This is a genomic window from Edaphobacter flagellatus, assembly GCF_025264665.1.
Taxonomy (GTDB): Bacteria; Acidobacteriota; Terriglobia; order Terriglobales; family Acidobacteriaceae; genus Edaphobacter; species Edaphobacter flagellatus.
The window spans coordinates 288,358-1,211,103 of record NZ_CP073697.1; the positions used below are offsets into that span (position 1 = coordinate 288,358).

Genomic DNA, 922,746 nt, shown 5'->3' on the forward strand with positions numbered 1-922,746 from the left:
TCGCGGCGATGTCATTGTGCTGGGCGAAGCCTATGCCTTCGGTGTTATCTGGAGCTTTACGTTCAACTCGCTCGCCATGCTTGTTCTCCGTTGGAAATACCACGGCGAACGTGGCTGGAAGGTCCCACTTAATATTCGCATCGGTAAGACCGAAATACCCGTAGGACTTATCTCGGTCTTCCTTGTCTTGTTTACGACTGCGATCGTGAATCTATTTACAAAGTCGGTAGCTACCGTAAGCGGAATTATCTTTGCGGCTGCCTTCTTTATCATTTTTTCTCTCTCGGAACGAGATAATAAGCGACGGCATGACCTTGCAGCTCGTCAGATGCGCGAGCATTTCCAGCTTGAGCATCAGGACACCGTCGGTTGTGCTGCATTAGCCATAAAGCCTGGCGCTGTCATCGTAACGATGCGCGATGCAGCATCTCCATTTGCCCTCAAATGGGCGCTCACTCATACCGATACCGAGGAGCAGGATATTGTTGTTCTTGCCGCGCGCATGATGGGTGTCGGCGGCCCAGAGTATGTCGACGCCTCGGAGCAGCTCTTCAGCGAGCACGAGCAGATGCTCTTTACAAAAGCCGTATCCGTTGCCGAAAGCTTCGGCAAACATATCTCACTTCTAGTCGTGCCTGCCGGCGATATCTTTGCCGCACTTGTTCAGACAGCAAACTCGCTCGATGCTGCAGCCGTCGTCTCAGGTCTATCCAGCAAGTTGACTGCAGAAGAGCAGGCCTACCATGTAGGCCAGGCATGGGAAGCTCTGGCTGAGCCGAAAAAGCAGTTTACATTCTATGTAATTAAGCCCAGTGGAGAGTCGCTTAGTTTCCACATTGGCCCTCACGCGCCAACGATTCAACCGGATGAGGTTCAACTCGTTCACCGTCTATGGCTTAACCTTCGGCGAGCACCAGAGATGCGTGACTTACATCACAGCGACATCGTGACTTATGCACTAACTCGCCTGGCCAATGAATACGCACGCGACAAACAAACCACGATCAAAGGCTTACAGCAATGCATCGAACAGATAAATAACCGTGGGCAGCTAGGCAGTTCGCACCGCGAAGAGTTAGGTGAATCAGGCCCTGGTTACTCTATCCAGCCACGCTCTGAGGTTATTTCAAAAAAATAGCTAGAGTTTTTACTCTACTTATTTGCATGATGTTTCAAATTTCTGTATTTTTATTGATATATTCCTTATTTTTCGAGCACTTATATATAAGGACCTTCTTCACGAAATCAAAAACAACATGAAATATCTGGAGGTACTTCGTGGAAGTTAGCACCATCATCGCGCAGATTGACGCACAGATTTTGAAACTGCAGCAGGCACGCGCGCTTCTCGCGGGAGCTGCAGCTCCCACTCGCCCCGGGCCTGGACGTCCGAAAGGAGCCGGCAAGGCTGTCAGCAAACGTAAGCGTCAATTGAGCCCTGAGGGTCGCAAGCGCATTGCCGATGCCATGAAAAAGCGTTGGGCAGAACGTCGCAAACAATCTTCGAAGTAGATTGCTAATACAAAAGGGGCGCAGATAATCTGCGCCCCTTTTCCACTTTAATACTTCCCGATACTATCGAGTAACAATCACCTCACGAAGACTATCTTTCGCAAGAAAAAATCTATAGGAACTAAAGTCCTGTAAAAGATTTTCAATCTTGCGATTGCTATAAATTTGCACAACGGGATAACTTCCGGCCTTTTGAATATCGACCACTTCGGTATCCGTCAAGTGATATCGGCAAAAGGGCGTTCCCGGTTCTGATGTTGCATGAAAAAAAGCCAGCATCAACCCACCAGGCTCTATGACTTCGTGCAAGCGCGAGAAGATAGGTACGACTAGTTGTTCCGGAAGAAAGTCTGCTGTATCCCACAAGATTACGACGTCAAATTTACGCCCCGAGAAGCTCAAATTTGTTTCAAGAAACTTCTCGACATCAAAACCTGCCTCATGTTCTTCCGTTCCAGCTACAATCCACTCTGGCTTAAGAGCTTCTTCAACCAGATTTGCCATATAAATACTGTGGCCAAGGCTTGTAATGTAATTGATGTTCGTGCTGGATGTTGGGCCAATGTCCAGTATTCGTAATGACTCCTGAGACTTCAGATGTTTTTGTAACTCTTTCCACCCACTGGAATGCCGCGGCACGCGACCTGCATTTGCCCGGTTGCCGCCAGTGCTTTCACCGCCACCGAAGAGGTTGCGCATAGGCTCGCTTCGTCTCCTCTTTCGCTCTACGACTTAGGTTCCAGCACCAGGGGAGTCTGCTCCGCCTTAGCTTCTGCGTGCTTGGCCACGGGTGGAAGCACCTCGACGGTGCGCTCTGATTTCAGTTCTACCTTCCCTTTCAGCATCGCATTCTCTTCAATCGAGAGTCTGCCACCGAAGATATCGCCGTTAACCACCGCGGAGTGCCGCAGATCGACTCTGCCTGAAACATGCAATGTTCCTTTCACATTGCCAAAAACAATCAGGTTACGAACTTTGATATCCGCAACAATGCGCGCATTGGGGCCAATCGTCAGGCTATTCTCGGGTAGAGTAATCGTTCCTTCGATATCGCCATCGATCATCAAGTCTTCGCTGCCGGAGAGTTCTCCCCGTATGCTGACCGACTTGCCGATGACAGTAGAACCTTCTGCTGGCTTCATGTGCGTCTCACTCTCTTCCATCAAGGTATGGCGATTGCTCTATTGCCGCAGGATACCCAAGCTGCTCCTTTGAGGCAAACCCGGAAACTTCACACGTATCCGTGCGTCATAGACAGAAAGTGGTAACGTTGCAAAGATGGGTCAGAACATCGAACACAAAAATCGAAGCATGCGTGTGAGGAAGATTTGAAAAGGCTTATTGCAATAGGCCCTACTCTCGCTGCGTACCTGGCCTCACAAACGCTCCGCCCTCACAAAGCATTCACTGCACTTGCCTGCGTTCTCTGCCTGGGCGTATCGGGCAGAGCGCAATCAGCTCTCGATCCGCTGACCACGATCCCTGCCCGCTCCTGGGCTGTCGAAGCTTCCAAAAATGAGCTGACCGCTCTTCATCATCCCAATTCCTATCTCCGCTATCGCATGCATATCATCGATGCAAAAGGCGACCGTGTTCGTGACATCATCGAAAGCCGCGACGGTACTGTGGCTCGCCTGATCTATACCGATGGCAAGCCGCTAACCCAGGAGCAGGACAATGCCGAGCGCCAACGCCTAACCGACATGCTCGCCAATCCTGAAGCCTTTGCTAAACACGCCAAAGGCGATCAATCCGGGAAGAAAATAGCCGACTCGCTCATTCAGATCATGCCAGATGCCATGATCTACACGTACGTTCCGGGGCAGCCACAGACCGGCAAAAACCCGGGCATCACCGAAGTCGTCATCGATTACGAGCCAAACCCTCAGTTTCATCCGCCTTCAACGACTGCCGAAGCACTTACCGGCCTCAAAGGACGAGCCTGGATCGATCCGAAGTCAAAGATGATTCTCCGTATGGAAGGAAATATCTTCCGCGCCGTCAATCTGGGCTGGGGGATGCTCGCCCATATCTACCCAGGAGGCAAGCTTATCTTCGAGCAGGCAGATGCCGGAAACGGCCGATGGATCTATACGCATTTTCAGCAACGCATCAGTGTTCGCGCGCTTATGGTGAAATCCATCAACATCAACACCGACGTTGACGCCAATGGATTCCAGACTGTTCCAGCGATGAGCTATCAGGACGCGATACACCTGCTCTTGAGTACACCGCTTCCAGCCAAGTCACCCTTCTAGGCAGTAACCCGTGCCTTGGCGCGCAACGTCTGCTGCCGCACAGTCAGTTTCTCAATGCGCTTCGGAAGAACCTTGTATCCCGACCCCGCGCTGGTAGGAACCTGTATCTCGCCCTTCTTGCTTACCGTAACTTCAGGTTCAATGATGTCCTCTTCCCAGTAACGAGCAGACGCCGAAACATCGCCCGGGAGCTGGAAATTCGGCAACGAAGAGAGCGCAATATTGTGTGCCCGGCCAATGCCTGTCTCCAGCATGCCGCCACACCACACAGGAATGGCACGCTCTTCCGCGACATTGTGCACGGCGATCGCTTCACTGAAGCCGCCTACACGACCAACCTTGATGTTGATGATCTTGCAAGACTCCATATCAATCGCAGCCAGCGCATCTCGCCGGTTGCGGATCGACTCATCCAGGCAGATTGCCGTCTCAATCCGCTTTTGCAGCATCGAGTGGAAATAGAAATCGTCATACCAAAGCGGTTGCTCGATCATCAGCAGTTTAAACTCATCCCACGTTGCAATGTGGTCAAAGTCTTTCATCCGGTAGACCGAATTCGCATCGCAGCTCAACAGGATCGAAGGCCAGCGCTTCCGTACCATCTCAAAAATTGAGCTATCCCAGTCCGGTTTGCATTTCAGCTTAATGCGTTGATACCCGGCCTCTAACTCAAGAGCAATCTTATCCATCAACTGCTCCGGCGTCGGCTGAATTCCAATCGAAACACCGCATGGAATCACCTTTCGCGTCCCGCCCAGGAGCTTCGATAGCGAAATGTTCTTCATCTGCGACTCCAGGTCCCAGACAGCGTTCTCAAGAGCAGCTTTGGCCATCCTATGGCCCCGTACCTGCTTCAATATCCCGGGAACGCCCCCACCACCTTCAATTCCTGTCTCTAGCAGCCTCGGAATCAACTCCGTTTCCGAGATAATCCATGCTGTGTCGATCATCTCGTCGCTAAAGTAGGGATGCTCACCTGCAACACATTCGCCCCACGCCGTCAGCCCATCCGCCTCAATCTCTAATAGCAGAATTCTGCGGCCCGTCGTCAGGCCAAAGCTGGTCTCAAACGGATAGGCCAGCGGCATATTAATCTCACGCATGTGAATGGCATCGATATGAATCATCTCTAAATCCCGTCTCTCCGAAACGTGTCGTTCCTTGTAATGGCACGCTTACTACTTCATGTAGAAGGGCCGTGTCTCTTCTTTTTTGTCATCCCAGGGACCGAGGAGAAAGCTCCCATTTCCTTCAGCGTCCCGCTCATAACCAATAGCAACCAAACCGCGGCTGAATGCCGACTCTAACGACGCGCGATTGTTCAACTGCACCTGCTGTGCCTTGGATCTCTGTTCGGGGTCCTGCTTCCACTGGTAGATGGTATACGGGACGATAATACGTTCGACGACTGGCTCAACCGGCTGGGCATCGCCCCGCAACCGCTCCACAACACGGGGCGACTTCAGCCACCATTCCGCGTATAGCCTATCGGTCGGAAGCCCCCCCTGCAAGGGCGACGACGACGCCCCATAGAAGTCAGCTTTATACCGACGTGAGATCGCTCCCAGGCGTGCAATGTTCAGATGAGCGTTCTTAATCTCCAGCGGGTCGTAAGTCCACTCCATCAGGTCGAAGCCTCTGGCAATCGCATCGTCACGCTGGGCCAGCTTCAATCGGCGGCCCAGTCCCGCATTGCGGTACTCCGGCAGCACAGCCAGCATGTGCGAGTGCAGATAGGGATAGCCGTTCCGATACCCTGGCAGCGCCATTGCAAATCCAATGATCGTCTCGCCATCGAACGCCCCCAAAACCTGGCCGCCGATCCGTTGCGCCACCAGAAAGACACGTCGCGGAATCAGGTCGCCATCGCTATAACCCCAGACCTCGAGCTGCAGCTCAACGCAGCGCTCAAACTGTTCCATCGTCGTCAACGACTCAATGCGGATCTTGTCTCCCGGCTTCGCGCCAGGCTCTTGTTTTGCCGAGCTCATCTCCTGTGTCCTAGTCTCCCGTTATATCGTTCGTCTGCGTCTTGGCACGACGCCATAACTCTTCCAGCTCAGCAGGAGTGCGCGTCTTCAATTCGTCCTGGCCTCCTGCTTCCCTCTCCATCGCCTCAAACCGGCGGCGGAACTTTGCATTTGTTGCCCGCAAGGCTGACTCAGGATCGATCTTCAGATGCCTCGCCAGATTGGCCATTGTGAACAGCAGATCGCCGAATTCACCCTCAACCGCCGTTTTACCCGTATCCGGCTTCCTGAGCTCATCCTGCAACTCGCCAACTTCCTCGTTCAACTTGTCGAACAGCCCTGCCGCATCCGGCCAGTCAAAGCCTACCTTCGCTGCGCGCGACCCCAGCTTACCGGCCTCCTGCATCGCCGGCATCGAACGCGGAATATCGTCCAGCAGCGACACCGTCCCCGCGTCCTTTTTCTCTTCCCGCTTAATCTCTTCCCAATTTTTCAAAACCGCATCCGCATCTTCGGCCCGTACATCGGCAAATACATGCGGATGCCTCCGGATCAGCTTTGCATTCAGGTTGGCGGCAACATCCTCTATCGTGAAGTAGCCGGCCTCCGACGCCATCTGCGCGTAGAAAAGGACCTGCAGCAGCAGGTCGCCCAGCTCGTCCTTCAGCTCCGGCCAGGCCCGCCGTTCAATCGCGTCGAAGACCTCGTAGGTCTCCTCCAGTGTGTACTTCTTGATCGTATCGAAGGTCTGCTCGCGGTCCCACGGACAGCCATCCGGCCCCCGCAGCCGCGCCATGATGGCAACAGCCTCAGCCATCGGATCTTTCCCCTGTCCCTCGTATGGCGGCATCTCTCCCTACTTTACCCGATGTGTTACCGTCTCCCACCACAGCGCAAATTGAAGTATCCTGTGCCTGCATGAGTTCGCGCGATAACAGACCAGAGACAAATAGCAAAACGGGCTGGAAGCTCCTTCTCGTCCTCCCCTACATCGGTCTCTGCTTTCCCAGCATCTATGCGCGTGAAACACCAACGCTATTCGGATTCCCGTTCTTCTACTGGTACCAGTTTCTCTGGGTCATCCTCACATCCCTCCTTCTCGGCCTCGTTTATCTCAAGCTCAAAGACCGCGAAGACTAGTCGAAGCAATTAGCATTCGGTATGTGAACTACCGTTTTTCGTCACGAACAGCCTGGGACCTGGGTGAGAGCGATCTGGCCCGAGCCATTCGTCTTGCGCGCGGTGCCGGACAGACTCTCATCGACCTCACCGTCTCCAACCCCACGACCTGTGGCTTCCACTACGACGCCGAATCTATCCTTGCTCCCCTCTCCGACCCTCGTGCGCTCACTTACGATCCCGATCCACGCGGCCTGCTCTCAGCTCGCGAGGCCGTAGCCGCTTATTACGGTGATCATCGAGCCGCCGTCTCCCCTGACGCCATCACTCTGACCACCAGCACCAGCGAAGGCTACGGTTACCTCTTCCGTCTGCTCTGCGACGCGGGCGATGAGATTCTCGTCCCCCAACCTAGCTACCCACTCTTCGACTACCTGGCCGACCTCGAAGACGTCCGCCTCCGCCCCTACCCGCTCTTCTACGACTACGGCTGGTGGATCGACTTCGACCAGCTCGAGCGACGCATCGGCCCCCGTACCCGTGCCATCCTCCTCGTCCACCCCAACAACCCAACCGGACACGCCACCAGTCACACCGAACGTCTCAGGCTAGAGGAGATCTGCGGCCGGCACGGGCTCGCCCTGATCGTCGACGAGGTCTTCCTCGACTACCCCCATACCGCAGAGAAGCTGCCGAGCTTCGCCGTTGGACCTCACCCGGCACTGACCTTCGTCCTCAGCGGCATGAGCAAGATCGCCGGTCTGCCGCAGATGAAGGTTGGATGGATCGCAGCCTTTGGTCCTGAAGTCCCCCTACGGCAAGCATTGGCTCGGCTGGAGATCGTCGCCGACACTTTCCTCTCCATGAATACCCCCGCACAGGTAGCACTCCCGCATTGGCTTCAAGGCCGCCTCGGCATTCAAGATCAAATACTTGAAAGAATATCTTCAAACACAAGAAAAATAATGGATTGCAATCTCGACTTACTCAAGGTGGATGCAGGCTGGAGCGCCATCGTTCGCCTTCCCAGACTCGGGATGGATGCAGAAAGCATCCTGTCAGCGGAGCACGTCATCACGCACCCCGGGGCCTTCTACGGAATAGCGGAGAGAGGGCGGATCATCGTCAGCCTCATTACTCCTGAAGACGAGTTTTCCACAGGAATCGAGCGCATTGCCAAAGTCTCAAATTAGTGGGGTTATTCTTTCTGGTTCACATCAAGTATTAGATTTATAAAATCTAATTATCTAATTGATTTATATGAATTTATAAAAATGGATTCGATTCTCTCTCTTCCCCGATTGTTGTACTGGGACCATGACCGGGAATCACTCTGACGTCGTCCGCGAGCACCAGCAGTCGGTCATGAATGGAGCTAAGGAGCTGTTTCGAGTCACCACCGGGCAGGTCCGTACGACCAACGGAACCGGCAAAGAGCGTGTCCCCCGAAAGCAGCAATTTTTCTTGAGGAAGATAGAGACAGCTGCTCCCCTGCGTATGTCCCGGCGTATGGAGTGCGACTCCCTGGATTCCGTCAACAGAAACCGTTTGAGCATCGGTCAGAGCAATGTCCGGGGGGAGCACCTCTGGCGTCGCGATGCTCAGCCACGATGCCTGTACATCCATCATCTTCACGAGTGGAAGGTCGTTCTGGTTGTACAGAATCGGAGCGCCTGTACGTCGCTTCAGCTTCTGGGCTCCGGCAATGTGGTCGATATGGGCATGCGTAATAACAATCTGCTTCACCGTCAGGCCATGCCGTCCAAGCACCGCCATAATCGCAGGAATATCGTCTCCGGGATCGACAACAATCGCCTCACGCGACGTCTCGTCGCCCAGAATGGAGCAGTTGCACTGGAGCAGCCCGACAGGAAGAATCTCGTGGATCATGCTCTAAGAGTACAGGCAAATGAAGAGCGGACCCGAAGGCCCGCTCTTTGTAGATATCAGGGAGAAGCTTACTTTTTCGGCGTGCTCTGCTGCGTCGTCGTATGTCCCGAGAGAACCGAGGAGTTGTCCGAGGAGGCACGCGACAGCAGGATCGTCAAGCCAATCGAGGTCAGCATGAAGACGATCGCCGAGTAGGTTGTCAGGCGCGTCAACAGGTTAGCTGCTCCGCGCGGACCAAAGGCCGTCTGTGACCCCTGACCGCCAAAAGCTGCGGCCAGATCGGCCGACTTACCCTGCTGCAACAGTACGACGCCGACCAGGAACAGGGCGACCAGAACGTGAAAGATGACAAGAACAGTAATCATCGGTGGAAAGAAAGCCTTCCGAAAAATGTTGGATTGGTGCGGAGGAGGGGACTTGAACCCCTATGCCTTGCGGCGCAAGCACCTCAAGCTTGTGCGTCTGCCAATTTCGCCACCTCCGCGTTGGCTCTGCACTGCAGGCTGCCAGATAAAGCGGTGAGCAATCCGAAAATCAGTATAGCATCCCGCAGCCGTTATGCCGACCATCGAAACCTCTTTCTGTTGCAGCTCAAGATGCCTGCGCCCAAACAGTTACAACTGACGGTACACTGCTGCTTCAGCCACCTTCATCCTTACTTTAAGAAGAGGTCCGTTGATGCGTGCCACGCTTAAGATTGCAGCCTTCTGTATAGGTATCGGTCTCATCGGAACATCGGTAATACAACCTGGAACCGTCACGGCTGCTCCCAGCCAGCACAAGTGGGCCATCGTTCTCCACGGCGGGGCCGGTGTCATCGAACGTAAATCGATGAACCCCGAGACCGACGCCTATCGTGCCGCTCTCAAGAAATCCGTTCAGGCCGCTGCCGATGTCCTCGATAAAGGAGGCTCTTCCGTCGACGCCATCATCGCAGCCATCCGTCTGATGGAAGACGATCCCCTCTTCAACGCCGGCAAAGGAGCCGTCTTCACCGCAGACGGCAAAAACGAGCTCGATGCTGCCATCATGGAAGGCTCCACCATGCGGGCGGGCGCCGTCGCTGGAGTCACGCGAACAAAGAACCCCATCACGCTGGCTCGAGCTGTCATGGAAAAATCACCGCACGTCATGTTGATTGGCGCAGGTGCTGACCAGTTTGCCGCAAGCGTCGGACTCGAACAAGTTGATCCTGGCTACTTCTTCACCGAGCGTCGCTGGCAGTCGCTCATCCGCCAGCTCAAGAAAGAGAATGCTCCGCTGCCTCCCCGCCCCGCAGGTGCACCTCCTGCACCCGCAGGAGGGCTGGCCGAAATTGAGCCTCCCGACGCTCACAAGTACGGCACCGTAGGTGTCGTTGCTCTCGATCGTAACGGCAACATCGCGGCCGGCACATCCACCGGAGGCACACAGGCCAAGCGCTGGGGACGCGTCGGCGACTCGCCCATCATCGGCGCGGGGACCTACGCCTCCAATCAATCCTGTGCCGTCTCAGCCACCGGCACCGGTGAATACTTCATCCGCCTCACCGTCGCGCGAACCATCTGCTCACTTGTTCAGTACAAGGGCATGAAGCTTGAAGATGCTGTCGATCAGGTCGTGCAGAAAGATCTACGCGCTATCCACGGAGACGGCGGCGTCATCGCTATTACGCCCGATGGACAACTGGCATGGAGCTTCAACACGCCCGGAATGTACCGCGCTCGTCTGACCGAAGGCGGCGAGATCAGAATTGGAATCTACGGAGATGAGAACTAGTCTGATGACTTCTTCCTTACACCCAACCAAATCGACCCAACGCTGCATTCATCTGGCGCTGTTTCTCTCCGCGCTGCTTCCTTTCACAGCCGGATGCACCAAAGCCACAGGACACGCACAAGTGCCTGCTCCTCGCCCTGTACAGAACGGAAAGATTGAACCTATCCCGCAGACCGCTCCTTCGTCGTCACCAGCGCAGGTCTCCTCAGCCTTCGGCGATCGGATTCGAGAGATCATTGCCGCAGGCAAATTCGAATCGATGCAGCAGCCGAACTTTACCGACTATAAAGAACACCTGGCGACGATCTATCGAAACTCTGGATACACTCCACTCTGGCTGCGCAGCGACGGAATCAGCCCCGAAGGCAAAGGCATCATCGAAGCACTCGAGGCCAGCGAGCAGAAGGGACTCTCTCCCGCCGACTATGACGCAACCAGGTGGTCAGCGAGGCTGGATGCTCTCAAAGGTGCAAGTGACGCGCAGAAGGCAGAGTTCGATGTCGTCCTCACGGTAACAGCCATGCGCTATGTCTCCGACCTGCACATCGGCCGGGTCAATCCAAAACACTTCAAGTTCGGCATCGATGCTGCTGCTAAAAAGTACGACCTGCCACAGTTCTTCGCGCAGCAGCTATTGAATGCCGCCGATGTGAAGAATGCTCTCGACAAAATCGAACCGCCATTCGACGGCTACCGCCAGACCGAAGCCGCATTCGTCCACTACCAGAAACTCGCCGCTGCCGGTGACGGCCCTGCTGTTCCTCAAGTCAGCAAAACCATAAAGCCCGGTGATGACTATCCCGGCGTTCCGCAACTCGTAGCACGTCTGCGCTTGCTCGGCGACATGCCCGCAGGTGGAGAGCTTGATAATTACGACGCAGCCGTAGCCGAGGGAGTCAAACACTTCCAGATGCGCCACGGCCTGACTCCAGACGGCACGCTCACCGCAGCAACCGTCCGCGCTCTCAACGTTCCTCTTTTATCGCGTGTGCGCCAGCTTGCCGATGCTCTTGAGCGTTGGCGTTGGATGCCGCCAGAATTTCCGCAGCCCCCCGTCGTCGTCAACATTCCTGAGTTTCGTCTTCGCGCCTTTGAGCCGGAGCAAAAAGTTGGCCTCGCGATGAATGTCGTCGTGGGCAAAGCAGCCCCAACGCAAACACCCGTCTTCACTGACGACATCCAATACATCATTTTTCGGCCCTATTGGTATGTGCCTCGCAGCATTGTGCGATCCTCCGTGATCCCCGGTATAAATCGGAGTGGACGCGCCTATCTCTCCAAAGAGAACTTCGAAATCGTGGGAGCTCCTGCCGGTGCCAGTACAGCTGATCTCGTTGCAGGGCTCCGCAGCGGCAAGTACGGTGCGCGCCAGAAGCCCGGCCCAAAGAACTCACTCGGACTCATCAAGTTCATCTTCCCTAACTCGAACAACGTCTACCTGCACAGCACCCCCGCAGTCCAACTCTTCTCGCAGTCGCGCCGCGACTTCAGCCACGGCTGCATCCGTCTGGAACACCCCGCTGAACTGGCTTCCTTCCTGCTGCGCAATCAGGACGGAGGCAAGTGGACAACCGAAGCAGTGCAAAAAGCGATGGACGCCGGCCCCGACAACCGCCAGGTCAATCTCGTAACCGAAATCCCCGTACTTCTGCTATATGTAACCGCTGTTCCGGATGAAGACGGCACCGTCCACTTCTTCGACGACATCTACGGACACGACAAGAAGCTGGACGCCGTCCTGGCCAAAGGGCCACCCTACCCCTGGTGAGTCGCAGCCTTCGTCCCGCATGTACAGTCAAGACACCCAGCCCCGGCACAACTTCCACACGTGTGCCGAAGACTCTTCTCCAACGCCTTCCGCGCGCGATGGGCGCGTACAGCAGCATTGCCGTTCGTAATCCCGTTCCGCCGCGCAAAGGTATCAAGCGAATCGACTGCGTCGCTCAACTCTACCTCTCGAAGCACCGCCGCATAGGCAGGATTCAGAGTATCGATCGCCCTCTGCATGCACGAGCATATATTCGGCTTGTCTTCTGCAGCCGTTGCAGGAGCATCCATTTCTTCCTCAAGCGCAGTCATCACCCGGCCTTCCACTGCACGGTGCCGGTAGTAGTCGATCACAGCATTTCGCAGAATGCGATAGAACCATGCATCCGCAGACTCTACACTGCGTAAGGATTCTCCCTGCACCACAGCGCGTGCATACGCTGCCTGAAGAATGTCCTCAGCCGCCTGTCTGTCCAGCACTCTCCGCTCGACGAAGCGAAGGAACTGCTCGTGCCGTGCACTCAAGCCAGCTATCGGATCAGCTTCCGCCGCACTCGTTTTCACCAAAACTTCCATTCCTATTCAGGATGCGCGAAAGCACGAAAAGTACCAGCGAAGACTAGAAGTGCAGCAGTAGGTCGCTAAAAGATTCCAATTGCAGCAGCTGCCGACCCTGCGGTGGTTCACTCACCGTCTCATGCTCCAGAACCCACGTAAATGCATGAGGGATAAAGACTGCATGCAGCCCCGCGTTCAAGGCTGGATTGATATCCGACTTCGGGCTGTTGCCTATCATCCATGTACAGTCAGCCTCACATCCATGATTTAGCGATAGCGCCTGATACGCCTCGTTATGCTTCTCCGGCAGCACCTCAACAGCGGAAAAATTCCGCGCCAGCCCCGAGCGCTCCAACTTGCTGGTCTGCTCGGCATAGTTCCCCTTCGTCACCAGAATCAGCCGATGCCGCGCCGACAGATCCTCAAGCGTCTCAGCAACGCGCGGAAGCAACTCAATCTCCTTCTGCGCAATGCTGTCAGCAAAACTGTCGATGCGCCGCCTCTGTTCTACCGTGAGAGAAGTATTCGCCAACTGCTCGTAACAATCCTCCAGCGAGCGGCGAAAGCTCGCCAGGCCATATCCATGGGCGGCAATCGTCGCATGTTCGCAGCGGTTCAGATGCTCGCGAACCTCAGCCGGAGTATGAACTTGATGGTCGAGATACGAGATAAACGAGGCGATCGCCTGCTCAAAATAGACATTGTTCTCCCACAACGTATCGTCGGCATCGATCAACAATGTCTGTCTGGATCTGTATAGCGGGGAAGGCATAAGAGGATAGTTACAAACTGATTATATGACCGTCTTGGTGACTCGGTAACACGACTAAGGTGGCATGTCGCTACCGGGTAACCCGCCTCTATGATGAGCCTCAGAGAGATAGCGCCGGCGGAACGTACTCGGCACATTTTGAAAGAGTTCTGCGAATGACACCAGAAGTGGGCCAGATGTTCGGGCCGTATGAAATTCTTGGCCGCGTCGGCAGCGGCGGCATGGGACTCGTTTTTCGTGCCTGGGATGAACGCCTCCATCGCGAGGTCGCCATTAAGCTCGTGCGCGACAGCTACCACGTGCCCGGCATGCGCGAGCGATTCCTTCAGGAAGCACGCGCAGCCTCGCGTCTCAACCACCCCAACATCTGCACCATCTTCGATATCGGCGAGCAGGACGGCACTCCCTACCTCGTCATGGAGCTGCTCGAAGGCGAGACCCTCAAAGAGCGCATCGCCCACCGGGCCCTTTCCTCTGAAGAAATCGTCACCTATGCCCGCGAAGTCTCCGATGCCCTCGCCGCCGCGCACGCCAAAGGCATCGTGCACCGCGATATCAAGCCGGCCAATATCTTCCTCGTCAAAAAAAATGGAAGCCCAACCCAGGCAAAGGTTCTCGATTTCGGTCTGGCCAAGGTCGGCCGACCCGCCATACGCACCATCCGGCCCATGCTCACCGAAGGAGACCCCGGCCGCCACATGGACGATGACCTCTCGCACCTGAGCCTCACCGTCGAAGGCGTCACCGTTGGCACCGTCTCCTATATGTCGCCCGAGCAGGCACGCGGGCATGTTCTTGATGCTCGCTCCGACCTCTTCTCTCTTGGCGTCGTCATGTACGAGATGGCCACACGCCATACGCCTTTCAGCGGAACCAACAGCACGCAGGTCTTCGTGCAGATCCTCGAGCACGACCCTGAGCCCGTCCGCAATTGGAACGATTCCATCTCGCGCGATCTCGAGCGTGTCATCCTCAAGCTCCTCTCAAAAGACAAGAGAAAGCGATACCAGACCGCCCGCGAACTGAGCGCAACTTTGGAACGCCTCTCTGGCAGAATGACCAAAGGAACCTGGTTGAAGAAGGGGCTTCCCGCTCCTGTGCCCATCGTTCCGTCCTTCGAGCCGGTTGCGCGCAATCGCCGTCGCGTACGACGTGATAGTGGACCAGAAATCATTGCCGTACCCCGCGATCCCAAACCCAGCTCAGGCGGCATCTTTATCAAGCCGCTTCGCATTCAGCCGCAGGATCTGCCTCCACGTCAGGCAATAACCGCGGCTGCGGCTACGACCGCCGTATTGGCTACGGGAAGCTCCTCCGTCAGCCACGCAAACGACGCATCGTCGAGTAACGAATCGTCTGCCCTGTCGCGCTCCGCCTCAGGCATGACGCAATTCGAGTTTGGCCTAGGTGAAAGCCCTTTTCCTGAGCATGAACCCTCCCACGCTGCCGAGAGCGTCGCCGCTTCAAAGCGATGGATGCCAAAGGCAGCTGCCGTGGTTATCGCCATCGCACTTGCAGTAGCAGGCATGGCCGTCATACGAGAAGTCCATCTAAGCTCGGCTGCCTTGGGCCCTAAAGACGCATTGCTGCTAACACCGCTTCAGGACAAAACCGGAGAATCGCTAGGCGGTCCCGTCCTTGAAGGGCTTGAACTTTCTCTCGCGCAATCTCCCACTCTTAGCCTGCAGGGCGAAGAAGCCTACCAGGCAGGACTACGCAGTATCGCGTTGGAGGCCAACAGCGCGTCGGCTGAAAAAACATCCCCACGCATCGTTGCGCAAAGAACAGGCGCGAAGGCCTATCTCTATGGCGAAATCGCGCACAGCCAGCAGGGCTCGCCATACATCATCCGCATCGATGCGCTCCGTTCCGACTCCAACGACAGATTGCTCAGCATCACCGAGCAGGCTGGTTCGCAGAATGAGATACCGGCTGCAATCGATCGCCTTGCACACAAGCTCCGTTCCGAATTCGGTGAGAGTAAAGCATCCATCGCCGACTCCAGCGAGCCTCTCAGCCGTCAGGCCTCCGCAAACATGGCCGCACTCAAGGCATACTCCGGCGCCGACACCGATTTCGAAGCCGGCCGTACTCTCGATGCCCTCGCCGCATACCGGCAGGCAGCTGCATCCGACGATCAGTTCGCACAGGCTCATCTAAAGCTGGCGTGGCTCTATCAGGCACAACACGCCGAAGTCGCTGCCGCGGATGAAGCAAAGCGGGCACAGGCCGCTGCACGAAGCGGAGACCAGCATCTTCGTCTTCTTACCCGGTTCTGCTACGAAATGCTGGCTACTGGAGACTACACGCGTGCCACCTCAACAATCCGCCAGTACAACAGCCATTATCCGGGCGATGTCGACGGCTTGATCGCACTGGCCCGCGTCCTGCATGCGCAGGGGCACTACGTCGAAGCTCTGCTCGCCGCGCAGCAGGCATACAACACGGATCCAACCCGCGCCGATGCGTATGCCGAAGCCGAGCAGGCGATGATCGGCCTCGACCGCTATAACGATGCGCTGAAGCTCGAAGCGAAAGCTACACAGCTTGGAGTCCTCTCCAATCGCATCGGCCTCATCGCCGCCTATCTCTCGCGCGGAAATAACACTGCGCTCGAAAAAGAGGATGTGGCCGCGAGTTCAACCTCTCGACCAGCAACTCCTGCGAGCCTCGCCGACTACGCATTTTATCTCGATAATCGGGGCGACCTGAGCGCAGCAGAGCAGCGATGGACAAGAGCTGCAGCCATGGCCGCTACGATTCCCGGCCTCTCTTCCGCAAGCGCCTCCATGTTGACGCAGGCTGCGCTCAACCGCGCACTTGCCAGCCGTTGCAACGACGCGATGCCTCTGCTGCAGATGGCCCATTCGCTCCCTCAAGGACCAATCACCATCTTCCGCAACGGTATGACGAACGCACTCTGCAGCAAACAGGCCGCTGTCGAACAAGCCAAGGCCGCCCTCGCAAACCTTCGCTCTAACGGCTTCGCCGGGCTTGCCTATGGCCCTCTCGAGCTTCAGGCCGCCGTCGATCTCTCCAGCAAAAACTACGCACAGGCCATTCAGACACTGGAAGAGATCGACGCGCAAAACGATCCCGCCCTGTTGCCCTATCTTCTTCAGCTCGGCTATGCGTCATCAGGCAAGCCGCAACAGGCCGCCGACAATCTGCGCGCCATCACAGAACATCGCGGTGCTGTCTATCTCTCAGGAGTCAGCCTCTACTCGCAGTCGCTTGCTGCTCTGCAGAAGCAATCTGCACTCGTAGCAACGCTACGCCACTAATCCTTCGGCTGCAGAACAGGCAGAGTGGCCTCCGCAGCAAAGTAATCGCGAATCCTCTGTGCCGTAGCTGTATTGACCACCGCCGTCAGCGCATCCGGCGTCGCCTGCCGAATCCCACGCAGGCTGCCAAAATGCTCCAACAGTCTCTGTCTCGTCCGCGGCCCCACCCCCGGAATCGCCAGCAGCTCCGAGTCACGATCTCTCATCTCGCGCCGCTTGCGATGGTACGAGATCGCAAACCGATGACTCTCGTCTCGTATCTTCTGCACCAGATGCAGCACAGGTGACCTTCGGTCCAGCACCACGGGATCGCTCTCCTGTCCGTGGACATAGATCACCTCTTCCTTCTTCGCAATCGAAGCCAGCGGCTGCAGCGTAATCCCAAGCTCATTCAAAGCATCGGCAGCGGCATGCAGTTGCCCCAGACCACCGTCGATCAGAATCAGCGAAGGAAACGGCCTCTTCTCCTCCAGCAGTTTCTTGTACCGACGATGAATAATCTCGCGCATCGAAGCAAAATCATCCACTCCCGTCACCGTGCGCACCTGAAACTTGCGATACTCCGACTTTTTCATCGCGCCGTCTTCCCACACCACCATCGACGCGACCGTCTCTGCTCCCTGTATATGCGAGATATCGAAACACTCAATCCTCTTCGGCACTTCCTCCAGCATCAACGCATCCTGCAGCGCCTCAGCAATCGCCTTCTGCGAAGGCAACAGCACGCGGAACCGTTGGTCGAAAGACTGCTTTGCGTTCTGGCACACAAGATCCACCAGCGAACGCTTCTCTCCTCGCTGCGGCGCTAGAATCTCCACGCGATGCCCCGTCCGTCCCGCCAGCATATCGGCCAGCACCGCGCGATCCGCAAAATCCACCGGAACCAGCACCGAGCGCGGCACATATCCCTGGTCCAGATAAAGCTGCTTCAGCAACGCCGAAAAGAATGCTGCAGGACTGAACGGCGCTCCAGGCTCCGTTACCGCCGCATGCTGCACCGTCGTGCTCCCTTCACCCACCTCAGGCGCGGATGCCGTCGGCGTCGGCTCCAGTCGCTGCAGATTATCCGTATCCTCTACCTCATCCGCATCGCCGAAGGTCGTCAAATCCGGCAGGTCCTCCCAAAAGAACTCGCGCCGGTCCACAATCTTTCCCGAACGCATGTGGAACAGATTCACAGCCAGCATCTCGTTTTCATAATGAAAGCCGAAGACGTCTGCATCTTCGTTCTCCGCCGTCGCAATCCTCTGCTTATCGAGCATCTGATGTACCGTCGATACCTGATCGCGCAGCCGCGCCGCCAGTTCATACTGCTCTGCCTCAGCCGCCTGCTGCATGCGTGCCGTCAGCCTTTGCTCCAGTTCGCTTGGGCGCCCCTCCAGAAACAGCTGCACATCCCTCACGGCCTGCCGGTACTCCTCTGGAGTCGTAAAACCCTCCACACAAGGCCCCAGGCAGCGCTTGATGTAATACTGCAGGCACGCACGCGGGTGATAACGCGACAGATCGACCTTGCAACTGGGGATCAGAAAACTCCGATGGATCAGGTCCACCAGCCTGTACGCCAGGTTCCCCGGGAAATACGGCCCGAAGTATGCGCTGCCATCCTTGCGCAGTCTGCGCGTCACAAAGACCTTCGGATACCGGTCTCCCATCGTCAGCTTGATATAGGGATACGTCTTGTCATCGCGCAGCAGAATATTGAATCGTGGCTTGCGCTGCTTGATCAGGTTATTTTCCAGCGCCAGTGCTTCATGCTCGTTCGCCACCGTGATGTAGTCCACATCCACGGCCTCGCGCATCAGCGTGCCCGTCTTCGCGTTCGCCTGCGATGCCTCCAGAAAATACGACCTCACCCGCGCGCGCAGGTTCTTCGCCTTGCCGACGTAGATCACCTCGCCCTCGGCGTTCTTGTAGAGGTAACAACCGGGGGAGGTAGGGAGGGTTCGAATTTTCTCGTAAAGATCCATTGGAAGCTGACTTGCTCGAAGCTTTTCTCCCGCAGCGAAGTCCTGCTGCACGAGGGCTTTAGTTACCAAGTGTATTCGTCTTTTCGTCGCCGGGTTGCCTGAGTAGATTTGACTCTCATCTACAACAAAAGTTCCATATCCTCCCAGATGCCGAAAACCAGCGAAACTGCAAATATCTGCGCCACAGTACTCATTCTAAACAGCTTACATTCATTACGGCTTTGGCAATGCAATTGCTTTGTTATCAGCGTAACTGTCAGTAGCAGATGAATTTATACAAATGCTGCGACAAGAGGAGATAACGCGATGAGCTCCACAAGCCTGAATATTGCAAGCAACAAAATGAAATATGGTTCTGCCTGCACCGCTGCGCTCGCAGGTTCGCTTCTGCTCACTCTTACGATCGGCTGCTCGACCAAGAATTACGTTCGTTCGCAGACGACTCCCGTCATTCAGCAGGCCAATGACCTCGATGCCAAGACCGCCTCGGATCATCGCAATATCCGCGACACCGACGATCGCGCGCAGAAAGGCATCGCGACCGCACAGGGTGCGGCGGATACCGCCGAACAGCATGCGCAGGCAGCCGGTCAGTCTGCCTCGACTGCAGGCCAGTCCGCTCAGGAAGCTTACAACCGTGTCGATTCACTGAGCGGCGTCATTGCCAACCTCGACAATTACAAATCCATCGCTGACGTCAGCGTGACCTTCGCTTTCGACAAGTCCGTTCTCACGGCCTCTGACAAAAAGACACTCGACGACTTCGCTGCCAGCCTTACCGATAAGCGCAGCTACATCCTTGCCGTTACTGGTGGAACCGACTCGACCGGCGACGCGAATTACAACTACGGCCTCAGCCAGCGCCGCGCCGACGCTGTCGTCAACTATCTGTCCAGCAAGTACAACATCGCTCCGCATAAGTTCTACCTGATCGGCATTGGCAAAGATCAGGAAGTCGCCAGCAACAATACCTCAGCTGGACGCGCAAAGAATCGCCGCGTCGAGGTGAAGCTCATGACCAACATGGAGCAGCCCAGCTCCCCCAACACAGCAATGAACTCCGCTCACTAAGCTTCAACCATTACAGCTCTCCCTAAAACGAAAAGCGCCGGACCGCCGTAATCGGTTCGGCGCTTTTTCGTGCTTCGCTCCTCTCCCCTACAATGGCAGCAAGCTATGAACTCAACACAGCGTCCCTCCATCCAGGCCGTCCTCTTTGACTTCGGTCAGGTCCTCTCCCTCTCTCCCGACCCTGTCGCCTGGCAGCATATGCTCCAGATCAGCGGCCTCGACAATCAGGCCTTCGCTCAGGGCTACTGGGCCTTTCGTCATGCCTATGATCGTGGCGAGCTCACCGGCATCGACTACTGGCACAAAGTCGCTGCCAATGCAGGCATCTCTTTCTCCGCAAATCAGGTCGCCGAGCTTATCGAAGCCGACATCCAACTCTGGAGCCGGATTAACGCTCCCATGCTCGACTGGGCGCAACGACTTCAGACCGCAGGCATGCGCACCGGCATCCTCTCCAACATCGGCGACGAAATGACCGATGGCCTGCTGCGTAAACTCGATTGGCTCGCCGCCTTCGACCATCACGTTTGGTCCTACAGGCTCCTGCTTGCCAAACCCGAAGCCGAGATCTACGCCGCAGCAGCCAGGGGACTCAACACGCCTCCCGAACACATCCTCTTCATCGACGACAAGGCAGAAAACATCGCCGCGGCCCGCGACTTCGGCATGCAAGCCATCCAGTACTCCGATCATCCCGCCTTCCTCCGCGAGATGGAGAACCGCAACCTCGGCTACCTTCTTAACCTCTCTGCATCCTCTGTGTCATAGCTTCACCGCAGAGCATTTCCCAAAATGGAATAGCAGAAACCTTCGTACCGAAAATAACGGCTCAAAAAACTAAACTCATCTGTATCCATGGATATTGAGGACAGGCTGCACTCAGCGCATCGCCGCAGCCATATCACCATGAAGCGATTCTCTGGGCTCCTGCTCTCTTCTCTCTGCCTTCTTGCGTTCTGCACGCCCTTGGTCATCGCGCAGAACACACAACAGCAGCTTGCCTTCGCCGGCCTTCGAGCCACCGCCGGCAAGGGACAGTTCAACGCCATTCAAATCGACAGCGCCGGAAACCTCTATCTTCTCTACGACCAGAAGGATGGCGTTCGCATCCTCAAAACCGACCCCGGAGCCACGCAGATCTATGCTCAGGCCCAGCTCGGGACCACCGGAGACACAGGTATCGCTCTCGCGCTCGATCCCTCCGGCAATGTCTACGTCGCCGGAACCACAACCTCAGGCGCCATCGCCGGAACCCCCGGTGCAGTCTTTCCTGCGCGTGCCGATTCGTCGACCAACTCCTTCATCGCCAAATTCGACTCCACCCTCACCCCGCTCTTCGTCACCTATGCTGGCAGCGGACGCACCGCGGTCACCGGCATAGCCGCCACCGCCGACGCCGTCTTCATCACAGGAAGCATCTTTACTAACACGCTTCCCGTCACCGCCTCCGCCATCATCCAGACTCCGGCATCCGGCAGCTTTGGCAACGGCTTCGTCGAACGTTTCAACACCAGCGGCACAGCCCTTGTCTACTCCACCTACCTCAGCGGCTTCGGTGGAGACACAACCCCAGCAGCTATAGCCGTCGACACGCAGGACAACGCCTACATCGCCGGATACACCACCTCCGCGGGCTACCCCACCGTCGCCGCCGTCGTCCCCGCCATCATCGGCACCTCCTCCGGCTTCCTCACCAGGCTCACACCCAATGGAGACGGACTCGCCTTCTCCACCTTCATCCCCGGCAGCGGTATTACCTCTCTTGCATTCGATACCGCAACCCAGAACCTCATCTTCTCCGGAACCATCGCCCTCGGTCAGTTCCCTGTTGCAACCGTCAACACGCCGCTCGTCGCAGCTGACTACCAGGTAGCGGTTCGTATGCCGCTGGACGGCAGCCGCGTGCTCAGCTCAACTCTCCTCGCACCCGGTAAGCAGTCTGTCATTGCACCTGCTCCCAACGCCGCAGCCTGGGCTACAGTTCCGCTCATCTCCCCACTGCTTCCCTTACCGGCTATCTCCGACATTGGAGGCACTGCCGGACTCCGTATCAACTCACAGAGCAACATCGATCAGACACTCCGCATAGGCGGCGCGGGTCCTTCGTTCTCAGCCAATGTGCCTGTCAATATCTCATCCATTGCGGTTGATTCCACCGGACAACCCCTCTTCGCTGGGAACGCCGCTCCAAGCGCAAGCGCAAGCCAGCTAGCGACCAAAACCTTCGATCTGCCGCTGTTCAACAGCCCAACTCCTGCGCTCCCATCGACATTGCGCGATGCGATGCTCCCCATCGGCGCCAACTGCGGAAGCCTCTGCACCGGCTCCGGCGCCTACCTCGCGAAGTTCAACCTCACTGCCGGAGCTGCGCTTGCACTTTCCACCGACTCCGCGCCTAACATCACGCTGCGCAATCTCGGCTCGCAAACCGCAACCAATCTCCAGATCGCAGCAACCGGCTTCACCGTCGCCCACAACTGCCCCCCACAGTTCGGCGCTGGAGCAGAATGCAATCTTCTTCTCACCGGTTCGGGCCCCGGCACTCTGACCGTGCAAGCCGCCAACACCTCAACGCAGACCGCCAATATTCCTGCGATTACCAAGACACCGGCTGCTTTCGTCTTCACACCCAGCGAGGTCGACTTTGGCATCATCACCGCCGTCGATCCGCCAAGCACCCGCACCATCACCATTACGAACCTCAATGCGACAGCGCAGAGCTTCCCCGCACTTCTCCTCGTGCCCGATCCCAACAACGCAAACCCAATCGTCGTTTCGACGGACTGCCCCAACACAAATCTCCCTCTCTCCATGCAGCCCGGAGCAAGCTGCCACCTCATCTTCAAGGCATCGGTACCGGCAAGCGCTACAGAAGGAGTCCCTTTTACCTTTGGCTATACAAGCAACTCAGCTGCATTCATTTTCACCACCTATACCCAGCTCACAGCTCTCAGCCTCTCCGCCAGCCACATCGACTTCGGCACACAGTTCTCGACACCTGGAAGCCTGCGCCTGCCGCGTTATCTTTACATCTCTAACAACTCCACCTCCGCGATCCAGCACACGCCCGTCGCACTGCCATCCGCATCCGTCTTCACCGTCGCCGACCGCTGCCCTACCGTGCTCGAGCCACACTCCATCTGCCAGCTTCAGATCGACTATCTCTCACCGCAGACATCCTCCGACTCCGTCACGCTCTCACTCGACCAGGGCATGAGCGTCCTCGTCACCGGCCAGACCATCCCGCAACCCGGCGCTGGGGGCTCAACCGTCAACCCCAGCCTCTCCGTCACGCCCTCTTCCATCACCTTCCCCAATGCGATCGTCGTCACCTCCACATCGGCTGGCATGCAGACCGCCACCATTGCGAACACCGGCGCGCAACCATTTCCTCTCACCCTCTCGCTTACCGGCGACTTCACGCAATCCACCAACTGTCCCGCAGTACTCGCTGGAGGCACCAGCTGTTCCTCCGTCATCTCCTTCGCGCCTTCGCAGCCCGGCATCCGCCAGGGCCTGCTCTCCGTTTCCACAGGAGCGGGAACGACACCCACCTACGTCAACCTCACCGGCACAGGCACGTCCATCCTCGCCTCCAACAATGGCACCATCGATCTCGGCAGCACACCCATCGGCCAACCGGTTGTGCAGTGGTACAAGATCACGCAGCCATTCACCCAGCTCACCGCAACCATTAATGGCAGCTTCGGCGTCGTCCTTGTTGAAGACATCGGCTATGGACACGGCCAGCCACCGTCCTCCGCATTCACTCCATCGGCTATCGGCTCTTGCTACAACTGCTGGCTCGGCATCCAGTTCCTTCCCGCCACAGCAGGACCTCAAGCCGTCTCGCTCTCCCTCGCATCAAGCGCCAGCGGAAATCCATATACGCTCTCCGTCACCGGCAATGGCCTCCCTCTCACCGGCCTACTTCTCTCTCCCGCACAACAGGACTTCGGCCCCGTCGCCGTCCATAGCTCCAGCGCACCGATCCTGTTTACCCTCACCAACCTCACACCCACCACAGCCAATCTCTCCACTCCCATCGTCACCGGTGATTTCGCTCTCTCAAGCGCACCCACAGGCGGAGCCGCCTGCAACGGCCCACTCTCCCCTGCGGCCTCCTGCTTCGTGCAGATCGTCTATGCTCCCACCGCCACCGGTCTCGGAACCGGAAGCCTGACCATCTCCTCCGGCACGGCAACCGCCTCAGCCACACTCACCGGCTACGGCTCTCCCGATCCCGGTCTTTCGCTCAATCCTGAAGCACTCATCTTCCGCAATGTGCCCGGAACCACCGCCATGCGGCAGAGCATTACGCTTACCAACACGGGCATCTACAACCTCACCATCGCAACGCCGACATCAAGCTCCATCAGCTTCCAACCCACAACCACCTGCAACACGCTTACTCCCGGAGCCACCTGCACCATCACCGTCACCTTCACTCCTACCAACGCCACCGTAGCAGGAACGCTCTCCATCCCCGTCACCAGCTCAGCCCCCGGCAGCCCGCAGACCACCTATTCCGTTGCGCTCACCGGCGCTTATACCTCCGAAGACATCGGCCTGCAGATTCTTCCCTCGCAAGCCAGCTATGGCCCGGCTGCAACCTCCACGCTGGGACTCACGCGTCAGTTCACCATCAACAATCTGACCGCAAAATCGCTGACCCTCTCCCTCGCTCTCCCGCGACAGTGGGCTCTCACACAGCCGCCATGCGCCGCGCTTGCTCCCAACGGCTCGTGCGCCTTCGCTGTCACCTTCGTGCCACTCACCAACGGAGCCATCACCGGCACGCTTTTCGCCCAGGCCACACCCACCGACGGCAGCGCCACGCTCAACGGTCTCGGCTATGTCGAAGGCTTCGGCTCAGGCTCCGGTTCGATCACAATCACCGGCTCTCTTCTCCCTGGCAACCTCGTCGACTTCGGCCAGGTCCCCTCAGGCCAGACCGCGACACGCACACTGACGCTTACAAACTCCGGCAACAAACCCGTCACCGTCCGCCGTATCACCAGCGAATGGCCCTTCCTCGCCACAACCACATGCGGCACCACGCTGGCAGCCGCCCAAAGCTGCTCTGTCACCCTCACCTACAGTCCGCTCAACCAAACCGCTACCGGCTCTTCCCCCGCACCATTCAACACCGACACCGGCACGCTCGTCGTTGAAAGCGACGCTCTCTCCAGCCCCGACTTCATCGACCTCACCGGCACCGTCACACCTCTCACCGTCGCCACCCCTTCGAACATCGCTCCGCTGATCACCTACACCACCTCGCAGAGTTCCCTCACCTTCAACGCAACCTCCGGTGGCAACGCATCCGCCCCGCAGACCATCTCCATCGCCAATACCGGCACAGCCCCCATCCACATCACCAGCCTCAACACGACACCCGACTTCACCGTCACCGGTGCCTGCCCCGTCATCGTCGCCGGAGCAAGTTGCCCTGTCACCGTCACCTTCACACCGCAGGCATCTTCCTCACAATCCATCTCAACCGTCATCAGTGCGCTCGAAATCACCTCCGACGCAGGCACGCCACTCAACTTCGTCAGCCTCCTCGGCACAGCAACTCCCCCGACACTCGTCCTTTCGCCCACCGCGCTCGACTTCGGCTCCGTACTCGTTGGCAGCTCCGCTACACTTTCTATTCAAGTCACCAACGGAAGCCCCACTCCGGCCACCTTCACTGGCATCTCAACCACAGGCGATTACGCCGTCACTGGCAACTGCCCCGCAGCCGGAGCACAACTCGCATCCGGAGCCTCCTGCACGCTCCAGATCGCCTTCACGCCAACAGTTGCAGGCACACGCAACGGCACGCTCTCTATCATCACCTCGCTCACCGCGCTTCCACTCACCGTGAATCTCACCGGCAGCGGAGCGCAATCGCACCTGCAGATCACACCCGCCAGCCTGACCTTCGCCAGCACCGTTGTCGGAACCTCCTCCAAACTTACGCTCTCGCTCTCGAACACCGGTACCGCCCCGGTCAGCAATCTCGCTCTCTCCATCACCGGCGATTACGCCATCACCTCTCCCTGCTCCACCACCACCCTCGCCGCCGGAGCAAGCTGTGCCATCGCCATCACCTTCACGCCAACTGCCACAGGCGCACGCAACGGAGCACTCTCCATCGCCAGCTCCGATCCCAACTCACCACTCACCGTCCCACTGACTGGCATCGGAACTCCAACCGCAGCCATAGCGCTCACCGTCGATGGAGGCACCTCCTCTTCCGTCACGCTCACCAGCGGACGCCCGGCAAACTACAACCTCTCTCTCACTCCACTTAACGGCTACACCGGCACCGTCATCCTCAACTGCACTCCCGTCAATCCAGGACAATACGCTGCCTGCTCGCTGCTCCCTTCCAGCATCACCCTCAACAACTCCGCTTCGCAGAGCTCCGTCGCCACCATCACGACTGTCACTGAGCTATCTGCCAGCGCCGTCATTCGCCACACAGACAAATCCCTCGCGCTCTGTCTCCTGCCCTTCGCACTTCTTTTTCTGCGAAGAACGCGCACCACCCTCCTCGCAGCGCTGTTCACAGCCTCAGCGCTCTTCATCACCGGCTGCGGCAGCGGAGGCAGCCTCACTCCTCCCACCGATCCCAACCTGCGCTACACCCCACCGGGAACCTATCAGTATCAAGTCACCGCAACCAGCGCAGCAGGAACGTCTCTCTCGCAGACCGTCACCCTCAACCTGACAGTCACCGCGCGCCAATAAACAACAAAGGCGACAGCCTCCCGCCGTCGCCTTCGCTAATAAAATTTTCTTCGTTTACCGCTTCGCCGCAGTTGAAACCGTCACCGGAACCTGCTCTACAATCTCAATCCCGAATCCCTGCAACGCAGGCACATGCGTCGGCCTGTTCGTCAGCAGACGGATCTTGTGAATGCCAAGGTCCGACAGGATCTGACCTCCCAGGCCTACCTGACGCAACGTCCTCTGCGTCCGCTCCTCGTTGTGCTCCTTCGCCCTCTGCTCGCGATGCAGGGTTACGCGATGCGGAGTCACGCTCCGATCGATCCCGAACCCCGCGCTGCCATTATGCAGATATACCAGCGCGCCGCGCCCGGCCTCCGCAATCATTCTCAACGAACCAGCCACAACCTCTTTGCAATCGCACAGCGTCGTCCCAAAGACATCGCCCGCCAGACAGTGCGTATGCACGCGCACCGTCACCGGCTCATCGCCCGTCACGTCGCCATACACCAGTGCCACATGCGACTCTCCGCCATCGACTTCGCTCTCGTACGCAATCATCCTGAACTCGCCGTGCTCCGTCGGCATCACCGACTCCGCAACCCGATGGATGTATCGTTCGTTCTGCAGCCGGTAGCGGATCAGGTCGGCAACCGTCACCATCTTCAGCCCATGCTCTTCGCAGAACTTCACCAGGTCCGGCACCCGCGCCATCGTGCCGTCGTCGTTCATAATCTCGCAGATCACACCCGCCGGAACCAATCCAGCCATCCTCGCCAGGTCCACCGAAGCTTCCGTCTGCCCCGCCCTTACCAGCACGCCACCCTTGCGCGCCCGCAGAGGAAACACATGTCCCGGCCTCGCCAGATCGTGCGCTGTCGACTTCGAATCAATCGCCACCCGGATCGTATGCGACCTGTCCGCAGCGGAGATCCCCGTCGTTACCCCCTCGCGGGCCTCAATGCTCTCTGTAAACGCCGTGCCGAACCGGGACGTATTCTCCTGCGTCATCGGCCCCAGCCGCAGATAGTCCGCTCTCTCCTCCGTCAGCGTCAGGCAGATCAACCCGCGACCGTACTTCGCCATAAAATTGATCGCCTCGGGAGTCACAAACTCCGCCGCCAGCGTCAGGTCGCCTTCGTTCTCGCGGTCTTCGTCATCGACCACCACCACCATCCGCCCGGCCTTAATCTCGGCAACTGCTTCAGCGACATCCGCAAACATACCCACTTGCCTCCCTGCCATCCTCGAAACGAAGAAGAATCTCTCCATCCTTTCGACTCTCAACATCATACGTTCGACGCAAAAAGAAGATGCCGCCCAATCAAGGCGGCATCTCTCAAACTACTCAACTTAGGAATTGGCTCTACAGGGTCGACTCAATCTCGAAGCCCCAGGCTTCCAACAGAGCCTCCGGGATGTACTTCGAGTTCTTGTTCCGGCGGGCCCACTCTCTGAGCCGCGTCGACCGGATGTACTGATCCGGAGTCAACTTGTATTCCTTCACAACCTGTTCAAACGATGTCACCGTTGGGACAACCGGCCCGATCGGCTCCGGCTTACCCCAGTTCGGGTTTCCACGACGCTTTGCCATAGGCTATCTGTTACCTCTTCCTTGTGAATGACTTACTGCTCTTTCCATGATGCCGGGAGAGAAAGATCACATGTATCATTCTAAGCCATTTACCCCTTGAAATTCAAGGGTTTTCAGCCTGTTTGGCCCCTCCGGAAAGCTACTGTCTGCAACCTCTTTGGCTGCATCAGTTGTGCAGCGCCGAGCTATAGAATTTCGCCATATCGGCTTTCATCTGCTTCAGTGCTTCGACATTCAGATACACCATGTGTCCCGCCGGATAGTACCCATAGCTCACATTCCCAACCAGCTTCTCCGGCAGGCTCATATGGTTCAGGTCATACTCCGTTGCAAAGAAAGGCGTAGCCAGGTCAAAGTACCCATTCGCCGAAAAGACCTTCAGGTGCGGATTCTTCCGTATCGCATCCGCCAGATCCACCGCCGTATCCGGATTCGACTGCTCCCTGCCGCCAACCTTATGTTTGAAGTCCCACGCCTGGTTCACGCCCGGCCCCGACGTGTAATACGTCTCCTGACTCATATACTTCAATTCACGAGCGATATAGTCGTGGAACGCCCCCACGTACGCACCGCTGATTCCCGTATCCGAGGGATCGTACCCCGGCGTCTCTGTCGCAGCATCCAGGTCCCAGCCCATAAATCGAGCATCGTAACGACCCAGCGTGCGGTCATCCCCACGCAACAGCTCTCTCCGGAACCGTGAAGCGGAAATACGCAGCCGGGTCTCCTTTACGTAGCCCACACTCAGCCCCGTCAGTGCCGACACCTTCGCCGCAATCGCATCGAACTCTTCCTGCGGCAGCTTGTCGCCCTGTGCCAGCGCCTGCGCATACGGCCCACGCGCGAACTCCCGGGCCTGCTGCACCCAGTCCGCCATCGAGCCGTTCGCCTTCACCTTCTTGTAGTAGTACCCAATCGCAGCAAATGAAGGAAGATATCCAATAGGCTCAACATCATACCCAGGATTGCGAATGCCGTAGTTCAAGATCGACGACAGCAGCACCACACCATTGAACGAAACGCCGTCATTCTGTAGCGCCGACACCAGCCCCGCCGACCGTGTCGTCCCATACGACTCGCCAAATAGAAACTTCGGCGAGTTCCACCGCTCGTTCGTCGTTATGTAGCGCTCAATAAACTTCCGAAAAGCCGCGATGTCCTGGTCTGTCCCGGCAAAATCCTTCACTGTCCCCTTGCCGACGGCCCGCGAAAACCCGCACAGCGGCGCATCGATAAACACCAGGTCACTCTTATCCAGCAGGCTGTATTCGTTCGCCACCCAGTTGAATGGAGCAGGCGCACTGGCCTCCGGACTCTGCGTAATCACCCGCACCGGCCCAAACGACCCCATATGCAGCCAGATCGTCGCCGCTCCCGGCCCGCCGTTGTAGAAGAACGTTACCGGCCGCGTCTTTGCATCCGCGCCATCTTCCGTATAGGCCACATAAAAGATGCTCGCATTCGGCTTCGACTGCTCATCGCGAATCAGCAGATTACCCGCCGTCGCCGTGTAGTGGATCACCCGCCCACCCACCGTCAGATCATGCTTCGTCGTCGAGTTCGTCTCCGGAGGAACCGGTATGCCGGCATCCTCCTTCTTCTCCGCCGGTTTCTCATCCCCCGCAGGCCGGGACTGCGCCCACATCGGAGTTACTGTCATCACAATCAGTGCTGCCCAATACGCCCGCCGGCGTAACCTTACCCAGGTAGTCAATGAATACTCTCCCGTAAATCCTTCGGAAATTCGACACAGACATCATAACCGGCACATTTCATCAAACCGCTGTATCCAGCCGGAAAGATTCGCGGTACACCTCCACCGGGTATCCCTTCGACTTCCAGCCAGCCAAACCACCACGCAGCACCTTCAACCGCGAGAAGCCCAGCCCCTTCGCCTTCCGTACAATCTCCAGACTCGTCTTCTGCGCCTCGCACGTACAGTACAGCACCACATCCTGGTCTGCAGGAATCAGCGTAGGATTCGCCAGCACCTCCTTCGGAGACAGTCTCTTCGCCCCCGGAATCATCTCCGAATACGCCAGCAGATCCAGCGGCAGCCGTACGTCATATAACAGCACGGGAGGCTCCTTCTCCAGCAACTGACGCAGCACCTCGGCATCAACACTCGTCCGCTCAAACTCGCGTGCATTCCGTGCCTGCCTCACCTTCACCAGTAACGCGATCAGGATGCCGACAGCAGCCACCACACCAACCACGATCCAGAACATCTCTGCCTCCATTCCTTAGTACGTAGAGATTCCCTCACGTACCCTGCCGATTCCCAAATAGCCACATAAATTTCGCATGGTAAGCTGTCAACGCTCCAGGCACATAGGCCGATGACATGATGACATTCTTAGCCAGGCACTTCCGTATCGTCGCTCTCCTGATCCTTATTTTCTCTGTATCCGGCTTTTCGACAACAAGTACAAACCCACCGTCATCCCCTGCCCAAACGGATGCAGGCAAATCGCCTCAGGAAGCGAACTCAGCTTCGCCTCAAAATCCAAGTGAGGCTCCTATTTACAAGATCGGTGGTGGAGTAACTCCTCCAAAACTTATCCATTCGGTCGAACCAAAATTTTCCCGTAAAGAACGCATACAACGTCTGAATGCCATGACATTGGTTCAGATCACAGTAAGCACTGACGGAAATGTAAAGGATGCCAAAATCATCAGGTCCAGTCTTGACACAATGGCTACAAAAGACGAGGAAATTGCTTTTTCCTTAGATAGGAAAGCACTGGATGCCGTTAATCAATATCGATTTGCTCCTGCGATGCGTCAAGGCAAACCCGTCCCAGTCCTGCTCAATATTGAAGTTAGCTTCCACATCTTTTAGCGCCGGTACCTTCCATATTCCTCCAACACCTGACAGCTCATCCCCAGGCAAAGAATATGCGAAGATGTCCTAGAGTTCATGGACCTCTCCGCCCTTCTCCATCAGACATTCGGCTTCTCCGGTTTCCGCGCTAATCAGGAGGCCGTCTGCCGCGCCGCTACCGACGGCCGCGACGTCCTGCTCGTCATGCCTACCGGAGCAGGCAAGAGCCTCTGCTACCAACTCCCGGCCCTCGCCCGCAACGGCACAGCACTCGTCATCTCTCCGCTCATCGCGCTCATGGACGACCAGGCAGCCAAGCTCTCCGCCCTTGGCCTCCGCGTCGCGCGCATCCACTCCGGCCTCTCCCGTGACGACTCCCGCCAGGCCTGCCGCGATTACCTCAATGGCGAACTCCAGTTCCTCTTCATCGCTCCCGAACGCATGCGCGTCCCCGGCTTTCCTGAGATGCTCGCCAAACGCAAGCCCTCGCTTATCGCTATCGACGAAGCTCATTGCATCTCGCAATGGGGCCATGACTTTCGCCCCGACTACCGGACGCTAGGCGATCACCTGCCATCCCTGCGCCCCGCGCCCGTCATCGCGCTCACTGCCACGGCCACCCCCACCGTCCAGAAAGACATCGCCACCCAGCTTCGCCTCGCGGACCCCGCACTCTTTATCCACGGCTTCCGTCGCCACAACCTCGCCATCGAAGTCGTCGAGATGGCGAAGCCGCGGCGCAATCAGTTCACCATCGACCTGCTCAAATCCTCCGAGAGCCGTCCCGCGATCATCTACGCGCCTTCACGCAAGGCCGCCGAAGAGCTTGCATCACAGCTCGGGGGCCGTGCCGCCGCCTACCACGCCGGGCTCGATCCCGCCACACGCGAGCGCGTTCAGCGCCACTTCCTCTCGGGCGAGCTCGAAGTCGTCGTCGCCACCATCGCCTTTGGCATGGGCATCGACAAACCGAACGTCCGTACCGTCATTCACACCGCACTCCCCGGCTCCGTCGAAGCCTACTACCAGGAGATAGGCCGCGCCGGACGCGATGGCCTCGCCTCACGCACCGTCCTCCTCCACTCCTTCGCCGACCGCAAGATGCACGACTTCTTCCTCGAGCGCGACTACCCTGCCCCTACGGAGCTGGCCCGCCTCGCCCGCATCCTCACCGCCGACTTTCAGGAGCCCGAGGCCCTTCGCAAACGCATCCGCATGGACGTCGAGACCTTCGAGCGCACTGCCGAAAAACTCGTCGCACAAGGTGCCGCAGCCTTCGACATCGCAGGCAACCTCCGAGCAGCAGAAAACAAATCCTGGCAATCCGGCTACGATCAGCAACTCGCCTTCCGCCGCGCACAGATCGACGCCATGGCGCGCTTTGCCGAAACACCCCAATGCCGCATGGCCGCCCTCATCCAGCACTTCGGCGACACCGCCGACGGACTCCGCCCCTGCGGCCACTGCGATTTCTGCTCCCCCGAGCGAGCCACCGCACAAACCTTCCGCGAACCTACCTCGCAGGAAGACCGCCAGCTTCGTGCCATCCTCCGCGCACTCGATGGCGCCGCGCCACGAGCCACCGGAAAACTTCACTCCGACCTCGCTCTCGGCATCGACCGCAAACAGTTCGACACACTCCTCAACGCACTCACCCGCGCCGGCCTCGTCACACTCTCCGCCGACACCTTCGTCAACGCCGAAGGCAACACCATCAACTTCAAGCGAGCCTCACTCACCCATGAAGGCCGCACACGCGACGAAGGCGATGACCTCGCCGCCCTCCTCCCCACAGAAGATCACACGGCCTCGCACGCGAAGAAGCGCACAAAATCCTCTCGTGCATCACGCACAGAATCGTCATCTCGACCCAAGTCCCGCAGGGACGAAGCGGAGAGATCTGCTTCTCTACCCCTCACGCCCGCGCAACAGTCCCTCGAACAACGCCTCCGCGAATGGCGTAAGGCCGAAGCCGCAAAAACCGGTAAGCCCGCCTTCATTGTCTTCGGCGACTCCGTGCTCAGCAACATCGTCCACGCACAACCGCAGACCGTCGCCGACCTGCTCAGCATCAGCGGCATAGGCCAGGAAAAAGCCGATCGCTACGGTGCTGACATCATCTCCCTCTGCCGTAGTGACGCATCCACCACTACCACTTCCATCCGCCCCAAAGAAGCGTCATTCCGAGCGAAGCGGCAAAGCCGCGAAGCCGAGGACCGAGGTCCCCAACGAGCAAATTCGTCGGGATGGGAGGAAACCTCATATTCCGCTCGCACCGCCGCCAATCCATCCTCAACATACAGATCCCCACATCTTGCAGCATCATCGCCGGATGCAGGTCATCGCGCACCCACGCGCCCCGTCGACGCCGAATCGCTCACCCCCGCCCAGCAACAACTCGACCAGCGTCTCCGCGCATGGCGTGCCTCCGAAGCCGAACGCCTCAACCTCCCGCAGTTCTTCATCCTCGGAACCTCGACCCTGCGCAGCATTGCCATCGAGCGGCCACAGACCCTCACCCAACTCAGAACCATCGACGGCATCTCGCTCGAAAAGGCCGAAAAATTCGGCCCCGGCATCCTGCAACTCTGCGCCGAATAACTCCTCATCTCGATAACAAATCTTCACTGAATCACTATTCATTTTCACGCCTCACCTGTGCTACCGTCAGGCCATGGCCACTCCCGACGCATCCCGTCACACGCCTCTCTCCATGGACGGCAACCCCACCATTGACGAGCGCGCCAGCCACTGCTTCGGCTGCGGCCCCGCCAATCCCCAGGGACTCCACCTTGTCTTCTCCACCGACAACTCCGACCCCGAGCACCCCACCGCCACCGCGCAGGCTCAGCTCGATCGCCACCACGAAGGCCCGCCCGGCTACCTCCACGGCGGCCTCGTCGCTACACTCCTCGACGAAGCCATGAGCAAGCTCAACCGCCCGCTCAACGTCCTCGCCATGACCCGCCACATGGAAGTCGACTACATCCGCCCCGTCCCGCTCTATAAGCCGCTCACCATCACCAGCCGCCACATCCGTCGCGAAGGCCGCAAGCTCTTCCACCAGGCCGAAATCCTGCTCAACGATACAGTCCTCGCTCGAGGCCACGGCCTCTTCATCGCCATCGACGAAAAACTCCTCGCCGCAGCCGGTCTAACCCAGCCCGAAGACTAGCTATAGAGGTGTGTCATTCCGAGCGAGCGCAGCGAAGCCGAGGAACCCCCGCATTTCCCCTCTACCGCCGCAACGGTAGCCAGAAAAGAAAGAAGCCGTTAAACCTCCGACTCCTCCCAATACCCCTGGTCCCGCAGAAAATACTTATCGTTCCAGCTATGCAGCATCGTCTTGAAAAACATCCAGACCATGCGCCCATGCCCCAGCTTCTGAAACCGCCGGTTCGTCGTCACCACGCCGCCGCGCACAATCCTGAACCGAATCCGTGCCACACCCTTCGATAGCAGATAATCCTCCGCAAACAGCGCGCGCTCGTTGAAGCCCCCCAGCGCCCAGAACGCCTTGCGGTCGAACAGCATGAACATCCCCGTCGCAAACGGCTTAAGAAACGACCCCACATACTGCATGAAGTTGTTCCCCGCATACAGCGCATCGTCCAACCAGCTTCCGTCCTTGCACGAAATGTTCGTCGTCACCAGGTGCAGTTTCCGCCGCCGCATCCTCCATAGCGCTCTCCGCAGCAGCGTCGGCTCCGGCAGCTCCACATCCGCATCCAGAAACAGCACATATGGAGTCGTCGCCAGCCGTGCCCCCGCATTCCGTCCCACCGAAGGAAGGCCGCCCTCGATCACCTCAACGTTCAGCCGCCCCTGAAAGCTCAACGCCAGCTCCACGGTCCCATCGGTCGACTTGGCATCGGCGACAATCACCTTGGTCTCCGCCATGCCCTCATAGTCCTGCCGCGTCAGCGACTCCAGCAATCTCGGTAGCGTCTCCGCCTCATTCTTCGCTGGAATCACAATTGTCAGTTCAGCCATCCCGCCTCCCTGGTAGCCCGTACAGGACATACACTGCCCCGTCTGCCCAGATTGACCCCTTTTGCGAACTGCTCTGTAAATTCCATTTGAATTCTCTGCAAATCCAGCATGAAAGACCATTCGTCATTAACCTGGCCTCGCTCTTCATCCTCCATACATAAAACTGCTAAACTGAAGTCTCTCGCGGCACACGTCCTCAAAACTTTGACTACGCACCGCGGCTCCCAAGGAGAAACGTCATGGCAGACCACACCTCGAACGGCAACCTCGCATCCTCCTCCCTCCGCCTCAAGACCGGCCTGGCCGAGATGCTCAAAGGTGGAGTCATCATGGACGTCATGAACGTCGAGCAGGCGCGCATCGCCGAAGAGGCCGGCGCCACCTCCGTCATGGCGCTCGAGCGCGTCCCCGCCATGATCCGCGCCGAAGGCGGCGTCGCCCGCATGGCCAACCCTAAGCTCATCAAAGAGATCATCGGGGCCGTCTCCATCCCCGTCATGGCCAAGGCCCGCATCGGCCACTTCGCCGAAGCCCAGGTGCTCCAGACCCTCGGCGTCGACTTCATCGACGAGTCCGAGGTCCTCACCCCTGCCGATGAGACCTATCACATCGACAAGCACGCCTTCACCACACCCTTCGTCTGCGGAGCCCGCAACCTGGGCGAAGCCTGTCGCCGCATTGCCGAAGGCGCAGCGATGATCCGCACCAAAGGCGAAGCCGGCACCGGCGACGTCGTCCATGCCGTCCAGCACATGCGCCAGATCGTCCGCGAGATGAAGGCGCTCACCGTCCTCGACGAGGCCGAGCTCTACAACGCCGCCAAGGTTCACCAGGCTCCCTACGAGCTCATCCGTATGATCGCCAAAACCGGTAAGCTCCCGGTCCCCAACTTCTCCGCCGGTGGCATCGCCACCCCGGCCGACGCAGCCCTCATGATGCAGCTCGGCGCCGAAGCCGTCTTCGTCGGCTCAGGAATCTTCATGAAGGAGCGCGCCACCCCGCTCGACGTCGAAAACGATCCCAAGGAGCGCGAAGAAGCTGTCTCCCGCGCCAAGGCCATCGTCATCGCCACCACCCACTACAACGACGCGAAGATCGTCGCCGAAGCTTCTGAACAGGTCAAAGGAACAATGAAGGGCCTCGCCGCCGCCGCACTGGAAGAATCCGAGCTCCTCCAGACCCGCGGCTGGTAATGTCTCGCGCTGCAATCCTTCAGCCCATAATTCTTCCTAGGCCTCGGTTGACGCGGCCTAGGACAGGGCTGTTTCGTTTCAAAGGAAACACTATTTTCTGCGCAGACGAGAGTTGGTCTTTGACATACTCCGCCAGAGGATCTTGGCGAATAGATTGTTACGAATATAGACAAAGTGATCGAATGATTACATTCGGTGGCCCACCAGATGTAGTCTCTCGCGCCAAGCGCGACCTTCTTACTTCACTTCCGACAGCACCAAACCATCATCGAGAAAACTTTAGAAATCCCTGTCAAGCCCCCAAATCCCTCATCCTCCACAATCCAAACCACTTCCCCATTGCCGATTAATTCCACGCCATTCTCTATACTTGAATAGAGCGATAGAAGAACCAGGCCGAAGCCTATTACCCAGCTACATAGACTTTGGTAACCGTTCCAATATCTCTAATCTTTCGAATACTTTGCACAAATATGTACAGGGAGGGCCCTTGAGCACCACCAGCACGAAGACCGTAACGCCTCTCACCATCGGCGTCCTCGCTCTACAGGGAGCCTACGAAGCGCACGCGCTCACTCTCCGCAGCCTCAGAGCGAACACCCGGCTTGTACGCCTCCCGGCCGACCTGGAAGGACTCGACGGGCTCGTCATGCCCGGCGGCGAATCCACCACCATGCTCCGCTTCCTCGAGCAGCGCGGCTTTTTCGACTCTCTCAAAGGCTTCGTCCATAAGACCCCCACCTTCGGTACCTGCGCTGGAGTCATCCTCCTCGCCAAAGACGTCCTCCACCCCGCGCAGAAGTCACTCGGCGCACTCGACGTCACCGTCGAACGCAACGCCTACGGCCGCCAGATCGATTCCACTATCCTCCACGCTGAATCCAGACTCCCCGGCCCCCCGCTGGAAATGGTCTTCATCCGTGCTCCTCGCATCACCCGCACCGGTCCGAATGTCGAAACTCTCGCCACACGCAACGATGACCCCGTCCTCGTTCGCGAAGGCCACCTGCTCGCCGCCACCTTTCACCCGGAGCTCGGCCACGACAGGCGCGTCCACCAGCTCTTCCTCGATCTAGTCCGCTCTCACAAGGAACAGCTAATCAACACTCCTGCGATGTAGCCCAAGCCATATTGCCAGCGACAAAAACTGCGCCACCAGCACCCACTCGATTACCTCGCCAACGACAGAGCGCTCCGAACCATGCGCCGCCGCCAACACAGCCAGCACGACCAGCAGCGCCGCCAACGCCGCCCACATCACCTTCAAGCCATAATGTGTCGCCGCCACCGTAGGCACACGCTTCACCGGAACCTTCTCCGCAACGCGAGCTGCAAAATCCGCAGAAATCGAAAGATCTGGCGCACTCTCCAACGCAACAACGATTCGCTCATCCAGAGCGCGCTCTTCCATCTCGCGCGCCAAGGCTTCCAGCTCTTCCGGAGTTATCTCTTCGCCGGGCATATCGCTCTCCCTTCTGCCACCTGCGCAGCCTGCAATCTCTCACGCAATTTCTTTCTTCCGCGATGCAGATGCGTGCGAATCGTGCCAATCGGCATGTTCAACGCCGCAGCAATCTGCTCATAACTGCGCTCCTCCTGATGATAAAGAACGAGCACGCTTCGCTCGACGGCGCTCAGCTCTTGCAGTTGTTCCTCCACTCGCAGATGAAACTCTCCCTCTTCCATCCTCTCGAGAGCATTCCGCTCGGGATGCTCGAGCCGCTCTTCCCAGGCCGTAATCTCATCTGAGATCGAAACCAGCGGTCGATCCGAACGCTTTCGCCGCTTCCACTCGTTTTGCGCCACATTCACCGCGATGCGATAAATGTAAGTTGTCACCAGCGACTCTCCGCGAAAGCTGGGCAACGCGCGATACAGTCGCAGGAAAACCTCCTGCGCCAGATCTTCAAGATGCTCTCTCGATCCCGTCAGTCGATACAGAGTGCGAAAGACCATCGCCTGGTTCTCGCGCACCACCTGCTCGAAGCTGAGATCAAGACTCACCGGAAACGTTAGACCTCGTCTTGCCCCGAAAGTTTCATCATGATGAATGAAACTTAAACTACTCCTTGTTGTCTAACGCTGGCAGAAAGGAATCGTTCATCATGCACAATCTTTATTCACCATTCGTTGTTCCTCTGGGAGCTTTTGCTGTCGCCATCGTCGCGATCATCTCTGGTATGTGGAAAGAAGCCCACGATAAGCGAATCAATGCCGATCAACGTATGGCGATGCTCGCTCGCGGGGTACCGGTGGACGATATCGAAAAAGTTCTAACTAAGGCCAGAGAGATCGACCGCGCTCCCAAAGACCCGTTGCGCAGCCTCGGCATCGCCCGCCGCACAGGCATCGTGCTCGTCTCCTCCGGTATCGGCATCGTCTTGTTCTTTGTTACGCTCGAACTGATCCTCGGAGTCCGCGAGGTTTTATCTGGCGCTGCTGTCGGATTGATTCCGCTGGCCATCGGTATCGGCTTCTTCATCGACTATTCCCTGCAGAAGCGCGAGCTATCGCGCTTCGGCATGGAAATCGATCAGCCGCGCTAGACACTTCCTGTTACAGTCCGAGCCCGCCATCGACCGCCAACAACTGCCCTGTAATAAACGATGGAGCTGTAGCGAAGTACAACACCGCTGAGGCGACATCGGCTGCCGTTCCGTTCCTCTGCATTGGCGTCTTACGGGCAAAGTGTTCATAAGCCTCTTCAACTTCACCCTCGACAATCATCCCTGGAGCAACGCAATTCACGCTGATCTCCGGAGCCCAGGCCTTGGCCATCGTCTGCGACAGCATATGCAGTGCCGCCTTCGATGTGCAGTAATGCCCATGCGTCGCCCACGGATGCAGCCCACCCAGCGAGCCGATATTGATAATCCTGCCGTGGGAAGATTTCAGGTATGGATAAGCCGCACGAGCAACCAGAAATGGCGCTCGCGTATTTGTGGCGAACATCCGGTCCCAAAGCTCTGGCGTAATCTCTTCAAGCGCTATCGACTCGAACATACCTGCGTTATTCACCAACAGGTCAATATGGTCGACCTCGTCCACAACCTCTTCGACCATTGCATCTATTGCGGCTGCATCGCGAAGATCGCACCGCACAGCCATCGAATACACACCATGAGCAGCAATATCGCGAACCGTCTGCTCCGCCTCGTGCTGCGAGCCCAGGTAGGTAATCGCAACCTCTGCACCTTGCTCCGCCAGCTTCAAAGCAATCGTGCGACCTATCCGTTTGGCCGCACCCGTCACCAGAGCGGTTTTACCCGCAAGCGGTTTTGAAGAGGACATAGTTGGTCGGTTTACTGCTGCGGCCGGGCCGGTGGCGTGTTCGATGGTGTCGTCGTTGTTGTGGCCGGAGCCTTCATATCGGCAGCCTTTGGACGAATGGGCTCCTGTATCCCGGCTTTGCGGGAAGAAGCCTTCCCTTCATTATCGGAGTAGGACGAAACCTGTTCCTGCGGGCGAATCATCGCAATCGCAATCTCGCGTGTCGGCTCTTCCACCTGATAGTCCTGAGCAAAGGTGGCAAAGCCGTTCGCAATCACCTGCACCCGCACCTTCGATCCTGTCGGGATGACATCCACCGTCGCCTTACCTTCGGGGTCGGTCTTGACCTCCATGTTGCCGTACTCGCGGTCATTTTTGTCATACGGATAGAAAATGACCGCAGCGTTCATAATCGGCTTGCCGTTGAACTTTTTCGTCACCTGCACCGTGATCTTCGAGGTCTCCGGTGGCGGCTTGTACTTGCGGCCACGCTTTACAGGCGAATCCTGAGCAAGCAGGGCCGACGAGGCAAATAAAGCCGGGACCAGAACTACGACGAGACGAAGTAGAAAATTACGGCGAAACAGCATCATGCCGCTTATTCTACGCCTCTTGAAGAACAACTGACAGATATCGCACGAGCTTGGACGGCAGCACAAATAGCCATAAATTTCAATAACTTACAAGGAAGCTCTTTGGTAAAACCCTAACTTGCGTGACTTTCACTCATATTTCACATCCAAAGGTTGACAACAGACACAGGACTCCCCTATCGTTAGCAATCGGAAGGCTAGAGTGCTAACAGTCATTCAGCAGCGTGCTCCGGGCTCGGTACACGCTTGAAGCAAGGGCAATTCCACCCAAGTTTGCGGTAACTTCTCGGTCTTCTGCCGAGTGTTTGCCGTGCGTTTCAAAAACCGGACAGCCAGGCTGCCCGGCAATTCGTAACTGAGGAGATGTAAAAGCAATGGCGAAGACATTTACACCGCTGCACGATCGCATCCTGGTCCGCCGCGTAGAAGAGGGCGAAACCCTTCGTGGCGGCATCATCATCCCTGACTCCGCCAAAGAGAAGCCACAGCAGGGCGAAGTGATCTCTGTCGGCAAGGGCAAGTCGAACGACGAAGGCAAGGTCTTCCCGCTCGATGTCAAGGCTGGTGACCAGATCCTCTTTGGCAAGTACTCCGGCACCGAGATCAAGCTCGACGGCGAAGAGTTCCTGATCATGCGCGAAGAGGAAGTCCTCGGCATCCTCAAGTAAGCATTGCATGCAGCAGACGCGCCTTCGGCGCCATTCCTGAAAGGGATGAAGGCAGTGCTACAAGACGCGGTTGAGTCTCTTCAAAGTTGTGGAAGCAGCTCTCAATCGCACCCAAAGTTTGGTTAGACACACGGCTTCAACCGTGTGAATGAGCAGATTCCCCGATGGGGCTTTCGCCCCTGAGGTCAAAATTCAACGCTGCCGCCAACGCGGCGCGAGGAGAAGAAAAAAATGGCAAAGCAGATTCTGCATGGAGAAGATTCCCGTCAGGCGATCCTGCGTGGCGTCAACACGCTGGCCGACGCCGTCAAGGTGACGCTCGGTCCCAAGGGCCGCAACGTCGTTATCGAGAAGAAGTTCGGTTCGCCCACGATCACCAAGGACGGCGTGACCGTTGCCAAGGAGATCGAGCTCGCTGACCCGATCGCCAACGTGGGCGCACAGCTGGTGAAGGAAGTTGCTTCCAAGACCAGCGACATCGCCGGCGACGGCACAACGACCGCAACGGTTCTGGCTCAGGCCATCTTCCGCGAGGGTGTGAAGACGGTTGCCGCCGGTGCAAATCCCACCGCTCTGAAGCGTGGTATCGACAAGGCTGTGGACGCCATCATCGGCAAGCGTGACGAGCACGGCGCAATCCAGGGCGGCGCTCTGAGCAAGTTCTCGAAGCCTGTCTCCGGCGACATGATCGCTCAGGTCGGCACTATCTCGGCCAATAGCGACGCACAGATCGGCACGATCATTGCTGCGGCGATGAATAAGGTCGGCAAAGACGGTGTCATCACCGTTGAAGAGTCACGCACGATGGAAACGCAGCTCGACGTCGTCGAGGGCATGCAGTTCGACCGTGGCTACCTGTCTCCCTACTTCGTCACCGACGCAGAGCGCATGGAAGCTGCTCTCGAGAATCCCTACATCCTGATCTACGAGAAGAAGATCTCGTCGATGAAGGACCTGCTCCCGCTGCTCGAGCAGATTGCCCGCACCGCCAAGCCGCTCGTCATCATTGCTGAGGATGTGGACGGCGAAGCTCTGGCGACCCTGGTCGTCAACAAGCTGCGTGGCACGCTGAACGTCGCTGCCGTCAAGGCTCCTGGCTTTGGCGATCGTCGCAAGGCGATGCTGCAGGATATCGCGATCCTGACCGGCGGCAAGGCCATCACCGAAGACCTCGGTATCAAGCTCGAGTCCGTCAAGATCGAGGACCTCGGCACCGCGAAGCGCGTCACCATCGACAAGGACAACACCACCATCGTCGACGGTGGCGGCAAGAGCGCTGAGATCGAAGGCCGCGTGAAGGAGATTCGCGCTCAGATCGAGAAGACCACCTCGGACTACGACCGCGAGAAGCTGCAGGAGCGCCTTGCCAAGCTGGTTGGCGGCGTTGCCGTCATCAAGGTCGGTGCTGCTACCGAAACCGAGATGAAGGAAAAGAAGGCTCGCGTTGAGGATGCAATGCACGCGACCCGCGCTGCTGTCGAAGAGGGTATCGTCCCCGGTGGCGGTGTGGCTCTGGTCCGCACAGTTCCCGCGGTCGAGGAGCTGATCAAGACCCTTGAGGGCGACGAGAAGATCGGTGCTTCAATCATCCGCCGCGCTATCGAGGAGCCGCTGCGCACGATCGTTTCGAACTCGGGCGAAGAGGGTGCAGTAGTAATCGGCAAGATCCTCGACTCGAAGGATGCGAACTTCGGCTACAACGCCGGAACCGGCACCTACGAGGACCTGGTAAAGGCGGGTGTCATCGACCCGACCAAGGTGACCCGCACTGCTCTGCAGAACGCGGCGTCCATCTCCGGTCTGTTGCTGACCACCGAGGCCATCATCGCCGAGATTCCGGAGAAGAAGGAAGCTCCGGCCGGTGGACACAACCACGGCGGCGGCATGGACGGCATGTACTAGTCCTTCGCAGACGCGCAAGACCCAGAAAAGCCCTGGAGAGTTTCTCTCCGGGGCTTTCTCTTTGCTGGTAAAAGATTTGTTTTCCTGAAATGTTCTATGCTGTTGGCGCTGCTCTCTTGTAGTCGAATCCAGCGCTCAATCAAATCGGGGTGAGACAAACCATGACCACGTCACGCAGAGACTTCGCCAAACTCGCCGCAATAGGACTCGCCGCCAACAGCCTGTCGAGCATCCCCCTTCTGGCGCAGGAACGTAAAGTGGGCTACTGCATCATCGGCCTGGGTCGCATCGCCGACCACCACATGCGCGGCATCGCGCAAAGCTCGACATCGCGTGTCACGGCACTGGTAAGCGGTCATCACGATAAAGCCGAACGCATCGCCGCACAATACAACGTGCCGAAGAGCTCCATCTACAGTTACGAAGACATGGATCGCATCCGCAACAACAAAGACATCGATGCCGTCATCGTCTGCCTGCCCAACAGCATGCATGCTGAGTACACAGCTCGCTCCGCCAAAGCCGGTAAGCATGTCCTCTGCGAAAAGCCGATGTGCATCTCCGTGCCCGAAGCTGAGCAGATGATCGCAGCCTGCAAGACGGCGAACGTCAAGCTGATGATCGCCTACCGGCTCCACTATGAGCCCATCACGCTCAAGACCATCAAGCTCATCCGCGATGGCGCCCTCGGCACAGTCGAAGCGATTCAGAGCGCCAACGGCTTCAATATCGCACGCGGCGAATGGCGCTCCACGCACGCGCTTGGCGGCGGAGGTCCGCTGATGGACGTCGGCATCTACTCGCTAAACGCGACGCGCTATCTTACCGGCGAAGAGCCGGGCCAGTTCACCGCCGTCGCCACCACGCCCGACCACGACGGACGTTTCGATGGTGTCGAAGAGAACCTCTCCTGGACAATGCGCTTTCCTTCCGGCGTCCTCGCCGGTTGCGTCACCACCTACGGAGCGCCCATGCCCGGCTACTACAAAGTCTTCGGCTCGAAGGGGTGGCTCGAAGTCGGCTCCTTCGGCTATCAAAACCTCCGTCTGCAAGCCAGCTATCGTGCCGCATCCGGCTCCGCGCCTACCACCATCGACGAGACCAACAACGAACCAGATCCGCAGCAGTTCGTCCGTCAGATCGACCATTTCAGCCACTGCATTCGCGACAACCGCACACCGGACACCCCTGGTGAAGAGGGCCTGAAGGACATGCAGCACATCCAGTCCATCTACAAAGCCGCGGGCATCACTCTCGGCTAGATGCCTGCGCCGGCCCCGCGATACGTGTGCCCGGCCGCACCATCTGTGCCGCCTGCAGCTTCGTACTCTTCAGTGTCGTCTCGAACTTCAGGTCCACCAGCTTGCTCGTACCCGGAGCGTCAAAGCTCGCTACGTAGCTCTCCGAGAGAGATTTAGTGAATTGCTTGAAGAAGGGCAACAGCGAAACCGGACTCCCCAGCCCCTGAAAGTACGCTCGACCGCCAGTAGCATCCGCGACGTTTTGCAGATAATTTTGTCCACTGAAGCTCGCCGCCTGGCCACGATATCCCGAATCGCCATAATAGATCGAATACACCGCAACACCCCCACGCTGCGCGTCGGCAATCGCAGCGTCGACGTATGGGCTCGTCTGATTCAAAGGGCTTACGCTGCCGTTATAAGGATCGACACCATTCGTCAGCATGATCACAAACCTGGCCTTCGCCGTCAGCATCGTTCCTTCCGCGCTCGATCCACCCGGCCAGTTCTTCACAAAATCCGACAGGCAGAAGTATGGACTAGCGCTTATCCCAGCACCACTCAAAGGCAGACGAATATTCGCCGCCGCTGCAGCATGATCCGTCGTGAAGTCCTGCGCGGGAACCACACGGCCATTCTGCATGTAGCCGACAAAGATCTCCGCTCCTGCGGGCAGCGACGTGATGAAGCTCTTGATGTCGGAAATCTGCCGCCCCACTGAACTGCGCAGTCCGTCGTCGATCAACAGCGCAACCTGCGTTCCCTTAGCAGTGACAGGCGCAACGCTTGAAAGCTTCGCTTCGTGCCGATTCACTTTGACGCTTAAGTTATTCAGAGTGAGTGGCTGCGGCGCCTTCGCGTCCAGCGTTACAAGCGCCTGCGTCTGCATCGGCCCTTCCTGCTGAGCCGATGCAAACGCTGCAATCGCCAATACACCCAATGCCAGCCATCGATAGGTCATCGTCATCCTCATTCGTGCCTGCTTGCTCAATCCAACGCAAGGCCTGAAGACTTAGACGCCAATCCTGAGCATATTGATGCGGTCTATTTCAGTTACTGATCGCCACCCACACGAATCTTCAATCCAGTCCTGAACGTAAACGGCAGCGCCGGAAAGCCGATCGGCCCGATATGCTGCTGACTAAGCAGATTATTCAGCTCAACAAACGCTGTCACATGCCGTGTTGCTGTATAGGTGCCATAGGCATCGAGCTTTGCATAACCGAAATCAAGATTCCTGTTCGGCAACAGCAACGTATTGTCGCCATTCGTGTCTGCATAGGAGAGGAACGTTGAGTCGTCCGAGCGGCTCGCGAACGCGCCTTTCAAAGCAGTGGAAAACTTCTTCTGCTCATACAACGCGGAGAAAAAGCCTGTTTGCGGAGGACGACGGAATGGACGCTGTCCGACCAGCGGCGACGTCGATCCGATCGGAACACCGGGCAGATTCGGGTTCTGCGCTGCTTGCCCATTGTTGATTGCATCCGTCGAGAACGACTGCTCCACAACCGACGCAAGATACGTATAACCACCACGCAGCAGGATGTGATTGGTTGGCGCATACTGTAGCTCGCCTTCAAACCCTTGAGCACGGAAGGCAAGCGTATTCAATACAGCACCGTAGAAGTACGCGACGTTCGTCGTAATCCCAAAAACGTTCTTCAATGTGCCTGCATCGACATAATCAATCTGACGATTGAACTGGTTGTGGAAGTAGCCCGCCTTAAGAATCAGTTTTTGGCCGACGATGTTCTGGTCAATCCCCAGATCATACGTACGCGAACGCAAAGCCTGCATCGGACGAACATGGTAAGCCTTTATCGAAGCCGTGTCGCCGACATCTGACAATTGCCTGTACAGTGAGCTGAATTCGGATGACAGTGAAGGCTCCTGCACACCCGTTGCCGCATTGGCGCGCAGCTTCGTTCCACGCAGAAATCCGTTGCCCGGACGCACAGGCACCCACGCTAATCCAAAACGTGGCGTACCCGCCGTGCCATATAGGTTATTGCGCACGATCGCCCCGCCAAACGAGTAGAAGAGGCGGCTCTTAAAATCGCCCTGGAACTGAAGCGTGTATTGATAGTTCGTGCGCTTGATTTTCTCGAACTGGAAGTTCGCTGGATTGTTGAATGAACCACGCTCATTTTCGTAGCGAAAACCAAAAAGCCCGATCAGATGCGGCGTGAACGTATAGTCGCTCTGATAATAGAGCTCATCACGTAACGAAGACTGATCGAAGCCTGTAGGAAACGTTGTGCCGGCAAGAAACGAAGCGCGGCCTGTCGCGGAGTATCCATTCGCACCACGAATCGTCACCGTATTGCCGTAGTAATCCGGATAAGGGCCGTAGAACGAAGGCACCATCAGCAATGTGCCTGGAGCTGTAAATATCGCGTACTGTTCCCGCTTGCGCGCAATACCGTAACGCATCAGGTTATGCCAGCGATTGTGGCGATTCTCGACCGTAGCACCTGAGTACAGATTTTGATCGCCTTGTTTCGCATTGGCCGACACACCATAAAAGTCATGAGCACCCGGCACGCCCGTTGCCGAGACACCATTGCGAATCGTGAAGCGCAGCAATGTATTCGCCGTCAGGTTATAACCCACATTTGCCGCACTTGTCGCCGCGTGAAAGCGATCCAGCGGCAGCGCATTGGATGAATCGAACCGCGAGAACGCACCATAATAATCCAGCCGGTTGCGCGTTCCCCCCACAGTCACCTCGTTGCGATACGTATGAAAGTTGCCCGCATCGCCCGAGTAGTTCAAAACAGGTCGGGGTATTCCTCCGCGTGGCGTCGTAAAGCTCATCACACCCGCGCCTGCGTCTGACCCATACAGCACACTGTTTGGCCCGCGATACATCTCAAATCCATCGAGCGCTGTCGACGACACAATACCGTAATCAAAAACGCCGCCTACGTTTTCCGATGTCACTCCATCGATCAGGACCTTGTTCGCATCCGAGTTTCCCCCACGCACGAACAGTGAAACCGCACCGCCATACTGCCCCGTCTGAACCGCCGCAGTTCCCGGAGACTGTCGCAGATCATCCACCACACCGACTCGCTCCTGCAGCGCGCTGAACGGCACTAGGTTGATCGCAGAACTCACCTGCTGCACCGGCGTCGAAAGTCCGGTTGCGGTCACCGTCACCTCAGCCTTTACCGACCCCACTTCGAGCGTTACGTTCTTCGTCAGCACATCCGTTCGACCACCGTAGAAGTCCTGTCCGATACCTGGCGTAAATGTAGGGGCAGAGGTCAGCAGAAGAAACCGTCCCATAGCCGTGCTGCGAATCTCATACGAGCCATCCGGCCCAGCGGTCGCGAAACCAGCGACCGTCTTCCCCTGCATCAGCTTTACACTCGCGCCGGGAACGGCAGCGCCAAGCGGATCGGTCACTGTACCGCGCACAACAACGGCATACGCGGACAACGGAAGAGATACAGCAGCAACGAGAGCACAAAAGACAAACGAGGCCGAGGCACGGCCAAACCATGAAGGCATGAAACAAACTCCTCCATTCCCCCCTCGGGAATGTGGCTGATTGTGCGCAGATCGGAACCGGTCTCCTGACTCTCGCGATTTCATGCCATCCATCGCGGTCGCATCCAAAGCGACCAACCGGCTGCTTACCTTCCCGACTCACACGTCAGTGGCAAAGAGCCTGATGACATCACACTCTATCAACACGCAGAGTGTGCGCGATCACAGTTGCGGGGCAGTGGCGGCTTTTCACCGCGCTTCCCGAACATTCCGTAGCGGAACAAGGTGGACAGGGGCAACCAGCAAAACTTCACTCGTCGCAGGACTTTTGCGTGTGCCTTAAGTGTGCGGCATCGCCCACGCCGAAGTCAAAGCAGGGACGCGCTACTTCAAATCGCCGACATACTTCTTCGTGTCTTCCAGCGCAAACCTCCCCAGCAGAAAAGGACGCGATGTCTGTGGCTTGTTGTTGATCAGGTCTGAGGGATACGGCAGCGGAGACAACGTTGGAAATGCCCATATCCTTCCGTTGTGCAGATCGACCATAACCTTCGCATAGATCTGAATATTCTGGCTGTCGTCCGGAGCGCGCACCATGAATGTTCCTGGCTCAACGTAATAATCCACATCCGGCGTCTGCGCCATCACCGGCTCCGGCCTGCGTTCCAGCACCAACGCAAACAGCAGAAGAGTAATCGCCGCCAGAAGAACATTCGTTATCGTATTCGCCTTCATCATCACTCCCAACAGCCTTCACGGAATCAGCAGGATCTTACCCGTCGTCCGTCGCGCCTCAAGATCGCGATGCGCATTCGCCGCATCCGCCAGCTGATACACGTGCTCGATCCGCAGCTTCAGCTTCCCGCTGGCAATATCTCCTAGCACAGCCTCCGCACGAGCCACCAACTCTTCCCGAGTCGCCGTGTAGTCCTGCAACTTCGGACGTGTCACATACAACGATCCCATTGCAGATAGACGTATCAAATCAAATGGCGGCACTGCGCCGCTCGATCCGCCATACAACACCATCATGCCTCTCCGCCGCAGCACCTGCAGAGACTTCTCAAATGTCGTCTTCCCCACCGAGTCATACACGGCATGTAGTCCCGTCGACTGCCGTTTTACCGCCTCCGCAAAATCCTCACGCGTATACAGAATGACTTCGTCCGCACCAGCTTCTTTCGCCAGCTCAGCCTTCTCGTCATTCGAAACGGTTGTGAATACACGCGCACCCAGCGACTTCGCCATCTGAATCAACAGAAGTCCCACGCCGCCCGCGCCGGCATGAATCAGTACCTCATCACCCTTCCGTATCGCATACGTCGAGTGCGACAGATAGTGCGCCGTCATCCCCTGCAGCATTGCAGCCGCGGCCTGCTGCGATGTCACGTGATCAGGAATCCGGATCAGCTGCGCTACAGGAGCCACGGCCATCTGCGCGTATGTTCCCGGCACGCTGCACCACGCCACGCGGTCGCACACCTTCACCCCACTACCGTCCGTCTTTTCTCCCAGCGCGACAATCGTGCCTGCGCCCTCCTGCCCCAGCGTGTACGGCAGCGGAGCAGAATATCGCCCCTCCCGCAGGTACACATCAATAAAGTTCACGCCCGAAGCCTCCAGGCGAATCAAAGCCTCTCCCGGCCCGGGCGTAGGAGTCGGAAGATCGCGCAGCACCATCACCTCAGGGCCGCCTACCTGCTGTATCTGTATCGCTTGCATAGAACCTTTGGATGCACCGCTTGCTACATTCGTCTCGTGAAGATCGTGTTTTGAAGCATCGTTTCGAGACCTGCCACACAGCCCGAATACATCGAGCGATCAGCCAGCCACAATGGAAGGCTGGCTGTACTCAACCATCTCTCACTTCGTGATATCGTGCGTCGTCGCAGTCGGTCCATTCTTCTTTACCGACTCGATTCCCTTCTCCATCGCCGACGCCGACGAATACATCTCGCTCTTTCCGATCACCTCATGGTTCTTCGCTTTCAGCACGAAGTACGGTGCGTCTGACTTCGCAGTCTTTCTCTCATACTGCGCATCCTCCGGCGAGTTCTTCTTCACCGACTCGATCCCGTTCAGCGCCGACTCCTTCGACTTATACGTCTCGCTCGTCAGAATCACCTCGCCATTCGCGGCCTTCAGGTTGAACATGAACTGACCGTTTGCCGCATCTTTCAATTCGTAATGAGCTGCCATCGACACATCTCCTGTTCGTATAGAAAAACGGCTCGGCTCGCAACGTGCGCTCACCGTTGCCTAAAGATGCTCAACACTTTACCTGAGACAAGGTAAAGCTGTGATGGAGATTTTTGTAAAAGATGAGAATGCGGCGAGGTTTAAGCTCTACTGCAGCAGGCTCTCTTCCGAGCGCAACCGCAGTATCCTGTCCACCGCATACGGAGCCCTGTGCGATGCCGTATGGAAGTGCCGTACCTGCAGTTCTCCCAGCAGCCCGATACCGATCATCTGCACGCCCGCCAGGATAAATACCCCCGCAACCACGAACAGAGGCCCATGCAGGTCCATCACATGCTGGCCCGTCAGCAGCTTCAGGATCAGCAACCATGCTGACATTCCAGCGCCAGCCAGCACGCTCAACGCGCCAATCGTGCCGAAGAAGTGCAGAGGACGCGTCATATACTTCAGCAGAAACCGAATCGTCAGCAGGTCAAAGAAGACACGGAACGTACGCGAAATACCGTAGTGGCTCTTGCCGAATTCGCGCTTCGGGTTCGAGATCGGAATCTCGCAGATGCTCGCCCCGTACCATGACGCCAGCGCCGGAATGAACCGGTGCATCTCGCCATATAGCGGAATGTTATGAATCACCTCGCGCCGGTACGCTTTGAATGTCGTTCCGAAGTCGTGGATGTTCACTCCGCTCAACGTCGCCATCAGCCAGTTTGCTGCGCGCGATGGGATCCTGCGCATGATGAAGTTGTCACCACGCTGCGAACGCCACCCACTCACCACGTCATACCCCTCTTCCAGCTTCGCCAGGAAGTTCGGTATCTCATCCGGAGAATGTTGCAGGTCGCCGTCCATCGCCAGGATGTACTCCCCCTGCGCATGATCGAACCCTGCCGCCAGCGCCGACGTCTGCCCGAAGTTCCGGCGCAGCTTCACCACCAGCACACGCGAATCCACCGCCGCGATCTCCTCCAGCAACCGGTAAGTACGGTCGCGCGAGCCATCGTCCACAAACACCAGTTCGAAGCTCTCCCCCACATGCTCCATCACCGCCTTCAGGCGGTCATAAAGCGTTGTGACGTTATCTTCTTCGTTATGGAAAGGGACGACGATGGAATATTTCGGCACGTCTCCGATGATACTCCCGAAATAGGCTTACTGGTAACGAGATAGTAACGCCCGATAGACATCCCTCTTCACCTTTTCACTCTTCCGGAGCGATCATCGTTCTCGAGTGCCGTATTTGCATTCCATCTTCGTGCTATACCATTGCGGCGATGAAGGTTATCATGATGCCGTACACTGCATCTAACATTTGAGTTGTTGCATTTCTTGTGCAGAAAGGAAGCATGGCGAAACGAGTCATCACCATCGTGCTGCTGTTGGTTTTGGCGCTGTTCGTTTACGTGGGTTACAACTCCTACGACGCCAAGCACGGCGGCATCTCAGGCGAGGTCTACTCCAATGGAGTGCGTCAGACAGCCGCAAGCAGAGCACAGCAGCAGGCATCCCAATCCTCCGATGCCGACACCATCGTCTATCCTGCCCAGCAGGACGCGTCCACGGCACAGAACACCGCAGCAGTCCAGCCCGCACAAACCACAACTGCGGCGCAAGCCAACTCGTTAGCCCAGACTACAGCCGCTGCTCCCCAGGCAAACTCACAGGTTACCCAGTCCCAACAGGCCGCCGGAGCCAATGCCCCCGCCACGGATACCATCAGCCCCAACCCTCCAAACGGCATGGTCTTCGCAGGCAGCGGACGCTATCAACTCTATCGTCAGGGCAACATCACCTGGCGCCTCGATACCGAAACCGGTCGAAGCTGCGTCATCTTCGCCACCGACGAGGAATGGCGCAAGCCACGCGTCTACCGCGCAGGCTGCGGCAAGAGCTAAGCGCCTACGATCCATCCCTCTCAAGCAAAATGTGTCACTCCGAGCGCAGCGGAGCCGAGCAACCACCCTATTCCTTTCCCTGCCGCAAATCCGTCAAGCCCCCAACCCTGTGCAAAACTCGCCCTCACCGCACAAATCCCCGCGCCATCCCTGCACATTTCGCAAACGAAAAATAAGGCTGCAATGTGCCGATTTGATACCCTTCACTCGCTAAACTATGAATAGACAAACAACACACCACCCTGGCTGGATGCCTGGACACTCTCAAGGGGTGTCCAAATAACCACCTTGTTTCGAATACTTTGCACAAATGAAACAGGGGGGCTGGGGGTACTTGCGAATCAGGACTCGACCCGAATCGATGACCGACCTCTTCTCGAAGGCAATAGCAGCAGCAGAATTCATCCGCCAGCGCTTTCCCACTCGCCCCCGACTGGCCCTCATTCTCGGCTCCGGACTCGGTGACTTCGCCGCAAATGTCGCGGATGCAACCGTGATCCCGTACTCCGAGATTCCCAACTTCCCGCAATCGACCGTCGCCGGACACTCCGGCAAGCTCGTCCTCGGCCATATCGGCGGCATCCCCGTCGCCGTTATGCAGGGTCGCGTCCACGCCTACGAAGGCTACCTGCTCAACGAGGTCACGTTCCCGGTGCGTGTTCTCGGCTTGCTCGGCGCAGAACAGCTTATCGTCACCAATGCCGCGGGCGGCATCAATACGCGTTATGGTCAGGGTGCAATCGTCGCTATTTCCGACCACATTAACCTCACCGGTTCCAACGCTGCAGTCGGCCCCAACGAGCCGCGCTTCGGACTCCTGCCGAACTCAGGACAGCGCTTCTTCGACATGACAACGGCTTACTCGCCTGCGCTGCGCACTCTCGCCATCGCCGAAGCCGCAAAACAGGGCTGGACACTGAGCGAAGGCGTCTACATCGCCGTTCTCGGTCCCAGCTACGAAACTCCGGCGGAAATCCGCGCCTTCCGCACCCTCGGAGCCGATCTCGTCGGCATGTCGACCGTGCACGAAGTCATCATTGCCCGCCACATGGGCATCGAGGTTCTTGGCCTCTCCATCGTCACCAACATGGCTGCCGGAGTTCTCGACGAACCCATCAACCACGAAGAAGTAATGGAGATCGGCAAGCGCATCGCCGGACAGTTCACCGGCCTGCTCACCGCCCTGATCCCTCAGCTTGGCGAGCGGAGAGGGGCCTAAGCACAGCGTGACCGAACGACCGGAACAGCTTTCTTTTCCGCAGCGGCCTCTGATCATCGGCATCGCCGGCTGTTCCGGCTCCGGCAAAACAACGCTGGCCCGCGAACTTACCGGCCAGCTATCGGCGACGCTGCTTCCGCTCGACTTCTACTACAACTGCCTCAAGCACCTGCCGCCCGACGAGCGAGCACGCAGTAACTTTGACCACCCCGATGCTCTCGAGCACGCTCTGCTCGCGCAGCACATCGAAGAACTTGCCGAGGGAAATGCCATCGAGCGCCCCATCTACGACTTCACAACACACACCCGCGTTGCCGACCACACCGAGACCGTCACTCCGGCTCCCGTCATCATCGTCGAAGGCATCCTCGCACTGCATTACCCAGAACTTCGCACGCTTTACGACTTCAGCATTTACGTCAACGCACCGAACACGATTTGCCTGAATCGCCGCATCTATCGCGACATGCGCGAACGCGGTCGCACCGAAGAAAGTGTTCGTGCCCAGTTTGAAGCCACAGCAAAACCAATGGCTGATCTCTACGTCATCCCTTCGGCAGAGCACGCGTCCATCACAGTGGAAGGAACCGACGCGCTTGACTGGTCCGTCGAACAGGTTCTAAAGAACCTCAGCCAACTCGGCCTCGTGCGCGGTCGCCATCTCGCCTGACCACGAGCACTCAAGCTGCGTATACATGATCGCGATCTGGTCGCGAGATGTCTCCGCCAGCTCGAACCGGTCTCTACGGCTCGTTACCTCTTCTCCAAAGTTAACCGCTGCGCGAATGCCCTGCATTCCCGCAAGACGAAACAAATGCGGCGCCAGCGTTGCATCGCCCCACCAGCAAACATCATTCGCAACCGTCATGCCTGCGCGGATGTCTCTCTCATCGATCGCATAACTCAGCGCCGCCGGATGCACCGCGGCACCTTCTTTCAGCACCGAATGAAACAGTCCGCGCCGAAACGGCAGCACCTCGCTGCCATCCGTCGTTGTCCCCTCAGGAAAGAACAAGACCGGAAGCCCGCTGCGATACGCTTCCGCCATCGCGCGATTCACGCCGGGGTACGTCGCAGGCCCGCCGCCACGAACAACGTAGACCGTTCCAGCTTGGGCCGTAATCCAACCGATCAGCGGCCAGCCGCGCACCTCGGACTTCGCCACCATCACAAATGGCCGCACTGCAGCAAGCAGCAGAATATCGAGATAGCTCAGATGATTCGCAATCACAACGCCTGACGCTGGAAGATCTCCCTGAACCTTCCACGCAACCCCAAGAGCGCGTACAAGCCTCTGACAGCAGCGATGCACTCGCTCTGCGGAATCCTGAACATCACACGACGGGCGCAATAGAAGATCCAACGCAAGGCCGATCAGAAAGGCAACGGCCTTCGAGATTCTCCATGTAGCGCGAAGCACGTGCAAATCAGTGTCCCCTCAGAGAAATCGCGCTGCAACCCGTGGATGCAGAGTCTGTAGATCGAGCAGCGTCAGAAAGTCGATCGTTTTGAACTCGCGGTCGATCGCCGGTTCGCTGCAAATCTTGGCTCCAATTGCCAGATACGCACGCAGCAGCTTCGGCGCACGTTCATCCGGAAGCGTCATCTCAGGCGCAGGCAGCGCAAATGGAGCAGTCGCAACAGTGCGCAGCTCCGGTTCGACCATGCAGTTAGCAAGCGAGCCATAAACCGCATGTCCGAGCGCTGGATCCTGCGAGTTGAGCGAGCAGCAGCCCATCATATAGCGTCCACCGTTTGCGAGTGAGTAGCGCGCAATGCCGCGCCACAGAAGATGTAGCACCTCAGAAGAGCGATGATCGCGATGAATGCAGGCACGTCCCAATTCAACGATCTGATTGCGCATCGCCTCATAAGGAGCAAAGCTAAACTCCTGTTCGCTGTAATAGCCGAAGTTGCGACCAGCCACATCCCCCATCTGCAGGCGATACGTTCCTACGATGGCACCGGTCAGCTTCTCTTCAACAATCAGATGGTCGCAGACATCATCGTACTTATCCTTATCGAGACCATCGACGTAAGCCGACTCCAGCCCCTCATTCATCTCGAGGTTGAAAACGATAAACCGAAGACGATAGGTCGCAAGACGCTCTGCCTCAGTCAAAGCCAGCCTCGCCACATAGGAACCAGCTTCAAGGCGAATGTCCTTCTTCGCTGGAAGTTCGGGAACAAGGAATGGAGCGGAGACGAGAGGTGAAACCGGAACGACGGAAGAGGATGATTCCAGGACACTGACCATCGAGGCTCCTTACTACCCAGGGGTTGTTGCTTCGATGTCAGTCTGCGTCGAGTTTTGTTACAGAATGTTCACGCCAAGTGAACATTTGTTGAATCAGAAATGGTGCACCTTAACCGTACTCCTCTGCGAAAGCTCCCCAACCGCTACCCAGGCCTCCTGGGCAGCGCGCTTCCGATGGTCCAGATCGGAGGAGAACTTAATGGGCGTGTCGGCAAAGCGAACCTCGGCCCGTATCCCACGCAGCCCCAAGAGCCGGAAGATGTGTTGTGGCAATGGAACGTCATCGCGCCAATAGCAGACATCGTCAGATACGGTCGCATCTCCGTTGTCCTCATCCAGGTGGTAGCAGATGTGGCCGGCTGTCACCGATGCTCCCACGGCAAGCACCTGGGCCAGCAAGCCGCTGTGGAACTTCAGCAGGCCGCTGCCGTTCGAAGTTGTCCCTTCAGGAAAGAAGACAACAGGAAGTCCTGCACTAAGGGCAGCATCCACACCAGAGCGAGCCTTGAGGGCCGAGCCTCCGTGGCCGCGAGCCACATACACCGTACCGGCCATCGTCGTCATCCAGCCGAGAACCGGATAGGTAGCAACTTCAGCCTTCGAGACAAAGACGCAGGGGTGCAGTGAGGCAAAGACAACGATGTCCAGATAACTGAGATGGTTGGAGATCAGCGCGCCATGATCAGGAAACTCACCGCTCGCTTCAACCTCAATCCCCATGCCATGGAGCGCTGTAGCGCAAAATCGGTGCAGCCAATCCGCGCGTGCTTCGCGTGTCGACGGACGCTTGACCAGCAATTCAGTCCCGAATCTTACGAAGTACCCCGCCAGCTGAACACTTCTCAACAGCGACCGCAAAACACTCACCCGGAACGCCTCCCGCAACATCTCCTGAACGGCAGTCTATCCTGATATCAGTGGATCAGGATCAATCCAGCCTCACCGAAGTCACCTCGAAGGGCAATAGCACCCTCGGGGGCTTCCTCTACCGTCGCGCTGTTTTGCCGCTGCTCGCCCTCCTGCGTATGGGCGTTTCTCCCGAGACCCTGGCCTGGAGCTTCGCCACGGGAGTTGTGATCGGCATCAATCCCCTGCTCGGAAGCACGACCATCCTTTGTTTGGCCATTGCCATCGTCTTCCGGCTCAATCTGGTCGCCTCGCAGCTGGGCAACCATATCGTTTATCCGCTCGAAATGCTGCTCTTCATTCCATTTCTGCGGGCAGGACGAGTTCTTTTTCGTTCTCCTCCGGTGCCTCTTGCGCCGCACGACATCCTGCAGGCAGCACGCAACCATCCCATCGCACTGGTGAAACAACTCTGGATGTGGGAGTGGCATGCGCTGGTCATCTGGGCGATCGTATCGACGATCACCCTGCCCTTACTGGCTTTGCTGCTTACTCCGCTGCTGCGACGATTGATGAAGACGCAGCAGTCGGACTACTTAGGCCCGTGATACTCCTCGACCGGGTCGCCGCTTCGCACCCAGGCCGTGTAGATCATATCGCGCAGCTCGATCGCTCCTGCCGCCAACCGCTCTTCGACGAAGGCCTTCCCCTCCGGAGTTCCTGCATCTGCAAAGCCACCAGCCTTTTCCAGCTGATAAAGCTTTTCGACCTGCGTCGACGTGTTGCTCAGATAGCTCAGATAGTCGTTCCACTCATCGTTCAGCACCTTGGGCGGAGCTGCAGACACCAGTGGAGCCACGTCGGCAGGCTTGATGTTTGCAGTAACATACAGCGACTCAAACAAGGAGTGGATCTTGTGGTCCGTTGTGTAGCCGTTCGGATTCGGCCCAGTCCACCCGTTGTACTTTGTAGTGGTATGCAGGGGCTGTGAACCGTCAGCAACATAGTGACCAAGCCATCCTGCGTAGAACAGGATCGCTGTCTCAACCGGCTTCGTGTCTTCCCCAGCTGCCAGCAGATTGCGATACTCGTGCATGCTGTTACGCAGACGCTGCCAAACCTCTTCAGTGATGTATGGTTGCAGACCGACAATCTCCGGCTGAAGCTGAAGCTCAGGATGCGCAGCCTGCGCCTTGGCCAGAGCGCGAATGAAGTCGTAGCGCTTCTTGGGTAGCGTGCCACCGAGCACGTCGAGATACTCCATATCGATGAAGTGCTCCGGCGCCTGTTCGTCGCCTAATTCGGGTACGGCTCTGTTACGCCAGCGGTCAGGCTCAGGCCCAAGATACTCGACCGTATCCAACGCATTGCCGTTACGCAGAAATGCAGGCACATCCTTCGGCAGATTCTTCGCTGCCAGACGATTGATCATTCTGTGGCCATCGCCACCCCAGGCAAACGAAGGCTGCACCATCATGGCAGGCAGCAATGCAGAAGCTGCCACAAACCGAACCACTCCCCAGATTTTCGACATGACGGCAGTATAGCCGGAAGCTATTTCGAATCTGCTACAAAGACACTCTCTAAACGACCACTTCTGATCCAGCCACAGCAACGCTGCCGAAGACTCTGCGGTAACGCTCGATCTCCTTCTCAGGCCCAGTTGCCTTGTTTGCGTTGTCGCTCAACTTGACTGCGGGATGCCCATTCACGGTCATCAGTTTGCAAACCAGGCTGATCGGTTCGAAATCATGCTCGCCCCGCGGATGGCATCCACGAAAATCGTTCGTCACCAGAGTCCCCCAGCCTGCGCTAAAACGAATCCTGCCGTGGAAGTACTTGTGCAGCGCAATGATGCCATCGACGTCAAGACCATCGGACGCGATCAATCGCTTGCTGCGGGCATCGCGCCCTCGGCTGATCAGCCACGCAATATACTCGTCCCCCGCAACGAAGGGGTCTTTCGAATCGGCACGCTGTCCGGTCCAGTCCGCCACCCAATCGGGAGCGCCTTCAAGAAACTGCGTTGTGCCGAAGGTATCCGGCAGCATAATCAACAGCTCGCCACCATAGTTCTTCTGCCAAAGCTCCAGCACGCGATATTGCGAGTCGTGGAGTTCTTCATCATTCTTTGAAAGAGCAGCCAGCGCCATCGGGAGCTCGTGGGCATTCGTTCCCATCGCTTCCAGGTCATGCTTGTAAGCAAGATAGGTGTTGGAGGTTCCCGAAAGACTCGCGCCCAGCCCGGCGTGCATCGCCATCACCACATACTCCTGCCACAGGAAGCTGTGACGGCGGCGTGTGCCGAACTCCGAGATGCGTACCTCAGGGATCTCGCGCAGTTTCTCGATCTTGTCCCACAGGCGCGTCTTCGCGCGAGCGTAAAGAATATCCAGCTCAAGCTCGCTCAGGCGACCGAGCGCAGCGCGAGTCTTCATCTCGCTCATCAGCGCCAGGGCATAGACCTCCCACATGGTGACCTCGGTCCACAATCCCGAGAACCGCAGGATCAACTGCCCATCCTCTTCGCTCACCTCATAATCCGAGAGGCGGAAACCGTTCTCTAACCACTCAAGAAAAGCCGGCTCGAAGATCGTTCGCGTGCCATAGAAGGTGTTACCCGCCAGCCAGATCAGCTCGCTCTTACGCAGGCGAAGCTGCCGGACGTGCTCCATCTGCTCGATCAGCGCCGAGGCCGGAATGTGTTCCGCCAGCCTCACGTGCGTTGTCCTGTTCACAGTCTCGGACGTGACATGAACATCCGGAAAATTCTTCCAGATGAACTGCAACATCAACAGCTTGTAGAAGTCCGTATCGAGCAGAGACCGCACGATAGGATCGAGCTTCCAATTATGGTTATGCGCCCGTTCGGCCAGATCGACGTTCATGGCATCCAGTCTCGCCTCTGCCGCGTTTCTGAAGCAAATCGTTAGCAGCCAGAAAAGCCACCCGCCGAGCGCAAAAATTCATAAAACGACGCAGGAATCGCCGAGTTTTGCTTGGTATCCTATAAAGGTTATGTCTACGAAAAAAGAACTTCTCAAACAACCCATAAAGCACATCGACATCACGCAGCACAACGTCGTGGCTCTAGTCGATGCCATGCAGTCGATGGCCTTCAGCTCGCGCGATACCGCCCGCGCCGCCAACATCTACGAGATGATGCTCCGCGACACCGACTGCGGCGTCATCCTCTGCCTCGCCGGTTCGCTGATCTCGGCCGGACTGCAGAAGGTCATCATCGACCTGGTGCGCAACAACATGGTCGATGCCATCGTCTCGACCGGCGCCAACATCGTCGATCAGGACTTCTTCGAAGCTCTCGGCTACTACCACTACATCGCCGGTGACGAGTACAAGTACGGTGAGCGCGACAACGTTCTGCGTGAGCTGATGATCGACCGCATCTACGACACCTTCATCGACGAAGAAGAGCTGCGACTCTGCGACGAGACGACGCACCAGATCACCAACTCGCTGGAGCCTCGCCCCCACAGCTCGCGTGAGTTTATCCGCGAGATGGGCGCCTACCTCGTCAAGAACGGCAAGACCCCGCAGAACGGCGGCAAGGACTCCATCGTACTCGCAGCCTACGAGAAGAACGTGCCGATCTTCTGCCCGGCCTTCTCGGACTGTTCGGCAGGCTTCGGTCTGGTCGCCCACCTTCATGACCGCCAGGGCAAGCCCTCGGTCTCGATCGATTCGGGCAAGGACTTCTATGAGCTGACGCAGCTCAAGATCGCCAACCCGACCACCGGCCTGCTCATGATCGGCGGTGGCGTACCGAAGAACTTCGCACAGGACATCGTCGTAGCCGCTGACATCCTCGGCGTCGAAGCTTCCATGCACAAGTACGCCATCCAGATCACTGTCGCCGATGCCCGCGACGGTGCGCTTTCAGGCTCGACCCTGAAGGAAGCCTCCAGCTGGGGTAAGGTCGACACCACCTACGAGCAGATGGTCTATTCGGAAGCCACAATGGCGCTTCCCCTGATCGCAGGCTATGCCTTCCACAAGAATGCTCAGGCCAGCCGTAAGGGCAAGAAGTGGGCAGCGATCCTGGATCAGGTCGCGGTAACCGCATAAGTAACCTAAGTTACTTTTCCAATGGCCGTTCCCGCGTGAACGGCCATTTCCTTTCCCTGCCCCTGGGCTCCCGGATCGCACGCATCCTATTTACTTGGAAGGCAATCCCCATAGGTGCTATTTTGCCGATGGTAGACAACCTGTCATGCTCACGATAGGCAGCAGCGACGTTAACGCATTCCTATCAGCAAGTTGGGGCATAAACTTGGCGATATCGTTGACGTACCCTGCAGCGCTATTACTTCCTGTCTATACATTAGCAATAGATCATGTGCGGAAAACATTGTATTACTTCCACTTATAGAAACCAAGATTGACTAGCTGATGTCTTTGCTGCCACGTTACCATTGAACGAACATCGTCTTGGGACTTTGAGGTTAGACCGCCGTTATGCACATTCTTCCCATCCTGGCCTTTACCACGCTGTTCGCAACCTACGGCATCCTGCTCTATGCCTTCATTAAGGCACAGCGAACAACGCGCGAGCTCGCTACAGAGCTCAGCCGTGTGCGGGAGCAGCAGCACCAGGACAAGAAGGAACTGACCGCAAGATCGCAGCTCGATACGCTGAAGGACGAGTTCATCTCAACCGTCTCGCATGAACTGCGCACTCCCCTCACAAGCATTCGTGGAGCACTGGGCCTTCTCTCCTCCGGTACCATTGGCCAGTTCGATGCCAAAGCATTGAACCTACTGCGCATTGCAACCACCAATACGGACCGCCTGATCCGCCTCATTAACGACATCCTCGATCTGGAGCGCATGGACTCCGGCCGTGCCCCATTACAGATTCGCCGCTGCTCGCTTCGTGATCTGTGCCAGCAGGCCATCGAGACAATGACGCCGATGGCCGACAGCAGCTCAGTCCACCTGGAACTGGTGCCCTTCACCGTGGCTCAGGCCGCCTCACCAGAGGCTCTGTTCTTCGACGGAGACGCCGACCGCATCCTGCAGGTCATCACCAACCTGCTCTCGAATGCCATCAAATTCTCCCCCGCGGCGTCCACGGTTCGCATTCACACAGACGCGACAGCCGATTCCATCCTTCTGAAAGTCGTCGATGAGGGGCGTGGCATTCCTACGGACAAGCTCGACTCCATCTTCGACCGCTTCCAGCAGGTTGAGCCTGCGGATGCTCGCCAGCACAGCGGCACCGGACTTGGCCTGGCGATCTGCCGCAGCATCGTACAGCAGCATAGCGGATCGATCTGGGCGCAACGCAACCTCGTCAAAGGCACGACACTGTATGTCATGCTTCCCCGCACCACGCGATCGAGCGATATTTCGCTTCCTGCCGCACTGCCTCCACGCGGCGAAGGCTCCATCCTGATCTGCGATGACGATGCGGGCATCCGCACGATTGTTACCGAGCACCTTACGCGCCAGGGCTATTCGGTCATCGAAGCCAGTTCCGGCGATCAGGCGCTCATGCTTGCCGCAGAAACACAGGTCGAGGCCATCCTCCTCGATCTCTATATGCCTGGCCTGAGTGGCTGGGAGACGCTGCAGCGGCTCCGCAACAACCCGGCAACGGCTAATATCCCCGTTGTCGTGCTAAGCGTGCTCTCCTCGACCCTTCGCCCGCAGCTTACCGGCGATGCTCAGGGCTGGGTGCAGAAGCCCTTCAACGAAAATCTTCTCTTTGCTGAGCTCGGGCGCGTCCTGCATCAGGGCGATGGTCCCGCTTACGTTCTTCTGGTTGAGGATGACGACGATCTGGCCAGCGTCCTGATCGCCAGCTTCCAGGATGCTGCCGTCCATATCGACCACGCCTCCACCCGGCAGGAAGCTATCCGGCAGTGCATCAACCGTAAGCCGGATTTGCTGATCCTCGACCTGACTCTTCCCGATGGCGACGGCTTTTCGCTGGTGGAATGGTTGCGGCAACAACCACCATTGCGCTCTCTCCCTATGGTGGTCTATTCCGGGCGTGAGATCTCCGATGCCGATATGGCCCGCCTGCAACTTGGTCCTACCGAATTCCTGACCAAGGCCAAGGTGCAGCCGCACGAGGTAGAAGAGCTGGTCCTCTCCATGGTGCAGCGCATCCGTACCAAGTTTGCTGATCTCACCACGGCTGGTCCTGCAGCCTAAATACCCCACCTTCGTTTCTTTAAGCTGATCTTTAGTAACCAAGCGGGAAGAAGCTACTCAATGCTCTGGAACTTTTTTCGCAGCGTGCGAAAATAAGACGTTCATGCGACGAATCCTGATCATTGATGACGAGGATGATATCCGCGAAGTAGCTGCCTTATCGCTGGAAGCAACTGCCGGCTGGAAGGTATTTACTGCGGAGTCGGGAGCCAGAGGAATCGAGATCGCCGTCGCAGAGCAGCCTGATGCCATTCTGATGGACGTGATGATGCCCGGAGTCGATGGTCCGTCCACCTTCCGTGAGATGCAGCAGATTCCATCCATCGCTCACATCCCTGTCCTCCTGCTGACGGCCAAAGTTCAAGGCGTCGATAAGCGCCGCTTCGCCGACCTGGGTGTCGCTTCGGTTCTGTTCAAGCCCTTCGACCCGCTAACGTTGGCCGACCAGATCGCCGACGTACTGCACTGGACCGATGCTCAGAGCGCCTCATCGCAACCGGCCTCCAGCTCCCAAAAATAGCGGAAAGCCAGCATCTTCCATGCCAAAACTGCCGCAGCTCACCCAGGATGCCCCTCCCCAAAAGTTGCACCCGCTTGGGCCATTCACATCCGTCGTTGCCACACTTTTTTGCGTCTTATTCACATGAACGTAAAACAAGCAGACACTGAGATCAACGCTCTGCTCGCCGATCTTTGGAAGCGCCATCTCCCCTCGATGCACGAGCGTCTGAAGACCCTGGACCGCGCGGCACTGCTGGCTGCAGCCGGTAGACTTGCCGAAAATGAGCGCGCAGAAGCTCTATCGACCGCTCATAAACTGGCAGGAAATCTCGGCATGTTTGGCTACAAACTGGCAGGATCTGTCGCCAGTGAGATGGAACACATCCTGAAGGAGCCGACTCCAGAGACACTCGGCCATCTTGCAGCGCTGGCAAGACGGCTTCGCCATACGTTGGCACCTCACCTTGGATAAACGCGGCAGGCTAAGCTTTACTTCGCCTGCCGTACCGCCCATCCTGCCAGATCGATCGCAGCATCAAAGCCGTCGAAGTCCAGCGGCAGCTTGTTCCGCCGATCAACGTACTCGTTATAGATCCACGGATCGACCACTGCAAAGACAGTTCCCTTGCCGAACTTCGTTACCGCCATCAGCACATCACCTTTGTCCGTCAGAATCGCCTTCGCTGGACCGGAGACCGTAATCGTGCAAATCTCCTTCAGATAAGCCTTGTGCGGATAGGTGAAGACGCCTGTCCCCGCCGGAACCATCACCGTTCCCTGAGGCCAGTTGTTGTTATCCACCGTATTGCGCAACACCGTGTTGAAGTGGATTCCGAAGCGCTCGCTCATCGTGTTGAAGTGATCGAACTCCGAGTTGGTCTTGTCATTCTCCATCAGGATCAGAACGCCACCGGCCTTGACCCATGCTTCAATCGCATCTCCGCTGGCCTTGTCCATGTAGTTGGGATTCGGATTCTTCGCCGGGATATCAGGCGAAGGCATGATGTATATCTGCGCCTTGCTGAGATCGGCCACCGTCGGTGCCGTCTTCAACGTTGCCAACTTTACGCCATACCGCTCAAAGGCTCTGCCGAAGAACGCGAAGCCAGAGTTCGTATCATCATCCCATTTGTAGTGAAACAACTCCGTCTGCCCTGCTGCATTCTTGCGCGTCTGCGAGTTGAACCACGCATCGACCATCACAGTCTTTCCCTGCCCCAGGGCCTCTGTAGACGTCTGTGCCATCTCCGATCCAGCGAGAAGATACGCTCCAACTCCCTTCGCATCATTGACCTGAGTCTTTTCTCCAACGTAATAATCGAAGGTGCCAGAACGATACGGCGTACCTCCCAGGCCACCCACCTTGACTGTCCCATCCAGTTCCAGCTTTCCATCCGCGCTCGACTTCACAAACGCCTTTTGGATTCCCTCCCAGCCTCGGCGAACGCTCGCCTCATCCGTCTGGGGTAAGTAGCCGTTCCGGACACCCTTCGCAATCGCATAAACAAACATGCAGCTTGCCGAGGCCTCCGCAAAGTTTCCCTTCCGGCTAGGCTCGCCCATCACCTGCCACCATAGTCCAGTCTTCTTGTCCTGATGCGCGACGATTGCTGCGGCTGTTCCCTTCAAAGCATCCACCAATGCCGGACGCTGTGGATGATCGGCCGGAAACCAATCCAACACATCCACCAGTGCCATCGCATACCATCCCATCGCACGGCCCCATGCCTCAGGCGAGAGACCCGTCTTCGGGTCAGCCCACTTCATCTCCTTCGATTCGTCCCACCCATGCTTCAGCAAACCCGTCTTTGGGTCACGCATGTGACCATACATCAGTAGCAACTGCTTCGCGATGTCGTCGAAGTCTCCCGACTCATGGAAGGTCACCGCATACGCTGCGCGAAACGGCTCCGCCATATACGCACCGTCGAGCCACATCTGGTTGGGGTAGATTTTCTTGTGCCAGTAACCACCGCTGGCCGTGCGCGGCTGGCTCTCCAGTTGATCGTGAATGTACTTCGCTGCCTTGTAGTACTTCGGCTGCTGCGTCACGCGATAGACCAGTAACACGGCGCGCCCCATTTCTACCTCGTCCAGACTCTGAGCGTCGGCGTTATAGCCGTTGATCGTGCCATCGCTGGAAACGTACTTATCAACAGCGTCCTTGATGTAGCGGAAGTCGTCACCGTTCGCGGTCGCATGCCATTGGGCCGCCATGCCGTCCAGCAAAACTCCCTCTTCATAGCCCCACACTCCGGGATGATTCTGGGTTGCGACAACTCCGTGAGGCCACAGCATCATGATCGAAGCCGCCATCTTTGCCGAAGGCTCATCGATCTTCAAAGCGCCCTGCGCCTGCATCGATACCGCTAGCATCATCTGCGCCACAACCGCACATCCCAGAGCCGACATCTTCAGCAACTTCATCAGCGGAAATCTCCTTCAATAGCTGGAAAGATGGAACGGTCACCAGAATACCTGCTTGCATCCTCAACTGGCCAACGCGGTGCCCTCAATTGCAGGCGAGCGCTGTCCACACACCAGCAGAAGTACCGCTGGCTCCCGTCACCGTCAGATCGATGAAGTTGCCCGCCGCAACAGCTACAGCCCCGGTTGCCGTGCATTGGCTATTGCTCCCGACGGTGCAGGCTAACGACGTATTCGCCATCGCGCCTTGCGCTCCGACACGCAACGTCACCGTAATCGTATTGGACTGTTGCGAGTACACCGTGAGGGTTGATGCCGTGCATCCGTTTGGAATCCACGTCAGCACCTGAGCCGTCTCCGTGGCGCTTGCATTCGTATTGTTCACCGAGTAGTAGACCGAGTTGAAAGAGACCGCATGATACATCGAAGCAAACGGCACGCCACTCGTGCCCGAGCCGCCGCCGCCACTGCCCGCTGCGCCGGGCGCTCCCTGAGGAATGACAAAATTCAGCACCGCATCATTCAGCGTGCCGGAGTTCGTAACCTGCGCCTGTGTCCCCGCTGCTCCCGTCGTCACCGTACCGACGCTGACCGTGGCAGCAGCTCCTGCGGGCCCCGTAGCTCCAGCACTCCCAGCCTGCGCCAGTAGAGTCCACGCCGCCGGCGAGACATCAGGACGCGCCGCCAGATTCGTCGCTAAAGAAAGATAGGTACTGCCCGCGTAGAAGACGGCATCGTTCGCAAGATAACCAGTCGAAGCAGACCATGCGCCTTTGAAATTTACTCCAGCTGGCCCTTGTAACCCCATCGGCCCCTGCGCTCCTGTAGCTCCAGCCGCTCCGGCAACCCCTGCCTGCGACAACACACCCCAGTAGGCGGGACTTACATCTGGTTGTCGCCCCGTATTTGCAGACAGTGCGATATAGCTGCCCCCACCATAGCTCACCGCATCGCCTGTGGCATACGCACGCGAGACAAGCCAGCCTCCAGTAAAGCTGACCGGAGGCCCTTGCGGCCCCGTTGCGCCAACCGCACCGGTCGCTCCCGGAGAGCCTGCCGGGCCTTGCAGTCCCTGCGGGCCCGCAGGTCCCTGAATTCCCTGCGCTGCCAGCAACGCCCACTGCGACAGGCTTAGTGAAGGAGTATTCCCTGCATTGCCATTGACGAGCGAGATATATGTCGAGCCGTTGTAGCTGACCGCATCGTGCAGCGCATAATTCGTTGTCGAGCTGTAGTTGCCCGTGTAATTGGCGACAGGAGGTCCTTGCGGACCAACCGGCCCCTGCGGCCCCTGTGCCCCCGTCGCACCCACAGGTCCCTGCGGACCAACTGGCCCCTGCGCTCCCTGAGCGCCCGCTGCGCCCGCAGTTCCCTGGGTCCCCGTCGCAAACAATGCCCACGCTGCCGGGCTCTGATCCGGAGTATTGCCATGATTGCTATCCATGAGGGAGACATAGCCCGACGTCCCATAGATCACGCCATCTCCCAGCGAGTAATTCGCCGTCGATGAGTACGCTCCACGAAACGTCATGCCTGCCGGACCAGCCGGGCCCTGTGGCCCCATCGGCCCCTGAAGCCCCTGAGGGCCTTGCGCGCCAGGAATTCCCTGCGCTCCCGCCTGCCCCGCGATTCCCTGCAATCCCTGCGGCCCCTGCTCGCCCGGAGGCCCCACGGATCCTGGTGGGCCTTGCGGCCCCATCGGCCCCGTCGCTCCGACAGCCCCCTGCGCACCAACAGGCCCCTGCGTAGTCAGCACTCCCCATTGCAATGGACTGACCGCTGGCATATTGCCATGATTGCCATTCAACAGCGAGACATAGCTTGCACCCTGCCATAGCACGACATCGCCCAGTGCATAGTTCGTCGTCGAAGCATACGCTCCCTGATACACCAGCCCCGGCGAGCCTGCCGGGCCAACTGCGCCGCTCGCACCCTGTGGCCCTTGCGGCCCCATAGAGCCCACAGGGCCGGTCGCTCCGGCAGGACCTATAGGCCCCTGTGCGCCGATGTCTCCCTTATCGCCCTTCAGACCTTGAGGGCCTTGTGGACCAGTAGCTCCGGGAGGCCCAGCAGCACCCGTCAATCCTTGAAGACCCTGCGGTCCCATCGCTCCGGTGTCCCCTTTAGGACCAGCAGGCCCCTGCGACACCAACACAACGTCCAGTAGCGGAGCATGGCCGGTAAGGTCGTTCTCTTTGCTGTCGAACTGTACCGCTGCCGAACCGGCAGTAAGCGCTATGCCATTGTTCGACGACGGAGTCGTCATCCATCCCTGTACCAGAGCCGTGACATCTACCCATACGTATGCCCCCGCCTGCGCTACTGAGACGACCTGCGTAGCCGCGCCCAGCGTTGGCATCGTGGAGTAAGTGACGCTGTACTCCCCCCACGATCCACTGATCGGCTGCACGCTCACCAATCCCGGCGTATCCGCTCGGTTGCAATACAGTCGCAGCAAGGCGCGCGATATGTGAGCGGAAGTCGTTCCTGCAGGCAGCGTCCCCAGATCAAACTGTAGAAGCGCCGTGTAGCCCCCGCCGACATCAAGGTTTGAAATCGTACCGCTGTTCGCCGTCGGCCTGGCACTGTTGACGTGTGCATCTGCCATCAGCGTCGCCTCGACCGCAGCTGCCGGTATCGCAGCCATCAGAGCCAACGCAACGGCCAGCCCGGCCGATAACTTCAACCTTTCCGCAACCCCCATCAGGCCCCTTGCAGCCTTCGGCCTCGTCATGCGAAGCCTTGAAGACCCTATGCTCAACGATTCATGCTCTGCGGTGCACGCTGGCCACAACATGGCCTGACCATGCTTTTACATTCCTTCAACAAACAACAGCTGTTTCAGGACAAATGTATCGGAAACACCACCATCTTACATGCGACTTCCGCGTTATCCAGTGTCTTCCGGACTTCCTCCCAGCGCGCGCATCTCATATAGTGCATAGGTTGGCATTGCAATCTTCATAAAGGAAACAAACCGACAGTATGAGCACCCACGAGACCAATAAGCCCGGCCAGCTTCCCTCCCTTGACTCGCTTGTCGATATCCCCCATCTGATCACCGCCTACTACGCGATCCACCCCGATCCGGCTATTCCAGCGCAACGCGTAGCCTTCGGCACATCAGGCCACCGCGGCAATTCCTTCGCCGCCAGCTTCAACGACGACCACATCGCCGCCATCACACAGGCCATCGTCGAGTACCGCACTGCAGAGCACACGACGGGCCCTCTGTTCCTCGCACGCGACACACACGCACTCTCCGAGCCAGCCTTCACCACCGCGCTCGAGGTCCTCGCTGCGAACGGTGTCGAGGTCATGATCGACGAGAAGCTCGGCTACACGCCTACGCCTGTCCTCTCGCACGCCATCCTCACACACAATGCGAACCCCAGACTGCATCGCGCCGACGGCATCGTCATCACTCCCTCGCACAATCCTCCTGAAGATGGCGGCTTCAAATACAACCCCCCCAGCGGAGGCCCGGCCGACACCTCCGCGACCAAGTGGATCGAGAACCGCGCAAACGAGCTGATCGCTGCTGGACTCAAGGGCGTCAAGCGCACGACGTACGCCAAGGCACTTTCAGCCGACAAGACCTACCGCCATGACTACATCTCCGCCTACGTCAACGATCTCGCCAGCGTCATCGACTTCGACATCATCCGCAGCTCCTCCCTCAAGCTGGCCGTCGATCCGCTCGGCGGAGCAGGCGTCCACTACTGGCCGCGCATCGCCGAGCACTACAGACTTCCGCTCGCCATCCTCAACACACACATCGATCCGACCTTTCGCTTCATGACGCTCGACTGGGACGGACGCATCCGCATGGACTGCTCCAGTCCCTACGCCATGGCCTCTATGATCGCCAACAAGGACAAGTACGACGTCGCCTGGGCCTGTGACACCGATCACGACCGCCATGGCATCGTTACCCGTTCCACGGGCCTGCTGAACCCCAACCATTACCTCGCCGTCATGATCCAGTACCTCTTTACCCATCGGCCTGAGTGGGGAGCAAAAACCGCCATCGGTAAGACCGTCGTCTCCTCCAGCATCATTGATCGCGTGTCAAAAGGACTCGACCGGCCCATGCTCGAGGTCCCTGTCGGCTTCAAGTGGTTCGTCGATGGACTTCTCGACGGTTCGCTCGGCTTTGTCGGCGAAGAGTCCGCTGGCGCAAGTTTTCTGCGTCGAAACGGCAAGGTGTGGACCACCGATAAGGATGGCCTCATCCCCGGCCTGCTCGCCGCCGAGATGACAGCACGCATCGGCAAAGACCCCGGCCAGCTCTACGGTGAACTCACCGCAAAGTACGGCGCGCCCGTCTATCAGCGCATCGACGCAGCCGCTACCAAGGAGCAGAAAGCCAAGCTCGGCAAGCTCTCGCCCTCGCAGGTCACCGCAAAGGAGCTTGCCGGCGAGCCAATCACCGCGATCCTCACGGAAGCTCCAGGCAATCACGCCCCAATCGGCGGCCTCAAGGTCGCAACAGAGAACGGTTGGTTCGCTGCCCGGCCCTCCGGCACCGAAGACGTGTACAAAATCTACGCCGAAAGCTTTAAAGGCGCAGACCATCTGAAGCAGATTCAGACCGAGGCGCAGGCTCTGGTCAATGCAGCTATTGCCTGATGCAGCGCGGGCATTCGTCTCAATGCAGCCGGATGCCCGCCATCACAATGCGCGGCGCCCCCAACGTAAGAATCGGCGTGCGTCCTGCCTCGATGCGCGAATCAGCCAGATTCTGCACCGCACCATATAAACGAAGCCCATGACGGAAAGAATGCTCGGCGTACAGATCAACCTGCGCAAAGCTGTTCAACCGGTATTGATTGGCGGAGTCGTCAAACTGCTGTCCACTCGTTCTCAGATCGACCGCGAAAATACCCCACTGTCTTTTCTCCATACGCGCCTGCAGCGTGGCCGAGTTCCGTGGAACCTGCGGCGTCCACTTGCCCACCAGCGTCGGGTCCGAAAACTTCGTCACCGTCGAGTTCGCGTATTGATATCCCGCTGTCACCGTAAGAAAACTAATCGGCCTCATCTCTACTTCAGCCGTGACACCCTTGCTCGTCAGCTGGCCGAGATTCTGCCGCTTCAGCGTCTGTGTCGTCGGCGTAGCGCTGACCTGCACAGCCGCGACGGGGCGATTCACCTGCATCCAGAAGTAGCTCGTCCGCACCGTACCAATGCGCCGCAGGCTCCACAACCCGCCTGCCTCCCATCCCGTCGCTCGCTCCGACCGCAATGCAGGATTCGCCAGCGTGATCTGCTGCCCAACCTGGCCTGTACGGTAAAGCTCATTCAGTGATGGCCCGCGAAAAGCGCGGAAGGCTGAAGCCGTCAGCGAAACGCCTCCCCGAAGCGGCTTCACCACACCAAGCCGCGGATTGAAGATCGTCTCTGAGACCTCCGGCAACACCGGCACAGGTGTCGCTCCCGATTGCCGTGCATCGAAGGTCGCAAAGTGATCGACACGCGACGAAAGCGCAATCGACCATCCACGTGGCTGCCACAATCCCTCACCATAAACGCCCGTGTCACGCTGACGCGCACTGATGCTGACCGTCTGTTGCAAAACATTGTTCGTAACCGGTGTCTCTGCATCGTTGCCGCGCGTGTCCAGCACGTCGGCCCCGGCAACCACCGTCAGCTCACCGAAGGTCCGCGCCCACTGTCCCGTCGCTCCAAGCTGCATCGATGGCACTGCCTGCAGACGCGTCAGCTTCTCCGTAGCGCGGTTGGCTCCAATCGACGAAAAACTCTGCCGATAGTTCTGATTCGCACCGTGCAGGCGCAGCAGGAATCGTCCGTCACCGCCATCACTCCAGTCGCCACCTGCAGCATAGCGCCAGATGCGCGTTCCGTTTGTAGTCAGTGGCGTGCCGTTGTTGCGCGCCTCGTTCAACAGGTTGCCGCGCAGAAATACCGCTCCAGGGCCAAGCTCATGCCGCACCTCAAGCCGTCCGCTCTGCGAGTGAACGTTGGAGGGTATATCCACAAGCCCGCGGCTCTCCGGCGCCGTAAGAATATATCCTCCTGTGCGGAAGAGCGTCGTCGCAGCCAGACCGCTCCAGCCCTTGACATCTCCCGTCAGTAGCCCATTCAGGCGCGATGTATCCTCGGTGGCTCCACCCAAATCCAACGCATACGACATGCCTTCCGGCATCACAGGAATCACATCGATTACGCCACCGATCGCGCTCGATCCGTACAGGTCCGATGCACCGCCACGCATCAACTCCACATCCCGCATGGCGAGTTGAGGAATCTCGTTCCAGTGAATCCATCCTCCAAAGGGATCGTTCAGTGGAACCTGATCACTAAGCACAAGCGTCCTGCTGGCCGCCGTCGACCCAAGGCCGCGCAGCGATGTTCCCTGTGTCGTCGGATTCGCAACCCACGAGCCCGTCCTGCGAAACAGCTGGAATCCCGCCACCTGCCGCAACCGGTCGTCGAGATTAAAACCAGGAGCCTCATCCAGCTGTTGGCCCGTCATTGTACGAACGCTGCTTGCACTGGCATCGAGAGCCAGCGGCGTGCGCGCAGCCGTCACTTCGACGACGGAGTTCGCCGCCGCAACATGCAGCACCACATCCAGCTCTCCCGCACCGGCCGGTTGCTTCACCGTGGCAAAGCCGGCATGCGCTATCTCGACAAGCGTTTGCGCAGCAGCAGCGCCAAACACCGCACACCCCATCACATCACTGGAAGCCTGCCGCACCGGCGTCGAGCGCAGAGTCACCTGTGCACCGCTGATGGCGTTCCCCTGTTCATCCTTGACGCAGACCTTCACCCCGTGGTCTGCGGCCGACATCGTCGCTGCGCGTAACAGCAACACAGCTGCTATTGTTTGAAGCCCCACCCGCATACTTCCATACTAACGGCTGCTCTTTCTGGATACGAATCATCAGGCTCTGCGCATCGCTGTCACCGCACCGTGATACTCTTCCGCGCAAGGTCTTCGTCATGCATTCAACACGCAGAGACTTCTGCTCGCAGACACTCGCAGCGCTCCTCGCACCCGCAGCCTTGGGGCAATCCGCAACCTCTTCCGTTCGTCCCAACGTTGCGGCAATCGATCACGACCGCATCCTCGCTGCCGCCGACCGGTCTCTTACGGAGAAGCCCAACCCACTCACCACTATCCCGGCAGACCGCTCGTCAGGACCACCGAACGACTATTACTCCGAGCCCGGCGATCAGTCGTCCGCATTTACAGCTCACCGTGATGCGCTATCCGCACTCGGACACAGCGTGCCTGCGCTTGCCGCCGCCTACGTCATCACGCATGACGACCGATATGCCAAACACGCCGCCGCACATCTTGAAGCATGGTTCGTCACGCCCGTTACAGCTATGACACCCACGCTTGAGTTCGCGCAGGTTGCCACTTCAGCGAAGACAGGCAAACCAGAGGGAGTCATAGAAGGACTTCCTCTCGTCGAAATCGCGCAGTCGATTCCTTTCCTCACAACAAGCGAAGCCCTCACGCCAGCCTCGCTCGAAGCCATCACGAAGTGGTTTATAAGCTACCTCGACTGGCTCAACAGCTCGCGCACGGCCGGGCTTGCACGCGATATGCGCGACCACAACGCCTCCTCGTGGCTCCTGCAGGCAGCGGCAGCCGCAAAGCTGAACCTCAAGGACGACCGCCCTCTGACAACGCTGCGACATCAGTTTCGTTCGTCCACCATCCGCGCCCAGATCGGCTTCGACGGCAACTTTCAACACGAACTAACAACACCAAATCCGTATCGCAACAGCCTCTTCAATCTTGACCTCCTCGCCGGAGCCTGCGAGCTGCTCTCCACTCGTTTTGAAAGCGTATGGGAGTACGAACTACAGGACGGCCCCGGCATGCGGGTCGCCATCGCTCGTCTCTTTCCCTTTATCGCCAACCGAGGGACCTGGCCCTATCGCGCGGACTCAGCCTTCTTCACCCAGCTTCCGCTCCGCCGTCCCGCGCTCTTATTTGCAGCCCGCGCCTACAGCCGGCCAGAGTATGCCGAACTATGGAAGACACTGCCCGCCGATACGTCGAACGCCGAGCTGGACCGTACCTTTCCCATCCGCCAGCCGCTTCTCTGGATCACGCGACCGCGGCCATAAGCGTCACCCTTTTCGCTCGACAACCTTTAAACAGTCCTCGATGACCTTACCCGTCCTTTTCTGTTGCGCCTCCGGGCTCTTGTAATAAAAGATCGCCAGCAGGTTCCCCTGCCTCTGCCTCGGCGTCATCTGCTCCCATCCCTTGCGAGCCGCAGGAACCCTGCGAAATGCCACCTCAAGAATAGGTGGCAGAGCCTTCTCGCCCTCCATCGTCAGCATCAGCCGTTCGGCCCACACTTCGGCCCGGCGTTCGCGCGCGGCAGCACTTTTTACGCCCTCAATATCCTTCCCAATCCACCGCTTCATCCCATCGTTCAACTTCGTGTACCACTTTCCGAGCGCCTTCTCTCCTTTGAAGATCGCCGCCATCTCCGCAGGCACCTGCGCCTCGCGCTCGTCGAGATCAGGCTCCATCGCAAGGTCGATCATCCCGCCTGGTCCCACCCCGGCGGCCTTCTGCATCTGCTTATTAACAAGCACAAAGTGGCCGCGGCCATTCGAATCGGCAAAAAGCGAAGTACGAAAAACTTTGTCGCCGACTTCGACCTTTACCCGCAAACGAATTCTTTTCTTCCACACCTTGTCGATATCAAATGGAATACGCGCAACGACCCAGCCAAGGTTTCCACTTAGCGGCTCAAGCGCAGCACGGAACCGTTTAGTATTGTTCGCCATGCAGTTACCTCAGGAAGAATCTACACTGTTGCCATCGCTATGATGTCCAATCCGACGATCTTCCTCGCAGCGGGGGAGGCCTCAGGAGACCACTACGGCGCGCAGATCCTGGCCGAATTGCGCCGCCGTCATCCTCAGGCAGAGTTCTTTGGCCTCGGCGGCCGCGAAATGGAAGCCGCCGGACAACAGCGCATCGTCCGCGCTGAGGACGTCGCGCATATGGGCATCACCGAAGTCCTGCGCCACGCGCCACGCGTCTACGACGCATACCGCCGTCTCGTCGCCTCCATTCAGCAGCGCCGCCCTCAGGCCGCCGTGCTGATCGACTTCCCCGACGTCAATCTCCGCCTGGCCCGCGAGCTGAAAGCGCTCAACATTCCGGTTGTCTACTTTGTCAGCCCACAGCTGTGGGCCTGGAAGAAAAAACGCCTTGCCTGGGTGCAGCAGCGCATAGACCGCATGATGGTGATCTTCCCTTTTGAGGAGACCTTCTACCGTGCGCGCGGGGTCAACGCGACCTTCACCGGCCATCCGCTGGCCGAGCTGCCCCTGCCAACCATTTCGCGCGAAGAATATGCTGCCCGAGAAGGTTTTCTCGATCTGGACCGCAAATGGATTGCGCTTCTTCCCGGCAGCCGCTGGAAAGAGATCGAAGCCAATCTCCCCACCATGATTGAGGCAGCGGCAAAACTCGGGTCAGGATATGAATTCCTGGTGCCGTTGGCCTCAACGATTGAGTGGCAGCAGTTAAACGAATTCATCACCCGCAAGACTGCCTGGAAGAATGCAGCCCCGATCCACATCGTCAGCGATGCGCGCGACGCTCTCCATCACGCTGACGCCTCCGTGGTGGCCAGCGGAACCGCGACCGTACAGGCAGCGGTGATCGGCAAGCCGTTTATCGTCGTCTACCGCGTGTCGCCTCTGACCTTCACCCTTGCGAAGCGGCTGGTCTCGTACCCGCCGGAAGTCTGGCCCTCTGGCGAACGCGACCAACACGGCAATCTGCCCATCGCTATGGTGAACCTCGTCGCCGGACGCCGCATTGTCCCGGAGCTGATCCAGGGCAATTTCACCCCCGCCAGTGTCGTCACGGCTCTCAAGCCCCTGCTGGATGCCACGCAGGACCGCAAGCAGATGGTCACAGACCTGGACGAGGTGAAGCAGCGCTTGCTCCCTCCACCCGACTCCAGCTCCATCGGGCAGGTAGTCGATGCGGTGGATTCTTTGCTCGAAGCCCCTGCGGCCAGCACAACAACGGGGGCAGAGGCCTAATCCCGGCTAACTGCGTCTAACCAAATGGGTCTATCCGGATCAGCCTGCATAACCTGCAGGAAGACAAGCAGTACCATGTTGTTGAGGATCTTTGCCTTCATGCGCTCTTTTGCTCGAAATCTTCGTTCTACGATTGCAGTCCTGGCATTCCTTCTTCTGGTCAACGCAGCCTGGGCAGCCCCGGCCCGGCCCCAGATGCAGGTGACCGGCTACGTCATTTCGGCCGACCTCTATCCCGCAGAGAACAAGCTTTCAGCAACCGCCAACGTCACCTTTACTGCACTTGAGGACCTGAGCGCTCCCGTCTTTGAGCTGAACAACGGCCTGCAGCTCAGCAAAGTGACCGACGCAAACAAAAAGCCGCTTGAGGCAGAGCGACTAACAACAAACTCGACCGTCCGTTTCAACCTGGCAAACCCTATTCCGAAGGGAACATCCGCCACCTGGACCTTCGAATACGCCGGAACCCTGAAAGGGTCGGAGACCAGCCCTGTCGAGGGCATAAAACTGGCCTCCGTGGAAGACCCGATCAGCATTCTTCTCTATCCGGGTCGCTGGTTCCCAATGGTTGGTTTGTACACCAACCGCTTTACGGCAGAGATGCACATCCGTGTCCCGGGCGACGAGCGTGTCGTTGGTTCCGGCTCCGGCGTCGCCGCCCCCAGGAGCCTTCCTGGCAATCGCACCGAATACACCTTCAACTGGGCCAAGCCCGGCTTCCCCGGCACCATCATCGCCGGCAAATTTCTTGAGCCGATCGCTGCCCCCGGCATCAACAATATTCGCGTCTTTGTCACCGAGCCGCGTAAAGCTGCAGCCGTTCCCTTTGCTCAGGACGCGGCCAAGCAGTTCGAATTTATGTCCTCCACCTTTGGCCAGCCGGAGAGCGGCCACATCGCGCTCGTCGAACTTCCTGCCGATGCTGTCTCCGCAACCTGGGCACCCGAGATCGCGGGCATCTCAGGGGCTCGCGTCGCAGGTAAGACCTACTCGCGCCTGCTGGCCAATACGCTGGCCCATCAGTGGTGGGGCTCTGAGGTCTCTCCTGCCACGCTGAACGACGCATGGATCACCAACGGCATGTCCCGCTATGCCGAGTTGATGTATGTTGAGGACTCCGGCGGCAAAACCGCCTTCCAGACCGCCGTCACTGACGTACAGGCTGGCGCACTCGCCTACGATACCGAGCCGCTGACCACGGTCGGCCGCCTCGATCCCTTCTCGCCGCAATTCCAGTCCATGACGCTCGAAAAGGGTGCGATGGTCTTCCACATGCTCCGCTGGGAGATGGGCGACGACGTCTTCGTTAAGTTCCTCCGCGGCCTGCTCTCGCAATACACCGACAAGGGCATCCGCACCAGCAACGTCGAAACGGTCGCCGAGGCCCAGTCGCAGCTTGCTCTGCGGCCCTTCTTCGCACAGTGGTGCGATGGGACCGGAGCGCCCACCTTCACCAACAAGTACACCGTCTTCCGTCTGGGCAACAACAAAGGCTTCCGCACCGTGGGATCGATTGCACAGGACCTCGACCTCTTCCGCATGCCGGTCGAGCTACGCATCGAAACCGACGGCAAAACAGAGACTCGCCGCGTCGATGTCTCCGGTACCGATAGCAACTTCACCGTTGAAACCTTCGGACGCCCGCGCCGCATCTCCATTGATCCGCAGAACTGGGTGCTCAAGAGCACACCCGACCTCGCCGTACGCGTCGCCGTACTACGAGGACAACAGCAGGTCGCACAAGGCGACCTCACAGCCGGGCTGATCGAATATCAGAAAGCGCTCGACGCCAACAAAAACAGTTCGCTGGCCTCCTATCGCATCGGTGAAGTCTTCTTCATGCAGCGCAACTATCAGTCCGCAGCAAACTCCTTCCGCGATGCCCTGCGTGGCGACGGCGATCCCAAATGGGTCGAGGTCTGGAGCCATATCGAGCTGGGCCGTATCTTCGATCTCACCGGCCAGCGTGACCGTGCTGTCAATGAATACCGTCTCGCCGTACAGACCAACGACAACACGCAGGGAGCCATCAATGAGGCTCGTGCGCTGATGCAGAAGCCGTACAAACGCGAACAGACCGACAACTAGTCAGACTAGGTCGAATGTCTGATTCGTAACCAATTCCATTTCTGATACTTTGCCCCCAAAGGCAAACTCCTATGGCTATTGAGATCGTTTCAAGCGACGACATCCGTTTCGAGAACATGGTTCACGGACAAAACGGACGCTTCCCTGCCACCGTTCACGACCGCGCCAGCCGTATTGCACTATGCGACAACAGCGATGACGTCGCCGAAGCCCTCGAGCGCTTCGTGCATCAGGGCCTGCGTCCCACCGTGCGTTCTGGCGGACACTGCTACGAAGACTTCGTCGATAACAATCCTGGCGGCGCGATCATCGACGTCAGCATGATCTCCGGCACCGAGCCGCCGGCCAACGGCCCGAAGTACCGTCTTGGCGCCGGAGCCACGCTCGGTCGCGCCTATGCCGACCTCTACAAGCGCGCGCTCGTCACCATCCCCGGAGGAACCTGCGGCCCTGTCGGCGCAGGCGGCCACATCACCGGAGGAGGCTACGGTCTTCTCTCCCGTCTGCATGGAGTCACACCGGACTGGGTCAGCGCCGTCGATGTCGTCACCATCGATAACGCAGGAAAGGCCCACGTAATTCATGCCGACAAGCACAACAACTCCGACCTGCTGCGTGCCTGCCGCGGCGCGGGAGGAGGCAGCTTCGGCATCGTCACCAACTTCTACTTCGACACGCTTCCCAAAGCCCCCACCGAAACACTGCGCGGAAACATCAGTTTCGACTGGGACGGCATGACCGAGGAGCGTTTTGCCCGCCTGCTCTACCTCTTCGGCAACTACTGGGAGACGCGCGGACAGGACCCCGATACCTGGGGACTGTTCTCCATCTTCAACCTCTCGCACCGCAGCTCCGGCCATCTGTCAATGAGCGTCACCTTCGTCAACCCCGACGGCACCGTCAACGACACGCGCGTCGTTGAGGAATACCTCGCCGTCTTCGATGAGTGCAAGCCCGTTGCCGAGATCTCGCGGCACCCGGTCATGGCCGAGCATCATCCTGAATCTCCCGCTCCCTCCAGCCCCGTTTGCCTCGCAAAGCACACGCTCAACAAGAGCAGCTGGATCGAAGCCAACGCTCCCGCTGGAGGAGGATATGGTGGTGGTGGAAACAGACGCCCGGCGAATGCTCCGCCGCCAAGCCGCCGCCACAAGTACAAATCCAGCTACATGCGCCGCGGCTTCACACGCGAAGAGGCTGCCGTCTTCTACAAGCACCTCAATCGCACCATCCCCGGAGTCGATCTCGCAGGTTGCACCGTGCTGTCAGACTCCTTCGGCGGAGCCGTCAACAAGAAGCAGCTCCTTGAAGAGACCTCTGTCGCGCAGCGCAACTCTGTTCTGAAGTGCCAGTTCATCGCCAGCTGGGCCGAGCCCTCGCAGGACGAAGGACACGCCCAGTGGATTCGCGACTTCTTCACCGAGCTCTACGGCAAGTCAACCGCCGGAGCGAGATACAACGGCACGCCCTTCTGGAGCAATGAGTACGAAGGCTGCTACATCAACTATCCCGACGCAGACATGGTGCAGCACGACTACTGGCCGCAGCTCTACTACGGCACAGCAGGTCTTCATCCATTCCTGCAAAGCGTCAAGAAGAAGTACGACCCCAACAACATCTTCCATCACGCGATGTCGATTCGCGCCTGAGCAGCTACTCGACTTCCTGCTTGGCGCGATATCCATCGCGTGCAATCACGGAATACTTCAGAGGCTTGTGCTTCTCGTCCTGCATCTGCAACGGGTGGCCTTCATTGTCGACCAGCTTCACCTGAATGCGCCGGTACGTGCCGTCGTTCTTATTGTTCGTCGGCCTATAGGTCAGCACATACTCGTTGCGGATCGAGTCGTTGATCTGCGAAAAGATATCTGGCAGCGCACCTTGAAACATTGGGTTGAAGCTTAGTCCGCCCGTCATCTGCGCGAAGGTCTTCATCTGGTTCTCCGCCTGCAGGTAGTCCAGCCGTGTCACCGGGCCCATCATGCCGCGCGAATCGGCCAGCTCGCGTACCAGAGCACCCGTGCCGATCGTAAAGATCGTCACATTCGGCGTCGCCTTCACCTTGGCGAGTATCTTGTCCAGCGTAATGCGCGAAAACGTATCGCGTCCCGTACCGATGAGCACGATGTACTTGCGGCCTTCGATACGGCTCAGCCTGTCCAGCGTCTCGTAAAGCGCGTCAAAAAGGTTCGTATCCGAAAACCCCGGAATCATCAGCGACGAAATCGCATCGCCGACCACCTGCTTGTTGTTCGTGAAGTCCGTCAGGATGTGCGTCTTCAGGTCATACGTAATGACCGCGATGTAATCATCCGGCTTCAGCGTATTGAAAAAGCTGTACGACGCATTTTGCATGTCGCGGATGAAGTAATAACTGTTCGCGGCAAACTCCAGCAGCATCACCGCCGTAATTGGTGTCTGCGCCATGCGCACACTGGTGATCGTCTGCGGCACGCCGTCTTCCAGCACCTGGAAGTTTCCCGCCTTCAGCCCGGGAACAAACTGGTGCGTCTTGTCGAGAATCACGTTGACGTCCAGATTGACGATCGGCACATCCACACGAATGGAGTATGTCTCGTTATTAGGATTTTTTATCTTAGGCTCAGCAGGTGCAGCCGGCGCGGGCGGAGGCGTATTGGCATCCTCACCCTCCTTTTTCTTTTTAAGCACGATTGGCCCGGAATCCGTATCTGGCCCCGCGGAATCGTCCGCCGGCTTCTGCTGTTGCGCCGGAGCCTGTGTACTCTGCGCAAACGCAACATACGGAAGGGCTGCAGCAAACCCGAACAGGAGAAGGACGACAGGGGCCGTACGGCGGAATCGCATCGAAAAAGTCATCATCTGCAACTTTACTCCGTCCCTATTGGACGCGGGCAAAGAGTGTATGGAAACAGGTGCCTGAAGTCTCATCTGCCGCGTCTAACCAGACAGACCGATTCCCTGCTGGTATTGCAGACAGGGACGCTCTAGTCTTGTAGACGTGATGGACGATAGAAAGACGCGGTTGCTCGCCCCCTGCCTTGCCCTTGCCTTGGCCGTGGCCTGCGCTGCTTCCGCTTTGCTGGCACAAACCACCTCTGTATCTTCTCCCGCTGCATCCGCTCTGCCGCCGACAGCCGCAGCAGCCATGGGAACCAGCGGCATGCGCGTCTTCCCCCTCTCTGAGATTCGCCGCGGCCAGCAGGGCGTCGCGTACACCGTCTTCGAAGGCGTCAATCCCGAACCCATGCAGGTCGAAATCCTCGGCGTACTCAAGGACTCCCTCGGCCCCGGGCAGGACATGATCCTCGCTCGCCTGCACGGCGCCAAGCCTGAGTTCACCGGCGTCGTCGCCGGCATGAGCGGCAGCCCCGTCTACATCGACGGACGTCTCGTCGGCGCCCTCAGCTACCGCATCGGCCAGTTCAGCAAAGAACCCATCGCAGGCATCACGCCGATTGAGCAGATGCTCGAAGTACGCGACGGCGAGATTCGCCCCGCTGCGGCAAAAAGCTCAAGACCGCAAACCACCGAACAGGCTTCCACCGTTACCAAGTCAGGCGTCGAGATGCAGGCAATGGAAACACCTCTGGTCTTCAGCGGCTTCGGCCAGGACGTCATCGATCGCTTCGGCGACCGCTTCCGCGCTATGGGCCTCACACCCGTCGCAGGGCTGGGCAGTGCCGATTCAAAAGCCTCACAGCCCGAGCCGCTCGTCCCCGGTTCAGCCGTCAGCGCCATCCTCGTGCGCGGCGATCTCTCCGTCGCAGGCACATGCACCGTCACCTACGTCGACCCGACACATCTGCTTGCCTGCGGTCACCCCATCACACAATACGGCCCTGTCGATATGCCGATGACCAAGGCGAACGTGGTAGCAACATTGCCCTCGCCGCTTAACGCCTTCAAGATCGTCAACACGACAGAGACCGTCGGCGCCTTCACCGAAGACCGCGCCTCCGCCATCATGGGACGCTTCGGCGCCAGGGCGCGCATGATTCCCGTCACCGTCGAAGTAACGCAACCCCCAGCCACCTCTTCCGCCGGAGCGGCAGCAAAGACGAAGACCTTCCGCTTCGAGGTGCTCGACAACCGCCAGCTCACCCCATCCGCGATGCTCGTCTCTGTCTATCAGAGCCTCCAGGGCACCAACACCGCAGCCGCCGAGATGAGCTATCAGCTCACCGGAGAGCTCAGCGTCGCCGGGCAGCCCACCATTCATCTGGCCGGCATGGTCGCGCAAAACGATCTCAATCCCGCTGCCATCAACGCTGCGCTCTTCGTCAACGACCGCTTCAGCCGCGTCTACGGCAACGCACTCGAGCAGCCCGTTGTCACCGGCCTCAAGCTGCGTATGGAAGGCATCCCCGAGCGTCGCACCGCCGTCATCGAGTCCGCGCGTCTCAGCACCATCGAGGCACGCCCCGGCGACACCATCGAAGTTGAAGCCACCATCGCTCCCTACCAGTCCGAAGCCAGGGTCGTGCGCCTGAAAGTTCCCCTGCCGCCCGATCTCTCGCCAGGCCAGATCCGCGTGCTCATCAGCGATGGAGCCGCCGTCGATCGCATCGCCACAGGACAAGGACAGCAGCGCGCCGTCGGACTGGCCGACACCGTCGCGCAGATCAACCGCATGCACGCCAACGATCGCATCTACGTCACGCTGCTCGACAAGACCGCACAGGCCGTACTCGACGGCCAGGCACTTCCCGGCCTGCCGCTCTCCATGGCCAATGTCCTCGCTCCACTCAAGGACGCGCAGAAGATGCAGCTCAGCGGCGAAAGCATGGTCGAGGCCGCCTCCGCCTCCACGGGCTATGCCATCAGCGGCTCGCAGGTCCTCAATCTCACTGTCCGCTAAGGCCTTAGCTATCTCCAGGAACTGGCTGACTTTTACCTGGTGCCGATGTTGTAGCATCGATTCATAGTCGTCGGCACGATGCCAGCGCAAGAAAAGGACCACCTTTCAATGAATGACATCCATGGATTGGCTGTGCACGCGGCCGGTGCGCAACTGCTGCCCTACAAGTACGATGCTGGCGAGCTGAAGCCCAACGAGGTTGAGATCAAGATCTCCCACTGCGGCGTCTGTCACAGCGACGTCCATCTCATCGACAACGACTGGGGCGTCAGCAAGTATCCCTTCATTCCCGGCCACGAGATCATCGGCACCGTCATCGCCATGGGTTCGGATGTCCGCGACCGCACCGTCGGTCAGCGCGTTGGCGTCGGCTGGCAGGCCGACAGTTGCGGCATCTGCGAGTGGTGCCTCCAGGGCGACGAGCATCTCTGCGCCCAGTCCCAGCCCACCTGTGTCGGACGCAACGGCGGCTTTGCCGAAAAAGTCCGCGTCAACTCGCGCTTCGCCATTCCCGTGCCTGACGCGCTCGATAGCGAAAACGCCTCGCCGCTGCTCTGCGGAGGCATCACTGTCTACAGCCCGCTCCGCAACCACGGCGTTCGCCCCTCATCGCGCGTCGGGGTCATCGGCATTGGCGGCCTGGGACACATGGGCATCCAGTTCGCCCGCGCCTTCGGAGCCGAGGTCACCGCCTTCTCCACCACAAAGGACAAAGAAGACGAAGCTCGCCAGCTCGGCGCACATCACTTCGTCAACACCCGCGATACCGGCGCGCTCAAGAAAGTCGCCGGTGGGTTCGACTTCCTTCTCTCCACCGTCAGCGCCGATCAGGACTGGGCCAGTTACATTAACGCCCTGCGTCCCAAGGGAACACTCTGCATCGTCGGTGTACCGCCCTCCGGCATCCAGCTGCAGGCCTTCCCACTCATCTCCGGACAGCGCGCCGTCTCCGGCAGTCCTACCGGCAGCCCACGCGATCTCCACGAGATGCTCAACGTCGCCGCGCGCCACAAGGTCAAGGCCATCACCGAGCGCTTCGCCATGTCCAAAGCCAACGACGCCGTCGCCAGGGTCAAGAAGAACCAGGTGCGCTACCGCGCCGTGCTCGCCAACTAACGTTTCCCATACACACCGTGTCTGAAAGAGGCGGAGAGTTCATCTCTCCGCCTTTGCACTTTCCCCTGCATTAGACTCAGAGGACGATGACCGAAAGAAGACTGCTCCAGCGTTTCGTGGGCTTCGCTGCACTGGCCGGACTCTCCGCCACCCTCTCCCTTCCCGCCGCCGCGCAGGGAACCAGGCTCTGGACCGTCGACCGCTACGACTCCATGGAGCGCGGCACCACGGACGGCGTCGCCATCCGCAACGATGGACGCCTCGAAGCTGGCCCCGCAACCACACCGGTCTACGACACCACCAGGAGCTATGCCTGGTCGCTCGCCTCCGACTCTGCCGGAAACGCCTACCTCGGCCTCGGCGGCAGTACCGCGGGTTCAGCCCTCGTCATGCGCGTCGCACGCGACGGCAAATCGACGAAGCTCTTTGAAGCCCACGAGCTCGCCATCCAGGCGCTCGCCGTCACCGCGGAGGGCCCCGTCATCGCCGCCACCTCGCCCGACGGCAAGGTCTACCGCATCCCTAGCAACGGCGGCACAGCATCCACACTCTTCGACCCCGCAGCCACAGCCGAGAAACCCAAGTACCTCTGGGACGTCGCCGCCAGTCCCTCCGGCGACATCTTCGTCGCAGCCGGAGCACCTGCCGCCGTCTACCGCATCCCTGCAGGCAGCACCAAGCCTGAGCTTCTCTTCAAGACCGCCGACCAGCACATCCGCTGCCTCCTCCTCGCTCCCGACGGAACCCTCTACGCAGGCTCCGACGGCGCAGGTGTCGTCTACCGCATCGATACAAAAGCACCGCAGGCCAAACCCTTCGCCATCTACGCTGCTCCGCGCCGCGAGATCACCTCCCTCGCGCTCGACACCGACGGCAGCCTCTACGTCGCGGGAGTCGGCAGCAAAGGCGCGACTCCCCTGCCACCGCTTCCCATCACCGGCAACGTCGGCGTCTCCATCACCTTCGTGCAGCCTGCCTCCTCCAGCGCCGCAGGAGCCAACACCCTCGTCCCCGAAGGCAGCGACATCTACCGCATCGCCAAAGACGGCACGCCGCTCCGCCTCACCCAGCTCAAAGACGACGTCGTCTACTCCCTCGCCCTCCGTAAAGGAGCACTCTACGCCGCAACCGGCAACCGCGGACGCATCTACAAAATCGATACCGCCACGCCAGGCCGTTTCACCGACGCCACACACCTCGACGCCGCGCAGGGCATGGCCTTCGCCCCCGCCAAAGACGGCCTCTACGTCGCCACCAGCAACAGCGCCAAACTTTTCCTCCTCGGCGACGCGCCCGCAAAAGAATCCACCTACACCAGCGAAGTCTTCGACACGCAAAGCTTCTCCCAGTGGGGACGCGTCGAAACCCGCGCCGACGGCGCAGGCTATGAACTGTGGATACGCAGCGGCAACGTCGAAAGCCCGCTCATGGGCTGGAGCGACTGGGCACGCGTCGGCGCCGACGGCTCCGTCTCCGTTCCAGCAGGACGCTTCGCGCAATGGAAGGCCATCCTGCGGCCATCCGCTCCCGCCGCCAGCATCGACGCCGTCGGACTCAACTACCTCACCCGCAACGTAGCTCCCGTCGTCGATGAGATCGCCATCCAGCCCGGCGCGCGCATGCCCGCCGGCGGAGGCATTCCTCCCAACACCACCGTGCAGGTTGCCTTCCCGCAGCCCGCCGGCTCGCCCATCGTCAGCTTCCAGCAGGATGCCAGCACCGCGCCGCTCACCGCGCAAAAGGACAAGACCGCCATGACGGTCCGCTGGCTCGCCCACGACGACAACGGCGACGACCTGCTCTTCTCCGTCTGGTATCGCGGCGTCGATGAAAAAAACTGGCGGCTGCTCAAAGACAAGATCGGCGAACGCTTCCTCAGCTTCGACGCAGCCCTGCTACCCGACGGCAGCTACAACCTCAGGATCATCGCCAGCGACTCGCCCTCGCACACCGCCTCCGACGCGCTTACCGGCGAGCGCGAAAGTTCCGTCTTCGTAGTCGACACCACACCGCCGGTCCCCGGCACACTCACGGCGACGCTGGTTCCGGCAGTCGCAGGCACGCCGCAGAAGATCCACGCCACACTCGATGCCCGCGATGCGACTTCGCCCATCGCGCATGCCGAATACTCCGTCGACGCTGGCCCATGGCAGTACCTCGAGCCCGTCGGCAAAGTCTCCGACTCGCTCTCCGAACACTACGACTTCACCGGCGAAATCCCCGCCGCCACAACTCCCGTGGCCGACGCGCACGAGCACATCATCGCCGTCCGCATCTACGACCGCTACGACAATATGGCGGCCGTGAAAGCAGTCGTTACCACGGCGGTAGCCCGGTGACTGGAGCCGCCGGAGTCGACCAGCAGACACGACGCGGTGTCGGTCGCTTCAATCTCTACGATCCCGACTTCCTGCTCCTCGTCGTCGACCTCATGGGAGTCTTCGTCTTTGCCGTCGAAGGCGGGCTCGCCGCCATCCGCTCCAACCTCGACGTCCTAGGCCTGCTTGTCATCTCATTCGTTACCGCGCTCGGCGGAGGCATGATCCGCGACCTGCTTATTGGGGCCATCCCGCCCAACAGCGTCCGCGACTGGCGCTACCCAACAACCGCCCTAGCTGGCGGAGTCGTCGTCTTCTACTTCTACCAATTCATCCAGCGCGTCCCTCCCGATCTCATCATCACGCTCGACGCCGTGGGACTCGCCCTCTGCGCCATCGCAGGCTCCGCCAAGGCCGTCGAGTACGGTATCAACCCCCTGCTCTCCGTCCTGATGGGAGCCGTCACCGGAGTCGGCGGAGGCACCATCCGCGACATCCTGCTCAACCGCGTCCCCGGCGTCCTCCAGTCCGACGTCTACGCCGCCGCCGCCCTCGCCGGAGCTCTCGTCGTCGTCATCGGTCTCCGCTTCAGAAACATCCCTCGCTGGCTCGTCATGACCTCCGGCGCCGGAGTCTGCTTTACTCTGCGTATGGTCGCCGTCTTGAATCACTGGAATCTCCCCCGCGTCATGATCCAATAGTGCGAGCCGCTTCCAGGCAGGCCCTGGGGCTTTAGTTTTTGAACTCTACCTAACCGACGCCAGGTGACCACCATCTGCCGAAGGAGTGAAGCCAAAGGCGAATCGACGCCCCGCCAGAGAGGGAAAAAACCTGTCAAGCCCTCATGCCCCATAACCCATCTCCCCTCAGCAACATCCATCTGCCGATTAGTTTCACCAAACCAGCTAAACTGGTATTAAGTGGATGCGAAGCGAGATGCATACGAAGACAAACTTCCGTAACCGTCAAAATAACTTCTGTATTTCGAATACTTTGCACAAATCAGTACCCGGGGCTACCCCCTTCAGCCGGATAGTAAGCTTGAGATTCGATGCGATTTGAACTCTTCATTGCGGCGCGCTACCTCAAGGCCAAGCGTCGCCAGGCCGTCGTCGGCATCATCACGGCCATCTCGATCATCGGTGTCGCGGCCGGTGTGGCCTCGTTGATTATCGCGCTGGCGATCACCAACGGCATGCGCCGCGATATGCAGGAGCGGCTCCTCGGCTCGACTGCTCACATCGACCTCATGCGCGTCGCCGCCGACGGCATCCGCGATTGGCATCCGCTGCTCGATCGCCTGCGCAAAGTGCCCCACGTCACCGCCGCCGCCCCCGGGCTCTACGGACAGGTCCTCATCTCGCGCGGCGCGCGGAGCGGAGGCGGTCTCGTCAAAGGCATCATTCCCGCCGAAGAAAGAACCATCGGCGACCTGCTGCAGAAAATCTACGAAGGATCGGCCGATGCCCTCGAACCGGTCAGCGCATCGGCCAGCCAGCCAACCAGCCCCGCCGGGGCACAACCGCTGCCTCCAATCGTGATCGGCAAAGATCTCGCAGAAAATCTCGGCGCAAAGGTCGGCGACACGGTCGTCGTCACCAGCCCGCTGGGCGAGCTGAGCCCGCTCGGATGGATGCCGAAGATTCAGCGATGCATGGTCGCCGGAATCTTCAAATCCGGCTTCTATCAGTACGATTCCAGCTATGCCTTCATGCGTCTCCGCGATGCACAGCGCCTGATGTCCGAGCCCGATTGGATCTCCGTTATCAGCTTCAAAGTCGACGATCTCTACAATGCCGACAAAATTGCCCGCACCATCGAAGATCAGGCTGGCAAAGGCTTCCAGGCAACCAGCTGGATGCAGCAAAACCGTGAGCTCTTCCGCGCGCTGCGGCTTGAGCAGATTGTCACCTTCATCGTGCTCGCGCTCATCGTCTGCGTCGCCGCACTCAATATCCTGATCGCGCTCACAATGATGGTGATGGAAAAGACACGCGACATCGCCGTGCTGATGAGCTTCGGCGTCACCGAAATGCAGGTGCGACGCATCTTCCTCCTGCAGGGTCTGCTGATCTCTGTCATCGGCACCTTCCTCGGCCTCATCCTCGGCTACGCACTCAGCTGGATCGGCGGACATTACCGCTTTCCGCTTGACGCCTCGGTCTATTCCATCGACTATCTCCCCTTCGCGCCAAAGATACGCGACGGCATCATCGTGGCAACCGTCTCACTCGGCGTCAGCCTCATCGCCACCATCTATCCAAGCGGCAGCGCAGCCAAAGTCCTTCCTGCGGAGGCCCTCCGCTATGAGTGATCCGCGCCTCCCGCTTGATGACTCCAGCTCACTCGAGCCACTGCCCTCCGGAACCCACCAGCGCGTAGTCCTTCGCGCCGAAGGCCTCACCAAGATTTACGCCGAAGTCTCCGAAGGCGCGGGCGGCCTCGAGCTTTTCCGCAACCTCAACCTCACCGTCTATGCAGGAGAAATGCTCGCCATCGTCGGCGAAAGTGGCGCAGGCAAAAGCACGCTGCTGCACCTGCTCGCCGCCCTCGATAAACCCACCTCAGGCGAGGTTTACTGCGGCGATGCGCGCCTAAGCCGTTTCACCTCAAGGCAAGCCTCCGAGTTCCGCAACCGCGAAGTCGGCTACGTCTGGCAATTTCACTATCTGCTGCCCGAGTTCACTGCACTCGAAAATGTGGCTATGCCTCTGCTGGCTCGCGGTATGGCTCGCGATGCCGCGCTCGATCGGGCAAGCTACTGGCTGATTGAGGTTGGACTGGGAGCCCGAGGATTCCACCGCTCCGGCGAGCTAAGTGGCGGCGAGCAACAGCGCGTCTCACTCGCCCGTGCCCTGGTCACCGAACCAAAGCTGCTGCTGGCCGACGAACCAACCGGCGACCTCGACCAGAAAACCGGCCAGGCAGTATTCGAGTTGATTCAGGGATTGCATCAGGCACACGATCTCACCAGCATCCTGGTCACGCATAATCTTGATTTTGCAGCCAGATGCACCCGGACGCTGCGGCTTCGCGGCGGCCGGCTGGAAGAGACGCTCAGCTTCTAAAACAGGGTTTCGAACCGATTTTTCACATGTTGCGTCGAATGACTAATGATGTAGTGTAAGCAGTAACTTTTGCGGGATACAGCACGAGTTGACGCGGCGACTACACTAGTATCAGTGGATGGGATGCGCCGCAGAAGAAGCGGTAGCACCTGATGTGTTCTCCGGGCGGGTAACTGACGCGCAGGGAATGATATAGGTAATGGCGCCACCTGGGCTCCTTGGTCTGTGGTGGTGGCCGGTTCGAAAGGGAGAACATGTTCGAACGCTACACGGAGAAAGCGCGGCGGGTGATCTTCTTTGCCCGCTACGAGGCAAGTCAGTTCGGGTCACCATATATTGAAACGGAACATCTTCTGCTTGGGCTGCTCAGGGAAGACAAGGCGTTGACCAACCGCTTCCTGCGGTCGCACGCCTCGGTCGAGTCCATTCGCAAGCAGATTGAAGGGCATACAACGATTCGCGAGAAGGTGTCGACCTCGGTCGATCTTCCGCTCTCGAACGAGTGCAAACGCGTACTAGCCTACGCGGCTGAAGAGGCTGAGCGGTTATCGCACAAGCACATCGGCACCGAACATCTTCTGCTGGGCCTGCTGCGCGAAGAAAAATGCTTTGCCGCAGAGATCCTGACCGAGCGCGGCCTGCGCCTGCCGGCTATCCGCGAGGAGCTACAGCGTACCTCGCAAGAGAAGGCGCCTGCAGCGCAGTCCAACAAGTCGCAGCGTGGTGAGCAGAGCATGCTTGCCGAGTTCTCGCGCGATCTGACGCAATCGGCTCTCGACCAGCAGCTTGATCCGCTCGTTGGCCGTGATACCGAGGTTGATCGCGTTATCCAGATTCTCTGCCGCCGCACGAAGAATAATCCCGTGCTGATCGGCGAGCCAGGTGTCGGCAAGACGGCCATCGTTGAAGGTCTTGCGCAGAAGATCGCTGACGGCGAGGTTCCCAGTTTCCTTGCCGACAAGCGCGTTCTTGCTCTCGATCTGTCGTTGATCGTTGCAGGCACCAAGTATCGCGGCCAGTTTGAAGAACGCCTGAAGACCATCATGAAGGAGTTGATGGAGAACCAGAACTCCATCGTCTTCATCGACGAACTGCACACGCTCGTCGGTGCAGGTTCTGCCGAAGGCTCCCTTGATGCAGCCAATATCCTCAAACCCGCATTAAGCCGCGGCGAGATTCAGTGCATCGGCGCAACGACTCCGGCGGAATATCGCAAGTCGATCGAGAAGGACCGCTCGCTTGAGCGTCGCTTCCAGGCCGTGAAGGTTCCGCCCCCTAGCGAAGAGGATGCGGTCAAGATCATGATGGGGATCAAGGACAAGTACGAGAAGTTTCATGCTGTCAGCTACACCGACGACGCGATTCAGTTCTCGGTGTCGCACTCCAGCCGTTACATCCCCGATCGCTTCCTTCCGGACAAGGCTATTGACCTGATCGACGAGGCGGGCGCGCGCGTGAAGCTGCGTCAGACCTCCTTGCCCGAAGAGTTGACCGAGGTGCAGAAGCGCATCAAGTTCATCGTGCACCGCATGGAGAACGCGATCGCCAATCACGAGTTCGAGAAAGCACGGTTCTACTCGGACGAAGAGCGTAAGGAGCGCGAGAATCTGCGCGCGCTACGCGACAAGTATCACCTCGACGACTCCTCTGCCGGTATCGTGACCCGCGAGGATATCGAAGACGTCGTAAGTCGCTGGACAGGCGTTCCGATTACTTCTTTGAAGGAAGAAGAGACACAGCGTCTGCTGCGTGTGGAGGAAGAGCTGCACAAGCGCGTGATCTCGCAGGAGAAGGCGATCTCGGCACTGGCTCGTGCGATTCGCCGCTCGCGTGCGGGCCTCAAAAATCCAGCGCGCCCCATCGGCAGCTTCTTGTTCCTCGGACCGACGGGCGTCGGCAAGACGGAGATGGCGCGTACGCTCGCCCAGTTCCTCTTCGGCTCGGAGAAGTCGCTGATCCGGTTCGATATGTCGGAGTTCATGGAGAAGCATTCCGTGAGCAAGCTGATCGGTTCGCCTCCGGGATACGTCGGCTACGAAGAGGGCGGACAGCTGACGGAGCGCGTGAAACGCAATCCGTACTGCGTCGTACTGCTCGATGAGATTGAGAAGGCGCATCCGGATGTCTTCAATCTGCTGCTGCAGGTCTTCGAAGACGGACAGCTGACCGATGGTCTCGGCAACACGGTCGATTACAAGAACACGATCATCATCATGACTTCGAACATCGGAGCCAAGCATCTGCAGAAACGGCAGGGTCTGGGCTTCCAGAGCGAGAAGGAAGAGCTGGTGCTCGACAAGATGGAAGAGCTAGTGAGAGGCGAGGTCAAGCGCACCTTCAATCCTGAGTTCCTCAACCGTCTGGACGAAATCATCATCTTCACCTCGCTGAACGATCAGGACCTGATGCAGATCCTCGAGTTACTGGTGCAGCAGCTGAACGTGAACCTGGTCCACAAGTCGATCACGATCTCGGTGACCGACGAGGCGAAGAAGTGGATCATCGAGAAGACCGCTTCGGACCGCACCTACGGCGCTCGTCCGCTGCGCAGAGCGTTGCAGAAATACGTCGAGGATCCGCTATCGGAGGCGCTGATCGCTGGCGGCATTCAGCAGCGGCCCGCGTTTCTCGAGGTCTACATGGAGAACAACCAACTCTTCTATCGTCCGATCGCAAACGATGGCGAAGAGAAAGTTGGCGGCTTTGCTTTGTCGGCCGTATAAAACGATTGCACCATCTCAGCTACGCCCCGGCTTCATCGCCGGGGCGTATTGTTTAAGCGTCACTCAAACCGAATGTGGAGATGTTCTCTATGGATCGTCGTGAGTTTGCCGCAGTCCTTCCAACCTTGATCGCAGCCCTTTCAGGCAAAGCGAACGCTGCGGATACGTCCTTGCCCATCGTGCAATCTGGCATCTTTTCGCCTGGACCGCCGAAGCCTGGCGCTGTCCCCAAACGCGCCTCGCGCGCCTATACGAAGGGGATGCTGAAAGCCGGAAACATTCAGCTTGAGATTCACGAGACGACGCAGGAAGTCGGTGCGCCGCACGAGCCGGTCGAAACTCACCTGCACAGCGAGATATGGCTGGTCCAGTCAGGCACTGTCGCTTTGACGACAAACGGCGTTACACGAAAGATGGTGGCCGGCGATGTCGGCATCTGCGTAGCCGGAGACAAACACTACGTGCAGAACGCCGGAGACACGCCAGCGACCTACTTCGTAGTGACCGTGGGTCCTCCGGAGTAGGCCGCTGGGAGTTGCGCTGCATCTGGATATGTTCGTTTCGTCTTAGACCAGCGATCTGGCGGACTTTACTGCGCTGCCCACTGCATCGGAGACGCTGTCCACGACGTCGCTCGCCTGATCGCCAGCTTTGTCGACGAAGTGTGAAGCCTGCTTGCGGGCGCGCTTGATTGCATCCTGCGCTTCTTCGCTCAGACGCTCCGCCTGCTCCTTCAGGTAGTCGCCAGCATCCTTAAGGTAATCACTGGCGTCATCCACCGCGCCTTCCATTCCCTTCATAAGCTTCTTGCGGGTACGCGCACCACTCTGTGGAGCATAGAGAAGAGCGATTGCCGCTCCAGCAGTCACTCCAATACCAAATGCCAGCCAGTAATTTTTTGCGCTCATGCAGTCATCCTCGCTGTGTGTGATGACGTGATTGTAACCGCACACTCAGTCTAGGATTCGACAAGATCGGCATGGGTTGGCTTGGGCTGATTCAGAATGTGGCTACCACACCTGTACCAATCCAGCTAATGACGAGGGACGTTCCCGATTGCGCATCGCCCGCAAATTGAACTGAAAAACAACTAGATTTTCCTGTGAGGGACAGGAATGAAGACCTTTCTGATTATCACTGCATTCATCGCCATGACGATCGCGCCAGCATTTGCGGCCATCAACGTATTCACCGAAAAGAATCGCTGGTAAGCGTCAATTCTTCAGGCCGGCAAGCTCTCTGGCGCGCACAAAGATCCGAGTGAACATCGCACGGTCGAGTCGACCCGTATTCGTATTGCGCAGCGATGGATGATAGCTGGCAAGCAGATAGACTCCATTGGGCAGACGATAGTGCGCTCCATGCGCAAAGCGGTAATCGGATCTGCGCTCAATTACACCGTGCGCGACCAGATGAGCAAGATAGGCATCAAACGCGATCTTTCCCAGACAAACGACCACGCGGACTCGCTGCAACTGCTCGATCTCTGCGGCCAGATGTGCAGAGCATTCACGAATCTCTTGCGGTGTTGGTTTATCGCCTGGCGGAGCACAGCGAACCACTGAGGCAATCCATGCATCCCGCAGTCGCAAGCCATCATCTTTGGAGAAGCTTTCAGCCTGACTGGCAAATCCAGTGTCATGTAGAACGGGATACATGAAGTACCCCGCGCCGTCCCCTGTAAAGGGACGCCCAGTGCGATTTGCCCCATGCGCTCCCGGTGCGAGTCCCAGGATCAGCACCCGAGCGTTAGGATCACCAAAGCCCGCCACAGGACGAGCCCAATAGGTCTGATCACGATAAGCGCGGCGTTTCGTCTCACCGATGCCCTTGCAGTAGAGACGAAGGCGCGGGCACCGCTCACAGGTCGTGATGGATTCATGAACCTTCAACAAAATTGGTGGGAGGGGTTTTGCGGCAATGCGTTTCACTGCATCCTATGATAGTGGCAACCACTGTCAGAAGACTGACAGGAATGTCTTCATGAGTAGACTGTGGTTAAGCTTTCTCCCCGAGAGGTTTTAAGCAGGTGGTATTTGGACGATCCTAGACTGAGCCGTACCCCGTCGCCCAACCGGCGTCTGACAGAGTGGGCCTATTCTCTATGGCAGGCCGCCGTGCTGCGCTCCGGCATGCTGACCCTCACGATCATCGCTATTTTGCTGCTGGGATTTGCATTTGCCTGGCGCGAACATATGAAAGGGCAGTTTGGACGCCTGAAGCGTGAATTGAAGGGGCCTGCAGCAGCTGTTGCACCTCCTCCTCCACTTCCTGGTGGCCAGGATCCTATTGTTCTTGAGCGTTCGACCATCGAAGGAGGCTCCGTCCCGGAATTTCTTTCTGCAACTTTGCTGCCCGGTCGCGGCATGAACATCTTTCAGATCAAAGCCTACCTGCCCAGCAAAGGTGAGGTGGAGTTACTGTCGTCTCCTCCCTTGGAAGAAGCAGGCAGATTGATGAATGGAAAGAACTCCGACGCGAACGGAGCGGCGAGCCTTTCGTTGGGCGCAGCCTTCGAAGCTCCATGGGCAGGCAGAATCTTTGGTGCACCTTCCGGAAATAACAGCATCAACACCTCCTGGAACGGTACGGCCATTCATCTGCCCTCAGACAGGAGCAACGGTATCGCAGTAGCAACCGGAGGTTTGCTGCTCAAGGCAGCTTCCAATTCAGTGAAAACCAATGTGATGCCCGATGGAGGCGACGCTGAAGCTACCTACGAATCTGGCAGCTTCGATGAACATTGGCCATCGAAGCTCAGGATTACATCAACAGCACAGCTCAGCGGCCGGGTACTCGACATCAAACTTACCGCCCTTAATGTAGGAGATACGGCTGCGCCAGTTGGACTTGGGTGGCATCCCCTGTTTCGCGTCATCGGCAATCGCGGCAGCATGGTACTTCGGCTGCCCAGTCAAGCACGAATTGAGAGATCTCACGCCAATACACCAACCGGAAAACTGCTGCCCGTCACCGGTACGCGGTACGACTTTAGCGATCGTATGGGGAGCGTCCTGGGAAACGCCGAGATCGATGATACTTTCGTCCATCTGCGACAAGCCCCGCTGGATAATGGTCCCGTCGCCGAGCTACGCGATCCGACAAACAACTTTGGACTGCGTATGACTCTACTGAGTCCTTCAATCAAAGCATTGCATGTCTCGGCACCGGCGGACGGCAAATACGTCATGATTTCGCCGCAGTTCAACTACGATGACCCTTTCGGACGCCAGTGGAGCCGCGAAGAGGACACCGGCATGATCGTTCTGCAGCCTGGCCAGAGTACCCAATGGAGAGTCCGCCTCGAGATATTCGCCCTCACCTCGAACTCTCTCCAATAACAGGTTTTGCCGGGAAAATCGAATCTCAAAGGATGGCCAGCCATCCCAATCCTCAGGTTTGACCCCCTGCAACCAACCCCCGTAAAGTATTAAAGAGGCGCGTATCGCGCAGCGCTGGTCAGTCCAGCGGCTGCGGCGTAATTTGACGCGACCTATTGGAAGGCATGGATTTGACCACCCCAACTGAGACGACAGAGACCAACGTAGCTGCGGAGCCGCAGACAGATGCAGAGCACACGCATGCGCATGACCACGATCACGACCATGAGCATCACCACCATGGCCCTTCGCTGAACCCAGAGCTGACCCGCGAGATTGAAGTCGAGGTCCCTGCTGATAAGGTTTCGAAGACTTTCAAAAGTGTGACCAAGCGTTATCAGAAACTGGCGCGTATTCCCGGCTTCCGCGCAGGCAAGGTGCCGGAGTCGCTCGTGCGGACCAAGTTTGCCAAGGAGCTGCGGCAGGAAGTTCTGGAAGCCCTTGTCTCGGTGCGCTTTCAGAAAGCGATTGAAGAGCAGCAGTTGCGCCCCATTTCTCAACCTCAGCTACTCGATCTGCATCTACACGATGGTCAGCCACTGAAATTCAAAGCGGTCTTCGAGGTTGCTCCCGAGATCAATGTGAATGGCTACGATACCGTGAAGATCGCGAAACCAGATGTCGCCCTGACCGAGGATGAATACCAGGCAGAGCTCTCTCGCGTTCTCGATAGCCATGCAACGGTTGAGCCTGTTGCCGATGAGCGCCCTCTTGCCGACGGTGATTGGGCCGAGATCACCTTCAAGGGCGAAGTGAAGGACCTCGCACAGACGGTGACGGAGGATGGCCTCGAAAACACAAACACGAATGAGCCAATCACCGGCGACGACGTGCTGGTTGAGATCGGTGGCAAGAATACGCTTCCTGCATTCACGGATGCTCTGCGCGGAACGAAACCCGGCCAGGAGCTGACCTTCGAAGTGCCGTATCCGGCTGAGTTCGGTGAGAAGCGTCTTGCAGGTCAGACAGTGAGCTACGACGTAACAGTGAAGGCCATCAAAAAGAAGAACTATCCGGAGCGTGATGCTGAGTTCGCCAAGCAGCTTGGCAACTACGAGAGCTGGGAGGACTTCGAGGCGAAGTTGCGCGAGATGGCGGCCGACCGCAAGAAGAGCGCACTCGAGAGCCAGGCACGCGACAAGATGCTCGACGAACTTGTGCAGAAGTTCCAGTTCCCTGTTCCCGAATCATTTGTGCAGCAGCAGGTGGATGCGCGTCTCGACCGTGGTCTTCGCGCGCTTGCGCAGCAAGGCATGACGCCGGAAGCGATGCGCCAGCTCGACTTCGGACGCCTGCGCGAAGCACAGCGCGGACAGGCACTGAATGAAGTCAAGGCATCGCTGATTCTCGATAAGATCGGCGAGCAGGAAAACGTAGCTGTCAGCGACGAGGACATGGACCGCGAGCTTCTGATGCTCTCGCTCCAGTCACGCGAGCCGCTGGAGACGCTGCGTGATCGCCTAAAGAACGACGGCAGTCTGGATAGGATTCGCGAACAGATGCGCCGCGAGAAAACTGCAAGCGTGCTCTACGAGAAATTAGCCTCGTAGCAGTAATCCCCTCAGCTCACAACCTGACTTCAACGAAAGAAAGAGAGCGTTATGGGACTGGTACCGATGGTGATCGAACAGACGAGTCGTGGCGAGCGCGCTTACGACATCTACAGCCGTCTGCTTCGCGACAACATCATTTTTCTTGGGACGCCGATTGACGACAATATCGCCAACGTCATCATCGCGCAGATGCTGTTTCTGAGCGGCGAGGATCCGGAAAAAGATATTCAGCTATACATCAACTCACCAGGCGGCTCGATCACAGCCGGCCTGGCGATCTACGACACGATGCAGTACATCAAGAACGATGTGGTGACGTTCTGCATTGGTCAGGCAGCTTCGATGGGAGCCTTCCTGTTGATGGCAGGCAAGAAGGGCAAGCGCTTCGCTCTGCCAAACTCACGCATCCTGATCCACCAGCCGTCCATGGGCGGCCTAAGCGGACAGGCCACCGACATCGACATCCACGCACGCGAGATTCTTCGTATCCGCGAGATTACCAATAAGCTGATGAGCGCCAGCACGGGCCAGACGCTTGAGAGGATCGAGCGGGACGTGGAGCGCGATTTCATCATGACGGCGTCGCAGGCCAAGGAGTATGGCATCATCGATGACATCATTGATCGGCCACGCACTTAGTCTTCTGGAATCAATCATTCAGGGGCCAGAGCTCATGTCTCTGGTCCCTGAAGTTATTTCGTACATACCACCTTCGTAATGCTGGGATGTACCTCCTTGGTGTACCTGCTGAACCTTCCCGCCGCTCTTTACAAATCTGAAACAGGTGTAGACTGATAACAGTTTTCCCTGCACCGCTTCGCCAGGAGTTGCCGCATCTATGAAAACATCAAGGGGCTCAGAGGAATCGCTTCGCTGTTCTTTCTGCCACAAATCTCAGGACGCTGTCGCTAAGCTGATCTCCTCCCCTTCCGACTATCCCCGCGCCTACATCTGTGATGAGTGCGTGGCCGTGTGCAACTCCATCCTTGAAGACGACCGCTCCGAGGCTCAGCCCGGCGCGGCGCCGGCACACCTTCCCAAGCCGCAGGAAGTGAAAGCATTCCTCGACGAGTACGTGATCGGGCAGGAAACGACGAAAAAGAAGCTTGCCGTTGCCGTCTACAACCACTACAAGCGCATTCAAATGAACAAGACGCGCGGGAACGAAGTGGAGCTGGCGAAGTCAAACATTCTTCTGGTTGGTCCTACAGGTTCCGGCAAGACGCTTCTTGCGCACACACTTGCTAAGATGCTCGACGTTCCGTTCGCGATTGTTGACGCGACCACGTTGACTGAAGCTGGCTATGTTGGCGAGGATGTCGAGAACATCATTCTTAAGCTTTTGCAGGCTGCCGATGGTGACGTTGCTCGCGCACAGTGCGGCATCATCTATATCGACGAGATCGACAAGATTGGACGCAAGGACGAGAACCCCTCGATCACCCGTGATGTTTCCGGCGAAGGCGTTCAGCAGGCCTTGTTGAAGATTCTCGAAGGCACCGTAGCCAATGTTCCTCCGCAGGGCGGCCGTAAGCATCCGCACCAAGAGTTCACGGCGGTTGATACCACGAACATCCTCTTCATCTGCGGTGGCGCCTTTGTTGGACTTGAGAAGGTCATCGGACGGCGCGTAGGCAAGAAGGCTCTCGGTTTCCGCGCCGCTGCCGCCGATGCTGAAGCGAAGGAAGGCGAAGTGATGCCGATCCGCGCTCAGCGCGACTCGGAATTGCTACGTCAGGCTGAACCGCAGGATTTACTCAAGTACGGACTCATTCCGGAATTTGTCGGTCGTCTTCCGGTCATGGGCATTCTCGACGAGTTGGATGAGGCCGCTTTGATCGAGATTCTCACCAAGCCACGCAACGCCATTCTGAAGCAGTACTCGAAGCTGTTTGACTTTGAGGGCGTGAAGGTCACCTTCAGCGATGAGGCTGCACGCGCGATTGCTCGCGAGGCGCTCATGCGCAAGGTAGGTGCACGCGGTCTGCGCATGATCATCGAAGAGCTGATGCTCGACCTGATGTATCACGTTCCCGGCAACAAGAAGGTGAAGGAAATTGTCATCACCGAAGCGATGGTGAAGAATCGCGATCTCACTTTGCCTGTTCTGCTTGAAAAAGCTGGCTGAGGCGCAATCTTTCGCCGAGTAAAGCATATGGAGAATGCACAGGCTTCGGCCTGTGCAAATCTTTTGCCTTGAACCTCTTTCGCTCCTCCCTTCCCTATTCTCTATGGAGCAGAATGCGGTCTGAAGCATTACAATCACTGGAAACCACGCGCAGGCGGACGGTGCATCGTTGCCGTTTCCCACGCGTCTAATTGGGGAGAGCGATGAGTAATCCGACGAAAGAAACATTAAGCACAGACGTCCGCAAACTTCCCATGATGCCCATCCGCGACATGGTCATCTTCCCGCACATGATGACTCCGTTTGTCGTGGGCCGCGAATCCAGCGTGCGTGCTCTGGAAGAGGCGCTTTCGGGTGACCGCAAGATCTTTCTGGCAACGCAGCACGATGCCTCGATCGACGAGCCAACAGCTGATGACATCTATGCAACCGGAACAATCGGCAACATTGTGCAGAGCGTCAAGATGCCGGACGGCAACATCAAGGTTCTGGTTGAAGGTGTTGAGCGTGCACGCGCGATTGAAGTGAACGATTCGGACGGCTTCTTTGTCGCTACGGTTCGCACAGGAAAAACACAGCTGGAGCAGACGCCTCAGGTCGAGCAGTTGATGCAGCGTGTTCACTCGTTGTTTGAGCAGTACGTGAAGCTACAGCAGTCGCTGAACTACGAGACGATGGCTGCGAGCGTACGTCCTGATGAGCCTGCAAAGCTAGCCGATATCATCGCGGCAAACCTGCAACTTCCTATCGAAGAAAAGCAACAGTTGCTTGAGGTCTTCGATCCTGAGCAACGTCTAGTACGCGTCGCCGACGTGCTCGACCTCGCCATTGAAAAGCTGAACATGGATCGCACGATTCAGTCGCGCGTGAAGCGGCAGATGGAGAAGGCGCAGAAAGAGTATTACCTCAACGAGAAGATTAAGGCGATCCAGAAGGAGCTTGGCCGCGGTGAGAAGTCGGAGTTCGATGAGCTGAAGAAGAAGATCGAAGCTGCCGGCATGCCGAAGGAAGCGCTGGACAAGTCGCTGCAGGAGTTGAAGAAGCTGGAAGCAATGCCTCCAATGTCGGCCGAGTCGACAGTGTCGCGCAACTATCTCGACTGGCTGCTGGCTGTGCCGTGGAAAAAGAAGTCCAAGGACATTCGTTCTATCGATTATGCCGAGAAGGTTTTGAACGAGGACCATTACGGCCTTGAGAAGATCAAGGAGCGCATTCTTGAGTTCCTTGCTGTTCGTCAGTTGGTGAAGAATCCGAAGGGGTCGATTCTCTGCTTCGTTGGGCCTCCAGGCGTCGGTAAGACTTCGCTGGGCATGTCGATCGCGAAGGCGACGGGACGCAAATTTGTGCGTATGTCGCTGGGCGGCGTTCGCGATGAGGCCGAGATTCGCGGCCATCGTCGCACTTACATCGGCGCTTTGCCGGGGCAGATCATTCAGTCGATGAAGAAGGCAGGGACGAAGAATCCGGTCTTCATGCTGGATGAGATCGACAAGATGGCTTCGGACTTCCGCGGCGATCCGGCGAGCGCTCTGCTTGAGGTTCTCGATCCTGAGCAGAACACTTCGTTCCAGGATCACTATCTCGACGTCGAATACGATCTGTCACAGGTTCTGTTTGTTGCGACCGCGAATGTGCTGCACACGATTCCCGGGCCGCTGCAGGATCGCATGGAGATTCTGCGTCTGCACGGTTATACCGAGATCGAGAAGCTTGAAATCGCCAAGCAGTATCTGGTCAAGAAGCAGCGCGAGGCGACTGGCCTGACGGAAGAGCAGATCCTGTTCGAGGACGATGCAATCCGGCAGATTATTCGTGCCTATACGCGCGAAGCTGGCGTTCGCAATCTCGAGCGCGAGATCGGTAATGTCTGCCGCAAAGTCGCGCGTCGCGTGGTGAAGAATGGTCCGACGCACAAGGAGACGATTACGGCGGACAATATTGCCGATCTGCTTGGCGTGGCGAAGTTCCGCGATTCGCAGGTGCATGAGAAGAGCGAGGTCGGGCTTGTTACCGGATTGGCCTGGACCGAAGTTGGTGGCTCGATTCTGCAGACCGAGGTTCAGGTTCTGGACGGCAAAGGCAAGCTGACGACGACGGGACAGCTTGGCGATGTGATGCAGGAGTCGGCTCAGGCTGCTCTGAGCTATATCCGTTCGCGCGCGCCGCAGCTGGGGCTGGCGAAGGACTTCTATCGCAACGTCGATATCCATGTTCACGTCCCTGAGGGAGCGATTCCGAAGGACGGTCCTTCGGCGGGCATCACGCTTGCGACCGGGCTGGCGAGCGCACTGACCAAGATCAAGGTTCGTCGCGACATTGCGATGACCGGCGAAGTCACGCTGCGCGGCAAGGTGCTTCCGATCGGCGGTCTGAAGGAGAAGCTGCTGGCTGCGCATCGCGCAGGGATCTTCGAGGCGATTCTCCCTGAAGACAACCAGAAGGATCTGGCTGATCTTCCTGAGCTGTTGAAGACGTCGATGAAGCTGCACTTCGTCGCAGATATGGATCAGGTGCTGCAGATTGCCCTGGAGGGCAAGCTGCCAGAGCTGAAGGAAGAGGCTCCGGAGGCGCTGGGCGCGGTGCTCCCACCGTCGATCGAGGTGCCCCAACCGACGGCGCGCCAGTAGGGGGGCCCCCTCCCCCCTTCTATGGGCTAAACCTTCTGGTTTGTTTTATTTATGCGTTTTACACAGCGCAAAATATTGATAACAAACCGGTTAAACCTAAAAATGTAGATTCTAAAGAAGATAGCCCCCGGTCTGGCCGGGGGCTATTGTTTTCTCCCACTGAATTCCAGTGTAGCAAAACGGGTGGGGGGGAATCGGCACTTTTTTCGAGGCTTATTCGCTTTGTTATGTGCAAGTTACAATTTAAGGGGGCTTGACAAGATTCGTAAGCTAGACCGATCGCCGACCGCTGACAAAATGCATGATGATGGACAAGACAGCCAGGATCAGCAGCAAATGGATAAAAATTCCCGCCGTCTTGAAGACCAGGAAGCCGCCCAGCCAAAGTGCAACCAGAACAATCGCAAGTATAAGAAACATAATTTGATATTTCCTCTCTCAGGGGTTTACGACCCGTGCTTTTCAGGTAGGAGGGTAAAACCCCGTCTATCCGTTGTCTGGCCAATGGAAAAGAGCGCACCCATTGGGATGCGCTCTTTAGGTTGCATGAACGTTGAGGCTAGAGAAGGCCGCCTGCAATGGAAGGGATGAGCATGACTTCGTCGCCATCCTGGAAGGTATAGGCCTCTCCACCGAGGAAGCGGATGTCTTCGTCGTTGACATAGATGTTGATGAAGCGGCGAAGCTTGCCATCCTCACCCTTGATCTGCGTCGAGAGCGCCGGGAAGGTCTGGTCGATGTCGGCCAGCAGGGCTGAAAGGTTCTCAGCCGGAGAGTCAAACTGCTTCTTGCCAGCGGTGTGCCGGGTGAAAGCGGTCGGAAGGGTTACTTTGATAGACACGTTCAATTTCCTCCTGCAACTGCAAGTTCGGGCTCCGCGACACCGTCGAGCTCGCGGAGATAAGCGTCGAAGTCAGCCAGGCGCGGACGGACGGCGCGCTCCTGCTGATAGTGGCCGACGAGCGCATCGGTCGTCTTGAGACCGTTGCCGGTGATGCAGCTGACGGTGACCTCGTCGGGCGAGATGCGGCCCAGAGCGTAGAGACGCGCGGTAACGGCGGTGGTGACGCCGCCAGCGGTCTCGGTGAAGATGCCTTCGGTCTCGGCAAGCTCCTGGATGCCGGAGACGACCTCGACGTCGGAGACGTCCTCAGCCCATCCGCCGGTCTGCTGGATCATCTTAGCGGCTGCCGGGCCGTCGGCCGGATTGCCGATCGCGAGCGAGCGTGCGATGGTGTTGGGGCGCTGCGGCTCAATGTAGTCCCAGCCCTGCTTGACGGCATGCGAGATGGGCGAGCAGCCGGTGGCCTGAGCGCCGAAGAAGCGGACGGGCTTGTCTTCGACGAGGCCGAGGTAGATGAGCTCCTGGAATGCTTTGCGAATCTTGCGAATGAGAGAGCCACCAGCCATGGGGACGACAACGTTGTCGGGAAGACGCCAGCCGAGCTGCTCGGCGATCTCGTAGCCAACAGTCTTCGAACCCTCGGCGTAGTAGGGGCGGAGATTGACGTTGACGAAGCCCCAGTTGTATTCGTCGGCGATGAGGGTGCAGAGGCGGTTGACGTGGTCGTAATTGCCGTCGATGCGTACGAGGCGTGCGCCGTAGACCTGCGTGTTGAGGATCTTGGCGGGCTCGAGGTCGGCAGGCACCAGAACGCAGGCCTTGAGGCCGAGACGCACGGCCTGAGCGGCAACGGAGTTGGCGAGGTTGCCGGTCGAGGAGCAGCCGACGGTCTCGAAGCCGAAGCCCTGTGCGTTGGCGAGTGCGACGGAAACGACACGGTCTTTGAAGCTGAGCGTCGGGAAGCAGACGGCGTCGTTCTTGACGTAGAGATGGTTGGCACCGATGCGCTTGCCGAGGTTCTTTGCGCGGACGAGCGGCGTGAAGCCTACAGGCAGGTCGGGCTGGAACCCCTTGGGCAGAGGCAGCAGCGTGGCATAGCGCCAGATGTTGGCCGGTCCCTGAGCGATGGCCTCGCGGGTAAATACGCCGCGTGCTGCATCGAGATCGTAGGTGACTTCAAGAGGGGCCAGGCAGTCGGGGCAGGCCGAGAGGGGCTGATTGCCGAACCGTTTGCCGCACTCATTGCACTTCAACTCATACGCCACAGCCGAACACGAATAGCTCATTACGCTCTCTCCGGAGAGGAAGAGGTAACTGCGCTGTGACGTCTCTCGAGGAAGAACTGCATATGCAAAGGCACATACAGTCCGGGGTGGACTGAAGTTCGTGGGGCCAATGGGGTATGCCCCTCGAATCTCATGTTCCCTGTTTCCAGGAGAGAGTTGACACCGGTCGCCCGAAATAATGGTTTCAGGCCGGTTGTCGTGGCGTCACAGGGCTCGTCCCTCAACCACTCTTCATGAAATTCGCGTCTGTGTTGGGATATCCCGCAACAGACTGAATAGATATGTTGTATCACAGGTAAACAGGTGCTGCAAGAATCGCCTGCTTCCCTGAGACGTAGCGGTTCATTCCGCGCCATGCTCCAGCGTCTTGTTTTTGGCGCGCGTGGTGAATTTGCTCAGGATGAACTCCTGCGCGAGTGCATTGGCCATGCGGCCTGCGGTTGTGGTTGCCACTGTCGTGAAGACGAGTCCTGCGCCGCGGTTCGACGGTGGGTAGTAGAGATTGGAAATCGCTCCGGATGCGAGATCGCCGCCGATGCTGGAATAGTTGATCTGCCACTTGCCATTGTCTCCCCTGGCCCAAAAAGGAGCAGACAGGGCGTGAAGCATGCGCGACCTGACGGTACCGGTTCCTCGATAGAAATAACGTGGGTCCTGATGAAGAAGGGATGGCAGGATGGCGCCTCCGATGAGAATGCCTGTGGCGCCATCGGCATAGGCTGCACCGAAGCGCTGGCCGTAGCCTTTGGCTCCCTGCACGTAGTTTGGGGTGTCGGCCGCCTGATTGATGCCGGCGAGAAAACCTGCGCCCGCGAAGGTTACGACATCGGTAGACGCCTTGAGCGCGAGATCGAACTTCATCTTCGAGGTCAGAGGCACGGTGTTGGGATCGTACGCAATGTAGAAGTTGGGCACGATACCAAAGACGCGCTGCTGCTCAGCAGCATGTACCTGCTCGAGCGCCAGCTCTTCCTGCGTGACTGCGGTGACGGATGTTTCGACAAGCGATATCTTGAGCTTGATCTCTGAGAGATCCCATTGCTGGCCCGGTGCGAGCGTGATCGGAGATGAACTCCAATCGGCGAATCCTTTGGCCGATACGGCGACATGAAGCGAAACTGCCGGGTGAACGCCGCTGAGCGTAAACGAGCCGTCACTGCTTGTCATTATGGCTTGATGATCATTAGGCTGTGGGCCATCGACAGTTACAGCCGCATTCGGGATGACTCCGCCATCCGCGTCGACGACCGTGCCTACGATGCTTCCGGGCTGCGGCTCGGGACCAGACGCCAGCTGGGCCTTCGCAATGAGCGATACGCTCCAGAGAAACACGAGTAGCAATAGCCGTCTGATCTGCATTATGCTGAGGCACCCACCTCTAATGCAGATGCTTAAACATCAGGAACGATGCGGGTATTTGCGATTGTTTACAAGTCCGTTACATCGAAGATTTCTATGTACCTGAAAGCAGGTGCGGCTCAGGAAGGGTCGTAATTGAGATTCGGTCCCAGCCAACGCTCGACCTCGGCAATGGTCATGCCTTTGCGCTGGTGATAGTCGGCAACCTGATCGCGATCGATCTTACCGAGCGAGAAATAACGCGATTCAGGATGCGCGAAATAGAGCCCGCTGATGCTGGAGCCGGGCCACATGGCGAAGGATTCGGTGATCTGTATGCCGGTGTTGGCTTCGACGTCGAGCAGGCTCCAGATGGTTCCCTTCTCGGTGTGATCGGGGCAGGCAGGATAGCCAGGGGCGGGACGGATGCCGCGATATTTTTCGTGGATGAGGTCTTCGTTACTGAGGTTCTCGCTTGCTCCGTAACCCCACTCCTGACGCACGCACTTGTGCAGGCATTCGGCGAAGGCTTCGGCGAGGCGGTCGGCGATGGCCTCGGCCATGATGGCGGAGTAGTCGTCGTTATCGGCACGGAAGCGCTCGCAGAGTGCTTTGAGGCCGATGCCGCTAGTGACAGCGAAGGCTCCAATGGTGTCGGCGAGGCCGGTCTGTTTCGGTGCAATGAAGTCGGAGAGCGAGCGGCAGGGCTCGTTGCCTTCGCGATTGACCTGCTGGCGCAGGAAGTGGAAGCGCGTGAGGATGGTGGAGCGTGTGGCGTCGGTGTAGAGCTCAACGTCGTCGCTTACGGCGTTGGCTGGGAAGATCCCGTAGACGCCGCGCGCGGTGATGAGATTGTTCTCGATTATGCGATCGAGGAGCGCGTTGCCTTCCTTGAGAAGCTGGCGAGCCTGTGCCCCGTATTCTTCATGATCGAGAATGCGCGGATAGATGCCTTTGAGTCCCCAGGCGTGGAAGAAGGGGGACCAGTCGATGAACTCGCGCAGGGTTGCGAGCGGGAAGTTGTCGAGCACGCGGATGCCGGTGAATGAAGGCACGGCAATGTCTTCGGCGCGCCACTCGATGGGAGTGCGGCGGGCGCGGGCAGTCTCAAGCGGCACGGCGGTGAGACGAGGTGCAGCGTGTGAGCGGCGCACGGATTCGTATTCGGCGCGATGCTGCTTGATGAAGGCTTCGCGGCTCTCTTCGCTCAGGAGGCTGGTGGAGACGGGAACGGCGCGGCTGGCGTCGAGCACATGCACGACGGGCTCGCTGTAGTGCGGAGCAATCTTGATGGCAGTATGGGCACGGCTCGTGGTTGCTCCGCCAATGAGCAGAGGCTGCTTGAAGCCCTGGCGCTCCATCTCGCGGGCGACGTGCACCATCTCATCGAGCGATGGAGTGATGAGGCCGCTGAGGCCGATAATGTCTGCCTTGACCTCTTTGGCGCGCTCGAGGATTTTTTCAGCAGGAACCATCACGCCGAGGTCGATGACTTCGTAGTTGTTGCAGGCGAGGACTACTCCGACAATGTTTTTGCCGATGTCGTGCACGTCTCCCTTGACGGTGGCGAGAACGATCTTGCCTTGCGTCCTGACCTCTTTGCCTGCGGCGGCGAGGGCTGCCTTCTCCTCCTCCATAAACGGCGTAAGGTAGGCGACCGCCTTTTTCATGACGCGAGCTGATTTGACGACCTGAGGCAGAAACATCTTGCCTGCGCCGAAGAGATCGCCGACGACACTCATGCCGCTCATCAGCGGGCCTTCGATAACCAGGAGCGGACGGCCCAGCTTTGCACGCGCTTCCTCGGTGTCGATCTCGATATACGTGTCGACGCCTTTGACGAGAGCGTGGGTAAGGCGCTCTTCGACAGTACCGGTGCGCCATGCTTCGGCCTTCTTCTCGGTTGCGACAGAGTCGGTACCAGCAGCTTTGAGCGCTTCGCCAAAGTCAACGAGACGCTCGGTGGCATCGGGGCGGCGATTGAGCAGGACGTCTTCGACAAGCGTCTTGAGCTCGGGCTCGATCTCTTCGTAGATCTCAAGCTGGCCGGCGTTGACGATGCCCATGTCGAGCCCAGCGGCGATGGCATGATAGAGAAACGCCGCGTGCATGGCTTCGCGGACTTTGTTATTGCCGCGAAAGCTGAAGGAGATGTTGGAGACGCCGCCGGAGACCTTGGCGTGCGGAAGGTTCGCCTTGATCCAGCGTGTCGCGTTGATGAAGTCGACGGCGTAGTTGTTGTGCTCCTCCATGCCGGTGGCGACGGTGAGGATGTTGGGATCGAAGATGATGTCCTGTGGCGGGAAGCCCATCTCGACGAGGATGCGATAGGCGCGTTCGCAGATGCGGATCTTGTCTTCGTAGGTGGCTGCCTGTCCCTGCTCATCGAAGGCCATGACGACGACGGCTGCGCCATACTTGAGCACCGTACGGGCGTGCTTGCGGAACGTCTCCTCGCCTTCCTTCAGAGAGATGGAGTTGACGATTCCCTTGCCCTGAAGGCATTTGAGCCCGGCTTCGATGACTGCCCACTTGGAGGAGTCGACCATGAAAGGGACCTTGGCGACTTCGGGCTCGCTGGCGAGCAGCTGCAGGAAGCGTGTCATGGCCTGCACGCCATCGATCATGCCCTCATCCATGCAGATATCGAGGACATTGGCGCCGTTCTCTACCTGCTGGCGGGCGATACTGACGGCCTCTTCGTACTTGCCTTCTTTGATGAGACGCGCAAACCTGGGCGAACCGGCTACGTTTGTCCGCTCGCCAATCATCATGAAGACGCCGGGCTGCTGCGTGAAGGGCTGCGAGCCTGAGAGACGAAGCGGTTTGGTTTCTATGGTTGAGGCTTCGTTCACGCTGCAACCTCAGTGTGTCGACGAAGGCTGCGTGGAGCCTGGCCTTCGAGCGCCTTCGCGATAGCCGCGATGTGCTCGGGTGTGTTCCCGCAGCAGCCGCCCGCGATGTTGATGAGGCTGCCTCGCGCGAAGTCGCCAAGGTAACGAGCCATGTCTTCGGGCTGGAAGTCGAAGCCGGTGGGCGAAAGCGGATTGGGCAGGCCAGCGTTTGGATAGGCCGAGATGGCGGCACTTGATTTCCCGGACAGCTCTTCGAGAAAGGGATACATCAGATCCGGGCCGAGCGAGCAGTTGAGTCCAACGGAGAGCGGGTTGGCATGCTCGACTGCATTCCAGAAGGCCTCGACGGTCTGCGCGGAGATCATCGTCTCGCCACCGCGACCGACGGCAGCGGAGATCATGATGGGCAGTTCTCTTCCCTGTGCGGTGAGACCGTCTTCGTCGAAGACCTCGCGGATGGCAACGAGCGCGGCCTTGGCGTTGAGTGAGTCGAAGATCGTCTCGACCAGAAGCAGGTCGGAGCCGCCAGCGATAAGCGCGCGCACCTGTTCGGCGTAGGCGGTCTTCACCTGATCAAAGGTGACGACGCGGAAGCCGGGGTCGTCGGCATCGGGCGAGTTCGAGAGCGAGACGGTCAACGGTCCGATAGCTCCAGCGACGAAGCGCTGACGGCCGGTCTGGTTGGCGACACGGTCGGCCCACTCACGACACTGACGCGAAGACTGCTCGTTGATCTCCCACGCAAGGTCGCTGAGCATGCGGTTGTCGATGATTTTCTGATAGAACTCGGGATCTTTGCGCCCGCCGTGCTCGCGCGGGTCGTCGACGAAGAACTCGCTCTGGGCGATGCTGGTTGCGCCGAAGGTATTGGTCTCGATGATGTCGGCACCCGCTTCGAGAAAACGACGGTGAATGTCGCCGATCATCACGGGCTGCGTGAGCGAGAAGAGATCGCCGTTATTCAGCAGGTCCTTCTTCGCATCTTTGAACCGCTCGCCGCGGATGTCCGCCTCTTTCATATCGTAGGTGCGGATGGTTGTGCCCATCGCTCCATCGATGATGGCAATCCGGTTCTCGAGAATCTTTTCAAGAGGATGCTGACGAGTGATCATCTTTATCTGACGTCCTTCGGACATTGCGCGATGCACTTTCCGCCTGACTGAAGCACGGAAGGCCGCTGCAACGATGTTTCCTAATACCTTGAAATCAGGCGAGTATATCGGCCTGGTCGCGGTCTGAAAGCACGGCGTCGGGCATGTGCGGACCACTGGAAACCAGCAGGTCTTCCTTACGCATAACCAGGGTGGTGGCGTTCAGCGATGCCAGCTCGAAACCGTGGCCGTGCGTGATGGCGTCTGTCGGGCAGGCCTCGACACAGTAACCGCAGAAGATGCAGCGGTTGTAGTCGATGTTGTAGACCTTGGCATAGCGCTCGGACGAGGAAATGCGATGCTCGGCGGTGTTTTCTGCCGCTTCGATGTAGATGCAGTTCGAGGGGCAGGCGGCCGCGCACAGGAAGCAGGCAACGCATTTTTCCAGGCCATTTTCGTCACGCTGCAACTGGTGCTTCCCGCGGAAACGCTCCTGGAACTTGGCACCACGCATGGGTCCTTTACCGTCGGGGTAGTTCTCTACCTCAGTCGGCTGAAAGGCCTCTCTCAGCGTGACGCTCATTCCTTTGACGATAGCGGTGGCGTTGCGAACGATGGACATGCATTAAGTATAGCCTGAGCGACCCATTCGCTCTGCGGCATCTCGATCCCAAGTGAGCAGCCTGAGGTTAGGATAGTGCCATGACAGATCGACGGTCCTCTCTTCTGCTGGCGATTGCGATGGTTACCGCCACCTCCTGCTTTGCCTTTGGACAGGCTGCAACCGAGCATCAGCACGCCAAAGCGCCGGTTTCAACTGAGTTGAAGGTCACCGTAGACGGTAAATCGACCACCCTGAGCGTCGCCGATCTTGCCGCGATGCCTCAGAAGACGATTACCGTGCACAACGAGCATACGAAGGCGGATGAAAGCTATACCGGCGTGGCGCTGGGTGATCTGCTGGCTAAATACGGCTTTGCGGTCGGTCCGTCGACGCACCGGAAGATGTTGCGGAGCTACATCAGCGCCGAGGGTACGGATAAGTATTGGGTACTCTACTCTGCAACCGAAGTGGAAGGCTCGGAGCATGCCGCCGATGTGATTGTGGCCACGAGCATGAACGGCAAGCCGCTTGGAGACGATGGGCAGATCAAGCTGATCGACAGTGCAGACAAGAAGCCTCAACGGTGGGTGCGGAATCTGACAGCGATTACGCTGGTGACGGTCGAGTAGCTACTCGATTCCGAGCTTCTTCCATATTGTGTCAACTCGCGCTTTTACCGCAGCGTCCATGGTGAGCATAGGGGGCCAGGGACGGGTGAAGCCTTCGGCCGCCCATTTACGCGTGGCGTCGATGCCCATCTTGCTGCCGTAGTTGGGCAGGCGGCTGGCATGGTCGAGCGAGTCGACGGGCCCAAGGGTGAACTGGATGTCGCGCTCGGGGTCGATGTTGTTGGAGACGCGAAGAACGACCTCAGCGACGTCCTGCACATCACAGTCTTCGTCGACGACGACGATGCACTTGGTGAACATCGCCTGTCCCATCGCCCAGATGCCGTTCATCACCTTGCGGGCGTGGCCGGCGTAGGACTTCTTAATCGACACGATCATGAGGTTATGAAAGACACCTTCGGGTGGCAGGTTGACGTCGCGGATCTCCGGTAGCGTGAGCTGCATCAGGGGCAGGAAGATACGCTCGACGGCCTTGCCCATCCAGGCGTCTTCCATGGGCGGCTTGCCGACGATGGTGGCAGCATAGACTGGGTCTTTGCGGTGGGTGATGCAGGTGATGTGGAAGACCGGGTAGTCGTCCTGCATGGTGTAGAAGCCGGTGTGATCGCCGAAGGGGCCTTCGGTGCGCAGCTCCCCAAGCTCGACATAGCCTTCGAGGATGTACTCGGCGTTGGCGGGGACTTCGAGATCGACGGTCTCGGCCTTGACCAGCTCGAGCGGCTTCTGACGCAGGAAGCCTGCGATGAGGTACTCCTCGACATCGGGCGGTGCGGGGACGATGGCACTGAAGGTCGTTGCCGGATCGGTGCCGATGGCGACGGCGACCTCCATACGACCATCGCGAATCTTACCGAGCGTAGCCTGCGGGATGGACTCGAGTGACTGGGCTACGGTGGTGCCTCCAGCGGTGAGAGCCATCAGATCGACGGAGGCAGCGGTATCAGCAGAGGCGGCGCGCAGGCGCTCGCGCAGATGTTCGGCGGCGACCTTTTGACGCTGCCAGTGCATGCCGGTCGTCTTGCCGTCGTAGACCTGCATGCGGTACATGCCGACGTTGCGCTTGCCGGTGTGGGGGTCTTTGGTGATGACGCAGGGTAAGGTGATGAAGCGTCCGCCGTCCTGTGGCCAGGTCTTGAGGATGGGGACGCGGTTGAGATCGACCTCGTCTCCGCGAAGGATGACCTGCTTGCAGGGGGCGTCTTTGGCCGCGACCACCTTGGGGAAGAAGCCACCGACCTCGGCGAGCTTGGGCAGCATCTTCAGCTTGTCCATCAGGGTGGTCGGGGTTTCGGGCTTCAGCAGCAGGCGGATGCGGTCGGCGATCGCATCGAGCGAATCGGTCTCGAGCGCGAGACGCATGCGACGCTCGCTGCCGAACTGGTTCATCAGGACGCGAGTGCCGGGATGGCCCTTGACGTTTTCAAAAAGAAGGGCGGGGCCGCCAGCCCTGGCAGTTCCCTTGCCCATCTTCGCGGCGCGGTCGGCGATCTCGGCCATCTCGAGGTTGGGATCGACCTCGACGGTGATGCGCTTGAGCTCGCCGGCCTTGTGCAGTGCGTTGATCCAGTCACGAAGATCGTCGTAAGCCAATTCCCACTCCCTTGCCGCGCAGAGAAGACGCAGCCGAGGTCTATGGTAACGGCTTGGGATGGAAGACGAGAAATCGCCGTCTCAAAACCATGAACATCAGAGCTTCACAAAGATCTTCTTTCGCCAGAGGATCCAGTTGGGGATGAAACAGACGAGCACGTATGCCAGCGCGAACGCGGCCGAGGTATTGTTGGTGGAGCCGTGGCTGGCGAAGATGTGCCAGTAGATCCAGTTCCACGCGGTGAGTGGCTTGCCGGTTGGGCCGATGTCGGAGGTATGGATGGCGTAGAGGGTCTTTTCGATGACAGCAGCCACCGTATAGGCCACGATGGCATTGGAGCCAAAAACCAGCCAGGGCCATGTGAGCTTACTGCCCAGCTTTGTCTCGTTGAAGCGGCGGATGTCGATGGCCCAATAGCAGGCAGCCAGCCCGACAAGAGCGCAGCCTGCGGCGAAGAGCACATACGAGCTGGTCCAGAGCTTTTTATTGATGGGAAACCAGATGTTCCAGACCAGGCCGGAACCGATTCCCAACAGGCCGAAGAGCAGGAAGCTGATAGCGCACTGCGCGCGCGTCATAACGGCAGATTTACCTTCGGCCATACGCAGCCAAAGCGCTGTCGCCGCGCCGATCAGGGTGGTTGCAACAGCTGGAATGGTGCTTAACAGGCCTTCGGGGTCGCGTGTGCCTTCGTAGAGACGACCGGTGTGGAGGGTGCGCTGAATGAATCCCATGATTCCCCGATCGAGCCATGCGGCCAGATTCTTGTCGGGGTCAAGTAGGGGGATATCGTGTGTCGGCACACCGAAGCCGGGTACGGGAACGTATCGCATCAGGACCCAGTACGCGATCAAAAGGACGGCTGAGATGGAGAGCAGCGTGCGAATGCGCTGCGTAGCCAGACAGATGAGCCCGGCGACCAGATAACAGAGGGCGATGCGAGGCAGGACGCCGTAAAGCCGTAGGTGTGTGAAATCGAAGCGCGGAAAGAGATTGATGAGCATCGCGACGACGAAGATCGTCACGGCACGGCGGAAGGTATGAATCGCGAGATCGCGCCTGCTGGCTCCGCGCTGGAGGCGCGAGTTGAGCGACAGGATGATGGACATGCCAACGACGAAGAGGAAGGTCGGGAAGACGAGGTCGGTCAGTGTCCAGCCATTCCATGCGGCGTGTTCAAGCTGGGTGTAGGTGTGGTGGCCGTCTCCTGCATCATTCACCAGGATCATGAAGGCGATGGTGATTCCCCGAAGCACATCGATAGACAGGACTCGATTCGATGGAGCCGTCACGGTCGTAGAGGCGGGAGTGGCCGCAGCAATGGTTGCAGGTTGAGATGCCATGGTGATCCATGATCGCTCAATTCATCGTATTTGTGCAGCCCCGGGAACAATTTCATGCAGTGAGGGGTCTAACGGAGTACGGACGCATTCCTCGCTCAATGCGCCCCTGAATCGAAGCTGGTTCGGAGGTGTTTATGTTCGAGGACAGTCTGGTCGAGTCGCAGGGTATCCCTGTTTCAAGCATGAAGCGCTGGACGATGGCAGGGTCTACGCTTCTACAGGCAGCCATCGCTGCGACGTTGATGATCCTTCCATTGCTGCATCCAGAGCGGCTGACGTTCCACGCCGATACGCCTCTGGTCTTTACGCCTCCCCCGCCGCGGCCTCCGTTGCAGGTGCAGCAGGTGAGAGCAACTACGAGCGATGCTATGGCGCCGGAGATACCTCTGGCGGCGGCGCATACAACGATTCTCATACCGCGTGATCCAGCTCCATCCGGCAATCCGCCGCCAGACATTGGACCGATCCAGATGGGCATGGGAAGTAACTCGGGGTTTCCATCCAGCGTGATCAGCTCTACAGGCAGTGGAACGAGACTATCCGTCGCGGCCAAGCCGCCCGAACAGCCTCTGCATGTCTCTACCGGAGTGTCGGCGGGGTTGTTGCTCTCGCAGATTCGCCCGGTCTATCCGACAATTGCGAAGGCTGCTGGAGTCTCAGGGGTCGTGGTAGTCGAAGCGGTAATCTCAAAAGCAGGCGCGGTTGAAAGCCTGCAGGTGGTCAGCGGGCCTCCTCTGTTGCGGAACGCGGCGTTGGACGCGATTCGAGCTGCACGGTATAGACCATATTTGCTGAATGGCGAGCCAACGGAGGTTCAGACGACCTTCACTGTTAACTTTAAGCTTGGGTCCTGATGCCTTGTACTGAAGAGAATTAGAGCAATGGCATGGCGGGCTTCGACTCTGGAGCCGGAGCGATCTCCGTCGTGAGGACAGCGGTTGTGGGGGTATCTGTTACGTAGTCGACCAGCGGATACCCGGCTTCTTTCCAGCCATCGAAGCCTCCGCGCAGAGGCCGGACGCGATAGACACCGATCTTATGAAGCTGCAAGGCAAGCTTGGCGCTGGTCTCCTCGTTGGGACAGGTGCAGTAGAGGACAACATCGCGATCGCGCGGAATGATTTCGCTGTGCTGCCGAATCTCATTCGGCCCGATGCGTAGCGATCCCGGGAGCACACGCGGGTCAGGCTTGTAGTCGAGTGGATGGCGGAGATCGACGATGAACGGGGCTGGCGTTCCGAGCCTCTCTGCCTGATCCATCATCTCCTTTAACTCGGCCGGCTCCAGACGCAGCTCGCGAACCTGCTGCAGGAACTTCCTCGTCTTGAGAAAGCGATAGGCCATAAAGCCAAGGACCATGAGAACGAAGATGGCGAAGGCGAATCGGCCAAGCCAGTGGAAGAATGGAGCGCTCTTTTGAGCCACGTCTCCGAAGAAGCGACCCGGCAGCAGGAAGGCCTCGGCCCAGATGAAGGAGCCAGCGAGATCCCAGAGAAAGAACTGACCATACGACATGCCGATCTGCCCCGCAATGGGAGGAGCTACCGTGCTGAGGCCAGGCACAAACTTTGAGAAGAGCAACGTCGAGTGGCCGCGGCGAGCGAAGTAGCCTTCGGTCTTGCTAACACAGGTAGAGGCTTCGAAGGAGAGACGGCACAACAGCTTCAGCACACTGTTGCCGTATCGACGCCCCATGAGGAACCAGATCGAATCGGAAACCATGCACGCTGCCAGAACTGCCAGCAAGGCAGACAGATGGTGGATACGGTGAGTCGCACTGAGCGTCCCTGCCGTAAGCAACAGAGGAACGCTGGGAACAGGAATGCCGATCTGCTCTACCAGAACCCATAGAAACAGGATCAGATAGGCATAGTGAACGAAGAATTCGAGTGCGATCGGCATAAATGAGGAACTTGATTTTACGGCAAAATGGCTTACAGCGATTGGATGTTAGCAGTTACTTAAAGATACATACGGGACCAACTACTGTTGTTGTAACAGCAGGCGGCGGATTTCCGCTTAAAAGAAAATCGGGCGGCCGATGCCGGCCGCCCGATCCACCCGACAGTGTTACTTTACGGAAACAATAGGCGTGACGGAGAAGCCAGGCCTCAAGGAGAGATCCTTGTTCTCATCAGCCAGATTGGTGAAGTCGATGCGCACCGGAATGCGCTGGACGACCTTGACGTAGTTACCCGTTGCGTTCTCAGGCGGAAAGAGCGAAAGACGTGAGCCTGTTGCTCCGCCGATCTGCTTCACCTTGCCGTGGAACTTGCGGCCACCCAGAGCGTCGACCTTGATCGTGACGTCCTGGCCGGGACGCATCTTGTCGAGCTGCGTCTCTTTGAAGTTCGCCGTCACCCAGAGGTCCGTCAGCGGAACGATTGTCAGCACATCCTGGCCGACGGAGAGATTCGCTCCTACCTGAACGTTCTTCTTGTTGACGATTCCGGAAACGGGAGCCGTAATACGCGTGTAGCTCAGGTTCAGCTTGGCCTGATCGACCCTGGCCTGTGCCTGCTTCACATCGGCGAGAGCCGCCTGTGCCCGGGCCTGCTGTACCTTCACCTGGCTGGGGCCGTTCTTCGCAGCCTGCATCGCCTGCGAACGAGCCTGAATCAGACGCTGTTGCGCCTGGCGAACCGCTTCCTGTTGGCCGATGAGGTTGGATTCAGCCTCGAGCACAGCAGCGCGGTTAGCGGCGGCCTGAGCGACTGCGGCGTCGAACTGCTGCTTGGAGATGACATCCTTCTCCACGAGCGGCTTGTAACGGTCGACGTCAAGATCGGACTTGATGGCATTCGCCTTGGCCTGCGCCACGCGAGCCTCCGCGGCCTGCACCTCTTTCTGCGACTGCGCTACGGCTGCCTGCGTTCCTTGTACATCGGAACTGGTCGTGTTGATGCTGGTGTTCGAGGTGATGCTCGTAATCGGCACCGTGACGTTGGCCTGAATGGCTGCGGCTTCCGCATTGGCAAGATTGGCCTGGGCCTGTTCGAGTGCGACCTGGAAGTCCTTGGGGTCAATCTCGGCGATCAGATCGCCTGCCTTCACGGCCTGGTTGTCTTCGACGTAGACCTTGATCACCTGACCGGCAATGCGGGAGCTGACCTGATAGAGGTCGCCATCCACCTGCGCGTCGTCCGTGTCCTCAGTAAACGTAGAGTGCCAGTAGAAGAGAGCTGCACCAATCGCAAGCAATGCTACGACGGCGATAACAACCAGCTTGCGCCGGGTCTTCTTCTCCGGAGACTCTTCTTCCACTTCCGGGGCGTTATTCTTTGTCTCTTGCTCTGCCAAGGTTACTTTCCTCCGAGATAATCTTTGTATTTTGCCTGGGCTGCGCCCAGGGCACGCGCCAAGGAGAGCTTGGCGATATTGTGCTGATAAAGAGCACTGATGTACTGGTCGTTCGCCTGCTCCGTCTGAGACTGAGCCTGCGAGACGGGAAGGTTATCCGAAACTCCAGCCTTGAAGCGCTGCTGCGCTTCGCTGAGCGCCTCGTTGGCCAGCTCTACATTGGAGTGCGTTGCTTCGACTAACTTTGCTGCAGCCTGAATATCGAGAAGGCTGTCGCGAACATCGGCATTGATCTGCTGCGCCTGATCGGCAAGGCGGGCGCGGGCCTGATCGTACTGTGCTCCGGCGACGTCCTCCTGCCCCTTCGTCTTTGCCACCTGAAGGATTGGGACCGTCACCTGCCCAGTCGCGGTATAGCTCGAATGCGAATGGCCAGGAGTTTGTCCGAGGTCACCGAAGTCTCCCGAGAAGCTGACGACGGGAAGCTGATAAGCCCAGGCCGAGGTCTTTTGTGCTTTGGCTGCGAGAACCTGCTCACCCGATGCGGCGAGATCCTTACGTGACTTGAGGGCCTGCTCGGCTGTCGCCTGCGGATCGATGTCGTTGAAGGCTGCATACGGCACAAGATCCGTCAGCTTGTAGTCCTGATCGAGCGGAAGGCCGATCACACGGGCCAGTGCCAGCTTGTCCTTGGCCAACTGGTTCTTTGCCGAGATCAAGGTCTGTTGCTCATTCTGATAATCCACCTGCGCGCGAAGCACATCGAGCTTTGGACTGGTACCGGCATCATGCGCAGCTACAGCCTGATCGAGCGAGACCTTCGAAGTTGCCAACGTGGCGGTAACCGATTCGACGCGAGCCTCATCTGCGACACACAATAGATACGCATTGCCGACGGTCAACACGACCAGATCGCGCGCATCGTCAGCAGTCAGCTTGGCTGCAGCAAAGTTATGTTTGGCCGCGATGTAGTTCTGCAGCGCAGAGACGTTCAGAAGATTTTGTGTCAGATAGGCACGAAAATCGACGACCTGGAAGGGTCCGACGATCGGATTGAGACCGGGAAACTTCAGACCGTACGCCGCAAGGTTCACCTGCTGCACGTTGATGCTGGCTGCACCGGTTGCCGTGGGCAGGAGAGCCTGCAGCTCTTCGAGCCTCTGGCCGTTTGCATTCTTCTGTGCAGCTCCCTGCAGGATGATGCCCAGGTTGTTGCGCAGTCCGCGCTGAATGGCATCATCGAGCGACAGATCCATCGTCGTTCCGGTCGATTTGCCCTCAACGATGGAGCCCTTGAAGGAATCCTGCGTGACCGTCGACCCGTTCTGCCCTGAGACGGTATAAAGCTGCTGCTGTGCGCCAGCGATCGGGGAGCTTTCAGGACCGGAGCTTGGTCCGGTCTGCGTAGGCCGCGGCTGATTGCCGGATGGCTGCGCCGCCTGCTGGCCCTGAGCCGATACGCTCAGCAACGTTAGGCCAAGAGCCGCAGTCACGCCTAGGGCAGTTGCCACATGCTTTCTTCTGGGTTGAACCATATTCTCGATGGTACCTGCATCCTCTGTATTTTGAACCCCGACTCATTACTCGGGCAGGGACCGGAGCATACCGCTCCACATGTCTTTCACAATTCAGATGCTTAGAAGCGCCGCGAGGCTCAAAAAGTTTTATGCGGTTATGCAACTTTCACACGACTTCTCACATCGACGACCATCGAACAATCTCCATAACCTACTGAAAACATCGTGACACAATGACCACAGGAGGATTCATGTCAGAGATTCGTGCTGCTGTCATCGGCTTCGGGCTTGCCGGCCGTGTATTTCACGCCCCCTTCATCCACGCGGTACCTGGATTGAAGCTTGAAGCGATTGTGCAACGCAAAGGCGACGAGGCCGCCAAGGCCTATCCTGACACACGCATCCTACGGTCATTTGATGAGGCCATCAGTGATCCCTCGATTCAATTGATCGTGGTGGCCACGCCTAACGAGACGCACTTCGACCTTGCCAGGCAAGCGCTGCTGGCGGGCAAGCACGTTGTAATCGACAAGCCGTTCTGCGCCACCAGTGCCGAGGCTCGTGAATTGATTCAGATTGCCGTGGATAAGAAGCTGATTGTGGCTCCGTATCACAATCGACGCTGGGATGGCGATTTTAAGACGGTGCGCAAGCTTCTTGAAACCAATGCCCTGGGCAGGCTTGTTACCTATGAATCGCACTTCGACCGCTTCCGCCCATTGCCGCGTGAAGGCACGTGGAAGGAGAGCGCGAATGACGCCAACGGCATGCTGTTCGACCTGGGGCCGCATCTTGTCGATCAGGCCACGTCTCTGTTCGGCACGCCTGAGGCAATTACCGCCAGCGTTCGGCGCGACCGGGATACAACCGGCATCGAGGACGCCTTTGACATCACGTTGCACTATCCCCGGATGCAGGCGATATGCCGCGCCACGATGGTGGCAGCCGATCCTGCGCCGCGTTTTCTGCTCCATGGCACCAAGGGGAGCTTCCGCAAATACGGCGTCGATCCACAGGAGCCTGCGCTGGTGGCAGGAAAGACCGTACCTCGGGTCGGCGATCCGCGTGTGTGGCTGGCTGAACGGCAGGAGGCATGGGGAACACTGACGATCGCTCCTGATCCTGCCAATCCGGGAGTTCTAGACAAAACACAGGTAAAGACGGAGCTAGGGGACTATCGCGATTTCTATGCCAACGTTCGCAATGCCATTCTCGGCACGGCTCCTCTGACAGTCAGCTCAGAGGATGGATATCGCGTTATCCGCCTGCTAGAGCTGGCACGCCAAAGCTCAGCTGAAGGCAGGACGATTCCCGTTTAACTTTTCTTCGTAACTCTGCGTCCATGACCTGCTCATTCCGTGCTTGTTAGAGTAGGTTCATGGACGTTGAAGTGAAGACAGGACGTGAAGCTCTTCCGCAGGGCTTTCAGTGGGGCGCGGTCAAAGCAGGAATCAAGGCAAGCGGGAATCTCGATCTCGCGGCAGCCGTCGCTCCAGAGGGAGCCAACGCCGCGGTGATGTTTACCAGCAATCAGGTTGTGGCAGCCCCTATCACGGTGGGACGCAGCCATATTGCTTCCTCGGGCGGCCGCGTGCGCGCGGTGCTGGTGAACGCGGGCAATGCCAACTGCGCGACAGGGAAAGCAGGCATCGATGCATGTTCGGCGACCTGCGCTGCCGCGGCGGAGACCTTTGGCTGCATCTTCGATGAGGTCTTCCCTTCTTCAACGGGTATCATCGGCGTTCCCTTCCCGGGCGATAAGGTGGTCGCCGCGCTGCCGGGTCTAAAGATATCGCTGGGCGCAACAGAGGAACACGCTGAGCTATTTGCCAAGGCCATCATGACGACCGACACGAAGATGAAGGTGGCTCGTACGGCAATCGATGTGAACGGCGTGAGCGTAACAATCTTCGGGGCGGCTAAAGGCGCAGGCATGATTCACCCTCGGCTGGGTCCGCCGGTGCCGCCCCATGCGACGATGCTGGTTTATCTGTTCACCGATATCGCAGCTGAGGGCACCGACCTGCGCGAGTTGCTGCAGCCGGCCGTCCACCAGAGCTTCAACTCCATCTCCATCGACGGCGACACCTCGACCAACGATACCGTGCTGCTGCTGGCGAGTGGAGCCAGTGGCGTAAAGCTTGACAGCATGCTGCGCGAGCGATTCGCCGATGCTCTTAATCGCGTCTGCCGCACGCTTGCACACAAGATCGTTGATGACGGCGAAGGTGTCACCCACGTCGTGACGCTCGATATCAGCGGAGCTCGCAACGAGGCCGAGGCTCGCCAGATCGCTCGTTCTATCGCCCACTCTCCTCTCTGCAAGACGGCATGGTCGAGCGCAGATCCGAACTGGGGACGGTTAATGGCAGCCGCAGGCTACTCCGGTGTAGAGTTCGATCCCGAAAACGTGATCGTCCGCATTGGGGATGTTCCTGTCTACGAGGGCGGGATGCGGTCACCCAACTTTGATGAAACGAAGGCCCACAAAGTGATGCAGCAACGCGAGTACACCATTGCCATCCATATGGGTCAGGGTGACGCCGGTTGCCGCTTCGTTACCTGCGACCTGACGGAGGAATATGTCCGAATCAATGCCGACTACTCCACCTAGACAACGCCGTTTCATAAGCTGAACCATAGGACAAATGCCCTGACCGGATCCGCTGTTCGCACGAGATTCCGGGGTGGCCGTGACGGTTGTAGGGTTTGGCGATTATCTTAGATGTGGCTAGTTTTTCTGCGCAGGAGTATTCCGGCGGAAAGATAGGGAGATAAGAACTGCTTATGACAACAAAGCTTGAGACCGCCGCTGCACAGGCCGACTTCACCAGGGAAGTTGCCGAATGGATCGAAGCCTTCGACGAGGTTGTAGCCGGAGATTGGGAGCAGAGCGCTGAATTGCTGGAAGCTCTCCGCACCCGCGCCCGCGAGGCCGGAGTTCCTGTACCCAGTGAGCTGACGACTCCTTATCAAAATACGATTCCCAAACACGACGAGGTTCCTTATCCCGGCGATCGTGCGCTGGAGCGGCGCGTCGAGGCTCTGATCCGTTGGAATGCGATGGCGATGGTCCATGGTCAGAATAAGAAAGACGCGGGCATCGGCGGGCATATTTCCACCTATTCCTCGCTGGCGACGCTTCTTGAGGTCGGCTTCAATCATTTCTTCCGGGCGAAATATTCCAGCCCCACCGGCGGCGCCGATCTGCCTGGAGATTTCGTCTACTTTCAGGGCCACGCCTCACCCGGCGTCTATGCTCGCGCCTTTCTTGAGGGCCGCTTTGACGAAAAGCGCCTTAAGAATTTCCGCCACGAGCTTCGTGGTGAGCCTGGCCTGTCGAGCTATCCGCATCCCTGGCTGATGCCGGACTTCTGGCGCTTCCCTACGGTTTCGATGGGCATCGGGCCATTGAATGCCATCTATCAGGCCCGCTTTATGCGCTATCTCGAAAACCGTGGCCTGATTGAGAAGAGCGACCGCAAGGTATGGGCCTTCGTCGGTGACGGCGAGACTGACGAGGTCGATTCACTGGGCGCTATCTCGCTCGGCTCGCGCGAGAAGCTTGACAACCTGATCTTCGTCGTCAACTGCAACCTGCAGCGTCTCGACGGCCCTGTGCGCGGCAACAAGCGCATTATCGACGAACTGGAGGGCATGTTCCGCGGTGCGGGGTGGAACGTCATCAAGGTCGTCTGGGGTTCGGACTGGGATGAGCTCTTCGAACGCGACCACCAGGGCTTGCTGCTGAAGCGAATGGAAGAGTGTGTCGACGGCGACTACCAAGCCTTCAAGGCCAAGGGCGGCGCTTACCTGCGTGAGCACTTCTTCGGCAAATATCCGGAGCTGCTGAAACTGGTTGAGGACAAGACCGACGAGCAGCTTGCACGCCTGCACCGCGGCGGTCATGACCCGGTCAAGATCTACAACGCTTACAAGCGCGCGCTCGAACATAAGGGCGGCCCAACGGTTATTCTTGCCAAAACGGTCAAGGGATACGGTCTGGGTTCCACCGAAGCACGTAACGCCTCGCACCAGGAAAAGAAGCTGACGGATGACTCGATGAAGTCGTTCATCGCACGCTTCGAGATTCCGGTTACCGAAGAGGACGCCAAGAACGGAGCCTTCCACCGCCCCGACGAATCTGCTCCTGAGATTCAGTACCTCCACGCTCGGCGCGCGGAGCTAGGCGGTTATCTGCCCAAGCGCGAAGTGCCGAAGATTGAGTTCAAGACACCGGCGCTGGATACGCTGAAGGAGTGGACGAGCGGGTCGAACAACCGTGCAGTCTCCACGACGATGGGTTTCGTCAGCCTACTGCGTCACCTGCTGAAGGACCCCTCGTTCGGCCAGCTGGTTGTTCCTATCGTTCCCGACGAAGGACGCACCTTCGGGCTCGAATCGGTCATCAAGCAGGTCGGCATCTATGCTCCGGAAGGCCAGAAGTATACCCCGCACGACTCCGACATGCTGCTGAGCTACCGCGAGGAGAAGAACGGGCAGATTCTGGAAGAAGGCATTACTGAGGCTGGTTCGATGGCTTCATTCACGGCGGCGGGAACTGCTTATTCCAACTATCGCCTGCCGATGATTCCCTTCTACATGTACTATTCGATGTTTGGCTTCCAACGTATCGGCGACATGGCGTGGGCCTTTGCCGATTCGCGCGGCAAGGGCTTCCTGATGGGAGGAACCGCTGGCCGCACTACCATGCTGGGCGAAGGCTTGCAGCATCAGGACGGTCACAGCCACGTGCTGTCGAGCACCATTCCTACCTGCCTAAGCTACGATCCTGCGTTTGTATACGAGCTGGCCGTGATTGTGCAGGACGGCCTGCGGCGCATGTACGAAAAAGCAGAAGATTGCTTCTACTACATCACCATGTACAACGAAGATTATGCGATGCCACCGATGCCCGAGGGTGTCACCGAAGGCATCCTGCGTGGTTTGTATAAGCTGAAGCCCGCCATCAAGGGTGAGGCCGTCGCGCAGCTCTTCGGCAGCGGCCCCATTCTGAACGAAGTGCTGCGGGCGCAGGAGATTCTCTCTTCGAAGTATGGCGTTGAGACCGATGTATGGAGCGTCACCAGCTACAGCGAGCTGCGGCGCGACGCACTCGCCATCGAGCGCTGGAACCGTCTGCATCCTGCAGAAGCGTTGAAGAAGAACTATCTGGAGACGACGCTGGAAGGCGCCAAGGGGCCGATTATCGCGGCAAGCGATTATATGAAGGTGCTTCCGGATGCGCTTTCGCCGTGGCTTCCTGCAAGGCTGGTCACGCTGGGAACGGACGGGTTCGGACGCAGCGACAATCGCGAGCACCTGCGTCGACACTTTGAGGTCAATGCCGAAGCTATTGCTGCTGCAACGCTCTCAAGGCTGGCTCGTGACGGCAAGTTCAAACCCAAGGCCGCCCAGAAGGCTCTGGTTGAACTTGGCGTCGACACTGAAGCAGGCGATCCGGCGCGCGCGTAGGACAGCTACATTAGTAATTAGCATCAGGACAGAGAGGGTTCCACACGGAACCCTCTCTGTGTATGGAGAGACAGGACGAAGATGGCAGTCAAGGACAAAAAAGAGGCGGGCGAGAATCCTCTTGTACCCAATGCAAAGTTACGTGCCATGTACGTGGCCATGATTGAAGCGAGGACTTTGGAGGACACCGCGACAGCGAAGGCTCGCGGCAAAGGCCGCAGGCTGAAACTCACTTCGATTCGCGGTCAGGAAGCCGTCCGCACCAGTACCGCGATCGAGCTTGGAGCAGATGATCTGATCAGCGACTATGCTCCCAGCGCGGGTATGGGTTCGATCCTCGGCGATGATCCGATCGGCCTTCTTAAGGCTTTCTCCTCCGGCAAGAACAAGAAGATACCTCGCCTTCTCCCAACGATCGAAGACTCTGAACAGCGCGTAGAGATGGCGATCGGTGCAGCTCTTGCTTTGAAGACACAGGGACGCCAGGGTGTTGTTGTCGTCTATATCGGCAAGAATGAGTTGAGCTCGCAAGCTTACGCCAGGCTGCTAAAGCCAGCGGCCCATTACGAACTCCCGATCATCTTCGTTGTCCTGCCTGGTATGTCACGCCGCAAAGACGATGACGATCTTGCCGTGGTTGCGAAGATGGCGGGGAAATCGGGGGTTCCCGGGATTCCCGTCGATTCCTGCGATGCGGTTGCACTTTACCGTGTTACGCAGGAATCTCTGGGCCGTACACGCAGCGGAGATGGTCCGGTATTAATCGAATGCGTGTTCTGGCCCACTGCACGCAACTCAAAAAGCGCGCTCTCCGATCCAATGGAACATATGGAACAGTTCCTGCTCGGCCGTAAGATCGTGACGCCAGCATGGCTCAAGCAGGCCTCCAAAGCTGCTCGCAGGCGGCTTAAAACCATACGAAGAGCATCAAAGTAGGTACACGAGGGAGTTGAATCGGATAACAGGCATGGGATGCCGTGCCCCCGTGAGAACCCTCAAAGACTACACTTGAAGTAGCGGACCACAGTCATTTTGAGGTGCATTTGCAGATCAGAACATTCCTCCCCATCTGCTGTTTGCTCGCAGGGACTCTGACGGCAGCAGTTGCCCAGGCTCCCTCGACCTCCCAACAGACGCCACCATCTGCGCCAGAAGCCACACCGCTGTCACCTGATCAGGTACCCTCTCGCCCTGCATACGATCCTGATCAACAAAAACAACAAAATTCTGCACCTGCAGCTCCACCTCCAGCGCCGACACTGCCTCCGACTCCTCCGCCGGCTCCAACAACTCCCGAGAAACCTTACACTGCCTTTCAGGCCTACCAGCCCGTGGATGAGATGCAGAACCAGCAGAACGCCCTTGGTTCTGCGTATATTCCCGTCGATAACTGGGTCTATCCGGCAATGCTGCGCCTCTATTCGATGGGTTTCCTCGACACGCCTTTTATTGGGATGCGTCCGTGGACACGGCGAAGCGCCATGCATATGCTGCAAGCCGCGCAGCGGGACATTATCAACAGCAATAACGAGGAGGCCCAGGACATCCTCGATAAGTTGCTTCACGAGCTTAACGCTGAATCGCCCGCCGGGTTCACGAACCGGGGACTCGTCTATGGAATGCAGTCCGTCTATACGCGAGTCACGGGCATCGGTGGGCCGATTCTGCGCGATAGCTTCCATCTTGGACAGACGATGTATAACGACTACGCGCGTCCCTTTGAATCCGGCTTCAATAACGTGACCGGCTTCTCTACGCTGAACGAAGCAGGGCGCTTTTCCTTATACATTCGTGGCGAGTACCAACATGCACCTCGGGGAACGGGATACTCGTACAGTCTGGCAAATTTTCTCTCTACGCAGGACTACGTCAAGCCATACGCACCGCCGAATCGCCCTCAGGACACCATTCCTGAAGGCCCGCTTCCCGCTCAAAACTACTTCCGTCTGATCGAAGCCAATCTCTCGTTTCATCTTCTAGGCCACGAAATCTCCGGCGGTAAGAGCGACGCATGGCTTAGCCCGGCACAGGGTGGCGCATTGGCGTGGTCCAACAATGCGGAAAATATTTATTCTTTCCGCATCAACCGCGTCGAACCGCTCCATATTCCCCTTGTATCAAAACTGCTCGGCCCCGTACGCTATGACTTCTTTTATGGAAGCCTGAAGGGGCATACTGCGCCGAACAGTCCCTACGTGCACTCAGAAAAATTTTCCTTCCATCCAACCAGCAACTTCGAATTCGGCTTTCAAAGGACCATCATCTTCGGGGGTGCGGGTCACGCTCCCGTCACTCTGCATACCTTCCTGAAGGGCTTCTTTGATATTAACGACACCACGGCTGCTGAGAAATATTCTCGCGACGACCCCGGCGCACGCTACAGCAACTTTACCTTTTCCTACCGGCTGCCCTTCGTGCGCAAATACGCCACCTTATACGCTGACACCATCACCCACGATGACGTTACGCCTATCAGTGCTCCCCGCCGTGCCGGCTATCGCCCCGGCCTCTATATCTCACACTTTCCAGGACGCTTGCAGCCTCTCGATCTTCGCGTCGAGGCCGCCGTCACCGACTATGCCACTTCCAAGAGTCAGGGGGGCTATGGCCAGTATTGGGAGGTCATCCAAAACCAGGGCTACACCAACAAAGGCTTCATCATGGGCGACTGGATCGGCCGCGAAGCGAAAGGTGGCAACGCCTGGCTTACCTGGCACCTCTCCGGCAATGAATGGATTCAGTTGGAGTATCTGAACAAGAAGACGCCGAAAGACTTTATCCCGGGCGGAACGACCCAGAATCAGTTCAAGGCCAGCTTCGTCAAACGGTTCGGCCCTGACATCGAGCTGAATTCCTGGGTGCAATACGAAGGCTGGAAGGCTCCGATTTACAAGACAGGCAAACAGAGCAATACCGCCGTATCCTTCCAGCTCACGTGGTATCCGCAGCTCAAGCGGTACCCGCAATAAAACGGGCATCCTTACTTCGTGCTGGCTTTGAAGTACTCCAGTGACCGCTCCAGTCCTTCACGCAGTGGAACCTTTGGCTCCCACCCAAGCAGAGTTTTAGCACGGGTAATATCCGGGCGGCGGCGCGTAGGATCGTCCTGCGGCAGAGGCTTACGAACGATCTCGGACTTCGAGCCTGTAACGGCAAGCACCTCGTGCGCGCACTCCAGAATCGTCCACTCGATGGGATTGCCAATGTTCACCGGCAGGTGTTCGTCGGAACGAGAGAGACGCACGATACCCTCGATCAAGTCGGAGACATAGCAGAAGCTGCGCGTTTGTGAGCCATCCCCGTATATCGTCAGCGGCTCGCCCTGCAGAGCCTGAATCATGAAGTTGGAGATAACGCGGCCATCGTTCGCCTGCAGCCGCGGACCATACGTATTAAAGATGCGAACCAGATGCGTATTGACACCATAGTAGCGGTGATACGCCATCACTGCAGCCTCGGAGAATCGCTTGGCTTCGTCATACACCGAGCGTGGCCCAATCGGGTTCACATTGCCCCAGTACGTTTCAACCTGCGGATGAACTTCGGGATCTCCGTAGCATTCTGATGTTGAGGCATGTAGGTATCCGGCGTTGTACTTTCGTGCAACGTCAAGTGTGTTGAAGGTTCCCGAAGAACCAACATGCAGCGTCTCAATGCCCAAGCGGGTGTAATCGACCGGACTCGCAGGCGAAGCAAGGTTGAAAACATAGTCGACCTTTCCCGGGTCGAAAGCCTTTGTAATGTCCTGCTCGATGAAGCGAAATCTAGGCTCTCCCGAGAGATGATTCAGATTCGCCCGGTTTCCGGTCGACAGATTATCAACGCCAATGACATGATGCCCTTCAGCCAGCAGAGTGTCGCACAGATGCGACCCTAGAAACCCTGCTGCTCCCGTTACAAGAATGGTTTGCGACGCCATGAATACCTTTCTGTGTCTCAAATAGACGAGGCCAGCGATGCGGCCCCTGTGGCCGGTATGGTCGTATACGGTTTCGGTTTTGGCGCAAATCGCGTCATTGAGCCCCGATTATCTCGACGGTGCCGAGGCCAGATCGCGGACCGGGTATGCTGCCGGCCTGCCGACACTGAGATAGGTAAATCCATGCTCAGTCATCGCGTGCGGGTCATACAGGTTACGTCCATCAATCACGATGGGGTAACGGAGTGCCTGATTCAGCCGCTTGAGGTCAAGCTCTGCAAACTCCGGCCAATCTGTAAGGATCAATAATGCGTCGGCATCGGCTGCCGCGTCGTACGCTTCGTCCACATAACGCAGCGTGGCACTCGCCGGTAGAATCTGCTCCGTGCGTTTTGCTGCGGCCGGATCAAAGGCGGAGATGGAACACCCCTCCGCGAGAAGCATCTTGACGATCTCGATGGCGGGTGACTCGCGGATATCGTCCGTCTCGCCCTTGAACGCTAAGCCAAGCACACCCAGCTTCTTACCGCGAAGGTTCCATAGCGCCGAACGCACCTTGCTGACAAAGCGCTTCTTCTGCTGAGCATTAATCTTTTCCACTTCGCTCAACAAGCTGAAGTCCACACCCATCTGATCGGCTACGGAACGAAAAGCCGCTACATCTTTCGGAAAGCATGATCCGCCGTAGCCAATGCCCGGACGGAGAAACTTCGGGCCTATACGGGTATCCAGCCCCATGCCCTTAGCAACCTGTTCCACGTTCGCGTTTGCGGCCTCACAGAGATTCGAGACAGCATTGATGAACGAAATCTTCATTGCAAGAAATGCGTTCGATGCATGTTTGATGATCTCTGCGCTCTTAGTCGAAGTCATCAGCAAAGGAGGTGGCTCGGAAACGCTGCAGAAGCCAGGAATACCATCCGCACGCTGATAATATTCACCGTTCGTCAGCGGAGCATAGATGTCTTTCAGGATGGCGCCGGCGCGCTCGCTATCCGCTCCTACGACAATACGGTCCGGATGAAGGAAGTCGGCTACAGCTGTTCCCTCACGCAGAAACTCCGGGTTTGAAACCACGTCGAACAAGCTATGATCGACGCCGTTACGCTCCATAGCGCGGCTGATCCACTCGTTCGTATACACCGGAACCGTGCTCTTCTCGACAATCACTTTATAGCTGTCAATCGAGCGTGCGATCTCACAAGCCACGGCCTCTACATAAGAAAGGTCCGCATCGCCAGTTTCGCTCTGAGGAGTTCCGACCGCAATAAAGATCGCTGCACACTTCCTGGTTGCATCGGCCAGATCTGTCGTAAAACGAACACGTCCATTACGGTATCTGGAGAGAAGTTCCGGGAGATAATGCTCGTGGATCAGGGTGTCGCCGCCCTGCAGCGCAACAACCTTGCGCTCGTCGTTATCCACACAGATGACCTCGTGTCCCATCTCAGCAAAACAGACCGCTGCTACAAGACCCACGTATCCAGAGCCAACAACTGCAATTGAAATAGATTTACTCATAGTGTTTTGGGGAGTACATTTGCAGCTTTAATGCTGCTATTAAAAAGCATAAATTAGTCTGATGCATTTTCAATGAATAGAGAGGGTTACCTGGGCATTCTTTATTTTCTTCACCTGACTCTGCTCGAGGTCTTGATAGACTAGTGCCAATGGGTCCGCATATCGCGCAGACACCGCCCTCTACGGGCACGCCTGACTCCCCGACCCCGGCCTTTAGCACGGCGGTTACCGACACGACGCTCTCCGAGGCGCTGATTACCCTCAGAAAGCGACGATGGATAGTTATTGCCTGTTTGCTGATCAGTCTGGTCTATGGCATTTACAAAGCTGAGACGCAACCTCGTATCTATGAAGCCTTTGGCAGAATCCAGGTAAGGACAGGTTCTTCTAATGAGTATCGCGTAAGCGCCATCCAGAGCAGCTCAGTCGAAGGCTCGAAGATGCTGACCGAGGTTGCCATTCTGCAAAGCGACACGCTCATGCTCACTGTCGCTCGCGAGATGGATCTCGCCAACAATCCTGACTTTCTGGGGCACCCTGCCCCGGTTCCACGTGCATCTCTTGACACGCCGCAGGTACGCCAGCAGACCGTTCATCAGTTACAGAGCAATCTGCATGTATCGCAGGTTCCGAAGACCGACATCATCCGCATCAGCTATACGTCACTCAGCGCGAAGCTGGCATCGGATATTGTCAACAAGGTCATCGCAGCCTATGTTCAGCGAAGCTTCGAGACTCGTTTTGCTTCTACACGCCGCGTCTCCAATTGGCTCTCCAGCCAGCTCGATGATCTGAAGCAGCAGGTCCAGACTTCGCAAGAGCATGTCATGGACCTGCAGAAACGCCTTGGCATCCTCGGCTTTGATCCCAACCATAGCCAGATCAATGCTTCGATCGAACAACTGTCGAAAGCAGCGAACGACGCACGCATCTCTCGCATTATTGCGGAGTCACGTTACCGCATGTTGGCAGGCATGGATCCGAACTCTATTGAAGGATCCATCGATGTTGTTCCCGGAACGACTCCGGTCGGCCTGAATGGCTTGCGCTCCCAGCTGGCTACAGCAAAGGCAACTTTTGCTCAGATGGAGTCCACCTTAGGGCCCAATCACCCGCAGTCGAAAGCGCAGAAAGCACAGATAGACGAGCTCACCCGCGAGATCGATGCCGAGGAGCAGCGGCTTCTGCTGCAGGCCAAGCAGGTTTACCTGGCAGCCCGCACCAATGAAGATCAGACAACAGCAGCACTTGAAGCTCAGAAGTCTGATGCCTACAAGCTTCGCGACGATCTTGTCGAATACACGATCGCGCAACGCGACTTTGAGTCCAACCGCAATCTGTATGAAGGCCTGCTACAGCGCCTGCGTACCGCTGATGTCCAAGCCGGCCTTGAATCGCTGGAGATTGACGTTGTCGATCAGGCGCTCCTTCCTGCCGCGCCTCTGCTCAAACCTCAATCGAGCATTATTCTCACCACGTTGATCTTTGGATTGATCGGAGGCATCATTCTCGCCTTCCTGATGGAAAGCCTGGATACCGGCCTCCGCAGCGTAACCGAGATTGAAACCATTACCGAACTTCCTTCGCTGGCGATCATCCCGCGCGCTCGTCGCTCTGGAGCCGACCAAGCTACGCTTTCTACAGCGCAGCGTAACATCGGCGCACTCTCACAGCCGAAATCGCAGTTTGCCGAAGCGTTTCGTACCCTGCGCACTGCGCTTCTGCTTTCAACTGCAGGCCATCCTCCAAAATACATCCTGCTCACCAGCGCAACACCGTCCGAAGGTAAAACGACAGCTACCTGCAATCTGGCCTGCATCCTTGCACAGGGAGACGCGCGTGTACTCGTGATTGATGCCGACCTCAGAAGGCCGACCATCCATCACCGATTTGGCCTCAACGGACGCGTCGGCCTTACCACTCTTCTGACTGGAGCCACCACTTTCGAACAGTCCATTCAGAAAATCCCTGAAGTCCCGAATCTCGATATTCTCGTCAGCGGCCCAGTGCCTCCATTCCCTACGGAGATGCTCAGTTCTGAGGCAATGTCCAAACTGCTTGAGCATTGTGGGCAGCTCTACACGCATATCATTCTTGACTCGCCGCCAATTCTTTCCGTCACCGACGGCGTCATTCTGGCACGCGAATCCGACGCCGTGATTCTGGTCGTCCGCCACGGCAAATCCAGTAAGCACATCGTCCGCCGCGCACGTGATCTCCTCTTCCGCTCTGGAGCGCCCGTCACTGGCATTGTTCTGAATGCCGTCGATCTCAGCTCTCCGGAGTACTACGGCTACTATGGCTATTCCCAGTACGGCTATGCTGGTGCCGATGCTGGCTCCTGGGAATCGTCTGCGGCCAGAAACGAAGAGAAAGTGGAGGATTCAAAATGATGAGACTCTCACTTCTCTTCGCGCATCGCCGCCTGTTACTGCTCGCGATGGTGTTTCTATTCTCCATTTTTGCGGTTGAGGCGCGAGCTCAGTTCTCCGGGCCATCTATTAGCCCATCGACGCCGGTCAACCTGCCAATCAAGCCAACAACCGATCCTGACATCCTTTACCCCAAAAACCGGGAAACTCGCCTCTTGGCTGGAGATGTCATCACGGTTCACATCTATGGGGCAACAGACTATGTACCCCAGGCACAGGTAAGCCTCGATGGAGCCATCCAACTCCCGCTGATTGGAACCGTCTCCGTCGAAGGACTAACCCTGCACGAGGCTCAGGATCGCATTGCGCAGATGCTGGTCAACGCGGGTATGTACCGTAATCCTCAGGTCAGCATTCAGTTGATCGAATCGCCAAATTCCATCGTCACAATCAGCGGTGAAATCCATGCCATTCTCCCCATTCACGGACAAAAACGGCTTATCGATGTCCTTTCGGGTGCTGGCCCCTTCCCGCCTACTGCAAGCCACATCATTACCATTCACAGGCCCGGGATCGATCAGCCCATTATCGTCGACCTTGGTACAGACCCAGCTCAAAGTGAACGCGCCAATGTTCCTATCTTCGCCGGAGATACAATCATCGTCGGGCGTACTGGCGGCATCTATGTCATTGGCGCTTTTAAAAATCAGGGATTTGTCCCGTTAACCCCTAATTCTCCACTCACCCTGATGCAGGCCGCCTCCGTCTCCGGCGGGCCATCCTTCGAAGGCAAGTTTAATGATCTGCGTCTGATTCGTACCGTTGGGCTAGAGCGTAAGGTGGTTCATATTGATATCAAGCGTGTCATGAACGGAAAGGATCCTGACCCGGTACTTCAAGCTGATGACATTGTCTTCCTGCCAAGCTCTTTGATGAAGAGCGCCATCAAGTCTGGAGGACTTGGAACACTCATGGGTCTCGGCTCGCTTCTCGTCGTCGCGGCTCGCCCATAATCACATAACTCAAGGACTCTGCTGCCTATCATGGATTCCCTCCCCCAGCGAACCCAGGAAAAGAAGAGAGATGCTGTCCGGCTTGCTTACCTGGTCAGTCATCCGATCCAGTATCAAGCCCCGCTTCTGCGACGTATCGCACGTGAGCCGGACATTGACCTCACCGTTTTCTTTGGCTCCGACTTCTCTGTCCGAGGTTACAAGGATGAAGGCTTCGGCGGAGTTGGCGTCAAATGGGATGTGCCTCTGCTCGATGGCTATCGATATGAGTTTCTTCCTGCTCTCCGCGATAATGCAACGGTCAGCCCTACAACGCCGATTAATTACGGCATCCTGAGCCGGTTGCGTGGGAAAGATGGCGACGCCCCTTTCGATGCTCTTTGGGTTCACGGCTATGCCAGTATCAACTCCCTTCACGCGATGTTTGCGGCGCGCGCATTGGGTATCCCCGTGCTTCTGCGCGCAGAGTCATGGCTTGGTGACCGTGAGCGAAGCAGTGGAAAGCTCGCAGCCAAGCACCTCTTCTTCCGCGCCCTCGGAAAATTCGTTGATGGGATTCTGCCCATCGGTACATTGAACGATGACTACTGGCGCTATTACCTGGGAGATAACTTCCCGCGCTTCCTTATGCCGTATGCCGTCGACAATGACTACTTTCAGAAAAGGAGCATCGAAGCCGCGGCAACGCGCAAACAGCTTCAGTCTGATCTCAATCTCGATCCCGATCGCCCCGTTATTCTGTTTGCATCCAAGCTTCAGGCACGTAAGCGTTGTGGAGATCTTCTCGATGCCTACAAACGACTCTCGCCGGCTCCAGGTGTTGAGCCGCATCCTTATCTCGTTATCGTAGGCGATGGAGAAGAGCGGGCTTCACTCGAACAAGCTGCACGTGCTACGGGCTTCTCTAGTATCCGATTCTGTGGTTTTCGAAATCAGTCGGAATTACCTCGCTTCTTCGATCTATGCTCGGTCTTCGTCCTACCCTCCCGACATGAACCCTGGGGACTCATCGTCAACGAGGTCATGAACGCAAGCCGACCTGTTGTCGTCACAGATGAAGTCGGCTGTCAGCGCGATCTCCTCACTCCTGGAATTGAAGGCGAAGTTTTTCCGGCAGGAGATGTTGAGGCTCTCGCTTCGGCTCTCAGCCGTATACTTGCTACTCCGCATATTGCGCAACAGATGGGACAGCAGGCCCTCGCAAGGATCCGCTCCTGGAGCTTCGAAGAGGATGTGAGAGGGCTGCGCAATGCCCTGGCTACGGTGACACGCAAGATTGCTCACGAACCGGTTCACTACGCTTGCTAGACTGCTAATCTCGAATAGGAAAGCTTAACGCTCCATGCGGATCCTTCACATCATTGCAACGCTGAATCCAGAGGCAGGCGGCCCGGTGGAATCAGTTCGTGTGCTACTGAGCTATGGCCCTATAGGCTATGTGGGTGAGGTCGTTACCTTAGACGATCCTGAAGCACCCTTTCTGCGGGATTTCAGCTTTCCTGTTCATGCACTTGGGCCTACGCGCACTGTCTACGGTTTTAATTCCAAGCTGCTACCCTGGCTTATCAAGAATCGTGGCCGCTTCGATGGCGTTGTCGTGAATGGCCTATGGCAATATTGTGGATTCGCTGCCTGGCGTGCCCTGGCTGGCAATACTCCGTATGTCGTTTTTACCCATGGCATGCTGGACCCTTATTTCAAATATGCCTTCCCGCTAAAACACTTGAAGAAGTGGCTCTACTGGGTCCCGGCGGAATACCGCATTCTGCGTGATGCTTATAGGGTTCTATTTACCTCAACAGCTGAAAAACGCTTAGCGGAACAGAGTTTCTGGCTGCACCGTTGGACTCCCTACGTCGTTCCATACGGAGCTAAAAACCCTCCTGACAAACCTTCTGAAATATTGAAAGAAGCCTTCTACGAGAAATGCCCCGAGGTGCGAGGCAAACGTTTCCTCCTCTTCCTCGGGCGCATTCATAAAAAGAAGGGCTGCGATATGCTCATTCAGGCCTTTAGCAAAGTTGCCTCCAAGGACCCGGAACTTGAGCTTGTCATGGCTGGTCCAGATCAACAGCAATGGACTGCAACTTTGCAGACAATGGCGAAGAAGCTTGGTATTGCCCATCGTGTCCATTGGCCGGGCATGATCACAGGAGATGGAAAGTGGGGTGCATTCTATGCCTCCGAAGTCTTCGTTTTACCTTCCCATCAGGAAAACTTCGGCATTGCGGTCGCGGAATCACTTGGTTGCGCAAAACCTGTCCTGCTGGCAGACAAAGTCAACATCGCGGAGGACATTGCTCACGATGGAGCCGGCCTGATGGAGCAGGATACGCTCGATGGCACCATTCGCCTGCTTGATCGCTGGATTGCCATGTCGCAGCAAGAGCGTGAAGCCATGTCACAGCGCGCATATGAGTGCTTCCATCGCCGTTACGATATGCGCGAAAATGCCATTGCGATCATCCGGCTCTTTGAATCGGCTACAGTTCACCCGGAAGAACCCATTTCTGCAAATGGGAAACAGTAACTGCGACTATGCCCAAACAGGTCCACTACAACGCCGCTGAACATATCTCCGAAGACACTGCGGCAGATCCGTATCTGCGACCCGCCTTTTCGCTCAGTAGCCGCGTCAGGCGTATGGTTTGGAACATCTGCTGGCTTCTCTTCTATCGTCCATCCCCGCGGCCATTCCATGCGTGGCGCTCCTTCCTGCTTCGTCTATTTGGAGCCACCATGGGACCAAACTGCCACTTTTATCCGGGTTCAAAGATATGGGCGCCGTGGAACCTCATCTGCGCGGATCAAGTCACGGCAGCCGATGGAGCGGAGATCTACAACCCGGCGCCAGTCGAATTAGGCTCTCACGCGATCCTCTCCCAGCAGGCCTACCTCTGCGGCGCAACACACGACTATGACGATCCAGCCTTCCCGCTGATCGCATATCGCATGACCCTCGGCCCCTATGCATGGGTCTGCGCGCGCGCCTCCGTCGCCCCAGGCGTCAATCTGGCGGAAGGGGCTGTCCTCGGTCTCGGCTCCGTGGCGACACGCAATCTTGATGCGTGGAGCATCTACGCAGGCTCGCCAGCAGTCAAAGTCAAAGACCGCCGGCCGCACTCACATTAAAAAATCCACGCTATTTGAAACGAAAACCGCCCGAATCTGCCGAGGCTAACCGCGCAGTTTTGCAAGAAGGTCTGTGGGATGGACGGGCTTGGCCAATATCTCAAACTCATGGCCTTGCTCGCGCGCCTTCTCCAGCAGATCCGCGGTCGCCGCTTGTCCTGAAAAGAGAAGAATTTTGCACTTGGGCAGCTTAGAGCGCGTGATGATTGCGGCCTCAATCCCAGTCATCCCTGTCATGATCACGTCGCTGATCAACATGTCCGGCTGAAAGCTGTCGAGCATCTCGATGGCCTTCTCACCGCTGAAAACAGCACGCGCCTCAAACCCAGCCTGGTTGAGGATAATAGCCAATGTATTTGCGATTACTTGCTCGTCATCAGCGACGAGAACCTTGGGCTTAGCTGACGTGGACGGTCTCTCCGGCATGCGTTCGGTGTTCCCCATTCAAATATTCAAGAATTCGTTGCAATGCGATCCGCGTGCGTCGCTTTACCATGTTTCTATGTACTAATGATACGCTGACCTCGTAGCCTTAGGACAGTAGCTCCTTCAAATTCAGCCTCATACATTTTACGCAGTAAATCTGAGTCTTTATGCAGCAAGTGATCATACGCGCCGAACAGGTCGAGAAGTACTATGCCCAGCCGAGCGAGAACCGCATCCAGGTCATCTCGCCCACCGACCTCACCATCAGTGAGGGAGAGATCGTTGCGCTCCTCGGTCCCTCAGGCTCCGGCAAATCGACCCTGCTACGCATGCTCACCGGTCTGTCCACTCCCTCCGCCGGAACCGTCTACTGGCATGACCGCCCCATCTCCAGTGCCGACGTCAACGTCTCCATCGTCTTCCAGAGTTTCGCCCTCTTCCCCTGGCTCACCGTGTTTGAGAACGTCGAAGCTCCACTCAAAGCTCGTGGCATGGACCCCGCGGAGCGCCGTAAGCGCTCCCTGAAGATTCTCGATACAGTCGGCCTCGACGGCTTCCAGGCCGCCTATCCCAAGGAGCTCTCCGGCGGCATGCGGCAGCGGGTCGGATTTGCTCGAGCCCTTGTCGTCGAGCCTGAGGTCCTCTTCATGGACGAGCCTTTCTCCGCGCTCGACGTGCTGACCGCCGAGAACCTGCGCTCCGAGCTCCTCGAGCTCTGGCAGAACAAGACCATTCCCACACGCGCCATCTTTATCGTCACACACAACATTGAAGAGGCCGTCCTGCTGGCGGACCGCATCATCGTCCTGGGACGCAACCCTGGCCATGTCCGCACCGACTTCCGCGTCTCCCTTGCACATCCACGCGACCGCAAAGCCTCGGCCTTCACGCAGCTCGTCGACTACATTTACAAGGTACTCACGCAGCCCGACGCACAGCCTCCCGCGCTTCCGCAAACGGCAACAGGTAAAAAGGTACGCGACCAGCGTCACATGCAGTATCAGATGCTGCCGCACGCACGCCCTGGAGGGATCGCCGGTCTGCTCGAGCTGCTTCTCGACCACAACGGACGCGACGATATCTACCGTCTCGCTGACGACTTGGCCTTTGAAATCGACGACCTGCTGCCGATTGTCGATGCCGCCCAGCTCCTCGGCTTCCTCAAGATCACCGAAGGCGATGCCGTTATCACGCCGCTCGGAGCCGAGTACGCCAACTCCGAGATTCTTCGCCAGAAGGAGCTCTTCCGTACGGCTGCGCTCGACAACGTTCTTCTCATTCGCCAGATCGTTCGCGCGATCGAAGCCAAGAGCGACAAGAGCGTCTCTGAAGAGTTCTTCCACGACGTTCTCGACGAACAGTTCAGCGAAGACGAAACGCTACGCCAGCTAGAGACCGCCATTAATTGGGGTCGTTACGCTGAGCTCTTTGATTTCGACGCCTCGCGTCGTCGCTTCATCCAGCCCGAGACGCTGCACCCTGAAACGACTAGCGAAGCGGAGATCGACGCATGATCCGGCTTCCGGACAGCTTCAGTTACGTCCGGGGCGAGACGCTGGCTCGTGCGCAGGTTCTTAAGCGTACCTGGCCCTTTGTGCTCGACCTTTGCGTCGCGGGCATCGGGCTCGCCTGCTTCTATGGCGTTGTTCAACTCGCCAAATACTGGTTCGGGCATCCTGTCCCTGAGATCACAATCTCGCTCAGCCCTCGCTCGTTGCCGCGATATGCCTTCTACTCGGTCGTGCGCATTGGCATTGCCTACCTGCTCAGCCTTATCTTCGCCATCACCTATGGCTACACGGCAGCCTATAACCGGCGCATTGAAGCCCTCATGATCGCCGGGCTCGACATCCTGCAGTCCATTCCCGTCCTCAGCTTTCTGCCCGGCGTTATGTTGGCCATGGTCGCCCTCTTTCCCACACGCCAAATCGGCGTCGAGATGGGAGCCATCGTCCTCATCTTTACCGGCCAGGTCTGGAACATGGCCTTCAGCTTCTACTCCTCGCTCAAGAGCATTCCGCGCGAGCTCAGTGAAGCAGCCACCATCTACAAGTTTTCCCACTGGCAACGTCTATTCTCACTCGAGCTGCCCTACGCCGCTATCGGCCTTGTCTGGAACTCTATGGTCTCCGTCGCGGGAGGATGGTTCTTCCTCATGGCCTGCGAGATGTTCGTCCTCGGTTCACGCGACTTCCGTCTGCCGGGACTTGGCTCCTACCTGCAGACTGCCGCCAGCACTGGAAACGCTCCTGCTATTATCTGGGGTTTGGTGACCATGATTGCGATTATCGTCGCCACCGATCAGCTTATCTGGCGTCCCATTATTGCCTGGAGCGACAAGTTCAAGTTCGAGCAGGTCGAAGCCGGCTCACGCGTCAACTCGCCTTTGCTTCACATCCTTCAGCATTCGCACGGAATTCGCACCATCAGGCAGTACACTCTTGATCCCATTGCCGAAACCTTCTACCGCAGGGTCGATAAGAGCCGTCGCCTCGCCTACGAACGCAGGCAGCAGGCCGCGCAACATCCTACCAGCGAGGATGATACCTATCGCCACGAACGCGTCGTCGGCATCCTGCGTGGTACGGTCCTTGTCTTCATTGCCGTCGCCATCCTCTATGCCGCCTTTCACGCTCTCACACTACTGCGTCAGATTGCATGGGGAGAGTTCGGCAGCATCATGAAGGGCGCGGCGGCAACCTTCTTCCGCGTCAATATCTCGCTTCTTCTCGCCTCCGCCTGGACGATTCCCGCCGGTGTCGCCATCGGCTTTCATCCCCGACTTGCGAGAATTGCCCAGCCTCTCGCGCAGATCGCAGCCTCTGTCCCTGCGACTGCACTCTTCCCTGTCATCCTGCTGGCGCTCATCAAACTCGGCGGCGGACTCGGCATCGGCTCCATCGCGCTCATGATGCTTGGCACGCAATGGTACATCCTCTTCAACGTCATTGCTGGAGCCATGGCCATCCCTACGGACCTGCGCGAGGTCTCCCAGCTCTTCCACTTCACTCCCGCCCAGCGCTGGCGCACTCTTATCCTTCCAGGCATCTTCCCCTATCTCATCACTGGACTCGTCACCGCATCGGGAGGCGCCTGGAACGCCAGCATCATTGCCGAATACTTCCGTATCAATAACAAGACACTCCAGACGGTAGGCCTGGGTGCGGTCATCAGCGCTGCCACTGACAGAGGACAGTTTCAGATCCTTCTGCTTGCCACGATCATTATGGCCATGATGGTCGTCACCATCAACCGCCTCGTCTGGCGGCCACTCTATCGCCTGGCCGAAACCCGCTACAAACTCGGAGCCTGAGCCTACGGCCCGGAGACCTGCGGCGGCTTCACTTCAGGCTGTTTGCGAAACGCAAAGATCACCGCCAGCATCGGCGGCGCAAGCAATACACCCCAGAATGGAATGATGAAGCCCATCACAATCGGCCCCAGTAATGCCGCCCACCACGGTACCTTTGTCGTGCGGTGCAGCACATACGGAGCGATCACCAGTCCCTCCAGCGCCACGATCAACCCATAGAGGCCCAGCACCAGCCCCAGGCGCCACCAGTCGTCCGATCCCTTGAAGAACACCGACAGCACCGGCCCGACCAGAGCCAGCATGCTCCCGTACACCGGAATAATCTGAAGCATTGCCCCCAACAACGCCCACATCGGGGCCAGCGGCACGCAAATCAGCTCCAACCCAATCAGCCACAAAACGCCCACAATTAAGGCATCCAGTGTCGCGGCTCGCCACCAGTTCGCCAACGCCCGCCCTGCCGTGCCTAACTGCTCCTGCATGGATCTCTGTACCATATACTCCCTCACTTCATCGCAGGGACGTTTGAAGACTTGAGGTTACACCAAGAGCTTTTCTTTAGGCGATTATCTTGACGATCATGAGGTCATCTCCTCAGAGACTTCCGGCTCATATCGTTGAGCCCTCGAGTATGCTGAAAACACCGTCACAACTCTAACGAACGGGCACCAACAACGGGATGCGTTCAAAACTCGAACACTACTTTGGATTCTCGGCACGGGGTACGAACTGGCGCACAGAGATTCTCGCTGGTTTCACGACCTTCATCACGATGGCGTACATCATCTTCGTCAACCCCGCCATTCTGCATGAGACCGGAATGCCCATCGCAGCCGTCACGGCCGCGACCTGTCTCTGCGCCGCATTCGGCAGCATCCTCATGGGAGCCCTGGCGAACTACCCGCTTGCACTGGCTCCCGGCATGGGGCTAAATGCCTACTTCACCTATACCGTCGTTAAAGCCATGCATGTTCCATGGCAGACAGCCCTTGGAGCAGTCTTCCTCTCCGGCGTCATTTTTCTGGTGCTCACCTTTACCGGCATACGCCAATTGCTGATGAACTCGATCCCCCATCAACTGCATGCGGCGGTTGCCGGAGGCATCGGCCTTTTCATTGCCTTCATTGGCTTTCGCAACGCAGGCATCATCGCCACCAGCCAGGCGACCACGGTTACGCTAGGGAACCTTCGCGCTCCCACAACGGCGCTCGCCCTCTTCGGACTCATTCTCATCGCTGCATTACAGATCCTGCGTGTACGAGCAGCCATGCTCATCGGCGTACTCACAACCACCGTTGCAGGCGTTTTCTTCGGCCAGGTTCACTGGCAACCACTTCCCTACCACCTCTCTTCACTCGGCGAGACCGCATTTCACCTCGACATCCGGGCAGCACTGAATATCGGCGCTGCAGAAATCGTCTTTGTCTTCCTCTTTGTCGATCTCTTCGACAACATCGGTACACTCGTCGCCGTCGCCAACCGCGCTCATCTCACCACGCCCGATCACCGCATTCCACGGCTCAACCGTATCTTCTTCGCCGATGCCGCTGCAACGATCGTCGGCTCTCTCACCGGTACCAGCACCGTCACCAGCTATATCGAATCCTCTGCCGGAGTCGCAGCTGGCGGGCGAACCGGAGTCACGGCGATCATCACCGGACTTCTCTTTGCCGTTTCTCTCTTCATCGCCCCTCTGCTCGGAGTCATCCCCAGCTTCGCCACTTCGCCCGCGCTCATTCTCGTTGGCGGCCTTATGCTTACTGGCCTCGGTCAGATCGAGTGGACGGAGCCCGTTATCGCCATCCCCGCCTTCCTCACCGTGACCATGATCCCGCTCACCTGGTCCATCGCCGATGGTCTCAGTTTCGGACTCACCAGCTACGCGGCCCTGGAACTACTCACCGGCCGTGGCCGCCGGTCAAACTGGATGCTCTACCTGCTCGCAGCGCTCTTCCTCCTTCGGTTTTTCCTGCTCCATCGCAGCGGATGATACGCCTGCATAAACACGAAAGCCCCGGAGTGGGTATCCGGGGCTTTCCTCATTGGAGAGATGAATTAGTGAGCATTCAGGCTAGGCGCCGTACGCGCCGGAGCCGCTCCCGTACTCACGCCATCCTGCACAGCCTGATATGAGATCACTGCCTTCAACGTCTCGTATGGAACGCCGGTCAATGGCAGCAGATGTCCGTTCACAGCAAGCATTGGAGTCTGCTCCACCGATGCATCCTGTGCCAGCTTGATCGAGCCCTCGACAGCCTTCTTCGTGTCCTCGGTCGCAGCGCAGCTATCGATAGCAGCCGGATTCAATCCTGCCTTGGTCACGGCATCCTTCAGCGTCTGGTCCCCAGTATCCGGTGTGAGAGCAGCCTGCTTGTCGAAGACATCGGCAGCATAAGCAAAAAAGGCGTCGTTGTTCTGCTTCGTCACGCAGTAACCATATGCGGCAGCCTTGAAGGCAAAGGGATGCAGCTCCGCAATCGGAAAGTTCTGGAAGACGATCCGAGCATTCGGAAAGTCCTGCGCCAATCGGTCCATCGTAGCCTGCGCCTCTTTGCAGTGCGGGCACTGCAGGTCGGCGAACTCTACCAGCATCAGATCTTTGTTCGACGAACCGCGATACGCACCATCAGCACGGTCCTGTAACAGTTTGCGCGTATCGGCAAACGGAGTCGGCCCAAACGAGATGACGTTCGCCGCATCGACAATCGCATGTTTGCCATCCGGCGTTACGAAAAAGGACGTAGTACCCACCTTCGCATTCGGCCCTTTGTCCGAGACGAAAACAACAACTTTGCTGACATTGGGAGCTGATGTCGTTTGGATCGCAGCCACTCTCCAAATACGGTTTGGATCGTACCCCCACAACGACTTCAAAAACGCATTAACGGTATCGACGGTAGGCGACGATGCCGTAAAGAACTTCGGATTTACCGGAGGAAAAGGATCAGGACGAGCCGTCGGGTCCAAGGACTGGAGCTGCAGCGGCTTGGGGGCTGATGCAGGCGCCTGTGCAGGAGCTGCCGACTGAGCCAGTACCGTGAATGCGCCGAAAACCGGCGCCAATGCCAGGATGAGAACAATTGCACTCTTCTTCAAAAGAACCTTCCTTTTACCGCTTCGCAAATGCGGGCTTCGCATAAATAATTAGACCTGAACTTTGACGGCGATGGGAAATCTGCGTCCCGTGCCAAACGATTTTTGCGTAACTTTCAATACCGGCGCCGCTTGCTGACGCTTGTACTCACTCTGCTCAACCAGCTTCTGCACCGAACGAACAAGCGTCACATCCACGTTCTGCTCCTGCGCAATCTGCTCCGCCGAGAGATAACGTTCTACATAAGCCTCCAGAATCGGATCGAGAACCTCGTAGGGCGGCAGCGAATCCGTATCGAGCTGCCCCGGACGCAACTCTGCCGAAGGAGGCTTCTCCAGCGTATTACGTGGAATAATCTCTCGTTGACGATTCACATAGCGGGAGAGCGCATAAACGCGTGTCTTATAGACGTCCCCGATGACAGCAAGTGCGCCCACCATATCGCCATACAGCGTGCAGTAGCCAACGGCCATCTCGCTCTTATTGCCTGTCGTCAACACGAGAGCGCCGAATTTGTTCGAAAGCGCCATCAACAACGTTCCGCGGATGCGTGGCTGCAGATTCTCTTCCGCAAGACCGAATGCAGTTTCTTTAAACAACGGCTCCAGCACCTTCTGAAACTGAGCAAAAACATCATGAATCGGCAGGAGCTCAAAGCGAATACCAAGATTTTTCGCCAGGCTTCGCGCATCTTCAATCGAGCCCAGCGACGAAAATTCGGTCGGCATGCCGACCCCTATAACGTTTTCTGCGCCCAATGCCTCAACCGCTATCGCAGCGACCAATGCCGAGTCGATGCCACCGCTTAGCCCGACCAGCACCTTGCTGAAGCCACACTTCCGAACATAGTCTCTCGTGCCCACAACCATCGCCTGCCAGATCTCCGCCGTGTCATCACAAGCTACTGGAACAGCCCGTGAGGGCTTATCCGTATCGACGACAACAAGGTCTTCGGCAAAGCATGCCCCACGAGCAATGACCTCGCCTGTGGGCGAAAGCATGATCGAAGAGCCATCGAAAACCAGACCATCATTGCCCCCCACCTGATTCACCATCAGGACATAGGCCTTATGCCGCTCTGCAATTGCGGCCAGCATCTTTTGGCGAACAAGCGGCTTGCCCTGCCAGAACGGCGACGCAGAGATATTCACGATGATCCGTGGATGGCCAGCGAGCTCAATCCCCTGCGACTGCCACTGCTGCATCAGAGTATCGACCGGATCAACGGAGTAGAGCTGCCGAGGCCAGAAATTCTTATCGTTCCAGGCGTCCTCACACACCGTGATCGCGATCGGCTGCTCGCCTACGGAGGTGAGCGACTGCGACGTCGCCGGCTCAAAGTAGCGCTGTTCATCGAAAACATCGTAGAAGGGCAGGAGCATCTTCTGCTGCACAAAAACGCGCTTCCCCCCCTTGAGCAGCACGGCAACGTTACGCACGCGCTTGCCGATAGCCCCATTCGCAGCCATCACACAGCCCACCAACAAGGCAGGCCGGTTGCTCGCAGACGTCCATGCCGCGATCTCATCCAGAGCTTCTTCGGCGCGCGCAACAAAAGCTTTTTTCTCAAGAAAATCTGCCGGGGGGTACCCACATACCGACAGTTCAGGAAAGACGACGAGGTCGGCCTTTTGTTCGGCCGCCCGATTCGCAAATTCTAGAATCTTCTTTGTGTTCCCGGTGAAGTCCCCCACCGTCGGGTTTATCTGCGCCAGAGCTATCTTCACACTTCAAGTCTAACGCCTGCGGTCATTGCAGAGGAATCTGCCTAACTTCCCGTACCACTGAAAACTACCCCCAGAGTGCGGGCAAGAATCTTCATATCCAGCCACAGACTCCAATTCTCCACATAAGCCGTATCGAGTGAGATATAGCTGTCGAACGAAGGGTCCTGTCGTGCCTCAACCTGCCAAAGCCCGGTAATCCCAGGAAGGACGTTGAGACGCCGCAGATGCGAAAGATCGTACTGCTCCACCTCGTTCGCAATGGGCGGCCGCGGACCAACCAGGCTCATATCGCCCAGCAGAACGTTGTAAAACTGCGGCAGCTCATCAAGAGAATATTTCCGAAGGAAAGCACCAATACGCGTAATGCGGGGATCATTTGTAATCTTGAACAAAACGCTGTCGCGCTCGTTCATATGCGCCAGCTGCTCTTTCAACTTGTCGGCATTCTGCACCATCGTGCGGAATTTGAAGCAGGCAAACGTCCGCCCTTTACGCCCAATGCGTTGCGCGCGATAGAAGATCGGCCCTTTGGAGTCCATGCGGATGGCAATCGCAATCACAAGCATGATAGGAGCAAGCAGCGTCAAGGCAATGACGGAAACCGTGATGTCCAGCACACGCTTGAACAGGAATGCTCCACGAGGAAAATCACGGCGATGTAAAGGAATCGTCGGGAACTGACCGATGTATTCAACCGGCGCGTTCCAGGCAAGTCCGTCATAAAGGTCAGGCACAACCCGTACATCGATTCCCGCCTGACGTGCCTCTTCCACCATGCCAATCACCAGCTTTTTATCGGCGGGCACAGAAAAGAAGATCTCATCTACGAACAAGGAGCGGGCAAGCGAAAGGCAGTTACGCACATCGCCAATAACGTCTGCATCGCCACTCTCTGCCTCACGCTCCGTCAGAGCTACAAATCCTTTGAAACGGAATCCAAGATGCTCCAGCGAATCCAGATGATTGCGTAAGGCATGAGCGACGCGGCCTGCTCCGACAATCAAAACGTTTCTGGTTTCAATACCTTCGCGGCACCGGCGATAGACCACGCGACGCCACAGCGCACGACGCACACACAACAAGACGGTCGACAGGATTACGGTCAGAATCACCACTCCGCGTGAGATCGCCGCGCCTTCAAACACGTAGAGCGCACCGCACAGAAGCAAACCGGAGGTCAATGCCCCCTGAATCGTCATTCTCTGCTCATGTAAACCACTGCGATGCTGAATAGGACCGTATAGCCCATACGAGCGAGTAAAAAAGATGACGCAGATAGCAAACCAGCCCAGATAGAGAGCCAGAGCACGCGGGGAAGCCTGAATCAGGTGTGGAGCAACCTCAGAAACTGAAGTTCCGGCAGGCCCGGCGATATGAAGCCTTACAGCCAGAACACCTGCGACTACGACCGTCATCAGATCCAGCGAAGCCCAGACAAGGCTTGTCACCGATGGGCGGCGGAATATACCGAAAACCGTTGATTGCGCACGGTTTTCTTTCGCTCTACGCCCAGACACAATAACCTGTTGTAGATAATCTGGTGTCGCCATAATTACCGAACGCCTCTGACCACTTGTACCAGGCAAAAAACCGGTTATGCACCGCCCGATACTGCCTGCAGGACGAACATTTCCAGTAAAGACACTACAAAGAAACACAACTAAGCTTGCGAAGTTGTCTAGGACTTAGTAAACCCAAGGCAGTTACACCCACTGCCTGCTTGCAGAATATCTGCACGAGGTTAAGTTTAGCAAACTACTCAGAAGTAGTTATCTATGCGATAAACGTTGTATTTACAGCATGAGATGACACTTATGTGTGATTGATTTGGAGCGCTAAGGGTTGCCAGAAAAGGAACCTTTGTAACGATTATTTATTATTCCGTCGTAGGCATCACAAGTTCATCCAGCGACAGGAACTCTTTCAAAATCGGATCGTCGCTCTTCTCCATCTCTTCCATCGTTCCAAAAAAATGCGCCCGGCCAGCATGAAGAAAAACAACGCGATCAGCCAGTTTTTTAGCGAAGCGCATATCGTGCGTTACAACGATGCTGGTCAGGTGGAGTTGTTGCTTAAGCCGCTCAATCAGATCTCCCAGCAGATGGGCCATCATCGGGTCCACCATGGTCGTCGGCTCATCGTAGAGAATTGCCTCCGGCTGCGATGCAAGGGCGCGGGCAATCGCAACCGACCGCTTCATTCCGGTCGATAGATCAGATGGCAACAGGTCTTCCATTCCAGCCACACCTACCATCTCAAGCAGTCCTTTAACAACCTGCAGTATCTGCTCTTCTGAAAGGTCTCCACGCTCACGCAACGGGAAGGCAACGTTCTCGCCAACAGAGATCGAATCGAAAAGAGCTCCATTCTGAAAGACCATCGTTACCTTGCGGCGAACGGCCTGCATCTCTGACTCTGTATAGCCTGCAATATCGTCTCCGGCGACGCGGATCGTGCCACGATCGGGCTTTAAAAATCCCATCAACATCTGCAACGACACCGACTTACCTACACCGCTGCGGCCAAGAATGCACAGCGTCTCGCCTGGCATAACGCAAAAACTAACATCTTCCAGAACAACAAACTTGCCAAATGACTTCCAGACATGTTCGAACGAGATATAGGGCGCAGGCTTATTACGAACCTCGCCGACTGCCTCTGCCGCAGCTTCGTTCTGCTGCGCTGCCTGATCCATAAACTCTTCCACCAGCGGAGCAACATCCGGTGAGACGTCCGCTGTCAGCGAGTTCTGGTCATCGGGCTGATGCTCTGTGGCGTCTTGTTCAGGTTGCGGTGTCGTATCGCCCGTCATCATATCCTCTTCATGTATTGAAGCATGCCCGGCATTCGATACAACGTTCTAGCGCACAGAATCCAGAACATCGGCAAAGGCCTCAGCTGCGACAAACTCCTCGGGAGTATTCAGATTTGCAAACCAGAGATGCCTCGTCGCCCGCTGTTCTGCCGTCAGAGATGCTTCAAGCGCCGCAAAAGGCATCTCTGCAACATCTTTGCCCCACGCGAAAGAAAGCAGCACATCTTCCACTGGAAGCCTGTAGCGCTCAGCAAGCATGCGTCCTGCATCACTGAGCGCCATATAGAGACCTAATCTCCCCTCCTCGACCGCATCGGCAATAAAAGGGGCCAGTTCGCGATGTAGCATCGATAGAGCCGGCTGCGCCTTCCCTTCAACAACAAAGAAAGATATACGAGCCGTTGCAGATTCCATTACGCAATGAACCCAGTTCTCCAGCAACGCCGCCGGGAGAAACGGCATATCGACGGGCAGAATCAGAATCCAATCAGTAGGGGTGTGCCGTATTGCCGCCTCGATGCCACCTAACGGCCCGCTGTCTGCATGCAGATCTGCGACGAGCGCCCCATAAGACGCAAGCTCAGATCGATTCCCCAGCACATTAACTTCACTGGCCACACATCGAAGCTTCTCAGCAGCAAGTTGCACCAGAGGCTTGTTCCCTAACTGGAGAAAAGCCTTATCCCTTCCCATGCGCCTGCTGCGCCCACCCGCCAGCACATAGCCTGTAAGGTTCGGGCAGGGCCTGGCCTGCATCATGCACCGACATTCGAAAAGAAACGAATAAGCGATTCAATGCCGCGATGAAAGTTCGCGAGATGAAACTTTTCATTCGGAGCATGCAGATTGTCGTCCGGCAGACCGAAACCCATAAGCAGCGTGGGCGTCTTCAGTTCGCGCACAAAATCGCCCACAATGGGGATCGATCCGCCCCCACGTACAAAGACCGTCTCCTTGCCAAAGACCTCACGCATCACCTCTGTCGCAGACTTCACATACGGATTGTCCGTCGAGATCACAATTGGATCGCCTGAATGAATCAGACGAACATCCGCCTCCACGCCCTTCGGCACAATCGACTCGACATACGCCTTGTACGCCCCAAACGTTTCCACAGGAATCTGATCTGGAACCAACCGCATACTCACCTTCGCCAGCGCCTTCGCCGGAATCACCGTCTTCGCGCCAGATCCAATAAAGCCCCCTGGCATTCCGTGGACATCGAGCGTAGGCCGTGCCCAGATACGCTCCAGCACACTGTATCCTGGCTCTCCTGTCAGTTCACACGAACCCACTTCGGCCTGGCGAAAATGTTCCTCGTCAAAAGGAAGCGCTTTCCACGCCTTCAATTCATCCACAGTCGGCTTCGCTACCTTGTCATAGAAGCCCGGCACAAGAATGCGTCCATCGGCATCTTTCAGCTTCGAGATAATCTGTGCCAATGCCACAAAAGGATTCGGCGCAGCGCCCCCGTACATTCCCGAGTGCAGATCTGTACGAGCACCTCGAACCTCAATCTCCGTATAGATCATCCCTCGCAGACCAACACACAAGGTCGGCAGGTCCGGAGCGAACATCTCCGTATCGCTCACCACGGCCACATCGGCCTTTAGCTGATCCCCATGCTCACGCACAAAGCGCGCAATTCCCTCTCCTCCAACTTCCTCTTCGCCCTCAACAATCACACGTATATTGACAGGAAGCCTTCCGCCATTCGCTGCAAACAACGACTCCAGCGCCTTAACGTGCATCCACATCTGCCCCTTGTCATCCACTGCGCCGCGAGCATACAGATTCCCATCGCGCTCCGTTGGTTCAAACGGAGGAGACTTCCACTCATCCAGCGGCTCTGCCGGCTGAACATCGTAATGCCCGTAGCAAAGCACGGTAGTAGCGCCAGAGCCAGCCTTCAGCCAGTCGGCATATACAAGTGGATGGCCTCCGGGATGATCGGTCGCAGCCGTTTCAATCAAACGCACGTTCTCCATGCCAATGCGCTTCAACTCATCGGCAACAAACTGCGCCGCACGCCGCACATCTCCAGCATGTTCCGGCAGCGTTGAGATCGACGGGATACGCAGAAGCGCCTTCATCTCCTCGACGAATCTCGTTCCATGTTTCCTTGCAAACTCAACGGAAGCCGATGTCTGTACTGTCACGGTTTAAGACTCCTAACCCCTCAAGTATATGCAACTGCTCAGCACCCGTACCGCTGCAGCAACGCTGCCGTTCTATAGTGACAGCTCAGACTTGGCTTCAATGAATTTGGCTATGGCGAACTCAATCTCTTCCCGTGTATGCGCAGCCGAAATCTGCGTGCGAATACGCGCTTTGCCCTGTGGGACCACAGGATAAGAGAACGCCACCGCATAGATACCTTTGCTAAGCAGCAGCTCTGACATACGGGAAGCAACAACGGCATCGCCAAACATCACAGGCACAATAGGATGTTCGCCTGGAAGAATATTAAACCCAGCTTCCGTCATTCGCTTACGGAACAGCTGCGTATTCTCGCGCAGTCGCTCGCGAAGATCAGAAGATTGCCCCACGAGATCCAAAACTTTCAACGATGCCGCAACAATAGGGGGTGCCACTGAATTCGAAAACAGATAGGGTCGTGAGCGCTGCCGCAGAAGGTCAACGATCTCTTTACGCCCACTGATATAGCCGCCACTCGCGCCTCCCAGGGCCTTGCCCAGCGTGCCCGTCAGGATATCGACCCTGCCTTCTACTCCACAGGCTTCGGGAGTTCCACGCCCATGCTCTCCAACAAAACCGACAGCATGAGAGTCATCCACCATCACTAGAGCGTTGTACTTTTCTGCCAGATCGCATATGCGATCCAGCTTTGCAATATAGCCATCCATTGAGAAGATGCCGTCGGTTGCAATCATGCGATGTCTTGCTCCGCTCGCTTCCTTCAACTTCTCTTCAAGATCCTGCATATCGCCATTTTGATAGCGAAATCTGGCAGCTTTTGAGAGACGGATACCGTCGATAATGCTCGCATGGTTCAGCTCGTCCGAGATGATCGCGTCTTCCTGCTCAAGCAGAGTTTCAAACAGGCCACCGTTGGCATCGAAGCACGAGCCATACAGAATCGTGTCTTCCGTTCCGAGAAACGAACTAAGACGTTCTTCCAATTGTTTGTGGATGGCCTGTGTCCCGCAAATAAAGCGAACACTCGCCAGACCATAGCCCCACTCCCGCAGAGCGCTCTGCGCTGCCTCTACTACCTGGGGATGATTCGCCAGCCCCAGGTAATTGTTCGCGCACAGGTTCAGAACCGTGATGTCTTTTCCCAAAGACACTTCTGGCTGCTGCGGTCCATCAATGATTCGCTCGCTCTTATAGAGCCCAGCCTTCTTAATCTCTGAAAGCTTCGCCTGCAGATGGTTTTGAAATGTTCCGTACATCTCTACCCTTTCAATCTCAGCTCAAACTAGTCCAGTCGAGAATCACTTTACCGGCGCTGCCCGAAATCATGGCGTCGAAACCCTTCTGAAATTCATCAAAGGCGAATCGATGCGTGATGATCGGCGAAATATCCACGCCAGATTCAAGCATCACGGTCATCTTGTACCAGGTCTCATACATCTCACGCCCATAGATGCCCTTGATCGTGAGCATATTAAAGATCACCTGACGCCAGTTTGTCGGCATCTCCTGAGACGGAATACCGAGAATAGCAATCTTGCCGCCGTGGCTCATGTTTTCAATCATGTCGCGCAACGCAATCGGGCTGCCCGACATCTCCAGACCGACATCGAACCCCTCAAGCATTCCAAGTTGTTTCTGGGCTTCAGCAATGGACACTTCATTTGGATTGATGGCCAACGTCGCACCCATTTTTTTTGCCAATCCAAGACGCGAAGAATTGGTATCCGTAACAACAATGTGCCGAGCGCCAGCGTAGCGCACAACGGGTATCGCCATAATGCCGATGGGCCCGGCGCCGGTAATCAAAACATCTTCGCCCAGCACGGGAAACGACAGAGCGGTGTGTACGGCATTTCCGAACGGATCGAAGATGGCGGCTACTTCCTGCTTGATCCCAGGATTATGCCTCCAGATATTCGTCATCGGCAGCGAAATCAGCTCCGCGAATGCTCCAGGGCGATTCACCCCAACCCCTTGCGTGTGAGCACAAAGGTGCCGCCTGCCCGCCAGGCAGTTCCTGCAGCGGCCACATACAACGTGCCCTTCTCCGCTGACGATATCGCCTGGAAAAAAATCATTTACATTCGAGCCGACTCGAACGACCTCTCCGACAAATTCATGCCCGATCGCCATCGGGACAGGAATAGTCTTCTTCGCCCAGTCATCCCAGTTGTAAATATGAACATCTGTTCCGCAGATTCCCGTATAGCGCACACGAACGAGTACATCGTTGATGCCCACGGCCGGTTCGGGGATATCCTCCAGCCAAAGTCCCGGCTCTGCTTTGCTTTTTACCAGTGCCTTCATTTCTATGATCCCTTTCGCAGGAGATTTCGATCTTTCCTAGACTATCCGCATTTAGGAAACAAAACAAAAATAAAAGAAACATTACGATACACAATTTAGGAATTTCAGCAACCGTCCGGCGATTTACTTCAGATAAGAGCGCACCAGATCAATCAGATCTTCCGCCAGTTCCTGCGGCGGCTCCCCCTTGCGTTCGGGCGTGAGCAGATGCAAACGGATGTGATCCTCCAGCACCTCTCCCATCAGGCTGTTGATCCCTCCGCGAACGTTGGCAAGCAGCATCAGGATATCGGCGCAATCGTCTCCGCTGGTAAGCGAGTTCTCGATCGTATTGACCTGCCCCTTGATGCGCTTGATACGCGCAACGAGTTTTTGCTTTTCACTGGCTAGATGAGACATATTTCCTCTTGACGCATATACCCTATGGGGGTATGGTTATTCCTGGAGACGATGATCTGGAATCAGCGCCTCTTAGGAAACTAACAAATGAGTACTGAGTCTGCACAGGAGCCTCCGAGTAGTCGGGGATTCAATCTGGGCTGTACTGAGCTCACGTAAGGCCCCGTCTCGATCGTAGCGCCGCCCTGCCAGCTCATTTACAGCACATACCTGTATTTGAGCGTGAGTTGATTGCAGCCTGCCATCGACTTGCCCTCCCAATCTATGCCGCTATGCCGACGCCACTCGTCACTCTACGACGAGGCGCGATTGCGCCTGCATAAAACGGTATGAGGCAAGTGTCATGAAGAACCTTCTCTTTCTAGACCGCGGAATGAATCATCTGGGCTGCACCTGGATCCCTACAGGTGACCCCAAAGCGCCGCTGAAGTCTGTCTGGATCATTCCAGGCCATCCACATCTCCATTCCTCTTCTCTCCTCTCGGGGGCTCTGCCCTCTGAAGAGGGGCACCTATGCGCACGGTGCGCTTAGCTAACGAAGGCCGCACGGCATAAATGTGCACTGCGGCGCCATCGAAGTACCAACACAAACTCAATCCAACACCAGGCAGTAAGGAGAACGTGAGATGGAAGAACCCGTAGAAAGCGAGCCTCCGCTGGCCGGAGGCTACTCCATCGAAGCGTAGCGACAAACTGCTGCTCGCTTCCTCTGGAGAGATTCACTGAGAGCGAGCTCCTGGTTTTATTCGAGTTCCTCACAACACCGCGACCGCAACTCACGGCGATCGCACGAGTCCACTGGCGGATGCAACCCTGCATCTGCCCAGAACACTCGTGGTGTGCCCAATCGACAGGCGCATCGCAATTGGAGAAAGAACATGGAACACCGCAAACTTTTCGATGACGCATGGACGTATAACACCAATCTACGCGCAGAAGATGGCGCTCCAAGACACAATAGACGGTCAGACCTTCAGGAGCTTGTCATCGTTCCCCTTGGTTTTCTGGTCGCCGTTGTATTGATCTGGTTCGCCGCGTCCATCCATGCCAACGCACAGACAGGCGGCAGAATCGCGGGCACCGTAAAAGATCCCAGCGGAGCCGTCATTGCCAACAGCAGCGTAACCCTCATCCATCTCGGCACCAGGATGACACAAGACACGAAGAGCAACGCCAGCGGCGTATTTACCTTTCCTGTCGTGCCAATCGGACAGTACGAGCTCGATGTTATCGCTGACGGTTTTGCCCCCTACAAGCAAACCAGCCAGTTGAAGATCGATGTCAACAGTGCATTGGCAATCGATGTTGTCCTTCAGGTTGCTGGAGACAACTCCTCTGTCACCATCTCAGAAAACACCGCCGAAGTGCACACAACCGATACACAGCTTGGCCAGACAATTCAGAGCAAGCAGATTCTCGATATCCCGCTGAACGGACGCAGCTATACTGACCTGCTTGCCGTACAAGCTGGGGTTTCCCCCATCACCACAAGCAGCGCAGGCAACTCCAGCTCCGGCGGTGGATTCGGCAGTGTACCGGCTGCGGGTCAATCGAACACCGGTCAGTTCTCTATCCACGGTCAGCGAGAGTCAGACAATGCATACAACCTGAATGGCGCAAGCGTGCAGGAAACAATCGGTCAGCAGGCAGGCATTATTCCAAATCTGGATTCCATTGCAGAATTCCGCATTCTCTCCAGCAACGTGGATGCGGAGTACGGCAGCTTCACCGGCGGCATCATCAACGTCGTCACCAAATCCGGCACGAACTCCTTCCACGGAAGCGTATTCGAGTTCTTCCGCAACACACACCTCGATGCAAGGAACTACTTCTCGCCAGAGCGCGCTGCGTTTCATCAAAATCAGTACGGCGCTACCATCGGTGGCCCGATCCGCAAAGAAAAAATCTTCTTCTTTGCCGACTATCAGGGCCAGCGCTCTACCCAGGGCATCGAAACCGGCTATGTCAACGTGCCTTCTATGGCAAACCGTCAGGGCGACTTCGGCTCAGCGTCGGCATTCACCGGAGTCGTGAACGGTCCTTACCTCGCGCAAACACTCTCAACTCGTCTTGGCTATCAGGTTACGCAGGGTGAATCCTTCTCGCAGATTTTTCCTGATGGCATCATCCCCAAACGTGCATGGGGCCGAGCTCCGCAAAAGATGCTGCAATACATCCCCATGCCCAATATCGGCGTAGACAAATTTTCGAGCGGGGCCTACAAGCGCACTCTCAACGACAACAAATACGGCGCACGAGTTGACTTCAATTCGCCACGCTTTGGCGCATCATCCATCTACTTCTTCCACAATCCCTATCACCTCGACGATCCCTACCCAAGCACGTTGGGCGGCGCCACCGTTCCCGGCAATGGTTTCGCCTATAACGCTCTCTCCTTCGGCTCCGACTCGACACTCGTCTTCAGCAACATCCGCACCTTCGGACCGAATACAGTCAACGAAGCACGACTCGGACTGACGCGCCTGGACAACAAGATCGGCCAGCCAAAAGGCGGAGTAGGCGTTACGCTTGCCGACCAGGGCATACAGGCTGGCGGCCAGGGAATCATTCAGGGCTTCCCGCAACAGGCAGGCGTCGAGGCACTCATCTTCAACACCTTCACCGTAGGTACCAATCCTTTCTCGCTGGGACAGGTCAACAGCACCTACGATCTGTCGGACTCCATCTCACACGTGTGGCGGAACCATAACTTCAAGGCTGGCGGCCGTTACATCTGGTATAAGGTCAAGCAGAATCCGAATCTTGTCGCCAACGGAACCTACACCTTTGCTGCGGCAGGCACGCAGTCAACCGGCAATGACTATGCAGACTTCCTGCTTGGCCTGCCCGACTACTACTCGCAGCAATCCTCACCCACCTTTTACGAGTCGGCAGCCAACGGGGCACTCTTCGCGCAGGACAGCCTCCGCATTCGTCCTACTCTGACCATCAACTACGGCATTCGCTGGGACTACGTGACGCCGTGGGCCGAGAAGTATCACCAGACCACAACCTTCGTCGAAGGCGTACAGTCTGCAACCTTCCCCGGCGCACCTCTGGGCTACCTCGTACCCGGCGACCCGTTGCCTGGCAGAGGCCGTATTCCCGCTGGCATCGCACCAACACCGCTTAACAATTTCTCGCCGCGCTTTGGGTTGGCATACTCTCCAGGCGTAACCGAAGGCTTCATCGGCAAGCTTACCGGTGGCCCCGGCAAAACCAGCATCCGTCTTGGTGGCGGACGCTTCTTCACCTCGCCACAGGGTCTGACGGTTGCTTACCCAACCGGCAATCCTCCGTATGGATTGACTTACACCAGCCCCGAAGCTCCAGTGATGGAAACTCCATTCATCGGCGCACTCACAGGCACGCAATATCTGCAGCAGTTCCCTGTCAACGTGCCGTCGTACAACGTCTCACCCTCTAACCCTGACAACAACGTTGATTGGAGTCGTTACGTTCCGATCAGTGGAGCAGGAAGCGTCTACTACAAGAACAAGACCAGCTATGCGATGCAATACAACCTGACGATCGAGCGTCAGATTGGAGAGAACACTGTCGCAAGCATCGGCTATATCGGCTCGCTTGGCCGCCATCTGCTAACGGTGCGCAGTGCAAATCCCGGCAATCCGGCTTTGTGCCTCAGCCTCAGCCAGCCGTCGGATGTGGCGCCAGGCTCTCCACTCTGTGGCCCGTTTACAGAGAACCTCGTCTTTACGCGCGCCGACGGAACAGTTGTCAACGGAACCCGCAGTCCGTTCCCAAACACCATCGGCACAGACGCCTACTACCAGAACATGGGCAACTCGCACTACAACGGACTCGAGGCAACCTTCAAGCGAACCACCGGCCCGCTCGAGTTCCTTGCCAGCTACACCTTCTCCAAGTCTTACGATCAGACGTCCAGTATCCAGGAGCAGGTTGATCCATACGACTACCGCCGTCTCGATGGCATCTCTGCCTTCGACATCAAACACAACTTCGTCATCAGCTACAGCTACGCACTTCCCTTCGAGCACTTCTTCCGCCCAGGTCGTTTGACCAGCGGATGGAATCTGTCCGGAGTAACACGCTTCGCAACCGGTCTCCCTGTCACATTCGCAAGCTCAGGAGATAACTATCTCGTCCAGGTGCAGAATAACGGCGTAAACGGCATCAGCATCGACATGCCGAACTACGACGGGACGGGGTTCGACATCAACCACAACCCGCGCAATGGAAAACCGTATTTCAACACCGCCGCATTTACGCCCAATGCCCTCGGCACACAAGGCAATTCCAAGCGGCGTATGTTCTACGGCCCCGGAATCGACAACTACGACATGGCTCTGCAAAAGATCACGCGAGTAACCGAAGGACGCTCGCTGGAGCTTCGCATGGAAATGTTCAACGTCTTCAACCACGCGCAGTTCTACCCAAACGCCTCGGTCGACGGAAACATCAGCAATGCAACCTTTGGTCACGTTCTGCGTGCCGCCGATCCACGCATCGGTCAGATTGCTGCAAGGTTCCGCTTCTGATCAGGCTAAGCACTTAACAACAAGAAGGGCCACGATGATCGTGGCCCTTCTTGTTTTGCTTTGCCCTAATTGGTTACTGATGGTTGCCGCCGCCCTGATGCGATCCGCCGCCACTACCGCCACGACGACCGCCGCGACGACGACGTCCGCCCGGACGACGCTGTCCACTTGGAGCGCCCTGGCCGGCCGGACGCGGAGCCCCTTGAGCCGGTGCATCGGCGCGGTTAAAGTTCGGCTCTTCCGCTCCTTCGTCATCACCGTCCTCGAACTCTTCGTCGTCTTCAAAGTCCTCGGCCTCTGCATTTGCAGGAGCCTGCGGAACAGGTCCACGTCCCTCACCATCACCGCTCAGAGGAGCGACTTCCGGCAGACCCAGCTTCGCGCGCTGCTCACGCAGCACAGCTTTGCGCGACAGCTTGATGCGGTTGCCTTCGATCGCCAGCACCTTCACCAGAATCTGATCGCCCTCGCGAAGCTCATCCTTCACTTCCTTCACGCGATGCTCGGCAATCTCCGAGACATGCAGCAGACCATCCGTGCCAGGGAAGATCTCGACGAATGCGCCGAACTCCGCCAGACGAACAACCTTACCCAGATACGTCTTGCCAACCTCAGGAACAGCCGTGAGGTCGCTGATCATCTGGATCGCGCGAGCCAGGCCATCGGCATCGCTTGAAGCCACGTTCACACGGCCCGAATCATCCACGTCGATCTTCACGCCCGTCGCGTCGATGATGCCGCGGATAACCTTACCTCCTGGCCCGATCAGGTCGCGGATCTTATCCGTCGGAATCTGCATCGTGTGGATGCGCGGAGCGAACTTCGACTTCTCCTCGCTCGCGCCTGCGATCACGGCATCCATCTTGTCCAGCAGGAACAGACGGCCGCGACGCGCTTGCTCAAGCGCCTCACGCATGATCTGCGGCGTAATGCCCATGATCTTGATGTCCATCTGCAGCGCGGTAATACCATTGCGCGTTCCGGCCACCTTGAAGTCCATGTCGCCGTAGTGGTCCTCAGCACCGGCAATGTCGGTCAGGATGGCATACTTGTCGCCTTCCTTTACCAGTCCCATCGCCACACCGGCAACCGCGCCCTTCAGCGGAATGCCAGCCTGCATCAGCGACAACGAAGCGCCGCATACCGTCGCCATCGACGACGAACCGTTCGACTCCAGAATGTCCGACACTACGCGCAGCGTATACGGCGACTCATCCTCAGGCGGCAGCACGGCTTCAATCGCACGATGCGCCAGCGCACCATGACCGATCTCGCGACGTCCCACGCCGCTCATCCTGCCCACCTCGCCCACCGAGAACGGCGGGAAGTTGTAGTGCAGCATGAAGCGCTTCTTGACCTCGCCCTCATATGTCTCAATGCGCTGCGCATCGTCGGCGATACCAAGCGTCGCCGAAACCAGCGCCTGCGTCTCACCACGGGTAAACAGTGCTGAGCCATGCACACGCGGAAGCACGCCTACTTCGATATCGATCGCACGAATCTCGTCGAACGCACGATGATCCGGACGGATACGATCATTCAGCACCTGCTCGCGGAAGATGTTCTCGCGCAGCAGCTCATAGTACTTGCTCAGCTTCTTCGCGCCGTCGGAGTCTTCTGGCGAAAGCTCGGCCTTCAACTCGTCCTTGAGCTCCTTCACCTTGGCATAGCTCTCAAACTTCGGATGCTTCTTGGTATCGAGTGCATCTGCCAGCTTCGCGCCAATCTTGTTCTTCAGTGCGTTCAGGTATTCCATATCCGTCTCGACGGCCGTTACCAGACGCTTCTTCTTGCCCGCGCGAGCCACCAGGTCTTCAATCGCAGCGCAGATCTTCTTGATCTCGCCGTGAGCGAACTCAATCGCATCCACCACACGCTCTTCCGGAATCTCATTCGCGCCGGACTCGATCATCACGATGCCGTCCTTCGTGCCGACGACCATGATGTTCAGCTTGCTCTTCTCGCGCTCCGCATAGGTCGGGTTCACGATGAACTGGTCATCGACGATACCAATGCGCACAGCGCCCACCGGGCCATGGAACGGAATATCGCTCAACGCCAGCGCGCAGCTTGCGCCGTTGATGCCGAGAACATCCGGGTCGTTCTCCTTATCCGCCGAGTAAACAAACGCAACCACCTGCGTCTCGTTGCGGAAGGCCTCCGGGAACAGCGGACGAATGGGGCGATCGATCTGACGGCTGGTCAGAATCTCCTTCTCGCTCGGGCGTCCCTCACGCTTGATAAAGCCGCCGGGAATGCGTCCACCCGCATAAGCAAACTCACGATACTCCACGGTCAGCGGGAAGAAGTCGATGCCTTCCTTCGGGTCCGGAGCAGCAACGGCCGTTGCCAGAATTACGTTATCGCCGCTCGTCGTCAGCGCGGCGCCCGAGGCCTGCTTGGCCATGCGCCCCGTCTCAAATTTAATCTGCTTGCCGCCGGCAAGCTCTACAGTGACGTCCTGTTTCATAGTGTTCTCTCTTTTCTCTTCGTATTGGAAACTTGTTCGTGCGCGTCATAGGACAATCTGTTCCGCTGACGCTAAAAAGAGTGCAGGCTGCCTTCGGCCCGTTCTAGCTCCAGACCGTAGGCAGGCTGCACTCTGTTAATTTCTTCATGGGATGATTCGGCTTCAGCCGGCTCGCATCGTCCAGCCTTCATGGCAATCGTTCCACTTGCCACGAGTGACTTCATCAGCGGCTCCAGCAATTGGGCAGTTTTTTGTAGCCCTCAGCGGAATCTGCTGCCGGAATAAAGCAGGCCGAGCATGCTTCCATGGTTGAAATGATGTCTCCGGGAATGCGGGTTACTTGCGGATACCCAGCTTGCCGATCACATCGCGATAGCGGTCGGCATCGCACTTCTTCAGATAATCCAGCAGACGACGGCGCTTGCTCACGAGCATCAGCAGCCCGCGACGCGATCCGTGGTCCTTCTTGTGGGTCTTGAAGTGCTCGGTCAGCTCACCGATACGCTCGCTCAGAATCGCAATCTGAACCTCTGGGCTCCCGGTGTCCGAGTCGTGTGTGCGAAATTTCGCAATAATGTCAGTTTTCTTGGCAGGTGCTAGCACAGCTTTCGTTTACTCCTGATTCTTCTAGTCCACTTTAGTGTTGCTAAAAGAATAACATCGCCCGCAAGTGCAGGCAATGAGCACCCCGCTCCCCGCAGATTGTCCATCTCCCGGACACCGCAAAGTCGCCTGCTTCAGGGCCTACGCTGTTCCGTGGAGTAGCCACGCATCTCGCCCAGCCAGCGCAAAAACCTTGCCGCCTGCCGCTTCTCGCCCCATGCCAGCGCCCAGAAGTCCTTCAGCGTCACCGCCTCGGCCCACTTGCCCGAGTATGTTTCCAGACGCCACCTCAGGTACGGGCTTCGCCACGGCCGCAGCCGATGCCCCTTCGTCGCTTGCCAGATGAACCGTATCCCTTCCATCATCTCTCTCAGTGTAACCTTCGTGCCACGCTGTGAATTCCACCCTCGACCAACTCGAACACGATCTCTCTGCCTCTCTCAGCGGCCTCAATGCCAACCAGACCCAGTTCCACCTCACCGACGACACAACGCGCTGGAGCATTCAGCAGATCGTCCAGCATCTACTGCTCACGTACAACTCCACAGCAACCGCGCTCGAATCCCGCCTTGCCAAAGGCCGTCCCACTTTCTCCAGGCCCAGGCCACAACACCGCGCCATACAGTTCGTCGTTCTAACTCTGGGCCGTATGCCCGGTGGCCGGCAGGCGCCTCCTGAAGTCACACCGTCCCTAGAAACAACACCGCTCTCAGGCGAGCAGCTCACCCACGAAGTGATAAAAGCGCTTCTCCGCCTCGATGACATCTTCACCCAGGCCGAAGAAACCTTCGGCTCCATTCCCTGCCAGAGCCACTTCGTTCTCGGCCCTCTCAGCGCATCTCAGTGGCGACGCTTCCACCTCACGCACGGACGCCATCACATCCGGCAGATCCTTGCCATCCGCCGCGCCCACCGCCTCTAATCTTCCGGCTCCGTCAGGTCTTCCTCAACGCGCAGGTAGCGGCGCATATAACGAAGCGGCTCCTCAGCCATCGCCAGTTCACGCAGATGATACCGCCACGCGTCCTCACGCGCGCTCCGCCGCGTATAGGCCTTGCGCGTCACCGTGGCAACGCTCCCATCAGGCATCTTTCGCTTGAAGGTCTGCGTCGGCACCTCGAAGGTCATCGTCTCGCCCGCCTTCCAGAAGTGCGAAGCAAACTCATGCGAGAACAGCAAAGCGTAGTAGCGTTTTTCCTTCGCCAGCGTCTCGATCGCCGCCTGTCCGTCTGTCCATGGCAACCCGAGCTTCGCAACATACCATTTCTTAAAAGGAAACCCATTGGCATGCGCCTGGCCCACCAGCAACTGTAACAACTCAGCTCGTGTCATCGGAGTCCTTGGAGTCCTTCAATGCAGAATGAAAATACACTCGGGAGCCACCGTGCCAGGACCCGCGCTTTTACGGCTGCGAACGTCTAACATAGGACGAGTTATACACCGACTCTACGAATAAATGATGCCGACAAGCCGCCGCACCGTTTTCTATCTCTCCTCTCGTTCCCTGCGTACCATTCTGGGTTCCGTTTTGGTGCTGTTGACTGCCGTCACTTCCCTGCGCGCACAGGTCAACCCGCACACCGATCCCCTCAACCTCACTCCCGAGGTCCGCGAAGCCCACATCCACTTCTACAACCTCGACTATGACGGTGCTCTCTCCCGCTTCGAGGCCATCCAGCGCGCCAATCCGCAGAACCCCATGGCGACCAACTACGTCCTCTTCACGCTCGTCTTCCGCGAGCTCTACCACCAGGACCTGCTAGACACCACCTACTACGCACACGACTCCTTCCTCACCTCCAAGCGCAACGTCCCCGTCCCCCAGGCCACGCGCGACCGTATCGAACAGCTCACCAATCAGGCCATTGCACAAGCCGACCAGATCATCAAACAGAACCCCAACGATGCAAACGCCTACTTCGCACGCGGCTATGCCAAAGGCATGCACGCATCCTTCATCACCCTCGTCGATCACAGCTACGTCGGTGCCGCCCGCCAGGGTCTCTCCTCACGTCAGGACAGCGAACAGGCCCTCCGCATCGACCCCAACTACGCCGACGCCAAGATGGCCGTTGGCATCCAGCAGTTCGCTGTCGCCTCCCTTCCACGCATTCTCCGCATCATGATCGGCATCACCGGCGTCACCGGCAACAAAGAAAAAGGCCTCGACCTCCTGCGTGAATGCGCTGCTCACGGCACCGTCAATCCCATCGAGTGCCGCACCGCGCTCTCCCTCTTCCTCCGCCACGATGCCCGCTACCCCGAAGCTCTCGCCGTCCAGCACGGCCTCGCGCAGGACTACCCCCACGACTACCTCTTCCGCCTCGAAGAAGCCAATCTCACCAAGGACAAAGGCGACGGCCCCGGAGCCATCGCCGCCTACAAGCGAGTCCTCGACGACGCCCGCAAGCCTGGCTTCTTCGTCGACCCGCGTTTGCAGATGACATACTTCGGACTCGCCGACACACAACGCGGCCAGAACCTCATCGCCGATGCGGCACAGAACTACCTCAACGCCGCCGCCCAGCCCAAGTGCAGCGACTGGCTCAAGCGCCGCGCCCAGCTCAATGCCGGTGAGATGTTCGATCTGCTCCACCAGCGCGACAAGGCCGTCGAACAATACAAACAGGCCTCCGCCGGTGGAGGCGACCAGTCCCAGGCCGACACCGCCCGCAAGTACCTCAAGACTCCCTACACCGGAAGCTGATCTTATCGGGCAGTTTTAGCTGAGTCGCTATAGATGAGCATCTATAGAAAGTGTCATTCCGAGCGAGCCGAGGCGAGTCGAGGAATCCCCGCATTTTGCAGGACGCTCATTAGCGCCAACAGAGACGGCAACCTGCAATACTTATGACGCGAACTTTCCTTCCCATCTCCGCGTATCTCCCCTGGGGAGTTGCACCAAAGCTGTGACAAAATAAAAACGCGCTCCCCTTAGGAGATCTCCCATGTTCTGTACTCGTTGTGGCAAGCCATTGGATCCATCTTCCCGCTTCTGCCCCGCTTGTGGTGCTCCGATTGCGGATACCGCGACGCCTCCGCCTCCCTTTAGCTATACCGGCCAACTCCTGCGTCCGCGCAATAACCGCATGATCGCCGGTGTCTGCGCCGCCTTCGCCCGGCAGTACGGATGGGACGTCACTCTTGTCCGCATCATCGTCGCGATCATCTGTCTCAGCGGTGCCGGAGCCCTCGCTTATTTCATCGCTTGGATCATCATTCCCGAAGAGCCCTACGCCCTGCCCACCAACGGCAACTGAAAGAGAGCAACAGCATTTTGAAGAAGGCCGCCGCAAAGAAGCAAGCATCCCCCATCGATGCACGCCCCTTCACCTATCGCAACCGCACGCTTCATTGCGATTCGGTCAGCCTCGCGGCACTCGCCGCCGAGTATGCAACGCCGCTCTACGTCTACTCGGCGCAGCAGATCGCCTATCGCTTCCAGCTCTTCCAGCAGGCCTTCGCCTCGCGCCCACACACCGTCTGCTACGCCGTTAAAGCCAATTCCTCGCTCGCCATCCTGCGCCTGCTCGGCAAACAGGGTGCAGGCTTCGACATCGTCTCCGGCGGCGAGCTCGAGCGCGTGCGCAAAGCGCACAAGCCTGCGCTCAAAAAAGTCGTCTTCTCCGGCGTCGGCAAGCAGGCGTGGGAGATCGACGCCGCCCTCAAAGCCGGCATCCTCCAGTTCAATGTCGAGTCCGAGATGGAGCTCGACCTCCTCGCCGCACGTGCCGAATCCCTCGGAATCCGCGCCCGCTTCGCTCTCCGCGTCAACCCAGACGTCTTCGCCGAAACCCACCCCTACATCTCCACAGGCCTCTCCGAGCACAAGTTCGGCATCGACATCAAGGCAGCCCGCGCCATCTACCGCCGCGCCGCCAAATCCAAATGGCTCGAGCCCTACGGCGTCTCCGTCCACATCGGCTCGCAGATCCGCAAGGTCGATCCCTTCGCCGCTGCACTCGAACGCGTCACCGCACTCGTCGCCCAGCTTCGTCGCGACGGCCACGACATTCGCGCCATCGACGCCGGTGGCGGCCTCGGCATCGACTATTCCGACGCTCCCTTTGACGCAGCACACCAGGTCGAGCGCTATGCCGCAGCTCTCGCCAAAGGCCTCGCCGACGAAAAGGCCCATCTCCTCCTCGAGCCCGGCCGCTTCCTCGTCGCGCAGGCAGGAGCGCTCCTCACCCGCGTCCTCGTCGTCAAAAAGAACGGCAGAAAAACCTTCGTCATCACCGACGCCGCGATGAACGACCTCATCCGTCCCGCGCTCTACCACGCGCACCACGAGATCGTCCCCGTCCGCCAGTCCAGCGGAAAATCCATCACCGCCGACATCGTAGGCCCCGTCTGCGAATCCGGCGACTTCTTCGCCCGCGACCGCGCTATCGCTGCAGTCAAACCCGGTGACCTCGTAGCTCTCCTCGACGCTGGAGCCTACGGCATGAGCCTCTCCTCCAACTACAACTCCCGCCCCCGCCCCGCCGAAGTCCTCGTCGAAGGCACCAAAGCCAAACTCATTCGGCGCCGCGAAACCGTGCGCGACCAGCTCGCCCCCGAACTTCTCTAGCTTCGCTATCGCCACCACAAGCTACAGAACGTGTCATCCTGCGCGAAGCGGCACAGCCGCTCATAGCCTGCTCCCACGCATAATCCCATCCCTCACCGCCGCCAGCGGAGCCGTAGCATCCAACTCCACTCCCTCTCCCACGCGCCGCACTCCAAGCTCCTTCCACAAAGCATCCAGATCAACCCGCACAGGAGCATCGCTCCACTTCGCATACATCTGCGTCAGCACCCGCGTCCCTGTCGCCTTGTCCCCAATCTCGAACGCACGCTCAATCGGCCAATCCTGATCGATCGTTCCGCCTGCCTCCACGATTGCCCTTAAAGCATCCTGCAGACCTTTCCTGTTCTTCGTCTCTTTTCGAATCTCAACATCGGCAGCAAGACAAAACAGCGCGCCGCCCCAATAGGTCCGCCCCCACGTATGCGTCCGGTCCAGCCCCTCGTCCCCACTCTGCGGCTCGCCCTTCGGCATCCCATCCATCATGTCCCGCCACGCTGCCTTCGCCGAAAGCTCTCCTGCCTGCACCCGGGCAATCGGCTCAACATAGGTAGCCAATCCCTCCTCCATCCAATGGTGCTCATCCGAAAGATTCGGAAAGGCCATATGCGACAGCTCATGCGTGATCATCCAGTCGTCGGCCAACTCCTTCTCCGTCGTCTGTTGACCAAGACTGATCCTCGTGAATCCCGCAAACCCTCCCACACCACCCCACGTCGTCCCACGAAAGACGCCATGACGGTCCCGAACCGGAACAATCAGAACCCGGGCTCTCGCAACGGGAAACCTCCCGTAATACATCGCCACCGCGTGTGCCGCGCCCTTGATCCGCTCAACCACTGGCCCGATCCCAAGGTCCAGTGGCCCCTGCGCAAAATCAACCTGGATCGTCGCGCCCCCCACAGAAACCTCATGAGACGAATCCACCTTCCCATCGCCCCGAAACTGCAGCGCGTATCCGGCTACGGCCAGCACAAGCGCCCCCGCTCCCACCCATCGCCTCTTTGAGCTCATCCGCAGACCGCCTCACCCGTTCGACGGCTTCCGGTCGCTCGTGGATACAACAAACTCCCGGTCAAAAAATCCTGTCAAGTCCCCTTTTCCCCTAATCCAATAAAACTAATAGGGTTACACGTTGCCGATTAATTTCGCCGGCTCGCTATAATAGAAACAGGGCCCAAAGAGACGCTCTCGGAAGCGATCCCGAGACTGCGGGAACCAAGGTAACCGCGCCAATAACTCTTTTCGTCCTAAGACTTTGCGCAAATTCGTACGGGGTGGGAACCCTTCTCGCAACGTGCTAGAATCGCAAGGTCGTAATTACACAAAGACTGAGGTTGTACATGTCCGGCCACTCAAAATGGGCGACGATTAAACATAAGAAGGGCGCCCTCGACGCCAAGCGCGGCAAGATATTTACCCGCCTGATCAAGGAAATCACCATCGCCGCCAAGCTCGGCGGAGGCGACCCCGACGGCAACCCGCGCCTGCGCAGCGCCATTGCCGCCGCCAAGGCCGAGAACATGCCGAACGATAATATCAAGCGTGCCATCCAGCGCGGCACCGGTGAGCTTGAAGGCGCCAGCTACGAAGAAATCACCTACGAGGGTTACGGCCCCGGCGGCGTCGCCATCATCGTCGATGTCCTCACCGACAACAAAAACCGTGCCGTCAGCGAAATCCGCCACGCCTTCTCAAAGAACGGCGGCAACCTCGGCGCCGAAGGTGCCGTCTCGTGGATGTTCACCAAGAAGGGCGTAATCACCATCGCGAAAGACGCTGCCTCCGAAGAGAAGCTGACCGAGATCGTCCTCGAAGCCGGAGCTGAAGACCTATCCGACGAGGGGGAGAACTGGGAAGTCCTCACCGACCCCAAGGACTTTGAGGCTGTGACCAATGCCCTCAAAGCCGCCAACATCGCCACAGAGCACGCCGAGGTCACTAAGATCGCCTCGACCTACACCAAGCTCGAAGGCGCACAGGCTAATGCCATGATTCGTCTTCTGGAGACGATCGAAGACCTCGACGACACGCAAAACGTCTACTCGAACTTCGATATGGACGAAGCACCTGTCGCAGGCTGAGCCGAGCGGTCTATCGTATTTTGAGGGCCGCCGACCATCGGCGGCCTTTCTTCTGCACTTCACGAACAAAATCAAAAAGAGCCAGGAGCAAACAAGAGTGACGAACACAATCCGCCGCACCGCCAGGCACTGCATGCTGGCTCTCTTCCTCATCGCCGCATCTGCTCTCGCTCATGCGCAGGCCAAACCTGCTTCCTCGACTCCCTTCAACTCCATCTCGCGTCCGCTCGGCATCGGCGTCCTCGCGCAGGGCGGTTTTGGCGTGACCGAAGACCGCAACGACTTTAAATTCCTCATGGTCGGCGGACGCACGGGCAAGGTGCTCACCTCCAACTTCGGCCCCGGGCTCCTGCACGGCAACTTTGAATACGGCATCGAGGTCTTTCCCTTCTGGCAGTCCTACACGCCAAAATTCCAACGCCGGTTATGCACGGCTCCCAACGTTTGCTCCGATCCATATACGGTTGGCGGAACCTATAGCGGTGTATCGATTACACCCATATTGCTCAAGTGGAACTTTACTGGTTCCGGCCATAGCAAGATCGTTCCCTGGGCACAGGGCGGGGGCGGCATTATCTGGACCAATCACAAATACCCTCCCTTTGGTGGACCTCCCTACAACGTCAATAACGACGGCCCGGCTGCCAATACCAGCGTCTGGAACTTCACGCCGCAATTCGGTGGAGGCGTGCACTACTTCCTCAAGCCCAACCGCTCGATCGATTTCGGGGCTAACGCCATTCACATCTCATCCGCGTCACTCGGCGATAAAAACCCCGGGGTCAATGCAAGCGTACAATTTTCGGTTGGCTACACATGGTGGAAGTAACGCCTTGCATCCCTGTAACCCTGGCTGTCTAACCTTAGGTCTTGAAACATGAACTCCGAAGCGATCATCGAGTGCGTTCCCAACTTCTCTGAAGGAACCGATTCTATTAAAGTGAGTCGAATTGTCGCCGCCATGCAGGTCGATGGCGTCCGTCTGCTCGACTGGTCGCTCGACACGGCACATAACCGCTCAGTCGTTACCATTGCAGGCCCGGCTGAAGCTGTCATCGAATCCGCTGTTCGCGGCGCTGGCAAAGCAGCAGATCTGATCAACCTCACGAAGCAGAATGGCGTGCATCCACGCATCGGGTCCGCCGATGTCATTCCTTTTATCCCGGTCAGCAAAGCATCTCTGGCCGACTGTGCCCTGCTCGCCCGGCAGGCCGGCTTGCAAATCTGGCGGCGTTACGGCATCCCCGTCTACTTCTATGGAGCCGCAGCAGCCAGGCCGGATCGCCAACAGCTCGAAGATGTTCGCCGCGGCCAGTTCGAAGGTCTACGCGACGCAGTCCACAAAGACGCCTCGCGACGTCCCGATATCGGCGGACCCGAGTTGCACGAGACCGCAGGAGCCTCAGCCGTTGGAGCGCGTAGCTTCCTCATCGCCTATAACGTTCACCTCCGTCAGCCCGACGTTACTGCCGCCCGTGCTATCGCCCGTGATATCAGGGCCTCGAATGGAGGCCTGTACGGCGTCAAAGCACTGGGCGTCCTCGCCAATGGCCGCGCTCAGGTGACCATGAACATCACGGACTATCAGACCGTGCCTATGGCCAAGGTCTATGCCAGAATCCAAGAGCTCGCCCATCGTCATGGTGCAGAGTTAGATGACAGTGAATTGATTGGCCTTATTCCGCAGGCCGCCTACGAGCAAGGGGCCGAGTGGATCACCCGTATTCCGAACTTTGACCCCGCCGAGAAGGTCATCGAGCGGAGGCTGGAAAAACCTCTGAACTGGCTGACCGCTTGATATCTCACGAAATAGGTGGTTTGTACGTCCAAAGTGGCAGATACCAAGACTTGCTTGCCGCAGTCCAAACACGAAAGAATAAAGCGTTGAGCTTCGAATCACGCTCAAGGAGCACTTCATTGCATACCCTCAAGACCATCCTCCCCCTCGCAGCCCTGGCGCTCTCGACGACACTGCTGCCTGCAGCACAACTGTCGAGCGATGCCAAGGCAGCCATCCCACGCGACGTTCAGCAGATCATCGTCGTTGACTACCGTGCGATGCAGAACTCGCAAGCCGCCATGGATCTGAAGGACCGCGTGCTGCCGCCCGAGCTGAAGCGTCTGGAGCAGGCGCTGAAGACCTCCGGCCTCAAGGTCGACCAGGATGCGGACATTCTTACCTTCGCCGCGTTCCGCGAAGGCGCTCAGGGTACCCGCATTGTCGGCATTGCGCAGGGTCAGTTCCATACCCGCGAGATCATGGCGAACTTTGCCAAGAACAAGACCAAGCCCGCGATGCTGCGCAACAACAGCATCTATCCCATGGGTCAGAACGGCATGAGCGTCGTCTTCCTGAACCAGACGACGATGGTCTTCGGTGACCGCGAGTCCGTCAAAGCCGCCCTCGACGCCCGCGATGGACTTACCTCGAACTTCCTGCAGAACGGTGACATGGTGAACGAGATGCTCGCCGTTGATCAGCGCGCCGTCTGGAGTCTGCTCGACCAGAAAGGTACGCAGACTATGATGCGCTCTGTGCTTGGCGAAGCATCGCAGTTGGCGGATTACGATACAGTTCGCAACCGCATGAAGAGCGCTCGCTACACGATGGATTTCCAGAACGGCGTCAAGTTCGATATGGCCGTCGTGATGAGCGATACGATGACCGCGGCGACCTGCGCAACGCTTCTGAAGGGTGTCTCGCTGATGAAGAAGACGCAGGGTTCACCGCTTGAGAAGTCTGCGCTCGACCAGACAACCATCGACTCGAACTCCGGCACGCTGACGGTTGCCTACTCATCTTCCGACAGTCAGTTCGCCAGCCTGCTGAACTCGCCGCTGTTCCAGTCTGTCGTCACACGATAACAAACCTTCGCTCTGACAAAAGAAGGGCAGCTCCGACAAGCTGCCCTTCTTTCTTTTGCTTTACGAACTCAGGCCGCAGTCAGCAACGGCATCACACGAGCCTTCACCTGATCCGCTGTGAATGGCTTACAGATATAACCTTGCGCTCCGGCAGCGATCGCCCGCAGGACGAATGGCTCACTTCCTTCCGTCGTAATCATCACAACCGGAACGCCAGGCGCGAGCTTCTGATCTCGCCGCGCCTCAAGAAACTGTAGTCCGTCCATCACCGGCATATTGATATCGCTCATGATGAGGCCAATCTTGGCCGCACTGTCGCTATCGGCTCGCAGCGCAGCAAGCGCCTCTTCCCCGTTTGAAGCCTCCACCACCTCAGTCAGTTCGAGACCGGACTGCCGCAGCGCCCGCTCGATCACCTTTCTCATCACCGCCGAATCATCAATGATTAATGCCCGCACCTGTCCTCCGCTCGTCTTCGACTCTCCTTTTCTCATATCGTCTCTTTCCCGCAATTCTTGAGAGCGCTCCCTTCTGCCTAAATTTTCTCTAACGCAAGCATGCCGAACTTTGGCACGCGACCTGCTTCAGTCTCCGGCATGGACAGTGGACTCTATGCCGCATACACCGGCCTGGCCGCTCGCACGCAGGCGCTCGACACCGCCGCCAACAATGTAGCGAACGCGGGCACCAACGGCTTCCGCGCACAACGCGACTACTTCCGCGGTGTTCTTGTCGAAGGGCTCGCTGCCGACTCGCTGGCGCAGTCTCAGGTCGGCCAGACAGTCAACGGCTTCGGCATCCTGGGGGGCAACGCGCTCGATATGGGGCAAGGACAGCTTGCCGCCACGGGCAATCCTCTCGACCTGGCGATTCAAGGACAGGGTTTCTTCGCCGTCCAGACAGCTAATGGAGTCCGTTACACACGCGATGGCGCATTTACGCGCTCTTCAACGGGAGTTCTTCAGACAAGCCAGGGAGAACCGGTACTGGATGCGAACCAAAAGACCATCACGATTCCCAGCGGAGATATTCGTATCTCGTCCGACGGCAGTGTCTCCGTTACGAACCAGGACGGAAGCGCACTGGTTGGCCAGATAGGCATCTTCGACTTCGCGAATCGATATGCGCTGACGGCAGAGGGAGTCAACCGTTTTGCGGCTGGCGACGCCAAGCCGATCGCAGCCACTGGCTCTATACAGCAAGGCGCTATTGAAGGCGCCAATCAGGATGCCATTCACGGCACGATGCAGCTTGTTCTGGTGCAGCGTCAGGCAGAGATGATGCAGAAGGCGCTCAGCGTCTTCAATAACGATTTTGACAAGACCGCGGCTGAAGAGCTGCCGCGAGTCTGAGCTTCACCTGAGAGGACACACATCATGATTCGAGCTTTGTATACGGCAGCAAGCGGTATGAGCGCACAGCAGGCGAACCTGGATACCGTCGCCAACAATCTTGCGAACTCTGCGACTGCAGGATTTCGACGTCGCAGACTCCAGTTCGAAGACATGATTTATCAGAACATGATCACTCCCGGGTCACCGGAAAGCCAGCAGACCACTGCTGCCGGTCTGCAGATTGGTCTCGGCACGCGTTCGGCTGCGACGGAGATGGTGATGACGCAAGGTGACTTCAATCAGACAGGCAATAGCCTGGATCTTGCGATTCAAGGCGCCGGGTTCTTTCAGATCACAAGGCCTGACGGCACAATTGCCTATACCCGTGCGGGAAACTTTCATCGCAACAACCAAGGAACGATCGTAACAGCCGAGGGAGATACGCTCCTGCCTTCGATCACCATCCCCTCGAACGCTACAAACATCACGATCTCACAGTATGGCGTTATCTCGGCGACGATCCCAGGACAAGCAACACCTTCGCAGCTTGGCACCATTCAGCTTGCAACTTTCGCCAATCCGGGCGGCTTGAACTCAATTGGCGGAAATCTGTTTCAACAAACGGGGTCATCAGGCAATGCTATTACGGATGTTCCCGGTGGCAATACAGGCATGGGAACACTGCAGCAGGGATATCTCGAAAACTCGAACGTCGATGTCGTCGCTGAATTTGTGCAGATGATTCTGGCGCAGCGCGCTTACGAGAGCAACTCAAAGGTAGTACACGTTGCGGATGACATGTACTCGCAGATCAACAACATGGTTCGTTGAAGAATCCAGCGGAGATGTTAATGAGAGTTCCTGTATCTGATCTTAAAATATTGCTTTTCGGTGCAGTCACTCTTCACCCTACCTCTTTATCTGCGGCTGTATGTGTTCCCGTGACAAAATCTCCTGTCGCCACAACCGAAATGGCGATTGCACCTGCAGGATATCGTGTGCAGACAGTACGATGGGACCCTGTACTGCAGCGCAGATGGGCCACCGTAAGCTCATGCGAGCATCCCGAGTGGCCTCCATACACAGTGCTGCTGCGAGATGGAGGCGCATCTTCTAACAAGATTGCACATCCCTCAATTGTCGTGCATATCGGAGATACGGTTCGACTGCGAAACCAGGAAAAATTTCTCCGTATCGAAATGGCTGTCATTGCTGAGGAAGGCGGAGCGCTGGGGGACACTATACGCGTTCGCCTCCCGGGTCTTGCAACATCAGAAAGCACTTCTGGCCTCGGTTCTTTTCCTAGAACAGCGCGGGCTGTTGTGTTGGGACCGCATGACGTGGAGATGGAACCATGAGCCGAAGCACGCCGAATCAACCTGAAAACGAACTCATACCCGCAGAGCAGGAAGCAACTCCTGCGCTATTTGGTGCGCTCTCCATGTCCCGTTCTCATCAGTCTGAGCTTTACCGGTTTGCATTTTTCACCGCATTAATCCTTCTGCTGCTGTTGGCCGCAAGCCTGCATGCCCAAACGATTGCCGATAAGCTTTCCTTGAAGCAGAAGCCGAATCCTGCAGCCACGTCGCTGGAGTCTTACCTGGAGCGAGTACGGACGTATAACTCCTCTCCTGCAACCGCCGGTTCCATCTGGAACGACAGCGGCAGGCTCACCCGTATGATGACGGACGTGCGCGCCATGCGTCCTCACGACCTAATCTCTGTCGTTGTCTCCGAGAGCCTGGCAGCATCGACGGATGGTACCGTGAAGAACTCACGCGCATCGAATGCAAGCTCACAGGTCTCGAATCTCTTCGGCACCCTTCATGCGGGCAACGCGTTACAGAACCTTATTAACCAGAACTCTGCAGCGGGCCTGAATGCTCAGGGCACAAGCGCCACCAACTCCAGCTTAAGCACCATTCTTGGCGGCCAGGTCATCGAGGTGCTACCGAACGGCATGCTCGTCATCGAGGCTGCGCGGCAGGTGGAATTCAGCCAGCAGACGCAAACGATCGTGCTGCGCGGTATCGTGCGCCCTGAAGACATCTCACAGCAGAACCAGATCCTTTCGACTGCGATTTCGAGCCTTGAGCTCGAGGTTCGAGGCAAAGGAATTATTACCGACTATACGCACCGACCAAACGCTCTGGTCAGGTTGTTGCAACGGGCGTTGATCTTCTAATCGCAGAGGCCATGCAGATATGAAACAACTGGTATCCATACCGTCGAAATGGCTTCTATCCATTGGGGCTTATGTTGCTCTTTTATCCATAGCATCTGCCCAAACGTTCGCTTCGGATATTACCTCTACTGCACATCAGGCTCGCGTAAAGGACATTGCCACGATTGAAGGCATACGCGATAACCAGCTTGTTGGCTACGGAATCGTAGTAGGCCTGCAAGGTACAGGTGATAGTCAGCAGACGGCATTCCCAACGCAAACGCTGGCATCGACGTTGCTGCGCATGGGAGTCAGCGTCCCCGCAGGAGCCATTCGGGTGCAGAACCTGGCAGCCGTCTTCGTATCAGCGACGCTGCCACCGTTCTCACGGCCCGGCACGAAGCTTGATATCACCGTCTCCTCTGCAGGAGACGCTCGCAGCCTGGAAGGCGGCCTACTGCTGATGACTCCGCTGTACGGAGCCGACGGAAAGATCTATGCGCAGGCACAAGGCCCTCTGGTCGTTGGCGGATACTCCATCGGAGCGAACGGCAATCTAAAGCAGGTGAATCATCCAAACACGGCGCGAGTTCCCTATGGCGGCATCGTCGAACGCGCAGTGCCGCTTGATTTTGCAGAACAGCGCCAGTTTTCGCTCTTGCTCAACGACGCCGACTTTCGCAGTGCAGAAGGAGTTGCCTCAGCGATTAATCATGCCGTTGGCCGCACTGCAGCCCATGTCGTCGACAGCAGGCGAATCAACTTAAGTGCTGCGGGTGGTGAGGAGGTTCCAGCCTTTCTCGCACAGGTGGAATCGGTTGAAGTTCCCGTCTTCCCACGCGCGAAGGTCATCGTCAACGAACGTACAGGGACAGTGGTGATTGGCGGAACTGTTGTGCTACAGCCGGTATCGATTCTTCATGGTGGGCTGGCCGTCAATGTCGTGAGTGAGTTTCAGGTCTCTCAGCCCAATGCATTTGGCCGAGGAGATACGAAGGTCGTACGGCAGACCAGCGTCGATGCTCTGGACAAACCCGTCAACAGAATTGAACTGAAACAGGGGGCTACTGTGGATGATCTAGTTCGCAGTCTGCAAACAATCGGCGCCTCGGCGAGAGACGTCATTTCGATTCTGCAGGCAATGAAGTCTGCCGGTGCGCTGGAAGCGGAGATTGAAGTCCTATGACCGTTACTTTGGATGGCGTAAACACAAATTTACCGTCTGTCGATACAGAGCGGCGCTCTAAACTTGCGGATGCGGCGCAACAGTTTGAGGCAATGATGCTCCAGGAGCTCCTAAAGCCCATGCGATCCGGTGAAGACGATCTGAGCGGAGAGAAGAACGAGGATAGCTCTATGGATACCATTGCGAGCTTTGGCACAGAGGCCGTTGCAAAAGCCATCTCGAAGAGCGGAGGCTTAGGAATTGCAAGGCAGATTATTCAACAGCTTTCTACGCGTGAGCCGTCTGCATCTGGGCAGGAAATTTCAAAATGAGTACTAAAGTTTGCTCAAGCTGCGCCGATATGCTCAAGTAGACGGAGGACGATGATGAGTTTTGGAGATGGAATTGGCGAGCTGAAAAACGTGCTGAGCACACTCACTCCTGTCGGTGAGGCGCAAGCCGCATCGCGCCCTGCAAATACGACTCTGCCTGCATCGAGCGGAACGGCACCAGCGGATGAAGCGAGCCTGAGTTCCGCCAGCGGTTTGGTTTCAAAGGCTCTGGCAACTCCCGATGTTCGGATGGAAAAAGTGGAAGCTCTGCGGCAGGCCATTGCAGATGGCAGCTATCAGGTTCCGTCCTCTGAAGTTGCCGGCAAAGTGATCGAATCGTTGATCAAATAGTGACACCTATCCTTCAACAGCATTAAGCACTTCAAGTCATCCAATTTCACGACAGCACCTGCAACTACGCGGGCACGATCGATCTTCGCCTCTGGCAGAAATGTGAGTAACGCATGGGAACAGTTAACTCATTGATGGATATGGCACGACAGGCCCTGATGGCCGACCAGGCAGCACTTGGTGTCATATCAAACAATGTCGCTAATCAAAATACGCCAGGCTACACACGGCAGGTTGTCAACTGGCAATCGCGAGATAGTGTGACCATCGGTGCTTATACAGTTGGCGGAGGTGTAGATGTTGGCTCGCAGGGAGTATCGCAACGGGACCGCATTCTGGAACAGCGCGTACAGCAACAGACCCAGACGCAGGCTCAGAGTCAGGCATTGGAAGACGCGTTGACTCAGATACAAAATGTCTTTGGTCTTAGCTCAACATCTACTTCTGCCAGCACGACGGCGCTGGGCTCAGCTATTGACTCCTTCTTCAACTCACTCTCTTCCCTGTCGGCGAATCCTTCAGATATGCCGACACGCCAGAAGGTTCTCGCCGCATCTCAAAATCTGGCCAGTGCTTTCAATTCTGCAGCCAACCAGATAACACAGATATCGACCAACCTCGACAAACAGGTTGCCGGAAACGTCGATCAGATCAATACGCTGACTGCGACGATTGCCACGCTCAATCAGAAGATCAGCAGCGCTTCTCCGAATACGGACGCCGGAGTTCTCGAAGATCAGCGTCAACAGGCTATCGCCCAGCTCTCCCAGTACGTCGGGCTGAATCAGATTACGAATGAAGCGAACGGTATCACACTTACAACAAGCAATGGAGCTGTGCTCGTAAGCGGTGGACAATCCCCTGCCCTAAGCACAACGCTTGTTGGAGGGGTCACTCACATCATCGCGGGGCCGACCAGTCAGGACGTCACCTCAGGCCTGACCGGCGGCTCACTCGGCGGAATTCTCGCAGCTAGAGATCAACAGATTCCAGTATTTCAAAACGCCCTTGATAACCTTGCCTATTCAATTGGGACACAGGTTAACACCGTGAATGCGCAGGGGCTGGATGGCTACGGAAACCCTGGCCAAGCAATCTTCGCTCTTCCGGCAACTGTATCGAATGCTGCAGCCCAGATTCAGGTCATCGCCAGCGATCCGCAGGCCATTGCCGCCGCAGCAATTGGTGAAGGCACTACCGGCAATAGCAATGCGTTGGCCTTGTCCCACCTTGCAACCACCGCTATCGCCTCAGGACAGACGGCATCGAACTTCTTTTCATCCTTTCTTGCTCAGATAGGAAGCGCTGCGGCAGGAGCAACAGCAGACAATACGGCACAACAGGCTATTCTTTCGCAGCTCACATCGCAGCGTAACGCGCTTTCGGGTGTCTCGCTCGATGAAGAAGCCGCAAACCTGACGAATTATCAACGTGCCTACCAGGCGGCAGCCAAGGTTTTTTCGATTGCCGATTCGGTAATGACAAGCGCGATCAACCTTGGCGTAACCACTTCTGTCTCCTAATTCCGTCATTACAAAGGAAAACGCATGCGAGCCGATCCCAGCTATGTCAACCTCTTGACGCAGTCGCTGAACGACGCCGCCAACCGAGCCAATATGCTCTCCGGTCAGCTTTCGAGCGGTTTGCGCGTACAGTCTCTCTCCGACGATCCGTCCGCGGCAGCACAAAGCACACAGATGGGCAGCCAGATCTCTCGTGTAGATACTTTCGTTCAAACGGCCTCGGGAACCTCATCGATGCTGCAAGTCACCGATTCCACCCTGGGCGAGGTCGTGACGCAGCTGACTTCGGCCATCTCTCTGGCAGTACAGGCTGCCAACGGAACGCTGAACAACGCCAATCTTCAGGCCGTTATGCAGCAGGTGACAGGCATTCGCGATCAGGTACTCTCACTGGCAAATACGAGCTATCAGGGCCACTACCTCTTCGCTGGAAGTAAAGGTACGGCAGCACCCTACTCGCTCGATACAACAACCACTCCAGCAACCGCAACCTACACCGGCGACTCCAACGTGCAGTTCATCGAGACGCCCAGCGGACAAAAGATTCAGACAAGCCTGCCCGGCTCGGCCATCTTTGGCTCGGGGACCTCGGGAGCGCTCGGTGTGTTGAATCAGTTCCTCGCCGATCTTGCCGCCGGAGCGCCTTCGAGCAGCTTCGCAACCGATACCAATGCACTCAACGATGCACTTGCCCAGGTATCGACACAACGTTCTTCGCTGAATGGCTCGCTAAGCACGCTTCAATCCACCAGCACCTATGCGCAAACACAGGAGGCACAAATGAAGATCCTGCAAAGCTCGCTGGTCGCAGCCGATCCTGCCTCCATAGCAACGCAACTGAAGTCAAACCAGACGCAGTATCAGGCGCTGCTGAATGTAATCAGCGCACTCAACAAAGTCAATCTCTTCGATTACCTGAAATAGCGAGCGATTACTGCTTGTTGAGCTGGTTGAGAGCTTTTTTGATCTGCTTGATCGTTGTGTCATCGGGAGAGAGTTGCAGGCAGGCGTTATATTCTGCAATCGCCTCATCACGCTTATTCATCTTTTGCGCCATACGAGCAAGAGCAAAATGCATATCAGGGTCTGAGGGCTGAATCTTCACTGCATCCTTTGTGCGCAGATATGCGGCGTTGAGATCGCCTTTGCCCTCATAAAATTTGGCAATGTCGAGATCTTCAGCAGCGCGCTCTTCATCGCTCTGCAGCTTCTCGACTTTAGGCAAGCGACGGCGGACGGATGCGCGAGGGTTATCTCCCTTGTCGTTCAGCGGAGGCGAGTCGGCATCTGTCGCAGGATCGTTGCTGCTGGATGAGCTATCGCTGCCAGAGCTGCTACTGGAACTACCGCTCTCTGAATCAGCACCTGGCATAGGGGGAGCAGAGCCTGGGAAGGGATGTTCTTCAGCAGCCGAGGAATGATTTGCCTGAGGAGTGGGTTCGTCGGGCGAAGATGTTGAAGTGCTGGGCAACGCAGGTGGCGGAGTCTCGCCGGGGAATGGGAACCGTTCGGAAGTAGACGAACCTTTTTGCGCTGGAGTGCAGGGAGAGGAAGATTTATCTGTCTTGCCGGCAGACTCTTCTGAAGAGGATGACGAAGAACTTGTCTTTCCCGCCAATTCTGCTGTCGGGCACGGTGAAGCCGCCGGTTGCTGAGCCTGCGCCAACTGCACGCATCCTAGAATGATGCCCACTGCAAAGACATGGATCGGCAATAGACGGAAATCGTTCAGCATCTCTTGGTTAGACTACTCGCATCGTTGTTTCGGCTGTCCGGCATAATCCTTTGACTCCCACAAGCAACAGTTTGTTATAGTCAGCTTGCAACGAGGGCGCGCGGATGAAGAGGAAGAGAAGCTCTTCTCCCATTCTCCGCCCTCGGACACCAAATCCTTTCATTCTGGACGTTTTTCCCATGGTTTCTGGACTGATGATCCGCTCTTCGTCCATCCACGCGGCGGGCTGCTACACCACTCGCCCTATCAAAAAAGGAACTCCCGTCGTGGAGTATGACGGTCCGCGCTTCAGCAAAGAGGTTGCGGATGAGCGATATAAGGACCGCTTTATCACGTATCTCTTCAGCACCGGCGACAGCGGCGAGGTCATCGACGGCTTCGGAACGGCGATGTTCATCAACCATTGCTGCGACCCGAACTGTGAGACGGAAAACCTCGACGGCCGAATCTGGATCGTAGCAACACGCGACATCACTCCAGGTGAAGAACTAACCTACGAGTACAATCTGCACGACTCCGATGACGATGATGCCGATTGCTATTGCGGTAAGGCAAAATGCCGCGGAACGATGTTTTCCGAAGAAGAGGTCAAGCGCCGCGCCAGAAAGGCCCGTCGTGCAGCGAGAGCGTGAGTGTGCTCTCCGGACGCTACAATAGCAGGATGCGGCCTTGAACCGCACTTTGGCTATGGCATATCAGGTTTTAGCGAGAAAGTACCGCCCGCAGCGCTTTGCAGACGTCGTTGGACAGGACCACGTCACCGTAACGCTGATGAACGCCCTTACGCAGGGCCGAATCGCGCACGGCTATATCTTCAGTGGACACCGTGGCATCGGCAAGACCACCATTGCGCGTATTCTCGCGATGGCGCTGAACTGCCGCAACACAATCGGCAGCCCGGCTCGCCCGACGGCCGAGCCCTGCGAAGTCTGTGAATCGTGCACGGAGATACGCGCGGGCAACTCGGTTGATGTCATTGAGATTGACGCCGCCACGAATCGCGGCATCGATGAGATTCGCGAACTGCGTGACGCAGCGCGGTATCGCCCGGCACGCGACAAATATAAGATCTATATCCTCGACGAAGCTCACCAGATCACAGATGCTGCCTTCAATGCCCTGTTAAAGACGCTTGAGGAGCCGCCGGAGCATATCGTCTTCATGATGGCGACAACGCAGCCGGAAGATATTCCGCAGACGGTGCGGTCGCGCTGCCAGCACTTCAGCTTTCACGCCGTCAAGCTGGTCGACATTCTCGGGCAGATCCGCGCTATTGCTGATCACGAGGGTGTGCAGGCAGATGATGCTGCTCTGGCTCTGCTTGCAGAGGCAGGTGACGGCTCCATGCGCGATGCATTGTCGATCATGGACCAGGCCATTGCCAGCGCTCCGCTGGAGGACGGCAAGCCCAGGCTCGACGCGGCCCAGATTCGTGAGCTGATGGGCACGGTTCCCAACGCTGTCTTCGAGCGCATCCTGCAGGCGGTCGATGGAAACCGTAGCGCCGAGGTCATCACGACGGCAAACGAGCTGCTGGATGCCGGCAATAGCCCGGCACAGCTCGCCCGTCAGTGCGTGCGCTACCTGCGAAACTGCATCATGGCAAAGATTGCAGGTGTCGAAGCGGATGGTTCCGGTCTGGACGGAGTCGCATCGGAACTACTCCAGATTTCGGCGGATGAACAGCGCCGTGCAGCGCGGTCCGCAGCGCTGTTTACTGAAGAAGAGCTAACTCGTTTCCTGCAGGTGATGCTGCGGACCTTTGACGAGCTTGGCTATCGCCAGGAGCAACGCTTCCACTTCGAGCTTGGTCTGTTGAAGCTGGTTCATCTGCGTAGGCTGCTACCGGTCGAAGAGGTGCTAAGCCGCTTCCCTGTTCCCGGTGGCTCAGGTGGCGCCGAATCGCCGCGTCCGCGCCCCGTAAATACACCTAACACGACAACACCGCCTGCGCGTGCCAGCTCTCCAACTCCGTTTGTTGTTCCTGCTGCACCGACCAAGCCTGCATTCTCCCCGTTCTCGGCAGATACTAGCCGCAAGTCGATTCCTGAAGCTGCACCAGCACGCGTTGAGCCCAAGGCTTCGGCGGCTCAATCCGCACCGGCTGTAACGATGACGGCGGTAGCCGTGATTGAAGATGAGCCTATATCCGACGTTACGCCGTTGGAGGTTGCAGCGGACCTGTTGGGGCTGGGAGCTATGCCTGTTGCAGTTCTAGAGCCTGAAGCAGTTCCGATTACACCACCCGAAACAGTTGCGTCTTCAGCATCGGCGGGTGGGGCGAATTCCGCAGAAGAGCTGCAACGCGTTGCCGTTGAAGCTCTCTCAGCGGCAAAGAGTCAGGGAACGGCCGCGGACGCTATCGGCGATGCCGAATGGACAGTCGAAGGTGGCGAGATCCGCGTTCAGACTGCACTTTCGAAGACGATGCTGTCGATGGTGATCAATGCCGATGCGGATCGGATTATCCGGGCAGCTTTACGGACAGCAGGAGCAGGCGCGCTGAAGCTGAGTCTGCTGCCGGGCGCGGCGAACGCCGTGGCGAAGAAGCCGAAGGTAGCGCGGACAGGAAGCGCGCAGGCGAAGGCGCTCGATCATCCGGTTGTGCAGCAGGCGCAGAAGCTGTTCAATGCCGAGATACGCAACGTGATCGATCTGCGCGACAACGATTAAGGATTTAGCCATGAATCTCTCAGACCTGGGAAAGATGAAAGACATGATGGGGCAGGCGCGCCAGATGCAGGAGCAGATGGAGCGCAAGCTGGCCGAGACGGTGATTGAAGCCTCGAGCGGTGGAGGCGTCGTTACGGTTCGCATGAACGGCAAGAAAGAGGTTCTGCGGCTGAAGATCGATCCGACTGCTGTCGGCAGCGCGGGCAGCGATCTTGAGCTGCTGGAAGACCTGATCGTTGCCGCGATCAACGAAGGGGGTCGCCGCGCTGATGAAGCGATCAAGTCCAGCGTCTCCGGGATGTTGGGCGGCCTGAATATTCCGGGGTTGACCTAGTGGCTCGATTTGCTGAGCCGATGACGCGGCTGATCGATGAGCTGCGCAAGCTGCCGGGAATCGGCACCAAGAGCGCGCAGCGGCTGGCGTTTCATGTCCTGCGCTCTTCGCACGACGATGCCGAGCGGCTGGCTGGCGCGATTCGCGAGCTGAAGGCGAGTCTTCGGCTGTGTTCGGTGTGCAACAACATCACGGACGTCGATCCTTGCAGCTATTGCACCAATGCGGCGCGCGATCAACGGCTGGTCTGCGTGGTCGAAGAGCCGACGAACATCGCGACAATCGAGAAGACGCGCAGCTATGCGGGCGTCTATCACGTGCTGCATGGAACTCTTTCTCCTATTGGCGGTGTTGGGCCGGAGCAGCTTCGGATTGCGAACCTGATGACTCGTCTGCCTGAGTTAGATGAGGTGATTCTTGCGCTGTCGCCAACAACCGAAGGCGAGGCGACGGCGCGTTATCTTGCCGATGAGATTCGGCGTGCGGATCAACAGATCAGGGTCACACGCATCGCGACGGGGGTTCCAGCAGGCAGCGATATCGAGTACGCAGACGAGATTACGATGTCGCGCGCGCTCGAAGGCCGCCGCGAGTTGTGATGTGTTGAAGATGTTGTCATCTTCACGTGATATAAGGCTTTCATGAATAATCGTCTCAGCCGTCGCGGCTTCCTTCGTCAGAGTTTTGCTTTCAGTGCACTTGCGAGTCTTGGCTCGCTGCCTTCGCTTGCGATGAAGCAGGCTTCGTCGCAAGGAGCGTCGAACTGGCTGCTGGTCGGCGATTGGGGCTATGAGAAGTTTGAGGCGCAGACAGCGGTTGCTGCTGCGATGAAGAAGTATGTTCACCAGCAGTCGTTGAAGACGGATGCGCTGATGATGCTAGGCGACAACTGGTACGGCGACCTGGTGGGCGGCGTCGATTCGCCACGCTGGAAGACGCAGTTCGAAGAGATGTATCCGGCTTCGGTCTTTAACTGCCCGGCGTATGCGGTGCTGGGCAACCATGACTATCAGCGGATGCCGGAGAGCAAGGTTGCGGCAGAGCTGGCGTATGCGAAGCGGCCCGGAACGCGCTGGAAGATGCCAGCTCGCTGGTACCGGTTCGAGTTCCCTGCTGTGAAACCGCTGGTGACGGTGCTTGCTCTCGACAGCAACATGCCGCGTCCGCTGGGTGCGCAGGCGAAGGGCGTGAACTTTACGCTAACCGATGCGGAACGGCTGGAGCAGCTTGCGTGGCTGAAGGCTGAGCTGGAGAAGCCGCGCACGACGCCTTACCTGATCGTGATGGCGCATCATCCGATTTATTCGAACGGGCCGCACGGCGATCACAAGGTGCTGATTGCGGACTGGGAGCCTTTGCTGCGCGAACATAAGGTCCATCTCTACTTCGCGGGGCACGATCATGATATGCAGCACCTGGAGTTCGACGGGCATCCGACTTCGTTTGTGCTGTCGGGCGGCGGCGGCGCCGATCTTTACACGCTGGAGATCGATGAGGCGAAGCGTGGACCATATGCAGCGAAGATCTACGGCTTCAGCCATCTGGAGATTACGCCGGAGTGGCTGACGCTGCGGCATATCGACTCAGAGGGACGGCTGATTCATGGGTTCAGGAAGTCGCCCTCGGGTGAGATGCGGGTGTTGAGCTAGACCCCCTCCCCCCTCTGGTTTTCCATAAACCACCTATTTTCAATGCATTACGCGTTTTCAACAGCGCAAAATATTGAAAATAGATGATTTAGAAGCAAAAATATAGATTCCAAATGAGTTAGCCCCGGCTTCGAAGCCGGGGCTATTTTTTCTATCTGGTTTAAGTATAGCGAAACGGAGATAACTGATCGGCAGATTTTTGTGGGTTTATTTGATTTGGAATGAATGAGTTGTGATTTTGGGGGGCTTGACAGGCATCTTTGCTCCCGTTGGCGGCTGCGTAATTTTTGCGATGCGCTCGAGATTCGTGACTCTGCGAGCAAAATGCGGGGGTTCCTCGGCTCGCTGCGCTCGCTCGGAATGACACCTGTTGAAGACGTGGATGCGACACGCCAATGCTGGCACCAGCGTGCGATGACCGGCGTACCCTAGCTCAGGTTTTCGCCGGTCATTTCCGTGGGCTTTTTGAGGTTGAGGAGATGGAGGATGGTGGGGGCTATGTCGCGCAGGCTTCCGCCGGGCCTGAGGATGGCGTGGTGGCTGGTGTCCTGCTCGTCGTTGATGAGGATGAAGGGGACGGGGTTGGTGGTGTGTGCGGTGTGGGGACCGCCGGTGATGGGATCGATGAGAAGCTCGGCGTTGCCGTGGTCGGCGGTGACGAGCAGCGAACCTCCGCGCTGTTTGACGGCGGAGTAGATGCGGCTGAGCTCGGTGTCGATGGTTTCGACGGCCTTGATGGTGGGGTCGAGCTTGCCGGAGTGGCCGACCATGTCGGCGTTGGCGAAGTTGACGATGATGACATCGAAGGCGGTGTCGTTGACGGCCTTGACGACGGCGTCGGCGATGCCGGCGGCGGACATCTCGGGCGCGAGATCGTAGGTGGCGACTTTCTGCGAGGGGATGAGGACGCGGTCTTCGCCGAGGAAGGGTTTTTCGATGCCACCGTTGAAGAAGTAGGTGACGTGGGCGTACTTCTCGGTTTCGGCGACGCGAAGGTTGCGGAGACCGGCATCGGCCATGACGTTGGCGAGCAGATTATCCATTGACTCCGGTGGGATGACGACGGGGAGACGGAAGTTTTTGTCGTACTGCGTCATGCAGACGTAATGGATGTTTTGGGGCGCTTCGTTGCGCGGGATGGCGAGGTCGAGCTCAGCTGCCTTGGGCAGATCGAGTGCGTTGTCGGTCGTGAGGCCGCCGGGGACGTCGGAGCTACGGGCGAGGACGCGAGTGATCTGGCGGACGCGGTCGGCGCGGTAGTTGAAGCAGATGCAGACGTCGTTATCGCGGATGGGTCCGATTGCCTTACCGTGCTGGTCGACGACGGTGAAGGGCGGGACGAACTCGTCGGTGATGCCGTTGTTATAGAGCTCGCGAATACGGGCGAGCGGGTCGGTGTAGGTGCCACCTTCGGGGTGGCCGGTGACCATGGCGTCGAAGGCCTGGCGCTCTTTCTCCCAGCGGAGGTCGCGGTCCATGGCATAGTAGCGGCCGGAGATGGAGGCGATCTGTCCTATGCCGATCTCGCGAATCTGCTGCTCGAGGGATTCGAGGTAGCCGAGGCCGCTGGTGGGCATGGTGTCGCGTCCGTCCATAAAGGCGTGGACGTAGACGCGGGTGAGGTGATGCTGGGCGGCGAGCTTGAGGAGCGCGTAGAGGTGGCGCTGCTGCGAGTGGACGCCGCCGTCGGAGACGAGTCCGAAGAGATGGAGGGCGCGGTTGCCCTGCCCCGCAAGTTGGACGGCGCGGGTAAGGACTGGGTCGGAGAAGAAGGAGCCGTCCTCGATGGCGGCATCGATGCGGGTGATGTCCATGCGGACGATGCGTCCGGCGCCGAGGTTGAGATGGCCGACTTCGCTGTTGCCCATCTGGCCGTCGGGAAGCCCGACGTAGTGGTCGCTGGCGCGGATGAGGGTGTTGGGGTAGGTGGCCAGGAGCTTGTCGTAGGTGGGCTTGCGGGCGAGCGCGATAGCGTTGCCGTGAGTCTCGGGGCGGTAGCCCCAGCCGTCGAGGATGGTGAGGACAATCGGTTTTTTGGGCATTGCTTTGGTTCAGGATACCAAGAGTTTTTGGGGTGATGGTTGATGAGGCTGGGAGATGAAGACGCAGATCCTTCGAATGCGCAGCCTCGCTGCTCTGATCAGGATGACACTTTTGTAAAAACGCCAGATATTCGTGACTCTACATGCGAAATGCGGGGGTTCCTCGACTACGCAGCTACGCTGCTTCGCTCGGAATGACACGGTGGTGGGTTAGAGGAAGTGGAGGCAGGCGACGAAGGTGAGGAACGCGAGGAGGGCTCCGAGGATGACGTCGAGGGCGTAGTGGTAGCGGCCGATGACGGCTCCCAGGGAGATGGCTATGGCGATGCCGAGGAAGAGGAGGCCGATGGGGATGGAGGCGTGGAGAAGGACGAAGGCGACGGAGAAGGCGGAAGCAACGTGGGCGCTGGGGAAGGAGATGGCATGGATGCTTCCGTGCTGGAGAATCCAGCGGTTGAAGACGCGGCCTTTGTTGATCTGGGCAGGAGGCGGTGTTGCGGCGGGCTCGACGAGAGAGCGTGGCGGGTAGGCAGGGACGAAAGGAGTGATGGCATAGCAAAGGTACGTGGCGATGAGGACGACGAGCCAGAATCCGGCAACCTGGCTGCGGAGGTTGGCGAGGTAGAGGGAGAGGAGTCCGAGAGGGACGAGGGGATAGCAGGAGAGGTAGGCCATCTCCAGCAGGAAGCCGATGCCGGTGCGTGAGGTGCCGGACTGTGAGGCGATGGTGGGGATGAGGCGGTGGTCGAGGTCGAGGAGGCGTTGCTGGATGCGTGGGTTTGGCGCGAGGAAAAACTGTCCGGTCTGCCAGTACGGGATGAGGAAGAGTGGGACGGTGAGCCAGTCGCGGAGGATCGAGGCGGCTTCGGGTGGCAGTGCGCGGGCTATGAGGAGGGCGATGGCGAGGATGACGGCAGCGGCTAATGCGAGGGTTGTGATGTTGCGCTGGCGCTGGCGCGGGAGTGGAGTGAGCCAGGCGGCGAGGGCCAGCAGGAGGGAGAAGCCGAGCTGAATCCATTCGGAAGTACGCATCGCTGAGGCGTCCTCACTTCGATGGCTACCGCGATTCTATTGATATCACTTTGAGGATGGGTGGTCGAAGAAGTCAGGGAGAACCTGAGTGGCGGTGCCGAGGATGATGTCGTCGAAGGAGGCGGCGTTGGAAGGTTCTTCGGGGCCGATGTAGATGGTGCGGGTGCCGGTCTGGCGGGCGATGTGGACGAATCCGGCGGCGGGGTAGACGGAGCCGGAGGTGCCGACGACGAGGAGTGTGGTGGCGCGGTCGAGCTGGGCGTAGATGGATTCCATGTCGAGGGGGATCTCGCCGAACCAGACGATGTGTGGGCGGATGGGTGAGCCACAGGTGGTGCAGGTGGGGAGCGGTGCGGACTCGTAGAAGGCGCTGTCGGCGAAGGGCTGATTGCAACGAACGCAGCGGGACTGGAAGAGCGAGCCGTGCATGTGGTGGATGCGATGGGAGCCGGCGCGTTCGTGGAGATCATCGACGTTCTGAGTGCAGAGGTAGAAGCGGTCTCCTAGTTGCTGCTCAAGCTGGGCGAGGGCATGATGCGCGGCGTTGGGCTGGACGGCGAGAGCGTCGCGACGGCGCATGGAGTAGAAGCGCCAGACGAGGAGCGGATCGGCGTCCCAGGCTTCGGGGGTGGCGACTTCTTCGACGCGATGGCCGTTCCAGAGGCCGCCGGAGCCACGGAAGGTAGCGAGGCCGCTCTCTGCGGAGATGCCTGCTCCGGTGAGGACGAAGAGACGGTCGGTGGAGCTTAACTTCATGCTGGTTGAGGAACGAGGTGGAGATCGTCTGCCGTGTCGTTGACGGGTGCCTGCCAGCCTCCGGGAGGCGTGACGTTGTTGAGGATTTGCTCGGGCTCTCCGGTGGGTCCCCAGGTGTGGGGCTCGTAGGGATAGACGGGTGTTCCGGCCTTGAGGACGGGGTCGACGATGCGCCAGGCTTCTTCGACGTAGTCCTGACGGGCGAAGAGAGTGGCATCGCCAGCCATGGCGTCCGTGATCACGCGCTCGTAGGCTTCCATCTCTTCGGGGCGGGGGTAGCGGCAGGCTTCGAGCTCGACGACCTGGCGTGGAGCGCTCTCGTCCACTGCCGATACGGAGACGCAGAGCGCGATCGTCATCTCAGGGCTGATGCGGAAGCGCATGTGGTTCTGCGGAGCCGGGTCGGTCATGTTGGTAGCGGGAGGGCGGCGAAGGCGAGCGATGACTTCGGTGCAGGTGGTGGGAAGGTTCTTGCCGGCGCGGATGTAGAAGGGGACGCCGTCCCAGCGCCAGTTCTTGATCTCAAGCTGAAGGGCGGCGAAGGTCTCGACGGTGGAGTTGGGGGCGACGCCTTTCTCGTCCTTGTAGCCGACGAACTGGCCGCGAAGGAGGTTCGATGGTTCGATGGGAGGAATGGCTTTGAGGACCTTGGCTTTTTCGTCGCGGATGGATTCGGTGTCGCGTCGTGCGGGGCACTCCATGGCGAGGTTCGACATGACCTGGAAGATGTGGTTCTGAATGACGTCACGGATGGCGCCGGTCTGATCGTAGAAAGAACCGCGGCCCTGGACGCCGAAGTCTTCGGCCATGGTGATCTGAATGCTTTCGATGTAGTCGCGGTTCCAGAGCGGCTCGAGAAACGAGTTGGAGAAGCGGAAGGAGACGATGTTGTGGACGGGGCCTTTTGCGAGGTAGTGGTCGATGCGGAAGATCGATGACTCGGGGAAGGCGGAGAGGAGGACGCGGTTGAGCTCCTGCGCAGAAGCGAGGTCGTGGCCGAAGGGTTTTTCGACGATCATGCGCGCGCCCTGCGCAGAGCCGGATTTTACGAGCTGCTCGACGACTGTCTCGAAGAGCGAGGGCGGGATGGCGAGATAGTGGGCGGGATGTTTCGCATCGCCGAGCTGCTTGCGTACTTCAGTAAACGTGGCGGCGTCGGAATAATCGCCATCGACGTAGCGGAGGAGCGAGCAGAGTTTCTGAAAGGCGTCTGCATCGAGGCCGCCATGCTGCTCAAGTGAGTCTTTAGCGCGGGCCTTGAGTTGATCGAGGTTCCATCCGGCCTTGGCGACACCGATGACAGGCACGTTGAGGTGACCGCGCTTGATCATGGCCTGGAGCGAGGGAAAGATCTTTTTGTAGGCGAGATCTCCGGTGGCTCCGAAGAAAACGAGGGCGTCGGACGGAATGGCGTGCTCCACGGCGGGGGCTTGAGTGCTCAAGAGGAGGCTCTCCTTGTGTTGATTATCGATCTTCCATCATTTGTCTGCGGGCTTTTCGAGGTGGCCTCCGAACTCGTACCGCATAGCGGAGAGGAGTTTGTCGGAGAACTCGGCGAGGCCGCGCGAGCTGAAGCGCTCGTAGAGTGCGGTGGTGAGTACGGGTGTGGGAACGCCTTCATCGATGGAAGCCTTGACGGTCCAGCGGCCTTCGCCGGAGTCGGAGACGCGACCACCAAACTTTGCGAGAGCGGGGTCTTCAGCGAGCGCGGTGGCGGTGAGGTCGAGGAGCCAGGAGGCGATGACGGAGCCGCGACGCCAGACCTCGGCAACGGCTGGGAGGTTGAAGTCGTACTGGTAGTGCTCGGGATCGCGGAGCGGCGTGGTTTCGGCGTCGATCTCGGCGGTGTGCTTGCCGATGTTGGCTCCCTTGAGAACGGCGAGGCCTTCGGCGTAGGCGGCCATCATGCCGTACTCGATGCCGTTGTGCACCATCTTGACGAAGTGTCCGGCACCGCTGGCTCCGCAGTAGAGGTAGCCCTGTTCGGCGGTGGTGCCGATCTTGTCGAAGCCGGGGGTGCGGGGTACGTCGCCGGGGCCGGGAGCGATGGCCTGAAAGATGGGATCGAGATGCTGCACGACGGACTCTTCTCCGCCAATCATCATGCAATAGCCGCGCTCGAGCCCCCAGACGCCGCCGGAGGTGCCGACATCGACATAGTGAAGCCCCTTGGGAGCGATCTCTTTGGAGCGGCGAATGTCATCGATGTAATACGAGTTGCCGCCGTCGATGAGAATGTCTCCGGCCTGCAGCAGAGGGGTGTACTGGGCAAGTGCAGAATCGACATATCCGGCGGGGATCATAAGCCAGATGGGCCGCGGCGGGGCGAGCTTGCTGACGAGGTCCTGAGCGGAAGAGGCTCCGATGACTCCCTTTACTTTCGCAAGGTCGGCGACGACTTCGGGTGAGCGATCGTAGACAACACATTCGTGTCCGTGAGCGGCGAGGCGGCGAACCATGTTCGCGCCCATTCTTCCAAGACCTACCATTCCCAGCTGCATCGGCATCTCCTTGAGTTAGGACGAACGCAGGGGAATAGTCTACGGCAAAACCGATGCCGGCTCGATGAATGGAGGTTTTTCAGGTGCGAGGCTGCCGGAGGACGAAACAGAAGCGGCACCGGCGTCGCGTATCGGACGCTGGTGCCGCTTTTTGAAAACTACTCGCCGAAGTTGACGGACTCGATGCCGAGGAACTCGGCGGACTGGCCGAGCTCTTCTTCGATACGGAGGAGCTGGTTGTACTTGGCGATGCGGTCGGTGCGCGAGGCCGAGCCGGTCTTGATCTGGCCGGCGTTGGTGGCGACGGCAAGGTCGGCGATGAAGGTGTCTTCGGTTTCGCCGGAGCGGTGGCTGATGATGGAGGTGTAGCCGTAGCGGCGGCCGAGCTCAATGGCGTCGAGGGTCTCGGAGATGGTGCCGATCTGGTTGACCTTGATCAGGATGGAGTTGCCGACGTTCTGGTCGATTCCCTGCTGCAGACGGTTGACGTTGGTGACGAAGAGATCGTCGCCGACGAGCTGGGTGAAGTCGCCGATCTGTTTGGTGAGGAGCTTCCAGCCGTCCCAGTCGTCTTCGGCGAGGCCGTCTTCGATGGAGACGATGGGGTACTGGCGCACCCAGGACTCCCAGAAGTCGACCATCTGCGCGGAGGACTTCTCGGAGTTATCGGACTTCTTGAAGATGTACTTGCCGCTGGCCTTGTCGTAGAACTCGCTGGAGGCGGGGTCGAGCGCGATGGCGATGTCTTCGCCGGGCTTGTAGCCCGCCTTCTCGATGGCCTCGAGAATGAGCTCGATGGCTTCGGCGTTGGCCTTGAGGTTGGGGGCGAAGCCGCCTTCGTCGCCGACAGCAGTGTTATAGCCCTTCTTCTTGAGGACGCCCTTGAGGGTGTGGAAGGTTTCGGTGCCCCAGCGGAGGGCATCGGAGAAGGTCTCTGCGCCGACGGGCATGACCATGAACTCCTGGAAGTCGACGTTGGAGTCGGCGTGGGAGCCGCCGTTGATGATGTTCATCATGGGCGTGGGCAGGACGCGGGCGTTGACGCCGCCGAGGTAGCGATAGAGCGGGAGCTTGAGGGCATCGGCAGAGGCGCGGGCGACGGCCATGGAGACGGCGAGGATGGCATTGGCGCCCACCTTGCCCTTGTTCTCGGTGCCGTCGATGCCGATCATCGTGGCATCGATGAGGCGCTGGTTGGAGGCGTCCATACCGGTGAGCTCGGGAGCGAGGATGGATTCGACGTTTTCGACGGCCTTGAGGACGCCCTTGCCGAGGTAGTGTTCTTTGTCTCCGTCACGCAGCTCGACGGCCTCGTGCTCGCCGGTGGAGGCACCGGAAGGAACGGCGGCGCGACCGCGCGCTCCGCCGTCGAGGACGACGTCAGCTTCGACGGTGGGGTTTCCGCGGGAGTCGAGGATTTCGCGTGCGTGGATAGAGACGATCTCGGTCATGTTGCTCCTATGGCTTGGAAGTTCAATGTGTTGCCGGACGACGCGATGAAGGAGGCGCTCGTTCAGTTTAGGACGCCGGTCGACGGGCACAGAGGCTCCGCCTGCTGCGGCGATGGATTGAACGAAGTGCTGTCCTGGGCTGGCGCCAGAAGATTTCACCAGAAGAATTCTAGCAAAGCGGTGCAGGGGGAGCATGAGCGACGCATGAATGACAGGAAGGTTGCGGAGTGGTGCTCAAGAGATGTAGTAGCAGGGTCGATTCCCTGCCCGGCGAAATTCACACCACGATTGGCTGGGGATTTTAGCTTTAAAGAAGGATGATTGGGGCACATAAGGCTGTGGGCCCGCCCTGGAGGATTGAGTAATGAAGACACGGATGACAACGGTGGCAGCCCTTGCGTTTGCCGCGCTCCCGCTAATGGCTCAGGATGCGCGCACGGGAGTCTCGAACCCGGACTCGGTAACGATTGATGCGAACAATACGGACGCAACTGCTGCTCCCAAGGCTGCGGCCCCGGCGAAGCCTTCGGCAGCAAAGCCTGCGGCAGAGGAGACGTATGGAGCCTATGTGCCCTACACAGGCCCAGCGGTTGCCGGTGCAGTACCTGCTGCTGCGGTGCAGGCTGCTCCTGCAGGCGATGTGGATGCACAGATTGTCACCAGCGTTCCTGAGCGTGAGGGTGAGATCAATGAAGGCACCTTGCTGCGGGTGCGGATGCGTGAGCAGATTTCGACGGCGACGACGGCTCCCGGCACGAAGTTTACGGCCGAGGTGATGGAAGCGCTGACGAACAATGGCCGCGTGATTATTCCGATCGGCTCGATCATGGAGGGCCAGGTGACGGAGGTTCATGCAGGTAAGCGGATCTCCGGCGCGGCGGCGCTGCATCTTGAGCCGCGCAATATTACGCTGCCGGATGGAACGGTCTATGTGGTTCATGCACAGCTGATCGATACACCGCTGAGCAGCTTCAACGTGAACCGTGAAGGCACGCTGAAGCGCCGCGACCGCACGAAGGAGACGCTGGGTGTTACGGCTCTGGCGACGGGCAGCGGCGCAGTGGCCGGCGCGATGCTGGGTGGAGGCGTAGGCGCGCTGGTAGGCGCAGGCGTTGGTGCGGGCGTCTCGACGGCGATGTGGCTGAAGCAGGAGCGGCAGGCGACGCTGGCGCAGGATTCGCGCCTGGTGTTTAGTCTGACAACTCCGTTGCAATTGAAGCCGATTCATGCGGCTTCGGTCAGTGCCGCTACCGGTGCGGGGCCTGCGTTGAAGGCTGTTCCGGCTGAGTAGTTTGCTTGCAGGATGGAGAAAGGCGGACTTCGGTCCGCCTTTCTTATTTAGTGAATCTCTCCTTAGTTGCGGACCTGAGCGAGGAGGCGCTTCCAGTTCTTCTGGTTGCGGCGATAGCTCTTCTTAAGATCTTCGAGGATGCGCTCGAAGTCGGCGTGGCCGGAGAGGCGCTTCCATGCGGGATTCTTGGAGAACCACGGGTAATTTTCGTTGCCGAGGTAGATGGCGCGGCGTAGCCAGTGAAGGGCTTCGCTTTCGTCGCCATCGACGGCGAAGTAGGTCGCGAGGCGGTAGGCCATCTCGCTGTCGGCCTCGGCAGCGGCCAGGGTTTCGTCGATGATGAAGGTTGCGGCTTTCTGACGGTCGCCGAGCTGCACGTAGCAGAGCGCGATGGTGGGAAAGACGATGCGCAGCGACTTCTCGTCGCGGATGACGTTCTCGAGCGTTTCGATCGCGCCGGAGAGGTCGCCGATTCGCATTTTCTGATAGCCGAGGGAGATGCGCAGCAGGGGCTGACGCGGCTCGAGCGTGAGACCTTTCTCAATCTCGTCGGCCGCCAGCTCAAGCTGATTCTGATACTGGTAGACGCGGGCGCGATGGTTGTAGATCATGGCCGCGTTCGATGGGTTCATGCGCAGCGAAGTGTTGAACTGCTCTAGCGCTTCGTCGTACATGCCATCGATGCGCAGCGTGAGCCCGGCGACCATGCGGACGTTCCAGTCGTTGCCCGCAGTCTGCAGGAGATGCTCGATGCCGTGGCGGGCAGATTCTTTTTCGCCACGAGAGAGCAGCATGTAGACGCGATAGAGGTTGGCTTCGACAGAGCCGGGATCGAGCTCGAGCGCGCGGTCGAAGGCGCGGCGGGCTTCGAGGACATGCATCTGGCCGCCGAGTCCGTGGCGGGTGTACTGGAGGTGCGTGATGCCAAGGCCAGACCAGCCGGGAGCAAAGCGATCGTTATGCTTGACGACGGACTCGAAGAGAGTGCGGGCACGGTCAAGGTCGTCGCGATTGCCGGTGCGGGTCATGAAGGAGGAGAGGAGGGCGCGGGCCTGCAGGTACTCCTCAGAAAGGTCTTCGGAGAGCGACGTAGAAGGCGCGGTGGAGCGGTTGTTATTCTCCGCCGCAGTGAGACGCCCGACGCCCTGGAGCGTGCTGAAGACTTCGTTGCAGATTTCGCCCTGCACGCTGACGAGGTCAAACGAGGCGACATTGATGGAGCCGCCGGCGCGGACGCTCTGGCCGGGGACATCGAGGAGCTGCCAGTTGAGGTCGAAGCCTTTGTCGGAGCGGAGGAAGTTGCCAGCGAGGACGAAATCGGTGAGGAGCTTCTTGCCGACGCTTAACGGATCGAGCTGCTGCGTGGGAAGAGACATCAGTGCGCTGGAGGGACGAACCACGAGCGAGGGCATGCGGGCGAGGCGCGCGGCGATGGCGTCGGCCAAGGCATAACCATAGAGCGGAGCGACGTCGGCGGGGCCGTAGTTGATGAAGGGCAGCACGACGATGCTACTGGTCTGCTGCTTTTGCGAGGTGGAAGAGCCAGACTCGCGGAAGCGCTCAGCAAGCATCGAAAGGATGCCGGTGGTGCGCTTCTCTTCTTCGGGTGTGTCGAGGGCTAGTCTTCCCTGCTGCGGCAGGAGGGTAAGGGACTCGCTGCCAACCATCAGCGTTGCGTCGAGCTGCATGGAGCGCATGATGGTCTTGAGCGACTCGCGGATATCAGCGGCGCTGGCGAAGCGGGCAGCGGGTTGTTTCTCAAGGCAGCGAAGGACGACGCTCTCCATCTCGCTGGGAAGCTGCGGATTGATTTCGCGGATGGAGGGCGGATCGGCAAACTGAATGGCGCGTATGGACTGGAAGTCGGGCGCGTCGGGGCGGTGGAAGGGATGGCGTCCGGTGGCAAGCTCAAAGAGGACGAGGCCGAGGGCGAAGATGTCGGACTGGACGCTGGACTGGCCGGTGACAAACTGCTCGGGCGCCATGTAGGCGATGGTGCCGCCACGCGCGGTGTAAGTGGCTCCGAGGGGCGGAAGATTGCTCTTGTCGGCGGGGCCGGAGGGGTCGAAGTCGGTCTTGTCGAGAGCGAGACGACGCGCGAGACCGAAGTCGAGAATCTTGATGAGGCCACCGTCGGTGAGCATGACATTGGCGGGTTTGAGGTCGCGATGGAAGATGCCGAGCGAGTGCGCGGCGGCGAGACCGTCGGAGATCTGAATGCCGGCGGAGAGAACAAGCTCCAGAGTGGAAGGGCCGTCGGAGATGATCTTGTCCAGCGATTTGCCGGGGACATACTGCATCACGATGTAGGCTTCGGAGCCGTCACCGGATTCGGCAGGAGCTTCGCCTACTTCATAGATGGCGCAGACATTGGGGTGGTCGATGGCGGAGGCAAGACGGGCTTCGCGGAGCTGGGTAGCGCGCATCTGCTCGGTGGTAAGGTTGCCGCGCTTGAGGATTTTGATGACGACCGGGCGCTGAAGCAGGGTGTCATTGGCAAGAAAAACGACGCCGGAGCCGCCAGCACCGATCTTGCGGACAAGCTCATACTGCTCGATGACGCGTCGCTTCATATCTCCATTATTGCAAGGAGTTGCATGTGGAAGATGTCTGTGTCGTTATTTACAGCGTGTGACGAAGGCAGGCTGGGTTATCGGCCGAAGGAGTAGGTCACTTTAACGATCTGATTGTCGATACCTGGATTGTTATTGCCCGTGTAGTCATTGGAGAGATGGTGGATGCGGTACTCCGCTGACCAGGAGTGGTGATGGTCGTGGAAGAACTCTATGCCTGCTCCAAACTCGAAGGTGAAGTTGAAGCGCGAGGAGTCGTTGACAGGGATGTCGCGAGGAGCGACGAGAAAGCCAGCGTTGCCGATGACAAAAGGCTGGATGCGGCTGTGCGGGATGAAGTTGATGCGCTGGCCCAGTGGGCTGAGGCCTCCGGCATAGGTCGAGCGGGTACTGCAGGTGCGTGTGACCGTGTAGCCGGAGAAGCCGGAGCCAGGATTGGGCTGAACGACAATGACCGCCGGTCTGCAGGCGGAGACGGATGGCGTGCTCTCAGAGAATGTGCCTGCTGAAGAATTGACGGTCAGATTGGCGACGGGATCCTGGATGAGAGCGAAGGGCAGCAGCTCAGGCGCATAGTACCAGTCGGCGTATTGGGTATGGAGCAGGCGGCGGGAGTAGGCCAACCCGAGAGCGGTGAGACGCCTGTTTTGTGTGACTCCAAGAATGACGTGGCTTGACGTATTGGAGTACTCGGCGAAGACGGAGAGAGACTGCCGCATGGAATAGGTGTGCGGCTCCTGCGCATGCAGAGCGAATGACCCAAGAGCAAAGAAGAGGCTTACCAGACGACAAGGATTTTTCATTCGAAGGAGCAAGCGTGCGGAACGACGCAGGATCAATGATGCGACGTGCGGCCTTCACGCTCCCAGGGGCGCGGATTGACCGGGTCGTCCTGCCACTTCTGGCGACGTCCAACGAGGAACATGATGAGGCCGAAGAGAAACATGAGCAGTCCCCAGCCGAGGTTCAGGTTGACGCCGAGCGAACGCTCGTAGATGGCGGAGTTTCTGGTGATGAATCCGTAGATGGAAATAATGCCGCCGGTGATGAGAAAGATGAGGCCGAGCGGGATGCGGATATCAAGTCCCATGGTTCTCCTTCAGGTACAACTGATTCTACTTTTTCTCGAGTCCCATGGGGCCTGCGAGCGTTGCTTCGATACGGTCCAGATCAACCGGGAAGTCGTCGACGCAGTCTTCATCGTAGCTGAAGTTATGGATGACTCCATAGTGTTGTGCTCCGACGCGGCGGCTCATGGTGTAGAAGTACTCGCTGGGATGCGGCTCGGAGTAGAAGACAAGCACTTTTGCCCCGGGAGCGAAGGCGATTCCTCCGAGGCCGCTGCCGTGTGGTCCGGCGATGACCTCGGCTCGCTGAAACATGTCCACCTGATCGCGGAGGCTGAGCTTTTCGGGCTGGATTTCGATAAAGCCGTATCGAGACAACAGATCGACGAGCGCGCGTTCGTTTTTGATCCTGCGGCGCCTGGCACCGGCGCGTGAGAGATAGATCCTGAGGTCTTTGGCAGGGTTCTTCGGCAGCCCGAAGCCGTGGGCAATTCTGCGGCGAATCTCGTCGTAGTAATAGGCATCGTGCAGGTAGCCGTTGCATCTGCCGGAGAGATACGACGGCAGGATAAATCGGTCGGCTCGAATCCACGTTTTGCCCGGGACAGACTGGATTGTCATCGAGGGAGGAGCGACGAGTGCGAGTGTTTCGCGTTGAAAGCTGCCCAGGTCGTCGGTGATGAACAGGGTGAGGGGCTGACCTTCCATGTAGCGTTCGATGGTGAGCAGTTGAGGGAGACAGTCGGCGAACCAGTGCCAGAAGCTGTAGGAGTCGATGCGCTGGATGGTGGAGGCTACTCCAATATGGTGCTCGGTTTGCCGGGGCTTAAAGCTGCGATAGGCGGGGCTAAGCTGGAAGCGATGCGGCAAGAGTACGGAGTCGCAGAAGACCTCGAAGTCCTTGTTAGCAACGAGACCGAGATGAGGGTAGTAGTGGGCAGGCGATACCTCGCAGACAAAGGCTTCGGCGAGCGGGATGGTGCCTGAACCGTAGTTCTTCGCCAAAGCGAGGAATGATTCGTCTCCTGGCTGTGCAATGGAAACTGACTGCGCGGGATGGAGGACACGGTAGCCGTGTACCTCGTGGCCGATGCGATCCTTTGCAGCGATCAGCTTTGTAACGCGGAGCTTTTCAAGTCCCAGACGATCGATCGGCTTCAGAAGGGTCTTGTCGGCCTTCCGGATCACCTTCTTTGCTGCCCAGGTGAGTTTTTCTCCCAGTGCATCAGGGATGAGCTCAAGCCCCGGACCATACGGCTGCTGCATCGAAACCTCCAATCACGGATCGGAAAATCGACTTCAGGCCCTGGGAGTCAGGACAAAACCGGCGATACAAATTACGCAAAGATCAGGTTGAGGATGACCAGAAGTCCAAGAACGCTCCAGGCTAGGGTAGAGGGCTTTTGGTACCAGGCCAGGTGATGCTCAGCTGGTTTGGGAGTAAGCGAGTAGACGAGGCCAACCAGCTCGGAATCAGGCCGCGGCTTCGTGACCAGGCTGACCGCAATGGTGACGATCAAGTTGACGGAGAAGGCGAAGATCGCGGTCCAGAAGTTCTGAGCCATTTCGCTGGAGTACCGATGAACGACGGAGATCCAGCCGCCGTGAATACCAGGAGTGGCGTCCGTAGGCATTGTGAGTCCGTGATGGACGAGAGCGGCCAATGTTCCTGAGATGAGGCCCGTAAAAGCAGCATGACCGGTGGTGCGCTTCCAGAACATGCCGAGAAGGAAGGTCGCGAAGAGAGGCGCGTTGACGAAGGAGAAGACGAGCTGCAGCGCGTCCATGATGTTGTTGAAGCTGGTGGCTGCATAGGCTGCGGCGATGGAGAGGAGAATGCCTCCTATGGTCGCCATACGTCCCATCCACAGATAGTGCGCATCGGTTGCGCGCTTGTTGATGTAGGCCTGATAGATGTCGTAGGTCCAGACGGTGTTGAAGGCGGTTACGTTGCCTGCCATACCGGACATGAAGCTAGCAAGAAGTGCGGTGAGGCCGAGTCCCAGAATGCCGGTCGGAAAGAAGTGCAGGAGCATGACGGGGATGGCAAGATCGTAGTTATAGACGGGCTGTCCGTGGCTGTCGACGATGGCTTTGCCGTTGAGCGGGTCGGTCTTTTGCGGAATGATACCGTGCGGGTGCTGATCGACAAGAGCCGCACCCGTTGAACCAGTAACGATAGCCGTGGGTGCTGCCGAGGTGTGTGAGGTAATGCTAACGGCGATAAGTCCCGGCAGGATGACCAGGAACGGAAAGAACATCTTCGGGATTGCAGCGATCAAAGGGACGCGGCGGGCAGATTCTTCGGAGTCAGCCGCCATGGCTCGCTGGACGACGAGGAAGTCGGTGCACCAATAACCGAAGGAGAGAACAAAGCCGAGTCCCATGACAAGGCCAACCCATTCAACCCCGAGGGTATTGGTATTGGCATGAGCCATACCGCGCCAGGAGTGCGTCATGGCCGCTGGCAGTGTCTGCTTGATTCCCTGCCATCCTCCAACGTTACGAAGGCCGATCCAGACTAGTGGGGCAAAGCCAGCGACGATGAGGAAGAACTGGAGGACTTCGTTGTAGATGGCACTGGTTAGGCCACCCAGGAAGATATACGCCAGAACAATGATGGCCGACAGGAAGACAGAGACATGGAAGATGTACTGATCGGGTACGATGCCGTGGAGAAGTCCCAGGGTCTGGATCAGCAATGCCATCGCATACATGGAGATGCCGGAGGAGAGCACGGTCATGATGGCAAAGGAGAAAGCATTGACGGCGCGGGTCTTTTCGTCAAAGCGCATACGGAGGTACTCCGGTACGGAGCGCGCTTTGGAGCCGTAGTAAAACGGCATCATAAAGATGCCGACGAAGATCATCGCAGGGACAGCGCCGATCCAATAGAAGTGGCTCGTATTGATGCCGTATTTGGCACCCGAGGCCCCCATGCCGATGACTTCCTGTGCACCGAGGTTTGCCGAGATAAAGGCGAGGCCGCAGACCCAGGCCGGGATGGAACGTCCGGCGAGGAAGAAGTCGTTCGAAGTGCGCATATAGCGCTTGAGGGCAAACCCGATGCCCAGGACGAAGGCGAAATAGACCAGCATGATGAGCCAGTCGACGATGGAGAGATTCACGATTCCCCTTCAACAGAACGAGTGTGCTTTTAGTTTACTTCGGCTCAATGTAAATAGTTTCTTCTGCCTCGTCTAGCGTCGTTTACATAGGCCCTAACGGCGTATGGATGCAGCAATTATTCCATTTGCATTGTTCCTGATACCCCGTTAGCAGCAGAAAACCACGAACGAAGGTGGGATGGCAAAGGAGGAAGCTGCCCTTTTTACTTAATGCGAACAAACCTGAATGTGCAAAGCGGCATCAAACGCAATTAGTTTGAGCATCGGTCAAAACAGCTAAGAATGTCCTATGACCGATGTTTTGATGGATTCTGTACGATTTTGATCTATCGGGACGGCCAGACAGTATCGGTTCCTGGCTTGGCCTTTGGGGCGTCCTGCTCTGCACTGGGAACATACTTTTACGGAGATTTTTCCGTATCGAATCCTCAGATGATCTTTGGAGAGAAACGTGGCACGAAAAATGCCAGTTTACTCCTGGAGTAGTTGATGCCGACCACGAAGACGATTCTCCTGGTAGATGACAATGCGGTACAGGCTGCGATCCGACAGGTGATTCTGCGCCGGTCCGGCTATTTCGTCATTACCGCATTGAATCCGGCGCGAGCACTGGAGCAGTTGAGGAATAACGACTTCCCTACTGAGGTTCAACTGGTCGTCACGGACCACGTCATGCCCGATATGAGTGGAACAGAGTTTGTGCAGCAGATCCGTCGGTCCTTTCCGAAGATTCCTGTACTGGTGATCAGCGGCATGGAAGAGGCTGAGGCGTTGTATGACGGGCTACAGGTCGAATTCCGCCTGAAGCCTTTGCCTCCGGAGCAACTGCTCGAGTGCGTTCGAGAGCTGGTTGCAGAACCTGACGCATCGTCCACAGCGGATGTGCCGGCCGCCGTCACCATCCCTTCTGCGCGATAAACGGCGGTTTCTTACCGCCTCCGTTGCTGTTTTCCCTTGACGCTTGAGAGAATGGGGTGGAGGAATCCATGCAAAGCCATCCCATGCCCGAGTTCGGGAGTTTTGCGCTGCTTCTGGCCCTGGCGCTGAGCGCGTATACCCTTGTTGCGGGCGCGGTTGCGCTTTGGCGGTCACGGTCGATGCCTGGTTTTACGGCTGGCGGCGACGGAGCGGGACGGCTGGGCGAGACGGCTCGTAGAGCAGGCATCGCCAGCTTTATCGCGCTAAGCTGCGCAGCATTTGCGCTGGTCTGGGCTGCATTCACCAACGACTACTCGGTTTCGTACATCCTGCACCATACGAACCGCGACCTTAATACGGCCTACAAGTTCTCGGCGCTGTGGAGCGGCCAGGAGGGCTCGCTGCTGTTGTGGGCGTGGCTGTTGAGCTGCTACGGCTTTGTTCTGCGGATGCGTCACAGGGTGGATGTGCGGCTGTCGGCTTTTGCCTCGACGATTCTGGCAGGTATACAAGTCTTCTTTCTATTGCTGCTGAACTTTGCAGCTCCTCCATTTGCGATTCAGCCGGGACCGGTAGCGCAGGATGGCTTCGGGTTGAATCCGCTGCTGCAGTATCCCGAGATGGTGATTCATCCTCCGATGCTGTATCTGGGATATGTGGGGTTCTCAGTGCCGTTCGCCTTCGCTCTGGGCGCACTGATGATGCGGTATCCGGGGGAGAAGTGGATCCACATTACGCGGCGCTGGACGATGGTGACGTGGCTGTTTTTGACCTGCGGCATCTTTCTGGGAGCGCACTGGGCCTATAGCGTACTGGGCTGGGGCGGCTACTGGGGATGGGACCCGGTGGAGAATGCTTCGCTGATGCCCTGGTTGACGGGTACGGCGTTTCTGCATTCGGTGATGATGCAGGAGAAGCGCGGGATGATGAAGACGTGGAACGTCTGGCTGATCTTCTCGACGTTCCTGCTGACGATCCTGGGGACGCTGCTGACGCGCTCCGGCATCGTCTCGAGCGTCCATGCATTTGCGCAGTCGTCGATCGGTGACTGGTTCTACGGATTCATTCTGGTCGTCTTCGCAGTCTGCCTGTTTACGTTTTTCAAGCAGAAAGATCATCTGAAGAGTGAGAACAGGCTGGAGTCGATTGTCAGCCGCGAGTCTAGCTTCCTGTTCAACAATCTCATTCTGCTGACAGCTTGCTTTACGGTGCTCTGGGGGACCCTCTTCCCTGTTTTAAGCGAGTACGTGCAGGGTTCGAAGGTGACGGTAGGCGCGCCTTTCTATAACCGCGTGAATCTGCCGATCGGGATATTTCTGCTCTTTTTGACCGGCATTGGGCCGCTGCTGGCGTGGCGCTCGACCTCGCTGCGCACGATTCGCAGAAACTTTGTTCTGCCATGCATCGCGATGGCTGTTGCTCTGATTGTGTGCATCGTGGCGGGCGTAAGACCGTGGAACGCCGGCGACGACATGCAGGCGGAGCTCTTCTCACTGATCACCTTCACGCTGTCGGCTGGCGTGATTACAGCCATCGCAGCGGAGTTTCTGCGTGGCGCCGGTGTTGTGCGTACGCAGACTGGGAAAAACCTGCTGGCCTCAACGGTGTTGCTGGTGCGGCGGAATACGCGCCGTTATGGCGGCTACATTGTCCACTTCGGCATTGTGGTGATGTTTATCGGAATCGCCGGAGGAGCCTTCAACCAGTCGCGCGAGCAGGAGATGGGTTTTGGCGACACGATGCAGCTTGGCGGCTACAGGCTAGTGTGCCAGAGCTTCACACAGGACTCGAACCCAAATTTCGATACCGAGTACGCGCTACTGGATGTTTACAAGGGCTCGAAGAAGATTACACAGCTTGCGCCGGAGCGCCGCTTCTACATCGCCAGCCAGACGACATCGACGATGGTGGCGTTGCACTCGACACTGGCGCAGGATCTTTATGTGATCTATGAAGGCAAGAACCCGGATACGGATAAGCCGATCATCAAAGTCTTTATCAATCCGCTCATGAACTGGATATGGATTGGCGTGGTGATTGTGGTGCTGGGAACCTTCCTTGCTCTTATTCCCGCGCTTACGAAGTCTCCAGTACGCGCAGCTGTAACGGTTCCCTCGCCAGCCATTGCTGAGCCTGAGGTGCATCATGCTTAGGCGGATGACGACAACGCGATGGGCGCAGGGTGCGTTGGTCTGCCTGCTTGCGGTAGCGATGCTTGGCGCGGATTCAAGCTCACGCTTCGGCAAGCTAGGACACGAGATGGTTTGCGTCTGTGGCTGCGGGCAGATTCTGCTGGAGTGCAACCATGTCGGCTGCCCGGACTCGGACCGTATGATCGGCGAGCTGCGCCAGCAGGTCGCCGGTGGCGGCTCAAATACAGCGATTTTGAATTGGTTCTCGGCGAAGTATGGGCCGACGGTTCTGGCCGCGCCGATTCGCGGTGGTTTCGATAACGCGGCCTGGATCGCTCCTGCGGCGGTCTTTCTGCTTGCCACCGTGGGAACCGGGGTGCTGGTGTCGATGTGGCGTAAGCGTACGCGTCCGAGCACAGCCATAGCTGGAATGCCTGCTCATCCTCTTCAGGATGATGCGCTGCGGGAGAGAATCCGCCGGGAGACGGAGTACTGATGGGAACGGTTGCCGGACTCGTACTGACTATTGCGCTTTTCGTCTTTATCTTCTGGCCGGAGCGCAACCCGTTTTTTCAAGCGGATAAGACACGCCTGGATTATCTGCGGGAACGCAAGGAAGTGGTCTACGACAACCTGCGCGATCTGAACTTCGAGTACCTTGCCGGGAAGTATCCTGAGCAGGACTATGCCGAGCAGAGAGCAGCTCTCGAGAACGAAGCTGCAACGGTGCTCGCGGAGATGGACCTGCTGGAACGCCGCGCGGTAACCGCTCGATAAAGCGCAAGCTATCGCTGTTGCTCTACCTCAGCAATCATTGATTTGACGTAGACTTTAAGGGTGATCCGTCTATCTTTGCTTTCTCGTCGTCTGGCTGCCATCGCAGTTTTGTTTGCAGGATTCGGTGTGCTTGCTTCCGCTGAATCCATCACCGGAACCGTCGTCAATAAAACACATAACAAGCCTTCTGCCGGCGACGAGGTGGTTTTGATTCGGCTGGCCCAAGGAATGCAGGAAGCGACACGGACGACAACGGACGCGAAGGGACGCTTTACACTCGATGTGCCTGATCAGGGTGTCCACCTGGTGCGCGTGACGCACGACAAGGCCAACTACTTCCGGCCGGCGCCTCCAGGAACGCAGTCGGTTGAGGTTGAGGTCTTCGATGCTGCTGTAAAAGTGGCAGGCGTCAGCAGCGAGGCCGACGTGATGCGCATCCAGACGGACGAGAGTGGTAACACGTTGCGGATCGTGGAGAACTTCTTCATCAAGAATGAATCGAATCCACCCAAAACACAGTTCAGCGATCGGCCGTTTGAGTTTTATCTGCCCGCTGGCGCAGTGATTGAGGGCTCAGCTGCACTTGGACCTGGCGGGATGCCCGTGCAGGCTTCGCCGATGCCTTTGGGTGACCCGAATCATTACGCGTTCGTCTTCCCGATTCGCCCGGGCGAGACGCGGTTTCAGATTACGTATCATCTTCCCTACTCCGGCAGCCTGAAGCTCGGACCTAAACCTTCGATGGCCACCGACACGATCGCCATCATGATGCCGAAGAGCATGACTTTTCAAGCAGGCTCTTCATCCGCTTATTCGCCGGTGACGGAGGAGTTGGCGGCACAGACGTATGTGGCGCGGAACGTCTCGCCATCGCAGCCTCTTGAGTTTACGATCTCGGGTGCGGGGCAGCTTCCGCGTGATTCGCAGACTGGTGCTGCAGGTGGTGGAGCGGCTGGCGCCAGTGATACCGGTCAGCAGCCTGCCAGTGGTGCTTCTACGGCCTCCGATACGCGCCCGGGAGGCGGCCTGGGAAACCCCATCGACCCCCAGGGCACGAACGATCCCTGGGCAAAGTACAAATGGTGGATCCTTGGCGGTCTTGGCCTTGCGATGGCTGCAGGCGCAGGCGTGATGCTGAAGAACGGCAATCAGCCTGGGGGAGCTGTGCAAGCAATGGCTCCTGTCGTGCCTGTGGGAGCTGCGCCGCAGGCCGGAGGCGTGCTGACATCCTTGAAGGATGAGTTGTTCGCGCTGGAGACGGATCGTCTTGAGGGGCGCTTGAACGAGACGGAGTATGCAGAACAGAAGGCGGCTATCGAGGTTGTTCTGAAGCGGGCGCTCTCGCGGAAAGAGCCGCCCACGCTTTAGACCTTGTGATTCTGCGGCATGAAGTGTTGAAACCTTTTTGCGATACTGACGCTTATTGGAAGGGACCAGATCGAGTGCTGGAAAAGTTTCTTCGGGCTATACGGATGCTGGCGATGGTGGCATGGGTGGGTGGCCTTATGTTCTTTGCCTTTGTCGTTGCACCGGTTGCCTTCACGCGTCTAGCCAGCCAGCACCAGGCGGGGCTAGTTGTTGGAGGAACACTTGTCATCCTGCATTGGATCGGACTCGCCGGCGGTATTCTCTTCTGCCTTTGCACAGGCATTCTGTGGCTGCGTGCCGAGGTGCCGGCGCGCGTTGGGTTTGCGATTGAAGCGACATTGACCGTGATCATGCTGGTCGTCACAGCTTATTCGCAGTTCAGTATTCTGCCTCGTATGGAGCAGGACCGCGTGCAGGCCGGAGGCGAGATCGAAACTGCGGATATGACGAACCCCGCGCGTGTTCACTTCGAACGATTGCATGTTCTCTCGGAGAGGCTTGAGGGTCTGGTTTTGTTTTGCGGAATCGGTGTTGTTCTGGTGCTGGCGCGCGAATCGCAATGGCCTGAGACAGGTAAACTCAAAGAGTTATGATGTCCTGAGGCTGATGAGACTACGGGCCGAAATGGTTCGTTCTCTTTTATGCACGTCATTTTATGAAAGCTGGCAATACGGCACCGCCCACACGAAGATAACCGATGTCATCACTCTGGTTGAGCCTGACGCTTGGCGTCGCCGCGGCCCTGGCGGATTATCTGGGTGGAGTTCTGCTGGTGAGACGCTCACCTTCTGCGCGCTCGCTGCGGTACTTTGTGGCCCTGGGCGCGGGCTTTATGCTTGGGGCGGCCGTGCTGGAGATGATTCCTGAGGGGATCAACATCAATCCTCGAGGAGCTCCGCTGCTGGTATTGCTGGGGTACTGTGGGGTGCATTTGCTCGAGCATACGCTGGTACCTCATTTTCATTTTGGCGAAGAGACGCACCATGATGAGATTCTCTCTGCCAGAACCAGCTACTCTGTGCTGCTTGGCTTGGCGGCGCATACGTTCTTTGATGGCATTGCCATTGGGTCAGGCTTTGTGATTTCGCACTGGCTTGGCTGGGTGATCTTTATCGCTGTCTTTCTTCACAAGCTGCCGGAAGGATTTACGGTAGCAAGCGTAATGCTCGCCAGCGGACGCGGACAGCGGGCAGCACTCAATTCAGCGATGTTTCTGGGAGCAACGACGCTTGCCGGGGTGCTGGTGATCAATCTACAGCCTGCGTGGGTGCGCGTTGGATTGCCGCTATCGGCTGGCGTGACGATCTACGTCGCGGCAACAGATCTTGTGCCGGAGGTCAACCGAGAACCTGGTATTCGCATGGCTCTCGTCTTTTTTATTGGCGTCGTTATCTTTTTCCTCTTGAAGCTTTTAAGCCCCATTTAGTTTGCCGGAGCAACGACAAGCGTTACAGTCGCTGCGTGCTGAATGCTGTTTCCCGATGCTCCGGTCGCAGTGCCAGTAACGGTAATGGTGTAGCTCTTTGGTGTCTGCGTTGTCGACGTTCCTGTAAAGACGCGATCGCCGCAACCTGTTGCAGAGATCAACGTAAAGAGCGACAGAAGAGCCATGCAAGGCACTGCAATCCGTCTCCTTCGCAGATGCAGCAGAATTGTGGCAAAGGGCAACAGCGCGAAGGCAACACCCATGTTTTGCTGGACGAGTGCAGACCTGGGAGTCGCGACCGTCAAGGTCACGACCGTCGCGCTGGCTCCTGGGGGGACGTAGGCTGGATTAAAGGATGCGGTAGCCAGATTAGGAAGTCCAGCCGCAGAGAGCGATATCTGACTGGACAGTCCGGCTTGAGGTTGCACGGTAAAGGTAAAGTTAGCGGATGCTCCCGATACGATTGTCTGCGTAGTGGAACCTGTTGGGGCTAACGAAAAATCGACGGGACCCGAGGGAGAGCCCGGAATCGTAATTGGTGATGGCGACGAACTGCTCGGCATGAAGTTTCCATCGCCGGAGTAGGCCGCGATCAGACTATGCTGCCCGGTGCTGAGTGTGCTGGTTGAAAAGACTGCATCTCCTGATGCGTTGGGAACAAGTGAAGTGAGTGGGACTCCTTGATCCAGAATCGTAAGGATGCCTGTCGGTGTACCAGAGGTCGTACTTGCGACGTGCGACGTCAATGTCACCGTTTGGCCTGTCAGCGCGGCGGTTAGAGTCGTTGCGGAAGCAGCCTTGGTGATCGTCAGGCTCGGGGTGGAAGCCAGGACATAATTTCTGGCTGCCGCTCCTGCGAGATATACCACGACAGGATAATCACCGGGTGATGAAAACGTGGTGGCTCCAATCGAGAAGGTGGCCGATACGTTTGCCTGATCACGCGCAAGTATTCCTGTCAGTGTGCCGGCAATTTGTGGAATGGTTTGTCCATAGGAGATGGAAGCAGGCACGACAGTGGCCGTTATCGAGATTGGGCTTACCGTAAGTGTGAACGTCTGGCTCTGCGCGGGGCTATGTGTCTGGTCGCCTGTGTAGGTTGCTGTTAGTACATGCTGCCCGGCCTCCAAGGTGGAGGTATCGAATTGAGCCGTATTTGCCGAAAGCGTAACTTCTGCGATGGTGTTGGTGCTTGCAGCACGGCTATCAAAAAAGGTGACCCTGCCAGTGGCTCCTGAAGAATTCAGGCGCGCAGTGATGAAGCCGGAACCGTAAGAGACGACGGATGGTCCTGTAAGCGTGAGCACGCCTGGAATGGTCGTGCCAAGTCCAGCTATGGTCCTAAGCGAGGTGCTGTCGACAACCTGACGGATACGCGCGTTTGCCGTGTCGGCGATGCTCATGGCTCCCGCAGGAGAGAAGGAGACTCCTTGTGGGGTATCCAGACTTGCTTGCACAGGGGCGCTTCCGTCTCCTGCGAACATCTGTGTACCGTCTCCAGCTATCGTCGCGATGGCCCCCGTCGCGGAGTCAATTCGACGTATGCGATGATTCGCTGCATCCGCTATATAAACATTCCCTTGTACATCAAGGGATACACCCCGAGGCAACGCTAGTGACGTTAGCTGACCGTTTCCTGCGAGCGTTATTATTACGCCTGTAGAAGGGTCGACCTTGCGAATGCGATTGTTATTGGTATCGGCGATGTAAAGATTGCCGACTGAATCCACACCAATCCCATTGGGGGAATTCAATAAGGCTGTCGTTGCATTCGCACCTTCGCCATCAAACCCCTGATCTCCACTACCGGCTACAGTCGTGATTCTTCCTGTCGTATCGATCTTTCGGATGCGATGTGCCCTTGCATCTGCTACGTAAAGATTGCCTGGAGTATCTACTGCTATCGCTACAGGGAGATCAAGGCTGGCGTTCAATGCGGAGCCGCCATCCCCGCCAGCCCCTGCAGAGGAGCCTCCTGCAATGGTCGTAATCACTGCGGTCTTCAGATCGACACAACGGATGCGGTGATTATGGCTGTCAGAGATGTAGAGATTGCCTGCATGAACAGCCAAGCCCAGCGGTGAGTCAAGGAGCGCCTGCGTGGCCTGCCCACCATCTCCATCGAACCCCTGGATGCCGGTCCCCGCTATGGTTGTCATATTGCCTGTGTTATCAACCTTGCGGACGATGTGCCGAGCAGTCTCGGCGATATAAAGATTTCCCTGCGCATCAAACGCGATCGCCGAGGGCAGGAGCAGCGGGACGCTAGTCGCTGCAGTCTGCGAATGTGCAACGACTCCCGAGAAAAGCAGGATAAGCACCAATCTTGTTAGATTGGCGCGACAATACAAGGCAAAGGTGCTCAGCAGGCCCATGAAAGAGTTACCGCTGAGCTTACACGATCTGCCCGGTAAAACAGATATCTCTTTAGGTGAGCTGGCACAGAATCTCTGTGCCAGCCGAAGATCCATTATTCTGCGACTGTAGGGTTGCGCAGGCTGCCAAGCTTTTCGATCGTAACGATCATCTCTTCGTTTGGCTTGATCCAGCGCTGGGGGGTGCGGCCCAGCCCAACGCCCTCAGGCGTTCCGGTGCTGATCACGTCGCCCGCTTCGAGCGGTGTCAGGTGCGAGATATGCTCGATTAAAGCCGGGAGCTTGAAGATGAGATCGCTCGTGTTCGAAGACTGCAGCGTCTCGCCATCAATCGTCAGGGAGATATCCAATGCATGCGGATCGGCAATCTCATCTGCCGTTACGATCGACGGTCCTATCGGAGTAAATGTGGGAAAGGACTTTCCTAACGTCCACTGCGATGTAGCGAGCTGTATGTCGCGCGCGCTGACATCATTGATGATGGTATAGCCGAAGATATATTCCTTCCAGTCAGCGGCGGGAATCTGATATCCAGATTTGCCGATCACAACGGCGAACTCAGCCTCATAGTCTGGCTGCGAACTGATCTTCGGCAGGATGACTGGAGTGTCAGGGCCTATGACAGAGCTACGCAGTTTCATAAACACAGTCGGGACTTTTTGAACCGCCATCTTCGACTCTTCTGCGTGACGTGCATAGTTCAATCCAATGCAGAAGATCCGCGATGGACGAAGAGGGGCCTGAAGCCTGACCTCACTGAGAGGAAGCCGCGGAGCCTGATTCAGCTTACCGGCGATGTCGCGAAGACCTTCGTTTCCAGCCTCAATAACGTCAATGACACTGGAATATCCCAATCCTGAAAGATCGACAACCTTTTCCCCCACCAGCGCGCCAGGAAGACTGGCCGAGGAACCCTTGCTTGCAAACGTAACGAACTTCATTTCTTTCTCCAGACCTCACCATCAGGATATGCAAAACGGCTAAGGGATTCTTTGCGAATCTCGATGCTGTATCCCGGCTCGTGAGGCACCTGATAATGCCCATTGCGGATGTGAACCGGGGTTACAAAGTGTTCGTGCAGATGGTCGACGAACTCGATCACCCTGTTCTTCAGCGTGGTGGAAACAGAGAGAAAATCGAACATCGAAAGATGCTGCACATATTCGCAAAGGCCGACGCCTCCAGCATGAGGACAGACGGGTTTCTTGAACTTTGCGGCCATCAACAGTATGGCGAGATTCTCGTTGACTCCGCCAACGCGGCAGCTATCAAGTTGCACCACATCAATCGCATCAGCCTGCAGAAACTGCTTGAACATGACACGATTATGACAATGCTCGCCTGTCGCAATGCGAACGGATGGCACTTCGCGACGGATACGGGCATGGCCGAGAATATCGTCCGGGTTTGTCGGCTCTTCCATCCACCAGGGTTTTAACTCAGCAAGCTGGCTTGTGCGCTCGATCGCTTCAGGCACTCCCCACTTTTGGTTCGCATCGACCATGAGTTTATTTGTCCAGCCAATTTCCTCACGGACGATATGGCCACGCCGCAGATCATCAGCAGCATCGCCGCCTACCTTCAGTTTGAAGTGCGTCCAGCCATCGGCGAGAGCTTCCTTCGAGAGACGCCGGATCTTCTCCTCTGAGTAACCAAACCAGCCTACCGACGTGGTGTATGCGGGATACCCATTCTGCTCAAGGAGAGCCAGGCGCGCTGCCTGTCCGTGATTTCTGGCCTCGGTGAGGATATCGCAGGCTTCGTGCGGAGTAATTGCATCATCGATATAGCGGAAGTCCACCGCTTTCAAAAGCTGGCATGCCTCGAGATCGGTAAGCAACCGCCACAGCGGCTTCTTTTCAGCGCGCGCGTAGAGATCCCAGACAGCATTAACAAGGGCGCCTGTCGCCAGATGGATCACTCCCTTTTCGGGGCCCAGCCAGCGGAATTGGGAATCATCCGTAAGTTGCCGCGAGAAAGCGCACATGTCTTCGGTCAGCGAACTTAATGTGCGATTGACAACATAGCGGGTGAGGTAATTCAGTGCTTCGACGACAAGATCGGTTCCGCGGCCCAGAGTAAAAGTGAGGCCATGCCCCTCAAGGCCAGAGTTTGTCTCAAGAATGCAGTACGCTGCAGAATAATCAGGATCCTTATTAACAGCATCTGAGCCGATATGTTCGCGCGAAGTTGGAAAGCGCAGATCAATGACACGGGCTCCGGTGATCGTTATTTCGCTCAATTTCTAAGTTTCCTTTTGTGTCAAAGTTATAAATTCGCTCTATGCATCGGCTCAGTTCAAGCCGCCGTCCATCCCCCATCGATCGGCAGGACAGCTCCATTGATAAACTCCGCCTCTTTCGAACATAGATAGCGAACCATGGAGGCTACATCTTCAGGAGTTCCAAGCCGGCCGATTGGCTGTCGCGCCACCAACTCAGCACGAATCTTCTCTTTCTCATGAGAGTGATATTTCTCAAGGTAGCCTTCGACAAAGGGCGATTGAACCGTTCCCGGAGCGATGCAGTTAGCTCGCAACTCTTTTGGATAGTCGACTGCGATCTGTCGAGTCATCGCCTGCACCGCTCCTTTGCTGGCACAGTAGGCGAATCGCTGTTTCACTCCAACAGCTCCGGCGACAGACCCGATATTGACGATGGAGCCATGTGATTCGAGCAGGAGAGGAAACGCAGCCTTGGTCACCAGGAAGATGCTGTTTACATTGACGCGCATGACACGGTCGAAGTCCGCCTCAGAGGTTTGGGAGATATCACCGACCAAGCCAATGCCAGCGCAGTTAACCAAAATATCGAGGCGCGATAATGAGCCGATGGTCTTCATGATCGATGCCGTATCGGTCACGTCCATCGAAACAGCGCGGGCACCGGGAAGCTCTGCTGCGAGGGATTCACCCGCCGTGAGGTTGAGATCGGCGATAATCACCTGGGCACCTGCCCGGGCAAGTTCTCTTGCCGTCGCAGCACCAATCCCGCTGGCTCCTCCTGTCACAAGGGCAACTTTATTTTCCAGGTAAAAGGCTTCCGTCATAGGTTGAAATCATACTCCCAAAAAAGAATATCCTGTTTTCCGGCATTCGTAAGCAAAGAATACTTTTAAAAGAAGAACCCGGGCATAGCGCCCGGGCCTCCAGCAAGCTGTGGTGTTCTTTTTAAGGTAGGGTCTGGAAACGTCCATTGCTCAGACCGAGAGCAAATGGCTGGTATACAGGCACGGCGGCTCCGATAACCTCGGTAATGAAGTTAGCCGGGCTTCCGGATGGTCCTTCATTAGCGATCCAGACATTGCCGGACTGGTCGATCACAATCGAACGCCCCACCGAAAGATAGCTTGAACTCAGTTGCAGCCCGTTTGAGAACAGCGGAGTGCCCAGAGCACTGATCTCCGTCAGGCTGCCGGAACCTCCCGTATTCGCTGTCCAGATATTGGATCGGCCATCGAGCGCGATAGAGGTCGGCAGGGAGAGACCACCCAAGCCGGCTGCGGTTGGCCATCCACTCGCTATGGAGTAGCTGGTGGCGCTTCCGGTCAGAAATGGAATCACGCTGTTCGCGTTCGTGGATGAAGCGTACACACCATTCGCGTTGGCTGCAATGCCATAGCTGTCGGTAGGAACTGTGAACTGCGTCGTTGTATAGCCGTTCAAGTAGTTGGGAGACCCCGAGGATCCTGCAGTCACTTGCGAGATAAAGTTGCTGCCTGACGAAACCCAGATCGCCTGGCTGGAATCCACCATAATGTGAATCGGATAGGGACCGACCACCGAGGAAATCTGTACTGGCGTGGTGGCGGTTGTGGCGGAAGCGCCATGGGGAATCATATAAAGCGACGTACCGGTATCTGTTGTGAAATAGATATTGCTTATGGTGTCGCCGTTGCCATTACCACCATCGGCGAAGACAGCCAGTGGAGCAGCCGCTGTTGTGTAGGTCAATATGCTTTGATCAAATGGATTGTATCTAGAAATCGTATTTGCGCTACGCGAGGCGTACCATACATTGCCCGACGCATCCACGACTGCACCACCACGGGCACCTCCACCGAGGGAGACACAAGCATTTGGTACGCCGGAAGAAGAGATCATGGAAAGATTTCCCGTCGCGTCCTGCCCATTGGCAATCCAGATATTGCCATTAGCATCCACGTTGAGTTCCTCGGGCATGCTGATGAAGTTACCATTACCAGTGCCGCACGTACTGGTCGAACTATAGGTAACAGAAATGGTCCAGTCCGACGGCGCGGCAGCTAGAGTGGGCTGAAACGACGATCCAACAGCGGGTATCAGGTTATACAGATTTTGAAGATTTGTGGTGCTGCCATTGGTGGGGTTGGCAAGCATGTAATAAAGCGCCTGCAACACATCCGTAGCCTGAGGGAAAGCTGCCGTACGATAGGGGCGCGATGTCACACTTGTGTCGGGAGGCGTCGCGTTGGCGAATAGCGTTGTGCACGGCGTGGCGCTCGCTGATGCGTTGTTGACGCATGATGCGATGATGTTCGCCAATGCATTAATCTTTGCAGTCTGCGGGGTCACAGTCACACTTGCGGATCCAGCACTTCCCGTAATGACTTTAGAGGTAATCGCTGTACCGTTTGCAGGGTCGACAAGATTGGAAATTGTCGACAGAGCGTTGACAATGGCGCGCTTCGAGATACTGATACCATCAGCACCAAAACTCTCGGTGACCGGATTGAAATACTGCTGCAATGCAACCATACTTGCCACCGTTGTAGCTTCCGACAAACTAATGAAGCTTGATGCATTAATCTGGCTGCATGTACCGAACACTCCAAGAAACACTGCGGCTGTATTGTTGACAGACGGATCGTGAGTATTGATGGTGTTACCGCCCTGCGCTACGACGTAAACCAGCGGATCGCCTGTGACCGGGCACGAAAAATTATTTCCTGACGTTGTCTGACCATTTGTGGCGCTTTTGGAGAAAGAAAACGAGCCGTGTCCATCGTCTGCTGAACTTGTAACTGCTGCTACGATTGGCGCTCCATTTACACCACCAGACGGGTCTCCAGATCCCATACCGGATTGTCCGGCATAGTAAAGAGTGACTGTAGCAAAGGCGACCGGCTGGCTACCGCCGTGAACACTACCGCTAAGCTGACCTCCGGAAGTCAGGGGCGTTGCCGTCGGAGCGGTGGACGCCATATTTGAACAGCCAACATTCAACAAGACGCTGGCTGTCAGCAAGCTGAATAAAGATATCTGTCCTGCCCTTTGAACGAAATGAATGCCGTTCATCTGAAATACCCTCCAAAGGTAAGTGGCGCAAAGTCGCGCTCAAAACTGGTTGTTCACGTTCATGTCCACCAGATGTTCAGCAAAAGCAGCAATGAGGAGGTGGTTCATTTCCGTTAGTGGCTTGCCGGAAACTCGCGATAGTTGATCCCGCTGCATGTGCAGTCCAGAATCGACAGAAGGTCGAATCGTTACAGTCAGCTCCGGCGAGGAAGGAAATAGGTGTTTCATAGCTCATGTGGAGCATACCGGGGCGCTTAGAAAACTCTCATTGCACTTTTGGGGGAACGATGATCCCCAGCAGTGGGAGTCTGTTATCTCCCGCCACAAGCTGCTATCGTGTTCAGCGTGGCTCTTATAACAGTACCGAAACTGGCGGAGAAAACGCTAAACGCGGCAATACTCTAATTTAGGAATCTTTTCTGCACTCTATGACGACCTCCACTCCCGCTCCTTCCTTCGAATCGCCGTCAGTTTATGCAACACGCAATCGCTTCCTTCTGCTCGTTGCAGGTCTGGGCGGACTGCTCTATGGAGTGGATATCGGCATTATTGGAGGTGCGCTGCCCTATCTTGAGGCCACTTCCGGGCTCAATGCCGGGCAGCTCTCTATCATCGTTGCCGCTGTTTTGCTGGGCAGTGTCTTCTCAACCTTGTTTGCTGGATTGCTTGCAGACTGGATGGGAAGGCGCCCATTGATGATTGTCAGCGGGCTGACCTTCGTGCTCAGCATTCCAATGATTGCTCTCTCGCACGGCTACGGTCCGCTGTTCTTTGGCAGACTGCTGCAGGGAATCAGTGGCGGGTTGATCGGTGTTGTCGTGCCGCTCTATCTCGCAGAATGTCTGCCAGCATCGAACCGCGGCAAGGGCACCGGAATGTTCCAGTGGCTGCTGACGCTCGGTATTGTCTCCGCAGCCATTATTGGTATCTATTACAGCTATCGCGTCGAAGACGTCGCGAGAACTGCCGATGCCAATGCAGTGTTTGCGTTTAAAGACAACGCATGGAGAAGCATCTTCTGGGTTTCGCTTCCCCCAGGTATTTTATTTGTGATTGGAAGCATGTTTGTTGCGGAGTCTCCGCGCTGGCTGTTTTTGCGCGGTAAGAAAGAGAAGGCACTGGCTGCGCTGCAACGCACAAAACCCCGGGCGCAAGCTGAGGCCGAACTTAAAGAAATGGAGCAGATCGCACTCGCAGCAAAAGACTCCGGAAATACGAATACGCCCACTAAGGATTCTTTATTGCGACGGAAGTATATTATTCCGTTTCTTCTGGCTTGCATCATTCTCTTCTGCAATACGGCAACCGGCGTCAATTCGATTATTGGCTATAACACCAGCATCCTTCTGCAGAGTGGCCTGGCCGACATTCAAGCGCATTGGGGATATGTCATTTTCACCGTCATCAACTTTCTGATGACGATCATCGGTATGTCGCTGGTCGACCGCAAGGGGCGCAAGTTCCTATTGATGGTGGGAACGACCGGGATTACCGTTTCACTGATCGTGATTGCTCTGCTCTTTCACTCCACTGAAAAGTTGAATCGCGATTGCCGTAGTGCTGTACAGGCATTAGTTACTCCCGACCAGGCACTGACACTTCCCTTCACCGCACCGCAGGCAAAGCTGTTCCTGGATGCTTCAGGTGGACAGACTTCAGAGATCAGCAGCGATCATGCATCGCTCGCTGTCATTTATTCATATGGAGATTTCACAGCTGCAACCAGCTACGTCCGCACAGACGATCCAACAGCTCCTCCTATCAAGATCACACGAGAAAGCTCAATCCCCTCGACCAAAGTAGAGGCATTCTTCAAAAATCCATTCGCTGATCTCGATGCGGCTCGTACGGCTCCACTCAAGATTGAACGAGCGCTGGTTGGTCAGGTTCCAAGCTCAAGCCATGGTTGGCTCGTCGCTCTTGGCTTGTATTCATTTATGTCGTTCTTTGCCATAGGACCAGGAGTATGCGTTTGGCTAGCGCTGTCAGAGTTGATGCCCACCCGGATTCGTTCAAACGGAATGAGTGTTGCGCTGGTCATCAACCAACTTGTCTCAACCATATTGGCGGGAATCTTCCTGCCCGTTGTCAGCAAGTATGGCTATTCCACTATATTTTTCCTCTTTGCGGGCTTTACCTTAATCTATCTGGCGGTCGCGATCTTCTTTCTGCCTGAGACGAAAGGCAAAACGCTGGAAGAGATCGAATACTATTTCGAGACCGGCCAAGAGGTCGGCACTCGCTAGGTGTCTGAAGAATCGGGATTTTCTTGTTTCGCAGACAACTTTTCATCAACCAGATTTACTCTATCGGAGTATAGTTCTAACAACTTTTGACTGCACGACTGGAGATACTTTCATGCGCTTCAACCAATTGACTCTGGCAGCGTCCCTCACACTTTCTACGGCCCTCATGCTCGGAGGCTGCAAGAGCTCGACTCCGGCAACGAATGAAGCAGCAGCCCCTGCAGCTCCGGCGCCTGCGTCACAGCCTGCGGCAGCTCCCGCAACAACGCCGGTTGCTGCGCCTGCCACAACTCCTGCGCCTGCTCCCGCGCCGGTAGCAGCTGCGCCAGTTGCCAAACCGGCAGCTCCAGTGGCTCCTCCTGCTCCGAAGACTCTTACGGCTCCTACCGGAGCAACTGTCTCCGTTACGATTAATCAGCAACTGAGCGCCAGCAAGAATAACGTTGGCGATGGCTTTACCGGAGAACTCTCTGCCCCAGTTACGACATCCGGCGGTGCGACTGTATTCCCAAGGGGAACGAGCGTCTCAGGAACCGTCGTGGCAGCTAAAGGCCGTGGCAAATTCAAGGGCGCTGGCGATCTTGGAATTCAGATTACGGAGATCGGTGGCCATCGCGTAAACACCAATGAATACGAAAAGGCTGAGAAGGGCAAAGGCAAGCGGACAGCTACGGTCATCGGTGGCGGCGCAGGCCTGGGCGCTCTGATTGGTGGTTTGGCCGGCGGCGGCAAGGGCGCTGCCATCGGCGCGCTGGCGGGTGCAGGTGCTGGAACAGCTGGAGCTGCCTATACCGGCAACAAGGATGTCGTTATCCCCGCCGAATCGGTCATCAGCTTTCACTTGACGGCTCCGGTCACCATCACGAAGTAATTCATCGCGTTTTACACTTGTTATCTGGGCGCCTGTGATTCAGGCGCCCAGATGCTTTTTTGCAGCCAACTCTATCCGGTGGATAAACTGGGGCTATGCGGATGCATCCTGTCTTTCTTCTCTCAGCTACCGATGCGGCTCACTTTCCTGCGGAATCGAAGACCCATGATGCTCCTGAAATTGCATTCCTAGGGCGCTCGAATGTCGGTAAATCTTCGCTGATCAATTCCTTGCTAGGGTCAAAGGAAGCCAGGGTTTCGTCGACGCCGGGCCGGACACGGGCTATTAATTTCTTTGCCCTCTATGAAACCCCGGGCGGAAGAAAAAAAGCTACTCCATTTTTGATATTCGCTGACCTGCCCGGTTATGGCTACGCCAAGATATCGAAATCGATCTCGGCCGAGTGGCCAAAATTTATTGAGCCTTATTTGGCGGAACGAGAGACGCTTGCCCTCTGTGTCTGCCTGGTGGATACCAACATCCCTCCCCAGGAGAGCGATCATCAACTGATCACCTACCTGAAGCAACAGCAGCGCCCTTTTGTTGTAGTAGGTACGAAAGCAGACCGACTCTCTAAGAATGTCCTTGCGAAAAATCTGGCTGCTTTAAAGCACGCGCATGGACTCGATGAGATTCTTCCTATTTCATCAAAGACCGAGGCAGGGATAAAAACTTTGTGGCAGGCGATTGCGGCAACAATCAGTTAGTACGTTGATCAGACGGAATGCAGCGGTTTCGCAGGCACTCCAGCTACAATCGCCCCTGCAGAAACATCCCGGGTAACAACTGCATTCGCTCCGATGGTTGCACCGTCACCAATGGTGACACCACTTAGCACGGTCACTCCCCTGCCAATCCAGACCTCATTGCCGATAGAAATTGCCTTCGCCATGTGCCCAGCGTCTCTTAGCGGTATTCCATCCGCACGGGTATGGTTCGCATCGCGTACGCTCGTGTATTCGCCGATCATTGTGCCTGATCCGATACGGATGCCTTCCATCGCAACCAAATGAACTCCCCGGGAGATTACTACACGATCACCCAAAATAATCCTGGCTGCTCCTTGTGTCTCAAGATGCAGGTCTGGATAAATCAGCGCCTCATCTCCAAAGAGGATGTTTCCTGTTCCATACACCGATGTGCGCCCCAAAACGACCACAGACGTCGGCAATTTTGCACGTAGCTGCGATGCGAGTGAAGCATGGCAATAGACGCGCCACAGCGATTCGCGAAGCGCACCGCTTGCACGCAGAAGAGCCTGCAATGGAGTAACGAGCATGCTTTTTAGCGTTGAATGAGCCATAGCCAGGGTTACCACGGCCTCGGGGGCGAGACGCGGCCACCCTGAGTATCCTTCCATGCCTGATTCATCAGAGAGATCAACGTTCTGTAATATTGCCCTCTTTCCCTGCGCTGTGGAGCCCGGCTGAAGCGATTGCGTATAACGGTGAGCCTATACATGGCAAGCTCGCTCCATTTGGCCATATAAACCTGTGGCCCATGATGCTTACGGTAATAAAGCAACGTGCTGCGCATTCGCCACATGATTACCTGTGCTGTCATCGATGAGAATTCCAGGGTTGTCTTCAGCTGGCGGGAAGACTCTCCTCCTATATGGACGACGACAACATCCGGCCAGTACCAGATGGAGTAACCCGCCTGTTTGATCCTTTTACAGAGATCCACCTCTTCGTAGTAAAGAAAGAACGCCGGATCAAACAAACCGATGTTTTTGAGAACCTCGGGGCGAATGATGGAAAAAGCTCCCGGAACCCAATCGACCGAAGCTGGCTGGTCTCTGTCGGCCCATGTCCGGTCGAAGTGCCCAAAAAATCTGGATTTAGGAAACATGCCCGCCAAACCTGACATCACGACGAGATCATGAATGATGCTATGGAATGAACGCGAAGATGGTTGCCAGTCCCCATTTCTTCCTACCAGCCTGGCACCGCCAAGGCCACAATTCGGCTCGCTATCCATGTGCTGAATAGCTTTTTCAAGCGCACCATCCTGAAAGAAGGCATCAGAGTTCAGCAGAACAAAATATCGCCCTTTTGCCTGCTCCAGAGCCAGATTATTTGCTGCTCCGAAGCCAAGGTTCACTTCACTTTTAAGTAGCTTGACCTCAGGGAAGTCCTTCTCGACCATCTCTGGGGAACCGTCTGACGAATGATTGTCGACGACGAGTATCTCGATCCGGAGATTCCCCGACTCGCGGATGACCGATTCAATACACTCCCTTAAGATCTCCCTCGTATTAAAGGAGACAATGACGATTGAAGCATCGCATTCGTGGCAGTCCGGGGCCGTCTGTAACACAGTGCCTTCAGTATACGAATAAGACTGATTCAAACTAAACCTTTTGTGCGGACATATAGGTCACCAGAGTGAAGTGACTTGTGGAGCTTCACGGAAGCTGCCAGAGATACTGACTCAACCCGAAGCATCCTGTATTCTTCATGAAGAATTCGTAGTGCTTACACTTTGATCGCTTCCAGCCTAAACAATCTTCTGAGGTTCTCGCATCATGACTGGCACCGCCGCCTCTTCCAACAGTGAATTTGATGTCATTCTGATTGCCCCCAATGTTTCTGAACAAATGGGCGGCGAGGCCATTAAGGCACTTCAGATTTACCTGGAACTGGAGCGGCAGGGGGTCCGCGTACACCAGATTACGCATGAACGTGTACAGCCGGAACTGACGAAAAATCACCCTCAGATGAGCGTGTCGTACGTCTCCGACACCGCAATTGAAAAGACATTGCATCGCGGCAAGATCTTCGAGCAACTTCTGAATATGGTCTTTCTGCACGCTGCTGCCCGACAGGCAAGGATTGTTTTGCAAAAGAGTCCCGACGCTGTCGTCCACTTTACGTCTCCGGTATCTCCGGTTTTGCCGTACCCTGTCCTTCCCAATGCAAAGGTTGTCATTGGACCGATCAACGGCAATATTCATTACCCTCCAGCATTTCGGCATCGGGAGAAGTTAGCTTACAAAGTGCGCCGATGGCTGCATCCGTCGATGCAATTTATGCACCGTATCTCCTTTGCAGGGAAACGTACTGCAAACGCTTTGCTTGTCGCTGGCGGTAAAAGGACGTACGAATCACTGCGCATGGCCGGCTGCAGGAATGAACAACTGGTCGACTCCATCGATAGCGGGATCATGGACCGCCTCTATCAAAGTCCTCGCATAACGCATGAAGGAACGAACTTTCGGTTCTTTCACAATGGGCGTTTGGTTGAGCACAAGGGGACAGACCTGATTATCAAAAGTCTTCTAAAGACGAAAAACCCAATCGAACTGGACATCATTGGTAGAGGACCTGAGCTTGGGAACCTGCGAGCACTTGTTCAGCAGTTGTCTCTCGACAACCGCGTCCGATTCATTGAATGGGTTCCAGACCACAGCAAACTCGCCGATATGTTGAGGCAGTACCGAGCATTTGTCTTTCCCAGCTTGGCTGAGGCAAATGGGATCGTCGTGCAGGAGGCTATGGTGCAGGGGCTACCCGTAATCGCATGCAACTGGGGTGGGCCTTCCCTGCTCGTCACACCTGAGACTGGAATCCTGATCGATCCCATCAGCGAAGATTACGTCATCGACCAACTGGCATCTTCTATGGATCTTTTAGCAGAGGATGGTGCTCTTGCTGAGAGCATGTCCATTCAGGCAAGATCTCGTGCATACGAGAATGGCTATCTATGGTCTGGGGTAATTCGAGACTGGCGCAAGATTTACGCGAAGGTAACCGCCTCACGGGTAACTTCTCGGGCATAAGACATATACACCTTCATAAAAATGCAAAACTGCCTTATTTGGCGGGATTTTTCGTGTTTTTGTGTATACGTCCTGTGATAGATTGGCGCTATTAATAAGCAGCGGTGGCTGCGTGGGTTCTCCATTTTATTAACATCTCGGTGGGTCCGTGGAGAGACATCTCCTGAGCCCCAATTTATCTGTCCGATAGAAGTTCTTCTGGTCGAATTAGAAATTCTTTAGGAGTAGGTGTTATGGCACATAGCGCACCGGTCATCCCTCAATCCAACATCCCACTTAGCGTGGCTTCTCTTCCAACGGACGCTGCTATCCGTTTCGAGACGCCTTCTTTTGCTGAAATCTTTAATGTTGAGCCAGTGGCAACATCCCATAACCTGAGCACTCTCAATATATTTTCTCAAGATGCGTTACGGGCACTTGCGGAAAAGTATCAGGCCAATCCTCAGGATGCTTTTGTAGCTTCGAGCGCGCCGTCAGCCAATGCAGATTTCAATTCCGTTCCCCATGGTCAACATGCCCCACATGTAGCAATGACTCTGCTGGATGAGCAGCCCTATCGCGTTCTTCTGAAACGTCCTGAAAAATACGATGCCGACTTCCGTGAATTGATTCATACGATTCTGCAGTGCATCTCCGATGCGAGAGGCGGGTTCGGACGTGAGAAAGTTGTGCGACTTGAATCCTCTGTCTTCATCACTTCAGCAAAATCGACAACCCCCATTCACTTTGATCCTGAGATCGGCTTTTTTTGTCAGATTGCCGGTGAAAAGATTTATCACGTGTATCCTCCAGCCAATGTTACGGAACCTGAACTCGAGCCGTTTTATATCAAAAGCTCGGTTGAGATTGGCAAGGTCGATGTAAACCGACGCGATCCTGCCCGCGAACATGTCTTTCACCTTTCGGCAGGAAAAGGCTTACATCAGCCTCAGAATGCACCACATTGGGTAGAGACCTGCTCGTCGCAGTCGATCTCGTATTCCGTAGTGCTGGAAACGGATGCAACTCGATCCTTAGGACGGACGAGGGCGTTCAATCACTACGTTCGTATGGCTGGGCTGGCGCCGTCGACTCCAGGTGAGCATCCAGCCGCAGACGCACTGAAAGCAAACGCCATGAATGCCATTCTCCCCATGAGAAAACTAGCTGGGAAGGTTGTGCGGGGGGTACGGGGTCAACATTGAACTAAAATAGATGCGAGGAAGCACTGGAAGTAAACTTTCCTGTGAATTACCCCAATGTTTAGCTAGACAAAAATGAATGTGCTCTACGCCTGTGGAGAGACCTAAAGCACAGAAATATATAGAATTACTTCCTTTGTTGTTTTTGGACTGCATTGCCTTCTGGGTTCCCGATCATCCGAGGAGAGAGTATGGAAAAGCATCTTTCATTATCCGCAGATGGATTCGAATCATCTGCCGAGCCGTGCTCTGCTCTGTGTCTAAAGTGGCCAGCATCTGCCATCAGACACAAGACGCTAACTGATCCAAACTGTCCGAGTTCGCGATAACGCTAGCTTTTGCATACAACACAAGAGCTATCGCTTGTCATGTATCCGTATGACAACATGGATGAAAGACCCTAGCAGAGTACCTATGGCATTACAAACCTCCAATCTCACCGACCCGCTCGTGGCAGGAGAACTGAACGACTTCTCCAGAGGGGAAACCTCTGGCAATTCTCTGATATCGCTATTTGAGATTGCTGCAAGAAAGCACAAAGATCGCAACGCCATTGCCTATCAAGCCGATCAGATCACATATGGCGAATTAAACCGGGCTGCAAACCGGATGGCACGACTTCTTCGCAACCAGTCACTGCATCCTGGGCAGATCGTTGCTATTTATCTCGATCGCTCAATCGAAATGCTGGTTGCCATGCTGGGTGTTCTAAAAGCGGGTGGGGCTTATCTTCCTATCGACCCGAATTACCCATCTGCTCGTGTCGTTCAAACGCTCGAAGACGCTCGCCCCGTTCTAGTAATCACCAATCAGAAGTTAGCTGCCCAGCTTGGAGAAGTTCCGGGGCAGCTCCTCTTATTGAATGAGCGTCCAGACACAACCAGCGAAGACGAGGCCAATCCTCCTTTGCAGGCGCATGCAGATGACTTGGCGTATGCCATGTACACCTCCGGCTCAACCGGCAAGCCCAAAGGGGTACTTGTTACTCATCGCAATGTCGTTCGCCTGCTCACGCAAACCGAGCCCTGGTTTCATTTCGACCAGGATGACATCTGGACGATGTTTCATTCCTTCGCCTTTGATTTTTCGGTCTGGGAGATTTGGGGACCACTGACAACAGGCGGAAAGCTTGTGATCGTTCCGTTTGTAACAAGCCGGTCACCGGAGGATTTTTACGCACTTCTCTCGGAACAAAAAGTAACGGTACTCAATCAAACACCATCCGCATTCTCGCTCCTCAATCAGGTAGAGGAGTCGGGCAAGAGATTACCTCTCGCTCTACGGCTGGTGATCTTTGGTGGAGAAGCACTCCAGTATCGATCCTTACGCAGTTGGTTTAATCGTCATGGAGATGAGATGCCCCAACTCGTCAACATGTACGGCATTACGGAGACCACGGTCCATGTAACCTATCGCATCGTACGGAAGGTCGATGCCGAAGACGAACAGGACAGTCTCATTGGCGTGCCGATTCCCGATCTTCAGATTCACCTTCTCGGCTCTGATCTGCTCCCCGTAGCCGAAGGAGAGATTGGAGAGATATGCATTGGTGGCGGTGGCGTCGCGCGAGGATATCTTAATCGCCCTGAACTGACAGCGGAGCGTTTTGTACCTGATCCATCAGGTGTCCCTGGAGCTACACTCTATCGCTCGGGAGATCTTGCTCGACGGCGTGCGGATGGGGAGCTTGTTTATCTCGGACGTGGCGATAGCCAGGTCAAAATCAACGGATTCCGGATTGAACTTGGAGAGGTCGAGGCTGCAATCGCCGACTATCCCGGAGTTCAGCAGGTGTGCGTCGCCGCTCATGCCAACGACGACGGGCAACAACGACTCGCGGCATATTTCGTCATGTCAGATGAGAGCCGACCCACTCCTGGCGAGATCAGCCGTTTTCTGTCTCAACGCCTGCCCCCGCAGATGCTGCCAGCCTTTTATACACAGATTGAGGCTATCCCTTTAACCGGCAACGGCAAGGTAGATCGCGCAATGCTTCCAAAGCCTGCCTCCGGTTCAAACACCGCATCGGATTCGACAGCACCTTCCATCGTCTATGAATCCCATACACAAGAGCTGGTTGCAGAGGTGTGGCGAGCGGTTCTGAATGCATCTCAAGTCGGCCTGGACGATAACTTCTTCGACATCGGCGGGACATCGGTGCTTCTTGTCTCGGTGCGGACGCAACTTCAGCAACGGCTCAACCGGGCAATTCCAGTGACTTGGATGTTCGAGTTCACGACGGTTCGCTCCATCGCGACACAACTTAGCGAAGCCCAGGCAGGCACTCCATCACCATCCACCGCTCCTTTGAACGCGGCGCAGGAACAAGCGCGCAAACAGAGAGAGGCTTTTGCAAAAATGCGCGCGGCAAGAGGAACGTCAAGATGACTTCGTTTGAAGAGAACATATACGACGAAGTATCTTCGGGCTCTGGCCTCGAGGGGATAGCCATTGTTGGCATGTCAGGCCGGTTTCCTGGCGCTTCCAGCGTCCAGGAGTTCTGGCGCAACCAGCTCGCTGGCATAGAAGCAATTTCCCAATTCAGCCTTGAGGAGTTGGAACTCTCAGGAGATAAAGCCGCAGCACACGAACCTAACTATGTTCGGGCGCGATCCATTCTGAAAGATATTGAGATGTTTGATGCCGAGTTCTTCGGCATCCTTCCCAAGGAAGCTCTGCTCATGGATCCACAGCACCGGCTCTTCCTCGAATGTTGCTGGGAAGCACTGGAAGATGCTGCCTATAACCCTTTCGACTATGTTGGGTCGATCGGTATTGTTGCGGGGTCAAGTTACGGAAGCTACTTTCTGTCGCAGCTCTGCAAGCAACCGGGATTTGCGCAAAATTTTCTTGAGAACTACCAGATCGGCAACTACTCCAGCATGATGGGGAATCAGCCGGAGTTTCTGCCGACACGCGTCTCTTACAAGCTCAACCTCAGAGGCCCCAGCTACGCAATTCAAACCGCATGCTCCACGTCTTTGCTTGCTGTATGCCAGGCATGCCAGAGTCTGCTGACTTACCAAAGCGACATGATGCTTGCAGGCGGAGTCTCCATCACGCTGCCACAGAAGCGCGGCTACATCTATCAGGAAGGTGGAATGGGCTCCGCTGATGGACATTGCAGACCGTTCGATAAAGATGCTCAGGGTACCGTCTTCGGCAGCGGCATCGGCGTTGTCTTGCTCAAGCGCCTGGAAGATGCTGTAGCTGACGGCGATCATGTTTATGCTGTCATTCGTGGATTTGCATCCAACAACGACGGCGCAACCAAGATCGGCTATACAGCCCCAAGCATTGACGGACAAGCAAGCGTCATCACCATGGCGCAGCAGTCTGCGGGGATCGACCCCAGAACGATCGAATATATCGAAGCCCACGGCACGGCAACCCCGCTCGGCGATCCTATTGAGCTTGCCGCACTCACAAAGGCTTTTCGTACAAGCACCAATGACAACGGCTTCTGCACGATAGGAACAGCTAAAGCCAATGTCGGACATCTGGATATAGCTTCAGGTATCACCGGGCTGATCCACGCAACGCATGTGGTCAAATACGGCCAGTTTCCTCCAACGCTGAACTTTAAACAGCCGACCGACAAGTTCGATTTCGCATCCAGTCCATTTAAAGTCACAGCAACCGCAGATACATGGAAGACCAGCAGCCATCCACGTCGCGCCGGAGTAAGTGCCTTTGGCGTCGGTGGAACAAATGCACACGTCATCCTTGAAGAAACTCCGCCTCCTAATTCCACGTCACCATCGCGGCCGGTGCAATTGCTTCTTCTCTCTGCCCGGTCGAAGGAAGCTTTAGACGCCGCAACACGAAATCTTGCGGAATACTTCAAAGCCACCCCTGAAGCTCACCTCGCAGATGTTGCTTACACGCTTCAAGTTGGCAGAAAAGCATTTGACTATCGCAGGACTGTCGCAGCAGACTCAACAGCCTCAGCCATCTCTGCGCTCGAATCCAGTCTTACGACTGGAGGCAACTACAGCAAGAGGAAGTCCTCCCCTCTTCGCATCAGTTTCATGTTCCCCGGACAGGGAGCTCAGCACGTGAATATGGCACGTGAGGTTTACAAGACGGAGCCAGCCTTCCGTCAGGCTTTCGACCAATGTGCTTCCCTGCTGCATGCTGAAATCGGTGTCGACCTGCGCGAAACGTTGTTTCAAGACGCAGCTGGATCAGGGTTCGATACGACGCAGACTTACTTTGCTCAACCTGCAATCTTCGCAGTTGAATACTCGCTGGCTCAGCTTTGGATGTCGTGGGGCGTTGAACCGCAAGCCATGATCGGGCACAGTATCGGTGAATTCGTCGCCGCCTGTCTGGCAGGAGTCTTCTCGCTCGAAGATGCTCTTCATCTTGTCGCAATACGTGGGCGCCTCATGCAAGAGCTGCCTAAAGGCGACATGCTGAGTGTCAGAACAAGTGAGGCCGAGATCACGCCATTGCTTGGGGACAGCCTGAGCATCGCAGCGATCAACGCACCACTGCTTTGTGTTGCTTCCGGGCCTGGCGAAGCTATCGCCAGATTAGAAGATGAGCTGACGAAGCGTGGGGTGATGCATCGTAAGTTGTACACATCACATGCCTTCCACTCTTCCATGATGGACCCCATTCTGGCATCATTTCGGCAAGAGGTGGATAAAGTGCGCCTCTCCAGTCCGACGGTTCCGTACATATCATGTGTGACCGGTAACTGGATTACGGCTAAGGAGGCAACCGATCCCGCCTACTGGACTCGTCATGTGAGAGAAAGCGTTCGCTTCTCTCAAGGCGTTTCCTTACTGATGCAGGAAGATTTTGCTCTATTAGAGGTGGGCCCAGGAAGCACTCTTGCCACGCTGGCCAGGCAACATAACGCTCTAGCCAAAGAGAAGGTGATCCTCTCTTCTTTGAGCGATGGCAACCCCGAGCATCGCGAAGATTTTGTTCTACAGCAATCACTAGGAACGCTTTGGGCCAATGGAACGACCATAAGCTGGGAGAAGCTTCATGCAGAGGAAAAACGCCTGCGTATTTCCCTCCCAACCTATCCGTTTGAACGGAGACGCTTCTGGTTTAGCGACTCCCAGGCAATCGTCGATGAAGGATTTACTACAACAACGGGAGAGAACCCGGTCGGGCCAGGTGAAAGCGTACCAGCCCTGATTTCGAAGGAGATCGTATTCATGAGTGAGACCACTCCCCAAGGCGTGAGTATTCCGCGGAAAGACTATCTGCGCGGTCTGATCGCCAATATCTTTGAGGAGCTTTCTGGCCTCACCATCGCCGACAGCGAACAAAATGCCTCATTTCTTGAGCTTGGATTCGACTCCCTATTTCTGACTCAGGTATCTCAGGGCCTGCAGAGCAAGTTTGGCATTAAGATCACGTTCCGCCAGCTTATGGGCGATCAATCGACATTGCTGGCGCTATCGGACTATATTGATCAACAACTTCCGCAGGGTGTGTTTGAAAGCCCCGTATCCGGAGAAGCTCAGGTGGGAAATGCAACGCCCGGCTCCGCAGGCGGAAACGCAGCTTCCGCTGCTGCACCCCAACCGGTCCAACCGGCAGCGCCTCAGTATGGCTCCGGTACAGCACCTGCCAACTCGCTTGAACAATTGATGCGCGACCAGTTGCAGGCAATGAATCAGCTCTTTGCCCAACAGATCTCTGTCCTGCAAGCCACAAGCAATGCACCGCAGGTGGCCACTGCCCCTACAGTTTCTGCTCCAGTCGCAGCACCAATCAGGACTACAGCAGCAACGGATACACCGAAAGATTCGGCTGGAGTTGAACTGAAAGGCTATACACCTTTCAAGCCTCTACAGAAAAACGTCTCTGGAGAGCTGACACGGCGGCAAATTGAGCACATCAAGAAACTGACTGAGTTTTATACCAGCCGTACAGCGACCTCGAAACATAAAACGCAGGAAAGTCGTAAGTATCTGGCCGACCCTCGTGTTGTTGCCGGATTCCGTGTCCAGTGGAAAGAGGTGATCTACCCGATCATCACCAAACGCTCAAAAGGCTCTCATCTCTGGGATCTGGATGGCAATGAGTACGTCGATATCCTGAACGGTTTTGGCCCCATCATGTTGGGACACCGTCCTGATTTCGTCGAAGAGGCCATCGCAAAACAGCTGCACGAAGGCTTTGAGATTGGACCGCAGACAATTCTTGCAGGTGAAGTCGCCAAAGCTCTGTGTGAGATGACAGGCAACGAGCGCGCCACCTTCTGCAATACAGGATCAGAAGCGGTGATGGCTGCAATGCGCTTGGCCCGCACTCTCTCAGGCAAGAACAAGGTGGTCTTCTTTGCCGGCGACTATCACGGCATGTTTGACGAGGTGCTGGTCAAAGGATTTAAGCGCGCGGGAGTTCCTCAGTCCGCTCCCATTGCGCCAGGAATTCCCCGTGAATCCGTCTCCAACATGATCGTGCTCGACTACGGCACAGATGAATCCCTGGAGTGGATCCGCATGCACATCCATGAGCTTGCTGCTGTACTCGTCGAGCCTGTGCAGAGCCGCCACCCCAACTTACAACCCGTCGCGTTTCTACGTGAGCTACGCAAGATTACAGAAGAAGCCGATGTATGCCTGATCTTCGATGAGGTTGTGACAGGATTCCGCTCACACCCCGGAGGATGCCAGGCACTCTTCAATATTCGCGCCGACCTTGCAACCTACGGCAAGGTGATCGCTGGCGGCATGCCGATGGGTATCCTTGCGGGCAAAGCGCGCTACATGGATGCTCTGGACGGGGGCATGTGGCAGTATGGCGACGACTCCTTCCCTGAGACTGGCGTAACATTCTTTGCCGGCACCTTTGTCCGTCATCCCTTGGCGATGGCTGCATGCGCCGCCGTGTTGAAATATCTCAAAGAGCAAGGTCCCGAACTGCAACAACGCCTGACGCAACGAACGAGCGATCTGGTAGCTCGCCTGAATGGTTTGCTTGCAGAAAACAAACTTCCCACCAAGATCGAGACCTTCGCCAGCTTCTTCTATTTCAGCCTGCCCAGCGATTTCCGCTTCGGCAGCATCTTCTACACGCATCTGCGCTCAAAGGGGATTTATTTGCTGGAAGGCTTCCCCTGCTTCCTAACCACTGCGCACAGTGATGAAGATCTGGAAAAGGTTTACCGCGCTTTCAAAGAAACGATCGCCGAAATGCAGGCGGGCGAACTTCTTCCTCTGCCCACAGGATCGACCTCTGAGCGAGTCGCAGCGGAAACGTTCGAAACAACCGGGAGCGCCACAAGCGCTCCGATCACGGAATCGCAGATGGAGATTCTGCTTTCCGCCGAACTGTCTTCTGAGGCAAATTGCAGCTTCAATGAATCCTTTACGCTGCGCCTGCGCGGCGACCTCAACCAGCAGGCGCTGGAAGATTCGTTAACGGACCTCTTGACGCGGCATCAAGCTCTTCGTGCGACATTCGATCAAAATGCCGGCAAACAGTACTTCACAGCTCCAGCCTCCGTACACCTGCCAGTCGTTGATCTTTCCAGCCTCACATCGGAACAGCAACAAGACCACCTGAGCATTCTTATCGAAGAAGATGCCAAGCAGGCCTTCGACCTAAAGCTTGGCCCCTTGGTGCGGATGCAACTGCTACGCTTCGGCGTGCAGGACCACGCTCTCCTCTTTAGCGCACATCATGTTGTCTGCGATGGATGGAGCATTAACGTTCTTCTTGACGAACTTTCGAAGATCTATAGTGCGCGTGTTACCGGGAGTGTCCCTGCTCTTGATCCAGTCATGTCGTTCAGTGAATATGCACTCTCGCAGGAGAAGCACTTCGCCGGAATCGAAGGCGCTGCGGTGGAGTCTTACTGGGTCAAAAAATTTGAGATTCTTCCTCCCCTACTCGATCTCCCGCTGGATCATCCACATCCAGCGATGAAGAGTTTTGAAGGAGCGACCTATAGCCGGAAGATCGACCTTCAAACATTGAAGGATATTAAGAAGGCGGGAGCGCAGCAGAAGTGCACTCTCTTCGTCACGTTGCTTAGTGCCTTCTCCGCATTGCTATCGCGCCTCTCCGGACAAGACGATATCGTCATTGGGATCCCAGCTGCTGGTCAGTCTCTTATCGAAGACAAGACGCTGGTTGGGCATTGCGTCAACTTCGTTCCCATGCGAACTCTTCCAGCAGAGGGCCTATCGACAGCGCAGTTCCTGGATCAAGTTCGCAAAACGGTCTTCGATGCCTACGACCACCAGAACTACACCTTCGGACGCCTCGTCCGTAAGCTTTCCATTCCGAGAAACGCCAGCAGGCTCCCTCTTCTTGAAGTGCAGTTCAACCTCGAGAAGATCGGGGGAGCTTTAAACTTCAGCAACCTGCAATCTGAGGTCACCCCAAATCCCAAGAGCTTCGTCAACTTTGACCTCTTCGTCAATGCTGTAGAGAGCTCCGACGGATTGACTCTTCATGTTGACTACAACACAAACCTCATCAACGGTGAAACCGTTGCCCGCTGGATGGACTGCTATGAGGTTCTGCTGAAGGGCCTTGCGCAAGACGCTACTCAGCCGCTTGCTCGCCTTCCACTCCTGACCTCGCAGGAACGAGATCTTGCTCTATTTGCCTTCAATCAGACGGAAGCTTCTTTCCCTCAAGATCTCTGCGTCCACCAGGTGTTTGAACACCAGGTAGCCAAAAGCCCAAATGCGCCGGCACTTTTATTTGAAGACCAACTGCTGAGCTACGCTCAGCTGAATGAACGAGCGAATCGCCTTGCTCGTTATCTACTGGCTCACGGAGTCAAAGCAGGGGATGTCGTCGGTGTCTATATGGAGCGCTCCGTCGCTATGATTGTCTCCCTGCTAGCGACATGGAAGGCCGGCGCTACCTATGTTCCTCTCGATCCAACCTTCCCTGCAGAGCGCCTCCGTATGGTCTTCGAGGACATCTCCAACCCAACCGTTCTCACACAGGCGGCTATTGCCTCTGATCTGCCCTCGGGTAATGCTCGCCCTCTGCGTGTCGACGAACTTTGGCCTGAGATCGAACTTGAGGACGGCAGCAATCTGGACATTTCTTATGATCCTAACCGGATTGCCTATGTGATCTATACCTCAGGATCAACTGGCAGGCCAAAGGGAGTAGAGGTCACTCAGTCGAATGTTGTCAATCTACTGAATTCGATAGCCAAAACACCGGGCTTGACCGCCAAAGACGTTCTGGTCGCTGTAACCACAATCTCCTTCGATATTGCGGCTCTTGAGATCTTTCTCCCGCTCACCACAGGAGCAGAGCTTGTTCTTGCCAGCCGCGCCGTTGCCAGCGATGGCAATCAATTGATGCGGTTGCTGCGAGACTCTCACGCAACCATCATGCAAGCTACGCCAATTACCTTCCGCCTGCTTCTTGCGGCTGGGTGGAAAGGCAATCCGCACATTACAGCCTGGTGCGGTGGCGAAGCAATGCCCCGCGATCTCGCCAATCAGCTTCTTGATTGCGGTATTTCGCTCTGGAACATGTATGGGCCGACAGAGACAACGATCTGGTCAGCCACGAATCGCATCATCAGCCGCACAGGGTCTGTTCCCGTTGGCCTTCCGATCGACAATACGCAGTTCTACGTGCTCGATCCTCTGCAGCAGCTTGTTCCGATGGGCGTCTCCGGCGAGTTGTACATCGGCGGAGTTGGCGTGGCGAAGGGCTACTATAAACGCCCCGACCTAACATCTGCGCGATTCATTGCAGACCCGTTCAGCACGCGGACCGGCGCACGACTCTACCGCACAGGCGACAACGTTCGCCGTCTCGACAATGGCGAACTGGAATTCCTCGGCAGAGCTGACGGGCAGATTAAGCTCCGCGGGTTCCGTATTGAGCTGGGAGAGATTGAGAGCGTCCTCTCTACGCATCCATCTCTCGATCAGGCCGTAGTGCTTTTGCGCGAAGACATTCCCGGAGATAAGCGCCTTGTGGCCTACATGACGTCGCACAATGGCGCTACACCTGATAGCGGCGATCTGCGCACGTATCTGCTTGGCAAGCTTCCTGACTACATGGTTCCGGCAGCATTTATCTCTCTGCCTTCGTTTCCTATGACGGCGAACGGCAAGATTGATCGTAAAGCGCTGCCGGCACCCAGTTGGACATCGCTCTCACAAAACACGAAGTATGTGGCTCCCCGTACCGCGCAAGAAGAGACATTCGCCAAAATATGGGCGGAAGTTCTGCATCTGGAACGAGTAGGTGTCGAGGACAATATCTTTGAGTTGGGAGGCGACTCGCTGCATGTCTTCCAGATTGCAGCGCGCGCAAATCAATCGGGGATCGAGGCTCGTCCGCGTCAGATTCTGCAATACAGGAATATCGCAGCAATTCTTGCCGATATTGAGAAGAACTTTTCGGCCCCGAAACAAGCGCCACTGGTCCCTGTATCGCGAGCAAAATATAGAATGACGCAACCACAACGCACGGAGCAGCCTGAGCCGGTCGATCCCGGAGGGCGCAGAGATTAATGAGTTCCGAAACCAGTGTCCGAGAACCAGCATACGATCCTGTTCCTCCAGGAGCTGATTATTTTGCATTCCCTTTGACTCCAGGGCAGAAGGCGATGCTGCCGAAAGATTTAGACAGCACATACGATCCGCGATTCAACGGCGCCTTTCGCATGAACCTCGATGGGCCGATTGATCTCACCCTGTTGGAACGCTCGCTTTTGCAGATTATGCAGCGGCACGAAGCATTGCGCACAAGCTTTCGTGTAGTCGACTCCGAGATTCAGCAAATCGTTCTTCCGGACCCGGTCTTTTCTTTGGAAGCTGTGGACCTGAGAGCACTCCCCCCAGATAAGCAGGATGCCGAGGTTGACGCAATCTGTTTGCATGAGGCACAGACGGGTTTCGATCTAACAAAGGCTCCTCCTCTCCGAGCCAAGCTTCTCCATCTGAATGATTCAAGGCATATGCTCGTCCTCACGATCCATCAGATTATCTGTGACGGGTGGTCGATTGGCGTTCTTATGGAAGAGATGTCGAAGGATTACACCGCACTCGCTCGCCAGGAAACAGCTCCCCTACCCCCTTTAAACTTCCAGTTTGGAGACTATGTAGTCTGGCAATTAGAGACGATTGCCCAACCTGAAGCGCAAACACAACTCAGCTGCTGGCGTGAAAGACTTGCCCGCTGTCCGCAGTTAGAGGTTGCATTCGACCACGATCCCGCCGAGCGCTCGATTCAAAGCGGCATCGTCTCGCAGCTTCTTCCCCGTAGCCTCACAGAAGAGCTACGCAGTCTGGCGCAGTCTCAAAACACAACCTTTTTTGTTGTTACCATGTCTGCCTGCATGGCTCTTCTGTATCGCTATACAGGAAAAACGGACCTCGCGCTAAGAACACCTCTGGCTGGACGCACACGGGTTGAGTTTGAACCTCTCATCGGCCAGTTCGTCAATCAAGTTATCCTTCGTTCCGAGTTCTCAGATATGTTTACGTTTGCCGATCTCGTAGCACAGGTACGTGAACGTGTCTGGGAGAGCCTCGCCAACCAGGACATTCCCTACGAAACCGTTATCCACGCGATGGAAGGCGAAGCAGTCAACCCCAACGACCTATATCGGGTTAACTTCGTCTGTCAGCGCGAATACGGTCGTGGCGGCCCATTTCTGTTCGAGCTAAATGGCACACGCCTGACGACGCTGCCTTCAAAGTCTCAGGGTGCACTGTACGATCTCAATTTTTTCCTCGTTGAGCGCGAAGCGGGTTGGCGTCTCTCCCTTGAGTATCGAACTGGCCTTTATACACAGGAAACAGCAGACAGCCTTCTCCAGCACTTTCAGGAGTTGATGAAAGAGGTCATCCGCAATCCGCTACAGCGTCTCTCTGCAATCGCCTTAACTCCAACCCAAGCATTAGAGAAACGCATCCAAAACCTCCCCTCCCCCGCTACTGATATGGAGGAGACTACGAAAAACCCTCAGGAAGAGATACAAGCCATTCCGGCAAGCTTTGCTCAGGAACGCTTTTGGACATTATCTGAAGTAGATCCAGCCAATCCAGCCTTCCATATGCCCGTAAGGTTGCGACTTACTGGAAAGCTCTCCGTCCCGTTACTAGAAAGAAGTTTCCGCGTGCTGATCGACCGGCACGAGATTCTGAGAACCACATTTTCGGAGATCGACGGCACTCTGATGCAGGTCATCCATAGCGCATCTCCGTTTTCGCTTCAGCAGATCTCAGTGGATGCCATACCTGAACATAATAGAGAGGTTACCGCCGCTTCCAGCATTCAAGAATTACTGGAAGAACCCTTCAACCTCTCGACGCTGCCGCTCTTCCGCGCAGCCTTATATCGCCTTGCCCCCGAAGAACACATTCTCGTACTCAGTATTCACCACTCCATCGCCGATGCCTGGTCGATCCAGGTGTTTCAGCGGGAACTCTGGACAGCATACGAAGGCTTTCGCCAAAACAACGAATTTTCTTTCGAGCCGCTCACCCTCCAATATGGAGATTTTTCTATCTGGCAAAGAGAAGGTGTTGAATCTGAGGCAACCCAGGAACATCTCTCTTTCTGGCTAAAATCTCTTTCGGGCGAGCTTCCCGTTCTCAACTTCCCAACTGACTACGCTCCTGCGCAGCAGGATGCTCCCAAGAGCTCTCTTGAAACGCTTCTTCTTTCCGATGAGCTCTCCAAAGCACTCAAGCAATTCGCTCAGGCGAACGACACGACACTCTATGTCGTCACACTGGCAAGCTTCGCGTTGATGCTGTCACAGGGGGCGAATGCGCACGATCTCATCATTGGCTCTCCGGTCGTCAATCGCAGGGTTGAAACGGAACCCCTGATGGGTCCATTCGCCGGCCCAGTCGCGCTTCGTCTTGGCCTGAACGGCGATCCTACCCTTCGTGAATTTGTTCTTGCCGCGCGAAACACAACGGTTGAAGCTCTGGGGCATACCGAGCTGCCGTTTGAGCTGTTGCTCGATAAATTGCAGGTTAGGCCAGTAGCAGGCAGAAGTCCGCTCTTCCAGTTCTACTTCTTCTGCCAGACTGCGTTTTTGCAGGCTCGCGAACTACAGGACCTCACCATCGCCCCTATGCCGACGACCAGCATCGGCACCCCTTTTGAGATACAACTCGCCATCATCGAGAGAAAGGAAGGCGTACGCGCCGAACTGGAATACAACGCCAACCTCTTTCATTCCGCCACGATGAAAGAATGGCTGCAGTATTACCAGAGCATCCTCACCGCTCTCACAGGCAATCCCGATAGCAGAGTAAGTGAGCTTCCAGTTCCGCCACACAGGGCTAAAGATACTGTTGCCGCTTCCAGTCATATTGCGGAACAGTCCTCGCTGCAAAAGGGCCCAGAAGCATCTCTCGTTGAAACATCCTCCTTTGCCAACGAACCTTTGACTTCTGAGCTGAAGCAAATGTGGCAAGCGGCTCTTGGCAACGACAAGATCGGACTGCACGATAATTTTTTTGCCCTGGGTGGCCGCTCTCTGGTGGCGGCTCGCCTTATCGCCAAGATCAATAAGCAGTACTCCCTGAAACTCGGGCTGGCGACATTTTTCAACTGCCCAACCATTGCAGAGCTTGCCGCACTGATCCACGGACAATTAACTCCGCAGGAACCATCGTCGATTGTTGCCGTCCAACCTGAAGGCACCAGTGCACCTCTGTTCATGGTTCACGGTGTCGGCGGCAACGTGTTGAACTTTTATGACCTCGCGAAGAGCCTTGGCTTTAATCAACCGGTATATGGCGTCGAGGCTCAGGCGCTCCAATCGTCGGCACCTCCACTTACCTCTCTCGAGGAATTAGCTGCCTACTATGTGAAAGAGGTTCGGAAGATTCAACCGGAAGGCCCCTATCACTTTCTTGGTTATTCCTACGGTGGATTCGTAGCCTTCGAGATGGCGCGCCAGCTACAGATGGCAAATCAGAAAGTGGAGCTCGTAGGAATGCTCGATACCCCTGTCTGGCGACATCCTGTTCACGAAGAACACCACACATTTCGTAAGGCAGTTCGTCAGATCATGGCGGTTTGGACACCGTTCTTCCATCGTTTGCGTCCCTGTACTCCGATGGAGATCTTCGACGGCATCAAAAGTACGATACTTAGGACTTTTTACACCTTCGCCACCGCGAATGGCATGGTCATTCCTCCTCGCCTTAGAAGCGTTTATCACATCAATTCATTCGCTGCAGTGAACTATGTGCCAAAAAGCTACGACGGCATTGTCACGATGTTCCGTGCATCACGGGAGAAAGGCCCCAGGGATCTGGGCTGGGGAAAATACTCTACTCAGCCGGTACGTGTGTTTGAGATCCCTGGAGCTCACCTGCAGGTTTTATCGAACGAGAATCTGCCTCGTGTCGTCAAAAGCCTTCGTCAATGCTTATCTTAAGCATCACGCGGAAAGACACAGCGATTACTTAGCGGGCCACTGCTCAAAGTGAACCTCTTTGAAAGGAGAGGTATTGCCGGAATCGAGCAACGATGAACCTTTGCCATAAAGCGTTTTATTAAAGAAAGCAAGGGCGTAATCCCTGACAATCATCTCCATCCTCGCCGGCTTTATCGGTCCGGTATGCGTGATACGTCGAAAAGGCGAGACCAAGGGCTGATCGGTAAAGTCTCCATGCAGAGCGCCGTCAATGACAAGCCGATAGCCGCCAAAGCGCTCAAGACTGCTCAAGACATTCTTTTCGTCGCGTATGTCGAGCTCAGCATTCACATGCTCTGCAGGAACCGGCGAGTTTACAAGCAGATGTTGCGGATCAACGCTATCCTCATACATCCACATCAATGACTTGCCTTCTGACCGGTCACGCACTCCATCAAACGTCCACCCATCCATATTGATGGCCGACCGGACGCGAGGATCAACACTGCAGATTCGCTCCGCTGCCGATCCACCGAAGGAGTGGCCGAGAGCTCCGACCATCTCTGTATTCAAATGGCCATGCCAGGGACTCTGCGGATCGAGATTGGCAGCCTGAAAAGTGTTTAGGACAAATATCTGGTCAGCCGTCCATTTCTGCAGTTCCATATTCCATAACGCTTCGGTTTTGTCAGCGGAAACTATTCCAAGATCCAGAATCGGCGATCCCAGGATTCCGTTAATCACGCGGCCGTCGGGGAGCGCGACGCGGTTTGAGTTGTACGGATGGTCGGTAGCGATAACGACATATCCATGGCTGGCCAAATCTTCTGCGATAAACGTGTCACTGATGCGTGTCGCACCCCACCCGTGACCAAACAGGATCACTGGAAATGGACCGCCCTTCGCAGAGACAACCGCGTCTTCGCGGGAGTTCGTCCATAAAACGCTTTGATAGGAATTCTTTAATCTGCTTTCGCGCCAGCGACGGTAAGGAGCCAGGTGATTACTGGAGCTCTCCGCTGGATACCATACTTGAACAATCAGCTCCCGATCGCGCGTACGGTCAGAACCTGCATCTTCTTTACGGCTGTCGTCTCTCAGATAGACGATTCGTGTGCCTACTGGATAAGCTCCCGTTGGCTTAGGGAGGGAAAACATCGGTACGGCAAAAGAGAGCGCCGCACCTGCCAGGCACAGCGTGAGGACAAGCAGGGAGACGGTGATTGTCCTGCGAATCGCCAGACCTACTGCCAGAACCACAACCGCGATATAGACGGGCAGCATCTGCCAGTGACCGCCTTCCCGCCCAAGATGAATTATTGCAAGCAGCAGGCAAAGAAAGACGAAGAACGATTTCACCAGCCTTGAGAGGCTCGTCAATTCGACCAATGCAGCGATAACCAGGAAAATGGTCAATGCAACTTCAAATGGCCGCATGACGCCTCAAGTATCTTTCGTCTCAGTTGGATTCGGAGCGGATTTTACTCCATTGATTCTGCATTTGTATCAGGATTTTATCGATTCACTCGTAGAAATCCTGGCCATCATTGGAAAAGCCTGAGTACGCCGTATATAGTCGAACATACTAAGGAACTACCTGTTTTCGATTTATGAACGCCGGGAAGAATCGAGCATCTTCGCGGCTCTGCCTGGGTTGATGGTATGTGCATGAACATTCTTGTCGCCGAAAACGATATGACGACACAGTCATTGCTGCTGGGTTGGCTGCAAGAGTGGAATCACCATGTAACCACCGCGAGAGATGGATTCCAAGCGCAAGCTTTACTGCAGCAAGGCGAGTTCGACCTCCTGCTCAGCAACTGGACCCTCTCTGGCATGGATAGTTTGACGCTATGCCGCCATATCCGTGAAAACCCGGCTCCCACGTACTGTTACATCATTCTCTACACGCTGAACGACGACGAGATGGACTTTGTCGCAGGCATGGATGCCGGAGCCGACGACTTTATCAGCATTCCGCTCGAAGCTGACAAACTGCGCGTGAGAATCAGGGCAGCGGAACGCATTCTGACACTGCGGCAGGAACTGTCGGAACAGAATGCCAGTCTCAATCGGCTGAATGAAAAGCTTGGCGCCGCTTATAAAACAATCCAGTCGGATCTGCAGGCCGCATCTGCGCTTCAGGCTGGCCTGATGCCCAAAATCTCCGAGGTCCACCCGTCTTTCTGCCTCGATTGGCTTGTATTGCCCAGCAGCTTCCTGGCAGGCGATAACCTGAACTATTTCATGATGCAGGATCGCTACCTGATCTTCTATCACCTTGATGTGGCGGGCCATGGAATCCCGTCTGCCCTGCTCTCGGTGACGCTCAATCATCTGCTCTCTCCACAACCCGGCAGTCCGATGGTCCGATTTGACCCCCATCTTGAACTCAAGAGGATTGTGCCTCCGGTCGACGTTGTGAGTGAGCTGAACCGGAGATTCCAGCCCCAGGGCGATGGCTACTTCACCATGATCTATGGGGTTCTGGACACGCGAACTCGCGAGGTGCGCTTCTGCCAGGCGGGTCATCCAATCCCCTTGAAGATCAATCACGAAGGTGAGATCACACCCATCGGCGATGGTGGTTTTCCCGTCGGACTGTGGCCGGACATGACATATGAGGAAACTGTGACGGACCTCCATCCCGGCGACCGGCTTTTGCTGTACTCTGACGGTGTTCTGGAATGTGTGAATTCCGAAGGAGTTCCATATTCCATCGATAAGCTGAAAGAAATCCTTCTCCAGACAACTGGACTCCCTCCCAAGGCAGCACTGAAATCCATACAGCAGGACCTCGAACAATGGAGTCAGGGCAAGAATTTTCCTGATGATATTTCTATGTTACTTATCGAGAGCAGGTAATGTACTTAAGTAACCGGGGCGTTTCATGATCGTGTTCTCGTTATGCGAGGAGTCAGCTTTGCAGGACCAGGTGAATTACTCCATCACGTTCAGTATTGAAAGTCAGCTGAACCAGATCAGCCTGATTCGTGCTGCCCTTTCGGGGGTGCTGAACCATCTGGGTGTCATTGAGTCGGATATCTTCTCGCTTGAGCTGGTAGTTACAGAGATCATTAACAATACGCTGGAGCACGGTTATGCGGGTGCGACGGACAAACCGATCGAAGTGAATGTGCGCGTTCAAGGAACTGAAGTGCAGATTGATCTCAGCGACTGCGCTCCGCCTTTTCCTGAAGAGCAACTGCATCGCCTGACGGGCGATCCGAAACCACTTGAAGATGCGGATGAAGCGTGGCCGATGCGCGGACATGGGCTTCAGATCGTCAGGCAGATTGTGGATTCAATCGCTGTTCGATCGGATCAGCAGCGGAACCACATGACGATCCGGAAGCACGTGGGGCTCCAGGCGAGCTAGTACCCACTCCGTACAAAATTGCGCAAAGTATTCCATCCAGATGGTTTACAGGCGCACCCCCTTAAGCTTCAGGGCAGTAAAAATCCGGCTCTTGCGCCGGATTTTGGCTTCTCTTCTACTTGTTATTTTATCAACGCTGTCAAGCGTTTCTCCTCTCGAAGAGCCTGCTTAGAGCAGGCCGGGGCCTCCCGGAAAAATCACGCGGCCGAAGTACTGGAAAAACAATTTGAGGTTGTAAAGGAAGCTTCGCCGAACGGTGTAATAGGCATCGGCGAGGTAGCGCTGGGTTTCGTCCCTGGGATCACTCAAAGACAGCGCAGCCTCTGTAATGAGGCCCGAGGAGCCCTCCAGATAGAGAGCACGCCAATCGCTGGGAAGTTTTTCGATCTCCTCCACTGTCCTGGGCGGAAGTCCGACAAAGCTGATCTTTCCCTGAGCAACAGCGAAGAGCCCGGGGAGAAACTGGCGCAGAAACGTACGCCATCCTGCCACGCGACGGACCACCCATGCGTCGGCCCCCAGGCACAGAAGAGGATACGTACGCGAGGCAACCTCATTTTCACGCGCGGGGAGCTGAACCATGCGAACGGGGGTATATGTAAGTCTCCGCAAGAGGGCGTAGACGACGAGAGAGAGCAGCGAGACCGGCAAGAAGAGGATGATCAACAAGATGGCGAGAATAGGCTCGAGAATCCTCGCAAGCATGTTGGATCGGCGTACCTGTTTGAGTCCGCCGAGAAGGAAGCTTTCGACGACTTCGACGCTGGTCCCCAGACGAACGTTGATCAGCAGGTTATGGTCGACGAGGGCCTTGTTCAGCTCAAGCCCCTGGCCGATGTAGCTCCCTGCGGTAATCAAGGAATGCTCAATGGAGGTGTCGCTGTCGACGATGCACTCGCCTTCGATGACGACATTTGGACCGAGGCGGACACCGCGGTTCACCCGGCTGTTGGGGCCGAGGTAGAGCGGAGGGACAAGTTCGACCGTGGGATGAATGACCACATTGCGCGATATCCAGACGTTGGACTCGCGCTCCACGCCGCTGATCATAAGCCCTTCGAAGCGGCGATCCAGCAGCGCGGTCTGTGTCTCCAACAGAGCGGCAGGCGTAGAACCATCGAGCCACTGAGAAACATGGAGGACAGTTGCCTCAGAGCTGGCGGCCATACTTTCGAGCTGCTGGCGAAGCTCGTCGATCGACTGGCTGGCGAAGGCGTCCGTCACGGATCCGGCGGGAAACACAGCCGCACCCCGCCAGACAGAAGAACCGGCAACGGCTTGCTGACCGTCCGCAGCTGGGTCGTCCTGCACAGAGCCATAGAGCAACACCGGCTGTGACGCTTTCACGGAAGGAAGATCGATGCAGGGGAAACACTCTGCATGAATCAGGCACCAGGGCTGGTCTTTGAGCGCGGAGATGATCTTGAGGGAGCGATAGGGCCGGTCGGGCTGCGTTGCCAGGTGATAGCGGAACCTGCATCCCCAGCGGTCGCCGTTGCCAAGCAGGGATTCGACCTCTTTAGGCGCATGGCTGACGATCAGCTCAATCGAGGTAATCTTTTGTGCGGCAAGCGATTCGATGACATGCTGCAACATGGGGCGGTCGCCGAGCGGGAGCAGCGCGAACGACCGGTTTGCATCCAATCCGTGCATTAGCGGCGAATGGCCGGGGACAACGATGACGCCAATCATGTAGTCAGGCCTCCGGCCCGCGGGGATGAAGGACGGGCGTGAAGCCGCTCTTCCGCCAGCCGGTAGAGGAAGACCGCGTTACCGAGAAAGTAGCGGCGCCACATACGGCGAGGTTCCTGCCAAAAGCGATAAAACCACTCCATGCCGAGCTCACGTATCCAGACCGGAGCGCGAGGAATTCTACCGGAGTAGAAGTCCAGAAGACCACCAACTCCAATAGAGACCTTTGCTGCCAGTTGAGTCTTGTGCGAGGCAATCCATTTTTCCTGCCGGGGAGCGCCAAACGCTACAAGGAGTATATCCGCACGGGAGTCCTTAATTGCTTCAAAGATCGAGGGTTCTTCCTCGGGGGAGAAGTATCCATGCCGGCAGCCAGCGATTCTGAGATCGGGATAGCGCTGGGTGATCCAGTCGGCTGCAGCTTCGGGAATGCCGGGCCGTCCTCCCAGGAGGTAGAGGCTCAGCCCTGCCTGCTCGGCGGCGTCGCAGAGAAAAGGCAGCATATCGGTTCCATTGATGTTCTCGCGAACGTGCTGATTAAGAATTGCACCGGCGATCCGCACACCGATTCCATCGGCCAGCACCAGCTGGGAACTCGCCAGGGTCTGTTTGTACTGGGAGTCGTTGAAGGCGATGTTGACGCAGTCGGCGTTGACGAAGCTGACCTGCGAGGGAACGCCGGACTGGGCCATGGAGATGATGCGGGCAGAGGCCTCGGCCATCGTGAGGTTATCGATGTTTACGCCGAGAAAGCTGAGCTTCGGCGGAGCGTCGCTGGCTCCTCCACCAAAGAAGGCCGTTGGAATGGCGCGGGCCGCGATGCCGAGGTCTCCCCATAGGGAGTTGGTTTCGATGTACTCAAGATCGAGGCCAACCTCAGTGGAGTAGGCGATATTGGCGCGCTTCCTGAGCCACCAGAGACTCAGGAGGCCGGGACGGAGATTGTAGCGCTTCCAGGCCATCCGCTCGCCGCTGAAGGTCTCGGCAGGCGAGGCGGCACGAGGGCCGATGAAGGACATCTCGCCGCGAAAGACGTTGACCAGCGCGGGCAGCGAGCGAAGAAAGCCGAGCCGGGAGAGGAAAGAAGACGGGGGGAAATGGATCTCGTACTGCTGGAAGTGGGTTGCCCAGCGCCCAAGACGGGTTTGCTCGCGGAGACCTCCACCGGAGAGACGGGCAAGAAGAAGCAGAGCCAGCAGGAAGGGGCTAAGGATCGCAATCAGAAACGCGGCAAGGGTGGCCTCGATGAGGCGGCGAAGCACTTCCGCAGCCCAGATACTGAGGGTCCAGGCGAGGGAGTGGCGAAATAGAGCCCGCTTACGCTGCCGGATGCCGTCTTTGGAGAATTTGTCATCCAGGTTCGCGAGAAGATGGCTTCGACTTGGCGTATCGGATACATACCCCTGCTGCGAGTCCAACTCCTGCTTTTTCGCCGGCATGGTTTCAATACGCTCCGCGACCAGTAAGGATGGCCGGGATGGTCTTAATCAAGAGATACAGGTCAAGTATAACGCTATGACTATCAATATATTGCGCGTCGAGTCTAACCTGCTGCTCGAAGGAAAGCTCGCTTCTTCCGCTGACCTGCCAGATACAGGTGAGCCCTGGCTTGACCTCAAGCCGGCGGCGGTCGCTGATGGTATAGCGGGCGACCTCGGATGGGACAGGAGGACGCGGGCCGACCAGAGACATGTCTCCGCGCAGGACACACCAGAGCTGTGGCAGCTCGTCCAGGCTGAGTTTGCGGATGATGCCGCCGATGAAGGTGATCCGGGGATCACGCTTCATCTTGAAGGTAATGCCATCGTTTCCGTGCTGATTTACGGCAGCAAGCTCCTGCTTCCGCTTCTCGGCATCCACCACCATGGAACGGAACTTCGGGAAGGGGAATTCCTTACCCCAGAGTCCCACGCGGGTCTGCCAGAAGAAGGCCGGTCCTCCGTCCTGTAGACGGATGAGAATCGTCAGGATCAGGAAGACGGGCGAGAGCATAACCAGCGCAATGGAGGAGACAATGATATCCATGGCGCGCTTGAAGAACTTCGCCCCGGTAACGACAAATGACCAGGTGAAGATCTTGAGGTGCGCGCGGAAGACACGCAGGCGCCCCCCCGCAAAGCTCGAACCACCGTATCCCCGGTAGAGCTGATCCACCAGGGACTTTCTTCCAAAATCCACCTGCAATCGTGTGGCGCCCACGCAGTTCCCCTTCTGCGAGCTACTATCACAAAGCGGCACGTGCTTTAGGTTCATGCATCCTCCCACACGAATCTCTAAGATTAAATCTCGTTAGAGAAAAGCGCTGTACCGCGTTCGTGGGATATGATCGATTTTCGTTAGATCAGAGAACCAAGAATCGCCTGGGATGTGACCGCACTCATGGTTATATGCGTCCAGTATCGTACCGTTTTCGGATGAAGTATACTACGCGGTCAGAACAAAACAACGACTTTCCGGGAACCATGTTTGTGGTGACGTTCGTGCTGGCTTCGGTGGCAATTGGGACTCTTTCGGCATAAAGCCTGATGTGATACATCTGGAATCTGACTCAGAGAGTGTCAGGGCACGGTGACGCTATAGCAGCCCCGGTGGGGCTAAATGATTCCTGGAGTTGGATAATGCAGGTTTTGAGTTCAGAAAAAGAGGGCGTTGTAGTGGGGAAGGTCGATGCCAAGTCCCTGGATGCAAGCAATGCCCGGGCGTTTAAGGACGCGATCAAACCTCTGCTAACCCATGGAGCCCGGCTGGTGCTCGACCTTTCGAAGGTTGAGTTTATCGACAGCAGCGGGCTTGGCGCCCTGGTTTCGTGCCTTCGCGAGGCTCATGCCGATGGCGGGGAGATCAAGCTCTCCGGCCTGAGCAAGCCTGCTCGCGCGTTGTTTGAGCTGGTGCGCATGCATCGCGTCTTCGAGGTCTTCAACAATTCTGACGAGGCCGTTACGTCATACATAGCGTAAAAACGATGCTTCCCTTCCCGATGGCCCTGAAGATGGCCGTATGCTCCCTGCGGGCCTGGTTCCCTTTGTGCAGCACCATTCGGATCACGATGAGGTCCTCATGGTGACGGCTGCGGCGACGCGGATGGGATATCTCGTAAGCAAGTATCCAGCGGTCTCGCATACCTTCATTCTGCGTGAGATCGCAGCACTGCGATCGAGGGGCTTCGAGATCGAAGTTGCCTCGATCAACGATGCAGACGATCGAAGCGCCATGACGCAGGTGGAGCAGGTAGAGGCGAGCCGGACGTTTTATGTGAAGCAGGCTGGGCCCTGGGGTGCACTGAAAGCTATGGCGTGGCTCGCATTGCGTGCTCCGGGCAGACTGTTGGTTGGCTTACGGACTGCACTGAAGCTTGGCGGGGCAGATGTTTCCCGCGTGATGCTCTGCCTGTTCTATCTGGCGGAGGCCGCTTTACTTGCCCGCTGGATGCGACGCCATGCCCTAGTGCACCTGCACGTCCACTTTGCGACTCCAGCGGCCACCGTGGCCCTCCTGCTGGCCCGCATTGCTCCAGTGACGTTCTCGATGATGGTTCATGGGCCAGACGAGTTTTATGACGTCACCAGCTATTTTCTGGCAGAGAAGATCGAGGCGGCCCGGTTTGTGGTCTGCATCAGCTTCTTTGCCCAGAGCCAGTTGATGAAACTCTCTCCCGGCGAGCAGTGGCCGAAGTTTGATGTTGCGCGGCTGGGGGTGGACTGCGGACACTTTGCTCCCCGCCCATTTCGCGCTTCGCCCGAGGTATTTGAGGTCCTCTGCGTGGGCCGCCTGGTTCCCACAAAGGGGCAGCGAATCCTGATCCAGGCCGTGGAACAGCTTCTACAGCGGGGACGCCGGGTTCAATTGCGCTTTGTGGGAGATGGGCCGGACCGGAAGAACCTGGAGCTGATGGTGACCGAGAGAGGGCTCGCAGGGGAGATACGCTTTGAGGGCGCGATGAATCAGGACCGTATCCGAGCGTTCTATCAGGCAGCGGACGTCTTCGCTCTGGCCAGCTTTGCGGAGGGGATTCCGGTTGTCCTGATGGAAGCGATGGCGATGGAGATTCCGTGCGTCTCGACAGGGATCAATGGCATACCGGAGCTGATTCGGGATGGCGTGGATGGCCTGCTTGTCGCCCCGTCGGATGTCGAGGGCCTGGCAGGAGCGTTGGCCCGGCTGATGGATGATGCCTCGCTGCGGGAGACTCTTGGAAAGGCCGGACGTCAACGTGTGCAGAAGAGCTATGAGCTTTCTGCCAATGTCGACAGGCTGGCTGAGGTCTTTCGACGCAGGCTGGAGACGATTCATTGATCCCATGGCTCTTACGAACGCTGTGGGAGGCGGCAGGAATAGCTGCAGCCTGCATGACGCTGCCCGGCACCGTTGAGCTGTTTATGCTGAGCGTTGCGGCGCTGCTTCCGGTTCAGCGAAGAACCCAGCCACCTTCCCGCGCGGGGTGGCGTGTCGCTGTAGTTATTCCGGCCCACAATGAAGAGGTGGGCATCGCAAAGTGCGTCACAAGCCTGTTGCAGGCCGATCACGGAGATATGGTCGTCGACATCTATGTGATTGCGGACAACTGCACGGATCGGACTGCTCCGGTCGCAGAAGCTGCAGGAGCCAGGGTGCTGACTCGCACGAATGATCTGGAGCGCGGCAAGGGATATGCGCTGCACTACGCGTTTACAACCTTGGAAAAGCAGGGTTACGACTGCTTTCTGATCGTCGATGCCGATACGGATGTTGCGCAAAACTTTATTGTCGCCGCAGCAGGGACGATGCGTGACGGAGCCGATGCAGTACAGGCACGATATCTGGTGAGCAATCTGGAGGAGAGCACGCGAACCAGGCTGATGGGGCTGGCGCTGCGGGCCTTCAACGTGGTGCGTCCGCTGGGCCGGGAACAACTTGGTCTGTCGGCAGGAATTCTCGGCAACGGGTTTGGGCTGCGCCGGGAGACGCTGGCGGCTGTTCCCTATCTGGCGTCCTCTGTGGTGGAAGACCTGGAATATCATCTGTCGCTGGTGCGGTCAGGACGCCGGGTTGCTTTTGTGAACGAAACGACCGTCTTTGGCGAGATGCCGGTACGCGGTAAGGGTGTTAAGACACAGCGCTCTCGCTGGGAGGGCGGACGGCTGCGGATGATGATGGAGAAGAGCCCGGCCCTGTTGCGTAGCGTACTGCAGGGGCAGCTTTCTCTGCTGGAGCCACTGTTGGAGCTTCTGCTGTTTCCGCTGGCGTTCCATGTTGCGCTGCTGGCTGTTGCTATCTCAACGCCGTTGCCTTTCGTGCGGATGGTAGGGCTGGTAGGGGCTGCCGTGGTTCTATTACACCTGACAGCTGCGATTGTTGTGGGGGGAGGCGGCTGGCGCGATGTGAGCACACTGGCGGCTGCACCGTTCTACATCGTATGGAAGCTGATGTTGATTCCTTCCCTGCTGCGTAATGCGCGGTCGAATCATGCGTGGGTGCGCACGAGCAGGAATGCCGAGATCGAAGCCTCTTCTGACGACAAGACACCGCCCAGATAAACGGAGCGTTCACAGCCGGGATCTTCGTTCTTGATAAAGTTAAGCCTTGCCTTCCTGATTTTTGGACGTTCTTCGTCGTGTGGTCGAGAGCGGAAACGGCCTACGACCTCTCGTGAATAAGTCATCTGTCGCGGCAAGGGATTTCCACTAAAAAGATGTCCAAATTTTGCCTTGACCCTGAATGCCCCATGTGTGTAGGTGTTGCTTATTGTAAAAACGCATAAAATCAGCTTCCAAGCCAATGTGCACGGGGATTTATTTTGCGTAGTTCGAGCCGACCGGTTGTATTGATAGGCGCCACCACATGGTGGCAGCTATCGGCACGTATGGCCATAGCGTTGCTACGCCACGGATGCAGGGTGATTACGGTATGCCCCCCGGGACACCCTCTCCGATTTGTAAGCGGGATCGAGAGCCACTATCTGTATGAAAGTGTGGATTCAGCGCGATCGCTGAAGAACGCGATTGAGAGGTCGAAGGCCGATGTGATTGTGCCCTGCGACGATGGCGTAGTCTGGCAGCTTCACTGGCTGCATGACCGGTTTCCGGAGCTTCGGGAGATCATTGAGGAGTCCTTAGGCCCATCTGCCATGTATGGCGTCATTCGCAGCCGCGGCGAGCTATTGAGGACAGCGGCTGCCTTAGGAATACGCACACCTGAGACCGTCGATATTCAGTCGAAGAATGATCTGGCCCGCTGGAAGGGTGCGGGCGTCCTGAAGCTGGACGGCAGTTGGGGTGGAACAGGAGTCGAGATTGTCGGCTCCGCTGCCGAAGCGGCAGAGGCCTATGACAGACTTTCAAAGCCGAAAGGACCCAGCTTTACCTGGAAGCGATTTCTGGTGAATCGAGATCCGCTTGCATTATGGTCTCGCAAGAATGCAGGCCCGCCACGCGTTACGCTCCAGGAGTTCATCGCTGGACGCCCGGCGAATGCGATGATGGCTTGCTGGAAGGGTGAAGTGCTCGCCATGGTGGCGGTCGAAGTTCTCAACAGCCAAGGTGCCACTGGCTCGGCGACGGTCGTACAGATCATCCGGAATGAAGAGATCACACAAGCTGCTTGCAAGCTGGCGCAGAAACTCCAGCTCAATGGGTTTCATGGACTCGACTTTATGCTGGAGCGAGAGACGAAGCATGCGTATCTGATTGAATTGAACCCACGCTGCACCCAGCTGGGACATCTTCGCCTGCCGGAGCAAGGAGACCTTGCGGGTGCCTTTACCAGCAAGTTGAAGAACGAAGAACGATCCGATCCGGACGCGCCGATCACTCGAGAAGCAATTGCTCTCTTTCCTCAAGCTTTTTTATTGAGTCCCAGGAATCCTTATCTGGAGCTGGGATACCACGATGTTCCGTGGGAAGAGCCTGATCTGTTACGAGAGTTGCTGCGGGAGTCCTGGCCAAACCGTCAGTGGCCGGCACGCCTGTATCACTTCTTCCGTCCGCCAAAGCTACCTAAGGATTTGCAGATTCAGGCAGACTGAACCGTACTGCGTCTAGGGCTGTTTGTATTCAACCAGCATGGCGCGTTTCCCTCTTCTGCGATTCAGCTTGTACTGTAACTGCCCAATGTAGATGGGCAACTGTTGCAGATGAGAGTGAACACCGTACATCGCCAGCGCTACAGTATCTTTGGTCTTCCAACGTGCCTTCCACGCGGAACGAGCGGCAAGCAGCAGGAAAAAAATACCAACACCAAGCAGTGGCCATATTGCGCGAAGAAGGATGGAACACAGGAGTCCGGCCAACGAGAGGCCAACCAGAATCCATGCGCGATTGCGATTGCGTCTGCACTCCTCCGTCCAAAATGACTGAGGCGACGATCGAAAGCGCTCGGATACCTCGGCGAAGGCATGGCCTGCGCGGGTTGAACGCTTCCAGTACTGCCGCCAGTGATAAATAGCCAGGTCGTGCCCGGTCATAGGACGGTCGACGTGCAAAATGATATAGCCGAGTGCAGCGATCCTTCGGCATAGCTCCGGCTCTTCTCCGGCGATTAAGGTTTCGTCGAAGCCGTTGACCTGCACCAAAACATCTCGCCAGAACAACGCATCGCCGCCGCAATAGAGCGTTGGGCCAGCTTCATAAATCCAGTCGAGATCGAGTGTGCGGATATAAATGGAGCGCCTGGGGTAAAGCTCGCGGCGATGACCCCATACGACTGCGATCGCAGGGTTCAGGAACTCCTGCAGCGAGTCGCTTACGAAGCGTGGGTGGAGAATCGTATCTCCATCCAGAAAGAGCACGATGGCTCCCGTTGCCGCGCGCCAGCCTGCATTTCTGCCTAACGCCGCCGATGGCCGCTCCGGATGCAGCACAATCGTCTTCGCGCCCATGGACTGGGCAAGGCCGACGCTTCCATCCTGCGAATTGGAGTCAACGTAGAGCACCTCGATCGCAAACCCGTCACGATCCATCGCATAGACCGATTCGAGGCACCGACGCAGGCGCTCTCCTTCGTTTCTGCCGATCACTACGACCGAGACGGTAAGGTTAGTCAGACTGCGCGAGGGTTTTGTCGTGGCATTCATTGTTCGTGTCCGCTTACTGCAGCTTCTACAGGCTCCGCAACCTTACGGGGTATGATGCGTGCCGGTATGCCGACAGCAATCGAATTGGACGGCACATCGGAGATAACCACCGCATTCGCTCCAATCGCAACGTCGTCGCCGATACGTATGGGGCCGAGCAGCTTTGCTCCGGCGCCGATATCGACGCGATTGCCTATAACGGGCGAGCCTCGTACGCCACGGTTGCGCAAACCTACGGTGACGCCGTTACGCATTACGCAGTCGTCACCGAAGATAGCATCGCCACTGACGACGATGCCGCCGATGTGCTCAATCACGAAGCGACGGCCGATGACGGCTTCGCAGGGCAACTCCGCGCCAAGAAGCATCTCCGAGAAGAATTTGAGTACTTTGTAGGCAAACGAGAATGGAACACGCAGAGCACGTGACTGGATGCTGTACCTCCAGCGCCCGAATCGATAGATCAAGAGCACCCAGAAGCCATGACGACCCCAACGACAGTCGTGTGTGCGCCAGTCCTCACGGATATTTTCGAACACTGTTGCTCCCAAGCAGGCTGGAGATACCAGACTGCATCTGCTTAGCGCAGAAGCGCTCCAATCGTAAACAGATTTACAAGCGGCGAAAGCTTCTCAAAGCTGTAAGCCAATTTATTGAACCCGCTTTCGGGAATATAGATGATGTCACCCGATTGCAATGTAAGATCAAGCGGCTTTGGCCCCAGAACATCTTTGTATGAGATGACCTGCGTCTTTCCGGGCGTGGTATCGGTACCGCGATGGATGATCTGAATGTCAGGATAGCGTCCTGCCTTCTCTGTCGGCCCACCAGCCATGGCAAGAAGCTGAGGCAGGGTGCTTTTCTTTTCGAGCCGCTGCGTCCCCGGACGCACAACCATTCCAAGTACTGAAACGTACTTATCTGGGCCGGGGACAAAGACAACATCGTCGCGCATGAGCCGCATATTGGCCAGAGGGTTTCCCTCTTCAAGAAGGCTTCGCAGCTGGACCGTAACCATGGAGGCGTTGCCGCGATAGATCATGCATTCTTCGGGCACAGCCATCGGAATGGGCAATGCGCCTGCTGTACCTGCGGCCGGGGCTCCTGAACTAGCTGCCGCCCCCGAAGCCCCCTGAAGCTGTCCGCCACGCGAGATCACCTCAAGCAGAGTGGGTGTGGTATCGAAGGTCAACAGACCGGGATGCTCGACTGCACCAAGCAGAAGGATGTGATTCGACGTGTAGTGATCCACACCTACCGATACCGTAACTCCGGCATAGTAAGAGCTGAGTGCGTTCTGGATAGCAGTAGCAGCCTCCTCGCGGGTTTTATCTGCCACCATAATGGTGCCCGCGATGGGCAGCGTGATCTTTCCATCGGGTCCAATCGTGTGCTTGGCGGTCAACTCAGGACGGCCTACGACCTCAACGGTGATCTCATCACCGCGCCCGAGTTGGTAAGGCTGGTCGGCTGGCGCCTCAAAGGACTTCAACATCGCCAGAGGATTTTGTTTCAGCTCTGTAGCAGGAGCAGTATTCTGCGCATCACAGACCGGGTGAGCGAGTGAGACACACGCTGTCAGCAGAAACATCATATTGGTCAGCTTCATACGCATGGCAAGAACTCCTAAGCCCTCATCCCACAGGCATTTACTATGATATGTGAATAGTAGGGATTTCCAGAGCACTTCGGCATGCCCCAACGGTAACCTGCGGTCACCTACAACCTCAATCCCCTTGTTTTACAAGATGGCTGCTCAGCCTCGAAAGGGGAAAGTTCAGCTGAAGGATACGACAATTGGGGGAGTCGGTCGCCACTGCTCCTATAGCAGCATCTCCTGGATCGATATCGCTCAAAAAATAATGCTTTTCCGTTCCGGTTGGATCGTAAATCAGCACAGGGGTATGCCATGCAGGGGCGGCTGGGACCTCGAAACTGGATAACGGCAACGAAAGCCCTCTTCCATCTGCCTTTGTGATGGCTTCCTTCTGTGTCCAACAGCGATAAAAGGCTCTGCGGCGCTCGTCAAGCGAAGAAAGCGCCTTCAAACGTTCGAGCTCCTTTGCGGTAAATGCAGATTGCGCGATCTCCAAAATATCGATGCCAGCATCGATATGTTCGACATCTACGCCAACAGTTTCCTGCCGACTCAACCCGATCAGAATCGTTCCTTTCGAGTGAGAGACATTAAACGAAATGTGCTCAGCACTATTGACAACGGAAGGTTTGCCGAAGGGGCTCTCCTTGAGCACAATGTCCAGAGGGGGCATACGCAGGGCATTTCCAAGCAGAATACGCAGACAGGCTCTTCCAACGGCAAACTCCTCACGTGGCCTGCTAGCACGTCGTCGCTCGGCCCGGCTGCGCTCCTCAGGGATTAGATAGTTGGCACAGCCCGGAAAGAATGCATCGTCTGTCAGCTGAAAACGCCAGAGCTGAAGCTCTCCATCCGCCAAAGGCAGAAGAGAGTCGGCTGCATTCCATTCTCGATAACGTTCTGTATCAGGAGGCTCAGTCATACGATCACAATTCTGCGGATAAGTGATGATCTGTTTCTTGAATGCTTGTGAGGTGATGTCTCTTTTCACTAATCTAATCTGTACCATCCATTAGGCGGTAGTTATACGCCTATTTGTGGAGCTGGGCTTCATTATCGATTACCAGGATCAACAGATTATCGGAGGCGCATGATATTCCACGTTCCCACAGTTAAAGTTCTCTCGCAGACAAAGCGATTGTGGCGCACTCCCGATAACAATGAACGGTTCGAGCATCCTCTCTCTACGCTGACCCAATTTGGATTTGTTTTTGGGCTACTCATCGGCACTGTTGGATGTCACCCAGCTAAAGCACAAAATGGCCCAGGCGGCGTGACCGACATTGCAATCGATACCACGGCAATACAGACAGACGTAAAGCGCTTAGGCATCAATATTCCGATGCAGACGTACTACGATTCGGGGCAGATGTTGCGCAACCTGGTCTTCAGAAACTCAGGATTCGAAGGCGAGATATGGCAATCGATCCTGCGTTGCAAAGCAGCAACGGCAACCAGCTGCACAGACTGGAATCAATGGGGACAATGGCCTCAGGGGTTTCTGGATGGAGCCAGCTTCGAATTTATTAGCGGAGCTGCAGCTGGCGAAACCGGTGTGGTGACTGCCAGTCTACCCGCTCAATCGCAGATCCAAAACCAGGGTGCCACGATTATCTTTTCGACACTGGCGAAACAACCGTCGGCCGATGATTTCGTCATCGTCCGCAAGACCTCCCCAGGCAATGCCCAGGCTGGCTGGTGGGTGAACAATGGTGGGGGCGCAGTACTTTCCACGGAATTCCATGACCTGTCGCCAGAAACTCAAGGCAAGCAGGCTCTCAAGATCGACGCCGTCGGATCTGGACGATGGGGAGAGATCGCATCGTATTTTGATACGCTCGAAAGCCACTCCTTTGTACGGCTCAACGGAACGTATCGGCTTACATTTCGCGCGAAGGGGCTCGGCGGGGATAATCAGGTTCGCGTCAGTCTGTCTCGGCAGTCTAAGCGAGGAAATAACTTTTTTTCGAAGGACCTCAAGCTCTCCAATAAATGGACGAACTACAGCTACGACTTCACGACAAACGAATCGAATTCTGATTTTGGGAGTGTGTCGCTCAAATTTTATGTTCCGGGAAGCACGGTTCTGCTGGATGATGTAAGCCTCGTTCAAGTAAGTAACTCAAATACAAACCCGACAGTATTTCGCGATGAAGTTGTAAGCGCTCTGAAAGACCTGCATCCCGGAGTATTGCGTTATTACGACGACGCCAATACCGGGAGCACCATCGATAACATCATTGCTCCGCCATTCGCTCGCCTTCGCGCGGGCTCAAGCAGCCGAGGATCAACTTATGAAGACCTCGCAATTGGGCTGCACGAGTTTCTTCAGCTATGTCAGCTTATTGGCGCTGAGCCTTACTACAACATGCCTCCGGGCATGAGCACGACTGAGGCCAAGAATTTGATCGAGTATCTCGGCGGGTCTCCCAGCACACCTTATGGCGCGAAGCGGGTTGCGCGTGGGCAAACGGCACCATGGACAAGTGTCTTCCCCGTGATCCATCTTGAATTGGGAAATGAGCAATGGAACTCCTTCACCTTTCCGGGTGCCTCCATCTCCGATGGGCCCACTTACGCAAAGCGCGCCAAAGAAATCTTCGCAGCGGCGAGGAGTTCTTCTTCTTACCAGCCCGGCAAATTTGATCTTGTTATCGGCGCTCAAGCAGTGAATACATGGCTGACTGGCCAGGAATTAGCGAACGGCGATGGCTATGACAGTATGGCAATCGCACCTTATCTTTTCACTCGATTCGATGATGCAAGTTCGAATGAGGCCATCTTCGGTTCCATGTTCGCGCAACCGGAGATGCTGGATAGCCTCCCTTCCGGCTACGTGTTTCAGCAGGCAAAAGCAGTAAAAGAAGCGAAGCGGCCTGCGAAGCTTGTGGTCTATGAAGTTAACCTCCACACTCTAAGCGGATCGGCAGATCAAACGAGCATTGACAACACCATCCCTTCGATAGGAGCCGGCCTGACTGTTGTCGACCACATGCTGCTCATGCTGCGCGATCTTGGCGTAAAGACGCAGTCGATATGGGCATTGAGTGGCTATTCCAATGGCTTCAGGAACTCGTCTACAAGCAAAGATCAAACCTCACCGCTATTTTCAATCGTGGTTGATATGGGAGGAGCGACTAATCTTCGTCGACCGCAATTTTTAGCGGAACAGTTGGCAAATCAAGCAATCCTTCCTACGATGCTCTCGACTAAGATGGGGGGCACCAACCCGACATGGCATCAGGCGAAAAGCAGGAACGATGATATTCAAATCGACAAGGCACACGAGATACAAGCATTTGCATTTGCCGATGGAAAGCAGCGCAGCATCATCGTATTCAACCTGAGCCGCACTGAAATGCGCCCGATCACATTCTCTGGAGTAAATGCTCCGGCCGGCACTGTAGCTATAAGTCAGCTGACATCAAAAAATATTACGGATGGCAATGAGACTTCTTCGCGAGTTTCCATTACGGAAAAACCATCGAATAGCTTTGACTCACACTCCGCTTACCAACTTCCACCATTCTCGATGACAGTCTTCAAATGGAGTTCATCTCACTAGCGCAACGATGATCGGCAATCAGCAATTGCTCCGTCAGTAAATGGAGAAGCGATGCCCTGCTCTCTCCTGACAGATAGAAGTGATCTCCTGGAAACCGCTGAAGGCGAAAGTCTCCCGTCGTATGCACACTCCACTGCTGGAGCCCCTCGTCCCAAACACTTTGATCATTCCTTCCGGCCGATACAATGAAGGGACATGTGAGTGGAGCCTTCGATTGGTACTGATATGTCTCGATCAACTTCAAATCGGCCTGAAGGATGGGCAGATAAAAATCCAGCATCTCTTGATCGCGCAGAAGCTCCTGCGGCAAGCCACCATACCGAGCTTCAATTGTGGCGATAAATTGATCAGAAGGCAGATCATGAAGCGGCTTGGCTGATAACTTTAGATGTGCAGCTACGCGTCCCGAAAGAAATAGGAACTCGGGCTTCCTCACGCCTCTGCTACTCAATTCTTGCGCGAATTCGTACGCAAGCACAGACCCCATGCTATGGCCAAAGATTGCATAGGGCATATTACAGCCGTCCGCTAAAGCTTCTGTCATCTCACGAATCAGCAATTTGCTATCAGAGAACGAACTCTCATTCAATCGTGTTTCGCGCCCAGGCAACCTAATAGCACAAAGCTCTACGAAAGATGGCATTAACCGCTTCCACGGTTGATAGGCTGCTGCGCCTGAACCTGCGTGAGGTAGACAAAACAGACGAATCCGTGCCCCACTTACACGATCCCGTGGGGATATCCATTTATCTCTTTCTGAATCATGGAAATCGATCATCAATCAGGATGCTAACCTTCAATAACACATCAATGCAAAGCGAACCGGCTTCTAGGTTTTTCCTTCCGTTCTATCTCCTCGGCAAGCAATCGGATGGTTGGGGCTTTAAAAAGCACCGACAGCATCAGTGCAACCTCAAGCTGCTTTTCAATGTCATTGAATATTTGAAAAGCCAGCAAGGAATGCCCGCCTAGCGAAAAAAAATCATCATCGCGACCGATCGGCGTACGTTTGAAGTTTTGCTCCCATATTGCAACCAACTTACGCTCAATCTCGGTTGCGGGCTTGGATTCCTGCGTTGAGTACGCAGATACGGTTGGTTTGGCATTTGCCAAGGCTCTCTTATCAACCTTGCCGTTCGGAGTTACAGGAAGACTTTCTAAAATCAATATCTCTCGCGCTACCATATAAGAGGGGAGAAACTTCTCCTGAAATGCGATCAGGTCTTTACCTTCTACGGGGCTTGCAGAAACGGTGACATAGGCTCGCAAGGACGCGCCGGATGCAGTATCCCCTTGATGCATGAGCACTACCGCCTCACGAACTCGTGGGTATTGCAGGAGAATTCCTTCTATTTCACCAAGCTCCACACGAAATCCTCTAATCTTTACCTGCTGATCTATCCTGCCAAGGTATTCAATACTACCGTCGGCTTTATACAAGCCAAGGTCTCCTGTCGAATAAAGACGACCTGCATCCGGCAAATGCTCCATGGTGACAAAGCGCTCTTCCGTTAAATCAGGCTGATTGATATAACCTCGCGCAACACCTTCGCCACCAATAAAAATCTGACCAGGCACCTCTGGCGGGACAGGTTGATGCCTGGCATCCAATAAATAGATTTTTGTATTCGCAAGCGGACGTCCGATTGTAGCGGGCGAAATAGATCGACGGGTGCAAAAGGTGGAGTATGTCGTCGTCTCCGTGGGCCCATACAGGTCAAAAATACGCGCATCTGGAAGCTGCTGCTCAAGCTTCTTCACTAACGAAACCGATAAGAGTTCGCCCGCTAAATTGACGCAAAGCACCGACCGAGGAATTTTTTGAGATGCAATAAATGCGCCAATAACGCTTGGAACCGTATTAATAAGCGTGGGCTGGCTGGAAACGTCGATCTGAGCCAATTGCAAAAGATCATCGACCAGAATCACGGTTGTGCCAGTGGTCAATGGAAGGAATATCTCAAATACAGACAGATCAAAACAAATTGATGTCGATGCAAATATCTTGGCACGCTCTTCTGAAGAAAAATTCTCCTTCGCCCAGGAAAGCAAGGACATCGTGCTGCGATGCTCTATCGCAACACCTTTAGGGCGCCCTGTCGAGCCAGACGTATAAATGACGTAGGCCAGATCATTTGAAGAAACTTTGATTTCCGGATTTAAGCGCGGCAGCTTCGTAATCGCCGACGCCTCTCGATCAAGCCAAATTATTTCGCACTCACGAACAAAAACATTAGCGTGCTCGTCATTCGAAACGACGATCTTAGCCCTACTATCTTCGAGCATCACATCGAGTCTTTGCGCAGGATAAGCAGGGTCCAATGGAAGGTATGCCGCGCCTACCTTCAACACCGCCAACATCGTCGCAATCATGTCGACTGAGCGACGCATGCATATGCCTACGATGTCACCTGCCTGCACCCCTCTCTGAAGCAAGCAGTGAGCTATCAGATTCGCCCGCACATTCAGTTCGGAATAGGATACTGCGTGGCGTCCACTGACGACGGCAATCGACTCCGGGTTGAGCTCGACCTGATGCTCAAACATGGAATGAATTGCCGCTGCCGGGAACTCCATCTGGGTTTGGTTCCATTGAACAAGAATTTGTTCTCGCTGAGCTGCGGAAAGGATGCTTAACTCACCAATCGGGCAATTCGGATTCTCAGCAATAGATCCCAAGAGAGCATTAAAACTTTCGATAAAGAGAGCGACACTCTGATCAGAAAACAGATCGGCTCTATATCTAAAGCAACCTGAAACATCAGCATCTGAGCAATGAGTCAAGTAGAGAGACAGATCAAAACCGAAGTCATCTATCTGGTCTGGGACGAGCACCAGGCATTTATTCTTCCTGGAAAAATCAAAAGCAACCAAAAATTGAAAAAGTGGATGTCTCGCCTGCTCTACGCTGATCGGTAGTTCGCCCAGCAATCTGGATAACGGAATACTGCTATTTTCATATGCCTCCAGTATCGTTTTATTCGATACGCGAAGCAGATCGAGAAATGACTTTAAGAAATCCAGCCTGCAACGAATCGGGACAAAATTTTCTATTGTGTCTTCTAAAACCGATTCATTATGACGCTGTTTCCGCATCACTGGAACACCAATACAGAAGTCCTCTTTATCGGCATAGCGAGACAAAAGCAACGAGAATGCAGTCAACACGACTGTTTCAAAAGAGCTCTGTTCCGCTGTACCAACCGAACGTAATGAAGCCACCACGGCACGCGGGATCGAAAAGGACGCCGTACTACTTTCAGCAGGTGCAGAGGTTGTCGTAGAACGGCGAGAGGGTAATTGAAGAAAACTGGCTACACCATCAAGTTGCGTCTTCCAATACTGCAGATGTGGAGTCCATTGCCCAGCAGGACTTAAACGTTTTCTCGCCTCAATTCCTAAATTATTTTTCCTCAGATCATTGATCGGATTCGAACGATCCTGAAGGAGAACCAGCAGACGCTCCTTGCGGCGGCGCAACTCCGACTTGAGTTCTTCATTTAGAGCTCCGGGCGTTGCATTGACTCTGAGCTGCCCTTGGACGACCCTGAGTTCGATATCGCTGCGTTTGAGAATGCCTAAAAACGCAGCATCGTCCAGCACCTGCAATTCTTTGTCAAAACTTTCCATTGGACTCGACGTATCCATAATTTGTTCAGAGCTACTTCTGATTCGGACTACCGCAGATAATTCAACATTGCAGATTCTGAACTACTCGAAAACTAAACGATCCATTCTTCACGACTGAGATTTGAGTCGCGACTTTCAACTGTCGCATGTTCCTTTAAATGGCCCGAGAAAAGATGATCCACGGATATATTTGGGGCATGAGCGCTGCTACGAACAGCATATTGCATCCGCGATAAAAGCGCTTCTGCTGCGGACGGGTCAACGATACGCGTATTCACGGATACTCGTATCTGTAACCCCATAGAATCCAACTCCGTCACGTGCAGGCTAATAGGGCTGGCTTCGCTAACGGCCACGACACCAGACCTGATCGACCATTCATCGTCTACAGAATGATTTCGAACACGATCGGCTGGGAGAAACGACATAACAATATCAAAAAGCCGCGAACGTCCATGGCGAAATAGCTCGAGCACCCTTGCAAGATGGTCGACAGGTATTCTTTTATGACGCAGATCGGCATCGATCTGCGCGCTATAACCTTGAACGGTCTCTAAAAAAGACTTACCTGAAGCGACATAAAAGCGAACCGGCATAACCCCCGAAAACATTCCTAATGTCAAACGTGACGATTGGTCACGTCGATGAAGCGCCATCGCAGTAACAAGATCCGATTGGCCATAGTGTTCTGCCGAAACAGCAGCAAAGATTGCAAACAGAATACGGAAAGGGGCGATTTTTATATCACTTGCAAGCTTCTGCAAACATTCCCACAACTCTCCGGAGAGGGTCCAATCAGCAAAAAAAATGCCTGTTTCATCCGTCTCCCGATCATCAACGACAAGAGGAGGCGGAAGAGGCGTGAACCGTGCAACCCAATATGCAAGGTCCTGCTTATATTCCGTCGAAGCAAGATATTCTTTGTCCGCCTCTATTCCTGGCAGATAGGAAGTAGGAGGGCTTAGCTCCCGTGGCTCGTCGGTGGTCAGAGCGAGGTAGGCCTCCGTCCAATATTGCATTGCAAGAGACGTAGATACCGAGTCAGCAATCAGGTGATGGAAGCGCCAGATAAGATAACAGGCATTATCGCCTGCTTCTACCAGTTCGAGGCCAAAGAGTGGGTGATCTCCAAGCGGCATAGGCAAGCGAATGTATTGCTGCAAATACAGCCGAAAGGCCTCGTCAACATCGTATGAATCCGGAAGGGGCGAAATTCTCAAAGGGGCTTCGATTGAGCTGTCGAGCCACTGCCTTGGCCTATCATTATCAACGCGAAGGCGCAGTGCATCATGCCTGGCCATAACGAGCGACATGGCCTGTCGCACATAAGCCTCTTCCAAGCGAGCAGGGATACGTGACCATCCTCCAAGTTGCAGGATCATATTGCCGTTCAGCTTGGCATCTAACCATACCGCTTGCTGAGCAAGGCTGAGATCTAACCAATTTCTTTCGACTATGCCTTCTCCCATGAATGGCTACCGTGCCTTCCTGTGAACCGCTAAGAATCAGGCTTGCGCACTACTGAACTCAGGAGCCTTTGAAGTAACACTCGAAACTGGATCATTCTTATCGAATGCAAGTGCTTTGATGCCAAGATCAGCAATAGAAGTAACGTTGCCCGCGCTCAATAACTGCATTACAGGCATAGGCTGTCCAAGATCACGTTCTATTGCCACTGCAAGCTCAACCGCCATGAGCGAATCAAGACCCATATCTGCCAGAGGCTGCTCTACATCAATCTGCGCGGCGCCAGTTCCAAGAACCTTGGCAGCATGCTCCTGAATACAAGCAATCATCAGGTTGCGTCGCTCGGATGCCGGAGTAGATTTCAGGCGATCTGCCAGAGTTACTTCCGCATGAAGCGCGGAGACGCCTTCTGATGCAATGATCGGGGAAAAACGCGGAACCAACGTCCCAGGTAATATCCTTCCTATCCGTTGCAAATCGAACCGAGCCACACACACGCGTGTAGCGCCAACTGAACTAAGCCGTCCTAAATCCCGCAGCGCATCCCGCGAAGGTGTGGCATCTAATCCAGTACGCGTTCGCAACATATCAGCCACATTGGAATGACGCGTCAAAAAGCCTGCGTCCTTAATCGCTCCCCATCCAATTGCCAAACCAGATCGTCCCAAGGAACGTCGATATTGTGCCAGTGAATCCAGGTACAGATTCCCCGCAACATAAGCCCCCTGCCCTGGATTACCGATCACTGCGCTCGACGAGGAATAGAGCACAAACATGTCGATCGGATCCTGCAGCGTGGCTTGATGAAGGTTCCAGGCCCCTGAAACTTTAGGCTCGAGGACGCGGGCAAGCTTATCTTCCGTAATCTGCATTACTGGAGCGTCCTCGATCACCGCCGCAGAGTGGACGATGCCTGCAATAGGAGCCATCGTTGCTCGAATGGAAGTAATCGCAGCCGACAAGGAATTGGGATCAGAAATATCAGCAGCAAAAGCCTTTACAACCGCGCCGGCCTCTTCGAGATCTTCGACTCCAGCAATGGCTTCCTCAGTAACGGCTCCGCGCCGGCCGATGAGTGCAAGAGATGTGGCACCCTGTTCAACCAGCCATTTGGCTGTTGCCAGGCCGAATCCGCCAAGGCCTCCTGTAACAATGTACGTTCGGTTCGGCTTCACTGCGGATTTGGTGTTAACAACTGGAAGCAAATCAGAGACATCGAATTTCATCGATATAACCAACTTGCCTATGTGTCTAGATTGCTGCATTGCTCGAAACGCCTCAGATGCACGCGACACAGGGATGCTTTCAAAAGGCAGCGGGCGTAAAGCATTCTCCTCAACGAGCTGCATGATCTCTTTGAAAAGCGACTGCGCCAGATCTCTATGTTCGACAAGAAGCGTATCTGCATCGATTGCGAAGTAACTTAAATTCTTTCGAAATGGTCGTAGGCCAATGTGTGTATTGGCGTAGAGGTCACGTTTACCAATTTCCAGAAAACGGCCAAACGGGCGAAGGCATTGCAGGTTCTTCGTAATAGCCTCGCCGGCGAGCGAGTTAAGAATGACGTCAACACCAGCCCCGCCTGTCAGCTCCATCACCTTGTCTGCGAATTCAAGCGAGCGGGAGTCCAAAACATGGTCAACTCCTAGTCGCCGGAGCATGCGACGCTTGCGCTCCGATCCGGCAGTACCGAATATTTTCGCTCCTTTTAGCTTTGCAATCTGAATGGCGGCAATGCCAACGCCGCCAGCTGCTCCATGAATGAGAATCGATTCGCCCTGCCTCAGATTCGCAAGGTGATCGAGCGCATAGTAGGCCGTCAGAAATGCAGTTGGAATCGTTGCGGCTTCTGAAAAACTAATATTGTCGGGGATGCGGTTTACAGCATTCACATCTGTAGTGACATGGCTTGCAAAGCAGGATGATGCAAATGCAACAACTCGATCGCCAACTTTAAATCCTTTTACGTTCGAGCCCACACGGACAACTTCACCAGCGCACTCCATTCCAATTGTTGGTCCCGAAAATCCTTCTTCCACTGCTTCCTCAGGTAACATTCCCATTGCCCAAAGGACGTCTCGGAAATTGAGCCCAGCGTTATGAATAGCAATTTCGACTTGATTCGCCTTCGGAGCCGCTCGCTCCATAGAACGGAGATAAAGAGAGTCCAAGCCTCCCTGTGAAATAAAATCAAGGCGGAAGCCGTCTATTTCAGACTTCGCAGCTGCTGGTGCATTGCGCGCCTCGTCCGTCATCGTGACCAATCGTTCTCTGTTGACGAAGCGGTACCCGGAGACAAGCTGCACCTCTGTCTCATCATCTCTACGAAGTAATTCTTCAGCAAGAACAGCGGCTTCATCTTCTGAAGATCGAGGATGAAGATCAATCAAGCGGCATCCCAGGCCTGGATGCTCATTTGTAATGACGCGGCCAATTCCCCACAATGCGGCGTGGCCTGGATCGATCGGCCCTTGATCGAACGCAGTGGAAAAGGCCCCACGAGCAATCAATGTGAGCTGCAGATTTGTGTTTTGCTGTCTTCCCGATTCCAGAACCCGTACGACATCAAGGACTGCCATACAACGACGTAGTTGCGTAGCGAGCAACACCGCGCTTTCTGCTTCAGGAGACGACGCAGAGGAAATATAGACAACAGACAACGCCTCATCTGATACAAGGGACGCGATCTCTTCTGCGCACAGCCTGGCATCTGAACCAAGGGCATGCACAGTCACGGTATGCCCTTGCGATTGAATCATCTCAACCAGCATCTGATTAAACGCACGAGGCTCAGCGCTTATATTGTCTTCAACAAGAATCGCCCATCGACGCAGATCTGCCGACTCAACCCTCTTAGCGCTTCTCGAGACTTCTAGACCGGATCGAATATCATTTCTTTGAGCGAGCAGTACAGATTGCTGCGATTCCCCTGCGCCTGCATATGCCGCATCAGAAAAGGCCGCAACTTTTGGAAAACCTGCTCTGCTCAATTCATCTGAGCATTGAGCTGCGCTCCGCCATTGCAATGAAGGTGCTTCCTCTATTAGCAACAGTTCCGCGAGTGTGTCCTGACGGACATGCAAGGCCAGCATGTGTCCATCGGGCGTCATGACTCGCTTCATACGATTCAACAACAAGCCTGCATCAGGAGTATTTGCGAGCGTAGAGCCTGCAACAACCAGATCAAAATAATGCTCCGGAACTCCCTGATCGACAAGGTCCGAATTTACATCCAGAGTTGAATAACGGACAAATTTGTAGCTGCTAAACCGATGCTTGGCACGTTCGATAGCAGCATCTGAAAAATCCGTGAACAGATAATCCGCCCGCAACTCAGGAAGCACAGGCAGCAACCATGAGGATAACGAACCGCTACCGCCACCGATCTTAAGTATTCGCAGCGGCCGATCACCAGGCCATGCTTGAACAAGAGCCATCACCACAGCTCGTGCAATTTGATTGTAAGTAAGCTGGAAGGGCGGCGTATCAAATAGCCTATCTAAAGCCAGCGTACTGCGATCCTGGCGCTCACCGCGAAGCATTGCGGGCAGGTCATCGCAAATCTGAGCGATGAGCATCAACTCCGTCTGATAGGCGGGATATCGATAAAGCAGGTCTCCCCATAAAGATTCAGGCTCAGCTGCAAGCTCAACGCCTTGCCTCCAGAGCTTTCCTTCGGAAACAAGTATTCCAAGCCTTGAGGCAAGGCCTAGTATTTGATCCAGCAAATTTACTTGCTCCGCATGGACCAAGCCAGACCGGACAAGCAATTCTGGATCAAGGGCGTCTTTCTCAGGATGAAGAGCTCCGATGATCTCTGCCAGACGCGCTCTAATCAGCCGGTGTAGCTGGGGAAGAATTTCTTTATAGAAGATCGAACGTTGGTTGTCTTCTGCCAGACGACCAAGCTCAAGTTTTAAGCCATCTTGAATCGATAAAGGCGAGGGTAATGCCGGCAACTCTGACGGCAGAGGAGCATGCTCATCTAGACGCCACCATTCGGATATCAATGGCGAAGCGATTCCCTGCCCGAAGTCCATCTTCGCACAGCGAGCTCGATCAACGGCAAGCAAAAGATTTCCCTGCGGATCAGCGATCCTAAAATCCGCGACTATCGATCTTTCTGTTTCCTGCCTGAACACAACATGGCAAACAATTGACGCTGGCAGCGGAGCGAGGCTTCGCAGATGCTGGAAGTACACCGGCAAAACAGCACAGTTTCGTTTTTCATGCTGCTCCGCCAAAGTCACTAAAGCCTGGAGGCAAGAGTCCAGCAATGCTGGATGCGTTCGATAGGAAGGCAAAGACTCCTGATCGACATCAGGAAGATCAATAAAGGCGAGCGCCTCTGATACCGCGGCGTCAGGCGGGCTCATCAAGATCTTTGTAATTCCCTGGAACGCAGGCCCGTAATTCAGACCGCGGGTCGCTGCTGCTTCATAGTGCTCCTCGAAGGTTTTCTGGCAGGTTAGCTTCGACGAAATTTGATCGATACCAATTTGTTGTTTCGCGGAAGATACCTCACTACGGCTTATTCGTCCGCGAACATGAAGCAGCCAATCACCGGAGTACTGGTCCTGGCAGGAGCGTACCTCGAAGATCCCGGTTGCCGTATCGACCGAAGTCTGTACCAACGGATCACCGTGCGGCGGAATGGCAAGCGGTCTTGAAATATCGAGATCATCGATATCGAATGCCGCTCCGCCATAAACTCTTTGTGCCGCAGCATAGGCCAGCTCAATGTAACCAGCCGCAGGAAAAAGAACTGCACCCTGAACAACATGATCCTTCAGATATGTGATCTGGTTTGTATCGAGCGTATTGCTCCAGACACCCTCTCCCGAAGTCAGACGATATCCAAGCAATGGATGATCGCGCTGAGTAGGCTGATGGATATCTGGCAGAATCACGCTGCCGCGCCAATGGGATGTCTTTTGCCACGGATACAAAGGAAGAATCGGAGGAGGAAATGGCTTCCTGAAGACCTGATCCGGATCGATCGCGCCATGAGCATGGCAGGCACATAAAGCAGTCCACAAATTATCAACTTCAGGTTCTGGACCCTTCACCCCCGGCCGGCGAAGTGTCTGCAACGAAGCTATCGCTGAACCTGCCGACTTCGCTATCTGTTGAATGTACTCCTTCAAAACCGGATGAGGCCCAACCTCAAGAAAAACGCCAATCTTCTTTTGCTCTAAAAGAGCTTCTATCGCCTCACGGAATCGTACCGGCTCTCGAACATTGCGATACCAATATTGCGCATCCAACGCTTTACCCGAGATCTCCACGCCATCCACAGTGGAGATGAAAGAAAGCTTCGTCTCTTTCGGGCAGATCGCAGCGAGTCCTTCGAGAAGTTCTTCGCGAATGGGCTCCATGGCAATCGTGTGAAAGGGATAGTTCAGTTGCAGCAAACGAGCAAACTTTCCCTTTTCGGTCAGAACACGAATCAATTTCTCCAGTGCAACTGGATCACCTGCAACCGTAACGGAATCCGGCGCATTCTCAGCCGCAATCTCAAGCCAGCCATCTATACCTTGTATGGCATCGCGGGCCTCAGCAGTACCGATCCCAAGAGCAGCCATGCGCCCCTCACCTGCGGTTCTGGCCTGCGCCTTGCTGCGATAGAAAATGACTTTTGTTGCATCTTCAAGAGTCAGCGCTCCGGATACATAAGCTGCCGCGACTTCTCCAACGCTATGCCCGGTCACAGCCACGGGTCTCATCCCGGCTTCATGCAACACACGAGTTACTCCAAGCTGCAAAGCAAAGAGCAAGGGTTGCGCGAACTCTGTCAGCGCCACGCGGCTTTCTGCCTCAGGCCGTCCCATCTCCTCTATCAGCGACCAGCCCGCAAGCGGTGCAAATATCTTGTCTATCGCCTGAATCTCGCTTCGGAAAAGCTGATTCTCTGCCAGTAGCTCTCGCCCCATCCCCCACCACTGAGGCCCATTTCCTGAATAGACAAAGGCCAACGGCTCTACAGGAAGCGCACTGGTTCCGGTGGCAAGCCGTCGGACGGTTTTACCCGCGAGGTATTCATCTAACCGCTCTATCGCTTCGTCAGACGTTTTCGCTGCAACAGCAAGCCTGTACCGCTGTGGCGAGCGTGTTGTTGCGGCACCAGCACATATATCCTCCCAGCTTGGCGCAGAAGCACTGCGCAACAGGTCGACATAATCTCGGACCACTGCAGCCAAAGCCGCTTGAGAGTGTCCGGAAAGCACCAGTACCCGCTGAAAATCCGTCGGCGGCTCCGCTTCGCGCTTCAATGAAATCTGCGGTGCACGATACTCCTGCACCACCAGATGCGCGTTCGTTCCTCCAAAGCCAAACGAGTTGACCCCAATAACGACGGGACGCTCTTGCGCTGGGATTGGAGTCCTCTTTGCAACGACATCGAGCTTCCAGTCTTCAAAATCGATCTTCGGATTGGGATTCGCAAAATGCAGGTTCGCCGGAATCTCCCCGTGCTGCAACGAGAGCAACACCTTTGTCAGACCCGCGATGCCAGAAGCTGCTTCAAGATGGCCAATATTGGATTTGACAGACCCGATCAGGCAACGCGATCCATCCTTTCGGGGAGAGCCCAGCACCCTTCCCAGCGCTCCGCATTCGATCGGATCACCAACTGCCGTACCTGTGCCATGTGCTTCGACATAGAACACATCTTCCGGCGATACCCCGCATTGCGTATAGACCTTGCGCAATAGGCGCTCTTGCGCATCGCCATTGGGCATCGACAATCCCAGAGTTTTGCCATCGGAGTTGACGCCGCTTGCCAGAATTACTCCCAGGATGCGGTCCCCATCGCGCTCAGCGGCGGCGAGCGGCTTGAGCACGACCAAACCTCCGCCTTCGGAGCGAACATACCCATCGCCACTCGCGTCGAAACTCTTGCAGCGACCCGATGGCGAAAGCATAGATGCCTTCGAAAATCCAATCCAGGGTCGGACATACACCAGAAGGTTGACACCGCCAGCCAAGGCAACCGAGCATTCCCCCGTCAGCAGACTTGCACAAGCCTGATGGACGCACACCAGGCTTGAAGAACACGCCGTGTCCAAGGCGATACTTGGTCCATGCAGATCAAAGATGTAGGAGATGCGGTTGGCCGCAATGCTGAGCGCGCTTCCCGTATTCGAGTAAGCATCCGGAGCCTGCGGGCCGACAAGGTGCGCATAATCATTACCCGAGATGCCGATAAAAATCCCCGTGTCAGTACCAGCCTGCTGCCTGGGCGACAGTGAGGCATTCTCAAAAGCCTCCCACGCCAACTCCAGCAAAAGCCGATGCTGCGGATCGACCTGTCTTGCCTCCTTCGGCGATATCCCGAAGAACTCTGCATCGAAAGCATCGATGCGGTCTAAAAATCCGCCAGCACGTGTATAGACACGTTCATTGCGCCCTGGATCAGGATGATGCCAGCCAAGGTCCCAGCGGTCCCCTTGCATCTCACCAACAGCATCAACACCTGAGCGAAGCACTTCCCAGAGAAAATCCGGTGAATTGGCTCCCCCAGGAAACCGCCCACTCATTCCGATGATCGCGATCTCTCGCCCAGTGCGATGGGAGCTCACTTCTGCTTGAGTGAGTTGAATCGATTGGTCTGTTTCAACGGCAGATCGAGTAACCTTGGCTCTCATCAACGCAGCATTCTCATAATTGGTAGAGGATGCCTGCAACCCGGCATCAAAGATTTATAAATATTCCGCAGCGCACATCACTCTTCGCCGGCAGTCTGGAATTGAGATGCCTGGTGTTGTGGTGTGCTCTCAGGAGTGTCGTAAATACTGACTTGATAATCCTCATGAGAGTGACGCGCAGCCCCTGTCTCTCTCCTGCGAACCTCGGATTGACGACTCTCTACGCTTCGTGTGACAGCAATAAAGTCATCATCCGCATACCGCAGCTGAATATCGTTCAAAACGGTTGCTACACCTGGAACGCTTAGCCGCTGCATAACAGCCAGACTGCCCGTCAGGTCATCTCGCGTTGTCTGCGCCGACTCTGCAATGAGGACTGTAATATCAGCTAACCGCGCAGCAAATTCAGCTTCGGTCGAAGTTCTCATCGGCAGCGCTTCAATAAACAACAGATCGATATTCTGTTTAAGTTTTTCGAGGTTTTCTGCGACAAAACTTTCTCTTCGCGGACGCATCAACCGCCGTTCCCCAGGCTTCGCAAGCCTCGTTTCGCCTGCCTCATCCGGATCGTCCAGCAGAGCTCGATCCCACGCAACGTCCGGCTTCTTATCAGCGCTTCCCTGCGCCAACGTCAGGTTTTGTAACGCCGACGATGCTTTCAGGATCATTGTCCGGTATCCAAGCTTGTCCATCCTGGCAGCGACTTTGCTCACCAGGTCTGTGATATTCATGTTGGCCGAGGCCGCGGTGAAAACATAGGTTCTTGCACCGCTCGTGCTGTGCGCCTGATCCAGCCCAGCCACAAACCGCAACATAAATTCATCAAGAACTTTCCCATCGACCTCCTGCGGATCAGGAAGCACCGCCATCGGGGGAAATCCTAATGTTTTCTCAATGTCCTCTCCGATATAAATCCGCGGGTCCATCTTTTGCTTCAGGAACGCCGTCGCCAGCGCAGCCAGAAAAGCGAACGGGAAAGCCCCGATCAGAATGAAGATCTTTTTGCTGGCTTTTGGCTTCAGCGGGACCTCCGCCGGAAGCAGTAAATGCACCAGCCCAGAAGACTGATTCTCCAACTGAATCGAATTCACCGCACTATCCACCTCAGTCAGCTGAGCTTGGAGACGCGTAATCTGCGCTGCCAGATCCGCTGCCTGCTGCAGCTTCGGCGTGTTGCCGGTAGCGATGGATGTCTGCTGTGCGAGCTGCCCCTGCAGACGCGAGACGACATCGGCGGTTCGGTTCGATTCCAGCTTCAACTTCTCCTGAAGCTGCCGCACCGCCTTATCGCGCAGCTGATTCGTCATATTCTCCAACGACTGATCTAACCGTTGGAGCTCATCTTCGTCCTGCTTATATAACGGATTCTTTGGCGTCAGTCCTGCCATCTCGCTGACAAGCTTGCTTCGCCGGGTCGCAATCGACTGCTTGAGGCTCGACAGCCCGGAATCACTGGCAATCAGGTCATCTGCCGCTGCCTTCAAAGCTCCCGACGAGTCAGGACCATGATTGACCAGAGAGGAAAGCTGCGCTTCTGCAACTGCATGAGCCGCACGCGCCGATGCCAGCTGGGTTCTCAGTTCTCCAAGCTGGGTGTCGTAAGGATTGCCATTTTCTCCGGATGTATCGGCGACTCCAAGCGACGAGCTTAATGCCGCCTGCTGCTGGCGGGCAGACGCTAGCTCTGTCTGCAACCGAGCCTGCTCTTTTAATAGAACCTCAAGTTGCTGCTGGGTCTGCGCCAGCTCATCAAGGCGCTCTTTGCGAATATAGGAGTTCGTAACTGCATTCACAATATTCGCAATTACAGTGGGGTTTCCCCCATCCAGAGTGATTGAGAGCTGATAGCTTCCAGCATCTCTCTCAACCTTCAGATCATGCTGCAGCCTGGTAATCGCAGATTGTTCCGATTCTCCGGGCCGAGTCCATGTATCTGGCTTCAACGACTTCAATGCGTCCGAAAGAATATCCGAGCGGACAATCGTCTGGAGCTGCTGCTGAATATACGTGTCGTATCGCATCGAATCATAAGTTCCGCCACTTGCATCCGTAATAACCTTTGCTTTAGCCGGCTGAACATAGATCAACGAGTTCGTTTCATAGTACGGAGCGCGTTGCAGCCCAAAGGTGAACACCAGCGCGAACAGAGTGACGCCAACAGCAAGAGCCAGTATCCTGTGCATCCGGAAGGCACGCAATACCTCGCGCTTGAGGTCATTGAATTGCTTTGACGGCGGCACATCATACTCAGTCTCCCGAGAAGACTCAGGTGACGGCTTGAAAATTACCGGATTCATGCGGCTCCTTGAGACGTATCCTGCGGCCCGGGCTCTAGCCCTTCAACGCGTCGTGAAGGTGAAGTGCCAAAGCCTTCTCCATAGGATATTCCACGAAATATTCAGACAAACATCACTCTTTAGCAGTAGCTTTTTATTTCAACGGAAGGCATCCATTCGAACAGGTCCCGCGAAGTCCCACAGCCCAACCCGCTGTCGTAAGTACTTCATTCTGTTCAACCTGGGAAATATCTAAAGGACCTTGAGGCAATCATACCAAAACTTCGATCTCTGCCCTCAAGTATTCACCATCTCGTTCCTGCCTTCCTTTTGCATATGTTTTTCAATGGCCAGAAGTCTTTTATCCATATACTGGTAACGATGTCGCTGCTGCACACCTAGTGCACCCAAAAGATGCTCAGGCATGCCCATTATTACCCTTATTCCAGGCCTTATTTGCATCATCGTCATGATGCGCCAGAAAACACAGGGTGCATTCCTGAATGTTTTTCTTCCTGCGCTGTTGCTGATTCCGGTTGACTTCTACCTCAGAATTCCCGGTCTCCCTCCGCTCAATATCGTTGAGGCTACCCTGGTTCCATTAGGCATCGGCATGATCTTTACAGATCTGCCTCGATGGCGCTTCTCTCGTGTCGATCTATGGGTTCTGTTCTTTGTCTTTACCACCGGATATACGGAGTACCGGGCGGGCTCAACCAGCGCCTCCATGCTCACCTACTTCGTCAGCATCACAACCGGTCTGTTTCCCTATATGGCTGGCAGGCTGCTCATTGAGCAGACAGGTCTGCGCACAAAGACCGTCAAACGTATCGTCGAACTCGTCTTTTTCGCTGCCATCTTCTCGATGTATGAGTACGTCAGAAAATCCAACCCTTATCAGTGGTTCTGGGGGCACTTCTATCCTGGCCAGTGGGCAGGATGGATTACGCAGATACGCTGGGGCTTTGGCCGAGTCGCCGGTCCTTATTCGCAGTCAGAACTAGCCGGTATGGTCTTTTTCTCTGCTTTAATTCTTGCTATCTGGCTTCAATACAGAAGATATCCGGGCCAGGCGCCAATCCGCCCCCGACCCCTCAAAAACCCGCGGCTTGTCGTCTTTGTCCTGGCGCTCATCCTCGGAATGACCCAGGCTCGTGGCCCCTGGCTTGGAGCCATCGTAGCCCTTGCCGTCGCTTCCATTGGATGCGCACGGATACCAAAACGCCGGGCTTTTATCCTGCTTGTCCTGGGCATCGTTGTCGGAATACCAGCTTACTTTGCCGCCAAAGAGTACAGTTCCGGAAAACGAGTTGACTATGGCAGCGAAAAAGAAACAGCTCAATACCGGGCGCAGCTCTTAGACAATTACCTCCCCATCGCCGAAGCAGGCGGCGCCTGGGGTTGGGGAGCACTTGGCTTTCCCCGTGTCAACGGTCAGATTTCAATCGATAACGAATATCTTTTTAGCTATCTGGCACACGGCTATCTCGGCGTTATTGCACTCATTCTCGCCATCTCCGACAGCATTCTTAAGCTGACTTGGATGGGATTCAAAACCAGATCACCACGCGAACGACACTTCGTCTTCTCGCTTTTGGGCGTCATCGCAGGAATAGCGTTCACGATTACAACTGTCTTCCTCGGATCGCAAACCTATGAGCTTCTCTTCCTCTTTTTAGGATGGGCGCAATCCGTTCGTCCGCTCTCCAGAGTTGCAGTTCTTCAACAGAAATTAGAAGCGCCCGTAACTCTCGAAGAAACCCTGGGCATGCGCATCTACACGTAGACAGCGCCCCGCATTATCCGGTTATTGCTAGGCAAACAAGCGTCTCAGAGTAAAGCAGGTTAGCAGAAACGCGATAAAAATTGCCGTGAGCTGGGCATCCTGCTTGAAAGGCTTCACCCCTTCGCGCGTCGCGCCTGTTTGAATCACCAGGTAGAGAGGAAAATCTCCAGCAGCAATCGCAATCACCGCGCCAACCATGCCCCAGAAATGGAAGGCCAGAGGCAGCCCGACAAGCATCGCAACACAGTAGGCCGCATTACCATATGCGTTGTAGTTCGGCTTCCCCAACGAAAACAGCACTGGCGATGTCGTCTGATACATCAGCGTATGCCACAAGCCGATGGCAAGAATTGGAATCATCCAGCCCGCATCGTGATAACGCTTGTCATAGAGGTGCAGGATGATCAGGTTGCCCCACACAGCCATCATTGTCAGCAGAAATGCGCCCAGCAGCAGAATGTAAAAGCGATAGAAGAAAAATTTCTGCTGAAATTCGTCTTTCTCCATATGGACGATCTTCGACACAAACGGATACGCCACGCGCGAGCTCAGGGCAAGCATGATCGACCGGGGTACATCCGATAACTGATACGCCAGTCCATAAACTCCAAGGACCGCCAGACTCACCAGCTTACCCAGAATGAGCCGGTCCGCCTGCGAAGCAAAAAAGAAGAATGCCGTCCCAATCAGAATCCATTTGCCGAAATGAATAATGCTGCTTAGCGCCTTCTTGTCCCAGCAAAAGTGATTGCGAATCCCCGGGGCCAATGCCGGAATATAGCTCAGTACCAGGCGGAATATTGTCGATGCGATCTGCCCTGCCACAATGGCCCAGACAGAAGGACGAAGGTACGCCCAGATAATCGTCACGATCAGCGTCACGACGTAAGAGCTGCCATCGATCAGAAATAACCGCCGCACACCCATGTGGCGAGAAAGCGACAGCAGGTTGGTACTGTTGAAGCTTCCAATCAATGTGCTTAAAGCCAAAACCGGAAGCAACAACTTAAACTTCGGGTCGTGATAAAAGACCGACATCGGCCAGGCGATCAGTACAGCGACCACCCAGATAGCAACACCACGAATCACCTGAATCGTCCAGGCCGTGTTCAGAAAGTCCGGCTCATCCCCATGAGGCGACTGAATAATGCTCGGTGCAAGCCCGAAATCCGAAAGCAGGTTAATCCCCACGATCAGTGTCATGACGAGCGTGATTTCGCCAAAATACGTCGGCGCAAGCAATCGTGTCAGAACAAGGCTGCTGACGATTCGCAGCGCCATTCCCGAGCCATATTCCACAATGGACCAGAACGACGCCCGCAAAGCCTTTTTTTCAAGAGCACGAAGTACGACGGGCGTATCTTCAGTCACAGTCTCTAAACCCACAATGATTACTACCCTTGGCGTTCTGGATTTATACAAGTTTGCGCAAGCCAGTAAAATCTCATCTTGATTGGCTCAGACACACAAGGACATTCCCATTCTACGGGAGTCCACGCTCATCTATAGTAAAACGCCTGTCGAACCGCGAAATACCACTTCGGTACTCCCTGCTTAGGCGACAAGAAGCCCACAAACAGTTATGGCGCTGGCAGAATCCTCTGCCAGCGCCAATACCGCGCAACATCCCTCTAATCCTACTGCTGCCAGCTAAAGACCGTCATGGAAAACGGAGGCAGCGAATAAGGAGTCGAGGCCTGGAAGCTTGAAACGGTCGAGCTTGTAATGCCGACAGTACCCGTCGTCTCGTTATTGTCCGTGATATTGGCCGATGTCAGCTGACCAATCGTCACTGTTCCTGTTGGAATGTTGGAACCTGAGAACGTTACAGGCTGAGCAGACGTACGGCTCAGGTTGAATACGATAACACTCCTGCTATGAGCTCCATCGCTGAATGCGAAGCTCTGAATCATATGAGCGCCGCTCAACTGAATCGAGTCATTCGCGCTGAGTGCCTGCACCCATGTCGGGTTCGCACCCGAGAGCGTCGTCGGCAGCAGCGTCGGCAGAATCACGCTGTTTGCCAACTGCTCGGCGAGGAAGTTCGGGCGGCGTAAATTCGTCTGACCTCCGATATCGATCACCGAACCGAACAATGGCGTCGATTCCTGCCCACCTGTCGCCGTATTGTTGAACTGGTTGTTATATCCGCCCAGGGCCCAGATACTCTGAGTCGTGATCCCCAGGTCCCTCAACATCAGCAGCATGTGTTCAACCGTCGTCAGACCCGAACCAACCGATCCAACAACAGAGTTCACCGTGCTCTGGCTGGCCGTACCGCTCAGGGTGCTCAGGTTGACTTCATACACGACAACCTTTGAGCTCCCTGATTTCGCCGTCTGAGCCTGCTGATACATATAACCGCTGGAAACACTGTCCACCATCTCCGGCTGCGCAAACATCGAGCCGAAGATCGCCTCATTCGACGACGTATCACTCAGGTTATTGAACAGATATGGAGCCACCGAAACTGAATCATAGTTCGCACCGGTAGACATTTCCTGACCGGTATACCATGGCACCCCGGCCCAGCTTCCCATAACGAGATCAAAGCTCTGTGCGTTATAAGATGACGAACTCTTTGCCGCACCGAAGACCGCTGCAATACGCTGGCCGTAAGCAAGCGGGTCGTTGATCGCAGCGCCGTGGAACACGCCATCGTTCCACTGCTCGTTACCCAGCTCAAGATGGATCACGGGGAACACCGAGGTCCACGGAGCAGCCTGGCCGCGAGCAGTCCTCTTCGCACCGTACGGGGTCGAAGATGCTCCACCAAGATACTCGATCAGGTTCTGCATCTCTGTCGGAGATGTGCCTGCCGGCATGTTGAAGTAAGGTTCTGCACCAACCGTCTGGCACAGCTGCAGGAACTCATGTAATCCCAGCGCGACGTCGTCAGCTTCCGTTGACTGTTCGCTGGACCCTGCCCTTAGCCGGGCAAAAGCAGGAGCAATCAGATTGTCGATCGTTGAACCCGGCGTCTCTGGATCCCAATAACGAAGCACTCCAGGATGCAGCGCTGTCAGCGCACTGACCACTTCATCACGGAAAGGCGTCGGGTTGGAAGCAGATACCGTAGCAGGAGTCAGGCTGACGTCATCCAGCAGAATGCTGGAGCCATTGATTGCGAACGATAGCTGCGCATTGCCGATCGCATTGCCTGTCTCATTCGCCGTAGCTGTGAATGAGTAGTCCTGCCAGCTCGACGTCAGCGGAATCGTCTGATTGAAGTACACGAGCGTGCCATTGGCAGTCACGCGCTGGAACGTCACCGCAACCTGGTTTGCTCCGCCTACGCCCTTCGCACGGAAGGCGATCGTGTACTTGCCATTCATCTGCACGAAAGAGCGGCCATTGTAGGTGTCGAAGTAAGAAGCGACATTGGCTGATTGTCCTGATCCGGCAGCCGTAATTCTCAATGCCTGCTGTCCGACCGTATTGGGAGAAAGATCGGTAGACTCTGTCGTCAGCGTTGCGCCGCCCGAAACATTTGTCCACCATCCAGCCTGCGCATTTCCAGGGATCGACATTCTGATGACAACAAAGTCGCCAACCTTCGGAGCCGGGGACAATGCAGCGAAGTTGATCGTGATGCCTGTGTTGCTGCTGGCCGCCGTGCTTGATGTAATCGTTCCCGTTTGTCCGAGTGCTCCGCCATAGATGAACTCGAAGCTGGCACCTTTGACGAAATTAGCAGGCCACTGCGCCCACGGATTGCTGTCGGTGCAACTGGTAGCAGTAACGGCCACGCAATGGATGATCGTCTGCCACTGCTCGGCCTCGAATCCGGGATTTCTGAAGACCAGGTTACGAAGCATCTGGCCCGAGTCGTAATACGCTTGGCTCGTGATATTCATGCCCAGACGCTTCACGCCCGTCACCGATGGGGATGAGCCAATGGCAATGTTCGTAGCACCCGAGGAGCTTCCTCCGGTAATGCTCAGTGTGACCGAAGCCGTCGCCGTGTTGTAGTCCGTCGAGTCGGTTGGAGTAAAGGTTACGGTCAGCGTATTGGTCGCAGCAGTAAGAACCGCTCCCAGGGCCGGGCTGTAAGCAAACGTTCCCGGAACACTTGCTGTTGCATTCAACTGCGTCGACGACAACGCTGTACCTGCAATAATCGCCAGCGGATTTGCCCACGTAATCGTCGGGGTCGCCTTATTCACCACCAGGCTCACCGTCGCCGTCTGGGGCGCATAAGCTGTATTCGTCGGTGTAAAGGTCACCTTCAGTGTCTGCGTACCAGCCGTAAGAACCGTTCCCGATGCCGGGCTGTAGCTGAAGGAGCCCGCAACTGAAGCCGTCGCATTCAGCTGCGTCGACGATAACGCCGTTCCATATGTGATCGCAGCCGGAGTGGCCCACGTGATCGTCGGCGTCGTGCTGTTTACCACCAGCGAAACCGATGCGGTCGTCGTGTTGTAGTCCGTCGTATCGTTCGGCGTAAACGTTGCCTTCAATGTTTGCGTACCAGCCGTAAGCACGGTGCCGGAGGCGGGGCTGTAAACCAGCGTTCCCGGAACATTCGCCGTCGCATTCAACTGCGTCGACGACAATGCCGTACCCGCTGTAATCGCCGCAGGTGTCGCCCACGTAATCGTCGGCGTCGCCTTATTCACGACAAGGCTCACTGTCGCCGTCTGGGGCGCATAAGCTGTATTCGTCGGTGTAAAGGTTACCTTCAGTGTCTGTGTACCAGCCGTAAGAACCGTTCCCGATGCCGGGCTGTAGCTAAAGGAGCCCGCAACCGATGCGGTCGCATTCAACTGCGTCGACGACAATGCCGTACCATACGTGATTGCAGCCGGCGTGGCCCACGTGATCGTCGGCGTCGTGCTGTTTACCACCAGCGAAACCGATGCGGTCGCGGTGTTGTAGTCCGTTGTATCGTTCGGCGTAAATGTCGCGCTCAGCGTATTCGTACCCGCAGAAGGAGTAGTCCCTGCCGCCGGGCTATACGTGAACGTTCCAGGAACATTCGCCGTCGCATTCAACTGCGTCGACGACAACGCCGTCCCGGCCGTAATAGCTGCAGGTGCAGCCCACGTAATGGTCGGAGTCGCCTTATTCACCACCAGGCTCACCGTCGCCGTCGCCGTTGTATAGGACGTCGTGTCATTCGGCGTAAAGGTGACCTTCAGTGCCTGTGTGCCTACACTCAGAGCAGTACCGGATGCCGGGCTATACGCGAACGTTCCCGGAACACTCGCCGTCGCATTCAACTGCGCCGATGACAACGCCGTACCGTACGTGATCGCCGCTGGTGTCGCCCACGTGATCGTCGGCGTCGTTGGCGGGGTTGAAATAGGCGGCACGCTAGGTGAATTCACAACCAGATTCACCGTCGCCGTCTGCGTCGAATAGTTCGTCGTATCAGTTGGCGTAAACGTCGCGCTCAACGTATTCGTACCCGCGGGAGGAGTAGTACCCGCCGCCGGGCTGTACGTGAACGTTCCAGGAACATTCGCCGTCGCATTCAACTGCGTCGACGACAACGCCGTACCCGCCGTAATAGCTGCAGGTGCAGCCCACGTAATGGTCGGAGTCGCCTTATTCACCACCAGACTAGTCGAAACCGTCTGCGTTGAATAGCTCGTCGTATCGTTCGGAGTAAATGTCGCCGTAAGCGTCTGCGTTCCCGCCGTCAGCACAGTTCCGATTGCCGGGCTGTAGACAAAGCTGCCCGGAACCGAAGACGTTGCATTCAGTTGTGTCGCCGTAAGCGCTGTGCCATAGGTAATCGCCGCCGGATTCGGCCATGTGATGGACGCACTTCCGTCGTTCACCGTCAGGCTTACCGTCTTCGTCGCGCTCGTATAGTTGACTGCGTCCGTAGGCGTAAACAACGCGCTCAAAGTCGTTGTTCCTGTCGTAAGCACGCTGCCCGAGGCAGGCGTATAAACGAACGTGCCCGGGACATTCGCCGTTGCATTCAGCTGAGCCGATGTAAGCGTCGTGCCATATGCAATCGCGCCTGGCGCAGCCCATGTAATCGATGGCGTGGCCTGGTTCACCACCAGATTCACCGTTGCCGTCTGCGGCAGAATGCTCGAATCATTCGGAGTAAACGTTACGCTCAGCGCCTGAGTGCCCGCTCCCGGAATCGTCCCTGCCGCCGGGCTGTATGCAAACGTGCCTGGCACAGTTGCCGTCGCATTCAACTGCGTCGACGACAAAGCCGTACCGTACGTAATGGCCGCCGGCGTCGCCCACGTGATCGAGGAAGCAGCTCCATTGACGGTCAGATTGACCGACTGTGTCGTCGCAACATAATCCGTTGTGTCGGTCGGCGTAAACGTAACCGACAGAGCCTGTGTTCCCGCGCTCAGGGTTGTACCCGCTGCCGGCGTGTAGTCAAAGCTGCCGGCCACATTCGCCGTCGCATTCAACTGCGTCGACGACAAGGCCGTGCCGTACGTAATGGCCGCCGGCGTCGCCCATGTCACAACCGGAGTCGCCTTATTCACCTGCAGGCTCACCGTCGCCGTCGAGCTGGAGTACGTCGTCGTATCGTTCGGCGTAAACGTCACGCTCAGCGTGTTCGCTCCTGCCTGAAGAACTGTTCCGACGGCAGGGCTATATGCAAAGGTGCCCGGAACCGACGATGTTGCATTCAATTGCGCCGACGAGAGCGCCGTGCCGTAATTCACTGGAGCCGGCGTCGCCCATGTAATGGCTGGGGCCTTCTTCTCCCCTGTCTGCACCCGCAGGCTCACCGTCTTGGATGCCGTTGTATAGTTCGTCCCATCAGCAGGTGTGAAGGACGCGCTCAGTGTGCTCGTACCCGCCTGGAGCACCGCTCCTGCCGCTGGGCTATAGGCAAATGTGCCGGGAATATTTGCTGTCGCATTTAACTGTGCCGCAGACAAAGCTGTACCAGCCGTAATCGCCGAAGGAGTCGTCCATGTAAGCGCCGGGGCTGCTTTGTTGACCGTCAGATTCACCGTCGCAGTCTGCGGGGTGTAGCGCGTCGTATCGTTCGGAATAAACGTAACCGACAGAGCCTGCGTTCCCGCATTCAGAACCGTTCCCGCTGCCGGGCTATAGGTAAACGTACCCGCCACCGTCGTCGAAGCATTTAGCTGTGCGCCCGACAAAGCCGTACCGTACGTGATAGAGGAAGGTGCGGCCCATGTAATCACCAGTGCTACTGGAGCGCTGGCAGTAATATTCGTTACACCGAACAATTTCCAATCTGCCGGAGAAGAGGAAAGCGTCGGCTGAAACGGCAACGGCGACGCAAGGTTATAAATCGTCTTGACGTTGTTCGTCGGATTATTTGCGATATTCAGAATCGCGCTGATCGTATTGGTCGGAGCACTTCCCGAAACGGTCGCCGCCGCAAAGAGAGCTTTGCAGGCTGCCGAGCTGCTGGTCGAGTTCACGCACGTCGCTACCGAATTGGCGAGCGAGTTCAGTTTCGTATAAACCTGTGCCGTCGTAATCGCATTTCCCGTGCCAAGATTCGCAATCGTGCCTGCTGTCGCATACGCTGCCGCAACCGCTGGAGCATCGCTGCTGCTCGATGCCACATCGAAGCTTCCGGGCTGCATATACTTCGACAACGCATACACCGATGCGATCGTCGTAATCTCGTTGATATAGACCTTTGTCGAGGCTTTCAGATTGCTGCACGTGCCCAGGTCCGTCATCAGCGCCAGGCTGTTGTTCGTGCCGCCTCCAGGATTACCCCCCGTCGCGACCACATAAATCTGATCATTCGCATTGTTGCACTTGAAATTCGACGGCAGCGCAAACGATCCCTTCGAGTTCGTCGAAATCTTCGAGGTGGACATCTTCACCGCAGATGTTCCTGCGCCGCCTGTGCTTGCCGCGTAGATCTGGATCGTTGCTCCGGAAACGGGCTGGAGACCGCCTTGTACGCTTCCCTGCAGATCCAGCGTAGTCGCGCCGCCGTCTGAAAGAATGCCGCTGCCGCAACCTGCAAGCAGAGCCGGAACGGCACATGCTGCAGACAACACGAGGAGATGAAGAACTTTTTTGGGGGAGGTAAATTGTGTCACTGCTTACTCACTTTTTAAGACTGAAATCCGCCTTGTAGATACACGCCAGGTATATCTGCCGAAAAATCAAAAATTTTATGTTGCAGTTTTTATCGGGTTACAAGGCCCGTTCAGTAGTTCCTCGGTACGCTCCCGTAGCGCACAACAACATCTGTGCGTGGTCCAGAAGTGTCCACCCATTTACTTCATTGCTGTCTTTGGATTGATACCTGAAAGGAGTAGAGAGACTCGCCAGCCCATCCACCACATCGGATAATTGCCGGAGTATATCGCTTGTGTCTGTGTAGTTCTCCATGGAACGAAACGCATTTCTTGGTTTCGTCTCAGTAAAACCTTTGCTGCCAGACTTGCTTGCCGTGTGGCGGGCCGATTGAATCATCTCGCTACCTCTCGGATTTCGTTCACCAAGGGAACAACTAAACATCTGCTCAGCGCTACAGGGATCGAACAGTCTTTCAGGTACTACTCTTGGTAACAAATCTAAGAGCTCGAGGTAATCAAGGCCATACCACCTATAGGGGACGCCTGATCTCGTACAACCTTGACTGAATCTTTCTCTTCTAAAGGAAAACGTGCAGGAATCGGAGCCGGCCGGATGGTTTTTAGATACACTTCAATCCTCCTCGCCGTATCAGGTTCCCAGGGAGTTCGTAAGATCACTGCAAAAGTTAATTGAGTAATCAATAATTGCTTTGCAATCACTCTGCCAAACCCACTAAGGTAATGACCGCTAAATGGTTGCATCTTTATGGCAATTATTTTCCACAAGTTCCGGCGTCGATAATTCAGAACTTTTTTCTAATAAAAACGCAATTCTTGGACCACTCCCTCCCTCGCGGTAAAAAATCCGTACAACAAAAGTAACCTTCATTTCCCACAAACAGCCTTTCAGGCTCGAAGTCCATTCCTCCGCTGAGCGAAAACCTGTCAAGCCCCCTGAATTTGCAAACCACTCATTTAAAAGCAAATAAAGCTCAAAAAAGTTGCCGATTCGCCTTTGTCAGCTTGCTACAATAAATACAGGATCAGAAAAGCCCCGGCTTAGTTGCCGGGGCTTTCCCTTTTAGAATCTATATTTTTGCCATTAACTTCCCTGTTTTCAATATTTTACCTCGACAAAAGCAGGTAAAACGTTGAAAACAAGTCGCTTGCTCTCATGACCCCAGGGGGGAGCTAAGGATGCTGTGGCAACTGAACGCTGCTCCATCCTCCGCCAATCGCCTTGATCAGAAGCACACTCGCCTCGAGCCTGCGGCGCGTGATGTCGATATCGTTTCGCTCATTCTGCAACAGGTTCGTCTGCCACGTAATCACCTGCAGATACGTATCGACACCGCCTTCGTATCGCGTATTGAAGAGATCCAGCGACTGCTGCGCGGACGCAGTAGCTGCCCGCTGCTGATCCGCCTCAACTTCGAGACGATGCAGCGCATTCAGATTATCCTCAACCTGCTGAAATGCCGTGAGCGTCGTCTGCCGGTAATCCGCAACCGTTGCATCGTACTGTGCCAGCGCGATGTTCGAGGTTGCTCTGCGGCGGCCATGATCGAACAGGGTCTGCGAAAGCGTCGGGCCAACCGCAAAGAACCGGCTCGGCCACGTGAACCAGTTCACAGCCGAAGTTCCAGCAAAACCCGCCGCCGCCGCAAGCGACAGTGTCGGATAAAACGCTGTTTCAGCAATGCCAATCTGCTCATTCGCCGCGGCCATTTTCCGCTCCTGGGCAGCAATATCCGGCCTCCGCTCCAGCAGCTGCGACGGAAGCATGCCTGGGATAGCAGGTAGAACCGGTTGATTGACCGTCACCGGACTGCTCGGAATAGAAAGGGCTGCTGGAGGCTTGCCGATCAAAACCGCAATGGCGTGTTCATAATCCGCACGTTGTATATCTACATCGGTGCTTTGTACCTGCGCCGCCTGCAACAGAGTACGAGCCTGTGTCACATCCGAGAGCGGCGCCGCGCCGCCATTGTAACGATCCTCCGTCAGCTGCAACGCGCTTTTGTACGCCAGCACGGTATCGTCCAGCAGCTTACGTTGCGCATCGGCCGAACGCAGATTGAAGTAATCAATCGCAAGCTCCGCATGCAGCGAAAGCCGTGTCGTCTCCAGATCTGCAGCGGAGGCCTGAGCATGCTCTGTCGCCGCTGTCACACTCCTGCGAATCCGTCCCCACAGGTCGATCTCGTAGTTCAGATCGAACGGCAGTGTAAAGTTGCCCACACCATCAACAGCGTTGGCGCGGTTGAAATAAGGCTGATTGATCGATTCACGCAGGCCCCCGATCGAAGGCGCTGTGCCGATGGTCGGAGCCTTGGAAGCACTATAGAAATGGATAGCCGCCCGCGAAGCGCGAAAGTTCGCCTCTGCCTCCTTCAGGGTCTGGTTCGCCGGCTCAATCTGCGTTTCAAGCTCATTCAGCTGCGAGTCATTAAACAACGTCCACCACTCGCCTTTGATCTGAGCATCGCTCGGCTGAGCAGCTTTCCAGCCGCTCGCATCCCTGAAGTTCTCAGGAAGAGGCTCTTTGAACTCCGGTGCAAGAGGAACCGTTGGCCGAACATACTGCGGTCCAACGCGGCAACCCGCAAGGGTCGTAATCAATCCAGCCGCAAGCAGGAGCCCGCATCTCTGCGCTGTTTGCTGCCTCATGACTTCCCCTTCGGCGTTGCGCCTTCTGCGCGGACCTCCATCCCGCTCGCCAGCGAGTCAGACGGATCAAGAATGATCTGATCCTCCGGAGTCAGGCCAGAGATAACCTGCACAGAATTACCGTAGTCCTGCCCAATTGTTATCGGAACCAGTTGGACTCGATCATCGCGTACGACGCCGACCCGCAGCCCCTCCGATCGGAAGAGCAGCGTATTCGATGGGATCGTAACTGTATGGCCAGTTGTCGAAAGGCCAAAGTGAACGAAGACATAAGCGCCAGGACGCAGAATACCCTGCGAGTTGTCGACATCCACTTCAACATTCAGTGTTCTCGTCGCGTGATCGATCGCATTTGCATTGCGCACAATCCTGCCCGGAATCTTCAGCGTCGGATTGGAGTCCTGCGTGATCGTGGCGCTATCGCCATCGTGAATCGAATTCGCATAAACCTCTGGGACAGCGACATAGACTCTGAGCTTTTGGATTGCAGCAAGATGAAAAAGCTCGCGCGGATTGCTCGTACCAGAACCTTCCTGAATCAAATCGCCGATATCGGTATTGCGTGCCGTAATGATTCCGTCAAAAGGAGCGATAATTCGCTCGTAGCTTTGCAGTTGCTCCAGACGTCGTACGTTCGCTTTGCTGGCATCCACCGCAGCCTGCGCCGCAATATAGTTGCTGCGCGCCTGATCAGCTTCCTGTTGCGAGACGGCATGTTTTGCCAGAAGACTCTGCCAGCGATTGCTCGTTACCCCTGCAAGCTCCATGTTCGCCTGTATACGCTCAAGTTCCGCTCGCGACTGCTGAAGCTGTTGATCAATCTCCGGAGTCTCAATCTCCGCCAGCAGTTGTCCTTTACGAACACGCGCCCCGATATCGAAGTACCACTTTTTCAGGTAACCATTCGTACGGGAATAGATTGGGGCTTCAGTAAATGCCTGAACATTTCCGGGAAGCACGAGCTCCTGCGATGCAGACCCCAGCGTCGGATGCACCACGTGAACACTCAGAATGGAAGCTTCATCCGTAGCTCGCGCCAATCTCTTCTCGTGAGACGAGCGTGACCGGATACCGTAGATGATGGCTGCAATCAGAACGATCGCAAACAGCATCATCAGCACCCGGCCGCTACCGGGACTTTCGACCGGATGCTCTTTCATAGGGTCGACATGCGCTGGCACAACGTCGGTTTTCAGAGTCTTCTCCTCCGCTGTTGCGCTGTCTGAATGGTTCTCTTCGCTGTTGGCTATCATGCATGCTCCTCAACAGGATGTATGTTTGTCGCTGCAGGTGTCTTCTCTTTCCTTCCATGGATCAAGGCGAAGACAGTCGGCACGAAGATCAACGTTGCGACCGTAGCACATAGAAGCCCTCCGATCACTGCTCGTCCGAGAGGAGCATTCTGCTCACCGCCGTCACCAAGCCCTAATGCCATCGGCACCATGCCGATGATCATCGCAAGGGCCGTCATAATTACTGGCCGGAAACGCGTCGTACCCGCTTCAATCGCAGCACGAATGGCATCCCCATGCTCTTCAAACTGGGTCTTCGCAAACGAAATCACCAGGATGCTGTTCGCCGTTGCGACACCCATACACATGATTGCCCCCATAAGCGCAGGCACCGACAATGTTGTACCAGTCAGAAACAGGAAGAGGACAATTCCGGCAAGAGCAGCCGGAAGAGCCGTAATAATGATGAATGGATCGACCCAGCTCTGGAAGTTGACAACGATCAACATGTAGACGAGCACGATTGAGAAGACCAGTCCACCGAGCAGGCCAATATACGAAGTTCTCATCGTCTCTACCTGACCTTTCAAGGTGACAAACGTGCCGCGAGGAAGGTCTTTCCTGTCTTTATCGAGAATCTTCACAATCTGGCGACTGATGGCACCCAGATCGCGCCCCTGGACATTGCCATAGATATCTACGACGCGACGGATGTTGTAATGATTCATTACAGCCATCTCGTGACCACGCTGCACCGAGGCCAGATCGCTCAAAATTTCAGGCGTTCCCGTACTACTGGGAGCTGTATTCGCCGTCGTTCGATTAATCGGAATATTGCCAAGATCCTGGATCGAATCCATCTTGTACTGCGGCGTCTGAGCAACCATGTTGTAGTTCACATGGTTCTTCCAGTTGAGGAAGAACATCGGCGTCACCTGAAAGCTTCCGCTCAGTGTATTGAGAACGCTGGTGGCAACATCACGTTCGCTATATCCGCCCTGCGCTGCCTTCGTACGATCGACCGCAAGCTGCAATGTTGGATAGTCGAAAGGCTGCTGAATTCTAAGATCAGTAAGGCCCGGGACCTGACGCAATTGTGCAAGCATCTTATCCGCCTGCACCTTGCTTGCCTCTACCTCGTTCCCCTCAATCTGGATATCGATGGGGGCAGGCAGCCCGAAGTTCAAAATCTGTGTCGTAATGTCCGCCGGAAGCGTGTAGAAAATAGCATTCGGGAACTTTCTAGGTAATTCGCTGCGCAACGCCTGCACATACTTCGCTGTAGGATGATGATCTTCCTTCAGCGTTACAAAAATATCTCCATCTGCTGCGCCAATTGTGCCATTGGTAAGGTGTTGCGTATTCATCGAGCTATACGGCATACCAATGTTGTCGAGGATGTTGTCGACCTCACTGGCCGGAATCTCTTTCCGAATCTCATCCTCAACCAGATCAAACAGTCGCGCCGTCTCTTCGATGCGCAGCCCCATCGGTCCACGCACGTGAAGAACAAACTGACCACTATCCGTATCGGGGAAAAAATCCTCTCCTAGGAACGGGGCCAGGATAAACACCGACAGGCATCCGAGCAGAAATGAGGGAACGAAGAACCGCCTTTTGCTCACAAGCTTCGACAGTAAGTTGTGATAAGCCCCGCGCACACGTTCGAATACGCGCTCGAAGCACTTTTGAAACCCGGCAAAGAATCCCGTCTTCTTCTCTCCACTGTGCGAATGCTCTTTTAGCAGGTACATCGCAAGCGTAGGAACGAGCGTTCGGCTGAGAACATAGCTGGCTAGCATGGCAAAAACAACGGCTTCCGCCAGCGGCACAAAAAGATAACGAGCGACTCCACCGAGGAAAAACATCGGTAAAAAGACGATACAGATGCAAAGTGTTGAAACCAGAGCTGGGACTGAGATCTGCGCAGCACCATCAAGAATGGCTTCTCGTAACGGATACCCTTCTTCCAGAAAACGCTCAATATTTTCTATTGTCACAGTCGCATCATCCACGAGGATACCGACTGCAAGCGCAAGTCCACCCAACGTCATCGTGTTGATGGTCTCGCCGAGCAGACTCAATATGATGATCGAGGAAAGAATCGACAACGGGATCGAAACTGCGATGATGATCGTCGAGCGCCAGCTACCGAGAAAAACCAGGATCATGATGGCAGTGAGCGCTGCCGCAATAATTGCCTCTCGAATAACGCCTTCTACTGCTGCTCGAACAAAGACGCTTTGATCGGAGAGTGGTGTCAGCTTCAACTCAGGAGGCAACGTTAGAGCAATACGCGGAATAATTGCGCGAATGCCACTTACTACGTCCAGCGTCGACGCATTGCCGTTCTTCAAAACAGAAATCAGTACGCCACGACGCCCATCCTGACGAACGATGTTGGTCTGCACCTGAAACCCATCGCTGACACTGGCAACATCGCGCAGATAGATTGTTGTCCCATTCACCTGCTTCAGCGGGATAGCGGACAGTTCTTCAACTGTCCGCGGAGTACCGTTCGTCCGGACGTCGTATTCTGACTGGCCGATCTTGATCGTTCCAGAAGGCATTACAACATTCTGCTGCGCGACCGCACTCAGCAGATCACCAGGCGCAATACCTTTTGACTGCATTGCCGCCTGATCCATATTGATGGTGATCTGACGCTGTTTGCCGCCATACGGCAAAGGCACAACCGTACCAGGCACAGTTACCATCTGCGGACGAATGAAGTTGGATGCGTAATCGTTCAGCTGTGCCTCGGACATGCCCTTACCTGACACGCCAAGCTGCAAAATGGGCACACTGGATGCAGAAAAATTAATGATCTGCGGCGGAAGAATTCCCGGAGGCAAGCTTCGCAGCAGGTACTGTGATGCCGCAGTCACCTGGGCATTCGCTGTATCCAGCGAAGCTCCAGGCTGCAAGAAGACTTTTACATTGACGACACCGTTGTATGTCGTCGATTCGATGTGCTGAATATTGTCGACAAGCGTCGTCAGGGCTTTCTCATATGGAGTTGTCAGCCTGCCCTCAAGCTCTTCGGGGTTCAGGCCTGTATATGTCCATCCAATAGAGATGACGGGAATATTGATATTGGGGAAGATGTCCGTCGGCGTGCGCAGAATTGCCACAGGCGCCGCAAGCAGAATCAGCAACGCAAGAACGATAAACGTATACGGCCGGTTGATGGCTATTTTTACGATCCACATTCGCTCAAATCGCCTCGATCCTGTGACAAATGCGGGTTATATCTCCCATATATTCTATTCGATTCGATCTTTGGACAAATGTCGCGCAGTTCTTTCCGAAATATTCCATCGGAAAAACCGATATATTCTTTGGGCATGGAATTACGTCATCTCCGCTATCTGGTAGCAGTGGTAGAACATGGCAGCTTCAGCGCTGCGGCGCGTCGTTTACATATTGCGCAGTCGGCGATTAGTGAACAGTTAGCTAATCTTGAACAGGAAATCGGCGTTCCCCTCTTCACGCGGACCACCCGCAAAGCGACTCTCACCAAGCCGGGAGAGCTGTTTCTGGAAGAAGCTCGCCGCATTCTCGCGGCAGCACAATATGCAATTGAGATTGCGCAGCAAGCGCATCGAGGAAAGATAGGCGTGCTGCGGATCGGCTTTTTTGCCGGGGCCACAGGCGTGAGCTTCCCTCGACTGATCCGGCAATTTAGAAAGAAGCATCCCGATGTGCAGCTATCACTGATCGAGATGACATCAGGGCAACAATGGCAGGCTCTTCTGAAAGGGCAGATCGACGTCGGCTTTACCCGGCGCGTTGAACCCGAGTTCCAGTCCGATCTCCTCTATGAGCCGATGCAGCAGGATCCCATCGTTGCAGTTCTTCCTAAGAATCACCCTGCGGCTGCGGCAGGAACGGTCGATCTACGCGATCTCGCCAACGAGCCCTTCGTACTCTCTTCCCGCGATACCTCGCCTGCCCTTTTCGACAAGGTGATCGAACTCTGCTCGGAGGCGGGTTTCTCTCCCCGCATCGCAAGCATCTCGACCGTTTGGTCAAGTGTTGTCTTGATGGTGCAAGCCGGAGAAGGCGTTGCCCTTCTGCCGATGAATCAACAACAGTTCCGTACGCGGGATCTAACCTTCAGTCCGTTGACAGCAAAGAACGCATTTATCGACTTTGTGATGACCTGGTCGCCACAGCACGACACAGACCTCAATCGCAGCTTTCGCGAGCTGGCAAAACTGCATCGCATCGATGCATCCGTTGAGCGCGATACAGCGTAGATCCGCAGCACAAGAGCTGCATGAGTTACAATCGCGCCATGCGCCGCATTCTTGCCATCCTGCTGCTGTTGATACCGGGCTTGCCCCTTGTATCTCCGCTGCTGATGGCAGCGGATGGTCCGGACGCATCGCTTCCTGCATGCTGCCGACGCAACGGATCGCACCATTGCGCTGCCACGTCCGGCGCGCCAGACACCTCCGCGACGCCGCATGTACGGGTACTGCCTCAACGCTGCCCGTCCTATCCGAGTGTCACTGTATCTCCATTGCAGAGTGGCGCAGCGGTCCTTACTTCATCGCTGCGGCTTGCCAGATATTCAGAACCGGAGATCGTTGCACACGAATCTTCTATCGGGTTGCTGGCTGCTCATGATCGCTCGCATCGCGAACGTGGACCTCCCGCACTCGCTCTCCTCTAAGCAGCAATTACACACCCGGCCAGCTAGCCGCACGAAGTTGTTTTTTTTACGCTGGTCGATCTTGCGTTTTTCGTAACGCAGCCGGGATCACGATGCACGTCGTTACGCGATTTGCGAACGGCACAACATCATGCATGAGGAAGCCTTGAAACGCCTACTTTCGCTTTGCCTAGGTGCTGCAGTTTTATTGCCGCCTGCTGTAAGAGCACAACAAACCGTCAACAATGCTTCGCTGAGTGGCCGGGTAATCGACCCCCAAGGCCGTGTCGTCGCCCACGCTTCGGTTACCGCAACCCAGCTTGCAACCAACCTTCCCTACACTGCTACGACGGATGCCGAAGGACGTTTCCGCTTCCCTTACCTCTACGTGGGTTCGTATCGGGTCAGCATCTCCAGCACCGATTTTGCGATTGCACAGCGCGAAGTCACACTGACTGTTGGGGCCGATTTCCAGCTTCCGGTTGTACTTTCTCTGCCCACAGCACAAACAAGCATCAGCGTTAATGGATCCGCTCCGATCCTGGAAGCGAACCGCAGCCAGATTGCTGAAACGATCTCGCAAAACGAGGTTCAAAATCTTTCGCTCCTTGGGCGCAATTTCCTGGATCTCGCGTTGCTGACTCCTGGAGTCTCCCCGACGAATACGGCAAGCACGCAGCTTTTTGCTGAGACATCGGCTGTGCCTGGTCAGGGCTACTCGATCAACAGCCAGAGAAATTTCTCGAATAACTTTGTTGTCGATGGCCTTTCTGCGAATGATGATGCTGCTGGGCTTACAGGAACCTTCTATGGCCTTGATACGATCCGCGAGCTACAGGTCGTTACGTCAGGCGGACAGGCGGAGTTCGGACGTGCACTCGGCGGATATATCAACGCAGTAACGCGCAGCGGAACCGATGAGTGGCACGGCAGCTTATATGGCTTTCTACGTAACCAGCGATTGAACGCGGCAAATGCGCTTTCGCAAAGTACTCTGCCGCTCACGCAGGCACAATATGGCGTCAGCGCCGGTGGCCCGGCGATTCACAAACGCACTTTTCTGTTTGGGAACTATGAAGGCAAGCAGCTCAACCAGAACGGAGTGGTAACGATTGCTCCCACCAGCATTGCGCAGATCAACGCGCGCCTGAAGAGCATCGGATATCCAGGCCCGCAGATTGCAACTGGAATCTATCCGAATCCAGTTCGTACGCACAATGCATTTGGCCGTCTGGACCATCGATTCAGCCCACGCGACGAGTTCAACATTCACTACAATCTGTATACGGTAGCAGCGGACAACTCTCGCGGAGCGGGCGCCCTGAGCGCCATTACAGGAGCAACTGCGCTGCATGACACGGACCATTCGATTGCCGTCAGTAACATTGCTATTCTCAGCGCAAAGACGGTGAATGAGACGCGAGGCCAGTACACGCACAGTAATCTGGCTGCTCCGCCAAACGACCCGATCGGTCCCGCGGTCAGCATTTCGGGAGTTGCATCGTTCGGAACACTCTCCGGTTCTCCGCAGGGACGCGTCAACAATCTTTTTGAGATTGTGGACAACGTCGCGCATCAGGCAGGTTCGCACTCGCTCCGGGCGGGCGGCGATTTTCTTTATAACGACTTGAAGATTACGTTTCCGCAATCGGCTCGTGGAAGCTACTCGTTCTCTTCGCTGGCGAATTTCCTCGCTGGAACCTACAACGCTTCGGGCTTCACACAATCGTTTGGCAATCCTATTGTGAAACAGGGAAATCCGAATCTTGGCATTTACATGCAGGATGAATGGAGATTGTCTCCTTCGTTTACGCTCAATGCCGGTTTGCGTTATGACCTTCAGTTTCTGAAGTCGATTACAACCGATGCCAACAATATCTCTCCGCGCATTGGATTTGCGTGGTCACCATTCCAGAACGACCAGACGATCGTTCGTGGCAGCTTTGGCCTGTTCTACGACCGAGTCCCGCTGCGCGCGCTATCGAATGCGCTGCAATCGAGCGGCAATACAACGAGCATTAACAGTTCCACCTTTGTTACCGTCAACGTTTCGCCTACACAGGCGGGAGCGCCAGCCTTTCCAAATACGCTGAATAGTCTTCCGGCAGGAGCGCTGGTCAACTTCACCACGATGGATCCTCATATACAAAATGCATATGCAGAGCAGGCTTCGCTGCAGGTGGAGCAGCAGCTCTCCAAGCAGAGCAGTTTCAGTCTGAGTTATCAGCACGTGCGCGGGCTCAAGCTGATTGCATCCGTCAATCTGAATACGCCAACGTGCGTCGCGAGCGGCAATAACAATGGATGCCGTCCCAATGCGACATACGGCAACAACAAACAGTACCAGGGAGCGGCCGACTCCTACTATGATGGGCTCTCGGCTTCTTTTGTTCAGCGTCCGTCGCGCTGGGGCAGCTATCGCATCGCTTATACGTGGTCGAAGTCGATCAACGATGTCGGCGAATTCTTCTTCAGTTCGCCTGTGAACAATTACAACATTGCGCAGGACCGCGGACGATCCGATGACGATCAGCGTCACCGCGTCGTCTTCTCGGGTGTTGTGCATACCTCCATGGACGCATCCACCGGCATCTGGAACAAGTTGAAGAATGGCCTGCTGCTGAGCGGGACGTTGCAATACTACTCTGCGCTGCCCTTCAACATAACGACCGGCGCCAACAGCATTCAGGGAACGACGATGCGTCCTTGCGTCCCTGGAATCAGTGTCTGCACACAGGTTTTGCCGGGAACCATCATCGGCCGCAATACTGGAATCGGTTTCGACTCCTTTACGCTCAATACCCGGCTGAGCCGAACGATTCGTTTTGGCGAACGCTTCAAGCTCGAGGGAATCGCCGAGGCATTCAACGCACTTAACCATCGCAACGATCTGATACCAAATGGGACGTTTGGCACAGGAGCGTATCCTTCTTCGCCATCGGCTTCGTTCGGACAGGCAACGGCGGTCGGCGATTCGAGGCAGGTGCAGCTTGCATTACGACTCAGCTATTGACCACCCCCTCCCCCGGGGGTGGATTCAACAACTCTTTTAGCTATAGCAACTTGCGCGATTTGCACAAGGCAAAATATTGAAAATAAACTATTTAACCCTAAAAATATTGATTCCAAAGGAGAAAGCCCCAGCATCACTCGGGGCTTTTCTGTTGGCTCTATTTAAAGTTTAGCAACAGGGAGATAACTTATCGGCACTCTCGATCTCTTTCAGAATGTGGCATTTGCATCATTTCGGGGCTTGACATGCGTTTTTACTGCGAATTTTGCGGGGTTCTCGTTCGAAGTCACTCGAAAGGCACAGGTTCTTTTGATTAGCGGGTATGGTTCCGACATTTCTCTATAGTCGTTTTATGCGATTCGTTTTGCGTCTGCTCTACCTTGCGTTTTTTCTACCCAGCCTGATATGCGCGCAGGCGCAGGAGAGCCAGCCGGTTTCGTGGCTTCCCTCTTCGCTCGCCAACGGCTCGCCCTGTCTTTTCACGGTTGAGGCTCCTGGTGCAACCGCGGTTACGGGTGAATGGTTCGGGCATACGTTGGCCTTCTTTCATAAGCCGAAGGGAGAGTGGTATGCGCTGGCCGGAGTCGACATTGAGGTGGCGCCGGGGAGTTATCCACTCACGATCGAAGTGACGTCTGCAGACGGTTCGAAGCGAACGATACAGCGTCGTGTGGCAGTGGCGGAAGCACCTTATAAACAGATCCCTTTGACGGTGCCGGAAAAGTTTGTTGAACCGGATGCGACGGCGCAGAAGCAGATCGCCGCAGACAAAACGCTGAAGGACAAGGTGTTCGCTTCAACGGCTCCGCGCCCGCTGTGGTCCGGGCGCTTCAGTCCTCCGCTGCACACAGCCCCAAGCACGGACTCATTCGGCACGCGGCGCGTTTTCAATGGGAAGCTGGCAAGCGTGCATCGCGGTCTGGACTATCGTGCAAAGACCGGCACGCCGGTGATGGCGGTCAACGCAGGCAGGGTTGTGCTGGCGAGGCCACTTTACTTTGAAGGAGGCTGCGTGATCATCGATCACGGCCAGGGACTGATGACGCTTTACATGCACCTGTCTCGCTTCAAGGTGAAGGAAGGCGAACTTGTGAAGCGAGGACAGGTCGTTGCCATAAGCGGAGGAACCGGGCGAGCTACGGGGCCGCATCTGCATCTCGGCGTGCGCTGGGACGGAGCCTACCTGGACGCAGCCAAGCTGTTCAAGCTCGACCTGCCGGTGACGCCGTAGTCTTGCTGCTTCAGGATGAAGGCTTTTGCGATACTGCCTGCTCCTCAAGATCGGGGCGGAAGAGTTTGCGCAGCGGCTTCTGAATAGCGCGCAGGAGAGCCCGCGCGGCGAAGATAGCTACGACCAGAAGCGCTACAGCGAATGACGCAGCGACGATGGGATGATGCGTGGCAAACCAAGTTATGCCAATCGCCAACGCATCTTCGGTTGTGCTGAGAGCAATATTCGAAATCGGCTCGGGACTGGGCGTCACGGCCGCGCGTACGGCGGTCTTCGATCCGTGCGCAACAAGCGCGATGGCTGCTCCGAGGCCTGTGGCAAGCAACTGCATCTGCGGAGAGAGCTGCGAGCTGGCATGATAAGCAACCAGGCCAGCGACCGGAATGCGCACAATGGTCTGCAGCCCGTTCCAGATCATGTCGAAGCCGGGAATCTTGTCGGCGACAAATTCAAGCGCGAAGAGAAGACCGCAGGTGACGAGGACCCAGGTGCTGCCTAAGCCGTCGAGTCCGGGCGGCAAAGCAACCCAGTGCGTCCGCGCAAGAATGCCGAGGGTGAGGACGGTGGCATAGATGTTGAGGCCGCCGGCAAAACTGGCCGCGATGATCAGAGCCGCGATATTTGCTGGAGAAAAGCTCATGGGGTGGAATTCTACTCCCGCCGGATGGAATGGTCCTCCGGAAAGCGTTGGGGCCCACAACTGAGATGCAAGTGCTTCAGCGGCGGATGGCCCGCTTCACATGCGCGTACTGCTCGAGGATGAAGCTATCGGTCATGCCGGCGATGTAGTCGGCGACGACTCGGGCGAGGCCTTCTGTTTCAATCTCTTCGATGTAGCTCTGCGGCAGCTCTTCGGGGTAATTGACCCAGAAGTTGAAGAGCGCGGTTACGACCTCTTCGGCCTTGTTGTGCTCGCGCTCCAGATGGTCACAGGTGTAAAGCGTGTCGTAGAGATACCGCTTTTCTTCGAGGCGTTCGGATTCTGCCTGCGGAGAAAAATGCGCGAGGCGCGCTGGATGCCTGCGAATGTCTTCGAGCGACCGGGCCCCGATGGCACGCGCATTCGTCAGCGTGTTGAAGATGAGGTCGTCGGTGAAGACGTTCTGCATCAATTGCAGCGCTTCATGAAAGAGATACTTCTCTTCGACACCGGTGTGGCGCTCCTCGACGGTGCGATAACAACGGCCGAGGATGGTGACATTTTCGCGGATGTGACCGATCTCAAGCAGGCCGGATTCAACGCCGTCATCGAGATCGGCGGTGAGGTAGGCGATCTCGTCGGCTAGGTCGATGAGTTGCGCTTCAAGCGGAGGACGCTGATCGAGGAAATACTCGGCGAGCTCGGGATGGTTGGCAACCTTGTAGTCGCGCGAGTGCTTGATGATGCCTTCGCGCACGCCGAGGGTGAGATTGAGTCCCCGATGCGCGGCGTAGCGTTGCTCGAAGTGCTCGACGATACGAAGCGCGTGCAGATTGTGGTCGAAGCTGCTGCCGTGATGGCGGAGGCAGCGATCGAGTGCTCGCTCGCCTGCATGGCCAAAAGGCGGGTGGCCGATGTCGTGAACGAGAGCCAGCGTCTCGGCGAGGTTCTCGTTGAGTCCGAGCGTGGAGGCAACGGTGCGGGAGATTTCGGCGACCTCAATCGTGTGCGTCAGGCGGCTGCGAAAGTGATCGGAAGAGCGGCTGGTGAAGACCTGGGTCTTGCCGGCGAGACGGCGGAAGGCGCGGGATTGAACGATACGTTCGCGGTCTCGCTGAAATGCTGTGCGTCCGGAACGAGGAGGCGCAGGATAGACGCGAGTCGTCAGCGGGTCGTTCGCATCCCCGGAGACAGCACAGCGTCGCAGATCATCACTCATACCCAGAATTGAGTGTAACGGATTCGATTCAGGAGGGCTTCAATGCAGAAGGCATGCCCTTGATAGAGCATGCCTTCTGCATTGGAGTTATTACTTGACCTGTTGCGATGTATTCAGCCTGGAGAGCTTGACACGTGCATTGTCGAGCTTGTGCTGCACCTTGGCAACGTCTTCGGGATCGGCGTCTGCGGGAAGCGAACGCGCGTATTCATTGAGCGAGCGCTCCCACTGTGCGACCGCGAGCTTGAGCTTGCCGGTTTTTTCGTAGATTTCGCCCAAATGATCATGAATCGTCGGGTCGCTGCCATTACGCTCGATGGCCTTGCGGATGTTCTCTTCGGCAAGTGCGTACTGGCCGGTCTTGTAGTAAGCCCAGCCGAGCGAATCGAGATACGCGTAGTTCTGCGGGTCGAGATCGACGGCCTTGCGGATCATCGTCAGCGCTTCGCTGAGACGGACGCCGCGATCGGCAAGCATGTAGCCGAGATAGTTGAGAATCGTAGCGTTCTGGGGATCGATGGCCAGCGCGCGGCGGAACTGTGCCTCGGCTGCGTCGTACTGCTTCTGGCGGTCGGCAAGCGTTCCGCGCAGGAAGTAGACGTAAAGCTTCTCTTCGGGGCGGTTGGAGAGTGCCTCGGCAGCCGTCAGCTCCGTATTGGCATCTGCCCACTTACGCAGACGGACGTAGATATTGGCGAGTGCGAGATGGGCTTCGCGATCTGCCGGCGTATTGCCCGCGGCGGAGAGTTGCGCCTTGGCGAGAGCAATGCCCTGCTCCGGATCTCCTGTATCGGCAAGCTGACCAGCGTACATCAGCTGCACGCCTGCATCTTTGGGCAATGTTTTGGCTGCCTCGGCGGCTACGGCTGTGGCTTCCTTCCACTGATGCGCGTCGCGGTAAGCGTCGATCTGTCCCTGGTAGCCGTTCTTGGCGTAGTCGCCGCCCATAGCGGCCATCTGCTTGTAGACGTTGACGGCCTCGGCAGTCTTGTTCTGTTCCTTGTAGACAATGCCTAAGCGGTCGAGGAAGATCGACCGGTTTCCCTTCTCCTGCTCGGTGTACTTGCCGTCAGGGTGCGCGGTTCCATCGATCAGCGTTTTGAGCGTGCTGACGGCATCGTCGTAACGGCCGAGCGAATCGTAAACGAGCGCCTCGTTGTAGTTCAGCTCAACGGAGTCCTGCGCGAGAGGCTTTGCCTTCTTGAGCGTGGCCAGCGCCTGATCATAGTGGCCCTGCTGGCGTTGAATATCGGCGATCCGGATCTGCGACTGCGCATCCTGAGGCTCAGCGGCAACGATGGTGTTGAATGTCTTCAACGCCTCGTCCAACTGACCGTCCTGCAAGAGAGCGTTCGCGAGACCACGCTCGGTATCCATGTTGTCGGGATCGTCGTCGAGCGCACGGCGGTACGCTGCGATTGCCTCTTTCGGCTTGTGAAGCTGATCGTAGGTCGCGCCAAGCGCGAAATCGATGCGCGAGCTCCGGTCATCGGCGGGAATGGACTGCAGCACTTCGGCTGCGCGCTGGTAGTCCCCCTGCTCGGTGTAGAGGCGATACATGTTGAGGACAACGTCCTCGGAGCCACCGTCAATCTTCTGCGCCGACTTGAACTGCGATTCTGCTTTAGCCGAGTCGTGATTGAGGCCGTAAAGCTGGCCGAGCAGCAGGCGCGTCTCGACGTCATCGGGCTTCAGCTCGGCGAGCTTCTCGTACTCCGCGATGGCAAGCTTCAGCATCTGCGCGGACTGCTGGCTCTGCATATCGCCGATCGAACGCAGGTAAACCTTGCCAAGCAGCTCGTGTGCAGCGATATCATTCGGGTTCCGCTTGACCTGATCCTGCGCGGCAGTGACGGCCTCGCGGATGCGCCCGATCTTGAAGTAAAGCTCGGCCAGGCCATCCTGCAGCAGGGTCGAGTTCGGGTCGGCATCGAGCGCCAGCTTGTACTCTTCTACAGCTTGAGAGGCATAGTCTGGCCGACCGGCGTTAACCGCCATGTCTTCATACATGTGGGCGAGGCCGTAGTGATAATACGCAGCGGAGCGATCGACCGAGGCTGCTTCAGAGCCGGTTGCAGCCGGAGTCGTCGTTACCGTCTGCGCAGACATCGAGATTGCAGCCAGAAAAGCCGCTGCCGAAAAGGACCGGAGAGTGGAGGCACGCAACAATGGACTCATCTATAAACTTCCTGTGCCGCCGATAGCCAGCGACTTCAATCAAAAAAAGACCGGCCCGATAAGGCAAATCCTTCCATTTAGACGTCCGGAGGCCCCGATTGGCTGCAACTGTCGCCTGGGAGCCCGGATCATCGATGGCTTGGCCGTGATTATATCCATCTTTTCCTCAGCCGTGACGGAAATGACGGACCCCCGTAAGCACCATAGCTACACCGAGACGATTAGCTGCGGCGATCACGTCGGCGTCTTTCACCGACCCTCCGGGCTGGATGACAGCCGTGGCTCCGGCAGCAGCAATGGTTTCAAGACCATCCGGGAAGGGGAAGAAGGCGTCCGAGGCGGCGACGGTTCCGGCGAGGGGCAGCACGGCCTTCATCGCACCAAAGCGTGCAGCATCGACACGGCTCATCTGCCCGGCACCGATTCCGACCGTCTGCCCGTGGCCGTCGGAGTAGCGGGCGTAGACGATCGCGTTGGATTTGACATGCTTGCAGACCCGCCAGGCAAACAGAAGCGCCCGCATCTCCTCGGGCGTAGGCTTACGGTCAGTGACGGCCTTCAGCTCGGCCTCGGTAATGCGGAGACGGTCGGCATCCTGCACCAGCAGGCCGCCGGAAACCTGTTTGATAACGCGCGGGGTTTCTGCGGGCGTGATCTTCACGAGGCGCAAATTCTTTTTGGCGGCAAAACGCTCCAGTGCCTCCTTCGTAAAGCCAGGAGCGACGATGGCCTCGACGAAAAGCTTTGCGATCTCTTCGGCGGCAGCTCCGTCCACCTCGCGATTGATGCCGATGACTCCGCCGAATGCGGAGACGGGATCTGCTTCGAGGGCGCGCTTGTAGGCTTCGAGCACAGTGGCGCCGGTCGATGCGCCACAGGGATTGGTGTGCTTGATGATAGCGACGGCGGCTTCGGCGGCGGCGTCGAACTCGCACACCAGCTCCCAGCAGGCATCGAGGTCGACCAGATTGTTGTAGCTCAATTCCTTGCCTTGAAGCTGTTCGGCGGCGGCGACTCCCTTGCCACTGCCGTCGACGTAGAGCGCGGCCTTCTGGTGCGGGTTTTCGCCGTAACGCAGCACCTGCGCGAGCGGGTCGATGATGCGGACGGTCTGCGGAAGCTCGCTGGAGAAGATGGCCGCACCGGAAGGAACCTCGATGCTCTCGAGCGCAGAGGCGATTCCGGCGTCATAGGCTGCAGTGACGGCAAAAGCCTGCTTGGCGAGCTTCCAGCGTGTGGCGCGGCTCAGGCTGCCTTTGTTGGCGTCCAGCTCGTGGGCCAGCGCTTCATATTCACCGACTGATGTCACGATGGCGACGTCTTCGAAGTTCTTCGCCGCTGAGCGCACCATCGAAGGGCCGCCAATGTCGATGTTCTCGATGACATCGGCGAAGGCGACGCCGGGCTTCTGCGCGGTCTTCTCGAAGGCATAGAGATTGACCACAACCATGTCGATGGGTTCGATGCCGTGCGACTGAACGGCGGCGACGTGCTCGGCGTTGCCGCGCATGTGCAGGATGCCGCCGTGGACCTTGGGATGCAGCGTTTTTACGCGTCCGTCGAGCATCTCGGGAAAACCGGTGAGGTCGGAGATGTCCTTGACTGTGAGGCCGGCGTCGCGCAGGGCCTTCGCGGTGCCGCCGGTTGAAACCAGCTCCACTCCATGATCTGCGAGTGCGCGGGCAAACTCGACGAGGCCGGTTTTATCTGTAACGGAAAGCAGAGCACGGCGAACAGGGCGAAGATCGACAGAGACGGCGGCAGGAGCACTATGTGAAGTCATTGTCTCTATTCTAAGCTGCCTGAATCAGGCGGCGTCCGGCGGGCCGCCTCCCTGGGTTATTTTGCGCAAAGTATTCCATTCAAACGGGTAATTTGGATGCTTACTGTGTTTTTCTTCTGGTACATCGGAGAATAAGGCTCCCCCTTTTCGGGGGCGGATGTGTCAAGTCTGCAGATTTTCTCTGCTTACGGCATCCTGCAGAGAAATGCGGGTCTCCTCGGCTCGCCCGGAATGACATTCGCAGGGATACGCAGCGATCCGATCGATGGATGGATACGTTCGGTTCAGCCCATGGAGCCGGTCAGTGAGCTGACGTGCTCCACATGATGCGAGGCGCACCATTTGCGCATGCCGTTGGCGATGTTTTCAACGGCGCGGGGGTCGGCGTAGCTTGCGGTTCCAACCTGCACGGCGGTTGCACCTGCCATCATGAACTCGATGGCGTCTTCGGCGCGGACGATTCCTCCCATACCGACGATGGGGATCTTTACGGCGCGAGCTACATCGTAGACCATGCGTACGGCGATCGGCTTGATGGCCGGGCCGGAGAGGCCGCCGGTGACGTTGGCGATCCTGGGCCGCCGGGTTTCGATGTCGATGGCGAGCGAGACGAAGGTATTGACGAGCGAGACGGCATCGGCGCCTGCGTCGGCAGCGACGCGCGCCATCTGCGCGATGCTGGTGACGTTGGGAGAGAGCTTCACCATCAGCGGGCGATGCGCTGCTCCCCTGGTGCGCGAGACCAGCTCGTTGAGCAGTCCGGGGTCAACACCGAAGGCGATGCCTCCGTGGCTGGTGTTTGGGCAGCTCGCGTTGAGCTCGTACATCGCGATGCCTTCGGCATCGTTGAGGATGTGGATGACCTCAAGGCAGTCTTCGACGGTATAGCCGAAGATGTTGGCGATGACGACGGCTCCCTTCATCTGCCGGAGCTTCGGCAGTTTTTCTTCGACGAAGGCGCGCACCCCCATGTTCTGGAGGCCGATGGCATTCATCATGCCTGCCGCCGTCTCGATGATTCGCGGGGTGGGATTGCCCTGCATCGGCTCGCGCGAGAGACCCTTGGTGACAAAGGCGCCGATGCGGTCGAGCGAGACGATCTCGTCGAACTCGACGCCGTAGCCAAAGGTGCCGCTGGCGGCGATCACTGGAGAGCGCAGCTCGACTCCGGCAACGTTGACGCGCATATCCGGTGCGGATGAACTCACTTCACGGCCTCTTTTTGGGACGCGGCATGCACGGCTGAGATGCTGGTGTCGTGCTTCATCACCTGTGTCAGGATATGTCCTTCGATGCTGGACGGCTGGTTGATGCGAAGGATGGATGCAAAGGTGGCAGCAATATCCACCGGCGCGACGCGATCGTGGTAGGTCCCGGGAATAAAGGGCGCTCCGAAGAAGTCGAGCGGGACGTGGCGGTCGTAGGCAAAGGAGGAATAGTGTGTCGCACCTGTCTCACCGCCTGGAAACTGGAATGCACCGAAGTTCATCCAGATAGCCCAGCCGACGTAAGGCGAATAGCTGTGCAGGATGCGATTGCCCAGCTCAGTATTGGGGATCTCGCCGGTGCGCATTTTGGCGACGGGGTAGATCACCGGCTCACCCAGTGGATCGGCTTCGCGTGCTGCGGGGACAGCGGCTTTGGAGCGCTTCACGGCGAGGCTTCCGTCGTTTGCCAGCAAAGTCTTGACCGCATCTGCCGCGGCTTCTTCAGCATCGAGCTCACTGACGTGGAGCGATTCGAATGCTTTCTGGTTCAACTGGATATAGGGGTATTCTCCGCCGAGAACAAGCTTCTCTTTCGGTGCAGGCCACTTCTTTTCCAACTCTGTCTCCAGCGACTTGAGGAGAGCACCACTCTTGATTGCTGCAGAGGGCATCTGCGCATCGTTGGCTGCTTGCATCGTAGGCGCGACGCCGTGGTCGCCCGACAAGGCCACGATGACGTTCTGCAGGCCGACCTGTTTGTCGAGGAAGGTAAAGAAGTCGTTCAAGGAGATGTCTACGGCGTCGATCATCGCGCGCTGCTGCGGAGAGTCTGGCCCAACCTTGTGCCCGAGGATATCGGTATTGCTGATCGAGATGGTCAGCATGTCGGTTACGGCGCCTTTGCCGAGGTTCTCGTTTTTCACCAGAGCCTTGACGAAGTTCATCATGTACTGCACGGCGGCCGGTTTCTGGCCGACCTCTTCATAGAAGTTGCCTGAAGGCACGCCTACGGCAGCGCGGGCTTTGGAGCGCTCGTCGCTTGCGTTGAAGGCCTTCGCCCACTCGGGAAGCTCGGACATCCAGTAGGTGGATGAGATAAAGGCACCGGAGTCGTGATCGGTCCAGAAGGCACCATTGGTGGCATGGCCTGAGGTCAGAATGGCAGCTCTGTCCTTGAAGGAGACACCGAAGACTTTGGCGCGGCCCTGCGTTGCCAGCTTGAGCTCATCGCCGAGCGTAGAAGCTGCTTCGCGATGCGGGGAGGCTCCGGGAGAAACCTCGCCTCCGGCCGGCACACCCACCAGCTTGTAGCGCGTATCGCTGACGGAGCTGACAAGCTCCAGCTTGCCGTTTTCATCACGCTCCCACCATTCGTTGATGGGGATTCTGTGTCCATCGGTGTAGCTGCCCGTGCCGATGGTCGAATGGCCAGCCGCAGTTACGAGGTTGGCATAGTCGTAATAGCAGTCTGTAAAGTGAGCGCCTTTTTTGAGGAAGAGATTGAACCCGTTCGGCGTCTTGAAGTCGTCCCGGTAACGGTCGAGATAATCGCCGCGGAACTGATCGATCACCAGCACAACAACCAGCTTTGGCGTGGCATGGTAAGCATCGGCGCGAGCAGGAGTCGCACCGGGCAGAGCAAGAGCGATAACAAGCAGAAGAGCAGTAAGGCTGCGCATTTGTTTTAGAGTACCTGCATTTCAATTCTTACAAACCTTACAAAGTCTTACATTTTTGTGCTCGATACGCTCCCTCTGCCCGGCCAAGGCAAAACCGCTAGAATAGAAACAATGATCGATCTGGCATTTGTCCGGGCAAACCTGCCCGTTGTTGAGGAAAAACTGCGTGCCCGCGGCATGGACCCAGCCGCTGCTCTGGGCGATTTCGGCGCAATTGACCGTGAACGCCGCGAGGCTATTACACAGGTAGAGACGCTGAAGGCTCGCCGCAACAAGCTCACGGAAGAGATCGCACGGCTTCGCAAGTCGGGCGCGGACGCTTCGGCCCAGACGGAAGAGACTCGCACACTGAAGGCCGAGGTCGAAGCGCTGGAGTCTCGCGCGACGCTTGCCGACGAGCGGCTGCAGGGCATCCTGCAGACGATTCCGAATCTGCCGCAGGACGATGTTCCTTTGGGCACGGACGAGCATGGCAATCGCGAAGAGAAGCTCTGGGGCACGAAGCCTGCGTTTGATTTCACGCCGAAGCCGCACTGGGAGCTGGGCGAGGCGTTGAACATTCTGGACTTCAACCGAGCGGCCAAGGTTTCCGGCTCACGCTTCGTCATTCACTTCGGCGCGGGGGCCAGGCTGGAGCGGGCGCTGGCGAATTTCATGCTCGACCTGCATACGCGCGAGCATGGATATACCGAGGTGCTGCCGCCTTACATGGTCAATTCGAAGTCGCTGTTCGGCACGGGCCAACTGCCCAAGTTCGCCGAAGATCTTTTTCATTGCGACGATAAAGGGCCGTATACGCCGGGTGAGCTACAGGACGGCGATCACTGGCTGATTCCCACGGCCGAGGTGCCGGTCACGAATCTGCTTCGCGATGAGACGCTGGACGAGGGTCAGCTTTCGGTCTCCTGGTGCGCTTATACGCCGTGCTTCCGCTCCGAGGCGGGCAGCTATGGCAAGGACGTGCGTGGCATGATCCGCCAGCATCAGTTCCAGAAGGTTGAGCTGGTAAAGTTCACGACGCCGGCGAAGTCGAACGAGGAGCACGAAGCGCTGACGCGTCATGCGGAGACGGTGCTAGAGAAGCTGGGTCTTCCCTACCGGCGCATGCTTCTGTGCACGGGCGACATGGGGTTTGCGTCCTCGAAGACCTACGATCTTGAGGTCTGGCTGCCGGGCCAGGGGCTTTATCGCGAGATCAGCTCCTGCTCCAACTTCCTCGACTTCCAGGCGCGGCGCGCGAATATCCGTTATCGCCCGGCAGGGGCGAAGAAGTCGGAGTATCTGCATACGCTTAACGGCTCCGGCCTGGCTGTGGGCCGCACGTACCTGGCGATTCTGGAGAACTACCAGCAGGCCGATGGATCGGTGCGCGTTCCGGAGGCTCTGGTTCCGTACATGAATGGCCAGACGGTTATCACAAAACAGGAGCATGCCTGATGCTCAAGACACTCAGCTCTTACTTCTGGTGGACCTATGAACGCGGCAGCATTCAGTACGACATTATGGTCTCACTGATTCTTCTCTTTCTCTTCGTCGGGCCGCGCTTTATCGACTTCAAGGACCGGCCGGTCGAGACGGTCGCCCTGCACTCGTCGGAGGTGCTGGTCAAAGAGGCAGGCATACATGGCGACACCAGCCGCTTTATGTATCAGATTCGTGCTGACGATATCCAGAAGGCCGTCGATGGCGATGCTACGGACTCTGCTCTGCGCGCGGCGATCATCCGCATTATTGAGCCCATCGCGGGCGAGGTGACGTTAGAGCGCTACGAGGTGGTTCGCGATGCTCAGGGGCACGTTATTGCCTACAATGCATGGATCACGCGGTAAGCACTATTTTGAATTCAAACCCATCCGCACCATCTGCATCTAACCTGTGCGGAGAGGAACGATACGAATGAAGAAGACCTTTCTTACCCTGTTGTTTGCTTATCTGCTCAGCCCCCTCGCAGCGTCCGCGCAGGTGAAGGCCGGCGAACTCGACGCGGTGCTGCGCCAGATGGATGCGGGCAGCGCGAAGTTCAAGACCGCCGAAGCTGACTTTCAATGGGACTTCTACGAGCGCGTCGTCAAAGAGACGACGACGCAGCATGGCACGATCTATTTCAAAAAAGACGGCACCAAGCTTGAGATGGGAGCCAAAGTTCTGCCTCCGCAGGCGAAGTTTGTCGCTTACAAGGATGGCAAGCTCAGCCTCTTCGATCCGGGGACGCACGACCTGAAGCTCTTTGCCGCAGGTCAGAACAAGGCCCAGTATGAGAGCTTGCTAACGCTGGGCTTCGGCGGCAGCGGCAGCGACCTGGCAAAGGCATGGACCATCACCGACCTGGGTAATGAGCAGCTCTCAGACGGAGCCAACACGGTCACCACGACGAAGCTCGATCTGGTGTCGAAGGATGCCAACGGGCGCAACATGTTTACGCACATCGTTATCTGGATCGATCCGGCGCGCGCCATCTCGCTCAAGCAGCAGTTTTTCACGCCTTCGGGAGACTACCGCACTGCGATCTACACCAACATCCGCTACAACCAGCCGGTCAACGCCAAACCGTATCAGTTCAAAAAGTAGTTTTTGACTGAACTAGGTCAGCGGCTTCAAGTCTTCAAAGACTGTAGGAATGAGCTCTGACACCGTCGGGTGAATGTGCACCGAATGCGTGAGCAGTGTATAGGGTTGCTTCGCATACATCGCGGTCAAGATGCAGTGAACGGCCTCGTCTCCGCCGACGCCGAGGATCGACGCACCGAGAATCTGGCTGGTTTCGGCGTCCACTAACACCTTCATAAATCCCTGACTCTCGCCCTTTTCAACAGCGCGACCCACCTTTGTCATGGGGCGAAGGCCCATCAGCGCAGGCTTGCCTCGCTCGCGTACTTCGCGCTCCGTCATGCCGACCTGCCCGAGTGGAGGATCGATGTAGAGTCCGTGGACCGAAATCCTGTCGCTGACTTTGCGTGGCTCGTGATCGAGCAGGTTGGCGGCGACGATCTCAAAGTCGTTGTACGAGGTGTGGGTGAAGGCTCCGCGACCGTTGCAATCGCCTATCGCCCATACACCTTTCGCACTGGTCTCCAGCGTGTCATTGACAGGGATGAAGCCGTGCTTGTCGCGTACGACACCGACGGTTTCGAGGCCGAGATCGTCCGTATTCGGCGTCCGCCCCATGGCGAGCAGGATGTGGCTTCCGGCGATCTCGCGGCCCTCGCCTCCACAGTCCATGTGGATCGCAGGACGACCGTCCTTGTGGGCCAGACGAATGCAGTCAGAGCCCGTCTCCACGCGGATTCCCTCGGCTTCAAGAATCTTCCGAATCTCTGCAGAGACGTCGTCGTCCTCGTGGCTCACCAGCTTGGGCGCACGCTCGACAACGGTCACTTCGGCCCCGAAGCGCCGGAACATCTGGGCGAACTCCAGGCCGACATAGCTGCCGCCAACGACGATCAGGTGCTCCGGCAGGGTGCCCAGGTCGAGGATCGTCGTGCTGGTCAGATGCTCCACCTCGTGTACCCCGGGCAGTTCAGGAATCGTCGGCCGGGCGCCGACATTGAGAAATATCTTCGGCGCATGGAGGATATCGTCATTCACCTGCATCGTCCCGGGCGCGATGAAGCGCGCTGTACCGCGGAAGACCGTACATCCCTTCATGTTTTCCAGCCAGTTTTCGATCCCTGTACGGGACTTCATCACGATTGCGTCTTTGCGCTTTCGTACCTGGGCCAGATCGACCTTGCCCAGTGTCTGCGAAGGAAGCCCGTACTCCGCGGCTCGCTGGATTGCGCGTGCGGCATAGGCGCTGGCCACCATCGCCTTCGTCGGGGTACATCCGGCGTTGACGCAGGTGCCCCCGAACAACTTACGCTCGACCATGGCGACCTTCCAGCCTGCATCGGTGAGCCGACCTACGAGGGACGGGCCAGCCTGCCCAGCCCCGACAACAATGGCATCGAATGTATGCTCCATCCAGACCTCGCTTTTGCGCTTTCGTCGAGCAGTGGCCAGAATATCCCGACTTCCTAAGCTACGACAGGCAAGCCAATCTCATTTACGATAAATAGATGACAAAACCGTCGAAGGTCGACCTTGTCGGCGTCGGGTTGAATGCCACGGACACTGTCATTCCCCTCCCTCACTTCCCTACCGCAGGCTCCAAGGTCGAGTTTGGCGCAGCGAAGATTCTACCGGGCGGCCAAGTCGCCTCGACCGTTGTGGCCTGCCAGATGTGGGGGCTGAGTACACGTTACGTCGGCAAGATCGGCGACGACAGCGCCTCGGACCTGCATCGCAGCGAATTCAATCGAACCGGCGTCGAAGCGCACCTGCTTACCGTTCCCAACTGTGCCAGCCAGCAGTCTTTTATTCTTGTGGATCGCGATGGCGAGCGCACGGTGCTGCATCGCCACGACGATGCGCTCTCCTTGCATCCGGGCGACCTCAATCGCGAGTGGATCGTCAACGCACGCGCGCTGCACGTCGATGGATGGGACACTGCTGCTGCCACGCTGGCAGCCACGTGGGCTCGCGAAGCAGGCATCCCTGTCATCGCCGATCTGGATGAGCTCTATCCCGGCGTCGAACAGCTTCTTGAAAAGATCGATTACCTCATCGTCAGCCGCGACTTTCCGACCCGGCTTACGGGCGAGGCGGACCTGGAGACGGCATTACGGCGCATGCAGGCGCGCTTCGGCTCAACCCTGACGGCAGCGACACTTGGCCATGAGGGTGTTCTTGCATGGGATGGGAAAAACATCCATCATGCTCCGGCCTATCGCGTGCCGGTTGCCGATACGACAGGTGCAGGTGACATCTTCCACGCCGGATTTATTTATGGATTGCTACAGGGCTGGCCGCTGGACCGGCAGCTCGATTTTGCTTGCGCAGCCGCGGCATTGAACTGTACGACCGTCGGAGCACGAGGCGGGATCAAGAGCGTCCGCGAGATTGAAGAGCTGGTTCAGAGCGGGACCCACTACCCCTCGGAGTTTGCTGCATCCAACTCAGTTACGCTTTAGCGCCAGCTTACGGCAAGATGCCAGCGCATATTGCGCTCACGCGTCTTCCTGAGCACGCGGCGGTAGTCCATCAACTCCGAGAAGATCTGCTCGCCCTCTGAGCCAAGCTGCTGCGGCTCGTTTTCAAGCGCCATAATCAAGGCTTCCACCGTGGCCAGTCCTTCATCGGCCGAATACCACTGCGGCGGCGGCAGCCTTTGCAGCAGCTCTCGATTACCCGCTCCCTCTTCGATCAGCAACGACATCGAGTTTTCGTCTGCGGAAAAAAACTCGATCAAAGGACGCACTCCCAGGCGCAAGGCAAGCTTTTCGACAGAATCCTCGTTCCGCGCCAACGCCCGGCCATTCACGAAGGTGTCGAACCCGGGATCTTCGCCTTCAACAACGATGTACATGGAGGCAGCCATCCCTCGCAGTGTACTTCTTCCTGCTGTGCGAAAAAACCCCCGCGGACATGCCTGAATCTCATCGTCCAACAGCTTTAGACTTCGCTTCTAAGCCATTCGGCGGAGTACTTTTCTATGGCGACTCGAACGAGCTGGCTTCGCGTTCTTACGCCGGCCTTGCCGAACAACTCCTGGATGACGGCCTTCACGGAAGTCTCGGAGACCTGCAGCCTGGCGGCGATTTCTTTGTTGGTAAGTCCGTCGAGAATATGGCGCAGTACCTGGTGTTGTCGCTCTGTCAGCGAGCGGACGTTCTGTATTGGCTCCGCTTTTTCTGTGGTTCCGGCAATCAGCGTCTTCACAATCCCGGTATCCAGCCACATCTCGCCTTTGGCTACCTTACGGATCGCCTCGACCAACTGGCCTGTGCCGCTGTGTTTGAAGATGATCCCGGCAGCGCCTGCGTTGAGCGCAGCAAGCATCACGCTGTCTCGCATGCCCGCCGTCACCATCAAGACTCTTACTGTGCTCTTGCGATGATGAAGCGTTTGAAGCAGCTCCGTTCCGAACTCTTCCCCCAGATCGTAGTCGAGCAAAAGTACATCGAAGACTGCTTCCTGCAATAAGCGCAGCGCATCTGCAATTGTTGCGGCGTGTGCGGCAACCTGGATGCCCGGCTCAACCTCCAGAAGACGCACGAGGCTCTCTCGAAAAAGAGTGTGGTCATCGATCAAGAGAATGCGGATTGGATTACTCATCGAACCTTCTCGCCTGATTCACCGGTGTAAGCTCAACAACAAAACACGCGCCTCCGGTGACAGGTTTATAGCGCAGCTCGCCGCCGAACGATCGCATAAAAGCGCGAGACAGATAAAGACCAAGTCCCGTAGCCTGTGCCCCCTCCTGAAACGGATGAAACAATCGCTCCGGATGCTCGACACCACAACCATTATCAAGAAACTCGAGCAACACGCGATGATGTTCCAGTTTGGCGGAAATCGACAGAACTTTGCTCTGCACCTGCGACAAGGCACGGAGACTGTTACGAATCAGGTTAAGAAAGACCTGCATCAGGTTCGCCGCGTCGGCCCACACTAAAGGCAGGTCGGGCTCCAGACTCCAAGTGCACTCTATTCCTTCTTCGCTGAAGGACGGAGCAACGACAATCCTTAGATCATCGAGTACGGAAACGAGATCCACTTCCGCCGCCTGATCGGGTATCTGACGTGTGTCAATCGCAGCAATGCGTTCCAGCGCGAGCACGAGATTTCCCAGCGCCTCAAAATCTTTATTCTGCGCGAGAAGCTCGTTGCGAGAGAGATTCTGATGGACGACAGCGATGGCTCCGCAAACATTGCGAATCTCGTGCGATACGGCACCCACGGCGATGCGCGATCCCGCCATCATCTGGTGCAGACTCGCCTCTTCGCGTGTGCGAAGTTCGTCCGATATATCGAGAATCATCGCTGCCAGACGCGAACCAGCATCGGTGCGATAGGTTGAGAAACAGATATCGGCGAGAAAAACTTCTCCATCTTCCCGCTGTCCTCGCGACTGCATTACAGCGCGAAACATCTTCTGGTTCGTGTCGCCGCGCGAGACATTCGAGAGCGATGGGAAATAGCGCTGAATGGAACGGCCTGGCAGCAGGCCTGCATCCAGGCCAAGCATACGATGCGCGGCATCGTTGGCCATCAGCACATGGCCGGCGGAATCCGAGGTGATGATCGCAGCCGGGCTGCTCTCCACCAGAACCTTCAGTTGTTCTTCGGCCTCGCGGCGGGCATCGCTCTGTTTTTCAATCTCGTGAAGATGTCCGATGACGATCTGCCGGTTCCGGTTCGCCTCATACACAAAGAGTCCTACACAAAAAAAGGCAACGAAATAGAGGACATCCCTTGGAAGTCCTACCGGCAGGTTCCATGAGAACTGGTCGAATATCTCTGCCAGAAAGGTGCAGAGCACAGCCACTCCAGCAATCTGCCACGGACGCAGGACGCGTCCCACCAGAAACATGGGCAGCAGATAGACAAAGCCCAGGGGAAGCTCGCCGCTTGCGTGCCAGTCGATCATCGCAATGGCAGCAATCAGCAGGGCTGAAAAAAGAAGAATCCACCCTTTACTGCTTGCCCTGGAAAATATGGATACGATTCGAAGCATTCAACAAACCTTTACAAAAGACTGGCCGCCGCGCTCTCGCCATCATAGTCAGATTGTTGTAGGACGCAGAGTCCCGCTCTCGCTCCGGCAACACATTTCGACCGAAAGATAGCCTCTCTGGCCTCGAAGATAGGAATTATTCCTTCTTACTGACTTTTAATCTATCTACTGATAATGTCTGATCATTGTGGTACTTATCTGCGAGCAACTTCATTCAACCCTTATCACCAAAGTGGCCTGGAAGGGCGAGCTTATCTGTGATCTCCCATAAGTTATCCAATTCTCTTCGGCTACCTTATTCTGCTTTGGCACTGGGCCTAGCGCTTTGTTCCACGCTCGCCAGTGCGCAAACGGCTTACACCTGGAACCAGGTTAAAGACAAGTTTGAAACCGCAAATCCTACGCTCAAGGCTGACGCCCTGAACGTGCAGGAGATGAAGGCACAGGAAATCACGGCCTTCCTTCGTCCGAATCCTGGATTCACGCTGTCTACCGACGGAACCCAGATCGCCCGCTATCAGGGCGTATGGAAGCCCATTGCGGGCACGCAGATCTCCCCTGCCTTTAGCTACCTGCATGAACGCGAGCATAAACGTGAACTGCGTCTTGAGAGCGCAAAGCAGGGTACGCAGATCGCGACCTCGCTCCATTCCGATCTGGAGCGCAATCTTATCTTCACGCTGCGGACGGCATTTATCCAGACACTGCAGGCAAAGGCCACGGTCGATCTTTCGCAAAAGGAACTCGACTACTACGATCACATTATTGAGATCAGCCGCGCTCGATTCAAAAGCGGTGACCTGGCCCAGATCGATCTCGACAGAATTGAGCTGCAACGCGTTCAATATGAATCCGATCTACAGACGGCTGAGATCAACCTGCGCACGGCGAAGATTCAGCTGCTTCAGTTGCTGAATGACCGGACTCCCATCGACCAGTTCGATGTTCAGGGGCCGTTCACCTTCACGGATCAACTGGATACGCTGGATTCGTTCCGTCAGACCGCTCTCGATACACGGCCCGACCTGCAGGCGGCGCTTCAATCTGCGCAGCAGGCTGTTACGAATCACAAGCTTGCTGTGTCGAATGGGTCGACCGATCCAACACTCAGCGGCTGGTATACCTACAACCCGTCCTTCAATAATCAATATGCGCATCAGACGATCGGCGCCAGCATTAACATTCCGCTGCGCATCTTCGATCGCAATCAAGGCGAAAAGCAGCGCACGCTGATCGATATCGATCGCAACCAGCAGGTGACCGAGGCCATGCGCGCGCAGGTCTTCGCCGATGTCGATTCCGCATACGCGCAGGTCAACAGCAGCCTTGTCCTGCTGCGCCCTTATAAAGCGAGGTACCTGGATCAGGCTGTGCGCGTCCGCGAGACGGTGACCTATGCCTATCAGCGTGGAGGAGCTTCTCTGATGGACTTCCTGAATGCACAGAGCGACTACCGCAACGTGCAACTGGCCTATCTGCAATTGATCGGTTCTTATCTGTCTGCGGCGAGCCAACTGAACCTGGCCGTGGGACGCGAGGTAATTCAATGACAACAAACAAGTCCCTGCTCAAGAGCGCCGGTTATCTCGCTGTATGCCTGTCATTGACAGCATGCGAAAAGAAGTTCAATCCATCCGATGGCGCGCCGCCCACCACGCAGGTCGTGCAGACCGGTGACATGAGTCTTGTCACCGTTGATAAACCGGAGCAGTTTCCGCTCGTTACGGCGGAACAGGTTGATGCCATCTCGGAGTTGAAGGTTACCGGCACCGTCAATCCTGACATCGCGCGTGAGGTACCAGTCATCTCTCTCGCCAGCGGCCGGGTTGTCGACATCAAGGCGCGCCTTGGAGACAGCGTGAAGAAAGGTCAATTGCTGCTGCGCGTTCAAAGTCCCGACAGCACAAACGCCTTCGACACCTATCTGAAGGCCGTCAACGACGAGCGCCTCTCGAATAAAGCCTATGTTCGCGCCAAGGACCTCTACGATCACGGCGCTATTCCGCTCAGCGCGCTTGAACAGGCTGAAGACGCTGAGAAGGACATGCAGGCGGATCTCACTGCAGCCGAAGAACAGCTCAAAACCCTCGGTGTCGACAAGAACCATCCCAGCAGCGTTGTCCCTGTTTATTCGCCCATTTCTGGCGTCATCATCAGCCAGAATGTCACCAACGCCGCTGCGGCCGGTATGACTTTTTCCGGTTCATCGACGGCGTTTACGATCGCCGATCTGTCCTCTGTATGGATCATCTGCGACGTCTACGAGAACGACCTTTCGAAGATTGCGCTGGGACAAACTGCGTCGATCAAGGTGAATGCCTATCCGGACAAGATACTGACCGGCCGCATCTCCGACATCGGCCCGGTTCTCGACCCGAATATCCGCACAGCGAAAGTACGTGTGGAAGTCCGCAACCCCGGTCTCCTCAAAGTCGGTATGTTCGTCACCGCGACCTTCCAGGGCAAGACGAAGGAGATGCACGCTGTTGTGCCAGCCTCCGCAGTGCTGCACCTGCATGATCGCGACTGGGTCTTTGTTCCCGCGGGAGAGAAGAAGTTCAAGCGTGTTGAGGTTCATGGCGGCAACATGCTTCCTGGCAACAAGCAGGAAGTTCTCTCCGGCATCAACGCCAACCAGCAGGTTGTCTCCAACGTCCTCCAACTGGAAGCCACGCTGGAGGCGCAATGATCCGTGCGCTTGTCGACTTCGCGCTGCGAAGCCGCTTCCTTATTCTTGCGATGGCAATCCTGCTTTTTGGCTGGGGAGCCCTCTCGTTTCATAACCTGCCTGTCGAAGCCTACCCCGACGTAGCGAATAACTACGTCAACATCATCACGCAGTGGCCGGGCCACTCTGCCGAAGACATTGAGCAACAGGTCACGGTTCCTACCGAGATTCAGATGGCGGGAATCCCTCACCTGCAACACCTGCGCTCTACCACGCTCGCTGGCCTCTCGAGCATCATGCTGATCTTCGACGACGAATCGGAGAACAACTGGAACCGCGAGCATGTCGTCGAGCGCATGGGCCAGGTCTCTCTTCCGGCAGGCCTTGTTCCTCAGCTAGGCACAGACTGGAGCCCGGTAGGACAGATCTTCTTCTACACGATCGAGAGCAAGAACCCAGAAATCGACGTGATGGAGATTAAGGCGCTCGAAGACTGGACGCTGGAAAAGCAGTTCAAGCAGGTCCAGGGTGTCGTCGACGTCACCAGTCTCGGCGGTGAGACCCGTGAATATCAAATTCGCCTGGATCCCGACAAGCTCATAGCCTACGGCCTCAGCGTTGGACAGATCGAACAACAACTCGCCAACAACAACACCAATGCCGGTGGAAGCTATATCGTCGCCGGTACCCAGCAGATCAATGTGCAGGCCGTCGGCCTCTTTGCCAATGTACAGCAGATTGAGAACACGCTGATCAAAACGCAGGCCGGCACTGCGCTGCACGTAAAAGACATCGCCGTCGTCGAGCAAGGCCCCAGGATTCGCCTCGGACAGAACGGCAGGACGATCCGCCGAGTCGACGGCAAACTTATCGACAATCCCAACGTCGTCGAAGGCATTGTGCTGCTGCAAAAGGGTGCGGACGCCGACCCGACACTGCAAGGAATCGAAGCCAAGGTCAAGGAGATCAACGACCACATCCTCCCCAAAGGGGTGCAGATCAAGCCCTTCCTCGATCGCAGCGATCTCATCCACTTCACCACGCACACGGTAATGCACAATCTGACCGAGGGACTGATCCTGGTCGTTGTCATCCTCTTCCTGTTTCTGGGCAACGTACGCGGCGCCCTCATCGTCGCGTTGACGATTCCCTTCTCGCTCCTCTTCGCCTCGATCTGCCTCGACCTGCGGCACATTCCCGCAAACCTGCTTTCGCTGGGCGCACTGGACTTCGGCATGGTCGTCGACGGCGCCGTCGTCATGGTGGAAAACATCGTTCGCCACCTCAACCGCAGCGGCAATGAGATTCAGACTCCTGCAGAAAAGATTCGCGACGCCGCACATGAGGTCCAGCGGCCCGTCTTCTTCGCTATCGCCATCATCATCACTGCCTACCTGCCCATCTTCACGCTGCAGGCCGTCGAAGGCCGTCTCTTTAAACCGATGGCGTGGACCGTAGCCTTCGCTCTGCTGGGCGCGCTGCTCTTCTCCGTCGTCATCGCTCCCGTGCTCGCCAGCTTCCTGTTCCGCATGGGCGCAACGGAGTGGGAGAACCCGATACTGCACTTCGTCACCGTCCAATACCGCAAGGGAGTAACGTGGTCGATTGAACATCGCTGGTTCGCCATCGGCGGCGCATTACTTGCCTTCGCGATGACACTCTATCTCTCTCTCGGTGGCGTCATCGGCTCCGAGTTCCTCCCCCATCTCGACGAAGGCGCCATCTGGGTACGCGGCACGCTCGCTCCCAGCACCGGCCCCGATGAGAGTGTTGCTATCGCCAATCGAGCGCGCGTCATCCTCGCCAGCTTCCCGGAAGTGATCCAAGCCACCAGTCAGGCTGGACGCGCCGATGACGGTACCGATACCACAGGCTTCTTCAACACCGAATACTTCGTCGGCTTGAAGCCGAAAGAAGACTGGCGGCCCGTCTTTCACGAAAACAAGGAAGACCTCATCGCCTCGATGAGCCAGCAGCTCGAACAGATCCCCGGCGTCATCTGGAACTTTTCTCAGCCCATCTCCGATAACGTCGAGGAGGCCGTCAGCGGCGTCAAGGGCGAGTTGTCCGTCAAAATCTATGGAGACGATCTGAGGGTGCTTGAAGAAAAAGGCAACCAGGTCGTCGGCATCATGAGCAAGATTCAGGGCGTTCGAGATCTTGGCCTCTTCCGCGTCATCGGGCAGCCGAACCTGACCTTTACCGTCGATCGCCAGGCCGCCGCCCGCTTCGGCATCAACGTCTCCGACATCCAGGACGCCATCCAGACCGCAGTCGGAGGAACCGCCGTTAGCCAGGTCCTGCGCGGAGAGGCCCGCTATGACCTCGTACTGCGCTATCAGAAGCAGTATCGCGACACCCGCGAAGCCATTGAGAACGTGCGTCTGCTGTCACCTTCTGGCGAGCGTGTCTCTCTGGCACAGCTCACCAAGGTGGAAGCAATCGATGGCGCAGAGGCCATCTATCGCGAAGGGCAGCAGCGTTACGTCGCTGTCAAATATAGCGTCCGTGGACGCGACCTCGGAAGCACCGTCGAAGAGGCCATCGACAAAGTCAACAAGCAGCTCAAGCTGCCCAAGGGCTATCACGTCGAATGGGCCGGTGAGTACGAGAGCCAGAAGCGCGCCAACAAACGCCTTATGATCGTGCTGCCGATCACGATCCTCATCATCTTCTTCATCCTCTACATGATGTTCAAGTCCTTCAAGTGGGCCATGCTCATCCTCGCTAACGTCGTGATGGCCCCCATCGGTGGACTGCTCGCGCTGCTGCTTACGGGAACGCACTTCAGCGTCTCCTCGGGCGTAGGGTTTCTTGCACTCTTCGGCGTCTCTGTCCAGACCGGTGTCATCATGCTGGAGTACATTAATCAGCTCCGTGCGCGCGGCAACACCATCGAAGAATCTGCGATCGAAGGTGCCGTCCTGCGGCTTCGTCCCATCATGATGACCATGCTCGTCGCCACATTGGGCCTGCTGCCTGCAGCTATGTCGCGCGGCATCGGTTCAGACTCGCAACGTCCTTTCGCCATCGTCATTGTTGGCGGCCTGATCGCTGCACTGGTCATCAGCGTCTTCCTCATGCCTACCCTGTACGTCTGGATCGCGCGCGAAAAGGATGTCCTGCCTGTACCTGAGACGGAGTTCATGAATTAGACGGTCGCAGGCATACCGGATCGGCCCATGCGGTGCACATAAAAGGGAGCCTGAATGGCTCCCTTTTATGTCTTACAAAAGCAATGTTCGTTTAGAAGTTGAATGCCAAACCAGCCTGAAGCGTGCGCGGCGTCTGTGCCAGGAATAATGTCCTTCCGTCCTTCGACAGTACCGGACGATAGCCTTGCTCCAGCAGGTTTGTCATATCTACGGTCGCCTCCAGGCCAGCAGGTAACAGCGATCCGCAACGAATCGGCTGCCGGATAAAGAAGCTCAAATAAGCCTGATCGCTGAACGCGGCAAACGGATTTACCGGTGTCACCAGTGCTTCCGGCTGCCAGCGATAGGACGCCCGTACCTGAGTGCCGCTATGGATCACTCTTCCCTTCACCGCAACCGTCACCGATTGCGCCGCCTTCGGCTTCAGCTCTGTGCTCACCTGCTGCAGATTCATGGGCCGTTTGCCCTCAGGAGCTGCCATGGCCGAACCTGTACTGTACTCCACCGCAACCCACAGTCCCGGCGTGATCGGCTCCGTCATCAGCAGATTGATTCCCTGCGACGACAGCCCCGATCCCAGCACGCGGAAGGTGTCCGTCGTCGTGTCCGCAAGCAGACCAACGGCCTTCGGCCCCTGCGCTGCGGCAAGATCAGCAGCAGACATCTGTCCACTTCCCGACAACATCACCTTACCCAGGTTGTCCTTATAGAAGGCTGCCTGCACGATGCCGCGCCCGGCCTTCCGGTTGATCACGAACTCCTGATGCAGTCCGCGCTCCATCTGCATGCGTCCCTCGGTCATCACACCAACCGGAAGCTCCAGCTCCACCGAGTCCAGGCCCTCGAACGATTGCAGGTCACGCGAGGTCGCCATGCGATAGCCAACGTTCCAATTTGACGTCGGGTGCGCCGTAATCCGCAGGAACGGCCGTGACGACATCGCATAGCCCGCTCCGTGGACAACGTATACCGTGCCGCCAAGCTCCAGGTCGACCGCGTCGCCCAGCTCCGTCTTCTGCGCCGAAGCCATCTCCACCGCATCGTAGCCAACCGCGCCACCGGCGCTCATCATCTCCGGATGCGATTGATAGCTCATTACCATGCGACCGGCACCGGCAAATCCGAGCTTGCGCTGATAGCCCGCCGACATCGACGTCGAAGGTGCCCGCAGATACGGCCCCGTGGCCGCGCCTACATCGGCACGCAGGCGCACATCCGAACCGTCGGGCAGCGATCGGTCCATCTGGAAGACGTTATGAATGCCTCCTGCCCCGAAGCCACCGTCGCCCGAAGTCACAGATGCCCGCGCTTTATCCGGCATACGCGTGTGCTCCGCAGCGCTCGACGACACCATCACCATGTCGCCGTTTTCATCGAAGACCCGCAGGATGGGCCGATTCGCCGATGAGCGCATCGTCCATTTCCAGTCGTCAGCTGGCTCGTCCGCCTTGCGCCGCTCTGCCGGGAGCCATGATGCCGCATCGAAGATCGCGTTCATGGTCAGATTCACCACCGCGCGTGCGCCTGGACGCAGCTGCAGGTTCCCCTTCAACGTGGGCACAAACAACGCCGCGGAGGCACGGACCTCATATTTTCCGGGAATCAGGTTCGCGATCAGGTAATGACCATGCAGGTCCGTAAACGCAGTCCCTACCAGGGACGAATTCGCGTTCAACACCTGTACCAGCGCCCCCATCTGCACGACGCCCTGCGAATCGCGCACCACTCCCGAGACGGCTGCGGGCGTTGCTGCCCAGCCGGGAATGGTGGCTATGAATAGCCCCAAGATCGCGATCTTCACCTGGTTTCGCTGCACAATAAAGGCACCTGGGCGTCGACGGCTGCTCCTAATAAAAACGCGTCCGCAAAAATAAAGGACTCGCGTCGAGAGGTCGCGCCGGAGGCCAGTTTCGCAAGTCGTATCCGCGTAACTGTACCGCCTTCTGGCCAGCACTCCTGAAGTTCACTCCACAAAAACAATACGTCAAACGATCAATCAACAACAAATGGTGCAGATTCTGCGATCTGCTGTTTGGTGATCCCATCATCAACCTTGATGGTGATCTGATACTTGCCCGGCTCCAGGCTGGAAAGCGGCATCGACCGCTCCAGCGTCACCTGGTCCGCATTCGGATTCGTCTTCGACGTCAGCTCCTGCGTTTGCAGAAGCGTCTGGTTGTTCGCCAGATTCGTCACCTGGTATTCGATCGTGGCATCGTTCTTCTTGCTCTTTTCATCGATACCGAGGTTATACACCTGCATCCAGAAGTTCAACATCTGGTTCCTGTGGAAGGTAACCGGCTGTGATCCGCCGGAGGACACCCGAGGGCGAATCCTCGTATTTCCAATGACAAAGTTTCCGGCACCGATATCCTTCGACGGTACTCGCTCCATCTGGTCGGCCAGAATCAGCGACGAGGCGGCCAAACGGTCGTCGTCATACTTCGGAACGTTTACGCTGCGCTGCCAGCGTCCGATGTGATCCGGATTATTCACGTCTTTGATCACGATATCGACCTTGTACAGGCCGGGACGCAACGGGATCGACTTCCAGTACACCGAAGCGTTGTTCTGCGTACGCGCCAGCAGGTCGCTCGGCACCTCGACCTTGACCGTATCTTCGAAGGTCTGGATCGGCCTGTGGCTCAGGTTCGACACCCGGCCAAGAATGTTGACGGTCCCTGTCGCCACGCCATCTTTGTTCTGGAAGGTGATGTCCTTATTGCGAATCTGCAGGGTCACCGGAACCAGCACAGTGTCGTTCGTCACCTTCACATAGTCTGTGCGCACATCAAACAGAAATGGGGGGCCGCTCAGGATCTTCGAGCTCACCATGTAGCTCTCCAGGTCCTTGAACTTGATCTCCGGCGCCGCCATCAGCTTGGCATAGGTGTTCAGGCGATCGAACTGCTTCGACTGATTCATCGTCGACATCGGGCCGGTGCCCAACTGCTCCAGGCCGCCTCCTGTGAAGCGGTCCTTCTTGTCCGCCTGCCCCATCTGCTCGTACATCGTCGCGCCGGCTCCAGGCACGTACTTCAGGGCGTCCTTCTCCGAGCGGTCGATCGTCATGTGGTAGTCGCCGCACATGCAGGTATCGACAAACTCGATGTCGATGTTGTCGCCGATTCCCTGCAGATAGCGATAATGCCATGTCTCGAAGGGATATGTGGAGGTATTGCCGCCACCCTCTTCCATCGGACGCTCGTAGTTACCGCCGCTCGGGTGCGATTCGATCGAGTCCGGCTTGCCATAGGCAATGTAGATGTGACCGCGGTCCGTCTTCCATCCGGGCTTCCCTGCGGCAAAGTGCTCGTTGGCATACGCGATACGGCGATAGTGCTCGTCGCGGAACTCGTTGTCCGGTGAATCCGGGTTCGGATTGCGGCGCAGCCAGAAGTTCTCGATGAAGGTATCGCGCTCTTCATCGTTGGCCAGGTGCTTGAAGGCCTGCATCTCCTGGTCGGTGATGATCCAGCGAACGTCCTCATCCAGCCATTTCTTGTAGACGCCCTTCAACTCCTGCCGCAGGGCCTTCTGCTGAGCGAGCTTCTCTTTGTCGCTCGGCTGACGCTTTAACGGATCAGGCTTCTCTTCGACCGGCTTGGTCTGGGTCACCCCGTCCGGCGCGCTCGACTGCGCCTGAATCGTCCTGCCGCCGTAGATTGCAAGCGAGAGGAATGCTGTGCCTAGAACAAGATACCGTGCCGTGGTCATGGTGCTGAGAACGCTCCTGATGCAACGTATATTGTAGTGCCAGTTACAGTCAGGTTACAAGGGTGGAAACATCGTTGAAGGCCCTGATATCATTCCGCCACAAACCTATAGTCAGATAGACGTTAGCTCTACCGTTTCGGCTCACGTAAAAACCGCCCGGGCGTATAACCTTCAGACAACACACCGGAACCGGCACAAAGATTTTTTCGTACTCCTTTTCTATGGCAGCGCATCGAGACGCGCCAGAAAATTTATCCGAGAAGAGACCCGCGCAAGAGACGCTCACATGACCACAAAAAAAATTGTCCTGATTGCAGTTGCTGTCCTTGTCCTCGCAGGCATCGTCATCGGCAGTATCCTCCATAGCCAGGGCTCCGTCACCCCCGTAGCCACCGGCAAGGTCGTCCGTCAGGACCTCGTCGCCGTCGTCAGCGGAACCGGCCAGATCAAGCCGAAGACCTACGTCAATGTGGGCGCCACCGCCTTCGGACGCATCACGCACCTGTATGTCAAGGAAGGCGACCATGTAAAGGCCGGCCAGCTCGTCGCTACCGTCGAGAGCGAACAGCCAGCTTCCGCCGTCCAGGCCCAGAATGCGACTATCGCGGCCTCGAAGACCGATGTACAGTCCTACACCGCGGCCGAACGCACCGCCGAAGCCAATGTCGAGCAGGCCAAAGCCGACCTCGAACAGAAGAAGTTTGACTTCGAGCGTGCTCAGGGGCTCTACAACGAGAAACTCATCGCCAAGCAGGATTACGATGCCAAAAAAGCAGCCTATGACGTTTCCATGGCGACTCTCCAGCAACGTGTCGCGGCTGTAGCCCAGGCTAAGGCGCAAACCGAATCCGCACGCGGGCATGTCGAGCAGGCCGTCGCCACATTGCGCGGCAATAACTACTCCCTGGGACTCACGCAGAGCCGCGCTCCATTCAATGCTCTCGTCACCAATGTCCCCGTACGCGAAGGGGAAACCGTCGTCGTCGGCATTCAGAACGCCGAGGGTTCCACGCTCATGACCCTTGCCGATATGAGCGTTATCACTGCGGAAGTGAAGGTGGACGAGACCGACATCGTCAACGTCCAGCTCAACCAACCGGTCGACGTCACTGTTGATGCCCTGCCCGGCCGTGTCTTCAAAGGACACGTAACCGAAGTAGGCGATCAGGCGCTCCTGCGCACCACCGGCCTTGCCACCAGCCAGTCCACGACCGGCACCGAAGAGGCTAAGGACTTCAAGGTCGTCGTGACCCTGGATCAGCCGTCCGACGATCTCAAACCCGGCCTCTCAGCGACTGCCAAGATCACGACGGCACACCAGAAAGACGTCATGACGATCCCTATCCAGGCGCTCGTTCAGCGTGATCCGGCTAAAGAAAAGGCCTTCGCTGCCAGCAACGGCAAGACTCCAGGTGCAGGGGCAGTTGCCACGGCAGGAGCCACGCCGGTCTCGAAGCCGCAGACGGTTCAGGGTGTCTACATCCTGCAGAATGAGAAGAAGAAGCTACGCGCCGTCTTTGTCCCCGTCACCACCGGGGTTACCGGGGCCACGGAGATCGAGGTCACCAGCGGCCTCAAGCCCGGAGACGAGATAGTCACCGGACGCTACAAGATACTTCGCTCTCTAAAGAGCGGTACTTTAGTCAAACGAGACAATACACCGGAGTCCGAGGCCGACAAGTCGTCCTGATCGCGAGCCTCGGACCCCTGCAAACCGGCCCTGTTCTCCCTGTTCCTACTCGGCTCCCGACGGAACCGTTGCCCACTTTCGGACGTACTAACCCGAAAACGTACTATTCTAGAACCGAAATACCGGAGAACCGGATGTCTTCCGAGATCGCAGTCGAGACCACCCCTACAGTCAGCAACGCCGACGGCCCACGCCCCGGCGACGTCATCGTCACCGACAATCTCTGGAAGACCTACGAGATGGGCGACCAGGAAGTCCACGCCCTGCGCGGTGTCAATCTCCGTATCCGCCACAACGAGTACGTCGCCATCATGGGTCCTTCCGGCTCAGGAAAATCCACGCTGATGAACCTCATCGGCTGCCTTGACTCTCCTTCGCAGGGCAAGTACTGGCTCAACGGCCACGACGTCTCCGAGCTCAACGACGACGAGCTCGCCCGCATCCGCAATAAAGAGATCGGCTTCGTCTTCCAGACATTCAATCTGCTCGCTCGCGCCACGGCGCTGCACAACGTCGAGCTCCCCCTCATTTACAACGGCACGCCCGCCTCCGAGCGCGAGGAGCGCGCCAAAGCTGCCCTCGAGAGCGTCAACCTCGGCACCCGCATGCTGCACAAGCCCAACGAGCTCTCTGGCGGCCAGCGCCAGCGCGTCGCCATCGCACGTGCCCTCATCAATAACCCCTCCATCATCCTCGCCGACGAGCCTACTGGTAACCTCGATTCCAAGACCGGCGACGAGATCATGGCCCTCTTCGACGAGCTCCATTCCAAGGGCAACACCATTGTCCTCGTCACCCACGAACCCGATATCGCCGAATACGCCCACCGGGTCGTCACCATTCGCGACGGAGTCATCGCCAGCGATCAGGTATCGGGTCGTATCCGTAACCAATAGAGCACCTTAGCCCTAGGTCATCTGCCGCATCCACTTCCTCGCCTGAAGACGTCTAAGATGGAATGATGGCAATGCTCTCCGGTCGCTTTCGCGCCGCCGCTGCTGCTCTATCTGCTGTTCTTTTGCTCGCCTCTGCTTCGGCACAGGGCCCGGCCCGGTTTGACCTCGCCGGCCCACGCGTTGACGTGCGCGTCACCCGCGACAGTAAGACCCTGCCTATTGCTTCTGTCCCCAATCTTCAGCCCGGAGACAAGCTCTGGCTCTTCGCCGATCTTCCGCGCACTCAGTCTGTCCACTACCTCCTTGTCGCCGTCTTCCTTCGCGGAACCACCAATCCTCCGCCGGACAACTGGTTCACGAAGATCGAGACCTGGAACAAAAAAGTTCGTGAAGAGGGCGTCACCATTACCGTCCCCGACGAGGCCCAGCAGGCTCTCCTCTTTCTCGCACCCGAGACCGGCGGCGACTTCTCCACCCTGCGCTCCGCCGTCCGCGGACGCCCCGGCATCTTCGTCCGCGCCTCGCAGGATCTCACCGAGGCCGGCTTCGAACAGGCACGCATCGAAAAGTACCTCGCCTCTATCCGCCAGGCACCTCCCGGCGACTCTAAGGCGCTGCTTGAGCACTCCAACCTGCTCGCCCGCACCCTCAATCTTCGTCCCAACCAGGACTGCTTTAACCGGCCCGTCGACCAGCAGTACACCTGCCTCACCCAGACCGGGACCCAGACGCTGCTCGACGACGGACACGGACAGACCGTCGTCTCCATGCTTTCCAACGGCGATACCTCCGCTTTCATCGGAGCCGCTGCCAGCACGTCCGTCATGGGTGGCGGCCTTTACAGCGCCTATGTCGGAGCTGTCGTCGATCTCGTCCGCCTGATGGGCAATCTCCACACTGCCCAGTACCAGTACATCCCGGCCATCGCGTTTCCCGAGGCCGAGCAGCTTAATCTGCGCCTCAACACCGCGCCCTCCTTCCACAATCCAAAGTCTGTGATTGTCATCGGACTCCCCTCTATTCAGAAGGCTGTGCCGCCTCCATTGCGTGCCGCCAATGCCCGCCACATCACCTGCCTGCTGGAGCCGCAGGTCGTTCTCCCCGTCGAAGGCGCACCACTTGTTTTCTCCACCGGCTTCGCTCATGATCTTTACCTCCACATCAACGGAGATGGGAATCACGCAGACATCCCGCTCGTAGCCGATGCCTTCAAGGGTGGACTCGTCGTCGCCTCAGCCCAAGAGCGCAAACCTCTCTTCGCTCCTGAGTTCACCAAGACCTCCGACACGAAAAACACGCAGGCTTCCACGCCGAAGCTCCCCACCGACCCCACTGCGCCTCACACCCCGGTTACCGGAACCGTCGTCGGCTATTGGGGCTTCGATCCCTTCACCGGCCCCACGCTGCCGCTGCAGGATACCCCCGGCACGGACTGGAAACTCGCCACGGACGCCGTCCTCATTGCCGGACGCGACAACCATCTCGATCTCACCTCTACCGGCACTGCCTGCATCCATACCATCACCTTCGATCCCGCCGTCGGCCGCCGTTACGATGTGCAATGGAAGCAGTCGGACAAACCCAACACGGTTGACGTCACCCTCTCGCTCAAATCGATCGATCCCGGCTCCATCCATCTCGACGTACATCAGTACGGTGATGCCCAGGTAGCCGCCGTCACCACACAGACCTTCTCCGAGCCCGCACAGCTCACCGGCCTCTCCTTCCATGCAGGAGACACCGCCGCCACGCTCTCCGGCTCCAGCCTTGATCAGGTTCGCCAGGTCACCGTCAACGGCCTTGTCTTCACACCATCCGGCTCGCCTACCTCTGCCCCGCACAGCGATAAGGGCACGCATAACGACAATGCGCAGAACCTCCTGCTCTCTCTTCCGGCCTCCAGCCAGGCCCCAAAGTTCAAGCCCGACGACAAACTCACTGCACACGTCTCCCTGCGCGATGGACGTGATTTCAATCTCCCCTTCACCGTATCGACACCACGGCCTGTCATCTCCCTTATCAGCAAAACCATTCCCCCGGTGCAGGGATCGCCCATTCGTCTGGCCAGCTCCGACGACCTGCCGATCAATCAGCAGATCACCTTCTCGCTGCGCTCGAAAGCTCCATTCCCCCGCAATGCGCAGATTGAGATTGCCGACGACGATGAGAGCCTGCGCACGACCCTCAGCGTCACCGCCGGGACTCTCGTTCTGCAAAATGCCCATACGCTGCTAGCCACCTTCGATCCGCTCAAGACCTTCGGCACCTCCGCTTACGGCCCCATCCGGCTACGCGCCGTCGCACCGGACGGCACACCGGGCGACTGGATCCCACTGGCCACCCTCGTCCGTCTGCCCACGCTCGACAGCCTCCACTGCCCTGCCGATACGGCGGCAGCCTGCACGCTCTCCGGCTCCAGTCTCTACCTCGTCGACGCACTTTCCACCACCCAGGACTTTGCTGCCCCGATCGAGGTCCCCGAAGGCTTCGTCGGCAACACGCTCACCCTTCCTCGCCCCCCGAAGAGCGGCTTCTACCTCCGGCTGCGTGACGAACCCGCTTCGGCCAACAACGTCACCATGCCCATCCAGCGGATCGGACCACCTGCCCCATCCGCCAGCAGCACAGCCGCTGGCGCAGCAAACAGCACACCGAATAGCTCTGCCGGCAGCTCGAATACAACCAGCACTCCAGCGAGCATACCCTCCACGCCGACCACGCCAGCGCAGGAGCCACCAGCTCCCGCAGCTTCAACTCCTGCTCAGCCAACCACGCCACCACAGCCTCAGGCTCATTAGGGCTCTCTTTCGATGTTGCGTCGCACGCAAAAAGCCCTGACCGAATGGTCAGGGCTTTTCAATCATCACGTTTCCCTCAATCGCGAGTGCAGGCCTATCCCTTCACCCCAACTGACTTCTGCAATCGAGCCCGCACTTTGCTGTGCTTCACGCTGTAGGTGAAGTACACCACCAGTCCGATCGCCAGCCACACAATCAACCGTGCCCAGTTCAGCCAGCCCAGCTTGATCATCAGGTAGCCGTTCGCCACAATGCCCATGATCGGCACAAACGGAACCAGCGGTGTCCGGAACGGACGTGCGCGGTCCGGGTCAGTTTTGCGCAGCACCATGATCGAGATGCAGACGATTACGAAGGCAAGCAACGTTCCGATGTTCACCATCTTGCCGATATCGTCGATCGGAGTCACTGAACCGACCACACCTGCAAGGATGCCCACCAGGAACGTGTTCTTGAACGGCGTGCGGAACCGGGGATGGACCTCCGCGAAAAACTTCTTCGGCAGCAGGCCATCGGAGGCCATCGCATACAGCACGCGTGTCTGCCCCAGCAACATCACCAGCATCACACTCGTCAGTCCGGCCAGCGCGCCAACCACGATGATGTCCGACGCCCAGGTCAGCTCGCGGTCGAGGAACGCCCTCGCCAGCGGGGCCTCAATATTCACCGACTGCCACGGCACCATGCCCGTCAGCACAGCCGCAACACCGATGTAGAGCAGCGTGCAGATCAACAGCGACAGAATCATGCCTATCGGCAGATCGCGCTGAGGATTCTTCGCCTCCTGCGCTGTCGTCGAAACAGCATCGAAGCCGATATACGCGAAGAAGATATACGCAGCCGCTGCTCCAATGCCGCTGAATCCGAATGGGGCGAACTCATGCCAATTTGAGCCCCAGTTGCCGGGATGCACATACTTCGCCCCCAGGCCGATGACGAACAGCACCACAACAACCTTCACCACCACAATGGTGGCGTTGAACTTTGCGGACTCCTTGATGCCGATTGCCAATACCGTCGTGATGATGATCGCAATAATCAACGCCGGAAGGTTGATGCCGATCTCATGCCCAAACAACACCGGTGCGCCCAATACCTGGTGTGCGCGTGCCGTCATCTCTGCGGTTGGCGCGGCGATCAGGTTGCTCATCTGCTTGATGTAGTCCTGAGACCCTGGCACGAGCGACGAAAAATTCGAGGCCATCATCTCGCGCGCTACCTCTTCCGTCGCCTTTCGCAGTCCGGTCCAATGATCGTAGGCCAGCCACAGAGGAAACTTCAGGTGGAAGACATTCAGCAGCTCAACAAAGTTGTTTGACCAGCCTGAGCTTACGGTACTGGCGCCCATCGCATACTCGAGCGTCAGATCCCAGCCGATGATCCACGCGATCAACTCGCCCAGCGTTGCATAGGCGTAGGTGTATGCCGAACCCGCCAGTGGAATCATCGCAGCAAACTCCGCATAGCAGAGCCCGGCAAATCCGCATCCCAGTCCGCTCAGAATAAACGACAGCATCAGGCCGGGGCCGGCATAGTGCGCACCCAGACCCGCCATGACAAAGATGCCTGCACCGATCACGGCGCCCACGCCCAGCGCCGTCAGCTGGAAGGGACCTAGCGCACGCTCCAGCGTGTGCTCGCCTTCGGCATGGGCCTCGGCCATCAGCGCATCCATTGGTTTTCTTGCAAACAACATCGACATCGTTTTTCCAGCCTCTCCTAAAATTTCCGCGTTACGTCCTGGTTATCTCCGGATCGGCGTCCTGGCCAACCGCAATATCCTGACGCCTCCACACCAGATACACCGGAACACCGAGCAGAACAAGGATCAGCCCCGGCCATGTGTATTGAGGTTTGTAACGCAATAGTACAAGACAAATCCACGTCGCCATGACGATATACAGCCCCGGCAGAATCGGATAGCCAAAGGCCCGGTAAGGCCGCGCAGCATCCGGCCTGGTCCGACGCAGCACAAACAGGCCAATGATCGTCAGAATATAGAAAACAAGCACGGCAAAGATCACATAATCCAGCAGTTGCCCGTAGCTGCCCGAAATGCATAACAGGCAGGTCCATGCCCACTGCACCCAAAGCGAGTTCACCGGCGTCTTCGACCGCTCGCTCAGTTTGCCTACCGATTTGAAAAACAATCCATCGCGGCTCATCGCGTAATAAACGCGCGCACCCGCAAGCAGCATCCCATTCACACAGCCAAAGGTTGAGATCAGAATGGCCGCAGCCATCAACCTCGCGCCATTTCCCGTGAAGGCGCGCTCCATGACAGCCGTTGCGACACGGTCTTCCTGCGCAAACTGGATTCCCCGCTCCACGATCGTCATTGCATGCGGATCGCCTGCCAGAGGGAGCACGCTGAGATAAACAAAATTGCAGAGCACATACAGCAGCAGCACCACGCTCGTACCAATCGCCAGCGACAACGGCAGATTGCGCTTCGGATTGCGAATCTCTCCCGCCGTAAACGTCACATTGTTCCAGGCATCCGAACTAAACAGCGAACCAACCTGCACGATCGCAACAATCGTCAGGAGTCCCACATACTCCGTGCCGCCAATCTGCGAAGCGTGCAATGTGCTCCAGCCCGCTCCAGCCCAGAAGTTCTTCCATCCCTCACCGAAGTTCGCAGCAATCGCCACCGGATCACGCACGACGACACCGACCAGCACCATAGCCACCAGTGCCAGAACCTTGGCCGAGGTAAATACGTTCTGAACAGCTGCCCCCATCTTCACGCCGAACGTATTCAGCAGCGTCAGCAGCGTAATGATGATGATGGCGGTAAGGTTCGCCGTATTCAGGCCGATGTCCATAGTGCCCAGCACCATCGGCCCGACATGCCATGCCGGAACCCGCCCGATATGCCACAGCCAATGACTGCCGCTGACCGACGGAAAGAAGACTCCCAGAAACTTGCCGAACGCCACGCCGACCGCAGCCACCGTTCCAGTCTGGATGACGAGAAACAGCGTCCATCCATACAAAAATCCCCAAAGCGGCCCCAGCGACTCGCGAAGATAGACATACTGGCCGCCTGCCTTCGGCATCATCGCAGCCAGTTCGCCATAGCTTAGCGCGCCGATGATCGTCATCACTGCAGTGACCAGCCATGCTGCGATCAACAGTGCGGGTGAGTTGAGCGTCCGCGACATCTCCGCCGAAACGATAAAGATGCCCGATCCAATCATCGAGCCCATCACAATCGCCGTCGCCGAATAAAGCCCCATCCCCTGCACAAACTGCGGCGCAGCGGAGCCCGCTCTCTGCTCTTCCGAAATCTTCACGTTGCAGTCTTTTCTACCCCAAACACCACCTGCATGTCTCTCACGATCTGCATCCAGGCTCGAGGCAGGTTCCTCCTATACGCTCTCCGCGGCGGGCATCGCCTCAAGGAACCGCTTCACCATATCGCCGGGCGTCGAGCCCTCCCTGAGCAGAGCCCCGATCACGGCAACCGAGTCCGCTCCGGCCTCGATCACGCTCCGTGCATTCTCCGGAGTGATCCCGCCAATCGCCACCAGAGGACGCTTCGTCAACGCCCGCGCACGCCGGACGCCCTCAAGTCCCACGACCGGCTCCGCATCCATCTTGGTCGACGTCGCAAAGACCGGGCCGATGGCGATATAGTCTGCGCGGGCAATATCCGCCGCAACCACCTGCTGATCGTTGTGCGTCGAGCACCCGACAATCGCCTCTGCGGAAAGCACGATGCGCGCATAACCGACTGCCGCGTCATGTTGCCCCACGTGCACGGCATCCCAGTCCGATAACATCGCCAGCACCGGATCGTCGTTCATAATCAGCGAGCAATCCACCCCACGAAAGACGTCCGCAATCATCCGTGCATTGCGTAGAATCTGCTCTTCGTTACCGCGCTTGTCGCGATACTGCAGCAGCGTTACGCCCGCATCGCGCAGCTCCGCGACAAAGGTTCCCATCTCGATGCCGCGCTCTTCCAGCATCTCCGCATCCACAATCGGATAGAGTCGCGGCAGCCTCAAGACACGCGATGATAGTCGACCGCGAAGAGCTTGTCCCACGTTGTCCCCTTATTACTTGTCGAAAAGAGCGTCCATGTGTAGTGGTCCGCATCCACTCGATGCACCCTGGTCTGGAAGTGTAGCTCCACACCGTTATTCAGCGTCATACGAAAGTCAAAGAGCGGGTCGCCTGCTTCCTTCGTATCGACCGTTCCGCGTATCGACTCACCATCGGGCGTCACGTACCAGAATGCAATCGCCTTCAGCGCCGGGTCATACGCAAACATCCCCTGATACATCGGCTTACCATCGAAGCTCGTCTCGATCGACATCGTCCGTCCATCAAGCTGCGGCGTAAACCGCGTAAAAATCTTCGATGGATTCTGCGCACCCGGCTGCTTTGCCTCCGCAGCCCAGCTTCCCGCCATCCACGCAATCGGCGCCAGAGGCGACACGGCTTCCGCGGCCTGCGGCACTTGCGGTGATGCAGGCGTCTGCGCCGTAAGCGTCAGTGTCGCAACACTCACAACCGTTACCCCGATCAGCCGCCTTATCACTTGCCGCATGGTGAAGATGCTACGCGTCTTTCTGCCGCTCGAGGAACCGCTCCATAAATTTCGTGTCGAACTTGCCCGCACGAAACTCTTCATCGGCGAAGATCTTCTGATGCAGCGGAATCGTCGTATGAATTCCCTGCACCACGAACTGGCTCAGCGCACGCTGCATCCGGTTCATCGCTTCTTCGCGGTCCTTGCCGTGGCAGATCAGCTTCGCGATCATCGAGTCGTAATACGGCGGCACCACGCCCTCGGCATACTGGGCCGTATCCACGCGAACACCGTTGCCTCCCGGCACATTGAACGCCGTAATCTTGCCTGCACTCGGCGTGAACTTCTCCGGATGCTCGGCATTGATACGGCACTCGATCGCGTGGCCGCGAATCTCAACCGGCCCCGGCACAATCGAATTCAACTTCTCGCCTGCAGCGATGCGAAGCTGCGCCTTCACCAGATCAATGCCGGTGACCATCTCGGTCACGCAGTGCTCTACCTGAATGCGCGTGTTCATCTCGATGAAGTAGATCTTGCCGTCCTCGTCCATCAGGAACTCGATCGTCCCGGCGTTCCAGTAGCCGATGTTTTCGAGCGACTTCTTGATCGTCTTGCCCAGTTCCTCACGCAGCTTCGGCGTTATCTGCAGGCTTGGAGCTTCTTCAATCAGCTTCTGGTGGCGACGCTGGATGGAACACTCGCGCTCTCCCAGCGACATCACGTTACCGTGCTCGTCGGCCAGCACCTGAAACTCGATATGTCGCGGTCGCTCGATAAACTTCTCCATGTACAGATCGCCGTTGCCAAAAGCCGCAGCCGCCTCCGTCGAAGCCTGGTTGTAGAGCCCAGGAAGCTCCTCGGCATTCCGGCAGATACGCATACCGCGGCCGCCGCCGCCAGCAACTGCCTTCAGAATGACTGGATAGCCAACGCTCTTGGCCCACTCGAGCGCCTCACCCTCACTGGCGATCACGCCATCCGAACCCGGCAGAATCGGCACCTTGGCCTTCTTCATCGTCTGCCGCGCCGTGGACTTCTCGCCCATCATGCGAGTCACCTCGGGCGGAGGCCCAATAAACTTGATGTTCGAAGCCCGGCACACCTCGGCAAAGTTTGCGTTCTCGCTCAACAGGCCGTAACCGGGATGGATCGCATCGACATCTGTAATCTCCGCGGCCGAGATCACGGCAGGAACATTCAGATAGCTCTCCGACGAACGCGGAGGCCCGATGCAGATCGCTTCATCGGCAAACTTCACATGCAGCGAGTTTCTGTCGGCCTCGCTATATACAGCAACCGTGCGGATGCCCATCTCCTTGCATGCGCTGATCACGCGCAGTGCGATCTCCCCACGATTTGCAATCAATACCTTACGAAACATAGATGCAGGCGCCTTCCGAATCTCTTCGCTGACGAATCGTTTTCTGAGTAACACGTTTACCGCGGCCGAATTGCAAACAACGGCTGGCCATACTCCACCGGCTGGCCCGTGACGCCAATACGCTTCACGACCTCACCGGCAACGTCGGACTCAATCTCGTTCATCAGCTTCATCGCTTCGACGATGCAAAGCACCTGGCCTACCTCGACCTGGTCACCTACCTGCACGAATGCAGGAGCGCCCGGTGCCGGGGACTCGTAGAACGTACCGACGATCGGCGACTTCACCTCATGCAGCTTCTCCTCCGCAGCAGCCGGAGCCGCCGCCTGTGCAGCATGCGCTGCAACCGCTGGGACAACAGCGGCTGCAGGAGCCGAAGCCATCAGCTGCCGCAGTTGCCCCAGGTCGAGTCCGCCCGCTGCGGCAGCAGGTTCACCCGCAAACTTGATCCTGACCTTCAGGTCAGCCTGTTCCATGTCGAACTCGGCGATCTCATTCGCCTTCAGGAATTCGACCAGTTCGCGCAGCTCTTGCATCTTTGTTCCGTCCATCATCTCTCCTGTGCCTCTTGCGGCACTCTATCCCTACAACTCGATCCAGGCCTTCACGCTCGGCGTCAGCACCTCGCCGCCCGCCGGCGTCACCAGAACCATATCCTCGATCCGCAAACCGAACCGGCCCGGTATATATACCCCCGGCTCGATCGTGATCACCATCCCCGCCTTCAATGGCTGAGTCTGCTTCGCAGCCAGCCGCGGGCCTTCATGAATCTCCAATCCAACTCCGTGCCCCGTCGAGTGGGTAAAAAACGTATCCAACCCCGCCCGTCGCAGCACACTTCGCGCTGCCTCATCGACTTCGCCTGCAGTCACTCCCGGCGCAACCGCGGCTACTGCCGCCACCTGCGCTTCCAGAACCGCATGATACACGTCCTGCTCTCCGTTCACCGCGCGTCCGAGATGTACTGTGCGGGTCATGTCGCTCATGTAGCCGTCCAGCACCACGCCGAAGTCCATCGTAACGAAACCGCGCTTTGGCAATTTCGCCAGGCTGGCCCGGCCATGGGGTAAAGCGCTACGTTCACCACTGGCCACAATCGTCTCAAACGACATGGCTTCTGCTCCAGCCAGACGAGCGCGATACTCCAGCTCGGCAGCAACCTCCATCTCCTTCAACCCCGGACGCAGGTACTCCAGCATCCCGTCGAAGAGCTGGCCGCCAAGCGAAGCTGTCTTCCTGATCTTGCTGATTTCGTCGACGTCCTTCACCTCGCGCAGACGCGCAACCACCGGCTCCGACGCCACAAACATCCCCCGGCGCACCTTCGTCGGAACCGCCTTGTGCATGCTTTCAAGTGCGGCAACCGTCGTATGCAACGCATCGAAGCCGCACCGTTTCACCGACTTCTCCACCAGCCACTCGCAGGCTGCGGCGACGACAGGCTTATTCGCAATCACCACGCGGGTGCCTACGGCCTCGGCCTTTGCCTGGGCTGTGTAACGGCCATCGGTAAACAGGACTGCGGTGCCTCCCGCCATGGCCAGGGCGGCATTCGACCCTGTAAAACCGCAGAGATAACGCACATCCGGCAGATGAGTGATCAATATCCCATCCAGTCCGGCGGCCTTAGTCGCCGCAGCCGTCCTTCTCTTCCGTGCTCCGAAGTTCATCCCTTTGATTCTACTCAATCAAGCGGCTTCGCGTAGAGGGCAGGATCAACCCAGGAACCGTTATCATGAACTATGTCTCTTCCCCAGAGCGGCTCCTCGTCGCCCAGGCTAACTCGACGCTCGTTTATCGTTGGTTCCGGCGTCACGGCGGCTGGCCTTGCACTCTACTCCGGCGTGATTGCCCGCCACGCTATCCAGCAGGTCGACACCACGATCCACATCGCCAACCTGCCGTCTGCCTTTCATGGTTTCCGCATCGTTCAGCTTTCCGACATCCATCTCGATGAGTTCACCGAGCCCCTCTTCCTCGAGCACGTCGTCCACCGCATCAATGCGCTCCAGCCCGATCTCGTCCTCGTGACCGGCGACTTCATCACCCGCGGATCGCTCACCTTTATCTCCGACACCCATGCGGCCCACCGCTGCGCCGAGATTCTCAGCACCCTCAAAGCCCCGCAGACATATACCATCCTCGGCAATCACGATGTCGCGGTCTCCTCCACCCTCGTCACCAGCGCACTCAATTCCTTCAAAATTCCCGTGCTGATCAACCGGGCGGTTCCCATCGAACGTGCTGGCTCGCGCATCTGGCTTTGCGGCACCGACGACGCCGGTGGCGGCCACCCCGACCTGGACCTCACGCTACCCCAGCAGCCCGATGGTCCCGTCATCCTGATGGTTCACGAGCCGGACTACGCCGACACGGTAATCCAGCATCCTCGCGGCAAGCTCGTCGATCTCATGCTCTCCGGCCACTCACACGGCGGCCAGATCCGCATCCCCTTCTATGGCCCGCTTATTCTTCCCCCGCTGGGCCAGAAGTATGTTCAGGGACACTTCCGCTTCGGGGCCATGCAGCTCTACGTCAATCGCGGTATCGGTGCCGTCGGCCTGCCCTTCCGCTTCGACTGTCCGCCGGAGATCACGGTGCACACCCTGCAGCCGGCCTAACAAACGCTCTACCGTGCCTTCCTCTTGAAGCAATCGGGAGCATGATCGTCAACCACACCAGTCGCCTGTAGCCAGGCATAGACGATCACCGGCCCAACGAACTTGAATCCGCGTTTCTTAAGCGCCTTCGACATCTCTTCGGAGAGAGGCGTTTTTGCCGGAACCTGTCCGGTCCTGTTGATAATCGGCTTACCGCCTGCCATCTTCCAGACAAACTGCGCCAGGTCTTCTCCCTCCTGCTGCATCTTCAGATAAGCTTTCGCGCCGCCGATGGCTGCTTCGATCTTCGCGCGCGATCGAATGATCTCCGGATTCTGGAGCAGGCGTTCCACGTCGCGCTCGGTCATCCGCGAAACCTTCACTGGGTCGAAGTTGTGAAATACCTTGCGAAACGCATCGCGCTTGCGCAGGATCGTGATCCACGAGAGCCCGGCCTGGAATCCCTCAAGCATCAGCATCTCCCACAGAGCGCGGCTGTCATGCTGCGGCACACCCCACTCCTCATCGTGGTAAGCGCGGTATAAAGGATCGCTTCCCGCCCAGCTGCAACGAACTTTTTCTTTCATGGTGTATTCGATTCTCGGTTAACGGCAAATGCTTCGAAAAAGAATCACGGCTGAAAAGCCTATGTTTCCGTAGGCCCATCAAGAAGAACTACGGTTATCTTTCAGTCTGCGGCCAAGCCGGGTAAACGGCTCTTCCACCGCAACGCAAAACAGGTAAGCCCCCACAAGAGCCGTCACGGAGTAAAGCGGCAACAGCATCGAAGCACTCAGTGCGAACCGTTTTTGCAGTGTGAAGGCCAGCGTTAGCAGTACGGGAATATGAATCAGATAGAGGCTGTACGAGATTCTTCCCAGAAAGACGGGCACGGCAGAACGAAAGATCGTATTCACCCGTACAGAAAACAACACGGTGACGATCAGCCCCAGTGCCCCCAGCGCCGTGCCCCAATCGCTCACTCCGATCAGCAGCTTCGTATGCGGCCCCAATAAAGCATTCGCCGCCAGCGCCGTGAAGTTATAGACGACAAACGACACCAGCACCAGCGCCCAGCGCGTGCCTTTCCCCTGCCCCAGATACCACTCTCCAATACTCGAAAGATTCCGCGCAACCAGAATCCCCAGAATGAAGAAGGCAATATAGTGCACCGTCATCGCAAGACTCATCGGAGCAATCGGAGTGATCCATGCCATGAAGAATCGCATAATCGTCATCGACACAAGCGTGCACCCCGCCGCCAACGCCAGAGCACCCCGATTCGAGAGCCTGCTGACGGCAACATACAGCAGCGGAAAAATGATCGAGATTCGCATCTCGTGCACCAGCGACCAGAAGACAGGATTCAGCTGGCCGAAATCGTAATCACCGAGAAACAGGATGTGCTGGACGACCAGCCTGCGGCTCACCGGCTCCGACCAGCAACAATCCCTCAGCGCGCTATGGTCGATATGCCCATGCCAGATGCTCGCTCCCATCACCGTCAGCGCAAGAGCAACAAGATACGGACCATAGATTCTCGTGATCCGTCGCCCGATAAACACACCGTAGCTCTGTCCCCGGCCGTAAGACAGAGCCAGCACGATGCCGCTGAGCACAAAGAACAGGCGTACCGCCTCAGGCCCTGCGTAAAGCGGATACATCGCTTTCAACGCGGTACTGCGCCATCCCGTCGGCAGGCCAAACCCCAGCCAGCCTAAAAAGAAGTGATAGAACGCTACGGCAACTGCAGCCAACCCACGTATCGAGTCCAACTCGTGCAGCCTGCGGCCCGACTGTGCCGTCGAAACCACGGCCTGTTCAACCGCAACGCCTTCCCCTGTCATCGCTTCGGACTCCATATCGCATATCCATAGGTATCCGGGCTGGCCGGAACCCTGATCGTGTAGTGGCTCCTTACATACTCGCAAAGCGGCGTATAAGCATTCTCTGTATGCCGCACCTTCCAGCGAAAGGGATAAAAGAACAACACGCTGATGAACGTCTTCTGGGCCTCAAAGTCGAAGTAGCATCCCTGTTCCGCAGACAGAACCAGTTCACGGTCTCCATGCCGCTTCAACTCTTCAATCTTCTCCTCAATCTGCTCCGGATCGAACGCATTCACCGTTCCATCAAAGTACCCTTCGTCGATATAAGCGCGGTTTTGGCTCTCGGCATACCCAAACGGAGCTTCCACAATCCCCTCCGCATAAGGCACACGCCACGGCTGAGACTTCGTTGCGTCCTTCCGGCTCATCAGTTCCAGCTCTGCCCGCTTGGTATCGGCAACACCCCGCCCATAGCGCCCCAGCATCTTGCGGTAATACGTATCCTCAAGCTGCGCACCCCGACGACCTCCATCTCGCACCATGAGGGCAAGCGTGCTTCTAAAGAGCTGCCCTGCATACCCCAGTAAAAATGTCGCAGAGCAGATGACCGCCACCACGATAAAGACGGAACACCACAATCGCCACCGCACCGGCGTAGATGCTGCCCAAAGCGAAGCAACAATCAGAAACACAGTGCCGTTGAAGATGATATGGCCCGGATCACAGTGCCCCAACGCCGACGGCAGAAACGTAAACGCCACCGCAAGCATGCAGCTCGTGTTCGTATACCTTCCCTCTCTCCACACAAACACCAGATAACTGCTGCACAGGAACACCGCAAAGAACAACATCAGAATGTGCAGCGCCGGAACGATGGGGAAGTTGATGCCTCCATGACTGAATGTCCGCATCGTATAAAAGACCTGCATCCGCCCCGCCTGCCAGAAGACAGCGCATAGAACTGCCAGCGCCACACCATACGGCGTCACCCACGACCAGCTCCGCGTCCGCGCATAATACGCAATCAAAAACGCATAGATGCCAACGGCAAATCCCACCCCCAGCTCAGGAGAAAGTAGAAGCAGCGCGATCGTCGACGCACACACAGCAGCGGCGCCGGCAATCTCTCCCTGAGGACGCCGGATCAATCGGTACACCCACAACGCCAGCGCCGGGCCGGCAAAAAATCGTAGTCCCGCGTAATTGATCCCCGTCGTCACTTCCCCCATCAGCAGAAGCGGAAAGAGCAGCAGGAAGATCGCACTTCGATGCCGCCCGGGATAATCGATGCCATCGACGATCACCCGCAGCAGCCATACCCCCGCAAGAACATTCATCAGCCAGAACAGGTAGTACGCATTGACCACCGTCAGCCCCAGCAGCTTGGAGAGCAGCAGCGGCCCATAGAGAAAGGCCGCGCCATAAGCAAACTCGAAGTCCCGGTAAGGCCGCTGCCCTTGTGCCGCAAGCCCCAGCCTGTCGAGCAGGTAGACCGATTCGCCATACGAACCCGACCTTGCCGTCAGCACATACATCGCAACGCACAGTAGCGCTGCAACCAGCATCGAGCCCCAGAACACACCGCGCCCTACCCGGTCCGAAACCCCGACAACAGAAAATCGACACCGCGCAGCCCAGGCCAGCAGCCCGGTACAGAACGCGAAGATGACGAGAAGGAGAATTCCGACCCGGTTGTTGTAGCCGAAAATGTACGAATCCGAGATCTCATACCGGTTCGCGAACTGCGTCGGAGCATAGAAGATCATCGCCAGAGCGGCGCAGACGTAAAGCGGCAGGAGTTTCCTGGCGAGAACAGCGCTTCTTGTCATGTATTTTGAACCCGGCCAACCCACCGGATTCTTATTTCTATCTTTCTAACGAGCGCGACCTGCAGGCTTTTTTTGCTTGGGAGCAACCGGCGCCTGCTGCGGCACGACTCCGCTCTTCTCATCCATCCAGGCATCCAGCAACGACTTCTTGAAGCGCCAGCGATTCCCCAGCTTGAACGCCGGAATAAAGCCCTCCGACGCATACCGGTACAAGGTGTCACCGCTGATGCCGAGATACTCCGACGCCTGCCGGATATCCATCACCTCGCGTGGTGCAGCCTGCGCTATCGGTGCCATCGGAAGAGAACGCTCCAATCCCAGAAAGAAACGGGCGAAAACCAAGGGTGAGCCCCGGTAAGCCCGGCAACTCTCTTTGTACCCCCTTTTTCTCGCCCGTACAATGAAATTTTTAGGGTATTTATCAGTAAATAACTGATAACCAAACACTAAACAGCATTCTTCGGAGGCTGCAGGCTCGTCATTACATCCAGCAGGTCCTGTCCGACCGTGCGCGTCTTCGCAATCGCGTCGGCCAGCGGAATGTCCGAGATCTCCGTCCCCTTCAGCACAACCAGGCGTCCGAACTTACCCTGGTGCACCAGATCGATCGCCTTCACGCCATAGCGCGAAGCCAGCATGCGGTCGTATGCCGAAGGCGTTCCGCCCCGCTGCGTATGGCCCAGGTTCACGCTGCGCGTCTCATACTTTGTCCGCTTCTCGATCTCCTCGGCCAGTTGCTGTCCAATGCCACTCAACCGCACATGGCCAAACGAATCGACCGAAGCTCCATGGGTCGCCTGCCCGCCTTCGGGGAACTTCGCTCCCTCGGCCACCACCACGATGCCAAACTTCTTGCCATGATCGTGCCGGTACTTCAACAGACGGCACACTTCGTCGATATCGATCGGCACCTCGGGCACTAGAATCGCATCCGCGCCGCCTGCAATGCCCGACGTAATCGCGATCCAGCCCGCATCGCGTCCCATCACCTCAACCACCAGCACGCGATTGTGCGCCTCCGCCGTCGAGTGCAGCCTGTCCACCGCCTCCGTCGCAATCGTCACCGCCGTATCGAAACCGAAGCAGGCATCCGTACCGCTCAGGTCGTTGTCGATCGTCTTCGGCACGCCAACGCACTTCACTCCACGCTCGCTCAGCGCCAGTGAGATCGACTGCGTATCGTCTCCGCCCAGAGCGATCAGCGCATCCAGCTTGTGCTTGGCAATCACTTCAAGGCACTTCTCGAACCCGCCAGGAATCTTCTTCACATTCGTTCTCGAAGAACGCAGGATCGTGCCGCCCTTCTGCAGAATCCCCGACGTCGTCTCCATGTTGAGCGGCATCGTCACGTCGTCAATCACGCCGCGCCAGCCTTCCATAAAGCCGACAAACTCGTCGCCGTAGTGCAGAATTCCCTTACGCACGACTGCACGAATGACAGCATTCAGCCCCGGGCAATCGCCACCACCAGTCAACATCCCAATGCGCATTGCATCTCCTTTTTGCGTTCGGCAAAATCATACCGCAGCGCGTACCGTGCTATTTACCGCCACCAGTCCGAACGCAAGGATGCACCAGGCACCACCTCGGTCGGAGAGCCTGGCTGCGGCGACCACAGCGCAATTCCCTTCTCCTCCGCCAGCGCCAGCATCCGCTCCATCGGCTGCTTCCATCCATGCAGCGCCAGGTCGAATAGCCCCCAGTGAATCGGCATCAGCAGCCCCGTCCCGCCGAGATCCTCAAACGCCTGCGCCGCGCCATCCGGCCCCATGTGGATGTCCTTCCACAGCTCGTTGAATGCGCCGATCTCCAGCATCGTCAAATCGAACGGCCCATGCGCCGCGCCAATCTCTTTAAAGCCTTCCCACCAGCCCGAATCCGCACCGAAGTACACCTTGTGACGCGGCCCCTGCAACACAAACGACGACCACAACGTCTCAAACCGGTTGAACATACTTCTCCCCGAGAAGTGCCGCGAAGGCAGCGAAGTAATCTCGAGCCCCTTGCTCGCTACCGTGAAGCTCTCCGTCCAACCCAGCTCCGTGATCTTCGTGCGATGCACGCCATACTGTTCCAGAATCTCTCCCACGCCCAGCGACGTCACCCACTCCACGCCGCGCATCGACTCCATCCGCGCCAGCGTCCGTATCGTCGATTCGCCCAGATGATCGTAGTGATCGTGCGACACCAGCACCACATCCAGCCGCGGCATCTCCTTCAACGCCAGCGGAGCAGCAAAGAACCGCTTCGGCCCCGCCCACCGCATCGGACTCGCCCGCTCATCCCACACCGGGTCCGTCAGCACACGCGCACCATCGATCTCAATCAGCAGCGACGAATGTCCCATCCACGTCACACGCAGCCCGCTCGCCACGGGCGTCTCGTAGATGCGCGCATCCGTCCGAAACGGCCCCAGCGGCGTCTTCGGAAACTTCTCTTCCTTATTCCTGAAGTACAGCGGAAGCGCCTTCCACAGCGTGCTCCATCCACCCACCTTCGTCGGAACAGGATTCAGATATCTCCGCTCCACCTGCACCGCCGGCCGTAAAAACGACTCCGCCTGCTCAGCCTCAGCTTCCACCAGATCCATCGAACGTCCTCCGCTCACACCATACAGATGCTGCAGCCAGCGCTTCGATCTTACCGCCTCAACGCTTATCCCTTCGACGTCGCCTCATCTGCATAGAACTTCGCGATCTCGCCCGCGTATCGCTCACCCACCACGCGTCGCTTCAGCTTCAGGCTTGGAGTCATCGTGCCATCCTCGACACTCCACTCCTCCGGCACCACACACACCCGCTTGATGCTCTCGAAGTGAGCCAGGTTCTTGTTTACGCTATCCACAATCTCCTGATAGACCTTGATCACCTTCGGGTCTTTCACCAGCGCCGCCGGATCCTCCGTCGTCACGCCCTGCGCCTTCGCCCATCCCTTCAGCGCCGCCAGATTCGGAGAGATCAGCACACTCACAAACTTGTGTTTGTCGCCCACCATCGCCGCCTGACCCACCAGCGTATTCGCCTTCAGCCTGTTCTCAATCGGCTGCGGAGCAACAAATTTTCCGCCGCTCGTCTTCAGCAGCTCCTTTTTGCGATCCGTAATCGACAAAAATCCATCCGCATCCCGATTGCCGATGTCTCCCGTCTTAAACCATCCGTCCTCCGTGAAGGCCTCCTGCGTCTCCTTCTCCTTGTTCCAGTACCCCACAAAGATCGAAGGCCCCTTCACCTCCAGTTCGCCATCTTCAGCGAACCGGCACTGCACATTCTCGAGCGCCTTGCCCACCGTCCCCATCCTGTACGCCTTCGGATAATTCAGCGCAATGACCGGCGAGGTCTCCGTCAGCCCATACCCCTCAAGAATCACGATTCCCGCATCCGCAAACCAGCCCGCCGTATCCATACCCAGCGGAGCGCCACCCGCAATAAAGATCCGCACCCGACCGCCAAATGCCTCGGCAATCTTGCCAAAGACCAGCTTCTTCGCCAGCTTCGAGCTCAGCCCACTCGGCTCCTTGCCTGCCACCGTCTCGGCCCTGTGTGCCTTCCCGACTCCAAACGCCCACTTCAGAATCCTGCTCTTCACCGGCGACGCAGACGACTTCATCTCCACCGCCTGCCGTATCTTTTCGTACAGCCGCGGCACCGACACAAAGATCGTCGGCTTTACCACCTTCATCGCCTCAGGAATCTGATCGAACTTCGCGCAGTACGCCAGCTGTGTGCCATGACACAGCAGCGCATAGTCCAGATGCCGCGCCGTCACATGCGACAATGGCAGAAATGAGATGCACACATCCTGATCGCCCAGCCCCAGCGGCCCCGTCGAGTAGTTCAGATTGCTCGCCAGATTCCCATGCGTCAGCATCACGCCCTTCGGCTCGCCCGTCGTCCCCGACGTGTAGATAATCGTCGCCAGATCTTCCGGACGCACCGCCTTCACCATCACGTCGAACGCAGCATCCCTCTGCTGCTTTGCCGGAGCATCCTTGATCAGCGCAGCAAAGCTTTCTGTACCCGCAAACTCGCCCGCATCCATCACCACCACATGTTCCAGCGCCGGCAACTCGCCCGCAGCCGCCACCTTCGCATACTGTTCCGCAGAAGAAACCACCGCCACCTTCGCGCCCGAATCCCGAAGCATGTATCCCACCTGCTCCGGCGTCAGCGTCGGATACAACGGGACATCTACCCCGCCGATCGCCAGCACGGCAAAGTCCGTCACCGCCCACTCCCATCGATTCTCCGAAAGCAGCGCCACGCGGTCGCCCTTGCCGACGCCCCAACCGCGAAGCACATCCGCCAACGCGCGCACGCGTCCATACAACTCCGCCGACGAGATCGGCGACCAGCTCACCGGCGTATCCTGCGACATCACCACCGTACGGTCGCCACGCCCCGTAGCCCGTACCAAAACATCATTTACCGTACGCAGATCAAACATGCTCTCTCCGTTTACTTGCCGTTAGTCTTTGCGCCGTCCAGCCTTGTTCGTGTGTCATTCCGAGCAAGCGCAGCGCGTCGAGGAATCCCCCGCATTTCGACCGCATCTGCAACCATGCACCAGGACGCCACCACGCTCACCCTGTAGCAATCCCATTCATCAGCACATCCATCACCTGCCGCGCCGTCGCCTTCGCATCATACGCGCGTCCCGTAAACACCGCAGAGCTCAGCAGCTCATCGATCGCGCCAAACATGCAGTGCGCCACCACGCCATCCGAGATGTCCTGCCGGAAGATTCCCTCCTGCTGCCCTCGCCGAATCACCTCCCGCACCACCTGGATATACCGCACCAAGTGATGATGCGAGAACTCAGCAATAAACTTCGCGCTCTGCCGCATCTCCGTCTGCATCAGGATCGCCATGCTCCGGTTCACCTGCGCACTCGCCAGATGCACCTCCGCAATGTACTCCAACTGCTCCCGCGGCCCCTTCAGCGTCTGGAACCGCTCTTCTACCTGACGATAGAACCGCTCAAACGTCGTGTCGATCGCCGTCCGCAGCACATCGTCCTTGCTCTTGAAGTAGAGATAAATCGTGCCATCCGCAACCCCGGCCCGCTTCGCAATCGCGCTCACCGGACAGTTGAAATAGCCCCGCTCGGCAATCACCTCCACTGCCGCATCCAGAATCTTCTGGTACTTTTCGCTCCCCGGCCCCGTCGAAGGAGCCGCGGATTTATCCCGCCCAGCCTCCTCCTCCACCCCCGCACCTGCACCCTTGCGCTTCAGTTCAGCCTCACCACCGGAAATATCCAGTCCCCCGCCACTCTAAAGAACCGACAGGCCCTTTGCCAAGATGAATCCGGATTCACCCGCATCGCGAAGAGCGCAATCAGCGATCTGCCCTGTCAGCGTTCGCTTTGATAAATCATTCCGTGCTGCGGTCATTCATCGAGACGGATCATATTTGTCGGGTCCAGCTAAGAAGGTATGAAGTACAGCATCCTGCTTATCGCTAACTTCATAACCCTGTTCATGGCCTGCTGGCCGAAAGCGTATACGGCCTTTGAAGGCGGAGCGCCCCATTTCAGCCGGAGCGAAAATCCTGTCAAGCCCCCTGAAATCGCAACTCACTCATTCCAAATCAAATAAACCCGATAAAATCTGCCGATAAGTTTCCCTCTCCTCGCTATACTTAAATCAGCAAACAAAGAAAAGCCCCGGCACGAAGCCGGGGCTAACTCATTTGGAATCTATATTTTTAGGGTTAAACCCTCTGCTTTGAATATTTTGCTTTGTTGAATCGCGCAAACCAAACAAAACAGGAAACTTACAAAAAGCAGAGAGGAGGGGGTAGGGGGCTACTTCGGATTGACCGTAGCAATCGATCCCGCCTGCAACTTGACCAACTCGTTCTGTGGCAACCGGCTTGGCCCCAGCACTGCCGTCTTCGGAATCGGCCCACGCGCCATCGCTACCTCATCGCACGCATAAAGCCGTGGACATGTCTGGCAGTCCTTGTAGATCTTGTCCGGCAGAACCGTCCGGTCAACGACGCGAAATCCGAAGTGAAAGAAGAAGTCGGGAATACGCGTAAACAGGCAGACCGAAGTCACGCTCTGCTCCTCCGCCTCTTCCAGCAGAGCACGCAGCAACCGACCACCAGCTCCCTGTCCCTTCGCCTCCGGCTTCACCACGATGGAACGCACCTCGGCAAGATGCGGCCCATAAAGATGCAGCGCGCCGCAGCCCAGAAAGACGCCGCTCTCGCTCTCCGCGACCGAAAAATCGCGAACGTTCTCGCATATCTCCGCATAGCTTCGGCGCAGCAACGTGCCATCGCCCGAAAGCGAGTTCACCAGCTCGAAGATGTTCACCGCATCCGGAAGCTTCGCCTTGCGCACAACCGCTCCGCCAACGCGTTCACGCGTCGACGCAGTCGATTCGCTGACAGGCATCAGAGACGAGTTAGACAATTGCTGTTTGCTCCAAACCCACGTTCGCGGAGTCACCCGCCTTCTTCGAGTATAAAGATGCAAGCAAGGCCCGATCCGTCGCAATCCTCTGCGACGCACCTTCCAAGGCATCCTTCACCTGCGCGCGAGCCGTTCCGCCGATCACGTCGTGGCAATCGAGCGTAGCCTCGAGCGTAATGGCATCGAAGAAGTCCGCGGCAAACTCCTCGCCGAAGCCGCGCAGCTCATCCAGCGTAAGCTCGTTCAGCTCACGCCCTGTCTCCAGCCCAAGCCGAACCGCCTGGCCGATCTTCTCATGCGCCTTGCGAAACGGAACGCCCTTGTGCGTGAGATACGTCGCAGCAGCCATCGCGTTCAGATAGCCTTTCTCCGCAGCAGCTTTCATCACATCCGCGCGGAACCGCAGCGCACCCGTAAACTCCGGCAGCAGACGCAGCATCCCGCTGATCGTATCCGCCGCATCGAACACAGGCTCTTGCCCTTCCTGCAGGTCCTTGTTGTAAGCCAGCGGAAGCCCTTTGACGATCGTCGCCAGCGTAATCGCCGCTCCTTGCAGGCGTCCGGCCTTGCCGCGAATCAATTCCGTCAGGTCAGGATTCTTCTTCTGCGGCATCGCGCTCGAGCCCGTCGAAAACCGCTCCGGCAGATCGAGGAAGCCAAACTCTGCGGTCGAATGCAACGTTAGCTCCTCGGCAAACCGCGAGATGTGCAGGCCGAGCACAGCGAGATTCTGCATAAACTCCAGCGCAAAATCGCGATCGCTCGTCGCATCCATACTGTTCGGCGTCGGCCCATCAAAATTCAACGCAGAAGCAGCGATGTGACGGTCCAGCTTCAGCGTCGCGCCAGCAATTGCTCCCGAGCCAAGCGGACAGAAGTTCAACCGTACGCGACAATCCTTCAACCGCGAGAAATCGCGCTCGAGCATCGAGACATACGCCAACAGCCAGTGTGCGACAAGCACCGGCTCCGCACGCTGCAGATGTGTATACGAAGGCATCACAGCATCGCCTGCGGCCTTCGCCGTGGCAATCAGCGCCTCGCGCCACGCGAGCAGGCCAGCGAGCGTCTCGTCAATCGCATCGCGCACAAACAGACGCATGTCAGTCGCAATCTGTTCGTTGCGGCTGCGGCCTGTGTGGAGCTTCAGCGCAAGATCGCCAATCTGCTTCGTCAACGTCAGTTCGACGAAATGATGGATATCTTCGGCTTCGGGATGCAACGCAGCAATCGCAGCAGCCGAAGCGGCATCCAGTTTTGCGCTCTTCGCCTCTTCGAGCGCCGCCGGAATCACGCCATCGAGACCATCGAGCATCTTCACCAGTTCGGCGTCAGTCAGAATGCCGGCAGCGGCGATGGCGCGAGCGTGCGCCTTCGACGCGGCCACTTCCTGTGGAAGCAGCCGCACATCGAAAGGAAACGAACGCTGCCACGACTCGAACCCAGGATCGAGCGGTTCACGGAACCGCCCCGACCACATCTTGCTCACTGCGAGCTCCTATCTCTGCATCGGTCCGATGCGGTTGACGACTATGTCAGCGAAGGACGTTTGCGCGCCTGCGTGCCGCGCCCGCGTCCGCTGGTAATGCGCTTCGCTCCACCCAGCAGCATCAGCAACAGAGCCTTCTGCGCATGCATGCGGTTCTCCGCCTGGTCGAAGACGATCGACTGCGGACCATCGAGCACAGCATCGGTCACCTCAGCGTTGCGGTGAGCAGGCAAGCAATGCATAAAGACAGCATCCTGCTGCGCATGCTTCATCAGCTCTTCGTTGACCTGATACGGCTTGAAGATCGGCGCACGCTTGGTCGCCTCGTGCTCGAAGCCCATGCTGGTGCAGACATCCGTATAGACGGCGTCCGCTCCCGTAACCGCCTTGACCGGATCGTGCAGCAGCGTGATGCTACCACCAGTCAATTCTGCGATCTCGATGGCTTTATGGATGATGTCGAGCTTTGGCGCGAATCCTTTCGGCGTCGCCACCGTGCAGTGCGCACCAAGCTGTGCCGCCATCAACATCAATGAGTGACACACATTGTTGCCGTCGCCTACATAGGTAAACCGAAGGCCCTCAGCCGATCCGAAGCGCTCTTCCAGCGTCAGGAAGTCCGCGAGCGCCTGACAGGGATGCTCGAGGTCCGATAGCGCGTTGACGACTGGAATCCTGGAGCACGAAGCCATCTCCGTGATCGTCTCGTGCGAGTAAGTGCGCAGCACGATCACGCTCATCCAGCGCTCGAGGTTCCGCGCCATATCCGAAAGCGACTCACGTTCACCGAGCGGTGACTGCGTCTGATCGACAAAGATCGCATTGCCGCCAAGCGTATTAATTGCAGATTCGAACGTAAGACGTGTGCGAAGCGATGCCTTCTCGAAGAACATCACCATCTGCTTGGCATCGAGTGCATGACGGAAGTCCTCGGGATGGTTCTTCACCGCATGCGCCAGCTCCATAATGGCTGCTGTCTCTTCCACCGTGAGGTCGGAGACCGAACAGAGGTCGCGTCCACATAGGCGCTTCGCCGCCTCGTTAAATGCCGTATCCGACTGAATGCCCAGTGTGACGGCAGGCTTACGTGCCGGCGTCTCTTCGTTTGCGTCCGGTTTTGTATTCATCACAACTGTCTTGCTACCCATGTATCTTCTCTCCCGCCGGCGAAGCGCCGGCAAGTTCCGTGTTGGCTTTTAGAAGCTCGTCGAGCGCAGTGACGGCAATCGTCACATGCTCGCGCTCCAGGATGTATGGAGGCAGAAAACGCAGCACCGTCTCGCTGGTCCGGTTGATGATGATATGGCGCTCCATCATCTGCGCAGCAACGCGCTTGGCAAGCTCGGCGGAGTTTAACTCAATGCCCAGCATCAGGCCGAGTCCGCGAACTTCAGTAATGCAGTCGTGACGCTGCTTTAGGCTCTCCAGCTCCGAACGGAAGAATCCGCCGACCTCTTCGATGTGAGCAAGCATATTCTCGCGCTGCATCGTATCGATCACAGCGATAGCCACGGCACAGGCCAGTGGACCACCGCCGAAGGTTGTACCGTGCATGCCTGGCGTAATGGCCGCAGCAGCCTTCTCAGAGCACAGCATCGCGCCCATCGGAATTCCTCCGGCGATCGGCTTTGCCAGTGTTGTTACATCGGGCAGAATGCCGTAGTGCTGGTAGGCGAACCATTTGCCTGTGCGTCCGAGACCACTCTGAATCTCGTCGGCGAGCAGCAACGCTCCGGTCGAGTCGCAAAGCTCACGCGCTGCCGCAAAAAACTCCTGCGAGACGGGATGAATACCGCCCTCGCCCTGCACAGGCTCGATGCAGATGCCGCAAACATCGGTTGAGAACTTCGCGCGCAGGTCGGCAACATCGTTAAAGCGGACGAACTCAACATCCGGCATCACGGGGGCAAACGGCAGGCGATATTTATCCTTGTGCGTCGTCGCTACCGAGCCCATCGTGCGGCCGTGGAAGCTGTGTTCGAGCGCAAGAAACTTCGTGCCGATCTTCCTGCCCTCTTCACGCGCCTTGGTCGCATTGGCGCGAGCAAGCTTCAGTGCTGCCTCCCACGCCTCGGTCCCACTGTTACAGAAGAAGACGCGATCAAGCCCACTGATCTCAGTCAATCGCAGAGCAAGGTTTGCAGTGCCTTCATGAAAGAAGAGGTTCGACGTATGCAGCAACCGCGCACTCTGGTGCGCGATTGCCTGCTCAATCGCGGGATGTCCATAGCCAAGCGCAGAGACGCCGATGCCACTAAGCAGATCGAGGAAGTGGTTGTCATTCTCATCGCGGAGATAGACTCCGTTGCCACTGACAAACAGGTAGGGATTCCGCTCGTAGGTATTCAGCAGCAGTTTATTCTCTGCAGCCTGAATCGATGCCAGGTTCATGCGACCATGACCTCCGTTCCGTCGTTGACTCGTGTGGAGCAGATGTCCGGCAGCAGTGCCGCGGACTCCGCAGGAAGAATGCGTACGCGCTTGACACCATGCGTCAGCGCCTCGCGACAAGCATTCAGCTTAGGCAACATGCCGCCGGAGATCACCTGCTGCTTCTCCAGCAGCGGAATCTGCGGAAGGGACAGCCATCGCATCACAGTGCCGTCAGCACCTTTGACTCCCGGCACGTCGGTCAGGAAGACCAGCGCGTCGGCCTTAGTCGCAATAGCGCAGGCTGCAGCCATCTCATCAGCATTGATATTGTAGTACTCCCCATCGAAGCCAAGTGCAATGGACGAGATGACCGGCACAGCGTGCATCGTCCAGATGGCCTCGATCCAGCGCGGATCGGTCGCGGCGATCTCGCCGACGAAGCCGAGATCGGGATTGGTCTTCTTTTTGCGTGCGCGGAATACGTGACCATCTCCGCCAGAGAGCCCCACAGCAGCTTGTCCATGCGTGGCCAGCGAGGCCACGAGCGACTTGTTGACACGTCCGGCCAGAACCATCAGCGCAGCATCGCGCGTCTCGGCATCGGTCACACGAAGACCGGAGATGAACTCACTCTTTTTACCAAGCTGCGCCAGCGTCTTCGTCAGCTGGACACCACCGCCATGTACCACGGCAACCTTGTTACCGTCGGCTACCAACTCGGCAATCGCTTTGCCGGTGGCGTGCAGCAGCTTTGGATTCTCCAGGCCAGCGCCGCCAAGTTTTACAACGAATCTCACAGCAGCCCCTCCTCTTCCTTCCAACCACACATCACATTCATGTTTTGTACCGCCTGACCTGCTGCCCCCTTCAAGAGATTATCGAGACACGAGACAATCACTAGGCGTTGGCCGTCTTCGGCGAGTGTAAAGCCGATGTCGCAGAAGTTTGTGCGCACGACATGCTGAATCTGCGGCAGCTGCGGCGTCGTGTGCAAGCGCACCATCGGGCTGTCCTTATAGAAGGATTGGAACAGCTCGCTGAGTTCGGACGCTGCGGTCTTTTTCTTGAGCCTCAGGTAGATCGTCGACAGAATGCCGCGTGGGATCGGCAGCAGATGCGGCGTGAACTGAATCTGATCGGCGCTGAGATGCAGCTGCTCCAGCAGCTCGCCCGTATGCCGATGACCGAAGACTGCATAGGCAGAAAGATTGTCAGCTGCATACATGAAATGCGTCTTCGACGTGGGAGCTTTGCCAGCTCCACTAACGCCAGACTTCGAGTCGCAGATGATGCCGCGGTCGAGATCAATTACTCCAGCCTGCGTCAGCGGAGCAAGCGCGAGGATAACCGAAGTGGAGTAGCAGCCAGGATTGGCAACCAAACGCGCCGTGCGGATAGCATCGCGGTGCAGCTCCGGGCATCCGAAGACTGCCTCGGCCTGAAGCTTCGCCGCCTGCGCTGCGTCGGCATCATGCAATTTGTAGACTGCACGGTTCGCATCGTCGTGCAGCCGCCACGCTCCGCTGAGATCAATAACGCGGATGCCACGGGCGATCGCTTCCGGAGCCCACTCACGTGACTGCTCATGCGGCGTCGCCATGAAGAGAATTTCTGTGCCTGCATCGGCGATGCGGTCCCAGTGAAATGGCTGCACTGCGTGGGAAGAGCTGGCGGCAATCATCGACAGGTGAGGATGAATCTCCTCGATCGTCGTCGTGGACTCAGTCGCCGTCTCTCCAGCGCGGCCCAGAAACATAGGTGCAATGCCCTGCATACCAGGGTGACGCAGAAGCAGGCGGGCGAGCTCGCCCCCGGCATAGCCGCTCACTCCGGCAACGGCAACACGCGGCACACGCCGCACTGCCGCCTTTGCTGAGGCGGCCTCCGTCGATGTCTCCAGAACACCTGAATTAGCCAAGATAACCTTCGATCTTCGTCTTCAACTTCGTTGCCTGCTCCATATCGGGGCAGATAATCAGTACGGCGTCGTCCCCGGCGATGGTTCCCACAACCTCCGGAAAATCCTCGTAATCAATGCCGGCGGCGATAGGTTGCGCACCACTGGTCTTCGTAATCAGCACCAGCAGGTTCATCGCCTGGCGCACTTCCAAACCAAAACTCTGCAGTACTTCACGGATGCCGGGAAGTGAATCTTCCTCGTCTCCATTGCCGTTCGACAGCGAATATCCGCCCGGTCCTTTCGACAATTTCAGCTCGTGAATGTCACGGGAGAGGGTGGCTTGTGTAACATAGAACCCACGCCCTGCTAATTTTTGCCGTAACTCGTCCTGATTCGAGATGGGCGCTTTACTAAGCAGCTCTCGAATTACGGTATGACGTTGCTGTTTCATTTCTGTATCTTTTGCCGCTCTTTTTTGATGGCTGATAGGTCTACAGCACTATTGCATAAATATACAGTGTAATGTATATTTATGCAATGACTCCACGAGGAGTCCCCCTACAACCTTGACGGAAAGGTATCTCCGATGCAACTTCCCACGCGTCGGACGTATAGTGAATTATGGAACGGTCTCGCGCTCACGTCTCTGCTCCTACCTCTATACCCTCCTGCGTTCGTGCGAACCCGGGCTCATCTTTGATTGATGAGCGGTTCGACCACGACTCCTGCGGCGTCGGTTTTGTCGCCTCGATTCACGCCAATTCGACTCATACTATTCTCAAACAGGCTTTAACCGCACTTGGCCGCCTGGCTCATCGCGGCGCAACGGCTGCTGACGGCAAGAGCTCGGATGGTGTAGGTATTCTGGCGGGTATTCCTCGCGAGTTTTTTATTCGAGTTGCCGGACTTTCTGTCTCTCCGGATGCTCCCCTTGGCGTAGGCATGCTCTTTATTCCCAAGGACGAAACCCGCGCCGAAGCGCTGCTGGAGCGCGCGTTGCAGTCACATGATCTGACGGTTCTTGCATGGCGTGACGTTCCAGTAAAGACCGAATATCTCGGCGAGATGGCACTCTCGACCATGCCAAACATTCGTCAGGTTCTGGTTACAGATGCTGAGGGAGCGGAGGCTGGAACCACGGAGCGGCGCCTGTATCTCGCTCGGAAGCAGTTCGAGCGCTCGCATGAGCGCGGCGACGTCACCGGCTATATCTGTAGTCTGTCCACACAGACAGTCGTATACAAGGCCATGTGTACGGGCGTCGATCTTGCAGCCTTCTACCCTGACCTTGCAGCGGAAGACTATGTCACTCCTTTCGCAGTCTTCCACCAGCGTTACGCCACTAACACCCTTCCCACCTGGCACCGTGCTCAGCCTGGACGCACACTCGGACACAATGGAGAGATCAACACGGTGTGGGGCAACCGCGCCCGCATGGCAGCGCGCGACTCAACGCTCCCAGTCGAGTGCAAGCCTGTCCTGACGCAAGGTGGGACGGACTCCACCAGCCTGGATGAAGCCGTCGAGTTGATCTCCCACAACGGACGCACGCTGGCTGAAGCCATGCGCATGCTGCTGCCGCCTGCAGTTGTGGCAGGACACACCTCATCCTTCCTTCGCTATCACGCTGACTGCGCCGAACCGTGGGATGGGCCGGCCGCGATCGCCTTCTCAAATGGCCGCATGGTTGGCGCTGTGCTTGACCGCAACGGACTACGTCCCTGCCGCTTCTCTGTGACCAAGGATGGACTGGTCGTCGCTGGTTCAGAGGCTGGCCTTGTCGATCTCGACCCAAATGAAGTAACGCATAGCGGACGCCTCGGTCCGGGACAGATGTTGCTCATCGACCTGGAGAAACATGTCCTTTATGAGGATGAGGAGCTGACGGAGCTGTTCGACGCGGGAGCGACCTACGCCAAGCTGCTTGAAGATGCTTTGCTGGAGCCGGTTGCTGCCGAGCCCTATGGCGATACCTCTGCTCTTGCGACCATACAGCGTGGCTTCGGCTACACGCGCGAAGACGTGAAGATGATCCTGCAGCCGATGGCGACAGACGGCAAGGATGCTGTCTGGTCGATGGGCGACGATACACCGCTCGCCTTTCTGGCACGCACGCCACGACCTGTATACGCCTACTTCCGCCAGCGTTTTGCGCAGGTGACGAATCCTCCGATTGATTCTCTGCGCGAATCGATCGTTGTTTCACTGCATACGCGTCTCGGCCCCTGGCCTCACATGCTGGACAAGAATGCTCCCCTGCCCGGCATCTCGGTGCCTTCGCCGTTCCTTTCGCTTGGACAGGTAGCGGCATTGCGGGCCGGAAAGTATCCGCATCAGCCAGAGCTTCACCTTGCTGAGCTTGATTGCCTATTTCCATCTGAGAGCACGCTGCTCGCAGGGCTGGATGCGATTTCGATGCAGGCCATTGAGCTGGTGCGCAACGGTGCGCGCATCCTGTTGCTGACGGACCGCCGCGCAAGCGCCAAACAACTTCCTGTTCCGATGGCAATGGCAACAGGTGCTATCCATGAAGCGCTGGTCTCTGCGGGCCTGCGTACGCTTGTGGGTCTTGCTGTCGAGGCTGGCGATTGTCGCGACATCCACCATGCCGCGGTCCTTATCGGCTACGGCGCGGGTACTGTTTGTCCATGGCTCGCTCTTGAGACGGGACGTGCAGTTGCCCCTGCAGGCACCGATCCGGACGTGGCCGAAAAGAAGATGTTGAAGGCGCTCGACGCCGGATTAGCCAAGGTGATGTCGAAGATGGGCATCTCTGTTGTCGACAGCTATCGCGATGCGCGACTGTTCGACATTCTCGGTTTGCATTCAAGTGTCGTTACTCGTTGCTTCCCGGAAACTCCTGCACCGCTCTCCGGCATCGGCTTTGCCGAGGTGGAACGCCAGCTTCGCCAGACATGGCAACCTGCGAGCGAGCAAACTCCTGCTTCGGCCGATCTGCCCGACTACGGTTGGGTACGCTTCCGCAAAGCGGATGTTGCCGAGCCACATGCGTGGCAGCCGCCAACCGTCAAAGCTCTGCAGTCTGTTGTTGGCAGCGCACGCAATGTGCCGCAGCCAACCGATCCCGCGGGTGCGTTCGCTATCTACACACGCGACATCATCTCTCGCGATCCTGCTGTGCTGCGCGACCTGCTGGAGATTCGTCCGGCAGGTGCAGAGTTGAGCCTCGATGAAGTCGAGAAGCCTGCAAGTCTGACAAAGCGTTTTGTCGCCAGTGCAATGTCGCTTGGCTCGCTCAGCCCAGAAGCCCATCAAACGATAACCGCGGCGATGAACATGCTCGGCGCACGCTCGAATACTGGCGAAGGCGGCGAAGATTCCGCCGTATACAAGATCGCCACAGCAGGTGGTAGCCTTACGCCTTCGTCCGGCGGCACAAGCACAGCTGTTCATGCACAGGGTGGTGTAGCGGTTGCCGAGCCTCTGGTCGCAGCACCGGCGGTCCACGTCTCACTGAACAATAAGATCAAGCAAATCGCCTCCGGTCGCTTCGGCGTTACAGCGGAGTACCTCGCTCATGCCGAAGAGATCGAGATCAAAGTGGCTCAGGGAGCCAAGCCCGGCGAGGGCGGACAGCTTCCTGGCCATAAGGTCAGCGGCCTGATCGCGCGGCTTCGTCATGCGCAGCCTGGGGTTGCGTTGATCTCCCCTCCTCCGCATCATGACATTTACTCCATCGAAGACCTTGCGCAGCTGATCTATGATCTGAAGCGCGTCAATCCGAAGGCAACCGTTGGAGTAAAGCTGGTTTCAGGATGCGGCGTTGGCACCGTCGCTGCCGGTGTTGCCAAAGCATATGCAGATTACGTCGTTATCGCCGGCAACACGGGAGGCACCGGAGCTGCAGCACTCTCGAGCATCAAGTATGCCGGTAATCCGTGGGAGCTTGGACTTGCTGAGGCCCAGCAGGTGCTGATCCAGAACGGGATGCGCGGACGTGTACGCCTTCGTACCGATGGTGGCCTGGCAACTGCGCGTGATGTGCTGGTCGCCGCATTGCTAGGTGCCGATGAGTATGCTTTCGGCACGGCCGTGCTGGTCGTGCTGGGTTGCGACATGGCGCGGCAGTGCCACCTGAACACATGCCCCACAGGCATCGCCACACAGAAACCTGAGTTGCGCGCGAAGTTCCGCGGCAAGCCGGAGCATGTTGTCCGTTTCTTCGAGCAGCTCTCTGCCGATCTGCAGCATATGCTGGCGCGCTATGGTCTTCCCTCTCTTGAAGCAGCAATCGGACGCTCCGATCTGCTGGAGCAGGTACGCTTCGATGGCAACCTCGACCTGGCTCCCATGCTGGCTCAGGTTGGCGATGGACCACGTCGCTGGATGGGAGGACGCAACGATCAGCCGCAGCCCAAGCCTCCCATCGATGAGCAGTGGGTTGTACCAGCGCTCGATGCGGTGGAAGCCGGTAAGCCTTATGTGGTCGAGTCGACGATCGCCAACAGCGACCGCTCCGTTGGAGCACGTCTTGCGGGCGAGCTTGCACTGCGTCGCGCACAATCTGATCTCCACGCTGACGTCACCTTCCGTCTGAACGGCATCGCGGGTCAATCGTTCGGCGCTTTTGCGGCAGATGGCATGAAGCTTGTACTCGAAGGCCAGGCAAATGACTTCGTGGGCAAGGGACTCTCCGGCGGCGAACTCATCGTTCGCGCACGAGGTCTTGCAGCCAAAGACAGTGGCCAACATGTGATCATCGGCAACGTAGCTCTTTACGGAGCAACATCCGGCAGACTGTTTGCTGCGGGACGCGCTGGCGAACGCTTCGCCGTCCGCAATTCCGGCGCAACTGCGGTCGTTGAAGGTGTTGGCGACCACGGTTGTGAGTACATGACCGGCGGAACAGTCGTAGTGCTGGGCAAGGTTGGCTTGAACTTCGGGGCTGGCATGACCGGTGGCGTAGCTTGGGTCTATGACGCAGACGGCAACTCCATCCGTGGCGACCGCTTCCATCCGGAATTCATCACGCCCGAAACCTTCGACTCTGTCGACGCGGAAGCGCAGGAGTTCCTCAAGCACTTGCTCGAACAGCACACCAACCTTGCCGACAGCGGACTGGCGCGAACGATGTTGGCAGATTGGCCAACTTATTCGAAAGCCTTCATTAGGTTGACACCCAAACCGCAGGCATAGCTGCAATATAGCTTCATCGATAGCCCCGGGAAACCGGGGCTATTTGCTTCTTTGAACCGGTTATCGATTAGCGGAATCTTTTTCTTGCGCTAATCGCTCCGCCTTTCTCTTTTCAAGAGTTGCCTCTCTTTGTATGTGTATAAATGGTGGCAAGAGGAGACCACTGGATGGACGCGCTCACGCTTCATCGGATCCACTTCGCCTTTACCATCACCTATCACTACCTCTTCCCACAACTCACCATGGGATTAGCGCTTCTTATCGTTGTAATGAAGACGGTCGCGCTACGTACAACCGATGATGAAAAGCGCGAGTTTTACGACGTCGCTGCTCGGTTCTGGGCGCGCATCTTTGCAGTGAACTTCGTACTTGGCGTTGTTACCGGTATTCCAATGGAATTTCAGTTTGGCACGAACTGGTCGGAGTTCTCGCGACGCACGGGAGGAGTCATCGGCCAACCGTTAGCGATGGAGGGCGTCTTTTCTTTCTTCCTCGAATCGGCTTTCCTCGGCCTGCTGCTCTTCGGAGAGCGGCGCATCTCGCGCGCACTTCACTGGTTTGCAGCCTTCATGGTCTTCGTCGGATCGTGGATATCGGGATTCTTCATTATCGTGACCGATGCGTGGATGCAGCATCCCGTCGCCTACAAGTTGCTGCCGCATGGAATCTATGAGGTAACAAGCTTCTGGGGTTTGCTCATGAATCCGTGGGCCTGGATTCAATACGCACACAATATGTCTGGCGCCGTGATCACAGGCGCATTCGTCGTAGCGGCAACCGGAGCGCTCTATCTGCTGCAGGGCCGGTTTGAGCCATATGGTCGCATCTACGTCAAAATAGGCGTCATCGCGGGAGTCGCTTCATGCATCGCGCAGATCTTTCCAACTGGCGATATGCATGGCAAGTACATGGCGAAGCATCAGCCCGCAGCGGTAGCAGGAATGGAAGGGCTTTTTCATTCAACTCCCGGCGCTCCGATTGTGTTGATGGGACAACCCGATGTCGAAAATCAGACGATCGACAATCCACTAGTCGTCAACAAGGTGCTTAGCTTCCTCATCTATGGCACAACAGCGGCAGAAGTTAAGGGCCTGGATCAATTTCCCAAAGAAGACTGGCCTGGCGCCTTACCGCTGCTGTTTTACAGCTATCACATCATGGCCGGGCTTGGGACCTACTTCGTCGCTCTTATGGCCGTGGCAGCTTTTCTACTCTATCGCGGTACGCTCTATTCAACGCGATGGATTCTGTGGCCGCTTTTACTCAGTTTCCCGCTCCCCTATATCGCAAACACCGCAGGCTGGATGACTGCTGAATTAGGCCGCCAGCCGTGGCTCGTTTATGGTTTGCTACGAACATCGGAAGGCTACTCCAAACATGTCGGCCCCGGAACGAGCTTGTTTACTCTGCTCGGTTTTCTGGGAATGTATTCGGTACTGTCGATCCTATGGATCGTGATGGTTTATACGGCAATTCAAAAAGGACCGAGGGCTCCTGCGGTCGATGCAGGCCATGATGGACACACGTTGACAACGGCATAACTCTTCCACGAGGAGAAGCGATGGGAACACTTTGGTTCTGGATTGTGGCTGCAATGTTGACCATATATGTCGTCCTCGATGGATTCGATATCGGCGTCGGTATTGTCTATCTGTTTGTTGCGCGGACAGAACAGGACAAGCGCAAAGCCATGCATGCCATCGGCCCAGTTTGGGATGGCAATGAAGTCTGGCTGATCGCGGGCGGAGGCACCCTGTTCTTTGCGTTTCCACTGCTCTATGCGTCTTCGTTTAGTGGCTTCTACCTTCCGCTGACAATTGTGCTCTGGCTATTGATGATCCGCGGCTTAAGTATCGAACTCCGGGCACACACCCACGACAAGGTATATATCAGCTTATTTGATACAACGTTCTCTCTGTCCAGCATATTGCTGGCAATCTTTTTTGGAGCCGCATTGGCCAATGTAATTCGCGGAGTCCCACTCGGTACCGATGACTACTTCTTCCTGCCCTTGTGGACCAATTGGAGAACTGGAGCTAACCCTGGCATTCTTGACTGGTACACCGCCATCGGTGGCGTCCTTGCCCTGCTCGCTCTGGCGCTTCATGGTTTGCTATATCTTGCCCTCAAAACCGCGCATGCATTGAATGAACGCGCTACAGCTATGGCGAAACGGCTTTGGCCTATTGTGCTTCTTCTTACATTGGCCAGCATTCCGGCAACTGTAATCGCCCGTCCGGAATCGCTGGCTCACTATCGCGAACACGGCGCATTCTGGCTTGCACCAGCAGCAGTTATCACAGGACTGGCTACTGTCGCCGTATCCCTCGCTCGTGGCTGGGAGTGGCGAGCATTCTTAGGTTCATGCTTATACCTAGCGGCCATGCTGGTCGGCGCAGCAGCAGGTTTGTTCCCAGTCGTGCTTCCATCCGTTGGTACAGCAGGGCGCGATATTACAATCGACCGCGCTCTCGCAGGTCCGCACACCTTACGCGTGGGCTTGGCATGGTGGAGCTTCGGTATCACGCTGGCGGTCATCTATTCAGTTACGGTTTACTGGCTCTTCCGCGGCAAAGTACCAGAGCACGCAGAAGGTTACGGGCACTGAACCAAGCTACCAAGCATGATGGAAGCCATCTCTCTCCGTGAGACGAACCTCCGTTTGGAAAAGATTGCTAAGCCGTTCCTCCGTCAGCAGACTCTTCCGCGGACCATCGGCAGCAATGCGTCCATCTTTCATCATCAGGATGCGTTCGATCTCGGGAATGATGTCGGAGACATGATGCGTGATCAACAGAATGCCTGTCCCCTGCTGTGCAAGATGCCGTAGCAACTCGCGCAGATCGCGCTGCGCGGCGAGATCAAGCGCATTCGAGGGTTCGTCGAGAAGAAGCATCTGTGAAGAAGCAACGAGCGCGCGGCCAATCATGATGCGCCGCTGTTGGCCGGCAGACATGTGACCCACCAGCTTGTCGCGCAATGGGTCCGCGTCGATCAAAGCAAGAACCTCATCGGCACGAACTCGCATCTCGTCTGTCACCATAAGATTCGGCCAGAGCGTGGATGAAGAAAAGAAGCCAGTCAGCACCGCATCCCGCCCGGTTGTCGTCAATGTATGCTTCCCTGGCAACTCAGTCGAAACGACGCCGAGACGTTTCTTCAGCTCCGTAAGGTCCCAACGCGCTCGCCCAAAGATACAAACATCCATCCCATCTTCAACAATCGGGTAGCATTCGCAGGTGATGGTTTTAATAAGCGTCGATTTGCCACATCCGTTTGGACCAAGGATAGCGATGTGTTCTCCAGTATTGACGGACAAATTGATATCACGAAGGACAATATTCTCGCCGCGGGCAACGTTAACATGCTTCAGTTCAAGAAAAGGTGGCATTCCTTTCTAGAATAGATGAAATAGCAGATACCCCCAAAGAGTAACCAACTTCTAGATTGAGTAGCCAGCTCGCTTGAAAGGCATTGTCCTTACTCGATCACCGGTAGCGGCGAAGATGGCATTGCTTAATGCTGCAGCCAATGGTGGCAAGCAAGGCTCTCCCAGTCCAGCGGGACGGAAATCCGACTGGATGAAGTGGACCTCTACCGGCGGCGCGCTGGCCATCCTCAGAATGGGATACTCGGCAAAATTACTCTGCTGAATACGCCCCTCTTCTACACCGACCTCCAGCCCCACGGCCGTGGATAGAGCATCGATTGCACCTCCCTGTGCCTGATTTTCGGCGCTGCTCATGTTGATGATTGGGCCAATATCTCCAACGACTGTGATCTTGTGGACAGTGATGTGCTTGTTGGCGTCGACGCTCAGTTCCACGGCCTCAGCAATATGGCCGCCATACGAACAGGCGAAGGCAATGCCGAGTCCACGGCCTGCGGGTAGCTTCTTTCCCCATCCGGATTTTTCTGCGACCAGTTTGAGAACACCTGCGGCACGTGCGGGATTATAGGTACGACTGAGGTCGGGCGGAGGACCTTGCGCTGGTTTGGTCAACGGCCTGTTGAACCACTCCAGCAGAAACTCAACATGATCGCGTCCTGCAGCAACCGATAGCTCGTGCAGGAAGCTTCCAACAACAAACATCTGCACATTATCTGTTGGAGCGCGCCAGGGGCCGCACGGAATCATCAACGGCATCAGGCTCATGGCATAGCGCACATTGGGTGCGATATCCGTGGGGAAGCTGTTGCCGCTACGGCTTCCGCCTGTGACTGCCCGTTTACCATCTGCCGAAAAAGCTACGAGATGGTTCTGGAAAGCAGAGAGCTTCCCACTTTTATCGACTGCGCCCTTCAGGAAGTGATAGCCACCTACACGGAAGAAATCGTGGGCAAAATCATCTTCACGCTTCCATTGCAATTTGACGGGAGCCTTAACTTTCATTGCGATGGCGGCAGCTTCGCACAGGTAATCATTCATTAGTCTGCGACCAAAACCGCCCCCAGCGCGTGTCTGATGGATGACAACTTTATCCTCGGGCAGATTGAGCATTTTAATGATCATGGCCAGGCCGCGATCGGACTGCTGGCTTGGCGTCCACATTTCCATCGTGCCATCATGCCACCAGGCCGTACTGTTTTGCGGCTCAAGCTGTTGATGCGAAACCATGGCGTAGTCGTAAGAAGCCTCGACGATCTTTCCTGCAGCGGCGAAAGCAGCGTCAACATCGCCCACATTGATCTCGGGCGGGGGCATCGCTGCACTCAGTTCCTTGGCTTTGGCAGCTGCCTGAGTGAGCGAGTCCTTCGATGCAGCACTTTCGTCCCATTCGACCTTGAGCGCAGCCTTGGCGCGGAAAGCATCCCAAGTGCTCTTGGCAATGATGGCAACACCTGGCATCACCTCCAGCGGCGTGCCTGTGCCTTCGAGCGTAAAGGCATCGACAATACCCGGCATCTTCTTAATCTCGTCCAAGTTGGCACTTTTGACTTTACCGCCAACCGCAGGACACTTTGTGTAGCTGGCATACAGCATCCCTGGAAGCTGTACATCGATCCCGAAGAGCGGTTTACCGGTAACAACCTTCTGGTTATCGACACCCGTGAAACGTTTGCCCAGCAGCTTGTACTGCGCACGTGTCTTCAGCGGAACCTTGGTGGCATCCGGCACTGGCAGAGCCGATGCGACTTTGGCCACAGCGCCGTATGTAAGCTTTCGACCAGATGACGTGTGTGTGATAACGCTGGATGCAGCGGTGCACTCCGTTTCGGACACGCCCCACTGCTTCGCCGCGGCGGCGATCAACATGGCACGAGCAGTCGCTCCAGCTTGCCGCAGCTGATCCCATCCACGCGGAATAGATGTAGAACCGCCAGCACCTTGATAGCCATAGACCTTAGGATTGATCGGAGCCTGATCGACCTTCACCGTGCTCCAGTCTGCATCAAGCTCCTCCGCGATAATGAGGCCAAAAGCGGTCTTGATCCCTTGCCCAATCTCCGGCCCCTTGGAAAAGACGGTGACGGTATTGTCAGGCGCGACACGGACAAACGCATTGAGTGTGGTAGTTTCACTGCCGCTAGTCTCGGCGCGAGCAGAACGCGTATCCAGATAGAAAGCCAGTGTCAGACCGCCACCAGCGAGCCCTGCAAGCTTAATAAAGGAGCGCCGTCCCATGGTTGAAATGATGGGCGATGAGATCGTCTCGACCTCGGCAATGAGAGCCTGGATCTCGGTATCGTACTGTGCGAATGTCTCTGCAGCCGCCATGAAATGTCTCCTTCCTCAACCTTCGGTGCCAGCAGCACGATGGACCGCTGCTTTGATGCGGTTGTAAGTGGCACAGCGACAGATATTGGTCATCCCCGCTTCGATCTCTGCATCGGTCGGCTTGGGGTGCTGGGCCAGAAGTGAAACTGCACTGAGAATCTGACCGCCCTGACAGTAGCCGCACTGAGGCACATCGAGGTCCATCCAGGCCTGCTGGACAGGATGCAACCTATCCCCTTCCGCCAATCCTTCGATGGTCGTGATGCTTCCCGTCACTTGTGCGATCGGCAGCAAACAGGAACGAACGGCTTTGCCGTCCATCAGCACGGTACATGCGCCGCACATGCCGATGCCGCAGCCGTATTTCGTGCCCTTCATATCGAGCGTATCGCGCAACACCCATAACAGCGGGGTGTCATCAGCCGCATCTACCGTTTGAGACTTCCGATTGATGTTGATCTTGAAAGGCATCTAACCTCACCTCATGCAAATGTGGGATCACCTTGAAACATTCGGCTGATGTAATGATACGCTCTGCACGCCGTACCCTTCTGCGGCCTCAAAGGTCGGACTGAGGCCAGCCAACTAGCTGGGCCGCGATCGTGAGGGCAACAGTCTGTTTCTGGCTCCAACGCCGTCGCGATACAGCATAACGGGGCGACGCGCCGGAACCTTGAGCTGCACTAGATTGCCTGTTACATGAACCATAATTTCCTCCCGATCAGGCTCATATATAGCTAATGAAATAGCTGCAACTTTTTGCCCGTCCCAGCCTTTCGGAAGGCTGGCTTTCAGAGTCTCTCCCCGAAGTGAATAAAACGCAATTCGATTGTCATCAAATGGGCAGAAGGTATTTCCGTTGCGTGCAACCTCAACACCATTAAGCGTTACAGCATAATCTCTTGTCTTCCAGTTGACTTCAACATTCGAATTTCCCTCAAGCTGGATCACTGCCCTGTCGCCATCCCGCCGAAACGCTTGAATATCCAGCGTGTGAAATTTGAACCAAGGAATATGCGAAAGATAATAAAGCTCCGTAAGATCATTGATCGAAACATTGAATGGAGGATCTTCCGATCCCCACACATAGGCGTATCCGTTGTAAAAGAGTGCTTTCAACACTCTGTCAATGTTGTCGATAGGATGGCCCTGTTGCCCCCAGATTGCACTTTTACGGTAGATAGCGGATTGCAGCGGGACAGGTTGGCCACCGAAAGGACAAACCCCTCCGGACATTCCGTTCTGAAAAGAACTTACCTTTCCAATAAAGGCGTAACGGATGAATTCAGAAGTGACATCGACCCCATGCTCTTTGAACAGGTCGATCACTTTATATCGTGCTTTGAGATTCTTGATTCCGCTGGCCGGATGGTTTATATCCCAATCGTTGCGAATTGAAAAATACGTTAGGACATCGACGTGAGCGACATCCTCGATTTTGTAGTGATCACAGGTGTAGTGGACACGAGCAGTACCTGGTCCATCCATATATTTCGCCAGCCCTATGACAAAGGAAGGCTCTCCGGTCCAGTCACGGCTAAACCACAATTCTCCGTCTGGACGGCGCGCAATAACATTCGTATCCCATTCCGGACTGCTTTTATATGCATCGTCGTAGTTGTCAGAAAGAGTTATAAGACTGTTGTATTTCTCTTTGCAGTTTTTCTTCAGATGCAGGAGGTCTTCGTAGGTTCCTAAGCGATGGTTCACTTCCTTAACCGCAGGATAGCCCGTATCTTTTCCTCTATACTGCCAACCCCATATCTGGACGATCTGAGGAGCTCCGTCGATCATGATGGCTAGTTGGCTAACGCGATCTTCCAACTCTGGAAACGTACACACCGGTAGACGAGGCCTGGGAAGGTCGCACAGGATGTCATATTGGAATTTGTCGTGATAGTACGTGTTGGGAATCGGCGGCATTCTTTTGCGAACAAGCTTTGCTCCATCCAGCCAGTCAATCGATCCATTACCATCGACATCACCAATAAAATCCAATCTGCACGACGACTTCTGCTCAATCAGCAGGTTAGGCGTATTTCGATTTCCATGAATACGTGGCGCACCGTTGCCTTCGTTCATGTCATAGCCCAAACTTCCATTGACCCTGTATGCCTGGATCGTTCCCAGCGAAGCTCTGCGTTGCCCCTCATGCTCCCATACAGAGAGCTCTGTTCCATCCATATAGGCGGTTGTTTCCAGAACGCAAATGGACTTTCTTGTTCCGACCATCACAACCGGCAGAGTCGCCAGCGCGTTCCCCCAGAATCGATTGGGAGGAAGATGGCCGGGAGTTGCATCTTTCAGCAGCGCAACGCTACCACCCTCATCTCCATGCGCAAGCCATGCACCATCATCCTGAGGTTGCACCGAAGCAAGCCGCGGTAACTCCACCTGAATAAGCTGGAAACCATGGTGCTCCTGAACATCTTCCAACGTTACGAATAGCGTGGAATCATCAAGAAGATAGCGAATCGAAAAACTGACAGCCTGGCTATTCCCCCACATCCCGTGAAAGAAAAAATCTACCTGATGTGAAGTTTCTTTTACAGAAGAAGCTATAAGAGAGACTGGCTGAAATTCCCAGGAATCCAAACGACAGAGAACCGCGATGATTTTCCCACCTGCGGATTCTCCATCCAGCGCAGTACCTGTTTTTTTCAAGCTGTATTTGTAGGGAAGCCCGTCCGTTCGATTTAAAGTGACTTCGACTTGATCGGATTGCAGGGTGACTGGATTTTCAGGAGCATTACGCATTCCCAATTCAGATTGGGTGAATGAAAAGCCCCAGCGTGCGGTAGATGAGAAACTGATGAAGCCCGCGCTGCCATTTCCTAAAAACGCCCTTCGATCCATTCTCTGAAATCCTTTACATTTGGCTTGTTTCCGAGAGCTTTGCTATCGACTAACCCATGAAAATTTAGTTTTATTCTTGATGAAGATGAATAGGAATGGCGCTAATAGTATGTCATTCACCGGAATGCTGGCAAGCAGCCGGGAAATCTGCATGTACTTATGCACTAGCCGCAGTCATGAGGGCTCCATTTACAACGCAAAAAGTACTCGCAAAAATACTGAGGGCAGACTCTTTCGAATCCGCCCTCAGTTTTTGCGGGAAGTGTGTTTGCTGGATACGTAACTTACTCGACCGATTCCCTGCCCTGCATATAGAGACACGCATGTGAAACTGTTCCATCGAGCTCGATTGTTATCACGTTAGCACTTGCATCGATGCCAAGACTCTCAACCCATTTCGGATAGCTATGCGAAGACATCTGCATCTGCGACAAACAGATTGAGCTCATATCGTGTACCGCTTGAACCCGAAGGCTTCCAATCTGTACATAGAGACTCTGCCAATGCTGCCACCTGATTGGCGATGAAGGATAAAACGATTGGAAGACACATATGACGACAAGAACATATGCGGCAGTTCGTTCAGGAATCATCGCGCCTCCTCATTAAGCCGCGAAAGAAGGCTGTCTATTCGTCAACTTTGAATATTTTGATCTTGATTAGTTTTTCCAGCGTCAAATCTTTCAACCCCCTGGCACGCATCTTCTCCACAAATGGGCGATCGATATGGAAGATGCACATTTGAATCAGCTCATGCTCCGTTGGGGTAAAGCCTAATGATTTTGCCTCCTGCACTTTCTCTGGCGTTACACCCACAGCCTTCATTTCTGTCAGTTTGCTTGCGCGAAGCTCCGTAAATCCTGCGGTAGACATCGCGTGGATATAAGCCGAGTCCACATGCAGCGCCTTCAGACCCATCAATTTATTTGTCGATAAATCGGTAACACCCATTCCTTTCATCTCTTTTACCCACGCTGTCGTAATATCCAACATCAAAAACCCGAGCTGCTTTTTGGGCGTAATGTCGTCGAATCCTAAAGAAACCATGTCCGTCAAGAAAACGGTGCTAGGAATGAATTGGTAGCGGCCGCTCAACGCACTGTCGTGAACGTTACCAGTACACGTCAGCTCTCCGGGTTCAGCCTTCATACGAGCGGTCAGCGCCGTACCCTCTTTTTGAAGCAACTCTGAAGAAACACCGCTCCAACGACTCCATTGAAGCGATGAGTTGTTCATCTCAGTGCAGCTCTCCGCCTCTTTGCCACAATCAACGCTTGCTAGCATCAACTGCACCTTGTCCGGCTCATTTGTGCGACGAGCATCCGAAAGCATGCATAGCCCTGACAATGTCTGTCCAAATCCTGTCGAGCATCCGAGCATCACTGCAAAGACGAAAAATCTCATTTTCTCTTCTCCTCAATAACCTTTTGGAGACAAAGCATCCCCCGATGCAATACGTGATTGCATGCTGCCATACCTTAGTTCGCGATTTAGTTCAGAAGACCCGTCATCTTCAGCTTGATCAATTTGTCCAGGTCTGTGCTATTGAAGCCATACGACTTTGCCTTGCCGACAAACTCTTCATCGATATGAAAGACTGCGGCTTGTTTCACGGCATGGAGATCGGCATTCGGAAAAGTCGCCTTAAGCCAGTGAGCATTCTCCGGCGTAAGGCCTTGAGCTTTTAGAGAAACCAGTTCGTGCGCAGAAAGCCCCGAAAACCCTGCTGAAGCCATCGCTTTAGCATATTCAGGTGTGATCCCGACAGCTCGAAAAGTAACCAGCTCATGTAGATCGGTGGGAGCTAATCCGCCTGCCTTCAATTGAGTTGCATACCCCGGCGTGACCCCTACTGACTTTAGGCTGATAAGATCCTGCCGCGTCGGGGTTCCAATCCCAAGGTCGGCCATCGCCTTCGCATACTCAGGAGTCACACCAACGGACTTCTCAGAGATAGCTTCTTGGAAACTGGACGGGGCTGCGTTGGAACTTTTTAGCCCGGCAATATATTCTGGCGTCACCCCAACAGATTTTAGGGCGATCAGCTCAGGCAGTGTTGGGATACCGAACCCTGCCTGAGCCATCGCCTTGGCATACTCAGGCGTCACACCCAACGAGCGGAGTGAGATGATCGTGTTCAAGTCTTTATTGAGGTCGAGTGGATACCCCGCTTCCTGCATCTTTTTCAAATAGTCCAGCCCGCTACCGCTCCTCGTTGTATCTTGCCCCGCTTCAGGTGATGGCGTCGGCTCAACTGGAGAGGAAGATGGCGTGGGGACTGCTAAGGCTATAGAAACGGGTAAAGCGGACGGCGCCGAAGCGACTGCTCGTACTGGAGCTGCTTGAGGCAACAGTTCGTATCCTGCACTCCTTTTTACAGAGACGCGCGGCACCGACACGGACTGATTTGGAGTAGTTTTCTCCTGCTCAGGAAAAACAACTCTCTTTCCTGCTGTGATGCCAGTATTCTCTGTGTGCGCCTTCAGCCCCTGTGCAACATGCGGTGCTGCGACAAGCCCCGCCACGACGAATCCTGCTACCGCAATCCGTACTCCACTCATCGACCTCTGCTCCATACCCTTCTCTCCCATCACTCGTCGAATTCGATGTAACAGTGTTCCCTCTTCCCCATGCAAAGCCATCGCTAATTGCATGCGCTCTGCGCGCTGCTCTTCCATCTGCAACAGCGCTTCAGCATAAATCCCCGGATCCGCACAGCTGCGAGCTGCAATCTCGTCACAACATACTTCGCGTAGCTCTCTCGTACGTTTACTGATCCACCACACAGCGGGGTGGAAGAAAAAGAGACATTCAATCGCGGTCTGCAGAAGATTGCAGAGGTAATCCCACCGGCGTATGTGCGCCAACTCGTGTGCCAATACAGCTTCCAGCTGCTCAGCTGGGAGCGATGTAGCCACGCTCATTGGCAGAATCACAGATGCTCGCCAAACCCCCATGACCATTGGCGAGATCACTTCAGTCGATACGCGCAATATCACCGGATATGTCAGCCGGAGCGCTCCACTTACTTTCTCAAAACTCATTTGCACTGCAGATGGAATGGCTACTGCGGCATCGCGTTGCAACAATTTCAGTCGCCACCACCCCCCAACAGCTCGCAGCGCAAGCAAACAAACTCCTGCCAGCCATAACCCATCGATCCAAGGCAAAAACCGGTCTGCATGACTCGCAATCCAAAGCTCACCGTTTGCCATAACCGGAGCAGCGAATGGTACCTCTTTCGCTACAACTACATGCAGGCTTCCCACCTGCGACGCCACCATCGGCTGCTCACCTGGAGTGATATGAATTACCAGTCGCTCCTGCTCCATAAACGTGGCAATCGCTACAACAGGCATCAGCCCCAACATCATCATCGCCACGCCATAACGCACCACGGTTGTCGTATGAGCAAGGCAACGGTCAACCAGCGCATATAGCAGTGCAATCGCCACGCCCTGCCAGCAAAAGTGCAGGAGCGTCCATCCCAACGCAACTACTTCTCTTGCATGCACCAAGCCGAGGACACTCATCTATTAGCCTCCTGCTTTTTCCGCGCCAGTAACTTACGTATCTCCACCAGTTGTTCTTCGCTTGCAGGTTCTATCTCTAACGCTCGTAACGCCAACTGAGCCGCACTACCGGAGAACAATCGTTGACTTAACTCCCTCACAAAGCGACGCTCCGTTTCTTCCTTTGCCACATTTGCTCGATAGACATGCGCTCGTGCGCTCTCGTCACGAATGACTAAGCCTTTATCCGTCATAATCTGCATCAGCTTCAAGATGCCCGTATACACCATCGGACGCGATGCGCTGATCGCTTCATAGACTTCGCGAACTGTAGCTGATCCTCGTTCCCACAAAAACGCGAGAATCTCTAGTTCTCCTTCTGTCGGCCTGGTGGTCTCTTTTTTCTTTGTCATGTGTAGGACCATATACGAACAATATCGTAGATGTCAACGAAATTTTTCGTACTGACGTACGCCGCCTTTCCCTGACGCTCTGTTGCAAGGACGTCTCTGAGAACATCCTGAACGGAAGAAATGCAGAGGTAGGCCAGCCGAATCGTCGCCCGATAAAATGCTCTACATGCTGATCAGCGCCACGCAACTTACTCAATTTAGGAAATACAAATCCCTGCTCTGTTTTGTCCTTTTCGCTTTGGCGACACCTGCGATTGCAGCCCCTGCTAAAGCTGACCTTGTCGTCTATGGGGGTACCGCATCAGGCGTAATCACTGCCTATGCGGCAGCGAAGGAGGGGCTTCATGTTGTCCTTCTTGAGCCGGGCTCTCACCTCGGGGGCATGGTTACGGGTGGATTATCTGCTTCCGATGTTGCTGACTTTAAGATCATCGGCGGGTACGCGCGCGACTTTTATCGTGAAGCAGCCGCACACTACGGCAAACTCTCTCTTAATAAACATAGTGATTGGCTCTCTGAGCCAAAAGTTGGAGAGACCATTTTTAAAGCCTGGCTTAAGAAAGCCGGAGTCGAGGTCTACTTTCATGAGCGCCTGAAAGAACACAAAGGCGTAACCAAATCGGCAGTTCATATAACTTCGATTACCACTGAGGACAACAAAAAATGGCAGGCGAAGGTCTTCGCCGATTGCAGCTATGAAGGCGATTTAATGGCTCAGGCGGGAGTGAAGTATATCGTCGGACGCGAAGGAGTTGAGACTTATAGCGAAGATCTCGCTGGCGTACGTAGAGATACACCGAAGCATCAATTTCTCTGGAAAATCTCTCCAAATGGCGCGAACGACAAGCTGATGCCTGAAGTTGATCCAGGACCTATCGGCACAAATGGTTCTGCAGACAAGAAGATACAAGCTTACAATTTTCGACTGATCCTTACCAATAATCCGGCAAACAAGTTGCCCTGGACAAAACCCGAGGGGTACGACAGTGCGCAGTTCGCACTTCTGGCAAAGTATTTAAACGAATGGAAAGAACACATGCATCGCGATCCCAATATGGGCGACGTGATAAACCCAGTCATGATCCCGAATCAGAAAGCCGACTTCAACAACAACGGAGCCTTCTCTACGGACTACATTGGCAAAAGTTGGACCTATCCGGATGCAGGCTACGCCGAGAGAAAAAGATTATGGGACGCGCATCTGCTCTACACAAAATCGTTCCTCTGGTTTCTAGCTTCAGACCCTCACGTCCCTAAGCTTTTAAGAGACGAAGTCAATAACTGGGGCAGAGCTAAGGATGAGTTTCTGGACACCGACGGATGGCCGAATCAGCTTTACATCCGCGAAGGCCGCCGCATGATCGGCCTGTATGTCATGAAACAGTCTGACCTGCAAACAAACCGGACGAAACCTGACTCTATCGCTATGGGCTCGTATAACAGCGACTCGCACAATGTCCAGCGAGTCGCTATGCCGGACGGCAGCGTACGCAACGAGGGAGATGTTCAGGTTCCGGTCAAACCATATGAGATCGCCGCAGGTACGATCCTTCCCGTACGATCTCAAGCAGAAAATCTGCTGGTTCCAGTCTGCCTCTCAGCTTCGCATGTCGCATATTCGTCGGTGCGCATGGAGCCTCAATACATGATGCTTGGCCAGGCGGCAGGTACAATCGCAGCACTCGCAGTGCAAAGGAAAACAGCAGTACAGGATGTAAGCATTACGATTCTGCAAGAGAGGCTACGCAGCCAAAAAGCTGTGCTTCACAAAGAGCAGGAGGTAATTGAGTGACGTTGGCTAAGATCTTCAAGATGAAAGAGATGGTTCCCATGGATCCAACTAAAATCACCACCGCCAATGAAGTTCTCATCCACATCGGTATAAGGATTCGCAGCAGCAATCTGCAGGATTCCATTTCCGATGGCACCCAGTGTTGGAAAGCCGCGCCCTGCAGTAGCCGGTGTTAGACCGTACTTCGCAGCAAAGTCTTGTGTCAAGGCTCCGCTCGGAGGTGTGCGCTTCTGATTGACACGTAAAAAGGAGTAACGCCCAGTTGCGATAACGTTTGGCGTAAAGACATGGGTATACCCGACTGCGAGGTCGTGCGACGCAGTCACGTCTGTCGGAACCTGATTCAACGGATTGCTTGCCGCCAGGGCAAAGTAGCGCGGCCCGCTAAGAGGAGCTTCGCTATAGCGAACGAATATCTGATCCGAGTTTCCGAAATGATGATCGACACGGACGCTCCAGCGGTTGTCCACATTCGTGACACCCCGCCGATAAACAGCGTTCGTTCCATCGTTCTGGTAGGCTCCGTCCGGACTATCAAACTTAATATAAGGACCGGGATTCTGCGGGGTCGGCAGCTGCGACATGACATATTGCGCGAAAGGATTCTTCGCCAACTGCGGTGAGATATCGTCCAGTCCTCCAGGTCCGACGATCTGTCTGGATGCAGCTGAATTCTGCGCACCGTTTGGGAAGCCGTTAGCGTCAACTGTGCTTGTGTAATAAACTCCGCCAATGCGCGGAGCAGCCAGCGCTGCAGCGTACCCCTGATTCTTAAGAACAGTCTGATTCAGCAGCACCAAGGCATTATGCATACGCCCAGCTAGTTCGTCCGGCGTGCTGAAATTACCACGAAATGAAAGAGCATTCTGCATCCTGGCTGGCTCAACACCAACGAAGAAGAAGGTTTTGTCCCTGCCATCGTAGATGTGTGGAATGCGAACCGGACCACCGACAAAGAATCCGTAGAAGTTTTCGTGTTGCGCATTCGCGGCACTGGATCCAACGGGAAACGCGTTGAAGAAGGGGTCTGTGTGCCGCCAGGTTACGCGGCCGTGGTAGTTGCTCGTCCCCGCCTTGCTGGCCTGCACGATCACACCGCCACCGGTACGCCCATATTTGGCGGAAAGGCCGGTCGTGAGAACGGTCGTCTCCTGCACGATCTGACCTGAGAGATTGATACCCGCCCTGGCATAGCTGGCCTGGGTAATATCCGACCCGTCGACCAGAATCGAGCTGGTCCCCGGAGGTGCACCACCAACGGAAAGGCTGGCGCCGGGAGTAATAGGGCCGGTCGTGATCGGGGCGTTCTCCGAGCTCACACCACCAGGAACCGAGGGATCGCCCGTGACTCCGGGCACGAGAAGCACAGCTCCCAAAGCACTGCGCTCTGGATAAGGTAGATCCTGAACGATGGCATGATCGACCGTAAGCGAAACCTCCGAGACCGTCGTCGTTGCCTGCAGCCCATCGGAGAAGACCGTTACGTTGTCGCTCGCTGCTCCGACCTTCAAGGTCGGCGATAGGCTTACATCCTGTGCCGCCCCCAGAACGATCCCTCGCAGAACCTCCGTCTGAAAGCCTGCCTGCTCCACCGTCAAGGTATACGTGCCCGGATTGAGTGGGCGAACAGTAAATGCACCCTGCTCATTCGTTCGAGAGGTGACGACAACCGATGTCTCATCGTTCTTAACATTTCTCCAACACTGAACACAGCTCTTCGGTCCTCATCATTGCTGGAACAACGGCAGAGGCAACCGAAGCATCCGTTGACTTCCTTTTGTCAGAAAAATCCATGCAACAACTGAAGCAATCCCTTTCTCCTGGCAACTTGAAGCATTTTGAAGTCCTCCTTCGGACAACCCGCCTGGACGGCACTCCTCTGTCTGCCGAAATTGTCGCCAGCCGCACCGAATAAGACATGGAACACGATCAGACAGCCTGATTCTGCTTTCCTCTCCGTGCGGGACTCCGCCTGAAGCATCTTCGACTTGCCTAAATACTGGCCGTCTTAACGTTAAGACAGTGATCCATAAATATATGACAAATAATGAGTTGACCTCACTTCTTAACGCAGTCAATCCCCGTCCCGGCCTTGACCGTGAATTAACTTGTCCCCTCTCCACCCACTGATCGAAAGTCGTTTACGAATTCTAGACTGAGGTCTTCGTGAAAATTCGACTTTCGAAATATGCTGCTCTTTTCCTTTTGCCAGCCCTGTTTCATCCTCACCTCCACGCCCAGGAGAAACCTCGGATCATCGGCATGGCGCACATGGCGTACTACGTCAACGACCTGAAACAAGCCCGTGATTACTACGAAGGGTTTCTCGGGTTTCAGGAGGCGTTCACGCTCAAGAATCGGGATGGCTCCGATCACGTCGTCTTTATCAAAATCAATGACCATCAGTTCATCCAGCTCTATGCCGAACCGGTCACGAACTACGGCTATATTCACGATGCGGGCTTTGAGACAAACGACGCCAAAGGCATGAGAGACCACTTGGCCTCCATCGGCATAGCCGTACCGCCTGCCGTCACGAAGAACGAAGAAGGCGACCTGAGCTTTAACCTTACGGAACCATCCGGGTTCACGATCCAAATCATTCAGTACATGCCGGGCAGCAAGGTGACGGCAACCAAGGGAAAATTCATGCCGGCCACCCGCATCTCCGACCACATCGACCACATTGGTCTTTTGGTCAAAGACCGGGAAACCACCTGGAAGTTCTACAGCGATGCCTTTGGGTTCACCAAAGAAGGTGATGGTTCGAAGATGGCGGTACCCGATAGCATAGACCGATTTGAGATTGGTTGGGAGAAGCGGAAGCCCGAAGAGGCGCGCTTCCACATCAAGGACCACATCTGTCTCTCGAACCCAAATGTGCCGAAGATGACCGCAGAGATCGCGGCCAAGCCGCAGATGAAACAGTTCCCCGATGCAATTGCCGACGTCCATCAGTTGCCAAATGGGAAGAACGTTGTCGAGATCTACGACCTGAACAAGAATCGTGTTGAAGTCATGGAGCCTCCGAAGGCAGGGGATGTAGCAATGGCCAGCACAGCTCCTGCAGGCTCTTCATCCGAGACATCCGGCTCGAAAAAGAGTTCGCAAGGAGGAGCCAAGGGAGCGCCGCGTAAGGTTGAGTTGCCACATCCGTTTTACTGGGCCGCTCCCGATGCTTTACGTGGAGACTGGCAAGGAACCGGTGGCCTGGTTGCTCAGGTTGTTTCTGTTATGGACAAGATCTATTCCAAGGAAGACCTGATCCCGCAGCAGGACGATAATGCCAAGTACGAGATTCATCTCTTCAAGCAATTCGATCAACCTCACGATATCCCTGTAGCCGTGCTGAATGGCACACTCGCAAATGGCGTTCTCCCACTTGAAGGCGATGGCTGGACCGGCTTGATCGAGAACGGCCATCTGATGGCAAAGAATGGCAATCAGAGCATCGATTTGCAACGCATCACACGCCTGTCTCCAACCCTGGGAATGAAACCACCGCAGGGCGCTATCGTCCTCTTCGACGGAAAGAATATGGACGAGTGGTCCAAAATGATGGAAAAGGAATGGCTAAAGGAAGACGGCCCTTGCAAATGGCACCTTGTTCCAGGCGATGCCGTAGAGTCCGTCCCGCGCTCTGGCAACTGCATCAGCAAACGAACCTTCGGTGATGCGAAGATCCATGTCGAATTCAGAACGATCGGCGGCCCAACCAACAGCGGCGTCTATATTCAGGACCGTTACGAGGCAAACATCAACGAGACCTACGGCAGCCTGACAGCCAATCCGAACGGACAGTTCGATAACTCTATCGCAACCAAGCCGGGGATTCGCGCCTCACGTCCGGTGCTTGAGTGGCAAACCTTCGACATCGATTTCAAAGCCCCGCGATTCGATGCATCCGGCCAGAAGACTGCAGACGCAAAGGTCACACTCATGCTAAACGGAGAGCCTTTGTACAACGATCACATCCTGGGCCCGGTAACTCTGAACGCCGCAAAGTTAGGTGAAGCTCCGAAGGGGCCTATCCAGTTGCAGGAACATGGAATGCCCGTACAGTTCAGAAATATCTGGGTATTAGAGACATCCCAATAATCGTCATCGTCACTCTCTCTAAGATCCACTCGACACGAGTGCTTTTGGAGAACGGCTCAAAACAATCGTTACAGAACGGGGGAGACCTCCCCCGTTCTCTGTCTTCAACAGCGCCTCAAAGTACGGAAATGCCTTTCCGGTTGATCCCATTCTCGAACGCAGCTGTGACATCGAAGACTCATCTCGTAGGAAGTCCAGTGCCGTGCCAATGGCCGCACCACCTGTACCAGAGATCACGAGGATGTTGCCGGTACCACTCACATTCGGAAGAAACGCAATGCTGGCATAGCCATCATGGGTTTTGGAACCATCGACGGTTGATCGGAACTTATCCGCGTCCTGCGCTTTGGCCGTGATATCGATGGGATAGTAACTATCGAGAGAGGGATCATACTTCCATCGCAAGGCAAGATACGAATCGAACGCCTGAATCCATGGATTGGATTGCCGCGTGCCCAACAAAATAATGTTGCCAGATTTGAGCTGACGGAACGAGAAATCCCGTGCAAAGTACAGATTGGTGCTCGTTCCAAAAACTTCTCCTACTTGCGACAATCGGCCCACGAGATTGACATCCGAGAAGTTGGACTGCCTCTTCAACAGAAATGATTGGACTGCCTTCCGGTCCAGGTGCAAGGATTCCGCCTCATCACCTATCGGATGCAAGTAGCTTCTGTCGAAATACTCTGTTAGAGAAACCTGCTTTCCAGAAACCTGCTGATAAAAATCCAACGATGCATCATCCAGCACGATATGGGCAGGGCTGCCCTGCTGAAATATCCCCGACCAGAACTGGCGTACAGTCGCTCCTTGCAGGGACGAGCTATGTGTTATTTCATTTTTACTTCGAACTAATAAGAATGCACAAAGGGATGCCAGGACTATGGTGAGGAATCCAAAGCCCCATGCGCTTCGGACTGCGATAGATCTGCTTTTCGCCAGAGAGGCTACGGGCAGCACATGCTCTGGAAATTCTTTCCCTTCTGTCGCGATAGAGGGCATCGAGAAAATTGGACTCTCAATCGGCTCAGGTAGCTTCGCCGCATTCGGGGCAAGATCGCGCTTGCGAAATATTGGCGCATAGTTCCCCTTTGGAATTTCAATCACCAGACGTTCGTTTTCGCCTTCTGTCTGAAAATACTCAGCGAGACGCTTTCGCAGAAGCGAGGCATGGACGCGAACAATATTGTCGGCAGCCGTATCGTAGTGCTCCGGCCGTCCAAAGACTTTGTGTCCTAATTCAAGTTCATGAATATCGTCGACGGACTCGTCGAGTGCCTTGCTACAAAGATACAGAAATAAATCTCTAAGCCGGGCTGATTTCGCAATCAGATTGCTCGCGACAACTCGATTCACGAGCTCCTTGCATGCCTGCACATCGCAACTTTCCTGCGTATCTATCACGAATTGAAACGCTACCTGAATGGCAGAACTATCGTCAACCAGCTTTCAAACCACTCTTAACGTATAGAGCAGCTTCGCAAGTAATTGAACCTAAATAGTCGTCGCCGCTCAGCGCATATGGAATTGCTATACCGTTAATTAACTTGCTGACTCTCCCTTTGGCAAACGATGGTAGCAATGAAGATGGGGGAACTCTTGAAACAAGCTTCATCCATGCAAAACTGGACTCGACGGCACTTCCTCGGAGCAGCGGGAACACTCCCTTTCGTCACAATGGCAAGTTTAAAAGCCACGACTCCGCAGGCTGCACAGGCCGAAATCAAACCAATATCCAGATCTGGCGGGAAGATGTTGAAGGTCTCCCTCAACGCTTTCTCCTTCAGCCGCCTGTTAAACGCGAAAGTAAAGCATGGGCAGGATGGCATCGACCTTTTCGGACTGGTCGACTTCTGCGCTAAGCACAACATCGATGGGATCGATCCAACCGGATACTTTTTCCCCGGTTTCCCGGACGTTCCTCCGGACTCTTATATCTTCGACCTGAAGCCCAAGGCGTTCGAGTCCGGCGTGGGCATTAGCGGAACAGGTGCCCGGAATAATTTCACGACCGCCGATAAAGACAAACGAGCAGCCGACATCAAAATCATCAAGGACTGGGTCATCGTCGCCTCAAAGCTTGGCGCGCCCGTGCTTCGTGTCTTTGCCGATACGCAGATGCGTAATATGACATGGCACGATGTCGCCAAAGGATTCACCGAGGACCAGGTTCGTGAGTGGATCGCCGACGATCTGCGGGAATGTACTCAGTTTGGCAAGGATCACGGCGTCATCATCGGTGTCCAGAATCATGGCGACTTCCTGCGCACCAGCGATGACCTGATCAAGCTTGTCGGCCTCGTTGATTCTCCGTGGTGCGGTGTAATCGTCGACACCGGTTACTTCCGCTCTCCCGATCCCTATGCCGATATGCAGAAGGCCGCACCCTACGCCGTCAACTGGCAGATTAAGCAAAGCGCATTCGGGGCAGCCAGTGACGTTAAGCTCGATCTGGATCGTTTACTCCGCATCGTGCGTTCCTCCGGCTACAGTGGATATCTTCCGGTTGAGACCCTCTCGACTCCAGATAAGCCCTACGATCCATATCAGGTCGTGCCGTCTTTCATCCAGGAGCTGAAAGCAGCGATCGCTCGCAGCGCTTGATCTAACCTCGAAACGCCTTCAACCCGAATCCACAAAATCGGCACCGCAAAGGTATCTGCAATGCTCGTACAGACATCATTATCACCAATCAGGCAAGCGCCGCGAGCCATTGCAGACACAGGATCGACCATCTCTCCCTCTGGAAGCCGCTACCGCTGGAAGATCTGCGCTCTTCTCTTTTTCGCTACGACGCTGAACTACATGGATCGGCAAGTGCTTGCACTGCTCAAGCCAACACTTCAAGACCCAATTCGCGGCATCGGTCTCACCGAGGTTCAATTTGCAGCGATCGTATCCATCTTCTCGGCAGCCTATGCGCTTGGGTTGTTGTTGAGCGGCAGTTTCATCGACAGGGTCGGAACCCGTATTGGCTACGCCGTCGCGTTGATTATCTGGACGGTAGCCTCCATGTTGCATTCGCTGGTGGGATACGCTCCCGTCACCAATGCTCTTCATGCACTCGCAATCGATGCGGCTTCCCTCTTGCGGCACATTCCTGGCCTTGGCTCGGCATCGTGGGTCAATTCGATGGCAAACCTCTCGGGCGCTGTCATTGGCTTCGGTATGGCACGGTTCGTCCTGGGACTCGGCGAAGCCGGGAACTTCCCCGCAGCCATCAAAGCTGTCGCAGAGTGGTTTCCCAGCAACGAGCGCGCACTGGCTACAGGCATCTTCAACTCGGGCACTAATATTGGCGCCACGCTGGCTCCATTCGCCGTCGGTTTCCTGCTCTATCGCCTTGGATGGCAGTACGCTTTTCTCGCCACCAGCGTCTTTGCGATGATCTGGCTGGTGCTTTGGTTCGCGCTTTACCGCAGTCCCGCAGAACATCCGCGCGTCTCGTCTGAGGAGCTCGCATACATCAACAGTGGCGCACCGGTTCAGACCACCTCGAAGATTGCCTGGTCACGCCTTGTTCCTCACCGCCAGACCTGGGCCTTCCTTCTGGGCAAAGTCATCACCGATCCCATCTGGTGGTTCTATCTCTACTGGTTGCCTGGGTTTCTTAACGCACGCTTCGGGCTATCCATTACAAAGATGGGACTGCCGCTGCTGGTCATCTATAACGTCTGCACCTTCGGCAGTATCTTTGGTGGATGGCTTCCGGCCAAACTGATCTCCTTGGGATGGACTGTAAATCGCGCGCGGAAGTCGGCAATGCTTCTCTATGCTTTGGCAATTACGCCGATCATGTTTGTCGGCAAGGTGCATACGCTGTGGCAGGCGGTGGCGCTGATCAGTCTGGCAACCGCAGCTCATCAGGCCTGGTCCGCAAATCTCTTCACGCTGGTCTCGGATATGTTCCCTCGCCGCGCTGTTGCATCGGTTGTCGGTATCGGCGCATGCGGTGGCTCAGTTTCAATGATGTTCTTTGGATTGTTCATCGGCTTCGTGCTTCAACTCACACACGGGAACTATGTTCCTGTATTTCTGTTGGCGGGATCGGCATATCTCGTCGCTATCACCGTCATTCACCTGCTGGCACCGAAGTTGGCACCAGTAGCAGTCGATTAATTTTCGTATACCTAACGAAAGGTAGCCTTCATGTCCACTCAACGGTACCGCACGTCACTTATGGCTGGCCTTGCGCTCATGCTGTCGCTCCCGGCACAACTTCCTGCGCAAAACGCAGCCCCTGCACGTCCGAAAATTACGGGTATCTCGCACGCCGCTTACTACGTCTCGGACCTGCAGAAGTCCCTCGCTTTCTGGCATGACTTCTTCGGCTTCGACGAGTACTACTCGCTGCCCAAAAAAGACAGCAAAGATACCCGCATCGCCTTCATCAAGATCAACGATCAGCAGCATGTCGAGCTTTTCAATGAGCCGTCGCCGCATCCGCCCAACATGATGAATCATGTTTGCTTTACCGTCGACAATCTCGAAGCGATGCGCGCTTATCTGCGCTCGAAAGGCATCGACGTAAAACCGGGAGACGGCAGCAAGACACGGGCCGGCGACTATGCGTTCATGATCAAAGATCCCGACGGCACTCTGATTGAGTTCGTACAGACTCTGCCCGATGGCATGGAAGCCAAAGCCGCCGGCAAGTTCGAGCCAAGCACGCGTATCTCTGACAAGATCTACCACGTGGGATTTCTCGTCGGAAACAGCGAGAAGGCGATGGATTTCTACGGCAAGATTCTCGGCTTTCAGGAGACCTGGCGGGGCGGAGCCAACCCAAAGGAGCTCAGCTGGATCAATATGCGTGTTCCGGATGGAACCGACTACGTCGAGTTCATGCTCTATCGCAAACTACCTGACACCTTTGGCACCAAAAATCATATGTCTCTGCTGGTGCCTGATGTGCCAAAGGCCGTTGCTGAACTGCAGTCGCGGCCCACGTTCAAAGACTATGGAAAAGAATTGAAGGTTGCAGTCGGCGTCAATCAGAAACGTCAGGTCAATATCTACGATCCGGATGGAACTCGCGTTGAGCTGATGGAGGGCAATACGATCACTGGCAAGCCAACTCCTCCATCGACGGCTCCGCCACCACCGCCTGCGCATGATTAATTTCGAATGTTCTTCCTTCCAACACGGCTGGGGCTATCACGAAGAGCTCCAGCTTTATTTTGATATGGTGAGTGCATCCCTAAGGAGATGAGCCCGATGAACCGCAATCTGACACGACGTACCTTTCTGGCGAGCCTCAGCGCCGCAGCTGCTGCTTCCTCGCTGCCTTCATTTGCCGCACTGCGTAAGAGCCACATCCAGTTTGGCTATGCAGCCATCACCTGGGGCAACGAAGAGCGACAGGCGATCGATGATATCTCCGCCGTCGGCTATCGAGGTATCCAGCTGCGCGCCAATGCGCTCACCGACTTCAAGCCTGCCGAACTGAAAGACCTTCTGGCTCAGCACAAGCTGACCTTTGTTGCGCTCTCGAGCGGCGAAATTTCGCTCGATGAGCCTGACGCGGACCAGATTGCAACGCATGTGGCTCATGCACAGTTTGTGAAAGACTCCGGTGGACGCTATCTCCAGATACTGGATAAGCTCACGTCGTATACGCGCTCCGTAACTCCCGATGAGTGCAAGCGACTGGGGAAGCTGCTCACGGAGCTTGGCAAGCGCACGGCCGATATCGGCATTCCGCTCGGCTATCACAACCATCTCAACACACTGAGCCAGAAGCCTGAGAACCTCGACCTTATCCTTGAGAACGCCGATCCGAAGTATGTGAAGCTGGAGCTCGATACCGCGCATGCGGTCGCCGGCGGCGGCGATCCGGTGCAGATGATTCGCAAGTATCATGACCGGCTTTTATTCATGCATCTGAAGGACGTTCGCGATATTCCCGCCGACACGCCAAAGGCGAGATATCCTTTTGAGTTTGTCGAGCTTGGACGCGGACGCGTGGATATTCCTGCGGTCTTCGCCGCACTCGATCAGGTCGCGTTCAGCGGTTGGGCTGTTGTGGAGCTCGATCGGGTTCCGGATAAGTCGCGCACGCCGAAGGAATCAGCAGCGATCAGCAAGACTTATCTGGAACAAAAGATCGGCGTCAAAGTTTAGCTCTTTCTTCATGGAGGTTTGTTTGCGCGTTGGAATCGTTGGAACCGGCGCTATCTCGGCGAAGCATGCGCTTGCTTATCGGAACATTGGTTTTAAGATCGCCGCCTGCACGAACCACACGGCGAGTAAAGGGCAGGCTTTTGCCGCGGAGCATGGAGCAGAGTATGTCGCAACGGTAGAAGAGTTGTGCCGTCATCCCAAGGTCGACTATGTCGATCTGTGTACATTTCCTGACTTTCGACTTCCTGTTGTGGAGCTTTGCGCCGCAAACGGAAAGCATTTGCTGGTGCAGAAGCCGATGGCGATCGACCTGGCGACGGCGCGGAAGATGATCTCCGTTGCAGCAGATGCCGGCATTCAACTTGGCGTTGTGAGTCAGCGCCGCTTCGATGACTCAACGATCTTTTTGAAGCGCGCGATTCAGCAAGGAAGGCTGGGCCGCATTCTCGAAGCCGATGCTTATGTAAAGTGGTACCGCTCGGCCGAGTATTACAGTCGCCCCATCAAGGGCAGCTGGACGGTCGAAGGCGGTGGCGCGCTGATCAACCAGGGAATTCACCAGGTTGACCTGCTTCTGTATCTGATCGGGCCGGTCGCTCGCGTCTCGGCCGAATGGCAACTTGGGTCTCTGCATCGGATTGAATCGGAGGACGTCGTGAATGCTCTGCTTCGTTACGAGAACGGCGCGACGGGTGTGATCCAAGCTTCAACGGCAATCTGGCCCGGCTATCCGGAGCGCGTCGAGATTCATGGCACGAAAGGCACTGCGATTCTCACAGGCGACAGACTGACGACGTGGGACGTGCAGGATGATGCAGGTGAATCTGCTCCAGTGGAGACGAAAAGCGCTTCGGGGGCTTCCGATCCGATGGCGATCTCAGTGGTTCCATTTGAGCGGCAGTTTCTTGATTTCGCCGACGCATGTCTGAAAGGCAGAGCGCCGTTGTGCTCGGGCGAAGATGGATATCGTGCTCTGGACCTGGTGCTTCGTATCTATAACTCGTGCCGTGAGCATTAGTGCGGGCAGAGACAGGCCCCCCTCCCCCCTCTGTTCGCAGCAAACTATTTACTTTCAGCAGTTTATGCGTTTTGCACAAGCTAAAATATTCCATCGAAACGGGTTAAGCCCAAAAATATAGAAACCAAAGGGTTTATTTCTACCTGTTCCGCCCAAACATAAAGCCCCGGGTAAATTGCCCGGAGCTTTATTGCTTCTGTATCTATAGTAGCGATTGGGGTGAAACTAATCGGCACTTTTGGCTGATTTATTTCGTGGCGATTTCTGGTTTTGTTTGTGCTGGTTAGAGAGGAATTTCCAGATCGGAGCAGAGATCAGGGGCTTGACAGGTTTTCCACGAGCGCAGAGGACCGCGACTTGATACAAGTCCTCTGCCTGTTCGTGGAGCGCTTCCTGGCTAAAACTCGTAGCGGGCGCCCAGCTGCATGATGCGGTTGCTTCCATTCGTCGATGAGATCACTCCCGCCGTGGCGGCAGTCCCGATCGTGGTGCTGGGGTAGCCGAAGACAGGATGGTTGAGGGTGTTGAAGGTCTCCCAACGGAACTGGAAGCGACCGAACTCACCCACCGAGAACGTCCTGCCGAGCGCCAAATTCATGGTGATGTTGTTTGGGCCTTCGAGGATGTTTCTGCCTGAGTTGCCGAAACCCGAGGTGGGAACGACGAAGCAACTTGCATCGAACCAACGAGCGATCGTCCGGTTGGAGAGTGTTCCATTGCAGATGCGATTGGGGCGGGTAGCTTGTCCGAGGTCCTGTGTGCCGGAGACCTTGGGCGTGAATGGCTGGCCGCTATAGGCGAGGACGCTGCCGCTGGCCTGCCAGTCGCGCAGTGCGTAGAAGCGTGAGCGAGTGCGATAGACGGCAGTGCCGGTGAAGTTGTGACGGATATCAAAGTCGGACAAACCATATTCCGCCGTTGGGTTGTTGATGTCCTGGTTGCCGAAGTAGCCGCCCGCGCCAGCGTAGTTGATACCGGATTGCGAGTCGAGCGATTTGGCATAGGTGTAGTTCACACGGAAGAAGAGGCCGTTGGCGAACCTTCTGCGCACGGTCGCCTGCAGCGAGTCGTAGTGCGAGGTTCCGTTGAAGTAGGCCATGGTGATGGCGGAGAAGTTCGGCAGAGGACGTGATGCGTTGACGTTGGCGATGCGCTCCTGGTTGTAGTCAAATTCCTGACCGAGATGCGTTCCCTTCGATCCCGCGTAAGAGACCTCCAAAGCTGTCCCCTTCCCCAGCTCGCGCTCGATGGTGAGGTTGTAGCTTTGCATGTTGGCGGAGGGCGCGTTGGGATCGTAGCCATTGGGCGTAAGGATTCCCGAGAGCGAGCCTCCCGATGCCGGGAAGGGGTTAGTGGAGGAGATCAGGCTTGCCGGCGCGGTGGAGGTAGCAGCGACAGCAGAGTAGGTGGTCGTAGCGGAGAAAGGATATTGCCCGGCGAGATTGGTACGGATGAAGGTCAACCTCGAGCCCGTGTAGAAGACACCGTAGCCGCCGCGGATGACGGTCTTGTTGTCCTGGAATGGCCGCCAGGCAAAACCGAGACGCGGACCAAAGCGCATCTTGTTGGTGTTCACGAGTGCTTTGGAATATCCGGCATCGCTGGCGGAGATGTAGTAGTTGGTGAGTCCGGATTGCGCGAGAACAGCAGCGATGTTGGGCACGGTGGACGCATTGGAATAAACGATTTTTCCTAGAGCGGGAACGAAGTTGGTGAGCTGTCCGTTTTCTTCGACGGGAAGTGTCTGCAGCTCATAGCGGAGACCGAGGTTGAGCGTGAGGCTCTGCGATACCTTGTAGTCGTCCTGCGCAAAGACGGAGTAGTTGGTATTGGAGAGATGGTTGTTGTTGCCTCCGGTCATGAGGACGCTGGTGGTCGGAAAGCCGGCAAGCATGTCGGCGAAGCCATTGGTCGAGTTGGATGCGGAACTGGTGAGCTTGCCGTTATAGGTGAACTGTCCGTTCTTACTGGTGTTAGTGGGCTGGAAGAGCTGGACGTAAAGGATGTCGCCACCGAATCGGAAATTATGCTTTCCTCTGTTCCAGCTGACGAGATCGCTGCCGTCGTAGCTGTTGACGACGTATGAGATGGGGTTGGAGGAGTTGTCGCCGAGGCTGGCATAGCTGGCAGGCTTGAAGGCTGGGAAGCCAAGCAGCGAGGGGATGGTCGTCGTGCCCTGGATGCCGAGCTGAAGCGCGTAGTTGGTGCCAGCGTCGTTCGCCTGCTGATTGGAGACGGTGCGCGTGCGGCCGAAGCGAAAGTCGTTAACAAGGTTCGGCGTCAGCACCTTGGTTTCGGAGATACCCATAAGCGTTGCATGCACCGATGTGCTTGCGCCGAAGTTGCCGAGAGGCGAGCCGGAGGTCGGATTGGTGGAGGAACTATAACGGCGCAGGAAGCGGACAGCGAGCTGATCATTCTGCCCGAGCTTCTGATCGATCTTCGCCAGGCCATTGTTCCAGTTGCTGGTGCTGTTGGTGTTGAGCGCGTAGTTCGGGCTGCCGGGAGGAACTACCAGGTTCGGCTGGGGGTAATACGCCAACAGTTTTTGTGCGACGGGATCGATGGTCTTCAACTGGCTTGGATTGGATGGATTGAGGCATCCGGTTGTGACAGAAGGAGGCGTACACTTGGCGGCGCTGTTTGGATTGTGCAGGTAGTACGGCGTGGGAAGGCCATTGACGATGGGTCCGGATTGGCTGAAGTCGCCGAGCCGTTCGCGGGCTGTGGGGACGAGGCTGGTGGCGTTTGTTCCTGTGGTGGAGCGCAGGCTCTCAAGATTGAGAATGAAGAAGGTTTTATCGTGGCCATCATAGAAATGCGGGATGATGACAGGACCGGAGATGCCTCCGCCGAACTGGTTTTTGCGGAGCTTGTTTTTGGGAACGGTGATGTTGGCGAAGTTGTACGACTGGGCGTCGAAGAGATCGTTGCGGAGGTATTCGAAGAGCAGGCCGTGGAACTGGTTGCCGCCACTCTTGGTGACCATGGTGACGACGCTGCCGGAGAGGCGTCCGTACTGAGCCGTGTAGCCGGAGGTTTCCATCTTGAACTCCTGCAGGGAGTCGAGGGGCGGGCTGATTTGCGAACCGGCGTCGCGGGGGTTCTCGTCGTTGATGCCGTCGACGTAGACGCCACTGGAGTCGGCACGTGAGCCGTTGGCGACGTAAGGTGCGCCCTTGGCGTTCTGCTCGGCTGGCTGGACACCGGCGACAGTGAAAGCGAGGTCGTTGAAGTCGCGGCCGTTGAGGGGGATTTCGGAGATTTCGACAGGAGTGATGACGTCGCCCTTGGAGGAGGTTTCGGTGTTGAGGAGGCCGACCTCAGAGGCGGAGACGCTGACGGTGTCGCTGGTGACGCCGATGCGAAGGCTGGCATCGAGGCGGGCGGTCTGCTCGGTGGCGAGACGGAGATTGCTCTCGGTGAGCTGGTTGAATCCAGCCATGGTGATTGTGACGTTGTAGATGCCAGGGTCGAGGTTGGTGACGGTGTATTGACCGTTGGCATCGGTCTTTGTGCTGCGGGTCTCGTTGGTGGCGGCGTTGGTGACAGTGATGGTAGCGCCGACGATATTGGCCGATGTGGGATCGGTGACGCGTCCGACGAGAGTGGCGGTCGGAGCCTGGCCTCTTAGAACTCCGACGAATGCAACGAGCAAACCCAGCAGGGCGATGCAGAACTTCATTTTCATCTCGAACAATCCTTCCCCAAAATCACGACACGCATCGCCGCTTCTTCTGAGTTCTTGTCTGCCGGAACCATGGCTTTGCGTTTGGCGCGAAGGAAAATGGATGTCCGGCTGTGCTTGTGTTAAAGCGATGCCCCACAATGACCGGCAAGTTAATTCACCGTATAGCGATGCGAATGCCGTCTATCCTATTTATTTACAGATAGATGTGGTGCTCGATTTACGTAAAAAATAGCTTCTATACAGGAGCGCATCGTTTCGGCTTGTTGTGGCTGGGGCATCTTTATTGGTGGCAGTTGCTGGAACCCTCGGCGTGGGCGCGTCAACAACTGCCCCTTCGTAAAAAATGTGCTGCTTGTGACATCTTTCATCGGGTCATGTTCTAGACTGCCACCATGATCCCGACCGCAAATGGCCTGCTCACCAAACCCAGCCCGTACTCTGTTCCGGAAACCCTCGATCGCATCGAGGCTCTTCTGCATTCGAAAAACATCACGGTGTTTGCGCGGGTAGATCACAGTGGCGAGGCGGAAAAAGCAGGGCTGCATATGCCTCCAACGCAGGTGTTGATCTTTGGCAATCCGAAGGGCGGAACGCCGGTGATGCTTGCCAATCCGCTATCAGCCATCGATCTGCCGCTCAAGGTGCTTGCCTGGCAGGATGCCGACGGCAAGGTGTGGCTGACATGGAATGACCCGCAATACCTGAAGGCACGCTATGCGCTTTCGGACGATGTCGTCGCTCCGCTCGCAGCGGCAACTACACTTGTAACGCAGCTATTTCAGTAAAGCTATCCATCGAGCCTGATTCCTGTGAAACTCCTCCGACAGTTTTTATTCGCCGTCTTTATTCTTGTCTTCGCTGCCGCTCTTGTTATTTACGGCAACTACATTACGCTGCCTACGCACAATACAGCGGCCACCCATTTCGACGCGATCATCGTGCTGGGTACACCGTCGAAACCCGATGGCACGCCCTCGCCGGAGCAGCGCGAACGCGTGCTGGAAGGCGTGCGCGAGTACAAGGCCGGAATCGCTCCTCGTCTGATCATGACCGGCGGCGCCGCACATAATCATTTTGTGGAAGCCCATAGCATGGCTGTCTACGCCGCAGAACAGGGTGTTCCAGCGACAGACATCATCGAGGAGGGGCAGGCGCAGAACACGATTCAAAACATCTACTACTCGGCTACGATCATGCATCAGCACGGCTGGTCATCCGCGGAGATCGTCAGTTCGCCCTATCATCTGGGACGAACAGCACTGATCATGAATGCGTTCAATACGCGCCAGCCAGCACTTTCGATCGACTGGCGCACACATCCTTCGAATTGGCCACCGGAGTACGACATTCACCACAAAGTGGTGCTCTACTCTGTCGAAGCATGGAGATGCCTGCAACTTCGCCTGCAGGGGTCGCGGTTTCTGCCAGTACCGGGAACCCCTGCAATAGCGCATTAATCTACGAGACTTCGAAACGGTCACCGCGCTTCGGACAGAAGACCTCGAGCTTATAGCGATTCTCGATCTCCTCTTTCAGTGCCTGCTGCGCCAGCGGTTCGCCGTGGACCAGGAAGACTTTCTTCAGCGTCGGGACGACCGGAGCCATCCAATCGAGGAGCTCATGCTGATCGGCGTGGCCGCTCAGTTCGCCAATCGAATCCACCTCGGCACGCACGCGCATCGGTTCGCCGAAGATGTTGACCTCCGGTTGGCGTTCCACCAGCTTGCGACCGAGCGTGTTTGCCGCCTGATAGCCGGTCATCAGGATGAGGTTGCGCGGATCGTCGATTCCGTTTTTCAGATGATGCAGAATCCTTCCCGCTTCGCACATGCCTGAGGCAGCCATCACCATAAATGGAACGTGTAGATCGTTCAGCGCCTTGCTCTCCTGCACTGTGCGCGTGTACTTCAACCGATCCCAGCTAAAGGGGTCACCACCAGCCTGATGGTTGAAGTCGGTAATCTCCTGATCCCAGTCTTCAGTGTGCTTGCGGAAGACCTCGGTAACGCTGGTGGCAAGCGGGCTGTCGACAAAGATGGGGATATCGGGAATGAGTTTTTCGTTGTGTAGTTCGTGCAACAGCATAACCAACTGCTGCGTGCGTTCCACGGCAAACGCAGGGACAATGAGGTGTCCGCCACGCGCCGCTACACGACGCACCAGCGCTGCCAGCTTCTGTTTTACGGGGCCGATCGGCTGATGGATACGGTTGCCGTAGGTGCTCTCCATGATCAGGTAATCGGCTGCGGGTGCAGTATCGGGATCCTGAATGATGGGAAGATTTTTGCGGCCCACATCGCCTGAAAACAGCAGGCGCGTCTTCTGGCCGTTCTCTACGGCTTCGAGCAATACGCAGGACGAGCCAAGCATGTGTCCCGCATTGAACGATGTCATGGTGAATCCGGCATCGGAAGTGGATCCGGTCAACAGCTTCGGGTCATGCAGCTTCACCGGCTGGAACTGACGAAGAACCTGCTCGGCATCTTCCGTCGTGTAGAGCGGTTCCATCGGTGCAGCACCTTCCGGCGCGCCGATCATACGGCGCTTGCCGCGCCTGCGATTCATGAAGTCGGCATCACCTTCCTGGATATGCGCGCTGTCTTTCAGCATGGGGTCGCACAGGTCGATCGTCGATGGCGTGGTGAAGATGGGCCCACGATAACCCTGCTTGATGAGGAACGGAAGATTGCCGCTATGGTCGATGTGCGCATGCGAGAGCACTACAGCGTCCAATGCACCATCTCCCTGCCCGGCGATCTGAGGCGTTGGCAGCGCGAGGTGCGAGTTGATATCGAGCGCCTGTGTGCGACTGCCCTGAAACGTGCCGCAATCCAGCAGAATGTTTCGTCCTGCGCACTCCAGATGGTGCGACGATCCTGTAACCGTCTGCGCAGCTCCCCAAAAGTGCAACCGAATCCCCATGCAGCTCTTCCCTCCCAGCTCTCGCACAACGAGCGAGAGCACACAAGCAATGAAGATATCTGGCGCGCCGCGCTTTGACAAATTTGTGCGGTAATTTCGATGTTGTCCTGAGCAAGCGTTGCATCTCGCTCCCTCGTCCCATACACTTGTTAAAGAAGTGGGCGGATAGCTCAGTTGGTTAGAGCGCCTGCCTTACAAGCAGGATGTCGGGGGTTCGAGTCCCTCTCTGCCCACCAACCATTTCTACCGAAGTCCCTTGCTCATGCCTTCCCGCCTCATCATCAATGCGGACGACTTCGGACTGACTCCTGGCATCAATCGCTCGATCATTGAACTTCATCAGGCCGGCGTGCTCACGTCGGCCACGCTGATGGCTACGGGCGCTGCCTTTGACGATGCCGTGGTGCTGGCTCGTGCAAATCCATCGCTCGGCGTTGGCTGCCATCTTGTGTTTACCGACGGAGCTCCGGCATCACCGCCTGAGCACATTCCTTCGCTTATCGGTCCCGACGGGAAAAACTTTCGGCCTTCACTGCTTCATTTTGTTCGTGCGCTTTTGAGCGGCCAGATACGCGAGGAAGATCTGGTGCGTGAGGCGTATGCGCAGATCGCACGGCTACAACAGGCGGGCATTCGCATCACGCACGTCGATACGCATAAACATACGCATCTCTTCCCCGCGGTTGCACGACCTCTGCTGAGCGTCCTGCAACAAGCATCCATTGGAGCGATACGCAATCCTTTTGAGCCGGATTTCACACAACGGCTGGCTCATGCCGACTTCAAACGCCGAATGCAAATCAATCTGCTGAATCGACTGCAGCCTTCCTTTACGCGACATCCACAGATTGAGAACCGCGCTGTCGTTACGACTGCCGGTACGGTTGGCGTCTCGGCGACGGGGAATCTCAACGCAGAAACTCTTGCCGAGATTCTGAACTCTCTGCCGGATGAGGGAAGCTTCGAGCTTGTGTGCCATCCCGGCTATAACGACCGCGATCTGGATCGCGTTACGACTCGCCTTCGCAGCCACCGTGAGGTGGAGATGAAGGCTCTCCTCGCTGCGATTCCTGAAAGACTTGCGCAACCTAATGCGCCCGCGCTCATCCACTTTGGTAGCCTTCAGCCTGCACATACGTAGGAGACCTGCGATGAAGATCGGTATCACCTGCTATCCCACTTACGGCGGCTCCGGTGTCGTCGCCACCGAGCTTGGTATTGAGCTGGCAGCGCGTGGCCACCAGATTCACTTCATCACCTCGTCGCAGCCCTTCCGCCTGACTGGGCGCGAAGCGAATATTCATTTTCACGAGGTCTCGGTTTCAACGTATCCGCTCTTCGAATATCCGCCTTACGATCTGGCGCTGGCGACACGCATGGCTGAGGTTGCCGACTTCTATTCGCTCGATCTACTGCATGTGCACTATGCGATTCCTCACTCGGTCAGCGCGCTGCTTGCCAGCCAGATGATCGCGACGCATACCATGGTTGCGCGGCGCAGGCGGCTGCCCTTTATCACCACACTTCACGGTACAGATATCACGCTGGTTGGCCTCGATCCGTCCTACCTTCCGATTACGCGCTTCAGCATTGAGCAGTCTCATGGCGTTACTGCGATCTCGTCGCATCTTGCGGATCGCACACGCGAGGCCTTTGGCGTAACGAACGAGATCGAGGTGATTCGCAACTTCGTCAACTGCGATCTGTACTCGCGCAAGCCGGAGCTTGTTGCCCAGATGCGGCCGCGCTTTGCGGCGGAGAATGAGCACCTTTTTGTACATCTCTCCAACTTCCGTCCGGTCAAACGGGTTCTGGATGTCGTCGAAGTCTTTGCCCGTGTCTCCCGTGTTTTGCCTGCACGTCTGATGCTGATTGGCGATGGACCAGATCGGAGCGCGGCGGAACAGCTTGCCCTGCGCTACGGCGTGCAGGACCGCATTCACTTTCTCGGCAAGCAGGACGAGGTTCACGATCTGCTTCCGCTTGCCGACCTGATGATTATGCCCAGCCAGATGGAATCGTTTGGGCTGGCCGCGCTTGAATCCATGGCATGCAGCGTTCCCGCCATTGCTACGCGTGTGGGCGGCGTACCAGAGCTGATTGATGATGGCGTGACGGGGCTACTGTTCGAGATTGGCGATGTCGATCGCATGGCAGAAGCTGCAATCGGGCTATTGCAGGACAAGCCGCGCCTGCAGGCCATGTCTGCTGCGGCGCGACGTACGGCACAGGACCGCTTCTGCACCACGCGCATCATTCCACTTTATGAGGACTATTACCGCCGCGTGCTGGAGCGCAACGCCTGACCGAACCTTCCGTCAGGATCGACCTTGCGCATGACGCCGTCCATCACATGCGTTGCGGCAGCAATAACCTCGCGGCCGCTTGCGGGCCATGTTGCTGAGCCTGCATCCAACACCGGCATGCGAAGCGTCACTTTTGTTCCTCGGCCGGGGCGGCTGTTGACCTCGACGGTCCCCAACTCGCCGTATTGCACGGCCATGCGCTCGCGAACGTTTCGCATGCCGATGCCGCTGCGCGGTGGCGGAAGGCCGGGGACTGCGGCTGGAGTCTCATTCTGCTCGACGAGCATGCCGACACCGTCGTCCTCCACTTCGATCTGCAGCATACCGTCGTCTGTGATGCGGCTGCGCAGTGTGATTGTTCCTCCGCTGATGCGCGGTTCAAGTCCGTGCTTGATGCTGTTCTCGATGAGCGGTTGAAGGAGCATTCCGGGGACGACAACGTCGAGCGTCTCGGGAGCGATCTCTTTGACGACCTTCAGCTTCTCGCCGAAGCGGACGACTTCGATATCGAGATAGTCGTCGGTGAAGTCCAGCTCATCGCGCAGAGGCACGAACGCCTCGCGATCTTTGAGGAGCACGCGCAGGATGTTGGCCAGCTTGACGATCATTTCTCGCGCCAGCTCAGGCTGTACACGTACCAGCGAGGTGATGGAGTTCAGCGTGTTGAAGAGGAAGTGCGGATTGATCTGCCGCTGCAGGGCATCGAGCCGGGCTTCCAGCAGTAGCCTTCCCTGCTCTTCCAGCTTCTTTTCAACACGGATCGCATTCCAGATTTTGAGCGGGATGCCGACGACGATGGGTGAAGTGGCACAGATCAGCAACTCGACCCACCACTCGTAGGAGTAGAGGGCGAAGTAGCGTCTTGGGTAGAAGTGCGAGAGGAAGCCGAGGCAGAGCTGCAGGACTGCGATCAGCACCAGCAGCAGAATCTGGCGGTCCAGATGCGGCCGGCGCAGGTTGCGTGTGACCCAGCGATAGATGCTGAGGTCGATCATGGGCGAGAAGGACCAGACATCCTCGCGATCAGCAAAGCGTCCGAAGGTCCCGGCGACCGCAGCGACGATCAGGTTGATGGGAAGCGCCCAATATTCGTGGTGTCCCATGGCTGGAATCGCCATTGCGGCTCCGCCAGCCATGGCGGCGAGCGGGCCGACGAGGACACCGAGCAGGATGGTCGCCTCATAAGAGATGTCGGCGGCGAGGAAGTTGGGGACTTTGACGCGGATGAGGACGCCGAGGACAAGCGGCGCGCAGATCATGGCAACGAGTCCGATCGTCTCGCGCGGCGTTCTGTGTGCGGCCAGCAGGATGCGCTTGAAGACATTGGATCGGGCCAGCGATGCAGACAGAGCCGCTGCGACTCCCAGCTTGACCAGGAGCGTGATAAGGATCAGCGACTGCGTGATATGCGTCACACTCTTACTTTACGCTTGCGGTCTTTGGGGTTGGCTGCATCGGATTGTGCCCGAAGGGAATCCAATCCTTGTGAGCGCTGAAACGTATAATCAGACGAAGATGCCTTTTACTGCCGTCCATAAAGTAGCCGATGCCGACTTCCCCACGCGCTGGGGACACTTCCGGATTCTTGGTTTTGAAGGCATTGTGGACCATCCTGAGCCCTGCAACGATGCCATTCCTGCTCCTGCGAAGCGGATTGAGGGCGCGGTGGCGCTGGTGATGGGCGATATCCACTCGGCTCCTCCGATTGTGCGTATCCATTCGCAGTGCCTTACGGGCGATGTGTTTCATTCGCTGCGCTGCGATTGCCGCCAGCAGCTTGAACTGGCGCTCGCTACGATTACGGAGCATGGCTCCGGCATTCTGCTGTATGAGCAGCAGGAGGGCCGCGGAATCGGGCTGATGGCCAAGTTGAAGGCCTACGAGCTGCAGGATCAGGGATTGGACACGATTGAGGCCAATCTGGAGCTTGGATACAAGGCTGACTGCCGTGAATTCGAGCTTCCCGCTGAGGTTTTGAAGCAGCTTGGCGTTCATGCCGTTCGTCTGATGACGAACAATCCGGCGAAGGTTGAGGCGCTGGAGCAGGCAGGGATCAAGGTCACGGAGAGAATTTCCGCTCTGGTCCCGAGTGAGCCCACGAATGAGCGATATCTGCTGACGAAGCGGGAGAAGATGGGGCACCTGGTCAGCTAGTACCCCTCCCCTGGGTTTTTGCGCAAATTATTCATTCGATTCGATTTAGCACCGGGTTCCTTTTGTAAAATATTGATTCGAAATAATTTAACGCTCAAAATATTGATTTATAAAGAGTTAGCCCCGGTCCTTTTGGACCGGGGCTTTTTGTTTGCTGAGTTAAGTGTAGCGGAGTGAGGGAAACTTATCGGCAGATTTTTGTGAGTTTATTTGCTTTGGAATGAGGGAGTTGTGGTTTTAGGGGGCTTGACAGGCGTTTTCCGCTCAAGCTGGCAGGGGGTCGTTACGCCTTCGGCTTCACTCCGGCCTTCGGCAGAGCGGTGGCCGCTTCGCGGCAGCTAGATTTAGAGGCCAAGCCTGAAGGCTTGGCGTACCTAGAAGCGGTTCGCGGCGCGCATGTCGAGATGCCCTGGGTTGAGGGCTCGGGTTGCCCGGGAATCGGTCGTACGGTTGCGCGAATCGCTCAACCCTCATGTTGCGATGAGGCTTCGCCATGAATGGGACATCCGTTTTGGTGGCTGAGAAAGGACATTCATGTTTTGGTGCGCTATGGACGAGGCTCCCCACCACACCCTATTGTGGGCCATGGATTTGCACCTGCTTGTCGTGGCATGGATGGCACCTGCTAGTGATGGCGGGGAGGTTTGTGCGATCCCACCTTAGCTCGCTGCGCGAGCGAAGATGGGGCACCCACTTTGGTGGTTGGGAGAAGGCTCCGCTTTGGTGGCGGGGAAGGGTTCTGCGAAGAAATGCGGAGAGACCCTTCGCCCTTGGCTTGAGGGAAGGCTCTGAAGCCGTATCTCTTCTCTGAGCCGTATCTCTCTTACGGAGGCGGTTCGTGGCGGTTGGATTCGGCATCCCTTCGACTTCGCTTTAAGGAGGCTTTAAGCCCGTGTTTCTTGGTGAGGCGGTTTGTGGCGCTTGGAATGGCGGCTAGAGAGAGATATGCGATTCTTCACGGAAGATACGCGGCCCCTTCCATTGAGCGATTTCGCGTTACCCGGAAATGAAGACGCGACTGCGGTAGACTGCATGGCATCTGAAGCAGCAGAGGAAATTTCAGAAAGACGTGGGGGTGGCCGATGACGGGACGCTACAGGACTTTACTGTTGGCTTTGGGTGGTGTGGTGGCTCTGGTGGTCGTTGCCGGACTGGCGGTTCCTCTGTTTTTGAATGCGGACAGCTTCAGGGAGCGCATTGAGCAGGAGATTTCGAGTTCGCTGGGGCGGAAGGCGACGCTGGGCAAGCTGGACCTTTCGGTCTTCTCCGGCAGCCTGGTGGCGGAGAATGCTTCCCTCTCCGACGACCCGGCCTTCAGCAGCGAGCCTTTTCTTACGGCGAAAAAGGTGAAGATCGGCGTTGAGCTGCTTCCGCTGCTCCTGAGCAAGAAGGTGAGCATCACCGGCTTTGCGATCGATGAGCCGAAGATCAACCTGATTCGCCATGCGGACGGGATGTGGAACTATTCGACGATTGGCGGAGCGCATGCGGCGAAGCCTGCGGGCAGCAGCAGTGCGACGCCGGATGTGAGCATTGCGAAGATCACAGTCACGAACGGGCAGCTGACCGTCAACACGGAAGCTGCGGCGGGGGCGGCGGCTACTCCGAAACGCACTTACGATCAGCTGAATATTGAAGCGAAGAACTTCACATTTGAGAAGCAGTTTCCGTACAACGTGTCGGCACATCTTCCGGGAGATGGGACGGTTAGCATTGCCGGCAATGTGGGGCCGATTAACCAGAAGGACGCTTCGCTGACTCCGTTTTCGGCGAAGCTGTCGGTCAAGCACCTTGATCCGACGGCGGCTGGTTTTGCCGATGCTGCTTCCGGGCTGTCAGGCACGATTGATGCGATCGACGGCACCGCAACGTGGAACGGGCAGCAGCTTCACGTGGTCGATCTGGTGGTCGATACGCCGAAGCTGACGCTGACGGACAACGGCAAGCCAAAGGCTGCGGCTCCGGCGAAGGCACCTGACTCCAGCGATATGATGAGCACCTTCTCGGCCGATCATCTACAGGTGAAGAACGGGCAGCTAACGCTGACGGCTCCGGGGAGGAAGAACCCGGCGGTGTATCAGCAGCTGAATGCGGAGATCACGGGACTGACACCGACAAGCTCGGCTCCGTTCAAGCTGACGGCGCAGATTCCCGGTGGTGGTTCGGTGACGGCGGATGGAACGGCGGGGCCACTGAACCAGACGAATGCCATGGCTACTCCGCTGAATGCGCATGCGGTGTTGAACCATGTGGATCTGGCGGCGAGCGGTGTTGTTGCACCGGATGCGGGGATCAAGGGGCTGGCCAATCTGGACGTCAAGGCGCTTTCGGACGGCAAGAACCTGAATGCGAATGTCTCGACGAACATACAGGGTCTGCAGCTGGCGGCGAATGGATCTCCTTCAGCCAAACCCGTCGATGTGCAGATCGCCGTAGCGCAGGATATGCAGACGCAGGCTGGGCAGGTACAGAAGGCAGTGATTACGATTGGCCGCGCGGTGGTGAATATTGGCGGCACCTATCAGCTAAGCGGATCAACGACGACGCTGAATTTGCAGGTAAATGGACAGGCGCTGCCGGTGGATGAGCTGCAGGAGTTTCTTCCTTCGGTGGGCGTTCACCTGCCGACGGGATCGCGGCTGCAGGGCGGAACGCTGACAATGAATCTGAATGTAGCGGGCTCGTCGGCGGAGCCGGTGATCAGCGGGCCGATCCGGCTGGAGAATACGAATCTTGCGGGGTTCGATCTGGGCTCGAAGCTGCAGGCGGTTACGGCGCTGACGGGTGCGAAGACGGGTTCGACGACGGCGATCCGTTCGCTGAGCACGAATATTCGTGTGCAGGGTGGCAATGTGCGCACGGACAACCTGGTGCTGGATATGCCTGCGCTGGGTACGGCGACGGGGGCTGGAACGGTCGCGGCTTCAGGAGCGTTGAACTACAACGTGGTGCTGAAGCTGACGGGTCTACTGGGAAGCGGCAAAGGTGGCGCGGCGGCAGGAGCGGGCGGCATTGCCGGGGCTCTGATGGGGATGATTCCCGGAGGCGGGGCGGCGGGTTCGGTTGGAGGCATTGCCGCCGGAGCGCTTCGTAACGGCATTCCGGTAGCGATTGGAGGAACGACGTCGAATCCGACGTTTACGCCGAATATGGCCGGTGCGCTGAGCAGTGGGGCGAGCGCCTTTACGGGGGGAAGCAAGAATCCGGTCAGCAAGCAGTCGCCGACGAACTCATTGACCAATGCGCTGGGCGGGTTGCTGAACAAGCATAAGTAAGAGCTAAACGCGCTGGGCCATGACGACCTTGGCGGTTGTGATGGCCTGGCCGACGTGGCGCTGGGTGTGGTCGGCGACGTGGACGAGGAGTCCGCCTACGGTTGTGGGGAGTTTTTGGCGGCCGACGAATCGGGGCTGCTCGTAGGTGGCGAGCGGGATGGCGAGGATGCGCTTGAAGGAGATTTCGATGGCCTCGGCGAACTCCATGAGTGTAGCTTCGCGGTCGACGTACTCGGCTTCGGAGCGCAGGAGTTTTAGCTGGCGCTCGCTGAGCTGGTGGCCTTCGGCGTAGGTGAGCAGGCGGTCGAGCGAGCGGGCGATGTGGCGCAGATGGAAGCCAACGGAGGGCAGGTTGAGCGGCTGAAGTTCCATCTGGGTGCCGTCGAGAGGGTCGCACCAGAGAGCAATGTCTTCGGCGGCAAGCTCGAGGGCGTGCAGGACGCCGCGGCGCACAGCGTCGGTTGCGGTATGGGTTCCGCGGAGCCAGGGCTCGACTTTTTTCTCAGGCTTCTCGGTTTTCTCGCGCTTCTCCGTCATGAGGGCACCTCTTCCCTTTTATAGTCCCTTATTTTTGCGGAACTCGCGCACGACTTCGGCGACGTCGCGGTGCTGGCGGTCGACGGCGTCGTTCATGGCGCGGACTTCGTCGGCGGAGAGCTTGCCGGCGAGCTGGTCCATGGCGGTTTGAATCTGAGGGTGACGCGCGAGAGAGTCCTCGCGGACGAGGGGGACGGCCTCATAGGGAGGAAAGTAGTGCTTGTCGTCTTCGAGGGCGACGAAGCCGAGGGCGCGGATGGGGCCGTCGGTGGAGTTGCCGGCGACAATGTCGACCTGATTCGACGAGAGGGCGCGGTAGAGGAGGCCGAGATCCATCAGGCGTGGCGATCCGGCAAAGTGGAGGCCGTAGGTGGCTTCGAGGCCGTGGAGGCCGTCGGGGCGCTCCTCGAACTCGTAGCCGACGCCGAGCCGCATCTGAGGAGCATGTGGGATGGTGTCGGAGATGGTTTTGAGGCCCATGCTCTGTGCGTCGGAGCCGCGCACGACCATAGCGAAGGTGTCCTCGAAGCCGAGGCCGGGCTCAACGCGAATGCGGTAGCGGGTGGCGTAGAGGCGGCGGACGGTGTCGTAGACCTGGGCCTGGGTACGCTGGCCGAGGGGCGGCAGAGGCTGCTTGAGGATGGCGGTCAGCGCGGTGCCGGTGTACTCGACGTAGGCGTCGATGCGGCCGGTGGTGAGGGCCTGCTGGCAGATGTAGCTTCCGGCGAGGTAGAAGCGGCGGGCTACGGGCTGGCCGGTGGCGGCTTCGATCTGCTGGGCGAGGAGCTCGCCGAGGACGACCTGCTCGGTGAAGTTTTTGGCTCCGATGGTGATGCGCGAGGAACGCGGCGGCGCGCAGGCTATGCAGAGAAGGAGCAGTGCCAGAATCGCTGCCGGGGTGACTCGTTGGACTGCTGCGTTGCGGGACTTCATGCGCGGCGCACCGACAGCTTCTTTTCGACCAGACCGAGGACGGCGTCGGCGACGAGAGCGAGGAGGGCGGCGGGGATGGCTCCGGCGAGGACGAGGCTGTTGTCGACGCTGGCGACTCCGCGGAAGATCAGCTCGCCGAGGCCGCCTGCTCCGATGGCGGCAGCGATGGTGACTACGCCGACGCAGGTGACGGTGGCGGTGCGGATGCCGGCGAGAATGACGCTGGCGGCGAGGGGGAGCTCGACTTTGAAGAGCTTCTGGCGGGTGGTCATCCCCATGGCGTCGGCGATGGTGGCGAGGTCGGCGTCTACGGTGCGGATGCCGGTGTAGGAGTTGCGGAGGATGGGGAGAAGCGCGTAGCCAGTGAGGGCGACGATGGCGAGACGGGCGGCATCCTCGCCGAGAAAAGGTACGGGGAGAAGAAGTCCGAAGAGGGCGAGGCTGGGGATGGTCTGCACGATGTTGGCGAAGCCGATGACGGGCCTTGCCCAGGCAGGGCGGCGAGCGAGAAAGATGCCGAGCGGCAGCCCGATGAGCACAGCGAAGAGCATGGCGCTGATGGTGAGCCAGAGGTGCTCAAAGGTCAGGCGGGCGATCTCGGAGCCGTGTTTTTGGAATACATCCATCATGCTTTTATTGTGTGTCGAATTGCAGAAACATAATCTTTTACTTGAGGATTTTCAGAGGCGAGAACATCGCCGGAGGCAAGGTCTGCCGCGATCACTCCGTCGGCGAGAAAGACGATGCGGTCGGCGAGGTAGATGGCCTCATCCAGATCGTGGGTGACGAGGAGGGTGGTCTTCTGCATGCGCTTGAGGAGAGCCTTCAGCATCGTCTGGAGCTCGGCACGGGTGATGGGATCGAGCGAGCCGAAGGGCTCGTCCATGAGGAGAATGGGCGGATCGAGAGCCAGGGCACGGGCGAGGCCGACGCGTTGGCGCTGGCCACCGGAGAGCTGCCACGGGTAGCGTGTGTGCAGCCTGTCGAAGTCGAGACCGACGAGCTCGATCACCTGACGGGCGCGGTCGTGGCACTCGGACTTTGAGCGTCCGGCAAGCTCAAGGCCGAGGGCGGCGTTGCGCTCGACGGTCATGTGGGGAAAGAGACCGGTCTCCTGCACGACATAGCCGATGCCGCGTCGTAAGGCGACAACGTCGGTACCGCTCCATGAGGGCGACAGTTCCCTGCCAGCGACGAAGACTTCGCCAGAGGTGGGCAAGACCAGCCCGTTGACCATGCGGAGAAGGGTGGTTTTGCCGGAGCCGCTGCGGCCGAGGATGGCGGTGGTGGTTCCGGTTTCGAGCGCGAGCGAGATATCGCGCAAAACAAGATGCCCACCTGCAGGCGTATAGCTCACCTTCGCGAACTCAACGCCAACCGTGGGCATCTCTCTACTCTACAACTTGCAAAACTACGGCGCGAACCTGAAAAGCTACTGCGCGGCCTCGGGGTCGAAGTCGTGACCGTGCTGCGGGCTCGCTTCTTCCGACGCAGCCTCAGCAGGCTGGCCCGTTGTCTGGACGGCGCTGCCGGGTTGGCCTTTGACGCGAACGATGGTGATCTTCTCGAAACCTTCCTTGAAGGTGGGGGCCTTGAGACGGTCTGCCATCTTCTGCATGACCTCGTCGGTCACGGAACGCTCGCGCTTGCGGTTGCGCTCCATGCAGACGGCCAGCGGCACGTCGAAGAAGACGGCCTGCACCTCGTAGCCGAAGCTCTTGGCCATGCGAATCCACTGGCGTCGCTCGTGCGGCGAGAGGTTAGTGGCGTCGACATAGTTCCACGGCATCTTGGCGATCAATCGCGCGCGCAGCAGACTGCGCAGCGTGGAGAAGACCAGTCCCTGATAACGCTGCTCGGTGATGTCGTCGAAGAGGATGGTGCGCAGCAGATCGCTCGACAGCGGCGTAACACCGCGGCGCTTGTACCAGGTGGTCTTGCCGGAGCCCGGAAGCCCAATGGTGAGCACCACGAAGCCCTTCGGCGAGCGGGCCGGAGGCAGTTCTGCGGGTGGCGTCGCGAGCGATTCAGGCTGCGTCTCGACGACGACCTTCTGCTCGGGAGTCTCGGGTGCAGGCACCTGGTGCTGCGTGTTGGCAACAGGCGCCGGAATCTCTTCCGCATGCTGTACGCCAGAGTCGGGCACAGGGTCGGAGTAAGAGGGTTTCAGCGGTGCTGGCTGGTTCGTGGGCAGTTCCTGCCCGCTCTTGCCCGTGGACTCCGAATCATTCGGTCCACGTCTTGGGCGTCGTCTCATCTTTTCGCTTATCCATTCGCGCAATTCGCGCATATCTCGCTTGTAACACAGGGCCAAAGGCGCCCGCAAATCGTTGCATGTACCGGGCCGATACCCTTCTTTCCTTTAAAGATTACATCGTCTGTTCACAGAAGAGCGTTAAGCTCACCGCTCACGAGGTGAACGATGGCCGCAGAAAGCACAGAACTCGATCAATTGCAGCACGCTTACAAAGTCGCCGTAGAAAACTGGGTTGCAGCTATACGCCGTGAGGAGTCTCTGGCCTCAGGAGATCACTCCATCGCCGAGATCGATACGTGGGAAGGTGCGTCTTTTGAGCAACAGCGTGCAGGAGATGCAGCCAAAGAGGCGAAACAGGCCTACGAAGATGCTCTAAGGAAGAGGTTTTTCAATTTCTAGAGGGTGCCCTGTATTTTGCTGCGTGCGTGCGAGGGTGATAGCATCCGGGTCGATGGGTTATTCGGCCATTTTCGCGATTTACAATACTTAAAACGAATAAATACCTCGCATCACGACAGGAGTTACGGTAACCATGGCTGTAAAGGTAGGTATCAACGGCTTCGGCCGTATCGGACGGAATGTCTTTCGCAGCGCTCTGGGCAATCCTGATATTGAATTCGTCGCGGTGAACGACCTCACCACTCCGGCCACGCTGGCACATCTTCTGAAGTACGACTCGATCCTGGGCAATCTGCACCACGACATCAAGCATGGAGCGGACTACGTCTCGGTCGACGGCAAGCAGATCAAGGTGTTCGCGGAGCGCGACCCTGCCAAGCTGGACTGGGCTTCGGTTGGAGCGCAGGTGGTTGTCGAATCGACTGGCTTCTTCACCGATGCAGAGAAGGCCAAGGCGCACCTGGGTTCTACGGTAAAGAAGGTCATCATCTCAGCTCCGGCATCGAACGAAGACATCACGATTGTGCTGGGTGTGAATGAAGGCAAGTACGATGCGGCGAAGCACCACGTGATCTCGAACGCGAGCTGCACGACGAACTGCCTTGCTCCCGTGGTGAAGGTGCTGCATGACAACTTCGGCATCGTGAACGGCCTGATGAACACGATCCACAGCTACACGAACGACCAGGTTGTGCTGGATGCTCCGCATAAGGACCTGCGCCGCGCTCGCGCTGCTGCTCTCTCGATGATTCCAACGAGCACGGGAGCCGCGAAGGCCCTGAAGCTGGTGATCCCGGAGATGGCGGGCAAGCTGGATGGCTTCTCGATCCGTGTCCCGACCCCGACGGTCTCGGTGGTTGACCTGACCTTCCTGTCGGAGAAGCCGATCTCGGTGGAGAGCATCAATGCGGCGATCAAGGCTGCAGCCGAGGGCCCGATGAAGGGCATCCTGGGCTACACGGACGAAGAGCTGGTCTCGAGCGACTTCCGCGGCAATCCGCTGTCGTCGATCTTCGACTCGAAGCTGACGAAGGTGATTGGCAATACCGGCAAGATCATCAGCTGGTACGACAACGAGTGGGGCTACTCGAACCGCGTGAAGGACCTGATCCTGTTCCTGGTGAATAAGGGTCTGTAAGAGAATTTCTTCATAGAAGATGGAGCGCAGAGCATGATGGCATGCTCTGCGCTTTTGTCTTTTTATCGCTTACGTTCATCCCCAGATGACTTCGCCGTATCGGAAGGGACGACGCAGCTTGCTTCGCCAGAAGTAGGCGAGGATGATGATACTGGCCGCGGCAGCATACGCGCACCAGACCGAGGTGAAGGCATAACGCTTAATGGCCATCGCAATGAGAAGGATGATGAGGTTTGCAGCTCCGAATGAGACCATGTCACGTTCTTTGGAGAAGAATAAAGAGCCGCAGGTAGCGATCACGTAAAGTATGGCCAGAACTGTGTTGTTGGTTCCGTCGTTGATGTAGACGATGCTGTTGTGCTCAACAAAGACCTGCAGGGGATAGGCAATGAGTGCCCATAGCATGTAGAGCGTTATGCCTGTCCCGAGCGCAAGGAACGGCAGCATGCGACGGCGGCTGTTTCTGTCGGCCTCGAAGAGCAGGACGCTCAAGGGGATCAGAAAAGGCAGCAGGCCTTGTGCGTAGAGAACAAAGGCTGCGGCCATCTTGTGCGTCAGGTCGGGCGAGAGACGGCCATCGAGGCCGAGCCAGACAAAGCCTTCGATAAATTGATGGATCGCAAACAGCGTTGGCAGCGAGGCAAAAAGCAGCTCGCGCTTATGCTTGACCTGAGTCAACGTAACGACTCCAACTGCTCCCAGTACGCCACTTCCGATAAAGTTGGCCGTTGCCGAAAAGCACACGTCTTCTCCCTCCTGTATGCCCGCATCATACGTGAACGATCCAAGTTCGATATTGTCCACTACAATTCCTGATATGACGCGCACGAATATTCCTGGAACATCTCCCTACGAACCGATCATCGGCTTCTCGCGCGCTGTGCGCATCGGCAATCAGGTGCATGTCTCGGGCACAGGGCCTGTCGGTGCAGACGATCTGGATGTGGCTGAGCAGACGGATCAATGTTTAACGATCATCGCTACCGCATTGAAGAACGCAGGCGCTTCTATTGAGCACGTCTACCGCACACGCATGTTTCTTACACGCGCAGAGGATTGGGAGGCGGTTGGGAGGGTGCATGGGAAGTTCTTCTCGATCACACGCCCGGCGGCGACCATGGTCGTCGTCAAGGAACTGCTTGATCCACGGTGGCGTATTGAGATTGAAGCCGATGCCTTGATTCCGGAGTAAAGTAATTTCCAGTCCACAGCCTGTCCTTCATGACTAGAATCATGGATGCAGTGAACATTCTCAATTCTCAGCAGATGGAAATGAATCTATCTGCGCTATCAAAAAAAGGAATCTGCATGTCGAAGCTGTCCGTCCGCGATATCGATCTGACCAACAAGCGCGTACTTATTCGTGTTGACTTCAATGTTCCGCTCGCTATCGATGGGCCGGACAGCGCTCCACGCATCACTGACGATACGCGCATCCGCGAGACGATCCCGACCATTGAGTACTGCCTGCGTCGCAAAGCGCGCGTGATTTTGTGCTCGCACCTGGGACGGCCTAAGGGCAAAGTGGTGCCGTCGATGAGCCTGCGTCCTGTGGTGGACCGGCTGCGCGAGCTGCTGGATCACGTTATCAGCGATGACGAAAATGTCGCCTTCTCGCCGGATTGCGTGGGTGACATTGCCAGCGAGATGGTCGCTGGCCTGGAGCCCGGGCAACCGCTGCTGCTTGAGAATCTGCGCTTCCATGCTGAAGAAGAGAAGAACGATCCGGCGTTTGCGAAGCAGCTTGCGTCGCTGTGCGATATCTATGTCAACGATGCATTTGGCTCGGCCCATCGCGCTCATGCTTCGACGGAGGGTATCACGCATTATGTGCCTGTCTCCGTGGCCGGGCTGCTGATGGAGAAAGAGCTGACCTATCTGAGCAAGGCGGTCAGCGATCCGATCAAGCCCTTTGTTGCAATCATTGGCGGCGCAAAGGTTTCCGACAAGATTGAGGTGATCGACAGCCTGCTGGATCGAGCGACATCGCTGATCATCGGCGGAGGCATGGCTTATACCTTTCTGAACGCGAAGGGACAGGAGACGGGGAAGTCTCTGGTGGAGGCCGACAAGATTGATGTAGCCAAGGCTGCGCTGGCAAAGGCGGAGAAGAAGGGCGTCAACTTCCTTCTTCCGATCGATCATGTTCTGGCCGATAAGTTCGCCGCCGATGCGAAGACGCAGATCTTCTCGGGCACAGGCGCCTTCCCTGCTGACTGGATGGGGCTGGATATCGGCCCTGCTTCGATTGATCTGTTCAAGAAAGAGATCGCCGACGCCATTACCATCGTGTGGAACGGGCCGATGGGCGTCTTCGAGATGCCTGCCTTCGCTAAAGGGACAAACGCCGTTGCCAAGGCCGTTGCAGCGAATCAGGATGCGACCAGCATCGTCGGTGGCGGTGATTCGGTGGCTGCGATCAAGCAGTCGGGCGTGGCCGATAAGATCTCGCATATCTCGACCGGAGGCGGTGCGAGTCTTGAGTTTCTCGAGGGCAAGGTATTGCCGGGAGTGGCTGCACTGACGGACAAGTAAATCCGGCCTTCGATAAGGTCAATATGCGCAAAGTATGGATTGCCGCAATCGCCTTTGTTGTTTCGGCCGTTCTGGGAGTAATCCTCTCGTTGCTTCTGGCAACCGCTGTCGGCTATCTGCGGATAGCGCTTTATCAGCGCTATCACTCCGGTATCGGAGCCGTCGCAGGTGGTGTTACGGAGATGGCAGTCATGCTCGTTCCTGTTCTTTGGGGCGTGATTGGAATGCTTATCGTCCTTCACCGTATCGAACGCCATGAATCCTAGCTTCTGTATGTCTCTTCACAGCTCACCACAGAAGATGGGATACTGATCCCCCATGCGAAAACCACTGATTGCTGCCAACTGGAAGATGTACAAGACGCCTGCTGAGTCGACGGCTTTTCTTACCAGCTTCTATCCGCTGGTTAAGTCGAACCAGACGACTGAGATTGTTCTCTGCCCTCCGATGACGTCGCTTCAGGCGTTGACGGATGCTGCGCGTGGGAAGTCAGTCTTTATTGGCGCGCAAACGATGCACTGGTTGAACGAGGGCGCCTATACGGGCGAGACCTCGCCCAGCATGCTCACGGCTATCGGCGCAACGCATGTGCTGGTTGGTCACTCAGAACGGCGGCAGTACTTCAACGAGACGGACACGACGGTCAACCTGAAGCTGAAGTCGGCGCTGGCGCATGGCCTTACCCCGATTGTCTGTGTGGGCGAACACCTCAACGAACGTGAGACGAATCTGACGGCCGATGTGCTGAACCTGCAGGTCTCGGTCGCGCTAGAGGGGATCGATCCGGCGACGCTTGGGCCGCTGGTGATTGCTTATGAGCCTGTGTGGGCCATCGGTACGGGGCGCACGGCTACGCCGGAGATTGCAGAAGCGGCCCACAAGATCATTCGGGCCAAGATCGCTGCGATTGCCGGAGCTGAAGTCGCGGCGGCAACACGCATTCTGTATGGAGGCTCCGTGAAGCCGGACAATGCCTCGGCACTGTGCGGTCTTGAAGACATCGATGGCGCGCTGGTTGGCGGGGCCTCGCTTGATCCGGTTTCCTTCAGCCAGATTGTGATCAACGCAACCAAAGCATAGCGATAAATCTTTGCGACTGGTCCTGAGGGAACGGACTGGCCGCAGGCATCGTATCTCTCCCATCACTTCTCTGGAGATGGAATGCGCCTTCGACTGGTGGGCCTGACACCCCTGTTTGCTGTACTTGCCGCGGCAACCCTGTCACTGGAGGCGCAATCGGTGCCGACGATTCAGGTAGAGACCCACCTAATCGACTCGACCTTCAGCGTGCATGATGCCGAAGGCCGCATCATCTCGAACCTCACGCAGGATGATTTTGCTGTTGCGGAAGATGGCGTTCCGCAGAAGATCCGTTTCTTTGCCAACCATACGACGCTGCCCCTGAGCATTGGCCTGGTGATCGACGAGAGCGGCAGTCAGGAGAAGTTCGTCAGAGAACATGAGAAGGACATACAAGCGTTTCTGGATGCGCTGCTTAGCCCACAGGATCAGGCCTTCGCGCTCTGTTTCGGCAACCACCTGCGGCTGGTGAGCGACTACACTGCATCGGCGGCGGCAATTACGGATGGGATCAGGCGTTTCGACAAGGGAAAAGCCGATTTTCCGGAGATCGGCCCGATAGAGAAACGGGAGTTGGGGACGGCTCTGTACGATGCGATCTACTTCTCCGTTCGGGAGAAGATGGCCAGCATTCGCCAGCGACGCAAGATCATTCTCATCCTCAGCGATGGCGAGGAGAACTCAAGCGAGCATGACCTGATCGACGCCATCGAGGCGGCGCAGAATGGGAATGTGCTGATCTATGCGATTCGCTACACGGAGATGGAACACGGACAAATGACGGCACGGAATCGCTATGGCGTACGCGTTCTCGATCATCTGACGTCACAGACCGGCGGCCGGGTCTTTGACGCACACACAACAAACGTGAAGGCTGCCTTTGCCGAGATTGCGGAAGAACTGCGGGGACTCTACGAGGTTGCCTACCAGTCCACCAACCCGGTTCGCGATGGGACGTATCGCAAGATCCTGATTCAATCGAAGCAGCCAGCAATGACTGTGCGGTCGCGGACTGGGTATTACGCTCGTTGATGTGTGGGATTTAGCGAACTACGCCCGCCTGCTCCACAGGCCAATAGACAAAGGCTGCCTTGCCGTAGATCAGCTCGCGATTGACGGGGCCAAAGTCGCGGCTGTCGCTGGAGATGGAGCGATGATCTCCCATGACGAAGTACTCGTGCTGCGGCACAACGGTCTCCGGCAGTGAGCGGTCGTCAGTAAAACGAGGAGGAACATACTTTTCGACCAGCTCCTTACCGTTGACGAAGACGCGTCCATGGTCGATACGCAGTGTGTCGCCAGGGAGACCGATGACGCGCTTGATATAGCTCTTCTGATGATCGTGCGGGTAGAGAAACACCACGACATCGCCGCGCTGGATGCTGCCCACGCGATACGCGAGCTTGTTGATGAAGAGCCTGTCCTGATCTTCAAGCATGGGCAGCATGCTTGTGCCTTCAACACGGACGGGCTGGTAGAGAAAGATGATGATGAAGGTCGAAACAGCGACCGAGATGATCAGGTCGCGAAACCAGGAGTGCGCTCCGCCTTTTCGCGGCCTGGCGGGAGGTGCAGCTTCAGGTGATCCGGAATAGGAGGGCAAACCCGTCGATTCGGCCTGTGTGTCGTGCTGATCTTGCTGGGCTTCGGACTGCACCGTTTTGCTCTTCTCCTCCCATTATTTAGACGCACCAGCAGGTGAACTAGCTGCGGCATCTCCTGTAAGTCCCAGACCTGGAAGCAGATTCCTGCCATCAATGCCTTCGGGGGACCATGCTTCGACGATCTGTCTTGCGAGCTTTGCAATCATCATCTCAGCCTGATTGTCCGCAGTCCAGCTTTTATCTTCATTTTCGTAGGTAAAGATCGACAAAATCATGGGGCCGGATTTGCCGGCCACGATGGCTACATCGTTACGGACAGCGTTCAGGCTCCCGGTCTTGCTGCCGATGCCTGAACCGGTCTCGCTGGAGTCCAGCGTCTCGAGATAGCGCGGAATCGTATTGCGATAGAACTGGTTACGCAGCATGGTCAGCGCCGTCTGACAGATCGCGGCGTCTCCCTGCTGCATGGGCTCACCTACAGCACCGAGCTGGCAGCGGCCGATCCTTTCCATAATGACTTCCATCTCGCGAGCGGTGGTCTTGCCGAGCCCGAACTTCGGTTGATCGGCAGGCATGGGCGCTGTCGACGGCTTGCCGATCTTCTTATAAAGATGGGTATCCTTCAATCCCAGCCACGCGATGCGGCCGTTGACGGCATCGACGCCAAAACGATCAATGGCGAGATTCGTAGCCGTATTGTCGCTGACGATGACCATCATGGTCAGGACATCCTTGAGCGTCAGGGAGAGTGGCGTATCGAAGAAGGTCAGCACGCCCGAGCCGCTGACTCCGTCTCCCTTGGCCAGGGTCAGCTTTTCGTCCCAGCGAGCCTTGCCGGAACGGACCTGCTCCATGGCTTCAAACAGAATCGCCAGCTTGATGACAGAGGCCGTCTGCACGGGATGGTCCGCATCGATAGCTACAACCCTGCTCGATTTAAGGTCTTTCGCGTAGAGAGCGACGTGCCCGTGATGGCTCATCGCCAATGCCTCCAGACGCTGCTGGAGAGGCTGGTCTACGTGCTGGGCATCCATCGCTTTGGACGGAGATTTGGCTCTCAGGAGATTAGTTCCGAATGCTAAAAAAAAGGCACTGGCTGCTGCCAGCCGCCTCGATCGTTTGCTCACCATGGATTGCATATTACAGATAAATTCCCCGGATGCATGAGGCGAAGGGGGAAGAAAAACAAAGGTACTGCCAGGCATGGAGAGCCGTGGCAGGAGGCGTGGCCGACCTTCGTTGTATCAAACCGGATACGTTTCCCTACGCATCTAAGCCATCTTAGGACTAGAATCGTCTAGAAAGAGGAAGCACGACGCTGCAGTACGCAAAACCTCTATGGCTACACTCACCATGATCGAGTCGACCCCGCCGTCGAAATCCGCTCAAAACGGCCCCGACGAGTTCTTTGGACTCGTCACGGAGACATCTAACTCTGCCTCTGAAGGTCTCGATACGAAGTCCGCTCTCGAGATCGCACGCATCATCAACCACGAAGACAACAAGATTGCCGCCGCCGTGAAGAAGGCTCTCCCGGAGATTGCCATCGTCATCGACACGGTCGCCCGCTCGCTTCGCGATGGTGGACGGTTGATCTATGTTGGAGCAGGCTCGTCCGGTCGCATTGCGTCGTTGGATGCTTCCGAATGCCCACCAACCTTTTCGACCGCTCCAGCGCAGGTGCAGTACATCATGGCCGGTGGACCGAAGGCATTGGCCTCGGCCTCCGACGTCAATGAGGACTCGCCGGAGTTGGGCCAGCGCGATATTGCACGCCGACGCCCGACACGCAAGGACATTGTTATTGGCGTCTCCGCATCGGGGCGCACGCCTTACGTTGTTGGCGCGGTGGAGTATGCACGCGCTCGCGGAGCCAAGACCGCAGCAGTGACCTGCAACCTGAATACAGCTTTGGCTGATGTAGCCGACACGACTATCATTGCTGAGGTTGGTCCAGAGGTGATCTCCGGCTCAACCCGCATGAAGTCAGCATCTGCCCAGAAGATGATCCTGAATATGATCACGACGGGCGCGATGACGCGGCTTGGTTATGTGTACGACAACCTGATGGTGAACGTGCACATGAAGAATGCGAAGCTGGTTGAGCGTGGCATTCGCGTTCTGATGAAAGTCTGCAATATCGACCGTGAAACAGCGATCCGCACCATCAAATCCGCCGGTAAATCGATTCCAATCGCGGTTGTCATGTTGAAGGCGAACGTCGACAAGATGGAAGCGGTTCGCCGTCTGGCGAAGTCGGATGGCAATGTCCGGCTGGCAATCGACGACTCGCGGTTGGAGTTATAAATAGAGCGCAGTCGAGAGTCATGACGAATTGTTCGCAGTTCGGCTAATATTCTCGGATGACAGAACGAGACATCCAAGGGCAGCTCTCACGGCGGGAGCTGCTTTATCTTTCTGCAGCCGGATTTTTATCTACCCTTTCCCTTCCCGCTGCGGCACTCGCCGCAAACACAGCGCAGGATGCTGATCCTCACACGGATTCGAATCTGTATTCCACCCTCCTGAAGACCTGGTGCGATGGAATGCTGGCGCATCAGGTTACCGCGATCAAAGATCCGGCGCTGCATGGCGCACTGCTTTGCCCTGCCTGCTCCATCATCCACGGGCGATGCGGCGATGCGCTCTATCCATTGCTTCGCGTGGCGCATGACACAGGAGATGCGAAGTATCTGAATGCAGCGCTGCTGGTTTATGACTGGACGGAGAGGCAGGTTGGCCGCGAAGACGGAAGCTGGGTCAACGATGTCACGCTGAGCTCGTGGAAAGGAATTACTGTATTCCATACGATTGCTCTTGGCGAAGCGATCCATCATCACGGCGCGTTGCTCGATGCAACGACACGGCAGCAATGGACTGCTCGTCTGGCGCGTGCAGCAAAATTTCTCGATGGATTCATCTCGATTCAGACCGGCAATATCAACTACCCGATCACGGCATCCTACTGCTTCGCTCTCTGCGGCAATGTGCTGGGCGAGCAGAAATATCTTGACCGCGCTCGTGCTCTCGCGCATGAGAGCCTTCACTACTTCACACCAAACGGGTTGATCTTTGGCGAAGGGCATCCGCTGGAACAGCGCACAGCGAAGGGGTGCTTCCCTGTCGATCTTGGATATAACGTCGAGGAGTCCCTTCCGGCCCTTGCGCTCTACAGCCTGCAGACAGGGGACAAAGAGGTTCTTGATCGCGTCATCAGCTCTTTGAAGGCGCATATGGAGTTCATGCTGCCTGACGGCGCGTGGGACAACAGCTGGGGAACGCGAAACTACAAGTGGACATGGTGGGGCAGCCGTACGAGCGACGGCTGTCATCCAGCCTACGTTTTGCTAAGCGAGCATGACCCACGTTTTCTCGAAGCCGCGCACCGCAACCTCAAATTGATGCATGCCTGTACGCGCGATGGTCTGCTCTATGGTGGGCCGGATTATTTTGCTCATGGCGATCAGCCGTGCATTCACCACACCTTTACGCACGCCAAGGCATTAGCAACGGTGCTCGACCGGACAAAGCAGGCAGAGCCCAGCGGAACGGTCACGCTTCCTCGCGATACCGCATATGGCGTGAAGACGTTTCCCGAGATTGGCACCAACCTGATTGCCATCGGCGACTGGCGCGCCACAGTCACTGAATATGACTGGGAATATGTGGAGCATGTGCAGGCTGGAGCGGGCGCGACAGGCGGAGGTCATGCCACGGGCGGTGCTCTCTCGCTGCTCTACCATCAAGCGCTCGGCCCCATTTTAACGACCAGCATGACGCAGTATCAACTCATTGAGCTATCGAATCAGCAGGTCTTCAGCGATGCGCCGCATATGACTTTAACACCGCGGATTGAGTGCGCGGGCGAGCAGGTCTTTACCAGTCTCAGCGACAACGAGGCTTCTCTCACCAGGACGACAACAACCGATACGATTGCCTTTGAAGCGCGCGGACGCCTACTCACGGCTTCGCATCAGCCTATGCCTAACGGTGCCCGCTATCGTCTCGTGTATCACTTCACGGCCGCTGGGGTGGAGATCGCGGCGACAATTGAATCTTCGGCAGCTCACGCCTCCTCTGCACGGCTTATCGTTCCTGTAATTGCGAACTCTAACGAACCGGCGACCATCACAAGTAACGGGTCCGTTCAGATCAGACGTAAGATGGGAGACATCGTCGCCACAGTCGGCACGGGACAAAGTTTTCAGCCGCTCCCCAAAGAACGCACCTTCAATCTAGTACCGGGCTTCGAATGTGTTCCTCTTGAGATCGTCATGAAGCCGCAGGAGGAGGTTCGGCTCAGAGTCGAAGTACACCCACGGCAGACATCCTGATCAGGTGCGCTGCTTCATCTTCTCCATGCGAGAGTAGAGCTCCTGCAAGACTTCAACCCCCGCGGCGGCGGCGGCTCTGTCGGGTTGCTCATTGGTATCGTTCCAGCCTTCGTCTTCGCCGCCGGTTCCCGGCTGCACAACGATACCATCGCGTCGTGCAAGCACGTAGAGGCCCTTGTAGAACAGGCCGTAGCGGACGCCTTCCTGCGGAATGAGCCATGCAATCTGACCGCGAATGGGAACAACACTTTCATCCGACCAGAGCTGGCGGGCGCCGTATCCTGTGCAATTGAGGATGACGGGTTGAGGCAACAACGTCATCTCCTGCGGCGAATGGAATTCCTGCGTCTCGATCTTGCCGCCAGCGATCAGGAAGTCATTCATCAACTGACGCGCGTAGTCTGCCACATTGAAGGTAAGCGAAGAGCTACGGAACACATACTTGGTAGGGAAAGGATGCATGCCCTCCGGAATACGCTCCGATCGCGGCGTTATATCGTCGATACGTTCCATGTAATGCGCGAAGTCATGGACCTGCGGGGGCTCTTGCGCCGCACGCTCTTCGCGGGATTGATCGAACAGCGCATACCGATCTGTCCACTCAATCGGACTTCCCGGCATCCCAAGATAGCTCTGATACATGGAGAACGAGGTGCGCGCCATCGATTCCCATAGCGCAGGAAACCCGGAACCAGCAGCGGAGGTGAGAGCAATGCGCGAATCCGGCGTCCAGGAACCTGTGGCCCGCGACGAGCGCACAAACGGCGGGCGCTCCTTCGCATAGATCGTTACGCGAAACCCCGCTCGCTGTGCCGTAATCGCCGCTGTCAGGCCGAGCGCTCCACAGCCGATAACAGCGAGTTCTTTCTTTCCATTCGATGCATCCAGCGCTTTTCGCACGACGACATCGGCCGATCCCCATGAGAGCGACCAACCGCTTCCACCGTGCCCATAGTTGTGAATCACAACGCTGTCTCCCAGACGTTCAACATCAAGCCGCGGGCCGGCAGGGCGGAATGGCCGCAGACATACGGTGATACGGAAGATCCTGTCGACATGCGCGCGAATAGGAGCGATTGGCGCCAGAGCATCGTAGAACGGAAGCGCTGGCGTTCCAGCTATGGGCGCCTGCACTATCTTTTTGGTGCATCCGGCCAAACCCACTGCGCTGCATCCGGCAAAGGCAGCAGAATTCTGAAGGAAGGAACGACGATTCATCGCGCATCTCCTGAAGATGTGTCAAAGCGTTTAGAGATAGTCTGGAGAGCCAATGCTCATTTCAGTTATAGAGGAAAAATTCTTTGTAGATCAGAAAAAGCGACGCGTTGAACAAACAAGATAAAGCCCGGCAGCAAAACAACACTGCCAGGCCAATCTTTTGCTCATACTCCGCGACGTACGACTAAAAGTCTTCGTGGAAAGCCACCTCGCCAGCGACAGCCACCTGATACGCCGAGACTCGACGCTCAAAGAAATTCGTCAGCTCCTGCACATCCTGCAGCTCCATGAAGGCGAAGGGATTCTTCGATCCGAAGATCGGTGCCATGCCCAGACGTACAACGCGTGAGTCTGCAACATACTCCAGATACTGGCGCATCTCACGTACAGACAGGCCTGCTACGCCGCCGGAAAGAAGATCTTCTGCAAACTGCAGCTCGCAGTTTACCGCGTCTTTCATCATCTCTACGATCTGCTGTTCAAGCTCAGCGTCGAACAGCTCCGGCTCTTCTGCGCGAACAACATTAACCACCTCAAACGCAAATTCAAGATGGCAGCTTTCATCGCGGAAGACCCAATTTGTCCCCGCAGCCAGACCATTCAGCAGACCTCGCGAACGCAGGAAATAGACGTAAGCAAATGCGGCAAAAAAGAAGAGCCCTTCGATACACCCTGCGAAACAGACGAGATTCAGCAGAAACTGCTTCCTTTGCGCCGCCGTTTGCAGCTCATCCAGCTTCTGGATGGAGTCCATCCAACGCATGCAGAACTGAGCCTTCTTCGTAATCGACGGAATGTTCTCGACCGCAGCAAATGCTGCTGCGCGCTCATCCGGATCCGGAACATAGTTATCCAGAAGCGTGAGATAGAACTGGACGTGCACCGCCTCTTCAAAGAGCTGCCGCGACAGATAGAGTCGAGCCTCAGGAGAGTTGATGTGCTTGTACAGGTTGAGAACAAGGTTGTTCGAAACGATCGAGTCTCCCGTGGCGAAGAACGCGACCAATCGCTGAATCAGATGGATCTCTGCGGGCGTCAGGCGCGAACGCAGATCGACGAGATCGGTCGAGAAATCGACCTCTTCCACAGTCCATGTATTGCGAATCCCATCCTTGAACATTTCAAAGAAGATGGGATAACGCATCGGCCGCAGCGTAAGGGAAAGGCCAGGATCAAGGATGGCATTCGGTGCTTGTGTCGACATAATTTCTCTCCATTACTTACTGGCAGGCTTCGCATGCTTCGGGATTATCAAGCGAGCAGGAAACGCTCGCCGACGCATTCATTGCAGGCACCACAGTGCTCTGCGATGCGGCGGATACAGTTGTTTTTGCGATCCTGGTGGCGGGGCGGGAGCGCAGATAGTAGGTCGTCTTAATGCCACGCTTCCAGGCATACATGTACATCGAGCTGAGGCGGCCGATGTTGGGCGACTCGGCAAAGAGATTCAGCGACTGGCTCTGGTCGATGTAGGCTCCGCGGTCTGCTGCCATGTCGATCAAGGATCGCATCGGCATCTCCCATACCGTGCGATAGATGGATCGTACGTCTTCGGGAATCTCGCTGATGCCCTGAATCGAGCCTTCTGCAAGTTTGATACGCGTACGCATCGCCTCTGACCAAAGGCCGAGCTGCTTTAGCTCCAACACCAGATAGCGATTGATCTGCATGAACTCGCCAGACAGGGTCTCGCGCTTGAAGAGATTCGAAATCTGTGGCTCAATGCACTCATAGCAACCGACGATAGACGCAATCGTTGCTGTTGGAGCAATGGCAATCACCAACGAATTGCGCAAGCCATTTTTTCTGATGCGCTCGCGAAGCTGCTCCCACCGCTGACTGTTCTCAGGCTTAATGTTCCACAGATCAAATTGAAACTCACCTTTCGCTGCGCGCGACTCCTGAAACGCCGCATGTGGGCCGTGCTGTTCGGCGAGCTCGCAGGAGACGGTGAGCGCGTGAAAGTAAATCTCCTCCTGAATCTTCGCGGACAGAGCTCGTGCTTCCGGCGAATCGAAGACATAACGGAGCTGGAAGAAGACATCCTGCAGTCCCATCAGACCCAGGCCCACGGGTCTCCAGCGACTATTGGCTGAGGCTGCCTGAGGAACGGGATAGTAGTTGATGTCAATGACGCGATCCAGCATGGGCACTGCCTGCCGCACGGTAGCGGCCAGCTTCTCGAAATCAAAGGCGCCGTCGGTCACATGACGCGCGAGATTGATTGAGCCGAGGTTGCACACTGCTGTCTCCTCAGATGAGGTAACCTCCGTGATCTCCGTGCACAGATTGGAGAGATGCACCACATTCTGCGGCAGTCCTGTCTGGTTGCATTTGATGTTGCATGCATCCTTGAAGACCATCCATCCATTACCGGTCTCCGCCAGCGTACGCATCATACGCGCGTAGAGATCGCGCGCCTTGACCTGCCGCATATACTTCTGTTCGGCTTCAGCTGCCACATAAGCACGTTCGAACTCTTCACCATAGAGGTCCGGCAGATGCGGCACGACCTTCGGATCGAAGAGTGACCACATCCCATCCTCATCCACTCGCTTCATGAAAAGGTCAGGAATCCAGTTGGCAAGATTCAGGTTGTACGTTCTCCGCGCCTGATCGCCTGTATTGTCACGCATCTCCAGGAAGGATTCGATATCGGCATGCCAGGGCTCGAGATATACGCAGCATGCTCCTTTGCGTTTGCCTCCCTGATTCACCGCGGCAACAGAAGCATCCAACGTGCGCAACCACGGAACGATTCCATTCGAGAGGCCGTTGGTTGCGCGAATCAACGATCCTTCTGAGCGCACACGATGGAAGGCAAGGCCAATGCCACCAGAGAACTTCGACAACAAGGCAATCTGCTTGTAAGAGTCATAGATCGAATCCAGTGAATCCTTCGGTGAATCGATCAGATAGCATGACGACATCTGCGAGTGCTTCGTCCCGCTATTGAATAGTGTGGGCGAGCTCGGCAGATAATCATGCGAAGCTAACAGCCGGTAGAAATCCGCGGCCTCGCTGACGCGCACAGAAAGTCCCGCAGAGACGCGCATGAAGAAGTATTGCGGCGTCTCAATGACCTGCCGCGTTATAGGATGGCGCAACAGATAACGGTCGTACACCGTGCGAAGGCCGAAGTACTCGAAGCGATCGGAGAGATGCGTATCGATCGCGCTATTCAGCTTGCGCGCGTTGGCTGCAACAAATTCAGCCGCCTCCTTCGAAACCACTCCTTCGCGATGCCCAACTTCAATCGACTGAGAGAAGGAGTAGATGTTCTGTCCCGCGACTTCTTTTTCAATGGTCGCCAGCAATAAGCGAGCTGCCAGCCTTGAATACTCCGGCTCTTCGGCAATCAGCGCTGCCGCTGTCTGAATAGAGATCGCATCCAGCTCGCGCGTCGATGCTCCGTCGAACAGGCCACCAATGGTCTTGCTGGCTACGCGGATGGGATCGACGTGCGGCAGGCCGTGGCAGCAGCGCTGGACGGCGCGCACAATCTTGTTGACGTCTACCGGCTCAAGCGTGCCGTTGCGTTTGCGCACCTGCATCTGCGGCGCGGTATCGGCTAATGGAAAATTCGGATCGAGGTCAGTGAGGGTCGCCTGCGCCGTCGCCATGGGGAGCATCCTTTACTCCGAGCGGATACAGTGGAGGATGCCTGCAACAGACAGACCGCGACCACCGCACCTTCCCCTCGGAGGTGTGTGAATTTCGTGCCGTTCGGCACGGCCCTCATGGCAGGTCTTCGGACTCTGCAGGCTACCTACTTGCTCCGGCTTCCCAGTGATTCACCAGTGCCTATTGAGGAGCGTTCGTTCCTGCTTACCGCTGCGGGGCAGTCCCGGCATCTCACCGGATTCCCTTTTCAGCCTTGATCTCATAATCAAGGCACCATGAAGTTCACTCACTATAACAAGGGCCCATCGGCAGGTCAACGTCAATATATTGGGGTCATATTGCAGACTTTCCACAGACCTTGCGCGCCGCAAAATGAGACGTTTTTCACTTCAAAGGTCGTAGAATGCTCTCCAGCAACAAACGCAGTAACCCCATTGCGTTTCTACGGAGTGCAGCTCTTGAAGAGATTAAAGAAGACGCAAGCACCAACTGCAAAAACACCTGTCCACACCAAAGCTTCCATCAAGATGCACAACCTCGCAGCATTCCACGGCAATCTTCCTGTCGAAGAACGCCGCGCTGCCGGACGAGCTCTTCGCTCTAAACTTCCTCGCAAGTCGCAAGGCATATGGTCCCGTCCCGCCAGCCATCCAGGCGCCATCGAGATCATCATGGCCACCAATAAAGGACGTCTGCCCGATCTGGTTCCGCTGCGCCTTGCTCGCATGTGCGCTTCTCCTTCAGCCTTCTACCGCGGAGCAGCAGCGGTTATGGCGAGCGATCTGGGAGATGTTCCTGTTACAGGATTGCAGGTTGTCATCGATGGCGACTGCCATCTGAACAACTTTGGTCTCTTCGGTACACCACAGCGAGACATTGTCTTCGACTTGAACGACTTTGATGAAACCGTCATTGGCCCATGGGAGTGGGATCTTAAGCGTCTAACGGCGAGCGTCAATCTCGCGGCGCGCGCGAATAATTGCGGACGCACGACCCGCGACGAGGCCGTCCGTAGATGTGTCTCGGCTTACATTCTCAATATGAACCGGCTTGAGAACATGGGCGTCCTCAACTGCTGGTATCTGCATACCTATCCAACCAGCCGCGATTCCCTGGTGCGCGCTAACGCACAGGCAAGTGCTGTTATTCGCAGAGCAGCGTTGAAGGCCACGAAGCAAACCAACGCCACGCTGCTCGAAAAGGTTGCTGAAAAATTATCGAATGGAACCTGGCGATTTCGCGATATGCCCCCTGTGCAGACGCGCGTCGATAAGAAGACGCGTCAACAAGTGATTGATGCGCTTCATGCTTACGTTCCTACGCTGCATCGCGAGCGCCAATTCATGCTCGCCAAATATCATGTCGTCGATGTCGTACGCCGGGTTGTCGGAATCGGAAGTGTAGGCACGCGCGCTTATCTGGTTCTATTGTTTGGCAATGGAGAGAAGGACCCACTCTTTCTTCAGGTGAAGGAGGCCGTCGTTCCCTCACATGCTCCATACATTACGCAGCACCTAAGCGATGTCACGCAGCAGGGCAAGCGAGTCGTCACAGGCCAACGGGTACTGCAGGCATCATCCGATGTCATGCTGGGATGGACCAACATCGGCCCTATCGATTTTTACGTGCGACAAATGAGAGACCTGAAAGCCTCTGTCCCGGTCGAAGGACTCGGCCTCAATGCCTTCAACGAATATGTCTGGGCTTGCGGAGCGTTACTTGCCCGAGCTCATGCACGCATTGGTGATGCCGCATCCATCGCTGGTTATTGTGGCAAATCAAACACTCTGGGCAATGCGCTTGCGCACTGGGCCGAGACTTACGCCGATCAAACGATCCTCGATCATGCAGCATTGGTGGCTGCCGTCAAAAAGGACCGTCGTGTTCAAGCAATGATGGGAAAATAGATCGAACGATTATCTCTGCAAGGAAATGTTCAGGCTGCCGGCGGTTCCGTAGATCCACATCTGATCGCCAGATGCCGTCTTGCCGGAGACTGCTTGATAGACAAGACGCCTTCCATTTGAGTAGCAAAGCATCACCTGCGGCGTGTGGTCGTGCCGGCGATCTTCGCACACAGACTCTTTTGGAAACGTTGTGATCGGTGCTTCTCCAAAGAGACTGTGCGCCATACCGGCATATTGCGTCAGACGCTCATCCGTAAGGCTCTCTGTGTAGACGAAGATATGCGTTACCTCGCCGAGATCCCCTCTGTACGCCGGATCTAAGTCTTCCCGCATCACGGAAACATCCGGACAGGAACTACCCCACCACGTCTCCGCCATGGTTGCAATGGGCTTTGCTGCTAACGCCGCAGCCGATACCCCTTGCACGAACCGCCGTCGATTGATCATCCAATTCCCTTCTGCGAACGCTACAGATTACCCGAGTCCTGAAGGGCCTTTTTCATCCCGCTCCAGCTCTGTTTCGACGAGTCTTCCGGCGATGAGCCGCCATGCCAGTGCGTCTCAAGGCTGACCGCATCGTGATATCCGGCCTTCGCCAGATCGCGGAACTGCGCCGTCCAATCGATGATGCCAGTGCCCACAGGAGACCATGCCACCTTACCATCCGCTCCCTTGACTGCATTCTTCACATGGCAATGGTGAATCCGATGCTTCGGCAGCAGATTCCAGGCCACCGGATACGCGTCGAACTCACCACGCATAACAGCATTCCCGGGGTCCCAGTTCAAAGCAAAATGAGGTGACTTCACAGCATTCAGCGTGCGCACAGCTTCCCGCCCTGTAGCCGTATTGCAGGCAGGCTCGTTCTCCAGCACCAGGATGACTCCGCTCTTTCCGCAAACCTCCGCGGCCTCAGCAAGCTTGCGGTCCATCGCTTCACGATAGGGAGCAACATCATCAAGACGCCAGAAATCAAAGCCCCGCACCTTGTCCGTCTTGAATCGCTTTGCCAGTGCAATGCTCTTTTCCAGAACCTCATTCTGTTGCTTCAGCACATCGCCAACGGGGGCAGCATTCTTAGGGCTGAACTCTGACTTCGGCGCACCCGGCCAGTCAGCTTTGAACAACGGGCTGGCAATATCCGTCACGCGCAAATTGTACTTAGCCAGGACTTGCTCAGCCTCTGTAAGCTCCGCGTCTGTCAGCTGCAGCAGACTCTTCTTCCACATTCCACGAAGTTCCACCCACTGCATACCGAAGTCTTTCGATGCGACAGAGCAGGCATGATCAAAATCCTGCGATATCTCGTCCGTAATCACAGCCACTTTGAATGGAGAACTGGCAAAAGCAAATGCTGCCTTTGCTCCCCCAGCCGCAAACCCTGCCGCTACGCCCCCACTGATAAAACCGCGTCGTGTGATTCCAGTCATCTGCTCAATTCCTCTCCAAGATAAAGATACGGCCAGCCCTCTGTATGGAGAAGCTGGCCGCAGTTTTCTGTGGCAAAAGCCACAGCATTAGAAGGTGATTCTCGCAGAAGCCTGAAGACTGCGGCCTCCACCAACTCCGTTGACCGTTCCCTGACCGCTGCCCAGCGTGCTGGTCACACGACCGAAGTTGGTTGCAGAGATAATGTTGCCACTACCAGAATTCGGATTGTTGAACTGCGGTGAGTTAGTCAGCTGAAACGCATCGAGGCGCGTCTCCAGTGCAGCTTCACGCCATATCGGGAAGCTCTTAAAGATCGACACGTTATTCTGGACAAAGCCTGGCCCACGGAACTGGTTCCTGCCCGTGTTTCCTAATCCAACATTCTGTGCTGTACATGGTGTAGAAGTGCACCCCGACGGCTGCGTGAACGCAGTAGGATCAAGCCAGTAGGTATTGGCACCGATGCCGTGCAGCACCTTATATGGCCCGCTAAGGTTCGCCGTCTGCGCCGTTCCCGGAGTATTCAGACTGCTGCCGTTCGCATAAACAGTAAATGGCGACCCAGTTACCGCCTGCACAATGCCAGAGAGCTTCCATCCGCCCAGAACATACGACGCCGGACCTCCGCTCAGGTACTTGTGTCCTCTGCCAAAAGGAAGTTCGTAGGTAAAACTCTGCGCATAGTTGAATGCCCGGTCATAATCGTTCGGAGCATAGTTCCGGCGAGGATTGATGAAGAACGTCAAACCACCATCATCACCGCTGATATAGCCCAACCCTTTGCCCCATGTAATCGAAGAACCAAACGACAAGCTGTGGCTGAAGCGCTTCGTCAGTTGCACCTGTAGAGACTGATAGTTTGAGGAGTACCCCTTGAAGTACACCGTCGTCGAGGTCGTGCGATGCACTCCCGAGGGGCAGCCGACGCAGTTGTACTCAGGCTTCGATGCATTGCCTCCACCATAAGTCAGCGGGTTATTGATGTCCACGGCACCCGGGATCCTGGTGCCGTGATTCGCCACATAAGCCACCTGCAGCGACATGTCATAAGGGAGCGCCTGCTGTATCGCAACATTCCAGGAATGTACGTAGGGATTCCTATAGTCAAGCGGGATATAAACCAGGTTTTGAGCAGCCAATCCCGACGTTGTCGCAGGGATCAATCCATTCGCAGGAACCGGAGCGGCCACTGGAGCCGGAAATCCTGCCTGGAATGTTGCGACGGTCACACCATCTCCCAGCACTGCCGCCTGATAAGGGCTTCCTGCAGGCAATGTATAGCTATTGTTCGAGCGGATTGGATAGTTATAGGCATACGTGTTATCCGCAAACGGCATATAGCTGATTCCGTATCCGCCTCGAATCACGGTCTGATCCGTCGCACGATATGCAAAACCTGTACGTGGAGAGAAGTAGTTATAGCGCGACTTCATACCGAGGTTCGACGGATTGCCGCCAACCCCGGCAATCACAAACGTGTTCGTATCCGGTATGTAGTTTGAGAAACCCCCGTTGAGCCTCGGCGTCGCGGGTGGATAGAACTCCCAGCGCAGGCCAAGGTCAACCGTTAGCTTCGATGTAGCCTGCCATTTATCACTTGCGAAGCCGAAGAGCCACCACTGCCGATACGCCGGGAAGATCGTATTGACGTCGCGTCCTACAGTGCTTGGAAGGTCAAAGAGAAAGCTGGCTACATTGTTTGCGAGGTTCGTTGTGCCACGCGAATCAGAAGTCTGGACATCAGAAAAATTGAATACACCGCGGGGACTGAAGGTCTGGTCCTGCAACAGGTCATCACGGACTCGACGCAGGTCTCCGCCAAACTTCAGGGTGTGATTGTGAATAATTTTGGTCCAGTTGTTGACGAAATCAATATTCGACTCACCACGAATCCACGGCATCGACGCAGAATAACCAATCATCGTTCCGGTAAATGCGCCGCCCATCGAGATGCCTACCTGGCCGCTCGTAAACTGATTGATATTGACGCCAGGAATTCCAAGCGCCGTTGCATCATTCGATCCGTAATCGCTTGGCTGCGAATTATTACGCAGATGGGCTACACCAAAACGCGCTTCAGTAAACAGTGTCGGTGAAAAGCTACGTTCATAGTTCACGCCGGTGCTATAAGAGGTCTGGACGCCGGTTCCCTGAAAACCCCCGCCTGCGGGACCGCCAAGAAATGCTCCGAATGCAGGAGCCTGGAAGGTATTGACACGCTGCCAGCTGAAGCGGCCGCTGACATGGTCCTTTTCATTCAGCGTGTAATCGATCTTAGCGTCCCAGCTATTCGTCCCCTTGGTGAAAGGAAGATTCGACGTGTAATTATTCGTCGGATTCGACATAGGAAGCGTGCTGTTCAATTTTCCGAATTGAGCAGCCGCCGCATTCACCTTTTGCAAAATCGCCAAAGAAACCGGGTTCACCCTGCTGATAGGAATCTGATTATTTGCAAAAGCTGTACGCGGACTGGATGAACTCCCGTTACCGGTAGTCGGATCAAAGATCTGTCCTGCTTTGAAGCCGTTTGAGTTGGCAGCACCCAGCATCGAGCTCAGGTCAATGAACCCCTGCGCATTCGGTGTAAAGTAACGAGCATCCGGAATTGTGTAGGTTCCGGAAGTCAGTTCGTGGTCGGTACTGCCCTGATAATCGCCGAAGAAGAACAATTTGTCTTTGAATATCGGGCCGCCGATCGATCCACCGTAATTGTTGTAGGACATGTGTCCCAACGGGGCTCCGAAGTAAGACCGTGCATTCACAGCGTTGTTCTGAATGTATTCAAACACCGAACCATGAAATGCATTGGTGCCAGACTTTAAAACAACATTGGTGACTGCGCCAATCGCCCGCCCTAACTCAGCTTCAAAGTTGTTCGTCGAAATATCGACTGATTGAATTGAATCCGCCGGAGGAATAATGATTTGCAACAGACCGGTGCGTTCGTCATCGTCGATACCTTCAATCTGGTACAGATTCCCCATACGCGGCTGGCCATTGACCTCTGTCTGCAGCGAACTTTGAGCATTAAAGAACTGCGAGTGCTGAAAGACTGCGGGTGCTGTTCCGGGAACCAGATTCAGTAGCGACTGGAAGTTCCGATTTGTGCCCATCGGAAGATTCTCGATCTGGTGGGCCTCCAGCTTTGTTGAGATGTCAGCTCGGTCCGTCTGCAGCAGCGGAGGAGCAGTCGTCACCATCACTTCTTCCGATACACTGCCCGCCGTGATATCGAAGTCCACACGTGTCGAACTGTTGAGTAGCACGTCGATGTTCGCGTGTGTCTCTTTCTTGAATCCCTGGGCCTCTACTGTGACGGAATAGGTTCCTGGCGGAAGACTGGGAATCGTGTAGTTGCCCGCACTGTTTGTTACCGACTGATAGACCGTCGACGTTGCCGTGGCAGTTGCTGTTACTTTTGCACTCGCAACGGCAGCCCCGGTCGGATCATTGACCGTCCCGAGCAGCGTTCCATTTACCGCCTGAGCCCATGAGGACAGCGGCAAGGCCAGAAGACATAGAGCAACAGACAGAACCCCAAGTAAGCGTTTCATTGCACAGCCTCCGAAAAGTGGGGCTTACGCCCCGGAAAAACTTATAGTTTGAAGAGCGAACGAGAAATTATCAGCATCTGTTGAAACGTGTCAATAGAAATAAATCCTTAGATTAGGTCGTCCAGTTGTCGGCTAACTTCCAACTGGACGACCACCTGTTAACACCGCTACTATGCCCTGCATGAACCCAAATCTCTCGCGCCGCAGCCTCCTTTGCGGCGGAACCGCTCTTGCCGCCTCCGCCGCCTTCGCAAACACATCTTTTTCTTTCGCTGCTCCCGCATCTTCCACCTCTGCTATCCGCCTCGGTATCGCCAGTTACACCTTCCGTAAATTCGACCAGGCCCACCTGATCGAATTCATGAAAGAGCTCAAGACGCCCTATCTGAATCTCAAGGACGTCCATCTCCCAATGACTCCCGCAGACCAGGTCGCCTCGCGCGCAGCGGAGTATCGTGCAGCCGGGCTTACGCTTACGGCAGCAGGCACCATCACTTTTAACAAAGATGACGATAACGACATCAAGTCCAAGTTCGACTACGTGAAAGCGGCCGGCATCCCCATCATCGTTGCCGCTCCCTCGCGCGAAGTCCTGCCCCGCATCGAGAAGTTCGTAAAGCAGTACGACATTAAACTCGCCATCCATAATCATGGTCCCGAGGACAAACACTGGCCCTCGCCGCTCGATGTTCTTGCCGCAGTCAAGAGTATGGATTCACGTATCGGCTGCTGCATTGATGTCGGACACACCATGCGTACCGGCACAGATCCTGTGGCTGCGATCAAACAGGTAGGACCTCGCCTCTTCGATCTCCACATGAAGGACCTCGCCGAAAGCAAGGTGAAGGAGAGCCAGGTTGCTGTAGGCGATGGTCTGATGCCAGTTCCGGCCATCTTCCGCGCGCTAATCGACATCGGCTACAAAGGCAATGTCGACCTCGAGTATGAGATCCACGATGACGATCCTATGCCGGGCGTCACCAAGAGCTTCGCTTATATGCGTGGTGTTATCGCTGGCATGGGGCTTCACTAAGAACAAAGGCGAGTGCATTCGATCATCTCTGCACTCGCCTTTATCCATTTTGTTGTCGATCCGTACTTATGACGGGTGATAGCTCACAATCTCGCGCTACGTAGCCGTAGCGCATTCGCAATCACGGAGACAGAGCTGAAGCTCATCGCAGCAGCAGCTACCATCGGATTCAGCAGCCATCCCAGCAGAGGATAAAGAACACCGGCAGCCAACGGAACTCCTGCTGCGTTGTAAACAAAGGCAAAAAAGAGATTCTGCCGGATATTCTGCATCGTCTTCTGGCTTAGCCTGCGTGCCTTCACCAGACCGCGCAGATCTCCGCTCACCAGCGTAATCCCACCTGCGGCGATCGCCACATCTGTGCCTGTGCCCATGGCAATGCCCACCTGCGCGACGGCAAGAGCGGGAGCATCATTAACGCCATCACCCGCCATGGCAACCATCTTCCCTGCCTTCACAAGCCGCGTAACAACAGCTGCCTTACCCTCAGGAGACACTTCCGCCTCGAACTCTATACCAAGCTTCTTTGCGACCGCCGCTGCCGTCGATCTGCTATCGCCTGTCACCATCAATATGTTCAGACCGCTCTGCTTCAGCTCCTGGATTACCTGTGACGTGGTCGCTTTGATCGGGTCCTCGACTGCGACCAAACCCGCGGCATGTCCATCGATTGCCACCAGCACAACCGTCTTGCCTTCGCTGCGCAGTATCTCCGCCTGTTGCTCTAACGCCTCTGCAGCAACACCAGCTTTACGTATCATCGCCAGATTCCCTACAACAACATGTCTGCCGTCAACCGCACCGACAACTCCATGCCCAGTGATCGAATCAAACGCGGTCACGTTCTCCAGCCTGATACGCTTCTCCATCGCGCCTGCAACAATAGCTGCCGCCAGCGGGTGTTCGCTCGCGCGCTCAAGACTCGCGACGGCGCCCAGCAGCGCCTCTTCGCTCACTCCCTCCACTGCAACCACCTTGATTAATCGCGGCTTGCCTTCGGTCAGAGTGCCCGTTTTATCGACAACTAGAGTGTCCACCTTCTCCAGCGTCTCTAGAGCTTCAGCGCTCCGTACCAGAATGCCCTCCTGCGCGCCCTTCCCTGTCGCCACCATGATCGACATCGGTGTCGCAAGTCCCAGCGCGCACGGACAAGCAATCATCAACACAGCCACCGCAATCACCAGCGCATGCGCCAGACGCGGCTGCGGCCCCCACACTCCCCACACAATCGCTGCAAGCATGGCAGCAGTCAGAACCACGGGGACAAAGTATCCTGCAACCTTGTCTGCCAGCCGCTGGATCGGGGCACGCGAGCGTTGAGCCTCACTCACCAGTTTCACAATCTGTGCCAGCAAGGTATCGGAACCAACGCGCTCGGCACGCATCATCAATGCGCCTGTTCCATTCATCGTTCCGCCGACAACACGGCTCCCTTCTTCTTTCTCGACCGGGACGGATTCACCCGTCACCATCGACTCATCCACCGAACTGCGGCCATCCAGCACAACACCATCCACTGGAACTTTTTCTCCTGGCCTTACGCGCAGCTTGTCGCCAACGACAACCTCGCTCAAGGGGACATCCCTCTCCGTGCCATCGTGCGCAACGCGACGCGCCATCTTCGGAGCCAGCCCCAGTAGCGCCCTGATCGCACCACCTGTCTTGTCTCTCGCGCGCAGCTCCAGCACCTGCCCCAGCAGCACCAGCACCGTGATGACTGCCGCGGCTTCAAAATAAAGCCCCAGCACACCGTGTTCGCGGAACGAGTCAGGAAACACCTCCGGCACAATCACAGCAACAACGCTATACAGATACGCCGCTCCCGTACCCATCGCAATCAGGGTGAACATATTCAGGCTGCGATGCACCAGCGATGCCCAGCCTCGTTCAAAGAACGGCCATCCGCACCACAACACAACCGGAGTCGCCAATGCCAAATCCAGCCATCCCACCCAACGGTTGTGCATTATGCCGGCAAACAAGCCCCCGGGCAAAATATCCGCAACCATCAACGCGAGCAGAGGCAGCGTCAGCGCCGCACCGATCCAGAGCCTCCGCGTCATCTCCTCCAGCTCTGGATTGACCTGCTCTCCCGTCACCTCGCGCGGCTCCAGCGCCATGCCGCAGATTGGGCAGCTCCCCGGGCCATCCTTCACAATCTCGGGATGCATCGGGCACGTATACTCCACACGCGCTGTTATTGGAGCGACAGACTCCAAAGCCATCCCACACTTCGGACACGCCGCCATCTTCTCCGACGTCACCTCTGGGTGCATCGGGCACGTGTACATTGCCTTCCCATGGACAGGCGCCGTCGCTGCAGCTACAGGTATCGAGTGGCCGCCGCCGCTGCAGCACGATCCATGCGAAGGATTCACGCCAATTAACACCAGTGAGCTGGCGTCCTGCCGTCCGCCGTCATATCTTCCCGGATCAGCCTCGAACTTCTTCCTGCATCCTTCGCTGCAAAAGTACCAACGCTTCTGTTCGTGTTCGAGCGTCCATTTTGCCGTTGCCGCTGCAACCTGCATGCCGCAGACAGGGTCCTTCTCCACCTCATTCATCTCGATCTTTCCTCCAGCCCTGCAGACGGACATCGTCCATCTGCATTACACCCTGTCGCTCCGTTCCATGGATGGAAAAGACATACATCGAAGTGAAGAAGCAACAAATAAGCACGAAAGGTTCGACCTTTACTGCATATTTAGGACATTTGACCTACACAAACCTTGATCAAGCGCCTGATTGACAGAATAATTCTCTTTGTAATCAAATCGTTACACTCTAGATACACACATTGGAAACGCACTGAAAATGTAGGGTTTCCGCTTCTAATTGTTTTCTTTTGCGATGCAACGGGCCGGGGAAAATTTATCTCCCTTTGCGCGACAACGGAACCTGCGATGTGCTTCTGGAAATCCCTGATGCAGCGATCGCCTTACCCATGCTAGGAGCAACATGTCGATCTCTGTTTCGCGTCAGGACCCACGGTATCCCATTCTGAAAAAAGCGAATAACCATCGCTTTCCTGTTTCAGATGCCGACGGTCCAGCGCGCATTGAGATATGCCAGAACCCGGATGATGTCGCCGAAGCTTTGCAGAAAACCGTCCGCGCTGGCTTGCGTCCGACAATTCGTTCCGGCGGACATTGTTACGAGGATTTCGTTGCCAACAATCCCGGCGGCGTACTGTTCGACCTCAGCCTGCTGAACAGCTTCGACGCCACAGGCAGCGGCCATACCTATAAGATCGGCACCGGCATGCGTCTCGGCGACGCCTATACCGAGCTCTACAAGCAGTTCGGCGTCACCCTCCCCGGAGGCTCCTGCTATAGCGTCGCAGCCGGCGGACACATCTCCGGCGGAGGCTACGGCGTCCTCAGCCGCATGTACGGACTCACCGTCGACTGGCTCTCCGCGGTCGACATTCTCACCGTCGACGCCTCAGGCACTGTCGTCCAACGTCGTGTCGATGCCAAGAACGATCCCGATCTCTTCCGCGCCTGTCGGGGGGCGGGCGGCAACAACTTCGGCATTATCACTGCCTATTACTTCGACAAGATGCCCACCGCTCCGCGCGAGGTGGTCAACGTCCATATGGCCTTCCCCTGGGAGGACATGACCCCGGAGCGCTTCGAGGCTATCCTCACCACCTACGGGCATTACTTTGAAACCCGCGGCAATGACCCCGATACCTGGGGTATGTTTACCGGCCTCGGACTCTCGCACCGCTCCTCAGGCAATGTCGGCATCGGCGTCCAGTTCTGCAATCCCGACGGCACTTGCGACGATCTCAAGGCGCTCAACGAGTTTATCGACCTCTTCCAGCCCTGCAAGCCGGTGGTCGCCAAGCACGAACCGATAGAGTCCAGGCACAGCCCCCAGGCGGGCGCCAATGCCATCGTCAGAAAGCCCGATGGCACTCCAATCCCCTGCTCCGGTCCCCACAATATGAACCGCCAATCCTGGTACGAGGCGACCGTCCGGGGCGGTGTAGGTGGAGGAGCTCGCGCTAAGTACAAGTCCTGCTATATGAAGCGTGGGTTTACCCCCGACGAAGCGCGCCTCATCTACAAGCACCTCACCCGTGATGTTCCCGGGGCCAACGGCATCCTCGCCGTCGATTCCTATGGAGGCGCCGTCAACAAGCCTGAGCTCGCCAGTCAAACTGCTGTCCCGCAGCGAGCCTCCATTCTTAAGCTGCAGTTCCAGAGCTACTGGAACAAGCCTGAAGACGACGCTGCCCGTTTGAAATGGATGCACGACTTTTACACGGACCTCTACTCAGGTCCCGATGCTGACCCTCGCTACAAAGGCACACCGTACTGGAATGACCATTATGAGGGCTGCTATATCAACTATCCAGACGCCGATATGCTCGTCTATCCGTTCTGGCCGCAACTTTATTACGGAGAACAGGGACTTTATCCCTTCCTTCAGGACGTCAAACGGCGTTACGATTCCAACAACATATTTCACCACGCCATGTCGATTCGCCCCTGAGCCACTTTGCGGCCAGGGCAGTTAACACTTTTTTGCAGCAACGCAGACGATGTTTACGGAGACGTACTTGATTCGATTTATGGATTGGCGGTTGTCCATACATCTACACAGCAGCCTGATCGCGGCCGTGCTCATGGTCGCACCGCTGCATGCTGCCGCCGCCTCGTCTTCTTCGCTCTGTGCCGATGTCCCTCACGCTGATCATCCCAAGGCTCTTCTCTCTAACGGTACGCTGGATGCGATGGTCTTCCTCCCCGATATCACAAACGGCTATTACCGCTCCTCGCGTTTCGACTGGTCCGGGGTCGTAGCCTGCGTCTCTCTCAATGGACATCGTTTCTTTGGTGAGTGGTTCCAGAAATATGATCCGATGATCAATGACTCCATCACCGGCCCTGTCGAAGAGTTCCGTTCCGAAGATGGAGCCCTAGGCTACGGCGAAGCAAAGCCCGGCGAAACCTTCCTCAAACCTGGCGTCGGCGTCCTTCGCCGCATCGACGACAGCCCCTACAAGTTCGGCGTCGTCTATCCCATCGTCGATACAGGCAAGTGGAAGGTCTCCGTCAAGAAACACGCCGTCATCTTTACACAAATCATCACGGGACCGCGCGGCTACGCCTACATCTACCAGAAGAAGCTTTCGCTCGATGGCTCCACCATGATGCTCGAGCACTCATTGAAGAACACCGGCACCCGCGCCATCACGACCGAAGTCTACGATCACGACTTCCTCATCTTCGATGGACAGCCGACAAGCGCCGGTATCACCATCCGATTTCCCTTCAAGCCACAGCCGGAGACTCCGCTAGGAGATGCCGTCGAGCTCGAAGGAAACAACATCACCTATAAGGAGGAACTGCAACCAAAACATTCCGTCGCTGGCTACATCAAAGGCTATTCAAGCAATGCCTCTGACTACCATTTCACGGTCGAAGACACAAAAACAAAGGTTGGGGTAGAGCAGAGCTCGGATTCGCCGATCTCACGGTTCTACCTATGGTCTGTACGTTCAACCGTCTCTCCCGAGGCCTACATCCACCTCGATGTACCCCCAGGAAAAACGGGCCATTGGAAGATCCGCTATCGGTTCTTTGCTCCAGCTGTCCAGTCCTAGAAAACAACACTTCAACCGAGCAACAACGCAACTCTGAGGAGACAACGATGCAACGATTACTCAAACACTTCCAGTTCATACCGCTGGCCCTGCTACTCGTATGTAGCCTGGTCGCCGGCGCGCAGACCATCACGGGCAGTATCACCGGCACCGTGACCGACGCCACTGGCGCCGTTATTCCAAACGCCAAGGTTGTAGCGACCAATGTCGACACCGGCGTCAAAACCGAGAGCACGACAAACAATGACGGTCTCTACAACATCCGCTTCCTGCAGATCGGCAACTATAAGGTCTCCATCGACGCCCAGGGTTTTGGAACCTCCAGCTACGGCCCGTTCGTCCTCGAGACTGGCCAGGTCGCCAAAATCGATGGCAGACTCAGCCTCGCCGGTACGCAACAGAAAGTATCGGTCGATGCTGAAGTAGCTCCCTTGCTCAATACAGAAAATCCAACGCTGGCCACGACACTAGACACCCGTGCCATCGAAAACGTCCCCTTGGTCAGCCGCAATATCAATGCTCTGACGATGTTCCTTCCAGGCGCTATCAGCACCTCGCCGAACAGCTTCGTCAGCAATGCGTCTGTCTCTGGCCCTCTCAGCGGCAACAATATGGCTGGCGCCAGCAGCGGTAGCTCAGTCTCGGTCAACGGCAATCGTCAGCAGACCAATCAGTATCTGCTTGACGGTATGAACATCAACCAGACGCTCGACGATACGCCTGGCTACAATCCCAGCGTCGATGCCATCGGCCAGGTGCAGGTTATCTCTGCCAATGCTCCTGCGGAATATGGCAATGTGCTCGGCGGTGACATTCTGTACCAGACCAAGAGCGGCACCAATCAATTCCACGGAAGCGCCTTCTACTTCCTTGGCAATCACCTTCTGAATGCCAATTCCTGGGCGAATAAACACGGATCTACTATCATTCCCAGGAACACCTTCACTCGCAGCATCTTCGGAGCCACGCTGGGCGGGCCGATCTTCAAGGACAAGCTTTTCTTTTTCGGTGATTACCAGGGCGGTCGTTTTCACTCCGGTGGCAGCTCAACCGCAACTGTCCTCACCGATAGGATGCGCAGTGGAGACTTCTCTGAGCTTCTGAACCCCAGCCTCATGTGCTCGGGCGATCAGGGGCTGACTTCGGGCTTTGTCACCATCAACGGTGTCAAATGCGCATCGGCCTCTCGACTGATCCAGTTGTACGATGCGGCCACTAATGGAAATCCTCAATTCGCCAACAACCAGATTTCCATTCAGAATCCCGCAGCTCAATATCTGTTTGCTCATCCCGAGCTCTATCCCCATGCAAACCGCGCACCAGATGCGAGCAATACTCCTGCTCGTAACAATTATGTCGGCCCCACCAAATCTCGCAACTATGGCAATCAGTTTGATATCAAAGTCGACTGGAAAGCCACGCAAAACGATAGCTTGTTCGTGCGCTTTTCGTATGCAAATCAAGGACAGACCACACGGAATGTTCTTCCCACCAGCTTTGCCAGCGCCCCGACCTATCCTGTGCGTGGCGTAGCGATCAACGAAGTCCATACCTTCAACTCAGCTATGGTGAATGAGTTCCGCGCTGGCTACACCCGAATTCAGAACAACGGCGCCGTCCTGCTCGATCCAACAGGCGCCTTTGGCCTGAAGGGAGATAGCATTCTGGGTATCGGAGCAAACAACCCTGTCAATCAGCAGTTTGCAGGCTTTTCTGCACTCGGCTTCAACAACTCCAATAGTCCGCAAGGCTTTACCGCAACCAACGGAACAGAATATACAACCCTTGGCAACCAGAACACCGGCACTAACTATACCATCAACACCTTCTTGTACGGCGACAACTTCACCTGGCTTAAGAACCGCCATACCTTCAAGTTCGGTGTGCAGTTCCTCCGCCAACAGCAGAACAACTTCTACCCTGGCAATGATGGCTCGCTCGGTGGCTTCTTCTTCCTTGGGCCTGGGACATCCAGCCAATCGGGATCTCCCAACGGATACAGTACCGGCTATACCGCCGCTGACTTCATCCTGAACCGTGCTGGCTTCAAGAGCATCGGTGGCGTCGCTGGTCCAGTTGGTATGCGTCAATGGCGTGATGCTTACTTTGTACAGGACGACTGGAAGATCACACCCACCCTTACCCTCAACCTCGGCGTACGTTACGAGTACTCGCAGCCGATTTATGAGGTCAACCACAAGATGTCTACCATCGATCCCAATAATCCCAGCAGGATAATCATTGATGGCAGCAATACCTCCGTATGCCAGCCGTTCAACCTACCCTGCATTACAGCTAAAAATGCAGGCTACGGTCGAGGACTGGTAGACCCGTTCTATGGCAGCGTCATGCCCCGTATCGGCTTCGCCTGGTCTGCAACTCCCAAGTTCGTCGTTCGCGGCGGATACGGCCTGCAGAACTACATGGAAGGCACCGGTGCAAACCTTCGTATGACCACCAACCTTCCCTTCCAGTCAGCTTCCCAGCTCAGCGGAAATCTGCCTGGCACTGGAAATACCGCAGGTGCCTTCTACAATGTACAAGGTGGATTCGGCAGTGCTACTGCTCTGTCCAATGTCTACAACGTCTGGAACAAGAAAATCAAACCTGCATTTATCAGCATCTACAATCTGACTCTTGAGTATCAGCTTAACAACACAGCATCCTTACAAGTTGGCTATGCCGGCGAGTCTGGACAGCATCTGGTCACCGCAAACCAGCGTAATCAGCTGCCCAATCCTTGCATTATTAATGGGGCTCCCGTAACTGTTAACACTCCCAACCCTCCAGCGGCTTGCCTCACCCAAGCCCCAGCGCCCTTCTACACCACTCCGGGCGTTGGCTATAATGGCGTCATCCGTTACACGGACTCGAACGCCGCGATGAACTACAACTCTCTGCAAGTCAGCTTCCGCCAGCGTGCATGGCATGGCCTGCAGTACACTGCTAATTACACGTGGAGCAAGGGTCTCACCAACAGCACCGGTTTCTATGGTGTGCCCAGTGTCACTGTTGCCAGTGCCTACGCAGAAAATGTCTATAATCTCCGCCCTGAGTGGGGACCTATCGGACAGGACGTGCGTCATGCAGTCAACTACAACTTGGTATACGACCTGCCAATCGGCCGCAATCGTATGTGGGGTAGCAGCCTGCCTCTTGTCCTCGATGAAATGGTCGGCGGATGGAAGGTGGGCATGACCGGTATTCTCTACACTGGCTTCCCAGTCAATATCGGCGCGACCAACAACTCGATGGTCAATGGCAACTCGCAGCGTGCGAATCACTACCGCCAGATGAAGATCGTCAACCGCTCCATCAACAACTGGTTCGGAACCGATCCTTCGGCTATCCCATGCGCCGCCGGCGTCGACAATGGGGTCTGTGCGTACGGTCAACCTGCACCAGGAACCTTTGGTACAGCACGTCCTACCTCGGAGCGCGCCCCTGGCTATCAAACCTATGGGGCCTCGGTTACCAAGGACTTCACGATATGGCATGAGCAGCAGATTAACTTCCGCGCTGATGCTGACAACCTCTTCAATAGTGCCTATTGGTCGAACCCTGCCAGCAGCGTGGGTTCTCCTGCAACCTTCGGTCAGATCACTACTGTCCGCTCGAACCCAAGGAACCTGCAGTTGTCCGTCAAGTATCACTTCTAACCCTTAACCACTTGCCCCGGCCTCCTAGGAGGCCGGGGCATTTTCTTTTGTGCTTCAACTCATCCATCCCCTTCCCTCGCCGATAGAACCATCAACACCATCGCGCAGGAGACCAGCCAACAACATGCCCTCGTCCATCGACGCACCGGAGCAGACAAACCAGCTCACAGAAGTCACTAACACCGCACTCCTCGACCAGACCGTCGATGAAGTCTTCGGGCTCATGCTCGGCTCCCCCGTTACCGTGTCCGACCATGAGGTCGCACCCACCAACGTCCCCATCACCCTCACAGCCGTCATCGGTCTCGCGGGAGCGCTCAGCGGAGGCTATACCCTCGTCGTCAGCGAAACCACGGCCAAGCAGCTCGCCTCCACCATGCTCGGCATCGAGATCACCGAACTCTCCAGCGATGTCTACGACGCTCTCGGCGAAATCACCAACATTCTCGCCGGTGCCTGGAAGTCGAAGATCCCTTCACTGCACGCCGCCTGCCTGCTCTCCGTTCCCACCGTTGTCACTGGCTCCCATTACGACATCCACCGCAAGAACACAGCCTTCCGCATGGCGCGCAGCTACTGGTTTCACGACGCTCCACTCACCATCAATATCTATGGCGAGTGGCCTTCCTAATTGGCCCCGCGACACTGCTTAAAGCAATGGACCGAGTCTATATGTTCGACTCGGTCCATTGCTTTCTCCCAAACATCAGCTTTCGCAGCCGTGCTCACTATGTAGCGGAAACCATTACCGCTTCTTCTTGATAGCCTTCTTTGTCGCTGGCTTCGCTGGAGCCTTCTTCGCAGCCACCTTCTTCGCCGGTGCAGGCTTCTTCACGACCACAGGCTTTTTCGCTGGAGCTTTCTTCGCTGGGGCCTTCTTGGCAATCACCTTCGTCGCTGGCTTCTTCGCTACAACCTTAACTGGCTTCTTCGCCGCAGGCTTGGCAACAGTCTTCTTCGCTGGAGCCTTCGCCGCAACCTTTTTCGCCGGAGCAGCAACAACCGCTTTCTTCGCCGAGGCAACCGCTTTGGCCGCGACATTTACCGGAGCCGCAGCCTTCTTGACCTCAGGCTTCTTTTCGACAACCGCAGTGCCCTTCTTCCCCTTCGCAGGAGCTGGCGCCTCTGCCGCGCTTACCGACGGAACCTCGGCCGCAGCATCAGCCGCTTCCCCTGCAGGAGCTGCCTTCTTCTTGCCCTTCGCAGGCTTGGCATCCTTCCGCGTCGCGCGCGCGCGCCGCAGATGCACCGGCGGTGGAGGCGCGGGCGGAGAATACGGCTCAAGAAACGCCTTCATCTCCTCCACTGTCCCCAGCTTGCCATCCATCAGCGCAAAGAACAGCTTATCCAGCAGCTCTTCATAACCTGCAACCTCAGGAGTAATCCGCATCTCCTGCATCTGCGCATACGGAATCCTCTGCCGAGCCTGCGGCCAGTCTGTGTAGAAGGCCTTCAGCTTGTTCTGCACGCCAGCCGTCTTGACATGATGCGCAGCCCACAGCACCGCCTCCGGCCGAGCTGCATGCAACAGCTTCCACGCCTGCGATGGCAACGCAGCTTCTTTGCTCGACAGCTGCGCGGCAAATGCCTTGCCCTCGGCCTCCAGCCCATTAATCTCGTCTACGAAGCCTTGCCGCACAAAGCTCTTCTTCAGAGCCGCCACGTCCTTCGGAGCCATCTTCGCCGTCAACATCGGGAAACTGGCTGCGGCCGCCTCTGCATGAATCCCCTGCATATGCAGCTGAGCCTGAGCATCACGCAGCTTCTCCAGCTCCGCCGCATTCGCCTTATTCGAAGCCACAGCCGGATTCAGGTGCTTCATCCACCCTTCGGCCTCCAGCCGCCTCATCACTCGCAGCGGGTCTTCCTCCAGAAAGACCTCCTCCGTCTCATAGCCCTTCTGAGCGGCAGGCATCGCAGCAATATAGTTCTCTTCCTTACCTGTCTCGTACCGGCTCCGGGTGCGCTCATCCAGCGACCAGCCCAAACGAGCCATAAACCGCACTCCGCGGATCATACGAACCGGGTCCTCAATGAACCCATACGGATTGACCAACCGCAGCTCGCGGTTCTCAATGTCTGCCACTCCGTTCAGCGGGTCCATCAGCAGGCCGTACGACCCCTGATTGAGCGAGAGGGCCATTGAGTTTGCTGTAAAGTCTCTCCGCCTCAGATCCTCCAGAATGGTCGTCGGGCTGTACACCGGTTTACCCGGCTTCGGATAGTTCACCGAGAGCGTCGAGCCGATCTCCATCCGCACTGAACCCGGAAACTGGACAAAGAACGACTGGGTCACTTCCGATTCCCCAGATACTTTGCCACCGATTTTCTCTATATCTTTCTTTAGCTTGAGAGCATTTCCCTGAACCACTACATCCAGATCGCGCACCGGCGAGCCGCTCGTTAAATCCCGTACCGCTCCGCCTACCAGAAAGCTCGTAAATCCTTTATGACGAGCAACTTCAATCACCTTCGCCAACGCTGCCTGCTGCGCCTTCGAAAGCCGGTTCTCCAGAAGATAGATGTAATCGGCCATAATTTGTGGTCAATCGCTCCAAGCCGGTCTTAAGCGGCATTTTCCAAATGTCTGGACCGACATAAGCCATGGAAAATCAACCGCTTAGAAATTTCAACTACCGCGACACAAAAGCTGACTTTAGCACAGCGTTAGCAAATTGACTACTCCGGACGAAGCTTTTGTGACCTTCTCCTGCCATCCACGTGCGACAATCCGCCACAGAGCATCATGTCCTCGGCGCACAAAAAAGTTATCGTCCGGCGGTTCGTCGGGGACACCGTCCCCGGCTATCTGACTCTATCGCATATCGTTCGCGCCCAATCCAATCCCCGCGTCATCGATCTGCTCGACCTCTCCGGACGCATCCTCACCCTCCCCCTCTCCGAGATCAAATACATCTGCTACGTCCGCGACTTTAATCTCAACGACCCCCTCAACCCCGAGCGCCTCACCCGCCGCACCTTCCTTGCCCGGCCCCGCACCGAAGGCCTCTGGCTTCGCCTCACCTTCCGCGGCTCCTCCCCTAATCCCGCCACCACAACCGAGGCCGACATCTTCGAAGGCCTCGCTCCCATCGACCTCTCCCTCGCCGACGACCTGATCGACGACTCCGGCATCTTCCTCATCCCGCCCGATATCCGCTCCAACACCCAGCGCATCTATGTTCCGCGTACGGCCATCGCCGATCTGCAGCTGATCGCCGTCATCACCACGCCGTCGCGCAAGAAGCCGCTGCCGCGCTCCACCGCTACCCCCACCCTCCAGGAAGACCTCTTCCACAATCTCCCGCCCAGCGCCCGACCAAACTAAAGCGGTGCTAGAAACATCGCCTCTAAAGTTTGAAGTGTCATTCCGAGCGATGCGTAGCGGAGTCGAGGATCTCCGCATTGTGCACCCAGGCCCCCATGTGTCTCCCCTAGTAAAATCCCCTCCATGAAGCTTGAAGACTTGGCCCTGCACCTTGGAGCCACCCTCCAGGGTGACCCCGCCGCCGTCATCTCCGGCCTCGCCGGTATCGAGGAAGCCGGCCCCGGCCACCTCACCTTCGTCGCCAACCCCAAATACGCGGCACTTGCCAAAACCACCCGCGCCTCAGCCATCCTCGTCGAACCCGATTTCCCCGCAGTCTCCGCCGCCACCCTGCGGCTCAAGAACCCCTACCTCGCTTTCGCCCGCGCCATCGAGCTCTTCTACCAGCCGCCTGCCTACGCCCCCGGCATCCACCCCACCGCAGTGATCGCACCAACAGCCAAAGTAGGCACAAACGCCCACATCGGGGCCTACGCCGTAATAGGCGATCACGTCACTCTCGGCGACAACGCCGTCCTGCTGCCGCATGTTGTCATCTACCCACACGCGCACATAGGCAACAACTTCTTCGCACACGCCCACGCCGTCGTCCGCGAATACTGCCAGCTTGGCGATTATGTCGTCCTCCAAAATGGAGCCATCATCGGAGCCGACGGCTTCGGCTTCGCCAAGCAATCCGACGGCAGCTGGTACAAGATCGTTCAGTCCGGTCCGGCCGTCCTCGAAGATGCTGTCGAGGTTCAGGCCAACGCCTGCATCGACCGCGCCTCCATCGGCGAAACCCGCATCCACACCGGGGCAAAGGTCGACAATCTCGTCCAGGTCGGCCACGGCTCCACCGTCGGCCAGAACACCCTTCTCTGCGCCCAGGTTGGCCTCGCCGGGTCCACCACCATCGGCAAATCCGTCATCCTCGCCGGCCAGGTCGGCGTAGCCGGCCACTGCACCGTCGGCGACGGAGCCATCGCTACCGCACAGAGCGGCATCCCCAACGATGTCGAACCCGGCAAGATGGTTAGCGGCTACCCGGCCATCGACAACCGTCAATGGCTCCGTACCGTTGCTGCCGTCAACCGGCTCCCAGACTTGCTCCGTAACCTCAAGTCTTCGGCCAAAAATAATGAAAAATAAGACAAATACAGGTTGACTCACTGCCATATTGAGGCATCCTATTGCCTAGCCATGGTAGAGCCGCCGGAACAGAGTGGAGGTGTGTCCAGCAACATCCGCGCTTCTAATGTTCGTGTCCTCCTGCTCGATGACGAGCCCACGAACCTTCATCTCCGCACCGCCATCCTCCGCCAGCACGGCTACCATTGCATCCCCGCCTCAACCATCGAAGAGGCCACCGAAGTCTTCAACTCAATCGACATCGCCGTCCTCGACTATCACCTCGGCTCCGGACAGTTCGGCACCGAAGTCGCCACCAGTCTTCGCCGCACCCGCCCCCACGTCCCCATCATCATCCTTTCAGCCACCCTCGAACGGCATTTCGGCGGAGCCGAGGACATGCACCTCCTCAAAGGTTATAGCTCCGTAGATGATCTTCTGGCTGCGCTCAGCGCCCTCGAGGCCAAGCGCCGCGGCGTCCCAGTCGTCGTCGATGCCCGCGACTTCTTCTACTCCCGCATTGCCATGGCCATCGGCTCTGATGTTCTTGTCCAGATCTTCGACGACCGCGGCATCTGGATGCACTGCAACGACGCTGCCGCCGACTACCTCGGCCAATCGCGCGACTGGTTTCCCGGACGTTGCGTCTTCGACGAGATGCCCACCCTGATGCGCGACTGGCGCGAGGTCCTCAAAACCGTCTCCCTCACCCGCGAGACCTACATCGACCGCACCCGCCGCGGACTGCTCGCTCTGCCCAAGACCGGCGAGCAGAACGTCACCTGGAGTGTCCTCGCCTTTCCCATCACCCTCCACGACAACCGCTCCGGAGTCGTTCTCACCGCCCGCATCCTCGAACGCACCCCCAGCCTCTACGCCTGACTCCCTCGCCAGGCACATGCACCTGCTACCCTTAAACCGTATGCATCCGCTTCGCGCTCTAGCCTTCCTGCCCGTGTTATTGCTTATCGGCTGCCACTCCGCTTATGTCGAAGCGACCGTCTCCAACCGCACCACGCAGCCGTTGCAGCTCATTGAGGTCGACTATCCCAGCGCCAGCTTCGGCACTCAATCTTTGGCACCCGGAGCCGACTTCCATTACCGCTTCAAGATCATCGGCCAGGGCAAGATGAAGCTCATCTACACCGATCCCGCAAATCAGGAAAAGAAGTTCGACGGCCCGCTCCTCAAAGAGGGTGCAGAAGGACCATTCACGATCACCATCCATCCCAATGGCGTGCAATGGCAGGACAACACGCACACCCGATAAGCAAAACGCGCCAAACTATTAGCAAAACACGTCAATCCAAAACTGCCACGAACCCACATATCGACCGGATCATCCAAATCGTCATGAGCATGGAAAAAGTAAAACTAGGTTCACAGGGCGCAGTCGTCTCCCGCATGGGACTCGGCTGCATGGGCATGAGCGAGTTCTACGGCGAGCGCAACGACGCCGAATCCGCAGCTACCATCCTCCGCGCACTCGACCTCGGTATCAACTTTCTCGACACCGCCGACACCTATGGCATCGGTGATAACGAAGAGCTGGTTGGACGCACCATCAAGCCGCGCCGCGACGAGTTCTTCGTTGCCACCAAGTTCGCCAACATCCGCAAAAAAGACGATCCCACCTACTGGCAGATCAGTGGCAAACCCGAGTACGTCAAGCAAGCCTGCGAAGCTTCGCTCCAGCGCCTCGGCGTCGACTACATCGACCTCTACTACCAACACCGCGTCGATCCCGAGGTTCCTATCGAAGACACCGTCGGCGCCATGGCCGACCTCGTCAAAGCCGGCAAAGTGAAGTATCTCGGCCTCTCTGAAGCCTCTCCGGCAACGATCCGACGCGCCCACAAGGTTCACCCCATCACCGCACTCCAGACCGAATACTCCCTTTGGGAGCGCCACGTGGAAGCCGAGATCCTGCCCACCGTCCGCGAACTCGGCATCGGCTTCGTTCCCTACTCGCCTCTCGGCCGCGGCTTCCTCACCGGAGCCTTCAGGAGCAAGTCCGACTTCAGCGCTGGAGATTTCCGGGCCGAGCGCTACCCACGATTCACCGGAGAGAACTTCGACCGAAATCAGGTCCTCGTCGACCGCGTACGCGAAATCGCAGCGCGCCGCGGAGCCACGCCCGGACAGCTCGCCCTCGCCTGGGTGCTCGCCAAGGGCAACGACCTCGTCCCCATCCCCGGCACCAAGCGCAGAAAGTACCTCGAAGAAAACGCAGGCGCAGCCGACATCAAACTCACCGCTGCCGAAGTAGCCGAGCTCGAAGCAGCCATTCCACAGGAAGAGATCGCGGGCGACCGCTACACTGTCGCGCAGATGCAGCGCATCGATCAGTCAAGATAACCGCAAGCAGTCAAGATAACCGCAAGCAGTCAAGATAACCGCAAGCTGAGGTCTCAACCACAGAGACCTCAGCTTCATTTCCCCACCTCTGCGCGAAACTGCATTCCCACCTGCTTTATCCTGTCTTTATGCAGCGCGGATACTTCATCACCTTCGAAGGCCTCGACGGCTCCGGCAAAACCACACAGCTTCGCCGCCTCGCCGCCTCGCTTGAGTCCGAAGGCCACAAAGTCGTTACCCTCCGTCAGCCGGGAGGCACGGCCCTCGGCGACCGCATCCGCTCCATCCTGCTCGATTCGCGCTCCGAAGAATCACTCGGCGCCATCGCACCGCTCGCCGAGATGGCGCTCATGTTCGCCGACCGTGCCCAGTCCATCCACCAGATCATCCTGCCTGCACTCGACGCCGGGGCCATCGTCCTCTGCGACCGCTATACCGATTCGTCCGAGGCCTACCAGGGCGCAGGACGTGAGCTTGGCAGCGAGCGCATCCTCTCGATGCACCGCGCCGTCTGCAACAACCTGCAGCCCGACCTCACGCTGCTGCTACTGCCCTCGCTCGCCTCATCACTCCACCGCGCCCGCCGTCGCAACCAGCGCACCACGCAGCAGAAAGGCGCCGACGAGGGTCGTTTCGAACGGGAAGACGATGCGTTCTACACGCGCATCTATCAAGCGTATGAAGCCATCGCCGCACGCGAACCTGAACGCGTTGCCGCCATCCGCGACGACGCCGGTATCGATCAGATCGAAGCCCGCATCCGCGAAATCGTCTCTGCCCGTATTCCCGCCTCTGTTCCGTAACCGGCAATGAGCAAACATTGGAATTTTCCGCCGGGCCTTCCTCTCTCGCTACCCTTCTACGCCTTCAAGCCCTGGGTCAAGCTCGGCGAACCCATTCGTCTCTTCGAATACCTCCACCGTACCTACGGACCCATCGCGCACTACCGGTTCATGAGCACGCCCATCATCTTCATTAACGAGCCCGACTACATCCGCGAAGTCCTCGTCACCCAGGCTGCGTCTTTTGTTAAAGAGCGCACTGTCCGTCGCATGAAGATTCTGCTCGGTGAAGGACTCATTACTTCAGACGACCCTGTTCATATCCGCCAGCGCCGTATCGTCGCTCCTGCCTTTCACCGGCAGCGCATCTCCGCCTATGCCGATGAGATTGTGCGTAGTGCGGAAGCACATTCCTCTCAATGGCGTGAGGGCGAGATCATCGATATCTCTGCTGCCATGATGTCCCTGTCTCTTGAGATAACCGCTCGCACGCTCTTCAACACGCAGGTCACGGACGACATCCGACGCATCAACGACGAAGTCAATTCCATCATGGAGATCTACAACTTCCTCATCGCGTTCCCGCGCATGGAAGCTGTACTCGATCTCCCCTTCCCGGTTCCCATCCGCCGCATCAACGCCTTCCGGCGCTCGAAGGCTCGCCTCGACGAGGTCGTAACGCGACTCATCGCCGAGCATCGCACCTCAGGCGAAGACAAAGGAGATCTGCTCTCCATGCTCATCGCGTCGCACGACGAAGATGGCTCCGTGCTCACGAATTCGCAGATTCGCGACGAAGTCCTCACCATCTTCCTGGCCGGTTACGAAACCACCGCAAACGCGCTGGCCTGGACCTGGTATCTCCTCTCGCAGAATCCCGAAGCTGAAGCCAAGCTCCATGCCGAGATCGACCTGGTCCTTCATGGCCGTCTGCCCACCCTGGCCGACTACCCAAACCTCCGCTACACCGAGCAGGTCTTTGCGGAATCCATGAGGCTCTACCCACCGGCATGGGCTATGGGACGCATGTCGACTCAGCCCGTCGAACTCGGCCCGTACCGCATTCCAGCCGGTGCCCACTTCTTCATGAGTCAATACATTGTCAGCCGGACGGAAAAGTTTTACCCGGACCCGCTTCGCTTCGATCCCGATCGGTTCACACCCGAGGCCAAAGCATCTCGCCCGCGCTTTACTTACTTTCCCTTCGGCGCAGGCTCACGCCAGTGTATCGGCGAAAGCTTTGCGTGGATGGAAGGCGTCCTTGCCATCGCGAGGATTGCGTCACGATGGCGCATGCATTACATGGCCTCTACGCCACCCGTTCCGCAGGCGAAAATCACTCTTCGCCCGAGAGATGCCATGCCCATGCGCCTCAGTCTGCGCTCGATAGGCTAACGGATGCGGAAGACCAGTCCTGCGCTGAAATGCAGTTGGTTGGAAGAAGGATAGGAGCTGGCTGCGCTACCCACAGCAACGCTGCTGATCGTCGACAACGATCCATAACCGATCTCGAACGCCCGCACATCGACGACGCGGCTCAGCTTATAGTCCGCACCGACAAAAACTCCATAGGTTCCCCGGGTGATACGCACCGAACTGTGCGGGGCACGTGTCGTTCCCGCTCCCCCCAGCACCTCTACGTAAGGCCGCCATGAGGGCGACAGCGATTTCGCCACCACACGCGCGCCGAGCAGAAAGTTGTTCTCACGGGCATTGTTCGCCCCGATGATCTGGTCGCGGATATCGATGCCTGCATCGAACTTCTCGCCATGCCAGCGGTCGTAATACCCGCCGATGTTCGCTCCCCAGAACATGCGCGACGTCGTACCGTCGCCAAGGAACGAGAACACTCCCGAATCAGCCTGCGAGTTGCTGATGCGCGTAGCCACTGGATTCACATACAGACCGATCTGTGCATGAGAGGGAATGGTCGTAAGAAAGACGACAGCTACCAGAAGAGAAAACCACAATTTCATCTTTTGCTAAATCCTTAAACCGAAGAGATACAACCGTTGGACGTATGTGCCCTACCAGTGTATCGGGGTCATCGTCCTTTAATCATCTTCCGAAGAAAAACTTCCTTGAAGCCAAAAACAAGCCGAAGCACAGTTTCTCCCTACTTCACCTCAACCCTCGGATTCAGTGAGTACTTCCCCATCACGCTGGCCTTCGTCAGCACATGCCCCTTCATCGCCTCATGCACAGCTACACCCGTCAGCCTGCCGTCTACGTGAATATGCGGAACATCCAGCGCATATACCGTGAAAATGTAGTGGTGCACGATCGAATCGTTCCACGGAGGACACGGCCCGTCATAGCCGTAATAATCCCCTTCCATGCTCGCGTCCCCGGCAAACCACTCCGTGTAGTTGTTCACCCCATGCCGCATGCCACCCTCAGCCGCAGGTCCACTCTTCCCGCGAGCCGTCACACCATCACTATGGCTGCCCGCCGCGATCTTCCTTGTGCTCGCCGGAATATCCAACAGAATCCAGTGATAAAAATCCACGCGCGGCAGCGATGCCGGAACCTCGCGGTCTTGTTTGTTCACATCGTCGCCCTTGCTCGGCACATCGGGATCATGCGCGATCAGCACAAACGACTTCGTTCCCTCCGGCACATCGGCCCACTCCAGCTCCGGATTACGATTCGCGCTTAGCGCAACATGGTTCGCCGCATCCGGCACAGCAAACGCAAACTCGCCAGGAATGACGCCGCCATCCTTGAAACTTCTGCTCCACAGTCGCATTGCAGATTTTTCTCCTTTCAAACCATACCTTGCGGTCCAAACGGTGTCATCCTGAGCGATGCGACCATCGGGAGCGCAGTCAAAGGACCTCTGATCCCCTAACCTCACATGCCGCCAAAATCGACATTCATCGTTATCGTCGTTTCTACCCACACAGCCCTACCATCCAGCAGATACGGCTTGTAAGTCCACCGGCGCACCGCATCCATCACCGGCTCACGAAATATCTGCGGACCACTCACCCACTCCAACCGCTCCACTTTACCCTCTGGACTGATCACCGCATGCATCACCTGCGCACCGGCTACCTTGTCGCCGTTCTTGACGGCGGGATACTGCGGCATCTCACGATGAATCAAACGTCCCGCCATCACCCCCGAGGAAACTCGCACCGGGTTCCTCTCACTTCCCACGGGAGCATTCGAATCTTTCTGCCAAACCGCCCTTTGATTCGACTCCTGCGCAAACGCTATATCGACAGAAGCAATAGAAATCAGCAACAGAAACCAGATGAAAGCCCTAACTCGCATCAGCCCCCCTGCCTCCCCCGCAACCGGTTCATTACTCTGCGGTCCCGCTTCGTCGGCCGTCCACTCTCCCACACACGCTCATACACCGGGATCGCCTTCTTCGCTTCCACCACCGCCGCGCGAGCAGCCTTACTCTCGTCCGTCTCTCGGTATAAACCCTGCGTCACCGCCGCAGGTCCACGCACCTCGCTCAGGCCCAGCACCTCAATCTGAAACTCGCCGCTATCGTTCTTTATCTTCAGCATGTCGCCTTCGTGAACATCGCGAGCCGCCTTCGCCGGCTGCCACGTCATTTCGCCCTTCTTCCAGTCCACCCTCCCCAGCTCACAAGCCTTCGACGCCAGCGCCCGCGTCTTGAAGAATCGTGCTGCCCACAACCACTTATCCATCCGTACAGAACTCATTCCCCCATTCTCCCTCAAAGCCAGCGATTCAACCGTTGACCGCTGCCACTGCATCTGCTAACTTGGCCTCTCCCCAGACCCCCGGTACAAGCGAGTTTCCTATGCTTTCAGGCGTGATCGTCGTCGCCGCGGCTCAACCGGAACCTCCACCGGAGCACACCTTCGCCCTCTGGGCCGTTGCCATCCTCTCCGTCCTTCTCTGCTCCGCGCTCTTCCTCCTCTTTATTGCCCTCACCAAATCCTCCTGGAGCTCCCAGGGCGACAACCTCCGTTCCATCGCTCGTGAACGCGCCGAGAAGTCCTGCGACACCGTCCTCAGCGTCTGTACCTTCGCTATCACCGCCACGCTCGGGCTCATCACCTGGCTCAACGACAAAGTTGGCCCCGGAGCCTACCTCCTCCCCCTCATCGCCGCGCTTCTCTACTTCTTCATCCTTCTCGCCTTCACCATCCATCTGCGGTTCAACTTCTTCTGGCGTCGCGAAGAAGCCTTTCTCGTCAGCTCTGACCACAACGCCCGCTTCGCCTACTGGCTCACCACCGCCACCAGCGCCATCGTTCTCGGACTCGTCCTGCTTGCCGTGCCCGTCCTCGAGCTCGGCCTCGGCTGGCTCAGACTCAAACCACCCGCACCACTCGACCTCCCGCCAATCAAGGTCGAGGTCACCTGTCCTCCGCCCCCTGTCGTTGCGCCTCCACCCCCGCCCCCACCGTGCAAGCCGGTGAAGCACCACCATCGCCCCAAACCAATCTGCGCCTGCAAAAAATAGGAGCTCTCATGGCCTTCTTCCACACCTATCTCATCGAGAACGAACAGACGCCCGACAACTATCTCTACGAAAACGACGAAGCCGCGCTCGTCGCCTTTCTCGTACAGGCACGCCTCAACCGCTCCGCCAAAGGGCTGCGCGTCCCCGAAGACTACATCGCTCCCGACGAGCTCCCCGACGACAAGAACGTGCTGCGCGAGCTGAAGTTCGTCGCAGGCTTCGTCTGCTTCTTCGTCTCCAAGCCCTCTGGCTACATGATCGATATGGAAAGATTCAAGGACTACTACATACCCGGCTTCGCCAGCGATACCGCAAAACAAACCCAGCTCGCCGAATCGCTACAGAAACAGTTCTATACCGCGAAGCTCGAAGACCTTGCCAAAGCCAACAGCCTCGGCCGCTTCTGCGACATCACAAAAATTCCCATCGTTGCCTAAAGCATCGCGTCTCCGGCATCAACCTGCCGTTCCCACGATTACCGATAGATCTCTGTCTGACTTGTTGTTTGTCCCATCGAAAGGATCGGCAGCAATACCAGCGTCTTGCCACGCCAGTACCCCAGCACACCGCGGTCGATCATCCTCTGCTCCGTTTCCCGGCTCGCATCTACCCAATGCTCTTCCAGAAACCGGTTGCCCGCCGTCAGCGTTTCGAACGTCACAAAGTCGTTCGGATGCCGGGCAACGTCCTCACGCAGGCTCGCCGAAACCTCAGGCACAACGCCCGCCTTATGGACACGCAATGCGTACGCCGGCGTACGCCAAGCCGTGCTGACCACAGCATGAGCGGATAAAGAACCGGCGCAGATCAAAACAGCAGAAAAGCAGGAGAGGGCCCGAACGAATCGCATGCAAACATCCTGTTCCCGTGCACGCCCTCTGACCATCCCCAAAACAGGTCATTTCAGTGGGCCAAAATCGTCAATGCAAAGCTCAAATACAACGAACAAAAGAGACTTATCTCACAGCCGTTACAAGCCTGTAAAGAGCTCCTGCGGCCGATCCGCAGACCATCGGCGATCCGGTGCATTACTTTTCCACAGATCTCCTTGTCAAGCCCTGGCCTTCACTTCATCCAGAACGAAATTCTTATAACCCGATTGCCAGCATTTACTTACAGGTAAGGAAACCATCTGAGCCCAACTGCCGATTTACCCCCTCCTGTCCTCTAGAATAGAAATAGGACTTCAAAGCAGCTCGAAACAGGGCGAAAGCACTCCGTTCTTCAGGGGGTGTCCAAATAAAGCCTTTCGTTCGAATACTTTGACAGAATTGGTACGGGGGAGGGGGTCTATTGAGCAACGCGCAGCAGTATCCGGCAACCTTCAATGACTTCCTCGGCAACGGCGCCGCCGTCGAGCATCTCCGCACCGCCATCGCGCACGGACGTTTGCCCCATTCGCTCATTCTCGCCGGACCGGCCGGAGCAGGAAAATACACCCTCGCCCTGATGCTCGCGATGGCCATCGAGTGCGAACGCCAGCCCCGCGACATGTGGTCCAACGGACAGACCCTCGCCTCCTTCTGCGGCGTCTGCTCCAACTGCACCCGCATCGCCTCCGCCTTCCCCCTCGACGACGAGATCGACAAAGCCGTTGCTGCCCGAGAAGAACTGCGCGATGCCGACAAAAAAGACACGCGCATCCTCGTCCAGCCACACCCCGATTTGCTCATCATTCCGCCCGATCCGCCGCAGCTGCTCATCAAGCTCGGCCAGGTGCGCTCGATCATCCACTCGGCCCACTACCTGCCCGCCGAGGCACCAAAGAAAATCTTCATCATCACCGCCGCCAGCTTCATGAAGGAAGCCGCCAACTCCCTGCTCAAGGTCCTCGAAGAGCCGCCGGCCAGCGCCCACCTCATCCTCCTCGCCGAAAATCCCGGCGAACTGCTCCCCACCATCCGCTCACGCTGCGCGCTCGTCCGCCTCGGCGCGCTACCTGTCGAAGAGCTTGAGATGCTGCTCGCCGACCGCCGCTCCGATGTGCAGCCGAAACAGCGCAACCTCATCGCCCGCCTCGCCCAGGGAGCTGCAGGCAAAGCTCTCGGCTTCGACCTCGCCGCCTACACCACAGCTCGCGCCGATGCCCTGCTCCTCCTCCGCCAGGCCGTGACCGAACCCGATCACACCGCGCTCTTCAAGATGACCGAGACCTATCGCGCCGGAGCCGAAGGCCAGCAGAAGACCGCCGACCTGCTCCGCACCCTGGCGCTCCTGCTCGAAGATCTCCTGCTCCTCCACGCTGGCACACCCGAGCTCGTCCGCAATACGGACATCCGCGCCGACCTCGAAAAGATCGCGCAGTCCGTCACCTTCGCATGGATTGAACAAACGACCCGCGGCCTCGATCAGGTCTGGAGCGGCATGCGCCGCAATCTCCTCCGCTCCCTCTCGCTCGACGCTTTCGCCGGTCAGCTCGCCACAAGCGCCCGCTGAGAAATTACTTCTCCCGAGCCGCCTTCCGCAACCGGTCGCGAATCGCCTCACCAATGCCATCCATCTCCGGCACCGGACAAACGATCACCGCTGCGCCACGTTCATCCAACTCGCGCAAACCAGCAAACAACCGCCGCGCCAGCATCTCCCCGTCGCTCCACGGCCCCCAGCGATAAACAAACGAAGCTCCAGCAGCATCCCAACCCTCCGGCAACATAACGCCAACCGCATCGCCCGAACTCTGAATTTGCGCAACCAGACTTTCACGCGCCGACACCTTCTGCCGCGAAGGCTCGAACACCAGCAACAGACGCGCTCGCGGAGCATAATGTCGAATTCCAACTCCCGGCGAAGGCAGACTCTCCGGCGCATTCTCGGTCCTCGACGGACGAAAGATCTCGACCGCACCCACGCCCAGAACGCGCTCCAGATCCTCCTTCGAGACACCACCGGGCCGATACATCGTCCAATGCGAGCCATCCTCCGCGGGCCCGATCACCGTCGACTCAACTCCAACGCTCGTCGGCCCCCCATCGAGCACCGCGTCGATGCGGCCGTCGAGATCTTCGAGCACATGCTCCGCAGTGGTCGGACTGGTCCTGCCGAAGCGGTTTGCGCTCGGCGCAGCCAGCGGAACGCCAGCCGCGCGAATCAATTCCAGCGCCAGCGGATGCGCCGGCATCCTGACTCCGACAAGTGGCCGGCCTGCCGTAACCGAATCCGGCACAGCCCGAGTCCGCGGCAGAAGCAGTGTCAGCGGCCCCGGCCAGAAAGCTTCCATCAGCTTCTCTGCGCCAGCAGGAACCTGCGCGATCCGATCTATCATCTGTCTGTCGCTGACATGGGCGATCACCGGGTCCCAGCCAGGACGCTCCTTGGCAGCAAAAATCTTCGCAACTGCCTCAGGATCAAGAGCATTCGCGCCAAGCCCATAAACTGTCTCGGTCGGAAACGCCACCGTTCCGCCCGCACGAAGAATCTCCGCCGCGCGGGCGACGCCTTCGCTTCCTTCCAGACGCTCCGTTTTTCCACCGGACATATCTCAATCCTATCGTTACAGGGCGGCAAACAGGCCTATACTCAGCGCATGGCGAACCACGAGATCGAACTCAAGTTCCCCGTTTCCGACCCAACAGCTCTCGAATCGCGTCTTCCTGAGCTTGGCTTTCATCTCGACACGCCACGTACTTTTGAGCAGAACACGCTCTATGACACGCCATCGCGCGACCTCCGCGCCCGCACGGAAATCCTTCGCATTCGCCAATACGGCGCGCTCTGGACCGTGACACACAAACGCACCGACACGCAGCAGAACCTTGCCGAATCCTCCCGCTATAAGGTCCGCATCGAGACGGAGACCGCCGTCGCCGATGGTCCCGCCTTAGGCCAGATATTCATCCAACTCGGTTACCAACCTGTCTTCACGTATGAGAAATACCGCACTGAATGGTCCACCTTTGATGCTGCAACGGCCTCCACGCCTCACCTCGTCGTTGATGAGACGCCGATAGGCACCTTCGCGGAGTTGGAAGGACCGCCCGCCTGGATCGACCGCGCCCTTGTGCAGCTTGGTGTGGATCATGCGACCTGTCTCACCGACAGTTATGGAAAACTTTTCCTGAACTGGAAACAGCGGACCGGCAGTCCGGCAGAAAATCTTACCTTTGCCGAGGTCGCCGCACCAGTGCTTGCTGCCGCCCACTAAAGCGAAAACTGCTCTTTGCCGATATAGCCTCTGAAATCTCTTTGGAGGCATACCCCTTGGCATCCGTTCGTCGTCTACCCGCACATCTTCTGGTCTTATGCGCCCTCGCCCTGGGAGCCGGGCTGGCCCACGCCGCTGGCGGCTCGCATCGCGCTATCGTTTCCAAAACCCCACCTGTCTATCCGGAGCTGGCACGCCGGATGCATGTCAGCGGAACGGTCGTCGTGCACCTCACCATTCAGCCCGATGGCTCCGTTTCCGATGCAAAGGTTGAATCCGGCCACGCCCTGCTTGGTCCAGCCGCCCAGGACGCCGTTCGTCGCTGGCGCTTCGAGCCGGGCCCTGACACGACCGACCTGACCGTTGATGTCAACTTCTCCGGTGAAGGCCACTAAGGTTTTCGGCTTCGATGCAGCTCAACTTCAAACTCAACCGTTAAAAATTTCTGGGACTGGAAAGAGATCATGAAACTTGAAACGAAGCTCGGGCTCGCCACGGGTGCGCTCATCCTTGCCATGCTGCTGAGCGCATTTACGGCAACGATGCGCATTCAGGAGGCCAACCGCCTTGCTACCAGCGCCACCACGCAGCATATCCCCATCAATGCCACAACGCGTGATCTTCGCATCCGCATGGTCTACAGCATTCATGCACTTGAGTCCTACATGCTCTTCGGCATCGACCCCGCATCTTCCGCTGCTTACCGCCGCGCGCGCCAGGAGTACATCTCCCAGTCTGAGGAATCGATGGCGAAGCTGCGCCGGTATGCCGATCAGTACAACCTCGGCTACGATGCCACACGCATCCGCGAGATTGAGGCCGGTTTCAATACGCTGAAGATGCTCGAAGAGAAGGTGGAGCAGTCCAACGAGTCCAAAACGGCACAGGGCACGGCGCAGGCCTACGATACTTTCCAGAATCAGATCCTCCCCCTGGAGAAGTCGCTCTTCGCCATGACTGGCGACCTCGGCGAATCGCAGATGACACAGGCCAATCTGGAAATTGCGCAACTGCAGCACGCGAACAGCGCGACGCTTTGGACGCTATGGCTTGCGACCATCGTCGGCGCTCTTGTTGGAGGAGCCATCTCGTTCACGCTCTCGCGCCGCATCACGCGCTCCATCGAGCTTGTTGCGCAACGTGCCAACGCGATTGCCGAGGGCGATCTGACCGGCGAGCGGTTCGATCACCTGTATGGCAGCGACCAGATTGGCTCGCTCGCGCAGGCGATGCAGACCATGCAGACCAACCTGGGATCCATCATTGGCACTGTCGTCGATACAGCGGGGTCACTTACCGGCAGCGCGGACTCCATGCGCTCGGGCAGCGAGAAGATGCATCGCCGCATCGACCAGCAGAGTCAGCAGACACAACAGGCAGCTACTGCCATGCAGGAGATGTCTGCCTCCATCGCCGAGGTCTCGCGTCACACACAATCGGCCGCGGAGACGGCCCGCGGCGCAGCACAGACGGCGCGTGAGGGCGGCGATATCGTCAAGCAGGTGCTTGGGTCTATGCACTCCATTGCAACGGCTGTCAGCGAGACATCGGCCACCGTCGGGCTGCTCGGCGAAGACTCCAAGCGCATCTCACAGATCGTCACCACCATCGACGAGATCGCACGCAAGACCAACCTGCTCGCATTGAACGCTGCTATCGAGGCTGCACGAGCAGGCGATCATGGCCGCGGCTTCGCGGTTGTCGCCGGTGAAGTTCGCCGCCTGGCGGAATCGACCGCCCAGGCAACCGGTGAGATTGCCACCATGATTCAGGAGATTCAGGACCGCACGCGCGTCGCCATCTCCAGCATGGAGAGCGGCACCGGTACGGTCGAGCAGGGTGTCGTCACCACGAATCAGGCGGGTGAGGCGCTGGAACGCATCATCGGTATGGCGGAACGCGTCGACAAGATGATCGCTCAGATCGCCATCGCGGCATCACAGCAGGCTGCGGCGGCAGATCAGTCGTCGGCCAGCCTCGATGCCATCCACTCGCTAAGCCATGACAACCTGGTCGAGATGGCATCCACAGCTGCAGGCATCGAATCGCTGAGCGCGACAGCCGTCACACTCGAACAGCAGGTCGATCGCTTCCGTCTGCAGCAGGATGGTGTACAGATCACAACACGGCCAGCTCCTGCGCACATTCCTCGCATGAGCCCGGCACCACGTGCAGCGTAAGTCCCAAGCCAAGACAAAGGGCCTGCTTCAGAAGCAGGCCCTTTGTCTTTCTTGCCGAAAGGTTTAGAAGATCTGGAAGTTAACTTCGACGTTCAGTTCCACCAGAACAGGTTTGCCGTTCTCCATTGCGGGTTTGAACCTGTACTGACGAACAGCTTCAACAGCCTTTTCGTCCAGCCCCATACCGACTGGTTTGATCACCCGGATATGGCTCGGCATACCGTTGGTATCTACCCAGAGGTTCACGAGTACGTTTCCGGCAAACTTCGCCTTGCGAGCCTCTTCGGAGAACTCCGGCTCAACCTGGTAGATCAGCTGCGGCGCCGAAACACCACCGCCGATACGCCTCGGGCCTCCGCCCATATTGCCGCCCGAGCCCGGCCCGATACCAGAACCGTTCCCCGAGCCGAGGCCGGTCCCGGAGCCATTGCCCATCGAGACACCCGGAAGCGGTGAGTTCGGCAGGCCGAAGTTCGGCAGGTTGGTTGCCATGTGAACGTCCTTCTGGACCTCCACTGTGGGATCGATTTTGATCTTCGGCTCCTGCAGAGGAGGGGCCTTGGGCGGAACGATCTGCTGGTCGGCAAACTTCGGCGGCGATCCCTTCGAAACGGGTGCCGGCCCGCGCTGTCCGCCGCCTCCACCCATCTGGGCAGCCTTCGGCGGCGCCATCGGAGGCACGTTCACTTCAGTGACGAGCGTCGTCTTCGCAGGAGCGGCAATTGGAATCTTCTTGATCAGCACATAGGCGATCAGCAGGATAACCAGTCCGTGAATGACGACGGCAATCGCCGTCGATTTCGGATCGCGCTTCACCTTCATGCGGTCGATGACCGCAACAGGCTTCGACTCCAGCACCAACGGGGGCAGCTTCTCCGGGAAGAAGACATCGCGGATGCTGTTCTTCAGCGAGGTGAAGATCCCCTCTTCTTCAATAATCAGGTCGTTCTCCACAGGCCGGGAATCCAGCTTGAGCGGAGCCTGCTTTACAGGATTGAAGGCGTCACGCAGGTTCGCGAACAGCGAGGCCCACATGGAGCCTTCCGTCTCCTCGTTCAGCTTCGGTGCGTCGGCGCCGGGACGCAGTGCCGGACCTTCGTTCCTGGGATCGTCATCAGGTGTTGATAGCCACGTATTCGCCATTAAGCTGCTTTGCCTCGGCGGCGGTCAGCGCCTGCGCTTACCGCCTGCTTCCTCGAGAATCGCGCGTCTCCGTTCATTCGCCGGTCTCCGCCGGTTCTCTCCATGTTGTACGCAAGGCATCTGGCTCCAAGAAACATTCTACAAATATTAGCGCAGCCCTGCTCACTTCATTGGACGCATCCTACAGCAGGAATGTCTCTTCCATGTCTCCGGCATAACCCCTGTATTTCCTGCGGTGGTTCCCTGCACGCCATATGCCGGACAGATACAATAGACCTTTGGCCCCTTGTGCCACCCCAAGTCAGAGGAAGAGATGCCGGAAGTAACCGAGACCAAGCCGCAAGCGACTAAGGATATGAGCGAAACCAAACCCCTGAAGTCGACCCTGAACCTGCCCCAGACCGCCTTCGCCATGAAGGCCAATTTGCCGGTCAACGAGCCCGTTCGTCTGGCCGCATGGCAGCAACAGGATATTTACGGCCAGATTCGTACCGCCCGGGCCGGTGCCCCCAAGTACATCCTCCACGATGGCCCGCCGTATGCAAACGGCGCCATCCACCTGGGCCATGCGCTGAACAAGTGCATCAAGGATTTCGTCGTCAAAACGAAGACAATGGCAGGCTTCGACGCTCCCTATGTCCCTGGATGGGACTGCCACGGGCTGCCGATCGAGATCAAGGTCGACGAGCAGCTGGGCCGCAAGAAGCTCGAGATGAACCCGCTGGAGGTTCGCAAGGCCTGTCGTGAGTATGCGCAGAAGTATGTCGACCTGCAGCGGTCGCAGTTTGAGCGCATCGGTGTCTTCGGCCGCTGGCAGAATCCTTATCTGACGATGTCGAATGCCTATGAGGCTTCGATCGTTGAGACCTTCTACGAGTTCTTTGAGAAAGACTTCGTCTACAAGGGGCTGAAGGCTGTCTATTGGTGCATCCACGACAAGACGGCGCTGGCTGAAGCTGAAATCGAGTACGAGATGCATACCTCGCCCTCGATCTACGTGCGTTACAAGTTGACCAGCGATCCCGCCGCTATCGATCCTGCGCTCGCAGGCAAGGACGTCTACACGATCATCTGGACGACGACCCCCTGGACACTTCCGGCATCGCTTGCTGTCGCGTTCAACCCAGAGCTTGAATACGTCGCGCTGAAGAACACCGACGGCAACATCTACATCGTTGCCGAGGCGCTGGCAGAGGCAACAAAGCAGGCATGCAATCTGCCAGACGCGAAGGAGATCGCTCATTTCAAGGGCGACAAGCTCGACCGCGTCACCTTCCAGCACCCCTTTCTCGATCGCGAGATCCTCGGTGTCAATGCCGATTACGTCACCACCGAGCAGGGTACGGGCGCCGTCCATACCGCGCCCTCGCACGGAGCCGATGACTTCAACACCGGAACGAAGTACGGACTCTCTCAGGTATGTAACGTCGATGCCGCCGGACGCCTGCGCAATGGTCTGCCCGAGTACGACGGCATGCAAATCTTCAAGGCGAATCCGGTCATCATCGACCTCGTTCGCTCGCGGGGTGCTTTGATGGGCTTAAGTGAGATCCATCACTCCTACCCACACTGCTGGCGCTGCCACAACCCCGTCATCTTCCGTGCAACAGAGCAGTGGTTCATCTCCATGGAGACGCCGATGAAGGCTCCCGATGGCAGTGACACCACCTTCCGCCAGCGCACTCTGGACGAGATCGCCAATGTCGTCTGGGACCCGTCGTGGGGCCAGGAGCGCATCTCCAACATGATCGCTACGCGACCCGACTGGACCATTTCGCGCCAGCGTATCTGGGGCGTGCCCATTGCCGTCTTCATGTGCGAGAAGTGCCACACACCGCTGAACGACAAGAAGATCAATAAGAGCATCGTCGACCTCTTCCATAAGGAGGGCGCCGATGCGTGGTACAAGTACGACGCCACAGGGCTGCTGCCTAAAGGCACGGCCTGCGCCTCCTGCGGCAGCACCGAGTTCCGCAAGGAAATGGACATCCTCGACGTGTGGTTTGAGTCGGGCGCAAGCTGGCACGCCGTGCTCGATGTTGAGCCGGAGCTGCACTGGCCTGCCGACCTCTACACCGAGGGTGGCGACCAGCATCGCGGCTGGTTTCATTCTTCGATACTCGCGTCGGTAGCCGTGCGCGGCAAAGCGCCGTACAAGATGGTCGCCACCTCTGGCTGGACGCTGGACGAGCAAGGCCGCGCCTTCTCGAAGTCACTTGGCAACGGCGTCGACCCAGTTGACATCGCCAAGCGTCTCGGCGGCGAAATTGTCCGTCTCTGGGTGGCTTCCGTTGATTTTCGTGAAGACGTGGCCGCCAGCGAGAATCTGATGCAGCGTGTCAGCGACAACTATCGCAAGCTGCGCAACACTTTCCGCTTCCTGTTGGGCAACCTGCACGATTTCGATCCGGCGAAACACGCCGTCGACTTCGCACAGATGGAGCCCCTCGATCAGTACATTCTTGCTCGTACAGCCGAGCTTGATTGCAAAATCCGTCAGGCCTATGACGACTTCGAATTTCATCGTGCCTACCACGCACTGAACGAATACACGAACTCTGACCTGAGTGCGCTTTACCTCGACGTTCTCAAGGACCGCCTCTACACTTTCGCCCCCAACCATCCTGCACGTCACAGCGCGCAGACCGCGCTCTGGCGCATCGCCGAAGCGCTCACTCGCTTGGTCGCCCCGATCCTCAGCTTTACGGCAGACGAGGTCTGGCAATCGCTGCCCAAGGTCGATGGGCGCGAGATGAGCGTACATGTCGCGCTCTTCCCCAACATCGCCGAAATCGTCCCCGGCAATGTGAAGTCGCTCGAAGAAGACTGGAAGAAGCTGCTCGCTGTCCGCGATCAGGTGCTGCTCTCTCTTGAGGCTGCGCGCCAGGCAAAGCTCGTCGGCAAAGGACTTGATGCTCGCATCCTCATCGAAGCAGGTGAACTAACGCTGGGACTGCTCAAGCGCTATGAGTCGAGCTTGAAGGAACTCTTCAACGTCTCGCAGGTTGCGCTCACGCACATCGAGCATCCCAACGGCGAGATTCGCGTTACGACGGAGACCGCCGAAGGCGTGAAGTGCGAACGCTGCTGGAACTACACCACCGACGTCGGTCAGGATGCGCGCTTCCCCACTGTTTGCCTGCGCTGTGCCGAGGCCCTCGACGCCATCGGATATCCGCCTTATACCGCATCAAAACCAACGGAGTAATGGATGCCCGAGCGTTATGAGTACCCAGCGACTGAGTTCGATGAGCCGAAGAAAAAAACCGGTGCAGCGAGCCGTCATCGTTACTTTCCTCTGCTGCTCGCTATCTCGGCCTTCGTCGCGCTGGCCGATCACCTGTCGAAAAAGTTCATCGTCCACCACTTGCCCACAGGACGAGCTCATACCGTCATCCCCGGTCTGCTACGCATCACACACGTGCTGAACACCGGCGCCGCCTTCAGCTTCCTTGCCGACTCGGCATCACCGGACCTTGTTCTCAAGGGGCTGATCCTCTTCTCAGCTGCCGCCGTTATCATCGTGGGCGTTCTGCTGCTGCGTTCCTGTGATTCGCTTTCACTGACGTCGATCGCGCTGGCACTGATCCTCGGCGGAGCTATCGGGAACCTCTACGATCGCATCGTCTACCACTATGTCATCGATTTCATTGAAGTCCATATCTTCCACTACCACTGGCCCGACTTCAATTTTGCAGACTCAGCCATCGTTATTGGGGCGTGCCTACTGATGATTGAGATCTTTCGACCGCAGCCGGAGGCTGACGCTTCCGCCTAGCCCGAGATGAGTAGTTGCTTGCGAATCGTTCGTTCAACGCCCAAGCCGTGAAGCAGAAAAGCGAAAGACAACGCCTGCACTGATGCGCGCATTACGCTGGTGTCCGTTCGTGTTGTTGGGAAGATGCGTGATCAAGTATTCGGCCTCGGCAGGCTTGAATGAGAGCCACTTGTTAACTCCGATCTCTAATCCGCCTCCTGGAGCGAAGGCAAAGGAGCTTGCGGCCCCTGTAGACTGCGTATCCTCTCGCGGAACATAGGTATCGAAGCTATGGACTCCTCCGACCAGGAACTGGCCATAGGTTGTCAGCCGTCGCATCGTGCGAAAAGAGTAACGCGCTCCTCCCATATAGGTGACGAGACTTAACCCCTGTTGGGATTGAGGAATCAGCGCGTTCCGGTTACCGGAAACTTTGCCCACCGCAGAGATATTCCTCCATACGTGAAACAGAGCGCTGCCACTGCCACCATTCAGGAGAAAACATCCACAGGTTCCCGGAGGAGCATTGCCGATCATTGCGGTGTAATCGACTGAAAGAGCAATAGGGTAGTTTCTTGATACGGTTGGTCCCAAATCGCTGGCTGTCGTTGGAGAAGCCTGCCCCGAAGCAGCCACTGTCCATCCCAAAAGTGCTACCGATAACAACAATGTCAATCTCATCCGCACGAACATGTTCCTTTTAAGCTTTATTGAACGACCAGTGTGACCGTCGTGGTGTGCTGCACAGTCGCGTTGATGGAATTCGTACCTGTAGCCGTCACCGTGATGGTGTAAGTTTTCTGCGATTGCGGGAAGAAGCCTCCGTCACCGCAGCCAGCCAGACCGAGGACGGCACCACTTGCAAGGAGCACAAACGCTATAGCAAGCAGCCTCTTCGAGACCATTGCGCGGACTTGCTTGCGGCGCAACAAAGGCAATAAGAAGAACACCGCGCTAAAAGAGACCTGAGGCCAACGAGCAGACGACGATGTCGTGTTTGCGGCAGCGACATTTGAAGTTTGGATCGCCAGACTGAAAGAGGTTGGTGTGCTGCCGAGCGTGAGGGATGCAGGGCTGAATACCGCTGTTGCTCCTGCCGGCAAGCCTGATGCGGTCAATGTGATGGGAGAAGTAAACGGTCCTCCCTGCGACTGTACGGTGAAGTTGTAAGTCGCCGCTTGACCAGGATTGACGGATACGGATGCTACACCGCTGGCACTGAAGGTGAAGTCCGGTGCGGGGCCAACGCTTTCAAGCGCCGCGCTAGAGCTGCTGCCGGTGAAGTTTGCATCCCCGCCGTAGACGGCCGTGATGCTGTGGTTCCCCGCAGCAAACGAGCTCGATGTAAAGATGGCAGAGCCTGCAGCGTTGACGGCAGTCGTAGCTAACAGTGTGGTTCCGTCGTAGAAGACGACATTACCGGTCGGAGTCCCCGTTGTCGTTGAAGCTACTTTTGCCGTGAGTGTGACAGGAGCGCCCAGGTACGGTGCTATGTTGGACGAGCTGAGCGTGATCGCGCTGGCCGCCTTTCCGATCGAGAGATTGCCCGATGATGAAGCAAGACTGACGGTATAGTTGCCAGCCGCGGAACCTGTGAGCGCTACAGTGATGGGATACTGGCCGACCGTCGATGTCTGTGTCGCCGAAGTGCTAAAAACGGCTGCAACGTTATTGGTATCCCTGGGTAAGACGCCGGTGAGCGTTCCCGTAATGACAGGGATGGATTGGCCATACAATATCGTCACGCTTGAAGCCGTTGCTGTAACCGGGAGCGGGGTAACCGTAAGCACAAAGACGCTGCTGGTAATAGCTGGATTCTGACCGTCGCCAGCATAAGCCACAGTCAGATTATGAGTTCCTGCAGATAACGCCGAAACATCGATCGTCGCAACGTTCGATGTGAGTGCCGCGGTAGCAACCGGGGTTGAGCCCGCACCGTCTATCAGACTGACATTGCCAGTCGCGATTTGATTGCTGTTCGTAAAGATGGCGGTTAGCGTTCCGCTGGCGTAAGCGACACTGGGTGCGCCAGTCAGCGTAAGCGATTCTCCGGGGAGAACTACCCCTCCGCCCGTGCCTGGAGGAACTCCGGCAATGGTCCGAATGGTGCCATCGACCCCGACTCCACGGACGAGGTTATTGTTGGTGTCCGACAGAGCAAAGACTCCCGGAGACTGCACTGCGGGTGTCCGAGGTGTGTCGAGGGTTGCATTGATTGCGGGACCGCCATCTCCGGCATATCCCTGCGATCCGTTTCCAGCAACAGTTGAAATTGTTCCTGTATTCGCAATAAAGCGGATGCGGTTGTTGTCACTATCCGCAACATAAATGTTGCCCTGCGCATCGACGCTGAGACCTCTTGGGCGAGCAAGAGAAGAAGCGGTTGCCGCTCCACCATCACCCGCATAGGCTTTGCTGCTGTTTCCGGCCAACGTCGTAATAGTGCCGGAGGTGTTTACGACTCGTACCCGCTGATTGTGAGTGTCGCCGATGTAGAGATTGCCGGCGGCATCGATCGCAACACCATTTGGAGAGTCGAGCCCCGCTGCCGTTGCAGCCGCGTTGTCGCCAGAAAAGAATTGCTCTCCATTTCCTGCAACAGTCGTAATCGTAGTTCCGCTGATCCGTCGGATGCGATGGTTGTCGGTATCCGCAATATAAAGGTTGCCGCTTGCATCGAGCGCGAGCGCGGTGGGATTACTCAACGTTGCTGAAGTGCCCGAGCCGCCATCACCGGAAAATCCCGCTATACCTGTCCCCGCAATCGTGGTGATCGTGCCGCCACTCACTTTTCGGATGCGCTGGTTATGAGTATCTGCAATGTAAATATTGCCAGACGGATCGATAGCGACTCCTGCGGGAGAGTCGAGCGATGCACTTGTCGCTGCGCCTCCATCGCCGGAAAATCCCTGCTCCCCCGTACCGGCAACCGTGGTGATAACACCGGCAACATTCACCTTACGGATGACGTTATTGTTGAGATCGGCAATGTAGAGATTGCCGGCAGCGTCATAAGCGACTTGTGCCGGAGCAGCCAATGGTGCCGTTATTGCCTGCACATTGCTAATGGGACTGCCTTGCGCGTAAACACGCGAGCTTGCAAACAGGGCTGCAAAAGTAGCTAGCCCAATTGCCAGCCAATGAAGCTTCAATCGAATTCGAGATTGCATCGAGCTCATTCCGTTATCCGCATAAAGTGCTGTCGTACACAGTCAAAAACCAGCCAGCAACTATTGCTTGTTATGGCAGTTGGAACGGAGCGGACGCTTTGAGCGGCGTTCCTGATGCACTAATGCCAATCGTGGACGGTGAGGTCGGAGTCAAAAGCCAGCCGCTCACCGTACCACTCGACGCCATGCATGTTGGATTTTCGATGCTGGCAGATGTGAAAGAAACTGACGTACTGATCCCGCCGGAGTTCGGGTTCGCCATGGTGTAAAGCGAATTCGCTGCTGTCGAGTAAATCACCCTCTTCCCTACAATCAGCCGGCCGCCAGCACCACCCTTTGCGTCGTTAAGATAAGCCGACCCAGTGCAGCCTGGCCCAGTCCAATAGATTTGCGGAGTTGGAAAGGATCCATCGGCACCAAGCTGGAATACATACCCGGAGTTTTCTACGGTGAAATTGAAAACGTTGTCGAATGACACCAGATAACCCAAAGTATTGCTATTGGCGTCTTTCAAGACCGCTCCGCCTGCGCCGGCCGGCCCAGCGGGACCGACTGGACCTTGCGGGCCGGTTGGGCCAGAAGGTCCCATAGGACCAATAGATCCGGTGGCTCCTGTTGCTCCTGTCGGACCAGCAGGACCGGTTGCACCTGTCAGGCCTTGAATTCCTTGTGGACCTTGAATACCTTGCGGGCCGGTTGCTCCCGTAGCTCCTGCACTACCAGCAGCCGCCAAAACCGTCCATACGGTGGGGTCAGAGCCTGGAGAAACATTGAAGTTCCCTGAAATCGCAATATAGCTGGAACCGTTATAGGAGACAGCATCATTGATGTTATAGATCGTGGAACTACTCCAGGTATTCCGATAGTTGATCCCGGCGCCCGCGACACCTTGAATGCCTTGCGGACCGGCAGGACCTATGGGTCCCTGAATACCTTGCGGGCCGGTCGCACCTGTTGCTCCCGTAGCTCCTGCACTTCCAGCGGCCGCCAAAACCGTCCATACGGTAGGATCAGAGCCCGGAGAAACATTGAAGTTTCCTGCAATTGCAATATAGCTGGAACCGTTATAGGAGACAGCATCGTTGATGTTATAGATCGTGGAACTACTCCAGGTATTCCGATAGTTGATTCCGGATCCAGCAGGACCAGTAGCTCCGACTGGACCTTGTGGGCCCACCGGTCCAACCGGACCCTGTGGACCAGTGGCTCCCACCGGACCTTGAATGCCTTGGATACCTTGTGGGCCAATAGGACCGGGGGCTCCAACTGGGCCAATCGGTCCTTGCGGTCCCTGCGACACGATCGTTACATCAAGACGTGCCGAATGCCCGGTCTCGTCATTCTCCTTGCTATCAAGAAGCACATTGGCCCCGCTGGACGTCAGTGCCAATCCAAAATTGGTGCCTGATGTAAGCCACGACTGAACCTGCGCGGTTACGTCGATAGAGACGAACTGCCCTGCAACAGCCACAGGGAGACTGCCAATCGAGCTGCCAACTGCAGGAGCGTTCGCAGAGGTGACGCTGTACTCTCCCCAGGACGCTGTCACAGGCGAAACAGTAATTGAGCCTGCTGTATTAACACGGTTCACAAAAACGGTTAGTGTTGCACGGGCTATCTGCGCCGAGGTCGTACCCGCAGGCAGCGCCGACAGATCAAATTGCAGGAAGGCTGTGTTGCCATTTCCAACATAGAGATTGGAAAGAGTCCCGTAATTGATCGACGCATGGGCTGTGTTCACATGGGCATCACCGCTCAACGGCACATCCGAGGCAGAGGCTTCATGAATACCGAGAAGAACCATACCAAGGCAAAGAACCACTCGCACGAACCCGAATCGATTCAAAACGCACACTCCTAACATAGACACATATGTGGATAACAACGAATGAACGGTTATCACTCACTGAAACTTAGTAATACTTCGTAGAAAATCAGCACACACAACTAAGAGACCATTCAACTGCTCTGCGAGTGCAATGTTGCGCTGGGTGATTCTATAAGAGACCGGGATTTCGAATTAATACATCTTTTGGGGTATATCTTCTGCGCACTACAGGGGAACTTCCACAAGTCTTATCGAATGATCTCGTTCACTTTTGAGAGGCTTGCCTTATGCCGATATGAGCCCAAGCCAATGTCGTGTTACAGGAATACGGCTGAGCACAAATCTCTCCGCTAGCAGCGTAAGAATCAGCGAGATCATTAACGCGGGAAGATAAAGAGCGAGCGCAAGAACTACAGCGATCAGAGCAAAACTCCATCGCGGACGAGCAAGAGCAATAGGGGCTCCCAACACTCCGACCTGTCTCCGTTTCCACCACATCACCGCCGCGCTTATGCAGAGGAGAACGAGCCCCATGGCAGTAGCCAGCCCTAAAAGCTGATTCGCAAGTCCAAAGAGCTGGCCTTCGTGCGCTGCCACACCGATTCCCACCATCCGATCGAGAAGCAGGCGCTGATTAAAATTTTGCCGACTCACGATTGCTCCCGTGCTCGGATTGGCTTGGATGACATCGCGTAAGGTTCGATTCTGCGCGTCAGATTTAATTGTCCATGTACCGCCGGGCTTCATCGCAGGCATGATCTCGACCGGCGAGGCAAGATGCAGCGACTCGGCAACCGGAACCAGACGATTGAAGGGCGTGTACGCATCGGGCGAGGTCATGTGGTGCATTATGTGCCCCATGTGACCGGAGTGTTCCATAGCTGTCATGTCATCCATGATGTTGAGGCTGTTCGTGTTCATGGCGGCTCGATCCGCGAGTTCTCCGGCCCGGCTCGTGTTCCAATCCTGACGTGCGACAGAAGTACCTGTGATCTGACGAATCTTCTTGAAGCACCCTCCCCAGCCTTTTGCCCACGGTAAGCCGGTCAGGATGAGGAACAGGGCGAAGGCCGACACCCAAACGCCGGTCACGGCGTGAAGATCGCGCCAGAGGATGCGCTGCCCCTTGCTTGTGCGCACCCAAAGAACTCCTGCAAGCCTTTCCGTTTGTCGCGGCCACCAGAGGTAAAGACCGGTGAGTAGAAGCACGATCGCCCAGGAAGCAGCCAGTTCGACCAGATAGGATCCCCATCTTCCGGCAAGCAGCTCGCCATGCAGATAGAAGAGGATGCGCATGGGACGCTTGTCTTCGTTCACGACGTTGAGGATCGCCAAGGTTTGAGGATGTACATACACCCGATATTCCTGCTTCCCGACGCCAACGATGACACGCACGGCAGCATTCGCGCTCGGCGGAAGTTCATAGTAATGCAAGCTGGAATCGGCAACAGCAGCGACGGCCGCCTTCGCGATGGCCTCCGGCGTTGCTCGTGAGCCGGCCATATGAAGATGGTCATAAGGCCTATCAAAGTACCGTTCGATCTGAGGCTTGAAGAGATAGATCGATCCCGTGCATGCCAGCCAAATAACAAGGGGGATGCAGAAGATTCCGGCATAGAAGTGCCACCGCCAGATTGTGCGATACAGGCGTCGGCTCTGTTCCTGTTTCGTAGAATTCACGTGTGAAGCCATGTGTTTCTCCATTCAAGATTTCGGTAATTCAGTGTTGCTGCTCTGCGGCGCGGTGCAAGCCGCAGAGCAGCATTTGGTCAGAACCGCACCCGCACGCCGCCATAGGAGGCGCGTGGTGTGCCAGCGTAAATTGATCCAGTAGTGGTGGCCAAAACCGCTGCGCCATTTTGCTGGCCCATACTGTTCAGACTGTTCGTGATATTTCCCGCGGAGGCGATGTAAGTCTTGTCCGCGAGATTCTGCATGTCGAAAAAGAACCTGAGACGAGAGAGGGCTCCGTGTCCTGCGGGAGGGTCGTAGTGCGTGCTCAGGTTGAGTAACGTATAACCTGCCGCAGAAAGCAGGTTTGCATTGTCCAATGAGTATGCATCTCTCCAGTTCGTTTCCAGATACCCACCAAAACCACGCAGTTTACCGTGCGGTTGATCGTAGACAATGCGTCCATTTAGAAAGTGTGGCTGCACACCCGGAATACGATTGCCGTTACGGGAGAAGCTGTTGCTGAAGCTTCCCGTAGTGATCTGCTCGGTGTAGTTGGTATATATCTGATTGTCATACGTGTAGGAAGCGCGGAGACGCAGACCGGAAAGTGCGACAGGCATCGGGTGCCAATCCACGCTTGCCTGAACGCCGCGATGGGCGGATGCCGGTGCATTGAAGGTGAAGCTCTGAAGGTTCACCCCGGGAGACTGCGTCACCTGTTCGTTGTGGAACCATTCGTAGAACAGAGCCGCGGAAAGTTGCAGTCTAGAGCTAAGCGACCAATCGGCACCGCCATCCACACCGATGTTGCGCTGTGTTTTGAGCGTGGTGTTATTGCCGAACTGCCCCTGTGCATTTGTAAAGAGTTGGGTGGCCTGGGGTGTTCCATATCCCATACCCAACCGGGCATGAATGCGCCAGACATGATCGGGATGAAACTGAACACCCACTTCTGGAGCAACGTTGAAGAAGGTGCGGTTTGCTGGAACCGGAGAGATGGTCGGTGTTCCCCCGACTGGATACGTGAAGTTGTTGGCGATGGCGCTCAGGCTGGTATATTCAGCGCCGAGACCGGCGACGAGCGTCCACCTCTCCGCAAGCGCCATCTCCTCACGAAGATGAAATCCGGTGTTGAGATGGCTTCCGACAACGGTCTGCGTCGCTCCACCGAGTGTGGCTCCTCCACCCGGCATGAGGTTGGAGCTTTGTGAGTTGATGTTTTCATAATTGAAGAAGCCGCCCGCAAGTGTGGTGGATTGTCGCCCAGCGGTCAGTCCATGACGAAGCACATTGCTTGCGACATTGAAGGATGGCAGTGTTCCTCGATAGGCGGAGGCACTGGTCGGCTGATTAGCATCACGGTTGTCCCAAACAAATTGTGTCTGCCATGTGGTGTTTGCCGTGAGGTCATGCTCGTACCGCGCGCCGACGATCGTACGACGGTCATGGCGATTGAGTCCGGCCTGTGCGGCACCCAATGACACTCTCGTACCGTTGTATCCGTTCGCATACACGCTGACACTGCCGCAGCCATTTGTCGCAAAGGCCGCGCTGTAGGTTTGGCAGTCCAGCTGATATGGGTTCAGACGGTATTGAGCCAGCGATAGTCGAATGGACAGGTTTGTGTCGAGATCGTTGTTGATGAACTTGAAGGTCATCCGATCACGAGGCGTCGCTGCAAAGGTTGCGAGGATGTTAGCCGTGACCGTGTTGTATTGATTATTGACCGTGGCCTGGTCAGCTCGGACATTGCTCACAAAGGCCGAAAGTTGATAGCGCTCATTCCCGACGCCATAGGCGATGTAGTCGTTGTAGTATCCAAAGCTGCCAAAGTCAGCGCCAATTTCTACGCCCTGAATCTCGCTGCCGCTCCGTGTGTGGAAGTTAATTGCACCGCCGGACGCATAGTTCCCATACAGCGCTGATGATGGACCTTCGACAACGTCAATGCTGCTATAGGCGTGCGGGTCTGTGAGATCGGTTCGCGCCAAGCCGTCGGGCTGCGTCACGGGAAACCCGTCCTCAAAGACCTGAACGTTGCGAACTCCGTACGTCTGTCGCGTGCTTGACCCACGCACCGAGACAGCTACATCACGCGGACCATTACCTTGTACGAAGGTTACTCCGGGCACCAGGCTGATAACATCGGCGATGGTTGTTGCCGGAGAGTTCTTGAAGTCCTCACGACTTACCTGAGCTTGTGTCTGACTAACGGGTGTTTCTGTCGCCAATCCCGCCTGAGCTTCAACGGTGACACTTTGCGTGAGTGTGGAGACCAGCATTTTGAACGTCAATGCGACACTGGTACCGGCCACTATGGTTACGCGTTGCCGCGTCTCCTGGAAGCCTTCATGTGTGATCACAATTTCGTAGCTACCAGAAGATAGCTGGCGAAGAGCGAAATGGCCTTGTTGATCTGTTGTCGCTCTTTGTTGAGTTCCTTGAGCAGAGCGCAGTTCGATCTGTGCTCCAACGATGGCCGCGTTACCTGAGTCGATTACACTGCCGCTTAGAGCCGTAAGGGACTGCCGCTCATTCTGACCCGTAAGCTCAGCCCTCTCCTGAGCGCGAATAGAAATGGTGATCGTCAGAGCTGGCAAGACAGCAGCCAGCACGTAAGGTCGGGCAAAACTTAACATGGATTCTCCAGCGTTTTGGCGGCCTAATAGACCGCAGCCAAGGACAAAACCTCAGGCGAATTGGCTGGAAAAGGAGGACCACGTTGGCGATTAGGAGTAGCGATCTCACGGGCGTCCGTAGACCCCGACATCGCCTGAAACGCGGAATGCTGCAGTTGCAATCGGAGTTGAACAATCTCGACGGGACGAGCATGGTGATCCCCGAACAATACCGGCGCGTTGGGTACATTACAGGGACATTTCTCAGAGATGTGAGGCGCGGAGACACTGCGCCCATGAGTATCTGAGGCAACGAGCAGATGCCCCATGGAGCACTTGTGCTTCCCATGAGAACGGCAGCACGCGGGCAACGTGGCCTCATCGTCAGTACCGAGGGATTGCGCAGCAGCGATGAACGGCAGCAGGAATCCGAGCAACAGCACCAGAGCGCTGGCTCTTCTCCATGTTCTCCATCCGAGCTTTGCTACCGTTCTCAGCATCTGCGGCGCCTGCGCCTTTTCCACTGGATTCCAAGGCGAAACCCTGCAGAAGCAATCGTTGATTCACACACATATCGTCCAATGCACTTCATCGATGCAAGAGTCGACATTCTGGCTGATCACCTGGAGCCAGATACACGAGAGCTGTGCCGAACGTTAAGTTCGGATCAGCCGGGTTTGGTCGGCGAGCTAGAGGGAGAAGCTTGGAGGGCCGCGCTTCTGACGGGAGCGATCACGAGAGATGCGACGCTTCGATTCCGTCTGCGCAACCACTGCGGACTGGCCGGCCAGTCCAATAAACACCATTTGCCCCGACGGAATGCCAAAAGGGTTCGGCTGATGACCGAGCGTCAGCGCACCGGGACAATAAGGGCACTTCTCTCCGGGAGCGGTGAACTGTGGCTTACCACTCACAAGAGAGTTGCGTTCCATCATGCTCATCATGCAGTGATGCTTACCGTTCTTGCGGCAGCAAGCAGGCAGATTCGCCTCGCTCTTTGGTGTCATCGCAAAGAGCGTCGAAGCGAACGGAAGGCCAAAGATGGCCAACAGCGTGATGGCGATCAGCTTACGCAATGTCTCCATTGAAGCATTGTTATGATCTTCACCGCAATCTGACGTGCACGGCGCGCAAAAGCGAGTTAGGGAAATCGCAGAACTTGGCTTGCGTCTCGTCAAGTTTGAAAAGGACCGGGGAGAGGAAAGAATAGAAATCCCTTCGGGATTTTCACGGTCCCAGCGCTCTCGATTCAAACGATCCCTCCGATTCCAGGCGAGTAACCGATGACCCGCAGAGATGATCCGAAAGGTGACAAATTTTGTTTATGTGGCAGCATTTGCTCCCGGTCTGGGACAATCCGCAGTCGACTATCCAACCAGTTCCTCCTAACTTCCACTCACTAAGCGCATTGTTCTTTCACATTTTTGAATCTTTAGACCGACTGGTCTACTCTATTTCAGCTATGAGGTAACAGGCCTCGGAGATTTAGGAGGAACAAGCAATGTCAGCACCAAAAGGCACAGCACTGATCACAGGAGCATCCACCGGCATCGGCGCCGTTTATGCCGATCGCCTTGCAAAGCGCGGTTACGATCTGATTCTTGTTGCTCGCAACGAGGAGAGGCTCTCAGAGTCTGCCGCACGATTGAAGCCTACCGGCCGCAGAATTGAGACAATTGTGGCCGACCTGACCAACAAAGAGGACGTGCAGCGCGTAGCTGAACGCCTGAGTACTGATCCGGCGATCACGGCGCTCGTGAATAATGCCGGTTTGGGCAGCGCGCGAAAGCTTCTTGAGGAGAAGATAGATGCTCTGGAGTCGATGATCTATTTGAATGTCACCGCGTTGACGAGACTGGCCCTTGCTGCGCTGCCCGCATTTATCGCGCGCAAGAACGGTTTGCTCATCAACATTGCCTCGGTGGTGGCTCTTGCGCCGGATCTCTTGAACGGCACTTACAGTGGCACCAAGGCGTACGTCGTCAACTTTACCCTGGCGCTGAAGAACGAGTTGGAAGGCACCGGCGTGACCGTTCAGGCTGTACTGCCTGGAGCAACTGCAACGCCATTCTGGGAGAAGGCTGGCCGTCCGGTAGAGGATTTTCCGGCCGAGTTTGTGATGACGGCAGAGGATATGGTGGATGCGTCGCTTGCAGGCCTCGACCAACATGAATTGATCACCATTCCTGCTCTACCCGATGTCGCTGACTGGGAGAAATACGAAATGGCACGCAAAGCTTTAGGGCCGAATCTTTCACGCCAGAAACCGGCAGATCGTTATGGAATTCAAGACTGAAAGTACTGTTCGAATTTCCACGCAACCGGAAGCAGTTAGGAGTCTTCGATGACACCCAATTCGACACGCGAACACCTGATTGAAGTAGGGCAGAAGCTAATGCGTCGATATGGATACAATGCAACGGGGCTAAGCGACATTTTGAAGGCTGCGGATGTGCCGAAAGGTTCCTTCTATCATCATTTTGACAGCAAGGAAGATTTTGCCAAAGCAGCGTTGGATAAGTATCGCGACAGCCTCGCGGAGCGGACCGCAGCAGCTCTGAATAATTCGAAGGTCGCTCCACTGAAACGTTTAAAGGGTCTCTTCACAGATTTGATTAAAACTTCCGGTCACAGCGGACCAATCCCCGGATGCATGCTGGGCCGTTTCAGTTTAGAGATTGCTACAGATCATCCTCAGTTGAGGGAACAGCTCAGCACGGGATTTTCAAACTGGCAACGTGCAATCACGGCTGTGCTTCAACAGGCAGTTGCGCAGAAGGAACTTCCCGCAAGTACAAATCCTGAGTTATTAGCGGGTTTCGTGGTCAACAGTTGGGAGGGGGCGTTGTTGCGCTCACAGGCTGAAAAGAGCGATGCGCCTCTTCAAACATTCATGGAATACATATTCGACGTGCTCTTGAAAAAGCGCTAAAGCTTTACAGCCTGGCGAGACATAACCAGTAGCGACGCTGGAAGGAGAGCCCTACGCCAACTCGGGGTGGGTAAGAAGTCATCGCAAACCCGAAACCAACAGAATTGAACGGAAGGAGAAACATATGTCCATGATCTATCTTCATCAGACAACAACCCTCACACCCGAGCAGTACATCGCCGGGCTTACGGACTTCGGCCCGGGCCGGGCGAAGCTATTCGCAAACAGCTCCGACGAGTATCTTAAGGTGCATCAGCATAGCGAGACGCAGGCAGACGTTACGGAAGGCTCAGGCGGCATATGGGAACGTCTGCATTATGACTGGTCTGATCCCGATCATGTTGTCCTTACGACAACTGACTCCAACGTTTGGGGAGGTGCTTCCGGCCACACGTACCATTTCACACGCCGTCCTGACGGAACTACCGACATCGATGTAGTTGTCGTACGCGAGGGCAAGAACTTGAAGGGGCGTTTTCTTGGCTTTGTCCTGGGCACAATCGGCAAGAGTGTCTTGGAGAAGGCTTTTATGAATAGTGTTAAAGCCATCGAAGCATGCCACGTTGCCATGAACACACAAGGCGCCTCAGACAGAATGCCAGAATCGTTGTCGCAGGCGTAAAAGCCATCAATTCGCGATCCAAAAATCGAACGTGTGGAGGAAGTCATGAGCAGCGAACTCAATATGGATATGAAGCTCGAAGCAGTTGTCATTCCGGTTTCAGACGTCGATCGTGCGAAAGAGTTTTACTCACGACTAAGCTGGCGGCTCGATGCGGACTTCCGTTTCGAGAACGGGTTTCGCTTGATTCAGTTCACACCGCCAGGCTCAGGAGCTTCGGTTCAGTTCGGCACGAAGATTACTTCGGCTACACCGGGCTCTGCGCAGGGTCTTTATCTGGTGGTCTCGGACATCGCAGCAGCACGCAGCGAGCTTGCTGCCCGTGGTGTTGAAATCAGCGAAGTGTTTCATCCGGAAGCGCCGGGTGCACAATTCCGAGCTGGGCAAACCGATGCACGCATTGCTGGTGCTGCACCAAATAGAGCAAGCTATGGATCGTTTGCAACATTCAACGATCCAGACGGCAATACCTGGTTATTGCAGGAAGTCACAAATCGGCTTCCGGGACGTATCACCAGCGAGACGAGTTATAAGTCGGCAGACGATCTGACCCAGGCACTTATTCGTGCAGCAAAAGCACATGGACAGCACGAACAAAGAATTGGACAAGCCGACCCTGAGTGGCCTGTCTGGTACGCCGAGTATATGATCCGAGAGCAAGCGGGTAAGGAATTGCCTCGGTAAATTGACGATTTTGCGTTCATAACATGCGGTAGTGGCAATAAATCTAGCGAGGAGGAATGACAATGCATCCATTACGAAAATTACGGGAAGCGGGGAAGCCTACAGCCGCTGAGATTAGCGAACTGCTCGCAGAAAACGTCGTATTCAACAGCCCAATACTGGCCCGGTCGATCCAGGGACGTGAAGCCTGCGCGGCGATTTTCGCGCAGTCTAGTTCTACGCGCGGTTCCGGCACCTATATCGCTGAGGTCAAGCTCGATGAGCGCACCACCTTCTTGCGTTGGGTGGGGACGATGGATGGTCACAAGTTCGAGAGCTTGGAGGTCGTTGTAGACAACGAGCAAGGGCTGATTGTTGAGCGCACAATTGCTCTCCGGCCGTATCCAGCTCTAAAGCTATTCCGAGATGCCATGTATGCATCGCTCAAGGACAAACTGCCGCATGATGTTTGGGACTACCCAACGTCCTAGTGTTCCGGTCACAAATGGTTCAAATCGGGCTGACATATCCCTCGATCGAAAACGGACCGCAAGCGATGCGTGTCCTCCTCATACCGGCGCTCTTCTTGCTCGGCTTGCCCCGTGCGACGCCGGAGATACGCAAGGATGCTGGGGCAGATCGGAGTTCCTTAGCGTTCGGTATGGGCACTTCTTTGCTAAACGGATTTCAGGCAAGCTATTGCGGGCGATTTCTGCGACCAAACGCGAGGCCCTTGAGTCTTGAGGGCAGCAAAAAAGGTGCCGGAAACTCTTAGCACCCTCGCGGGTCACAACTGATCTTGTCACTATGCCATAACCGGTTTATTTTCTTTGGTTTATGGCGGAGGCGACGGGGCTCGAACCCGCGACCTCTGCCGTGACAGCTAAGCCGGATCGCGTAACTTATTGAAACGAGGCGTAGCGGATGGCTCCTTGAGCGCCTTATTGGACCCTCGGCAACGGTTATTGGACCCTTAGCGGACCCACGACCTTTGCCCTCCAAACCTCTGCCTCAACTCCATATTTTGAGCTGAAACCTGAACGTACTTAGCGAAGAAACGGCGGCAATCCTCTTTCGCTGCAAGGCAAAGGACTCGGGTCCGATAGAGAATGGCGGGGTGGTAGGGTCACCACCCTTGAAGCAATGGGCTTTGTTCGCGGTCTTGGTGGTTGACTGCGGTGCCTACTTCGCTTTTTCGCTTCGCAGCGAACTCCTGCGCCTTCCCTCACTGCTGTGAACGGCGTTTCTCATTACCATTCAATGTCTCGCTGATGAAGACGCGCTCAATGAGTGCATTGGCCTGAAGTCACCAATTGAGAATGCGTTGAGGCGAATCGCTGGCGATAAGCCGACTTCTAGGTAGTTGTCGCACACCTCTGTTCCGCGGACACTTTCGTAGAGCTTAGCCGAGTCACATCCCATTCCGTTCTTGAAAACGATACCGGTCTCTCGATCACTTCGAATCGAGCCTCAGAATTTAGTCTCAGGCTATCCGCCTCCGTTTGAAAAATCTCAGACTGAGAGGCTTTCTTTAGCGAAGCGATGCATTACATTTCTCGCGAAGCCCATTCACAGAAGACATCGAGCGCCCAGAAGTCGGGCTGTCCCCGCCGTGATAGAACGTCTCGCATAGTCGCTGCAAAGGATAGGTAGTGCGTCGCTCCCCAGTCCACCGAGAGGCCGTAAGAGCTAAGGGTCTTTTTCACTCGGTGATTGAAGACCGGCCATCGGTTACGGTCCGACACGGTCAAAATTTTTGATATGAGGTTCGTCCCAAGACCGCGCACATGGTGCAAGCCATCGACGGCGAGGATTTGTTCGAGTGTCTCCTCTTGGAGAGAGCCTGCGGTAAGGAGCTTGAGGGTTAGCCTTAACTTCGGGGTCTCAGCCGACATCGTTTTGTAGCTTTGTCGAATCCGGCCGAACTCCACAATACCGTAAAAGTACTCCCAATTCGCTTTGTTAAAGCCAAAGTTCGGCATGTCCAATGCCGTTCGAATTTCACGGGCACCGTTGATTCGATCTTTAAGACTCTCCACACCCTCAGAGGTGGCTAGGTGCCGGTCCATGTCTTTGAGGAAGTCCGTGATGTTCCAAGGCGGGAGCGGGCGGGATCGCCGCTCACTCAGAGACTTGTTCAGCAGTAGGCGAAGGCGCGCTTCGGCCCTTTTCGCTTTTCGAAATCCCTGGTGGGCGGCTGCATGCACGATTTCGTATTCTTCAATGATGTTGTGTGTCAGTGGCGATCGAGCGAGGCCGCTGATCCACAAAGTCAGCTCATTTATGTGGGCCTCTTCGTCTACGAGAACACCGCACTCGACGTTCGTCCCCAATCCACCGCCCGTTAGGTTCCCGGAGCCGACAATCGCGAATCGATCGCCGTGCGGACTCTCCACGAGAATAACTTTTGGATGAAAGACGGGATCCGTTGGAGCAACTTCAACGCGAAAGCGATATGGTTCCTGCGCCTGAAGCTCTAGCCAATCGTACAAGAGGGACGGGTCGGTGATCGCAAAGTTCAAGCCAACGACGATGTTGATCTGCGCTGCGCCTCCCAATAGAGGCTCCTTGATGTTCTTCCAGCCACTGCGTTTTGCAAAGGCCATCACCAGTGTGACGACGGAGGCATGGTGAAGCGAATCTAAGAGCTGAAAGTCTTTGCTAGCGCCAATGATCATGTTGGCCATCGACATCCTCGGTTTCGAAAGACTGGTCCGTTCGCCGTCAACCCTATATCGTGGGGATTCCAAGGATGCAAAGCTGCTTCGCTGTAACTGTTCGGCCGTCGTGAGTGAAGCCGTTCACTCGCAAGAATGACGTCACACAGTTCGCGACATGCGTATTGATCCGAACAGCAGCTTCGGTCATCTCCGAGCCCTTGTATGCCTCTCTCCAACCACTCAGGACCGCCGCAATCCTAACGACAATGGGCAACAGAGGCTTACCCTTCGGATGTTCAAAGGCTTTATCAACCTTGTCTAGCAATTTCTTGATGCTCGTCTGTGAAGGGAAATGCTGCCCCTTCCTCACGTCGTATCCCAGGAACGTAAATCCACCCTGGTACTGCACGATTCGGGTCTTCTGTGATCCCAAACTGTGCACCGTAAGCTTTAGCTCATTCTCTAGGTAGCCCTTGGCAATGATGTACGCGTGCTTTGCCCTGGCCTCGCTCTCACACATCACCACAAAGTCATCTGCGTAACGGATCACCTTCAGCCCGCGTTTCTGCATTTCGAGATCGAACGTGCTCAGGTAAAAGTTAGCCAGCATAGGAGACAAGATGGCACCTTGGGGTATCCCTACACCAGCCTTTGGAAAGCTCCCCTTGTGCTTTGCAACGATGTCGTCTCGGTTGCCAATCTCGTTAACGACCGCGGACATCAGCAGTTCTTTGATCGATGATCTTCCGATCACTTTGAAGAGCTTCGCGAACAGAAGGGCGTTATTTACCTCTCCAAAGAAGTTCGTGATGTCAGCCTCTAAAACCCAGGTGTAGCCCGCTGCTGCAGCCGCGTGTATGGCTGCGATCGCGTCATTCCTACTCAGTCCGCTCCGGTAGCCGAAACTGAAATCATGGTCAAGCTTCTTTAGCTCAGGTTCGATGAGCTGGGCGATAGCTTTTGCAACAACACGATCCCGAACGGCCGGTACCTGTATCGGCCTGATCTTATCAGTCCCAGGCTTCGGAATCGCCACACCACGAAGCTTCTGGAATTTGAAAGTTTTCGAGAGCAGTTCCGCCCGGATCTTTGAAAGTTCTGAGTTCAAGTTGCTACGGAAGCCGTCAATCGACACATTGTCGATACCGAACGAAGAGGGGTTTTTCCCAATGCTGTCCCAGGCGTCACGCAAAAAGGAAAGCTCACACAGTTGTGTGAGCGCTCTCTTCCTCTTAGGCCGTCGTCCGAGTTCCACTACAGCTTTCTCAGCCACAGGACTACGCCGACCTCGTACTTAGAGTCTTGCCCTGCGGGAACAAGGAGCGATGCATTGCTCAAAGCACCGAGGATCAGACTGCAGCGATGACGGAAACCCTGTACTCGAATCTTGCCTTGCTGTAGATCGCTCTACGGGGCAAGAACGGGTAGACCAACTGTGATGCCCTGATTCTAGGGCAATCACAACCTCGCACTCAACTAATTTCTTCCATTTCGCCATTCTGCATTTAAGTACTGCTGCATTGGCCATATCGAACGCCGTCGACCTGCACGGTCCTCTCAGCGACTGCCTCAAACAGGACGTCCTTAGCCGGAGGTCGCTTTATGGAAAGTTCAGCAGCTACGCAAGTCAAAGAGTTCAGATTGATGAGCGCCCTGATCGAGTTGCAAAACGAGCACGGGCGGATGCCGTCTTCTAGTCTTCGAATCGTTCCTCTATGCCTCGAAGGACCTGCCCTTCTTTGCGTAGTTCGAGCGACAAGATGTTCATATCCTTTTGAGGAGAGAAGGGCGAAGATTGGTCGTAGTATCGCCACTGGAACCGCACAGTGAAGCCTCCCTCTGTGACTTGCCACGCTTGTCCCGGAGGCCGGCTCGGCGATACCTCCGTGAATCCAATTCGCACGGCCTCATTCGCAACAATCCAATGATTCTCGCTTTCGGCAGCGGGCTTCATCTTGTCGGCAAGGTTATCGAAGATGTGATGAAAGCGGGCGAGCGTGTCTGCATCGGACATGCTCAAAATTATAAGAGTGGGAGCGTCGCCGGCCGCGTAACACGTCTTATTTACCTCAGCAGGAACGACCGTTACCGATAGCCCGCGCTCACCTTGCATTTTCCGCAATAATCATCTCGCTGAGATTCTCCGCGAGCGCTTGAAGTTTGTGCACGACTCGATGCCGGAAGCGTCTTTGATGTTGAGTAATTGCACCGCTTTTCAGTAGTGATATAGGTTTCTTTCTCGATGAACGCCGTTCTCGGAAAGGGGTGCGGCTGGATTGGTGAGAAATCGCCGAATCACTCACCGAACCGGATCGGTACTGACAATTCGGCATATGAGAAGTGATGCCACTGATTTGACCCCCGTGGGGCGACTGCATTACGAGTCAAGCGGCGAACTGAGCGGTGACCTGATTGCATCGTTGGTCGCGCAAAGTAGAGGAAGTATTGCGCAAAGTAGCCCTCTCTCATTGAGTCAGACGCTCCACTAGCGCCTTCCGGCCAATCGTGGCGGCTTTGAACCGGTAGCAGAGGAACAGTTTCCACAGAGTTCATTGCTTCTGTGACGAACTCCGGCGCTCCTTTGCCGCTACATTAGCTTCACGTTCAAGAAAACTTGCACCCCAGGCAGACAGTTGATCCAGGAGCGATCCGAGACTCACTCGAACATCTGGGTGGAGTTCATACTCGACATGCAAAATGAGGTCACTGAGATCTCGTCGAACAACGATGCCTCTCGCTTCGAGCTTGCGTAGGCTTTCTGCCAGCACCTTCTTCGACGCCCCCGGGATGAGACGCCCGAGTTGACCAATGCGTACTGGTCCCTGACGAAGTGCGAAGAGAATATGCACTTGCCACTTGCCCCTCAACAGTGTGTCTATCGAGAACACCGCACACCGAATAAGAGCTGTTTGATTGGACCAATCGTCTTTTCCAGTCATCCTCTCATCTCGGAGCGGGTTATGAATTGAACTTTATGCCCCTCACCAGGCCGGAGGCCGCCGATGGTGCAACGGCAGCCTCCGTCTCAGACGGGGTTCATGATTTGCTAACGACTACGAGTTTCTGATTGACGAACTCCTTGATGCCCAAGCTGCCGAGTTCACGGCCGTAACCGGAGCGCTTCACGCCTCCAAAGGGGAGCTCGGGTAGCGATGTGGTCCACATGTTGATGAAGACCATGCCCGTGTCGATGCGCGAAGCCATTGCACGCGCCCGTGCGATATCACTCGAAAAAATAGAGCCTCCCAGACCAAACTTGGAATCATTTGCGAGCGCGACCACAGCGTCATCGTCATCAACGACAAAGAGTTGAGCGACGGGACCGAAGAACTCCTCATAAAACGCTGGATTCTCGGGCGTGAGTCCCGTCAGGATTGTTGGCTCGTAAAAGAAGCCCTTCCTGTCAGCACGTTTCCCGCCGATAAGAACCTTCGCTCCATGGCTGATCGCATTCTCAACCTGGCGGCTGAGGCCTTCGACTGCATCTTGTGATGCTAGTGGACCGAGGAGGGTCGTGGGGTCCTTCGGGTCTCCCATCGGCGCACTCTTCATCGCGTCGATGAAGGCGTTGGTGAATTGATCTGCAATCGAGCGCTGGACGATGAACCGCTTGGCACCACTGCAAATTTGACCCGCATTCCCAAGACGCCCATAAACCGCACCTTGTACAGCCTTCTGCATATCCGCATCATCGAGGACGATAAAAGGATCGCTGCCGCCCAGTTCCATAGTCGATTTCTTCAGCATCTCTGATGCGCGCGCTCCAACCTTGCTGCCCGCTCCTTCTGAGCCTGTGAGTGCCACACCTTGAATGCGATCGTCAGCGATCAGTTCCGAAACCTTTGCTGCGGAGATGTAGAGGTTTGTGACTGCGCCAACGGGAGCGCCTGCCTCCAACACTAAAGCTTCGAACAATGCGGCGCACTGGGGCACAATACCCGCGTGCTTATATAGGACCGGGTTGCCGACAGCGATAGCAGGCGCAACAACCCGGATAAGCTGATAGATGGGAAAGTTCCATGGCTCAACTGCGAGCAGGACGCCGATCGGATGGAACTCGATCCATGACTCTCCGACGGCGCTTTTGATTGCTTGTGCCGCTAGCAGTTCAGCGGCGTGATCGGCATAATAGCGTGCAATGGAAGCGCACTGGTCCGCTTCCATCTGTCCCTGGAAAAGAGGCTTTCCCATCTCTTCGGCCATCGTGTGCGCAAGTTTGTCGCGATTTGCAGAGATAACCCCTGCGAGTCGGTCGAGCACAGCGAGCCGGGTGGCTCGATCTCCCTGAGACCAGTCTGATCGGAATAGAGCATCAGCCTTAGAGATAGCAGCCTCGACCTCCGCGTCGGTATGGTTCGGGAAGTCCCTAACAACTTCTTCTGTGAACGGATTAAGGCTTTGATAGGCCATTGAGAACTCCTTCAGACACGGCATCGCCCGTGTCTATGCGGTTGAGGAATGATTAGGTGGCTGCCGAGGGATGGCCAACAGCCAGGATGATCAGGCGCGATAACGCGCCGCTGGCTGCGAGTTGCTAAATCCCTGGGCTAGAACTCCACGCGCCTGCTCGAATGCGTCCCATGCCTCAACATCCGGTACGGGCGGAATTGTGACCAATTCCTTGCGATCGAATCCGACCAGCGCTGCATCGACAAGGTCATCGACTTCCATAACGTTCGGGATCTTGCTGATATCTCCGCCCGCGCGCTCATAGATTTCGGTGCGCGTCGCCGCTGGCAAGACCGCCTGGACATAAACACCTTTCGAAGAGACCTCCGCGGCTAGGCTCTGAGACATTGTCAGCACATAGGATTTCGTGGCTGCGTAAATTCCGGGAGCATACTCCGGCAAGAGACCAAGCACCGACCCAACGTTGATAATCGCGCCCTTCCCCCGCGCAATCATCCCACCGACGACGGCAGAGACCAGCAGCGTAGGGGCAACCACATTCAGACGCAAAAGCCTTTCCATCTCTGCAGGATCAACGGTGGCGAAGCCGCCGAGCAGCCCGGCGCCGGCGTTGTTGACGAGTACCTCGATCGGCGGCTCGGAACGGAGACGCTTACTGACCACTTCGATCTGTGCGGGATCTACCAGATCGGCTGGAATGATCTCGACCTCTACTCCGTATGTACCGCGAAGTACCGCAGCCAGGTCGTTCAGGCGATCGACTGCTCGGGCGACAAGGACAAGGTTGTAACCTCGCGCGGCAAAGCGCCGTGCGTACACTGCGCCGATTCCACTCGAAGCTCCCGTGATAAGTGCAATGCTCATGAATGTTCTCCTGGTTCGGCGGCAAGCAGCCGCCGGCTGCATTTCGCAGTGGTCAAAGTAAAGCGCCGCGTCGCCGCTCTAGAGAGCAGGTGTCGTGAGATGGAGCATTACGTAGTGCTCCATGTGACCGGCGCCGTTTTGTACAAGGGGGTCTTGCGAGACGATCGACTCAATGTCCTCATCGTCAGCGAGCTGATAAAGGGACAAACCGAAGCCGCCGGTTGGGTCAATGACCGGACCATGGGCAACTATCTTTCCCTGGGCCACAAGGTTATTGAGAAAGACTCCGTGCTGCTTCATCCACAGACTCTCCTGAGCAGTCATCGTTGCGAGGAAATCAGTGCGTGGGGGGATATATTTGCAGAAGTAATACTTCATTTAGATACCTCTTGAGGTGGCTCTTAGGCGTGTCTACTTTGTTGAAGTAGCGCTCACGCCCAAGCGGTTGGCTGCTTCGGCTGACAAGGTCAGAACAACGTCTGCCGGACGGATCAGGACCATCAGATTGGTGATCAGACCCTGCCCGTTGAGCTCAATCATGTCTACGCCGAAGAGCTTCGCATCACCGATGCGAGCAGTGAATTCGAGAACATAGCCTGCGTCGCTGCTGAACTGTCGGTGATATTCGAAATCCTCAAAGATGTCGAACACCGTGCGAAGCACCGTGACGAGGGTACTTTTCCCGACATAGGGATCAAAGGAGGCAGGGTTGTGATAGGCAACATCTTCCGCCAGCAATTTTCCGACTGCACTCCAGTCCCGCTGGACGATCCCTCGCTTCCAAGCCTCCATGCTCTGTTGCAACAAGGGATCGGGCTGGTCTGTTTGGTGGCTGCTCGTTGCAGACGAGCTAATTGTGGTCATCGCATCTCCTCATGGAAGGCTCGTGCGGGAGCCAAACACCACGGTGAGGGCTTGTCTAAAATCGACAAGTCGGCTGCTTTGAGGGCTGATGCTTTGGCAAAGCCCTCAGGCTGCATTGGCCACGCTCTTGAGAATCGAATTCTCAAATACCTTGGGCGCATACTTTTGCAGGAACAGGAACACGCCAACCATCTTGCCGACCGGATTGCTGAATTGCGGGTCCTTGGCATCGATGAGCTCGGCAATCTTCTTCACGACGGCATCCGGGCTTTCCGCTTCATCGATACCCTTCTTGGTCGCGGCATCCGCCTTGCGGCGATACGCGTCGTATTCGCCAATCGATCCGGAGTTCGCCTTTACGGAGTTGGCACCAAGGTTGGTCTTGAACCACACGGGCTCTACCATGCTTACCTTGATATTCAACGGACTCAGTTCGAACCGTAGGGACTTGAAATAGCCCTCAACGGCATGTTTCGAAGCGGTGTAAAACGACAGATTGGGCGGCCCGATGAGGGCTACGATCGAACTTACCGTGATGATCTTGCCGAACCGCTGACGCCGGAAGTGCGGCAGAATCGCATTTGTGACCTTCACGGTGCCCCAGAAATTCGTCTCGAACTGCTGCCGAGCAGCCTCCAACGGTGTTTCTTCGGCCAGGCCGGTCAGCATGTAACCGGCATTATTGACCAGAACATCCAACTTCTGGACGCGTCGAAAGAGTTCGTTCGGGAAGGAGCGGATCGAAGCATCGTCATCAATGTCGAGACGAAGCAGCTCGAAAGGCACTTTTCCGGTAAATTTTTCTGGATTCCGGCTGGTGCCGATAACGTTGTGGCCTTGCTTGTGAAGCATCGTTGCGAGCATCAAGCCGAAGCCTGACGAGGCACCCGTGATGAGAATTGTCTTTTTCATGTATTTGCATCCCTCGCATCATTGCAATGAAAGCAATGGGCTGAGATGAACTATATTTCGCAAAAGCGCCGATTTCACTAGCGAAAGGTGCCAAAGAAAATGCAGATCGCGTCAAATAGGCCCTGCATGTCTGGATGGTGCCGCCTTGCTCTATGCGACGCAGATTGGCGCGATCCGCAATTGTCCTGGCATGATCTGCAAGATAGACTCGATTAATGGCCAACGAATCCACCACATTTTCAGGTCGATCGGTTCACACCTTGGATTACGCCATCTGGCCTGGCTGGCGCTTGATAATGCAAGATGCGGGGTTGGCTACGGCACCCGTCTTGCGTCGCGCTGATCTGCCCGGCGATTTATTTGCCCGCGATCAAGTTTGCCTGACGTCGAAGGATTTTTTCAACTTATGGGCGGCGATCGAAGAGGAAGCCCGATCGCTCGACACTGGATTGCCCGCACCCTTGCGAATTGCGAAGGTCATGACCAGTGACTGGTTCGATCCCGAACTGTTCGCCGCGTTGTGCAGTGCCAATTTTGCCAGCGCGCTAGAACGCTTGTCCAAGTATGCGAGGCTGATCGCACCGATGACGTTCACGGTCGTACGTACGGCGTCGAACGCCGCAGTTACGATCAATTTTCTGGACCAAACCGTACCGCCACCCGATGTCTTTCTTGCATTCAAGCTGGTGTTCTTTGTCCAACTTGCACGCCTCGCCACACGTGCTCCCATCAAGCCGATGAAAGTGACGTGGCCGACAGCGGCCAGCCTCGCTGCGGAGGATGCCACTTTGTACTCTGATTTTTTTGGCGTAGATGTCGAAGCGGGTCCATTCGCGACCATAGTTTTTCGTGGCGAAGACATGGATCGCCCATTCTTGACTGAAAACCATAAGCTTTGGCAGTTTTTCGAACCATCCTTGCGCCAAAGACTGGCGGATCTCGACCGGACCGCTAGCATGGTCGAGCGGGTGCGAAGCGCGTTGCTGGAGGCGATGCCTGCCGGAGATGTGTCCGTGCAATCTGTGGGAAAGCGGCTCGGCGTCGGAACTCGCACCCTTCAGCGTCGACTTCAAGAAGAGGGCACTTCGTTTCAACTTACCCTCGATACTGTCCGATCCTCGCTGGCCGATCACTACTTACGTAAGACAGCGATGTCGAATGCCGAGATCGCACTTTTACTTGGTTTCGACGATGCCAATTCTTTCATTCGAGCGTTTCGCGCATGGACGGATACAACGCCGCAGTCGATTCGACGCGGCGCATTGAAATCGGATCTCGCTCCCGCTTGTGATGACAGTGCGGAAGGAGTGACGGCCGAGAAAGATCAAGGAGCAGGAATAGTCCCTCCAGTTCGTTGAATGAGGGGAAGAATGCAAAGAGGAGGAACTTGACTCTTTGCCGCGCAGCCGGCGAGCGAGGGCCGGAGTGGAGCGAATGAGGGTGCAGGGGGAAAACAGCATGTGTTTCCCCTGCCGCCGTTCGCGGCGCAAGAAAGGGGCGGCAGGCTCGCCGCCCTCGAAGGAAGGTGGGTTTCTAGGCTGCTTTCTTGGTGGGCTTGTTTGCTGACGGCGGTGCCTTCTTCGCCCTCTCTTTTGCGGAGAATTCCTGCCGTACCTTTTCGGCGATAGCGTCCGTATCCACCTTGTAAGCGGCGGCAGCCTCTTTGAGGACGATGCTTGGATTGCCGCGCGTGGCTGCTAACAGAATGCAAGCCTCCACGAGCAACCGCGAGAGTGTCCCTTCATCAGAACGGCGAAAGAAGGCGGTCAGTGTCTTCTTCAGGCCGCCATCGTCGCGCTTCTGACGGATGCCGTGCTGCCGCGCCAGCATCTCGATACGGCTGTCATCGAGTGCCGATGCCAGTCGCTCAATGACAAACAGCAGATCGCGCTTGAGCAGGCGCACTGGTACGGCAGAGCCGATGGCCCCGAGGACACGGAGACCGGTCGCGTTTGCAATGGCCTGTTCCTTCCGCTGCTTCTCCTGCTCGGCCTTCCACTTGGCCTCGTCCCGTCCGCTGGTTTGCTTGGGATGATGCACCGGGCAGTTCATGTTCGCGCATACCTTATGGATAGTGCCAACATCGCTGCCCTCGGTGATGATGGCCTCCGTGGTGTACTTGCACTGCTTGAACTCGGGACGCTTCGCCTCGTCATTGGACTTGGGGCGGTCGTCCCGAATGGCAGTGTACTTGTTGCGCGGCAGGACGGGACTGCCTTCCTGCTGCACACCATAGGCCGTGCTGATCTGTACCAGTTCCGGTTTCGCTGCGATGGTTTTCGCAATGTGCGCCTCCACCTTGGCCTGATAGCAGGTTGGGTCGGTGCATTGGTCGCCCTGTTTGCCGAGGTCATCGCCAAACAACAGCTTGTTGTGTCCAGTGCGCTTGGGGCAATCGGCGCAACTACCAGCGGTCGGTACAAGCTGCGCATCGCGCTTGTTGAACGGCGCATCCTTGAGGATGAGCAGGACGTTGGTTGCAATCCAGAACTGAAGATTGCGTAGAGGCAGCAGGACGCGGGTAGGCTTCTCGCCTCCGTTGTAGACCTCCTTGAAGCAAGCCTTGAGAGCATGTTCCTGCTGGTCGGCTGGCAGCTTCGCCAGTAAGAGCGTGTGTCCTACTCCGATGGCATCGGCATAGAAGGCTTCGACGACTACCGGGGCAAGGTCACACAGCTTGAGCCGTTGGGCAACAAACGCGGGTGCCTTGCCCACCTTCGCAGCGATCTGCTCAATGCTGTACTTTGGGTCTTCCAAGTCCAGCAAGGCGCGGAAGCCTTGCGCTTCCTCCATGGGGTGAATCTCGGAGCGAACCAAATTCTCAACCAGTTGAGCCTCTAACGCGGCGGCGTCAGAAAGATTGACGATGCGGACAGGTACGGTGGACTGTTCCGCCATCTGCGCGGCGCGGTAACGCCTTGCTCCTGCGATGATCTCGAAGCCCTTTTCCGTGATGGGTCGCACCAGCAGCGGGGACAGAACGCCCTGGGTACGGATGGAGTCTGCCAGTTCCTTCAAGGCGGTTTCCTCGAAGGTGCGGCGCGGGTTGGTCTTGGACTCATTCAAGAGCGACAGTGAGACATTGCGGTATTCGGTGGCATCGATGACTTGGGTTTCCATGACGACAAGCTCCTTGTGGTATTTCTGCGTTGCGGTTTTGGCGCGGCGTCACTCATCCTCCTCCGCGTCGTGGGCGGAGAAAGGGTTAGCCGCGGATGTGCTTCTGCGGATTGAAAGCATTCGCAAACTTCTGCTGCGTCAGTGCGTCGTCCCAAAGCTGCGCCATCTCTTCCTGTTGCTGGAACCACTGCGGATGAAAGCAATAGTTGCCATCGCGTATGAAGCGCGACCATTGCTCCACACCGAGGAAGTCATTGCGGTAATAGAAGACCGTTAGGTGTGCGCCACCCGCGAGTCCAAGCTCGAAGCACATCTCAGGGTCACGCATCAGATCGCCGTTGACTTCGGTGTAGCGGCAAACTGAGATTGCGGGAAGCCCGCACGGGCCGGACTCGTCCATGGCCTCAATGACAAGCTCTTTATAGGGCGGCTTGTCGATCTTGAGGTAGAGGCCGGGATGCCAGCCTCCGGCCTTTTGGAGGATTGCGAGGATGGTTTTCATGCGGCCACCTCCACAAACTCGTCGGTGGCTTCATCTGCTATGTGCGGTTCGAATGCGGCAAGGATGACGCTGGCGGTCTGCTGAATGACTTCCAAGCTCTCGGCCAACAGGCTGGCATTGCCCTGATAAAGCTGTATGTAGTCAGCGGATGCGCTTTCGTTCTTGAGTCCTACGGCCTTGCCTACGACAAAGGCCACAGCCTCGGCCTCAAGCTCACGCATGGTCTTCGTGGTTGCGGTGCGCCGCTCGGCCTTGTGCAACAGTTCGTGCGCTGTCTCGTGAACGAGGGTCGAAAACTCTTCGGCCTTCGACTGTCCGGGCAGGATGGCTATGCGTCCGCCGTAGCTCATGCCGAGCGCGGGGGCGATGTTGGGGTTATAAGCAAGCTGAATGCCTCTGCCCTTGAGGAACGCGGCGAGATGCTCGATGTTATCGCCGGGGTCGCCGCTGACTTCGTGCATGGATGGAAGGTCCACACCGTTGGTCTGCGACACATCGAAGACGTAGGCATTGCGGAAGCCAAGCAACACGCGCGTGTTCTGCTTGGTGATGTCCTTTTCGGCTTCTTCGTCTTTCTTGCGGCGAACGCCGACAATCGGGGCAAGGATGCGAATGCCTTTGGCTCCTGCGTTGACGCTGCGCCCCATGTTCTTCCACGTCCAAAACCCTGCTACGCGGGTCGCGCTGGGCATCTGCCGTGCGATCTCCAGCACGTTCCCAAAGCTGTAGTTGTGAAAGCGGCTCATGGCCGTGAGGTAGTTGGTGAGGGCGTCGGAGTATCCTGCCTCCAACTGCTCAATCAAAAGCTTGATATTAGCGGCAATCAGTTCCTGTTTAGTGAGGGGCTTCTTGCTATCGATGGCTACGGTGTTGGTGGTGGCTGCGCTGCTCATGGTGTGTCTCTCCTTTGCGGTTGCTTTTGCTTTTCATGCCGTCGCGGCATGTACCTACATGCCGAACGCCTCCTGGCGAAGGCGGGGCGGCAAAGCGCAAGAGGAGGGGTATCCCCACCCGGAGCAGGGCGAGGGCGAGCGTAGCGAAGGTCTGCACAAGCGAAGCGCGGAAGATTGGGGAAACCTCTTGCGCTGCGCCAGGGCAGCGCCCTCAGCCAAGGTTTGGTTTCCTTATTCGTGCGCATCAGCGCACAAGACTTTCAGGGTCGCGTTGCGGCAGGAACGGGCCGCTGGGGTGGGGGGCGGAAGACGCGGAACGCGGCTGGAGACAGGCGAGGGGCGAAGTCCCTCCCTTGCTGCAACTCTTTTTCAAAGAGTGCTTCGTTATCATGGAGCACAAGGAACATGCCCCTTTCCGACTCCAATCCGAAGCATCTCCAGAACACCGGCACCGAAGAAACGACCTTCGCGGAGATCGTGCAACTGATCGCGGCCTCGCAGGAAAAGGCAGTCCGGGCAGTCAATACCGTTCTCATCGACTTGTATTGGAACGTCGGAGAAATCATCAGCCGGAAAATCGCATCCTCGGAATGGGGCGATGGTGTCGTACGCCAGCTCGCGGAATACATCGTCCGGACGCAGCCGGGATTGCGGGGCTTCACGCGCGCCAACCTGTTCCGGATGCGGCAGTTCTACGAGACTTATCGCGACGACGAAAAAGTCGCACCACTGGTACGACAATTGCCGTGGTCGCATCACCTGCTTATCCTGGCCCAGAGCAAACGGCAGGAAGAGCGCGAATTCTATATCCAGACGGCCATTCACGAAGGCTGGAGCAAGCGGGAGTTGGAACGACAGTTGGACAGCGCCCTGTTTGCGCGGGTCGTCCTCAGTCCGCCAAAAGTCTCACCAGCGGTGCGACAATTCCACCCGGAAGCGGTGAGCGTGTTCAAAGACGCTTACACGCTGGAGTTTCTGGGGCTCCCCGAGATTCATGCCGAAGCGGACCTGCACCGCGCCCTGCTCGACAGGCTGAAAGACTTCCTGATCGAACTCGGCCGGGACTTTTGTTTTGTCGGCTCCGAGTATCCATTGCAAGTAGGCGGACAGGACTTCGCGCTCGACCTACTGTTATTCCATCGCGGACTCAATTGCCTGGTGGCCATTGAGCTGAAGATCAATGCGTTCCGCCCCGAGTACATGGGCAAGCTCGACTTCTATCTGGAAGCGCTGGACCGGACGGTGCGCAAGAGCCACGAACGGCCTTCGATCGGCTTGCTGCTTTGCGCTAGCAAGAACGATGAGGTCGTGGAATACGCCCTGAGCCGGAGCCTTTCTCCGGCGCTGGTCGCGGAATACCAGACACAGCTTCCCGACAAGAAACTTTTGCAGGCAAAGCTGCACGAGTTCTATCAGCAGAAGGCGCTCTCTGACACCGACGGTTAGCCACCGTCTTACCCTGGGCTTATCGCGTGGCGGACGCCCTCCAACCCGATTCCATTGCATTTTCCAGTCTGAACCGGGATCATACCTATGGGACGGGTACGCACCGTCCTGGGGCGTGGAAACCCCTGTCGAAACTATCGTGTGCCGTTCTCGGCGCACTGAGAAATCCCTTGCCTTTGCGGTCGGGGAGCCTGTGGCGTATGTCCAGGCCCCTAAAGCTAAAGGCCATCGGGACCGCGTTTCGACCGGTTTTTCCAACTCCCCGACCACGGGTTTAGGGCATGTTTGCGGGGGCGCACCGCAGACGATTTTCCCGCAACCGAAAACTGGGAGGAGTAAGCTTATCCCGCTCTTCTTGAGCCTTTCCCAAGCAGACCAACTAGCCTCGTGTGCCGAGGCTTGGCCGGCAAAGGACATTTAAGAATGCGTGAGCTGATCTTCAGCGCGGATGGAACGGGGCGGCTGCCTCTGCCGGATCGCTGTCCAGTCGATCTCGCGTGCCTGAACGAGCCAGAAGTTCAGGAAGCCGTGATGCAGATTTTGGAAGAGAACTTGTATGTTGCGGCTTTTGCCGGGATCGACCTGAAAGCACTCGATGGGATCACGGTGGCAACGGACTGCCAGGCGGCAGCGTGTGCTCTCCAAAATCTTCCAACGGGCCAAGTCCCCCTAGAGATGAGTGAACAGCCGGACGCGATGGAGATGGCGAGGACTGCCGCAGTGCGCCGCAATGGGGACTTGCGGTTTCACATTGTGGTGCGGCCTGGGCTTGTGCTGCTGGCGATGTCGCCTGATCCGGCGATGCAACGCCTGGCGCGAGGGTGTCTCGCGCACGAGGCAGCACATGTCGAACACGAGAGCCATCTCTATCGGATGTTTCCAGACAGTTACGGCAAGCCGTTGGAGTGCGGAGACCGTTCCCGGCAAACCTACCTCAAGGCGATGGATGTGTGGAGCGAATACGCCGCATGCCGTTCCTCCGCAATGTTTCGCCCGGAGGCAATTGAAGAGTTCGAAGGCATCCTCTGCCGCGCTCTCGAAGAGAGTCCGGCTGCGGCTACGGAGCAAATCAGGATGCACCGCGAGGGGCGGTCTGCGGGAGACGCCTTCCGAGAGATTCAACAAATCTTCGGCGATGCCTTTATCCATGCTGGCTATTTGCTGGGGCACGTTCATGGGGTCGAACAACGCCTGAAGGACTGCACGCCACGGCTGAACGAAATCCTGACAAGGAACCCTGAGCTGAAGTCCTTGATGGAGCGGCTTGAGCGGGTTCTCCATGAACTCTGGCTACAAGAATTCGCATGGCATTCCATTGAAGTCTTCGCTCCGGTCTATGACCTGATCTGTGAACGGATGAGTCAGTGCGGCTTGGTCTTTGTCCGACACAATGACGAGTGGCGGGTCGTGATCTATGAAGAATGAGACGCAATGGAAGCGGCCAAAGAAGCATTGAGACCTTGGACTAACCCGTCCAAGGACGTGGGAGAATGACGCATCCGCGTTGTGCTCGGAAAGTCGTTACTTTGGCCAAACTTCCCAGGTAAGGTCCTGGGTCATGGATGGCTTTGGATGTGCGGACCGCAATTCTGCGAGGGTTGGGAATGCTGAGACATCCTGCGGGTACTCACGCTTGTATTCCGCCAGTGCCTGCTGAATAACATGGGAAGGTTCCGCCAGGCTGATATTGGTGTTCAGCGTGTAGCTCAAGCTGGCCGATGCGGACTGTGCTGTCCGCGTCTCAATGACACCGCCGTACATCATGCCCACGACTTCTGCGTTGGAGGTTGAAAGGATTGGCGAGCCGCTGGAGCCGCCCTGCTGCATGATGTCAATCGAAAAACCGTGAGGACGACGAGTGGGAAATGGCAGGACACTGCTCACGATGCCGCGCCGAATAAAGGGGCTCACCTGATTGAGCTTTCCGAGTGCGGTGAGAGGGGCCGTCCCCAGTGGATAGCCAATGGTGGCAATCTCCATGCCTACCTCCAGATAAGAATCCGCGCTGGCCAAGGGAAGAAAAGGGGTTCCTTTCACCTTGAGTTGCACAAATCCGATGTCCGGCACCGTCTGACCATACCAGTCGCCCTCTGTACTGAAGCTTCCCAGAGCACATGAACCTTTCGGCTCGATCGCGGCCATCTGACAGGCCAACCGGTCTTCGCTGAAGAAAAAGATAACGGCCGCAACCGGCGACTCCTTTCTCTCCGGATGCTGCGGGATCTGGTCAAACACGTCCACCACATGACGGTTGGTGACCACGGTTCCGCAGTCATCAACAAGAAAGCCGGTGCCCAAGATGTCTGGAAAAAGCGGTGGCGAATTCGCCGGCAAGACTTTGAAGCGCGCGATAAAACCCACGACACAAGGAGTTGCCTGATAGTAGAGATCGGTCAATGTCATCGGTTTCTCCGGCGCATAGCGCGAACCAGCCGCTTTTGCTCGACTGCCAAGAAGAGTTCATCATCCTGGGTAATTAAGCGAGAGTGCATGGTATCGATGCGAATGGGATAGAGCCGTTGCAGGGACTCTCGTGCACTTTCCACGCGGTCGAAGTACCTCTCGAACAGCTTCCAATTGTCGCGTTTACAAATCACGCGCTCGTAGTCCGTGAAATCAGCATAGGCGATGAGTGGAAGATCGGCATCGGTGTGTCGCTGGGCTGATTGTTTTCGCTCGCGCCAAGCCGTTACGGTATCCGCAGGCACACGATGTTTCGGCCACTCCGGACCGAAGGCCTCCGTCATAACTTCATCGATGAATCCTCGTAGCTCCGTCTCCAACCGCTGCAGTCGGTCGTGCGCGGCGTTGGTCCTCCGGAAGCCCGATTCCTCGTCATCTGCGACCTGTTCGGGCTCTTCGGCTTCTACCTTTTCAATAGGTGGAGGCAAAGTGTCGATCAAGCCAGCCATCGTGAGACTCTCGCGAAAGGCAGGTGCTGGCATGACGGTCAGAGCGGAATTGACGCCAAGGCTAGCGTAGAAATCCGAGCGGGCTTGGAGGTCGGTATAGATAGAGTTGGGAAACTCTATGTGCTCGCGCCAGTCCCCGAGTTCGAGACGCAACGCAGCGGAGAGTTCGTGGTCAAAGGGCGGAATGATGCTGATCCCCCTACCCATCTCCTGAATTGCGGAAAACGCAGATGACGAGAGAAGCGGATTGGCAACGTCCAGCCAAGGGGAGCGCATGTTTTCCATGGCACGTTGAATGTCTGCAGAGCCGCTGAGAGATGCGAAGGCCTTGCCTGCGGCAGAGCTGTGGAAGTCTGCTGCTAGTCTCGCCGCTTCCTCGGCCCCCGGCAAGCGAAACCCCGCCTCGAAGTTCTGCAGAATATTTCGGTTGATGCCGATACTTTCAAGCACAGCCTCCTGCGCGCGAAATAGGCCCCTCTCCTTGAGATCAGCGAGTGGCCCAATAGCCAATCGAGGAATGATTTCGTGGGCGCGCAAGGTTTCGAACAGAGAAGAGACTGATGCGGAAGCCGACGTGGCAAAGCCCAACTGTTTGAAATACTTTTCATGTTCAGCAATCGCTGAGAAAAGCGACCGATGCTGCTCCATGTCCCTGAACACACGGGAATGCTCGGCCATCGCAGAGGTTATGGCATTATGCAAGCGCAAGTCCTCAGTTAGACCGAGTTTGTCTTTCCAAGTGAGACTTCGATTTCGAAAAAAATCATCTGCACCGCTCATGACCATTACCTGCCTTCTCAATTGTCCCAAAGCCCGGTACCCACGTACATAGCCCCGCGAAATGATGCTGGCGAGCCAACAAGAAGAGCATGCAAACAGAATGCGAAGGGGGTGCCTCCTTGCGGCCCGATTTTGGCGCAAAGAGAGATGCGAGAACGACCGGCAGGGGTGGAAAGCGTAGAACGGAAAATGGCCGACACGGGGAGGAAGTGTCCTGCCGCTCAATCAAAAGACTGTCATTGGTAAAGTTATTGGGAAGAATTCACATCGATTGGAGTAGCTCGCATGAAGAAAGGGCTTATCTGTCTGAGTTCCGGAACAACTCCTCAATACCGCCTCGACATTCTGCGTGTAATGGCCTTACCCGAGGGAGCGGAGATCCAGTTTCGCTATGACGGCGATCTGATCGATGCGGCCAGTCGACTACATTTTGGCCGCGACCAGAAGCACGATACTCCAGCGCTCCTGGCCCATCTCGATCTGACGGTACCGGTCACCACCGCAGGGCCACGCCCGATTCATCCCTGTCGACATGCAAAGCTGATTGCATCCGAAGAACTTGGCCAGTTTTATATTTTGAGGTTCCGGTTGGGAGCCTTTTGCCAGTGTTCTGACCTCGACGGATTTCGAAAGCACCTGGCCACGAAAGGTCCTCAGGCAAAGGACGGGAAGCTCGAAGGACACTGGGTCTTCGAAGATGAGTTCACGAAGGCCTGTACGACTTCGAACGAGATGGGTGTCTGGCAGGCCTCGATGAAGGATCTGGGGAAGACAGCGGACTATGACAAGGAAAGCTTTTTCTTCAGGGTGATAGGACTCTACCGGCGCGGCAGCGATCATGCGGTCAAGCCTGCGGATGGTGAATATAAGCTGAAGTCCAACACCGAGTACGAGTGGCGCGTCTTTCATTTCCATCCGGAGTCGGACGCCCACCAGACCAGCAGTGTCTCGACGCTGATCCAGGTCAACTCCATGTCGGACGACATCGTCCCTGTGACCTCCCCTGAACTCGCAATCGATTCTTCCTACGATCTGAAGTCCTTCCACTTTCGAACGAAGGCAGTGACCGCCACAGACTATACGTCCTTCACGATCAAGTTTCAGGATGTTGTGCCAACAGGCAGTGTAGGGGCCGTCCATCCCGAGCTCTTCCTTCCGCTCAAGGTGGTTCCTTCATGGTGGCGAGCAATTCTGTCCGTGCTCGGGCTGACGGTACTGCTGTTTCTTCAGCAATATATCTCCGCGACCGCGAAGGGAGGCATCCCGCACCACACGAGCTACGCGTTGCTGGGATTGGCGTTCTTGACGGCCCTGGTCGCGGTGTACGCCCTCAAGAAGCCGCTTTAGTGCTGCGGGTGCGGGGCGAGGTGGGAACTGACGCGCTGCTGCAACTCGTGATAACGCCGCATGGTGTCGGGAAAGGACAGGATGAAGTCACGACCGCAGGGTTTCGCCTTGGAGTGGTGCGCCGATTTTCCGAACTGCGTTAAGGTCAGGTCCCATTCGACACTGGAAGACAAGCGATTCCAGTAGTGCGGAATCCCATTTACTTCTCCGGATACGATGGCGCCGCCGCAATAATCCTGGATGACCAATGCGGTCACGGCACACTGTCCCCATGCAGGATTCTTCGCGGACCACTGGGCTGGATCGTAGGAGGTATCGCGTCCCCAAGCATGCCGAAGGGCGGCTGCCAAAAGTCTGGGTCGAGATGCACTGCGTGGTGCCGACTTTAGCTTTGGATCTGCCATATCTCTGCCAAACTTAAGCATACGCCCACTCCTCGGCCCTATCACATTTTTTTCGCATTTTATTCGCCTCGCCCCAAGCTGGTTACCCGACACGGGCCATAGGAGCGCAGAAATCCTGGGGTCAGGACTTAATTCTGGGGGGATGGCGGCGTATATAGTTGTAGATGGATTGACGGGGGTTTGCACCCAAGTGGCTCCAATAGCGGGCCCGAGAAGCGTGTAGACCGGATGCGTAGCCTCCGTGATTTTGTACGACACGAGGTTAAGCATGCGCGGTTCTACCGACGCCGTTTCAGACGGTGCGTCCTTTTCGCTATCCACCTGTGGTCCGCTTCTTTCGGAGACCTCCGTTCTCACGATTGATCGCCACCTGAAGTATCTCGCCTATCACCTTGCCCCCACCGCTGACCGTCAGGACGACCTGATCCAGGTGGCGTTGCGTGCGATCCACTACGCGCACGTCATCTACGAGCCGGGGCGCGGTGCCTCTCTGGAGACGTATCTAGTAAAGTGCGGCCAGAACGCCATGCTGGACTTCCTGCGTGCGGAACGGCGTCAGACCGGTCGTTGGGATTCTGGCGATGCTCCACTCAGCGCCGACACCGACGAGACGTTGTTCGACACGTTCCCTGCTAAGGACGCCGAGTCCGACCCGGAGCGCATGTTCCTGCTGCAGCAGGTGAAGTACGCCGTTGAAGATCTGCCCGAGCGCCAGCGCGAGTGTATCCAGCAGCACTTTTACGAGGGCCGCGAGAACGCCGAGATCGCGGACAAGCTCGGGATCTCACGCCCGCGCGTAACGCAGCTGATCCAAGCGGGCCTCAACCAACTGCGCGCCCGCCTCACCTACCGCACCTTAACGCCGGCGACAGCCATTCACTAAGGAGACCGCGATGGCAAAAGGACCAAAGAAGATGAAGGGGCAAGCGGCGGAAGCCGCTGCACCGGTTCCCGAGCAGATGCTGCTCACCGATTTGGAAACACAGCATGTCTACGTTGAAAACCTCAAAGCTCAGGGAGACCGTGGCTTTGCACTCATCGCTGCCGCTGCCTTCGTCAAGGGAATGCGAGACAGCGGCTATCGTTCCACCGCGACTGCGATTGACGAACTTGTCGATAACTCTTACCAGAGCCAGGCCGACCGGGTGGATCTGCTGTGTGGCAACGACGGCGGCAAGGGAGTGGGAGACGTCTTCGTCATTGACAATGGCCACGGAATGGAACCGGAGATGATTCGCGCCGCTGTTCTATGGGGGGGAACGCACCGCTTCAATGACCGTTCGGGCCTCGGGCGATACGGCTTCGGATTGCCGAGCGCTGCGGTGAGCATGACCGAAAAGTATGCCGTCTATTCCAAGATTGCGGGCGGCGATTGGTATAAGGTCGAGATCGACCTAATGGATGTTGCCACGGGTAAGCTGACGAACGACGTTGGTTTGATCGTTGCACCCAATCCTCAGCGCGCCGAACTTCCTGCCTACGTGACGACCTATCTCGGCGATCGCGTGTTGAATTCAGGTACGGTCGTGCATCTCATCAAACCGGATCGCCTTACGAGCGGTTTTAGGTTCATACAGAGCTTCGAGCAGAAGATGATGGAGCATCTGGGCGTTATCTATCGCGGCCTGCTTCGCACCTGCAGCATCTTCGTCAATAATCGAGCCGTGGAGGCAGTTGACCCGCTCTTCATCGATCCCAACGCGCGCTACTACGACATCGGCACAGGTGTTCGCGCTCAAGCATTGCCTGCAACGGAGATCACGCTTACTACGCAAAAGGGCGTAGAGGGTGTCATGCGCCTGCGTTTTTCATATATGCACCCCAACTTCCAGCGAGATGCCGAAGGCAGGATGCACAAGGGGCGATTTGGGGTCATAAAAGAAAACAACGGTTATCTCATCGTGACACGTGCAGGACGGCAGATTGATCTTGTTTCCCGACCGCAATACACCAAAGACGCGGACAACATCACAATTATCAACTTTGATCGCAACTGGGCCATCGAACTAGATTTCGACCCGGTGCTGGATGAAGAGTTCGGGATTACGGTCAATAAACAACAGGTGGCCCTCTCAGAATTGATTTGGCAGAAGCTTTCGGAGTACAAGGTCCCGAATGTCGTTGCGGAGATGAGAAAGAGGTTTAAGGACGACAAGCTTGCGATCAAGAACCCTAGTGGTGCTAGCACATCCCAAAAGCGAATTTCCGAACAGGTCATGCAAGAGGCAGGCAAATTTACCTCTAGATCGCAGCGGCCTGGCTCCGAAGAGCAGCAGCAGGAAGCTCGAGAAAAGGTACAAAAAGAGGCGGAAGAACGAGCACAGAAGTTCGATACCACTCCCGAAGAGGAGTTCACGAAGATTATCGCCGAGCAACGTGAGCACCCCTTCATCGTTTGCTTTGAAGCGATGGAAGGGGCACCTTTCTACCGCACCGATCAGAACGGAGTTCAGGTGCGGATTTGGATCAATCGATCACATCGCTTTTATCAGGACTTCTACGCACAGCTCGGATCTGATCCTCGTAGCCAAGCCATTCTAGAGATTCTCTTGTTCGTTCTCGGTGATTGTGAGTTGGAGGCGCGTGGCGACCGCAGCCTGTTCTATCGCGCGGAACGAGCAGAGTGGTCGAAGCGGCTGGATATCGCTCTGGCCTTGCTCGATCGAAATGACTCAGTGGAGGACATGGAATCGGCATTGGCTGAAGAATCGGAGTCTGCCCATGAAGATGAATGAGACTTCGATGCCGATAGTAAACCAAGCCTCCATAGAGGCTACATCTCCAGGATTACCCATCGTTTCAGTACGGGCTTTTATCGAAGCGACACGCGACTCTGGGTACAAGAGCACGTCGGCGGCCATCGCAGAGCTCGTAGATAATGCCATCGAAGCGAATGCAGAGCAAATCACAATCAGCATTGTCGAAACATTTATAGCGGGCAGCCGGACGATCTCCATTAGTGTGCTCGACAACGGCTCGGGTATGCCGAGGCAGGTCTTGGAATTGGCGCTTCAGTTTGGAGGGAGCACTCGGTTCGGATCACGAAAGGGCCTAGGACGATATGGAATGGGGCTGCCCAACGGTTCTCTAAGCCAGGCGCGCAGAGTGGAAGTCATCTCGTGGGAGAGACCGGACGAAGTCTGGATGTCTTACCTAGACGTGGATGAGATCGTAATTGGCAAGATTACGAGCATACCCGCACCGGTTAAGCTATCTCCAGAAGCGCTTGGCGTGGACGAGGCCAGCGGCACGTTGGTCACGCTCAGCCGGTGCGACCGGCTGGACTTCAAACGGGCGAACAAGCTGGTGTCCAGGCTAAAGCTCGATCTTGGTCGGCTGTTCCGCTGTTATCTCGTTCAGGGCGGGCGGATTTCCATCAACGGGGAGCGTCTGGCTCCCGTTGATCCGACCTTTCTGATGCCACGCGGCGCCGAGCCACAGGCGAAGCCCTATGGTCCGCCCTCCGTGTATGGGGTCCGAGTTGTTGATCCAGTCACGGGCGAGGAGCGCACCGCAACAGTAAAGGTTATTTTTGCGGAGCTGCCGCTCGAAGCCTGGCATGGCCTATCCAACGAAGAAAAGAACCGACGTGGGATCGCTAAGGGCGCTGGAGTCGCAATATTGCGTGCTGGACGTGAGATCGATTACGGCTGGTACTTTATGGGCAGTAAGCGCCGTGAGAATTATGACGATTGGTGGCGCTGCGAGATCAGCTTCCCTCCGGAATTGGACGAGCTGTTCGGCGTAACACACACCAAACAACGAATCCGTCCTGATGAACGCATCGTTGCACTCTTATCCCCTGATATTGAGCGCACTGCGAGAGAACTAAGCAATCGGGTACGTAGGCTGTATGCCGCCATACGAGCTCAAGAGCCACGTGACCGGATGTTGGAAGGTTTCTCGCGGAAAGACTTCCTCTTAGAACCTCCCCCGGCGCGTTCGATGCGTCGAGCAAATGCAGCAGACGGTTCGCCTCATATGCCGAGGACTATGCCGCCAGGAATGTCCTACAGGATCGAGGAAATTCCGATGGAAAGCCGCATGTTTTATGAGCCGATTCAGAAAGGGACAGGACTCACCCTCGCATTGAACGAGAACCATACGTTCTACAAAAAAATCATCAGCAGACTTGAACAGGAGCTACCAAACCATGATCTTCGACGCTGTATCGAGATGCTTCTTGTAGCAGCCGCACGGTCGGAGGTGATCCTCGGAGGGCAGCGGGAACGTGAGACAATGAAGAGATTCCGCCAGTCCTGGAGCGATTCACTTGTGGCCTTCTTGACTTGAAGGACAAATGACTTTGCTTGCAGTTAAATCAGACGTTTTGGAGTTTGATCGCGAATCCCTTCCCGCCGAGATTGACGAGTTCTTCGTACAGACGGCGGCTGCCCTGCGGCGTGCCGAAGACCCGGCGTCGCGCGCAGCGTCCATTTTCCGTCTCCGTACATCCATAAATGGGCATCATAAGCCTGCCTCCGTCAAGGCTCTTCGTTCGATCCTCTTTCGCCACGTTCTGCTGGATCTTCTGAACCAGGGTTGGTCGGTCGCGCTTTCCCGGAAACGGGTCTGCCTGAAACCGGGTGACACCTCGAATGAAGACCCTAAACAGGCCAAGGAGAGAATCCGCCAACAACATCTGCAGGAGCGGGATGCTCAGCTTCGGGAGCCGTCTGTCCGAGATTTTATTAAGCAGATGGAACGGCGGAGGCTTACCTCCCAAGGCTGGCATTCGATCTTTTCGGTCATGCGAGATGGCGAAGAGCTTGCGCAAAAGCTGCAGGCGGCAACGAGCAAGACTGATCCAGCAGAACGCGAAGAAGCTTTAGCGAGTTGTGTCGATCCGTATCTGCAATATGTAGAACCAAAGGAAATCTGCACCGAAACCGGCCTTAGGCTTGGTGACATCTGGCGGTATTTCCGTCATACATGGACGAACTCGTACAGGAGTGTTCCTGGTCGAAGCATGGCGCTGCTGATTCGAGACCGGGCTGCCGCAAACCATCCAGTCATTGGCATTGCGGCCTTAGGAAGCTCAGTGGTACAGCAGTCTGTCCGCGATGCTTGGATCGGTTGGGACGCGGCTGGAATCGTCGAAACCTTTTGCTCTGCGCCAACCAAGGCTACGGTGCGATGGTTTTGCGAACGGGTAGATACACAGATTCAGGCTCTCTATAAGAAAGACCTGCTCCGTGACAAACTCATCACCAGCGCACAAGTTCGCAAGCCAACTGAGATCGATATAGAGCGGCTACTGCATGAATCAGATGCAGCAATCAAGCGGCATCGGCTTTATCCAGATAAGGAAACGCTCAAGCTGAGTGCAGAGAACGCTCCATGGAAGAAGGTCACAGCGACAGATTTGTATCGCAGCAAGCGCTGTAAGCAATTGGCGATTCTGTTGTCGATCCGGAAGACAATTCTTGATGTCGGCTTAGAAGCGCTTCCGTTGAGAGAGCTGCGTTCTGTGATGCAGACAGCGAAGATGCGACGCGCTGTGACGCAGTTGTTCCGCCAGATCAAGGCAGAGCGGGTGGGCATCTGCATGATGGACATCACCGTCTGCGGAGCGATTGCGCCGTATAACGCAATCTTAGGTGGGAAACTGGTGTGCCTGATGCTATGCAGCCCAGAACTGGTGAGCATCTATCAAAAGCGTTATTCCAAACAGGTGAGCGTGATTGCGTCGGCCATGGCAGGCGCAAAAGTAGTGCGAAGCCCAAAGCTATCTTTGCTCTGCACCACGAGCTTGTATGGCGGAGGATCAAGCCAGTACAACCGCCTCAAGGTACCCGCCGGATCATTTGGCAATCTTCCGGCGCAGGACATTTCCTACATTGAACTTGGTATGAGCGAAGGATTCGGTTCCTACCACTTCAGCAAGGAGACGATCCGTTCAGCAGACGCACTTCTCGGACGGCTCGAACATGGTAGGAAGGTGAATAGCATCTTTGGCGAGGGGGTCAATCCTCTGATGCGAAAGATGCGGGAGGCTCTAACGGAAGTCGGCCTTCCCAGTGAGATGTTATTGAAGCATGGGAATCGGCGCATTGTTTATGGCGTGCCCCTTGCCTCGAACTTCAGTGACGTTCTCATGGGTCTATCAGATCGTCCCAAATATACTCTTCCGTTGAAAAACGCGACGCAGGAAACCGCGAACCTAGGTCAGTTCTGGCGGACTCGATGGCTATCAAATCGAATTATGCGTGAAGGTATCCTTGAAGAAGTTGCCCAGCATAAGCTTTCCTTCCCGGTGCACCATGGGGCGATGGTCCAGATACCGGATGAAGAGAGCCCAGAAGAGGGAGACTTTTCGCTTCGCCTCAATTCATAGTTGCTTTTGAAAGGAGAGCGATGTTTCGCTTATGAGCCGTCGGCTAGCTCCGGAGGGAGTCAAGAGAAATATCACCAAGCGAGGCTACGCCCGCGATGAGGAGAGAGACGATGCGTTTCGCCAAATAATTCGTTCCATTCCGCGAGGGCGAGTATCAACCTATGCGCGGGTTGCCGAAGCTGCTGGCTATCCGTTATTCCATCGGGCGGTAGCTAGGCTTCTCCGGAAGGACACGCTTACCTCTCTCCCTTGGCAGAGAATCGTGGGTTCTGGAGGAGAGATTCGGTTGAAGGGTGAGTTTGCGGAGGAACAGCGACTGCGTTTGAGAATGGAAGGTGTTCAATTTCATGGTGAGCGCGTAAACATGGGCATCTATCAACACGAGCTACGCAGATGGGAGGTTTTGGATTGATCGATAGGGCCAATCTTGCGTTTTCATTCGCTCGCCGGATAGCCATAGTCCCGCAGCCGCTTGCGACATAAGTCCAGTTCGTCACTGGTAAAGAGAGGATGCCATCGTGCATTGTTGAGAATGACAGCCTCGACAGTGAGATCAAGCCGTTGTCGCTGCCAAAGAGCTGTATATCCTTCCGATACCTGCGGTGCATGGAGGAGATACTTGGCCGTCGCGAGTCCGCCCTCATCGTGAATCATCGTTAAGAATCGACTGGCTTTGTACTTAACTTCGGAAAGCGCTCGCCGGTAGACCTCTACCATCGCCTCTTCGAACTCCATCACAAGTCTTGCTTTGTCCATAGGAAACCATTCTATGTGCCCGGTTCTTGCCTGAACCGTTTCTTCGTTGCCCCAGCGATGCTCCGGGCATTCTCGTTCGTTTCTAATCTACCGGCCAATCCCGAATCCTTCTATCTCAATGCTCGGCATCTTTTGCTCCGTAGGGGTAACTCCGGCCCCGAGAGATGATGGGTCGAGGTCTTTGCCTAATGCGTTCCTATCCAGCGAAATCTCTCTGCCTCGCGAGATGAAGATAGCGAGATCATTTGTTTGGAGGGTGAGGAGCGCGAACTGACGTTGATGTTGAGAAAGTACATTGCTGTCTCCGGTGACGAGAACACGGTGCATTGAGCGCGGTAGGTCTTCTGTCGCGTATCCGTACTCGATGTGCCGGGTCTGCGCTTGGGAGAGAGCAGCAGACTTACCCTGATCGCTACGCACCATCAGCGAACGGTCCTCTCCTATTCGTTCGATCGTGGCAAAGTCACCCTTGCGAATACCAATTTCCTGCGCCGTCGCGGTAAAACGGATGCGCTCACCTTCGGAGACATCGCGCATCTCTTCCCGGAAGACATGCGCCTGGCTGGTCAAGCCCCTTACCAACGCAGGGTTATAGCTGACTTCACTTCCATCGAGTGAGGCAACGGTGAGCCGGTTGGTTTTCGCATCGACGGTTAGTACGGTTACGGTACTGTTGTCGGCGATGCCGAGTTCGGCACTACCTACTTTGTAATGAATCTGGTCACCAGCGGCGTAGTTCGCCGCGAGACGAGGATTGCCAAAGCGCTGTTCGACCCACACAGGAAGCTGATGGCTTTCCGCGGAGAGCCGTCCCTGCTGGCGGAGTTCATCACGGATAAGCTGCGTCAGTTCTTTACGTTCACCTGCATCCGGCGCGACGACTAAGGCGCGGTCCTGCTGCGAAGCATAAGCCAGAGCGACTGCGGCTAAGCGGTGTTCTGCGCTAGCGTATTCATGGACACGACCATCCTGCTGGAGGATGGTCGTAGCGGTGGCGGGATCATTCTCACGGAAAGCGGAGACGGCACGCTCTACCTCGCTCTTCTTCGGAGGTTGCGCGAGGTCGACGGCTGCTGTCTTCGAGATATCGGTGGCGAGACGATTGCCTAGACGCGCGGCGTCGTTGGTATAGATGTGGGCGTCGTGCGACGCACGCGAGATGGCAACGTATGCCAGCCGTGTGTTCACCAACCCGCGCGGGCCCCCGGTATCGAAATGAGCCAGCACACGCTCTGAAGTGAGGCCCTGCGAGCTATGCGAGGTCACGGCATACCCATGATCGTACTGCCGGACCGTTTCGGTATCGAAAGTGAGCGTCCGCTTGTCTTTACCGTCGATACGCACTGTCATGCGTCTGTCTTCGATACGTTCGATGGTGGCAAGGTCGCGGTTGGCAACGCTCAACTCTTTCAGCGGCGCGGTGAACTGGATACGGTCTCCAGTGGCAAACGCGCGCTCCTGCTCGCGGAAGACATTTACCCCTCGTAGGCGCCGCGGATCGTAGGCCACAACCTCTCCATCGGCGCGCTTAACCGTCAATAGGTTTGCCTTGGCATCGACAGCCTTGACTGTAGTAAAGCTGCCGCGCTCGATGCCCAGTTCCTTGCTTCCGGTGTTGTACTGAACCACGTCGCCGATGCTGTACCGAGCCGCCCAGGTACGGTCGGCTCCAGTCATGTCAGAACGATGGGAGAGGGTACGAAACATCCTGCCATCGTCTTTCAACTTGCCCGTCTGCAACAACTCGGCGCGGATGGCCTCGTTGATCTCCTGACGGCTCTTGTTATCAGGAGAGACGACGAGTGTGTTCTCCGGACTGGCCGCATAATCCTTGGCGATGGCGGCGATGCGGTCACTCCGAGCCAGCAACTCGGTGATGCGGCCCTGCTCTTGCAGCAACGCGATGCCTTGCTGCGTTTCGGCCTTCGCAAGGTGCTCCACAGCTTTTAGGAGTGAAGGATCTTTCTGTCTCATGATGCGGTCAAGCTGGGCGGTGCGCATCCCGGCCTCCTGCATCTGTTGGAACGGACGACCGGCGTCTACGCCCTGATGCTGAGCGGTGTCACCGATGACCAGCACCCGGTCCTGCGGTTGCAATTTTTGCAGAAAGTCGCGCATCTGTTTGGTACTGGCAAGGCTCGATTCATCGAGCATGTAGAGGTGACCCGATTGCTGCTCACGGGATAAGTCCATCTTCCGTGCAAGGAAGCTCTGCAACGTAGAGGCGTCGATGCCAGCCTCACGGAGTTGGGCTGCTGCGCGGGACGTGGGTGCAAATCCCTCGACAATGAACCCACTCTTTTCTGCACCCTCGCGAATGGAAAAAAGCACTGAGGTCTTGCCCGATCCTGCCCGCCCCTGCAAACCGTGGATACGGTCGGGCGAGTTCAACACCTCTTCGATGACGCGCTTCTGGGAGTCATTCAGGAAGGTGTGCGACTGTGCCTGACGCTGTGCGTCTTCGGCACTCATGATCGGCTGAACGGTGTTCTTGGCGCCGCGAACGTATTCGATGTTGGCGCGTTCGGCGGCGATGGTTTCCGACGTGGTGAAGCGCGGGCTGGAGGCATGTTTGTGGGATTCCACCGAGAGGAAATCTCCCCGTTGCCGCCGCGCCTCGAATTCGGCGCGGACCTGGGGATAGGTGGTATTTCCCATACCGCGCCGTAAGGCATCACGGAGCAAAAGGCGCTCGTCCAGCACAGCCTCGCGCTCATACAGGCTGCTGCGAGCATAGGTTACAGCCTCCCGCGCATGAGCGGTGCGGTCAGGTGTATGGCTCTGCACCTGTGCCCGTTCACGGGCTTCGGCCACGATGCGCTGTGGTTGGTTGCCGTACTCGGCAGCGATCTCCCGATGCGCCGCCAGGACCTCGGCAGGCGACATCGCCTGCTTCTTCTCGCGGGTGGACCGCGCCGCGATCTCAGCCGCCTCTGGTCCAGAGACGCCGCGCTTTTCCATCTCTTCCTTGATCTTCTCGCGACGCAGGCTGGAGGCTTTCAAATAGTCCGCTGAATAGGACTTGATTTCAGGTGCTCCACTTTCGCCCGGTTCGATCTCATATCCGAGGCCACGTAGGCGGTACATCAATTCCGACTGATACACCGCCGTCACGAAGTTCTGGCTCTCAAAGAACGGTTGTTCTTGTAAGGCCCGCGTCGTGCCACCGGTGCGTTGGGTCACATTGAAGATGACGGCATGAGTGTGGAGTTGCGGAGCGGCGTAGCCATCAACCGGACGTGCGGTGTCGTGCTCGAACTTCGCTGCCAGGAACCTGCCCGTTTGTTCCGCTGGTTTATTTCCGCCCAGACGGGCGTGCGTGTACTTCTCCAACTCATCCAAAGCCGCCGTCACGGCTGCACGATGGGCTTCGCGGATACGATCGTCGCCTCCCACGAGGGCGGTCAACGAAACAGACTTCGTGGGTGCAAACATCGCATCCCATCCGGCACGGTGAGCCACGGCCTTCGTCGTAGAGCCATCGGGATTCTTGTATTCGGTAGCGATACGATGGCGCACCATCTGTTCGCCTGTCACCGGATGCTTGCCTTCGGTGAGGCGGGAGAACTCCAGGGCGGAGACCTCGCCGGAGACACCCATGGATTCGGCGAGCTTACCTTGCCATTCGCCTATCACCTGATCGCCCTGGGCGTAGTAGCTCTGCGTGGGCGAGGTGTAATCGAGCTTGTGATAGGTCTGCGCCTGGGTCGCGTTCAGAGGTTTGGAGATGTCGAGCATAGCCTATGTCTCCCGGATCAAAGCAGGACCTACCGCCTGTTCTTCTTCAAGTTCTTCATCCTCTGAAGGGCTAGGTGTTAGCTCTTCTGCCTGCTGCACGGCAGCGGGTGTAGGCCATGCAATCGGAGCACGTTCTTTATCGTGTGGACCGTCACTTTCGGTCGCCGGAGGGGTGTCTTCCTTCTCCTGGGATTCTTGCTCTGGCGTGGGTGCTGGCACATTCTGCTCCAACGTGTCCGGGTTAAAGCGCAGTCCGCCTGCGGTCTTCCGTGGCAGGAAACCGGGCGTGGGCGTCGGCAGGTCCATGTAGTCAAAAGCGAACCGCGCCACGCTGTTACCCAGTTTGAGATAGGCGTGTCTGTCGTCGAGACCGGATATCTCGGAACCCATGACCAGAGGTTCGATCTGACGTTCCACGGTGAAGTTGTGCCCGGAGCGCGTACCGTCGAATTTCGTTTCCTTCAGCCGCTCGATCTCCACCTTACCGATCGCCTCGGATATCCACTCGGCGGCCTTTGGTTCGGCGGTCTTCATGAAGATTTTGGTGGCAGGCTGGGACAGCATCACTTCGGCAAGATGACCATAGATGACCTCAAGCTGGGCCTTGCCCTGAAAGCCGAGGATGAGCGGGTTCTTGGACTTCCTGTTCTCCGTAATGGCGGTATGAAGCTGCGGCAACCGCTGCAAGCTGGCCAACTCATCGATGACAAACCATACCGGCTTTTGGCCGGGCTGTGGGGTAGTCAGCAGCCGCATCACCAGCAGATCAATCCAAAGCGAATGTAGCGGTCGTAGCGTGTCTCGTTCAGGCGGTCGAGAGGTAATGAAGATCCACCCTCGACGCGTCTTCGACCAAGTGCGCGCGTTCCAAACGGCACGCTTTTCGTCACGCTCCGGAAGCATGCGAAATGACTTTGCGACCAATCCAAGCGAAGAAAGAACACCCGCCCGCTGAGGGCCGGCCTTCCTATCGATATAGAAGGCCATCTCCGTCCCCTCTACCATCTTCATCAACTCTGTATCGCTCGACATCCACGCGGCAAGCTGGTGCGGTGTCGGGCCGCGCTTCAACAGATGGGCGAAGATTTGGGCGGGCGTTTCGTGGAAAAACTCATCGATCTTGTCCGTCTTCGGTGCATACAGAGACGTGGCAATGGCATAGGCTTCATCCTCCGATTCCAACTCTTGTGCCGGTCCCCAATAAGGGCATCGGGCATCGAGCGGATTGAGCACGATGTCTCCACGTTGGGCGTCATAGAATCGCTGAATGTATTCACACGCCGGGTCATAGACGATGGCGGAATCACCCCGACCTCTGATCTGGCGAAGGCACTGCATGATGAGCTGCGTCTTGCCAACACCCGTATCGCCCATGAGTTGGAGATGCTGTGCTTCCTTATGCAGTGGAATCCGCATCATCCGACCGGATTCCGTGGTCTTAAAACCCAGACCATCGCCCTTCTGAGCCTTGTTGAACTCGGTTGGATCGAGCATCCGAGGACCGCGAAGGACGCGGCCGTACTTCATCTCTTTGAAGCGCCGAATGTCCTTCGGAACAGCCAAAGCAAGCAAGACTGCAAGGCATAATCCGCCCTCGATCATGCTGACAGAGAATATTCGCCAGGGGCTTGCGCCACCGTAAACGACATCATGCTGCCACCGGTACATCGAGGCGTCGGCCAGCCTCTCTGCGGGGCCGCGAAACGGAAAACGATACCCCTGAGCATAAGCAAGTTCGGACAGGGCGAACGGCATCCTTTTGCCCTTCGGCAGCGTCATCTCACCCTCAGCGAAGTCGATGGGCATTGCGAGACGCGGCTTCGCTTTTGAGCCTCCGAGATACAGTAGCCGGTAGCTCTGGTGGGCATGGAAGGCGCTACCGACACCAGCCCGCGCATAGTCTGTCATGTACGCCTTCTGGAGCGGCGGGAGTTGGAAAGCATATCGCTCCCAGGCAAAGAACAGCGTCAGCAAGAACGCTCCCGCAACGGCGCAATAGCTCATCAGCGGAACGTGCGGCGGCCAAATGATCGTCTCTTTTCTACCCCATTGTGTTGCCATCGGAGGTCTCCTTTTCTGCGGTCCGCTTGTACTGCTGCATGACCTCTTGGGCGGCCTTATGTTTCTCCTTCCGCACCATCGTCATAGCTTCGGTAATCCACGCTGGAGATACCTTCTCTCCGAGAGCCAGTGGCTTCAGAAGGTTGACTAGCAACATGCGCGTGGCGATCAGTTCTGTGAACAGTGCTGTTCGCATAGTCTTTCCAGCCGCATCGAGAAGCACCTCGCGGGACCACTCGCGAGCAGTCATGCCCGCGGCTTGAGCGGCGTCTTCTATCGCTGCCACCTCATCGCAGGTGAACCTCGTAGCAAAGCTTTCGCTACGAGCTGACCGGGTGCGGTGGGGTGAAAGCCTCGACTGGATAGTAGAGTTCCGATTCATTGCGCACCTCCTGAGAGAGCGGTTCCATTTGCAACCGGAATGGGTTCCATTCGGAACCGCCGATCGCATAAGCACTGCGTTTTCTGCATGGTTCCAACCGGAACCATTTGCACCTCAAAACACGCCCATCCGAGGGATGGAGTGTCAATCTTCTTCCCGTGCGCAGCACGGTTGTGGCTTTGCCACACATTTAGCGGCGGGATCATGCCTTCGACGCCACCACAGATGCAGGTGCTTGTGCAGGCGAAGATGCCGAAGAAACAGGCTTGCGTGCGGGCCGCTCGGAGGCATCATTTGCAGTGGCGCGGCGAACGCGAAGTGTCGGCGTAATCCGTTGTGCTTCCGGGGTACGAAGGAACTCCTGGAACTCGCGATCCTTGGAGAAGACATAGGCGAGCGCCTGTTCGACAACATCGTTCGCTGAAGCCTTGATGAATGCGGCATACTGATCGACCTGCATTGCCGTCGAATCAGTGAGTCGAATGGAAGCGCTGAGATGTTTGGTCTGGATGACTTCGAGTAGTGGCATTTTCTTCTCCTTGAGTGATGGTGGTTTAGGCAATCTTTTTGCGAACAACCATGCGCTGTGCGGTGGCGGCAATCTCCCGCGAACGGGCGGAGCAGAGTGCAGCGGGGAGATCGTTCTCGCGGCGAAACTTCAGCATGGTGAGAACGTCCTCAAAGGGCATTCCTTCGAGGAACCATTGACGAGCGGAAGCAACGTCGATGGTGCGCTGCGCATAGTACAGAGGGTTGGGCTTATCGGCTCTGCGTTCGGCCAGGATGCGGGTCAGCTTCTTCGCATCCGCACCGGCTGCAAGTTGGGCACAAACCCACGCCCAATCCTGTTCGGAGTGGCTGTCCTTGCGAGAGGAAGAATGACGAGCGTTCCCGCGTAGCGGTAGCGCGGCATAGCCATCCCCCTCCGGCAACCGGAAGTCCGCAGGACTGTAGGTAGCAGCGGACGGATATTCGACCGCGACGTAGTGCGCGGGAGAATACTTGTGATTGAAGAAACCGGGGATGCGAAGTACCCGGTTGCAGTCGGTGCAAGCAGGATCGCCGCCGAAGGCAATGGCGAGCCGCTTGAGCATCTCTTCCTGTGTGCCGAAGTCAAAACCTTCGACCTGCCAAAGCACCTGGTATTTGTTAGGCGATGTGGAGAGGATGACGGAGGCCGGAGGCACGCCATCCGCTGCCCGGAGCGCAGCGAGCCGGGCATCGCCGTCTACGTCGACATCCAGGTAGAGATGACGGATAGAAGCAATGCTCTCCTTTGTCCGCTTGCGGCTACCGACGCGCAGCGGATTGGCAGCCGCGTACACGTTCGCACCGTGATGGTTTTGGTAAACGAGCCACCCGAGGTAACGAGGCGCGAGCGCCTGCTCCAGCGTGACCACACGCTGGACCGTCTTCAACGGGCTCTCGGTGCGCAGCAGGAGAGCAATGGTCGAGCCAGGAGCGAAGCTCCGAGCGAGAAAGTCTTTAGCAACTTCGTTCATCGAACCACCTCCATTCCGTCTTTCATTGCGACCGCGATGCCACGGGTTCAGCAGCCGAAGAGGCCGGGTTCAATACCGGCCTCCTGGGGCGGAAACGACATCCCTAGTAAGGAATGTCGTCGTCGTTCAGCCCATCTTCGGAGGTTGCATCTTCTGCCTCTTCCGTCGCCGCTTTAGCTGCGCGATCCAGCTTCAGAATCGAGTTCACCCGAACCTCCCACACGGTCTGCTCCGTGTCGGTCTTCGTGTTGGTGAACCTGCGGCTGCGATACTCGCCCTCGACGAGGATGTGTGCGCCTTTCTGAAGCTTGGCGGCGAACTCGCCGAGCTTGCCGAAGACGACGCAACGGTGCCAGTCGGTGTGCTCGATGTACTTGCCGTCCTTCTTGTAGGACGACTTGGTCGCGAGCGAAAGAGTCGTGAGGCTGCGGTCGCCGTTGGTGCGAACTTCTGCGTCGTTGCCGATAAAGCCGATGAGGGTGACGTTGTTCTTGTACATGGGGGTGATCTCCGTTTCGTTGTATTTCCCCGTATCCTGCTCGGGTCACCCTTCGCGAAGCGAGCGAGTGGCCCCTGCTCCCAAGGCCGAAGCTCTGCATTTACGGAGGGTCCGCCGAAGGTGGAAACCGTAACCCGAAGGGCGGCGTAGCTGAAGCAGAAGAGCGAGCCTGCCGCAGGGCGCAGGATAGGGCCCGAAGCGTGAACCCGTGCAGAGGACGGGATACGAGTGGAAGGCACTCATATGCACGAACGGCACCCCGTCGCATGCGCCGACGCATCGTTGCTCCAACCGCAGCCCGATTCATCGCTGCAATCAAATCCGCAGAGGACGGCTTCGAGCACACCGGCGTGTATGGCCACCGCTGCATTTCGCAGGCTGGAAACGCCATGCTTGGCGCGTTTGAAGACGAGTTGGGCTGTGCAGCTACAGGAGCCGCATGAAAGACCATCGGAGTGACCTCGGTTCGGGTTGGGATTCGTTTAGCTGGATGCGCCGATATCAGGCGTCGGAGGCACGATAGACCTCCTCGGTATTGAACGACTGTTCCGCATGGCTATAGCCGGAGACGGTAATCAGCTCCCGGACTCTTCGGCGGCCCCGTGCATCGCGCTCGCAATGCAGCACAAAGTCCACGGCTTTGCCCGTTTGTGACCGGACAAATGCCTGGTCCAAATTCGTTCTGGCACTCAGGGCCATATCCGCGAGTCTGTCGAGCGCATCGAGCGCGGAATCCGCGTGCAACGTAGACAGTGTTCCGCCGTGGCCGGTGTTCATCGCCTGGAGCAAGTCATAGCCGCATTCGTCGCGGATTTCACCCATGATGATGCGGTCAGGGCGGTGCCGCAATGCGGCAGCTACAAGCTGACTCGGGGTGATGGTAACCTGCCCCGGGATCGCTGCGACAGCCTCCCAGCGAACGGCATTCGGATGCGCAATCTTCAATTCGGCAGGTTGCTCGATCACAACCAGTCGTTCATGCAAGGGAACATGGTCAAGGAGAGCCTTCATGAGCGTGGACTTGCCCGAGCCAGTTCCTCCGCTGATGATGCCGTTCTTCCGCTGCTGAATGAGAGCTACGACAGCATCCCGAATGTGGGCTGGAAAGCTGCCCGCCTGCACCAGCTCATCGCTCGTGTACCAGCGGTTGAATTTGCGGACTGTGAGTGTAGGTCCGTTGATCGAAGACGGAGGTCCGACGACAGCCACGCGCGAGCCATCTGGCAAGCGCGTGTTGAGGATAGGATTCTGACCGTTGAGGTCTTGTCCAAGCAGGCGTGCAACGCGCTCAATCGCCGCTGTAAGGCGGTCATTGGTGTATGGCGTGGAGAGCGGAATGTGCTCGACCACGCCTGCGCGATCCGCAAACACTCCCGTTGTCCCGTTAATCATCAGGTCTGAGATCGACGGGTCCACCAGAAGAGCGCGAAGCTCTTCGGGAAAGAACGGGAGTATCAGCTCGGAGCTCATCGCACTGTCTCCGTGTTAGGCGGAACTGATGCGATGGGTTTTGCCGGAGTCATTGGCTGTACCGAGACACGGTTCTCATGGAACTCCGTGACAGTCAGACCCAATGGGTTGATGAACTCATACTGCGGGAAGATCTTCGCTTGGTCGTTGACCTGCTTCGGGTCGAGGTAATACGTGACGGACAGCATCCAATGCTCGGTGCGGGGATTGCGGGAGTTCTGTTGCGAGTACACCTTGTCGAGCGTCACCAACGCCGTGCCGCGCGCAATCTTCACACCCTGCACCATCTCTTCCGACATGGACGTGATGGTCACATCCCGCACCTGCACATCACTCGATTCGACCTGGCCGGAGACCACCTCCGAAGCGAGGTGGTTCTGGTTATCATCGGCCATCAAACGCGATGCCAAAGCCTGCGACAGAAAGTAGTAGTTGAGCGGATATTTCTTCGCAATCGTGTCACGGCTGATGGTGTAGCGATAGTTCGCCCATTCGGTGAGATAGGTGCGCACCTCGCCTTCGCGTGGACTGTAGCTCAAATCGCTGTATTGAATGGCCTGGGCGCGGCCCATCTCGTCGATGCGGACATAGCGATTGGCGACCGGGCGGTGCGCCAAAGCGAAATTCAGACCCATCGAGCCAAGTAGCAACACCGTACCGCAACCGATGATGATGCGGTAGGCTTTCCGCTCGGCATAGTGGGACGAATAGACCTCGTTGCCGACCTCATCGGTCAGTATGGCCTGCCGAGGTGTGAGCGGCTGTTCAATGGCTGGGCTGTGTGTGGACATGGGACGGCTTGCTCCTTTCGTGAAGTGCCTGTTGACGCACGGTCTGAAAGATGATGAATCCGTAGATGAACCCCACGAGGAAAAGCAGCGCGAGGCACCACTTCGTGAGAGTCACCATCCACGATGGGAGAGCGATGCGATATCCCTCCCGTCGCAACCACATATAGAACCACCAGTCGCTCACTTTGCTCCTCCCTTACCACCTGCAAGAAGTAGCGCTGACCTTCCGGCCACACTGACGGCTGAACCTGTAATTCCGGCGGCTCCCCCAAAAATCGCCTGGGTAATGGACGGAATAAAGAGCATATTCACGACGAACGCAATAAAGACCATAGCGGTCGGAATCAGATTCGCCAGCCACATACCTATGGAATAGTCCCCGTGGAAGGTCCGTTGCAAGAACGTAATCATGAATCCTGACCACACGAAGATGAACGCGGCTGCGACAGCGCGAATCATCGCGAAGCTGATGAGCACGTCGAGAAATTGAAAGAACTTAGCCCTGAAGGTCTGCGTCATCAGCAACGGGATGAAGACAGGTCCAAAAAGGGCCGTGATGCCGTAGAAGATGAACGAACTGCAGTTGATGACGAACAGAATGGCCGAGGCGACTCCGAGCAGTCCCTCAACGATGAAATAGCAGAGTTGCTGCGTTAGCTGCATCATGGACGGCGTCGGTGTATTGATTCCAGCTTCTTTCAACGCGGCCAGGAGTTGATTCAAAGAGTTCTGATCGAAGGCAGCGACCATGGCCTGTGCGATGTAGCTGAAGAAGTGGTTGATGCCGAAGCTCGCGCCGGGAAGTGGATTCACCCAGTAGTTCAATAACAAGGAGCAGATAATCAGCCTCGTCATGAAGTTCACTAGCTCACCAGCACGCACGGGATGCGTATGGAAACGCAGTGTCATGCCAGACGTGCTCCAGTTCACTACCATGCTCACCAGCGTGAAGAGAGAGATGAAGCTCAACTCCACCGCACCGAACTGGGACAACGCACTACCGTTCTGGGTGGTGAGATCGGTGAGGTTATTAGTGAACTGGTAAAGCCAGTCCACTCCCGAACTGGTACTCGGCATGGTTTGCAGCAACATCATCGTCATACGGTCACCCCTCTACGGGAGATAGTTCTGCCAGGTCTTGCCTTCGTTACCAGCGGCCATGCTGTGGTGCTTCTTCAGGCTGTCCACCTTCTGCCGAAAGGCATCGTCCTGCTTCTTCTGTTCGTCTCGCTCGCGCTGTTGCTGCTTCAACAGCGTGGCCGTCTTGGCCGCAGCTTCGGCGGCACGGTGTGCCTCATGAGCGCGGTAAATCTCGGTGCTGGCAATGATCGCCAGCACCGCAAGGATTGCAACGAGCAACTTCGTCTGAAGCAGTTTGAACATCTCAGCTCCTACGGAAGGTACGACTGCCAGGTGCTGCCTTCGTTGGCTGCGCTCATATCGTTGGTGGCGCGCTGAGCCTGCACAAAGGCAGCGGTATTAAGGTCTGCAGCAGCGGCGTTACGCTGCTGCATGTTTGTGAGCATCATCTGAGAGGCCACGCAGGTAGCGAGAGCGCCCTGCGACTGCATCTCGGACATCTTCTGGGCTTCAGCGGCGTTCAACAGGTTTAACTGCTGGACCTCGCTATTTGTTGCGGTAGAGCCGTCAAGTTGGTTGGCGGCAAGTGTGCTGTTGGCTGTGGCGTTCGTCGTCCGCGCCGCACGGTACTGGCCCACTGCGGTCATGCAGTCCGGCGACGCAGCATCGGACGCTTCAATCATGGCGAGTTGAGAGAGCTGCGGACTGCCAACTGATTGCGTCTGGAGATAACTGCTCGTAGTGCTCGACAACGGTACAGAGGCCGCCGTCCATGCGGTATTCGAGGCCGACGGCGAGTTGGTATTCAGCGCCATCGTCATCCCATTCGTCTCTCCGAAGAGGTTCCGAACGTTAACGTTCTCCAGAGCGTGCAGTGTGGTTCGCCACTGCGACTTAAGGGAGAAGTGCTCAACGTTGTTTTTGAGCATCGTGTACTGCGTTTGCAGTGTCGTGAGTTGCGATACTAGGCTTGCGTAACTCGTGGGATCAAAGACGATATCGCCTAACCCGAAGAGTGCGAAGCTGGGCGTGGCGGTGAGCAGCAACGCTGCGCCGCCGAGCAACCATTTCCTGCGTTTGGTCAGGACCATTTTCATAAGGCACCTCCTGTCATGGCCTAGATAGTGTTGGGGCACGGATAGAGGGTGAAGCGTCTATCCAGTGGGCGCGTTGTCAGTTCGTTCACCTCCTCGATAGCTCGCAGGGAGGTGGTTGCAAGCCATGTGTAGACCGCAGGACGCGACACAACGACAGCCGTGACGAGTACGGCGGCAAAAACCAGAACGGTACGAAGTCGATGTGATTTCATGGCGATCAATTCTCCTCGTCGAGTTGCCGGGCGATACGAGGAATTGAGCCAACCCACTCCATCCCGCTGCGCTCGATGGCTTCCGCGATGGTGTAGCCCATCGCCTGGAGCCAATCAGCTCGATTCAGGACCAAGGCCACAGCAACCTTCTCGCCGGTGGACTGCACGGCCCATGCCTGCTCTCCGCCATGCTTCGCCTCACGTGCTTTCCGGAAGAGATGTACGTATCCGTTCGACATAGCTGTGTCCTTTCCTAGGGAAGGCATAACTACATTGTTGGGTCTACGCGATGGTCGGCATAGGAAGGCACAAGCAGGTCGCGTCCGATATACACACGTGCCCGCGAGCCCTCCTTGAGGGTGATGACCGGGAGGCGGTTGAGGAAGTGATTCAAGAGCTGCTCGCCTTCCATCGAGGTCTGCGACGAGATGCCGTTGCGTATCTGCGTCGAAGGATCGAACACCGTGTCGTTATTGCCGATCTGCGCCAAGCCGCCCAGTCCACCGATGGCGGCTGCGGCACCGAAGGCCATGAGATAGCCGTGATCGACCTTGGTTGCAAGGCCGGTGGTTCCTATCGGATCAAGACCGAGGTACTTGTCGAAGTCGATGGAGAAACCGTCGGGACACACAGCGCGGTGGAAGCTGACAAACATCTTCCGCTGCTGGGCATTGCCGACGCTCTGCACGGAGCCAATGAGCCGCGTACCTTGGGGCATAAGGAGCTGCTGGTGGTCGTGCGAGTAGTAGTCGGTCGTCAGCATCACCATGATCGGACCGGCGAAACCGCCGTCGATATGGTTGGTGACGACGCCCTCAAGCACCATGCCTTCGAAGATCCGGTAGAGGCGACCGTCGTAGGAGTCGAAACTATACTTGTCCATGGCGGCGGTGTCGCCGGCAGGCGAAGCCTGCCGCACCGGCGCATGGGCGTTGTCCGCATCGGTATCCGCTAGGGCGTTCTTGCTCTGAGCGGCTGTCTGAACGACCTGAGGAGCAGGCGTCGAACCAGCGGTGGAGAAGTCAATCGCGACGGTATCGCTGTTGAGGGCATCCTGTTTCTGCTTCTCGTCGGCAAGACGTTTCTGTTTCGCTTCGGCCTGTGCCTCGGAGACATTCGAGGTATGCTGCGGCGCATTGCCGCTGTTGCCATAGATACTGTCCCGCTGCGCCTTGGTCATCGGTGGCGCGGTATCACTCTCCGGGCCAGGGATGTCCTGCGATGCCTGCAACTGCTGCATCGCAGTGGCAAGCTCCTGTTGATGCCGCAGAGCATCGGCATCGCGCTGGGCCTGCAATTGTTGCTGCGCCGTGAAGCTATTTACCTGTTGCGCGTTCGGAGCGGAAGGCCGCATAGCCAACGCGCTCTGTTGCGCGGTCTTCTTGTTCCCGCTCACAAGGCTGGAGAGGTTGGCGATGCCAACGACTCCAACGATTACCACCAGAGTGATGACGACAGGCATACTCCTCTTGAGTGGTGGCTTGGCTTCCGGCTGCTCGGGAACGGTGGCGGGTACGTTGTTATTCATCTCTGCCATGACTACCGGCCTCCTGTCCGATGAAACTCCACCTTCTGCTTGCCGATGGCGAGGTAGCCGTTATCCAGTTGCTTCGGCACCGTGTAGAGGCCATTCGCAAAGTCGAAGTTGATGAGAGACGGCTTCTTGTCCTTCACCTCGTAAAGGGCAGGCGTCTCCTGAAACTGCCCACGCAGGTAGGTGAACTTGTCGTCGCGCCATATCTGCTGGAGGCCGAGGTCTTTGCCCTTCTTCTCGTCCCAGGCGTAATCGAAGTGAAGCGAGCCGGGGTACTGGCTGCGGTAGGACTCTTCCTTGGCTTGTTCCGCCTTTAGCTCCGCGGCCTGCGCTGCCTTTGCGGCAGTGGCCTCCTGCTTGGCCTTTTCCAGATCGGCGGCAGGCACGAAGACCGGCATCTGCGTGAGACGGTCCTTGGCGGCCTTGTCATTGGGAGCAATCAGAACCTTGGAGTCATAGTGATCGTCTGAATCGGCAGATACTTCTCGCAACTGCAAGGTGTACTCGTTGCCGTGGTCGGAGACGACGTGAACATCCGTCGATGCGTTAGCGATCTTCGGTTTTACGCTGATGAAGCGCGAAGCGACATGGCCTGCATCGAAGACCCATCCCACGGTATCCCCGGCATAAACGTTGGCCACCTTCTCCTGATCGGGCAGGACAATGAGCGTGGACTGCAACAGGCCCGCTCTCACGACAGGCGGCGTCTCCGTTTCTGAGACGGCCACCGTGCGCGGTGCGCTGGGCTGAAGAGGATGGCTGGCAGGGTCCGCCGATGCACGGAGCGGCAACGCCGCCAGTGCAAGGCTATAGCCGATGACAATGGGGATAAGTGGCTTCACGGTGTTCACGTCCTTTCGTTGTGGTTACAAACTCTCGCCATCTGCGAAACGGGCGATGCCCTCGGCAAGCCCGTACTTTTCGATCAGCTTGGCGCGGCGCACGCGGTCCTTTGGCTTCGTCGAGACCGCTGCGTAGGTCCGTTTGTCGAGATTCAGCCGAATCACCTTGCTCAATCCGTCGCGGCGCATGTAGAGTGCCTCCCGGTCCTGCAAGCTCTCAAAGAGCGCTATCTGCTGTTCGTTCATCTTGAACAGCTCCGCATACCGTTTGCGGTTGAAGGTCGCATCCTTAAGGAAGAGGAACGACGAGCAGGAGTTCACGATGCTCTCAGCGTTCTCGCCCAGGTCTGCGGCAAACTGGCCGATCATGGTGACGCCGCCCAGGTTCTTGCGTACCGTCTTGATGGACGACAGCGCCGCATCAAGAAGCTGTTTGTTCTTCATGCTGGAGAACAGCTCTTCAATCAATATGTGTTTGGGTACGCCGAGGTTCGCCGGGTTGAACAGGACATCGTTGATGCGCCGCAAGAGCCAAACCATCAGCGGCTCAATCAGGTCGGCATACTGCGCGTTGTTCACGCCCTGGAAGTCGAAGCACTGGATACGGGACAGGGACAAGCTGTCCTCTACGTTGTCGAAGATCGCGCTATAGACACCACGCCCAACCCATTTTGAGAGGTAGCGGTCGAGCTTCTTGGGCAGATAGAGATTCGACAATCGGCGATTCGCTGTGTCGAGCAGGTACATATCCTGCACGGCTTTGTGGATGACATCATCGTCCTCGGGCTCCAGTTCCGCGCCGCCGTTCGTGAGCAGAAGCTTCACGAACGAATAGAGGAATTGGATGTTGCTCTCGGTCGGCTCCAGCGTAAACGGGTTCACGCGCGGGCCGTCTTTGCCGATACGATCAACCCGGCCACCGTATAGCTCGACCACGCTCTCATAGCTGCCGCCAATATCGAAGATGTAGGCGAAGCCGCCATACTTCTGTTCGTGCGCGAGGGTGACGTTGCCTAAGACCGATTTCCCGCTGCCGGTAGGCCCGAGAATGAGCTGCACGCGGACTCCATCCACGTATGCATCCTGAAAGTACGGAGTGCGCGTGCGTGTCTCGAAGATGTTTAGATACTCCGAATCAAGGTCATCCGAATACGGATGGCCGAGATGCGGAACATAGATCGAAGACAAGCGTGCATGGTGGTCTTCGGCCAGCCACAACGGGAAGACGTTGAACTTGCCGTTGCCGGGGAACATTGCATAGAAGGCAGACAGATTGCCGAGCGTCTCTTCCATCACCTGCGTCCGCGCTTCCACAAACACGCGATGCACTGCTGGCGCTAAGCCGCGAAGTGCGTCGGCGCTCTGGGCTGCCACCAGCAGCCGTAGCGAGAACTCCCCCTGCGCCTTCTTATCGAGGGACCGAACCACTTCGCTGAGGTCATCGACCTGAAGGTTGGCCGCGCGTGCGCTCGCGCCCTCGTCCAGTGAGTCTGTATCACGTCCAGCCATCACGCGCGTGAGCACGCCCACCTTGAAGAAGCTGATGAACTTCTCCTGGTTGTCGATCTCCTTGCGCACCGTGGTTGCCGACTTGGGCCGCCAGGTTGAGCACAGCACGCTATCGCAATCAAGCCGGGCCAGGTCCGCGAAGAGGCAAGGACGCGATGCCTCCGGCGTGGCCTTGAGCGAATACATCTGCACGTACCGCTTGCCAATGCGGAGGTGATCTTCCTTCCATGCAACGGGAGCTTGCACGATCTGCCGGTCCACGCCGGAATCGCCTCGAAGCTGTCCTTGTTCTGCCGAGTCCTCAAGGCTGAAGAGATAGGAGAAGAACTGGAACGTACTCTGCTTATCGAGCAACTGAAGACCAAGCGTGTTGCCAAGATTGCCGACCAGCAATGATGCGGCCTTTTCCAGTTCGGCCAACATCCGCGTTGTGGACGCGGCATTCTCCTGTGGCTTACGCTCGAACGTTTTCAGCTTCTCCGGCTCAACGATTAGGCACCAGTGAAGATCAATGCGACGAAACCCAGCCGATGCTTCAAGGAAGCGGAGACGATCTTCCACGAACACCTGCGTTACGGGATTGGCATATTTCTTCTGGCGCGGCAGTTCATATCCTGACCGCACGCGCGTGTACTGATACAGGCACGAGCCTTCCGGCAGGCCGCGCAATGCGCCTTCGAGCAAGCGGCACTGGGCCTCTAACTCCTGCTCCGTCATGTTCTCTTCGTCCACGCCCGTAAGCGTGAACAGGCATCCATAGCCTCCGCCCTTGAGCGCAAAGATACGCTCATTCACAAACCGCGCAATCGGCACGATACTGCACGCCGCGCCAGCCTTGGCGAACCACGGAACGGATTTGATCTGCTCAGTATTTGCGCGGGTCATAGTAGCTCTTCTGCGTGAGGCTCAGGCCCCACAGTTGGAACATCTTCGGGTGTTTACGGACGACCAGCCATGCACAGACTGCAAGCGTTGGAAACGCGAGCATGGCCAGCAATCGAAACCCAACGAGGAAAACCGCAGCACAGACGAATAAGATCGCCATCCATGCTGTAAGATCGAGACCAAGTTTGGCTCTCGGTCGGTTCAGCGCCTGATTGATTGCCTGCGGTTCTCCTCGCCTGGTCATAGCCGATGTCACCTCCTACATCGACTGCCCAGTAAGAGACCCGATCCAACCGGCTCCCCAGCCGAGAACTCCAGCGCCAAATAGAGCGCCGAAGAGTCCAGGAACGGCCTCACTGAAGCGACCGCTCATCATACGAATGCCCGCGAAAATCAGGCCGCCAAGGCAGATGACAGCCCCCGCATACATCGCGAAGGTTTTGAAAGTTGACATCAACGTCATCGCGCCGGAGAAATCCATCGTTCCTTGCGCGTGGGCCACTCCGGCGAATGTAAGAGCGAAAAGCGCAGGCAGAAGCATCCTTCCAATGTGGAGGACCCCCTGAATGAGCCAGTTACGAGGATGTGAGTTCTGTGACATAGGCAATCTCCTGATGGCTGGTTTTGCTCCGCCATGTCACGGAAGGTAAGGCCAGGAGATTCGCTGAGTCCAAGACGTAATTTCTATAGCACCCAAGATTCTGTTTATAGATAGGCGATCAACCAACGAGCGTGAGCTGTTTAGGATGGCGAACCGCAGCGGGTTGCGGCTGCTTCCGATGGTCTCCCAGACCGTGCTCATCGAGGTATCGCTCGATAAACATCAACGCCATATGTTTCTGTCCTCTTGCGGTAACGAAAGCAAAATCCGCCGTCCATTTCAGTCCCGCCAATGGTCTCGTTATGAGTCCCGCATCAAGTGGCCATAGCTGATCGATGAGAGCAAGTCCGTAGCCCTGCTTGACCATCATTTGAATATCCGCCGGAGTGGCAGCAGAACTTGCGAGATGCAGGTCGATACCCAGTTCGGAGAACATCTCCGAAAGACGTGCATGTGCAGCCGGATGTAGCTCGGGATCACGGAAGACTTTCAGACGTTGGGCGACCTCTCGAATGTCTACCTGCACTTGTGTGCTGAGGGCATCGTCCGAACGCATGCAGATGACCAACGGTGAATGAGCAACTTCGCGAACATCCCAACGGTCTCTGTCGATAGGCATTGGAAGCAGAGCGCAGTCGAGTGTTCCTGCTTCCAGTCGCTCCAAAACATGCTGTGTATCCGCGCCAGATAGCTGGATCTCGCAGTCTGGAAACATTCCCTGATAGACGAGACGAAAGTTATCGAGCAGGAAGCTATTCACGAACGATGAGAAGCCCATACGGAGAGGCGGTACCGTTCCGTCATGTATGGCTTTCGCCATGCGGAAGGTCTCCTTCTTTTGTGGGAGTATGACTCTAGCCCATGCAAGCACAAACTCCCCAGCAGGTGTCGGATGAACCCCATTGCGTCCGTCGCGTACCAGAAGGGGATATCCAATATCAGCCTCCACCATTTTGATCTGGTGACTGATAGCGGGTTGTGAGCGTAAAACATGCTCGGCGGCCTTGCTGAAATTACGACGCTCAGCAATCGCAACCAAATACTCCAGATGGCGAAACTCGACGATATCTGACATGGCCCCGATACTCCGCTGGCGGTGGTGTCAGACTCTACATCTCCCTCGGGGGAGGAGAGTCGATGTTGCACCTTAATCGTTGCTTCAGGAACCAGATGCGTCAATTAGTTTCGTTGAGGTCTCTGGATACGCGATGAGGTAACTAGAAACCAATTGGTTCCTACCGTGACCAACCAGCTATGCACAAAACTTTGAGTGGTATTTATGAGAAGTATTGGACTCCGACGGAATCGAACGGCACTCTGAAGCCGGGTATATCCCATAAGCGAGGTGTACATGCCTTCAGACCTGTATGGTGTCGATGACCAGAATCCTCCGGGCAAGAAGCCTCCCGCCTCTGCGGGTGGCTTTATACCAGAGCGTCTGCTTGATAGCGATGAAGCAGCAAAGATCATGAACGTCCATCCGAAAACACTTCAGAAACTAGCCCGCAAAGGAATAGTGCGTGGAGTGCATGTCGGGAAGCTCTGGCGTTTCCGCGCCTCCACGATTGAGGACTGGATTCAGAGCCAGCTTGCCAGCTAATCCCGAACGAATGTCTCGACCTTTGCCCAGCGTAGCGGTAGCCTAATAACAGCCATCCGTTGCGCCGAAGACAGGAGAGAAAATGTCTAGGCGGACACGGTATCAGAATGGAAGCGTGCAACGCGAAAAGCGCCAGAACGGACCCGATGTATGGGTCTTTCGCTGGTGGGAGCCTGGCTCTGATGGAACGAATAAGCGAAGGAAAGCAATCGTGGGAAATATCCACACGCTGCCGACTGAAGCAATCGCCCTCAAAGCAGCTCGCGCGTTGCGCATCGACGCCAACGCACAAACCCCGCAGATAGAGGGCGGGCCGGAGACAATCGCGGACTTGGTGGCTCATTATCGTCTCAAGGAATTGAACGAAGAGAGCCACAGCCAAAAATCGTTTCCGACACGAGCTGCCTATCAAAGTTATCTGGAGAACTGGATCTTGCCCCGCTGGGGTGGACTCAAGATGGACCAGGTGAAACCCGTAGCAGTCGAAGAGTGGCTGCGAGGGATCAAGCGGGCCAAAGCAACACGAGCCAAGCTACGGAATCTGATGAGCGCACTTTTCAGTCACGCGATGCGGTACGAGTGGACGGACAAGAATCCGATCAAGCTCGTGCGTCAGAGCGCGAAGCGAGAGCGCGTTCCTGATGTTCTCGAACTCAGGGAACTTCAGCTTCTTCTCACCAAACTCGACACACGGGAACGCACCTTGGTTCTGCTGGCTGCTGCCACCGGACTTCGTGTGAGCGAACTGTTAGGGATTCGGTGGGCGGATGTGGACTTCGACAGTCTTGAGCTGCGTGTGACCCGATCCATCTGGCACCAGAAGATCGGGGATTGCAAAACGGAAGCTTCTGCCAAGCCCGTCCCACTCGATGAGTACATGGCGGAAGACCTGCTTCAGTGGCGAAAGAAGAGTCCCTATCCGACGCAAGAGGATTGGGTCTTTGCCAGCCCGACCATGAAGGGGGAACAACCCTACTGGCCGGACAATCTGATGAAGCGGTACATCAAGCCGGTCGCCAAGGCGAACGGCATCTTCAAAAACATCGGCTGGCACACCTTCCGCCATACCTTCGGCACGTTGCTGAAGGCGAACGGGGAAGATGTGAAGACGGTACAGGAGCTTTTACGGCACGCGAACAGCAGGATCACACTGGATGTGTATACCCAGGCAGTGGGTTCCAATAAGCGCGCCGCACAAAGCAAGGTTGTAAGGATGATAATTCCCGGCGTGGGTCAGAAGGCGGGTGAGACGGACCCCCAGAAAGCTCAGGTTGGAGCGTAATGGACCCTTATTGGACCCGGATTTACTTGTCACTTGAGGTCCCATACGAAGCTAAGTTCTTTGCTTTGTATGGCGGGGACGACGGGGCTCGAACCCGCGACCTCTGCCGTGACAGGGCAGCGCTCTGACCAACTGAGCTACGTCCCCAGCTTGTTTTTCAACAAGATGGAATTAAGTCACATAGAATCAGGCATTTCGCAGCTTTCGCAAATTTCGCTCTGTTTCTACCTTTTCGCTGGTTTGGACCAGATTTCGGGTCTTTTTGGACACCAAGTGGACACCAAACTGGACACCAAAACCGCCTCAACCAGCGATGAACCTAGTGTAGCAGAGTTTGGTGTCCACATCCCCTCTCACCGGACCGATTTCTCAGAATTCACTCTCGACAGTGTGGCAGTTGTCCCCTTTAGTTCGCTATTGCTCGTCCCGCAATCTGACTCCCGAACGTCACGAGCATTGTTCGATGTTGAAGAATTTGTCGCTATCATTATCCGACCAACAAACCCTATGCGGAGTCAGTTTGTATGCGTGTACGACGGTTGAAGATCTCCCACTTCCGTGGCGTTGCCGAAGGAACCGTTGACTTCAGCGGGCATACATTGCTTGTCGGTGGCAACAACATCGGCAAGTCAACAATCTGCGAAGCGCTCGATCTGGTTCTCGGCCCGGAGAGACTATTCCGACGTCCGGTCGTCGATGAGCATGACTTTTACTGCGGCCGTTACCTGGACAACGATGGTAATCCGATTGAGATTCGCATTGAAGCAATACTCGTTGATCTCTCCGAGGAAGCCCAGCGCCGATTCCGTGGACACGCTCGCCGTTGGGACGACAAAAAGTGCGCATTCCTCGATGAAGCTGCTGAAGCAGTTGACAAGGCCGATGGCGAAGGCATGATTTGGGCTCTACCGCTGGTCTTCATTGGAAGATATGACAAAGATGAGGACGATTTTGTTGGCAACACCTTTTTCGATCATCCCCTGGGCGAAGCAGATGCCCTGGATGATGAAGTGGAAAGCAGATTAGGCCAAGGTCGCGCGCCATTCAATCGCGGTCACAAGCGACTTTGCGGCTTCGTCTTTCTGCGAACGTTGCGGACGGGCTCCCGAGCGCTAAGCCTTCAGAGAGGTTCCCTTCTGGACAGCGTGTTGCGGCTTGGCGGCTCAGGCTCGGTCGAGATGTGGCAAGACACCCTCGGGCGGCTCCAGGCCCTTGACCCAGCAATCGGAGACATCGCACAGCTCAAACAGATTCGTGAAGAGATTCGTGCCCGCATGGGACGTTTCGTGAATCTCGCAGCCGGCGACGAATCAACCGGCTTCTTCGCATCCGATCTCACGCGTGAGCATGTGCGCGAAGTTGTCCGCTTGTTCATTGCCGCTCAGCCGGGCAAGCATCTTGTCCCGTTTGGGCGTCTCGGCACTGGTTCCATAAATCTTCTCGTCTTCGCTTTACTCACCTTCATTGCGGAATTGAAGGATAAGCAGTCCGTCATTTTCGCTATGGAAGAGCCTGAGATTGCTTTACCACCTCACACGCAGCGAAGAGTGACCCGTTTTGTATTGGCGGAGATGGGACAATCTATCGTCACCTCCCACTCTCCCTACGTCATTGAGCAGTTCGAGCCTACGCAAATTGTGATTCTTGACCGTGACCATGACGGCCAACTGACAGGAAAACCAATCGATCACACGGCGATCAAGCCGAAGAGTTTCCGCGTCGAACGGCGTCAGTTCGCCGAGGCGATTCTGAGCCGTGCGGTCCTGGTAGTGGAAGGTTCAACCGAGGCCTCGCTGTTTCCCATTGCCTCCACGGTCCTCGAAGAGAAGCTGCCGCCTGAGGATTACATGCATCTGGATTTGGCGGGCGTAACAGTCTTCAACGCTGGAGGCGATGGTGCGGTTCCTCGCTACGGCCCCACATTCTCCGCACTGGGCAAACTGTCATTCGGCTTCTACGATCAGCCCAACGCTGCGCTCACAGAGGAGGCTACGAAGAACCTTGCTAGCTATACGCAATATTGGGAGTCTCCGCAAAAAGGAATTGAAGCCCTTCTTCTGGATGAAATGCCGATTGCTGTTGTCCGCCGCTTCCTCGATACAGCGAAAGACAAGGCCGACTACCCGAACGAACCAAAGTATGACGCTGCAATGACCGACGACACCGTCCTGGCGCTTGCACTCAAAGTGCTGAAGGCCAGAAAGGGCGATGCATATGGGTACGCCGCGCTTTTGATTGGCCAGTGCAAGACCGCAGACGAATTGCCCAAGACTATCCGTGACATCCTCACGACGATCCACAAGGAACTCCAAGCGGTTCCCGAAGAAATTGCAGCGCCCGCACTGCTTACGCCGGAGCCTGCCGCAGAATGAACTTTCAGCTGTGTGATAAACGCAAAGCGATCATCGCGGAGCCGGGTCACCTTCTCGTCCTCGGAGGGCCGGGGTCTGGTAAGACGACAGTTGCGTTGTTCAAAGCACAAAAGCGTTTCCCCACACTGAAGCCGGGCCAGGAGATCCTCTTCCTGAGTTTCTCGCGAGCTGCAATCCGCCAGGTGTTGCTTCGTTGCAAGGAAATTCTGAAGCCAGCAGAGAGACGCGCCGTAACAGTCCAGACCTATCACTCCTTCTGTATGGATATCCTGCGTGCCCACGGGCGACTGTTGGTAGGACGTCCAGTTCGTTTCCTGTATCCCGGCGACGAGCGGCTACAGAAAGCTGCCTTTGATGGAGATTGGGAGGTAGAACGGCAGAGACAGGCAAAGGAAGCAGGAGTCTACTGTTTCGATCTGTTCGCGCACGGTACAGCAGAGCTGTTAGAGAGATGCACAGCACTACGAAACCTGATCGGCGACAGCTTTCCGATGATCATTGTCGATGAATTCCAGGACACGGATGACAACCAGTGGCGCATCGTCGCGCAGTTGTCCAAGGTGGCGGACATCTTCTGTCTCGCCGACCCCGATCAGAGAATCTTCGATTACAGGGACGATATCGATCCGCTGCGCGTCGATGGGCTGCGTACAGCGCTCGCGCCTCGCGAGTTCGATCTCGGAGGCGAGAATCATCGAAGTCCCAATGCAGGGATTCTAAAGTTCGCGAATGCGGTGCTGCACAATCAGACGCCCCTTCCCGAGACAGAAGACATCACGCAAGTCCGCTACTGGCCGCGCGCATTTGCCTCAACCGTGCATGCTTGCGTGGTCTTCACGTTTTCTGAGCTTCGGAAATTGGGTGTACAGAATCCGAGCATTGCAGTCCTTTCACGCAGCAACGCGCTGGTTTCTGACATTTCGATGATTCTTTCGGAGCCTCATTCCTACAACGGACGGGATTTGCCTGTCATCGAGCACGATGTTGTCTGGGATGCGGAGTTGTCCGCGGCTGCCGCGATCGTCGTGGCATCCATCCTGGAATGGCCGACGCAGCCATCGCAGAAGTCGGTCTCGAAAACCCTTCGCTGCATCGCGGCTTATTACAAACTGAAGAACGCAGAAGAACCCACGAAGACTGCGGCCGAGGTTGCACAGAAATATGAGGCCGCGGCGGCGAAAGTGGCCGGTGAGGAGAAGCCCCGCATCAATGCCGCGAAAGAGATGCTGGCGTTGCACCAAAGAGGCCTTCAGCTGGTTGGAGATCCCGTTGTTGATTGGAAGAGCGCGCGCCGCGTCCTACAAGATATTTCCGCTTTAGGTGAATTGTTCCGTGAGGTGAGACTTGTCCGGCTGTTCAGAGCGACCGATGCACTGGCAAGTGGCCTGTTGAACAAGTGGCTTGCCAGCGGCAACTATGAGGGCGTCAGCGATCTTGTCCAAGGCATTCTCGAACAAGAGAAGCTGATCGCCGTCGAACGCGATCCGCGCGGTTGCATTCTGATGAACATTCACAAGTCCAAAGGCAAAGAATTTGACGGTGTTGTGCTGATTGAGGGGGCATTTAAATCGCAGTTCTTCGATGAGAGAAAAGAAGTGTACCCATACGAACGCAGCAGAAGGCTATTGCGTGTCGGACTGACTCGCGCGAGGAGTCGCGTCACCATCCTCCGCCCTCACGGCGCAAGATCCTTAGTTGGCCCCGCATAGATTCACTATCTTAGACTCGCAGGGGCGGTAAAGCATGACAGAGGAACTCGATGTTCAAAAGGAATGCCAGAAGGAACTGGTTGCCCTTGTTAACAGGCTGAGGCAGGTTGTCACCGATCAAGCAAATGACATAAAGAATCGCGAGCCCAACGTAACGGAGAGGTCTCTTATCCTCTCTTCATCGGTTTCCAAGCTCAATGAACTCGCCCGCGTGATTCTACAAATCAGGTCTCTCGACGCAATTGACGAGATGCAGGTTCTTCTTCGATCAATGCTGGAGCTGGTGGTGAATGCATGTTACCTGCAGCAAGCAAGCGATGATGAAGTGTGGAAGTACCTCCACTTTGACCCAATCAATAACCACACAGCTATGACAGATTTGGAGCGGGCGTCGGGCGGAAGGCTAAGGATTCCAAAGGAACTCGCAGAGAGAACGACGAAGTTTGCAACTGACGCAAGTGCAGCGTCAAATCTTCCTCTAGGCTCGCGAGACTGGAGCAAGAAAAACCTGTTTAAGAGAGCTGTTAGTGTGGACAAGGCTGTAGGCGGCGATGATTTGGCTATGCTAATGGCTAACATCTATGTCACAGGCAGCGGTTACGTCCACACCACGTACAAAACTCTACACAGACATGCCAATTGGCTACTACACGGCAAGAAAGAGCATCCCCTCCGGATGCTGTTCGGAACCAACAATGCAATCCATGGTGTCGCTCTGGTTTTGATCAACCTCGGACGCTACTTCAATCGCAAGTACGATACAGCCAGACAGCCGTTCAATGAAGCCGCAGTAATCGCTGAGCATCTGGCAAACGTGGCGAATGAAGACCATAGCAATCATCGCAAGAAACATAAAGCCAAAGTCTCGCATAGCGACGGCTGCGGCGAATAGACCCGAGAGCCAGCAAGGTACAATGGTGCCGTCCCACATGGAGGTTTTATGAAGAATCTCTCTCACGGCCAGCTTGCGCTGATCCTCTTCGCGTTCGTTGTAGCGGTCCTCATCATCGCTGACAAATACGATGTCTTCGAAGGCGCCTTTTCGCTCAATCCTCTAGGCTTCAAGTTCAAGGCGAAGCGCGAGAGCATCTGGACTGATATTGCCGACGCAAATCCCAAGCTTACATTACAGGGCAACTGACATGCTGCCGAAGCGTGTAATGGACCTCCCCGGTTGGGCTCCACAGCCAGGCGGCGCGACGAAGCCGGGAAGCACGTTTCCTATCTCGACGGACGAAGTGACTATCGAGCGCGTGATTACCTATGCAACGAACACGCTGCTTTTCTCCTGCAAATTCAAGGGCGACTCCGTTTTCTATCACTTCCATCAACTCGACGAAAAAACCGCTACGAAAGTCGGGGCGATTTTGCATGAGCACATCGGACACCCTCTCACCTCAGTTGCACAAGTTCCCATTCCTGAAGACAAAGACTGATTCTTCTCTATATTGGGTAGGCGCATTACCGAAATAGCTTAGGAGTCCGACGGTGTCACTTCTTGTGATGTCGCGGTCTGGAGGTTGAAATACTGCCTCATGTCGATCTGGAGTTTGTACTTTTGATTCACAAGACCCATTAGGAACCACGCGGTCTTTTGCAAGTATTCGAGATCATCGGCAAGCGTCGGGAGTGGCGTTCCTGCCGCATTCTCGTGAATGACGCGATGCCGCTGGCCGTCGATGGTCTTGAGTCGATCCTCACTGTATTGGTAGTTGTTTATCGGCGCGTAGTCTTTAGGCGGCGTGCATAGCTTGAACAAGAGATTGATTTTGACGAGAAGCGATTCGCGCCCGATCTGCTTGAGACGGTCCTCAATAAAGTCCGCACGAAGCTGCTCGAAGGTCTTGGTCTTGAAATCCTTCATGCTGACCTGTTTGTTCTCGAACATGTATTCCCAAGCCGCGGGGTCCGTTGTCGCACACACTTTGAGATAAGACCACGCCGCATCGTCCAGAATGGATTGCGCAAAGACGAGGGAGGCGGCATCGATTGCTGTCGATGCGTTCGTCAACACCATCTGGGTTATCTGTGTCTGAAGGAACGACAACACTTCGGGATCGGTAGGTTTGTCGGCATCACCGAAGATTCGCCTAAAGTCGGGTTCGGTCGCCGCTGCCTCCATGAGGCTCGCGTGGTATTCCTGAACTGCCAATGGCGCGATGCTGCCCGTCGCTGCGATGAATTGCCGCAAAGACAGGACGAGATTCCAGTTGTTGTTGAATCTGCGGAAGGTCTCGAGGAACTGCTCTTCTGCTGTCGGCACTACCCGCCTCCTTGCCCAGCATCCGGTACTGCTAAGGTCAGCTCTAGTGTCGCACCGCCGGAGGCAGTAAAGGGGAAAAGTGCAGGAAGGGGGAACGTCGTCCTGCCGCGCAGCCGGCGAGCGGGGGCCGGAGCCAGGCGGGATGAGGGTTCAAGGGAGAAACCGAAGCGGTCTCTCCCTGCGCCGCAATCTGTGACCGAAAATGCGAGAAGGCCGTAGGTTCGCGGCCTCCTCTGAAGTCAGCAGTTCTATGCCGCTTTCTTAACTTTGGGCGGCACCTTGACGGCTGGCTTGGCCTCTTTCTTTGCCTTTGCCTTGGCTGCAAATTCCGCCTTGACCTTCTGCGCGATGGTATCGGTATCCACCTTGTAGATGGTGGCCGCTTCGCGAAGAATGCTCGGCGCATTCGTCCGCGCGGCGGTCAGAATGATGGTCAGCTCCACGACAATGCGGGAGAGAGCGCCTTCATCGGCACGGCGAAGATAGGCAGCGAAGAGTTTGCCGATGTTGTCCGCATCCTTTGACCGCTTGATGCCGTGCTGCTTGGCCAGGACTTCCAGACGCGGTTCTCCGACAAGCTCCGCGAGTTGGGTATTGATGAAGAGAAGGTCACGCTTCATCAGACGCACCGGGACGGCGGCACTGATGGCGGCGAGAACGCGAAGCCCGGTTGTGTTGGCAATGGCCTCGTCGCGGCGGCGCTTCTCCTGCTCGGCCTTCCACTTCTCCTCATCCCGGTCATTGCGTTGTGGCTGAGGATGATGGACAGGGCAAGCGGAATTGGTGCAGACCTTGCGCATGGTTCCGACTTCCGTTCCATCGGTCACAATCGCATCCGAGGTGAACTTGCACGACTTGAACTCAGGCCGTTTCGCCTCGTCCCTATCGGCTGGCTTCTCCGCACGAATCTCCGTGTACCGATTGCGTGGGAGTACCGCGCTATCTTCCTTCTGTTGACCGTAGGCGGTGCTGATCTGAACAAGGTTCGGTTTCGCCGCGATGGTTTTGGAGACGTGCGCCGCAACCTTCGCTTGATAGCAGGTGGGGTCGGTGCAGGAATCGAGTTTGCCGCCAATGTCCGAGAACAGGAGCTTGTTGTGGCCTGTGCGCTTGGGGCAGTCGATGCAGCTTCCGGCTGCTGGCACAAGCTGCGCATCCTTCCTATCGAACGGAGCTTCTTTCAGCGCGAGGACGATGTTGGTGTCAATCCAGAATTGCAGGTTGCGGACAGGCAGCAGAATGCGTGTCGGTTTGCGTTCGCCGTTGTAGACCTCTTTGAAGCAAGCGGAGAGTGCCTGTTCCTGCTGATCGGGTTGGAGCTTCGCCAACAAGAGAGCATGGCCGACGCCAATCTCTTCCGCGTAGAACGCTTCGACGACAGCGGGCGCAAGGTCGGTAAGTTTGAGGCGCGTGGTCACGTATGCGGGACTTTTGCCCATCTTGGCTGCTATCTGCTCGACGGTGTATTTCGGCTCCTCCAAGTTCAGAAGCGCACGGAAGCCTTGGGCCTCTTCCATCGGGTGAACGTCCTTGCGTTGCAGGTTCTCAATCAACTGCGCTTCTAGCGCCTGGGCATCGCTCAAGTCCACGATGCGAACGGGCACCGTCTCCGCTTCGGCCATCTGCGCGGCGCGGAAGCGTCGGGCACCTGCCACAATCTCAAAGCCGTGTTCCGTGAGCGGACGCACAAGTAAGGGAGACAGGACGCCTTGACTGCGGATGGACGCGGCCAGTTCTTTTAATGCAGCGTCCTCAAAGATGCGGCGCGGGTTGGTCTTGGACTCGGACAACAGCGAGAGCGAAACGTCGCGATATTCGGTGGCGTTGATAACTTGGGTTTGCATGATGGTGTGCTCCTTTCGAGCGGTTGCGGGGGGATGGTCACAGAGCGGCGCACGTCGGGCATGGGTTCCGCTCCAAGGGAGCGGACTAGCCGAGAATGCACTTGTCCGTGAAGGCTGCTTCGTAGCCCTGCAAGCGGAGATTGTTGTCCCATGTCTCCGCAAACTTCTCGTGCTGCTTCTGCAACTCCAACAGGGCCACATAGTGGTCGCGGATGATGTTGCGGCTCCATTGCTCGACCGCAACGTAGTCATTACGCCAGTAGTACGGAATCAGGTGTGCGCTCCCGGCGAAGCCCAACTCAAAGCACATCTCCGGGTCCCGCATGGGATCGCCATTCTGCTGGCTGTAGTGCGCGACGGAGAGCGAGGGCAGACCGAGCGGGCCAGATTCATCCGCCGCTTCGATGACTAGCGGCAGATAGGGCGGGTTCTCAATCTTGACGTAGAGGTTGGGTCGCCAACCTCCGGCCTTGTGCAAGATGGCAAGGATGGTTTTCATGCCGCCACCTCCGCGAGTTCCGGGGTTTCGGTGGAGGTTGTCTCTTCTTCCTCATCCTCAGCAGGTGGCTCCAACGCTGCAAGGATGACGGCGGCGGTCTGCTGAATGACTTCCAAGCTCTCGGCCAGAAGCGATGCGTTGCCGTGATACAGGTGGATGTAATCGGCGGAGGCGGAACCCGTCACCAAACCCACGGCTTTACCCACGACAAAAGCCACAGCCTCGGCCTCTGTCTCGCGTACGGTCTTCGTGGTCGCGGTGCGTCGCTCCGCCTTGTGCAGCAGCTCATGCGCTGTCTCATGCACCAGCGTCGAAAACTCCTCGGCCTTGGACTGTCCGGGCAAGATGGCAATGCGTCCGCCGTAGCTCATGCCGAGGGCTGGCGCGATGTTCGGGTTATAGACAAGCGTGATGCCGCGCGAACGGACAAAGGCGGCAAGCCGTTCCGAGTTCTCGCCGGGGTCGCCGGAAATTCCGCGCATCTCCGGTAGGTCTGCGCCTTCGGTCTGCGACACGTCGAAGACGTAGGCATTGCGGAACCCAACTAAGACCCGTTCATTCTGCTTGGTGATGTCCTTGTTGGCTTCCTCGTCTTTCTTGCGACGAACGCCCACGATGGGAGCCAAAATGCGGATGCCTTTTTGCCCGGCCTTCACGTTGCGACCAAGTTGCTTCCACGTCCAGAACCCGGCAACACGGGTTGCGGTGGGCATCTGCCGTGCGATCTCCAGCACGTTTCCGAAGCTGTAGTTATGAAAGCGGCTCATGGCCGTGAGGTAGTCGGTGAGGGCACCGGAGTGTCCGGCTTCCAACTGCTCAATCAAGAGCTTGACGTTGGCGGCGATGAGTTCCTGCTTGGTGCTTGGCTTCTTGCTGTCGATGGGGGTGGCGGCGGGTGTGGTCATGGTGTCTGCTCCTTGGTTGGCTTTTGCTTTTCCGCGTGAAATCGCGGCATGCATATGCCGAACGCCTCCTGGCGAAGGCGGGGGTAGCAAACGGAAAGGTCTCGGAGCGAAGCTTTTTGGGGGGACCGCTTGCGGGGGAGCCAAAACCCGGAGGGCGGATGGCCTTGGAGAGCGCGATCGGGGCAGCGCCCCTTAGCGAGGCTTGTCTTCCTTATTGCGTGCGAAGCGCCCCTAGAAGCAAGGGCCGGCGTTGCGGGCAGGAACAGGCCCGCTAGAGAAAGGAGCCAAGACGCGGAACGCGGCTGCAGCGCGGAAGGAAACTTCCTTCCGTCCCGAACCGATGCATCTCATGAGAATTCGCGTTCTCGCGGGTCGGTCTGGCGATCCGCTACTCATCGGCCAACAAGTGAATGATGGGACAAGGTGCATCCGCAGCAGACGTGTCACAGGACCGTACGAGGCGAGCCAGCGATTTTTTCATCTTTGACAGGTCAGCAATCTTCTGTGCGATCAGCTCCACCTTATGAGCTGCGATCTCTCGCGTTTCCAGACAGCCCTTCCGTTGATCGAGAGCAAGGAGATCTTGAATCTCCTCTAGCGTGAATCCCAACGCCTGAGCTCGCTTGATGAAGAGAAGTCGCTTCACCGATTCTTCCGGGTACTGCCGAAAGCCTCCAGGGGGCTTCACTGGCTCGTCCAGGAGCGCGCGTCGTTGATAGTAGCGAATCGTCTCAACGCTCACCCCGCCGCGCTCTGCCAAGGTTCCAATCGTCAGTTTCTTGCTCATGTGTCTTCTTGACTCCGTTCCATAGTACGGAGTTTAAGGTGAAATAAGGAAGGATGGTCCAATGCAGTCGTCATCGAATGCGAATACGAGACTAGCTCTTGCTGGGGGCCTGCTTGCAGGGATCGGGGCTTCGGCGTGTTGTGTAGGGCCGCTTCTGCTTCTCAGTCTGGGCATCGGGGGAGCGTGGATCGGTCATTTGACTGCTCTCGAACCTTACCGACCCATCTTCATTGCGCTGACCGTCCTGTTTCTCGGCCTGGCGTTCCGCAAGCTTTATCTCGTTCCCCAAGCCTGCGCTGCGGAAGGCGATTGCCTTGCTGATCGCACGAGACGTGCGCAAAGAATCCTGTTTTGGATCTTCGTGCCGCTCTCGCTCGCCTCAGTCGCAAGCCCCTGGATTTTGCCTCTCTTCTACCGTTGAAAGGAATGAACCATGCGTAAGCTCATCGCTGCTCTGCTACTCTCCTTACCGGCATCCGCCTTTGCAGCAACACCGGAAACCGCTGTGCTCGACGTACAGAACATGACTTGCTCCATGTGCTCGATCACCATTCATAAGGCGCTTGAAAAAGTTCCGGGAGTGATGGACGCGAAAGTGGACTATGACCATAAGACAGCGACCGTGAAGTACGACGCGGACAAGACAAACCCTGCTGCCCTCGTGAACGCAACGACGAAGGCTGGCTTTCCTTCGACTCTTCATGGGGGAGCCAAGAAGTAATGGGAACCGCAACCGCAATGCTCCAATCGATGTTGACTTGCCCTAAGTGCGGACACGCCGCATTGGAAGAGATGCCACTCGATTCCTGCCGGTTCTTTCATGAGTGCGCTGCCTGCCATACGCTGATGCGCCCATTGGCAGGAGACTGCTGTGTCTTCTGCTCGTTCGGTTCCGTAAAGTGTCCGCCGATACAATTGCAGGGCCGGTGCTGCCCCTAGTTTCGCTTCATCGGGATTTTGAAGTGTGTCGGAGTCGTTGCTATGAGTGATGCTGCTACGCCGAATCTTCCATCGCGCAACTTTGAAATTACCTCTCGTTTCTATGCAGCTCTCGGATTCTCTGAGGGATGGCGTGATGAAGGCTGGATGATTCTAAAGCGGGGCGACTTGACCCTGGAGTTTTTCTCGCATCCCGAAATAGACCCCTTGACCACGTGGTTCAGTTGCTGCCTGAGACTGGACGATCTCGACTCCTTCTACGCAGTTTGTAAGGCAGCTGGATTGTCAGAGGGATGCAAGGGAAAACCGCGGCTCCATCCGCCTAGAGTCGAGGAGTGGGGAGGCCGTGTGGGTGCGTTGATTGATCCCGATGGCACACTCGTGCGGCTCATTCAAAATTAGAGCTTGAATGGCTGCGGCATCTCCACATTTAGCGCATAGCCAGGGGTCGTGCTTGGTCGCCCGACCCTCAAATGTTATGGATAAACGATCGCCCTAGAAGCTCCGGGCTTGATTGTCTTCCGCCAAGCCATTCCCAGCTCTCGAACAGGGGGATGACAAGGGCGTACCAAGAGTCACCTTGGATTGCGTTGCCAGATGATGACACGTCTTCCAGAGAGTCCCAGGAAGACATTCACTATTGGCCTAGATTTGGGCAGACCGGCACACACTCGCCTTGGATCAAACGCTTCCAGACATCGGAGATGAAGCGATCGTTGCAAAGATGCACGCGATCTCCGTCTGGCGACAACGTCGGTGAGAACAATCAAAAGGCGAGGATGTAAAGACCAAGCGCGATAAACACGAGCGGAACAAGCAAATGGCCGACGCGGTCAACCGCTTTGAGGATGACTCTTCGATTGCCGAGCCACTTGCCGATGCAACACCAGAATGCAACGAGAACGGCATAGGAGAGAAGAACCAGCCAGAGATGGCCACGGTTGATGCTAAAGAATGGGATGTAAACGCCGACATTATCGGAACCGTTCGAGAGTGTCACAAAGGCGATGGACAGTACGCCTGCGCGACCAGCCGGTACATCCTCCTCTTCGTCAGCCTTTCGGAATAGCAGGACGAATTGCTTTAGACCTAGCAACAGTGGAATCAGTCCCAGAGCACGAATCCACTGGTGCGGGATTGCTAGCGTCAAGAGAAGTCCGAGGCAGCTGAGAAGAATGATCGCCAGAAATCCGAGATATTGTCCTGCGACTATCTTCCGCGTGGGTACGCGTCGTGCGAAGAACAGGGTCAGCAGAACAATGTCATCGATGTTCGTCGCCGCGAAGGTGGTGACGCTTGCGGTCAAGATTGCTGCAGGGGCGGCCATTCCGTCCGAGGCTAGCACAGGGCGTAGCTTGCAAACACTCGGGCCTTGTCATGGAAGGCCGCTGAAGTGGTGGCTGAAGACAGGCGAGGAGTGAAACTCCTCCCTCCAGAGAGGCTGGAGCTAAGAGGAGTATGATGAAGCGATGGGGATGGTCTCCAAATGGTTCCGGTTTGCGGCCGTAATGCTGCTCCTCCTCATTGGGACGGAGATGGCGACGTGTGAATTGCCGAGCAGCCCCTGTTCCGTTGTAAGCACTGCGGCGAAAGTTCTCACTTCCGGTACTCCTAAGATCGACGTCAGCAGGCATTCAGCCACGACTCCGGATACTGATGACGACTGCATTTGCTGCTGCGCCCATACCTTGGTGCAGCCGATGCTTGTCCTCTCTCCGCTACGCCTGACACTGCCAAGTTTCACCGTGCGCAGCATTGGCACCCCGATTCTTTTTCCCTCTGACATCGAGCGTCCACCTCAACTCTCCTAGTCGCTCTTCCGCTCTTTAGAAGATTTCGATTAGGAGACAGGTATGACACGCATTCGTGTGTTTGCCCTCTGCGCTTTGCTGTCGCCACCCCTTTGTTCGTGGGCGCAGCAGACTCCGCCGGTGACGGTGGAGGACTATGTCCGCATCGGGCTTGCAAGCAATAGAGAACTCCTCGCCGTTCGCGAACGGCTTACAGAGGCGCGAGGATCGGTGCGGCAGGCGGGAGTACGACCAGCTCCCACGGTCACAGCGCGAGGGACAACTGGCCGTCCCCTTGGAACCGTGGGCGAGGAACAATACGGCGCAGATTTTTCGCAAACGGTCGAGACATCCGGCAAACGCTCGAAGCGGATCGAGGTTGCAACCTTCGAGATCGCCCAAGCCGACGCGGAATTGCAACAGCGCTCGTCCGAAATCGCATTTCAGATTCGAGGCGCATTCGCAGATCGGCTGGCAGAAAGGCAGAAGGTCAAGCTCTTCGACGACCTTCTCCGCCTGAATCAAGAGGCATTGCGGCTCACGGAAGCCCGAGTCGGGGAAGGCGATACCGCGCGGCTGGATGAAAACCTCCTCCGGGTGGAGGTGAACCGGACGCTCGTGCAGCGCAGAGGCGCACAAGCGCGTCTCGTGGTTGCGGAGGCGAATTTGCGTAAGCTTCTGGGTCTCGGAGCGGACGCCCCACTATCCGAGGTGAAAGCGGTGCCCGGTTCCACGCTCTCCTTGGACGAGTTGAAGCAGGCAGCTATACAACGTCGGGCAGACCTCGCTCTGGCACGGGCCTCCGAAGGCCAAGGGATGGCCAGCATCTCCCTCGCCCGCGCCAACGGCCGGCCTGACGTAACCTTCAATGCGGGATACACCAAGCAGAACAGTCAATTTGACGATCTCTACGGTCAGAGTGCGAACGGTACGATCGCTCCGCTCAGAGACAAGGACGACCTGCTGACCTTCGGGGTATCGATCCCACTCCGAAGCAGCCGGAGTGTTCGGGGCGATGTCGAAGCGGCGACCGCGCGCGGCAATGCAGCCCGGCTTCGCCGGGAGTATCTGGAAAAGACAATCCCGATTGAGGTCGATTCTTCGTACCGACAATGGCAGGCGAACCTTCAGTCGGTGGACTTGCTCCGTTCCGGTGTGGTCGATCTCTCGACGCAAAACCTGCAGGTGGTCCAGGAAGCCTATCGCCTCGGCCAGCTTCGTCTCCTCGACGTAATCAATGAACAACGTCGCATGGTGGACAACCGCCTTGCCTTGATCGACGGCGAGATGGACGAGGCGAAAAGCTGGGCAGACGTAGAACGCGTGATTGGAGGCAATCTCCCGTGAAGAACTTTGTTGTGCTCTTTCTCCTGTTGGGCTCGATTCTTCTGTCTGGCTGCAAGCACAAGCCGGAACCGGATGAAACAAAGACGAGTGAAGCCGAAACGATCGAAAAGAAAAATGAAGTCGAGATGTTGTTGCCTGCGCAAGGGCATATCGGGCTCAAGGTTGCGGCGGCCAACATCACGGCCTTAAACGAATACTTCCGCGCAGTCGGGACGGTGCAACCGATCGACAGCCGGGTCGCGGAGGTCTCCCCGCTCTCACGTGGCCGCATCGTGGAAGTGAAAGCGAAGGTCGGTGATCGCGTTCGCGCCGGTCAGACCCTCGCGCTGTTCGACAACCTGGAAGCGATTGATCTGTCCGCGCAGGAACAATCGGCACGAGCCGAGATTGCAAAGCTCAATGCTCAACTTGTTCCGGCCACGCGGCAGACGGAGCGCTCACGCCACTTGGCCGATATCGGCGCGAGCCCGGAGAAAGAAGCGGAGTCCAGCAAGGCGGAAGAACAAGGCATCCGAGCAAGCATCGAATCCCAGCAAGCGGTTCTTCGCGGAATACAACAACGCCTGCATCGTTACGGCGCGACTTCCAGCGCCGAAGGTTCCATTACCGCTCTCAAAGCGCCGTTCAGCGGCGTGGTCACCAAGGCCCCTGTCTCGTCTGGCGAAGTCATTGAACCGGGACGGGAGACGTTTACGGTCGCGGACCTTTCGCGTGTATGGGTTCAAGCTGAGGTGTATGAGAAAGACCTGGGCCGGATTCGCTTGGGACAAGACGCCTCGATACGAGTCGATACGTATCCGAACGAAACCTTCGGAGGTCGAGTCGCGTATATCAGCGACGTTCTCGATCCTCAAACAAGAACGGCACGGGTGCGGTGCGAGGTTGATAACCGCGACATGCGCCTGAAGACCGATATGTTCGCGAACATTGAACTCCCCACTCGATTCAGCAAACAAACCCTTGCCGTTCCATCCAGCGCCCTGCAGGAAGTAGAGGGAAAGAACGTTGTGTTTGTGCAGCTAGCTCCAACCCGGTTTGAGGTACGTCCGGTCGAAAAGGGCGTGACAGTCAACGACCTGACGGAGGTAGTCAGTGGACTGAAACCGGGAGAACAGGTGGTTTCCCAAGGGGCATTTCACCTTAAGTCCATCCTCGCGGGTGGCGAACTTGGAGACCAGGACTGATGGGACGCCTTGTTGATCTCGCTCTGCGCTACCGCGTCCTCGTCCTGCTCGGCACCTTGTTCATCGCGGCAATGGGGATTGTGTCGCTAAACAACTTGGCGATCGATGTCGAGCCGGATATCACTCCAAATCAAGTTCTCGTGCTGACGAGGGCTCCAAGCCTCTCCCCGTTGGAAGTGGAACAGCTGATCTCGTTTCCCGTCGAGACAGCGATGAGCGGCCTGCCCGGAACGCGCAGGATTCAGTCGGTCTCCAAGTACGGACTCTCGTATGTCGCGGTGTACTTCAACGATGACATGGATCCATACTTCTGCCGCCAGTTGGTCAATGAGCGGCTGGCGCAAGCCAAAGAGGCCGTCCCGCCCAACGTCGGCGTGCCGGAACTTGGCCCGATCTCAACCGGGCTGGGTGAGATCTATCAATTCAAAGTGACTGGTCCCGGTCGCAGCCTGATGGAGTTGCGCACCATCCTTGACTGGAATATCGCGCCCAAGATGCGTCTCGTCCCCGGTGTGGTCGAGGTCAACAGCCAGGGCGGCGAATTGAAGACGTACCAAGTGGAGGTGGATAACGAGAAACTTGCGTCCTACCATCTGCCTCTTAGTCGCGTGATTGAGGCCCTGGGCAAGAATAATGCCAATGCAGGCGGCGCCTACCTGGAGCATTCTGAGCAACAATCCCTGATTCGTGGAGAAGGGTTGATTGGAAGCCTCGACGATATTGAGAACATCGTCGTCGCCAACTCTCCTACGGGAACACCGATCTTCATTCGCAATATCGCGAACGTACAGTTTGCGCCCATGGTGCGGCGCGGATTTGCGACGCAGGACGGAAAGGGAGAAATCGTCGTCGGAGTAGCCATGATGCTGCTCGGGGAAAACTCGCGTGCGGTTGCCGACCGCGTGAAGGAGGAGCTTGCCGAACTCCAAAAGACGCTTCCTCCCGGCGTCAAAATCGAGACACTCTACGACCGCAAGGATCTTGTGAATCGCACCATCCAAACCGTGCGCAGAAATCTGATCGAGGGTGGCATTCTCGTCATCGCGGTGCTCTTACTCCTGCTGGGCAGTTTCCGCGCGGGAGCCATGGTCTCGCTGGCAATTCCGCTCTCCATGCTGGTTGCGGTGACAGGCATGGTGCAAGCGAAGATATCTGGCAATCTGATGAGCCTGGGGGCCATCGATTTTGGACTCATTGTCGATGGCTCGGTCGTCATCATCGAGAACATTCTTCGGAGACTGCACGAGCGCAAGCCGGAGGAGCCCGTCGAAGAGACAATTCGGCGCGCGGGTGCCGAGGTGGCAAAGCCGATCTTCTTCGGCGTGGCCATCATCTTTCTCGTGTACGTACCGATCCTCACCCTGAGTGGCGTGGAGGGCAAGATGTTCAAGCCGATGGCTGCGACGGTGTTATTCGCACTTGTTGCCTCGCTCGTTGTCGCCCTTGTCCTAATGCCAGTGCTTAGTTGGTATGTTCTTCGCAACCAAACAGAAGAAGGACCGACGCGCATCATGCGGAAGATCGATGCATGGTATCGGCCTGTCCTGCAGCACGCTCTTGCGCGCCCGCTTCTGACCGGAGGAATTGCGGTCGGTCTTTTTGCCATCTCCCTGATTGGTATTCCGTTTCTAGGTGCCGAATTCATTCCGTCCCTGGATGAGGGTTCTATCCTGGTGCAGATGTACCGCGTTCCCGGCATCTCGATCACGGAATCGCTCCACGGGAATGAAATCGTCGAGACGGTGCTTCGCGAGTTCCCGGAGGTGCAGCGGGTTGTCAGTCGAACGGGAAGCCCGGAGGTCGCGACCGACCCGATGGCCATCGATCAAAGCGACGTATACGTCACGCTCAAGCCGATGGACGATTGGCCCAAGAAGCGGAGCAAAGACGATCTCATTGGGGCCATGAAGAAGCGTCTCGAAGAAGAGGCCCCGGGCGCGGTGTACAGTTTCTCGCAGCCAATCCAGATGCGCATGCAAGAGTTGATGGAAGGCGGCTCCCGCAGTGATCTTGCCATCAAGCTCTATGGTGAAGACCTGGACACCTTGCGTCGGACTGCGGATCAAATCGCAGCCACCGTCGCGAAGGTGCGTGGTGCAGCAGATGTCCGGGCCGAACGCGTCGCCGGACTTCCGTACCTGCGCATTCGCCTGCGCCGGGACGAGCTTGCTCGTCATGGCCTCGACGCCGCGTCTGTTCTCGATACGATTGAGTCGATTGGCGGCAAGACGGTGGGAACCATCGTCGAAGGCAACAAGCGGTTTGACATGCAAGTGCGCTTTCCGTTGCAGCAGCGGGAGAGCACTCAAGCCGTCAGCAATCTCCGCGTCGGTGATAACGAGGGGCATTTCGTACCGCTTGGGCAATTGGCTGACATCCAGGATGAAGAAGGCCCCGCCCAGATCAGCCGCGAAGGAGGTCAACGACGGATTACGGTCGAACTGAACGTCCGCGGCCGTGATCTGGCAAGCTTTGTTGCGGACGCACAAAAGGCGGTTTCGGCGAACGTGAGAATCCCGAGCGGCTACGAATTGCAATGGGGCGGCCAGTTCGAACAGCTGCAGAGTGCCAGCCGGAGACTCATGATTGTTGTACCGGCGGCGCTTCTTTTGATCTTCGCTTTGCTCTATTTCAACTTCCGGGCGGTGATGCCGGCGGTACTGATCTTTCTCAATATTCCGCTCGCCGCCACGGGCGGAATCGTCGCACTGCTCTTGCGCGGCATGCCGTTCAGCATCTCTGCTGGCGTAGGGTTTATTGCGCTCTTCGGAATCGCCGTTCTCAATGGCATCGTCCTGCTGACGTACATTCGAGAACTACAACAGGAAGGCAAGCCGCCGCGCGAAGCAGCGGAGCAAGGGGCCGAGACCCGTCTCCGTCCTGTGCTCATGACAGCCCTTGTCGCCAGCCTCGGCTTTATCCCGATGGCTGTCTCCCACGGAGCTGGAGCAGAAGTACAACGCCCTCTCGCCACGGTTGTGATTGGCGGGCTTGTTACGTCCACAGCACTGACGCTGGTCGTGCTTCCAACTCTGTTCTCGTGGATCGAGGAACGCGCTCGGCGCAGAAGCGCAGAGAGAGGTGGCCTTCGCATGTCACCTCAGGCAAGATGAAGGGAACGCAGATGACTTGTGAAGACAAAGCGTGTTGCACCGGCTCTCCACACTCTGAGGCGGATAGCCGGGCCGTGCGAAGACTGCAGTATATTTCGATCGCATGGATGTCCTTGGAAGTAATCCTGGGCATAGGCGAAGGGATTCGCGCCCGGAGCGTTGCTTTGACAGCGTTCGGAGCGGATAGCTTGGTGGAACTCATCTCCGCCTTGGTCGTACTACGGAGATTCCAAGTCGGCCCTGCAGGAGAACGGCGCGCCGCCTTCCTTTCCGCAATCCTGCTTTACATCATCGCCGTATACATTGTGACGACATCGACCTTGGGCTTACTCGTCCCTGCACTCCGACCGGAAGCCAGCGGCGTTGGGATTGTCTTACTCCTCATCGCGGCCATCGGAATGCCGTTACTCGGAAAGGCAAAGAGGCGGCTGGCGCAGAGCACCGCAAGCGCGGCGCTTCAGGCCGATGCGGCACAGACCTCAATCTGTGCCTACATGGCTTGGATTGGGCTGGGGGGACTCTTGGCGAATGCCATCTTCCACGTCGCGTGGGCTGATTCGGTAGCGGCTCTCCTTCTCTTGCCGCTTGTCCTTCGTGAAGCGAATCGGGCACGACGTGGGGAACTGTGCACTTGTGATTAGAGCTGTATCAGGGAGCATCTTCCGCAGGATGCACTTCGAAACCATCGTTTGCGAGAGCGAAATAGCGCTTGCGCATCCAGAAGGCAACATTCACAAGCCCGATGAGCGCTGGAACTTCGATCAATGGCCCAACCACGCCGACGAACGCCTCTCCCGAATTCAGCCCGAAGACAGCGACGGCAACCGCAATGGCCAGCTCGAAGTTGTTGCCTGCAGCCGTGAATGAGAGCGTGGCTGACTGGGCGTAATCAGCCCCCAGCTTCTTGCCCATCCAGAAGCTGACCAAGAACATGATGAGAAAGTACACGACGAGCGGCACGGCAATTTTGACCACGTCAAGGGGCAACCGCACGATGAGGTCACCCTTCAACGAGAACATAACTAGGATGGTGAACAGCAATGCGATGAGTGTGAGCGGGCTGATGCGCGGAATGAACGTGGTGCGATACCACTCTTCGCCTTTGGCGCGGATAAGGACAAAGCGTGTCAGAAAACCGGCGACAAACGGAACCCCGAGGTAGAGGCCGACACTCTTAGCAATCTGTCCAATCCCGATCTCGACCACGCTGCCTTCCAGACCGAACCACTTGGGAAGTACGGTTAGGAAGGCCCAGGCGTAGAGGCTGTAAAAGAGAACCTGAAAGACGCTGTTGATGGCGACCAGTCCGGCAACGTAATCCGTATCGCCTTCGGCCAGTTCATTCCAGACCAGCACCATCGCAATGCAGCGGGCAATACCAATCAGGATGAGGCCGCGCATGTAGGCCGGTTCGCTGCGCAGAAACACGACCGCGAGGACAAACATCAGTGCTGGGCCGATGAGCCAGTTCTGTACCAGTGACAGTCCAAGCACCCGCTTGTTGCGGAAGACCTCGCCCAGCTTTTCGTAGCGCACCTTCGCCAACGGTGGAAACATCATGATGATGAGGCCGATGGCGATCGGGATATTCGTCGTGCCCGTCTGAAAACGATTCACGAACGATGCAGAACCGGGGATGAAGTGGCCGATGCCGACACCGATGGCCATGGCGAGAAAGATCCAGAGCGTCAGAAAGCGGTCCAAAAACGACAGCTTCTTCCGTTGGTGAGGGGCGCAGACACGTCCTTGGGTCATCGGAGCAGTGGACATTTATTTGCCTTCCAGACTGACAAGCGATTCGTTGGGAATGGGGAGAGGGGCACCTTGCAAGGCTACGAACGTTGCGGGACTGCAACATGCCTTCGTGAGCTTGGCGCGGTCACTTTGCATGGCTTTGTCTTCCTTGAGCCATGCGAGAGTCTGATGAAAGACCTGGGCAGCACCGATGTTGGACGGCATCACGATGCGATAGTGCATCCACTTGCCTTCGCGCCGCGCTTCGACGATTCCGGCCCGGCGAAGATAGGCCAGATGACGGGAAATTTTGGGCTGTGACTGCCCCAGAATCTCGACGAAGTAACAGACACAAATCTCCTGGTCGCCCATAAGGTTCAACAATCGGAGACGGGTGTTGTCGCCGAGCGCCTGAAAGAAGAGTTCCATGTTGAAATGCGAAGCCTTTGCCGCCATGCCTTACTTATACGCCTTGACGTATGTGTCCGCAAGGGATACATTCGGGAAAACGTATGTATTGGAGGTGGCATGGCCAACGAAGTCTTGGAATCGGTGAAGTCGAAGTATGGTGCGGTCGCAGAGAGCACCCTGTCGACGAATGACGAGGGTGTCCGCGCGGTGGCGGAGGCATTTGGATACAGCGCCGAAGAGTTGACCTCGATTCCTGCCGAGGCCAACATGGGTCTCTCTTGTGGCAATCCCACGGCGACGGCAAACATCCGTCCGGGCGAAGTAGTCGTAGACCTCGGCTCTGGCGGTGGCCTCGATGTCTTCCTGGCTGCCCGCATGGTCGGTCCAACCGGACGCGCCATCGGCATCGACATGACGCCCTCGATGATCGAGCGTGCGCGTGAGAACGCAGCGAAGGGTGGCTATACGAACGTTGAGTTCTGCCAATCGACGATTGACCGCATTCCGTTGCCGGATGATTCGGTCGATTGCGTCATCAGCAACTGCGTCATCAATCTCGCTCCCGACAAGCAGGCTGTCTTTCAGGAAATCGCCCGTGTTCTCAAGCCGGGCGGGAGGGTTGCCATCAGCGACATCGCGCTGAAAGAAGAACTACCGGAGGCAGTGGCAAAGAGCATGGCTGCGTATGTGGGCTGCATTGCAGGCGCAGTGCTCATGGAGGACTATCGCAACGGTCTAGCGAAGGCCGGCCTCGAACACATCCAGATTATCGACAGCGGCGCCGACCTGAACGCCTACGCGAAGGTGGAGAACCAGTCGGGCTGCTGCTCCCCGGCGATGGACGGCGACAACGCCACAAGCTGCTGCGCACTTACGGCCGCCAGCTTCCACGAAGAGCTTACCGAGGTGTTGTCCACCTATGACGTGAATCAGGGAGCGGCCAGCGTAAAGATTTATGCGCTCAAGCCATCTGGTCAAGCATGCTGCGGGCCGAACTGCTGTTCCTGATTGAACGACCACAGGGTAAGTAGAAAGCGAGTACAGACCGATGAAGCACTACAACGTCTTGTTTCTTTGCACGGGCAATTCAGCACGCTCGATCATGGCGGAAGCGCTCATGAACTGGCGAGGCAGACCGAACTTCACCGCGTACAGTGCCGGAAGTCATCCCTCCGGCATCGTGCGTCCTGAAGCGCTGAAACAGATCGCAGAGGCAGGGCTGCCGACAGAAAATCTCCGCAGCAAGTCCTGGGATGAGTTTGCCCAGCCGGACTCGCCTCATCTCGATTTCGTCTTCACAGTTTGCGATAACGCTGCGAATGAGGTCTGCCCGGTGTGGCCGGGCCAGCCGCTCACGGCGCATTGGGGCATCCCTGATCCTGTCGCATTGCCGGAAGGCACTGCGGAATCTGTCCATGCTTACTCGCAGGCGTTCCGCACCCTCGAACGGCGCATTTCCTTGTTTCTCTGCCTTCCGCTGGCAAGCCTGGATTCGATGGCCATTCAAAAGAAGATCCGTGAGATCGGGAAAGAGTAGCCATCATCGTGCGACTGCTAGTGATTGGTGGAAGTGATGCGGGAATCAGCGCCGCTCTTCGGGCGCATGAACTTGAACCGGAGGTCGCGATTGACCTCGTGTTGGCGGATGCGTTTCCGAATTACAGTATCTGTGGCCTGCCCTTCTTTCTCAGTGGCGAGACGCCGGACTGGCACATGCTGGCTCACCGCACGACCTTCGACGGCATCACGATACATCCCGAACACCGCGCCGAAAGGATTGACTTAGCCAAACGCAAAGTGTACGTCACCCATTCCGCTGGAGCGCGGGAGTTCTCTTACGACAGGTTGCTGCTGGGCACAGGCGCTCGTCCAAGACAATTAAGCATTCCGGGTGAAGAACTGCCTGGAGTCTTTCTGCTGCACACCATGAAGGACAGCTTCCGCGTTAACGACTTTCTGGAGGAGGCCAAACCAAAGCGGGCTGTGATTGTCGGAGCAGGTTACATCGGACTGGAGATGGCGGATGCACTGACCCACCGCGGAATCGAAGTCACTGTCATAAGCCGTCCAGCAACCACCCTCCCCACGGTCGATGCGCCATTGGGAGAGAAGGTCGCCACTGAGCTGCGAAAGCATGGTGTGGATGTCCTCGCCAGCACAGAGGTGCGTGAGATTACACAGGCAGGCGACCATCTTCGCGTGCTTACCTCTGTGGGGTACCGGGACTGCGAGATGGTACTGGTCGCAGCGGGCGTCATCCCCAACACCATTCTTGGCGAACAAGCGGGTTTCCCGACTGGCGAAGGCGGAGCGTTGCGGGTAGATCGGCAGATGCGGACAGGCGTCCCGGATGTCTTTGTCGCGGGCGATTGCGGGGAGACGTGGCACCGCCTCTTAGAGCGCAACATCTATCTTCCGCTTGGCACCACAGCTCATAAACAGGGGCGGGTCGCCGGAGAAAACATGCTTGGCGGAAGCCGTGAGTTCGCTGGCTCATTGGGAACACAGGTCGTCAAGATATTCGACCTGGTGATTGCGCGAACCGGGCTGCGTGAGCACGAGGCACGAGCTGCGGGTCGTGCGCCATACACGACCGACATCGTTGTGAATGACCACAAAGCCTACTATCCCGGCGCGACGCCCATTCAGATTCGAGTCACTGCGGATCGCGAGAGCGGAAAGCTGCTGGGCGCGCAAATGATCGGAGCTTACAAAGCGGAGGTCGCCAAGCGCATCGACATCTTCGCCACAGCACTTTTTCACAGAATGACGGTCGATCAGGTTTCGGACCTCGACCTCAGCTATACTCCACCGCTGAGCAGTCCATGGGACCCCGTCCAAATGGCATGTCAGGCATGGTCCAACACTCACAAACCCATCTCTGGAGGAGTTCATGTTTAACGTCATCTTTGCGTGTGTACACAATGCTGGGCGGTCTCAGATGGCCGCTGCATTCTTCAACCATCTGGCAGACCCGCACAGGGCAAGGGCCATATCGGCCGGAACGGAACCCGGCGAGCGCGTCCACCCCGAAGTACAGGCGGTGATGCAGGAAATTGGGATCGACCTTAGCGGCGCGAAACCTCAGAAGTTAACGGAGGAACTGGCGAGGGAGGCCCAACTGCTCATCACGATGGGATGCGGGGACAAGTGCCCTTATGTCCCAGGACTGCGCCGCGACGATTGGCCACTCCGTGACCCCAAGGGGTTACCGAGTGAAGAAGTGCGAGGCATTCGTGACGAAGTGCGAGAGCGAGTACGGGCGTTGATCTCTACCGAGAGGCTATAGAGAGCACGATATCCCTCTTTGATCAGGCGCCTTCAGCATGCCAAAACCTGCTCTCACGATGTGCCTGGTGGCCTCTCTGCGAACATTCCCCTAAGCTGTCAACCTCCATTTCTCTTTCAAAGCGGAGGTCGGGCCTAGGAATCGAGCGTGGGCACGTACAAGGATCGCAGCACTCCACAATGCGTCCCCACGCTCAATAGACGTCACTTGGATGTGGCAATGGAATTGACAACAATTGTGCTCTTTGACATCGCCCCTTTTACCACGACCTTTTCTCCGGCAAATTTATCGATCTGCGCCTTGTCGCCTTTCAAGATATAGACTTTGCCATCACTGACGAGGGCGAAGTCCGAGCCCTGCTTGACACATGCGCGGGTGCACTTCGCGGAGGTCGCATCTTTCATCATGTGGTGCGCTCCGCACATCGCATCGCTCACCGTGCCTGTGAAGGTTTGTGTTGTTTGCGCGGCTGAGAGGGCAACGCCAAGTATCAGAATGGCCGTGGACGTCAACAGTTTGTATTGCATTATCAGTCTCCTTTATGTGGTTGATCGGGTTGAACAGCGGAAGGGTCTCGCTAGGGAGTGCGCGAGTTCTTCATCTTGAGAGCTCTTTCCTTCATCATGACGAAGAAGACGGGAACCAGAATCAGAACATGAATGGTTGAGGTAATCATGCCGCCGACGATGGGCGCGGCAATGGGCTTCATCACGTCGGAACCGACGCCTGACTCCCAAAGGATGGGGATCAGGCTGGCGAGCACGGCAGCGACGGTCATGAGCTTCGGGCGCAGACGGTGTACCGCGCCCTCGATGGCCGCAGCCTCGATATCTTCTTCCGACTGGAGGCGGCCCTCCCGCTCCCGATCCTGCAACGCCTCATGCAGATAGACCACCATGACGACACCCGTCTCCACGGCGATACCGAAGAGTGCGATGTAGCCCACAGCGACCGCCACGCTGAAGTTATAGTGCAGGAGCCATTGCAGCAGCAGGCCGCCGCTCAAGGCATAGATGGTGGGAAAAATGAGCACCAGCGCTTCCGTAACCGAATGGAAGACAAGGTACAGCAATAGGAAGATGGTGAAGAGGACAAGAGGGAGAATCAGGCTGAGTCGCTGTTTCGCGCGCTGCTCGAACTGATACTCTCCCGCCCATTGATAGGTGTAGCCAGGCGGTAATTTCAGCCTCGATTGCAACTGACGGTTAGCCGCTGTCACAAAGCCACCATAGTTCGCATTTCTTAGATCGACATAGACGTATCCGGTAAGTTTCCCGTCTTCGTCGCGGATCATCGCGGGGCCTCGTGAGAATGAGATATGGGCGACCTGACCCAGTGGAATCTGTGCTCCCGTCGGCGTTCCAATCAGCACATTGCGCATCGTCTCTGGGCTGTCGCGGAAGTCCCGTAGATAACGGACATTGATGGGATAGCGTTCGCGGCCTTCGATGTTCCCGGCGACGTTCTCTCCGCCGATCCCGGAAGAGACGGCCGTCTGCACATCCGCAATGGTGAGTCCGTACCGCGCTGCCTCTTGACGATCAACTTCGACGTTCACATAGAAACCCTGTGAGACCTTCTCGGCGAAGAGAGAACGGGCCTCCGGCATTGCAGCCAACACGGCCTGGATTTGAGCGGCGATCTGCTCTATGCCTGCCACGCTTGAGCCTTGGACCTTCAGACCGAGCGGGGTCTTGATGCCTGTCAGCTCCATATCGAGACGATTCTGAACAGGCATCGTCCAGGTGTTGGAAAGTCCGGGAAACTGGAGTTTCGCATCCATCTCTTGAATGAGACGGTCATAGGTCATTCCAGCACGCCACTGCTCTCGTGGTTTGAGCATGAGAGTGGTATCGAACATGTCGAGCGGAGCATTATCGGTAGCACTGTCGGAGCGCCCCACTGAGCCGAAAACACTCTGAACCTCTGGGAAGCTACGAAGAACGCGGTCTTGCTCCTGCAACAGGATCTTGGCTTGTTCAATCGAGATTCCCGGTAAAGCCGTGGGCATATAGAGCGCAGAACCTTCAAACAGCGAAGGCATAAACTGGCTGCCCATGCGAAAACCCAGCGGTACCGTCACCGCAAGAAAGATCAGGTTGACGACAATTGTGAGCCAGCGATGACGCAGGCAAAAGCGAAGGATGGGCAGATAGAGTGCCTGCGTAAAACGGGAGATCGGATTCGCGCGCTCCGGGCGCAGCCGCCCCCGGATCAGGATCACCATCAGAACCGGTACGAGTGTGATGGCGAGGATGGAGGACGTGCCGACGGCTAACGTTTTTGTCCATGCCAACGGACGAAACATCCGGCCTTCCTGTGCTTCCAGCAGGAACACGGGAAGGAACGAAACCACGATGATGAGCAACGAGAAAAAGAGTGCCGGACCGACTTGTTTCGCGGATTGAATGAGAATGTGTTTCCGCTCCTCGTTCGTCACCGGCGCCGTATCCCGCTCCTGCCGTTCAGCAAGATGGCGGTACCCATTCTCCACCATCACAATCGAAGCGTCTACGAGCACGCCGATCGCCAACGCCAGACCGCCGAGGGACATGATGTTGGAGGTCACCCCAAGCCAATACATCGGCAGAAATGAGACAAGGATGGCAATGGGCAACGCCAGGATGGCGATGAGCGCCGAGCGGAAGTGAAACAGGAACAAAACGATCACGAGGCTTACGATCACAGCCTCTTCCAGCAAATCCCGCTGCAGCGTCCGAATGGAAGCGTGAATCAATCCGGAGCGGTCGTATGCCGGAAGAATCTCCACGCCGGCTGGGAGCGAAGGAGCAATCTCCTTGAACTTCTGTTTCACGCCTTCAATTACATTCAAAGCGTTCTGTCCCTGCCGCATGACGACAATGCCGCCGACTGTTTCCCCCTCTCCGTTCCACTCGGCGACACCTTCGCGAAGATCAGGACCAAAGGTCACAGTGCCAAGATCGCGCAGCAGAACGGGTGTTCCGTTCTTGCTGCCCACGGCAACGTTTGCCAGATCATCGAGCGAGCGCAGATAACCAAGCCCGCGGATCATGTACGCCGTGCCACTCATTTCGAGCGTGCGCCCGCCTGTCTCATGGGTGCTGGCCTTTACACGGTCGATCACTGTGGAGAGCGGAACACCAGAGGCAAGCAGCTTACTGGGGTCAAGTTGCACCTGGTACTGCCGCACAAAGCCGCCGATGCTGGCCACCTCGGATACGCCGGACACGGTTTCGAGCGCGTACCTCAGATGCCAATCCTGCAAACTGCGCAGGTCCGCAAGGCTATGGCGGTGGCTCTTGTCCACGATGGCGTACTCATAGACCCATCCGGCTCCAGTCGCGTCCGGTCCAATGACCGGATGCACATCCTGAGGAAGACGCCCTCCAATCTGCTGAAGGTATTCGACGACACGGGAGCGCGCCCAGTAGAGGTCGGTGCTGTCGTCAAAAACGACGTACACATAGGAGTCGCTCAACATCGTTTGGGCCCGGACGGCCTTGACGTGTGGCGCGGCCAGCAAGCTGGTCACGATGGGATAGGTCACCTGGTCTTCGATCACATCCGGCGGTTGACCATTCCAGTTGGTATGAACGATCACCTGAACATCGGAGATGTCGGGAAGAGCGTCCACGGGAACATGCTGCAACGACCAGATGCCAGCAACCGTCAGCAGCAGGACGAGAGTAAAGACAAGAAAGCGGTTTTGCGCACAGGATTCGATGATCTTGGCCAGCATCTACATGCCTCCCGTCGCATTGAGACTCATTTGTTTGGTCGCGATCGTCCGGCCGTCTTTCCTGGCCGTAACGGTCACCTGCCATGTCCCCCCGGAACCGAGGGCTCCGGACCCTTCATAGAAACCGGCGCTTTTTTCGGAGAGTTTGGAAGCGGTGTTCATCGCGGCCATTCCCATCGCCGGCATGGCGGCCATGTAGAAGGTCACGGTTACGTCGGCTCCGGTCACGGGCGCTCCGCTCGCGTCGGCGAGACGCACACGGAAGGTGTTTGCTCCTCGCGCCGGAGGATCGGGACTGGTGGTGAATTCGATCTTTCCTTGCGATGCGGTCAGAGTCTCTTTGCCCGACGCACCTGGGGGCGGTGGCGTGAAGGAGCCTGCGGCGGCCTGCAACTGACTCTCGGAGTCGATGAGGAAATTAGCGGAGGTCACGATCTTCTGCCCTGCGTCCAGCCCCTTCGTCACGACGAAGCTGTCGCCGGATGGTGCGCCCAGCGCGATTTCTTTGGGCTCAATTCTTCCGTTCCCGCTGTAAAGAAAGACAAGCGTGCGTGTTCCCGAACGCATGACTGCCGAAGCAGGAATGGCAAGCTGTCTCCCAAGATTCGTTTTGAGCGCGACGTTTACAAACATGCCTGGCTTAAGTTGGATGGCCGGGTTGCTGATTGCGAGCCGAACATGCACGGTGCGCGTCGCCAAATCGACCTGAGGCAGGACCTGTTCGACGCGACCGCTGAAATTCCGGCCTGGATACGCATCGACCGTGACCTGTGCCGACTGTCCTGGACGGACTCGTCCCACGTCGTCCTGAAACACCTGCGCTACTACCCAAACCTCCGCAAGATCGGCAAGGGTGTAGAGCCGCGTTGACGGCTCAACATAGAGATTCGGCAAAGCGTTGAATTCCGTGATGTATCCGGACGCTGGGGCATTAAAGGCGAGGTCGGTGATTGGCTTACCAGTCTGTTTCAGTTTCGACAATTCGCTTGCGGGGACGTCCCATTGGGCGAGCCTCTGTTCTGCCGCATCGACGAGGGTGGCAGCTCCCGCAGCGACACCACTTACGGTGCTTGCTGCTAAGGCTCTCTGATTCTGTTGCGCCAGCAGATACTCCTGCTGGGTTGCAACCAGTTCCGGACTATAGATGGTGAAGAGCGGTTGCCCTTTGCGGACATACTGATAGGTGGCATTGGCGAAGACCTGCCGGATGTACCCCGGAAACCGGGTCTGCACGTAGGCGATTCGCCGCTCATCGATCGCGACCGTTCCAGTAGCACGGATGTCATCGGTCAGTTGCTTGTACTCGACGGAGCCGATCTTCACACCGATACTCTGCATGCGTTCCGGCGAGAGTTGAACGGGGACAAGAGGTGCCAGATTGTCCGCCATCGGTGTCGGAGAGGTTGCCGGTCGGGTATCGTCGGCAGGGCCGGATGCGACCGGCTGGACGGCACTTGGATTCTCACCGCGGGGAAAAGAACTTGCCTTCCGCGAGCGATAGAAGGCCACGCCAGCAACGGCTGCAAGCAACGCCATCCAGACCAAAGAAGTACGAACGATGTATTTGTTCATCGAAGTGTCGCTCCCGTCAGCGTTTCGAGGCGGACGAGGGCCGCTTCGTGGTCTTGCAGCGTCTGTGCGTAGCTGAGCTTGAGCTGTAGGACACTCGCAAAGGATTGCAGCACGCGCGTGAATTGTTCCTTGTTCGATCCATAGGCGCTCAGCATGGCCCGTTGGACTGCCTCGGACTGCGGCACGAGGCCTTCGCGATATTCCTTGAGCAGTTCGGCGTCGCCGGTGACTTTCACGTAGGCTTGCTGGGCTTCCGCAAGCTGCTGTTGCAGGTGAGCATCAAGGGTGGCCTTGGATTGCGCCAGCATCTCCACTGCCTCGCCAATCTCCGCGTCCACGCGCTTCTTTCTGGGCAGACGGAGGCTGAGCGTCAGCATGTAGTAATCGCGGTATTTACGATCCGTGTTTTCGTACTGATATCCGAGCGCGAAGTCCGGTTTGCTTTCCCGTTTCGCTGATGCCAGTTGAGCATCCTGCTTGCGTACCTGGCTCGCATCAATCTGCACTTGTGGATTCTGCTTCTCGATCATGGCCAGCAATTCCACGCCGGTTCTCTGCAGAGGAGTTTCCGCGAGATCGACTGGGATGATATCGGGCGAACTTTGCTCCCGGTGGAGCAAACCCTTGAGATGAGCTTGGATCGCGCTCACCTCCTGATGGTGCATCGTGAGTTCGCGTGTCAATCCGGTGCGTTCGACCTGAGCCTGCAGGATGTCCTGTTGCATCCCCTGACCGACCTTGTAGCGTTCGGTCGCATCCGCGAGTATCTGATCCAGAAGGTCGCGGCTCTGCACCAAGATCGCGAGTGTCTGTTGCAGATAGGCGAGTTGTAGATAATCCGCTTTTACCGCTCCTGCAATGTCAGAGCCCAGAGCAAGAGTCTCCACGACCTTGGTGTCAGCTTCCCGGTCAGCGATCTCGGCACGTAGTCTCAATTTTCCTGGGTACGGCAGCTCTTGAGATACGCCTAGACCGATGTAAGCGAAATCGCTGTTGGAGTAACCCGCGAACGGGCGAGGACTTCCGACGCTGAACTGCTGCAGTGTAAAGGTGGGATCAGGCAGTGCGCTTTTTTGCGGCGCTACCAGCCGGGCAGCGCGGGCCGCATGATCGGCGGCGGCGATACTACTGTTCTGAGTTTTAGCCTCGTCCACGAGTGTGGCAAGAGGCGTAGCTTGCTGCGCCGCGGCGGATGTCGCGACAGCGAGGGCAAACATGGCGATACGCCAAGCAGATACCTGCATTGAAAGTCTCCCTTTTCATTCATCCAACAGTTCACGCAGACGCGCCGATACCGGATCGCACGCAATCGCGCAAGATGAGCGAAAACAGAGAATCAGATTCTGAGGATGGTGATCGAGACGGGTGGAGACGGCGGTGGTGAAACATCTGCCAGGATTACTGGGAGCGCGTAGAACGTCGGCCAGAGAATCGGAACGAAAGCTGTTGGATGGGTAATCGCTGGAAGCAGCAGTGGCGCATGTTGCTGTTTCGCCGTCACCGCAGAAAGCTCGGTCCGCACCTGCTTGTGGCAGCAGGGCATGTCCATGTCCCCACAATGATGGTGCATCTGCACGCAGCAGGAATGCTCCACCGGCGTCATGGGTTCCTCCGGCAACGAGCAGGCCATCGCCGGTACGAAAGACCAAACGAGCAGGAGGAACAAGGCTCCGAGTTGTCGTGCGCGTCCCACGGTCACCTCAGTTTACTCCGGACGATGCATGATACGTAATCCATTCCGGCCTACTGATTTCGCAGCCGCAAGGAGTTCGCGATCACGGACACAGAACTAAAACTCATAGCTGCTGCCGCGATCATCGGGCTAAGAACCACGCCGAAAAGTGGGAACAGAACCCCGGCCGCCAAAGGTACACCCAGCACGTTGTAGATGAATGCGAAGAACAGATTTTGCCGGATGTTCCGCATCGTCGCCTGGCTCAACTTGCGAGCACGCACCAAACCCCGCAGATCACCTCGCACCAGCGTGATACCGCCCGCCTCCATGGCAACGTCGGTCCCCGTTCCCATTGCAATCCCAACCTGCGCCTGGGCAAGAGCTGGAGCATCGTTGACGCCGTCGCCCGCCATCGCAACGATCTCTCCCCGTTGCTGGTGTCGTTTGACGACCTCGGCCTTCTGTTCCGGCAATACGTCCGCCTCAAACGCGACCCCCAGCGTGTCTGCGACCGCCTTCGCTGTCGTTGCGTTGTCCCCCGTCACCATGATGACGTTCAGACCAGCGGCTTTCAGGTCGCGAATCGCCTCGGGTGTCGATTCTTTGATCGGGTCAGAGACGGCCACCAAGCCCGCAGGCTTTTCGTCCACAGCAGCGAGCATGACGGTCATTCCTTGATGACGCAGGGCGTCGGCTTCTCGGGTGAGACCATCGACGTCGACACCAATCTCGCGAAGCATTTCCGCGTTGCCGATGGCAAGATTCTTGCCGTCGATCACGCCGCGCACCCCCTTGCCCGGGACCGACGAGAATTCGCTCACACTCCGCAAGGAGAGCTGGCGCGCCTCCGCTCCCCGGACGATCGCGGCGGCGAGTGGATGTTCACTGGAGCGTTCGAGACTGGCGACCCAGGCTAGAAGCTCGCTTTCCTCAATGCCTGCAGCGGCTTGGACGGCAGTGAGCGTGGGTTTGCCCTCAGTTAAGGTTCCGGTTTTATCGACGAGCAAGGTGTTCACTTTGCCAAAAAGCTCCAACGCCTCCGCGTTACGCACAAGAATGCCTGCACCAGCTCCGCGCCCCGTACCCACCATGATGGCCATCGGTGTGGCGAGACCGAGGGCACAGGGACAGGCCACGATCAGGACCGCTACTGCACTTACGACCGCGTGCGCCAGGCGCGGCTGCGGCCCAAGCATGTACCAGAGTGCGAACGTGAGCACAGCTGCCACAAGGACGGCCGGAACGAAATACGCCGAGATACGATCGGCAACGCGCTGGATAGGGGCGCGGGTGCGTTGCGCCGCGCTCACCATTTTGACGATCTGCGAGAGCAATGTGTCCGCGCCGATCCGTTCAGCGCGCATGGTGAATGCTCCTGTTCCATTGATGGTCCCCCCGACCACCTTCGCTCCAGATGCTTTCTCCACCGGGATGGGTTCACCGGAGACCATCGACTCATCGACAGAGCTTCTGCCATCAACCACCTCACCGTCCACGGGGACTTTCTCGCCGGGGCGGACGCGAAGGATATCCCCGAGGGAGACCTGGTCAAGCGGGACATCGGATTCGCTGCCCTGAGAATCGATCCTGCGTGCACTCTTTGGGGCGAGCCCAAGCAGCGAACGCAGGGCGCTGCTGGTCTGGCCGCGCGCCCGGAGTTCCATGACCTGACCAAGAAGTACCAGCGCGACGATCACTGCCGCTGGCTCGTAGTACAGACCGATCTGCCCATCCCCATTCCGTGCTGTGGCTGGAAAGATCTGGGGCGCGACGGTGGCTACCAAGCTATAGAGATAGGCTGCTCCCGTACCGAGGCCGATCAGAGTAAACATATTCAGGCTGCGGTTCGCAATCGATTGCCACGCTCGCTCAAAGAACGGCCAACCACACCACCACACCACCGGAGTAGCAAATGCAAACTCAATCCACGCCCAGACCTTACCGGAGAGCATATGCTGCAACGGCATTGACGGCAGCATCTCCGAAACCATGAGCAGCAGCAGCGGGATCGTCATCACGACGCTTGTCCAGAAACGACGTGTCATATCCCTTAGTTCGGGATTAGCTTCATCGCCAGTGATTTCGCGTGGCTCCAAAGCCATCCCGCAGATAGGGCAGTTGCCCGGTTCCGAACGAACGATCTCCGGATGCATGGGGCAGGTGTATTCCGTTCGCACGGAGGGTGGAGCTACGGTCGCTGGCTCAAGCGCCATCCCACACTTTGGACAGGAGCCGGGTCCCATCTGATGGACTTCCGGGTCCACGGGGCAGATGTACTCCACCTGTGGACTGCGCCCATCCGGTCTTGCAACCTCGCCCGATCTCTGCGGTTCCAGATACCGTCTGGGTTCGGCATCAAATTTCTTCTTACATCCAAGGCTGCAAAAGAAGAAACGCCTGCCCTGGTGGTCGGAGTGTCCCGCTGCCTTCTCGGGTATGACCTTCATGCCGCAAACCGGATCGATCTCCGCAGCCTGCGGAGCTCCCGGAGTCGGCGCGCAGCAACCGCCCGGACTTGGTGCAAAGTGTTCTGGATCAGCATCGAACTTGGTCTTGCAACTTTTAGAGCAGAAGTGGAAGGTTGTTCCGCGGTAAGTACTTGAGCCCGCAGCCCGCTCGGGCTGAACGGTCATGCCGCAGACCGGATCTTTGATCTCCGAGCTTTTTGTATTGCAGCAGCACATGGCGTTTCTCCTCGTTTCATTACTGCAGACGCACGATCGGGCAATCTCTTACACCCGCGCCCGGCGGCAGGAACAATCCAGGCATTTGTGCTCTGCGCAGGCACCACAGACCGAGGTCAGTTGTTTTGCGATGGCTTTGCGTGCGCGGTGCAGCCGGACGGAAGCATTGTTTTGCGTGGTGTCATGGGTCCTTGCGAAGCTCTCTACGGTCTGGTCGCCGAGATCGATCTGCTGGATCACCTCTCGATATGCGGGCTTCAATTCTTCGATGACTTCATGAACGCAGGAGCAGATCTGTGCCTCCAGTTCCAGCTCATAGCTGGGGCTCAGCTCTTTCGCGTAGTTCTCATGGGCTGCGTTTTTCGTTGTGGTGCGCCGGTAATGATCGATCACGGCGTTGCGCAGGATGCGATAAAACCAGGCCACGACGCTGCTCTCGGCTTCCAGCGCATCCTGATGGGCGACTGCTTTCAAATACGCGGATTGCAAGATGTCCTCTGCGGTGGCCTCGTCACCCACTCTTTGGCGCAGGAATCCGAGGAACCGTTGGCGAAGCGCCAACAGGCTTTCGAACGAAATCTCTCGCGCTTCAACGTGATCCATCATCTGTTTCCTCCTTCCACTTGCAAAGGTGGGCTCCGTTACCCCTCCGGAGCCGTCCTCGCATCAGTGGCTCTTGGCGCCGCTCATGTCCATACCGGCCATGTTGCCGTGCATGCCTTTCATGCCATCCATAGACCCGAGCTTGACTTCGACAGCGACCAGTTGGCTGTCCTTCTTCGTTGCATTGACGACTACGTGATCACCCACCTTCACATCCTTGAGACTGGCCTGCGCCGTTCCCTTGGACACCTTTGTTGTGGCAGTCAACGTGACGGTTTGCGTCTTGCCGTCGGTCGTCTTCACCGTGATATTCGTCGTTGTGATTGCGGTGACTGTACCCATGACATGTTCGACTCCGTTATGGGCATAAGCCGCGCCGGCAAGCGCCAGGATGGCGGTAAGTACGATGAGGATACGTTTCATTGGTGATGACCTTTCCTTGAGTGATTTGTGTGCGGAGCAGCATCGTTGCTGCCCCCGTTCAGAAACTCTTCTTCCTCTTTCTCCTCTTCCATGTCTGCAGGAGTTTTTGGATTCATCGTTTCCATCTGCTGTGCATCAGCTGAAGTCAGTTGAGGAAGGTGGCGGATGAAGCGCACCAGCTTCCAGCTGTCTTCAGCCGAATCTTGACCGCCGAAGGCGGGCATGCCGGACATGCGGATTCCGTTTTCGATGATGTAGAAGATTTCACCATCGGTCAGTGTTTGCGTTCTTGCTCTCAGATCCGGAACCTTCGGATATAAACCGCGACCGAACATAGTGTCCCCGCTGCCATTGTTGGCATGGCAGACCGCACAATGATCTGCGAAATGCGCCATCGCATCGTGCTCGACTTCGGGCGAGTCGGCGACCGGATTGGTGGTCCCTTTGGCAGAAGAAGGCATCGCGGTACTCCGCGCGTACACGGCAAGCATCGCCTCCACATGGGACGGTTCCGCCCGTGCGCTGAATCCACGCATGGCGTACTTCATGTAGAGAAACGCGCCGACTGCCAGCAGCAAGGCGGCGATTGCAGTTCCAAGAATGATCGTGCGCTTTTGCATTCTGGATCACCTCCACAAGGCGCTACAAAGCACCGTTTTCCAAAGGGTGTGATTTCTCACAATGGGTCTCCTCACGCGCTATTCGTTGCTGCCGGAGCCGGTCGCAGGCAGGTTGATGGTGGTAGTACCGCTGCCGCTTGGCTCTGGCTCGGTAAGCCCGCCCGACAGGTTGAAGTTCTGGAGCATGACCGCGCTGTCCCACGCCTCATGGAGCGCATTGAGATAGCCGACCTGCAGTTGGAAAAGCGTGCGCTGGGAGACAAGAACCTGAGGATAGGCTTGTGCCATCGCCTGATACTTCTGCAAGTAGAGTTGGTAGGCGCGCTGCGCACGCGGGATCAACTCCTCGCGATAGCGGTTCGCTGTAAAGCGTGCGGTCTGGTAGGACTGCGCCACCGGCGCTGTTTGCTGTTGCAGGAAGAGCTGGGTACGGGCCACGCTTTGTCGCGCCCGTTCCAGCTCAACCCTGGCGGCGTCTTTGTTGCCTTGATTGCGGTTCCAGAGCGGTATCGCGAGGTTCGCGCTCGCAATGCTTTGGGGGCCGGCGTGCACGTTGGGGTTTTCACGCACCAGCTCTCCGTTGTACTGCTCTCCCGCGCGCAACGTGAGGTCTGGAATCGGCTCACGTCGGGCGTCCTTGAGGCGCGCTTCCGCAACTGCGATCTCCTGCTGGGCGCGGCGCACCTCCGGACTGTTGGCGATGATGTTGGCGACCTGTTGTTCGGTGTCGATCTCAGGCGGATGCTCAAGGTCTCCCGCAAGCAGAGAAGGAGCTAAGGAACGTTGACCGGCGTATGCGGCCAAAGTGCGAAAACGCTGAAGGAATTCCTGTTGCGCCGATAGGAAGTCAACTTTTGCCTGTTCTGCTTCGACTTCAGTTTGCAAAATATCGGGCGCATCGGCTTGTCCCACATTTGCCAGCTGGTGAACGGTCTCGACCGCATCCAAGGCAACGCCTAGAAGTCTGCGGCGGACATCGACGAGAGCCTGCGCGGTTAGGGCAGCGTAGAAGGCACGAGAGACATCGCCATGTACCCGGAAGGTCTGCGCCTCCACGCCAATCTCATCGGATCGCTGTTGCTGTCGATAGATATCGCGACGAGCTCCTAGCTTTCCCCCTAGCACAATGGTCTGCTGAACATAGGCGCCATGCTCGCCGCCCCCGTAGCTTCCGCCACGTATCTGATCCCCCTGATAGCCGATGCTGGGATTCGGATAGAGTCCCGCCTGCTTTGCCTGAGCGGCGGAACGCTGCGCGAGCGCATTGGCTTGGGACACCGTCGGGTTCGACCGATCCGACATTGCCAGGAAGTCGGCAAGGCTCTGCCGAGGTCGCGTTACGACATCTTTGAGCAGCTCCGGGACCGGGTCATTCTTGCCCGTCTTCCGGCTGGGATTTTCCGGTTCCTGCAAGCTGAGCGTGTCATGGGTGACGGAACCCTGTTGTGGGGCTTCAGCCATGGGCATGTCCATGTGCATGCCCTGCATGTTCTGCATGTCGGTGCCTTTCGATGGCTTTCCCGCATCATGCTGGCCCATGTCCGTACCCTGCATTCCATCGTGGCCGGTGTGGTCCATCCGCATCCCAGGCATGTTGTCCATGTCGTGTTGCGGTGTCGTATGCCCGGTGTGCTGTCCCATGTCCATACCGGACATGTCGTGACCCTTGGCAGGCTGCTTCGCCTTCGGAGCCGGACGGCTTTGCTGCTTTGCCGGTTTGGCCGGGCTCTTGGCCGGCATCTGCATACCGGGCATCGAATTGTCCTGGGCGGCGGCTCCTGTCGCAAGTACAAGCGCGGCTACCATCAACGGAAGTCTCATTTCATTTCTCCTGCGGAAGCTCATCAGCCGCGGTTGAGTACAGACGCGTAAGGATCGTTGGGACGATTGGTATCGCGCATCCGCGAGATCACTTCGTCATACTTGTCAGGGGGAAGCACGCGGATGAAGGTCATCATCCCCTGCATGAACTGGCTCCATCCCGGATTGAGGCCATAGTTCTCTGGGCGGTCTACCATCTTGTCCATCGCCATCATCGGCCCTTCCATGTACGCGTCCTGCGGGAAGTTGGGCACGTTGGTTGCATTCGGAGCGATGTCTCCGGATTCCATCTGCATCCCAGACATGTCCATGCCAGGCATGTTGTCGTGTTGCATTCCCGGCATGTTTGCATGGTCCATGCCCGACATCGCGGACTGTGCTTTCCCCGGCGAGAGAGGGCCGTTGGTGGTCGAAACATCGTTGCCGTTTCCGACTCCACCCAGACCTTGTCCGAGGGCCGGACCGTAGTCTTCTCCGGTAGGGGCTCCGGGGGTTCCCCGGAGCATGCCCATCCCTGTGTTCATATCCCCGCCAGCGGGCATACCACCGCTCATGCGAGTCATCCGGCCCACGTTCGACGACATCTGGTTCATCATGTGGTGCGGCAGATGGCAATGCACCATCCAGTCGCCCGGATTATTGGCAACGAATTCAACATCCCGGGCCTGGGCCACACCTACAAGAACCGTGTTGCCCGGCCACCAAGCGCTTTCGGGGATTCGGCCACCTTCCGTCCCAGTGGTGTAGAAGGTGTGGCCGTGCAGATGCATGGGATGGTGGTCCATCCCCAGATTCACGAACCTGATCCGCACCCGGTCGCCTAAACGAGCGATCAAGGGTGTCGTCGCCGGCCCGGCTTTGCCGTTGAAGACAAGCCAGTTGAACTCCATGTTCATGGTGTTCGGCACCGTGTTGTTCGGCAGTACCGCGTATTCCTGCAAATGGATGAGGTAGTCCTTGTCACAGTGGGGGCGGTAAGGTTCCTTCGGATGCATGATGAACGCGCCCAGCATCCCCGCCATCTCCTGCATCGCCATGTGGGAGTGATAGAAGTACGTGCCTTCCTGATGGATCGTGAACTCGTAGACGAACCGGCCGCCCGGCTTGACTGGAGGCTGGCTGACACCGGGCTGACCGTCGAACTGGATCTGGTCCTCGAACCCATGCCAGTGGATCGAACTCGGCTCCGGGAGCTGGTTGTCGAAGATCACACGGACCCGGTCGCCTTGGGTCACCTGAATGGTCGGCCCCGGGGCCGACCCGTTGAAGCCCCAGGCATGGATGTACTTGTCGGGAGCGATCTGTTGCTTCACAACCTGCGCGATCAGGTGGAATACCTTGACGTCGCCATCCATGGTGTAGGGAAGATCGCCGATATCGGTGGTGACCACCGGGATATGGGAAGCACCGCGACGGTCGCGCGTGCGGCTCTTCTTCAGGTGCTCAGCAGCGGATGGAGATGTGGATGCGGACAGCCGGTCTGCCGAAAACAATGCGGCACCCAGACCGAACGCGCTCTGTAAGAAAGAACGGCGATTCGCCATGGTTTAGAACTCCGTGGGTAAGTGAAGCCAAATGATTCTGGCGCCACTGGCACGAAGTGCAGGAGCAAAGGTCCAGGGGTAGTGGAGACAAAGCAACGCACTCCGGCCAGTGACATAAACATGTCAGTGATGGCTAAGTGCGATGGACTAGACGCGAAGGATGGAATTCAGTTCGAGGGGAGTAAGGCCACGCAGAGGCGGCGTCTCGAAAGCTGCTAAAGAGCCGATGGCGAGTTGCAGCTTCTGCGGATGCAGAGTTGCAACGTACACCGCGACGAAGGCAGCCAGTTTCAACGTATGCTCAGGCTGCGTGACGACGGATTCATGCTCACACGCATGGTGGTCGCAATTGATATTTGCGCTGAGTTGGATCCCACCGTTTTGAGAGGATTTCGCGCTGGGACCATCACAGTCCATGCCCGGCATGTCGTCCATGGAAGCCTGTTGATTCGTATCGGCCTTCGCGGACTCAACCTGCGTATGCATGTGGAAAGGACCCGTTTCGCAAACAACTTCACACCGAGCAGACACGCAGGAAAAGACCAGCAGAAAGACTGCCAATACTCCTCCGGTCATTGCTCGAAGCCTCATCGTCGCTCCTGGAATCCGCGTGCTTATCAAACTGCGATGGCAAGCCCGCAGTTAAAGTTGTAGCACCAATCCGTCACTGACGCATTTCGTCGGTCCTTGTTTGCCCTTTGGTGCAACGAATTGAACCGTGCGGGAATCGGACTGGCTGTAGGCGCTGGTCCAGGGGACAACCGAATAGGAGTACCGCCATGTCTCAGACCCCTGATGCAATGCAAAAGTGTATAGCCGACTGTACCCAGTGCCACCAAATTTGCACTTCAACTCTCCTTTACTGTTTGCAACAAGGTGGCAAGCACGCTGAAGCCGGCCACATTCGAGCCCTCCTCGACTGCGCCGAAAGTTGTGAGCGCTCGGTCCACTTCATGCTGCGCAAGTCTTCTTTCCATTCGAAGACATGCGCCCTCTGCGCCGAAATCTGCACAACCTGTGCGGAGAACTGTGAAGCGGTGGGCGACGATCAGCAAATGGCGGAGTGCGCCCGATCCTGCAGAATCTGCGCGGAGTCGTGCCTCCAGATGAGTCGAGCAGCCTGATTATCGCTTGTCTTCGCGGGCGCAGAGGAGGCTTTTGAAGATCCCTGCGCCCATCAGGTGGCCAGCTTAGCTGGGAGGGACGTACTCGCCATACGGCGTGGGCAAACAGCCGGACAACGCAACCTGGACGCGACGCGGCCAAGGAGCAAAAGATCCTGCCCTTGCTGAACCCGCGGCTTTTCAACGATGATGGAGGGTGGGACGGGTACGCACCGTCTTGGGGTGTCGAAACCCCTTAGTGCGAATCGCGCTTACGGGCGCGTGGAACTCTCTATGCCTTTGGCGTCGGGGAGCCTGTGACGTATGTCCAGGCCCCTAAAGCTAAAGGTCACAGGAGCCGCGCACTAACGGCTTTCGAACTCCCCGACCTTGGGTTCATAGAGCAATGTTTGCGGGGGCGCACCGCAAGCGTCGTTGCTCTTGGACCGTTGTCGAGGAGCCGAGCTTGATCCCTCTTGAGGCTAAACACGAGGCGCGCCGTAACACGTACTGGATGAACGCGGCACGTGCGCATGACCCGACTTTGCATCTGCACTGCGTGCACGTATCCGAACTGTGCGCATGCTTCTCCGCCTTCCTGAATCTGCCGCTAGACCAGCAAACCGCCTTAAAGCGTTCCGGGTTACTGCATGACATTGGAAAGCTCAAAGTCCCAGCCGCCATCCTGCAAAAGCCTTCGCCTCTCACGCCGGAAGAGACAACAATTGTTCAGGCTCATACATACCTCGGATACGAGATGCTGCTCGAAAACGGCGAAACGGACGAATTGCTACTGACGACAACCCGCGACCACCATGAGCGGCTTGATGGCAGCGGTTATCCCCGGCAGCTCACGGCTCCCGAAATTTCCGCAGCCGTCCGGATTGTGACTCTATGTGATGTTTTCGCGGCCATGACGGAGCCGCGTCCGTATGTTGCCGCTATGAAATGGGACGAAGCGTTGGCAACTATGGCGAAGATGCGCAACCGGCTCGACCACGATCTCTTAGCCGGTTTTGCCACAATGATGACGGCATTACACGCGCCGAAAAAGCGGTTCGGTCCGCTGGGAAACCGTTTAAGGAAAAAGAAAACATGACACTTTCCCAGCCTGTATGTAAGGAAGAACCGTCGATGCAGAGGCTCATGCATGAGATTGTCCGCTATCTGGTGGACGATGAAGCCGCTATCCGAGTAGATTGTCTGGACGGCAACGACGGCGTTACGACGCTCAATGTCCATGTCGCTCCGTCCGACACCGGCAAGCTCATTGGCAAGCGAGGCCGCACAGCGCGCTCGCTGCGCATGATCCTCTCGGCCGCCAGCATGAAATTGCACCACCGCTACGCGCTCAATATTCAGGAAACGATTGAGTCGTAGTTCTGCCTTGGATGTACGAAACGAATCGCAACGTGCATTCGGTACGTGACACGGAGGTTGGGCGCAATGGAACCATTCTGCCGTCTCTTAACAGCACCGGTTGAACTGAAGTTCTACGGCGAATTTGAGATAACCACAAATCTCAAATCGGTCGGGGGATTCTCGCCGGAACAACTTACTCTGCTCGAATCTATTCTTGGCTCTCAAGGCGCCAAACTGCACTTAGCAAGAATGGCTCTTGAAACCGATTTGAATTCAATGACGGACTCGCACTTTCGAGACCGATACAGCGGCCCCAGTGACCGGGATTTATTGGATGCCGTGCTGCCATGTTTGCCACCAGGGCAGCATTTCTATTGGGAATCGCTTCGAGAGGGGCCGGGCGATTGTTTGCACAACGAAATTATGCCGGTCTTCTTCGTATTTGAAGTGCGCCTTAAGAAGACGGGAATCGAAGAGATAGCGACGTGATTAGAGCGAAATGCCGTATCCGCTGTCCGTTGGTCCGTCTTTGTTGATTCCTGCGCTTTGTTCGTTGCCTCGTGTGATTGCCGTTGAGAGTCCAAATGGTTCCAGCGCCGCCTGCGCAGCGATGGGCTGCGCGTTTCGGTCGAAGAATTGGCCATGCGCGTCGATGTGTAGCCAGCCGGGATTCTGGTCATTCCGATAGCTTTGAATTTCCGCATGCTCTTTCCGCCATGCAAATGGCTCCGCATGTTCTATCCCGATAGATTGAACCAACGGCTCCCAATGCCGCCTTTCCTCGGCAGTCGGTTCAAGGTGCGTGGCTTGCAGGTCTACCGGAATGTCTGGCCCTCTGTAGGCAAGTTCTGTAACGCGGTCAGCATAGCGCTCGATGAGTGCACGCTGATTGTGCTCCGGCTCAGAATCATGCTGATGCCGTTCCGTGATGGCGCGTGCGGTGTCAGCAGGGTCTACTCCATTTCTGGCTTGCTCCTGCGACCACCGAAGATCGGTAAGTACGGTCTCCCGGTCAAGAGACGTGGCATAGACGGATGGCGGCACATGGGAAGTTGGTTGATAGGGCTGCATCCCTTCCACGTGTTCTTTGCGGTAGGTCATCATCTCACCTCTTGGCTGTTCGGCTTTTTGTTGAGTGGGTTCTAACGCCGCAGTCTTTGAGACATCGCGGCTAAGGTCTTTGGTCAGCCGCGCGGCGTTGTCGGTATAGAGCTGCACATCATGCGCCGCGCGAGAGACCGCGACGTAGGCGAAGCGTTGGTTGATGAGGTCGCGGTGAGCGGAGACCTCCACGTTGATAAGCACACGGTCTGCCGTCAATCCTTGCGAGCTATGCGATGTCACTGCATAGCCATGATCGAAGTGCCTCATTTGCTGAGGATCGAATGAAACCGAGCGCGCTGTTTGCCCCTCAACGCGCACGGTCATTTCGTGCGGACGAATACTCTCGATGGTTCCGAGTTGGCGATTGGCAATTTGCAGTTCACGGTTGTTGGTCGTGAACTGAATCCGGTCGCCCTCCGCAAACTCGCGTGTCACTTCCCGATAGGCGGTAATGCCTTGCAGCCGCTTCGGGTCATAGGAAACCTGACCGCAGTCCTCACGCTCCACGGTGATCTGATTCAGCTTCGTATCCACGTCACGTACGGTCGCGTAGCTGTACGGCTCCAAGCCCAATTCCTTGCTGCCGCGTGTGTATTGGAGGACATCGCCGGGCTGATACTGCGCCGCCCAAACTCGATCTGCGCTGCTGAGGTCGGATCGGGGCATGAGCACAGCGAATTCGCGGTCAATTCCGCGCAGCGCTTCCACCGTTCGCAGCTCCGCGCGGATCGCCTGGTTCAGCTCCATGCGGCTGGCGTTGTCGGGCGAGATGACAAGCGTGTTCTCTGACTGCGTGACGTAGGCGCGGGCAATCGCAGCGATGCGTTCGGGGCGTCCCGCATACTCTTGCACGCGCCCTTGCTCCTGCAATAACTGCACTCCGTCCACGGTGTGGTTTTGCGAAAGTAATTCGACAGCACGGAGCAATTCCGGCTGTTCTTTCTGGCGCATGATCTGGTCAAGCTGCGAAGTACGCATCCCTTCCGCTTGCAGTTGCTCAAAGGGCTTTCCCGCATCCACGCCCTGGTGCTGGCGAATGTCACCAATCAACAGAACCCGATCTTGCGGCCCCAGCTTCTCCATGAACGCCTGCATCTGTTTCGTGCTTGTCAAACTGGACTCATCGACCATGTAGAGATGGCGGCTGGCGGGATCTCCCGCTGTCTCGCCCGTTGCACCGCGAGCAAGAAACCGCTGCAAGGTTTCCGCGTTGATTCCGGCGTCACGGAGCTGGTTCGCAGCACGGTTCGTCGGTGCGAAACCCTCGACGGCAAAGCCCTCGGCCTCGGCCCCGGCCCGGATGGTTCGTAAGCTCTCGGTCTTGCCTGAACCCGCGTAACCCTGCAAACCGTGTACGCGGTCGGTAGTGCTCAGTACCTCCTCCACAACGCGACGTTGGGCAGGATTCAACCGCTCCTGCTCCGCAGCATGAGAGCGGGCACTTTCCGCTGACATGATCGGCGTCACGACGGCCTGCCCACGCTTCATGAACTCGATATTGCTGCGCTCGGCCTGGAGCATGTCGCGAGTGGTATACCGCTGCCCGGCATAGTGCCGTGGACTATCGACCTTCAAGAACTCGCCCATCGCTTCTCGGCGCCGGAAATTCTCGCGAATCTCGGCATACGTCACATCGCCCATGCCGCGACGTAAGGCGTCGCGCATGATGCCTCGGTCGTCGGTGATGGCCTCGCGCTCAAAGTTGCGGGCCTTCGCAAAGCTCACGCTTTCGCGCACGCGCTGCTGTTGCTCGTCGGGCTTGTGTGCCTGTTCCTGGCCGCGCTGCTGCATTCGTTCCTGTGCGGCAGCGATAACTTTCTCGGGCTGGTTGCCATACTCTTCGGCCAGCTTGCGATGCGCGGCTAAAGTCTCTTCCGGGCCAAGGTGCTGTTTGCGGTCGCGGGTGGTGAGCGCGGCAAACTGAGCCGCTTCCGGGCCGCTCTGACCACGCTTGGCCATCTCTTCTTCGATCTTCTGGCGGCGTAAACTGGAAGCGTCCAAGTAATCCTGCGTGTAGCCTTTGATCTCCGGTGCTCCGCTCTTTCCGGCCTGGATTTCATAGCCAAGGTTCCGCAGGCGGTACATCAGTTCGGCTTGATACACGGCGGTCGCAAACTGCTGGGACGCATAGTAGCTGTGGGATTGAAGAGCGCGGAAAGAACCATCCTCCCGCGTCGTCATATTGAAGATGACGGTGTGCGTGTGGAGCTGCGGCGCGGCGTAGCCATCAACCGGCCTCGCTGTGTCATGTTCAAATTTTGCGACGAGAAAACGACCCGTAGTCTCGGCAGGGCGGTTGCCGCCTAGCCGGGCCTGCGTGTACCGCTCCAACTCCGTCAGCGCAATCGAGACGGCTTCGCGATGTGCTTCCCGCACGCGATTGTCCCTACCTACCAGAGCCGTAAGAGAGACGGACTTCGGCGCGGAGAAAGTAGCGTCCCATGCGGCGCGATGCTCAAGCGGTTTGACCGTCTCGCCTTCGGCGTTCGTGTATTCCTTCCCGTCGCGATGCTGGATGAGCTGCTGGCCTGTTATGGGATGCTGGCCTTCGCTCAGTAAGGAAAATTGGCTGGCCCGGACGTCACCTTTGAGACCAAAGGTGTCCACTAATTTTCCTTGCCATCCGGTAGGAATTTGTTCGTGCTCTTTCCAGTAGTTCTTTTCGGCAGCAATGAACTCTTTGACGTGATACTCCTGCGCTTTCCCGGCCGTGAGCGGTTCTGGAGCGACTTTGAACATGGCATCTACTCGTGCTCAAATCGACCATCGCCTGCGACGACAAATTGAGGAAAGATGGGGGTGGATAGGTCGTCGGGCTGAGGCAGCGGCATCACAGGATCGGGCTTGGGCATCTCCGCTTGAGTGGCAACCGCAATCGGCGTTTCTACTGTTGGCGGGGCGGGAATGTGCGGAGCTTCCTCGTCTTCCAGATCGACTGTGGGTGACGGCGGGACGATGGCTTTGGACATACGCTGTGGGTCATAGTCCAGTTCATCGTCGGCCACCGCACGACGGTCAAAATCCTTTGCCACAACAGGCAGGTCAAGGTAATCGAATGCGAAGCGAGCTACGTTATTGCCGAGCTTCAAGTACGCACGCCGGTCCTCAAGGCCGCTGATTTCGGAATCGAGCACAAGCGGTTCCACCTGACGGTCGATGGTGAAATTTTTCCCGTTGCGCGTGCCATCGAAGTGCGTCTCTTTCATGCGTTCGATTTCGACCTTCCCGATGGCATTGGACACCCATTCGGCAGCCTTCGGCTCTGTGGTCTTCAGGAAGATTTTGGTGGCAGGCTGCGACAGCATCACCTCGGCAAGATGACCGTAGATGGTTTCGAGCTGTGCCTTGCCCTGGAAGCCCAGCACCAGCGGATTTTTCGACTTCCGATTTTCGGTTATAGCGGTATGAAGCTGTGGCAACCGCTGGAGGCTGGCCAGCTCATCCAACACAAACCAGACCGGGGTTTGGTGTTCCTTCGGAGCACTCAGGAGCCGCAAAACGAGCCAGTCAATCCAAAGGCTATGAAGCGGCTGCAGAGCGTCGCGCTCGGTCGGACGCGATGTGATGAAGATCCAACCTTTGCGCTGATCGGCCCACTCCGTGGCGCACCACCTTCGGCCCTCCGCTTCTTCCAGAGTGGGAAGCATTCGTAGGCTGTCCGCCACCAATCCGAGAGACGACAACACGCCGTTACGCTGCGGCGGCGAATCCTTGGCAATCATGGTTGCCATCTCCGTACCGACGACTTGTTTGTCGATTTCAGCCGGGTTCGCCATCCACTCTGCGAGTTGATGGGGAGTCGGACCAGTGCGCAGGAGATGGGCAAAAATCTTCTGCGGCGTCTTGGTAAAAAACTCGTCCTTTTGGGTGTCGGTCGGCTGGTAGAGCGATTTGGCGAGCGTCTTTGCTTCGGCCTTGCTGCGCAGTTCCTCGGCTGGCCCCCAATACGGGCAACGCTTGTCGAGGGGATTCAGGACGATATCGCCACGGCCTTCGTCATAGAACCTCTGAATGAACTCGCACGCCGGGTCGTACACAATGGCCGTGTGTCCCCGGCCTTGAATCTGCCGAAGTATCTGCATAATCAGAGTGGTTTTTCCGGCTCCGGTGTCGCCCATCAACTCGATGTGCTGCGACTCGTAACGCGCCGGAATCCGCATTAAATCTTTTGCCTCGGTGGTCTTGAACCCGATGCCTTCGCCGGCGATCGTTCCGTTGAATTGCTTAGGCGTGAGCATCACCGGCCCTTTCAGGCGCCGGCCATATTTCAATTCGCGGCGGCGCTTCATGTCCTTCCGAATGGAGAAAGGAAGCTGAGCCAGAAGGGCGAGCAAGCCGAAGCCAAACGGCTGCTTATAGATGTCCCATAGCGTGTTGCCACCATACACGCTCTGGCGAAGATAATCGCGCAGCGGGACATCGAAGTAGCTGTTTTCTGCGCCTCGATAAAGAGCAATGTACCCCTGCCGGGCTGCGGTTTCGGTCAGCGTCAGCGGAATCGGTTTCGTTCCCGGTTGCTCGGTGACCCCGGGCAGAACATCTGGTTCCACGGCAGGCTTTGTAGGAACATTCTTTCCTGCCTCGAAGAGCATCCGGTACTTATCCTTGCGGGTCTTACCAAGCTCGGCGGAGAGCGAGGTCCGCATGTAGATCGGCGTGTAGAACTGCTGTAGCGGTGTCATGGCAAAGGCGAACCGCATGTAGAGAAATGCGCCCATAAGAACGACGGCCAGGAAAGTCGCCCCATAGGTATAGATGGGCGAATGCGGTGGCCAGATGATGGTCTCCTTGCGGCCCCATTGTGTCGGCATCAGCGGCCTCCTTCTGTCTTCGCAACCAGGTCGCTTGCGACCTGCACTTTGCTGCGACGAACCTCTGCCATGATGGCTTCGAAGCGTTCCTCTGTGATGGGCTTCGCCTGCGAAATTGGGCGCAAAAGGTTGGTAAGGATCATCCGCAATCCGACCAATTCCACCAGCTCTGGGCGCAACCGGTTTGTGTCGGTAGCTCGTTCCAACTCTTTGAGAGCAACGTCGCGCAACCATTCGCTGCGGGCTTGCCCCAAAGCGTTAGCGTATTCGGTGATCCGGCGATGCTCTTCTTGCGTAAGCTTCACAGTGACGGGGCATACGCGATTTTGGTTTGGTTCTGTGCCTTCTGGCACCGCAGCTTCCTGATCGAGGAGAGCCATAGAAACCTCAAAATCCCAGGTGCACCTACGTGCACCTGACTTTGGTAAGTGGTTGTTTCTAAATAGGTGCACCTAAGTGCACCCTGCATGACCCTTGGAGGGGTGAAGTGTAAACTTTCACCCCATGCGTAGCATGGTTCCCGTACTGCCGAGGGGTTCGATGGAGCATCATGCTTTCCGAACCGCCACAGACTCACCGGGTTCCACCGATGTTGAGGGCTTCTTAGCAGGTCCACGAGACGCCTTAGAACCATTCGGGCGACGGGCCTTCAATAGCTCTGGGACATCCTTGCAACGATCGGATGTACGGAACGTGGCAAACTCGCGATCCTTTTCAAACAGGTATTCAAGACCTTTGTTGATGACCTCATCGGGAGTTGCACCGATGAAAGCAGCGTATTGGTTGATCTGCATAACGATGGGTTCATTGAACCGAACGTGGGCCGTTACGCGGCGGGTTTGAGTGACTTCGATGAGTGGCATTACAACCTCCTTTAGTGGGTGGAAAGAGATGACTCTTGCAGGCTGGGAAAGACCGTCTCAAGCGAGAAGCATTTCGCTTCGCGCGAGAAACCTTGGACGTGAGCAACATCGGTGATGCGACGGCCAGCTTGAGTACGCTGCGCCTGGATGACGTAATCGACGGAATCCGCAACTTCCGCCGCGATGTCATCGCGCAACGATTGCTGGTGCGAACGCATAGCAAGCTCGCAGAATCGACGCAGGGCCTTCGTGGGTGAATTGGCATGGATCGTTGCCAATGAGCCACCGTGCCCGGTGTTGAATGAATCCAGCAACGTGCGAGCTTCTTCGCCACGTACCTCGCCCAAAATGATGCGGTCTGGCCGCCACCGCAAAGCGCCCTTCAGAAGCGTGGCGAAGTCCACGACTCCGGCAAGGGACTCAACCTGGCATTCGGTGGCCAGAACGTTCGGCTTCGAGATGCGCAGCTCGGACGTATCCTCGATCACGACGATGCGCTCTTCCTCTGGAATGGCATCCGCTAATGCATTCAGGAGAGTGGTCTTTCCACTGGATGTTCCGCCACTGATGAGCAGCGTCTTTCCGCTGCGAATCTGTTCTGTCAGGAACTCACTCATTTCCTCAGTGAGCGCACCGCGCGCGATGAGGTCGGCAAGGGTATAGCGAACCTTGGCAAACTTGCGAATGGTGAGCGACGGACCGGGGCGCACGACCGGCGGCAGCACCGCCGCAAGACGGCTTCCGTCCGGGAGTTGTACGTTCAATAACGGGTGAGATTCATCGAACTGCTTTCCGAGGTGATTGGCGATGATTTCAAGTCCTGTACGAAGCGCCTTTGCATCGAAGCGAACCGACCCTGCGCAGGTGAGCTTGCCCACCTTTTCAAACCACCACGAACCATCGGGGTTGCCCATGATCTCGCTCACGCCGTCGTCAAGCAACAACTGCTCGATGGGCCGAAGGAACGGGAGGATCAAATCGAAGCTCATAGCGGAACCTCACAGCGATCGAAGCCCGGCGTTAGCCGAGCTTCCGAGATAGTGAAAGACGTGGCCTATGCGGCCACGTCCTCGGACTCTTCTTCCTGCTCATCCGCGGTGGCCTTAGCCGCGCGGTCCAGCTTGAGAATGGAATCCACTCGAATCTCCCAGATGGTCACTTCCGAGTTGGTCTTTGTGCTGTCGTACTTCCGGCTGCGCAACTCGCCCTCGACCATCAGGTGAGCGCCCTTCTTTAGCGTGCCGGCGAACTCCGCCAGCTTCTTGCCGAAGACGATGCAACGGTGCCATTCAGTGTGCTCAACATACTTCCCGTCCTTCTTGTAGGAAGACTTGGTTGCGAGTGAGAGGGTGGTGAAGCTGCGGTCGTCGTTGGAGCGAACTTCTGCATCCGTTCCGAGGAAGCCGATGAGGGTGACTTTGTTGGTGTACATGGTGATGATCTCCGTTTCGTTTGAATTTCCCGTATCCTGCTCGGGTCACACCTAGCGAAGCGAGCGAGTGGGCCCGGCTCCCAAGTGCCAAGGAGTGCTTTCTTGGCGGGGCCCGAAAGAAGTTTATGCAGCGTTCTTTGCTGCGGCTTTCAAACTTCTTTTGGGAGGAACCGAGACCCTGAAAGGGCGGCGCAGCCGAAGCAGAACGACGCCGTGCCGCAGGGCGCCGGAATGGCCCCGAAGCGTGAACCCGAGCAGAGGACGGGATACGAGACGGCAGACGCTTCAATGGGCACAAGTCACTCATCGTTTCCCGGTGACGGAGATGTGCCATAACCGCAGACTTTCCACTGCTGCAACCGTGTCCAGGGAAGGACGGCAATGAGCCACCGTAACCGTGCTCTTCGGCGCTGCAGCAGGACGGCTGCTGGGGCGCGTGTAGAGACGAGTTGGGCTGTGCAGCCGGATTAGCAGCATGAGGGAACATCAGAGTGACCTCGGAATCTCAGGCGATAGCTGGTGCGCGCCAGGCACGGATGAGCTGGTTGAACCGTGGTCCATAGCCCAGGGTGTCCGGGTATTGATGGACTCTCGAAATCAGGCCGGTCACGGTCACAACGTCGGCTGCAATCGCTGTGTCGAGCGCCCAGAGCTTCGTCAGATCAAAGCCGCCACATTCCTCGGCATTCCACCACGCTAGGAGGAAGTCTGCGACGTAGCAGGACTGCCCGCTAAGACCGTCCGCATGATCCAACAACCGTTCGAGTGCAATTCTTTCGTTTTCCTGCATTGGCGTGTCCTTTCTCCTAATTGAATGCCTGGTCGGCGCGGAACCGGACGATGGCGAGCCCGAGTGGATTGACGGCCAGTTCGTTGTTCTTCACAGCGTCACGAAAGACATACGTAACGCTAGCAACCCAACGCTCCCGCTTCAGCTCCGTATGATCGGCGGGATTGGTATAGACCTTCTCGAATTCAATCCGTGCCGAATAGGGCGACTGGCGAAGGTCATCCAGCACGATGTTCTTCACTTCAACATCCACGTATGGCAGCGTCGCATCGTTGCGATACGTCGTGATGAAGTTGTCCTTGCGTTCCTGCTCAATGACGGCGTGCTGCACGTCGCCATTCAGGAAGTACAGAGCATTCGTCTGGTCACGTTCAATGGTGAAGCGATTGCGACTAAAATACAGTTCCGCCCAGCGCGTCAGGTAATACTTGTTTTCCGCTTCTTGCGGGCGGTACGCGAAGTTCCTGTAGTCGATGGCTTCCGCACGTCCAACGTCATTGATTCGGACAATCATCGGGTGCATGGAAGCGAGCGCTCGTTGGCTCTTGTACGTTAGCGCCCCAAGCACGCCACAGACTGCAATCAACGCAAGAATCACGATGCGTTGCCAAGTGCTTTCAACCAGTGGTGCGGCGTTCTCTTCAAGGTAGCGTTGCGCTGCTCGCGTGATCTCCGGAGAGGGTGTCATCGTCGTAGACATAGTGAGCCTCCTACTTCATAAGCGCCGCGGCGCTGGTTGCGATGGAAAGGCCGCCATCATGGCCTCCGGTGTGGCCAGAGAAGAGTGTCGCCGTCATCGCTGGGATCTTGAGCAAGATGAAGCCGGCAACAAAGCAAAGCATCAGTAATGCAGGCATAACCGCGACTAATGTTCTGGGACTCTGAACATTTGCCGCACCGCTAGTCAAATATGTAATGAGCAAATGACTGATGACGCTCATCGTAGCTGCTGCTACTACCTTGTAAAACTGGAAGCCGAGGTACGCGCGCAGCCAGCCCCAGAATAGAAATTCTGTCTTATCGAAGACCATGAATGGAATGAAGATCGGACCAAGCAAGCCAATGATGGTCGCTGCAATCGCACCGTATGCAATGATGACCGCTATTAGAGCGGACAGAATACTAAGAACAATCTGAATGGTATACACGCAAAGCAACGTGTATGGTTCCGTGAAAGATGGGGACAGAGTTCCCATGTTGCTCAAAGCGTTGTGGATCGTGTTTTGAACTTCTTGCGTTGAATCTTGGCCGATGTAGTCCACCAGGCTGCTTGTCCCTCCACTGATGAATCCCTTGAGTGAATAACCAATGCCCGGAATAGCGCCGTCATAGAACTTCACAAAGCAGTAGGCAAAGGTGATGAGCAGGAAGAAGTTCAGGAACTTTGCCATGCTGAAGCCACCGGCTCCCTGTGAAGACGCGAGGGCTTCCTGCACGCCGAACCAGACCAGCATGATCGTCGCGAGCGACAGAACCATGTGGAGCCCCAGCGAATCTACCGATAGAGCGACGGTTGCTGTGAGATTGTCGCAGCCGTTCTTGATGAGGATGAGGAAGTCCATCGCCGTCTCCTTATTTCAGTAGTGAAACGCCCATCGAGTCCCGGCCGTGGATTGCTGCGGCGTGACTGTGTTGAACGTTTGTTGATACGTGTTGCCGGTCTGGAAAAGCGTTTTCAGGTTGTCTTGCTGCGCCTTCTGACCGACCATCGTCTGAAGTGCTTGAGCCTGCAGGATCTGGTTAGTCTCCTGCTGCGTGCGAAGTTCGATAAGCAACGCCTGGTTGATGCGTTGCAAGGTAGCCATTTCCGTGTGTTGTGCAGGGTCGGCAGAGTGAGTCTGCGATTCAAGCTGGCTGATGTCCGTCTCACGCTGGTTTGCGTTCGCACGGATGGTTCCGAGCGCCTGCAAGTTCGAGATGTTCACGGAGTCAGACAGGTCTACAGTTGCACCCCTCGCAGCGATTTCCTGCTGTCCGGTGACGGATAACGAACTGTAACCCTGAATCTGTGCCGGGCGTGAAATGCTGGCTGTCTGGTTAGCTGCGGCTGCACCGTAGCCGGTGGAAGCCGAAGTCATCCAAGGGGCAGAGTTGCCGTAGGTGTTGGCGGGCTGCTGCAGCGTGTTCCATTGCTGGCGGCCCATATTGTTGTAGACGGTGTAGTAGTTCTGGGGGAGGTTCGCCATCTTTTGCGCAAGGTTGTACGCACCGATGACGTTACGGCTGGTCTCTACGGTGGTTGTGTAGAGTTGGTTAGCCTGAAGAATCTGCTGGGCGGCATGTGCTGACTGAGTTGGGTCTAGCACGATACCGGAGCCGAATTGCGCTCTAGCCCCTGTCGTAGAGACAGCAAGGGCTATGACGCTTATGAACATAGCGCCCTTCATCGTTCCTCCTTGTTGTTTGTGTTACTTCTTGGCGCGTTCAGCTTCTAAACGCTTCCAAGCCTCTTCCTGCTTCGTTTTCTCGTCCTGGCATTTGGGACTGAGCTTGGCAGGCATGTTCAACATTTCTCCGGAGCAGTCTTTCTGAAATTGCTGCCCGAGCTGGTCATAGTCCTGCTGCAGTTTGTCGATACGTGCCTGGTGCGATTCACATCCTGCGGTGAAGATCACAATCGCGAAGCAGCAAATAATTAAGCGAGACCGCATGTTGGCTCCTTAAAACGATCCGGGGATCGTGTGATGTTCGTAGCCAGGCAGAAGCATGTCTTGCGTGATATAGACCTTCACGCGGTGTCCTTCCCGAATCGTGATCGTGGGAGGGATCTGCATGAACCGGTCCAAGACAGTCGTCGCCGACTGCGAAACGGACGATGCGGCTCCGTTGGTAAAGACTTGTGGGCCGGAGCCTGCGTACACCCCGCCGCCCTGTGAAATCTCGGCGGCCCCTGCGATGACCCCCAGCGCAATCGATGTGCCGAAGATTTGCAGGTAATGGTTGTTCACCTTATCTTTTAGTCCTTCCTCCCCAATCTGGTCTAGGCCGTGAAACTGATCCAGGTCTACGGAATAGCCATCGGGCATGATGAGGCGGTGGAAGGCAACGGCCATGCGGCGCTGCTGACCGAAGCCCGATCCACCGATCTTTTTAGCCTCACCGAGCACGATGGTGCCGTCTGGAATAAGGACATGCTGATGGTCGTGGGAGTAGACAGGGTTGGAGACAAGCACCTTGACTGGCCCTACGGCGTCGCCGTCAAGACGGTTCATAAGAACCGTGTCGATGGTGGCCCCTTCATAAAGGACGTAGGGCTGTCCCATCGCTGAATCGATATTCACCTCAGGCTTACGGTTGAAACCGTTCTGTGCGGAGGATGATGGGGTTGCCGCTGTATCACCGGCTGCCCGGGGACTTACCAAACTAGAACCTTGTTGAGCAGATGTCATGCTCGCCGGGAGATAGGAACTGTTCGCTTGGGTCTGCTGCTGAGGTGCATCCGCTGGACGGGTGTACGCAAGATTGGAAGAGAAACGAGACTCATACGCCCGTTCCCGTTCCTTGGCCGCGAGCTGCTGCGCTTCTTGTTGCTCCGGCGACACCTGCCCAGCACCGCCGCCGCCGTTACCTTGCTGCCCATATCCATACGTTTGAGGCTGATTGCAGGGTTGGCCGGGCATGCAGGGCTGCGCCTGTCCGGTCGGGCCGTAGCCTTGGACTGCGGCGCGTTGGGCAGGCGTAGCATTCACCATAGAAGGGTCGGCAGCCGTCGCCTGGTCAAGCGTCTGTTGCTGGTGAGCCAACTGGCTCCTGAGATCAGCGACGTTGTTCTCCGTGTTGTCCTGTACGAGTGGCTGGGGGTTCTGTTGCTTCTCCTGCTTGGTATTCGCGGAGGTCTTTCCGCGCGAACTGAAAAGAAGGGCGATGACAACCAGCAAGCAAAAGCCACCGTATACGATTGGCTTGGAATGCCGCTGCATGACACCCTTGGGATCGAAGGGTTTCTTGTTCAGCACCGGCCCTGCGGCTTGGCCGGCGGGGGTGGTTGCCTGGGTCTGTTCCGTCATGGTCTCGTCCTCCTCAGTCCGGTTGATTAGCCCTTGCGTGTAAATTCCATCTTCTTCTTGCCGAGTTCGACATAGCCGTTATCCATGACCTTCGGAATGATGTACGTGCCTTCACGAAGGTCATAGGAGATGAGGTTTGGCTTGCCGTCCTTCATCTCGTACACGCTGAACTTTTCCGGTGCGGTGGTCTTGATGTAGGTGAACTTGTCGTCGTGATAGATGGAAGTGATATCGAACGGGGCCTCGTTCGCTTTGAAGGCATAATCGAACTTCAGCTTGGATTGATAGTCGCTCTTGTAGGCGTCCATCGCCTGATCGACGTGCGACTGTACCGAGGCAAGCTGCTGCTGTGCCTGCTGGAGCTGCGCCGCGGGGACGAACTGAGGTGGCCCGCTGGCCGCGACGATAGAGGAGCGATCGGCTGGCTCTATTAACACCTTGAGGTCAGGCGTCTGCGAAGTGCTGGACACGTCCTGCAAGGTAAACGAATAGATGTTGCCCTTGTCGGTGATGAGATTGAGGTTTGTACTGATACCTGCCTTCGCCGGATGCACAAAGCAGAAATTGCCGACGACATCTACCACCCAGAAATCCTTATCGCCGGTGGCGGCCTCCATGATTTTTTCGGTCGGCGGCACCTGAATCAGCGTCGTGAACTTCATTTTGGCCCGGATGGGCACGATGTCCTGGGAGTGGTACTGCACGGTGCGGGCCGATGCGTCCTGCGCGAATGCGGGAGCGGAGAATGCGACGGCGAGCATGAGGGAGATGAGAATGCGCTGCATGATGCCTCCTTGGACTACCGGGTTGAGGTAACGGCCAGCGTGCGGGGCCGGAACGGATGGTCTTGAGCGAGCCTGCGCAAGCCCTCGGCGATGCCGAAGCGAGCGAAGTAATCGCGCTTTACGAGGTTGTCGCGGGCGTTGTTGGTCGCCGTCCAGTGCGAGACGGAATCGACGTTCAAATGAACCTTCTTACTCGACTGCGCTTTGCGAATGAGCATCTGGCCAGGCGGCACAAGCCCGGCGATTAGCTCCAGTTCGGTATCGTTCAAATGGAATGCATCCCGATAGAGGTCACGGTTCATCTCCGGGTTGGCGAGAAATATCTTGGTCGGGCAGCTCTCCGACACAATCTGCAGCATCCCGGATTCCTCAAGCTCCTTGAGGGATTGTGTTGCCAGCACCATCGCGGCATTGTGCTTTCGCCACGTCTTCTGCGCCTGCACGATATAGCTGCGGATGGTCTCGTTCTTGATGAACAGCCACGCCTCATCCAACAGAAAGAGCTTGAAGGTGGCGAGCTTTTTGGGATCGCTTATCTCATTGGAAGCACGGTGCAGGACGTAGAACAGCAACGGCTCTAATGCCTCCGGCGCATCGCCCCATCCTGCGAAGTTGAACGTCTGGAAGCGCGAGAAAGAAAGCGTGTCTTCGGGATTGTCGAAGACAAAGCCGTACTGACCCGCCTTCGTCCAACGATGCAGGCGTTCCTTCAACTCTCCAACGATGTTCGCGAAGTTTGAGAGGGTGCGCTGTTCCGGCTCCAGCACGTAGGTGCGCTCGACAGCCTCCCACAGCTTGCGCTCCTCTTTGAAGTCCAGTCGATAGTGCCCGTCGGAACCTTCTATCAGTACACGGAAGAGTGAGAAGAGGAATTGCAAGTTTTCTTTCGTCGGCGGGAGCGAGAATGGATTGATGGTGAAGTCGCGCGACTCCTGGCCTACATTCAGGTATGTGCCACCGAAGATGTTTGTCAGCGATTCAAAGCTGCCGCCGATGTCGAAAATGTACGTCTGCGGCTGGTACTTCTGGGCATTCTGAAGGATGAACGAAGCCAGGTAGGACTTACCTGATCCTGTCATTCCGAGGATCAGCGTATGCGCGACTTCGCCGTTGTGGAGATTCAGGAAGTAGGGCGTGCTGTTGTCCGTCTCCAGCACAGCCAGATATTCTGCGTTCAAATGAGCGTTGTGCTTTTCTCCGGGTAGGATCGTAAACAGAAAGCTCAAATCGGCGTAGTTGGAATTGAGCAGGTATAGGCGACGGAGATTCACTGCATAGTTGCCGGGGATCGTGGAGAAGTAGGCGTTGAGTTGGTTGTACGTCTCGTTGAAGAGTGAGCCGTCAGCCGCCGTGAATACTCGCTGAAACTCTCCTGCAAGCTGGTCTAGTTCGGACAGAGATTGTGCGTGCAGCACAATGGAGAGCGAGAAGTCTCCGAGCGATTGCCCCTCACCGAGTACACGCAAGCAATCCCCAAGGTTCTCGATGTCGGCCTGCTTCGACTCATCCACCAACACGTCACGCGGGTTGGTCTTCGTCGCGTCGTTGCCGAGCTGCGACACAAAGCCTGTCTTCGAGATGTTGAAGTGGCGGCGGCGCTTGGCAACTTCCTTGCGGGCCTTGTCCTGGGGCAGCGGAATCCACTCCGTGCAAACCGTGAAGCTGGTCGGGATCTTCAGCAACTCATCCAGTACCAACGGTTTCGTCTCGATGATGCTTTCTTTCATCGTAAGGACTCGAACAAGATGCTGGCCGACCCGCAAGTGGTCGCGCTCTGCCTCGATGTCGGAGTTCGCCACCTGATAGTCAAGGAACTGTGTGCTCTGTGGACGGCCCTCGATGCGCGGCGCGTCGTAGTTGAGCAAGCGACGAAAGAATGTGAACTGGTCTTCCTTGCCTAGCACGGCAATCTGCACGAAGTCCGCAAGTTGGTGGCTGAATGCATCGACACGCTGCTCCAGACGGCCAAGGCACGACTCAATCTGAGAGCGCAGCAAGGTCTTCATCTTCGCCTGGCTGAACTGGCCGCCGAGTTCGTTCCATGCTCCGGCTGGGTCAGAGAAGAGCATGGCAAGCGCGGGGCCGATGCCGCGCTTTGAGCGTGAGCCTTCGAGCAAGATGACGTAATAAATCTCGACTTGATAGAGAGAGTCCTGCTTCGCGGCAAAGAACGTGCGGCGCTGGTCGATGGCGGCTTCCACAACTGGATCGTCGTAGTGCGCAAACGGAATCTCCGGCCTGCTGGTCTTGACGAGGTACTGATAGATATGGAAGCCATGCCCGAAGGACTTCAGGGCCGCCTCCAGACGCTTGACGGCGTAATCCTGATCATCATGGTCAAGACTCTCGTAGTCGACACCCTGGACTCGCAACACCACTCCCAGGTCGCCGGACTTGGTGAGGAATGTCCGTTCGTTCCAGAAGCCATACAGGTTGATGTGGTCATTCAGCGCTGCGGCTTCCTTCCACGGCTTTAGCACTTGATCAAGACGGAACATCAGCGGACCTCCACGCGGGGAACACTCTGCTTGTGCGCGTCGTAGCGCGGCTTGTACCGCTCAGAACGCGCGAGGATGCGGAGAAAGGCTGGGTCAGCGTTGGTGACCCACGAACCGAAGGCGTAGCCTCCGACGAACACGAGCGCTCCGGCAAGCAACGAATTGAAGAGATTGAAGACGCCCACAGCAGCTACGCAGATGAAGAAGAAGAGCGAACGCTCCACGCCCAGGTAAGTGAGAGGCTTATGCAGGCTCTTGAAGACCCGATTGCGACGTTGATTGGTTCTGGCGGATTCCGGCATAAGCCCTCCTTTCTGAAAGAACGCAATGTGGTTGCGGGAGCGAGTTGTTTATGCACCCCAGAGCCAGGACAGGACGTTGGTAGCGAGCACCGCGATCCCTGTACCGGCAGCGACGCCAGCGAGGGTCTTCTTTGCGCCCGGTTCACCGTGAGCAAATTGATATCCGCCGATCACGATGGCGATAAGGCTTGCCACCTTGGCGATCGTGCCGGTGAATAGGTTTTGAAGCGAGGTCATGCCGCTGTCAAACGGGGAGCCCGATTGAGCGTGCGCGGCGAGGGGAAGGACAAGAATCAGTCCGAGCAACACAGCGGATGGTCGCAACCATCTTTGCAGTGTGAAGACTGTTCGCTGGGGAACGACGACACGGATACGGCGGGACATCGGCACCTCCTGCGACTGGAATCAGTCGGGATATGCCGTGACGTTAGGCGCGTCGTTGCCGCTCGTCCAATGGTTTGTAGAGATGGCTCAGCCATCTATCAAAGTGATATCTGACGCCTGTCAACCATTCTTCAGTGCGGCGTCTTCTTCCTCAAATAAGCCGGGGTCATCTTTGATCGATTGTGGAGGTTTGCGGCGAACCTCTGCATCTGCGTCAGGATAGCGGCGTGCAAGGTCGCGCAGCAGGAGCGAAATCGCTCCGTGCGCGTCGGTTTGTCTGTAGATGATTGCGGAATCAATGGTCCAATTAACCCCCTTGATTGGCCGGGTCGTTAGCGACTCGTGCAACACCTCATGCTCACGAATAAGAGCAATGCACATCTGTTGTTCGACCATCCATTGAATCTGTTCCAGATTGAAGGTCGGGCTGAAAGTGCGGGGCTTGATGCCTTGCTCAGAGAGCATCTCCAGTAGCCGTGCGTGAGCTGTTGGGTGATGGTGGGCATCGCTAAAGATGCCGAGTTTCCCATCAAGGTCTGCTGTATCCAACTCTTCTTTGCTCGCGAGTGGATCGTCCCTACGCAGACAGACGACCATGCGTTCGTGGAAAAGCGCCTGGGAGCGCAGCTTGTCGATACTGAATGGGAGAGTAATGAGAGCAGCGTCCAGTTCACTCGCTTCGAGGCGCTTGAGAAGGGCGTCGGTGTCGTCGCCTTCGAGCTTCACAACGCCCTTGGGAAACATCTCTCGATATGCCTGGGAAACTGTCTGTAGAACAGCATGCTCAACGAACTGCGAGAAGCCCAGACGAAAGGGCTTCGTTTCGGCATCTTGTACCGCCTGCAGCGAGTTGATCGTTTCCTCCCGAAGCTCAAGAAGCTGCTTAGCTCTGATGTAAAGGGATTGCCCTGCGGACGTGAGTTGAACGCCGTTACGGACCCGGAGGAAGAGCTTCACGTGAAAGAGATCTTCGATGTCGCTGATCTGCTTACTGAGGTTGGATTGGACTACGTTCAGTCGCTCGGCGGCCCGCGTCATGTTCAGCTCTTCGGCGACGGCCACAATGTATCTAAGATGGCGAAATTCCAGGTAATCGTAGATGCTCATCGGCACACCCCGAAACTCTGCGGAGGAAGTGTGTTGCGTGAGTTTTCTCTGGGTATTTAACCCCAGATCAAACAGGTATTACTTAATGACTCAAAATAGGCAACAAAAGTTGCTTAGGAGTGAGCAACCATTCCCGTTTGTGGAATTCTGCCATCTGTCCGAGTGATAGCTCAGCCATCTCTACAAACCATTGGACGAAAAAGTTTCTTCGGGACATCCTCTCTTCAGGAGAACCCGGATGCAGCCCAACCTCATTGAACAACTCGAAGCGAGACAGGGCGCGATGCGCGTTCACGACGTCGCTGCCTTTCTTGGAGAGGCGATCGACGAAAAGAGCATCTACCGTATGGCGGCCCGTGGACAGATGCCAAGCTTCAGAATCGGGGGAGCGATTTGTTTTGATCCTCAAGAACTAGCGAAGTGGTTGCGTGACCGATATGGAGTGAGCCTTCCACCGGCAAAAAAGCGTCCGTCGTCGCATCGAACACATGCTGTGTCGCGGAGTATGACAGCGGCGTGAGTCGGTGCGGCTCAATCTCTCTTTAGGCATGGCAGTAGAAAAGGCTGACCCGATGGGTCAGCCTCTTAAGTTTCAGGTGAGGCTTTATCGCTTTGCAGCCAACGCCGGTTGATTGGACTCGAAGCTGATGCGCAGCCGCGAGCGGGTCGCACGAGCGAACCGCTCCAGCGTGCGCGTAGACGGCAACACCTTGCCGCTCTCAAGCCGCGCAACAACAGCTTGCGTCGTACCCATCGCTGCCGCAACTTCCTCTTGAGTCATATCAGCCTTGCTCCGTGCCTCGATCAACGCGGAGGCAAGAGCGAACTCATTCTCCAGTGCATCGTATGCAGCAACAAACGATGGGTCCTTCTTCCACTCCCGGAACGATTCTTCCGCCGGAATAAACTTGCGCTTCATTCGACCTCCTTCGCCCGCCTGAGGGCTAGTTCCAATTCTCGTCGAGGCGTCTTCTGTGTCTTCTTTACGAAGACATGCACCACCACGATTCGTTTCCCAACTGCAGTGACATAACAGGCCCGTGCGATGCCACTCTTGCCCTTCATCCGCATCTCCCACAACGGGCCTTCGAGATGCTTCACATACGGTTCCCGAACCCGCTCCAGCCCGTGTGCCTGGATCAACTCCACGATCCGCTGAAAACTTGCCCGGATGTCCAAGGGAAGCGCATCGAGAGATGCCTTCACCCCTTCATCAAGGAACTCGACCAACCAGCTCGCCATAGCCATTATACCTTTTTTGCAATAATTTCGATGCCCGCGTTTAGCCTGCTTCCAACAACAAAGAACCGCCCCGGAGGGCGGCTGCTAAGGATTTACGCCACTAGCCCGGCCAGTTCGCCGTTGTTGACCTTGTGCGCCGCATCCTTCGACCGGATGCCTTTGAGATAGACCATGGTGGACTTGATATCGCGGTGTCCCATCCACGCCTGCACGGTTCGGATGTCTACGCCATCGCGAAGATGGTTGGTCGCAAAGGTGTGCCGGAACTTGTGCAGGAAGAAGTTCATGCAGTATGGCCCCTCGGCGCACTTGTTGCCATGCTCCGTCACGCAATGGCCGCAGTTGAGGCCGGCACGTTCGGCGAGACGTTTGACCACCATATCCATTTCGCTGTCGGGGTTGCCCTTGGTGTTGCCAAACACAAGATCGTGAGGCCGAGCGCTCTTCCGTTCCTTGCGCTTTTGGAGACGTTGCATGAGCGCGTGGGGAAGAGGTACCACACGTTCCTCCCAGTTCTTCGGCGTGAAGTCCCACTTCGGCTTCGCGGTCACGCGTGCAAGATCGTGCCGGAAGTCGAGGTCGACGTATTCGACGTAACGGATCTCCTGGTCGCGGAAGCCGGAGCCAAGAATGAACTTGAGCAGGTCTGCTTCATCTATCGTGGCGATCTCGAACATGGGTGTCATCTCTTCCGGCTCGTAGATCGGCCGGATGGTCTCGACATACTTTGGCCAGTCACCCTTTTCCATCAGGCCGCTTCGGCCATGCTTCTTGAAGAGCTGCAACACGGTCACGACCTTGTCGTAGACGGTGCGAGCGCCTAGACCTTTTTCGTAGCAGTAGGTCATGAAGTCGAGCACATCATCACGCGTTGCATCCTCAACAAACTTCCGTTTGTAGGAAGCGCGGAGAAGCGTGTCGAGGGTATACCGGTAGGTCAGCCAGGTGCGGGCCTTGCGTTGCATCTTCACGTATCGCAGGTAAGTGTCGATCGCATCGCCGATGAGTGTCTTTGCTTCCGCAGCCTCTTCGGGCTTCGGTTCCGGTGCAGCGATCAGCCCATCGCGGATGGCCTGAAGCTCGACCGCCTTGCGCCTGGCTTCGGCAACGGCATCCTCTCGTTCGACCGCCGCGCGGCATCGCTTACCGCGTTCGCGCCACTCGATGTAATACGCGCCTTCGGGATGCGTCTCTACGGTGCCGTTGACGCGCACCTTGTCCTTGAGACGACCATTCGGTTCCGGCACAACGGGAGCGAAACGCCAGCTTCCATCGACTTTGATTTTCTTGATGAGGTTCACCCGGTCCGCGTAGTCGGGTGCATTGAGTAGAGCGCCGCGGGTCTTCAGAGTAGGCATCCAATCGTCCTCCTCTGGGGCATAAGCCTAGCAGAAAACGGTCAGAAAATGGACACCAAACTGGACACCAAGTAGCTAAGTTCTTTATTTTCAGTGTTCCGGTTAGAAGGCAGCGCTCTAACCAACTGAGCTACGTCCCCATAGTTGCTCTCAGCAACATGGACTCACACATAGAAATGAGCTCTCGCTCGCTTCTATAGCCGCTCTGATTGAGCTCTCCTTATGCAAGAACCCGTCACAGCAGATAAAGAAAGTGTAACAGAAGAGCGGCCTTTGGTGCGCACTTTATCCATACATACCAGCTGTGAATTTCTTCTATCTATGCCCAGAAGATTAAACAGACAGCGTAGTGTCAATCCATTCGCCCTTCGTTCTCTCACATCCACATTATGATGAGTAACACTACACGTTCATTGAAGAGCGCACTCTTGCAACGAACGCTCTAACGTTTTCCACCTGAACTGGAGGATGCATGAAGCTGGGTCTTTTCACGCCGGTTTTTAGTAAGTTGTCATTCGACGCGATGCTTCGCGAATTCAAGCGCTATCCTGCGCTCTCGGCCATTGAAATTGGCTGTGGAGGCTGGCCTGGAAGCTCTCATATCTCTCCTGCAGAATTGATCGCCAATCCTTCTGCCGCGCGTGACTATCGCAGCCGCATTGCCGATGCCGGACTCACCATCAGCGCTCTGTCCTGCCACAACAATCCCGTCCATCCTGATCCTTCCATCGCTGCCCATGACGACAAGACACTCCAACAGACGATTCGGCTGGCCGAGCTCATGGAGGTTCCCGTCGTCGTCACCTTCTCCGGATGCCCGGGTGCCGGCCCTGAAGACAAAATTCCCAATTGGATTACTGCCGCTTGGCCTCCGGAGTTTCCCGCAGCGCTCAATTGGCAATGGGAAGAACGGTTGATTCCCTACTGGAAAAAAATTGCCGATACTGCATCAAATTCCGGAGTCAAAATTGCGCTTGAGGCCCACCCAGGATTCTGTGTCTATAACCCTGAAACCCTGTTGCGTCTCCGCGCAGCGACCAGCCCTGCGATCGGTATCAACCTCGACCCCAGCCACCTCTGGTGGCAAGGTGTGGATATCCCCACAGCAATCGCGACGCTCGGCAACTCCATCCATCACTTCCATGCCAAGGATGTCGCGCTGAGCCCCACCAACGTGGCTCGCAATGGTGTACTCGACACCAAAAACTATAGCCAGATGCAGCAGCGGTCATGGCTATTCCGCAGCGTCGGCTGGGGACACGGCGAATTAGAGTGGAAGGCCATCGCATCCGCGCTACGCCTTGCCGGTTACGATTACGTGATGAGCATCGAGCATGAGGATGCCCTTGCCTCAACACACGAAGGCCTTTCCTCTGCTATCGATATGCTTACCCGAGTTCTGCTGACTGAGCCTCCCGTGGAAGCATGGTGGCTCTAACAAGCGCCCGAAGGGCCTGTCTACGCTCGACTTAGGCAGGCTCTCGTCCATAAGTTCACCCTTTTGGCCAACGGCTTTCTATACACATTCTCCAAACGTTGTATAGGCAGATAGACCTGCTCGCGTCACTCTACTCTCATGACCACGGGAGAAACTGGATTCCGCAACGTAGCAGCCAGAGTCATCGTTGAAGAGCAAGGGGCCCTCGTCCTGCAGCGTACCGCGGAGGGATACCAGTTCACTGGCCTCTTCGAGAAGACGTCTATCGTCTGTAAGACCTGGCCAGAAGCCGAACGCGTTCTCATCCGCCTTCATGTTCCTCCGCAAAAGATCATTGACATTCGCAAAATGATCGATGCAGGTGAAGAAGTCATCATGCGGCGGCAAGCACAGGCGCAAAGCTGAACAACACCTTCCACATTAAAAAGCGGGGGCTGCATGATGCAGCCCCTGCTTGATTTCAGCTTCGAATAAATGCCAGGATATCCGCATTAATGACGTCCGCATGAGTCGTCATCAAACCGTGTGGCAAGCCAGGATAGACCTTGAGCGTGTTGTTTTTCAGCAACTTTGCCTGCAGCAATGAGGCATCTTTGTAGGGAACAATCTGGTCATCGTCGCCCTGCATGACCAGCGTCGGGACTGTTATCGCTTTCAGGTCCTCGGTCTGGTCCGTCTCCGAAAACGCCTTGATGCCTTCATAGTGAGCAAGCGCACCGCCCATCATCCCCTGGCGCCACCAGTTCTGAATAATTCCCTGTGATATCTTCGCGCCGTGTCTGTTGAAGCCATAAAACGGCCCCGAAGGCAGATCGAGGAAAAACTGTGCCCTGTTGTCAGCTAGCGCTTTGCGGAGGCCGTCAAACGCCTCAATCGGCGTGCCATCCGGATTCTTATCGGTCTTGACCATAAGCGGAGGAACGGCCGCAATCAACACCACCTTCGCTACGCGGCCCTGGGGTTCGCCATGCTTGGCAACATAACGCGTCACCTCACCGCCACCCGTCGAATGGCCAATATGGATCGCATTCTTCAGATTTAACTGCTCTGTGACAGCCGAAGCATCAGCAGCATAATGATCCATATCGTGCCCAGTGCCTACCTGTGAGGAGCGGCCATGACCACGCCGGTCATGTGCAATCACGCGATAGCCCTGCGAATGGAAGAACAGCATCTGCGCATCCCAGTCGTCCGACGACAAAGGCCAGCCATGGTGAAACATGATCGCCTGGGCATCCTTCGGCCCCCAATCCTTATAAAAAATCTCAACTCCGTCTTTGGTTGTCACGAATGGCATACCACTCTCCTATGTTTTGATGATGTAGTTTTGGCTGCTGTCAGCCGATGCAATATGGAACTGGCTGGATTGCTGCGCGTAGGGGCAGCGCACTCAGTGTAATCAAACTTTGTTCCATTCTGGTGAAGCGCCCGTGGCCTAGGTTCAGTCCCGCAACCAATAGTCTTCACATCAAGATAAGCAGGGTATACAAGCTGCAGCTTCACCTTTGGCATATCCGGCAATGAGCCGGCACTCGCATTTCCTGCGCTCATGCCTGAAAATAGAAGTTTGGCTATGAGCACCCCGAAGTCCGAGCAGAACCTCGACCAGATCACGATCCGCGGCGCCCGCACTCACAACCTGAAGGGCATCGATGTCGATATCCCGCACAACGCGCTCACCGTCGTGAGCGGTGTCTCGGGCTCGGGCAAATCCTCGCTGGCCTTCGACACCGTCTACGCCGAGGGCCAACGTCGCTACGTCGAATCGCTGTCCGCCTATGCCCGCCAGTTCCTCGAGCGCATCGAAAAGCCCGACGTCGATCACATCGACGGCCTCGCTCCCGCTATCGCTATCAAGCAGAAGAACCAGACACGCAATCCGCGCTCCACCGTCGCCACTGCGACCGAAATCTACGACTACCTGCGCCTGCTTTACGCGCGCTGCGGCACCGTCACCTGTCTGCACTGCGGCGGCGTTGTAAAGTCCGACACCGTCGACGAAATCGTTACATCGCTGTTCGCTCTACCGGAGGGCACACGCGTCTATGCGCTCTTCCCTACCCAACGCGCCGAGATCAAGCTCGAACCGATGCGTGCCGCCTCCACCGACGAGACGCCCGCTGCCGAACCCGCCAAGCCGAAAAAGACCACTGCAAAGAAATCCACGAAACCTGCAAAACCCGAGCCAGTATTCGATCTAACTGATTCGCTCAAAGAACGCCTTACGGAGCTGCGCCGCCGCGGTTACAACCGGCTCTATCAAAATGGAAACACCGTCGAGTTCTCCACGCCGGAATCTCTGCTTGAGCTCGACTTCTCGCAACCCATCTTCATCCTCGTCGACCGCCTCGCGCTGTCTCCCGACATCCGCTCGCGCCTCGTCGATGCCATCGAGACCGGCTACCGCGAATCCGGCGAGATTCGCTTCATGACAGTTCCAAGAGAGGGCGAAGGTGAGCCGCAGACACTGCGTTACAGCGCCGCCTTCGAGTGCACCAGCTGCCATCGCGCCTACCGCGAGCCTGAGCCACGCCTCTTCTCCTTCAACAACCCGTACGGCGCCTGCCCGCGCTGCCAGGGCTTCGGCAATACCATCGATTTCGATCCCAACCTCATCATCCCCGACAAGTCGAAGACGCTTTCGCAGGGAGCCGTCGCTCCGTGGACGACGACCAAGTATCGCCCGCACCACAACGAAATGTTGCGCGCCGCCAAGGCCGCTGGAGTCCCCATCGACATCCCCTGGTACGACTTGACTCCTGAACAGCAGGAGTTCATCCAGGAAGGCTCCGATTCCTTCCCCGGCATCCGCGGCTTCTTCGCCGCGCTCGAGCACAAAAAATACAAACTGCACGTCCGCGTCTTCCTGTCGAAGTACCGCGGCTATGCCACCTGCCCCGACTGCCGCGGCCAGCGTCTGCGTGCCGAAGCTCGCGCCGTACTCCTAAATAACAAAAATATTTGCGAAGTCTCTGCGCTCACCGTCATCGCCGCACGCGACTTCTTCGACTCACTTATACTCACGCCCTCGCAGGCCGAGATCGCCGGAAAAATCTTCGAAGAAGTCCGCCAGCGCATTCACTTCCTCGATCAGGTTGGCCTCGACTACCTCACGCTCGACCGCCTCTCCTCCACGCTCTCCGGCGGCGAATCGCAGCGCATCCAGCTGGCCACCTCGCTCGGCTCGCGCCTCGTCGGCGCACTCTACGTCCTCGACGAGCCATCCATAGGCCTGCACACGCGCGACACCGCACGTCTCATCCACATCATGGAAGAGCTGCGCGACCTCGGCAACACGATCCTCGTCGTCGAGCACGACCCCGACGTCATCCGCGCCGCCGACCACCTGCTCGACCTCGGCCCCGGCGCGGGAGAACTCGGCGGCCAGCTGCTTGCCAGCGGCACCGTCAAACAGGTCTCCGCCAATCCGAATTCCATCACCGGCAAGTACCTCTCCGGCCGCTCCAGTATCGCCGTACCGAAACACCGCCGCGAGCCCGGCCGCGAGCGCCTCAAGCTCACCGGAGCACGCATTCACAATCTTCGCGGCGTCGATGTCGAAATCCCGCTCAACCTCCTCGTCTGTGTCACCGGAGTCTCCGGCTCCGGCAAATCCACGCTCGTGCATCAAGTCCTCTACCGCGCACTCATGCAGGCGCTTGGGCAGGAAGGCACCAACGACGGTATCGACCCAACGCATCTCTATCGCGAACTTTCCGGCACGCACCACCTCAACGACGTCGTGCTCGTCGACCAGTCTCCCATCGGGCGCACGCCGCGTTCGAACCCCGTCACCTACATCAAGGCCTTCGACGATATCCGCGCGCTCTTCGCCGCGCAGCCCGACGCCAAGCGCCGCGGCCTCACTGCCGGACACTTCTCCTTCAACGTCCCCGGCGGCCGCTGCGATGTCTGCGAAGGCGATGGCACCGTCACCGTCGAGATGCAGTTCCTTGCCGACGTTGAGCTGCCCTGCGAAGAATGTAACGGCACCCGCTACAAGCCCTCCATCCTTGACATTCGCTACAAGGGGAAGAACATCCACGACGTTCTCAACATGACCGTCAAGGAAGCGCTCGTCTACTTCGCCGGTCATCCGAAGATCGTCGACAAACTCTACGTCCTCGACGAGGTCGGCCTCGGCTACGTCCGCCTCGGCCAATCCGCCACAACGCTCTCCGGCGGCGAAGCCCAGCGCGTCAAGCTCGCGTCACATCTTGCCACGGCACGCTCGAACTCTTCACGCAGCAGCAACGAAACCGCCGCCAAGGCCCGCAGTCGCACACTCTATATCCTCGACGAGCCCACTACGGGCCTCCACTTCGACGACGTCGCTAAGCTCCTCGCCGCCTTCCGCAAGCTCATCGAGGGCGGAGGCTCACTGCTCGTCATCGAGCACAACCTCGACGTCATCAAATCCGCTGACTGGATTATTGACATGGGCCCCGAAGGCGGCTCACGCGGGGGCCAGGTGGTCGCCACCGGTACTCCCGAGGAGATCGCCGCCAACCCCGCTTCGCATACCGGCCATTGGCTCGGACCAGTACTGCATTTAGTGTCCGCAAAACCAGAGGCGGAACTTCAGGTCATGGCATAGGATGATTTGATAGGCTTTCAGCGTAACTTACGCTTCTGTGGTATTTGACGACATCGAAACATCTGTATTAATCGGAGGGAATCGATGAAAAAGCTTGTGGCCAAGTCGAGACGGATTTGCCCTCCGGAACAGGTTATCGTCGTCCTGTTTTCTGCCTTTGCCGTGTTCTTTGCGGTTCAGCTATTTGCGAACCACGTCCTACCCTCGCTCAAAAATTTCTGGATCGAGCTCTTCAGTGCGGCCGTAGCGATCCTCTTTACCGTAGACGCTCTTCCACGGATTCAGCGTGCACTCAGGGGACCTGCCCCGGCGATGGTGGATGAAGAGAGCTTTGTCGCCGCCGCCGAAAACAGTATCGACGACTTTTACATCTTCTCCGGCATCCCGGACGCCTCAGGTCAGATCGTCGACTTCCGTTTCGCCTACATCAATCCCGTCGCAGAGCGCCGCCTGCGGGCGCAGCGCGAAAACCTGCTTGGACGTGCGCTTTCCGAGGTCCGCCCCGTTGCCGTTACTAAAGGACTGATCGCCCGATATCAGGAAGTGGTTCGCACCGGCATACCTTACGACGGCGAGGTGTACCTGGACGATGACCGCATTACCGCCACTTGGCTGCATGTTCACGCGGTCAAACTGGGAGATGGCATCGCCATCACCAGCCGCGACATTACCCGACAGAAACAGGGACACGACCGCGCCAGTTTCCTGGCAGAGTATGGCCTCTTAACAGGGCTGGCCAACCGACCCATGCTCACCACGCGTCTCAACGCCGCCATCCATCGCATGAAATCCTGAAATTGCGCTGCAATCCATTACGGCGAAGCAAAATGCAGTATCGTAGTTCCCGTCTATGCGTCGTTCCCTACCGCCACACATCCTGTTGACTGCAATATCTTTGGCATCGGCCTTCCTGCTTCTTACCGGGTGCCATCCTGTCCAATACAGGCTTGGCCAGGTCCCTCCACTGGCTGCCACACCGCTTGCCTCAATCAGCGCCCATCTAACCGTCCCGCATATAGCACCGGGGCAGAAGACCCCTTTGGTCGTTCAGCTCACAACCCCTGACGGCCGCGTTCTCACCACCAATGGCAAAGGTAAAGATGACGTCCCTTGGAAGGACCTCGCTATCACCGCCAGCATCGTTTCCGTCAATAACAAAGGAGTCGTCTCACTTACAGAAGACCCCATCTTCACCGATGGCAAGACAGGCCACATCACGGTGACCGTGCCCAGCCATTCCAATCTTCTCTACGACCTCGACGTTCCTATTGGCTACGACTACGCCTTCAGCCCTGTAGTTTCCGGAATCAGCGGATCAAACGGACTGGATGGCCTGAACGGTACAAATGGCATCAGCGGGACTTCCGGTTCCATCGATCTCAATAACCCAACTGCAGGAGGAGCCGGTAGCGATGGAAGCGACGGGACCGATGGCTCCAATGGCGGATCCGGAGGGGATGCACCTCCTGTCGAAGTCCGCATCGCTCTGCGTTCTACATCACATCCTCTCCTTCAAATCGAGGTATCGGCACCGAGTTATCGAACACACTATTACCTCGTCGATCCACAAGGCGGTTCTCTCACCATAACGTCGAGCGGCGGCTCTGGAGGACGCGGCGGGAGTGGAGGACGCGGAGGGCGTGGTGGCTCCGGAGGAATCGGCTCACCCAACGGACAGAGCGGCCATGATGGACGTAATGGTCAGGACGGATCCAATGGCTTCGATGGACGCGCAGGCCCCATCACTGTCATCTACGATGCTCAAGTCCAGCCCTATCTGTCCATCATCCATCTTCACAATGCTGGGGCGCCTGCACCGGTCTTCCGTCAAGAAGCCGTTGCTCCTATGTGGTAGTCGTCGCCCTCGTTCCTTAGGCTCCCACCTCGACCGCCGTCTCTTGCCTGATCGAAAAGAGCACTGGCCCTAGCGCAACCACCACACCTGCAATCACCACCAGCACCAACGCCTTCCCAAGGCCCAATCCCACCGCAAGCCATCCAATCAATGGAGGCCCCGCCAGGAACCCGAAGTATCCGATCGTCGACAGCGCCGAGATCGCCGGGCCTGCGCCCATGCGCGTGTTTCTTCCCGCCAGCGTCATGATCACAGGAATGATGTTGGCCACGCCTGCTCCCGTCAGCACCAGCCCGAAGACACCAACGGCCAGCGAATGCGACACCAGCGTGCAGCCGAATCCCGCCGCGATCAGCAAGCCGCTGCCAATCAGGATCGTCCTGTCCTCGAATCTTCCGATGAGCCAGTCGCCGAGAAAGCGCCCGCTCGCCATCGAGATCGCATACGTCGCATAGCCCGCCGCAGCTGCCGACAGGCTCGCCCCCAAACTCGAACGCAGGTACACCGCAGCCCAATCGCCTATCGCGCCTTCAGCAAATAATCCGAAGAACGCAATCATCGCCAGCTTCAGCAACGCTGCGTCCGGAAAGACGAACTTCGTCTTCTGATGCGGCTTGCGCTCCTCCTCCACCAGAAGCGACAGAACGGCCAGCACCGCGGCTCCCATCAAAGCTGCGCCGACCGACATATTGAAGCGCAGTGGCATTCCATGCTTCAACAGCACACTCGTCATGCTGGCGCCAAGCAATCCACCCACACTCCAGCATCCCTGCAGCAGACTCATACTCGAACGGCCATAGTGCTGTTCCACGGCAATCGCCTGCGCGTTCACCGTGACATCGAGTGCCCCCTTCGCCGCGCCGTACATCCCGGCAAACAGAATCAGCACAGCATAACTGTTTGCCTCGGCCAATAAGGCCAGCATCGCCACATACGCCAATGCAACAACGCGAATGACTGTCCTGCTGCCGAACCGCTCGATCAAATGGCCCATCACCGGCATCGTCAGAATCGCGCCACCCACCAGGCTCAGCAATGCTGCGCTCAACTGGCCATTTCCAAGGTGCAGATTCTGCTTGAAGACCGGTACATGCGCCGCCCACAAGCCAAATCCCGTCCCATCCACCAGGAACAACGTTGCAAGCGCCCACTTTGGCCACTGAATCCGCATACCTTTATTAGACAGCCGATTGCCTCATTCCGATTGATGAAATCTTTACCATCCACTGATAACCTAATGGAATGAGCCTAAACTTCGACACATTGCGTGCATTCGTGGTTCTCTCCGAAGAACTCAACTTCGGACGCACCGCCAAGCGGCTCAACATCTCGCAGCCTGCACTCACCAAGCAGATCAAGCGGCTCGAAGAAGAGATCGGCGGACGCCTCTTCGAACGCACCACCGGGCGCGTCGAGCTCACCTCCGCCGGCGAAGCCCTGCGCGAACGTTCCCGCACGCTGATGTACGACGCTGCCGCATGGGAGTCCTTCGCCCGTCAAGCCACACGCGGCGAGCTCGGCAGCCTGCGCATCGGCTTCGGCATCGCCACGCTTGGTGACCTGCTCCCTCGAGCCGTCATCGCCTTCCGCAAAAACTTCCCCAACGTCATGCTCGAGATGCACGACCTCGCTTCACGCACACAAATCGAAGGCTTGCTTGAAGGCATCCTCGATCTCGGCTTCGTCCGTCTGCCCGTCACAGCTTCTGGCCTTGAGGTCGTACCCATCCTTGAAGAAGAGCTTCTCATCGCCGTCGCACATACGCGCTTCACCAAGACACATATCCGGCTCAAAGACTTGCGCAACGAACCGTTCGTCCTTATCGCCTCGTCCATCTCCAACACCTTCCGCCAGCACACCCTCAGCGTCTGCTCGGCGGCAGGCTTTACCCCGAATGTCATTCAAGAGGCCAGCGAACTCTTCACCGTATTGAACCTCGTGCGAGCGGGACTAGGCGTCAGCCTGGTTCCCTCTACCGCGCGCCGCATGCGTGTGCCCGGTGTCCGCTTTGTTCCTCTCGTTACGCCCGCGGCCAAGTGGAAGATCGGCATGGCATGGAGAAAGGACCGATGGCAACGGGTGCGCTCCTTCGCCGAAATCGTCACAGCTATCGTCAAAGCTGCGCCAGAGCCAGATGCGCGCGTTTTTCCACAGAGAAAGTCTTGACGCCACCAGTAAACTTAAATGAGGGAAAGAAGTAGGGCCGGCACATCCGCCGGGCTTTTCGATTTAAACTGGATCGGGGCTGTTCCAAAACAGGGGTACCCCAACAAGTGGCATCGTTTGAATACTTTGCACACTTTTGTACGGGGAGGGAGGCCCACCGGATGTCCCGGACATTGCAATACCTCAGACGAACCACCATCGCCGGACCGGCGCTGCTCTTGCTGGCCATCATCTTTACTCCAGCGCTCCATGCCCAGCTTCCTGCCGGGACCCGGGACGCTGCCTCCGAGCGCCAGCAGGACCCGCTGCGTATGCAGGCCAGCGAAGCCCTGCAAAAAGGCGACTACGCAACAGCCGCAAAGCTCCTCTCTACACTCGCGGAGAAAAACCCCAACGATGCGCAGGTGCTCTACAACCTGGGCTCTGCTCAGGACGCCCTCGACCAGACGCCACAAGCCGAAGGCAGCTATCGTCGCGCCATCGCCGCCAGCCCGAACCTGCTGGAGCCACACCTCGCCCTCGGCCTTCTACTGGCTCGCACCGGAAAAACCGCCGAAGCGCATACCGAATTAGCCGCTGCTGCTGCGATTCCCAATGGCGATCCTGCACTTCGCGGCCGCGCGTATCGCGCCATGGCCCGGATCGACCAGCCTGGCAATCCTTCGGGCGCAAGCGATGAGCTGCTCGCGGCGCTCAAGCTCACCCCCGAAACTCCCGACGACATCCTGCTCGCGGGCGAACTGGCTCAGGCGAACAACGATCCCGCCGCAGCCGAAGCTGCGTTCCGCCGCCTCATCGCCGCCGATCCGGATAATGCAGAAGCGACCGCTGCGCTTGTTCATCTTCTGCTTCAGCAAAAAAAGACCGATCAGGCTGAACCTCTGCTGAACGCTGCTCTTAAAAAACATCCTGACGATCCTGCTCTGAATGCACAACTGGCTTCGCTCTACGAGTCGGACGAAAATCCCGCCAACGCGGCCAAAGCCCTTCCTATCGTCGAAAAGCTCCACGCCGCCAATCCGCAGGACGCCTCCGTTGTCCGCCTGCTTGCCCGCCTTTATAGCCGCAACGGTCAGTACGACAAGGCGCTGCCTCTGGTGGCAGCACTCTCCGCCGCTTCACCCAACGACCCGACGCTGCTCGACGACCAGGCCGATATCCTCATCCGCCTCCACCGATCCGGCGAAGCCCAGCCTCTGCTCCAACGCGCAATCGCTGATCCTAAAGCCTTTCCCACGCCACAGGCCTACGGCGTCGCCGCCAGCCACCTGGCCTTCGCCGCCTCGGCCAACAACGACCCGACGACGACCTTGCGCGCGCTTGAGCTGCGTGATAAAGTGCTGGCTCAAACACCGTCGTCACTATTCCTAGCGGCTACGGCGCACGATAAACTCCACCAGGTCAAGCAGGCGTCTGACCTGTACAAACAGTTCCTTTCCGTGGCGAAAGGGCAATATCCTGACGAGGAGTGGGAGGCAAAACACCGCCTCGTATCCCTCGAACACATGAAGTAACCGGCATAGCAGAAACGATGTATTGAAAGGCGGTACCGGAAGCGGTACAAAAACGGCAGCAAAAGTTTAGACAAACCAGTCTCGACTCCATGAAGTTATGAAGCCAGACGCTCCCAACGAGGTGCGTTATGCAAGTAATCAAACGGCTTTTACCTCTATGTTTCCTCCTCTCGCTCTGCGTTTCTCTTCACGCGGCAGCAGGAGGAATCGACAAATCGGTCCTTCTCGACGAGCAGGCGCTTATGCAGCTTGAGCAGCGTGCCGAGCAGGCTAACCCCCGCGAGCAATGTTTCCTCTATACCGAGCTGGTTTCGGCTATGACTGAAATAGCAGGGAAACAAATACTCGACGGCGACACCGACCGCGCCAGCGTAACACTGAAGAAAGTCGCGAAATATGCGGAGATGATTCATATGAATCTCGCCCGTGATACCAAGCGGCTGAAGAATGCCGAGATGCTGATGCATCACACAACTTATCGGTTGAATGAGTATCTGCATCGCGCCTCGTCCGAGGACAGGCCAACTTTGCAGGCGGCGCTGAAGCAGTTGAATCAGGTGCAAAATGAGTTGTTGACTCAGGTCTTCAACCACTAAGATCCGTCGATTGGCCTACAATCTCCACCATGCTCCGTCGATCCCTGCTTATCGCCTTTATCGTGCTGGCCGGCCTGACCTCTTCGGCACATGCGCAGCGCGGTGAAGTGAACCTCTCGGAAAAAGAAGTCGAGGAGCTTCGTGATTCGGCCTATGTCGCCAATGATCGCGTCATGACCTTCATCAAACTGATCGATGTCCGCATTAAAGCGCTGCAGGATATGTACGCCAAACCGCGGCGTCCCGGACGCGAACAGGATACGCACGATCTGCTGGAGCAGTTCGCGGCGCTGGCGGATGAGCTGAACGACAACCTCGATGACTACGGTCCGCGTCATCGCGACATCCGCAAGGCGCTCCCAAAACTCATCGAAGCAACGGAGCGATGGGGCACAACAGTAAGGACGCCTCCTGACAACGATCTCTATAACGTTTCGCGGAAGATTGCGCTCGAATCGATCCGCGATCTTCGCGAGGCCGCGACTGAGATGCTCGACGAACAGAAGAAGTGGTTCGCGGACCATCCTCCTCAAAAAGAGGAGCCGGCACAGATGGAAAACCATCCCCGCTAGCAGATGTAAACTTGAGCTACAGTGTCATCTCCCCTCGTCGCAATCTTTGAAGAGCAGTATCGTGAGCTGCGCCCGCGCGCTCCGATGCCTCCATTCGATATCCGCTTTCGCCGCTTCACCTCTCTCAATACAACGATTCGACTTCGCGAAGGACGGCTGCACGTTCGCCTGTCGGACATCCTCGAACATGCGCCGGATTCGGTCCATCATGCGATCGCGCATATCCTGCTGGCAAAGCTGTATCGCAAGCCGATCGCGCCCAGCCACGCAGACCGCTATCGCCGTCACGTCTCTTCAGAAGCCGTCTCACGGCAGGCAGAGCATGTGCGACAGACGCGTGGACGCAAACGCATCCTCACACCGCAAGGACACCATTTCGACCTCAACGAGGTCTTCGACTCGCTCAACGCCCGCTTCTTCCATGGCCTGTTGGGAAAACCTATCCTGACGTGGAGCGCGCATCACGCCCGTCGCATGCTCGGGCACTACGATGCCGCGCACAACACCATCGTCGTCAGTCGCGTCTTCGATCGCCCGGACACGCCGCGCGCTGCTATCGAATATCTGCTCTATCACGAGATGTTGCACCTCAAGCATCCTGTGCGCGTAAAGGCAGGCCGCCGCTGTGTGCACTCACGAGAATTTCAAGCCGAGGAACGGCTCTTCCCTCATCTCGAAGAGGCGAAGGCATATTTGCGGCGCCTCTAACCCCTTGAGCCAGAAGAATATTCAACCGCTGCGGCGCTGAGTCGTGATAGCATCCTTCCGTCCGGAACTCCTGCTTTCGGTCGCAATCCTTAAATGCAGTTCCGGGCCCACTAAATAACAAACTACGAACGGGAAATTGGGAGGAGTTGCTCTATGCCGCTTTTCAAACGTGCATCTGCTGAGTTCTTCGGGACCTTCTGGCTTGTCTTCGGAGGCTGCGGCAGCGCGGTCCTGGCCGCCGCCTTTCCGCAACTCGGCATCGGATTTGTGGGTGTCGCTTTTGCCTTCGGCCTTACCGTGCTGACGATGGCCTATGCTATCGGCCACATCTCGGGCTGCCATCTGAATCCGGCTGTTTCGGTCGGACTCGTGGTGGGCAAGCGCTTCCCTGCCTCTGAGCTTCTGCCTTATATCGTTGCCCAGGTTGCCGGTGCGATTGCTGCATCGGGTGTGCTTTATCTGATCGCCAGCGGCAAGGATGGCTTTTCGCTCGCAGGCGGCTTTGCTTCGAACGGATACGGTCTGCATTCTCCTGGGGGATACAACCTGGCGGCATGCTTCATCGCCGAAGTCGTGCTGACGGCGTTCTTCCTGCTCGTTATTCTCGGTGCGACCGATGAACGTGCGCCGAAGGGCTTCGCCCCCATCGCTATCGGCCTCTGCCTGACGCTGATTCACCTGATCAGCATTCCGGTGACGAACACCTCGGTGAATCCTGCCCGTTCGACCGGCCCGGCGCTGTTCGTCGGAGGCTGGGCGTTGAGCCAGCTCTGGCTCTTCTGGGTTGCTCCCATTGTGGGAGCCATTGTCGGTGGTCTGATCTCGAACTTTTTCTTCGCGGCTCCACAGGCTCCTGTTCGCGAAGAGCTGTCGCGCTAGCCAACCCCTTCAAGGTAACCGGCCCGCTTGCATGATCTTCAAGCGGGCCGAATTATTTGCGACACAAAGTTGATATCCGATTACACTCTTGAATCTTCGGCGATCTCGGGAGCCCATTGCACATTCTTCGATCGCGCGACAACGACGAGAAGCGCCCCTGCGACAACTGAGCCAAGGGCTGCAACCTGCGCGTTGCTCATGCCCCAGTAGAGCCTTGGGTTGATGCGTACGAACTCCACCAGAAAACGTCCGATACCGCTCAGGACGAGGTACTCGCCGGTGAGCACGCCTATCGGCAGATGCTTTTTGCCACGCTGCCAGAGCCACCATGCAAGAACTACAGCAAACAGGAACTCGTAGACAGGTGTCGGTTGCACCAGATCTGGCGTAGGCACCAGAGCGTCCGGCCTCATGTGCACACCCCACGGCAGCGTGGTCTTGATGCCGTAATCGCCATCTCCGGAGAGCAGGCAGCCGATTCGACCCACGCCATAACCGATGGCCGCGGCGGGAGCAGCAAGGTCGAGCATACGAATGGGACCGACTCTTTCGCCGAGCGTCCCTTCAAGCGCCCCCTTGAATCGGGCCGTTCGTCCCTGCCACATCAGCATGGCGATCCCGGCGAGCATACCGCCAAACCAGGCGAATCCTGCCTGAAACCAATGCAGGAAGCCCATCAGCACATCCAGCGGATGGCTCCAGCCGGGAGCGGCGATCTGACGCAGGGACGCTCGCAACTCGCCCAGGCTCTGCAGTTCGTGCCAGGTTTTGGCGCCGATCACTCCGGCGATGACGACAAAGGCTACGATGCTGAGCGCGTCGGCGTCGACGCCGTTGCGTATGAAGTTTTTGTGGAGCACGATGGTTGCCACTACGGCAGCCAGCCACAGCAGCAACCCGAATGTTCCCAGGTGTACCGGGCCTAGATCGATATACGGATACATAATCCTCGCTTACTCATAAAAGTATAGGCGAGGCTTGGCCCGAAGGCCGTCTTCGCGTTAACCTGCCTTTATGCCATCCAGCACAGCCCCCGCACCGACCGCCTTTTTCCCTTCGCCCGAAACCATGGATGTTCTGTTCTCGAAAGAAGAGATCGCCGCTCGCACGAAGGAGATCGGCACACAGATATCAAAGGATTACGAAGGCCAGTCCGTCGTGCTGATCGGCGTACTCAAGGGCGCTGCCATCTTCCTCTCGGACCTTGCACGCGCCATCAAGGTCGATAACACCTTCGACTTCGTTGCCGTCTCGAGCTATGGCCGCGCGCGTGTCTCTTCCGGCGCAGTCAAGCTGATCAAGGACATCGACAACCCCATTGAGGGCAAGCACGTGATCATCGTCGAGGACATTCTCGACACCGGCCTGACGCTGAATTATCTGCGCGGCCTGATGCTGCAGCACAAGCCGGCGTCGCTGAAGATCGCGACGTGCCTCGATAAGCCGGAGCGCCGGCTGGTGCCGATCGAAGCGGATTACGTCGCCTTCAAGATTCCCAACCGCTTCGTGATTGGCTATGGCATGGACTATGCCGAGCGTTATCGCGGCGTGGAAGATATTCGGATCTTCCCGGAAGACGCGGCACACTAAGCAGTCGCGTCCATCTCCCCTGGGCCCGCGTATCCAGCAAATACTGAGCACTCAAGGAGACTCACGTGACCCGCCAAATCTCGTTTCTCGTCACGCTCTTGTTTCTGACGCCTGCGCTGACGAGTTCGCAGCAGCCGCAGGGCGTTACGATCCCGGTGACGTGCAGCGTCTCACACGATGTTCCGAATCCGAAGCGTCAGCCGGGGCCGCACGACCCGAAGTCCGTCTCCGAAGCCGAGGCGCTGCGGATGGATGAAGACGGCCGTAAACAGGCTGGCTTCCTCTCGATGCCGGAGCCGGAGAATTTCGGCATCGTGCGTTATCGCATCGCCGAGTATGCGAGCTGCAAGGATGCAGCGCACTGCTACTGGATCGATCTGCAGGCTCAGCTCGATCGCGCGAAGGCAGAGCTGAAACGTCTGGCGGCGACTCGCAAGCGGGATGAAAAGCTGGCGATGGTGCTGGACATCGATGAGACGAGCATGTCGTCGTATTGCGAGCTGCAACGCGAGGGCTTCGGCTTCAATGCCATGCAATATAACCAGTGGCTGGTTTCGCCGGATGCTTCGATTGCGATTCCGGGAACACTGGAGCTTTACAACGAGGCGCTGGCCAACAAGATCGCTGTGTTCTTCATCACGGGCCGTTCGCATGAGCAGTACGAGGCAACGGCGCGTAATTTGAAGCTCGCGGGATACGACAACTGGAAGGGTCTGATCCTTCGCGATGAAGAGGAACGGACGCTGGATACGACGTGGTACAAGTCGCATGAGCGGCAGAAGATTGTGGACCAGCATTACCGCATCGTTCTGAGCGTCGGCGATCAGTGGAGCGACCTGAATGGGAGTCCTGCGGCAGAGGTCAGCGTGAAGCTGCCCAATCCGTTCTACTTCCTGCCGTGACCCCCTCCCCCTCCCCTCAGTCTCCACAAATTGCCTCGATTCAATACTTTATGCGTTTTGCACAAGGTAAAATATTGAATTCATTCGAGTTAGCATCAAAAATCTTGATTCTAAAAGAGAACGCCCCGATCCTGGCTGGACGGGGCATTTTTCCGGCTTTTTTCGCCTACTTCTTAAGTCTAGCAAAACCGGAAGGGTAAACCGGCACTTTTAAATCAGTTTATTCCCTTTGGATTGTGGTGGTTAGCATTTCAGGGGGCTTGACAAGATTGAACTCGTGCGCGAGAAGCTCATAGCTGCGGAGGCGTTTTGCCTGATCCCAGACGATGGTGTTGACGATCAGCTCGTTGATGCCGAGTTGGGAGGCCATGTCTTCAAGCTGGTTGCGCACATGCGATGGCGAACCGACGAAGTAGCGAGGCCACTCGCCCTCTTCCATGGGGACATCGGCGTAGGCGTGCAGCTCGCGAAGGGCGTCCTCCGGAGCTGCGATGGGGCGTCGGTCGCCGAGCCGGATGCGGCGCTGCAGGAGCCGGACGCTGGAGGCGAGGTACTCTGCCTCTTCGTCAGTTTCAGCGCAGATGACGCCGACGGCGACGGTAGCCTCGGGCTGAGGCAGACGGATGCCGGGGCGGAAGTGGCGGATGTAGGTTTCGATGGCTTCGCGGGTTTTGACGGGCGAGAAGAAATGCGCGAAGGCATAGGGCAGGCCAAACTCGACGGCTGCGGCGGAGCTCCACATGCTGGAGCCAAGCATCCAGACCTCGGGCCCCGCGTAGTGGCCGTTCTGCACGGGGGCGGGCATGGCCTTGACCCGGCTGAAGGGGTGATTCTCGGGAAAATCTTCTTCCAAGAAGGCGAGCAGCTCCGTGACCTGCTCGGGGAAGTCATCTTCCATGGGCGCCTTGCGGCTGCGGCGCAGCGCGATGGTCTCCGACGGGCCGCCTCCAGGAGCACGGCCCAGCCCAAGATCGACGCGACCGGGATAGAGGCCATAGAGGGTGCGGAAGACTTCGGCCACCTTGAGGGGCGTGTAATGCGGCAGCATGATTCCGCCGGAGCCGATGCGGATGCGGGAGGTCTCGGCACCGATGCGCGCGAGCAGAATCTCGGGCGCAGTGCAGGCGAGGGTGTCCATGGAGTGATGCTCGGACATCCAGAAGCGCGTGTAGCCAAGGTTGTCGACGAGGCGAGCCAGGGCAATGGAGTTTTGCAATGCGTCGGCGGGCGCAAAACCTGCCGGTACAGGCGACTGGTCGAGGACAGACAGCCGCAATTCTCGCTTTGGTGCGGTCATAGATATCAGATGCGGAGGGACGCTTCGACGAATCTCAAACGATGTACTTCTTTCCAGGTTGTGCGTCAAAGCATTGATGCGCTGGCCCTTGAGGTATCCACAGCCCGGCTGCGGCCAGACAGCCCTTTCGTTCGTATGATAGAAACAGACCGGCGTAAAGAACACGCCGCCTGAAGGAGAATGATGAGCACCCTGTCACCGACTGCATCTGAGATCTTCGACGCCAAAGCCTTTACCGCTCATGCATTCTCTTCTCCTAAAAATCTTGCTGCCGTGCTGGACCATACGCTGCTGAAGCCGGATGCTACGCGGACGCAGGTGCTGCAGATCTGCCATGAAGCGGCTGACCACGGTTTTGCGTGCGCCATGGTGAATCCGACGTGGGTGCAGCTCGCAGTGGAGGCGCTGAAGGGGACGGGGGTTCCGGTTGGCGTCGTCATCGGTTTCCCACTTGGAGCGACGCTTTCGGCCTCGAAGCGGGATGAGACGGCGCGGGTGCTGAAGTATGGCGCGCACGACGTGGACATGGTGCTGAACATCGGCCTGCTGAAGAGCGCGACGACTGCCGACTATGAAGCCGTGAAGCAGGACATTCGCGGCGTGGTGGAGTTGGCACACGGCGCGGGCGCGATTGTGAAGGTGATTCTGGAGACATGCCTGCTGACTTATGAAGAAAAGCTGCGGGCCTCGGAGCTGGCGCTTTCGGCTGGGGCGGACTTTCTGAAGACTTCGACCGGGTTTTCGACCGGCGGTGCAACGGTGGACGACATTGCGTTGCTGCGCAGCGTTGCCGGGAACCGCGCGGGCGTGAAGGCTTCGGGAGGCGTGCGATCGCTGGCCGATGCCACAGCGATGCTGGGGGCGGGCGCGACGCGCATAGGAGCAAGCGCGAGCGTGAAGATCGTGAACGAGCTTGCCGGCGTGGACCAGTCTGCTGCAGCGGCTGCGGCAGGCTATTAGATAGAAGCGGTCGCATCGTTTGCCTGCGCGGGGCGGGCGGCGATGAACCTGAACTGACATATCCCTGGTAGAAAACCTGAAGTCCCACAGCCTCGTCAGTAGTATCATCGGCTCTTCGTATGTCTACGGACTCCAAGCTCACCGCAGCGGAACAGAAACAGGCCGCGGCGGACAATAAAACGGCAGACAATCAGCCCGCAGCGACAAGCAAACAGCGTCGCACGAGTGCGGCTGCCGTCGCGGCGCAGGCGTCAGGCCAGGCGAGCCACACCTTTGAGGGGGACTACCGACCGAGCGGCGAGGAGACTGTAGCACCGCAGGCACCGAATATCCGCGTAGAGCCAGTGCATCAGGTTGAGTTTCTTCACACCCTGGCGGATGCGCTGAATGCAACGCTGGACCTGAACACGCTCATGCATCGGGTAGCCGACCTGGTGCGCGCGGTGATCGACTATCGCATCTTCGCGATCCTGTTGCTGAACGACCGCACGCAGGAGCTATGGATGCGCTTCCAGATCGGGCATACACCGGAGATCGAACGCACACGTGTGAAGATGGGCCATGGGATCGTAGGGCAAGCTGCGCTGCAGCGACGGTCGATCCTGGTGGAAGACGTCTCGAAGAACGAGCACTATATTGCGGCCAATCCGAATGTGCGGTCGGAGCTGGCGGTGCCGCTGATTGTGAAGAACCGTGTGATCGGCGTGCTGGATATCGAGTCGGAGACAACGGACTTCTTCACCAAGGAGCACATGCGTCTGCTGGAGCTGGTGGCTTCGCGTGTGTCGGTGGCCGTGGAAAATGCGCGGTTGTATACGCGTGTGTCGCGGCAGGCGCAGACGCTGACGGTGCTCAACGAGATCTCGCGCGAGATTACGAGCATTCTCGATCTGGATGATCTGCTGGAGCGCATTGGACACCTGCTGAAGCGGGTAATCGACTTCCAGATGTTTACGATTCTGCTGTGGAACGAACGGACGCAGCAGTTCGAGCATCGGTTCAGCTCACGCTATGGCGAGAGAGTGACGCGGGAGAGAACGGTCTCGCTGGGCGAAGGAATTATCGGTACTGCGGCGCAACTTCGCGAGCCGATTCTGGCTCCGGATGTGCGGAAGGATGCGCGGTATGTGGCGGCAAACCCGGAGACGCGGTCGGAGCTTTCGGTGCCGCTGATCTATAAGGGCAAGGTCATCGGCGTCATCGACCTTGAGCACACGAGGGTGAACTACTACAACGAAGACCACCAGCGGACGCTGACGACGCTGGCGGCACAGGTGGCTATCTCGATTGCGAATGCGCGGCTGTATCAGCGCATCCACGAGGAAGAACAGCGGATGGAGCGCGATCTGGACATGGCGCGCAAGGTACAACTGCGGCTGATGCCGCCGAGTCCTCCTCCGCTGGATCATGCAGAGTTTGCGGCACGGTTTTATGCGGCTCGCTCGATCGGCGGCGATCTTTACGACTTTCTGGACTATGGGCCAGGGCGTGTTGCGCTGGCAGTCGGCGATGTGAGCGGCAAGGCGGCTCCGGCTGCGTTGTATGCGGCGCTGGTGAGCGGCATCCTGCGGTCACTGGCCTCGCAACAGCTTTCGCCTGCGGCGCTGCTGGGCGAGTTGAACGATCAGCTGCAGGAACGCAAGCTGGATTCGCAGTATGTGACGATGCTGATCGCGCTGTGGGACGATTCGAACCAGACGATCCAGGTGGCGAATGCAGGCTCGGTACAACCGCTGTTTGTTTCGTTCAATTCGAGCGGGTCGCGGACTTCGGTGGATGTAAAGACAATTCAGGCGGAGGGATTTCCGCTTGGGCTGTTCCCTGACGTGGAGTATGAGGAGTTCACGCTCTCGACGCGGCCTGGCGATATGCTGGTCTTCTTCTCGGACGGTCTTCCGGATGCGGAGAATGCGAGTGGAGAGATGTTCGGTACGGAACGGCTGGCGAAGGCGCTCAAATCGCTTCGCCAACCGACGGCCCACACAGCAGCCGAGGCCATTCTGGATGCCGTGACAACGTTTCAGGGTGGGACGGAGCACTTCGACGATGAGACTGTCGTCGTGCTCCGCGTGAAGTAGCGCGCTTACTGGTTGGCAATCTTTGCTTCGACCTGCTTGTAACCTGCGGGGATGTCGAACTTCGAGCCATCGACCGAGGCCTGCGAGAAGCCACTCATCTCGGTGTTCGATTCGACGAGGACTCCCCATGTCTGTCCGTTGGCCTTGTTCGCATTCGGATCAGGCGGAGGCGGATCGGCCTTCTTCTTGCCGAAGCCACCGAATCCACCCAGTCCTCCCAGTTTGCTGGTGATGGCGGAGGCGGCTGAGTCCTTGGCGACCTGGCCTGCGCTGGGCGTCTGTGGCGAGTTCGTTTGCGGAAGCGGCGCTTCAGACGCTGCTGGAAGCGGTGTTCCATCGGTCGTGGTTCCCATGCGCATGACCTGCAACACGGGGATGCCCTTGAGCTTCGAGGTCTCCTTGACCATATCGGCCATGGCCTTCCCTGCTCCAGGCTGCGAGGCCAGCATAGCTGGATTGATCGCTCCACTGAAGACCGTGCCGAGCCTGGTGGCAAAGCGCCGCTGGAAGTCACGGACTTCGTCGTAGCCGGGAACTTCAGGAGCCATCCACATATCGTTGGTGATGGCCATCGAGCCGCTCTGGCCCGTCTTCTTATCCGTGGCGTTCATGGTCATGTTGAGGATTGCCTCATTTGTGCTGACGCCTCCGACATCCTTCGATGCACCTGTGTTACGCACCTTGACGTCGAAGGACAGGTCCGCATCCGATGGAGGCGTGTCTGTTCCAGACTGCTGTTGTTGCTGCTTTGCCCTCGCCTGCGCCTCCTCCAGCTGTTGCTTCATCTGCTGGAAGGTCATGGTGGTGTATTGCTTCTTTGTATGGTCGATCGTCGTGATCGTCTCTTTATCGAGATCAACAATTTCAGTTCGCATCGCGTTGCTGCGGACCATGCGGTTTCCCTTAACCATCACAGTCGAAATGATGGGATCGCCTGCCTGACGCGCCTGACGGCTGAAGACGCCCGCCATTCGCATCAGGCCGACGATGGAGCCGCCGGTAATCTGTGTTGTCTCGGTATAGCTGAAATCGGCATAGAGTGCGCTGGGAACAGCGCACAGAAGAAATGCTGCCAGATATTTACTTTTCATGGATTTGTGCTCCTCATCGGAAAGAGTTCGATGCCGGGCCCCATCTGTTTTGAGTTCGGTGGAAGTGTATCAATGAGGACAGTCGAGCGGTTAGGATAAAGAGTAATGTCTTCTACGATTACTCCGCCCGCTTCAACGACCAGAGTCGTTCGTCCCGCCCGCAGCTTCCAGGGTTCCGTCACTGTTCCCGGCGATAAGTCCATCTCGCACCGCTATGCCATGCTGGCAGGCTTTGCGGAAGGCACCAGCCGGCTTGCGAACTTTTCGACGGGGGCCGATCCGCACTCGACGCTGGGCTGTATGGAGGCGCTGGGCGCGAAGGTTGTGAAGGGACCAGGCACGCAGGTTGAAGTAACGGGAGCGGCAGGCGTCTTTCAGCAGCCGCAGAAGGATCTGGACTGCGGCAACTCCGGCAGCACGATGCGTATGCTGGCCGGTTTGATCGCGCCGCATCCGCACACCTTCACGATGATCGGCGACCACTCGCTGACGATGCGACCGATGGAGCGCATTCGCAAACCACTGGCCGCGATGGGAGCAAAGATCGACCTGGTGGATGGCCATGCTCCGATGACGATTCACGGTGGTCCGCTGAAGGCTATTGATTTTGAGACGCCGATTCCTTCGGCGCAGGTGAAGACGGCTGTCTTGTTCGCGGGACTGCAGGCGGATGGGATAACAAGTCTTTCCGAAGCCGTGCGTACGCGCGATCACTCGGAACATGCGCTCAAAGCGTTTGGCGCGAAACTGACACGCACGGGAGAAAAGCTGAGCATTGCGGGTGGACAAAAGCTGAAAGCGATCGATGCGACGGTACCCGGCGATATCTCTTCGGCGGCGTTCTTTTTGTGCGCAGCGCTTCTCTTCCCCGATTCGAACCTTGTGCTGGATTCGCTGGGCATGAACCCGACGCGCGCTGCGTTGCTGGACGTGATTACGATGCTTGGCGGCAAGATCAAGGTGCTGATGGTCGAGGAGCATCACGGCGAGACGATCGGCACGATCCAGGTAAACCGCGATGACGCGGGCCTGAAGGGCGCTGAGATTTCTGGCGCTCTATCGGCGCAAATCATCGACGAGCTGCCGGTGATTGCTGCAATTGCTCCCTATACACGCGATGGCGTTACGATTCGCGATGCGAAGGAGCTGCGCGTGAAAGAGTCGGATCGCATCGCGCTGGTCGCGAAGAACCTGAAGGCGATGGGTGCCGAGTTCACCGAGTACGAAGATGGGCTTGCCATTCCCGGCAATCAGCAACTGCACGGCGCTGAGATCGATTCGGGCAGCGATCATCGTATTGCGATGGCGTTTGCGATTGCCGCGTTGCGCGCGTCGAGCGAGAACGTGATTCATGGAGCTGAGGCCGCAGCAATCTCGTTCCCGGAATTCTTTACCTTCCTGGATGAGCTGAGCAAGCGATGATCTCAACGTATTCCGCTGCCATCGTCATGACAGAGGTCGTCGCCATGGGAGGCGCGGAGAGAAGCTGTCTTGCACTGGCACGCTGGCTCTACGAGAACGGCATTGAAAGTCATTTTGTCACCTACGAAGACCGCGTTGGCCTCGAACGCTTCGCCTCGCATCCGCTCAGCGTGGTTCAATTACGCCCAAAGATGGAGGCACGTTACAAGGTCGGCGCACTGCGCGAATACTTTGCCACGCGCAAGATGGGGCCGAAGCCGCTGATGTCGGGCTACCAGCCTGCGCTTCATGCCTCGCTGGCCCAGGTACGTGGGTTCCATTGCCTGATGCACGATACGCCGAGCCTGTTCAGCGATGCGGCTGAGGCCAAAAGTCTGAAGCGGCGAGCATCTCGCTGGATCTCCGACAAAGCAACGAGCCGCGGTTTGAAAAGCGGCGGCAAGACGATTGTCACCAGCGAATATCTGAAGGCGGAGACGATGCGTGTCTTCGGAGTGGAAGCCGTCGTCGCTCGCATGGGAGGGCTCGTAAAGAAGGACGGCTTCCGGCTTCGTCCCGTACAGGATCAGCTCCGCATGTTCAGCGTGTCACGCATCGAAGCGAACAAACGTATCGACTGGATGGTACGTGGGCTCGCAGCGATGGAGCAGCGCCCCGTGCCACTCTCTTCGCGCATCGACTGGAGACTCGATATCGCAGGCAAAGGGTCGGAGCTGACGCAGATGCGCGCGCTGGCGGCGCAGCTTGGGCTCGGCGAGCGTATTCACTTCCATGGTTTTGTCAGCGATGAAGAATTGGAGCAGCTCTACGACAAGGCCGATCTTTTTCTGATGCCCGCCGTGCAAGGCTACGGCATTCCAGCCATCGAAGCACTCTCACGCGGAATTCCGGTCATGCTGCATCGTGAATCGGGAGTCAGCGATATTCTGCTCGATACGCCCTGGGCGACCGTTATGCACGGGGGCGAGGAAGCCATCGTGCCGTCTCTTGAGCAAGCTACCGGCCAGGCCATTGAAGGGAAACATTTGCGCGCTCCGCTGCCGAACCTGCCGACCGAAGACTCCTGGGCAGCCGAAGTAACAGAGCTTTGTGGATGGATCTGAGGCAGGAAGCAGCTACATCTTGTAACGGCCCATCTCGTCATCGTTAAGGTTTTCGAGCCAGCGGCGCATCTCTTCGGCGTTGACTGTCTGCGCTCCGCTTGCCGATTGGCGCGAGTTCTCGAGCACCTCACGATTGACATAGATCGGGCAATCCCAACGCAGTGCCAGCGCGATGGCATCCGAAGGACGTGCATCCATAGCGACGGTCTCACCGGCGTGATCCATCCAGATGACGGCGTAGAAGGTATCGTCGCGCAGCTCGGACACGACCACCTTGCGGACCTCAGCATTAAGATTGCGGGCCATGTTCTGCATCAGATCATGCGTCATAGGACGCGGCGTCGCTGTCTTTTCCAGCTCAAGCGCGATGGCGTTGGCCTCGAAGATGCCCACCCAGATCGGCAGGACTGCGTCGCTCGCGACGTCCTTCAGCACGATGATGGGCATGTTGGTAACGGGGTCCATCATCAGGCCGCGAATCTGCATCTCGACCTCGTCGGGGGCATGCGCTACGGCGGGATTGGCCTGAGTCGTCATCGTCAATTCAGTACAACGAAGGGTTGAGCCTGCCGGGTAGCCTCGAAGGGTATCACACCGGGAACGGCTTCTCCGACGAGGCAGTTTGGCATCGTCTTCGTGATCAAAACAGGCAGATAGCTTCCGATGGAAGGCTTCTCGGCTTCGGGAGCGATCGTGAAATTAACTGTCTTGTTCTGCGAAGAGCGCCCGACGATCTGTCCGCGCGCCGGGTTGTAACTCTCCACCATCACCTCAACCTGCTGGCCGAGATGGCGCGCATAGTGCTCACGCTGAATCTCGCGCTGGCGATCATTGAGAATACGCAGGCGCTCGTTCTTCACCTCTTCGGAGATGCTGTCCTCCATCGTGACCGCTGGCGTATTCGGCCGGGGAGAAAATTTGAAAGCAAAGACAGCATCATAGCGAACCGCATTGAGCAGCGTGATGGTCTCTTCGAAGTCGGCGTTCGTCTCGCCGGGAAAGCCGACAATCATGTCGCTGGTGATAGAGATATCTCGCTTGGCTGAGTGAATCCAGCTCATGCGCTCGAGGTACCAGTCACGCGTGTATTCGCGAGACATGGCATGCAGCACAGAAGACGAGCCGGACTGTACGGGCAGGTGAATATGATCGCAGAGGGTCGGCGTCGCGTCGATAACCTCGACGATGTCACGCGTAAAGTCTCGCGGGTGCGAGGTCGTGAAGCGGACACGGCGAATGCCAGGAATGTTACCGACGGCGCTAAGGAGCTCTGCGAAGCTGAGGCGGCCTGAAGGATCGCGCCAGGAGTTCACGTTCTGGCCGAGGAGCTGGATGTCCGTGAAGCCCTGGTCGGCCATGCGGCGTGCCTCGACTAGGACAGAGGCCGAGGTGCGGGAACGCTCTTTGCCGCGTGTGTACGGCACAACGCAGTAGGCACAGAACTTGTCGCAGCCTTCGATGATGGTGATGTAGCCGCGGTGTGGGTTGGAGCGAACGGTAAACTCGGTATCGAAGGTTTCATCCGTCTGCCGGTCATCGAGGCCAGTGATGCGTGTCTCGCCCGCTTCAAGCCGAGTGAGCATCTGCGGCAGATTGCGATACGACGCAGAGCCAGCCACGATGGAAACATACGGAGCGCGTTCGAAGATCCGCTCGCCCTCCTGCTGGGCCACGCAACCAATAACGGCGAATCTCTTGCCTTCTCCCTGCATGCGCTTGTATTCGTTCAGGCGATGGAAGACCTTTTGCTCGGCTTTATCGCGGATCGAACAGGTGTTGTAGAGAATAAGCCCGGCTTCGGCTTCATCGGAGACCTGGATGTAACCCTCGTGCTCCAGCGTACCGATGACTTTTTCCGAGTCATGGTTGTTCATCTGGCAGCCGAAGGTCTCGATGTAAAACGTCTTGCTCACTCCTCCAGTATATCGTCGCGAATCCAAAGATTTCAGGATATTCGCCACCGCTCAGCCTAGCCCCAGCCCATTCGATCGGTTCTCCAGATATAAATTGACGCGGTGCTATGCTATTTCCGCGACGAAAATATCCTGCGGGGCCTGTTGAGTATGCTGAGTCGATCAAGGCTTCTTTGGCTGTCGGGTGTCGGCTATCTTCTTCTATACGCCGTCTGCCTTCTCGCTACCTCGCCTTACAGGATGGCCGTTTCGTATCCTTTCCAGCTGCTTGCGGCATGGTTTGCTTTCGCAGTCTGCCTTCGCAGGGCGACGATCACCCCCACACAAACAAAATTCAACTGGGCCATGGTGTCTGCAGGAATATTCCTATGGGCAACAGGAATCTCATTTGCCGCGTGGGAGGATCTTTCGCAGCATCTTCCCGGAACGACTGCTTATTTATCCGACTTCCTATACCTTCTGTACGGCGTGCCCATTCTGTTGACGATCTCCTCGCCTACGGGAAGCGAAAAGAATGCTGCATTTCTTTCGCTGGATGCGGTGCAGGCTATTTTGACGGTCTGCCTCATTCACGTAAGTCTCTTTTCATCGTTCCCTTTTTTAAATCAGGAACAACATCCGATCCCCGCTGCACTTGTTCTGAAGACCTATAACGCTCAGAACCTGATCCTTGCATGCGGTGCCACATTGCGGCTTATTGCCCAGCGCAGACAAGGAGAGGTCCGACATTTTTACCAGATACTGACTGCCTTTTTATGGAGCTATGCCATCTGCGCAGCTGTGTATAACTACAGGGTCATCTCGGATCTGGCAACACAAGGGCAACCTGGACTATACGACCTGCTGGTCGTCGCACCTTTTCTGCTGCTCGCAGCATGTGCGCTGCTGCCTCCCGTGCAATTCCATGCAAGCCTCGATGCTGCCGGGGAGAGCAGTCTAACTTTGTTTATCGACAATGCGTGTCCCATCTTCTACACGTTGGCCCTGCTGGCTCTTGGGCTTTTCGTCATACGACCGCATCTGTACCTTGGCACATTTTCGATTGCCATTGCGTTTGTTGTTTATGGATTACGTTCTACGTTGCTGCAGACCCGCTATGTACGATCACAGGAGGCTTTGCGAGAAGCCCGCGATCGCCTGGAGGAAATATCACTTACAGACGGTCTAACTCGCGTTGCGAACCGCCGTCGTTTCGATCAGGTTCTTGAGATCGAGTGCGATCGCGCCAGCCGATTAAAGCATCCGCTATCGCTGCTGTTGATCGATGTGGATTACTTCAAACATCTCAACGATCAATATGGCCATCGGCGTGGAGATCAATGTCTGGTTGAAATTGCCGGTGCCCTGCGCGATGCATTGGTTCGTAGTAATGACCTGCTCGCACGGTATGGAGGGGAGGAGTTCGCTGCCATCCTTGCAGATGCCAATTACGAAGGCGCCTATATTGTTGCCAAAAGAATGCAGGCTTCGGTTCGAGAGCTGAAGATTCGCAACGAAACAACGCTGGGAGAGTTTGCAACGATCAGTATTGGAATCGCAACACTGAATGATTCGCACGAATCCGTGGGACCAACCGCTCTGATCGAGGCAGCCGATCGTGCGCTTTACCTGGCGAAACAGCGGGGACGGAATCGCGTGGAGTACCTCTCGATGCAGGCACTGTCGATGCGGATTCAATCCCAAACATAGTGAGGACGTTACTCGGTCTCGGGCGCTGTCTCTGTCCACTCGACGGACTGAACCCAGGGCAACGCCTGTAGATCGGCGGCGATAGCCTTGAGGACTCCGGGGTCGTGAGTGGAGGATTCGACGACTGCCTGAACAATCGAAGCGTTGGAGCCTTCCACCTCCTCGGCGCGTATGCTGCGGAGCACGAGGGTTCGCAGTGCAATAGCACGGGTCAACTCGTACTCGCCCTCGATCTGATGCAGGTGATCGCAGAGCAGGCGGATGCGATAGAGCGTGCGCGTCTCCAACATGGCCAACGAACGCCGATCGATGGCGCGCGAGAGTGGACGCAGAACGGAGTTAATCGCAATAAGAAGGACCGTGACAAAGACGGCATCGAGCATTTCGCCCGCCCCGGCGCAGGCACCGACCGCAGCAGAGCACCAGAGCGTAGCTGCCGTGTTCAGGCCGCGGACATTCGCACCATCCTTCATGATGGCTCCGGCTCCCAGGAAACCCACGCCGGAGACGACATAGGCGATAACTTGCGTGGTGCCGGGAGCGATGGTCAGGCCGAGATCAACAAAAGCCGCGGCTCCGAAGCAGACGAGCGTATTGGTTCTGAGTCCGGCAGCGCGCTGCCGCCACTGGCGTTCGGCACCGATACATGCACCTAAAATGAGGGCCAGCAGAAGGCGGGGAAAAGTAGGCTGATCCACCAAAGCGACCGAATCAGTCCACCACTTGAGCCAGGGGTTCGTCATAGAAGATAGAGCTTCTTCTGGACAATACCGCAGCTACCCGCGCAAGCGAAATAGATAGAACACTGTAACAAAATTTTATTGAAGAGGTTTGGTAGCGCCAACGGGGATCGAACCCGTACTCTCAGCCTTGAAAGGGCCGCGTGTTAACCAGTTACACCATGGCGCCAAAGGCTATCGACGATGGATAGGATTGGTAGCGTTACCGGGGCTCGAACCCGGACTCTTCGCCTTGAGAGGGCGACGTGTTAACCAGTTACACCATAACGCCATGACAGAGAAATAAATCTCCGTTGCGATGAATTGATTATAGCATCAAACCGCTTTGGATGCAGTCCTCTGCCGGATCTCGAATTTCTCGGCGAAACAACGAAAGAAGAAGCCTAAAGCCCGAGCTTCTTGACCTCGTCGTTGTAGTACTTGCGGTAGAGAATGTCCCACTCCTGCGAGCCTTCGAGGATGATCTTGCGCTGGGAGGCGATCTTCTGCCGTGCGGCGGCATCGATCCTTGTCTCTTCGGTCAGCAGCTTTTCAAGCGCCTTGCGGGCCTCCTGACGGATTGTGTTGCGGTCCTCGAGGAAGTCGCACTCAGGAATTTCGGCCAGGGTATCGGCAACCGTGTGGGCCAGCTTGTTCAGTTTGTCGCGTGAGATTCTCACAGCACCGCCTTGTACTTGCGAGCCAGTTCATTCTTCACCTTTTTGAACATCTCCGGATAGCTGGCTCCGGTCTTGCGCATGTCGTCCTGGAAGGCTTCGAGGATGACGCGAACCTCATCATTGATGCGGTCTTCGAGCGAAAGCTCGTCAATCAGGCCTGTCGTCACCCGTTCTTCAACAAGGGCCACCTTGTCGGTCTGGATCATCTTCTGCGCGATGAGATGCTTGACGGTCTGGCGCGCCAGGTACCCTACGTAATCTTTAGAAAAAATCATTGACTTTAGACTGAATATAACACGTCATATTCCGGTTGATCTCGATGAATCACTGGGGTTTGCTACTTCTGCTTGTGCGGGCAGGATTCACTGTTGATGCACTCCGGAGCCAGCCGCAGGCGCTCGACAGGCTGGCCGCCAGCCAGGTGCCGGGTAACGATCTCGCCGACATCTTCCGGCTGCACATTGCCGTACCAGACGGCTTCCGGATAGACCACCACAACCGGGCCATGCTCGCACTGATCGAGGCAGCCGGAGTCGTTGGCACGAACCGTATGCCGGAGTCCCGCCTCCCTGATGGCGTCCTTGAAGATACTCTTCAGCTGCTGGCTTCCCCGCGGGCGGCAGCTGGGACGCACGGCCGAGGCGTCGCGCTCGTTCGTGCAGATAAAGACGTGATGTTCAAAAAGTGGCACAAATCATCCTTTTCCTGCGTATTTTCCATGCCTTAGCCACTATCAAAGCAGAGATGCGACTCAGACGCGTTTCTGCGACAATAGATGTTCGATGCAGCCAGAAAACCTCATTTCGCTCAAAGACGACATGATCGCCTTCGTCGCCGGGCATGGACTTCGCAGGATGACCGCCTATGTCTCCGACGATGTGCCCTCGGTGCTCTTTGAAGAAGACAACCCGGACGGATGGAAGGACTTCGTCGAGCTGGCCAAGGCCTCAGGCGCTCCCTTCCTGACGATGAGCGAAGTTGTGCTGGAAAAGTCGGACATCGCCCTGCTGATTGAGCGCATCCGCGATCAGGTCTACCCTGACGACGAAGCGCCGGAGATCGACGATGCGGAACGGCTCGTCCGCCATGTAGGCAAGATCGGCTACCTGCAGCTTGGCTTCGCGCATCAGGGCGTCATGTTCCTCTTCGAAGTCGCGACGGAGTGGTACGACAGCTTCCAGGACCTGCTCGATACAGTTTCGGACCTCGGCGGCATCGTCGTCGACGACCGCGACAACGACGAGTAGCAAGGGACAGGCGCACTGTGGCCACCACGGCAGTCTCCAGCCACGCGACAACCGAACGCAATTGGATAACGCACGAGACAGATCGTGCTGCGGTCGAGCGTGTGATGGCGCAGGCTGGATGCCCCGAGGGCATCGCGCGGCTGCTGGTAGCGCGTGGATTCATCGAGGAGCAGGCGGTGCGTGCGTTCTTCTCCCCCTCACTCGATGACCTGGACGATCCCCTGCTGATGCTCGGCATGGAGACCGCCGTGAAGCGGATACAGCAGGCGGTCGACGCCTGCGAGCCCATCCTGATCTACGGCGACTACGACGTCGACGGCACCACCGCCACCGTGCTGTTGAAGACCGCCATCGAGCGCATGGCCCCGAAGAACAAGCCCGCCCGGGTGCGTTATCACGTACCGCATCGCATCCGCGAAGGCTACGGCATGCAGACCGGTGTGCTGGCCGATGCGGCAGCCGATGGTGTCAGGGTCGTCATCAGTGTCGATACCGGAATCCGCGCTTTTGCCGCGGCAAAAGAAGCGAAAGTTCTCGGGCTCGATCTGATCGTGACGGACCACCACCTGCCCGACGAGGCACACGGCATTCCCGATGCGCTTGCCGTCATCAATCCCGCGCAGCCAGGGTGTACGTATCCCTTCAAATCGCTGTGCGGCGCTGCGGTTGCCTTCAAGCTCGCGCATGCCATTCTGAAGGCCGCCTGCGAGACGGACAGCGAGCGCGACCAGTTGCAGCGCAGGCTTGTACCCTCTTTCCTGAAACTGGTCGCCATCGCAACCATCGCCGACTCCGTGCCGCTGGAAGGAGAGAATCGCGTCATCGCATCGCTTGGCCTTGCCGAGTTGCGCAACCCCGTACAGACCGGCCTGCGAGCGCTGATGGAAGTTGCACAGATCCCCATCGACCGCCCTCCAACAGCAACCGAGGTCGGCTTTCGCATCGCACCGCGCATCAACGCAGCCGGCCGCATGGACGTCGCCAGCGATGTGGTCGAACTGTTTCTTACACGCGATACAGAGCGTGCCCGCGACCTGGCCGCGAAGCTCAACCGCCTGAACGACGAGCGCAAGGCGACGGAGGCCAGCGCGCTGGAGGCTATCGATGCGCGTCTGACCGAGCTTCAGCTCGCCGACGGAACCTTCCCTGCCCAGTGCTTCGTCATGGATGACGCCGAATGGCATCGCGGTGTACTCGGCATTCTTGCCTCGCGGATCGTCGACCGCACCGGACGGCCCGCGCTTGTGCTCACCCACGAGGATGGCCAGGCGCACGGCTCGGGACGCTCCATCGAGGGATACCACCTGCTCGATGCGCTGACGGACGTACATGCGCAGGACGACGCCGGCCTGTTCACACGCTTCGGAGGTCATGCTCACGCCGTCGGCTTTTCCCTTCCTACAAACCGCGTGCCGCGGCTGCGCGAGTCGATGGAGCAGCACAGCAGTACGCGGCTGGCGGGCGAGATGCTCGCGCCGCCACTGGAATGCGACATCGAGATCGCTCTCAACGAGCTGAACCCCATCTTCCAAAGCTGGCTCGAGCGTTGCGGCCCCTACGGCGTGGGCAATCCGGAGCCTCTGCTCATGACGCGCAAGGTAGAACTTACCGCCGCAGTCCGCGTCATCAAGGAGAAGCATGTCTGCCTCGAGGTCACCTCCGGCGACGCGCGCTTCAGCGCCATGGGCTGGAGCCGCCGCGGCTGCACCTGGGTGGACCGTTGCCAGAACCTTGCATTAGGCCCTGGCTCACGCATCGACATCGCCTATCGCCTGCGCACCAAGACCAATCCGTACTATCCCGGCCTCGAGCTGGAGCTGGCGGCCATACGCCCCGTAGTCGATTAGCGCACCGCCTCGCTGCGTACGGCGCCTGATTCTCCCCCGGAAGTAATTCTTTTGATTCGTCTTGTCTTCGTCATGCGTCTTATATACTGACCATTCGAGCACCCATGCCGACGACCGAGACAAGACGCCTGAATCCCTATGCGCTAACCGGCATCATTCTCGCCGTTGTCGCAGTCGCTATCCTGACCATTCGCATGTTCACGCGCGAGGTCGTCGAGATACGCGCCTCCGCCGTCACCCATCAGAACCTGCTGAGCACAGCCTCTACCAACGGCCGCGTCGAACCCATTGAAGAATTTCAGGCGCATGCGCCTGCCCCGGGAGTCGTCGCAAAGATCTATGTCGAAGTTGGCCAGAAGGTGAAGAAGGGCGATCCGCTGGTCAGGATGGACGACTCCGACGCAGCCGCCCGTGTAGCCACCGCACGCACCGCCGTCGCGACAGCGCAGGCATCGGCGAGCGATCTGTCCAGGGGCGGGTCGCAGGAAGAGCTCAACGCTCTGGCCAGCGATCTGAACCACGCCCAGATGCAGAAGCAGCATGCCGAAACTGCCTTGGCCTCGCTCCAGCAGCTGCAACAGAAGGGTGCGGCATCTCCGGCTGAAGTTGCAGCAGCACAGCAACAGCTGGATGCAGCCAACGCTACGCTGGCCAGCGTGAAGCTCCGCCAGACACAACGCTATAGCTCGACCGACAGAAGCCGCATACAGGCGCAGTTGAACGATGCCCACGCCTCACTGGCAGCCGCCGAGAAGAGCTATTCCAGCGTCAACATCCACTCTCCCCTCTCCGGCTCCGTGTATTCGATTCCCGTTTCGCAGTATGACTTCGTTCCCGCCGGCGAAGACCTGATGGATATCGCCGACCTGACGCGCCTTCGCGTGCGCGCCTACTTCGACGAGCCGGAAATCGGCAAGCTGGCGATCGGTCAGGCCGTAAAGATCGTCTGGGATGCCAAGCCGAATCAGGCATGGCACGGACATATCAGCCAGGCGCCTTCCACCGTCATCACCTACGGCACCCGAAACGTTGGCGAGTGCCTGATCACCGTAGACGACGCACAGGGCGATCTTCTGCCCAATACAAACGTGACCGTCACAGTGACCGTCTCGCAACGCTTCAATGTTCTCAGCATTCCACGTGAGGCTCTCCACACCGAGGGCGCAAGCGATTATGTCTATCGCGTTGTGGAGGGTAAGCTTGTGCGCACCCCGGTCAAGATCGGAGCGTTCAACCTGACGCGCGTGGAGATCATGAGCGGCCTGACCGAGAAAGACATCGTCGCCACCAACGCCACCAGCAACCGCGATCTATCCAACGGACTGAACGTAAAGATCGTCGAATAGCTATGGCCATGTCGGGATCTTCACTCCGCGCATACCTTCCCCTTCTGTTCACGACAGTTCTCGCTGCAGGTTCGCTCCATGCCGATAGCACTGAGGCCGCCTCGCTGTTGAACCAGGGCCGCGTCGACGAAGCAGCAACTATCCTGCAGAAGTCTCTCGCCACGCAGCCGCACGATGCTGCGGCGCACGCGCTCCTGTGCCGCGCCTACTATGCGCAGGATATGGCGAACGCAGCCGTGCCCGAGTGCGAACGTGCCGCCAGCGACAATCCCTCCAACAGCAACTACCAGTTGTGGCTGGGACGCGCCTATGGCCTGAAGGCATCGCAGGCCAACATGATCAGCGCCTTCAGCATTGCAAAAAAAGTCGCCGCGGCCTTTGAGCGTGCCGTTGCACTCGATCCAAACAACGTCGCTGCGATGAGCGACCTCGGCCAGTTCTACGTCAATGCTCCCAGCATCGTCGGCGGCGGTCTGGACAAAGCCCAGGCACTCGCGCCACGCCTGCTGGCCCGGTCGCCCGTCAAAGGACATCGTCTGCTGGCGCAGATCGCGCAGAAGAAAAATGACGCCGCCACGGCCGAAGCAGAGTTCAAGAACGCGATCGCCGCAGGCAAATCTCCTGAAGCGTGGATCGATCTCGCCATCTTCTATCAGCACCACGCGCAAACGGACCAGACCGTCGCCGCCATTCAGAGCAGCATCGACGCCAATCGCACCAAAAATGCAGCCCTGTACGATGCGGCGAGCATTCTCATCGAAATGCACCGCCAGCCGGAGCTTGCTGAACGCTGCCTGCGCGACTATCTCGCCTCTTCCGCAAAGACCGATGACGCTCCTGCATTCAAGGCGCGCATGCTGCTCGGCGACCTGCTCAAACAACGCGGGAATATGCAGGCAGCACAGAACGAGTACGCCGCGGCCCTTGCCCTCGCCTCCAAATATTCACCTGCTCTCAAAGCCACGCAGGGAGCCTGACGTGAAAGGCGATACCATAAACAGGACCAGTACCGCAGGAGTCCCACGAAACGTATGACCTGTCTTCAAAGCCTTCTCGCCGCTGCCACGATCGCCGCGACGATGGCCGTGCCCGCAACCGCTCAGATCTCGCTGACAACCGCGGTCGATCTTGCCCTGAAGAACAGTCCGCGCGTGCTGGCCGCACAGGCCGAGGTCGATAAAGCGCGTTTCGTCCTCAACCAGACCAAGGATGTCTACATCCCCAGCTTCAGCCTGGGCTCAGGTCTGGGATACACCTATGGCTTCCCCTTCGGCGCTCCTTCCCTGTTCAGCGTCAACGCGCAGTCGCTTATCTTCGACCAGTCGCAGAAAAATTACATCCACGCCGCACGCGCTGGACTCGAGGCCGCCAACCACAGCCTCAACGATGTTCGTCAGCAGGTGATGGAAGACGCCGTCTCAACCTACATCGCCCTCGATGCCGATCAGGAGCGCATGAAAGCCGCACAGGAAGAATCAGGCTTTGCCTCCGAGCTGACCCGAATCGTGCAGCAGCGCCTGGATGCAGGTCAGGACTCGAAGATGGAGTTGACGCGCTCTAAACTGACGGCAGCGAACCTTCGTCTGCGGCAGATTCAGCTTGAAGACGATGCCAGCAATCAGCGCGACCATCTCGCCCGTCTCACCGGCCTGCCTGCCGATGGGCTGGCTACCGTTCACGACAGCATCCCGGTGCTCCAGCTGACCGGCAATGCTCCCGTCCCCGACACGCAATTGCCGGAATCGGTACAGGCCGCCTACTCTGCTGCCCACTCCAAGCTGCAGAGCGCTTTTGGCGATATGCGAAAGATGTACCGTCCGCAGATCGGCCTTGGCATGCAATACAGCCGGCTTGCCAGCTTCAATAACTATGCGGACTACTACAAGCCCGGCAGCTTCAACAACTACAACAACATTCAGCTCGGCATGCAGTTCAATCTGCCCATCTTCGACATGACCAAACGCTCCAAGAGTCGTGAATCGATGGCCGACGCGCAGCACAGCATACATCTGGCCGATCAGGCTCGCGATCAGTTCCTCGAAGGCCGTCACAAAATGGGAAACGCGGTCCGCGAGCTGCAGGCACGTGCCGAGGTCGCTCAGCTGGAGCGCGAGCTCGCCCTCAACCAGATCGATGTCGTTCGCGTTCAGCTGCATGGAGGCAGCCCGAACGGCCAACCGGCAACCCCCAAGGAAGAACAGAACGCCCTCATTCAGGAGCGCGCCCGTTATCTGGACTTCCTCGAAGCAGACCTCCAGCTCCGGCAGACAGAAATTAATTTGATGCGCTTTAACGGCGGACTCGAAGATTGGCTAAAATCAGCAGCGCGTACTCAGGCCCCGGATGCATTGAAGCCGGATGCACCGCAGCCGCAATAAGCCGGAGCTCTGCCATGAACTACTGGAAGACCATCCTGACCGCTGTTCTCCTTCTAATCCTCGTGGCCGTAGCAGCCGGTGTCGTCCGCGACTGGCGCGTCGCCGCCGACTTCCCTGCCATTCGCGCCCAATCCTCCGAGGCCGATGTGCTCCAGCTGATGGGCGAGCCAAAGCAAGTACAAAAGTCCTGCTCCGTCTTCGATACCGTCGTCACCCCTGCCTGCGACCACGTTTTTATCTACCGCTCTATCTTTTCTCCGGTCGAAAGTAAGTACTGGCTGGTCTTCTTCGATGAAAACAGCCGGGTTACGGCCACATCGAGCCAGATGGAACCATAGCCGGAAACCCTCATTTCACCTCCCCAATCGCCGTAACTGAATGGTAAAATTGAGGGTACTGACCATGCCGCTTAAGACACTGTTCCTGAACCCGCCCTCCTTCGAAAATTTTGACGGCGGCGCCAGCTCCCGTTGGCCCGCAACTCGCGAGATCGAGTCCTACTGGTACCCCGTCTGGCTCGCTTATCCCGCCGGCATGCTCGAAGGCTCGCGCCTGCTCGATGCTCCGCCGCACCATATTTCGGCCGACGAGACCATCGAGATCGCCAAGGGCTATGAGTTCCTGGTGCTCTTCACCTCGACCGTAGGCTGGTCCGGCGATCACGCTCTCGCTCAGGCTATCAAGAAGGTCAATCCCTCCATCCGGATCGCCTTCGTCGGACCGCCGGTCACCACCGACCCCGACCGCGCCCTGAACGAGTGCAACGTCATCGACTTCGTCTGCCGCCGCGAGTTCGACTTCTCCGTCGTCGAATACGCCAATGGCAAGCCGCTGAACGAGATCCTCGGCATCAGCTACAAGGACGCGAACGGTGTCATCCAGCACAACCCCGACCGCCCGCAGGTTGAGGATCTGGACGCCATGCCCTGGGCCACCAAGATCTACAAGCGCGACATGGACGTCACCCGCTACAACGTGCCGTTCCTCCTGCACCCCTACATCGCGCTCTACTCCACGCGCGGCTGCCCGGCGCAGTGCACCTTCTGCCTCTGGCCGCAGACACTCTCCGGCCACGCCTGGCGCAAGCGCTCTTCCGATGACGTAGCCGCCGAGATGAAGTGGGCCAAGGAGAACTTCCCCGAGGTCAAGGAGTTCTTCTTCGACGACGACACCTTCAACATCCAGAAGGCCCGCACCATCGAGCTCTGCGCCAAGTTGAAGCCCCTCGGCATCACCTGGTCCTGCACCTCGCGCGTCACCACGGACCGCGAAACCCTCAAGGCCATGAAGGACGCCGGCTGCCGCCTGCTGATCGTCGGCTTCGAGTCCGGCGACCCGCAGATCCTCAAGAACATCAAGAAGGGTGCCACCGTCGAGCGCGCTCGCGACTTCGTCAAGGACTGCCACGACCTCGGCCTCGTCATCCACGCCGACTTCATCCTCGGCCTCCCCGGCGAGACCAAGGAGTCGATCCGCAACACCATCAACTTCGCCAAGACGCTCGACTGCGAAACCATTCAGGTCTCTGTCGCCCACGCCTACCCGGGCACCGAGTTCTACGACTTCGCCAAGCGCAACAACTTCATCACCAACGAGAAGATGGAAGATGGCGGCGGCCACCAGATGGCGCACATCGAGTACCCCGGCCTGCCCACCGAGTACGTCATGGAGCAGGTACATCGCTTCTACGACGAGTACTACTTCCGTCCCAAGGCTGCGTTCCGCGTCGTCTGGAAGGCCATCGTCAACCGCGACGTCCCCCGCCTTTATCAGGAAGCCAGAAGCTACATGAAGCTCCGCAAGGAGCGCTACGCCGCAGCCCGCGCCAAGGCCGAAGAAAAGGCCCTCAAGCAGCAGGAATCGGTCAGCATGAACGCGTAAGCATCATTGCATCCATACTTGCAGGCGGCTGGTCACGAAACCGGCCGCCTTTTTCTTGCGATGGAATCACGATCACTGAAGTCGGAACGTCTCAGACATCAAGCATGCTTTGCTCAAAACACCCGCCTTCGCAAACGCATATACTACGTCCGAACCGATCTTCAGCCCGAAAGGATCTTCCATGCGTCTCGTCTCTCGCTCTGTTCTTGCCTCTTCCATCGCGTGTCTTCTCATCACCGGCACCCTCGTCGCTCAGCAGGAGACGCCCGAAACGAACCGCAAAGTCGCCGGCGGAGGCATCAGCGTAAAAGGCTGGCAGGGCAAGATCGACGCCGACGCCGAAAAGGCCGGACAGACCGTCAACGACGCCAAGCTCTCCGAAGAAGGCAAGGTTTTCCACGTCACCACCGGCCCCGCCATCACCTACTGGAACCCGAAGAACATCGCCAAGGGCGACTACACCGTCTCGGCCACCTTCACCGAGCCGAAGTTCATGAACCTCAACACGCACCCGCATCCCTATGGCATCGTCATCGCAGGCAACGGACTCGGCACTGCCGACCAGAGCTACATCTATTGCGCCGCCTACGGTAACGGCAACTTCATCGTGCGCGGCTTCGGCCCCGAAGCCTTCCAGCTCAACGGCCGCCGCGAAGCCAACGACGCCGTCCACAAAGCCGCAGCCGTAGGCCAGCCCGTCACACAGGAGATCGCCATGCAGGTCAAAGGCGACACCGTCTCCTGCATCATCAACGGAACCACGGTAAAAACCTTCCCCAAGTCCGACCTCGTCACCGCAGGCAAACTCAAATCCACTGACGGCGTCTACGGCTTCCGCTTCGCGCACAATACCGACGCAACCGTCAGCAACCTGAAGGTGACAAAGCCCTAAGAAAACTCCCTGCTCTGCATTGCTTGACGTGGTCTCTGCATCCAACAGGCAGAGACCACATGATCTATCACCTCGAACGATCGCTTTTCATCCCCCGGCCCCGCGCCGAGGTCTTCGCGTTTTTCGCAGAGGCGGAGAATCTTGAGCAGATCACTCCTTCTACTCTCAGGTTCAAAATCACCTCGCCCCTGCCGATCGAGATGAAGCCCGGTGCTTTGATCGATTACAGGCTCAGCCTGCATGGCATCCCCTTCCACTGGGGAACGCAGATCACCGTCTTTGAACCAATCTCCACGTTTACTGACGTCCAACTTACCGGGCCGTATCGTCGCTGGGTCCATCGCCACGACTTTGCCGACGCTCCCGGAGGAACGCAGATGCAGGACCATGTCGAATATGAGTTGCCCTTCGGCCCGATAGGCGATCTCGTGCATCGACTCTTCGTGCGCCGCTCCGTCCAGCAGATCTTCGATCATCGCAACGCCACCATACTCAGGATATTCTCCGCCTGATCTCCCGCTTATCCATCACCTGTGCCCTTCCCACTTGATATCCTTGAAGAGCAGATGAAGCACGCCCTAAAACCCTCGCAGTACGCCATCCTCATCACCATCATGCTCACCGCATCCGTAGGAGACACCCTCCTCTCCCGCGGCATGGACCAGGTCGGACAGGTCGATCTCCACCACCTCGGCCTTCTCTGGCACGCTCTCTTCAACCCCTACGTCATCTCCGGCATCGTCCTTCTCATCGGCTTCTTCGCCAGCTACATGACCGCGCTCTCCTGGGCCGACCTCACCTTCGTCATGCCCGCTACAGCCTTCGGTTATGTCGTCGTCGCTCTGCTTTCGCGCTTCTGGCTGCATGAGCATCTCTCCCTCTATCGCTGGGCCGGCATCTTCCTCATCGTCTGCGCCGTCGGCTTCGTCGCAGGAGGCCCCTCGCGCACCGAAGACCCCGCTCCCCACCACGAGCTCGACCTGATGGATTCAGGAGCAGGCCGTTGAAGTCCGCCACCTCCATCCTGCACACCTGGTCCGCCATCGGCGGCGTTGCCGCCCTCGCCATCGCCGGCGAAGTCCTCATCGCCTCCGCCATGCGCGACCTCGGCGATCTCGATAACTACCGCACCGGTCCCGGCCTCAAAGGCTTCCTCGGCCCCATACGGGCCGTCCTCGCCAGCCCCAAGTTCCTCATCGGAGCCGCCTGCATGGCGCTGAACTTCTTCGCCATGCTCTGGGCGCTCTCCATCGTCGACCTCTCCCTCGCCGCCCCCGCCATCGCGTCGCTCACCTACATCGGCAACGCCATCTGCGCCAAACTCGTCCTGGGCGAAAACGTAGACCGCCGCCGCTGGCTCGCTGTCCTCTTCGTGTGCATCGGCGTCATCCTCATCTCCCACTAAGTTCTGGCGTGTCATTCCGAGCGAAGGTTCTGGAGTGTCATTCCGAGCGAAGGCCGTAGGCCGCAGTCGAGGAACCCCCGCATTTCGCCGACTGCGCCACAACCGCCAACCTCTTTCACAAAATGTCATCCTGAACGAGCCACAGGCGAGCCGAAGGGATTCAACCCTCGGAAATCCGCTCCAGTCCGATCAATGGGGACATTAATCCTGTCAAGCCCCGCAAGCTCAGGAAAACGCTGCAAATCAAACAAAATAAGCCACAAAGCGGCCTCTCCCAAAGTGCCGATCAGTTATTTTTCACTCGCTAAAATAGAAATAGCCCCAAAAACGGCCTCAAGTTTTTGAGGTCACCTCAAACCATTTATTTTCAATATTTTGCAGATTAAACCATGCAGAATCAATATTTTACATTCAAGGCCCACGTCTAAGCCTAATGTTATGAATATTTTGCGCAAAACATAGGGGGGAGGAGGTCAGAAGAGCTTCATCAACCCCGTAGCTGGAAGCTCTGGAGCCATAAACCGCCGCCGCTCGCCGACAACCTCTCCAGCCGCAAGACGGCCGCTGCGAACAGCTCCCTCCATCGTCGAGGGCCATTCGGTAGCCGTCCAGTCTCCGGCAAGATACAGCCCAGACCACTGGGTCTTCTGCTGCGGACGGAAACGATCGAGGCCAGGCGTCACCGAGAAGGTCGCGCGAGCCTCTTTCAACACTCCGCTCTTCAGCAGCTTCGCCTGACGAGCCGCCGGAAAGAAAGTCTCGAACTCGCGAAGCGCCGAGGCAAGAATCGCTTCACGTCCCATCTCCAGCTCAGGCCATGAGGCCGAGATGACCAGTTCCTGATAGCTCCCGCGCTCTTCAGGCCAGCGGCGAATACGCGACTTCGTAAACACCCACTGAATGCGCGTGTCGAGCAACACAGCATGATCGACGCCCGTCACATCGCGGTCGTACCAAAGATGAATCGTCGTGATCGGCGAAGGGACAAATCGCTCGTAAGCTTCCTGACGCTGCTGCTTCTCCGCCTCCGAAGCAGGCAACGTCGCCAGCAGGTTGTGCGACTGACGAACGTCCGTAGCCAGCACCAGCGAATCTGCAACATACTCGTTGCCATTCGAGCGAACCTGCCAGCGTCCGTCCGCAGTCTGAGCAATAGCATCGACGCCAGACTTGAGACGAACATCCACGCCGGAGCGCTCGGCCAGCGCGGCGATCGGCGAAAAAAATTCCGTCAACGGAGCCGCCGGAATGCCAAGCAACCCAGCCTGCGGGGAGCGCAGGAACGACTCATGAAAGACCTTGCCCGCATACTTCACCGAGCAGCTCTCGAAGTTGTCGTTCAGCGCGCCAATCACAACAGGCTCCCAGAAATGACGGATCGAACGCTCCGTCTGCCCCGTGCGCTTCAACCACGAGGCGAAACTCTCAGCATCATCCTGCGGAAACCCGCGCAAAAAGCGCAGTAGGCCCGCTGCAACAGAAGCTTTATCCTCCAGTGAGAGCATCGGCGCACGCAGAAAACTCAGCGTCTGATGCATCGGAGCAGGCAACGGACCAGGCTTCAACAAACTGCGCTGGCCATTCGGCTCCATAAAGATCAGTTCGTCGTACCAGCGAAAAGAGTCTGCCATTCCAGCCTGCTGCGCAAGCTCAATCAGATTCGTACAACAGCCGACGACGACGTGCTGCGAATCAATCGTCTCTTCAAGCGCCGGATGCTGGTAAGAATAAGCGCGCCCTCCGATATAAGGCCGCCGCTCCAGCAGCATGACGCGCGCCCCGGCCTGCGATAACGCGACCGCAGCGGACAGTCCAGCAACACCCGCACCAGCGACGATGACATCTACATCGTGACTTTGGGCAGTCATGACAGCACCCGATTGCCAACCGATCGCGCTGCCCCCTGCGCAAGAATGCCGAGCTTCCGGGCAGTAGGAACGCTGATACGCTCTCCGAAAACCTCATAGCCCGAGCGCTCAATCCTGCGAAGCAGGCCATGATAGATGGTGACCAGAACCCAGAGCGCAGCACGGCTATCGGCATCAATCAACGGAAGAAGGCTGTCCGCCGATTTGTAATACTGCTCAGCGCGATTGCCGAGTTCGCCGAGCAGGCTGCGTTCGCGCGCCTCCAGCGACGCTCCGGCGGCAAGCGCCTGAATGCGCTCCTGCGACACAGAGAATTGCGCCAGCATGTCGAGCGGCAGATAAATACGGCCGCGCTCCGCATCTTCCTTTACATCACGCAAGATGTTGGTGAGCTGAAAGGCAACTCCCGTCTCTTCAGCCAGCTTCTCGGCACGAGGATCGCTGTAGCCAAATATCTTGATGCAGACTAGTCCAACAACCGAGGCCACCAGATAGCAGTAACGATAGAGATCGTTGAAAGTAGCATAGGTCTGCACGGCCGACGTCTGCGGCTCCAGATCCATCGTTGTTCCTTGCACCAGCTCTTCCAGCAGCTGATCAGGAATCTGGAAGAGCTTCTGCGTGTGGTTGAGAGCAACGAAGACCGGGTCATCGGTTGCGCCCCCTGCCCGTGCAGCCCGCCACGCCGCAACCCAACGCGCCATCGCCACGCGGCGCTCGTCGAGCGAGATCGACTCGTCATCGGAGAGATCGTCGGCGCGGCGCATGAAGGCATAGATCGCGCACATGGCGTCGGATTTATGGCGCGGCAGAACGCGGAAGGCGTAGTAAAAGTTCTTGGCCTCGCGCTTCGCAATTTCCCGGCAAACAGCGTATGCCTCGGTAACGATCACCGGCCCTTCCCTATGCGCAGCTTTTCGAGCATCGAACCTGCGAGCAGGCCGAGCTTCTTTACCTTGGAGACGACAGGCCGACCGCGAAGAACGTCATAATCCTGCGCAACAATTCCATCGAGAATAGCGTCTCCCCCCTTGCGGAAGAGATTGAGCGTGACAGCAAGATCGCGATCGACATAGCGGCTGATCGCGCCACCTTCGTGCAACATGGTACGCGTACGCGTGACGAGATCCTGAATCATCGCGCCGAACTCTGGCGTAAAGACGCGGCCAGCAATCTGACCCTCGTCAATTTGGAACCGCTCCATCGATTCAGCTGGAATGTAGCGACGGCCGCGCTCCTTATCTTCAACCACGTCTTGCCAGAAGTTGGCCAGCTGCAACGCGGTGCACACCTTATCGGAAAGCTGCGCACGCTCTTCGTCGCGATACCCCGAGACCAGGAGAACAAGCCGGCCCACGGGATTCGCCGAGTAATGCGAGTACTCCAGCAGCTCGTCCCATGTCTCGTATTCCGTCTTGATCTGGTCCATCCGGAAGGCGATGAGCAGATCGTGGAAAAGCTGCCGCGGCAGATCGCAGGCCACGATGGATTCGTGCAAAGCAACGAAGACCGGATGCATCGAGCGCTCCGGATTGTCGTAGCACTCGTCGAGCATCGAACCCCAGGCCTCAAGCAGCCGTGTCGCAACGGCACGGTCGGCCACCTCATCGCCGAGATCGTCGGCCACGCGGCAGTAAGCATAGATGCTCTCAAAGTGAGGCCGCACCTTTGCTGGAAGAAAGAAGGTCGCTACATGAAAATTTTCGTAGTGCGACCGCGTCAACTCGGCGCACCATGCCTGCGCCTCGGCAAGCGTAGGCCGCGCGATAGGCGTGAGGTATTGGTGCGGCGCCCCCAGCAGCGCGTGTTCAGAGGTGCTTAGATCGCTCAACGAGGCGCTCCCTTAGGAAAGACGGCCGTCTTGATCTCACGTGAGCCGCCAGTTCGCATCATCATGCGCGCGAAGATTTCGGGAACCTGATCGAGCGTGGCGCGGCTCGTGATTGTCTCGGCGCATTTGAAGCGTCCGCTGGTGATCAGCTCGAAAGCGGTGCGACAGGTAGCTGGCGTGTGATGGAAGCTGGCCTTCAGAGTGATATCGCCGTAATGGAGACGGTTGGTATCCAGCTGAACTTTGGTACCTGCAGGCGGTCCGCCGAAAAAGTTGACCGTTCCCCCTTTGCGAACCATGTCGACGGCCCATTCCCATGTAGCGGGCGTCGCAACTGCCTCAATGACGGAATCGGCGCCTCGACCGTTTGGGGTAAGGGCGCGAGTCGCCTTGACGACATCCTCTACAGCCGTCGTCTGAACGACCTGCCGGGCGCCAAAGAGCTTTGCGGTGGCGATCTGGTCATCGCGCTTGACGACGGCGATGACGTTCTGGCCGGCAAGCGCGGCGACATGCATAAACATCAGGCCGATGGGTCCCGCGCCGATCACAACCATGGTGTCGCCAAGCCGCGGAGCAGTCTCCTCCAGCCCACGAACGACGCAGGCCAGAGGCTCGGTAAGGGCAGCGTACTCAAAGGGGACGCCATCAGGAACAGCAATGGTGTTCTTTTCGACGATGCGGGCGGGAATGCGGATGTAGTCGGCGTAAGCCCCGTTATTGAAGAGCAGGTCTTCGCAGAGATTCTGCTGCCCACGGAGGCAGAAGTAGCAGGCATCACAGGGAGCGGAGTTCAGGGCGACGATGCGGTCCCCTTCACGAAACTTCGTCACCCCTTCGCCTACCTGCGTAACAATGCCAGCCAACTCATGGCCAAAAGGAATGGGCGGCTTCAGCATCATGGCGTGGTAACCGCGGCGATACACCTTGAGGTCCGTACCACAGGTCAGCGCTGCGCCGACGCGAACAATAAGCTCGCCCGCCGAAGCCTGAGGGATTTCAAGCTCCTCCAGGCGTAGATCTTCACTGCCATACAGAACCGCTGCCGTCATTCGGGAACCCATCCCATCTATTTTCTCATCAAGCAGAGGGTCCTTCCAGCCGGTACGACAAAGAAGCTCAATGGGATACATCAGAGAGGCACACTGCGGAGAACGGAGCGCATCTGATACTCTGAGCCACAGATACAACATGCCCTTTGTCTCTCCAGAAGACTTTGCCAAAGAAAAGGTCGGCGCCATTCAGGAATACTCGATCCTGGCGTGGCAGGCTGTTGCGAATATCTTCTCGCGGCCTCGCTATATGGCCGATCTGTACACGCAGATGGACCTGATCGGCGTGGGCTCGCTGCCGACCATCGCGCTGACAGGCTTCTTTACCGGATCGGTGCTGGCGCTGCAGTCGGCGTCTTCGCTGAAGACCTTTGGCGCAGTCAGCATGACGGGAAACCTGGTCGCGCTGGCAATGGTCAAGGAGCTGGGCCCCGTGCTGACGGGACTCATGCTGGCCGGACGCAATGCGGCGGGCATGGCCTCGGAGCTCGGCTCGATGAAGGTGACCGAGCAGATCGATGCCATGCGCGCACTGGGAACCGATCCGGTCCGCAAGCTGGTGACGCCCCGGCTGTATGCGACGGTGATTATGCTTTTCTTCCTGACGATCATTGCCGACGCCGTAGGAATCGCAGGAGGCGCTCTAATCAGCGTGGCGATGCTGGGCATGAACGCATCGACTTACTTCAGCTCATCGTATCGCTCGCTCCAATATGCCGACATCGTGCAGGGGTTGACGAAGCCACTGTTCAGCGCCTTCATTGTGGCAACCGTAGGCTGCTATTTCGGCATGACGACCAAGGGTGGTACTCAAGGTGTGGGACGTTCCACCACGCAGGCCGTGGTTGTCTCCTCCATCTTCATCATTTTTGTTGACCTGCTGGTCACCCGCGCCATGATCGGCATCTTTGGCCGGTAAAGGGAAACCTATGGCCGAGGATCTTTTGACGGACGACAAAACGAAACTGGAGAACGCGGCCCCGGGAGAGCCGGTCGTGGTCTTCGAAAACGTGTCGATTGCGTTTGACCTGAAGCCGGTCCTGATCGACGTTTCCTTCAACGTCCAGCCGGGCGAGACGCGCATCATTCTGGGGCCTGCCGGTGGCGGTAAATCCGTATTGATGAAGCTGGCAAACGGACTGATGGCTCCGGATTCGGGTTCGATACAAGTCTTCGGCGAAGAGATTACGACGATGCGCGAGCGCGATCTCTACAAGCTGCGCGCCAGAATCGGCATGGTCTTTCAGGAGTCGGCGCTGTTCGATTCCCTCTCCGTTGAGGACAATGTCGCGTATCGCCTGTACGAAGAACATGTGCCAGAGAAAGAGGCGCACGAGCGTGTCGTGGAGGCTCTGAAGTTCGTCGAGCTGGAGCAGGCAATCAACAAATTCCCGCCAGAGCTTTCAGGCGGTATGCGGCGGCGTGTCTCAATTGCACGTGCAATCGTCTCAAGGCCCGACCTGATTCTTTACGATTCGCCCACGGGCGGGCTTGACCCCATCACCTCAACGACGATCATCGAGCTGGTCATGAAGCAGCGCGACGTAAACCATACGACATCGCTGGTCATCACGCATCGCTTACAGGACGCGTTTACGTTGGCGATGAATCGGTTCGATCCGAAGACAAACACGATGGAGCGCATCCCCAACAATGGCATCGACGAAAGCACAAAGTTTCTGGTACTGAACGAGGGTAAGGTCGTCTTCGACGGGACGACACGGGAACTGGTGAGCAGCACCGATCCGTGGCTGAAGCAATATCTTTCCTGATCGATACAGCGGCCTAGCTGTGCTCCTTTTTCCACTGCTCGTAAGGGATGCGCGGGATGTTCATGAAGCTGTCGCGCGTGCGCACATAATTGCCCAGCCCATTCATACGACCGATAGCGTGTAACTCTTCGGCACGAATATAGGGACCGGCGGGATCAACGTACTGGTCTTCGATATACATCGAGACGACACGGCCGAGGATGATGCGCGAGCGGCCGATCTCCATCGTGGTGTACTCGCGGCATTCGAGCGCTGCGTGGGCCTGGGCGATACGAGGCACTTTCACGACGGCTGAGGGAGCCGTTTCCAGATTCGCCATATCCAGCTCGGAGACTCCGGCAGGAAAGTCGGTGGCGCAGATGTTCATCTGCTGAGCGATATCCTCGGTGACTACGTTGATAACGAATTCCCCGGTGCGTCGAATATTGCGCGCGGTATCTTTGGGGACGAACCGCTCCGTGGGGCGGTCGGTAACGCCGATGCCCACAATCGGAGGATCTGTGCAGAGATAGTTGTATGCACTAAAGGGAGCAGCGTTGATAATGCCTGCTTCATCGATGCTGGTAATGAGCGCAATGGGCCGTGGAGCCACCAGCCCGATAAGCAGGTTATAAATCTCCCGGTGCGTGGCCTTTTCCATGTCGAACTTCATGGCAACTCCTCCGTAGAGGGTACAGGAAAAGAAGACCGACTTAGACTCGCGATAGGGGGTGCGTTTACTTCTTGGCCGTCGTGTCTTTGGCTGGAGCGGGAGCGGACGCAGGCAGGGTGTAGATAACCTCGCCAGGCCGGGTGTAGTGAAGCTCCTCGCGAGCCTGATGCTCAATGGCATTGGGGTCGTTCTGCAGGCGATCGACATGCCCCTTGAGTAGTTCATTTTCGTGCTGGAGGCTCTTGAGCTGCTCATCGAGCTGCCGGGTATCGTGACGCTTCTGCTCGTAAGCGGTCAGGCCATTCTGGCCGAAGACCACGTGATAGCCAAGCGCGATGGCAAGAGCGGCTGCAGCTACGGTTACTCCCTTCCTCCAATTGGAGAGAGCCTGGTGATAAAAACGCACAACACGAGAAGGATTTCTCACGCCAGCGCCGGATTTACCTGAAGCAGCCATCATGATTGAGTACAAAAGTTTGGGATAGAGGCGTCAAGTGGAAAACCCCTGTTGCCCGCCGTGTGTATCTGACTGGTAATGCTTTTATGCGTCCTTTTGTGACGACGGGTAGCGCGAGAGGGGGTCACCCATGTGTTGTAGAGACCGTGGGAATAAGATGCACGAAACTCCCGCCATCTTGATATCCTTCTGAGGGTGCTCATTCTCTACATCATCTCGGCCGCCTGCTTTGCCGCCCTGATTGCAGCAAGCATTGCGATGGTGCGTCATGTACAGGCGGGACACAGGCGTGAGCGGCCATCAGTTCCCCCTGTGCCGGAGTTCAGCCGCCACTTGTACGCCGCGACTGAGCATCGGCCGATGCGTTCGCCACGGCAGGTTCCTCAGCAAACCGTCCAGGGGATTACAGCAAAGAAGCCGTGGAATGCTCCCTCGCAGTCGATTGAGATTCACCCTGCAGGCGAGGATCAGCCGGTAGCAGGACAGCGCAAAGGGCCCCAATCCGCACACTCCCAGCACGCCGAATTCGCAGGCGGACGTATGGACTGGGCTTACTTCAACAAAGATTATGGCGACCTGACGGACCCGCACCCATCACGGCAGGTCCATGTCGCCGGAACGAAAAACACTTCAAGAAGACGCTTTTAGCGCGAAAGGACTCTCACCATGCAATCCACCTTCTCTGCCCCTCAGGGTCTGGCGCAAAGCTCCACACGCTCGTTTGCGGAGTCTCTGCCTGGGCGCGCCGTACTGATCGTTGCCGCAACGGTCTTTATCGCTGTCTGCGCACACATCACCGTGCCGCTTCCCTTCACGCCTGTGCCGCTGACGATGCAGGACTTCGCCGTTCTGCTGGTGGGTCTGGCGCTTGGACCGGTCAGCGGATTTGCAGCGCTGGCACTCTATCTGGCTGAAGGAGCGGCTGGAATGCCGGTCTTTACGCCACAGGGTCTGGGTGGCGTCGCTCAACTGATGGGGCCGACCGGAGGCTTTCTGCTTGCCTTCCCGTTCGTGGCAGCCATTGCCGGATGGGGTGCGCGGTCCTTGAAGCTCAATAACCGCTTCGCCCGTGCCGCCGTAGCCTGCGCATTGGCAAGCATCGTCCTGTTTGGCTTTGGCGCAACGTGGCTGGCACAGTATCGCCATCTGGCACCGATCTCCGTGATGAACATGGCCGTCACGCCATTTATCCCCGGCAACCTGGTCAAGATTGCTGCCGCGGCGGGAATCTTCAGCGCCATCGATCGCTGGCGTCGCAACTAGCCTCGCCGGCATCTCTTTCTCAGGCACCGCAACGTGCCTTTCACATTCGCTCAACACTCCCAGAGGAATACTTGCATCATGAATGCCGCACAAACAGCAACACAAGAAATTAGCATTGCTCACAGCCCTGACTCCGATGATGCATTTATGTTTTACGGGCTGGCGACGAACAAGGTCCGCGTTCCTGGCTACAAGTTCACCCACGTGCTGACGGACATCGAAACGCTGAACCATAAGGCCATCAACGAGGCCTTCTACGATGTCACAGCGATCTCCTTCCATGCCTATCCGTATCTGCAGGACAACTACACACTGATGGCCTGCGGTGGCAGTGTAGGCGAAGGCTATGGCCCGATGGTGGTCGCCAATCCGAAGGTGACTCTAGCTGACGTCAAGAAGAAGCGGATCGCCGTTCCGGGTACGCTGACGACTGCCTTCCTCGCCCTGAAGCTGTACTACCCCGATTTCGAGACGACGGTTGTCCCCTTCGACAAGATCATTCCAGCAGTCACCTCCGGGGAGTTTGATGCTGGCCTGATCATTCACGAGGGCCAGCTCACCTATGCGAACGATGGCCTGGTCAAGCTGATCGACCTTGGGCAGTGGTGGCGCGAGCAGACCGGCCTGCCGTTGCCTCTCGGCGGCAATGCGATTCGTCGCTCGCTAGGCCAGGAGACGATGCTGATGGCCACGAATGCTCTTCGCGACAGCATCCAGCACGCGCTGGATCATCGCGAAGAAGCGCTGGCGTATGCGATGCAATTTGCACGCGACCTCGACACAACGCTGGCCAATCGCTTTGTAGGCATGTACGTGAACGAGCGGACGCTGAACTACGGCGACGATGGGCGCGAGGCCATTCGCAAGCTGCTCGACATGGGCTATGAGCGCGGCATTATTCCTCATCGCGCGAATGTGGATTTCGTTGGCTAAATTGACATGCCTGCGGCATCCACAAATGCCGCAGGCTGTGTTATTCTTAAAAAGTTGACCGATTGCAGTTTTTCTTCATAGAAACAACTCTCGTCAACGTTCCAAAAACCTGGACGCGTAGCTCAACTGGCAGAGCATTCGACTCTTAATCGACAGGTTGAAGGTTCGATTCCTTCCGCGTCCACCACTTTCCTAACTGAAAACAAATAACTTCCATAACGAATGCCTCGTGCGGAAGGATAAGCCGAATACGGTTATATACGGGCAATTTCGGGCACCGACTGACACACTTTTGCCACACCACTTCCCCTCTATCGCTGTGCAAATAATGCAGCTAGTTACGGCTTGGAATCGGAGCTACAGCCTGACTGCAAGCCCCGGAAGAACTGCACGCACGCACACCAAAGAAGACGTTGTCTTTTGACACCGGCAGACGCACACTGTTCGGTTCTCCTCCCGGAAACTGTTTAGCGTCCACAAAATACTGCCAATCATTCATGGCCGTCTCACGCCATACGATTTGATACGTGACGGGCTGCGCATAACTCGTCGGCACATCCCATTTGAGGATCGTGTCGTTGTCCAGATTGGAAGTCGCTACCCTAACGCGTTGCGGAGTACCAGGAGAGTCCGCCAGCGTACCCAGTGTGGCAATATTCAGTCGCGCCACCTGCGCAATGTAGCTGAAGTCATCGAACTTCAGCAGATCTCCGTACTCCTTTCCATTCTCCGTGCGAACGTGCTGGTGCTGATGATCGAAGTTCTCGCGCCACTCGGTAAAGCGTACTGCGGCAAATCCCACTTCGCTGAACGAACGATGGTCTCCGCCACGCAGAAAGCGGTCGAGACGAAGCTCCATCACAGGCCGAAAGCTACCGGCGAAGTACGTTCGCCCGACAGCGAGCACCTCGCGGGCCAGCTGACGCGACGGAGTCTCACTTTCTGCACCGAGACTGAGCGTCTGGCGAATCTGTTCCAGGGGAGCCGAAGGCAGAATCCCCTGCGAGAAGACGCGAATGCGTTGCTTCGACTGAAGCCGATCACCAGGAGTCGTATCGCCACCAACGATATCGTTGTTAAGAACACCTTCCAGCTGCCAGCCTTCCTTGCGGGCACGCTCGGCAAGGTGACGCGATCCATTCAACCCCTGCTCTTCTCCCGCAACCGCAACAAAAACGATCGTGCCAGGAAATTTGAATCGGCTCAGAACGCGTGCGGCTTCCATAGAAACGGCGGTACCGCTGGAGTCGTCGTTCGCCCCGGGCGCAAAGTCATGCGTATTCATAACGTCGGTCTCGCGCGTGTCATAGTGACCAGTTACCAGATACATGCGCTTCGCAGCAGTGGGATCGGTTCCCTTCATGACCGCAACAACATTCCGCAGCGGAGTCGGTTTGACGATGCGTGGAGGGCCGTTATTCAGCCCCGGCTGTGGCTGCTCGATGGACTCGTCCAAGAACACCTCCAGGCATCCTCCGCACTCCTTGCCATAGCTTTCGAACTGCGATTTGATCCAGTCGGCGGCAGCGAAGACACCTGTTCCCGGTTTCAGATCCGTTTCCGTGGAAGAGAGCGTCGAGCGATTATGAAACTCGACCAGATGCGTGATATTCGCCTTGATGTGCTCCGATGAGACAAGCTTCAGGGCAGCTGCAATCTGGGGGACAACATGGTCCGCCTTCAGCGGAGCTCCAACCGCCTGAAAGTCCAGCTTCGCCTCAGGAGCAGCCTTCTGCTGAGCAAAGAATACAGAAGGCAACCACAGGACAACCGCTGTTGCGAGACAAGGCGAAAGCTTTATCATGAGGTGCCCCATCCAAGATCAGAGATAAAGATGATATTACCGGCGAATCCTTACGAGCGCTTTTCTGCCGAGAGCAACTGTTCTGCTTCTGCCGGTGTCAGCCAAAGTGAACGCTGGGAAGGCCGTTGCCGCTGGAGAATACGTGGCACGGCATCAAGCCAGCGACGGCGGAGATGATCACCTGGAGCAAGCATCGCCGCGGCTCGAGTATCGAAGGCACGTTGCTCGGCAGAGGAGTTGAACGTCAACGTAGAGAGTTCCCAGCCATTCGGGCGGGTGATGGAAGCAATCAACTCGCCTGCCAATCTGTATCCCGGAACATGAGAAGTCGCCGTGAAGTCGATGAGCGTGGCCCCCAGTTCCTTAAAAGCCTCAGAAGATGTGGCCACAACTGGCTCGAGTTCTTGAGTAGAGGTAAAGATTGTGACCAGCGCAGGAGCGAGACCACGAGAGACGATCTCAGCCAGAGCACGGGAAGGACTAGCAGCCAGAGCAACCGATAGCGGAGCACGCTTGCGGACCTCGTTCTTCATCGCGCGAATGGCTTCGTCCAAAGTATTGACGACGAAATCCACGGCGCCAGTACGGACCACCTCGCGTATATCGTCTGGCGAATTGTCGATGGAAAGAGAGACCGCCCCCGCAATATTCGAGGCGATAGCGAATGCGCGGCCCTGCGCATTAAGGCCGATAGAGAGAACCAGGGAGCCAGCCCAATCCGACTTGAGCGCAAAGAGTGCCGTAAGCGCTTCCAGTGCTTGAGGCTGCAGATCAGATGTGGGGTCTCCGGGCATGCGTCTCTAAGGGTAATGGATATCGGGCAAAATCCTGCCAGTGGTTCGACCATCCTCCGAGTACTGGACACGATCTTCTCCTTGAATCGGCGATAAAATAGATAGCTATGGCTACCGCTGATATCGCCCCTCCTACCCTTCTCCGTACCGCAGAGACACCGTTTGCCAATGAGCCCTTTGTCGACTTTTCCACAGCCGAAAACAAGCGGGCCATGGAAGACGCGCTGGCCAAGGTCGAAAGTATGTTGGGGCAGGAGTACGACAACGTCGTTGGTGGCAAAAGGCTGAGAACAGCGAGCAAGATTATCTCGGTGAATCCAGCCCGCCCGAAGCAGGTGATCGGCATTCACCAGCGGGCCGAAGCCGACCTGGCCGAACAGGCAGTCGAAGCTGCGCTGGCAGCATTTCCGGCATGGAGCAAAACGTCTGCATCCGACCGCGCCGCTCTACTGTTTCGCGCAGCCGACCTGATTCGTGAGAGAAAGTTTGAGTTCCTGGCGTGGCTGACATTGGAGGTTGGCAAGAACTGGGCCGAGGCAGATGCCGATGTGGGCGAGACGATCGACTTTCTGGAGTTCTATGGGCGTCAGGCGCTGAAGCTGGATGCCGCGAAGACACCGATCCAGTTCCCCGGGGAGCGCAACCAGCTTCGCTATCTTCCTTTGGGCGTGGGTGCAGTGATTCCACCGTGGAACTTCCCCTTCGCCATCATGGCTGGCATGACGGCAGCAGCGATCGTGTGTGGCAATACGGTCATTCTCAAGCCTTCCGTCGATGCACCGACGATTGCTGCGAGATTCTTTGCCCTGCTGGAGGAAGTTGGGCTGCCGGATGGCGTTGTCAATCTGTGTCAGGGTGAAGGGCCGGAATTCGGCTCAGCCGTTGTCGCACATCCACAGACGCGGTTTATCGCCTTTACGGGGTCGAAGGCCGTGGGGCTGGAGATTCACGAAAGCGCGGCGAAGACGCAACCAGGACAAATCTTCATCAAACGCACGATCCTCGAGATGGGTGGTAAGGATTCGATCATCGTGGATGAGGATGCAAATCTCGATGCCGCCATCGAGGGAGTGGTAGCGAGCGCATTCGGTTTCAACGGCCAGAAGTGCTCGGCCTGCTCGAGGGCGATTGTCGATGAGCGCATCTACGACATCTTCTGCGAGCGGCTACAAGCGCGTGTCGCCGAAATCAAAACCGGCGATCCGGCGAAAAACATCTATACCGGCCCAGTGATCAGCCCGAAGTCGTACAACAAGGTTCTGAGCTACATCGAAATCGGAAGGAAGGAAGGCCGCTTGCTGAATGGTGGCAGTGCCATCCAGACGGAGGAAGGTGGCTACTATATCCAGCCGACTGTTTTTGCCGATGTAAGCCCAACAGCCCGGATTGCGCAGGAGGAGATTTTTGGCCCGGTACTGGCGATCATCAAGTCGAAGAACTTCGACGACGCGCTGTCGATTGCCAACAACACCGAATATGGTCTGACAGGCGCTCTCTACTCCACCTCACGCGAGAAGCTGGATCGTGCACGCGAAGAGTTCCACGTAGGCAATCTGTACTTCAACCGTAAGTGCACCGGAGCCATGGTCGGCGCGCATCCCTTCGGCGGCTTTAACATGAGCGGCACCGACTCAAAGGCGGGCGGCGCCGATTACCTGCTGTTGTTTACACAGGCAAAAAGCATCGCCGAGAAGCTCAGCTGACACATTTTCCCGCCAAAACAAAAAGCCCGCGTAAAAGCGGGCTTTTCCATGAATGGAACTATCAGGCGGTCTTCATCTCAATCAGCGTGCCGGCCTTGGCGGCAGCCTCGGCTAGAACGCGATGATGAATGGTGAAGAGAGCAAGCTCAAGGCGGTCGGAGACGCCTGTCTTGTCATAGATGCCGCGCAGGTAGTTTTTGATGACCTGCTCCTTGGTGCCAAGCTGAGCGGCGATCTCCTTGTTCTTGCAGCCCTGCACAATGAGAGCTACGATCTGCATCTCTTTCGGAGTAAGCCGGTCGCGTACGCGCGCCCCCACGGCATCGCCGGAGTGGATCGCAGTCACATTGGTGCGTTGCTGATAGCGTTGTCCCCGGGAGACGCGACGGATGCAATCCACCAGGTCCGTGGCAGGCACACTGCGGCTGACGATGCCCTCCGCCAGAAGTGCAGAAGCGTCGGCAACCTGTTCGGAATTCTCGACAATCAGAACGAGGCGATGTCCTCCGGTCCGAATGCGTTCAGCGAGCTGCTGCAAATCCGGACGAAGAGTCGACGCCACCAGAACGGCCGCCCCACGATTAGCATCCAGAGCGGTCCATAGGCGGTTGAGATCCTCGCATTGCGCAACAATGCGCATGTCTTCTTCAAGAACCAGAATACGGGCAGCGCCAGCTCGGAAGATCGCCTGATTATCGGCGAGAATAATGCGGTTCATGTGTCCCCTGTCTCCTACGGCGGGATCATGAATGCCCCGCAAGACTCTCATCGGCGATTTTTCGCTCTTTTAGGGCTTGTGTCTTCAATTAGGACAAAAGCGCTATCTCCTGCTCCTAAAGAAGATGACTAAATCATGGTCTATGGTTGTTTGCGGACCGCGGTGAGTTTTGCACCGTTTCCTCACAGTACACAATCTAATCCTAAGCCGGGTGTGCGCTGAAGGCCGTCGGCGAAGTATAACTTAGGTATGCCGAAGCCCATTTTGCTAGCCATCGACGATGACACCAGCGTTCTGGAGGCCGTGGTCCAGGATCTGCGCCATCACTATGGCCAGGATTACCGTATCGTCCGCGCGGCCTCAGGTGGCGCTGCGCTGGATATCTGCCGGCAGTTGAAGGAGCGGGGTGACACCATCGCGCTCTTCCTCTCGGACCAGCGCATGCCCGGAATGACGGGCGTCGACTTCCTGCAGCAGGCCCTGACCATCTATCCGGACGCAAAGCGCGTCCTGCTGACGGCCTATGCCGATACCGAAGCGGCAATCCGGGCGATCAATTCGGCCAAAATTCACTACTATCTCAACAAACCCTGGGATCCACCCGAGGAGAAGCTGTATCCGGTTCTGGACGACCTTCTTGAGGCCTGGAAGCAGGGATACAAGCCGCCGTTCGAGGGTATCCGCGTCGTCGGCCTGCGGTGGTCCCCGCAGGATCATGCCGTACGCGACTTCCTGTCTCGCAATCGCATCCCCTACCAGTGGCTGAATCCCGAACAATCGCCTGAGGCGCAGACTCTCCTGAAGGAAAAAGGCGTCGATGACGCGAAGCTCCCCGTAGTCCTTTTTGGTGACGGCACAGCGCTGATTCAACCCAGTTCAACCCAGCTTGCCGCCAAGCTGGGGATGCCGACGCAGGCGCAGCAAAAGTTCTACGACATCGTTGTGGTGGGTGCCGGACCTGCCGGTCTGGCCGCTGGCGTTTATGGCGCATCAGAAGGCCTGCGGACACTCATCGTGGAGCCGAATGCTCCCGGCGGTCAGGCTGGTTCCAGCTCCAGGATTGAGAACTACCTGGGTTTCCCTTCTGGCCTCAGCGGCGAAGAGCTGGCTAAACGAGCCTATCTGCAGGCCACCCGGCTGGGAGCCGAGTTCCTGTTGCAGAGGGTCAACTGCATCCGCTCCGAGAACAACTACCAGATCGTCACCATGAGCGATGGGCAGGAAATCACCTGCCACACCTGTCTCGTTGCCACCGGCGTAGCGTATTGCATGCTGGATGTTCCCGGCGCGGAGCAATACAACGGCGCAGGGGTCTACTATGGAGCGGCTCTAAGCGAGGCCATGGGCTGCGCCAACGAGACGGTCTACATCGTAGGCGGCGCCAACTCGGCCGGCCAGGCGGCGATGCACTTCGCTCGTTATGCGGATAAGGTACACATGCTGGTCCGCGGCGAATCGCTGACGAAGAGCATGTCGAAGTATCTGATCGACCAGATCGAGGGAACCCCAAACATCGTGGTGGAGACCTTTACAGAAGTCGAAGGGATGACCGGCAATGGACACTTGGAGTGCCTGAAACTGAAGACGCCACGCGGCGAAGAGCACCGCTCCACGAGTTCCCTATTCATTTTTATCGGCGCTGCCCCGAAGACTGACTGGTTGCCGAAAGAAATCGCTCTGGACAGCAAGGGTTTCATTCTTGCCGGCCCCGATCTGAAGACAAAAGCTCCCGGAAGCTGGAAGCTCGACCGAGACCCATATCTGCTGGAGACCAGCGTGCCAGGTATCTTCGTCGCTGGCGATGTGCGGTATAACTCCGTAAAACGATGCGCCTCGGCGGTTGGCGAGGGCTCTATTGCAATCCAATTTGTTCACCAGTATCTCGCAACACTTTGAAAGGCATATCTTCTAAAGACCGATGAGCGAACACTCCCAGGCCGTCCAGAATGCAACAATCAGCGAGACTCTCTTCGCGCAGTTGAGAGCCACTCCCATCTTCTCTTCCCTGAAGGACGAGGAACTTCGCTGTCTGCATGGCCTTGAGGAGATCTATCTCGAAAAGGGCGACGTCCTCGTGAAGCAGGGAGAGATAGCCCACTACTTCTGGGTGCTTCTTGAAGGCGAACTCACCGTCTCGCAGACGACGCCTGAAGGCAAAGAGATGGTCATGATCTCCATCCCCAGCGGAAATGCCTTTGGTGAGCTTCCTTTACTGGCCAATATTCCCAATGCCGTCAATTTAACGGCAGAGGACCACTGCCATCTGGTCCAGTTCAGCGAGGACTCCTTCTGGAGCCTGATGACGACGTGCCCCGATGTGCGGCAGGCCATTCTGGCCAACATGGCGAAGCGCTTCCAGAAGATGCAAAGCACGACCCTCCAGCAGGAGAAGATGGCGTCGCTGGGCACTCTGGCCGCCGGACTGATGCACGAGCTGAACAACCCTGGAGCGGCGGCGCGCAGAGCAGCCTCGCAACTGCGATCGAACCTGATGCGAATGCATGAGCTTTCGGCAAAGTTCAGTAAAGCAGAGTTGAACCGAGAGCAGAAGGAATGCCTGCACGAGTTACAGGAACACACTCTTTCCGCCAAACAGCCAATCGTCATGAACTCGCTCGAACAAAGCGATGCGGAAGAAAAGCTGGCTGAGTGGATGGAAGAATCCAACATCGAAAATGCCTGGAAGATGGCGCCAACGCTGGTTTCTGTTGGCATGAAGGCTGAGGATCTTCAGTGCGCACGGCAGGAGTTTCCAGGCACGATTCTCTCCGATGCCTTGAACTGGATCGAGGCGATGGCCTCCAGTATGCAATTGGTAGGCGCTATCGAAGAGAGCATTGGACGCGTGACAGATCTGGTCATGGCGGTCAAGTCGTACGCTTATGAGGGCAAGGGCCTGAAACAGTCGGTCGACGTAAACAACAGCATTCATGCGACGCTGCTGATTCTGGGGCATAAGATGCGCGAGAAAGAGATCGTCGTGGAAAAGGATTTCTCGCCGCTGCCTCCACTGCAGAGCGAGTGCACCGGGCTAAACCAGATCTGGACGAATCTGTTGGACAATTCAATTGATGCCGTCGGCCAGCGTGGCAAGATCTCCGTAAAAACCTGGGCAGAGCCCTCACCCTCCAATCCCGAACGCACAGACATCTGCATTCGTTTAACCGATAACGGGAGTGGCATCCCGCTTGAGAGCCAGCCGCACATCTTCGACACGTTCTTCACAACCAAACCGCTTGGAGTGGGTACGGGACTCGGTTTAGGCATTGTGCACCGCATCGTCGAACAGTACGGCGGAACGATTCACTTCACTTCAGAGCCTGGAGACACGGAGTTTGTCGTTCGACTCCCCAGCGCGCCAAAATAGCGGTTCTCTCCGCAACTTTTTTGTTCAAAACCTTTTCTCTCACCTCGCGTTTCCACCATCAACCGCGTCTCCAAACATGGAACAGCGGATAGATGAGCGAGGTTCTCCCAATGAAACGCTTCAGCGTCCTGTCGTCTCTTCCACTGGCAGCTATGCTGTTTGTGAGTGGCTGTTCCCAGCAGCGCGCGTACTACGTTCCACCTCCACCACCTCCTCCTCAAAGCGTCCCTTCACTGGTTGAGCAGGCCGAGCATAACGGCTTCCGTTCAGGAGTCGATGACGGAGCGAGAGATGCTTACAACGGTTGGGGCTATCATCCGAAACGCGACCGCAGTTTCCACGACACACCGGGCTACGATCCACGCCTGGGACCGTTCGGGCCCTATCAAAGCTATTTCAGGAACGCCTATCTCCGCGGATACGACAAAGGCTTTTATCGCCAGCAATGAACCTGCGTGAAGGCATCGACCGCGGTATCCTGCATAGCAGGAGACATGATCGATGCCTTCGCCTTTTCATATTGCCTTCCCTGTCGATGATCTCGACGCCGCGCGTGCATTCTACGGGCAGACGCTAGGGTGCCCCGAAGGACGCAGTTCATCGCAGTGGATAGATTTTGACCTGTTCGGCCACCAGATCGTCGCGCATCTGAAGCCATCAGCAGATGCTGAGAAGCTGCATCATAACCCTGTCGATGGCCATGACGTTCCCGTGCCACACTTTGGTGTCGTCCTCTCGATGCAGGAATGGGAGGCGCTGGCGGAGCGTCTTCGAAAGGCGGATATCCAGTTTGTGATTGAGCCCTACATTCGCTTCAAGGGCGAGACAGGCGAGCAGGCAACAATGTTTTTTCTTGATCCTGCTGGAAACGCACTGGAATTCAAGGCGTTTGCTGACGTCAACCAACTCTTTGCGAAGTAAGCCTATTCAATGGGCTCAGGGATAGAGAAGGACCGCGATGTTGTACGCGGTAAATGAACCGCTGGTTGTGTCCTGACAGGCTCCGACAACGGCCTTGCTGAACTTACCGCTACTGATGCGCTTCGTCAGCTGACTCGGAAGCTGGTCAAGACGATCGGCCGTATACCGCATGATGAACCACGGGTGATGGTCATGGCCGGCATAGCCCGACTCCAGGCTGCAGGTGCGGCGTGCATCCTCAAGCGTGCTGGTATGGTCACTGGCCCCGACCTCAAGACCTGCACTGCTCAGCAGAGAAGATACGCTGTTCTCTTGCGCGTCATAGCTCATTGGCTCCACAGTAGAGGCAAAATCCTCCACAGCATAGAACTGGTGGCCGCGTACAACGACGGCAATACCAATGACATTGACCTCAGGATCAAGAAGATTTTCCCGGTGCCCCCGCGACTGCATCCACATGGTGTGAACCAGCGTGGAATTCGGAGCTTCAGCGACATTCTCGGTAATCAGAGAGAAGCGAACGCCTGCCTGAATTCCCCGCTCAGGCAACGCAGGTTCTCCTGGAAACTGGTGAGAGATGTCTGCATGATCGGCCATCTGCACAGCATGAAAGTAAGCAGCCTGCGCAAGAGTCGGATCGCTGTGCAGCACAGGAAGACCACGCGCAACACGCTCGCTATTGGCCGCGTTAAGCAGGTACTGCTCAGCCACGTTGGGAGGCGCCATCGCAGTCGGCGTCGCCGCAACACCGGGCAACGGAACAAAGACGGATGCGCCCAGCAGAAGCGCAACCCGCAGAAAGAAATCATTTCTGCGATTCGACGTTGTTGTCGCGGTGCCTGTGTTCTGTCCCATCACATCGATCCCAAGTCGTTTATCGACTGCATCTTCTGCGATGTTAGGCATGCGAAATGCGGTGGTTAATACCACCTTCGTGTTACGCCGCTTATCAGAAAGGGCTAAGGGAAGGAATCAGGAGGGGAAACTATGACTTAGAAAAAGAATAGGATCTCGAAGCTATCTGGAATCAGCCGTTTGCAGCAGGCTTCCTCGAACCTGCTCCCACGTACGTCGGATTCCCTCTTCCAGCGAGGTCGTATGGTGCCAGCCAAGCGAATGCAAACGATCCACATTCATCAACTTGCGCGGAGTTCCATCCGGTTTGGTCGCATCGAAGACAAGCTCGCCTTTATAGCCGAGCACACGTGCAACCGTCTCCGCCAGCTCACGGATCGTAACGTCTTCACCTGTACCAATATTGATCAGGGGAGGCTCCGCCTCATTGAGCAGCTTGCCGTATGTAGCGTCCTCAAGAGCCATAAGAAAAACACATGCCTGGGCCAGATCGTCCGAGTAGAGCAATTCACGCTTAGGCGTGCCAGTCCCCCAGACGGTCACCGTCGGAGCATTGTTGGCTATCGCTTCAGCCGTCTTGCGAATCAGCGCCGGAAGAACGTGCGAGTTGGCAAGATCATAGTTATCACCCGGTCCATAAAGATTCGTCGGCATCGCTGCGAGATACCTTGTGCCGTATTGACGGTTGTAGCTCCAGCACATTTCAATTCCAGCGATTTTGGCCAGCGCATACGGGCGATTGGTTGGCTCCAGCGGTCCGGTCAGCAGCGATGACTCCGGCATCGGTTGGGGAGCCATCTTCGGATAGATACAGGAAGAGCCGAGAAACAACAGGCGGTCCACGCCATTCTTGTAACTGGCATCGATAATGTTGGTCTGAAGAATAAGGTTGTCGTGAATAAAGTCAGCCGGGTAGTTGTTATTCGCCAGGATACCGCCGACCTTCGCTGCCGCCAGAAAAACATACTCTGGCTTCTCCTGTGCAAAGAAATTATTCACCGCTTCCGTATCCACCAGATCCAGCTCTGCGCGCGTCCGCGTCAGGATATTCGTGTAGCCCAGGCGCTCCAGCTCACGATGAATCGCGGAGCCCACAAGCCCACGATGACCGGCGATGTAGATGCGGGAGTCTTTCTTCATGTTTATGTCTCGCGAACGTTGTAAGCGTCAAATCCATGCTGCCGAACCAGCGCATCACGCTGCGCCGCTTTGAGGTCAGCCGAGATCATCTCTTCGACAAGCTGGTCGAAGCTGGTACGCGGCGTCCAGCCCAACTCACGCTGCGCCTTGGACGGATCGCCCAGCAACGTCTCCACCTCTGTCGGGCGGAAGTACCGCGGATCGACGGCAACAACCACCTTGCCGTTTTGATCGATGGCTTTTTCCTCAACGCCGCTTCCCTGCCACGTCAGCTCAAGGCCAAGCTTCGCAGCACAACGTTGCACAAACTCGCGCACGCTGTACTGACGGCCCGTTGCGATAACGTAGTCCTGCGGCTTCTCCTGCTGCAGCATCAGCCACTGCATCTCAACGTAGTCGCGTGCATGTCCCCAATCACGCTTGGCATCAAGATTTCCGAGAAAAAGTGTCTCCTGCAAACCGACAGCAATACGCGAAAGTCCACGAGTGATCTTACGCGTAACAAAAGTCTCTCCCCGCAGAGGCGACTCATGATTGAACAGGATTCCGTTGCACGCGTAGATGCCGTAGGCCTCGCGATAATTTACGCAAATCCAGAAGGCGTACATCTTGGCCACGGCATACGGCGATCGCGGGTAAAACGGAGTCGTCTCGCGCTGAGGAATCTCCTGCACCAGACCATACAGTTCTGACGTCGATGCCTGATAAAACTTCGTCTTCTTTTCAAGCCCGAGAATGCGGATCGCTTCCAGCAGGCGGAGAGGCCCAATTGCATCGGCGTCAGCTGTATATTCGGGCTGCTCGAACGAAACCTGCACATGAGACTGCGCGCCCAGATTGTAGATCTCATCCGGCTGCACTTTTTGCACGATGTGGATCAGCGAAGAAGAGTCCGTCAGATCCCCGTAGTGCAGAAAAAATTGCGGATGCGGCGAGTGAGGATCTTCATAGATATGGTCGATGCGATTGGTATTGAATAACGAGCTACGGCGCTTAATACCGTGAACCTCGTAACCTTTGCCAAGAAGAAATTCGGCCAGATATGCTCCATCCTGACCAGTGATTCCTGTGATGAGGGCTTTCTTCAAACGCAACTCTCCTTCTGAACCGAGGTGGGCCAAAATCAGTTTATCTGAAGCCTATCCTTTCCTACGCAACACCCGACAGTAATCAGACAAGCTCACCTAAATCACGCTGAAAGCGCTCAAGAACCTGTTCCCTGCCAAGATGCTCCACAGCATAACGACGCGCGTTCTCTCCAAGAGAGCGGCGAAGCGGTTCGTCGCTGACCAGCTTGCGCACCGCAGCATGCAGAACGGAGTCATCATCTGCCGGCACAATAATTCCACAGGCATCTTCGTCGCTCGTTCCTCCGATGATATGGCCCACCTGTGTATCCGGTTCCGCGGTAGCGATCACAGGCCGCCCGCTTGAAAGCATACCCGTCAGCTTCGACGGCATCACCAGATCGGCCGCTCCTGCGCGCTGCGGCAGCAGATGAACATCGGCCGCATTGAGCAAATCATTCAGTCGCAGATAGGGCTGCAGCGGCAGCAGAGTCACGTTCGGCAGATGCGCCACCAGAGATTCAAGCTGAGCGCGATACGCTCCATCACCACAGAAGACAAAATGGACGCGCGGGTCTTCGTCCGGACCGCCGGGGCCAAAATCCTCTGCGAGCGGAGCAAGAATCTCAAGCCCCTGCTTTGCGCCCATGTTTCCCGAATACAACAGAATGAACTTACCCTCAAGGCCCAGCTCCTTACGAAAGCTATTCGGGACGCCGATCGGCTGAGGAGTGATCTCATCTACATTGACCCAGTTTGGAAAGAGGATGGTGCGCGAAGAATCGACGCCCTTCGCATGAGCACGCTCCACCATCTTGGTCGAAATACTGGAGACCCGGCTGAACGCTTTGATAATCGGCTCTTCCAGAGCGAGCGCCAGATCGTGGATGGGTCCCTGCGCAGGCAGCAAGCCAAGATCAAAAGCCGCATCTACTTCGAAGTCCTGCACATGAAGCCAGGATGCCGCACCTGTCGTCGCCGCGACAAGCAAAGCTACCGGAGCGCAGAAAAACGTCGGCTCAACCGTAAAGACAACGTCCGGCTTCCAGAAGACCTGCCAGAGCAGCACAGGCAGGCTGCTCAGCATAAAGGACGCCAAATGCGCCATCCGCTTGAGACCTGTTGGCTTGGCAGGGACATACAACGGGCAGCGATACACCGTCGCCTTGCCCTTCGCTCGCTGAATGCGATAGGCGTTGCGATAATCTTCCCTAACCTTCCACGCCGGATAATAGGGCGGCGCTGTCACGACACGAACATCGTGACCATGCGAGGCCAGCCACGAGCACATCTCGCCCGTATACTTCCCGATACCCGTCAGTTCGGGCTGATAATTGAGACCGTAGATAAGTATGCGCACTAGCGTAAGCCCGCGCTGAAAAAGACTTCAGTGTTCAACAGAACTCCCGAGGGGATAAATGGAGTCGGAATAAAGGTACTTTTCGTTCGTTTGCGCAACTCGTACGGTTGCATTTTAAGGTGCTTACACTTCATGCTGAAACTATCTATATGAGACATAGTATCAAGCAGAGGTTGCTTGGCCGCATACAAAGCCAACCCCTGGCGGCAGTAGGCATCTTCTTTCTGCTGGTATTTCTTTTTTGCGCTCTGCTTGCTCCCTGGCTGGCCCCTGCTGACCCGGCGGCGCTTGATCTGCACGGACGCCTCGCAGGCCCAACCGCAACACACTGGTTCGGCACCGATGAGCTTGGCCGGGACATCCTTTCGAGAACGATCTATGGCGCAAGAATCTCGTTGATCGTAGCCGTAAGTGTTGTAGGACTCTCACTAGCCATCGGCCTGCTCGCCGGTTGCGCCGCTGGATTCTATGGCGGATGGCTCGATACCGTCATCAATGTCTACCTGATGAACGCCTTCATGGCCCTGCCTGGAATCCTGCTGGCAATCGCGTTTGTCGCGTTTATGGGGCCGGGGCTAAAGAATGTCGTCATCGCCCTGGCCATCACCGGATGGGTCGGTTATGCGCGACTCGTAAGAGGACAGGTCATCGCCGTCAAGGAACGGGAGTTCGTCGAAGCCGCCCGAGCTTTAGGTGCTTCGGACCTCCGCATTATAAGCAGGCATATATTGCCGAATATCGTACAGCCTCTGATCGTTCAAGCGGCTATCGGCATGGCAACCGCCGTGATGGCAGAGGCAACTCTCAGCTTCCTGGGACTCGGCGTTCCTCCCCCCGCCGCCAGTTGGGGATCGATGCTGAACGACGCGCGCTCTCATCTCTTCGACTCACCGCACATGGTCTGCTTCCCTGCCATGGCGGTTATGCTCTGCGTGCTTTCATTCAACTTTATAGGCGATGCACTACGCGACTTCATGGACCCTCGCACAAGGCTGCGCAGCGGCCTGTAACAGGTGAGATATCGATGCTGGTAGGTGTGATCTCCGATACGCATGGTCTGCTTCGCCCCGAAGCGCACGTTGCCCTCGCCGAAGCCGAGCACATTCTGCACGCCGGAGATGTTGGCAATCCAGACATCCTGACAGCGCTCGCGAAGATTGCTCCCGTCACAGCAATTCGCGGCAACGTGGACACGCACGGCCCTTGCGCCGCACTCCCCGCGACAGAAGCAATCGAACTTGAAGAGCACCTTATCTACATGCTGCACTCCATCCACGACCTCGACATTCACCCGAAGGCCGCAGGCATCTCCGTCGTAATCAGTGGCCACTCCCATAAGCCACTCATCGAACACAAAGATGGAGTGATGTACTTGAATCCCGGAAGCGCAGGGCCACGAAGATTCAGGCTTCCAGTATCAATTGCACTGATGACAATTACGAAAACAGAAATAGCCGCACGAATCATTGAGCTGGCCGTATAGCTATTTCGAGTCGAAGCGAACAGAGTCGAGGATGGATTGCAGGCGTTTGAGCACTCCACTCAACTGAGCTGGCGTAATATCTCGAACGCCGCTGACCTCGCCCCCACAAAAACTGTTGATCACCAGATCGAAGCGATAACATGCATTCACTCTCATCGCCGTGAATATCTCATCTCTCGATTCCGTACATATCGTCCCATGCTCGTCATAGCCATGCGTAAACGACGCGCCGCCTACCTGTGCAGTCGCAACAGTTCTGGGAGCCTGCGCCAGGGCCTGATTTCTGCACTGCGCTTCCGTCGAACCCGGCGTAACGCTGAAGTAGAAGAGGGCACCAGAAAATGTGGAAGCGGGATATGGATTGAAGGCAATCGTCGCCAGAGCGCGCATCTTGGTTGCTGAGGGAGCCGTGCGAACATCCAGGCCGAATGTGCTCATCTCCGCATCGTGGCGTGTCAGTGTCCAGCCCGCAGGCACCTTGAAGCTCACGCCATAACGGCTGTCATAAAAAGCTGAAGCTGCAGGAGTAGCAGGATCTGCGACCGCCTCAGATGAGGCCGTACGTGTCTGCGCCGCAACATCGGTTACAGCCAGCGCTACCAGCAAAGCAAGCACTGAAATCCACGGAAGATTCGCCCTGAACGATGTCTTCATGTCGCCTGCAAACAAGCATATCAACAGCGCAACCTCACATCCTAGCTGTCGCGTATGCGCGGATTCGCAATCGTATAAGCAATATCCGTAAGCAGATTGACCGCAACATAAGTCAGCCCCACAGCAAGAATGCATCCCTGCACAAGCGCATAATCCCGATTCGAAATCGCCGACAGCGTAAGACGCCCAATGCCCGGCCAGCTAAAGATCGTCTCCGTAACAATCGCTCCTGCCAGCAACGAGCCGAACTGAAGACCAATCACCGTCAGGATCGGGATAAGAGCATTACGCAAGGCATGGCGATAAACAATCTGATTCTCACCAAGCCCCTTCGCGCGTGCCGTGCGAATGTAGTCCTGCCCAAGTTCTTCGAGCATCGCCGTCCTCACCATGCGTGTCAGCACCGCCGCCAGCGAAAGCCCAAGGGTCAGCGCAGGCAAAATCAGATGCAACAAAAAATCCACCACGCCCCCTGAACCCGCAGTCGAGACCGGCAGCCACCCAAGCGTGATCGAGAAGACAATAATGAGAATCGGACCGAGAGCAAAGTTAGGAAACGACAGTCCCACCAGCGAAATCACGCCCACCGTGCGATCCTGCCAGCGGTTCCGATGGCGTGCTGAATAAATTCCCGCCGGAATCGAAGCAGCAACGCCAATCACCAGCGCAGCCAGTGTCAGCGCCAGCGTATACGGATAGCGCTGCAACACAAGGTGCAGCACCGAGTCATGCAGGCGAAGCGACTGCCCCAGATCCGCATGAAGAATGCCGCGCCAATAGTGGACATACTGGTCCATCAACGGCGCATCCAGTCCGTAAGCATGACGCAGCGCACTCACATCCGAAGCCGTAGCGCCCTCGCCCAGCATCTGCACAATCGGATCGCCCGGCACAAGATGAATCAGCAGAAAGACGACCGAGACGACGACCCACAGCACCGGCAACGTCAGCAAGACGCGTCGCAATGGACGCCAGATCGCAGCGAAAGTCATTGCGTCGCTTCCCTGCTCTCTTCCTCGTACGGAGCATAGTCAATCGGCGAGGCCACAGGCTCTACGTTGATGCGGTTGATGCGATGCCCTGCCATCTCTGCAATCGTAAAGCGGCGCCCATCGTACTCGACGCTCTCGCCATTGGAAGGAATATGACCCAGCTGCGTCAGTAGAAAACCTGCAAGTGTCTCAACCGCTGCCTCGCGCGGAAACTGCCAGTGCAACTGCGTCCGCAGATCCCGGAGACTGGTCGAGCCATCGAGCGACATCACACCGGTAGCACTCGGAAGCGCCGAGCGCGTCACATCGAACTCGTCGTCCACTTCGCCAACCACCTGCTCCAGTATGTCTTCCGCCGTCACGATCCCAGCCGTTGATCCGAACTCATCGACCACAATCGCAATCTGACGGCGATGCAGCTGGAACTCCTGCAACAAATCAATAGCCAGCTTCGTCTCAGGCACCACCGTCGGAGGCCGCATAATGGCTCGCAATGTCAACCCCGACTGCCCTCTGCCCCCAAGCGCCAGGGCAACCGAACGCAGATGCATAAAGCGCGAAACATCCTTCGAATAAACAATGCCCACAATATTGTCGATGCCAGAGCCCTTGGCCGCTGGATCGTAAACCGGGATACGCGAGTGTTGTTCTTCGACGATCTTGGCACTGGCCTGTTCAATCAGCATGTCCGCCGGCAGAGAAAATATCTTGCCGCGCGGCGTCATAATCTCACGCACCACAACGTGGTTCAGCTCAATGGCGCGATGGATAATCTCCTCCTGAAACACAGGAAGCAGCCCCATGCGACGCGTCGCCGTGGCAATCAGCTTCAGCTCCTCCGGAGAATGCACTGCCCCTTCGCCATGCAATGGCGCACGAAACAGTTTGAGCACAATGGTCGCCGAGCCATTCATCAACCTGACGACCGGCCGCGTAATACGAATGAAGACGTCCATCGGCCCCGAGACCGCCAGCGCAATCCGCTCTGCTCGCTGTAACGCAAGCGACTTCGGCACCAGCTCACCCAGCAGCACCTCGAAGTAGGTAATCAAGGCAAAGGCAAGAACCACAGCGATCGTGTGCGCATAGACTTCCGCATGGGCAGGCAGACGATGCATCGCTCCTGCCGCAAAGCGAAGAATCATCTCCGCAACCGCGGGCTCGCCAATCCAACCCAGCGCCAGGGAAGCCAGCGTGACGCCAAGCTGCACTGCAGGTAGAAACTCATCGATAGAATGCTTCAGCTTGAGCGCCGTCTGCGCTCCCGGACGCCCCAGCGTGATCAACTGCTGAATACGTGTCTCACGCACGCTGACCAGAGCAAACTCAGCCGCGACAAAGAAGCTGCTGGCCAGGATAAAGAAGGCCACCAGAATGACGCGGAAGAGTATCCATTCAAGCATTTACAGTCAGTGTAACGGCTATGGGCCACACGGTTTACTCCTTATCCGCGATAGCCCAATCCTTAAAAGAAATTGGCCCGGCATCTAGCCGGGCCAGCTTTCCTTGGCAACATTTGCTCTTACGCAAGAACCTTGGTGATCGACTTATCGATCGTGTCCTTGGGGACATACCCAACAATCTGCTCAGCAACCTTGCCGCCCTTGAAGAGCAACAGCGCCGGAATTCCACGGATGCCATAACGCATCGGGGTCTGGGTGTTGGCGTCCACATCCATCTTCATGACCTTCAGTTGGCCCTGATAATGGCTGGCAACTTCATCGACGACAGGAGCGAGCGCACGACACGGTCCACACCAGGCTGCCCAGAAATCCACCAGTACAGGCTGCTCTGATTGAAGAACATCTTTCTCAAAGTTCGCATCGTTCACTTCGGTTACAAACTGTCCTGCCATTTACTTCCTCCCTAGATTTGCTCTCTCGATTGCCACCCGTCTTGAGCCGAGCAATCTACACCATAATAGATGCATAAGGGGCGCTAACGCTTCAGAACAGGCTACAGGTGTTGAAAAAGTAGCCGCAACTCAAACGACACCTGTCACTTCCGAGCTAGTCGCTTAAAGAGGAAACGCCCGGACCTCTTAGTAGAAGAGGTCAACGGGCGGCGTAGCAGCCCTCCCCAGAACTGCCCACAAGCGAAACAGTAAGAGCTTTCTGTTCAAACGTAAAGTAATCTTAGGTAACCACTGGGGCTATTACCGTATTTCAGCTCCAAGGGAAGACTCAACTCCTTTGGAAACAGTAGTTTGAACAATTTCCAGATCGGGATCGCACGCTGCTTCTCGGATCACCGGAAGCAACGCTGGAACGGAGGTATTGCCCTCTGCAATCAGAAGCACCGACGGCCCAGCCCCACTCAGCGCGACTCCAAGCACGCCTCCACTGCCAGCCAGAGGAAGCAGCCTCGGTAGCAACGGACAAACCTCCATGCGATAAGGCTGATGCACCCTGTCCTGCATCGCTGCGGCCAGCAGATCGCCGCGGCCAAGCGCAAACGCCGACACCAGCAGTGCCGTCGCCTGAATATTGGCGACGACATCGGCGCGAGAATACCGCTCCGGCAACAGCGCCCTGGCCTTGCTGGTAGAAAGGCTTGCCGAAGGCAGTGCCAGCAGAAGGCTCCAGTTGATATTTTCGTTGTATGTCGCTGTCTTAACGGCCCCTTTGTAGACCGACGAAACCGTCATGCCCCCAAGAAAACACGCCGCAACATTGTCCGGATGCCCCTCGCGGCGGCAAGCCTCTTCCAGAACCTGAGCCGGCGGCCAGCCCAGCTGCCCGAAGTGATTCGCCAGCATCACCCCCGCAACCAGCGCAGCTGCACTCGACCCGCATCCCATGCCCAAAGGAATCTCGTTATGCAGGCGCAGATGGAGGCGTGGCGAAAGCTTCCCTGCATTCGCCAGCACATCGACATAGGTCGTCAGGATGAGATTGTTCTCCACCTGTGAGCACAGATCGGCATTCCGGCCCGTCGCATCGATATGGAAGTCGCCCGTCTTCGAGACCTCAGCATCAATGGTCAGGTACATCGCCATCGCCAGTCCCAGCGAATCGAACCCCGGCCCAAGGTTCGCCGAAGTCGCAGGCAACCGAAGATGAATCGGGCCAGCAAAAGCCGTCACCGCAGAGCTCATGCGTGAACCAGCTTCATCTGCGACTCCAGCTCACGGAAGACCGTATCCGTGTCGGCCTCAAGCACAACAGGAGGCTTCCGCAGGGCCGCATGCAGCACTTGGTCGGCAGCCGAAATCTCTGCCGTCTCCTCCGCCGTAAACAGCTCGCCGCGATGGTAGTCGATCGTGTAGTTCGAATCCTTGAGCGTATGACCTGTCAGGATAAGCACCACGCGTTCCTCCCGGCCGATCTTGCCCTGCGCCACCAGCTTCTTCAACCCGGCCAGCGTTACCGCCGATGCAGGCTCGCAGCCGATTCCCTCAGCGCCGATCTCCGCCTTCGCCAGCGCAATCTCCTGCTCCGAAACCTGTTCACACCAGCCGCCCGTCGTCTGCAGAGCACGCAGCGCCTTGCGCCACGATGCTGGATTCCCGATGCGGATCGCAGTAGCGCGCGTATTCGCCTTCACCGGAATCAGCTCTGCGCCACCGTTCTCCGTGATCGTCCGATACAGCGGATTGGCGCCTTCGGCCTGAATAATGCTGATCTTCGGAACGCGCGGGATCAGGCCCAGGTGATGCATCTCCGCAAAGCCCTTGGCCAACGCCGAGCCATTCGCGAGGTTTCCGCCAGGAACAATCACGTGCTCCGGCACCTGCCACTCCAGCTGCTCCACCATCTCAAATGCAGGCGTCTTCTGCCCTTCCAGGCGATACGGATTGACTGAGTTCAGCAGCATGATCGGGAAGCGCGTGACCAGGTCAGTCAGCACGCGCACGCAGCCGTCGAAGTCCGTCTTTAGCTGGATCGTCAACGCGCCATAGTCCATCGACTGCGACAGCTTGCCCCAGGCAATCTTGCCCTCTGGGATAAAAACGATCGAGCGCATCCCTGCCCGGGCCGCATACGCAGCCATCGCTGCCGAGGTATTGCCGGTCGAAGCGCAGGCAACCCATTCAAATCCACGCTCCTTGGCCACCGAGAGCGCCGACGTCATGCCCGTATCCTTGAACGAACCCGTCGGATTCATCCCCTGGTGCTTCGCCAGCACCCAATCCAGGCCAACCGCCTTCGCCGACTTCGGAAGCTCATAGAGCGGTGTATTGCCCTCACGCAACGTCACCACGCTCGTATCCTCAACAATGGGCAGCAGATCGCGGAAACGCCACACACCGGACTGATCCACCGGCAGCGTCGAGCTGCGTCTCTCCTGCCACAGCCAGCGAAGCGCGCTCGCATTCGGCAGCTTCGGGCCGGAGGCTGACGCAACGTCGCCAGGAACCGAAGACCAGGGATAAATCACGTCATACAAACCGTTGCACGTAGGGCATCGGAATATGCTGTTTACAGCGTTGCCGGCAATCCTGGCGCCGCACTCTGTGCATCGGAGCTGATGTGTCGCAACTTTCATGGGTTCTTTTAGGTTATCGCACATTGCAGAACCGGCCAAAAGCGGGCTCGCTGGCGCAATGGTTTCTATTAGTCGTCTGCTGCATGGTTGCGAGTAATACGACTCCACACGCCTACGCGCAGCAACAAAAAGAGATCCGCGTAGCCGCAGCAGCCGACCTGCAACCCGTCCTTCCCGTACTCGCAGCCGACTACGAGAAACTGACCGGCGTAAGACTCGTCATCACCTTCGGCTCCTCCGGCAATCTGACAACTCAAATACTCAACGGCGCACCGATGGACCTCTTCCTCGGAGCAGACTTCGTCTTCCCCGAAAAGATCGTCGCCGCCAGCCTTGCCGATACAACCGCCCCCACACAATACGCTCGCGGCACGCTCGTCCTCTGGGCGCGCAAGGACTCACCGCTCCAGCCCATCACCCTCGACTCCCTCGTCGACAAGCGAGCCACCTCCATCGCCATCGCCAACGACCAGCATGCGCCCTACGGACAGGCCGCCGTCATGGCCCTCAAGCGCATGCACATGTACGACACCGTCAAGCCGCACCTCGTTGTCGCCGAAAACATCTCGCAGGCTGCTCAGTTCGTCGAATCGGGCAACGCGCAGTTGGGGCTCATCTCGCTCACCGCCGCCAGCACACAGCACTTCAAAGACACCGGAACCTTCGTCCGCGTACCCACCTCCTCTTACGCCCCCATCATCCAGTGCGCCGTAGTGATGGCGAAGTCCACTCAAAAAACAGCCGCACACGCTTTCCTCGACTGGCTGCTGAAGCCCGAGGTGCAGGCTCGTCTGCCCGAGATGGGCCTCGCTCCAGTAAAGTAGTGCGCAATGTGTAGACTTTCGCTGTATGGATAGTGAAGCTCTCTGGCTGACGCTGCGTCTGGCGGTAAGCACAACCACCATTCTGCTGGTCATCGCGCTGCCGATTGCGTGGTGGATCGCCTCAGGCCATAGCGCCGCTCGCGCGCTCGTGCAGGCCGTCGTCGCTTTGCCTCTGGTCCTTCCTCCAACCGTCCTCGGCTACTATCTCCTGATCGCGCTGGGTCCGCTCACCGCACCCGGACGGCTCTTGATCCGCCTCTTCGGACACCCGTTCGCCTTCAGCTTCTCCGGACTCCTCGTCGGCTCCATCCTCTACAGCCTGCCCTTTGCCGTCCAGCCGCTCGTAGCTGGCTTCCGAGCCGTCGACCGCAGTTACCTCGAAACCGCCGCAGGCCTCGGAGCCTCCCCGCGGAAAATCTTCTCCTCCATCGTCCTGCCGCTATCACGGGCCGCCATCCTGACCAGCACCGTGCTCGCATTCACTCACACCGTCGGCGAATTCGGCGTCGTACTGATGCTCGGCGGCAACATCCCTGGAGCAACCCGCACACTCTCCATCTCGCTTTACGACCAGGTGCAGGACTTCAACTACGCCGCAGCCAATCGCACCGCTCTGCTTCTGCTCGTCTTCTCGCTCGCAGCTCTGCTGACGATCTACCTGCTTCCCGCCTTGCGCAAAACCGACGGAAGGCAGGCCGACATTGTCCGATAGCCTGCTCAACATTCAAATCAGGCACCGCATCGGCGCCATTGCGCTCGACATTGGGTTCTCCCTCACGAAGCCCTGGACCGTACTCTTCGGCCCATCCGGCAGCGGCAAGACAACCGTGCTGCGCTCCATCGCCGGATTTGTACAGCCCGATGAAGGCCGCATCCTCTACAGAGGCACTCCCCTCTTCGACGCATCCCAAAAACACTCCATCCCCGCACACCTGCGGCCCGTGCGAAGTGCCGGACAAACCGCAAAGCTGTTCCCGCACATGACCGTTCTCAAAAACATCCTCTACGGCAGCGACCGCAACGCAAAGTCCACCGACGAGCTCGACATCGCCAATAAAATCCTCGCCTCATTTCAGGTAGACGGCCACTCCAGCAGAATGCCCAGCGACCTCAGCGGAGGCGAAGCACAGCGCGTCTCCGCCGCACGCACGCTGGTCTCTGCCATTACCTCTGCCGATCCAGCCAAGCCATTACTGCTACTCGACGAGCCCTTCTCCGGACTCGATATCGCAACGCGCGACACCATCACCGTCAGGCTGAAGCATTGGGCCTCGCAATACGAGATCCCTGTTCTCTCCGTCACCCACGATCTCGGCGAAGCCTTTCAACTGGGCGAAGAAATCATCAAAATCGGCAATGGCCGAATCGTCCAACAAGGTCCGCCCTCCGAAGTCCTTGCCGAAGAACGCGCACGCCTGCTGAACCAGCTTCGTTAGATACCCAGTTGAACCGGCTCCTGCTCCAGCACAATCCCAAACTCGGCCTTCACCTGCGCCTGAATCGTATCCCGCAGCGCAAAGATATCCGCCGCCTTCGCATCCCCACGATTGATCAGCGCAAGCGTATGCCGCGACGAAATCCCCGCATGGCCCATCGTGAATCCCTTCACAAAACCTGCCTTCTCCAGCAACCACGCAGCAGGCAGCTTTACCCTGCCTGCATCCGCTGGCCAGTGAGGAACCGAGTCGACATCCATCTTCAGCGCCGAGGCAATACGTTTAAGTACCTCTTGCTCCACAACCGGATTCTTGAAGAACGATCCAGCGCTGCGAGAGTCCGCCTCGCCTTCGACAATCAGCATTCCCTTGCCATGACGAATCGCACGCACCGCGTGATAGACCTCCAGCGGAGCAGCCTGCCTGTCGCCGAAATATTTCGTCAGGTCCGCATACGTCAGCCGCGGCTTCATTGTCATATCGAAACGAAAAGTCACCGCGGTGACGATGTATCTTCCTCGCTCCGTCGAATTGAAGATGCTGCGCCGATACGCAAACCCGCAGTCCTCGCGCGACAGATCCGCAAACGCCTTACGCTTCAGATCAAGCGCGCGTACCGAGACAATCGTCTCCGCCACCTCCTGCCCATACGCGCCGACGTTCTGCACCGGCGTTCCGCCTACAGAACCCGGTATGCCCGCAAGGCACTCAATACCGCTGATCTCTTCCTCGCAAACGGAGAGCACAAAATCGTTCCACACCACGCCAGCCGCAACCGTGTGAATCGCAAAATCGCCATCGATCGTAATCTTCGTCGGGTCATGGATGGCGATGTGCAGCACAAGACCATCGAAACCAGCATCGCCAACCAGCAGGTTGCTGCCTCCGCCCAGCGTAAAGAGAGCCAGTTCCTGCTCACGGGCAAAGTCCACCGCCTCCAGCAGTTCCTCTTCTGTGTGAACCTCGGCAAAATAGCGCGCCGCGCCCCCGATCCCGAACGTCGTATAAGGAGCGAGCGGAACATTCTGCCGGATATCGACCTGGGAATGGGGCACGGGTCTCAAGATATCAAAGTGCCTGTGGACAAAGCAGATCATCGCCACCTGCGCCTCTCGCCCCGCCTCGCGTTTGGCGAGCCGGCAACATACCTTTACAATCGAAAAAGCCGAATACCGGCTGAGACGGAGCATTGCACCTGCAATTCTGTCCGTCTCCAAGGGAGAAACAAATGTATCCAGAGATTATGGTCATCCCCATGCGCGAAGAGCTCACCCGCGCTGGCATCGGCGAGGCTCGCAGCGCGGCAGACGTAGATACAGCTCTGGCGCAGCCCGGAACCACAATGGTTGTCGTGAACTCCATCTGCGGATGCGCCGCCGGCAAGATGCGTCCCGGCGTTCGTATGGCGATGCAGCACGCGGCCAAGCCCGATCACTCCATCACTGTCTTCGCCGGCCAGGACCGCGAAGCCACCGAGCGCGCACGCAGCTACTTCGGCGGACATCCGCCCACGTCTCCGGCCATCGCCATCCTGCGCGACGGCCAGCTCGTCTACCTGATGCAGCGCTCGGCGATCGAGACCTCGACCGCTCCGGCCATCGCTCAGGAACTTGCACGCGCCTTCGACACCTACTGCACCAAGACCACCGCGTAAGCACCGCACCACCACGCTTCTGAACCGGACATGGCGCAACCATGTCCGGTTTTCTGTTAAACCCCTCTCATCTGTTCGCTCCGTCTGCCGATAAAGCCGGTAATGTCGGCCTCCGCCTCATCTCTCGGCAACCCATCGAGTGCTGCAGCTGCATTGGATCAGCATCCGGCACTGCCCAGCTATTCCGCCGAAGAATCTCCCTGCTTCGACCTGATCGGCGAAAGTGCAGCAACCGAACGCCTTCGCCTGCAGATCGAGCGCATTGGGCCACACTTCCGCACCGTCCTCATCCACGGCGAAATCGGAACCGGCAAAGAGCTGGTCGCGCGCAAACTCCACCATCGCAGCACGAATGCAGCATCTCCTTTCATCCTCTGCCATAGCACCGCCTCCTGGCAGGCAATACAAACCCAACGTCCGTGCACCATCTTTATCGACGGCGTCGACGAAATTCCCCTGCAAACCCAGGCGCATCTCCTCCATCTGATCGGCGACCGCGCATACCTGCGCTCGCACCGCAGAATCATTGCCTCCGCCAGGCAGAGCCTCAAACGCCTCATCGCCGCTGGCCGCTTTCGCTCCGACCTCTACCATCGCCTCGCCACCATCGAGATCGTCATCGAACCGCTGCGCCGGCGTCCCGACGACATCCCGCCGCTTGCCCTCTATCTGCTCCGCCGCTTCGCCTCGCTCTACGGCAAAGACATTGCTTCCATCACCGCCCACGCCATCGCACGCCTCCAGCAGCACAACTGGCCCGGCAACGTGCGCGAAATGGAAAACCTTCTGCGCAACGCCGTGCTCTCGTGCGATGGAGACACGCTCGAAGCGCATCACCTGCACCCGCTCCTCCCACTCGCATCGCCCTCTTCCATCTCCTCTAACGACGAACCCGCCGCAGCTCCGGCAAAGCTGCAGGACGTCGTCGAGCAGCACGTCCTCAGCGTCCTCAAGACCTGCTCCGGCAACAAGGTTCGCGCCGCCGAGATGCTCGGCATTAGCCGCTCCACCCTTTACCGCATGCTCGACAGCACCGCGCCCGAGCGAATCCCGCTTTTGAGATAACCCGGCCGCTCCACGTACACTGGCACGACGTAGTTCTCTCCGCCTGAGGTGTCCGTGAAGAAGCTCTTTTCCTCCCTGTCGTTCGTCGCCGCCAGCTGCCTCGCGGTCTCCCTTCTCCCCGCCCAGCAGCCAGCCCAGCAGCCCGCTTCCGCCTCCGTCGAGGCCCGCAGCAAGACGCTCTCCGCCCTCTTGAACGAAATCTGGGAAGACCGCCTCAAGCACTCGCCCGAGTACGCCTCCTTCCTCGGCGACAAGCGCTACAACGACCAGCTCTCCGACTACTCCATCGCCGAGGTCAACGCCTCCCTCGCCCGCGGCCGCGCCTACCTCCAGCGCATCGGCGAGATCGACGTCACCGGCCTCTCCCATCAGGAAGTCCTCTCCCGCGACCTGATGCTGCACGAGCTGACCGACGACCAGGAGGCCGCTGCCTTCAAAGAATGGGAGATGCCCGTCAACCAGTTCAGCGGCTTCCACACCGAGCTACCTCGTCTCGTCGACAGCCTCTCCTTCGAAACCATCAAGGACTACGACGACTACATCGCCCGCCTCAAGAAGATCCCCGCCGTCTTCTCGCAGAACATGACCAACATGATGCTCGGCATGGACGAGCACCGCATCCCACCGGCTTACCTGCTCGAGAAAGTCCTCACCCAGACCGAAACACTCGCCAATCAGAAGCCCGCCGACAGCCCCTTCGCCCGCCCGCTGAAGAAGTTCCCCGCCTCCATCAGCGCCGCCGACCAGAAGCGCATCTCCGACGAGATGCTCGACGCCATCTCCACCAGCGTCCTTCCCTCCTACCAGCGCTTCGCCCGCTTCCTCAAAGCGCAGTACATCCCTGCCGGACGCAAGGACCCCGGCGCCTGGGCGCTCCCCGACGGCGACGCCTACTACGCCTTCCGCGTACGTCAGAGCACCACCGAAAACAAGTCGCCCGCCGAGATCCATCAGATCGGCCTCGACGAGGTGAAGCGCGACGAAGCCGAGATGCTCGCCATCGTCAAGAAGCTCGGCTTCAGCGACATCAAGAGCTTCAGCGCCTCCCTCAAGACCAATCCCAAAGAACACCCCGCCTCAAAAGAAGCTCTGCTCGACGCCTACCGGGGCTACATCGCACAGATGCAGCCCAAACTCCCCAGCCTCTTCGGCACCCTGCCCAAGGCGAAGTTTGAGGTCGTCCCCGTGCCTGCATACATTGAAAAAGATCAGGCAGCCGCCTACTACAACCCCGGCAGCCTCGACGGCAAGCGCCCAGGACGCATCTACATCAACACCTACAACGCCACCGACCGCCTGCTCACCTCCGTCGAAGCCGTCGCCTACCACGAAGGCATCCCCGGCCATCATCTTCAGATCTCCATCTCGCAGGAGCTCACCGGCCTGCCCGAGTTCCGCAAGCAGTCCTACTACACCGCCTACACCGAAGGCTGGGGACTCTACAGCGAACGGCTCGGCAAACAGATCGGCTTCTACCAGGACCCCTACAGCGACTATGGCCGTCTCGAGGCCGACATCTGGCGCGCCATCCGCCTCGTCGTCGATACCGGCGTTCACTCGCAACACTGGACGCGCCAGCAGATGGTCGACTTCTTTCACGACCACTCCTCCATCGACGAGACCAACATCCAGGCCGAAGTCGATCGCTACATCGCATGGCCCGGACAGGCGCTCGGCTACAAGATGGGTCAGTTGAAACTCCTCGAGCTGCGCCAGAAAGCCGAGACCACGCTCGGTCCGAAGTTCGACATCCGCGCCTTCCACGATGTTGTGCTCGACTCCGGCGCGCTCCCCATGGACGTGCTCGAACGCCAGGTCGATGCGTGGATCGCAACCCAGTCCGCGAAGAAGTAGCCTGCGCAACTCTGATAGCCTTTTAGAATGAGCGAGGAAAATTACGAGATCGCGGCTCCGGCCCCGGCCATGCCGGGCGTGCGTGTAGCCATTCTGGGTACCGGTAAGATGGGCGGCATCCTGCTGCAGGCCTTCCTGAAGAACAACCTGCTCGCGCAGGACCAGCTCTTCGCCACCGTGCATCACCCCGAGCGCGCACAGGCCCTCTCCGTCCAGTTCGGCGTCGAGGTCACCACCGACAATCTGGCCGCCGCGCAACAGGCCGACGTCATCCTGCTTGGCGTCAAGCCCGTGCAGGTACCCGCGCTGCTCGAAGAGATCAAGCCCGCGCTCAACCCCTCCAAGATGCTGCTCTCCATCGCCGCCTCGGTCAAAACCCGCAGCATCGAAGAGGCCGCAGGCTGCGAGCTGGCCGCCGTTCGCGCCATGCCCAACACCCCCGCTACTCTCGCGGCAGGCATCACCGCGCTCTGCGCCGGCCGGTTCGTCTCCGCCGAGCAGATGGCCATCGCGCAAAAAATCTTTCAGACTGTCGGCCGCACCGTCGTCGTCGACGAAAAGCACATGGACGCCGTCACCGGTCTCTCCGGCTCCGGCCCTGCCTTCATCTACATCATCATCGAGGCACTCGCCGAAGCCGGCGTCAACGTCGGTCTCCCACGCGACGTCGCCACGCTGCTGGCCGCGCAGACCACGCTCGGCTCCGCCCGCATGGTGCTCGAGACCGGCTACCACCCGGCCCTGCTCAAAGACGCCGTCACCACCCCAGCAGGCTGCACCGTCGACGGCATCCTCGAGCTCGAAGAAGGCGGCCTCCGCGTCACCTTAATCAAGGCCGTTAAACGCGCAACCCAGCGTGCTAAAGAGCTGGCCGCAGGCTGATGCTCGTAAAATAGCTGCATGGCTACCACGACGGCATTGCCGGTAAAGCGAGTTCCTCAGGCGCTCGTACGCTACGCCTGGCTCGTCGTCGCCTACAACATCCTCGTCATCCTCTGGGGAGCCTTGGTTCGCGCCACGGGATCCGGAGCAGGCTGCGGAAATCACTGGCCTCTCTGCAACGGGCAAGTCGTCCCGCTTGCTCCACGCATCGACACCATCATCGAATTCACCCATCGCTGCATGACCGGCGGAGCAACCTTCGTCGTCCTCGGCCTTCTCATCTGGACCTTCCGCGCCACAATCAAAGGTCAGGCCGCACGCATCGCCGCCGTCGCCTCCACCATCCTCCTGGTCAACGAAGCCATCCTCGGTGCGCTGCTGGTCAAGCTCGGCTACGTCACCGGCAACCAGTCCACCGGCCGCGTCGTCATGCTCTCCATCCACCTGAGCAACACGCTGCTTCTGGTCGCCGCCATCACTCTCACCGCCGTCTTCCTCGGCACAGGCCAACTCACGCGCAACCTCCACCTCAAAGGCACGCGCGCCACGTGGACACTCCTCGGCCTCCTCGCCACCATCATCGTCGGCGTCAGCGGCTCGCTCGCCGCTCTCGGCGACACTCTCTTCCCCGCCTCCTCCCTGCGTGCCGCCGTCGAACAGGACCTCTCCTCCTCCTCACCCTGGCTGCTTCGCCTCCGCGGAGTCCACCCCCTCAGCGCCGTCATCGCCGCCGCCTTCGTCCTCTGGCTGCTCTCGCAGGCACGCCGTGCAGGAGCCAGCCGCCTCGCCACCATCGTCCTCACGCTCCTCGGAGCGCAGTTCGCCCTCGGCCTCCTCGACGTCATCCTGCTCGCTCCCACCTGGATGCAGATCCTGCACCTGCTCGGAGCCGACCTCTACTGGGTCGCCCTCGTCACCCTCGCCGCACAGCTCCTCTGGCCTCCGCAATCGCCAACATCCGCCACCTGACAAGCGTCTGTTTAAAACAGCAAAAAGCCCTCATCACTGAGGGCCTTCTACCAAAATCTCTTCTACTTCACTTTATCAACAGCCTTCTTCGTCTCGTTGGCTGTAGCGTCGTAGGCCTTCTTGGTGCCGTCTGCCGTCTTGTCGGCAACCTTCTCCGTGCCCTCAGCCGTCTTGTGATACGCCTTCTTCGTCGCGTGCGCGGTCTTGTGATACGCCTTCTTCGTGCCACTGGACACGTCATGCGCAGCATCCTTCGTTGCGACCTTCGTATCGTGTCCCGCCTTCTCCGCATCCGTCTTCAAATCCTGAGCCGACGCGCCAACAGCCATCGATACCGCAAGCGCCATTGCTCCAAAACGTACAATTCGCATAACTTTGATCTCCTCCGTGCCGCTTCGACACATTTTTTAGGGTGCGTTGAGAATAGCAGTAACAACTACTCTTCGCCACCCTGCTCGATAGCCCGGCTAACTCTGGTCCACCCTGCGCAGCCGTTGATTCTTGAGCAACAGCTCAGCCACCAGATGCTGCAGTCTCAGGTTCTCGACCTCCAGTTCGCGCACCCGCTCCTCTACGCCCGCGCGGCCATGAACCAACAGGATTGCCTGACCGACGCCATCCGCGGCACTCCTCGCTGCCACCCCAATCCTCTCTTCTTCAAACATCGAAACCTCGACGTATCCTTTTTGACGTTCGTCAACCCGATTCAGCTACAACTGCGCAGCAGACCCGAACGGCCGCCGCCCGCATCGCATCGTCTCGCGAAACCTCTCCCGCTCTTCCGGCGTCATCTGCTCCCATTGCTCGCGCATCCGATTCCTCCACATCTTCTTACCGCCCGAATGCCGGTGGAATCCGCCAAACAAAATCTTCGTCAACACCAGAAGCCCCAATGCCTGCCAGAACGTCAGCGCATGCAATCCGAAGAGCGCAGGCATCAGCGCATTCCACAGTCCTTTCACCACAAACCCTGCAATCGTCGCCATCAGCGCGATGCAAAGAACCACCTTTACCGCCTTTTCTACTCTGAATGCCCTCATCTCCATCTCCTTACCTTCAAACCAATCTTCCGTTACATCTCAAAATCGTCCTTCACCGCTTCCAGCCTCCGGCGAAGATGCAAAACCGCATACCGCTTGCGCGATAACAACGTGTTCATACTCACACCCGTCTGCTCCGCCAGCTCTTTGAAGCTTGTCCCCGTAACCTCGTGCGCCAGAAACACCTCGCGCTGTTCCCGCGGAAGCTCCTCCAATGCCTCCTCCAGCGCTTCCATCAACACATTCCGCGCATACACCGCCTCTGGCCCGTCATCGCCTGAAGGCAGCAAATCTTCGAGCAGCAGGGCACGCCCATCCTCCTCCACGCTCACCGGATCGCTCAGCGATCCCGTACGCCTTCCCCGAAACAGATCGACAATCCGATTCCGCGCCACTCGAAACAGCCAGCCCGTCACATGCTCAATCGGCTTCATCATCCGGTACGCTTCTACCAGCTCGTAGAAGACATCCTGCACAATGTCTTCCACATCCCCCGAATTGTTGACATGCCTGCGAATAAAGCTGCGCAGCCGCGGCTCATCGCGTTGCATCGCTTCATGCAAAAGCCTGTCCTGCTCGTTAACCGGCAAGCCGTCGATGGGCACGGGGTTCATTCACTCATAAAGACGGCCGGAGGCGTCCGATATTGCATCTAACCCAAATATTTCTCTTGTTACCCCTCCTGACCTCGACCGTCATGGGAAGTTAACATTGAAAAACCGGCAAGTACGGTAATCTCATAGACCTGTATGAGCGCTGACGGAAAGACAGCAGTCACTCCCGCCAAACGAGGAACGAAGAAGACCGCCTCTCCTTCCTCTGCCGATACTGCCACCCACCAGCCTGTCGAGCGGTTTTTCAACCGCGACGAGTCCTGGCTCAAGTTCAACCAGCGTGTACTCGAAGAAGCCGAGGACCCCACCAACCCGCTCCTCGAGCGCGTCAAATTCCTCGCCATCACCGCCAGCAATCTCGATGAGTTCTTCGAGATCCGTATCGCCGGCACCCTGCAGCGCATCGAAGACGGCGACAACCTGCCTCAGCCCATCGATGAAGGCGGCCTCACCCCTGAGCAGCGTCTCGGACGTCTCAGCAAACAGCTCACCGACTTCGTCAACGCGCAATACGACTGCTGGAACCAGCTTCTCCTCCCCGCCATGCTCGCCGAAAAGATTCGCGTGCTCCGCTGGGACGAGCTCAGCGAAGCCGCCCGCGAACATGCGCTCGCCTTCTACTCCACCGAAGTCGATCCGCTGCTCACTCCCGTCACCATCGACCCCTCGCATCCCTTCCCCCGCGTGCTCAATAAGGCCCTTTGCATCGCGCTGCTGCTGCGCCGCAAATCTCGCCTGAGCGCCGCTGCGAAGGCCGCGCCCGCGGCCCTCGGTGTCGTCACAGTTCCGCGCTCTCTCCCGCGCCTCATCCCCCTGCCCAGCGAAGCCGGCTGGAACGACTTCATCATGCTCCACGAGCTCATCGAAGCGCAGGTGGAGTCCATGTTCCGCGGCTACGAAATTCTTTCCCGCGCCGCCTTCCGCGTCACCCGCAACTCCAACCTCTACATGCAGGAAGAAGAGTCGCGTAACGTCCTCGAGAGCGTACGCACCGAGCTGCACAACCGCCGCAAAGGCGACGCCGTTCGCCTCGAGATCGAAAGCACCGCCACCGAAGAGATCGTCGAACGTCTGCGCCAGAACTTCGAGCTCGACCCCTGGCAGGTCTTCAAGACCCACGGCCCCGTCAATCTCTCGCGCCTCATGAACATGTACTCCGAGGTCAAGGAGCCCGCCCTCAAGTTCCCGGCCTTCTCCGGTGCCGAGCTGCGCCTCAGCAAAAAATCCGCCAACATCTTCGACGAGCTGCGCACCCGCGACATCCTCCTCCATCACCCCTTCGACTCCTACAAGGCCGTCGAGGGCTTCATCGAGGCCGGTGCCGAAGATCCGCACGTCATCTCCATGCGGCAGACCCTCTACCGCACCAGCAAAGACTCGCCCATCTTCCGTGCCCTCATCGAAGCCGCACAGACCAAAGAAGTCGCCGTCGTCGTCGAGCTCATGGCCCGTTTCGACGAAGACTCCAACATCCGCTGGGCGCGTGAGCTCGAGGATGCAGGCGTCGGCGTCTCCCACGGCATCTTCGGCTTCAAGACCCACTGCAAGCTCGCTCTGCTCGTCCGCCGCGATTCCGACGGCGTCGTTCGCCGCTACGCGCATCTCGGCACCGGCAACTACAACCCCGTCACCGCGCGCTTCTACACCGACATCAGCCTGCTTACCTCCAACCCCGATCTCACCCACGGCGCGCAGAAGGTCTTCAACTATCTCACCGCCGAAACCGAGTCGGAGACCTACGATCCTCTCCTCGTCGCGCCGCTCACCCTCGCCGACAGCCTCATCGCCCTCATCGAGCGCGAAGCCGCACACGCCCGCGCCGGCAAGCCGGCAGCCATCATCGCCAAGATGAACGGTCTGCTCGACCGCCGCACCGTCGAGGCGCTCTACGCCGCCTCGCAGGCCGGAGTGCAGATCGACCTCATCGTGCGCGGCATGTGCTCCCTGCGTCCGGGCGTCAAAGGCATGAGCGAAAACATCCGCGTGCGCAGCGTCGTCGGACGCTTCCTCGAGCACAGCCGCATCTTCTGCTTCGCCGACGGTGGCCACGAGAAGATCTACTGCGGCAGTGCCGACTGGATGCCCCGCAACCTCATCGAGCGCTGCGAGGTCGTCTTCCCCATCACCGGCCCCGAGTTGAAGAAGCGCCTCCGCGACGAGATCCTGGCTGCCTACCTCAAAGACAACACCAAGGCCCGCCTCCTCCAGCCCGACGGAGAATACATCCGCGCCCATCGCACCGGTGCCCCCTTCATCGCACAGGAGTACCTGATGAAGATCGCCTGCGGCCCCACACCCAAGCAGGAAAAGAGCTAAGCCAGCACCTACCACAAACTGTTTTGATATCGTGACTCCGCGATAGATCATCCAACGAACACGAATCGATCTCCGCAGCATGGGCCATTCGCGCAGCAGCGCGAACCGCTTTCCAGGCGTCCCATCCAGAGCGTCTCCGCGTGCGTGCCACGAACCGCCTCTAGGTACGCCAAGCCTTCAGGCTTGGCCCTCTAAAACAAAACCGCCGCGAAGCGCCCACCACTCTGCCGAAGGCTCGGGGTCCCCGACGAACTCGTTAGGGTGACAGGCTGGAGTGAAACTGCAGCACAACAACCCTCCGGCATTTGGAGCGAAGCCGCTCGTGCCCAGCCATCAAAGCTGGCCCCCTTCATGGCGCAGCTTCATCGCAACATGGGCGGGATCATTCGCACAAAAAGCACGAACCGCCTCTAGGTACGCCAAGCCTTTAGGCTTGGCTCTCTAAAACAAAACCGCCGCGAAGCGGCAACCGCTCTGCCGAAGGCCGGAGTGAAGCCGAAGGCGAAACGACCCCGCCAACTGGAGCGAAAACTCTGTCAAGCCCCCAAAAATCGCAACTCTCTCATTCCAAAGCAAATAAACCTACAAAAATCTGCCAATAAGTTTCCCTCATTTCGCTACACTTAAATCAGCAAACAAAAAGCCCCGGTCCAAAAGGACCGGGGCTAACTCTTTATAAATCAATATTTTGATATCTAAATCACATCAAATCAATATTTTATCCTGTGCAAATCGTGCAAAATATGATGAATAAAGAACTTACCCCTCCCCACCCCGGGGGGAGGGGGGGTCACCTACTGCACCGTATAAGTCAAAACCACACTGTGCACACGAGATGTTGATCCACTCGATCCGGTACCAGTAATCGTAATGTTGTATGTCCCCTTGGCAGCCGGTGTTGTCGTCGTTCCACCACCGCTTCCCGACGACGAAGAAGAAGAGGAGGAGCTTCCTCCACCGCATCCGCTCGCCGTTACGACTGCAGCCGAAAGCACAATCGCAAGCAGTGAAGCTCCCAAGCGCCTGCGCCGCGGCACCGTCACCAGCAAAAGACCCGCCAGTGTGACACCGGAACCGGCAACATACCACGGTGAACCGCCATGCGATCCATGCGCTGCCGCAGTCTTGACCGAAGAGGAAGCCACCGTCGCCGTCAGCACAAACTGCGTCGTCACCGCACCCGATGACGAGGTAATCGTCACCGGCTTCACCGAAAACGAATAACCCAGCAGATCGCCCGTATCCGAGTTCGCCGTCAGATTGATGCTCCCCGTAAAGCCGGCCGTCGGCGTCACCGTCAGCGTGACCGCCTGAGCCGTGCCACCCGAAGCCACGGTCAGATTCGAAGCGCAGGGAGTAATCGAAAAATCAGGCGACGTCGTCGAAACCACATCGATCTGTGTAACAAGTCCCGTGTTGTTCGTATTCGACAACAGAGCTCCCTTCGAACCGGTGAAGATCGAATCGCCCGAATAAACTGCACTCACGTTATGCAATCCGGAACTCAGCTTTGTCGTGTCTAGAGAAATCTGCGCCGTCCCATTGTTGAGCGACACAGGACTTCCAACCGCCGCGTTGTCGACAAAAAGCTGCACCGTTCCCGTCGGCGTCGTCGTGGACGATCCAGCGCTCGCAACCGTCACGTTGAAGCTGTAGTTATTCGTCGTCAGCCCGCAGGTGGCCGCAGTCGCAGTCAGAGTCGTTGTCGATGATTGTGTTGTCGTCACCGCGGCCGTTGGCGTCACCAGCGACCAATACTGCACCAGGTTCGCCACATCCAGCGAGCCCAGTCCCGAGGCCTGATCGTAGCCCTGCCCAGCCGAAAAGCCGATCGAGCCACCGTTCTGGCAGTTCGGCGTTCCCTGAATGCAGGCAATCGAATTGTTGCCCGACGTAATGTCATGGAAAACGTTGTTGTAATACTGGCTGTTCAGGATGCCATAGAGCTTCGGATTAATGTTTCCGAGACCGCCGGTCCCGAGCTTCTGCTCAAGCAGAGCCAGCATGCCCGCAAACGAGGGAGCGGCTGCCGAGGTTCCACCGACAATATTGAAGACGCCGGAAGCGTTGGTAAACCCGTTCGAGCACGACCCTTGCGAGCAGACGATATAGCCATCATGCGACGCTGCTGCTGCTAAGGAAATATCGGGAACATCACGCGATGAATCGGCTGGAACTCCAGTGCCTGTCTGCCAGGAAGGCTTCGAGAAGAAAGCGCTCGCACCGCCTCCGCCCGAACCGCCGGCCGTAAGCCCCGTGCTGCTTGAGGACTCATTCCACGGGGATTCGGGAATATAGCTCTTCGCCGAACCGGCATAACTGTTCGTCCCATTCGATGTATTCGACGAATTCCAGTAGGCACTTGCGTTGCTGACGTCACCGGAGAACATCGTTCCACCGGCCGCTGTCGCAAACGGCGAACTGGACGGGAAGTCCACCGCAAGCCCGCCACTTGCAAGCCCTGTAGCATCGCAATCGGTCGCACCCGCATCTCCTGATGCCACAATGACCGTTGTGCCCTGTGCATTTGCCTGTTGCAAAATCAGGTTAATGCTGTTGATCGAAGACTGCCCCCATGCCGACTCGCAATTGCCATAACTCATCGAGATGATCGGAGCCGCGTTGGTTGAAACTGCATACGACAGAGCATCAACAACAGAAGCTGTGCTGCTCGCACCAACTGTAACAAACTTGATCGTCGCATTCGGAGCGATTGCGCCCGACCACTCCACGTCAAGCTGCGCTTCGGTCACATCGGAGTTAACGATGCCAGTTCTATATCCGGTTGCCGTAACAATGGTTGGCGCATTCGTCGGCAAGCCTGACAAAGAACGGAACGTCGCCACATCTGAGGTGCTGATGTCGGTCTGTCCTACGATGGCAATCGTGATTCCCGAACCATTGATGGACTGCGACAGTAACGGCCCTACATCGTAGATCGTGAAGAAGTCACCAGGTGCTAGATAATGATTTCCTTTCGGCGATGTATACATAGGACGCACAACAGAGTGTGCGCGCGGCTTAAAGTCGTTCAAACCTCTGACGCCTGCAACCAGGCTTGCAATCGCAATCGGAAGCTGCGGATCGGTGACATTCGAGATATGTCCGACACCATCCTCTGAGAACGCATGAATGTTCGTGCTGAAGGCACTTTCGATCTGCCCAACCGTTCCGCTCACCGTTACATAGTTCATACTGGGCGCGACAGAGGTCACCGTCAGCCCTTTGCTCTGCAGCCAGGACTTGACCTTGTTCATATCCGAGCTCGACAAGCCAAACCTCGCGCCAAATTGCTGCGGCGTCAGCCATTTGTGATATTGCGGCGAGTTCGGGTTCTGCTGATCGCTCAGCAGCTGCGTCAAATCGGCCTGCTGAGCATCGGTCAAATTAAAGTAAAGCGTCACCAGCGGCAACGCTGTATTGGCCTCTGCTTCGCCCAGGTCGGTTGCCAACCGGGCTCTCGCAGGAATGGTCTTGTTGATCGTAGCGCGCTCGCCATCCTGGATGGCGGTTTGAATTCGGCTTTGCGACGCTGCATGCAGTTGCTGGCCCAATGAACCAAAAGCCATGAATGCAAGGACTGAGATACGGGAAAACAACCGGCTGCTGATCGACATGTTCTTACTCAACCCAGTTTCTTTAGCGTGAGGCGCTCATTTCGATATCACATGGTGGCTCCCATTACCCGGCAGCCAATATGAAGGAAACACCTGCTTAGACCTAAAATTGGGAAAAAGGTTTCGTTCGTCTGAAACTTCCATCTTCAGGCGCAGGTATAACTTACCTCAAACAGACGAGTTTTGCTCGCAGCGGGACGCACCACATTTTTTGAGGAGATGCATGTCCCGTTATTGAACGGTAACTTGATATTGATCGGTGTGGCGAACCGTATTGACGCCGTCGCTGCCTGCCGTCGTGATGGTGAACGTCAGCGTGCCAAGCGGAGTTCCCGGGTCAGTTATAGTGCCACCGCCGCCACCGCCGCTACCGCTGCTCGTCTTGCCCGTACCACAGCCGAAGTTCGCTGTTACGGCAACCGCAGCAAGCAGCAGAAGCAGCTTCGACCAACCGGCGCGTCTCCTGGGAATGCCAATCCAGAGAAGCGCAGCCAGCGCCGTACCTCCAATCAAATTCCATTGGCTATCGGGGCGTTGATTCTTTGACGTCTGCGTTATTGTTGTCGCCGCCGTTGTCGTAATCTGCAGCGTTGTGCTGCCGCCACCGGTCAGTGTGATTGGGCTGAAGGAACAGGTCGTCTCTGTGTTGGGCGGAGGTGTGCATCCGAAGGTGACCGTACCATTGAAGCCACCTACCATTCCCAGCAGCATGACGGCCTTGCCGGATTGACCGGCCTTCAGCGTAAGGGTTTGAGGAACCTTCGTCAGGGTAAAGTCGGCTATCGTAATCGGCAATGTAGAGGATGTTGCCGCGTTGAAGTTGGCATCACCGTTGTAGATCGCGTAGATACTATGCGATCCGGCGAGAAGACCCGTTGTCGAGAAAACTGCAATCGATTGGTTCGGGCCATTCGGCGTCACGGCCGTGGCCGTACCCAGCTGCACCACCGAACCATTGAAGGTGTCGTAGAAGACAACATTGCCTGTCGGACCGACGGAGTTCGTTGCCGTCGTATAAACGGTTGCAGTCAAAATCAGATTAACGCCAGCAAGCGACTTCGCAGTATTCGAAGTCAACGTCAGCGTCGCTGGCAACAAAATAGGCTGAACGGATTGCGGTGATGATGTGCTCGTATTCCAGTTGGAGTCTCCGCTGTACTTCGCAACAATGCTGTGCTGTACATTGCCGGAGAGCGCCTGACTGGTTGTGGCCTGATTCGTTGCCACCGCGGCTGTCGCAATCAATTTGCCGTTGTCATAAAACGACACGTTACCCGAAAAGCTATAGGTTAGCTTGCCGTTGCCGTTGTTATTGATGACTGCAGTCAAAGTAACCGGTTGGCCCGCCAGCGGAGCAGAAGGCGACAGACTAAGAGTCGTCGTCGTGTTGCCCTTGGTCGTGGTGAAGGTCAGGTTCTTCGGCGACTGGCACTGGAAGTCCTGGTTGCCGGCGCAGGTCACCTGAACTGTATATGCATTCGTCTGCGGAGAAGGGGCATCGATGTTGATGTTTGCCGTAGCGGTATTGCCGCCCGGATTTGGCGAAAGCGTAGCCGAATACACGCTGCCGGTGATGCCCTGGATCTGGGCTGAGACGGTGCCGGATGGCGATCCCGAGGAGTTCGGTAGTGCAACCGTTGCAGTGATCGTCGCGGTGCTTCCATATGGCACGTTCTGCTGCGGCGAGATCACCGCCGTCAGAGTCGCATTCACAATGCTGACGGTGATAACAACATTACTTGTGCTGGCGCTGCCGGCATAGCTTGAGTCTCCCGAATAGGTCGCGGTCACGGAATAAGTGCCCACATCGAGATTACTCACCGTAAAGCTCGCCGTGCCGTTGCTCAATTGCGAGGATCCGATTGTGCCCTGCGCGCTGGTAAACGTAACCGTTCCGGTTGGGTTTGCGGTTGCGTAGGACGACGGCGTGATCGTTGCCTTCAATGTGATCGGCGTGCCATAGCCAACGGCATACTGATCTGCCGTCAATGCTGTCGTTGTGCTGATTGCACCTGTGGCCTTTGGAAAGACCTTGACGAGAGTCTTCAGGTCAACGTTTCCAAGGCCGGTGGAAGACTCCCATGTACCGTTTGCGCCGTCCGTTTGGGTGTAGAGATCCGGTGTCGATGCAAGCGAGTAAAGCGTGGCATTGATGTTTCCCTGCCTGCCATCGCTCTGCTGCTCGATGGTCGTCAGCGCCTTCGTGAAGTCTTCAACCGAACTTGCCGTCAGGTCAGGCGTGTGCCGGAGAGCATCGTTCGGCAGGCCAGGTGCTGCTTGCCATGCCGGACGGGCATCCTCGGGAGTGACCGCACTGACGGGAGCGGTGACGATCGCCGTCGCATCCGCGAGATTTGCCGTCTGCGTGGCGGCAGTCTGATCACATGCGCTTGACGTGACGACGGTGATGCCCTGAGCACTGGCCTGACGAAACAGCGCGCGATAGGCTTCGTACTCGGCGGCAGTCTGTGTTGCCGTACAGTCGCTTGTCGTCAGCGTGAGAATCGGAGAGGTGTTGGCATCAATCGCTGACGCCGCCGCATCAAGCGGATCAGAAGCATCGCTGGAAAGTATCGTCGTCACACCAGCGGACGAGATCGCCGCGACACGTGTCTTCGCACTCGCAGGCATATCGTCCAACCCCGAGACAGCAGCTACCGTGGAAGAGACGGCCAATGGCATCGACGGAAGGTTTGTACTCGCGTATCGCTGGGTACCCGAGACCAGATAGCTGCGAAGCGAGACCGAAAACGCCCGCTGCACGCGATCCGCAGTGCCGGAAACCACAATGCGCATTTTGGCAGGAGAGACTGCATCAACCGACAGTCCCTGCGATGCAAGCCAGGCAGTCGTCGCTGCAAGCTGATCGTCGGTGACGCCATAGCTGGAGGCAAACTGCTGCGGAGTAATCCAATGATGGTACTCGGAGCTGCCAACCTTGGTCTGATTCGCTAGAAGCTGGTCGAGCGCCGCTGCGCGCTCTGGCGTTGGCGCAAGCCGCAGGGTAAGCCGCATCGGCTGCGAGACAGGGAGAACACCAGCATCCACAACATCCGTTCCCTGCTCTATGGAGCTAATCGTACGTGCGGCCACAAGCTGGCGCTGCGCGTGCAGAAACGGCGTCATCATGCCAATAAGCAGAAGTGCCATCGCAAGCGACGGGAAAAAAGCAGGGACTCGGCGATGGACAAAGCGACGCGTAACCATAGGTCTTCCGCATGATGGTTACAAACGTGCTTTAAAAAGACAATGCAAAATCCCGGCCAAAGGAGGTAATGACGCTGATGCTTTTGTGGGATGCCCTGTCCACCGGGCGATCCGTCACAATGGATAGTTACAGAGAATATTTGCCTGCGCGAATAACGTGCTGTGCAACTTGTCGCCGCAGGCTGATCGTGTCTGCGGGATCGTGCTTCGCCAGCCTGCGCAAGATGGCGAGTTGCGTCCGCAGCATGTCTCCCTCAGCAACAGCCGCAATGATCCGGCGCGCCGCAAGCTCGATTTTCTCCATCGCCTGCGCGGCATAGATGCGGACCATTGCCACGGGAATCTCTGCGGAGCCTTTCTTCGACAGCTTCTCCGCACGAAGAATCGCCGACTCCATCGCGAAGACCTCGATGATCATATCGGCAATCGCGCTCATCACCTCTTGCTGATCGGCAAGCTGCTGCATGTACTTCTGCGTCGCGGCTCCGGCGGCAAACAAGGCTAGCTTCTTCGCACTCGACAGCAGTCCGAACTCCTCCGCGAGCGGTCCTTCGCGATCCTCTTTCTCAACCGGGCCAGCCATCACCTCGTCCATCAACTGTTTGATCGCTGGCATCAGAGCCAGCTTTCCGCTCATCGCCGACTTCATCAGCCAGCCTGTAATGATCAGGCGATTAATCTCGTTTGTGCCTTCAAAGATCCGGTTGATGCGCGAATCACGATAGGCACGCTCTGCCGGATACTCCTCGACATAACCGTAGCCTGCGTAAATCTGCAGCACCTCATCCACAACTTTGTCGAGCATCTCTGAATCCCATACCTTGCAGATGGAACACTCGACGGCGTAATCCTCAATCGCCTTCTGAATCGCAGCCGTATCATGCTTGTCCACGCCTGCCAGTGCCGTGTCGATCATGCCTACGGTGCGATAGCTCAGCGCTTCGCCGACGAAGACACCGACAGCGCAATCCGCCAGCTTCTCCTGAATGAGACCGAACTCCGAAATGGACTTCCCGAAGGCCTTGCGCTCCTTCGCATATCCGATGCCGCGCCCCAGACACATGCGCGCTGCGCCAACTGCCGCATTGCCCAGCTTGTATCGCCCTACGTTGAGGATGTTGAAGGCGATGTGATGCCCCTTGCCAACTTCGCCGAGCAGGTTCGATGCAGGAATCTTGCAATCGGCAAGAATCAGCGGACAGGTTGATGAACCACGAATGCCGAGCTTGTGCTCTTCCTTGCCAACCGTAAAGCCTGGCGTTCCCTTCTCCACCAGGAAGGCAGTGAGCCTTTCCTTGCCGGCGTCCTTACCTTCCTTCACCTCGCACTTGGCGAAGATGGTAAAGATGTCGGCAAAGCCCGCGTTGGTGATCCACATCTTCTCGCCATTAAGCGTATAGGTCTTGCCGTCTTCCGACAGCACCGCGCGTGTCCTCGCATTCACCGCATCTGAGCCGGACGTCGACTCCGAGAGTGCGTAAGCGCCGATGAACTCTCCGCTCGCGAGCTTGGGCAGATATTTTTTCTTCTGCTCCTCGGTGCCATACCAGACGATCGGCAGGGTGCCGATGCCGACATGCGCGGAGAAGGCAACCGAGAAGCTGCCCTGCTTGGCAATGTTGTCCGCAATGATGGCCGAGGTCACCTTGTCCATCTCCAAGCCACCGTATTCCTCGGGAATATCGACGGAGGTCAGGCCGAGTTCGCTTGCCTGCTTGATGAGCTTGCGCGTCACGGAAAAATCCTTGGCCTCAATCTGATCGGAGAGGGGCACGATTTCATTGGTTGCAAACTCTGTCGTCGTCTGCGCGATCTGGCGATGCTCCTCGCTGAAGTCTTCAGGAAAGAAGCAGTCGGCGGGGGCAGCGTTTGAGATAAGGAAACTTCCGCCGGGGATGATCTTTTTCTCGCTGGATATGGGAGTCGTCATTGTGGCCATTGCAATTTCTCCTTGCAGAAAACTTAGTTAGAAGCCTCGAAGATTCCGGCGGCTCCCATGCCTCCGCCGACACACATCGTCACCATGCCGTACTTCGCATTTCGTCGCGGCATCTCTCGCAGCAACGTCGCCGTAAGCTTGGCTCCAGTACAACCGAGTGGATGGCCGAGTGCGATGGCTCCTCCGTTGACGTTGAGCTTGGCTGGATCGATGCCGAGCACTTTGATAACGGCGAGCGATTGTGCGGCAAAGGCTTCGTTGAGTTCGATCACGTCGATCTGATCCAACGTTAGGCCTGCCATCTTCAGCGCTTTGGGAATCGCATGAATCGGGCCGATACCCATCTCCTCCGGATCGCAGCCTGCATAGGCAAAGGCGATGAACTTTGCCATCGGTTTAATGCCTAGCGACTTCGCGCGCTCTGCCGACATAACAACGGCAGCAGCCGCGCCATCCGAGGTCTGCGACGAGTTGCCCGCCGTCACTGTTCCCTTGGCGTGGAAGACCGGCTTCAGCTTCGCGAGTGCTTCCAATGAAGTATCGGCACGCGGCCCCTCGTCGATTTTGAATACCGATTCCACTGGCTTCGCCTTGCCCTTGCCATTCGGTGTTGTTGTCGTTACTGCCACGGGAACGATTTCGTCATCGAACCTGCCAGCGGCGATCGCGGCCAAAGCTTTCTGGTGACTCTCAAATGAAAACTGGTCCATCGCCTCGCGCGTAATGCCGTAATGTACGGCAACTCGCTCCGCCGTCAGTCCCATCGACATGTAGGAACCAGGGTAGTTATCGACCAGCCACGGATTGACGGAGATTTTGTTGCCGCCGAAAGGTACGTACGACATGCTCTCCGTGCCGCCGGCAACGATCACATCGGCAGAGCCTCCGCGAATACGATCCGCCGCGAGCGCGATACTCTGCAGGCCGGATGCACAGTAACGATTAATCGTCATCGCGGATGCGGTCACCGGCAGACCGGCGCGAAAGCTGGCAACGCGGGCGACGTTCATGCCCTGCTCGGCCTCGGGCATCGCGCAGCCAAGGATCACGTCCTCGATCTCTGATTGATCAAGTTGCGGAATGCGCTCAAGCGCTCCAGTAATAGCCGTGGCCGCCAGATCGTCGGGCCGCGTCGTGCGAAGCGTTCCGCGTGGAGCTTTACCAACTGGAGTGCGAACTGCGGAGGCGATGATGACTTCGTTCATGATGCTGATTCCTTCCTGCTAATTCCTCAGCGGCTTGCCGGTCTTGAGAGTAAAGGCGATGCGCTCCTGGGTCTTCTTCTCGCCGCACAGCGACACGAATGCTTCGCGCTCCAGATCGAGCAGGTATTGCTCGCTCACCGGCGTTCCCGGCGTCACCTTCCCTCCGGCAAGCGCATAGGCTACCCAGTTCGCGATCTTCACGTCATGGTCCGAGATGTACTGCCCCTCGCGCATTGTCCACACCGCAAGCTTCAACGTAGCCAGTACCGACTCTCCCGGAGCCGGAATATCGGTACGCGGCACCGGCGCGGCATAGCCTGCGTCCGCCAGGGCCCGTGCGCGAAGCTTGGCATCGGTCACCAAGCGGTCGCGGTTCACCGTGATGTTGTCGGATGGATACAAAAAGCCAAGCCCTTTAGCCTCTGCGGCACTGGTCGAGACTGTCGCTTTGGCAATCGTCTCGAAATTTTTCTTGATTGCCTCGAAGATCTCGACACCCTCGCCGCGGGCATCGAGACGAATGCTCGATCCGGCTTCAATACCACGCAGCAGCATCTCCTTGCAGCCACCACCGCCCGGAATCAGGCCGACGCCAGCCTCGACCAAACCCATGTAGAGCTCTGCGTGTGGCTGACGCGCTGCGGCGTGCAGGCTGATCTCGACGCCACCACCCAGACACATGCCATACGGAGCCACAACCACAGGCCGCGGACAGAACTTGATGATCTGCGTCATGTTCTGGAAGGACCTCACCATCAGGTCAACCTCGTCCCACTCCTCTTCCTGAATCGCGAGCAGAAGCTGCATCAGGTTGGCGCCCACTGAAAAATTGGCCGAGTCGCCCGTGATGACAAAGGCTTCGAAATTTGCCACCTGCTCGCTCGCAGGCTTCAGCACCTGCGTAATCAGCGAGACGATATCGCCACCCAGCGCGTTCATCTTCGAGTGCAGCTCAATCGCCGCGACTCCATCCCCAAGGTCTACGACCGATGCGCCGGGATTTTTCTTCACGACTCCATGCGCCTTCTTGATGATGGCGACCGAACCTGTGCCCTCAGCAGCGGGGACAGGTTTGTAGCTTGCACTGAATGGATCGAAGTAGAGCCTTCCACTGGGTACGCTCGCATCATCCTTATACCAATTGGGATTTGGCTCGCCGTTCTTCTCCGCCCACACAAGAAGCTTTTCTACATTTGCGGCGATGGGAGCTCCAGCTGCGCGCATCTTCTCCGTCGTAGCACGTACCCCTACGGCATCGAACAACTCAAACGGGCCAAGCTCCCAGTTGAACCCGGTCCGCATCGCCCTATCCACCTCAACAATGTTCTCTGCCGGCTCACCCGCTTTGTCCGAGACTCTATTCGCTGCATACGTAAACAGCTCCGTCAGCAGCGGCCAATAAAATGCAGCAGCTTTGTCGCTCCTGGCATCGCCGTGCAGCAGCTGGCTCACGCGCGCGGCGGTAGACTCGACATTCTTCGCCATCTCCAGCGCGGAAAACTTTGGCCGGCCCGCGGGCTGATACTCCAGCGTCTTCCAGTCGAGCGCAAGCCGAATGTCACGTCCCTCGGCGTCCTTGCCCGCCTTCTTGTAGAAACCCTGGCCAGCCTTATCGCCGATCCACTTTTTCTCGAGCATGGTGTCGATGAAAGCGGGAATCTTTACGTCGGTGCGCTCGTCTCCAATCGCAGCGGCCTTCGATTCAAAGTTGTGCGCGACGTGAGCCAGCACGTCGATCCCAACCATGTCGCCTAACCGAAACGTTCCTGTCTTCGGCCAGCCGACTGCAGAGCCTGTCAGTGCGTCCACCTCTTCGACGGTGAGCCCTTGCTGCTGCATCAGCCGAATGGCGTTGCCCATGGAGAATGTACCGATGCGGTTGGCGATGAAGTTTGGCGTATCGCGTGACCGCACGATCGCCTTGCCAAGCCTCTGGTCGCAGAAGTGTGCAATCGTTGCCACTGCCGCCGGGTCTGTCTCTGCCAGCGGAATGATCTCAAGCAGACGCATATAGCGTGGCGGATTGAAGAAGTGTGTGCCAAAGAAGAGTGGCCTGACTTCGGCTGGAAGCCCCTCAGCGAGACTCGCAATCGGCAGGCCGCTGGTGTTGCTGGTAAGAATCGCATCGCCCCGCCGATGCTTTACAACCTGCGCATAGAGCGCATGTTTGATCTCAAGATTCTCGGCAACGGCTTCAATGATCCAGTCGCAATCGGCGATCGACCCCATATCATCCTGAAAGTTGCCCGGCGTAATCAGCTTCGCGGATTCGACGGCATAAAAAGCCGCGGGCTTCGATTTCTTCAATCCATCGAGGGCAGATAGAACGATCCTGTTGCGCTCCTGCTTTGGAGCGGCCGCATCGATTCCCGGGGGCACGATATCGAGCAGCACAACAGGCAGCCCTGCATTGGCAATATGAGCCGCGATCCGCGACCCCATGGTTCCTGCGCCAAGCACGGCCACTTTACGAATCGTTCGGCTTGCTGAGTTGTTGCTGTCCATGCTGATGAAGCCTCTCCTGACCAAACTTCTAAACGCGGGTGAAGCATACTGAATGGTCATTCATTTCGTCAAGAAGGCCACATGAAGAGTTGATAAATCAATGCTTCTCAAGCAGTTCTTCGCTTGCATCCAGCGAAGCCGGTATGATGGCCTGCATAGAAAAAGTGGGTTCAAAAGAAGGAGATACAGTCCAAATGAAAACGTTCTCACGGAGAGAGTTTTGCGCGCTGAGCAGTGGTCTGACCGCAGGCATTTTTACCAGAAACCTGTGGGCTGCTCCTGCAAAGGGGGCGTATCAGCTTGTCGCCGCGACGGATCGCGAGCGCATCATGAAGGCCGCTAACGCCTATCTCTCCGACGCTCCTGTCACCGTAACCGCGACGCACAGCGATCGCAGCGCAGGCGGCCCTCACGACTTCTTCTCCGAAGCTGATTATTTCTGGCCCGATCCCCAGAACCCAGGAGGGCCTTATATTCGTCGCGATGGTGAGTCCAACCCAGCCAACTTCAACGGCCATCGCCAGGCAATGGTCCGTCTCAGCCTCATCGTGCCTGCCCTCACTGCCGCATGGCTGCTCACCCGTCAGAAGAAGTATGCCGATCATGCCGAACGCCATCTGCGCGCCTGGTTTGTCGATCCGGCAACACAGATGAACCCGAACCTCCAGTACGCCCAGGCCATCTTCGGTGTCACCAAAGGACGCGGCATCGGCATCATCGACACATTGCATCTGGTCGAAGTGGCACGCGCTGCAACCCTGTTGAACCGAGGCAATGCCCTAAAGAGCGGCCCGGAGATTCAACGATGGTTCTCGTCCTATCTTGAATGGATGCGCACCTCAAAAAACGGCATGGAAGAGCGTGACGCAAAAAACAATCACGGCACCTGCTGGGTTCTGCAAGCCGGCGAGTTCGCACGTTTCACAGGCAATGAAGAGGTAATGCAGTGGTGCCGAGACCGCTTCCGCAATACCCTCGTTCCCGGGCAGATCGCCCCCGATGGCAGCCTGCCCTTGGAACTTGCGCGCACCAAGCCTTACAGCTACTCCCTCTTCGACATGGATATCTTCTGCGGCCTCGCTCAAAGCCTTTCCACACCGCAGGAGGACCTATGGTCGTTCACCACGCCTGACGGACGTAATCTCAAAAAGCTGATGCAGTTTATGGTGCCTTTTATCGATGACAAATCGAAGTGGCCGTATAAACACGATGTCGAGCACTGGGAGGACTTCCCCGTCCGCAATCCTGCGCTTCTCTTCTCGGGAATCGCCTACGACCAGGCCGCCTATATCAATCTGTGGAAGCGCCTCAATCCGGACCCCACCGTGCCTGAAGTGATCCGCAACTTCCCCATACGCCAGCCTCTGCTCTGGATCTCATAAATTGGGGATTACATAAAAACGCCGTCGCTTGTATCGAGCGACGGCGTTTACTTTTAAGTTCAAGTTGGATTTACTTCTTCGCACCTGCGAGGCGATTCATCTCGTATCCCGCCATCAGGAAGCCGCCTACGCCGAAGACGTGGCTGGACGAAGCTTTGAACTTGCCCGGCTGCCCGTCGACAGGCTGAATCGATCCCAACCGGCCGTCTGCATAGACATGCTTCAACATGCCAGTCCAGGATTTCTCGACCACAGGCAGATAGGTCTTGCGATCGAGAATGTGCTCGTTGATGCCATACGCAATGGCATAGGTAAAGAAGGCCGAGCCTGAGATCTCCGGAAGATCGTACGCACCCGGATCGAGCAGGCCGGAGCGCCACAGTCCGTCTTCGCCCTGGATCGATTTCACTTCTTCGGCCATCTGCTTGAACTGCTCGATGTACTTGGCGCGGGTGGGGTAGTCCTTCGGCATGATCTCTAACACCTTCACCAGTCCACCCATCACCCAGCCGTTACCGCGCGACCAGTAGAGGTTACGGCCGTTGGCCTGCTTCTGCGTCAGGTAGCGCTCATCGCGGAAGTAGAGATGGTCTTGCTGATTGTAGAGCTTGTCTGAAGTGAGCCACCACTCATGATCCATGTAGTCCAGGTACTTCTTGTCGCCGGTTGCAACGTACATGCGAGCAAGCACTGGAGGTGCCATGTACAGCGCATCGCACCACCACCACAACAGCTTCGCCTCATCGGGACGAACGACCAGGCGGTCGAGATTCTCCTTCGTATTGGCCATGCGCACAGGCTTGCGAGCGCTCTTCGCATCGGCCAGATACAACGCCATGTAGGCCTTGCCGATCGCCATGTCGTCCGCGTGCGGAAAGCGGCTGTCGATCAGCTCCCACTTCTGCTGCTCAGAATATTTCAATACGGCATCGCTGAACTTCTTCTCGCCCGTTGCATTCGACGCGGCAATCAGGCCGTCATACAGCGCCGCATACGTCCACAGCCGGTTGAAGTGCGGCTCGGCAGCCTTCACCTGCCAGTCACCCACCTTTTTAATCACCGCCTGGATCGCTTTCGGTTTCAGCTCAGCGGAGATATCGGTGGCCAGGGGCCCTGGATCGTCGGGTGCGTCCCCTGTCATCTTCGAATCAGGCGGCACAGGTGCCTGTGCAAGCACATAGGAACCGGAACCAACCAGGCCAAGCGCAATCAAACCAACTGCACTGGCTCTGCGCCACGCAGACGACATCGGACAAAATTCAACAACTGACATAACAAAGTATTCCTTTCGGTTCAGGCAAGATCCTGGTTCATGACAAGAGCGACTGCACTGCGCAGCCGCGCGGTATTCCCTTCAAAGGAAGGCCGTAGCCTCGGTGCCTTTGAGAAAGCGTTATGTTTCAACTCTGCTTCGATCTTCGGCCCGAACATATGCCAGGCACTGGTGATATCGCCCACGATAATGATTTCGCTCGGAGCCAGAGCCGAAGCAATCATGCGCAGACCGCGCCCAAGAAACACCGACATCTTCTCCAGCGCCGTCACGGCATCCTGGTCTTCAGCCTGGGCCATCTTTACGAGCGCCGCAAACATAGCCGGAGCCCGCTTGCCACTGATCTCCTCGTAGTAGCGCAGCCCGGCGCTGTTCGACGCGACCGTCTCCCAACATCCTCTTCCACCGCAGCCACACTGCCGGCCATCGTGCACCATCTCGATATGGCCGAACTCGCCCGCCATCCCATTGGCTCCGCGCAGCAGTCGTCCGTTCGAGAAGATGCCCGTGCCGATTCCCTCCGACACGTTCACAACGACAATGTCTTCCAGACCATCGCTGTCCCCAAACCAAACCTCAGATAGCGCGCAGGCATTGGCGACGTTATCCATCTCCACGCGCAATCCTGTCGCACGATGGATCTTCGATTTGATGCTCTGGAGTGGCCAGTTGAGGTTCGGCGCAAAAATCAATTTCTGCAGATGCCGGTCTGCGCGCCCCGGCAGACTGATCCCTACACCATCAAAAGACTTATCCGAGTGATTCGCGATCAGTTTGCGAATCGCCGCGATAATCTGCGTCAATCCCTTGTTCGCATCGTTCGGAAGCGTCACAACATTCTGAGCAACAATCTTGCCGCCCAGGTCGGTTACAGCCACCGTCGTCTGTGCCGGATGAATATCCAGTGCGATCACCGCCCGCTGCTGGTTCAGCTCCAGAAAAGTTGGATGGCGTCCACGCGGCAGGCGGCCCGTCGATCCATCCAGCACCCAACGCTCCCGAATCAGGTCTTCGACAATCAGCGAGATCGTGCTTCGCTGCAGGCCGGATACGCGAGCAAGATCGGCTCGTGAGATAGGCTGGCGTGTCCGGATCAGGTTGAAGACGAGGCTGCGATTAATCTGCCTCGGCGTCTTGTTCGACGCACTCAGCTTCCGGGTAAATGTAAAGGCATGCGTTGGAGGGGTGGGCATCTACAATCTTCCGGACAAAGCTCCTAACTCATAAAAACAGCAGTTGAGACGTTTTACACCATCGTTTATAGCTTCATCCAGTCCCTTACCGGATGCTTGACATCCCTGCGAAGGAGTCTTTATACCACTCACAGCCGGACATTTGTAAGTGGTTTGAACTAAATGTGACCAAACCTATCTGCCGGCGCACTTCTGCCCCATCTGGGGCAATCATCTTCAAGGCCTGGTCCAACATGTATTCACGCCGGCAATTTCTTAAGCACAGCAGTGCCTCTGCTGCCTTCGCAGCAACTGCCCTCACGCGCTCCGCGCTCGGATCTTCTTTGGCGAGACTCGCTGCCGATCCCGCTCACCCCGACAATACACAACGCCTCTCTCATGGATGGGAATATCTGCAGGAAACCTTGAGTGGCCCGTGGGAGGTATGGCACAGCCAGGAGATCGCCTCCTGGCAGAGCATCGCCATGCCGCACTGCTTCAACGCCTACGATGGTTGCGATCCCGATACTGCCTGCTACCGAGGCAATGGCTGGTACCGAACGCACCTTCCCATCGCCAATCCGTATCCCAACGGCCGCACATTGCTCCACTTCGAAGGAGCCGGTCAGGACACCACCATCTACATCGGTGACACCCTCATCGGCAAACACGTCGGCGGCTACGACGAGTTCGTCTTCGATATCACCGAAGCGGTCGCCAAGCTTCCTCCTCCGCCTCCACCCGATCCTAAAAAGAAAAAATCCGCTGACGGAGTTCCTGTCGCTATCCTCTGCGACAACTCGCGCGATCTCGACCGCATGCCGTCAGACCTTAGCGACTTCACGCTCTATGGCGGCCTCTATCGCCACGTCAATCTTGTCTATGCCCCAGTTGTTTCGCTGGAGGCTGTGCACATCAAAACAACTCTGCCCTCGCCAAAGTCGCCAGCGCAGATTGAAGTCGTCGCCACGCTTTACAACCCCGTCAAGTCGACTGACACCGTAACTCTTACGACAGAAATTCTGGATACCGCCGGAACCACAGTACACACAGCAAAGCAAACCTTAGCTCCCTGGACGGGCACCAAATCGCTCACAAATTTCTCTCTCCGCTCGCCAAAGTTATGGAGCCCTGCAACACCGCATCTCTATCAATGCCGCATAACCCTCAGCACCTCCGGCAGCGAAATCACCTCGCATGAAACCTTCGGAATCCGCCATACGGAATGGGTCGACCATGGTCCCTTCAAGCTCAACGGGGAACGCCTCTTGCTACGCGGAACCCACCGACACGAAGACCACGCCGGTTACGCAGCGGCCATGCCCGACGACCTCATCGAGCAGGAGATGCACCTCATCAAAGAATTGGGCGCCAATTTCATCCGCCTCGCGCATTATCAACAGTCCCGCCGCGTCCTTGAGCTTTGCGACTCGCTCGGCATCCTCGTCTGGGAGGAGATTCCCTGGTGCCGCGGCGGCATCGGCAGCGAAGTCTTTCAGGAGATGGGACGTCGCACACTCCGCAACATGATTACGCAGCACTATAACCATCCCAGCGTCCTGCTATGGGGACTCGGCAACGAGGACGACTGGCCCACCGAATACCCCGAGGTGAACCAGCAGAAAATTCGCGCTTACCTTTCTGAACTAAACGACCTCAGCCATCAGCTCGATCCTTCGCGCATGACCACTATTCGCCGTTGCGACTTCGCACGCGATATCCCCGACGTCTATTCACCATCGATCTGGGCCGGTTGGTACAGCGGCACCTATCCCGAATACCAGAAATCCCTCGAGACACAACGCGAGCGCGTCAAGCATCTCTTTCACGCTGAGTGGGGAGCCGACAGCCACGCCGGCCGACACTCCGAAAATCCCGACAAGGCTCTCGCCGCAGTCGCCACAGGCCACGGTACCGACGAGCGCGGCCTCGCTTACCTCAAGTCCGGCGGCGATGCTCGCGTCTCGCGCGACGGTGACTGGTCCGAGACCTATGCCTGCAATCTCTTCGACTGGCACCTCAAAGTTCAGGACACCCTCGACTGGTTCGCAGGCTCCGCCCAGTGGGTCTTCAAAGACTTCACCACGCCGCTCCGCGTCGATAACCCCGTTCCCCGTATCAATCAGAAGGGCCTCATCACACGCGACATGCAGAAGAAAGAAGGCTACTTCGTCTTCCAGTCCTATTGGAGCGAACAGCCCATGGCACACATCTACGGTCACTCATGGCCCATCCGCTGGGGAGCTGAAGGTGAGCAGAAGATGGTCAAGGTGTACTCCAACTGCGAGACCGCGGAGCTCTTCGTCAATGGCGTCTCCGCTGGCATCCGCCACCGCAACAGCCAGGACTTCCCTGCAGCCGGCCTGCGCTGGATGACCCCATTTGTCGAAGGTACGAACAAACTCCATGTTGTTGCTAAGCGCGGTACGACCACCGTTACAGATGAAATTGAATTCATCTATCAGACTAAAGCGTGGAAGCCTCCTGCTGCATTCAAACTCCGCGAGCTTCATCGAGAAGCGGATAAAACGATCATCGAGGCTACGCTCCATGATGCGGATGGTACGCTCTGCCTCGATGCACGCAATCGAGTGAGGTTCACTGTCGCTGGAGACGGCAAATTGATGGACAACATGGGCACACCCGATGGATCACGCGTCGTCGAAGCCGCGAATGGACGCGTCCGAATCGGAGTCCGCCATACCGGCAACGGAGATGTCTCGGTAGCTGTCAGCAGCAACGGACTACCTACGACAGCGCTCGGTATCAAGCGAACATAGCCAGTAGAAGATGTTTTGAAATTGGCGGCCGCATCCTCTTCTAACCACAATTACGTTGCTCCTCCCGGAATATCAGCTCATCGATCTCCGGGAGGATTTTCTTTTGCACTCACATCTGCACTATTTCATCCGGCCATAGCCTCACGTTCAAGTCAGGTATAGTAAGTTTTCCGGCAGTTGTCGTTCTTTGGAGGTAGTTCCGTGCGTCTTCGACGTGTACTAACAGCAGCTCTCTCACTCGGTCTTGCAGCCTGCGCCGCACATGCGCAGGATCTCGCAAGCTTCGAAAAGCGAACCCACGTCAAAGTGCTTCCCAACGGGCTGACGCTTATCGTCTGCGAACGCCCCGAAGCCCCGGTCTTCAGCTTCTACACCCTCGTCGATGCAGGCTCTGCCGACGACCCGCTCGGCGACAGCGGCCTCGCTCATATGTTCGAGCACATGGCCTTTAAGGGCTCGCAACAGATCGGAACCACAAACTATCCTGCTGAAAAAATTGCGCTCGCCAAGGTCGAGCAGGCCTACGCCGCCTACGACGACGAGTACCGCAAGCGCGTTGGCCAGGACGCACAAAAACTCGCCTCTCTCAAAAAAGCATTCGAAGACGCACAAGAAGCCGCGCAGAAATACGTCATCCCCAATCAGTTCTCTGAGATCGCCGAGCAGAATGGCGCTGTCGACATCAACGCCTCCACCGGCGAAGACTCAACACAATACTTCTGGTCCATGCCCTCCAACCGGCTGGAGCTCTGGGCCTATCTTGAAAGCCAGCGCATCAGTCACCCCGTGCAGCGCGAGTTCTACAAAGAGCGCGACGTCGTCCAGGAGGAGCGCCGCATGCGCATCGACTCCTCCCCCGTCGGCCGCATGGTCGAGCAGTTCCTCGCCACTGCTTACGTCGCCCATCCCTATGGCCGCTCCGGCGTAGGCTGGGAGAGCGAAATCTCGCAAGTCTCCGCCACCGAAGCCGAAGCCTTCCACAAAAAGTATTACGTCCCCTCGAATATCGTCATCGCAGTCGTCGGCGACCTCAAGGCCTCCGAAACAATGCCCGTCCTTGAGAAATACTTCGCGCCCATACCAGCCGGCCCTAAGCCCATTCCGATGACAACCGTCGAGCCACCTCAGTTCGCCGAAAAGTCCGTCGTCATCCGCGAAGCCACGCAGCCCTTTTACATCGAGGGCTACCACCGCCCCGACTACCGCGACCCCGACGACTCCGTCTACGATGCCATCACCGACATCTTCTCCAACGGCCGCACCGCGCGCCTCTACCGCTCACTCGTTCGCGATCAGCGCATCGCGGCTACGGCTGAAGGCTTCTCCGGCTTCCCCGGCTATAAATTCCCCGGCCTCTTCGCCTTCTACGCCGTTCCGTTGCCCGGCCATACACCCGATGAAATCAGCGCTTCCATCCATAAAGAGCTTGACCGTCTCAAATCCGAAGACGTCACCGACGACGAGCTCACTCGCTTCAAAACACGCGCCCGCGCCGACCTGCTTCGTGGCCTCGCTGACAACGATGGACTTGCCCACCAGCTCGCCGAATACCAGACCCGCTACGGCGACTGGCGCCAGCTCTTCCGCGACCTCGACAAGATCAATGCCGTCAGTAAAGCCGACATTCGCCGCGTCGCCAACAAGATCTTCGTCGAAAGCAACCGCACCAGTGCCCGTATTGAATACGTCGCGCCGCAGAAGCCTTCCAAAGACAGCCAGGGAGGCGCCGAGTGAACCATCTCATGAATCGTTATCAGCTAGCTTTCTCCACTGCACTTATCGCCGCCATCGTGACGCCTTCCATCGCCGCTGCGCAGGCCACCTCAGCAGCACCCGCGAAGCCCGCCGCAACAGCCAGCGCGCCTGCTCAGCCCTGGAAGAAGATTCCGATTCCACCGCTACACGCCTTCAAGCCTGAGCAGCCCAAGCGCGTCGAGCTCGCGAACGGCATGGTCATCTTCCTTCAGGAGGACCACGAGCTTCCCTTCATCAACGGCTCCATTCTCATTCGCGGAGGCAGCCGCGATGAGCCCGCCGACAAAGTTGGACTCGTCTCCATGTACGGCCAGACCTGGCGCACCAGCGGCACCTCGGCTATCAGCGGAGACAAACTCGACGATCAGCTTGAGCTCAAGGCTGCTCGCATCGAAACCTCCGGCGGCCAGGCCAGCACCTCTCTCCGCTGGTCCAGCTTCAAATCCGACTTCGACTCCGTCTTCGCCTCTGCCGTCGATCTCCTTCTCCACCCAGCCTTCAAGGCCGACAAACTCGCTCTCGCGAAGCGCCAGCTGGATGCCGGTATCGCACGACAGAACGACGACGCCAGCGGCATCGCCATCCGCGAAGCCATCAAGCTTGTCTACGGCCCAACCAGCCCTTATGCCCGCAGGCCGCAATACGCAACCATCGCTGCCGTTACGCTCGACGACTTCAAGGCATGGCACGATCGTACCGTTGTTCCCAACGGCATGATCCTCTCCGTCTCCGGCGACTTCAATTCCTCCGAGATGGAGCGCAAGCTGCGCGCAGCCTTCGACCCACTTCCTCGCGGACAGGTCATCGGTGCTGAAAAATTCACGTTCGCCGATCCCACCCCTGGTGTCCGCTTCGCCAATAAGGACGACGTCAACCAGTCCAACGTCCTCATCGTCGGCCTCGGCACCGAACGCTCCAATCCCGACTACTACGCCCTCAGCGTGATGAACCAGATCTTCTCCGGAGGCTTCGGCTCGCGCGTCGTGCAGAACGTCCGCACGAAGCTCGGCCTCGCTTACTCCGTCGACGGCAGCTTCGGCGCGTCCTACGACCATCCCGGCATCTTTTACGTCATCGCTGGCACTAAAAGCTCTTCAACAGTCGCTGCCACCAAGGCGATGCTCGACGAGGTTAACCGCCTCAAGACGGTGCCACCCACCGCGGCAGAGCTTGCCAAGGCCAAAGACCAGCTGCTGAACTCCTTCATCTTCAACTATGACTCGCCCGAGAAAACGCTCGGCGAGCAGGTAACGCTTGCCTTCTACGGCTACCCTTCCGACTTCCTCGAAAAATATAAGAGTGCCATCGAACAGGTCACCGCAGCCGACATCTCCCGCGTAGCCAACAAGTACGTCGACCCATCCAAACTGGGAATCGTCGTCGTCGGCAATCAGCCCGAGATCAAGCCGCCTCTCTCCGAGCTCGGCAAAGTTACCGACCTCGACATCGCCATTCCACCACCACCGGGCAAACCCGGTCAGTAGAACCCACCGCTAAGATAGCGAGTCAGGAAATGATCGCGTTCCTCGAAACCGCATTTCCTGCTCGCTGCATCATCATTGGTTCAACTTTCGCAATCTATCCACAAGCTCCGCTACTCGTAAACTCATACGCTGCAATACATCTCCCGCATTCCCACAAAACACCGCATATTTCCACATAAAAACAGGCTTTTTCCCTCTTGCATTCACGCCGGATAGGCGTAGATTTCAAACCAACGGAGGAGCAATCCTTCAGAAGGAGAGAGTATAAGAAGGGGTCATCAAGAGGATCGGCAACGAGACTCACGCAGCGCTCAGGCAACTGGGATGATGTGGATGGAACCAGACAAGCTCTTGCAGAGGAATGAGGCAGCAGACGCGCACAGGAAGCGCGGGGCAACCCGCAAGGCCTGAGGAAGTCTGAGGGTTCAGGAGACTGCGATTCGGTGATCCGAACCGGATCTTCGAGAATCGGACAAGCCGGGGGCGATCTTCTCGCAAGAGAGATCGCCCCTTCGCTATGTCAACATTCGTTTTGTATCTCTACGCCAACTACTTCCATCGCTCCGGCATCCACGTTATCTGGAACGCCGCGCTGGTATCGCTCTGCGCTCCAGGCTTATAAATCGGAGCCTTCCACCGCTCATACTGCAGCCAGCCGCGCACTTCAAAATCACGTTTGACCCGCTTTACCACCGACACCTGAAAGCTATTCTGCGTCGTGCCACCAGGAATAAAATCCTTCGCAGCCTTCGCGCCACGATACGAAACCTGCACCTGCTCACTCGGCGAAAGATGATAGGTCAGCCAGGCCTGCCCGCCCATCGACTCGCGTCCAATCCAATCGCCCAGGATGTAACCCTTATTCGTATATCCCTGCTTCTGGATATACTCCGCGTAAAGAAATCCTCCGCCATTACTACGACTTGTTGGAGGATCGGTACTAATTCCCTCAACGCGAAAATCCATCTGCTTCAATCCAGGAAAATGCGATAGATAGATCCCCGGACGGACAGCAGCCCGCCGCGGAGCACTGATCGGGCTGACATCGTCATGCGCGAACGAATCCGAATACACCGTCAGCCAATTCCGTACAAACGGCAGCCGATACGAAAAATCAAAGCTTCCAAAGCGCGCCCCCGGATCGTCTCGCGATTCCTTCTCTTCAAGAGTCACATTCTGAAAGCTGAAGAAGCTTTTCAGAAAGCTGTGAATCGTAATCGGGACATGTCCCTCGCCGCCCCAGATCACCGACCGCTCAAAGCCCATCTCAAGATTTTCCGTAGGCTTGAAGCTCACTTTCTCCGCATGAATCCACGGAGCATTCGGTGCCGTATGCCCCTTCAAACTGCCCACAAAAAACTGATATCGGAATGGCCCCGTCACCTTGGAAAGCAGCGGTACGTAGAGCGGCTCAACGCGGTCGATCTGAAACGCATAGATATTCTCCGCATTGTTGCTCCATGCAAAACTGCCTCCCTGCCCTGGTCCAAGCCAATGATCGCTCTTGCCAAACGAAATCTCATGGTTCAGCAGCAGGTAGGAGACATTCGCTTCAACGATCCTGAAATCATTCGCCGACGCAATCGGTCCCATAGGAATCGTCGCTTGGCTGACATTGCTGGAGAAAGGTACCAGATCAATATTCGATAGCTGGTGACTCAAACCAGTCGAATAGCCACTTGTCCCCGGAGCATGCTGATACTCTCCGCGGAAGTAAAGTGAAAACCTCCCGCTCTGCGCCCGCGCACTCAAACCGGTGACATTGTTGAAGCCCTCCGCATAGGGCCGTCCATAATCGTTGACGATCGTCTGCCCAAGATGAAAACTGTCGCGCAGCGGAGTTCCCGCAATGCCCAGCGCACGCGTATACACACTCTCCAACACCGTATGTGGCGTGTGCGGATCATTCATCTGATCCACATCAGGCGCCATCTCACGCTCAAGCGCATGAAATATTCCGCACGCCTCGCTGTCGTCATCCGTATTCGAAATTTTGTCCGCCGTCTCCGTGAGCATGTTCACAATGCTCATCCGCGTCCATGGACGCATCCCCATATACGCCGTATCGATGTATCCAAGCCCCCGCAACCGATCCACCGCCGGATAGATCCAGCTATCCACCGGCACATACGTCGATCCCTGCAACGGAACAAAACGGCTCTGGATAACCAGCATATCTTTGCAACCGACGCTCTGTGCCTGGCATTCAACAAACGCCGAGCCCAGCAAAGCTGCCGCGCAAACAAGTAAAGAAATTCTCATGGGACGCATCAAAAGAAACAGGGACGGCGCTCTCGCACAAGCACCTGCTTCAACCGTAACATCGGCCAAACTTCACCCGAGACTATCTTTAGGGCACACTGGATGACGTTCCCTGCACCACCATCCGCCAAAAACAAGCGCCTGCGTGAGAAGATAACCACACATGGATACTCCGCAACTCGCCATCGCCATCATGGCCGCCGGCAAAGGCACACGCCTCAAGAGCAAGCGCCCCAAGGTTCTGCACGAGATCGGTGGACGCGCTCTTCTCCTCCACGTCATTGCTGCTGCTGAGAAAATTGTCCCCGCCAATCGTATCTACTGCATCATCGGCCACGAAGCCGACAGCGTCCGCGCAGCCGTCGAATCCACCGGCGTTCAGTTCGTCCTTCAACCCGAGCAGCGCGGCACCGGCCACGCCCTGCAGATGGTCAAGGCCTTCTTCGCACTCTCCGGCCAGCCCATCCCAGAGAACCTCCTCGTCCTTTCCGGCGATGTGCCACTCATCCGTCCCGAGACGATCGCCTCCATCGCCGACGTTCACCTCCGCGAACATGCCGCGATGACCATCCTCACCGCCGTTCCCTCCGACCCCACCGGCTACGGCCGCATTCTTCGCGCCAGCCCCGACAAACCCGACGTCACCGCCATCGTCGAACAAAAATCCCTCAAGCCCGACCAGCTCGCAACACCCGAGATCAACTCCGGCATCTACTGTTTCCGCACCGCTGCGCTTTTCGACAAGCTCGACAAGCTCGACACCAACAACGCGCACGGCGAGTTCTACCTCACCGACGTCGCCGGCATGCTCGTCGCCGATGGGCAGCGCGTCGTTGCCGTCAAAGCCGACTCCGTCGATGAAGTCCTCGGCGCTAACACCATCGCCGAGATGATGCACCTCGACGCAGCCATGCGCCTCGCCACCGCACGACGCCTCATGGCCTCCGGCGTCACCATCTTCCGCCCCGACACCTGCGTCATCGACTCCGAGGTCGAAGTCGGCGCCGATACCATCCTCGAGCCCTTCGTCCAGCTCCTCGGCAAAACCCGCATCGGCTCCGACTGCCGCATCCGCTCCTACTCCGTCATTCAGAACTCCTCCATCGGCGACAACGTCACCATCCGCAACGGCTGCATCATGGACTCCTCCACCATCGCCAATGCCGCCATCATCGGCCCCTACTCGCATCTCCGCCCCGACAGCCGCATCGGCGAAGCCGCCCATGTCGGCAACTTCGTCGAAACCAAAAAAGTCACCCTCGGCGCAGGCTCCAAAGCAAATCATCTCAACTACCTTGGCGACGCCGTCATCGGCTCCAACGTCAACGTCGGTGCAGGAGCCATCACCTGCAACTACGACGGCGTCAACAAACACCAGACCACCATCGGCGACAACGTCTTCGTCGGCTCCGACTCCACACTCGTCGCACCCGTCACCATCGAATCCGGCGCCTACATCGCAGCGGGCAGTTCCATCACGGAAGATGTTCCCTCCGGTGCTCTCGCCCTCGGACGCGCACGTCAGGTCACCAAGCCCGGCTGGGTCGCCGCCAAAAAAGCAAAGCAGAATACCGCAAAAAAATAGCCACGCATTTGTCAGTGCATCACAGCCACTCGGCAGAGTTCTCTAAAGCCTCCCCACGCCCGTGTCGATAACTCTCTAAGAATCGAGCGCAACGGCGCCGGAGGGCCACTCAATCGCATGCTGCAGGAACGAATCCTTGTAGTGGACGATGAAGCCGCCATCCGTGGTGTCGTTGCCACGCTGCTCGAAAACAGCGGATACGCTGCGGCCACAGCGCGCAACGCCGACGAAGCTATTGAGATGCTCAGCCAGGACCCCACCTGCTCCGCCGTTCTCTCCGACATCAACATGCCCGGCACCGACGGTCTCGCTCTGCTCGATCGCATTGCTACCGATCACCCCGGACTTCCCGTCGTCATGTTCACCGCCGTCCACGATGTGCACGTCGCAACCGATGCCTTCCGCCGCGGGGCCTTCGATTATCTGTTGAAGCCCTTCGAACACACGCAGCTTGAAAGCGCCGTAGCACGGGCCGTCGAGCACCACCGCAACCTCCGCCAGAACCTGGCCTACCGCCAGCACCTCGAAGAGATCATCTCCGCACGTACCGGCAAGCTTCGCTCCACCATGCAGGACCTCGAACGCAGCTATGACATCACCATCGAGGCCATGGGCGCCGCACTCGACCTTCGCGACGAAGAAACCGAAGGACACTCACGCCGCGTCACCGCCTACACGGTCTCCCTCGCGCGCGCCGTCGGCATCAACGAGCAACAGCTCCGCATCATCGCACGCGGGGCCTTCCTCCACGACATCGGCAAAATCGCCACACCCGATGCCATCCTCCTCAAACCCGGCCGCCTCAACCCGGACGAGATGGCCATCATGCGCCAGCACTGCCAGAGCGGCTACGAGATCGTCCGCAAGATTCCCTTCCTCAGCGAATCCGCCGAAATCGTCTATGCACACCAGGAGTGCTACGACGGCACCGGCTACCCGCGCGGCCTCAAAGGCGACCAGATTCCTCTCGGCGCGCGTATCTTTGCCATCGCCGATGCACTCGACGCCATGACCTCCGACCGCCCCTACCGCAAAGCCTCAAGCATCGCCTCCGCACGCGCCGAAATCGCACGCTGCTCCGGAGCACAGTTCGACCCCTCCATCGTCCGCGTCTTCCTCAACATCCCCGACGAATCCTGGATCAGCCTCCGCGAACGCTCCACACAACCCGGCTTCGCCGCCTTCAGCACGCTGTAACTCTTCGAACGCGCCCCCATACCGTTAGCCAAAAGCACGGGCTACAAAGTCCGCCCTAAGCGTAGTCAATTGGATATCGAAATCCAGCCACCACGAACCGCCTCGTTAATGGACACAGCTTCAGAGCAATGGACACAGCTCCAGAGCCTCCCTTGAGCAAAGTCGAAGAGTCTCTCCGCATTTTCTTTACAGCCCCAGCCCCGCCACTAAAGCGGCTGCCCACTCATGACGCAGCTTCATCGCGACATGAAGGAGCCATTCGCCCAGACCCGCGAACCGCCTCGCCAAAAGCACAGGCTTCAGAGTCCTCCTTAGCGAAGTCGAAGCCTCTCTCCGCATTTCTTCGTAAAACCCGATCGCAACCACCGAAGCGGGTGCCCATCTTCGCTCGCGCAGCGAGCTAAGGTGAGATCGCACAAAAGCCTCCCAGCCACCACAACAAGTGGCCATCCCCGTCGCCACCAAACAGATTTATGTTGTGAACTCCTTTCATGACGCAGCTTCGTCGCAACATGAATGGGCCATTCGCGCGGACGCGCGAACCGCCTCGCTAAAGCACAGGCTTCAGAGTCCTCCTTAAGCGACGTCGAAGGCTCTCCGCATTTTCTTCGCAGCCCCATCCCCACCACTAAAGCGGCTGCCCACCCATGGCGCAGCCTTCATCGAAAAACCCATCCAAGCCACCGAAGGTGGGATCGCAGATACCTCCCGGCCACCACAAACAGGTGCCATCCCCGTCGCCACCAAAGCAGGTACATGTCGCGAGCACCCTTCATGGCGCAGCTTCATTGCGCCATGAAGGGGCCATTCGCGCACACGCGCGAACCGCTTCCAGACCTTTAACCCAGGGCGTCTTCGCGTACGCGCCACGAACCGCCTCTAGGTACGCCAAGCCTTCAGGCTTGGCCCTCTCCATTCAGCCGCCGCGAAGCGGCCCCGCTCTGCCGAAGGCCGGAGTGAAGCCGAAGGCGCAACGACCCAGCCAACTGGAGCGAAAACGCCTGTCAAGCCCCCAAAAATCTTAACGCCCTCATTCCAAAGCAAATAAACCCACAAAAATCTGCCGATTAGTTTCTTCCACTTCGCTACACTTAAATCAGCAAACAAAAAGCCCCGATCCAAAAGGATCGGGGCTAACTCTTTATAAATCAATATTTTGATACATAACCCACATCAAATGAATATTTTAGGCTGTGCAAATCTAATAAATTATTAAAAATAAATAACTTAGCGACCACCCCCGGGGGGGGGGAGGGGTCTCTCCCAACGATCTGATTTGCCGGAGCACCAGGGCCAGTTCTAGGATGCTGAAACCAAGGAGGCACCATGGCGACTCTTTCCTCATCCGAGATCGATATCTTCCTAAAGACGGCTCCAGCCTGGAAGCTCGACTCCGGCAAACTCGTTCGCGACTGGGAGTTCGCTGACTTCGTTCACGCAATGGCCTTCGTCAACCGTGTTGCCGAGCTTGCCGAAGCAGTGGGACATCATCCGGATATCGACATCCGCTATAACAAGGTGCGCCTCGGGCTCATCCCACGACTCGGGAGGAATTACCCAACGCGATACCAAAATGTCTGCCCGGATCGATCAAGAACTTAAATGACCAAAGCTCACTCTCATTGAAATATTCCAATTGAACGAAAAGGACTGAAACCAGCATCTACTGAAAATTGAAATTATGAAAATTGCAGGACTTCCATCTTTCACAGTTCTGCCAACAACTTAGATGTACAACCATAAATGATTGATAATAAATGAATAAATTACAATTTATGCTCTAACGAGGCCTCTGCAATTGCATTTATCCAACGAAAATTCTATGGATGAACATATTTTTTGCTTTTCCTCTTCCAAATTGTGGTATCTTTTCTTTGCGGGACATTGAAATCTGTTCCGGACAGTTTTCAGCTTTTGAGTGAGCGGCGACTCCTCGGCTGACACAAGTTGCGTCACTGGCCTCCCGGCACGGACCCCAAGTTCGTGCCGTCTTTTTTTGCACAATTCCAGTACCTCTGAATTCACAATCGCCCATCCTTAAATTAAGATGGCTACATGAAGCGACTTCTTGGATGCCTCGCATTAGGGCTTGTCACAATTGCTGCCTCCGCGCAGTGGAGCAATCCCGCAGCGGATATTCCCGCCTATAACGCGAAGGCTCCAGCTAAGCCGCTGCCTCCTGTCCTTAGCGGCAATCAGCTAACAGGCGAGTATTTTACGCATCCATATCAGGCAACGGCCTACAAGATGGCCGCGAAGATCCCCAACGTTCTGCATCAGCAGCCGTGCTATTGCCACTGCGATCGCGCAATGGGACACAATAGCCTGCACAGCTGCTTCGAAGGAACGCACGGCGCAGCCTGCTCCACCTGTATGAAGGAAGCGGTTTACGCCTACCAGCAGACGAAGAAGGGCAAAACGCCTGCACAGATTCGCGCCGGCATCATCCGAGGCGACTGGATCGATGTCGATCTGGAGAACGCTACCCTCTAGCCACAAAAGAAATCGCGAATGGAAGGCGTATGCTCAAGCCATGAGCTGGGTCTTCTGGGCGTTTCTCTCTGCCGTCTTTGCGGCCATGACCGCGCTGCTGGCCAAAGTTGGCGTCGCGAACATTGACTCCAATCTGGCGACTGCAATCCGCACAACCGTCATCGTGCTGTTCACCTGGGCCATCGCTATCGGGCTGGAGAAGCATAACGGCTTGGCAGAGATCGGACGAACGAGCTGGATATTTCTGATTCTCTCCGGTATCTGTACCGGACTCTCGTGGCTCTGCTACTTCCGCGCCCTGCAGCTTGGACCAGCATCGAGCGTCGCACCAATCGACAAACTCAGCGTCGTCTTCGTCGTTCTTGGAGCGTGGCTCTTTCTCGGAGAGAAATTGACACTGCTGAAAGTGGGCGGCGTTTCTCTCATCGCAATCGGCGCGGTCATCCTCGCATTGGCATGAAGAAAGCAACCGAACAGCAAGCGGTATAATGGAGATAGTTCTTTGGTAAGGCCCAATGCAATGTTGGTGCCAGCTCCAGATGGGGGCGTCACGGCTTCGACGGGATTGCTTGCGGCAGAGAGGCATGTCGGGGTGTGAACACCCGTAATCGCTCACAAAACTATAAGTGCCAACAACAACCTGGCTCTTGCTGCTTAATTAACTAAGTAGCCGATCGCTCGAGCTTCGCCTACGGGCCCGTACCGATCGTCGCACAGTAGGCTGGCCAAACCTGCTCCGCCTGCGCGGGAATGGCGAGATCGATCAGGCTGGTCGTCGCAGCATCTTCGCCCGTTCTAAGCTGCGATGACGAGACAAAATGAACCGGGAAAAGCATGAAGGCTCTCTGTTGAAAGTTTTTTCGGACGCGGGTTCGACTCCCGCCGCCTCCACCAGACTTAACTTTAGTATTTTGTTTAGCTTACAAATTCATCGCTTTCCTGTGTACGATACGCGTACGATAGCTACATTATGTTGACGCTGTATCGCCGCCATCTCATGCGTTGCTCGAAATGCGATGACCGTTACTGGAAGCGTTGCTCTTGCCCCATGTGGGTGGAGGGTACGGTCAACAACACCTATATCCGGCGCAGCCTTCACACCGCGAGTTGGGAACGGGCACAGGGGCTCGCGCAAGAGATCGAATCCGCAGATGACCCCAAAGCTCCTCCTCCCGTGAAGGAGGCTCCGACGACGCTTCAGCAGGCCGTCGATGAGTACCTAGCGGATGCAAAGGCCCGTGAGCTCGCGGACTCGACACTCGCGAAGCTTGAAACGATCTTCAAAAAGCAGTTCCTGAGTTGGGCTAAGGCTGAGGGCTATACTCTGCTGCGCGAAATCGACCTTCGAGCCATTCAGTCATTCCGTACAACATGGAAAGATGGTGGACTGGCAAAGAAGAAGAAGCAGGAACGGTTGACCGGCTTCTTCTGGTTTTGTATTCGCGCGGGATGGATCACAACAACACCCACCCAGAACCTCAAGCGGATTACCGTCCATCAAAAGCCAACGGATTATTTTCCGCGCGAGGAATACGCGAGAATTGTGGACGCGACCTATCGGCTTGATGATGGAATGGAGCGCGCCTACGACATTGACAAGCGCGGCCAGCGCCTTCGCGCATTGGTGGGACTTCTACGCTGGAGTGGTCTGCGAATCCGGGACGCGGTTACTCTCGAAAGAACAAGGCTCCTGCCGAACGACGATCTGTTTCTCTATCAGGCGAAGACGGGCGTGCCTGTGTATGTTCCACTTCCCCACGATGTTGCCGAGGACCTACGCAATGTACCACCAGGTCCGAAGCCGAACCCTCGCTATTTCTTTTGGAGTGGAAATGGCGACCCGAAATCGGCGGTGGCCGATTGGCAGCGCAGCTTCCGGCGTTTGTTTGAAGTGGCAAATCTGGAGAAGCCGGACGGAACGACAAAGAGATGCTTCCCACACATGTTCCGCGATACGTTCGCCGTGGAGAATTTGCTCGCTGGGATTCCGATCGATCAGGTGTCGATCCTGCTTGGCCACAAGAGCGTGAAGATCACCGAAAAGCACTACGCGCCATTTGTGAAGGCGCGGCAGGATCAGCTCACCGCAAGCGTACGTCAAGCATGGCAAGCTATGGAGCCAGAGAAACCCAAACCAACCAAGCGAACACGTCAGGCCCCCTAACTGGCCCGACGCTGGTGTACTCGAATCAACACGCTCTCGGGAATACGTAGATTTTCGTAGCCACGTTTGCGCGTTGTCTCCGGACTTCCCCACCGCAGAACACCATTTTCTTTGCGGAAAAACTCACGGGCTTTCTTCTCGCTGATGCCCCACAACGCGGCAACCTCGGGGACGGAATAGTGCCGCTCCAACGCAACAGAATAGCCAGGTTCGCTCTGAGAGGGCTTTTTGGGTGATCGATCAGATTCTGCGGCAGTAGAAACGTGTGCACAAAGGGCCCAATGCAGTCAGAAAAACGATGCAGTACGTCCTATCGGCCTTCAATGGGCCTGATGCCCGGTATGTCCACGCATGGGGTATCAATATCGGCTTCAGGTGCATCTGCACCAGTGTTTGCGATGACATGCTCTGCCTCGACTGGAAGGACGGATAAAGCTAGCGAGTTGGGACCGAATACCTTTGTTGGTCCCGGATTGTGCGGCTTGAGATGTTTATCGTCGCTCCAATTGTTCGTCATAACGAGTTCTCCACTCCAAGACGACCACGCCGAGAGCCAGCGATTCTGATCGGGAGCGTGTTCGTCGTCAGCTTGAGCGTGCTTGCTAATGTTCCATATAACGTTGTTGTGTACGGCATAACCCCGGCTGCGCTCATCCAAGTAGATACCATTCGCATGATCAGTACCGCTGAAGTCAATGTAGTTCGCGCACACTTCTGAATCGGGTGATTGAGCCTGCGTATAAATAGCGCCGCCGTCGTAGAGTTCCAACATAAAATTCCGTAATTTGTTATGGGTAATTCGAATTCCATGCTGCGTGGCCTTATCGCCTTCGTAGTTCCAGCCCCACCCTACTGAGAGTCCGGTATACGGTAGGTTTTCAATGGTGTTGTGATCGATCGTCAATCCATCATTAAAGGCACCCATGATGCCGACGTTATCGCGGTATTCGCGAGCGACACGATCAATCGTGTTGCGTTCGATTCGATTGTTCGATGACTTCAGGCGCGCACCGGCAGGATATGCTTCGATATCACCGATAAAGACGGCTCCTCCCGAGAGGTCATAAAACTTGCTGTAAGACACTAAGCTGTCGTGCGTTCCTCCGGCTAATGCGATGCCGCCGGCACCCAGTTCTTGAAACCGATCGTGCGAAAAAGAGATTCTTTCCCCACCCAGCACCGTTACTGCTGTGGCGATGCGTGTCATCCCCTCCCCGTTATCCGGCAGACGTTCACGATTCCCATTGACAAGATAGCCAGCCTGCAGACTGACGTAGCCTTCGTTTGTGTCGGGGGATAACCAGGTGGTATGTGCAAATGTAACCCCCTCAAATTTGAGGTCATGGATAGGAGCTTCGAACGTCCCCGTCATCGTCAGAAGTGACTGGGCAATCGGCATCTCGACATCGGCACGACGCAAATCTTCCCCTGGACGCGGGACGTAGTAGACGACATTGGCATGGGTATCGAGATAGAACTGACCTGGTGTGCCCAGCAATTCATAGGCATTCTCAAACCACTCGATGCCTTTGAAAGAGCGCCCTTTGGGGCTAGCACTGCTCCAACCGTTTTTCGAATCGATCACTGTATTATGCCAGCAGGGTTGAGCCATCGTGATTTCTGTCCCTGCAATGGAATGAATGGGACAGTGGAAGTCGCGCCACCTTGCTGCGAATACTGCCACTAGCTCCTGTGGCCTGCGAAACGTTGCAAGCTGTGGATCGACGCCTTGCATGCCCGTAGCGGTATATACGCATTGAGCGGGACTTTTGCAACCGAGGCCGCGCGCACGCACGGCTCGACTGTCGTTTATAAAAAGCTGTAGCGACTTCGTTCCTGGAGGAACTGGTGCGCTCCAAAGATTCATTTTTCGATCGACAACATGCCATTTTTGAATGCGAATGGCACCATCGAAGACGACGTGCTGTCCTGTCGCATGCCAGATAACACTGTGACCGTTGTTTCCGGAGTCCACCGAAGTCAGCTCAAGAGGACTCGTCAGGCGATATAGTCCGTCGTTGAGCGAAACAACAATATCGGCCTGCATGGATGAAGTGAGCGAACGAACACGGGTTTTGGCTGCTTCCAAAGAGCAGGGTGAGCGCTCCGTACAAAGATCTCCACGGCCATCGGGTGCGACAAAGAGAGTAGACGGTTCTGCTTCCGCTCTGCTGGAATGCCCGGGTATGGTGCAGATAAGTCCCGTTGCGGAAAGATACATCACAGTTATGGATCTGCTCCATCTTCTCAATTTCAAGATATTCCCCTTTGTTTCCTGTCATTCTTTCTAAAAAAATCCCCGGAGAGAATCATGTATCTCCCCGAGGGTTCGGTCAAAGAGTGGAAGCTTTTTAGAAAAGCAATCGCAGCGTTAGCTGCATCTGTCGTGGAGTGTTAGAGGAAAAAGTTGGGTCGACAATGCCACTCGTTAAGTCTGGATTTTTGAGTCCTGGCTCGTTGAGCACATTGAAAAAGTCCGCGTTGATCTGTAGAGCCGCCTTTTCCGTGACCTTGACAGCCTTGAAAATAGAAGCGTCCATGGTCCAATTGAACGGGCCCAGCTGATACCTGTGAAGAAGCGGATTAATGCCAGGATTGTAGGTGGCTGTCACCTTACTTCCATTGTTCAATGTAAAGAAGCTGGTATTTGTCTCGTAGTACTTGTAGTTGGGATCGCTCGTACTTCCACCATTTGCAGGCGTGGGGAAGAATGGAGTGTTATAGGGCGAATAGTCTGACGGTACTCCCTGCACACCATTCGCCACGTTGATCTGGTTTGCTTTGATGTAGCCGTTGTACCAGAGAAATCCGGGTTTACATTTTCCACTGCGGCAGTCAGTTACCTTGTACTTCTTCCCATAGACATGCATGGTTGTGGGTTGATACAAGTTTGTCGTCGGCTGCCACCATTGGCTAGCAAGAGCGCCAATACTGCCGAGCTGCCAGCCACCAACCAGTGCATCCATAAATCGGTTTGAGTTTCCGAGGAATCTCTTTCCCTTACCAAATGGCATGTCCATCAGCCAGTTCCAGCGGATCTGGTGTTGTGGTGCTGCAGTGGTATCACGCATGTAGTTCTGATAGCGATTCGATGCGTTTTCATCACCTGGTACAGCTCCAGGAGCAAAATAGCTCGCGGGTTCATAGATGTTGTCTCTCCAGCCATTCCCTCCCATGCGAAACGCATTGGAGAGCACATAGAAGACCTGGAAGCCATAGCCGTTCTTATGCAGCCTTTGCAGCTCTAGTTGAATGGAGTTGTTATTCGAGATTCCGGTTTTCCGCTGAACCTCAACATAACCATAAGGAAGATTGGGGTACGGTTTCGTCAGCACGGCTGCCCTTGGGCCAGTGGGCAACGGTTGATTCGTCTGCGCGTACCAGGTATAGGTGCTGGGGGAGTCATCATACTCCCAATACTGCTCGAGATTTGTGCCATGAACGCCGATGTAACTGGCACGGAATACGGCGCTCTTCGGGAGCCCCTGCTCTATCGTAAAGTTCCACTGATGGACGAATGTAGAAGGATAGTGGGGGTCCAGAGCAGAGGCTCCAAACGAACCCAGGGTGAAGGCCTTAGGATTGTTCAGATTGACGATATTTGAGCTGTTCTGTCCTGCAACTACAGTCGGAACGGTGCGCAGGAGGTAATTCGGCAAACCATCCTGCGATGTGTCCGTGTAATTTACGGGGAAAGTCGCTGTGTACGGCGGATTGGAGCGCGTTTCAGCATAGAAGTTTCTTGTTGGAGGAGCGTACACATACGTTCCATATCCTCCGCGAAGCACCGTCGGATGATTGCCGGAGATCATCTGGTAGGCTGCGCCAAAACGGGGAGCAATATCGTGATAATTGCCATGCACAAGGCTTTCCGGCAATCCGGCCTGCTGGGCCGTCTCAAAGGAAGCGCCTGTCGCCTGGAGAGCGTTGATGATTGCAGGAGAGGTTTCATTGATCTTATAGAGGTAATCAAGTGACTTGCCGGTAACGATGGCGCCTGTATTAAAGTCGTATCCGCCAAAAAGGCCGTTCTGCTCATGCAGCGCAGGATGGATCTCCCAACGAAGGCCTAAATTGAGCGTCAGCTTCGGAGTGACCTTGAAGTCGTCTTGAAAATAGGTAGCAATTTCCTGATTGCGGAACCGGTACCATTGCTGATTTTTTACGACGGTATAGCTCGCAGCGTAGCCGAGAAACAAATCCGCAGTTGCATGTCCAGTCAAAGGATTTTTGGAATAACTTGTCCCTGATGTGGGATCGTACAGCCCTGTAGCAAGCGAACCGAAACTAACGTTTGTTGCAGCAGGATTCTGGTCTGGGAACACCCAGATTCGCTCATGCCGATAACGACCGCCAAATTGAAGCGTATGACGGCCGCGAACGAGCGTAAGGTTTTCATCCAGATTGGTAATGTGCTGGGAGTTCTTGCGAACGCCTCCTGGGCCAAAACCATAGGGTAAAAAACCTATTCCAGAGACAAATGGAAACCCATTTGCCCCTAGTGGGTTTGGCAGTCCAAGCTGATCGGAATAATCGACGTTGGAGTGCTGTCCTGCTGCGACGATGTCCGACTCGTAATTGTGGGAGAGTACTGTTTCGCTGAAGAACGTTGACGAAAAGATGTGATTGAACGAAAGCGTACCGCTATCCGTGTAGGTTGGGGTAAATTGGAGGTTCGCAGAGCCATCGGTCGCCGGGGGACCATAGCTGTTTGAAAGCCAGGCGAAGGGTGCCGTGTTCGCGTGAGTAAACCGGATATACCCATTATTGGTTTCGTTGAAGTGACGATCCAGGCGAACAGTCAGAGTTCTTTGACTGTCATTGTTGGGAGTAGCGCCGAACCAGTTAGGGCCAATGGAAGGATTGACAGTTGTGTCGGTGGCGTGCGGCATAATCGCAAAAATCTTCTGAGCCAGTGGAGATATCCGACTCATCGGAATCTGGTTGTTGGCGAATTTCTGCCGCGTATATGGCGTTGTGGCTGAAGTGGTCAACGGATCGTAGAGCGTCAGAGGAACGGCGCCGCCGTTTGTAAGAGCACTGAAATCGCCCCCGCGCATGGCATCAGTCGGAACCGAGTAGGACTTGGTTACAGAATTTCTAAGTTCAAGCCCCGCATAAGAAATAAAGAAGAATGACTTGTCGCGACCGTCATAGAGTGCAGGTCCATGGCCGGTTATATAAGGCAGGAAAATTGGCCCTCCTAGACTGACTCCAAACTCATTGCGAATCAGCTTCGGAGCGGGTACTCCTACGGGGTCTTCTCTCCTCCGTGCTACTCCAAAGCTGTTGTTGCGCATCGTTTCAAACAACGAGCCATGAAATATATTCGTGCCCGACTTCGTGGTCAGAATTGCGGTGGCAGGGCGGTTGAACTTAGCAGACGAATTGGAAGTTTCGACTTTAACCTCCTGGATGGAATCGGGATCTGGCAACTTGTAGTTCGCACCACCAAAGTCCTGGTTAGCTAACACTGCACCGTCCTGAAGATATTCAAATGCAGCTGAGTTCATGCCATTGACGCTATTGTTGGGACCCACGCCCGGAGTGGTGATCTGCACGAGATATGCAACGTTGCGCCCGTTCTCTGGAAGCTCTGCGATACGCTGACGGTCCAGTGTGCTTCCGACGGTTTGATTGACCGTATTCACTAGGGGTGTCACGTCCCCGGCAACGGTGATCTGCTCGTTCACGCCACCTACGACCAAAGTGGTGTCTATATTTGCGGTCTGGTTGACGCGCAGGACCAGATGCCCCTCCCATCTGTTAAATCCCTGCGCCTCGACTGTAACCGTGTAGTTTCCAATCGGCAGTGACGGAGCTACGTACAAACCCGCATCGTTGGTGACGAGATGTGTCGCCACTCCGGTTGCCGCATTCAGAACGGTTACGGGTGCATTGGGAACGATGGCACCACTGGCATCATGAACTGTTCCTTGGATCCGCCCTCCGCCTGACTGGCAAAACAATTGGATATCATTGCCAATCAATAGACAGCTAATAAAAAATAAAACCAAACATTTTGTATACCGCATACTGCCTCCCGTAGCTTACAAAATACAAACCTCTGAGAACGATCCTTCGATCAGGCGCGCCCGATTCATGTTGTTATGACGGGGCTCATAAAGTTACAAATGAAAATTAAATTTTGTAAATAAATAGATATTATCGAAAGTTAAAGAAAGTCAAGAAAATAATGAGGAATCAAATCTCATACAATAAGAAATGGCATTAGTAAAATTTGGCGAAAGCTTCAGGAACAGACGCTCAAGGCGACTCAATCTCAACCCTGCGCAATCAAACGAACCTCATTTAAAAGCCATCTAGGTGCTGCTATCGCACAGATGGGACATTTCTTATTGCAGCAGCTGGCAGCTCTTGAATCCGACATTGAAAGATGAACGCCTGGCCGTGGCAAATCAGGCCCAGGCTTGGCGTTTTTCAATCGAAACAATCCGCGATTTTGTTTCGAACAAAGCCATGGATTTCGAGGCTGCTTTCGATTCTGAACCTGCAAAAGCAAAAGAGAGCTAGGCTCGACATATCGATCAGCTCATTCTGACCCCGAGGTCTAGCGGATGCGATTGAAGCCTCGGGGCTTGACTACACCATCCTGCGTCCGGCATGGCTTAGCGACGAGTACGAAGTTGACTACGAAACAACAGAACGCAACGAGCCATTCAAAGGGACAGAGGCGTCGCTGCTCTTGTCGTCGAGTGCATTCGTAAACCAAAGGCTTTTCACACAAAATCTCGGCATCAACAAACCAAATACAAACGGGGATAAACCATCTTTCTACTAATAATCCGAAACGCGCGAGGTAAGTCCTGATATGTCGACGTCTAGTCAGTAACAGTGCTTCCAGCGTAGAACTTCCGCTATGGGGTTTAGCAGGACTAAATGTACCGCGACGGGGTTCGAACCTTGCTCAATGAGTGCATCGCCCTGAAGTCATCAGTTGACGGAAGGCTTTAATTTAGGCCTGCCAACGGCCCTCTCTCCTATGAGACTACGAAGTGTTACTAATCCAGTAACGACGGAAGTTGGGTGAGGCACGCCGCTAGCTTCCGGTCATTAGTAAAATATACAATTCGCAGGTAAATTACATGAAATGAACGGAATCAAGCTACACCATAAAGATGAGCTTGCCATTAGTTTTTCCGAATCTTCTGAAGAGGACATCATCTGCGATGCGGCTGATCGTTTTAACTGTTATCACCCTGCTTCCAATGCCCGCTGCTCTCTCGCAGGTTGTTCGCGCAGGCCGCTCTGCAACCGCGGCGGCCGACCGTTCGGGAACTCCGTTACGACTCTTGTATGACCACCCTGCTGCCAATAATAACGATGGATGGGTCAGTCAGTCGCTGCCGCTGGGCAACGGTTATATGGGTGTCAACCTATTTGGCGGCGTACAACAGGACCGGCTGCAGATTACCGAGAACAGCCTGGTGGATGCTCCAACGGAAAAGATCGGCGGCTTGAATAACTTTGCCGAAGTCTTTCTGGAGTTTCCGCACACGGCACCCAGCAACTATTTGCGAGACTTGGTGCTGAATAGCGCGACTGCCCATGTTGCCTACGACGATGCGGGTGTGAGTTACCAGCGAGAATATTTCGCCAGCTACCCTGATAAGGTATTCGTGATTCGCCTGCGCGCCTCCAAGGCTGGCGCTCTGGAATTCACGCTTCATCCAACAATTCCTTATCTCGCCGATTTCCGTCATGCCAAAGATGACAACCGCGGCAAGCACGGCGATGTCAAAGCTGACGGCAATACCATCACTCTTGCGGGAACGATGGATTACTACGGAATCAAGTTCGAGGGTCAGTTCAAGGTGATTCCTCAGGGTGGAACACTGACAGCGGTGAATTCTGACGGTGGCTCCATCAACGTGCGAGGTGCTACCAGTGCCGTCATTCTCATCGCCGTCGGCACCAATTATCCGATCGGGAATTCCCAGGTGTTCACCGCTACCGATCGGCTGGACAAGCTCAAGGGCTTTCCCGATCCCCATAAAAAGGTCAGCGACATCATTGCTGCAGCAGCGACTCATAGTTATGAGGACCTACTAGCGCGTCACGAGGCGGACTACACAAAACTCTACGACAGGGTAAATTTCAGCCTCGACACGCCGATGCCGTCGAGCACCACCGACAAGCTGATCGATGCAGTCCGATCGGGTGAATCAAGCGCCCACCTGGACGAGTTGGTTTTCCAGTTCGGCCGCTATCTGTTGATCTCTTCATCTCGATCCGGGGCGTTGCCGCCAAACCTGCAGGGCGTATGGAATGTCTATCAGGATCCTCCATGGACAGCAGGCTACTGGCACAACGTGAACCAACAGATGAACTACTGGCTCGCATTCAATACCAACCTGCCGGAGTTGTTTGATCCCTATATCGATTTCTATCGAGCCTATCTTCCTGCCCATCAAGCCCTGGCGAAGCAGTACCTCACCCAGTATCACTCCTCTGGCTTAGCTGTCGACGGTGACAACGGCTGGGCGCTGGGCAATTCCATGCGCCCTTACGAGCGTAGCGGTAAATCCAGTCATTCCGGGTTTGGCACCGGCCCGTGGACCACGATGCTGTTCTGGGACGACTACGATTTCACGCGAGACAAAAAACTACTCCGCGAAGTCGTCTATCCAGCTATGCGTGGACAGGCGAATTTCTTGTCGCGGTTCGTACAGGATGTTGGCGACAAGCTGCTCGCCAAGCCTTCGTCGTCACCTGAAAACGCCAACAGTTTGCAGACAGTGGGTGCGACATTTGATCAGCAGATGATTTATGAAAACTATCGCGACACGATCAAGGCGGCTCAGGTTCTCGGTATCCATGACCCGTTAATTCCCGTTCTCGAGGCACAGCTGCCTAAGCTCGACCCGATTCTGATCGGCGATTCAGGGCAGATCAAGGAATATCGCGAGGAAACCACCTACGGATCGATTGGAGAGCCTCACCACCGGCATATGTCGCAACTCCTTGGGCTCTATCCCGGCCAGTTGATCAATTCGACAACGCCAGCCTGGTTGGCAGCGGCGAAGGTTTCCCTGGAAGATCGCGGGCTTACCGCCGGCACGCCAGGCTGGGCCGTGGCCCAGCGGTTGGCCACATGGGCACGTACAGGCGATGGTAACCAAGCCTATACGTGCTATCACACATGGCAGTCGAATCACGCGATGTACAACCTGTGGAATAACCACCGGGATTCCACCACAACGAAGCTCTTCCAGGTCGACGGCAATTTCGGTGTGACTGCCGGTGTTGGCGAAATGCTACTGCAAAGCCACGAGGAAGTCGTCGCTCCTCTGGCTGCCCTTCCGAAAGCGTGGCCGAAAGGCAACTATCGCGGCCTGCTCGCACGCGGCGCCTTCGAGGTCTCGGCGAGCTGGTCAAAGGGACATGCAGATCGTTTCGAAATCCTTTCTAGAGCCGGTGGTCCATTAAAGCTGCGCTATCCGGGAATTGCAGGCGCTACGGTTCGCACTTCGAGCGGCAAGAGTGTCATGTTTAAGCGTGTGGACAAAGCCGATATTAGCTTCGACACCAAGGCAGGCCAAACGTATGTCCTTACCGCTATTCCTTGAAAAGATTTTTACGCATCGATCTCTGAGTTCAGAACGCTGCAACTCTTGGTAGGCGAGGAGACAGGCATGAAGTTCAAGGCAATCCGCTCGACGAACGTTCGCATCTCTATGCTTTGCTTAATCATCATAGGTGTTCTCGCTACATCGGGACAAGCCGGTAGTTTCGCTGGACACAACGGGGCTAGGTGGTTCGACAAGGTTCTGCCGCTTTTCACCGCATCCAATGTGCCGAATATGGGTCTGTCGGAGACAGAGGCTCCTCCCCCCAAGGTAGTTTTGCCTGTTCCCCCGGGGCTACCAGGCAAAGGAATGGCTCAACACTCTATGCTCTATATCGGCGAGGGTTACAACAAGATGTTTCTCGTCGACAAGGGCAAGATCATCTGGACGTACTCAACCGGGCCGGGTAACGAGTACGACGATGTATGGATGCTGTCCAACGGCAATGTGCTCTTCACCCGCATGCAATACATCGCAGAAGTCACCCCGGACAAGAAGGTGGTCTGGAGATACGACGCTCCGGTTGGCACAGAAATTCACGCGTGTCAGCCCATCGGCCAGGATAAGGTGCTCTTCATCGAGAATGGCCTGCCGCCTCACTTGATGGTCGTCAATATTAAGACCAATGCAATTGAAGTCAATCACGTATTACCCGCTCCCAGTTCCACGGATACTCACAGCGTCCATCCTCAATTCCGACATGTACGGTATACAGCACAAGGAACCTACCTGGTGCCATTTCTAACCATGGGCAAGGTGGTCGAATACGACAAGAATTTCAACGAAGTGTGGAGCTATGACGTCTCGACTCCGTGGGCTGCCATTCGTCTCAAGAATGGTAATACCTTGATTACGGACGAACACGATGTGAAGACTCTGGAAGTGACCCCTGACAAGAAGATCGTATGGCAGATCACCCCTAAGGATATTCCCCCGCAATACGACTATCAAAACTCGCAGTCTGCGACACGTCTGGCCAACGGTAACACCATCATCTGCTCGCGGGGCGGCACTCGTCACGGTCCACAGTTGGTCGAAGTTACGCGCGATAAGAAGGTGGTTTGGGTGCTTCAGGACTGGACACACTTTGGCCCTGCATCAGCCGTTCAAATCCTTGATGACCCTGGAATTCCCGAGAAGCCGGGAGAATCAGAACACTAAGTGATCAGAGCCACCACCATCCCTAAGCTCCAAATCACCAATGCACTTCATCCAAGCCCGGGATTGGTGCCGACATGAGTTTTCGGGCAATCAGTCTGTGCTCAATGAGCGCATTGGCCTGTAGGCCACAGCCTAACGTAACTGCTTCGGAAAGCTGCATTTGTTTGAAGACACATCGCAAGCGATTTATTGCTGATGCCCACTCTATGCACGCCTCTGGTAGACTTCCGGCGTCAGAAAGATGGAGGTCGCTGATGTTTCTCCTTGATGCAAACGACCCGAATACTGTCTCCAGTGCCACCTCCCTTACCATCGACCTCGGCGTTCCAAACCAGCAGATGATCGTATGCTCCGGAATCGCGATGCCAGGTTTTAGAACGCTCGATGACAGCGACATATCGCGAGACACGGCTGTCGTTAATCTTCACGTCAACGCGCTCACAGTTGTAAAAGCCTCTGTCAATGTCGGTCTCGCCAGTTTTGGCAACGGCGACACGGATTTTGATTTCGCCATCGACCAGACACAGTTACAGATTGACGAATCTACCCAGGAGTTGCTGCTCAGCGTCGATATGGCAGTTATGGGAAATCCGTCCGCCCTGGATCGCTTCGCCTATCAGGTTGTAGCCATCATTACGACGCAACCCACCGGCATCAGTGGCACCATACGCTGGAACCAGAGCCTCTTCGATGCAACCAAACCCGGCGTGATGCCGGCTCAGCTATTCAAAGTTTCCGCAGGTGAACGCGGCTACATCCCATCGCCTACTGGCGGTTTTGGCACAGAAACCTACACAGCAGATGCGTACGGTGCGGTCGGCACGTTAGTGCTGTCAGCGGGCCAGTTCTCACTGCCTTACAGTATCGCTGGCGCCCCTTACGGAAAAAATTTAACGGTTCGCGTCGACATCAACCCGGCATTTGCCTCCGGAAAAACCAACCTGGCTCAGCAGGCTGCCGGACCAAACCCGGTTTTGTTGACTGCGGGTGAGCCCGGCATTACGGGCGTGGACTTTTTTATCTCAGCGCAGGACGTCAGGTAGCCATGGCCAACGTCAAAACTTTCTATCCCGAGCTCTTCAAAATACCTGTTGCAGGCCCCGCCCCCTACAACACACTCGTCGTTGTCAATCAGTGGTTCTTTGCCGACTTGTCAAACCACTCCGGCACCTCCGACGATTACTTCCACTACAACGTCAAAGTCGTGACACCCTATGTGCCGTCCGGGTTCGATCCGAACGCGCTTGCGCCCATCCCATTCAATCACTCCACGACCTTCGCCTTCCTCAACACCTGCCCATCGACCGACGATCATTTCCTCTACGCCGTCGATGGAATAACCGATGCAGGATTCGATCCGGAATACGGTTCCTTCTACGTCTCCGTGGATACAGTGATGCAGATGCCCAATTACCAAATCCCTCAAGGCACTGCGGTCGCGGTCGGCCCTTTTGGTGCCTGGATCATCTGGACGAGCTTCCTGATGACGAGCTTCCTACTCGTGCAGGAGCCGCAGCCGGATGCCACGCTCGTTGAAGGATCTCCCTCAGCCCAGCCCTGGCGGGAAAAAGTCAAAATCCACGACAAATGGCTGAGCGACCTCGCCTCCCAGTTCCGTGAACAACGCAGCCACTTCACCCCATACCGCGTTCACGGAGTTCAGAATCGCCTGCTAAAGCGCTAGCCACCCTGCATTCCCCGTTCCGTCACACAGCAATCCATCCTTCCCTCTCTATCCACTTTTTTCCTGTTCGTGCCCCCGAGGCGTTGAATGCGGTGAGCCCAGTTCACAAGTATGAAGGAAAGATAATCAGTAATCGATATCTATCCGAGTTGCACTTTCAAACGAGCGCAAAATCGCCAATGCACTCATCGACACCGGATCCGTAGCATGAAGTCGGCTTGTCGTCAGCGATGATGTCGTCGAACTGTGTTCAGCCCTGACGATCACTCCGGTGCAATCGCACGGACTGTGCAGAGTTCATATGTGGGGCGGATCAGTTAGCGATTATGAGCATCCGTGATGGTGATAGATCGCAGCGCTGGCCGTCGCCGGTAAACGGTCTCATCCCTCGTTGAGGAGCGCCTCCCGTATCTGTCAACCCTGTTCCCGGTACTGCATGTAAACCATGTCCCGGTACCTGCTGAGGGCTATGCCCTGGCGCAGCGCAAAGGGTTCTGCACATGGAAGAACCTTGGCCGCTCCGTGAAAGCTGGACAGAAAGGCATCCGCATTCTTGCCCCCATTGTGGGCATTCACCGCAAAAAGGGATGAGGAAGCCAACAATAACATTACCAAGCAGAATGAGCGCCTTACTCGGTTTCCGCAATGCGTATGTCTTCGACATCTCGCGGACCGAAGGCGTAGACCTGCCTGAGATGCACGAAACCTCCGGGGACCCCGCCAGGATCTCAAAGTACATACATTGTTGAGCTAAATAGTTCTGCGGCCTTTCCCCAAGAAGAGAGACCGCCCGGAGAATCCCAGGTCGCATTCGCCCAACCTGGACTGCGGCAGGATCAAGCCCTGTCAACGGCAGTTCTTGCAAATCGACTAATCACGGCACTCCGCGAAAATCACGCACGGTGCACTGTCAAGACCATCGAAGAACCAGGGAACAACGTAGACCCTGTCAAGCTCAGGCAGCGGGTGCGGCAGGTGAGTATCTTCAATTAGGAGAATTGGTCGGCTTGAATACTCTTCGCATCCGAGAAAAACACGATGCGCCTCGCACCCCTCCTCCATGTGCGACATCGCCGCAATCGAAACGAAATCAACAGCGAGTGCCTTAAGGCCGGAAAATTGACGCATAAGAAAATCTGCCGCTGCCCTGGAAAATCCTGGAGAATGATCGACATACATCTCGGCGTCGGCACGATACTCTTCGAACCCAGAACGTATGATCAAAAGATCGCAATCCTCACGGAAGGCGGAACATGCATCGAGATGTTCAGGGAGAATTAATTCGTCGGGCGACACCTGAATATCCATCACAACCGTTTTTGTGAAGATAAGTTCGGACATGTCGTACTCGGAGATCTTCCGGCCCTTTGGGTTGAAGTGATATGGTCCATCAACATGCGTCCCCGCATGATTGCTAGTCGTCATATAAAACGAGTTGCACCCATCGCCCTTCGCTAGATCGTACAACCGGTCAAGGCGCGGACCGGGCAGCTTGCCGTAGAACGGCGTGGACTCAGAAAGATTATGGGAGAGCTTGATGACCATAACGAATTTTAGGCGAGTCGGTATTTGCGCGTCGGGACGATGCAAATATCCGCACCGCATTGCGTCCTGTATACGGGAAGGAAAATTGCACCTCTCTTTTCCAGATCCGATCCGACCGGCTGGATGAAACACCGAGAGAACTTATTCCTGCGGATGGCCAGGTTACGCGCATCCATAGAATGAAAACCAATCCAGGCAAACGCCTCCGAGTGCAACAAATCCAGGTGAAGGAATTTGAATTGCTGCAGATTGAGTCGTCTGATCTTGTTGTCGAGATCCTGCCCGACGTTGGCGGTAAGATTGCGCAGATCCGCAACAAAGTCTCTGGCCGCGAGTATTTCGTCCCTCCGCAACGCCCCTACCGCACAATTCCGGTCGAAGGTGACTGGCTGCAGCACGACACCAGCGGAATGGATGACTGCTTTCCGAACGTCGCGGCTGGCCAGTATCCCGACGCACCGTGGTCGTCTCTGCGCCTTCCCGATCTTGGCGAGTGGACACATGGCGCCTGGAAAGTCATCGCTCTTGATAAGCGCGCAGTCACGATGAAGCGCTCCGGCACGCCCCTTCCCTACACTGCGATTAAGACGACACGCTTTCTCTCGGAGCGCACCTTGGAGTCAACCTACCTCGTACATAATCATGGCGAAGCTCCAATACGCTACCTCTGGTCAGCACATCCGCTGATCTCCGTCGAAGGTGAGTACGAAGTGATTCTGCCTCCAGGCAAGCCACACTTGCGAACATTTCCTTCGGATGGCGGAAGTTATTCGTGGCCGATGTGGAAGGGGACCGACCTTTCGCGGAATTTTCTACCTTCAGGCAAGACGCTGAAAGTTTTTGTCTCCGGATTGAGCGAAGGTTGGTGCGTCTTACGCCAACCCACCAATTCCCTTCGCCTTACTTTTGATTTGAACCAGATCCCGGCACTTGGTATCTGGTTTAATAACTACGGGTTTCCGGCTGATAGCGAAAAATGCTTTCGTTGCATTGCTCTCGAACCGTGCACCTCCCCAACCGATCTTCTTGATGAGCTCGCACCCGACGCATACCAATCCATCCCGCCGGGCGGCTCTGTGCACTGGTCCCTGCAGATGGAGATTTCGCCACACTAGAAGCGATGAACGAAATCACCCAACGCTCAGTAACACAAGAGATAGAATTCCGATCACAATTCCGGCGATTCCATATCTTCCGATCCGCTCACGGAAAAGAAGAACTCCCGCGGCAGCTACGAGAAAGAGATTTCCTCCCGTAGTTGCGGGAAATACGATGTAGCCCGGTACACCTCGCTCCAATGCCATCAGACTGAAAAGCTGGCCTCCGAAGCTACCGATCCCAATGCCAAAGGCGAAGACAACTTCTCTCGAATAGAACCCGCTTCGCGTTATCAGAAAGGCTGTCAGAGCGAATGCAAGTCCGCCGGCGTACCACCAAAGTAGGTATTGGTAGTGATATCGATCCGAGAGCCCCTTCTCTGCCATTACCTTCAGGCCGAATGGGCCGATGCCGTTCGCAAAAAAGGCGATGCTCATCAGCCGAAGCCACGTAAGTTGACGGTTCATCGCGACTCCCCCGTCTGTGCCGCCGCCTGCAACCGCTCATCATCCTGCTTGTCCTTCCAAAGCAACAGCATCGATGCCACCGCCAGCAGGAGGACAACAATCTTCCTGGGATTCACCGGTTCCCGATAGAAAAGAACGGAGCCAATCGCCGGGATGGCCGCCGACAGGTTGATGATCAGCCAGCTGGTCGAAATCTTTCCATAGCGAATGCCCAACATGAAGACGATTCCGCCAATCGCACTCGCAACTCCGAACGGCAACGCAATGGCATAAACAATTCCAGGAACAGCGAACGAGCCGCCTCGAAACAGGACAACAAAGAGAGCGCTGAAGAGCATCGACCAAGCGTAGGCAAGGGTATACACCGCACTCGGCCTGCACCCGCGCGTGTCCGCGAGTTTGGCGAAGATTCCGATCATCCCAAACGAGGTGAGCGAAAGCAGCATGTAGAGGTACCCAGGGTTCACAAAGTCTCCTCTGTTTTGATCCGCATTTTGCAATGCCGCCTTCCGGACGGAACTTGCATCGGACATCCACTTTGCAACAAGCAAAACGATGCCCAAGTACTAAATTCGGTTTGAAGCCAATCTAGCATCCTAGAATCAGTACTCGGGTGAGCGGGCTGGCAAGGTCCGCCAAAGTATCCGAAGGACCGGATAGACAATATCCGAGCCGACCTGACCGCGATGTCCGCAACAGACGCTTCGCTATCATAGACAGTGGGATCAAGCTATGTCGACGACCATCATTCACCATCCATCACAAATTGACTTTGATAAGCCTGGAAAAACCCACTACCGCATGGCCTTCCCTCTTGATTCAGGATGGGGGAGTTCTCTTGTACCCATCACCATCATCAACGGCTACCGTGCCGGCAAAGTCTCCGCGACACCACGCGGCCTGGCAGCCTTCGGGGGTACCCATGGAAATGAATGGGAGGGACAGGTTGCGGTTAAGCGTCTCTGTCAGGAGCTCGATCCCGCAGAGATCAGCGGGAAAATTATCCTGATGCCTCAATTGAGCGAGAGTGCATGTGCCGCGAACCAGAGGATTTCTCCGCTCGACGGTGTCAACATGAACAGGGCCTTTCCGGGTAACGCGCGGGGCACTATCTCCTATCGCATTGCGGACTTCGTCAAGCGCTACATCTTTCCTCAGGTCCGCGTCGTCGTCGACATTCACGCGGGCGGCCGCGAAGGTGGCTTTGCCCTGTGCACGTCCTTTCATCCGGTACCTGATCCAGCGCAGTTTGATGAGATCGCCAAGGTCGCATCCCTCTTCGATCTTCCGTTCCAGCTGATCTACTCCAGCCAGATGGCCTCCGGCCTTCTCACCGATGAGGCAGAGGCGGAAGGAAAGATCGCGATCGGAGGTGAATTCGGGTTTGGCGAAGGCGTCAACCGCAAGGGAGTTCTTCACGCCTTCGAGGGAATCCGCAATATTCTCAAGCACTACGACATGCTTAGCGGAGAAATCCTCAAAATCGACCAGGCGCGACCATCGCTCCCGCGCCTCGTCGATGCTCGCAATATCGAGGACTATATTCCTTGCCCTCGCCCAGGAATATGGGAGCCTCTGGTTGATCTCGGTGATGAAGTGAAGCACGGCCAACTGGTGGGCCGTTTACACGACTTCTCCGACCACACCGCAGAACCTCTGGAGTTGAGGGCACACCAGGATGGTGTTCTCATCATGATGTGTGCAGCCGCAAGCTGCCAGCAAGGCCTCACCCTCTACGTCATCGCCCGCGATGCTTCAATCGCCAACAAATAACGGAGTAATCCTCAAAAAGAGAGCGCCGCCGGCTCATAACCAGCGGCTCTCTTTGCGCAATGATCAATCAGAAGATGAGCTTCAAGCCAAGCTGCATCTGCCGTGCGGCTTGAGCAGAGAATATCTGCCCCGTTGTTGACTGACCGATCGACGTATTTGGCGCATCCAGATTGGTCACGTTGGGAACATTGAAGACCTCCCAGCGAAACTGGAAATAAGTCGGCTCTGTGATGTGAAAGTTCTTCAACAGCGCCATGTCCAGGCCGCGGAACGCCGGCGCGTCCAGAATACCCATGCCGGAATTGCCATAGGCATAGGACGCTGGCGCCGCGAGCGCGGATGCGTTGAACCATCTTGATGCTCCCTTATTCGGCGTCGATAGCGATCCAACAAGGTTTGGCCTCGTGTCGTATCCGTTCCCCAGCGTCGCACCCGGAACATCGAACGTCAATGGTGCTCCTGAAACAAAGGAGTAGATACCGCTGATTTCCCACCCTCCGATTCCCGCATCGAGTAAGCGCCACATATCTGTCCCATACTTCTTCCCGCGACCGAAGGGTACCTCGTACACCGTATTGACGGTGAGAATATGGCGACGGTCATTGCTGGAGCGTCCTCGGTTATAACCAGGCGGTGTAAATGGCTGAACATTGCAGTAAATACACGATGCCAGGTTATCGACCATCAGTTTGCTGAAGGCATACGAGCCTGTATAGCTGAGTCCGTTGGAGAAGCGGCGCTCAAGCTTAGCCTGTAGGCCGTTATACCAGGACTTCCCCATATTCTGGTAAAGCACGATACCGCTCAATAAAGGATAGGGCCTTGCCGCTTGCAGGTTGTCATAATTTCCTGCGGGAACATCATCGTAAGATTGGCCTGAAATTCCATCCGCAATATGATTCCCCACATACGACAGTGTGAAAGACGACTGGAATGGAAGTGCCTGCTGTATCGCCATGTTCCACTCATGTGTCTTTTGTGCGCTTACGTTCCACGCAGGGGCCGCGACTCCGGGCGTAGCAAAATCCGTAGGGATCGCTGAGAACGCTGTTTGCCACTTCTGCAACGATTGTGCACTATAGCTCGGGGTCTCGTAGCCCCAGTATGGTGGCCCCACGATGGATGAAGCAGCAATATTCCCCTGGAAGCTGCTGGCGAAGATGCCGTACGACCCGCGAATCACCAGGTCATTTGTGAAGGATGGACGCCACGCAAAGCCTATCCGCGGCGATATGAATCCATTCGACTGAAAGAGTCCCGACGGTATATTGACCTTGTTCGCGGGAACCCAAAGAGCCGCCGTTGACGCCGCAAGATACTTCGCCTCCGGCTGCGCTGTGAGATTCACACTGCCATCCTGGTCCACTCCAGCGATCACCTTGCCGAGCGCAGGATCGAAGGTGGCTGCATTTCCATATAATGCCCTTTTTGCGAACCATCGATCATAGCGAAGTCCAAGGTCCAACGTTAGTGTGGATGAGATCTTATACGTGTCCTCAACAAACCAGGCGGAATAAGGTGCTCGCTGCTGGCCAAACGGAGCCAGCGGATAGTCGCGAGCAGCAGCAGAGGTGTACCCCAGAAGGTAGTCCGCGAAGCCATTCCCCGTATATTGGCCGTTGAAGCTGAAATTGCCGCTTGCGGCGAAGGACGCGTGCGCCCCATACACGCTGCGGTTGTCATACTCATATCCGATATCGATTAGGTGCTTGCCGCGAAGAAGATTTACGCTCGTCTTCCCGTTCCAGCTATGTGACCACAGACGGCCATTGACACCCCAAAGGTGACCGAACCCCGTATAACCGCTGATGCTGGCTGTCGGCAGGCCGATTGCGCTTTCCCGGCCGGGCGTCGAAAATCCCTGGATACCAGCCTGCTCCGTCAGGTTCGTGACCCCGGCCTGCGGGCTGATAAATGTATTGTTCGATCCCTGACGTCCAACGGAGATTGTGAAGATTGTTCTCGGTGTAATCGTGTAGAGATAGTTCACGCCAAAGCTGTTCTGCGTCGTTGTATTTGTTTCGAAATAACTTGGGCCGTAGCCATAGAACAATTGCGGGCTGCTATACCGAACCCATCGACCATAAATATGCTGCTTGTCCGTGATGGAGTGATCGATCCTCACCGTGGCCGAACTATTGTCAGTCTTGGTGGGGGCATTAGCATGGTAACGTCCATCCGCTCCATTCGCCTGCTGAATGTACGGCAGAAAAAACGTTGCAGCCGAATCGATGCGGGATGCAGGAATCTGATTTCCGGCGAACTTCACCCCGGTAAGCGGATCGATGATCGGTGTGGCAACCGCCGAAAAGTCCCCTTTCATCATTGCGGCGGTCGGGACCGTATTGTTGAAGATCTGGTCCTGACGAATCCGCAGGGCTTCAAAGCTTCCAAAGAAGAACGTTCGGTCACGTAGGATTCGGCCGCCGCCTGCTGCTCCGAACTGGTTCTGAATGAGCTTGGGTTTCGTCACCGCAAAATGATTGGTCGCTGCGAACGCACTGTTTCTAGCAAACTCCCAAACTGTACCGTGATACGAGTTCGTGCCCGCTTTAGTCACCAGCAAAACCTGCAACGGGTTGCGTCCATACTCCGCGCTGAACCCCGAGGCCTTCACATTGAACTCCGCAATGGCGTCAACGCTTGGAATGCCGACGGCACCTTCGTCCATGCCGCCATTCGAGTTGAATCCATCAAGCGTAAATTGCGTCTGTCCGCTCTGGATTCCAACGCCCTGCACCGTAGAGCCTCGCTCCGCCCCGAACTGCCCTCCTGCCTGTCCGGTGTACTGCATGCCTGGCGCCAGACTGACCAACTGAATCGCATTCCTTCCATTCAGGGGGAGATCACGAATCTGTTTTTGCTGTACAACCGTATCGACAGACGCGTTTTCAGTCTGCAGCTCTTCAGAGTCCGCCTGAACGTTGACGCGTTCGCTCAATTCTCCAACTTCCATCACGGGAGAAAGCCTGCTGCGCTGGCCGACCGCCAGCACCATATTGGTAACTGTCCATGTCTTGAACCCCTTCATGGAAACAGTCACGGTATAGGGTCCGATAGGCAAACCCAGAATCTCGAAGGTCCCCGTCGAATCAGTCTTCGCTTCCTTTGTAAATCCAGTCTCCAGATTCTTTGCGGTTACTGCAGCTTCTGGAATCGTGGCTCCGCTTCGGTCAGCCACAACTCCAAGAACTCCACCTTCGTTCGCGATCTGGGCTGGCAATATGCCACACATGACGAACAGCAGTGACATCAAGATCGTGATTCGTTTCATCGCTGTCTCCTATTTGCGCGGTAATGTCTCCACCGGCGGGCTTCTAATGGCAGTGCGTGAAAGTAATTCTGCAACGCCTCACGGTCCTGATTGACATGGCTTCCGAAAAAACAAGTGAATCCATCCGACCAGTCGGAGTGGAACTTTCGTCGCCCTGCCCGGAACCGACGACTGAAGTGGGACCGTCCCCGATAGCCGACCTCGCAGCTCACTGCAAACCCACTACGCTCGAATTTCAACTATCGAGAAATATCGTCCGATTAGCCGGACGATACCAGCAAGAATCATCTATTTTTATGTGTTGTATTCACGGTATAGTGCGACATGGATTCTCTGACCGCTCCTCGAACACAATCCGTGCCGGCGTTGGAACGAGGCCTTTTGATGTTGGAGCACCTCGCCAAGTCCCGGAATGGTGTCACTCTATCGCATCTAACCCAGAAGCTTAAGCTTCCGCGGAGCACCGCTCATGCGTTGCTTCTCACCTTTCAGCGTTGCGGATATGTGCAGCGCGATGAAGAGACGGGACGCTACCGGCTCGGCTTTAGACTCCATGCGCTTGCCAAGATGACGCTCTCGGGAGTAAGTCTTCGCGGTAAGGCATCGCCTCTTCTGTATCAGCTTATGCAGAACAGCGGTTTGACTGTACACCTTGCTGTTTTAGAAGAAGGGGAGGCAATCCTCATCGACCGCATCGAACCTCCTAACGCACCGAGACTGGCTACCTGGGTCGGCAAGCGTATGGGGCTGCACTGCACTGCACTTGGCAAAGTCCTCATCGCTCCTCTTCCTGAAGATCAACTAGCCTGCATGATTCAAAAACAGGGGCTCATTCGTTATAACGACAACACTATCCGTTCCATGCGAAAGCTTCGCATGGCCTGCGATGAGGTGCAGCAACTGGGCTATGCCGTCGATGACGAAGAAGAGGAGATCGGGGTCCGCTGTATTGGAGCGCCTGTCTACAATAGCCGAGGCGAAGTCGTGGCGGCAATCAGCATCTCGGGAACCAAGGCTCAGCTCGAAGACATCACGCTGAAGGCTGCTCGCGTCAAGGAAACCGCGCAAGCCCTCTCCAACCACCTGAGTCCGCTCAGCATCGACCGACACATCGACCCAGTCGAACATGTCGCCGAAATTGCTCCGCTAAACTGAATCTCAACTCCATCCGTGAACTGTCCTCGGTATCGGATGATTCAAGAACCCGCAACACGCTCCTTTAACTTTCACTCATAGTTTGGAACTAATCTGGGCGCATGGATAATCAAACCACTAACATCTCAGGACATCACGCGACCCAAACGGATCTTGACCTGTTCAAACATATCGAAGAAAACCTGTATACGGCTGTCATATCGGACTCCTTAGACGAATTAGGACATCGAAATCAGGTCCTGCGTGAATTTATACGCCCGCTCTCCCCTGCTGATCGATTTGCAGGATGGGCTCGTACCTTCTCCTGTGTCGACATGGACTACATTCCTGCGGACCCATACGCCATGGAGATTGCCGCGCTCGATTCCGTTCTTCCTGGAGAAGTAGTTATCGCTTCAACAGGAGGCTCACTGCAGAATGCACCCTGGGGGGAACTGCTATCGACTGCCGCGTATGTCAGAGGTGCACGCGGAGCGGTAATTGAAGGTCTGGTGCGGGACGTTCGAAAGATCCAGGAGCTGGGCTTCCCTGTCTTCGCACGGGGCATTAAGCCCGTGGACTCCAAAGGTCGCGGCGCCATCGTCGACTATAACGTCCCCATCGAATGCGCTGGTGCTTATGTCTGCCCTGGCGATCTTATCTTCGCCGACTACGACGGTGTCGTCGCTGTTCCTGCTGCAGTTCTTCCTCAAGTCATCCAACTTGCTACCGACAAGGTATCGAAAGAAAACGGAAGTCGCGCCGACCTCCTTCGAGGCGCCTATCTCAAAGATGTGTTCGCAAAATACGGCGTGCTATAGCCCTTTTGGAGAGCTGGCGAGACGCAACCGCGCGTCAGAACATGACTGCGCCTCTTCGAATAACTCTTCTGCCCGACAGCTTAAAGAGATCGTCACGGCAAGTGTCTTGTACGCTGCCGGGAACGATCAGAGTCGCTCTTGTTTTTCACCTGCCCCTGGGCTCTAAAGACCAGGACTCAATGCCATAGGGTTCCAGATGAACTTGCTGAATCTTCTCTCCCGGCTTGAGCGCGACATCCGGCATCGGCCGCAGACGCACATTCTCATCATCCGACGGGGCCGCAGCATCCAGCGAGCGGCGCTTTGCCATCACAGCGACTGGGAGACCATGAACATTCAGGCCCACGGTGACCGGCGTCGCGGAGTAGTTCCACAACAGCAGGTTATAAATTCCGTAAGACTCATCATAAGAGAGAAAAGCATGAACCGAGGTGTCGTTGGAATCAGCTCTGAGCCTTTGTCCTGTGGCACGTGACAGTAGCAAAAACGCGAAGTATGCGGGCCTCACCCTGTCCTGGTAGTCGAAGAGCCCCGAGTACTGCGGCATCCGATTCCACCAGCTCGCCATGAACGACGCTCCTCGAAGGGAGAAGAACGCTGCGAACCGATCACGATCCACGTGGTAGTCGCGAATATGGTAGTAGCAGGAATAGTCCAGTCCTTGTTCCTTCATCCGCCATGCAGTCTCAACAACAAAGGCAGGCTGAATCCGAACATCGGTGGGCGGAACAGTCAGAGCCATATTCCACTCATCCAGAATAGTCTCGGGATGCAACGACGGATGATTGGCAAGAAGAGCCTTCACGCCCTTAATCGTTCCCTCGACAGCGATCGGATCGCTGTCATAGATATGCCACGACACGAAACTTAGCGGAACCTTTTCCCTCTCGCAGAAGGCAAGCAAGGCAGGGAGAATCGGAGACTTCCACCCGGCAAGTGCTGGACCGCCCACATGGGCCTGCGGATCAGCCCGAAGGATCGCTGCCACCGTATGTTGATAGTAGCGCGGGTAATTTTCAGCCTTAAAAAAGTATGGCGAGCCGCCGGTTTCGCCGATATCGGGCTCGTTCGCGACTTCCCAATAGAGACCTACCAAGCCACGCGCTTTATAGTGGTTCACCATCTGGAAGATCAGTTCCTCCCATTTTGCATAGTCCTGCGGATCGACGATCTTCTCATCAACCACCGGGAACAATACCTTCGGCTTGATCGCGATGGACATGAGCGGCTTCGCGCCGGCTTGAAGGATCTCGTCCACCGATTGATCCAGCGTGTCGAAATGGTATTTATCGCTTGCAGGTAGAATGTCAAAGTACTCCTGCACAAACAATCGAATCAGCCGGGGGTGGAGCGCACGGACCTCCGCGATCCGGTTGTCCCACATCGGATACTCTGACAAACCACCTTGTCCCAGGGAAATGTGGTCCATCGCAACAGGTCCCATCGGCTTATCAAACTTGAGGTCCAGCGTCGCAGTACGCGTCTGCGAGTACGAGGCAGAACTCGCACCCAGAATAAGCACCAGAGCAGACAAATACGGCGTCTTCAAAGTCATGTATCTCTCCTGTTACGCTGCGTCTTTACGAAACTTTCAATGCTCGTTATGTACGTTTCCGCGCAGAACTCGATGTCCATCCCCCATCCACTGGCAGGGTGATGCCAGTAATGAAGGAAGCCTCCTCCGAGGCCAGAAACAACGCGGCCCACGCTACTTCTCGGGGATAGCCAACGCGGCCGAGCGTCGTCTGGTCACACTGCCACTGGAAATGAGGATCGAGCGGATCGGCCGAGATACGCGTCTGGATCGGTCCGGGACAAAGCGAGTTGATTCGAATGTTATGCAGGCCGTAGTCGTACGAGACGCTCATGCAGTAGCCCAGCAGCGCCGCCTTCGTCGCGGTGTAGGCAACCGACGTCATCATGCCCTCCATCCCCTGGATGGACACAATATTCACAATCGATCCCTGCCTCTGGTCGATCATGTAGGGCAGCGCCGCTTTGGTAAACGAATGTGTTCCCAGCAAGGCCACATCGATGCAGCCGCGCCATTCCTTCTCCGTTGACTCCAGAGCAGCATGGAAGTCAGGGGAGAGATACGCTGCATTGTTGCAGAGGATATCGACACGCCCGTTGTGCCCCGCGGCCATTGCCACAGCACACTTCACGTCGTCTTCCCGGGTCACGTCCGTCCGGCAAAATTCCGCCTCTCCACCTTTCGATCGTATCGTTGCTGCCAGTTCCTTCCCTCCGGGCTCATCGATATCGGCAATCAACACCCAGGCACCTTCCTCGGCAAATAGTTCGCAGATAGCCCGACCGATCCCATTAGCTCCACCGGTAACAATCGCGACTTTGTTCTTAATTCTGTCCATAGCCTCACGCCACGCGGTACTTGTTGATCACCGATTCATCGACCTCCACGCCAAGTCCAGGCCCTTGAGGCACACGAAGATAGCCACCCTCCGACTGGATCGGGGTCAGGCACAGCTCCCGGCTCAAAGGCCCACTCGTCGTGTTGAACTCCTGAAACGTCGCATTCCGCATAAACGCGTTCAAATGCAGTGAAGCTGCCGTCAGCAGGTCCGAGATCCAGGCATGAGGAATACAAAGCTTGTTATGAAGATCGGCAAGATGAACGATCTTGCGCCCGGCCGTAAAGCCACCGCAACGTGAAAGATCCGGCTGGAGAACATCAATCCGCCCTCGTTCGATCAACGTGCGAAAGCCCCACTCCGTCGCCTCCTGTTCCCCACAGGCAATCATTGTTTCCACCGCCCCCGAAAGCTCGGCATAACCGTCATAATCTTCAGGAGACAAAGGTTCTTCAATCAGGAAGGGCCTGTACGGCTCAAGCGAACGAACCATATGAATCGCCTGCTTCGCCGTACGATGCACATACCATCCCGTATCGATCAACAGATCCACGCGATTCCCCAACGCCGCACGCGCTGCCGCTACCAGTTCAACATCTCGCTCCGCATCCTGCCCGAAGACACCCCACCCAAATTTAATTGCAGTAAATCCGCGCTCTACGTATTGGCGACCCGCCTCTGCAATTCCCTCCGGTGTGGAACGAAAGAGCGTGCTCGCATAGGCACGAACACGATCACGATACCCGGCTCCGAGCAGCTTATAGATCGGCTGACCCACTCGCTTGCCAATAATGTCCCATAAGGCAATATCGACGCCCGAGATTACCTGCATCGCCGCTCCACGCCGCCCGTAGTAGACCGAGGCCATATACATCTTGTGCCATAGTCGTTCTACCTCCAGCGGGTCCTCGCCCAACAGTACGGAGCGCAGTCCCTGAAATCCCGGTACAGCCCCCTCAGAAGGAGCATCGACGATAGCTTTTGCTACATGCGGTTGCGTCTCAAGGTCGGCATAACCCGTAATGTTGCCGTCCGTCTCAATCTTGATAAGGCCAAGGTGTTTGATGCCATACGCCTCTTCCGCTCCCGCAGTTGCCTCATATGAGCCCGGGGATTCAAGAATGATCACTTCAACGTTCGTGATCTTCACGCCCCCTCCAGTCCAAGACAGGTCAGCGTTGGGCTATAGATAAGCCGCTCGATCTCCTCGCCAGTAAGTCGCGGGAGATTGGTGCCCTCCGTAACGTGGTTGATATTCCGCACGCCCTCTATCTGCGCCTCCGGAGTTGTAAATGGATAGTCGGATCCAAAAAGGATCTTATCGAGAACGCCATATTCCTTCGCCATAATAAGAGCGTTATAAAACTGCCATGGCCTATAGTGGAGCGCCGAAATATCCGAATAAAGATTAGGGTGTTTCCTAATCAGAACCAGTGTTTCGGCAATCCACGGATGCCCCAGATGAGCGACGATCATCTTAAGGCGCGGAAACTGTATAGCAATATCATCAAGAAGAATGGGCAGAGCGTATTTGAGGGGGCCAGTCCTCACAAAAGTAGTTCCCTGATGAATCATGATGGGTAGCTGATGCGCCTGACAGAATTCGTAGACCTTCAGCATTCGGGGGTCAGAGGGGTGGATGCCCTGATAGATGGGACCCAACTTAACTCCGCGCAATTTGAGATGGACGATCTCTTCGAGAGTCTCTTCGATCGGATCGACCGCGGGATCAATAGCACCGAATCCGATGATTTTCTTGGGATCACTCGCGGCATATGCAGCGATATAGCTGTTAGGAACCCAGAGTCCGGAGTGATAGGCCCGCAGTCCAAAGACGATCACCCGGTCGACGCCGAGCATCGCCTGCTTGTGCTTCTCCGGCGGAACGTGCAGATCCAAGGCGTATCCGCGAGATCTTGCATTCGCTTCGTTTACGAATTCGTCAGAGAGATGACCAGGATAAGCCCACAAATGCGAATGACAATCGACAAGCACAGACGACCTCTTTGCCAGCTAATTGTATGCACTCTATCATCCGCTTATTGGGGAAGAAATAGCGATCGGTCACTCAATCAAGCCCGTATCCGGCTAATCGGATATCCCAATGGAGCATAGGAATTACAACAGCCTCACCATTGAAATGGTTCTGCTCGCTGATACGGAGAATCTCACCTTTTGTGAGGTATAAAGCCCTAACCGAGTGGCGGTCCATCACTATAACCTGAGATGGACCGCTACAGGGTTAGTTAGATTTGTAGGTAGGTTTAGTTGATTTGGTAGATGTGTATTGCGTGAGGTCCGAAGTCATCTGTGATCACACCGCTCGAGATCGGAACCGTGCGGGATTCGCCATACACCGTCGCCTGGGTTGCCGAACCTATTCCGGTAAGAACGATCGTCTGCCCACTCTTCGCGTTGTACGAAGCATTGAGCACAAAGATGTACTGATGACCGTTGTAGTTTCGCCACGAAACCTCAAGTGGTGACGATACCGTTGCAGCCATTCCAATGGGATTGATTGTGCCTTGAAGGACACTCCCAAGGGTCTTGGCCGTATTAAATTGTGTTGTTATTTCGGCATCCATGCTGGGTGTCGTATTGTCGAAGATGAATGGATTGTAAGGTTGTTCGGGAAAGATGAAGACGCCTCGCGCACCATGGATGATGGCATCCCAGAACTCTCCGCGAAACTGTTCCGGAGTTGGAGCTTGGCAAGATTGGCCGCACCAGGGGAGGTTCTGGTACGCGACCTCGATGAACTGCATGATTGGTTTGTTAGGAGCCAGGCTGTAGAGAGTATCAACGGATTGGCCTACCCAAGCTAAACTGTTCGGCTGATTCCAGCCCGAAACAGGATAGATATCGCTCATAGCCCAATCTGCACCTTGAAGATAAGACGCATAGCAAGTGAGGTCACAATACCCTCCCTGCTGGTCGATTAAAGATCCCCCATTGAAGTTGAGAGAAACGGCGCGTGTTGGATCAACTTGCTTCCACGAGTTGTACTGATTCACGATTGCGCTTGCAGAGATCACCGGACTTGAAGTTTCAGGTTCGTCTGCCTGATGCCAGGCAAGCAGATTTGGCTTGCCAATGTCGTTTGCCGGAGTGGTGGGATCGGGGTCCCGAATATATTTGAATCCCAGTGAATCAGCGGTAGTGTTCCAGGTGGTCCAGTCCGTGGTGCTGAGACCTTGCGGCGTCCGAATCAATGCATTGGCTCCGCGGGCTGCCCAGGCAGACAGAAGCGAAGTTGGCTGGCTATCTGGGCCAACCGGAAAGAAATTAACCAGATTGGCCGGCATGTAATTGTTCGGCGTCGTCACGGAAGTACTGCTTGTTGTCGCCGACTGACCGTAGCCGTTGAACGCTACGACAGAGTAGGCGTACGCCGTGTTTGAGGAGAGGCCAATGTCGATATATGAAGTTCCGCTTGTCGTTCCTGCAAGAACAGCATTTCGATAGACGTAATAGCCGACACCGGTTGGATCATCGGGACTTGCTGTCCAGGTTAGCTTCGCTCGCTCCGAACTGATTGCCTGACCTTGAAGGTTGCTTGCCGCCCAGGGAGGTATTCCACCGGGTATATTGAATACCACGTCAACCCAGTAATTGTTCTCATTGTAGGTTTGTGTCGGAAAGGCGACGCTGTCGCCATAGAGGTAAACCCCATTGGAGCCATCGGTTCCATTTGCAAGCGCTGTCAATTGCTGACCATTGGAGAAGCTGGAGTTGAAGTAGCTGCTATTGACTGAGTAATGCCCGTTCGTCGTATGGTAAGCCGCGACATAGGTGGTATTTGCAGCGATGTTCACCGGAGGGAAGTCCACCTCTTGCCAGCCGGATCCCGTCTCATTGCTGAAGGTAGCCTGAGCAAGAACGGTACCAGTGTTATCGTACAGAGTTGCTGTGTGTGTGCCTGTATTCGTCGTCGTCTTATAAAAACGAATACCGCTGATGGTGCCCGCGCTAGCAGATTGAAAGCGTACACCAAGGTTAACAGCGCCGGTGTAATCATTCACGTCAGGAGTTGCAGGCACTGTGGACGGAGTCCAGATCGTTTGTGGGCCTGGACCATTGGCGACAATTTCGCGCATGTTCTCAATCCACGATCCGGAGTCCGCACAGTGCACTTGCCCACTGATGCGTATTCCAAGGACTGTGATGGCCTCTGTGCCCGAGAAGGTATAAGTTTGCAAAGATGCGCCGCTTGAGTCGTAACTATACGACGGAGATACCGTCCAGTTAGATACCGTCCAGGTGACTCCGTCAGTCGTGGTTTGCAACGATAGATTCGCACAAAAAACCCCGTCGGTAGTACTGCTAGACCACGAGCCATTTACAAAGGCGATGCTCTTAAGTTGCCGCGGGCTCGACCAGATCACGCCACCGGCCTCATATGCGTCCAGTGAGTCACCTCCGTTCGGGTCTAAGGCTATGTCGTTGGCGTTGCCGATCACATTAAGACCGGAAGCAGAACTCCTGTGTCCATTTGAAGTAGGGGAGCTATTCTGCGACCAGCGATATGGCGTTCCCAGGGGTGCAACGTCTTGAGCGCTGGAGGTGTTGATCAGAACAAGAATCCAGAGTGAGAGTGCGGTTAATGACGCAAAATATTTTCGTAACCGATGACCGGTTCTTCCTAAGCTTCGCAGATTCATAATTTTCTCCTAGAGCTAACGTACTGACGCGATGTGCAACGACAGACTTATCTTCCGCAAGGGGCAATCAAGATGGAGAGGGTTGTAGCGTCGGAATTAGCACACGGAGTTGTTGTTCTTTCCGTTGCGCTTGACTGCGTAGCTATATTGCCTCATCGTTCGCTCGGGAAGAACGGTCACACGGTATCATTTGCAAATCTTGTCCGATTCATCGGATGAACTGATCGGTCCCATCCGACATGTCCTACCTCTCGAATTCAGGAACCCCTGCGGACAAAGAGTACCGTGTGGGGCGGAGTGAGGGATTGAACATAGATACCCTTGTATTAAATGAAGAGTGGGCTTATGCGATCTTGCATTCGATGCCTGTGCAACTACCGCCTCGCTATTAGCCATCGTGGGAGCCGATTTTGCATCAATCAATATTGATGTATTTTTTGACCAACTATCTACTCTTCTCAAGTGCGAGGCAAAATACGTCGAGAGCTTTTATGGCAACGAAATCGACGCTATGAGCTTTAATACTTGCTGTCGCTATTCACGGAAACGTCCATACATTTGCATTAGCGTTGCTGGGGGGGCGGCAGGATTTCGTGTACGATACGCGTACGATTACTCCGGCATTGTCGACCTTTCGGCACGTTCTTCCCGTCATAGAATCTGTAAGATACAGAAACTAGGCCTTATGGAAAAGTTCGACTCCCGCCGCCTCCACCAGACTTAACTGCGTACTTTTTGCATTTGCAAAATTCGTAGCTTTTGTACACGATACGCTTGAGATCGCTACATGATGTTGACGCTGTATCGCCGCCATCTCAAGCGTTGCTCGAAATGCGATGATCGTTGCTGGAAACATTGCTCTTGCCCCATGTGGGTGGAGGGTACGGTCAACAACACCTATATCCGGCGCAGCCTTCACACCGCAAGTTGGGAACGGGCACAGGGACTCGCGCAAGAGATCGAATCCGCAGATGACCCCAAAGCTCCCCCTCCCGTGAAGGAGGCTCCGACGACGCTTCAGCAGGCCGTCGATGAGTACCTAGCGGATGCAACGGCCCGTGAGCTCGCGGACTCGACACTCGCGAAGCTTGAAACGATCTTCAAAAGCAGTTTCTGAGTTGGGCTAAGGCTGAGGGCTATACTCTGCTGCGCGAAATCGACCTTCGAGCCATTCAGTCATTCCGTACAACATGGAAAGATGGTGGGCTGGCAAAGAAGAAGAAGCAGGAACGGTTGACCGGCTTCTTCTGGTTTTGTATTCGCGCGGGATGGATCACAACAACACCCACCCAGAACCTCAAGCGGATTACCGTCCATCAAAAGCCAACGGATCGTGGACAGGATTGCCCGAATAATCAAAGACAAAACAAAAACGTAAGCTTTCGCAAGAAAGCGTCTCATTTGTGTCCCTCAGCTCCATCGTAAGCCCATCAGGCTGGCCTCAGTGCATTGGGCAGATACTCTCTCCAATGCCAGACTTTGCAAACGGAGCCATGATCGAAGCAACCGATTCAAGCTTGCCGTTCTTCGCCACACATTGGACACGTGCAACATCGTCGATATTTTTCAGCGGATCGCCTGCAACAATAATCAGATCGGCGAGACGCCCTGGTTCAAGTGTTCCCAGATCCTTTGTCAGCCCGTACGCCTTCGCCGGAAGACTCGTTGCCGTCTCCAGCGCCTGCCACGGCTCCATATGCCCATATTTCACCTGCGCACGCAGGTTCAAGTGCAGACTGGTCGCAGGAATATCCAGTGGCGAGTCCGTACCCGCCAGAATTATTCCTCCCTTGCGATATGTTCCCGATACCACAGCCTCTTCATCCTTCAGGTGATCGATCATCGGTGCGATATCCGTGTGTGTCGCCGTCTCAACGGCTGTACGCAGACGCTTGTTCTCCCATGGCGGAGCCACACTCTGTCGCGGATCGGTTGCCATCCCCGGGTCATCTGCATACGGTGCCTGCGAAAATGTCGTGGAAATCGTCCACATCCCCGACTCCGCCAGTAGCTTCTGCACATCGCCATACGAGCGGCCCGTCAACGAGCGCGAATACGCCCAGCCTGTACGAGCCGTAGCCGAAAGATGACTCATGCCATCCTCGCCCAGCGCAACCGCAGGCAGCAGATAGTGCGACGCCGTCTCCACTCCCATTTCTGAATGCGCGTATTCAATACCTTCTTTCGCCCACCCATACGGTAGACGCACATAGAGCTTCACAAAATCGAAGTCCAACGCCTTCAGTCGGTCGAACTCACGATGTAGCTGCTCCTCTGACGTCGTCGCAATCATCATAGGGTAGTACACGCGCTCGCCGTCTACCGCCTCACCTGTTGTAAAGATGCGCGGCCCTGTAGCTGCCCCGGCAATGTATGACTCCTTATGCTCCAGTGCCCGATACGCGTTGTCGGCAATGCCGCGCAGCTCGGTAATGCCGTAGATCAGCCACAGGCGTCCCATACGGTCGCCATAGTAGATGCCATTGTCCGAATCGGCATGCACGTGGTTCTCAAACAACCCGGGCATCACGGTCGAGTCCAGCGCTTCAATCGTCTTCGTCACACCTTCAGGAGGAGTCGGCGAGTGTGGCTTCACGCTTGTAATCCGATTGTCTGTAATCAGAACATCGACGTCTTTCAGTTCCTCCGCCCCGCTCCCCTTCCAGAACCTGCCTGCATGGATCAACAGCTTCTGCTGCGGCTTCGCCTGTGCGTACGTCAGATCGACGGGCACCGGCGTAATCTTACCGGTCGCGCGCTCGATCAGTCGCAACTTGCCATTCGACAGATACAGAATTCTCGACGAATCACCTGACCATGTAGGCGCATCCGTCGTCTCATCATTCAGCTTCGCCGCTGGCCCAGACGGATGCCCATTCGCATCCACCGGCATCGTATACAGAAGATCGCGAAAGACAAATGCGATCTCCTTCCCATTCGGTGCATAGATCGGCCCATCCTCCGTGCGCGTCGTTACCGACTCATAAGGCGACGGCGAGTAAAACTTCGTAGCCTTCGTGGCGACGTCCACCATCAGAAAATCACTTGTGCCCTCACGAAATCTCTTCGTGTAAGGGTTGATCGTAGCGATGGCAACCGTGTTGCCCTTGGGAGCAAACGCAGCGCGTCCAGGAAAGAACGTCGAAGGAGCAAGCTGGGATATCTTGCCCGTAGCCACATCGGCCAACAGCGTTGCTCCTGTTTGATCCTGAAACGCAATCTGTTTCCCATCAGGAGACCATGCGGGCATAATCTGTGCGCTCTCACTCGGCGCAATGCGCTTGTCTCCTGTCGTATTCACACTCGACATATCGTGGACGTAGACATTCTCGATCCCGTCACGATCAGAAACATATACCAGCCACTTACCATCAGCCGAAAACATTGGCCCTTGCTTGTAAAACGCATCATGCGTCAGTGCGACAGGAGCCTGCCCAATTGTCATCAGATAGAGTTGATTGAGCGCAACAAACGCAACCTGCTTGCCATCAGGAGAGAGCACCGGAGCATAGATACCTTTCACCGCATGTGATGAAGTTTCATCGAAGTCATAGTGCTTGTGCGGATACTGCGGACGGATATTCGGAATTGCTGCCGTAAACGGAATTGCCGTCTCCGTTCCCGCTGCAAGGTTTGCGCGAAGAATCTTACCTCCCCCTGTATAGATCAGCTCCGAAGTCGATAACCACGTCGCAGGAAATGGAAAGGCGTCGTCCGACTTTCCTGTATATACCGGTGTCGTTGTCACCATCGATGAAGCAACTACAAGGTGGCTCTTATTCAGAAAAAGTCCCGTACCATCGAATTGCACATAAGCGATTTGTGAATCATCAGGTGAAAAACTCGGCACATTGACACGTGCCTTCATTGGATCGACCGAAGCGATCGTCGTGTGCTGCCCCGTACCCAGGTCCGCCATCTCGATCGACCTAGCCTGTATGCCTGTCCCCGAAACAAAGACCAGCCGCTTCCCATCATGCGACCAGTTCGGCTCATACTCGTCCGCCGCTGAGTTCGTGATCTGCTTCAGATCGCTACCGTCTATCTTTACGGTCCAGATATCATATGAGCCTTTAAAAGCACGATCGGAAGAGAATGCAATGGTCGTTCCATCAGGCGAGAGCCGAGGCTCCCGATCATCACCATGCCCTGTCGTCACCCGTTTTAGCCCGCTGCCATTGGGCTTCATCGTCCAGATGTGAAATGTGCCCCCGGCATAGCACTGCAGTGCCACCAGGTCTCCTTTCGAAGACCAGTCAGGATGCGATGCCTCCTGCACCGGCTGTGTTAGCTGCTTCCCCGTCCCCCCTGAAGCTGGAATCGAAAAGATCAGCCCTTGAATATCAGCAAGGATCGTCTTGCGATCAGGCGATACAGTTACCTGCATATCCGTGCCTTCGTTCACCGTAATTGTCTTCGTGACCGGGGACGCAGCAAACGCTACGGCAGAGAACAAAGCAATGGCAACCGGCAAATTCAGGCAGAGTGAAACACGACGCATGGAGTCTCCTCAAAGATGGACGCGCAGCGATCCAAATCACTGCACGTCGTTAAGCTGAAAGATCGAAATCCAATCCGATTGATTAAACAATTACACTATCGCTCTTTTAGAACTCAAATCGAGCAAGGAATTGCAACGACCGCGGGCGCCACTCCACCGGCACACCCGTAGCTGCAGCAGTTGTCTGAGTTGGTGTTCCATAGTTGCTGGCAGTCACTGTTGAAACATAGCTGCCATAGTTCGAGTGATTCAAAATATTGAAAGCCTCAACAGCCACTACCCCCGCATATCGATCGCCGAACTTATGGCGCTCCTGCAAACGCGTATCGGTCCGATAGACATTACGCCCATAGAAGGCATCGCGTTTGGTCATCCAATAGCCGGTGGCACTATCCAAATAGTTATTGCTTGGATTGTTGTATACACGGACACAGTTTGTTGCCGTCAATGCGCATGTAGTTGACGTAACCGGATTACCCGCTGCTGTGTATGGAACAGGTGCTACACTCGCTCCAAATGTACGGTTGTAGCTTGGAGCATAACCTGTTGGCTGTCCTGTGCCTACCGTTGTCGGGAAGGCGTTGCCGGAACCATAGTGGAATAGCCCTGATAACGACAGTCCATACTTCCACTCATAGTTGCCATTTACTGTCAGCGTATGCCGTTGATCATCTTGAGCATTTGCCCATTCGTCATGCAGGCCATTCACAAACGGTTTGTTCGGGTAATAGAACGGGGACTCCGTATTGTTCTTGTACCGCGAGTACGTGTACGCCACACCACCTACAAAGCCATGCGATAAAGAGTGCCTGACGCCTAGCTGCAACCCATCGTAGATGGATCCCGCATTGCTCGGCGTAAAGAATTGATTCACGTTCGTAAAGGCGGCCGCACATACATTCGGCCTGCCGGCTAGAGGATTTGCGTCCGGCGTAACCCCCCCGCTGGGGCAGTTTAGCGCAGTACCAACCACATATGGCACGCTCGGGCTCAGATTGAATTGTGGATTGTTAGGATTCTGAATCAGGTTCGCGTTCAATCTCACCCACTCGCTGTACACACGCGTATGAACATAATCGGCTGATACCACTGTCTTACGATCAAGTTGCTGCTGTACACCGAGCGTCATTTGCAGCGACCACGGAGTCACCACATTCGGCCCCAATGGCTGCACAGCCTGCCGTGGAGTCGTTATGTTGCTCGGAAACGGATTCTGCAGATTCAGCGGCGACGCAGCCGTACCTGTCACCGAGTTTTGCTGCGATGCCACTCCGTTGAAGATCTGCATATCGATCGTCTGGTTCGCTGAGATATCGGCGAAGTAAATACCAGCTCCACCACGGATCACCGTGCGCCCGCTCCCGAACAGGTCGTAGTTGAATCCCACGCGCGGAGCAAAATTATTATTGTCACCAGTCTTTGGCGTAAGCAGGCCGTTATTTAGCTTAAGGCTCGGCGCAAATGCGCCAATGTCGTTGTCGTAACGAACACCTAAATTCACAGTTAGCTTCGCCAGTAGCTTCCAATCGTCCTGCACCCAGAACGCAATCTGATTACGCGGAATATCCACATTGAAGTTGCCCGCTCCCTGCGTAAAAGTCGCCTGCGCGCACGCTCTGTTTAACTCTGTGTAATTCCAACTCGATGGATCCGTCGTGCCATTCGGAAATGCCAGCTTATAGTTCACAGGCAGACAGTTGGCCGCACCTACCGTGCCGCGCACATTCTGCTGGAAGTACCCGGTATGCGAGGTGTGCATGTACTCGATGCCAGCCTTGATCGAATGCTTGCCCGTCAGGTAGTACACATCATCGCGATACTGCTGCACGTTCTGATAAAAAATCTGCGGATAGTTATACGGTCCGCCAATCGTCAGCGCACCGCCCGATGATCCATCCGGACGATTCGTCACCCCTGAAAACGTTATTGCAATCGTCGCGTACTTGGGCAGGTTCTGCCACTCAAAGTGGCTGAGCCCTCCGTGCAGATCGTTCACCAGTTTCGGGCTGATCTGGCGATCCCAGTCAGCGAGGAAACCATAATTCATACGCGTCGCATAATAGAAGCTTGAAGGATCCGTGTTGCCGGACGAGACTACATTATCGTTCTTGAAGGTGAAACCGTTGCCACGCAGGAATAGACGGTCCTTCTGCGTTGGCTGCCAGTCTCCTCTCCCCAGGTACTCATTCACCGTAATCGTCTGCGGAGCCACGATTGTCTGGTTCGTCGCAACCGGCGTATCCGGGACGCTCGATGTCTGGTGCTCACCTTCATACGATCCGAAGTACCAAAGCTTGTTTTTCTTGATCGGCCCACCGAACGTTCCGCCAAATTGCTGGTCCGACAGCGCCGTCACCGTGTGTGCAATCGGATCAGCTGCATTGAACGCATCATTGCGGAAGTACCCAAACACCGAGCCATGAATCGTATCCGATCCCGTCTTCGACTGCACATTCACATACACACCCGACGAGCGCCCCAGCGTTGCGTCGAACCGGTTCGTAATGATCTGAAACTGCGAGATCGCGTCCGGCGAAAAACGCGGCTGCCCAAAGCTCGCATCCGCCGTATCCTGCGTCACCTGCAATCCATCCAGGTTGATCTGAAATTTTCCAGAATTCGCATTGCCGAGCGGCGTATCGTTCGTAATTGCATTGACGCGAACGCCTGGAACGAGTTGCGCCAGCTCCATATAGTTACGTCCGTTGATCGGCATATCCTTCACGTCGTCCGGCGTAATATTGCCCGCCACAGTCGACGATGTTGTATCCACCGCAACATCGTCTGCGCGCACCACGACCGTATCGTTCGTGCTGGCCAGAGGTAGTACCGTCTGGATATCCGGCGTCTGGCCCACCAGCATCGTCACCTTCGTCCGCACCGATCCAAACCCCGAAGCGGACACCGTAACCACATAATCGCCGGCGACCAAAGACGGAATCAGGTATGTTCCTGCATCTGTCGTCTTTGTCGTAAACGATGCGCCGCCAACCTGACGAACCTCAACCGCTGCACCTGCGATCACTGCTCCCTGTGAATCTGTCACTCTACCGGAGATTCCGGTTTGCTGTGCAAAGCTCTGCGACACCATGACAAAGGAGAATAGAAAAGCAAAGAGGATACGATAAACCATCTTCATTGCAGAACCTCATTGAATAGAAAAACGAGTGCATCGGCGCGCTAACGTGCGCGTCGGGTGGATAAGCATTCGGATCAATGGAGTGAAGATCGGCTCAGGCAGCGTAGCGGGGCTGCATCAGGATCGATGGATCTTCAGCTGGAAGAAACTCAACAACCGCAACAGAGAAAAAACTGAACAAGAGACAGGGATGTCCCGCTGCAGAGAAGAGATGCAACCGGATTATCGGACACGAGATGTGAGGCAGGCATCGGTATACACGTTCAGTTTTCTTGAATACCGAAAGACTAGACCTTTTCTGCCTGCATGTCTAATTGAAAATTCAACGATACCGATAAAAACCCAGAAAAGTACGGGGGCGACACCCTAAAGCTCCGAAGGCCCAGTCTAAACGATCGGGCCTCCTTCTGAAATCGAAAGCTGATAAAAGAGCAGTTATTGGATGTGATGTCTCGGCAGAGATAAGCCGAGTAGAAAGATAGATCCACCTAGGAGGAGAAGTTGTCCTGAAGGCGGCTCAGGGACTGGAGCGACAGTTACCGTAGTAGAGAGAGATTGGTTGGTGGGGAAGGTGTCTTTGCTGGGTGAGGTTGTAACGGAATCGTCGATTACGATCGGATTTCCATTGGAATCGTAGAACTGCAGGTCGTTGTTGGCGAGGATTGCGATACTGGTTGTTCCGGCCTGGAGCGCTTGAAAAGTGATATTGACGAGGGTCCCGCTGCCGGTTACGCCAGAGGCTCCTACATCGCCGATGAGCGAGATCAGACCAGTGGAGTTGTCGATGGCTCCAGGCTCAAAGAAGGTAGGATTCAAACCGCCATTCGGAAGGAAGCTCCCTTCTGTGACGGAGAGCGCACTAAGAATGTTGCTTCCAGGAGCGCAACTGGTGGAATTGCCCCCCGCAACAGCGCAGTTGAAGGCGAGATCGAATTGGAAGGCATCCAGATCGGCGACATCGGATGGAAAGGTCTGGCCGCTGTGGCTCACGGTGGGACCAGTAACATCGATGCTGACGGTAAATTGCTGGCCTACGGTAAGCGAGTTCGGAAGGTAAATCACCGAGAGCACGGCATCGGCGAAGGCTGTGTGTCCCGAGAAGATGAGTGCGGCTGCGAGTAGAAGGATTTTTTTTGATTTCATTGCAAAGATCTCCTGAGTGTTTGTTTGTGTCGTCTACTGGCAGGTGGTGCCGGCTGGCAGACGCTGGACGACGAATTGTAGATCAAGCACGTTAACGAAACCGTCTCCGTTGAAGTCGGCGCTGGGGTTATATCCTGCCTGCCCGACCTTTTTGCCGAAGGCGGCTCGTACGGTTGCCTGATCACTGCAATCGACGGCACCATTGCCGTTGACGTCTCCGGGAGTTCCGCTGACCACAAGTGGAAGGGTGATGACATGAGAGAGGTAGCCATCGGCGCTGAGTCCATTGACGACGAGTGTGTAGCTGCCCGGAGGCGTAGCGGAGGATGTCGCGATGGTCAGAGTGGACGTACCAGATCCGCCAGCGACGGCCGGAGAGCTGAACGTTGCAGAAGCAGCCGCCGGAAGTCCGGTGAGATTGGTGGCCGCCGAGGTATTGGACGAGCCGGGAACTACATTCGATCCGGCGAGGCCTAGGTTGACGTTTTGATTGAAGCCATTAAGCGGTGCAAGGTTTAAAGCATAAGAGATCGCGCTTCCAGGAGCAACAGCGGTTGACACAGGAGTCGAGGTCAGAGAGAAATCTGGAAGGGTAGATTCGCTGGCGCAGTCATCGGGCACTTTGGCGATGCAGAAGTTATTGAAGCGCACCTGCTCGTCGCGAAGCTGTTGCGCATTATCGAGGCTGCGGTAGATTCCCCACTTCGGCCGGATCACCGTAGTTCCGACACGCCACATGTCGATATCGTTATTCGAATAAGACAAGAGAGTGGCGCCATCACTGAGCCGGTTGATTACGAGAGAGTACTGGCCAGGGGTTGTTGCGCCCTCTTCCAGAGTATGACCATAGGTAATTCTCTCGTACGCTTCGACCCATTGACCAAGGAAAGGGTCGAGCGGAACTTGCGCGAGTGTGATGGTCTGAGCTGGAGGACTGGCGATGGTTGAGGTAACCAGTAGCAGCTGTATCGTGTTTGGCGTGCCAAAACGAGGAGTTAGAGTGATGAGAGGCGCACCGTCATCGCCATCGAAGGCCTTAATCTGATGAATGTGGGTGAAACTGTATGACGGCTGAAACCCTGAAGGCAACATGAATCTCCAGCGATGAACGACCGTCTCGCCAAGATGGCCCACGATGTAGTTCTGATAGGGCGTTGGATTTGAAGCACCTTCGGTCTTCATCTCCAACCGCTGACGATCGGTAGCGGAACAGCGATCGTTATCAGGGACGACGTGCATGTTGAAGAGGAAAACATAGCTTTCCAAAGTGCTGTCGGGGGTTTGAGTGAGATGAGGGCCAAAGCTGAGATGGCTACAGTCTGGATTTTCTGGTGATGCCTTCAGAACATTACCAGCAAGGGTTTGCGGCGGCGTGATTCCATCGGCCCGGAGATGCGTCGGTGTATACGTTTGCATCTGCGAGCATAATAATGTAGGGCTGGCAAGCAGGGCCACAGCAGTGAGCGCAACCCGCGTGAGATGTACGGCACACATATCCCATTCTCCTAAAATGATTTCGAGCGTTCTTGATTGCGCGTACTAGATTTTGTTGCTTATTGCGCGGCAGTCAATTTATCGGAGCGGAAAGACAGCTTTCAAGGAAAAAAATAAGTTTGCATGCAAAATGAATCTCCAGTAGATGCTGTCTCTACTTGGATCTGTCACGAAACTTGCAGTATCTCTGCATGATGCCGGTCGGCATCTTCAGCGGACCGCGCGCCCAACGCTATGAGCGTTATACTCGCTGTCGCTATTCAAGGAAAACGTCCATACAATTGCATCAACATTGCTTGAGGCGGCAGGATTCCGTCCATCATCTTGTGTACGATACGCGTACGATTACTCCGGCATTGTCGACCTTTTCGGCACGTTCTTCCCATCATAGAATCTGTAGATACAGAAACTAGGCCTTGTGGAAAAGTTCGACTCTCGCCGCCTCCACCAGCCTTAGCTGCTGTATTTTTACATTTACAAAATTCGTAGTTTCTCTGTGCACGATACGCTTGAGATCGCTACATGATGTTGAGGCTGTGCCTGCCTCATTCATGCCGCAGAGCACGGATGGGATCAATACGCGATGCGCGTCGCGCAGGGCCAAGCGCGGCCAGCAGAGCGATGATAATCAGCAACGCCGCAGCGGTTATCAATGTTAGAGGGTCTGAAGGCTTCAATCCGTACAGCATCGCGCTCAGGAGGCGCCCCAACCATAGCGCCCCACTTATGCCTATCGCGACCCCTGCCAAAGCCATCCACGACGCCTCGCGGAGTACCATGCAGAGGACTTGGTCTGTGCGGGCTCCGAGAGCCATACGGATGCCGATCTCGCTAGCACGGCGGGCTACCGTGTAGGCCATGATGCCGTAGATACCGATGCTGGCGAGAAGGAGGGCAAGCAGACCGAAGCCTGCGGTGAGGCGTGCGAAGATACGTTCATTAGAAAGACTGGAGTCGATTTGCTGGGTCATGGTGCGGACTTCAATGAGGGGCAGGTTTGGATCAAGTGAGGCGACGGCGGCTCGGACCTGATTCACGATGCCGGTGGGATCGGCGAAGGTACGAAGCTCAACGACCATGCGGCCTACATCATCGGCGTGCTGCTGATAGGGAAGATAGAAGAGCGGTGGCGTGGTGGAACGAAGATTGGCGTAGCGAGTGTCGGCAGCGATGCCGACGATCTGGATGGGGCCGCTTGAATCTTCGCTCTCGAAGGTCTGGCCGAGCGGATCCAGGTTGGGAAAGTATTTCTGGGCAAGGGTTTGATTGATGACCGCGACCATGGGTGAGGTCTGAGTGTCGTGCACGTCGAATCCGCGGCCGTGCATGATGGGAATACCAAGGGTAGCCAGGAAGTCGGTGCCGACGACGTTCATCTGGATGCGACCTTCACCCTTAACGATAGGGCGACCGGAGACGTGGAAGGTGGAACCTGAGTAGCCGTCACCGACGATGGCGATTGTGCTCAATGAGACCGAGCGAACGCCAGGGAGGGCGGTCAATTTTTCTTCGAGCTGGCGATAGAGCGCAGTGCTTTGCGGGCCGGTATAGCGAGTTCTCGGGGGATCGAGTCGGAAGAGAAGGATGTTGTCCGGCTGGAAGCCAAGCGGAGTGTGGCTGAGATTGACGAGAGTCCGTACGAAAAGCCCGGCGCCGATAAGCAGAATTGCCGAGAGTGCAATCTGGAAGATGACAAGTCCTTTGCCGAGACCTATTTTTTGCCGGCTGGAGGTGACGTGGGTTGTGTCCTTGAGACCACAGTTGACGTTTGTGCGTGTTGCCTGCCATGCGGGAGCGAGACCGAAAAGAATTCCAGTTGCGAGCGAGACCCCAACGATAAAGGCGACGACGCGGCCATCGAAGTCAAGCCGCATTGTCTCTGGGCGCCAGGATTTTGCGAGGAGGTGCGGGATGAGGTTTCGACCGAAATAGCCAACGAGCAGACCGGCGGCACCTCCGAGTGAGGAGAGCAGCAGGCTTTCGATGAGCATCTGGCGCACAATGCCTACGCGGCCTGCCCCCAGTGCGAGGCGGGTGCTGACCTCGCGCTCGCGGGCAGAGGCGCGGGCGAGCAGCAGGTTTGCCATGTTGACGCAGGCGAGCAGAAGTACGAGGCCGGCGAGTAAGAGCAGTATGTAGGAGGGCTTGGCAAACGCGCCCTTCAGGTAGTCGAGGCCGCGATCGCCGGGCTGAAACTGGAGATGAAACTGGGTGGGAGTGTTGCCGTCGGGCATGCCCGCGGTTGCAGCCGGTCGCAGGACGGCATCAAGCTCTGCTTGCGCGCGGCCCTCGGAGATGTCGGGACGCAAGCGTGCCATGACGAGCAGCCACCATGACTGCGGATTATCGAGCAAAGAGGTGCTGCCGTTTTGCGAGCGCGGCAGCAATAGCGGCTGCATCGTGAGGGGAACGAAGACTTGTGTGATGGTGTCTATCTGCAGACCCGTGAAGCTGCCTTGAGCAATACCGACGATGGTGGTAGGGATGCCATTGAGCGAGATAGTTTTGCCAAGCACGGAAGAAGAACGGGCGAAGTGCGTAGTCCAGTAGGCTTCACTAATGACGGCGACCGGGCTGGGGGCGGTGTCGTCGGCGGGTGTAAGGGTGCGGCCAAGTACGGGCTGGACGCCGAGTGCATTAAAGGTATCGCCGCTAACGAATTCGGCGGAGATGAGGTCAGGGTCACCGTCAACGGAGGCGGTCATCTGGACGTCTTTGAAGGCGAAGAGGTACTGGAAGGCATCGGTCTGCTTACGCAATTCCTGGAAGACGGGATAGGAGAACGATGAGCTGACGCGCTCGCCACTAGCATTGGAGAAAGCGTCACCCCAGACGAGTGGGACCTTCTGATCGTGGCCTGCGATCCAAGTGAGCATGCGGAGTTGTTTTGGGTCTTTTACGGGCAGGGTGTCGAAGAGAACTTTTTTTGCGACCGTGAAGATGGCGGTGTTGGCACCGATGCCTAGACCAAGCGAAGTGATGGCGACGATGGTAAGAGTTGGATTACGGCGGAGCTGACGCATACTGAAGCGGAGATCGCGTCCAAGAGTGGAAAGAGACATGATCGCGCGCATCTCTCTCTGACCTTGCTGCAAGAGGGTCGTATTACCAAATTGACGGCGCGCCGCCGAAGCAGCGTCTTCGGGACACATACCTTGGCGAATGAATCGCTCCGTGAGCAACTGCAGGTGCAGCCGCATCTCGTCGTCGGATTCGCGATCTGCTTTCCGCAGTCTGAACAATCCGCTGAGCTTTGCTGCGAAGACGTGAAATCGGGAAAATATCGTCAACTTAGCCCTTCCTGGCCTAATACGCGGTCGATGACTCCCGAGATGCGCTCCCAGTTCTCGGTCTCAATTGCCAGCTGCTTCACCCCACGCTTGGTGATGGAGTAGAACTTTGCCTTGCGGTTGTTCTCCGAAGTCCCCCACTCCGATACGATCCATCCTTGTTGTTGAAGGCGTAGCAAGGAGGTATATACGGTACCTTCGTTCAGCGTCAGCACCTCTTCGCTCAACTGCTCAATGCGACGGGCAATCCCAAATCCGTGCAAGGAGCCAAGCGCATGGAGGGTTTTCAGAATCATGAGATCCAGCGTACCTTGCAAAACTTCGGATTTTTCGCCACTCACGGATACTCCTTTGGACACTGCAAAGAAGCTAACAGCACTCCATTGGAATGTCCACAGGAAAGATGGAAGAACAAAAATCTGGCAAATTGTATTCGGTTAAAATTGGATACAGCATGTAGTTCGGTTGCGCACTCACAGGCTCTCAACTGTTGCTAAATTGCATGACTTCCTGGTGTTTCGTGGCCGAGCGCTTCGTGAGGTCGTTTGTAGATGTAAAAGCGATGGAACTCATCAAAACGATTCTGCTGTGCACAGAGTGTCTGCCGAAAGCGCAGGCTTCAGGATCGGACGATGCCACACAAAACGTAACGAAAGACAACTGAAAAGCATTGCTGCATCATTTTCGATGCAGCAATCCTGGACGAGCTTGCCAATTTTTTGATAACGCAACACGCAGAGCGTGAGCATAATGGTCGCAGGAGATATCTTGGACGACAACTCGCACCTGAAAGCAACACTGAATACCTGGCAGTTATGGGGAATCGCGGTTGGACTGGTTATCTCAGGCGAGTACTTTGGCTGGAGTTACGGCTGGGCAAGCGCAGGCACACTCGGATTTCTGGCGACGACCTTCCTGGTCGCCACCATGTACACCGCATTCATCTTCAGCTTCACCGAACTGACGACAGCAATTCCAAATGCCGGAGGGCCATTTGCCTATGCCGAGCGCGCCTTTGGAGAGTTCGGCGGGTACCTCGCCGGCGTGGCCACTCTGATCGAGTTCGTCTTTGCGCCGCCCGCCATCGCACTGGCAATTGGAGCATACCTTAACGTACAGTTCCCTGCCCTGTCGCCCAGGCACGCTGCTGTTCTGGCATATCTGCTCTTTATGGCGATCAATATCATCGGCGTAAAAATTGCCGCAAGCTTCGAGCTGTTCATTACCATTCTTGCCATCATCGAGCTTTTGGTCTTCATGGCCGTGGTCGCACCCGGCTTTCACATCCGCAACTTCACAGCAGGCGGATGGGCGGGACAGAATCACTTCACTGCAGGCTCGCTACACGGCATGTTTGCGGCAGTTCCGTTTGCCATCTGGTTCTTCCTTGCTATTGAAGGTGTAGCGATGGCCGCCGAAGAGGCGAAGCGGCCTTCACACTCTATTCCTATCGCTTACATCGCCGGCATCTGCACTCTGCTTGCACTTGCGATCGGCGTTATGCTGTTTGCAGGCGGCGTTGGCAACTGGAACGCGCTCTCGAATATCAACGATCCTCTGCCGCAGGCTATGAAGATCATCGTCGGGCCTTCGAGCGGATGGCTACACATGCTAGTGTGGCTTGGACTGTTTGGACTGATCGCCTCGCTGCACGGTATCATCTTCGGCTACTCGCGACAGATCTTTGCTCTGGCACGCTCCGGCTATCTGCCCTCGGTCTTCAGTCATATTCATCCCAGGTTGCAAACACCGTGGGTTGCGATTCTTGCCGGCGGTATTGTAGGCATTGCAGCAATCTATAGTGATCGGTGGATTACATTCGGCGGGCAGCCGCTGACCGCGAACATCGTCGTCATGTCCGTGCTTGGCGCTCTGGTAATGTATGCCGTAAGCATGCTCGCGCTCTTCCGGCTGCGAAAGACCGAGCCCCAGCTCGAAAGACCGTTTCGGGCGCGGCTCTACCCCTTCTCTCCTATATGGACGCTGCTTGGAGTCTTCGTATGCCTTGCCAGCGTCGTTTATTACAACCGGGTAATTTCCGCGGTCTTCTGCTGCGTTGTGGGTGCCGGATATGTTCTACTGCGGCTCACACGGCGCGCAGTCGCTGAGTGAGGAAAGAAGATGTCCTTTGCACATACCATCGGGGGCTCCACCTATCGTTTCGACGACCTGAAGACTCTGCTTGCCAGAGCGACGCCTGCACGATCGGGAGACGAGCTCGCCGGTGTTGCAGCGCAGTCGGAGATTGAGCGCGCAGCCGCTCGCTTCGCTCTCGCCGATGTACCGTTGAAGCACTTTCTGAACGAAGCGGTAATTCCTTACGAAGAGGACGACGTTACGCGCCTGATCATGGACACGCATGATGGCGAGGCGTTTGCCCCAATCGCGCACCTTACCGTGGGAGAGTTTCGCGACTGGCTGCTGGAGCAAACACAGAACCCCGAGGCGCTGAAAAATGTAAGCCGCGGCGTAACGCCGGAGATGGCCGCCGCAGTCTCCAAACTGATGCGCAACCAGGATCTTGTACTCGCAGCAAGCAGAATGCGCGTGGTGACGAGGTTTCGGACGACGATCGGTCTGCCCGGCACGATGTCCGTTCGCCTACAGCCGAATCATCCAGTCGACGACCCAAAAGGGATCCTCGCATCTGTGATCGACGGTATTCTCTATGGCTGCGGCGATGCCGTAATCGGCATTAATCCGGCGACAGACAGCATTAGCTCCGCGATGGGCCTGCTGCGTCTGCTGGATGACTTCCGCACTCGGTTCGACGCTCCGATACAGAGCTGCGTGCTCACTCATATTACCAATACGATCGAAGCGATTCGCCAGAATGCTCCGGTGGATTTGGTGTTTCAGTCAATTGCGGGAAGCGAGAAGGCAAATGCCAGTTTTGGCGTTACGCTCGGTCTGCTGAAGGAAGCTGAAGATGCGGCACTATCGCTGCATCGCGGCACTGTCGGCACGGAATGCATGTACTTCGAGACAGGACAGGGGAGCGCTCTCTCGGCAAGTGCCAGCTTCGGCGTGGACCAGCAGACTTGCGAGGCACGGGCTTATGCCGTGGCGCGGTTTTGTCGGCCGCTATTGGTGAATACTGTCGTCGGCTTTATCGGTCCGGAATATCTGTTCGACAGCAAGCAGATCATACGCGCCGGCCTGGAAGACCACTTCTGCGGTAAGCTGCTTGGATTGCCGATGGGCTGCGACGTCTGCTACACGAACCATGCCGAGGCCGACCAGGATGACATGGATACACTGCTGACGCTGCTTGGAGTTGCTGGAGTGAACTTTATCATTGGCGTCCCCGGGGCAGACGATATTATGCTGAATTACCAGAGCACGTCGTTCCATGACGTGTTGTACCTTCGAAGCGTGCTTGGACTGAAGCGAGCGCCAGAGTTCGAGGAGTGGCTGAGGACAATGCAGATCATCGATGCAAGGGGCGACTTTACGCTCTCGGCTGCCTCGCTGGAGCGCCTGCTGCCTGCGGATACTCTGCGGAGTGCGAGTTGAACGATAAGCCCGCAAAGCTCGAACCCTGGCGTGCGCTTACGCAGTGGACCTCTGCACGTATCGCAATGGGTCGCGCAGGGGCAAGCATGCGAACCTTCGAGGTGCTCGAGTTCAACCGCGACCACGCGTTGGCGCGCGATGCGATCTACATGCCATTGGACGCCGGGGCGCTGCGAGAGCGGTTCGTGCAGGAAGGCTTTCCCTGCGCTATGGTGGGAAGCCGCGCCAGCAATCGCTCGGAGTACCTGCGCAGGCCTGACCTGGGGCGTACGCTCCAAACTGATTGTGCAGCCACGCTGCAGGAGAATGGCGCAGCGGAGAATGACAGGTTGACTGTAGTCGTGGCCGACGGCCTTTCAGCCCTTGCCCCGAAACTGCATGCTCTGCCGCTTCTCAAGCGGTTGCGCGACGGGCTCGTAAGCTGGCAACTGGATACCGTCATCATCGCAACCCAGGCGCGAGTGGCGCTCGGAGACGAGATCGGGCAACTGCGAAAAGCAAAGGCAGTCCTGATGTTGATTGGCGAACGGCCTGGTCTTAAGGCGGCCGATAGCCTTGGAGCCTATCTGACCTATCAGCCAAAGATCGGGCGACTGGATGCTGAGAGAAATTGCATTTCGAATATCCGGCTGGCAGGATTGAGTTATGAGCAAGCCGCCTTTCGCCTGCTGCATTTGTTGTCGCAGGCACGGCTCATCGGTGCTACCGGAATCGCGCTAAAGGATGATAGCGCTTCAACGTCCGCGCTGGAGCAGGAGCACTAAACATCATCCGCAGGCTCTTGAATTGCGAACGTTAGGTATAGACACCTCGGAGTGCAACAAAGAGAAGACTAGGTTGCAGCACAGCTGCCTACTAGTATCAGCTGAATGATGAGTATGAAGCTCTGCTGTAGCGCGTCCTCTTCTTTGGGACGCATCAGAGTTCCAGCTCCTGTATTTGAGGTTATGAGCTTTAATACTCGGCTGTCGCTATTCATTAGCGGCAGCTAAGATGATTCTCCTTCCGCCTTCCTTAGGGCGTGGTGATGGACACATTATCGAAGGTCGCGGTACATAGCTGGGAGCTGTTCCGACTGCTGACGACCAGCCCGATATACGCGTTGTTGGCCATCGAGATGCTGACGGTGCCCTGCTGTGTCCAGTTCGTTCCATCCGACGAAAAGTAACCCGTGAAAGTGTTGCCGTTGCGTATAACACGAACCCAATAAGGCGCTACAAGACCGGATGTTCTGCTTCCGCTCGTGGTCCCGCTGGTGGCCGTACGATAGACCCAGGTAACGCCATTCGACGGTGTCACGTTGATGTTCGCCATCGTCGAGCCGGCATCGAGTGTCTCGCGAATCATCACACCCGCCTGAGCTCCGCTGTTGGTGTTGGTCATACTCACGACTCGAGCAGTGATCGTATAACTCGTGCCAGCGGCCTGGTATGCATAGTTGAATTGGTCCGCTGTGCCGCTAATACTGCTCCCGGAACCGTTCACCGTGAACGTGCCATTGATGTAACTGATACTGCCGGCGACGCTCACGCTTCCCACATCCTGATCCGCCCAACCTGATGGCAGACCACCTGTCGCTGCATTGACTATTAGAGTCACTGTCGTCGAGTGTGACAAGCTGCCGCTGGCGCCGGTGATTGTCAGTGTGTAGGTCCCAGCAGGAGTTGTCAACGCTGTCGAGACCGTCAGAGTCGAACTACCCGAACCAGTAATGGACGTTGGGGTGAAGCTTGCCGTCGCCCCGGTAGGCAATCCGCTCACACTCAGGTTCACCATTCCGGTAAAGCCACTTAGAGCGCTGATCGATGTTATGTAGGTAGTGTTGTTCCCCTGTGTCATGGTCTGCAAACTCGGCGTTGTCGAAATGCTGAAGTCCGGCGTCGACACAACCAATGTCACCGTTGTCGAGTGCGACAGAGCGCCGCTGGTGCCCGTGATCGTCAGCGTGTAGGTTCCCGCTGGTATCGTAGTCGCAGTTGAGATGGTTAGCATCGAATTTCCCGAACCAGCGACCGATGTGGGATTAAAGCTTGCCGTCGCGCCGACGGGCAATCCGCTCACACCTAGATTCACCGTGCCAGTGAAGCCGCTTAGCGCACTGATCGATGTCGTGTAGGTAGTGCTATTGCCCGGCGTCAGCGTCTGAGAACTCGGGCTCGCTGACATGCTAAAGTCTGGCGGCCCAGACACGACCAATGTCACCGTGGTTAAGTGCGACAAAGTACCGCTCGTGCCCGTGATCGTCACTGTATACGTTCCCGGTGCAGTCGTCGTCGCGGTCGCGACCATTAGAGCCCAGGTCTTCGGGTTTACGGCCGACGCGGGGATAAAGCTCGCCGTCGTGCCGGCAGGCAATCCGTTCGCGGTCAGGCTCACCGTGTCGCTGAACCCGTTTAGAGGACTGATCGTTGTTGTATAGGTAGTGTTGCTCCCCTGTGCTACCGTCTGCGAACTCGGCGTGGCGGAAACGCTGAAGTCCGCGGTCGGCACGACTGTCATCCTGTGGATGATGATCGAGTTATTGTTGTAGTTGTCCTTGCTGATCAGATAGTCGCCATTACTCGTTTGATAAGCCCGGATACCGTACATTGAATCAACATCGTTGCCCACCGCTACGTTGGGATCTGCACTGGTCATCGTTAGGTCATTGGCGCCAGTCGTGAGGTTATAGGCATCGATATCGGGTACGGTATGGACATACGAGATGAACAGATAATTACCCGCCGCTGCCCTGCCCTTCGGGTTCTGGGTGGTCTTCAGATTAATGACCTGGTTCGGCGTGGTCGTGTTGCCTGCTTTCCAACCGTGGTACACCTCGACCCTGCCGCCCAACGAGGTCCAATCGGTCGATAGCGCGTTCATCAGGATCATGGTGTCTGTGGACGGGATGTACTCAATACCACCCAGGGGGGCGATGGTTGACGGCGTCGGCGTCGTTGTCGGCGTTCCGTAGATCGGGACGCCATTTGCGTCAAAGCCGGTCAGCGGATAATGGGTGATCGCGTTGGTCTTGTCCAGCCCAACCCAAATGTCTCCGTTCGTGTCGAGGCAAAATCCGTTTCGAACCCGGGCTAGAGTATTGAAGTAGTTCGTATAGCCCGCTGGACTGGACTGGCCCGGCAAAGTCCCAAACGGAATAGACGCATATTGGTTAGTGGGGAAATAGGAGAATATGAAAAGATCAGGATTCTGGCCAGTGGATGCGAGGATTCGATGACCGCTGACGCTGGTCATGATGCCAAAATCGAATCCGCGGCTATTGTTCGTTATGTCGACGCGTGGGTCCGTCGGATAGTCGAGCGCGTCGACGCTATTCCCAACGTATCCACCCCCGCCTGTACCGGCAAAAACATCTTGACCTCCATACAAGTTGGCTCCATCCGTACCGGGATCGAAAGCAGCATTGCCTTCGAAGTTCAGTGCTTGCAATGTGTACTGCAGTACACCGGAGCTGTTGTAAGCATGAAGATCGGTCTTCCCATTTCTTCCCAGGTCCCAGGTTCCTCCCCAGGGGTTATTCAAAACGTAGAGATTTCCAGAGTTATCTTTCCCAACACCGACTACGCGCGTGAAACGCTTGCTCCCGGTTTGCCCCTTGACTCCTGTGGTTGTATCCAGATATCCGCCTTGCACACCGAAAGTACTTACTAGAGCCGGAGCACTCGACAGATTTCCGTAGATCTGAATATTCATGTTTGGCCCCTGATCGCCGACCATCAACTGGTTATGGGCGCTATCAAAGTACAATGCCGAAGGTCGCGAGCTGGACCCCATGTTGATTGTGGTCAGCGTGTTGCCTGATGGGGAAAATTCCTGAATTGTACCCTCGTTTTTCTGAGCAACCCATATGTTGCCCGATCCGTCGACCGCAATCGCGCCGGGATCAGTGAGGCTCCAATCCGATTGCCACACCCCAGCGGTCGTGTAGCACCGCACGAGGTTGTCAGGATGATCGCTGACATAGACGAGGGTGCCTGTGTCGGCGATCCCCGTAATTACATCCGCGCGCCGTTCCGTCGTGTCCAAACTCGCTGACCATGTCAGGTCCCGCATACCGGTGTTCCGATTGTATCGGCCAATATACCCACTCCCGCCGAGGCTGGTGTTGAATTGCAACGCAGCGAAGATATCGGTTGCATCGCCGCTAATCGCTCCTCCTTGAGTTTCCCCATGGGCGGCAATAGTGCCAGATTTTTGGCCGTTCCGGTAAATATTGATGCTTCCCTGACTTTCGTCCCAGGCAGACGAAGTATAGATGACTCCCTCTGGAGACACCCACATGGACCGCATCGCGTTCCCCACGTATGTGGGAATGGTGGAATATGAGTTGCCCACCCACGTCGTCGAGTAGCTCACTTGAGCATGGCTGGTCGTCGTGCTTAGTAGCAGAACAAAAATCCAGATAATGGCAAAGAATGCTGACCAACCTCGTTTCGCAAGCATAGGGCTCTCCTAAGCCTTCTACTTTTCCTGACTGGATCAGAAGGCTTCAGCACAGTGGTTTGTAAATTCCACGAGCCTTGTAATTTGCATTGCAAAGAAGTGTCAATACTGAACTCCCCGCTTAATCTCTTCGATAAAAGCGTTTTATTTTATGCTTACCTTTCCTCGCTATAGCCTTTGCTTTTGGCTATGCAATCTCGACAAAAATATAGCTCTCTCGAGGTCCACCACTCGTAAAGCAAGCATCACTGAGAACGTACGATTGTTTCATACAATAAAAATTTTAATAGGGAACATTAATCTCCTCCAGTCGGCTTTATATATACGCTCATGTGAGCACGAACTCTTAAGAATCGGTGAGCAAATGCTTATTTCGATGCTGAAGGAAGGACCTATCTAATGCAGAACCATTATTTTAATGGTGTGCCTTCACGTATTTCGTCCGTCGCACGTTTCACGACTTGTTGATCCGAAGCAAGCGGGCCGCGAATGGAAATCTGGTCTCCAGAGATAGCCCCTTTTCGCACATCTACCCAGTGCGCACGCCCATTCTGGCTTGTGATCACAAAAGTTCGCTCTGTGGTCGTAACGACACTAGTAATGGGAACGAACAAAAGATCGCCAAACGAGGTAGGCCAATCGACGCTCGGATACATACCAGACGCCAATATTCCCTCCTTGTTTGAGACATCGAGCTCCACCATCATGGTGCGGCTATTGGGATCGAGAGCATAAGGAATACGAGCAATTGTTCCAGTGAATATCTTGCCCGGTTGGGCCGGGACATGAAAGGTCACAGGCTTTCCTTTTGCAATGGACCCCACATAAGTCTCAGGAACAGGAACGACTAATCGAAGATGCGATATCTGCTGTAGTTTGAGAAGAGGTTGCAATCCGTTCGAACTAACCATCATTCCCGGGTGCACAAGGCGATCCGTGATGACTCCATCAAACGGAGCAGTCACCCGAAGATATCCTTCCGTAGCACGGGTCGCTTTCAAATGATCCGATGCAATTTTCACAGCAGCCTTTCTGCTGTTAACCAGAGCAGCCGCAGCTTCCTTCTGCTTTTGCGCTTGCAATAACTCGTTTCCTGCGACTGCTCCTGGCGTCTTCGCAGCTTCCGCCATACGCTCATAGGTGCTCGCCGCAGCAGCAGCTTGAGCTTCTGCCTGACTTGCGTCCGCCTCAGCCTGATGTAATGACGCCTCTGCAGCATTTGTTTGCGAACTTAACTCTGGAGCACTTAACTGTACAAGAAGCTGACCACGATGCACTATGCTTCCACGATCCACGAGTACACGTTCAACGTAACCAGGTACTCTGGCTTCGATGTCAGTTTGTAGATAAGGGGCTAGCTCCGCGGTTAGTGATACCGTCTTTGCTAGAGAGTGGCTCTCCACTTTAGCCATTTCCACATGAGAAGTTGACTGGGCATACAGCAAAGGCACAAACAAGAGTGAAGCAACAACAAGCGAGTATCTAAGAATGCTCATAGTATCGGCTCAAAGGATCTTCCGGATTGAGTGAATTTGACTTCGTAGATGCCATGCTTTGCAGGCTGGCATATACGGCGGGCAAGATACCGAGAGTGGTAATGGTCGAGAAGACTAACCCTCCTATAACGGCTCGACCAAGTGGAGCTGACTGGGCACCACTATCTCCTAAACCGATTGCCATGGGGAGCATGCCACAGATCATCGCTGAGGCAGTCATTAATATCGCGCGGAGACGGCTGGTTGCGCCCTCGTGAGAAGCCCTCATAGAGTCATTTAATTCGTGCCGCGATCGTTCGGCGAAGCTGACAAGCAGGATGGCGTTGGCAACCGATATGCCAACCGCCATAATTGCGCCCATGAATGACTGAATACTAAGTGTCGTGCCTGTCAATAACAGCATCAACACGACGCCTACCAAAACTCCGGGAATGGTTGAAAGGATAGCAAGTGGCAATCTGACGGATTGAAAGTTCGCCATGAGTAACAGGAAGATGGCAAGCACTGCAAAAATAAGCCCGCCGCGAAGCCCAGATACAGTCTCCTCCAGAGCCGGTATTTGCCCTCGAACGACAACTGTACTCCCCTTTGGGGGAGCACCTATATGCTTGAGAACCTGCTGGATTTTTTGCTGTACATCACCAAGAGACATGCCATGAATATTGGCAGTGACACTGACGACTCGCTGCCCGCTGAATCGCTCGATCATCTCTGGCATCGTTCCAGTTCGGAGAGTGGCAACCTGGTCAAGCTGCGGTTGAGATTGACCGTCTTTCATTACCGGCAACGTCGAAAGTGCCCCAAATCCCTGAATTCGATTTGACGGGAGTTGAACCTGAATCTGAAATGCATTGCCTGTCCTTGGATCACGCCAATAATTTGGAGCGATGAAGCGCGAGGAACCCGTTGCTGGAACGAGCGAGTTTGTTATATCGGTCATCGTGAGACCGAACTGACCAGCGTAGTCGCGATTGATGTTGATCTCTGCGGTCGGATACTGTTGCCCTTGGACGACCGATACATCACGCAGAAAGTTCAACTTCCTCAACTCCGCTTCTACCTTCGCAAGGTAAGCATAGTTTTGATCGAGATCGACCCCCTGCACATCTACCTGCACAGGGGTTGGAGAACCGAAGCTCATCACCTGCGTTACGATGTCACCTGCTTCAAACGCTACGGTAACATCGGGCATCTGTTTTTGGAATGCACTCCGCAGAGACTCACGCAGAGCTTCATCATCGGGATGTCCAGGCTTGAGTTGCACCTGAATAATGGCCTCTTCCGGGCCGCTCGTAAATAAGTGGATGAGGTTTACTGGGTAGCTGGAAGGCTGAACTCCCATATAGTCCGACGTAATTTCGACATGCTGTGTTCCGATCGTATTTCGGATCAGGTCAAGCGCCTGTATGACTTTCGGTTCAGATTCCTCAATGCGAGTTCCGATTGGAGCTTTCAGCCGCATTCGAAGCACGGGCCCATTTGCATCTGGAAATATCTCGGTTCCTAAGTGCGGTGTCAGCAGGATCAAAACGATTGCAGTCGCGCCGAAGTACCCAATCAAAATCGGCAGACGGTGCCTCAATAACCGATCGAGATAACCGCTATACCAGTTGCGTAACCGACCGAAACTTCCTTCTGCTTCCTCCCCACGATGTGTCTCCGACATAAACCATGTGGCGAAAACCGGTACAAGACTACTCGACAGGAAATATGATGCAATCATCGCAAAACCAACCGCAAGCGAGAGTGGGACAAACAGCTGCCTACCCACCCCGTTCATGAAAAAGGATGGAACAAAGACCGCCAGCACACAAAGCATCGAAAGAAGGCGAGCGATAATTGTCTTTCTAGAAGCCTCAAGAACAACCTTTGCGCGAGATACCCCAGGAAGCATCAGCGTGTGGATATTCTCGATTTCAACGGTGGCCTCGTCTACCAATACGCCTACAGCAAGTGCAAGACCACCCAATGTCATCACATTAATAGTCTGCCCCGTAACCCACAGGAGTAGGACAGCGGTAAAGAGTGCAAAGGGGATGTTGGCAACGACAATAAGAGCGCCACGCCAGTCTCTAAGGAAGAGGAGGACGACAACACCCGTAAGCACTGCTCCAAGCAGTGCCTCATGAACAAGACCGCTGATCGCATTGGAAACATATCCCGATTGATCGAACGCCAGTTGTACGTCGACGTCATCTGGAACGACTTTCTTGAAACGCGGTATCGCTTCTTTTACAGCTTTAATAACGGCAAGTGTCGATGCATCGGAACGCTTCGTTACCGGGATATATACCGTACGTCGGCCGTTCACGTGCGCATAGGCGGTCACGATGTCAGTGCCATTCTCAATACTTCCAATGTCCCGGAGATAGATGTTCGCGCCTGATTTTGGGTGAATTGGAGTATCCATCAACTCAGCAAGGTCAGGGCCGAGCGTAGAATTCGTACGGACGATTCGATTCAACGGTCCGTCATATAAATTGCCCGATGGAATGACAACACTGCCAGCACTAACAGCCGTGATCGCCTGTTCGGGCGAGACACCATATTGTTTCAATTTGTCCGGATCAAGATTAACCACAATGGTCCGCTGATTGCCGCCGAATGGAGGAGGAGCCGAAACACCAGGCAGTGTCGCAAAGAGAGGCCGCACTTGATTCAAAGCGATATTTTGCAGCTCACCCTGTGTATGATTCGCACTGGTAAAGAGCAACAGTCCTACCGCTACGCTTCCAGGATCAAATCGTGTGATGAATGGCGGCACAGTACCTGGTGGCATAAAGGCCCGAGCGCGATTCACATAACCAACTGTCTCGGCCATCGCCTGTTGCATGTCCGTTCCCTCTCGAAAGGTCAATTTCATAAGGGCCGCGCCTTGAATGCTCTTGCTATCGACCGACTGAATACCCGTGATGTAGAGGAAGTGGTACTCATAGTAATAGGTAAGGAAGCCCTCCATTTGCGCGGGATTCATGCCGCCATAAGGCTGCGCAACGTAAATCAATGGATTGCCAACCTGCGGGAAGATATCCATCTTCATACGATTGATGGCCATGAAAAAGCCAGCCGAAATCGCTATAAGAGCAACGATTACGCTGAGAGGACGGCTCAGAGCTGCAAGTACAAAACGCATTGCTGGATCCCTTGGCTTACTTGTTAACTTCCTGCAGAAATGGCAAAAGATCTCCACGGACATACTGCAGATGCAGAAAAGCTCTCCACACATTTAACCTGGCGAGCGAATCGTCGATTTGTGCCGCGACCAGCAATCGTTGCGCCTGAGCTACATTGTCAATGGGAGCTAAGCCCGCTTTATAGCGGGCGGTTGCCTGGTCAAGACTTGTTTGTGCGGTCTTCAGTTGAATTGGTGTGTTCTGTGCGATAACCCTCGTCGTGCTCAGGCTGGCTTGCGCCTGAGCAAACTGCTCTTGCAGGTTCCTGTCTGTAAGCTCCTCGTTTCCCTTTGCAGCGCGCAGGTTTGCAGCCTGAGCGGCTTCACGTGCATGAACACCCACGAAGTCCATGAATGGGAAGGTAATATTGATGCCAGTGACATAGTTACCCACATTGGGCGCAAGCCCATTGGCACCCGACAAACGCTGACCGTTCGTCTCTGCACCGGAGCCACGAGCATAAATAGCTCCCTCCAGATTGAACTGGGGAACCCAGCTTTTTTCAATCGCCTTTAGTTGTGCCATATTCTGTTGCACCAACGCGTGTTGCTCAAGCATCGTTGGAGTATTAGAGGCCCTAAGAGGTGCGGCTGAATCTGGAACGTACGGCACATCGGTCAGCAACCGCCCTACATTCAATGGACCGAACTCAGAGTTCTTCAAAAACTTGCGCAAAGTAGCCTGGCTCGTAGCGATAGCCTGATCCGCAAGGGCTAGTTGTGTAACGGCCGCCGCTTTCTCCGCTTCGATTCGCGCTTCGTCGGCTCCAGGTCTAAGCTCAGACGACACTAAAGCATGAATAGTCTTTCGAAGCGTCTCCCAATTGTTCACAGCTGCTAGCGCTGCAGTGCGAGCACTCTGAGACGCCACCACTGTCATATAAGCATCAGCTGCCCAAATCGCGACATCCAACTGAGTTTGTTGATTTGCTGCTGAGGTTCTGTCGCGTAAAGCCATAGCGGCCCGTACATTAGCCCCACGAACTCCAAAATCGAACGGTTGCCAACTAATCAATAGCCCAGCAGCGCTACCCCAAATCGAACCGCCGTTATTGGTGCCAATCACTGGACCAGACATCGGGGGAACAACACTATTGGGCAATAAGCTTCCAAATATATTGTTGCGTGTCCCTCGATTGAACTGAGCAACTCCATCCAATCGAGGAAGATAGGCAGTGCGGGCCAATGCCAGATTGGCGACGGAAGCATTCAGGTTTTCCTGAGAAACATGGATCGAAGGATAGTTTTTTTCGGCCTCTTCAACTACGGCCGAAAGCGAAAGTGGACGATTCAATGTTTCCTGACCATACATCGCGCCAGGTCTGAAACTAGCAATTAGAAGGATCGAAATCCAAGCCCCACGAGACAGAAACAGCATGTCGCCCGACTTCACCATAATGAAGGCTTGCCTCAGCATTCCTATTGAAATTATTGCCATCTTAACTCCACGGTATCGTCAGGAACACAAGTATATCGAAAATCGATAAACAAGCAGCAAACATTCATTAAGGCGCTTCGTTCATCTCGTGATAAAGCTCGCTGACCTTGAGCTTGGCTTCTGCGAGAGCACGTTTTCCAGCTGCTGTCGCTTTATAGACGCGGCGATCTCGACCGCCTCCAGACTGCAGTGTCGATCTCAGAAGCCCCTGTTTTTCCATGCCGTGGAGCAATGGGTAGAGCGTGCCGGGCCCTAACTTGTACCCGTGATGCGTCAATTCCTGAATCATCTCCAAACCATAAATCGGCTCACAGCTCGCATGATGGAGTACATGCAGTCTTATGAGGCCGGAGTAAATATCTCGATATTCTTTGGGCACGGATCAAGAGTAGCGCAGTCTTTTAGAACAGACGATGACGATTTTTGAGATGCAAGTGAGCCTACACGCTTGTATCAAGGAACAATGTTTAGCGATGATCTTTAAGAAGCAGTCCAAGAGACTCTCAGAGCCTGACGGCTGTGAGGCATATCGCCTCTAAATTCGCGAATCGCCTGCGTTCTTTAAATTGAAGCAAGAGCTTAATCACTTATTGAGCACTCATCGCCGCAAGTGATTCTCCCTGCCTGAGACGATAAAACCGATCCCCTTCTATCTCTTTAAAGCTCTGTATCGAACCATCTGGCCATCTTACTTCCACCTTGTCGATCTTTGACGCCTTCCCTAACCCAAAATGGAGACGAAGATCGCTTTGTGAGAGATAACTTCCACCGCTCCGCACCTCATCCATCTGAGTAAATCCCGCCGCAGTAACATACACTCGAGCATTCAGTGCAAGCCTGTCCTTCAACCCTTCCAGTTGAAAGCTCACCCAGTGGTTCGTCGGGTCGGGCCGAGCTTCGAGTAACATTGGCGCTCCGGTTAAGTTTTCGATAACCAGATCAAGACGCCCTTTATTGAATAGATCCCCCACAGCCATTCCGCGGCTTACCTGAGGATTTGTCACCGATGCCCCCAACTGCGCACTAATATCTTTAAAAGTTCCGTCGCGCTGATTCTCAAAGACGATGCGCGGCTCACGATATGCCGTACCAAGTTTGGCGTTATCCACCTGCGGATAGACATGCCCATTCGCAAGCACTAGATCCAGCCAACCTGAGTTATTTAGATCGACAAACTCATCACCCCAGCCCACAAATGGTGTCGTCGATCGGGCAATTCCGGCGGCATGCGAAATATCACTGAAGTTCAGATTTCCGTCGTTGCGATACAAGACAGCATATTCATCACTGAAGTGCGTGATCGCAATACTCATGCGCCCCGTATGCATGAAATCTCCCACGGCAACGCCCATATTGGCCTGTTCCACGCCGTCTTCACTTACCGCCACACCCGAATCGTATCCGGTCTCCCGAAATCGCCCGCTCCCCTCATTGTGATACAGATAATTCGGCTCACCATCATTTGCAACGAACAGATCGATTCGCCCATCATTATCAAAATCGGACCATACTGCGCCAAGCCCGAAAAACCGTTTCGCATCGTCAACACCTGCCTGCTGCGCTACCTCAGTAAACGTACCATCGCCATTATTGTGATACAGAGTGTCAGGGAAACCCTTCAATCCACGCGGTCCGCACTGCACAGCGACTTCGTGATACTGACACGTCTTCTTCGACCCGAACGTCGGCAGATCCTTGAGATCAAAGTCGACATAATGTGGCACAAACAGGTCGACAAACCCATCTCCGTCATAATCGCCAAACGTCACGCCGGTTGCCCAGCCCACATCATTATCAAGTCCAGATTGCTTCGTCACGTCTGTAAAAGTGCCATCACCATTATTGCGATACAAGACGACCCCACCAAAACAGCTCACGATAAGATCAGGCTTCCCATCATGGTTATAGTCTCCGACTGCCGCTCCAATCGCCCAACAGGGATACCCAACACCAGCTTTGTCCGTCACATCACTAAACGTACCATCGTGGTTGTTATGAAAGAGCGCGTTCTTTGCCTTCTTTCCTTCAAGCTCCATCTGTACGCTCGGCGAATTGGTGAAATAAATATCGAGCCATCCATCGCCGTCGTAATCGAGCAATGCAACGCCACCGCCCATTGACTCGACGATGTAACGCTGATCTGGGCTGGAGAGATGTTCAAATTTGATCCCAGTTGAAGCAGTGATGTCGATCACCTGCGGATACTTCATGGCTTGCCCTTCTGACTTTGCTGGCCGACGCGCAGCCGCAGCAGGCCGTTGGGCGTTACTGGCCAAAGTCGGCACCAGCAAGCAAATAGCTATTACACCTTGGATGCGATCCGAATAGAGCTTGGAGAACCGCACTATCGACTCTCTTTCATCGATTCGTCGCTCTCATCCTGCAACCGCAGGTCTTTATATATCTTGCGCAACTTCTCTTTCATGTCCTTGTACTTTTGATATTCCGCCAGCTCGCGCTTAGCATCCGCAGGCCGATTCAGTTTGCGGTACACCACACTCAATCTGTAATGAGCTTGCACATTGCTTGCGTCTGCAGCAACAATCTGTTCAAGCAATGGCAGAGCCGACGCAGGGTCATTTCTTTCATTGAAAACGCGCGCGGCTCCCAGCAACGCGTCAGCATCGTTTGGGGCGAGCGCAAGAGCTTTCTTGTAGTAATTCGCAGCTGCATCAAGATCGCCATGATCGACAGCTAAATCACCAAGCCTGGTTACAGCTTTCTCATCGGAAGAATTCGCCGACACGGCAAGCTTATACTCACTCTCTGCTTCCGCATGCAATTTCTGATCAGGCGAAGCATGCAACGCTTCAGCTAACTCATAGTGAATCCCAGGAAGATTGGGGTTGATTGCCAGCGCCTTGCGAAAATCCACAATGGCGCCGTTGATATCATGCTGTCGCACCAGTTCATGCGCCATCGCCTGATACATCTGGCCGGATTCAGGAGCCGCAACCGAAAGCCCCAACATCGCTTCACCAGCAAGATCGGTATAGATGCGATAGGCTGCATACAACACACGTGGATCTGTAGGAGCACTCTCTTTTAAGACTTCGACCGCCGCTGCAGCCTTCGCAAGATCCCCGGATGCTGTGTCCATCTCGATCAGTTCAAGCCCAACTTCCATCTTGATACCTGGGTCATCCAACTTGGCGACAACCGCCTCGAGATCTGTCCGCGCAGCGTCCGCTTTACCCAACCGACGCTCACACATGCCCAGCAGAGCACGAATTTTAGCCAAATCAGGCTGCTGATCAACAGCCACGCGAAGATGCGGTTCCGCTACCGTATATTTTCTCTGAAAAAAGAGCAGTACACCTAAATTAGCTTGAGCATCCAGGTTTGTTGGGTCTACTGCTATTACTGCTGCAAACTCCTTAGCCGCAAGCTCAGGCTTCTTTTCTGTCAATAGCTGATGAGCCCGCTGTGAATGAAGTCTCACCTGCTCGGCAGCTGAACTATTTGACTGCCCCAGGACACCAATGGCACCTAACGCAACCATCAAAAGAAGTACTAAACCCTTCATCCCATGACCATACACTCTCACGCAAAGCATAGTTAAAAGAAAACGGAACAGCGGCAGGCCGCTGTTCCGCTGGAATGATCAGAAGGTAATTCGTCCCATCAGTTGCAGATTGCGCCCACCGATCGTTGTTGATCCAATGCTCGATGACCCTGTCGCAATGCCCGTACCACTCGCGCTAGGGGAAATCGTTCCATTGGGCAAACCAAAGCTCGGATGGTTGAAGATATTGCTGCCATCTGCACGGAGTTGGAACTTCACATTCTCCCATACTGAGAAGGTCTTACCCAACGAGAAGTTCACATTGCTCAGGCTTGGCCCATTCAGGCTGTTTCTTCCGGAATTCCCAAAGGTTCCTGGCGCAGGCATAGCAAAGGCTGCCTCATTGAACCACTGCTGCGTTCCATGATAAGCACTGTGGCTGATGCTTGGGTTGCCAATCACATTGGGGTACCACTTTCCGTTGGAGCTGTGGATGTAGGAATAGTTTTGTGTAGACGGGTTGTCCATCACAACAGTAAAGGGCTGTCCACTCTGAAGCACGACGGTCCCAGAAGTCTGCCATCCACCGATCAACAGATCAAGCAGTGTGCTGCTGTTGGCGAACTGGCGTCCACGCCCGAAGGGCAATTGATAGACAGCGCTTCCCTTGAATGCGTTACGCACATCAAAGTTTGCATTTCCATAATTGGCTGCTGGACGATACGCATCCTGATAGTTCTGCGCACCGCCACGTCCCCCCCATCCTGATGAATCAACATCACTCAAAAAGTGTGACCACACATAACTGAAGTTGAAGTCCAACCCATGCGTCATGCGCTTTTGAATGACTGCCTGTAACGAGTTGTAGTTAGAAACAGCATTGTTCGTGCTGCCCTGAATGCCCTGATATTGAGGGAACGGTCGGAACTGAGGAGAATCCGTAGGGCTAAGCTTCTCTTTCGGCACCTGGTTGATATCAACCGGGAAAGGCAGGTCATGGCCGTGGCTGGCAACATAAGCCAACTCCATCACCATATCGTTGCCGACCTGCTTCTGCATGCTCAGATTCCACTGGTACGATCCGCCGACGGGCGTATGGTACTGGTTATAGCTCACCTGCTGATTATTGAATCCAGAAGGATTCGTCGTGGCCGATAGATATGCCAAGTTGGCACCAGATGATCCTAAGATCACAACCGGCGTTTTGTTGGTCTGATCCTGTTGGTTTCCCCTCTGCCCAAAAGCCGCCCCCATGCCGGACCCATAAGTATCCCGACTCCAGTTATAGGCATACAAACCGAAGCCACCGCGGATTGTCATATCCGGATGCACCAGCCACGAAAACCCTACGCGCGGCAGAAACGTGTTATAGACCGGCGCCTGTAGAGTGTCACGTCCATTAGCCTTCGTGGATCCGTACCACATGGCTCCCAGCGTTCCGGTGGCGGGGTTCTGCACGGTGGGATCAAAGACTGCCATATTCCCTTTGACCTCGTTCCAGCCAGTCTGAATCTGATAGCGGAGTCCCAGGTTGAGGGTAATGTTCGGAGTCACCTTATAGTCATCCTGTACGAACAACTGAGGAAGACTCATGCGAGCACCGAACTCCGGAGTAACCTGGGCTGACCATTGCTGGGCCTGTCCCAAAAGAAAGTCAGCATAGGACGCCCCCGTTGGCAGAGCGTTGGGAGCAGAGTTTGGATTAGCCGTATAAACTCCGGCAAAAGTCATGGATCCGCCGTCTATATTTCCCCACGCCGTCGAGTTTTCCTTGAATATCAGGTACTCGCCACCGAAGTGGAGAATATGTTTGCCCTTGATCAGAGTAACGACATCCGATGGATCGTAGACATGCTCCTTATAGACAGAGTTGGTTGCAGGCTGCAGAGTATAAAACCCATTGACGGTAATGGTTGGAAAGATGTTGGCCTTGGCAAACTGCCATCCAAGTTTCGAGGGAAATCCCTGGCCCAAAGTAGCTGGAACAAAGAAGTTCAGCTGATTGGTATATCCCATCCGGACCTCGTTGATCACTGATGGTGAGATCGTCCATACATCCGTAACTTGGGCATTGTGCCGACTCACATCTCCCGACTGGCAATTGATCGGGCAGACCCCTTCATTACGATAGTACGCAGGGTTGTCGCTCTCCATCTCGGTGACGGTCAGCCGGTTATTGGCGCGAATATCCCAATCGGCTCGCCCAAAGAACTTCTGGAAGGGCTGTGAGTTGGGAGTATTGAAGAAATAAGTGTTTTGTGGAACACCGTTGACGGTTCCGGTTGGCGCGCTATTCGCCTTGGGATAGTAGGCCTGAATAGCTTTAGCCACTGGATCGATTCGGCTTGCAGGAATTATGTTACCGGCAAACGGCTGGCCGGTCGTAGGATCGTAGATCACTGGCATTCCCGCTGCCGAAAAATCACCATTCAGCATGGCAGCTGTGGGAATTGTTTTATAACCTTGCGTTGCTGCGCCATGATTGATGATCTTGTCATAGTTGAAAAAGAAGAAGAGCTTGTTCTTGAGTACTGGCCCGCCAACAGAAAACCCAAAATTATTGAATCGAACCAACGCAATCGCGGCCTGCCTTGTTTTTTTCCCGAAAGCATAGCTGGCTGCATTCATCGCGTCATTCTGGAAGTACTCGTAAGCCGAGCCGTGGAAGCTATTCGTTCCACCCTTGCTGATCTGGTTAAACATGATGCCGCCAATGCCATACTGCGCAGAAAACGTTGAAGCACTGACTTTCACTTCTTGAATAGCTTCAAGAGTCATTACGTCCGCGTTTGCACTAGCAGGTAATGTAATCGCAGCACCATCGGCCAAAACTGTGCTGAATGGGAGATTTCCATTGACCGCCACCGCCTGCTGGGGATTGGCGGCGCCCTGTGAAGCCCCTGGGGCGCCCGCTGACCCAGGAAGCAAAATAGTGAAATTTTGCCAGTCGGGAGTTCCCGTCTGAGGTAAATCAGCAAGCTGCTTCGCTTCAAGCGTCGTTGACTGCTCTGAGTTTTCCGTAGCAAGCAACGGGATGTCCGTATTCACCACCACCTGCTCGGTCACAGCGCCAACCGATAACTGAGCGTTCACCGTAATGTTCGCCACCGTGACGGTAATACCAGACCTGACGAGCTTCTGAAATCCAGCCTTGGTGAACGTGATCTCATAGGTTCCCGTAACAATCGAAGAAGTGTCGTACAGACCGTCTCCGTTCGTCGTAACGTCCTTGGAAACGCCCGTGTTCTTGTTCAACACCGTTACCGTTACATCTGCAACGGCGGCGCCGCTCGTATCCGTTACAATTCCACGGATATCTCCGGCATTCATGCTCTGGGCATAACTTATTCCGGCGTATCCCAGACAGAACAGCAATGCTATGAACGTCGGCCGAATCCATCTTGTATTCATGCTGTAACCTCCAAAAAATCTAACAATCAAATAACTCGTAACTTGCACATGATGTGGAGCTAATTAGGTTGCGACTATCTCGTTTTAGACAAACGTTTGTCTAAAACGAGATAAAACTTCGGGGGACATTACACGCGAGACCATCGGACTTCGTCAAGTATTTAAATTGCACAAACGAAACACCGGGAATACGGCTCCAGTGGTCCGAACACTTTTGTGATGACGAGTTGATCTTGCAGGTGAACCTGTGTGCAGCTGAGCGTATTACACGCTATATTTCTGCAGGATATTCCGACAGGCAGGGGAAGTAGTTACACCACTTCTCGCAAGTCAATTCCTTCAGGACAGGCCACGCCGGCGAGGGTGAACAGCAGCCTAGACTATTTCTCCCGATCGCCCTTCCCTTCTGAAATAGCCAAAATGCGGTCAATAGCCGTGGGATGTAGTTTCTCAACCAACCCGCTTGGCCAGTGAATCTCGATTTCTTCAACGTGTGAGTTTTCGCCCAGGCCGAAATGAAGACGCGGATCTGACGTTGATGCGTAACTCCCTCCGGCAATTACATCTGCCCTCTGGCGGATCTTTCCCGCGGTAAGATAGACCGCCGCACCAACAGCATCGCGAGGAGACTTTGCCCCGCCAATCAATTTCAGTTCAAGCCAATGATGATGATCTGGATTCACATTGCGAAGAAGCACCGGCGGACCATCAAGAGCATTGATCACAACATCAATGCGGCCTGTATGGAATAGGTCCCCGAAAGCCATCCCGCGACTGCGATAGACGCGTCCCAGGCCAGACCCTTCAAGCGCAGGGACTAAACTAAACTTCTTTCCCTCAAGATTGTGGAACAGAAGGGGTTTCTGAGCAAAGGTGGTACCCCATGTAAATTCATCCGCCTGCGGGTACACATGCCCATTCGCAAAGAACAGATCCTTCCAGCCATCGTTATCAAAATCGAAGAAACCGTCTCCCCAACCTAAAAATGGAATAGTGATTTCTGCAATGCCAGCCTCATAGGAAACATCTGTAAAATTTGCTTCGCCATCGTTCCGATAAAGCGGATTGTAGTCGTCACTAAAAGTAGTCGTGCAGATATCGAGCAGTCCACTATTCCTGTAATCGCCAATAGCGAGGCCCATGGATGCGGTCTCGCGACCATTCTCGTTGAGGGCAAAACCCGAGGCATACGAAACGTCCTCGAAGGTCCCATCTCCTTTATTGAGATAAAGGTAGTTCGGAGTGGAATCATTCGCGACGATCAGGTCGAGCTTTCCATCGTTATTTACGTCGACGAAAGCCGAGGACAAGCCGTAATACCCTTTGGCGTCACCAACACCTGCTTTAGTACTGACATCGGTAAACGTCCCGTCTCCGTTGTTATGAAACAAATGATCGGGTTCGCCAGCCAGGCCATGCGGCCCGCACATCACGTTGATGCCGCGAAATGTACAAAACGAATACGCAATGGAATCTTTTCCAGGAGCAAGAGCGGTTGCCATGTCGTAATGCACATAGCCGGGAACAAAGAGGTCAAGGCGGCCATCATTGTCATAGTCACCCCATGTTGCACCAGTAGACCAGTTGCCCAGTGCCACTCCAGCTTTTACGGCGACATCGGTAAAAGTACCGTCACGGTTGTTGTGATAGAGCCGGTTTGCCCCGAAATTCGACACATAGATATCGGGATAGCCATCATTGTCGAAATCTGCAACAGCAGCACCAAATCCCCAGCGGTCATTGGTAACGCCAGCCGTCACCGCAACATCAGTGAACGTGCCGTCGTGGTTGTTGTGAAAAAGAGCGGCACGCGGAGCTGGGGCCTTCCCTTCCATGGCGTCATAGGTGCTCCCGTTTACAAAATAGATGTCGAGCCACCCATCGTTGTCATAATCCAGTAGCGCTACTCCAGACCCGTTAGCTTCAATAATGAACCGCTTCGCCGCTGTACCCATCGTATGATGCCAGCCGCTAAGGCCGGCTTTGTCGGTGACATCTTCAAAAATCAGCGGAGCATCTTTTATAAATCCACCAGCGGTAATAGGACGATGGCCAGCGTCGAAGACCGGTGCATAAACCCCACCCGTGCTGGCACCTCCACGCGAAGGGCTTTGTGCTCCTTCATGGTTAGCCAATGGAGAATCCGTCTGATTGCCGACAGATTGCGCACGGGCAACTGCTGTTCCAATATCAGCCGCTAAAAATGCCGTGAGAATGAGGACTCGAACAAGCTTCATTGTTATGCCGAACATTGTACGTGGTTGCCCGAATAGCTTGCTCGATCCCACGATGGAGAAGTCATTCCACCTTTAGGATGGACTGGATCAACTCTCATCAAGAGAATAGTGAATGAAGAACCTGCCAATCTGAATCTCCGATAGGCCGTCTGGAGGCCACAGCCGAAACGACTCGACTCGTCCATTCCCCGTCATACGATGAGCCACAACTGTTCCTTTCGGAGTCCCGCTGGCGGCATCACTTACCGTCACCTCAAGCACATCCTCTTTACGTTTCCAGCCGAGGACATAATTTCCAGCGGATAGATGCACATTCCCCAACGTGAATGGGCTCTGCACAAGGAGGAAATGAGAATATTTTCCATCCGCAGCATATCCAGCCGTGATCAAAACCACTCCGGCAATAACCTTTTTATTCTGGTTGATGATGCCGGAAGCGGTTCTCATTTCTACTTCGATATGATCTTTTTCCACTGCCGGCCGGGCTGGCAAGGCAAGCTCAAGCTCATGCTGTGTCGCTGCACGCCAATGCATCCGAGGCTGTGCCTGAGACGTACCGATCAAGACAAGCAGCGCTAACAGAATACTCATTTGAGATGCACCAAACCGCGTTGAATTGCGACCGTCACAGCCTGCGTACGATCATTTACGCCCAACTTCCCCAGCAGGCTGTTGATATGAGTCTTAACCGTCGCCTCGCTGATAAATAAGTCGTCCGCGATTTGCTTATTCGCGCGGCCCGCCGCAATGCGCTCTAAAACATTCAGTTCGCGTGAGGTGAGTTGTTGCGCACTCATACGCTCAGCCAGCTTCTCAGCGATAGGCGGAGGAATAATCGATCGTCCACTATGAACAGCGCGGATGGCAGTTACAAGCTGATCCGATGTCATTCCTTTCAGCAGGTAGCCTTTTGCTCCCGCTTGCAGAGAACGATAAATATCCTCGTCGCCATCGAATGTAGTTAGTACCATCACACGAGCCGCCGGATGTCGCTGGCGAATTGCGGTGACCGCTTCAACTCCTCCCGAACCCGGCATCTGCAAATCCATGAGTGTGACATCTGGCAGCATCTTGTCGAAAAGCAGCTCTGCCTCTTCTCCCGAAGAGGCCTGTCCCACAACCTCAATATCGTCAACCAGTCCCAGAAGTGCGACAATCCCCTGGCGTACTACATGATGGTCGTCCACAACCAGAACCCGTATGGAACTCATAGCGTCATCACTCGCATCATCCTTTAGAAACCGCTACCAACGTAACGCACGTTCCATCCCCAGGAGCACTTTCGACCGTCATTGTAGCTCCAATCGATGCTGCACGCTCACGCATCCCCTGCAAGCCGTAATGACCTGGGACAGAAGCCGTAGGGACATCGAACCCTCGTCCATGATCCCGAATCTTCAGCGTCAGCACATTCACTTCATAGTCCAACGAAACATCAACCATCGCGCCGCCGGAATGGTTCACCGCATTGCGGACAGCCTCTTTCAAAATGCTTAAAATCTCGTCCTCAGTACGAGCAGGTAGAGGACGATACGCGCCAGTAATTTTAAAATGAACATCCTCAGAACGACCCGCAATCTGTTCTGCGGCTTTCTTCGCTCGAATAGGCAGAATCTCCCCCTCGTCTGTCGCACGCAGGTCCCAGATACTGCGTCGCGCATTGGCTAAACCATCCCGGACGATGGCCTTCGTATCTTCCAACTGCAGCGTTGCGGCTTCATCCTGATGTTTTTTCATCAGGCTTGAAACCAACTCCAATCGCACAGAAACCCCCGCAAGATCCTGCGCCAGCGTGTCATGGATCTCTCGTGCAATTCGGCTTCTTTCCGATAAGACTGCCGCAAACTGCTGCTTCAATTTGCGTTCGCGAAGCCAGTAAAACAGCAAAAAAATACCTGCCCCGACAAGGATAGCCAGGAGATAGAACCACCATTTCCTATAGATAGGCGGTTTCACTGTGACCGCAATTTCGGCAGGCACCTTGCTCCATACTCCATCTTCATTTGAAGCCATGACCACAAAGCGATACTTCCCGGGTTGAAGGTTGGTGTATGAAACAGACCGGCTCGTACCCGCATCCACCCAATCGTGGTCGAAGCCCTCTAGACGATAACGATAGTGGACCTTCCCCGGCTGACGGAATGAAGGCGCGATATACGTAAAGGTCGTGCGACGGTCGGACGGCTCAAGAATTACCGAATGATCAGATTGAATCGGCCGAACCCGATTATCAACCGATATCTGCATCACCGTAGGCAAAGGAAATGCCGGATTACTCTGAAGCGTCGCCGGATTAATCTTCGCCAAACCTCGACGCGTTGCGAAATAGAGCACACCGTTCTGGTCACGGGTCTGGCCTGGATGGCCAATATCAAAGATGTCATTGGATGGAAGACCATCGCCAGAATCGAAGATTCGCACCGAGAGATCACCAACATTCCTGATTGCGCACATCGCCGCCTGATCGAACGCTACTCTGGCCAGGCCAGAATGAGTACGAATCCACAGGTATCCATGTGCATCGTCCAATAAGCCAAAGATCTTTTGCGGAACTGCGGGCGACAACACCTTATGAAAACCTGTGTCGCTCCAAAGGTAAAGCCCCGAAGTAGCTGTCCCCATCCAGACTCTTCCATAACCATCTTCTATGAGCGACGTCACACCATCTTTGGGTTCGAAACTGCTAAGCTCTTCTCCTCGAAGCCGCGCAGGCCCATAGAGGGTCCCAATCCATAAATCTCCGCGTGATGTATATAAAAGCGATCCGACCAGATCACTCGGTAACCCTTTTGTGTGGTCAATGATGCTGATTTGTCCCTTGGCGAAGTGCGCAAGGCCACGTCTTGTACCAATCCAGATAGAACCATCTGAGACAGATAATATAGAGCGGACAAAATCGTCCGGCAAGCCATCTTCCGATCTAAGAATAGAGGTTACATGACCATTGATAACCCTGTTCAATCCGTCAGGCGAACCTGCAAGCAGCCCGTTACCAGAAGAAGCTGCCAGAGCGAGTACGACATTGCTACTTAGACCCTGATCCGTAGTAAGCGAAAACACCTTCCCCTGACGCGATTGAAAAAGGCCGTCCTCAGGCGTGCCAACCCAGACCTCTCCTGCCTCCGCAGTCGCTACCGTTGTAATTCCACGCCGACCAAAAGCTGAAACAATATCAATACTGCGTGGTGATAGAAGATGGAGTCCCGTCGCACTCCCGCCGATCCAGAGATTTCCTTCACGGTCCTGAAACAGACAGAGAATCGAATCATTATCTAAATCGCCAACTGGCTTCAGTTTGTCCTCATCAATCTCAAAGAGGCCACGGCGCGTGCCCACCCAGGCGACACCATGTGAGTCAACCAGCAGCGCCTGCACTCGATTACTGTTCACAACAGAAGCAGTCTTCCATTCCGAAACCGAGCCATCAGGCCCCAGACGCTTCACTTCATCGCCATCGTATGTCCATGTGAATCCTCGAATCTCCTGCTCTCTTTTTGACGGACGTTCCGGAAACGTCTGAACTGCTGAAATCTTTCCCGAAGAAAGGCGAAAGATTCCTTCTGTAGTTTTCATCAAAACAGCACCCGACGAGTCCTCTGCAAGAGCTAGCGCATCGTCATTTGTCAGTTCAGGATGCTGTTCATGGGAGTAGACAACGAAATCAAAACCATCAAACCGGGCAAGTCCCCGCTCCGTAGCAACCCAAAGAAAGCCGTCATGCGTCTGAAGAATGTCCTGGACAGTGTTTTGTGGCAAACCATTGTCGGTCGTCCATGATCGGTGACTCTTCTGGGCATTCGTTATACCGCACAGCAGAACCGTCATGATGAGCAGCCTGAAGGCACACTTGAAAGCAGTCGTCATGGCTACCAGTCATTCTTCTGCACGGCTTTGGGTTGCTTTCCTTTGCGTCCGCCCAAAAGCCAATCCAAACGCGATGTAATGTCCTTTTCTCGTGCTTCGCCTTCTATTCTGCCAATGATCTTTCCGTCAGCATCGACAATGACCGTCGCAGGAACCATCTCACCAAGATCAAGCTCCTTCAACGTCTCCGCAGACGCCCCCTGCCAAACCGGAAATTGAATGTGACGCTTTTTCAGTACATCCGGGATTTTTCCTCGCGAATCAGCGTCATCAATGGCCACAGCCACGAACTTAATTCCATTAGAAGCGTATTTTTCCTGAAGCCTTTGCAGTCTTGGCATCTCATCTTTGCAGGGCACACACCATGTAGCCCAAAAATTGATCACGGCCGGAGAGCCTGCAAGTTCATCAAAACTATGCGGCTTTCCATTTGGATCAACTAGGGCGGCGGAAGGCCTCTTCAATACCTGGCCAGGCGAAACAACTGCCATCAGAAGCAGGAAAACCACCTCAATCTTTAGGTTGAGAAACAAATCGTTCGGATTCCTCATAGGCAACTAGCCAATTCACCGGTATGTTTCTTTCCTACAGAAACCATTATGAAAACTCTTGTCCTGATAGCCAGCATCCTATCGTCGAGCGTTGCCTGGGGGCAAGGCTGCCTTGCGGCCCACACCAATCAATCCATCTGCGCCTTAGGTCCAAGGACTTCCCTCTCCAGCAGTCCGGGAAATTTTATACATAGGCTGACGATTGAGGTGGATTGGCGCAGTTTCAGCTCCTTCCGCCACTACATCGGCACAGTCGAGCAGACGCAAAGGGCCGTATTGGGTACACAAATCAAAAATCACCAGAATATTTACAACATCTCTGCTAACTATGATCTGTCTCCGCGATGGAGCCTAAACTTTTCCGCTCCGGTTTTACAAGGAACCAGAAACCAGCTCTATACCCCAAAAGGCGTTTACGATATAGCGGGCATCGGTGACATCATCATCGGAGCAGAAGCCTGGCTCTTTCGTCCTCCTGCAGAAGCAGGTGGCAACATTGCATTTGGCTTTGGCCTCAAACTTCCAACAGGCCTGAACAACGGCACCGGCACCGCTCTGTTATCAAACGGAACCTACGGCAAGGCAGTGGCAGATCAATCGCTACAGCCCGGAGATGGTACGTGGGGCTTTACTCTATCCACGCAGGCCTATAAGCAGCTCCCTTTCCATACTGTTGGATATTTTCAGGGATCATGGCTGTTCAACCCTGAGGACACAAATGGAGTGCTGACATTTAGGGCAAAACCACTTGAAAAATATATGTCGGCAACCGACCAATATCTCTTTCGAGGAGGACTGGCACGGCACGTCCCCAAACTCCGCGGTCTATCCGCCAGCTTCGGGGGACGCATGGAAGGAATTCCCGTCCGCGATGCCTTCGGAAAAAGCGACGGGTTTCGCCGCCCTGGATACATCATCTCAATCGATCCTGGACTCGTCTTCCAACACGGACGAGACACTCTGATGATCAACGCGCCATGGGCAGTCCAAAGAAACAGGCGTGCCTCTGTGACCGATCTCGCGACCAATTCTCATGGTGATGCAGCCTTCGCAGACTACGCCATCGTGGCCGGGATCGCTCATCATTTTTAGTGACCCGACGCCAGATAACGTGCACTCATCCTTTCGATTGAGGCGCGCTACCAACCTATGGTTGATTTTCCTCGAGACATAGAGACATGCTCCATTCCTGGCTGACAATCCAGTTTGGTTGATTTAACATCTGCCTGTCCGGAATTCCATCTTATGCGCGCCTTCAGGCTCTCACGTACTTTTGTCGGTCTACTGCTGCTACTAGCGGCAGTATTCTTTTTTAGTTTTCTCCCAACGACAAAAGAAGTTGTGGCGGCAACAGATCAGGAAACGCATGCAACGGCGCGCAATGCCTACAACGACAAAGTCTCTGCCATGTATAACTTTCGCTATGGCAAAGAACGGCCGTTCCTTCCATCCAACATCACGACCGACAACGGTCAATTTATCGATCCAAAAGACTTTCCGACTGCTCAGTATTGCGGTCACTGTCATCAGGCAGCACACCAGCAATGGCGCGAAAGCGCTCACTCCAATGCCAACCGCGTCCCCTGGTATCTGAAGAATGTCAATCTTCTCAACGATGAAAAAGGCATTGAGTTCTCCCGTCACTGCGAAGGCTGCCATGACCCCATCGCAACGGTGTCCGGAGCCTTAACGCAAGGCGGCCCGAAAAAGAGGCCTTACGATCAGGATGGCGTTACCTGTTCCGTATGTCACAGTGTTCAAAAAGTAGACCTCCGTGGAACAGGCAGTTATGTATTGGGCGTCCCGGCTGTCCTTGTCGACGAAAGCGGTAATCCTCTCCATCGCTTTGTCACCGATGCAGAGATCTTGCAACATCTCGATCGGCACTCCGCTGCCGTCATGAAACCCTTTTACCGGACCAGCGAATTCTGCGCCGTCTGTCATAAAGCTGCTTTGCCTCATGAACTCAACGACTACAAATGGCAGCGCGCCATGACGCCATATGATGAGTGGCAGAACTCCAGCTTCGCCAAGCAATCGCCGCTCCCCTTTTATAAAAAGGATTCTATCTCTACGTGCGAGACCTGCCACATGCCTCGCGAGGCCTATAACGGACGAGACCCAGGTGCCAAAAATGGGATGCTTGCAAGCCATCGTTGGCTCGGTGCCAACTCCCTTATCCCTGCCTATTACGGCTTTGACGAGCAAGCACGCCGTATCAAGGAATTTCTGACAGCAGACGTCTTCAATATTGATATCTTCGGCATCGAAGACAATCGCGCGCCAGATAAATTGATTGCCCCGCTCGGATCGACAAACTTTACCATCTCGCCCGGAGAAAAAGTTACTGTATCCGTCGTAATCCAAAACAAAGGCGCTGCGCACTCTCACGTACCGGAGCAGCGTGATATGTACGAAAGCTGGGTCGACTTCTCCGTAAAAGATGCATCCGGCAAAATTCTCGGGGAAAGCGGTGCATTGCAAGCCTCCGGTGATCTGGACCCATCAGCGCATAGCTTCACCAATCGGCTCATCAACAAAAACAGCAAACTCAATGAATTACATCAGGTCTGGGATAACCGCGTCGTCGCGTACAACAACACGGTCCAGAGCGGGCGCTCGCAGCTTGTCCGCTATGCCTTTACCGTACCGAATCATCCTGGCCGCCTGACGATTACAGCAATCATCCGGTATCGCCGCTTTGATCAGCGCTTTATTGACTTCGCGATGAAGCCTCACTACGTGCAGCCCATCATCGATATGGTTAGCACAACACGCATCCTCACGATCGGTAATAATTCCCCTACCGCTCCTTCGAAATCCGAAAACCCTGAATGGATGCGCTGGAACAACTACGGAATCGGCCTGCTGGATGCACAACAGTACGCAGCCAGCCTTCACGCCTTCGAGCAGGTTGCCCACTTGCGTCCTGACTATGCCGATGCCTACACCAATATCGCGATCGCGAACATTCAGTGGGAAAAGTACGATGATGCTCTGCCCAGCCTACAAAAATCTCTGACGCTTGATCCCAACAACGCCAGGGCGCTTTACTACCTTGCTCTGGTCCAACGCAACAAGGGACAGCTTGAGAATGCAATCGCCAGTCTCCAAAAGGTGGCTCAACAGTTCCCACAATCACGCGATGCACATCGAGAGCTCGGCTTCAGCTATTACCAGCAACATCGCTATGATGCAGCACGAGCAGAATACGAAACCGTCCAGTCGATTGATCCCGATGACCTCGCTGCACACTACAATCTGGCAATCCTCTATCGTCGTCTTGGATTGAAGGATCAGGCCCGTGTGCAGTCCGCATACTTTGCCGATCAAAAAGACGATCCGCTCGCAAGCACCTACGCGCTCGACTATCTCCGACTTCATGGTGAAGTCGCGCAGGAATCCGTGCCCTGGCACGTGCATGATCTGGATGCTCACGGCTCTACCGGCACGCAACCGGCCATTACCGCAGACATGCTACCTTCCCAACAGCAACCTTAAATCAAGGCTATCGATAGCAATGTCCAGGATTCCTCTTCTTCCCTTCGGTATTCTCCTTGCTACCCTCTTTCCCATAGCCATGCTTGCTGCGGGACAGACACAACAACTCCCTCCTCTATCCAATCCCACTGAAGACGGCCCTACTTTATTTACGAACTCAGGCTGCCCTCAGTGCCATGGTCCTGAAGGACTCGGCACTGAAAAAGCACCCTCTCTCCGTGATGTTCGCAAACGCAAAACAGAAGAACAAATTCGCTCACAAATAAAGGAAGGCGGCAAAAGCATGCCGCCCTTCGGAGAAGCTCTTACCGATAATCAGATTTCTACTCTCGTAGAGTTCCTTCACTCTAAAAATGGCTGGAAGAAGATGCCTGCCTCAATACCAAAGCAGACAAATGCGAAATAGTATTCGCCAGCTCACGGAACCGCATCAACTAAAACATAGTGGCGGCCAAGATAAAGTTTGATGCTGTTCTCCGTGACCGGTAAAACCTGTAACGGACGAGGACGCTTCATCTCCTTGTCTTCCTGCGTGTCCCCTTGAAGAACAGTCTTCCCACCAAGATCCATCACGATAAATTTGTCGTTTACAAAACCAGCACCATAAGCACCTGGCTGCAGCACTTGGCCGCCAAAGCGAACCGGCTTCTCCGTCACCAGATAAAACTGATACGTCTCTTGAATACTGGACGAATAACCAGAAGCATCCACCATAGCCGCCAGGAAAATACCTTCGTTAGCAAAGCGTACGCCACCTGCATTGCGCAGTTGTACCGGCGCAACCTTGCTGCGAAAATACACCGTCGCTGGGACCAGGGTTTCCAACTGTGCCGCGGTAAAAGGCTTACCAGCAACAAACGCATCAGGAGGCGTCTGATAGAAAGAACCAACTTTTGCAGCAGCAAAAGCTAGACTCCCCATCATGAATGGGACAAAGCACAGGCTAAAAGCAAGAGCAGCCCTCAATGAAAATACCTGGCAGCGGCGACGTAGCAGAATAGGCATGACGTTCAGTCTAGGAGCGACAATCGGTTTGATCAACCACAAATCAACGCCAATCATTCCCTTCTGTATTTACAAATTCACACCAGAATAGGCTGACGCCCAAAACCAAGGCATTAGACTTTATCTCCATGAAGAAAATTGGCTTTCTCTCCTTCGGCCATTGGACACCTTCGACACACTCCCAAACGCGCTCTGCTGCCGACGCGCTCTTGCAATCTATCGACCTCGCCGTAGAGGCTGAGCGTCTTGGGATGGACGGAGCCTACTTTCGCGTTCACCACTTCGCCCAACAACTGGCATCCCCATTTCCACTGCTCGCCGCAGTCGGCACCAAAACGCGAAAGATTGAGATTGGCACTGCAGTAATTGATATGCGCTACGAGAACCCGCACTACATGGCCGAGGATGCTGGCGCTGCGGACCTGATCGCCACCGGCCGCCTGCAACTGGGCATCAGCCGCGGCTCACCCGAGCAGGTCATCGATGGCTGGCGCTACTTCGGCTACCGCCCGCGTGAAGGCGAAAAAGACGAAGACATGGGCCGCCGCCACGCTACAGAACTCCTCGATTTACTACGCGGCAAAGGGTTCGCTCAGCCCAACCCACGCCCAATGTTTCCCAATCCACCAGGGCTGCTGCGTCTCGAGCCCTACTCCGAAGGATTGCGCGATCGCATCTGGTGGGGAGCAGCTTCAAACGCAACTGCCGTCTGGGCTGCCAAGCATGGAATGAATCTGCAAACATCCACGCTCAAATTCGATGAGACTGGCGAACCGCTCCACATCCAGCAGGCCGCCCAGATTCGCGCCTTTCGAACAGCGTGGCAGGATGCCGGCCATACTCGCATCCCGCGCGTTTCCGTCAGCCGCAGCATCTTTGCACTGGTCGACGACCATGATCGTGCCTACTTCGGGCGTGGAGGTCAGGAAGAAGACAAGATTGGATTCCTCGATGAATCCACACGTGCCATCTTTGGTCGCAGCTACGCCGCCGAGCCCGATGTTCTGATCGAGCAGCTTAAAAAAGACGAAGCAATCGCCGAAGCCGATACCCTCTTGCTCACGATTCCCAATCAACTTGGGGTTGCCTACAACGCGCACGTCATGGAAGCCATCCTGACCACAGTCGCTCCTGCGCTCAACTGGCGCTAAGCAGCGTGCCATCTCTGAATGGAGATGGCACAGCAATCCACAGTTGCAGCTAGTCCGCTCATTGCCTGACTCAACGAGCCTTGGGTTTCTTCTTAAGATTTAAGGCAACTGCGGCGCGGATAAGATCTTTCAAAGCAGCTTCATTGATCTTGTCACCTTCGCTGATATCGATGGCGCGCCGAACGTTTCCCTCAAGACTGGAGTTGAAGAGTCCGGAAGGATCGGGCAGCGACGCTCCCTTGGCGAAGGTCAGCTTGACGATATGCTTATATGTCTCTCCAGTGCACACAATGCCGCCATGCGAGAAAACAGGCGTACCGGGCGAAGTCGCCTTAGCCCACTTCCACTCTTCGACGATCTCAGGATCGGCCTTGCGGATGATGTCCCGCACTTTCGCAAGCGTCGTGCCGCGCCAGTCGCCGAGTTCTTTAATCTTCAGATCAATGGCTGCCGAAGCGGATTCCATAACAATAGCCTCCTTATGAACGACTCAAATGATGAACTTCCAGTGGCATCAAAGCTATTCGTACCGCTGAATGCGCCGCCATAAAAAGTAAGAGAACGCCCAAAGTACGCTGGTCGTTGCTGACGGGACCAACGATGCCGGGCGATCATGGATCGAGAGATGAGCTATGAGCGCAGAAACAAGATTGATCGCGAAGCCGGCATATGCCCATTCTTTAAGACGCGCAGGGACAATCGGAAGAAGCAGCGCGATAACGCCAGCAACCTTGGCCCACGAGAGTTCGATGCGAAAAGCAGGTGACGCGAAACCGAGCCTCGTGAATGCCTGGGCCGCATCAGGCAGGATTCTAAGTTCGTAGTAAGCCGTGAAAAGCATTTCCAGGCAAAAGAGTGCAGTGAAGATCCAGAAGGCCACAACAACCCCTCTGGACGCCTTTTTCGATGCGGAAAAACTCATCGCAACCGTAGGATTCGACATGTTCATCGCGTGAGACACATTCATTTCACACCTCCATGGAGCACACGCTCAAGATTGTTGAGGAAGTTCTGCCAACCGTACTTTGCACCACCGTAGGCCTGCTGCTGGTCAGGACGGAAACCGGAGTGCTCCATACGAAGATGAGTGCCGCCTTCCGCTGGGATTAGGGTAAAAAGCACGACGGATTCGAGCCCCAGAGCATTCCAACTATAAGAGAGCTGCTTCAGCGGATCGACGACAAGCACCTCGCAGTCGATAGCGCCGTCCCATTGCGGCATGGGTTGGGAATGAAACCGAAACTTGCGGCCGACGATAGGCTCGAAGTCGTTTTTCAGAAGCCATTCGGCGACCAGTGAACTCTCGGTCAGGGCACGCCACAGCTTCTCGGGCGAATGTGCGAAGGTTCTTTCGATAACAAGAGTGCGCGTGTTCTCTGCGGCTGAATTGCTCATGGCTCCATCCTTTGCAAAAGAGTTTCGAGACGGTCGAAGCGGTCGCGCCAGAATGCACCATAGTCACGCAACCAATCCACCACAGGGGCAAGCGCATCGGGCTGCGCGCGGTAGTGGGTCTCTCTCCCCTCACGACGATGCCGCACAAGCCTGGCCCGCTTGAGCACCGTAAGGTGCTTAGAGACGGCTGGCTGCGAGACACCGGCGAAGTGTGTAAGCGCGTGAACGGTCTGTTCTCCCTGCCGCGACAGCTGCTCATAGATAGCGCGTCGCGTTGGATCAGCGAGAGCTCGAAAGACGTGATTGGTATAAGCCGGCTTCACAATTAAAACCATAGCCAAATGGTTATTAGTTTGTCAAGAAGTACAATCGAAAACGTGATAATCACGTCGCAATGGTGTAGCGTTTAGCTGATGCATTGCTCTTCCGGGCAGAAACCGTTTAAAGCGGATGGGACACGGCGCTCTTTCCTCCAAATGGCTGCCGCCGCAATGTTTTTCCGGAGACCCAGTCAAGCACCCTCCACGTCGGAGCAGCCACTTCTCGAGCAGACACTTCGGAACACACGCGCGATTGCAACCATCCTGCATCAGCAATCCGGCAAAGTTCTCGCAGTTCATGGCAACGCGAACTCCTCCGACACTCCCGGCTCCATCCTGAAGCCCCTGCTTCTTTTCGCAGCACTTCAGAAAAACCTGATCGACCCCGCAGTGACAGTCTTTTGCCGTCGCGATCTTCACATCGGGAACCGGCCGTATCCCTGCACCCATCCGCAATCCAATATCGCGTTTACTGCACAGGAAGCGCTCGCTTACTCATGCAACACCTGGTTCGCTTCGCTTGCGCTGCACTTCTCCTCAACAAGCCTTCTGGAAGCCTTGCACGCCTTCACCATCCCTGTCTCCATCTCACCCCAGACACCAGAACAAAAGCAGCGGATCGCTCTCGGCCTCGTTGGTGTCCAAACATCACCGTCTCAAATTGCCGCCGCCTACCGTTTTCTTCAAGACCAGCTAAGTCAGCCTTTCGCCAAACCTGTAGCAGATGGACTGCGAGACTCCGTATCCTTCGGCATGGCGCATAACGCAGCAACACCCGGCATTGATCTCTGCGGCAAAACCGGGACCGCAAGCAATCCGCCGCGGCAGCCCTGGAGTCACGGCTGGTTTGCCGGATTTGCCTCGATCCACAACACACCGCTTGTCATCAGCCTTTACCTCCCGCAAGGCAATGGAGCCGATGCCGCTCAACTCGCGAAAAACTTCTTTCTGGCGCGCAGCAAAACGACATGAAGCAGCTACTACTTTTGATCGCCCTTCTTGCCATCTACGGGCACAGCGAAGAGCCCAGCGCAACCACCATCACGCTCGGCCTCTATTCGATCCGCATCATACAAAGCCTAACGATCACCCCGCTCGGTAGCAGCGCTTGGATGCAAGCATGTGGAACCTGCTCACGCATTACACTCCACGCACCTGTCCATCTCGATCACGTCGGCCGGCCGATCCACTTTGGCGGTAATCTTCGCATCCAGCCTGACGACGATGTCCCTCCAGTACAATCTTCCGGAATCTACACCATCGCCCAAACCCATCGCGGCCTAACCGTCACTCTCCAAATTCCCTCAGAACGCTACGTCGCCGCGGTGCTTTCAGCCGAAGCCGCACCAGACGAACCCCTCGCATCGCTCGAAGCCCTCGCGATCGCAGCACGTACCTTCGCACTGACGAACCTCCAGCGACACCATGCGGATGGCTTCGATCTCTGCGACAGCACGCACTGCCAGGCCCTACGCTTTACTCCTGTGCGCTCAGAGATCGCCGAAGCAGTACGACGCACAGCAGGAATAACGCTTTGGAGCGCAACTCACCGTGCCCACATTTACTACACGCAAAACTGTGGAGGCATCTCTGAAGCCGCCTCCGCTCTGTGGCCAACTGAACACGCACCCTACCTGACCTCACACACCGACTCCTACTGCACACGCCGCGATGCCGCCTCGTGGCAAACCAGCATTCCCATCTCGGACCTCAACAAAATCGCCGCTAAGCAACACTGGAATCTTCCCACACCCATCACTGGCGTTCGCATCGTACAACATACAACAAGCGGACGAGCAAAACTTCTCGAGATATCCAGTCCCGCACGCACGGTGACCATCTCAGCCGGCAGCCTGCATTTCGCCATCAATCGTGCCCTTGGCTGGAACCGCATCCGCGGCGATCTCTACACAATCGCTCTCACCAATCAGTCACTTCAATTTACTGGCCACGGCTACGGGCACGGCGTTGGTCTCTGTCAGGCTGGAGCATTCCAGATGGCAACCGAGCATCATTCCGCAGCAGAGATCCTCAATTTTTATTTCCCGAATACGCGCCTCGGTCTCACATCCTCAGGCGGCCTTTGGCATGACGAAAAGATCGGCACGGTAACGCTTCGCGCGATCCAAGCCGACCCCGTGCTAACCAAAGACGCAGATCTCGCCTGGCATCAAGCTCTCTCCCTATGGGGAACCTCGATCAACACACCGCAGCCCATCATCACCATCGCGCCAACAACAGAGCTATTCCGCCAACTCACCAATGGCCCCGGCCATCTCCTCGCCATCACGCGCGGCAGCCAGGTCACGCTCCAACCCATCTCCGTCCTCAAACGCTACGCCCCAGTTGAGCCGCTTCTTTTGCACGAGCTTCTGCATACACTCATCGAAGCGCAGTCGAGCGACAAAGCTCCTCTCTGGCTGCGCGAAGGCCTTGCCGAAGCCTTGGCAAACATCCATTCGGCATATGTCCCGCCCAACTCTTCCATCGCAACAATCGAACAGGAACTAGCCGCTCCGTCAAGCCTCGCCAACGATCAACACGCTCACCTTGAGTCCGCAGCCATTGTCCGCAAACTCGGACAGACCTACAGCCTCACCGTAATGCGTCAATGGCTCCGCATGGGCGTCCCAACGCAGGTTATGGAGACGCTGCATTAATCGCAGCTATTCAATTTGCTGCAACAGCAACGCGTCGTAGTCCTACTGCGATCAAGGCCAGTACAAAACACCCCAGCAACACATCCAGCGTAAACGCAAATCCCAGCCGCATCAGCAGGCTCAACATCTCACTCGCCAGCCCATGTCCTGGAGTCCAGTCGATCAGTTTGCCACTTATTGCAAACGCCAACCATCCGCAGATGAGAGCCGCTACCCAGTACCACCACCGCAACCAAAGGTGGACGACCCCTCTTACACCTGCGCCTAATCCGCCAGCTCCGACGACAACAGCCACCGGCAACAACAGTCCCGTGACAATCAACCTGAGCGAAAAATAAGTCCAATCCTGCAACATCATCAGATGCTCATATGTGTGCAATCCCCGCAATCCATGCGGAAGCCGCGATGTCCAGTACCCCGCATACAGCGCCTCATGCTCAATCAATCGATCGATTGGTATCTGCAGCAGCCACCACACACAAATCACGACGGCTAATAAAAGCCACTTCACCCACCAACGCTCTCGCTTTCCCGGATGCAGCATCTGACCAAAGAGCCACGTGCAGAACCAGAAGAACAGCGCCAGCAGTCCGGAACCAAACAAAATCGAAAACGCAAGCTGCCAGACATGCGAATCCGGAATCTGCAACCAAAGCACACCGAGACCAGCCAGAAGCAGCATGCTTGTCCAGACTGCGGCAACAGACTTCATACGCATCGTTTGCAATGCCTCACGCCAGGCGCTCATGGATGCACCCCCTGAGCCGCACCGTCCTGTGCCGGATCAGCCTGTAATCGTATCTCCTCCGTTGTCGCCTGAATCCCCGGCTGATACATCGGCTCCACATGCGCCGGGCTCACCACAAAAGCGCCCGGGTTGACCACCTTCAACAGATAGAAAGACTCATGTCGTCCATCGAACTCCGTAGCAAACATCGCAGCCCTGTCATCGTGAAACTCGCGTCGCGTATACCACCAGTCCCAGTTGCCTGGCTTATCGACGATGTTGTAACTGTCTTCGTGTTGCACAAACTCCGTTCCTGCCGGAATCGGATCTTCAATCAACAGATACTTCATCGGTGATCCATTGACAGCTAAGTGCACTGCCAGAACATCGCCTATCTGCGTCGCACCTCGAAGCGGCTGCAACTGATACACAATCTTGCCATCCTTTTGCGTTGGCACAAGCTTGAAGTAATCACGCGTTACATTCAGATTCATTGTGCCCGCCTGATAGAGCCGCTTCTCCGTGGAGTAGTACTTGCCCTGCACAAGCCAGTACGCCTTCCCTGCCCCGTGCTTCACAACCTGCACAGCATTATTTGCCGGTTGCAATTTGTCCGCGGCAACATCGACGCTCAAGCCCGCGCCGCTCATCGCATCCGCTGCGGTAAAGTGCCGCTTCGCAACCGAAACTCCATTCACCACAACGTCGATATCGAAATCAGCGCTCAGCTCCTTCGATGCCGCCATATAGTCCACCAGCCCAAACAGCACCATCGCCGTCTGCTCCGTTGACTCCCACCAATAGCCACCAGTTCTGTTCAACACCAGCCATTGCGCAGCCGCATCCAACAACGGGCTCTTCGGGTCCGCTTTCGTCAGGAACCGCAACGCATACGCCGTGCTCTCCGCCGTATTGTCATACTCAAAATCCAGCAGAGGACTATAGCGCGAAGGCCACGACGCCAGCTCACCCTGACGCTGTACTTTACCCTCAACAAGCTTGGCAACAGACTCTACCCGGCGATCGTTTACATCCAGCATCGCCAGCCCAACCATCGAAAGCCCCTCTGCGCTCAGGTCATTCTTCCGGCCATAAAGCGTATCCAGGTCCTTGCCATGATCTGTCTTCCCCGCCTCAATCAACGCATATACCGTGTAGGCGCGCAGCTCCGGCAACATCCGAGGATGATCCGCCAACTGCTTCTCCAGATACGCAGTCCCCTTCTGCTTCATGCTTTGCGCATCGTCATTCAACTGCATCGACCGCGCAGCCTCGGCCAGGCCGCTGACGACATACGCCGTCATAAACACGCGGCTCTCATCTTCCTTCCACCAGCCCCAGCCACCATCATCATGCTGGTAATCCTTCAGCCGGTCGAGACCAGCCTGCACCTTGGCCCTCAGATCGTTCTCATCCACACGCCCCGTGACGTTCAGCTTCTTCAACGTCTCAGCCACAATCACATTCGGCAGAAAGCTCGACATTGTCTGCTCTGTGCATCCATACGGATAGCTCGTCAGATAAGCAAGAGCCGGAAAGATACTTCCCGCGATCGATGGACTCACCTCAACGTGCAAGCCGTGTGCTGCTGCATCCGTGTTTGCCGGGAAGTTCACCGGCGTATGCGACGCACCATCGGTCTGCGTAATCGCACCATTCCCTCCAGCCATCACCGGCACACCCGATGGTTCAACCGGGAACGTCACCTCCAATGCATCGCTCTCTTCATTGGTCAGCGCCTTCGCCAGCAGCTTCGCGGTTCCAATCTGTGACGCCTTCAAACGCCATGTAGCGATGCCATCTCCCTTGCTCGGCACCGTAACCGTCTGCGGAGAACCCGCAACAGCATCCAGCCCCTGCACCTCCAGCTGAAGCTGCATCTGCTTCGCTGTGTCCAGATAGTTGTGCGCAATCACAGGAATCGTGATCTCATCGCCCTTGCGCATAAAGCGTGGCGTGCCCATCCTCACAATCACGTTCTTCCGTACGATCACGCGATTGATCTGCGATCCCGCCTTCGAGTCCGCCGTAATCGCACGCACCGTAGCGCGCCACGTCGTCAGCGAATCCGGAAACGTCATCGTGACCTTTGCATGGCCCTGCGCATCCGTCCTCACATCCGGCGCCCAATACGCCGTATCCGGAAACGCCTTGCGAACCTTCGGCTGCACAACATCGTTGCCGGGCTTCACCTGCGCCATGCGTGGGTTGTAACGCGACTTCCGCTCCGCCAGCAGGGGCGATTTCGCACCCGCCCGTCCGCTGAAGCTGTAGTCCAGAGAACTCATCACCTCCGCATACACATATCGCTCCGGGTAGAGCCGCTTTACCATATCTCCACTCGTATCCGGATAAAGCGAATAGATTGCCTCATCCACAACGCCAAAGCTGAGATCCGCGCCCGCCACCGGCTTGCCTGCACTGTCCTTTAAAAGCACGTCATACTGCGCCGTCTGCTGCGGCTGAAAGACCTGTCTCGCAGGCGTGATCTCCACCTGCAGCTGCTTCTCTACCGGAGGCACCTTAATATTCTTGCTCGCCTCATACATCTGACCGTTCTCGATAAACACCGCATCCACTTGCAGATTCGGCACTGAATCGCTCGTGATCGGCATGTCCCAGCTCAACGTCTTTCCATCCGACGACAACACCTTCTGAAACTGCACCGCATTCCCCGTCGCCGTAACCAACGCGTGAAAACTCGCTACCTGCGACACGATGCTCAAGTGGGCCACATCGCCCACCGCATACTTCTTCTTGTCGGCAATAATCTGCACCTGCTGCGACGTGCCGCCCCACAGACTCTCCTCGCCTGAACCCATCACCCAAAGCCACGACGTATCCTGCACCGTGCGCTTCTCCGGAGTCGTCGCCGTCGCGATCACTTCCATCGATCCGGCATTCGTCACCGACAGCAGCGCCCTTCCGTTCCCCGCTGCATCCGTCGTTACATCCGTCGAAGGACCTTGCGTTGTCACCGTCTTGCCGTTCACCCACTTCCGCTCGACCAACGCCACATGCATGCGCGTCTGCACCGGGTGGTTGTCATAGTCCACAGCCGAGACCTGAAACGCTGCCTGCGCTCCCTGCCGCACAGCATAGCTCGCCGGCTCAACATGAACGCGGAAGCTCCCATACGTCGCCAGAAAATGTCCGCGGCCCGTCACCTCGCGATTCGCCGCGTCCGTAACACCAGCTTCGATCGTGTAGTCCTGGTCCATCTTGCGATTGGAGCTGTCCATCGCTGTCGGAACCGTAATCGTCAGCTTGCCATTCGCATCCAGTTTGCCCGTCTGCTCCGACTCCTGATCGGCGCCATATCCCAACGAATCATCCGCGCTTCCCTCTGCGTCCTCTGCGGCTCCCATCCCGGCACCCGCATCATCTCCTTCATCGCCCCACCAGTAATGCGGCGCGTGAAACACCTTGTACTTCACCACTGCATTCGCTACCGGCTCGCCAAAGAAATACCGCGAATCGATCGTCACCTGCATCTTCTCGCCTTGCAAAACACGTGGTTTCGCTGCTCCCACTCTCACCTGGTACTCAGGCTTGCGATACTCCTCCACCCGAAACGATCCCATCGCGCCATCGTTCATCTCTCCGATGCGTATCGTGTAATACCCCAGCCCCGCATTGGCCCGCAGCTCGACATCGCCCGCAACCGTTCCTTCTGCGCTGGTCGTCATATCCTTCTCCAGCACAGCGTGGTCTTCCTGATCGGTCACCGTCACATGAACCTGCTGCGGCTTCGGCACTTCAAGATGATTCGCAACCTTCGTCCGCAGAATCGCCTTCCAGTGCACCGTATGCCCCGGCCGATAAACCGGCCTGTCCGTATACACATACGAAGCCCACTTACTGCTCTCCGAGCCTGAAAACGCGTAGCTCGCAGGAGTCACCGCGGCTACATCATTTCCCGACTTCGCAATAACCCAGATATTCTCCTGCATGGCCTTCGACACGGGCCCATGCAGCTCCACCAGCCCGTCCTCACCTGTCTCCGCCTCCGCTACCTGCTGTTGCTTGATACCCATCCGTATCTGGACCTTGTTCTGCGGAGCACCCGTCTTTCTATCCACGGCGTAGGCCAGCACCGTGCCATTCGTCGTCCGCGTCACTAATGCCATGTTCGAAACAAACAGCACCGTGTACGCCTTGTAATGGCCATCCGTCGCTTCAACCAGATACAACCCTGCGCCAAGTGGATCGATCGGCAGATCCTGTGAATCGCTCACATACGTCGGAGGCATCTCCTGCTTCCATCGCGCAACCAGCTGCCTGTCATTCAGCAGCGGAATCTGCGCAAACTGTGCCACTCCCACCACTCTGCTGCGTCTCGCCAGCGTTGCCTGCTTCTCCCGCAAAGCATCGCGGCTCTCTGCGCTGAACTGGTTGCGAAAAAAACGCCGGATCAGAAACCAGATATGGTGCTTCCAGTCATGGAACTTCTCCAGCCACGTCCGCTCATCGATCTGCTCCTTCGGCCCCCAATCCTCCTGGCCAAATGAGTGCAGATCCTTCAGACCCGACAAAAACTTCGCTGGATCATCCACCCGATAGATGCGGAACTCCAGCTCATCCACATTTTGCGAGTACAAATGGATCGTCGGCTTCTCACCCACCGCATAGGTCTTCGCCGTGCTCAGGTTGAACATCACCGGCCTTGCCGCATGAAGCCATGACGGCATCACCAGAAAAAGCACGATTGCAAATCCAAACCAGCGGAGCTTCAATCCTCTTCGCGCAAAACGTTCCAACGGAATACTCCCAGAAAATTCGAATTCTCTGCCAAAGGACGCCAGCGTGCATCGGGATGCACCAGCAGGTCCGAGAGCTTCATCCGCCGCATCTCGCCCCTCTGCTTCCCGATTGGTCCTGTATGGTACACGACCCAATCAGCATTGCTGCCTGTGATCACCATCGAATGATACGGCGAGTTCTGTCCCAGCTGTCTGTAAAAAATCAGGTCGCCGGGTTTTGCAGCCCGCAGGTCTCTTCCCACTCGATACGTATTCCATTCCATCAGTGCATGCGCATCCGCAAACTGCGCAAAAGCCCCGGAGATCTCGTCCCCTTCCACAAAGGGTCCCGGCCTGACGCGAAACAACCCCGTCCCCAGCATCGTCTGCGGATACCGCCACTGCTGTACGGAATCGAATGCAACATCCCCCACATGCTGCGCCTCGGCCCACTCCGCGTCATGGAACTTCAACGCCTCACGATAGGCATACCGCAACAACGCTGCGCAGTCCTGTATCTCCCCTGCTCTCTCCGTATCCGGCAAGTCGGCCTGCAGCTCCGCCAGCTTCCAGAACCACTGCCGGAACGCCGCCCGGTCGCCCGCCATATGCAGCCGCAACGCATCCGGCGTTCCATCCCCAAAACGATCGGCCTCATCCAGAGCAAACCGCACTTCCTTGACGACAGCTCTGCGTCCCCACCGCACCCGTATCTGCCGCACCTCCTCCTTCACAGGAGCGCGTGTCCACACCTCGAGCGTATCGCCGCTCCGCACAACCCAGGCAGCACCCAAGTCATCGCCGCCGACCTTTGCCACAACCTCGGCGTTGACCGCATCGGCTTCCAGAGACCCGCCATGCAATCGCCTCACCTGCAACACAGCCCGCTCCCGTCCATCCGCAGGAAACACCACCGCCGTCGAGCGAACAACCACCTGCTGCGAACGATGCCTCGCCCACACCGCCCCAAAGGTCCCCACCGCCAGCAAAACAGCCGCCAGCAAGACAATCCATCGCCTGTTTCCGTTAAGTTGTATCGACATATTCGGCGAGCGATTCCTTTACGATTCTAAAGAGGAGCGCTGCACATCCGCAGAGAACAAGTATTCGCAAGAGCTGATTAGTTCATCCCTTTCGCCCGCATCTGCGCCATCCTCTTCGTCATCCACTGCACATCGAAAATAGCCTCATCGCTCACGCTTCGTAGCCGTTTGCGACGCTGCTCACGAATCTCCGCAACTGTCCCCTTAACCTGCAATCCGCCCTTAACAGACTTACCCGCTTCCTCCACAAACTCACGAGCATCTTTTCTGACAGCATCCGGCTGAGATGCATCCGCAGCGATCCGCTTCAGCTCCGCATCTGCTTCATCTGTCTGCGCATAATCGAATGCGGCAACCAACGCCCGCTTCGCATTCACATTATTTTCCTGGGCGAATCGCTCCGCCGCCGCCTTCACCCATCGATCATCCTTCATCGAAAGCAGCACATACATCAGCGCCGAATTCTGATCCAACGTCATCGCATGCTGTGGCACACTCACCAGGAAGCGCGAATCATCCAGAATATGCAACGCGGCTGCCGTCACATCGACACCCGCGCATGCAAGGTCATGGACCGTGAAGAAATATGTCCCGCTTTCCGTGTCCCGCAAGTTCGTCCGAGCCAATGCATCCGCAGCCAGCTGCTTGTCTTCGGGAATCGTCGAAAGAGACAGAAGCAGTTCGCTTCCATCGGTCAAAAAGAACGATCCCTGCGGCGCCTCACGCAATTCAACGCGCAGCAGCGGAAGGCTCTTACTCGTATCTCCCTTCATCTCGGTCCAGAAATAATCCATCTCGGCTGATTTCTTCGATCGCTCCCCGTCGCTAAGCTGCAAGGGATGGAAATCGTAGAGAGCCTGCACACGCTGGTGCATCTCCGCCTGCGTCTGGGGCATGCCTCGACTCTTCAGTTGCTGCGCATCGATGCCTGGCGAAAGGACAGTAATCGCAACGCTGAGCCACCCAGCCTCAAAACCCATCCGCTTCCACGTTCTCACTCGGACAAATCCATCCTGCAAGCCGGGCATCCTGACCTCAAACTTCTGTCAAGCCCGAGAATAGTACCGCACTCAATCTAACACCCATAAGCCAAACAAAATAAAAACGTTATAGCGGCAGGCAAAATCTCTCAAAGTGCCGATCAGTTACCCTGCACTCGCTAAAATAGAACTAGAGCAAGAAAGGCAAAGGCCGAGGGAAGCATCCCTCGGCCTTATCTCTTTATTTTCTATATTTTGCGTCTTATCTTCTGTCTTATCAAGATTTTACAAAACAGGTCTACCCATAACCCAAATCAATCCAATATTTTGCGCAAAAATAGAGGGGGCACGCCATGCCAAAACCGCTAACTCAAACGCTTGCTACAATTTCCCTCACCAGCCCATGAAACCCTTCATGCACACGATGAGACAATCCGCCACAGCCGTCTGTGCATGCCTGATCTCGACAGCGCTCCTGGCAACAACATCTCAGGCGCAGTCCCCTTTGTCCCCAGGAAAGAAAAACATGCCGTCTCAAGATCCACTCGCCGTCCACGCCGACGCTATCGTCATCGACACCCACGCCGACACACCGCAGCGCTTCATCGACGAGCACTGGAACTTCACCGACCCCCTCCAGGGAGGCATGCTCAATTACGAAACTGCCCGCAAAGGCAACCTCAACGCGCAGTTCTTCTCCATCTGGGTCGACCCCAGCCAGTACCCCGCAAACGCCAGCGCCCGCCGCACGATGGAACTCATCGACGGCACCCTCGAGCAGGTCCGCCGCGCGCCCGACAAGCTTCGCCTCTGCACCTCCGCCGACCAGATCGTCGCCGGCCACAACGACGGCAAATTCTGCGTCATGATGGGCATCGAGGGCGGCCACTCTATCGAAAACTCCCTCGGCCTCCTCCGCGACTACTACCGCCTCGGCGTCCGCTACATGACTCTCACCTGGTCCAACACCAACGACTGGGCCGACTCCTCCGGCGACATCGACGACGCCACCGTCAAGCACCACAACGGCCTCACACCGTTCGGCAAGCAGGTCGTTGCCGAGATGAACCGCCTCGGCATGATGGTCGATATCTCCCACGTCTCCGACAAAACCTTTTGGGACGTCATCGAGATCACCAAAGCGCCCATCATCGCCTCGCACTCCTCCGCCCGCGCTCTCACCAACGCCGGACGCAACATGACCGACGACATGCTCCGCGCCGTCGCTAAAAACAACGGCGTCGTCATGGTCAACTTCTTCCCCGCCTTCATCGACGAGCAGTGGCGTCTCGCCTGGAACGCCTCCAAACCCGAGCGCCAAAAAGCGCAGGACGCCCTCGAAGCCGAGTACAAAGCCAAAGGCCAGCCCGTCCCCTTCGAAGCCTCCGACAAGATCGACCGCGAATTCGCTGCACTAATCGGCCGGGCTCCCTTCAACTCACTCATCGATCACTTCGACCACGTCATCAAAGTCGCTGGCATCGACCACGTCGGCATCGGCACCGACTTCGACGGCATTCCTGTCCCGCCCGCCGGAATCGACTCCGCCGCCGACCTGCCCAAGGTCACCGAAGCGCTGATGGCGCGCGGTCACTCCGCCGACGACATGCGCAAACTCCTCGGCGGCAACCTCCTCCGCGTCTTCCGCGCCGTCGAAGCCGCCCAGCAGAAACCTCCAGTCATCGCACCCGGACAAGCGCAGTAAAGTCGGCCCGCATTGCCGCCATTTCCCGCCTGCGTTAGCCTGATAGATGGAGTTACGTTACGCATGATGCTTCGCCCTCTTGCCCTCGCTCTCGTGCTGAGCGGAACCGCGCTGGCCCAGGCCACACCGTCGCAGTCCTCCCAGCAGACACCGGCTTCGCAGGCACTGCCCGATGCTCCCTCTACGACTTCCAACGCGAAGCCCCCCGTCGTCCCCACCGGTCCAACCGCCGTCATCGACACCACCATGGGACGCCTCACCTGCAAGCTCTACGACACGCAGGCCCCCGCCACCGTCGCCAACTTCATCGGCCTCGCCGAAGGTACCAAGGACTGGACCGACCCAACCTCGCTCAAAAAGGTCCACGGCCAGCCCTTCTATAACGGAACCACCTTCCACCGCGTCATTCCCGGCTTCATGATCCAGGGTGGCGACAAGGCCGGTAACGGCACCGGCGACCCCGGCTACTACTTCAAAGACGAGTTCGACCCCTCGCTTACCTTCGACGAGCCCGGACGGCTCGCCATGGCCAACTCCGGCCCCAACACCAATGGCTCGCAATTCTTCGTCACCGAAGTCCCCGTCGAGCAGCTCAACGGCAAGCACACCATCTTCGGCCAGTGCGACGCACACTCTGTTCTGCTCGTCGCCTCTATCGCCCGCGTTGCGCGCAACCAGGACGACAAGCCTCTCACGCCCGTCGTCATCAACAAAATCACCATCGTGCGCGAAGGCCAGCCCATTCCACCGGAGCCTGCACTTCCCCCGGCAGCCGCACCCGCCGCTCCTCCAACAAATTAAACCTGAGCCTCATCATCAGGCCACCGCAATCAACCGCTACAACCACAAGGAGAAAACATGGCACGTAAGCCAGGCACCTACGCAACCTTCAAAACCTCAGAAGGCACCATCGTTACCGAGCTGTTTGAGCAGGACGCTCCGCAGACCGTCGCCAACTTCATCGGTCTCGCCGAGGGAACGAAGGATTGGAACAGCCCCAGCAAGAAGGGCGCCAAGCTCTACGACGGCACCATCTTCCACCGCGTCATTCCCGACTTCATGATTCAGGGCGGCGATCCCGAAGGCAACGGCATGGGTGGCCCCGGCTACCGCTTCGCCGACGAGACACGCGGCTCCAGGCACGGTTTCCAGGAGAAGGGAAAGCTCGCCATGGCCAACGCCGGCCCCAACACCAACGGCTCGCAGTTCTTCATCACCGTTGCTCCTACGACTTGGCTCACCGGCAAGCACACCATCTTCGGTGAAGTCGTCGAAGGCTACGACATCGTCGAGAAGATCTCGAAGGTCGCGCGCGACGGCATGGACCGCCCCAAGACCCCGGTCGTCCTCGAGTCAGTCACTATCGAGCGCGTCTCGTAAACCTCTCCATACGAAGAAGCCCGCCCTCACCGGCGGGCTTCTTTCTGCTTGTAGCGATTACTATGGACGCATGAAAACCCAGCGGCGATTTGCATTCCTTCTGATCTTCCTGCTCGCCGCGGCTCTTCCCTCTTTCTCGGAAAAAGTCGCCACCCTGCCGGCCCCCACCGGCTACATCGACGACTACGCAGGCGTCCTCTCTGCCTCTGTCATATCCGACATGGAAGCCACCGCACGCGAGTTGCACGACAAGACACGTGCCCAGGTCTTCCTCGTCACCGTCAACACCCTCGAAGACGAACCCGTCGAGACCTTCGCGAATGATCTCTTCGCCAAATGGAAGATCGGCGAGAAGAAAACGGACCGCGGCATCCTGATGCTCTTCGCCATCAAGGACCACAAGCGCTGGATCGAAGTCGGCTACGGCTTCGAAGGCATCCTTAACGACGCCAAGGTCGGCGACATCGGCCGCGAGATGGTTCCCGGCCTGCGCGCGCAGAATTATGACGACGCCACCCAACTAGGCTTCAACGCGATCTGCAACATCATCGCCGCAGATTCCAACATTACCCTCAGCTCCCTCGCCGATTCGCCCCAGACCGCAGCCGAGCCTCCGCCAACTGATACAGCAGCACCTGAGTCCACATCGCACTTCAGCCTGTGGTCCCTCGTCTTCCCGCTGTTCTGGTTTGCCTTTGTCTTCATCCTCATCATTCGCGTTATCTGGAGAGGACGACGCGGCATTGCTTCCGGAGGCTATATCGGCGGTTCGACATGGTCTGACGACAGGAGCAGCTTTAGCAGCAGCGACAGCAGTTCAAGCAGCAGTGACAGCGGTTTCAGCGGAGGCGATGGCGGCAGCTCTGGCGGAGGCGGTGCCGGCGGCGACTGGTAAAAGCAAAAGGCCCGCACAAAGCGGGCCTTTTACACAAACGTGTTGTGCGACGATCCTTACGCCACGCCGATCACGGTGCAGAGCTCCTTCACCGCATCTGCGCTCTTGTTCAGCGCAGCCTGCTCGTCGGCAGTCAGCTTGATCTCGATAATCTGCTCAAGTCCCTTCGCGCCGAGCTTGCAGGGTACGCCAACGTAGAGTCCCTTGATACCGTACTCACCCTGCAGATACGCAGCGCAGGGAAGGATCTTCTTCTTGTCCTTCAGAATCGCCTCAACCATCTCCACAGCTGCAGCCGAAGGAGCATAGTAAGCCGAGCCCGTCTTCAGATGCTTCACGATCTCCGCGCCGCCGTTGGCCGTGCGCGTCTCCAGCTCCTTCAGGCGATCCGCCGGAATCAGCTCTGTGATCGGGATGCCCGCAACCGTCGAGTAGCGCGACAGCGGAACCATCGTGTCGCCGTGTCCGCCCAGCACAAACGCCGTAACGTTCTCCACCGAAACCTTCAGCTCCTCGGCGATAAACGTGCGGAAGCGAGCCGAATCCAGCACGCCAGCCATGCCGATCACGCGCTCGCGCGGAAGGCCCAGCTTCTTGAATGCCGTCTGCGCCATCGCATCCAGCGGGTTCGAAACGATGATGAAGATCGCGTTCGGCGAAGCAGCCAGCGCCTTACCCGCAACCTCGCTCATGATGTTGAAGTTGGTATTCAACAAATCGTCGCGGCTCATGCCCGGCTTACGTGCAATACCCGCCGTAATGACGACGATGTCCGAGTTCGCGGTATCGGCGTAGTCGTTGGTACCAATCACAGAAACATCACGCTTCTCAATCGGCAGCGCCTCCAGCAGGTCAAGCCCCTTGCCCTGCGGTACGCCTTCAACGACGTCGATCAGAACAACGTCCGCCAGTTCCTTCGAAGCAATCCAGTGTGCTGCAGTAGCGCCGACGTTCCCGGCTCCAACGATAGTGACTTTCTTCCGCATGATGTCTGATCTCTCCAGAAAATTTGGCATTAAGGCCGTAAAACGTGGCGCAAATAGGCCATGCGTCTTCGCCATCCATGATACGTCGCGCGCTGTACGGCTGGCACGATATCCGACAAATTCGTGCGGATATCGATGCTATTGCCGCGTAAAGACCGCCCCGAACAAGCCATTCATCTTGTCGCAGCTTCCTCCCGCTACGAGGAAACCATTCGCAGTGAAGCTCGACGATACGAGGTCATTCACCCAACCCGAAATGCTCACCGTTGACCCATCATCCATAGTGAACTCAAGCTGAAGATAGTTCCCGAATAAGGCGCCACGATTTTGCTGAATCGTGCCGTTAGCGAAACAGGGTGACCCCTGAATTTGAATCGTGCCGCCTATTGCATTTTCACCCGTCACCGTACCGGCAAACACATCCAGATTGTCAGGCCCACCCTGCTCCAGGTTCAGCAAAATTTTCAATGTCTGACTACTTCCATTCAATTTGCCCGCTGCAGCATAGCTTCCACTGATGGCTTGAAATCGGGCTGCACTGAATGTACCGCTATAAGATTGGCACCCTGAGTTCAAACTGGACGTTGCAATATCATAAGTCCCCGACCAGGCTTCGCCTGCCGTCTTCGGCAGAGTTCCATGAAGTACAAACTGGTGGGTCGTCTCCTGCCCCAGCAAAACATCCTCCAACGTAAACGTACCGTCGCGGCTGATGCTCGTCGGCTCAAGCTTTGTTCCTCCGCCCACTGCAGAACTCAGTGGCGTGCCGGAACATGGAATCAAAATCGAAGCATTTCCGATGATCTGACCGGAAACCACATCGATGGTCAGCGCCAGGCCGAGCGGCTTTGGTCCAATACTAAACTTTGGCATCGAGCCGACTACCAGCCAATTGCCGCGCAAAGGAGAGGCGTCAGGTACAGGCTGTGGCACGAGTGTCCCGCCGCTACCGCAACCTGCCAAAGCAGCTAATCCTAAATACAACCATGCGACATTCCTGACCATTTCAACGAGAGAATATCGCCCTCAAAGCGAAAGTCAATACAACTGCCCTCCTTTAAAGCTAAGAGAGGGGCAAGCTATTCCTTGCCCCTCTCCTTCTGTATCAAGTTAGCGCTAATTACGCCTAGCCCATGTTCTCGATCATGCGGCTGGCAAATTCGCTGGTCTTCGCCTTCGTCGCGCCTTGCATCTGGCGCTCGAAGTCGTAGGTCACGAACTTCTGCTGAATGGTCTTCTCCATCGACGACTCAATCAGCCTCGCCGCCTCCGTCCAGCCGATGAAGTCGAACAGCATCACGCCCGACAGAATCACCGACCCCGGATTGATCACATCCTTATCCGCATACTTCGGAGCCGTGCCGTGCGTCGCCTCGAAGACCGCATAGCCGTCGCCAATGTTTGCTCCGGGAGCGATGCCCAATCCGCCAACCTGCGCAGCGGCCGCATCCGAAATGTAGTCGCCGTTCAGGTTCGTCGTCGCAAGCACGCTGTAATCCGAAGGACGAATAATGATCTGCTGGAAGATCGAGTCCGCAATGCGGTCGTTGACGAGGATCTTCTTCTTCCACGCGCCATTACCGTGCGACTTGCCGATCGCGTCGATCACGCCCTTCACTTCCGCGATCACCTCGTCGACAAACGGCTTCGGCGCAAACTCAATACCCGGCTCGATCAGCGCGGCGTTCTCTTCCACCGTCAGGTTCGGGTTCGCTTCAAGGTTGCCGAGAATCCAGCTCTCACGCTCCGTCACCGTCTGCTCGCGGAACTCCTGCGTAGCTACCTCGTAGCCCCACTCACGAAACGCGCCTTCGGTGAACTTCTGAATGTTGCCCTTGTGCACCAGTGTCACCGTCTTGCGGTTGTTATCGAGCGCATACTGAATCGCCGCACGCACCAGACGCTTCGAGCCCGTAATCGAAATCGGCTTCACGCCAACGCCAGAGTCCGTACGGACCTTCTTCTTGCCGCCCTTCAGCATCTCGTCATTCACAAAGCTGATGAACTTCGCCGCCTCAGGCGTTCCCTCGCGGAACTCGATGCCCGCGTAGATATCTTCCGTGTTCTCGCGGAAGATAACGATGTCGACCAGCTCCGGATGCTTCACCGGACTGGGCACGCCCGCGTAGTACTTCACGGGACGCACGCACTGATACAGGTCCATCAGCTGGCGCAGCGCGACGTTCAATGAACGAATGCCGCCACCCACAGGAGTCGTCAGCGGCCCTTTGATCGAGACGCGGAAGTCTACCGTCGCCTTTACCGTATCGTCCGGCAGCCAGTTCTGCGTCTGGCGGAATGCCTTCTCGCCGGCCAGCACTTCATACCACTTCACCTTGCGCTTGCCGCCGTATGCCTTTTCTACCGCGGCATCGAACACGCGCTGCGAAGCCTTCCAGATGTCGCGGCCCGTGCCGTCGCCTTCGATGAACGGGATGATCGGGTTGTCGGGGATCGTGTACTTGCCGTCTGCGTACTGAATCGCCTTGCCATCCGTTGGGACAGCGATTCCGTTATAGCTTGCCTGCATGTTTTGTTGGCTCCACGTGAAAGTTACGCGAAGGCTACCATCCGCAAGATACGAGTGGCAATAACAAGCCGCTTATCGAACGCCCGTCCCAATCATCCGCCAAAAGGAAAGCCCCGAAGAAGATTCCTCGAGGCTTTCACTCTGTATCGAAACAGCAGCTTAGAAGATGTTCCAGAGCAACTGGTTGTAGACATCGTGGTGGAACTGCACCTCCGGCGCCTTGACGATCGTGCCCAGCAGCCGCGGGCAGCGGTCAGCCGAAGCCTGCTTCAGGTCTGCGTAGCGACCCTTCACATCCGCACCCAGCAGCTTCGAGGTCCAGTCCGCACCGCGGAAGTTCTCGATCGCCGTGTAGATGTTGTCCGGCAGGTAGCGCTCCGCCTGGCGCAGGTTCTTGATCTTCGCCGTCTCGCCGGCCAGGCCGGTCTTGAAGATCGAGTACAGCACCATGTAGGGGTTCGCATCCGGTCCAACCGAACGAACCTCGACACGCGCCGACTTCTCGTTGCCGATCGGGATACGCACCATCGAACCGCGGTCCGTCGCCGAAGCCTTGATCTGGTTCGGAGCCTCGAAGTGCGGATCAAGACGGCGATACGCATTCACGCTCGCATTCAGCAGCAGGCAGATATCGTTGCCATGCGTCAGGATGCGGTCCGTAAACTGCCACGCCAGCTTCGAGATCTTCTCTTCGCCCTTCGGATCCCAGAACAGGTTCTTGCCACCCTTGGTGATCGAAACGTTCGTGTGCATGCCCGAACCGTTCACGCCCACCACCGGCTTCGGCAGGAAGCTCGCCGACATGCCCATCTGCGTCGCCACCTGGCGGCAGATCAGCTTGTACAGCTGGATCTGGTCGGCAGCCGTAACCACATCGCCGTAGGTGTAGTTGATCTCGAACTGCGAAGGAGCAACCTCAGGATGGTCCTTCTCATTCTCGAAGCCCATCGCGCGCTGAACCTCAGCCGTCGTGTCGATGAACTCACGCAGCGGATCGCCCGGCAGCGAGTGGTAGTAGCCACCCTGGTTGACATACTCGAACTTGCCCGTCTGGTAGAAGTTGCGCTCGGCATCCACTCCCTCAAACAGGAAGCCCTCGATCTCATTGGCAGCGTTCAGCGTGTAGCCGCTCGAAGCATACTGCTCATCGGCAAACTTCTTCAGCACGCCGCGAATATCAGCCGAGTACGTACCGCCGTTCTTGTCGATGACCTCGCCGAAGACCAGGACCTTACCCGCACCGAAAACATCCGCCGGAGCCCAGTAAAACGCGCTCCAGTCGATACCCAGCCGCAGGTCGCTCTCACGCTGAGCCGTAAAGCCGCGAATCGACGAGCCATCGAACGTCAGGTTGTCGTAGCTCTTCACCAGGAACTTCTTGTCGTAGTCCAGCATGTGCAGCCGGCCTTCCAGATCGCTGAACAGAACGGTCACCGCCTTGATGCGGCGCTCGTCGGTCAGATACTTCAACCGCTCTTCCCGAATCACATCGGGGGCCACGCGCTTCTTGCGCTGCTCCTTGGCCATCAGGTTCAGGTCTTCCAGCTCCGAGTAAGAAAGTTCCAGAAAATCACGAAATTCGCTCAACGGCTTGCTCCTTCTGCAATGAGATACACGACGACCGAGGTCGGCTAACAAAATAGGGGTTGTGTGGTGGAGGCAAGGATCCGCTGGCATCATGGGCAGAGACCCTATAGTCAAACGTAACAGAAATTCATATTGCGAAAAAGACGTCCCCCGCCCATAGCCAGCTATTTTTCGCCATTCGACAGCCGTGAAAGTCAACGCCTCCCAACCGCGCATGAACTTCACGCAAAAAGACGCCGCAACCCGCTGTCCCTGCCTCCACTTCGCCCGCGTTCGGCAATAAAATAGGACAAGACATGACGAACAATCACGGAAGCGCCCCCAACGGCATCAAGCGCGTCGCCCTCATCCAGATGTCCTGCGACCCGGACACCCGCATTAACCTCGACAAAGCGGCCGAACGCGTCTACGAAGCGGCCCGCCAGGGCGCTACCCTCGTCTGCCTGCCCGAACTCTTCCGCGCGCAATACTTCTGCCAGCGCGAAGACCACGCCCTCTTCGGCCTCGCCGAGCCCATCCCCGGCCCCTCCACCGACGTCCTCACCCGCGTCTGCCAGGAGACCGGCGTCGTCCTCGTCGCCTCGCTCTTTGAGCGCCGCGCCCCCGGCCTCTATCACAACACCGCCGTCACCATCGAAAAGGATGGCCGCATCGCCGACATCTACCGGAAGATGCACATCCCCGACGACCCCCTCTACTACGAGAAGTTCTACTTCACGCCCGGCGACCTCGGCTTCAAGGCCACGCAGACCTCGCAAGGTCCCGTCGGCACACTCGTCTGCTGGGACCAGTGGTATCCCGAAGGCGCACGCCTCACCTCCCTCAAGGGAGCCGAAGTCCTCTTCTTCCCCACCGCCATCGGCTGGCACCCCTCCGAGAAGGAAGAATTCGGCGACGCCCAGTACTCCGCCTGGCAGACCGCGCAGCGCGCCCACGCCATCGCCAACGGAGTCTTCGTCTGCGCCGTCAACCGCGTAGGCCACGAACACGGTGACGTCAAGTTCAAGACCACCGCAGCCGATGGCAACCCCGCCACCGTCGAGCTCCGCGGCCCCGGCGACCACACCCCACAATCCGGCATCGAGTTCTGGGGCGGAAGCTTCATCGCCGACCCCTTCGGCCGCATCCTCGCCCAGGCCAGCCACGACAAGGAAGAAATCCTCATCGCCGACCTCGACCCCAAACTCATCGAGATCACCCGCCAGCACTGGCCCTTCCTCCGCGACCGACGCATCGACGCCTACGAAGGCATCGCTAAACGGTTCTTGGATTAGTAATCGTTAGTGCCGTCAAGCTGACACGTAAAAAGATCTAAAGGCTAGCCACCTTAAATTAGACTTCCTCAGCATGCGAAGACCAACAGGAGTCACCATTACGTTTGGTCTCATGTGCATAACAAATGCGATGGATTCATGCAGTCACTTCGCATGGGTGGATCATTCGCAGAGCGCGAATCGCCTCTAAGTACGCCAAGCCTTCAGGCTTGGCCCTCTCTCCCAGCCAAAAAGAAAGGGGCTTTAGCCCCTGGGGTTCACCCATAGTAGGCCAAGCCTGAAGGCTTGACCTACCTAAAATGCATCGCCGGTCTTGATATATACCCAAAAAGGAATATATTGATTCACAGCAAGATTCAACGCCATAAGGACGCCTATGAAGAATCTCTTTGAGCCGGCAAGAGTGGAAGAAGTGAAGGAGCGGATCGCCCATCTCAAGCCGGACAGCCAGCGGCAGTGGGGCAAGATGAATGCGGCACAGGCAATGGCGCACTGCGCCGGGGGGCTGGAGCTGGCAGCCGGAACCAGACTTCCGCCACGGTTATTCATGGGGCGCATCATTGGGGCGATCGTGAAGCCCCTGGCGCTCGGGAACGATGAACCGATGCGACGAAACTCCCCGACGGTACCGGGTCTTGTCATGGAAGATCAACGAGACCTGGCAACAGAACAGGAACGTCTGTATGCCTTGATCGATCGGTTTGCCGCTGCCGGGCCGGATGGCTGCACCACGCATCCGCATAGCTTCTTCGGCCGGCTGACGCCGCAGGAGTGGGCGATATTGATGTACAAGCATCTCGATCATCACCTCCGGCAGTTTGGCGCCTAGTACGCATCCCGGGATCAGGGCCACCCTATAAATCTTGTTGCAGAGCTGTCTCCCACTCCGATGCCGGAAGGCACTAGGCCTTCCGTCCCTTCTCCGCGCCGAACAGAGACCGTAGAATCCTCCCACTCAACGATTCGGGAGAATTCCTCAGTGAAATCGCGCGTCCTCTGTTCGCTCCTCTTTGCCTCGCTTCCGGCACTCGCTCAAACCGATACGCAGACCGTCCACACGGCCTCCGAGATACAACAACGCCAGGCCAAATTACTCGAAGCCGCTAAAACCAGCGCCACCGGCATGGTGAACGAGAAGACCGACGAGACGCCCAGCTCACGCACGCTCTTCGTCGCTCGCGCACGCACCGGCGAGGCCGAGCGTCACCAGTTCTGGGCCGACCAGATGGTCATCAGCAAAGGCACCGTCATCCTCGTCACCGGAGGCACCCTCAAAGGAGAGCACTCCAACAACAACCAGCCCGGCGAATCTCTCGCCACCTCCATCGAAGGCGGCAAAGAAGTCACCTTGCACGCAGGCGACATCGCCCACATCCCCGCCAACGTTCCTCACTGGGTCAAGCTCGCTCCCGGAACAACGGCGACCTATATCGTCTTCAAGGAAAAGGTCACGCAATAAGGCCCTCGATCAGCCGAAAGCACCCAACCTCTGTCAAGCCCCAAAACTTCATTCAACACTTGCAATAAAACACACAAATATAACAAAATAATACAAATATACTTCCCGACAAAATCGTTCCGAAAGTGCCGATAAGTTAGGCTCCAATCCCTAAAATAGAAATAGAACGATAAAAGAGCGGAAAACCGTCTCCAGCCCTTTCAGCTTCGCCTAACCCCTTTGTTCTCTATATTTTTGGCGTCAACCCCAGCATTTTCAATATTTTAGGCTGTGCAAATCGCATAAGACGCAGAAACAAAACCCTTTATGAAACACCCCCTGGGGGGGAGGGGGTGGGCTGGGATGCCGGGTGCATACTCCGTCATCAATCACCCCTCGGACATCGTAAGATGGCCCTCATGGATCTGGCAGCAATTCAAGGCGCACTTCGCGACCAGCATCTCGACGGCTGGCTGTTTTACGACCATCATTACCGTGATCCGCTTGCCTATCGCATTCTGGGTCTCGGCGAAGGGCTTCACGTCACGCGACGTTGGTTCTACTTCATTCCAGCCTCAGGAGAACCAAAGAAGCTGGTTCACCGCATCGAGTCCGGAAGGCTCGATCCCTTGCCTGGCGCAAAAGCGGTCTACTCCTCATGGCAGGAGCTTGCAGCGCAGGTTGCCGCACTCACCCAAGGCGCAACGAAGATCGCGATGCAGTACTCGCCCAACAACGCCATCATGTATGTCTCGCTGGTCGATGCCGGTACGGTCGAGATGGTCCGAGGATTAGGCAAAGAGGTCGTCACCTCAGCCGACCTTGTCAGCCAGTTCGAGGCCGTCCTCACCAGCGACCAGCTTGCGACCCACTATGTCGCGCAGGAGAAGATCGATACCATCCTCGCCGCCGCATGGCGGGAGATCTCACGACGGACAAAATCCGGCAGGACGCATGAGTTCGCCATGGTCGAGTGGCTCTCCGAGGCAATGGGCCGCGAAAATCTTGTCTGGGAGCATGGCCCAAATGTCTCTGCGGGAGCCAACTCCGCCGACTCGCACTACGAGCCGACGGCAGCCAATTCCAAGCCGATCCAGCAGGGCGACTTTATCCTGATCGACATCTGGGGCAAGGTAAATCATCCCGATGCCTGCTTCTACGACATCACATGGACCGGAGTCATCGGCCGCGAACCCACCGCTCGCGAGCAGACGATCTTCGAAACGGTGCGCAATGCCCGCGATGCTTCTATTGATGTGGTGAAAAAAGCGTTCGCCAGCGGAACACCGATCGCCGGCTGGCAGGCAGACGACGCCGGTCGTAACGTGATCGCCGAGGCCGGATTTAAGGAATGGTTTACGCACCGCACCGGTCACAACATCGGCTCGGTGCTGCACGGCAATGGGGCGAATCTCGACAACCTGGAGACGCATGACGAGCGGCTGATCCTGCCGAACACCTGCTTCTCGGTCGAGCCCGGCCTCTACTTCCCGGGCGAATTCGGCATACGCAGCGAGGTCGACATGATCGCGCTGCCCGGCAAGGCAGACGTGACCGGACGGGTTCAGACCGAACTCGTCCGCATCTGAACTGGTATCATCGGAGACTGATGACGACGAACGTTCAGGCGCAGGCTCGTCCCGCGCAGAAAATTACCTCGCTGCCGCCCGCTCTCATTCTGATTGCGGGCTGGTTGATTCCGGGCGCAGGACACTTTCTGCTGAAGAAGTGGATTCGGGGGCTTCTGCTCTTCTTCTCCATCGTCTCCATGTTTGGCATCGGGCTGGCGCTGAAGGGCAAGGTCTACGCGCCCAACACGGCCGAACTGCTGGACATGCTGAACTTCGCGGGTGATCTGGGAACCGGTCTTCTCTATGCAGCCGCACGCCTTTTTGACCTGGGTCAGACGTCGGTGCAGATCGCCATCGCAGACTACGGCACGAAATTTATCGTCGTAGCCGGACTGCTGAATATCATTGCCGCTGTCGATGCTCACTCCCTCGCCATTGGAAGGAAGGCCTCGTGACCATCTCGCACTTCGGCGCAGTTCTTCTGTTCTCCCTGTTTACTTCTGTCGTCTTCGGGATTACCCAACGGTCAGAGCCGCGGATGATGATTCGCTTCGGTGCCTTCTGCTTCGCGATGTTCGTCGGCGGAACCATTGTGGCGAGCTGGTTGATGTGGCTGATTAAGCACTAACGACGCCATTCTTCAGGCACCGCATATCACTGATATCAGGTGACCTTTGCGGAATGTTCCTAACAGATTTGGGTGATTGTCTCCTGATTCGCAGGCATCTCAGATGGAGAGCAGCGGATATCTGTTCGCAGCATAGATTCCAAAGCCAGAGCCTTGCCACCTTCTACAACTCATGTAACCACTGGTCACATGACCAAAGAGAGACACAAAAGCAATAGTCGAACGACCTTTGGACGGGTATTCTAACCATGCCTCCCCACGGTGACTGATGAATCTGAGAAGACCGGAGAGCGAAAACGCTCGACTGTGGGCGCTATGGGTGAGGGAGCTGCTGGATTCCCAGCCGGAGCAGGACTGCGAGGAATTGACGCAGCTCGCTGCTTCGCTGTGTGGAACCCAGCTCGGCCTGCTGACACTGCTCGATGAGCGGCAGCAATGGGTCCGTGCCTCGGAGACATTGAAGCTCGGCGATACGCCCCGCGAGATCGCCTTCTGTGCCCATGCCATTCGTCAGGCGGGCGCTTTCATCGTTAAAGACTCTCTTCTCGACAGCCGGTTCGGAGCGAATCCTCTGGTAACGGCCGATCCTCCTATCCGCTTCTTCGCCGGTGTTGCTCTGGCCACGCCGGACGGTCATCTTCTGGGAACTCTGTGCGTGCTCGACACCACACCGCGCATTCTGACCGCCGAGCAAGTGGATGCTCTCGAGGTTCTTGGACGCCAGGTCAGCGCACGGCTCGAACTCAAAATGCAGCGCCGGGCACTGGAACATGCCCTGAACGAAAAAGAGAAGGCAACCGGCGCACTGCGCGCGAGCGAAGAACTGTTTCGCGCCTTTATGAACGCCAGCCCTTTCCTGAGCTATATCAAGGATGCGGCCGGAAGGCTGCTCTTCTACAATCGCGCCTTCGCTCAGAGGTTTGGCGTAAGCGAGTACGCGTGGCTGGGCAGAACGGACGAACAGCTATGGTCGCGCAATCTGTCAAAGTCTGTGCGTACGCATGACCTTGAGGTGATGGCCGGCGGGCGCATGGTCGAAACCGAAGAGCACATACGCGGCACGGATGGGACGATCAGTTCCCTGCGCTCGTTCAAATTCCCCTGCCATGACTCTGCCGGCAACGTGCTGCTGGCTGGTGTTGCCGTCGATATCTCGGCGGAAGTCGCTCATAAGGCCGAGCTGGAGCGTTACCATCGCGAGTTGGAAGAAGCGAATGATCAGCTTCGCCGCCTTGCCGTAACCGACGAGCTGACAGGACTTCGCAATCGCCGCGCCTTTGAGGAACGGCTGGTGATGGAGTTCTCGATGGCCCGGCGCCGGAAGCGGGAGCTTGCTGTACTGCTGATCGACGTCGATAACTTCAAGAAGATCAATGACAAGTATGGACACGCCTCAGGCGACGAGGTGTTGCGCCGTCTGGGCATGATTCTGAGGACTACCGTTCGCTTGCCCGATCTCCCAGCCCGTTATGGAGGCGAAGAGTTCGTGGTTCTGCTACCGGAAAGCGGCGAAGAGAGCGCAATGGGTCTGGCCCGGCGCGTGATGCAGCGCGTCGCCGCCGAAGAGTGGGAGAACGAGCCGGTTACCATCAGTATGGGCATGGCGGCCATCAATGAATCTCTCGTGAACGGCTACCAGCTGGTGGAACTGGCAGACGAGGCACTGTACGCCGCCAAGCGAGCCGGTAAGAACCGGGTCATGGTTCACTCTGGCTAACCAGCGCTCTTTCAGGAAATAACGGCAGATAATTTCCTTCGTCCAGCGTTCGTAACGCCTATCCAAAAAAACTGTGGTGCGTCCAAGAGATAGTTTTCGTTTTAAACCCACAATTTAAAAAAAGTTTCAGTTATAGTTGAAAAAAATTAAAAGGCGTTCCATCAACCCATCACGATGTGTGGAATTGCGGGTTTTACCCATAAGCATCACTCCTTTTTGCCCGAGAGGATTCACCAGGCTGTTGCATCTATCATTCACCGTGGCCCTGACGATCAGGGCGCTTGGCAGAGTTCGACGGTCTCCCTGGGCGCTACCCGCCTGCGGGTCGTTGACACGTCTGCTGGCGCTCAACCGTTAACCTCTGAAGATAAAGATGTTACGGTCGTCTTCAACGGCGAAATCTACAACCATGCCGAGCTCCGCAAGGAGCTGATCTCCTATGGCCACAAGTTTCGAACAACCTGCGATACCGAGGTTGTTCTGCATGCGTTCATGCAGTGGGATACGGCCTGCATCGAGAAATTCCGGGGCATGTTCGCCTTTGCTGCCTGGCGCGAGTCGAGACGGAGGCTCGTGCTCGCTCGCGACCGCATGGGGATCAAGCCGCTCTACTATGCCCTTCATGGCGGCGACATCTACTTCGGCTCGGAGATGAAGTCGATCTTCTGCCACCCGGAGATCTCCAGAGATATCGACCTCGGCGCACTCGATACATACTTGGGAATGAATTATGTGCCGGGAGCACGCACGCTGGCGGCCGGCATCCGCAAACTTATGCCAGGTTGCTTTCTGACATGGCACGACGGCGATATCTCGTCGCACTGCTATTGGCAGGTCGATCGCGCAGATCTGAGCGCGCATACCAGCATCGCAGACTCTGCGGCACGGCTCGACCATCTACTCTCACAGTCGGTCAAAGAACACCTGGCAGCCGATGTTCCGGTTGGGCTATGGCTAAGTGGCGGCATCGATTCCTCTACGGTGCTGCACTATGCCAGCCAGCATGCTTCGAGTCCGCTTAAGACATTCTCCATTACCTTTGGCGGACGCGAGTTCGATGAAGCTCCATATCTGCGAGAGATGGCAACGCGCTACTCAACGGACCACCAGGAACTCGACCTGGGACCTGGGACGGTGACGCCAGACTCGATTACTGAGCTTGCATACTATGCCGACGAACCAAACGCCGATGCAGGGGCAGTCCCCGTATGGCATCTGTCGCGCATGTCTGCGAAGAAGGTAACCGTTGCTCTGAGCGGTGAGGGAGCAGATGAACTCTTCGGCGGTTACATCACCTATCTCGCCGATAAATATGCGCGACGCGCACGTATCGTGCCACGCAGCCTACGGCGACTCTCACTGCACTCGGCCAATCGGCTGCGAGCCTCGAACAAAAAGATCGGCTTCGACTATAAGCTGCAGCGCTTCCTTCACGGCACGCTGCTCGACGAACGCAGCTCGCACATATTCTGGAACGGCACTTTTTCACACCTGCAGCGTAAAGAGCTGATGGTTTCGCAGAACAGCACGCACACATTAAAAATGCTGGCTACGATTCCAGCAGGACGCGATATCCGTCGCTTTATGGCCTTCGATCAGGCCTACTTTTTGCCGGATAACCTGCTGGTCAAAGTAGATCGCATGAGCATGGCACACTCGCTTGAGGTGCGGCCTGCTTTCCTGGACCACCGCATCGTCGAGTTTGCCGCAACGCTGCCCGCCAACTACTGTATACGTGGCCGCAATCTGAAGCTGCTGTTGCGCACGTTGATGAAAGATAAGCTGCCTCAAAATATTCTCGCCAAGAAAAAACAAGGCCTTGATATTCCGGTGCATGACTGGCTCCGTGGCCACCTGCGGCCGCTGCTGCTCGATACACTCGATAGAAAGACGGTCGAAGAGACTGGTTTGATCTATTGGCCACATCTCGAGTCGCTGATTAAATTGCACATGGAAAGAAAGGCAAACTACGGGTATCACTTATGGGGCATGCTGATGTTGTTTCTATGGATCAAGCAATGGAAGATCCAGGGCGGACAAGACCTGCAGACCCCGAGGGATTTTTCGGACGATTTCTCTATCGTCTCGGCCTGAATCGACTCAGTGTCGATGCGATCGTACTGATCGTTGCCTGCTGTGCCTTTTTGCCATTGGTTTTCAGTCCACCGCATCTGATGGACGATGTCGATGCTGTGCAGGCTCAGATTGCCCGCAACATGCTGGAGAGTGGCGACTGGGTGACTGCGCGTCTCGATGGCATCGCTTATCTTGAAAAATCGCCATTGATCTACTGGATCATGGCAGCTTCGTTCAAGATCTTCGGCGTGCATGACTGGGCTGCCCGACTACCTCTGGCCCTTATCAATATTGCTCTTTGCTGGGTGACGGCACGCTTTGCGCTGTGGGCCTTCGGGCGACGCGCAGCCATCTACTCCGGAACGATACTTGCAACCTGCATCGGCATCTTCCTGTTTACGCGCATCCTGATTCCTGATGCCGCGCTCACGCTTACGATTGCTCTCGCGCTCTGGTCCATGCTTCGGCTTCTGGACGACAGGGAGCAACGACCTTCCCTCTGGTTCGTTGTGCTCTATCTAAGCCTGGCCTGTGGACTTCTGCTCAAGGGACTCGTCGCGGCAGTCTTCCCTATCATCATCGGGGGAATCTACCTGGCGATAATGCGGCAGCTCTCGTTGCGCACAATACTCCTCAAGCTCCGTCCACTTACCGGCAGCCTGATCGTTCTTGCCCTCGCTGCGCCGTGGCATGTGCTTGCAACTCTGCGCAATCCACCGTTCTTTGACTGGACAATGCATTCCAGTCCCGGGGAATATCATGGCTTCTTCTGGTTTTACTTCTTAAACGAACATCTATTCCGTTTCCTTAACATCCGGTATCCACGCGATTACAACACCGTGCCTCGCGTGTGGTTCTGGCTGCTTCACCTGGTCTGGCTCTTTCCATGGAGCCTGACCTTTTTCGGCGCTTTCCGACAAAGCTACCGTCCCACAGATCGAGCAGGACGCACACGTCTGCTCGCCTTAATCTGGATACTCTTCATCCTCTGCTTCTTCACGCTATCTACGACGCAGGAATATTACTCGCTCCCCATCTACCCTGCCCTGGCGATGCTGCTCGGAAGCTATATGGCCTCGCGCGAGAATTATCCGCGGCTAGCTCGTGTTGCGCTTACTTCGATTCTCGGGATTTGCGTCGCAGCCATCGCTTTCCTGCTGATCTACACAGCCAACTTGCCTACTGCCGGGGATATCTCTGCGGCACTCACACAGAACCCCGATCTCTATACGCTCTCGCTCGGACACATGGGCGATCTCACACTCAAGTCGTTCGCCTACCTCCGCCTTCCTCTTGTCATCGCTGGATGCGGGTTACTCATCGGCTTTATCGGTCTTATCCGAGCGCGCAAAGCTACGGCTACGGTGGCTGTACTCACCGTTATGATGCTTGCATTTCTCCAGGCTGCACGGCTTGCACTGATCACCTTCGACCCTTACCTCAGCTCCTACCAGCTTGCCGATGCACTGAAGCATGCGCCTCCAGGCCAGCTTATTGAAGGTGATGCCTACTATGCGTTTTCGGCTACCTTCTTCTATACGAACCAAGAAGCCCTGCTCTGGAACGGACGGAGTGCCAATCTTGAGTATGGGAGCTATGCCCCTGATGCAAAGCGCGTCTTCATCGATGACGCACAACTGAAGGATTTGTGGTCGAGACCGCAGCGGACTTACCTGCTTGTTTATGGTTCAGATATCCCTCACCTGAATAGCTTGCTGAGGCAATTCAAGGTTATTGCCCACAGTGGCGATAACTACCTTCTCTCAAATCGATTTGAGAATTGACGGATAGGCTGCCCCTCAACGCGATTGCGTTCTAAAACGAGGTGTCCTATCTGCAAGCGTTCTATTCATTTCACTCATAAAAACACTCTTTAAAAAGGCTAGGACAATTGGCCCATGACGAATTCACGTCTTTGTATTGAGATTGTCCAGCACCTGTAACATTGCTTTTTGCTGTTCTCTAGCCTGCTCTGCAGCTTATATCTGCAGGCATGCTTGGTTGCAAAATCAGTTCTTCAGATGTACAGACGTGCCTTTCTTTACTCCCCAAGAACCACACTATTACCTATGCCGAACCAACTCGGCAGTGTTGTGTTAGAGCAACGAGTTTTCTGCGCTTCAGCGCTACTAACTCAATTCTTTATGTTTTGGGCATATGCATGGGCTTTTAGTCGTAATCAAATGATCGAAATATTTGAAATTTGATCCGCTTTTGCGAAAGGAAAAGATATGCGCTATGTGCGTTCAGCGTCATTTGTATTTATTTTGATGCTTTTCTTTGTGGAGTTAGCCTACGCTGCTATCACCGGTGTAATTTCAGGCACAATAACGGATACTACGGGTGCCGTCGTACCGGGAGTTACCGTTACCGCTCTCAATGAAGAAACAGGAGTGCGCCTAACCGTTGTTACCGACAATAGAGGCTTCTATAGCTTTCCCGTGCTCGATGTCGGTCGATACACCATAAGCACGGCACAACCTGGATTTGATGCCTATCAGGCGACAGGAATCAAAGTAGACGCCAACTCGTCTATTCGCAGAGATATTATCTTGAAGGTAGGAAATGTGGCGGTGGTTGAAGAAGTAACCAGCAACCCCGTACAGGTAGAAACACAAAGCACGCAGCTTGGCGAAGTTATCGAGAGCCAAAGGATTACTGCTGTACCGCTGAACGGTCGCGCATTTACTGATCTCCTCGCACTTCAGCCAGGTGTTTCTCCTTATTCGAATACAGAGTCTGCCGACACACCTTCGCCTTCGGGCGGTTTGAATGGTGGAAATGTATCCATCAATGGTGGCCGCGGAGCTTCAAATGGCTACATGGTGAACGGTGGTAATGTAAACGACGGTGTTGAGAATTCAACCGCCATCGTCCCCAATCTGGATTCTCTTTCAGAGTTCCGTATCATCACAAGTAACTTCGACGCCGAGTATGGCAATTTCAGCGGCGGGCAAGTAAACGTTGTCACAAAGAATGGAACCAATCAATGGCATGGTTCCGCATTTGAGTTTCTGCGCGACACCGTCTTCAATGCCAGACCCTATAGTTTTTCTTCCCCTGCGCCGCCTCGCGGCTCTTATAGGCAAAATATCTATGGCGGCACCTTCGGCGGGCCTATCAAAAAAGACAAAATGTTTTTCTTTGCCGATTTCCAGGGGACAAATCAGCGAATTGGCACCACGAACTCCGTCACTCTTCCCTCCGCAGCCAATTTGAAGGGAGATGTATCGGACTGGACACCTCTGCTGACCAATTTTGGGGGCTCTGTTCAAGGTGCGGGGTGGGCCGGCGTGTTGAGCCAGCGACTGGGTTATACCGTAACCGATCAGGAACCATATTTCGGCGATAACGCTTGTACACCCACATCAATGGATGACCCGTGCGTTTTTCCGAACGCTGTCATTCCGAAAGCCGCATGGTCTTCTGCCGTAACTCCGCTCATGAAGTACATTCCAACCCCCAACAGCACAGTCGTCAATAGTGGCACAAGCTCTGGAATCGCACCTGCCTATGTCACGACTGCTAAAAACAATACCGTGGACGATTATAAGGAAGCCCTTCGCGTCGATATGAATACGCGTTTCGGCACATTCTTCGGTTATTACTTCATGGATAACGCCACTATAGGAAATCCCTATGGTGGCGGCAATGACGGCTTGTTCCCCACAGCTACGCAGCAGCGCGCACAGATGAGCAACCTTGGCTTGACAACCACATTCAAGAACAATGCAGTCAATACCTTCCGCTTTACCTACGTGCGAAGCGCGGCCCACATAGGCAATCCAAGCTACCAGACGCCTGGCCCAACGCTCGCATCCCTTGGGTTCGTTACTCCCTGGGGACCAGCTGGAGGCATCGGCAACATTAATCCTTCACTTGCTGGCGTTCCGAACATATCAATTAGTGAAGGCGGCACCTTCGGTACACCGCTCTCCACTCAGGGACGGTATGTTAATACCTTCCAATGGCTCGATAACTTTATGAAGGTGATTGGTACGCACACCGTACAGTTTGGAGTGAATTACCACTACGACCAGATCAACGAACGCAATGCCTATGCCGTCAACGGTAGCTTCAACTTTCCTGATGGCAACGAGACGGGACTTGGCTTCGCCGATTTCCTGCTGGGTGCTGAGGATGGCGGCTTTACGCAAGCAAGCGCACAGATTCTCGATTCTCGCAGTCACTATGCCGCCGGTTATGTACAGGACGCATGGAGAGCGCGTTCGGACCTGACGCTTAACTATGGTCTCCGTTATGAGGTAACGACTCCCTGGTACGACACGCAGAACAAGATTCAGACCATTGTTCCTGGCCAGCAATCACAGGTATTTCCTGGAGCTCCGCTCGGTTGGGTTTTTCCAGGAGACAAAGGCATCCCTCGAACGCTGGCTCCCATCCACTGGAACAAGTTCGCTCCACGCTTTGGCTTCGCCTATTCCCCAACAACTCAGCCTTCGGGTCTTCTCTCGAAGATTACGGGCGGCCCAGGCATGTTTAGTCTTCGTGGCGGCTACGGTGTCTTTTACACCAATTTTCAGGATGAATCGGGATTCGTTGTAATTGGCGATGCTCCATTTGGTCTCTACTATCAGGCTCCAGTGCCTACGATGCTGGAATCTCCCTACATTGACCGCGCAACTCAAAATATTGAGCTGCAAAAATTCCCATTCTCTTTCCCCCCCACCAACGTATCTATTAAAAATCCCGACAACAATGTCCCGTGGGACAATTACCTTCCACTTAGCTCAAGTTATGCAGTTGGCGTACACAATACAGTTCCATATATTCAAAACTACTTCCTGGGAATTCAGAGGGGCATCGGTCGGAACACCGTGGTTACTGCTACTTATGTCGGCAATCAGGGCCGTCATCTGGCGAATCAGGTGGAAGCAAATCCTGGCAATCCTGCGCTCTGTCTCTCTCTTAACCAAGCCGCATTGGCTCCGGGAGAAACGCCCTGCGGGCCTAGGCTTGAAAGCAATAGCTATACGCTAAAAAATGGCACGGTCGTTCCGGGGACACGTCCTCTTGGACTTGCCTTCGGCAGCAATCCTTATCTTCTTACTCAAGCAACGTCCAACTTCAACTCGTTACAGACGAATCTGAAGCACTCCAGTACGATGTGGGATGTCATGGTCGCTTATACTTTTGGACGTTCATTCGATAACTCCTCCGCCATGACGGACGCTACAAATCCAATCAATCCAAGGGCCAGCTATGCGCTCTCGTCGTACAACGTTACTCACTCTCTCGTGGCAAGCTATAACGTTCAACTTCCCTTTGCGCGCTGGACCGATAATCGTTTTGGTAAAGCGCTTCTAGGAGGCTGGTCTATCTCCGGTATCACGAAGATGGCATCGGGACAACCTATCACGCTATCCGATAATTCCGACTATTCGCTCACCGGATCTTCCGGTGTCGATAAGCCTTTCTATACCCCTGGCAATCTATTCGCTGGTGGACTTCACGGAGACCGCAATCCAAGAGACATCAACCCAGCCACGGGAAAGCATTATCCTTTTTTCAACACCTCACTCTTCACTTCCGAAAAGAATATGAAGCTTGGTTTCGGCGTTGTCGGCAATACCCATCGTCGATTCTTCGCTGGCCCAGGTTTGAACCATACAGATCTAGCTCTGTTGCGTGATTTCCACATTCATGAATCGCACGTTCTGCAATTCCGAGCGGAAGCATTCAATATTGCGAACCATGCGGAATTCTCAAACCCCTCGGGAAGCATTAACAGCGGCAACTTTGGCATCGTCACTACAGGCATCAATCCTAGAATTCTGCAGATGGCGGTAAAATACCACTTCTAATTCACACCTACTAACCATGCAGGCGGCTACGATGAATCGTAGCCGCCTGCATGGTTAAGCATTTGTTTTGACATCCTAAGGATGCATATTGAAGGCTGCTCTTCGGTTCTCCTGAAAACATTTTTCAGTATTCGCAGTGCAAACTTGCGCTTCTTTGCCGTAGCTAATGATGCTAAGACGGGCGGCTGGGACTCCTGCAGCAATAAGAGCATCACGAGCAGCATTGGCGCGCTTTTCACCTAAAGCGAGATTGTATTCAGCAGATCCCCGTTCATCGGCATAGCCGGCGATAAGAACATTGATCGCTGGATGAGCATTCAAATACTCCGCTGCATGCTCGATCGCCTTCTTCGCATCCGGTCTGATCTCATAGCTGTCATAGTCAAAAAGAGCATCCTGCACATTGGCATGGAAGACTTCCTCATTTTGAGTCGAAGTATTCTTGTCCGTGGCAGCCAGAGAGTTTTGTTGCGCTAAGACGCGGAATGGAACCTGGCAATCCGATTTGATCCCAGAATCCGTGACCAGAGACGCGTGCCCCGTGATGGTGTAATTTCCCGGAGCCACATTCGCGGTATTGAGTGTCACACGTTGACCCGATCCATCAATTGTTCCCGCATCGGAAGACCATGAGTACTGGACTTCAAGGCCATCAGGTTGCGTCAACGTATTGGCCGTAACTTCGAGAACCTGCCCTTGCTCAATGCTCGCAACATTCGTATTGCAGGTAAATGACAGGTTATTGCGCTGTGGTTTTGGCGAAGCCGCAGACACATGAGGTATGCCATCATAAGTGCCAAATTTGAATACGATTCCCGCTCCAATCGAGAAGTAATTCTGAGAGTCGCTGGAGCCATTTGGAAGCGCCGTCCTCATGTATTGAGCTTCTAATGCTCGTACGGCCAAACGATGTGTAAGGTGATAATCAACGCCTCCCCCGGCTGAAAGAGCCCAGCTGGATGCAGACGTTGTGTAGCCCGCCGCAGAAGAGGATGGGAAGTAGGAGTCCGTCGCATGTGCACCGCCGAATAATACCTGAGCGAAGGGAACAAGCCTCCGACCCGTAAATGCAACTCTAGGACCTCCCATAAAGGTGAAGAGCGTGAGGTCCTGCCCGAGCGCGCTGATGTTGTTGGCGTGGCCGCCCGTGAACTCCCCTGCGATGGTGAACAGATGGGTGATGCGATAGCTTCCTGAGGCAAACCCTCCATTCAACCCGAAATAGCCGGATTGGCCGGGAGGTGCGTTTGCGCCAATATAGCTGTATCCCAGAGCAAGATCAGCACGAGGAGTGGAGAATGCTGAATCCACGGTTGGTCTCGCTTGCGCGAGCGCAACAGTAGATCCAGCAACTATGAGAAGAACGAACAGCAAATAGATTGAGCGCATCTCAGTAACCTCTCCTTTTTGAATCGATCGCCAATGTTTATTTGCTGCCCTAGTACAGCAACGTTACGGTTGGAGAGGTGGTCAGGAGATTCGTATCCAGCAGCACAAACCGGCCGGGCGTGATCTCGTAGATGACATTCGTCCCGTATGTGAAGCGTCCTGCATTCGCATCGGAGAATGTCTGGAGAGGTGGCGGGGTTGAATTGATGGCATACGTTCCGGAGTTGGCCACGCCGAGCTGCAGAATATTCAGGTTCCCGACGCCTATGTTCAGGTCGGTGACACCGTTAGCGTTACCAGCTCCGTCAGCGTGAATGTAGCCGGAGGTATTGATGGAGGCGAGAGTCGCCGCCGGCTGACTACCGTAGACGAAGGTTCCATTGAAATCGGCAAGCGTGAACGTCGCCTTGTTGATCTGACCTTCAAAGTAGCCGAGCCCTGCGTATCCCGACTCAAGGAAGTATCCATGGTTGGGAGAGACAAGGTAGAAGATACGAGGTGCGGGTGGAGTATTGAGACCGAGAAGGTTTAGGACTGGAGCCAACAAGCCACTCGGCGCAGGGTAGTTGAGCGTACCTCGACCATTTGTCGTTACTGAGCAATTGGCGCTACCCGTGGATTGAAGTCTCCCCAGGATGGCCAGCAGATCTGCACCTGTGAGAGCACTGACTCCTCCGGAGAGTTGGTTTACAAGCCCATTAATTCCAGCAACATCAACATTCGTGAAGTTGCATGTACCGTTGGTTGATGCAGTCGAGTTGACTCGGAAAATCGTTGAGGTAGACACATTCAGCACATTCTGTAATGTTGCCCCCAGGAGTCCCGGGTCAGATTGTGCGTTTTCATAGCCGATGATTGGTCCGTTGAGTGAGGTGTTGTCGAAACTGGCTTGCGTCTGCGTCTGCCCAGTCCCCGCAAGCAACGCGAACTGCGAGTGCGTGTCATCCGACATAAGGAAGATATGCGCAGCATCCACGACATAGATCACGTAATGCGTCGGGAATATACCAGGCGCACTGCTAACAGTCGCGGAGAATGTCAGCCGTCCATTGCTGTCGGCCGCTTGATACGCTCCGGAAAGAGCTCCGTTGGCGAAGTTGGTCGCCCCAACGTTGGCATCGCTCGTTCCGGTAACAATACCGGCCGAGGCGGTAAACTGCCCCACTGCGACCACTGGACCTGAAAGCCCAACGGCGCACGAGACAAGGCAAGGCGTATCGCCTGAGACTCCGAATGCATAGTTGCCCGACAACCCAGCAGCAAATGCTGCAGTTGTCTGCTGGAGTATCGTGCCGGATCCACGAGAGCCGATGATGATACTGCCATCAAACTCGATCATCTGAGCCTGCGTAGCAGCAGTTCCAGGTGTCGCTGGAGCCTTCACCGAGATGGCATAAATCTTGGTTCCAGCGATCGATCCATCAGGATTCAGCGTCGTTAGAGCCATCATGCCGCGGTTATCGGCGCCAATCTGATAGCTTCCGTAGAACTGATTACTAGTAAGCGTTGCTCCTGAGGTTTGATGGTTCGAATCGGACTCTCCAGCATTGATCAAACCGTTGCCGTCTGCGGTAAAGCTTCCAATGGTTGCGGTTTGATAAGCAAGCACTCCTACGAGTACGTCGTCGTAACCCTGGAAAAGGAAGGCATACGGACCATTCAGTTCATTGTTGTTCGGTCCGGATGGATAGACAACCAAAAGGACGAAATCATGCGTTGCCGTCTGCTGTGGCGCACTGGAATCCGTCACTTGTACTGTGAAACCGACAGCTCCAGGAGCAGTAGGTGTACCGCTAATTGTGCCATCGGTTGCCAACGAGAGACCTGCCGGCAAGCTTGTACCGTTGATGAGTTGATAAGTGTACGGACCTACTCCTCCTGTAGCATTCAACGTTTGCGAATAGCTCTGCCCGAGGATTGCGTTGGGAAGAGTGCCCGTTAGCGTAAGCGGAGCCGGGTTGATAACCAGCGCGACCGTTCCAGTCGTGCTCGCCGTGGGACTGCTCGAATCCGTAGCGTGGACTGTGAGGGTTGACGTCCCAGCAGCTGTTGGCGTGCCAGTGATCGCGCAATTGTTGGCCGTAAGACCTGCGGGCAGGCCTGTAATCGTGCAGGTGTACGGTGCGGTTCCGCCGGTGACACCAACACTACCTGTATAAGCCGTATTGATCGTTCCAGCGGGCGGTGCCGTCAGCGTCAGAGTCACTGCAGCCGGGTTGATGACCAGCGAGACAGTTCCGGTCGTGCTCGCCGTTGGACTGCTCGAATCCGTAGCATGGACCGTGAGGGTTGACGTCCCAGCAGCTGTTGGCGTGCCAGTGATGGAGCAGTTGTTCGCTGTAAGTCCTGCGGGCAGGCCCGTAATCGTGCAGGTGTACGGTGCGGTTCCGCCGGTGACACCAACACTACCTGTATAAGCCGTATTGATCGTTCCAGCGGGCGGTGCCGTCAGCGTCAGAGTCACTGCAGCCGGGTTGATGACCAGCGAGACAGTTCCGGTCGTGCTCGCCGTTGGACTGCTCGAATCGGTAGCGTGGACTGTGAGGGTTGACGTCCCAGCAGCTGTGGGTGTGCCACTGATCGCACAGTTGTTTGCTGTCAAACCTGGGGGCAGGCCTGTGATCGTGCAGGTGTAAGGTGCGGTTCCGCCGGTAACACCCACACTACCCGTGTAAGCCGTGTTGATCGTTCCGGCGGGCGGTGCTGTCAGCGTGAGTGTTACTGCAGCTGGATTGATGACCAGCGAGACAGTTCCGGTCGTGCTCGCCGTTGGACTGCTCGAATCGGTAGCGTGGACTGTGAGGGTTGACGTCCCAGCAGCTGTTGGTGTGCCCGTGATCGCACAATTGTTGGCCGTAAGACCTGCGGGCAATCCTGTAATCGTGCAGGTGTACGGTGCCGTTCCGCCGGTGACACCAACACTGCCTGTATAAGCCGTATTGATCGTTCCGGCGGGCGGAGCCGTCAGCGTAAGTGTTACCGCAGCTGGATTGATAACCAGTGAAACCGTTCCAGTCGTGCTCGCCGTGGGACTGCTCGAGTCGGTAGCGTGGACCGTGAGGGTTGACGTCCCCGCAGCTGTTGGTGTGCCAGTGATGGAGCAGTTGTTCGCTGTAAGTCCTGCGGGCAGGCCTGTGATCGTGCAGGTGTAAGGTGCGGTTCCGCCGGTGACACCAACATTGCCCGTGTAAGGAGTGCCAACAGTGGCGTTTGTTGGAGGAGCAAGAACCAACGTCACAGATGCAGGATTGATTGTTAGAGTGACGGTCCCGTTTGTCGATTCGGTCGGATTGCTCGAATCGGTAGCGTGGACAGTGAGAGTTGATGTTCCTGCTGAAGTTGGCGTGCCAGTAACGGTGCATCCGCTGGAAGTCAAACCTGCAGGAAGGCCCGTAATCGTGCACGTGTAAGGAGACGTTCCTCCAGAGACTCCGACGGTGGAGTTGTATGCAACACCAACCGTCCCACTTGGAAGTGAAGATATCGTCAGCGTAAGAGGCGCAGGCAGAACCGTAAGACTAACGGGCCCACTCGTTGTTGCTGTTGGATTGCTCGAGTCTGTCGCCTTAACCGTGAGGTTGGCTACTCCAGCAGTCGTTGGGGTTCCATGAACCATGCAACCAGTCAAGGTAAGACCGGCGGGCAAAGTACCGTTCGTGATAGTGCAACTATAAGGCGACGTTCCGCCTGATACTCCGATGGTGGCGTTATAAGGTGTACCCACAGTAGCGTTCGGCAAACTGGTAAGGGTGAGCGTCAATGAAGCCGGCGAGATTGTAATCGTTACTGTTCCCGTGGCTGTCTGCGTCGGATTACCAGAATCAGTTACTGAGACAGCTACAGTCGATGTTCCAGCAGTTGTCGGAGTACCAGATACTGTGCAGTTGCTGTTCAGCGTTAATCCTGCAGGCAATGAACCGCCAGCGACAGCGCAGGTATATGGGCCAACGCCTCCACTAATCGGAATCGTTCCGGTATAAGGAACACCGACCGTTCCGCCAGGCAGCGTTGGATTTCCGATAGAGAGTACCGAGTTAGCGGCATTGATCGTAATGCCGAAGACGGCGCTGGCCTTATTCCCAGAAGCATCCTGAGCCTGAATCGTAAAGACGGACGATCCCGAACTCGTTGGAGTGCCCGAGATGACACCTGAAGCGGACAACGAAAGGCCCGCAGGAAGATTGCCCGAGATAACACTCCACACGTAAGGTGAAGTTCCTCCCGTGGCCTGCAGAGTTGTCGTATATGCGACGCCAACGGTTCCCGCAGGAGGATTCCCCCCAATCGACAATGTAACGACACCTGAGTTGATTTGAATCGTCTGTCGCGAAGTGACCGTCAAAGGAACATCGCTGGAATCGGTGACCTGTAGCGTGATCGTCGCCGATCCCGCAGCCGTAGGAGTGCCAGATATCACTCCTGTACTGGTATTGAAGGTAAGTCCTGCCGGAAGAGAGCCCCCGGCGATTCCCCATTTTAGAGCTCCACTACCACCGCTCGCTGTCAACGTAGCCGAGTACGGAGTTCCGACTGTTCCTGCGGGCGCATTACCCGAGATCGTAGGAGCTGGATTAACCGTAATATTGACGACGCTTGAGCTCTTCGTTCCTGTAACTGCAGCAGTGAGTGTCAGCTTAATGGGCGCAGTCACCGTGGCGGGAGCTGTGTAGATGGTCGAAGCTCCGCTGGAAGCCGAAAGCGAGCCGCATGTCCCACTGCAAGAGCCACCTAATATCCAAGAAATTAAAGGGCTTCCATCTAGTTTCGAGTTCACCTGAAACGATTGCCCAGCATCGATAGTTACCGCTGACGAAGAAAGACTTACTATCCCGCCCCCAGGATATCCACCTGCACCGCAACCTACAATCACCGATCCCCATACCAGAAGCAACAACAATGCAAAACCACTTGCTATACGAGGAAATAGCTCTGTGACTGGAATCCCAAAATGTGTAAAACGGACACTTCCCTTTTTCCATTGAGCGGTGGCAAGCATAGAAAGCTCCTTGTGGCCTTTACCCCAAAAAGAATGTTGTAGATCGAGATTGTGGAGTGAATGAAATCGGTGGAGGAAAAACACGTAGAGAGGCAGAGACTGGATTCTTGAAATACACAGGCAGGATTTATTTCCAGTCATGAGCCCCACAAAACTACTCCCGAGTAATTTCTTTCGGGGATAGCTCATGGCTATTCCGAAAGTAACTTTCTCTGTAGCTCACTCTTTATATCTGGGGATGTCGAAAATTAAGCTATGCCCAGAAAATAAAGTCGTATTTTGATATCACGGCTAATATCCAAGGGCATATTTGCAAATCAATTCAATACGATAGCCACGGAGATCCCATATGAACCGTAAACCCCTGGCTAAAGAATTTCTATCGCGGGGAATCCAGAAGATAGAAATATGACTTAAGTAATAAATTTGATTGCGGCCGTGGGTGTTTCAGGATAAAAATCGGGTTGTTGTTGTGCAGGTAAATGAGAGGGCCATCTGTGAATCAAGAAAAACGGTATCAGAGCTTTCCACTCCGTCTAAGTCCTTCGATTCGACAGCAAGCCAACGATCTGGCGCATAGCGAAGGAATATCGCTGAATCACTTTATCAGCCTTGCCGTAGCAGAAAAGATTGTCCGTATGGAGCTATCAGTTGCCAGCGACCAGTCAAGAATGAAGAACACACCTACTCTTGCTTCTCGCTTGCAACTCAAAAGACCAGCCTAAGTAAAGCTCATGGAAGTCTGCATCAAAGGTGCGTGTGCCATGCATCGGATCGCAGGTGCAACTCATTCGTTTCAGCCATGCCCTGGGTATCCTGAGCGCTCCGTTCCGTACTCATGTCAAGCAGGTTGACGAATAAACTCTGCGTCCGAGCCTCAGTCCCTATGTGAAACATGCTGCCTGTCCCTTGTCCAAGATTGGCATTCGGCACACATTTCCACCTAAAAAACACTATCTACGTCCTGGCGAGTTGCGTGGAATCGCTGTTCATAGTCCTCACTGGTAGTCAGAATCAAAAACAACGGCGCGGTAGAAACATGCCCCAGTTCGAGTTCTCGTAGAGTTGAGCCCATAAAGGAGACTGTGCCAGTCCGACCAGCCATTGGAACAAACACTACTTGGGTAAGTTTCTACTACCTGACCTGAGGGCTAGTTACTAACGCTCTTCACAAATGTCTGGTTGGCGTCGTAAACGAGGTGTCCCATAAGTTGGTCGGGTGGGGGAGTCCTTTTTTAGAAAAATCGTCCCCGTCCACTCTACTTTTGGCGAGAGAAAACGTACCAGCTCCGAGGCCTTTCAATGACATTCCTGATAAGAAGCAATCTATTGTTATACGGATTTAGAAGGGTAAGCTGTACAAGTAGAATGCCCCATTCGCTTGTTTGGGCAGCTTTCGGTAGACGCTTGACTTAATTACCCAAATGGCGATAACAGTGCAATGCACTCATCGAAAATTAACCGACACGCCAAGCCCGCGAATATTTTTTTGTTTGGTACCAGAGAAGTCAAACTCTAAGAGGGTCCCCAATTCCCTTCCCGGAGGCAAACGATTCGATTAGTGATATTTATGGTGCCGGGAGGGGTGGGGCGCCCCCCCACGACCGCAAGGATCGGCGGATTTTGAGTCTGATTTTAGGCGCTTTGCAGGATGTTGCAACGTAACGCATGACGTCGCACTAAACGTCATATTTTCATATAAATAAGAGCGTCTAAAAGATTGCAATGCGACGCATCCAAAAGCAGTAAAGTTGGAAACGAACAGCCACCAAAACAGCCACTGGCTGTTTCGTCGGATTTAGCTCCGAACGTCGTTTGAGCATTATTTCGCGAATTCAACTCCTTCGTTCCGATGGCTGTTTTGGTGGCTGTTTACGGCCTATCTAGGCTGGTGGCTGTTGGGTTGGTGCTCCTCCATCGGACGGCTCGTACCAGACGCAACGAGGCTCCTCTGCCTCGTTCCAAGAACGTCAGAGCCGGAGACTACTTCTGCTCTGTCGACTTAGCGTTACTAACGCTTCGGAGTGCATAAGGAGTCTGTGCTCCAATTGGCATTGGGGAACCAGAGAAGTGATCTATCTCATCGGATGCGATCATAGGAATGCTCAGACCTATCGAAACGACAGTTCTTTGTCGGATTCTAAGAATTGCAAGCAGGCTGAGCTCAAAGGAATCATTCTTGCTTGTGTTCTTTCTTATCGACTTGACCTTATCGCGGAAGAAGCTAACGCCGATATCCTACGAAAAACGCAGAGACAGTCGGTGGTATTTGAGGCAGCTTGCGAGAGTGGAATCGCACATAGATTTTGTGAGCCTACATGGGATCAAAAGAATGAGCTGTCAATTGAAGAGGACCTTCCATTCGGGCCGTGTCCTCCTTCCGATTGGGAGGCGCGCATCCCATCACAAGATGTATCGCGTCGTCATGACATTGCTCATCGCTGGCCTGTCCGTGAAGAGTTTTGGATTAGCCGTCTGAGTGACACAGTCGACCAGAATGTACTCTTCGTCTGCGGCGACGCCCATAGGTGGACATTCCGGCGCCGCATAGAGGCAAAGGGCATAGAGGTAAAGCTCATAGCGAAAAGAGTCGGTGCGCAGACATTACCGCGAGACTATTTCGACGCCTATCGCGAGGTTCGACTGAGAGGCTTCCCTCCACGAACAGGCTGCTTTTGCGTCAGCCCGCGACACGAATCCTGAGGAAGAAGTCTGAGTACGAATTCAGTTAGTTCGCCGGGAAAGATACGACCGAAAGGTGACCCGAAGGCCATTCACTCGTCTATTGTGACAACGACCTAGGCGCGTTCCACTACCGCAGGGGCAAGGTCGTTTGTTCGCGATGCGCTTCTTGCGCATGACTGCTTCCACGTACGCCGCAGCAGTCTTGGAGTCAGTAGCTCCGAGCATTTCGCCAAGATCATCTATCAAACCAGCCGAGCCATGTCTCAGCTCGCCAAATGGCATGGCTTCACCGGCCTCGTGAAGCGAATAGGCGTAGAGGTAAGGGACGACTACACTCTCTATGAAATTCAACAAGGACGGATTCTGCTTGGTCAGGAGCCACAAGCGAAATGGAGATCCCAAACATAGAGCGTTTCCTTCCAGCTTGTGGAAGTCTTTCGGAATCCGGCCACCAGTTTCATGCACAACCGGAAGCTCAGAAGGGTACGCGGTTGGAATGCGAAGATTGATCTCGTAACTGGCGCTAACAGTCCTGCAACCGTTAGCGGATGCCGTGAAGTCGATCACACCTCGCAAGACGATAGCGCCGTCTTTGCTTGGAACCAGCCGGAGATTTTCGAACCGATTGATAGCTTCCGATATGGCGATCTGGTTCAGAAGCGATTCACCAGGCATCACTTGCCCCAAGGTTTCGGGGCAGATGGCACGAACACAGTCGGAGCGACCGCAGCCGCCGTCGCCGGAACCGGATTGCTGATGTGCGAGAGCTGGTCGCGCGTTAACTGCACATCAAAATGCCCACGGATCTCGCGATCCATGCCATCGCGAGTGAGAGTATGAAGACGGGCAAGGTCCTGCCGAACCTGGCTATGCCAAAGAAGAAAATTTTGCTCTAGTAGCGGATTTTTGCGCCACTTATCTGCATAGTCTTCCGACGGAGCAGTAGGGTTTGGGACACGAGGGTAAACAGGATTGATGAAATTCCGCATCCGGCTCACGATTCCGGTGACCGCATCGTAGATGTCGGCCTCTCCCGAATAGGCGTGTGTCGCGAGATTGGTGATGATCATGGAGATAGGGGCCAACTCAGGCGTGTCTTGGAACATGACATCCCGGTGCCGTTTGAGTAGCTGGATCGAACGTTGGAGAGGTGTCTTCCACTCGTAGGGGGGCACGTCTTCTACCGAGGCAAATTTCTTCATCTCGACCAAGGCACGAAGCCGCGGCTGCGCGAAGACGCGGGTACGTTCCTCGAACCAGCGGGCAAAACCTCGCGGATTGCTAATCAACCAGTCTCTTGAAAGAACTAGGTAATTCGGGTGTCGCTGATCGGTGATAGCGACAGCCCGCTTTGCAAGTTCGAAGGATACGCCCTGCGAGATGATGGCCTGTACTACAGCAGGTTCCTCTGCGACACAAGGCAAGCTGTCGAGATGGAAGGACACTTCATCGGCGTAATGCAAGCGCCAGCAGCGCGGCTTCTCCTCAAGTGGACTCAACATACCGTGAGCCCTCGCATAAGCTTTAAGTTCTTCTCCGAAGAGTAGCTTCAGCTCGCTTTGAGTTTTGTCCGTCTTCTGCATCTGCAACGTCACGACGTTGTCCAGGTCGTACTCCGCTTCATGATGAATCGGGCGAACTACTGTGCCATAGCGGAATGATCCCTGCGGTGTCACATGGGGCGAATACTGCGCCAACTTTGACTCCGGGCGGCACAGCCAATCCGCGATGGAGTTGTGGCGGTCCGAAGCACGCTGGTAGTAGGACTCGGGGATATCAAGCGAGTCCACAACGCTGTCGAGCACTTTAACTACCGCGAGTTTGTCCATAAAGCCTCCTCAGGCAATGTTCAGCACAGACTTGAATCCGTGCACGTTGTGATGGTCGTATAGCAACCACGGCATATCTGCCTTCGGCATCCGGACGCGCCCAAGCTCCACGCAGACCGATACCGGGGCGGCGAGGAACACATGTAGAGGCGTGTTCTGTCCGTGCTTTTCTTTGATGGCGCTGAACAACGGCCGAGCTGCGGCACGAAAGGCGGCCAGGTGATCTCGGCTCTTGAGGATGTCGTTATGCGGGCTTGCCACAGTCAGTCGCCAAATAGAAGCGCCTTCACCAAGCACGCGGTATATGCGGTCTTCGGTCACCCTTCCACTGATGTCAACCAGCAGTGCAGGCGTACCGCTGCCATTCGATGGCTCCACGACCTCGAACTTCAGCGGCTCTGCTGAATCAGGCCAGTTCCACGTTTGCGGCGCACGATGCCTCTGAAATACATCGACCTCGGCTATGTCGCCAAGTAGCGTTCCGAGTCTCACCAGAAGTGGCTGCGCGGCCAAGGCGAAGACCGAGAGATGCCTCTCGACTCCCAGCTCCAAGAGAGGTTCTCGCACTCTATTCTCAAAGAGACGCTTCAAATTCTCGTCTTCATTTGCCCAAAATGTCTGCTCAACATCCGATAAGGCGACATTCGACATCTGCAGCATAAAAGGATTTCTGGAGGCTGGAAAACGACCAGGCATCATCGCAGTGGCCGCCTGTTTGAAGCTCAAATGCGGTGACTGATCGCCGATGTTCGATCCATATAAGAGAATGTGACTGGAAGAGTCTGCCGCGATTCCAGTCACGAGTTCCACGCGCTCTTCGTGCTTCCTCTTCATTTGGATAAGCATTTCAGATGGGTAGAGTCGCGGGCCTTCGCCGCTGTCAATATCGACATGGCACTGGTGGCATACGAGCATCAGATTCGAGGCCGAATTCAAGAGCTCCTTTGAAAGCCCTTGACGTCCCCTCGGCCCGCGCCGGCTGAATGAACGTATGTGAGCCCTCTGCGCGATGTTCAGCTCTCTCTGAGTCACCAAAGACCAAGACACAGGGCGATTGCATCCCGCGAACTCGCAGCGTCCAGCAGCTCTTCCCCAAAGAATCGCCGTCACGTGAGGAGGGACATAACGCGTAACGTCGTAATCACCTTCGTCGCGAGGTACATCTTTTGGAACCGCTCGTTTCATGCCTCTCCCTTGACTTTCTCGGATAGCAACATGCAGGCTGGTACACAAGTGAAACAGTACTGCCAAATTCGGACTGGGTCAAGTGTGAACCACTGGTACATATGTGGAACATAGGGAGGAAACTAAGTTGCCTATCCTCGAAGATCTTGGGAGAAGGGTCGCTAAACATCGAGAAACGCTAGGGTTAGGGATACGTGCGGCGGCGAAGGAGATCGGGATCAGCCACCCTACGTTATCCAGAATCGAGCGGGGACACCTACCCGATCTGGAGAACTATCAACGAATATGCCGATGGCTTGGCGAAAATGCCGAGAGCAATGTGATGCCCTCATCTGGCCTTAGCTCCTCGACGGAGGCTTCTGTAGTAGCTGAGGTGCACTTCCGTAAACGTGCTACCGTATCGCCTAAAACAGCTCAAGCCTTGGCGCAGATGATTCTCGCTGCTCAAGAGTTTTTGGCGTCTGGAAAGTGAGCTGACTCTTGAGCGAGCTGCGTCGTGGCTTCAAAGCTTGGTGCGAAAGAGCTGCTGCAGGATATCGCCGCGAACTGGGCTTGTCGCCTCATCAAGCTCTAGACCCCGTGGAACTCGCCCGCCTTCTTAAGGTTTTGGTAATCACGCCCGAAGTGCTCAGAAGCCTCTCAACCAGTGCTGCCACTCATCTGTGTGTCACCGACGCCGATAGCTGGTCTGCTGTCACTCTCATAGAAGGCGAGAGGAAGTTGGTGATCCTAAATCCATCGCACTCGGCAGCACGAAAGAATAGCGACCTCGCTCACGAGCTTTCACACATTATCTTGGAGCACAAGCCGACTCAGGCGTTCTTCGGTCCCGACAAAACTCTCATGATTAGGGAGTTTGATCGCGTGCAAGAGGCAGAGGCCGAGTGCTTGTCTTCAGTGCTACTGGTTCCGAGAGAAGCGCTCCTAGCGCTGCTTCCCGTCAGCGACGACGAAGTGGCTGCCCAACAGTTGGGGGTAAGCACGCAGATGTTTCGAATGCGTCGGAATGTAACGGGAGTTGATCGCCAGCTCGCTCGCCGATGGTAGCTTTTTCAATTTTGTAACCAGCAATACTCTTAATATAAGGCCTCTCGCGCAGCTGTACTTCCAGACCGGCCACATCGGCTGTCGCGTTTGTCGCGGCAAGCAGCGCGGTTACTATGGACATTCGCTAAAGCAGTATCGACAGGATGAGTATCGGGAAACGCCGCTCTCATCAGTTATGATTTTCGATAAACGCAAATGAACGAAGCATCCATAGAAATCCAGATTGAAACTATCTCGACACCGTTCACCTGGGCGATCCAGTCCGCGAGTTCAATAACTCCGATAGCCCCTTACGCCACTCTTTGAGCATTCCCTCGCCAACGTTAGCGAATGCGGCGTGATCCTTGATGTACTTCTGCACTTCCGAGGAGGTTTCCTCGATAGCCTCCGCAATGCGTGACAGCACACCTCTTACCTGTGCAGGAGTACAGGCTGCGCGAGTTTCGCCAAGCAATTGAAGCTCGCGAGCGGTGGGCCAACGCGTGCTTCCGTTCAACGTTAGAGCCATCCCGTCCTTTGGAATGTAAACCGATGTTGTCACGAGGTCATACACGGGAGCGAGACGAGCTTCTCCGAGAACATCGTCATATACGATGCCGAAGTTCTTGAGGTGAGCATCTCCGTTGCGGAGGGCGCAGTTGAGTGCGATCAGGGTGAATAGCTTTTCGAGATCGATATTGACTTGCGGCGAATTCGCAAACTGCGTAAATCGCTTGAGGATGGAAGTCTCGTAGCTGCCGCTGTACTTCTTGTCAGTGCCCTTGCCATTGAGGACGCAGAAGTCCTCGAACCCTCGATAGCTGCCGTCGGCCCGGAGATCAAATCGGTCGACGACGAGTGCCGCCCCGTCTTCGGCGAGTCGATACGATGGCACCTCAAGTCCGCACTTCTCCGCAACTCTCAAACAGAAGTATTCGTTTGCTGCGAGTTGCGGATACTCTCGCTCCTCCCAGAACTTCACGATATGTGTAGCGCCGCGATAGCTTTCAGACAGACGCGCTCCGTTGAATGCAGTTTTTGAAAGCGCATCTTCATCGCGGATCAGGAACTTTGGCTGTACGCCACTGATGCCCGAAAAGGAAGCGAACTTGTCCAAGAGATGATGGAAGAGATCTCCTTGGCGTCGACGAGCGAGGATTTCGTCCACGGATTGAAAGGGAACATCCTCATTGAGAGATTCTTCCTGTCCGGTGTAGCGAATACGGCCCACTTGTGACCGGCCAACAATACCCAGCAGATCGTAGTCGTCGAATGTTCCGATGGCTTTCGCAAAAGCAAGACGCAGGCGTTCTCTCAGTACACCTTCGGGAAGGTTCATCTCAAAAATGGGTGCGATTCCATACGAGATGTTCCATGAAGCTAGGCGCACCGGCATCGTCACAGAAACAGCGCGCGGCTCAGGGGCTCCTGGTTTATAGAGAAACGTGGTGCCGCGCTGTCCAGAGCGATCAAGCAAGCCGGCTTCAGCGCCGTCGGTCCAAACTTTGATCATCGCGGTCCTCTTCCATCAACTCTTCCAAAGTGGGGCGGCGGTTCGCTGCTTCCTGGATGGTCAGTTCAAGGCTGAGCGCTGTAAGAATTCTGGTTATTTTCGAATAACCGAGCTCGCCAATTCGGCCATTCTCCAATGCGTCCAGTGTTGAATGGCCAACTCTTGCCTGTTTCGCGAGCGTAGCCTGGCTCAAACCAAGCGCTCTACGTTTGGTAGCAACGATCTCGCCAATTCGAATCAAGGTCAGCACATACCTAATATACAAGGTTTCACTTCGTTTATGGAAATATTTACCTTATATACAAGGTAATAGCATGATGCGCTGAACACTGCCAGCTAGCCTAGGATCACTGATTAGGCCACGATATGCTCTGGATGATCGCCCCGCGCATACTTGCGTAGATCTGCCACCGGAATCAGCACTCTACCCCCTATTCGCCGCGTGGGTAACTTCCGATTGGCAATCAGGTAATCCAGCCCTCGCTGACTGATGGAGAGGAGCTGAGCCGCCTCTCCACGGCTGACCAGCAGCTTTTCTTCGGCTGGAATGGTGGCTCGCGCTGGTGGCTTTCTCTGCATTATGTTGAATGGCTCCATCGTTCCTCCTCTGTGAGACTCGTTTCTTACAAACCCAATCCGTATCCCATGCTGCGCTCGATCACCTTCTCGGACGCAGGGCCGATCTTTTGCGCCGCGCCTGTGATTGCCTGTTCTGGCTGAAGGGCGCTCTTGTGCGAGACATCGTGACTCAAAGCCTGCACTAGCTTGTCTCGGTTGTCGGTGAATATCTGCGCGTCCCACTGCCCGCGCGAGACAGACACATATGCCATGCGGTGATTCAGCAGGTCTTTGGCTCCAAGCTCCGTGTCCGCATGAATCAGCACACGTTCTGCCGTCTGTCCTTGGCTCGAATGGCTGGTAACTGCGTAACCGTGGTCGATGTGCGGAAAGCCGTGTAATCCGACTTCAACATTGCGTCCGCTATAAAGCTTCAGGTGCATCGAACCGTTCGCGCCGATGTTCTCAATACTGGCAAGCTCACGATTGGCAATCTTCAGTTCTTGATTGGGTGCCGTGAACTGAATGCGATCACCAACGGAAAACACCTTTTTATCAGCCCGATAAACAGAGACACCCATCTGACGGCGTGGGTCGTAGGTTGTTTGTTCCCCGTTACCGCGCAGCACTATAAGCAGATTCTCCTGGCCGTTTACTGCAAGAACACGGGCATACTCGCCTTTACCAATGCCGGTTTCCTTCGATGTCCGCGAATAATGCAGTACGTCGTTGGGTTGATATCGCTGTGCCCAACTGCGATCCGCGCCGGTCAGTTCCTGCCGTGGGACAAGCACTTGCATCGTATTCTTGCTTGCCAACAATGCCTTGCCCTTGTAGTTCTCGATGAATAGCGGTGTTGATCTCAGCACGGGAGCGATTATCCGGTGACACAACAAGCGTAGTTTCCGGCGAAGCACGCCCAATCACTTCATGTACTCGGCCCTGAATATCGAGGCTTTCGATGGCCGCTGCGACATGACCGTGCGCCAACATCTCAACCGCTGCTTTCAACTCAGGGTCACGCTATCGCAGAATCTCATCCAGCTTTATCGTGTGCATTCCCGCTTCTTGAAGCTGTGCAAAGGGGCGGCCAGCGTCAACGCCTTCATGCTGATGCACATCGCCAACCAGCAACACCCGATCATTCCGATGAAGACGCGAAAGGAACTCGTGCATCTGCCGTGTGGACGCAAGAGAGGACTCATCCAGTATGTAAAGACGTTTTTCTCCTGTATCGGGCCGTTCACCTCTGGCTAAATGATGCTGAAGCGTCGATGTGATCATGCCAGCTTCACCGAGTTTCTGAGCGGCTCGGCTGGTCGGTGCGAATCCTTCGACACAGTAGCCCTGGGCTTCGACGCCTTCACGAATGACTGACAGCGTGGTTGTCTTACCGGCCCCCGCTACACCATCAAGTCCAACAATTTTTTCGCGGGTGAGAAAGATATCATCTACCGCGGCGAGCTGAGACTTGCTCAGCTCTGGATGGGCATCCTCCATACGGATACGCAGGATTGGAGATACCAGCATGGATCTCTCATACCGGCTCTCATTGCTATTCTTTACAAGACCGACGATGTCCCGTTCCAAACGAACCATCTCGGCTGTCGTGTACTGAGGTGCTGCTCGTCCATCAGAGCGCTCGACATTGCTGAACTCCCCGTTTCGCACCCGCTGCTCGAATTCTTGTCGAACCTGGCTGTATGTCGCTTGGCCCATGCTGCGATCCATTGCTGTCTGCAAGATGATTCGCTCATCCTGCACAGCGGACCGCTCGAAGACATGATTGCGTGAGTACGTCATTGACTGCTGTACCGTCTTCTCAAGCTGTTGTTCTACCTTGTGCTCACGCTCACGAGCCTGAGCTACAACGTGCTCGGGCTGATTGCCAAACTTTGCCGCACGGTTACGATGCTGTTCCAATACTTCTTCGCGCGAAAGAAGATCCTTGCTGTCTCTTGTTCGATGGGCTGCGACCTGCGCGGCTCCAGCACCTTCGCGCCCGACCTCCTGAAGATGCTGTTTGATCTGCGCACGCCTTGGACTCGATGCCTCCAGATACTCTTGTCAGTAGCCCTTGATCTCTGGCTGTCCATGCTGACCACGCTCTATCTCGTAGCCAAGACCTTGCAGTCGCATGGCGAGTTCGGAGCGGTAGACACTCGTCGCATAGTGCTGCGATTGAAAGAGACTACGCTCCTGCAACGCGCGCGTCTGGCCATTCTCGCGCTCTGTGATGTTGAAGATCACAGCATGGGTATGAAGCTGAGGTGCTGCGTATCCATCAACAGGACGCGCGGTGTCATGCTCGAAGGTTGCCGCTACAAGCTTGCCAGTCGTCTCAGGCGCATGAACATTGCCGATGCGAGCCTGCGTATAGTGCTCCAGTTCATGCAGTGCAATGCGAACGCTTTCACGATGTGCTTCACGCACACGCTCATCCCCGCCAACGAGAGATGTTACCGATACAGACTTTGGTGCGGAGAACGTCGCATCCCAACCTGCGCGATGTTCCGCGCTGGTAATCTGCTTGCCATACTCGTTCTCATAGGTTCTTGCCGGTTGGTGCTTAACGAGCTGCGCGGTGCTTACTGGATGCTGTCCTTCGCTTAACCGTGCGAACTGCTCATCAGCGACGGAGCCATGTAGACCCCATTCATGCGCAAGCTCTCCTTGCCACTCACTATGTCCCTGGCGATCACGACTCCAGTAGTTCTGTTTCTCAGAAGCGAACTCGCGCGCATGGTATGTGCGGGCTTGGTTGGCTGAGAGCGCTTTGAAAAGAGTCAACATGCGTAGAAGCCTCAACACATGAACCACAGAATCTTGCAACTGCTTGCTGCATAGCGTAACTCGAAATATGGAAATGTGGGGCCTAATTTCAAAAACTATTTTCTGGACGATAGTTGCGAATACCCGCATGGATACTGAATGAAACGGCTATTGTGCGTCTGATTCATCGCATATAAGTAAGTCAATGTGAGCTCTTCTCATGATCGAATAAACGCACGAATGCATCGGGCCAAACAAGGTCAATGAATATCTCTTTGAAGCTTGAATGTCAGAGGAAATGGAAGGTCATGATGGAGTGCACTAAGGATCGTAAAGCTACTCGATCCACTGTGATTTATCCCATGGTTCAGGGAGTGCATCGCCGTTACGAATAGCCGCTGCTCCCGGAAAGATCATATGGCGCTTTGGCTCTACAGAAGAGGCTACTGTAACGACCGGCTTATCAACTCGCGAAGATATTTCATGGTCACCGTACGATGGTCTCTGATTAGCAACATTAGCGGATGGCTCTTTGGGCTCTGATTGGGGTGCTGAAAGACTCGCTTTAGCCCTGGCAAAGAGGAGATGTTTCCACTCTTGAATTTGCTCTCGAAACTTCCACCAAACAGCACTCCAATCGGAAGCGAACTCGATCCCATAAAGCTCTTCATAAAGCCGTCTCCATTCACCTGCCAATTCCTGTCTGATCATGACTGCGACATAGAAAGCAAGAAACGGGATAACGCAGATGAAGGAGAGCGGCTCGGCGATGACTTCGCTGAAGGTACGGTTGCCGTAGAAGTCCTCTTCTAGGAAGCCTCGGCTACGATCCGGAAATCCGGGGAATGTCACTTGATGCAATCGCATAATAAGTGTCGAAGCCCGCCAACCTAGTTTCCCCTGCCTGGAAGACACAAAGACAGAGTCCACGTCTTGGCACTCGAATCGCACATCTATCGCTCATGGCTTGCGATTGCCGGAGCCTCGATCAAAGGGGTCAGGAACAAGTCGGTCATTGGCCCAAACCAACCCGTAACGCTGGTCGATCATGTCTCCAGGCCGTGAATCTTCGGGACACCATCTTCTAAATGAACTGCTATGGAGATCGTCTGTGCGGCAATCTTGGGTGGACAGTTTCTTCGGTGGTCGTCATCCGAATCTATGTTAATGAAGACAATGAGCGGATAGGCCAGGCGGTGCACTAATAATGAGAGACTGTCATAGTCGAGTTTCGCCTCCGAATCAGTTGCGCGTCTTTTTATCTCTACTGCAACGAAATTACCCCGTGTCCGGTCTTCCTCGCTGTTCGGACGTGACGGTATGTGGATGATGATGTCTGGACGAATCGTGATTCCGTGGTGCGGTAAGGTTTTCTGGTACTCCTGCTCGATGATAGGGTTTCCGTTCAAGGTCGCAAAATTCAAATTGGCAGTTAACTGAGCTATGAGAGCCCCCTGATAACCTCGCTCCGTTTCGTAGAAGCGCGGTTCGGCAATGTTCTTCATCGAGTTTCGGAGCGCAGCCACAAACATGTCTCGCACACAGTCTCCTTCCATCGGTCGATGGCCGCTGCAACTTCCACGGCAGGAGCTTTCTCCTCACAGACAGTTTCGAAGTTCGTCAGCAACCGCGAAGACAAATTCCTGTTCCATGTCGGGGCTATCAGGGGTCAACCTTACCGTCAGCTTCGGCCTCGCAGTCTTCTTGAGAAACAGGGCGACACTGTCGGAGTCCGAGTTCGTCACTAGGCGTGCCATCGGAACAGAAGTGAAATCCGTTTTGAGTCCGACGAATTCGCGCCCCAACTCGATCCCCAGACTATTGCTGTAGCATTTGCATTCGAACAACGCTGCAGCTTTGGACGGACCAGGAGCCCTATTTTTGCTGCGACACTCATCCGCTGCCGCTTTGGGAATGATCGAAACATCAAACTCATGCAGGACTCCGGAACTCCCTTGATATTGAACGCCGAGATGAATCTCGAACGGCACCGTTTTGTAGGTGAAGCGAGCAAAACCATAATCCTGTGCCGTAGAATTCAAAGGCCCAGGCGAACCTCGAATAATAAAAACGCTTGGAGATGCTTGTGACTGAAGTGCCTGCGCAGAACGAAGGCATACGGTGTTTGGATCTGCGATTCGCTCGACTGCGGCCAGAATGAGTCCGAAGGTGTATCCCGCGTATGCGGCATCCACCGTGTTGCGGTTGAGGTAGACAGCGGAGTTTGGGTTTATCGAATCCAGCACTGTATCGATCAGTGCCGTTAAGTCGTTCAGGGTAGGTTTTGGAAAAGGTTGAGTTCCCATTTATCCCACCCTCTCTCGGGCTATTCGCCCGATCTCGCGGATTGCAATTTTTACCTCGTCTTTCGGCGCAGCAGGTATTGCGGCTTCTACGCGAGCTCGCCCGGTCAACTGCAACTCATCGCCGAGCAAGCTACGATCAATGTCGATTTCGCAATGCTCGATCTTATAGCGTTCGCGAAGGTGCGCGCTGAGGCTCTCGGTCACAGAAGGAAGCGTTATCAAGTACGTCTCGAAAACGCTAGAAAGAATTTTCAATAACTCAGCTTCGCTCGGATCTCTCCGACCTAACGATTGATCCGTCTGCGTTCGTTTGCCTTTCCGGCTAGTCGTCGTCAGGTCAACACCTCTGGAAATCGCTCGATCCAACTCTCCTAAGAGAAAAGCACCTGCTGGGCCTTTTTCCTGCAGACTCCCTCTGACTCTCCTCACGATGTCTCTTACAGTTTCGTCCGCCATTTCAGAAGACTACGCTTCAGGTTCGACAAACAGCCACCAAAACAGCCACCAAACAATTTGACCTCTCGTTTTCGAGAGGCCGATTTCGATCTAAACCATTTATTTTGTTGGTGCCGGGAGGGGGGGTCGAACCCCCACGACCGCAAGGGTCGGCGGATTTTGAGTCCGCTGCGTCTGCCAGTTCCGCCATCCCGGCTTTATCCGTGACTGCCCTTCAAACCAGATTCGTCTGCGCAGACAACGCGTTGCGATCGAATCAATTGCGGCTTAGTTCGGAATCACTTGTTTTAGTATCGCATACAGCGATACGCTAGAGAACTTCAACAACCTGCCTCATCTTTCATATGCAAGCATTACTGCTTCAGTGGCCAAAGCCATGCTGCGCCTCGCACACCACTTGAGTCCCCATACTTCGCCTGCAAAATAGGTGTATCGAACTCTTTCCCGAACACATACTGTGGTATCCGCTTCGGCAAGCTCTCATAAAGATGCCTGGCCTTGGAAAGACCGCCGCCAATCACGAATACATCTGGATCGAGACTATTAATGATGCACGACAAGCCCCGCGCCAGTCTGTCTTCAAATCGATCGACCGCCCCCGAAGCATCTGCATCTCCCGCCTCGAAGTCGGCGAGGATCTCACGTGAAGTACGCTCCCTACCGGTCGTCTCTTTGTAGTCACGAGCCAGCCCCGTGCCTGACACCCACATCTCCATACAGCCACGCTGCCCGCAGTAGCATAGCGGGCCGGGATTCTCTTCTGCTTTCGGCCACGGCAGTGGAATATGCCCCCACTCTCCGCCCGTGCCGTTCGGACCGGCATGTACCTGTCCGTTGATCGCGACACCTCCGCCGCATCCTGTTCCCAGAATCACACCAAACACAACACGCTTTCCTGCAGCCGCACCATCGGTCGCCTCCGAAACAGCAAGGCAGTTTGCATCGTTCGCTAAACGCACCTCACGTCCCAACGCCGCCGTAAGATCTTTATCCAAAGGCTTGCCATTAATCCACGTCGAGTTGGCGTTCTTTACAAACCCTGTCTTGCCCGAGATGCTTCCTGGAATCCCCGCGCCGACCGAACCCGTCCGCTTCGTCTCCGCCTCTATCTTGCGCACCAGCCCGACAATCGCATCGATCGAGCCCGGATAGTCTCCCCGCGGCGTGTCCACGCGATAGCGCACCAACTCCGTGCCATCATTATCAATAGCCAAGGCCTCGATCTTTGTGCCTCCCAGATCGATTCCAATTCGCATTCCGTCATGCGATCCAGTATTGTTCTCGATCACTTGCACATTCTCCTCGTTGTCTCTTCTCACGCGCTATTGCAGCTCTATTGCACTTTTCCGGAAGGCCGCAGACGCCTCAATTCCACAGCACAAGCAATGGCATTCAAAGCGGCGAGCTTCAAATTATCCGCCGCCATCCATAACCAAAACCGCGTGCCACGCTCGGCATCGCCAAAATCGTCCACGATGCGGATCATGATGTCCTCCTGGCCTGCAGCGCTCAAATTGCTGGGGGGCTCGCCATCATCGCTCACCAGGTCAACATGCTCGCCCTGAAGTGCGCTTTCCACCTCGGCCACCGTCACAGGCTTCGCAAGATCCACCAGCAACGAAACCGCATACCCATGAAATACCGGTGCCTGTAACATCTGCAAAGCCAGCGGAGCAGACCCCGATGTCAACTGCGCATACTGTGTACGAATCCGCTGCCCTGTGCGCGCCAGCTTCACCTTCGCATTCTCGCCCAATATTGGCAAAATATTGAACGACACCTGCGCGTCGTATAACTCCTTCGGCACATTCTGAAACGAAAGCAGGCTTACCGTCTGTTGATGCATCTCGTCCATCGCTGCACGCCCATGCTCTGAGGCAGGCTCCATCACCGTTGCAGCTAATCCCTTAACCCCAATGCCTGCTTCAAGCCGCTCTTCTACAAGAGCCAGCATCAACGCCACAGGATGCGCCGCAATCACCGCAGGCGTCTTCAGATCAGGCTCTCGTTTTGCACTACTTTGCGCATCAGAGACCCACGGGGCCATCACCAGAGCGTCCTTCTCCTCTTCCAGCGCATAGGTCAGATCGACAATGCTTGCCCCCGCGCGCCTTGCCTGCTGCCAGTGACGCTTCGTCGAGTCCGCATCGCCGGCAAAGAAAACAAAGTCCATTCCTTCGAATGCTGCCGGTTCAATCTTCTGAATAAATGCAGCTTCTTCGCCAGCTGACGTCACCTGCCCGGCAACTTCCTCGTCATCCTCCAGAAGCACTACCGTCGAAGCTGCCAGCAATGATTCACCCAGCTCATCGCCAAGCTCCTTGCCCAGCAGTGACGAAGCTCCAACAACTCCAATGCGATAGGGTCTGCTCGCCATGTTCTACCTGCACCTTTAATTTCTTCGTTATCCTGCCGCTACCGCAATCCACTCGCCTGCCGTCTCTTCTGTCCCCACGAGTAAGCCAGCCGCGCGAGCACACCCGAAACCAGATATCCCAACGACAACACAATCAACGCATACTCTGAATACAAAGCAATCACTGCACCGATAGCAACAATCAACGCTACCAGCTGGAACGGATGCCGCTGCCCGAGACTGATCTCCTTGCCGCTCCAGAACCGCCATGTGCTCACCATCAGAAATCCTGTAAACAAAATCAGGCAAAGCCACACCACTGATAACCGCAGGTCCGTGATCGGAGAGCCATTCTCAAAGTGCACCACCGAAGCCACAACCCCGGCTCCCGCAGGAATCGGCATCCCAACAAAATACTTCTTTCCCGGCCTGCCAGGATTTCTCGGCTGTGGATTCACGCTGATATTGAACCGCGCCAGCCTGCTCGCGCCGCAGATCAGAAACAGAAAGCATACAAAGACGCCAAGATGAATAATCCTGCCACGCAGTGCCACATAGTCGGTGACGGGCAGCATCTTGAAGCCCCATAAGTACGCCAGCAGACTCGGTGCAACGCCGAACGTGATCACATCCGCCAGCGAGTCCAGCTCCCGGCCAAAGTCGCTCGCCGTATTCGTCAGCCGCGCAATCATGCCATCGACGCTATCGAATAACACCGCGAATCCAATCGCCAGCGCAGCTCGATCAAAGAATTCCGGCGCCGCAACCGAACCCTGAATGCTCTGTGTAATGGCGTAATACCCCGCAGCAATATTGCCCGCCGTAAATAGCGATGGCAGCACATACATGCCGCGGCTCGGACGCCGCCTCTCTTTCGCTCCCACCTGCGCCGCTCCCGGCGCTTCAGAAGCCATCAATCCACCGCGATCTCGGCGAGCACCGTGGAACCACCGCTCACGCGCGCGCCCTTCTTGACCTTCAGCTCCGCATCCGCCGGTAGCAGAACATCGACACGCGAGCCAAACTTGATCAACCCCATGCGCTGTCCTCGCGTTACAACATCGCCCACCTTCAGATTGCAAACGATCCTGCGTGCCAGCAGTCCCGCAATCTGCTTGAAGCTCACCTCGTAGCCTCCAGCATCAATCGTGATCAGCGTCTGCTCATTATTCAATACCGACTCAGGATTCATCGCATTCATAAACGCGCCCTTGCGGTACTCCACGACCTTCACCGTGCCACCTACCGGAACCCGGTTCACATGCACGTTGAAGACATTCAAAAAGATGCTCACACGCAACCGGCTACCGGTGGGCATCTCAATCCACTCAGCCTCGGTAACAACACCATCGCCCGGCGACACAATCTGCCCCGGCCCCGATGGAATGATTCTGTTCGGGTCGCGAAAGAACCACAAGAAAAAGAGCGCCAGCAAAATCGGCAGCGCGACCAGAACCGAAACATGGGTCAGCTTCCAGACCAGTACCGCGACCGCGCCCAGCCCGAGCGCGTAGAAATATCCATCACGAACCATAAGTGACTCGATTATACGGCCCACGGAGCGCAGACAAACCCTTAGGCCTCAATAACTCGGCCATACCGGTCAGACTGTTCTTCTGGCTGCTTTTTCGGGACTAGTGCGATTCGACCGTATCCATCCGCCGAACACGCTCCATCTCGTCCTTCAAACTCAGCTTCAGCTTCTTTAACCGGATCTCTTCCAGCTTCTCAGGCTCGGTCAGGAACAGCTTCGAGCGCAGCGCCTCAAGCCTGCGGTCATACAAGCTGTGTTCCTGAACCAGTTGTTGGAGTGATGGATGCGGGGCGGGATTCGGTAGCTCCGTGAATTTGGCAGTCTGCATGAGAACGATTCCTCCGGGTTCAGACGGCATCCCTGCTTGTGGCTCAAAAAACTAACACACACCCTCAGAGAAAATCAAAGCCCTTATCCACCGTCTTACACCCCAGCCCGACAGACTTCACCGCGCGTTTTCGTCAACCCGGATAACCCTGTTCATCAGAACCGCATCGTCCACCGGATCGCGATAATATCTCTTCCGCAACCCGACGTGGACAAACCCCAGGCTGCGATAAAGCGCAATCGCTCCCTCACTTCCAGAGCGCACCTCCAGCTCCACTACCCCGGCACTCTGCTCCTCGCACCAATTCAGAATCGCCTCGCACAAAGCCTTCCCCACACCACCCCGACGAGCATCATGAGCCACAGCGACACTCTCCAGCTCGCCAACTGCACCTCCCTCAATACCTACAACCTTCCCCACCGCAAAACCCACCAGCTTGCCATCCCTCTCCGCGACCACAAGCCGCCGACGTACGCCCATCCCATCGAGCATTCCCGCGTACTCGTGCTCGACCCAGTGCGGAGCCTCCTCAACCGCGCGCTCCAGCGCGACCACGGCATGTATATCTTCGTGCCTCGCTTCACGCACACGAACATCAACCACGCTCATGGCGCTACAACTCGAGCAGGCTTGGCAAATATCTCAGCATCTGTCCGCCGAAGATAGTTCGCATCCAGCGTTGCTGCATCATCGAATCGCCTCTCGTCCACTCGCTCCATCGTCAGCGGCAATGCATCAACCGCTTGCGGCTCTCGTACCATCAGCGGAGTCAACGCATTCAAAGCCTCGGCAACCTTCTGCTCGCAGACAACAATCGCCCCACCACGCGCAGCAATGCCATCTACCTCTTCCCGTGTCATCAAAGCCTCGCGCTCACATCGCCCGCCCGCATACACACCGCAGTAGAACTCCCCACGCCCCGCATCCAGCACCGCACACACTTCACCATCCGGACGCCCGGCCAGCTTCGCCAGCACAGCTAGCCGCGACACCGCAACCAATGGGACACTGCCCGCTTCACTCAATCCTTTCGCCGCGCTCACGCCAACGCGCACCCCCGTAAACGACCCCGGCCCATGCACGACAACAATCGCGGTCAGTTCCTGCAGACGCCACCCAGCCGCTCCAAGCAACTGCCGAACCACCGGCATCAAACGTTCTGAAGCGCTCCTCCCTGGCAGCATCTCACTCGCAACCAGCACGCTCGCCTGTGCCGTATCAGCCAGGGCAACACTTCCCTCACTCCCGCACGTATCGATAATTAGAAGCCGCATACCCTCACAACAATCCGCCATCACTTCCGCCGGTCGTCTCCTACAATCTCCACCAACACACCACCCGTACTCGCAGGATGCACAAAGAAATAGCGGTGCCCACCCGCACCCACCCGCACCGCATCGCTGGCAAGCTTCACGCCCTGCGTCTTCATCTTCTCGAACATCACATCCACATCGCCCACTGCAACTGCAATATGATGCAGCCCCTCGCCACGTTTTGCGACAAACCGGCCGATCACCGAATCCTCCGCCGTAGCCTCCAGCAGCTCAATCCTGCTCTCGCCCACCGGAAGCATCGCCGTCTTCACCTGCTCATGCTCCACCGTCTCTTCATGTGCTACCTGCATTCCGAGCCCTTCATAGAAGTTGCGAGCTGCATCGATATTCCTCACCGCTACACCAAGATGATCCAGCCGCAGCACGCCACCCTCTTCTTGATAAGGAGTGAATCGTCGCACGCCCTGTGCCTTCTTCCAGGCCGCGCAGCGCCGCACCGCATCCATCAGCTCCGCAACGCCCTCGCCCGTCGTCGCTGCGCAACGCACAACAGGAGCAACCCATCCTTCATGGCGCATCGACAATCCCTGCATCGCGACAATCTCCGCTTCGACCTGCTCCGAACCTCCGCGATCGGCTTTGTTCACGACATACACATCGGCCACCTCCATCACACCGGCCTTCAGGCTTTGCACGTCGTCGCCCATCCCCGGCACCAGTACCAGCACTGTCACATCCGCCAGCCGCGAGACCTCTACCTCATCCTGCCCCACGCCAACCGTCTCAATCAGTAGCGTCTCTCTCCCCGAAGCCTCCATCACATCGCACACATCGCCCGCCGCCTGGGCCACTCCTCCCAAAGCACCGCGCGAAGCCATGCTGCGAATAAACACGCCGCCCTCGTCCTGCATCCGTATCCTGTCGCCCAGCAAAGCGCCGCCGCTCTGTGGACTCGATGGATCAACCGCGACCACCCCAACCCTCTGCCCCGCCGCAACCAGCAGCCGGACCATCTGGTCCACCAGCGTGCTCTTCCCCGCTCCTGGAGCCCCCGTCACTCCCACTCGAAGTGCCTGCCCCAGAAGAGGCTTACAAGCCGCCAACAGCGCTTCGCTGCCCTGCCGCCGGTCCTCTACCAGAGACACCGCTCTCGCCAGAGCGCGCATATCTCCTTCGCGCAGCCGCTCCACAAGCGCCGTCAGCGCCACTCCATCCGCTCGTGCCTCTTCGCTCACCTGTGCGATGATAACTCCGCCCTTGTTTCCTTTATCTGCGAAGCCAACATCATATTTGCACCCATGAAGAGACACTTTCACCTATAATTTCGGTGCCGTAACTTCACCTCGAAGGATCACTCTGTGAAATTCACGCCTCGCTCCATTGCAACCGGCATTCTGCTAGCGTCCACCTCTCTGCTCTACGCTCAGCTCGAAGGCAGCGCCCCTATCCCACAGACCGTCAATCATCCGGTCCCTGCCATTCAGGACACAGAAACTCCCGCCCAGCGTGACGCACGCATGGCCTGGTGGCGCGATGCCCGCTTCGGCATGTTCATCCACTGGGGCCTTTACTCCATCCCCGCTGGCGAGTGGAAAGGGCAACGCAGCAACCACATCGGCGAGTGGATCATGAACGACCTCTCCATCCCTGTTGCCGACTACAAAGCCTTCGCTCCGCAGTTCAACCCCACCGGCTTCTCCGCGCACGACATCGTCGCCCTCGCCAAGGCCGCCGGCATGAAGTACATCGTCATCACCGCCAAGCACCACGATGGCTTCGCCATGTTCGACTCCAAGGTCGACTCCTTCAACATCGTCGCCGCCACCCCCTTCAAGCGCGATCCGCTCAAAGAACTCGCCGAAGAGTGCCGCAAGCAGGGCGTCAAGCTCGGCTTCTACTACTCACAGTCGCAGGACTGGACCGCCCCAGGTGGCGGAGCAGCCGTCAAGGGCGACCACAACAAAGAGACCGGCCACTGGGACAAGGCGCAGGACGGCTCCTTCGACGAGTACCTCCACAAGAAAGCCATCCCCCAGATTCAGGAATTGCTAGAGAACTACAAGGGCTACCCCGTCGTCGTCTGGTTCGATACCCCCGGCAAAGCCATGACGCCCGAGCGTGCCGCCGAAGTCGTCAAGCTCCTCAACAAATATCCCAACCTCATCTGGAACAACCGTCTCGGCGGAGGCTACAAAGGCGACACCGAAACCCCCGAGCAGTACATCCCCGCTCAGGGCTACCCCGGCCGCGACTGGGAGTCCTGCATGACCATGAACGACACCTGGGGATACAAATATTTCGACACCAACTTCAAGTCCGAAGAGACCCTGCTCCGCAACCTGATCGACATCGCCTCCAAGGGAGGCAACTACCTGCTCAACATCGGACCTGACTCTAAGGGCATCGTCCCGCAGCCCGAGGTCGAACGCCTCCAGCAGATGGGCAAATGGCTCAACGTCAATGGCGAAGCCATCTACGGAACCTCCGCCACCATCTTCGATGTCCCGACCGGAACCTTCTCCGCCACCGAGAAGGGCCGTAACGGCCAGCCGAAGTTCATCCCCACCTGGAACTGGCGCTCCACCACCAAGGGTGACAAAGTCTACGTCGAGATCTTCGACTGGAAAGGCTCGTTCCACGTAGACAAGATGCCCCGCAAGGTCACTGGAGCCTACTTGCTCGCCGACAAGGCGCACAAGCCGCTCAAGTTCACACAGAATGGCGATGCCCTCGACGTCCAGCTTCCTGCCAAGGCGCTCGACCCCATCGCCACCGTCCTCGTCCTCAACACAACGAAGTAGCACACAAGGGACGCCGCAGTTTATTCACTGCGGCGTCCTTCCCTCACAGGTGTCATTCCGAGCGAGCGCAGCGAGTCGAGGAACCCCCGCATTTCGCTCGAGACATCACAAATCCACCGCATCGCCGCAAACAACAAAATTGGCCGAACCACGAACTAATCCTCTTGACACCTATATCCTGCCAGCGGCTATCCTCATCCCCAGACTTCCTTTGATGAACTCCCACGGCCTTACCGGCCCTAATCCAGCAATGGTATGACCAGCATTGCCGCCGGAGCTTTAGATTCATGTCAACGAACGCATCAAGCCTGTCCGAGTCAGACTTCACCACCTCGGCCCCCGACAAGTCTCCCATTCGCTGGTTCGTCTGCTTCCTTCTCTTCCTCGCCACCACCATCAACTACATGGACCGCTCGGTCTTTGCCTTCATCGAGCCGCTCCTGCACAACGTCCCCTTCATGGGATGGGACTTCGCCGCCGACAAATTCCATCAGGCCGCCTTCGATAACAACTTCGGCAACGTCATCATAGCCTTTCAGTTTGCTTACGGAATCGGCTTCATCTTCGCGGGCCGCATCATCGACAAGCTCGGCACCAAGACCGGCTACGCGCTTGCCATCCTCATCTGGGGCATTGCCTCGATGAGCCATTCTCTTGTCGGCTCCGTTCTCGGCTTCTGCATCGCTCGCACGTTCCTTGGCCTCGGCGAAGCTGGCAACTTCCCTGCCGCCATCAAAGCTGTCAGCGAGTGGTTCCCCACCAACGAGCGAGGCAAGGCCGTCGGACTATTCAATTCCGGCTCCAACGTCAGCTTTTTCCTCGCTCCCATCATCATCACCTTCGTCACCGCCCGCTGGGGATGGCGCTCGGCCTTCCTTGCTACCGGCTCGCTCGGCATGATCTGGCTCGTCCTCTGGCTCAGCTTCCCGTACAACAAATTTCGCCGCGGAGCCACCCAAACCCAGGCCAATCTGGCGCCCGTCACCGAAGGTGGCCCGCTGATGAGCAAGCTCCTCACCAACCCCGGAACCTACGCCTTCGCCATCGGCAAAGGACTCACCGACGGCGTCTGGTGGTTCTATCTCTTCTATCTCCCCCAGTTCCTCAACCGGAACTACGGCCTTTCGCTCTCGCAGGCCTACTGGTACATCGTCACCGTCTATGTCGTCTCCTCAGTCGGCTCCATCTTCGGAGGCTCTTTGTCCGGCTGGCTCATGAGCCGCGGCTACTCGGTCAACAGTGGACGCAAGATCGCCATGCTCAGCATGGCCGTCCTCGTCCTGCCGCTCGTTCTCGTCCCCCACATGGGTACGCTCTTTCCGTCGAACCCCTGGCCGGCAACGCTGATCATCGCGCTCGCTGCTGCAGCGCATCAGGGATGGTCGGCCAACCTCTTCTCCACTCCGTCCGACATGTTCCCCTCAACCGCCATCTCCACCGTCGTCGGCATCGGCGGAGCCGTCGGCGCAGCTGGCGGTGCCGCTTTTACCTGGATCGTCAAGCACAATCTCTCGCTCCATCCTCTGCTGGTGTTTTCCATCGCTGCCTGCCTCTACCTCATCTCGCTGGCCTGTTTCCAGCTCCTTGTACCGCGTCTCGGCCAGCCCCGCAACGCCTGACATACGCAGGGCGGCCCGCCGCCCTGTTGCTTCACCCGGGACAACCCCACCGTGTTACCCTCTCCTCTCAGATATTGAAGGAGCTTTCCCCGGCGTGAAGAAAGAAGCTCACAAAGACATTCGCGAGAAGAACCAACCCAGCGCAGCACACCACAGTCAGCTCACCATGCAGGTCGTCGACCACGTTCGCGCCCTCATTGCATCCGGTGAGGTCAAATCCGGCGACCGCCTTCCTCCCGAACGCGAGCTTGCGCGCAAGCTCCAGATCAGCCGCTCCAGTCTCCGCTCCGGCATCGGCTTCCTCTCTGCCATGGGGGTCCTCAAGAGCCGCCACGGCGCCGGAACCTTCGTCTCCAGCGGTCCTCCCGCACTCGACTCCAACTCGCTCTCCGTCCTCGGCATCCTCCACGGCTTCCTGCCCTGGCAGATGTTTGAGGCCCGCCTCGTCCTCGAGTCCTCCATCGCCGCCATCGCAGCCGAGCGAGCCACCGATGAGCATATCGCCGAGCTCGCCGAAGAGGTCGCCGAGATGTACGCCGCCCTCGAAGATCCGCAGGAGTACCTCATCCACGACGTTCGCTTCCATCGCACCATCGCCCGCGCCGCCGGCAACCCCATCCTCGGCGCGCTCATGGAAACCATCACCGCAAACCTCTACGAGAATCGTTCCCGCACCGTCACCAATGCGCAGGACCTCAAAGAGTCTGCCGAGATGCACCGCGAGATCTACCGCGCCATCCGCTCTCACAATCCCACCCAGGCCCGCCACGCCATGGAAAAGCACCTCAACCTCGCTCGCATCGCGCAGGACGCCGAAACCGACGCCGCCCACGCCGCCGCAGAAGCCGAAGCCAAAGCCTCCGCCTCCTAGCTTTAAGGTGTCATTCCGAGCGAAGCGCAACGGAGCCGAGGAACCCCCGCATTTCGCATCCTGCCCACAGGTTCAAAGTGGATCGCTCAATAACCCATTCATGCAGTCTCTTCGCATGAGTGGGTTCATTGAGCGAAGCTCGATCCCTGCCCCACTCACCTCCCCTGATAAACTGGCCTTTACCACCCATGTCCGAAGCGCAGAAAAAGTTCTACGTCACCACGCCGATCTATTACGTCAACGCGCGCCCCCACATCGGCCACGCCTACACCACCATCGCGGCCGACGTCATCGCCCGCCGCCAGCGCCTCCTCCTCGGCACGGACGAGCATGACCAGCCCAACGTCTGGTTCCTCACCGGCACCGACGAGCACGGCCAGAAGGTCCAGCGCTCCGCTCAGGCCGCCGGCATCACGCCGCAGCAGTTCACTGACGAAGTCTCCGCCCAGTTCCGCTCCCTCTGGCAGCGCATGGGCATCACCAACAACGACTACATCCGCACTACAGAGCCGCGCCACGTCCACGGCGTCCAGAAGCTCTTCAACCAGCTTTACGAGCGCGGCCACATCTACCTCGATACCTACACCGGCCAGTACTCCGTAGGCGAGGAGATGTTCGTCGACGGCCCCCCCGGCACCATCGGCCCCGACGGCAAACCCACCGAAACGGTCACCGAAGAAAACTTCTACTTCCGCCTCAGCGCCTTCCAGGCCCAGCTCATCGACCTCATCGAGTCCGGCGAGTTCGCCATCGAACCCGAGACCCGCCGCAACGAAGTCCTAAGCTTCGTCCGCGGCAACATCTCTACCACCACTGAGGGTGTCATTCCGAGCGGAGCGCAAAGCGCGGAGCCGAGGAACCCCCGCATTTCGCCCGAAGCGGCACAAGCCTCTCCGGAGAGCAACCTCGCGTACTCTGCCAAGGGCACCCCCTACATCCCAGGAGCCCTCAAAGACCTCTCCATCTCGCGCAGCTCCTTCGACTGGGGCATCCCCGTCCCCGAGCCCGCTGCCAGCACCACACAAAAGAAGCACGTCATTTACGTCTGGCTCGACGCACTCGCCAACTACATGACCGCCATCGGCTACGGCAGCGACAAACCGGAAGACATCGCCAAACTCGAAAAATTCTGGCCCGCCGACATCCACCTCGTCGGCAAGGAGATCATCCGCTTCCACTGCGTCTACTGGCCCGCCTTCCTCCTCGCCGCCGGCCTCCCACTCCCAAAGAAGGTCCAAGCCCATGGCTGGCTCCTCTTCGAAGAATCGAAGATGTCCAAATCCCGCGGCAACATCGTCCGCGCCGAAACCATCCTCGACGCCTTCGGCTCACTCAAGCCCAAGCCCACCGACGGCCCCGGCCCCGAGCTGAACGACGACTACTGGAAGCACGAGCAGGACCTCTTCGGCGCCGACGTCCTCCGCTACTTCCTCCTCCGCGAAATCCCCTTCGGACAGGACGGCAGCTTCTCCTTCGACGCCCTCGTCCAGCGCTATAACGCCGATCTCGCAAACGGCTACGGCAACCTCGTCAGCCGCACTTTGAAGATGATCTCCGACAATTTCTCCGGCAGCATTCCTGCTCACGAAGATTGGTCGACTGTGACAATCCAAATTGTCGATCGCATACGAACGGGTGGGAGCGTCGGCCAAATTGATCCGAATACTTTTCACACTATTTCGGATACGGAATTGTCTCGTTTTGCAAAAGCGTTGTGCGTGTACTACGAAAAAGGTTTCGAGATTTTGAAGTTCTCGCAACCGGTCGATTTCGAGGAAGGTAGGAGAACATTAATTCACGAAAACAGAATCGAGCGGGACACGCTGAGCGTTTTGGACTCTATATTTCTGCTCATTCAGCAGGCTGACGGGTACATCTCCAAGAATGAACCATGGAAATTAGCAAAGCGTGGCTCTGAAGAAGATAAACATCAACTATCTGAAATTCTTTATAACGCCGCCGAGTCCATCCGCATCATCACCGCACTCCTCTACCCCATCCTCCCCTACGCCACCGCGAAGGTCTGGGAACAACTAGGCCTCGGAGACATCGAAGAAGCCGCACGCAACGGCGAACTCACCAATCTCCAATGGGGAGGCCTCAAGCCCGGCACAAAACTCGGCGCTCTCGGCCCCATCTTCCCCCGTGCACCCAAGGAACTCATTCAGCAAATGACCGACGCAGAAAACCCCACCACTCCCATACCATCGAAGCTCGTCGACGAAAAGATCGGCCACGTCACCCCTGCGCCTGCCGACTCCGCACATCCAGGAGCCGCCCCACGCACCAGCGAGCTGCCCGCAGAAAATCCCGGAGCGCAGGTCGGTGCTTCCTCCGCACCAGTCGCAGAGCTGCCCAAGCCCCCCGCTTCGCATGCCGAGGCTCCCGCCTCCGGCCTCTTCGCCGCAGCCGCCACCTCCTCCACATCGGACACACCACAGATCGCCATCGACGACTTCGTCAAGATCGATCTCCGCGTCGCCCGTGTCCTCGTCGCCGAGCGCATCCCCAAGGCCGACAAGCTCCTCCGCCTCGAGGTCGATCTCGGCTACGAAAAGCGCCAGATCCTCTCCGGCATCGCGCAGTGGTACACACCCGAAGAACTCATCGGACGCCGCATCATCATCGTCGCCAACCTCGCCCCCCGCAAGATGCGCGGCCTCGAGTCGCACGGCATGCTCCTCGCCGCCTCGCACGGTGAAGACGGCAAACCCATCCTCGCCACCTTCGCCGAAAGCGACGAGATTGCCCTCGGCTCACGCCTGAAATAAGTCACGGTCCGCGAATCGCTTCGCCGGCGTTCTCCCTCGGTCGCCTCTATCTAGTTCGTACACCCATTCGCAAAAGTAAAAGGCCGGTCTCCTCGACCGGCCTTCCTCATTTCAACACGGCCTTCAACAACCCCGGAAACCGCGCATCCAGGTCCTCACGTCGTAACGTGTTCATCAGCAGCTTTCCATCCTTGCGCGTCGACACCACCCCTGACTCTCTCAGCACACGAAAGTGATGCGACAGCGAAGACTTCGGTCTGTCCACCTCAAACACACCGCACGGCTGCTCCCCCTTCGCCGCAAGCTGACGCACGATTCCTAAACGGATCTCATCGCTCAGCGCGTAAAGCACAGCGGTTAGCAGCAGCTCTTTCTTCAGTGGCTCCTTCGGCAAAAATATCGGCATCTCACGTCCCCTTGCATTTGACAAAGCGCCTCGCTTCGTTCATAGTTCGACTGTACCACAGTTCGATTTTATTCGAACTATGTGTAAAGGAGAACCTTCGCAATGAAAGCATGGCAGCTGACCTCCTTCGGTCGAGAAAATCTCAAACTGAACGACATCTCCCAGCCCACACCCGGTCCCGGCGAGGCCCTCGTTCGCATCGCGTCCGTCTCGCTCAACTACCGCGACAAGCTTCTCTCCGACGGCACCTACAATCCGCACCTCCAGTTCCCCATCACGCAGGTAGCCGACGCCGTCGGTGAAGTCGTCGCCCTCGGCCCCAATACCACCCGCTTCCAAGTCGGCGACCGCGTCGTCACCAGCTACTGCACGCGCTGGATCGACGGCGCTCCCACATCGAAGGAGAGCCTCTACACCCTCGGCAACGTCATCCCTGGAGCACTCGCCGAATACCTCGTCCTCACCGAGAACGCGCTCGCCCTCGCACCCTCTTACCTCACCAACGACGAGGCCGCGGCCCTTCCCTGCGCCGGTCTCACCGCCTGGTACGCTCTCGTCGAAAAGGGCGGCCTCACTGCAGGACAAACCGTCCTCATCCAGGGCACCGGAGGCGTCTCTCTCTTCGGCCTCCAGATCGCATCCGCACTTGGAGCCAACGTCATCGTCACCTCATCCAGTGACGACAAACTGGCCCGCGCCAAAGCTCTCGGCGCGCATCACACCATCAACTACAAGACTCATCCCGAATGGGAAGATGAAGCCCTCGCCCTCACCAACAAGGAAGGCGTCGATCACATCCTCGAAGTCGTCGGCGGACCCAACCTCGCCCGCTCCATCAAAGCCATCAAGCCTGAAGGACAGATCTCCATCATCGGCATCATCGAAGGCTTCGACGCCACCATTCCGCTCTTCTCCGTCATCAAGCAACAGGCACTCATCCGCGGCATCTCCGTCGGCCCGCTCCGCGCTCTCGAACGCATGCTCAAAAAGTTCGACGAGCTCGAGCTGCGCCCCGTCATCGACTCCGTCTACTCCTTCGCCGACGCACCCAAAGCCTACGAACGCCTCGAACAGGGAGCCTTCGGCAAGATCGTCATCCGCGTTCACGAATAAAACAAAGGCTCGACCCGGCACCTCATCGATGCGCCAGGTCGAGCCTCTTTCTCGCAAATCTGCTTACTTCGAAACCGGAGTCACACCCGACTCTCGTCCAATCGCGATCACAAAATAATTCGCCGGCGTCGACCCCACATTCTTCAGCCCGTGCATCACATTCGAAGCCGCAAAGATCACACCGCCCGGGCCCACTCTCTCCTTCGTCCCATCGTTGTCGAACTCCAGCTCCCCCTCGCGGATAAACATGAACTCCGAGTGACGATGCTTGTGCGCCGGATGCGGCATCTGCCCTGGAGGCAGCGTCGTCTCGTGAATCTCGACCGCCTCCCCCGTCGCCAGAACCCCCTGCACCACGGCCCGGCCGGCTCCGCCATTGGCGTTACGCTTTACCGGCAACGAATCGAACGGCCAGGTCATCGACCTCGAAAGCACCTTCTCCCCTGGCCCTCCCGGAGCCTGCGCCTCCGACGACACACTCCCCACAGCCGCGAGGGCCGAAAGGGCTACACAAAGATCACGACGGCTAAGATTTTTCATGCTCGCCATCCTACCGCACCGGTCCTACCACGGTCACACTTTCCACAGCCAGCTACCTCGAAAACCTGTCAAGCCCCCATCTGCCACAACTTCAACAAACCAAAACACATCCACATTGCCGATTAATTCCTCTCCATTCGCTAAACTGGAAGTAGTCGCCCTGAACTGGAGCCAACCTCCCGCAAAGAACACAAGTCATTTTCTATGAATACTTTGCTAGGACTGTTCCGGAAAAATCAGGGATTTGAACGAACTAAAGATGGAGGTCCAAAGCTAACTCTTATCTTTAGAATATTTTGCACCAAATATATGGGGGAGGGGCCAAGCACTACAGATGCTCATCGACTCACACGCACACCTCGATTTCTACACCTCACATCCCGCCGAGCGCGATGAAGTCCTCGCCCGCGCCTACGACGCTGGCGTCAAGACCATCCTCGCTATCGGCATCGGCCAGAATCCTGCCGAGATGCATCTAGCGCTCGACCTCGCCAATACCGTCACCGGCGACCGCCAGCCGCGCATCTTCGCCTCCGCTGGCATCCACCCCGAGCAAGCCCACAATGCCACACACGAGTCCCTCGCCGAGCTCACCCGCCTCGCCTCGCAGCCCCGCTGCATCGCCATTGGCGAAATCGGCCTCGACTACTACCACCTCGAAAACCCCGACATCGAGACCCAGAAAAAAGCCTTCATCGCCCAGATGAAGATCGCCGCCAGCCTCAACAAGCCGATCCTCATCCACTGCCGCACCTCCGAGCTGGCCACCCCCAAAGCAAAAGAGAAATACGGCCCCGCCGACGCCTGGGCCGATACCATCGCCCTCATCGAAGAGCACTTCAAGCCCTCCGGACTCCCCGGCATCATGCACTGCTTCTCCGGCAACGTCGAAGACGCCCGCCGTTCGCTCGACCTCGGCTTCTACCTCTCCTTCGCCGGAAACCTGACCTATCCAAAAGCCCAGCAAATCCGCGACGCAGCCGCCTTCGCCCCTATCGACCGCATCCTCGTCGAAACCGACGCGCCCTTCCTCGCACCCATTCCCTTCCGCGGCCAGCGCAACGAGCCCGCCTACGTCGCCCACACCGCAGCAGCCGTCGCCCAACTGCGAGGCATCTCCTCTGACGAACTGGCTGCCAGAACCACAGAAAACTTCCATCGCCTCTTCCCCTCAACCAGGTCCGTCGAAGCCTGACATAATAGAAACCGATAATTTCGTGAAGGAAGTACAAACATGGCATCCGACAATAGCTTCGACGTCGTCAGCAAAGTAGAGATTCAAGAGGTCAAAAACGCAATCGATCAGGCCAGCAAAGAGGTTCACGCCCGCTTCGATCTCAAGGACTCCAAGTCCTCCATCGAGCTTCAGGGCCAGGACACCATCCAGCTCGCCTCGCAGGACGAGTACAAGCTCAAGGCCGTGATCGAGATCCTCTCGCAGAAACTGGTCAAGCGCGGCGTCTCGCTCAAGAACATCGAGTACGAAAAGATCGAGCCCGCCGCCAACTCCTCCGTCCGTCAGAAGATCAAGCTGAAGCAAGGCGTCAACTCCGACGCCGCCAAAAAGATTGTCGCTATGATTAAGGACTCCAAGCTCAAGGCCCAGGCCTCCATTCAGGGCGACACCGTCCGCGTCGTCTCCAAGGATCGCGACATCCTGCAGCAGATCATGGGTAAACTTCGCGCAGGCGACTTCGGTGTAGAGCTCCAGTTCACCAACTACCGCTCCAACTAAGTCACTTCGCGACGCGTATACCGGCTTCGCCTTTGGGTATCCCGTTGGTCGGCGAGAAAGTTTTGGGCGACCAACGAGAGCCCGATCTGTAAGGGGAAAATTCGTGCGATTTTCGAGCCGGAGCCATGTTAGGGTAAACATCCTGTTAGTCTGAAACTAGAGTGAGCGCTATCTCCATTGCGACCGCCTCCGAGGTCTTCGACCTCCTCCGTGACGACCTCGCTGCTATCGAGCAGGAGTTCACGAAGGAATCCGCCTCAGGCGTCGCTGTGATCACCGACATCGCCCGGTATCTTATCGCCGGTGGCGGAAAGCGCATTCGCCCGCTGCTTCTGCTGCTGGCAGCCAAAGCTCTCGGCAACGATAACCACAGCCGCATCCGCATGGGCGCCGTCGTCGAGATGCTGCACACAGCGACTCTCGTCCACGACGACATCATCGACGAGGCCGACACGCGCCGCGGCCGCCCATCGTCGAACACAACTTGGGGAAATTCAAAGTGCGTCCTCGCCGGCGACTGGCTCTACATGCAGGCCTTCTCCGCCGCACTGGAGGAACGCAACTTTCACGTTCTCGACCTTCTCATCTCGCTTACCCAGCAGATGGTCGAAGGCGAACTGCTGCAGATCGAAAAGCTCGGCCGCCTGATCAACGAAGAAGAATACTTCGACCTGATCTATCGCAAGACTGCCTGCCTCTTCAAGGTATCGATGCAGCTCGGTGCAGCGATCACGCCGCACAGCTTCGGCCCTCCGGACGAGATCGAAGCCGGACTCGGCGAATACGGCCGCAACCTCGGCCTCGCCTTCCAGATCGTCGACGACGTGCTCGACCTCACCGCCACCGAAGAGGTCCTTGGCAAGCCCGTCGCCAGCGACCTGCGTGAAGGCAAGGCCACGCTCGCCGTCATCCACGCTCTCGAGCGTGGCACCGGAGCCGACCGCGAAGCCATCCGCACCGTCCTCAGCGATCGCAGCTTCGCCCACGTCACGCACGCGCATATCATTGAGATCCTCAAGCGCCACGGTTCCATCGAATACGCCATGGACACAGCATGCGCCTACGCAGAAGCCGCCCGCCAGTCCGTCGCAGACCTGCCTCCCTCCGAGGCAAAACGAGCCCTCCTCTGGGTTCCCGGCTTCGTCACCTCTCGCGACCGATAGACACTTTTTCAGCTAGAATTTCTGCGTGCGCTGGCTTCTCACGGTCGTCTTGCTGTCTGTGATTTCCGGAACACTCTGCGCACAGAACACTTCGAATACCGGCAGTACACTCCATACTGGAACCAGATTGGTCGTCGTTCCTGTACTGGTTCAAAGCGCAACGAAAGAAGTTGTCTATTCGCTCCACGCGGACGATTTTCTTCTGACGGATAAAGGCGTTCCCCAAAAAGTCTCGCTCGACGAAGCCAACAAACAGCCTCTCTCACTGGTTGTGCTGATGCAGACCGGCAGCGCAGCAGTGCGGGAGTTCGATAAATACCGCGGCCTGGAAACCATGCTCGCATCCATACTCGGCGGAACTCCCAACCAGGTCGCCATCGTCAACTTCGACAGCAAGCCCGAAGCAGCATCGCCGTTCACCTCCGATATCGCGCAATGGACTGACGCGATCGATCATCCTGACCCCGGCGACAGTGGAGCGGCGATCATGGACGCTCTCAAGTTCGGGTTGGATTTGCTCGCAAAACAACCTGCAAATCATCGCAGGGTAATCCTGCTCATCTCGCAGCCACAGGACTCTGGAAGCAAGACAACGGCAAAAGAGATCGCGCGGATTACCGGTGAGACGAATACCGCGATCTACTCCATAACCTTTACGCCACAGATCACAAGACTTAAAGGCGCCATAAAGGAGGGGGGACATCCACATCCGCCAGTAACTGTCGGTAACGGATCGTACGTCGCGTACTTTGAACTCACTGAGCCGCTTCAATTGATGAAGGATGCAATACGAAAAGATGTCGCAGCTGAAGCAGCCACGCTCTCAGGCGGCGAAGCGATCCGTTTTGAAAACCGGCAGCAGTTGGCCGATGTTGTTGCCAGCATAGGCAATCACATTCGATACCGCTATATGCTCACTTTCACGCCGTCGCCGGCAGATCTCGGTTTCCATCCGATTCGCGTCAGCCTGATTCACTATCCGGAACTTACCGTGTCGGCAAGGAGCAGCTATTGGTTAACGGATTCAGAAAATTCGAAGTAGCTCGTACTACTCCTCATCTTCTTCAGCCTCATCATCGTCCGTCTCAACAACGAGCTCCTGAGTCTTCATCTTTCCCCCGGCACGTTCGATGAGAACCTGGACTCTACCTTCGGCATCACTAAGCTCTTTTTTGCACGACTCCGAGAGCTTCATGCCCTCTTCGAACAAACGCACAGCCTCATCGAGTGGCAGACCACCCTCTTCCAGCCGCTCCACCACGGCTTCAAGATCGGCCAACCGCTGCTCAAAGTTCGCCATTTAGACACCCACGCTTTCCGCAAGCCCCAACACCTGCGCCGCCGCTGTGTACTTTCCAAAGGGAGCACTCACCTGGACGCCCTGCACCATCGGTCGCGCCTCGGCCAGCATCTCCTGCGCAATCTTCACACCCTCAGCACGTGCGGCTTCGGGTGATGTCGTTGCCGCCATCCGTGCCATGATCTCGTCCGGCATGCTGACGCGCAGGTCGTTCTTCATAAACTCAGCATTGCGCAAGCTGGTCAACGGCCAGATGCCCGCAATAATAGGGATGCGGAAGCCTTCTATTTTGCGCAAAAACTCCTCGAGCACGCGCAGATCGAAGACCGGCTGCGTAATGGCAAACTCTGCGCCTGCCTCGACCTTGTAGGCGAAGCGGCGCACCTCCTGATCGATATCGGGGACACCGGGATTGGCGGCCACCGAGATCGTGAATCCAGTCGAAGCACCAATCGAATTCTTACCGATATCAAGCCCGCAGTTAAGGTTGTGGACGATGTTCACCAGCCCGATCGCATCCACATCAAAGACCGCCGTTGCATCGGGGTAGTTGCCCAGCTTCGGTGGATCGCCCGTCAGGCACAGGATGTTCTTCAGTCCGATGGAGGATGCTCCGAGCAGATCGCTCTGAATGCTTAGAACGTTTCTATCGCGGCACGTGTAGTGCAGAACCGTCTCGATGCCGACGTGCTGCTGAATCTGTACGCAGAGACTCTGTGCGCTCATCCGTGCACTCGCGCGTGGTGAGTCGGGCACGTTGATGACATCGACACCTAGTTTATGCAGAAGTGCCGCGCCTTCGATCTCCTTCGAGCAGTCGATTCCCTTCGGCGGAACGATCTCCACCATCGAGACGAACTCCCCTGCCGCGATCATCGCACCCAGCTTCGAGCGCTCCGCCAGTGGCGGCGGAGCAATCTTGCTCACAGCAGGCGATTCGCTCCTGCGTTCCATCACCTGCGCCCCACTGTCCATCGCATCCATTGCGCGTAGTGCGCTCTTCATCGCGCGCGTATAGCTGGGAGTCGTTCCGCAACAGCCGCCCACCAGTGACGCACCAGCCTTCACCAGCTTGCGGGTAAAACTGGCCATGTACTCGGGTGACGTCAGATAGATCGTTCGGCCCTCTACCGCCCGTGGAATACCGGCATTCGGCATTGCAGCCAGAGGAAGGGTCGTCCGCGGACGCATCCGCTCGATCACGCTGAGAACAGTAACGGGCCCCGAACTGCAGTTGCAGCCTATAGCGTCCGCACCTGTGGCTGTCAGTCGTTCGGCTGCTGCTTCAGGCGAGGTACCGTCGAGACAGTTGCCCTCCTCGTCGACCGTCATCATTACAATCACGGGCACCTCGGGCGCAACCTCACGAGCGGCGGCGACAGCCTGCTCTGCTTCGACCAACGAGGTCATGGTCTCGATGCTGAGCAGATCGACACCGACTCCCGGGCCGCCATAAACCAGCGCGCGGATCTGTTCGGCAAATGCCTCGCGAGCTTCGTCGAGGCCGACTTTGCCCAGCGGCTCCAGCCGCACTCCGAGTGGGCCTATGGCCCCAGCGACGAAGGCTTCCGTAGCTTGCTTCTCCCGAATCTGATTGACAGACTCGCGAGCTAGTTTTGCGCCGGCGATATTGATTTCATGCACCTTATCGCGCAAACCAAAATGTTCGAGACGATAGGCGTTCGCGCCAAAGGTATTGGTCTCGATCACCTCGGCACCGGCCTGCAGATACTCCTGGTGGATGGTGCGCACCATCTCCGGCTGGGTGAGGTTCAGCTCGTCGTAGCAGCGGTTGATAAAGACTCCACGGGCGTAAAGCATGGTACCCATGGCGCCATCGCATAACACCGGAATCCCTGCGAATAGTCGCCTTACGCCTGCCGCATTCTTGCCAGAGCTCTCGAATCTCGCGCCCATCGTCCTCTTTTCAGTGTCCTACCTAACTATTTCTTCAGCGGTACGTTAATTATCTTAAGCTACCTGAAGGCACCCTTCCAAACGGGCGTTCGATCGTCGCCTGAAGGCCATCTCCAGGGCTTCACTTTGTTATACTTGGGCGATAGAGTTGTGGCCCTAAACCCACGCCTGCTGCGCAGTTCGGAGTTTGTCACCGTTGAAGAATCGTAGTTTCCTCTCTCAGTCGTTCTGCGCCCAGTTGTTCTGCGGCCTGCTTCTTGCTGTTGTCGCCCTCGGCCTGGCTTCATGCGGCACGCGCTACTACAAGTTTCCGCAGTACACCTTTGCGAACCGTCCTGTTCCTCCCAGCAAGCTCGATACACGAGTTCTGGTTGGCCTGACGATCAATGGGAGCCAGGGCTCTCTTGAGATCCTCGACGCAAAGCGGGACATCCGCAGCAGCATCTTCAATGCGAATACGACATTCTCAATCTCTGGCTACTCTTCAGCCTATCCAACGCCGATCTTCAACTTCCCTGAGCAGGTTCTCGGGTTTGTCTATTCGCGCACGGATGGCGGACTGATGAAGATTGACTACGGCAAGGAAGCCACCAGCGGCGCAGCAACTGCATTCCCGTCTAACGCAGACTCGGTTGCTGTTCCATTGAACTTCAATCACTACTATGCGGCCTCCTCAGCTCTTGGCGTACTGATTGTCGTCGACAACACGACGGGTCGCACCTTCGCTCTCAACCTCCCGAATGTTTATCGTGTTGCCGTCAACCAGGGCGACACGGTGGTTCTGGCAATGGTGCGTAACTCCAACACTTTGTACAGGCTGATCAAGCTCAATTCGAATCAGGCCCCCATTCCTGGCGCTGTGGATTGCCAACCCCAGGCGGTCCCTGTGTATTGTGTCGCTCCAGTACCCGATAGCGCGACGTCTCCCAGCTTCGATCGGCCGGTAGGAGCCTACTTCTCGCTCGATGGCACTACCGCATACGTTCTGAACTGCGGACAGGAATGCGGAGGCAAAGCATCCAGCCTGACGCTGATGCAGCAGGGTGCACTGCGTGTCGATAACTTCCCTACCTCCACTCCCTACCCCACCCCGGTTACAGGCAGCGTTGCGGTGCCGGGCGGAGTGACAACGGTGCTTGCAAATGGCACAACGCTTTATATAGCTGGACAACAGTTGCAGCCCGACGGCCTCTTTACAGGATTTCTGTCGACGATGGACCTGACCAGCAACAAGATTACGGGCAAGTACCCCATCTCAGACGGCTATCACACAAAGCTGCTCTTCGGCGATGACAATACCCTCTGGATCGGCTCACAAGGCTGTGCCACCGGCGAGCGCGCCAAACTGAAGCAGAACTACAACTGCCTCACGCGCTTCGATTTGGGTACAAACACGCCAATGATCGTACCGGCGGTTGATCCAACAAACTCAAGCTCGCAGGTCCCTTATCCCAATGCGAACGAGAATCAGTACTACTATGGCGATCTAACGGGACTTTGCTGGGTGCAGAACCAGCACAAGATGTACACCGCATACGGAGGCCAGATTCACGCCTTCAATACAGCGGACGGATCTGAAATCAACAACTCTCTCATTACGGTCCAGGGCACTGCACTCGACGTGGCCTTTATGGACGCAGTAACGAACGACGCAAACTAGCTATCCTCCCATGGACATTCTCGCCATCGCCGCGCATCGTGACGACGTTGAGCAGACATGCGGCGGTACCCTGCTTGCGATGCATGCCCGTGGCTGGTCTACGGGCATCCTCGATCTGACGCAGGGAGAAAGCGGCACACGCGGCACGGCGGAGGAGCGACAAGCCGAGGCCGAGGCTGCCGCACGCATCCTGAACGTCGCGCATCGTGAGGCGCTCGACCTGCCCGATGGTAACGTCGAGAATACTTTCGTCAACCGGCTCAAGATCGCTGCAGTCATCCGGCGTCTTCGCCCACGGGTCGTCATTCTTCCCTACTGGCAAGGACGGCATCCTGACCACTACACCTCAGCCACGCTTGGCTATGAAGCCTGCTTTGTCAGCGGACTCAGCAAGGTGGAGATACCCGGCAGCACCGATGCCCCGCATCGCCCGTACAAGATTCTCTACGCTTCGCTCTACGCCGATGTGCGGCCCAGCTTTGTCGTGGACATCACGCCATACATTGAGCAACGCCTGCGATCGCTACTAGCCTATCGCTCGCAGTACGCCAATCAATCTACCGGCGGCGGACTCTTCGTTCCGGAGGATGAGATTCGCGAGCGTACCTTCTCGACGGCGCGTCATTATGGACTGCTTGCGGGAGTCCGCTATGCCGAGCCCTTCGTGCAGAAGGAGGTCGGCCTCGTCGACGATCTGATGCTGCTTCCTGTACAGTCCATCTGAGATTGATATCAGTTGGCCGCGTTTTCTCGTTCCGCCAATACGGTCGCAGTCTTCCCCTCTGGAACAAGAACATAGCTGCCTTCGGTACGAGCCACGACAATTCTATTTCTGCCTGCACGTTTCGCGGAATAGAGCGCTGAGTCACTGGCATCCATCAACGCCTGCCATGTGAGGCCACTGATGTCTGAAGTAGCGATTCCCAGACTAGCCCTGGTCCGCACCGTTTCACCTCTGAATTGAACGGTCAGCTCTTCTACTTCTAAACGCATGCGTTCGGCTACCATCAACGCATCGTCCAGGGAGGCCTTGGGCAGCAGCACACAGAATTCATCGCCTCCTATGCGCGCCACTAAGTCCTGATCGCGCACTGCTTCCTGCAGTACGCTTGCTACTGCCTGTAACACGACGTCACCACAAGCGTGTCCGGTGGTGTCGTTCACCTGCTTCAACCCATCCAGGTCCATCATCACAACGGCGAGCGAACATTTTTCCCGCCTGCACCGCGCGATCTCGCGCATCGTCAGCCTCTTGAGTGCCCACCGGTTCAACAGGCCAGTCAATTCATCGACCTGTGCGCGCCATAACAGCTCAACGCGAAGTTGTGCCGTCGATAGCATCTTGAAGCCGAACGTAGTCACCGCACTGGTCACCAGACAGATCATCAGCCACACAGGGATGATGTTGACTGGATAGCCGAACCGGTGCAGTCCCCACGGAGTCGCGACAACCGCACGAACCATAAGAATAGCCGAATAGCCTGCTAAAGCTGACGCTGTAAGCCAGCCGACCGGCCCAACCTCTTCTCCCGAAAAATGCACGACAACAGACGCAATGACAAAAAATTGAATGCTCAGGGTGCCGCACAGCAGAGACGGTAAAAGAAATCCGCGTCCAGGAGCCATCACCAGAGTAACCGCGCCAATCACCATCATCGCGACCAGGGCCAGCTGCACCCAGCGCATCATATGCCCACGCTCCAATAGCTCAGCAAAGGCCTGGTGCAGCATGAGCGCACCAATAACCGCAAGAATCGCACTGAAAGCACCTGTGTAACGAGCAGGCAAGGCTTGGAACCATGGGACCCCCACCAGCAGCATCGAAGCACCACGAACCAGGCTGGAACCGGCAAACCATAACGATCCTCGCGCCCCTTCAACCAACTTGGCGTGGATCAGCATTACCCCGGCGTACAGCGCGAAAAGCAAGCAATTGGCAAGTACCAGTGTCGTCGTATCCATGGTGTCAGGCCGCCCTGCCCGATCAACCAACGCGACGGAGTGTAATCCCCTCGCATCAGCAAATGCCACACAATTTTTTGTATTGTGTTTGAAAGCCTACTGCATATCTGTTTAGGTTTTATCACTGCAAAGTTGCTTGTAGAGAAATTTAACGACCTCCTCGGTCATATACACAGGAGGCCAGATCGGCAGCACTGGCATACTTTTGGGCAGATGCAAAGTGGTTGCATATTGCCTCCATTCCTCCAGCTTCTCCTCAGGGACAAGCAACGCATCCGCTCGATTCAGGTATTCCATCGCCGATTTTTTGAAGTCCTGCACGCCAGGATTAAGCACGCTTAAGTAAACGTCTGGCGTAAGAAAGCGCCGAATACGGTTCGATTCGATCACGACGTTTTTCGCCTGTTCCAGAACCTCGCGAATACGCGGCATCGCCGGAGCAATATCTGATGTCGGAGTCTTCACCCACAGAGCCCGAACGGCGCCAGCTGCCAGATAGCGCGACGTATCAGTGCCAGAAGCGCGCGCTCTCTCTTCGACAATCTCAACGTCGGCCTTGCCGCTGGCTCCCGGCTCGATCTTGATAGCTGTCCACTGCATGTCGGAAAAAGCGCGAATCAGACCTTCGACGACGCCGGTCTTGCCGACATTCTTCGTCTGCCCGCCAACCACGACGATTGCCATCTCTTGACCTACCGTTGTTTCAGCCGAGCCAGGTCGCGCAGATACTCCTTCAGAGGGCGCGCCGGACGACCCCAGAAAACCTCACCCTTGCCGCGCATCTTTTTGCCGCTCAGCACACCCGCACCGCCGCCCAGGATCACTCCTTCGCCAACCGTTGCGTGCTCGCCAATCCCAACCTGACCGCCGAGGATCGCTCCATCTTCCACCACGCTCGACCCCGAAATCCCTGTCTGCGCAGCAATCACGACATTCCTGCCGATGATGCAGTTGTGCCCAATATGGACCAGGTTGTCGATCTTCGTTCCGCGACCGATGCGCGTCTCCTCCAGCGCGCCACGGTCAATCGTGGTATTCGCACCGATCTCCACGCGATCCTCGATCACCAGCCTGCCCTGCTGAGGAAACAGAACGTATTCTCCGGACTCTGGACTGCGCGCGAAGCCGAAGCCGGCCGAGCCAAGTACGGCTCCTGCCTGCACGACAACCTCATCTCCGATCACCACGCCGGGATAGATCGTTACACGAGCCTCGATTCTGCAGTTGACACCGAGCTTCACGCCATCGCCGACAACAACACCGGGGCCGATTAACGTTCCCTCTCCGATCTCGACATCCCTACCTAGGACCGCTGTGAGGTGCACCCCTGCCTCATGCGATCTTCCCGCGAGCTTCTGCGCTGTAATAGCAAATGCGTAGCGAGCATCCCGCACCCATACAACACGTGTATCAGTGATGTCTGCGGACTTCAGCTTTATCCCAGCCAGAATCATTCCAGCCTTCGACTTCAAAGCAGCTTCCAGCGCTGCGGCATCAACGGCAAATACCACCGCGTCCTCGCCTGCGTTATCCAGCCCGGAGACGCGCTTCAATTCTGCTTCAAGCGCAGTCTCGCTTCCTACCCAGATCGCAATGTCACGAGCCATTGCCATCAATAGATTCCCTTCTCGCCGGGCGGCCGTGTCTTCCAGCGCCGATGCATCCACAGCCACTGGTCAGGATACTGTCGTATGTACGCCTCGATCACAGCTGTGAACGCTGCTGTGTTTGTCACTGCATCCTGCTCGGCATCATCGGTCGCGGTCACGGGCACTTCTTCCCCGAAGCGTAATACATATTTTTGCTCTGCTTCTTCCCACAACAAAAACCCGGGCACTACGGCAGCTCCCGTTCTGGCCGCCACACGCGCCATACCGGATGCTGTGCACGCCTCCACGCCAAAGAAGGGCACAAAGACTCCTTGAGGCGGAGTCATGTTGGTGTCCATCAGGATCCCCACCGTCTCGCCTGCACGCATCGAAGCAATCAGACCACGTGCAAAATCATCCTTGTGGATGACGCGATTGCCATGAAGGCAGCGAATCCTATTTACAAAACGGTCCACCAGTGGATTGTCCAGCCGCCGGATCACCATCCCCATTGGATAACCCATCAACGAGTGATAGAAGCTCGACAACTCCCATGCCCCCAGATGCCCGGTCAGCACAAGAACACCTCTGCCCTTATCGCGGGCACGCAGATAATTTTCAAGTCCGTCGTATCGGATAAACTCGCTTGCTCGCTTCGCCGAGTATTGTGGCATCAGACAGAACTCCGCGAGCAGCCATCCCAGATTGCGATACACCGTCCTGAGTGTTTTTTCGCGCAACCCCGCAGCTTGCCCCGGATAGGCAAGCTCAAGATTCCGCATCCCTACTTTTCGGAGCCGCTTCAACCCGGCAAAGGCCAACCAGCCAACCCCAGCGCCAAGTAGCCGGGCCAGACCACGAGGCAAAGCTCCCAGCAGACGGACCATCGTCCATACCACTGCAAACTCGAGCCGCTCTCGCACACTGGGCGCCAGAAGAGCCTGTTCTTTCTCAGTCGCTTCGCTCAAGGCTTCAGTCTAAATGGCCTTATGCATCCGGTCTAAATAGTCCGTCGGCAGCGTGCAGAAAGGGCAGCCCGGAAGTTCCGGCTGCCCTTTCCAGCTTGGACAACTTTGCAGTTGCTTACTTATTCTCTGCCTTCGCTTCGATGAAGTACTTCGCCACTGTACGGACAAACGGCCGCGCCTCATCGGGAGTCGCCTGGTTACCCTTCAGAATCGTCTCGTACGGCACGGCATCGCCATACATCACGCGGGTATCGTCCTGATTCTGCGAGAGCACCGAACCGTCAAGATCGATGCCAGCAAACAAACCTTTGCTGCGCGAATAAGTCAGGAGCTCGGCATTCATCTTCCAGTCTGTACCTGCCTGCGCATTACGCCCCACAGGGCCGGCAGCAGCAGCGGCATCCGCGCCGATCTTGAACTTATTCTTCAGCATGTCTTGCAGGCCGCGGTCGTTCATCGCGATGATGATCAGGTCTGTTCCCTGAACGCCAATCTGAAAGCCGAAGCTGCCGCCGGCAAGCTGCACGAACACTGGAGCGCTCCAGCCACGCGGCGTGCGGCACGTCACCACACCCTGGCCATACTGCGCTCCGAGGACGAAGGCGGCCTTCTTATAGCTGGGAATGACGGTCACGCACTGCGCGCCGGACAGGATCGATGAAGGGATCCCTTTATCGGGCGCTGCCATAATTTGCGTAACCACGGCCTGGGCATCCTGTAGCCGCTCTACCAGTTTTGCCTTGTCACTGGCTCCAAATGCCACTGTTGAGCCAGCTGTCAAAGCCAGCGCACACATCATCACAGACCATCGCTTCATCATCATTCTTTGTCTTCCTTATCTTTTAAAAACAGCGTTACGAAAGCCAGAAAATCAAATCTTCTGTTTCCAACAGGATAATGTGATGGCTGAGATAGGCCGGCGTGTTGTACGCATCACCCTCGATACCCCAGGAGATCAAAAAAATGGGGGTTGTAGAGAAGTGCCTGGATCACCAGGCGCGCTCTCTACAACCCCTCTCCCAGGTCTGTGTTGCTAATGAAAGGGTGCCTCAGCGCGCCAAAGTCCACAACGGTACGGAGGTCTGTAGACCTTCGGATACAGACCAGATGAAACCGATTACCCGACTAGCCGAGTATGGCTATCTTGTCACCAGGTTCCGGCTAACCGCCTGCATTGTCAATGCGATACGGTTTTCCACCCCAACCTTGCGCATCAGTCTGCCGACATGGGCCTTGACCGTCGCGGCATCGATCCCAAGTGCTTCTGCAATCTCACGATTCGGCTGACCGGCTACCAGAAGCCTCAGAACCTGACTCTCGCGTTCGGTAAATTTCGGCTCCGCCGGCGCCACTGAAACATCCCCGCGCGGGGCCTCCAGCAGGCGCGCCAGAACCTTGCGAGGAGCCCACACCGAACCATCACTGACGATCTCTACAGCCATCCGTATCTCGTTCTCACGAGCCGTATGCGATAGGTATCCTTTGGCTCCTGCGCCGATCACACGCTGCACATATTCATGCGATTCTTCAAGTCCGATCACGATCAATCGCAGATGCGGTCGCGTCCGGCGAAACGTCTCCAGCAGTTCGAACAGATGGTCAGTGCAAGCCGCATCGATCATGATGACCGATACGCCGGACGCGTCCAGGGCGCCCGGCACAGAGAGCGGCAGCACCTCGATACCACTCTCGGCAAAGATCGTCTCAAGGCCCAGCACACGCAGAGCGTCAGTTGCAATCAGGCCAATACGCTGTTGTTCCTTCGGCGCAATCTCAGTCATAACTGCGAAACCTGGGGAAAGCTGCTGCTCTTCCCCAGATGAACTCAGGGAAAGCGGCGGCCATTCAGCCATTACTTCGTTTTTCCTTATAAAGTAAGGGGCCCTGAGATATGCCGCTCTCACACCGAAAACGGCACTCTCTTATTGATACTTCCGATCCACACTATCAGGAAAACACTTTTACAGCTTCGGGAGAACGATCCCCTGCTGCTTCTGGTATTTGCCCTTGCGATCTGCGTAACTCACTTCGCAGACCTCATCGGACTGGAAGAACAGTATCTGACAGAGACCCTCGTTCGCGTACACTCTCGCCGGAAGCGGTGTCGTGTTGGATATCTCCAGCGTGACATACCCTTCCCATTCCGGCTCGAAAGGTGTGACATTTACGATAATGCCGCAACGAGCATATGTCGACTTGCCAACGCAGATCGTCAGCACATCGCGGGGTATCTTGAAGTATTCGATCGACCGGGCCAGCGCGAAAGAGTTTGGAGGAACGATGACGCTATCGGCCTCAACCGAAACAAAGGAGCGCTCATCAAACTTCTTTGGATCAATAATGGCGCTGTTAACGTTCGTAAAGATCTTGAACTCGTTCGAGACCCTCAGATCATACCCATAAGACGATAGTCCGTAAGAGATAACACCCTCGCGGACCTGTTTCTCGCTGAACGGGGCAATCATTCCATGTTCTTTCGCCTGCTGGCGAATCCAACGGTCGCTTTTAATAGCCACTCGCCTGTGTTTCCCTTCTTGATGACGTCTGTACTAACAAATATCAATTTATCTCGGACGACGGGGCTTTGCCTGTGGCAAAATGGGCCGGACGGCTCCGAGATGCCGGTACTGTCATTAGATTCTTCATCTTACGGTAGAGGTCCACCATTGACAATCTGCCTGTGACTTTCTACTATCACGTTACTAATCCCGGTCAGTTGTACCCGTAACGCATTTCAAATCTACAGCCCAAGGACGGCGGCCCAAAATGATAAAGCAGGATTTAATACAGAGGGTTGTTGAGCGTACCGGCCTGCCACGAACGAAAGCAGAGGCTGCGGTAGACGCTATCTTCGAGAGCATGAAACAAACCCTGGTTGCAGGCGATCGCATTGAACTGCGTGGCTTTGGCGTCTTCACCGTCAAACCGCGCAAGACAGGCATCGGACGCAATCCCAGAACTGGAGCCGAGGTCACCATTGCCCCCGGCAAGGCTGTCCGCTTCAAGCCAGGCAAAGAGCTGCATCTGCTCACCTAGCAGCTTTTGGCTTAGGTATTGTTACATCAGGTGCACGGCATCCACGTCGACCACCAGGTTTCGGCGTGGAATCTCTCGTGTCTCCGCAAAAGCCAGCATCGCACGTAAGGTGCTGCCCAGCGATTGCCGCTTCTCTGCCTTCAGCACAAAGTGGTAGCGGTAAATCCGCTTTAGTCGGGAGATAGGCGCTGCGGCAGGACCAAGCACGCGCACTTTGTCGAGCCGTGTCTGCTGGAACCATCGCCCCAGCTCCGCTGACCAGCCTGTTGCCTCTTCCAGCCGTTCACTTTGCACCACAACGTTAGCCAGCACGGCATACGGCGGATAGTGCATCCATCGCCGGTACTGCATCTCCTTGGCTACGAACCCCGGGTAATCGTGGTCCGCCGCGAACTTCACTGCGTAGTGATCTGGATGATACGTCTGTACCAATACCTTGCCGGGTAACTCGCCCCGGCCTGCCCGACCCGATACCTGTGTCAGCAGCTGAAAGACTCGCTCCGCCGCGCGAAAGTCCGGCAGTCCCAGAGCAAAATCTGCGCCAACGACTCCCACCAGCGTCACTCCATGGATATCGTGACCCTTCGCGATCATCTGCGTACCGACCAGCAGATTGATCTCGCCTGCATGCAGTCGGCTCAGCAGGCGCTCCATATCGCTGCGTCCACGCACCGTGTCGCGATCCATACGGCCGATGCGCGCATGCGGAAAGATCTCCTGCAGCCGCTCCTCTCCTTGCTGCGACCCTGCACCAAGAAAATAAAGGTGCTCGCTCTCGCACTTCGGACATTTTTTCGGAACGCCGCGACGGAAGCCACAGTAATGGCACTCCAGCCGCTGGCCCGGCTGCGCGATGGCATCATTGCCGCTCACCGGTTTGTGATACGTCATCGAGATGGCGCAGTTCTCGCACTCAATCTTCTCGCCGCAACTGCGACACATCACCACAAAAGAATAGCCGCGACGATTCAGCAGAATGATCGCCTGCTCTCCGCGTGCAATCGTCGCCTCGGTTTCTTCTATCAGCCGCCGCGAAAAAATCTGCTCCTGCCCTGTCTCGCGAAATTCGTTCCGCATATCGACCCGCTCTACTGCGGGCAACGGACGATCGGCAACCCGCTGCCGCATCTCCACGCGCGCATAACGGCCCTTCTCGGCATTTGCCCAGCTTTCGAGAGACGGCGTGGCAGAGCCTAATACAACTACCGCTTCATTGAGCTTCGCGCGCATAACGGCAACATCGCGCCCGTGGTATCGCGGTGTCTCTTCCTGCTTGTAACTGCCATCGTGCTCCTCGTCTACGATGATCAGCCCCAGGTCCTTCAACGGAGCGAATACCGCCGACCGCGTTCCCACCGCAACCCGCGCTTCACCCCGGCGAATCCTATGCCACTGCTCTGCCCGCTCATCCGGGGTAAGCTGCGAGTGCAGCAGAGCAACCTCATCCCCAAATGCCGCGACAAGCTGCCCCGTCATCGCCGGAGTCAGCCCAATTTCCGGCACCAGCAATAGAGCGCTCTTCCCTGCGTCCAATGCCCGCCGCATCGCGGCAAAGTACACCGCCGTCTTTCCCGACCCCGTCACGCCGTACAACAGATGTGGCTTGAAGCCTCCCTGCACCATCGCCGCTGCAATCGTTCCTAAAGCCTCCATCTGGGCCTCATTCAGCGCGTGCTCATGTGCATGCTTTTTCCCATGCGATCCAACGCCACCGAAATGGAATGCCTCGGCAACTTCCTCCACACGTACCAGCTCGCGCTTCACCAGCGTTGCCAGGGTCGATTCCGGTACGCCGCGACGCCCCAGCGTCTCCTTCAGATCACGCACACGCATGCGCCCGCCCACCGCAGCCAGCTCAGCCAGGATCGCCGTCTGGTTTGTATTCAGCTTCGGCAGACGTGCATCGTCCACGAGAACAGCCACCTTTTCCAGGCGCCGTGCATCCCGCTCCTCTGCCACAGCCTCGCGCAGGAGCCACTTCTTGCGGACCATCCCCTCCAGCAGCGCTTTATTCGCTCCAGTGGCCGAACGTAGCGCCGACATCTTTGCCGCCTCGCCGCTCTCCAGATAGTTCAGTACCGCATATTCGCGATTCTGCTCCTCAGGAGACAGCTTCGAGCGCCGCGAAGCTCCCTTCGCAGCACCTTCAAACAGCACCTTTCGCCCAACGTCGGTAAGGCTGTAGACAAAGTGTCGCTTGACCTCTGCGCCCAGCGGAAGCATCCCACGCAGCACTTCGCCAAGCGGAGCCACATAATACTGCGCGATCCACTGCGCCAGTTCCATCAACTCGGCGGGCAGGATGGCAGCGTCATCCAACACCTGCTGTACCGGCTTGATCTCAAAATCGTCTGCGGGCGCCTCATCATGCACCCGCATGACCAACCCCATCAGCCTCTGTCCGCTGAACGGCACCAGCACTCGCGCCCCCACCACAGGAGCCACACCGTTCACCGCATAGGTAAACGTCTGGTCCAATGGGACTGGCAGAGCAACATCGCAGTAAAGGGGCATCCCATCCAGCTTAATCGTTCCTGATGTGTGGATGTTCTCGACGGGGGCCTGCGGGCCGGCGGATGCGCTAACCCGCCCCTATGCCGGCGTCTGGGATGAGATCAGCAGCAGGCTCACGCTTCCTTCCGTCGTCCTCTTGTGCGGAGTCATACGCGGTACAAACAGATAGTCACCCTTCTTCAGAATGACGGTTCTGGCTCCCTCCGACTCCGGAGCAAGCCACTCGCCGGGCTTCGTCTCATGTGTGCCCTTCGGCGTTCCGCCCAGCTCATACTTCGTCTCACCGTCCAGCACCTGAAAGACGTGGTCGCGCGTCGCATGCCACTCAAACTCCTTGGCAGCCTTCCGCGTCTCCTCGTTGATAATCATCAGCGTGCCCGGCGAGGTCAGCAGATTCTTCGTCCCATTGTTAGCCTGTACGCTCTTCAACTCTCCTGCCATTTCGGCAGCCGTAAAGACCTGTACCTTGCTGCCGTCTGACACCTGCCCCATAGCGGAGCCCGCGGTTGAAGCACGCAGCATCGTGTCAGCTAAAGGGGAAGCGACGGCTGCGGCAATTGGAGCCGTCAGCAGAAAATTGCGGCGAGTCTGTTTGTTAGCCATGGCTGAAAGTGAAACACACCACACCCCAGCCGCGCCACTCCCTTGTTTTCTCAAAAAACGATAGCGAAGGTCGTCGCCAACGTCTGCGTGCTGATCTCTGTTTGGCTGTTGTTGTATTCTCCTGCGCGCAGAAGACTCTGCCCCACGGATGCGGTATGCGGCAAGCCAGCCTGGTATCCAGCATCCAACCTGTAACGGCTACGATGGTAGCCTACTCCCGCAGCCACGCTTGCCTGCGTAATCGATGCTGTGAGTGGAGTCAGTGTCGCGGCAGGAACAGGATTGTTCCCGGCGACAAAGCCCCCACGCAGGGTAAGGTTTGGCGTCATCGCCCTCTCCACGCCTATGTGAACGATTGCCTGATTGCTCCAGTTCAACGGAATCACATCATGGAACCCATTCGATCCCACCAGTCCATTCAAGTCGGCATTCGTTCCCTCGGACACAGTAAGCCCTAGATGATCGAAGGCATTTCCCCAGCCTACGAAATCCACACTGGCAAAGACCTTCGTTTTCGTGCTTGCATTCCAGGCCATACCCGCTCTGCCAATCTGAGGCAACGTATAGTTGAACTTCGACGAGTAGCGAAAATTCGGCTGAAATTTCCCTGTCAATCCGAGCGCCGCCAGCAACGCACTCAGATTCCCAACCGCCGTCCCGGTACTGTTGATGGTTGTCGGTGTCCTGTATGTTATTCCTACGTGCACCTTTGGCGTTGGTGTATAGATCACTCCGATAGAACCGTTCCAGCCAACTCCAGTGGTCTTCATCGTCAGCAGCGTCTTCAGTCCTTTTAGCACCGGCTGCTGCTGAAAAATCGTCGGCGCGATCAACGTCGTCGAGTCGTAAACCACCCCGAACGTCCCTCCGATCTGGAGCCTCTTCCCCAGCGGATGCGCCACCCCCAGCGCAAAACGTTCGTTCAGCAGAGACGACTTGTTCTGCTGATAGCCGTATGTCACCCCAGCAGTTCCAGGAGCGTCGTAGTAATACCAGTTCGCCGCCAATGACACATCCGGTGTAGCCGAAACAGCAAACCTCCACGGCGATCTGCCTACACTCGACACAAATGCCACCGCCGGCGCCAGGCCCAGCAGCGGATCCAGCCTGCTATTTGTACTCGTTGCACTCGTATAGCTCCCATGAGCCAGAATCGCCAGCCCACCTACCTCCAGCGACCGCCCCTCGATCAAACCGATCCCTGCAGGATTTCCGACAGAAACGGCACCCAAAGCGCCATGAGGCATAGCGACATCGGAATGTCCTACACCCAGAGAGGCACCATTCACTGTGCCATTAAACAGATCCTGGCCGTAGCCAGACGAGCCCGCAATGAACATGCCTGCAGACAACACCAAGGAGAGAAGACGAAGAGAAATACGATAAAAACGATCCGAGTGCATTGGGATTCGTCCTGTGCATAAGGAGATGTTGCGAACGTATCGCCGTACAGCAATGTCAGTCTTCTCCTGCTCATGCCCGCAAATCATCACGCAAAAGTCGTATGAATCCTCAAGAAAGCAGTAGTTCCCGATTTAGGAAATCAGTCTTCACGTGCGCCTGCTATCCTTTTCGCACCATGAAGGCCGCCGCCTCCCTCCTTTCGCTGCTCCTCGTCCTTACTGCATGCAACCCGCGTCCTGCGCCGACACCTGAACCCAAACCGTCTCCTCGCTCCGGCACAGCACTCGCCGAACGAGGCTCTCGGACTCTTCCGCAGGCCACCGGCACCTTCGACTACTACCTGCTCAACCTCTCCTGGTCGCCCGAATTCTGCTACTCCCACGCCGACAAACCTGAGTGCGCCCAGCACCTCGCCTTCGTGCTGCATGGACTCTGGCCACAGAACCTCGACGGCACCTATCCGCAGAACTGCGCCGACGCACCCGGACCAGCCAATCCGGCTCAATATTCCGATATCTACCCCGACCCCGGCCTGCTTCAGCACGAGTGGAAAACCCACGGTACCTGCTCTGGCCTCTCACCCGACGACTTCTTTTCGACCGCCCGCAAGGCCACACAGTCCGTCGCCATTCCCTCGCAGCTCACGCAACTGACCAGTCAGATCTCGATGCCACCGGAACAGATTCTGGGTCTCTTCACAGCCACCAACCCGCAGATTCCGCGCGGCTCGCTTGCTCTCTCCTGCGGCAACAACTACCTCACCGCTGTGGAGGTCTGCCTCAATAAGCAGCTCCAGCCCACATCCTGCGGCCCTATCCGCTCCTGCCGCGCCAATACGGTTCGCATCCCACCGCCACAATAGATCGTTCGTTTACAGATCGTTCGTCTACGCTTTGCTTAATCGGCAGGATGAAAGACGTTATCCCTTGGATGGTACTTTCAGCCCCATCTCCTTCATCACCATCTGAAGGTCTTTCCAGGCCTCGGCCTTCTGCCGTGGGTCGCGCAGAAGAAACGCCGGATGATACGTCACCGCCAGCTTCGCGCCGCGGCAGCTATGCCAGCGTCCACGCAATCCAGCCAGCGACTGCTTCACGCCAAGCAGGTACGTCGCCGCCGTAGAACCCAGCGCGACGATAAACTCCGGCTGCACCACATCGATCTGCTTCAGCAGAAACTGCGAGCACGTCGTCGCCTCTACCGGCTCCGGTGTCCGGTTTCCCGGCGGACGGCACTTCACGATATTCGCAATATAAACCTGCTCGCGCTTCAGGCCCATTGCGCCAATCATGTTGTTTAGTAGCTGCCCTGCCTTGCCTACGAACGGCAGACCTTGAGCATCCTCGTCGGCACCTGGGCCTTCACCGACAAACATCAGCCGTGCACTCGGATCACCATCCGCAAAGACAATCTTGTGCCGCCCTGCGTATGCCAGCGGACAGCGTGTGCAATCGCCAATCTCTTCCTGGATCGCACGCAACGCCGCAGGACGATCCGCCGCAACCATACGCTTCTCAGGCAGAGGAGCAAGGTTATTAAAACTCACCAGCTTCAAATTTGGAGGCTCCAGGAACTCAGATCGCGAAGAACTTATAGGAGTGGGCGCAGGCCGAACCGGCACAGCAACAACATGCTCCGCAGAGGATGGAACTGCAACCTTCTCTGGCACAGGATGAGCAGTGACTGGCAAAGCCTCAGCCACAGGAGCACTCACCTGCTCCACCGCCGAAGCCTCGACCACCGGCTCTCCGCGTCGATAAAAATCGTGTACTCCCAAATCGCGGAAGTACTCTACATACGCACGCAGATGCTCGGCCTCTCCTGACATAGCTCTATGCTATCGCAGAGAAACAACCTCGAAGCTCAATGAACTGGCGGCTCAGAAGGAGCAGGAGCTGGCGCTGGAGCATTCGGCAATACGTACTTCACCTGACCCTGCCGGATCTCGTCCTCTGCCACCCGGCAAGCCTTCATCGATTTGGACGTAATCAACGGCGGTGCGCCCGACTGCAATTGCCGCGCCCTCCGCGCTGCGCCTTTCACCAGACTGTACTTATTGTGGAACGAACCATCTATGGCCATGCGGTCCTCCTTGCGTCTGAATGTATCGCCAACGTCCAAAAATCGCCACTCAAAAATCCGGTGGATAACTGCTTATTCCCCAAAAGCCCCAAGAACAGCCTGCAGCTTCGCCGAAGCCGCATTCGTTCTGCAACCTTTCGCCAGCTCCTCGATTCCGTCGTCGCGCAATCCGCGCTCGTACAGCACCACGGCGCGCATCTCCGTAACAGCCTCATCCAATACATCATTCACCAGCGCGTATTGATAATCCCAGACCATCTTTAATTCGCCTTTAGCCCCGTTGAGCCGCTTCTCGATGATGGTTTCCGCAGTCATATTTTCTGCCGCGCTTCGATTCCTAAGCCGACGTTCCAGCACCTGGGGACTCGGTGGCAGGATAAAGATAGAGACAGCCTGCGGCATTTTTTTCATCACCTGCAACGCGCCCTGCACATCAATATCGAGCAGCAGGTCTTTCCCCAGGTCTTTCGCGTGCTGCAGCGCCGAAACCGCCGTGCCATAGTAGTTGCCGAAGACCTCGGCCCACTCCAGAAAATCGCCAGCCGCAACCATGCGCTCGAACTCTTCGCGCGTCGTGAAGTAATACTCGCGGCCGTTCTCTTCCGAACCACGCGGTGCTCGCGTCGTGTATGAGATTGAAAAATCCAGGCCCTCAACCAGCGTCCTGAGTTGGCTCACCAGTGTCGATTTGCCTGAGCCCGAAGGCGCCGAGATAATAAACAGGATTCCTGCCATCTGCTCCGATTTAACCCATTAGCCAGCTTGTTGGAATACCTTCAGTGTAACCGTTGCTATTCGATGTTCTGCACCTGCTCGCGCGCCTTTTCAATCTCTGCCTTAATCTCCAGCCCGAGCTCCGTAATACGCAAACTGTTATCGCCTGCCGCCGCACCCGTCTTCGAAAGCATCGTATTGGCCTCGCGATTCAGCTCCTGCAAAAGAAAATCCAGACGCTTCCCCAGCTCACCACCCTCATCTAGCATCGCGGTAAAACGATCGATGTGCGTCTTCAAGCGCACAATCTCTTCTTCAACATCGCTTTTCTCTGCAAGCACGGCTGCTTCAGAGAGAATTCTCTCGTCGCTCACTGTAACACCGTCAGTCAACTCCGCGAGGCGCGTCCGCAGTCGCTCAAACTGGGCCTCGCGCACCCCATTCCGTAAGCTCGCCATCTCGTCGGCAAAGATCCGCAGCTTTTTCATCGAAGCACGCAGCTCTGCAACCAGTGCAGCGCCTTCCTGCGCGCGAACAATATTCAACTTCTCTATCAGCGCAGGCATCTCTGCCATGACCGCGGCATCGAGATCGGCATTGCCCTCAACGCCTGTTGTCGTCTCGGCAGTCATTACCCCAGGAATGCGCAACAATGAGTTGAGATCGGGTTGATTCGGCAGGCCATACATCTGTGCAGCTTTGCCAAAGGCGTCAACATACGCACCCAGCAGGTCGGCATTCAGTTCGATCAGAGCACTCGACTTCCGCTCTACCTGCAGGGTGACCTCAATGTGACCTCGCTTCAGCGTCTCCTTCAGCAGCCGGCGCATCTGCATCTCGAGTGCATCGCAGTACGACGGCAGGCGCATATGCAGGTCCAGAAAACGATGATTCACGCTCTTAATAGCGAGCGAGAAACCCGGCTTATCATCTGCCACACCACGCGCGCTCGCAAATCCTGTCATCGAATAGATCACACTCAAGCAAAACCCTCCGGAACCACGGCCTGTAACACTGCACCGTTGCCTGCCACATCATCCTCGCCAAACTGCATGTCGTAAAGCCTGCGATAGGTCCCGGAACGCATCATCAGTTCCTCATGCGTTCCCATCTCCGTAATTCTTCCCTGCTCCAACACAGCGATCTTGGTCGCTCGGCGCACCGTCGATAACCGATGTGCTATCACGAAAACAGTACGGCCCTGCATAAGATTGGCAAGCGCCGCCTGTACATACTGTTCGCTCTCCATATCGAGTGCGCTCGTAGCCTCATCCAGAATCAGGATCGGCGCATTCTTCAGAATGGCGCGAGCAATCGCCAACCGCTGCCGTTCGCCACCGCTCAGCCTCAACCCCTTCTCGCCAATCTTCGTATGATAGCCATCGGGCATCTTCATAATGAAGTCATGCGCCATCGCCATACGAGCAGCCTCTTCTACCCTTGACAGCGGAACATCCGGCTGGCCATAAGCAATGTTATTGCGTACCGTGTCGTTGAAGAGGACCGTCTCCTGCGTCACCTTACCAATCTGTTCACGCAACGAGGCAATCGTGACATCTCTTAAGTCATAGCCATCAATGGTGATCTTGCCTCCGCTGACATCAAAAAACCGCGGAATCAGATTCACCAGCGACGATTTACCCGCCCCGCTCGGCCCAACCAATGCAATGACCTCGCCCGGCTTTACGTCGAGATTGATATCGTGAAGAACCTCGGCCATCTCACCGTCTTCATCCACGTAACCAAAGGAGGCATTCTCAAAAACGATCCCTTTGCTGAACCCCTTCAATACATGCGCACGACGCTTCTCGCGAACGTCATCCTGCGCATCCATGAACTTGAAAATATCCTCGCTCGCACCCAACGCCTGCTGAAAGCTGTTATAGAAAAGTGCAAATTTACGCACTGGATCGTACAGAGTAAACACTGCCACCAGAAAGGCAATAAACGATCCCGCCGTCATTTCGTGCTGTAAAATTCTTCCACGCCCCAGCAGCAAAAGCAGCGCAATTCCAACCGATCCCAACGCATCCATCAGCGGTGAACTGATCGCCTGCACGCTAACCGACTTCAGATTCGCCCGAAAAAGCCTTCGCGCAGCACGGCGGAAGCGGTTCATCTCCCACAGCTCCATACCGAAGGCCTTCACAATACGATTCCCCGTAATCGTCTCGTGCAGGATGTTTTGTATCTCGGCCAGCTTGTCCTGTCCCTTACGTGTCGTCTGCCGCACCCGGCGTCCGATGCGCCTCGCTGAAGAGATCACTACGGGAACAAACAGCAGCAGCACCCAGGCCAGCTTGCCGCCAACCACAATAACAACACCTGCAGTGAACAGCAGCGTGAAAAACTGTTGCAGAAAATCGCCGAGCACGCTTGACATTGCAAACTGCACGCGTTCGATATCGTTGATCAGTGTCGACAGCAGAGTACCTGTCGTGTGCTTCTGAAAGAATGCCACCGAACGGCGCAGCACCGCGTTATAAAGATCATTCCGCAGGTCGGTGATCATGCCGAAACCGGCATAATTCACCAGGTACGTCCCCAGGTAGTCGCACACCGACTTCACCACCGCCGAAACAATCAGCATGTAGGCGACAACAGTCCACGCATTATGGAAGTGGTGCGGAACAAGAAACTGCAAACTTATCTCACGATGAAAATGAGGTAGAGGGAAATGCAGTACATTCTGCGTCGGAGCGTCAGGGCTGAGAACGTTATCGAAGATCGGCTTGACGAGAATAATTCTGAGAGCAGCCATCGCGCCGACCAGCGCCATCAAAAACACAGAAGCACCCAGATACAGCGCATAGGGCCGTACATACAACAACAATCGCCAGATGCGCCTCAAGCCGTCACTCTCCCGATCCTCACCTTATGGGCCATCTCACTATTTTAATGCGCCCGCCGATTTCTAGCGCGGCATATCGCGATGAGCTGTTTTGACGCGATACCCCGCAGCCGTCAGTCTCTTCTTCATCTCTTCCGCAATGAACACCGAACGATGCTGTCCCCCGGTACATCCGAACGCCACCGTCAAGTAACTCTTTCCTTCCTTGATGTAATGCGGCAACAAAAACTTGAGCAGATCCATTGTCTTATCCAGAAACTCTGCCGTCTGGGGAAAGTCGCGCACATATTTCGCAACCTTGGGATGCCGTCCCGTCAGCTTGCGAAACTCCGGCACAAAATGCGGATTTGGAAGAAAGCGCACATCGAAAACAAGGTCGGCCTCAGTCGGTATGCCGTTCTTGAAACCGAAGCTGTTCGACGAAATCGTCAGGTTGCGATCGCTCGATTCGCGCTCAAACTGTGCCCCGATATGCGCGCGCAGATCGTGCACCGTGAACTTGGTCGTGTCAAGAATAATGTCCGCGACGTTACGAATCGGGTCCAGCCGCTTCCGCTCAGCACGAATTGACTTCACAACTGTATCGGATCGGCCCATGGGATGTGGCCGCCGCGTCTCCGAGAAGCGACGTATCAACGCCTCATCGCTGGCCTCAAGAAAGAGCACGCGGGTCGGAAGAACCTTGCGCACTTTTTTAAGAATCTCAGGAAACTCCTCCAGCCGCATCCCTTCGCGCACATCGACCACCAGCGCAGCCCGCTCGATCTCAGCCGATTGCCTGACCAGATCCGCAAACTGCGGCACAAGCTCCAGCGGCAGATTATCCACCGAGTAGAAACCAAGGTCTTCAAATGTCTTCAGCGCCGAAAGTTTTCCTGACCCCGACAACCCAGTCAGAATGACCAGTTCGCCTACATCTTTCAACTCAGCGGTCTTCGTCTTCTCCGCCTTTACTGTCTTCTTTGCACCTCTGCGTGGCATGACTGGAATCCTATAGCATCCCCGCACATCGCAGAAGACCTGACGATGAAATAGAAACGCCCCGGACAGTTTCTTCACGAAGAACCGCCCGGGGCGACCATCCCACTCATCTATTTATGGAACTTCAATCAACTCCATCTTTCCGTCGCGCTTGCGATGGAGCACCATCGCCTGACCGCCGTGATCGCGAAAGACGAAGACCTCGCGATCACGGAATGCGGCTTCCTTGACAGCCTCCTCCAGCGTCATCGGACGCATCGCCACACCATCCTTCGAGCGCACCAGGTGAGGCTCAGCCAGAGGCGACTGCGAAGGAAATGTATGCACCAGCATCGGCACCGTCTTCCGCGCATCTCCGTTTCGAGCTGCGACCTTGACCAGTTCTGCTCCCACGGCGATCGCTTCTACCTCCTCAAAAACAGCGATCTGGCGCACGCCGTCCTTCGCATTGCGTTTGATCGTTGTCTTCCTCTTCGTGTGTTTGATCGCCTGTTTTTCCAGAGTCGCCAGCGCATCGCGAAGGGCCGTCTCCATATCGGTTGCTTCACAGGAAGCAACAAGTTTCAGGTTGCGAGTCTGCACGGTCAATTCAGCCGTGTGCCTGTACTTCTCGGTCGTCAGAATGATGTGTACGCTGCCCGCATTGCCAATGATCTTCGCTATGCGCTCCAATCCGGCCTCGGTCTGCGTCTTCAGTTTTTTTGTGATCGTCGTCTGTCTTCCGGTGTATTCCAGGTTCATCGGGGTACCTCGTGAGAGACATATTACGCCCGCACACCCTACAGGGCGAGGTACACAAGAATAACTTTTTGGGGAGACGACAGCTGCTAACGTACCCGGCGCTGATGTGTACTCGGGATCTGCATGTCCTCACGGTACTTTGCAACCGTCCTGCGTGTCACCTGGATTCCCTGCCGCTGCAATTCTGCCGCCAGATGATCGTCTGTCAGCGGCTTACGCGGATCTTCCTCTTCGATCAGCTTCTTGACCTTGCGCTTGAGCAGCACCAGCGGCAGATCGCCGCCCTCAGGTCCATTCACGCCTTCAGAGAAGAAGAAGCGAAGCTCATACACCCCCTGCGGCGTATGCACATACTTATTGGCGACTGCGCGGCTCACCGTCGAAGGATGCACACCGATCTCCTCGGCGACCTCCTTGATCATCATCGGCTTCAGTGCTTCGACGCCATGTTCCAGGAACTCCGTCTGTCGACGCACAATCACCTCGCACGTCCGCACAATCGTATTCTTCCGCTGCTCAATATTGCGCAGCAGCTGAATAGCAGACTTGTACCGCTCCTTCACATATTCCTTGACTTCCTTCTCCGTCTGCTTCTCCTGCAGCATCTTGCGATAGCCGTGATTCAGCCGCAGCGCCGGCATGTCTTCGTCATTGACGAGAACAACGTACTTATCGTCACGCTTCACGAACGCTACATCGGGCTCAATCAGCCTCGTCTCAACATGGTTATAACGCTGTCCGGGACGTGGATCGAGTGAGCGGATAAACTCCACCGCGCCCTGAACCTCATCCGCTTCGCGCCCACAGCAGCGCGTCAACTCACGCATATCCTTCTTCTGCAGCAGAGGCAGGCAGTTGTTGACGATGAACGAAGCAATCGTGAAGACATCGTCACGCTTCGTCTCCGAAGCCTCCACCGTTTTAGCAGCGTGGTTGCCATTCTTCCCCACAACAGACTGCTGCCTGCGCAACACCATCGCAGCTTCTTTCTGCTGAGCCTGAATCTGAATCGTCAGGCACTCCCGCAGATCGCGCGCGCCCACTCCAACCGGGTCCAGGTTATTGATGATAGCGCGGGCTTCGCGCACCAGCCGCAGATTCTCTTTGCCGTCCTCGGCGGCCGCAGCCGCTGCAACATCGATCTCTGCTCCCTGCTCTTCCGCAGCCTGATCTGTCTCCCAGCGTGCCTCACTCCCAAGCCGGACGCCACGCTCAAATGGAATGGGTTCCGGCGCCACTGGATTCAACGCGCCAAGAGCCCCGGCAAGCTCTTCATCACTCGCCGTCAGATATCCGTTTTCATCCAGATTGCCGACAACCAATTCGCACGCCGCACGCAGCTCAGGCGCAAGCGTAAGCGAACCAAGCTGCCAGACCAGGTGATCGCTCAGCGTGCTCGGCTGCGAAAGAAAATTCTCGAACGACGGCTTGTCGTACTCCTCAAAACTCGTCCCTGTCCGAAAGCCCGGATCGAGATATTCCTGAAAATAGGAGCCAAAGTCGATCTCATCAAATGGATCTTTCTCAGCCCGCTCACCTTCTGCAACCATCTCCTCGGCAGAGCGTTCCCGATCCCCTTCCATGCCCGCCCGCTCATCCAGCGAGACGCCTGTATCTTCAATCTCCTCAAGCACAGGATTTTCGACGATCTCCGTATTGATCATCTCCTTCAGCTCAAGCTTGTTCAGCGCAAGAACGCTGACCATCTGCACCAGACCAGGCGTCAGCACCTGGCGTTGTGAGACCTTCAAATTCAGCTTGGGTTGCAGCAGCACGTCTAGGAGTCCTCAATCCTTACAACACAAATTTTCTTTGCTTGATTAGACGCGTCGCTTCCACTCTTGCGACCGTCCGACACGTAGGGGGAGGGGCTTATCAGGCCACAGTCTACACGCCTCTTCCAATCTTAGGGCAAGTCTACCGCGAAGCTCACCACCGTACGCTCTCACGATCGTTGCCATCGTTACAACAGAAGTTGTATCGAATGTGCGGTTTAGATCAATCCATCGAAAACTTGTCACCCAGGTAGATTCTCCGCACCTCCGGATCACGGCCCAAATCCCCCGGCGTTCCGGTACGAAATATCTTTCCTTCGTTAATGATATAGGCCCGGTCGGTGACCGTCATCGTCTCACGAACGTTATGGTCCGTGATCAAAACACCGATCCCGCTCCGCTTCAGCCCAAAAATAATCTCCTGCAGATCAAGCACGGCAATCGGATCGATACCCGAAAACGGCTCATCCAGCAGAATGAAGGCGGGCTCGATCGCCAGGCAACGCGCAATCTCCACGCGCCGCCGCTCGCCACCGCTCAAGGCATAGCCGCGCGTCTTGCGAACATGCCCCAGATTCAGCTGTTCAATCAGCTTCTCCGTGCGCGTCCTGCGACCCTCCCAGCTCAACTGCTGCGTCTCCAGCACAGCCAGAATATTGTCCTCTACCGTCAATTTGCGAAACACGGAGGGCTCCTGCGGAAGGTAGCTGATGCCATAGCTCCTCGCACGCAGGTACATCGGCAGACGAGTAATATCGTGACCGTCAGCCATCACTTGACCGACATCGGGACGCACCAGCCCCACAATCATGTAGAAGCTTGTCGTCTTCCCGGCGCCATTCGGACCCAGGAGCCCCACCACCTCGCCCTGCTCGATCTTCAGGCTCACGCCACGAACAACCTCGCGGCCGCCGTACGACTTGCCAATTTCCTCCGTCGAAAGAGTCCTCATTTATCTCTCTTCACCCGTGTCTCGGTGTGGACCCTCATCCCGGAACCACCCTTATCTCCATTAGAAATCACTACACTCTCGTCCTCGGCATGAAACCGCAGTTCTGCTCCCGTCACCATGCCCCGCATCTGGTCAACAACACGAGGCGCTACCGCAGGCGTCCCCGTCAGCACGAACAATCCATCACTGGCCGTATAGACTAGCCGCGCCCCGGTCGCCTTTCTCCCTGGCTGGTCAATCTCGATGCCTTCGCTCACAACCACCCTGTCGACACTTCCTCCCAAAAATCCTGCACCCGCATCTGCTTTTTTCCCTGATGCTTTATTACCTGTCTTATCAGTAGACGCAGCTTGCAGGTATGCCGTCGCATGATCTCCGCGCATCAACCCGTCCGCACTCTCGACCTTCACCCCGCCTGTAAACTCAGCCGTCCGCGCCTCATCGGAATACACCATCTCACGACTTGCCACGCGCACCACGGATGGCGAGCGCATCGCGACACTCCCCTGGGCCGGATCCACCGTCTTCACATCCGCGGTTTTGACAAAGCCGGCTGCGTTCCTGGAAGACCCCGTACTGACCAGAACCGTATGCACCGCCATCGGCGCTCCCGCTCCATCCCCATGCGCCAGGAGCCTCCGCTGCTTCTGCACGAACTCCAGCACCGGAGCCTCCACTTGCGAGCCGGCCTGCCACAGCCGCGCCGGCTTCCCTGCAACTCCGTAAAAAATCGCCGTATCGTTAGCCTTCTTCAGATCAGCCCGCTGAGCCAGCACATGGACCACGCCGCTCTGTGCGTTCTGTTGATAGCTCACCTTCACCCCACCATCGGCCTGCGCATCACCCGTCTTCTGATCCATCGCAACACGGTCGGCCCACAGCGTTCCATCCTGATTTGCCATCTGCACTTGACCCGTCAGGGTTAACACCTGGTTGGAGCCGTCATAACTGGCTTTCAGCGCCGTCGCCCTGTCCGTCTGAAGTCCCCCCGTATCTCCCTTCGCAGCCGGGGTTTTTCGCGTCGCCACAACATGGCCCGTCAGAACGGCATTCGCAATCGCGCTTCCGCCTCCCTCAAACGCCGCGCCCGGGTTCTTCTTCGCAGACGTCTTCGTGCTGTTGCGAAAGTGGACCTCCAGCGCGTCGCCCGTACTCGTCTCGACAACACCCGTCTCGCTCACCCTCTCCAGCGCCGCGCTTCCATTCCCGGTCACTTCATCGATCTGAGCGTCTGCTCCCATAAAGCGCGCCGTCAGAACATCGGCGCTCATCGCGCTCTGGCGCTGTCCTTTGATCGATCCGCCAGCATCAATTACTTTCAGTCGCGCACTGCCCGTCGCCACCGCACTCCGCGGACGAGTCTTTCCGGCCGCATCCGTTGCCAGCCCCATCTCTACCGTCGCCGCGTTCAGCTCGCGATCACTCCACGCGCTCTTGTCAGGTTTCGCGCCCTTCGCTGAAGCCACCATCTGCACGCGCTCATTCAGGTGGACACCACCGCTCAACACAACCTTCTCCGCCTGGCCCTTCGCGTCGAAGCTCACCCTGGCCTCGCTCGAATCTCCTTTGGCCTGTCTTTGCTCGTCATCCACCATGTACGTCACATGCTCCATCATGTGCGCCGACTTCGGCCTTCCCTCGGGAGTGAGTAGCATCTCACCGCGATCAGCCGTCGTTCGCATGCCGTCGCCCGAAGCCACGGCCACTCCACCGTCACCATCCACACGGTCGATTCCACCATCGGCGCGCATTGCAACAACGGCATGACGAGCCTCTACCGTCTGCCTGCCCCCCTTGCCATCATCGCCATTCACCGTCACGTACTTCGCCTGCATCAGCACTGCCTTATGATTGACGCGATCGAGCTCTGCTCTCGTCGCATTCAGCAAAATCGGCTGGCCATGCTCCAGACCGCTGATACTCACCGCCGACTGCAGCACCAGCTGTCCTGAGTCCGCGTTATATTCCGCACCCCTCGCATGGCCCGTCAGGCCGTTGTACTCAAACTCAATATCCTGATCGGTCGCCGCCACTCCCAGCTTCTGCAGATAAACCAGGCCGCTCGTCTTAACGTGGATCACCTTCGGATCGCCACGCCCTGGTTCATCTTTATGCGCGGCTTTCAGATCGGCTCCCGCCGCATAGTCCATCTTGCCCGTTGAATCCTTCGTCGCAGGAGCCTGCAGATCGATGTGGACCTCGCCGACGGCCTTCACCACGCCTTCCGTCTGGTCCAGGCTGAACTCCTTGCCGTAGATACGGTCCACCCGCTCGCTCGTCTCCGATGCCCCCGCATCACCATGCCCGTAGACCGCGATTCCCACATCCTGCAACGTATATTTGCCGTCGTTGTGCTGAATCGCCTTGGCCGCGTGCACGGTAAAAACCGTCTTGCCCTTCACCGTCTGCGAGTAGGTAAACGAATTCGTCTCCTGCCGGATATCCGCGCCTAGCTTCTTCGGCAGGTCCGTCAGCAGCCGATGAGCCCGAAAGCGCGCTACGCCAAGAAAACCGGTAACGACAACTACCAGCAGGGCCGCGCCCGCCAGCAACCAGATTCGCAGCCTCTCTATCGAAACACGCATCGTAAGCCTATCTCTACTATCTTCTCACCCCGGCCGCCCATACAAAGAAATCCTCTCCCTCTAACTCACCGTCCCCATTCCCGAATAGACTGTCTCTATGGCCGATCAGCTCTACCTCAGCCTCTGGTTCCCCAACTTCCGCCTGGACTCGCTCCCCGCGGCCCTCGTCTCCGTGCTCCGCCAGTTCGCCCTCATCAGTGGCGAAAAGCGCGTTGCCGCCGCCAGCGCCTATCCCATCAGCTTCAGTGAGTCCCCCGTCTACCAGCGCGTCTACGTCAACGACGACCGAGCTCAGTCCACCGAAGATTCCATCATCGAAAATGCCGTTGCCGAAGCCACCGAACAGCTCCATGACGACATGGCCTACGAGTTCGAAATGAAGTGGAACCTCTGGCGTCCCGAGAACTCCGGCGGAGAAGGCGCCGCCGCGCTCGATCCCCTCTGGAAGCCGCAGCCCTCCACAGTCAAGATCATCGGCTTCGGCCCTGAGTTCGACCAGTCCACCTATGAACAGAACGGCCAGATCCGCGTCGACTTCGGCCTCGACACTCCCTGGATCATGGACGAGGAAGACGACTCCCTCGACGAAGAGGCGCAGCAGCATATCAAGCAGAACGTCGAGATGCTCCTCGCCTTCACCCTTTCCGTAGAAAAAAATTCCGGCATCTCCAGCCGCCTCCTCTGGACCGAGTCCGGCGAGCCACTCGCCGAAAAACTGATTGCCCGGTTACAGCGGCTCAACTGACACCCTATTGCCAATAAATCAAACTTTCAGCCAATAAAAATTTACTTGCTTGCCGCTCCGTGGGGTGTGTACATTGGCTGCCGCCAATCAAAGCCGCTCTCAGAACGCAGGGGAAACAGGCTGATGGCATGTCGTGTCCTGCGGCAATGTATACGTTTGCATTTTGCAACCAATGCAGCCCTCCCAGCACCAATACCTCGCGATCGGAGAGACTCCTCAATGAACATCCCACAGCTTTATCACACGCTGCGAAGACCAACGGCCTGTTTCAGTGCCCTCATCGTTCTTCTGCTTTCCCCCAGCCTTCTGCTCGCCGACGGCCCACGTCAGCCCGGCCTGTACATTCCTCCGGCCGCAAGCTACATCCTCAATCCCGGCGAAACCGCCGTTCAACTCCAGTTCGATTCTGTCCCGCTCGCCACCGTTCAGACTCAGCTCGACGCTGCCCGCGCCGCCAATCCCGGCGCTCCGATCGTCCTCACACTCACAGGCTATTACTGGGTTCGCACCGCACCTCTCACCTTGCCGTCCAACACCTCGGTTGTTCTCTACGGCACCATCGCCGCATTACCCGGAGCGACGGCAAGCAGCCTGATCTCCGTCTCGGGACAGAGCAAGGTCGCCATCGCCGGCGGCGTGCTGGAAGGAAACTTCGCTAACCTCTCCGGCATCGACGCCGAGACCTCCACCAAGATCAACATTGACGCCGTCACCATTCGCAATACCGGCCGTGACGCCATCGTCCTCAACGGCAATGGCAATACCACCTTCGACAGCGGCTCCGCCATCACTCGCTGCGACATCGCCGGTTCCGCAGGAAACGGAATCACCGTCAGCAACATCACCCAGACACTCCTGCTCGATAACTTCGTTCATGGCAACAAAGGCACCGGCGTCCAGTTAAGCGCCGCGCACTCTTCCGTCACCAACAATGAGATCAGTCACAACAACATCGGTGTGCTTGCTGACGCCAACAATAACCTCATCTCCGACAATGATGTCAGTGGCAACATGCAGGCAGGCGTTCAGCTGGCATCCACCAGCTCTTCCTCTGCCATCATGCGTAACATCATCAGCCACAATGGAGCCAACGGCATCGACTTCGACGGCTCCGACAACCTCGTCTACAACAACACGCTCTCCAATCAGACCGACCTCACCGATCGCTCCGCCGCCAACTACGTCGTCGCTCACGGAACTCCGTTGAACGCGCCAACGAGCAAATACTTCTATCCCCCCACCATCGACAACCAGCACAACGATCCCATCCTCAACGGAGTCAGCCGCGCTGACATCACCGTCGGCTCCGGCAACCTGACCGATGTGCAAACTGCCTACAATGCGGCTCTGGCGGCCAATCCCGCAAGCTTCATCGTCCTGCACATGAACGGCACGTTCACCATGGACGGCACCACGCCACTCACCCTCAGCTCAAATACCGCTGTCCTCCTCAACGGCACCATCAACGTCACGTCCAAACCCGCACAGGTCATCACCGACACCAACCCGGCATCCTTCGTCTCCATCTCCGGCGGCACCATCGACCTCCACGGACAAGGCGGAATCACAGGCATTTATTTCCCATCGACAACCATGGTGAACATCGATCACGTCAGCGTCATCAACGGCGGCGTTCCCACGATCCGCACCAGTGGAGGCATGATCCAGCTGCAGCGCGGCGGCGGATACAACATCCTCTACCGCAACACCGTCAACATGAGCGGAGGCCGCTGCCTCTGGACGCAATACGCCAATGCCCATTACGTCGTCCTCGAAAATCAGCTCAGCAGCTGCAACATGGACGGCGTCGACTTTGACTCCTCCACCTCCAACAGCTACGCCATCGGCAACATCAACATAGACAATGTGCGCTATGGCGTCTTCATCGAGCAGTCGGACTCCTACAACAAAATCTACGGAAACTACACCACAACGCGTGACTATGCCTCTTCGACCGGCCACGGAATCGGCGTCTACAACAACGCCACCTCCGGCTCAAAGCGGGCAGTCACGAACGGCAACACTGCCTTCAGCAACATCAACGACGTCGTCAACAACGGCCTGCGCATCGGCTCCATCTCCACGGCAACTGGTGGCATCGCGGAATCGGCGAACACCTACTTCTTCAACAATCTCGCCACCAACAACGGTGGAAACGCCATTCTGTTCGATACGCAGTTCCCCGGAAGCGTGCAGAATTACCTCTCGCAAACCGTCCTCGCAGGCAACAAGAACGACCTCAGCCAGCAGAACAGCAACGGAGCGACGCCACCGGAATTCTTCAACCCGATGTCTGCCATCGACCTGGCCCTGCGCCAGCCGGTTACAGCATCGTCCACCGCAACCGGCTCTGATCCCGCTAACGCCGTCGATGGTCTCGCCTTCACCGGCTGGACCGCAGGCAGCGGCTCCGACCAGTGGGTTACCATCGACCTCGGATCTGACGTCTCCTTCCAGCGAGTCGTCCTCAAACCTTCCAATCTGCTCTCGTTCCTGCAACTCGTCCGCCTTCAGACCTCCGAAGACGGCATTAACTTCACGAACATCCGCGGCGGCATCGAGTTCCCCGGCTCCGTCCGCACCTTCATCTTCAAACCAGTCACCGCACGCTACCTGCGGGTTAACATCCGAAGCCTCTTCGGGTTAGAGATCAGCCTGCGCGAGTTGGGAGTCTACCCCAACTAACGCAGTAGATTCTCTTCCGAACAAGAAAGGGCGGGGGCGGCTGTTTCAGTCGCCCTTTCTTGTTCGTCTACGCACGAACCTCACCCTTGATGCTTTGGTGTTATTGCAACCTTGATTCCGGCCCGCGCAACCTGATAGCAAGCTGAACAGGAGTCAGCGTACCTTCAGAAAATTGCAGAGAGACACGTAAATCTGCAGAGGAACGATCGATGACTGCAACCGAAATCGCAACAACCAGACCCTCCAACGCACGTGCCGAAGATGGACTTCAAGACCGCGCCGCATGGAACTCCTTCTGCGAAGGAATCCTCATTCCCCTTGGTTCACTCGGCGCAATCTTCCTGGCCATGCTGAGCGCGATGTTGATCGCCAACTAGCCGGCAACAACGATCTCCGAAAAGTCCGCAATCCCCGAAAAGCTCTTCACGATCGAGGCCAGCAGCGACAGTCTGCCCTTGCGAACCTCCGCATCCGGATCCATCACCATCACCTGCTCGAAGAACGCGTCCACCTGCGGACGCAGCGTTGCCACTGCCTCCAGCGCAGCGCCGTACGCATGCCCGCCGCTCAGCGTCTCAACCTTGCCGCCAACATGCGCAGCAGCCGCAGCCAGCGCCTCCTGCGCCGGGTGAGCACCCTTCTGCGCTGATGCCGCGCCATCAAAGGACTCTCCCTTCTCCTTCGCCTGCGCCAGAATATTCTTCATCCGCTTGAACGCCGCGCTTACCGCCTCAAAATCAGCTGAGCCACGCACCGACGTCACCGCCTCGGCCCGCGCCACCGCATCGCGCACATCATCGCTCCCCGCCGCGAGCACAGCCTTCACCACGTCATACGCCTGCTCCTTCGCCTCGCGCAGATAGAACTCCAGCCGCTCTACGAGGAACGAGCGCACTTTCGCCTCGACCGCCTCATTCGCCGTCGCACGCCCCGCAACTTCGCTCAGCGTCAATGGCAGAGCAGGCGTACTCTCCGCAAGAATCTTCACGATGCCGTTCGCCGCACGGCGCAGAGCAAACGGGTCCTTCGATCCCGTCGGCTCCATTCCCAGGCCGAACATACCCGCAATCGTGTCCGCCTTATCCGCAATCGAGAGCAGCGCCCCCTCCACCGTCCGCGGCACCGCATCCTCCATCGACTCCGGCAGATACTGATCGTAGATCGCCGCAGCCGCAGCCTCCGACGCGCCCTGCGCCTTCGCATACAGCCCGCCTACAATACCCTGCAGCTCCGTAAACTCCTTCACCAGCTCTGTCGTCAGATCGGTCTTCGCCAGCATCGCAGCCGCATCCAGAGCAACAGCATCTACCCTCGCCCCACGCGACGTCACCAGCTCCGCCAGCCCCAGCGCAAGCTCACGCACGCGTGTCGTCTTCGCCGCGTAGCTGCCAAGCTCCTTCTGGAACGTAACGTTTTCAAGCTGCTTCACTCGCTCTTTCAACGGCACTCTCTGATCGAACTCCCAGAAGAATCGAGCATCATTAAACCGCGCCCGCAACACGCGCGCATTGCCATGCCGAATCACTGCCAGCCCGGCGTCATCGGCCTCCATATTCAGCACCGCAAGAAAATAAGGAGCCAGCTTGCCTGCCTTGTCTTCAACCGCAAGATACTTCTGGTGATCGCGCATCACGGTCACCAGCACCTCTTCCGGCAGCGACAGATACTCCGGCTCAAATCCGCCAAGCACGACCGACCGATCCGAAGCCCACTCCGTCAGGTGCGTCAGCGTGTCAATCAACCCATGATCCTCGCGCCAGCGCGCTCCCTCCACCGTGCGTGTCACATGGTCCAACGCCTTGCGAATCTTCTGCCGCCGCGTCTCGACATCGGCGATCACATACGCCGTCAGCAGAGCCTCCTCATACTTCGCCGGAGCCTCCAGCTTGATCGCCGCATCGCCAAACAGCACGCGATGTCCATACGTCACCGCGCCCGCTGTCTTGCCACCAAACTCTACCGGCACGACCTGATCGCCCAACAGAGCCAGCATCCAACGCACCGGCCTTACAAATCGCTCCGGCTTGCCCGCACGCCAGTACATGTTCTTCGCCCAGTAGATCGCGGCGATCTCCTTCGGCAGCTCCGCAGCAATCACCTCAGCCGCAGCGCGCCCGGCCTTCACCACTGTCGCGGCCAGATATTCACCCTTCGGTGTCGAGACCGTCTTCAGCGCTTCAACCGCAACGCCCGCCTTCTTCGCAAAAGCCACCGCAGCGGGAGTCGCCACGCCATCCTTGAATGCCACCTTCACCGAAGGCCCCGTTAGTTCCTCCGCAGCATCCTCCTGCTTCGCCGCAACCCCCGAAACCAGCACAGCCAGCCGACGCGGCGTCGAATAGCTCTTCACATCCGCTCCAGCAGAAATCAGGCGCTCACGCTCCAGAAGCTCCACAACACGCCGCTTCAGCTCCGCCTCAGCACTCGCAATCATGCGAGCCGGCACTTCCTCCAACCCAATCTCAAAAAGAAAATCCGCCATCACACTCTCACTCACGCGCTGACCTGCTGACTCGCTGCCTCGACTAGTTCACCCTGCTGCGCATACGCCTTTGCCACGCCAATCACCAGCGCACGAATCCGCGCCATCACGCCCACGCGCTCCGTCACTGAAATCGCGCCACGCGCATCCAGCAGGTTGAAGACATGCGAACACTTCAGAGCCAGCTCATACGCTCCCAGCACCGGGAACCGCTTCACGGTCAGCGCATCCGTCTTGGCCTTCTCATCGAAGAGGCCCTTCGCCTTCTCCAGCAGGTCCAGGCACTCCGCCTCATACAGCTTCAAATGCTCCCAAAGCTTCGGCACCTCGGCATAGTCGAAGCTGTATGCCGAAAACTGTTCTTCCTCCGCCAGCCGCATCTCGCCATACGTCACCTTGCGACCCGTGTCAGGTTCAATGGCCCACACGATGTCATAGATCGAATCCACATCCTGCAGAAACCCCGCAATGCGCTCCAAACCATACGTGATCTCACCGCACATCGGGTCCAGGTCCATGCCGCCGCACTGCTGAAAGTACGTGAACTGCGTGATCTCCAACCCGTCCAGCATCACCTGCCAGCCCACGCCCCACGCGCCGCCCACCGGCCACTCCCAGTTATCCTCTTCGAACTTGATATCGTGCTCGCGCAGGTCGATCCCAATCGCCTCCAGCGACTCCAGATACAGCTCCTGAATCCGCTCCGGTGGCGGCTTCAGAATCACCTGCAGCTGCGTATGCCGATACAGCCGGTTCGGGTTCTCGCCATAGCGTCCGTCCGCCGGACGCCGCGAAGGCTGCGCATACGCAATCCGCACTGGTTTCGGCCCCAGCACCCGCAAAAACGTGTCCGGCGACATCGTGCCCGCGCCCACCTCGACGTCATACGGCTGCTGCAGCACACAACCCTGGTCAGCCCAGAACCTCTGCAACCGGAACAACAGCTCTTGAAACGTGAGCGCCTTTTTCTTTCCAGCTATCTCAGCCATGCATCTCTCTTCAATCGACGGTAATCTCTCGATTCTAAATGGAACCCACCGATTTCACGCTTTCCAAAACCCAGTCGCGTGCTGGAAACTTCATCTCATCCGGCAGCAATCCCGATCAAATGACCTCCCAACAAACAAAACATACTAGCGGCATGTCAAAGGAGAGCAGAGTATGAACCCCGCAGGAAAGGCCCTCTGGTTCATCGAGAGCCATTTCTCCAGTGAGATCGCGCTTGACGACATCGCATCCATCGCATGCGTCTCGCGCTATCACCTGGCGCGAGCCTTCGAGGCTGAGACCGGCCGCCCCGTCATGCGCTACATGCGCGAGCGCCGCCTTACCGAAACTGCGCGGGCACTCGCCAACGGCGCGCCGGACATCCTCTCCGTCGCACTCGATGCGGGATACAGCTCTCACGAGGCATTCACGCGCGCCTTCCGCGATCAGTTCGGGCTCACCCCCGAAGCCGTTCGCAGCCAGGGCCACGTGAACAACATCCAGCTAAGGGAGCCCATCAAAATGAACCAAACCGTCATCGACAGCCTCGAAACCCCACGCTTCGAAACCCGCGAACCTATGCTCATCGGTGGTATCGGCGCGCACTACAACTGCGACAGCAGCGCGGCCATTCCTTCACAATGGCAGCGGTTCGTCCCTCACCTCAATCACATTCACGGACAGGTCGGCAAAAGCGCCTACGGCGTACGCTACAACGACGATGAAGACGGTAACTTCGACTACCTCTGCGGCGTTCAGGTCTCCGACTTCTCCCGTCTCCCCGCCGATTGGAGCCGCGTCCGCTTACCCGAGCAGCGATACGCCGTCTTCATCCACCGCGACCACATCTCCGCCATCCGCCGCACCTGGAGCACCATCTGGAACGTCTGGCTGCCCCAGTCCGGCCACAAGCTCGTCGACGGCCCTGTCTTCGAGCTCTACGGCGAAGATTTCAATTCCATCACCGGCATCGGTCAGGTCGAGATCTGGATTCCCATCAAGGCCTGACCGAACAAACGAAGAAACAGGCGTGGATGGTTTGCACCCATAAGCATCTACGCCGTTTCTCCTTGCGAATGCACATGCCTCAAGGCATACTGCTCTTTCAATGCCCACACTTCAGTCCAACCGCGCTAGCCGAGCCATCGGAGCCATGTTCTTTTCCTGCTTCGGCGGAGCCTGGCTCATCCTGGGAATCGTTCGCTCCAGCCACCATAATCCCGCCCTTATCGTACTTGCCGTGCTGTGCTCTCTGACGATCCTGATTCTGGCCTATCGCAAGTACACACAAAATCGCGCTGCATTAGCAGCCGAGGCAAGCTCGCCTGCAAGCAAACGCCGGTCACGCTGGTTCAACATCATCAACGCGGGCCAATGGATTCTTCTTATCCTCATCGGAAACATCCTCGTCAACATCGGCCTGTCCGCATGGGTCATTCCAGCAGCCATCCTCATCGTCGGACTGCACTTTCTTCCTCTCGCCGGTCTCTTCTCGTATCCAGCTCACTACATCACTGGAGCAGCACTTATTCTCATCGCAGCCACCTACCCCTTCCTCACCGCGCAGGGACCATTGAGCCCTGTCGGCTGCTATGGGGCTGGCCTCGTGCTTTGGCTCAGCGCACTTTACGGACTCACAGCCTGACAGCCCTACCCACGCTCCAGCGCTCGCACGCTCCGTAGCCGTCGCTCCAGATGCCTCTCCAGCAGTCCCACCGCAAAGCTGCGCAGATCAGCAGCCCGCCCCCTCGGCCACTCCTCCTGCGCCAGTTCCTCCACCGGAGTCCGAAACATCCTCTGCGCCTCCGCAACCGACGCCGCCGAAAGCGCCGCGCTTCCCGCACGCTTGTCATCCGCGCACGTCACACCATCCGCAACCGGCGACCACCACACCGTCCCCCCGCGAAGATCCAACCCACACGCTACGCAATGCCCCAGCGCCGGCATCCACCCCATCAACCGGCTCACCCACAGCATGAAGTACGTTGCAGGCATCCACACCCTGCCCACCTGCATCTGCTCCATCACCGCCAGCGTCAGGCGAAACACCGCATCCTCAGGTGCCTGCTCCGGCAGCACCTCTTCTAATACCTCCGCGACCAGCTCCAACGCCGCGATCCGCTCGTAATCCACTGCGTCTTTCAGCGGAGACCACAGAATCTCAAACGCATCCAGACGAACTAATTCCTGCTTCGGCTTCTCCGCATACGTCGCACGCACATACGTCATCGGCTCCAGCGCACCGCCAAACCGCCGCCGCGACCGCATCGCATGACGCGCCACCCCCTTCACGCGCCCCTGCTCCCGCGTCAGCAGACTCACCAGCAGGTCAGCCTCTTCAAACGGCCACGTCCGCAGAACAATCGCCTCACCAATGCGCTGAATCATGTCCTACCGGCCAAACTGCCGCAGATGATGGTCCGCATGCAGATACCCCCACCGCATCCAGTCCTGCGCCGTCATCTCTCCGAAGATCGGATGACTCTCCTGCCATCGCGTCCCCTCTGCAACGGATTCCATGGTCGCTATCGCCGCACCTACCAGCTCTTCAAACGACGCAGTTGTCTCCTCCTCGACCGCCGTCACAAGCTCAGGTGTCGTCTGCAGGTTTTTCTTCCACGGCAGCCCCGAGCGCAACGCAATCCACTTCACCATGCCCTCCGGCAGCCCCTTCATCTTCACCGGCAACACCACCCTGTCCCCCAGAGCTACCTCGTACGCATACGTCAGATGCCGCACCATCTGCGGAGCCGTCATTCTCCCCCATAACGCGCAGTCCCCCGCCTGCATCCGCAACAGGCGCTCACGCGTCTCCAGCACCACCTTCTCCGAAGCCAGGCTCTTCATCGTCTCTCCAAACGCAAAAACGCGCAGCCCCAGGGCCGCGCGTTTTTATCTCAAACCAGAATTACCGGCCGTAGTGATCGGCGGCCTTCTGCTGGAAGTCTGCCCACTTCTCCGGAAGGTCGTCACCGGCGTAAATCGCCGAAACGGGGCAAACCGGCACACACGCGCCGCAGTCGATGCACTCCACCGGATCGATGAAGAGCTGTGCGCTATCTGCGTGGCCCGCCTCATCCTTCTTCGGGTGGATACAGTCCACCGGGCAGGCATCAACACATGCTGTGTCCTTTGTCCCGATGCACGGTTCCGCAATTACATAAGCCATTCTGGTAATCTCCCTTGATCTTGTGCCGCCGCTGAAACTTCTCTTCAGTTGTGGGGCTTGAGAAGATTTTAGCAGCAAAATTCCGCTTCACTGCAAATCAAAATCCCCTGTAAATACGACCTTTTAGGACCTACTTCTGTTGTTCAAGTCGCTTGCGCTCTCTGTAACGATCCACTGAGACAAAGATCAATGAGATAACCAAAAACGTTCCACCCGCGGCTAACCCATTCAATACTCCAATAAATGTTGCAAGACCGCATTGACCATCCTGTTGCCCCGATCGGCAATCCTCACTAAAGCCTATCGCGCAACATATTAAAAAAATTAGCAACGCTATTACGACAAACAGCGAAATACGCTGCCAGGACGGGGTTCGTCGCCAATAGGAAACGATTGCCATCTATCGCCCCGCCGCTGCCCGCCTAGCCGCAAACTCCGCAGGAGTCGGGATCGGCTCCAGCTCGCGCCCCGCAAACAGCTCCGTAAAGATGTGCACCATCTCGCCCTTTACCAGTCCATTCGTCGCCAGCACCTCGCGGCTATCCAGCGTCATCGGACTCCCATCAAAGTGCGTCACCGAACCGCCCGCCTCCTGCACCAGCAAAATCCCCGACGACGTATCCCACGGATTCAGATTAAACTCCCAGAACCCATCCAGCCGTCCGCACGCCACATACGCCAGATCCAGCCCCGCCGAACCCGCCCGCCGCACTCCATGCGATCGCAGCGTGATCTGCTGGTAGAAGTGGATATTTGGGCTGTTATGCCGCTTCTGGCTCGGAAACCCCGTCGCCGTCAGCGACTCCTGCAGCGTCTTCACCTTCGACACATGAATCTGTCGCCCGTTCAACCAGGCTCCTTTGCCCTTCTCCGCCACAAACATCTCATCGCGCAGCGGATCGTACGTCACACCCGCCACCATCTCGCCGTCCTCATCCGCTGACAGGCCGGCCCTGCGTCGCTCCAACCCCAGCAGCACACAGAACGCCGGAAACCCATGCGCGAAGTTCGTCGTTCCATCCAGCGGGTCGACATACCAGCGATACTCGCTCTCCAGCCTGTCGCGCGTGCCTTCCTCGCCATAGATGCCATGCGTAGGAAACGCCACTCGCAGTCGCTCGCGGATCAGCTTTTCGCTAGCCTTATCCGCCTCCGTCACCAGATCGACGTCGCCCTTATACTCGGCCTTCACGCCCCGCTCGTAGTAACTCTTCAGCAGAGCTCCCGCCTCACGCGCAATCCCCTCGGCAATACCTGCAAACTCAAACTGGCTCACGCAATCCCCCTGCATCCACTCTAAACTCTGTCATCCTGAGCCAAGTGGCGAAGCCACGTAGTCGCAGAACTGCATTGCCTGCAAAATGCAGCACGAGCTCCTACCGCCCATCCGCGTAGTACCCATTTCGATGCCGCACTTCATACTTCCCGCGCAGCTCCGGGTCCTTCATCCGCACCTTCACCGAACGAAACGACGTATCTCTGCTCTTCTGCGGAGCGTAATACCCAATCACATACTGCGTCCGCAGATCGTCCGAAACCCGCGCAAACGCCGGCTCCAGGTCCTTCTTGTCCTCGACGTAGAAATACTTCCCACCCGTATCGTTCGACATCTGCACCAGCGCATGCTCGCCGCCCGTATTCCTGCCCGCGTCCGCCCATATCGGCACAATGATGATCGAGTAGATCATCGCGCCCGCCCGTTGCGCCGCCTCCAACGCCTGCGCATACCGCGACCGCTTCGCCGTATCCCCGCCGTCCGTAATCAGCACCAGCACACGCCTGCGTCCGGCGTCCGTCTTCGTCTGCGACAACCTGTCCGAAGCCAGATAGATCGCGTCATACAGCGCTGTCTCCGCGCCTCGTTGTATCCCGTTCAGCCCTGCTTCAATCCTCTTCTTCTGGTTCGTAAACGGCACGATCTCCCGCACTGTGTCCGAGAAGTCCATCAGGTCCAGCTCATCCTGATCGCGCAGCAGCGCATTCACAAACTTCTTCGCGGCCATCTTCTCCAGCCGCTCGTCCGTCAGCACGCTCTCGCTCGCATCGATCGCCAGCACAATCGACAGCGGCGTCGACGACTCCCGCTCGAAGTAGGCGATCTTCTGCACCTTGCCATCTTCCAGCACTTCAAAGTCATCCTGCTGCAAACCGCCCACCGGAGCGCCCGTCTGGTCCACCACATTCACTGCAAGATTCACCAGCCGTGTCTGCACCCGAATCGTCGGCACCTGCCCCTGGTCCACCGGTTGCTGCTGTTGCTCCTCCGAATCGGCATCCGGCTGCACCGGCTTCATCGGAGGCCGCCGCACAATTGGAGCCTGCATCAGAAGCATCGCCGCCAGCGCAACTCCAGCCGCTCCCTTCACAACCGCCCACCCGCAGCATCGCTGACGCGCTCACCTGTTATCTCTTCCGGAAACGGCTCTCCATCCGCCCACACTGCGCCGTCCTCAAACTGTTCTTTCTTCCATATCGGCACCGTCTTCTTCAGCGTGTCGATCAGCCATCGGCACGCATCGAACGCCGCCCCCCTGTGCGCCGAAGCCACCACAATCAGCACACTCGACTCGCCCACCATCAACCGCCCCAGCCGATGCACCACCGCCACATTGCGCACGCCGAACTTCGCCACCGCCTCCGCCGCCAGAGACTTCATCTGCTCCAGCGCCATCTCGCGATACGCCTCATAGTCCAGGTGGAGCGTCTTCCGCCCGCGCGTGTTATCCCGAACAATTCCATCGAACACGCACACCGCACCATCCGCACCGGCCTTCATCGAGGCCACAATCTCATCGGCGGCGATCACCTCATCAACAATCTCAATCCTCATCGCGCGCCCATCCAAACCCCATCACGCATCATTCCAACCGAAGCCGAGGACCCTCCGCATTTCGTCTGTAGAGCCACGTCTTCAGCAGGAAGGTAATTCGAAACCCCGCCGCTCACCGGAGGCAGCAGAGCCACCTCATCGCCCTCGCGCAGCACATCCTCCATCCGCGCATATTCACGGTTCACGGCCACTGCAATCGACCGCATCCAATCCGCGCTCCCGTACCTCGTCATCAGATCCGCCACACGGGCTCCGGCAGCCAGCTCCACCTGCTCGCTCTCCCGGCCCAGGCTCTCCTTCAACACGCCAAAATAAAGCACTCGTACCCGCATCTCCAGCAGAATACGCGACTACACCCCTTGGACTCCTCTCAAATCGAAACGATTACCCACTTTCAGTTCTGCCGCGTCTTCTTCGAACTCCCCCAAGGCTCCTTCTTCGCCAGCCTGTACTTCTCCAGCAGCTTCCTCCCTTCAACCGCCAGAGCATACGCCTCTTCCATCGTCTTCGGAACCGGCTCGCCCCACGCATGCGCACTCAGCGCCAGCCGCGTCGGCTTGCCATTCTTTATCATCGGCCCGCTCGGGTTCGTAAACATCCGCACCAGAAACGACCCCTTCCGGCGCATCTTCTCCGGAGTATCTGCCGGCCCCTTGACCCCCGGCTTCAGATTCGCGCCATCCCGCAGCCGGTAGTACTCCCGGCCCACATCCGTCAGCCCGCCCTTGGGATCTCTTCCCTCCGCCGGCATCGATCGCGGTAGCCCGGTCACCTTCTTTGCAGCAATCTTCTTTGTCATCCGTCCAACCACCCAATGCACTTATATATTCGTCAGTGAGATATATACATGATGGACTTGCGCCCGAGCCGAACATTTAAATTTCTCCAGATTGCATCGTTTACCCTCCTGCTTTTCCCCTCCCTGGCCTTCGGTCAGCAGATCATCCAGCGAGGCCCCTTCGGCAAGCCCACACAGGTCTTCGACGAAACCCAGCAATGGACAACTCCGCTCCTCGTCTCCTCCGACGACAAAGTCGAGATCTACATCCCCGACGTCACCGCCACCGACTGGCTCGCCCGCAACTATCCCGACTTCCAGAACCAGGGCACCTACACCCTGTCCATCTATTCGATGTACAAATCCGTACAGGCCTGCCGCGAAAACTTCGTCACCCTCGGCCAGGGCGACGCCTCCCACATGGACTCCTGCACCGACATCGGCTATCGCGTTCGCCAGGTCACCGTCGACCTCAGCCAGAAGTCCGTCCAGCTCCTCTTCGCAGCTATGGTCGATCAGGACGGAACCATCATCCCCGCCTCCGTGCAGCAGTCATCCACCTTCAGAACCTGGGACCAGCTCGACGCCACCACGCAGAAGGCCATCCAGAAGACCAACGAGCTCGTCGCACAGCAGATGAAGCGTTACGACGCCCGCATTCAGAGCACCCATAACCCTCCTCGCACCGCCACACCTCGCTCCACTCCCCGCACCGCTCCGCAATAGCAAGCAATCAGGCGAACAGCACCGGCTCTCGCGGATACCACACACGCCCATCCCGCACCTGAGCAAACTCCGTCATCGCATGCGGCTTCAGCTCGCTCGCACCATCCGCCTTCACAAAAATATCCTCGACACCCAACCCACGCGCCAGCACCGCATCGGCGATCAGCGACCGATGGCATCGCCACGGCACCGCCTCCGCGCACATCACCGCTGTCCTGCCGATCTCCGGCAGTCCCACCAGCCAGTCGATCTCCTTTGCGAACGCCGCCGTCTGCATGTAATCCGCATACCCGCGAAAGCTCTCGTTCCTCCACCCTGTATTCACGCTGTCCGCAACCGCCTGCCGTCGTCCCCCTAATCCCGCACCGCGACTGATTCCCTCAATCCCTACCTGCGCCAGCGAAGCAAACAACGCCGCCTGCGAAAACTGCGGATGACGCCGCGACCCCGGAAACCGCCGCACATCCACCAGCACGCGTACGTCATTCTCCTTCAGCGCCCGCAGAAACGCCTCAATCACCAGCGTAGAGTGCCCAATCGTCATCATCCAACACATTCTCCCGCAGAAACAAAAAGGCGGCTCAGGCCAAAGCCCAAGCCGCCTCCGAAACACCCACGCGCTTACACAACAGCCGCGTGGATCACCTCATCGCGCACCGCCTCATCATGCACAACCTCCTGCACCGTCGTCGGCAGCGCAATCGCAAGTACCTCTTCGATCCGCGTCGCATAGTGGATCTTTACGCCTTCAATCTGATCCGGCGTCAGATCCTCCTGCACCTGCGTCTTGCACTCCAGTGGAAGAATCACGTCCCGCACTCCCGCGCGTTTCGCCGCAAGGAACTTCTCCTTGATGCCTCCCACCGGCAGCACATTGCCGCTCAGCGTAATCTCGCCCGTCATCGCCGTCAGCGGATGCACCGGCGTGTCCGTCAACAGACTCACCAGCGCCGTCGCCATCGTAATGCCGGCCGAAGGCCCATCCTTCGGGATCGCCCCCGCAGGCACATGGATATGAATATCCGTGTCCTTCGTGAAGTCCTCCTCCAGGCCGAACTTGCCCGCGTTCGAGCGCACCCAGGTCAGCGCCGCCTGCATGCTCTCCTTCATCACATCGCCGATTTGGCCCGTGATCGTAAAGCCGCCCTTGCCCTTCATCTTGTTCGCCTCGATAAAGAGCACATCGCCGCCCGCCGGTGTCCATGCCAGGCCAACCGCCACGCCCGCACGCTTCGTCCGCTCCGCGATCTCCGTATCCACGCGGACCTTGATCCCGCCCAGAAACTCGTGGATCAGCTCCGGTGTCACCGTGATCTTCTCCGTCGCGCCCTCGGCAATCTTTCTCGCCACCTTGCGGCACACGGTTCCAATCTGCTGCTCCAGCCTGCGAACACCGGCCTCACGCGTATAGTGCCGCGCGACCAGCGCCACACTTTCCGTCGGGAAGTCCAGCATCGCCGGATCGACACCGTTCTCCTTCACCTGCCGGGGAACCAGGTACTTCACCGCAATGTTGACCTTCTCCTCCTCCGTATAACCGGTCAGCTCGATGATCTCCATACGGTCCAGCAGCGGCCCCGGAATCGTGTCCAGCTGGTTCGCCGTGCAGATAAACAGCACCTTGCTCAGATCGAACGGCTGATCCAGATAGTTGTCGCGGAACGTATTGTTCTGCTCCGGGTCCAGCGTCTCAAGCAACGCGCTCGCCGGATCGCCGCGAAAATCGCGTCCCAGCTTATCGATCTCATCCAGCATGAAGACCGGATCATTCACCTCCACCCTCTTCAGGTGCTGAATAATCTGTCCCGGCAGCGCGCCGATATACGTCCGGCGATGTCCGCGGATCTCTGCCTCGTCATGCATGCCGCCCAGCGAGATACGCGAGAACTTACGCCCCAGCGCCTTCGCAATCGACCGCCCCAGCGAAGTCTTACCAACACCAGGAGGCCCGACAAAGCACAGGATCGGCCCCTTCATATCCGGCTTCAACCGCCGAACAGACAGGTAATCCAGAATCCGGTCCTTCACCTTCTTCAGCCCGTAGTGGTCCTCATCAAGAATCTCCTTCGCCTTCTTGATGTCCACCTCGCCCGCCGAGCCCTTCGACCACGGCAGCACCGCCAGCCACTCCACGTAATTCCGTGTCAGGCTGTAATCCGCCGCCATCGGACTCATCCGGCTCAGACGCGAAAGCTCCTTCAGAGCATCCTTCTTCGTCTCCTCCGGCATCCCGGCCGCTTCAATCTTCTCCTTGAGCTCCGTGATGTCCTTCTGGCTCTCATCAACGTCGCCCAGTTCCTTCTGAATCGCCTTCAACTGCTCACGCAGGTAGTAGTCCCGCTGCGACTGCTGTACGGAGTCCTGCACCTCGCTCTGGATCTTGTTCCGCAGTTGCTGAACCTCGATCTCCTTCGCCAGATGCTTGTTGATTCGCTCCAGCCGCTTCGTCACATCCGCCGTCTCCAGCAGATCCTGCTTGTCCGTCGTCGTCAAAAACGGCAGCGAAGCCGCAATAAAGTCGACCAGCCGTCCCGGCTCTTCGATATTGATCGCAATCGTCTGCAGATCGTCCGACAACGTCGGCGACGAAGTCACAATCTGCTGGAACTGGCTCACCACGTTCCGCTGTAGCGCCTCCGTCTCCGGAGTCTTCTCCATCTCCGTCTCGGCGATCGACTCATACTCCGCCGTCATAAATGGCGTTAGCTGCGTAAACTCGCCCAGATGCACACGCTCATTGCCTTCCGTAAATACGAAAAGACTCTGGTTCGGCATCTTCACGACCTTATGCACCGTCGCGCGCGTTCCTATTGCGTAAAGATCGGCCGCCTGTGGAGCATCCTGCCGCGCATCCCGCTGCGCCACCACCAGGATCGACTTCTCTTCACCCAGCGACTGGATCAGCTGAATCGAGCTCTCGCGCCCGACCGTCAACGGCAGCACCGCATGCGGAAACAAAACCGTGTCCCGAACCGGAAGAACCGGTACCGGACGCCGGCTGTCCACACCTTCGCCACCCTCGGTATTCATTGCTGTTGGTTTGATCACACTTACGAAGTCGTTCGCCATTGAGTGTCCTTCTATCAAATTATCAGATATCAGATGCGGCAACTGTCGTCAAAGTCGCAAACCTACCCGAATGGCCCGATTCCTCGAACCTCTATACCCATTCAGACGCCACGCCCACCACTGCCGTCATCGGCAAACCACCACAAATCAGCAGTGGATTCCCCACTCTACTCCTCTTCCACCCTGTCAAGCCCCCTGTGCCTCCTGATCGCCCATAAAGCAATGAAAACAAAATAAATATAGCTGGAGGGAAAGTGCCGATCAGTTCTCTTCCGCTTGCTAAAATAGAACTGAAGTCAGAGAAAGAAAGAAATCGCCCCTCGGACGCAGCTCCCCCATGAGCTAACTCCTGTCAAATCAATATTTTTGGACTTAACTGTCGCGGATTCAATATTTTAGGCTGTTGAAAACGCGTAAATTGCTGAATCCATACGACTTGGAGATTTCCACAGGGGAGGGGGAGGGAGCCTACTCAGCCGCCGCCCGGTACCGCCCCAGCACCTTGACCATCCGGCAGTGCTCCGTCAGTGCCGCCACCGCTGTCTCTGCCCTGTCTGGTGAATCGAACCGCACATCGACGTAGAAGACATACTCCCACGGCGATCCCGGAACCGGACGCGACTCAATCTTCGTCAGGTCAACGCCTGCCCGAGCCAGCCGCTCCAGCGCCGCCACCAGCGTCCCCGGACGGTGCTCGATCGCAAACGCGAGGCTCATCTTGTTGTCCTGCTCGGTCGACTTCAGCGGAGGATCGATCGTCCGCCGGATCAGATGGAACCGCGTAAAGTTCTGCGCATTGTCTTCGATCCCGGCAAGCAGAACGTTGCCACCATATTCCTTCGCCGCCAGCTCCGGAGCGACGCCAGCCGTGTCCTTTAACCCTTCCGCCATCACATGCTTCACCGAGCCTGCCGTATCGTAAAACGGCATCACCGAAAACTCCGGGTGCGACGCAAAAAAGCGCCGGCACTGCGACAACGCCACCGGATGCGAGATCACGTGCCGCACATCGCCAAGCTCCACACCAGGCGCAGCAATCAGGTTGTGACGAATCCGCAGCAGGCTCTCGCGCTCGATCCGCACATCCAGCTCAAGCAGAAGATCGTAGTGCTCCGCGACCGAGCCATGCAGACTGTTCTCAATCGGAAGCACCGCGGCATCAACATCACCGGACATCAGCCGAGACATCACCTCGGCCGAAACGTTGCAAGGCACGATGCGAAGATCCGCAACCTCGTTGCCCAGCATCGCCGCCGTCGCCATGTGACTGTTGGAACCCGCTTCACCCTGAATCGCTATACGCAAAAAGTTGCCTCCGCTCCAAAAATTCATTTTATTCGCAACGGTGGCAACCTCCACTCCAACATCCGCACCTTATCTACACGAAAGCCGCGCAGAGCTAAGCAGGAATGGGATCTCGCAGCGCGACTCATATGTCCACTTATTGAATCAGGAGTCAATCACAAACAAATGCTTTGGACAATCACCATCATCCTGTTCATCCTCTGGGTTCTCGGCCTGGTCAGCAGCTACACGCTCGGCGGATGGATTCATATCCTTCTCGTCCTGGCGCTCATTGTCCTCATCTTCAACCTGCTGTCTGGCCGAAAGGCTCTCTAGCCGCAGCACTCCCCTCAACCGCATAACCGAAGTTTGGAGTTCCCTATGAATAAAGAAACTCTCGAAGGAAAATTCGATCAGGTCGCAGGTGCCGTAAAGCAGAAGGTCGGCGAAACCGTCGGCAACCAGAAGCTCGCTTCCTCAGGCGTCGCCGATCAGGTCAAAGGCGCCGCGAAAGAGACCTGGGGAAAGGCAAAGGATGCAGCTACCTCCAGCGATACCGAAGCCAAAGTGCATGACATGAAGCAACACGCAGAAGAGAAGCTGGACGAGGCGCGCGAAAAGGTCGTCGACACCGCGCAGAACATCAAGAACAAGATCAACGAAAAAATCGATTCCTTCCGCGATCAGCATACGAATCGCGGCTAACTTTCCTTTGCAATTGGATGCAGTAACGGCCCGCCGCCCGTATCGGCGGGCCTCTTCTTTTAGCGCCGCATCAGCACATCTGCCGCAATAAATCCGAAGAACAGCACCGAAATCACGCCATTCAGTGTAAAGAACGCAGCATTCATTCTTCGCATGTCCTTCGGCGAAATGATCGAATGCTCATAGAGCAGCAAGATCGCAACCACCGCGACGCCCAGCATCGCCACCTTACCCAACCCAAACAGGACCACCACCCAGCACAGCATCGCCAGCATGCCGAGATGCATCACACGCGCGATCCAGAAAGCACCTTCAAGCCCGAAAGCCTGAGGAACGCTGTTCAATCCAACCTTACGATCATGCTCGAAGTCCTGGCACGCATACAGCACATCGAAGCCGCCAACCCACAGCAGCACCGCAAACGTCAGCACCACGATGCGAGCATCCAGCGAGCCGCGCACTGCAATCCATGCGGCCGAAGGCGCAATCCCCAGCGCAAGCCCAAGCACAAGATGCGACCAGCGCGTTACCCGCTTCATGTAGCTGTAAGCCAGCACCACGATCAAAGCCACAGGAGCAAGAATCAACGTCAAACGGTTCAACATCGCCGCGCCAAGCACAAACACTGCCGACGAAATCAGCACAAAGCCAACGACAAAGCCTCCCGTCAACGTTCCTGCAGGCAGCGCGCGCATTGCCGTCCGCGGATTCGCCGCATCGATCTTCGCGTCCACCAGCCGATTGAATGCCATCGCCGCCGAACGCGCAGCAACCATGCAAACCACAATCCATCCCAGCACGCGCATCGGAGGCCACGCTCCCGCTGCCAGCACCGCTCCCGTCAACGCAAAAGGCAACGCAAAGATCGAGTGCTCCCACTTGATCATCTCCAGCGTCGTCGCCGTACTCTTCCACAACGAAGTCATACCATCATCCTTACAAACCTTGCCCTGCATCCATCTTAAAAGATCAAAGCCGCGAAGAGAGAACTCCTCGCGGCCATAACCGAAATAATTGCTGTTACTTCTCCTGCGTCGCTCCCGCAACCTGTAGATTATTGACTACCTTGAAGACTCCAGGAACGCTGTTTGCCCGGATGTTCGCAACATCCTTATCGCCCTGATTATCGACCACGCCGGAAAGCGTCACGTTGCCGTTGACGACCGTAATCCGGATCGGCTTCGCCGGATCGATCGCATACTTATTCAGCTGTGCCGCACCGTAAACGGCTCTCGCCGTCGCCAGACGAATGCGATCGTCCATCGGCGAGACAGGTGCAACTTCGATGTCGTCTACAACGTCCTTCACTCCAGGGAAGTTGGAGACCAGGCTGATGGCCGAGTCTTTATCCATCGGGCCGTAAGCCACGCCACCCAGCGTCACCACACCATTCTGCACACCGATGGTGAACGCATTGAAGGCCGTCGTTCCATAACCGACGCGATCGTACGTCAACTTCTCAGCAAGCTTATTGCGTAACGTGACGTCATCTATCGTCGGGCCAGCAACCTCAATCTGGTTCTGCACACCTTTCACGTGTTTGCGATGATGCGCCTTCTTGTCGGCATCTTCCTTGTCCGCGTATAGATCGACGGTTCCGGTCAGCGTCACCATGCCGTTCTGCACCGCGGCTTTCACGTCCTTAAATCGCTTATTATCCAGAGCTTTCGCAACATCGGCCTGAATTTGAGAGTCTTCTGACGTCTGTGCAATCCCCTTCGCAGCGAAGGCAGGCAGTAAACCAAGCAACAATCCGAAGGCGAATACTCGATGAACCATCTTTCCGTGCTTGCTCATGCTCGTTTCTCCTGAAAAATTCAAACACCGGCTCTGCAAAAATGTTCCTTACACGTACGATGCTGCGTGAACAGCGATTAGCGATAACGGCGTCGCAATTTATATACGATGCTGAATACGCCCGATTCGTCACGCGTCACCACAATCGATGAGTTATGCGTCAGGTCATACTGCACCTGGATCAGCTGCTGAGCGGATGTATTCACATTCGTCGCAAACGTGGCAGTAATCTGTTTCGAAATCTGCTCCTGAATCGTGATGCGAGCCGACGAATTACCCAGCGTGCCTACGAACGCCGGATCGATCTTTACACTGCCAACACCAAACAGCTTCTCCACACGCGAGCTGACTGTCGCGTTGAGCGCCCCGCCCAGCAGCGCACTCGTCGTCGGATCGGTCCCTGCCTGAAGCTGCTTCTCCTGGTAAAGCTGCGCCTCCTCCTGCGTCCTTCCTAGTGCAAGCAGCGCAAAAACATCCGCTTCACTCAGTGGAGGTTCCGAGCGATAGGTCGGCTTCAAGTTGCTCGCCGTGCCGTGCAGGCCAACGGTGACTTCATAGTTTTCCACCTGCGCTGTTGCATCGATATCGATCGTCGGATCAATACGCACAGGGTTCGTGAAGTAGATGTCTCCACGCTGAAGCTGGTATTTCGTGTTGGCAAATGTTGCACTACCATCCGTAATCTGAATACGCCCCAGGATCGATGGCGATGCGATCGTGCCGCGAATATTCAGATCAACCGAGCCAGCCAGCTTCGCGTAGGAGTTCTGAAAATCAAGCTGCGGCGCGCTGGTAACGCGAACATCGAGGCGGACCTTATTCGAAGGAGCATTCGGATCGGTCGGCGCGCTGATTGTGCTGCCAGAGCCTGCAAACGCGGCAAAGTCCACGTCTTGTCCAACACCAAAGCGCGTGATCAGAATATTGCCGCTCAGCAGCGAACTCGTCGACGTTCCCTGCAGTTTTAAATTCGCATTCGCTGTCGCGCTCAAACCATACAAACGAACACGCACCGCTTCTCCCGTCGCCGTCAGGTCCGCGTAGATGCCGTTGCGGAACCGCAACGAACCGCCAATCTTCAGATCGCCACCGCCCGTCTTCGCCGTCAACGACTGCACCTGGAGCCGATCATCAGTAAAGATCAGCGTGCCGTTCATATCGCTCAGACCATTCGGCACGCCATCCAGCGCGAGATTCACCGAATCAAACTGCACCTTGCCGCTCAACGCAGGATTGGTCACCTGACCACCGGCAGCTACCGTAAATTCGACCTTGCCGCTTGAGAGAATATCGGGATCGAAAGTGTGCAACACAGCCATACTGATGTTGCCGCTACCTTTGATATTCAGCTTTCCGCCCTTGGGATCGGTACTGCCGAAGAGCTGGGCCGTTCCTCCCAACCGCATGTCCGTATCCTGCCCAGTGATGTGCACCTGATCCAGCGTTGCCACGCCGCTACGCAAGCTGATGCGCAATGGTTCGGCGGCCTTGAGCTCCACACCCTGTAGCTTCACATCGACGTTGTTCAACTCCGCCGCTCCGCCAAGCTCCTTCGGACTCTTCAGCGGGCCGCTCACTGTCGCGATACCGCTGATCGACGATTGCGCCTTGATATTGCCTGGGCCAAACATGCCAAGCGGACGACTCACATCGAAATCCGCAATCGTCAGCTTCGCATCTGTTTGATAGTTGCCCGTCAACTGCGTCTGCCCATTGAGTCCAACTTTGGCGCCGACAATGGTCGAGTCGGCAGTGAAGTACATTACCTTGCCCTGGCTATGAGCCTCCGCCACAGCTTCGCCTACGGCCTGCCCCTGATAGACCACATTGGCGAGCTTTAGATTGGCGTGCAGACCGGGCTCGGTGATAGTGCCATTGGCGTCAGCAACCAACGTCAGCCTTCCATCTGCATTCACGCCGGATCTTTTCACGGCCTCAAACTTCGCGAGATCCAGATCGTGCCCCTCGATGTGGCCATGCAGATGTTCGCTCGCAAGGTCATAGCCACCATTTCCACTCAGTTGCATACCGTGCGCTTTCAGCACAACCTGTGTTGCCTCAATTGCCTTGCCGTGAATTGCAAGATTGGATGAAATCGATTCATAGGGCTCATCGTATGCGACACCGTTGGTGAACTGAAGATGGCCAGTGCCATTCAGATTCTCCATCGTCCCCGTCACGTGCGCGTTCGCACTGACAGTGCCCGTTATCGGGATCTTTTGCTGTTGACCGACAATCTGCAGAAGATCAGGTACCTGCGCATTCGCCAGATCTACGGTCGCATCCATGCTCAGGGTATCGTCCCACACATACGAGACGACTCCGCGGCGCGAAACCTCCCGCCTGGGCTCAACCGTTCCCGATGCGTGCAACACTGCCGAGCCGCGATGAATCGTCGAGTTCGCTACAGCGATGCCGCTGCTTGGCGAATACTCCGCATCCGCAACCAGTGAGTCAATCAACGCATCCGTCGAACCCATCGCGAACTCAATGTTCGAAGCCTCCACATGGCCCTTTACGTCAAGATTTCTCGCCGCTCCACGCGCCATTCCTGTGAAGTGCAGCGCGCCATGCAGCGATACAGGAATAGCCGCACTGCCCTTCTTTCCGTTCGACTCCAGTCCGAGCGTCGTCAGCAGCTGGTTGTACTCAGCAAGATCATGCGCCGTGAGGTCGACATGCAGTTGAGTCAACGGATCGCCTATGTTGACTCCCAGTATTCCGGAGCCTTCGATCGTCGACTTCGGCGTCTGGAACAATATCTGTTGAATCTTCACCGTCTCGTTGCTGCCCGTGTAGTGCGCCAGCACGCGACCCGTCACAGGAACATCTGACGAAGCTCCTTTACGGTGAACACCCGTCGGATGAAGTTCGAGATTGCCGTCCACCTCGACGGTATCGGCAACATCTTTTTTCGAACCACCCCACTCCACCTTGACCGGTCCGCCAACGGCTGTATCGAAGCCCAGGTCGCCATAATGCTCCGCCGTCACATCCATAATGGTGCGCAGTGGAATTCCGTTCAACATTGCGTCGATGTACGCATGCGATGGTTCACTTTTAGCAGGAGCAGACGCCGGCGCCTTCGATCCGGATGATTTGGTCGTAGAAGCAACATTCTTCGCTGTTGTTGCAACCGAGGCAGGCTCAGACGGAGCAGCTCCCAGCCAGCTCTCGATGCGAAGATCGCCCGTCACCGTGCCGCCTCCAGGCAGCGCAGCCGTCATCTCGCTCAACTCCAGTTCGGCCGGGGTCGCATGGATTTTGGTTGTAGCTTCCACATCATGGATCGACACATATGGATCGTGATAGCCCGCTCCCTGCACCTTTGCAGAACCAGCAACAACAAACGCCGCCGGGCAGCCAGGCACGAGCACAGGGGCAGCCTTCACATCCGGCTTTCCTTTAAGCTTCGGGCGAATGCGCTGCCATAGAGGTGGCTTCTTCACCTCTTGCGGCGTTGTTTCAATGCAGTTTCGTGCCTGCACATTCAGATCGATCGTACCGGCCTTCAGCGTGTCGAGGCCCGTCAATACGGCAATCTGCTTCACCTCAATCAAACCGGACGCATTCGCCTGCCATTCCGGATTCGCAAAGTTTTTGAGCGTACCCTTCGCCTGCAATTGTGAAGATTTGCCGGTATGCAGTTCGAAGCGTTCCAGCACCGCTTCATCTCTGCCCAACTCCGCTTCAAGATGCAGCGCCGATTGTGCCTCTGGCTCTTTCGCCAACCGCGTACGCAGATCGCGGAGATCGATCGTCGCCGCGTACCGGTCCGTGTGGAAGAGGTAGTGCACCTCCGCATCCAGATCGCGCGCCGCCAGATCGAAGGGAATCGACCGCTGATTGATCAGTGCGACTCCGTTCACGAGCTCAACCTTCTGCGCCCTCAAGTCGAGTAGCGTATCCGTGACAGGCTCGCTGCTCTTTGTCGGATGCTTTGGAACCGGTTGATTCGTCTTCCCGTCTTTATCCACGATCAGATGAAACTGCGGGTGCTCCACGCGCAGGTAATTCAATGAAATGTAGGAGGCGACTCCTTTGCTGACGACGCGCGAAAAGAAGTTGCGTATCTTGACGCGAAGCAGAACGCGATCCACCGAGAGATATGGAGCTTCGCCTTCCGCCTCCAAACCATGAATAACCAGCCCATCCACCTCGACCGCAAGATGCCACAGATCGAAATGAACCTGCTTCAACTCCACTCGCCCGCCGGTTGTATCACCCAGCACGGCCACGATCTCCGTACGGACCCGGCCTTCAAAATCCGCCGTCGTCGTGTACCACGCGAAGATCCCGAAGACCACCAGCAGAAACGCTACGATGCCGCCAATCGTCCACAGCGTGCCGCGAGTAATCCGTGCGGCAATCGAGCGCTCGACCTTCTTCAGCTTAGCCTTGACCTGGTCGCGTGTCTCCTCCAGCCGGGTCTCAATCTTTTCGCGTCGCGCCTCGATCCTTTCCTCGAGGCTGCGTTTCTCTTCCGGAGGTTTTGGCGTCTGTTGCTCGTCGCTCACGGCGCTACCTCTCCAGGCCTCATCACCCACACGTTGCCCTGTGCCCGCAACGATTTCAGCCAGTCAACCAGCAGAGAGCCCACACGCTGCTGCAGCAGCACCTCTTCAATACGCTGCGATATCGTCTCCAGTTTCGGAGGCGTCACCTTCCGTTTGGCATACTCCGGCAACATCGTTTTCTCGTAGTAATTCTTGATCTCCTCATCGGTGATATGGATGCCATTGCGGAAGCGCACTTCGATCAATCGCAGCAGCTCCATCCTCTTTAGCCAGCGGCTGCGAAACTCAGGAACAGTGAAACCATTTGCAGCAAGAAACGACGCCCAACCATCATCTGTCTCGCAGTGATATTTTTTGCAATCAGGAATATCGCCGCGCAGCGTCTGAAGCTGCTTGTCGAGTTCTTCATCCCTGACAGCCGAATCATCAGGCTCAAGCGCAGCCTGTTGCAAGATCAACGTGCGGTCGATGATCCGCTGAATAGCCCGTTCGCGCGAAAATTCGGCCATCGAACCTCGATACGGCTGAATCGCCTCGAACCTGCGCTCCTCATCCACGTCGCTTTCAAGAATGACGTCGCCATTCACGATCGCAACAACGGCATCGATCACCGTGCCCTGTGCTGCATCTTTCGCGGTGCTCGCCTGAGGCTGCGGCTGCGAGTTCGTCTGCCCATGCACCGGCAGTACGAGCGCGATCCATACAATCCAGCTCACTCCACTCAGCAACGTATTGTGTGTCAGTAATCGCATCTCTAAAAACTCTGCCCAATACTGAAGAAGAAATTAAAGTGGCTCCCCTGTCCCACATGAGGTGGATCCGCCGAATCAATCACCGGATAGATCGGTGGATTCAGGTTATAGCTGAAGTCAAAGCGCACCGGACCGACCGGTGTTCTGTAGCGCGCACCTACACCGATGGCATGCGAAAAATAGTTGAAGTCACAGGTTCCGATCGTGCCTGAAACATTGCGGCATGTATCGCGGTTCTTTTGACGGAACCGCAGGAAGCTGGGAAACATGTCCTCCGCGTTCTGAAAAACGTTGCCCATGTCATGAAACAGCACCAGGCTCACGCTATCGCCGACATAAGGCAGAGTGGGAGGAGGCATACGCAGCTCCGTCGTATTCACAAACGCCGCAGAGCCGCCAACCGGATAGCCCGTCTGCAAGTCGCGCGGACCGGCTCCGTTGATGCCAAAGCCTCTGTGGGAGGTCGCTCCACCTGCATAGAGCCTCTCAGGCAGAGGCACCGCATTGCAGGTAGGATTCGTCGTCAGCAGTATTCCAGCGCAAACTGGATTGCCCGCATTCGGATTTACACCCGAGTCATTTTCGTAGCCAATTCGGGTATTTCTCGCCAGCGTATATCTCTTGTTGAAGAGGCGATAGTATGTGGAGTTCGTAGCATCCACCTTGAAGAAGTCCGTCTGCGATCCGAACTTCGATGACGCATAGAATAGCTGCAGCGAAGCATACAGGCCTTTGTTCGCGTCCAAAGGATTCGGCTGCCGCGTATCGTGGAACCACGTCAAACTGGGTCCTCCGACACGCACCGGTTGCGAGAGCAGCGGAATCAGTTCAGGAGCGATCTGCAGGCTATTCTGATCCACCTTTACACGTCGATAGAGAAAGTCGTAGATGAAAGTATCCGTGCGTTTCCACTTCTGCGTGAAACGAAAATCTGCCTGCAGTGTCGACGAGGCAAATGTCGTGATGTTCTGAATGTTGCTATACCCACCCGAGATCGCCGCCGAGAAATTCTTTGCATTCATGAAGTGCGGATTCTGCAGCGTCACAATCGCAATCTGCTCCAGCAATCCGTACGTCGAATGCAGCGTCACCGAATCCTCTGTGCCACGCAGATTAATACGCGATACATCCAGCGAAACACGTGGGCTCACGCCCGTCCTACCCTCAGGCGAGTAGCTCGTCTTCCCGTTCGTCTGGTTCGTCCCTCCGGGATTTCCCGTCTGCGCCTCAAAGCCGAAGCCATACGTCACATTCCAGCGCTTGGCCTCTGTCGCCTGCACCAGTGTATTTTTGCGCGGCGCATCTCCCGTCGGATTCTGCACGGCTGTAATCACTTCATTGAAGAGCGCCAGGTTGTAAAGATTTCGCTGCGTCTCCAGCAAGGCGCTCTGGTCCAGAGGATCACCAGGATGCACTAAAATTCGGTTCTCTACTACCTTTGGCCGCGTAAAGTGCAAGCCCGACAGCAGCACGCGATCCACAAACACCTGCTGCCCTTCATCCACGGTCAACACCACATCCGTATTGGTTGCGACCTTTGCCTCTTTATGAATCTGAACATCGACCTTCACCTGATCGAAACCGTGGCTCAGATAGTACGAAAGCACCGTGTCACGATCTCCCGAAAGCGTCGCCAGCGAAAACGGCTGCCCCTCCTGCGCGTTCATCAGCCCTTTTACATCCTGCATCCGGGTTGCATCCACGCCTACCAGATCAATCGTGCCAAATTTCTTCTGCGGCCCTTCAACGATGTTGTAGACCACCGTGATCCGTCCCTTTGTACCCGACGTATCACGGTCCTTCACATCCGTCGTCACCTGCGCCTCATCAAAACCATTCGCTCTGTATAGTGCCTGAATCGCACTCACATCGCTGGCCACCAACCCGGGGCTATACCGACCGCTCCGCAGATAGGCATCCGCCTTCTTCACCCGCATACGCTCACGGAGAATATCGTCGGAAAAATATTTGTTCCCCTTCAGCGTCACTTCCGTCACTTTGTGCTTGATGCCACGATCAACGACAAACACCACACTCTCGTTCTGCGACCCTTCGCCGATCACCTTCACTTCGACCGTTGCATCAAAATATCCCTGCTGCTGCACAAAGTCGCGGATGTTGTGCATCCCTTCATTCAGCAGGTCATTGTCAATCGTTCCTTCCTCGAAGATCGGGACCAGGAGATGCAGCCGGCTGCGCGAAACCTTTACGCCTTCCACCAGCACCTTCACCTCGGGTCCCTGGACGACGTGGAAGTCATAATCCACCTGGCGACGCGATGGAACGTAATCCTGTTTCTGCACGCTGACCGTAGCCTCCAGGCGGTCACGCTTTTGATACTGTGAACGCAACTTGCTCAGTGCGTTGGTCGTCGTATCGCGATTCACCTTGCTTCCCTGTTTCAGCTTGCCCTTCTTGCGAAACTGATCGAGCGTCATGCCAAGGTCTGCACTCTCCACCGTCACATTGCCAATCCGCGCCTGTGGGCCAACATCGACGTCATAATCCACATTGATCTGGATGTTGGCCTTGTCCAGCGCCGTTCCCGCAAAAATCTTCGGTTCGTAATACCCCTGCTGGCGCAGAATCTCGCGTATCCCATCCGTCCCATTCGCAAGCGACGATTCGGTATAAGCCGTGCCAGGTGTCAGCTTCGTGCCGTACTCCAGCAACGATGCCAATCGATCGCTCTTCACTCCCGAGATCGTCACGCGCCCGACATAAAACCGCGGAACGCCGGCAAAGACCAACACCATGCCATCGCCCGTACGCTCCCCTCGCACCGTGATGTCGCGGTATCGCCCACTGCGGAAGAGCCGCCTCGTGCTGGCGCGCACCTTCTCCGGGTCCAGAGGCTCACCTACCTTCTGCATCAGTTCATTCGGCAGCGTATCTTCCTTATCGAAGGTCACGCCCTCAAACTCGATGCGGTCGACACGCACGCCCTTCCACTGCCACACCGACGCCGCCAACCCCGGTCCAACCACCAGCGCCTGCCGCTGTGTCTGAGCAACACGCAGTCCCCGCAATGAATTGTTCCCTTGTGATGGAGCCTGCTCCGTCTCCGCACCATCGGACGGAATCGCAGCCGGTACATTCTGGGCCCGCCCCATCGGGATCAGGCACGCAAGCAGAAACAACGCCGCCAAAGACGCCCGGCTCAACTCAAGCGAGGCGTGTCTCCACCTCACCCGGCCTGGCTGCCTTGCCGTTCGACCTCGCTGCAACTGACCCAACAAATACGCCCATCCTTCTCGCAGTTCATATAACGCGCCGTGTTTTTGACCCTTCGCACCCGTCCAACGACAGCAACCTCTATTGCTTGGATGCCGTTCCTTCCGTCTCGCGCCCTGACGGTTCGCCCTTCTTATGGTGCATTCCCTATACTACGAAAAGAGCTGCCTCCTTCGGTGGCCAAAACACGAGCCTCTATGCCTCAAACTTCGCTCGATACCGCCCCCTCTGTGATGCCCTCTCCTCAGGCAGATCCAGCAGCGCCCCCTCCCATCGATGACCGGGAGCGCTACTCCCGCCAGGTTCTCTTTCCCGGCATTGGAGCAGACGGACAGCTTGCCCTCTTACGCGCACACGTCGCTATCGTAGGCTGTGGAGCAACCGGTGCCGCTGCCGCCTCCCTTCTGGCCCGCGCTGGCGTCGGAACGCTCACGCTCATCGACCGCGATTTCGTCGAGTTCTCCAATCTTCAGCGTCAGGTTCTCTTTGATGAGCAGGACGCCCGCGAGGCGCTTCCTAAAGCCGAAGCCGCACGCCGCAAGATCGCCCAATTCAACTCCGGCATTACCGTTTATGCGTATGTAACCGATCTGGTCCCAGCCAATATCGCGGAGCTGCTCGCCGAAGCCAATCTCATCCTCGATGCAACCGACAACTTCGAAACCCGCTACCTCATCAACGATTACGCCGTCGAGCAGGGAAAGCCCTGGATCTATGCCGCCGCCATTGGAGCCTACGCCGCAACGATGAACATCCTCCCCCGTGGCGAAGCAGATGCAACACTGTCATGGGAGCCCACCGCCTGCCTCGCCTGCGTCTTTCCAAAACCGCCCAGCGGCCCAGTCGAAACCTGCGACACCGCAGGCATCCTCTCCACCGCCGTCAACTTCGCTGCCTCCATCCAGGTCACCGAAGCCCTCAAGCTCCTTACCGGCCAATCCGCACGCATGCGGCGCACATTGCTCTCCTTCGATCTCTGGTCGTCCGAACGCTCCGAAATATCATCGGCAAAACCTCGCCCCGACTGTGAGGTCTGTGGCCAACGCATCTTTGCCCACCTTGCAGGCGAAGGACGCCCACACATCACGCTCTGCGGACGCAACTCCGTACAGATTCACGAGCACCATCGCCCCGTCGACTTCGCCTCCATGCGCGAACGTCTTGCGCCCCACGGCACCGTACGCTTCAACGAGCTCCTCCTGCGCTTCGAGCGCCCTCCGTACACCATCACGCTTTTTGCCGATGGTCGAGCCATCGTGCAGGGAACTACGGACACCACCGTAGCGCGCACACTTTACGCGCGCTACATCGGAAGCTAAGCACTTGCAATATCGTTTCTTGCAGAATCTGCACATCCCCGACACAACCTTTTTCCCCGTAAAGCATTCAAATTCCATAACATGCAATTTTCTCTTCTTTTCAGTAGGCTTAAGAACAGGCGAAACGAAGCGTTGACCGAAACATACCGACCCGGAGTTAAGCCATGGAAATTCAAGGCCTGCAAATGAGTGAACCGACGACCGGTCCAGGACTGTTCAAACGAAATCCTCCGATTGCCGGCGAAGCCGAGGCAATTGAGCGCGCCAAGTCGGGCGATGCCGAGGCTTTCTCCAGGCTCTATGCACTGCATAAGCGCAGGGTCTATACCCTCTGTCTGCGCATGCTCGGCAATGTTTCTGAAGCCGAGGACATGACCCAGGAAGCCTTTCTGCATCTCTTCCGCAAGATCGGCAGCTTCCGGGGCGAGAGCGCCTTCTCCACCTGGCTGCACAGACTCACGGTTAATCTCGTCCTGATGCACCTGCGCAAGAAGGGCCTCCAGCTTGTCTCGCTTGAAGAGACCATCAACCCTTCTGAAGAAGATGCGCCGAAGCGTGACTTCGGCAGCCGCGACATTCAGCTCTCCGGCTCAGTCGATCGCGTCGCGCTTGAGCGCGCCGTCGCTTCGCTCCCCCCGGGTTATCGCATGGTATTTGTCCTGCACGACGTCGAAGGCTTCGAGCACAACGAGATTGCCACGATGCTCGACTGCTCGACTGGCAACAGCAAATCTCAGCTCCACAAGGCTCGCTTGAAGCTCAGGGAGCTGCTCCGTCAAACGGAGCCAACAACACAAGCCGATCTGAAGGAAGCGGCGCTATGACTTCGCAAAACTCTCATCCCGGTTCTACTGCAAAACTGTCTTGTGTCGAGTTTCAGGACCATTTGCCGGAATATTTTGCCGCAGGTGGAGAAGGTTCTCTCGATGATCCCGCTGTACAGGAGCATCTGAAGACCTGCGAAAACTGTTCTGCCCTTGTCCGCGATCTCCAGTACATCGCCGATCAGGCTCGGCAGCTCCTCGAACCCACACACGAACCAAGCGACAACGTCTGGAAGAAGATTCAGGAAGGCCTCGCTGCAGACGCCGCTCCCATCATCGACCCACAGAAAGCCTGACCGACAACGGCAGGTTTGCAGTTGCAACCCGTTTTCTCCGCGTGTAGGCTATAGCTGCATGTCGAAGCACCTCCAGTCCGGCCGATTTAGCTTCTGCTATTGGCGCACCTCTGCGGCCGGGAGAGTCCTCGCATGCTTCTCTGAGACAAGCTATCTGATGAGCTGATCCCTTAGAGACTTCGATCTTCCCGAGCCGCGACCCCAGGGTCGCGGCTTTTGTTTGTCCTCAAGTTTGCGATACAACGGAGAAAGCACAATGCCAGCCAGACAGCCCAACACACTCAATCGGTCCGAGCACCCGGTCGCGCACGCCGTCCCTGCCTCCGTCCGCCGCATCGTCCTCACGGGGTTCATGGGAGCCGGCAAATCCACCGTCGGCCGCCTGCTCGCCTCACGTCTCGGCTGGAACTTCCTCGATCTCGACACGCACATCGAAAACCGCACCGGCGCCACCATCGCCGAGCTCTTCTCCCACTACGGCGAATCGCACTTCCGCCGCCTGGAATCCACCGCCCTCGCCTCCGCACTCAGTCGCCCTGACACCGTCCTTGCCCTCGGCGGCGGCGCTCCCGAGGAGATCACCAACCGCCTCCTCATCGAGCAGACACCGGCGACCCTCGCCATCTTCCTCGACGCACCCTTCCCTACCCTCTTCGACCGCTGCATGCTTCAGGAGATCGCCCGCCCCGTCCTCGCCGATCCCGCCGTCGCCGAACAGCGTTTCGCACGCCGCCGTCCTCTCTACGCACGCCTCGCTCACATCACCGTCGAGACCTCCAGCCACACCCCTCAAACCACCGTCGAGTCCATCCTGCAGTCGCTGAACCAGACTCCGCACCTCCGCCGCTGACCACCGCACCGTATCCTTTCTGCATCAAAGACGATGGAGCAACCACCTCTGGCATTGGATATCAACCTCACTCCCGAACAGCGTCAATCCCGCACCTTCATCCGCGGCCACATTCTCTTCGCCTTCGGCATCGTCATCCTCCTGTACCTCGCATGGCTCCTCGGCAAAGAGCTTATGATCATCTACGTCAGCGCGCTCTTCGCCGCCGTGCTGATGCCCATCGTTATCCGCATCACCGAATTTAAGTTTCGCGGCCGACATCCCTCCCGCCCCATCGCCATCGTTCTCCTCATCGTCGGAGTCGCCCTTCTCCTCGGCCTCTTCTTCATGGTCGGACTCCCTCCCGTACTGCGCGATCTCAACCAGTTTTCGACCGAGCTGCCCTCACGCATCCCCGGCATCGTAGCCAAAGCGAAAAAACTTCCCATCGCCAACCGGCTCGGCGTCGACGCCATCGCTTCGCGCGCCGAAAGCGCACTCGCCACGACCGCCAGCTATCTCGTCACCGCGCTCCCCAACTGGATCAGCCATCTCTTCGATATCCTCACCGCGCTCTTCCTCTGCATCTACTTCATGCTCGAAGGCGAGCACGCCTACAGTTTCTTCCTCTCGCTCTTCCCTCCCGCACCGCGCCTTCGGCTCGACCTCACCCTGCGCCGCGCCGAGTTGAAGATGAGCAAATGGCTCATCGGCCAGGGACTTCTCATGCTCATCCTCGGCGTCAGCTCCACCATCGCCTTTGGCCTGCTGCACGTCCGTTACTTCCTGCTGCTCGGCTTCCTCATGGGGCTCTTCAACCTCATCCCCGTCGCTGGCGGAGTCTTCACCATCACAGCCGCTGCCGGCATCGCAGCCGTCGACTCCTGGCCCAAGATGCTCGGCGTCATCGCCTTCTACGTCGTTTACATCAACATCGAAAATGCCTACCTCACGCCGCGCATCATGAGCTCCAGTGTCGATCTCTCTGGACTCACGGTCCTGATCGCGCTCCTCTGCGGAACCGCACTCGCCGGCATCACCGGAGCTCTGGTCGCCGTGCCCACTGCTGCCCTCATCGCCGTGCTTCTCGACGAATACGCTGTCCACAAAGACAACTCCTTGGGTTGACCGCTCACACGTATTGCGACCGAGGTAACCTTCTCATCCCCCAGAAGGCTACATACTTTCGTGATGGCACCAAGGGTATGAAACGTAACAATTTACGGCCTTTGCTTGCTATGCTTGAGCAAAGTGACCGACCTGAAGTTTGCACAACCCGCACGCCGCAATCTCCTGGCTCCTGTCCTCATTGCCTTTTTAATTCTCGGCATCGCTCTTGCGCTCGTTCTGCGTTACACACCCCATCGTGTCGCTGACGCAACCATCACGCATACCGCGATCTATCCTGCTCACACCAACTTCAATTCCAGCACCATCATGGTAGGCCGCAACCAGTCGCAGGACGACCTCTACGCCTTGGTGACCGTGCACGTCGACAACCGCCTCAACCTCCCTCTCTTCCTTAAGGACTTCACCGGAACTCTCGTCACTGCCGACGGGCAGCAGATCCAGGGAACCGCCGCTGAGAAGCAGGAGCTGGAGACCATCTATACCGTCTTCCCTGCCATGCGCGCCCTCTCCTCCGAGCCTCTTCTGCGCGAGACCCTGATCAACCCCGAAAACTCAGCCGAAGGCATGGTCCTGCTGCACTTTCCTGTAGCTCAGGACGTCTGGACACACCGCCGCTCCGCTACGCTCAACATCGATCTCTATCACCAGGGCCCTCTCACCATCGCGATTCCCCAGGACAATCGAGCCGCTTCCTCAAGCGCAACGACTACTCTAGAGGAATGACCCGACGCCGCTGGATCGCCGACACCTGGTCCGACATATCCGCCACCCTCACTGGCGAACAAGCCGAACACCTCGCCCGCGTTCTACGCGCCACCCCCGGCCAGGTCTATGATGTCGTCGCCGGCGGCTTCCTTCACCGTGCCGAAATCGCCAGCGTTCGCCCTGCCTCCGGCCCTCTGTCAGCCGAAGTCGTCTTCACCCTGCACGAACAGCTTGAGTCCGACACGGCTCTCCCTCTCCATCTCCTGCTCGCCGTCTTTAAGTTCGATCACATGGAGTGGGCCATCGAGAAAGCGACCGAATTAGGCGTCGACCGAATCACGCCCATCCTCGCCCGCCGCACCGAAAAACATCTCGCTCAGGCAGCAGCAAAGCGGGTCGAACGCTGGCGCCGCATCGCTCTCGAATCCGCCAAGCAGTCCCGCCGCTCCTCTATCCCCGAGGTCGCCGAGCCTCTTCCACTCGCCACCGCCCTTAACCAGGAAACCGCGACCACGTGTCTGCTGCTCTCCGAAACCGAACAGGACACCACACTCGCCACGGCTCTCCGGAAGCACCCTGCCGATACGTATGCCCTTGCCATCGGCCCCGAGGGCGGCTGGACCTCCGAAGAAATGTCCCTCTTCACCCAGCACCATTGGCAGCACGTCACCCTCGGTCCACGCATCCTCCGCGCCGAAACCGCAGCCATCTCCGCCATCGCCATTCTTGCCGCACACCAAAATGACTAGGTTCTTACAGTAGGGGTCGCGGGGCTACCTGAATTCTGTCAAGAGCCAAATCTATATAACCCCTTACCTATCAATCGCTTGAAAGTGCCGATTAGTTACTCTCTACCCGCTATACTTAAATCAATCCAGAAAAAGTAAAGCCCGGCCTCCCAGCCGGGCTTTTGCTTACCCCCATAAGGGGTGTCCAAATAACTCTAGCCTTTTGAATACTTTGACACAAAAGGTATAAGGGGGGCCTAGTGGAATATGTCCTTGACCTTGTCGAAGAGACCACGGGACGTCGGCGTATTCTCCACCGTGATCGTCTCGTCAAGTTGCCGCAGAAGCTCCCGCTGCTGCCTGGTGAGCTTCGCTGGTGTCTGAACCCGAATCTCAACGATCAGGTCGCCCTTGCCCCGCTCGTTCAGGTGCGGAACACCTTTGCCCCGTAGCTTGAACTCGCGGCCGCTCTGCGTCCCTTCGGGAATCTTGATCGTCTCGATGCCCTCAAGAGTCTGTATCTCCAGCTCCGTTCCCAGTGCTGCCTGAGGAAAGGAGATCGGCATCACGCAATGCAGGTCGTCGCCATCACGCTCAAAGAACTTGTGCTCCTTGATATTGAGCACCACATACAGATCGCCGGCCGGCCCGCCAAACTTACCAGCCTCACCTTCGCCCTGATAGCGAATGCGCGTTTCCTGCTCAACGCCTGCTGGAACCTTCACCAGAATCTTGTGCTCCATCTGTACGCGCGTTTCGCCACGGCACACCGAGCACGGATCGACAATCATCGTTCCCGTTCCGCCGCACACCGAGCAGGTTCGCGCCACAGAGAAGAAGCCCTGCTGAAACCGCTGCTGTCCACGCCCATCGCACTGCGTGCACGTCACCGGATGACGCCCCTTGGCCGCGCCGGTTCCCTTGCACTCCGTGCACGTCTCGCTGCGGCGAATCGTGATCTCGCGCTCGACACCGAAGACAGCCTCTTCAAACTCGATCGTCAGGTCGTAACGCAGATCGCGTCCGCGCTGGACCCGCGAGGCCCGCGATCTGGAACCGCCCATGTTGAACATCTCGCCGAACAGGTCGCCGAAGATGTCGCCCAGATCCTGTGCGCCGCCGAAACCGCCGCCAAACGGACCTGCGCCACCTCCGCCTCCATTAAAGGCGGCATGGCCGTAGCGGTCGTAAGCCGCGCGCTTCTCCGGATCGCTCAGCACCTGGTAGGCTTCGCTGCACTCCTTGAACTTCTCTTCGGCAGCATGATCTCCGGGATTGCGGTCAGGATGATACTGCATCGCCAGTTTGCGATACGCAGTCTTCAGCTCCTGATCGGAGGCATCTCGAGAGACATTCAGGACCTCATAAAAATCAACTTTGGTCACGTTCGACGTTGCACTCATCCTTGCAAACTACCTTCTTCAGCTATTACAGCTAATCGCTAATCATCGCCGGGTTCGAGGCAATCTTTACCAAAGCCGGCCGCAGCAGCTTCTCACGAACCTTATATCCTCGGCGAATCTCCTCCAGAACCTGGTGGTCTGGAAACTCTTTCGTTTCGATGCTCCCCAGCGCCTCGTGGACTCGGGGATCAAACTGCGCGCCGACGCTTTCCACGGCCACTACATTCAGGCCGCGCAAGGCATCTTCCATCTGCTTCAGAATAAGCTCAACACCAGCCCGCAGCTGCTCCGCCGAGCCCCCTGATTTAAGCGCCAGCTGAAAATTATCCATCACGCCGAGAAACGGCTCGACCGTGTTTGAAATCGTGTAATCGCGCATATCCTGCCGCTCCTTGGCCTCGCGCTTACGGGCGTTGTCGAACTCCGCCTGAAGCCTCGCCAGCCTGTCCAGCAACTGATCGCGCTCGCCCTTCACCTGCTCCAGTTCCGCCTGCACTGCGGCAGTGGCGTCCTGTACGTTCCGCTCCTCGGCAGCGCTGGTGACAGCGTCGCCCTCCTGCACGGCCTGTACGGTCGTCTCGTCCTTCATGGAATGATTTCTCCTCATAAGTTATTCCTCTTCCATTATCGCCGATGACGCAAGCCCAGACTGCCACAAGGCGGCCATAGCCGTCGCGACAACTTTAGTAACCCCTTACTCTTTGGAGTGCAATGCGATACGGTCGAAGACCCGCGACAGGTAACTGACTGCATTCATCGTGTTCTCGTAATCCATTCTTTTACTGCCGATTACGCCAATCGTTCCGCGATTTTCGTCCCCCATGCGAGCCGGCGCAGCAATCAGCACCAGACCAGCCATCTCCGGAGCCTGTTCTTCCAGGTCGAAGATCACACGCACGCTTTCCTGATGAGCATCGATATAAGCATTCAGCAGGTCGACCAGCCGTTGCTTGGCTTCTAACGCTGCCAGCATCTCGCGCAGCTGTTCGGTATCCACATTGGCGCCGATCAGGTTGGCGACCCCTTCGACATACACCGGCTGCTGGGGAGCTTCGCTCTCGGGAACCGTCTTGAGCCATAGCTGCTGCACGGCGTTGAGCAGCCGCTGATATTCGCTCCGCTCGCGCTCCACCATGTGTGCCAGCTCCGTGCGCACCTGCTCAACGTTCCAGCCGCGGAAGTGCTCATTCAGAAAGTTCGTCGCGGTTTCCAATTCACTGAGCGTCAGATCGCGATCCAGCGCCAGAACGCGGTCATGCACCATCCCGGAACGCGTTACAACAACGGCCAGAACCCGTGCCGGAGCGAGCCGCGAAAAATGCACATGCTCCAGAAGATCGCCCTCCGCAGCCGCTGCAATCGCAACGCCGACGCCGCTGGAAAGCGTCGCCAGAACATGCGACGTCCGCTCCAGGACGGCCTGCGTGCCGGCCAGTCCGATAAAGCTCGAATCGATCTGGCGACGTGAGCTTACTGGAAGCCGCGCCACATCAATGCGTGGATTCGCGCCGCCGCTCAACTGCTCCACATACATGCGGAAGGCCCGGGCGGTAGGAATGCGTCCCGCCGAGGTATGCGGCTGCTCCAGCAGCCCTGCTTCCGCAAGCTCAGCCATCTCGTTGCGCACGGTGGCGGAGCTCATCGCCGTGACATCACTATGAGGAAGCCGCGCAATCGTTCCCGATCCAACCGGCTCCCCTGTCTCGATATAACTCTCGATGATGGCAGTCAGAATGGCGCGTTGCCGCGCTGTAACCTTCTCTCGCTCTGCCATTGGTTGCCCCCGCACGAGAACAGTCTAACCCCACACGTCAAATACACGCTGAGTGAATCGCTGCACTAGCTTATCTCCAGCACATCCTCATCTTTCGAGGCAACCTCACGCGCCTTGTCAGCCACACGCTGCGCGATCCCATAAAACTCGGCTGCCAGCTTCGATTCCGGCCCCGCCAACGCAACCGGCAAGCCCTTGTCGCCGCCCTCGCGGATCGACGGATTCAAATCGACAGCTCCAAGGAACGGCAGACCGAACTGCGCCGCTGTCCGCTCCGTCCCTCCTGCGCCGAAGACATCGATCACCTCGCCGGTAGGCAGCGTCATCTGCGACATATTCTCGACCATCCCCAGAACCTCGACCTTGACCTGATGGAACATCTCGAGCGCCTTACGGGCATCCTCAAGAGCTACATTCGAGCCGGTCGAAACAACAACCGCTCCCGTCAACGGTACCGTCTGCACCAGCGAGATGACCACATCGCCCGTGCCTGGAGGCAGGTCAATGATGAGGAAGTCCAGCTCGCCCCACTCCACCTGCTGCAAAAACTGCCGGATGATCTGATGCAGCATCGGTCCACGCATCACCAGCGGCTTATCGCCAGGAGAGATCAACCCGATGGAGATAAACTTCACGCCGTGCGCCAGGATAGGCTCGATGCGATTGCCTTCGAGCACATTCGGCTGCCGCGTCGCACCCAGCATCGTCGGCACATTCGGCCCGTAGATATCCGCATCGACCAGACCAACTTTGTAGCCAAGCTTCGCCAGCGCAACCGAAAGATTTACCGCCACGGTCGTCTTGCCGACGCCGCCCTTGCCACTACCTACTGCAACAACGTGCGCTACTCCGTGCAGAGGCTGCGGCCCCTGCGGAACTCCTGCTCCTGTATGTCCCATCGCTCTTTCTCCTGATTCCTTCAGACGTGCCACTCGTCGCCAAATGCGGCACGCATCTCTTTTTTACGCTGCGTCTCACTGCCACGCATCTCGCGGCGGCGGCCAGCATCTTCATAGCGCCGCTTCTGGTGCTCCGTCTCCGGAATCACCGGCGGCACCGCCAGCCGGTTGCCATGCTGGTCTACCGCCACAAAGGTCAGATAGGCCGAGGAGACATGGCGCAACCGGTTCTGCTGCACATCCTCAACCATCGCCTTGACGCCCACCTCCATCGAAGTGCGGTAGGCGCGATTCACACTGGCCTTTAGAATCAGCAGTTCACCCACCCGTACCGGCGCGACGAAATCCAGATGGTCCATGCTCGCTGTCACCGTAATAGCCCGCGCATGGCGGCTGGCGGCCATAGCACCCACCAGGTCGATGTACTGCATTAATCGACCACCAAATAGATTTCCCAAAGCGTTCGCGTCAGACGGAAAGATGATTTCGCTGCGTTCCGACTGCGACTCGCATACTTTTCTTCCAAGTACCTCTTCGCTCATCTCTACCAGTGTAAATCTCTTAGGCGTAACAGCTCCACGCGCAGGCTTGCCAACTCCACATGCGGCATCGCACCATCGAGATATGGATCGTATTGCCCTTCTAACCCAGGTACTTGAGCAGAACCCCACAGACGCTTTCGCCCGCTACGGCCTCGCGATGGCGCACATCTCCGCCGGAAACACCGACCTTGCGCTCAGAGAGTTCACCACGCTGCTCCAGCACAACCCGGACTACGTCCCGGCCTACCAGATGTCTGCACAAACGCTTGCAAAGCTTGGCCGTTCCGAGGAAGCTGCCGCACGGCTCCGCCTCGGGCTCGATGCCGCCGCGCGTACCGGCAACCAGCATGCCGCCTCCGAGATGCAGGGCTTGCTCGACGAGATTGGCGGCTAGCCCAATTCCGTTGAGCCAACTCGCCTGGGCCGAACATCTATACTTAGGCATGGCGAACCCACTTCCTGCGACACTCGGCTCTCTGCGCAAAAGCGAATACACCCCTGAACGGCTCTCGCGTGGGGTCAAGGACGAGCTTCGCGAGAACCTGATCGCCAGGCTGCGCGCGAAGCAAACCATCTTCCCCGGCATCGTCGGCTACGAAGATACGGTCGTCCCGCAGATCGTCAACGCGCTGCTGTCCCGGCATAACTTCATTCTGCTGGGCCTGCGAGGACAGGCGAAGTCACGCATTCTGCGGTCGTTGACGGCACTCCTGGATCCGCATACTCCATACGTCGCCGGTTCGGAAATTCATGACAATCCTTACGCACCGATCAGCAAATATGCACGTGACCTGATCGCGAAGCTCGGAGATGACACGCCGATCGCATGGCTTACGCCGGAAGATCGCTTCGTCGAGAAGCTCGCCACACCCGATGTAACTGTGGCCGATCTGGTCGGCGACATCGATCCTATTAAAGCGGCACGCTCCAACCAGGATCTCGGCTCCGAGCTGACGATGCACTATGGCCTTCTGCCACGCGCCAATCGAGGTATCTTCGCCATCAACGAAGTCCCCGACCTCGCCGGCAAAATTCAGGTGGCGCTCTTCAACATCATGCAGGAGGGCGACGTTCAGATTAAGGGATACCCGGTCCGCCTGCCGCTGGACGTGGCCATCGTCTTCAGCGCGAACCCTGAGGATTACACCGCTCGCGGCAAGATCGTCACACCGCTTAAGGACCGTATCGGCTCTGAGATTCGCACGCACTATCCGGAAGACATCGAGGAAGGCATCGCCATCACTGCGCAGGAAGCATGGTCGAAACGTCCTGCAGTCAACATCGAAATTCCCCACTACATTCGTCAGATTATCGAGCAGATCGCCTTCGTCGCACGCGAGGACAAGAAGGTCGACAAGAAGTCCGGCGTCTCGCAACGTCTCCCCATCAGCACGATGGAGCTTGTGCTTTCGAACGCCGAGCGTCGTGCCTTCCTGCACGGTGAGCACCTCGTCGTACCGCGTGTCGGCGACATCTATGCTGCCTTGCCCGGCATCACCGGCAAGATTGAGCTTGAATATGAAGGCGAGATGCGCGGCGCTGACACCGTCATCCGTGAGATCATCCGCACCTCAGTCGCTCATATCTTTGACAAGTATTTCGCTGGTACCGACACACAGCAGATCGAGCAGTGGTTCAATCTGGGAGGCACGGTACAGCTCAACGATTCGCAACCCGCTGCAGCCTCGTTTCAGGAGCTTCAGCAGATTCAAGGCCTCTTCGAGAAGCTGGAACCCCTCGAGATCAGCAGCAAGTCGGCACCGGAAACATCCGTCAGCGCTGCCGAGTTCCTGCTCGAAGGCATGTACGCTCACAAGCGCATCAGCCGCGCCGAGGAACGCGTTTTCTCCGCCGCAGAAAAGAAGCAGCGCGTCGATCAGGCTGCAAAATATGCCGAGCGTATGCGCGAACGCGAGCAGGAAGACTACAGCGCTCGCAATCGCACACGGCGCGGCTTCAACTAAGGTTTCGAACGTCACGGCATCATTGGATAGCAGGTATGAAACGAGTCCGCTACACCAGATTCACCGGCGATCTCTCCTCCAGCTTCGGTCTCGAAGACCTGATGCAGGCTCTCAGCGACTTTCTGCTCGACTCCGGCTTCAACGATCCTTATTCGCAGTTCAGCGAGTTTAACGACCAGACGATGGAGAATCTGCGCGATGCCATCCGGCAGGCGCTTGAGTCCGGCGAACTCTTTGATGAGGAGTCCCAGGAAAAATACGATGCTTTATCGGATGATCAGGTCGAAGAACTCGTCGACAAGATCATTCAGAAGATGCAGGAGCAGAACTTTATCAACGCCGAGATGCCGCAGCAGGGCCAGGGCGAGACAGGCGACGGCAACACACAGGCGCGCTTTGAAGTCACGGACAAGGCGATGGACTTCCTCGGCTATAAAGCGCTGCGCGATCTTCTGGGACCGCTGGGGCGCTCCAATCTTGGCCGCCACGACACGCGCCACGAAGCAGCTGGCGTTGAGATCAACGGCTCATCCAAGCTTTATGAGTTCGGCGACACACTTAACCTCGACGTTACGGCTACCTTCTCCAGCGTCTTTGCGCGCGAGGGTATTCGCACCGCCGTCGAAGGAGAAGAACACAGCCCGCTCCATGTCGAATACTCCGACCTGTATGTCCATCAATCCGACTATCAATCATCCTGCGCAACCGTCGTGCTGCTCGACTGCTCGCATTCGATGATCCTCTACGGCGAAGATCGTTTCACTCCGGCGAAGCGAGTCGCCATGGCCCTCTCGCACCTCATCCGCACGCAGTTCCCCGGCGATACGCTCAACCTCGTTCTCTTCCACGACACAGCCGAGGAGATTCCCGTATCGCAGCTCTCGCGCGTCAAAGTCGGCCCGCACTATACAAATACTCGCGACGGCCTTCGTCTGGCGCAGCGCATACTGGCGAAACAGAACAAGGATATGAAGCAGATCGTAATGATTACCGATGGAAAACCGTCGGCGCTTACGCTGCCGGATGGCCGTATCTATAAGAACGCCTTCGGGCTCGATCCACTGGTGATTGAGGAGACTCTGGAAGAGGTCTCCCGCTGCAAGCGCGCCGGCATCATGATCAATACCTTCATGCTGGCAAACGACTTCACCCTAATGCAGTTTGTACAACGTGTCAGCGCCATGTGTCGAGGCAAAGCTTACTTCACCACCCCGCAGACGCTCGGCAACTATCTGCTCATGGACTTCATGTCCCGCAGAATAAAAACTGTTCATTAAATCTGCTGGCTCGCCATTGAACCTTTTCCTACCTTTTGCGTATCTATTCGCGTCTTACTAGACGGCTCACGGGGTCTCCCGTGGCGAAGGAGCAGCATGACACCGCAGGAACAGCAGATGCTTCAGGGTTTGATTCAACGCGTCAACCAGACCCAGCTTCAGGAGAAGGACATCGACGCCGAAGAGATGCTCCAGCAGACACTTGGGCGCAACCCTGACGCACTTTACATTCTCGCGCAGACCGTACTCGTACAGCAGTATGCGCTGGACCAGGCCCGGCAGCAGTTGGATCAGCTACGCCAGCAACCGCGCCGCTCCACCAGCTTTCTCGGCAATCTGCTTGGTCACGATCAGCCGACACAGTCGGCTCCTCCTCCGCTTCCCCCGGCCTATGCCCAACAGCCCCAGTACGTTCCGGTTCCAGCTTATGGCTCCGGTTATGCCCCCGGCTACGGCATGCCGCAACAAGGAGGCTTCCTGCGTGGAGCCATGCAGACGGCTGCAGGAGTTGCCGCAGGAGCACTCGCCTTCGAAGGCATCGAAAGCTTGATGCATGGTTTTGGCAACGCCGCCGGATACGGTTCAGGTTTTGGCGGTGCCGAGCGGCCCGAGATCGTCAACAACTACTACGGCGACACCGCGTCACACGAGGGACATCTCTCCCCGGATATCGAAGACCGTCGCGGCGAATCGCAGTTTTCGCAGGCTGTCGACAACAACGACCACGGCGACAGCCTGATGAGCGGCAGCGACAGCAACGGTACGGATGATGATTCGAACAGCTTCGCAGACGATTCCTCGTTGGACGATAGCTCCGACTTCTCCAGCGATTTCGATTCCGGCAGCGACGATAGCAATTTCTAACTATTCGCCGTCTTTGTGCTTCAGATCGAGACCGAACTTGGGTTCGCCCTTGGTGCCGCTGATCTTGACCGGGATCTCGGCACCAGCACCGTGCTTCTTGAAGAACGGATCGACTGGCTTCAGCAGCCACGACTTCCACCACGTAGCGACCATCTGCGACAGCATGGCCTTCGTTCTCACCTTCCCTGTAAAGTCCAGGTCTTTGCCATCGAGCGAATAGGCACCTGCAAGGTTGATGTCTGCGCCAGGTAAAACATACGTCAACTTGCTGAAGCGTAGATCGCCCCGATCCATCACAAATCGTCCGTCCATCCACGAAGAGACATCTTCTGCGCCAGGCTTCGCCGCTTTAGCCTCTCCTCGCGCCCGTAGACTCAACATATCCACCTTGTCCTGCCATGCAGGATTGGTAAAGTGAATCGCTCGCAGCCGGAAGCTTCCATCTAAGTGCATCCTGCGGGTCACGCTCTCATCCCCAGGCTGAATCCGAAGCTTCGTCTTCGTCGTCAACCTGCCCGTCATGATCACAGGTTGCGTCTTCACTCCCAACTGGAGGAAGTCCTGAATCCTGCCATCAGGAATATCGGCCACGAGATCGATATCGTGCCCCACACCCTTGATATTGACGATCGCGCCTGTGCAGCTGAACGCAGAGTCCTTCAACTTCGCTTGGACAGGTTGAAGATATGTGTCGCCGCTCGTTCCATCCACGATGGCATGAAATCTCGTCGTCAGCGGCATCGCACGATTCGCAGTATCTAACGCGAAGTCCGGCGTTTCCGTCTCCCCATCGACAACGATGCGATTCAGCTGACCGCTAAACTCTCCCTTCGACGACAGCATCCCCGATATGCCCTTGATCGTCCCCAGGTCCGCGTGCTCAAACGTATATTGACCCGTCACAGAAGAATCGCCCGGACTGTCGTTCACCCACGGGCCAAAGCTTCCCGTAGCATGAATATCCCCCGTCGGAATCGCATTGACCAGTGTCGCGTTGTAGCGCCATGGAGAATCCGGTCCCACATTTCGCAGAACGATATGTTGCAGATCGAATTCCTTGGGATCTTTATCAGGCTTGATCGTCCCGATAATCAGTTTCGAATCTGCGCAATCGATCTCGTCAACAACGATATCGATCTTGCCGGCACGTTCTTTTTTGGCGGGTGCCTGTTGCCTCATCTCCCGCGGAGGAATATGGATCGTCATAGCGCGAACATGAACTGTGCCTACGTGCATGGGCTTCTTGAACAACCCCGTCAGGTCGGCATGAAATGAAAAGTGCCCAAGCGAGATCAGTGGATCTTTCGCCCCTGCCTCGACAACAGCATCAGGAGCATAGATGCGAAGCCCTTCGCCGGAAACCTCCAGCCCCTTCACAGCAGAGACGCTAAAACCATCCAGCTCAACACGGCTATCAAACCGCGTACTCAGTGTCTCGATAACGCGCGACTTCAGAATTGGAGCCGCGCGATGGATGATCACCTCAATGGATACGGCCAGTATGACCACAAGAAAAAGGACAACCGTAGCCACCCAGCTAAGCACTCTGCGTTTCCTTGTGGGTCTTTCAGTCGGCACCTGGCCGCTTAAAGAAGTACTCATAACACCTTATGATGCAAACTTTTACCCCTGGGATTGCGTAGCTCGTCACTCCTGCCGAAAAATATTCGCTTAAGTCTGTTACCGTTCTACACGCTCGGAAATCTAACCGGGCAGATCGCGCGTAAGTTAAGTACGCAACAGCAACAACAATCCTGAAGGAGATTCGTGCAATGAAGACTTCCCTCAAAGCCATGATGATGAGTGCAGCCGTAACTGGTCTGCTTAGTGGTTCAGCAACCCCGATCCATGCTTCCGTTCACAATGGGGCGCAGTTCGGCAAGCTGGCCAGCGTTTCGGCGTCGCTTCTCGCAGCAGACAAAGACAAGCATGCCTGTAAAGGCCAGAACAGCTGCAAGGGCAAGGGCGGCTGCAAGACCGGCGACAACGGCTGCAAGGGCAAGAACAGCTGCAAGGGCAAGGGCGGCTGCGCTACCGACGGATCCAAGCCACCTGCCGCTTAATCCATCGCAATACTACGACGCAACACGCTGTACCGCACCCAGAACAGCAATTCCTGGCTGCGGTACAGCGTCCTCACCCGAGGTTTTTTGATATGCCGGCAAATCGTTTCAATGGCTTCACGGACTACGGCGTCGGAATCGGCCTGCGCGTACCGCACTATCGACACATCCTCGAAAAGAAGCCTCTCGTCGACTGGTTTGAAATCATCTCCGAAAACTACATGATCGACGGCGGCAGGCCCCTGACGATTCTCGACAGCATCCTCGATCAGTACCGCGTCGTACAGCATGGCGTCTCCATGTACTTCGGTTCTGCCGAGCCACTCTCGCGTGAACATCTAAAGCGGCTGAAAAACCTCGTGCGCCGCACAAAGACACCCTGGCTCTCCGATCATCTCTGCTGGGGCTCCGTCGATGGCACCTATACACACGACCTGCTGCCGATGCCATATACCTTCGAAGCGGCAAAGAATACGGCAGAAAAAATCCGGCAAGCCCAGGATTTCCTCGAGATTCCCATCGCCGTCGAAAACGTCTCCAGCTACGCCGAGTACCACGTCTCACAGATGACAGAGTGGGAGTTCCTCAACGAAGTTGTCGAGCAGGCCGACTGCGGCATCCTTCTCGATGTCAACAACATCTACGTCTCCTCGCAGAACCACACCTTCGATCCACACACCTACGTCAACAGCGTCCCTGCCGAGCGGGTCGCGCAGATCCACATCGCCGGTCATTCCAAGTTTGAGAAATACATCCTCGACACGCACGATCACCCTGTCCTCGATCCTGTGTGGGCGCTCTACGCACGCGCCATCGAGCGCTGCGGCCCAACGGCTACCCTGCTTGAGTGGGATGACCGCATCCCCTCCTTCGAAGAAGTTCACGCCGAAGCGCTGAAAGCCAACCAATATCTTCACGCACAGCAGCCGCTGGCGGTGACAGCATGAGCGCATCCGCTCTGTACACCCTGCAAAAGCAGATGGCCAACGCCGTCATGCGCCCGCTCACACGCGACGAACAGATGCGCAAACGCGACAAAGACAATCGCTCTGTCGTCGATGAAGCCGCATCGTTTATTCGCCCTAACGATCGCCTCACCTCGTTTGAGCGCCTCGAGATCTATAACCGGCAGTATTGGTTTCGCGTCTTCTCCTCTTTCGAAGAAGACTTCCCCGGCCTGAAAGCAATCGTCGGCACACGCCGGTTTGAACGACTGATGCGCGCGTACCTCGAAGCGCATCCATCGCGCTCCTTCACGCTTCGCAACCTCGGATCTTCGCTCGTGCACTGGCTCCAGCAGAACCCGCCGTACACCGAGCCCGTTACCGATATGGCCATCGCAATGGCCGCGCTCGAATGGGCACACATCGAAGCCTTCGACAACGCGCAATGGCCCCCACTGACGGCAGACGAGATCGCATCGCTCAACGACGACTCCAGACTCAGCGTACAGCCTTATCTGCGCCTGGTCGCTGCAGCCTATGCGGTCGATGATGCTCTGCTCGCCATCAAGGATTCGTCGCATGCCGCTGGCACGCAGGCATCGAACGCCGTCAACATTCACCTCGTCCGGCGCACGCGCACACGCAAGCCGCGTCCTGAACAGATCTATCTGGCCGTCCATCGGCACGAAGATACTGTCTATTACAAGCGCCTCTCCCGCGAAGACTATCGCCTGCTCGAGGCACTCCGGCGCGGCGCTGGCTTTGGCGATGCCATAGAATCTGCATTCGCCGGAAGCACCCTTCCTGAAGAAGCGCGTCCTGCGCACATCCAGTCCGCATTTCAATATTTCATGCAGATGGGGTGGCTTTGCCCCTATCGCACACCAGAGGCCCTGTGAGCACACTTACCCGCGCCGCATCCATCCACGCTACGTTTTGCAATGTAGCCGACAAACTCTGTTCGCCCTTCCTCCTCGCAGTCCGGCTCTACTGGGGCTGGCAATTTTTCCAGACAGGACTCGGCAAGCTGCGCAACCAGGCAAAGATCGTCGACTTCTTCACATCGCTCAACATTCCATTCCCGGCGTTTAATGCCCACTTCGTCTCGGGGCTGGAGTTCTTCGGAGGCATTCTTCTCATCCTCGGCCTCTTCTCCCGCCCCATCTCATTCCTTCTTACTTGTTCAATGTTTGTCGCCTACTGGACTGCCGATCACGACGCATTGGTTGCGATCTTTTCCAATCCCGATAAATTTTATGGGGCTACCCCCTATCCATTTCTTTGCGCGGTTCTGCTGATCCTGATCTTCGGCCCCGGTAAGCTTTCGCTTGACACCTTCATCGCAAAGCGATTCTATCCGTATATGCACATGCCGCGATGGGGAACGGATGCCGCCACCACAAACTGACGGAAGGGACGAAGCAGCGATGATCGAGAAGGTGCTAGGCGGGCAAACCGAAACCTTCCACGAGCTCATCCGCCCCTACGAGCGCAGTGTCTACATGATGACCCTGTCGCTGCTTCGCAACGAAGCCGAAGCCGAAGATGCCGCGCAGGAGACATTCATCAAGGCCTACCGCGCGCTGGGCCGCTTCCGTGCCGAAGCACGCTTCAGCACATGGCTCATCAGCATTGCACTGAATGAGGCGCGTGCGCGCCTCCGCCGCAAGCAGCCTGCACTGACTGACTCCATCGACGACACCTCCGAAGGTTCCGTAACCCCGGCCCAGCTTACCGACTGGCGTGAGATTCCCTCCGCATCGCTGGAGCGGCAGGAGGTCCGCACTCTCATCCGGCGCGCCCTCGCAGAGCTTCCTCTCGCTTACCGCGAAGTCTTCGTGCTTCGCGAGCTCGAAGAGCGCAACGTCCAGGAGACCGCAGATGCCCTCGGCATCACCATCGCATCCGTGAAGATGCGGCTTCACCGTGCGCGCCTGATGCTGCAGAAGCAACTGGCGCCGCAGCTGAAGTCCGTTGTGCCAACCAGCCGCAGGAGGTTCCCATGGTTCTGAACTGCCGCCATGTCTGGGACTATATCTCCGGCTATCTCGACAACACACTCGACGCTCAGACGCGCGCCGATGTTGAAAAGCATCTCGAGCACTGCGAGATCTGCTCGGCAGTACTCGACTCCACACGCAATATCCTGATTCTCACAGCCGACGATCGTGTCTTCGAGCTTCCAGTCGGCTACAGCGAACGCCTCCATGCGCGCCTCGCGCAGGCTATGCTTGAAATTCCGCTGGATGAGCCTGAATCCTCTGCATGAATGCAGCAGCAGTCCGATGCCTGAACACAACGGTCTATCTGGTCATCGCGAAATGAAATACTACCGCCCGTGAGCGATCCATTCCGCCACAAGCAAAACCAACGTTGCAATCGCCATAGCGACCTGCCATCGTTCCGAGCGCACCTTGGCACGCGAAGCCGGCTGCACTCTCCACTGCGCCGCAGGTCGCGCTCGCAGCGATCGCACGCGCCATACTGAATACAGATTGAACAACGCACCTGCAAGGGCGAAGATCATCATCGGAATACGAATTGCATCCGCATGAAACCACCGGGCAGCCCCATAAAATCCGCTTGCCAGCGCTCCCAAACCAATCAGCATTCTGAAGCCGCTGACCGCCATAAACGCAGCGCATCCCGCCTGAAGCAACGCGAATAGAAAACTACCTGCATTCGCCCATCGCAATCCACTTTGAGTAGATTCCGGTGCGCCAGCTTGTTCGTTGATTCTCTCGTCTCTCATCGTGCCCTCGACGGCCGCCCTTGCTCTAACCATATCTTGTAGAGCCCCCATGCAGC

At 56.7% G+C, this 922,746-nt stretch carries 753 protein-coding genes, 7 tRNA genes, 1 other RNA gene, 4 pseudogenes and 3 riboswitches (2 of these 768 cut by a window edge); of the genes and pseudogenes, 346 read left to right on the forward strand and 419 right to left on the reverse strand.

Going from position 1 to position 922,746, the window contains the following annotated elements; translation table 11 throughout:
* Nucleotides 1-1,138, forward strand: the final stretch of a protein-coding gene (locus KFE13_RS01205; RefSeq protein ID WP_260705304.1) for an APC family permease. The gene continues 1,235 nt to the left of window position 1, outside the view; only the last 1,138 of its 2,373 coding nucleotides appear in the window; the start codon falls outside the window, past its left edge; it ends in the stop codon at nucleotides 1,136-1,138.
* A gap of 140 nt (nucleotides 1,139-1,278) precedes the next feature.
* Nucleotides 1,279-1,512, forward strand: coding sequence for a hypothetical protein (locus tag KFE13_RS01210; RefSeq protein ID WP_260705305.1), 234 nt, complete (start codon nucleotides 1,279-1,281; stop codon nucleotides 1,510-1,512).
* 63 nt (nucleotides 1,513-1,575) lie between these two features.
* Here KFE13_RS01210 and KFE13_RS01215 read toward each other — a convergent pair whose 3' ends face one another.
* Together KFE13_RS01215 and KFE13_RS01220 are read right to left on the reverse strand one after the other, a co-directional pair.
* Nucleotides 1,576-2,211, reverse strand: a complete 636-nt coding sequence (locus KFE13_RS01215; RefSeq protein ID WP_260705306.1) for a class I SAM-dependent methyltransferase — start codon at nucleotides 2,209-2,211, stop codon at nucleotides 1,576-1,578.
* Nucleotides 2,212-2,237: 26 nt separating this feature from the next.
* The gene (locus KFE13_RS01220; protein WP_260705307.1) at nucleotides 2,238-2,654 is read right to left on the reverse strand and encodes a bactofilin family protein; all 417 of its coding nucleotides are present in this window, start codon (nucleotides 2,652-2,654) and stop codon (nucleotides 2,238-2,240) included.
* Between the two features lie 186 nt (nucleotides 2,655-2,840).
* Between KFE13_RS01220 and KFE13_RS01225 the strand changes: the two genes are divergently transcribed.
* Complete coding sequence (locus tag KFE13_RS01225) at nucleotides 2,841-3,770, forward strand: hypothetical protein (RefSeq protein ID WP_260705308.1); 930 nt, start codon at nucleotides 2,841-2,843, stop codon at nucleotides 3,768-3,770.
* On the opposite strand, the gene menC is transcribed toward KFE13_RS01225, so the two are convergent.
* From menC to mazG, 3 genes are read right to left on the reverse strand one after another with little or no spacing between them, the layout of a single operon-like run.
* Complete coding sequence (menC, locus tag KFE13_RS01230) at nucleotides 3,767-4,894, reverse strand: o-succinylbenzoate synthase (protein WP_260707010.1); 1,128 nt, start codon at nucleotides 4,892-4,894, stop codon at nucleotides 3,767-3,769. The genes KFE13_RS01225 and menC overlap by 4 nt on opposite strands.
* Before the next feature lie 54 nt (nucleotides 4,895-4,948).
* On the reverse strand, nucleotides 4,949-5,761 hold the full coding sequence (locus KFE13_RS01235; protein ID WP_260705309.1) for a GNAT family N-acetyltransferase: 813 nt from the start codon (nucleotides 5,759-5,761) through the stop codon (nucleotides 4,949-4,951).
* Between the two features lie 10 nt (nucleotides 5,762-5,771).
* Nucleotides 5,772-6,590 carry a nucleoside triphosphate pyrophosphohydrolase gene (mazG, locus tag KFE13_RS01240; RefSeq protein WP_260705310.1) on the reverse strand — a complete coding sequence of 273 codons (819 nt, stop codon included), beginning with the start codon at nucleotides 6,588-6,590 and terminating at the stop codon, nucleotides 5,772-5,774.
* A 68-nt stretch (nucleotides 6,591-6,658) separates the two neighbouring features.
* On the opposite strand from mazG, the gene KFE13_RS01245 reads away from it, so the two are divergent.
* Together KFE13_RS01245 and KFE13_RS01250 are read left to right on the forward strand one after the other, a co-directional pair.
* Entirely contained in the window at nucleotides 6,659-6,880 is a 222-nt protein-coding gene (locus KFE13_RS01245; protein ID WP_260705311.1) for a DUF3311 domain-containing protein, read from the forward strand.
* 23 nt (nucleotides 6,881-6,903) lie between these two features.
* On the forward strand, nucleotides 6,904-8,052 hold the full coding sequence (locus KFE13_RS01250) for a pyridoxal phosphate-dependent aminotransferase (RefSeq protein WP_260705312.1): 1,149 nt from the start codon (nucleotides 6,904-6,906) through the stop codon (nucleotides 8,050-8,052).
* A gap of 73 nt (nucleotides 8,053-8,125) precedes the next feature.
* On the opposite strand, the gene KFE13_RS01255 is transcribed toward KFE13_RS01250, so the two are convergent.
* The 3 genes from KFE13_RS01255 to KFE13_RS01265 all read right to left on the reverse strand — a co-directional run bounded on the left by KFE13_RS01255 (nucleotide 8,126) and on the right by KFE13_RS01265 (nucleotide 9,233).
* Nucleotides 8,126-8,749 carry an MBL fold metallo-hydrolase gene (locus KFE13_RS01255; protein WP_260705313.1) on the reverse strand — a complete coding sequence of 208 codons (624 nt, stop codon included), beginning with the start codon at nucleotides 8,747-8,749 and terminating at the stop codon, nucleotides 8,126-8,128.
* A 68-nt stretch (nucleotides 8,750-8,817) separates the two neighbouring features.
* The gene (gene secG / locus KFE13_RS01260) at nucleotides 8,818-9,114 is read right to left on the reverse strand and encodes a preprotein translocase subunit SecG (RefSeq protein WP_260705314.1); all 297 of its coding nucleotides are present in this window, start codon (nucleotides 9,112-9,114) and stop codon (nucleotides 8,818-8,820) included.
* 34 nt (nucleotides 9,115-9,148) lie between these two features.
* Nucleotides 9,149-9,233, reverse strand: a tRNA-Leu gene (locus KFE13_RS01265).
* A 194-nt stretch (nucleotides 9,234-9,427) separates the two neighbouring features.
* Here KFE13_RS01265 and KFE13_RS01270 point away from each other — a divergent pair.
* Entirely contained in the window at nucleotides 9,428-10,507 is a 1,080-nt protein-coding gene (locus KFE13_RS01270; protein WP_260705315.1) for an isoaspartyl peptidase/L-asparaginase family protein, read from the forward strand.
* A 4-nt stretch (nucleotides 10,508-10,511) separates the two neighbouring features.
* Complete coding sequence (locus KFE13_RS01275) at nucleotides 10,512-12,275, forward strand: L,D-transpeptidase family protein (RefSeq protein WP_260705316.1); 1,764 nt, start codon at nucleotides 10,512-10,514, stop codon at nucleotides 12,273-12,275.
* Here KFE13_RS01275 and KFE13_RS01280 read toward each other — a convergent pair.
* Together KFE13_RS01280 and KFE13_RS01285 are read right to left on the reverse strand one after the other, a co-directional pair.
* Nucleotides 12,263-12,838 (reverse strand): RNA polymerase sigma factor, encoded by a 576-nt coding sequence (locus KFE13_RS01280; RefSeq protein WP_260705317.1) that lies wholly within the window; start codon nucleotides 12,836-12,838, stop codon nucleotides 12,263-12,265. The genes KFE13_RS01275 and KFE13_RS01280 overlap by 13 nt on opposite strands.
* A gap of 55 nt (nucleotides 12,839-12,893) precedes the next feature.
* Nucleotides 12,894-13,571, reverse strand: a complete 678-nt coding sequence (locus tag KFE13_RS01285) for an HAD hydrolase-like protein (protein ID WP_260705318.1) — start codon at nucleotides 13,569-13,571, stop codon at nucleotides 12,894-12,896.
* A gap of 188 nt (nucleotides 13,572-13,759) precedes the next feature.
* Here KFE13_RS01285 and KFE13_RS01290 point away from each other — a divergent pair, with 188 nt between their 5' ends.
* Nucleotides 13,760-16,888 (forward strand): serine/threonine-protein kinase, encoded by a 3,129-nt coding sequence (locus tag KFE13_RS01290; protein ID WP_260705319.1) that lies wholly within the window; start codon nucleotides 13,760-13,762, stop codon nucleotides 16,886-16,888.
* On the opposite strand, the gene uvrC is transcribed toward KFE13_RS01290, so the two are convergent.
* Entirely contained in the window at nucleotides 16,885-18,858 is a 1,974-nt protein-coding gene (uvrC, locus tag KFE13_RS01295) for an excinuclease ABC subunit UvrC (RefSeq protein ID WP_260707011.1), read from the reverse strand. The two genes, KFE13_RS01290 and uvrC, sit on opposite strands and share 4 nt — an antisense overlap.
* Nucleotides 18,859-19,164: 306 nt before the next feature.
* Between uvrC and KFE13_RS01300 the strand changes: the two genes are divergently transcribed.
* From KFE13_RS01300 to KFE13_RS01310, 3 genes are all read left to right on the forward strand, one after another.
* Nucleotides 19,165-19,929, forward strand: a complete 765-nt coding sequence (locus tag KFE13_RS01300) for an OmpA family protein (RefSeq protein WP_260705320.1) — start codon at nucleotides 19,165-19,167, stop codon at nucleotides 19,927-19,929.
* Between the two features lie 105 nt (nucleotides 19,930-20,034).
* The gene (locus KFE13_RS01305; RefSeq protein WP_260705321.1) at nucleotides 20,035-20,697 is read left to right on the forward strand and encodes an HAD family hydrolase; all 663 of its coding nucleotides are present in this window, start codon (nucleotides 20,035-20,037) and stop codon (nucleotides 20,695-20,697) included.
* A 138-nt stretch (nucleotides 20,698-20,835) separates the two neighbouring features.
* Nucleotides 20,836-26,670, forward strand: coding sequence for a choice-of-anchor D domain-containing protein (locus KFE13_RS01310; protein ID WP_260705322.1), 5,835 nt, complete (start codon nucleotides 20,836-20,838; stop codon nucleotides 26,668-26,670).
* A 54-nt stretch (nucleotides 26,671-26,724) separates the two neighbouring features.
* Here KFE13_RS01310 and ribB read toward each other — a convergent pair whose 3' ends face one another.
* From ribB to KFE13_RS01330, 4 genes are all read right to left on the reverse strand, one after another.
* Entirely contained in the window at nucleotides 26,725-27,873 is a 1,149-nt protein-coding gene (gene ribB, locus KFE13_RS01315) for a 3,4-dihydroxy-2-butanone-4-phosphate synthase (protein WP_260705323.1), read from the reverse strand.
* Between the two features lie 142 nt (nucleotides 27,874-28,015).
* Entirely contained in the window at nucleotides 28,016-28,243 is a 228-nt protein-coding gene (locus KFE13_RS01320) for a hypothetical protein (RefSeq protein ID WP_013579892.1), read from the reverse strand.
* Between the two features lie 166 nt (nucleotides 28,244-28,409).
* Complete coding sequence (locus tag KFE13_RS01325; protein WP_260705324.1) at nucleotides 28,410-29,957, reverse strand: S10 family peptidase; 1,548 nt, start codon at nucleotides 29,955-29,957, stop codon at nucleotides 28,410-28,412.
* A gap of 61 nt (nucleotides 29,958-30,018) precedes the next feature.
* Nucleotides 30,019-30,471, reverse strand: a complete 453-nt coding sequence (locus KFE13_RS01330) for a rhodanese-like domain-containing protein (RefSeq protein ID WP_260705325.1) — start codon at nucleotides 30,469-30,471, stop codon at nucleotides 30,019-30,021.
* 116 nt (nucleotides 30,472-30,587) lie between these two features.
* On the opposite strand from KFE13_RS01330, the gene KFE13_RS01335 reads away from it, so the two are divergent.
* The 3 genes from KFE13_RS01335 to KFE13_RS01345 all read left to right on the forward strand — a co-directional run bounded on the left by KFE13_RS01335 (nucleotide 30,588) and on the right by KFE13_RS01345 (nucleotide 34,242).
* The gene (locus KFE13_RS01335) at nucleotides 30,588-31,085 is read left to right on the forward strand and encodes an energy transducer TonB (RefSeq protein WP_260705326.1); all 498 of its coding nucleotides are present in this window, start codon (nucleotides 30,588-30,590) and stop codon (nucleotides 31,083-31,085) included.
* A 78-nt stretch (nucleotides 31,086-31,163) separates the two neighbouring features.
* Nucleotides 31,164-33,668 (forward strand): RecQ family ATP-dependent DNA helicase, encoded by a 2,505-nt coding sequence (locus KFE13_RS01340; protein WP_260705327.1) that lies wholly within the window; start codon nucleotides 31,164-31,166, stop codon nucleotides 33,666-33,668.
* A gap of 73 nt (nucleotides 33,669-33,741) precedes the next feature.
* Nucleotides 33,742-34,242, forward strand: a complete 501-nt coding sequence (locus KFE13_RS01345; protein WP_260705328.1) for a PaaI family thioesterase — start codon at nucleotides 33,742-33,744, stop codon at nucleotides 34,240-34,242.
* Between the two features lie 98 nt (nucleotides 34,243-34,340).
* Here KFE13_RS01345 and KFE13_RS01350 read toward each other — a convergent pair whose 3' ends face one another.
* Complete coding sequence (locus tag KFE13_RS01350) at nucleotides 34,341-35,060, reverse strand: glycosyltransferase (RefSeq protein ID WP_260705329.1); 720 nt, start codon at nucleotides 35,058-35,060, stop codon at nucleotides 34,341-34,343.
* A 239-nt stretch (nucleotides 35,061-35,299) separates the two neighbouring features.
* Here KFE13_RS01350 and pdxS point away from each other — a divergent pair, with 239 nt between their 5' ends.
* Entirely contained in the window at nucleotides 35,300-36,253 is a 954-nt protein-coding gene (gene pdxS / locus KFE13_RS01355) for a pyridoxal 5'-phosphate synthase lyase subunit PdxS (RefSeq protein ID WP_260705330.1), read from the forward strand.
* 490 nt (nucleotides 36,254-36,743) lie between these two features.
* Nucleotides 36,744-37,373: a pyridoxal 5'-phosphate synthase glutaminase subunit PdxT gene (gene pdxT / locus KFE13_RS01360; protein ID WP_260705331.1), complete on the forward strand. Its 630-nt coding sequence runs from the start codon at nucleotides 36,744-36,746 to the stop codon at nucleotides 37,371-37,373.
* On the opposite strand, the gene KFE13_RS01365 is transcribed toward pdxT, so the two are convergent.
* Together KFE13_RS01365 and KFE13_RS01370 are read right to left on the reverse strand one after the other, a co-directional pair.
* On the reverse strand, nucleotides 37,350-37,715 hold the full coding sequence (locus tag KFE13_RS01365; RefSeq protein WP_260705332.1) for a 1-phosphofructokinase family hexose kinase: 366 nt from the start codon (nucleotides 37,713-37,715) through the stop codon (nucleotides 37,350-37,352). The genes pdxT and KFE13_RS01365 overlap by 24 nt on opposite strands.
* Nucleotides 37,697-38,257 carry an RNA polymerase sigma factor gene (locus KFE13_RS01370; RefSeq protein WP_260705333.1) on the reverse strand — a complete coding sequence of 187 codons (561 nt, stop codon included), beginning with the start codon at nucleotides 38,255-38,257 and terminating at the stop codon, nucleotides 37,697-37,699. The genes KFE13_RS01365 and KFE13_RS01370 overlap by 19 nt, the downstream gene beginning before the upstream one ends.
* A gap of 101 nt (nucleotides 38,258-38,358) precedes the next feature.
* Here KFE13_RS01370 and KFE13_RS01375 point away from each other — a divergent pair, with 101 nt between their 5' ends.
* Nucleotides 38,359-38,799 (forward strand): DUF6249 domain-containing protein, encoded by a 441-nt coding sequence (locus KFE13_RS01375; protein WP_260705334.1) that lies wholly within the window; start codon nucleotides 38,359-38,361, stop codon nucleotides 38,797-38,799.
* A 10-nt stretch (nucleotides 38,800-38,809) separates the two neighbouring features.
* Here the strand turns inward: KFE13_RS01375 and KFE13_RS01380 are convergent, their stop codons facing one another.
* Together KFE13_RS01380 and KFE13_RS01385 are read right to left on the reverse strand one after the other, a co-directional pair.
* Nucleotides 38,810-39,544: an SDR family NAD(P)-dependent oxidoreductase gene (locus KFE13_RS01380; RefSeq protein WP_260705335.1), complete on the reverse strand. Its 735-nt coding sequence runs from the start codon at nucleotides 39,542-39,544 to the stop codon at nucleotides 38,810-38,812.
* A gap of 11 nt (nucleotides 39,545-39,555) precedes the next feature.
* Nucleotides 39,556-40,116, reverse strand: a complete 561-nt coding sequence (locus tag KFE13_RS01385; protein ID WP_260705336.1) for an Ig-like domain-containing protein — start codon at nucleotides 40,114-40,116, stop codon at nucleotides 39,556-39,558.
* 374 nt (nucleotides 40,117-40,490) lie between these two features.
* Here KFE13_RS01385 and KFE13_RS01390 point away from each other — a divergent pair, with 374 nt between their 5' ends.
* The 3 genes from KFE13_RS01390 to KFE13_RS01400 all read left to right on the forward strand — a co-directional run bounded on the left by KFE13_RS01390 (nucleotide 40,491) and on the right by KFE13_RS01400 (nucleotide 43,948).
* The gene (locus KFE13_RS01390) at nucleotides 40,491-40,784 is read left to right on the forward strand and encodes a co-chaperone GroES (protein ID WP_162401561.1); all 294 of its coding nucleotides are present in this window, start codon (nucleotides 40,491-40,493) and stop codon (nucleotides 40,782-40,784) included.
* 231 nt (nucleotides 40,785-41,015) lie between these two features.
* Entirely contained in the window at nucleotides 41,016-42,686 is a 1,671-nt protein-coding gene (gene groL, locus KFE13_RS01395) for a chaperonin GroEL (protein WP_260705337.1), read from the forward strand.
* Between the two features lie 161 nt (nucleotides 42,687-42,847).
* On the forward strand, nucleotides 42,848-43,948 hold the full coding sequence (locus KFE13_RS01400) for a Gfo/Idh/MocA family protein (protein WP_260705338.1): 1,101 nt from the start codon (nucleotides 42,848-42,850) through the stop codon (nucleotides 43,946-43,948).
* Here the strand turns inward: KFE13_RS01400 and KFE13_RS01405 are convergent.
* The 6 genes from KFE13_RS01405 to KFE13_RS01430 form a co-directional block, all read right to left on the reverse strand.
* Nucleotides 43,935-44,888 carry a vWA domain-containing protein gene (locus KFE13_RS01405; RefSeq protein ID WP_260705339.1) on the reverse strand — a complete coding sequence of 318 codons (954 nt, stop codon included), beginning with the start codon at nucleotides 44,886-44,888 and terminating at the stop codon, nucleotides 43,935-43,937. The genes KFE13_RS01400 and KFE13_RS01405 overlap by 14 nt on opposite strands.
* Before the next feature lie 92 nt (nucleotides 44,889-44,980).
* Complete coding sequence (locus KFE13_RS01410; RefSeq protein WP_260705340.1) at nucleotides 44,981-47,443, reverse strand: TonB-dependent receptor; 2,463 nt, start codon at nucleotides 47,441-47,443, stop codon at nucleotides 44,981-44,983.
* Between the two features lie 38 nt (nucleotides 47,444-47,481).
* Nucleotides 47,482-47,710, reverse strand: a riboswitch (cobalamin riboswitch).
* A gap of 96 nt (nucleotides 47,711-47,806) precedes the next feature.
* Nucleotides 47,807-48,160, reverse strand: a complete 354-nt coding sequence (locus tag KFE13_RS01415) for a hypothetical protein (protein WP_260705341.1) — start codon at nucleotides 48,158-48,160, stop codon at nucleotides 47,807-47,809.
* A gap of 15 nt (nucleotides 48,161-48,175) precedes the next feature.
* Nucleotides 48,176-49,144 carry a quinone oxidoreductase family protein gene (locus KFE13_RS01420; RefSeq protein WP_260705342.1) on the reverse strand — a complete coding sequence of 323 codons (969 nt, stop codon included), beginning with the start codon at nucleotides 49,142-49,144 and terminating at the stop codon, nucleotides 48,176-48,178.
* Nucleotides 49,145-49,285: 141 nt separating this feature from the next.
* On the reverse strand, nucleotides 49,286-49,621 hold the full coding sequence (locus KFE13_RS01425; protein WP_260705343.1) for a YegP family protein: 336 nt from the start codon (nucleotides 49,619-49,621) through the stop codon (nucleotides 49,286-49,288).
* Nucleotides 49,622-49,768: 147 nt separating this feature from the next.
* Nucleotides 49,769-50,743, reverse strand: a complete 975-nt coding sequence (locus KFE13_RS01430; RefSeq protein ID WP_260705344.1) for a glycosyltransferase family 2 protein — start codon at nucleotides 50,741-50,743, stop codon at nucleotides 49,769-49,771.
* A 221-nt stretch (nucleotides 50,744-50,964) separates the two neighbouring features.
* On the opposite strand from KFE13_RS01430, the gene KFE13_RS01435 reads away from it, so the two are divergent.
* The 3 genes from KFE13_RS01435 (at nucleotide 50,965) to udk (ending at nucleotide 53,402) form a co-directional block, all read left to right on the forward strand.
* Nucleotides 50,965-51,513: an MSCRAMM family adhesin SdrC gene (locus tag KFE13_RS01435; RefSeq protein ID WP_260705345.1), complete on the forward strand. Its 549-nt coding sequence runs from the start codon at nucleotides 50,965-50,967 to the stop codon at nucleotides 51,511-51,513.
* 361 nt (nucleotides 51,514-51,874) lie between these two features.
* Nucleotides 51,875-52,732: a purine-nucleoside phosphorylase gene (locus KFE13_RS01440; protein WP_260705346.1), complete on the forward strand. Its 858-nt coding sequence runs from the start codon at nucleotides 51,875-51,877 to the stop codon at nucleotides 52,730-52,732.
* A 7-nt stretch (nucleotides 52,733-52,739) separates the two neighbouring features.
* A complete protein-coding gene (gene udk, locus KFE13_RS01445) occupies nucleotides 52,740-53,402 on the forward strand; it encodes a uridine kinase (RefSeq protein ID WP_260705347.1) in 663 nt (220 codons plus the stop codon).
* On the opposite strand, the gene KFE13_RS01450 is transcribed toward udk, so the two are convergent.
* From KFE13_RS01450 to KFE13_RS01460, 3 genes are all read right to left on the reverse strand, one after another.
* Entirely contained in the window at nucleotides 53,352-54,152 is an 801-nt protein-coding gene (locus KFE13_RS01450; RefSeq protein WP_260706877.1) for a lysophospholipid acyltransferase family protein, read from the reverse strand. The genes udk and KFE13_RS01450 overlap by 51 nt on opposite strands.
* Before the next feature lie 18 nt (nucleotides 54,153-54,170).
* The gene (locus KFE13_RS01455; RefSeq protein WP_260705348.1) at nucleotides 54,171-54,989 is read right to left on the reverse strand and encodes a GNAT family N-acetyltransferase; all 819 of its coding nucleotides are present in this window, start codon (nucleotides 54,987-54,989) and stop codon (nucleotides 54,171-54,173) included.
* A 93-nt stretch (nucleotides 54,990-55,082) separates the two neighbouring features.
* Nucleotides 55,083-55,787 (reverse strand): lysophospholipid acyltransferase family protein, encoded by a 705-nt coding sequence (locus tag KFE13_RS01460; RefSeq protein WP_260705349.1) that lies wholly within the window; start codon nucleotides 55,785-55,787, stop codon nucleotides 55,083-55,085.
* Nucleotides 55,788-55,906: 119 nt separating this feature from the next.
* Here KFE13_RS01460 and KFE13_RS01465 point away from each other — a divergent pair, with 119 nt between their 5' ends.
* Nucleotides 55,907-56,443 (forward strand): DUF2062 domain-containing protein, encoded by a 537-nt coding sequence (locus KFE13_RS01465; protein ID WP_260705350.1) that lies wholly within the window; start codon nucleotides 55,907-55,909, stop codon nucleotides 56,441-56,443.
* Here the strand turns inward: KFE13_RS01465 and KFE13_RS01470 are convergent.
* Complete coding sequence (locus tag KFE13_RS01470; RefSeq protein ID WP_260705351.1) at nucleotides 56,428-57,369, reverse strand: phospholipase C/P1 nuclease family protein; 942 nt, start codon at nucleotides 57,367-57,369, stop codon at nucleotides 56,428-56,430. The two genes, KFE13_RS01465 and KFE13_RS01470, sit on opposite strands and share 16 nt — an antisense overlap.
* Nucleotides 57,370-57,418: 49 nt before the next feature.
* Entirely contained in the window at nucleotides 57,419-58,723 is a 1,305-nt protein-coding gene (pncB, locus tag KFE13_RS01475) for a nicotinate phosphoribosyltransferase (RefSeq protein ID WP_260705352.1), read from the reverse strand.
* 130 nt (nucleotides 58,724-58,853) lie between these two features.
* Here pncB and KFE13_RS01480 point away from each other — a divergent pair, with 130 nt between their 5' ends.
* The 4 genes from KFE13_RS01480 (at nucleotide 58,854) to KFE13_RS01495 (ending at nucleotide 62,988) form a co-directional block, all read left to right on the forward strand.
* Nucleotides 58,854-59,921, forward strand: a complete 1,068-nt coding sequence (locus tag KFE13_RS01480) for a 1,9-bis(guanidino)-5-aza-nonane synthase (protein WP_260705353.1) — start codon at nucleotides 58,854-58,856, stop codon at nucleotides 59,919-59,921.
* Nucleotides 59,922-60,311: 390 nt separating this feature from the next.
* The gene (locus KFE13_RS01485; RefSeq protein WP_260705354.1) at nucleotides 60,312-62,015 is read left to right on the forward strand and encodes an ATP-binding response regulator; all 1,704 of its coding nucleotides are present in this window, start codon (nucleotides 60,312-60,314) and stop codon (nucleotides 62,013-62,015) included.
* A 103-nt stretch (nucleotides 62,016-62,118) separates the two neighbouring features.
* Nucleotides 62,119-62,535, forward strand: a complete 417-nt coding sequence (locus KFE13_RS01490; protein ID WP_260705355.1) for a response regulator — start codon at nucleotides 62,119-62,121, stop codon at nucleotides 62,533-62,535.
* Nucleotides 62,536-62,658: 123 nt separating this feature from the next.
* Nucleotides 62,659-62,988: an Hpt domain-containing protein gene (locus KFE13_RS01495; protein WP_260705356.1), complete on the forward strand. Its 330-nt coding sequence runs from the start codon at nucleotides 62,659-62,661 to the stop codon at nucleotides 62,986-62,988.
* Between the two features lie 17 nt (nucleotides 62,989-63,005).
* On the opposite strand, the gene KFE13_RS01500 is transcribed toward KFE13_RS01495, so the two are convergent.
* Both KFE13_RS01500 and KFE13_RS01505 read right to left on the reverse strand, forming a co-directional pair.
* Nucleotides 63,006-64,943 (reverse strand): glycoside hydrolase family 88/105 protein, encoded by a 1,938-nt coding sequence (locus KFE13_RS01500; protein WP_260705357.1) that lies wholly within the window; start codon nucleotides 64,941-64,943, stop codon nucleotides 63,006-63,008.
* 85 nt (nucleotides 64,944-65,028) lie between these two features.
* Nucleotides 65,029-67,677: a DNRLRE domain-containing protein gene (locus KFE13_RS01505; RefSeq protein WP_260705358.1), complete on the reverse strand. Its 2,649-nt coding sequence runs from the start codon at nucleotides 67,675-67,677 to the stop codon at nucleotides 65,029-65,031.
* 251 nt (nucleotides 67,678-67,928) lie between these two features.
* Between KFE13_RS01505 and pgm the strand changes: the two genes are divergently transcribed.
* Nucleotides 67,929-69,575: a phosphoglucomutase (alpha-D-glucose-1,6-bisphosphate-dependent) gene (pgm, locus tag KFE13_RS01510; protein ID WP_260705359.1), complete on the forward strand. Its 1,647-nt coding sequence runs from the start codon at nucleotides 67,929-67,931 to the stop codon at nucleotides 69,573-69,575.
* Between the two features lie 19 nt (nucleotides 69,576-69,594).
* On the opposite strand, the gene KFE13_RS01515 is transcribed toward pgm, so the two are convergent.
* Nucleotides 69,595-71,784, reverse strand: a complete 2,190-nt coding sequence (locus tag KFE13_RS01515) for a TonB-dependent receptor (RefSeq protein WP_260705360.1) — start codon at nucleotides 71,782-71,784, stop codon at nucleotides 69,595-69,597.
* Between the two features lie 128 nt (nucleotides 71,785-71,912).
* Here KFE13_RS01515 and KFE13_RS01520 point away from each other — a divergent pair, with 128 nt between their 5' ends.
* Nucleotides 71,913-73,055, forward strand: a complete 1,143-nt coding sequence (locus tag KFE13_RS01520) for an alginate lyase family protein (protein ID WP_260705361.1) — start codon at nucleotides 71,913-71,915, stop codon at nucleotides 73,053-73,055.
* A gap of 3 nt (nucleotides 73,056-73,058) precedes the next feature.
* On the opposite strand, the gene KFE13_RS01525 is transcribed toward KFE13_RS01520, so the two are convergent.
* Nucleotides 73,059-73,730, reverse strand: coding sequence for a YdeI/OmpD-associated family protein (locus tag KFE13_RS01525; protein WP_260705362.1), 672 nt, complete (start codon nucleotides 73,728-73,730; stop codon nucleotides 73,059-73,061).
* Nucleotides 73,731-73,769: 39 nt separating this feature from the next.
* Between KFE13_RS01525 and lpxB the strand changes: the two genes are divergently transcribed.
* From lpxB to KFE13_RS01540, 3 genes are all read left to right on the forward strand, one after another.
* Nucleotides 73,770-75,005 (forward strand): lipid-A-disaccharide synthase, encoded by a 1,236-nt coding sequence (gene lpxB, locus KFE13_RS01530; protein ID WP_260705363.1) that lies wholly within the window; start codon nucleotides 73,770-73,772, stop codon nucleotides 75,003-75,005.
* Nucleotides 75,006-75,104: 99 nt separating this feature from the next.
* Nucleotides 75,105-77,093: a M1 family aminopeptidase gene (locus KFE13_RS01535; RefSeq protein ID WP_260705364.1), complete on the forward strand. Its 1,989-nt coding sequence runs from the start codon at nucleotides 75,105-75,107 to the stop codon at nucleotides 77,091-77,093.
* A 71-nt stretch (nucleotides 77,094-77,164) separates the two neighbouring features.
* Nucleotides 77,165-78,742, forward strand: a complete 1,578-nt coding sequence (locus KFE13_RS01540; protein ID WP_260705365.1) for an FAD-dependent oxidoreductase — start codon at nucleotides 77,165-77,167, stop codon at nucleotides 78,740-78,742.
* 4 nt (nucleotides 78,743-78,746) lie between these two features.
* Here KFE13_RS01540 and KFE13_RS01545 read toward each other — a convergent pair whose 3' ends face one another.
* The gene (locus tag KFE13_RS01545; RefSeq protein WP_260705366.1) at nucleotides 78,747-79,934 is read right to left on the reverse strand and encodes a VWA domain-containing protein; all 1,188 of its coding nucleotides are present in this window, start codon (nucleotides 79,932-79,934) and stop codon (nucleotides 78,747-78,749) included.
* A gap of 142 nt (nucleotides 79,935-80,076) precedes the next feature.
* Between KFE13_RS01545 and KFE13_RS01550 the strand changes: the two genes are divergently transcribed.
* The 8 genes from KFE13_RS01550 to KFE13_RS01585 all read left to right on the forward strand — a co-directional run bounded on the left by KFE13_RS01550 (nucleotide 80,077) and on the right by KFE13_RS01585 (nucleotide 91,682).
* On the forward strand, nucleotides 80,077-81,933 hold the full coding sequence (locus tag KFE13_RS01550; protein WP_260705367.1) for a SpoIVB peptidase S55 domain-containing protein: 1,857 nt from the start codon (nucleotides 80,077-80,079) through the stop codon (nucleotides 81,931-81,933).
* Between the two features lie 108 nt (nucleotides 81,934-82,041).
* Nucleotides 82,042-83,049, forward strand: coding sequence for an NAD(P)-dependent alcohol dehydrogenase (locus KFE13_RS01555; RefSeq protein WP_260705368.1), 1,008 nt, complete (start codon nucleotides 82,042-82,044; stop codon nucleotides 83,047-83,049).
* 86 nt (nucleotides 83,050-83,135) lie between these two features.
* Complete coding sequence (locus tag KFE13_RS01560; protein WP_260705369.1) at nucleotides 83,136-85,388, forward strand: SMP-30/gluconolactonase/LRE family protein; 2,253 nt, start codon at nucleotides 83,136-83,138, stop codon at nucleotides 85,386-85,388.
* Entirely contained in the window at nucleotides 85,385-86,068 is a 684-nt protein-coding gene (locus tag KFE13_RS01565) for a trimeric intracellular cation channel family protein (protein WP_260705370.1), read from the forward strand. Before KFE13_RS01560 ends, KFE13_RS01565 begins: the two co-directional genes overlap by 4 nt.
* Nucleotides 86,069-86,418: 350 nt before the next feature.
* Complete coding sequence (locus KFE13_RS01570) at nucleotides 86,419-87,681, forward strand: FtsX-like permease family protein (RefSeq protein WP_260705371.1); 1,263 nt, start codon at nucleotides 86,419-86,421, stop codon at nucleotides 87,679-87,681.
* Nucleotides 87,674-88,435, forward strand: a complete 762-nt coding sequence (locus KFE13_RS01575) for an ABC transporter ATP-binding protein (protein ID WP_260705372.1) — start codon at nucleotides 87,674-87,676, stop codon at nucleotides 88,433-88,435. The genes KFE13_RS01570 and KFE13_RS01575 overlap by 8 nt, the downstream gene beginning before the upstream one ends.
* Before the next feature lie 254 nt (nucleotides 88,436-88,689).
* On the forward strand, nucleotides 88,690-91,158 hold the full coding sequence (locus KFE13_RS01580) for an ATP-dependent Clp protease ATP-binding subunit (protein WP_260705373.1): 2,469 nt from the start codon (nucleotides 88,690-88,692) through the stop codon (nucleotides 91,156-91,158).
* A gap of 89 nt (nucleotides 91,159-91,247) precedes the next feature.
* A complete protein-coding gene (locus KFE13_RS01585) occupies nucleotides 91,248-91,682 on the forward strand; it encodes a cupin domain-containing protein (RefSeq protein ID WP_260705374.1) in 435 nt (144 codons plus the stop codon).
* A 42-nt stretch (nucleotides 91,683-91,724) separates the two neighbouring features.
* Here KFE13_RS01585 and KFE13_RS01590 read toward each other — a convergent pair whose 3' ends face one another.
* Together KFE13_RS01590 and KFE13_RS01595 are read right to left on the reverse strand one after the other, a co-directional pair.
* Complete coding sequence (locus KFE13_RS01590; RefSeq protein ID WP_260705375.1) at nucleotides 91,725-92,066, reverse strand: YtxH domain-containing protein; 342 nt, start codon at nucleotides 92,064-92,066, stop codon at nucleotides 91,725-91,727.
* A gap of 306 nt (nucleotides 92,067-92,372) precedes the next feature.
* Complete coding sequence (locus KFE13_RS01595) at nucleotides 92,373-93,089, reverse strand: uracil-DNA glycosylase (protein ID WP_260705376.1); 717 nt, start codon at nucleotides 93,087-93,089, stop codon at nucleotides 92,373-92,375.
* A gap of 105 nt (nucleotides 93,090-93,194) precedes the next feature.
* Between KFE13_RS01595 and KFE13_RS01600 the strand changes: the two genes are divergently transcribed.
* The 5 genes from KFE13_RS01600 (at nucleotide 93,195) to lon (KFE13_RS01620) (ending at nucleotide 100,846) form a co-directional block, all read left to right on the forward strand.
* Nucleotides 93,195-94,499 carry an aldose 1-epimerase gene (locus KFE13_RS01600; RefSeq protein WP_260705377.1) on the forward strand — a complete coding sequence of 435 codons (1,305 nt, stop codon included), beginning with the start codon at nucleotides 93,195-93,197 and terminating at the stop codon, nucleotides 94,497-94,499.
* 164 nt (nucleotides 94,500-94,663) lie between these two features.
* Nucleotides 94,664-96,088, forward strand: a complete 1,425-nt coding sequence (gene tig / locus KFE13_RS01605; protein ID WP_260705378.1) for a trigger factor — start codon at nucleotides 94,664-94,666, stop codon at nucleotides 96,086-96,088.
* 51 nt (nucleotides 96,089-96,139) lie between these two features.
* A complete protein-coding gene (clpP, locus tag KFE13_RS01610; RefSeq protein WP_260705379.1) occupies nucleotides 96,140-96,730 on the forward strand; it encodes an ATP-dependent Clp endopeptidase proteolytic subunit ClpP in 591 nt (196 codons plus the stop codon).
* Between the two features lie 199 nt (nucleotides 96,731-96,929).
* Nucleotides 96,930-98,219 (forward strand): ATP-dependent Clp protease ATP-binding subunit ClpX, encoded by a 1,290-nt coding sequence (gene clpX / locus KFE13_RS01615; RefSeq protein ID WP_260705380.1) that lies wholly within the window; start codon nucleotides 96,930-96,932, stop codon nucleotides 98,217-98,219.
* Nucleotides 98,220-98,422: 203 nt separating this feature from the next.
* The gene (gene lon, locus KFE13_RS01620; protein WP_260705381.1) at nucleotides 98,423-100,846 is read left to right on the forward strand and encodes an endopeptidase La; all 2,424 of its coding nucleotides are present in this window, start codon (nucleotides 98,423-98,425) and stop codon (nucleotides 100,844-100,846) included.
* A 270-nt stretch (nucleotides 100,847-101,116) separates the two neighbouring features.
* Here lon (KFE13_RS01620) and KFE13_RS01625 read toward each other — a convergent pair whose 3' ends face one another.
* The 7 genes from KFE13_RS01625 to KFE13_RS01655 form a co-directional block, all read right to left on the reverse strand.
* Entirely contained in the window at nucleotides 101,117-101,266 is a 150-nt protein-coding gene (locus tag KFE13_RS01625) for a lmo0937 family membrane protein (RefSeq protein WP_260705382.1), read from the reverse strand.
* Nucleotides 101,267-101,405: 139 nt separating this feature from the next.
* Nucleotides 101,406-101,687, reverse strand: a complete 282-nt coding sequence (locus tag KFE13_RS01630) for a MoaD/ThiS family protein (RefSeq protein WP_260705383.1) — start codon at nucleotides 101,685-101,687, stop codon at nucleotides 101,406-101,408.
* A 2-nt stretch (nucleotides 101,688-101,689) separates the two neighbouring features.
* Complete coding sequence (gene thrC, locus KFE13_RS01635) at nucleotides 101,690-102,976, reverse strand: threonine synthase (RefSeq protein ID WP_260705384.1); 1,287 nt, start codon at nucleotides 102,974-102,976, stop codon at nucleotides 101,690-101,692.
* A 127-nt stretch (nucleotides 102,977-103,103) separates the two neighbouring features.
* Nucleotides 103,104-103,216: riboswitch (SAM riboswitch) on the reverse strand.
* 102 nt (nucleotides 103,217-103,318) lie between these two features.
* Complete coding sequence (locus KFE13_RS01640) at nucleotides 103,319-104,335, reverse strand: carboxypeptidase-like regulatory domain-containing protein (protein WP_260705385.1); 1,017 nt, start codon at nucleotides 104,333-104,335, stop codon at nucleotides 103,319-103,321.
* Between the two features lie 119 nt (nucleotides 104,336-104,454).
* Nucleotides 104,455-107,169: a methionine synthase gene (gene metH, locus KFE13_RS01645; protein ID WP_260705386.1), complete on the reverse strand. Its 2,715-nt coding sequence runs from the start codon at nucleotides 107,167-107,169 to the stop codon at nucleotides 104,455-104,457.
* On the reverse strand, nucleotides 107,166-108,305 hold the full coding sequence (locus KFE13_RS01650; RefSeq protein WP_260705387.1) for a homocysteine S-methyltransferase family protein: 1,140 nt from the start codon (nucleotides 108,303-108,305) through the stop codon (nucleotides 107,166-107,168). The genes metH and KFE13_RS01650 overlap by 4 nt, the downstream gene beginning before the upstream one ends.
* Before the next feature lie 70 nt (nucleotides 108,306-108,375).
* Nucleotides 108,376-108,882 (reverse strand): NuoI/complex I 23 kDa subunit family protein, encoded by a 507-nt coding sequence (locus tag KFE13_RS01655; protein ID WP_260705388.1) that lies wholly within the window; start codon nucleotides 108,880-108,882, stop codon nucleotides 108,376-108,378.
* An 80-nt stretch (nucleotides 108,883-108,962) separates the two neighbouring features.
* Between KFE13_RS01655 and KFE13_RS01660 the strand changes: the two genes are divergently transcribed.
* Nucleotides 108,963-109,493 carry a molybdopterin-dependent oxidoreductase gene (locus KFE13_RS01660; protein ID WP_260705389.1) on the forward strand — a complete coding sequence of 177 codons (531 nt, stop codon included), beginning with the start codon at nucleotides 108,963-108,965 and terminating at the stop codon, nucleotides 109,491-109,493.
* Here KFE13_RS01660 and KFE13_RS01665 read toward each other — a convergent pair whose 3' ends face one another.
* Nucleotides 109,494-111,083: a UbiD family decarboxylase gene (locus KFE13_RS01665; protein WP_260705390.1), complete on the reverse strand. Its 1,590-nt coding sequence runs from the start codon at nucleotides 111,081-111,083 to the stop codon at nucleotides 109,494-109,496.
* A 96-nt stretch (nucleotides 111,084-111,179) separates the two neighbouring features.
* The gene (locus KFE13_RS01670; protein ID WP_260705391.1) at nucleotides 111,180-112,427 is read right to left on the reverse strand and encodes an acyltransferase family protein; all 1,248 of its coding nucleotides are present in this window, start codon (nucleotides 112,425-112,427) and stop codon (nucleotides 111,180-111,182) included.
* Between the two features lie 134 nt (nucleotides 112,428-112,561).
* On the opposite strand from KFE13_RS01670, the gene KFE13_RS01675 reads away from it, so the two are divergent.
* Nucleotides 112,562-113,281 carry an energy transducer TonB gene (locus tag KFE13_RS01675; RefSeq protein ID WP_260705392.1) on the forward strand — a complete coding sequence of 240 codons (720 nt, stop codon included), beginning with the start codon at nucleotides 112,562-112,564 and terminating at the stop codon, nucleotides 113,279-113,281.
* Nucleotides 113,282-113,300: 19 nt separating this feature from the next.
* Here KFE13_RS01675 and KFE13_RS01680 read toward each other — a convergent pair whose 3' ends face one another.
* From KFE13_RS01680 to KFE13_RS01690, 3 genes are all read right to left on the reverse strand, one after another.
* Nucleotides 113,301-114,329: a VTT domain-containing protein gene (locus KFE13_RS01680; RefSeq protein ID WP_260705393.1), complete on the reverse strand. Its 1,029-nt coding sequence runs from the start codon at nucleotides 114,327-114,329 to the stop codon at nucleotides 113,301-113,303.
* A gap of 168 nt (nucleotides 114,330-114,497) precedes the next feature.
* Complete coding sequence (locus KFE13_RS01685) at nucleotides 114,498-115,727, reverse strand: HlyD family secretion protein (RefSeq protein WP_260705394.1); 1,230 nt, start codon at nucleotides 115,725-115,727, stop codon at nucleotides 114,498-114,500.
* Between the two features lie 2 nt (nucleotides 115,728-115,729).
* Nucleotides 115,730-117,238: a TolC family protein gene (locus KFE13_RS01690; RefSeq protein WP_260705395.1), complete on the reverse strand. Its 1,509-nt coding sequence runs from the start codon at nucleotides 117,236-117,238 to the stop codon at nucleotides 115,730-115,732.
* Between the two features lie 257 nt (nucleotides 117,239-117,495).
* On the opposite strand from KFE13_RS01690, the gene KFE13_RS01695 reads away from it, so the two are divergent.
* The 5 genes from KFE13_RS01695 to KFE13_RS01715 all read left to right on the forward strand — a co-directional run bounded on the left by KFE13_RS01695 (nucleotide 117,496) and on the right by KFE13_RS01715 (nucleotide 125,688).
* Entirely contained in the window at nucleotides 117,496-118,563 is a 1,068-nt protein-coding gene (locus KFE13_RS01695; protein ID WP_260705396.1) for a Gfo/Idh/MocA family oxidoreductase, read from the forward strand.
* 59 nt (nucleotides 118,564-118,622) lie between these two features.
* Nucleotides 118,623-119,858 (forward strand): bifunctional glutamate N-acetyltransferase/amino-acid acetyltransferase ArgJ, encoded by a 1,236-nt coding sequence (argJ, locus tag KFE13_RS01700; protein WP_260705397.1) that lies wholly within the window; start codon nucleotides 118,623-118,625, stop codon nucleotides 119,856-119,858.
* A gap of 173 nt (nucleotides 119,859-120,031) precedes the next feature.
* Nucleotides 120,032-122,719 carry a pyruvate dehydrogenase (acetyl-transferring), homodimeric type gene (gene aceE, locus KFE13_RS01705; RefSeq protein ID WP_260705398.1) on the forward strand — a complete coding sequence of 896 codons (2,688 nt, stop codon included), beginning with the start codon at nucleotides 120,032-120,034 and terminating at the stop codon, nucleotides 122,717-122,719.
* Nucleotides 122,720-122,800: 81 nt separating this feature from the next.
* Nucleotides 122,801-123,655, forward strand: a complete 855-nt coding sequence (locus KFE13_RS01710) for a thiamine pyrophosphate-dependent enzyme (RefSeq protein WP_260705399.1) — start codon at nucleotides 122,801-122,803, stop codon at nucleotides 123,653-123,655.
* Nucleotides 123,656-123,762: 107 nt separating this feature from the next.
* The gene (locus KFE13_RS01715; protein WP_313900668.1) at nucleotides 123,763-125,688 is read left to right on the forward strand and encodes a capsule assembly Wzi family protein; all 1,926 of its coding nucleotides are present in this window, start codon (nucleotides 123,763-123,765) and stop codon (nucleotides 125,686-125,688) included.
* A gap of 11 nt (nucleotides 125,689-125,699) precedes the next feature.
* On the opposite strand, the gene KFE13_RS01720 is transcribed toward KFE13_RS01715, so the two are convergent.
* Nucleotides 125,700-126,638 carry a UDP-glucuronic acid decarboxylase family protein gene (locus tag KFE13_RS01720; protein WP_260705400.1) on the reverse strand — a complete coding sequence of 313 codons (939 nt, stop codon included), beginning with the start codon at nucleotides 126,636-126,638 and terminating at the stop codon, nucleotides 125,700-125,702.
* A 108-nt stretch (nucleotides 126,639-126,746) separates the two neighbouring features.
* A complete protein-coding gene (locus KFE13_RS01725; protein ID WP_260705401.1) occupies nucleotides 126,747-128,159 on the reverse strand; it encodes a UDP-glucose dehydrogenase family protein in 1,413 nt (470 codons plus the stop codon).
* A 149-nt stretch (nucleotides 128,160-128,308) separates the two neighbouring features.
* On the opposite strand from KFE13_RS01725, the gene KFE13_RS01730 reads away from it, so the two are divergent.
* From KFE13_RS01730 to KFE13_RS01750, 5 genes are read left to right on the forward strand one after another with little or no spacing between them, the layout of a single operon-like run.
* Nucleotides 128,309-130,552 carry a GumC family protein gene (locus tag KFE13_RS01730; protein WP_260705402.1) on the forward strand — a complete coding sequence of 748 codons (2,244 nt, stop codon included), beginning with the start codon at nucleotides 128,309-128,311 and terminating at the stop codon, nucleotides 130,550-130,552.
* On the forward strand, nucleotides 130,549-131,544 hold the full coding sequence (locus KFE13_RS01735) for a polysaccharide biosynthesis/export family protein (RefSeq protein WP_260705403.1): 996 nt from the start codon (nucleotides 130,549-130,551) through the stop codon (nucleotides 131,542-131,544). The genes KFE13_RS01730 and KFE13_RS01735 overlap by 4 nt, the downstream gene beginning before the upstream one ends.
* A 30-nt stretch (nucleotides 131,545-131,574) precedes the next feature.
* A complete protein-coding gene (locus KFE13_RS01740; protein WP_260705404.1) occupies nucleotides 131,575-132,852 on the forward strand; it encodes a glycosyltransferase family 4 protein in 1,278 nt (425 codons plus the stop codon).
* Between the two features lie 34 nt (nucleotides 132,853-132,886).
* Nucleotides 132,887-134,074: a glycosyltransferase gene (locus KFE13_RS01745; protein ID WP_260705405.1), complete on the forward strand. Its 1,188-nt coding sequence runs from the start codon at nucleotides 132,887-132,889 to the stop codon at nucleotides 134,072-134,074.
* An 8-nt stretch (nucleotides 134,075-134,082) separates the two neighbouring features.
* Nucleotides 134,083-134,676, forward strand: coding sequence for an LbetaH domain-containing protein (locus KFE13_RS01750; protein ID WP_260705406.1), 594 nt, complete (start codon nucleotides 134,083-134,085; stop codon nucleotides 134,674-134,676).
* Between the two features lie 45 nt (nucleotides 134,677-134,721).
* Here the strand turns inward: KFE13_RS01750 and KFE13_RS01755 are convergent, their stop codons facing one another.
* Complete coding sequence (locus KFE13_RS01755) at nucleotides 134,722-135,120, reverse strand: response regulator (protein ID WP_260705407.1); 399 nt, start codon at nucleotides 135,118-135,120, stop codon at nucleotides 134,722-134,724.
* Between the two features lie 149 nt (nucleotides 135,121-135,269).
* On the opposite strand from KFE13_RS01755, the gene KFE13_RS01760 reads away from it, so the two are divergent.
* A complete protein-coding gene (locus tag KFE13_RS01760) occupies nucleotides 135,270-136,616 on the forward strand; it encodes an ABC transporter ATP-binding protein (protein WP_260705408.1) in 1,347 nt (448 codons plus the stop codon).
* Nucleotides 136,613-138,415: an ABC transporter permease gene (locus KFE13_RS01765; protein ID WP_260705409.1), complete on the forward strand. Its 1,803-nt coding sequence runs from the start codon at nucleotides 136,613-136,615 to the stop codon at nucleotides 138,413-138,415. Before KFE13_RS01760 ends, KFE13_RS01765 begins: the two co-directional genes overlap by 4 nt.
* 2 nt (nucleotides 138,416-138,417) lie before the next feature.
* Here the strand turns inward: KFE13_RS01765 and KFE13_RS01770 are convergent, their stop codons facing one another.
* Nucleotides 138,418-138,912 carry an AI-2E family transporter gene (locus tag KFE13_RS01770; RefSeq protein ID WP_260705410.1) on the reverse strand — a complete coding sequence of 165 codons (495 nt, stop codon included), beginning with the start codon at nucleotides 138,910-138,912 and terminating at the stop codon, nucleotides 138,418-138,420.
* A 182-nt stretch (nucleotides 138,913-139,094) separates the two neighbouring features.
* Here KFE13_RS01770 and KFE13_RS01775 point away from each other — a divergent pair, with 182 nt between their 5' ends.
* Nucleotides 139,095-140,405, forward strand: a complete 1,311-nt coding sequence (locus tag KFE13_RS01775) for an NCS2 family permease (RefSeq protein WP_260705411.1) — start codon at nucleotides 139,095-139,097, stop codon at nucleotides 140,403-140,405.
* Nucleotides 140,406-140,470: 65 nt separating this feature from the next.
* On the opposite strand, the gene KFE13_RS01780 is transcribed toward KFE13_RS01775, so the two are convergent.
* The 9 genes from KFE13_RS01780 to KFE13_RS01820 all read right to left on the reverse strand — a co-directional run bounded on the left by KFE13_RS01780 (nucleotide 140,471) and on the right by KFE13_RS01820 (nucleotide 150,917).
* Nucleotides 140,471-141,511, reverse strand: coding sequence for a DsbA family protein (locus KFE13_RS01780; protein ID WP_260705412.1), 1,041 nt, complete (start codon nucleotides 141,509-141,511; stop codon nucleotides 140,471-140,473).
* Nucleotides 141,512-141,559: 48 nt separating this feature from the next.
* On the reverse strand, nucleotides 141,560-143,236 hold the full coding sequence (locus tag KFE13_RS01785) for an NAD+ synthase (RefSeq protein ID WP_260705413.1): 1,677 nt from the start codon (nucleotides 143,234-143,236) through the stop codon (nucleotides 141,560-141,562).
* Between the two features lie 41 nt (nucleotides 143,237-143,277).
* The gene (locus KFE13_RS01790) at nucleotides 143,278-144,786 is read right to left on the reverse strand and encodes a sugar transferase (RefSeq protein WP_390891596.1); all 1,509 of its coding nucleotides are present in this window, start codon (nucleotides 144,784-144,786) and stop codon (nucleotides 143,278-143,280) included.
* Between the two features lie 326 nt (nucleotides 144,787-145,112).
* On the reverse strand, nucleotides 145,113-146,048 hold the full coding sequence (locus tag KFE13_RS01795; RefSeq protein ID WP_390891609.1) for an ABC transporter ATP-binding protein: 936 nt from the start codon (nucleotides 146,046-146,048) through the stop codon (nucleotides 145,113-145,115).
* Between the two features lie 48 nt (nucleotides 146,049-146,096).
* Nucleotides 146,097-146,810: a molybdenum cofactor guanylyltransferase gene (gene mobA / locus KFE13_RS01800; RefSeq protein WP_313900669.1), complete on the reverse strand. Its 714-nt coding sequence runs from the start codon at nucleotides 146,808-146,810 to the stop codon at nucleotides 146,097-146,099.
* Nucleotides 146,807-148,144 carry a dipeptidase gene (locus tag KFE13_RS01805; RefSeq protein ID WP_260706880.1) on the reverse strand — a complete coding sequence of 446 codons (1,338 nt, stop codon included), beginning with the start codon at nucleotides 148,142-148,144 and terminating at the stop codon, nucleotides 146,807-146,809. Before KFE13_RS01805 ends, mobA begins: the two co-directional genes overlap by 4 nt.
* 138 nt (nucleotides 148,145-148,282) lie before the next feature.
* Nucleotides 148,283-149,467 carry a glycine C-acetyltransferase gene (locus tag KFE13_RS01810; RefSeq protein WP_260705416.1) on the reverse strand — a complete coding sequence of 395 codons (1,185 nt, stop codon included), beginning with the start codon at nucleotides 149,465-149,467 and terminating at the stop codon, nucleotides 148,283-148,285.
* Nucleotides 149,468-149,483: 16 nt separating this feature from the next.
* Nucleotides 149,484-150,518 (reverse strand): L-threonine 3-dehydrogenase, encoded by a 1,035-nt coding sequence (tdh, locus tag KFE13_RS01815; protein ID WP_260705417.1) that lies wholly within the window; start codon nucleotides 150,516-150,518, stop codon nucleotides 149,484-149,486.
* Between the two features lie 123 nt (nucleotides 150,519-150,641).
* Complete coding sequence (locus KFE13_RS01820; RefSeq protein WP_260705418.1) at nucleotides 150,642-150,917, reverse strand: metal/formaldehyde-sensitive transcriptional repressor; 276 nt, start codon at nucleotides 150,915-150,917, stop codon at nucleotides 150,642-150,644.
* 878 nt (nucleotides 150,918-151,795) lie between these two features.
* Here KFE13_RS01820 and KFE13_RS01825 point away from each other — a divergent pair.
* Nucleotides 151,796-155,437, forward strand: coding sequence for a TonB-dependent receptor (locus KFE13_RS01825; protein WP_260705419.1), 3,642 nt, complete (start codon nucleotides 151,796-151,798; stop codon nucleotides 155,435-155,437).
* A gap of 73 nt (nucleotides 155,438-155,510) precedes the next feature.
* Here the strand turns inward: KFE13_RS01825 and pnp are convergent, their stop codons facing one another.
* The 3 genes from pnp to KFE13_RS01840 all read right to left on the reverse strand — a co-directional run bounded on the left by pnp (nucleotide 155,511) and on the right by KFE13_RS01840 (nucleotide 158,875).
* Nucleotides 155,511-157,907, reverse strand: coding sequence for a polyribonucleotide nucleotidyltransferase (gene pnp / locus KFE13_RS01830; protein WP_260705420.1), 2,397 nt, complete (start codon nucleotides 157,905-157,907; stop codon nucleotides 155,511-155,513).
* A 336-nt stretch (nucleotides 157,908-158,243) separates the two neighbouring features.
* Nucleotides 158,244-158,510, reverse strand: coding sequence for a 30S ribosomal protein S15 (gene rpsO / locus KFE13_RS01835; RefSeq protein WP_026393045.1), 267 nt, complete (start codon nucleotides 158,508-158,510; stop codon nucleotides 158,244-158,246).
* A 134-nt stretch (nucleotides 158,511-158,644) separates the two neighbouring features.
* Nucleotides 158,645-158,875 carry a hypothetical protein gene (locus tag KFE13_RS01840; RefSeq protein ID WP_260705421.1) on the reverse strand — a complete coding sequence of 77 codons (231 nt, stop codon included), beginning with the start codon at nucleotides 158,873-158,875 and terminating at the stop codon, nucleotides 158,645-158,647.
* 29 nt (nucleotides 158,876-158,904) lie between these two features.
* Here KFE13_RS01840 and KFE13_RS01845 point away from each other — a divergent pair, with 29 nt between their 5' ends.
* On the forward strand, nucleotides 158,905-159,432 hold the full coding sequence (locus KFE13_RS01845) for a DUF1569 domain-containing protein (protein ID WP_260705422.1): 528 nt from the start codon (nucleotides 158,905-158,907) through the stop codon (nucleotides 159,430-159,432).
* Here KFE13_RS01845 and KFE13_RS01850 read toward each other — a convergent pair.
* Nucleotides 159,429-159,842 (reverse strand): hypothetical protein, encoded by a 414-nt coding sequence (locus KFE13_RS01850; protein ID WP_260705423.1) that lies wholly within the window; start codon nucleotides 159,840-159,842, stop codon nucleotides 159,429-159,431. The genes KFE13_RS01845 and KFE13_RS01850 overlap by 4 nt on opposite strands.
* 124 nt (nucleotides 159,843-159,966) lie before the next feature.
* Here KFE13_RS01850 and KFE13_RS01855 point away from each other — a divergent pair, with 124 nt between their 5' ends.
* The 3 genes from KFE13_RS01855 to lysA all read left to right on the forward strand — a co-directional run bounded on the left by KFE13_RS01855 (nucleotide 159,967) and on the right by lysA (nucleotide 163,083).
* Nucleotides 159,967-161,217, forward strand: coding sequence for a tetratricopeptide repeat protein (locus KFE13_RS01855; protein ID WP_260705424.1), 1,251 nt, complete (start codon nucleotides 159,967-159,969; stop codon nucleotides 161,215-161,217).
* Nucleotides 161,218-161,458: 241 nt separating this feature from the next.
* Nucleotides 161,459-161,770 carry a PspC domain-containing protein gene (locus KFE13_RS01860; protein ID WP_260705425.1) on the forward strand — a complete coding sequence of 104 codons (312 nt, stop codon included), beginning with the start codon at nucleotides 161,459-161,461 and terminating at the stop codon, nucleotides 161,768-161,770.
* A 17-nt stretch (nucleotides 161,771-161,787) separates the two neighbouring features.
* Nucleotides 161,788-163,083 (forward strand): diaminopimelate decarboxylase, encoded by a 1,296-nt coding sequence (gene lysA / locus KFE13_RS01865; protein ID WP_260705426.1) that lies wholly within the window; start codon nucleotides 161,788-161,790, stop codon nucleotides 163,081-163,083.
* Nucleotides 163,084-163,143: 60 nt separating this feature from the next.
* Here the strand turns inward: lysA and KFE13_RS01870 are convergent, their stop codons facing one another.
* Nucleotides 163,144-164,094, reverse strand: a complete 951-nt coding sequence (locus KFE13_RS01870) for a gluzincin family metallopeptidase (RefSeq protein WP_260705427.1) — start codon at nucleotides 164,092-164,094, stop codon at nucleotides 163,144-163,146.
* A gap of 329 nt (nucleotides 164,095-164,423) precedes the next feature.
* Between KFE13_RS01870 and KFE13_RS01875 the strand changes: the two genes are divergently transcribed.
* From KFE13_RS01875 to KFE13_RS01890, 4 genes are all read left to right on the forward strand, one after another.
* Nucleotides 164,424-165,164 (forward strand): YebC/PmpR family DNA-binding transcriptional regulator, encoded by a 741-nt coding sequence (locus tag KFE13_RS01875; RefSeq protein ID WP_260705428.1) that lies wholly within the window; start codon nucleotides 164,424-164,426, stop codon nucleotides 165,162-165,164.
* A gap of 97 nt (nucleotides 165,165-165,261) precedes the next feature.
* Nucleotides 165,262-165,993: an acyloxyacyl hydrolase gene (locus KFE13_RS01880; RefSeq protein ID WP_260705429.1), complete on the forward strand. Its 732-nt coding sequence runs from the start codon at nucleotides 165,262-165,264 to the stop codon at nucleotides 165,991-165,993.
* A gap of 48 nt (nucleotides 165,994-166,041) precedes the next feature.
* Nucleotides 166,042-166,962, forward strand: coding sequence for a glutamate formimidoyltransferase (ftcD, locus tag KFE13_RS01885; RefSeq protein ID WP_260705430.1), 921 nt, complete (start codon nucleotides 166,042-166,044; stop codon nucleotides 166,960-166,962).
* Nucleotides 166,963-167,081: 119 nt separating this feature from the next.
* The gene (locus KFE13_RS01890) at nucleotides 167,082-168,029 is read left to right on the forward strand and encodes a hypothetical protein (RefSeq protein ID WP_260705431.1); all 948 of its coding nucleotides are present in this window, start codon (nucleotides 167,082-167,084) and stop codon (nucleotides 168,027-168,029) included.
* 68 nt (nucleotides 168,030-168,097) lie between these two features.
* Here the strand turns inward: KFE13_RS01890 and KFE13_RS01895 are convergent, their stop codons facing one another.
* Nucleotides 168,098-168,523 carry a response regulator gene (locus KFE13_RS01895; RefSeq protein WP_260705432.1) on the reverse strand — a complete coding sequence of 142 codons (426 nt, stop codon included), beginning with the start codon at nucleotides 168,521-168,523 and terminating at the stop codon, nucleotides 168,098-168,100.
* 63 nt (nucleotides 168,524-168,586) lie between these two features.
* Between KFE13_RS01895 and KFE13_RS01900 the strand changes: the two genes are divergently transcribed.
* The 9 genes from KFE13_RS01900 (at nucleotide 168,587) to flgL (ending at nucleotide 175,822) form a co-directional block, all read left to right on the forward strand.
* Nucleotides 168,587-169,381, forward strand: coding sequence for a flagellar hook-basal body protein (locus tag KFE13_RS01900; protein ID WP_313900670.1), 795 nt, complete (start codon nucleotides 168,587-168,589; stop codon nucleotides 169,379-169,381).
* Between the two features lie 24 nt (nucleotides 169,382-169,405).
* Nucleotides 169,406-170,194 (forward strand): flagellar basal-body rod protein FlgG, encoded by a 789-nt coding sequence (gene flgG / locus KFE13_RS01905; RefSeq protein WP_260705433.1) that lies wholly within the window; start codon nucleotides 169,406-169,408, stop codon nucleotides 170,192-170,194.
* A gap of 140 nt (nucleotides 170,195-170,334) precedes the next feature.
* Complete coding sequence (locus tag KFE13_RS18640; RefSeq protein WP_390891610.1) at nucleotides 170,335-170,721, forward strand: flagella basal body P-ring formation protein FlgA; 387 nt, start codon at nucleotides 170,335-170,337, stop codon at nucleotides 170,719-170,721.
* The gene (locus tag KFE13_RS01910; RefSeq protein WP_260705434.1) at nucleotides 170,718-171,548 is read left to right on the forward strand and encodes a flagellar basal body L-ring protein FlgH; all 831 of its coding nucleotides are present in this window, start codon (nucleotides 170,718-170,720) and stop codon (nucleotides 171,546-171,548) included. Before KFE13_RS18640 ends, KFE13_RS01910 begins: the two co-directional genes overlap by 4 nt.
* 19 nt (nucleotides 171,549-171,567) lie before the next feature.
* On the forward strand, nucleotides 171,568-172,713 hold the full coding sequence (locus KFE13_RS01915) for a flagellar basal body P-ring protein FlgI (protein ID WP_260705435.1): 1,146 nt from the start codon (nucleotides 171,568-171,570) through the stop codon (nucleotides 172,711-172,713).
* Nucleotides 172,710-173,024: a rod-binding protein gene (locus tag KFE13_RS01920; RefSeq protein WP_260705436.1), complete on the forward strand. Its 315-nt coding sequence runs from the start codon at nucleotides 172,710-172,712 to the stop codon at nucleotides 173,022-173,024. The genes KFE13_RS01915 and KFE13_RS01920 overlap by 4 nt, the downstream gene beginning before the upstream one ends.
* Before the next feature lie 51 nt (nucleotides 173,025-173,075).
* Entirely contained in the window at nucleotides 173,076-173,375 is a 300-nt protein-coding gene (gene flgM, locus KFE13_RS01925; protein ID WP_260705437.1) for a flagellar biosynthesis anti-sigma factor FlgM, read from the forward strand.
* Nucleotides 173,376-173,515: 140 nt separating this feature from the next.
* On the forward strand, nucleotides 173,516-174,898 hold the full coding sequence (gene flgK, locus KFE13_RS01930; RefSeq protein WP_260705438.1) for a flagellar hook-associated protein FlgK: 1,383 nt from the start codon (nucleotides 173,516-173,518) through the stop codon (nucleotides 174,896-174,898).
* 24 nt (nucleotides 174,899-174,922) lie between these two features.
* Nucleotides 174,923-175,822 (forward strand): flagellar hook-associated protein FlgL, encoded by a 900-nt coding sequence (flgL, locus tag KFE13_RS01935; RefSeq protein ID WP_260705439.1) that lies wholly within the window; start codon nucleotides 174,923-174,925, stop codon nucleotides 175,820-175,822.
* A gap of 7 nt (nucleotides 175,823-175,829) precedes the next feature.
* On the opposite strand, the gene KFE13_RS01940 is transcribed toward flgL, so the two are convergent.
* Nucleotides 175,830-176,270, reverse strand: a complete 441-nt coding sequence (locus tag KFE13_RS01940) for a hypothetical protein (protein WP_260705440.1) — start codon at nucleotides 176,268-176,270, stop codon at nucleotides 175,830-175,832.
* A gap of 542 nt (nucleotides 176,271-176,812) precedes the next feature.
* Here KFE13_RS01940 and KFE13_RS01945 point away from each other — a divergent pair.
* The 5 genes from KFE13_RS01945 to KFE13_RS01965 are packed head-to-tail and all read left to right on the forward strand — an operon-like array spanning nucleotide 176,813 to nucleotide 181,289.
* Complete coding sequence (locus tag KFE13_RS01945) at nucleotides 176,813-177,265, forward strand: SET domain-containing protein (protein WP_260705441.1); 453 nt, start codon at nucleotides 176,813-176,815, stop codon at nucleotides 177,263-177,265.
* Nucleotides 177,266-177,320: 55 nt separating this feature from the next.
* Nucleotides 177,321-179,306 (forward strand): DNA polymerase III subunit gamma/tau, encoded by a 1,986-nt coding sequence (dnaX, locus tag KFE13_RS01950; RefSeq protein WP_260706882.1) that lies wholly within the window; start codon nucleotides 177,321-177,323, stop codon nucleotides 179,304-179,306.
* A 10-nt stretch (nucleotides 179,307-179,316) separates the two neighbouring features.
* The gene (locus KFE13_RS01955) at nucleotides 179,317-179,640 is read left to right on the forward strand and encodes a YbaB/EbfC family nucleoid-associated protein (RefSeq protein WP_260705442.1); all 324 of its coding nucleotides are present in this window, start codon (nucleotides 179,317-179,319) and stop codon (nucleotides 179,638-179,640) included.
* The gene (gene recR, locus KFE13_RS01960; RefSeq protein WP_449240091.1) at nucleotides 179,640-180,239 is read left to right on the forward strand and encodes a recombination mediator RecR; all 600 of its coding nucleotides are present in this window, start codon (nucleotides 179,640-179,642) and stop codon (nucleotides 180,237-180,239) included. Before KFE13_RS01955 ends, recR begins: the two co-directional genes overlap by 1 nt.
* Before the next feature lie 42 nt (nucleotides 180,240-180,281).
* The gene (locus KFE13_RS01965; RefSeq protein WP_260705443.1) at nucleotides 180,282-181,289 is read left to right on the forward strand and encodes a metallophosphoesterase; all 1,008 of its coding nucleotides are present in this window, start codon (nucleotides 180,282-180,284) and stop codon (nucleotides 181,287-181,289) included.
* A gap of 428 nt (nucleotides 181,290-181,717) precedes the next feature.
* On the opposite strand, the gene gpmI is transcribed toward KFE13_RS01965, so the two are convergent.
* The 6 genes from gpmI to eno all read right to left on the reverse strand — a co-directional run bounded on the left by gpmI (nucleotide 181,718) and on the right by eno (nucleotide 189,071).
* A complete protein-coding gene (gpmI, locus tag KFE13_RS01970) occupies nucleotides 181,718-183,331 on the reverse strand; it encodes a 2,3-bisphosphoglycerate-independent phosphoglycerate mutase (RefSeq protein ID WP_260705444.1) in 1,614 nt (537 codons plus the stop codon).
* A 210-nt stretch (nucleotides 183,332-183,541) separates the two neighbouring features.
* On the reverse strand, nucleotides 183,542-184,363 hold the full coding sequence (locus tag KFE13_RS01975) for a phosphatase PAP2 family protein (RefSeq protein ID WP_260705445.1): 822 nt from the start codon (nucleotides 184,361-184,363) through the stop codon (nucleotides 183,542-183,544).
* A gap of 45 nt (nucleotides 184,364-184,408) precedes the next feature.
* On the reverse strand, nucleotides 184,409-185,119 hold the full coding sequence (locus tag KFE13_RS01980) for an SIR2 family NAD-dependent protein deacylase (RefSeq protein ID WP_260705446.1): 711 nt from the start codon (nucleotides 185,117-185,119) through the stop codon (nucleotides 184,409-184,411).
* On the reverse strand, nucleotides 185,116-186,561 hold the full coding sequence (gene zwf, locus KFE13_RS01985) for a glucose-6-phosphate dehydrogenase (protein WP_260705447.1): 1,446 nt from the start codon (nucleotides 186,559-186,561) through the stop codon (nucleotides 185,116-185,118). Before zwf ends, KFE13_RS01980 begins: the two co-directional genes overlap by 4 nt.
* Before the next feature lie 36 nt (nucleotides 186,562-186,597).
* A complete protein-coding gene (gnd, locus tag KFE13_RS01990) occupies nucleotides 186,598-187,620 on the reverse strand; it encodes a phosphogluconate dehydrogenase (NAD(+)-dependent, decarboxylating) (protein WP_260705448.1) in 1,023 nt (340 codons plus the stop codon).
* A gap of 158 nt (nucleotides 187,621-187,778) precedes the next feature.
* The gene (eno, locus tag KFE13_RS01995) at nucleotides 187,779-189,071 is read right to left on the reverse strand and encodes a phosphopyruvate hydratase (protein WP_260706884.1); all 1,293 of its coding nucleotides are present in this window, start codon (nucleotides 189,069-189,071) and stop codon (nucleotides 187,779-187,781) included.
* A 364-nt stretch (nucleotides 189,072-189,435) separates the two neighbouring features.
* On the opposite strand from eno, the gene KFE13_RS02000 reads away from it, so the two are divergent.
* Complete coding sequence (locus tag KFE13_RS02000; RefSeq protein WP_260705449.1) at nucleotides 189,436-190,362, forward strand: hypothetical protein; 927 nt, start codon at nucleotides 189,436-189,438, stop codon at nucleotides 190,360-190,362.
* A 62-nt stretch (nucleotides 190,363-190,424) separates the two neighbouring features.
* On the opposite strand, the gene KFE13_RS02005 is transcribed toward KFE13_RS02000, so the two are convergent.
* From KFE13_RS02005 to KFE13_RS02025, 5 genes are all read right to left on the reverse strand, one after another.
* Nucleotides 190,425-192,935, reverse strand: a complete 2,511-nt coding sequence (locus tag KFE13_RS02005) for a serine/threonine-protein kinase (RefSeq protein WP_260705450.1) — start codon at nucleotides 192,933-192,935, stop codon at nucleotides 190,425-190,427.
* A gap of 77 nt (nucleotides 192,936-193,012) precedes the next feature.
* Nucleotides 193,013-193,738: an acyloxyacyl hydrolase gene (locus tag KFE13_RS02010; RefSeq protein ID WP_260705451.1), complete on the reverse strand. Its 726-nt coding sequence runs from the start codon at nucleotides 193,736-193,738 to the stop codon at nucleotides 193,013-193,015.
* A 32-nt stretch (nucleotides 193,739-193,770) separates the two neighbouring features.
* Complete coding sequence (locus KFE13_RS02015) at nucleotides 193,771-194,025, reverse strand: hypothetical protein (protein ID WP_260705452.1); 255 nt, start codon at nucleotides 194,023-194,025, stop codon at nucleotides 193,771-193,773.
* Between the two features lie 25 nt (nucleotides 194,026-194,050).
* On the reverse strand, nucleotides 194,051-195,268 hold the full coding sequence (locus KFE13_RS02020) for a glycosyltransferase family 61 protein (RefSeq protein WP_260705453.1): 1,218 nt from the start codon (nucleotides 195,266-195,268) through the stop codon (nucleotides 194,051-194,053).
* 71 nt (nucleotides 195,269-195,339) lie between these two features.
* Nucleotides 195,340-197,130, reverse strand: coding sequence for a sodium:solute symporter family protein (locus KFE13_RS02025; protein WP_260705454.1), 1,791 nt, complete (start codon nucleotides 197,128-197,130; stop codon nucleotides 195,340-195,342).
* A 489-nt stretch (nucleotides 197,131-197,619) separates the two neighbouring features.
* Here KFE13_RS02025 and KFE13_RS02030 point away from each other — a divergent pair, with 489 nt between their 5' ends.
* From KFE13_RS02030 to KFE13_RS02060, 7 genes are all read left to right on the forward strand, one after another.
* Complete coding sequence (locus KFE13_RS02030; protein WP_260705455.1) at nucleotides 197,620-198,048, forward strand: response regulator; 429 nt, start codon at nucleotides 197,620-197,622, stop codon at nucleotides 198,046-198,048.
* Between the two features lie 68 nt (nucleotides 198,049-198,116).
* Complete coding sequence (locus KFE13_RS02035) at nucleotides 198,117-200,201, forward strand: heme lyase CcmF/NrfE family subunit (RefSeq protein ID WP_260705456.1); 2,085 nt, start codon at nucleotides 198,117-198,119, stop codon at nucleotides 200,199-200,201.
* Nucleotides 200,194-200,676, forward strand: a complete 483-nt coding sequence (locus KFE13_RS02040; protein ID WP_260705457.1) for a cytochrome c-type biogenesis protein — start codon at nucleotides 200,194-200,196, stop codon at nucleotides 200,674-200,676. Before KFE13_RS02035 ends, KFE13_RS02040 begins: the two co-directional genes overlap by 8 nt.
* Nucleotides 200,676-200,957 (forward strand): hypothetical protein, encoded by a 282-nt coding sequence (locus KFE13_RS02045; protein ID WP_260705458.1) that lies wholly within the window; start codon nucleotides 200,676-200,678, stop codon nucleotides 200,955-200,957. Before KFE13_RS02040 ends, KFE13_RS02045 begins: the two co-directional genes overlap by 1 nt.
* A gap of 75 nt (nucleotides 200,958-201,032) precedes the next feature.
* Complete coding sequence (locus KFE13_RS02050) at nucleotides 201,033-202,325, forward strand: carboxypeptidase-like regulatory domain-containing protein (protein WP_260705459.1); 1,293 nt, start codon at nucleotides 201,033-201,035, stop codon at nucleotides 202,323-202,325.
* A gap of 74 nt (nucleotides 202,326-202,399) precedes the next feature.
* Nucleotides 202,400-202,918, forward strand: a complete 519-nt coding sequence (locus tag KFE13_RS02055) for a DUF4149 domain-containing protein (protein WP_260705460.1) — start codon at nucleotides 202,400-202,402, stop codon at nucleotides 202,916-202,918.
* Between the two features lie 104 nt (nucleotides 202,919-203,022).
* On the forward strand, nucleotides 203,023-203,751 hold the full coding sequence (locus KFE13_RS02060) for a ZIP family metal transporter (RefSeq protein WP_260705461.1): 729 nt from the start codon (nucleotides 203,023-203,025) through the stop codon (nucleotides 203,749-203,751).
* Here KFE13_RS02060 and KFE13_RS02065 read toward each other — a convergent pair.
* The 5 genes from KFE13_RS02065 to KFE13_RS02085 all read right to left on the reverse strand — a co-directional run bounded on the left by KFE13_RS02065 (nucleotide 203,748) and on the right by KFE13_RS02085 (nucleotide 211,308).
* Nucleotides 203,748-206,072: an NHL domain-containing protein gene (locus tag KFE13_RS02065; protein WP_260705462.1), complete on the reverse strand. Its 2,325-nt coding sequence runs from the start codon at nucleotides 206,070-206,072 to the stop codon at nucleotides 203,748-203,750. The genes KFE13_RS02060 and KFE13_RS02065 overlap by 4 nt on opposite strands.
* Before the next feature lie 149 nt (nucleotides 206,073-206,221).
* Nucleotides 206,222-207,067 carry a fumarylacetoacetate hydrolase family protein gene (locus KFE13_RS02070; RefSeq protein WP_260705463.1) on the reverse strand — a complete coding sequence of 282 codons (846 nt, stop codon included), beginning with the start codon at nucleotides 207,065-207,067 and terminating at the stop codon, nucleotides 206,222-206,224.
* A complete protein-coding gene (locus tag KFE13_RS02075; protein ID WP_260705464.1) occupies nucleotides 207,064-208,368 on the reverse strand; it encodes an enolase C-terminal domain-like protein in 1,305 nt (434 codons plus the stop codon). The genes KFE13_RS02070 and KFE13_RS02075 overlap by 4 nt, the downstream gene beginning before the upstream one ends.
* Before the next feature lie 56 nt (nucleotides 208,369-208,424).
* Nucleotides 208,425-209,174, reverse strand: a complete 750-nt coding sequence (locus KFE13_RS02080; protein ID WP_260705465.1) for an SDR family NAD(P)-dependent oxidoreductase — start codon at nucleotides 209,172-209,174, stop codon at nucleotides 208,425-208,427.
* Between the two features lie 121 nt (nucleotides 209,175-209,295).
* Nucleotides 209,296-211,308, reverse strand: a complete 2,013-nt coding sequence (locus tag KFE13_RS02085; protein WP_260705466.1) for an NHL repeat-containing protein — start codon at nucleotides 211,306-211,308, stop codon at nucleotides 209,296-209,298.
* 521 nt (nucleotides 211,309-211,829) lie between these two features.
* Here KFE13_RS02085 and KFE13_RS02090 point away from each other — a divergent pair.
* From KFE13_RS02090 to yihA, 3 genes are all read left to right on the forward strand, one after another.
* The gene (locus KFE13_RS02090; RefSeq protein WP_260705467.1) at nucleotides 211,830-213,647 is read left to right on the forward strand and encodes a sugar porter family MFS transporter; all 1,818 of its coding nucleotides are present in this window, start codon (nucleotides 211,830-211,832) and stop codon (nucleotides 213,645-213,647) included.
* Between the two features lie 112 nt (nucleotides 213,648-213,759).
* Nucleotides 213,760-214,518 (forward strand): hypothetical protein, encoded by a 759-nt coding sequence (locus tag KFE13_RS02095; protein ID WP_260705468.1) that lies wholly within the window; start codon nucleotides 213,760-213,762, stop codon nucleotides 214,516-214,518.
* A gap of 95 nt (nucleotides 214,519-214,613) precedes the next feature.
* Nucleotides 214,614-215,225, forward strand: coding sequence for a ribosome biogenesis GTP-binding protein YihA/YsxC (yihA, locus tag KFE13_RS02100; protein ID WP_260705469.1), 612 nt, complete (start codon nucleotides 214,614-214,616; stop codon nucleotides 215,223-215,225).
* Between the two features lie 8 nt (nucleotides 215,226-215,233).
* On the opposite strand, the gene KFE13_RS02105 is transcribed toward yihA, so the two are convergent.
* Both KFE13_RS02105 and KFE13_RS02110 read right to left on the reverse strand, forming a co-directional pair.
* On the reverse strand, nucleotides 215,234-215,821 hold the full coding sequence (locus KFE13_RS02105; protein WP_260705470.1) for an acyltransferase: 588 nt from the start codon (nucleotides 215,819-215,821) through the stop codon (nucleotides 215,234-215,236).
* Between the two features lie 8 nt (nucleotides 215,822-215,829).
* A complete protein-coding gene (locus tag KFE13_RS02110; protein ID WP_260705471.1) occupies nucleotides 215,830-216,837 on the reverse strand; it encodes a glycosyltransferase family 2 protein in 1,008 nt (335 codons plus the stop codon).
* Nucleotides 216,838-217,045: 208 nt separating this feature from the next.
* Here KFE13_RS02110 and KFE13_RS02115 point away from each other — a divergent pair, with 208 nt between their 5' ends.
* From KFE13_RS02115 to KFE13_RS02135, 5 genes are all read left to right on the forward strand, one after another.
* Nucleotides 217,046-218,299, forward strand: a complete 1,254-nt coding sequence (locus KFE13_RS02115) for a glycosyltransferase family 4 protein (RefSeq protein ID WP_260705472.1) — start codon at nucleotides 217,046-217,048, stop codon at nucleotides 218,297-218,299.
* Between the two features lie 233 nt (nucleotides 218,300-218,532).
* On the forward strand, nucleotides 218,533-219,483 hold the full coding sequence (locus KFE13_RS02120; protein WP_260705474.1) for a cupin-like domain-containing protein: 951 nt from the start codon (nucleotides 218,533-218,535) through the stop codon (nucleotides 219,481-219,483).
* A 411-nt stretch (nucleotides 219,484-219,894) separates the two neighbouring features.
* Nucleotides 219,895-221,868, forward strand: a complete 1,974-nt coding sequence (locus KFE13_RS02125) for an amino acid adenylation domain-containing protein (protein WP_260705475.1) — start codon at nucleotides 219,895-219,897, stop codon at nucleotides 221,866-221,868.
* Nucleotides 221,865-229,958: a non-ribosomal peptide synthetase/type I polyketide synthase gene (locus KFE13_RS02130; RefSeq protein ID WP_260705476.1), complete on the forward strand. Its 8,094-nt coding sequence runs from the start codon at nucleotides 221,865-221,867 to the stop codon at nucleotides 229,956-229,958. Before KFE13_RS02125 ends, KFE13_RS02130 begins: the two co-directional genes overlap by 4 nt.
* Entirely contained in the window at nucleotides 229,958-233,854 is a 3,897-nt protein-coding gene (locus KFE13_RS02135; protein WP_260705477.1) for an alpha/beta fold hydrolase, read from the forward strand. Before KFE13_RS02130 ends, KFE13_RS02135 begins: the two co-directional genes overlap by 1 nt.
* A gap of 24 nt (nucleotides 233,855-233,878) precedes the next feature.
* Here the strand turns inward: KFE13_RS02135 and KFE13_RS02140 are convergent, their stop codons facing one another.
* Nucleotides 233,879-235,270 (reverse strand): alpha/beta hydrolase family protein, encoded by a 1,392-nt coding sequence (locus KFE13_RS02140; protein ID WP_260705478.1) that lies wholly within the window; start codon nucleotides 235,268-235,270, stop codon nucleotides 233,879-233,881.
* Between the two features lie 231 nt (nucleotides 235,271-235,501).
* Between KFE13_RS02140 and KFE13_RS02145 the strand changes: the two genes are divergently transcribed.
* Together KFE13_RS02145 and KFE13_RS02150 are read left to right on the forward strand one after the other, a co-directional pair.
* The gene (locus tag KFE13_RS02145; protein WP_260705479.1) at nucleotides 235,502-236,698 is read left to right on the forward strand and encodes a PP2C family protein-serine/threonine phosphatase; all 1,197 of its coding nucleotides are present in this window, start codon (nucleotides 235,502-235,504) and stop codon (nucleotides 236,696-236,698) included.
* Between the two features lie 25 nt (nucleotides 236,699-236,723).
* Nucleotides 236,724-237,212: an ATP-binding protein gene (locus KFE13_RS02150; RefSeq protein ID WP_260705480.1), complete on the forward strand. Its 489-nt coding sequence runs from the start codon at nucleotides 236,724-236,726 to the stop codon at nucleotides 237,210-237,212.
* Between the two features lie 168 nt (nucleotides 237,213-237,380).
* Here KFE13_RS02150 and KFE13_RS02155 read toward each other — a convergent pair whose 3' ends face one another.
* Genes KFE13_RS02155 through KFE13_RS02165 form a run of 3 tightly spaced genes read right to left on the reverse strand, consistent with a single transcriptional unit; the run spans nucleotide 237,381 to nucleotide 241,103 of the window.
* Entirely contained in the window at nucleotides 237,381-238,904 is a 1,524-nt protein-coding gene (locus KFE13_RS02155) for an NDP-sugar synthase (protein ID WP_260705481.1), read from the reverse strand.
* Nucleotides 238,901-240,343, reverse strand: coding sequence for a WecB/TagA/CpsF family glycosyltransferase (locus KFE13_RS02160; RefSeq protein WP_260705482.1), 1,443 nt, complete (start codon nucleotides 240,341-240,343; stop codon nucleotides 238,901-238,903). The genes KFE13_RS02155 and KFE13_RS02160 overlap by 4 nt, the downstream gene beginning before the upstream one ends.
* A 4-nt stretch (nucleotides 240,344-240,347) precedes the next feature.
* A complete protein-coding gene (locus KFE13_RS02165; protein ID WP_260705483.1) occupies nucleotides 240,348-241,103 on the reverse strand; it encodes a sugar transferase in 756 nt (251 codons plus the stop codon).
* A 428-nt stretch (nucleotides 241,104-241,531) separates the two neighbouring features.
* Between KFE13_RS02165 and KFE13_RS02170 the strand changes: the two genes are divergently transcribed.
* The 4 genes from KFE13_RS02170 (at nucleotide 241,532) to KFE13_RS02185 (ending at nucleotide 245,904) form a co-directional block, all read left to right on the forward strand.
* On the forward strand, nucleotides 241,532-241,861 hold the full coding sequence (locus tag KFE13_RS02170; protein WP_260705484.1) for an STAS domain-containing protein: 330 nt from the start codon (nucleotides 241,532-241,534) through the stop codon (nucleotides 241,859-241,861).
* 40 nt (nucleotides 241,862-241,901) lie between these two features.
* On the forward strand, nucleotides 241,902-243,197 hold the full coding sequence (locus KFE13_RS02175) for a glycosyltransferase (RefSeq protein WP_260705485.1): 1,296 nt from the start codon (nucleotides 241,902-241,904) through the stop codon (nucleotides 243,195-243,197).
* A complete protein-coding gene (locus KFE13_RS02180; RefSeq protein ID WP_260705486.1) occupies nucleotides 243,194-244,417 on the forward strand; it encodes a glycosyltransferase family 2 protein in 1,224 nt (407 codons plus the stop codon). Before KFE13_RS02175 ends, KFE13_RS02180 begins: the two co-directional genes overlap by 4 nt.
* 434 nt (nucleotides 244,418-244,851) lie before the next feature.
* Nucleotides 244,852-245,904: an ATP-grasp domain-containing protein gene (locus KFE13_RS02185; protein ID WP_260705488.1), complete on the forward strand. Its 1,053-nt coding sequence runs from the start codon at nucleotides 244,852-244,854 to the stop codon at nucleotides 245,902-245,904.
* A 12-nt stretch (nucleotides 245,905-245,916) separates the two neighbouring features.
* On the opposite strand, the gene KFE13_RS02190 is transcribed toward KFE13_RS02185, so the two are convergent.
* From KFE13_RS02190 to KFE13_RS02205, 4 genes are all read right to left on the reverse strand, one after another.
* Nucleotides 245,917-246,951 (reverse strand): glycosyltransferase, encoded by a 1,035-nt coding sequence (locus tag KFE13_RS02190; protein ID WP_260705490.1) that lies wholly within the window; start codon nucleotides 246,949-246,951, stop codon nucleotides 245,917-245,919.
* Entirely contained in the window at nucleotides 246,948-247,490 is a 543-nt protein-coding gene (locus KFE13_RS02195; protein ID WP_260705491.1) for a serine O-acetyltransferase, read from the reverse strand. The genes KFE13_RS02190 and KFE13_RS02195 overlap by 4 nt, the downstream gene beginning before the upstream one ends.
* Before the next feature lie 41 nt (nucleotides 247,491-247,531).
* Entirely contained in the window at nucleotides 247,532-248,560 is a 1,029-nt protein-coding gene (locus KFE13_RS02200; RefSeq protein ID WP_260705492.1) for a polysaccharide biosynthesis/export family protein, read from the reverse strand.
* Between the two features lie 118 nt (nucleotides 248,561-248,678).
* Nucleotides 248,679-249,539: a 4'-phosphopantetheinyl transferase family protein gene (locus KFE13_RS02205; protein WP_260705493.1), complete on the reverse strand. Its 861-nt coding sequence runs from the start codon at nucleotides 249,537-249,539 to the stop codon at nucleotides 248,679-248,681.
* A gap of 564 nt (nucleotides 249,540-250,103) precedes the next feature.
* On the opposite strand from KFE13_RS02205, the gene KFE13_RS02210 reads away from it, so the two are divergent.
* Nucleotides 250,104-252,113, forward strand: coding sequence for a carbohydrate binding domain-containing protein (locus KFE13_RS02210; protein WP_260705495.1), 2,010 nt, complete (start codon nucleotides 250,104-250,106; stop codon nucleotides 252,111-252,113).
* Here the strand turns inward: KFE13_RS02210 and KFE13_RS02215 are convergent.
* From KFE13_RS02215 to KFE13_RS02235, 5 genes are all read right to left on the reverse strand, one after another.
* Nucleotides 252,091-252,891 carry a thioesterase II family protein gene (locus KFE13_RS02215; protein WP_260706885.1) on the reverse strand — a complete coding sequence of 267 codons (801 nt, stop codon included), beginning with the start codon at nucleotides 252,889-252,891 and terminating at the stop codon, nucleotides 252,091-252,093. The two genes, KFE13_RS02210 and KFE13_RS02215, sit on opposite strands and share 23 nt — an antisense overlap.
* Nucleotides 252,892-252,920: 29 nt before the next feature.
* A complete protein-coding gene (locus KFE13_RS02220; protein ID WP_260705496.1) occupies nucleotides 252,921-255,743 on the reverse strand; it encodes a non-ribosomal peptide synthetase in 2,823 nt (940 codons plus the stop codon).
* A 92-nt stretch (nucleotides 255,744-255,835) separates the two neighbouring features.
* Nucleotides 255,836-257,212, reverse strand: a complete 1,377-nt coding sequence (locus KFE13_RS02225; protein ID WP_260705497.1) for a condensation domain-containing protein — start codon at nucleotides 257,210-257,212, stop codon at nucleotides 255,836-255,838.
* A gap of 36 nt (nucleotides 257,213-257,248) precedes the next feature.
* Nucleotides 257,249-264,856 (reverse strand): type I polyketide synthase, encoded by a 7,608-nt coding sequence (locus KFE13_RS02230; protein WP_260705499.1) that lies wholly within the window; start codon nucleotides 264,854-264,856, stop codon nucleotides 257,249-257,251.
* 77 nt (nucleotides 264,857-264,933) lie between these two features.
* Entirely contained in the window at nucleotides 264,934-267,153 is a 2,220-nt protein-coding gene (locus KFE13_RS02235) for a GumC family protein (protein WP_260705500.1), read from the reverse strand.
* Nucleotides 267,154-267,556: 403 nt separating this feature from the next.
* On the opposite strand from KFE13_RS02235, the gene KFE13_RS02240 reads away from it, so the two are divergent.
* Nucleotides 267,557-268,918, forward strand: a complete 1,362-nt coding sequence (locus tag KFE13_RS02240) for an O-antigen ligase family protein (protein ID WP_260705501.1) — start codon at nucleotides 267,557-267,559, stop codon at nucleotides 268,916-268,918.
* Between the two features lie 27 nt (nucleotides 268,919-268,945).
* Here KFE13_RS02240 and KFE13_RS02245 read toward each other — a convergent pair whose 3' ends face one another.
* From KFE13_RS02245 to KFE13_RS02265, 5 genes are all read right to left on the reverse strand, one after another.
* Nucleotides 268,946-270,289: an oligosaccharide flippase family protein gene (locus tag KFE13_RS02245; RefSeq protein ID WP_260705502.1), complete on the reverse strand. Its 1,344-nt coding sequence runs from the start codon at nucleotides 270,287-270,289 to the stop codon at nucleotides 268,946-268,948.
* A gap of 266 nt (nucleotides 270,290-270,555) precedes the next feature.
* Nucleotides 270,556-276,942: a hypothetical protein gene (locus KFE13_RS02250; protein WP_260705504.1), complete on the reverse strand. Its 6,387-nt coding sequence runs from the start codon at nucleotides 276,940-276,942 to the stop codon at nucleotides 270,556-270,558.
* A 1,173-nt stretch (nucleotides 276,943-278,115) separates the two neighbouring features.
* A complete protein-coding gene (locus tag KFE13_RS02255; RefSeq protein ID WP_260705505.1) occupies nucleotides 278,116-279,594 on the reverse strand; it encodes an efflux transporter outer membrane subunit in 1,479 nt (492 codons plus the stop codon).
* A complete protein-coding gene (locus KFE13_RS02260) occupies nucleotides 279,591-280,847 on the reverse strand; it encodes an efflux RND transporter periplasmic adaptor subunit (protein WP_260705506.1) in 1,257 nt (418 codons plus the stop codon). Before KFE13_RS02260 ends, KFE13_RS02255 begins: the two co-directional genes overlap by 4 nt.
* The gene (locus KFE13_RS02265; protein WP_260705507.1) at nucleotides 280,844-284,038 is read right to left on the reverse strand and encodes an efflux RND transporter permease subunit; all 3,195 of its coding nucleotides are present in this window, start codon (nucleotides 284,036-284,038) and stop codon (nucleotides 280,844-280,846) included. Before KFE13_RS02265 ends, KFE13_RS02260 begins: the two co-directional genes overlap by 4 nt.
* 135 nt (nucleotides 284,039-284,173) lie before the next feature.
* On the opposite strand from KFE13_RS02265, the gene KFE13_RS02270 reads away from it, so the two are divergent.
* From KFE13_RS02270 to KFE13_RS02285, 4 genes are all read left to right on the forward strand, one after another.
* Nucleotides 284,174-285,088, forward strand: coding sequence for a LysR family transcriptional regulator (locus tag KFE13_RS02270; protein WP_260705508.1), 915 nt, complete (start codon nucleotides 284,174-284,176; stop codon nucleotides 285,086-285,088).
* A 20-nt stretch (nucleotides 285,089-285,108) separates the two neighbouring features.
* A complete protein-coding gene (locus KFE13_RS02275) occupies nucleotides 285,109-285,507 on the forward strand; it encodes a hypothetical protein (RefSeq protein WP_260705509.1) in 399 nt (132 codons plus the stop codon).
* A gap of 145 nt (nucleotides 285,508-285,652) precedes the next feature.
* Nucleotides 285,653-288,499 carry a TonB-dependent receptor gene (locus KFE13_RS02280; RefSeq protein ID WP_260705510.1) on the forward strand — a complete coding sequence of 949 codons (2,847 nt, stop codon included), beginning with the start codon at nucleotides 285,653-285,655 and terminating at the stop codon, nucleotides 288,497-288,499.
* Nucleotides 288,500-288,851: 352 nt separating this feature from the next.
* Nucleotides 288,852-289,730, forward strand: coding sequence for a M23 family metallopeptidase (locus KFE13_RS02285; RefSeq protein ID WP_260705512.1), 879 nt, complete (start codon nucleotides 288,852-288,854; stop codon nucleotides 289,728-289,730).
* A 10-nt stretch (nucleotides 289,731-289,740) separates the two neighbouring features.
* Here KFE13_RS02285 and KFE13_RS02290 read toward each other — a convergent pair whose 3' ends face one another.
* From KFE13_RS02290 to KFE13_RS02315, 6 genes are all read right to left on the reverse strand, one after another.
* Nucleotides 289,741-290,370, reverse strand: coding sequence for a DUF4126 domain-containing protein (locus KFE13_RS02290; RefSeq protein ID WP_260705513.1), 630 nt, complete (start codon nucleotides 290,368-290,370; stop codon nucleotides 289,741-289,743).
* Nucleotides 290,371-290,446: 76 nt separating this feature from the next.
* A complete protein-coding gene (gene dgt / locus KFE13_RS02295; RefSeq protein ID WP_260705514.1) occupies nucleotides 290,447-291,589 on the reverse strand; it encodes a dGTP triphosphohydrolase in 1,143 nt (380 codons plus the stop codon).
* Nucleotides 291,590-291,679: 90 nt separating this feature from the next.
* Nucleotides 291,680-293,767 (reverse strand): tetratricopeptide repeat protein, encoded by a 2,088-nt coding sequence (locus KFE13_RS02300; RefSeq protein ID WP_260705515.1) that lies wholly within the window; start codon nucleotides 293,765-293,767, stop codon nucleotides 291,680-291,682.
* 166 nt (nucleotides 293,768-293,933) lie between these two features.
* Entirely contained in the window at nucleotides 293,934-295,550 is a 1,617-nt protein-coding gene (purH, locus tag KFE13_RS02305; protein WP_260705516.1) for a bifunctional phosphoribosylaminoimidazolecarboxamide formyltransferase/IMP cyclohydrolase, read from the reverse strand.
* 284 nt (nucleotides 295,551-295,834) lie between these two features.
* Nucleotides 295,835-296,737, reverse strand: coding sequence for a dihydroorotate dehydrogenase (locus tag KFE13_RS02310; protein WP_260706886.1), 903 nt, complete (start codon nucleotides 296,735-296,737; stop codon nucleotides 295,835-295,837).
* Nucleotides 296,738-296,754: 17 nt separating this feature from the next.
* Complete coding sequence (locus KFE13_RS02315) at nucleotides 296,755-298,437, reverse strand: alkaline phosphatase family protein (protein WP_260705517.1); 1,683 nt, start codon at nucleotides 298,435-298,437, stop codon at nucleotides 296,755-296,757.
* A gap of 111 nt (nucleotides 298,438-298,548) precedes the next feature.
* On the opposite strand from KFE13_RS02315, the gene serS reads away from it, so the two are divergent.
* The 3 genes from serS to KFE13_RS02330 all read left to right on the forward strand — a co-directional run bounded on the left by serS (nucleotide 298,549) and on the right by KFE13_RS02330 (nucleotide 301,005).
* Nucleotides 298,549-299,874, forward strand: a complete 1,326-nt coding sequence (serS, locus tag KFE13_RS02320; RefSeq protein WP_260705518.1) for a serine--tRNA ligase — start codon at nucleotides 298,549-298,551, stop codon at nucleotides 299,872-299,874.
* Nucleotides 299,874-300,266: a hypothetical protein gene (locus tag KFE13_RS02325; RefSeq protein WP_260705519.1), complete on the forward strand. Its 393-nt coding sequence runs from the start codon at nucleotides 299,874-299,876 to the stop codon at nucleotides 300,264-300,266. Before serS ends, KFE13_RS02325 begins: the two co-directional genes overlap by 1 nt.
* A gap of 67 nt (nucleotides 300,267-300,333) precedes the next feature.
* The gene (locus KFE13_RS02330) at nucleotides 300,334-301,005 is read left to right on the forward strand and encodes a LolA family protein (RefSeq protein WP_260705520.1); all 672 of its coding nucleotides are present in this window, start codon (nucleotides 300,334-300,336) and stop codon (nucleotides 301,003-301,005) included.
* Nucleotides 301,006-301,017: 12 nt separating this feature from the next.
* On the opposite strand, the gene KFE13_RS02335 is transcribed toward KFE13_RS02330, so the two are convergent.
* Nucleotides 301,018-302,397: an FAD-containing oxidoreductase gene (locus tag KFE13_RS02335; protein ID WP_260705521.1), complete on the reverse strand. Its 1,380-nt coding sequence runs from the start codon at nucleotides 302,395-302,397 to the stop codon at nucleotides 301,018-301,020.
* Between the two features lie 95 nt (nucleotides 302,398-302,492).
* Here KFE13_RS02335 and KFE13_RS02340 point away from each other — a divergent pair, with 95 nt between their 5' ends.
* Nucleotides 302,493-303,446, forward strand: a complete 954-nt coding sequence (locus KFE13_RS02340; protein ID WP_260705523.1) for a carbohydrate kinase family protein — start codon at nucleotides 302,493-302,495, stop codon at nucleotides 303,444-303,446.
* Here KFE13_RS02340 and KFE13_RS02345 read toward each other — a convergent pair.
* From KFE13_RS02345 to KFE13_RS02355, 3 genes are all read right to left on the reverse strand, one after another.
* Nucleotides 303,443-303,853 carry a hypothetical protein gene (locus tag KFE13_RS02345; protein ID WP_260705524.1) on the reverse strand — a complete coding sequence of 137 codons (411 nt, stop codon included), beginning with the start codon at nucleotides 303,851-303,853 and terminating at the stop codon, nucleotides 303,443-303,445. The two genes, KFE13_RS02340 and KFE13_RS02345, sit on opposite strands and share 4 nt — an antisense overlap.
* 74 nt (nucleotides 303,854-303,927) lie before the next feature.
* Nucleotides 303,928-304,590 (reverse strand): response regulator transcription factor, encoded by a 663-nt coding sequence (locus tag KFE13_RS02350; protein ID WP_260705525.1) that lies wholly within the window; start codon nucleotides 304,588-304,590, stop codon nucleotides 303,928-303,930.
* A complete protein-coding gene (locus tag KFE13_RS02355; RefSeq protein WP_260705526.1) occupies nucleotides 304,583-305,992 on the reverse strand; it encodes an ATP-binding protein in 1,410 nt (469 codons plus the stop codon). The genes KFE13_RS02350 and KFE13_RS02355 overlap by 8 nt, the downstream gene beginning before the upstream one ends.
* A gap of 305 nt (nucleotides 305,993-306,297) precedes the next feature.
* Here KFE13_RS02355 and KFE13_RS02360 point away from each other — a divergent pair, with 305 nt between their 5' ends.
* From KFE13_RS02360 to KFE13_RS02370, 3 genes are read left to right on the forward strand one after another with little or no spacing between them, the layout of a single operon-like run.
* The gene (locus KFE13_RS02360) at nucleotides 306,298-307,542 is read left to right on the forward strand and encodes a TolC family protein (RefSeq protein ID WP_260705527.1); all 1,245 of its coding nucleotides are present in this window, start codon (nucleotides 306,298-306,300) and stop codon (nucleotides 307,540-307,542) included.
* On the forward strand, nucleotides 307,539-308,681 hold the full coding sequence (locus KFE13_RS02365; RefSeq protein ID WP_260705528.1) for an efflux RND transporter periplasmic adaptor subunit: 1,143 nt from the start codon (nucleotides 307,539-307,541) through the stop codon (nucleotides 308,679-308,681). Before KFE13_RS02360 ends, KFE13_RS02365 begins: the two co-directional genes overlap by 4 nt.
* Nucleotides 308,678-311,815, forward strand: coding sequence for an efflux RND transporter permease subunit (locus KFE13_RS02370; protein ID WP_260705529.1), 3,138 nt, complete (start codon nucleotides 308,678-308,680; stop codon nucleotides 311,813-311,815). The genes KFE13_RS02365 and KFE13_RS02370 overlap by 4 nt, the downstream gene beginning before the upstream one ends.
* A gap of 91 nt (nucleotides 311,816-311,906) precedes the next feature.
* Here KFE13_RS02370 and KFE13_RS02375 read toward each other — a convergent pair whose 3' ends face one another.
* Both KFE13_RS02375 and KFE13_RS02380 read right to left on the reverse strand, forming a co-directional pair.
* Nucleotides 311,907-313,616 (reverse strand): carboxypeptidase-like regulatory domain-containing protein, encoded by a 1,710-nt coding sequence (locus KFE13_RS02375; protein WP_260705530.1) that lies wholly within the window; start codon nucleotides 313,614-313,616, stop codon nucleotides 311,907-311,909.
* 191 nt (nucleotides 313,617-313,807) lie between these two features.
* Nucleotides 313,808-315,532, reverse strand: coding sequence for a GWxTD domain-containing protein (locus KFE13_RS02380; RefSeq protein WP_260705532.1), 1,725 nt, complete (start codon nucleotides 315,530-315,532; stop codon nucleotides 313,808-313,810).
* Between the two features lie 286 nt (nucleotides 315,533-315,818).
* Here KFE13_RS02380 and KFE13_RS02385 point away from each other — a divergent pair, with 286 nt between their 5' ends.
* The 3 genes from KFE13_RS02385 to KFE13_RS02395 all read left to right on the forward strand — a co-directional run bounded on the left by KFE13_RS02385 (nucleotide 315,819) and on the right by KFE13_RS02395 (nucleotide 320,916).
* Nucleotides 315,819-317,222 (forward strand): efflux RND transporter periplasmic adaptor subunit, encoded by a 1,404-nt coding sequence (locus KFE13_RS02385; RefSeq protein WP_260705533.1) that lies wholly within the window; start codon nucleotides 315,819-315,821, stop codon nucleotides 317,220-317,222.
* 134 nt (nucleotides 317,223-317,356) lie between these two features.
* Nucleotides 317,357-318,118 (forward strand): ABC transporter ATP-binding protein, encoded by a 762-nt coding sequence (locus KFE13_RS02390; RefSeq protein WP_313900672.1) that lies wholly within the window; start codon nucleotides 317,357-317,359, stop codon nucleotides 318,116-318,118.
* 62 nt (nucleotides 318,119-318,180) lie between these two features.
* Complete coding sequence (locus KFE13_RS02395; protein ID WP_260705534.1) at nucleotides 318,181-320,916, forward strand: hypothetical protein; 2,736 nt, start codon at nucleotides 318,181-318,183, stop codon at nucleotides 320,914-320,916.
* Nucleotides 320,917-321,010: 94 nt separating this feature from the next.
* Here the strand turns inward: KFE13_RS02395 and KFE13_RS02400 are convergent, their stop codons facing one another.
* The 7 genes from KFE13_RS02400 to KFE13_RS02430 form a co-directional block, all read right to left on the reverse strand.
* Nucleotides 321,011-322,618, reverse strand: a complete 1,608-nt coding sequence (locus KFE13_RS02400) for an amino acid permease (RefSeq protein ID WP_260705535.1) — start codon at nucleotides 322,616-322,618, stop codon at nucleotides 321,011-321,013.
* Nucleotides 322,619-322,649: 31 nt separating this feature from the next.
* Nucleotides 322,650-324,158 (reverse strand): APC family permease, encoded by a 1,509-nt coding sequence (locus tag KFE13_RS02405; RefSeq protein ID WP_260706888.1) that lies wholly within the window; start codon nucleotides 324,156-324,158, stop codon nucleotides 322,650-322,652.
* Between the two features lie 132 nt (nucleotides 324,159-324,290).
* Nucleotides 324,291-324,971, reverse strand: a complete 681-nt coding sequence (gene thiE / locus KFE13_RS02410) for a thiamine phosphate synthase (protein WP_260705536.1) — start codon at nucleotides 324,969-324,971, stop codon at nucleotides 324,291-324,293.
* Nucleotides 324,929-325,477 carry a hypothetical protein gene (locus KFE13_RS02415; RefSeq protein WP_260705537.1) on the reverse strand — a complete coding sequence of 183 codons (549 nt, stop codon included), beginning with the start codon at nucleotides 325,475-325,477 and terminating at the stop codon, nucleotides 324,929-324,931. Before KFE13_RS02415 ends, thiE begins: the two co-directional genes overlap by 43 nt.
* A 10-nt stretch (nucleotides 325,478-325,487) precedes the next feature.
* The gene (gene accC, locus KFE13_RS02420; protein WP_260705539.1) at nucleotides 325,488-326,843 is read right to left on the reverse strand and encodes an acetyl-CoA carboxylase biotin carboxylase subunit; all 1,356 of its coding nucleotides are present in this window, start codon (nucleotides 326,841-326,843) and stop codon (nucleotides 325,488-325,490) included.
* A 56-nt stretch (nucleotides 326,844-326,899) separates the two neighbouring features.
* Nucleotides 326,900-327,394: an acetyl-CoA carboxylase biotin carboxyl carrier protein gene (gene accB / locus KFE13_RS02425; RefSeq protein WP_260706889.1), complete on the reverse strand. Its 495-nt coding sequence runs from the start codon at nucleotides 327,392-327,394 to the stop codon at nucleotides 326,900-326,902.
* A gap of 33 nt (nucleotides 327,395-327,427) precedes the next feature.
* On the reverse strand, nucleotides 327,428-328,513 hold the full coding sequence (locus KFE13_RS02430; protein ID WP_260705541.1) for a M24 family metallopeptidase: 1,086 nt from the start codon (nucleotides 328,511-328,513) through the stop codon (nucleotides 327,428-327,430).
* Between the two features lie 72 nt (nucleotides 328,514-328,585).
* Between KFE13_RS02430 and KFE13_RS02435 the strand changes: the two genes are divergently transcribed.
* Nucleotides 328,586-329,464, forward strand: a complete 879-nt coding sequence (locus KFE13_RS02435; RefSeq protein WP_260705542.1) for a metallophosphoesterase — start codon at nucleotides 328,586-328,588, stop codon at nucleotides 329,462-329,464.
* An 8-nt stretch (nucleotides 329,465-329,472) separates the two neighbouring features.
* On the opposite strand, the gene KFE13_RS02440 is transcribed toward KFE13_RS02435, so the two are convergent.
* The 8 genes from KFE13_RS02440 to KFE13_RS02475 form a co-directional block, all read right to left on the reverse strand.
* A complete protein-coding gene (locus KFE13_RS02440; RefSeq protein ID WP_260705543.1) occupies nucleotides 329,473-330,030 on the reverse strand; it encodes a DNA-3-methyladenine glycosylase I in 558 nt (185 codons plus the stop codon).
* A 78-nt stretch (nucleotides 330,031-330,108) separates the two neighbouring features.
* Nucleotides 330,109-331,305 (reverse strand): acyltransferase family protein, encoded by a 1,197-nt coding sequence (locus tag KFE13_RS02445; RefSeq protein WP_260705544.1) that lies wholly within the window; start codon nucleotides 331,303-331,305, stop codon nucleotides 330,109-330,111.
* On the reverse strand, nucleotides 331,287-333,101 hold the full coding sequence (locus KFE13_RS02450) for a hypothetical protein (RefSeq protein ID WP_260705545.1): 1,815 nt from the start codon (nucleotides 333,099-333,101) through the stop codon (nucleotides 331,287-331,289). Before KFE13_RS02450 ends, KFE13_RS02445 begins: the two co-directional genes overlap by 19 nt.
* Before the next feature lie 45 nt (nucleotides 333,102-333,146).
* The gene (locus KFE13_RS02455) at nucleotides 333,147-333,398 is read right to left on the reverse strand and encodes a helix-turn-helix domain-containing protein (RefSeq protein WP_260705546.1); all 252 of its coding nucleotides are present in this window, start codon (nucleotides 333,396-333,398) and stop codon (nucleotides 333,147-333,149) included.
* Nucleotides 333,399-333,547: 149 nt separating this feature from the next.
* Nucleotides 333,548-334,591 (reverse strand): 6-phosphofructokinase, encoded by a 1,044-nt coding sequence (locus KFE13_RS02460; RefSeq protein ID WP_260705547.1) that lies wholly within the window; start codon nucleotides 334,589-334,591, stop codon nucleotides 333,548-333,550.
* Nucleotides 334,592-334,644: 53 nt separating this feature from the next.
* Nucleotides 334,645-335,691, reverse strand: coding sequence for an MBL fold metallo-hydrolase (locus KFE13_RS02465; RefSeq protein WP_260705548.1), 1,047 nt, complete (start codon nucleotides 335,689-335,691; stop codon nucleotides 334,645-334,647).
* A gap of 65 nt (nucleotides 335,692-335,756) precedes the next feature.
* Nucleotides 335,757-337,544 (reverse strand): AMP-dependent synthetase/ligase, encoded by a 1,788-nt coding sequence (locus tag KFE13_RS02470; RefSeq protein ID WP_260705549.1) that lies wholly within the window; start codon nucleotides 337,542-337,544, stop codon nucleotides 335,757-335,759.
* Nucleotides 337,545-337,680: 136 nt separating this feature from the next.
* Entirely contained in the window at nucleotides 337,681-338,307 is a 627-nt protein-coding gene (locus tag KFE13_RS02475; RefSeq protein WP_260705550.1) for a TetR/AcrR family transcriptional regulator, read from the reverse strand.
* A gap of 228 nt (nucleotides 338,308-338,535) precedes the next feature.
* On the opposite strand from KFE13_RS02475, the gene KFE13_RS02480 reads away from it, so the two are divergent.
* Entirely contained in the window at nucleotides 338,536-338,697 is a 162-nt protein-coding gene (locus KFE13_RS02480; protein WP_260705551.1) for a hypothetical protein, read from the forward strand.
* A 209-nt stretch (nucleotides 338,698-338,906) separates the two neighbouring features.
* Here the strand turns inward: KFE13_RS02480 and KFE13_RS02485 are convergent, their stop codons facing one another.
* The 7 genes from KFE13_RS02485 to KFE13_RS02515 are packed head-to-tail and all read right to left on the reverse strand — an operon-like array spanning nucleotide 338,907 to nucleotide 345,734.
* Nucleotides 338,907-339,503 carry a GNAT family N-acetyltransferase gene (locus tag KFE13_RS02485; RefSeq protein ID WP_260706890.1) on the reverse strand — a complete coding sequence of 199 codons (597 nt, stop codon included), beginning with the start codon at nucleotides 339,501-339,503 and terminating at the stop codon, nucleotides 338,907-338,909.
* Nucleotides 339,504-339,513: 10 nt separating this feature from the next.
* The gene (gene argH / locus KFE13_RS02490; RefSeq protein ID WP_260706891.1) at nucleotides 339,514-341,001 is read right to left on the reverse strand and encodes an argininosuccinate lyase; all 1,488 of its coding nucleotides are present in this window, start codon (nucleotides 340,999-341,001) and stop codon (nucleotides 339,514-339,516) included.
* A 50-nt stretch (nucleotides 341,002-341,051) separates the two neighbouring features.
* The gene (argF, locus tag KFE13_RS02495) at nucleotides 341,052-342,158 is read right to left on the reverse strand and encodes an ornithine carbamoyltransferase (RefSeq protein WP_260705552.1); all 1,107 of its coding nucleotides are present in this window, start codon (nucleotides 342,156-342,158) and stop codon (nucleotides 341,052-341,054) included.
* A complete protein-coding gene (locus tag KFE13_RS02500; protein WP_260705554.1) occupies nucleotides 342,151-343,401 on the reverse strand; it encodes an aspartate aminotransferase family protein in 1,251 nt (416 codons plus the stop codon). The genes argF and KFE13_RS02500 overlap by 8 nt, the downstream gene beginning before the upstream one ends.
* The gene (gene argB, locus KFE13_RS02505; RefSeq protein WP_260705555.1) at nucleotides 343,398-344,180 is read right to left on the reverse strand and encodes an acetylglutamate kinase; all 783 of its coding nucleotides are present in this window, start codon (nucleotides 344,178-344,180) and stop codon (nucleotides 343,398-343,400) included. The genes KFE13_RS02500 and argB overlap by 4 nt, the downstream gene beginning before the upstream one ends.
* The gene (argC, locus tag KFE13_RS02510; protein ID WP_260706892.1) at nucleotides 344,177-345,244 is read right to left on the reverse strand and encodes an N-acetyl-gamma-glutamyl-phosphate reductase; all 1,068 of its coding nucleotides are present in this window, start codon (nucleotides 345,242-345,244) and stop codon (nucleotides 344,177-344,179) included. The genes argB and argC overlap by 4 nt, the downstream gene beginning before the upstream one ends.
* A gap of 49 nt (nucleotides 345,245-345,293) precedes the next feature.
* Nucleotides 345,294-345,734 carry an arginine repressor gene (locus tag KFE13_RS02515; protein ID WP_260705556.1) on the reverse strand — a complete coding sequence of 147 codons (441 nt, stop codon included), beginning with the start codon at nucleotides 345,732-345,734 and terminating at the stop codon, nucleotides 345,294-345,296.
* Between the two features lie 170 nt (nucleotides 345,735-345,904).
* On the opposite strand from KFE13_RS02515, the gene KFE13_RS02520 reads away from it, so the two are divergent.
* From KFE13_RS02520 to cydB, 3 genes are all read left to right on the forward strand, one after another.
* Nucleotides 345,905-350,440, forward strand: coding sequence for a glutamate synthase-related protein (locus KFE13_RS02520; protein ID WP_260705558.1), 4,536 nt, complete (start codon nucleotides 345,905-345,907; stop codon nucleotides 350,438-350,440).
* Between the two features lie 167 nt (nucleotides 350,441-350,607).
* Nucleotides 350,608-351,981, forward strand: coding sequence for a cytochrome ubiquinol oxidase subunit I (locus tag KFE13_RS02525; RefSeq protein ID WP_260705559.1), 1,374 nt, complete (start codon nucleotides 350,608-350,610; stop codon nucleotides 351,979-351,981).
* Between the two features lie 20 nt (nucleotides 351,982-352,001).
* A complete protein-coding gene (gene cydB, locus KFE13_RS02530; RefSeq protein WP_260705560.1) occupies nucleotides 352,002-353,048 on the forward strand; it encodes a cytochrome d ubiquinol oxidase subunit II in 1,047 nt (348 codons plus the stop codon).
* A gap of 6 nt (nucleotides 353,049-353,054) precedes the next feature.
* Here cydB and KFE13_RS02535 read toward each other — a convergent pair whose 3' ends face one another.
* The 7 genes from KFE13_RS02535 to KFE13_RS02565 form a co-directional block, all read right to left on the reverse strand.
* A complete protein-coding gene (locus KFE13_RS02535; protein ID WP_260705562.1) occupies nucleotides 353,055-353,831 on the reverse strand; it encodes an ABC transporter ATP-binding protein in 777 nt (258 codons plus the stop codon).
* A gap of 51 nt (nucleotides 353,832-353,882) precedes the next feature.
* Nucleotides 353,883-356,159, reverse strand: a complete 2,277-nt coding sequence (locus KFE13_RS02540) for a xanthine dehydrogenase family protein molybdopterin-binding subunit (RefSeq protein ID WP_260705564.1) — start codon at nucleotides 356,157-356,159, stop codon at nucleotides 353,883-353,885.
* 15 nt (nucleotides 356,160-356,174) lie between these two features.
* The gene (locus tag KFE13_RS02545) at nucleotides 356,175-356,630 is read right to left on the reverse strand and encodes a (2Fe-2S)-binding protein (RefSeq protein ID WP_260705565.1); all 456 of its coding nucleotides are present in this window, start codon (nucleotides 356,628-356,630) and stop codon (nucleotides 356,175-356,177) included.
* Between the two features lie 114 nt (nucleotides 356,631-356,744).
* A complete protein-coding gene (locus tag KFE13_RS02550; protein WP_260705568.1) occupies nucleotides 356,745-359,015 on the reverse strand; it encodes an endo-alpha-N-acetylgalactosaminidase family protein in 2,271 nt (756 codons plus the stop codon).
* A 627-nt stretch (nucleotides 359,016-359,642) separates the two neighbouring features.
* The gene (locus KFE13_RS02555) at nucleotides 359,643-360,419 is read right to left on the reverse strand and encodes a hypothetical protein (protein WP_260705569.1); all 777 of its coding nucleotides are present in this window, start codon (nucleotides 360,417-360,419) and stop codon (nucleotides 359,643-359,645) included.
* Between the two features lie 86 nt (nucleotides 360,420-360,505).
* Nucleotides 360,506-362,548 (reverse strand): M56 family metallopeptidase, encoded by a 2,043-nt coding sequence (locus KFE13_RS02560; protein ID WP_260705570.1) that lies wholly within the window; start codon nucleotides 362,546-362,548, stop codon nucleotides 360,506-360,508.
* Complete coding sequence (locus KFE13_RS02565) at nucleotides 362,545-362,940, reverse strand: BlaI/MecI/CopY family transcriptional regulator (RefSeq protein WP_260705571.1); 396 nt, start codon at nucleotides 362,938-362,940, stop codon at nucleotides 362,545-362,547. The genes KFE13_RS02560 and KFE13_RS02565 overlap by 4 nt, the downstream gene beginning before the upstream one ends.
* A gap of 166 nt (nucleotides 362,941-363,106) precedes the next feature.
* Here KFE13_RS02565 and KFE13_RS02570 point away from each other — a divergent pair, with 166 nt between their 5' ends.
* A complete protein-coding gene (locus KFE13_RS02570) occupies nucleotides 363,107-364,732 on the forward strand; it encodes an FAD-dependent oxidoreductase (protein WP_260705572.1) in 1,626 nt (541 codons plus the stop codon).
* Here KFE13_RS02570 and KFE13_RS02575 read toward each other — a convergent pair.
* Together KFE13_RS02575 and KFE13_RS18735 are read right to left on the reverse strand one after the other, a co-directional pair.
* On the reverse strand, nucleotides 364,705-366,324 hold the full coding sequence (locus KFE13_RS02575; protein WP_449240097.1) for a hypothetical protein: 1,620 nt from the start codon (nucleotides 366,322-366,324) through the stop codon (nucleotides 364,705-364,707). The two genes, KFE13_RS02570 and KFE13_RS02575, sit on opposite strands and share 28 nt — an antisense overlap.
* Nucleotides 366,301-366,363, reverse strand: a pseudogene (locus tag KFE13_RS18735) (hypothetical protein); the annotation flags it as partial. The pseudogene KFE13_RS18735 and the gene KFE13_RS02575, both read right to left, overlap by 24 nt.
* Before the next feature lie 535 nt (nucleotides 366,364-366,898).
* Between KFE13_RS18735 and KFE13_RS02580 the strand changes: the two are divergent.
* Nucleotides 366,899-368,830, forward strand: a complete 1,932-nt coding sequence (locus KFE13_RS02580; RefSeq protein ID WP_260705573.1) for a family 16 glycoside hydrolase — start codon at nucleotides 366,899-366,901, stop codon at nucleotides 368,828-368,830.
* Nucleotides 368,831-368,848: 18 nt separating this feature from the next.
* On the opposite strand, the gene KFE13_RS02585 is transcribed toward KFE13_RS02580, so the two are convergent.
* The gene (locus KFE13_RS02585; protein ID WP_260705574.1) at nucleotides 368,849-370,186 is read right to left on the reverse strand and encodes a hypothetical protein; all 1,338 of its coding nucleotides are present in this window, start codon (nucleotides 370,184-370,186) and stop codon (nucleotides 368,849-368,851) included.
* Between the two features lie 396 nt (nucleotides 370,187-370,582).
* On the opposite strand from KFE13_RS02585, the gene KFE13_RS02590 reads away from it, so the two are divergent.
* The 5 genes from KFE13_RS02590 to KFE13_RS02610 all read left to right on the forward strand — a co-directional run bounded on the left by KFE13_RS02590 (nucleotide 370,583) and on the right by KFE13_RS02610 (nucleotide 375,971).
* Nucleotides 370,583-371,434 (forward strand): sugar phosphate isomerase/epimerase family protein, encoded by an 852-nt coding sequence (locus tag KFE13_RS02590; RefSeq protein WP_260705575.1) that lies wholly within the window; start codon nucleotides 370,583-370,585, stop codon nucleotides 371,432-371,434.
* A 60-nt stretch (nucleotides 371,435-371,494) separates the two neighbouring features.
* The gene (locus KFE13_RS02595) at nucleotides 371,495-372,949 is read left to right on the forward strand and encodes an MFS transporter (protein WP_260705576.1); all 1,455 of its coding nucleotides are present in this window, start codon (nucleotides 371,495-371,497) and stop codon (nucleotides 372,947-372,949) included.
* A 30-nt stretch (nucleotides 372,950-372,979) separates the two neighbouring features.
* Nucleotides 372,980-373,951: a VOC family protein gene (locus tag KFE13_RS02600; RefSeq protein WP_260705577.1), complete on the forward strand. Its 972-nt coding sequence runs from the start codon at nucleotides 372,980-372,982 to the stop codon at nucleotides 373,949-373,951.
* Between the two features lie 96 nt (nucleotides 373,952-374,047).
* Nucleotides 374,048-374,953: a sugar phosphate isomerase/epimerase family protein gene (locus KFE13_RS02605; RefSeq protein WP_260705580.1), complete on the forward strand. Its 906-nt coding sequence runs from the start codon at nucleotides 374,048-374,050 to the stop codon at nucleotides 374,951-374,953.
* Between the two features lie 22 nt (nucleotides 374,954-374,975).
* Nucleotides 374,976-375,971 carry a Gfo/Idh/MocA family protein gene (locus KFE13_RS02610; protein WP_260705581.1) on the forward strand — a complete coding sequence of 332 codons (996 nt, stop codon included), beginning with the start codon at nucleotides 374,976-374,978 and terminating at the stop codon, nucleotides 375,969-375,971.
* Nucleotides 375,972-376,368: 397 nt separating this feature from the next.
* On the opposite strand, the gene KFE13_RS02615 is transcribed toward KFE13_RS02610, so the two are convergent.
* Nucleotides 376,369-379,662 carry a TonB-dependent receptor gene (locus tag KFE13_RS02615; protein ID WP_260705582.1) on the reverse strand — a complete coding sequence of 1,098 codons (3,294 nt, stop codon included), beginning with the start codon at nucleotides 379,660-379,662 and terminating at the stop codon, nucleotides 376,369-376,371.
* Between the two features lie 392 nt (nucleotides 379,663-380,054).
* Here KFE13_RS02615 and KFE13_RS02620 point away from each other — a divergent pair, with 392 nt between their 5' ends.
* On the forward strand, nucleotides 380,055-380,447 hold the full coding sequence (locus KFE13_RS02620) for a DUF302 domain-containing protein (protein ID WP_260705583.1): 393 nt from the start codon (nucleotides 380,055-380,057) through the stop codon (nucleotides 380,445-380,447).
* A 24-nt stretch (nucleotides 380,448-380,471) separates the two neighbouring features.
* Entirely contained in the window at nucleotides 380,472-381,119 is a 648-nt protein-coding gene (locus KFE13_RS02625) for a YdcF family protein (RefSeq protein ID WP_260705584.1), read from the forward strand.
* Between the two features lies 1 nt (nucleotide 381,120).
* Here the strand turns inward: KFE13_RS02625 and KFE13_RS02630 are convergent, their stop codons facing one another.
* Nucleotides 381,121-382,584, reverse strand: a complete 1,464-nt coding sequence (locus KFE13_RS02630; protein WP_260705585.1) for an MBL fold metallo-hydrolase RNA specificity domain-containing protein — start codon at nucleotides 382,582-382,584, stop codon at nucleotides 381,121-381,123.
* Between the two features lie 159 nt (nucleotides 382,585-382,743).
* Here KFE13_RS02630 and KFE13_RS02635 point away from each other — a divergent pair.
* The 3 genes from KFE13_RS02635 (at nucleotide 382,744) to bshA (ending at nucleotide 384,890) form a co-directional block, all read left to right on the forward strand.
* Nucleotides 382,744-382,820 (forward strand) — tRNA-Val (locus KFE13_RS02635).
* A gap of 26 nt (nucleotides 382,821-382,846) precedes the next feature.
* Nucleotides 382,847-383,725: a ChbG/HpnK family deacetylase gene (locus KFE13_RS02640; protein WP_260705586.1), complete on the forward strand. Its 879-nt coding sequence runs from the start codon at nucleotides 382,847-382,849 to the stop codon at nucleotides 383,723-383,725.
* Between the two features lie 10 nt (nucleotides 383,726-383,735).
* Nucleotides 383,736-384,890 (forward strand): N-acetyl-alpha-D-glucosaminyl L-malate synthase BshA, encoded by a 1,155-nt coding sequence (gene bshA, locus KFE13_RS02645; protein ID WP_260705587.1) that lies wholly within the window; start codon nucleotides 383,736-383,738, stop codon nucleotides 384,888-384,890.
* Here bshA and KFE13_RS02650 read toward each other — a convergent pair.
* Entirely contained in the window at nucleotides 384,860-386,305 is a 1,446-nt protein-coding gene (locus KFE13_RS02650; protein ID WP_260705588.1) for a sensor histidine kinase, read from the reverse strand. The two genes, bshA and KFE13_RS02650, sit on opposite strands and share 31 nt — an antisense overlap.
* Before the next feature lie 100 nt (nucleotides 386,306-386,405).
* On the opposite strand from KFE13_RS02650, the gene ribA reads away from it, so the two are divergent.
* Together ribA and KFE13_RS02660 are read left to right on the forward strand one after the other, a co-directional pair.
* On the forward strand, nucleotides 386,406-387,044 hold the full coding sequence (gene ribA / locus KFE13_RS02655) for a GTP cyclohydrolase II (protein ID WP_260705589.1): 639 nt from the start codon (nucleotides 386,406-386,408) through the stop codon (nucleotides 387,042-387,044).
* 1,082 nt (nucleotides 387,045-388,126) lie between these two features.
* Nucleotides 388,127-390,319 (forward strand): DUF748 domain-containing protein, encoded by a 2,193-nt coding sequence (locus KFE13_RS02660; RefSeq protein ID WP_260705590.1) that lies wholly within the window; start codon nucleotides 388,127-388,129, stop codon nucleotides 390,317-390,319.
* A 3-nt stretch (nucleotides 390,320-390,322) separates the two neighbouring features.
* On the opposite strand, the gene KFE13_RS02665 is transcribed toward KFE13_RS02660, so the two are convergent.
* Genes KFE13_RS02665 through KFE13_RS02685 form a run of 5 tightly spaced genes read right to left on the reverse strand, consistent with a single transcriptional unit; the run spans nucleotide 390,323 to nucleotide 394,046 of the window.
* Nucleotides 390,323-390,856 carry a DinB family protein gene (locus KFE13_RS02665; protein ID WP_260705591.1) on the reverse strand — a complete coding sequence of 178 codons (534 nt, stop codon included), beginning with the start codon at nucleotides 390,854-390,856 and terminating at the stop codon, nucleotides 390,323-390,325.
* An 18-nt stretch (nucleotides 390,857-390,874) separates the two neighbouring features.
* The gene (locus KFE13_RS02670; RefSeq protein ID WP_260705592.1) at nucleotides 390,875-391,789 is read right to left on the reverse strand and encodes a glycine betaine ABC transporter substrate-binding protein; all 915 of its coding nucleotides are present in this window, start codon (nucleotides 391,787-391,789) and stop codon (nucleotides 390,875-390,877) included.
* On the reverse strand, nucleotides 391,786-392,418 hold the full coding sequence (locus KFE13_RS02675) for an ABC transporter permease (protein WP_390891597.1): 633 nt from the start codon (nucleotides 392,416-392,418) through the stop codon (nucleotides 391,786-391,788). Before KFE13_RS02675 ends, KFE13_RS02670 begins: the two co-directional genes overlap by 4 nt.
* The gene (locus KFE13_RS02680; RefSeq protein WP_260705593.1) at nucleotides 392,415-393,176 is read right to left on the reverse strand and encodes an ATP-binding cassette domain-containing protein; all 762 of its coding nucleotides are present in this window, start codon (nucleotides 393,174-393,176) and stop codon (nucleotides 392,415-392,417) included. The genes KFE13_RS02675 and KFE13_RS02680 overlap by 4 nt, the downstream gene beginning before the upstream one ends.
* Before the next feature lie 45 nt (nucleotides 393,177-393,221).
* Nucleotides 393,222-394,046 (reverse strand): AAA family ATPase, encoded by an 825-nt coding sequence (locus tag KFE13_RS02685; RefSeq protein WP_260705595.1) that lies wholly within the window; start codon nucleotides 394,044-394,046, stop codon nucleotides 393,222-393,224.
* A 165-nt stretch (nucleotides 394,047-394,211) separates the two neighbouring features.
* Here KFE13_RS02685 and KFE13_RS02690 point away from each other — a divergent pair, with 165 nt between their 5' ends.
* Together KFE13_RS02690 and gap are read left to right on the forward strand one after the other, a co-directional pair.
* On the forward strand, nucleotides 394,212-394,445 hold the full coding sequence (locus KFE13_RS02690; protein WP_260705596.1) for a hypothetical protein: 234 nt from the start codon (nucleotides 394,212-394,214) through the stop codon (nucleotides 394,443-394,445).
* 133 nt (nucleotides 394,446-394,578) lie between these two features.
* Nucleotides 394,579-395,583 carry a type I glyceraldehyde-3-phosphate dehydrogenase gene (gap, locus tag KFE13_RS02695; protein ID WP_260705597.1) on the forward strand — a complete coding sequence of 335 codons (1,005 nt, stop codon included), beginning with the start codon at nucleotides 394,579-394,581 and terminating at the stop codon, nucleotides 395,581-395,583.
* Nucleotides 395,584-395,658: 75 nt separating this feature from the next.
* On the opposite strand, the gene KFE13_RS02700 is transcribed toward gap, so the two are convergent.
* A complete protein-coding gene (locus KFE13_RS02700; protein WP_260705598.1) occupies nucleotides 395,659-396,387 on the reverse strand; it encodes a DUF6629 family protein in 729 nt (242 codons plus the stop codon).
* 13 nt (nucleotides 396,388-396,400) lie between these two features.
* Between KFE13_RS02700 and KFE13_RS02705 the strand changes: the two genes are divergently transcribed.
* The 5 genes from KFE13_RS02705 to KFE13_RS02725 all read left to right on the forward strand — a co-directional run bounded on the left by KFE13_RS02705 (nucleotide 396,401) and on the right by KFE13_RS02725 (nucleotide 400,230).
* The gene (locus tag KFE13_RS02705) at nucleotides 396,401-396,775 is read left to right on the forward strand and encodes a RidA family protein (protein WP_260705599.1); all 375 of its coding nucleotides are present in this window, start codon (nucleotides 396,401-396,403) and stop codon (nucleotides 396,773-396,775) included.
* Nucleotides 396,776-396,891: 116 nt separating this feature from the next.
* Nucleotides 396,892-398,118 (forward strand): phosphoglycerate kinase, encoded by a 1,227-nt coding sequence (locus tag KFE13_RS02710; protein ID WP_260705601.1) that lies wholly within the window; start codon nucleotides 396,892-396,894, stop codon nucleotides 398,116-398,118.
* A gap of 23 nt (nucleotides 398,119-398,141) precedes the next feature.
* A complete protein-coding gene (locus KFE13_RS02715; RefSeq protein WP_260705602.1) occupies nucleotides 398,142-398,384 on the forward strand; it encodes a hypothetical protein in 243 nt (80 codons plus the stop codon).
* Nucleotides 398,385-398,436: 52 nt separating this feature from the next.
* Entirely contained in the window at nucleotides 398,437-399,198 is a 762-nt protein-coding gene (tpiA, locus tag KFE13_RS02720; RefSeq protein WP_260705604.1) for a triose-phosphate isomerase, read from the forward strand.
* A gap of 81 nt (nucleotides 399,199-399,279) precedes the next feature.
* Entirely contained in the window at nucleotides 399,280-400,230 is a 951-nt protein-coding gene (locus tag KFE13_RS02725) for a VWA domain-containing protein (protein ID WP_260705605.1), read from the forward strand.
* A gap of 10 nt (nucleotides 400,231-400,240) precedes the next feature.
* Here KFE13_RS02725 and lepB read toward each other — a convergent pair whose 3' ends face one another.
* Both lepB and KFE13_RS02735 read right to left on the reverse strand, forming a co-directional pair.
* A complete protein-coding gene (gene lepB / locus KFE13_RS02730; protein WP_260706894.1) occupies nucleotides 400,241-400,720 on the reverse strand; it encodes a signal peptidase I in 480 nt (159 codons plus the stop codon).
* A gap of 156 nt (nucleotides 400,721-400,876) precedes the next feature.
* Nucleotides 400,877-401,782, reverse strand: a complete 906-nt coding sequence (locus KFE13_RS02735) for a serine hydrolase (RefSeq protein WP_260705606.1) — start codon at nucleotides 401,780-401,782, stop codon at nucleotides 400,877-400,879.
* Nucleotides 401,783-402,140: 358 nt separating this feature from the next.
* On the opposite strand from KFE13_RS02735, the gene murQ reads away from it, so the two are divergent.
* Both murQ and KFE13_RS02745 read left to right on the forward strand, forming a co-directional pair.
* Nucleotides 402,141-403,109 carry an N-acetylmuramic acid 6-phosphate etherase gene (gene murQ, locus KFE13_RS02740; protein WP_260705607.1) on the forward strand — a complete coding sequence of 323 codons (969 nt, stop codon included), beginning with the start codon at nucleotides 402,141-402,143 and terminating at the stop codon, nucleotides 403,107-403,109.
* A 56-nt stretch (nucleotides 403,110-403,165) separates the two neighbouring features.
* Nucleotides 403,166-405,136 (forward strand): hypothetical protein, encoded by a 1,971-nt coding sequence (locus KFE13_RS02745; RefSeq protein WP_260705608.1) that lies wholly within the window; start codon nucleotides 403,166-403,168, stop codon nucleotides 405,134-405,136.
* On the opposite strand, the gene KFE13_RS02750 is transcribed toward KFE13_RS02745, so the two are convergent.
* The 3 genes from KFE13_RS02750 to KFE13_RS02760 all read right to left on the reverse strand — a co-directional run bounded on the left by KFE13_RS02750 (nucleotide 405,137) and on the right by KFE13_RS02760 (nucleotide 409,977).
* Complete coding sequence (locus tag KFE13_RS02750) at nucleotides 405,137-406,354, reverse strand: FAD-dependent oxidoreductase (RefSeq protein WP_260705609.1); 1,218 nt, start codon at nucleotides 406,352-406,354, stop codon at nucleotides 405,137-405,139.
* A 184-nt stretch (nucleotides 406,355-406,538) separates the two neighbouring features.
* The gene (locus tag KFE13_RS02755; RefSeq protein ID WP_260705610.1) at nucleotides 406,539-407,558 is read right to left on the reverse strand and encodes a ribonucleotide-diphosphate reductase subunit beta; all 1,020 of its coding nucleotides are present in this window, start codon (nucleotides 407,556-407,558) and stop codon (nucleotides 406,539-406,541) included.
* Nucleotides 407,559-407,574: 16 nt separating this feature from the next.
* Nucleotides 407,575-409,977 carry a ribonucleoside-diphosphate reductase subunit alpha gene (locus KFE13_RS02760; protein WP_260705611.1) on the reverse strand — a complete coding sequence of 801 codons (2,403 nt, stop codon included), beginning with the start codon at nucleotides 409,975-409,977 and terminating at the stop codon, nucleotides 407,575-407,577.
* A 102-nt stretch (nucleotides 409,978-410,079) separates the two neighbouring features.
* Nucleotides 410,080-410,271: riboswitch (cobalamin riboswitch) on the reverse strand.
* Between the two features lie 165 nt (nucleotides 410,272-410,436).
* Here KFE13_RS02760 and KFE13_RS02765 point away from each other — a divergent pair.
* Nucleotides 410,437-411,885 (forward strand): DUF2252 domain-containing protein, encoded by a 1,449-nt coding sequence (locus KFE13_RS02765; RefSeq protein ID WP_260705612.1) that lies wholly within the window; start codon nucleotides 410,437-410,439, stop codon nucleotides 411,883-411,885.
* 9 nt (nucleotides 411,886-411,894) lie between these two features.
* Here the strand turns inward: KFE13_RS02765 and KFE13_RS02770 are convergent, their stop codons facing one another.
* From KFE13_RS02770 to KFE13_RS02780, 3 genes are all read right to left on the reverse strand, one after another.
* Complete coding sequence (locus tag KFE13_RS02770; protein WP_260705614.1) at nucleotides 411,895-412,332, reverse strand: hypothetical protein; 438 nt, start codon at nucleotides 412,330-412,332, stop codon at nucleotides 411,895-411,897.
* A 20-nt stretch (nucleotides 412,333-412,352) separates the two neighbouring features.
* Complete coding sequence (locus KFE13_RS02775) at nucleotides 412,353-413,315, reverse strand: sugar phosphate isomerase/epimerase family protein (RefSeq protein ID WP_260705615.1); 963 nt, start codon at nucleotides 413,313-413,315, stop codon at nucleotides 412,353-412,355.
* An 87-nt stretch (nucleotides 413,316-413,402) separates the two neighbouring features.
* On the reverse strand, nucleotides 413,403-416,870 hold the full coding sequence (locus KFE13_RS02780; protein WP_260705616.1) for a TonB-dependent receptor: 3,468 nt from the start codon (nucleotides 416,868-416,870) through the stop codon (nucleotides 413,403-413,405).
* Between the two features lie 181 nt (nucleotides 416,871-417,051).
* On the opposite strand from KFE13_RS02780, the gene KFE13_RS02785 reads away from it, so the two are divergent.
* The gene (locus KFE13_RS02785; protein WP_260705617.1) at nucleotides 417,052-417,903 is read left to right on the forward strand and encodes a sugar phosphate isomerase/epimerase family protein; all 852 of its coding nucleotides are present in this window, start codon (nucleotides 417,052-417,054) and stop codon (nucleotides 417,901-417,903) included.
* Between the two features lie 83 nt (nucleotides 417,904-417,986).
* Here KFE13_RS02785 and KFE13_RS02790 read toward each other — a convergent pair whose 3' ends face one another.
* Complete coding sequence (locus KFE13_RS02790; protein ID WP_260705618.1) at nucleotides 417,987-420,500, reverse strand: heavy metal translocating P-type ATPase; 2,514 nt, start codon at nucleotides 420,498-420,500, stop codon at nucleotides 417,987-417,989.
* A 361-nt stretch (nucleotides 420,501-420,861) separates the two neighbouring features.
* Between KFE13_RS02790 and KFE13_RS02795 the strand changes: the two genes are divergently transcribed.
* The 4 genes from KFE13_RS02795 to KFE13_RS02810 all read left to right on the forward strand — a co-directional run bounded on the left by KFE13_RS02795 (nucleotide 420,862) and on the right by KFE13_RS02810 (nucleotide 427,810).
* On the forward strand, nucleotides 420,862-422,406 hold the full coding sequence (locus KFE13_RS02795; protein WP_260705619.1) for an FAD-dependent oxidoreductase: 1,545 nt from the start codon (nucleotides 420,862-420,864) through the stop codon (nucleotides 422,404-422,406).
* 91 nt (nucleotides 422,407-422,497) lie between these two features.
* Nucleotides 422,498-423,520 (forward strand): hypothetical protein, encoded by a 1,023-nt coding sequence (locus KFE13_RS02800; protein WP_260705620.1) that lies wholly within the window; start codon nucleotides 422,498-422,500, stop codon nucleotides 423,518-423,520.
* A 47-nt stretch (nucleotides 423,521-423,567) separates the two neighbouring features.
* A complete protein-coding gene (locus KFE13_RS02805; protein ID WP_260705621.1) occupies nucleotides 423,568-427,179 on the forward strand; it encodes a TonB-dependent receptor in 3,612 nt (1,203 codons plus the stop codon).
* A gap of 124 nt (nucleotides 427,180-427,303) precedes the next feature.
* Nucleotides 427,304-427,810 (forward strand): chemotaxis protein CheX, encoded by a 507-nt coding sequence (locus KFE13_RS02810; RefSeq protein WP_260705622.1) that lies wholly within the window; start codon nucleotides 427,304-427,306, stop codon nucleotides 427,808-427,810.
* Nucleotides 427,811-427,924: 114 nt separating this feature from the next.
* Here KFE13_RS02810 and KFE13_RS02815 read toward each other — a convergent pair whose 3' ends face one another.
* Entirely contained in the window at nucleotides 427,925-429,715 is a 1,791-nt protein-coding gene (locus tag KFE13_RS02815; RefSeq protein ID WP_260705624.1) for a tRNA nucleotidyltransferase/poly(A) polymerase family protein, read from the reverse strand.
* A gap of 210 nt (nucleotides 429,716-429,925) precedes the next feature.
* Here KFE13_RS02815 and KFE13_RS02820 point away from each other — a divergent pair, with 210 nt between their 5' ends.
* The 7 genes from KFE13_RS02820 to KFE13_RS02850 all read left to right on the forward strand — a co-directional run bounded on the left by KFE13_RS02820 (nucleotide 429,926) and on the right by KFE13_RS02850 (nucleotide 436,152).
* A complete protein-coding gene (locus tag KFE13_RS02820; RefSeq protein ID WP_260705625.1) occupies nucleotides 429,926-430,507 on the forward strand; it encodes a DUF6982 domain-containing protein in 582 nt (193 codons plus the stop codon).
* A gap of 123 nt (nucleotides 430,508-430,630) precedes the next feature.
* Entirely contained in the window at nucleotides 430,631-431,638 is a 1,008-nt protein-coding gene (gene lpxD, locus KFE13_RS02825) for a UDP-3-O-(3-hydroxymyristoyl)glucosamine N-acyltransferase (protein WP_260705626.1), read from the forward strand.
* 81 nt (nucleotides 431,639-431,719) lie between these two features.
* Complete coding sequence (locus KFE13_RS02830) at nucleotides 431,720-432,499, forward strand: response regulator (RefSeq protein ID WP_313900674.1); 780 nt, start codon at nucleotides 431,720-431,722, stop codon at nucleotides 432,497-432,499.
* 40 nt (nucleotides 432,500-432,539) lie between these two features.
* Nucleotides 432,540-432,887, forward strand: a complete 348-nt coding sequence (locus tag KFE13_RS02835; protein ID WP_260705628.1) for a hypothetical protein — start codon at nucleotides 432,540-432,542, stop codon at nucleotides 432,885-432,887.
* Between the two features lie 83 nt (nucleotides 432,888-432,970).
* Nucleotides 432,971-433,975: an aldo/keto reductase gene (locus KFE13_RS02840; protein ID WP_260705629.1), complete on the forward strand. Its 1,005-nt coding sequence runs from the start codon at nucleotides 432,971-432,973 to the stop codon at nucleotides 433,973-433,975.
* 128 nt (nucleotides 433,976-434,103) lie between these two features.
* A complete protein-coding gene (tmk, locus tag KFE13_RS02845; RefSeq protein WP_260705630.1) occupies nucleotides 434,104-434,778 on the forward strand; it encodes a dTMP kinase in 675 nt (224 codons plus the stop codon).
* Between the two features lie 6 nt (nucleotides 434,779-434,784).
* A complete protein-coding gene (locus tag KFE13_RS02850) occupies nucleotides 434,785-436,152 on the forward strand; it encodes a cytochrome P450 (protein ID WP_260705631.1) in 1,368 nt (455 codons plus the stop codon).
* Here KFE13_RS02850 and KFE13_RS02855 read toward each other — a convergent pair.
* The 4 genes from KFE13_RS02855 to KFE13_RS02870 form a co-directional block, all read right to left on the reverse strand.
* Nucleotides 436,149-436,733, reverse strand: coding sequence for a hypothetical protein (locus KFE13_RS02855; RefSeq protein ID WP_260705632.1), 585 nt, complete (start codon nucleotides 436,731-436,733; stop codon nucleotides 436,149-436,151). The genes KFE13_RS02850 and KFE13_RS02855 overlap by 4 nt on opposite strands.
* A gap of 140 nt (nucleotides 436,734-436,873) precedes the next feature.
* Nucleotides 436,874-437,506, reverse strand: a complete 633-nt coding sequence (locus tag KFE13_RS02860; RefSeq protein ID WP_260705633.1) for a YbhB/YbcL family Raf kinase inhibitor-like protein — start codon at nucleotides 437,504-437,506, stop codon at nucleotides 436,874-436,876.
* A 104-nt stretch (nucleotides 437,507-437,610) separates the two neighbouring features.
* Nucleotides 437,611-437,898 (reverse strand): energy transducer TonB, encoded by a 288-nt coding sequence (locus KFE13_RS02865; protein ID WP_260705634.1) that lies wholly within the window; start codon nucleotides 437,896-437,898, stop codon nucleotides 437,611-437,613.
* A gap of 137 nt (nucleotides 437,899-438,035) precedes the next feature.
* Nucleotides 438,036-438,440, reverse strand: coding sequence for an RNA-binding S4 domain-containing protein (locus KFE13_RS02870; RefSeq protein ID WP_260705635.1), 405 nt, complete (start codon nucleotides 438,438-438,440; stop codon nucleotides 438,036-438,038).
* A 101-nt stretch (nucleotides 438,441-438,541) separates the two neighbouring features.
* Here KFE13_RS02870 and KFE13_RS02875 point away from each other — a divergent pair, with 101 nt between their 5' ends.
* Together KFE13_RS02875 and KFE13_RS02880 are read left to right on the forward strand one after the other, a co-directional pair.
* On the forward strand, nucleotides 438,542-439,210 hold the full coding sequence (locus tag KFE13_RS02875; protein ID WP_260705636.1) for a hypothetical protein: 669 nt from the start codon (nucleotides 438,542-438,544) through the stop codon (nucleotides 439,208-439,210).
* An 8-nt stretch (nucleotides 439,211-439,218) separates the two neighbouring features.
* Nucleotides 439,219-439,647 (forward strand): hypothetical protein, encoded by a 429-nt coding sequence (locus tag KFE13_RS02880; protein ID WP_260705637.1) that lies wholly within the window; start codon nucleotides 439,219-439,221, stop codon nucleotides 439,645-439,647.
* 38 nt (nucleotides 439,648-439,685) lie between these two features.
* Here the strand turns inward: KFE13_RS02880 and KFE13_RS02885 are convergent, their stop codons facing one another.
* Complete coding sequence (locus KFE13_RS02885; RefSeq protein WP_260705638.1) at nucleotides 439,686-440,060, reverse strand: hypothetical protein; 375 nt, start codon at nucleotides 440,058-440,060, stop codon at nucleotides 439,686-439,688.
* Nucleotides 440,061-440,503: 443 nt separating this feature from the next.
* Between KFE13_RS02885 and KFE13_RS02890 the strand changes: the two genes are divergently transcribed.
* Nucleotides 440,504-441,646 carry a DNA polymerase III subunit gene (locus KFE13_RS02890; RefSeq protein ID WP_260705639.1) on the forward strand — a complete coding sequence of 381 codons (1,143 nt, stop codon included), beginning with the start codon at nucleotides 440,504-440,506 and terminating at the stop codon, nucleotides 441,644-441,646.
* Between the two features lie 4 nt (nucleotides 441,647-441,650).
* Here the strand turns inward: KFE13_RS02890 and KFE13_RS02895 are convergent, their stop codons facing one another.
* Nucleotides 441,651-442,685 (reverse strand): L-threonylcarbamoyladenylate synthase, encoded by a 1,035-nt coding sequence (locus KFE13_RS02895; protein WP_260705640.1) that lies wholly within the window; start codon nucleotides 442,683-442,685, stop codon nucleotides 441,651-441,653.
* A 48-nt stretch (nucleotides 442,686-442,733) separates the two neighbouring features.
* Here KFE13_RS02895 and KFE13_RS02900 point away from each other — a divergent pair, with 48 nt between their 5' ends.
* The 3 genes from KFE13_RS02900 to KFE13_RS02910 all read left to right on the forward strand — a co-directional run bounded on the left by KFE13_RS02900 (nucleotide 442,734) and on the right by KFE13_RS02910 (nucleotide 445,531).
* Nucleotides 442,734-443,351 carry a class IV adenylate cyclase gene (locus KFE13_RS02900; RefSeq protein WP_260705641.1) on the forward strand — a complete coding sequence of 206 codons (618 nt, stop codon included), beginning with the start codon at nucleotides 442,734-442,736 and terminating at the stop codon, nucleotides 443,349-443,351.
* A gap of 56 nt (nucleotides 443,352-443,407) precedes the next feature.
* Nucleotides 443,408-443,746 (forward strand): energy transducer TonB, encoded by a 339-nt coding sequence (locus tag KFE13_RS02905; RefSeq protein ID WP_260705642.1) that lies wholly within the window; start codon nucleotides 443,408-443,410, stop codon nucleotides 443,744-443,746.
* 69 nt (nucleotides 443,747-443,815) lie between these two features.
* The gene (locus KFE13_RS02910; protein WP_260705643.1) at nucleotides 443,816-445,531 is read left to right on the forward strand and encodes a methyl-accepting chemotaxis protein; all 1,716 of its coding nucleotides are present in this window, start codon (nucleotides 443,816-443,818) and stop codon (nucleotides 445,529-445,531) included.
* A gap of 63 nt (nucleotides 445,532-445,594) precedes the next feature.
* Here KFE13_RS02910 and KFE13_RS02915 read toward each other — a convergent pair whose 3' ends face one another.
* Nucleotides 445,595-446,674, reverse strand: a complete 1,080-nt coding sequence (locus tag KFE13_RS02915; protein ID WP_260705644.1) for an energy transducer TonB — start codon at nucleotides 446,672-446,674, stop codon at nucleotides 445,595-445,597.
* A gap of 313 nt (nucleotides 446,675-446,987) precedes the next feature.
* Between KFE13_RS02915 and ileS the strand changes: the two genes are divergently transcribed.
* The gene (gene ileS, locus KFE13_RS02920) at nucleotides 446,988-449,882 is read left to right on the forward strand and encodes an isoleucine--tRNA ligase (protein ID WP_260705645.1); all 2,895 of its coding nucleotides are present in this window, start codon (nucleotides 446,988-446,990) and stop codon (nucleotides 449,880-449,882) included.
* A 3-nt stretch (nucleotides 449,883-449,885) separates the two neighbouring features.
* Nucleotides 449,886-450,452 carry a signal peptidase II gene (gene lspA / locus KFE13_RS02925; protein ID WP_260705646.1) on the forward strand — a complete coding sequence of 189 codons (567 nt, stop codon included), beginning with the start codon at nucleotides 449,886-449,888 and terminating at the stop codon, nucleotides 450,450-450,452.
* 33 nt (nucleotides 450,453-450,485) lie between these two features.
* On the opposite strand, the gene KFE13_RS02930 is transcribed toward lspA, so the two are convergent.
* The 6 genes from KFE13_RS02930 to KFE13_RS02955 form a co-directional block, all read right to left on the reverse strand.
* A complete protein-coding gene (locus KFE13_RS02930) occupies nucleotides 450,486-451,112 on the reverse strand; it encodes a hypothetical protein (RefSeq protein ID WP_260705648.1) in 627 nt (208 codons plus the stop codon).
* A gap of 26 nt (nucleotides 451,113-451,138) precedes the next feature.
* Entirely contained in the window at nucleotides 451,139-453,601 is a 2,463-nt protein-coding gene (locus KFE13_RS02935) for an NHL domain-containing protein (protein ID WP_260705650.1), read from the reverse strand.
* 70 nt (nucleotides 453,602-453,671) lie between these two features.
* A complete protein-coding gene (locus KFE13_RS18575; RefSeq protein WP_313900675.1) occupies nucleotides 453,672-455,447 on the reverse strand; it encodes a DNRLRE domain-containing protein in 1,776 nt (591 codons plus the stop codon).
* A gap of 267 nt (nucleotides 455,448-455,714) precedes the next feature.
* A complete protein-coding gene (locus KFE13_RS02945; RefSeq protein ID WP_260705651.1) occupies nucleotides 455,715-457,121 on the reverse strand; it encodes a PepSY-associated TM helix domain-containing protein in 1,407 nt (468 codons plus the stop codon).
* A gap of 77 nt (nucleotides 457,122-457,198) precedes the next feature.
* Nucleotides 457,199-459,742: a TonB-dependent receptor gene (locus tag KFE13_RS02950; protein ID WP_260705652.1), complete on the reverse strand. Its 2,544-nt coding sequence runs from the start codon at nucleotides 459,740-459,742 to the stop codon at nucleotides 457,199-457,201.
* 668 nt (nucleotides 459,743-460,410) lie between these two features.
* Nucleotides 460,411-460,806 (reverse strand): hypothetical protein, encoded by a 396-nt coding sequence (locus tag KFE13_RS02955; protein WP_260705653.1) that lies wholly within the window; start codon nucleotides 460,804-460,806, stop codon nucleotides 460,411-460,413.
* A 416-nt stretch (nucleotides 460,807-461,222) separates the two neighbouring features.
* On the opposite strand from KFE13_RS02955, the gene KFE13_RS02960 reads away from it, so the two are divergent.
* From KFE13_RS02960 to KFE13_RS02980, 5 genes are all read left to right on the forward strand, one after another.
* The gene (locus KFE13_RS02960) at nucleotides 461,223-462,017 is read left to right on the forward strand and encodes an SDR family NAD(P)-dependent oxidoreductase (protein WP_260705654.1); all 795 of its coding nucleotides are present in this window, start codon (nucleotides 461,223-461,225) and stop codon (nucleotides 462,015-462,017) included.
* A 48-nt stretch (nucleotides 462,018-462,065) separates the two neighbouring features.
* Nucleotides 462,066-462,653 (forward strand): TetR/AcrR family transcriptional regulator, encoded by a 588-nt coding sequence (locus KFE13_RS02965; protein WP_260705655.1) that lies wholly within the window; start codon nucleotides 462,066-462,068, stop codon nucleotides 462,651-462,653.
* Nucleotides 462,654-462,777: 124 nt separating this feature from the next.
* Nucleotides 462,778-463,275, forward strand: a complete 498-nt coding sequence (locus KFE13_RS02970; protein WP_260705656.1) for a hypothetical protein — start codon at nucleotides 462,778-462,780, stop codon at nucleotides 463,273-463,275.
* A gap of 45 nt (nucleotides 463,276-463,320) precedes the next feature.
* Nucleotides 463,321-463,959, forward strand: a complete 639-nt coding sequence (locus KFE13_RS02975) for a VOC family protein (RefSeq protein WP_260705657.1) — start codon at nucleotides 463,321-463,323, stop codon at nucleotides 463,957-463,959.
* Nucleotides 463,960-464,021: 62 nt separating this feature from the next.
* A complete protein-coding gene (locus KFE13_RS02980; protein ID WP_260705659.1) occupies nucleotides 464,022-464,429 on the forward strand; it encodes a nuclear transport factor 2-like protein in 408 nt (135 codons plus the stop codon).
* 1,056 nt (nucleotides 464,430-465,485) lie between these two features.
* Here the strand turns inward: KFE13_RS02980 and KFE13_RS02985 are convergent.
* The 9 genes from KFE13_RS02985 to KFE13_RS03020 form a co-directional block, all read right to left on the reverse strand.
* Nucleotides 465,486-466,625, reverse strand: a complete 1,140-nt coding sequence (locus tag KFE13_RS02985; RefSeq protein WP_260705660.1) for a phospholipase D-like domain-containing protein — start codon at nucleotides 466,623-466,625, stop codon at nucleotides 465,486-465,488.
* Nucleotides 466,626-466,668: 43 nt separating this feature from the next.
* Complete coding sequence (locus KFE13_RS02990) at nucleotides 466,669-467,871, reverse strand: reverse transcriptase domain-containing protein (protein ID WP_260705661.1); 1,203 nt, start codon at nucleotides 467,869-467,871, stop codon at nucleotides 466,669-466,671.
* A 420-nt stretch (nucleotides 467,872-468,291) separates the two neighbouring features.
* Nucleotides 468,292-468,612 carry a hypothetical protein gene (locus tag KFE13_RS02995; protein ID WP_260705663.1) on the reverse strand — a complete coding sequence of 107 codons (321 nt, stop codon included), beginning with the start codon at nucleotides 468,610-468,612 and terminating at the stop codon, nucleotides 468,292-468,294.
* A 535-nt stretch (nucleotides 468,613-469,147) separates the two neighbouring features.
* Nucleotides 469,148-469,537 carry a winged helix-turn-helix transcriptional regulator gene (locus KFE13_RS18645; RefSeq protein ID WP_390891598.1) on the reverse strand — a complete coding sequence of 130 codons (390 nt, stop codon included), beginning with the start codon at nucleotides 469,535-469,537 and terminating at the stop codon, nucleotides 469,148-469,150.
* A 97-nt stretch (nucleotides 469,538-469,634) separates the two neighbouring features.
* Entirely contained in the window at nucleotides 469,635-471,008 is a 1,374-nt protein-coding gene (locus KFE13_RS03000) for an NAD-dependent succinate-semialdehyde dehydrogenase (RefSeq protein ID WP_260705664.1), read from the reverse strand.
* Nucleotides 471,009-471,098: 90 nt separating this feature from the next.
* A complete protein-coding gene (locus KFE13_RS03005; RefSeq protein WP_260705665.1) occupies nucleotides 471,099-471,872 on the reverse strand; it encodes an SDR family NAD(P)-dependent oxidoreductase in 774 nt (257 codons plus the stop codon).
* Nucleotides 471,873-471,950: 78 nt separating this feature from the next.
* A complete protein-coding gene (locus KFE13_RS03010; protein WP_260705666.1) occupies nucleotides 471,951-472,172 on the reverse strand; it encodes a YciI family protein in 222 nt (73 codons plus the stop codon).
* 111 nt (nucleotides 472,173-472,283) lie between these two features.
* The gene (locus KFE13_RS03015; protein ID WP_260705667.1) at nucleotides 472,284-472,736 is read right to left on the reverse strand and encodes a nuclear transport factor 2 family protein; all 453 of its coding nucleotides are present in this window, start codon (nucleotides 472,734-472,736) and stop codon (nucleotides 472,284-472,286) included.
* A 105-nt stretch (nucleotides 472,737-472,841) separates the two neighbouring features.
* On the reverse strand, nucleotides 472,842-473,648 hold the full coding sequence (locus KFE13_RS03020; RefSeq protein WP_260705668.1) for an SDR family oxidoreductase: 807 nt from the start codon (nucleotides 473,646-473,648) through the stop codon (nucleotides 472,842-472,844).
* 215 nt (nucleotides 473,649-473,863) lie between these two features.
* Between KFE13_RS03020 and KFE13_RS03025 the strand changes: the two genes are divergently transcribed.
* On the forward strand, nucleotides 473,864-475,006 hold the full coding sequence (locus KFE13_RS03025; RefSeq protein ID WP_260705672.1) for an AraC family transcriptional regulator: 1,143 nt from the start codon (nucleotides 473,864-473,866) through the stop codon (nucleotides 475,004-475,006).
* Between the two features lie 175 nt (nucleotides 475,007-475,181).
* Here KFE13_RS03025 and KFE13_RS03030 read toward each other — a convergent pair whose 3' ends face one another.
* From KFE13_RS03030 to KFE13_RS03040, 3 genes are all read right to left on the reverse strand, one after another.
* Complete coding sequence (locus KFE13_RS03030) at nucleotides 475,182-476,768, reverse strand: ParB/RepB/Spo0J family partition protein (protein WP_260705676.1); 1,587 nt, start codon at nucleotides 476,766-476,768, stop codon at nucleotides 475,182-475,184.
* Between the two features lie 85 nt (nucleotides 476,769-476,853).
* Entirely contained in the window at nucleotides 476,854-477,270 is a 417-nt protein-coding gene (locus KFE13_RS03035; RefSeq protein WP_260705677.1) for a DUF6908 domain-containing protein, read from the reverse strand.
* The gene (locus tag KFE13_RS03040; protein WP_260705680.1) at nucleotides 477,267-478,163 is read right to left on the reverse strand and encodes an ArdC family protein; all 897 of its coding nucleotides are present in this window, start codon (nucleotides 478,161-478,163) and stop codon (nucleotides 477,267-477,269) included. The genes KFE13_RS03035 and KFE13_RS03040 overlap by 4 nt, the downstream gene beginning before the upstream one ends.
* A 405-nt stretch (nucleotides 478,164-478,568) precedes the next feature.
* Here KFE13_RS03040 and KFE13_RS03045 point away from each other — a divergent pair, with 405 nt between their 5' ends.
* Together KFE13_RS03045 and KFE13_RS03050 are read left to right on the forward strand one after the other, a co-directional pair.
* Nucleotides 478,569-479,609: a PDDEXK nuclease domain-containing protein gene (locus tag KFE13_RS03045; protein ID WP_260705681.1), complete on the forward strand. Its 1,041-nt coding sequence runs from the start codon at nucleotides 478,569-478,571 to the stop codon at nucleotides 479,607-479,609.
* 399 nt (nucleotides 479,610-480,008) lie between these two features.
* A complete protein-coding gene (locus tag KFE13_RS03050) occupies nucleotides 480,009-481,034 on the forward strand; it encodes a hypothetical protein (protein ID WP_260705682.1) in 1,026 nt (341 codons plus the stop codon).
* A 96-nt stretch (nucleotides 481,035-481,130) separates the two neighbouring features.
* Here KFE13_RS03050 and KFE13_RS03055 read toward each other — a convergent pair whose 3' ends face one another.
* Both KFE13_RS03055 and KFE13_RS03060 read right to left on the reverse strand, forming a co-directional pair.
* Nucleotides 481,131-482,012 (reverse strand): S1 family peptidase, encoded by an 882-nt coding sequence (locus tag KFE13_RS03055; protein ID WP_260705684.1) that lies wholly within the window; start codon nucleotides 482,010-482,012, stop codon nucleotides 481,131-481,133.
* Nucleotides 482,009-483,301: a Swt1 family HEPN domain-containing protein gene (locus tag KFE13_RS03060; protein WP_260705685.1), complete on the reverse strand. Its 1,293-nt coding sequence runs from the start codon at nucleotides 483,299-483,301 to the stop codon at nucleotides 482,009-482,011. The genes KFE13_RS03055 and KFE13_RS03060 overlap by 4 nt, the downstream gene beginning before the upstream one ends.
* Before the next feature lie 285 nt (nucleotides 483,302-483,586).
* Here KFE13_RS03060 and KFE13_RS03065 point away from each other — a divergent pair, with 285 nt between their 5' ends.
* Complete coding sequence (locus KFE13_RS03065; protein WP_260705687.1) at nucleotides 483,587-484,648, forward strand: DUF5336 domain-containing protein; 1,062 nt, start codon at nucleotides 483,587-483,589, stop codon at nucleotides 484,646-484,648.
* On the opposite strand, the gene KFE13_RS18740 is transcribed toward KFE13_RS03065, so the two are convergent.
* Entirely contained in the window at nucleotides 484,645-485,322 is a 678-nt protein-coding gene (locus KFE13_RS18740) for a YunG family protein (RefSeq protein ID WP_449240092.1), read from the reverse strand. The two genes, KFE13_RS03065 and KFE13_RS18740, sit on opposite strands and share 4 nt — an antisense overlap.
* On the opposite strand from KFE13_RS18740, the gene KFE13_RS03075 reads away from it, so the two are divergent.
* The 5 genes from KFE13_RS03075 to KFE13_RS03095 are packed head-to-tail and all read left to right on the forward strand — an operon-like array spanning nucleotide 485,321 to nucleotide 491,801.
* A complete protein-coding gene (locus KFE13_RS03075; RefSeq protein WP_260705689.1) occupies nucleotides 485,321-485,935 on the forward strand; it encodes an RNA polymerase sigma factor in 615 nt (204 codons plus the stop codon). The genes KFE13_RS18740 and KFE13_RS03075 overlap by 2 nt on opposite strands.
* A 10-nt stretch (nucleotides 485,936-485,945) precedes the next feature.
* Entirely contained in the window at nucleotides 485,946-487,787 is a 1,842-nt protein-coding gene (locus KFE13_RS03080) for an ATP-binding protein (RefSeq protein WP_260705690.1), read from the forward strand.
* Complete coding sequence (locus tag KFE13_RS03085) at nucleotides 487,774-489,345, forward strand: ATP-binding protein (protein ID WP_260705691.1); 1,572 nt, start codon at nucleotides 487,774-487,776, stop codon at nucleotides 489,343-489,345. Before KFE13_RS03080 ends, KFE13_RS03085 begins: the two co-directional genes overlap by 14 nt.
* A 7-nt stretch (nucleotides 489,346-489,352) precedes the next feature.
* The gene (locus KFE13_RS03090) at nucleotides 489,353-491,389 is read left to right on the forward strand and encodes a DUF4338 domain-containing protein (RefSeq protein WP_260705692.1); all 2,037 of its coding nucleotides are present in this window, start codon (nucleotides 489,353-489,355) and stop codon (nucleotides 491,387-491,389) included.
* 31 nt (nucleotides 491,390-491,420) lie between these two features.
* Nucleotides 491,421-491,801 carry an MGMT family protein gene (locus KFE13_RS03095; RefSeq protein WP_260705693.1) on the forward strand — a complete coding sequence of 127 codons (381 nt, stop codon included), beginning with the start codon at nucleotides 491,421-491,423 and terminating at the stop codon, nucleotides 491,799-491,801.
* Nucleotides 491,802-491,824: 23 nt separating this feature from the next.
* On the opposite strand, the gene KFE13_RS03100 is transcribed toward KFE13_RS03095, so the two are convergent.
* The 7 genes from KFE13_RS03100 to KFE13_RS03130 form a co-directional block, all read right to left on the reverse strand.
* Nucleotides 491,825-492,145, reverse strand: a complete 321-nt coding sequence (locus tag KFE13_RS03100; RefSeq protein ID WP_260705694.1) for a hypothetical protein — start codon at nucleotides 492,143-492,145, stop codon at nucleotides 491,825-491,827.
* Nucleotides 492,146-492,232: 87 nt separating this feature from the next.
* Nucleotides 492,233-495,883, reverse strand: coding sequence for a MobF family relaxase (gene mobF, locus KFE13_RS03105; protein WP_260705695.1), 3,651 nt, complete (start codon nucleotides 495,881-495,883; stop codon nucleotides 492,233-492,235).
* A 3-nt stretch (nucleotides 495,884-495,886) separates the two neighbouring features.
* Nucleotides 495,887-497,944 carry a type IV secretion system DNA-binding domain-containing protein gene (locus tag KFE13_RS03110; protein WP_260705696.1) on the reverse strand — a complete coding sequence of 686 codons (2,058 nt, stop codon included), beginning with the start codon at nucleotides 497,942-497,944 and terminating at the stop codon, nucleotides 495,887-495,889.
* A complete protein-coding gene (locus KFE13_RS03115) occupies nucleotides 497,925-498,326 on the reverse strand; it encodes a hypothetical protein (protein ID WP_260705697.1) in 402 nt (133 codons plus the stop codon). Before KFE13_RS03115 ends, KFE13_RS03110 begins: the two co-directional genes overlap by 20 nt.
* Nucleotides 498,327-498,528: 202 nt before the next feature.
* Nucleotides 498,529-498,855, reverse strand: a complete 327-nt coding sequence (locus KFE13_RS03120; RefSeq protein ID WP_260705698.1) for a hypothetical protein — start codon at nucleotides 498,853-498,855, stop codon at nucleotides 498,529-498,531.
* A 25-nt stretch (nucleotides 498,856-498,880) separates the two neighbouring features.
* Nucleotides 498,881-499,828 (reverse strand): RepB family DNA primase, encoded by a 948-nt coding sequence (locus KFE13_RS03125; protein ID WP_260705699.1) that lies wholly within the window; start codon nucleotides 499,826-499,828, stop codon nucleotides 498,881-498,883.
* A 103-nt stretch (nucleotides 499,829-499,931) separates the two neighbouring features.
* A complete protein-coding gene (locus KFE13_RS03130) occupies nucleotides 499,932-500,327 on the reverse strand; it encodes a single-stranded DNA-binding protein (RefSeq protein ID WP_260705701.1) in 396 nt (131 codons plus the stop codon).
* Nucleotides 500,328-500,593: 266 nt separating this feature from the next.
* Between KFE13_RS03130 and KFE13_RS03135 the strand changes: the two genes are divergently transcribed.
* Entirely contained in the window at nucleotides 500,594-500,770 is a 177-nt protein-coding gene (locus KFE13_RS03135; protein WP_260705702.1) for a hypothetical protein, read from the forward strand.
* A 58-nt stretch (nucleotides 500,771-500,828) separates the two neighbouring features.
* Here KFE13_RS03135 and KFE13_RS03140 read toward each other — a convergent pair whose 3' ends face one another.
* The 13 genes from KFE13_RS03140 to KFE13_RS03200 all read right to left on the reverse strand — a co-directional run bounded on the left by KFE13_RS03140 (nucleotide 500,829) and on the right by KFE13_RS03200 (nucleotide 511,423).
* Nucleotides 500,829-501,797, reverse strand: coding sequence for a CpaF family protein (locus KFE13_RS03140; protein ID WP_260705703.1), 969 nt, complete (start codon nucleotides 501,795-501,797; stop codon nucleotides 500,829-500,831).
* Nucleotides 501,794-502,588, reverse strand: a complete 795-nt coding sequence (locus tag KFE13_RS03145) for a VirB8/TrbF family protein (RefSeq protein WP_260705704.1) — start codon at nucleotides 502,586-502,588, stop codon at nucleotides 501,794-501,796. Before KFE13_RS03145 ends, KFE13_RS03140 begins: the two co-directional genes overlap by 4 nt.
* A gap of 180 nt (nucleotides 502,589-502,768) precedes the next feature.
* Complete coding sequence (locus KFE13_RS03150) at nucleotides 502,769-503,683, reverse strand: hypothetical protein (protein ID WP_390891611.1); 915 nt, start codon at nucleotides 503,681-503,683, stop codon at nucleotides 502,769-502,771.
* An 18-nt stretch (nucleotides 503,684-503,701) separates the two neighbouring features.
* Entirely contained in the window at nucleotides 503,702-503,971 is a 270-nt protein-coding gene (locus KFE13_RS03155) for a hypothetical protein (protein ID WP_260705707.1), read from the reverse strand.
* An 8-nt stretch (nucleotides 503,972-503,979) separates the two neighbouring features.
* Nucleotides 503,980-504,765, reverse strand: a complete 786-nt coding sequence (locus KFE13_RS03160; protein WP_260705708.1) for a hypothetical protein — start codon at nucleotides 504,763-504,765, stop codon at nucleotides 503,980-503,982.
* 20 nt (nucleotides 504,766-504,785) lie between these two features.
* Nucleotides 504,786-504,977: a hypothetical protein gene (locus KFE13_RS03165; RefSeq protein WP_260705710.1), complete on the reverse strand. Its 192-nt coding sequence runs from the start codon at nucleotides 504,975-504,977 to the stop codon at nucleotides 504,786-504,788.
* A gap of 5 nt (nucleotides 504,978-504,982) precedes the next feature.
* On the reverse strand, nucleotides 504,983-505,216 hold the full coding sequence (locus KFE13_RS03170; protein WP_260705711.1) for a hypothetical protein: 234 nt from the start codon (nucleotides 505,214-505,216) through the stop codon (nucleotides 504,983-504,985).
* 29 nt (nucleotides 505,217-505,245) lie between these two features.
* Nucleotides 505,246-506,514: a TrbI/VirB10 family protein gene (locus tag KFE13_RS03175; protein ID WP_260705712.1), complete on the reverse strand. Its 1,269-nt coding sequence runs from the start codon at nucleotides 506,512-506,514 to the stop codon at nucleotides 505,246-505,248.
* 2 nt (nucleotides 506,515-506,516) lie between these two features.
* Nucleotides 506,517-507,353, reverse strand: a complete 837-nt coding sequence (locus KFE13_RS03180) for a TrbG/VirB9 family P-type conjugative transfer protein (protein ID WP_260705713.1) — start codon at nucleotides 507,351-507,353, stop codon at nucleotides 506,517-506,519.
* 24 nt (nucleotides 507,354-507,377) lie between these two features.
* Entirely contained in the window at nucleotides 507,378-509,747 is a 2,370-nt protein-coding gene (locus KFE13_RS03185) for a VirB4 family type IV secretion system protein (RefSeq protein WP_260705714.1), read from the reverse strand.
* Nucleotides 509,728-509,991 carry a VirB3 family type IV secretion system protein gene (locus KFE13_RS03190; RefSeq protein ID WP_260705716.1) on the reverse strand — a complete coding sequence of 88 codons (264 nt, stop codon included), beginning with the start codon at nucleotides 509,989-509,991 and terminating at the stop codon, nucleotides 509,728-509,730. Before KFE13_RS03190 ends, KFE13_RS03185 begins: the two co-directional genes overlap by 20 nt.
* A gap of 15 nt (nucleotides 509,992-510,006) precedes the next feature.
* Nucleotides 510,007-510,348, reverse strand: a complete 342-nt coding sequence (locus KFE13_RS03195) for a hypothetical protein (RefSeq protein WP_260705717.1) — start codon at nucleotides 510,346-510,348, stop codon at nucleotides 510,007-510,009.
* Nucleotides 510,349-510,466: 118 nt separating this feature from the next.
* A complete protein-coding gene (locus tag KFE13_RS03200) occupies nucleotides 510,467-511,423 on the reverse strand; it encodes a LysR family transcriptional regulator (protein ID WP_260705718.1) in 957 nt (318 codons plus the stop codon).
* 276 nt (nucleotides 511,424-511,699) lie between these two features.
* Between KFE13_RS03200 and KFE13_RS03205 the strand changes: the two genes are divergently transcribed.
* A complete protein-coding gene (locus KFE13_RS03205) occupies nucleotides 511,700-511,948 on the forward strand; it encodes a helix-turn-helix domain-containing protein (protein ID WP_260705719.1) in 249 nt (82 codons plus the stop codon).
* A gap of 82 nt (nucleotides 511,949-512,030) precedes the next feature.
* Nucleotides 512,031-513,230: a tyrosine-type recombinase/integrase gene (locus KFE13_RS03210; RefSeq protein ID WP_260705720.1), complete on the forward strand. Its 1,200-nt coding sequence runs from the start codon at nucleotides 512,031-512,033 to the stop codon at nucleotides 513,228-513,230.
* Nucleotides 513,231-513,300: 70 nt separating this feature from the next.
* On the opposite strand, the gene KFE13_RS03215 is transcribed toward KFE13_RS03210, so the two are convergent.
* Nucleotides 513,301-513,377, reverse strand: a tRNA-Asp gene (locus KFE13_RS03215).
* A gap of 377 nt (nucleotides 513,378-513,754) precedes the next feature.
* On the opposite strand from KFE13_RS03215, the gene KFE13_RS03220 reads away from it, so the two are divergent.
* Genes KFE13_RS03220 through KFE13_RS03240 form a run of 5 tightly spaced genes read left to right on the forward strand, consistent with a single transcriptional unit; the run spans nucleotide 513,755 to nucleotide 518,747 of the window.
* Entirely contained in the window at nucleotides 513,755-515,602 is a 1,848-nt protein-coding gene (locus tag KFE13_RS03220; RefSeq protein ID WP_260705721.1) for an ATP-dependent nuclease, read from the forward strand.
* Nucleotides 515,599-517,311: a UvrD-helicase domain-containing protein gene (locus tag KFE13_RS03225; RefSeq protein WP_260705722.1), complete on the forward strand. Its 1,713-nt coding sequence runs from the start codon at nucleotides 515,599-515,601 to the stop codon at nucleotides 517,309-517,311. Before KFE13_RS03220 ends, KFE13_RS03225 begins: the two co-directional genes overlap by 4 nt.
* A gap of 34 nt (nucleotides 517,312-517,345) precedes the next feature.
* Nucleotides 517,346-518,203, forward strand: a complete 858-nt coding sequence (locus KFE13_RS03230; protein WP_260705723.1) for a DUF5677 domain-containing protein — start codon at nucleotides 517,346-517,348, stop codon at nucleotides 518,201-518,203.
* A gap of 48 nt (nucleotides 518,204-518,251) precedes the next feature.
* Nucleotides 518,252-518,452, forward strand: coding sequence for a hypothetical protein (locus tag KFE13_RS03235; protein WP_260705726.1), 201 nt, complete (start codon nucleotides 518,252-518,254; stop codon nucleotides 518,450-518,452).
* 19 nt (nucleotides 518,453-518,471) lie between these two features.
* The gene (locus KFE13_RS03240; protein ID WP_260705727.1) at nucleotides 518,472-518,747 is read left to right on the forward strand and encodes a hypothetical protein; all 276 of its coding nucleotides are present in this window, start codon (nucleotides 518,472-518,474) and stop codon (nucleotides 518,745-518,747) included.
* Between the two features lie 38 nt (nucleotides 518,748-518,785).
* On the opposite strand, the gene KFE13_RS03245 is transcribed toward KFE13_RS03240, so the two are convergent.
* The 5 genes from KFE13_RS03245 to KFE13_RS03265 all read right to left on the reverse strand — a co-directional run bounded on the left by KFE13_RS03245 (nucleotide 518,786) and on the right by KFE13_RS03265 (nucleotide 523,609).
* On the reverse strand, nucleotides 518,786-519,574 hold the full coding sequence (locus KFE13_RS03245; RefSeq protein ID WP_260705729.1) for a hypothetical protein: 789 nt from the start codon (nucleotides 519,572-519,574) through the stop codon (nucleotides 518,786-518,788).
* A 248-nt stretch (nucleotides 519,575-519,822) separates the two neighbouring features.
* Complete coding sequence (locus KFE13_RS03250) at nucleotides 519,823-521,418, reverse strand: ParB/RepB/Spo0J family partition protein (protein ID WP_260705731.1); 1,596 nt, start codon at nucleotides 521,416-521,418, stop codon at nucleotides 519,823-519,825.
* Between the two features lie 85 nt (nucleotides 521,419-521,503).
* The gene (locus KFE13_RS03255) at nucleotides 521,504-521,917 is read right to left on the reverse strand and encodes a DUF6908 domain-containing protein (protein ID WP_260705732.1); all 414 of its coding nucleotides are present in this window, start codon (nucleotides 521,915-521,917) and stop codon (nucleotides 521,504-521,506) included.
* Nucleotides 521,914-522,822 (reverse strand): ArdC family protein, encoded by a 909-nt coding sequence (locus tag KFE13_RS03260; RefSeq protein ID WP_260705735.1) that lies wholly within the window; start codon nucleotides 522,820-522,822, stop codon nucleotides 521,914-521,916. The genes KFE13_RS03255 and KFE13_RS03260 overlap by 4 nt, the downstream gene beginning before the upstream one ends.
* 388 nt (nucleotides 522,823-523,210) lie before the next feature.
* Nucleotides 523,211-523,609 (reverse strand): MerR family transcriptional regulator, encoded by a 399-nt coding sequence (locus tag KFE13_RS03265; protein WP_260705737.1) that lies wholly within the window; start codon nucleotides 523,607-523,609, stop codon nucleotides 523,211-523,213.
* Between the two features lie 61 nt (nucleotides 523,610-523,670).
* Here KFE13_RS03265 and KFE13_RS18650 point away from each other — a divergent pair.
* The 3 genes and pseudogenes from KFE13_RS18650 to KFE13_RS03280 all read left to right on the forward strand — a co-directional run bounded on the left by KFE13_RS18650 (nucleotide 523,671) and on the right by KFE13_RS03280 (nucleotide 524,950).
* Nucleotides 523,671-524,330: pseudogene (locus KFE13_RS18650) on the forward strand (mercuric transporter MerT family protein).
* Between the two features lie 17 nt (nucleotides 524,331-524,347).
* Nucleotides 524,348-524,548, forward strand: a complete 201-nt coding sequence (locus KFE13_RS18580; protein WP_390891612.1) for a GDCCVxC domain-containing (seleno)protein — start codon at nucleotides 524,348-524,350, stop codon at nucleotides 524,546-524,548.
* 42 nt (nucleotides 524,549-524,590) lie between these two features.
* Nucleotides 524,591-524,950 carry a bleomycin resistance protein gene (locus KFE13_RS03280; protein ID WP_260705742.1) on the forward strand — a complete coding sequence of 120 codons (360 nt, stop codon included), beginning with the start codon at nucleotides 524,591-524,593 and terminating at the stop codon, nucleotides 524,948-524,950.
* A 364-nt stretch (nucleotides 524,951-525,314) separates the two neighbouring features.
* Here the strand turns inward: KFE13_RS03280 and KFE13_RS03285 are convergent, their stop codons facing one another.
* Complete coding sequence (locus tag KFE13_RS03285) at nucleotides 525,315-525,854, reverse strand: cadmium resistance transporter (RefSeq protein ID WP_260705743.1); 540 nt, start codon at nucleotides 525,852-525,854, stop codon at nucleotides 525,315-525,317.
* A gap of 547 nt (nucleotides 525,855-526,401) precedes the next feature.
* Here KFE13_RS03285 and KFE13_RS03290 point away from each other — a divergent pair.
* The 4 genes from KFE13_RS03290 (at nucleotide 526,402) to KFE13_RS18655 (ending at nucleotide 532,623) form a co-directional block, all read left to right on the forward strand.
* Nucleotides 526,402-527,685 carry a TolC family protein gene (locus tag KFE13_RS03290; protein WP_260705744.1) on the forward strand — a complete coding sequence of 428 codons (1,284 nt, stop codon included), beginning with the start codon at nucleotides 526,402-526,404 and terminating at the stop codon, nucleotides 527,683-527,685.
* A 26-nt stretch (nucleotides 527,686-527,711) separates the two neighbouring features.
* Nucleotides 527,712-528,869: an efflux RND transporter periplasmic adaptor subunit gene (locus KFE13_RS03295; RefSeq protein ID WP_260705745.1), complete on the forward strand. Its 1,158-nt coding sequence runs from the start codon at nucleotides 527,712-527,714 to the stop codon at nucleotides 528,867-528,869.
* Complete coding sequence (locus KFE13_RS03300) at nucleotides 528,869-531,982, forward strand: efflux RND transporter permease subunit (RefSeq protein ID WP_260705746.1); 3,114 nt, start codon at nucleotides 528,869-528,871, stop codon at nucleotides 531,980-531,982. The genes KFE13_RS03295 and KFE13_RS03300 overlap by 1 nt, the downstream gene beginning before the upstream one ends.
* Nucleotides 531,983-532,089: 107 nt before the next feature.
* The gene (locus tag KFE13_RS18655; RefSeq protein ID WP_390891599.1) at nucleotides 532,090-532,623 is read left to right on the forward strand and encodes a cation transporter; all 534 of its coding nucleotides are present in this window, start codon (nucleotides 532,090-532,092) and stop codon (nucleotides 532,621-532,623) included.
* 7 nt (nucleotides 532,624-532,630) lie between these two features.
* Here KFE13_RS18655 and arsB read toward each other — a convergent pair whose 3' ends face one another.
* On the reverse strand, nucleotides 532,631-533,686 hold the full coding sequence (gene arsB, locus KFE13_RS03305) for an ACR3 family arsenite efflux transporter (protein WP_313900677.1): 1,056 nt from the start codon (nucleotides 533,684-533,686) through the stop codon (nucleotides 532,631-532,633).
* Between the two features lie 66 nt (nucleotides 533,687-533,752).
* A complete protein-coding gene (locus KFE13_RS03310) occupies nucleotides 533,753-534,172 on the reverse strand; it encodes an ArsR/SmtB family transcription factor (protein WP_260705752.1) in 420 nt (139 codons plus the stop codon).
* A 72-nt stretch (nucleotides 534,173-534,244) separates the two neighbouring features.
* Between KFE13_RS03310 and arsM the strand changes: the two genes are divergently transcribed.
* From arsM to KFE13_RS03330, 4 genes are all read left to right on the forward strand, one after another.
* Nucleotides 534,245-535,135, forward strand: a complete 891-nt coding sequence (gene arsM / locus KFE13_RS03315) for an arsenite methyltransferase (RefSeq protein ID WP_260705753.1) — start codon at nucleotides 534,245-534,247, stop codon at nucleotides 535,133-535,135.
* Nucleotides 535,136-535,244: 109 nt separating this feature from the next.
* Complete coding sequence (locus KFE13_RS03320; RefSeq protein WP_260705754.1) at nucleotides 535,245-535,664, forward strand: arsenate reductase ArsC; 420 nt, start codon at nucleotides 535,245-535,247, stop codon at nucleotides 535,662-535,664.
* Between the two features lie 8 nt (nucleotides 535,665-535,672).
* Nucleotides 535,673-537,028 (forward strand): FAD-dependent oxidoreductase, encoded by a 1,356-nt coding sequence (locus tag KFE13_RS03325; protein WP_260705758.1) that lies wholly within the window; start codon nucleotides 535,673-535,675, stop codon nucleotides 537,026-537,028.
* Between the two features lie 40 nt (nucleotides 537,029-537,068).
* A complete protein-coding gene (locus KFE13_RS03330; protein WP_260706896.1) occupies nucleotides 537,069-537,416 on the forward strand; it encodes an arsenate reductase/protein-tyrosine-phosphatase family protein in 348 nt (115 codons plus the stop codon).
* Between the two features lie 203 nt (nucleotides 537,417-537,619).
* Here the strand turns inward: KFE13_RS03330 and KFE13_RS03335 are convergent, their stop codons facing one another.
* From KFE13_RS03335 to KFE13_RS03390, 12 genes are all read right to left on the reverse strand, one after another.
* Entirely contained in the window at nucleotides 537,620-537,943 is a 324-nt protein-coding gene (locus KFE13_RS03335) for a hypothetical protein (RefSeq protein WP_260705761.1), read from the reverse strand.
* A 50-nt stretch (nucleotides 537,944-537,993) separates the two neighbouring features.
* Nucleotides 537,994-541,137 (reverse strand): efflux RND transporter permease subunit, encoded by a 3,144-nt coding sequence (locus KFE13_RS03340; RefSeq protein ID WP_260705762.1) that lies wholly within the window; start codon nucleotides 541,135-541,137, stop codon nucleotides 537,994-537,996.
* The gene (locus tag KFE13_RS03345) at nucleotides 541,138-542,709 is read right to left on the reverse strand and encodes an efflux RND transporter periplasmic adaptor subunit (protein ID WP_260705764.1); all 1,572 of its coding nucleotides are present in this window, start codon (nucleotides 542,707-542,709) and stop codon (nucleotides 541,138-541,140) included.
* Entirely contained in the window at nucleotides 542,706-543,953 is a 1,248-nt protein-coding gene (locus KFE13_RS03350; RefSeq protein ID WP_260705765.1) for a TolC family protein, read from the reverse strand. Before KFE13_RS03350 ends, KFE13_RS03345 begins: the two co-directional genes overlap by 4 nt.
* A 92-nt stretch (nucleotides 543,954-544,045) precedes the next feature.
* The gene (locus KFE13_RS03355; protein WP_260705767.1) at nucleotides 544,046-544,408 is read right to left on the reverse strand and encodes a hypothetical protein; all 363 of its coding nucleotides are present in this window, start codon (nucleotides 544,406-544,408) and stop codon (nucleotides 544,046-544,048) included.
* A gap of 44 nt (nucleotides 544,409-544,452) precedes the next feature.
* Nucleotides 544,453-547,068 carry a heavy metal translocating P-type ATPase gene (locus KFE13_RS03360; RefSeq protein WP_260705768.1) on the reverse strand — a complete coding sequence of 872 codons (2,616 nt, stop codon included), beginning with the start codon at nucleotides 547,066-547,068 and terminating at the stop codon, nucleotides 544,453-544,455.
* A 48-nt stretch (nucleotides 547,069-547,116) separates the two neighbouring features.
* Nucleotides 547,117-547,674, reverse strand: a complete 558-nt coding sequence (locus KFE13_RS03365) for an RNA polymerase sigma factor (RefSeq protein WP_260705769.1) — start codon at nucleotides 547,672-547,674, stop codon at nucleotides 547,117-547,119.
* Nucleotides 547,675-547,734: 60 nt separating this feature from the next.
* Nucleotides 547,735-548,094: a DUF5666 domain-containing protein gene (locus KFE13_RS03370; RefSeq protein ID WP_260705770.1), complete on the reverse strand. Its 360-nt coding sequence runs from the start codon at nucleotides 548,092-548,094 to the stop codon at nucleotides 547,735-547,737.
* On the reverse strand, nucleotides 548,091-548,714 hold the full coding sequence (locus KFE13_RS03375; RefSeq protein WP_260705771.1) for a c-type cytochrome: 624 nt from the start codon (nucleotides 548,712-548,714) through the stop codon (nucleotides 548,091-548,093). The genes KFE13_RS03370 and KFE13_RS03375 overlap by 4 nt, the downstream gene beginning before the upstream one ends.
* Nucleotides 548,715-548,792: 78 nt before the next feature.
* Entirely contained in the window at nucleotides 548,793-550,535 is a 1,743-nt protein-coding gene (locus KFE13_RS03380; protein WP_260705772.1) for a TolC family protein, read from the reverse strand.
* A gap of 23 nt (nucleotides 550,536-550,558) precedes the next feature.
* Nucleotides 550,559-552,079, reverse strand: coding sequence for a multicopper oxidase family protein (locus KFE13_RS03385; RefSeq protein ID WP_260705774.1), 1,521 nt, complete (start codon nucleotides 552,077-552,079; stop codon nucleotides 550,559-550,561).
* A 147-nt stretch (nucleotides 552,080-552,226) separates the two neighbouring features.
* Complete coding sequence (locus KFE13_RS03390) at nucleotides 552,227-552,670, reverse strand: hypothetical protein (protein WP_260705775.1); 444 nt, start codon at nucleotides 552,668-552,670, stop codon at nucleotides 552,227-552,229.
* A 978-nt stretch (nucleotides 552,671-553,648) separates the two neighbouring features.
* Between KFE13_RS03390 and KFE13_RS03395 the strand changes: the two genes are divergently transcribed.
* The 3 genes from KFE13_RS03395 to KFE13_RS03405 all read left to right on the forward strand — a co-directional run bounded on the left by KFE13_RS03395 (nucleotide 553,649) and on the right by KFE13_RS03405 (nucleotide 555,033).
* Nucleotides 553,649-554,281, forward strand: coding sequence for an HD-GYP domain-containing protein (locus KFE13_RS03395; RefSeq protein WP_260705776.1), 633 nt, complete (start codon nucleotides 553,649-553,651; stop codon nucleotides 554,279-554,281).
* Nucleotides 554,278-554,562: a KH domain-containing protein gene (locus tag KFE13_RS03400; protein ID WP_260705777.1), complete on the forward strand. Its 285-nt coding sequence runs from the start codon at nucleotides 554,278-554,280 to the stop codon at nucleotides 554,560-554,562. Before KFE13_RS03395 ends, KFE13_RS03400 begins: the two co-directional genes overlap by 4 nt.
* Before the next feature lie 66 nt (nucleotides 554,563-554,628).
* A complete protein-coding gene (locus KFE13_RS03405; protein WP_260705778.1) occupies nucleotides 554,629-555,033 on the forward strand; it encodes a hypothetical protein in 405 nt (134 codons plus the stop codon).
* Here KFE13_RS03405 and mobF (KFE13_RS03410) read toward each other — a convergent pair whose 3' ends face one another.
* From mobF (KFE13_RS03410) to KFE13_RS03490, 17 genes are all read right to left on the reverse strand, one after another.
* A complete protein-coding gene (gene mobF / locus KFE13_RS03410; protein ID WP_260705779.1) occupies nucleotides 555,034-558,387 on the reverse strand; it encodes a MobF family relaxase in 3,354 nt (1,117 codons plus the stop codon).
* 5 nt (nucleotides 558,388-558,392) lie between these two features.
* Complete coding sequence (locus KFE13_RS03415; protein WP_260705780.1) at nucleotides 558,393-560,459, reverse strand: type IV secretion system DNA-binding domain-containing protein; 2,067 nt, start codon at nucleotides 560,457-560,459, stop codon at nucleotides 558,393-558,395.
* Nucleotides 560,459-560,839: a plasmid mobilization protein gene (locus KFE13_RS03420; protein WP_260705781.1), complete on the reverse strand. Its 381-nt coding sequence runs from the start codon at nucleotides 560,837-560,839 to the stop codon at nucleotides 560,459-560,461. Before KFE13_RS03420 ends, KFE13_RS03415 begins: the two co-directional genes overlap by 1 nt.
* Before the next feature lie 168 nt (nucleotides 560,840-561,007).
* Entirely contained in the window at nucleotides 561,008-561,322 is a 315-nt protein-coding gene (locus tag KFE13_RS03425) for a hypothetical protein (RefSeq protein WP_260705782.1), read from the reverse strand.
* 11 nt (nucleotides 561,323-561,333) lie between these two features.
* Nucleotides 561,334-562,311: a CpaF family protein gene (locus KFE13_RS03430; protein ID WP_260705783.1), complete on the reverse strand. Its 978-nt coding sequence runs from the start codon at nucleotides 562,309-562,311 to the stop codon at nucleotides 561,334-561,336.
* A gap of 65 nt (nucleotides 562,312-562,376) precedes the next feature.
* Entirely contained in the window at nucleotides 562,377-562,754 is a 378-nt protein-coding gene (locus KFE13_RS03435; protein ID WP_260705784.1) for a single-stranded DNA-binding protein, read from the reverse strand.
* Nucleotides 562,755-563,259: 505 nt separating this feature from the next.
* On the reverse strand, nucleotides 563,260-563,544 hold the full coding sequence (locus tag KFE13_RS03440; protein WP_260705785.1) for a DUF7673 family protein: 285 nt from the start codon (nucleotides 563,542-563,544) through the stop codon (nucleotides 563,260-563,262).
* Between the two features lie 16 nt (nucleotides 563,545-563,560).
* A complete protein-coding gene (locus tag KFE13_RS03445) occupies nucleotides 563,561-564,244 on the reverse strand; it encodes a type IV secretion system protein (RefSeq protein WP_260705786.1) in 684 nt (227 codons plus the stop codon).
* A 10-nt stretch (nucleotides 564,245-564,254) separates the two neighbouring features.
* Nucleotides 564,255-565,106 (reverse strand): type IV secretion system protein, encoded by an 852-nt coding sequence (locus tag KFE13_RS03450; RefSeq protein WP_260705787.1) that lies wholly within the window; start codon nucleotides 565,104-565,106, stop codon nucleotides 564,255-564,257.
* Between the two features lie 15 nt (nucleotides 565,107-565,121).
* The gene (locus KFE13_RS03455; RefSeq protein WP_260705788.1) at nucleotides 565,122-565,919 is read right to left on the reverse strand and encodes a hypothetical protein; all 798 of its coding nucleotides are present in this window, start codon (nucleotides 565,917-565,919) and stop codon (nucleotides 565,122-565,124) included.
* 33 nt (nucleotides 565,920-565,952) lie between these two features.
* Complete coding sequence (locus KFE13_RS03460; protein ID WP_260705789.1) at nucleotides 565,953-566,195, reverse strand: hypothetical protein; 243 nt, start codon at nucleotides 566,193-566,195, stop codon at nucleotides 565,953-565,955.
* A gap of 9 nt (nucleotides 566,196-566,204) precedes the next feature.
* On the reverse strand, nucleotides 566,205-567,551 hold the full coding sequence (locus tag KFE13_RS03465; protein WP_260705790.1) for a TrbI/VirB10 family protein: 1,347 nt from the start codon (nucleotides 567,549-567,551) through the stop codon (nucleotides 566,205-566,207).
* A 26-nt stretch (nucleotides 567,552-567,577) separates the two neighbouring features.
* Complete coding sequence (locus KFE13_RS03470; protein ID WP_260705791.1) at nucleotides 567,578-568,336, reverse strand: TrbG/VirB9 family P-type conjugative transfer protein; 759 nt, start codon at nucleotides 568,334-568,336, stop codon at nucleotides 567,578-567,580.
* Between the two features lie 14 nt (nucleotides 568,337-568,350).
* Entirely contained in the window at nucleotides 568,351-570,834 is a 2,484-nt protein-coding gene (locus tag KFE13_RS03475; protein ID WP_260705792.1) for a VirB4 family type IV secretion system protein, read from the reverse strand.
* Nucleotides 570,834-571,136 carry a VirB3 family type IV secretion system protein gene (locus tag KFE13_RS03480; protein ID WP_260705793.1) on the reverse strand — a complete coding sequence of 101 codons (303 nt, stop codon included), beginning with the start codon at nucleotides 571,134-571,136 and terminating at the stop codon, nucleotides 570,834-570,836. Before KFE13_RS03480 ends, KFE13_RS03475 begins: the two co-directional genes overlap by 1 nt.
* A 48-nt stretch (nucleotides 571,137-571,184) precedes the next feature.
* A complete protein-coding gene (locus KFE13_RS03485; RefSeq protein WP_260705794.1) occupies nucleotides 571,185-571,520 on the reverse strand; it encodes a TrbC/VirB2 family protein in 336 nt (111 codons plus the stop codon).
* A 120-nt stretch (nucleotides 571,521-571,640) separates the two neighbouring features.
* Entirely contained in the window at nucleotides 571,641-572,627 is a 987-nt protein-coding gene (locus KFE13_RS03490) for a LysR family transcriptional regulator (protein WP_390891602.1), read from the reverse strand.
* A 238-nt stretch (nucleotides 572,628-572,865) separates the two neighbouring features.
* Here KFE13_RS03490 and KFE13_RS03500 point away from each other — a divergent pair, with 238 nt between their 5' ends.
* Nucleotides 572,866-573,147 carry a helix-turn-helix domain-containing protein gene (locus KFE13_RS03500; protein ID WP_260705795.1) on the forward strand — a complete coding sequence of 94 codons (282 nt, stop codon included), beginning with the start codon at nucleotides 572,866-572,868 and terminating at the stop codon, nucleotides 573,145-573,147.
* An 84-nt stretch (nucleotides 573,148-573,231) separates the two neighbouring features.
* On the opposite strand, the gene KFE13_RS03505 is transcribed toward KFE13_RS03500, so the two are convergent.
* The 3 genes from KFE13_RS03505 to KFE13_RS18585 form a co-directional block, all read right to left on the reverse strand.
* Complete coding sequence (locus tag KFE13_RS03505) at nucleotides 573,232-573,546, reverse strand: helix-turn-helix domain-containing protein (RefSeq protein ID WP_260705796.1); 315 nt, start codon at nucleotides 573,544-573,546, stop codon at nucleotides 573,232-573,234.
* Nucleotides 573,543-573,869, reverse strand: coding sequence for a type II toxin-antitoxin system RelE/ParE family toxin (locus KFE13_RS03510; protein WP_260705797.1), 327 nt, complete (start codon nucleotides 573,867-573,869; stop codon nucleotides 573,543-573,545). The genes KFE13_RS03505 and KFE13_RS03510 overlap by 4 nt, the downstream gene beginning before the upstream one ends.
* 92 nt (nucleotides 573,870-573,961) lie before the next feature.
* A complete protein-coding gene (locus KFE13_RS18585; RefSeq protein ID WP_313900678.1) occupies nucleotides 573,962-575,227 on the reverse strand; it encodes a tyrosine-type recombinase/integrase in 1,266 nt (421 codons plus the stop codon).
* Between the two features lie 472 nt (nucleotides 575,228-575,699).
* Between KFE13_RS18585 and KFE13_RS03520 the strand changes: the two genes are divergently transcribed.
* Nucleotides 575,700-576,665 carry a sugar phosphate isomerase/epimerase family protein gene (locus KFE13_RS03520; protein ID WP_260705798.1) on the forward strand — a complete coding sequence of 322 codons (966 nt, stop codon included), beginning with the start codon at nucleotides 575,700-575,702 and terminating at the stop codon, nucleotides 576,663-576,665.
* 138 nt (nucleotides 576,666-576,803) lie between these two features.
* A complete protein-coding gene (locus KFE13_RS03525; protein WP_260705799.1) occupies nucleotides 576,804-577,070 on the forward strand; it encodes a hypothetical protein in 267 nt (88 codons plus the stop codon).
* Between the two features lie 55 nt (nucleotides 577,071-577,125).
* On the opposite strand, the gene KFE13_RS03530 is transcribed toward KFE13_RS03525, so the two are convergent.
* Entirely contained in the window at nucleotides 577,126-577,962 is an 837-nt protein-coding gene (locus tag KFE13_RS03530; RefSeq protein WP_260705800.1) for an alpha/beta fold hydrolase, read from the reverse strand.
* Between the two features lie 276 nt (nucleotides 577,963-578,238).
* On the opposite strand from KFE13_RS03530, the gene uvrA reads away from it, so the two are divergent.
* From uvrA to KFE13_RS03545, 3 genes are all read left to right on the forward strand, one after another.
* Entirely contained in the window at nucleotides 578,239-581,262 is a 3,024-nt protein-coding gene (gene uvrA / locus KFE13_RS03535; RefSeq protein ID WP_260705801.1) for an excinuclease ABC subunit UvrA, read from the forward strand.
* Nucleotides 581,263-581,346: 84 nt separating this feature from the next.
* Nucleotides 581,347-582,057 carry a PAS domain-containing protein gene (locus KFE13_RS03540; RefSeq protein ID WP_260705802.1) on the forward strand — a complete coding sequence of 237 codons (711 nt, stop codon included), beginning with the start codon at nucleotides 581,347-581,349 and terminating at the stop codon, nucleotides 582,055-582,057.
* A 55-nt stretch (nucleotides 582,058-582,112) separates the two neighbouring features.
* On the forward strand, nucleotides 582,113-583,117 hold the full coding sequence (locus tag KFE13_RS03545) for a hypothetical protein (protein ID WP_260705803.1): 1,005 nt from the start codon (nucleotides 582,113-582,115) through the stop codon (nucleotides 583,115-583,117).
* 16 nt (nucleotides 583,118-583,133) lie between these two features.
* Here KFE13_RS03545 and KFE13_RS03550 read toward each other — a convergent pair whose 3' ends face one another.
* Entirely contained in the window at nucleotides 583,134-584,288 is a 1,155-nt protein-coding gene (locus KFE13_RS03550; RefSeq protein WP_260705804.1) for an MFS transporter, read from the reverse strand.
* 71 nt (nucleotides 584,289-584,359) lie between these two features.
* On the opposite strand from KFE13_RS03550, the gene KFE13_RS03555 reads away from it, so the two are divergent.
* The 6 genes from KFE13_RS03555 to aqpZ all read left to right on the forward strand — a co-directional run bounded on the left by KFE13_RS03555 (nucleotide 584,360) and on the right by aqpZ (nucleotide 589,552).
* On the forward strand, nucleotides 584,360-585,283 hold the full coding sequence (locus KFE13_RS03555; protein WP_260705805.1) for a LysR substrate-binding domain-containing protein: 924 nt from the start codon (nucleotides 584,360-584,362) through the stop codon (nucleotides 585,281-585,283).
* Nucleotides 585,284-585,444: 161 nt separating this feature from the next.
* Nucleotides 585,445-586,797: a tetratricopeptide repeat protein gene (locus KFE13_RS03560; RefSeq protein WP_260705806.1), complete on the forward strand. Its 1,353-nt coding sequence runs from the start codon at nucleotides 585,445-585,447 to the stop codon at nucleotides 586,795-586,797.
* Nucleotides 586,798-587,039: 242 nt separating this feature from the next.
* Nucleotides 587,040-587,393, forward strand: a complete 354-nt coding sequence (locus KFE13_RS03565) for a hypothetical protein (protein ID WP_260705807.1) — start codon at nucleotides 587,040-587,042, stop codon at nucleotides 587,391-587,393.
* A gap of 29 nt (nucleotides 587,394-587,422) precedes the next feature.
* Nucleotides 587,423-587,965, forward strand: coding sequence for a hypothetical protein (locus tag KFE13_RS03570; RefSeq protein WP_260705808.1), 543 nt, complete (start codon nucleotides 587,423-587,425; stop codon nucleotides 587,963-587,965).
* Nucleotides 587,966-587,986: 21 nt separating this feature from the next.
* A complete protein-coding gene (locus KFE13_RS03575) occupies nucleotides 587,987-588,673 on the forward strand; it encodes a M48 family metalloprotease (protein WP_260705809.1) in 687 nt (228 codons plus the stop codon).
* Nucleotides 588,674-588,826: 153 nt separating this feature from the next.
* Entirely contained in the window at nucleotides 588,827-589,552 is a 726-nt protein-coding gene (gene aqpZ, locus KFE13_RS03580; protein ID WP_260705810.1) for an aquaporin Z, read from the forward strand.
* An 80-nt stretch (nucleotides 589,553-589,632) separates the two neighbouring features.
* Here aqpZ and KFE13_RS03585 read toward each other — a convergent pair whose 3' ends face one another.
* Nucleotides 589,633-590,496 (reverse strand): prolipoprotein diacylglyceryl transferase, encoded by an 864-nt coding sequence (locus tag KFE13_RS03585; RefSeq protein ID WP_260705811.1) that lies wholly within the window; start codon nucleotides 590,494-590,496, stop codon nucleotides 589,633-589,635.
* A 70-nt stretch (nucleotides 590,497-590,566) separates the two neighbouring features.
* Between KFE13_RS03585 and hpt the strand changes: the two genes are divergently transcribed.
* Nucleotides 590,567-591,142, forward strand: coding sequence for a hypoxanthine phosphoribosyltransferase (gene hpt / locus KFE13_RS03590; RefSeq protein WP_260705812.1), 576 nt, complete (start codon nucleotides 590,567-590,569; stop codon nucleotides 591,140-591,142).
* Between the two features lie 65 nt (nucleotides 591,143-591,207).
* The gene (locus KFE13_RS03595; protein WP_260705813.1) at nucleotides 591,208-592,044 is read left to right on the forward strand and encodes an HAD family acid phosphatase; all 837 of its coding nucleotides are present in this window, start codon (nucleotides 591,208-591,210) and stop codon (nucleotides 592,042-592,044) included.
* A gap of 220 nt (nucleotides 592,045-592,264) precedes the next feature.
* Here the strand turns inward: KFE13_RS03595 and KFE13_RS03600 are convergent, their stop codons facing one another.
* Nucleotides 592,265-593,341, reverse strand: coding sequence for an LLM class flavin-dependent oxidoreductase (locus KFE13_RS03600; RefSeq protein ID WP_260705814.1), 1,077 nt, complete (start codon nucleotides 593,339-593,341; stop codon nucleotides 592,265-592,267).
* Nucleotides 593,342-593,521: 180 nt separating this feature from the next.
* On the opposite strand from KFE13_RS03600, the gene deoC reads away from it, so the two are divergent.
* Both deoC and KFE13_RS03610 read left to right on the forward strand, forming a co-directional pair.
* Nucleotides 593,522-594,301 carry a deoxyribose-phosphate aldolase gene (gene deoC / locus KFE13_RS03605; protein WP_313900679.1) on the forward strand — a complete coding sequence of 260 codons (780 nt, stop codon included), beginning with the start codon at nucleotides 593,522-593,524 and terminating at the stop codon, nucleotides 594,299-594,301.
* Between the two features lie 119 nt (nucleotides 594,302-594,420).
* Nucleotides 594,421-596,379: a SpoIIE family protein phosphatase gene (locus KFE13_RS03610; protein WP_260705815.1), complete on the forward strand. Its 1,959-nt coding sequence runs from the start codon at nucleotides 594,421-594,423 to the stop codon at nucleotides 596,377-596,379.
* A gap of 5 nt (nucleotides 596,380-596,384) precedes the next feature.
* On the opposite strand, the gene KFE13_RS03615 is transcribed toward KFE13_RS03610, so the two are convergent.
* Nucleotides 596,385-597,470 carry a hypothetical protein gene (locus tag KFE13_RS03615; RefSeq protein ID WP_260705816.1) on the reverse strand — a complete coding sequence of 362 codons (1,086 nt, stop codon included), beginning with the start codon at nucleotides 597,468-597,470 and terminating at the stop codon, nucleotides 596,385-596,387.
* Between the two features lie 105 nt (nucleotides 597,471-597,575).
* Between KFE13_RS03615 and aroA the strand changes: the two genes are divergently transcribed.
* Nucleotides 597,576-598,892, forward strand: coding sequence for a 3-phosphoshikimate 1-carboxyvinyltransferase (aroA, locus tag KFE13_RS03620; protein ID WP_260705817.1), 1,317 nt, complete (start codon nucleotides 597,576-597,578; stop codon nucleotides 598,890-598,892).
* Nucleotides 598,889-599,995 (forward strand): glycosyltransferase family 4 protein, encoded by a 1,107-nt coding sequence (locus KFE13_RS03625; protein WP_260705818.1) that lies wholly within the window; start codon nucleotides 598,889-598,891, stop codon nucleotides 599,993-599,995. Before aroA ends, KFE13_RS03625 begins: the two co-directional genes overlap by 4 nt.
* 12 nt (nucleotides 599,996-600,007) lie before the next feature.
* Here KFE13_RS03625 and KFE13_RS03630 read toward each other — a convergent pair whose 3' ends face one another.
* On the reverse strand, nucleotides 600,008-600,532 hold the full coding sequence (locus tag KFE13_RS03630; RefSeq protein WP_260705819.1) for a bifunctional nuclease family protein: 525 nt from the start codon (nucleotides 600,530-600,532) through the stop codon (nucleotides 600,008-600,010).
* A gap of 2 nt (nucleotides 600,533-600,534) precedes the next feature.
* Nucleotides 600,535-601,869 (reverse strand): tRNA (N6-isopentenyl adenosine(37)-C2)-methylthiotransferase MiaB, encoded by a 1,335-nt coding sequence (gene miaB / locus KFE13_RS03635; RefSeq protein WP_260706900.1) that lies wholly within the window; start codon nucleotides 601,867-601,869, stop codon nucleotides 600,535-600,537.
* A gap of 189 nt (nucleotides 601,870-602,058) precedes the next feature.
* On the opposite strand from miaB, the gene KFE13_RS03640 reads away from it, so the two are divergent.
* Nucleotides 602,059-603,597 carry a GGDEF domain-containing protein gene (locus KFE13_RS03640; RefSeq protein WP_260705820.1) on the forward strand — a complete coding sequence of 513 codons (1,539 nt, stop codon included), beginning with the start codon at nucleotides 602,059-602,061 and terminating at the stop codon, nucleotides 603,595-603,597.
* Nucleotides 603,598-603,605: 8 nt separating this feature from the next.
* On the opposite strand, the gene KFE13_RS03645 is transcribed toward KFE13_RS03640, so the two are convergent.
* The 6 genes from KFE13_RS03645 to KFE13_RS03670 all read right to left on the reverse strand — a co-directional run bounded on the left by KFE13_RS03645 (nucleotide 603,606) and on the right by KFE13_RS03670 (nucleotide 605,687).
* The gene (locus KFE13_RS03645; protein WP_260705821.1) at nucleotides 603,606-604,340 is read right to left on the reverse strand and encodes an MgtC/SapB family protein; all 735 of its coding nucleotides are present in this window, start codon (nucleotides 604,338-604,340) and stop codon (nucleotides 603,606-603,608) included.
* Between the two features lie 89 nt (nucleotides 604,341-604,429).
* A tRNA-Glu gene (locus KFE13_RS03650) sits at nucleotides 604,430-604,506 on the reverse strand.
* A gap of 25 nt (nucleotides 604,507-604,531) precedes the next feature.
* Nucleotides 604,532-604,608 (reverse strand) — tRNA-Glu (locus KFE13_RS03655).
* Nucleotides 604,609-604,720: 112 nt separating this feature from the next.
* Nucleotides 604,721-604,996 (reverse strand): DUF507 family protein, encoded by a 276-nt coding sequence (locus KFE13_RS03660; protein ID WP_260705822.1) that lies wholly within the window; start codon nucleotides 604,994-604,996, stop codon nucleotides 604,721-604,723.
* Nucleotides 604,993-605,271, reverse strand: coding sequence for a DUF507 family protein (locus KFE13_RS03665; RefSeq protein WP_260705823.1), 279 nt, complete (start codon nucleotides 605,269-605,271; stop codon nucleotides 604,993-604,995). Before KFE13_RS03665 ends, KFE13_RS03660 begins: the two co-directional genes overlap by 4 nt.
* A gap of 62 nt (nucleotides 605,272-605,333) precedes the next feature.
* Nucleotides 605,334-605,687 (reverse strand): (2Fe-2S) ferredoxin domain-containing protein, encoded by a 354-nt coding sequence (locus KFE13_RS03670; protein WP_260705824.1) that lies wholly within the window; start codon nucleotides 605,685-605,687, stop codon nucleotides 605,334-605,336.
* A gap of 91 nt (nucleotides 605,688-605,778) precedes the next feature.
* On the opposite strand from KFE13_RS03670, the gene KFE13_RS03675 reads away from it, so the two are divergent.
* The 11 genes from KFE13_RS03675 to KFE13_RS03725 all read left to right on the forward strand — a co-directional run bounded on the left by KFE13_RS03675 (nucleotide 605,779) and on the right by KFE13_RS03725 (nucleotide 615,992).
* Nucleotides 605,779-606,243, forward strand: a complete 465-nt coding sequence (locus KFE13_RS03675; RefSeq protein WP_260705825.1) for a hypothetical protein — start codon at nucleotides 605,779-605,781, stop codon at nucleotides 606,241-606,243.
* 17 nt (nucleotides 606,244-606,260) lie between these two features.
* Nucleotides 606,261-608,090, forward strand: a complete 1,830-nt coding sequence (gene recJ / locus KFE13_RS03680) for a single-stranded-DNA-specific exonuclease RecJ (RefSeq protein WP_260705826.1) — start codon at nucleotides 606,261-606,263, stop codon at nucleotides 608,088-608,090.
* Between the two features lie 104 nt (nucleotides 608,091-608,194).
* Nucleotides 608,195-609,436, forward strand: coding sequence for an efflux RND transporter periplasmic adaptor subunit (locus tag KFE13_RS03685; protein WP_260705827.1), 1,242 nt, complete (start codon nucleotides 608,195-608,197; stop codon nucleotides 609,434-609,436).
* Nucleotides 609,437-609,444: 8 nt separating this feature from the next.
* A complete protein-coding gene (locus tag KFE13_RS03690; RefSeq protein WP_260705828.1) occupies nucleotides 609,445-610,413 on the forward strand; it encodes a tetratricopeptide repeat protein in 969 nt (322 codons plus the stop codon).
* A 54-nt stretch (nucleotides 610,414-610,467) separates the two neighbouring features.
* Entirely contained in the window at nucleotides 610,468-611,814 is a 1,347-nt protein-coding gene (locus KFE13_RS03695) for a TolC family protein (RefSeq protein ID WP_260705829.1), read from the forward strand.
* A gap of 14 nt (nucleotides 611,815-611,828) precedes the next feature.
* Nucleotides 611,829-612,152 carry a hypothetical protein gene (locus tag KFE13_RS03700; protein ID WP_260705830.1) on the forward strand — a complete coding sequence of 108 codons (324 nt, stop codon included), beginning with the start codon at nucleotides 611,829-611,831 and terminating at the stop codon, nucleotides 612,150-612,152.
* 64 nt (nucleotides 612,153-612,216) lie between these two features.
* Nucleotides 612,217-613,695, forward strand: coding sequence for a hopanoid biosynthesis associated radical SAM protein HpnJ (hpnJ, locus tag KFE13_RS03705; protein ID WP_260705831.1), 1,479 nt, complete (start codon nucleotides 612,217-612,219; stop codon nucleotides 613,693-613,695).
* Between the two features lie 181 nt (nucleotides 613,696-613,876).
* The gene (locus tag KFE13_RS03710) at nucleotides 613,877-614,587 is read left to right on the forward strand and encodes a hypothetical protein (RefSeq protein ID WP_260705832.1); all 711 of its coding nucleotides are present in this window, start codon (nucleotides 613,877-613,879) and stop codon (nucleotides 614,585-614,587) included.
* A 59-nt stretch (nucleotides 614,588-614,646) separates the two neighbouring features.
* On the forward strand, nucleotides 614,647-615,099 hold the full coding sequence (locus tag KFE13_RS03715) for an SRPBCC family protein (RefSeq protein WP_260705833.1): 453 nt from the start codon (nucleotides 614,647-614,649) through the stop codon (nucleotides 615,097-615,099).
* A 54-nt stretch (nucleotides 615,100-615,153) separates the two neighbouring features.
* Nucleotides 615,154-615,594, forward strand: coding sequence for an EamA family transporter (locus tag KFE13_RS03720; RefSeq protein ID WP_260705834.1), 441 nt, complete (start codon nucleotides 615,154-615,156; stop codon nucleotides 615,592-615,594).
* Nucleotides 615,591-615,992 (forward strand): DMT family transporter, encoded by a 402-nt coding sequence (locus KFE13_RS03725; protein ID WP_260705835.1) that lies wholly within the window; start codon nucleotides 615,591-615,593, stop codon nucleotides 615,990-615,992. The genes KFE13_RS03720 and KFE13_RS03725 overlap by 4 nt, the downstream gene beginning before the upstream one ends.
* 473 nt (nucleotides 615,993-616,465) lie before the next feature.
* Here the strand turns inward: KFE13_RS03725 and hpnE are convergent, their stop codons facing one another.
* The 4 genes from hpnE to KFE13_RS03745 are packed head-to-tail and all read right to left on the reverse strand — an operon-like array spanning nucleotide 616,466 to nucleotide 620,743.
* Nucleotides 616,466-617,860, reverse strand: coding sequence for a hydroxysqualene dehydroxylase HpnE (gene hpnE, locus KFE13_RS03730; protein WP_260705836.1), 1,395 nt, complete (start codon nucleotides 617,858-617,860; stop codon nucleotides 616,466-616,468).
* On the reverse strand, nucleotides 617,857-618,753 hold the full coding sequence (locus KFE13_RS03735; RefSeq protein ID WP_260705837.1) for a phytoene/squalene synthase family protein: 897 nt from the start codon (nucleotides 618,751-618,753) through the stop codon (nucleotides 617,857-617,859). The genes hpnE and KFE13_RS03735 overlap by 4 nt, the downstream gene beginning before the upstream one ends.
* The gene (gene hpnC / locus KFE13_RS03740; protein ID WP_260705838.1) at nucleotides 618,750-619,691 is read right to left on the reverse strand and encodes a squalene synthase HpnC; all 942 of its coding nucleotides are present in this window, start codon (nucleotides 619,689-619,691) and stop codon (nucleotides 618,750-618,752) included. The genes KFE13_RS03735 and hpnC overlap by 4 nt, the downstream gene beginning before the upstream one ends.
* A complete protein-coding gene (locus KFE13_RS03745) occupies nucleotides 619,688-620,743 on the reverse strand; it encodes a zinc-dependent alcohol dehydrogenase (RefSeq protein ID WP_260705839.1) in 1,056 nt (351 codons plus the stop codon). Before KFE13_RS03745 ends, hpnC begins: the two co-directional genes overlap by 4 nt.
* 139 nt (nucleotides 620,744-620,882) lie before the next feature.
* On the opposite strand from KFE13_RS03745, the gene KFE13_RS03750 reads away from it, so the two are divergent.
* Both KFE13_RS03750 and KFE13_RS03755 read left to right on the forward strand, forming a co-directional pair.
* Nucleotides 620,883-621,662, forward strand: coding sequence for an MlaE family ABC transporter permease (locus KFE13_RS03750; RefSeq protein WP_260705840.1), 780 nt, complete (start codon nucleotides 620,883-620,885; stop codon nucleotides 621,660-621,662).
* A gap of 10 nt (nucleotides 621,663-621,672) precedes the next feature.
* Nucleotides 621,673-622,515, forward strand: a complete 843-nt coding sequence (locus tag KFE13_RS03755) for an ABC transporter ATP-binding protein (protein WP_260705841.1) — start codon at nucleotides 621,673-621,675, stop codon at nucleotides 622,513-622,515.
* A 13-nt stretch (nucleotides 622,516-622,528) separates the two neighbouring features.
* Here the strand turns inward: KFE13_RS03755 and KFE13_RS03760 are convergent, their stop codons facing one another.
* Complete coding sequence (locus KFE13_RS03760; RefSeq protein ID WP_260705842.1) at nucleotides 622,529-623,167, reverse strand: flavin reductase family protein; 639 nt, start codon at nucleotides 623,165-623,167, stop codon at nucleotides 622,529-622,531.
* Between the two features lie 64 nt (nucleotides 623,168-623,231).
* The gene (locus tag KFE13_RS03765) at nucleotides 623,232-623,627 is read right to left on the reverse strand and encodes an FtsB family cell division protein (protein ID WP_260705843.1); all 396 of its coding nucleotides are present in this window, start codon (nucleotides 623,625-623,627) and stop codon (nucleotides 623,232-623,234) included.
* A gap of 192 nt (nucleotides 623,628-623,819) precedes the next feature.
* Here KFE13_RS03765 and KFE13_RS03770 point away from each other — a divergent pair, with 192 nt between their 5' ends.
* The 4 genes from KFE13_RS03770 to KFE13_RS03785 all read left to right on the forward strand — a co-directional run bounded on the left by KFE13_RS03770 (nucleotide 623,820) and on the right by KFE13_RS03785 (nucleotide 626,007).
* A complete protein-coding gene (locus KFE13_RS03770; RefSeq protein ID WP_260705844.1) occupies nucleotides 623,820-624,272 on the forward strand; it encodes a hypothetical protein in 453 nt (150 codons plus the stop codon).
* A gap of 18 nt (nucleotides 624,273-624,290) precedes the next feature.
* Nucleotides 624,291-624,887, forward strand: a complete 597-nt coding sequence (locus tag KFE13_RS03775) for a biotin transporter BioY (protein ID WP_260705845.1) — start codon at nucleotides 624,291-624,293, stop codon at nucleotides 624,885-624,887.
* A 78-nt stretch (nucleotides 624,888-624,965) separates the two neighbouring features.
* Nucleotides 624,966-625,820 (forward strand): menaquinone biosynthesis family protein, encoded by an 855-nt coding sequence (locus KFE13_RS03780; RefSeq protein ID WP_260705846.1) that lies wholly within the window; start codon nucleotides 624,966-624,968, stop codon nucleotides 625,818-625,820.
* Between the two features lie 111 nt (nucleotides 625,821-625,931).
* Nucleotides 625,932-626,007 (forward strand) — tRNA-Lys (locus KFE13_RS03785).
* A 147-nt stretch (nucleotides 626,008-626,154) separates the two neighbouring features.
* On the opposite strand, the gene KFE13_RS03790 is transcribed toward KFE13_RS03785, so the two are convergent.
* On the reverse strand, nucleotides 626,155-627,579 hold the full coding sequence (locus KFE13_RS03790; RefSeq protein WP_260705847.1) for a M20/M25/M40 family metallo-hydrolase: 1,425 nt from the start codon (nucleotides 627,577-627,579) through the stop codon (nucleotides 626,155-626,157).
* Nucleotides 627,580-627,674: 95 nt separating this feature from the next.
* The gene (locus tag KFE13_RS03795; protein ID WP_260705848.1) at nucleotides 627,675-628,418 is read right to left on the reverse strand and encodes a hypothetical protein; all 744 of its coding nucleotides are present in this window, start codon (nucleotides 628,416-628,418) and stop codon (nucleotides 627,675-627,677) included.
* Between the two features lie 107 nt (nucleotides 628,419-628,525).
* Between KFE13_RS03795 and pruA the strand changes: the two genes are divergently transcribed.
* On the forward strand, nucleotides 628,526-630,121 hold the full coding sequence (pruA, locus tag KFE13_RS03800) for an L-glutamate gamma-semialdehyde dehydrogenase (RefSeq protein ID WP_260705849.1): 1,596 nt from the start codon (nucleotides 628,526-628,528) through the stop codon (nucleotides 630,119-630,121).
* Nucleotides 630,122-630,182: 61 nt separating this feature from the next.
* Here pruA and KFE13_RS03805 read toward each other — a convergent pair whose 3' ends face one another.
* The gene (locus KFE13_RS03805) at nucleotides 630,183-630,839 is read right to left on the reverse strand and encodes a response regulator transcription factor (protein WP_260705850.1); all 657 of its coding nucleotides are present in this window, start codon (nucleotides 630,837-630,839) and stop codon (nucleotides 630,183-630,185) included.
* A gap of 249 nt (nucleotides 630,840-631,088) precedes the next feature.
* On the opposite strand from KFE13_RS03805, the gene KFE13_RS03810 reads away from it, so the two are divergent.
* The 4 genes from KFE13_RS03810 (at nucleotide 631,089) to KFE13_RS03825 (ending at nucleotide 635,127) form a co-directional block, all read left to right on the forward strand.
* The gene (locus tag KFE13_RS03810; RefSeq protein WP_260705851.1) at nucleotides 631,089-632,735 is read left to right on the forward strand and encodes a response regulator; all 1,647 of its coding nucleotides are present in this window, start codon (nucleotides 631,089-631,091) and stop codon (nucleotides 632,733-632,735) included.
* A gap of 22 nt (nucleotides 632,736-632,757) precedes the next feature.
* Complete coding sequence (locus KFE13_RS03815; RefSeq protein ID WP_260705852.1) at nucleotides 632,758-634,206, forward strand: ATP-binding protein; 1,449 nt, start codon at nucleotides 632,758-632,760, stop codon at nucleotides 634,204-634,206.
* A 92-nt stretch (nucleotides 634,207-634,298) separates the two neighbouring features.
* Complete coding sequence (locus KFE13_RS03820; protein WP_260705853.1) at nucleotides 634,299-634,655, forward strand: hypothetical protein; 357 nt, start codon at nucleotides 634,299-634,301, stop codon at nucleotides 634,653-634,655.
* 52 nt (nucleotides 634,656-634,707) lie between these two features.
* Nucleotides 634,708-635,127: a VOC family protein gene (locus KFE13_RS03825; RefSeq protein ID WP_260705854.1), complete on the forward strand. Its 420-nt coding sequence runs from the start codon at nucleotides 634,708-634,710 to the stop codon at nucleotides 635,125-635,127.
* Nucleotides 635,128-635,142: 15 nt separating this feature from the next.
* Here the strand turns inward: KFE13_RS03825 and KFE13_RS03830 are convergent, their stop codons facing one another.
* The 4 genes from KFE13_RS03830 to KFE13_RS03845 form a co-directional block, all read right to left on the reverse strand.
* Nucleotides 635,143-636,033 carry a CAP domain-containing protein gene (locus tag KFE13_RS03830; RefSeq protein WP_260705855.1) on the reverse strand — a complete coding sequence of 297 codons (891 nt, stop codon included), beginning with the start codon at nucleotides 636,031-636,033 and terminating at the stop codon, nucleotides 635,143-635,145.
* A 111-nt stretch (nucleotides 636,034-636,144) separates the two neighbouring features.
* Nucleotides 636,145-637,122, reverse strand: a complete 978-nt coding sequence (locus KFE13_RS03835; RefSeq protein WP_260705856.1) for a GDP-L-fucose synthase family protein — start codon at nucleotides 637,120-637,122, stop codon at nucleotides 636,145-636,147.
* 2 nt (nucleotides 637,123-637,124) lie between these two features.
* Nucleotides 637,125-638,210, reverse strand: a complete 1,086-nt coding sequence (gmd, locus tag KFE13_RS03840) for a GDP-mannose 4,6-dehydratase (protein ID WP_260705857.1) — start codon at nucleotides 638,208-638,210, stop codon at nucleotides 637,125-637,127.
* An 82-nt stretch (nucleotides 638,211-638,292) separates the two neighbouring features.
* Complete coding sequence (locus KFE13_RS03845; protein WP_260705858.1) at nucleotides 638,293-639,549, reverse strand: glycosyltransferase WbuB; 1,257 nt, start codon at nucleotides 639,547-639,549, stop codon at nucleotides 638,293-638,295.
* A gap of 149 nt (nucleotides 639,550-639,698) precedes the next feature.
* Here KFE13_RS03845 and KFE13_RS03850 point away from each other — a divergent pair, with 149 nt between their 5' ends.
* Both KFE13_RS03850 and KFE13_RS03855 read left to right on the forward strand, forming a co-directional pair.
* Nucleotides 639,699-640,559: an ABC transporter permease gene (locus KFE13_RS03850; protein WP_260705859.1), complete on the forward strand. Its 861-nt coding sequence runs from the start codon at nucleotides 639,699-639,701 to the stop codon at nucleotides 640,557-640,559.
* 14 nt (nucleotides 640,560-640,573) lie between these two features.
* Complete coding sequence (locus KFE13_RS03855) at nucleotides 640,574-641,032, forward strand: metallophosphoesterase family protein (RefSeq protein ID WP_260705860.1); 459 nt, start codon at nucleotides 640,574-640,576, stop codon at nucleotides 641,030-641,032.
* On the opposite strand, the gene KFE13_RS03860 is transcribed toward KFE13_RS03855, so the two are convergent.
* The 6 genes from KFE13_RS03860 to thrC (KFE13_RS03885) form a co-directional block, all read right to left on the reverse strand.
* A complete protein-coding gene (locus tag KFE13_RS03860; RefSeq protein ID WP_260705861.1) occupies nucleotides 641,033-641,686 on the reverse strand; it encodes a hypothetical protein in 654 nt (217 codons plus the stop codon).
* A 41-nt stretch (nucleotides 641,687-641,727) separates the two neighbouring features.
* On the reverse strand, nucleotides 641,728-642,678 hold the full coding sequence (locus KFE13_RS03865) for an ABC transporter permease (RefSeq protein WP_260705862.1): 951 nt from the start codon (nucleotides 642,676-642,678) through the stop codon (nucleotides 641,728-641,730).
* Nucleotides 642,675-644,081 (reverse strand): hemolysin family protein, encoded by a 1,407-nt coding sequence (locus KFE13_RS03870; protein ID WP_260705863.1) that lies wholly within the window; start codon nucleotides 644,079-644,081, stop codon nucleotides 642,675-642,677. The genes KFE13_RS03865 and KFE13_RS03870 overlap by 4 nt, the downstream gene beginning before the upstream one ends.
* 119 nt (nucleotides 644,082-644,200) lie before the next feature.
* On the reverse strand, nucleotides 644,201-644,533 hold the full coding sequence (trxA, locus tag KFE13_RS03875; RefSeq protein WP_260705864.1) for a thioredoxin: 333 nt from the start codon (nucleotides 644,531-644,533) through the stop codon (nucleotides 644,201-644,203).
* 300 nt (nucleotides 644,534-644,833) lie between these two features.
* Entirely contained in the window at nucleotides 644,834-645,775 is a 942-nt protein-coding gene (gene thrB, locus KFE13_RS03880; RefSeq protein ID WP_260705865.1) for a homoserine kinase, read from the reverse strand.
* Entirely contained in the window at nucleotides 645,772-647,166 is a 1,395-nt protein-coding gene (thrC, locus tag KFE13_RS03885; RefSeq protein ID WP_449240093.1) for a threonine synthase, read from the reverse strand. The genes thrB and thrC (KFE13_RS03885) overlap by 4 nt, the downstream gene beginning before the upstream one ends.
* Between thrC (KFE13_RS03885) and modA the strand changes: the two genes are divergently transcribed.
* The 3 genes from modA to KFE13_RS03900 are packed head-to-tail and all read left to right on the forward strand — an operon-like array spanning nucleotide 647,151 to nucleotide 649,426.
* Entirely contained in the window at nucleotides 647,151-647,990 is an 840-nt protein-coding gene (gene modA / locus KFE13_RS03890) for a molybdate ABC transporter substrate-binding protein (RefSeq protein WP_260705866.1), read from the forward strand. The two genes, thrC (KFE13_RS03885) and modA, sit on opposite strands and share 16 nt — an antisense overlap.
* Before the next feature lie 25 nt (nucleotides 647,991-648,015).
* On the forward strand, nucleotides 648,016-648,702 hold the full coding sequence (gene modB, locus KFE13_RS03895) for a molybdate ABC transporter permease subunit (protein WP_260705867.1): 687 nt from the start codon (nucleotides 648,016-648,018) through the stop codon (nucleotides 648,700-648,702).
* On the forward strand, nucleotides 648,692-649,426 hold the full coding sequence (locus tag KFE13_RS03900) for an ATP-binding cassette domain-containing protein (RefSeq protein ID WP_260705868.1): 735 nt from the start codon (nucleotides 648,692-648,694) through the stop codon (nucleotides 649,424-649,426). Before modB ends, KFE13_RS03900 begins: the two co-directional genes overlap by 11 nt.
* Here the strand turns inward: KFE13_RS03900 and KFE13_RS03905 are convergent.
* Nucleotides 649,423-650,481 carry a UDP-N-acetylmuramate dehydrogenase gene (locus KFE13_RS03905; RefSeq protein ID WP_260705869.1) on the reverse strand — a complete coding sequence of 353 codons (1,059 nt, stop codon included), beginning with the start codon at nucleotides 650,479-650,481 and terminating at the stop codon, nucleotides 649,423-649,425. The genes KFE13_RS03900 and KFE13_RS03905 overlap by 4 nt on opposite strands.
* A gap of 173 nt (nucleotides 650,482-650,654) precedes the next feature.
* Between KFE13_RS03905 and KFE13_RS03910 the strand changes: the two genes are divergently transcribed.
* From KFE13_RS03910 to KFE13_RS03930, 5 genes are all read left to right on the forward strand, one after another.
* Nucleotides 650,655-651,080, forward strand: coding sequence for a BrxA/BrxB family bacilliredoxin (locus KFE13_RS03910; RefSeq protein WP_260705870.1), 426 nt, complete (start codon nucleotides 650,655-650,657; stop codon nucleotides 651,078-651,080).
* A gap of 102 nt (nucleotides 651,081-651,182) precedes the next feature.
* Nucleotides 651,183-652,145, forward strand: coding sequence for a sigma 54-interacting transcriptional regulator (locus tag KFE13_RS03915; RefSeq protein ID WP_260705871.1), 963 nt, complete (start codon nucleotides 651,183-651,185; stop codon nucleotides 652,143-652,145).
* 54 nt (nucleotides 652,146-652,199) lie between these two features.
* Nucleotides 652,200-653,999 (forward strand): DUF885 domain-containing protein, encoded by a 1,800-nt coding sequence (locus KFE13_RS03920; RefSeq protein WP_260705872.1) that lies wholly within the window; start codon nucleotides 652,200-652,202, stop codon nucleotides 653,997-653,999.
* Nucleotides 654,000-654,026: 27 nt separating this feature from the next.
* Entirely contained in the window at nucleotides 654,027-654,881 is an 855-nt protein-coding gene (gene proC, locus KFE13_RS03925; RefSeq protein WP_260705873.1) for a pyrroline-5-carboxylate reductase, read from the forward strand.
* 18 nt (nucleotides 654,882-654,899) lie between these two features.
* On the forward strand, nucleotides 654,900-655,850 hold the full coding sequence (locus tag KFE13_RS03930) for a COX15/CtaA family protein (RefSeq protein ID WP_260705874.1): 951 nt from the start codon (nucleotides 654,900-654,902) through the stop codon (nucleotides 655,848-655,850).
* A gap of 62 nt (nucleotides 655,851-655,912) precedes the next feature.
* Here the strand turns inward: KFE13_RS03930 and KFE13_RS03935 are convergent, their stop codons facing one another.
* From KFE13_RS03935 to KFE13_RS03950, 4 genes are all read right to left on the reverse strand, one after another.
* Nucleotides 655,913-656,221 carry a hypothetical protein gene (locus tag KFE13_RS03935; protein WP_260705875.1) on the reverse strand — a complete coding sequence of 103 codons (309 nt, stop codon included), beginning with the start codon at nucleotides 656,219-656,221 and terminating at the stop codon, nucleotides 655,913-655,915.
* Nucleotides 656,222-656,317: 96 nt separating this feature from the next.
* Nucleotides 656,318-656,515: a hypothetical protein gene (locus tag KFE13_RS03940; protein ID WP_260705876.1), complete on the reverse strand. Its 198-nt coding sequence runs from the start codon at nucleotides 656,513-656,515 to the stop codon at nucleotides 656,318-656,320.
* 45 nt (nucleotides 656,516-656,560) lie between these two features.
* Nucleotides 656,561-656,890 carry a hypothetical protein gene (locus tag KFE13_RS03945; RefSeq protein ID WP_260705877.1) on the reverse strand — a complete coding sequence of 110 codons (330 nt, stop codon included), beginning with the start codon at nucleotides 656,888-656,890 and terminating at the stop codon, nucleotides 656,561-656,563.
* A gap of 32 nt (nucleotides 656,891-656,922) precedes the next feature.
* Entirely contained in the window at nucleotides 656,923-657,504 is a 582-nt protein-coding gene (locus KFE13_RS03950; RefSeq protein WP_260705878.1) for an RNA polymerase sigma factor, read from the reverse strand.
* A 135-nt stretch (nucleotides 657,505-657,639) separates the two neighbouring features.
* Here KFE13_RS03950 and ppk1 point away from each other — a divergent pair, with 135 nt between their 5' ends.
* Complete coding sequence (ppk1, locus tag KFE13_RS03955; protein WP_260705879.1) at nucleotides 657,640-659,820, forward strand: polyphosphate kinase 1; 2,181 nt, start codon at nucleotides 657,640-657,642, stop codon at nucleotides 659,818-659,820.
* A gap of 794 nt (nucleotides 659,821-660,614) precedes the next feature.
* On the opposite strand, the gene KFE13_RS03960 is transcribed toward ppk1, so the two are convergent.
* The 5 genes from KFE13_RS03960 to KFE13_RS03980 form a co-directional block, all read right to left on the reverse strand.
* Nucleotides 660,615-663,437, reverse strand: a complete 2,823-nt coding sequence (locus KFE13_RS03960; protein ID WP_260705880.1) for a protease pro-enzyme activation domain-containing protein — start codon at nucleotides 663,435-663,437, stop codon at nucleotides 660,615-660,617.
* Nucleotides 663,438-663,668: 231 nt separating this feature from the next.
* Nucleotides 663,669-666,644, reverse strand: coding sequence for an Ig-like domain repeat protein (locus tag KFE13_RS03965; protein ID WP_260705881.1), 2,976 nt, complete (start codon nucleotides 666,642-666,644; stop codon nucleotides 663,669-663,671).
* Nucleotides 666,645-666,771: 127 nt separating this feature from the next.
* A complete protein-coding gene (locus tag KFE13_RS03970; protein ID WP_260705882.1) occupies nucleotides 666,772-668,583 on the reverse strand; it encodes an acyl-CoA dehydrogenase family protein in 1,812 nt (603 codons plus the stop codon).
* Between the two features lie 23 nt (nucleotides 668,584-668,606).
* On the reverse strand, nucleotides 668,607-669,788 hold the full coding sequence (locus KFE13_RS03975) for an acetyl-CoA C-acyltransferase (protein ID WP_260705883.1): 1,182 nt from the start codon (nucleotides 669,786-669,788) through the stop codon (nucleotides 668,607-668,609).
* Nucleotides 669,789-669,806: 18 nt separating this feature from the next.
* Entirely contained in the window at nucleotides 669,807-672,293 is a 2,487-nt protein-coding gene (locus KFE13_RS03980; protein WP_260705884.1) for a 3-hydroxyacyl-CoA dehydrogenase/enoyl-CoA hydratase family protein, read from the reverse strand.
* A gap of 194 nt (nucleotides 672,294-672,487) precedes the next feature.
* Between KFE13_RS03980 and KFE13_RS03985 the strand changes: the two genes are divergently transcribed.
* Nucleotides 672,488-673,675 carry an alginate lyase family protein gene (locus tag KFE13_RS03985; RefSeq protein ID WP_260705885.1) on the forward strand — a complete coding sequence of 396 codons (1,188 nt, stop codon included), beginning with the start codon at nucleotides 672,488-672,490 and terminating at the stop codon, nucleotides 673,673-673,675.
* A gap of 70 nt (nucleotides 673,676-673,745) precedes the next feature.
* On the opposite strand, the gene KFE13_RS03990 is transcribed toward KFE13_RS03985, so the two are convergent.
* Together KFE13_RS03990 and KFE13_RS03995 are read right to left on the reverse strand one after the other, a co-directional pair.
* A complete protein-coding gene (locus KFE13_RS03990; RefSeq protein WP_260705886.1) occupies nucleotides 673,746-674,948 on the reverse strand; it encodes a glycoside hydrolase family 88/105 protein in 1,203 nt (400 codons plus the stop codon).
* 20 nt (nucleotides 674,949-674,968) lie between these two features.
* Nucleotides 674,969-676,141: an ROK family protein gene (locus KFE13_RS03995; RefSeq protein ID WP_260705887.1), complete on the reverse strand. Its 1,173-nt coding sequence runs from the start codon at nucleotides 676,139-676,141 to the stop codon at nucleotides 674,969-674,971.
* A 323-nt stretch (nucleotides 676,142-676,464) separates the two neighbouring features.
* Here KFE13_RS03995 and KFE13_RS04000 point away from each other — a divergent pair, with 323 nt between their 5' ends.
* The 3 genes from KFE13_RS04000 to KFE13_RS04010 all read left to right on the forward strand — a co-directional run bounded on the left by KFE13_RS04000 (nucleotide 676,465) and on the right by KFE13_RS04010 (nucleotide 682,139).
* Nucleotides 676,465-678,900: a glycoside hydrolase family 2 protein gene (locus tag KFE13_RS04000; protein WP_260705888.1), complete on the forward strand. Its 2,436-nt coding sequence runs from the start codon at nucleotides 676,465-676,467 to the stop codon at nucleotides 678,898-678,900.
* 201 nt (nucleotides 678,901-679,101) lie between these two features.
* Complete coding sequence (locus KFE13_RS04005) at nucleotides 679,102-680,634, forward strand: M16 family metallopeptidase (protein WP_260705889.1); 1,533 nt, start codon at nucleotides 679,102-679,104, stop codon at nucleotides 680,632-680,634.
* Nucleotides 680,631-682,139 carry a M16 family metallopeptidase gene (locus KFE13_RS04010; protein ID WP_260705890.1) on the forward strand — a complete coding sequence of 503 codons (1,509 nt, stop codon included), beginning with the start codon at nucleotides 680,631-680,633 and terminating at the stop codon, nucleotides 682,137-682,139. Before KFE13_RS04005 ends, KFE13_RS04010 begins: the two co-directional genes overlap by 4 nt.
* Nucleotides 682,140-682,688: 549 nt before the next feature.
* On the opposite strand, the gene KFE13_RS04015 is transcribed toward KFE13_RS04010, so the two are convergent.
* A complete protein-coding gene (locus KFE13_RS04015; protein WP_260705891.1) occupies nucleotides 682,689-684,314 on the reverse strand; it encodes a capsule assembly Wzi family protein in 1,626 nt (541 codons plus the stop codon).
* A 250-nt stretch (nucleotides 684,315-684,564) separates the two neighbouring features.
* On the opposite strand from KFE13_RS04015, the gene glmU reads away from it, so the two are divergent.
* The 7 genes from glmU (at nucleotide 684,565) to KFE13_RS04050 (ending at nucleotide 691,840) form a co-directional block, all read left to right on the forward strand.
* Nucleotides 684,565-685,986, forward strand: a complete 1,422-nt coding sequence (gene glmU, locus KFE13_RS04020) for a bifunctional UDP-N-acetylglucosamine diphosphorylase/glucosamine-1-phosphate N-acetyltransferase GlmU (protein WP_260705892.1) — start codon at nucleotides 684,565-684,567, stop codon at nucleotides 685,984-685,986.
* 117 nt (nucleotides 685,987-686,103) lie between these two features.
* Entirely contained in the window at nucleotides 686,104-687,183 is a 1,080-nt protein-coding gene (locus KFE13_RS04025; protein WP_260705893.1) for an HD domain-containing phosphohydrolase, read from the forward strand.
* Nucleotides 687,184-688,509: 1,326 nt separating this feature from the next.
* On the forward strand, nucleotides 688,510-688,785 hold the full coding sequence (locus KFE13_RS04030; protein ID WP_260705894.1) for a 4a-hydroxytetrahydrobiopterin dehydratase: 276 nt from the start codon (nucleotides 688,510-688,512) through the stop codon (nucleotides 688,783-688,785).
* 453 nt (nucleotides 688,786-689,238) lie between these two features.
* Nucleotides 689,239-689,676 carry a CYCXC family (seleno)protein gene (locus KFE13_RS04035; RefSeq protein ID WP_260705895.1) on the forward strand — a complete coding sequence of 146 codons (438 nt, stop codon included), beginning with the start codon at nucleotides 689,239-689,241 and terminating at the stop codon, nucleotides 689,674-689,676.
* Between the two features lie 40 nt (nucleotides 689,677-689,716).
* Nucleotides 689,717-690,136, forward strand: a complete 420-nt coding sequence (locus tag KFE13_RS04040) for an EamA family transporter (RefSeq protein ID WP_260705896.1) — start codon at nucleotides 689,717-689,719, stop codon at nucleotides 690,134-690,136.
* Nucleotides 690,137-690,217: 81 nt separating this feature from the next.
* Nucleotides 690,218-690,570: a transfer-messenger RNA gene (gene ssrA / locus KFE13_RS04045) on the forward strand.
* A 154-nt stretch (nucleotides 690,571-690,724) separates the two neighbouring features.
* The gene (locus tag KFE13_RS04050; RefSeq protein WP_260705897.1) at nucleotides 690,725-691,840 is read left to right on the forward strand and encodes a tyrosine-type recombinase/integrase; all 1,116 of its coding nucleotides are present in this window, start codon (nucleotides 690,725-690,727) and stop codon (nucleotides 691,838-691,840) included.
* Nucleotides 691,841-692,150: 310 nt separating this feature from the next.
* On the opposite strand, the gene KFE13_RS04055 is transcribed toward KFE13_RS04050, so the two are convergent.
* The gene (locus tag KFE13_RS04055; RefSeq protein WP_260705898.1) at nucleotides 692,151-693,929 is read right to left on the reverse strand and encodes a right-handed parallel beta-helix repeat-containing protein; all 1,779 of its coding nucleotides are present in this window, start codon (nucleotides 693,927-693,929) and stop codon (nucleotides 692,151-692,153) included.
* 262 nt (nucleotides 693,930-694,191) lie between these two features.
* Entirely contained in the window at nucleotides 694,192-697,875 is a 3,684-nt protein-coding gene (locus KFE13_RS04060; protein WP_260705899.1) for a TonB-dependent receptor, read from the reverse strand.
* Between the two features lie 343 nt (nucleotides 697,876-698,218).
* On the opposite strand from KFE13_RS04060, the gene KFE13_RS04065 reads away from it, so the two are divergent.
* The 7 genes and pseudogenes from KFE13_RS04065 to KFE13_RS04090 form a co-directional block, all read left to right on the forward strand.
* A complete protein-coding gene (locus tag KFE13_RS04065) occupies nucleotides 698,219-698,374 on the forward strand; it encodes a hypothetical protein (protein ID WP_260705900.1) in 156 nt (51 codons plus the stop codon).
* 79 nt (nucleotides 698,375-698,453) lie between these two features.
* Nucleotides 698,454-698,642, forward strand: coding sequence for a Rossmann-fold NAD(P)-binding domain-containing protein (locus KFE13_RS18660; RefSeq protein ID WP_390891613.1), 189 nt, complete (start codon nucleotides 698,454-698,456; stop codon nucleotides 698,640-698,642).
* Nucleotides 698,643-699,030: 388 nt separating this feature from the next.
* On the forward strand, nucleotides 699,031-701,430 hold the full coding sequence (locus tag KFE13_RS04070) for a glycoside hydrolase family 95 protein (protein ID WP_260705901.1): 2,400 nt from the start codon (nucleotides 699,031-699,033) through the stop codon (nucleotides 701,428-701,430).
* Between the two features lie 66 nt (nucleotides 701,431-701,496).
* Nucleotides 701,497-702,591 (forward strand): beta-propeller domain-containing protein, encoded by a 1,095-nt coding sequence (locus KFE13_RS04075; protein WP_260705902.1) that lies wholly within the window; start codon nucleotides 701,497-701,499, stop codon nucleotides 702,589-702,591.
* 254 nt (nucleotides 702,592-702,845) lie between these two features.
* Nucleotides 702,846-703,634, forward strand: a complete 789-nt coding sequence (locus tag KFE13_RS04080; RefSeq protein ID WP_260705903.1) for a hypothetical protein — start codon at nucleotides 702,846-702,848, stop codon at nucleotides 703,632-703,634.
* A gap of 2 nt (nucleotides 703,635-703,636) precedes the next feature.
* Complete coding sequence (locus KFE13_RS04085; protein WP_260705904.1) at nucleotides 703,637-704,275, forward strand: hypothetical protein; 639 nt, start codon at nucleotides 703,637-703,639, stop codon at nucleotides 704,273-704,275.
* Between the two features lie 489 nt (nucleotides 704,276-704,764).
* Nucleotides 704,765-704,994, forward strand: a pseudogene (locus tag KFE13_RS04090) (DUF1738 domain-containing protein); the annotation flags it as partial.
* A gap of 151 nt (nucleotides 704,995-705,145) precedes the next feature.
* On the opposite strand, the gene KFE13_RS04095 reads toward KFE13_RS04090, so the two are convergent.
* Nucleotides 705,146-705,820, reverse strand: coding sequence for a cyclase family protein (locus KFE13_RS04095; protein WP_260705905.1), 675 nt, complete (start codon nucleotides 705,818-705,820; stop codon nucleotides 705,146-705,148).
* Nucleotides 705,821-705,999: 179 nt separating this feature from the next.
* On the opposite strand from KFE13_RS04095, the gene KFE13_RS04100 reads away from it, so the two are divergent.
* Nucleotides 706,000-706,935 carry an aldose epimerase family protein gene (locus tag KFE13_RS04100; protein ID WP_260705906.1) on the forward strand — a complete coding sequence of 312 codons (936 nt, stop codon included), beginning with the start codon at nucleotides 706,000-706,002 and terminating at the stop codon, nucleotides 706,933-706,935.
* 15 nt (nucleotides 706,936-706,950) lie between these two features.
* Here the strand turns inward: KFE13_RS04100 and KFE13_RS04105 are convergent, their stop codons facing one another.
* Nucleotides 706,951-707,385, reverse strand: coding sequence for a hypothetical protein (locus KFE13_RS04105; RefSeq protein ID WP_260705907.1), 435 nt, complete (start codon nucleotides 707,383-707,385; stop codon nucleotides 706,951-706,953).
* On the reverse strand, nucleotides 707,382-707,852 hold the full coding sequence (locus KFE13_RS04110) for a DMT family transporter (protein WP_260705908.1): 471 nt from the start codon (nucleotides 707,850-707,852) through the stop codon (nucleotides 707,382-707,384). Before KFE13_RS04110 ends, KFE13_RS04105 begins: the two co-directional genes overlap by 4 nt.
* Nucleotides 707,853-708,117: 265 nt before the next feature.
* Here KFE13_RS04110 and KFE13_RS04115 point away from each other — a divergent pair, with 265 nt between their 5' ends.
* A complete protein-coding gene (locus KFE13_RS04115) occupies nucleotides 708,118-709,158 on the forward strand; it encodes a M14 family metallopeptidase (protein WP_260705909.1) in 1,041 nt (346 codons plus the stop codon).
* Between the two features lie 67 nt (nucleotides 709,159-709,225).
* Here KFE13_RS04115 and KFE13_RS04120 read toward each other — a convergent pair whose 3' ends face one another.
* Nucleotides 709,226-712,432, reverse strand: coding sequence for a TonB-dependent receptor (locus KFE13_RS04120; RefSeq protein WP_260705910.1), 3,207 nt, complete (start codon nucleotides 712,430-712,432; stop codon nucleotides 709,226-709,228).
* A 384-nt stretch (nucleotides 712,433-712,816) separates the two neighbouring features.
* Between KFE13_RS04120 and KFE13_RS04125 the strand changes: the two genes are divergently transcribed.
* On the forward strand, nucleotides 712,817-713,587 hold the full coding sequence (locus KFE13_RS04125) for an IclR family transcriptional regulator (protein WP_260705911.1): 771 nt from the start codon (nucleotides 712,817-712,819) through the stop codon (nucleotides 713,585-713,587).
* Between the two features lie 101 nt (nucleotides 713,588-713,688).
* Nucleotides 713,689-714,387, forward strand: a complete 699-nt coding sequence (locus KFE13_RS04130) for an RraA family protein (RefSeq protein ID WP_260705912.1) — start codon at nucleotides 713,689-713,691, stop codon at nucleotides 714,385-714,387.
* 145 nt (nucleotides 714,388-714,532) lie between these two features.
* Here the strand turns inward: KFE13_RS04130 and KFE13_RS04135 are convergent, their stop codons facing one another.
* From KFE13_RS04135 to KFE13_RS04155, 5 genes are all read right to left on the reverse strand, one after another.
* Entirely contained in the window at nucleotides 714,533-715,942 is a 1,410-nt protein-coding gene (locus tag KFE13_RS04135) for a GH39 family glycosyl hydrolase (protein WP_260705913.1), read from the reverse strand.
* A 46-nt stretch (nucleotides 715,943-715,988) separates the two neighbouring features.
* Nucleotides 715,989-716,759 carry an SDR family NAD(P)-dependent oxidoreductase gene (locus KFE13_RS04140; protein ID WP_260705914.1) on the reverse strand — a complete coding sequence of 257 codons (771 nt, stop codon included), beginning with the start codon at nucleotides 716,757-716,759 and terminating at the stop codon, nucleotides 715,989-715,991.
* Nucleotides 716,760-716,763: 4 nt separating this feature from the next.
* Nucleotides 716,764-717,909 carry a mandelate racemase/muconate lactonizing enzyme family protein gene (locus KFE13_RS04145; RefSeq protein ID WP_260705915.1) on the reverse strand — a complete coding sequence of 382 codons (1,146 nt, stop codon included), beginning with the start codon at nucleotides 717,907-717,909 and terminating at the stop codon, nucleotides 716,764-716,766.
* A complete protein-coding gene (locus tag KFE13_RS04150; RefSeq protein WP_260705916.1) occupies nucleotides 717,906-718,754 on the reverse strand; it encodes an amidohydrolase family protein in 849 nt (282 codons plus the stop codon). Before KFE13_RS04150 ends, KFE13_RS04145 begins: the two co-directional genes overlap by 4 nt.
* Nucleotides 718,755-719,023: 269 nt before the next feature.
* Complete coding sequence (locus KFE13_RS04155) at nucleotides 719,024-720,856, reverse strand: DUF4082 domain-containing protein (RefSeq protein WP_260705917.1); 1,833 nt, start codon at nucleotides 720,854-720,856, stop codon at nucleotides 719,024-719,026.
* 1,432 nt (nucleotides 720,857-722,288) lie between these two features.
* Here KFE13_RS04155 and KFE13_RS04160 point away from each other — a divergent pair.
* On the forward strand, nucleotides 722,289-722,537 hold the full coding sequence (locus KFE13_RS04160; RefSeq protein WP_260705918.1) for a hypothetical protein: 249 nt from the start codon (nucleotides 722,289-722,291) through the stop codon (nucleotides 722,535-722,537).
* Nucleotides 722,538-722,861: 324 nt separating this feature from the next.
* Here KFE13_RS04160 and KFE13_RS04165 read toward each other — a convergent pair whose 3' ends face one another.
* The 6 genes from KFE13_RS04165 to KFE13_RS04190 all read right to left on the reverse strand — a co-directional run bounded on the left by KFE13_RS04165 (nucleotide 722,862) and on the right by KFE13_RS04190 (nucleotide 735,328).
* On the reverse strand, nucleotides 722,862-725,921 hold the full coding sequence (locus tag KFE13_RS04165; protein ID WP_260705919.1) for an amidohydrolase family protein: 3,060 nt from the start codon (nucleotides 725,919-725,921) through the stop codon (nucleotides 722,862-722,864).
* Between the two features lie 106 nt (nucleotides 725,922-726,027).
* Nucleotides 726,028-729,060: a TonB-dependent receptor gene (locus KFE13_RS04170; RefSeq protein ID WP_260705920.1), complete on the reverse strand. Its 3,033-nt coding sequence runs from the start codon at nucleotides 729,058-729,060 to the stop codon at nucleotides 726,028-726,030.
* Between the two features lie 435 nt (nucleotides 729,061-729,495).
* Entirely contained in the window at nucleotides 729,496-730,203 is a 708-nt protein-coding gene (locus KFE13_RS04175) for a cohesin domain-containing protein (protein WP_260705921.1), read from the reverse strand.
* A gap of 33 nt (nucleotides 730,204-730,236) precedes the next feature.
* Nucleotides 730,237-731,697, reverse strand: coding sequence for a dockerin type I domain-containing protein (locus KFE13_RS04180; RefSeq protein ID WP_260705922.1), 1,461 nt, complete (start codon nucleotides 731,695-731,697; stop codon nucleotides 730,237-730,239).
* A 545-nt stretch (nucleotides 731,698-732,242) separates the two neighbouring features.
* Complete coding sequence (locus KFE13_RS04185; RefSeq protein ID WP_260705923.1) at nucleotides 732,243-734,987, reverse strand: ABC transporter permease; 2,745 nt, start codon at nucleotides 734,985-734,987, stop codon at nucleotides 732,243-732,245.
* Nucleotides 734,984-735,328, reverse strand: a complete 345-nt coding sequence (locus KFE13_RS04190) for a PadR family transcriptional regulator (protein WP_260705924.1) — start codon at nucleotides 735,326-735,328, stop codon at nucleotides 734,984-734,986. Before KFE13_RS04190 ends, KFE13_RS04185 begins: the two co-directional genes overlap by 4 nt.
* A 427-nt stretch (nucleotides 735,329-735,755) precedes the next feature.
* Here KFE13_RS04190 and eat point away from each other — a divergent pair, with 427 nt between their 5' ends.
* Genes eat through eutC form a run of 3 tightly spaced genes read left to right on the forward strand, consistent with a single transcriptional unit; the run spans nucleotide 735,756 to nucleotide 739,267 of the window.
* Entirely contained in the window at nucleotides 735,756-737,099 is a 1,344-nt protein-coding gene (eat, locus tag KFE13_RS04195; RefSeq protein WP_260705925.1) for an ethanolamine permease, read from the forward strand.
* Nucleotides 737,100-737,108: 9 nt separating this feature from the next.
* On the forward strand, nucleotides 737,109-738,503 hold the full coding sequence (locus KFE13_RS04200) for an ethanolamine ammonia-lyase subunit EutB (RefSeq protein ID WP_260705926.1): 1,395 nt from the start codon (nucleotides 737,109-737,111) through the stop codon (nucleotides 738,501-738,503).
* Nucleotides 738,500-739,267, forward strand: a complete 768-nt coding sequence (eutC, locus tag KFE13_RS04205; RefSeq protein WP_260705927.1) for an ethanolamine ammonia-lyase subunit EutC — start codon at nucleotides 738,500-738,502, stop codon at nucleotides 739,265-739,267. The genes KFE13_RS04200 and eutC overlap by 4 nt, the downstream gene beginning before the upstream one ends.
* Before the next feature lie 250 nt (nucleotides 739,268-739,517).
* Here the strand turns inward: eutC and KFE13_RS04210 are convergent, their stop codons facing one another.
* From KFE13_RS04210 to KFE13_RS04270, 13 genes are all read right to left on the reverse strand, one after another.
* Nucleotides 739,518-742,946 (reverse strand): SMP-30/gluconolactonase/LRE family protein, encoded by a 3,429-nt coding sequence (locus KFE13_RS04210; RefSeq protein ID WP_260705928.1) that lies wholly within the window; start codon nucleotides 742,944-742,946, stop codon nucleotides 739,518-739,520.
* 410 nt (nucleotides 742,947-743,356) lie between these two features.
* Entirely contained in the window at nucleotides 743,357-744,442 is a 1,086-nt protein-coding gene (locus KFE13_RS04215) for an efflux RND transporter periplasmic adaptor subunit (RefSeq protein ID WP_260705929.1), read from the reverse strand.
* A complete protein-coding gene (locus KFE13_RS04220) occupies nucleotides 744,429-747,575 on the reverse strand; it encodes an efflux RND transporter permease subunit (RefSeq protein ID WP_260705930.1) in 3,147 nt (1,048 codons plus the stop codon). The genes KFE13_RS04215 and KFE13_RS04220 overlap by 14 nt, the downstream gene beginning before the upstream one ends.
* A 16-nt stretch (nucleotides 747,576-747,591) precedes the next feature.
* Nucleotides 747,592-749,052 carry a TolC family protein gene (locus KFE13_RS04225; protein ID WP_260705931.1) on the reverse strand — a complete coding sequence of 487 codons (1,461 nt, stop codon included), beginning with the start codon at nucleotides 749,050-749,052 and terminating at the stop codon, nucleotides 747,592-747,594.
* Between the two features lie 67 nt (nucleotides 749,053-749,119).
* Entirely contained in the window at nucleotides 749,120-749,341 is a 222-nt protein-coding gene (locus tag KFE13_RS04230) for a PadR family transcriptional regulator (RefSeq protein ID WP_260705932.1), read from the reverse strand.
* A gap of 298 nt (nucleotides 749,342-749,639) precedes the next feature.
* Entirely contained in the window at nucleotides 749,640-751,397 is a 1,758-nt protein-coding gene (locus KFE13_RS04235) for a CRTAC1 family protein (RefSeq protein ID WP_313900680.1), read from the reverse strand.
* Nucleotides 751,397-752,578, reverse strand: a complete 1,182-nt coding sequence (locus KFE13_RS04240; RefSeq protein WP_260705933.1) for a tetratricopeptide repeat protein — start codon at nucleotides 752,576-752,578, stop codon at nucleotides 751,397-751,399. The genes KFE13_RS04235 and KFE13_RS04240 overlap by 1 nt, the downstream gene beginning before the upstream one ends.
* A gap of 78 nt (nucleotides 752,579-752,656) precedes the next feature.
* Nucleotides 752,657-755,968 carry a TonB-dependent receptor gene (locus KFE13_RS04245; RefSeq protein WP_260705934.1) on the reverse strand — a complete coding sequence of 1,104 codons (3,312 nt, stop codon included), beginning with the start codon at nucleotides 755,966-755,968 and terminating at the stop codon, nucleotides 752,657-752,659.
* Nucleotides 755,969-756,348: 380 nt separating this feature from the next.
* Nucleotides 756,349-758,205, reverse strand: coding sequence for a CRTAC1 family protein (locus KFE13_RS04250; protein WP_260705935.1), 1,857 nt, complete (start codon nucleotides 758,203-758,205; stop codon nucleotides 756,349-756,351).
* Nucleotides 758,206-758,292: 87 nt separating this feature from the next.
* The gene (locus tag KFE13_RS04255; RefSeq protein ID WP_260705936.1) at nucleotides 758,293-758,796 is read right to left on the reverse strand and encodes a hypothetical protein; all 504 of its coding nucleotides are present in this window, start codon (nucleotides 758,794-758,796) and stop codon (nucleotides 758,293-758,295) included.
* Complete coding sequence (locus KFE13_RS04260; protein WP_260705937.1) at nucleotides 758,793-759,416, reverse strand: response regulator; 624 nt, start codon at nucleotides 759,414-759,416, stop codon at nucleotides 758,793-758,795. Before KFE13_RS04260 ends, KFE13_RS04255 begins: the two co-directional genes overlap by 4 nt.
* 16 nt (nucleotides 759,417-759,432) lie before the next feature.
* Nucleotides 759,433-762,069: a sensor histidine kinase gene (locus KFE13_RS04265; RefSeq protein WP_260705938.1), complete on the reverse strand. Its 2,637-nt coding sequence runs from the start codon at nucleotides 762,067-762,069 to the stop codon at nucleotides 759,433-759,435.
* 2 nt (nucleotides 762,070-762,071) lie between these two features.
* On the reverse strand, nucleotides 762,072-762,620 hold the full coding sequence (locus KFE13_RS04270) for a TlpA family protein disulfide reductase (protein ID WP_260705939.1): 549 nt from the start codon (nucleotides 762,618-762,620) through the stop codon (nucleotides 762,072-762,074).
* 276 nt (nucleotides 762,621-762,896) lie between these two features.
* On the opposite strand from KFE13_RS04270, the gene KFE13_RS04275 reads away from it, so the two are divergent.
* The 3 genes from KFE13_RS04275 to KFE13_RS04285 all read left to right on the forward strand — a co-directional run bounded on the left by KFE13_RS04275 (nucleotide 762,897) and on the right by KFE13_RS04285 (nucleotide 766,527).
* The gene (locus KFE13_RS04275; protein WP_260705940.1) at nucleotides 762,897-763,712 is read left to right on the forward strand and encodes a hypothetical protein; all 816 of its coding nucleotides are present in this window, start codon (nucleotides 762,897-762,899) and stop codon (nucleotides 763,710-763,712) included.
* Nucleotides 763,713-763,865: 153 nt separating this feature from the next.
* A complete protein-coding gene (locus KFE13_RS04280; RefSeq protein ID WP_260705941.1) occupies nucleotides 763,866-766,121 on the forward strand; it encodes a tetratricopeptide repeat protein in 2,256 nt (751 codons plus the stop codon).
* A 19-nt stretch (nucleotides 766,122-766,140) separates the two neighbouring features.
* A complete protein-coding gene (locus KFE13_RS04285) occupies nucleotides 766,141-766,527 on the forward strand; it encodes a c-type cytochrome (protein WP_260705942.1) in 387 nt (128 codons plus the stop codon).
* Between the two features lie 11 nt (nucleotides 766,528-766,538).
* Here KFE13_RS04285 and KFE13_RS04290 read toward each other — a convergent pair whose 3' ends face one another.
* Entirely contained in the window at nucleotides 766,539-767,183 is a 645-nt protein-coding gene (locus KFE13_RS04290) for a hypothetical protein (protein WP_260705943.1), read from the reverse strand.
* A gap of 71 nt (nucleotides 767,184-767,254) precedes the next feature.
* On the opposite strand from KFE13_RS04290, the gene KFE13_RS04295 reads away from it, so the two are divergent.
* The gene (locus tag KFE13_RS04295; protein ID WP_260705944.1) at nucleotides 767,255-768,277 is read left to right on the forward strand and encodes an LLM class flavin-dependent oxidoreductase; all 1,023 of its coding nucleotides are present in this window, start codon (nucleotides 767,255-767,257) and stop codon (nucleotides 768,275-768,277) included.
* A 70-nt stretch (nucleotides 768,278-768,347) separates the two neighbouring features.
* Here KFE13_RS04295 and KFE13_RS04300 read toward each other — a convergent pair whose 3' ends face one another.
* Genes KFE13_RS04300 through KFE13_RS04315 form a run of 4 tightly spaced genes read right to left on the reverse strand, consistent with a single transcriptional unit; the run spans nucleotide 768,348 to nucleotide 769,995 of the window.
* Nucleotides 768,348-768,743, reverse strand: a complete 396-nt coding sequence (locus KFE13_RS04300; RefSeq protein WP_260705945.1) for a DUF1801 domain-containing protein — start codon at nucleotides 768,741-768,743, stop codon at nucleotides 768,348-768,350.
* A gap of 54 nt (nucleotides 768,744-768,797) precedes the next feature.
* Nucleotides 768,798-769,220, reverse strand: coding sequence for a DoxX family protein (locus tag KFE13_RS04305; protein ID WP_260705946.1), 423 nt, complete (start codon nucleotides 769,218-769,220; stop codon nucleotides 768,798-768,800).
* 20 nt (nucleotides 769,221-769,240) lie between these two features.
* Nucleotides 769,241-769,672 carry an SRPBCC family protein gene (locus tag KFE13_RS04310; RefSeq protein ID WP_260705947.1) on the reverse strand — a complete coding sequence of 144 codons (432 nt, stop codon included), beginning with the start codon at nucleotides 769,670-769,672 and terminating at the stop codon, nucleotides 769,241-769,243.
* A complete protein-coding gene (locus KFE13_RS04315; RefSeq protein ID WP_260705948.1) occupies nucleotides 769,669-769,995 on the reverse strand; it encodes an ArsR/SmtB family transcription factor in 327 nt (108 codons plus the stop codon). Before KFE13_RS04315 ends, KFE13_RS04310 begins: the two co-directional genes overlap by 4 nt.
* Nucleotides 769,996-770,163: 168 nt before the next feature.
* On the opposite strand from KFE13_RS04315, the gene KFE13_RS04320 reads away from it, so the two are divergent.
* Nucleotides 770,164-770,964, forward strand: coding sequence for a penicillin-binding transpeptidase domain-containing protein (locus KFE13_RS04320; protein ID WP_260705949.1), 801 nt, complete (start codon nucleotides 770,164-770,166; stop codon nucleotides 770,962-770,964).
* Nucleotides 770,961-772,652, forward strand: a complete 1,692-nt coding sequence (locus KFE13_RS04325; protein ID WP_260705950.1) for a SpoIID/LytB domain-containing protein — start codon at nucleotides 770,961-770,963, stop codon at nucleotides 772,650-772,652. Before KFE13_RS04320 ends, KFE13_RS04325 begins: the two co-directional genes overlap by 4 nt.
* A gap of 10 nt (nucleotides 772,653-772,662) precedes the next feature.
* Here KFE13_RS04325 and KFE13_RS04330 read toward each other — a convergent pair whose 3' ends face one another.
* The 4 genes from KFE13_RS04330 to KFE13_RS04345 all read right to left on the reverse strand — a co-directional run bounded on the left by KFE13_RS04330 (nucleotide 772,663) and on the right by KFE13_RS04345 (nucleotide 780,162).
* On the reverse strand, nucleotides 772,663-773,400 hold the full coding sequence (locus KFE13_RS04330) for a hypothetical protein (RefSeq protein ID WP_260705951.1): 738 nt from the start codon (nucleotides 773,398-773,400) through the stop codon (nucleotides 772,663-772,665).
* Nucleotides 773,397-778,139, reverse strand: a complete 4,743-nt coding sequence (locus KFE13_RS04335; RefSeq protein WP_260705952.1) for an alpha-2-macroglobulin family protein — start codon at nucleotides 778,137-778,139, stop codon at nucleotides 773,397-773,399. The genes KFE13_RS04330 and KFE13_RS04335 overlap by 4 nt, the downstream gene beginning before the upstream one ends.
* The gene (locus KFE13_RS04340; protein ID WP_260705953.1) at nucleotides 778,112-779,164 is read right to left on the reverse strand and encodes a DUF1175 domain-containing protein; all 1,053 of its coding nucleotides are present in this window, start codon (nucleotides 779,162-779,164) and stop codon (nucleotides 778,112-778,114) included. The genes KFE13_RS04335 and KFE13_RS04340 overlap by 28 nt, the downstream gene beginning before the upstream one ends.
* 77 nt (nucleotides 779,165-779,241) lie before the next feature.
* Entirely contained in the window at nucleotides 779,242-780,162 is a 921-nt protein-coding gene (locus KFE13_RS04345) for a hypothetical protein (RefSeq protein WP_260705954.1), read from the reverse strand.
* Nucleotides 780,163-780,670: 508 nt separating this feature from the next.
* Between KFE13_RS04345 and KFE13_RS04350 the strand changes: the two genes are divergently transcribed.
* The 4 genes from KFE13_RS04350 (at nucleotide 780,671) to KFE13_RS04365 (ending at nucleotide 784,124) form a co-directional block, all read left to right on the forward strand.
* Nucleotides 780,671-781,849, forward strand: coding sequence for a dipeptidase (locus KFE13_RS04350; protein WP_260705955.1), 1,179 nt, complete (start codon nucleotides 780,671-780,673; stop codon nucleotides 781,847-781,849).
* A gap of 63 nt (nucleotides 781,850-781,912) precedes the next feature.
* Nucleotides 781,913-782,650 (forward strand): peptidylprolyl isomerase, encoded by a 738-nt coding sequence (locus tag KFE13_RS04355; protein ID WP_260705956.1) that lies wholly within the window; start codon nucleotides 781,913-781,915, stop codon nucleotides 782,648-782,650.
* Nucleotides 782,651-782,707: 57 nt separating this feature from the next.
* Nucleotides 782,708-783,229: a peptidylprolyl isomerase gene (locus KFE13_RS04360; RefSeq protein ID WP_260705957.1), complete on the forward strand. Its 522-nt coding sequence runs from the start codon at nucleotides 782,708-782,710 to the stop codon at nucleotides 783,227-783,229.
* A gap of 70 nt (nucleotides 783,230-783,299) precedes the next feature.
* On the forward strand, nucleotides 783,300-784,124 hold the full coding sequence (locus KFE13_RS04365) for a TPM domain-containing protein (protein WP_260705958.1): 825 nt from the start codon (nucleotides 783,300-783,302) through the stop codon (nucleotides 784,122-784,124).
* A gap of 56 nt (nucleotides 784,125-784,180) precedes the next feature.
* On the opposite strand, the gene mdh is transcribed toward KFE13_RS04365, so the two are convergent.
* The 4 genes from mdh to KFE13_RS04385 all read right to left on the reverse strand — a co-directional run bounded on the left by mdh (nucleotide 784,181) and on the right by KFE13_RS04385 (nucleotide 789,167).
* Nucleotides 784,181-785,110 (reverse strand): malate dehydrogenase, encoded by a 930-nt coding sequence (gene mdh, locus KFE13_RS04370; protein ID WP_260705959.1) that lies wholly within the window; start codon nucleotides 785,108-785,110, stop codon nucleotides 784,181-784,183.
* A 138-nt stretch (nucleotides 785,111-785,248) separates the two neighbouring features.
* Complete coding sequence (locus KFE13_RS04375; protein ID WP_260705960.1) at nucleotides 785,249-785,983, reverse strand: hypothetical protein; 735 nt, start codon at nucleotides 785,981-785,983, stop codon at nucleotides 785,249-785,251.
* Nucleotides 785,984-786,236: 253 nt separating this feature from the next.
* Nucleotides 786,237-787,640 carry an NADP-dependent isocitrate dehydrogenase gene (locus KFE13_RS04380; protein ID WP_260705961.1) on the reverse strand — a complete coding sequence of 468 codons (1,404 nt, stop codon included), beginning with the start codon at nucleotides 787,638-787,640 and terminating at the stop codon, nucleotides 786,237-786,239.
* Between the two features lie 159 nt (nucleotides 787,641-787,799).
* On the reverse strand, nucleotides 787,800-789,167 hold the full coding sequence (locus KFE13_RS04385; RefSeq protein WP_260706903.1) for a glutamine synthetase family protein: 1,368 nt from the start codon (nucleotides 789,165-789,167) through the stop codon (nucleotides 787,800-787,802).
* A gap of 356 nt (nucleotides 789,168-789,523) precedes the next feature.
* Between KFE13_RS04385 and KFE13_RS04390 the strand changes: the two genes are divergently transcribed.
* From KFE13_RS04390 to KFE13_RS04435, 10 genes are all read left to right on the forward strand, one after another.
* Nucleotides 789,524-790,501, forward strand: a complete 978-nt coding sequence (locus KFE13_RS04390) for a carbon-nitrogen hydrolase (protein WP_260705962.1) — start codon at nucleotides 789,524-789,526, stop codon at nucleotides 790,499-790,501.
* A gap of 376 nt (nucleotides 790,502-790,877) precedes the next feature.
* On the forward strand, nucleotides 790,878-791,330 hold the full coding sequence (locus KFE13_RS04395; protein ID WP_260705963.1) for a DUF1569 domain-containing protein: 453 nt from the start codon (nucleotides 790,878-790,880) through the stop codon (nucleotides 791,328-791,330).
* 150 nt (nucleotides 791,331-791,480) lie between these two features.
* The gene (locus KFE13_RS04400; protein WP_260705964.1) at nucleotides 791,481-791,960 is read left to right on the forward strand and encodes a cupin domain-containing protein; all 480 of its coding nucleotides are present in this window, start codon (nucleotides 791,481-791,483) and stop codon (nucleotides 791,958-791,960) included.
* A 398-nt stretch (nucleotides 791,961-792,358) separates the two neighbouring features.
* A complete protein-coding gene (locus KFE13_RS04405) occupies nucleotides 792,359-793,528 on the forward strand; it encodes a M24 family metallopeptidase (RefSeq protein WP_260705965.1) in 1,170 nt (389 codons plus the stop codon).
* 20 nt (nucleotides 793,529-793,548) lie between these two features.
* On the forward strand, nucleotides 793,549-793,965 hold the full coding sequence (locus KFE13_RS04410; protein WP_260705966.1) for a DUF6677 family protein: 417 nt from the start codon (nucleotides 793,549-793,551) through the stop codon (nucleotides 793,963-793,965).
* Entirely contained in the window at nucleotides 793,962-794,138 is a 177-nt protein-coding gene (locus KFE13_RS04415) for a hypothetical protein (protein ID WP_260705967.1), read from the forward strand. The genes KFE13_RS04410 and KFE13_RS04415 overlap by 4 nt, the downstream gene beginning before the upstream one ends.
* Nucleotides 794,139-794,406: 268 nt before the next feature.
* On the forward strand, nucleotides 794,407-795,855 hold the full coding sequence (locus KFE13_RS04420) for a GGDEF domain-containing protein (RefSeq protein ID WP_260705968.1): 1,449 nt from the start codon (nucleotides 794,407-794,409) through the stop codon (nucleotides 795,853-795,855).
* A gap of 216 nt (nucleotides 795,856-796,071) precedes the next feature.
* A complete protein-coding gene (gene asnB, locus KFE13_RS04425; RefSeq protein WP_260705969.1) occupies nucleotides 796,072-797,949 on the forward strand; it encodes an asparagine synthase (glutamine-hydrolyzing) in 1,878 nt (625 codons plus the stop codon).
* Nucleotides 797,874-799,715, forward strand: coding sequence for an ArnT family glycosyltransferase (locus KFE13_RS04430; RefSeq protein ID WP_260705970.1), 1,842 nt, complete (start codon nucleotides 797,874-797,876; stop codon nucleotides 799,713-799,715). Before asnB ends, KFE13_RS04430 begins: the two co-directional genes overlap by 76 nt.
* 447 nt (nucleotides 799,716-800,162) lie before the next feature.
* Nucleotides 800,163-803,756, forward strand: coding sequence for a TonB-dependent receptor (locus KFE13_RS04435; protein ID WP_260705971.1), 3,594 nt, complete (start codon nucleotides 800,163-800,165; stop codon nucleotides 803,754-803,756).
* A gap of 75 nt (nucleotides 803,757-803,831) precedes the next feature.
* Here KFE13_RS04435 and KFE13_RS04440 read toward each other — a convergent pair whose 3' ends face one another.
* Both KFE13_RS04440 and KFE13_RS04445 read right to left on the reverse strand, forming a co-directional pair.
* On the reverse strand, nucleotides 803,832-805,145 hold the full coding sequence (locus tag KFE13_RS04440; RefSeq protein WP_260705972.1) for an OmpA family protein: 1,314 nt from the start codon (nucleotides 805,143-805,145) through the stop codon (nucleotides 803,832-803,834).
* Between the two features lie 49 nt (nucleotides 805,146-805,194).
* Complete coding sequence (locus tag KFE13_RS04445) at nucleotides 805,195-809,796, reverse strand: beta strand repeat-containing protein (RefSeq protein ID WP_260705973.1); 4,602 nt, start codon at nucleotides 809,794-809,796, stop codon at nucleotides 805,195-805,197.
* Between the two features lie 842 nt (nucleotides 809,797-810,638).
* Between KFE13_RS04445 and KFE13_RS04450 the strand changes: the two genes are divergently transcribed.
* On the forward strand, nucleotides 810,639-810,866 hold the full coding sequence (locus KFE13_RS04450; protein WP_260705974.1) for a toxin-antitoxin system HicB family antitoxin: 228 nt from the start codon (nucleotides 810,639-810,641) through the stop codon (nucleotides 810,864-810,866).
* Nucleotides 810,867-813,500: 2,634 nt separating this feature from the next.
* Here the strand turns inward: KFE13_RS04450 and KFE13_RS04455 are convergent.
* Entirely contained in the window at nucleotides 813,501-814,655 is a 1,155-nt protein-coding gene (locus KFE13_RS04455; protein ID WP_260705975.1) for a nucleotidyltransferase domain-containing protein, read from the reverse strand.
* Nucleotides 814,656-814,664: 9 nt separating this feature from the next.
* Nucleotides 814,665-815,840, reverse strand: a complete 1,176-nt coding sequence (locus KFE13_RS04460; RefSeq protein ID WP_260705976.1) for an SAVED domain-containing protein — start codon at nucleotides 815,838-815,840, stop codon at nucleotides 814,665-814,667.
* Between the two features lie 103 nt (nucleotides 815,841-815,943).
* Between KFE13_RS04460 and KFE13_RS18665 the strand changes: the two genes are divergently transcribed.
* Nucleotides 815,944-816,312: a helix-turn-helix domain-containing protein gene (locus KFE13_RS18665; RefSeq protein ID WP_390891603.1), complete on the forward strand. Its 369-nt coding sequence runs from the start codon at nucleotides 815,944-815,946 to the stop codon at nucleotides 816,310-816,312.
* A gap of 251 nt (nucleotides 816,313-816,563) precedes the next feature.
* A complete protein-coding gene (locus KFE13_RS18670; protein ID WP_390891614.1) occupies nucleotides 816,564-816,887 on the forward strand; it encodes an ImmA/IrrE family metallo-endopeptidase in 324 nt (107 codons plus the stop codon).
* Between the two features lie 244 nt (nucleotides 816,888-817,131).
* On the opposite strand, the gene KFE13_RS04465 is transcribed toward KFE13_RS18670, so the two are convergent.
* The 19 genes and pseudogenes from KFE13_RS04465 to meaB form a co-directional block, all read right to left on the reverse strand.
* On the reverse strand, nucleotides 817,132-818,379 hold the full coding sequence (locus tag KFE13_RS04465) for a type II toxin-antitoxin system HipA family toxin (RefSeq protein WP_260705977.1): 1,248 nt from the start codon (nucleotides 818,377-818,379) through the stop codon (nucleotides 817,132-817,134).
* Nucleotides 818,351-818,629, reverse strand: a complete 279-nt coding sequence (locus KFE13_RS04470) for a helix-turn-helix domain-containing protein (RefSeq protein ID WP_260705978.1) — start codon at nucleotides 818,627-818,629, stop codon at nucleotides 818,351-818,353. Before KFE13_RS04470 ends, KFE13_RS04465 begins: the two co-directional genes overlap by 29 nt.
* Nucleotides 818,630-818,733: 104 nt before the next feature.
* Nucleotides 818,734-818,958: a helix-turn-helix domain-containing protein gene (locus KFE13_RS04475; protein ID WP_035177028.1), complete on the reverse strand. Its 225-nt coding sequence runs from the start codon at nucleotides 818,956-818,958 to the stop codon at nucleotides 818,734-818,736.
* A gap of 44 nt (nucleotides 818,959-819,002) precedes the next feature.
* Complete coding sequence (locus KFE13_RS04480; protein ID WP_260705979.1) at nucleotides 819,003-819,806, reverse strand: conjugative transfer relaxase/helicase family protein; 804 nt, start codon at nucleotides 819,804-819,806, stop codon at nucleotides 819,003-819,005.
* A gap of 154 nt (nucleotides 819,807-819,960) precedes the next feature.
* A complete protein-coding gene (locus KFE13_RS04485; RefSeq protein WP_260706904.1) occupies nucleotides 819,961-820,668 on the reverse strand; it encodes an AAA family ATPase in 708 nt (235 codons plus the stop codon).
* Between the two features lie 222 nt (nucleotides 820,669-820,890).
* A pseudogene (gene mobF, locus KFE13_RS04490) lies at nucleotides 820,891-821,859 on the reverse strand (MobF family relaxase); the annotation flags it as partial.
* Nucleotides 821,860-822,045: 186 nt separating this feature from the next.
* Nucleotides 822,046-822,576, reverse strand: coding sequence for a hypothetical protein (locus KFE13_RS04495; protein ID WP_260705980.1), 531 nt, complete (start codon nucleotides 822,574-822,576; stop codon nucleotides 822,046-822,048).
* A gap of 179 nt (nucleotides 822,577-822,755) precedes the next feature.
* Nucleotides 822,756-823,241: a hypothetical protein gene (locus tag KFE13_RS04500; RefSeq protein WP_260705981.1), complete on the reverse strand. Its 486-nt coding sequence runs from the start codon at nucleotides 823,239-823,241 to the stop codon at nucleotides 822,756-822,758.
* Between the two features lie 66 nt (nucleotides 823,242-823,307).
* Nucleotides 823,308-824,015 (reverse strand): hypothetical protein, encoded by a 708-nt coding sequence (locus KFE13_RS04505; protein WP_260705982.1) that lies wholly within the window; start codon nucleotides 824,013-824,015, stop codon nucleotides 823,308-823,310.
* On the reverse strand, nucleotides 824,016-824,381 hold the full coding sequence (locus KFE13_RS04510) for a hypothetical protein (protein WP_260705983.1): 366 nt from the start codon (nucleotides 824,379-824,381) through the stop codon (nucleotides 824,016-824,018). It abuts the gene before it with no gap.
* A 198-nt stretch (nucleotides 824,382-824,579) separates the two neighbouring features.
* A tRNA-Leu gene (locus tag KFE13_RS04515) sits at nucleotides 824,580-824,667 on the reverse strand.
* Nucleotides 824,668-824,824: 157 nt separating this feature from the next.
* Nucleotides 824,825-825,760, reverse strand: a complete 936-nt coding sequence (gene mak, locus KFE13_RS04520; RefSeq protein ID WP_260705984.1) for a fructokinase — start codon at nucleotides 825,758-825,760, stop codon at nucleotides 824,825-824,827.
* Between the two features lie 44 nt (nucleotides 825,761-825,804).
* Entirely contained in the window at nucleotides 825,805-826,848 is a 1,044-nt protein-coding gene (locus tag KFE13_RS04525) for an Asd/ArgC dimerization domain-containing protein (protein WP_260705985.1), read from the reverse strand.
* Between the two features lie 38 nt (nucleotides 826,849-826,886).
* Complete coding sequence (gene pssA, locus KFE13_RS04530) at nucleotides 826,887-827,741, reverse strand: CDP-diacylglycerol--serine O-phosphatidyltransferase (RefSeq protein WP_260705986.1); 855 nt, start codon at nucleotides 827,739-827,741, stop codon at nucleotides 826,887-826,889.
* Nucleotides 827,741-828,361, reverse strand: a complete 621-nt coding sequence (locus KFE13_RS04535) for a phosphatidylserine decarboxylase family protein (protein ID WP_260705987.1) — start codon at nucleotides 828,359-828,361, stop codon at nucleotides 827,741-827,743. The genes pssA and KFE13_RS04535 overlap by 1 nt, the downstream gene beginning before the upstream one ends.
* Nucleotides 828,362-828,461: 100 nt before the next feature.
* Nucleotides 828,462-828,689 carry a hypothetical protein gene (locus KFE13_RS04540; RefSeq protein ID WP_260705988.1) on the reverse strand — a complete coding sequence of 76 codons (228 nt, stop codon included), beginning with the start codon at nucleotides 828,687-828,689 and terminating at the stop codon, nucleotides 828,462-828,464.
* A gap of 117 nt (nucleotides 828,690-828,806) precedes the next feature.
* Nucleotides 828,807-829,298, reverse strand: a complete 492-nt coding sequence (locus tag KFE13_RS04545) for a GNAT family N-acetyltransferase (protein ID WP_260705989.1) — start codon at nucleotides 829,296-829,298, stop codon at nucleotides 828,807-828,809.
* A complete protein-coding gene (gene tsaB / locus KFE13_RS04550; RefSeq protein WP_260705990.1) occupies nucleotides 829,295-829,963 on the reverse strand; it encodes a tRNA (adenosine(37)-N6)-threonylcarbamoyltransferase complex dimerization subunit type 1 TsaB in 669 nt (222 codons plus the stop codon). Before tsaB ends, KFE13_RS04545 begins: the two co-directional genes overlap by 4 nt.
* Nucleotides 829,964-829,983: 20 nt before the next feature.
* Nucleotides 829,984-831,279, reverse strand: coding sequence for a methylmalonyl Co-A mutase-associated GTPase MeaB (gene meaB / locus KFE13_RS04555; RefSeq protein WP_260705991.1), 1,296 nt, complete (start codon nucleotides 831,277-831,279; stop codon nucleotides 829,984-829,986).
* A 42-nt stretch (nucleotides 831,280-831,321) separates the two neighbouring features.
* On the opposite strand from meaB, the gene KFE13_RS04560 reads away from it, so the two are divergent.
* From KFE13_RS04560 to metG, 4 genes are all read left to right on the forward strand, one after another.
* A complete protein-coding gene (locus KFE13_RS04560) occupies nucleotides 831,322-832,764 on the forward strand; it encodes an alpha-L-fucosidase (RefSeq protein ID WP_260705992.1) in 1,443 nt (480 codons plus the stop codon).
* Nucleotides 832,765-833,051: 287 nt separating this feature from the next.
* The gene (locus KFE13_RS04565) at nucleotides 833,052-834,383 is read left to right on the forward strand and encodes an MFS transporter (protein WP_260705993.1); all 1,332 of its coding nucleotides are present in this window, start codon (nucleotides 833,052-833,054) and stop codon (nucleotides 834,381-834,383) included.
* Between the two features lie 94 nt (nucleotides 834,384-834,477).
* Nucleotides 834,478-835,254: a FadR/GntR family transcriptional regulator gene (locus KFE13_RS04570; protein ID WP_260705994.1), complete on the forward strand. Its 777-nt coding sequence runs from the start codon at nucleotides 834,478-834,480 to the stop codon at nucleotides 835,252-835,254.
* A 188-nt stretch (nucleotides 835,255-835,442) separates the two neighbouring features.
* Nucleotides 835,443-838,025, forward strand: a complete 2,583-nt coding sequence (gene metG, locus KFE13_RS04575) for a methionine--tRNA ligase subunit beta (protein ID WP_260705995.1) — start codon at nucleotides 835,443-835,445, stop codon at nucleotides 838,023-838,025.
* A gap of 106 nt (nucleotides 838,026-838,131) precedes the next feature.
* On the opposite strand, the gene KFE13_RS04580 is transcribed toward metG, so the two are convergent.
* Entirely contained in the window at nucleotides 838,132-838,431 is a 300-nt protein-coding gene (locus KFE13_RS04580) for an ArsR/SmtB family transcription factor (RefSeq protein ID WP_260705996.1), read from the reverse strand.
* A 102-nt stretch (nucleotides 838,432-838,533) separates the two neighbouring features.
* Between KFE13_RS04580 and KFE13_RS04585 the strand changes: the two genes are divergently transcribed.
* On the forward strand, nucleotides 838,534-839,544 hold the full coding sequence (locus KFE13_RS04585) for a zinc-dependent alcohol dehydrogenase family protein (RefSeq protein ID WP_260705997.1): 1,011 nt from the start codon (nucleotides 838,534-838,536) through the stop codon (nucleotides 839,542-839,544).
* 63 nt (nucleotides 839,545-839,607) lie between these two features.
* On the opposite strand, the gene KFE13_RS04590 is transcribed toward KFE13_RS04585, so the two are convergent.
* Entirely contained in the window at nucleotides 839,608-840,084 is a 477-nt protein-coding gene (locus tag KFE13_RS04590; RefSeq protein ID WP_260705998.1) for a cupin domain-containing protein, read from the reverse strand.
* A gap of 334 nt (nucleotides 840,085-840,418) precedes the next feature.
* On the opposite strand from KFE13_RS04590, the gene KFE13_RS04595 reads away from it, so the two are divergent.
* The 4 genes from KFE13_RS04595 to KFE13_RS04610 all read left to right on the forward strand — a co-directional run bounded on the left by KFE13_RS04595 (nucleotide 840,419) and on the right by KFE13_RS04610 (nucleotide 844,024).
* Nucleotides 840,419-841,279, forward strand: coding sequence for a TatD family hydrolase (locus KFE13_RS04595; protein WP_260705999.1), 861 nt, complete (start codon nucleotides 840,419-840,421; stop codon nucleotides 841,277-841,279).
* 39 nt (nucleotides 841,280-841,318) lie between these two features.
* Complete coding sequence (locus KFE13_RS04600; protein ID WP_260706000.1) at nucleotides 841,319-841,819, forward strand: YajQ family cyclic di-GMP-binding protein; 501 nt, start codon at nucleotides 841,319-841,321, stop codon at nucleotides 841,817-841,819.
* A 161-nt stretch (nucleotides 841,820-841,980) separates the two neighbouring features.
* Nucleotides 841,981-842,982 (forward strand): polyprenyl synthetase family protein, encoded by a 1,002-nt coding sequence (locus KFE13_RS04605; RefSeq protein ID WP_260706001.1) that lies wholly within the window; start codon nucleotides 841,981-841,983, stop codon nucleotides 842,980-842,982.
* 25 nt (nucleotides 842,983-843,007) lie between these two features.
* Nucleotides 843,008-844,024, forward strand: coding sequence for a VWA domain-containing protein (locus KFE13_RS04610; RefSeq protein WP_260706002.1), 1,017 nt, complete (start codon nucleotides 843,008-843,010; stop codon nucleotides 844,022-844,024).
* A 6-nt stretch (nucleotides 844,025-844,030) separates the two neighbouring features.
* On the opposite strand, the gene xseB is transcribed toward KFE13_RS04610, so the two are convergent.
* Together xseB and KFE13_RS04620 are read right to left on the reverse strand one after the other, a co-directional pair.
* Nucleotides 844,031-844,282, reverse strand: coding sequence for an exodeoxyribonuclease VII small subunit (gene xseB, locus KFE13_RS04615; protein WP_260706003.1), 252 nt, complete (start codon nucleotides 844,280-844,282; stop codon nucleotides 844,031-844,033).
* Complete coding sequence (locus KFE13_RS04620) at nucleotides 844,283-846,199, reverse strand: bifunctional homocysteine S-methyltransferase/methylenetetrahydrofolate reductase (protein WP_260706004.1); 1,917 nt, start codon at nucleotides 846,197-846,199, stop codon at nucleotides 844,283-844,285.
* A 196-nt stretch (nucleotides 846,200-846,395) separates the two neighbouring features.
* Between KFE13_RS04620 and KFE13_RS04625 the strand changes: the two genes are divergently transcribed.
* Together KFE13_RS04625 and bshB1 are read left to right on the forward strand one after the other, a co-directional pair.
* Complete coding sequence (locus KFE13_RS04625; RefSeq protein WP_260706005.1) at nucleotides 846,396-847,859, forward strand: hypothetical protein; 1,464 nt, start codon at nucleotides 846,396-846,398, stop codon at nucleotides 847,857-847,859.
* Between the two features lie 10 nt (nucleotides 847,860-847,869).
* Nucleotides 847,870-848,583, forward strand: coding sequence for a bacillithiol biosynthesis deacetylase BshB1 (bshB1, locus tag KFE13_RS04630; RefSeq protein ID WP_260706006.1), 714 nt, complete (start codon nucleotides 847,870-847,872; stop codon nucleotides 848,581-848,583).
* An 8-nt stretch (nucleotides 848,584-848,591) separates the two neighbouring features.
* On the opposite strand, the gene KFE13_RS04635 is transcribed toward bshB1, so the two are convergent.
* The 7 genes from KFE13_RS04635 to dcd all read right to left on the reverse strand — a co-directional run bounded on the left by KFE13_RS04635 (nucleotide 848,592) and on the right by dcd (nucleotide 854,894).
* A complete protein-coding gene (locus KFE13_RS04635; RefSeq protein ID WP_260706007.1) occupies nucleotides 848,592-849,821 on the reverse strand; it encodes a GGDEF domain-containing protein in 1,230 nt (409 codons plus the stop codon).
* A 111-nt stretch (nucleotides 849,822-849,932) separates the two neighbouring features.
* Entirely contained in the window at nucleotides 849,933-850,505 is a 573-nt protein-coding gene (locus tag KFE13_RS04640) for a hypothetical protein (RefSeq protein WP_260706008.1), read from the reverse strand.
* An 8-nt stretch (nucleotides 850,506-850,513) separates the two neighbouring features.
* Complete coding sequence (gene lpxD / locus KFE13_RS04645; RefSeq protein WP_260706009.1) at nucleotides 850,514-851,434, reverse strand: UDP-3-O-(3-hydroxymyristoyl)glucosamine N-acyltransferase; 921 nt, start codon at nucleotides 851,432-851,434, stop codon at nucleotides 850,514-850,516.
* Nucleotides 851,434-852,378 (reverse strand): lysophospholipid acyltransferase family protein, encoded by a 945-nt coding sequence (locus tag KFE13_RS04650; protein ID WP_313900681.1) that lies wholly within the window; start codon nucleotides 852,376-852,378, stop codon nucleotides 851,434-851,436. The genes lpxD (KFE13_RS04645) and KFE13_RS04650 overlap by 1 nt, the downstream gene beginning before the upstream one ends.
* Before the next feature lie 115 nt (nucleotides 852,379-852,493).
* Entirely contained in the window at nucleotides 852,494-853,195 is a 702-nt protein-coding gene (locus KFE13_RS04655; RefSeq protein WP_260706906.1) for a lipid-binding SYLF domain-containing protein, read from the reverse strand.
* A gap of 322 nt (nucleotides 853,196-853,517) precedes the next feature.
* Entirely contained in the window at nucleotides 853,518-854,159 is a 642-nt protein-coding gene (locus KFE13_RS04660) for a helix-turn-helix transcriptional regulator (protein ID WP_260706010.1), read from the reverse strand.
* Between the two features lie 180 nt (nucleotides 854,160-854,339).
* A complete protein-coding gene (gene dcd, locus KFE13_RS04665; RefSeq protein ID WP_260706011.1) occupies nucleotides 854,340-854,894 on the reverse strand; it encodes a dCTP deaminase in 555 nt (184 codons plus the stop codon).
* 250 nt (nucleotides 854,895-855,144) lie between these two features.
* Here dcd and KFE13_RS04670 point away from each other — a divergent pair, with 250 nt between their 5' ends.
* A complete protein-coding gene (locus KFE13_RS04670; protein WP_260706012.1) occupies nucleotides 855,145-855,414 on the forward strand; it encodes an HU family DNA-binding protein in 270 nt (89 codons plus the stop codon).
* Between the two features lie 21 nt (nucleotides 855,415-855,435).
* Here the strand turns inward: KFE13_RS04670 and priA are convergent, their stop codons facing one another.
* From priA to KFE13_RS04685, 3 genes are all read right to left on the reverse strand, one after another.
* Complete coding sequence (priA, locus tag KFE13_RS04675) at nucleotides 855,436-857,928, reverse strand: replication restart helicase PriA (protein ID WP_260706013.1); 2,493 nt, start codon at nucleotides 857,926-857,928, stop codon at nucleotides 855,436-855,438.
* Nucleotides 857,929-858,006: 78 nt separating this feature from the next.
* A complete protein-coding gene (locus KFE13_RS04680) occupies nucleotides 858,007-858,531 on the reverse strand; it encodes a cupin domain-containing protein (RefSeq protein WP_260706014.1) in 525 nt (174 codons plus the stop codon).
* A gap of 50 nt (nucleotides 858,532-858,581) precedes the next feature.
* Nucleotides 858,582-859,934 carry an OmpP1/FadL family transporter gene (locus tag KFE13_RS04685; protein WP_260706015.1) on the reverse strand — a complete coding sequence of 451 codons (1,353 nt, stop codon included), beginning with the start codon at nucleotides 859,932-859,934 and terminating at the stop codon, nucleotides 858,582-858,584.
* A gap of 176 nt (nucleotides 859,935-860,110) precedes the next feature.
* On the opposite strand from KFE13_RS04685, the gene KFE13_RS04690 reads away from it, so the two are divergent.
* Nucleotides 860,111-860,797: a ribonuclease T2 gene (locus KFE13_RS04690; RefSeq protein WP_260706016.1), complete on the forward strand. Its 687-nt coding sequence runs from the start codon at nucleotides 860,111-860,113 to the stop codon at nucleotides 860,795-860,797.
* Between the two features lie 57 nt (nucleotides 860,798-860,854).
* Here the strand turns inward: KFE13_RS04690 and KFE13_RS04695 are convergent, their stop codons facing one another.
* From KFE13_RS04695 to KFE13_RS04740, 10 genes are all read right to left on the reverse strand, one after another.
* On the reverse strand, nucleotides 860,855-861,763 hold the full coding sequence (locus KFE13_RS04695; RefSeq protein ID WP_260706017.1) for a uracil-DNA glycosylase: 909 nt from the start codon (nucleotides 861,761-861,763) through the stop codon (nucleotides 860,855-860,857).
* A 35-nt stretch (nucleotides 861,764-861,798) separates the two neighbouring features.
* A complete protein-coding gene (rpoZ, locus tag KFE13_RS04700; protein ID WP_260706018.1) occupies nucleotides 861,799-862,017 on the reverse strand; it encodes a DNA-directed RNA polymerase subunit omega in 219 nt (72 codons plus the stop codon).
* Between the two features lie 72 nt (nucleotides 862,018-862,089).
* The gene (gmk, locus tag KFE13_RS04705; RefSeq protein ID WP_260706019.1) at nucleotides 862,090-862,752 is read right to left on the reverse strand and encodes a guanylate kinase; all 663 of its coding nucleotides are present in this window, start codon (nucleotides 862,750-862,752) and stop codon (nucleotides 862,090-862,092) included.
* Nucleotides 862,753-862,808: 56 nt separating this feature from the next.
* Complete coding sequence (locus tag KFE13_RS04710; RefSeq protein ID WP_260706907.1) at nucleotides 862,809-863,708, reverse strand: YicC/YloC family endoribonuclease; 900 nt, start codon at nucleotides 863,706-863,708, stop codon at nucleotides 862,809-862,811.
* Between the two features lie 2 nt (nucleotides 863,709-863,710).
* Nucleotides 863,711-865,582, reverse strand: coding sequence for an ABC transporter ATP-binding protein (locus KFE13_RS04715; RefSeq protein WP_260706020.1), 1,872 nt, complete (start codon nucleotides 865,580-865,582; stop codon nucleotides 863,711-863,713).
* A 63-nt stretch (nucleotides 865,583-865,645) separates the two neighbouring features.
* Nucleotides 865,646-866,563: an RNase adapter RapZ gene (gene rapZ / locus KFE13_RS04720; RefSeq protein ID WP_260706021.1), complete on the reverse strand. Its 918-nt coding sequence runs from the start codon at nucleotides 866,561-866,563 to the stop codon at nucleotides 865,646-865,648.
* A 114-nt stretch (nucleotides 866,564-866,677) separates the two neighbouring features.
* Nucleotides 866,678-867,304: a ribosome hibernation-promoting factor, HPF/YfiA family gene (gene hpf / locus KFE13_RS04725; protein ID WP_260706022.1), complete on the reverse strand. Its 627-nt coding sequence runs from the start codon at nucleotides 867,302-867,304 to the stop codon at nucleotides 866,678-866,680.
* 86 nt (nucleotides 867,305-867,390) lie between these two features.
* Nucleotides 867,391-869,079 (reverse strand): RNA polymerase factor sigma-54, encoded by a 1,689-nt coding sequence (gene rpoN, locus KFE13_RS04730; RefSeq protein WP_260706023.1) that lies wholly within the window; start codon nucleotides 869,077-869,079, stop codon nucleotides 867,391-867,393.
* A 223-nt stretch (nucleotides 869,080-869,302) separates the two neighbouring features.
* Entirely contained in the window at nucleotides 869,303-870,031 is a 729-nt protein-coding gene (gene lptB / locus KFE13_RS04735) for an LPS export ABC transporter ATP-binding protein (protein WP_260706024.1), read from the reverse strand.
* Nucleotides 870,028-872,616 (reverse strand): LptA/OstA family protein, encoded by a 2,589-nt coding sequence (locus KFE13_RS04740; protein WP_260706025.1) that lies wholly within the window; start codon nucleotides 872,614-872,616, stop codon nucleotides 870,028-870,030. Before KFE13_RS04740 ends, lptB begins: the two co-directional genes overlap by 4 nt.
* A gap of 97 nt (nucleotides 872,617-872,713) precedes the next feature.
* Between KFE13_RS04740 and KFE13_RS04745 the strand changes: the two genes are divergently transcribed.
* The 3 genes from KFE13_RS04745 (at nucleotide 872,714) to KFE13_RS04755 (ending at nucleotide 876,423) form a co-directional block, all read left to right on the forward strand.
* Entirely contained in the window at nucleotides 872,714-873,361 is a 648-nt protein-coding gene (locus KFE13_RS04745; protein WP_260706026.1) for a hypothetical protein, read from the forward strand.
* A gap of 219 nt (nucleotides 873,362-873,580) precedes the next feature.
* The gene (locus tag KFE13_RS04750) at nucleotides 873,581-876,046 is read left to right on the forward strand and encodes a right-handed parallel beta-helix repeat-containing protein (protein ID WP_260706027.1); all 2,466 of its coding nucleotides are present in this window, start codon (nucleotides 873,581-873,583) and stop codon (nucleotides 876,044-876,046) included.
* A 209-nt stretch (nucleotides 876,047-876,255) separates the two neighbouring features.
* Complete coding sequence (locus tag KFE13_RS04755; RefSeq protein ID WP_260706028.1) at nucleotides 876,256-876,423, forward strand: hypothetical protein; 168 nt, start codon at nucleotides 876,256-876,258, stop codon at nucleotides 876,421-876,423.
* Here KFE13_RS04755 and glyS read toward each other — a convergent pair.
* On the reverse strand, nucleotides 876,420-878,528 hold the full coding sequence (gene glyS / locus KFE13_RS04760) for a glycine--tRNA ligase subunit beta (protein WP_260706908.1): 2,109 nt from the start codon (nucleotides 878,526-878,528) through the stop codon (nucleotides 876,420-876,422). The two genes, KFE13_RS04755 and glyS, sit on opposite strands and share 4 nt — an antisense overlap.
* 11 nt (nucleotides 878,529-878,539) lie before the next feature.
* Nucleotides 878,540-879,517: a glycine--tRNA ligase subunit alpha gene (locus KFE13_RS04765; RefSeq protein ID WP_260706029.1), complete on the reverse strand. Its 978-nt coding sequence runs from the start codon at nucleotides 879,515-879,517 to the stop codon at nucleotides 878,540-878,542.
* Nucleotides 879,518-879,689: 172 nt separating this feature from the next.
* On the opposite strand from KFE13_RS04765, the gene KFE13_RS04770 reads away from it, so the two are divergent.
* Both KFE13_RS04770 and KFE13_RS04775 read left to right on the forward strand, forming a co-directional pair.
* Nucleotides 879,690-880,523: an AraC family transcriptional regulator gene (locus KFE13_RS04770; protein ID WP_260706030.1), complete on the forward strand. Its 834-nt coding sequence runs from the start codon at nucleotides 879,690-879,692 to the stop codon at nucleotides 880,521-880,523.
* Nucleotides 880,524-880,623: 100 nt separating this feature from the next.
* Complete coding sequence (locus KFE13_RS04775; protein ID WP_260706031.1) at nucleotides 880,624-881,160, forward strand: hypothetical protein; 537 nt, start codon at nucleotides 880,624-880,626, stop codon at nucleotides 881,158-881,160.
* A gap of 5 nt (nucleotides 881,161-881,165) precedes the next feature.
* Here KFE13_RS04775 and recO read toward each other — a convergent pair whose 3' ends face one another.
* From recO to KFE13_RS04815, 8 genes are all read right to left on the reverse strand, one after another.
* A complete protein-coding gene (recO, locus tag KFE13_RS04780) occupies nucleotides 881,166-881,903 on the reverse strand; it encodes a DNA repair protein RecO (protein WP_260706032.1) in 738 nt (245 codons plus the stop codon).
* Between the two features lie 3 nt (nucleotides 881,904-881,906).
* Nucleotides 881,907-882,362, reverse strand: a complete 456-nt coding sequence (locus tag KFE13_RS04785; protein WP_260706033.1) for a DUF1569 domain-containing protein — start codon at nucleotides 882,360-882,362, stop codon at nucleotides 881,907-881,909.
* A 61-nt stretch (nucleotides 882,363-882,423) separates the two neighbouring features.
* The gene (locus tag KFE13_RS04790) at nucleotides 882,424-882,684 is read right to left on the reverse strand and encodes a 4Fe-4S dicluster domain-containing protein (RefSeq protein ID WP_260706034.1); all 261 of its coding nucleotides are present in this window, start codon (nucleotides 882,682-882,684) and stop codon (nucleotides 882,424-882,426) included.
* 400 nt (nucleotides 882,685-883,084) lie between these two features.
* On the reverse strand, nucleotides 883,085-883,960 hold the full coding sequence (locus tag KFE13_RS04795; protein ID WP_260706035.1) for an inositol monophosphatase family protein: 876 nt from the start codon (nucleotides 883,958-883,960) through the stop codon (nucleotides 883,085-883,087).
* A gap of 100 nt (nucleotides 883,961-884,060) precedes the next feature.
* Complete coding sequence (locus tag KFE13_RS04800; RefSeq protein WP_260706036.1) at nucleotides 884,061-885,050, reverse strand: VWA domain-containing protein; 990 nt, start codon at nucleotides 885,048-885,050, stop codon at nucleotides 884,061-884,063.
* Nucleotides 885,047-885,514, reverse strand: coding sequence for a molybdenum cofactor biosynthesis protein MoaE (locus tag KFE13_RS04805; protein WP_260706037.1), 468 nt, complete (start codon nucleotides 885,512-885,514; stop codon nucleotides 885,047-885,049). Before KFE13_RS04805 ends, KFE13_RS04800 begins: the two co-directional genes overlap by 4 nt.
* Entirely contained in the window at nucleotides 885,511-885,846 is a 336-nt protein-coding gene (locus KFE13_RS04810) for a MoaD/ThiS family protein (RefSeq protein ID WP_260706038.1), read from the reverse strand. Before KFE13_RS04810 ends, KFE13_RS04805 begins: the two co-directional genes overlap by 4 nt.
* A 62-nt stretch (nucleotides 885,847-885,908) precedes the next feature.
* Nucleotides 885,909-886,313, reverse strand: coding sequence for a DUF6321 domain-containing protein (locus KFE13_RS04815; protein WP_260706039.1), 405 nt, complete (start codon nucleotides 886,311-886,313; stop codon nucleotides 885,909-885,911).
* 48 nt (nucleotides 886,314-886,361) lie between these two features.
* Between KFE13_RS04815 and KFE13_RS04820 the strand changes: the two genes are divergently transcribed.
* Nucleotides 886,362-887,018 (forward strand): hypothetical protein, encoded by a 657-nt coding sequence (locus KFE13_RS04820; protein WP_260706040.1) that lies wholly within the window; start codon nucleotides 886,362-886,364, stop codon nucleotides 887,016-887,018.
* Between the two features lie 7 nt (nucleotides 887,019-887,025).
* On the opposite strand, the gene KFE13_RS04825 is transcribed toward KFE13_RS04820, so the two are convergent.
* From KFE13_RS04825 to pheA, 3 genes are all read right to left on the reverse strand, one after another.
* Nucleotides 887,026-887,565 carry a DUF488 domain-containing protein gene (locus tag KFE13_RS04825; RefSeq protein ID WP_260706041.1) on the reverse strand — a complete coding sequence of 180 codons (540 nt, stop codon included), beginning with the start codon at nucleotides 887,563-887,565 and terminating at the stop codon, nucleotides 887,026-887,028.
* 74 nt (nucleotides 887,566-887,639) lie between these two features.
* Nucleotides 887,640-890,087 carry an endopeptidase La gene (lon, locus tag KFE13_RS04830; protein WP_260706042.1) on the reverse strand — a complete coding sequence of 816 codons (2,448 nt, stop codon included), beginning with the start codon at nucleotides 890,085-890,087 and terminating at the stop codon, nucleotides 887,640-887,642.
* A 468-nt stretch (nucleotides 890,088-890,555) separates the two neighbouring features.
* Complete coding sequence (pheA, locus tag KFE13_RS04835; RefSeq protein WP_260706043.1) at nucleotides 890,556-891,392, reverse strand: prephenate dehydratase; 837 nt, start codon at nucleotides 891,390-891,392, stop codon at nucleotides 890,556-890,558.
* 165 nt (nucleotides 891,393-891,557) lie between these two features.
* Here pheA and KFE13_RS04840 point away from each other — a divergent pair, with 165 nt between their 5' ends.
* The gene (locus tag KFE13_RS04840; RefSeq protein WP_260706044.1) at nucleotides 891,558-891,707 is read left to right on the forward strand and encodes a lmo0937 family membrane protein; all 150 of its coding nucleotides are present in this window, start codon (nucleotides 891,558-891,560) and stop codon (nucleotides 891,705-891,707) included.
* Nucleotides 891,708-891,752: 45 nt separating this feature from the next.
* Nucleotides 891,753-892,076, forward strand: a complete 324-nt coding sequence (locus KFE13_RS04845; RefSeq protein ID WP_260706045.1) for a CsbD family protein — start codon at nucleotides 891,753-891,755, stop codon at nucleotides 892,074-892,076.
* A 59-nt stretch (nucleotides 892,077-892,135) separates the two neighbouring features.
* Here the strand turns inward: KFE13_RS04845 and KFE13_RS04850 are convergent, their stop codons facing one another.
* The 5 genes from KFE13_RS04850 to KFE13_RS04870 all read right to left on the reverse strand — a co-directional run bounded on the left by KFE13_RS04850 (nucleotide 892,136) and on the right by KFE13_RS04870 (nucleotide 902,291).
* On the reverse strand, nucleotides 892,136-893,002 hold the full coding sequence (locus KFE13_RS04850; RefSeq protein ID WP_260706046.1) for a UbiA-like polyprenyltransferase: 867 nt from the start codon (nucleotides 893,000-893,002) through the stop codon (nucleotides 892,136-892,138).
* Between the two features lie 94 nt (nucleotides 893,003-893,096).
* Entirely contained in the window at nucleotides 893,097-893,873 is a 777-nt protein-coding gene (locus tag KFE13_RS04855) for a BON domain-containing protein (protein WP_260706047.1), read from the reverse strand.
* A gap of 77 nt (nucleotides 893,874-893,950) precedes the next feature.
* Nucleotides 893,951-898,390 (reverse strand): translocation/assembly module TamB domain-containing protein, encoded by a 4,440-nt coding sequence (locus KFE13_RS04860; RefSeq protein ID WP_260706048.1) that lies wholly within the window; start codon nucleotides 898,388-898,390, stop codon nucleotides 893,951-893,953.
* Nucleotides 898,387-899,142, reverse strand: coding sequence for a peptidylprolyl isomerase (locus tag KFE13_RS04865; protein ID WP_260706049.1), 756 nt, complete (start codon nucleotides 899,140-899,142; stop codon nucleotides 898,387-898,389). Before KFE13_RS04865 ends, KFE13_RS04860 begins: the two co-directional genes overlap by 4 nt.
* A gap of 2 nt (nucleotides 899,143-899,144) precedes the next feature.
* Nucleotides 899,145-902,291, reverse strand: coding sequence for a POTRA domain-containing protein (locus KFE13_RS04870; protein ID WP_260706050.1), 3,147 nt, complete (start codon nucleotides 902,289-902,291; stop codon nucleotides 899,145-899,147).
* Between the two features lie 318 nt (nucleotides 902,292-902,609).
* Between KFE13_RS04870 and KFE13_RS04875 the strand changes: the two genes are divergently transcribed.
* The 7 genes from KFE13_RS04875 (at nucleotide 902,610) to KFE13_RS04905 (ending at nucleotide 908,229) form a co-directional block, all read left to right on the forward strand.
* On the forward strand, nucleotides 902,610-903,695 hold the full coding sequence (locus KFE13_RS04875; protein ID WP_260706909.1) for a ThiF family adenylyltransferase: 1,086 nt from the start codon (nucleotides 902,610-902,612) through the stop codon (nucleotides 903,693-903,695).
* A 185-nt stretch (nucleotides 903,696-903,880) separates the two neighbouring features.
* The gene (locus tag KFE13_RS04880) at nucleotides 903,881-904,519 is read left to right on the forward strand and encodes an RNA polymerase sigma factor (protein ID WP_260706051.1); all 639 of its coding nucleotides are present in this window, start codon (nucleotides 903,881-903,883) and stop codon (nucleotides 904,517-904,519) included.
* Nucleotides 904,516-904,815, forward strand: a complete 300-nt coding sequence (locus tag KFE13_RS04885) for an anti-sigma factor family protein (RefSeq protein ID WP_260706052.1) — start codon at nucleotides 904,516-904,518, stop codon at nucleotides 904,813-904,815. Before KFE13_RS04880 ends, KFE13_RS04885 begins: the two co-directional genes overlap by 4 nt.
* A gap of 256 nt (nucleotides 904,816-905,071) precedes the next feature.
* A complete protein-coding gene (locus KFE13_RS04890; RefSeq protein ID WP_260706053.1) occupies nucleotides 905,072-905,665 on the forward strand; it encodes a shikimate kinase in 594 nt (197 codons plus the stop codon).
* 33 nt (nucleotides 905,666-905,698) lie between these two features.
* Nucleotides 905,699-906,772, forward strand: a complete 1,074-nt coding sequence (locus KFE13_RS04895; protein ID WP_260706054.1) for an AI-2E family transporter — start codon at nucleotides 905,699-905,701, stop codon at nucleotides 906,770-906,772.
* Nucleotides 906,773-906,886: 114 nt separating this feature from the next.
* Nucleotides 906,887-907,498 (forward strand): hypothetical protein, encoded by a 612-nt coding sequence (locus KFE13_RS04900; RefSeq protein WP_260706055.1) that lies wholly within the window; start codon nucleotides 906,887-906,889, stop codon nucleotides 907,496-907,498.
* Complete coding sequence (locus tag KFE13_RS04905; protein WP_260706056.1) at nucleotides 907,495-908,229, forward strand: RsmE family RNA methyltransferase; 735 nt, start codon at nucleotides 907,495-907,497, stop codon at nucleotides 908,227-908,229. The genes KFE13_RS04900 and KFE13_RS04905 overlap by 4 nt, the downstream gene beginning before the upstream one ends.
* A gap of 236 nt (nucleotides 908,230-908,465) precedes the next feature.
* Here the strand turns inward: KFE13_RS04905 and dnaJ are convergent, their stop codons facing one another.
* From dnaJ to KFE13_RS04930, 5 genes are all read right to left on the reverse strand, one after another.
* Complete coding sequence (dnaJ, locus tag KFE13_RS04910; protein ID WP_313900682.1) at nucleotides 908,466-909,611, reverse strand: molecular chaperone DnaJ; 1,146 nt, start codon at nucleotides 909,609-909,611, stop codon at nucleotides 908,466-908,468.
* 31 nt (nucleotides 909,612-909,642) lie between these two features.
* Nucleotides 909,643-910,200 (reverse strand): nucleotide exchange factor GrpE, encoded by a 558-nt coding sequence (locus KFE13_RS04915; protein WP_260706057.1) that lies wholly within the window; start codon nucleotides 910,198-910,200, stop codon nucleotides 909,643-909,645.
* Between the two features lie 105 nt (nucleotides 910,201-910,305).
* Nucleotides 910,306-911,385, reverse strand: a complete 1,080-nt coding sequence (hrcA, locus tag KFE13_RS04920; RefSeq protein ID WP_260706058.1) for a heat-inducible transcriptional repressor HrcA — start codon at nucleotides 911,383-911,385, stop codon at nucleotides 910,306-910,308.
* Nucleotides 911,386-911,450: 65 nt separating this feature from the next.
* Nucleotides 911,451-912,284 (reverse strand): Mrp/NBP35 family ATP-binding protein, encoded by an 834-nt coding sequence (locus tag KFE13_RS04925; protein WP_260706059.1) that lies wholly within the window; start codon nucleotides 912,282-912,284, stop codon nucleotides 911,451-911,453.
* 20 nt (nucleotides 912,285-912,304) lie between these two features.
* Nucleotides 912,305-912,826 (reverse strand): acyl-CoA thioesterase, encoded by a 522-nt coding sequence (locus tag KFE13_RS04930; protein ID WP_260706060.1) that lies wholly within the window; start codon nucleotides 912,824-912,826, stop codon nucleotides 912,305-912,307.
* An 82-nt stretch (nucleotides 912,827-912,908) separates the two neighbouring features.
* On the opposite strand from KFE13_RS04930, the gene KFE13_RS04935 reads away from it, so the two are divergent.
* The 4 genes from KFE13_RS04935 (at nucleotide 912,909) to KFE13_RS04950 (ending at nucleotide 916,931) form a co-directional block, all read left to right on the forward strand.
* Nucleotides 912,909-913,220 (forward strand): tetratricopeptide repeat protein, encoded by a 312-nt coding sequence (locus tag KFE13_RS04935; RefSeq protein WP_260706061.1) that lies wholly within the window; start codon nucleotides 912,909-912,911, stop codon nucleotides 913,218-913,220.
* 49 nt (nucleotides 913,221-913,269) lie between these two features.
* Nucleotides 913,270-914,790 (forward strand): sigma 54-interacting transcriptional regulator, encoded by a 1,521-nt coding sequence (locus KFE13_RS04940; protein WP_260706062.1) that lies wholly within the window; start codon nucleotides 913,270-913,272, stop codon nucleotides 914,788-914,790.
* Between the two features lie 35 nt (nucleotides 914,791-914,825).
* Nucleotides 914,826-916,067 (forward strand): vWA domain-containing protein, encoded by a 1,242-nt coding sequence (locus KFE13_RS04945; protein ID WP_260706063.1) that lies wholly within the window; start codon nucleotides 914,826-914,828, stop codon nucleotides 916,065-916,067.
* Nucleotides 916,068-916,163: 96 nt separating this feature from the next.
* Entirely contained in the window at nucleotides 916,164-916,931 is a 768-nt protein-coding gene (locus KFE13_RS04950) for a DUF2076 domain-containing protein (protein ID WP_260706064.1), read from the forward strand.
* Here KFE13_RS04950 and KFE13_RS04955 read toward each other — a convergent pair whose 3' ends face one another.
* Nucleotides 916,932-918,476, reverse strand: a complete 1,545-nt coding sequence (locus KFE13_RS04955) for an AsmA family protein (RefSeq protein WP_260706065.1) — start codon at nucleotides 918,474-918,476, stop codon at nucleotides 916,932-916,934.
* Between the two features lie 227 nt (nucleotides 918,477-918,703).
* Here KFE13_RS04955 and KFE13_RS04960 point away from each other — a divergent pair, with 227 nt between their 5' ends.
* The 6 genes from KFE13_RS04960 to KFE13_RS04985 all read left to right on the forward strand — a co-directional run bounded on the left by KFE13_RS04960 (nucleotide 918,704) and on the right by KFE13_RS04985 (nucleotide 922,207).
* Nucleotides 918,704-918,994 (forward strand): hypothetical protein, encoded by a 291-nt coding sequence (locus KFE13_RS04960; protein WP_260706066.1) that lies wholly within the window; start codon nucleotides 918,704-918,706, stop codon nucleotides 918,992-918,994.
* A 92-nt stretch (nucleotides 918,995-919,086) separates the two neighbouring features.
* Nucleotides 919,087-919,941 (forward strand): MNIO family bufferin maturase, encoded by an 855-nt coding sequence (bufB, locus tag KFE13_RS04965; protein WP_260706067.1) that lies wholly within the window; start codon nucleotides 919,087-919,089, stop codon nucleotides 919,939-919,941.
* Nucleotides 919,938-920,837, forward strand: a complete 900-nt coding sequence (locus KFE13_RS04970) for an HvfC/BufC N-terminal domain-containing protein (RefSeq protein WP_260706068.1) — start codon at nucleotides 919,938-919,940, stop codon at nucleotides 920,835-920,837. Before bufB ends, KFE13_RS04970 begins: the two co-directional genes overlap by 4 nt.
* Nucleotides 920,834-921,346: a DoxX family protein gene (locus tag KFE13_RS04975; RefSeq protein WP_260706069.1), complete on the forward strand. Its 513-nt coding sequence runs from the start codon at nucleotides 920,834-920,836 to the stop codon at nucleotides 921,344-921,346. The genes KFE13_RS04970 and KFE13_RS04975 overlap by 4 nt, the downstream gene beginning before the upstream one ends.
* A gap of 19 nt (nucleotides 921,347-921,365) precedes the next feature.
* Nucleotides 921,366-921,950 (forward strand): sigma-70 family RNA polymerase sigma factor, encoded by a 585-nt coding sequence (locus tag KFE13_RS04980; protein WP_260706070.1) that lies wholly within the window; start codon nucleotides 921,366-921,368, stop codon nucleotides 921,948-921,950.
* A complete protein-coding gene (locus tag KFE13_RS04985) occupies nucleotides 921,941-922,207 on the forward strand; it encodes an anti-sigma factor family protein (RefSeq protein WP_260706071.1) in 267 nt (88 codons plus the stop codon). Before KFE13_RS04980 ends, KFE13_RS04985 begins: the two co-directional genes overlap by 10 nt.
* A gap of 60 nt (nucleotides 922,208-922,267) precedes the next feature.
* Here the strand turns inward: KFE13_RS04985 and KFE13_RS04990 are convergent, their stop codons facing one another.
* Together KFE13_RS04990 and KFE13_RS04995 are read right to left on the reverse strand one after the other, a co-directional pair.
* On the reverse strand, nucleotides 922,268-922,690 hold the full coding sequence (locus KFE13_RS04990; protein ID WP_260706072.1) for a hypothetical protein: 423 nt from the start codon (nucleotides 922,688-922,690) through the stop codon (nucleotides 922,268-922,270).
* On the reverse strand, nucleotides 922,687-922,746 hold the end of the coding sequence (locus KFE13_RS04995) for an NUDIX domain-containing protein (protein WP_260706073.1). Its footprint extends 507 nt past the window's final position; 60 of the gene's 567 nt are visible here — the last part of the coding sequence; its start codon lies beyond the right edge, outside the window; the stop codon is at nucleotides 922,687-922,689. Before KFE13_RS04995 ends, KFE13_RS04990 begins: the two co-directional genes overlap by 4 nt.

Excerpts from the sequence above, each read along its gene's own strand:
- KFE13_RS01215 (WP_260705306.1), bottom strand. The coding sequence starts at position 2,211 with ATGCGCAACCTCTTCGGTGGCGGTGAAAGCACTGGCGGCAACCGGGCA.
- KFE13_RS01220 (WP_260705307.1), bottom strand. The coding sequence starts at position 2,654 with ATGAAGCCAGCAGAAGGTTCTACTGTCATCGGCAAGTCGGTCAGCATA.
- KFE13_RS01235 (WP_260705309.1), bottom strand. The coding sequence starts at position 5,761 with ATGAGCTCGGCAAAACAAGAGCCTGGCGCGAAGCCGGGAGACAAGATC.
- mazG (WP_260705310.1), bottom strand. The coding sequence starts at position 6,590 with ATGCCGCCATACGAGGGACAGGGGAAAGATCCGATGGCTGAGGCTGTT.
- KFE13_RS01245 (WP_260705311.1), top strand. The coding sequence starts at position 6,659 with ATGAGTTCGCGCGATAACAGACCAGAGACAAATAGCAAAACGGGCTGG.
- KFE13_RS01255 (WP_260705313.1), bottom strand. The coding sequence starts at position 8,749 with ATGATCCACGAGATTCTTCCTGTCGGGCTGCTCCAGTGCAACTGCTCC.
- secG (WP_260705314.1), bottom strand. The coding sequence starts at position 9,114 with ATGATTACTGTTCTTGTCATCTTTCACGTTCTGGTCGCCCTGTTCCTG.
- KFE13_RS01270 (WP_260705315.1), top strand. The coding sequence starts at position 9,428 with ATGCGTGCCACGCTTAAGATTGCAGCCTTCTGTATAGGTATCGGTCTC.
- KFE13_RS01275 (WP_260705316.1), top strand. The coding sequence starts at position 10,512 with ATGACTTCTTCCTTACACCCAACCAAATCGACCCAACGCTGCATTCAT.
- KFE13_RS01290 (WP_260705319.1), top strand. The coding sequence starts at position 13,760 with ATGACACCAGAAGTGGGCCAGATGTTCGGGCCGTATGAAATTCTTGGC.
- uvrC (WP_260707011.1), bottom strand. The coding sequence starts at position 18,858 with ATGGATCTTTACGAGAAAATTCGAACCCTCCCTACCTCCCCCGGTTGT.
- KFE13_RS01300 (WP_260705320.1), top strand. The coding sequence starts at position 19,165 with ATGAGCTCCACAAGCCTGAATATTGCAAGCAACAAAATGAAATATGGT.
- KFE13_RS01305 (WP_260705321.1), top strand. The coding sequence starts at position 20,035 with ATGAACTCAACACAGCGTCCCTCCATCCAGGCCGTCCTCTTTGACTTC.
- KFE13_RS01310 (WP_260705322.1), top strand. The coding sequence starts at position 20,836 with ATGAAGCGATTCTCTGGGCTCCTGCTCTCTTCTCTCTGCCTTCTTGCG.
- ribB (WP_260705323.1), bottom strand. The coding sequence starts at position 27,873 with ATGTTTGCGGATGTCGCTGAAGCAGTTGCCGAGATTAAGGCCGGGCGG.
- KFE13_RS01320 (WP_013579892.1), bottom strand. The coding sequence starts at position 28,243 with ATGGCAAAGCGTCGTGGAAACCCGAACTGGGGTAAGCCGGAGCCGATC.
- KFE13_RS01330 (WP_260705325.1), bottom strand. The coding sequence starts at position 30,471 with ATGTTCTGGATCGTGGTTGGTGTGGTGGCTGCTGTCGGCATCCTGATC.
- KFE13_RS01335 (WP_260705326.1), top strand. The coding sequence starts at position 30,588 with ATGATGACATTCTTAGCCAGGCACTTCCGTATCGTCGCTCTCCTGATC.
- KFE13_RS01340 (WP_260705327.1), top strand. The coding sequence starts at position 31,164 with ATGGACCTCTCCGCCCTTCTCCATCAGACATTCGGCTTCTCCGGTTTC.
- KFE13_RS01345 (WP_260705328.1), top strand. The coding sequence starts at position 33,742 with ATGGCCACTCCCGACGCATCCCGTCACACGCCTCTCTCCATGGACGGC.
- KFE13_RS01350 (WP_260705329.1), bottom strand. The coding sequence starts at position 35,060 with ATGGCTGAACTGACAATTGTGATTCCAGCGAAGAATGAGGCGGAGACG.
- pdxS (WP_260705330.1), top strand. The coding sequence starts at position 35,300 with ATGGCAGACCACACCTCGAACGGCAACCTCGCATCCTCCTCCCTCCGC.
- KFE13_RS01365 (WP_260705332.1), bottom strand. The coding sequence starts at position 37,715 with ATGCCCGGCGAAGAGATAACTCCGGAAGAGCTGGAAGCCTTGGCGCGC.
- KFE13_RS01375 (WP_260705334.1), top strand. The coding sequence starts at position 38,359 with ATGCACAATCTTTATTCACCATTCGTTGTTCCTCTGGGAGCTTTTGCT.
- KFE13_RS01380 (WP_260705335.1), bottom strand. The coding sequence starts at position 39,544 with ATGTCCTCTTCAAAACCGCTTGCGGGTAAAACCGCTCTGGTGACGGGT.
- KFE13_RS01385 (WP_260705336.1), bottom strand. The coding sequence starts at position 40,116 with ATGATGCTGTTTCGCCGTAATTTTCTACTTCGTCTCGTCGTAGTTCTG.
- KFE13_RS01390 (WP_162401561.1), top strand. The coding sequence starts at position 40,491 with ATGGCGAAGACATTTACACCGCTGCACGATCGCATCCTGGTCCGCCGC.
- groL (WP_260705337.1), top strand. The coding sequence starts at position 41,016 with ATGGCAAAGCAGATTCTGCATGGAGAAGATTCCCGTCAGGCGATCCTG.
- KFE13_RS01400 (WP_260705338.1), top strand. The coding sequence starts at position 42,848 with ATGACCACGTCACGCAGAGACTTCGCCAAACTCGCCGCAATAGGACTC.
- KFE13_RS01405 (WP_260705339.1), bottom strand. The coding sequence starts at position 44,888 with ATGACCTATCGATGGCTGGCATTGGGTGTATTGGCGATTGCAGCGTTT.
- KFE13_RS01410 (WP_260705340.1), bottom strand. The coding sequence starts at position 47,443 with ATGCCTTCATGGTTTGGCCGTGCCTCGGCCTCGTTTGTCTTTTGTGCT.
- KFE13_RS01415 (WP_260705341.1), bottom strand. The coding sequence starts at position 48,160 with ATGATGAAGGCGAATACGATAACGAATGTTCTTCTGGCGGCGATTACT.
- KFE13_RS01420 (WP_260705342.1), bottom strand. The coding sequence starts at position 49,144 with ATGCAAGCGATACAGATACAGCAGGTAGGCGGCCCTGAGGTGATGGTG.
- KFE13_RS01425 (WP_260705343.1), bottom strand. The coding sequence starts at position 49,621 with ATGGCAGCTCATTACGAATTGAAAGATGCGGCAAACGGTCAGTTCATG.
- KFE13_RS01435 (WP_260705345.1), top strand. The coding sequence starts at position 50,965 with ATGGCGAAACGAGTCATCACCATCGTGCTGCTGTTGGTTTTGGCGCTG.
- KFE13_RS01440 (WP_260705346.1), top strand. The coding sequence starts at position 51,875 with ATGACCGACCTCTTCTCGAAGGCAATAGCAGCAGCAGAATTCATCCGC.
- KFE13_RS01455 (WP_260705348.1), bottom strand. The coding sequence starts at position 54,989 with ATGGTCAGTGTCCTGGAATCATCCTCTTCCGTCGTTCCGGTTTCACCT.
- KFE13_RS01470 (WP_260705351.1), bottom strand. The coding sequence starts at position 57,369 with ATGTCGAAAATCTGGGGAGTGGTTCGGTTTGTGGCAGCTTCTGCATTG.
- pncB (WP_260705352.1), bottom strand. The coding sequence starts at position 58,723 with ATGAACGTCGATCTGGCCGAACGGGCGCATAACCATAATTGGAAGCTC.
- KFE13_RS01480 (WP_260705353.1), top strand. The coding sequence starts at position 58,854 with ATGTCTACGAAAAAAGAACTTCTCAAACAACCCATAAAGCACATCGAC.
- KFE13_RS01485 (WP_260705354.1), top strand. The coding sequence starts at position 60,312 with ATGCACATTCTTCCCATCCTGGCCTTTACCACGCTGTTCGCAACCTAC.
- KFE13_RS01490 (WP_260705355.1), top strand. The coding sequence starts at position 62,119 with ATGCGACGAATCCTGATCATTGATGACGAGGATGATATCCGCGAAGTA.
- KFE13_RS01495 (WP_260705356.1), top strand. The coding sequence starts at position 62,659 with ATGAACGTAAAACAAGCAGACACTGAGATCAACGCTCTGCTCGCCGAT.
- KFE13_RS01500 (WP_260705357.1), bottom strand. The coding sequence starts at position 64,943 with ATGAAGTTGCTGAAGATGTCGGCTCTGGGATGTGCGGTTGTGGCGCAG.
- KFE13_RS01505 (WP_260705358.1), bottom strand. The coding sequence starts at position 67,677 with ATGACGAGGCCGAAGGCTGCAAGGGGCCTGATGGGGGTTGCGGAAAGG.
- pgm (WP_260705359.1), top strand. The coding sequence starts at position 67,929 with ATGAGCACCCACGAGACCAATAAGCCCGGCCAGCTTCCCTCCCTTGAC.
- KFE13_RS01520 (WP_260705361.1), top strand. The coding sequence starts at position 71,913 with ATGCATTCAACACGCAGAGACTTCTGCTCGCAGACACTCGCAGCGCTC.
- KFE13_RS01525 (WP_260705362.1), bottom strand. The coding sequence starts at position 73,730 with ATGGCGAACAATACTAAACGGTTCCGTGCTGCGCTTGAGCCGCTAAGT.
- lpxB (WP_260705363.1), top strand. The coding sequence starts at position 73,770 with ATGATGTCCAATCCGACGATCTTCCTCGCAGCGGGGGAGGCCTCAGGA.
- KFE13_RS01535 (WP_260705364.1), top strand. The coding sequence starts at position 75,105 with ATGCGCTCTTTTGCTCGAAATCTTCGTTCTACGATTGCAGTCCTGGCA.
- KFE13_RS01540 (WP_260705365.1), top strand. The coding sequence starts at position 77,165 with ATGGCTATTGAGATCGTTTCAAGCGACGACATCCGTTTCGAGAACATG.
- KFE13_RS01545 (WP_260705366.1), bottom strand. The coding sequence starts at position 79,934 with ATGATGACTTTTTCGATGCGATTCCGCCGTACGGCCCCTGTCGTCCTT.
- KFE13_RS01550 (WP_260705367.1), top strand. The coding sequence starts at position 80,077 with ATGGACGATAGAAAGACGCGGTTGCTCGCCCCCTGCCTTGCCCTTGCC.
- KFE13_RS01555 (WP_260705368.1), top strand. The coding sequence starts at position 82,042 with ATGAATGACATCCATGGATTGGCTGTGCACGCGGCCGGTGCGCAACTG.
- KFE13_RS01560 (WP_260705369.1), top strand. The coding sequence starts at position 83,136 with ATGACCGAAAGAAGACTGCTCCAGCGTTTCGTGGGCTTCGCTGCACTG.
- KFE13_RS01570 (WP_260705371.1), top strand. The coding sequence starts at position 86,419 with ATGCGATTTGAACTCTTCATTGCGGCGCGCTACCTCAAGGCCAAGCGT.
- KFE13_RS01575 (WP_260705372.1), top strand. The coding sequence starts at position 87,674 with ATGAGTGATCCGCGCCTCCCGCTTGATGACTCCAGCTCACTCGAGCCA.
- KFE13_RS01580 (WP_260705373.1), top strand. The coding sequence starts at position 88,690 with ATGTTCGAACGCTACACGGAGAAAGCGCGGCGGGTGATCTTCTTTGCC.
- KFE13_RS01585 (WP_260705374.1), top strand. The coding sequence starts at position 91,248 with ATGGATCGTCGTGAGTTTGCCGCAGTCCTTCCAACCTTGATCGCAGCC.
- KFE13_RS01590 (WP_260705375.1), bottom strand. The coding sequence starts at position 92,066 with ATGAGCGCAAAAAATTACTGGCTGGCATTTGGTATTGGAGTGACTGCT.
- tig (WP_260705378.1), top strand. The coding sequence starts at position 94,664 with ATGGATTTGACCACCCCAACTGAGACGACAGAGACCAACGTAGCTGCG.
- clpP (WP_260705379.1), top strand. The coding sequence starts at position 96,140 with ATGGGACTGGTACCGATGGTGATCGAACAGACGAGTCGTGGCGAGCGC.
- clpX (WP_260705380.1), top strand. The coding sequence starts at position 96,930 with ATGAAAACATCAAGGGGCTCAGAGGAATCGCTTCGCTGTTCTTTCTGC.
- lon (WP_260705381.1), top strand. The coding sequence starts at position 98,423 with ATGAGTAATCCGACGAAAGAAACATTAAGCACAGACGTCCGCAAACTT.
- KFE13_RS01625 (WP_260705382.1), bottom strand. The coding sequence starts at position 101,266 with ATGTTTCTTATACTTGCGATTGTTCTGGTTGCACTTTGGCTGGGCGGC.
- thrC (WP_260705384.1), bottom strand. The coding sequence starts at position 102,976 with ATGAGCTATTCGTGTTCGGCTGTGGCGTATGAGTTGAAGTGCAATGAG.
- KFE13_RS01640 (WP_260705385.1), bottom strand. The coding sequence starts at position 104,335 with ATGCAGATCAGACGGCTATTGCTACTCGTGTTTCTCTGGAGCGTATCG.
- KFE13_RS01650 (WP_260705387.1), bottom strand. The coding sequence starts at position 108,305 with ATGTCCGAAGGACGTCAGATAAAGATGATCACTCGTCAGCATCCTCTT.
- KFE13_RS01655 (WP_260705388.1), bottom strand. The coding sequence starts at position 108,882 with ATGTCCATCGTTCGCAACGCCACCGCTATCGTCAAAGGAATGAGCGTC.
- KFE13_RS01660 (WP_260705389.1), top strand. The coding sequence starts at position 108,963 with ATGACAGATCGACGGTCCTCTCTTCTGCTGGCGATTGCGATGGTTACC.
- KFE13_RS01670 (WP_260705391.1), bottom strand. The coding sequence starts at position 112,427 with ATGGCATCTCAACCTGCAACCATTGCTGCGGCCACTCCCGCCTCTACG.
- KFE13_RS01675 (WP_260705392.1), top strand. The coding sequence starts at position 112,562 with ATGTTCGAGGACAGTCTGGTCGAGTCGCAGGGTATCCCTGTTTCAAGC.
- KFE13_RS01680 (WP_260705393.1), bottom strand. The coding sequence starts at position 114,329 with ATGCCGATCGCACTCGAATTCTTCGTTCACTATGCCTATCTGATCCTG.
- KFE13_RS01695 (WP_260705396.1), top strand. The coding sequence starts at position 117,496 with ATGTCAGAGATTCGTGCTGCTGTCATCGGCTTCGGGCTTGCCGGCCGT.
- argJ (WP_260705397.1), top strand. The coding sequence starts at position 118,623 with ATGGACGTTGAAGTGAAGACAGGACGTGAAGCTCTTCCGCAGGGCTTT.
- aceE (WP_260705398.1), top strand. The coding sequence starts at position 120,032 with ATGACAACAAAGCTTGAGACCGCCGCTGCACAGGCCGACTTCACCAGG.
- KFE13_RS01710 (WP_260705399.1), top strand. The coding sequence starts at position 122,801 with ATGGCAGTCAAGGACAAAAAAGAGGCGGGCGAGAATCCTCTTGTACCC.
- KFE13_RS01720 (WP_260705400.1), bottom strand. The coding sequence starts at position 126,638 with ATGGCGTCGCAAACCATTCTTGTAACGGGAGCAGCAGGGTTTCTAGGG.
- KFE13_RS01725 (WP_260705401.1), bottom strand. The coding sequence starts at position 128,159 with ATGAGTAAATCTATTTCAATTGCAGTTGTTGGCTCTGGATACGTGGGT.
- KFE13_RS01730 (WP_260705402.1), top strand. The coding sequence starts at position 128,309 with ATGGGTCCGCATATCGCGCAGACACCGCCCTCTACGGGCACGCCTGAC.
- KFE13_RS01735 (WP_260705403.1), top strand. The coding sequence starts at position 130,549 with ATGATGAGACTCTCACTTCTCTTCGCGCATCGCCGCCTGTTACTGCTC.
- KFE13_RS01740 (WP_260705404.1), top strand. The coding sequence starts at position 131,575 with ATGGATTCCCTCCCCCAGCGAACCCAGGAAAAGAAGAGAGATGCTGTC.
- KFE13_RS01745 (WP_260705405.1), top strand. The coding sequence starts at position 132,887 with ATGCGGATCCTTCACATCATTGCAACGCTGAATCCAGAGGCAGGCGGC.
- KFE13_RS01750 (WP_260705406.1), top strand. The coding sequence starts at position 134,083 with ATGCCCAAACAGGTCCACTACAACGCCGCTGAACATATCTCCGAAGAC.
- KFE13_RS01755 (WP_260705407.1), bottom strand. The coding sequence starts at position 135,120 with ATGGGGAACACCGAACGCATGCCGGAGAGACCGTCCACGTCAGCTAAG.
- KFE13_RS01760 (WP_260705408.1), top strand. The coding sequence starts at position 135,270 with ATGCAGCAAGTGATCATACGCGCCGAACAGGTCGAGAAGTACTATGCC.
- KFE13_RS01765 (WP_260705409.1), top strand. The coding sequence starts at position 136,613 with ATGATCCGGCTTCCGGACAGCTTCAGTTACGTCCGGGGCGAGACGCTG.
- KFE13_RS01770 (WP_260705410.1), bottom strand. The coding sequence starts at position 138,912 with ATGGTACAGAGATCCATGCAGGAGCAGTTAGGCACGGCAGGGCGGGCG.
- KFE13_RS01775 (WP_260705411.1), top strand. The coding sequence starts at position 139,095 with ATGCGTTCAAAACTCGAACACTACTTTGGATTCTCGGCACGGGGTACG.
- KFE13_RS01790 (WP_390891596.1), bottom strand. The coding sequence starts at position 144,786 with ATGGCGACACCAGATTATCTACAACAGGTTATTGTGTCTGGGCGTAGA.
- KFE13_RS01795 (WP_390891609.1), bottom strand. The coding sequence starts at position 146,048 with ATGACGGGCGATACGACACCGCAACCTGAACAAGACGCCACAGAGCAT.
- mobA (WP_313900669.1), bottom strand. The coding sequence starts at position 146,810 with ATGATGCAGGCCAGGCCCTGCCCGAACCTTACAGGCTATGTGCTGGCG.
- KFE13_RS01805 (WP_260706880.1), bottom strand. The coding sequence starts at position 148,144 with ATGAAGGCGCTTCTGCGTATCCCGTCGATCTCAACGCTGCCGGAACAT.
- KFE13_RS01810 (WP_260705416.1), bottom strand. The coding sequence starts at position 149,467 with ATGTACGGAACATTTCAAAACCATCTGCAGGCGAAGCTTTCAGAGATT.
- tdh (WP_260705417.1), bottom strand. The coding sequence starts at position 150,518 with ATGAAGGCACTGGTAAAAAGCAAAGCAGAGCCGGGACTTTGGCTGGAG.
- KFE13_RS01820 (WP_260705418.1), bottom strand. The coding sequence starts at position 150,917 with ATGTCTCATCTAGCCAGTGAAAAGCAAAAACTCGTTGCGCGTATCAAG.
- KFE13_RS01825 (WP_260705419.1), top strand. The coding sequence starts at position 151,796 with ATGGAACACCGCAAACTTTTCGATGACGCATGGACGTATAACACCAAT.
- pnp (WP_260705420.1), bottom strand. The coding sequence starts at position 157,907 with ATGAAACAGGACGTCACTGTAGAGCTTGCCGGCGGCAAGCAGATTAAA.
- KFE13_RS01840 (WP_260705421.1), bottom strand. The coding sequence starts at position 158,875 with ATGATGGAAGGGATACGGTTCATCTGGCAAGCGACGAAGGGGCATCGG.
- KFE13_RS01850 (WP_260705423.1), bottom strand. The coding sequence starts at position 159,842 with ATGACACGAGCTGAGTTGTTACAGTTGCTGGTGGGCCAGGCGCATGCC.
- KFE13_RS01855 (WP_260705424.1), top strand. The coding sequence starts at position 159,967 with ATGATGCCGACAAGCCGCCGCACCGTTTTCTATCTCTCCTCTCGTTCC.
- KFE13_RS01860 (WP_260705425.1), top strand. The coding sequence starts at position 161,459 with ATGTTCTGTACTCGTTGTGGCAAGCCATTGGATCCATCTTCCCGCTTC.
- KFE13_RS01870 (WP_260705427.1), bottom strand. The coding sequence starts at position 164,094 with ATGAGCTCAAAGAGGCGATGGGTGGGAGCGGGGGCGCTTGTGCTGGCC.
- KFE13_RS01875 (WP_260705428.1), top strand. The coding sequence starts at position 164,424 with ATGTCCGGCCACTCAAAATGGGCGACGATTAAACATAAGAAGGGCGCC.
- ftcD (WP_260705430.1), top strand. The coding sequence starts at position 166,042 with ATGAACTCCGAAGCGATCATCGAGTGCGTTCCCAACTTCTCTGAAGGA.
- KFE13_RS01895 (WP_260705432.1), bottom strand. The coding sequence starts at position 168,523 with ATGAGAAAAGGAGAGTCGAAGACGAGCGGAGGACAGGTGCGGGCATTA.
- KFE13_RS01900 (WP_313900670.1), top strand. The coding sequence starts at position 168,587 with ATGCCGAACTTTGGCACGCGACCTGCTTCAGTCTCCGGCATGGACAGT.
- flgG (WP_260705433.1), top strand. The coding sequence starts at position 169,406 with ATGATTCGAGCTTTGTATACGGCAGCAAGCGGTATGAGCGCACAGCAG.
- KFE13_RS18640 (WP_390891610.1), top strand. The coding sequence starts at position 170,335 with ATGGCGATTGCACCTGCAGGATATCGTGTGCAGACAGTACGATGGGAC.
- KFE13_RS01910 (WP_260705434.1), top strand. The coding sequence starts at position 170,718 with ATGAGCCGAAGCACGCCGAATCAACCTGAAAACGAACTCATACCCGCA.
- KFE13_RS01915 (WP_260705435.1), top strand. The coding sequence starts at position 171,568 with ATGAAACAACTGGTATCCATACCGTCGAAATGGCTTCTATCCATTGGG.
- KFE13_RS01920 (WP_260705436.1), top strand. The coding sequence starts at position 172,710 with ATGACCGTTACTTTGGATGGCGTAAACACAAATTTACCGTCTGTCGAT.
- flgM (WP_260705437.1), top strand. The coding sequence starts at position 173,076 with ATGATGAGTTTTGGAGATGGAATTGGCGAGCTGAAAAACGTGCTGAGC.
- flgK (WP_260705438.1), top strand. The coding sequence starts at position 173,516 with ATGGCACGACAGGCCCTGATGGCCGACCAGGCAGCACTTGGTGTCATA.
- flgL (WP_260705439.1), top strand. The coding sequence starts at position 174,923 with ATGCGAGCCGATCCCAGCTATGTCAACCTCTTGACGCAGTCGCTGAAC.
- KFE13_RS01940 (WP_260705440.1), bottom strand. The coding sequence starts at position 176,270 with ATGCCAGGTGCTGATTCAGAGAGCGGTAGTTCCAGTAGCAGCTCTGGC.
- KFE13_RS01945 (WP_260705441.1), top strand. The coding sequence starts at position 176,813 with ATGGTTTCTGGACTGATGATCCGCTCTTCGTCCATCCACGCGGCGGGC.
- dnaX (WP_260706882.1), top strand. The coding sequence starts at position 177,321 with ATGGCATATCAGGTTTTAGCGAGAAAGTACCGCCCGCAGCGCTTTGCA.
- KFE13_RS01955 (WP_260705442.1), top strand. The coding sequence starts at position 179,317 with ATGAATCTCTCAGACCTGGGAAAGATGAAAGACATGATGGGGCAGGCG.
- KFE13_RS01965 (WP_260705443.1), top strand. The coding sequence starts at position 180,282 with ATGAATAATCGTCTCAGCCGTCGCGGCTTCCTTCGTCAGAGTTTTGCT.
- gpmI (WP_260705444.1), bottom strand. The coding sequence starts at position 183,331 with ATGCCCAAAAAACCGATTGTCCTCACCATCCTCGACGGCTGGGGCTAC.
- KFE13_RS01975 (WP_260705445.1), bottom strand. The coding sequence starts at position 184,363 with ATGCGTACTTCCGAATGGATTCAGCTCGGCTTCTCCCTCCTGCTGGCC.
- KFE13_RS01980 (WP_260705446.1), bottom strand. The coding sequence starts at position 185,119 with ATGAAGTTAAGCTCCACCGACCGTCTCTTCGTCCTCACCGGAGCAGGC.
- gnd (WP_260705448.1), bottom strand. The coding sequence starts at position 187,620 with ATGCAGCTGGGAATGGTAGGTCTTGGAAGAATGGGCGCGAACATGGTT.
- eno (WP_260706884.1), bottom strand. The coding sequence starts at position 189,071 with ATGACCGAGATCGTCTCTATCCACGCACGCGAAATCCTCGACTCCCGC.
- KFE13_RS02000 (WP_260705449.1), top strand. The coding sequence starts at position 189,436 with ATGAAGACACGGATGACAACGGTGGCAGCCCTTGCGTTTGCCGCGCTC.
- KFE13_RS02005 (WP_260705450.1), bottom strand. The coding sequence starts at position 192,935 with ATGAAGCGACGCGTCATCGAGCAGTATGAGCTTGTCCGCAAGATCGGT.
- KFE13_RS02010 (WP_260705451.1), bottom strand. The coding sequence starts at position 193,738 with ATGAAAAATCCTTGTCGTCTGGTAAGCCTCTTCTTTGCTCTTGGGTCA.
- KFE13_RS02015 (WP_260705452.1), bottom strand. The coding sequence starts at position 194,025 with ATGGGACTTGATATCCGCATCCCGCTCGGCCTCATCTTTCTCATCACC.
- KFE13_RS02020 (WP_260705453.1), bottom strand. The coding sequence starts at position 195,268 with ATGCAGCAGCCGTATGGTCCGGGGCTTGAGCTCATCCCTGATGCACTG.
- KFE13_RS02030 (WP_260705455.1), top strand. The coding sequence starts at position 197,620 with ATGCCGACCACGAAGACGATTCTCCTGGTAGATGACAATGCGGTACAG.
- KFE13_RS02035 (WP_260705456.1), top strand. The coding sequence starts at position 198,117 with ATGCAAAGCCATCCCATGCCCGAGTTCGGGAGTTTTGCGCTGCTTCTG.
- KFE13_RS02040 (WP_260705457.1), top strand. The coding sequence starts at position 200,194 with ATGCTTAGGCGGATGACGACAACGCGATGGGCGCAGGGTGCGTTGGTC.
- KFE13_RS02045 (WP_260705458.1), top strand. The coding sequence starts at position 200,676 with ATGGGAACGGTTGCCGGACTCGTACTGACTATTGCGCTTTTCGTCTTT.
- KFE13_RS02060 (WP_260705461.1), top strand. The coding sequence starts at position 203,023 with ATGTCATCACTCTGGTTGAGCCTGACGCTTGGCGTCGCCGCGGCCCTG.
- KFE13_RS02070 (WP_260705463.1), bottom strand. The coding sequence starts at position 207,067 with ATGAAGTTCGTTACGTTTGCAAGCAAGGGTTCCTCGGCCAGTCTTCCT.
- KFE13_RS02080 (WP_260705465.1), bottom strand. The coding sequence starts at position 209,174 with ATGACGGAAGCCTTTTACCTGGAAAATAAAGTTGCCCTTGTGACAGGA.
- KFE13_RS02085 (WP_260705466.1), bottom strand. The coding sequence starts at position 211,308 with ATGGCGTCCACCGCTCCGACGGCAACGCCCCTGACTTCCGGAGGTCAG.
- KFE13_RS02090 (WP_260705467.1), top strand. The coding sequence starts at position 211,830 with ATGACGACCTCCACTCCCGCTCCTTCCTTCGAATCGCCGTCAGTTTAT.
- KFE13_RS02095 (WP_260705468.1), top strand. The coding sequence starts at position 213,760 with ATGCGCTTCAACCAATTGACTCTGGCAGCGTCCCTCACACTTTCTACG.
- yihA (WP_260705469.1), top strand. The coding sequence starts at position 214,614 with ATGCGGATGCATCCTGTCTTTCTTCTCTCAGCTACCGATGCGGCTCAC.
- KFE13_RS02105 (WP_260705470.1), bottom strand. The coding sequence starts at position 215,821 with ATGGCTCATTCAACGCTAAAAAGCATGCTCGTTACTCCATTGCAGGCT.
- KFE13_RS02115 (WP_260705472.1), top strand. The coding sequence starts at position 217,046 with ATGACTGGCACCGCCGCCTCTTCCAACAGTGAATTTGATGTCATTCTG.
- KFE13_RS02120 (WP_260705474.1), top strand. The coding sequence starts at position 218,533 with ATGGCACATAGCGCACCGGTCATCCCTCAATCCAACATCCCACTTAGC.
- KFE13_RS02125 (WP_260705475.1), top strand. The coding sequence starts at position 219,895 with ATGGCATTACAAACCTCCAATCTCACCGACCCGCTCGTGGCAGGAGAA.
- KFE13_RS02130 (WP_260705476.1), top strand. The coding sequence starts at position 221,865 with ATGACTTCGTTTGAAGAGAACATATACGACGAAGTATCTTCGGGCTCT.
- KFE13_RS02135 (WP_260705477.1), top strand. The coding sequence starts at position 229,958 with ATGAGTTCCGAAACCAGTGTCCGAGAACCAGCATACGATCCTGTTCCT.
- KFE13_RS02140 (WP_260705478.1), bottom strand. The coding sequence starts at position 235,270 with ATGCGGCCATTTGAAGTTGCATTGACCATTTTCCTGGTTATCGCTGCA.
- KFE13_RS02145 (WP_260705479.1), top strand. The coding sequence starts at position 235,502 with ATGAACATTCTTGTCGCCGAAAACGATATGACGACACAGTCATTGCTG.
- KFE13_RS02150 (WP_260705480.1), top strand. The coding sequence starts at position 236,724 with ATGATCGTGTTCTCGTTATGCGAGGAGTCAGCTTTGCAGGACCAGGTG.
- KFE13_RS02155 (WP_260705481.1), bottom strand. The coding sequence starts at position 238,904 with ATGATTGGCGTCATCGTTGTCCCCGGCCATTCGCCGCTAATGCACGGA.
- KFE13_RS02160 (WP_260705482.1), bottom strand. The coding sequence starts at position 240,343 with ATGCCGGCGAAAAAGCAGGAGTTGGACTCGCAGCAGGGGTATGTATCC.
- KFE13_RS02175 (WP_260705485.1), top strand. The coding sequence starts at position 241,902 with ATGCTCCCTGCGGGCCTGGTTCCCTTTGTGCAGCACCATTCGGATCAC.
- KFE13_RS02190 (WP_260705490.1), bottom strand. The coding sequence starts at position 246,951 with ATGAATGCCACGACAAAACCCTCGCGCAGTCTGACTAACCTTACCGTC.
- KFE13_RS02200 (WP_260705492.1), bottom strand. The coding sequence starts at position 248,560 with ATGAAGCTGACCAATATGATGTTTCTGCTGACAGCGTGTGTCTCACTC.
- KFE13_RS02215 (WP_260706885.1), bottom strand. The coding sequence starts at position 252,891 with ATGATCGATTTCCATGATTCAGAAAGAGATAAATGGATATCCCCACGG.
- KFE13_RS02220 (WP_260705496.1), bottom strand. The coding sequence starts at position 255,743 with ATGGAAAGTTTTGACAAAGAATTGCAGGTGCTGGACGATGCTGCGTTT.
- KFE13_RS02225 (WP_260705497.1), bottom strand. The coding sequence starts at position 257,212 with ATGGGAGAAGGCATAGTCGAAAGAAATTGGTTAGATCTCAGCCTTGCT.
- KFE13_RS02230 (WP_260705499.1), bottom strand. The coding sequence starts at position 264,856 with ATGAGAGCCAAGGTTACTCGATCTGCCGTTGAAACAGACCAATCGATT.
- KFE13_RS02235 (WP_260705500.1), bottom strand. The coding sequence starts at position 267,153 with ATGAATCCGGTAATTTTCAAGCCGTCACCTGAGTCTTCTCGGGAGACT.
- KFE13_RS02240 (WP_260705501.1), top strand. The coding sequence starts at position 267,557 with ATGCCCATTATTACCCTTATTCCAGGCCTTATTTGCATCATCGTCATG.
- KFE13_RS02255 (WP_260705505.1), bottom strand. The coding sequence starts at position 279,594 with ATGAGGCAGCAAACAGCGCAGAGATGCGGGCTCCTGCTTGCGGCTGGA.
- KFE13_RS02260 (WP_260705506.1), bottom strand. The coding sequence starts at position 280,847 with ATGATAGCCAACAGCGAAGAGAACCATTCAGACAGCGCAACAGCGGAG.
- KFE13_RS02265 (WP_260705507.1), bottom strand. The coding sequence starts at position 284,038 with ATGTGGATCGTAAAAATAGCCATCAACCGGCCGTATACGTTTATCGTT.
- KFE13_RS02270 (WP_260705508.1), top strand. The coding sequence starts at position 284,174 with ATGGAATTACGTCATCTCCGCTATCTGGTAGCAGTGGTAGAACATGGC.
- KFE13_RS02275 (WP_260705509.1), top strand. The coding sequence starts at position 285,109 with ATGAGTTACAATCGCGCCATGCGCCGCATTCTTGCCATCCTGCTGCTG.
- KFE13_RS02285 (WP_260705512.1), top strand. The coding sequence starts at position 288,852 with ATGCGATTCGTTTTGCGTCTGCTCTACCTTGCGTTTTTTCTACCCAGC.
- KFE13_RS02290 (WP_260705513.1), bottom strand. The coding sequence starts at position 290,370 with ATGAGCTTTTCTCCAGCAAATATCGCGGCTCTGATCATCGCGGCCAGT.
- dgt (WP_260705514.1), bottom strand. The coding sequence starts at position 291,589 with ATGAGTGATGATCTGCGACGCTGTGCTGTCTCCGGGGATGCGAACGAC.
- KFE13_RS02300 (WP_260705515.1), bottom strand. The coding sequence starts at position 293,767 with ATGAGTCCATTGTTGCGTGCCTCCACTCTCCGGTCCTTTTCGGCAGCG.
- purH (WP_260705516.1), bottom strand. The coding sequence starts at position 295,550 with ATGACTTCACATAGTGCTCCTGCCGCCGTCTCTGTCGATCTTCGCCCT.
- KFE13_RS02310 (WP_260706886.1), bottom strand. The coding sequence starts at position 296,737 with ATGCGCGTCAACGTTGCCGGAGTCGAGCTGCGCTCTCCAGTGATCGCC.
- KFE13_RS02315 (WP_260705517.1), bottom strand. The coding sequence starts at position 298,437 with ATGCGCAGCCTTACTGCTCTTCTGCTTGTTATCGCTCTTGCTCTGCCC.
- serS (WP_260705518.1), top strand. The coding sequence starts at position 298,549 with ATGATCGATCTGGCATTTGTCCGGGCAAACCTGCCCGTTGTTGAGGAA.
- KFE13_RS02325 (WP_260705519.1), top strand. The coding sequence starts at position 299,874 with ATGCTCAAGACACTCAGCTCTTACTTCTGGTGGACCTATGAACGCGGC.
- KFE13_RS02330 (WP_260705520.1), top strand. The coding sequence starts at position 300,334 with ATGAAGAAGACCTTTCTTACCCTGTTGTTTGCTTATCTGCTCAGCCCC.
- KFE13_RS02335 (WP_260705521.1), bottom strand. The coding sequence starts at position 302,397 with ATGGAGCATACATTCGATGCCATTGTTGTCGGGGCTGGGCAGGCTGGC.
- KFE13_RS02340 (WP_260705523.1), top strand. The coding sequence starts at position 302,493 with ATGACAAAACCGTCGAAGGTCGACCTTGTCGGCGTCGGGTTGAATGCC.
- KFE13_RS02345 (WP_260705524.1), bottom strand. The coding sequence starts at position 303,853 with ATGGCTGCCTCCATGTACATCGTTGTTGAAGGCGAAGATCCCGGGTTC.
- KFE13_RS02350 (WP_260705525.1), bottom strand. The coding sequence starts at position 304,590 with ATGAGTAATCCAATCCGCATTCTCTTGATCGATGACCACACTCTTTTT.
- KFE13_RS02355 (WP_260705526.1), bottom strand. The coding sequence starts at position 305,992 with ATGCTTCGAATCGTATCCATATTTTCCAGGGCAAGCAGTAAAGGGTGG.
- KFE13_RS02365 (WP_260705528.1), top strand. The coding sequence starts at position 307,539 with ATGACAACAAACAAGTCCCTGCTCAAGAGCGCCGGTTATCTCGCTGTA.
- KFE13_RS02370 (WP_260705529.1), top strand. The coding sequence starts at position 308,678 with ATGATCCGTGCGCTTGTCGACTTCGCGCTGCGAAGCCGCTTCCTTATT.
- KFE13_RS02380 (WP_260705532.1), bottom strand. The coding sequence starts at position 315,532 with ATGACCACGGCACGGTATCTTGTTCTAGGCACAGCATTCCTCTCGCTT.
- KFE13_RS02385 (WP_260705533.1), top strand. The coding sequence starts at position 315,819 with ATGACCACAAAAAAAATTGTCCTGATTGCAGTTGCTGTCCTTGTCCTC.
- KFE13_RS02390 (WP_313900672.1), top strand. The coding sequence starts at position 317,357 with ATGTCTTCCGAGATCGCAGTCGAGACCACCCCTACAGTCAGCAACGCC.
- KFE13_RS02395 (WP_260705534.1), top strand. The coding sequence starts at position 318,181 with ATGATGGCAATGCTCTCCGGTCGCTTTCGCGCCGCCGCTGCTGCTCTA.
- KFE13_RS02400 (WP_260705535.1), bottom strand. The coding sequence starts at position 322,618 with ATGTCGATGTTGTTTGCAAGAAAACCAATGGATGCGCTGATGGCCGAG.
- KFE13_RS02405 (WP_260706888.1), bottom strand. The coding sequence starts at position 324,158 with ATGGGGCTTTATTCGGCGACGGCGATTGTGATGGGCTCGATGATTGGA.
- KFE13_RS02415 (WP_260705537.1), bottom strand. The coding sequence starts at position 325,477 with ATGCGGCAAGTGATAAGGCGGCTGATCGGGGTAACGGTTGTGAGTGTT.
- accC (WP_260705539.1), bottom strand. The coding sequence starts at position 326,843 with ATGTTTCGTAAGGTATTGATTGCAAATCGTGGGGAGATCGCACTGCGC.
- accB (WP_260706889.1), bottom strand. The coding sequence starts at position 327,394 with ATGGACGGAACAAAGATGCAAGAGCTGCGCGAACTGGTCGAATTCCTG.
- KFE13_RS02430 (WP_260705541.1), bottom strand. The coding sequence starts at position 328,513 with ATGAACTTCGGAGCACGGAAGAGAAGGACGGCTGCGGCGACTAAGGCC.
- KFE13_RS02435 (WP_260705542.1), top strand. The coding sequence starts at position 328,586 with ATGTCTCTTCCCCAGAGCGGCTCCTCGTCGCCCAGGCTAACTCGACGC.
- KFE13_RS02440 (WP_260705543.1), bottom strand. The coding sequence starts at position 330,030 with ATGAAAGAAAAAGTTCGTTGCAGCTGGGCGGGAAGCGATCCTTTATAC.
- KFE13_RS02445 (WP_260705544.1), bottom strand. The coding sequence starts at position 331,305 with ATGGAGTCCGAAGCGATGACAGGGGAAGGCGTTGCGGTTGAACAGGCC.
- KFE13_RS02450 (WP_260705545.1), bottom strand. The coding sequence starts at position 333,101 with ATGACAAGAAGCGCTGTTCTCGCCAGGAAACTCCTGCCGCTTTACGTC.
- KFE13_RS02455 (WP_260705546.1), bottom strand. The coding sequence starts at position 333,398 with ATGGCACCGATAGCGCAGGCTGCACCACGCGAGGTGATGGATATCCGG.
- KFE13_RS02460 (WP_260705547.1), bottom strand. The coding sequence starts at position 334,591 with ATGCGCATTGGGATGTTGACTGGTGGTGGCGATTGCCCGGGGCTGAAT.
- KFE13_RS02465 (WP_260705548.1), bottom strand. The coding sequence starts at position 335,691 with ATGGATCTGGTGGAAGCTGAGGCTGAGCAGGCGGAGTCGTTTTTACGG.
- KFE13_RS02470 (WP_260705549.1), bottom strand. The coding sequence starts at position 337,544 with ATGTTTGATCTGCGTACGGTAAATGATGTTTTGGTACGGGCTACGGGG.
- KFE13_RS02480 (WP_260705551.1), top strand. The coding sequence starts at position 338,536 with ATGAAGTACAGCATCCTGCTTATCGCTAACTTCATAACCCTGTTCATG.
- KFE13_RS02485 (WP_260706890.1), bottom strand. The coding sequence starts at position 339,503 with ATGCCTGTCAGCGAATCGACTGCGTCGACGCGTGAACGCGTTGGCGGA.
- argH (WP_260706891.1), bottom strand. The coding sequence starts at position 341,001 with ATGTGGTCGGGGCGGTTCCGTGAACCGCTCGATCCTGGGTTCGAGTCG.
- argF (WP_260705552.1), bottom strand. The coding sequence starts at position 342,158 with ATGGGTAGCAAGACAGTTGTGATGAATACAAAACCGGACGCAAACGAA.
- KFE13_RS02500 (WP_260705554.1), bottom strand. The coding sequence starts at position 343,401 with ATGAACCTGGCATCGATTCAGGCTGCAGAGAATAAACTGCTGCTGAAT.
- KFE13_RS02515 (WP_260705556.1), bottom strand. The coding sequence starts at position 345,734 with ATGAAACAGCAACGTCATACCGTAATTCGAGAGCTGCTTAGTAAAGCG.
- KFE13_RS02520 (WP_260705558.1), top strand. The coding sequence starts at position 345,905 with ATGGAACGGTCTCGCGCTCACGTCTCTGCTCCTACCTCTATACCCTCC.
- KFE13_RS02525 (WP_260705559.1), top strand. The coding sequence starts at position 350,608 with ATGGACGCGCTCACGCTTCATCGGATCCACTTCGCCTTTACCATCACC.
- cydB (WP_260705560.1), top strand. The coding sequence starts at position 352,002 with ATGGGAACACTTTGGTTCTGGATTGTGGCTGCAATGTTGACCATATAT.
- KFE13_RS02535 (WP_260705562.1), bottom strand. The coding sequence starts at position 353,831 with ATGCCACCTTTTCTTGAACTGAAGCATGTTAACGTTGCCCGCGGCGAG.
- KFE13_RS02540 (WP_260705564.1), bottom strand. The coding sequence starts at position 356,159 with ATGGCGGCTGCAGAGACATTCGCACAGTACGATACCGAGATCCAGGCT.
- KFE13_RS02545 (WP_260705565.1), bottom strand. The coding sequence starts at position 356,630 with ATGCCTTTCAAGATCAACATCAATCGGAAGTCTCAAACGGTAGATGCG.
- KFE13_RS02550 (WP_260705568.1), bottom strand. The coding sequence starts at position 359,015 with ATGGATCGAAGGGCGTTTTTAGGAAATGGCAGCGCGGGCTTCATCAGT.
- KFE13_RS02555 (WP_260705569.1), bottom strand. The coding sequence starts at position 360,419 with ATGAGATTTTTCGTCTTTGCAGTGATGCTCGGATGCTCGACAGGATTT.
- KFE13_RS02560 (WP_260705570.1), bottom strand. The coding sequence starts at position 362,548 with ATGAGTGTCCTCGGCTTGGTGCATGCAAGAGAAGTAGTTGCGTTGGGA.
- KFE13_RS02565 (WP_260705571.1), bottom strand. The coding sequence starts at position 362,940 with ATGACAAAGAAAAAAGAGACCACCAGGCCGACAGAAGGAGAACTAGAG.
- KFE13_RS02570 (WP_260705572.1), top strand. The coding sequence starts at position 363,107 with ATGCTGATCAGCGCCACGCAACTTACTCAATTTAGGAAATACAAATCC.
- KFE13_RS02590 (WP_260705575.1), top strand. The coding sequence starts at position 370,583 with ATGTTGAAGGTCTCCCTCAACGCTTTCTCCTTCAGCCGCCTGTTAAAC.
- KFE13_RS02595 (WP_260705576.1), top strand. The coding sequence starts at position 371,495 with ATGCTCGTACAGACATCATTATCACCAATCAGGCAAGCGCCGCGAGCC.
- KFE13_RS02600 (WP_260705577.1), top strand. The coding sequence starts at position 372,980 with ATGTCCACTCAACGGTACCGCACGTCACTTATGGCTGGCCTTGCGCTC.
- KFE13_RS02605 (WP_260705580.1), top strand. The coding sequence starts at position 374,048 with ATGAACCGCAATCTGACACGACGTACCTTTCTGGCGAGCCTCAGCGCC.
- KFE13_RS02615 (WP_260705582.1), bottom strand. The coding sequence starts at position 379,662 with ATGAAAATGAAGTTCTGCATCGCCCTGCTGGGTTTGCTCGTTGCATTC.
- KFE13_RS02620 (WP_260705583.1), top strand. The coding sequence starts at position 380,055 with ATGATCCCGACCGCAAATGGCCTGCTCACCAAACCCAGCCCGTACTCT.
- KFE13_RS02630 (WP_260705585.1), bottom strand. The coding sequence starts at position 382,584 with ATGGGGATTCGGTTGCACTTTTGGGGAGCTGCGCAGACGGTTACAGGA.
- KFE13_RS02640 (WP_260705586.1), top strand. The coding sequence starts at position 382,847 with ATGCCTTCCCGCCTCATCATCAATGCGGACGACTTCGGACTGACTCCT.
- bshA (WP_260705587.1), top strand. The coding sequence starts at position 383,736 with ATGAAGATCGGTATCACCTGCTATCCCACTTACGGCGGCTCCGGTGTC.
- ribA (WP_260705589.1), top strand. The coding sequence starts at position 386,406 with ATGCCTTTTACTGCCGTCCATAAAGTAGCCGATGCCGACTTCCCCACG.
- KFE13_RS02660 (WP_260705590.1), top strand. The coding sequence starts at position 388,127 with ATGACGGGACGCTACAGGACTTTACTGTTGGCTTTGGGTGGTGTGGTG.
- KFE13_RS02665 (WP_260705591.1), bottom strand. The coding sequence starts at position 390,856 with ATGACGGAGAAGCGCGAGAAAACCGAGAAGCCTGAGAAAAAAGTCGAG.
- KFE13_RS02670 (WP_260705592.1), bottom strand. The coding sequence starts at position 391,789 with ATGAAGTCCCGCAACGCAGCAGTCCAACGAGTCACCCCGGCAGCGATT.
- KFE13_RS02675 (WP_390891597.1), bottom strand. The coding sequence starts at position 392,418 with ATGATGGATGTATTCCAAAAACACGGCTCCGAGATCGCCCGCCTGACC.
- KFE13_RS02680 (WP_260705593.1), bottom strand. The coding sequence starts at position 393,176 with ATGCCCACGGTTGGCGTTGAGTTCGCGAAGGTGAGCTATACGCCTGCA.
- KFE13_RS02685 (WP_260705595.1), bottom strand. The coding sequence starts at position 394,046 with ATGAGACGACGCCCAAGACGTGGACCGAATGATTCGGAGTCCACGGGC.
- KFE13_RS02690 (WP_260705596.1), top strand. The coding sequence starts at position 394,212 with ATGGCCGCAGAAAGCACAGAACTCGATCAATTGCAGCACGCTTACAAA.
- gap (WP_260705597.1), top strand. The coding sequence starts at position 394,579 with ATGGCTGTAAAGGTAGGTATCAACGGCTTCGGCCGTATCGGACGGAAT.
- KFE13_RS02705 (WP_260705599.1), top strand. The coding sequence starts at position 396,401 with ATGACGCGCACGAATATTCCTGGAACATCTCCCTACGAACCGATCATC.
- KFE13_RS02710 (WP_260705601.1), top strand. The coding sequence starts at position 396,892 with ATGTCGAAGCTGTCCGTCCGCGATATCGATCTGACCAACAAGCGCGTA.
- KFE13_RS02715 (WP_260705602.1), top strand. The coding sequence starts at position 398,142 with ATGCGCAAAGTATGGATTGCCGCAATCGCCTTTGTTGTTTCGGCCGTT.
- tpiA (WP_260705604.1), top strand. The coding sequence starts at position 398,437 with ATGCGAAAACCACTGATTGCTGCCAACTGGAAGATGTACAAGACGCCT.
- KFE13_RS02725 (WP_260705605.1), top strand. The coding sequence starts at position 399,280 with ATGCGCCTTCGACTGGTGGGCCTGACACCCCTGTTTGCTGTACTTGCC.
- KFE13_RS02735 (WP_260705606.1), bottom strand. The coding sequence starts at position 401,782 with ATGAGCCATCACGGGCACGTCGCTCTCTACGCGAAAGACCTTAAATCG.
- murQ (WP_260705607.1), top strand. The coding sequence starts at position 402,141 with ATGGCTACACTCACCATGATCGAGTCGACCCCGCCGTCGAAATCCGCT.
- KFE13_RS02745 (WP_260705608.1), top strand. The coding sequence starts at position 403,166 with ATGACAGAACGAGACATCCAAGGGCAGCTCTCACGGCGGGAGCTGCTT.
- KFE13_RS02750 (WP_260705609.1), bottom strand. The coding sequence starts at position 406,354 with ATGAATCGTCGTTCCTTCCTTCAGAATTCTGCTGCCTTTGCCGGATGC.
- KFE13_RS02755 (WP_260705610.1), bottom strand. The coding sequence starts at position 407,558 with ATGTCGACACAAGCACCGAATGCCATCCTTGATCCTGGCCTTTCCCTT.
- KFE13_RS02760 (WP_260705611.1), bottom strand. The coding sequence starts at position 409,977 with ATGGCGACGGCGCAGGCGACCCTCACTGACCTCGATCCGAATTTTCCA.
- KFE13_RS02770 (WP_260705614.1), bottom strand. The coding sequence starts at position 412,332 with ATGATCAATCGACGGCGGTTCGTGCAAGGGGTATCGGCTGCGGCGTTA.
- KFE13_RS02775 (WP_260705615.1), bottom strand. The coding sequence starts at position 413,315 with ATGACTGGAATCACACGACGCGGTTTTATCAGTGGGGGCGTAGCGGCA.
- KFE13_RS02780 (WP_260705616.1), bottom strand. The coding sequence starts at position 416,870 with ATGAAACGCTTACTTGGGGTTCTGTCTGTTGCTCTATGTCTTCTGGCC.
- KFE13_RS02785 (WP_260705617.1), top strand. The coding sequence starts at position 417,052 with ATGAACCCAAATCTCTCGCGCCGCAGCCTCCTTTGCGGCGGAACCGCT.
- KFE13_RS02790 (WP_260705618.1), bottom strand. The coding sequence starts at position 420,500 with ATGTCCGTCTGCAGGGCTGGAGGAAAGATCGAGATGAATGAGGTGGAG.
- KFE13_RS02795 (WP_260705619.1), top strand. The coding sequence starts at position 420,862 with ATGTCGATCTCTGTTTCGCGTCAGGACCCACGGTATCCCATTCTGAAA.
- KFE13_RS02805 (WP_260705621.1), top strand. The coding sequence starts at position 423,568 with ATGCAACGATTACTCAAACACTTCCAGTTCATACCGCTGGCCCTGCTA.
- KFE13_RS02810 (WP_260705622.1), top strand. The coding sequence starts at position 427,304 with ATGCCCTCGTCCATCGACGCACCGGAGCAGACAAACCAGCTCACAGAA.
- KFE13_RS02815 (WP_260705624.1), bottom strand. The coding sequence starts at position 429,715 with ATGGCCGATTACATCTATCTTCTGGAGAACCGGCTTTCGAAGGCGCAG.
- KFE13_RS02820 (WP_260705625.1), top strand. The coding sequence starts at position 429,926 with ATGTCCTCGGCGCACAAAAAAGTTATCGTCCGGCGGTTCGTCGGGGAC.
- lpxD (WP_260705626.1), top strand. The coding sequence starts at position 430,631 with ATGAAGCTTGAAGACTTGGCCCTGCACCTTGGAGCCACCCTCCAGGGT.
- KFE13_RS02835 (WP_260705628.1), top strand. The coding sequence starts at position 432,540 with ATGCATCCGCTTCGCGCTCTAGCCTTCCTGCCCGTGTTATTGCTTATC.
- KFE13_RS02840 (WP_260705629.1), top strand. The coding sequence starts at position 432,971 with ATGAGCATGGAAAAAGTAAAACTAGGTTCACAGGGCGCAGTCGTCTCC.
- tmk (WP_260705630.1), top strand. The coding sequence starts at position 434,104 with ATGCAGCGCGGATACTTCATCACCTTCGAAGGCCTCGACGGCTCCGGC.
- KFE13_RS02850 (WP_260705631.1), top strand. The coding sequence starts at position 434,785 with ATGAGCAAACATTGGAATTTTCCGCCGGGCCTTCCTCTCTCGCTACCC.
- KFE13_RS02855 (WP_260705632.1), bottom strand. The coding sequence starts at position 436,733 with ATGAAATTGTGGTTTTCTCTTCTGGTAGCTGTCGTCTTTCTTACGACC.
- KFE13_RS02860 (WP_260705633.1), bottom strand. The coding sequence starts at position 437,506 with ATGCGACTGTGGAGCAGAAGTTTCAAGGATGGCGGCGTCATTCCTGGC.
- KFE13_RS02870 (WP_260705635.1), bottom strand. The coding sequence starts at position 438,440 with ATGAGTTCTGTACGGATGGATAAGTGGTTGTGGGCAGCACGATTCTTC.
- KFE13_RS02875 (WP_260705636.1), top strand. The coding sequence starts at position 438,542 with ATGCTTTCAGGCGTGATCGTCGTCGCCGCGGCTCAACCGGAACCTCCA.
- KFE13_RS02880 (WP_260705637.1), top strand. The coding sequence starts at position 439,219 with ATGGCCTTCTTCCACACCTATCTCATCGAGAACGAACAGACGCCCGAC.
- KFE13_RS02885 (WP_260705638.1), bottom strand. The coding sequence starts at position 440,060 with ATGCGATTCGTTCGGGCCCTCTCCTGCTTTTCTGCTGTTTTGATCTGC.
- KFE13_RS02895 (WP_260705640.1), bottom strand. The coding sequence starts at position 442,685 with ATGTCCGGTGGAAAAACGGAGCGTCTGGAAGGAAGCGAAGGCGTCGCC.
- KFE13_RS02900 (WP_260705641.1), top strand. The coding sequence starts at position 442,734 with ATGGCGAACCACGAGATCGAACTCAAGTTCCCCGTTTCCGACCCAACA.
- KFE13_RS02910 (WP_260705643.1), top strand. The coding sequence starts at position 443,816 with ATGAAACTTGAAACGAAGCTCGGGCTCGCCACGGGTGCGCTCATCCTT.
- KFE13_RS02915 (WP_260705644.1), bottom strand. The coding sequence starts at position 446,674 with ATGGCGAATACGTGGCTATCAACACCTGATGACGATCCCAGGAACGAA.
- ileS (WP_260705645.1), top strand. The coding sequence starts at position 446,988 with ATGCCGGAAGTAACCGAGACCAAGCCGCAAGCGACTAAGGATATGAGC.
- lspA (WP_260705646.1), top strand. The coding sequence starts at position 449,886 with ATGCCCGAGCGTTATGAGTACCCAGCGACTGAGTTCGATGAGCCGAAG.
- KFE13_RS02930 (WP_260705648.1), bottom strand. The coding sequence starts at position 451,112 with ATGAGATTGACATTGTTGTTATCGGTAGCACTTTTGGGATGGACAGTG.
- KFE13_RS02935 (WP_260705650.1), bottom strand. The coding sequence starts at position 453,601 with ATGCAATCTCGAATTCGATTGAAGCTTCATTGGCTGGCAATTGGGCTA.
- KFE13_RS02945 (WP_260705651.1), bottom strand. The coding sequence starts at position 457,121 with ATGGCTTCACACGTGAATTCTACGAAACAGGAACAGAGCCGACGCCTG.
- KFE13_RS02950 (WP_260705652.1), bottom strand. The coding sequence starts at position 459,742 with ATGTTAAGTTTTGCCCGACCTTACGTGCTGGCTGCTGTCTTGCCAGCT.
- KFE13_RS02955 (WP_260705653.1), bottom strand. The coding sequence starts at position 460,806 with ATGGAGACATTGCGTAAGCTGATCGCCATCACGCTGTTGGCCATCTTT.
- KFE13_RS02960 (WP_260705654.1), top strand. The coding sequence starts at position 461,223 with ATGTCAGCACCAAAAGGCACAGCACTGATCACAGGAGCATCCACCGGC.
- KFE13_RS02965 (WP_260705655.1), top strand. The coding sequence starts at position 462,066 with ATGACACCCAATTCGACACGCGAACACCTGATTGAAGTAGGGCAGAAG.
- KFE13_RS02970 (WP_260705656.1), top strand. The coding sequence starts at position 462,778 with ATGTCCATGATCTATCTTCATCAGACAACAACCCTCACACCCGAGCAG.
- KFE13_RS02975 (WP_260705657.1), top strand. The coding sequence starts at position 463,321 with ATGAGCAGCGAACTCAATATGGATATGAAGCTCGAAGCAGTTGTCATT.
- KFE13_RS02980 (WP_260705659.1), top strand. The coding sequence starts at position 464,022 with ATGCATCCATTACGAAAATTACGGGAAGCGGGGAAGCCTACAGCCGCT.
- KFE13_RS02985 (WP_260705660.1), bottom strand. The coding sequence starts at position 466,625 with ATGGCCAACATGATCATTGGCGCTAGCAAAGACTTTCAGCTCTTAGAT.
- KFE13_RS02995 (WP_260705663.1), bottom strand. The coding sequence starts at position 468,612 with ATGTCCGATGCAGACACGCTCGCCCGCTTTCATCACATCTTCGATAAC.
- KFE13_RS18645 (WP_390891598.1), bottom strand. The coding sequence starts at position 469,537 with ATGACTGGAAAAGACGATTGGTCCAATCAAACAGCTCTTATTCGGTGT.
- KFE13_RS03000 (WP_260705664.1), bottom strand. The coding sequence starts at position 471,008 with ATGGCCTATCAAAGCCTTAATCCGTTCACAGAAGAAGTTGTTAGGGAC.
- KFE13_RS03005 (WP_260705665.1), bottom strand. The coding sequence starts at position 471,872 with ATGAGCATTGCACTTATCACGGGAGCTTCGAGTGGAATCGGCGCAGTG.
- KFE13_RS03010 (WP_260705666.1), bottom strand. The coding sequence starts at position 472,172 with ATGAAGCAGCACGGAGTCTTTCTCAATAACCTTGTGGCCCAGGGAAAG.
- KFE13_RS03015 (WP_260705667.1), bottom strand. The coding sequence starts at position 472,736 with ATGACCACAATTAGCTCGTCTGCAACGAGCAGCCACCAAACAGACCAG.
- KFE13_RS03020 (WP_260705668.1), bottom strand. The coding sequence starts at position 473,648 with ATGAAAAAGACAATTCTCATCACGGGTGCCTCGTCAGGCTTCGGCTTG.
- KFE13_RS03025 (WP_260705672.1), top strand. The coding sequence starts at position 473,864 with ATGGCCAACGAATCCACCACATTTTCAGGTCGATCGGTTCACACCTTG.
- KFE13_RS03030 (WP_260705676.1), bottom strand. The coding sequence starts at position 476,768 with ATGGAAACCCAAGTCATCGATGCCACCGAATACCGCAATGTCTCACTG.
- KFE13_RS03035 (WP_260705677.1), bottom strand. The coding sequence starts at position 477,270 with ATGAAAACCATCCTCGCAATCCTCCAAAAGGCCGGAGGCTGGCATCCC.
- KFE13_RS03040 (WP_260705680.1), bottom strand. The coding sequence starts at position 478,163 with ATGAGCAGCGCAGCCACCACCAACACCGTAGCCATCGATAGCAAGAAG.
- KFE13_RS03045 (WP_260705681.1), top strand. The coding sequence starts at position 478,569 with ATGCCCCTTTCCGACTCCAATCCGAAGCATCTCCAGAACACCGGCACC.
- KFE13_RS03055 (WP_260705684.1), bottom strand. The coding sequence starts at position 482,012 with ATGACATTGACCGATCTCTACTATCAGGCAACTCCTTGTGTCGTGGGT.
- KFE13_RS03060 (WP_260705685.1), bottom strand. The coding sequence starts at position 483,301 with ATGAGCGGTGCAGATGATTTTTTTCGAAATCGAAGTCTCACTTGGAAA.
- KFE13_RS03065 (WP_260705687.1), top strand. The coding sequence starts at position 483,587 with ATGAAGAAAGGGCTTATCTGTCTGAGTTCCGGAACAACTCCTCAATAC.
- KFE13_RS03075 (WP_260705689.1), top strand. The coding sequence starts at position 485,321 with ATGCGCGGTTCTACCGACGCCGTTTCAGACGGTGCGTCCTTTTCGCTA.
- KFE13_RS18740 (WP_449240092.1), bottom strand. The coding sequence starts at position 485,322 with ATGCTTAACCTCGTGTCGTACAAAATCACGGAGGCTACGCATCCGGTC.
- KFE13_RS03080 (WP_260705690.1), top strand. The coding sequence starts at position 485,946 with ATGGCAAAAGGACCAAAGAAGATGAAGGGGCAAGCGGCGGAAGCCGCT.
- KFE13_RS03085 (WP_260705691.1), top strand. The coding sequence starts at position 487,774 with ATGAAGATGAATGAGACTTCGATGCCGATAGTAAACCAAGCCTCCATA.
- KFE13_RS03090 (WP_260705692.1), top strand. The coding sequence starts at position 489,353 with ATGACTTTGCTTGCAGTTAAATCAGACGTTTTGGAGTTTGATCGCGAA.
- KFE13_RS03095 (WP_260705693.1), top strand. The coding sequence starts at position 491,421 with ATGAGCCGTCGGCTAGCTCCGGAGGGAGTCAAGAGAAATATCACCAAG.
- KFE13_RS03100 (WP_260705694.1), bottom strand. The coding sequence starts at position 492,145 with ATGGACAAAGCAAGACTTGTGATGGAGTTCGAAGAGGCGATGGTAGAG.
- mobF (WP_260705695.1), bottom strand. The coding sequence starts at position 495,883 with ATGCTCGACATCTCCAAACCTCTGAACGCGACCCAGGCGCAGACCTAT.
- KFE13_RS03110 (WP_260705696.1), bottom strand. The coding sequence starts at position 497,944 with ATGGCAACACAATGGGGTAGAAAAGAGACGATCATTTGGCCGCCGCAC.
- KFE13_RS03115 (WP_260705697.1), bottom strand. The coding sequence starts at position 498,326 with ATGAATCGGAACTCTACTATCCAGTCGAGGCTTTCACCCCACCGCACC.
- KFE13_RS03120 (WP_260705698.1), bottom strand. The coding sequence starts at position 498,855 with ATGCCACTACTCGAAGTCATCCAGACCAAACATCTCAGCGCTTCCATT.
- KFE13_RS03125 (WP_260705699.1), bottom strand. The coding sequence starts at position 499,828 with ATGAACGAAGTTGCTAAAGACTTTCTCGCTCGGAGCTTCGCTCCTGGC.
- KFE13_RS03130 (WP_260705701.1), bottom strand. The coding sequence starts at position 500,327 with ATGTACAAGAACAACGTCACCCTCATCGGCTTTATCGGCAACGACGCA.
- KFE13_RS03135 (WP_260705702.1), top strand. The coding sequence starts at position 500,594 with ATGCGCCGACGCATCGTTGCTCCAACCGCAGCCCGATTCATCGCTGCA.
- KFE13_RS03140 (WP_260705703.1), bottom strand. The coding sequence starts at position 501,797 with ATGAGCTCCGAGCTGATACTCCCGTTCTTTCCCGAAGAGCTTCGCGCT.
- KFE13_RS03145 (WP_260705704.1), bottom strand. The coding sequence starts at position 502,588 with ATGTCCACACACAGCCCAGCCATTGAACAGCCGCTCACACCTCGGCAG.
- KFE13_RS03150 (WP_390891611.1), bottom strand. The coding sequence starts at position 503,683 with ATGATGTTGCTGCAAACCATGCCGAGTACCAGTTCGGGAGTGGACTGG.
- KFE13_RS03155 (WP_260705707.1), bottom strand. The coding sequence starts at position 503,971 with ATGTTCAAACTGCTTCAGACGAAGTTGCTCGTTGCAATCCTTGCGGTG.
- KFE13_RS03160 (WP_260705708.1), bottom strand. The coding sequence starts at position 504,765 with ATGAAAATGGTCCTGACCAAACGCAGGAAATGGTTGCTCGGCGGCGCA.
- KFE13_RS03165 (WP_260705710.1), bottom strand. The coding sequence starts at position 504,977 with ATGAAATCACATCGACTTCGTACCGTTCTGGTTTTTGCCGCCGTACTC.
- KFE13_RS03170 (WP_260705711.1), bottom strand. The coding sequence starts at position 505,216 with ATGTCGAACGGATACGTACATCTCTTCCGGAAAGCACGTGAGGCGAAG.
- KFE13_RS03175 (WP_260705712.1), bottom strand. The coding sequence starts at position 506,514 with ATGGCAGAGATGAATAACAACGTACCCGCCACCGTTCCCGAGCAGCCG.
- KFE13_RS03185 (WP_260705714.1), bottom strand. The coding sequence starts at position 509,747 with ATGACCCGCGCAAATACTGAGCAGATCAAATCCGTTCCGTGGTTCGCC.
- KFE13_RS03190 (WP_260705716.1), bottom strand. The coding sequence starts at position 509,991 with ATGACCAGGCGAGGAGAACCGCAGGCAATCAATCAGGCGCTGAACCGA.
- KFE13_RS03195 (WP_260705717.1), bottom strand. The coding sequence starts at position 510,348 with ATGTCACAGAACTCACATCCTCGTAACTGGCTCATTCAGGGGGTCCTC.
- KFE13_RS03200 (WP_260705718.1), bottom strand. The coding sequence starts at position 511,423 with ATGTCAGATATCGTCGAGTTTCGCCATCTGGAGTATTTGGTTGCGATT.
- KFE13_RS03205 (WP_260705719.1), top strand. The coding sequence starts at position 511,700 with ATGCCTTCAGACCTGTATGGTGTCGATGACCAGAATCCTCCGGGCAAG.
- KFE13_RS03210 (WP_260705720.1), top strand. The coding sequence starts at position 512,031 with ATGTCTAGGCGGACACGGTATCAGAATGGAAGCGTGCAACGCGAAAAG.
- KFE13_RS03220 (WP_260705721.1), top strand. The coding sequence starts at position 513,755 with ATGCGTGTACGACGGTTGAAGATCTCCCACTTCCGTGGCGTTGCCGAA.
- KFE13_RS03225 (WP_260705722.1), top strand. The coding sequence starts at position 515,599 with ATGAACTTTCAGCTGTGTGATAAACGCAAAGCGATCATCGCGGAGCCG.
- KFE13_RS03230 (WP_260705723.1), top strand. The coding sequence starts at position 517,346 with ATGACAGAGGAACTCGATGTTCAAAAGGAATGCCAGAAGGAACTGGTT.
- KFE13_RS03235 (WP_260705726.1), top strand. The coding sequence starts at position 518,252 with ATGAAGAATCTCTCTCACGGCCAGCTTGCGCTGATCCTCTTCGCGTTC.
- KFE13_RS03240 (WP_260705727.1), top strand. The coding sequence starts at position 518,472 with ATGGACCTCCCCGGTTGGGCTCCACAGCCAGGCGGCGCGACGAAGCCG.
- KFE13_RS03250 (WP_260705731.1), bottom strand. The coding sequence starts at position 521,418 with ATGCAAACCCAAGTTATCAACGCCACCGAATATCGCGACGTTTCGCTC.
- KFE13_RS03255 (WP_260705732.1), bottom strand. The coding sequence starts at position 521,917 with ATGAAAACCATCCTTGCCATCTTGCACAAGGCCGGAGGTTGGCGACCC.
- KFE13_RS03260 (WP_260705735.1), bottom strand. The coding sequence starts at position 522,822 with ATGACCACACCCGCCGCCACCCCCATCGACAGCAAGAAGCCAAGCACC.
- KFE13_RS03265 (WP_260705737.1), bottom strand. The coding sequence starts at position 523,609 with ATGAGCAAGAAACTGACGATTGGAACCTTGGCAGAGCGCGGCGGGGTG.
- KFE13_RS18580 (WP_390891612.1), top strand. The coding sequence starts at position 524,348 with ATGCTCCAATCGATGTTGACTTGCCCTAAGTGCGGACACGCCGCATTG.
- KFE13_RS03280 (WP_260705742.1), top strand. The coding sequence starts at position 524,591 with ATGAGTGATGCTGCTACGCCGAATCTTCCATCGCGCAACTTTGAAATT.
- KFE13_RS03290 (WP_260705744.1), top strand. The coding sequence starts at position 526,402 with ATGACACGCATTCGTGTGTTTGCCCTCTGCGCTTTGCTGTCGCCACCC.
- KFE13_RS03300 (WP_260705746.1), top strand. The coding sequence starts at position 528,869 with ATGGGACGCCTTGTTGATCTCGCTCTGCGCTACCGCGTCCTCGTCCTG.
- KFE13_RS18655 (WP_390891599.1), top strand. The coding sequence starts at position 532,090 with ATGTCCTTGGAAGTAATCCTGGGCATAGGCGAAGGGATTCGCGCCCGG.
- KFE13_RS03310 (WP_260705752.1), bottom strand. The coding sequence starts at position 534,172 with ATGGCGGCAAAGGCTTCGCATTTCAACATGGAACTCTTCTTTCAGGCG.
- arsM (WP_260705753.1), top strand. The coding sequence starts at position 534,245 with ATGGCCAACGAAGTCTTGGAATCGGTGAAGTCGAAGTATGGTGCGGTC.
- KFE13_RS03320 (WP_260705754.1), top strand. The coding sequence starts at position 535,245 with ATGAACTGGCGAGGCAGACCGAACTTCACCGCGTACAGTGCCGGAAGT.
- KFE13_RS03330 (WP_260706896.1), top strand. The coding sequence starts at position 537,069 with ATGGCCGCTGCATTCTTCAACCATCTGGCAGACCCGCACAGGGCAAGG.
- KFE13_RS03335 (WP_260705761.1), bottom strand. The coding sequence starts at position 537,943 with ATGCAATACAAACTGTTGACGTCCACGGCCATTCTGATACTTGGCGTT.
- KFE13_RS03340 (WP_260705762.1), bottom strand. The coding sequence starts at position 541,137 with ATGCTGGCCAAGATCATCGAATCCTGTGCGCAAAACCGCTTTCTTGTC.
- KFE13_RS03345 (WP_260705764.1), bottom strand. The coding sequence starts at position 542,709 with ATGAACAAATACATCGTTCGTACTTCTTTGGTCTGGATGGCGTTGCTT.
- KFE13_RS03350 (WP_260705765.1), bottom strand. The coding sequence starts at position 543,953 with ATGCAGGTATCTGCTTGGCGTATCGCCATGTTTGCCCTCGCTGTCGCG.
- KFE13_RS03360 (WP_260705768.1), bottom strand. The coding sequence starts at position 547,068 with ATGTGCTGCTGCAATACAAAAAGCTCGGAGATCAAAGATCCGGTCTGC.
- KFE13_RS03365 (WP_260705769.1), bottom strand. The coding sequence starts at position 547,674 with ATGATGGATCACGTTGAAGCGCGAGAGATTTCGTTCGAAAGCCTGTTG.
- KFE13_RS03370 (WP_260705770.1), bottom strand. The coding sequence starts at position 548,094 with ATGAAACGTATCCTCATCGTACTTACCGCCATCCTGGCGCTTGCCGGC.
- KFE13_RS03375 (WP_260705771.1), bottom strand. The coding sequence starts at position 548,714 with ATGCAAAAGCGCACGATCATTCTTGGAACTGCAATCGCCGCCTTGCTG.
- KFE13_RS03380 (WP_260705772.1), bottom strand. The coding sequence starts at position 550,535 with ATGAGACTTCCGTTGATGGTAGCCGCGCTTGTACTTGCGACAGGAGCC.
- KFE13_RS03385 (WP_260705774.1), bottom strand. The coding sequence starts at position 552,079 with ATGGCGAATCGCCGTTCTTTCTTACAGAGCGCGTTCGGTCTGGGTGCC.
- KFE13_RS03390 (WP_260705775.1), bottom strand. The coding sequence starts at position 552,670 with ATGAGGCTTCGAGCAATGACCGGAGGAGTATTGGCAGTCTTTCTGCTG.
- KFE13_RS03400 (WP_260705777.1), top strand. The coding sequence starts at position 554,278 with ATGACACTTTCCCAGCCTGTATGTAAGGAAGAACCGTCGATGCAGAGG.
- KFE13_RS03405 (WP_260705778.1), top strand. The coding sequence starts at position 554,629 with ATGGAACCATTCTGCCGTCTCTTAACAGCACCGGTTGAACTGAAGTTC.
- mobF (WP_260705779.1), bottom strand. The coding sequence starts at position 558,387 with ATGTTCAAAGTCGCTCCAGAACCGCTCACGGCCGGGAAAGCGCAGGAG.
- KFE13_RS03415 (WP_260705780.1), bottom strand. The coding sequence starts at position 560,459 with ATGCCGACACAATGGGGCCGCAAGGAGACCATCATCTGGCCACCGCAT.
- KFE13_RS03420 (WP_260705781.1), bottom strand. The coding sequence starts at position 560,839 with ATGGCTCTCCTCGATCAGGAAGCTGCGGTGCCAGAAGGCACAGAACCA.
- KFE13_RS03425 (WP_260705782.1), bottom strand. The coding sequence starts at position 561,322 with ATGCCACTCATCGAAGTCACTCAAACCCGCCGCGTAACGGCCCACGTT.
- KFE13_RS03430 (WP_260705783.1), bottom strand. The coding sequence starts at position 562,311 with ATGAGCTTCGATTTGATCCTCCCGTTCCTTCGGCCCATCGAGCAGTTG.
- KFE13_RS03435 (WP_260705784.1), bottom strand. The coding sequence starts at position 562,754 with ATGTACACCAACAAAGTCACCCTCATCGGCTTCCTCGGAACGGATGCA.
- KFE13_RS03440 (WP_260705785.1), bottom strand. The coding sequence starts at position 563,544 with ATGCAGGAAAACGAAAGAATTGCACTCGAACGGTTGTTGGATCATGCG.
- KFE13_RS03445 (WP_260705786.1), bottom strand. The coding sequence starts at position 564,244 with ATGTCTACGACGATGACACCCTCTCCGGAGATCACGCGAGCAGCGCAA.
- KFE13_RS03450 (WP_260705787.1), bottom strand. The coding sequence starts at position 565,106 with ATGGACTTCCTCATCCTCATCAAGAACGGCTGCGACAATCTCACAGCA.
- KFE13_RS03455 (WP_260705788.1), bottom strand. The coding sequence starts at position 565,919 with ATGTTCATAAGCGTCATAGCCCTTGCTGTCTCTACGACAGGGGCTAGA.
- KFE13_RS03460 (WP_260705789.1), bottom strand. The coding sequence starts at position 566,195 with ATGCGGTCTCGCTTAATTATTTGCTGCTTCGCGATTGTGATCTTCACC.
- KFE13_RS03465 (WP_260705790.1), bottom strand. The coding sequence starts at position 567,551 with ATGACGGAACAGACCCAGGCAACCACCCCCGCCGGCCAAGCCGCAGGG.
- KFE13_RS03470 (WP_260705791.1), bottom strand. The coding sequence starts at position 568,336 with ATGCAGCGCATTCTCATCTCCCTCATGCTCGCCGTCGCATTCTCCGCT.
- KFE13_RS03475 (WP_260705792.1), bottom strand. The coding sequence starts at position 570,834 with ATGTTCCGTCTTGATCAAGTGCTAAAGCCGTGGAAGGAAGCCGCAGCG.
- KFE13_RS03480 (WP_260705793.1), bottom strand. The coding sequence starts at position 571,136 with ATGCCGGAATCCGCCAGAACCAATCAACGTCGCAATCGGGTCTTCAAG.
- KFE13_RS03485 (WP_260705794.1), bottom strand. The coding sequence starts at position 571,520 with ATGTCCCGCCGTATCCGTGTCGTCGTTCCCCAGCGAACAGTCTTCACA.
- KFE13_RS03490 (WP_390891602.1), bottom strand. The coding sequence starts at position 572,627 with ATGAGCATCTACGATTACCTGGAATTTCGCCATCTTAGATACATTGTG.
- KFE13_RS03500 (WP_260705795.1), top strand. The coding sequence starts at position 572,866 with ATGCAGCCCAACCTCATTGAACAACTCGAAGCGAGACAGGGCGCGATG.
- KFE13_RS03505 (WP_260705796.1), bottom strand. The coding sequence starts at position 573,546 with ATGAAGCGCAAGTTTATTCCGGCGGAAGAATCGTTCCGGGAGTGGAAG.
- KFE13_RS03510 (WP_260705797.1), bottom strand. The coding sequence starts at position 573,869 with ATGGCGAGCTGGTTGGTCGAGTTCCTTGATGAAGGGGTGAAGGCATCT.
- KFE13_RS18585 (WP_313900678.1), bottom strand. The coding sequence starts at position 575,227 with ATGCCTACTCTGAAGACCCGCGGCGCTCTACTCAATGCACCCGACTAC.
- KFE13_RS03520 (WP_260705798.1), top strand. The coding sequence starts at position 575,700 with ATGAAGCTGGGTCTTTTCACGCCGGTTTTTAGTAAGTTGTCATTCGAC.
- KFE13_RS03525 (WP_260705799.1), top strand. The coding sequence starts at position 576,804 with ATGACCACGGGAGAAACTGGATTCCGCAACGTAGCAGCCAGAGTCATC.
- KFE13_RS03530 (WP_260705800.1), bottom strand. The coding sequence starts at position 577,962 with ATGCCATTCGTGACAACCAAAGACGGAGTTGAGATTTTTTATAAGGAT.
- uvrA (WP_260705801.1), top strand. The coding sequence starts at position 578,239 with ATGAGCACCCCGAAGTCCGAGCAGAACCTCGACCAGATCACGATCCGC.
- KFE13_RS03540 (WP_260705802.1), top strand. The coding sequence starts at position 581,347 with ATGAAAAAGCTTGTGGCCAAGTCGAGACGGATTTGCCCTCCGGAACAG.
- KFE13_RS03545 (WP_260705803.1), top strand. The coding sequence starts at position 582,113 with ATGCGTCGTTCCCTACCGCCACACATCCTGTTGACTGCAATATCTTTG.
- KFE13_RS03550 (WP_260705804.1), bottom strand. The coding sequence starts at position 584,288 with ATGCGGATTCAGTGGCCAAAGTGGGCGCTTGCAACGTTGTTCCTGGTG.
- KFE13_RS03555 (WP_260705805.1), top strand. The coding sequence starts at position 584,360 with ATGAGCCTAAACTTCGACACATTGCGTGCATTCGTGGTTCTCTCCGAA.
- KFE13_RS03560 (WP_260705806.1), top strand. The coding sequence starts at position 585,445 with ATGTCCCGGACATTGCAATACCTCAGACGAACCACCATCGCCGGACCG.
- KFE13_RS03565 (WP_260705807.1), top strand. The coding sequence starts at position 587,040 with ATGCAGCTTGAGCAGCGTGCCGAGCAGGCTAACCCCCGCGAGCAATGT.
- KFE13_RS03570 (WP_260705808.1), top strand. The coding sequence starts at position 587,423 with ATGCTCCGTCGATCCCTGCTTATCGCCTTTATCGTGCTGGCCGGCCTG.
- aqpZ (WP_260705810.1), top strand. The coding sequence starts at position 588,827 with ATGCCGCTTTTCAAACGTGCATCTGCTGAGTTCTTCGGGACCTTCTGG.
- KFE13_RS03585 (WP_260705811.1), bottom strand. The coding sequence starts at position 590,496 with ATGTATCCGTATATCGATCTAGGCCCGGTACACCTGGGAACATTCGGG.
- hpt (WP_260705812.1), top strand. The coding sequence starts at position 590,567 with ATGCCATCCAGCACAGCCCCCGCACCGACCGCCTTTTTCCCTTCGCCC.
- KFE13_RS03600 (WP_260705814.1), bottom strand. The coding sequence starts at position 593,341 with ATGACCGCACCAAAGCGAGAATTGCGGCTGTCTGTCCTCGACCAGTCG.
- deoC (WP_313900679.1), top strand. The coding sequence starts at position 593,522 with ATGATGAGCACCCTGTCACCGACTGCATCTGAGATCTTCGACGCCAAA.
- KFE13_RS03610 (WP_260705815.1), top strand. The coding sequence starts at position 594,421 with ATGTCTACGGACTCCAAGCTCACCGCAGCGGAACAGAAACAGGCCGCG.
- KFE13_RS03615 (WP_260705816.1), bottom strand. The coding sequence starts at position 597,470 with ATGAAAAGTAAATATCTGGCAGCATTTCTTCTGTGCGCTGTTCCCAGC.
- aroA (WP_260705817.1), top strand. The coding sequence starts at position 597,576 with ATGTCTTCTACGATTACTCCGCCCGCTTCAACGACCAGAGTCGTTCGT.
- KFE13_RS03625 (WP_260705818.1), top strand. The coding sequence starts at position 598,889 with ATGATCTCAACGTATTCCGCTGCCATCGTCATGACAGAGGTCGTCGCC.
- KFE13_RS03630 (WP_260705819.1), bottom strand. The coding sequence starts at position 600,532 with ATGACGACTCAGGCCAATCCCGCCGTAGCGCATGCCCCCGACGAGGTC.
- miaB (WP_260706900.1), bottom strand. The coding sequence starts at position 601,869 with ATGAACAACCATGACTCGGAAAAAGTCATCGGTACGCTGGAGCACGAG.
- KFE13_RS03640 (WP_260705820.1), top strand. The coding sequence starts at position 602,059 with ATGCTGAGTCGATCAAGGCTTCTTTGGCTGTCGGGTGTCGGCTATCTT.
- KFE13_RS03645 (WP_260705821.1), bottom strand. The coding sequence starts at position 604,340 with ATGACGAACCCCTGGCTCAAGTGGTGGACTGATTCGGTCGCTTTGGTG.
- KFE13_RS03665 (WP_260705823.1), bottom strand. The coding sequence starts at position 605,271 with ATGATTTTTTCTAAAGATTACGTAGGGTACCTGGCGCGCCAGACCGTC.
- KFE13_RS03675 (WP_260705825.1), top strand. The coding sequence starts at position 605,779 with ATGCAGCCAGAAAACCTCATTTCGCTCAAAGACGACATGATCGCCTTC.
- KFE13_RS03685 (WP_260705827.1), top strand. The coding sequence starts at position 608,195 with ATGCCGACGACCGAGACAAGACGCCTGAATCCCTATGCGCTAACCGGC.
- KFE13_RS03690 (WP_260705828.1), top strand. The coding sequence starts at position 609,445 with ATGTCGGGATCTTCACTCCGCGCATACCTTCCCCTTCTGTTCACGACA.
- KFE13_RS03695 (WP_260705829.1), top strand. The coding sequence starts at position 610,468 with ATGACCTGTCTTCAAAGCCTTCTCGCCGCTGCCACGATCGCCGCGACG.
- KFE13_RS03700 (WP_260705830.1), top strand. The coding sequence starts at position 611,829 with ATGAACTACTGGAAGACCATCCTGACCGCTGTTCTCCTTCTAATCCTC.
- hpnJ (WP_260705831.1), top strand. The coding sequence starts at position 612,217 with ATGCCGCTTAAGACACTGTTCCTGAACCCGCCCTCCTTCGAAAATTTT.
- KFE13_RS03710 (WP_260705832.1), top strand. The coding sequence starts at position 613,877 with ATGCGTCTCGTCTCTCGCTCTGTTCTTGCCTCTTCCATCGCGTGTCTT.
- KFE13_RS03715 (WP_260705833.1), top strand. The coding sequence starts at position 614,647 with ATGATCTATCACCTCGAACGATCGCTTTTCATCCCCCGGCCCCGCGCC.
- KFE13_RS03720 (WP_260705834.1), top strand. The coding sequence starts at position 615,154 with ATGAAGCACGCCCTAAAACCCTCGCAGTACGCCATCCTCATCACCATC.
- hpnE (WP_260705836.1), bottom strand. The coding sequence starts at position 617,860 with ATGACTGCCCAAAGTCACGATGTAGATGTCATCGTCGCTGGTGCGGGT.
- KFE13_RS03745 (WP_260705839.1), bottom strand. The coding sequence starts at position 620,743 with ATGACGGCAGCGGTTCTGTATGGCAGTGAAGATCTACGCCTGGAGGAG.
- KFE13_RS03750 (WP_260705840.1), top strand. The coding sequence starts at position 620,883 with ATGCCCTTTGTCTCTCCAGAAGACTTTGCCAAAGAAAAGGTCGGCGCC.
- KFE13_RS03755 (WP_260705841.1), top strand. The coding sequence starts at position 621,673 with ATGGCCGAGGATCTTTTGACGGACGACAAAACGAAACTGGAGAACGCG.
- KFE13_RS03760 (WP_260705842.1), bottom strand. The coding sequence starts at position 623,167 with ATGAAGTTCGACATGGAAAAGGCCACGCACCGGGAGATTTATAACCTG.
- KFE13_RS03765 (WP_260705843.1), bottom strand. The coding sequence starts at position 623,627 with ATGATGGCTGCTTCAGGTAAATCCGGCGCTGGCGTGAGAAATCCTTCT.
- KFE13_RS03775 (WP_260705845.1), top strand. The coding sequence starts at position 624,291 with ATGCAATCCACCTTCTCTGCCCCTCAGGGTCTGGCGCAAAGCTCCACA.
- KFE13_RS03780 (WP_260705846.1), top strand. The coding sequence starts at position 624,966 with ATGAATGCCGCACAAACAGCAACACAAGAAATTAGCATTGCTCACAGC.
- KFE13_RS03795 (WP_260705848.1), bottom strand. The coding sequence starts at position 628,418 with ATGCCCGGAGACCCCACATCTGATCTGCAGCCTCAAGCACTGGAAGCG.
- pruA (WP_260705849.1), top strand. The coding sequence starts at position 628,526 with ATGGCTACCGCTGATATCGCCCCTCCTACCCTTCTCCGTACCGCAGAG.
- KFE13_RS03805 (WP_260705850.1), bottom strand. The coding sequence starts at position 630,839 with ATGAACCGCATTATTCTCGCCGATAATCAGGCGATCTTCCGAGCTGGC.
- KFE13_RS03810 (WP_260705851.1), top strand. The coding sequence starts at position 631,089 with ATGCCGAAGCCCATTTTGCTAGCCATCGACGATGACACCAGCGTTCTG.
- KFE13_RS03815 (WP_260705852.1), top strand. The coding sequence starts at position 632,758 with ATGAGCGAACACTCCCAGGCCGTCCAGAATGCAACAATCAGCGAGACT.
- KFE13_RS03820 (WP_260705853.1), top strand. The coding sequence starts at position 634,299 with ATGAGCGAGGTTCTCCCAATGAAACGCTTCAGCGTCCTGTCGTCTCTT.
- KFE13_RS03825 (WP_260705854.1), top strand. The coding sequence starts at position 634,708 with ATGCCTTCGCCTTTTCATATTGCCTTCCCTGTCGATGATCTCGACGCC.
- KFE13_RS03830 (WP_260705855.1), bottom strand. The coding sequence starts at position 636,033 with ATGCCTAACATCGCAGAAGATGCAGTCGATAAACGACTTGGGATCGAT.
- KFE13_RS03835 (WP_260705856.1), bottom strand. The coding sequence starts at position 637,122 with ATGAAGAAAGACTCCCGCATCTACATCGCCGGTCATCGTGGGCTTGTG.
- KFE13_RS03850 (WP_260705859.1), top strand. The coding sequence starts at position 639,699 with ATGAGACATAGTATCAAGCAGAGGTTGCTTGGCCGCATACAAAGCCAA.
- KFE13_RS03855 (WP_260705860.1), top strand. The coding sequence starts at position 640,574 with ATGCTGGTAGGTGTGATCTCCGATACGCATGGTCTGCTTCGCCCCGAA.
- KFE13_RS03860 (WP_260705861.1), bottom strand. The coding sequence starts at position 641,686 with ATGAAGACATCGTTCAGGGCGAATCTTCCGTGGATTTCAGTGCTTGCT.
- KFE13_RS03865 (WP_260705862.1), bottom strand. The coding sequence starts at position 642,678 with ATGACTTTCGCTGCGATCTGGCGTCCATTGCGACGCGTCTTGCTGACG.
- KFE13_RS03870 (WP_260705863.1), bottom strand. The coding sequence starts at position 644,081 with ATGCTTGAATGGATACTCTTCCGCGTCATTCTGGTGGCCTTCTTTATC.
- trxA (WP_260705864.1), bottom strand. The coding sequence starts at position 644,533 with ATGGCAGGACAGTTTGTAACCGAAGTGAACGATGCGAACTTTGAGAAA.
- thrB (WP_260705865.1), bottom strand. The coding sequence starts at position 645,775 with ATGAGCTCTGCGGTGACGGCTTTTGCTGGCCCGATTCATCTTCGGTTG.
- thrC (WP_449240093.1), bottom strand. The coding sequence starts at position 647,166 with ATGAAAGTTGCGACACATCAGCTCCGATGCACAGAGTGCGGCGCCAGG.
- modB (WP_260705867.1), top strand. The coding sequence starts at position 648,016 with ATGGATAGTGAAGCTCTCTGGCTGACGCTGCGTCTGGCGGTAAGCACA.
- KFE13_RS03910 (WP_260705870.1), top strand. The coding sequence starts at position 650,655 with ATGTATCCAGAGATTATGGTCATCCCCATGCGCGAAGAGCTCACCCGC.
- KFE13_RS03915 (WP_260705871.1), top strand. The coding sequence starts at position 651,183 with ATGTCGGCCTCCGCCTCATCTCTCGGCAACCCATCGAGTGCTGCAGCT.
- proC (WP_260705873.1), top strand. The coding sequence starts at position 654,027 with ATGAGCGAGGAAAATTACGAGATCGCGGCTCCGGCCCCGGCCATGCCG.
- KFE13_RS03930 (WP_260705874.1), top strand. The coding sequence starts at position 654,900 with ATGGCTACCACGACGGCATTGCCGGTAAAGCGAGTTCCTCAGGCGCTC.
- KFE13_RS03935 (WP_260705875.1), bottom strand. The coding sequence starts at position 656,221 with ATGCGAATTGTACGTTTTGGAGCAATGGCGCTTGCGGTATCGATGGCT.
- KFE13_RS03940 (WP_260705876.1), bottom strand. The coding sequence starts at position 656,515 with ATGTTTGAAGAAGAGAGGATTGGGGTGGCAGCGAGGAGTGCCGCGGAT.
- KFE13_RS03945 (WP_260705877.1), bottom strand. The coding sequence starts at position 656,890 with ATGAGGGCATTCAGAGTAGAAAAGGCGGTAAAGGTGGTTCTTTGCATC.
- KFE13_RS03950 (WP_260705878.1), bottom strand. The coding sequence starts at position 657,504 with ATGAACCCCGTGCCCATCGACGGCTTGCCGGTTAACGAGCAGGACAGG.
- ppk1 (WP_260705879.1), top strand. The coding sequence starts at position 657,640 with ATGAGCGCTGACGGAAAGACAGCAGTCACTCCCGCCAAACGAGGAACG.
- KFE13_RS03960 (WP_260705880.1), bottom strand. The coding sequence starts at position 663,437 with ATGTCGATCAGCAGCCGGTTGTTTTCCCGTATCTCAGTCCTTGCATTC.
- KFE13_RS03965 (WP_260705881.1), bottom strand. The coding sequence starts at position 666,644 with ATGGTTACGCGTCGCTTTGTCCATCGCCGAGTCCCTGCTTTTTTCCCG.
- KFE13_RS03970 (WP_260705882.1), bottom strand. The coding sequence starts at position 668,583 with ATGGCCACAATGACGACTCCCATATCCAGCGAGAAAAAGATCATCCCC.
- KFE13_RS03975 (WP_260705883.1), bottom strand. The coding sequence starts at position 669,788 with ATGAACGAAGTCATCATCGCCTCCGCAGTTCGCACTCCAGTTGGTAAA.
- KFE13_RS03980 (WP_260705884.1), bottom strand. The coding sequence starts at position 672,293 with ATGGACAGCAACAACTCAGCAAGCCGAACGATTCGTAAAGTGGCCGTG.
- KFE13_RS03985 (WP_260705885.1), top strand. The coding sequence starts at position 672,488 with ATGAAAACGTTCTCACGGAGAGAGTTTTGCGCGCTGAGCAGTGGTCTG.
- KFE13_RS03990 (WP_260705886.1), bottom strand. The coding sequence starts at position 674,948 with ATGTCAGTTGTTGAATTTTGTCCGATGTCGTCTGCGTGGCGCAGAGCC.
- KFE13_RS03995 (WP_260705887.1), bottom strand. The coding sequence starts at position 676,141 with ATGCCCACCCCTCCAACGCATGCCTTTACATTTACCCGGAAGCTGAGT.
- KFE13_RS04015 (WP_260705891.1), bottom strand. The coding sequence starts at position 684,314 with ATGCTGGTTATCCAGAGCCGTTTTGTTCCGTTGCAGGGATCGACGTAT.
- glmU (WP_260705892.1), top strand. The coding sequence starts at position 684,565 with ATGGATACTCCGCAACTCGCCATCGCCATCATGGCCGCCGGCAAAGGC.
- KFE13_RS04025 (WP_260705893.1), top strand. The coding sequence starts at position 686,104 with ATGCTGCAGGAACGAATCCTTGTAGTGGACGATGAAGCCGCCATCCGT.
- KFE13_RS04030 (WP_260705894.1), top strand. The coding sequence starts at position 688,510 with ATGGCGACTCTTTCCTCATCCGAGATCGATATCTTCCTAAAGACGGCT.
- KFE13_RS04035 (WP_260705895.1), top strand. The coding sequence starts at position 689,239 with ATGAAGCGACTTCTTGGATGCCTCGCATTAGGGCTTGTCACAATTGCT.
- KFE13_RS04040 (WP_260705896.1), top strand. The coding sequence starts at position 689,717 with ATGAGCTGGGTCTTCTGGGCGTTTCTCTCTGCCGTCTTTGCGGCCATG.
- KFE13_RS04050 (WP_260705897.1), top strand. The coding sequence starts at position 690,725 with ATGTGGGTGGAGGGTACGGTCAACAACACCTATATCCGGCGCAGCCTT.
- KFE13_RS04060 (WP_260705899.1), bottom strand. The coding sequence starts at position 697,875 with ATGCGGTATACAAAATGTTTGGTTTTATTTTTTATTAGCTGTCTATTG.
- KFE13_RS04070 (WP_260705901.1), top strand. The coding sequence starts at position 699,031 with ATGCGGCTGATCGTTTTAACTGTTATCACCCTGCTTCCAATGCCCGCT.
- KFE13_RS04075 (WP_260705902.1), top strand. The coding sequence starts at position 701,497 with ATGAAGTTCAAGGCAATCCGCTCGACGAACGTTCGCATCTCTATGCTT.
- KFE13_RS04080 (WP_260705903.1), top strand. The coding sequence starts at position 702,846 with ATGTTTCTCCTTGATGCAAACGACCCGAATACTGTCTCCAGTGCCACC.
- KFE13_RS04085 (WP_260705904.1), top strand. The coding sequence starts at position 703,637 with ATGGCCAACGTCAAAACTTTCTATCCCGAGCTCTTCAAAATACCTGTT.
- KFE13_RS04095 (WP_260705905.1), bottom strand. The coding sequence starts at position 705,820 with ATGGTCATCAAGCTCTCCCATAATCTTTCTGAGTCCACGCCGTTCTAC.
- KFE13_RS04100 (WP_260705906.1), top strand. The coding sequence starts at position 706,000 with ATGAAAACCAATCCAGGCAAACGCCTCCGAGTGCAACAAATCCAGGTG.
- KFE13_RS04105 (WP_260705907.1), bottom strand. The coding sequence starts at position 707,385 with ATGAACCGTCAACTTACGTGGCTTCGGCTGATGAGCATCGCCTTTTTT.
- KFE13_RS04115 (WP_260705909.1), top strand. The coding sequence starts at position 708,118 with ATGTCGACGACCATCATTCACCATCCATCACAAATTGACTTTGATAAG.
- KFE13_RS04120 (WP_260705910.1), bottom strand. The coding sequence starts at position 712,432 with ATGAAACGAATCACGATCTTGATGTCACTGCTGTTCGTCATGTGTGGC.
- KFE13_RS04125 (WP_260705911.1), top strand. The coding sequence starts at position 712,817 with ATGTTGGAGCACCTCGCCAAGTCCCGGAATGGTGTCACTCTATCGCAT.
- KFE13_RS04130 (WP_260705912.1), top strand. The coding sequence starts at position 713,689 with ATGGATAATCAAACCACTAACATCTCAGGACATCACGCGACCCAAACG.
- KFE13_RS04135 (WP_260705913.1), bottom strand. The coding sequence starts at position 715,942 with ATGACTTTGAAGACGCCGTATTTGTCTGCTCTGGTGCTTATTCTGGGT.
- KFE13_RS04140 (WP_260705914.1), bottom strand. The coding sequence starts at position 716,759 with ATGGACAGAATTAAGAACAAAGTCGCGATTGTTACCGGTGGAGCTAAT.
- KFE13_RS04155 (WP_260705917.1), bottom strand. The coding sequence starts at position 720,856 with ATGCGCGAAATTGTCGCCAATGGTCCAGGCCCACAAACGATCTGGACT.
- KFE13_RS04160 (WP_260705918.1), top strand. The coding sequence starts at position 722,289 with ATGTGGGTGGAGGGTACGGTCAACAACACCTATATCCGGCGCAGCCTT.
- KFE13_RS04165 (WP_260705919.1), bottom strand. The coding sequence starts at position 725,921 with ATGCGTCGTGTTTCACTCTGCCTGAATTTGCCGGTTGCCATTGCTTTG.
- KFE13_RS04170 (WP_260705920.1), bottom strand. The coding sequence starts at position 729,060 with ATGAAGATGGTTTATCGTATCCTCTTTGCTTTTCTATTCTCCTTTGTC.
- KFE13_RS04175 (WP_260705921.1), bottom strand. The coding sequence starts at position 730,203 with ATGAAATCAAAAAAAATCCTTCTACTCGCAGCCGCACTCATCTTCTCG.
- KFE13_RS04180 (WP_260705922.1), bottom strand. The coding sequence starts at position 731,697 with ATGTGTGCCGTACATCTCACGCGGGTTGCGCTCACTGCTGTGGCCCTG.
- KFE13_RS04200 (WP_260705926.1), top strand. The coding sequence starts at position 737,109 with ATGTCCTTTGCACATACCATCGGGGGCTCCACCTATCGTTTCGACGAC.
- KFE13_RS04210 (WP_260705928.1), bottom strand. The coding sequence starts at position 742,946 with ATGCTTGCGAAACGAGGTTGGTCAGCATTCTTTGCCATTATCTGGATT.
- KFE13_RS04215 (WP_260705929.1), bottom strand. The coding sequence starts at position 744,442 with ATGAGCATTCTTAGATACTCGCTTGTTGTTGCTTCACTCTTGTTTGTG.
- KFE13_RS04220 (WP_260705930.1), bottom strand. The coding sequence starts at position 747,575 with ATGCGTTTTGTACTTGCAGCTCTGAGCCGTCCTCTCAGCGTAATCGTT.
- KFE13_RS04225 (WP_260705931.1), bottom strand. The coding sequence starts at position 749,052 with ATGGCAATAATTTCAATAGGAATGCTGAGGCAAGCCTTCATTATGGTG.
- KFE13_RS04230 (WP_260705932.1), bottom strand. The coding sequence starts at position 749,341 with ATGATTCAGGAATTGACGCATCACGGGTACAAGTTAGGGCCCGGCACG.
- KFE13_RS04240 (WP_260705933.1), bottom strand. The coding sequence starts at position 752,578 with ATGAAGGGTTTAGTACTTCTTTTGATGGTTGCGTTAGGTGCCATTGGT.
- KFE13_RS04245 (WP_260705934.1), bottom strand. The coding sequence starts at position 755,968 with ATGAATACAAGATGGATTCGGCCGACGTTCATAGCATTGCTGTTCTGT.
- KFE13_RS04250 (WP_260705935.1), bottom strand. The coding sequence starts at position 758,205 with ATGAAGCTTGTTCGAGTCCTCATTCTCACGGCATTTTTAGCGGCTGAT.
- KFE13_RS04255 (WP_260705936.1), bottom strand. The coding sequence starts at position 758,796 with ATGAGTATTCTGTTAGCGCTGCTTGTCTTGATCGGTACGTCTCAGGCA.
- KFE13_RS04260 (WP_260705937.1), bottom strand. The coding sequence starts at position 759,416 with ATGAGTTCCATACGGGTTCTGGTTGTGGACGACCATCATGTAGTACGC.
- KFE13_RS04265 (WP_260705938.1), bottom strand. The coding sequence starts at position 762,069 with ATGACGACTGCTTTCAAGTGTGCCTTCAGGCTGCTCATCATGACGGTT.
- KFE13_RS04270 (WP_260705939.1), bottom strand. The coding sequence starts at position 762,620 with ATGAGGAATCCGAACGATTTGTTTCTCAACCTAAAGATTGAGGTGGTT.
- KFE13_RS04280 (WP_260705941.1), top strand. The coding sequence starts at position 763,866 with ATGCGCGCCTTCAGGCTCTCACGTACTTTTGTCGGTCTACTGCTGCTA.
- KFE13_RS04285 (WP_260705942.1), top strand. The coding sequence starts at position 766,141 with ATGTCCAGGATTCCTCTTCTTCCCTTCGGTATTCTCCTTGCTACCCTC.
- KFE13_RS04290 (WP_260705943.1), bottom strand. The coding sequence starts at position 767,183 with ATGATTGGCGTTGATTTGTGGTTGATCAAACCGATTGTCGCTCCTAGA.
- KFE13_RS04295 (WP_260705944.1), top strand. The coding sequence starts at position 767,255 with ATGAAGAAAATTGGCTTTCTCTCCTTCGGCCATTGGACACCTTCGACA.
- KFE13_RS04300 (WP_260705945.1), bottom strand. The coding sequence starts at position 768,743 with ATGGAATCCGCTTCGGCAGCCATTGATCTGAAGATTAAAGAACTCGGC.
- KFE13_RS04305 (WP_260705946.1), bottom strand. The coding sequence starts at position 769,220 with ATGTCGAATCCTACGGTTGCGATGAGTTTTTCCGCATCGAAAAAGGCG.
- KFE13_RS04310 (WP_260705947.1), bottom strand. The coding sequence starts at position 769,672 with ATGAGCAATTCAGCCGCAGAGAACACGCGCACTCTTGTTATCGAAAGA.
- KFE13_RS04320 (WP_260705949.1), top strand. The coding sequence starts at position 770,164 with ATGTTTTTCCGGAGACCCAGTCAAGCACCCTCCACGTCGGAGCAGCCA.
- KFE13_RS04325 (WP_260705950.1), top strand. The coding sequence starts at position 770,961 with ATGAAGCAGCTACTACTTTTGATCGCCCTTCTTGCCATCTACGGGCAC.
- KFE13_RS04330 (WP_260705951.1), bottom strand. The coding sequence starts at position 773,400 with ATGAGCGCCTGGCGTGAGGCATTGCAAACGATGCGTATGAAGTCTGTT.
- KFE13_RS04340 (WP_260705953.1), bottom strand. The coding sequence starts at position 779,164 with ATGTCGATACAACTTAACGGAAACAGGCGATGGATTGTCTTGCTGGCG.
- KFE13_RS04350 (WP_260705955.1), top strand. The coding sequence starts at position 780,671 with ATGCCGTCTCAAGATCCACTCGCCGTCCACGCCGACGCTATCGTCATC.
- KFE13_RS04355 (WP_260705956.1), top strand. The coding sequence starts at position 781,913 with ATGATGCTTCGCCCTCTTGCCCTCGCTCTCGTGCTGAGCGGAACCGCG.
- KFE13_RS04360 (WP_260705957.1), top strand. The coding sequence starts at position 782,708 with ATGGCACGTAAGCCAGGCACCTACGCAACCTTCAAAACCTCAGAAGGC.
- KFE13_RS04365 (WP_260705958.1), top strand. The coding sequence starts at position 783,300 with ATGAAAACCCAGCGGCGATTTGCATTCCTTCTGATCTTCCTGCTCGCC.
- mdh (WP_260705959.1), bottom strand. The coding sequence starts at position 785,110 with ATGCGGAAGAAAGTCACTATCGTTGGAGCCGGGAACGTCGGCGCTACT.
- KFE13_RS04375 (WP_260705960.1), bottom strand. The coding sequence starts at position 785,983 with ATGCCAAAGTTTAGTATTGGACCAAAGCCGCTCGGCCTGGCGCTGACC.
- KFE13_RS04380 (WP_260705961.1), bottom strand. The coding sequence starts at position 787,640 with ATGCAGGCAAGCTATAACGGAATCGCTGTCCCAACGGATGGCAAGGCG.
- KFE13_RS04385 (WP_260706903.1), bottom strand. The coding sequence starts at position 789,167 with ATGGCCAAGGAGCAGCGCAAGAAGCGCGTGGCCCCCGATGTGATTCGG.
- KFE13_RS04390 (WP_260705962.1), top strand. The coding sequence starts at position 789,524 with ATGACGAACAATCACGGAAGCGCCCCCAACGGCATCAAGCGCGTCGCC.
- KFE13_RS04395 (WP_260705963.1), top strand. The coding sequence starts at position 790,878 with ATGAAGAATCTCTTTGAGCCGGCAAGAGTGGAAGAAGTGAAGGAGCGG.
- KFE13_RS04405 (WP_260705965.1), top strand. The coding sequence starts at position 792,359 with ATGGATCTGGCAGCAATTCAAGGCGCACTTCGCGACCAGCATCTCGAC.
- KFE13_RS04410 (WP_260705966.1), top strand. The coding sequence starts at position 793,549 with ATGACGACGAACGTTCAGGCGCAGGCTCGTCCCGCGCAGAAAATTACC.
- KFE13_RS04420 (WP_260705968.1), top strand. The coding sequence starts at position 794,407 with ATGAATCTGAGAAGACCGGAGAGCGAAAACGCTCGACTGTGGGCGCTA.
- KFE13_RS04430 (WP_260705970.1), top strand. The coding sequence starts at position 797,874 with ATGGAAGATCCAGGGCGGACAAGACCTGCAGACCCCGAGGGATTTTTC.
- KFE13_RS04435 (WP_260705971.1), top strand. The coding sequence starts at position 800,163 with ATGCGCTATGTGCGTTCAGCGTCATTTGTATTTATTTTGATGCTTTTC.
- KFE13_RS04440 (WP_260705972.1), bottom strand. The coding sequence starts at position 805,145 with ATGCGCTCAATCTATTTGCTGTTCGTTCTTCTCATAGTTGCTGGATCT.
- KFE13_RS04455 (WP_260705975.1), bottom strand. The coding sequence starts at position 814,655 with ATGGACAAACTCGCGGTAGTTAAAGTGCTCGACAGCGTTGTGGACTCG.
- KFE13_RS04460 (WP_260705976.1), bottom strand. The coding sequence starts at position 815,840 with ATGAAACGAGCGGTTCCAAAAGATGTACCTCGCGACGAAGGTGATTAC.
- KFE13_RS04465 (WP_260705977.1), bottom strand. The coding sequence starts at position 818,379 with ATGATCAAAGTTTGGACCGACGGCGCTGAAGCCGGCTTGCTTGATCGC.
- KFE13_RS04475 (WP_035177028.1), bottom strand. The coding sequence starts at position 818,958 with ATGCAGAGAAAGCCACCAGCGCGAGCCACCATTCCAGCCGAAGAAAAG.
- KFE13_RS04485 (WP_260706904.1), bottom strand. The coding sequence starts at position 820,668 with ATGGATCGCAGCATGGGCCAAGCGACATACAGCCAGGTTCGACAAGAA.
- KFE13_RS04495 (WP_260705980.1), bottom strand. The coding sequence starts at position 822,576 with ATGCGATTGCATCAAGTGACATTCCCCGGATTTCCGGATCGTAGCCGA.
- KFE13_RS04500 (WP_260705981.1), bottom strand. The coding sequence starts at position 823,241 with ATGTTTGTGGCTGCGCTCCGAAACTCGATGAAGAACATTGCCGAACCG.
- KFE13_RS04505 (WP_260705982.1), bottom strand. The coding sequence starts at position 824,015 with ATGGGAACTCAACCTTTTCCAAAACCTACCCTGAACGACTTAACGGCA.
- KFE13_RS04525 (WP_260705985.1), bottom strand. The coding sequence starts at position 826,848 with ATGGCGAGCAGACCCTATCGCATTGGAGTTGTTGGAGCTTCGTCACTG.
- pssA (WP_260705986.1), bottom strand. The coding sequence starts at position 827,741 with ATGGCTTCTGAAGCGCCGGGAGCGGCGCAGGTGGGAGCGAAAGAGAGG.
- KFE13_RS04535 (WP_260705987.1), bottom strand. The coding sequence starts at position 828,361 with ATGGTTCGTGATGGATATTTCTACGCGCTCGGGCTGGGCGCGGTCGCG.
- KFE13_RS04540 (WP_260705988.1), bottom strand. The coding sequence starts at position 828,689 with ATGCAGACTGCCAAATTCACGGAGCTACCGAATCCCGCCCCGCATCCA.
- KFE13_RS04545 (WP_260705989.1), bottom strand. The coding sequence starts at position 829,298 with ATGAGCGTGGTTGATGTTCGTGTGCGTGAAGCGAGGCACGAAGATATA.
- tsaB (WP_260705990.1), bottom strand. The coding sequence starts at position 829,963 with ATGCGGCTTCTAATTATCGATACGTGCGGGAGTGAGGGAAGTGTTGCC.
- KFE13_RS04565 (WP_260705993.1), top strand. The coding sequence starts at position 833,052 with ATGTCAACGAACGCATCAAGCCTGTCCGAGTCAGACTTCACCACCTCG.
- metG (WP_260705995.1), top strand. The coding sequence starts at position 835,443 with ATGTCCGAAGCGCAGAAAAAGTTCTACGTCACCACGCCGATCTATTAC.
- KFE13_RS04580 (WP_260705996.1), bottom strand. The coding sequence starts at position 838,431 with ATGCCGATATTTTTGCCGAAGGAGCCACTGAAGAAAGAGCTGCTGCTA.
- KFE13_RS04585 (WP_260705997.1), top strand. The coding sequence starts at position 838,534 with ATGAAAGCATGGCAGCTGACCTCCTTCGGTCGAGAAAATCTCAAACTG.
- KFE13_RS04590 (WP_260705998.1), bottom strand. The coding sequence starts at position 840,084 with ATGAAAAATCTTAGCCGTCGTGATCTTTGTGTAGCCCTTTCGGCCCTC.
- KFE13_RS04595 (WP_260705999.1), top strand. The coding sequence starts at position 840,419 with ATGCTCATCGACTCACACGCACACCTCGATTTCTACACCTCACATCCC.
- KFE13_RS04600 (WP_260706000.1), top strand. The coding sequence starts at position 841,319 with ATGGCATCCGACAATAGCTTCGACGTCGTCAGCAAAGTAGAGATTCAA.
- xseB (WP_260706003.1), bottom strand. The coding sequence starts at position 844,282 with ATGGCGAACTTTGAGCAGCGGTTGGCCGATCTTGAAGCCGTGGTGGAG.
- KFE13_RS04620 (WP_260706004.1), bottom strand. The coding sequence starts at position 846,199 with ATGGGCGCGAGATTCGAGAGCTCTGGCAAGAATGCGGCAGGCGTAAGG.
- bshB1 (WP_260706006.1), top strand. The coding sequence starts at position 847,870 with ATGGACATTCTCGCCATCGCCGCGCATCGTGACGACGTTGAGCAGACA.
- KFE13_RS04635 (WP_260706007.1), bottom strand. The coding sequence starts at position 849,821 with ATGGATACGACGACACTGGTACTTGCCAATTGCTTGCTTTTCGCGCTG.
- KFE13_RS04640 (WP_260706008.1), bottom strand. The coding sequence starts at position 850,505 with ATGGCAATCGTCGTGGTTGGCGGGCAGACGAAGAATGTCGGCAAGACC.
- lpxD (WP_260706009.1), bottom strand. The coding sequence starts at position 851,434 with ATGGCAATGGCTCGTGACATTGCGATCTGGGTAGGAAGCGAGACTGCG.
- KFE13_RS04655 (WP_260706906.1), bottom strand. The coding sequence starts at position 853,195 with ATGAAGCGATGGTCTGTGATGATGTGTGCGCTGGCTTTGACAGCTGGC.
- KFE13_RS04660 (WP_260706010.1), bottom strand. The coding sequence starts at position 854,159 with ATGACTGAGATTGCGCCGAAGGAACAACAGCGTATTGGCCTGATTGCA.
- KFE13_RS04670 (WP_260706012.1), top strand. The coding sequence starts at position 855,145 with ATGATAAAGCAGGATTTAATACAGAGGGTTGTTGAGCGTACCGGCCTG.
- priA (WP_260706013.1), bottom strand. The coding sequence starts at position 857,928 with ATGCCCCTTTACTGCGATGTTGCTCTGCCAGTCCCATTGGACCAGACG.
- KFE13_RS04680 (WP_260706014.1), bottom strand. The coding sequence starts at position 858,531 with ATGGCTAACAAACAGACTCGCCGCAATTTTCTGCTGACGGCTCCAATT.
- KFE13_RS04685 (WP_260706015.1), bottom strand. The coding sequence starts at position 859,934 with ATGCACTCGGATCGTTTTTATCGTATTTCTCTTCGTCTTCTCTCCTTG.
- KFE13_RS04690 (WP_260706016.1), top strand. The coding sequence starts at position 860,111 with ATGAAGGCCGCCGCCTCCCTCCTTTCGCTGCTCCTCGTCCTTACTGCA.
- KFE13_RS04695 (WP_260706017.1), bottom strand. The coding sequence starts at position 861,763 with ATGTCAGGAGAGGCCGAGCATCTGCGTGCGTATGTAGAGTACTTCCGC.
- rpoZ (WP_260706018.1), bottom strand. The coding sequence starts at position 862,017 with ATGGCCATAGATGGTTCGTTCCACAATAAGTACAGTCTGGTGAAAGGC.
- gmk (WP_260706019.1), bottom strand. The coding sequence starts at position 862,752 with ATGGCAGGAATCCTGTTTATTATCTCGGCGCCTTCGGGCTCAGGCAAA.
- rapZ (WP_260706021.1), bottom strand. The coding sequence starts at position 866,563 with ATGCCACGCAGAGGTGCAAAGAAGACAGTAAAGGCGGAGAAGACGAAG.
- hpf (WP_260706022.1), bottom strand. The coding sequence starts at position 867,304 with ATGAACCTGGAATACACCGGAAGACAGACGACGATCACAAAAAAACTG.
- lptB (WP_260706024.1), bottom strand. The coding sequence starts at position 870,031 with ATGAGGACTCTTTCGACGGAGGAAATTGGCAAGTCGTACGGCGGCCGC.
- KFE13_RS04740 (WP_260706025.1), bottom strand. The coding sequence starts at position 872,616 with ATGCGTGTTTCGATAGAGAGGCTGCGAATCTGGTTGCTGGCGGGCGCG.
- KFE13_RS04745 (WP_260706026.1), top strand. The coding sequence starts at position 872,714 with ATGGCCGATCAGCTCTACCTCAGCCTCTGGTTCCCCAACTTCCGCCTG.
- KFE13_RS04750 (WP_260706027.1), top strand. The coding sequence starts at position 873,581 with ATGAACATCCCACAGCTTTATCACACGCTGCGAAGACCAACGGCCTGT.
- KFE13_RS04755 (WP_260706028.1), top strand. The coding sequence starts at position 876,256 with ATGACTGCAACCGAAATCGCAACAACCAGACCCTCCAACGCACGTGCC.
- glyS (WP_260706908.1), bottom strand. The coding sequence starts at position 878,528 with ATGGCGGATTTTCTTTTTGAGATTGGGTTGGAGGAAGTGCCGGCTCGC.
- KFE13_RS04765 (WP_260706029.1), bottom strand. The coding sequence starts at position 879,517 with ATGGCTGAGATAGCTGGAAAGAAAAAGGCGCTCACGTTTCAAGAGCTG.
- KFE13_RS04770 (WP_260706030.1), top strand. The coding sequence starts at position 879,690 with ATGAACCCCGCAGGAAAGGCCCTCTGGTTCATCGAGAGCCATTTCTCC.
- KFE13_RS04775 (WP_260706031.1), top strand. The coding sequence starts at position 880,624 with ATGCCCACACTTCAGTCCAACCGCGCTAGCCGAGCCATCGGAGCCATG.
- recO (WP_260706032.1), bottom strand. The coding sequence starts at position 881,903 with ATGATTCAGCGCATTGGTGAGGCGATTGTTCTGCGGACGTGGCCGTTT.
- KFE13_RS04785 (WP_260706033.1), bottom strand. The coding sequence starts at position 882,362 with ATGAAGAGCCTGGCTTCGGAGAAGGTGGTGCTGGAGACGCGTGAGCGC.
- KFE13_RS04790 (WP_260706034.1), bottom strand. The coding sequence starts at position 882,684 with ATGGCTTATGTAATTGCGGAACCGTGCATCGGGACAAAGGACACAGCA.
- KFE13_RS04805 (WP_260706037.1), bottom strand. The coding sequence starts at position 885,514 with ATGAGGATTGAGATTGTTGATGAGGTGATCGCCGCCGATGAGATTGTG.
- KFE13_RS04810 (WP_260706038.1), bottom strand. The coding sequence starts at position 885,846 with ATGCGGGTACGAGTGCTTTATTTTGGCGTGTTGAAGGAGAGCCTGGGC.
- KFE13_RS04815 (WP_260706039.1), bottom strand. The coding sequence starts at position 886,313 with ATGACAAAGAAGATTGCTGCAAAGAAGGTGACCGGGCTACCGCGATCG.
- KFE13_RS04820 (WP_260706040.1), top strand. The coding sequence starts at position 886,362 with ATGATGGACTTGCGCCCGAGCCGAACATTTAAATTTCTCCAGATTGCA.
- KFE13_RS04825 (WP_260706041.1), bottom strand. The coding sequence starts at position 887,565 with ATGATGACGATTGGGCACTCTACGCTGGTGATTGAGGCGTTTCTGCGG.
- lon (WP_260706042.1), bottom strand. The coding sequence starts at position 890,087 with ATGGCGAACGACTTCGTAAGTGTGATCAAACCAACAGCAATGAATACC.
- KFE13_RS04840 (WP_260706044.1), top strand. The coding sequence starts at position 891,558 with ATGCTTTGGACAATCACCATCATCCTGTTCATCCTCTGGGTTCTCGGC.
- KFE13_RS04845 (WP_260706045.1), top strand. The coding sequence starts at position 891,753 with ATGAATAAAGAAACTCTCGAAGGAAAATTCGATCAGGTCGCAGGTGCC.
- KFE13_RS04850 (WP_260706046.1), bottom strand. The coding sequence starts at position 893,002 with ATGACTTCGTTGTGGAAGAGTACGGCGACGACGCTGGAGATGATCAAG.
- KFE13_RS04855 (WP_260706047.1), bottom strand. The coding sequence starts at position 893,873 with ATGAGCAAGCACGGAAAGATGGTTCATCGAGTATTCGCCTTCGGATTG.
- KFE13_RS04865 (WP_260706049.1), bottom strand. The coding sequence starts at position 899,142 with ATGCGATTACTGACACACAATACGTTGCTGAGTGGAGTGAGCTGGATT.
- KFE13_RS04875 (WP_260706909.1), top strand. The coding sequence starts at position 902,610 with ATGCCCTCTCCTCAGGCAGATCCAGCAGCGCCCCCTCCCATCGATGAC.
- KFE13_RS04880 (WP_260706051.1), top strand. The coding sequence starts at position 903,881 with ATGAGTGAACCGACGACCGGTCCAGGACTGTTCAAACGAAATCCTCCG.
- KFE13_RS04885 (WP_260706052.1), top strand. The coding sequence starts at position 904,516 with ATGACTTCGCAAAACTCTCATCCCGGTTCTACTGCAAAACTGTCTTGT.
- KFE13_RS04890 (WP_260706053.1), top strand. The coding sequence starts at position 905,072 with ATGCCAGCCAGACAGCCCAACACACTCAATCGGTCCGAGCACCCGGTC.
- KFE13_RS04895 (WP_260706054.1), top strand. The coding sequence starts at position 905,699 with ATGGAGCAACCACCTCTGGCATTGGATATCAACCTCACTCCCGAACAG.
- KFE13_RS04905 (WP_260706056.1), top strand. The coding sequence starts at position 907,495 with ATGACCCGACGCCGCTGGATCGCCGACACCTGGTCCGACATATCCGCC.
- dnaJ (WP_313900682.1), bottom strand. The coding sequence starts at position 909,611 with ATGAGTGCAACGTCGAACGTGACCAAAGTTGATTTTTATGAGGTCCTG.
- KFE13_RS04915 (WP_260706057.1), bottom strand. The coding sequence starts at position 910,200 with ATGAAGGACGAGACGACCGTACAGGCCGTGCAGGAGGGCGACGCTGTC.
- hrcA (WP_260706058.1), bottom strand. The coding sequence starts at position 911,385 with ATGGCAGAGCGAGAGAAGGTTACAGCGCGGCAACGCGCCATTCTGACT.
- KFE13_RS04925 (WP_260706059.1), bottom strand. The coding sequence starts at position 912,284 with ATGGGACATACAGGAGCAGGAGTTCCGCAGGGGCCGCAGCCTCTGCAC.
- KFE13_RS04930 (WP_260706060.1), bottom strand. The coding sequence starts at position 912,826 with ATGAGCGAAGAGGTACTTGGAAGAAAAGTATGCGAGTCGCAGTCGGAA.
- KFE13_RS04935 (WP_260706061.1), top strand. The coding sequence starts at position 912,909 with ATGGATCGTATTGCCCTTCTAACCCAGGTACTTGAGCAGAACCCCACA.
- KFE13_RS04940 (WP_260706062.1), top strand. The coding sequence starts at position 913,270 with ATGGCGAACCCACTTCCTGCGACACTCGGCTCTCTGCGCAAAAGCGAA.
- KFE13_RS04945 (WP_260706063.1), top strand. The coding sequence starts at position 914,826 with ATGAAACGAGTCCGCTACACCAGATTCACCGGCGATCTCTCCTCCAGC.
- KFE13_RS04950 (WP_260706064.1), top strand. The coding sequence starts at position 916,164 with ATGACACCGCAGGAACAGCAGATGCTTCAGGGTTTGATTCAACGCGTC.
- KFE13_RS04960 (WP_260706066.1), top strand. The coding sequence starts at position 918,704 with ATGAAGACTTCCCTCAAAGCCATGATGATGAGTGCAGCCGTAACTGGT.
- bufB (WP_260706067.1), top strand. The coding sequence starts at position 919,087 with ATGCCGGCAAATCGTTTCAATGGCTTCACGGACTACGGCGTCGGAATC.
- KFE13_RS04970 (WP_260706068.1), top strand. The coding sequence starts at position 919,938 with ATGAGCGCATCCGCTCTGTACACCCTGCAAAAGCAGATGGCCAACGCC.
- KFE13_RS04980 (WP_260706070.1), top strand. The coding sequence starts at position 921,366 with ATGATCGAGAAGGTGCTAGGCGGGCAAACCGAAACCTTCCACGAGCTC.
- KFE13_RS04985 (WP_260706071.1), top strand. The coding sequence starts at position 921,941 with ATGGTTCTGAACTGCCGCCATGTCTGGGACTATATCTCCGGCTATCTC.
- KFE13_RS04990 (WP_260706072.1), bottom strand. The coding sequence starts at position 922,690 with ATGAGAGACGAGAGAATCAACGAACAAGCTGGCGCACCGGAATCTACT.